Here is a 922,746-nt window from a genome sequence, read left to right on the forward strand (position 1 = left end):
TGAGCCCGCCGGGGCCGGTGAATGTCACTGTGCCGGTGGGTGTGCCCGAACCTGGTGCGTTGGTCGTGACCGTCGCGCACACCGTCACCGACTGCCCGCACACCGACGGGTTCGGTGTCGCCGTCACCGTCGTGGTGCTGGCGGCCGGATTGACCGTGAGGGAGGCGGCGCCGGTGGACGGCAGGAAGCAGCTGCTGCCGTTGTAGACGGCGGTGACGGGGCCGGTGATCAGCGAGGTGCTGGAGAAGCACGCCTGGCCGGCGGCGTTCAGCGGCACCGTGACGTTCAGCCCACCGGGTGCGGTGAAGGTGACGGAGCCGGTCGGCGTGCCGGAGCCCGGCGCGTTGGCGGTGACGGTCGCGCAGAGCGTGACCGACTGGCCGCAGACGGACGGGTTCGGCGTGGCCGTCACGGTCGTGGTGGTGGCGGCCGGATTGACGACGAGGGTGACGGAGCCCGCGGATGCCGCGAAGCAGGGACCCTCACCGTTGTACGTGGCGGTGATCGTGCCGGAGGCCAGGGACGTGCTGCTCAGGCAGGCCTGGCCGGCGGCGTTCAGCGGCACCGTCACGTTCAGGCCGCCGGGGCCGGTGAATGTCACCGTGCCGGTGGGTGTACCCGAACCGGGCGCGTTGGTGGTCACCGTCGCGCATACCGTCACCGACTGCCCGCACACCGACGGGTTCGGTGTCGCCGTGACCGCCGTGGTGGTCGCCGCCTCGTTCACCGTGGCGGTGGCCGTGCCGGTGGAGCCGGTGAAGCACAGTGCACCGTTGTACGTGGCGGTGACCGTGCCGGTGGCCAGCGACGTCGTGGTGAAGCACGCCTGCCCACTCGCGTTCAGCGGCACTGTCTGGTTGAGCCCGCCGGGGCCGGTGAATGTCACTGTGCCGGTGGGTGTGCCCGAACCTGGTGCGTTGGTCGTGACCGTCGCGCATACCGTCACCGACTGCCCGCACACCGACGGGTTTGGCGTGAGCGAGACCGCGGTGGTGGTCGAAGCCGGGTTGACCGTGGCGGTGGCCGTGCCGGTGGAGCCGGTGAAGCACGGGGCGCCGTTGTAGTGGGCGGTGATCGTGCCAGTGGCCAGCGATGTCGTCGTGAGGCAGGCCTGGCCGGCGGCGTTGACGGCGACCGTCTGGTTGAGCCCGCCGGGACCGGTGAACGTCACCGTCCCTGTCGGCGTACCCGAACCTGGTGCGTTGGTCGTGACCGTCGCACAGACCGTCACCGACTGCCCGCACACCGACGGGTTCGGCGTGAGCGAGACCGCGGTGCTCGTCGAGGCCGGGTTGACCGTGACCGTGACGGTGTCGCTGGACGCGGCGAAGCACGGGCCCTCGCCGTTGTAGACGGCGGTGACGGTGCCCGAGGCCAGGGTGGTGGTGGTCAGGCAGGCCTTGCCGCTCGGGTCCAGGCTCACCGTCTGGTTGAGCCCGCCCGGACCCGTGAAGGTCACCGTGCCGGTGGGTGTACCCGAACCTGGTGCGTTGGTGGTCACCGTCGCGCACACCGTCACCGTCTGCCCGCACACCGACGGGTCGGGGGTCGCGGTGACCACCGTGGTCGTCAGCGCCTCGTTCACCGTCACGTCGACCGTGCCGGTCGAGGGCGCGGCGCAGTCGTCGCCGCTGTAGGTGGCGGTGACGGTGCCGGAGAGCGTGGCGGGGGCGGTGAAGCAGGCCTCGCCGGCGGCGTCCAGGGTGACTGTCTGGTTGAGCCCGCCGGGGCCGGTGAAGGTCACCGTCCCCGTCGGCGTACCCGAACCGGGCGGGTCGATGGTGACGCTCGCGCAGAATGTGACCGTCTGGCCGCACACCGACGGGTCGGGGGTCGCGGTGACCACCGTGGTCGTCGACGCCTCGTTCACCGTCACGTCGACCGTGCCGGTGGACGGGTTGGCGCAGGAGCTGCCGTTGTAGGTGGCCGTGATCGTGCCGGTCTCCAGCGAGGTGGTGGTCAGGCATGCCTGGCCCGTGGCGTTCAGGGTGACTGTCTGGTTGAGCCCGCCGGGGCCGGTGAAGGTGACGGTGCCGGTCGGGGTGCCCGAACCTGGCGGGTCGATGGTGACGCTCGCGCACACCGTCACCAGCTCACCGCAGACCGAGGGGTCGGGCACTGCCGTCACCGTGGTGGTGGTGTCGGCGGGGCCGATCGTGACGGCGACGGTGCCGGACGAGCCGGCGAAGCAGGGTCCCTCACCGTTGTATGTGGCGGTGATCGTGCCGGTGGACAAGGAGGTCGTCGTGAGGCATGCCTGGCCCGTGGCGTTCAGGGTGACTGTCTGGTTGAGCCCGCCGGGGCCGGTGAAGGTGACGGTGCCGGTCGGGGTGCCCGAACCTGGCGGGTCAGTCGTCACCGTGGCGCACAGGCTCACCGTCTGGCCGCAGACGGACGGGTTCGGGGTGGCGGTGACCACCGTGGTCGTCGACGCCTCGTTCACCGTCACATCTGCCGTGCCGGTGGACGGGTTGAAGCACGCCGCGCCGTTGTAGACGGCCGTGACCGTCCCGGTGGTCAGCGTGGTGGTGGTCACGCAGGCCTGTCCGGTGGGGTCGAGCACGGCGGTCTGGCTGAAACCGCCCGGAGCCGTGAACGTCACCGTGCCCGTCGGAACCCCGGAACCGGGGGCGTCGGTGGTGACCGTCGCGCATAACGTCACCGACTGGCCGCACACCGACGGGTCGGGGCCGGCCGTCACCACCGTCGTCGTGTCCGCCGGGTTGACTGTCACGTCCGTGCTGCCGGTCGAACTCAGTGCGCAGCTGTCGCCGTTGTAGGTGGCCGTGATCGTGCCGGTGGCCAGCGCGGTGGTCGTGATGCACGCCTCGCCGGCGGCGTCCAGGGTGACTGTCTGGTTGAGCCCGCCGGGGCCGGTGAAGGTCACCGTCCCCGTCGGCGTACCCGAGCCGGGCGGGTCGATGGTGACCGTCGCACAGACCGTCACCAGCTCGCCGCAGACCGACGGATCGGGGATGGCGGTGACCGAGGTGGTGGTCGCGGCCTGGTCGACCGTGACCGCGACCGCTTCGGCGGAGCCCGCGAAGCACGGGCCCCCGCCGCTGTAGACAGCGGAGACCTCTCCGGTGACCAGTGAGGTGGTGGTGACACAGGCCTGGCCACCGGCGTCGAGGGGGACGGTCTGGTTGAGACCGCCGTCGGCCGTGAAGGTCACCGTGCCCGTCGGTGTGCCCGAACCCGGTGGCTGGGTGGTGACCGTCGCGCAGATGGTGACGCTCTGTCCGCACACGGACGGGTCGGGGGTGACTGTGACGTCGATGTTCGTCAGCGCCTCGTTCACCGTCACGTCGACCGTGCCGGTGGACGGCGCGGCACAGAAGTCGCCGTTGTAGGTGGCGGTGATCGTGCCGGTGGACAGGGAGGTGGTGGTGATGCAGGACTGGCCGGCGGGGTCCAGCACGGCGGTCTGGCTGAAGCCGCCGGGACCGGTGAAGGTCACCGTGCCCGTGGGGACGCCGGCGCCGGGCGGCTCGACGGTGACCGTCGCGCAAAGGGTGACCGGCTGGCCACAGACCGACGGGTCGGGGCCAGCCGTCACCACCGTCGTCGTGTCCGCCTGGTTGACCGTGACGTCGACACTGCCCGTGGAGCTCGCGGCGCAGTCGTCACCGTTGTAGGTGGCCGTGATCGTGCCGGTGGCCAGCCCGGTGGTCGTGATGCATGCCTCGCCGGTGGCGTCCAGAGTGACGGTCTGGTTCAGCCCGCCGGGGCCGGTGAAGGTGACGGTGCCGGTCGGGGTGCCCGTGCCGGGCGGGTCGATGGTGACGGTCGCGCAGAGGGTGACGGTCTCGCCGCAGACCGAGGGGTTCGGGCCGGCCGTCACGACGGTGGTGGTGTCCGCGGCGTTGACGACCTGGTTCACGAGGCCGGACGACGACGGGTCGAAGGTGCTGTCGCCGGTGTAGGCGGCGATCGCCTGGTGGGTGCCGACGCTCAGGTCGTCGATGGTGACCTGGGTCTGGCCGGCGGCGTCCAGGGTGCCGATGAGCGTGGGCCCGTCGTCGCTGATGATGACGTTGACGGTGCCGGTCGGGGTGGTGGTCTCCGGCGGTACCGGGGAGACCTGGACGGTGAAGGTGACCGACTCCCCGCAGACTGAGGGATTGGGAGACGATGTCAGCGTGGTGATGGAACTGGCCATGGTGCAGCCTCCTTTGGGAGTGTACGAGGCCAGAGCGAACCGACGCCCTCCGGGTGAGAGCGGAAAAGGCACGCCGCAATGAAAGAAGCTGTGTCGGCGCATTGCTCACCCGGTAACACGGGCGCCGGGGATTCACTCTCCAGCGATTCCCAGTAGGCGCCCCGGTCTCGTTCATCCGCCATACGGGTGCACGCAATTGAACCCGTATGGCGGAGCGCCCAGGGAGGGCGGGGGCGTAATTCAGATATTCTCCGGTACCCACCGGCGCGGGAATGCCCAAAGGCCGTCCGCCCCGCTCACGGAAAGCGCACCGGCGGTACGGCGACTACTGGTTGACGACGATGACGGTGCCGCCCCCGCGCCGCCGCGCGGCCTCGGCTTCCTGGCGGGTGGGGTAGTCGCGCATCACTCCGTTCGGCAGGACCAGCCGGTAGATGGTCCCTCGTCCACCGGCACGTGCACCGCAGTTGCATCCCATGGGAACTCCTCCTTCGTGCTCCGTCGTACTTCCTTCAGTCGAGCCAGGTGGACGCCAGGCCCGCCAGGTAGGACAGCGTCAGGATCATGGCGACCGCCCGGAAGACGGTGGTGTCGCCGGCCAGGAAGGCGAGCGGCACGACCGACGCGGCGGCCCAGATCCCCGTGCACCAACCGCAGGTGACCAGATAGGCGGGACCGGATTCGTCCCCGAAGCGATCGGCCACCCACGTGCGCAATCCGGCAGCCAGTACGTCCTTGGTTATGAATCTGGTGATACGACAAATCGCACCGAGAGACAAAAGAAACACCACCGGTTCCATGCAATTCATCGTAGGACGACCCATATTCATGCGGTAGGCCCTTGCGAAAGCATTTCCATGACAGGTAAACGCAAGGAAATCAAGTGCTGTTGTGGTGCTTATGTGGCGAACTCCCTCGGGCCGCGGGCCCGGACGCGTGTGATCGCCGTCTTCAAAGCAGGGTCCGCACCCGTCCCCGGAAGTAGGCCCTACGCCGGGTCGTCCGCCAGTTCCGCGACGCCCGTGATGCGGTGCAGTGGGTATGTGCGGACCTCGTCGGCCGTGTGGTCGTACGCCGTCACGAAGCCGCCCTCGACCCGTACCGGTGCGATCACGCGCTGGCTCGCCGCGCCCTCCGCGTTGACGTAGCCGATCCAGAGCGCCGAGCCCGTCAGCGCGGCGGCCTGGACCGTGGCCAGGGTCTCGGCCGATGTGGTGCGGGGCAGGTCGCCGTCGGCCGGGGCCGTCGCCGCCGGTTCGGGGAGCGTCTTGCGGACGACCGTCGCCGCCTGGTCGCCGGCCCGGATCGCCCGTACCGCCGCGCCGAGCAGGGTCGGGGCCGGCACCGGCGGGCCGTCGGGGACGGGGGCCGGGGGCGTACGGGGCGGGGTGCGGTGCGCGTGGGCGCGGGTGATCAGGACGTCGCCCTCGGCGGACTCGGCCGCCGGCGCGAGGCCCATCGTGCGCAGCCCGTCCAGCAGCGTCGTGGGGTCGGCCTGGGCGGCGAGGACGGTCGGCGCGAGGCGGCGCAGCCCCAGGCCCTGGGAGCGGCGGTCGGCGAGGATCTCGTCCAGGACGGCCTCGTCGTCGCAGCGTACGTACGCCGAAGCGGCGCCGACCCGCAGATGGCCGTGGCGCCGCGCCATGTCGTCGATGAGGTAGCTGAGCGGCTGCGGCACCGGCGTGCGGCTGTGCGCGGTGAGGAACGCGTGCAGGTCGGACGCGGACCGCCCGGCGTCGAGCGCGCGGCGCACGGACGCGGGCGTGAAGCGGTAGACGGTCGCGCCGCCCCGCGACTCGACGTCCGCGAGCACGGACAGCGTCTCGGCGAGCGGACGCAGCAGCGGGCCGGGCGCGACGGCCGTGAGGTCGGCCTGGAGGAGTACGTGGTCGAGGGGTTCGGGGAGGTGCGGTGCCAGCGCGCGGGCGGCGTGCAGGCCGTTGGCGGAGAGCTCCGCGCCGGTGGCGGCGGGCACGGGCCCGCCCACGCGGGAAGCGGGCTTCGGGAACGCGCCCGGCTTGGAGAGCGCCCCCGTTGCCCCACCGTCCGGTGCGATCAGCGCGCGTCCGTGCGAGGAGAGCGCCCCGCGCCCGGTCACGCCCAGCAGCTCCGCCTCGTTCAGGGTCCACGCGGCGATGCGCGCCCGCAGGTCCTCGGGCCGGCCCGCCACCGCGCCGCGCAGCGGGCGCTCCCAGCGCAGCCGGGCGAGCACGCTCTCGGGGTCGGGCGCGGTGCCCTCCGGGAGACTCGCGAGCAGGTCCAGTACATGGCGCCGTACCTCCGGCGCGGCGCCCCGGTCCAGGTCAGGGCCGAGCGCGGCGAGCGTACGGCCCTTGCTGTCCTGGCCGCCGACGAGGCCCGCCGTGCGGGTGGCGCCGAGCCAGGCGGTGGCGAGGCGGGCCCAGCGTTCGGACGGGGGCAGGTCGGGCCACTGGTCGTAGGCGGGCGTCGGCGCGTACCGCTCGCCCACTTCGCCGTCCGCCGCCAACAGCCCTGCCGCGAAGGCGAGTTCGAGCCAGAACGCGGTCACGGGCTCGGTGGCGTCCAGCGCGGTGGCGGTGCGTTTGAGGTCGCGTACGGAGAGGCCGCCGGCGCGCAGGACGTTCGGGCCGCCCTCGTTCCACTCCTTGGCCAGCTCCTCGATCGTCGCGAGCGCGGTGAACGCCTGGGCCGCCGCCGCGCTGTCCACAACCTGTGGACGGCTGAGGGCCGCGGAGCCTCCCGTCGAGCCCGCCGCCGGGGTCGACGGGTGCGGCAGGATCTCCGGTGGCTCCGGCTCGGTGTGCCGGTGCGCGCGCCCGCCGCGCAGATGCAGCGCGGCCTCGCGCGGCAGCACGACGGTGCGCGTGGAGGTCGGGAGCAGCAGCCCGTGGTCGCGCAGCCACTGCACGGGCGGCGCGGGCTTCGAGGTGATCTCGCCGTACGGCGGCCCCCACACCAGCCGGTCGAGCACGCTCAGCGCCTCGGGCGGGGCGGTGTCGAGCAGCGCCGCCATCCGCGTGCGGTCGGTGAAGAGCGCGGCCAGCGCGGCGACCGCCGAGACCGGGTCGTGCGTGGAGGGCAGCCCGGCGGTGGTGATGATCTCCTGGATCCGGCCCGGCGACATCCCCGCCGTGGCTTCGGCGACGGTCGGGCCGAGGCCGGTCGGGGAGGGGTGGCTGGGGGACGGTGCCAGGATCTCGCGGGCGGTACGGACCAGCCGCAGCCGGTCGTCGGCGCCCCAGATCAGCGCCTGCTCGCGCAGCGCGGCGACGGCGTGCGGCAGAGCCGCCTCGACGCGAGGGTCGCCCTCGTCGCCGGTCATCAGCGCGCGGAGCGCGTCGTATGACGCGGGGTCGGCCGACGCCGCCAGCGCCTCTGCGGTCTGGAGCGTGAAGCGGTCGAGCCGCTCCAGCGCCCGTACGACGGATGCGCGGGTGCCGGCGCGGGTGGCGAGCTGGCCGAGGTCGTTGGGCACGGGGCTCAGCAGGTCGGGACGTGCGCGCAGGAGGGCGGCCAGCGCGTCGTCGTCGCGGGTGCGCAGGGCCTCCGCGAGCGTACGCGGGGGCGTTGCGCCGGATCGTTCGGACACGTGCGCCTCCAGGGGCGGCTAGCTGATTCCCATCCGCCACACGTTAGCCCCTGAGGGGCGGCCTGCCGGAGTGCCGGGCGTGCGGCGGGGTGCGGCGAGTGGTGGGACGGCCCGGGTCGGTTGACAGCCGCCGGGCTCGTTGCCTGTAATGGCAGCGGTGCCGCGTGGTGCCGGCCGAAGAGCAGTGGGCGGGCCGGTGACCGGGCGAGCACCCTTCTTCCGAGGGATGCGCCATGAGTACGTACTCCGCGACCCGTATCTGAACCTTTCTCATTCCTCGCAGCCGGTTCCGGCGTGCGCGGCACCTTCGGGCGTGCCGCGGCCACGGCCGAGGGCTGCCCTCATCTTCCGGAGAACCAGAAACGTATGCCCACGTCCAACCTGCTCCTGCTCACCACCACCGGCGCGAGGTCGGGGACCCGCAGGACCACCCCGCTCGGCTACGTCCGCCACGGCGACTCGCTCCTGGTCGTCGCGTCCAACCTCGGCGCGCCCGCGCACCCCGACTGGTACCGCAACCTGCTCGCCCACCCCTCGGTGGAGGTGGAGATCGGCACCCGCGTCTTCGAGGCGCTCGCGGTGCCGGCCGAAGGGGCCAGGCGCGACGAGCTGTTCGCGTATGTCGTACGGGAGGCTCCCGGGTACGGCGACTACCAGGCCGCGACCGAACGGACCCTGCCGGTCGTGGTGTTGGAGCCGGCCGGGGCCGGGGGCGGTGAGGTGCCCCGCGAGGTCAGGACCCTCGCCGACAAGATCCTGGAGGTGCATGACCATCTGCGGGCCCAGCTGCGGCTGGTGACGGCGGACGTCGACGCGCACTTCGTGGCGCTCGCCGCCCACGAGGGTCCCGGCGAGCCGCCGGCGCCGGGTCTCGGGCTCCAGATCCGGCAGCGGTGTCTGGCGTTCTGCCAGGCGCTGGAGTTCCACCACACGAGCGAGGACGGGCATCTGTTTCCCGGGATCGCCCGGTACCACCCGCACTTGACGGACGTCTTCGACCGGCTGAGCGCCGAACACCGTACGGTCGCGCGGGTCCAGGACGGTCTGGTGGCGCTGCTCGCGGACCTCGGGTCGGCCGAACCTCCGCTGTTCCGGGCCGAGTTGGCGGAGATGACGACGGAGCTTACCGCGCACCTGGATTACGAGGAGGAGATGATCCTGCCGCTCGTGGCGGAGGTGCCGTGGCCACCGGCACGGCCCGCGCCCTCGGCCTGACCGCCCTTGCCGCACTGGACGTACGGATACGAGCGCGACACCATCGGCCGCAGAAACGTGTGGGTGTGCTTGTGCGTGTGCGGAGGGCAGTGTGGGGATCGAGAGCGACCAGCTCGTCTACGACTATCTGAGCCGGGTCGGAGACGTGGCCCAGCAACGGCAGTTGCCCTCCGGTGAACGGATGAGACTGGTGTCGGAGCTGCGCGGCGAGATCGAGAAGCAGCGCGGGAAGTTCGGCGGCGACAGCCCCGCCGCCGTCCGCCGGATCCTGGGGCGGCTGGGTACGCCGGACCAGGTGGTGGGGGCGGCGACGGGGGAGCCGGTGCCCGCGGCGGCGCCCGAGCCGCCGAGTCTGCCGAAGCAGCGCGGCACGCTGGGCGGCTTCCTGAAGGAGCGGCGGGACGGGCCGTCGCTGCCGAAGCAGACACGCGGGCCCGTGGCCCCCGTCGAACCTGCCGCGTCTCCGCCCCACCTGGCTCCCATGCACGAACTCGGCACGTCCGGCGGCGAACCGGACTGGTGGCGCGTCGATCCCGGCCCGATGGGGGCGACGGGTGTCTCGGGGTTCGTCGGCGGCGTCGAGATCCCCGAGATACTGAAGCCGCCGCCGACGCCTGAGGAACTCGCGGAGAAGGAGGAAGCGGCGGCGGAGGCGGAGGCCGACGAGGCGCCGGACGCGCCGGAGCCGCCGCAACGCCGCCGCCTGCTGCCACGGCTCCGCCGCCCCGCCGAAAAGCCGCCCCGCCCCGGACTCGGCCTCACCAACCCGTTCCTGCTGCTGGCCGCGGTCCTGCTCATCGTGGGCGCGGTCCTCACCTCCTGGCTGGTACTCGCGCTGGGCTGGGCCCTGGCGTACACCTCCCGCCGCCTGTCCCGCACGGAGGCGAAACTGGCGGTCTTCGGCCTGCCGATCGCCTCGGCGGTCGCGGGCGGGGTCTGGATCTGGGGCCGCACGACGGAACGCTGGGGCGAGGCGATCCCGGAGGGCGCGACGGGAGAGGCGATCTCGGCCACCTGGCCAACGGTGCTCCAGGCGGCGGCAATCAGCTCAGCCCTCTTCCTGATCTGGCGCTCCCGCCGGGTCTGACACGCGCCGCCCGCCACTCGCCCTACGCCGCCTCCACCCCGTCCCCCGGACGGTACGGCGCGCTCGGGATTACCAGGGGGGAGCCCGTCACCGGGTCCGGGATTATCAGGGAGGTGAGGCCGAAGACCTCTTGGACCAGGGGGGCCGTCACCACCTCCGACGGTGGGCCTTCGGCCACGATGCGGCCGGCCTTCATCGCCACCAGGTGGTCCGCGTAGCGAGCCGCCTGGTTGAGGTCGTGGAGGACTATCACCACCGTGCGGCCCTGGTCGTGGTTGAGGCGGCGGATCAGGTCCAGGACCTCCACCTGGTGGGCGATGTCCAGGAACGTCGTCGGTTCGTCCAGCAGCAGCAGGTCCGTCTCCTGGGCCAGTGCCATCGCGATCCAGACGCGCTGCCGCTGGCCGCCCGACAGTTCGTCGACGGACCTCTCCGCCAGCTCCGTCACGTCCGTACGCGCCATCGCGTCGGTGACCGCCCGCTCGTCCTCCTCCGACCACTGCTGCCACCAGCGCTGGTGCGGCTGGCGGCCGCGGGAGACCAGGTCGGCGACCGTGATCGCCTCCGGCGCGGACGGCGACTGCGGCAGCAGGCCGATCGACTGCGCGATCTTCCGCGTCGGGATGCTCGCCAGCTCCGCGCCGTCCAGCAGCACCGAACCGCTCTTCGGCTTCAGCAGCCGCCCGAGCGCGCGCAGCGTCGTCGACTTGCCGCAGGCGTTGGGGCCGACGATCACGGTCACCCGCCCGTCCGGGACGGCCAGTTCGAGCTCGTGGACCACCGTGCGGTCGTCGTACGCGAGCGTCAGCTCGTGCGCCGAGAGCCTGCTCATGTCCATTTTCATGCCCCAGCTCCTGCCGTACGGCTACGGATGATCAGCCAGATCAGATACGGCGCCCCGACCGCCGCCGTGAGCACCCCCACGGGCAGCTCGGTGGGCGCGAACAGCTTGCGCGCGAACAAGTCGGCGAGTACGACGATCACCGCGCCCAGCAGCGCCGAGCAGAGCAGCGGTATCTGCGCCGTACGCGTCATCCGCCGCGCGATCTGCGGCGCGAGCAGCGCCACGAAGTCCACCGGCCCGGCCGTCCCGGTCGCCACGGAGGCGAGCACCACACCCAGCAGGACGAGCCCGAGCCGTATATGCCTGAGGCGTACGCCGAGCGCGGTCGCCGTCCCGTCGTCCATCGAGACCGTGCGCTGGGCGTACGCCGCCCACGCCACCGCCGGCAGCAGGATCAGCAGCACCCAGCCGAGCGGCCCCGCCTCGTCCCAGCCGCGGCCGTTGAGCGAACCGGTCATCCACACCTGGGCCTGCTGCGCGACCAGATAGTCGCCCTTCGTCATGAACAGCGTGGTGAGCGAGCGCAGCGCGATCGCGACACCGATGCCGATGAGGACGAAGCGGGTGGCGTGCAGCCCGCCGCGCCAGGCGAAGGCGTACACGAGCACGGCCGCCAGCATCCCGCCGGTGACCGAGAGGTACGGCAGGACGGTGAACGACGTGACGCCGTACGTCATCGCGAAGACCGTCAGCACGCTGGCGCCCTGCGTGACACCGATGATGTCGGGGCTGGCGAGCGGATTGCGCGCGACAGTCTGGATCAGCGCGCCCGAGACGCCGAACGCGGCGCCGACGAGGAGACCTACCACCATGCGCGGCAACCGCAGCGTGCCGACGACCAGTTCGGCCGACGACGGCTGTCCGAGGATCACCTTCACGACCTCGGCCGGGGCCACGAAGCTCTCGCCGACGCTGAGGTACGCGACACAGCTCAGGCAGAGCAGCAGCGCCAGGACGACCGCGGCGACCGCCGCGCGCCGGTGCAGAAGGAACGACACGCGCCGGGCGCCGAACCGGGTGCGTACGAGGGCGTATCCGGCCGGCCGCACCCCGGCGCGCGCCCCGGTGACCTTCCCGTCAACTGTCGTACTGACGCCCGCACTCACGCCGGTACCGCCTTCCTGCGTACGAGAGCGACCAGGAACGGCACACCCAGCAGCGCCGTCATCACGCCCGCGGGCACCTCGCCCGGCGGGAACAGGATCCGGCCGACCACGTCCGCGACCAGCAGCATCACCGGCCCGACGAGCGCGGCCATCGGCATCAGCCAGCGGTGGTCGTTGCCGACGATCGCGCGCGCGATGTGCGGGACGGCGAGGCCGATGAACGCGATCGGGCCCGCCGCCGCGACCCCGACCCCGACGAGCACCGTCGCGCCGACGCCGCCCACGAGGCGTACGGCCCCGACGTTCTGGCCGAGGCCCTTCGCGACGTCCTCGCCGAGCGCGAGCGCGTCGAGCCCGCGCGCGACGGACACCACCAGCACCGTGCCGACGACGAGGAACGGCCAGACCTGGCCGACCAGTTCGGCGTCCCGGCCCGCGACCGAGCCCACCTGCCAGAAGCGGAACTCGTCCAGCGCCGCCGCCCGCGTCGTCAGGATGCCCATCGTGACGGAGACCAGGAGCGCGTTGATCGCAGCGCCACCGAGGGCGAGTTTGACCGGGGTCGCGCCGCCTCTGCCCCGGGTGGCGATCGCGTACACCGCCACCGACGAGATGGCGGCGCCGGCGAACGCGAACCACACGTAACCGGTCAGCGTGTGCACCCCCGCGAACGCGATGGCCATGACGACGCCGACCGCCGCGCCCTGGCTGATGCCGAGGATGCCGGGGTCGGCGATGGGGTTACGGGTGATGCCCTGGAGGACCGTCCCGGCCAGCGCGAGCGCGGCACCGACCATCAGACCGATGACGGTACGGGGCACCCGCAACTGCCGTACGACCTGGGCGTCGTCGCTCTGCCCCCCGTTGAGCAGGGCGTCGAACACGGCGCTCGGCGCGACGGCGCGCGCCCCGACCGCGAGGCTCAGCAGGATCGCGAGCAGCAGGGCCACGGCCGCGGCGGCCGTCCAGCCGATACGGCGGGCGACGAGAACGCGTCTGGTGCGGTGGTTCGCCGGGGCGGCGGCTGGCATCGGGACCAATCGGGGGGGGCAGGGTGGCGCGGCTTGGTAAGGCTTGGCTAAGTCTATGCACCGGATCAAGCCACGGAGCGGCCGAGGGGTCCATGCACAATGCTTGTATGACTTCGACTCCGGCCCCGACCACGGTCCCGACCCCGGCCTCGACCCGTACCCCGCCTCCGCTGACGGTCGGTTTCGACCTCGACATGACGCTCATCGACTCCCGGCCGGGCATCCACGCCGCCTACCTGGCACTTTCCGCCGAGACCGGTGTCCCGATCGACGCCGACCTGGCCGTGACCAGGCTCGGTCCGCCGCTCGACGAGGAGTTGGCGCACTGGTTCCCGGCCGACCGCATCGCCGAGATGGGTGACCGGTACAGGGAGATCTATCCCACACACGCGATCAAGCCGACGCCCCTGATGCTCGGCGCCCGCGAGGCTGTCGCCGCCGTCCAGGCACTCGGCGGGCGGGCGATCGTCGTGACGGCGAAGCACGAGCCGAACGCGAAGCTGCACCTCGCGCATCTCGGCGTGGAGCCGGACGAGGTGATCGGCTGGCTGTGGGCGGAGGCGAAGGGCGAGGCGCTGCGCGAGCACGGCGCGAGGGTGTACGTCGGTGACCACATCGGCGACGTACGGGGCGCCCGCACGGCGGGGGCGCTCTCGGTCGCGGTGCCGACGGGCCCCTGCGACGAGGCGGAACTCCGGGCGGCGGGCGCGGACGTGGTGCTGTCGGACCTGCTGGCGTTCCCGCGGTGGCTGCGGTCCTACGTGGCCGACGCCCCCGAGGGCCCGGTGGCGGACCTCGCCTGACGGCGCTGCGCGGCGATCGACAGGAGCAGCCCGGCGCCCGCGATCAGGAAGCCGACGCCCATCAGCATGCTGAGCGCGTAGGCGACGGTCGGGAACGGGTCCGTCCCGAGGAACAGCGGGGCCACGGTCACCAGAGTGGCGACCGCGCCGACGATGAAGACGATCGCGCCGATCCGCACGAGCCGGTCACCGGGACCGGCCGCTCGGTCCGGTGGTCGCGGCGCGGGTGAGGAAGGAGTAGCAGTCACTCCACCAGGGTAGTTCCCTGCGGACAGGAACCAACCGGCGACGTCTTGTCACCAGCCCCTGGACCATTAGCCTTGGGGACGGCGGGTCGTCCGACCCGCTGTAGTGCTATCCAGAGCCGTTTTTGTGCGCGCCAGCGCCCCCAACACATATGAGGACGAGGACAGACGTGCCTACCGGCCAGGTCAAGTGGTTCAACCGTGAGAAGGGCTTCGGCTTTCTCTCCCGTGACGACGGCGGCGACGTCTTCGTCCACTCATCGGTCCTCCCTGCCGGAATCGACGCACTGAAGCCGGGCCAGCGCGTCGAGTTCGGCGTCGTCGCAGGCCAGCGCGGTGACCAGGCCCTGTCGGTCACCGTCATCGACCCGGCACCCTCGGTGGCCGCGGCCCAGCGCCGCAAGCCCGACGAACTGGCCTCGATCGTCCAGGACCTGACGACGCTTCTGGAGAGCATCACCCCCACGCTGGAGCGGGGCCGGTATCCGGACAAGGCCCAGGGCGCGAACATCGCGGGCCTGCTGCGCGCGGTCGCGGACCAACTGGACGTCTAGGGCGTGTTTGAGAAGTAGCGTCGTCCGCCCATCGGGCGGGGCCCACGGCGTCTGGTGCGTGCGATCGCAAGGCGGAGGATCAGCCCCGTAGATGGACCGGACGTACTTGGATGACTCCGACAACGCGGCGAGCGCGCGTGCCAGGCGTCGTGGGCCAGACGGGACTTCTCAAACACGCCCTAGGTCCTGTCCGGTGGATTTTCGCCGCGGATATCAGTAGGGGAGCGGTTCGCTCAGGTCGGCCGCCCGCAGCGCCGCGGTCAGCGCCCGTTCGTCTCCCACGTCCACGGCGGTGTCCGCGAACTTGATGACGTGTTCGTCGCCGTGGGCCAGAGCGCGCTCCAGGACCTCTTCGGCGGTGGTGCCGGTGACCGGCGCGTACGGGGCCGGTCCCGGTGGCGCGTACATGGCCGTCACCGCCGCCGTCGCCGTCCACGCCGCGTGCAGGCTCGGCACCCACAGGGCGCGCGGCAGGGCGGGCAGCGTGCGCAGTACGGCGTTGGGTGCCGTCGCCGCGTGGACCAGCATCGTCGGCTCGCCGTGGCCGTGCGTGGCGTAGCGGTGGGTCGCCGCGCGGACCAGGTCCGTCAGCCGTAGCCGCGCCTCGTCCGGGTCGGTGACGTCCGCCGACCAGACCGGCAGCCGGTCCACCCGGGGGAGCCGGTCCGTGAAGCCGCCCGTGAAGTCGGCGATCGGCGGTACGGCGTCGAGCGCGCCGTCGGCGTCCGGGGCGCCGGGGAGCGGGGTGAGGCCGGCGACCGGTCGGTGGCGGGCGGCCCAGTAGCCGAGTCCGTGGGCGAGTTCGGCGAGGCGTGGCGCGTTCTCGCCGCTCTTGGTGATGACGCGTACGGCGTGGCCGACCCGGATCACCGGGTGCGTGGCACCGCCGTACAGGCCCGGCAGCAGCCGGGGCCACCACTGGGCGAGCACATCGCGCCAGGGCCGCTCCTCGATCGCCCGCAGGAAGTACGCGATCCAGTCGGCGCCCCGGCGCGTGTCGCCCAGCGCCTCGCGCCAGTTGGCGTCGGTGACGGGGGAGACGGGGGTGGGGAAGTCGTCGAGCCTGACCTCGTACGCGTCCAGCCACCGGTGCACGGACCCCGACCGGCCGTGGGTGGCGAGCGCCTCGGCCACCATGGGGGCGTGGTTGGTGAGACGCCAATTGTAGATCTCGGGCCCGGAGGCGTGCAGCCGCTCCAGGGCCTCTTCGAGAATGCCGCTGCCGTTCGCGTCGTGCGCGCCGTTCGTGTCCTTCGTCATGCGAACGACGCTATGCCGGTGCCGTACGCCCGCGTATCGGCCGCGCGGACCACTCCCTGCGGACCACTCCCGCGGGCCCGAGCCCTAGGCCCTGGGCCGCGCTGTCTCCGCCGGGTCAGCCGAAGGTCAGCGCGTCCGGGGAGAGCTGCGGGACCAGGCCCTCGTCCGCCGCGCGCGTGAGGAGGCCCCGTACCGCCGCGTAGCCGTCCTCGCCCAGGTCCGCGGTGAACTCGTTGACGTACAGCGCGATGTGCTGGTCCGCCACCGCCGGGTCCATCTCCTGCGCGTGCGCGCGGACGTACGGGCGCGATGCCTCCGGGTCGTCCCACGCCATCCGGACCGACGTACGCGCCGAATCCGCCAGCGACTGGAGCGTGTCCGTGCCCAGATTCCGCTTCGCGATGATCGCGCCCAGCGGGATCGGCAGGCCCGTCGTGGACTCCCAGTGCTCGCCCATGTCGGCGAGGCTGTGCAGCCCGTAGTCCTGGTAGGTGAAGCGCGCCTCGTGGATGACGAGTCCCGCGTCGACCTTGCCGTCGCGCACCGCCGGCATGATCTCGTTGAAGGGCATGACCACGATCCGGCCCACGCCGCCCGGCAGCACATCGGCCGCCCACAGCCTGAACAGCAGGTAGGCGGTGGAGCGTTCGGACGGTACGGCGACGGTCGCACCGGTCAGGTCGGCGTCCGGCCCCCGGGTCAGGACCAGCGGGCCGTTCCCGCGGCCGAGCGCCCCGCCGCACGGCAGCAGCGTGTACTCGTCGAGGACCCACGGCAGCACGGCGTACGACACCTTCAGCACGTCCAGCTCGCCGCGCTCGGCCATGCCGTTGGTGATGTCGATGTCCGCGAACGTCACGTCCAGCTCGGGCGCGCCCGGCACCCGGCCGTGCGCCCAGGCGTCGAAGACGAACGTGTCGTTGGGACAGGGCGAGTACGCGATCCGCAGGGGTGGTACGGCGGCGTGCCTCATGGCGACTCCCATGGCGATTTCTCGAAGACGGGGCTGAGTTGGCGGCAGGCGTACCGCAGCGCATCCAGCGCCTGGCCGATGCGCCAGGCCGAACGGTCGCGCGGGCCAACGGCGTTGGAGACCGCGCGGATCTCGACCACCGGCACCGCGTACGCCGCCGCGGCCTCCGCGACGCCGAAACCCTCCATGGCCTCGGCGGCGGCGCGCGGGTGACGTGCCGTCAGTTCGGCGGCACGGGCCGCCGATCCGGTCACGGTGGAGACGGTGAGCACCGGCGCGTGGACGGCGTCCAGAAGACCCGCGACGCGGGCGGCGAGTTCCGGCGGCGGGTGGTGGACGGTGCGGCCGAAGCCCAGCTCGTCCACCGGGAGGAAACCCTCGGGCGTCTCGGCGCCGAGGTCGGCGGCGACGATCGCGTCCGCCACCACCAGGGAGCCGACCGGGGCGAGCGGCTGGAACCCGCCGCCGATACCGGCGGAGATCACCAGGTCGTACGGGGATGCAACCGCGAGGGCCGTCGCCGTACCGGCCGCCGCTGCCGCAGGTCCGACCCCGGCGGCCAGCACATCGGCGCCGGAGTGGGAGGCCAGGACGTAACCGCCGGGCAGACGGCGCTCCGTGGCCGCCCCGAGCCCGTCCGAGACCGCGTCGGCCTCGGCCTGAACGGCCGTCACCACCAGTACGCGCACGAACGCCCCTCCCTTGACACGATCAGAACGGGCCGGGACGCGTCGGAACGGGCCCGGTCCGGCCGGGACGGGTCAGGATTCCCGCTTCAGCTCGAAGTTCCAGACCCCGGTCACGGCCCGCTCCTTCTCGCTCGTCTCGACGATGCTCAGATTCACGGCATCGATGAGCTCGCCGGTCTGCGAGGCGAAGAACGAGCCCGCCTGGATGGTGCGGAAGGTGTTCTTGTCCGGCTGGGGCTCGGCCCGCTGGCCCTCGACGTAGAAGGTCCAGCCGTTGTCCGCGATCTCCGGGTCGACACCGAAGTGGATGCGCTCGTCGGGGGAGACCGTGACCGTCTTGCGTTCCGAGGTGTCGTTGAGGCACCTCCTGAGCACGGCCTCGTCGCCCAGCGACTTGCCGTCGTTGTAGCAGACGGCCTCGGAGTGCACGGTGTCCGTACCGACCGTCACCGTCGCGAGCGGCGTGGGCTTGTCGCAGGCCGAGAGGGCGAGCAGGCCCGCGGAGACGGCGCCGAGCGCGACACCGGTCCGGCGGGCCCTGGCAGAGATAAACGCAGCGGTCATGGGCCGAAGGCTATCGCCCGGCCGGGCTCAGGCGGCGCGCGGGTGCGGCGCGCCGTGCCGGGCCGCGCCGAGCAGCCCCCGTACGGAGAAGGCCGCCCCGGTCGCCACCAGACCGGCGGCCACCGACATGCCGAGCACCCCGTTGAGCGGCAGGGCGATACCGATCGCGCCGCCCACCACCCAGGACATCTGGAGCGCCGTCTCGGCGCGCGCGAAGGCGGACGTACGGACCTCCTCCGGGACGTCCCGCTGGATGCACGCGTCCAGCGACAGCTTCGAGAGGGCCTGGGTGAAACCGGCCGTGGTGGCGAGCACCGCGATCGTCAGGCCGCCGAAGAACACCGCCGCGAAGATCGCCGCCGTGAGGGCGAGACCCAGCACGGTCGCGATGATCACCTCGGGCGCGCGGGCCTTGAGCCAGGCGCCCACCGCCGTACCGATCGCGTTGCCCGTGCCCGCGCAGACACCCACGATGGCCAGCGAGACGGCGGCGCTCTGCCCCGCCAACGGGTGCTGGCGCAGCAGGAACGCCAGGAAGAAGATCAGGAAGCCGGAGAGCGCGCGGTGCGACGCGTTCGCCTGGAGGCCGTTGAAGACGGACGGGCCGACCGTGCGCAGACTCGGCCGCTTCTTGCTCCCGCGCGCCACGAGCTGCATCTTGCGCTCGCCCTTCGCGGAGTCCACCTTCGGCGGCATCGTGAACGCCAGGAAGGTGCCCGCGGCGAAGATGAGGAACGCGCCGTACAGCGGCCACTGTGGGCCGATCTGATGGAGGCCGGCCCCGATCGGGGCCGCCGCGCCCGTCGCGAGCAGGCCCGCGAGCGTCACCCGGGAATTGGCCCGGACCAGGGGGAAATTCGGTGGCAGCAGCCGTGGCACGACGGCGCTGCGGACGACTCCGTAAGCCTTCGACGCGACGAGCACGCCCAGCGCGGCCGGATACAGCTCCAGGCCGCCGGTCGCGACCGCGCCCGACATGGTCAGCGCGAGCAGCGCCCTGGTCAGCATGGCGCCGGCCATCGCGGCCCGGCGGCCGTGCGGGATGCGGTCGAGGAGCGGGCCGATCACCGGGGCCAGGAGCGTGAAGGGGGCCATGGTGACGGCGAGGTAGAGGGCGACGCGGCCACGGGCCTCGTCGGTCGGTACGGAGAAGAAGACCGTCGACGCGAGGGCGACGGTGATCATGACGTCACCCGCGCCGTTCACGGCGTGCAGTTCGATCAGCCTGCCGAGGCCGGACTCGCCCGCGCCGTGCGCGTGCGTGGCCTTGCGGATGCCCTTCGCGGTGCCGGTGAACGGCAGGTGCAGGGCACGCCCGACCGTCCGCCCCACTCTGCGGAGCGGACCGGAGCGCTCGGACGACCTGACGGCTGCCACCCCGTCATAGTGCCCCCACTTCGCGTGGCGGAACGCCCGTGACGTCCCTGACGCGCGGACTTCAGCTGTTCTTCTCATTACTTTGCCGAGATTTCACGGCGGCTCCGGTGCCCCGTCCACCGACTGTCGCGGAGTCTTTCCCGGGGTCTCGCACCGCCCGCGGGCTGCCCGAACTCCGGGAAAGGGGGCGTGCAGGTGGGCGGCGGGCGGTGGAGGGGGTAGCGTGCGTAGCGCGCCACCGGCGGTTGTTCTCGGCCGCGCGCCTCTTTGTCATCCCGCAGAATGGTTGACGGTAGGTGTGCCCGGGAGAAGTCGGGCGTGGACGTCGATGCGGCCCTCTGGTCCGCTCCGCCCTCGGCCCGTACATCGTGAATCGGCCGGCGCACCCGTGAAACGGCGTAGGAGAGAAGCGAGACCTGTGAGTGCTGCGACGACTCGAAGCCGAACCCCCGACCGCCTGTGTGCCGAGGCGGTGGACCTCGCGAGGTCGGCGGCCGAGGACGCTGCCGCGCCCGGTGTCGTCGGTGAACATGTGGCGGTGGTGTCCGAGGGTGACCGTGTAGTCACGCATCTCTTCGAATGCAAGGAGATGGGCTACCGCGGCTGGCGCTGGGCGGTGACGGTCGCGCGGGCGTCCCGCGCCAAGCTCGTCACCCTTGACGAAACGGTGCTGCTGCCCGGCCCCGACTCCCTCCAGGCCCCCGAATGGGTGCCGTGGAGCGACCGGCTGCGTCCCGGGGACATGGGCCCCGGCGATCTGCTGCCGACCGAGGCGCAGGATCTGCGCCTGGAGCCCGGCTACAGCGGCGAGGACACGCCCCCGCCGAACTCGGCGGTGCCCGACGCAGTCACCCCGCAGGCGCTGGCGGAGCTGGTCGAGGCGGAGGACGCGGAGGAGACGGACCGCGGCGTACTCGCCGACGAGGGCACACCGCTCACCGTCCGCGGCACGATCGCGTCGGTCGCCGAGGAACTGGGCATGCGCCGCGCCAGAGTGCTGTCCCGGTACGGCCTCCACATCGCGGCGGACCGCTGGGACGAGGCTTTCGGCGCCAAGACCCCCATGGCCCAGGCGGCACCCGCGCCCTGCGTATCGTGCGGCTTCCTCCTGCCACTGGCGGGCTCGCTGCGGCAGGCGTTCGGTGTCTGCGCGAACGAGTTCTCCCCGGCGGACGGCCGGGTGGTCTCCCTGGCCTACGGCTGCGGCGGCCACTCGGAAGCGGCGGTCATGCCGACCCCACCCCGCCCGGCACCGCACGTACTGGACGAACTGGGCGCGGACGCGTTCCCGCTGGGGGCGCCGGGCGAGGGGAGTTAGGCCCGCGTCCGGCCGGGGCTTCGGTGATCGCGGAGGCGTTCACGGCGCCACAGTCTGCCCGTTACGGCACGTGCGCCACGTATCGATGCCGCCCGAGGTAGATGCGGCAGTCGACGGCTTCGCTCAACGCACCTTCATCCAAGGCAAGTTGCTCGGCCCACCACCAGGCGTCGCACTCTTCGCACTCTTCGGGCTTGGCGTCGGCACCCTTCGCGTGCGGGCCGACTTCGGTCCGCCGTACATCGTCGGGACGTGCGTCCCATTCCTCCGCCCCGAGAAACGCCCGCAACCGCCACAGCCCGCCGACCGTCCCCCGGTACTCGGCCAACCTGCCCACGGCGGTGTCGAGAACCGAGGCTCCCACTTCCGGCGGCATCTCGCCGATCACGGCCTGCTCCTCTGTCCGGCACGTCGGTGCCAGTCCTGCCGGCCGGGTCTGTGTCTCGTCGGGCATCAGGTCAACTCCTGGTGGGACTGGGCCCACAGCCCGTACCCGTCGGCGGTGACGCCGGACGACTGTGACAGCCGGTCGATGATGAGATCGCCCGGTCCGTAGGTCTGGACCACGGGCAGGCGGTAGGTGCCGTCGGCGGTGATGCGCGCGCGTCGGCCCGCGGTCGAGATGGTGATCTCGATGACTCGGGGCGGCGGGCGGGCGAGCTGGCGAGGACGGCGATGAACAGTTCGTTCGCGACGGCGGGGGCGTCATCGTGCGTGAGACGACCCCTGGTCCACCGGCGGACGCGGGCGGCCTCGGCAGGGTGGCCCTTGAAGACCAGGCGCCAGGTGTGTCCCGATTCGGGCATGGCTACCCCTCGGCTTCGGTAGCTATCTGAGTACGGATAACTTCTTTCTGTACTCAGATTGTCGCGAGTTGGCGCTGGTCAAGCGGGAGGCGAGAGTATGTGTGTACAGATTGACGCGATCATTGAGGACGGTGGTGTGGCGGTGGCACAGCCCGAGTACCTGCGGATCGCCGCTGACCTGCGGCGCCGTATCTCCTCCGGCGAGTACGGACCCGGCGACCGGCTGCCCACGCTCCCCGAGCTGTGCGAGGCGTACCGCGTATCGGAGACGACCATCCGCAACGCGCTCAGCCTGCTCCGCAACGAGGGGCTGATCGAGTCCAAGGCGAGGGCCGGGACGCGGGTGAGGCCGCAGCCGCCCGTTCACCGTATGGCCGCCGACCGGTATCGCACCGCGCCCGGCGCCAGGGCCACGCCGTACACCCGCGACCAGGGCATCGGGTGGTCCGAGTACCGGCTCGACAAGCGCTTCGAACGGGTCCAGGCCAACGCGGAGTTGGCCGCGCTGTTCGAGTGCGAGCCCGGCGAACGGCTTCTCGCCCGGCACTTCGTCTCCCACGACAACGACGAGCCGACGCAGATGTCCACCAGCTACGTGCGCTGGTCCGATGTCGCCGGTACACCCGTGGCGGATCCGATCAACGAGCCGTGGCCCGGTGGCACGCGCGCGCAGCTCGGCAGCCTGGGCATCCATGTCAACCGCGTCACCGAGAGTTTCACGGCGGCGATGCCGACCGATGCCGAAGCCGCGACACTGCGTGTCGGTGCCGGGGTCCCGGTGCTGCGGTACACCCGACGGCACATCGCGGACACCGGACGCGTCGTGGAGGTCGCACATCCGATCGTGCGCAGAGGGGACACCACGGTCGTTGACTTCGTCATCGACCTGGACGACTGAACCCCGGACGCACCAAAGCACTGCTGCCTGCCGGAGGAAAGACTGCCGGCCAACCGGTGTTCATGCCGACGACGCGAGCGTCGACAGTCGCGAGACGGTCGAACACGCCCTGGCCTCAAGGCGATCTGAAGTCGGCGGGAAATGTGTGCTTGATGAAGGTGGCCAACTGCGCCTGAGCCTCCGACAACCCTTGTCGGGTCGCGTGTGCCTCGCGCCGCCAGGACCTCAGTTGGTCTTCGTCGGGCGAATCGGAGTCGAAGGCCGCCCTGAGCGCCGCGTGATTGCTCTCGACCCACTCGCCTCGGCGCTTTACGGCCTCTTCGAACTCGAAGATCCGCAGTAGCTCCCGCTCGTTCCCTGATGCCGCGAACGACCGCACCACCGGCGCGCGTGACAAATTTAACGCCCCACCCCGCATGTCCGAGTCCATCCACGCACCCCGACCCCGTCAAGCCGCCCGACCTCACGGAAGTGTCCCCTGACCGAAACGCCGACCCGTCTCATGGCTGGCACCGCGCCCCGCTGTGATGCGGACCCGCGACCCGTACGAGGCGTGTCGCGCGGTACCTTCGGGCCGCACACTTAGCGCGTAGCGGACCGGTGGACGGACAGAGTGGAGTCAGACGGTGAGCGTCACGACGACCGAGGGGGCCGATCCGTTCGGAACGGGTCGGCTGCGGCGTGCGGTACTGGACTCGTGGGGGGCCGGGCCCGCGCGGTTTCGGGAGGATGCCAATGCCGAGGAGGACCTCGCGCTCGGTGGCTACCGTGACCGGCTCGTCGTGGAGCTGGCGCAGAATGCCGCCGACGCCGCCGCCCGTGCGGGGGTCCCGGGGCGGCTGAGGCTCACCCTGCGGCCCGGCAGCCCCGCCGTGCTCGTCGCCGCCAACACCGGTGCGGCCCTCGACGCGACCGGGGTCGAATCCCTCAGCACTCTGCGTGCCTCCGCCAAGCGCGAGGGACACGAGTCCGCCGTCGGGCGCTTCGGGGTCGGGTTCGCCGCCGTCGTCGCCGTCAGCGACGAACCCGCCGTCGTCGGCAGGCACGGTGGTGTCCGGTGGTCGCTCGCCGAGGCGCGCGGGCTGGCCCAGGAGGCCGCGCTGTCGAGCCCCGGGCTCGGCGACGAACTGCGCCGCCGGGACGGGCACGTGCCGCTGCTGCGGCTGCCGCTGCCCGCCGAGGGCAGCGCCCCCGAGGGGTACGACACGGTCGTCATCCTCCCGTTGCGGGACGGGACCGCGCTCGATCTGGTGGAGCGGCTGCTCGCCGCGGTCGACGACGCGCTGCTGCTGACCCTGCCGGGCCTCGCCGAGATCGTGGTCGAAACCCCGGACGGCGAACGGGTGTTGAGGCGCGCGGAGCACGGGCCGTATGTGCATGTGGAGGACAGCCAGGGGGCCGTGCGGCGTTGGAGGGTTGTGAGCCGTCACGGGGTGACCGAGCCCGCGCTGCTCGAAGGCCGCCCCGTGGAGGAGCGCCTGCGCCCCCACTGGGCCGTTACCTGGGCCGTCCCCGTGGACGGCGAGGGCGCCCCCGTACCGCCCCGTACCGCACCCGTCGTGCACGCACCGACGCCCACCGACGAACCCCTGGGCGTGCCCGCCCTGCTGATCGCCTCGCTGCCCCTGGACACCACCCGGCGGCACCCCGCGCCCGGACCGCTCACCGACTTCCTCGTGGAGCGGGCCGCCGACGCGTACGCCGAACTCCTCGGCGACTGGCTGCCGGTGTCCACCGGCACCATCGACCTGGTGCCGGGGCCGCTCGGCAAGGGTGAGCTGGACGGTGTGCTGCGGGCCGCGATCCTCAAGCGGCTGCCGCGTGTCGCCTTCCTCGAACCGGCCGCCCCCAGCGAAGAGTTGACCGCGCTGCGGCCCTTCGAGGCGGAGGTCGTGGAGGGTGCGGGCGCCGACACCGTACGCGTACTGGCGGAAGTACTGCCCACGTTGCTGCCCGCCGGGCTCGAACGGCGCACGGAGCTGCGGTCCCTGACGGTGGGCCGGCTGCCGCTCGGCGAGGCCATCGAGCGCATCGGCGGCACCGAGCGCGCGCCCGAGTGGTGGCGGCGGCTCTATGAGTCCCTGGCCGGCGTGGACCCGGACCGGCTGTCCGGACTGCCGGTGCCGCTCGTCGGCGGCCGTACGGCGGTGGGCCCCCGCCGGGTCCTGCTGCCGCTCGCCGAGACACCTGCCGACCTGGCCAGGCTCGGTCTGAAGGTGGCGCACCCGGATGCCGCCCACCCGCTGCTGGAGAAGCTCGGCGCGCTGCCCGCCACCCCGCGCGCCGTGCTGACGACCCCGGAGGTACGGGCCGCGGTCGCCGCCTCGCTGGACGCCGGCGAGGTCTGGGACCAGGAACAGTCGCTGGACGCCGACGAGTTGGCCGAGACGGTCCTCGCGCTGGTGCGGGACGCGGATCTGGACGTCGGCGACGAGCCGTGGCTGGCCGCGCTCGCCCTGCCCGACGAGGAGGGCGAACTCGCCCCCGCCGGTGAACTCGTCCTGCCCGGCAGCCCGTTCGCCGCAGTCATGCGCGAGGACGAACTCGCCCTGTGCGACGCCGAACTGGCCGAGCGCTGGGGCGAACAGCCACTGGCCGCCTGCGGGGTGCTGGCCAACTTCACCCTCGTACGCGCCACGGACGTCGTCCTGGACCCCGACGAACTGGAGCCGCGCGACGGCGACTTCGCCGAGCCGGACGACGCCGGGCTGCTCGACGCCGTCGACGTCTGGTGCGAGGACGTGCTGGACCGGCTGCCCGAGACGCCGGTGCCGCCGGTCGCCACCGAGATCGTGGCCGTACGTGACCTGGACCTCGTGGACGACGACGCCTGGCCCCGGGCGCTCGCCCTGCTGGCGCAGCCGCCGCTGCGGGACGCGCTGACCGCGCCCGTACGCGTGCTGCTGCCCGACGGCACGACCGAGAGCGTGCGCTCGTACACCGCCTGGTGGCTGCGCGACCACCCCGTGCTCGACGGCCGGCGTCCGGCCGGTCTGCGCGCGGCGGGCGGCGATCCGCTGCTGGCCGGGCTGTACGACGCCGTGGACGCCTCCGGGTTCGAGGACGCGCAGGTGCTGCGCGCGCTGGGCGTCCGGACCTCGGTCGCCGCCCTCCTCGACGAACCGGGCGGCGCGGCCGAGCTGTTGAACCGGCTGGCCGACCCCGACCGTGAGGTGACGGCCCGTCAGCTACACGCCCTCTACACGGCGATCGCCGACCTCGACCCCCAACAGGTCACGCTCCCCGACGAGTTGCGGGCCGTGGTGGACGGCGAGGTGCGGATCGTGGACGCGGCGGACGCCGTGATCGCGGACGTACCCGATCTGCTGCCGCTGACGGAAGGACTGCCGCTGCTGCCGGTGGCTCCCGCGCGCGCCGCCGAACTCGCTGAGCTGCTCCAGGTCGCGCGGCTCGGCGAGAGCGTCACGGCGGAGGTGACGACGGAGGGCGAGGAGTACGAGGTCCCGGAGTCCGTCCACGTACTGCTCGGCGCGGGCACCCCCGACACGTACTTCGAGCACGGGCAACTGCTCGCGGGTGGCACGGAACTGGACTGGCGGCGCACACCGGACGGCACGGTCCACGCGTCCACCGTGGAAGGCGTCGCGGCCGGGCTGGCATGGGCGGCGGGGCAGTGGCCGCGCCGCTTCGAGGTGGCCGCGCTGCTGGAGGACGCGTCGCGTACCGAGGAGTTGGCGCGGGACCGCTGGTTCGACTGACGGCGACCTACGGCGGTCCGGATGTGCCGCCCAGATGTGCGAGCCGGATGTGCGACCTTCACGAAAAAGGCACGCGGCACACAACCATCGGCCCATGCTTGTCGTCTGACCAGGCGAGCCAACAGGCTCACTGACAAATGGGGAAAAGCATGCGAATCCGCGCCACTGTTGCCGTCGCGACCGGTGCCCTGGCTCTGTCGGCTCTCGCCGTGCCGGCCACCCAGGCCGCGCCCGCGGACGACCGTCCCGGCGTACCGTCCTACGGCTCCGCCACGCACCAGAGCCCGGCCGCCGCGCCGAAGGCCAGGGCCGGGGAGGGCGGCGAGGCCCCGGTGATCAGCAAGGCCGTGGTGAACGGTGGCAAGCCCATCATCGTCGGCGCCAAGGCCGTCAAGAAGGTCACCGTCTCGATCACCGCGTCGCACCCGTCCGGCATCACCGACGCCGACGCGATCATCTGGACCGGCACCAGTCTGGACGACCCGGAGTCCTTCGGGTTCGGCTCCACCGGGCCCACCTCGTGCGTCGCGGCGAACGCCACCACGTCCACCTGCACGCAGACCATCGAGATCGATCCCATGTGGCTGCGCAACAGCGACTCCAAGGGCTGGAACGTCGGCGTCTGGGTGAACTCGAAGGACACCTACAGCGCGCAGAACGACAAGTTCGGCAGGACGAACCTCCAGCGGCTGGCGAAGCTGGACGTCAACGCCGCCCCCGAGCCGGTGGCCAAGGGCGGCACGATCACGATCACGGGCAAGCTGACCCGTGCCAACTGGGAGACGGGCACCTACAAGGGCTACGCCACCCAGTCGGTGAAGCTGGAGTTCCGTAAGAGCACCAGCACCGTCTACACCTCGGTCAAGGGCGTCAAGACCTCCAGCACCGGCACGCTGAAGACGACGTCCAAGGCCACCGTGGACGGCTACTGGCGCTGGAACTTCGCCGGTACGTCCACCACCCCGGCGATCATCCCGGCCGGTGACTTCGTCGACGTGAAGTAGCCCGAGAAGTAGCCGAAGAAGCAGTCGGAGCGGCCGCTCAAGCGGTCGTACGAAGGGCCCCGGGCCACTCTTGGGTTCTAGCGGTCGTTGCAACACCCCAGTTCAAGGGGTGGGATGGACTTCGAGATTCGCGAGGACCGGCAGCCGCGGGGACGTAAGAAACTCACTCGTGAGCGGGAGGCATACTCCCGGCTCATGGAGCAGGGCGTGAGCAACACGGAGGCGTGCCGGATCGTCGGGATCAACCGGCGGACCGGGAAACGCCGGCGATACGGACGCAACCCGTCCGGCGGCAGGAAGGCGGCTCCACCGATCAACGCGGTGGAGCCGCCTTCCGTGTGCTCGCGGTACTTGCGCGAGGCCGACCGCATCCATATCGCCGACCGCCTGCGGGAGAAGGCCACGATCCGCGTGATAGCAGCGGAGCTGGGCCGCAGCCCGTCGACGGTCGGCCGTGAAGTCCGCCGCAACCGCCACCCCGGAAACGGGCAGTACCGGCCGCACGCGGCCCAGGCCCGCGCCGATGCCCGCCGGCCCCGCCCCAGGCCCGGGAAGATCGGACAGAACCCCGAGCTGCGGGACGCGATACAGGCGGGCCTGGACGAGCGGTGGAGCCCTGAGCAGATCTGCCAGGCTCTGCGCAGGCAGTTCCCCGACCGGCCGGAGATGCACGTGGTCCACGAAACCGTCTACCAGGCCCTCTACGTCCAAGGACGCGGAGAGCTACGGCGAGAGCTGGCCGGCGCCCTGCGCAGTGGACGTGCCCGCCGCAGGCCCCACCGTCAGGCCAACTCCCGCCGGCCCCGCTTCACCGAGCCGATGGTCATGATCAGCGACCGCCCGGCCGAAGCCGGGGACCGGGCGGTGCCCGGCCACTGGGAAGGCGACCTGATCATCGGCAAGGACAGCGCGTCCGCGATCGGGACCCTGGTCGAGCGTGCCACCCGCTGCGTGATGCTCCTGCACCTGCCTGACGGCCGGGGCGCCGAGCAGGTCCGCGACGCCCTCCAGGAGACCGTGCAGCGACTACCCGCCCACCTCAAGCGGTCTCTGACCTGGGACCAGGGCTCCGAGACGGCCGAACACCGCTCGTTCAGCACCGCCACGGACGTCCCCGTCTACTTCTGTGATCCGGGCAGTCCCTGGCAGCGCGGCCCGAACGAGAACACGAACGGTCTGCTGCGGCAGTACTTTCCCAAGGGCACCGACCTGGCCGTCCACAGCCGCGAGCACCTCGACGCCGTCGCCGCCCAGCTCAACGGCCGCCCACGCAAAACGCTCGACTGGGAAACCCCAGCCGAACGCCTGCATAAACTCATCGCGGCCTGATCAACACGACCACCTGTTGCGACGACCCCCAGAAACCGCCCCTCGCGCGGGGCCCTTCGCCATGTCCGTCCGACGCCTACGCCGGGTATCTCCGGTCCACCAGCCGCCACGCCACTTCGAGCAGCACCGCGCCCACGCCCGCGATCGCCACCGCCGTCCACGGCAGCGTCGTCCCCACCAGCTTCAGCGCGAAGAAGTGCTGGAGCCACGGCACGGCCAGCACGACCAGGAAGAGGAACCCCATCGACACCACCAGCACCACCCGCCACCAGGTGTAGGGGCGGGCGATGATCACCAGCACCCACATCGTCACCAGGAAGAGCGTCAGCGTGGCCGCGCTCGTCTCGGCGGACAGCGAGCCGGGTCCGCTGTAGTGGTCGCGCGCCAGCAGATACGTCGTGAACGTCGTGGCGGAGGTGATGATGCCGCTGGGGACCGAGTACCGCATCACCCTGCGTACGAAGTTCGGCCGGGCACGCTCCTTGTTGGGCGCGAGGGCCAGGAAGAACGCGGGGACGCCGATCGTGAGCGTGGAGATCAGCGTGAGATGCCGGGGGAGGAACGGATACTCCACCTGCGTGATCACCACGAGGACGGCCAGCAGCACGGAGTAGACCGTCTTCGTCAGGAACAGCGTCGCGACGCGCGTGATGTTGCCGATCACGCGGCGGCCCTCGGCCACCACCGAGGGCAGCGTGGCGAAGCTGTTGTTGAGGAGCACGATCTGGGCGACCGCCCGCGTGGCCTCCGACCCCGAGCCCATCGCGACGCCGATGTCGGCGTCCTTCAGGGCCAGGACGTCGTTCACGCCGTCGCCGGTCATCGCGACCGTATGGCCGTGCGACTGGAGCGCGCCCACCATCTCGCGCTTCTGCTGCGGGCTCACCCGGCCGAAGACCGACGCCGATTCGAGCGCGCCCGCCATCTCGTCGCGGTCGGCGGGCAGCCGGCGCGCGTCCACCGTACGGTCCGCGCCCGGCAGCCCGAGCTTCGATGCGACCGCGCCGACCGAGACCGCGTTGTCGCCGGAGATCACCTTCGCCTGGACGTCCTGGTCGGCGAAGTAGGTGAGCGTGTCGGCCGCGTCGGGGCGCAGCCGCTGCTCCAGCACCACGAGAGCCGCCGCCACCGCGCCGTCCGTCACGTCGGGCGCGTCGAGCGCGGTGTCGCCCTCCAGGCGGGCCAGCAGCAGCACCCGCAGGCCCTGCTCGTTGAGGGAGTCGATCTCGGCGAGCGTGGGGTCGCCGTCGGGCAGCAGGATGTCGGGCGCGCCCAGGAGCCAGCCGACGGGCCCGCCGCCGCCCTCGGGGTCACCCTCGAACGTGGCGCCGCTGTACTTACGGGCCGAGGAGAACGGCAGCGCCGCCGTACTGCGCCACCCGGACTCGTCCGGATACGCGTCGATGATCGCCTGGAGGCTGGCGTTGGGCCGCGGGTCGGACGCGCCGATGGCGCCGAGCACCGTGCGTACGTACGACTCGTCACTGCCGTTCAGCGGCCGGAGCTCCGTGACGTCCATGCCGCCCTCGGTCAGCGTGCCCGTCTTGTCGAGGCAGACGACGTCCACGCGGGCCAGGCCCTCGATCGCGGGGAGCTCCTGGACCAGGCACTGCTTACGGCCGAGCCGGATGACACCGATCGCGAAGGCGACCGAGGTCAGCAGGACCAGGCCCTCCGGGATCATCGGCACGATGCCGCCGATGGTCCGGGCGACGGAGTCCTTGAAGTTGTTCTCCTTGACGACGAGCTGGCTGATGATCAGCCCGATCGCGGTCGGGACCATCATCCAGGTCACGTACTTGAGAATCGTGCTGATGCCGGTGCGCAGTTCGGACTGGACGAGCGTGAAGCGCGACGCCTCCTCGGCGAGTTGCGCCGCGTACGCCTCCCGGCCCACCTTCGTCGCCCGGAACGCGCCGCCGCCCGAGACGACGAAGCTGCCCGACATCACCGTGTCGCCGGGCTGCTTGAGGACGGGGTCGGCCTCGCCGGTGAGCAGCGACTCGTCGACCTCCAGATTGTCGGCCTCGACGATCTCGCCGTCCACGACGACCTTGTCGCCTGGGCCGAGTTCGACGATGTCGGTGAGGACGATCTCGGAGGTGGAGATCCCGGCCGCGACGCCGTCGCGCCGTACGACCGGCCGGGCCTCGCCGATGACGGCCAGACTGTCGAGCGTCTTCTTGGCGCGCAGTTCCTGGATGATGCCGATGCCGGTGTTCGCGATGATCACGAAGCCGAAGAGGCTGTCCTGGATCGGCGCGACCAGGAGGATGATCGCCCAGAGCACCCCGATGAGCGCGTTGAACCGGGTGAAGACGTTGGCGCGGATGATCTCGACCATGGAGCGGCTGCTGCGTACGGGGACGTCGTTGACCTCGCCCCGCGCCACCCGCTCGGCGACCTCGGCGGCGGTCAGCCCGGGGTCGCGCCCGAGTGCGCCGGACGTACCGCGCGGCTCCTTCGTCCGGTCGAGCCGCGCACCCGGGTCGGTGGGGTCGCGTGGCTCGCCGCCGCCGGTGTCGATTTTCGCCCGCTGAGTCATGAGATCGACGTTACGGCCGGAAGGGGGCGTTCACCCGCCGGGGGGTCCGAAGATCCGACCGAGGTACGAGGGGTTGGGCGAGAAGTCCACCCAGAGCATTACGCGCCGTGGCTCGCGCCCGCCGCGCGCTTGATGGCGGCGTCGCGCCTGCGGACGTACCAGACACCGATCAGGCCGAGCCCGCCGCCGGCCAGACAGGTCCACACCCACCAGGTGTGTCCGTGGTCGTCGAACCAGCCGTAGAAGGGGAGCTGTACGAGGAAGAGGACGAACCAGATGACGGTGCCGCCGACGATGGTCGGGACGACCGGCCCCTCCAGGGGCTCGGGTGCCTCATGCGTCGGGGTCCACTTCGCCATGGCGTCAGTCTATGCGGCGGCTTCCGAGGCGCCCGCGCGGCGGCTGCCTCAGGGCCGCAGCCCAGCCCCAGGCGGGCGGGCTCTACGCGCGGAGATAGCGATCATCGGCCACTCTGTTCATACTGAAACGGTTTTGCGAACGGCCAGTTCCGTTCGTTCGAACACCCCATGATCACGACGACTGAGGTTGCGCATGCCCTCCCCGGACACGGCCGCGGCTCCGGTCGCCATCGACCGCTTCTTCAAGATCTCGGAGCGCGGTTCCACCGTCGCCCGCGAGGTGCGCGGAGGCTTCGCGACCTTCTTCGCGATGGCCTACATCATCGTGCTGAACCCGATCATCCTCGGCAGTGCGAAGGACATCCACGGCCATCAGCTCGACAGCGGCCAGCTCGTCACCGCCACGGTGCTCACCGCCGCCTTCGCCACCCTCCTGATGGGCGTCGTCGGCAACGTACCGATCGCGCTCGCCGCCGGGCTCGGCGTCAACACCGTCGTCGCGCTCCAGCTCGCCCCGAGGATGAGCTGGGCCGACGCGATGGGCATGGTCGTCCTGGCCGGCTTCCTGGTCATGCTGCTGGTCGCGACCGGGCTGCGGGAACGGGTGATGAACGCCGTACCGCGCAGCCTGCGCAAGGGCATCGCCATCGGTATCGGCCTCTTCATCCTGCTGATCGGCCTCGTCGACTCCGGCTTCGTGACCCGGGTCCCTGACGTCGCCCACACCACCGTGCCGCTCCAGCTCGGCTCGGACGGTCATCTCAACGGCTGGCCCGTGCTGGTCTTCGCGCTCGGCGCGCTGCTCACGCTCGCGCTGATCATCCGCAAGGTGCCCGGCGCGATCCTGATCTCGATCGTGACGATGACGGTCGTCGCGCTCGTCATCGAGGCGGTCGCCGATGTGCCGGGCTGGGGCCTGACGACCCCGAAGTGGCCCGGCAACCCCGTGGCCGGGCCGGACTTCGGGCTGGTCGGCGAGTTCAGTCTCTTCGGCGGCTTCGGGAAGGTCGGCGTCATCACCGGCGTCCTCTTCGTCTTCACCGTGCTGCTGTCGACGTTCTTCGACGCGATGGGCACGATCCTCGGCGTCGGCGACGAGGCGAAGCTGATGGACGAGAAGGGGCGGCTGCCCGGGATCAACCGGGTGCTGTTCGTGGACGGCATCGCCGTCGCGTCCGGCGGCGCGACCTCGTCCTCCGCCACCACCTGCTTCGTGGAGTCCACGGCCGGTGTCGGCGAAGGGGCGAGGACCGGACTGGCGTCCGTCGTGACGGGCGCGCTCTTCGGGCTCGCGCTGTTCTTCACGCCGATCGCGACGATGGTCCCGTCCCAGGCGGCCACGCCCGCGCTGCTCGCGGTCGGCTTCCTGATCCTCGCCGGATCGATCAGGGACATCGACTGGAACGACTACACCGTCGCCGTTCCCGCGTTCCTGGCGATGGTGACGATGCCGTTCACGTACTCCATCACCAACGGCATCGGTGTCGGCTTCATCTCCTTCAGCCTGCTGCGGCTGGTGGCGGGCCGGGCTCGCGAGGTGCCGGTGGCGATGTACGTCGTGTCGGCGGTGTTCGTCTTCTACTACGCGATGCCGGCGCTGGGTCTGACGTGACACCAGTACGCGGTGGGCCCACGGTGTTCGTCACGCGGCGCCGTAGAACCTCTCCGTCTCGTCGACGGACACCCGGAAGCGTTCGTCGAAATCGTCGCGCATGAGCGTCCCGACCACATAGTCCTGGACGCTCATTCCGCGTCTGGCGGCGTGCTGCCGAAGCCGGTCGAGCAACTCACCGTCTATCCGCAGGCTGAGCACCTTTGATCCCATGCCGACCAGCGTCGGGGGCGAGTGTCGGGCCTTGGGTGACTTTCCGCGCTTTCCTCACTCGTTCGAGTGAGCTGCCTGTCCTTGATGTGTGGGATCTGTGCGTCCTGGTGGGGGAGGGGTGCTTTCGGTTTTCCTTAGCTTAAGTAATGAGTTACGCTAAAGAACATGGCTGATCTCACCCACGGCGACGACGCGGACGCCGTGAACGCACTCCGCTCGGCGGTCATGCGGCTGGGCCGGCGCCTCAAGCACCAGCGCGTCGACGAGACCCTGAGCCCGACCGAGATGTCGGTGCTCGGCACCCTCGCCCGCTGCGGCTCCGCCACACCCGGCGAGCTGGCCCGCAAGGAGCACGTACAGCCGCCGTCGATGACGCGCATCGTGGCTCTGCTCGAAGCCAAGGGACTCGTACGGCTCGAACCGCACCCCGACGACCGCCGGCAGAAGGTGGTCACGTCGACCGAGCAGGCCGAGGCCATGCTCGAAGAGAGCCGCCGCAAGCGGAACGCCTGGCTCACCGCAATGGCGGAAGGGCTTGACGAGGACGAATGGTCCAAGCTCCGCGCGGCGGCGCCGGTGCTGGAGAAGCTCGCGCATCTGTAGCTCGCGCGCCTGTAGTCATCCGCCGAAGTACGTTGTCAACACCGAAGTACGCCGTCAACACCGAGGAGGCGAACCAACTTTGAGTACGGGATCCGGAGCAGACTCCGCCCCCGCACCGACCACCCCCGACCCCCTTGAACCGACCCCAGGGACCGAACAGACACAGACCCGCACGAGCATGTTCAGCTCGCTGAGGATCCGTAACTACCGCCTCTTCGCCACCGGACAGGTCGTCTCCAACACCGGCACCTGGATGCAGCGCATCGCCCAGGACTGGCTGGTGCTCACCCTCACCGGTTCCTCCACGGCCGTCGGTATCACCACGGCCCTGCAATTCCTGCCGATGCTGCTCTTCGGGCTCTACGGCGGTGTCATCGCCGACCGGTGCAACAAGCGCACCCTGCTGCTCGGCACCCAGGCCGCGATGGGCATCACCGGCCTCGCACTCGCCGCCCTCACTCTCACCGGCCACGTCCAGGTCTGGCATGTGTACGCCACGGCCTTCGTGCTCGGTCTGGTCACGGTGGTCGACAACCCGGCGCGGCAGTCGTTCGTGCACGAGATGGTCGGCCCCGACCAGCTGCGTAACGCCGTCAGTCTGAACTCCGCCAACTTCCAGTCGGCCCGGCTCGTGGGCCCCGCCGTCGCCGGTGTGCTGATCACCGCCGTCGGCAGCGGCTACGCGTTCCTCCTCAACGGACTCTCCTTCATCGCGCCGCTCACCGGCCTGCTGCTGATGCGCACCTCCGAGCTGCACAAGGTCGAGCGCACCCCGCGCGGCAAGGGACAGCTGCGGGAAGGGCTGCGTTACGTCGCCGGGAGACCCGAACTGATCTGGCCGATCGTGCTGGTCGGCTTCATCGGTACGTTCGGCTTCAACTTCCCGATCTGGCTGTCCGCCTTCGCGGACGACGTGTTCCACGCGGGCGCCGGTACGTACGGACTGCTCAACACCCTGATGGCGGTCGGCTCCCTCATCGGCGCCCTGCTCGCCGCCCGCCGGGGCACCTCCCGGATGCGGCTGCTGGTCGCGGCGGCGGTGCTCTTCGGTGTGCTGGAGATCGTGGCCGCCTTCGTACCGACGTTCTGGATCTTCGCCGCGCTGCTCGTGCCGGTCGGCATGTGCGGACTGACGGTCAACGTCACCGCCAACTCCAGCATCCAGATGACCACCGACCCGGCCATGCGCGGCAGGGTGATGGCCCTGTTCATGATGGTCTTCACGGGCGGTACGCCGCTGGGCGCCCCGCTCGTCGGCTGGATCACCGACACCTACGGCCCCAGGGTCGGCTTCGCTGCCGGCGGCGCGGTCGCGGCGCTCGCGGCGGTGGGCGTGGGCGTGATGCTCGCCCGTGCGGGCGGCCTGCGCGTCAAGATCGGCATGGAACGGGGACGGCCGCGCGTGATGTTCGTACCACGGGAGAAGCTGGCGACGGCGGCGTGAGTGGGGGGCGCGGCTGTCGCCAGGGGGGTCAGTCGCGGGGGAACTCGTCGGTCTTCAGGGTGAGATCGAGGCGCGTGGCTGTCAGATCGATCTCGCTGCCGAAGTCGACGGTCAGATGCGAGTGGTACTCGCCGTCCTTCGGGGCCGTGTACACATGGCATCGGCCCGTGTACGGATCGACGATCATGTAGACGGGAATGGCAGCCCCGGCGTACGCGGTCTTCTTCGGCCCGTAGTCGTTGGCGCCGGTGGCTTTCGAGATGACCTCGGCGACATACTCGATGTCCTGGTAGCGCCACCGTCCGCGGCTGTCCTTCTCCGCGTCGTCGGCGAGTTTGGCCACATCAGGGGCGAAGCCGTTCTTGTCCGGGAAGTCCATGCGTACGTCCGACAGCACATTGACGTCCATGCCGAAGCGATCCTCAAGGGCTCGGACAATCCTCCGAATAATGTTCCAGTGGATATCCCGTTGTGGCGACATGAAGATGTTCCCCCCGACGATCTCGACCTTGTATCCCTCGGGGACAGGCATTCGCTCCAGTCGCTCGAACAGATCGTCCAAGCTGAGCTCTTCACTGGCCATGTCGGTCCTGTCGTCGTCAAGTGCGATGGTCACCGGTGGCGCTCCTCCCCGCTGCCGTAGGAAATTCGGCAGCCGCGCGGTACAACGATACTCACGGTGACCGGGTCACGCCGGGATGCCAGACTCTGCGTATGCGTCTCTTCGCCGCCGTACTGCCGCCCGCCCAAGCCGCCGACGAACTCGCCTCGGTCCTCGACCGGCGCGTGCGCGGGCTGCCCGGGGCCGACGGGCTGCGGTGGACCGGGCGGGAAGGGTGGCACTTCACGCTCGCCTTCATGGGCGAGGTGGACGACCGGCTGCTGCCCGAGCTGACCGAGCGCCTGGGGCGGGCCGCTCACCGTACGGACGCGTTCTCGCTGCGGCTCCACGGCGGCGGGCGCTTCGGCGGGCGCGCGCTGTGGGCCGGCGCCGCCGGGGGCATCGCGGAGCTGCGGCGGCTGTCAGAACGCGCGTACGCCGCGGCGAGCCGCACGGGGGTGCCGATGGAGGAACACCGTGCGTACCATCCGCATCTGACCGTGGCGCGCTCGCGGACGGAGACCGACCTGAGGCCGTACGTGACCGCCCTCGACGGCTTCGACGGCACGCCCTGGGCGGTCGGGGAGCTGGCGCTCGTACAGAGCAGGCTGCCCGTGGACGGGGTGCCGGGCGAGCAGCCGCGGTACGAGACGCTGGCGCGCTTCCCCACGGCCGGGCCCGCCACGAGGCCCGCCGCCGAGCCGGTCGCCGACGGCCGTTAACCTCGACGCGTGGACCCCAAAACCCGGAACCGGATCATGGCCGCCGCGCTGGTGCTGTTGTTCGTGATCGTCGCCGTGACGGCGGCGTTCGGCTGAGGCACGTCCCTCGCCGGACGGGCCGCGCGTTACGGCGCGGCCCGTCCGGCGAGCGGGACCTCGGCTACCAGGCGAAGGCCTCCGGCGACGGGCCCGTGCCCGGGAAGATCTCGTCCAGGGACGCCAGCACCTCGTCCGAGAGCTCCACTTCGACCGCGCGCAGCGCGGACTCCAGCTGTTCGGCGGTGCGCGGGCCGACGATCGGGCCCGTTACGCCGGGGCGGGTGAGCAGCCAGGCCAGCGCCGCCTCGCCCGGCTCGATGCCGTGCTTGGCGAGCAGGTCCTCGTACGCCTGCACCTGCTCACGGATCTTCGTGTCGGCGAGCCGGCCGCTCGAACGCTTTCCGGCGCCGCCCTCGCGCTCCTTGCGGATCGCGCCACCGAGGAGCCCGCTGTGGAGCGGCGACCAGGGGATGACCCCGAGGCCGTACTCCTGCGCGGCCGGGATGACCTCCATCTCGGCGCGGCGCTCGGCGAGGTTGTAGAGGCACTGCTCGCTGACCAGGCCGTACGAGCCGAGGCGGCGGGCCGTCTCATTGGTCTGGGCGATCTTCCAGCCGGGGAAGTTCGACGAACCCGCGTAGAGGATCTTGCCCTGCTGGATCAGGGTGTCGATCGCCTGCCAGATCTCCTCGACCGGGGTGGCACGGTCGATGTGGTGGAACTGGTAGAGATCGATGTGGTCGGTCTGGAGCCGCTTGAGGCTGGCGTCCACCGCACGGCGGATGTTGAGGGCCGACAGCTTGTCGTGGTTGGGCCACGCGTCGCCGTCGGCGGCCATGTTGCCGTACACCTTGGTGGCGAGCACGACCTTGTCGCGACGGCCGCCGCCCTGCGCGAACCAGGTGCCGAGGATTTCCTCCGTACGGCCCTTGTTCTCGCCCCAGCCGTAGACGTTGGCGGTGTCGAAGAAGTTGATGCCGGCGCCGAGCGCGTCATCCATGATGGCGTGGCTGTCGGCCTCGTTGGTGAGAGGGCCGAAGTTCATGGTGCCGAGGACGAGTCGGCTGACTTTGAGTCCGGTGCGTCCGAGCTGCGTGTACTTCATGACTCAACAGCCAACGCCTTCGAGCGCGCTCCAGGCAAGACCTCGAAATCCGGCCGCGGGTGGGAAGCTGGGGAGGACGATGAGCGGTCAGGACAGGACGGTGCGGCGATGCCGGACGGTGGACGCGACGAGGGCGGCGAGCCGCCCTGCATGCTGGAGCTGGTCTGCGAGGAGTGCGGGCGGCTGAACGACGAGCCCGGGGTGGTGGTCTGCGGCGGATGCGGGAGGCCGCTGGGGCGGGAGTGAGGCGGCCCGCCCATTCGCCGACTCGGCATTCACCGGCCGCCTCACCCGAGCGCCGCTCGGTCCCCAACTCGCCGTGATGTGAGGGCATATGGCGCGCCCAGCCCCCACGCCCCGTGCATCGCGTCGGCGAACGCCCCGGCGATCAGGTGCTCACCCGAAGGGCCGGGGTGCGTGCCGTCGTAGGTGTCGCGCCCGACGTCGTACGACGCGGGGCGGGTGGCCGGAAGCAGGGGGGAGGCCGGGTCGTCCAGATCGGTGACCGCCTCGGCCAGCAGGTCGTTGAAGCGGTCGACCTCGGCGGCGAAAGCCGGGTCCGTCCCGGCCCGTACGTTGGGGATGACGGGCAGCAGGACGAACCGGACGCGCGGGTTCGCCGCGCGCGCCTCGGCGATGAACTCCCGTGCGTACAGGGCCGTTTGACCGCTGTCCGTGTAGAAGCCGAGGTCTATCAGGCCCAGCGAGACGAGCAGGACGTCCGCGCGGTGCGCGGCGACCGCCTCGCGGATCACGGGCGCCATGTGCTGCCACCCCTCGCCCCAGCCGGCGAGATGCGCCCACGCCCGCGCGGGGAAGTCGGGGGCGCCGTACGCGTGCGAGACCGGGGCGTCGGCGTGGGTGTCGTACAGGGCGGTGCGCGGGCCGACGATCGTGAACGGGGCGCCGTACGAGGCGTTCAGGTGCTGCCACATCCGGTAGCGCCAGGTGAAGTCGCCGGCGCGGCCGATGGTCATCGAGTCGCCGACGAACATGAAACGCATCGGGACATCATCCCCGATCGCCGGGGGGCGGCCGAGCGGGGCCCGGGAAGATGGCAGTCTTGGACCATGGTCACGGTCAACGGCAAGGTCACGCGCAAGGCCAAGGGCATGCGTCCGTCGGCACGTCTTGTCGGCGCGGCGATCACGGCGGCGGTGTTCGTGCTGTCCGCCCCGGCGGTCCTCGCCGCGCCCGCGTCCCCTGCCGCGCCCGCCGCCGACCCCGACCGGACCTTCCGGATGACCGACCCCCGGATCACCGAGTCCAGCGGGCTGGCCGCCAGCCGCGCACACCCCGGCGTCTACTGGACCCACAACGACCAGGACAAGCCCCGTATCTTCGGCATCGACTCACGGACCGGCGAGACCGTCGCGACGATCACCATGCGCGGGGTCGGGGAGCCCCGCGACATGGAGGCGATCTCCGTCGGCGCGGACGGCGCCATCTACGTCGGTGACATCGGCGACAACCTGGGCGGCGGCTGGGACCACGTCTGGATCTACCGCTTCCCGGAGCCGAAGCGGCTCGCGGACCAGACGGTCGACGCGACGCAGTACACCGTGAAGTACGCGGACGGCCCGCGCGACGCCGAGGCGCTGATGGTCCATCCGGTCACCGGCCGTGTCTACATCGCCTCGAAGAACGAGGACGGCGGCGGCCTCTACGAGGGCCCGGCGAAGCTGACCCCCGAGGGCACGAACACCTTCACGCGCGTGGGCGAGGTGCCCTGGGTGACGGACGGCGCGTTCTCGCCGGACGGCAAGGAACTGGTGCTGCGCTCGTACTTCAGCGCACGCGCTTACGCCTGGAAGGACGGCCGCCTCGGCGCGGACCACCGCGTCCGGGCCCCGATCCAGGGGCAGGCGGAGTCGGTGTCGTACACGCTGGACGGTTCGGCCCTGATGTTCGGCACGGAGGGCACCCGCAGCGAGGTCGAGCGCGTCGACATCAAGGAGAGCGGCGGCTCGTCCGGTGGCGGCGGGAGCGCGGGCAGCGGCAGCGCGGGTGAGGACGGCATCGCGGGGGACGGCGGGAACGTCACGATCGGCGCGGTGGTGCTCATCGGCGCGGCGGTCCTGTTCCTCGGCTTCCGGCGCCGGCGGGGCGGCGACTGACGCACGCCTTAAGGATTTGCGCGCCGCTCGACCAGCACCGCCAGCCCGTCGAGCAGGCGCTGGAGACCGAACTCGAAGTGGTCGAAGCCGGGGCCGAACGCCTCCGCCGACAGCCCGGCCATCAGCGGAAAGCGCCCGCTGGTCATCACCGCCGCCAGGACCGGCTCCTGCGCCCGCCAGAACTCGTCGTCGCTGATGCCCGTGGCCGTCCGTGCCTCGACCGCGTGCACCTGGGTCCGGGCGACCCCGGAGACGTACCCGCTGACCATGATGATCACGGAGATCAACTCCGGGTCGGTCAGCCCCATGTCCTTGATCCCTGCGAGCATCGCCTCCATGCCACCGACCGCACCGGGGCCGAGGACGGGCCGGGTCTGATTGACGGAGAGGAGCCAGGGGTGGGCCTGGTACAGGGCGAGTTCCCCACGGGCCGCGGCTTCGACGGTGCCGCGCCAGTTGGGGGCCGCCGCGGCATCTTCGGCCGGATGGGCGGTCTCGCCCTGTACGCGGTCGAGCATCAGGTCCACGAGCTCGGCCCGCCCGGGGACATGACGGTAGAGCGACATCGTGCCCGCGCCCAACTCGGTGGAGAGCCTGCGCATCGAGACGGCGGCGAGCCCTTCGGCGTCCGCGAGTTCGACGGCGGCGGTGACGATCCGCCCGAGCGTGAGCCCGGGTTTCGGCCCCTGGGTCGCCCGCTCCCCGGTGCCCCAGAGGAGTTCGAGGCTGCGTGACACGTCGCCGCCGCCGCTGCTGTCCGTGGTCCTCATGGCGTCAGCGTAATCGGCGGGAGATCAATTGGGTACGCCGTACTCAACCCAGCGTCATGCTCTTTTCCCTGGAGGGGCTACGAGTTGGCTTTCCTGGGCTCCCCGGCCTTCAGCATCGCGGAGACGTCGAGCTTCACCTCGGCACCGATGGACTCGGGGAGCACGATCTGCTCGCCCGGCGCGTGGACGCGATGGTTGACGTAGTCGCCCCCGACGGGGTCGGTCAGGACGTGCAACCGGTTGTGCTTGCGGTCGACGATCACGTAGACGGGGATCTTGGCCTCGGCGTAGGCGGTGACCTTGTTCCGCAGGTCCTGCTGGTAGTTGCTGGAGGTGACTTCGAGGACCAGACGGAAGACGGCCGGGTCGTAGCAGTTGTACTGCATCAAGTGTTCTTCGAAGTCGGCATCCACAAGCGAGAGATCTGGGATGGCGTAATCCTCCGGACCGGCGGGCAACCACAGGCCGATCGCCTGCAGAACCTCCGACTCCCCTTCGTCCAACCCGGCATCCTCGAAAGGACGGGTAAGTTTCCTCAGGGCGCGTGCGTGGGCGCCGTCCGGGGGTGGGGCCACGGTGATGACGCCTCCGATGATCTCGACGCGGTAACCGGGGTGCTGCTCCGTGAGACTGTCGGCGGCCTCCAGCAGTGACTCCGGCGGGCCGTCACAAGGGTGCTCTGCTGCTGCGGCAGACATGCGGGCCTCCTGATGGCTGGTGTCGAGACCATCATCGTAGGCCGGGACACCCCGGAATGTCGTGAGCGTGATCATTCACGCATAAGAGTGATGGCGCACCTTGAAATGAGGTTAGGCTGACCTAACTTCAACGCGGAGGGTCCATATGGGTCACGGCTGGGAGGGCGTTGTCCTCAAGGTCATGGGCGGCGTCGACTTCACGTTCACCGTCATCGGGTGCGAGGACGTCACCGGTGCGTACCGGCGGGTGCGGTTCGGTGACGGGGGGATGCTCGCCGGCACCGGGACGTATCCCACCATGTGGGTGCGCCTCTGGTTCGACAACGGCGGGAAGCCGCACCAGCGCGCGTACACGCTCGTGGATCCCGATCCGGCGGCCGGTACCTTCGCCGTCGAGTTCGCGCTCCATGACGGGCCCGCGAGCGACTGGGCGCGGGCCGCGCGGCCCGGGGACACCGTGGAGGCGACCCTGCGCGGGAGGGAGTACCGGCTGCCCGAGCCGCCGCCCGCGCGGATGTTCCTCGTCGGGGACCGGGCCTCGGTGCCCGCGCTCAACTCGCTGCTCGACACCGCCGGGGCCGCGTCCGCGACCATCTGGCTGGAGACGGCCCATCCCGACGACGACCGGCTGCCGCTGCGGATACGGCCGGACCGGCACGAGGTACGCCGGGTGCCCCGGCAGGGCGGCGGGGCACCCGGGCTGGTCGGCGCCGTCAAGGACGCGCTGCCCGGCCTGGTCGGTGAGGACCGGGCCGGGGCGTACGTGTGGATCGCCTGCGACACGGTGACGACACGGGCTCTCGCCTCGTACGCGCGCAGGGAACTGCGCCTGCCGAAGCACCGCGTGCACGCCACGGGCTACTGGAGCCCGTAGCGTTCCGCCGTACGGCTATAGCTACGGCTACGGCTCAGGGCTCAGAGCTTGTCGATCACATAGTCGACGCACGCCGTCAGCGCCTCGATGTCCGCCGGGTCGATCGCCGGGAACATCGCCACCCGCAGCTGGTTGCGGCCCAGCTTGCGGTACGGCTCCGTGTCCACGATGCCGTTCGCGCGCAGGACCTTGGCGACCGCCGACGCGTCGATCTCGTCCGCGAAGTCGATCGTGCCGATGACCTGCGAGCGCTGCGCGGGGTCGACCACGAACGGCGTCGCGTACTTGGACGACTCCGCCCAGCCGTACAGCGTCTGCGCCGACGTGGCCGTGCGGGCCGTCGACCAGTCGAGGCCGCCCTGGGTGTTCAGCCAGGTCAGCTGCTCGTTCAGCAGGAAGAGCGTGGCGAGCGCGGGAGTGTTGTACGTCTGGTTCTTCAGCGAGTTGTCGATCGCCGTCGGCAGCGAGAAGAACTCCGGCACGTGCCGGCCCGAGCCGTGCACGCGCGCCGCGCGCTCCAGCGCGGCCGGCGAGAAGACGCCGATCCACAGGCCGCCGTCGGAGGCGAAGGACTTCTGCGGGGCGAAGTAGTAGACGTCGGTCTCGGCGATGTCGACCGGCAGGCCGCCCGCGCCCGACGTGGCGTCGACCAGCACGAGCGCGCCCTCGTCGGCGCCCGCGACACGCTTGACGGGCGCGGCGACACCGGTGGAGGTCTCGTTGTGCGTGAGCGCGTACACGTCCACGCCCGCCTCGGCCGCCGGCTCCGGGTGGCTGCCCGGGTCCGCGGAGATGACGGTCGGCTCGGCCAGCCACGGCGCGAGCTTCGACGCCTTCGCGAACTTCGACGAGAACTCGCCGAAGCTCAGATGCTGGGACTTGTTCTCGATCACACCGTGCGTCGCGATGTCCCAGAAGGCGGTGGAGCCGCCGTTGCCCAGGATCACCTCGTAGCCCTCGGGGAGCTTGAAGAGCTCGCGCACACCGTCGCGCACCGCGCCGACCAGGTTCTTCACCGGGGCCTGGCGGTGTGACGTGCCGAGGAGAGAGGTACCGGTCGCGGCCAGTGCGTCGACCGCCTCCGTACGCACCTTGGAGGGGCCAGCGCCGAATCGACCGTCGGCGGGCTTGATGTCAGCGGGAATCTGAATGTCGGCCACGGCGGCAGCCTAGACGTTTTCCGCCGGGCGTCAGGGGAGTGGTTCACGTCGTGAGATGCGTCCGGCGGGGCATCCTGAGGGAATGGCTGAGCACCGGGAGCGGCACGGGAAGCGGGATACGGCGATGCGTACGGCACGTGAGAGGACGGCGGAGTCCACCGCGGACACGGCGGCGGCCACCGCACTCGCGAGAGACCTGGAGCGGGCCGTGCGCGGCGAGGTGGACTTCGGTTCCGCCGCCCGCGCCCTGGTCACGATGGACGCGTCCAACTACCGCCGCGTCCCGGTCGGCGTCGTCTCCCCCCGTGACGCGGCGGACGTCGCGGCGGCCCTCGACGTGTGCCGCGCGCACGGCGTACCGGTCGTGCCACGCGGCGGCGGCACCTCCATCGCGGGCAACGCGACCGGCATCGGGGTCGTCCTCGATCTCACCCGGCATCTTCGCTCGATCGTGTCGGTCGACCCCGAGGCGCGTACCGCCGTCGTGCAGCCCGGGGTCGTCCTCGACCGGCTGCGCGACACGGTCGCACCGCACGGCCTGACCTTCGGGCCCGACCCGTCCACGCACAGCCGCTGCACGATCGGCGGCATGATCGGGAACAACTCGTGCGGGTCGCACTCCGTCGCGTGGGGGACGACCGCCGACAACGTCCACGAGCTGTCGGTCACGACGTACGGCGGCGCCGCACTGCGCCTCGGCCGGGGGAGCTGGGACGGCGCGCCCGACGGTCTGCGCCCCCTCGTGGAGACCAACCTCGCGCTCCTGCACACCGGTTACCCCACCGGCCTGCCGCGCCGTATCTCCGGTTACGCGATCGACGCGCTGCTCCCCGAGAACGGCACCGACCTCGCCCGCGCCTTCTGCGGCAGCGAGGGCACGCTGGGCGTCGTCACGGAAGCCGTCGTACGGCTGGTCGAGTCACCGCCCGTGCGGGTGCTCGCGGTGCTCGGCTACCCCGACGAGAGCGCGGCTGCCGAGGCGGCGGCCGGGCTGCTGCCGTACCACCCGCTGACCGTCGAGGGCATGGCCGACGACCTCGTCCCCGGCGCGCACGACCTGCCGCGTGGTGGCGCCTGGCTCTTCGTGGAGACCGGCGGCGCCACCGTCGCCGAGGCCCGCGCGCACGCCGAGCGGATCCTGCGGGCCGCCGACGCCCTGGACGGCACGGTCGTGACCGACCCGGCCGGGGTCCGTGCCCTGTGGCGGGTACGGGAGGACGCGTCGGGCACGGCGACGCGCAGCGCCGACGGCGGCGAGGCGTGGCCGGGCTGGGAGGACTGCGCCGTACCGCCCGCCCAACTCGGCGCGTATCTGCGGGAGTTCCGCGCCCTGCTCGCCGAACACGGGCTGCGCGGCACGCCGTACGGGCACTTCGGCGACGGCTGCATCCATGTCCGCATCGACTTCGACCTGTTGAGCACCGGCGGCGTACGGCGCTTCCGCCGCTTCTCGGAGGACGTCGCGGGGCTCGTCGTCGCGCACGGCGGCTCGCTCTCCGGCGAGCACGGCGACGGGCTGGCGCGCTCCGAGCTGCTGCCGGCGATGTACGGGGACGAACTGACCGGTCTCTTCGGGCGGTTCAAGGACGTGTGGGACCCGGCGGGGGGCATGAACCCCGGTTCGATCGCCCGGCCGGCCAGGCTGGACGAGAACCTGCGCTTCGAGGTCCTGCCGCGCAGGCGGGTCGACGTCGCCTTCGCCTACCCGCACGACGGCGAGGCGGACGGTGTGGTGGGCGGCGACTTCTCGGCGGCCGTACGGCGCTGTGTGGGGGTCGCCAAGTGCCGTGTGGAGGGGCCGAGTTCGGGCCCCGGGGTGATGTGCCCCTCGTTCCGCGCGACCGGCGACGAACAGCACTCCACGCGCGGGCGCGCCCGGCTGCTGCACGAGATGCTGGCCGGCGAGGTGGTGACGGACGCCTGGCGCTCGGCCGAGGTCAAGGACGCGCTCGACCTCTGCCTGTCCTGCAAGGGCTGCCGCAGCGACTGCCCGGTGGGGGTGGACATGGCCACGTACAAGGCGGAGTTCCTGCACCACCACTACGCGGGGCGGCGGCGGCCCGCCGCGCACTACGCGATGGGGCGGCTGCCACGCTGGCTCCGGGCGGCGGCGCCCTTCGCGCGACTGCTGAACGCGGCGGTACGGGTGCCGGGAGCCGCCGCGCTGGCCAAGCGCGTGGGCGGCATCGCGCCGGAGCGCTCGATCCCGCGCCTGGCGCCGCGGACGTTCACGCGGTGGCTGCGGGGGCAGGGGCGGGAGCGGGTCGACGACCCGGCGGTGGTGCTGTGGCCGGACACCTTCACCGAGCACCTGTCGCCGTCGGTGGGGCGGGCGGCGGTACGGGTCCTGGACGCGGCGGGGGTGGGCTTCACCCTGCCCGCGGGCACGGTCTGCTGCGGCCTGACGTACGTCTCCACGGGCCAGCTCGACCAGGCCCGCACGGTCATGCGCCGCACCCTGGACCGGCTGGCACCGCTGCTCGACACGGGCCTGCCGGTCCTCGTCCTGGAACCGAGCTGCGCGGCGGCGCTCAAGACCGACCTGCCGGAACTCCTCGCGGACGACCCCCGCGCGGCCCGCCTCGCCGCGTCCGTACGGACCTTCGCCCAGACCCTGGAGGAGTGCGCGCCCAACTGGCAGCCACCCCGGGTGAACCGCCCTGTCGCGGGCCAGACCCACTGCCACCAGCACGCGGTCCTCGGCGACGCACCGGACCGCCGCCTGCGCGAACGGGCGGGCCTGACGGGCGACTTGAGCGGCGGCTGCTGCGGCCTCGCGGGCAACTTCGGCTTCGAGAAGGGCCACTACGAGGTCTCGACTGCTTGCGCTGAGGACCAACTGCTGCCCGCGGTCCGCGCGGCGGAGGAGGGAACGCGACTCCTCGCGGACGGCTACTCGTGCCGCACACAGCTGGACCAACTGGCGGACGGAGGCGCGAAGCACTTGGCGGAGGTGCTGGCGGATGCGCTGGACTCCTCCGACGCCCCGCCCAGCAAGTCCGCTTCGGATGCCCGGCCCCGGCGTAGCTGATCCACGCCGTGCGGTTCGTGTCGTCCACCAGGTACCGGATACGGCCTCGCGCTGTGACTTCGACGGGTGCCTGCCGTAGGGAGCCGACTCGGTGACCGACCCTCCTTCTGGGTGCAGTATGTTATATCTCGAAGTCCATTGTGTTGCCCTAAGTGATCTGGAGGAGGTCCCCGGTGGATGAGCCGCGTGCCGTAGTCGCAGGTGTCGGAGCGGCGCCGGAGGCCTTGGGCGGGGAGCGTGGGCGGCGGGCCCTCGGGCCCCTCGTGCTGGTCGTCAGTGGCGTGCTCTCCGTGCAGTGGGGCGCCGCCGTCGCCGTGCTGCTGATGCCGCGCGCCGGGGTCGTCGGCGTCGTGACCCTGCGGCTCGTGCTCGCCGCCCTCGTACTGCTCGTGATCTGCCGGCCCCGGGTCCGCGGGCACTCGCGTGCCGACTGGGGCACCGTGCTCTTCTTCGGGGCGGTCCTGGCGGCCATGAACCTCCTCTTCTACCAGGCCGCCGACCGCATTCCGCTGGGCGCCGCCGTGACCCTGGAGGTGCTCGGGCCGCTCGCGCTGTCCGTGATCGTCTCGCGCAGGCTCGGCAACCTCCTGTGGGCCGGGCTCGCGCTCGGTGGTGTGCTGCTGCTGAGCGGGGGCGGGTTCGACCGGCTCGACCCCGTGGGAGCGGCGTTCGCCCTCGCGGCGGGTGCGATGTGGGCCACGTACATCATCTTCAGCGCCCGCGTCGGGCAGCGGTTCCCGCAGGCCGACGGGCTCGCGCTCGCCATGGCCTTCGGCGCCCTGCTGTCCCTGCCGCTGGGCATCCTGGAGGCCGGTTCGAAGCTGCTGGTGCCCTCCACGATCGGGCTCGGGCTCCTGGTGGCGCTGATGTCGTCCGTCCTGCCGTACACCCTGGAACTGCTCGCCCTGCGGCGGCTGCCCGCGCCGACGTTCGCGATCCTGATGAGTATCGAACCGGCCATCGCGGCGATGGCCGGCTTCCTCGTCCTGCACCAGAGCCTGTCCATCACCGACGCGCTGGCGATCGCGCTGGTCATCGCGGCGAGCATCGGCGCCGTCCGGACGCAGGCGGGCCGGCGTGCGGAGGTGAGGGCCGAACGCGACGCCGCGCGGGAGAAGCTGACGGCCGCCCGGAAGGCCGGTAGTGAGGTGGCGCCCACCGGCCAGGAAAGCGGCCTGAAGTAAACCAAGCTTGCTTGCTTGTTTCTCCGGGCGCTGCCATGCTCCGGGACACGTACGACGCCGTGTCCCGCGAGTCCGATCGGAGCGCACCACGTGTCCGACCCTGCCGCGCCCATCCTCGACGATCTGCGCAGCGAGAGCGAGGAACTCGACCGGCTCGTCGTCGAGTTGGACGACACGGGCTGGTCGCTCGCGACCCCGGCGGCGGGCTGGACCGTCGCCCACCAGATCGCCCATCTCACCTGGACCGACACCGCGTGCGTCCTCGCCGTCACCGACGAGACCGCCTTCGCCGACCTGGCCGCGAAGGCGCTCGCCACCCCCGCCACCTTCGTGGACGAGGGCACCGATGCCGGCGCCGTACTGCCGCCCGGCCAGCTCCTCACCCGCTGGCGCGAGGGCCGCGAACGGCTCCAGGCGGCGCTGCGCTCCCTGCCCGCCGGTGCGCGTTTCCCCTGGTACGGGCCCCCGATGAGCGCGCCGTCGATGGCGACCGCGCGGCTGATGGAGACCTGGGCGCACGGCCAGGACGTCGCCGACGCGCTTGGCGTACGGCGCGAGCCCACCGCCCGGCTGCGGCATGTGGCGTGGATCGGCGTACGGGCCCGCGACTACGCCTACCTCGTGCACGGCGAGCAGCCGCCCGCAGCCCCCTTCCGGGTCGAACTCACGGGCCCCGGAGGGGAGTTGTGGGCGTACGGCCCCGAGGGCGCCGGCCAGCGCGTCACCGGGCCCGCCCTCGACTTCTGCCTGCTGGCCACGCAGCGCGCCCACCGCGCGGACCTCGCCGTACGGGCCGAGGGCGCGGACGCCGACCGCTGGCTGGACATCGCGCAGGCCTTCGCGGGCCCGGCAGGCCCCGGCCGCCCGGCGAAATCCGGCCGCCCGGCGAAGGGGGCGTGACGGTGCCGGACACCACCCCCGGCCCTGGTCCCGGTCCCGACCCCGGCGTCCTGCGGATCGGCAACGCCTCCGGCTTCTACGGCGACCGTTTCGACGCGCTGCGCGAGATGCTCACCGGCGGCCCCCTCGATGTCGTCACCGGCGACTACCTCGCCGAGCTGACCATGCTCATCCTCGGCCGCGACCGGCTGAAGAACCCGGCGTCCGGCTACGCCAAGACCTTCCTGCGTCAGTTGGAGGAAGGGCTCGGGCTGGCGCACGAGCGCGGCGTGAAGATCGTCGCCAACGCGGGCGGGCTGAACCCGGCCGGACTGGCCGCCGCCGTACGCGAACTGGCCGAGCGCGTCGGCGTCCCGGTGCGCGTCGCGCACGTCGAGGGCGACGACCTGCTGGCCGCCCGCGACTGGGGCGAGGGCGTGCTCACCGCCAACGCCTACCTCGGCGGCGCCGGCATCGCCCAGTGCCTGCGCGCGGGCGCCGACGTCGTGGTGACCGGACGGGTCACGGACGCGGCCCTCGTCACCGGCCCCGCCGCCGCGCACTTCGGCTGGGACGGCCACGGGCCCGGTGATCCCGACGCGCTCGCGGGCCCCGGCGCGCTCGCACGCCTCGACGCGCTCGCGGGCGCGGTCGTCGCCGGGCACGTCCTGGAGTGCGGCACCCAGGCCACCGGCGGCAACTACGCCTTCTTCGCCGCGCACGACGGCGGGAGCGGCGTCCGCCGCCCCGGCTTCCCGCTCGCCGAAATCCACGCCGACGGCTCCGCCGTCATCACCAAGCACCCCGGCACCGGCGGGATCGTCGACATCGGCACCGTCACCGCGCAGTTGCTGTACGAGACCGGGGGCGCACGGTACGCGGGCCCGGACGTGACGGCCCGGCTCGACACCGTACGGCTCAGCCAGGACGGCCCCGAGCGGGTCAGGATCTCCGGCGTACGCGGCGAGGCGCCGCCCCCCACGCTCAAGGTCGGGCTCAACCGGATCGGCGGCTGGCGCAACGAGATCGTGTTCGTGCTGACCGGCCTCGACATCGACGCGAAGGCACGGCTGGTGAAGGACCAGGTCGCCGACGCGCTCGCCACCCGGCCGCCCGCCGACGTCCGCTGGGAACTCGCCCGCACCGACCGGGCGGACGCCGACACCGAGGAGACCGCGAGCGCGCTGCTGCGGCTCGTCGTCCGTGACCCCGACCCGGACGCCGTCGGCCGGGCGGTCAGCGGCGCCGCGATCGAGCTGGCGCTGGGCAGTTACCCCGGTTTCCATGTGACGGCGCCGCCGGGGAAGGGTGCGCCGTACGGCGTCTTCGAGGCGGCGTACGTGGCGGCGGCCGAGGTCCCGCACACGGCGGTGCTGCCGGACGGCACCCGCGTCCGGGTCCCGACTCCCGTACACACCAGGCCACTTGAGCCGGTCCACGAACCGACGCTCCCCGTCCCCCTCCCCGCAGGCCCCACCCGCCGAGCCCCCCTCGGGGTGATCGCCGGTGCCCGCAGCGGCGACAAGGGAGGCGACGCCAACGTCGGAGTGTGGGTCCGCACCGACGAGGACTGGCGCTGGCTCGCGCACACGCTGACCGTCGACCTGTTCCGTGAACTCGCCCCCGAAGCACGGGACTTGACCGTCGTACGGCATGTCCTGCCCCACTTGCGTGCCCTCAACTTCACGGTCCGGGGTCTCCTCGGCGAGGGCGTCGCCGCCCAGGCCCGGTTCGACCCGCAGGCCAAGGCGCTCGGCGAGTGGCTGCGCTCCCGGCACGTCGACATCCCGGAGGTTCTGCTGTGACCGTGCTCCACTCGGCGTTGGACCCCGCGTCCCCCGAACACGCCGCACACCGCGCCGAGATGCTCACCAGACTCGCCGAACTCGGCGCCGAGCACGCCAAGGCGCTGGCCGGCGGCGGTGAGAAGTACGTGGCCCGGCACCGTACACGCGGAAAGCTCCTCGCCCGCGAGCGGATCGAGCTGCTGCTCGACCCCGACACCCCGTTCCTGGAGCTGTCCCCACTCGCGGCCTGGGGCAGCGACTACCCCGTCGGCGCGTCCATGGTCACCGGGATCGGCGTGGTCGAGGGCGTCGAATGCGTCATCACCGCCAACGACCCGACGGTGCGCGGCGGCGCGTCCAACCCCTGGACGCTGAAGAAGGCCCTGCGTGCCAACCAGATCGCGTACGAGAACCGGCTGCCGCTCATCAGCCTCGTCGAGTCCGGCGGCGCCGACCTCCCCTCCCAGAAAGAGATCTTCATCCCCGGCGGCGCGCTCTTCCGCGACCTGACGCGGCTGTCCGCCGCCGGGATCCCCACCGTCGCGGTCGTCTTCGGCAACTCGACGGCGGGCGGGGCGTATGTGCCCGGCATGTCCGACCACACCGTGATGATCGAGGAGCGGTCGAAGGTCTTCCTCGGCGGACCGCCGCTCGTGAAGATGGCGACGGGCGAGGAGAGCGACGACGAATCGCTCGGCGGCGCTGAGATGCACGCCCGTACGTCGGGGCTCGCCGACCACTTCGCGGTGGACGAGCCCGACGCGATCCGCCAGGCGCGGCGGATCGTCGCGCGCCTCAACCACCGCAAGGCGCAGCCGGATCCCGGCCCCGCCGAGCCGCCCAAGTACGACGGGGAAGAGCTGCTGGGCATCGTCCCCGGCGATCTGAAGATCCCCTTCGACCCGCGCGAGGTGGTGGCGCGGATCGTCGACGGCTCGGACTTCGACGAGTTCAAGCCGCTGTACGGGCCGAGCCTGGTGACGGGCTGGGCACGGCTGCACGGCTATCCGGTGGGGGTGCTGGCCAACGCGCAGGGCGTGTTGTTCAGCGCCGAGTCGCAGAAGGCCGCGCAGTTCATCCAGCTCGCCAACCAGCGTGACATCCCGCTGGTGTTCCTGCACAACACCACCGGCTACATGGTCGGCAAGGAGTACGAGCAGGGCGGCATCATCAAGCACGGCGCGATGATGATCAACGCGGTCGCCAACTCGAAGGTCCCGCATCTGTCGGTGCTGGTGGGCGCGTCGTACGGCGCCGGGCACTACGGCATGTGCGGCCGGGCCTACGACCCGCGGTTCCTCTTCGCCTGGCCGAGCGCCAAGTCGGCGGTGATGGGGCCGCAGCAGCTGGCGGGTGTGCTGTCGATCGTGTCCCGCGCGGCGGCGACGGCCAAGGGACAGCCGTACGACGAGGACGGCGACGCGGCGCTGCGCGCGATGGTGGAGGCGCAGATCGAGGCGGAGTCGCTGCCGGTGTTCCTGTCCGGGCGGCTCTACGACGACGGGGTCATCGACCCGCGCGACACCCGTACGGTGCTCGGCCTGTGCCTGTCGGCGGTGCACACGGCGCCGGTCGAGGGCGTACGGGGCGGCTTCGGCGTCTTCCGAATGTGAGTGATGAGGGCTGTGATGATCTCAACTCTTCTGGTCGCGAACCGCGGCGAGATCGCGTGCCGGGTCTTCCGGACCTGCCGTGAGCGCGGTATCGGCACGGTCGCCGTCTTCTCGGACGCGGACGCCGGGGCGCTGCACGTGCGGGAGGCGGACACGGCCGTACGGCTGCCGGGATCGGCCCCGGCCGACACGTACTTGCGCGGCGACCTGATCGTGAAGGCGGCGCTCGCGGCGGGCGCGGACGCGGTGCATCCCGGCTACGGATTCCTCTCGGAGAACGCCGAGTTCGCGCGGGCCGTGCTGGACGCGGGGCTGGTGTGGGTGGGGCCGCCGCCCGAGGCGATCGAGGCGATGGCGTCCAAGACGCGGGCGAAGGAACTGATGGCGGCGGCGGGCGTCCCTCTGCTCGCGGCGGTGGACCCGGCGTCGGTGACGGAGGCGGATCTGCCGCTGCTGATCAAGGCGGCGGCGGGGGGCGGGGGCCGGGGGATGCGGGTGGTCCGTCAACTGCCGGATCTGCCCGACGAGTTGGTGGCGGCCTCGGCCGAGGCGCGGTCGGCGTTCGGGGACGGCGAGGTCTTCGCGGAGCCGTACGTGGAACGGGGCCGGCATGTCGAGGTCCAGATCCTCGCCGACGCGTACGGCACGGTGTGGGCGCTGGGTACGCGCGACTGCTCGCTGCAACGGCGCCACCAGAAGGTGATCGAGGAGTCCCCGGCCCCCGGCCTGCCGGCGGAATTGCGCGCGACCCTCACGGCCGCGGCGGTGTCGGCGGCGCGCGCGGTGGAGTACTGGGGCGCGGGCACGGTCGAGTTCCTGCTCTCGCCGACGGGCCGGGCGTACTTCCTGGAGATGAACACCCGCCTCCAGGTCGAACACCCGGTGACGGAGGAGGTGTTCGCCGTGGACCTGGTGGCGCTCCAACTCGCGGTGTCGGAGGGCGCGAAGCTCCCCCCAACCCCTCCACCCCCCACGGGCCACGCGGTGGAGGCCCGCCTGTACGCGGAGGACCCGCCGAAGGGGTGGACGCCACAGCCGGGGCGGATTTTCGAGCTGGCGGTGCGGGGGGTGGGGGGCGGCCCTGGCGATCGGCCCCGTATCCGCGTCGACGCCGGATATGGGCCCGGTGATCGCATCGGGATGCACTACGACTCCATGCTCGCCAAGGTCGTCGCCTGGGCGCCCACCCGGGGCGAGGCCGTCCGGTTGCTCGGCGATGCGCTGCGGCGGGCTCGCATCCACGGGCCCGTCACCAACCGGGAGTTGCTCGTGCGGTCCCTGCGGCATCCGGACTTCGTCGCCGGGCGCGTCGACACCGGGTTCTACGAGCGGCACCTCAACGCGCTCACCGCACCCGGCGACGGCGACCACGACAACGCCCGGCACGCCGCCCTCGCTGCCGCGCTCGCCGATGCCGTACGGCGCGGGCACCCCGTCGGCGGCTGGCGGAATCTCCCGTCCCAGCCGCAGACCAAGACGTACGGCGGGCACGAGGTCCGCTACCACCGCACCCGTGACGGGTTCCGCGTCGAGGACGACGCCGTACGCGCCGTCGCCGTAGCGGCCGACCGCGTCACCCTCGAACTCGACGGCGTCCTACGGCACTTCGACGTTGCCGACCACAGCGACGAGGGCGGCCACGTCTACGTGGACGGTCCCACCGGCTCGTACCGCCTCCTCGCCCACCCCCGCTTCACCGACCCCCGTACCGCCACCGCGCCCGGCTCGCTGCTCGCGCCCATGCCCGGCACCGTCGTGCGGATCGCCGACGGGATCGGCGAGGGCAGCGCCGTCACCGCCGGGCAGCCGCTCATCTGGCTGGAGGCCATGAAGATGGAGCACCGCATCACCGCTCCGGCCTCCGGCACGCTCACCACGCTGCACGCCGCCCCCGGCAGCCAGGTCGAGGTCGGCGCGCTTCTCGCCGTAGTCGCGCCTGCTCCCGCCACCGACACCACGCAGGGGAACACATGAGCATCGTCGAAACGCAGGAACACCAGGACCTCCGCGCCGCCGTCGCCGCCCTCGGCCGCCGCCACGGCCGCGGGTTCGACCGCGAGACGCTGTGGAGCGAGGCCGGCAAGCTCGGCTATCTCGGCGTGAACCTCCCCGAGGAGTACGGCGGCGGAGGCGGCGGCCTCGCCGAACTCTCCATCGTTCTCGAAGAGTTGGGCGCCGCCGGGTGCCCCCTGCTCCTCATGGTCGTGTCGCCCGCCATCTGCGGAACCGTCATCGCCCGCTTCGGCACCGACGAGCAGAAGCGCGAGTGGCTCCCCGGCCTCGCCGACGGCTCCCGCACCATGGCCTTCGGCATCACCGAACCCGACGCCGGATCCAACTCGCACCGCATCACCACCACCGCGCGCAAATCCGAGGAGGGCAGCGGCGGCTGGATACTCAACGGCCGTAAAGTCTTCGTCTCCGGCGTCGACATCACCGACGCCACCCTCATCGTCGGCCGCACCGAGGACGCGAAGACCGGCTCGCTCAAGCCCTGCCTCTTCATCGTCCCGCGCGACGCCCCCGGCTTCCACCGCACTCGGATCGACATGGAACTCCAGGCGGTGGAGAAGCAGTTCGAGCTCGTACTGGACGACGTACGCCTGCCCGCCGACGCCCTCGTCGGCGACGAGGACGCCGGGCTCCTCCAGCTCTTCGCCGGCCTCAACCCCGAACGCGTCATGACCGCCGCCTTCGCCCTCGGCATGGCCCGCCACGCGATCGACAAGGCCGTCGACTACGCCAGGACCCGCCAGGTCTGGCAGCAGCCCATCGGCGCCCACCAGGCCATCGCGCACCCGCTCGCCCAGGCGCACATCGAGATCGAACTCGCCCGCCTGATGATGCGCAAGGCCGCCTACCTCTACGACGCGGGCGACGACGCCGGCGCGGGCGAGGCCGCCAACATGGCCAAGTACGCGGCGGGGGAGGCCTGCGTACACGCCGTGGACCAAGCCGTACACACCCTCGGCGGCAACGGCCTCACCCGCGAGTACGGTCTGGCCTCCCTCATCACGGCCTCCCGCGTGGCCCGTGTCGCGCCTGTCAGCCGGGAAATGATCCTGAACTACGTATCCCACCAGTCCCTGGGTCTCCCCAAGTCGTACTGAGACAGGCCATTCTGTCCCTCCACGCGTCGAAGGGGCGGTCATCATGATCTTTCACAGTGAGTACGCGGATGTCGCACCGGTCGATCTGCCGATCCACGACGCGGTGCTCGGCCGCGCGGCGGAGTTCGGCGAGGCCGTCGCCCTCGTGGACGGTACGGACGGCACCACCGTCACCTATGCCCAACTGGACCTCTTCCACCGCCGTACCGCCGCCGGGCTGCGCGACGCGGGTCTGCGCAAGGGCGACGTACTGGCCCTGCACAGCCCCAACACCGTCGCGTATCCCGTCGTGTTCTACGGAGCCACCCGCGCGGGGGCATCCGTCACCACCGTCCATCCGCTGTCGTCCGCCGAGGAGTTCGCGAAGCAGCTCCGTGACTCCTCGGCCCGGTGGATCGTCACGGTGTCGCCGCTGCTCGAAGTCGCCCGCAGGTCAGCCGAGTTGGTCGGCGGTATCGAGGAGATCTTCGTCTGCGACCGGGCGCCGGGCCACCGTTCCATTCTCGACATGATCGCCACGGAGCCGGCCGAGGTCTCCGAGACCCGTATCGACCCCGCCGAGGACATCGCCGCCCTCCCGTACTCCTCCGGCACCACCGCCTCGCCCAAGGGCGTCATGCTGACGCACCGCTCGATCGCCACCAACCTCGCGCAGCTCGACCCCGTCATGCCCATGCGCCCCGGCGACCGCATCCTCGCCGTGCTCCCGTTCTTCCACATCTACGGCCTCACCGCCCTGATGAACGCGCCGCTTCGGAGGGGCGCGACCGTCGTCGTACTGCCGCGCTTCGAACTCGACCAGTTCCTCGGCGCGATCGAGACACACCGCATCAACGGCCTGTACGTCGCCCCGCCGATCGTCCTCGCGCTCGCGAAGCACCCGGCCGTCGCCCGCTACGACCTCTCCTCGCTCGACTACATCGTCAGCGCCGCCGCGCCCCTCGACGCCCGCCTCGCCGCGGCCTGTTCGGCCCGGCTGCGACTGCCGCCCGTCCGCCAGGCGTACGGGATGACCGAGCTGTCACCGGGCACGCACGTCGTCCCGCTCGACGCCGAGAACCCGCCCGCCGGAGCCGTGGGCAAGCTCCTGCCCAGCACCGAGATGCGGGTCGTCTCCCTCGACGACCCCGGCACGGACGCCCCCGTCGGCGCCGACGGCGAAGTCCTCATCCGCGGCCCGCAGGTGATGAAGGGCTACCTCGGCCGGCCCGACGAGACCGCCCACATGATCGACGCCGACGGCTGGGTCCACACCGGCGACATCGGCCGGGTCGACGCGGACGGCTGGCTGTTCGTGGTGGACCGGGTGAAGGAACTCATCAAGTACAAGGGGTTCCAGGTCGCCCCCGCGGATCTCGAAGCGCTGCTGCTGGCCCACGAGTCGATAGCGGACGCCGCGGTCATCGGTGTCCACGACGAGGACGGGAACGAGATCCCCAAGGCGTACATCGTCCGCCAGCCGTCGGCGGCCGGGCTGACCGGGGCGGACGTCATGGCGTACGTCGCGGAACACGTCGCCCCGCACAAGAAGGTCCGCAGGGTGGAGTTCATCGGGGGCGTCCCGCGGGCCGCGTCCGGGAAGATCCTCCGCCGTGAACTGAGGGCACGGGAGGAGCGCGAGAGGGAGCCGGAGCCGATGTAAGGCCCGTCGGGCGGTGTGACTGACCGCGACCGCCTGGTGGCACCGGAGTAGCCGTCCGGGCACGCCCCGCAACTGCCGGCGGATCGCCGTGCGTTGCGGGCGTGGCTGCCCGGCGTCGTACCGGTCCATGGCCCGCGTCGCCGTCGATACGTGTGCCCTCGCGGGAATACCGCATGCGCGCTTGATCGATCCCTCGCGCGCTGCCACGCTCTGAATCTCGCACACCAGCGCTCGGATCCTCGGACGCCAACCGACGGACCGCGAGCGAGAGACGGAGACCACGTGACGCTGGTCGCGACCGCGCACGAACGCGGTATCACCACCCTGACCATGAACGCGCCGGCGAAGCGCAACGCCCTGTCGGCGCGCCTCGTCGGTGAGTTGGCCGGCGCGCTCACCAACTGTGCCGAGGACCCGGCCGTACGGGCCGTGGTCCTCAGCCACACCGGCACCACCTTCTGCGCCGGCGCCGATCTGAAGGAGCCGCCGAACCCGTACACCTTCGTCGCGCTCATGCGGCAGATCGTCGCGCACCCGAAGCCCGTCGTCGCGCGCGTCACCGGCCATGTGCGGGCCGGGGGCCTTGGACTGCTCGGGGCCTGCGACATCGTGATCGCCTCCACCGGCTCGGACTTCGCCTTCACGGAGGTACGTATCGGCGTCGCGCCCGCCGTCATCTCGATGCCCCTGCTGCCCCGCATGGCGCCGCGCGCCGCAGCCCGCCACTACCTCACCGGCGAGACCTTCGGCGCCGAAGAGGCCCTGGCCGACGGGCTGATCACCGAGGCCGCCGACGACGTGGACACCGCGCTCGCCCCGCTTCTCGACGCCCTGCGAAGAGGCTCCCCACAGGGCCTGGCCGAATCGAAGAAGCTGCTGAACGCGCGGGTGCTGGAGGCCTTCGAGCAGTACGCGGAGGATCTCGTACAGCGCTCGGCGTCGCTCTTCGCCACGGCCGAGGCCCGCGAGGGCATGGCGGCGTTCGTCGAGCGGCGGGACGCGGCATGGGTACGGTAGCCGCGCCGAAGCAGGACCGCAGCCGCGCCACCCGCCGGCGGCTGCTGGAGGCCGCCGTGTCCTGCCTCGCCGAACACGGCTGGGCCGGCTCCACGGTCTCGGTCGTCGCCGAACGCGCCGGGGTCTCGCGCGGCGCGGCGCAGCATCACTTCCCCACCCGCGAGGACCTGTTCACGGCGGCGGTCGAGTACGTCGCCGAGGAACGCACCAGCGCTCTGCGCGCGCTCGCGCCGACCGGGCCGGACCGCCGCCGCGAGGTGGTCGACGAGGTCGTGGCGCTCTATACCGGCACGCTGTTCCGGGCCGCGCTGCAACTGTGGGTCGCCGCGTCCAACGAGGAGCAGCTACGGGCCCGCGTCACCGAACTCGAAGGACGCGTCGGGCGCGAGGCGCACCGGATGACCGTCGAACTGCTGGGCGCGGACGAGTCCGTGCCCGGTGTGCGCGAGACGATCCAGGGGCTGCTGGACATGGCGCGGGGGCTGGGTCTGGCGACGCTGCTGACGGACGACACGCAGCGGCGGAAGCGAGTGGTGGCGCAGTGGGCGAGCATCGTGGATACGGCGCTGAGCTGACGGGGACACGCTGAGGCGGCTGCCCCCGGCCGTCGGACGGGCCCCGGACCCGTCCGACGGCCGGGCACCGCTGCCCGTGCCGGAGCGCCGTCGTCAGCCCCCGATCTCGCGCGGGTCGCGCGGCCCCGGACCCACGTACCGCGCCGAAGGCCGCACCAGCCGCCCCGTCCGCTTCTGCTCCAGGATGTGCGCCGACCAGCCCGCCGTACGCGCGCACGTGAACATCGACGTGAACATGTTCGCGGGCACCTCCGCGAAGTCCAGCATGATCGCCGCCCAGAACTCCACGTTCGTCGCCAGCACCCGGTCAGGACGGCGCGCGTGCAGCTCCTCCAGCGCCGCCTTCTCCAGCGCCTCGGCGACCTCGAAGCGCGGTGCGTCCAGCTCCTTCGCCGTACGCCGCAGCACGCGGGCGCGCGGGTCCTCCGCCCGGTACACCCGGTGGCCGAAGCCCATCAGCCGCTCGCCCTTGTCGAGCGCCTTCTTCACCCAGGCCGTCGCGTCGCCAGTCCGCTCGATCTCCTCGATCATGCCGAGGACGCGCGAAGGGGCGCCGCCGTGCAGCGGCCCGGACATGGCGCCGACGGCCCCCGAGAGGGCCGCGGCGACGTCCGCGCCGGTGGAGGCGATGACGCGGGCCGTGAACGTCGACGCGTTCATGCCGTGCTCGGCCGCCGACGTCCAGTACGCGTCGACCGCCTTCACATGCCGGGGGTCGGGCTCCCCGCGCCAGCGGATCATGAAGCGCTCGACGACGGACTCCGCCTTGTCGATCTCCCTCTGCGGCACCATCGGCACGCCCTGCCCGCGCGCCGACTGCGCCACGTACGACAGGGCCATGACCGCGGCCCGCGCCAGATCGTCGCGGGCCGTACGCTCGTCGGTGTCCAGGAGCGGTTTGAGGCCCCAGACGGGGGCGAGCATCGCGAGCGCCGACTGCACGTCGACGCGGATGTCGCCGGAGTGGACGGGGATGGGGAAGGGCTCGGCGGGCGGCAGCCCGGGGTTGAAGGCGCCGTCGACGAGCAGGCCCCACACGTTCCCGTAGGAAACGCGGCCGACCAGATCCTCGATGTCGACGCCCCGGTAACGGAGGGCACCGCCCTCCTTGTCCGGTTCGGCGATCTCCGTCTCGAAAGCGATGACTCCTTCGAGTCCGGGTACGAAATCGGACATCAGGCGGCTCCTCTGGTGTGACTGACGCGGACTGACGCGGAAACGATCGGCTGAACCGGATGACGGCTCACGGCCTACGGCCCGCGCATCCGATGTCAGAAGTTGTCGGCGCCGATACGGATCCACGGTCGTTGTCGTACGACTCGCGGTCCGGAACGGTCATCCGTTACCCACCGTCCTGCCCAGCACGGACATCGAATCAACCATGCCACGGCTCCGGCATTGCGGGAGTATGGGTCGCGTGCCTCACACTCCGTCCGCCGAGAGCCCGGACACCGCCGAAAGCCCCGACCGCGCCGAGTCCCCCGACCCCGCCCTCATGCGCGAGCAGTACCGGGCGGCGGCCTTCCTGGAGACCGACCTCGCCACCGAGCCGATGGACCAGTTCGCGAGCTGGTTCAAGGAGGCGGTGGCCGGCGGTCTGCACGAGCCCAACGCGATGGTCGTCTCCACCGCGACCCCCGACGGCCGCCCGTCGTCCCGGACCGTGCTGCTCAAGGCCTACGACCGCCGCGGCTTCGTCTTCTTCACCAACTACGGGTCCCGCAAGGGCCGGGAGATCGACGCGAACCGGTACGTCGGCGTCCTCTTCCCCTGGCACGCGCTGGGCCGCCAGGTCGTCGTGACCGGTACGGCGTCCCGTGTCGGCCGCGCGGAGACGGCGGCGTACTTCCGCACCCGCCCGCACGGCTCCCAGCTCGGTGCCTGGGCGAGCGAACAGTCCTCGCCGGTGGGCTCGCGCGCGGAGCTGCTGGAGCGGTACGAGGACCTGGCCGCCCGCTATCCGGCCGGTGAGCCGGTCCCGGTGCCGCCGTACTGGGGCGGGATACGGGTCGTCCCGGAGACGGTCGAGTTCTGGCAGGGCCACGAGAACCGGCTGCACGACCGGCTGCGGTACGTGGCGGCGGAAGGCGGCTGGCGGGTGGAGAGGCTCTGCCCGTAGGACAGCGCCGGGAACGCAGACGACCCGCGTGCTCAGGTCCCTCCGGAGAGGAGCCGGCCGGACTTACCGGCGAGCACGCGGGTCGGGTGACTGCTTGGATTGGGCCGGTGGTTCACCGGCACCGCACGTGTGCGACGACGGGCGTCAGCCCGCAGCCACCTCACTTGTCCGGATTGAAATCACTTCCGAACCACCTCCCTTCTAGTGTGCTCACCACCCTAGGAAGCGCTCCCGCGCCCCACAAGTGATTATTTGGATTTCCACCGCACAACGATTTCGCTGAACAAGGTGTGTGCTGGGTCACCCTGGAGTTGAATGATCGTAGGTATGACCGAGCAGGCGGCAGGGGGTGCCAGGGATGAGTGCTTCCCGGAGCGGGACCACTCGCCCGCCCGGCTCCGACGGACCGGAATCCGGCGAGGCCGACGCGGCGGGCGCGGCCGAGGTGACGGGCCCGGACGGCGGGCCCGGTGCGGATCTGCTGGCCGCGCTGCTGGACGGGATGGACGCGGCGCTCTGCGCGTTCGACGCCGACGGCGTGATCACCCACTGGAACCGCGAGGCCGAGCGGATACTCGGCTGGTCCGCCGACGAGGCCGTCGGCAGGCGCGGATTCGCCGGCTGGGCCGTGCGCAGTGCCGACGCCGACGAGGTGCACGGGCGTCTCATGTCGGCGATGGGCGTGCCGGGACGGCTGGTGCACGAGTTCGCGCTGCTGCGCAAGGACGGCAGCAGGGTGCTCGTACGGACACAGTCCGCGGGCGTACGCGGGGCGGACGGCAAACCTGCCGGGGTGTACTGCGCGTTCAGCGAGGTCCACGCGCAGATCGATCTGGAGCGGTCCATCGCGCTCAGCGAGGCGCTGTTCGACGACGCGCTGTGGGGCGTGGTCCTGGTCGACGTGGATCTGCGCCCGACCGTCGTGAACGGGCACGCCGCGCGTGCGCTCGGCTCGGGCCGTACGGCGCTGCTCGGGCGGCCCCTGGGCGAGACCGTCGTACAGGGCGTCGAGGAGTTGGAGGGAGCGCTCCACCACGTACTGGCGGAGGGCGCGCCGCGTGCGCTCGCGGAGCTGTGGGTGACGCTGCGCACGCAGGACGGGAGCGAGCGGCGCCGGTGCTGGCGCAGCGGCTTCGTACGGCTGGCGTCCCCGCTCGCGGAGGAGCCGGTGCCGCTGGGTGTGGGCTGGCTGTTCCAGGACGTCACGGAGGCGCGGCTGGCGGCGCAGGAGGCGGACAAGCTGCGCTTCCGCACGAGCCAGCTGCACCGCGCGGGGCGGGCCGCGGGCGAGTGCGAGGACCCGATGGAGGCGGCGCGGGTCTGCCTGGACTTCGCGCTCGTGGGCTTCGCGGACCACGCGCTGATCGATCTGGTCCTGGGCGGGCCGGCCCCGGTCGCGCCCTACGGCGGCGACGTGCCGCCGACCCGGCTGGTACGGGTGGCGGCGACGCCGGCCGGCTCGGCCGGACCCTGCCTGCCGGTCGCGGCCGGCGGCATCCCGGTGCGGTACCGGGACGGTCACCCGGCCCTCCAGGCGGTGTCCCGCAACGGCTCGGTACGCGCGAGCGCCCCCACGGGCGCGTCGACGACCCCGACCTGGTCGGTCTCGCGCCAGTGGCCCCCCGACTCGGTGCACGCGCTCTGCACGGTGCTGCGCAGCCGGGGCAGGACGCTGGGCGTGGTCACGTTCCTCCGCGGCACGACCCGCCCCTCGTTCGAACGCCAGGACGCGATCTACGCGGAGGACGTCACGGCCCGTATGGCGGCCTCCCTGGACCTGCTGACCCTGCTCGACGGCGAGCCCGGCCCGGAGGCTTGACGGCCCGGCGTCCGACGGGCGGCCCCCGGGGCGTACGACCCGGAGCCCGCCTTCACCATCGGCTGACCCCGCATGCCTCGCCCCGGCAGTCGCCGGCGCCGCCGTATCCGCCGCCGCGCGGCGGTAGCCCTCGGACGCCGGACCTCCGCCGGGCCTCCGCCAGGCATACGCCTTGCCGCCGGGGACATGCCGGGAGGCGGCCCCCCGGGCGTGCGGCCTGGGTTCACCCGCCGCTGAAGCGTCCGTCGGCGCCGGGCGCCGCAGTCGGCCTCAGCGGCGGGCTGCCGCCCGACGCCCCGGCTGGGCGGTAGCCACGGACGCCGGACGTCCGACGTTGGCGAGCCCGGTGCTCCGGCCGCTCGGGCGGCGGGCCTCCGGGCCTTCCGCCCGGCCGCCGGCACGCCGGCACGCCGGCCCGGCGTGCCGGTCGCCGCCGGCCCGGCCCGGCCCGGCGCGTTTAGTGCCGGTAGAAGATCCGGTCCCCGTACTCCGTCATCACGCGGCCGTTCCACTCGTGGCCGCCGTCCACGTTTCCCGAGCGCAGCAGCGGGGGTTCCACGCCGCGGTCGACCAGGCCGCCCGCCGCCGTCGCCACCATCGCCTGCATCAGCGCGCTCGTCACCACCGTCGACGCCGGTGCGAACGGTGCCTCGATCCCCTCCGCCGACAGCTCCGCGTCGCCCACGGCGATCTTGCTGTCGAGCACGATGTCGCAGTGGTCCTTGAGGTAAGTCCCGGACGCGTGACGGGACTTCGTCTCCGTCGCGTACGCCACCGATGTCACCCCGATCACCTTCAGACCCCGCGCCCGCGCGTTCAGCGCCATCTCCACCGGGAGCGCGTTGCGTCCCGACAGCGAGATGATCACCAGGACATCGCCGGACCTCGCCGGGCTGGAGTCCAGCACGGCGCTCGCCAGGCCGTCGACCAGCTCCAGCGCCGAGCCGAGCGTCGCGGGCATCACGTCGACGCCCATCACGCCCGGCACGTTGAGGAGGTTCATGACGGCGAGACCGCCGGCCCGGTAGACGACGTCCTGCGCGGCGAGCGAGGAGTGCCCGGCGCCGAAGGCGAAGACACGGCCGCCGGAGGTCACGGTGTCGGCGATCGCTTTTCCGGCCGCTTCGATGTTCGCGGCCTCCTCGTCGCGTACGCGCTCCAGCAGACCGATCGCGGCGCCGAAGAACTGACCGGCCAGCGTGCTCTCGCTCATTCGGAAGACCTTCCGTAGGGGGCGGAGAAAAGGGCGGAAAAGAAGACGGACAGGGGAGGGAATGCCTGTGCCGCGGATCACGTTGCGGTCTGGACCTTTACCGTGTCAATACGGCTTCGCCTTCGGCGGCTTCCCGCACGGCACGGTTGTCGGTGCGATGCGTCAGAATTGAGCACGGGGCCTGCGCACGGTTGTTTTCATGTCACAGCATCGAGGGGCACGTATGTCCGGACTGATCGACACGACGGAGATGTATCTCCGCACCATCCTCGAACTGGAAGAGGAAGGTGTGGTCCCCATGCGCGCCCGGATCGCGGAGCGGCTGGATCAGAGCGGGCCGACGGTCAGCCAGACCGTGGCGCGTATGGAGCGGGACGGGCTGGTGCAGGTCGCGGGCGACCGGCATCTGGAGCTGACGGAGGAGGGGCGCCGGCTGGCGACGCGCGTGATGCGCAAGCACCGCCTCGCCGAGTGTCTGCTCGTTGACGTGATCGGCCTGGAGTGGGAGCAGGTGCACGCGGAGGCCTGCCGCTGGGAGCACGTGATGAGCGAGGCGGTCGAGCGCCGGGTCGTGGAGCTGCTGCGGCACCCGACGGAGTCGCCGTACGGGAACCCGATCCCGGGCCTGGAGGAGCTGGGCGAGCACGCCGGGGCCGACCCCTTCCTCGACGAGGGCATGGTGAGCCTGGCCGAGCTGGACCCGGGCGCCGAGGGCAAGACGGTCGTGGTGCGGCGGATCGGCGAGCCGATCCAGACGGACGCACAGCTGATGTACACGCTGCGACGGGCGGGCGTGCAGCCCGGCTCCGTGGTGAGCGTGACCGAGTCGCCGGTCGGCGGGGTGCTCGTGGGCAGCAGCGGAGAGGCGGCGGAGCTGGACTCCGAGGTCGCCTCGCACGTCTTCGTCGCCAAGCGCTGACTTCCCTCCGGGGATCCTGACCTCGGTCCCGGGTCCCCGGGGCCGAGTTCTTGGCACCCGGGCACGGCTGCGGAGAGTATTCCTTCGGCGACGGAGAATACGAATTCCCGGCGGAATGGCAGCGGGCGGGCGATTCGCGTGCCAGGCTTGCCCGGGGGCATATGACCTGAGGGCAGCGGTCGCGGAGCGTGGCCCGTGGCCGAGGAGGGAGCGGGGCTGTGCGCCTGACGCCTGTCGCTGTGCCTGTTGTCGCCGCTGTGTCTGTCGCGGGCCTGTCGCGCCCGCCGCCGGGGATCCGTACGGCAAGGGCCCCGGCGCCCTGAGGCGCCGGGGCCTGTCCTCCCCGCTTCCGACCCGGAGCCCCGAGCTCCCGGGGTCGGTCCCCACGGACCCTCATCCCCGAGTGGTCCGCCTCCCGCAGGAAATCTCCCCTCCGCCGCTCTGGACAACCGTTGACCACGGTCACTCGAACGAGCGGTGTTGGGTGCGGCGGCCAGGTTTTCGAATAGGAGTTCGATAGTCTGGGAGCCGCATGACCGAACGGCACGGAATCGGGCCGGTGCCATCGGACTCGACCACTCAGGACCGAAGGGGGTGCCAGGACACATGGTGCAGCGCATCGATGTGAGCGGATTCGACGGGCTGCGGCTCGCAGCCTGGGAGTTCACCGACCAGCCCGAGGAGCGGGCCGAGACCGGGGCCACCCCGGGTGTGCTGCTGCTCCACGGCCTGATGGGCCGCGCCTCGCACTGGGCGGCCACCGCGCGCTGGCTGTCCGGGCGCCATCGGGTCGTCGCGCTCGACCAGCGGGGCCACGGCCTCAGCGCGAAGCCCCCCGACGCGTCGTACACCCGCGAGGCGTACGTGTCGGACGCCGAGGCGGTGATCGAACAGCTCGGCCTCGCGCCCGTCACCCTTGTCGGCCACGCCATGGGCGCGCTGACCGCGTGGCAACTCGCCGCGAAGCGGCCCGACCTGGTCGGGGCGCTGGTCATCAGTGACATGCGGGCGTCCGCGCTGGGGGCGGCTTCGCAGCGCCTGTGGGACGACTGGTTCCGCGCCTGGCCCCTCCCGTTCAAGACGCTCGCCGACGTACGGAAGTGGTTCGGCGAGGACGACCCCTGGCTGGAGGGGCCGAATCCGGGCCGCGGCGAGTTCTTCGCGGAGGTGATGACCGAGCGCGCCGACGGCTGGTGGCCGGTCTTCTCCCGCCGTCAGATGCTCACCTCACGCGCTACGTGGGTCTACGACGCGCACTGGGAGGAGCTGGCGCAGGTCCGCTGCCCCACGCTGGTCGTGCGGGGCCTGGACGGCGAGTTGGGCCGCGCGGAGGCGCAGGAGATGGTGCGGGTCCTGCCGCGAGGGGAGTACGCGGAGGTGGACGACGCCGGGCATCTCGTGCACTACGACAAGCCGGAGGCCTGGCGCGCGGCGATAGAGCCGTTCCTGGACGGTGCGTTGACGCCGTAGCGCGTTTCTTCGGCGGCCGGTCTGAATCGTTTCGGCTCAGACCGCCGCGCTGCCGGTGAGCCGTTGCGGGGTGATCCGGATCGTGACGCGTACGGCCTCGGGCGGGAGGTCCAGATACTCCTGCCCGGCGCCGGGCCCCTCGTACTTCTCGGCGAGCGCGACGGCCGTCCGCCTGCCGGCGTCCTCGGTGACGGTGGCCGTGCCGCGTACCTCGACGTAGATCTGCGAGTCGGCCGGGTCGAACACGCTGAGGCTGACCCGGGGTTCACCGGCCAGGTTCGTCACCTTGCGCCGCCCGGCCTGCGAGGAGATGACCAGATCGTCCCCGTCGATACCGACCCAGACCACGGAGGACTGGGGGCTGCCGTCCGGGTTGACGGTGGAAAGGACGGCGGGGTTACGGCCGTCGAGGAGCTTCCGGGCGGCGGCGCTGAGTATCACAGTCATGCGGCGAGCTTAGGTCCTGTCCGGCGGATCTTCGCGGGCCCGGTCGGCTCGGCGGTACGACGCGGGGCCGTGCCGCGGGGTCGCCCCCGGCCGTCACCGGCCGCGCGGCCGCACGCACCGGTCCCGCAGGCCCCGCCCGCCTGTCGGTGGGGCGACTTGGCGGCACGCCCCCGGTCGTACCCGCCAAGTCCCGCCCCGCACGCGGCGCCTGGCGCGCACGAAGCGCGCCGTGCCGGGCGTCGCGTGCCAAGCGGGACTTTGAAGACACGCCCCAGGCGCCGAGGGCTCATCCGCGCAGGTACGCCGGACAGGACCCAGGCGAGCCCCCTCAGCCCTTGCTCACCGCCGTCAGGATTTCCGGCAGCGTCGATGCCGTGCGGGGTGCCGCCAGGCGGACTCCCGCCCAGGCGATCAGCGTGCCGTACGCCGTGCCCACCGGAAGCACCAGCCACGTCCAGCCGTTCGCGCCCGACGCGTGCAGGGCGATCGAGAGGCCGATCACCGGTGCGCACAGCAGTGCGCCGCCCAGCATGCCGCCGAGGATGGAGATCCACGCGAGCCCGGCCTGGCCGGGGGCGACGTTCTTGTACGCGCTGTCCTGCGGGATCGAGTACGGGAACCGCGCCGACGCCACCGCCCCCGTCGCCATCATCGCGCCGAGCAGCGCGAAGGACAGCCCCAGTGCCTCCGGCAGCGCCTGCCAGTCGCCCAGCAGCCCGGCCGTCAGGATCGTCACCAGTGCCGAGTACGGCAGCGTGATCACCAGCAGGGCGAAGGCCCGTGCCCGTAGTTCCAGATACGCGTCGCGCGTCGAGGAAATCGTCAGGGCCACCATCCAGAACGCGGAGGTGTCCTGCCCGAACTGGTTGTACATCTGGACCCCGAGCATCCCCGCCGCGAAGCAGGCGAGATAGATCGAGCCGTTGCCCTGGAGGGCGTTCACCAGCGGCACGATCAGGCCGACCGCCAGCGAAGTGACCCACGCCGCCTTGGTCTTGGGGTCGCGCCACACGTACCGCAGGCTGCGCTGCATCACCGTGCCCGTACGTCCCGCGGGCAGCAGCCTGCTGAGCGGCCCGGACGCGGACTCCTTGCGGGCCGGGCCGGAAGCCGCCGCGATCGTCGAGCCGTCCGGGGCGGTCATCAGCTTCACCAGCGAGCGGCGCCACCAGTACAGGAGCGCGGCCAACGCGGCGAGCGACAGCAGCAGTTGGGGCACCGCAAGCCCGTACGCGCCCTCGCTCACCGAGTCCACCGCGCCGATCGCCGACGCGGGCGGCACCCACCGCAGGACGTCCGCCACCGGGTCGAGCGCCGACAGCCCGCCCGCCTCGTTGAGCCGCTGGACACCGAAGTTGACGAACTGGATACCGACCGCGATCACCAGACCGCTCAGCACCGCCAGATCCCGCCCCTTGCGTGACGTCAGCAGCCGGATGTTCGCCGCTGCCACGGCGCGCGACAGCGCCACGCACACCAGCAGGGCCAGCGGTACGGCGAGCACCGACACCACCACCGCGCCCGCGCCGTGCCCGACGGCGATGGCCGAGCCGAGCACCAGGCAGAGCGTGAACAGCGGCCCGATCCCCACCAGGGACGCGGCCAGCAGCGCGCCGATCAGCGACTGGGGCCGCAGCGGCAGCATCACGAGCCGGCTCGGGTCGAGCGTCTCGTCGCCGCTGGGGAAGAACAGCGGCAGCATCGCCCAGCCCAGGGCCACCAGCGCGGTCAGTACGACGACGAGGGTGGCCGCGCCGTCGTTCCCGCGCAGCAGGATCAGGCCGAGCAACTGGCCTGCGGCGATGAGGAGGGCGAAGACGACGGAGACGACGTACGCGGCGGTACGGCCCGATGACTGGCGCAGCCCGTTGCGCAGCAGCGACAGCTTCAGCCGTACGAAGACGGGCGCGAGCGCGCGGGTCCCCAGGGTGACGACCGGCGTCGTACCGGAACCGACGGGACCGGCTGATCCGGCCGGACCCGCCGCTTCCGACAGCCCCGCGCTGTCAGCGGCGGCGGCGCTCATCGGGCACCGCCCAGCCAGTCCAGGGACTCGCCGGTGTCCCGCCCCTGCGCGCCGACCAGTTCGAGGAACGCGTTCTGGAGCGACGGCGCGTCGCCCCGTACCTCCGCGAGGGTCCCCTGCGCGCGGATACGGCCCGCGGCCATCACCGCGACCCAGTCGCACAGCGACTCGACCAGCTCCATCACATGGCTGGAGAAGACGACGGTCGCGCCGGACTCGGTGTAGCGCTCCAGCACGCCGCGGATCGTCTGCGCCGACACCGGGTCGACGCCCTCGAACGGCTCGTCCAGGAAGAGGACTTCGGGGTTGTGCAGCAGCGCCGCCGCCAGCCCGATCTTCTTGCGCATACCGGTCGAGTAGTCCACGACGAGCTTGTGCTGAGAGTCCGCCAGGTCCAGTACGCCCAGGAGCTGCGTGGCGCGCTTGTCGACCTCGTCACCGGGCAGCCCCCGCAGCCGGCCGGTGTATCCGAGGAGTTCGCGCCCGGACAGCCGCTCGAAGAGCCGCAGCCCCTCGGGCAGTACGCCGATCCGCGCCTTGACCGCCGCCGGGTCGCCCCAGACGTCGTGCCCGGCGACCTGGACCCGGCCCATGTCCGGCCGCAGCAGGCCGGTCACCATGGAGAGCGTGGTCGTCTTGCCCGCGCCGTTCGGGCCGACGAGACCCACGAACTGGCCGGCGGGCAGATCGAGATCGATCCCGGCGACGGCGACCTGCTCGCCGAAGCGCTTCCACAGCCCCTCCACGCGTACGGCGGGAGGCGGCGTCGCCGCACCCGCCGTACGCGCCCCGCCCGCCCCGCCTTCCGAGCCCACCGCGTCCGCCGCGCCCGCAGCCGGCGGCACCACCCGCTCCGTCCGTCCTGTCCGCTCCGCCGCTCGGTCCGGTACGTGTTCCGGCATGCCGCACTGCCCTTCGGTGTTCCTTTTCGTGGTGTCGAGAAGACCCACCATAAGACCGCTCCCCTGCGGCCCCTCAGGGACAAACTCAGGGACAGATCTCAGGGACGGAGGGGATCAGGCCGGACGACCGGCCCTGGCCGCCGCCGCGTCCCGGCCGCACGCGTACGCCAGCGGGCTGATCAGCTCCTCCACGTCCGGCAGCCAGCGGTTGGCCGGAGTCGGCCGCCGGGCCCACTGCACCGCGCCGGAGCCGCCGACGCGGGTGGGCGGCGCCGCCACGTACCGCGCCTCACCCAGGGGCACCAGATCGATCGCCGACGCCGACCAGCCCAGCTTCTTCACGAGGCCGCCCACCTTCAGCGAGCCGCCCGGCAGGACGAAGAAGACCATCCGGCGGTCCGGGGTGCAGGTGACCGGGCCGAGCGTCATCCCCATCCGCTCCATCCGCGCGAGCGCCAGGAACCCCGCCGACTCCGGCACGTCCAGGGCGTCGAACGTACGGCCCGTCGGCAGCAGGATCGACGCGCCGGGCTGTTTCGACCAGAGCCGGCGCGCGGCGACCCCGCTGCCCGTCGCCTGGGCCGCCCAGTCCGGCCGCGTGGGATGCGCCCCGGGGGCCGGGCAGTCGGCGCGGTCGCACGAGCACCGTTCCCTGCCGTCGACCGCCTCCAGCCAGGTGCCGGGGAACACGTCCCAGTGCCGTTCCTCCGCGTACCGTACGGCGGTGTCCAGCAGCAGGTCGCCCCGCTGCTTGGGGATCTGCGCGGCGTCCGCGACGCCCGTCACTCCGATGGTCTTGTCCACGGAGAGCACAACTCCCGCCCGGACCTGGGGTTACGGGCGCCGGCAACCGTCGCGCAGGAGCATCGATCCTGCACGTGGGGCGCACTGAGGCATGGACGGGGGCGCGTAAGAGGTTGCGCCACGTGGATGGGTAACCACAATTGGTGACCGGGGGTTGCCCTTTGGGAGGCCCGAGGTTGAGTCACGCACACCTCGACGCCAAGCGGGCGGCGTTTCCGAGAAGTTACCGAAGATTGCTGATTTCGACCATCGCACGCATTCACGGCAGATCTGCCGGGCAGTGATCACTCTGTCGATCACTGCGGCCACAGGGGGTATCCATTGGCAGCCAGGCCTCTCGTCGCCCGTCAGCCGAACGAACGGTTGCAAACACTCATCCAGGAAGCCGCCTGTTCCAACGCCGGTCTCGCCCGGCGGGTCAACATGGTCGGGATCGAGCGCGGTCTCGACCTCCGCTACGACAAGACGTCCGTGGCGCGCTGGCTGCGCGGGCAGCAGCCGCGCGGCCGGGCCCCGGGGATCATCGCCGAGGCGCTGGGCCGCAAGCTGGGGCGTACGGTCACCATCGACGAGCTGGGGATGGCCAACGGCAAGAATCTCGCCTCCGGCATCGGCCTCCAGTTCTCGCCGACGGTCGTCGGCGCGATCGAGCAGGTCTGCGAGTTGTGGCGCAGCGACGTGGGCCGGCGTGACTTCCTCTCCGGATCGGCGGTGGCCTCCTCCGCCCTCGTCGAGCCGAGCAGGGACTGGCTGATCACGGGCGCGGACGCGTCCGTGGCCCGCAACACCGGTGCGCGGGTGGGGGATTCGGACGTCGCGGCGGTCGCCGCCATGACCGAGGCGCTGGTCGACCTGGACCACCGCTTCGGCAGCGGCCATGTCCGCCCGGTCGTCGTGCACTATCTGAACAGCGTGGTGTCGGGCCTGCTCTCGGGGTCGTACCGGGAATCGGTCGGCCGCAGGCTCTTCGCCGACGTCGCCCGGCTCACCGAGCTCGCGGGGTACATGGCGGTGGACACGGGTCAGCCGGGGCTCGCCCAGCGGTACTACATCCAGGCGCTGCGGCTCGCGCAGGCCGCGGGGGACCGGGGATACGGCGGCTATGTGCTGGCCGCGTCCATGAGCCATCTCGCGGCCCAGCTCGGAAACCCGCGCGAGATCGCCCAGTTGGCGCGGGCCGCGCAGGAGGGCGCGCGCGGGCACGTCACCCCGAGGGCGCAGGCCATGTTCCTGGCCGCCGAGGCGCGGGGGCACGCGCTGCTGGGCGACGCGAGCCAGTGTCACGCGGTCGCGGGCCGGGCGCTCACCGCGCTGGAGCAGGCGGATCCGGAGCAGGACGACGACCCGGCGTGGATCGCGCACTTCGACCACGCCTATCTGGCCGACGAGCTGGCCCACTGCTACCGCGATCTGGGGGAGCCCGATGCGGCGGCGCGCCACGCCTCCGACTCGCTGACGGGTCATCCCGAGACCCGCTCCAGGCGGCGGGCGATCGGCCTCGTCCTGCTGGCCACGGCGCAGGTGCAGCAGCGCGAGGTGGAGGAGGCGTGCCGTACGGGCACGCGCGCGGCGGAGCTGCTCGGCACGCTGCGCTCCAGCAGGGGAGCGGAGTATCTGGACGATCTCCAGCAGCGGTTGGAGCCGTACGGCTCGGAGCCCGCCGTACGGGAGTTCAGCGCCCGGCTGGAGACGCAGGCCGCGTGACACGGCTTTGCTACAACTTCCGCCGGGGGCAGGGGCGGGGGTGCTGCGGTCGGTGGTCGTGCGGCCACGGCGCGGAGTTGGCGCGGTGGCCGGTGGGGCGGGGCGCGACCCGAGTGCGGCTCCGTGACCGGGGCGGATGAGGGATGAGACCGGTCGCGGGGCCGGCGGGACGCGGGTGTCCGATTGACCCGCATCGTCGGAAGGTGTCTTGAACAGGCGGTTGGTGACTGGTTCCAGGCGCGTGGCAGGGCCGCTGAAACACCCGGTAGCGTGAACTGACGATTCCGTAGGTCCACACTAGGAGTCCCGGTGACGCAAAGCGGACAAAGGGACGAGTCGCAGTTGCCTGCCTCTCGGCCCGCGCACGAAGGCATCGTGCTGCCCGCCGACGGCGGTCCCCCCTTGATCCCCGGGGCCCCGGCGGACCAGTCCGCCCCGGCCGACCAGACGGCCCCGGCGGGCGGGCAGCCGTGGGGGCAGCCCTGGGGGCCGGGTGCGCCACAGCCGCAGCCGGAGCTGGAGGGTCAACTGCCCCCGCAGCAGGACCCGGGCGCCTACGGGTCGTACGGAGGCGGAGGCGGGGGCGCGGACGGGGGCTACGGCTACCCGCAGCAGCCCGAGTCGCTCCAGCAGCACTACCAGCCTCCTCAGCAGCAGTCCTACCAGCCGCCGCAGCACCAGCAGCCCCTGCCGCCCGCCCACCCGGGGCCGCTGCCGCAGGCGCTGCCGCCGCACCAGGAGCCGCCGCAGTCCTACGGGCCGCCGATGGCCGGTGTGTACGGCGCGCAGCCGCTGCCCGCCGAGGCGCCCCCCGGCGGCAGCGCGGACGCGACGCAGTACATACCGCCGGTGCCTGCCGCGGCCGGGCCCGCCGACGCCACGCAGTACATACCGCCGGTGCCGTCGTACCAGCAGGGCCAGACCCCGGGCGGGCTGCCGCCCGAGCGCCCGGCCGAGTCCACCCAGTACCTCGGCACCGTCCAGCCGGGCCCGCCCGCGCAGGGCACCTCGGACGCGGACGCCACGCAGTTCATCGCGCCCGTCCCCGCGGGGGACCCGAACGAGATCCCGGCCGCGCCCCAGGGCGCCCCGTACGGCATCCGGCCCGGCGCCCCCGGCGACCGCCAGCCGCCCGCCGAGTTCGACAGCCTCTTCCGTACGGAGGCCCCCGGCGGGGGCGGCGCCGTGCCGGACGAGACCCAGCAACTGCCGCAGATCGACCCCGGCGCGGGCACCGGCCGCAGGCGCGGCGGGCAGGCCCGCACCCAGCAGCCCCACGGACAGCAGGGCTACGGCGCCACCCCGCCCCCGTACGCGCAGCAGGGCGCCCCGCAGCAGCCGTCGGGCCCGCAGGGCCGGGCCGCAGGGCGCCGCAAGTCCTCACCGGTCCCGCTGATCGCCGCCGTGGTCGTCGGCTGCGCGGTGCTCGGCCTCGGCGCCGGCTGGCTGATGAGCGGCGACGACTCCGAGAAGCAGGACAAGAACCAGACCGTGTCGTCGGAGTCCTCACCCTCGGGCCAGGGCGGCGACCCGGCCGAGGAGGACCCGGCCAAGCCCCAGGCCGAGGAGCTCGACAAGCTCCTCGCCGAGAGCAACGACAGCCGGTCGGCGGTGATCAGCGCGGTCGACTCCATCAAGAGCTGCAAGAACCTGGACCAGGCGGTCACCGACCTCCAGGACGCGGCCGACCAGCGCCGCGACCTGGTCTCCCGCCTCAAGGAACTGACCCTCGACAAACTGCCGCAGCACGCCCGGCTCTCGAACTCGCTGACCAATGCCTGGCAGGCCTCCGCCTCGGCGGACGACCACTACGCGACGTGGGCGACCGAGGCGAAGACGAAGAAGGGCTGCCGCGGCGGCAAGGCCCGCACCACAAAGGCGGCGGCCGAGGGCAACCGTGCGAGCGGCGAGGCGACGGCGGCCAAACAGAAGGCATCGGGCCTCTGGAACGGCATCGCGTCCAAGTACGGCCTCACGGAACGCGCCCCGACGGAACTGTGACAGCGCGCGGGATCCCCTGTCCAAAGGGAACGGGGGGCCCGGGCTCGCTTTCCGCTCTCGCGTGGGTCTGTGTGTGCGACATCCCGCGAGTTTCCCTGAGCCCTGCTGAGTCCTTGTCCCTGTGGCCAGGGTGTTCTGTCTCCTGGGAGTGTTCTTCGAGCCGATGACGTAACTTCACGATTCTTGAAGCGGAGTTCCGGTCGTGCGGACTGCCGAAGTCCTCGTTCGTCTCGGCCTGTTCACCGACGACCGTGCCTCAGCGGTCGACCGGTGGCTTGACCGCAAGGTTCACGAAGGTACCCCGGGCATCCGTCGCGACGCCGAATCCTGGGTCCGCACCCTGCTCGACGGCGGTCCGCGGTCGGAGCCTCGGGCGCGCCAGAAGTGCGGGGCGTGTGCCTTGATTTCCCTCGCGGCGGCCGGCGCGGCCTCGAACCGCGGGCGGACCCGGACCCGGGTACTGATCTTCTCGGCGAAGATCTTGTCCCGTGGGATGCCGTGTCCGGCGAGTGGGGGTGCCGGTGAGAACCGGCGGTGATCAGTCCTCGGACCTGGCAGGTCGGGGCAGTTCCGGCGTATTGGTCGCCTCGGCGAGTCCGAGGCGACCGCCCTTCAGCTCGGGCACGTAGGTGTGGATCGTGTTCCTGGAGACGCCGAGGAGCTTCGCGATCGAGGTGACAGTGTTCTCCGCGCGGGCGAGCAGAGTGCCCCGGCGCGCCACGCAGGGTGCCGGGCGGCGTGTCCGTTTCGAGGACATACCGCCGGTACGGCGGTTCCGCCGGGGCAAGGGCGATCGCGGCTTTCCGGCTGGTACTACGTGGCGGCCACCGGCGGCCACGCCGAGAGAACGTCAGTGGGTCGCACTCCGGCGGAGGACCCGGCGGAGCCAGCGGAGGCGGGTGTCGCGTGCGTCCAGGCTGAGGGCCGCCTGGGGTGCGAAGGTGTCGAAGCCGTGGAAGGCGCCGGGCCAGACGTGCAGTTCCGCCTGGCCTCCGGCTTGCCAGATGGCGTTCGCGTAGGCGATGTCCTCGTCCCTGAACATCTCGGCCGACCCGACGTCCAGGTAGGCGGGGGGAAGGCCGGACAGGTCCGTGGCGCGAGCGGGAGCGGCGTAGGGCGGCACGTCCGCGGTGCCGTACGCGTCACCCAGCAGCGCCTGCCACATGGTCGCGCTGGAGACCCGGTCCCCGGTGCCGATGCCGTTCAGCTGGTGGCTGGAGAAGGTGGTGCCGCGGTCGTCGAGCATGGGACACAGGAGGAGTTGCCCGATCGGCTCCGGGCCGCCCCGGTCACGGACCAGCAGAGCGAGCGCCGCGGCGAGCCCGCCGCCGGCGCTCTTGCCCCCGATGATGACTCGCTGGGCGTCGACGCCCAGCGCATGCGCGTTCTCGACGGCCCAGACCAGTCCGGAGTAGCAGTCCTCCAACTGCGCGGGATACCGCGACCGCGGTGCCAGCCGGTACTCGACGGAGATGACGGCCAGCCCCAGCGGGAGAGCCCAGTCAACCAGCAGCCGCGGAAGCACGGACCACGCGTTCCCCATGACCATTCCTCCGCCGTGCAGGTAATACAGCAGCGGAAGCGGCCCGGTGAGCCCGGCCGGCCGGGCGCTCACCAGGGTGACGTCCGGCTCGCCACGCCGGCCCGGCACACGGAGTTCCTCGACCTCGAAGCTGCCCTCGGCCCGCAGGTCCGAGAGCGTCGGCCTCGGCCGGGCAGCGGCATCGCGCTCCTGCCTGGCCACAAGGTTGTCAGCGGTCAACGGCACCCTCGCCGAGGACGCCCCGAGTCCCTTGGCCGACAGCGCGGCGCCCAGTTCGGCATCGAAGGGAGGTGCCGGAGCACCCTCCGCAGCGGAGTCGGCCGCTGGCGACGAGCCATTGACACCCATGACGCTCCTTCTGCCGGGCGGGACGGCTCTGTCCGGGCAACCATCCGCTCCGGCAGCTTACTTGACAGCGCCTGTCCACGACCGGCCCGAGGGCGGCGGACGCATACTCTCCGACGGGCGCCTACGCGAACGCCATCCGGAGGCCGTAGAAGAGGTCCTTGTTCGCGGAGTTCCAGTTCTCCACCACCCGCAACCCCGCTGCGGGAGATCACCACATCGGCCAGAGCCAGCCCGCCTGCCGTACCCACCCACAGCACGTCGACCACCCTGCCGAGCGGAGCGAGACGAGCCTGCCCCGGGGAGAAATCAACCATTCCCGGAGACTGACGCGCCGCCCCACCGGCGGCTTACGCCCTCGTGTCCGCGTCGCTCAGGGTGCCCCGGACGTCCACGAAGCCGTCCTTCAGGGCCACCAGTTGGCCGTCGCGGACCACCTGGAAGGTGACCTCGCTGTTCACGATGCGGGGGAAGCCCGGGAGGCCCAGCATGTCCTCGTAGCGCCAGCGCAGTGGGGGTGTGAGGCCGCCCGTGTCGACCTTCGCGCCCGTGTCCAGCGCGTGTGCGAGCGTCGCCGAGGAGATCGTGTCGCGGTCGATCGACTCGATGACCGACCTGAGCGCGGTGTAGGCGATCCAGGTGGTCTGGACGCCCGGGTCCGAAGGGTCGATGCTCGCGTCGCCGAAGGCGTGCTTCTGGAGCACGTCGCGCATCGGCTCCCAGGCCGGGTCGGAGGCCTGCGGGTACCAGCCCGTGACGTACGCGCCCTCGAAGAGGCCCTTCGCGCCGCCCGTGCGGTCCACCAGCGGCTGGCCGACGCTGCCGAGCACCGAGGAGATGCGGACGTTGCCGCCGTCGTCGGGCAGGCGCCGGTAGGAGTCGAAGAACGTTTCCGTACGGTCGCCGAGCACCGCGGTGACGCAGCCGTCGGCCGCGTTCTCGCGGGCCTTCTCGGCCGAGGCGGTGTAGTCGGTGGCGTCCTCGGCGGCGCGGACGTCCGTCGCCTTCTCGCCGTCCCCGTCGCCCTTGTCCTTCTCTTTGCTGAGGCCCGAGTTGAGCAGCTCCGGCATCGCGTCACCGGTGATCGTGTCGGGCCGCACGATGGAGACCCGGCCGCACTCCCCGCCCAGCTGGAGGCCGTTCCCGGCCAGCAGCGCTGCCTGGCCGCCGTTGACCGGGTAGGAGACGAAGCTGCTGAATTCGCGCTCGGTTATGCCGTAGCCGCCGAGGTACGGGATGCCGGCCGCCTCCAGGGGCGCCATGAAGGCGTTGCCGTGCTGGCTGTACGAGCCGACGACGGCCGTCACGTCCTTGTCGGCGGCCAGACGCGCGCAGTCGGCCGCGCCCGCCGAGGTGTTGCGCTCGTTGCAGGTCAGCACGCGCAGCTCGTGGCCGTCGATGCCGCCGGCCTCGTTGACCCACCGCGCGTACGCCTTGGCCATGGCGGGCATGCCGGGCATGTTCGTCGCGCCGGTGCCCTCGGGCGCCCATGTCATGACCGTGACGGGCTCCCTGGAGCCCCCCGGGTCACCAGGGAGCACGCCACATCCGGTGACCACCGACGTCCCGGCCGCCACCGTGCACAAGGCGCGGACCACGGGATTCCGGCGGAAGTTGTGAGGGAAGGACGAGCGCTGCTGCCTACCGGTCATGTATCCGCACACTTCCGGCCTGTGGGTAACTGCCAGGTGGGGCTTGTTCAACCACACATGACCACGAGGTGAATTACAGGGGGCGAATATCGTCACCACCGGACTGACCGTACGATCTGCTGCTGTGCAGCAAGGTTCGGATAACTCTTCCCGTCGTGGCCGTCGCTCCTCCACCATGGGCGGCATGCCGCTCAATGACATTCCTTGGTGGCGCTGGCGCAGCAACGTGCGCTCGGCGCTGCACATGCTTTCCGATCCCGTCTTCCACCAGGAGTACTGGCTGGCCGGCCGCGAGGGGTACGGCGACGTCACCGACGCCGTGTACCGGCTGGTCGAGGACACCTGGCTGGACAACTGGTCGGCGGAGAAATACGTCGGGACGATCTTCCGTGACTCCGGTGAGGCCGCGCTGGTCGACGTCGCCGTCCTGCGGGTGCTGCGGATCATGCACCAGGTGGGGCCGGACGCCCCGATCGCGGTGTATCTGGAGCACCACGGCTGGCCGGAGGCCGTGCGGGCGGCGCGTGAGGCGCATGTCAGGCTCGCCGTGAACGACGGCGAGGACCCGGACACGGTGCCGCGCTCGCTGGACGTGCTGCGGATCCTGACGCAGTCCGCCTGAGGCCCGGGGGCGCACGCGGTGCGCGCGGTGGGCTCGGCCCGGCGGTTTCCGGTGGGCCGTGCGGGTGCCGGTCCCGTGTGGAATCCTCAGGGTTCATGAGTGCCGCGCAGCAGTCCGATGCCGGGTCCGACCGGCCCGCCGCCCTGTCCGACCAGTACGTCCTGACGCTCTCGTGCCCGGACAAACAGGGCATTGTGCACGCCGTGTCCAGCTTTCTGTTCATGACCGGATGCAACATCGAGGACAGTCAGCAGTTCGGCGACCGTGACAGCGGTCTCTTCTTCATGCGGGTCCACTTCTCGGCCGAGACACCGGTGACCGTGGAGAAGCTGCGCGCGAGCTTCGCCGCCGTGGGCGACTCCTTCCGGATGGACTGGGAGCTCCACCACGCCGGGGACCGGATGCGGATCATCCTGATGGTCAGCAAGTTCGGCCACTGCCTGAACGACCTGCTCTTCCGGTCGCGGACCGGCGCGCTGCCCGTGGACATCGCCGGCGTCGTCTCCAACCACACCGATTTCGCCGAGCTGGTCGCCTCGTACGACATCCCCTTCCACCACATCCCTGTGACCAAGGACACAAAGGCGGCGGCCGAGGCCCAGCTGCTGGAGCTGGTCCGCGCCGAGGACGTCGAGCTGGTCGTCCTCGCCCGCTACATGCAGGTCGTCTCCGAGGACCTGTGCAAGCAGCTGAACGGCCGGATCATCAACATCCACCACTCCTTCCTGCCGAGCTTCAAGGGCGCGAAGCCGTACCACCAGGCGCACGCCCGGGGTGTGAAACTGATCGGCGCCACCGCGCACTATGTGACCGCCGACCTCGACGAGGGCCCGATCATCGAGCAGGAGGTCGAGCGCGTCGGCCACGAGGTCACCCCGGAGCAGCTGGTCGCGATCGGCCGCGACGTGGAGTGCCAGGCGCTGGCCCGCGCGGTCAAATGGCACGCCGAACACCGCATCCTGCTCAACGGCACCCGCACGGTGATCTTCGCGTAGCCGTACGCGTGAGTACCGCGCGCCCGCCAGGGATTACGGGACAGCCCTTAGAGCCGGCTCAGCGAGGCCGCCGCCGACAGGACGTCGCGGATCGCCTCGCGGTCGCCGTCCTGTCCGGCCGCCGCCTCCTCGGGCGCGAGATGGCCCGCCACCAACTGGCAGAACTCGACGCCGTCCAGCGCCACTTGGGCCACCGCGTGCTCGGCGGTGCCGACCGCGGCCGGTGAGTCGAGCGCGATGTACCAGTCCCCGCCGCCCGCGCCCTCGACCTCCAGATGCAGCGACCGCCCCGGCGAGCCCGGCACGACCAGCTGCCGGGCCGGTGACGCCAGGCCCGCCCGGCGGCGGGCCGCGAGGGCGGACGGGATCAGTTGCGCGGCGAGGTCGATCATCACGCGCAAGTGCGGGCCGCTCGGCGGCGGATACGGGTAGTCCACCGCCACGGCGATGTCCGATCCGTGGATCCAGCACTCGAAGGCCCTGTCGATCAGCGCGTCGCGCAACGGCAGGGCGAACTCGCCGTACGAGACGGAGAGTTCGGCCACCCCGCGCCCGGCGAAGGACACCGTTCTGAGCAGCTCGTGGCTCTGGTCGCGCCACGGTTCGTGGATCGTGCGGGTGGGCGGCGGATGCGCCGTACGCCAGAACGCCTCGGTCCGGTCGGTCGGCGACCGCGGTGCCGACGGGCCCAGCGGATCCTCAAGGCCCAGCGCCGAAGCCACCAGCCCGTCGACGGTCATCAGATGCCCGATGACCCCGGCGACCGTGGCCCTGCGCGCGACGAACTCCTCCTTCTCGAACCATCTGAGCTGGAGCGGCGCGTGCCACTCCGCGTCGCCGAAGTCGCGCAGCAGCGCGTCGAGCCGGGCGGTCTCCGCGTCGTACGGGGTGGCCCACACCGGCACGGGGATACGGGCGGCCCGGCGGTCGAGACAGGTCTCCAGCACCCGGGAGCGGAGCAGCGGAGGGAGATCCAGCGTGCGGTCGGTCTGCAACAGGCCGACGGCGTCTCGGAGTTTGAGGGCCTCGTCGGCGCACGGCGCGCACTCGGTGAGGTGGTTCTCGACGTGGGTCGTCTCCTCGGGCGAGCAGGCGGCCAGGGCCCACGCGCCGAGCAGGGATTTCAGTACGGAGTGCGAGGGCGGCGGCCCGGCAGGATCCGTGGGCGGCCAGGGCGACGGCGAACCCTGCGGGCCCCGGCCGCCGGTCATGTCCCGCTCCCGGGCCGGATCCGGCGGATGGGCCGGCTCGCGCGGTCTGCCGGGGGCCGAGCCCGTAACGCCGCTGGCCCCTTCGTCCGCCGACGCGTCGCCTGTGCCGTCCGCCGCGTGTGCCTCGTTGGCCTCATCCGGCTCGTTCGTCCCATCCGGCTCTTCCCGTTCCCGGCTCTCCTTCGCCCTCTGCGCGGCGCGCGCGGCACCCTCGACGGCCCGGCGCAGTACGTCCGCCGCGGGCGGCTCCAGGTCGTCCGCGGCGGCGCGCTGGCCGGGTATGCGCGGGATGCCGCGCACGTCGTCGGGGTCGTCGGGATTGCCCCGGCCCCGGCCGCCGTCGAGCGGCCCGCTCACAGCGACCGTCCGTTGCCGGGCGGTGACGAGCCCTCCAGGGGCCGGGTGTTCGCCGATGAGAGCAGTTGCAGACCGAGCCGGAGCCGGCGCCGCGCCTCGTCCTCGGTGACCCCGAGGTCGGCGGCGGTCTGCCGGTAGTCACGGCGCTGGAAGTACGCGAGGTCCAGCGCGGCGCGCAGCGACGCCGGCATGGAGGTGACGATGTAGTCGGCGCGTGCGGCGGCCGACGCCTCGCGGATCTTCTGTTCCAGCTCCTCCGCGGTGCCCTCGCCGCTGGCCTGACGGGCGGCCGTCTCCAGTTCGCGCAGCCGGTGCACCGCCTGGTGGCGGGTGAGCGTGGCGATCCAGGACCGCATCGAGCCCTGCTTGGGGTCGAAGGCGTCGGGGTGCTCCCACACGTAACCGAAGACCTCGCGGGTGATCCGGTCGGCGGCCTCGTCGTCGTCGAGCACCCGGTGGGCGAGGCTGTGCACGAGCGAGGCGAAGCGGTCGTAGAGCTCGCCGAGCGCGGCGGCCTCACCCCGCGCGAGCCGCTGCCGCATCCGGCGGTCCCAGCGGGACGGTGTGTCCTTTGCCATGAGACCCCCAGCCCCTGTGACCGCTCCGTCGTCCGACTCCGTGAGCTGACCCCGCCATTTCGAATGTACTGGCCAGTGTCATCGAAGTGCGCCCCTTTGCGTCAAGTGCGCCCCCGAAGGCCGTCCGAGATGATAAGGAATTTCCCCGGCTCCGGTGTCCGTTGTGTTTCATCGGTGGTCACAGGGGCAGCCGCGAGGAAGAAGGACGATCTCCAGGGAAGGTCCAGGCGTGACGCTCAAGGTGGACAAGGACGAGCACGGCCTGTGGACCGTGCTGCGCATCACCGGAGAACTGGATCTCGTGACCTCGCCCGTGGTCCGCCAGCACGTCCACGACGCGGTCGCCGCCGGCCGCCGTGAGCTGGTGCTCGACCTGTCCGGGGTGTTCTTCTGCGACTCCAGCGGCGTCGGCGTGCTCATCGCCTCCCGCAAGTTGTTGCGTTCCTGCCAGGGCCGGCTCCACCTCATCCTGCCCGCCCAGGGCGCGGAGGAGGGCTCGCATGTCAACCGCGTCCTCGCGGCTCTCGGCGTGCGCCGTCTCTTCGAGGTCTACTCGGACGTCTCCGAGGCCGTCGACGAGGAGGCCCAGCCCCTGTCGGCATAGGCCGGTCACGGCCAAGGCACTGGTCGGGCGCCGTTCATGTCCACCGGACAGACGTGAAGCCACCACACGGTGGCCCCCCGGCGTCGTACGCTCCCAGTCATGGACAGCGCAGAGTACGAGGGCAAGATCGCCTCCCGATTCGCCGCCTTCGACCAGGACGGCAACGGCTACATCGACCGCGAGGACTTCAGCGGAGCGGCAGCGGCACTGCTCGCGGAGTTCGGCGTCACCGCACGATCCGAGAAGGGGCAGAACCTCTACAACGGGGCCGAGGCCTTCTGGCAGGGCATGGCGGGTATCGCCGACGTCGACGGTGACCAGCGGGTCACCCGGCAGGAATTCATCACCGGCGCGGCGAAGAGACTGCGCGACAGCCCCAAGCGCTTCGCCGAGATCGCCCGGCCCTTCCTGCACGCGGTGATCGCCATCGCGGACGAGGACGGCGGCGGTGTCACGCCCGCCGCGGCCGAGCGCGTGCTGCTCGTGCTCGGCACGGAGCAGGCGAGGGCGGGGGAGGCCGCGCGGGCGCTGGACGCGGACGGTGACGGCCGGATCTCCGAGGAGGAGATCCTGACGGCGTTCGCCGAGTACTACGTGACGCCGGAGCCCTAAAGCGAGGGGCACCGGGCCGGCCGCCCGGAGCTGCGGAGGAGCCGCGGCCGGGCCGCACCGGAGAGCGTCACCATGCGTGACGAGGGAGCGCGCGCACATGTCGATACCGGGTTGTGTCCTTCCGGCGACCGTCACGGGCCGCAGTCGGCGGCAGGCTCCGGTACGCTCGCTCGGGTGCGAGTTTCGGTGGGACGAGACGGATCCGGTGTGGCCGGTACGGCGACGCCGGACCGGCGAATGCCTGCCGATCGCGCCGTTCGAAGGCGCCCGAAGCGTCCTTGTTCGACTTCCCGCAGAGCGCGTCGCACAGTATGCCTCACGCGTACTCCTTCGCGTTGGAATATGCCCGAAGCGCTTGTTGCGGTGACTGTACGTCAACCATGCTGTCCCACAAGGGAATCACGTTCTGTGACCTTGTCGTGGACCTTGTCGAGGCGCGAGGCGATGTGCCCGCCGGTTCGGATGGTGTGAGCGGTGCAGGTACTTCAGGTGCAGTTGGAGGTCGGGGCCGATCCGGCGGAGGTCGGCCGGGCCCGTCGATGGGCGCGTTCGCGGCTCATTGGTTCCGGAATGAACGACGACGAGCCGCTGGCGGAGACGCTGATCCTGCTGATCTCCGAGCTCGTCACCAACGCGGTGGTGCACACGGGCTGTCCGGCCGTGCTGCGGATGCTCTTCGGCTCGGGGGCCGTCGAGGCCGGGACCGTACGGGTCGAGGTCGCCGACACCAGTGCGCGACCGCCCCATCCGCGCCATGCGCAGGGCGGGGACACCAACGGGCGGGGCCTGGAACTGGTCGACGGGCTCGCCGACCGGTGGGGCTGGCAGCCGGAAGGCTCGGGCAAGCGCATCTGGTGCGAGGTGGACCGCTGTGAGCCGGACGGGAGCGCGGAGTACGAGCCGTCGGCGGCCGTGCGGGCACAGGGGCGGAACGACGGGATCGGGCGGTACGCGGTCGAGTTGCCGGTGACGACCGGGCGGCCCGTGGACGTGGACCGCCCCGCCGACGGCTCGTCGAAGGCCGTCACACAGGCCTGAGCGCCGCCGCCCCGCTGCCGTTCCGGGAATTGTCGCCGTTCCGGGCGCCGTCGATCGTCGGCGTCCGCTGCCCGGGGACGGCGCGGAAGGTCCGGCGGTAGACGGTCGGCGCGACACCGAGCGCCGCCTGGAGATGCTGGCGCATGGACTGCGCCGTACCGAATCCCGCGTCCTTCGCGATCTGGTCGACGGAGAGGTCCGTCGACTCCAGCAGATACCGCGCCCGCTCGACCCGTTGCAGGACCAGCCACTGTCCGGGGCTGATCCCCGCCTCCTCACGGAAGCGGCGCGTGAACGTACGCACGGACATCGACTCCTGCTCCGCCATGTCCCGCAGCTGGATCGGTTCGTGGAGCCGGGCGAGCGCCCAGGCCCTCGCCTTGGTGGTGGTCGCCAACTGGGCTTCCGGGACCGGGCGTTGGATGTACTGGGCCTGGCCGCCGTCCCGGTGCGGGGGTACGACCGTATGCCGCGCCACGTCGTTGGCGATCGCCGTGCCGTGGTCGCGGCGCACGATGTGCAGACAGAGATCGATCCCGGCGGCGACCCCGGCCGAGGTCAGGACATCGCCGTCGTCGATGAAGAGCACGTCCGCGTCGACCTTGATCCGGGGGAAGGTCCGCTGGAAGTGCGCGGCCGACGACCAGTGGGTGGAGGCGGGCCGCCCGTCGAGGAATCCGGCGGCGGCGAGCACGTAACTGCCCGTGCAGATGGAGACCATGCGGGTGCCGGGGCGCAAGTACGAGAAGGCGGCGCTGAGTTCGTCGGTGAGCCTGCCCTCCTCGTGGACCGGGCCGAGTTCGTACGAGGCGGGGACCAGCACCGTGTCGGCGGTGGCGATGGCCTCGGGGCCGCTCGTCACAAGGATGTCGAAGTCCGCGTTCGTACGGACCGGGCCCGGCGGGCGGACCGAGCAGGTGATCACGTCGTACAGCGGGGCGCCGTCGGGGCTCTTGGCGCGGCCGAAGATCCGCTGGGGGATGCCCAGTTCGAAGGGGAGGACCCCGTCGAGGGCGAGGACCACGACGCGGTGGCGCGGCCGGTCGCCGCCGCTCCCGGGAGTGTTCCCGTTCCCCGAACCGCACTCCGTCATCGTCCCGCCCCTCCCGTGCCGGTGGTCTGTGTCGTCCGTCATACGGAAACCCCTGGAGGTCCAGACCAGTACTTGATATCTGTCAGCCCTGTGACTGTTAAGCGCCCGAGGGACCCCGCCATTCCCGGCCCGGCCGGGACGCCGCTGTGGAACCGTAACTTCCGGCTCTTCTTCCTGGCCAGGACAGTGGCGCGCTTCGGCGACGGCATGGTGCCCGTCGCGCTCGCCGCCGGGCTGCTCGACGCCGGACACGGGGCGTCGTCCGTCAGTTTCGCACTCGGTGCGTGGATGGCCTGCTTCGCCGGATTCGTACTCTTCGGCGGGGTGCTCGCGGACCGGTTCACCCCGCGCCGGATGATGGTTCTCGCCGATGTGACGCGGCTGTTCGGGACAGCGGCCCTGGCGGTCCTCTTCGCCGGGGGAGCGCCGCCGCTCTGGCTCGTGTACGCGCTGAGCGCGGTCAACGGGCTCGGCGCCGCGCTCTTCCAGCCGGGCGTGGCCAGCATGCTGCCCGTGCTCTCGCCCGACGTACAGCGCGGCAACGCGGTGCTGCGGGTCACCGAGTCCCTGGCGACGATGGCGGGTCCGGCCGCGGCGGGCGCGCTGGCCGGCTTCGGCGGACCCGGCACGATCTTCGCGGTGAACGCGGCCACGTTCGGTATCAGCGGCCTGTGTCTCTTCCTGGTCCGGATGGCGACCATGAAGCCGGTGCGCGGCGACACGATGCTCACCGAACTGATCGGCGGCTGGCGGGAGTTCCGGGCCCGGTCCTGGCTGTGGGGCGTGATCGCGGTCTGGTCGGTGTACGGCGTCACGGTGCTCGGGCCGATGGTCCCGCTGGAGGCGGTGGTGGTCACCGAGCGGCACAGCTCGGCCATGTTCGGTCTGATGATGACCGTCCACGGCGCGGGCAATGTGGCGGGCGGGCTGCTGGCGCTGCGGCTGCGGCCCGCCAGACCGCTGTTCGCGGGGACGGTCGCGCTGCTCGCGGTCGCCGCGAACCTGCTGGTGCTTGCGTACGACGTCCCGCTGCCGCTGCTGGCCGCCGGGTTCTTCGTGGGCGGGGTGGCTCTGGCGTTCTGGCTGGTGATGTGGTCCACGACGGTCCAGACGATGATCCCGCCGGAGGCACTGAACCGGCTGCACGCGTACGACGTGGCGGGCTCCCTGATCATGCTGGCGGTCGGCCGCGCGCTGGCGGGTCCGGTGGCGGAGGCGGTCGGCACGCACGAGGTGCTGGTGGGCGGGGCGGTGGTGAACGTCCTGGTCTGCGGAGCGCTGTTCGCGTCCCGCCCGATCCGCGACCTCCCCCGCGCCCCCCGCCCACCCACACCGACGGGCGCCCCACCGCCGACCCCCCGGCCGCGGAAGTCACCGGCCTAGGGGCGCGTCCGGAAAGCCCTGCCTGGCCGGGGTGCCTGGCATGCATGCTTGCGGCGTTGTCGGAGTGGCCCAAGTGCGCCCAGTACGAGGGCGATCCTCCGCCGTGCGGTCGCACGCGCCAACGAGCCGTCGGCCGCTGCGCGGCGGGCGCGAGCCTCGTCCTGTGGGCGGACGACGCTACTTCGCGGGCGCCCTCCAGGCCGGGTCCGGAAAGCCCCGTCAGCCCCGCGGCGCCGCGACCCTTCGGATGCGCCCCGCGCCCACGGGACATGGGCCGCTACGCGGGCCTGCCTTGCGGGCGGACGGCGGTGCCTCCTGGTTCAGGGCGCCTGGGCGTCGGCTCTCGTGGGAGATACCGCCCTGTGGTCGCACGCGGCAACAAGCCTTCGGCCCCTCCGCTTCCGGCGGGCGACGCGCGCCCCACGCCTGTCCGTCGTAGGGCGCCGTGCCGAGTTCGGGGCTTCGGGTGGCCCGATCCTATTGGGCGCTGTCCTTCGGGCCGCTCGTGCGCGGCGTCCGTGGGGCGGATGCTTCTTGGCGTGACACAGACAGCCGAGACCCCCGCCCAGGGCCCCGCCACGCCTCCGAACCACCGGCCCCGGCTCCGGCCCCGTATCCACCGGGCCTGGTTCGTCGCTGCCGTTACCTTTGTGACGATCATCGGCGCCGCCGCCTTCGCCTCGCTGCCCGGACTGCTCATCGACCCGCTGCACTCGGAGTTCGGCTGGTCGCGCGGCGAGATCGGGTTCGCCGTCTCGGTCAATCTCGCCCTCTACGGGCTGACCGCCCCGTTCGCCGCCGCGCTCATGGACCGGTTCGGGATACGCCGGGTCGTCGCCGTCGCGCTCACCGTCATCGCGACCGGGTCCGCGCTCACCGTCGTCATGACCGCCGCCTGGCAGATGGTCCTCTACTGGGGCATCCTGGTCGGCCTCGGCACCGGCTCGATGGCCCTGGCCTTCGCCGCCACCGTCACCGACCGCTGGTTCGTCGCCCGGCGCGGACTCGTCACCGGCATCCTCACCGCGGCCGGCGCCTCCGGGCAGCTGGTGTTCCTGCCCCTGCTCTCCTGGCTCGTGCAGAACCACGGCTGGCGCCCCGCCTCCATCACCGTCGCGATGTCCGCGCTCGTCGTCGTCCCGTTCGTCTGGCTCCTGCTGCGCGACCACCCGGCGGACGTGGGGCTTCCGCCGTACGGCTCCGAGGAGTTCAAGCCCAAGCCGCCCCCCGTCACCGGCGCCGCGCGGCGGGCCGTCACCGTCCTGTTCCGGGCCGCCCGCACCGGCCCGTTCTGGCTGCTCGCGGGGACGTTCGCGATCTGCGGGGCCTCCACGAACGGCCTGATCAAGACGCACTTCATCCCCGCCGCGCACGACCACGGCATGCCGGTCACGGCCGCCGCCTCGCTCCTCGCCGTGATCGGTGTCTTCGACATCATCGGGACGATCGCCTCGGGCTGGTTCACCGACCGCTTCGACGCGCGCCGGCTGCTCGCCGTCTACTACGCGCTGCGCGGCGTCTCGCTGCTCTTCCTGCCGATGCTGCTCGCCCCGGACGTCCGGCCGCCGATGCTGTTCTTCATCGTCTTCTACGGCCTGGACTGGGTCGCGACCGTCCCGCCGACGATCGCCCTGTGCCGCGAGTACTACGGCGCCGACAGCGCGATCGTCTTCGGCTGGGTGCTCGCCTCGCACCAGATCGGCGCCGGGGTCGTCGCGTTCGCGGGCGGCATCGCGCGCGATGTCACCGGCTCGTACAACACGGTCTGGTACGCCTCGGGCGCGCTGTGCGCGGCGGCGGCGCTGATGGCTCTGCTGATCAGGAGCCGTACGAAGGCCGAGTCGGCGGACCTCCTCAACGCCCCTTGAGCGCCGGGGACTTGAGCGCCCGGGACTTGATCGCCTTCGCTATCCGCTCCGCGTCCATCGACAGCTCGCGCAGCATCCCGCTGATCGGATTCGTGAAGCCCGTGAAGTAGAGCCCCGGCGCCCGCTCGGACGTCCGCCCGCCCCGCACCACGGGGAGCCCGCGCTCGTTCAGTACGCCGAGGTGGCCCACCAGGCCCTCCAGGCCCCGGCGGTAGCCCGTCGCCGCGATCACCGCGTCCGGCGAGATCCGCGAACCGTCCGCCAGCACCACCTTGTCGCCGTCGAACGACTCGACCGCCGCGACCGGTTCGACCCGGCCGTCCCGCACCGCCGCGATCAACCCCACGTCCTGCACCGGGATGGCGCCCTCGCGCACCCGTGAGTACAGCCCGGTGTCGGGACGCGGCAGTCCCTGGGCCGCGAGATCGGGCACCGCGATCTTGCACATGAGCTCGCCCGCCCGGTCGACCAGCCGCGTCGGCAGCCGCCGGACCAGCATGCCGGTGCGCTGCGCGGGCCAGCCGAGGGTGGAACGGCGCACGATGTGCGGGACCGTGCGGATCGCGAGCCGTACGCGCGCCGCGCCGCCCTCCACCAGGTCGACCGCGATCTCCGCGCCCGTGTTGCCGACGCCGACGACCAGGATGTCCTTCCCCTTGTACGGGGCGGGGTTGCGGTACTCGCTCGCGTGCAGCAGTTTCCCGCCGTACGCCTCCGCCCCCGGCCAGGACGGCACCCGCGGGGTGTGGCTGTAGCCGGTGGCGACGACGACGGCGCTCCCGGTCAGCTCCCGGCCGCCGGTCCCGTGCAGCAGCCAGCTCTCGCCGTCCGCCGAACGCTCGATGCCGGTGATCTCGACACCGGTCACGATCTCCAGACCGTGGAACTCCGCGTACTTCTCCAGATAGCGGACCATCTGATCGCGCGAGACCCAGCGGCCGAAGGACCGCGGCATCGGGAGGCCCGGCAGCGCGGACAGCTTGCGGGTGGTGTGGAGATGGAGCCGGTCGTAGTGCCGGCGCCAGGAGGTCCCGACGGCCTCGGACTTCTCCAGTACGACTGCTCGTACGCCCTGCGCGCGAAGCGCCGCCGCGGCGGCGAGACCGCCTGGGCCGCCGCCGATGACGTACACGGGACGGTCGTTGGTGAGGTCGATGTCGCTGGCCATGAGAGCTGAGCGTAATCGAGCGAGCACTTGTTGGGTCTCGGTCAAGATGGGAATCGATTACGAATGGGTTACGTCCGGGTAAGTCCTGCGCGCAGAGGCTGAATCCGCGGTGAAAGCGGCGTGAATCCGACGCCCGCAGGGTGCTTCCCGGAAGGCTCCTCCCGGGATCAGTCGAGCACGGCCGTCGCCTCGATCTCCACCAGATGCTCGGGTACGTCGAGCGCCGCCACGCCCACCAGCGTGGCCGCCGGTACGGGGGCGAGCCCGAGCTTCGCGGACGCGCGGGCGGCTCCCTCCAGGAAGAGGGGCATCTTGTCCGGGGTCCAGTCGACGACGTAGACGGTCACTTTCGCCACGTTCTCGAAGGTGGCGCCGGCCCCGGCGAGGGCGGTGGCGACGTTGAGGTAGCACTGCTCCACCTGGGCGGCGAGGTCGCCCTCGCCGACCGTGGTCCCGTCGGCGTCCCAGGAGACCTGCCCGGCCAGGAAGACCAGCTTCGACACGGTCGCGACGGCAACCTGGTGGTAGGCGTCGATCTGCGGAAGTCCGGTGGGGTTCACCAGGTTGATGGCCATGCTGCTGCCTGCTTTCTGTTGCTGTGCACGGTCTCTTGCGGTTACTCGGAAACCGTAAGAGAGTGAGCTCTGACATGGAAGAACGCACTTTTTGGTGACTGGGGAACCTGATGGGAACCAAGCAGCTCAGCGGCACACCCGAGGACGCGGATCTCTCCCGCGCGGACTCGCTGGCGCGGGAGATCTTCTCGGACGTCGCCAACAAGTGGGCGCTGTTGATCATCGAGGCGCTGGGCGAAGGCACCCTGCGGTTCGGCGAGGTGCGGAACGAGGTCGACGGCATCAGCCACAAGATGCTCACCCAGAACCTGCGCATGCTGGAGCGCAACGGCCTGGTCGAGCGCACGGTGCATCCCACGGTGCCGCCGAAGGTCGAGTACACCCTCACCGAGCCCGGCCTTGCCCTGCGGGAGACGGTCGACCGGATGTGCGACTGGACCCACCGGTACATCGGCCACATCGAGTCCTCCCGCGACCGCTTCGAAACCGTCTGAGGGGCCGGATCCGCGGGGCGCGGTCTACGGCCAGAGGAGCTCGCGCGACCAGCCGGCGCCGCCGTCCGTCGTGGCCGGGTCCGCGCGGCGGTAGCGCAGCCGTACATGCCGGCGCTCGGTGTCGCCCTGGAAGAACTCGACCTCGTCGGCCGCCAGCACGTACCGCCTCCACGTCGGCACGGGCGCGTCCCGCTCGGCCTGCGCCCGCTGCCACGCCGCGTGCGAGGCGCGCGCCAACTCCTCGGCGGAGCCCAGCACTTCACTCTGTCGCCCGGTGAGAGCCGCGGCCAGCGCACCGGTGGACCGTACGGCCAGATCCGCCCGGCTCTCGTCCTCCCCGGCGGCGCTCACCGCACCCCGCACCCGCACCTGCCGCCCCTGCGCGGGCCAGTAGAACCCGAGCGCCGCCCACGGGCGGGCCGCCAGCTGCCGGCCCTTCGCGCTGGTGGCGTGCGTGGCGAAGTGCCAGCCGCGCTCGTCGGCGTCGTGCAGCAGCAGGGTGCGTACGTCGGGCCGCCCCTCGCCGTCGACGGTCGCGAGCGCCATGGCGTGCGGCTCGGCCTGCCCGGCCCCGGCCGCCTCGACGAACCACCGCTGGAACAGCACCAGCGGCAGATCGGGCACGTCCCCGGTGTCGAACCCGGCCAGACCGCTCTCCCAGACCCGCAGATCCCGCAGAACCGAGCGGAACGCCCGCTGCTCCTCGCTCACGTCGCTCATGGGCCCATTCAACAGCGCGGGCGGGGGCATCCGCCTGATGAAGGCCGACGGCCGGGGTCTGCCGCCACTTAGGGTGTAGTACTACACATGGAGTGGTGTCAACAGAGAAGGTGTGACCGCCCCGATGCGACAGAACCTGGCCCGTCGTTCCGCGCTCGTCGACGCCGCCATCGAAGTGCTCGCCCGTGAGGGGGCCCGTGGGCTGACCTTCCGGGCCGTCGACGCCGAGGCCGGCGTACCCAAGGGGACGGCGTCCAACTACTTCACCAGCCGGGACGAACTGCTCAACCAGGTCGGCCACCGTATCTACGAGCGGCTGATCCCGGACGACGCCGCCGCCGCGAGGATGCTCGCCGGGCCCAACACGCGGGAGCGGACGGCGGAGTTGGTACGGCTGGTGGTGGAGCGGGTCGCCGCGTTCCGGACCGGGTTTCTCGCTCTGCTCGAACTGCGGCTGGAGGCCACCCGGCGGCCCGAGCTGCGTGCCGTACTGACCGCGCGCGTGGCCGAGGACGTCGAGGAGAACGTCAGGAACCATCTGGCGTCCGGGCTCCCCGGTGACGCCGACGCGGTCAAGATGATCTATCTGGCCGTCAACTGGCTGGTGGTGGAGCGGCTCACGCTGCCCGGTGTCTTCTCGGAGGAGGAGGCCGAGCGGCTGATCGGCGGCCTCGTGGAGCGGGTGCTGCCGTCCGGTCCGTGAGGCGTCCCTGAGAGATCCGTGAGACGGGAGCGCCGGCGGGGATCAGTTGTCTGATCCGCCGCCGGCGTGACAGGACGGAGGGAAGGGCACGCCCGCACCGTGCCCCGTGGGCGCGGCTACTTCGCCGGTTTCTTGCCCGTGATGCCCAGATGGACCAACAAGGAGAGGTTCGGCTTCAGTTCGGCCTGCTTCACACCCCAGGTCTGGAAGCCCTTCTGATGCCCGGCCACGGCGGCGAGCATGACGACCAGTGAGCCGGCCATCGCGGCGGGGTTGACGTCCTTGTCGACCCTGCCTTTGGACTGGAGCTCCTTCACGGAATCCGTAAGGGAGTTGGTGACCGAACTCAAGATCTTCATGCGGATCTTGTAGAACCGCTTGTCGCCCTCGGCGGCGCCGAGATCGATGACCCTGAGGATCGCGTCGTTCTTGCGCCAGAAGTCGAGGAATCCCTCCACGAGTTCTTCCGCGGTCTGGCGTCCTGCTTTACCGGCCCAGGAGCGGCCGGAGACCAAGTCGGTCAATCCGGCACCCTCCTTGGCCATTTCCTCGGCGATCTCAAGGACAGCGCCCTCGACGTCCGGGAAGTACTGATAGAAGGTCGCGGGTGAAGTGCCTGCCTTCCGGGCCACGTCGATGACTTTGACGTCCCGATATGGCGAGGTGCTGAGCATCTCGCTGAGGCAGTCGAGCAGCTTCTGCCGCGTCGCCTGGCCGCGCCGACCGGCCACACGGCCGTCGACGGTACGTACTTGTCCTGTCATGCCGTCAGCTTACCGAGGGGTGATCGGAGCGCGATTCGGCCGACTGCAAATGGGGATCCGGCCGCTGATCGCGGGGGGTCGGAAGTGGGCCGGAAGTGGGCCGGAAGGAAGCCGGAAGAGGGCGGGAAGAGGTTCGGCCGGAGCCCCGTGACCAGGAATAGTGTTATCAACAGCCTGTGGACAACCGTGGTGGACAACTCAATGCGCACAAGCCCTCACGGGGAGACAATTAGTCAATTGTTCGATTTGTCCCGCCCTGCGCCCGCCGGAATGCGCCATTAGCGTGGCCGGAAGGTGCACCCCTGGGCGGTGCGCACACGCAGGAAGGATCCGGGCTCATGGCCGCATTCGCGGAAGGCACGCCCTGCTGGGTGGATGTGTCGCTTCCCGACGTCCAGGCGGGCAAGCGTTTCTACGGCGAGCTGTTCGGCTGGACATTCGGCGCGGACGGCGGTGCGGCATACGGGTACTACACGAATGCTTTCAGTGACGGAAAGCGAGTGGCCGCTCTCGCCGCGAAGCAGGACGGGCGTATGCCGACCGCCTGGGGCGTCTATTTCGCGACATCGGACGCCACCGCGCTCAGTTCGCGAATCAAGGAGGCCGGCGGCGGAATGGTGCGGGATCCGACGTCTGTGGGGCCGTACGGCACGATGGCGCAGGGTGTCGATCCCGGCGGCGCGGTCTTCGGCGTCTGGCAGCCCGGCGCGTACTCCGGGTTCGAAAAGCAGGGTGAGCCCGGATCTTTCTGCTGGACAGAGGTCTATACGAGGGACAAGGAGAGCGTCGACCTCTTCTACGAGTCGGTATTCGGCTTCCTCGGGAAGGATCTCCCGGACGAACCGGCCGACTTCCGCACCTGGTCCCCGGCGGGATCCGAGCCGGGCACCGACAGCGCGATCGGCGGGCGAAGTGTCATCACCGAGGCATTTCCCAAGGAGATGCCGGGGCATTTCCTCGTTTACTTCTCCGTGGCGGACTGCGACGAGACGGTCGCCGAGACCGTACGGCTGGGAGGCCGGATCAGGGAGTCCGCCGCCGACACCCCGTACGGCCGGATCGCCGTCCTCGCGGACAACCAGGGCGCGGTGTTCGCCGTTCTGGCGGAGCCGGCCGCGGCGTAGAGCCCGACCGCTCTGTGAGACAACTCCCGCGCCGGGAAGCGGAAGCAACCCGGCTTGGCCGGTACGCGTCACGACTCATACGGACGTGATACTCACTCCGTAGGAGGCTGTTCGCTCATTTCCTGTCCGAATCGGGGTGAGACACCCCGATCCGCCCCCGGGTTCGCAACCAACGCGCCAGACAGGAAGAATCAGGGGGCAGGGGGCCGTACCTTGGTGGCCCGTACGGGGAGGTGGCAGGCAAGTGGAGCAGCTGACGCAGCACGATCCGAGACGCATCGGGCCCTTCGAGGTGCTCGGACGCCTCGGAGCCGGCGGCATGGGTCTCGTCTATCTCGCGCGATCGGCCTCGGGCCGGCGCGTGGCGATCAAGACGGTGCGCACCGAGCTCGCCGAGGACCAGCTGTTCCGCGTCCGGTTCACCCGCGAGGTGGAGGCCGCCCGCGCGGTCAGCGGCTTCTACACGGCCGCCGTGGTCGACGCCGACCCCCGGGCCGCCGTGCCGTGGCTCGCGACCGCCTATGTGCCCGCGCCCTCGCTCGAAGAGATGGTCAACCGGTGCGGGCCGCTGCCCGCGCAGGGCGTGCGCTGGCTGGCCGCCGGTATCGCCGAGGCGCTCCAGTCCATCCACGGCGAAGGCCTGGTCCACCGTGACCTCAAGCCGTCGAACGTGCTGGTGGTGGAGGACGGGCCGCGCGTCATCGACTTCGGTATCGCGTCCGGCGTCTCCAACACCCGGCTGACCATGACCAACGTGGCCGTCGGCACCCCGGCGTACATGTCGCCCGAGCAGGCGCGCGACTCCCGCAGCGTCACGGGCGCCAGCGACGTATTCTCGCTCGGCTCCACCCTCGTCTTCGCCGCCACCGGGCACGCGCCGTTCCACGGGGCCAACCCCGTCGAGACGGTCTTCATGCTGCTGCGCGAGGGCCCGAATCTGGAGGGGCTGCCCGAGGAGCTGCGCCCGCTCATCGAGTCGTGCATGCAGATGGACGCCACCCAGCGCCCGTCACCCGCCGATCTCCAGTCGCAGCTCGCGCCGCATCTGTTCGCCTCCGGCAGCGACGACAGCGGTACGGCTTCGGCCTGGCTGCCCGCGTCCGCCACCGAGATGATCGAGGAACGGCGGGGCGGCGGGCGCGTCAACGCGGCGGCTGCCGCCGCTGCCGCGCGTCCGCCCGTACCGCCGCCGCCGTCCCACCAGCCGCCGCCGCCCGCGCACTCGCCCGACTGGGATTCCGCGTGGCGCCGCGACGGCGACGGGCAGGGCGGGCAGGGCGGTCATGGCGGCAATCAGGGCGGTCATGGCGCAGGTCAGGGGCACGCCGGTCAGGGGCAGCAGGGCGGTGGCCGGGGCGGCGCCCCCGTGCCCGCGGCTGCCGTACCGGGCCCCGGCGGTCCCGTCAGGCTCTCCGGCTCCCCGGTCCCGATCGGCCCGGGCCCCCGCGCCGCCGACCGCCGTGGCGCCGGCGCCGCATCCGCCGACGCGGGACCGGCCACCGGCTGGATCCGCCCGCCCGCCGGGCTGACAACCGGGCTGCCCGGCGGCGAGCTGCCTCCCACCAGCGCCCTCCAGGCCCCCGCCGGGGCGCCGATGACCGCACCGGCGCCCGTCCCCGACGGCGGCGCGGCCCCCGGCCGCTGGCGGCCCTGGCGCTTCCGGATGTCCAACGACGTCTGGGGCACCCCCGTCGTCGACGGCGATCTGCTCTACGTCACGTCGTTCGAGGTGCACGCGCTGGACGTCGGCAGCGGTCGCCGGCAGTTCAAGACCCGCGACGTTGCCTGGGCGATGGCCGTCGCCGGAGGCCGTATCCACGCCTCCGACGGCCCCACGCTGTACGCGCTCGACGGCACGGACGGCACCGAGCGCTGGCGGCTCCAGACCGACGCGTGGGTGTACTCACTCAAGACCGACCGGGGCACCGTCGTCACCGGTACGCGCGGCGGCGGGGTCCAGGCGTGGGAGGCGTCCAACGGCGAGAAGCTGTGGGAAGTCAGCGGCGCCCAGACCGACTTCGAGACACCGGAGGCCGGGCCCGCGATCTTCGACGGCACGGTGTACGTATGGCAGAACGCCCGTCTCAGGGCGCTCGACGCGCGCACCGGCAGCGAGCGCTGGTCGTACCCCATCGGCGACGGCGCGTCCTGCGGTGGCGTACCGATTCGCCTGGTGCCCGCGCCGGACGGCTGCGTCTACGTCTCCGCCGGCACCCGCGTGCTGTCGATCGACATCGCGAGCGGGCATGTGCGCTGGCACTTCGAGGCGCCCGCGGTCTTCCTCTCGCCGCCCGCCTTCGCGCCGGGCCCCGCCGTGACCGGTGGCGGCGTGTATCTCGCGGACTATCTCGGCACGGTGTACGCGCTGGACGCCACCACCGGCAAGGACCGCTGGCGCATCGCCACCGAGGCCCGCCAGTCGCTCGAACCGGTCCTGGTCACGGCCGGGAACGTACACGTGGGCAGCGGCAGCGCGCTCTACACGCTCGACGCGGTGGCCGGTACGCCCAAGTGGCGCTTCGCGGCGGGCGGCGAGGTCGTCGGTGCCCCCGTCGTGGCCGACGGCAGACTGCACTTCGGCTCGGCCGACCATGTCCTTTACACGCTGGACGCCGGCGGGGGACAGCTCCGCTGGAAGCTGGCGACGGGCGGCGAGATCACGGGCTCGCCGGTGGCACGCGGGGGAGTGGTGTACGCGTGCAGCAAGGACCGCTGTGTGTACGCGCTGGACGCGATCAAGGGGACGGCCACGGGCCGCGGCAATCGCTGACCCGCCAACTCCCTCACCGCTGACCCGCCAACTCCCTCACCGGCGGCGGCCGGTGTCGTCCGGTGGCGGCGGTGCCCACGGTTGCTCCCTGGTGTCCCAGGTCTGCCGCTCGGGCGGCCAGGCGTGCGCCTCGGTGCTCCCCGCCGCGGGTGGGCCGGCGGGCCGCTGCTCCCCGTAGGACTCGTGCGGTTCGTACGTCTCGTACGGCTCGTACGTTTCATTGGGCTCGTACGGCTCGTACGGCTCGTACGGCCGCTGTTCCACGTCCCTGTACTGCTCCCGCCCCATGTACCGATGACCGCCGCGGCCGTCTCCGCGGTGCCGCCGGCCGCTCATCACCGCCGCCGCGATCAGCAGCAGCGCCCCTCCGCCCAGCGCGGCGAGGACGCCGAGACCGATGCCGTTTCCGTCGCCGTCCAGCGTCAGGCTCCCGGTGTCCTGTCCCTGCCGCACCATCCACAGGACGGTGAACCCGAGCACGATCAGCCCGGAGAGCGCCACCAGCAGCCGTGAACGCAGCACCAGTCCCACAAGGGTGACCAGAGCGGCGAAAACGAGCGGCAGAAACAGTGAGACCCACAGGTCGGAACTGGTGCCGGTGATGCCGTTGAACAGGTCCTCGACGCGGTAGTCCCGGCCGTGCCGGCCGTTGTACCAGGCCTGGAACGGGCTCGCCACGGCCCCGGCGGCACCGATGACGGCGAGGACCGACCCGATGATGTTGCGGACCATCGCCGGCCTCCTTGGATGAGCGTGCAGAGCACAACTTTCCAATTTCGACGCTACGCCCGGGAACCAGGGGCCGCCAGATTTGGTCCCGTGCAGGGAGCCCGCTCACATCCTGCTAGGGTGACATGCGCTCGACAAAAGGGCGCTAATCATGACGAACCACACCATTTTCAACGGGGGTTGAAGTGAAGATCCGCCATGTCCGCGCGATAGCCGTCTTCGGCATCGCCATCGTCGCGCTGACCGGCGCACGCGGCTCCAGCGGCGGCGGCTGTTCCAGCAGCAGCTCAAGCAGCGGTAGCAGCGGAGGCAGCCACTCGGACAGTGACTACGACGACGATTACGACAGCGGCTCGTCGGGCTCCTCCACGACCGGGGGCTCCGTGACGGGCGGCAGTACGGCCGACGCCGGCCGCGATCTCACCATTGACAGCTGCAAGTACGACACCGCCCGCGGCTTCGTCGCCGAGGTCACCGCCAACAACAGCGGTTCCGTGGAGTACTCGTACTCGTTCACGGTCGACTTCACCGACTCGGCCGGCGCGACGGTCGGCAACACCGTCGGCAGCATCCCGGACGTCCTCGCGGGCGGGACGAAGACCATCGAGGTCACCGCGGTGGACCTGTCCAACGACGACGGCGCGTCCGGCGGCGAGTGCAAGGTCGACAACGTCGTCCGCCTCGCCACCTGAGACCGGGACCCTGGGACCGGGACCTGAGAAGCGGGAAAAGACAGAAGAACGACGGTCGGCGGGGCCCCCTGAACGGTCCCGACTGCCGTCGTTCTTCTGTCTTTTCGCGCCCCCTGGACCGGGTGGCCCCTGGCTCAGCCGCCCCCAGCCGGCTGAGCACGGCCGCGGCGGCTCCCCTCCCCCGCCGCCGCGACCGTCACCCGGTCCTGCCCCGTCCTGCCCGGCCGTTACTTGGGCGGTGCGGGCGTGTGGTGGTCACCCAGCGTCGTGGCGTTGTCCTTCGGAGGCGCCGGTGTGTGGTGGTCGCCCTGCGTCGTCGTGGTGTCCTTCGGAGGCGCGGGCGTGTGGTGGTCGCCCTGCGTCGTCGGCTCGTCCGCGTTCTTCTCGTTGCTGCTCATTCTTTCGCCCCTTGGGGTTGCCCTGCGTATGAACCGAAGGCGGCCTTCTGCCCGGATACTCCCCCGAGGTCGCCGGGCAGAAGGCCTGGGGGACCTCCCACATCCCTGGGGAAGTGGTGGTCCCAAGTGACCCGTCTGCCCCCCGAGGCGACGGATCGAATATGCACTGGAGCATGCCGAACGAGCATAAACATTCGATGAACGCCCAGGCCGGGCACCCCGTACGTCATCGGACACCCCACCGGAACAACCCGTCTCGCGCCAAAAGCCGCGGGCCGCGCCGGGTTCGGGCGCTACTTCGAAGACACGGCCTACGCCGCGCTGAGCGGGGCGTCGAGCAACTCCCGTACCTCTTCCGCCTCCACCGCGCCCGACCCCTCGTGCAGCGCCAGCGCCTCGCGCCAGCACACCCGCGCCCGGTCCGCCTGTCCCAGATTCTCCAGCGCCTTGCCCAGCGTGATGAGGACGTTGGCCCGGGTCCTGTCGCCGCCGATGCAGCCGATCGCGAGCGCCTGTTCGGCGTGCTGCGCGGCGGCGGCCGTCCGACGGGCCGCCAGATGGGCCTGGGCGATGCGGAAGTGGGTGGTGCCCTCCCAGAGCCGCTGCCGGTTCGCCCCGAACCGGTCGAGCGCCTGCGCGAGTTGCTCCAGCGCATCCCGGTTGCGACCGGCGTGGGTGAGCGCGACGCCAAGCGCGTAGCGGGCGTTGGCGAGCCGCAGCGTGTGCCCGATGCTGTCGTAGACCTCGACGCCCTGCTCGGCCAGCGCGATGGCCCGTGACGTACGGCCGAGGGCGAGCTGGATGCGCGAGAGGTTGCACAGGGCGCTCGCCTCTCCGGGGCGGTTGCCGTCGGCTCGGGAGCCTTCCATCGCCTTGAACAGATGCGCCTCGGCGTCCTTGAACCGGCCCTGGTTGAAGGCGATGATGCCCCGGTCGTTGTCCGACCAGTAGACCGGCGCCGGGTCCTGTACGGACTCCGCCAGCGCCGCCGCCTGCTGGGCCTCCTCGTCCGCGTCCTCGTAACGGCCCGCCACCAGATGGACGTTGGTCATCGAGGTCCGCGCCCGCCCCTCCGTACGGGCGTCGCCCGCCTCGCGCGCCGCCGCGAGCGCCGAACGGGCCGCCGTCTCGTACGACTTGGAGTTGGCGCCCGACTCGGCGAGGTCCTGCGCCGCCCACAACAGATCGACGGCGGCCCGCAGCCTGGCCCCGCCCGCCGCCTGCCGGGCGCACGCCAGCAGGCAGTCCGCCTCCGCGTACAGCCAGTCCTGCGCCTCGTTCCGGTCGGTGAAGACCAGACCGTCGTACGCCGTCGGCTCCAGATGGTCCTTGAGCCGGTCGCCCGGCCGCTCGATGCTGAACACCCGTGCCACGGTCGCCAGATAGAAGTCCAGCAGCCGGGAGAGCGCCAGGTCGATCCCGGTGGGCGGCTGCTCGTCACGGTCCGCGCAGGCACGCGCGTAGAGCCGGACCAGATCGTGGTAGCGGTAGCGGCCCGGCGCCGCCGACTCGACCAGTGAGGTGTCCACCAGGGACTCCAGCACGTCCTCGGTCTTGTGGAGCGGCAGATCGAGCACGGCGGCGGCAGCCGCCAGCGAGATGTCCGGCCCGTCAGCCAGCCCCAGCAGCCGGAACGCGCGGGCCTGGGCCGGCTCCAACTGGCCGTAGCCGAGCTCGAAGGTCGCCTTCACCGCCAGGTCGCCCGCCTGGAGTTCGTCCAGCCGCCGGCGCTCGTCGGCGAGCTTCGCCGCCAGCACCGAGACCGTCCAGGTGCGGCGCGAGGCCAGCCGGGAGGCGGCGATCCGGATGGCGAGCGGCAGGAATCCACAGGCGGCGACCACGTCCAGCGCGGCCTCACGCTCGGAGTTGACGCGCTCCTCACCGACTATGCGGGTGAAGAGCTGGAGCGCCTCCTCCGGCGACATCACGTCCAGGTCGACCAGATGGGCGCCCTCCAGATCGACCATCCGGACCCGGCTGGTGACGAGCGCGGCGCAGCCCTCCGTACCGGGCAGCAGCGGGCGTACCTGCGCGGCGTCGCGCGCGTTGTCGAGCAGGATCAGGACGCGGCGGCCGTCCAGCGCCGAGCGGTACAGCGCGGAGCGTTCGTCCAGGGAGTCCGGGATCGCCGAGTCGGGGGTGCCGAGCGCCCGCAGGAACGAGCCGAGCACCGCCTCCGGTTCGGCGAAGCGCGCACCCGCGCCCTGGAGGTCGACGTACAACTGGCCGTCGGGGAACCGCGGTCGGGCCGCGTGCGCGACATGCACGGCGAGCGTCGTCTTGCCCACACCGCCGATACCGGCGAGCGCGGAGACCGCCATCACCGAACCCTCGGTGCTCGCGAGCAGCCTGCCCAGCTCCCGTACGAACAGCTCCCGGCCGGTGAAGTCCGGCACCGTGGCGGGAAGTTGGGCGGGCCGGGTGAAGGCGGCGACCGGTGCGGCATCCTCCACCGGGCAGGCCAGTTCGGCGTCCGCCTGGAGGATGCGGTGCTGGAGCCTGGCGAGTTCGGGACGTGGGTCCACACCGAGTTCGTCGGCGAGGAGGCGGCGCGTGTCCGCGTACACGGCCAGTGCCTCGGCCTGCCTGCCGCTGCGGTAGAGGGCGAGCATGAGCAGCTCGCGCAGACGCTCGCGCAGCGGCTGCGCGGCGGTCAGGGCGGTGAGTTCGGAGACGGCCTCCGCGTGCCTGCCCAGTTCCAGGTCGATGTCCAGGCGGCCTTCCACGAGTTGGAGGCGCCACTCGTCGAGCCGGGCGCGCTCGGTCTCCGCGTACGGACCGGGGACCGACGCCAGCGGCTCACCGTCCCAGAGGCCCAGCGCCTTGTTGATCAGCACGCGTGCCTGCTGGCGGTCCCCCGCCGTCCGCTCCTTCTCGGCGGCGGCGGCCAGCTCCTGAGCCATCGTCAGGTCCAGCGCGTCGGGTCTGGTGCGCAGGGCATAGCCGCCGGACTCGCTGACCAGGACACCGGGGAGGATCTTGCGCAGGCGGGAGGCGTACGTCCGGACGGCGGCGAGCGCCTGCGAGGGGGCTGACTCGCCCCAGATCGCGTCGATCAGTTCGCCGGCGGTGGCGGTACGGCCCTCGCGCAGGAGCAGGGCGGCGAGCAGCGCGCGCTGCTGGGGCGAACCGGAGGGCAGCGGTTCGCCGCCGCGCCAGGCGCGTACGGGGCCGAGCACGCCGAAGCGCAGCTCGGTGTCGGGTGTGGGTGCGGGTGCGGCCGGAGCTCGCTGCTCCGGTACGCGCGGCCCGTTGTCACGGTCCATAGCTTCCCCTGCCCCCGAACTGCCGGTATCGCCCCCGACAGTCTGCCTTGTCCGGAGTGGTGGCGTCAGCCTTGGGCGGGGGTCTGCACAAGCCCTCGACACGGTAAAGGACGCGACCCCCCTGGGTAAATCCAGATCCGGACAGCCCATCGGTCACATCTGCGCGCCGGCATCCGTCAGGGCAGTGAGAGCGCCACTGAGTGCGCCGGCGAACGCGCCGGTGACGGAGGCAGGGAAGTCTTGAGGAGACGGTCATGGAGGCACGTTCGATCACCGAGGTGGCACCGAAGGGTCCGCGGCTGGCTGAGGACCCGTCGGAGCTGGTCCCCGAACTCGCGGAGGTGTCGGCGGCGTTGTTCAAGGCCGTCGCCAACGGCTCCGTACCGCGCAGGACGATCAGCCTGGTCCACCTGCGCGCGGGCCAGATCGTGGCCAGCACCTATCTGACCGTTCTGCACACGGGTTTCCTGCGGAAGGCCGGGGCGTCGGACGAGCAGATCACCTCGGTGGCGTCCTGGCGGGACTCGCCGTACTTCGACAGCGCCGAGCGTGCCGCGCCGGCGCTCGTGGAAGCGGTGCTCCAGCCGTCCGCGGACGGTGAGCGCGTCTCCGACGAGCTCTACGCGCTGGCGGCCGAGCAGTACGAGCCCAGGGCGCTCGCGACGCTGATGAACGCCATCGGGCAGGTCGGCTTCTTCATCCCCATCGCGCGGATCGCCAAGCCGGTGGCCGGCCGGTCCTTCACGGATCCCTGGCAGTGAGTCCGCCGGCCCCTCGCCCCCTTGCGCCGGGGGCGGGGGGCCGACCGGACCTCAGGCTCAACTGCCGCCCAGGAAGACCGGGTTCGTCAGCGCCACGAAGTTGCCGGGCAGGCCCGGGACCGTGGGCGGGCGGCGTACCTCGGCGCGTACGTACGTCGCGTACTCGGCCGTCGTACGCCACTCCACCGTGCCCGCGCCCGACGCGCCCAACTCCGCGGTGTGCAGGGTCCCCTGATCGGTGACGATGCGCGCCGAACTGCCCGCCGGGGCGCCGGTGACCTCCAGACGTACCGTCACCGGGTCGTCGTCGTTCACCCGCAGCCGCTCGCCGATGCCCGCGTGCCGGCCGCGACCGCCCGAGGCGCCGAAGGCCAGGGACACCGCTGACGACTCCGCGATGTAGCTCCGGCCCGCGCGGATGCCGGCCAGGATCGCCTTGCGGGACAGGTCGTCGGCGAGGACGACCGTCTGCGGGGTCCCGATCGGGTCGGGGTCGCGGTGCGCGTCGCTGCTGCCCATCGCCGGGGTCCAGAGGCGTCCCGAACGGGCCGACGACACCAGGGTGTTGTCCCAGGAAGCGAGGGCCACCTCGTCGTCCGGGGTGAACGGGCCGTTCCACACCTCGACCGCGTCGGCGTCGCCGAAACCGAACTTCCAGTTGCAGCCGATGCACGTGGCGTGCGGGTGCGCGGGCACGACCAGACCGCCGGCCCTCCGTACCTCGCGGGCGTAGTGCCCGAAGCGGTTGTCGCGGGCGCGGTAGCGCCAGTCGACGAACGTGCCCGCGTCCATGCCGATGGCCACGACGTGGCCGTTGCGGGTGGTGATCTCCTCACCGGTGAGGACGAGCAGGTCGTCGCCCCACAGCCCGTCCCACGCGGCGTGCGCGGACGAGGTGTTGTGCTCGCTGGTGTTGATGAAGTCCAGCCCGGCGGCACGCGCGCCCGCCGCGATCTCGGCGGGGGTGCGCCGGCCGTCCGAGTGCACGGAGTGAAGGTGACAGTCGCCCCGGTACCAGGCGCGCCCGCGCCCCTTGGCGCGCTCCGGCGGATGGACGGGGCGTACGGTGCGGCCGGGTTCGCCGTACGTGAGGGTGATCGTGACCTCGTACGGGAGACCTTCGGGCGCGACGGTGTACGGGCCCAGCGCGATGTGCCACTTCCCGGGCCGCACCGGGCCGGGCAGATAGCCGGGGGTCGCCTCGTCGGCGCGGATGAAGAACTCCGTACGCGCGCCGCCGGACCAGCCCCGGAAGCCCTCGCCGCCGAGGTCGGTGCCGCGCTCGTCGAAGATGCCGATGTCGAGGGCGTTGCCCTGGGTACCGGCGGGGACGGCCGGCCGCTGGTAGGTGTACGCGACGCGGATCTCACGGACGCCGCGGGGGACGTCGACGGGCAGATGGACGAAGTCGGGGGAGCCGGTCGGCAGGGTGCCGCGGACGGTCTTGCTCTCCGTGGAGCCGGAGGCACCGCCGCTGCCGCTCCCTGGTGCGGCGTTCGCGAAGCTCACGCTGCCCAACGTAAGGGCCGCGGCGGCCCCGGTCACGAGCAGACCGCGTCTGCCCATCGCGTGTTCCGTGTGGTCGTTACACATGCGGACGGCTCCCCAGGGTCGGTTCGAGAGGGACAGGAGTGGTGCTTTCGAACCCTGGTATTGAGTCGTGAACGGCCCTACAAGGGAAAGGGGTCGGGAGGCGGATTGTTCCTGCTGCGGGGCGCCTTACGCGCCCACCGTTCCGTCGACGCCCTCGCGGAGGAGGTCGGCGTGGCCGTTGTGGCGGGCGTACTCCAGAAGGACGTGCACCATGACCATCCGCAGCGACACGTCCTCGCCCCAGCGCGGCTGATGCCCCGTTCTCGACCTCGGCCTCCCAGGCGGCGAAGGCCTTGGCCCGAGTGGAGGCGCTGGCGTCGTACGCCAGCTGGAAATCGACCACCCCCGGCGGCGACCACATCATCGGCGCGGCACGGTCCTCGAACACCCGCCGGAACCAGGCGCGTTCAACCTCGGCTATATGCCGCACGAGCCCGAGCAGCGACAACGCCGAGGGCGCCACCGCCCGTCGCTGCAACTCCTCGTCACTGAGCCCGGCGCACTTCATGGCGAGGGTGCGACGGTGATAGCCGAGAAACCCCCGCAGGGTCTCCCGCTCGGATCCGAGGCGGGGCGGGTCGACGCGGGTGTCGTTGTCCATGGGCTGGGTTCCTCATCCACGCCTGGTTTCGCGCGTTTCCAACGGCGAGGACAACGGCCGTCGTGTCTTCACCGGATCGCCATCGTTCGCACCCTGCGGGCGGCTTGAGATCCGGAACGTCTCGTGCGTACAGCTGAGCCAGAGCCAGTAGGGGAATGGGGTCCGTATCGCCGAGCCAGGGCGCGTGACGACCGCGGTGCAGTGACTTGAGGATGTCGCGTTCATCGTCGGTCGGCCCCTGGCTTCCCGGTGGACGTCCCCACGCCTCGGTCAGGATCCGCCGACGACGGCGCACATCGGTGGGCCGTTCTCCCGTACGCCGTTTGTGCGGTTCCCGGCACACGGGCCACGGCTCGTCCGCAGGCCACAGGAACGGCCCGCCGACCGAACTCTCCTCAACCGTCGGCGCGCCGGGACGCGGATGCAGACGCGTGCTGGTGCCGCGAAAACCGGCCAGTTCGGGGAGGAGGCGCTCCACGTCGAGGGGGCGCGCGGCGAGTTCGCCGACGGCTGCGCGCCGCTTGCCACCGAGAGGCTTCGCAGGGGCTCGGCTGGGCAGCTCGCGGAGTGTTCGGGAGCTTCTTTGCGTACTCAGGCTTCACAACCCAGGTCGTACAGATCCGAAGCGGAGGTACTGCGACCCGCCATCATTGCCAGCGGCTGACAGACCGCAGCCGAACGTGGTCGACCGTCCGCCCCATGGTCAATCAAGGGTCGGGTCGACCAAATCCTCCACTTCGGAAACCAAGAATTCTCCGTAATCTAGATCATCTCCCAGTCGAAGTAGCGTCGCGTACTGAGCGTTGCTGATGCTCATGCCCTTGGAAGAAATAATCCTGAGCAGAAATCTCAGAGCGAGGTCCGGAGAGCAGTTATGTGCACAGTCGCACAGTGCTTCGGCGGTGTGGGGCGGGAGGCTCGAATGGGAGAAATCGGCGAGGGTTTCCTTTATTTCGCTGCCAAGTGCGAATCCTGAATCTGAATCAACTTCGCCGAGTTTCGGATCCGATCTGTCTTGAAGCCATTGTTTGCATTCTTCGAGAATGACCCGTATCCATTCTCGCCCTGAGGGCAGATTTCCTGTGAAGTCGAATTTTCCTTGAATGCTTGCGAGCCACAGGGTCTCAATTTGCCCTGCAGTCAAGCCTTCGAGTGTTCGCAGCGCATCGTGCCGCAGTGCCTGAACTGCCGCAGGGTCTTGTCCATCCCATAGAAAAGCCCGCAGCACGTCGATCTCGCCGCCTTCGTTGGGCCAGTCTCGATGAAACATGGCCGCAAGCCAGGTGATTCCGAAATCGAAATCCGTGAACCGTGACATAGCATCCTCTCTTTACCATGGGTATGCAGTTTTGATGAAGTATCCGCCGGGCGCCCCTTTCTGGCGTTGTAGCACAATAGTATACTGATTTCCTGTCGCGGCTATGCTGCCATTCGGGTGAGCGGCCCATCCGATCGGATTATTTGCCCCGAAGTGACCTGGTGGAAGCGGAAGAGACTGATCTGAGCCTCTCAGCCAGCTTTCTATTTTCTTGGAATTCTTGGCGAGTCCGTAGTCAATCACTTGCTGAGCTGTTTGCTGGTCGTGGAATACTCCATTAGGTTTACCTTTCTTCTTCGCGAGTGCGATGGCTTGCTGGGGTGAGACGTTTACGTGCTCAGAAAGTGTGTGGGCAACGTTCGGATTCCTTCTCGCGGCGTCGTTGAGATCTCCAATTCTGTAGCGTGGCGCGAGGCCCAGTGGGTCGCACCACGTCAGCGGGTTGTGGACGTACGCCGTCGGGTTCGGGGACGGGGCCAGGCCCAGGGGGTCCGGGGTCAGGTAGTGGGCGGTTTCGGGGTCGTAGTGGCGGTGGACGTTGTAGTGGTGGCCCGTTTCCAGGTCGTGGTATTGGCCCGGGAAGCGGAGCGGGGTGTACGCCGTTGTGTCGGGGGGCCAGGTCGTGGTGCCCCAGAGCGTTCGGCGGGACTGCCAGGCCGTGGCGCCTGATTCGTCGATCAGGTGGGTCGGGGTGCCGATCAGGTCCGTGATGATCGCGTGGAAGCGGGTGTCGATCTCCGACTGCGGGGCGTCCGCCGCCGGGGTGTAGCGGGTCGTCTGGGCCAGCGGGACCAGGGACGAGTCGTCGTGGTCCCAGGTGAGCGTCTGGGCGCCCGGCCACCCTGTGGACGTCGACGTCTCCTCGATCAGGGTGGCGCCCTGGTACGTGAAGCGCGTCTCTTCCGCGGTCGAACCGTCAAGCGCCAGGCGCCGCTTGGACACCCGGCGGCCCAGCGCGTCGTACGTATAGCGCCACGTCGTGCCGTCCGGCGTGGTCACCGCCGCGAGTTCGTCGCGCGCGTTCCAGGTGTAGCGCCAGTTGGCCGGCTTCCGGGAGAGGCGGGGCTTCTGGCGCAGGGTGGTGCGGCCCGCCGCGTCGTACTCGTACCGGACCGCGCCCGCCGTGCCCACGCGGGTGCCCGTGTAGGTGCGCCGGCCTGTCGACTCGGGGTACGCCAGGTCCGTCGGCCAGGCGGCGTCGGTCGGGTTGCCGGCCGAGTCGTAGGTGTACGACTCCGACCAGTCCGCCGCCGCCCGGACCTCGGTCACCCGGCCCGCCGGGTCCAGCGTGTAGCGCGCGTCACCCGCGGCGACAAGGTGGCCGTCCGGGCGCCAGGTGTACGTGCGCGCGGGGACGTCCGCGCCCGCGTACGAACGGGACCGCGGCCGGCCCGCCGGGTCCCATGCCTGCGTCAGCGACAGCGCCCCGCCCCAGTCGAGCCGGGTCTCGCGGCCCGCCGCGTCGCGCGTCACCGTCAACGGCCGCCCCGACGCGGTGAGTTCGGTGCGGTTGCCGGCGGCGTCGTACGCGTACGCGGTGACCGCGCCCGCCGGGGTCCGCCGCTCGGACAGCCGCCCCGCCGCGTCGTACGACAGACGCAGCACGCGCCCGTCCACCGACTCCGTCAGCAGGCGCCCGGCCGGGTCGTACGTACGCAGCAGTTCGGCGTCCGGCCCCGTCGCCCGCGCCAGGTCGCCGCCCGCCGTCCAGTCGAACGTGGTCACCTCGCCGCCCGCGTCCCGCGCGACGAGCCGGCCCAGCAGGTCGTAACGGTGGTCGGTGCGGACGCCCAACGGATCCACACGCGAGGTGAGCTGACCCGCCACGTCCAGCGAGTACGTGACCGTACGGCCGTCGAAGTCCGTCTCCGATATCAGGTGGCCCGCCGCGTCGTACGCGTAACTCCACGTCAGGCCCCCCGGGTTGGTCACCGACGTCAGGCGGGTCGCGTCGTCGTGCGTGAAGGTGTGGCGCGCGCCGTCCGGGTCGGTGCGGGAGGTCAGCAGGTCGAAGTGGGTGTACTCGTGGTGCGTGACACCGCCGTTGGCGTCCGTGTACGTGACGAGGTTGCCCTCGCCGTCGTACGTCCACGACTCCGCCGCGCCGTCCGGGGCCGTACGCCGCAGGAGCAGTCCCTCCGTGGACCACTCGAAGCGCGAGACCGCGCCCAGCGGGTCGGTGACGGACACGACCCGGCCGAACGCGTCACGCACCAGCCGCGTCGTCGCCCCCAGCGGATCCGTCGTCTCGACGGGCAGGCCCGCCGCGTCGCACCGCACGCGCGTGGTCGCGCCCAGCGGGTCGGTGATCGCGAGCGGGGTGCCCCGGCCGTCGTACAGACAGCGGGTGGTGGCGCCCGTCGGGTCGGTGACCGAGGTGGGGCTGCCGTGCGCGTCGAACGTCTGGTGCCACACCTGCCCCGCCGGGTCCGTGATCCGTACCGGCCTGCCGTCGGAGTCGAGTTCGGCCGCGATCGAGCTGCCGTCCGGGCGCAGTACGCCGGTGAGATGGCCGTGCCCGTCGTACGTGAACTCCGTGGTGCGGCCCAGCGCGTCCGTCCCGGCGGTGAGGCGGCCGGCCGCGTCGTAGGACGTACGCGTCACCGCGCCGTTCGCGTCGATCTCTCCGACGACGAGACGGCGTTCGTCGACCAGGTAACGGGTGGTGGTGCCGTCGGGCGCGGTGAGGGTGGTGAGCGTGAGACCGGGGAAGGCGGGGTCGGATTCGCCGTACGTGAAGCGGAAGCTGTAGTGGCCGCCCTCGCCGCCCTCCGCCACCACCCGGTCGTCGTCGGGGCCGCCGTACTCGTACGCGTACGAGCGGTTGTTGGTGTCCGTCCACGACGTCACCCGGCCCGCCTCGTCGTACGTGAAACGCAAGGGGAGACCGGAGGAGTTGTACGTCCGCTCCAGCCGGCCCTCCGGTCCGTACTCGTACGCCATGACGCGCACATCGCCGCCGGGCCCGCCCAGCCACAGGGCGGTGATCCGTTCGCCGTGCGTCGTCAGGCGCAGCACATAACCGCCGCTGTGCGCGATCTCGGCCGGCGCGCCCTCCGCGTCGTACGTGAACGTGATCCGGTTGCCGTGCCGGTCGGTGACCGTACGCAGCAGGGCCGTGCCGCTGTCGCCGTGCGCGGTGAACGTGCGCACCTGCGCGGCCTCCGGGTCGGTGACGGTGTACGAGCCGTCGGCGGCACGCGCGAGGGGCCACCGTGCGCGCCCGGCGACCTCCTCCGGCAGCACCGCGCCGCCGCCCGCCACCGGGTGCGGGTACGCGAGGAGCGAGCCGTCCTCGGTGAAGAAGACCGCGCCCTCGTCGTCGAACTCCAGCCGCTGGTCCGCCGTCGACGCCCACGTCGGACCGAACCAACGGCCGCCCCGGTAACCGGAGTCCACCCGCCGCGAGAACACCAGCGGCAGCACACCCGGCAGTTCCACATCCGTCAGCGGCAGGAACATCCGGCCCGTCGCCATATCCACCGGGTCCGTCCGGCCGTGCCTGACCTCGTCCGCACGCCGGGTGAACCTGCCCCGGCCGCTCCGCAGCGCGTTCCGCGCCCACGCCAGCGCGCCCCGGCCGGCCAGCCGCGCCCCCACCTGGGCCGCGACCCGGGCTGCCACCGGTGCCAGGACCCGGCCCGCCGCCATCGCCAGGAGTTCTGGGAGCAGGGCGCCCAGGCCGCCCGTGGCGAGGCCCAGGGGGAGGGCGAACGGGAGGGCGAACATCAGGAGCGTGAGGATCAGGGCCGGGGCCACGTCCAGGAACTTCTCCAGGACGAACGAGACGATCAGGTGGTCGGGCAGGACCTTGTCGTACTCGGCTATCGCGCCCGCGCGTGACAGCAGGAGCAGGCCCGCGCACAGGCCGCCGGCGACCACCGCCACCCGCAGCAGCGCGGCGGCGTACGGCTCCGCCGGGGGGAGGGCGCGCATACGGGGGAGGGAACGCCATGTCATGACGAGGCGGAACGCGGCCAGCAGCAGGGCCGCCAGACCGCAGCCGACGAGCAGCCGCCAGCCCTGGCCCTCCGTGAAGAACTCCTCCAGGGCCTCCGTGCCCTCGAAGGCGAAGGTGGCCGCGAGGAGGGCGGACGGGATCAGCAGCAGGAGGCCAAGGACGAGGAGGACCTTCTCCCACCAGGGCAGCCGGCCGGCCCCGCGGGCACGGAGCCGGCGCCAGGCCTCGCGTACGGAGAGGCCCTGCCAGGTCGACGGGTCCGAGGTGGCGTCCAACTCGGCCGTGAGGGTGGTGAGTTCGTCCCGCAGCGCCGTGACGTGCTCCGGGCGGGCGCGGGGGTGGGTGGTGACATGGAAGAGGGTCCGGCGCCTGCGGGCGTACCGGAGGGCGATGAACATGGTCCACGGGGCCCGCAGCAACGCGTAGTTCAGCAGCGGCGCACCACCGCCGGCGCCCGAGGCCGCGCCCTCCCGCTCCGCCCTCAGCCACACCCCCGGCTCCCGGGACCGGCCGGCCCGTCGCGTACGTACGTCCCACACCACCGCCACCACCAGGCAGCCCAGCACCAGCCAGAGCCCGCTCGCGACGATCCGGTCGTACCACTCACGCGGCGCCCCGTTCGGGTTGCGCATCGCGGCGATGTAGTTGACCGCCGTGTGCAGGCCGATGGCCGCGAGGAGGGGCAGCAGCCCCGCCACCCGTACCCACCAGCGGTGCCCGCACACGATCAGACCGACGGACAGACCGCCCAGGGCCGACCAGACGACGTGGTTGTCCACCGGCACGGTCACGGTGGCGGTGCCCAGCTCCAGGGAGCCCATGGCCCCCGGCAGCCAGTGCCCCAGCAGCTCGGGGAAGCCGGAGACGAAGGGCACCGTGAACAGCCGCGTCCCGACCGACCAGCCGCCCGCCGACTCGATGGGGCGAACCTGTACATCCGGTGCGAATGTGAATTGCAGGACCGTCTCAAGCAGCCCGAACCCCGCGCCCACCGCGGCGCCCAGCACCACGAAGTCCGTCAGGCCCCACTGGACCCGGCCGCGCAGCGCCCAGGCGGCGAGCGCGAGGGGTGCGATCTTGAGCAGTTCCTCGGCCGTCGGGGCCGTCGTCCACATGACGGTGTCCATGACCGTCCGCATCGACGTCTCGTCGGCGGCGGCCACTTGGCGGGTGACGAGCGTCTCGATCAGGACCGAGAAGACGCCGCAGCCGTACGCCCCGACGCCGAAGGCCAGCAGGACGGTCGGCCAGCCGACCGTACGGGCCGGCCATGACATCAGCAGCAGTTGCAGCACACACCACAAAGACGCGGCAGCCATCCAGAACGCCACAAACCCCACCCCGTGTATTTGCTTTAGTGAATTGAACGTATGGGGAAGCGTGGGTGTGTCAACAGGGCGTCGGGGGGTGGCCCCAGCGGCGGGTGTATTCAGCGACACCTGCGACTTGGGGCCGTACGCCCAATGTGATCGAAGTCCGTCGTCCGTAGCGTCTTACTCGTGGCACAGAGGGTGCCCGACGGAAGGAACGATCATGATGCGTCGCAAGAGCAAGAGCAGCCCGACCCGGAGCGCCGAAGCTCTTCGTCTGGCGAACGTGAGCAAGGTCTACGGGGCGGCCGAGAACGCCGTGACCGCCCTCGACGGTGTGTCGCTGAGTCTTCCCGCCGGTTCTTTCACCGCCGTCATGGGGCCCTCCGGCTCCGGCAAGTCGACCCTCCTCCAGTGCGCGGCCGGTCTCGACCGGCCCGACAGCGGCCAGGTGATGGTCGACGGCGAGGAGATGACAGGCGGCAGCGAGGCGGCCCTGACCAAGTTCCGCCGCCGCCGGATCGGCTTCATCTTCCAGAAGTACAACCTCCTGCCCACCCTGACCGTCGCCCAGAACACCGTCCTGCCGCTGAAGCTCGCCGGCCGCCGTATCGACAAGGCCCGCGCCAGGGAGATCCTCACCCAGGTCGGCCTCGGTGACCGTCTCGGCCACCGGCCCGACCAGCTCTCCGGAGGCCAGCAGCAGCGCGTCGCCATCGCCCGCGCCCTGGTCACCGAGCCCAGCGTGATCTTCGCCGACGAGCCCACCGGCGCGCTCGACATCCGCAGCGCGCGTGATGTGCTGCGGCTGCTCCAGGAGAGCGTACGGATCCACGGACGCACCGTCGTCATGGTCACCCACGACCCGGTCGCCGCCTCCTTCGCGGACTCCGTGATCTTCCTGGCCGACGGCCGCCTGGCCGGGCAGATCGACCGCCCGACCGTCGACGCGGTCGCCGAGCGCCTCGCGCACCTCGGAGACACCGTCAACCCGGCGGCGCACTCGGGAGCCCGGTCCTCCGCCGGCCGCGTGGCCGACCGGTCCGCCGACAACGCGTTCGCGGGGGTCTGACACATGTTCACTCTCGCCATGAGCTCCATCCGTCGGCGCCCCGGGCGCTTCATCGCCACCCTGCTCTCGACCTTCCTGGGCGCGGCGATCATCATGACCTTCAGCTCGATGCACGACACCGCGGCGACTCCGGGCATCGACAGTCTCAGCAAGGAGTCCATCACCACGGCGGCGAACGTGGTCGGCGGCTACGGCGCCCTTCTCGTCTTCTTCGCCATCGCCTCCACCCTCACCGTCAACGTCCGCCAGCGCGGCGAGGAGATCGCACTCCTGCGCCGGAGCGGCGCGACTCCCGCGCAGATCAAGCGGATGGTGGTCTTCGAGGCCGCCGTGGTCGGGATCGCCGGAACGCTGCTGGCCATCGTGCCCGCGATGATCGGCGGCGCTCAGCTGCTCGAAGTCTTCAAGGACACCGACCAGGTCGCCTCCGGTGTGGACCACGTCTTCGGCCCGATCGCGCTGACCTTCGGTGCGACGGTCACCCTGCTGACGTCCGTCGGCGCCGCGTTCCTCGCGGTCCGCCGGGCGACCAAGGAAGCGGCCGGCGGCCGCAAGTCCCGCGGCCGGGCGAAGACCTTCGCCGGCGTCGCCGCCCTGTTCCTGGGCGCGGGCACCGTCGGCTCCACCTTCGCCATGGACAAGACGGACGTCGCGCTGATGGCCGCCCCCGGTTACGGTGCCATCCTGCTGGCCGCGGGCTTCGCGATCCTCTCGCCCGCACTGCTGCGGATCCTGCTCGGTGCCCTGACCAAGCCGCTGACCCTGGTCTTCGGCGCCAGCGGTTACCTGACCATCCACAACATGCGGCAGCGCGCCGCGCAGCTCTCCAGCGTGCTCATGCCGCTCATCCTCTTCATCAGCATCGCCACGGCCATCTTCTACATGCAGGTCATCGAGAACGACGCGGCCGAGGCCGCCGGCCTCACCCGGTCGGGCGAGGACATGAGTGTCCAGACCCTCAACTTCGTGATCGCCGGCATCATCGTGGTCTTCGCCTGCATCATGCTGGTCAACAGCCTCTACGCGGCGACCACTTACCGCACCAGGGAGTTCGGCCAGCAGCGTCTCACCGGCGCCACGCCGGGTCAGGTCCTGGGCATGATCAGTCTCGAATCGCTGATCCTGACGGTCTTCGGGGTGTTCTTCGCGACGCTGTCGGCGCTCGCCGGCATCGTCTCCTTCAGCATCGTCCGCACCGACACCGCCGTCCCGGACCAGAGCCTCGGGATCTGGCTGGCCGTCGTGGGCATCGGCGCCGTCGCGACGATCGTCACCAGCGTGGGTACGGCCTACCGGGGCCTGCGCACACCGGCTGTCGAGGCGGTGGCACTGGCCGCCTGACATGACGCACCGGACAGCACCGGCGCCGCACCGGACGGCACCAGACCGGACGGCACCAGACCGGACAGCATCGCACCGACAGGAAAAGCCGCCGAGGGGCAGTCGCACACAGCGACTGCCCCTCCGGGCTTTCCGGCCCGGCCGGTTGGCCGGTTGGCCGTTATTCCCGGTCGTCACCCGAATGTGGGCATCCGCTCACCTGCCCTTCGCCACCCCGGAATCGTCGGACCCCGCTCGTATGCTCGGAACATGACGACGAGCGCCACGTCCCCCTCCGGCTCCCCCTCCCCATCCGCCACCGGTGCCACCAGCGCCCCCACCGCCAACGCCATGCGCCGCGCCCTCAAACGCGCCAGGGACGGTGTCGCGCTCGACGTCGGTGAGGCCGCCGTTCTGCTCCAGGCGCGCGGCGACGACCTGAAGGACCTGGCCGCATCCGCCGCGCGGGTCCGCGACGCCGGGCTCGAAGCCGTCGGACGCCCCGGGATCATCACGTACTCCCGCAAGGTCTTCATCCCGCTGACCCGCCTCTGCCGCGACAAGTGCCACTACTGCACGTTCGTCACCGTCCCCGGCAAGCTCCGCCGCGCCGGCCACGGCATGTTCCTGTCGCCCGACGAAGTCCTCGCCATCGCCCGCGAGGGCGCCGAAATGGGCTGCAAGGAAGCGCTGTTCACGCTCGGCGACCGCCCCGAGGACCGCTGGCCCGAGGCGAAGGAGTGGCTGGAGGCGGAGGGGTACGACGACACGCTCGCGTACGTACGGGCCATGGCCATCCGCGTACTGGAGGAGACCGGTCTCCTCCCGCACCTCAACCCCGGCGTCCTCGGCTGGACCGACTTCCAGCGGCTCAAGCCCGTCGCGCCCAGCATGGGCATGATGCTGGAGACCACCGCCACCCGGCTCTGGTCCGAGCCCGGCGGCCCGCACCACGGCTCGCCGGACAAGGAGCCCGCCGTACGGCTGCGGGTGCTCGAAGACGCGGGCCGGTCCAACGTCCCCTTCACCACCGGCATCCTGATCGGCATCGGCGAGAACCACGAGGAGCGCGCCGACTCCCTCTTCGAACTGCGCCGCACCGCCCGTGCCTACCACGGCATCCAGGAAGTCATCGTCCAGAACTTCCGCGCCAAGCCCGACACCGCGATGCGCGCCATGCCCGACGCCGAGCTGGAGGAACTGGCCGCGACCATCGCCGTCGCCCGGCATCTCCTCGGCCCGGCCGCCCGGATCCAGGCCCCGCCGAACCTCGTCGACGAGGAGTACGCGCTCCTCATCGGCGCCGGCATCGACGACTGGGGCGGCGTCTCGCCGCTGACCCCCGACCATGTGAACCCCGAGCGCCCCTGGCCGCACATCGACCAACTCGCCGAGCGCACCGCCGCGGCCGGGTTCGAGCTGCGTGAACGGCTCACGATCTACCCGGAGTTCATCCAGCGCGGCGAGCCCTGGCTCGACCCGCGCGTGATGCCGCACGTACGCGCGCTCGCCGACCCGGCGACCGGGCTCGCCCGCGAAGACGTCAAACCGGCCGGGCTGCCGTGGCAGGAGCCCGACGAGGGGTTCACCGCCACCGGCCGTACGGACCTGCACCGCACCATCGACACCGAGGGCCGCACCGGCGACCGGCGCGACGACTTCGACCATGTGTACGGCGACTGGGACGCGTTGAGGGAGGCCGCCGCGCCCGGCATGGTGCCCGAGCGCATCGACACCGACGTCAAGCAGGCGCTGAAGCAGGCCGCCGCCGACCCGACGAAGCTCACCGACGACGAGGCGCTCGCGCTGCTGCACGCGGACGGTCCCGCGCTCGACGCGCTGACCCGGATCGCCGACGAACTGCGCCGCGAGGTGGTCGGCGACGACGTCACGTACATCGTCACGCGCAACATCAACTTCACCAACGTCTGCTACACCGGCTGCCGTTTCTGCGCCTTCGCCCAGCGCCGTACGGACGCCGACGCGTACACCCTCTCCCTCGACCAGGTCGCCGACCGCGCGGCGCAGGCGTGGGACGTCGGCGCCGTCGAGGTGTGCATGCAGGGCGGTATCCACCCCGACCTGCCCGGGACGGCGTACTTCGACATCGCGCGCGCCGTGAAGAAGCGCGTGCCCGGTATGCATGTGCACGCCTTCTCACCCATGGAGGTCGTCAACGGGGCCTCGCGCACCGGGATGTCGATCCGCGAATGGCTCACGGCCGCGAAGGAGGCCGGGCTCGACTCGATCCCGGGCACGGCCGCCGAGATCCTGGACGACGAGGTGCGCTGGATCCTCACCAAGGGCAAGCTGCCGACGGCGACATGGATCGAGGTCGTGGAGACCGCGCACTCGCTGGGCATCCGCTCCAGCTCCACGATGATGTACGGCCATGTGGACCAGCCCCGCCACTGGTTGGGGCACTTCCGCACGCTGGCCGGTATGCAGCGCAAAGCGCTGGAGGCGGGGCGTGAGGGCTTCACGGAGTTCGTCACGCTGCCCTTCATCCACACCAACGCGCCGGTCTATCTGGCCGGCATCGCCCGCCCGGGGCCGACGGCCCGTGACAACCGCGCGGTGATGGCGATGGCCCGGCTCCTCCTCCATCCGTACATCACCAACATCCAGACCAGTTGGGTCAAGCTCGGCACGGAAGGCGCCGCCGAGATGCTGCGCTCCGGCGCGAACGACGTCGGCGGCACGCTGATGGAGGAGACCATCTCCCGTATGGCGGGCTCCAGTTACGGCTCGTACCGCTCGGTCAAGGACCTGATCGCCATCGCCGAGGCGGCGGGCAGGCCGGCCAGGCCGCGGACCACGCTGTACGGGGAGGTGCCCGAGGAGCGCGTACGGGCGGCGACGGCGTCCGACGGGCACCTGCCGGAGCTGCTGCCGCTGCTGCCCGCGGAGTGACGGGGGCGGGTGACCGGGGCCGGTGTCCTGCCCGCCACCGGCCTGTCACCAGCCTCTCACCGGCCCGCCACCGGCCACCCGCCGCCCGTGCTCAACCGTCCGTTCCCGTTCGATTACAGTGCTGCGCCAGACGGTGCGTTCCGTGGAACGGGAGGGAGGGGACGCGTGAACAGGCCAGCCACCGCCATATGGGGCCGGGCGGAACAGCAGGACTTCCGCAGCCGCGTCCGTGGCTGCCTCCTCGGGGGAGCGATCGGCGACGCGCTGGGCGCGGGGGTCGACACGCTCACCCTCGACGAGACCCGCACGGCGCACGGCGCCGAGGGCGTCACCGACTTCGCCCCCGCGTACGGCAGACGCGGCGCGGTCGCCGCCGCCACCCAGCTGACCCTCTTCACCGTCGACGGCCTCATCCGCGCCCAGGTCCGGCGCGACACGGGCGCCTGGCACCCGCCGACCGACGTGCACCGCGCGTATCTGCGCTGGGCGGCCACCCAGAGCGACTGGGGACCCGACGAGCGCCGCAAGGACAACGGCTGGCTCGCGCGGGAGGAGTGGCTGTACGCGCGCCGGGACCCCACGCGGCCCTGTCTGACCGGGCTGGCGGACGACGTGATGGGCACGCTGGAGAAGCCCAAGAACCCGACCGCGCGCGACGCGGGCGCGCTCGTGCGCTCGGCGCCTTTCGGGCTGCTGGTGGGCTGGGAGCCGCAGTTGGTGTGCCAGCTCGCCGTGGAGTGCGCGGCGCAGACGCACGGCCATCCCACCGCGTATCTGTCGGCCGGTGCGTTCGCGGTGATCGTGCACGCCGTCGCGCGCGGCGACGGCGTCGACGCGGCCGTGCAGCGGGCCCTGGCGCTGCTGACCCAGCGGCCCGGCCATCAGCCCGTCACCGACGCGCTGGGGCAGGCGCTCGGAGCCGTACGGCAGGGGATCCCGACCCCGGGCCGGGTCGCGGTGCTCGGGGAGGGCGGGGCGGCGGAGGACTCGCTGGCGGTGGCCGTGTACTGCGCGCTGGTCGGCGAGGACGTACGCCATGGTCTGCGGCTGGCCGTGAACCACGACGGGCCGTCGTCGGCGACGGGGGCGCTGTGCGGGGCCCTGCTCGGCGCGATGCACGGGGAGACGGCGCTGCCGCCCGCGTGGCTGGCCGAGTTGGAGGGCCGGCCGACGCTGCTGGAGATCGCGGACGACTTCGCGATGGAGATGACGCAGGGGCCGGCGCTGCACAGCCCGGCGGTCACGGCGTCGGGCTGGCTGACGAGGTACCCGCGGGGCTGAGGGGTGTCCTGGGCCCGGACTCGCTTCACCGGCCACCGGCCGGGCCAGGTGAAGCGAGTCCGGGCCCGGCATCGCGCCGGACGGCGGGTCCGTCAGCCGGACGCGCCCTCGCGTCCGAGCTGCTTGGAGTCGCCCGGCTCCGCCGGCACCGGCACCGCCGCGACGGCGTCCGAACCGTCGTCGTCGTTGTTGATCTTCTGGAGTACGGCGTCGCGCTCCGGTGTGTCCTCCGGCTTGACGAAGCCGATCAGGACGTAGAGGACGAGCGAGACGGCGAGCGGGATCGACACCTGGTACTGGAGCGGCACTCCGCCGTCCACATTCCAGCTGATCGGGTAGTTGACCAGCCAGAAGGTGACCAGACCGACGGCCCAGCTGATCAGCGCGGCCGTGGGGCCGCTCCTGCGGAACCAGGGCAGCAGACCCAGCATCAGCGGGATCGCGATCGGCCCCATGAGCCCGGCGACCCACTTGATGACGACGGTGATGATGTCGCCGAAGAAGGGCGAGTTGACCTGCGTCGCGATGGCCATCGACAGGCCGAGGAAGAGCAGCGTCGTCCAGCGGGCCGCGAGCAGCCCGGCCCGGGTGTCCCACTCCCGTACGCGACGGGAGACGGCCGGCATGATGTCGCGGGTCACGACCGCGGCGATGGCGTTCGCGTCCGAGGAGCACATGGCCATCGTGTGCGAGAAGAAGCCGACGATGACCAGGCCCAACAGGCCGTGGGGCAGGAGCTGTTCGGCCATCAGCGCGTAGCTGTCGGCCGGTACGTCGGTGTCGATGAGCACCGGCGCGACCCACATGGGGAAGAACAGCACCAGCGGCCAGATCAGCCACAGCACGGCCGACAGGGTGGCGGAACGCGTCGCGGACTTGGCGGAGTCGGTCGCCATGTAGCGCTGCGCCTGGTTCCACATGCCGCCGTTGTACTCGAAGGTCTTGATGAACAGATACGCGATCAGGAAGACCATCATGTACGGCCCGGCCAACGGCTCGGTGTGGCCCTGGAGTTCGGGCTCGTCCCAGACGTTCCACAGGCTGCTGAACCCGCCCAGCTCCGCCAGGACGGCGACGAGCATCGCGATACCGGCGATGAACTGGATGATGAACTGGCCCAGTTCGGTCAGCGCGTCGGCCCACAGCCCGCCCACCGTGCAGTAGACGGCGGTGACCGCGCCCGTGATCAGGATGCCCATGTTGAGCGAGACACCGGTGAAGACGGACAACAGGGTGGCGATGGCGGCCCACTTGGCGCCGACGTCCACGATCTTCAGCAGCACACCGGACCAGGCGAGCGCCTGCTGGGTCGGCAGGTTGTAGCGGTTCTTGAGGTATTCGAGCGGCGAGGACACCCGCAACCGCGACCGCACCCGGTTGAGCCGGGGAGCGAAGAGCCTGGCCCCGATCGCGATGCCGATGGCGATGGGGAAGGACCAGGTGACGTACGACGTGACGCCGTAGGTGTACGCGATGGCCGCGTACCCGGTGAACATCACCGCGCTGTACCCGGACATGTGGTGCGAGATACCGGAGAGCCACCACGGCATCTTGCCGCCGGCGGTGAAGTAGTCATGGACGTCGCCCACGCGCCTGTGGGACCAGACGCCGATCGCCACCATCACACCGAAGTATCCGATGAGCACGGTCCAGTCGAGACTGTTCATGTGCCCCCTCCAGGGGTCCGCCTTGTGAACGTGGGTGCGCTTCGCCAGTACGTCCGATCAGCGGCGCCCCCGTGCGGGAGCGGGGACTTCGGGGATTGAACCGCTACTCGCGGTAGCGGGTCAAGAGTTTCTACGGTCAGAGATGTGAACGCAGATCAGAAAGCCGAACCATTTTGCCAGTTCTTGACCATGTAAGCCGTTGTCGTGCACGTGACACGGGCCACACGATGGGCTGGCACTTCGTCAGACTCCGGCCATCAGTGGAGAAGGCTGTACGGGATGCGGGTTCCGTGCCGGCCGGAAGAGGGGGACACACCGGACTCACGCCATGACCTTGCGAACCGCTTCTGGGGCTCAAGCAGGCCGACTTGGCGTGTCTCCGTGACAATCACTGTGCCTGAAAGCGAGGGGCCCCCTCGGCCGGGACGGCGAACCAGACGAGAGGGCTGGGCTCGGAATCACTCGGGCCGCTCACCAAGGTGTTCGGAAAATTGTGGCTTACAGCCTGCCTGAATCGGCCACGAAGGTCTTCCAGGCTTTCGAGTCGAAATTCAGGACAGGGCCGCTGGGATTCTTGGAATCACGGACAGAGATCGCTGTTGCCCGATCTGTGCGCACCTCCACGCAATCCCCGTTCGCCGAGTACGTGGACTTCGTCCACTCGGCCAAAGAACCTCGCTGATGAACCATGATCACTCCGGTGGTCGTGCCATTTCGGCGCGGGTCGAATCGCTCGCGCGCCGCATTGCGCGCTGACTTGATCGACGCTACGCCGTGAGATCATGGGTTTCATTGCGTGTTCACTCAACAGGGTGGCAATCGCCGAAGTGAGCTACCCACATCATCATTGCGTGTGTAGACTCCGCGCCTCTTCCTCTGATTGCCCGTCAGCCGCCGTAGTCCGCAGCGATTTTGTCGATGAACGCCCTCGAATGCTCGGCGCTGAGGGCTTTGGCCCGAAGATGCTCATACATGACGGTGTAACTCTGCACGTCATTCGCCTTCTCCAGGTAGAGGTCGCTGGTCACTCCTTCCAAGTAGACGACGGTCGCGTCCGACGCCTCCTGGAACTCAAGAATCGCGAACTTGCCGTACATACCCGGATGAGCGCCGGCGTCGTAGGGAACCACCTGCAGCGTCACGTGGGGTTGGGCACTCAATTGCGAAAGGTGCTTCAACTGGTCGGCCATGATCTGGGGGCCGCCCACCACGCGCCGCAGAAGCGCCTCGTCGATGACCGCCCAGAAGCGCAGCGGGTCGTGGGGGTCCGTGAGCCGGTCCTGGCGCTTGAGCCGGATCTGGATCCGCTTCTCGACATCACCGGCCGATTCCTCGGGCCACATGCCTTCGATGACCGCCTGGGCGTACTCACGCGTCTGGAGCAGGCCGGGGACGATGAGCGACTCGTACACGCGCAGCGAGGCCGCGTCCGTCTCCAGGCCGATGTAGACGCTGTACGGGATATCGCCGAAGGCGTGCCACCAGCCCTGCTGGCGCGAGTCCTTGGCCATTTGCATCAGCGACTCGACAATGCGTTTGTCCTCGACCTCGTACACACCGCACAGGTCGCGGACATCGCGCTGACTGATGGAACGGCGACCGTTCTCCAGACGGCTGATCTTCGACTGGGAGACCAGCAGGCGCTCCGCCACCTCCTCGGCCGTCATGCCTTTGACCTCGCGGAGCCGGCGCAACTCCTGGCCCAACCGGCGTCGCCTGACGGTGGGATTGACACTGGACGCCACGGAAACGGCACCTCCTGCTGAGAAACTGCGTAGCTCTGAGTGTCTACGTCTCAGCAGACTGCCACCGATAGGGCCAATCGCGCTGGAAAACAGGCACACAGGAGAAAGCGCGGTCGATTAAGTGGACACACCGCCGCCGGACCTGTATCCGGGCGCGCGACGCGCGGGGGCAGCCGTTTGTACGGCTGGACCCCGCGCGTCTCTTGCGGCTCCCGAACCGGGTCTCTGGGGACGTCGGCGCGGCGGATTCGGATACCCGCGTGCTGTCGTGTCCGTGCTTTGTCGTCCGTGTTGTCTCAGTGCGCCGCGACGCGGGCCATGCCGCCGCGCTGCGGTTGCATCGGTACGGCCGGCGGTCGGCCTCCCGGTGCGGGGTTACGGCGTGGCTGAGCGGCCACACCGTTCTGGACGTCCATCACGGCATGCGCCACGAGGCCGCCCATGGGGTCGTGTCTGATCAGATCCCGGAGCCGGGAGCGCGACGAGCGCCCCTCGTTACCGGGGTACAGGTGCTTGCCCAGTCCGACCGCGTGGGCCAGGGCGGCGAGCGCCGCGGTCCGCGGGTCCGGCGGTACGCCGGTGCGGATCGCACTGTCCAGCCGTGACCTGATGTCGCGGCTGATCGCCGTCTCCGTCGCCTGGTAGCGCGTCGTCGGCAGCACTCCGCACATCTGGCCCGCCACGGCATGAACCATGCCGCACCGCTCCAGATGCGCGAGGTAAATCTGACGGAGCCCCAATCGGGGCCCGCCGATCCAGTGAACTGCGCGAACCGGACTGCCACGTCTGCGCAGCAGTTCCAGCGCGGAGTCCAGAGTCGGATCTCCGGTCGGCCGTGGCATCACCACGGCGATACGATCCCCGTCAGGGGCTATCCGTCCTGCCAGAGCCAGCTCCACTAGCTGTGCTCCGGCCAGGCCGAGGTCGAGCGACTGCGGCTGCGCTGTGGTACCCGTGGCCGGGTCCAGAGCGAGCAACAGAAGCTCCTCCGGAATTGTTCTGCGGCTCCTGCCCATCCATGCCTCCCCGCGTGGATGAATGACAGGGTGACCCCTCTCACATTGGTCTGTCGAGAGTGCCTGGTCGCTTTGTACGGGAACCGTTATGTATGTCGTTCTCGTCTTGCGCTTGGGCTGTGGTTTCCCACAGGACACTGATAATCGGTTCGGAGAGTGCGGCGGAGTGCGCGATGCGCCGCACACGCATGAGGAGGCACGGTGGCGGGCGAGTCCCCCGACAAGTCGGAGCAGCGGAAGTCGTCGGGGGAGGCGACGGCGGAACAGGACCCGAGGTTCGCGGTCTTCCGAGAGTCGGCCGCCGTCCGGGAGGCGGATGCGGACGCGGACGCCACTGCCGGGGAGGCGAAGGACGGCGCCGACACGTCCAAGGACGCGACACCGGACCGCGACGGTTCCGCGGTGGACACGACGAAGCCCTCTGTCGACCCTGCGAAGGCCGTTTCCCCGGCCCGGGGCGAGAGGGAGGCCTCTGGGGCTCCTGAGGCTGCTGGGGCGCCTGTGACGGCTTCTGAGGGCCCTTCGGAGCGGCCAGAGGGTTCACGGGGCGGTGCGGACGCGGAGCCGGAGTCCCCATCGGCCGGGCGGGTGGCTGAAGTCGCCCCGGCGGAGGCGGAGATGGCGGACGGCGGGGAGTCTGCCGCGCCTGGGGCCGATTCGGCCGAGGCCGGCGCCGACCGGGGGACGGCTGTTTTCCGGGTACCGGCCGAACTGGAATCCACGGCCGGACGCAAGTCCGTTGCGGATACGGGGTTGGCCCAGCGGGATGCGGAGGCGGGGTCGGAGGCTGGCGTTACGCCGGCGAAGCCGGGAATGCCGGGCCGAGCGGCGACCGCGGCGTCGGCCAATGCCGGGCGGGAGGGCGAAGTCGCTCCGGCGAAGCCGGAAACGCGGGGTGGCGCGGCGCCTGAGCCGGTGGCCGAGGCCGAGGCCGACCGTGGGACTGCCGTTTTCCGGGTGCCGGAGGCCGAGCGGGGCGCGGAGGCGGGGTCGGAGGCTGGCGTTGCCCCGGCGAAGCCGCGAATGCCCGGTGGTGCGGCGTCTGCCCCGCCGAAGGCGACGTCCGAGTCGGCGGCTGATGCCACGGCTGGCAAGCCGGAAGCCGGCGGTGCCGCGAGGACCGGCGGCGCCTCTGCCGAGTCGAAGGCCGGGGCCGACCCGGCGGCCGATGCCAGGGCCGTCAGGCCCGGGGCCGGGCGGGGTGCTGGCGGTGCCGTAACGCCTCAGGCCGCGTCGGCCGACGCCGAGCCGGAGGCCGCAAAGCCGGGTAGCGCGGCGTCTGCCTCACCGAAGGTGAAGTCCGAGTCGGCGGCTGATGCCACGGCTGGCAAGCCGGAAGCCGGCGGTGTCGAGCCGAAGGCCGGGGCCGACCCGGCCGCCGGGCCGGTGTCCGATGGCGGGGCCGTCAGGCCTGGAGCTGGCGGTGCCGTGACGCCTCGGGCTGCGTCCGGCGAGCCGAAGGCCGAAGTCGGCTCGGCAGATGGGCTGGCGTCCGCCGGGCCAGTGTCCGACGCCAAGGCCGGAGTCGGCGGTGGTGCGACGCCGCAGGCTGCGTCTGCCGAGCCGAAGGCCGAGGCCGGCCCGGCCGCAAAGTCTGGTGCCGCGCCCACCGTGCCTGGGCCGACGCCCCACCCCACGGCCAGCAGGCCCGGGGCCGGGCCCGAAACCGGCGGCGGCGCGAAGCCCTACCCGACGGCCTCCAACGCCGAAACGAGCGGCGCCGCAAAGCCCGCTGCCGAGCGGGAAACCGGCGGCGCGAAGGCCACCGCCGCGCCCGCCGGGCCGGCGTCCGCCAGGCCCGGCGGCCAGCCGGACCCCAGCAGCGCCGCAAAGCCCGGAGCCGGGCGGGAAGGTGGCGACGGCTCGAAGCCCGCAGTCGCGCCCGCCGGGCCGGCGTCCGCCAGGCCCGACAGCCAGTCGGACGCAGGCGGCGGCTCGAAGCCCGCAGCTGCTCAGCCGGACGCCGGCACCGCCGTAAAGCCCGCAGCCGTGTCTGCCAAGACCGACGCCCAGTCGGACCCCGGCACCGACCACGAGCCCGGGGTCGATCGGAAGACCGCCGTCTTCAGAGCCGTCAAGCGGCCCGAGGTCGATCAGCCCACCGCCATGCTCAAGCTTCCGCCGCAGGCGCCGGGCGAGCTTCCCTCCGAGCGCGGCAGCACATTCGTGCCCCTTCGGGGCGAAGACCAGCGGACGCCGGGTGCGCAGGCCGTCGCCGAGGCCGAGCGGACGCGGCAGCAGCCCATGCCGCCCTTGCCGCCGCTCGATCTGCTCGCCGAGCTCACCAACAAGCCCGCGCCGCCCGAGACCCCCGCCCGTACCGTCGTCCGGCGGGTCAAGATCTGGACGCCGTTGCTGGTGCTCGTGCTGATCATCTTTGCGGTCGTACAGGCCGTGCGTCCGCTCCCCGCGCCCACGTTGAACCTGACCGCCAAGTCCACGTACACCTTCGAGGGCGACAAGCCCTCGCTCCCGTGGCCCGGCGAGGGGCAGGGCTACATGGCCGCGACCGGGCTCGGCACCGTCGGGTCGTTCGGGGAGCAGAAGGCCGTGCCCATCGGCAGCGTCGCCAAGGCGATGACCGCGTACGTCGTCCTCAAGGACAAGCCCCTGAAGCGGGGCGACGAGGGCCCGTCGATCGAGGTCGACGCCAAGGCCGAGGAGGACGGCGGGCTCGACGCGCAGGGCGAGTCGACCCTCAACACCGTCAAGGAGGGCGACACCCTCACCCAGCACGACGCGCTCGCCGCCATCATGATCCCGTCCGCGAACAACATCGCGCGCCTGCTGGCCCGTTGGGACGCGAACGGCTCCGAGGAGGCGTTCGTCAAGAAGATGAACGACACCGCCGAAGAGCTAGGCATGAAGAACACCACGTACACCGACCCGTCCGGGCTGGACGCGACGACGGTGAGTTCCGCCGAGGACCAGGTGAAGCTCGGGCAGAAGCTCGTCGAGATCCCCGCCCTGATGGACATCACCAAGCTGCCCGAGTGGACGGACCCGTCGGGCAAGAGCTGGCGGAACTACAACACCCTCGTCCCGTACGACGGCGCCCTCGGCATCAAGACCGGCTCTACCACCAAGGCCGGCGGCAATCTCCTCTTCGCCGCGCACAAGATGGTCGGCGACACCGACCAGTTGATCGTCGGAGCCGTCCTCGGTCAGCACGAGGCGCCCATCATCGACACCGTCAACGCCGTGAGCAAGGACGTCATGCTCGCGACGCAGGACGAGCTGGAGGGCGCGACGATAGTGAAGAAGGGCGCCGTCGTCGGCGAGGTCGACAACGGCATGGGCACGACGACCCCGGTAGTCGCCACCGAGGACGTGAAGGCCGTCGGCTGGTCCGGCCTCACCGTCAAGCTCGAACTGACCGACGGCGGCGAGACCCTGCCGCACTCGGCAGCCGCCGGAACCCACGTCGGCACCCTCACGGTGGGCGAGGGCAGGAGCCAGGTCGAGGTGGCCGTCGCCCTTCAGAGCGACGTTTCCGAGCCGACGTTCACCGACAAGCTGACGCGGGTGAGCTGACCCGGTCGGCCGATTCCGGCCACGACCGCACGGGAGGGCGCCTGTTCGGGCGCCCTCCCCCCGGCCGGACGCGTGTTAGCGTCCGTGAAAGGGAAGCCAGGCAACTCGGGACGCGGGGACGGCGTCCTTATACCTCCAGGGCCGGACAGATCCCGGAGGGCCGGCACACCGGGCTGACGGTGAGACGGGGAGAGTCGCAGTGACCACCGCTGAGCCGACGCGCGCCGACGGCAACTCCGCCACGCCCGAGGGGGCGGAGGGGGAGCGGACAGAGACCTCAGGCCAGGCCGCACCCGACCCCGCACCCGCCAAAGACCTCCGCAGCCGCCTGCTCCGCCACCCCGTCCTGCTCACCGGCACCGTCGCCGGAATCGTCCACCTTCTCTGGTTCTTCTTCCTCGCCAACAGCGGCGGCGACATCGCCGCGCAGGACGCCTGGGCCGAGTTCGTCGGCCGCCACCCGGACTCCGCGTACAACCTCGCCTGGTACGGCGGGATGCACCCCGTGTCGTACAGCGTCGTCTCGCCCTACCTGATGTCGCTGTTCGGCGTCCGTACGACAATGATGATCGTCGGCACGGTGTCGGCCGCCCTCACCTCGCTGATCCTCTACCGCGTCAAGGCCGTCCGGAATCCGCTCGCCTGCTCCTTCGCCGGCGTCTTCGCCTTTCTCTGCAACGCGCTCTCCGGCCGCGTGACCTTCGGTCTCGGCACGATGTTCGCGCTCGGCGCCGTCGCCGCCGTCTTCTGCTGGCCCCACCGCTGGCGCTACAAGCGCTGGGCCAAGGCCGTGGTCGCCGCGCCGCTCGCCGGTCTCGCCACGGCGGCGAGCCCGGTGGCCGGGCTCTTCCTCGGCGTGGTCGCCGCCGCGCTCTTCCTCAACAAGCGGCGTCCGGGGGCGTACGCGGTCGGCCTCGCCCCGGTCGCGGTCGTCGCGCTCTCCGCCTGGCTGTTCCCGTTCTCCGGCACCCAGCCGATGTCGCTCGGGACCGCGTCGCTGCCCTTCGTCTTCTCCGTCGCCACCTTCTTCCTGGTGCCGCGCGACTGGCACACGGTCCGCACCGCAGCCGCCGTCTACGGCATCGGAACGCTGCTGACCTGGGCGATCGACTCGCAGATCGGCTCCAACGTGTCGCGGCTAGCGATGATCGTCGGCGGTGTGGTGCTGCTGGCCGCGCTGCCGTACACGGCGCCGCGCACACGCAAGTGGTTCGCGCTCCTGCTCGCCTTCGCCGCGGTCAACTTCTGGGTCGGCTTCAAGGGCGTCGACGACATCATCCGTACCGCGCCCACCGCGTCCTGGGCCCGGGAACTGGCGCCGCTGGTGAACGAGTTGCAGGAGGTCGGCGCCGAGCGCGGCCGGGTGGAGGTCGTCCCGGCCAGCAGCCACCGCGAGGCCTCCGCGCTCGCGCCGTACGTCAACCTGGCCCGCGGCTGGAACCGCCAGGCCGACATGGAGCGCAACCCGCTCTTCTACGACGACAGCCTCACCGACGACAACTACCGTGCCTGGCTCGACCGCTGGGCCGTCCGTTACGTGGTGCTGCCCAAGGGCCGTCCCGACAACGGCGCGGACCAGGAGGCGGAGCTCGTACAGCGGGGCCTGCCCTATCTCAACCACCTGTGGGGCGACGCCAACTGGCAGCTCTACGAGGTCCAGGACCCGATGCCGCTGGCCGACCCGCCCGCGGACGTGCGGCGGGCGTCGCCCGACGAGCTGACGATAGAGGTCAAGTCCGCCGGGCGGGTGCTGATCCGTATCCCGTACTCGCGCTGGCTCGCCGTCGTGGACGAGAAGGGCGAGAGCCTGGACCGGCCGGAGGAGACGGCGGCGTCCAAGGCGGACGAGGACGGTCCGAAGAAGTACACCAACCCCAACGGCTGTCTGTTCCGGGCCGAGAAGAACACCGACGGCGACGAGTGGACGGAGCTGCTGGCCCCGCGCCCTGGGACGTACCGCATCGCGGCGCCGTACCAGCTCCGTCCGGGCACGCCCTGCCCGGAGGAGCTGCGCGACGAGGGCTGACGGCCGCTCCCGCCCGGCCCCGCGCCCCCGGTCCGTCAGAGGCGCTTCGCGCTGCGCATCGTCTTCGCGTAGTAGCCGTTGCCGTCGAGGCGTGACGTGCCGCCCGTGTCGCCGATCGTCGGCCCGTTGACCTCCTCGCGGCTGGAGACGAACATCTGGTGCCCGTCGGTGTCCACACCCATGTAGATGCCGACATGGTCCAGCCGCTCCTTGGTCCGCGCGTCGAGCTTGAAGAAGACCAGGTCGCCCGGCTGGAGCACGCTGATCGACTTCGGCCGCTCGTACGGCGCGTTCCCCGTCAGCTTGATGATGTCCGTACCGGTCCCCGAGCGCGCCATGCCGTTCGCCGTACGCGGCAGTCCGTCACCGGTCTTGTCGTCGGCCATCAGCGGGAAGCGGCCCCGGTAGCCGAAGACCGTCCGGATGAAGCCCGAGCAGTCGATGGAGCGGTAGCGGATCTGCTCCGGCTGGATGGTGGTGCCGTCGCGGAAGGTGTACGGAATGCCCAGGTAGTCGTAGAAGTCCGACTGCTCCAGCCGGTAGTCCGCGCCCAGGCTGCCCTCGGGGTTGATCGGGCCGAAGTCCGCGTCACCCGCGTAGGGGGTGCCCTCGCCGTCCTCCTTGACCGGGGCGCCCTGGACGTACTGGAAGGCGTACGCGAACAGGTCGTCCTCCTCGCTGCCGTAGAACTCCTCGAACCAGTCCTTGAACCACTGCTCCTTCTCGGCGTCCTTCTTCCACGGCTCGGGCATCAGCCGCACCCAGTTCTCGGTCACCACGCGGGACTTGGTGCTCGTGGGCTCGGAGAACGTACGGCTCGGCCCGGTCAGGGTCGCGGTGCGCGCCCCGTCGGTGAAGGTGGCGAGCACGGCCCCCTTGCCGGAGCGGAGCACCGAGCGCTCCGGGTTCTTCAGCCGCTCCCACTTCTGCTCACCGTTGCGCGCGTCCCCGGCCGACGTCAGGTCCGGGGTGTCCGTGATCGCCTGGACGGCGGGGGCCTTCGCCTGCTCGTCCTTGCGCAGTTCGACGGTGAGATACGCGCTGCCGGCGAGCAGCGCGATGACGGTGGCGGCGTGCAGGAAACGGCGGGTACCGCGTTTGTTGGCCTTGGCACTCATGAGAGGTCAGCTCCGGAGGGTCCAGGTATCTCGGGCACGTGGGCGGTCCTGGGGGGTGTCATTCCAGGGCCGCTCATGTGGTGGGCAGGGCGCCGAGCAGGATGCCGGCGGTGAGGACGACGTACGCCATGAGCGTGACCGTGCCGGTCGCGAGGATGGTCGCGCCCTTGGGCTGGCGGACGAGCTGGTACGCGATGAGGCCCGGCACGATGAAGCCGAGCGTCTGGTTCGCGTACAGCAGGGGGAACTCCAGCGACAGCACGATCATCACGGTCGCCTGGAGGAGCACACCGATGAGGACGACGGCGGAGAAGAGCCGCTTTCCGTAGAGGATCACGAAGCGCTGGACGAGGAGTGTGGTCACGTACGTCAGCACGGTCACACCGACGACCATGGCGGCGCGCTGGAGGTCCTCGACGAGGGTCAGCGCGAGCCAGCCCGGCGTGATCATGCCGCCGGGGGAGAGATTGGTCGTCAGGTAGCAGATCAGGGAGAACATCAGGCCCAGGCCGATGCCTATGGCGGCGATCTCGGGCGTGAGGACTGCGGGGATCAACGGGGTTCTCCAGGATTCTGCGGGGTCTGCGGCGGCTGCGGACCGTGGCCGTACGGGGGCTGCTGGGGCTGCCGACCGGGGTCGGGCTCACGGTCGTCCGCCGCGTCGGCCGGCAGCCGTACCGGCTCGAAGGGGCCGCGGGGACGGGCCGGCCGCTGGTAGCGCTGTTCGTAGGCCTCGGGGTAGGGCTGGAACGGGTCGATGTGGGGTGAGTAGCGGGGGAGCGCCAACGTGTCTTCGTGGCGCGGGTGCTGAGCTCCCGCGACTGGTGCGGGCGCGGGCGCGGCGGGAGCGGGCGGCTGCTGACCGGTCAGGCGGGCCACCAGCTCGGTGGCCGGCTCGGCCGACCGCGGGGGGGCCTGCGTGGGTACGACCACCGGCAGCGCGGCCGTCGCGGCGGGGTCACCGGCCGGGTCCGCCACCGAAGCCGATGAAGGTACGGGGGCGGGGGCGGGCGCGGACGCCGCGGCAGGGACGGAGCCCTGCCCCGGAACCGGGTCCGGGTCCGGCGTCTCGTCCGCCGGCAGCTCCGCCAGGTGCTCAAGCAGCAGCTCGCCCTGCCCGTGGATGTTGCCGATCGCGACCAGCGACGAGTCCGGCCCGAGCCGCTCCAGCAGCTCCCGCATGAACTCCTCCGGGTCGCGCTTGTCACCGCCCAGGTCCACCGCGCGCGAGCGCCACTCCGCCGGGATCGCGTCGATCGCGCTCTTCGCCGGGTGCCCGATCACGAACACCTGGTCCGGCTGGAGATCGGGGACGATCTCGCCCATCTGGCCGTTGCGCTCGACGCGGTCCGGGCGGCAGTTGATGACGACGTTCAGCGGGCGCGCGATCGCGCCCAGGTCGAGCAGCTGGTTGATGTTCATCAGCGTCGACTCGGGGTCGTTCGCCGCGAAGACGTTCGCGAACCGCAGCCGCTTCCCGTCCGGCGTGAGATACCGCTCGACCGACAGGACACCCGGGTCCGGCGGGGCGTCGTACATGCCCTGGAGCGCCGTCTCGCGCTCCACGCCCATCAGTTCGGCGACCTTCAGCGCGATCGACACGTTCTCCTTGAACGTGAACCAGCTGAAGCCGCGCAGCTCCTCGTCGCTGACCGTCTCCGGATCGGCGTAGATCAGCCGGCAATTCCGCGCGTCCGCCTCCTCCTTGAGGATGTCGAAGCGCTCCTTCTCCGCCGTCACACAGATGCCGTCCTCCGGCATCGAGCGCGACAGCGAGCGCGCCACGTCGTCCAGCGTCGGGCCCATCTCGGCGAGATGGTCCTCACGGACGTTGCACAGCACGCCGATCGTGGAGCGGATCAGCTTCGACTGGTTGATCTCCTGGAGGGCCGGCATGACGGCCATGCACTCGATGACCAGCGCGTCCGGGTTGTACGCCGCGGCGCGCCGTACGATCCCGATCTGCTCCACCACGTTCGCGATGCCGAACTTCCGGTAGACCGGCTCCTCGGTCGCGTCCGGGTGGATGAAACGGGCCGCGGTGCCGGTGGTCTTGGCGACCGTGATCAGGTCGCCGCCGCGCAGCGCGCCCGCGCAGAGGCGGGTGATGGAGGACTTGCCGCGGATGCCGTTGACCAGCACCCGGGTGGGGATGCGGTTGAGGTTGGTGAAGTGGCGGCGCTGCTCCACGACGCCGGCGACCAGCAGGATCGCGCCGCACACCAGCAGCACGGTGTAGAGGAAGAGCACGGTCGGTCAGTTCCTTCCGGCGGGTGCCTGCGCGGGGGCGGCGGCGGGGGCCGTCGCCCCCGCGCTGTCCCGCTTGCGTTGTTCGAGCACCTGCTGGCGCAGCAGTTCCAGGGAGCGGGCGATGGCGCCGACCTCGTCGTGGTGGCGCGGGTAGAGCACGGTGCGGCGGTCGCCGCCCGCGAGCGATTCGGCCTGCTTGGCCACCTCGCGCAGCGGCCGTACGACGATGATGTGCAGCCAGCCCAGACACGCGGCCGCGGCGGTGATGCCGAGGAGGCCCGCGAGCACGGTGCGGTTCTGGAGGCTGTACTCGGGGATCGCGAGGCCCGCGGCCGGCTGCCAGCTCACCACGCTCCAGTTGAGCGAACTGGCGGCGCCGCCGCCGACGAACGGGGCCGCGCCGGCCACCTGCACGCCGCCGCCGTCGCGGTAGACGACGGCGCCCGCGCGGGCGCTGACGCCGGTCTTCTGGCTGGTGCCCGCGACGAGTTCCGTCAGGCGTGCCGACGGCAGGTCCTCGAAGGCGAGATAGCCCGAATTGCCGCCCAGGACGCGCCTTTCGGCGTCAACGACACGGATCTCGCCGAGGCCGGGCCGCTTGAGGAGCGAGTTGATGAAGTCGATGCGGAACTCGCCGACGACCGAACTGCCGTCACGGCCGGGCAGTTCGGCGTAGCTCGCGATGATCGGTTCGGTGCCGGAGTCGTTGAGGACGGTGATCGGGTCGGCGAACGGCCTGCCGTCGGCGGCGGCGTCCTTCGCCCCGTCCTTGCTTCCTTCCCCGTCCCCGTTCTTGCCCGCGCCCTCGCTCTCGTCCTTCGGGTTGTCGGGCAGCCGGGGGGACTCGCCGGACCGCGCCACGATGGTGCCGTCGGCGTCGCGTACGTACAGCGAGCGATAGCGCGAGTGGTCGGTACGCGTGCGCTCCAGGACCTTCGTCATGTCCTCGGGCGAGGTGCGCTCGCCGAGCAGACCGGCGACGGACAGCAGGTCGGCGTGGCCCTCGTTGAGCGAACGGCGGACGCGGTCGGAGAGGGTGTCGGTGCGCTCGCGCTGGTCGTTGGTGATCTGTTCCGGTACGACGGCGGTGGCATCGGCCCGGTTGAGCAGGAGCAGCATCGGGGCGGACCAGACGAGCAGCAGGATGCCGCAGACCGCGAGCAGGGCGCGGGCGCCGAACCGGCCCCGGCGGGACCGTGCGGCGGAGCCGCCGGACGTACCGTCCGCGGTCTCGTCCGCCGCGGAGCGCTCCCCGAGCAGCTGGCGGCGCAGCCGCTCCAGCGCGTCGCCGATCCGCGCGGCCTCGCCGAAGCGGGGCGCGTGGACGGGCCGGGTCAGATCGCCGCGGGTCAGGCGCCGGCTCTCCAGGAAGAGCCGCAGCAGCGGCCGTTGGACCGTACCGAGCAGGACGCCCACGGCGAGCGCGCCGATCAGCAGCAGCGCGCCGGCGGCGAGCAGCCCGAACAGCGGGTCGGTCACCCGCGTCGGATCCTCGGCGACGTCCACCATGGCGACGACCGTCAGTCCGAGCGAGGTGGCGACCGTGCCCTTGCCGGGCTCCGGGCCGGTGAGGGCCGCGTAACCGGCGATGGCGCGGTCGCCCTCGAAGAGGTCGCCGCGCAGGCTGCCGCTGACTCCCGTGTAGCCGCCCTGGCCGGGCTCGTTGGCCTTGAGGGGGTGCTCCTTGGCCCGCTTGGCCGCGACCTCGGCGAACGCCTTGAGCTGCTTCTCGGAGCGTGCGACGCCGGTGCGCTCGTCCTCGGTGAGGACCTGCTCGCTCTCCGGGATGCCGTCGCTGCTGAGGATGCGCCCGGTGCTGTCGATGACCGCGATGGAGCGGAACTTGCCGAGGCTGATCCCGGGGAAGCGCAGGCTGCTGGAGGCGATGAGCAGTTGCTGGGGCTGTCCCTTCCAGGACAGCACCTGGAGGGAGAGCAGCCGGGTCTCGCCGTTGGCCAGGCGCACCATACGGGGGCTGAGCCCGTCCTCCTCGGAGAGCTTGGAGGTGTCGATCGCGGCCACGGGCACGTTCTCGCCGCGGGCCGCGAGCATCCGGCCGGAGGATATCTCCACGACGGCGGTGCCGACCCACTTCTGGTAGACGCTGCCGATCTTGTCGACCACGGCGTCCGGCTGGGCGGGGTCACCCGCGTTGAACAGTCCGGCGGTTCTGGCCAGGTCCGCCGCGCTCTCGTCGATGGAGGCACGCATCGCGACGGCGCCGTCCTCGGCGAAGTGCGCCTGTGAGGTCATGACGGCCTTCGGGACGGAGTCCTCGCTCGCGCGGCCGAAGCCGAGGGCCGTGATTCCCGCGAGGGAGAGCAGGAGCGCGGACAGGACCGCGATGGGCGGGCGAATGCCGCCCAATAGGGACATGTCGGCCCGTCTGCGGACCTTGTGCCGTCGCTTCGCGGGCGAAGCGGCCATGAGCGTTCCCTTTCGGATGTTCGTGATCGGCGGGTGCTGTGCGTGCGTGCGGGCGCGCGGGGATCAGCCCTAGGCCCTGTCCGGCGGATCTTCGCGGAGATCCGCCCGACAGGACCTAGCCGCAAGAGTCCGACTCGCAAGCCTTGGGGATGGTTGCACAAAGAGTGACTAGTGTGACCTACGCGACGTTTGGACCGGGGGATTCCGCCTACGCGCGCGTAGACGTGCTCCAGCGGTTCGGATGCTGGGCCCTGAGCGTGTCCGGGGGCTTACGTACCGAGGGGCACCCGCTCAATTCTCGATGGCGGACAGGGCCTGTCCGGCGGTGTTGTCGGCACCCCCGGCTCAGTCCGGCAGCTCGTTCAACGGCCGCAGACCGTCCTTCGCCGCGCCCCGGTTGAGCATCGTGCCCCGGGTGCGCTCGAAGGCGAGCCGGTACTGAGCCCGTTGCTCGGCCGACAGACCCTTGTCGTCGCGCAGCACCCCCGCGATGTCCAGCAGCCGGTGGTCCTTCGCCGCGCCCTTCACGGGGTCGGGCGACTGGTCGACGACCACGCCGTCCGTGCCCGCGTCCGCCTCGCCCTCCTCCTCCGGCGGGATCGTGACGAAGGTCGGCGCGTACCGCGCCTGCACGTCCCACCCGCCGCCGGACTTCTTGCGGAACTCGAACCAGCCGATCGCGCCTTCCTCGGTCAGCCCGGACGGTACGTCGTGCCGTGCGACCTGGTTCCCGAGGCCGTACGCGATCCACGTACCGTCCACCTTCTCCATCGGCTGCACCACATGCGCGTGGTGGCCGACGATCAGGTCGATCCCGGTCTCCTTCGCGATCCGCCGGCCCAGTTCGAGCTGCGTGGAATGAGGGTCGGGGTGGTGCTCCCGCCCCCAGTGGATGCTCAGGATCACCACATCGGCCCCCGCCTTGCGCGCGGCCTTCTCGGCGGCGGCGATCGCGTCGAGCGAGTTCTTGTTGCTGAGCCAGGGCTTGTCCGCCGGCACCTTGCGGCCGTTGAACCCGAGGGCGAACGAAATCTGCGCCACGCGCACGCCCTTGACGTCCATGATCAGCGGCTTCGCCGCCTCGGCGGCGCTGCGCGCGGAACCGGTGTGCTTCACCCCGGCCGCGTCCAGCGCGTCCAGGGTGCGTTTCACACCGGCGGGGCCGTCGTCCAGCGTGTGGTTGGAGGCGGTCGAGCAGGTGTCGTATCCGGTGTCCTTGATCGCCTTGGTGATCTGCGGCGGCACGAGGAAGTCGGGGAAGCCGCGGAAGGGGCCCTTCGGTCCGGCGACCACCGGCTCGAAGTGGCAGATGGCCAGATCGGCCTTGCTGATGACGGGCTTCACCCCGGCCATGATCTTGTGGAAGTCGGGGTCGGGAACGTCCGCGCCGACCTTCTTGCCGACCGGCTCGGGGACCTCGGTGACACCGGCGTCCCGGTACGCCTGCTGCGTCAGCTGCGGGTGGATCAGGATGTCGCCGGCCGCGGCGACGGTGAACGCGGGATCGCCCTTCGGCCCCGCGGCGTCGCTTTCGCCGCCGACGAGGGAGCAGCCGGCCGCCGTCGTCGCGAGGAGCGCGAAAGCCAGCGCGACGGTGCTCCTGGGCAGGCGGTCGCGTATGACGGACATGTTTCTTTGTGGTGTCACGCTGATATTTTCACTCGACAATGAGCCCTGTTCCGACCAAAAAGATAACGGTAGCGACAAACCTGCCGCGTACCGCCGTACTTCTGGCGCTCCTGGTGGCAGCGGTCGCGGTGGTCGTCCCGGCTCTCGACAGCGCCCTCACCGACGCGCCGTCCCCCGGCCCCGGCCCCGCCGAAGGCCCCTCGTCGGGGCTGGAGCGCCGGCTCTCCGCGTACGCCACGGAGGTCGTCGCGGACTCCCGCTTCCGGCCCCCGGACCGCGCCGAACGCGAGGCTCTCGCCGAGGGCGTGGCCCTGTATGTGGGCGGTGAGCACGCGAAGGCCGAGCGCAGGCTGGCCGATGCGGACTTCGGCGTACGGATCGTGCGGGACACCCCGCGCGAAGGGGACGGCCCCGGCCGCCGGTACGCGGAGATCGCAGACCGGGGCGACGAGTCGCGGCGCGGCTGGGGACGGGTCTACATCGACCTGGACACCGCGCCGCGCTACAGCGTGCAGGTCCCGCACCCGGTCGCCGACGCGTACACCGACCGCCTCGGCGCGGGCGTACTGCGCGGCGCCCCCGGCGGCATCCTGGTCATCGCGGGCGCCCACCGCCGGGCGGGCGAGGGCGACGCGGCCGATGTCGCCCACCGCAGGGACACGGTCTTCCACGCGATCGCCGCCGAACTCGTGGACCGGTCCATCCCCGGCATCCAGGTCCACGGCTACGCCGACAGCACCCTCCCCGGCCGCGATCTCGTCATCTCCACGGGCGCGGGCGACCACGCGCGCCCCCAGGCCCGCACGCTCGCGGGCGCGTTGGACGACTCCGGGTTCCGCGTCTGCCGAGCCTGGGAGGAGAAGTGCCCGCTCGAAGGCCGTAACAACAAACAGGGCAGACTCGCCGCCGACGAGGGGGTGCCCTTCCTGCACGTCGAGGTGAACCGGACGGTACGGGGCGACGCGGCGCGCACGGACCGCGCGGTCGCGGCGATGGCGGCGGCGGTGCGGGAGTGGGGCGGCGGAAATTGACCTGCGGCGCCGTGCCGATCCGTACAGAGTGACCGGATGACTTCTCGCGTACGACACCTGACGATCGACAGCACCGACGCCTACCGCCTGGGCACCTTCTGGGCGGAGGTACTCGGCACGACGGTCGCCCCCGACGACAACCCCGGCGACGACGAGGTCCTGGTGGCCGCGGACGGCATCACGCTGCTGTTCGTGACGGTCCCGGAACCCAAGCCGACGAAGAACCGCCTCCACGTGGACCTCGAACCCCAGGACCGAACCCGCGAGGAGGAAATCACCCGCCTCCTGACCCTGGGCGCCACCCTGCTCTCCGACCACCGCCGCCCGGACGGCCTGGGCTGGGCGACGCTGGCGGACATCGAGGGCAACGAGTTCTGCGTGGAACGCAGCAGGGCGGAACGGTCGTCGAGCACGCCGGCGGTCGCGGCGGAGGCGCCGTAGGCCCGCCGTGCCTGAACACCGCGCGACCGTCGGCCCGTTGACGGTGGCAAGTTCAGGCAAGTTCCTGGCCTCCGGAGCGGACGCACGGCAACATCAGCCGTACAGAACGTCACCGGCGGTGGAGGTGGGCTGCATGGCCCTGCGCAAACTCGGCAAGGATCCCGAGAGCCCCAACGGGGGCTCTCCCACGGTGTATCTGGACGACACCACGGACAGCTACCTTGTCCAGGGCCTGAGGGTTCTGGACAGGGAGCGCCTGACGCAGATGGACATCCCTGAACACGAGACGGTGGTGGAGATTCCCAGGCGCATGGTGCAGTTCTTCCTGGAGGTGAAGAGTGGGAAAGCTACCGACCTTTGACGAGCTGTTCCAGAACTGCCGGAGTTCGGCGGTGCATCTGGAGATGCGCGATGGCTACATGAAGTCGGACCCCGCCTTCATCGACTGGCGCGCCGGGCAGCGTATCGACGCGGCCGAGCGCTGGCCGGACTGGTACGAGCTGGTGCGCAAAGCGACCGCTCGCGGGGTGGAGGTACGCCGGGCCCGTATCGTTTCGGAACCCGTCAGCGAATACATCCGCTTCGAGCACGAGGTGACGGAAGGACTGAACATCGCGGCCGGAGAGAAGGTCCGTTGGCTCTCCCGTCGTCACGCGACGGGCATCGCTCTTCCCGGCAATGACTTCTGGCTGTTCGATGAGAGTCTCGTTCTCATCAACCACTTCGACGGGGATGGTGACTCCCTTGAGCACGATGTGACGACCGACCCCGAAGTGGCAAAGCTCTGCGCCTCAGCTTTCGAGACCGTGTGGGAACTGGGAACGGAACACGGGGAATACCGGCCGAGCTGACCACCATCCGAACCGCACGGACATCTCAGGTCATGCGATCCTCACGGCATCCACCGTCGCCGCCATCCTCGTCAAGCGTCAAGGAGGCCACAAAGGCTCTGGGGTTACGTCTTCGGGAGATCCGGAAGAACGCCGGACTCACCTCTCGCGCGTTGGCCGGGAGAGCCGGCTGGCACGAATCGAAGTGCTCCCGCTTCGAGAGCGGGAGCCGACGTCCTTCCGAGACCGACCTGCGCGTCTGGGCACTTCACTGCGGAGTCCCGCAGCTCGCCGAAGAATTGGTGACAACCGCGCGCGGTATCGAAGGCATGTATGTCGAGTGGCGTCGTATGGAGCAGACCGGGCTCAAACGTGCCCAGGAATCCGTACTTCCCCTCTGGGAACGAACTCGGCGGTTTCGTATCTACTCGTCCTGGCTCATCCCGGGCCCCGTGCAGACAGCGCCGTACATCGAGGCGCTGCTGAATGCCATCCGCGATCGTCGGGGGCTTGTCGACGATGTGGAGGAGGCTGTCCGGGTACGCGTGGATAAGCAGCGCATTCTTCATGAGGGTGACCATCGCTTCGCCCTTGTTCTGGAGGAGAGTGTCCTCCGCCACCGCATCGGCGGCCCGGAGGTCATGACGGGCCAGCTAAGACACCTTCTCGCGGCTGCGTCCCTTCCCTCGGTGAGCCTCGGCATCATCCCCATGACCGCTGATCGCACCAGCCTCTGGCCGGTCGAGGGATTTTTCCTTTTCGACGAGGCAGAGGTAAATGTCGAGTTGGTATCGGCGCATCTCAGTGTGAAACATTCCCATGAGATCGACATGTACGTTCAGATGTTCTCGGATCTGTCGGAACTCGCCGTTCGCGGCCCAGCGGCAAGAGAATTGATCAGTGCGGCCATTGAATCTCTCCGGTGATTGCAGGCAAGTTCCGGCAAAGTCATTGATGACCCATTCCCCCGCCTTTAGCGTCGGACTCCGCCAATCTGTTGGAGGAGCACATGCGTACCGCCACCAAGAGCACAGTCGAACTTGACGAGTTGGGCAAGTTCTTCACCGTCACCGCACGTCGGCTCGAAGCCGGCCACACCGCACCGGAGATGTTCTCCACGGCGATCGACGCCGTGTGGCACGAATTGGCCGACGCACCCCAGGCTCACGCCGCGTTCACCACCGAGCACGCCGGTCGAGAGCTCACCCATGTCGAGACGGCGGGACGCGGACCCATCGCCTGGGTGACCGCGTACGAGGAGATGTACGGCCCACTGCCGGAGATCTGGTTCACCCACGCGGACGGCACGATCAACGAGCGGTCCCTGGCCTTCTACCGGAAGACCGGCACGGTAGTGGCCGAGTGGGACTGCTCACCCACGCCCAGCGACGGCGACATGGCGCCGAAAGCGGCCACACGGTGATCACCGCACCGACCGACGGAGCGTCCCGGCCCACCGCCGGGGCGCTCCGCCTCGTTGAGCCCCGGTCGGGGAATCCCGCGAGCGTGGACGTGTCCGGTTACGTCGAGGCGATGTACGGGCACTGCCCGTTCCTCGAAGCGTCCATCGCCCGGGGCATGACGGGCTGGACGGTGTACGAGATCGCGACGGGAGCCGAACGGTGCGCGGTCGAAGCGGAGTTGTTCCACGCCGCGGTGCACGCCGCTGAGCGGGTACGTCTGTCGGCGAGGCGGAATGGCGCGCTCGGCTGCGAGAACATCGTCCTTCTGGCCGGTGCGTCGAACACCGACCACCGGAAACTCATGGCATGGCCCCACTGGGCGCTGAAGCACCTGTACGGCCCGGTGGGGATCATGTTCGGGAAGTTCGCCCAAGGCGTCCAGGGGCGGGACAGGTTCGGTCGGCTCATCCCGGCGGCCCCGTTCTCGTTCCTCCCCGTTCGGGCCTCGGTGTGACGGCTCGACCCGGAGTTCCTGAAGGACACCCCCGAGCTCTCGATGGCACTGGCCACCGCGGAGGACGACGGCCGCGATGTGTTCGAGAGAATCCCCTGCGACTGGAAGACGGCACGAGAATGGGCGAGTTCGCTCCCTGCCCCGCGGAAGCGCTGAGGGCCGCCGAGGCCGTCTGTGGCCGCCCTGTCGAGTTGACGGAGATCACGGACCGGCGCGGCTCCGCCGTGTGGAGGGCAACGGGTGCCGTCGCCACCATGGCCGTCAAGTACGGCTACGGAGAAGGCGAGGGGACCACCGCGCGGGAAGCCGCGGTCCTGGACCAGCTCTCCGGCTACACCGTCGTGGCGGGGCGAGCCGCCGGGGGCTTCTGGTACGTCACGCCCTGGCTGGAGGGGCCGTCGACCTGGAAGGTCTTCGCGCCGGTCCGCGACGGCAGGGACACCCAGGACCGGCGGGGCGACCGCGCTCCGGTCCTCGCGGGCGCTGTCGAACTGTGCCGCGCTGTCGCCGGACTCCACGCCGCAGGATGGGTCCACGGTGACCTCCAGCCCTCCCACGGCATCCACACGGGTACCGGCGTCGGACTCATCGACTTCGCGTGGTCGTGGCACGAAGGTACGGGTACGGCCCGCTGGCGGGCGTTCTACGGCGGCATCACGCACCTCGTCGCACCGGAGTTGGCCGCGTGGATCACCGACGGGCCGCAACCCGTAGTGCCATCCGCGCGGTCCGACGTCTATGCCCTCGCCGGAGTGCTCTGGACCTGTGCGACCGGCAGGTGGCCGCTGGACTACACCGCGGCCGGCATCCAGCCGGACGTAGGACCGGCCGAGCGGCGGGCGGCCATCGCTGTCGGCAACATCCCGCTGGATTCCGCCACCCCGTGGCCGGAGTTCCAGGACGTGCTGCGCCCCGTCCTGCTGTCCGGCCCCGACGACCGGCCCACAGCGGTCGAACTCGGCAACGCGCTGGCGTCACTGACGTGATGGAGCTGAGGGAGCTGACATCGGACGACGCGCCGGAAGTCCAGAGAATCTACAGTGGCCGGTCGTTGCGATTCCTGGGCCGTGGCCCGATGGGCGCCGATGAGGCAGCGGCGTACGTCGCCGCGGCGACGGCCCGGCCCCGTCTCCGGTTCATCCTCGGCATCAACGCCGAGGGGGACTTGGTCGGCATCATCAAGCTGAACGTGACCAACGGCGAGGGTCGCCTGAGCTACATCCTGCGCCACGACTCCTGGGGACGGGGCTTCGCCACCGGTGCCGTGACCGAACTGCTGGCGCTCGCCTTCGGCGCACTGTCCCTGTCCACCGTGCGCGCCAAGCACCAGGTGGAGAACGGAGCCTCCGGAAGAGTCCTGGTGAAAGCGGGCTTTACGTACACAGGAACGGCGGACGGCTTCTCGCAGTATGTCGCGAAGCGCACACAGCCTGGTGACCAGTGGCCTCTCAATGTTCCGGTTGGTTCACGGCGTTGTCCCGGCCGGGTCCTGGACTCACCGTTGCCGGGGCGGCGGCGTTAACGTACCTGGTCGCAGGACCGTGCGCCTTTGCGGGCGCGGTCTGCTCATGCTCATACGACTTCACGGGGGTACGGCGATATGTTCACGGGGTACAGCACAGCGGGCGCCAGGTCCTCCCGGCGGCGGATACTTCGGCTGGCCGGGGGCGGTCTCATTGTGACAGCCCTGGGGGCCGGGACGGCCGGCTGCCGCGAGGACGTGGTTGACGAAGAGGGCGCCGGGGGCTCCGGGGGCGCCGAGACGTCCGAGGGCGCCACCCCCCAGGACGGGCAGGCGCCCAAGCCGCTGTGGACGAAGCCGATTTCGGCCCAGACGTACGGGGACAACGACGAACTCGTCGCCGTGAACGGCGTGGTGGTGGCGACCGGTGAGCCGCTGGCCGCCCTCGACGGGGCGACCGGCAAGCCGAAGTGGTCGCTGGAGGGCGGCGCGGTCCCCGGTGCGCCGCTGCTGCTCGGCAACGGCACCCTGTACTTGGCCAGTGGCCAGTACGACGGCACCGTCGGCGGGTACGACCCGGCTTCGGGCAAGGAGACCTGGCGCAGCCACCTGGGCAAGGAGTACCGGCAGCCCAGGCCGATCGCGGTGGACGAGAAGCAGGTGTACGTCATCGCCGAGATCCTTGAGGCAGACGGCTCCTCCTACACCAACGTGATCGCCGCGTTGGACAGCGCCACCGGCAGGGTGGTGTGGAAGGAGCAGCGCGATGTCGGTACCGAGCAGAGCGGTGTGCACGCCGTCGTACAGGGACGTCACCTCGTCTACACGGACTTCAAGAAGAACCTCACAGTTCGCGACACGGCCACCGGCAAGCAGGTGTGGACGCAGAAGACGACGAAGACGAGCTTCAGCTCCTTCGCCGTCCACCAGGATCTGGTGATCGTCCCCCAGGGCCAGAAGCTCCAGGCGTTCAACCTGTCCGACGGCGTCGAGAAGTGGTCCTTGCAGACCGAGAAGTTCGACACGTTCAAGGAGCCGACCGTCCTGGAGGACGTACTCCACATCGCGGACAGCGGCAGGACGCTCTGGTCCATCGAGCCGCAGACCGGAAAGAAGATCTGGCAGTCCAAGGCCCTCGCGGAGGCGAACGCCCAGGTACCCCGGCAGTTCGTCAAGGTGGGCGGCACGCTCTACGGAGCCACCGACCTCGACAAGCAGGGCGGCATTCACGCCTTCGACGCGAAGACCGGTGCCCTGCGCTGGACGTTCAACGACAAGTCCGGCGACTACCACGCGTGGATCGTGGCCACCGACGGCAAGCACGTCTTCGCCCTGCACGGCAAGCAGTTGCACGCGCTTCCCGTGTAGCGGGTACGGCTTCCGAAACATCTGTGGGCTGCCTCCGGGAGGGAGGCAGCCCACAAGACGGATGCTAGATGTCCCCGCCGACAAGGCCGTTGACGAAGGCGGTCCATGCGTTGCCGGTGAGGATGAAGGCGGGCCCGTGGGGATTCTTGGAGTCGCGTACGGCCATGGCGCGGCCGGGTAGTTGTGCGCCTTCGACGCAGTTGCCGCCGTGGTCGTTGCTGTAGCTCGACTTGAACCAGTCGGCGCCGGCCAGCGTGTCAGCCGTGGTCGTCATCGGAATCAAAGCTCCTTCATTGCCTTCTTGATCAGGCTCAGGGACTCCTGCGGCCCGAGAGCGATGGCTTGCAGTTCGCTGAACGCTTCCTCGTGCAGCTCCACGTCCGACTGGCGCCTGCTCACCCACGAGTCAGCCAGGTTCTCGAAGTAGATGATCGGCTTGAGAGCGTCCCGGTCGTGAAACTGGAGCGTTGCGAAGGCCCCGTTCATCCCCGGATGGGCACCCGCCTTGAAGGGCACCACCTGGACCCTGACGTTGGGCAGCGCGGCCACGTCAACAATATGCGCGAGTTGCGCGCGCATGACCTCCGGGCCTCCCACCTGCTGGTGTAGCACGGCCTCGCTCATGATCGCCGCGAATTTCAGCGGCGCCTCGCGGCGCAGCGCCTCTTGCCGTGTCATCCGCACGGCCACCATGCGGGCGATCTCCTCCTCACTGAGACCTTGGTGTGCGTTCTGATGCGTCTCGCGCACGTACGCCTCGGTCTGGAGCAGGCCGGGGACGAACTCGGACTCATAGTTGTGCAGCGCTACCGCCGTGGCCTCCAGACCCAAGAACGCCCTGAAACCAGGGGAGATGACCGGCCGGTACTCCGTCGACTGCCACCAGTCCCGCTTCCGCTTGGTGACGGCCGCGTACCCCTTCAGCAACTCCGTTGTCTCCTCGTCCGCCCCGAAGATCTGGCAGAGCGCCATGACGTCGACCGGCTCCACGACCGAGTTCTCTCCCGTCTCCAGTCGGGTGAGCTTCGACGGGCTCCAGTAGAGCTTCTTGACCACCTGAGTCGACGTCAGCCCGGCCTTCTGCCGGAGGTGGCGAAGTTCGTTGCCCAGGTGCAAGCGGCACAGGGCCGGGGTTGCCGACTCGATGTCCGTGATCATCTGCCGTCCTCTCGGAGCGTTTTCCAGTGTGTCGACGTTGCTTCCGCATCCGCAAGGAACTTTCCGCGTCCGAGCGGGAGCGACCGTCTCTCCGCGTGAACACCCCCTGCCCGGCGGGTGATTCACGGACAATTCCGCACGCAGAATTCGGCTGCGGAGTCCCCAACGTGATGGATCTGATGCGAGGCTATACGCGTAGCTCACGCATCGCAGTCGATTCAACTCATTGCGTGAGCGTGGAGATTCGACGACAAGGACTCCCGATGCCCCCCATGACGCGTAGCGCAACTCCCGCCCCACCCACCGCAGTCGACATACGGGACGCCGTCCGCCTGAGCGTCTCGTTCCGCCCCCACACCCGCCGCGTTGCGCATCTGCGCCGCATCGCCGGGACGCTTCTGCGGGAGGGCGACATCCGGGAGGACGCCGTCGAGACCGTGCTGCTTCTCGTCAGTGAGATCGTCACCAACGCCGTGGTGCACGGGGGCGGGCGCCGCGTCCGGTTCTCGATTTCGTACGGCCCCAGCGGTGACGTCCTGATCGAGGCGGACGACGGCGCACCCGCGCGGATCGCGGTCCGTAACCCCGCGACCGACGACGAGACCGGCCGGGGACTGCTGCTCGTCGCCGCGCTCGCGCGCGCCTGGGGGCGGCGCGGTACGAGGACCTGGTGCACCGTCGACACGCGGGAGCTGCCCGCCTCATGACGTACAACCGCCCTCACGCCATCGACTTCGCCACCATCTCCCGCACGGTCACCGACGCCCTCACCTTCCGGCTTCCGCTGCCCGAGCGAGCCTGGGTGGACATGACCACGCACACGCTGCGCGGCCATCTCCAGCTTCTACTGGGGGAGTTCGGCGGGGACACGGACGCCCCACCAGTGCTCGCCCTCCACAGGGACGCCTACCGCCTCCTGGCCCTCTGTGAGACCTTCGACGCGACCACCCCGCCCCTGCACGCGTACGAGCTGATGCGCGCTCTGGCCGAGACCACCCGGTCGTTCGCCGACCTCCACGAAGCCGCGAGGGAAGCCAACCGGTGAGCACAGCCCAGGCCCAGGCCCTTTACGTCATCGCAGTCGCCGCCGTCGGCGGCTCGATCGTCGTGGCGCTCTGGCGCGGCCGCTGACCGCGCCCAGCGGCGCCCGCCTCTCGCAATCCGCACGCCGGGCAGCCGCCATCTGACGCAAGCTGAATCTTCAACCGGCCCCATCGGAGGGGAGGCGGAAGCAGGACCGGACTCCCTAGCGTGGTTCGCGTGGCGGATCGGGCCCACCGTCCGCATCAGGAAGGGAGACCGTCATGGGCGGACAGCACGGCGGAGGCGGCTCAGACGACCAGGACCCGGCGCCCCCGGGTGTGGCCTGCGCGGCTGTCAGTGTGCGCCGCCGCTGCCTCGGTGAGCGAGTACGACTTCTCGACCGGGATGTGGAGCCTCCCCCGGGAGATGAGGTCGACGGCCTCGGCGAGTGCGTCCGGCACGCTCCCGGCCACGCCGGAGAACCGGACGCCCAGCTGCGGCGCACCGAGGTCGGCGATGGAGACGACCTTGCGGGGGTCCCCGGTCAGCTCGACGAGTTCGCGGATCACGCCCGAGCCGGCCAGGTCGAGGGCCGCGTCGACCCGGCCCAGGTGCCGCACCCGTTCGACCCAGCCCTCGTTGTAGGTCGCGGCGAGGGCGCCCAGGCCGCGCAGGTAGTCCTGGTTCGCGGCCCCGGCCGTGCCGATCACCGTGATGCCGCGCGCGCGGGCGATCTGCAGCACCGCCGACCCGACGCCGCCGGACGCGCCGCTGACCAGCAGTGTCTGCCCGGGCCGCACGCCGACCTCGCGGATGATGCGCAGCGCGGCCTCCACCACCGACGGGTACCCGGCCGCCTCCTCGAAGGCCAGTCCCTCGGGCATCCGGGCCCAGGCCGACAGCACGGCGAATTCGGCGTACGTGTCGGTGCCTTCCCCGAACACGCGGTCGCCGACCTCGGCCCCCTCGACGCCCTCGCCGACCTCATCCACCACCCCGGCGGCGTCCAGCCCGACCCCGGCGGGCAGCTCGACCGGATGGGCTCCCAGGACCTGGCCCTCCCGGATCCTCCAGTCGACGGGGTTGACACCCGCCGCCCGTACGGCGATGCGTATCCGACCGGGGCCCGCATGGGGCTCCTCGGCTTCCACCAGTTGCAGGACTTCGGGACCGCCGAACTCGGCGAAGCTGATTTTCCTCATGAGGGCGAAGATAACCCTAACGGTTAGGGTTTCGCAACGGTTATGGATTCATACCTGGTAGTGTCACGCCATGATCGAGCCGTCCGGACGCCGCGAACGCAAGAAGGCCGCGACCCGTCAGAAGATCGCCGACACCGCGCTGCGCCTCTTCCTGGAGCGCGGGTACGAGGCCGTGGGCATCCGTGACGTGGCGGCCGAGGCCGACGTGGCCGTCACCACCCTCTTCGCCCACTTCGCCTCGAAAGAGGCCCTGGTGTTCGAACGCGACCAGGACTTCGAGCACCGCCTCACGCGAGCGGTAACCGACCGGCCTCCGCACGAGCCGCTCATCCCGGCCCTGCACCGCGAGGTCCAGGCTCTGGTGCGGCACTGCACGGCGGAGGGCAGTGCCCCCGTCCGACGCATGATCGAGGGATCACCCGCCCTGCGGGAATACGAGGAGTCGATGAGCCTGCGTCACGCGCAGGCGCTGGCGGCGGCGCTGGCCTCCGATCCCCACCTGTCCCGGAGTGCGACTGCCTGCCGGGCGACCGCGCGGTTCGCCATCGACGCTTACGCGCTGGCCTGCCGGGCGGACGATCCCGGGGCCACGGTGGACGAGGTCTTCCGAATGATCAAGGCGGCCTGGGAAGCCACCGCGCCCTGAGTCGGGGACGCCGGCGCGCTGCGGTCGGCGCCGGGGCACGACACGTGCGGGGTTGCCCTGGGCGGCGGCCCGTACCGGACCTGTTCGCCCGATCACGTGACTACCGCCGACCTGGGGCGTCGGCTCGGGCATCGGGTGGACAGCACCCAGTTCGAGCTCGTGCTGGAGAAGATCCTCGTCCCACGTCCCGAGCCGACCGACCCCGAAACACGCCCTAGGCCAACAGCAACGGACCGTGCCACGACCACCCGCGCAGGCACGCCATCCGGCACACGATCCCGGAGAAGACCGACAGTCGGGCCGCCCGCCTGCGGGAGGGCTCCCCCGCGGCGGGCGGCCCGCGGCAGCCCTCGTCATCCGGCTCCACACATGATCGGCCGGACAGTTCCTACAGTAGGGCGTGCTGTGAAAGTCCCGTCTGGCTCACGGCGTCTGGACGCCAGCTCTCCCCCGTAGCCCTTCGGGCACGGGAGGTGCCCCCTGCGTTGTCGGAGTCGCTCAAGTACGTCCAGTACGAGAGCGATCCTCCGCCTTGCGATCGCACGCACCAAACGCCGTGAGCCCCGCCCTGAGGGCGGACGACGCTACTTTCACAACACGCCCTAGTTGCCTCCGTTGTTGAGCCAGGCGCGGGTGGCGCCGTTCGTGGGGTCGACGACGAGGTAGTCGTCGAGGCCGTCACCGTCGAGGTCGGCGAGGTGGACTTCCACCGGGAAGCTCATCGCGACGCCGTAGGCGATCTTCCTCTTCGCGGACCACCGGTTGTCGAAGCCGCCGAGGTTCATCCAGCCGTAGAGGGCGTTGTTGTCGCCGGGGTCGCGCAACACGTAGTCGGCGCGCTTGTCGCAGTTCATGTTGGCGAACACGGTCTTCTGCGTGACCGCCGCCGACTGCGGCTGGGCGAGCAGGCCCTGTGCGGCCCAGCCGCCACCGCCGGGGGCGATACCGGTCTCCGTCATCGACAGTTCCCCGTCGAAGTCGGCCCAGTCGGCGCTGCCGCCCACCGTGCCGTCCGTCTCGCTGAATTCCTGGAAGTCCTCGCGGAAGGTGTCGCTGAGGAGTGGGTTACGGTTCTGCGTCTCGTCGAGGGCCAGGCGCATCCGGTCCCGGTCGTAGCCGGGCGCGTCCAGCTTCAGGGTGACGGAATCGTCCTCGACCACCAGGGAGAAGTCCCCGAACTCGCCAATCTGCTCAGTGCTGATCGGCTCGGCGGGCTGTGCTCCCTCCACCGCCGCGGCCGTGGGTATCAGGCCCAGCAACAGGGCCACCATGACGGACATGATCAAGGCCGCACGGCCAGTCGTTCTTCGCGTATTCACGCATACCTCCGGATTCGGGGAGTTGATCATCCCCGGTCCCGGACAAGGACGACATGAATACTCGCGGGTGATCATGACGACGTGTTCCCGTACGGTCCGCCGCTCACCGTGCCCGAACGGGATCGCAGAGTGCTCAAACCGTGCCCGAGGCATGCCCGAATAGCCCGCAAACGTCTCTTGGCGCGTTTCATACCGTCGAACGCGATCGTTCGTGGGGCGTGCCGGGGTCGTTTGCGGTTCGGATCGTGGTGGGCGCCGGATCGGCCAAAACGTGAGAAAGGCCGGATTGGCACAGAGTCAGACGGACACGGGGTGTAGTCATCGCAGCAAACGACCCACAAACGACCCCTGTGCGGTGCTGCAACGAGAGCGGGAAATCGTCACTGTGTAGGGGCGCCTGCCGCCGGTAGGGCGAGTTCCGGTTCCGCTGACCGATCTGAGAGCACCCAATCAGTTCTAACCATGTTGACAGTTGACAGATGTCTCATTCGAGAGGGCTGTACAGGCGCATGAGTGGCTATTTCACCACGGAATTCCATGAACGTCTCAGGGCGCAGGTCCGCGCATTCGCCGAGGCCGAAGTCCGCCCTCGGATCCCCGAGATGGAGGCCTCCAAGGCCGTCCAGCACGAGCTGTCCCAGCTGATCGCCTGGCAGGGCTGGCTGGGTGTCACCATCGATCCCATGTACGGCGGCATGGGAGCCGGCCATGTCGCGAAGACCATCATCATCGAGGAGCTGGCCCGGGTCAGCGGTGCCATGGGTGCCATGGTGCAGGCATCCCAGCTCGGTGTCGCGAAGATCATTCACTTCGGCGACGACACCCAGAAGAAGACCTGGCTCCCCGAGATCGCGGCCGGCGCCTGTCTGCCGACCATCGCCGTGACCGAGACCGGCTCGGGCGGTCATGTCCTCGGCATGGAGGCCACCGCCCACCGCGACGGTGACGACTACGTACTCAACGGCGCCAAGGTGTTCGTCGGCAATTCGCACGTCGGCGATCTGCACGGTGTCGTCGTGCGCACCGGACCGGGCAGCAAGGGCCTCTCCGCCTTCCTGGTGGAGTCGGACCGCCCCGGCTTCTCGCTGGCCCCGCACCGGCCCGCCATGGGCCTGCACGGCTTCTCGTTCGGTGAGCTGATCTTCGACAACTGCCGGGTGCCCGCGGCCAATCTGCTGGGCAACGAGGGCGACGGGCTCCCCGTCGCGTACTCCTCCAGCATCCTCTACGGCCGCGCCAACCTCACCGCCGTCGCCCTCGGCATCCACCGGGCGATCCTGGAGGAGACGATCGCGTTCGCGAGCTCACGCCAGCGTTACGGCGCGCCCCTCGCCGAACTCCCCACCATCAAGCAGAAGTTGGGGAAGATGCAGTCGGCGTTCATGACCGCCCGGCTGACGGCGTATCACGCCGTGCACCTGCTGGACCAAGGGCTGCCGTGCGACGCCGAGTTGATGAACGCCAAACTCATCAACGTCGAGTCGGCGATGGACTCCGCCCGTGCCGCCATGGAGATCCACGCGGGCATCGGCCTCTCGGCCGACCTGCCCATCGAGCGCTTCACGCGCGACGCGTTCCACATCTTCGCACCGGCCGGCACGTCCGACATCCAGCTCCAGCGGCTGGCCGAGACGGCGCTGGGCACCTCGAAGGGCGACTGGTCACGACGACTGGCCGCCCACGCCGGAGCGGGGGCGACTGTCACCGTCTGAGATTGTGATCCGTTGAATCTCTAACTCGCCAACCGGAGCCGGCTGTTGCCGGCCGTTGTACGCCGAAGTGCCGTGAGGCCCGCATTCCAGTGCGGGCCTCCGCCGCTTTCCGGCGCCGGCCTCCGCCCTAGCGCGGGCCCCCACCGGTGCGCTGGTAGATCATGCGCATCAGCTCGTCGCGGCTCTCCTTGATGAGCTGCAGCGTGTCGCGGCCCGTCTCCTTGCCGCGCGGGTCCGTACCCACGAAGCAGACCGTGCCCAGCACCGTGTCCGTACGCTCGTCGATGAGCGGAGCGCCCGCGTACGTACGGATACCGATCAGGTCCACCACCTCGTTCGAGGCGAACCGCGGGTACGCGTACACGTCCGGAAGCACCAGCGCCTTACGGCGGTTGAGGACGTCCGGGCAGTACCCGTGGTCACGGGACATGATCCGGCTCACCTCGGGCGCGGCGCTCGCGCCCGCCGCCTCGCCCGACGGAGCCGCTGCCGCGCCCGGCGTGTGCAGACCGGCGAAGAACTGGTGGCCGGTGATGAAGTTGACCATCGCGTACGGCGCGCCCGCCGCCTGCGCGAGCTGCGTCGCGAAGGCGTCGAACTGCGCGTCGGGCATGTCACCCAGACCCAGCTCACGCAGCCGGGCCTCGCGCTGCGCCAGTTCCATGTCGGGCGCGGGCAGATGCAGTCCCGCTTCGGTGTCGTACGTCATGAGGTGGCTCCCAAGTCGCTGGAGTGCTGAAGGGGGGGTGCGGCGGGCGGGGCCTGGACGGCCCGCTCCCGCGCGCGGCGGAGCGAGACCGCGTGCGCGTACGAGACGAGTGAGACCAGTACGTGCTTGGCCGACGCCGGATCGCGTGCGTCGCAGAGCAACACCGGTACGTCAGCCCTGAGTTCGAGCGCCTCGCGGACCTCTTCCGAGCTGTAGCGGTAGGCGTCGTCGGCGTCGAACTCGTTGACGGCGACGACGAAGGGCACGTCGCGGCTCTCGAAGTACTCGACGGCGGCGAAACAGTCCAGCAGCCGGCGGGTGTCGGCCAGGACGACGGCCCCGATGGCACCCAGCGACAGATCGTCCCAGGTGAACCAGAACCGCTGCTGTCCCGGAGTGCCGAACAGAAGCAGCACCATGTTCTGCTTCTGGAGGGTGATACGGCCGAAGTCCAGGGCGACCGTGGTGGTCGCCTTGTTCTCGATGCCCTCCAGCCGGTCGGTGCCCGTCCCGCTGCTCGCGGAGGTCAGCGTCTCCTCGGTCGACAGCGGCTTGATCTCGCTGACCGCGCCGATCATGGTGGTCTTGCCGACGCCGAAGCCGCCGCCGACCACGATTTTCAAGGCGATGGGATCGTCAGACGACATAGGTTCGTAGCCCCTCAAGCACTGCCTCCAGCAGATTCGGATCTTTCGGGTCGGCCGTTCTCGTGGGCATCGCCATGATCAGTGCCCCCGCGTCCAGCAGGTCGGAGAGCAGGATCTTGGCCACCTGGACCGGCTGGCCCAGCGTGGCGGCGACCTCCGCGACCGACCGTGCCTCGCCGCGGCAGAGCGCGAGACAGTGGGCCGCCTCCGGGCTGAGGTAGCCCTCCGGCGCCGTGGCGCGTGCCTTGAGGAGCGACGACAGACTCATCTCGTTCGTGGGCCGGGTTCGCCCACCCGTCAGGGCGTAAGGACGGACCTCGTGCTCGTCGTCGTCCACCCAGGGGGTGCCGTCTAAAGCCGCCATGTCAGTGCACCCGGTCGTCGGCGGAGGGCTGGCGGAGCCGCGGCGGTGTACTCAAGTGCTCGGGCACGCTCTTGACCAGCTGCCCCATCTCGAAACCGACGGCGCCGAGGTCCGCGCTGTCGGAAGCCAGTACACCCAGTACCGCCCCGGGGCCGGCCATGGACACGAAGAGCAGCCCGTTGTCGTGTTCGACCACCACCTGCCTGACCCTGCCGTCGGCCGGACCCTTGATGTCACGGACGCCGCCGGCCAGGGAGCACAGCGCGGTGCTGATCGCGCTCAGCTTGTCCGCCGAGTCGATGCTCAGACCGTACGAGTGCTTGCGCACTCCGTCACTGGAAGCCAGGACGGCGCCCTCCGTACCGGGGACGCGCCTGATGAAATCAGCCATCAACCAGTCCAGATCGGGCTGCTGGGCCGAAAAAACTTCGTTTGGCAAGAGAGTGACTCCGTAAGTGGTTGGGCGACCGCCGAAGGCAGCGTCAGCTCGTCTGGTCGGAGGGCCCCTGGGGGCCGTCTTCCGAACTGGCGAGCCTGATGCCGGAGGCGAAACGAGCCATCAGATCCGGATTCGGTGCGACGACCTCTCGGTCGGCGTCGGCGAGCCGCGGGAACTCAGGTCCGCGGTACGTCTCGCTCCGCCGGGGCAAGGTGGGCCGACGGCCGGGGGGAGTGTTGGCGTCGCTGGGGGGTGAGGCCTGGGTGGATCGGGGGACCTCGGGGGGTGTGACGTCGGCAGAGCCGGTGGTGGAGCGGCCGGCACTGGATTGGCCGGAGTTCGGGTGGGCGGTGGCGGAGGGCCGGCCGCCACCGGTGTGTCCGGAGCCGTACGGGGACTCTCCGTGGACGCCGTTGAGGGTGCCAGGGGTGTGGGCACCCCCGTGGCCGCCGGTGCCGTTGGTGCCGCCCGTCTGGCCGTTGCTCGCGCTGTACGGGGCGGGTTTCCGCTGGGGGAGCGGGACTTCGCCGTTGGAGCCGAGTCCGGCCGTCGCCGTCGCCGCCGCGGCGGCGTGGGCCGAGGGCGAGCCGATGCGGCGTACGGACGGCGTCTCGCCGTGCGTGCCGCGACCGCCGCGCGAGCTGCGGGAGCCGGCCTCGGCGGGCAGCGGGCTGCGGTGGTCGGAGGACGAACCGTACGACGGCTGGGGGGCCTGGTACGGCGAGTCCTGGGACGCCTGCTGGGGTATGTACGCGGTGTGCGCGGGCGTCTGCGGTGACGCCTGCTGTGCGGCGGGTTGTTGGTGCGACCAGGCGGCGCCCGACGAGGGCTCGTGCGACGGCTCCGTACGCTGCGCGTGCTCGGCGGCCTGGTCGGGCTGCCGGCGCTGCTCGTGGTCCGTCTCACGCTGCACGGGCTGCGGGGGAGCCGCGTCGAGGAGCGCGTTCGGCAGTACGACGACGGCCTGGGTGCCGCCGTATATGTTGCGGCGCAGCGCGACCTCGATGTCGTGTCTGCGCGCGATCTGCGCGACCACGAACAGCCCGATCCGGCCGTCCTCCAGCTGCTCGCGGATGTCGAACTGGTCCGGCCTGGTGAGCAGCCGGTTCATCCGGTCCAGCTTCTCGGGCGCCATCGGCAGCCCGCGGTCGTCGATCTCGATCGCGAGACCGGCCGGGACGCGCTCGGCGCGCAGCGTCACCTGGGTCTCCGGGGCGGAGAACCGGGCGGCGTTCTCGACGAGTTCGGCCAGCAGGTGGATGACCTCGGCCGCGGCGTAGCCGGGCAGCGTGCCCTCGGGCGGCTGGATCACACGTACACGGGCGTACTGCTCGATCTCGGCTACACCCTGGCGCAGCACGGTCGGCAGCGGGACGGGCTTGTTGATACGGCGGGGGACCGCACCGCCCATCACGGCCAGGCTCTCCACCTGGCGGCGGAACTGGGTGACGAGGTGGTCGACGCCGAAGAGACCGCCGAGCAGGTCCGGGTCCTCGACCTCGCTCTCCAGGTCGTCAAGCCGGGCCAGCGCGCGGTTGACCAGCGCGTGCAGGCGCTGGGCGATGTTGACGAACACGTCCACCTGCTGGCGTGCGCCCGCCTCGGCGACGGCGGCCAGCGCCTGGTGCTGGGCGAGCCGCAGGGTCTGTTCGAGATCCGCGAACGGGTTGCCCTGGCTGACGGCGTGGGGCGCCGGCTCCATGAGCTGGGGCCGCTCACCACGGCTGATCTGCTCCAGCAGCTGGGCGATGCTCTTCTGCCCCTCGGCCGTCACGGCCTCGAAGCGCTCGACCCACTGGCGGGCGGAGGTGGCGTTGGTGACCCGCTGCTCGTGCACGGCCGTGGAGATGGCCGTGGCCTTACGGGTGGTGGCGACCAAGGTGCCCACACCGATGACGGCGGCGGCGCCGGCGGCGGACCAGGTCGCCACGGCGTTCTCGACGAAGTACCAGGTGGACCACGTGCCGGCGGCCAGCACCGAGACCGTGGTCACCGGGGTCACGACGAGAAGACGGATCCGCGAACGGAGGCCCTTCTCGGTGGCCAGATTGCGCTTGGCCTTGGCGGGGACCTGGGTGGCGTTCCCGGTGTTCCGAGCGGAACGTCCGCGCCGCCGGCCGCTGCGGCGGTCGGCGGGGGCGGCGTGCGGGGAGAGTTCAGGCATAAATGTCCTCGGTACGACGGGGACCGGCGGATGAAGGTGAAGGGGCCGCGATTCCGCGCCGGCTTGGGGCTCCGGTTGGGGCACCGGGCGCGTGTGCCGGACGTCGCAGGCCGGACGGGACTTCGAAGACGCCCCCTGGCTCACTGTCCCGTCCGCCGCCCTCGGGAGCTGCCGCGTCAGCCGGCCGGTACATCCGGGCCGGCGACGCGAGCCTGAGGGAGCGGACCATGGGGATAAGGAGCCTTCACAGACGGGCAGTTGGACGGGACAGGCACATGCCAGCGTCATTAAGAGCCGTAACAAGCTTGGTATGTATGCGCGTTCGCCGCCACGGGCGGAAGGGATCGTTCAGCGGTCGCTTCATCCCAGGGGCTTCACAATGTGAAGCACGCAAAAGCGGCTATTGGTGCGAACACCAAGACGCCGTCGGCAGGGCACGACGACGATGCGACCGCCAAACGATCGATTTCGCGGGTCGCGTCGATCGGTGTGGGGGCCGCATTCGCACGGAACTTGAGGTGGAGCCGAGGAAGAACCGCTCAAACCGTGCATCGCAATCCTCCACTCAACTCTGCCCAACGGCAAGGCACTTCAATCATGCTCGACCTCCACAACACGGAGAATTCGTGATTCCCGCCGGGTGAATCGGTCAGCGGCGCTTGGTTTGTGGGGGGTTGGGTGTGATGGGAGTCACTGGTGGTGTTGGGGCGGAGGCGACCCCGGGGCGAGCCGGTCGCGGGTCCGGGCCGCCCTCGCCCTGTTCACCTCGGCCTGCCCGGCCCCGGCCTACTTCGGGTCGAGTTCGCCCACGAAGCGCAGGACCTCGTCCAGTTGGTCCATGCTCAGCAGCCGGCTGCGCGGCCGGAGCATCCCGGAACTCCCGTACGCGCCCAACTCCTGGCAACGCCGCAGCAGCCAGGGCCAGTCGATCGCCAAATAGTCTGCCAGGGCACGCAATCGGTGTGCGGAGGTGGGTCCGTCGATCACGCTGTGTGCGCGGGCATGGTCGATCGCCTGGGTGTACGTACGGACCTGGGACCGCTGATCCGTAATGCCGACACGCCAAATCCCGTCCGAACGCAGCCAGTTGGCCACGATCACCCGGTCGTCGGGTGCCAGGACGAACTCATCTATCTGCGAGTACTCCTCCTCGGCGCAGACCCACACGGCCAGCCCGTGCATCTCCATCAGGGCGACCGCGAGGAACAGCAGGATCCGCTCGTACGGCTCGCTCTCCTTGACGGACCTCTCCGGAATGCAGAAGGCATGGCCGGGCCGCTGCGACGTGTCGGTCCGCCGGGCCATCGCACGGGCGAGGTGCTCGTGCTTGTGCCGGAAGAACAGCCACGCCGCGCCCTCCTCGCCCGTCTGCTCACGCGTCCAGAAGAAGGGCGGTTCGGTCACGTCGCCGAGGTGCCGCTCGATGTGCAGCGCGCAGAAGTACGAGCCCAGCCAGGCGGCTCCCACCCGGGACAGCTCGGGCACGGCCGAACGCGCCACGGCCGAGCGGGGCATCGCTAAATGGCTCTCCAGCTCCCGCCGTTCACTGTCAAGAATGTGGTCGTCCGCGAGGAGGCTGTCCTCCAGGTTGAGCATCGCCCACACGATGCCGAAGGTCAGATCGTCCAGCCGGTACGGCTTCGGAATCGGCAGGGTCCCGCGCGGATCGGCGTCCAACTGGTAGCGCGCGCGGGCGGAATCGAGCACGAACAGCCCCTCGCCGCCGCTCCCGCCGAGGGAGGCGATCAGCAGGGCCCGACGCGCGGGCTGAACGAACGCGCGCAGATGGGGATTCTCCTCAACCGCGATCGAAACGACGTCGTCCTGCGACGTCGCCTCGTACATCTGGGCGGGCACCGCCGTACCGTCGAAGATCCGCAGACCGTCCAGATACCAGAGCCCGCCGGTGCCGGCCGCCGCCTCCGACGGGGAGAGCGAGGAGCTGGACCACAGGGCGTCCATCGAGCGGGCGGTGGCCAGCGACGAACCGTGCGGCAGCCGGGCGGGGACCACCTCGCGGCTGGGCACCCGCTGGAGCAGCAGGTCCACCTCGACGCCGAGCATGTACGCGAGGACGGTGGCCGCGTCGCCCTGGGGGGACTGCGTTCCGGCCAGCCAGCGCTTGAAGGTGATCCGGGAGACGGAGACGTTGCCGACGCGGCTGTTGCCGTACTCCTTGGCGGCCCGGCGGGCGGCGAGGCTGAACTGCACGTCGAATACGGCGAACTTGGCCCAGTTCAGCCGTTCGAGCAGCACCCGCAGGAGAGTCGGCGGGCGTTGTTCGGGGTGGCTGGGGGCCCGGTCGGCGGTTCGGCCGGCCGGTTGCGCGACCGGTTGCGTGGCGGGCTGCGCGACCGGTTGCGTGGCCGGCCGTGCGGCATCTTCCCCGGCCCGCGCCTCGACCGCTCTCTCGGCTGTGTTCTCGACCGGGTACTCGTCGCCCTCGTTCTCGTCAGGGGTCACTGGCCGAGCCCCCCTCGGGAAACCGGGGCGGTGCGGTCGGACAGTCGAAGCGGAAATGCCATCCAGCTGACTCATCCTCACGGTGTCGTACGCACGGTCACGAATGCCAAATCTGGCGTCACAGCAGACACATGATCACTCCGAGTCCGCGCCCCTGTCCAGCAGAACCCTGGGCAGAGCATCCACGGATAGTCAACACCCCTCACTCATAGCGCTGTTGGGCGCCCAAGCCCCCTTGAACGCCACGGCCGGCCCGGCCCCGACCCGGGCCAAGGGTTCCGCTTCAGGTCCGCTTCCGCGTGAACTGCACCGGAAGATCCGCCTCCGGACCGATGCGCAGCATGAACAAACAGCAGGCAGGAAAGCGGAGATCCCCAGTATCGGCACGTTGTGCACACCGAACCTGCCCATCAGTGCACCGAGCCGGGCGGGCAGCTGCAAGAGCGCCGTCCGTCACGGCCGATGCCGATATTGGCCGTCACCAGATTCCGGTTACGGAAGATCCCCGGCTCGGCCGACGGCCCCCGCACGTCCGCTCGACCATGAGGGGCCCGGCCAACAGGAGGACAGAAAGGACGAACCGTACGGGGCGGGTCAGAAGCCCGCCACCGTGTGAGCGGCCGGGGTCATGTGGTCCGTGAACCAGGCACCGGCCAGTTCGGTGACTCTCTCCAGGGCGCCGGTCTCCTCGAAGAGGTGGGTGGCGCCGGGAACGAGCGCGAGCCGGTTCTCGCAGTGCAGCCGGTGCTGGGCCGCGCGATTGAGATCGATCACCCCGAGGTCGTCGCCACCGACGATCAGCAGCGTGGGCGCGGTCACCTCGGCCAGCCGGGGTCCGGCCAGGTCGGGCCTGCCGCCCCGGGAGACCACGGCGGCGATACGGGCGTCCGGCTCGGCGGCCGACCACAGCGCGGCGGCGGCACCGGTGCTGGCGCCGAAGTACCCCACGGCCAGCCCCTCGCATGCGGGCTGTTCGCGCAGCCAGCCGGTGGCGCCGGTGAGCCGCCTGGCCAGCAGCCCGGTGTCGAAGACGTTGGCCCGGTCCGCCTCTTCCTCCTCGGTGAGCAGGTCGAACAGCAGGGTGCCAAGCCCGGCCCGGTTCAGGCCGTCCGCGACGAAACGGTTGCGCGGGCTGCGCCGGCTGCTGCCGCTGCCGTGCGCGAACACGACGACCCCGGCCGCGCCCGCGGGCACCGTCAACCGCCCGCGCAGCGTCGCCCCGCCGACCGGTATGTACGCCTCCCGCTCCTCGTCAACGGCGGGGCCCGACCGAGTCCGGCTGCCGCTCGCCCGGCGATCGGCGGCCTCTGCCAGGCAGGCGACGACCTCGTCGTCCTCGGTCTGGGCGAAGTCGGCGTAGAACTGTCCGATCGCGTAGAAGTCGTGGGGGGTGTACGGAGATACGAGTTCGTCGGCGTCACCGCCCATCCGCTCGGTCCAGTTCCACGGCGCCACGGGGACGGCGAGCACGATCCGTGCCGCTCCCCGGGCGCGGGCGATCCGGCAGGCCGCGCGGGCCGTCGACCCTGTGGCCACCCCGTCGTCGACCACCACCACCGTGCGCCCCTCCTGGCTGATCGGCGCACGTTCGCCCCGGTACCGGCGGGCGCGACTCTCCAGCACCTCCCGCTCATGCGCCTCGACCCGGGCCAGCTCCTCCTCGGTGACGCCCGTCATGCGCGCCACCTCGTCGTTGATCACGCGGACGCCGCCCTCGCCGATCGCCCCCATCGCCAGCTCCGAATGGAACGGCACGCCCAGCTTGCGCACCAGACAGACGTCCAGGGGCGCGTCCAGTGCCTCGGCCACGGCCGCGGCGACCGGCACCCCTCCGCGGGGGAGACCCAGCACCACGACCCCGGCGCCCCTGAGGTGTCTCAGCGATCCGGCCAGCTGCCGGCCGGCATCCCGGCGATCCATGAACAACACGGCTCGACCTCCTTGCCCGAGAGGAACGCGAAACGAGCGGTGCGGCGTATGTCCTATACATCCATTATCGGCCATCCGGAGCGGGGATGCGCGCCGCGGGCTCGGTCGTACGCCTCCGGTCCGTAAGCCCCTGGTCCGCCCGCCCCCGGCGAGGGCGTCCATGCCGACGGGCCGGTGCGATCGCACCGGCCCGTCGGGGTGGTTCGGGTGTCAGTGGTGCCTGGCGCGCCGCTGACGGCTGACGAGGACGACTGCCGCACCCGCCCCGAGCAGCAGGGCGACGAGGGCGAGGGCCTCTCCCAGGTCGGACACGCCGGTGTTCGCGAGTGAACCCGGTTTCCGGTCGCCGGCCGGCGCCGGGGTGTTGGGCGCCGGGTCCGTCGGGGGCGCCGGTGACGGTGTCGGTGACTCGGTTGTCGGCGGCGGCGTGGGTGTCGGTGGTGTCTCCTTCGGAATGTACACACCGGCGTCGATCGTGTGATCGACCCCTCCTGGTTTGGCCGGCGCGGTGACCGGGGCGTACCCGTTGCACAGCCGGCCATCGGTCGGCGGGGTCACATTGGAGTCGTGTACCCGGTCGTCACCGGCCCGCGGGAGGGTGAACCGCAGGTCGTCGGCGGCCGGCCGGCCCGGCACCTCGCCGGTGTCCGCCGTGCACACATCGAACTGCACCGTGTACTTGGCGCCCGGGGTCAGCTCGTACTCCGCTCCGACACCACCGAAGTAGTACTCACCGGCGGCATCGGTCGTGGTCGTGGCGACCTTCTTGCCGTCGGCGTCCAGCAGGTTGATCGTCGCGTCCGGCAGCAGCACGTGCCCGGCGTCCTGGACGCCGTTGTGATCGCCGTCGAACCACACCACGTTGCCGATCTGGATCGGTGCGTTCGCCGCGGCGTACGCGATGTCGCCGAGGCCACCGGCCTTGCCGAACCCGTTCTGGTTCGGACCGACGAACTGGTAGGCGTTGGCGGCCGGATCGTTGCCGGGGCCGAGGCCGGTGGCGATGTCGTAGTAGCCGGTTCCGCTGGTGATGACCTGGCCGGTCGGGTCCATCTGCGTGCTGACGACCCACTGCTGCTGCGGGATGTAGGCGACCGATCCCAGCGAGGACTCCTGGTGCGGTCCGGGTTGGGTCGCGGAGCCGCCGTTCGGGAAGAAGTCACCCGGGAAGTACTCGACGACGCCGCTGGGCTGGACCCCGTCAAGGGCCGGGTCCGTGGCGTGGTCGGCGCAGTTTCCGGTGCCTTCCCACTCGTACCCGCCGGTGGGCGTGGCGCAGGCCATGTTGATGTCGCCGCCGGACATGCCGTTCTGCGGGGTGTCGTTGCCGGGCCTCGGGTCCAGCCCGCCCCAGCTCACGACATCCATGAACCGGTCACGGAAGCCGAGGATCAGCGAGCCGTCGCGGGCGAAGGCCAGACTGGCCAGCTCCGGCTGCGGATCGATCATCGCGCCGCCCACGCTGCGGTCGTCCCAGTCCTCCAGGTCGGTGTTCCACGGGTTCCAGTGGTTGACCTGGTCGTAGTCGGCCCTGCCGGTGATCACGGCCCCGCGCTCGAAGGTCAGCGGCTGGGACAGCACGGTGGTGAACTTCTCGCCGTCATAGGTGGCGACGACGGCTTTCAGGTCCGCGCGTTGCTGTGTGCTCTCCGCGCTGCACACGCCCCCGACGTACAGGGTGTTGTTGTGGGTTGCCACGCTGAACGGGCGCCAGTCGCCGGCCGACGCGCAGCCCGGATCGGGGATCGGCACGGTCGCCTCGGGCGCCGAGGCCGTGAGCTTGGTCGCGTCGAAGCTGACGAGGCTGCGGGTGAGCAGGTTCACCGCGTACAGGGTCGAGCCGTCTTCCGACAGGTCCAGGCTGCCGATGCTCTCCTTGCCCGGTGCGTCGGTGAACCCGGCGTCCTTGATCAGGTTGGCGGTGTCGTGCGGCGTCTCCGTGGCGCCCGGCACCTTCGCGAACAGCTTCGGGGCGCCCCCGCCGTCGGTCGGCACGGTGTAGATCGCGTCACCGCCGTCAGGACCGTACTCGGTGTACCGCCGGGCGAACGCCGACTGGAACAGCTGGCCGCGGTGCTTGTCGTAGGCCAGCCCGTAGGTCGTGCCCACCTGGTCCTGGGTGCTGAGCACCTCCGGGCATGGTTTCTGGTCGGGACAGTTGCCGCGGGCGTCCGTCCCGAACGCCACCAGTGCCCGGGTGTCCGTCCCGCCGGCGCCGCTCTGGATCGGCACGAAATAGCGGGAGTCGGGCAGTGCGTAGTCGGCCGGGTCCCAGACCCCGGTGATCACCGAGTCGTCCTTGCCGTCCGAGACGTCCACGAACGTGGTGAAGCTGTCGAAGTGGTTCGGCGCGGTCGAGGCGGGCGCCGCCCGCAGATAGTCGCTGTACGGTGCCGGGACGGTGACATCGACGCGGTACCGGCCGCCGGTCAGCTCGTTCGACGGCGGCACGATGACCTTTCCGGTGGCATCCGTGACACCGGTGACGTGATGGCCGGCGGGGTCGGCGACATCGACCTTCATGCCCCGCTGCGGCACGTCCATCGTCGAGTTGATCACGCCGGTGCCGAAGAAGTCCCGCAGTACCTGGACGGTCAGGGTGCCGTCGGAGGCAGCGGCGCTGGCCTGCCCGGCACCGGTCAAGATCGTGCCTGTGCCGCCCACCAGTAAGAGGCCGGACAGCCCCAACCGCACCATTCCACGTAAGGGCATGGCACTCCTTTGCTCAGTCATTCAGTCCGACGCCGACGCCAACTCGGCAAATTCCGAGCCGAGTTTACAAGTTACGGAACGTCATGTTCGGCAAACGCAGAGTTTGCTCGTGCCTCGGCGGAGACCTGTTACAGTCGCGCCGCGTGCGGAGGATTCGAACGCGGAGCAACAGAACGCGGAGCATCGACATCAAGCGGGGCCTCAAGGGGCGCGAGGCAGGCCGGCGGCGCCGGTGGCCAAAGTTGCGCTGGGTGGCAGCCGCCGCCCTCGGCATCACGGCTGCCGCCGTCACCGCCTTCGTCCTCCTCGGCGACAGCGGTGGCCCCACCGCCCCACGGGCGTTGACCTCGGACGAGGCGAACCGGCTGGCGGTCACCCGGTTCCTCAACTACCAGGCGGGGGGCCGGGCGGTGACGATCACCGTGCCGAACGCCACCGGCGGACTGGTGATCACCGGGTCCATCGACTACCGCACCCACACCGGTTACGGGGTGGTGCGCGGGACCGGGCGCGACACGTCCAGCGACGGGCTGATCCAGTGGACGTCCACCACCGTCCTCGTCCACCCCATGACGGACCCCCCGGCGGTCGCACCGGCGTCGCCGCCCGCGTCCGGCTGGCACAGCCGTCCGCTGCGGACGTCCGGCATGGCTCTGGACACCTCGCTGGGCATCGCGCTCGGCCTCGGCAGCGACCGGCCGGAGAACGCCGCGCTGCTGCCGCAGAACGGCGCGGCGTGGGTCGGACGGGACAAGGTGCACGGCCGCCGGACGGACATCATGAACGGGCCGGACGCCGCCGGTTCGTCCGACAAGGCCGGTACGCCGAGCAAGGCCGGTACCTCACAGACCGTGCGCTACTGGATCGGCTCGGACGGCACCATGTACCGGGTCCGGGTCGGCATCGCCTCCGAGTCGCAGCCGGTGGTCTTCGACTTCGACGACCGGACGTACGTCCCCGTCAAGCCGGTACCCGGCTTGACACCGGCGCCGTAGCGGCCCCTCGGCTGTAGCCGCCGCTCACGAGGTCCGCACCCGCGCACGGGCGGCGAGCAGCGACTCCGACGGCAGCGCGATGTCCGCGATGTCCGGCAGTGCCGGAACATCCGGCACGACGGTGGCGCCTGTGGTGGTGGCACGCGGGAACTCCGGCTGCGGGCCGGGCGCGGCCACGTCGGTGAACGGGATGCCCGCGGGCCCCGCCGGACTCGGCCAACTGCCGGAGGGCGTGGGTGACTTGGCGGGGACCGGGCAGGACGCGGTGTCCACGAGCCCTGCGGGCACGGTCCTTTGAAGCGCGTTCCCTCGCAGGCAGTTGCCCTGTCCGCGGGTGGCGGTGGGGAACGTCCAGCCGACATCGACGCCATTGGCGGTGAAGGTGTTGTCGGTGATCCTGTTGCGGTCCGCCGTCAGGTCGGCGGTCGCGGTGATCACGAGCCCGGCGTTGGTGTTGCCGGAGATCCGGTTGCGGATGAACTGGTTGTCGCTGCCGCCGTCGACGCCGATACCGATGCCCCAGCCGCCGTCGGCCTGTTCGGGGGTCCGCGCCTGCTGATTGTCCGCGATCAGGTTGCCGGCGACGACGGCGTCGCGCTGCGGGAGCAGTTTCTCCTGGTGGTCGGAGCTGGTGGTCAGTCCGACGCGGTTGCCGACCAGACGATTGCCGGTCACATACATCTCGCCGCTGGCGTTGGTGCCTTCGTAACCGACCGCGTTGAGTTCGGAGACGTTGTCCCGTACGACGATCCGACACGGCTTGCACTGGCCGACATAGATCCCCGAGTCCGCCCCGCCCGATGTGTGGGAGTCCTCGATGACACCGTTCTGCGCGGAGAACGCGTAGATGCCGTACAGACCGTTACGGGTCGCGGTCACATGCGAGACCAGGAACGACTTCAGGAGCTTGACGGGTTCATCGCCGGTGTCGTAACCGCCGCTGCCCGGCAGCCCGGCGACCGCCGCCGCCGAACCGGTGACCAGCACCCCGTTCTGCGTGTTGCTCCGTACGGTCAGGTTCTCCACGGCCACGCCGGGCGCGGTGACGACCACCCCGTTCGGCCGCCGCAGCTGACCGTCGATGACCACCTTGGCCCGGGACTCGCCCCGCAGCGTGACGCGGGCCGTGTCGACTTTCACCGACTCGCGGTACACACCCGGAGCCACCAGCACCAGGTCACCGGGCTGGGCCAGGGACACCCCGGCCGAGATCGTCGGGGCGTCGCCGGGCACACGGATCGTCACTTGCGCACCGTCCGGCCGTCGGCCCTTGTCCGATCCGTCGTCGTCGCCACCGCTACTACAGCCGGCCAGCAGAGTCAGTGCGCCCAGTAACGCCGCCATCACGCGAAGTGCTGATCGAGACATGATCCCAGTCTGGCACGAGGGCGAATTCCCCGCCGGAACAAGGCGGTTGACCGGCGGACGCGAGGCGGGTGTGGCACTGTGCACATCATGGACCGCGCCGATCGCCCCCCGTCACGCCGCGCGTTCCTCGATGTCACCGGTGCCACGGTGGCCGCCGGTCTCGTCACCACCGGGTGCTCATGGGACTCCGCCGAGCCGGGTCGGCCCACCCCTTCCGCGGCGGCCGTGTCCAAACCGGTTCCGGCGACGGGCCGACATCAGGCGGGCGTCACGTTTCCCCGGTCGGCCCAGCGCAACCTGCTGGCCGTGGTGGCCGACCTCGGCACTGCGGTGTCGCCCGGCCCGTTACTGGCCGAACTCGGTGAGACCATCCGCACTCTCACCGCCGGGTCCGACCCGCGGCTGCTGGGCCTGTCTCCGGGTGACCTGACCGTGACTGTCGGCGTGGGTCCACGGCTGGTGCGGACGGCGGGTGCCGCACTGCCCGGCGCGGTCGACCTCCCGCGGTTCTCCCGCGAGCGGATCGCTCCGCAGGCACGCGGCGGTGATCTGTTGATTCAGATCTGCGCCGACGACGCGCTGCTCCTGCCGGTCACCGCCGCCGCGCTCCTGGACCAGGCCGGCGACCGCGTCCGCGAACGGTGGCGGCAGTCCGGACGCCGCGGTACGGACGTGCCGGTCGCCAAGGGCCGCACCGCACCGCGCAACCTGCTCGGTTTCATCGACGGCATCGTGGGCCCGCACACGAACGCCGAGCAGGAACGCGACCTGTGGCTGGCCGGGCCCCGCGCGGTCGCCGGCGGCACCCTGGCGGTACTGCGTCGCATGGAACTCGACCTGACACGCTTCGCCGCCCTGTCCGTCGCCGAGCAGGAGGCGGTCTTCGGGCGCCGCCGGGCCAGCGGCGTACCCCTCTCCGGCGGCACCGTCGCCTCCGGCCCGGAACTGGGCGCCAAGACACCCGACGGGCGCTATCTCGTCCCCGTGGACGCCCACGTGCGCAGGGCGAACCCCACGGCGGTCGGCGTCGGCCACATGCTCCGCCGCTCCTACAGCACCGACGAGCCGGCCCCCGGCCTGCTCTTCATCAGCTTCCAGAACGACCTGCGCACCTTCACATCCACGCTCACCCGCATGGACACCTCCGACGCCCTGCTCCCCTTCACCACCACGACGGCCAGCGCGACTTTCCTGATCCTCCCCGGCTTCAACGACCAACACCCGCTCGGCTCCCCTCTGTTCACCTGATCCGACCGTGCCGGGCTGCCGGGCTGCTGCCTCGTGAGCGCTGGTCGGGTCGCCGCCGCTCACGCAAACGGCCCCGGACGAGGAGTCCGAGGCCGAGTGAAGCCCTTCCTGGCGTAGAAACCCCAGGTCAGAGAGGTAATACGGTGTGCCCCCGGCAGGATTCGAACCTGCGACACCCGCTTTAGGAGTTTTCCCTGAGTAGGGCTTTGACCTGCGGGAACGTCGGCGTTGGGCTGCTTGGCCTGCGAAAACACTCCTCCACAGTTCTCACGTGTTCACGGGGTTTCCCGACCTCATGTGTGCTGAATCCGTTCTGTCCGAGCATCCAAGGATGATCACCGGTTCTGTGGTCGATGTCCTGTGGACGCTGGCTCCGCCGAACTCAGGGCACGGCTGCGGTTTCATGGAGCCCGTGGTTGTCGGTTTCTGCACCGATGGCGCTATTCCTCAATGCCGGTCTGGTTCAGCCAGCCTGCGATGTTGTTGGTGATGATGGGGACGTTGGGATGAGCAGGGTCTACGAGGCGCCGTGTGTCGGCAAGCATCCGGGTGAGGATGCGGACTGCTTCCCTGGGCTGGCCCGCGCGTCCGCGCCACATGGCGAGCTTGTCGAGTACCGACAGTGTGGCGAGGTGGTCAGGGCCGAGGTGGCGTTCGATGTGGGTCAGCAGGGCCTGGTAGGTGTCGCTTGCCGCCTGTGCGTCGCCAGTTGCGCCCTGCCAGTGGCCGAGCGTCTCGAAGGTCGCCAGGACATGGGGGTGGCTTGGACCCAGGATGCGCTTCTGATCAGGGAGGAGCTCTTGGAGCGCGGCGATGGCTGCCTGGGGTGCTCCTGCAAAGCCGCGCATGACGGCGAGGCTGTGACGGGTGCTGAGAGTGCCGGAGTCTTCTGGCGCGAGATGGTGTCGCTGGTCACGGAGGACGTCCTCCAGCGCTTGTACAGCTTTCTGTGGCTTTCCTGCCCAGCCCAGACACAAGGCGTGGTTCTGGCGGGAGCTGAATGTGTCGGGGTGGTAAGGGCCGAGGGCTCGGGTTCTATCGGCAATGACGGCGGCGAGGTCTTCGGCCGCGGCGACGGGATCGATTCTTGCCTGCAGATAGGCGAGGTTATGGCGCGATGCGAGCAGCTCGGGATGGTCCGGGCCCAGGACTTCACCCATGTCGAGGATCAGCGCCTGATACCCGGCGGTGGCTTTGTCTGTCTCGCCCGCTGCTCCCTGCCAACGGGCAAGGCTTTGCCGGGCGCTCAGGGTGCGCAGGTGCCGGGGCCCGAGCGCTCGTGTCTGGTCGGGTAGTAGCGCTTCGAGCAAGCTGACGGCCTCGGCTGTGTTGCCTGACTCGCCCTGCCACCGGGCCAGGTTGTGGCGGGCGGTCAGGGTGCCTTCGGTATCGGCACCGAACTCCTCTTCCATGACTGGAATCAGCTCGCTGTACGCGGCAGTGGCCCCCGCTGCGTCACCCGCGACGCCCTTCCAATAAGCAAGGTTGTGGAGAGTTGCGAGTATCGCCCCACGGTCCGCTCCATTGCGCCGCCGGACAGCGAGAATCTCTGTGAGGGCGGCGATGGTGCCGTGTGTGTCGCCTGTCTCACTCCGTTCGACTGCAAGGTTGTGACGAATCACGAGTGTCTCGGGTGCCTCGTAGCCGAACAACCGGATGTGGTCCGCCTCAAGACCTTCCAAGGTCTGGACTGCGCTGGCATGATCTCCGGCTCGGCTTTGCCAGCTGGACAGCTCGCTGCGGGCAAAAAGGGTGTGCCGGTGGTCGGCTCCAAGGTGCTGGTGGGCGAGGGAGCGGAGCGCGTCGAAATGGGCGCGCGCCCAGGAGATGTCGCCGGATTCACCTGCACTCGTACCCAGCCGGAAGAGGAGGGTGTACGCGGTGTCGTCCTGCCACAGGGGGTGGCTCTCGCCGTCCTGATCGTGGGTGGCCAGCGAACGGGCGCTGGCCCGCAGCCGCTGTGCGGAGTCCTGGTAGTGGGCAGTGTCGGGCCAGATGTCAAGCAAGGCGTGGGCAGCCGCCGGCAGGACGGCGTTCCTGCGCTGCCTCCGGATGTCGGGCGATGAACCAGGAGGTTCTTGCTCACGCACGGCACGCTGGATGAGCTGGTGCACACGGACCAGCCATGCGTCATCACAACCCTCGCCCGGGGTGTGATCGATGAGGTGGAGTCGGTGCAACGTTGCCAGGGTGTGCTCGGCATCGAACTCGTCGACGGGGCGGTCTGCCCTGCTGCGCTCGGTCAGCCAATCGCGGGCGGCGTCGCTGGTGAATAGCGGGGTGGGAATGCCGGTTGCCCCGTCGAGGACGGCGGCCAGTTCGAGCATGGGCCGGGCCAGCATGCCGGTGTGCTGGTCGGCCTGGTCGACGGAGATGTCCCACAGCGCTGCCAGTGAGCTTCTCGTAGCACTGCCGCGCACAGCAGGGATCAGTCGTTCGAGAGTGAGCCGACGGTCCGCGAGCAGTCGTCGGTAACGGGCGATGCTGCACGAGGCGTTGTAGTCGAGGTACGCGGCAGCCCGCGAGAGCGCCAGGGGGAGATGGCCGAGGTCATCGGCGAGGCCCGCCAGCTCCGCGTCCGCACCGGCGGGCACGGCCCGTTGCAGTGTGTTGCGCAGGTGAGTGAGGGATTCCTCGGGGGTGAAAACGCCAACAGATAGGAGTGGATGACCACTTGCTGTGACCAGATCTCTTTCGCGGCTGCGGGCGGTGACGATGACCCTGCCGCGACCGGCGGTGCCCCGAGGTGCCCACAGTCCCTCCAACGCGCCGGGGGAGTGCACATCGTCGAGGACGATGAGCCAGTTACGATCGGTGACACGGAGCCAATTGAGGAACTGCTCAGCGGCAGACTCGGTGTTCTCGCTACTGGGCACCAGCTCAAGCTCGCGGGCCGCCCGGGCATACGCAGCGGTCACGGCAGGGGTGGTATTCGCCGTCACCCACATCAGCACATCCACCTCACCGTCTGCCCCTTCGGCAGCGCGGCGGCAGTAGTCGGCAGCCAGGCAGGTCTTGCCGACGCCTCCGGTTCCTGTGATCACGCGCCCCATGACGGCTGCGCCGACTGCGTCCCCGACGTCACTGTCCCAGGGGCCGTCCAGAGCGCGTGTCAGGGCCTCGCGATGGGTCCGCTCGACGAGTAGATCGGCTGTGGCGGGGACCAGACCTATGCGCAGCGGCCTTGCGCTGCGGGGTTTATCGCCATGCTGCTTCTGCATGCGGGGCTTGGACGCCGCACTGTCGCGGCGAGCGGTGATCCTGCTTTGCTCGGCCGCTTGGCGCAGAATCTCCCATCGAGCACGGGACCGTGGCCCGGGCCTCGAACCAGCACGGCTTTCGAGGAGTTCGGTCAGGAAGGAAAAAGGGTGTCCAGCCCGCGGAACACTCTGAGCGTTGAACCACGCGCTGAGAGTGCTCTTGGTCAGGACGACGGGAGGAGACTGCCGCTTGCCTTGCTGGATGATCTGACCGAACGAGAGCCCCGATACTTGCCGACTTGCTCTCAGTTCCTCGGCCAGGCGCGAGGCTGCCGCCGGGACGTCCACCATGCCATTCCCCGTTCGTTCTGAACCTTCTATGAACCCTATTCCTTGCCCGTCTGACCACCACATACCTCTAGTCCGGCGGCAGCTCTTTCTCGCCGAACCCCGATCCGAACAGGTCAGGTGGCGTGTGACCGATCACTTGGTTGGTCAAGTCCACGGATGGGACGGACAGTGCGTATTCTCTGTCGTAAAGCGCGGTACGTGTGGCGCACGCCAAGGCTTCGGCGCCGGATGGCCGCGCTCGTTGTCCGGTGGATGGCTGGTGTCGCGCTGAGGGCACTGGCGGTCCTCTTGTGGGGGTGGTGGACCAGCCAATGACAGACCTCGGGGCCGGGTTGGTCATCGCCATCAGAGAGAGCGCGGGTGGGGTCTGAACCAGCCGCAGCCCCGGTGTCCGCCGAATCGCTGCGAAGAAAGCTGCTGACACCGCCGAACTCAGTCCTGGTTCCGGCTGCGTCTATGCCAGCCACGTAGAGAACCGGACACCACCGCGAGGCGAAGGATCCCGGCCTGGGTGCTTACACCCATCGAGGTCGGGATTCTTCACCTCGCCCTGCGTCCTCGTCATCCACCGCATCTGCACTACTTCCGAAACCGAAGGCCGAGCCGACGCGGGCCAGGAGGAGATGGCTCTGCCCAACGAGTTGGCAGCCTTATTGCGGCACGGCCACTGCCATAAGTTTGCCGTCCCCAAGGTGGAGCCAGCCCCGGCCAGAAGTGAGAGGGCTGCCGATAACGGAGTCTCCCGTCTTGATGCCGATCCAATCACCAGCGTGCCGCTCCTGAGGAGACAGCAGGAGTCCGCGATGGGCTCGCTTCGTTTTGCCCAGCCAGGGGTAGCTCGGTCCGAGCTTGTCTTCATCGCCTGCCAGGACGAGCGCCGTACCCTCGTCGAAGCCGTGTTCCAACAGGTTTCGAAGCACACGCTGGGCATCGCACTCGCCCAAGACCTCTGCGTCGTCCATCACGACAACCACCGGTTCCTCAACGGACGCCACTGCCAGGGCCGCCTCGAGTTCGTCGTGCCCAATGTCGCCTTGATCGAAGCAAGCCACTACGCCGTCCTGATCCGCCAACTCCCTTAGAGGCGACGGCTTGGGCGTGGCTAAGGCGAGCTTGGTGCCAGATGCGAGCAAAGAGCGTGCGATGTTCACCAGTGCCGTGGAGCGACCTGACTTTGCGGGCCCGGCCACAACGAACGCGGGAGCCGTGCCGGAGGCCAGATCGGGGCCATAGGCGGCCAGGTCGGCGCCCCCGACACCCGCAAGTGCCCACAACCTCGGTGCCGCCGGGTCGCGCAGTGTCCACGCTTCATCGAAGCTGATGCTGGACGGCAAGGACGCAGAGCGTTTCTGCACCTCCAATGCATCATGGGCCGCGTCCCACAGGCCGAGCAACAGGACGTGATCTTCTTGCGTCAGGCTCGCCATGTGGGAGAAGGCGACAAGTGCCTCCCGCTCGGGCAGCTCATCGTGGGTGTACCAGCGGATCCACGCATCCGACGAGATCCCCGTCTGCTCCTCCATGTCAGTGAAGGACCACTTGCGCTTCAGCCTGTGTTCGTCAAGGCGGCGATGCAGCGTGACCAACTCCAGCCGCGCCGGAGAGCGGTCCACCTCAAACTCGCTGCTCTCCACACCGTAGAACGTCGCGTTTGCTGGCCGTTGCTCCTCTGCGGCATCAGCCATTCTGACGAAGCCTTCACTACGGCGCACTACACCAAGGAACACTCTCAACGCGTCCTTGTCGTGCCACAGAGCCTGCGCCGCGTTGAGGATCAGCCCCTTCAAGGACTCATGCGCGTAGTTGAACTGCGAAGAGTCTTGGTTGGCGTTGGTCGGTGTCTCCGTGCCGGTTGGTGGCTCTTCTGCTGCCCGCCCCCTTCGGACCTTGGTGTCCTGCTTCGGCAAGTCCTCCGAGGGGGTAGTCGCGTCGTTCACGTGATCATCTTCGGCGGACGCTGTGGTGTCTGCCGGCGGGCGTACTGATGCTTGGGCGACCGTTTCCCTGACGACCTGCTTCCACAGGCCCTTGAAACGGTCAACTTCGCCGTCTGCGTCGATGTGTCGAGCGAATTCGGCCAGGACACGGGCGATGACCTCAAGGCGGCCCCACGGCGGTAGGTCTGGCTTTTGGAACGTGTCCAACACTGCCTGGTGATTCACGATCCAGTAGTCCTGCTCATCCTTCCCAACCCGGTCGCGAATTGTCCTCGCTGACGGGAGCCCCGCGTCCAGCCTCAGCTCGTGGAGATCGTCATTCAGCTTCTTCAGATCAGGCTGGTCAGCAAGATCGGGCCTCTTCCATGACTGAGCGACCACTATCTCTGCCCCCTCCTGGTGCTTCTGCGTCAGATCCTGTAAATCAGGCGCGTTGGCGCCCGTACTCATGGGCGTCAGGATCTGTCATGCCTGTTATTCCGCGGCTGTTTTTGGCCGATGCTGTCAGTGATCGTAAGGAGTCGTCAGGGCCGTCTGGGAAGCACCAACGCTGGATACACAACCCAATCGGTACCACTCGGAAGGCAGATCCTCATGGAACAGATCAGCGTGCGCCTTGTAGTCCTCCTGCTGGTCGGAGTCCTCGTCATGGCCTTGACCCTGCATGTGCCCGAGGTCGGGGCCGCCTTGGTGGGAGCCACTGCGGTGGTGGCACTGCTTGCCCAGCTCATGGGTAAGGAATGACTCCGTCCGGGCGTCTCAGCCGAGACTGTCAGAGAGGGAACAGCCAGTACCTCATGCTCCCCTCCCGCTTCGGGACAGCACAAACATGGCCCCGACTGAACCTCGCCCCTGGAGTGTCGGTGCGACGTATCGTCCTTCACGTGACTGATGCGACCACGACGGACAGGACTGACATCCCTGGCAGCGTCCTCGCCGAGCTGACCAGCGCTTTCGGCCTCGGCGACGTGCAGGAGAGGCGCTACCTCACCGATGGGCTGATGAACGCGAACTGGAAGGTGGACACCGCGGCGGGGGCGTTCGCACTCAAGCGGGTCAGCGACGTGTCGCTTGATCGGCTGGTGCGCAACCTTGGGGTGCTGGATTCGCTGGCCTCTGATGGTGTACCGGCTAGTGCTCCCGTCCCTACCGCCTCCGGCTCTTCGGTGGCAGAGGTTGGCGGCGGTATCTGGTGTCTCTTCCCGTGGGTAGCCGGCAGCCATCTCCGCGGCGTGGACCTCAGTCTGTCCCAGGCCGCCTCCCTTGGAGTGCACCTGGGGCGCCTCCACGAGGGGCTCGATCGGGCCTGCGGCAAAGGTCTGCTGACCGCAGTGCCGGAGACGGTGCCCGCCGAGGTGACGACGCCGGAGCGGGCAGTGGCAAAGGCCGAGCGATTGTCCGGAGCGGTGGGAAACCAGGGCGCCGGCACTGCCTTCGATATGGCGGCGACAGCCGCCCTGGAGCAGCGACGTGTGCTGATTGGCAACCACGCCGATCGTCGGCCGCGGGACGAGGTGCCTGCGGGCAGGCATGGGTGGACTCACGGTGATGTCCAGTACCGGAATCTGCTGTGGTCGGGCGGTGATCTGGCCGCCATCCTGGACTGGGACCGTGTCGGTGTCCGTCCGTACGCCGAAGAGGTTGTGCGGACGGCCCAGGTGCAGTTCGGGGTGGGCGGGGTGTTCGATCTTGCTCGCGTGACGGCCTTCGTGCGCGGCTACCGTTCCGTGGTTCCGCTGGAGACGTCCGCGTTGCTGGATGGTGTGCGGCGGTTGTGGTGGAAGCGAATGACGGACTTCTGGCAGCTGGAGTTCCACTACGACCGCGGTGACTTCTCGTTCGACGAACTCTTCACGGCGGATGAGGCGTTGCTGCACTGGTGGACGGAGCGGCTCGATCAGGTCGAGGACGCGTTCGCCGCAGGGTAGATCCCGAGTGCTTCGAGTTCGGGCAGCCTGGGGCGCGTGAGGTGGGCCGCGTGGCCTTGGGCCTTCTTACCGAGGGCGTGGTGATCGGCGGCGTTGATGACGTTCGCCCAGGCCGGTGGACCCGCAGTGTGGGGCAGGACGATTCCGTGTGGGCCGATGGCTTCGGGGATGCCGCCTCGGTCGCTGCCGATGCTGGGTGTGCCGTGCAGTGCGGCTTCGACGATCACCCGGGGGAACGCGTCCTCCACCGTGGACGGCACCAGCAGCAGGCGGTGGCTTTGGTAGAGGGTGTCCATGTCGTAGGTGCGGGGGACGTAGGTCACGTTCGGATGGGTGGCGAACTCGTCGGCGGTGTTCCACCAGCCTTCGACCAGCGTGAAGTGCTGGTCGGGCATCAGGCGGATGACCGTGTGCAGGAGGTCGGAACCCTTCGCCGGTATCGGGTTGACCATCAGCACCGAGTCGGTCCGCAGCGTGTTCGTACCCTGCGGGGGCTGCATGAACGGTGGGTGGAGGACAGCGAGACGCGTGTCGGGGTGTTTGGGCGCTCGGCTGAGTACGAACTCCGATACGGCCAGGCCGTAGTGAGGTCGTCCGCTCAGGACCCCGAGTCCGGTCTTTGATATGGAGTGCAGGATGCCTGCGACGAGTGCAGCAGGCCGGGCCTGCTCGGCGAGGTCGGCCGCACCCTCTTGAGAGGTGAACACGACATCGGGATGCAGGCCGGCCAGCTGCTCGTGAAGGGTGGGGACGATCTGATGCTGCGGTACGGCGATGCAGTCCACTCCGTTCCAGCGGTAGCGGAGCGCCCCCTCGGCCTCCTCGTCCGGCGACTGGCGTGCGTCGAGCAGGTTCCGTAATTGGGGGAGTTGCGTGGTCTGGTCCCAGGGCGCCTGGTGGGAGCCTAGGTAGACGACCTGCCAGCCGGCGGCGGCGAGTTCTTCGGCCAGTAGCTGCTGGGTGACTTCGGCGCCGCCGATGAGGAGTGGTGGCGGGGTGCGGCGCCAAGCGAAGAGAGCAGTGGGCATCGGTGAGTCACCCAGTCCAGTACGAGACGAGAGCTTCCACCGCGTGGGTGGTGCCGTCCGGACTGGTGTCGGCAGGGATCACGGTGACCTCTCGGGACACGGGAGGCCGTGCGTGAGTGAGGAAGTAGTCGCGGGTGTGCGTGAGGAAGGCGGGCTCGTGCAGGAAGTAGTCCGGCTCGGCAGCCGTATGGCCTGAGGTCTTGCGACGCAGGCCAAGCACTTCGGCGGGTACGTCGAGGTAGAGCGTGTGGTCGGGGCGCAGGTGGGGGAGCACCTGGAGCCGGTCGCGCAGCCGGTGCTGGACGGCGTAGCCGAACAAGGCGTCGAGGGCGTGGGCGTGCGCGAGGAGGGTGTCCACGGAGCGGTCGAGGATTACGAAGGGCTTTGCGCCGACGAGTGCGGTGCGGACGCGGGCCTCTTCGACGGCCATGAACGTGTCGAAGGCGGCGACCTGTTCGGCGGCGGATGCGGTGCGGGCCGGAGGTACGACGTCCTGGCGTCCGATCTGCTTGACGTAGCAGTTGGCGATGTAGGCCCGGTCCTCGTAGCCGCGCCTGCGCAGGTGACGTATCGCTGTCGACTTTCCGGCGTACGAGGGCCCTTCGATCGCGATGATCTTCACAGCGACTCCGTCCGGTAGAAGCGCTCTGCGTACGTGCCGGAACTGCCCAGGAGGTCGGCGGCGACGGTCCAGGCGTGCCGGATCGGCCGGTACATCTTCCGGGCCGGGTACATCTGCGAGCCGTGCATCCGCAGGACGGTGCACTTGTCGAGTACCACCGAGGTGATGTCGACCTGCGAGGGCACGAGCGCCGCCCGGGTACGGGAGTGGAAGAGGTGCTGGTCGCAGCCCGCGAGCGCGTAGGTGGACCAGAACGCCAGATCCTCCCAGAACCAGCGGCACCCGAGGCTGACCGCGGCCTCGTGTACGAGCAGGTGGTCGGGGTGGCGGGTGACGGCGGCGGGGGCGAGGAGTTCGGCGTGCGGGTGGGCGGCGACGATCGAGCGGAGTTGCTCTGTGATCTGGTCGAGGCGGTCTTGGCCGTATGGGCGGTACGGAGGTTCCGCGTCCTTGTGGCCGAGGGCGAGGCGGGTCGCCGCGAATGGGGCCAGGGCGGCGGCACCTTCGCGATCCCGCAGGTGGGAGACGGCGGACTCGGTGTTGTAAGCGTTTTCCAGGGACGGGTGGACGCTGGTGGAGCGGGTGAAGACCGTGGCGACGGTGAGTGGGCGGGGGTGGGCGAGGAAGGTGCCGGCGGCCGAGAGCGTGAAGTCGTCGTGGTGCGGTTCGAGCGCGAGGACGGGACGGTCGGCCGGGCGGCGCAGCTCGATGAAGTGGGGTTGGCCGCTGTGCGGCGCCATCAGCTCGATGACTTGGTGGTCGTGGGTGCGGTGACGGGTGAGGAGCTGGTGGGTCCACTGGTGGTGGGCGTGGTCGAGGTCGTCGGGGAACGTGTAGATCCCTGTCGCGTCCGGCACCGGCAGGGCGATTGGCTGTGCGGAGGTGTGGGTGAGGGCGGTTGGGGCGTTCATCCTGGACTCCTGGTTCATCGGACGGTGGTCTCGTACCAGTGGCGCCACATGCGCGGGGACCTGAGCCGGAGACGGGCGGTGACGGGGTTCTGCCACCACAGCATCCGGAGGCTCGACCATTGGTCGTAACGGCGGGTGGAGGGGCGTACGCGCAGGTCGTCCAGGATCTTGACCGATGCGTTGGCGGCGCGGCCGTGGGTGGTCAGGCGGGCGAAGAAGTCGACGTCCTCGCTCATGAGCAGGTCTTCGCGGTAGCCACCGATCGTCTTGAACGCGGCGGCGGTGGTGAACTGGGCGACCCCCTGTGCGCCACCGTGGCGGGCGCGGTAGTGGTCCCAGTACGCGCACAGCAGCCGTGCCCCGAGGCGGTCCGGTGTGTAGAGCGGTGGGATCGCTCCGCCGACGGCTCCGGCGTCCAACGCGGATGCTGCCGCGCCGATTGCCTCGATGGGCAAGGCGACATCGGCGTCGGTGAAGAACAGCCGAGGGCTGCGCGCAGCGGTCGCACCGGCGTTGCGTACCCGGCCGATGCTGCGGACGGACTCGCTGATCACGCAGACCCCGAATGAGGCAGCCATGTCGGCGGTGGCATCGGTGGAGGCGTTGTCGACGACAATCACCTCCCCTTGCTCACCGCTCGCGGCCTCCCACTGCGCGAGGGAGGCGAGGACGGTCGGCAGGTAGCGCGGCAGGTAGGCGGCTTCGTTGTGGGCGGGAATGACTACCGTCAGGCCGGGGGCGGTGCTGGTCATCGGGCTCTCCATCTCGCGTGCGGTGTGTGGGAGTGCCCCGGATGGGGTCGGAAGAGGTGTGGCGTCCGACGGGACAGCTCGGTCAACCGGTTGGACCAGGCGGTCCGGTTGTTGCCGGGGCCGGCGTGGGTCCAGCAGCTCACGGTGACGAAGGCCGACCATGCCGCGAGGTGGGTGTCGCTCACGACGTGGGGATAGGCGCCGAGGAAGGCGTGCCGGTCCCACTGTGCGTGGGCGTCGGTCATGACGAGAGCGTGTGCCAGGTCCGCCTCGCGGCGCCTAGGGGCGGCGTCGGTGAAGTCGACCAGGTGACGGGTCTGCCGGGTGCCGGCGAGGACCACGTTGTCGAGGTGGGGGTCACCGTGGCACCACACGGTGGACGCCTCGTCTGGTGTGCCGGTGATGAGGGCAAGGGCGGGGGCGAGCCGGTCGAGTACGTCGGGCGGGCAGCGGCGACTCAGGGAGGCGACCGTTTCAACCGCGAGGCGCCGACGGGCCGCAGTGGTGACCGGTGCTTCGTGCACGCGGCCGAGTAGCGTGCCGAGGTCTCTGAGTGCATGGGAGCGCGGGACGCTGCCCGAGCGAACGGCAGAGCCGAGGGTGTCCGGGCCCAAGTCCGAGGTGATCAAGGCGGTGGCGCCGGTGGTAGAGGTGGTGCCGTAACCGAGCACCCTCGGTACGGGCACGGCAGCTGAGACCGCACGTATCGCCGTGGCTTCGGTGAGGGCATTCCGGCGTGCGGTGTGGGAGTAGAGCTTCACGATCACGCTCGGGCCGTGGTGGAGGGCGACACGGTAGACGGCGGTACGAGAGCCCGCCGTCAGGCGTTCGGCGGTCTTGGCGGGACTTCTCAGGAACAGGCCGCAGGCGCGCGAGACCATCGGCGGGACGGTTGGGACGACGGGGGAGGCGTTCATCGGAGCTCCGGTTGCTCGGCGTGGGTGGAGCCCAGGGCGCGGACATGACGCATGGTCCGTCGCAGGTGCGCGCGGTACTCCCGGACTTCCTCGGTGCCGGGGCAGGCGGCCTGCCACGGCTTCTCGGGACCCACGAAGTGGACGAGGGGTGCGGCGGCGTCGGGGCGCGGAGAGCGGGCGACAACGCGACGGGCCCAGTTGCCGCGTTCGAGGAACCGGCCGAGCTCGAAGCGGTTGTAGCCGGGACCGACCGGTCGAACGCGGCCGGCGTGGAGGAGCCAGAGGTTCAGGGCGTCCTGGTCGTTGTGGTGGATGTGCCGACGTTGCCGAACCAGTGCGTGACCGACTCCGCGGCGTACCCGGGGCAGGTCGGCGACGTGGGCCCACAGCAGGCCGGCGTTGTAGTACGGCCTTCCCTTCAGGTGCGGCCAGCGATCTGCGACACCCGGCAGGGCGTGACTGTCGCCGACCGACGGGCCGAACTCATCCCGTACAGCGCCCACTTCACCGGGGCGCAAGTCGTTCAGCGGTGCGCTCAGGTCGCCTCGGACGAGAGTGTCGGCATCGACGTAGATCACATACGGGCGTCGGACGAACTCGGCGGTGAACTCGAACCGCAGGTAGGTCGCGACGCTGATGTACGAGGCGTCCGCCATCCGCGCGGTATTGAGCGGGGCGCGCTGGGCCAGGTCGAACGAGCTGAATCCGGCCCGTCGCGCGAGGTGTGAGAGGAGCACGGCCTTGGACGGAGTCAGGTCGAGGGTGAGGACACGCAGCGCGACGTCCCGACGAGCCCGTGGAGTGAGGCTGTCGGCGAGGGCGGTGACGGCGGCCAGTCCGGGGACGAGGTAGCGCTGGTCGAGGCACAAGCCGAATGCGTACACAGGGGTTCGCCTTCCAGAGGCAGCGATGGGGATGGATTGTGGCGGTCACTCAAGGCGCGTCCCGTCGGCGTGTGGACCGGGACGCGCGGGTCTCCAGCACGTGAAGCGAGTCGGGGTCGTCGGTCTCCCACTGGTGCGCCATGCCGCCCGCCGGTCGACGCAGGACCCAGGTCTGCTTCTGCCTGATGTCGGTCACGATCGCCTGCTGGCCGGTGCCGTCCCGGACGAGATCGCCGACCTCCGCACGTACGCCGCTCATTGGACGCTTCCGGGGCTGAGGCGTCCCCACGGCGTCCAGCCGGCCGCCACCTCGAAGATGATGCGGCGACGCTGGTACCGGCCGGGCGTATGGCGGGAGGGGCTGTTCGTCGCCTCGGCCAGGAACCCGCCACGGTCGCGGATGAGGACGCCGAGTGCGGCGAACTGGGCGTCATCGTCGGTGACGTGTGCGGCTCCGGCAACGACGATGCCACGGACCAGGCCGGACGACAGGGCACCCGTGATGGCCGACCAGCGCAACCGGGTGTCGAGGGGCACGGCGGGGTCGTCGTCGGACCAGATCCCGGCGACGTGCCAGTGGCGGGCATCGGCGTAATTGCGAGCTCGGCGCTCTGCCTCGCGTACGGCAGGAGGTTCGGCGGCGCAGGAGTAGACGGCGACGGGGACGTGCCCGAGGCCGCCGGACGGGGAGTTCGGCATGCCCCATGCGTGCTGAGAAGGCTGTCCTGCTAACAGGTACGGGCCGTGGCTACGGCGGAAGTTGGGGACGGGGCGGGCTGTCACGCCCCGTACAGGTAGAGCCCCCCGCAGCCGTGCCGACTGCCACGGAGCGTGGCAGTCGGCAAACTTCTGACCGCCGAACTACCACGGGTCGTGGTCGTGTGCGGTCAGCGCACGCCCAGCGGGACGCCGGCCGCGTGCGCGAGCCCGCGAAGTCGGCCCACGGACACACCCGCCAGCCGCGAGATGATCACTCCGGGCAACATCTGGTGCTGCACCCACCCCGGCGCCATGGTGCAGACCGCCTCCAGGGTGTCGGCCGCCCGATCCCACCGGCGGCACTCCACATGGGTCAGGGCGACATCGAGTCCGTAGCGGGCGCGCGTCGCGAGCGGTACCGTCTCGTCCAGCCTGACGGTGTCCATGAGCCGCAGTGCTCCCGCCGTATCGCCCAGGGCGACGGCAATGCTCATGGCCTGGGTGGCGGCGTACAGCGGGCCGTACGGCTGGGCATGGCCGCCGCGTGCGTACTCACCGCCAAGGCGGGCGCCGACCGCGTGGGCCTGGGAGAGGTACTCGCGCGCCGTATCGGCAGAGGCCCCTCCCCGGGAGGCGGCCACGGCGGCATTGGCGACGAGCTGCCCGTATACGGACAGCCGGTCGGGGTCGTGCTCGGACATCCTTGGCTCGATCCGGTCGGCTTGGGCGGTGGCGAGCGCGAAGCCCTGCGCCGTACGCCCGTCCCGGAGGTTCACCCATGCCGTCGTGGCGGCGAGATGCGCCTCGCGCAGGTCATCCCCGGCCTGGACCGCGATCTGCCGCCCGTAGGTGAGGGCGGCGTAGGCAAGGTCCCGCGAACCCCAGACGTTCGCGGCCATGCCCGCAGTCTGGAAGGCGTCAGACAGTACGCCGGCCGCGACTCCTCTGTCGTCGGTGCCGGCGGCGTCGTACCGGGCACGGGCCTCCGGCAGCAGGGCAGCCAGCAGGGTGCCGAGTTCGGTGTACCGGCCTGCCCAGTAGGCGGCGTCCGCGTGCTGGATGACGCCGCGCAACTCGGCGACGGTGCCCGGCTCGGTGTTGGCGGGGATGCCGATCGCGGCGTCGTGCGTGGCTGCCGAGAGAGTACGCAGGGCCGCCCGCTCGTCACGGTCCATCGAGCGGCGCGGTGCCTGCTGCCCGAGGAGTACGGCGATGTCGGTACCGAGCGCGGAAGCGATGACCAGCAGGGAAGGCAGAGAAGCAGTACCGCCGCGCTCCAACTTCCGTACGACACCGACCGATACCTCGGCGGCCTCCGCCAACTGCTCTTGCGTCATCCCGCTGCGGAGGGTCTTGAGGCGTTCGGCGGTGGTGTATTCCGACCATTGCATGGCTGTGACCCCCCGAGCCGATCAAGTCAGGCTTGGACCGTACCCACTTCGTAGAGATGCGTGCACCCTTTTGTGGAGCGGGAGTTGGGGGGCGTCCGGAAAACGCCTACACCGGGAGGATCGCGCTCACTCCGAGCAGGCGCTCCAGCTCGGCGACCGACTGGTCCTCTGTGGTTGCGAGGACGGTGGTGATGCCGAGGGCCTCGGCGGGCGGAAGATTGACCGGGTGGTCGTCGACGAAAACGCAGGCCGGGCCCGGCAGGCCGAGGCGGTCCAGGGTGAGCTGGAAGATGGCCGGGTCCGGCTTCGCCAGACCGACCACTTCCGAGATCACGTGGACGTCGAAAAGGTCCCAAATGCCAGCCTGCTCGTACGGGTTGAACGGCTCCAGCCCGAAGCTGTTCGACAGGAGCGCCAACCGGTACCCCGCATCCTTTGCGGCGCGGGCGAGCGCTGCCATCCGCTGGGCCGCTGGTACTTTCGCCCAGGCCCGCCCCATCAGGTTGTCGGCGTTCACGTGCGTGCCGAGCAGGGCGGCGGTTCCCTCGTTCCATTCGGCCTGGCTGATCTGCCCGATCTCCAGGGCCGTGTACAGCCGTCGGCCCTCGGGATGGTCGTTGAGGGTCGCCCGCCAGGCTTCCGCGAGGAGCCCTTCCGACTCGCACCAGGTGCGGTGTACGGGACGTGGATCACCGGTCAGTACCCCGGCGAAGTCCAGGATGAGCCCGCGTGGGGTGTGGTGGTGGGCGGTGCCCGTGGGTTGCGGCATGCTGCGGGGTTCCTCTCCGTTGACCTCAACGACGACGCTACCGCTAGACGAGTCATTCCGAATGCTGACGGTGTGTCCGGGAACGCAGACAGGGCGTCCAAGATCGTTGTGTGACGAACAACCTGGACGCCCTGCTGACCGCACTGTACGTGAAGATCGACGACGAGATCGGGGGTACCCGGTGGCTGGGCCGACCGCCGCAGCTGACGGATTCCGAGCTTGTCTGCCTCGCTGTCGCGCAGGCGCTGCTGGGCTTCACTTCAGAGTCGCGGTGGCTGCGGTTCGTGGACTCCCGCTTGGGCCGGATGTTCCCGTACGTGCCCAGGCAGCCGGGCTGGAACAAGCGGCTCAGAGCCGCGTTGCCACTGGTCAGGAAGGCGATACGGCTGCTGGCCGTCGATACGGACTTCTGGTTCGACAACCACTGGATCGTCGACTCCACGCCGGTGGAGTGTGGCCGCTCGCGTCCGACGGTCAAGCGGTCGGACATGGCCGGCTGGGCCGGATACGGGTACTGCGCCTCGCACTCCCGGTTCTTCTGGGGCCTGCGCCTGTTCCTGGTGTGCACCCCGGCCGGGATGCCGATCCTGTGGGCGCTGGCGACCCCGAAGATGGACGAGCGCGAGGTACTGACCGCGATGCTCGACCGCGAACCCGAGACAGTCACGAACCGGCCGGGGCTGCTGGTGATCTCCGACAAGGGTTTCGCCGCCAAGGAGTTCGAGGCCGATTTGGCCTTGAGGGGTGCCGAGTTGCTGCGGCCGTCGTTCAAGCGCGAGAAGAAACGCAAGGGCGAGAGTCTCCTGAAATCAGTGCGGCAACTGATCGAGTCGGTCAACGACACCCTCAAAGGCCAGCTCGACCTGGAACAGCACGGCGGCCGGACCTTCGAGGGCGTCGCAGTCCGCGTCGCTCAGCGCGTCCTCGCGATGGCCGCCGCGATCTGGCACAACCACAAGACCGGCCAGCCCGTCCTGCGATCCCTGATCGCCTATGACCACTGATCACATCGGAATGACTCGTCTAGGTGTTCCGCTCCTTCACCGCTGTGCGATTCGTCGGCTCTGCCGATGACGTTGTGCAGGATGCCCTGGGGCTGGCGGAGTCCGGGAACCTGGAGGGCGCGGTCCCAGGGGCCAGTTCGCCGGGGGCAGACAGGAAAACTTCACGGAAGACTGGCTATGCGGGGCAACGCATGTCAACGTAAACGACCTTGCCTGAGCATTCTCAGGTCGGGTGGTCTGTAGCGCGGCAGCCCGGTCAGGATCGATACCCCGTTGCCGGGCCTCTCCTGCTGACGCGTCTTGCGCTCCGTTCCTTCCCATCGGCGTTCTGAAGATCCCTCTCGTGGCCTTGGAGGCGCTCCTGAATCCGTACTTCCCGTTCGATCCTTCCCTCGCGACCGGCGAGTCTCCCGCGTACTGGGCCCCCGGCACCTGGCCGGTGACGACGGCCGTCTCTACGATGTCGTCGCGGACAGCCTTTCCGACTTGGGCTGGACGAGCCTGACAGTCGTCCGCGGGCGGCGTGAGCGCCCTCGCCCGTGATGGTCTGGACTCCGGAGCACACCGGCCTCTTCCTGGACCACGTCGCGGAAGACCGCCTCTACGCGCTGCTCCACCTGATCGCGTTCCGTGGCCTTCGACGCGGTGAGGCGTGTGGTCAGCGCTGGACCGACACCCACCTGGACGCGGGTCTCATCACCGTCGCCAAGCAACTCGTGGTGAACGGCTGGGAGGTCTATGAGGACGACCCCAAGACGGACGCCGGCGCGCGCACCATCGCGCTGGACTCCTACACGGTCCGAGCCCTGAAACGGCACCGCAAACGGCAGGACAGAGACCGCGCGGACTGGGGGAGCGCATGGGCGGAAAGCGGCAGGGTCTTCACCCGCGAGAACGGTGAACTGCTCCACCCGGCCAACGTCACCGGGCGGTTGATCGAGTTGTACGAGGAAATCGGTCTCCCGCCGGTCCGGCTTCACGACCTCCGCCACGGCGCGGCAACGCTTGCGCACGCGGCCGGGGCCAGCTTTCCTGAAGCGGATCTGACGATCGCCGAGGCCGCAGCCCGGCTTGTGCCGTGAGCGCGCAGCACGCCCAAGGGCACTGGACGGGGGGCGAACGTTCAGCCCAGTGAGGCCCAGGAGTCTGTGCCGGATGATGCTGATCCATTGGGCGTTATTCGGGAGATCGATTCCCCGTCCGCTCACGCACCGCTGACGCAAACGGCCCCGGACGAGGAGTCCGAGGCCGAGTAGTGGCCCTCCCTATGGGGAAAGTCCCAGGTCAGAGCAGTAATACCTTGTGCCCCCGGCAGGATTCGAACCTGCGACACCCGCTTTAGGAGAGCGGTGCTCTATCCCCTGAGCTACGGAGGCGGGGGCTTGTACAGGACCTTGGCGAAAACTCAGAGAGAATTCCGCAGCCAGCCAGACAAAGTCCCAGGTCAGAAGAGTGCACCAGGTCTGGTGTCGTCTGAAAGTGACGAGCCGACAGGTTCAGAACAGTAGACCTTCCAACCCGAGACAGGGTAGCGGATTCGGCGTCTGGGGGTGGTCGCCGGGGTGTTGTCGGGGTCTGCCTGTTCTAGAGGAGTGGCGTTGACCTGCATGTTTGATCGATTCTGTGGACCGTCCGTTCCGTAATCCTGAGTATCTTTTGTCATGTTCTGTGCGGAGGGAGCGCTCCAGTCGCGCCGAGAGCTCCGTGTTTGCCTGTTCCAGGCGGGAGACCTGACGCTGAAGCTCTTCCTGGTCGCCGGGGGCACCGAGCCCCGACTCCCACCACGTCCGCTCGCCCATCAGCTCGGACAATCGCCGCTCCAGGCGCCGGGCTGGGTGACAAGCCGAGTGTTGTGGGCGTGGGCGAGGGCCCCGCCTTGGGGGGCGAGGCAGAAATCGCCCGTTCGGCGGCGTGGATGAGGGCGAGCAGGTCGCGGTGAGTCGAGCGTGCCGGTCTGCCCCGTAAAGATCTGAGGAGCAAGCTCAGGGCCCCGCTCAACCGGTGGGCCTCGGCGCCGGTGGGCTGTCGTTCGCGGCCGTGGGGAAGGCCAGTCTGCGGTCGATGTCGACGGTGACGCGGCCCTCGACCATGGTCGCGACGACGCGATGGCGGAACGTCATGCCGTGAAAAGGGGTGTTGTCCGACGCGCTGACCGACTCGGTCCGGTCCACCCGCCAGTCGGCCCGGGGGTCCACCAGGGTGAACGTCGCGGGTTCCCCCGCGAGCAACGGGCGGCCCGCCACGTCGGCGAGTCCCGCGATACGGGCGGGACGTGTGGACATCACCCTGGCCACGAGGCCCCAGTCCGGGTCGCCCCCGGCGCCCAGGGCCTCCGCGACCACGGGGAGCGCGGTCTCCAGGCCCAGCATGCCGAAGGGCGCCTCGCACCAGTGGTTGTCCTTGCTCGACGCGGTGTGCGGGGCGTGGTCGGTGGCGACGGCGTCGATGGTTCCGTCACGCAGGGCCGCGCGCAGCGCCGCCACGTCCTCGGCGCTGCGCAGGGGCGGGTTCACCTTGTGCAGGGGGTCGGCTTCGCGCGTCATGAGATCGGTGAGCAGCAGATGGTGGGGGGTCACTTCGGCTGTTACGGGCCAGCCGCGCGACTTGGCCCACCTGACGATCTCGACGGTCCCCGCTGTGGAGACGTGACAGATGTGCAGGCGTCCGCCGGTGGCCCCGGCGAGAACCACGTCACGCGCGACGATCGTCTCCTCGCCCGTCGCCGGCCAGGGCGGCAGTCCTGTGGCCTGCGCTGCCGCGCCGGCGTTGACCTGGCCTCGCTCGACGAGACGCGGGCACTGGGCGTGTTGGGCGACGAGGGTTCCGGTGCGGCGGGCCGCCTCCAGCGCCCGCAGCAGGAGCCTGGGGTCGTCGACACATACGCCGTCGTCGGAGAACATCAGGGCGCCGGCCGCCGCCATGGCGTCGAGGGGTGCGAGGTGACGGCCGGCGAGCCCGCCGGTGACGGCCCCCACCGGGTGCACCCGGCAGGACGCCGTTCGCGCCGCCCGCTCGATGATGTGCCGTACCCGCTCGGGGGTGTCGGTCACCGGCACGCAGTTGGCCATGGCGAGCACGTCGGAGTACCCGCCGTGCGCTGCCGCCCTGGTGCCGCTCGCGATGGTCTCCGAGGCGGCGTCACCGGGCTCGCGCAGGTGGGTATGGAGGTCCACCAAGGCCGGCAGCATGATCAGCCCGTCGCAGTCGGCTGTCGTCGCGTCCGCGGCACTGGTGCCGTCCCCGTTCCCGGGGGCCGTCACGGCGGCGATCCGGCTGCCCCGTACGGTCACGTCCCGGGGTGCGCCGCCGAGGGGCCGGACCCCCCGCAGGATCGTCGTGCCCGCGGAGCCGTCGGCCGGGGGGCCGTTCACCTGTCCGTGTCCGGGTGGGTGAGGCGGAAGACCGGTCCGTCCGCGCAGATCAGCGGGGACTCCTCGGGGCCGCTCCTGGTCCCGGTGGCGCAGCCGTGGCAGTACCCGAGGCCGCAGGCCATGTGGGCTTCCAGCGATACCTGGACGTCCGCCGCCCAGCGTCGGCCGAGTTCCTCGCAGAGCCGGGCCAGCCGCTCCGAACCGCACGTCATGATCTGCTGTGGAGGGGCCTGATCGAGGTCCGCGGTCAGCATGTCCCGGAGCCGGGTCACGTCGCTGCTGCCGGTGTCGTCGGTGACCTCGTGCAGTCGTGTCACACCGGCAGCCCGGTAGACGTCCGCTCCTACGACTCTGTCCGCGCTTCTGCCGCTGGCCACGGCGACGATCTCGACCTCGGTCCCGGCGCACTCCTGGGCGACGGTGGTCAGCGAACAGGTGCCGATGCCCCGTCCGACCAGAAGGACGCGCCCCGTTCCCCGGGTGATCCGGAATCCCTGGCCCAGCGGTCCCACGACCAGCATTCGCTCGCCCGGTCGGAAGGAGGCCAGGCGACGGGTGCCGTCACCGACCACTCCGAGAAGGATGTCGAGGGTGCCGGCCTGCGGATTCCGGGCGTATACGGCCATGGGGCGGGGCAGGACGGGACCCGTGTGCTCGCCCCGGGCGGCGGTCAGCATCACGAACTGTCCTGCCTGGCACGTCCGGGCGATACTCGGTGCTTCCAGGCGCAGGAAGTGGTGGCCACGTCCGTGCGGCGTGGAGGCGATGACCTGGGCACGGTGCCAGGTCGCGGCGGGCCGGTCGGTCCCGGCCCCGGGCAGCGGTGTCACGCTGTCCCGGACCGGTATGCCGGCGTCCGTGTCGAGGGTGTTCATGCGGCTGGGGCCTCCTGTGCGGACAGCCGGGCATCGAGCCGCAGGAGACCCGAAGCCAGGATGTCGGTGCCGACGGCGAGTTCGGCCGGAAAGGTCAGCTCCTCGGGACTGTGGCTGACCCCGCCGTTGTGACTGGGGACGAAGATCATGCCGGTGGGCACCACACGGTTGATCATCTGTGCGTCGTGGCTGGCCCCGCTGGGCATCACCCGGTGCGCGATCCCGGCCTCCGTCGCGGCCTCGGCGACGGTGTCCCGGAGCCATCTGGGGAGGATGACGGGGGAGGCGTCGGCCAGCAGCCGGGATTCGCACCCGATCCCGCGCCGGGAGCAGACGCGCTGTGCACCTTCGACGATCTCCGCCGCGGTCAGCCGCTGTCGGTCGTTGTCGATGTCCCGGACGTCGACATACACCTCGGCGTTCCCGGCGATCGTGGTGAGGGACCCGGGGGAGACATCCATGCGTCCGACGGTCGCACGGGTGCCGTGATGGCGGCTGTCGTTGGCAAGGGTCTCGATCATCAGGATGACCTCCGCCGCCGCGGCCATCGCGTCGGCCCTCATCCGCATCGGGGTTCCCCCGGTGTGCGAGGCCCGTCCGGTGAGATCGAGGCGCAGCCGGGTACTGCCCGAGATCAGGTCGACGAGTCCGACGGGAACGGACTCGGACTCCAGCAGGGAGCCCTGCTCGATGTGCAGTTCCAGGAAGGCGGCCCAGTCCTCGCCGCGCCAGCGGGCCGCCTCGGTGTCGTTCGGGTCGAGGCCGACGGCTGTCATGGCCTGCGCCAGCGATACGCCCTCGGCGTCCTGCTTGGTCTTCAGGTCGACTGGGCCGGTCAGTCCCGCGGCGATCCGGCTGCCCGTGCACGCCTGTCCGAAGCGGGCTCCCTCCTCGGCGGCGAACGCCACGAAGCGGACCGGCCGGGTGAGCCGGATCCCAGCCGAGACGAACAGCCGTGCCACCTCCATCGCCGCGACCACACCGGCTATGCCGTCGTACGCGCCGGCGCCCGGCACGCTGTCGAGATGGGAGCCGGTGCCCAGACCCGGCAGTCCGGGGGTCGTGCCGGGAAGTTCGGCGAGCGTGTTGCCGGCTGTGTCCGTACGCACGTCCAGGCCGAGCGCACGCATGTGCGCCGCGTACACGTCGTGGGCCTGGCGCTCCAGTGGGGTGTAGGCCAGCCGGGTGACGCCTGGGCCTCTGCCGGGCTCCGACATTCCGGCGAAGGTGTCCAAGTGCGTTTGGAGCCGGTCCGCGTCGGCGCGACGGAGAGCGGCGAGCGTCGGTGCGGTCATCAGAGTCCGGCCGACGAGGCTTCCGCCTCGGAGAGCAGCGACACCACAGGTGCGGAACCCACGGCTTCGAGTGTCGGCGTGTGCAGGACAGCGGCCACCGCGGTCACTTCGGCGGCGGCGCCGCGCAGCAGGCCGAGCATCGCCTGTAGCCGACGCGGCTCCCAGGCCGTCGCCAGCAGCACGACCCGGTCGCCGGGGGTGATCGCCGGGGTGACGGAGGTGATTCCGGACTCGTCGGTGACCCGTAGGACGGTCGCGCCCGTCGCGAGGGCCACGATGTGGGCGAGCACGGCTTCGTCGCTGCTCTCCCACACCGAGATGTGGTCCGGCTCCAGGTGTCGCACGGCGTCGGCGAGGGCCCGGCCGATGAGGTCGGCCGCGGCCGGGGACACCTGCGTGTTCAAGGTGACGCCGTAGGCGTCGGTGGCCGCGCCGAGTTCACGGACGCCGGAAAGGATCGCGGAGGTGCTTTCGGTCATCGGGGACCCTCCTCTTTCGTGTCGGTCGCGGACCCGAGCGGGGCCGGCGACGGGGTGGCGGGGAAGAGCGCGTGGAACCGTACTCCGTACCGCTCCAGGAGCGTGTCCACCACGCTGCTGTCACCGAGGTCGAGCACGCTGAGTACGCAGGAGACCCGCATCCCGGCTTTCAGGGCGGCGTGCACCGGCGGCGCCGCGTCCTGCGCCGTGCGCATCAACGGAACGACGACGACGGTGTGTTCGCCCGCGTGGGCCTCGCCGGTCAGACGGGCGTCGTCCCCGGTACCGGTCACCGTCGCGAACGGCAGCCCCGTGTGCAGGGCCAGGGCGGTGGTGGCGGCGATGCCTTCGGGGGTGGTGCACACCAACCGGTCGGTCCCGCGCGGGAGCACCTCGGACAGCAGCGCCGCGGTGCGGCGCAGGATGGACGGCCGGCACTGGACGGCTTCGATGTCGAATCGGCCGTCGCCGATGGGCGCCACCGCCAGTATGTCGGCGTACAGTTCGGCGCTTCGTCGCTGGGCGCTCTGGAAGGCGCGGGGGGCGTCAGGTGCCGTGTGCAGGACCTGGTCAAGGTTCATGTGGGCTCCGTGGATGGGACGGTCTTTGGTGACCGCGCGAGGCCGGCGGGTCGCCGGGAGGTGTGGTCCGGCCGCGCGGGAGGGTCAGGTGCGCACCGTGCCGCGTTCGTCGGCGAGACGGGTGATGCCGAGTTCGCGGCACAGGGCGTCGAGGTCCCGCAGGACCTGGGTCATCGCGTACGGGCGGGTGAACGTCGCGGTACCCATCTGTACGGCGGTGGCTCCGGCCAGGACGAACTCCAGGACGTCCCGCGCGGTGCTGATGCCGCCGCATCCGATGACGGGTATTCCGACGGCCGCGGCGGCCTGCCACACCAGGCGCAGCACCATGGGTCGGACCGCGGGTCCGGACAGTCCTCCCACCCCGTTGCCCAGCACCGCGCTCCGCCCGTTCAGGTCGATGGCCATGCCGGGGAAGGTGTTGGCGACTGTCACGGCGGTCGCGCCCGCCTGCTCGGAGGCGCGCGCGATGTCCCCGATCGATGTCACGTTCGGGGTCAGTTTGACGACGACGGGCAGCGAAGTACGCGCCACGACACCGGAGACGACACGCTCCACGGTCGACGCGTCCGTTCCGATGGCGAGCCCGCCGTGCTCAAGGTTCGGGCAGGAGACGTTCACCTCCAGTGCCTCGCAGGGAGCGTCGGCGAGCTCCTCGGTGATCCGCAGGTACTCCTCCACGGCGAGGCCCCCGACACTCACCACGACGGGTACCCCGAACGACCGGTAGCGGGGCAGCACCGTGCGGATGAACTCCGCCGAGCCCGGACTGGGGATTCCCACGCTGTTGAGCATGCCCTGCGCGCTCTCGGTGAGCCGGTGCGAGGGGTTACCGGAACGCCGTTGCGAGAAGAGGGTCTTGGTGACCAGGGCGCCCAGCTCGTGCACCGGCAGGAGAGCGGCGAGTTCAGGACCGAAGCAACCCGACGCGGGCATCACGGGGTTGGCCAGACGCAGCGGGCCGAGCGAGACCGCGAGGTCGGTCCGGAACGCGGCGTGGTCCGCGAAATGCCGGTCGCGGTCGTCGAACACCGCGGGATCGTGGTCTTGAACCTCCGTCATGGTGCCTGCCTTCTGCGTCAGGGGGATCGAGGAAGAGGGGGCGGAAGTGCGCCGGGCCGGTCGGTGTGCGGGACGGCGGAGCGGGGGCCGCTGGAGCGTGGGGACCGCGGGGCGCGGGGTGTCAGCCGCCGAATCGCTCGGTGAGCTTGCGCTCGGCCCAGCCGATGAGGGCGTACATGACCCATGCCATGAGGCAGAGCAGCCCGAGGCAGATGATCACCAGCTTGATGTCGTCGTTGTCCTGGGCCTGCTTCTCCAGGTAGCCGAGCCCTGACTGCGCTCCGATGAACTCGCCGATGACCGCTGCTGTCACCGCCTGCAGAACCCCCAGGCGCAGACCCACGGCGATGGCCGGCAGGCTGTACGGCAGGTCGATCTTGAGGGCTCTGGCGACCGGTCCGATGCGCAGCAGGCGGGCCAGGTCGTCGACGCCCTTGGGCACGGACCGTAGCCGCGTCACCATGTTGATCATGACGGGGTAGAACGACACCAGGGCCACGAGGGCGATCTTGGAGCCGACACCGAGCCCCAGCCAGAGCACGATCAACGGGGCGATCGAGATCTTCGGGGTCACCTGCGCCATGATGACGAGGGGCATCAGCATTCGTTCGACAAGCGGCAAGCGGGTGAAGAGGATCGCCAGGACGATCCCTGCCACCGCGCCGATCAGTACACCCTGTACCACCTCGGCCAGCGTCTGCTGGATATGCACCGTGAGCACGTCGTCCCCGGTCAGCTGCCAGGCGTGACCGGCTACCGAGGCCGGGCTCGGCAGCTTGTAGGCCGGTGTGCCGAAAGCTGCCGTGACCAGCCACCAGAGTGCGACACCGGCCAGCAGGGACAACGTGCCGATCAGCACCGGCCGGACGGCGTCGGCCGTCCGGCCGGGCCGAGCGGCCGTCTCAGCCGAGGTCATTCGGCTTCACCGCCAGATCACTCGCGTCGAAGGACGTGTCGAGGAGCTTGAACTGCTTCTGGGAGTCGATGGCCTGCTGCCAGCGCGCGAGGTCCGGGGAGCCCAGGCCGTTCTTCTTGGTGTTGTCCGACTGCCACAGGCTCTTGGCGAAGAGGTCCTCGACGATGGTGGTGATCTCGTTCTCCTGGCCCTTGAAGGATGAGGCGTACTTCTTCACCGACATGTCGACCGCCGCGCGCGGGTTCTTGACGGTGTACTCGATGCCGCTGTTCAGCGCCTTGTCGAACGCCTTGACCGTGTCCGGGTCGTTCTTCACCTTGTCCTCGCCGGCGATGACCACGTTGCCGAAGGAGGGCAGGTACTTGTCACTCAGGATCTGGTTCACGTCGACCCCGGCGGACTGGAGCGCGTAGTAGCGCAGGCGCGAGAAGACGATCGCGTCGACCTGACCGTTCTTCAGCGCGTCCACGATGACGCCGGTGCCCAGGGTGCGGACCTTCACGTCGGACAGCTTCAGTCCGGCGCTCTCCAGCATTGCCTGGAGCTGGATGTAGTTCGGGCTGCCGAGGTCGGTGACGGCGACGGTCTTGCCCTTCAGGTCGGCGGGGGACTTGATGTTCGCCGAAGGCTGCGACAGTAGGGCGCCGATGCCCTGCTGGTACGTGGTGTGCACGACCTTGGTCTTGATGCCCTTGCCGTACGCGGTGACGACCGAGTCGCCGTTCGGGAAGCCGAAGTCGACGTTGCCTGATGCCACGTTCTTCACGATGTCGGAGCCCTGGGCGTAGGTGAATTCGACGTCCAGGCCCGCGTCGGCGAAGTACCCCTGCTCCTTGGCCGCGTACAGCGGGGCGTAGTACGGCACCGCGGCGCCGTCGATCTGGATGGTGACCTTCTTGGTGCCGTCGGACGACGTCTTCGCCGACTCGGAGGAGCCAGGGCTGCAGGCGGCGAGGAGAGCGGCGGCGGCCACGGTTGCGGGGATGCCGGCCAGCTTCAGGGGCCTTCTGTTCATGATCTTTCCTTAGGGCGAAGTGGGAGTGAGAACTCAGCGGCGTCCGCGCAGGAGCCTGCGCTCGGCCAGGGAGACAAGGCCGAAACCGAGGAGCCCGACCGCTACCGTGATGAGGACTGCGGCTATCAGCAGGGGGGTGTCACTGGATGTGTTGCCGAGCACCATGAGGTAGCCCAGGCCGCGTTCGGAGGCGAGGTACTCCGCCAGGAACGCGCCGGTCATCGCGTCGATGACGGCGATCTTGGCACCGGCCAGCAGCGCGGGCAGGGCCGCGGGGAGCTGGATCTTCCGCAGGTACTGCCACCGGGACAGGTGCAGCAGCCGGCCCAGTGAGCTGATGTCCGCGGGCACATCCTTCAGCCCGAGCATCGTGGCCATGGCCATCGGGAAGAAGACCAGCAGCAGGATGAGCGCGTACTGCGACGTCAGGCTGAGACCGAACCACAGCACCAGCAGCGGTGCGACGGCGATCTTGGGAGCCGCCTGGAGCAGCACCATGTATGGCGCGAGAATCTCCCGGACGGTGCGGGAGGCCCACAGGACCCAGCCCAGGGCGATCCCGATCAGTGATCCGCCGACGAAGCCCAGCACGATGTTGCGCAGGGTGTAGGTGAGGTGGGGCCACAGCGTGCCGTCCCGTACCAGCTTCAGCCCCGCGTCCAGCACCTCGCCGGGAGCGGGCAGCAGATAGGACGGTACGTCGGCCAGCGTGACATAGGCGCTCCAGGCGGCCAGCACGGCTGCCGCGTAGGCGAGCGGCGTCAGTACGCGTACGACCCTGTTGGGGGCGGCGCTGTCGCGGGGGCCGGACGCGGCGGGACGCTTCACGTCCCGCTCGGGGCGGCCCCGGCGCGTGAGGGTATCCATGCTCACACCAGCTCCCGACGGAGCATGCCGGCGAACTTCGCGAATTCGGGCAGCTGCCTCGTCTCGGGGGTGCGCTCACGCCTCAGGGGGACGGTGTGCACGGCCTTGATACGCCCCGGCCGCGCCGACATCACGGCCACGCGGTCGGCGAGGTAGGTGGCCTCCTCGACGCTGTGGGTGACGAGGACGATGGTCTTGTGGGTCGATTCCCAGATCCGCAACAGGTCGTCGTGGAGCCGGTCTCTGGTGATCGCGTCCAGCGCCCCGAAGGGTTCGTCCATGAGGAGGATCCGGGGGCTGTAGGCCAACGCCCGTGCGATCGCGGTGCGCTGGCGCATGCCGCCGGACAGTTCCTTGGGGAACGACTCGGCGAAGTCGGTGAGACCGACCAGGTCGAGCAGCTCCGACACCTGATCGCGCCCCTGCTCCGAGGTGTCGCGCTGCGCCTCCAGACCCAGGGAGACGTTGCGCCTCACAGTGCGCCAGGGAAGCAGCGCGGGCTCCTGGAAGACGAAGCCGATGTCCTTGCCCGGACGCGGTGGAACGCTCCAGGTCAGGTTTCCTTCGAAGTCCGTGTCCAGGCCGGCCATCATCCTCAGCAGTGTCGACTTGCCGCACCCCGAAGGGCCGATGAGCGCGACTATCTCGCCCTCGCCCACGTCCAGGTCGACGTCCTCCAGAGCCACCACCTTCGAGCGCTTGGCAGCGGTGTAGGTCTTGTGGACGCCTTGCACCGACAGAAGGGGGTTCATGCGGACCCCACTCCCGAAGTCGCGCGTCCCGGGCCCGGGACGCCCGCGCCGCGGTGACACCCGTCATCGGTGTGTATGGAGCGGTGTGGCATGAAGATCTCCTCAATGGTCACGGTGGCTCGGTGTCCGTACGGAGCCCAGCGGGATCGTTCCGGACGACCGGCACACCATCGCACCGCAACTTCCGTATCTGGAAAATGGATTTCCAAAGCGTTGGTCAGAGGTTGGGCTCTTTCTCGGCCACAGTCAAGACCTAGATCTGGTCGGCAATTCGGTGTATACCGTGATGCGGGTTCGGTTTTTCGCAGCGCAGGGGGCTGTGCGACCACAACCCGGACGGTGAGAAGTTACGCCCCCGTCACGCACTTTTTCCACCTGTGGAACCCAAGGACTCATACGGAGGTTGTCGCCGATGGCAAGAAGCGCGCAGGATCCATGGCGCAGGGGGGCACCGCCCCATCTCCCGGTCGGCGCCGCCGAAGCCCTCCCACCGGTCTGTCTGCTCCCGGGAGACCCCGCGCGAGTCGACCTGGCCGCCGAGGTGCTCGACGACTTCCACATCCTCGGCCAGAACCGGGAGTTCAGGATCGGTACCGGCCGCGCACCCGGCGGCCGGCGAATCGCGGTCTGCTCGACCGGCATCGGAGGTCCCTCCACCGAGATCGCCGTCGTCGAACTCGCCCGGCTCGGAGTCAGGACCGTGCTGCGCACCGGCGGCATGGGCGCCCTGACCGGCCGCATCGCCCCGGGCACCGTCTGCGCGGCCACCCGAGCGGTGCCGGGCAGCGGCGCCGCCTCGCACTATCCCGCCGACCCGGCCGGACCAGCGGCCCATCCGGCCGTCCTGACCGCCCTCCGGCGTGCGGCACGCGACCTGGACGTACCGCTCACCGAGATCACCGTCGCCACGGTCGACTCGTACTACCTCGGGCAGGGACGACCGCTTCCCGGACACGAGGAACGCGCGGCCGCGAGGATGGGCGTCCTGCGCGGACTGGGCGTCGACGGACTGGAGATGGAGACCGAGACGGTGCTGGCGGTGGCCGGCGCCCTCGGCGTACGAGCGGGCGCCGTTCTGGTCGCGCACGCCAACCGCGCCACCGACGACTGGCTTGAGGACTACCGTCCCGCCCAACTCGCCATGCTGCGGGTGGCGGTTCGCGCCGCGGCGCTACTCTCGGACGACGACGATCCCCAGGCGGGCACTGCGGTCACGACCTGAACAGCGTTGACAGCACATCAGTACGATCCCCCTGTCCCCGCCCGGCAGTCCTTTGGCCTCAACGAACGGACAGACCGCTGAGTACCGACAGTTACACCAGAACGCTGCGCGTCCTGCGAGTCATCGCGGCCCACGTGCGCGGTATGTCGTTGCAACAGCTGCATGAAGAGCTGGGCATCCCGATAGGCAGCCTGCACCGGGTGATGGCCGCGCTCGTCGAAGAACGCTACGTCACCCGCTCCCCCAGCAACCGCCGCTACTTCCTCGGACCGGCCTTCACCGAGCTGTCCACGATGGCCATCGCCTCCCAGGGCAGGGCGGTCAGCCCGCCGCGCCCCATGCAAGACGCCGCCAGGGAAAGCGGCGAGACCGTATTCCTCACCGAACTGACCGGCACCCGCCTGCTCTGCGTGGCCCTGGTCGAGGGCGTGCACCCGCTCCGCCTGTTCGTCCGGGTGGGCCAGGTCATGCCACCGCACGCGGCAGCCTCGGCACGCAGCATCCTCGCGTACCAGACACCCGAGACCGTCGCCATGGTGCTGCGTGCACAGGAGTTGACGGCCTACACCGCAGACACCCCGCACACGGAGGAGCATGTGACCGCCCATCTCGTCCAGGTGCGGATGCAGGGTTTCGACGTGTGCGAGAACGAACTGGACGACGACGTCTGGGCAGTGTCCGCCCCCGTGTTCGGGTCCACCGGCCAGACCACGTCCAGCATCACCCTCGCTGCCGCGGGCCAGCGAATGCGGGACCCACTGGCCCGCACCCGCGCCACCGAGACCGCCCTGCGGGCCGCCCGCGCGCTCTCGATGGAACAGGGCTACGCCGGCGCTGCCTCCCCCGCCCGATATCGCGCCTCACCCGAACCCGCCGGATAGCACCGGCAACCACCCTTCGCGGCGGGGGCAGACCGCCGGAGCTGATCCTGGCGATATCGCCATCTGCTCCTGGTGTGGACCGCACAGGCGCGAGGACGCCTTTCGCTTTCGCCTGCCGCTGATCTTCGCGTAACCCACCGTGCCGGTATACCTGATCTGGCACAAAATGGGCACATGGATCTCCATATGTCTGGTGGCGGGCTTCAATGACCCTCGCCGGGGTCATTCGGCGAATGATTCCGCGCACTGTCGCCGGTCAGATGTTCGCCCTGCTTGTAGTGATGGTCCTGCTCCTGGGTGCGGGCGCGGTGTCGGCGCTGGTGGTGCAGGCGGGCAGAAACGCCGAGGACAAGGCCCGGGTCCGGGCGGTGGCCGTCGCTGGGACCTTCGCGCGCTCGCCAGGTGTGCTCGCCGCGCTGGAATCCCCCGATCCGAGCGCGACGCTGCAGCCGATCGCCGAGGCGACCCGGCGTGAGACCGGTGTCAACTACATCGTTGTGACGAACACGAAGGGAATCCGCTACACCCACCCCAACCCGGCGGAGATCTCGAAACGCATTATGGGCCCGCTCTATCCGGCTACGGCGGGAAAGGCGTTCACGGACAGGGTCCCGGGTCGGACGTTGTCGTCCCCGTCGATCCGCGCGGTGGCCCCCGTGTTCGACACAAAGGGTTCGGTGGTGGCCCTCGTCAACGCGGGGGTGACGATCGCGAACACCTCGGGTGAGGTCAACCGGCAGCTGCCGGTGCTCCTTGGTGGCGGCGCGGGTGTGCTCGCACTGGCGACCGGGGGAGTGGCCCTGGTGAGCAGACGGCTGCGACGTCAGACCCGCGGGCTTGAGCCGGCAGAGATCACCCGGATGTACGAGCACCATGACGCCGTTTTGCACGCCGTCCGGGAGGGCGTTCTCATCGTTGCCGACGACGGCCGACTGCTGCTGGTCAACGACGAGGCACACCGCTTGCTCGACCTGCCCCCCGACGAGCCGCTGCGCGACATCACCGATCTCGGGCTCGACGAGGCCCTCACCCGGCTCCTCGCCGAAGGACGCGTGGCCACCGACGAGGTCCACCAGGCGGCAGGCCGCTTCCTGGCCGTCAACCAGCAGCCCACGCGCTCGGACGGGCGCGCGCTGGGCAGCGTCGCCACGCTCCGGGACACCACCGAACTGCGTGCTCTGGTCGGCCAGGCCACCGAGGCCCGCGAAACCCTCGCCCTCCTCTACGACGCCAGCGTGAGCATCGGCAACACGCTCGATCTGACCCGGACCGCCGAAGAGCTCGCTCAGGCAGCCCTTCCGCGGTTCGCCGACTTCGCCACCGTGGACCTGTTCGATTCAGTACTGCAAGGGGCGGACCCGGCGCGCGAGAGGGACGAGCTGCGTCGGGCGGCCGCGTCCGGGGCGCACGGACAGCGTGCCTTGTTCCAGGCCGGCGAACTCGTCAGCTTCCACCCCGACTCACCGCAGGCCCGGAGCCTGGCGGACGGGAGGCCGGCGCTCGAACCGGATCTGGTCGAAGCGTTCCGGAGGAAGGGCCAAGACCCCGCACACGCCGAGTGGCTCCGGGCACATGGGATGCGCTCGCTGATCACCGTTCCGCTGCGCGCCGGGGGCGCGATCCTGGGCGTGACGAGCTTCTACCGTGGCGAACGGCTCGCCACCTTCGACGAGGAGGACGTGTCCACCGCCGAGGAACTGGTGGGACGCGCCGCGGTCTGCATCGACAACGCCCGGCGCTACGCCCGCGAACACACCATGGCCGTATCCCTGCAACGCAGCCTGCTCCCGGGGGACCTGCCTGAGCAGAACGCGGTCGACGCCGCGTACCGGTACGTCCCGGCGCGGTCGGAGGTGGGAGGCGACTGGTTCGACGTCATCCCTCTGTCCGGTGCCCGCGTCGCCCTCGTCGTCGGGGATGTCGTCGGCCACGGGCTGCACGCCGCCGCCACCATGGGCCTCCTGCGCACCGCCGTCTTCAACTTCTCGGCGCTCGACCTGGCGCCCGACGAACTCCTCATCCACCTCGACGAACTCGTCGCCCGCCTTGACCAGGAAGAGAACCACCGCGTCCGGGAGCGGGGAGCGGCATCGACCGGCGGTACGGGGGTCATTGGGGCCACCTGCCTCTACGCGATCTACGACCCGGTCTCCCGACGCTGCACCCTGGCCCGCGCCGGCCACCCGGGGCCCGCGATCGTCCGCCCCGACGGAACCGTCGACTTCCCCGACGTGCCGGGAGGACCGCCGCTCGGTCTTGGCGGTTTCCCCTTCGAGGTCATCGACATCGACGTCGCAGAAAACAGCGAGATCGTTCTCTACACCGACGGCCTCATCGAGAGCCGTCGGCAGGACATCGATATCGGGCTGGAGCGGCTGAGGCAGGCACTCGCCCATCCCGGCCGCTCCCCGGAGCGGACCTGTGACGCGGTACTTGACGCGCTTCTGCCCACCGATGGGGCCGATGTGAGTGACGATGTCGCCCTGCTCGTCGCCCGCACTCGCGCCCTGGACGCCGAGCACTTCGTCACCTGGGACGTACCCGCTGATCCCGCCGCGGTCGCGGACACCCGCGCCGGCGTTACGAGGACGCTCTCCACCTGGGGAATGGACGAGGTCGCCTTTACAACCGAACTGATCGTCAGCGAGCTCGTCACCAACGCCATTCGCCACGCGATCGCCCCCATTCATCTGCGCCTGGTGCGAGACCGCGCGCTCATCTGCGAAGTCTCCGACGGCAGCAGCACTGCCCCCCATCTGCGCCGTTCCACGGCCGGGGATGAGGGCGGACGCGGTCTCTTCCTCGTGGCCCAGCTCACCGAGCACTGGGGCACGCGCTACACATCGCGCGGAAAGACGATCTGGGCCGAACAGGTCCTGCCATCAGCCGAGCCCCCTGAGCCCGCGGGCCCCATTGACCCCACCCATCCCGGTGAACCCACCGAGCCCAACCAGCTCGCCTCTCGGTGACAACCGCTCGCACGAAAAAGGTCCGCGCCCGAGTCGAGTACGTCTTCGCCCGACTGCGCCACCTCAACCTCGCCGGATGGACGACAGGTTCCAACGACAGTCGGCCACCCACTACCGTTGCTCAACATGTCCCAGCGGAGTTGGTCCGGGGTCTACGCGTGACCAGCAACCGGACCTGGCCGATCACCCAACCTGCTGTGGCAGCTTGGTGACAACCTCGCAGTCCGGTTGTCCTGGGCGGGACAGAACGCGGATGCGCTACTGCGCAAAGGACGGGCTGCCCGCCCTCGCTCCGCATCTTCCGCTGCTGGTTCCAGACCTGCAGCGCCTCGGTGAGCCCTCCGTGCGGCGGTGGCCTGGCCCGCGTGGGGTGGACCACCAGTCCCTGTGACGGCGATATGCCGCCATTCCTGTTGGCATCGCGGTCGTACCCGTCCTCAGACCGTGCCCGTGTCCACCCGGTAGACGATCTTCCCGTCGAACTCCGCGAACCCCAGCGTTTTGTAGAAGGCCCGTGCGCTCGGGTTGTCGTGATCCGTCATCCATTCGACGCGGCTGCACCCGGGCCGTGCTGCGGCCAAGGCGCGGAGTTCGGCCATGAGGCGTGCCCCGATGCCTTGGTGGCGGAGGGTATCCCGGACGTAGAGCTCCTTCAGGAAGAGGGAGTGGGACGAGCCCGCAGCCGGCCAGAGGAACGAGTAGGCGGCGAGACCAACCAGATCACCGTTCTCATCCTCCACCAGGAGTGCGGACGCCAGTGGCGGCGAGCCGAAGAGCGCCTCCTTCACCTGTGCGTGGCGTTCATCGAATGGCTGGATCTCGGCCGATCCGTAGAACCGTTCGATCTCCTCGATGAGTTGGGCCACGCCGATGGCGTCTTGCTCTTCAGCGGGGCGGATCGACACGGTCATCAGCATCTCCAGTCGCTCTTTCAGCGCTTCATTCGTACGTTCCAACGCCTGATCCTGTCGCGGCGGCACGGCTCGTGCTATGAGGGGGGAGGGCCCATCGGCGTGTGAGCGTCCCAGCCGTGCTGTGATAACGACCCCTGGACATGCCTGATGAGGAACTCCAGATCCGCGCAGTAGACCGAGGGGTTCCGATAGCTGCGAGCGGTGCTGAAGCGGTGCGGGAGGTAGCCACCTCCGCACACCTCCACCAGAGGGCAACTCTGGCACTGCTCGGCGAGCGCTGCCTTGCCGTACTGCCTGTGCATGAGCTTCGGATGCCGAAGGACCTGATCGAAGGAGTGCGCGATGACGTCGAACCCCAGCCAGGAGGCGCCTTCCTCGACAGACCGCAGAGTGTCCACGCCCTCGATCGATCCGTCGGACTCGATCACGACGCTCGTAGGCGGTGCAAGGCCGAGGGTTTCCACCGAGCCGCGCACGCCGGAACTCAGGGCCACGATGTCCTCCAGCATCCGGACGCTGTGCCGATGCTGCGGCCTGGCGAGCCAGGTGTCGTAGACGCGGCTCATCCACAGCCCGTACTCGGGCACGGTCGCGTCGTCGCGCTGCGGCGGATCGTCGTGTGTCCCGTGCGGCAGGTTGAAATCGATCACCGGCGGCTCGAAAGACGCCAGGTAGTCGTGCACCACGACCGGGTCGTTGGCCAGGTCCACCACGGCGAGAAGTCCGGCGAACAGATGTGGCCGGGATCGAAGGAGTTCGATACCACGTACGGCCGACGCGATGCTCGATCGCGAGGCGTGGGTCAGCCGGTGCCGGTCGTTCGCATCCGGTGGTCCGTCGAGGCTGACGCCCACGACAACCTCGTACCGCTCGAAAAGGTCCAGCCAGGGATCCGTGAGAAGTGTGCCATTGGTCTGAAGCTCGAAGTGGATCTCCGTGCCTGCAGGCACTCCCTCTCGTACGGCGCCGAGCAGCTCGCCCATGTGCCGAGGGCCGGCGAGCAGCGGTTCTCCACCATGCAGCACGACATGCACGCCTCGCAGGCCGTGCGCCGAGGCGTGCTCACCGATTCGCTGCCCCGCCTCCCGGGCCACACTCACACTCATCCGAGCGGGCAGGCCTCGCCACCCCTGGTCCTTGGAGTTGAAGACGTAGCAGTAGTCGCAGTCGATATTGCAGCGGTTGGCGACTTTGAGAATGAATGTTCGGAAGGGAGTGTCGCCCTCGTGCGGCGTCATCGAGGAAGAGTGCTTACAGCGGCCTGGGCCAGATCAGCGACGCCGCGTGACCACCATCGCCGGTCTGGGTCGTCGCTGCCTGTTCGGCGGCCAGTCGCTGCCGTACACGCACGGCGATCCGGTCGAGGACAGCCGACCCCTCTGTCGGTTGGATTCCGACGGGCGACGTGGCGTGCGGCGCGGTAAGTGATGTGTTCGACAGCATTCAACGCTCCTCGTGTCATGGCGATGGCGTTCGAAGCGAGAGGCCAGCCCGCAACGTAGCAGTCTCACTACCCACGGTGGCATGTGGAATCCGGCCATGTACGCGGCTCACGTATGCGGCTCACCCCACCCCTGTGGTCAGCAGCCGCTCGACGGTGAGGGCCGCACTGTCCACCCCCAATCGCCGGTAGATATCAAGCGATTCACGCAGCGAGCTATCCGCCCGCGCCCGCCCGTCGGCCATCCAGTCACAGCGGCCGATTCCCTCCAGCGCCCGCGCTTCCTCCAGCGGGCAGCTGATGACCCGAGCCAGTCCCAGTGCCTGCTCGAAGTGCCTGCGTGCGGCAGCCAGGTCGCCAGAGGAGCGCAGAAGCGTTCCCCAGTGGTTCAGGACCTCGGCCCTCCCGCATCGGTCTCCGAGCTCCGTCAGGATCTCCAGGCTTCGCCCGAACGCGTCGACCGCGCCTTCCCGCTCCCCGACGATCCCCCGGGCCACGCCCAACTCACCCAGGCACACGGCCTCGCCACCCCGGCTGCCGAGCTCGCGATAGGAACTCAGCGCGTCCTCCAACACCGGGATCGCCTCGGCGGCGTTCCCTTCCACCCGGTCGAGCACCCCGAGGTGGCGGATGCTGTTCGTGCGGCCGAACCGCTCGCCGAGTTCGGTGTAGTGCTCCAGCGCCTGGGTGTACGCCTCGCGCGCCCCGGCGAGATCGCCGGTCAGGCGCTGTACGACTCCGAGCTCGTTCAGGGCGTAGGCCTGGTGGACCCGGTCGTCGAGTTCCCGGTAGATGTCGAACGCCGCGCGGTGTCGCCGCGTGGCCACGCCGTACTCACCTAAGAGACAGTGCACGACGCCCAGATCTCGCAGAGAGTTCGCTTCTCCGTAGCGATCCCCCAGGCCACGGTAGATCGACAGAGCCTCGGTCTGCGTGTCCAAGGCCGCGTCCAGGCGGCTGGTCTGCCGGCGCACCATGCCGAGGTCCGCGAGCGCGTTCGCCTGGCCGAGCCCGTCGCCGAGTTCGCGGTAGAGGGAGAGAGCCTCGGTCTGGGCGCGGGCTGAGGCTTCGTTGTCCGCGACCATGTACCAGACAATGCCCGCCTGGTTCAACGCGTCGGCCCTGCCACGCTTCTCGCCGACCGCTTCGTACTCCGCCGCCGCCTCGTTGAGCGCATCAATCGCCTCGGGGTAGGAGGCCATGAAGCGCCTCACCACTCCGAGTTCGGCAAGAGCACCGGCCAGCGCCCGCCGGTCGCCGGTGTGCCGGGCGGCCTCGACAGCCGTGCGGTGCAGCCCAACTGCCTGGTCCCAGGGGCCGGCCTGCCTCAGAAACGGAGCCATGGCCGCGGCCATGCGGATCACCAGTTCGTGCAGGGCGAGGCTGTTCGCCCGCCGGATGCAGGCCAGTACGTTGGCCCGCTCGTCCTCCAGCCAGCCCAGGGCCACCGTGCGCGATTCCATGGGTGGGACCTCAGCCGGGGGCACACCGTCGGGAGGCGCCGGTGCGAGGGCGCCACTGCGAAGGATGTGCCCGTTCGCGACTGCCAGAGCGGTCAGGTAATAGGCGCACATACGCTGAACGGCTTGAACGTGCTCCATGGTGCCTCCCTCGTCGGCGAGACCGCGGGCGTAGTCGCGGAGGAGGTCGTGAAGTCGGTAACGGCTTCCCGGATGTTCGTCGATCAGATGGGCGTCGTAGAGAGCGTCGAGGCGCTCACGCGCCGTCGCCACCGAGATGGAGGCGAGCGCGGCCCCGGCGTAGGAATCGAGATCGGTTCCAGGGTAGAAGCCGAGACGTTGGAAGAATCGCCGCCGATCCGGTTCGAGGTCGCGATAGGACAACTCGAACGCCGCGGCAACGGCGCGCTCCCCGGCCCGGAGTTCTCCGAGCCGATCGCCTGCCGCTACGAGCCGCGCCCGCAGGTCCTGGGCAGTCCATGACGGACGGTGGCGCAGCCGCGCGGCGAGAATCGATACCCCGAGCGGCAAGTATCCGCACAGCTCTGCCAGTTCCCCGAGCACTGCCTGGTCGAGTGAGCCGGTCGGCCGTGCGCTGAGCTGTACGAACAGATCGACCGCGTGCTCCGGCGGCAAGGCATCCACCGGCAGGACCACCTCCTCGTCCACCGCCAGCCGTTTCCGGCTGGTCACCAGCACAAGACAGCCATTGGCGCCCGGGATCAAGGGCTCGAGCTGCCGGTAGCTGGCCGCGTTGTCGAGGATGAGCAGGGCCTTCTTTCCCGCGAGCCGACTTCGCCACATGGCGGCACGAGCCTCGGTGACCGCGCCCGAGTCCTCGCCAACGGGGATCTGTTGCGTTGGCACTCCTGTGGCCGCGAGCAACGAGGCCAGCGCCTCAGTGGCCTGCACGGGAGTCCGTCCCGTCGTATGCCCGTTGAGGTTCACGAAGAGCTGTCCGTCCGGGAACCGGTCCGACAGCACATGCCCCGCGTGCACTGCGAACGTCGTCTTGCCGACGCCGGGCATTCCGTCGATCACGTGCACGGGCAGCGCCGCGCCGCTCTCCTGCGACTCTCGTACGGAGCGCACCAGTGTCTCCAACTCGGCGTTGCGGTTGGTGAATGCGGTGGTGTCACGTGGCAGTGATCGCAGCACCAGAGCGGCTCCCGGCGGCTCCGAGCCGTCGTCCGGCCGGGGAAGCGGTTCGGGCCGCGCCGGCGTACGGGTCTCAGACAGTGCCGCGAGGAGCACGGTCAACCCGACCATGGCCACGCCCAGCATGACGAAGGAGAACCAGGCGTGCTGCTGCAACCACCCGAGCCAGCCCGGCCACCGCGACTCGGACACCGCGTTGGTGACGAGCCCCACGAGCATCGTCGTCACGGCGCCCCCGGCGGCCACGAGGGTGATGATGATCCCGCGCCGAAGCGTCATGCGTGGTCAGTCCCCATTCTTGTGTAGGGGTAGGCCGAATCTGCTTTTACGCTCCCCGCGCGGCGCAGCACACCACGAACCGACCTGGCCACCTAAGCAACCCCCGAGCTCGACACCCCAACTGCCCAAGCGGAGCAGCCCTCATGAGGGCTGGTCAAGTTCCTTCCAGGTCATCGGCCATCTTCCTTCAAGCTGCCCGTCTCGGAGACTGATGAGCACAATGTCCGCGCTGCGGCGGGCGCAGATAGGAGCCCTGGGATTCGTCCTCTGGCACGGTCGGCAGGTCTTCAAGCGCCCTGGGACGCAGGTGGCGTAGTCGCCAAGGAGCCCCCTTGACGCGAGTGCGAGGTCCTTGATGCGAGACGGGGTGGGGGTGGGCCGGTCGATCTGCTGGCCGGGCTCTGAGTGCTCGTGCTGGGGGCTGTCACCGTGTGGGCACTGGTCTGCGAGAGCGCCGTCCGGTGCCGGACACTAGTCCGGCACCGGAGGACTGGCGCTCAGTGCACGCTTTCTCGCGTCAGATCCGGTCGCCCGGCAGGCTCAGGTACGTGTCACGCATCTCCGCCAGCACCGGGTGCTCGGTCGGCAACGTGATGTCGTCGATGGCCGGGATCGCCCGGACGCCGATACTTGTGTCGCTTCCATCCCCGGTAGCGCGTCGAGCGTCACCGGTGCGGTGGTGTGCGAGTGGTGCCGCTGGAGCAATGCCATGGACCGCTCGCGGCTGGCCATCGAGACATGCGGGGTTGCGGGCGTGACGGGCGTTGAGCCACGGCGACGCCAACTCCGAATCGTTCCGCCTCACCTGCGTCCCCGTCGGCGAGGTGCTGTTCGAGGTGGACGACCACTCGTCGGGGAACTCGGCCTGGCCGAGGCCCCCGCCCTGGCGGACCCGGCGCACTGCACCGGCACCGGGCCCTGGAGCGTCGCGGGGGGTGTCACGGGGGGGCTTGGCCCCGATCGGCGAACGGGCTGAGTCTGTCGGTGGGCTCACCAGGGATTTGGGCTCGCTTGTCAAGATCGAGCCCTGTGTAAGGATGAGCCCGTCGCCCGGCAATGGGCCGCGCGGCCCGCACGACTCCCTCCACTGGATGGCCTTGGATGCAGAGCTCTCAGCGTCGTATCGTCCGAACCGCGCCTCTTCCCGCCGCAGATGAGTCCGTTTCGAGTCCACAGCACCGCGACCTCTTTCTGGAGGCGCACTACACCGTCGACCTTCCGCCCCTTGAGGACGACGCCGACTTCGACGGCCGGGGAGAGCGCCCGCATGCCGGCGGATGAGAAGGGCCAGGACCCGGCGACGAGTGTCCTGCTCGACGGGCTGACCGTCGACGACCGGAACCCCGAGCGGCCCGTCCTGCTCGACAAGTCCGGTCAGCCGATGAAGACATGGCGGCAGAACTACCCGTACGCCGCGAAGATGCGCCGCCGTGAGTACGAGCGGACGAAGCGCAGGCTCCAGATCGAACTGCTCAAGTTCCAGCGCTGGGTCAAGGAGACCGGCCAGCGGGTGGTGGTGGTCTGTGAGGGGCGGGACGCGGCGGGCAAGGGCGGCACCATCCAGCGGTTCACCGAGCGGCTCAACCCGCGTGGCGCCCGCGTGGTGGCCCTGGAGAAGCCCACCGAGCGAGAAGCGGGGCAGTGGTACTTCCAGCGGTACGTGGCGCATCTGCCGTCCGCCGGGGAGATCGTCTTCTTCGACCGCTCCTGGTACAACCGGGCCGGTGTCGAGCGGGTGATGGGCTTCTGTACGGAGTACGAGTACGAGCACTTCCTGCGCCAGGCGCCCCAGTTCGAGCGGATGCTCACCGATGACGGCGTCCTGCTGGTGAAGTTCTGGTTCTCGGTCTCGCACGACGAGCAGCGCACGCGCTTCGCGATCCGCCAGATCGATCCCGTACGGCAGTGGAAGCTCTCGCCCACCGACCTCGCGTCGCTCGACCGCTGGGACGCGTACACGACGGCGAAGGTCGACATGTTCCGCGCCACCGACACCGCCCACGCGCCCTGGAGCGTGGTCAAGAACAACGACAAGAGGCGGGGCCGGCTGGAGGCCATGCGCAGCCTGCTGTGGCGGATGGAATACGACCAGAAGGACGAGACGGCCCTCGGCGTGCCCGACCCGCTCATCGTGGGTCCGGCCGACACCCTGCTCGAAGCGGGCGAGGAGCGGACGGACCTGACCCCGACCCCGCTCGCGGCGCGCACGCAGGGGCCGGGCGTCCACCCGGCGGACACGCGCCCGGAGCCGCCGGCCCGCCGGAACCAGAACGAGAAGCGGAAGCCGAAGGGGAAGCACAGACCGAAGGGCTGATCACCGGGTCCGGTCGAGTCCTCCCGGAGCTCCGACGGCGCTGAGGAACTTCTCGATCAGCCCGACATCCTTCACACCCCGGCTGCTCTCCACCCCGCTCGACACGTCGACGCCCCACGGCCGCAGCCCCGCCACGGCGTCGGCGACGTTGTCCGGTGCGAGCCCGCCCGACAGGAGCCAGGACCCCGTCGGCGGCTCGGGAAGCGACTCCGGTGACCAGCGCTCGCCGGAGCCGGGCCGGGGCGAGTCGATGATCAGGATGTCCTCGCCGTACGCGCCCGTGGCCAGCGGATGGCCCGACCGCGGCGAGGTGGCCCGGATGAGGCGGAAGCCGTCGGCGCGCAGCGCGGCGAACGCCTCGGGCGGCTCGCCGCCGTGCAGCTGCACGGTGTCGGCGCCCGCCTCGGCCGCCGCCCTGCGCACCTCCTCCAGCGGCTCGCCGCGGAAGACCGCGACCTTGGCGACACCGGGCGGCACGAGCGCGGCGAGCGGGCGGGCCTCGGCGGCGGTCAGCCGCCGGGGGCTCTCGGTCAGGATGAATCCGACGGCGGATGCCCCGCCGGCCACGGCGGCCTCGACCTCGCCGGGCTTCCGCAGCCCGCAGACCTTGACGTACAAGTGGTGCAACAGGAGCTCCTCGCTCGATGGACTCACCCAGAGAGTACGAAGAAAGCGAGACGTACGTTGCCGGACACCGCCGCCCTGACCGCCCCCGGGGCGCCTTTCGAGGTCGTACGCGCCGAGAACGGCTCGCTGATGTACGCGGACGGCCCGCGCACCTTGCGGGAGTTCGTGGAGACGACGTGGGCCTACGGGGAGCGGCCCTTCTTTGTAGGCGGCGACGGGACCGGCCTCCTTACGTACGGTGAGTTCTTCGCCGCCGCGACGATGCTGGCCAACCGTTTCGTGGACACCTACGGCCTGCGGCCGGGCGACCGGGCCGCCCTCGTGATGGGCGACCGGCCCGACTGGCAGACGGCGTTCTGGGCCACGCAGCTCGCCGGTCTGGTCGCCGTACCGCTCGACGCCGGATGGAGCGCGGACGAGCTGGACCGCGTACTGGACCACTGCGCGCCCCGTGTGCTGCTCGTGGACGGCGAACGGCTGCCGGCCGTCACGGGGTGGGCGGAGCGTGCGCGGGCGCGCGTCATGGTCTTCGGGCCCGGTGAGGCCGACGGAGCGCTCACCGAGCGGTACGAGGACCTGCCGGCCCCCGATCCGTACGCCGCCCCGCCCGACACCGAGATCCGCGCGGAGGACGATGCCACCATCGAGTACCCGTCACCGGCGGACCCGCTCAGGGGCGCCGTCTCCACCCAGCTCGCGCAGGCGGGCGCGGCGATGGACGCCCGCTACCGCGCCGCCGCGGAGGCGCTCGGACGCGGCGAACTGCCGGGCCTCGGCCAGGCCCCTGTCACCCGCCTCACGGCTCCCTTCTCCGGGCCCGCCGCGTTCTTCGAGGTGTACGGCGCGATGGCGGCGGGCGGCGCGCTGATGCTGGACGTACCAGCCGGACCGCCGGGGAAGCCCCCGCTCGTCGCCACGCCCGCCGTCGAGTCGCGCGTGGCCCCCGACACCGGCGAGGTGTGGCTGCGCGGCCAGTCCCTCCCGTACGCCTACTGGCGCGACGAACGGGCCACCGCGGAGGCGTTCACCGCCGACGGCTGGGTCAGGACCGGCTGATCCGGACCCGGTAGCCGTCGTCCCCGGTCTTCCCGACCACCGCGACGCTGATGCCGCCCTCCCGGTCCCGGAACGTCTCGCCGGGCCCGTACGGCGCGTCCGACAGCTCCGCGTGCACATTGGGCCGCCGCGTACAGCCGCCGCTGCGCTCCTCGCTGTCGGAGACGGTCACCGGACCGCGCCCCGTGTCGACGTCGGACTCGACCCGGTAGATCAGTACGCCCGGCTTGCAGACGGCCTCGTCGTTGCCCGCGCGGGTGCGGACCTCGACCGCGTACCCGGAGTCCTCGGAGAGCGGCACGAACGCCAGCTTGTGACCGCCCCCGGTGGCCAGCGGGGTGAGGTCGTGCTCGCTGCGGCCGGGGGCGGAGGCGCAGCTGATCTGCTCGTTGTCGAGCCAGCCGAGCTTCCACTTGTGCCAGCCCAGCAGGTCGTTGTTGGCCCCCCAGTCCTCGGACATGATGTCCCAGTGCCCGACCGCGCCGCCGCCGTCCAGGGTGTAGAGGTCGGGGAGGCCGAAGACATGGCCGTTCTCGTGCGGCAGGACGCGGTAGCCGGTGCGCGCGTACGACCCCGAGCCGTCGTCCTGGCGGCTGTAGACGAAGGACGTGTTGGCGAGGGGGACGCCGTCCGCCTCGGGGGCCTCACCGTTGCCGGAGAACGTCACGGACAGGACGGTGTCGAGCGCCGAGGGGCCCGCGTTGGGGGTGACGAGGATGTTGACCAGGTCGTACTCGCTGAAGTCGACCTCGGGGTCGGCCTCGCGCACGATGTCCTGGACGAGCCGCCGGTAGCCGGGTTCGTAAGGGGCGCCGCGTTCTATCCCGTACTCCGCGAACGGCAGCGGCATCCGCAGCCAGTCCTTCACCGGGGCCTCGGGCCGGTAGTCGAGCCGCCCGTAGGAGCTGGTGCGGAACCACTGCGAGGTCTGCGGGAAGAACTCCGCGAGCCGGTCGGCGGCGCTCCCCGGACCCTCCGCGTCGGAGAAGTCGACCATCAGGTTGAGCGCGCGGACCGTGCCGGTGGAGCGGGTGTAGCCGGCGGGGGTGGGTATGCCCTCGGACATCTGGACGCCCACGGCGGAGGTGATACGGCACGGCACGAGCGTCGCGTCGTGCGTGGTGGAGACCGGCCCCGCGGAGGCCCGCGTCGGCAGCGGAAGGGTCGCGCTGGCGGTGGTGAGCGCGGCGAGGGTCAGGGTGGCGAGCGCGGCGAGCGTGCCGACCCGGCGGGGCCGGGCATGGCTGCCGCGACCTGCGGTTCCGCGTATCCGACGGGAGTGCTTCATCGGCCGCCTTCGGGTCAGCGGCAGTCGTCCGTCCTGACTGCTCTCCGTTCGATCACCCTGCGTCGGGCGGCGTGTCGGCGCTCGTTGGGTGCGCCCGATCGTGGGGTTTTCCGGACCGGCGGGGAGCGGGCCACGATCCTGTGACCCAGCTCACAGGACCTGGCGAAATAACCGGGGATGGCTTCCCCGTTTGCACTCGTGTCAAGGAAACGGGGACGCGTTCCCCACTTGTGTGACCGAGGGAAGGACCCCGTCGTGACTGTCGTCGCCGAATCCGACACGCGCCGCGTTCCGCGTCCGCGTGCGGACGCGCTGCGCAACAGGGAGCGCATCGTGGCGGCGGCCCGGGAAATCCTCGTGGAGTCGGGCCCCGACGTGCCGCTCGACGAGATCGCCCGTCGCGCGGGTGTCGGCAACGCGACGCTTTATCGCCACTTTCCCGACCGCTCCGCGCTGATACTGGAGGTGGTGCACTCCGTCATGGCGCGCACCGCGGACCAGGCGCAGCGGGCCGCGGCCGAGGAGGCGGACGCGTTCGTGGCGCTCAGCCGTTTCGTACACGCGGCGGCCGACGAGCGGATCGGTGCCCTGTGCCCGCTCCTCTCCGGCAGCTTCAACGGAGACCTCCCTCATCTGCACGCGGAACGCGAGCGCCTGGAAGCGGCCGTCGAAGGCCTCATGGAGAAGGCGCGCGCGACCGGCAGGCTGCGCACCGACGTCGCGGTCGGTGACCTGATGGTCGCTCTCTCCCAGCTCACCCGTCCGCTGCCCGGTACCGGCTGTCTGAACATCGACCGCTTCACGCACCGGCATCTACAGCTGTTCCTGGACGGCCTGGAGGCGCCCGCGCGCTCCGAGCTGCCGGGTGCGGCGGCGACTCTGGAGGATCTGCGCCACCGTCGATGACGACGTGTGCCGCGCCCCCGGACCAAGAACTTCTGTCGACCACGCAGACCAAGCACGTTCAGAGGGTCGGCCATGCCCGAAGACCACTGAGCACCGACCAGTTTTGACGACCACGTACACCCGGTTCTGACGACCACGTACACACCCGGCGACCGCGATCAGGCGGGCCGGATTCCCCGAACCAGTAACCCGTAACCCGCGCATGGGGCCGACCAGTGCGTCCCCTCGCCCGTTATGACCTCTTCGTACGCATAGGCGGCCACTCCCATGTCAAAATCTGCCGAGACCCGGCTCCAGGACCCCCAGGTCCCCGAGTCGGCCCCCGATCCCAATCGCTGGAAAGCCCTGGTGTTCATCGCCCTGGCCCAGCTGATGGTCGTGCTCGACGCGACGATCGTGAATATCGCGCTGCCCTCCGCCCAGCAGGACCTGGGGATATCGGACGGCAACCGCCAGTGGGTCATCACCGCCTACGCGCTGGCCTTCGGTGGCCTGCTGCTCTTCGGCGGCCGCATCGCCGACCTCTGGGGACGTAAGCGCACCTTTGTCGTCGGTCTGCTCGGCTTCGCCGCCGCGTCCGCCGTCGGCGGCGCCGCGACCAGCGAGGCCATGCTGCTGGGCTCGCGTGCCCTCCAGGGTGCCTTCGGCGCGCTGCTCGCGCCCGCGGCGCTCTCCCTGCTCGCCGTGACGTTCGGCGACCCGAAGGAGCGCGCCAAGGCGTTCGGCATCTTCGGTGCGATCGCCGGTGGCGGTGGCGCCGTGGGTCTGATCCTCGGCGGATTCCTCACCGAGTACCTGGACTGGCGCTGGACCTTCTTCGTCAACATCCCGTTCGCGATCGTGGCCGCCGCCGGCGCCTACTTCGTGATCCGGGAGCCCGCGGGCGGCCGTAACCGCTCGCCGCTCGACATCCCCGGTGTCTTCCTGTCCACGCTGGGCCTGGTGGCGCTGGTGTACGGCTTCACGCGCGCCGAGTCCGAGGGCTGGTCCGACCCGACGACCATCGCCATGTTCGTCATCTCGGCCGTGCTGCTCGCCACGTTCGTCGCGGTCGAGGCCCGGGTGAAGTCCCCGCTGCTGCCGCTGCGTGTCCTGATGGAGCGCAACCGCGGCGGTGTCTACCTCTCGCTGGGCCTGGCCATCATCGGCATGTTCGGTCTGTTCCTCTTCCTGACCTACTACCTCCAGGTCGTGAAGGGCTACACGCCGGTCAGCACCGGCTTCGCCTTCCTGCCGATGATCGTGGGCATGATCACGGGCTCCACCCAGATCGGTGCCCGGCTGATGACCCGCGTCCCGCCGCGGCTGCTGATGGGCCCCGGCTTCCTGGTCGGCGCGACGGGCATGCTGCTGCTGACGCAGCTGGAGATCGGCTCCTCGTACCCGGCTCTGATCCTGCCGGCGCTGCTGCTGCTCGGCCTCGGCATGGGTACGGCGTTCATGCCGGCCATGTCCCTCGCGACGCACGGCATCGAGCCGCGTGACGCGGGCGTCGCCTCGGCGATGGTCAACACCTCGCAGCAGGTCGGCGGCGCGATCGGTACGGCGCTGCTGAACACCGTGGCAGCCTCCGCCACCACCGCGTACGTCGCGGCGAACTCGGCGGGTGCGAACAACCCGAAGCTCCTGGAGCTCCAGGCGATGGTGCACGGATACGCGAGCGCCATCTGGTGGGCGGTCGGCATCCTGGTCGTCGCCGCCGGAATCGCCTTCACCTTCATCAACACCGGCCGTCCGGGGAGCACCCAGGTGGCCAAGGGCGAGGGTGCCGACGGTCTGGCGGAAGACGCCCAGATCCCGGTGGCCATGCACTGACCGGGCCGGTGCCCATGCACTGACCCGGCCGTGCGCCGACGGTCCCGGCTCGCGGGGTCATCCGCCCCCTCCCGCGGATCATCTGCCCTGGCGTCGCTGTTCCTCAGCGGCGCCAGGGCAGATCCGCGTCCGTACCGTCCGGCTGGAGCCCGTGCGCCATCACCCGCATGATCTCCCCGAGCTGGGACACCTGCTCCGGCGTGAGCCGGTCGAAGATCGCCTGCCGTACGGCGGTGACATGGCCCGGCGCCGACCGCGTCAGCACCTCCTGGCCCTCGTCCGTCAGGATCGCGTTCTGCCCGCGCTTGTCGGAGGGGCAGTCCTCGCGGCGCACCCAGCCGCTCTTCTCCAGCCTGGTCACCGCGTGCGAGAGCCGGGACCGGGTGATCTTGGCGTTCTTCGCCAGCTGGGTCATCCGCATCTGCCGGTGCGGCGCCCGGGACAGATGGACGAGCAGGGCGTAGTAGATGTGCGGCATCCCCGCGTCGCGCTGCAACTGACGGTCGAGATGGTCCTCCAGCAACGTGGTGGCCTGGAGGTACGCCTGCCAGACGCCCTGCTCCTCGGCGCTGAGCCAGCGTGGCTGTCCGTCGCTCTCCATGTCTCCCACGTCTCCCACCCTAAGCGCTTCTTGAAAGTTAAACTAGATAGTCGTAAGGTCGCACGCAAGTGCTTTAAGATTCAAGTAGATGGGTCCGAGAGTACCGCCCGGACCACCACAGGCAGGGAGACGCCATGACCAGCACAGCGGAGCGCATGCCCGCCCTCTATCTCTCCCACGGTGCTCCGCCCCTCGCCGACGACCCGGTCTGGCCCGGACAGCTCGCCGCCTGGTCCGCCGACCTGCCGCGCCCCCGGGCGATCTTGATGGTCTCAGCCCACTGGGAGGAGGCGCCGCTCGCCCTCGCCGCGACCGAGACCCGGCCGCTGATCTACGACTTCTGGGGCTTCCCCGAGCACTACTACCAGGTCCGGTACGCGGCCCCGGGCGCCCCCGCGCTCGCCGACTCCGTCGAGAAGCTGCTGCGCGGCCCCGGCACCCCCGTACAGCGCGTCCCCGACCGGGGGCTCGACCACGGGGCGTACGTCCCGCTCGTCGAGATGTTCCCCGACGCCGACGTTCCCGTCCTCCAGATCTCCCTGCCGACGCTCGACCCCCGCCAACTCCTCGCGATCGGCCGCAAACTGGCCCCGCTGCGGGACGAGGGAGTCCTCATCGTCGGCAGCGGCTTCTTCACCCACAACCTCGCCGCGCTGCGCCATCCGGGCGGCGGAGTGCCGGGCTGGTCCGCCGAGTTCGACGACTGGGGCCGGGAGGCGCTGGCCGCACAGGACGTCGACGCGCTGCTCGACTTCACCCACAAGTCACCGGCCGGGGCGCTCGCCCATCCCCGTACCGAGCACTTCGCACCGCTCTTCGTGACACTCGGCGCCGCCGAGGACGAGTGGGGGAGCGTACGGAACGTCATCGACGGTTTCTGGATGGGTCTGGCCAAACGGTCGGTCCAGTTCGGCTGATCGCGACGTCCTGATACGCGGCACCCGCCCCCGTCCATCCGGCCCCGTCCGACCCGTCCCTTACGTGCCGTACTCCGCCAGTGGTACGCCCAATGGCAGACGGGTTCAGATAGGCAACGGTTCGACATCCCCCGGCCAATGGCACTTGACCGGGCATTCCGGCCTCCGTACGTTCCTGATGGTCTAGACATCCTGTTAGGGAGCGGCCATGCGGAAACATGTCATCGGGGCCCTTGTCGTCACCATGGCGCTCGGACTCTCTGCCTGTGGCAGTGGGGACTCGGGCGGGGACGGCGGCGAAACGTCGGGCAAGGGCAAGACCCTGACCGTATGGATCATGGAGGGGACCAACCCGGACCCCAAGCCCTTCTTCAACGAGGTCGCCGCGGCCTTCAAGAAGAAGACGGGCGCCACGGTCAAGGTCGAGTACCAGCAGTGGGCCACCGCGCAGAAGAAGTTCACCACCGCGATCGAGGGCGGACCCAGCCAGGTCCCCGACGTCGCCGAGGTCGGCACCACCTGGATCCCGCAGTTCGCCGAGACCGGCGGCCTCGTGGACGTGACCGACAAGGTGAAGGACTCCGGGCTGGGCGACGACCTGGTCGAGGGCCTGGCCGACGCGGGCACGCTGGACGGCAAGCAGTACGGCATGCCCTGGTACGCCGGTGTCCGCGGCCTCCTCTACCGCAAGGACATCTTCGAGAAGCACAACCTCAAGGCCCCCACCACCTGGAAGGAACTGCGCGACACCGCGCTGGTCCTGAAGGAGAAGGAGCCGGGCATGATCCCCTTCCCGGTCGCGGGCGGCGCGGAGATGTTCGCGACCCCCTTCGTCTGGGGCGCCGGCGGTGAACTCGCCATAGAAGAGGGCGGTAAGTGGAAGTCCGGCATCAACTCCCCGGAGTCGGTCAAGGGCATCACGTACTACACCGACCTCGCGAAGAAGGACAAGCTGTCCCCGGCGAAGGTCACCACCTGGACCGAGAAGGAGGTGGCGACCGACTTCCAGAAGGGGAAGATCGCCATGTCCCTCTCCGGCAACTGGACGCCCAAGGCGTTCGTCCAGGCCGCCCCCGACCTTGAGGGCAAGCTCGCCGCCGCGCCCATCCCCGGTGAGACCGGCGGCATGAGCAAGTCCTTCCTCGGCGGCTCCTACCTCTCCACCTTCAAGGGCGAGAACCAGGACCTGGCCTGGGAGTACGTCAAGCTGGTCACCACCGGCGAGTTCGCCACCAAGTGGGCCGAGCAGACGAACTACTTCCCCGGCCAGAACTCCCTCCTCAAGGAGGTCCAGGCGAAGAACGACCCGCTCGTCGCCCCCTTCGCCAAGCAGATGACCGAGGCCGGCGCGACCGTCCCGAAGACCCCCGCGTACGGCCAGATCCAGGCCACGCAGGTCGTCACGAAGATGGTGCAGTCCATCCTCACCGGCAAGCAGACCGTGCAGGAGGCCGCGGACCAGGCCGCCGAGGAGATGGACAAGATCTTTGCCTCCTGAGTCGCTCATCGAAGACTCGGCGCACGACGACGTGGCCGCGGCGACTTCCCCTGTGAAGTCGCCGCGGCCACGCGGCGGGCGGCCGGGCCCGACGCTGCGCCGCAAGCAGCTCACCCGCACCACCCGCCCCTGGCTGCTCCTCCTGCCGTCCCTCGTGGTGCTGGCGGGGCTGCTCCTGTGGCCGCTGGTCAAGGTCGGCGTCCTGTCCGTCCAGGACTACGAGGTGAAGTTCGGCGGCGGCGTCGGCACGTACACCGGCTTCGACCACTACAAGGACCTGCTCAGCGACGGTGATCTGTGGCGGACCGTTCTGCCCAACACCGCGTTCTTCGCGGTCGCCTGTGTGGCCCTCACCGTCGCGCTCGGCACCCTCGCCGCCCTGCTGCTCCAGCGGCTCGGCACCACCTGGCGGGTCATCTGCTCCACCGCGATCATGGCGGCCTGGGCGATGCCCGCCGTCACCGGCACCTATGTATGGGTGTGGCTGTTCTCGGCGGGCGACGGGATGATGAGCCAGCTCGCCGGCTCGCTCGGGCTCATCGACCCCGAGACCACGAACTGGTTCACCGAGCGGCTGTCCTTCTACGCCATCGCCACCCTCAACGTGGTGCACCACGGCTTCCCGTTCGTCGCGATCACCGTGCTCGCGGGGCTGCTGACGATCCCCAAGGAGCTGTACGAGGCGGGGATGATCGACGGCGCGAACGCCTGGCAGCGGTTCTGGAAGATCACCGTGCCCACCATCAAGCCGATCTTCCTCGTCGTCACCATCCTGTCGACGATCTGGGACTTCAAGGTCTTCACCCAGATCTATCTGATGCCGGGCGGCGCGGGCAGCAACGAAGAGGTACTCAACCTGGGCGTGTGGTCCTACCAGCAGGCGTTCGCCCTCAACGACTACGGCGCGGGAGCGGCCACCGCCGTACTCCTCACCCTGCTCCTGCTGCTGATCACCATCGTCTACATCCGAACCCTCTTCAAGGAGAGTGACGAGCTGTGACGCGCACGACGACCGCCGGGCGGATCGGGCTCGCTGTCGCGGTGTTCGCGCTGCTGGTCTTCACGCTGTTCCCGGTGTACTGGATGGTCAGCACCGCGCTCGACCCGAACGCGATCACCCGTGGCGCCGACGTCCTGCCGAGCGGGATCAGCGGCGAGCACTTCAGCTACATCTTCGACCGGGGCAACTTCGGCCAGTTCCTGACCAATTCGATGCTCGTCGGCCTCGGCACGATCCTGGTCTCCGGGCTGCTGGCGCTGTTCGCCGCCGTGGCCGTCGCGCGCTTCCGGTTCCGGTTCCGCACCTCCGTACTGATCATGGTGCTGATCGTGCAGATGGTGCCCCTGGAGGCGCTCGTCATCCCCCTCTTCCTACAGATGCGGGACTACGAGCTGCTCAACAGCCTCATCGGGCTGACCGTCGTCTACATCGCGCTGTCGCTGCCGTTCGCGATCTGGACGCTGCGCGGCTTCGTCGCGACGGTGCCCAAGGAGGTGGAGGAGGCCGCGTATCTGGACGGCTGCTCGTGGCCGCGGATGTTCTGGTCCGTACTGCTGCCGCTGGTCGCGCCGGGTCTCGTCGCCACCAGCGTGTTCGCCTTCATCACCGCGTGGAACGAGTTCGTCTTCGCGTACACCTTCATGAAGGACGGGTCCAAGTACACGGCCGCCGTGGGCCTGTTCCAGTTCTTCGGCGAGAACTCCACGTCCTGGGGGCCGGTCATGGCCGGCTCCACCCTCATCACCCTGCCGGTGCTGGTCTTCTTCATCATCGTGCAGCGCAGGCTGGCCTCCGGTCTCGCGGCCGGGGCGGTGAAGGGGTGAGCCGGACGCCTTCTTCTACGGAGGCGCGGCTCGTCAACGCCGTCCTGCTGCCCGGCTTCCACGGCACCGTGCCGCCCCCGTGGCTGCTCGACGCCGTCGACGCCGGGCTCGCGGGCGTCGTGTACTTCGCGCACAACGTGCCCGACCCGAAGACCGCGGCGGCGCTCTCCGCCGCCCTCCTCGCCCGCCGCGGCGACCTGATCGTCGCGAGCGACGAGGAGGGCGGAGACGTCACCCGCCTGGAGGCGGCGACCGGCTCCTCGTACCCGGGCAACGGCGCCCTCGGCGAGGTCGACGACACCGGCATCACCGAACGGGTCGCCCGCGCCATCGGCCACGATCTGCGCACGGCGGGCATCGGACTGAATCTCGCCCCCGACGTGGACGTCAACGCCGACCCGGACAACCCGGTGATCGGCGTACGGGCCTTCGGCGCGGACACCGCGCTGGTGGCCAGGCACTCCGCGGCGTACGTCACGGGGCTCCAGTCCGCGGGCGTCGCGGCCTGCGCCAAACACTTCCCGGGGCACGGAGACACGGCCGTCGACTCGCATCTGCGGGTGCCCCGGCTGGACGCCGACATGGACCTGCTGCGCCGGCGCGACCTGGTGCCTTTCGCCGCCGCGATCGAGGCCGGCAGTCGCTGCCTGATGACCGGGCACATCAGCGCCGGCCCCTTCGGCGAGGCACCGGCCTCACTGAACCCCGAGGCCGCCCGGCTGGCCAGGGAGGAGCTGGGCTTCACCGGCGCCATCGTCACGGACGCGCTCGACATGGGCGCCGTCCTTCTCGACCCCGGCTTCGGCCCCGCCTGCGTCGCGGCCGTGCTCGGCGGCGCCGATCTGCTCTGCCTGGGCAATCCCGACAGCCCGGAGGCCGCCGAGACCGCCTACCGGAGCGCGCGTGACGCCCTCCTCGACGCCGTGGCCTCCGGCGTACTTCCCGCCGACCGGCTCGCCGACGCCGGCCGCCGGGCGCGCGAGCTGGCCGGGTGGATCGGCCGGGCCCGCGACACGGCGCCGCCTCCCAAGGAGGACGGGCTGCCGCTCGCCGTCGCGCGCGCCGCACTGCGCGTACGCGGCAACGTGGCCCTCAGTTCGCCGCCGTACGTGATCGACCTGCGACAGCGCGTCAACCACGCGTCCGGCAGCCGCGCACCGCACCTGAACCGGCTGCTCGCCGAGGCCATGCCCGGCCTGACCGCCACCGGCGTACCGGCCGAAGGACCGGCCCCCGCCCGCGCGGACACCGCGCTCCAGGGCTCCGCAGGCCACCCCCTGGTCCTCCTCGCCCGGGAGCCGCACCGGGACGCGGCGGAGACCGCGCTGCTGCGGGAGCTGGTCGCCCGCCGCCCGGACGCGGTCGTCGTCCTCACCGGCTGGCCGCACGCTGTGGACGCGCTGGCGGCCAACACGGTCGTGACGTACGGCTCGGCCCGCGTCAACGCGCAGGCGGCCGTGGAGCGCCTCCTGGGCGGCACCCCGCACGGCGGCTGACGACCGCCCCCGAGTATTGCCGCAGGCCCCGGACCGCATCGGTCCGGGGCCTGCGGCATTGAGGTCAGAACGGACATCCCGAGCAACCTTTGTGCGATGTGTTCCGTCTTTCGGGTAACAGAGCGGCCACGAGGCACGTTGTCAGGGTGTGAAGGCGACGGTGTGGCCCCTCGGTGGCGGGGCAGGGTACTGCATGATCACAAAAATCATTGCACGCCTGGGGAATTCTGTCCGGATTCCAGTCGTTGTTTCCAACGGATGCAGGACACCCGGGAGGGTGTCGCGACCGACTCAGTAAGGGAGCTCGCATGGCAACCCGTGCCGTCGCCCGTCGTACCACCACCACGGGTGGTGCGAAAGCGGCAAGCAGTGTTCGCGCCGTGGGCGGGGAGATCGCCGACCGCGACCTGGTCGGCATGTACCTCGACGAGATCGCGCGTACGCCGCTGCTCGACGCCGCAAAGGAAGTCGAGCTGTCCCAGACCATCGAAGCGGGTGTGTACGCACAGCAGATCCTCGACGGATCGGTGGAGAGCGAGGGCGCCGGTGCCCAGCGCGAGGAGCTCGAAGCCCTCGTCGCCGCCGGTGAGCGCGCGAAGGACATCTTCATACGCTCCAATCTCCGTCTCGTCGTCGCCGTGGCCCGGCGCTACCCGCGCAGTGGACTGCCCCTGCTCGACCTCATCCAGGAAGGCAACGCCGGCCTGGTCCGAGCGGTCGAGAAATTCGACTACGCCAAGGGATTCAAGTTCTCCACCTACGCGACCTGGTGGATCCGCCAGGCCATCACCCGGTCCATCGCGGACCAGTCACGTACGATCCGGCTGCCCGTCCACCTCGTGGAGGAGCTCGGCCGCATCCGCAGGGTGCAGCGCGAGTTCAACCGTGAGCACGGGCGCGACCCGGAGCCCTCCGAGGTGGCGGCCGAGCTCGGCTCGAACGCCGCGCGTGTCACCGACGTCCTGGACTGGGCCCGTGACCCGGTCAGTCTGAACATGTCGGTGGACGACGACGGCGACACCCAGTTCGGCGATCTGCTGGAGGACACCTCGGCGGTCTCGCCCGAGCAGTCCGTCCTCACGCTGCTGCGCAGCGAGGAGCTGGAAGAGCTGATCGGCAAGCTCGACCACCGCACGGCCTCCATCATCAAGATGCGTTACGGCATCGAGGACGGCCGGGAGCGGACGCTCACCGAGGTGGGCAAGCAGCACGGCCTGACCCGTGAGCGGATCAGGCAGATCGAGAAGCACGCCCTTCTCGAACTGAAGAAGATGGCGCACGACGTGGGCTTCGACGCCGCGGCATGAGGCCCCCGCCGTACGGAGCCCCGGCACCCAACCCACCCGGGTGCCGGGGTTCCTTCATGTACTCACCCGCCATCGGCCCCCTGCCCGCCGCCCGCCGCGCGTGTCAGACGGCCGCCCAGCTCACTGACGTGTTCGACCAGCCGCGTCGGCGCATGGACCGTGAACTCGCAGTCCACCAGGGCCAGTCGGAGCGCCAGCCACTCCAGTGAGTCCGCCGCGCGGGCCCGCAGCCGACAGCTGTCGGGGCCGGTCGGCTCCGCCACCCCGAACGAGGCGGGCAGCCGCGCCGACACGAAGTGGGCCGGGGCAGCGAACGTCACGTCCACGTCCACCTGCGGCTGCGCCCGCGCCATCGAGCTGCTCAGGAACTCCGCCGCGTCACCCGTCGGCAGCTCACGCGGCGTGAAGCGCGCCCCCGTCGCGAACGGGTCGCCGACCCGGTCCACGCGGAACGTACGCCAGTCCTCGCGCCCGAGGTCGTACGCGACGAGATACCAGCGCCGGGCCGTCGACACCAGGCGGTACGGCTCGACCTGCCGTTTGCTCTCCGCGCCGTCCTTGGCGCGGTAGCCGAACCGGAGCCGTTCCGTGCCGGTGATCGCCGACGCGATGACCGTCAGCGTCCGCGGGTCCACGCTCGCTGCGTCCCCCCGGACGAGCAGCGGCACCGTCGCGGCCTGGAGCGTGGAGACGCGGTGGCGGAGCCGCGAGGGCAGCACCTGCTCCAGCTTCGCCAGCGCCCGTACGGCCGCCTCCTCGACGCCCTCGATGGCATGCCCCGCGCCGGCCCGCAGCCCCACCGCGATGGCCACGGCTTCCTCGTCGTCCAGCAGCAGCGGCGGCATGGCGGCGCCCGCGACCAGCCGGTACCCGCCGACCGCGCCTCTGGTGGCCTCGACCGGATAACCGAGATCGCGAAGCCGGTCGATGTCCCGGCGGATCGTGCGCGCGCTGACGTCGAGACGCTCGGCCAGCTCACTGCCCGGCCACTCGCGCGGTGTCTGGAGAAGCGACAGCAGATTCAGGAGTCGTGCCGGAGTGTCCGTCATACGAACCAGCGTGCCAGGCATCTAGGACATGACCTGACCTACATGGTCCCTAGCTTTCCCGCATGACTTCTCCGGCCGCCGTAGCCGATACGGCCATCGACACCACCACGACCTCATCGGGCGGGCCCGGCGACCGCCGGCGCTGGCTGGCGCTGGCCGTGGTCATGACCGCGGCCTTCATGGACCTGGTCGACGTCACCATCGTCAACATCGCCATCCCCAGCATCGAGCGGGATCTCTCCGCGAGCTTCGGCTCCATCCAGTGGATCACCGCGGGCTATGCGCTGGCCTTCGCCGCCGGACTGATCACGGGCGGCAGGCTCGGTGACATCTACGGCCGCAAGCGGCTCTTCCTCATCGGCATCACCGGCTTCACCCTCGCCTCCGCGCTCTGCGGCTTCGCCGCGAACCCCGAGATGCTCGTCGCCTCCCGGCTCCTCCAGGGCGCGATGGCCGCGATGATGGTGCCTCAGGTGCTGGCGATCATCCATGTCACCTTTCCGGCACACGAACGCGGCAAGGTCTTCGGGATGTTCGGCGCGATCGTCGGCCTCGGCGCCGTCTCGGGACCGCTCCTCGGCGCGCTGCTCACCCAGTGGAACCTCTTCGGGCTCGAATGGCGCCCGATCTTCCTGATCAACCTGCCCGTCGGCATCGCGGGGGTGATCCTGGGCCGCAGGTTCATCACCGAGTCCAAGGCACCGCAGGCCCTGCGGCTCGACGTGGTCGGCGTCGTCCTGGTGACCGGCGCGCTGCTGATGCTGATCTACCCGCTCACCCGCGGGCGCGAGCTCGGCTGGCCGCTCTGGGGGCACCTGTGCATGGCGGGCAGCGCCCTCGTGTTCGCCGCGTTCGTGGCGTACGAGAGGGTGAAGACCCGCAAGGACGGGTCGCCGCTGGTGGAACTGTCCCTGTTCAAGGTGAAGAGCTTCGCCGCGGGCATCGCCGTACAGCTCACCTTCGGTGTCGCCCTGGGAGTCTTCTTCCTGGTCTGGACGCTCTACATGCAGATCGGCCTCGGCTGGAGCCCGCTGCACGCCGGGCTGACCGGGCTGCCGTTCTCGGTCGCCGTCTCCACGGCGGCGGGGCTCTCCGTACAGAAGCTGGTCCCGCGCTTCGGCCGCAAGGTCCTCCAGTGCGGCGCGCTGACGATGGCGGCGGGCGTACTGCTCTACATCTGGGAGTCCGGGCGGTACGGGGCGGACATCACCTCCTGGCAGATGCTGCCGCCGCTGGTGGTGATGGGCGCGGGGATGGGCCTGATCGTGGCGCCCCTGACCGACGCGGTGCTGTCGGACGTCCCGCGCGAGCACTCGGGCTCGGCGTCGGGGCTGATCAACACGGTGCAGCAGATGGGTACGGCGCTGGGGCTCGGGCTGGTGTCGGTGGTCTTCTTCGGGGTGGTCGACGACCGCCGGGCGACGACCCCGGCCGCGGTGACGAGGGCGTTCGAGGACGGCTTCCAGAACGCGCTGTGGTGGGTGGCGGCGGTGCTGGTGGGAATCTTCCTCCTGATGTTCGCGCTCCCGAGACGACGGGTCTGAAGGTCAGGGGGGCGGGGGTTCTCTGGTGCGGGTCGGTGTCCGGGTGCCGCTCCGGGGTCATGCCCGGACGGCGTGATTTACGCCGCGTGCCCCGTTTGTTGGTGTATGGGGAGTCGGGTCGTCCACGGGACACAAATCAGCCTGAGTGTCCGGACACGACCCCTGCGCGTCCCCCTTCCATCCCGCGGGCCGGTGGGGTGTGAACATCAGCCCCCCCGCCCCCGGCAACGAACAGCGACCCATTTGTGTTTACTTCAGCAGCTCGACCCCGTACCGTGGCCCTGAAACCACAGATTCGGGCATCGAACGGACCTAAAACAACATGTACGCACCGGAGCGCCAGCAAGAGATCCTGCGCCTCGCCCGCGAGGGCGGCCGCGTCGATGTGCTGTCGCTCGCCGAGGAGTTCCAGGTCACCGCCGAGACCGTACGGCGCGACCTCAAGGCGCTCGACCGCGCCGGCCTCGTCCGCCGGGTGCACGGCGGCGCCATCCCCGCCGGGCGCCTCGACTTCGAGCCCGACCTCGCCGAACGCGAGTCGACCGCCGCGGACGAGAAGGACCGCATCGCGCACGCCGCCCTCGCCGAACTGCCCCCGGCCGGCAGCGTGATCCTCGACGCGGGCTCCACCGTCGCGCGGCTCGCCACCGGGCTCCCGCTGGACAGCGAACTCACCGTCGTCACCCACGCGTTGCCGGTCGCCGCCCGGCTCGCCGACCACCCCGGCATCGACCTGCACCTCGTCGGCGGCCGGGTCAGGCACCGTACGCGCGCCGCCGTCGACGCCTGGGCGCTGCGCGCGTACGGCGAGATCCGCGCCGACGTCGTGTTCCTCGGCACCAACGGCTTCTCGCCGGACGGCGGCCTCACCACCCCCGACCTCGCCGAGGCGGCGGTCAAGCGCGCACTCATCAGGGCGTCCCGTCGCGTCGTACTGCTCGCGGACTCGGCCAAGCACGGCCAGGAACACTTCGCCCGCTTCGGCGGGCTCGCCGACGTCGACCTGCTGATCACGGACACCGGCCTCGCCCCAGACGCCCGCGCCGCGATCGAGGCGGCGGGGACCGAGGTGCTCAGTGTCTAGGTCCCGCCGGACAAAGCCCAGGCCCACCGCCACCACCCGGAGGGGCCCCGCATGATCCTCACCGTCACCCCGAACCCGAGTCTGGACCGTACGTACGAGATCCCGGCCCTGGACCGCGGCGAAGTCCTGCGTGCGACCGTCGAGCGGATGGACCCCGGCGGCAAGGGCGTCAACGTCTCGCGGGCGGTCGCGGCGGCCGGTCACCGCACCGTCGCCGTACTGCCCCTCGGCGGCGCCCCCGGCGCGCTCGTCGCCCAACTCCTCGCCGGCCAGGGCATCGATGTCGCCCCCGTGCCGATCGCGGGCGCGACCCGCTCGAACATCGCCCTCGCCGAGCCGGACGGCACGCTGACGAAGATCAACGCGCCCGGCCCCGAACTGACCCCCGCCGAGTCCGAGGCGCTGCTCTCCGCGCTCCGCGCGCACGACGTGGGCGCCGCCGGTGACTGGATCGCCTGCTGCGGCAGCCTGCCGCGCGGGCTCGGCCCCCGCTGGTACGCCGAACTCGTCGCCCGCGCGCACGCCGCCGGCGCCCGCATCGCGCTCGACACCTCGGGCGCTTCGCTGCTGGCCGCGCTCAAGGAGCGCCCGGACGTCGTCAAGCCCAACGCCGAGGAGTTGGCCACCGCCGTGGGCCGTCCGCTGGCCACCGTCGGCGACGCGCTGAAGGCGGCCGAGGAACTGCTCACGTACGGCGCCCGGTCCGTCCTGGCCAGTCTCGGCGCCGACGGCCAGCTCCTGGTCTCCGGTGCCGGCGCCCACTTCGGCTCGGCGCCCGTCGCGGCGGTCCGCAGCAACGTCGGCGCCGGCGACGCCTCGCTCGCCGGCTTCCTCGCGGCGGGCGGCACCGGCCCGGAGGCGCTCGCCTCGGCCGTCGCCCACGGAGCGGCGGCCGTCCAACTGCCGGGCAGCGTGATGCCGTCGCCCGCGGATCTCGACCCGCGGGCGGTCACCGTGTCCGCGGACATCCCCCTGGACCGTCCCCTCTCGGAGCCCGCCTCATGACCTCTCCCCGCACGTTCCCCCGTACGTCCCCGAACAGCCCCGCACGAAGGAGCCCGCGATGAGCGAACTGATCACCGCGGACCTGGTCGACCTCGACCTGGCCGCAGAGACGAAGGAAGCCGCGGCCCGCTCGCTGGCCGAACGCATGGTGACCCTGGGCCGGATAACCGACCTGGACGGATTCCTGGCCGATGTCGCCGCCCGCGAGGCGCAGATGCCCACCGGGCTCGACGGCGGGATCGGCATCCCGCACTGCCGCAGCGAGCATGTCACCGAGCCGACACTGGCGTTCGGCCGCCCGGTCGACGGCATCGACTTCGGGGCGCCCGACGGCCCGGCGGACCTGATCTTCCTGATCGCGGCCCCGGCCGGCGCCGACGACGCGCACCTGACGATCCTGTCGGCCCTGGCCCGCCGTCTGATGGACCCGGACTTCACGGCGGCGCTCCGCTCGGCGACGGACCCGGCGGCCACGGCGCGCCTGATCAACGGCGACACCGCCACCGACTCCGAGGCGCCCGCGCCGGAAGCGCAAGCGGTACCGGAACCGCGGGCGCAAGCAGAACCGGAACCGGAACCGGACGCGCCGTCAGCCGCCCCCGCCCCCGCCTTCCGTATCGTCGCCGTCACCTCCTGCCCCACCGGCATCGCGCACACCTACATGGCCGCCGAAGCCCTGGAAAAGGCCGGCCAGGCCGAAGGCGTCGAGGTGGTCGTCGAACCGCAGGGCTCCGCCGGGTTCACCCGGATCGACCCCGCCGTCATCGCCGCCGCCGACGGCGTGGTCTTCGCCCACGACGTACCGGTACGGGAGAAGGAACGCTTCGCGGGCAAGCCGACCGTCGACGTCGGCGTCAAGGCGGGCATCAACCGCCCCGCCGAACTGATCGCCGAGGTCCGGGCCAAGGCCGCCCGCGGCGAGACCACCGCCCCCGCGGGCTCCGGCTCACCGGTCGACGCGGCGGGCGACCCCGGCGAGGGCTACGGCACCAGGCTGCGCAAGTGGCTGATGTCCGGCGTCAGTTACATGGTCCCGTTCGTCGCGGCCGGCGGACTCCTCATCGCCCTCGGCTTCGCCATCGGCGGCTACACCGTCGACAAGGCGCCCTCCGTCGCCGAACACTTCGTCTGGACGGAGTCCATGAGCTGGGCGGCTCTGCTGTTCCAGATCGGCGGCCTCGCCTTCAGCTTCCTCGTACCGGTCCTGGCGGGCTACATCGCCTACGGGATGGCCGACCGCCCCGGTCTGGTCCCCGGCTTCGTCGGCGGCTCCATCGCGCTCACCATCAACGCCGGCTTCCTCGGCGGCCTGGCCGCCGGCCTGATCGCGGGCGGCACGGTCATGGCGGTCCAGCGGATCAAGGTGCCCGCCGCGCTGCGCGGCATCATGCCGGTGGTCGTCATCCCGCTGATCTCCTCCGCCGTCGTCGGCTTCCTGATGTTCCTGGTGGTCGGCAAGCCGATCGCCGAGCTCCAGAAGGCCCTCACGGACTGGCTGTCGGGGCTCTCCGGCACCAACGCGGTCATCCTCGGCGTCGTCCTCGGCCTGATGATGTGCTTCGACCTGGGCGGACCGCTCAACAAGGTCGCGTACGCCTTCGCGGTCGGCGGCCTCGCCAACCCCAACGACGGCAGCCTGAAGGTGATGGCGGCCGTGATGGCGGCCGGCATGGTGCCGCCGCTCGCCATGGCGCTGGCCACGGTCGTACGCGGCGCGCTCTTCGACCGCACCGAGCGCGAGAACGGCAAGGCCGCGTGGGTGCTCGGCGCCTCGTTCATCACCGAGGGCGCGATCCCGTTCGCCGCGGCCGACCCGCTGCGGGTCATCCCCTCGGCCATGGCGGGCGGCGCGGTCACAGGCGCGCTGTCGATGCTCTTCGAGTGCACCCTGCGGGCGCCGCACGGCGGGATCTTCGTGCTCCCGCTGATCGGCAACCCGGTGCTCTATCTGATCGCGATCGTGGCCGGTACGGCGGTCAGCGCCGCCCTGGTCATCCTGCTGAAGGGCATCGGCGGACGCGGCGCCAAGGACCTCGGGCGGGACGCCGTACCCGGTACGGAGACCGAGACCGCGCCCAAGGTCCCGGCGACCGTCTGAGCGCCCGCCTCAGCCGCTCACCTGACCCCGCGCGCGGAGCTCCATGGCTTCGCGCGCGGCGCTCCGCTCGGCGTACACCTCGCACATATGGCGGCCGTCCGGTGTCGCCGTGTGCTCGACCTCCCACAGGCTCGTCTCCGTGCCGTCCAGGAGCAGGAACGCGTGCTCGTAGAGCGTGAAGCCCGCGTCCTTGCCCTCGGCGTGGCCGTGCCGTCCGAAGACCTGGGTGATCTGGTGGGCGAAGGCGGCGCGCAGGGGTCTCGCGACCTCCTGGCCCGGCCGGTCCACGTTCTCCGCGCGCCGCAGCACCCGGCGCGCGTGGTCGGCGGAGTTGTCCGGGAGGTACACCCGGGGCAGCGGTGTCTGCGGCGCCGTCAGCAGGCCGCTGAGCAGTTCGAGATCGGCCGCGAGGTCGGACTCGAAACTCGGATCGAGGCTGATACCGAGACCCGACTCGAAACGGGACTCGAACAGGGAATCGGAATCGGCGGTGGGATCGAAGGCGTCGAGGGGGTCGAGAGAAGGGACGGCGGCCTCGTCGGCGCCGGCTCTCCGGTGGGGGCGGCGCAGCCGGGAGGCGGCGAGGCGCACCTCGTACTCGTCGGTGTAGAGCTCGTGCTGTTCGGCGCCGTCGCGCCCGGTGTTGTGGACCAGCTCCCAGAGGGTGAGGGCGGTGCTGTCGGCGAGCAGATACGTATGCCGGTAGGTCTCGCGGTGCAGTCCCGCACTGTGGTGCGATGACCGCAATGAACTGGCGTGCGCCAGAGCGGAGTCGAGCCGCTCGATCACGGTGTCGGGCAGATCGAAGGAGTTGAGTGCCCGACCCAGAAGACGCTCAAGATGCGTCTCGCTTGTCTCATACGGATCGTTCAAGGTGGGTCTCCAGGCCGTCGCCACATGTCACTTGGTGATTGCATAACGTAGCCCCTGGGACTGACATCGCGTCCCAAGTTCGGTAAAACGATTGGGGGCGCGCGAGAAGTTCCTCAAGCCCCCCTCAAGTCCCTTGCGCCGTCGGTCAGTCCGTGCCGTACAGATCCTGGTACGCGGGGAACGTACCGCCCGGCCCTTCCACGCCCTCGGCCACCATCATCGCCCTTACGATCGCCCTGGTCACGGCGTCGGCCCCAGCCGCAAGGACATCGTTGAGCGCCAGTGGGTTCCCAGCATCGAGCATGCGTTCCCCGGTGGCCATTGTGAAGACCGTGTCGCCGTCGTTGAGCAGATGCACGGGACGGACGGCGCGCGCGATACCGTCGTGCGCCGTCCCCGCGAGCTTCTGCGCCTGGGCCTTGGAGAGGTCGGCGTCGGTCGCCACGACGGCGAGCGTGGTGTTCAGCGGAGGCCGCCCCTCACGCTCGCGTACCTCGGCCAGACGCGCGAGAGCCGCCTCGTGCACATCGGCCGTCGGATAGCCGGGACGGCCCTGGAAGTACCGCCCGTACAGCACACCCGTCAGCGGATCGACCGCGGACCCCGCCGCGTTCGCGACGACCAGCGCCGCGACCGTGATCCCGGACGGCAGCAGCACGCTCGCCGTACCGACCCCGCCCTTGAGCTGCCCCACCACGGCCCCGGTCCCGGCACCGACCCCGCCCTCGGCGACGGGTGCCCCCGGCTCCGTACGGGCCGCCGCCTCGACCGCCGCCCGGCCCGTGGAGGCGTCGGGGCGGGCCCGCCAGTCACCACCGCGCCCGAGATCGAAGACGCAGGCGGCCGGGACGACCGGTACCACCTGGGCCGGGTCGGGCCCGACCCGCACACCCCGCCCCCGCTCCTCCAGCCACGCCACCACACCGGAGGCGGAGTCGAGCCCGAACGCGCTCCCGCCGGTGAGCACGACGGCTTCGACACGGCTCACCAGATTGCGCGGATCCAGTGCGTCGGTCTCCCGGGTACCCGGGCCACCGCCCCGTACGTCCACGGCGGTGACCGCCCCGCCCTCCGGCGCGAGAACGACCGTCGTACCGCTGAGCGCCCGGTCCCCGGCCACCCGCGCGTGGCCGACCCGAATCCCTGCCACATCCGTCAATGCGTCATTGAGTGCCATGGATCCCATGCGTACCACGGCGCCGGACCCCACCGCGGCGCATCACCCCGTCCGCCGCTCCCACCCCCGTACCCTGGACGCATGAGCACCGCCCGCACCCCCGGACCGAGCGACCCCGAGACGGCTCCGGAACAGCCCGCTCCCCAGCGGCCGGCAGAGCCCCGGCCGGCACCCCCGAAGCAGGGCACGCCGCGGCCGTCGCTCGTCTTCGACGATCCCCTGGACCGGCAGTCCTCGGACGACACCGACGCCGGCTGGGGCGACCGGCCCGCCGCGAGCGGTGACAGCGCCGCCGATCTGGCCCGCTTCCTCGACGAGAAGCCGCCCCACCACATCTGAGCGCTCCGAGCGCGAGGAGCCCGACCGCGCCGCGCACCGACCGGACGGGTCCTATGAAGTGCTCTGCCCCTGACCCGGCACCCGCTGCTGAGCGACCAGGGTGTCCCTGATCTCCTTCAGCACCTCCAGCTCGCTCACCTCGACGACCTCCTCCACCCTCTCCTTGGCGGCCTGCTGCCTGGCGCGCCTGGCGAGGTACTTCGCCATCGGCAGGACCATCAGGAAGTACACGACGGCGGCGGTGATCAGGAAGCTGAGCGTCGAGCTGAGCACCGTCCCCCACATGATCGGGATGCCCGACACCACGTCGCCGGCGGCGTTCGTCTCGCACGGAGACTTGAGACACGAGCTGTAGTGGTCCAGATCCTTGGTCCCGAACGCGCCGACCACCGGATTGATGATGCCCTTCACCAGCGAGTTCACCACGTTGGTGAAGGCGGCGCCGATGACCACCGCGACCGCGAGGTCGATCACGTTGCCACGCGTCAGGAAGGCCTTGAAGCCCTCCAGCACGCTCTCCTTCTCGTTGCTCACCAGTGAGCCCTTCGTTATGTGTGCCACGGGGACCGGGGCAGGGACAGCGGCGAGGTCCGCCGTCCGCCCGGACACCATGGGCAACGCGCGCCCCGGCTGTCCAATCGCCCATGCTTTGGTGTGACGAGTCTGCTCATCAGTACGACGGCGAAGAGCGCGGGTCGCCACCTCGCGGGTCAGCACAGCGTCAGCGCCAGCCGGGAGTTCGTGCTCGCACCCGCCAACTCCGCCGCCACGTCACGCGCGACGGTCAGCAGGACCAGCGCGCCACCCTCGGCGGCGCTCTCCAACGCCCGTGGGACGGATTCCACCAGCACGCCCCTGGCGAGCACCCGGGCGTCCGATTCCCCGCCGACGGGGGAGTGCGCGGCGGCGATCACATCGACCCGGTCCCCGGGACGCAGCAGCCGCACCGTCTCCACATCCGCGATCCGCACCGGAGCCGTCACCAACCGCACCTTCTGCACGTCCGGTTGAGCGCCCGCGCCCGCGCCGGGCGCGCCACCCGCCGCCGCGCGGGCCGCCGCCTCGGCGCGCTCCTCCGCTCCGGCCATCGCACCGGGACCGCCCCCACCCGCCGCCGCCAACGCCGCCGCAGTCACGGCCAGTCCCGCCGCCATGGCACGCCGCCGCCGGTGCAGCGCCCTGCGCAGCCGATGCCCGCCGCCGCGCACCCGCAGTGGATCGAACGCGGGTACCCCGCATGGTGGGGGCGCTGCGGCCACCGGCGCGGGCGGGAAGAGAGGAGGAATCGAGGACGAGCGCGAGGAGGAACGGGACATGGCAACCACCACCTGCCGTGAGGAGTTTCTGCTGGCCGCTCCTCACGATCCACGCCCGGCCGGAATCCCGCTGAAGCCTGTGGACAACTGCCCGAATGTGAATAACTCGGCCACCCGAACGAGATCCTCCGCATGCGTTACGGCAGCTTGAGCCCCGTATCGATGCCGTCCAGCGCGTGCGAGCAGAGGCAGTCCCTCGTCTCGCCGTCCTGCAGCCCGCCCACGGTGTCGAACAGCACCGTCCTCAGCCGGTCCACGTTGGAGGCGAAAACCTTCAGCACCTCCTCGTGCGACACGCCCTCGCCCGTCTCCGCCCCGGCGTCCAGGTCGGTCACGAGCGTCAACGACGTGTAGCAGAGCCCCAGTTCACGGGCGAGAACGGCCTCCGGATGTCCCGTCATACCGACCACCGACCACCCCATCGACGCGTGCCACCGCGATTCGGCGCGGGTCGAGAAGCGCGGCCCCTCGACGACGACCAGCGTCCCGCCGTCCACCGGCTCCCACTCGCGCCCCCGCGCCGCGACGAGCGCCGCCTTGCGCCCCTCCGGGCAGTAGGGATCGGCGAGCGAGATATGGACGACCTTCGACTTCTCTCCGTCGGGCAGCGGCACACCGTCGTAGTACGTCTGCGTGCGCGCCTTCGTACGGTCCACCAACTGGTCGGGTACGAGCAGCGTCCCCGGGCCGAACTCCTCACGCAGCCCGCCCACCGCGCACGGGCCGAGCACCTGCCGTACGCCGACGGACCGCAGCGCCCACAGATTGGCGCGGTAGTTGATGCGGTGCGGGGCGATGTCGTGCGCGCGCCCGTGGCGGGGCAGGAACGCCACGCGCCTGCCCTCGACATCGCCGAGGAAGAGCGAGTCGCTGGGCGGTCCGTAGGGGGTGTCGACGGTGACCTCGGTCACGTCGTCAAGGAATGAGTACAGGCCCGAGCCGCCGATGACGCCGATCTCCGCGGTCTCCGAGCCCTCTGCGTTCGCCTTGGTCACCATGACGATCACCCTAGGCCCTGTCCGGCGCCGCACGGCGTACGGGTGTGCGCGCACCCGGGAACGCCGAGGACCCCGCCGTACCGAACGGCGGGGTCCCGGAGGATGTATCGGTCGGTCAGGCGGCGGAGGAACCGCTGGAGCCGGAGCTGCCGCTCGCGGCGCCCGACTTCGAGCCGGAGCCGGAGCCGGAGGAGCCCGAGCCGGAGCTGGACGAAGAGCCGTTCGACGACGTGGACGCGGACGACGACTTCGAGTCCGACGACGAACTCGACGAGGAGGACGACTTGTCGCTCGAACCGCCTGAGTCACCCGAGCCGTTCGAGGCGCCCGCCTTGGCCGGCGTGCTGCTCGACGACGAGCCGCGGCTGTCGTTCCGGTAGAAACCGGAGCCCTTGAAGACGATGCCGACCGCCGAGAACACCTTCTTCAGGCGTCCTTGGCACGCGGGGCACACGGTGAGGGAATCGTCGGTGAACTTCTGCACCGCCTCAAGGCCCTCGCCACAGTCGGTGCACTGGTACTGATAGGTCGGCACTTTTCCTCCTGGCACTCTCACTCAATGAGTGCTAACGACGCTCCATAGTGACGTATTCCGCTGGATCAGTCCACTGCCACCGGCACGCGGTGACCCATTCCACGCGCCGCGACACGGCCCGACGCCTTCGGCGTGAGCCGCGAGCGCAGCGCGACAAGCGTGGCCAGAGCCAGTGCGGTGCCCACCAGAGGCACCACGAACCCGGCGCTCGCGCCATGGGCGTCCGCCAGCTGCCCCGCCGCCGTGACCGCGCCTGCCTGCCCGAGCGCGACCGCGCCCGTCAGCCACGTGAAGGCCTCCGTACGGGCTCCGGCGGGGACCAGGGCCTCGATCAGGGTGTAGCCGCTGATCAGCGCGGGCGCGATGAAGAGCCCGACCAGCAGGCCGAGGCCGGCGAGCAGCGGCACCGAGTGCACGGCCCACAGCCCGGAGGCGGCCAGAACGAGGCCCGCATAACCGGTGATCAGCCGACGGCGGGGCCCGGCCTTCCAGGCGATGGTGCCGTACGCGACACCGGCGAGCATGTTGCCGGCGGCGAAGACTCCGTACAGAAGGCCGTTCGCGCCGGGGTTCCCGATCTCCTCGGCGAAGGCCGTGAGCGAGACCTGCATACCGCCGAAGACCGAACCGATACCGAGGAAGACCACGGCCAGGACGCGTACGCCGGGCACGGACAGCGCCGATACCCGCGCCCCGCGCGAACCGCTTGCCGCGCCCGCGCCGCGCCCCGTCGGCTTCGGCTGCGTTCTGCGCTGCGCGGCGAACAGCAGCCCGCCCGCCAGGGTCAGCACGCTCTCGGCGACCAGTCCCGCCGCCGGGTGTACGCCGGTGCACAGCGCGGTCGCGAGGACGGGCCCGATCACGAAGGTGAACTCGTCCGTGACGGACTCGAAGGCGGCGGCCGTCGGCAGCAGCCGCGCGCGCTCGTCGGACCCGCCGAGCACGGCCGCCCAGCGCGCCCGGACCATCGGCCCCACCTGCGGGATCGACGCGCCTGTCGGTACGGCGGCGACGAACAGCGCCCACAGGGGCGCGCCGGCCAGTGCGAGCGCGGTCAGGGCGGCCACGGACGCCGCGTGGAGCAGGACGCCGGGCACCAGCACCGCGCCCTGCCCGAACCGGTCGGCGAGCTTGCCGTTCTGCGGTGCGAAGAGCGCCATGGAGACACCGGTGACGGCGGCGACCATACCGGCGCGACCGTACGAACCGGACGTGTGCTGGACAAGAAGGACGATGCCGATCGTCAGCATCGCGAAGGGCTGCCGCGCGGCGAAGCCGGGAAGCAGGAACGTCCAGGCGCCGGGCGTACGCAGCAACTGCCCGTAACCGGGGCGGCGCGGGGCGGTTCCCCCGGAGGCGCCGGCGGTGGTGTCGACCGTGTCGGACACGGTCCTTGCCTTTCTGCCGCCTGGTGACACCCCCGGACGTACGGGGGCTGCCGAGAGCTGTCCTCTTGCGCGGAACTGCGGTAGATACCCGGGTCCACTGGAGGGGACACCACGGCCGCCATACGGTCGCGCCAGCTCTGCGTCAGGCAGAGTTGGTCGATTAAGTCTGTGCGTCCACGCCTGTGCGTCACGTCCTTGACGCAACAGGCACGGGCCTCATCCTACCTGTGAAATACCAGGAAGATCCCGGCCCGTACCTGTGATTGACGCCTCCGGGCGTCAAGGCCTTCGATTCCCAGGCCCCGCCGCCAGTACAACCCCCGCCCGCCCCCAGCGCCGACGCCCGCTCCCAGCGCCGACCCCGCCCGCCGTCAGCGGTGTCCCGGCCCGAAGCCGCTGCCCCCACCGACCCCGCTCCCCGGCTTCCCGTGCCCTCCCGGCCTCCGAGAGGGCCCAGCGCCTGGCCCGCGCGTCCCGTTCGCACCCAGCCAGTCGGCCAGCTTTCCGCCCTGCCCGACGGCCCGCAGACGACGCTCCGCCGCGTCCCGTACCGGATCGGTCGCCACCACCAGCAGCTCGTCCCCGTGCCGCAGCACGGTCGACGGCCCCGGCACGAAGCTCTTGTCCTCCCGTACGACCAGCGTGACCGCCGACCCCGGCGGCAGCCGCAGCTCACCCACCTCGACGCCGTGCATCTTCGACCGGTCCGGGATGGCCACGGACAGCAGATGACCGCGCAGCCGCTCCAGCGGCGCCGACTCGATCCCGAGGTCGGCCGCCTCGGAGGGGTCGCCGAGGTGCAGCTTCCCGGCCACCCAGGGCAGTGTCGGCCCCTGCACGATCGTGTAGACGACGACCAGCACGAAGACGATGTTGAAGATCCGGTGGCTGCCCTCGACCTCGGAGACCATCGGGATCGTCGCCATGACGATGGGTACGGCGCCACGCAGGCCCGCCCACGACATCAGTGCCTTCTCCTGCCAGGGGATGCGGAACGGCGCCAGGCTGACCAGGACGGACACGGGCCGCGCCACCGCCGTCAGCACCAGACCCACTATCACCGCAGGCCAGATGTCGTCGCCCAGTTCGTGCGGCGTCACCAGCAGTCCCAGCAGGACGAACATGCCGATCTGCGCGAGCCAGCCGAGCCCCTCCGCGAAACCACGGGTCGCGGGCGCGTGCGGCAGCTTGGAGTTCCCCAGCAGCATGGACGCCAGGTACACGGCGAGGAACCCGCTGCCGTGGGCCATGGCCCCGGCGGCGTACGCGACGACGGCGATGGCCATCACGGCGATCGGATACAGACCGGAGGCCGGCAGCGCCACATGCCGGAGCCCGAAGGCGCCCAGCCAGCCGACCGCGATCCCGACGGCGGCGCCGATGGCCAGTTCCAGGAAAATCTCGCCGACCAGTATGTACCAGTGCTCCACCGGTCCGACCCTCGACAGCGCGACCACCATGATCACCACGGGGGCGTCGTTGAAGCCCGACTCCGCCTCCAGCGCACCCGTCACCCTCGACGGCAGCGGAATCTTCCTCAGTACGGAGAAGACGGCGGCGGCGTCCGTGGACGAGACGACGGCGCCGATGATCAGCGACTGCCGCCAGTCGAGGCCGACGAGGAAGTACGCGGCGGTCCCGGTCACGCCCACGCTCACGGCCACACCGACGGTCGACAGGGCGACGGCGGCCGGCAGCGCGGGTTTCGCCTCTTTCCACTTCGCGGCGAGACCGCCCTCGGCGAGGATCACGACCAGGGCGGCGTAGCCGATCACCTGGGTCAACTCGGCGTTGTCGAACTTGACGTTGAAGATGCCGTCCTGGCCTATGACGACGCCGATCCCGAGGTAGAGCAGCAGGCTGGGCAGCCCGCTCCGGGACGAGATCCGCACCGCGGCGACCGCGATCAGCAGCACGAGCGAGCAGATGAGCAGGAGTTCATTGAGCTGGTGGACAGTCAGCGGCCGATCCTTCCCCTCACGCACACCGGATCGGTTTCCCGGCAGTCGGCACTTCGTTACCTTACCTAATCTTTAACGTTTTCTTGACGCGATCGATCGTTCGTGCGATCGATCGCGTGATTTCCTGTGTGATCGTCCGAGGAGTCCCGGCGGGTCGTACTAGTGACACCGCGTCGGAGCGGGTGAACGGCTGCGCCTATGGTTGCTGCAGCATTCCAGGACCACCCTGCCCCTCGAAGGACAGCGATGCCCGCCAACTCAACGCCCCCTGCCACCAAAAAGAAGGGGCGACGCGCCCGCCTTGTCGTGATCGTCCTGGTGCTGGCTCTGGTAGCAGGCGTTGGTTACGGCGCCTACTGGGGTGTCAGCACCGTGCGTGCCTCGCTCCCGCAGACCACCGGCACCATCACGATGCCGGGTCTCGACGGCCGGGTCGAGGTCAAGCGCGACAGTTACGGCGTCCCGCAGATCTACGCCAACACCGACCGGGACCTGTTCCGCGCGCAGGGCTACGTCCAGGCGCAGGACCGCTTCTGGGAGATGGACGTCCGGCGCCACATGACCTCGGGGCGGCTCTCCGAGATGTTCGGCAAGGGGCAGGTCGAGACGGACGAGTTCCTGCGCACGCTGGGCTGGCGGCAGGTGGCGCAGGAGGAGTACGACAACAAGCTCTCCGACGAGACGAAGAAGAACCTCCAGTCGTACGCGGACGGGGTCAACGACTACCTCGAAGGCCGCGACGGCAAGGACATCTCCGTCGAGTACGCGGCGCTGAAGTTCACCAACGACTACAAGCCCGCGAAGTGGACCCCCGTCGACTCGGTGGCGTGGCTCAAGGCGATGGCGTGGGACCTGCGCTCCAACATGCAGGACGAGATAGACCGTTCGCTGCTCACGAGCAGGATGGACGAGAAGCAGATCGAGGACCTTTATCCGTCGTATCCGTACGACAGGAACAAGCCGATCGTCAGCGAGGGCGCCGTCGATCCGCTCGCGGAGGAGTACGACCCCAAGGCCGAGCCGGGTGACGTGTCGGAGAACGGTACGGGCACGGGAACCGGCACAGGTACGGGAACGGGCACCGGCACAGGCATAGACACCGGTACTGGTACCGGCACCAGCGGCGGCGCCGTCACCGACGGTCTGGAGTCCCAGCTCGACTCCCTCTCCGCCACCCTCGACGAGATCCCCGCCCTCCTCGGCCCCAGCGGCAGCGGCATCGGATCCAACTCGTGGGTCGTCTCCGGCAAGTACACGACGACCGGCAGCCCGCTGCTCGCCAACGACCCGCACCTCGCGCCCCAGCTGCCCTCCGTCTGGTACCAGATGGGCCTGCACTGCCGCAGCTCCACCAAGGAGTGCCAGTACGACGTCGCCGGCTACACCTTCGCCGGTATGCCGGGCGTGATCATCGGCCACAACAAGGACATCGCCTGGGGCATGACCAACCTCGGCGCGGACGTGACCGACCTCTATCTGGAGAAGGTCAACGGCGACACCTACCAGTACGGGAACGAACAGAAGAAGTTCACGACCCGTCAGGAAACGATCAAGATCGCCGGTGCCAAGAGCCAGACCATCACGGTCCGCTCCACCGAACACGGCCCGGTCGTCTCCGACCGCGACGCCGAGCTGCGCAGAGTCGGCGACAAGGCCCCCGTCGACAACGCGGCCCCCGACCGCGGCGAGGGATACGCGGTCTCCCTCCAGTGGACCGCCCTGGAGCCCGGCAAGTCCATGGACGCGGTCTTCGAGCTCAACAAGGCCAAGAACTTCGCGGAGTTCCGCAAGGCGGCGCGGAGCTTCGAGGTCCCCTCGCAGAACCTGGTCTACGCCGACGCGAAGGGCAACATCGGCTACCAGGCGCCCGGCCGGATCCCGATCCGCGCCAAGGGTGACGGCTCACTGCCGGCCCCGGGCTGGGACCCGGAGTACCGCTGGGAGGACTACATCCCCTTCGACGAGCTTCCTTACGAGGAGAACCCGAAGCGCGGCTACATCGTCACCGCCAACCAGGCCGTCATCGACAAGGACGACTACCCGTACCCGCTGACCGAGGACTGGGGCTACGGCGCCCGCAGCCAGCGGATCAACGACCTCATCAAGTCGAAGATCAAGGACGGCGGCAAGATCTCCACCGACGACATGCGCACGATGCAGACGGACAACCGCAGCGAGATCGCCACGCAGCTGATGCCGTACCTGCTGAAGATCGATGTCTCGGACCCCGCCATCCGCGAGGCCCAGAAGCTCCTCGAAGGCTGGGACTCCACCCAGGAACCGGACTCGGCGGCAGCCGCGTACTTCAACGCCGTCTGGCGCAACGTCCTCAAGCTCGCCTTCGGGAACAAGCTTCCCAAGGAGATGCGCGTCGAGGGCGAATGCCTCAACGTGCGCCCCGCCGACAGCACGGGCCCGGCCGACGACCTCGCGGAGCTGGTACGGGAGTGCGGCCGACGGTCGGAGGACTCGGCGCAGCCGGACGGCGGCGACCGCTGGTTCGAGATCACCCGCAAGATCCTCAAGGACGAGGACAACGAGTGGTGGCAGTCCCCGAAGACGCGTACGGAGAAGGCCACCGACACCCGTGACGAACTTCTGCTCCGCGCCCTCACGGACGCGCGCTGGGAGCTGACCGCCAAGCTCGGCAAGGACGTGTCCACGTGGAGCTGGGGCCGGCTGCACCAGCTGAACCTGGAGAACCAGACCCTCGGTACGGAGGGTCCCGGCATCGTGAAGACCCTGCTCAACCGCGGCCCGTGGAATGTGGGCGGCGGCGAGGCCGCGGTCAACGCCACCGGCTGGAACGCGGCGAGCGGTTACGACGTCATGTGGGTGCCGTCGATGCGGATGGTGGTCAACGTCGGTGACTGGGACAAGTCCCGCTGGATCAATCTGACGGGCGCCTCCGGGCACGCGTACAGCCCGAACTACACCGACCAGACGGAGAAATGGGCCAAGGGTGAGCTGATCGACTGGTCGTTCAGCAGCAGAGCGGTGGAGGAGAGCACGGGGGACACCCTGACGCTCGCGCCGTAAGCACTCCGCCGTAGGCACCCGCGTGCGGCCCCGGCGGACCCTTCAGGCGCTCCCGAAGCGCCTGGTCCCGCCCGGGGTCACCACCACGTGCACGGGGCGGTCGTGCGGCTCCTCAGGGACCCGCCCGACCACCTCGTGGTCGTACAGCAGCACCGCGAGAACGGCTCCCGCGTCAGCCCTCGCTTCCGCCCCCGCCCTCTCCAGTCGGCCCAGGACCCGGTCGTACGACCCGCCGCCCCGCCCCAGCCGCATCCCGCGCCCGTCAACCGCGAGCCCGGGAAGCAGCACCACCCGCGCCTGGAGTACCGCGTCCACACCCAGCCGGGCACCCTCCGGCTCCAGCAGCCCCCGCCCCGCGCGCACCAGCCGCTCCGCCCCCTCGTACGCCGCCCAGTCCAGATCGTTGTCAGGCAACAGCACCGGCAGGAGGACCCGCACCCCCCGCTCCCGCAGCGTGTCGAGCAACGCGCGCGTGCCCGGCTCGCGCCCCACCGAGACATACGCGGCGACGGTCCCGGCCTTCGCCAGTTCGGGAAGCTCCAGCGCCCGCCGCGCGAGAACCGCGGAGGCGTCCCGGACGTCGTCTTCGGACAGCAGGCGCCGCGCGCGAAGGAGCTCCTGCCGCAGAGCGGTCTTTCCTGGCAAGTCGGAGTTCATCGGACTTCGCAAATCTCTCGTATGTATACGTATGGAGAGAAAGTTAACCGGAGCAACATCTTCCTCTCATCCGTGGCAGATAGGCTGCGCGCCATGACTCAGTCGCCCCCCAGGATCAGCAAGGCTGTCATCCCCGCCGCAGGGCTGGGAACCCGCTTCCTGCCTGTCACCAAGGCCACTCCCAAGGAGATGCTGCCTGTCGTCGACAAGCCCGCGATCCAGTACGTGGTCGAGGAAGCCGTGATGGCAGGGCTCTCCGACGTTCTCATGGTCACCGGACGCAACAAGCGTCCCCTGGAAGACCACTTCGACCGCAACTACGAACTGGAGGAGGCGCTCACCCGCAAGGGAGACACCGAACGCCTCGCCAAGGTGCAGGAGTCCAGCGACCTGGCGACGATGCACTACGTCCGGCAGGGTGATCCCAAGGGACTCGGCCACGCCGTCCTGTGCGCCGCCCCGCACGTCGGCGACCAGCCCTTCGCGGTGCTCCTCGGTGACGACCTCATCGACCCGCGCGACCCGCTGCTGTCCCGCATGGTCGAGATCCAGGAGAACGAGGGCGGCAGCGTCATCGCCCTGATGGAGGTCGAGCCCGACCAGATCCACCTCTACGGATGCGCCGCCGTCGAGCCCACCCCGTACGGCGACGTGGTCAAGGTGCACGACCTGGTCGAGAAGCCCGACAGGGCGGACGCGCCCAGCAACTACGCCATCATCGGCCGATACGTCCTGGACCCGGCCGTCTTCGACATACTGCGTCAGACCGAGCCCGGCCGCGGCGGCGAGATCCAGCTGACCGACGCGCTCCAGCAGCTCTCGGCCGACGAGAAGATCGGCGGCCCGGTGCACGGCGTCGTCTTCAAGGGACGCCGCTATGACACGGGCGACCGCGGCGACTATCTGCGTGCCATTGTCAGACTCGCGTGCGAACGTGAAGACCTGGGACCGGACTTCCGGACCTGGCTGCGCAGTTACGTCAACGAGGAGATGTAAGACCTTGAGCAGTACGGCGACACCGGCACCGGCGCCTGCCTCGGGCCAGGGACGGCTCTGGACGGTGGACGAGCACCTGGCGGACATCCTCGCCACGGTCCGCCCGCTCGACCCGATCGAGCTGCAACTGCCCGATGCCCAGGGCTGCGTCCTCGTCGAGGACGTCACGGTGCCGGTGGCGCTGCCGCCGTTCGACAACAGCTCCATGGACGGCTACGCGGTCCGTACGGCCGATGTGTCCGGCGCCGACGAGGAGTTCCCGGCCGTCCTGACCGTCATCGGTGATGTCGCGGCGGGCGGCGAGGCCCTGCCGCGCGTCGGCCCCGGGGAGGCGGCCCGGATCATGACCGGCGCACCGCTGCCGCCCGGCGCCGAGGCGGTCATCCCGGTCGAGTGGACCGACGGCGGTACGGGCGGCGGGGCCGCCACCTCCATGCGGCCGGCCGGCTCCGCGCCCGAGGGCGCGAGCGGCGAGGTCAGGGTCTATCGGCCCGTCGAGCCCCGCGCCCACGTCCGCGCGCGCGGCAGCGATGTCCAGGCCGGGGATCTCGCCCTGGAGGCCGGCACGATCCTGGGACCGCCGCAGATCGGCCTGCTCTCCGCCATCGGCCGCTCCACCGTCCGGGTCCACCCGCGCCCGCGCGTGGTCGTCCTGTCGACCGGCAGCGAACTGGTGCAGCCGGGCGAGGCGTTGGGCCAGGGCCAGATCTACGACTCCAACAGCTTCGCGCTCACCGCCGCCGCGCGGGACGCGGGCGCCATCGCCTACCGGGTCGGCGCGGTGACCGACGACGCGGACACCCTCCGGGCCACGATCGAGGACCAGCTGATCCGCGCGGACATGATCGTGACGACCGGCGGTGTCAGCGTCGGGGCGTACGACGTGGTCAAGGAGGCGCTGTCCTCCGTAGGAGACGAGGACGAGCCGGGCAGCGGCATCGACTTCCGCAAGCTCGCGATGCAGCCGGGCAAGCCTCAGGGCTTCGGCTCGATCGGCCCCGAGCACACCCCGCTGCTCGCCCTCCCCGGCAACCCCGTGTCCAGTTACGTCTCCTTCGAGTTGTTCGTGCGCCCCGCGATCCGGGCGCTCATGGGCCGCCAGGACGTCCACCGCCGGACGGTCCGCGCGACCCTGAAGAGCGACGAGACGCTGAAGTCCCCGGCGGGCCGGCGCCAGTTCCTGCGCGGGATGTACGACGCCGAGGCGGGCTCGGTCGTCCCCGTCGGCGGCGTCGGCTCCCATCTCGTCGCGGCCCTCGCGCACGCCGACGCGCTGATCGTGGTCCCCGAGGAGGTCGTCTCGGCGGAGCCGGGGAGCGAGGTCGACGTGGTGCTGCTCCGCTGACGGAGTGGCGGTGGCGGTAGCGTGTCCTGCCAGACAGGCCCCGCCGGGCCCGGACCGGGAGCGCCACAGCGATGACTGCGTTTACCCGGGGGGAGACCCCCGGACCTTCTCCACAAGGCCACCTGACGCATATCGACGAGGCGGGCGCGGCCCGCATGGTCGACGTCTCCGCCAAGGAGGTCACCGCGCGCACCGCCAGCGCGAGCGGCCGGGTGCTGGTCTCGCCGCACGTGGTCGAACTGCTGCGGGGCGAGGGGATGCCCAAGGGCGACGCCCTGGCCACCGCCCGTATCGCGGGCATCATGGGCGCGAAACGCACCCCCGAGCTCATCCCGCTCTGCCATCCCCTGGCGCTCTCGGGAGTCACGCTCGACCTCACCGTCACGGACGACGCGGTGGAGATCCTGGCGACCGTGAAGACCACGGACCGCACGGGCGTGGAGATGGAGGCCCTGACAGCGGTCTCGGTCGCGGCGCTGACGGTGGTCGACATGGTGAAGGCCGTCGACAAGGGCGCGGTCATCTCGGACGTACGGGTCGAGGAGAAGACCGGCGGAAAGTCGGGCCGCTACTCCCGCCGGGCTCCCGAGCCGGACGGGCGGCCGCAGACGGACGGGACCCCGGAGAGGGGCACGGCATGAACGATTCCGCCGAGAGCGGCACCGTGCCCCGGGAGCCGTACCGCGCGCTCGTCGTCACCGCGTCCAACCGCGCGGCGGCCGGCGTCTACGCGGACACCGGGGGCCCGATCATCGCGAGCGCCCTCGCGGAGCTCGGCTTCTCCGTCGAGGGCCCGCTGGTCGTGCCCGACGGTGACCCGGTCGAGCGTGCCCTGCGCGACGGGGTGGCCGCGTCGTACGCCGTCATCCTCACCACCGGCGGCACCGGCGTCTCGCCCACCGACCGCACCCCCGAGGCCACCCGCCGCGTCCTGGACCACGAGATCCCCGGCATCCCCGAGGCGATCCGCGCCGAGGGCGCCCGGAAGGTCCCCACCGCCGCCCTGTCGCGGGGCCTCGCGGGTGTCGCAGGCCGGACCCTGATCGTGAATCTGCCGGGCTCGTCCGGCGGCGTACGGGACGGGCTCGCCGTCCTGAACCGGCTGCTCGTCCACGCCGTCGACCAGATCCACGGCGGCGATCACCCCCGTACCGACGGATGAACTCCTTCTGGCCCGTGGCGCTGGTGGACGGCGATGTCGTCCTCCGGCCCATAAAGTCGCGCGACCAACGGGCCTGGCGCGAGGTGAACCGGCGCAACCGCGAGTGGCTGCGGCCGTGGGAGGCGACGATCCCGCCCGCGCCGCCCGGCGCCCCGGTCGCCCAGCGCCCGACGTACCGGCAGATGGTGCGTCATCTGCGCGCCGAGGCGAACGCGGGGCGGATGCTGCCCTTCGTCATCGAGTACCAGGGGCGCCTGGTCGGCCAGTTGACCGTCGCCGGGATCACCTGGGGCTCGATGTGCTCGGGGCATGTCGGCTACTGGGTGGACCGCGACGTGGCGGGCCGCGGTGTCATGCCGACGGCCGTGGCCCTCGCCGTCGACCACTGTTTCCGGCTGGTGGGGCTGCACCGGATCGAGGTCTGCATTCGGCCCGAGAACGGGCCGAGCCGCCGGGTCGTGGAGAAACTCGGATTCCGTGAGGAAGGCACCCGGCCCCGTTATCTGCACATCGACGGGGCGTGGCGGGACCATCTGGTCTTCGCGCTGACGGCCGAGGAAGTGCCGGAAGGACTCCTGTACCGCTGGCACCAGGCGCGACCTGGGACGCCACAGAAATGAAATAAGTGTTCGATAATGGTCGCCATCCGACCATCAAGTGATCCGAACAATCACAAAAAAAGTCCGTGATATCAGCCAGATCGTGCGACACACCGGCTCAATTGGCGGATCCCCTCGCGCGAACACCTCTACGGTGTGAACCGTGAGCAGCAGCGGCCTCATCTACGCAGTCATCGTCGGGGCCTGGGCCGCCTACTTGGTACCGATGTGGCTCCGCAGGCAGGACGAGCTCAACGAAGCCCGTCCGACGGAACGCTTCAGCACCGCCATCCGGCTGCTGTCCGGACGGGCGGCGATGGAGCGCCGGTACACCAGGGAGCTGCGGGACCGCACCACCGGGGAGGCCGGGCCCGACGATGAGCCGGACGTGGCGGCGGAGCCGACGAGCTCTGTCGACGTCCGGGCCTTCTCCGCGCCCCCGGCCCATACGGAAGTCCGCCTGGAACTCCCGGCACCGGCACCGGCACCGTCGCCCCCGCGGCGCGAGGCCCCGTCCGGCGCGGCGGCCGAACGTGCCCGCCGCGCCCAGCGGTCCCAGGTCCTCGCCCGTCGCCGGCGCACCACTATGGTGCTCTTCCTCGCCTTCACGGTGGGCGCGGTCGTCGCGGGCGTCCAGGGGCTCGCCTTCCTGTGGGCACCGGGCGTCCCCGCCGTACTCCTCAGCGTCTACATCGTGCATCTGCGCGCCCAGGAGCGGCGCCGCTTCGTCTTCACCATGGACCGCCGCAGGGCCGAGATCGCCGCGCAGCGTCTGCGCGAGAACCGCCCCCGCCGCCACCAGGCCCCGGCCCCGGCCGAGCCGGACGAGGAGCCCGAACCCCGCATCGCCCCGGAACCGGCCGCCTCGGTCTCCCCCCAGGAGGCCGGCCGCCGCGCGCTGGTCGAGCAGACGGACCACGCGGAGTGGGTCGACCAGCAGCGCGACCGCGGCCCGGCCCGCGGCGACAGCTGGGAACCGGTCCCGGTCCCGCTCCCCACGTACGTGACGGCCCCGGTCGCCCCGCGCGCCACGGGCGGCGTCAACGTCAGCGACCCGGAAACCTGGAGCGCGGCCCGCTCCTCCACGGCCGAACCGACCCCACCGGAACCCGCCCCCGCCGACCCCCCGCCCCATCGCCGCCCCCGCGACCGCACCCCCCTCTTCGACCAGTTCGACAACGACGACCGCCCCCGCGCGGCCAATGAGTGACCAGCGAGGAACGGATTTCCAAGCACCCCGACGGTGGTGCTAAAGTTTCACTCGTCGCAAGGGCCTGTGGCGCAGTCTGGTAGCGCACCTCGTTCGCATCGAGGGGGTCTGGGGTTCAAATCCCCACAGGTCCACGGCAGGGCCGTTCACGAGTTAGCTCGTAAGCGGTTTACGAATCCCGTCCGATCACTTTGATCGGGCGGGATTTCGTCGTTTCCGGGGTTCGTCGGGAGGTCTGGGTGCCTGTGCCGGGGTGGCTCGATGCGTGCCGTGGCTGCCGATTGCCGGGGTGCGGGCACTAGAAGCGATCTGGGCGGCAACCTGACAGAGCCGACTCAACGGTTCCGTCGACCAACTCCCGTGCGACCAGGCGGCCCACGGCCGCGGCGAGCGTGACCGCCGAGTGCATCACTGCCACGTAGAGGCCGGGGACCTCGGCGACCGGGCCGATGATCGGCTCACCGTCGACCGGCATTGGACGCACTCCGATTCGGGTGCTGAGCAGCTCGACGCTCCCGGCGCCATCGAAAGTGGACCGGACGGCGGCAAGGGTCCGTTCTGGCGAGTCCGCGGCGGCAATCAGCCGGTCCGCGGCGACCTGCCGAAGATCGAAGTCCTCTGTGTTGACCACGGTGCGGACCAGACCGGCCGGGGCGCGGAGCCGGAACAGCGGCGAGGGCGACGGTTCGACCGGAACGCGCACGCCGAGCGGCGCGCTCAGCGCGGCCGTGGCAACTCCGGCCGCCAGCACCACCGTCGCGCCGGAGAGGGGTCCTGCTGCTGTCTCAACCCCGGCGATCCGGCCCGCTGGATCCCGGCGGACCGCGGTAACCGGCGTGTCCGGACATACCCGGGCTCCATGGGCGCGAGCGCCCGCGACCAGCCGCTCGGTCACGCCCACCGAGTCAACAGCGCCGTCATCCGGCACCCAGACAGCCCACTCCGGAGGCTGCCGAAGAGTGGGCTCAAGTGTCGCCACGGTGGCCGCGTCCACGATCGTCTGCCCGGGTCCGGCGTCCGGCGCACTGCCCTCCCTGGTCCAGCTCAGCGAGCCGGACCAGGTCACCGGGAGCCCCGGCAACTCGGCTCCGAGCCGGTGGTACTCCGCTGTCGCGGTGGCCCGCAGCCCGGCGGCCGGACCTTTACGCACGCCAGACGCGCCGATCCAGGCGAACGAGTCCGCCGTCACGCCGGCGCCTGGCCGCCCGGCGTCGACCAACGTCACGTCGGCGCCCGCCCGAGCGGCGTGATAGGCCACCGATGCGCCGACAATGCCGGCGCCGACGACGACCAAGTCCCTGCTCTCCGATGGGCTCAACATCTTCACGACCCTAGCGTCCGCCCACGCGGACCGGTGGGCCTATTTCCGCTGACCGAAGACCGCCCGTAGAACGAGATCCAGGCCCGGGACACTGGTCGGTCACGCACGCACTGCAGAGCCCTCGGCCATCGGCACACGTGAACACCCCACATCGCGACTGTTCCTGAGCCGGCTCAGGTTCGGTCAGAGGCGAGTGCCAATCTGCTGCAGCCCGCCATGTTCCTCGCCTGTTTCCCGGCCGTGCTGATCCTCGTGACCCTCTTCGCACGTACGCTTCCCTTCCCGTAGGGAAGAAGACCGGCGAAGGGCCGGCAAGGCGCGGAGGAGTGGCGGGGTGCGGCGGATCGATGTGACGGAGCGGCGGGCCCGGCTCGGCGTACGGCACCGGCTGGCGGTTGCCGCCCGCGCGGACGGGCCCGTCGAGGTGGCGCGTGACCTCGTCGCCCTGCACAGCACCGACCCGTCCTCCGTGTACGTCGCCATCTGGGCGCGGACGAACGGCGGTTCGGTACGGGAGGTGGAGCGCGTCCTGTACGAGGACCGCACCCTCATCCGGCTGCTGGGCATGCGCCGTACCGTCTTCGTCACCCCCCTCGACGTGGCCCCCGTGCTCCAGGCCGCCTGCTCGGACGCCGTGGCCGCGCGCGAGCGCCGCAAGCTGCTCGGGTTCCTGGCCGCGTCGAAGGTCGCGGACGACGAGGCGGGCGTACAGGCGTGGCTGGCCGAGACCGAGGACATCGCCGTACGCGCGCTCGCCGCCCGCGGTGAGTCGACGGCCGCCGAACTCGCGGGCGACGACGCCCGCCTCCGTACGGAGGTCGTGCTCTCGCCCGGCAAGGCCTACGAGGGCACCCAGAAGGTCGCGAGCAGACTGCTGCTCCTGCTCGCCGCCGAGGGCCGGGTGGTACGCGGCCGGCCACGTGGCTCGTGGACCTCGCACCAGTACCGCTGGGCGCCGCTGACCGACTGGTTCCCCGGCGGCCTCGCGCACGGCGACACCCACCGCGCGGAGGAGGAGCTGGCCCGGCTCTGGCTGCGGGCGTTCGGCCCGGCCACGGCCGACGATCTGCGCTGGTGGGCGGGGTGGACGAAGACACAGGTCAAACGGGTGCTGACGGAAGTGAGGCCGGTCGAGGTCGATCTCGGCGGCGGGGCGACCGGGCTGCTCCTGCCCGACGACCTGGAAGAGACCGTGCCGCCGGAGCCGTGGGCCGCGCTGCTGCCGGCCCTCGACTCCACGCCGATGGGGTGGCACGAGCGCGGCTGGTTCCTCGGCGAGCACGGGCCGCGCCTCTTCGACAGGGTTGGGAACATCGGCCCTTCGCTGTGGTGGGACGGCCGCGTCGTCGGCGGCTGGGCGCAGGACAGGAACGGTGAGATCGTGTGCCGCTTCCTGGAGGATGTCGGCGCCGACGCGGAGGCGGCGGTACGGCGCGAGGCCGAGCGCCTCGCCGTGCCTCTGGGCGAGGTCAGGCTCAGCGCCCGCACGCGCGGGCGCACCTGGCTGGAGGACGAACTGGCGGGCTGACACCCGGCAGCCCGGCGGCCGGCGGCGCGTACCTGCACGGCGGCCGGCCGTCAGCGCTCTCCCGCGAACGCGCACGGCATCGAGCGGACCCGGTTGTCGAAGTTCGACGGCACCAGCACCGGCGCGCCCACGGAGCGCAGTTCGGGCGATCTCGTCAGCAACTCCCGGAAGAGCGCCTTTATTTCCTGCTTCGCCAGGAACGTGCCCAGGCAGTAGTGCGGACCCCCGCCGCCGTACCCCACATGCGGGTTGGGGCTCCGGGTGATGTCGAAGCGGTCCGGGTCGGTGAAGACCGACTCGTCGCGGTTGGCGGAGGCGTAGAACAGCACCACCCGGTCGCCCCGCCGGAAGTCGTGACCGTTCATCCGGTGGTCCTGGATCAGTCTGCGCCGGAACTGGATGATCGGCGTCGAGTGCCGCACGATCTCCTCGACGGCGCCGTCCTCGTACCGGTCGAAGTCACTGAGCAGCAGGGCCCGTTGGTCGGGGTGATCGGTCAGCAGGGACAGGCCGTGCGCGATCGCGTTACGTGTGGTCTCGACCCCGGCGACCATCAACAGCGAGAAGAACGAGCCCAGTTGGCGGCCGTTCAGCGACTGGCCGTCGATATCCGCGTTCACGAGCGCGGAGATGAGATCCCCGGTCGGATTCTTACGCCGCTGCCGCCCGAGGTCCGCGACCATTCCCTGCATGGCGGCCAGTGCGCGAAGTCCCTTTCCCGGTACGCGAATTCGCTGCCGTACCGTCCGCGCGACACCCGTTTCCACGGACGCCCGATTCACCTGGGCGAGGATCGATGGACGCTCCTTCTCGGGAATTCCCATCAGATTGCAGATGATTTCGAACGGCATACGTGACGCGACCGCAGTGACGAAATCCTTCGGCCGTTCCCGGAGCAGGTCGTCCACAATGCGCTTCGCCACCGAGCGGACATCCTCCTCCGTCGCGGCGAGAATGCGGGGGGTGAAAGCGCGGGAGACGATCCGCCGCAGCTGGGTGTGCTGCGGTTCGTCGAGATTGACCAGTGACTCCCCGAACACCGCCCGCACCCAGCGGGCCGGCTCGGGAGTGGTGACGCCGGGCGCGCTGCCGAACACCTCCGCGTTCCGGCTGGCCTCCACCACGTCCGCGTGCCTGACCAGCGCGTAGAAACCCCGCTCCGGCCGTAGCCGGCCTCCCGGCCGCTCAACGAAGTACCGCGGCGGTCCGGCGGCGCGGAGCCGGGCGAAGCCCTCCAGCCTTTCGGAATGCGGCAGTTGCCAGAACGAGGGATCGGCGAGATTCGGCGTCATGTGTCCATTCCTTCCGTGGCTTCGAGCTTCCCACGGCGGACGCGACATCAGCGTGCGCCGGACGTAGGGCAGACGGGGGTATCGGTGAGCTGTTCTCGCACACGGGGGCGACTACTCCGCCACTCGGGTGACGCGAACTCACCTCCCGTGCCCGCAGGCCGCTACTGTGCCGAAGCATGACCTTCTCCAACACCGCGCAGGGAAGCCTGCAATATGCCCCTCTGCTCGGCACCCTCACGGTAATTCCCTGGACCGGTGAGCAGTCCGACGACGAGCGCAACCCGCCTTTCCTGCTGGCCTATTCACTCGGCGACGGCTGTGACGGCGCGGAGGCCGGTCAAGAGGCGATGCACGCCGTCATCAAGGAGGTCGGTCTCAGGACCGGCCCGGGGCTGACCGATGTCGCCGCGTCGCCCGCCATCCCGATCACGCTGCTGGTGCAGGCCGGGCGGGCCGTGCTGACCATGCCGTATCTGAAGGCCCAGTGCGCCGTCCCCCCGGAGTGGGAGGAGGACGCCCGCGCGACGGGCGCGGTGTACTTCATCCTCGCCACCCAGCCGTGGCCCGAGGGCATCCCCGGCAGGCCGGTGAGCGAGGAGGCGCTGCGCGCCTTCGTCGGCGACGAGGCGGTGCTGACCGGCGCCGCGCACAGCCTGGTGCCGGTGAGCACCCTGCGAGGCTGACGCGCGGCCCCGGCTCACAGCCCGTTCCGGCCGGGCCCTCCGGTGGCGGGGAGCGTACGTCCCGCCTCGTCCCACTCCCGTACCAGAGCGGTGTAGATGGGGGTGGGGATCGGCGCGGCGGCGGGGGGAGGCGGGGTCGGCGGAGGGGGCGGGACCGCTTCGGCACGATGCTTGGGCACCGCTGTGAGGCGCTGCCATCGGGGTGCTTGAACGGAGTTCATGCTCTGGCAAACGCCGTAATCGCCCCCTGAGTCACTGTGCCCGGCGTGTTGAGGGGGACAGCTGAAACGCTACTTCGAATGCGTGACCGAATCGGTGGAGCAGACACCATGACAACAGCAGTGAGCGACAAGGCGCCGGCGTCCGGCGCGCACAGGTACGGGGACGAGCCCGCGCGGGAGGGACGGCACAGCGCCCCGGGGGTTTTCGGTGCGGGGCGGGTGCTGGCGTGGTTGTTGGTGGTGTCGGGTGCGGCGGGTGTGCTGGCGTCGTGGGTGATCACGATCGACAAGTTCAAGCTGCTGGAGGATCCGGGTTTCACGCCGGGGTGCAGTCTGAATCCGGTGGTGTCGTGCGGGAACATCATGAAGAGCGAGCAGGCGTCGGTGTTCGGGTTCCCGAATCCGATGCTGGGGCTGGCGGCGTACGGGGTCGTGGTGTGTGTGGGGGCGGGGCTGCTGGCGGGGGCACGCTACCGGCGGTGGTTCTGGCTGGGGCTGAACGCGGGGATGCTCTTCGGTGTCGGCTTCTGTACGTGGCTGCAGTACCAGTCGCTCTACAGCATCGGCTCCCTCTGCCTCTGGTGCTCACTGGCCTGGGTGGCGACGATCGTGATGTTCTCGTACGTCACGACGTACAACGTCACGCACCGGATCCTGCCCGCGCCCGCCGGACTGCGCACCGCGCTGGGGGAGTTCCACTGGGTGCTCCCGGTGCTCTGGACCGGGATCATCGGGATGCTGATCCTGACCCGCTGGTGGGACTTCTGGACCAGCTGACCCGCCGCCCACGAGCCTCGCGTCCCCCGCGTCCCCCGCGAGCCCGCACGACGAAGCGGCCGCACGAAGCGCGCACTCACGTGCGCCGGTTCGTGCGGCCGCCGGTGGTACGGCAGTTGGCCCACCCGGGCGGGACCGCGGGCCTACTGACCGAGCGGGATCCCACCGAGCATCGCCCCGCCCTTGCCGCCGTTACCCCCCTTGCTTCCCTTACCGCCCTTGCCGCCCTTGGCGCCGCCCAGCCCCTTCGCCACGTCTCCCAGGCTGTTGACGAGTGAGCCGTCGTTCTTCGGGTCCAGCGCGTTCGTGTTCACCACCTGGGCGTCGAGCGACTCCTGGTTGGTCACCGTCTCCAGGGCCCCGCCCAGTCCGCCGTTCAGGCTCATCGGGACGCTCCCGGCCGCGAACGCCGGGGCGCCGGCGCCCAGTGCCAGCACGGAACCGGCGAGGACCGCGGCGACCTTCACAGGCTTCATGGGCTTCGTGGGCTTCATGGTGAGTCCTTCTTTCGACGGGAGTTCTCGCTTGCCTGATCTCGACCTCATCAACGATTTCCGACCGCGCCGGACACGACGAACGGCCGTACGGGCCCCGCGTTGACGGGGCCGGTACGGCCGTTCTGGCGCTGCGTGGTGCTACGGAAGCTGCGGCGTCGACGGCACGCCCGGAAGCTCCGGAGCCGGCGCGGGAACGCCGGCCTCGGGTAGCTGCGGCAGCTCGGGCAGACCCGGCAGGTTCGGGGCCGGCAGGCCACCGTTCATGACGAGCGCCGTGGTGAGGTTGACCAGCGAGGTCACGACGGCCTTCGACTGGGTGGCGACGGCGTTCGCGTCCCTGGCGGTCGTCGCCCTGAGGAGCGCGTCGGTGGCCCGCCGCACAGAGTCGACGGCCTCGGCCCTCAGGTCGGCTGCGGCCTGGGCCTTGTCGTCGGCGCCCATGCCGTTCGTAGCGTCCATGTCGCCCATGTGGCCCGCCGGCTTGGCGGGGGCGGCCGGCGCGGCGTTCTGCACGGCGTTCAGGGCCTTCCTGATCGCCTTCTGGTACCTCTGGACCTCGGCGGCGGAGATCTGGCCGTTGTCCGCGGCGATGACGGAGTCGAGGAGGTCGGTGACCGGCTTGATGGCGCCGGACAGCGAACTCAGCGTCTGCGTCTGCTGCTTGAGGGCCTCGGCGTCGGCGATCGGGGCGACGGCCTTGGCGCCGACACCCACCGGCGTCTCCTGGACGGTGACGGCGGCGGCGGTACCGGCGGTACCCATGACGAGTACGGCGCAGACGACGGCGGCTGCGGCGCGGGATGAGACGTGGGAACGCATGAAAAGGTCCTTTCAGGACACTAGGTGGGGTTTCGTCTTCACCGTGGGTCGCGGGGCCGCCGCCCGCAACCGATCCGGAGCCCCGCCCCGTGTCCGCCATCCGGCCGCTTCGCCCCCGCTGACCTGGGCCGGGGCGCCGGGGAATCTCACTCGTCCGGGATGCGTGTCGCCGCCGAAAGGGTGGGCGCACCCGTCCCCGTACAGCGGAAGAGCCGCCCACCCCGGGACGGGGGGAGCGGCTCTTGCCGGGGGTGACGGCACTCGTGCTGCGGTCTGATTCAGGCGTTGACGCAGGTGTTGCCGAAGGCCGGGTTGAGCAGGCCGATGATGCCGACGGTGTTGCCGCAGACGTTCACGGGCACGTGCACCGGGATCTGGGCGGCGTTGCCGGAGAGGAAACCCGGGGAACCGACAGCCGCGCCCTGGGCGCCGCTGTCGGCGATGGCGGCACCGGAGGCGCCGACGACGGCGGCTGCCGCCGCGGAGGACAGGACAACAGCCTTGGCGATACGCGACATGGGGATGAGCTCCTCGGTCGTATGGGAGTGGGGGGTACGGGCGCGGTCGCCCGACTTACCGATCAACGCGGGGAGTGCTGATCGGTTGCGGCCCGAATGAGTGAAGAAACCGGCCCGTTCCCGCGGTGGACGGTCGGAACCGTCGTGGGTCAGGCGTTGACGCAGGTGTTGCCGAAGGTCGGGTTGAGCAGGCCGGCGAGGCTGGCCGTGTTGCCGCAGAGGTTGACCGGGACGTGGACCGGGATCTGGAGCAGATTGCCGGAGAGGACGCCCGGGGAGTTGGCGGCGACACCTTCGGCGGAGGCGCCGCTGGAACCGCCGGAGCCGTGACCGCCGTGACCGGTGGCCGACGCCATACCGGCACCGGCGAGGAGGAGGGCGGCGCTCGACGCTGCCATGACTACGGACTTGGCGACTCGGTTCATGACCATTTCCTTTCGATTTGCCAACGGTGCGACAGACTCAACGATCGGCGGCCCTCCGGGAAACGCGAGTTGGCCCGAAGAGTTCGAATGGCGGCGCGTGCTGGTTTGAGCACGGCCCGATTCCGGGAAAGCGATTGTGCCTTCGGTTCGGTCCCGTGCGGCTCACGTGATTTTCACTCCGCGCCTGTAAGGGTGCACTGGCGTTTCGTTCTTCCGGTCGGAGAGTCCCTATGCGCGATTGCGTGGTTCATGCTGTAAGGAGGGGTCTGCTGTTCGCCGTGACGGCGACGGCGACGGCGACCGCCGTCGCAGTGACTCCGGCCCCGGTTTCGTCGGCAACTGCCGTGGCAGCGCCGGGGGTTTCGGAGGTCGCGGAGGATTCCGCGGACGGGTCCCCGGACGAGGCGGCCCGCATTCCGTTCGGCGAGCGTTATCACGCCGTCCAGCACGGCGGGATCGTCCGGGCCGCCAACTCGGCCATCACCTGCCGCACCACGGGCCGGTTCACCCCGGTCACCCCATCCGCCGCATCGGCCTGCGAAGCCGCACGGGACAGCGCCACGGCGGCCAACGACCAGTACGACATGTTCTACACGGACCTCGACGAGGACCCGAGCACCTACAACTCGACCCGGGGCGAACTGCGCGTACCGGCCGGCGGCAAGGTGAGCTACGCGCGGCTCTACTGGGGCGGCAACCTCCGTGTCGGTGAGCAGAAGCCGCCGGAGGACAACGGCCGCGTGCTGATCGCCGAACCCGGCGGCGCGTACAAGGAAGTCCTGTCCGACACGCTGATCGGCCGCCGTTCGGCCGACGGCGCCGATGCCTACCAGGCGTCGGCGGACATCACACCGCTGGTGCGGTTCGCCGGTTCGGGCATGTACACGGTGGCGCAGATCAATGTCGCCATGGGCCGGACGGCGGCAGGCGCGTGGGGCGGCTGGACGATGGTCGTCGCGTACGAGAGGGCCGAGGACCCGCCGCGTCATCTGGTGGTGTGGGACGGCTTCGAGGCGCTCGACGCGGAGCATCCGCAGGTGCGGGCCGGGCTCGGGAAGCTGCCTACGCCGACCGGCGCGGAGGGCACCATCGGGGTCGTCTCGTACGACGGGGACTCCGGGGCGGGCGGTGAATCACTGACCGCCGGGACAGGGCGCGGGAATGCTCGTTCGATCGGCGACAGGGCCAATCCGGCTGGCGATGTGATGAATTCAAGCATCGCAGATGACGGTATCAATCAGATAAAACGAAAACCCGCTTACAAGAACACTCTCGGATATGACTCGGATATCTTCGACCTGCGCGAAGCACTGGTCCCGGGAGGCGACACTATGAACGTCAGTTACCGGACCGGGCGAGACTCGGTCTGGCTCGGCGCGTTTTTCGTCGCGGTGGACGCGCGGCGCTGAGCCGGCTCGCGCGTCCGCGTTTCAGCGGCGCTTTCTGGCTTACCGGATTGTCCGACCTCATGACACCTGAGACCACGAGCGGAGTGAGTTACGCGTGCGCCCACCAACGCGCAGACCCGGTCCCGGCTTTACGGTGCTCCATCTCGTCCAACCGGTCGACGGAGGAGTGGCCCGCGTCGTCGCGGATCTCGTCCAGGCACAGGTCACCGCCGGAATGCGGGTCGTCGTCGCCTGCCCCGAACGGGGGCAACTCGGGCCCGACGCCGCCGCGCTGGGCGCCGAGACCGAGATCTGGGACGCCACCCGCGACCCCGGCTTCGGACTGCCCGCCGAGATCCGCCGGGTCGCCGAACTGGTCGGGCGGATCCGGCCCGACGTGGTGCACGCGCACAGCGCGAAGGCGGGCTTCGCAGGGCGCCTGGCCGTACGGGGACGTGTCCCGACCGTGTTCCAGCCGCACGCCTGGTCGTTCGAGGCCGTCAGCGGTACGACCGCGGCCCTCGCCCGGGGCTGGGAGCGGCTGGCCGCCCGCTGGACCGCGCGCGTCGTCTGCGTGAGCGAGGCCGAACGGGGCAGGGGCGAGCGCGCCGGGGTACGGGCGCCCTGGTCCGTCGTCCACAACGGCGTCGACGCCGACCGCTTCCGCCCGGCCGGCACCACCGGCCCCCTCGCATCCACGGCCGCCGCCCGCGCCGCGCTTCCCCGGCTGGCCGAACTCCCCCCGGACACACCCCTCGTCGCGTGCGTCGGCCGGATCTGCCGCCAGAAGGGCCAGGACATCCTGCTGCGGGCCTGGCCACTGGTACTCGACACGGTGCCGGAGGCCCGCCTCGTGCTCGTCGGCGACGGCCCCGACGCCGAGCGGCTGCGCGCGGGCGCCCCGCCGTCGGTGCTCTTCGCCGGGGCCGTACGGGACACCGCGCCCTGGTACCGCGCCGCCGACCTCGTCGTACTGCCCTCCCGCTGGGAGGGCATGGCGGTCGCGCCGCTCGAAGCCATGGCCAGCGGTCGGGCCGTACTGCTCAGCGACGTGGACGGGGCCCGCGAGAGCCTGCCGCCCGCCCAGCGGGCGCACTGTCTGACCCCGCCCGAGGACCACTCCGCCACCGCGAAGGCGATCACCGCGCTGCTGCGCGACCGGGCGCTGCGGGAGGACTTCGGCCGCCAGGGCCACGAGCACGTACGCAGCACCTACGACGTACGGCAGACCACCAGGGCCATCGCGGACGTGTACCGCGACGTGGTCGCGGTGCCGCGTTCCGAGCGCAGGGAGGCGATCTCCCAGTGACCACGGAAAGCACCAGCGTCCCCGCTCCCTCCGGGCGCGGATCGACAGGCCACCCGGCGGCGGCGGGCGCCGGACCGCTGAGCAAGGAACCCGGCAGCCCCGGCCCCGGCACGCTCACAGGGCCCGGCGGAGTGACCTTCACCGCCACCGGCCTGCGGCCGCTCGGGTTCGTCCCGATGGGACCGCAGCAGGACGGGGCCGACCGTGTCGCGCTCCCGCCCCGCCGCCGTACGGCCGCGCCCCTGCGCTTCGCGCTGCCGCTCATCGCCGCCGACTGGACGGGGGCCCTGCTGGGCACTGCCGTACTCGACTCCGCACAGCATCACCTGGCGCTGATCGTGCCGCTCATGGCGTGCGTCGCCGTCCTCAACACGTACGCCGGGCTCTACCGCCGGTCGGGACCGCGCACCGCACTGGACGAACTCCCCGCACTGGGCGCGCGCATCCTCATCGCGTGGTGCACCGCCGCCGCACTGCTGGCCGCTCTCTTTCCCGGGCACACGCTGAGCCTCACCGCTCTCATGGCCGGCAGCACCACCCAGTTAGTCGTCGCCTGCTTCGGCCGGGCCCTCGTCCACGGCTACCAGCGGCACACGGCGCGCAGCCGGCTCACCTCCGCACTGGTCGTGGGCGCGGGCCCGGCGCCACGGCGGCTCGCCGGGCTGCTCGCCCGGCACCCCGTCTACGGCCTGGTGCCCGTCGGCATCGTCGCCCCCGCCCACGGCGACCGGACCGGCGACCGGACCACTGACCCGCAAGGCGAGGAGTGCCCGTCCGAGGAGTACCCCGCCGAGGCCGACACCGACGCCGACATCCTCGTTCCCGTGCTCCCCGTGCTGAGCACCATCGAGGAGATCCACCGCGCCGTCATCCAGAACGGTGTCCGGCACGCGGTCTTCCTCGACGACACCAGGGGCGGCACGATCCCCGGCGCCGAGGCCGACCGGACCGGGCTCGTCGCGCTCTTCCACGAGTACGGCTGCGCCACCTGGTTCATCGGCGGAATCGGCGGAGCCGGGGTCGGCGGCGCCATGTCGCAGCACCTCTGGGGCTTCACCTGCCGCCGCGTCCCCGCACCCACCGCGCGCCGCGGCACCCTCGCCAAGCGCCTGCTCGACATCGCCGTCGCGGCCCCCATCCTGCTCGCGATCTCACCGGTGCTGCTGGCGTGCGCGCTCGCCGTACGGTTCCTCGACGGCCCCGGGGTGCTGTTCCGCCAGGAACGCATCGGACAGCACGGCCGCCCCTTCACCCTGCTGAAGTTCCGCACCCTGCGCCCGGCCGACGACCACGAGGCGGCCACCCGCTGGTCCGTCGCCAACGACCGGCGGATGAGCCCGGTGGGCCATCTCCTGCGCCGTACGTCGATGGACGAACTGCCGCAGATCTGGAACGTCCTGCGGGGCGACATGAGCCTCGTCGGCCCCCGCCCCGAACGCCCCTTCTTCGTCGCCAACTTCAGCAAGACCCATCCGGGCTACGCGGCACGCCACCGGATGCCCGTCGGTATCACCGGTCTCGCGCAGGTCCACGGGCTGCGCGGGGACACCTCCATCGAGGACCGCTCCCGATTCGACAACCACTACATCGACCACTGGTCGTTGTGGCAGGACGTGTGCATCATCATCCGAACCGCCCTCTCCCTCGTACGCCCGGCGGGGAGCTGACGTGGCCGACGCCCGAGGCACGCTGCTCCTCGCCCCCCGTACCGAATCCGATCCTCTTCCCCACGCAGACTTCGCCGAACGCGACTGGCGCGGGGCGCTGCGCCGGGCCGCTCCGGTGCTGCCCGTCCTCGTGGTGGTCGCGCTCGTCGCCGTGCCGGTGGCCGGTCCAGCCGGGGACGGCGCGGCCGGCTCCGGGACGGTGGCCGACGCCGCTTCCGCGCTGCTGGTCCTCTTCTGTCTCGTACGGGTGCTGCGCGAGCGCGCCCGGCCGCTGACCCGAACGGCCGCGCTGGTACTGGGACTTCCCGTGTTCGGCGTGTGCGTCGCCGCGATCACGTCGTACGACCCCGTGTCCAGCCTGCCGGGCGTGGCGCGCTACCTCCAGATCTTCGTGCTGGTCCCCGGCGCGCTGCTGCTGCTGATCAGGGACCGCCGGGACTTCCGGCTCATCGCCTGGTCGATGGTGGTCCTCGCGCTGGTGCAGGGGGTCGTCGGCGTCGTCCAGTACCTGACCGGCACCGGCGCCTCGTACATGGGCGAGGACGTCCGCGCGGTCGGCACGTTCGGACCCACCGACGTCATGGGCATGGCCACGGTCGTGTCGTACGGCCTGGTCGCCGCCGTCGGCCTGGCCCTTGGCGCGGGAGCCGAACCCGGCCAGGGCGGCGGGCGTGACGTGCCGCGCCGGCAGCGGGCCGCCGCGCTCACCTGCGCCGCACTGCTCTTCCTGCCGCTCGTGCTCTCCTTCAGCCGGGGCGCGTGGATCGCGACCGCCGTGACCGTCACGCTGCAGCTCGCGCTCTCCGGGCTGCGCCGCGCGGCCCGGGTCGCCCTCGTGGTGGCTGCGCTCGGTGTCGTACTCGTCGGCGGACTCGGCATCGGCTCGCAGATGGTCTCCGAACGGCTCGGCAGCATCACCGAGGTCACCGAGGCGCCCGACAGGTCGGTCACCGACCGGTACACGATGTGGGCGGCGGCGGCCGGGATGTGGCGCACCGATCCGGTCACCGGCGTCGGGCTGAAGGGCTTCCCCGCCTACCGCGACAGCCACTCCTCGGTCGCGCTCTCGTCGGGCAGCGACACGGCGGGCGCGGGCAAGGCGTTCGAGCGTCAGCCGCTGCTCTCGCCGCACAACATGTATCTGCTGGTCCTGAGCGAGCAGGGGATCGTCGGTCTGCTGGCGCTGGCCGGGAGCTGGGCCGCGCTGCTCGTCCTCGTGCTGCGGCGGCTGCCCGGCGCGCGGCGCGGACACACGGGCTTCGACTGCGCGCTGGTCGCCGCGGGGCTCCTCATCTGGCAGCTGGTGGACTTCGGTTACGCGGACATCGGCGGGCCGTCGACGGTGCTGACGGCCGTCGTGCTCGGCCTGGCCGCGTGGTGGGCGCTCAACCGCCGGGCGAACCACCGCGAGGACGGCGGAGCCGTCCAGGAATCCGGTGCGGCGTGAGCGATCTGACCGACGCGACGCAGCCCCGGACGGAGCCCGCCGGGGCGGGCGCGCCCGCCGAATCCGCTCCGACCGCCCAGCAGCCCGCCGTTCCCAGCCGCAGGCCGCCGCCCCCCTCGATCTCACTGTCCAAGCGGACCGACGCGGACAACGGCGCGGACGCCGCCGATCCGGGCGGCGGGGGTGCCCATCTCTCCGGCCGTTTCCTCGCCCGCGCGGCGCTGGTGACCGCCGTCCTCACCGCCGCCGGAGCCCTGCTCGGTCTCGTACGCGACCAGACCATCGCCCACCTCTACGGGGCGGGCCCCGACACCGACGCGTTCCTCGTCGCCTGGACCGTCCCGGAAGTCGCGTCGACGCTGCTCATCGAGGACGCGATGGCGCTCATCCTGGTGCCCGCCTTCAGCCTCGCGCTCACGCGCAGGGCCGCGCGTCAGCCGCTCCTGCCGGGCCCACCGCCCGACCTCGCTCCCGACCTCGACCTCGATCCCGACCGCGATCGTGACCCCGTGCACGCCCTGCTGCGCACGACCCTGCCGGTCCTGCTGCTCGCGCTCAGCGCGGGCGCCGTCCTGCTGATCCTGGCCGCGCCCTGGGTGGTCGCCGTCCTGGCCCCCGGCCTCCCCGACACCCGACTGGCCGTCGACTGCACCCGGTTGACGGCCACCTGCGCGTTCAGCTTCGGCGTCGCCGGGTACTGCAGCGCCGTCCTGCGGGCGCACGGCAGCTTCGTACCGCCCGCGATGATCTACGTCGCGTACAACGTCGGCATCATCGCCACGATGCTGGTCCTCAGCGACCGGCTCGGGGTGCGCGCCGCGGCCGTCGGAGTCGCCCTCGGGGGCGTCCTGATGGTCCTCGTCCAGGCGCCGGTCGTCTGGCGCCGGCTGCGCGAACGCCGCGCCGCCGGGCCCGCGCACGAGCCGGCCCCCGAGCCGCCCGGCGAACAGCCCGGCACCGGCCGGCCGCTCGTCGTCATCGGACTGCTCGCCCCCGTCATCGTCTTCGCCCTCACGCGCCAGTCCCAGGTCCTCATCGAACGCTTCCTGGCCGCGCCCCTGCCCGCCGGCGCCATCTCGCATCTCAACTACGCGCAGAAGGTCGCGCAGATGCCGATGGTGCTGTCCCTGATGCTCTGTACGGTCACCTTCCCCGTCGTCGCGCGCGCCATGGCGGCCGGGGATACCGACCGGGCCAGGCGGCGCGTCGAACGCGACCTCGCGCTCGCCGGTGTCATCGTGCTCGTGGGCGCCGCGACCGTCGTCGCGTGCGCACCGCAGATCATCGAAATCCTCTTCCAGCGCGGTGCTTTCGACCGGGCGGACACGGCGGCCACCGCCACCGTGATGCGTGTCTACGCACTGGGGCTGCTCGGCCACACCCTCGTCGGGGCCCTCGTCCGCTGTTACTTCTCCGCCGCGCGCCCCCTGTGGTTCCCGGCGCTCGCCATGCTCGCCGGCCTCGCCCTCACCACCGCGGGCGGCGCCCTGCTGGTCGGCACCTGGGGCGTCCTCGGGATCGCGGCGGGCAACGCGCTGGGCATCACCGCCACCGCCGCCCTCCTGCTCCATGGTGTCGCCCGGCACAGCGTTCCGGTGCGGGTCCGCCACATGACCGGAGGGCTCGTCAAACTCAGCGCCGCCGCCGCTGCCGCCACCGGCTCCGGATGGCTCTGCGGCGCCCTCGTCCCCGCCCCCGTACCGGCGGCGGCCCTCGCCGGTCTGGTGGTCGCCGCGGTGTTCCTCGTGATCGCACGCGCCCTCCAGGTGCCCGAGATCGACTCCCTCGTCCGCTCCGCCACACGAAAGCTCATCGATGTCCGCTGACACGGTCTCCGCAGGCCCCCTGTGGGCAGCCATGTACCACTCGATCACCGACTCGGCCGACGACCCCTACCAGGTGACCGTCTCGCCCGACCGGCTCGACCGGCAGCTGCGCTGGCTGCGCCGCCGCGGGCTCACCGGCGTGAGTATGGAGCGCCTGCTGGTCGCCCGCGCGCGGGGCCGCGACTCCGGACTCGTCGGGCTGACCTTCGACGACGGTTACGCCGACTTCCTGACGAACGCCGTGCCGCTGCTGCACCGGTACGAGTTCACCGCCACCGTCTACGTGCTCCCCGGCCGGCTCGGCGGCAGCAACGAATGGGACAGCCTCGGTCCGCGCAAGCCCCTCCTCACGGCCGACGGCATCCGCGAGGCGGCGGCGGCCGGCATGGAGATCGGCTCGCACGGGCTGCGCCACACCGATCTCACCGCCGCCGACGACGCGCTGCTGACCGAGGAGACACGCGGCAGCCGCGAGGCGCTGTCCGCGCTCACGGGCGCGGAAGTGACCGGGTTCTGCTATCCGTACGGCACGGTCGACGAACGCGCCATGACCGCCGTACGGGAGGCCGGTTACCGGTACGCGGTCGGTATCAGCCCCGGCCCGCTCACCGGCCTGTTCGCCCTGCCGCGGGTGCACATCGGCCAGGAGGACACCGCCTTCCGGCTCTTCCTGAAGCGCGCCCTGCACGGCCGGCGGCGTGAGCCGGTCCCCTACGTCCCGTACGGCCCCGCCTCGCTGCCCGCCGAGGCCGCGACCACGGGCGAGGGCGGCGGCGCATGAAGGTGCTGCATGTCATCACCGGTCTCGGCATCGGCGGCGCGGAACAGCAACTGCGCCTGCTGCTACGCCAGTTGCCCACCGACAGCGCCGTCGTCACGCTCACCAACCCGGGCGCCGTCGCACGCGGGATCACCGCCGACGGCTGCCCCGTCACCAACCTCGACATAAGAGGCAACCGTGACCTCGGCGCACTGCCCCGCCTGACGGGGCTGATCAGGGACGGCCGGTACGACCTGGTCCACACCCACCTCTACCGCGCCTGCGTGTACGGACGCCTCGCCGCGCGCCTCGCGGGCGTACGGACCGTCGTCGCCACCGAGCACTCCCTGGGCGCCACCCAGATCGAGGGCCGCCCCCTGACGGCCGGCGCCCGCGCCCTCTACCTCGGCACCGAACGCCTCGGCTCGGCGACGGTCGCCGTCTCGACCACCGTCGCGCACCGGCTGCGCCGCTGGGGCGTACGCCGGGACCGTATCCATGTCGTGCCCAACGGCATCGACGTGCCGCGCTTTGGCTACGACGAGACGGCTCGGCACAAGGCCCGTGCCGAACTCGGCCTGCCCGCCGACGCGTTCGTCGTCGGCGGACTCGGCAGGCTCAGTCCGGGCAAGCGCTTCGACACGCTCGTCCGGGCCGTCGCCGCCCTGCCCGGCGCCCGCCTCCTGCTCGTCGGCGAGGGCCCCGAGCGCGACCGACTGCGTGCCCTGGCAACGGAGTTGGGCGCCTCTGACCGGGTCCTGATGCCCGGCGCGTGCGAGGACCCGCCACCGAATCCGGCCGCCGACGAGGGACCTGACCTGCCGTCACTTCTCGCTGCCATGGACCTCTTCGTGTCCACGTCCGAGGACGAGGCCTTCGGGCTCGCGATGGTCGAGGGCCTGGCAGCCGGGCTGCCCGTCCTGCACGTCACCTGCCCCGCCCTGACGGATCTGCCCCCCGACGCGGCACCGGGCGCGCGCCAGATCAGCGGGACGGTCTCCGATCTCGTCACCGAACTGGCCGAATTCCAGAGGCGGTTCACCTCCGGCGACGGCCCCCGCCGGCTGCCGGTACCGCCCGCGGCCCGCCACTACGACATCTCCCGCAGCGCCGAACAGCTGATGTCCGTCTACGACCACGCCCTGCGGGGGAACGGCGGCTCGCCCGCGCGCCCCGTCCGCCGCCCGGCCACCCCCGAGGAGTGAGTGCCCGATGACGAAGACCGAGAAAGAGAGCGGCAAGCGCCGCGAGGGCTCCTGGCCCGGCCGGGTCCTGGCGAGGACCAAAGCCCTGTTCGTCTGGTGGATCGTGCCGGTCTGCGTCCTGATCGGGGCGTTCGCGGGCGGCGCGTACGGCACGCTCCGTACGCCGCAGTACTCCGCCACCAGTTACGTACTCGTCGTACCGACCGACAAGACCGACCCCGCCGCCGCGCTCGGCTTCGCGCAGGCCTACGGGCGGGTCGCCTCGCAGGTCGCCGTCACCGGCGACGCCCAGGTGTGGGCCGGGGTGTCCCGGAAGGTCCTCAAGGAGAACGTCACCACGGTCACCTCGCCCGACGCCCCGATGATCTCGGTGACCGCCACCTCCAGCGGCCGGCAGGCGGCCGTCAGCATGGCCGACGGCGTCGCGCGCTCGCTGGTGCTCAACGGCACGCAGATGCAGGGCAGTACGAACGTCCGGGTGGTCCAGTTCGCCCGTGCGGTCAAGCCCACCAGCCCCGTGTCGCCGTCGGTGCCGCTGGCGGCGCTCGTCGGCGCCGCCGCGGGAGGCCTTCTCGGCGGACTCCTCGTACTGGTGCGCCCGAAGCGGCGGCCCGGCGAGGTGCACGCGCCGGTACCCGGTCCGTCGGCCGCGCCCGTGCCCCAGACGGAGAGTGTGTGATGGCGCCGGAATCGACCACCAAGCGGGGCCGGCGGGCGGGCGCGGCAGCCCCGGCCAGGACTGTCGGCAGAGGCACCTTCACGGCACTGACCTCCGAGGTCTGCCGGGACCCCGACCGGTTCGGCGCCCTCGCGGCCGAGTGGACCGCGCTCCACCGCCGCTCCGGCGCTGCCACCCCCTTCCAGAGCCACGCGTGGCTGCACTCCTGGTGGCTGTCGTACGGCACCCGCGGCCGGCTCCGCGTCGTCCTCCTGCGCCGGGACGGCGCGCTCGTCGGCGCCGCGCCGCTGATGCTGGTCCACCGGCCGTTCCCCGTACTGGTCCAGCTCGGCGGCTCCATCTCCGACTTCTCCGACTTCCTGCTCGACGACGACTGCGCCGACAGCGCGGCCCCCGCCCTCGCGAAGGCCCTCGCCAACGCCGCGCGCACCGCCGTGATCGACCTCCGGGAGGTACGGCCCGGCGCCGCCGTCGAACGCGTCTACGAGTGCTGGGACGGCCCGCGCGACACGCTGCCCGACTCGCAATGCCTCGAACTGCCCGCCGTCCCCATGGACGAACTGCTCGGCCGTCTCCAGTCCTCCCGCGCCCAGCGCGTCAGGGCCAAGATCCGCAAGATCGACTCGGCGGGCATCGAGGAACGCGAGGTGCCGGGCGACGAGATCCCGACCGCCGTCGAACGGCTCCTCCATCTCCACCGGCTCCAGTGGGAGGGACGCGGCGTCACCCAGGAACACCTCAGCGCCCGTTTCGCCCAGCATCTGACCCGCTCGGTGCGGGCCATGGTCGAGTGCGGCGACGCGCGGATCACCGAGTTCCTGCTCGGGGGCGAGGTGGTCGCCGCCGACCTCACCTTGATGTCACCGCGGCTCGCGGGCGGTTATCTGTACGGCGCCGACCCGATGCTGCGCGAGCGGAAGGTCGACGTCGCCACGATGCTGCTGCGCGACAGCGCCCGGCGGATCAGCGCCGACGGCCGCTCCACGCTGAGCATGCTGCGCGGCAACGAGCCGTACAAGCACCACTGGCGCCCGGAGACCGTCTGCAACCAGCGGCTGCTGATGGCGCGCCGCCTGGCGGCCCCCTCGCTGCGCATGGTCGCCGCCCACGCCGCCGCGCGCGGCCGGGCCGCCGTCCTGGTCAACGAGCGGCTGCCGGCGATGAAGGCGAGGCTGGGCCCCGTCTTCAAAGGAGCATCGTCCGCCCGCAGGGCGGGCCGGACGGGATCTTGAAGACAGGGCCCGGTGAGGCGCACACACCGAGGCGGCGGCAAGGGATGACCGTGCCGCCGCCGGGGTGACAGACCTCAGCTCAGGTCAGCCAGCGTTCCCACCCGCTGAAGCGGAGGCAGATCTTCTTGCCGAGGACGGTCTCGATCCACGAACTGAGCGTCAGCGTCCTGCAGTTCGCCGGCGTCTCGGGCTTCGCCGGGGCGCTGGGATCCGGCCCGGGCTCGGCGGGCGTGACCGGCGGGACACTGGCTTCCGCCCCGGGCTTCTGCCCGTACAGCATCGAACGGAACACCTTCGAGGACCGCGGATTCTCACGGCACTGATATACGCCGTGCGGGCAGTAATCCGTGACCGTGTTGTACAGCGGCCGGTGATCCTTGATCCACTTGAGCATGCCCCGCATGTATTCGGGATTGTCGCCGTTGCGGAAGAGGCCCCACTCCGGATAGGAGATAACCTTTCCATGCCGAGCGGCGAAGTTCACATGGTGATGGAGCCCGTACGGCTCATTGACCTGCTCCTCGAACGTCCGCCCCGGCGGCTGGTCGTAGGAGTCCATCCCCACGATGTCCACGACGTCGTCGCCCGGATAGCAATCGGTCCAGGGAATGGCGTCCCTTCCGCGGTTCGGAGCGAAATCGAAACGGAATTCCTGGCCGGGCACCGCGCGCATGGCGCCGACGATCCGCTTCCAGTACGCCTTCCAGGCCCGCGGGTCGGGGGCGCAACGATGGGTGTACGTGGTGCCGTTCATCTCCCAGCCGAGCACGACGACCGTGTCCGGCACGCCGAGGGAGACCAGCCGCTCGGCCAGGATCCGGAAGTGCCGGTCGTACTCGCCCAGGGCGCCCCGGCGCAGTTCCTTGCGGACATCCGTGTCACCGACCCGGCCCTCGGTCCGTTCGAGCATCGGGACATTGAGCACGAACATGCGGTCGGCGCGGGCCTTCTTCCAGTCGGCCCAGTCCTTCAGGAAGCTCGGGCTGCCCTCGATGTTGGACCAGACGTCACCGGGGAGATACGAGTGCCCGACCCGCAGTTCCGTACCCCCGAGCCATTTCTGCATTGCGGCGATACGGCGGACGCCCTCGGGACCGAAATCGAGGTATGCCCCCATCGCAGGCGATTTCACTTCCGGTGGTGCGGGAATGCCGCGGGCGTCGGGGCCGGCGGCGTGACTCGCCATCGGCAGCGCGGAACCCGAGCAAAGGAGGCCGGTCATGATGACACCAAGCCAGGTGCTGATCAGCCGTCGAAATCGATAGGACATGTGTGCTCCTCATGAGGGGAGGCGTTCCGTATCGCACAGCTCCAAAACTATTTCTGGCAAGCCGATCGGGAACCCGGTCCGCCCTTTTACTAGACCGTCCGTGGATTTCACCCCCCGCATGGGTCATCGAAAATGAAGGACACCACCGTGGCGAGCTTTGACACCAGCGTCCCCGCCGTGCTCGTGCGGCTCGACCGGAATCCCTTCCACCACGGGACCCTCGGCGCCGTCAGATCACTCGGCCGGGCGGGAATCACGGTCCACGCCGTGATCGAGTCGGCGCGCAGCCCCGTCGCCAGATCCCGGTATCTGCACACCGGCCATCCGCGTCCTGACAACCGGGTCTCGGACGACGGGCCGCGGGCCACGGCGGCCGACGAGAGGGAGGAACTGCACGGACTGCTGCTGCGGATCTCCGAGCGGCTCGGCACCCCCGCCGTCCTCGTCCCCCTCGACGATCTGAGCGCCATCTCCGTCGCCCGGCTGAGGCCCCGCCTGACCGGGCGCTATCTCCTGCCCGAGCAGCCGTCAGGCCTGCCCGAGCGGGTCGCCGACAAGGCGGAGCTGGCCGAGATCTGCGCCACCCTCGGGCTGCCGCATCCCCGTACGGCCGTCCCCGGTGACAGCGCGGAGGCCGCGCGGGCGGCCTGGACGCTGGGGCTGCCGGTGGTCGCGAAGTGGAGCCGTCCATGGCTGCTGCCCCAGGGCTCCGGGCTGCGCAGCACCGTCGTGGTGCGCTCACCGCGCGAGGCCAGGGAACTGTTCGGGCGCGGCGCGGAGGCGGGGAGCCGGCTGCTGCTCCAGGAGATGCTGCCGCGCGGGCGCGATCTGGACTGGTTCTTCCACGGCTACAGCGGCGGCGACGGCACGCTCCTGGGCGCGACCGGACGCAAGGAACGGTCGTGGCCGGTGGCCGCCGGGCTGACGGCGGTCGGCCGGTGGCTGCCCAACCCCACCGTGGAACGGCTGGCGGGCGAGGTGATCGCCGCGCTCGGCTACCGGGGCATCGTCGACCTCGACTTCCGGCTCGACGCCGCCACCGGCGCGTACCACCTGCTCGACTTCAACCCCAGGCCCGGCGCCCAGTTCCGGCTCTTCACCGACCCGGCGGGCACGGACGTCGTACGGGCGCTGCATCTGGACCTCACCGGGCGCCCCGTTCCCCCTCTGGTCCCGGCGCACGGGCGGACCTTCGTGGTCGAGCACTACGCGGTGCTGTCCGCCCTGTCCTCGGCCGGGCGCCGGAAGCGGGGACACGCGAAGACCCGGCGGATCCGGCCGGCCGGCACGGAGGCGGCGTGGTTCGCGCGGGACGACCCGCGTCCCGCGTACGCCATGACCGCTGCCTGGCTCCTGCACGCGGCGCGCGGCAGCGTACGCCGGCTCCGCCTCCGGGCCCGGCCGTCCGCCGGGCTGCCGGGGGACGCGCGGGCGCCGCGGTCGCTCCTGTCCGGCGTACGCCAGCGCCGGCGCGCCCCGGAGCCCGCCGCCGACAGCACCACCCCGCCCGTCCCGCGCTGACCCCGATCCCACGAGAGAAAGAGAGCGGCGAACTCCTATGCAGGACTTGGTAGTTGTGGGTGCCGGCCCCTACGGGCTGTCCATCGCGTCGCACGCGGCGGCGGCCGGTCTCCAGCCCCGGGTGTTCGGGCGGCCGATGGCGGCCTGGCGGGACGGGATGCCGCCCGGGATGTTCCTGAAGTCGGAGCCGTGGGCGTCGAACCTCTCCGACCCCAAGGGCGAGTACGGGCTCGCGGCCTACGCGGCGACCCAGGGGGTGCAGACCCGGCACGGGGTCCCGCTGCCGGTCGGCCTCTTCGCCTCGTACGGCCTGTGGTTCGCCGCCAAGGCCGCGCCGCCGGTGGAGGAACGGACCGTCACCGCCGTACGCCCCCGCGCCGGGGGCGGCTTCGAGGTCACCGTCGACGACCCCGCGACCGGCACCGACGGCGAAACGGTCCTGGCCCGCACGGTGGTGCTCGCCGTCGGCGTCCGCCCCTTCGCCGACATCCCAGGACCGCTGCGCGCCCTCCCGCCCGAGCGGCTGTCGCACAGCGTCGACCACGCGGACCTCACGCGCTTCAAGGGCATGGACGTGACGGTCGTCGGGGCGGGCCAGGCCGCGCTGGAGACCGCGACGCTCCTCGCCGAACAGGGCACGGCCGTACGCGTGGTCGCCCGGTCCGAGCGGCTGAACTGGAACACCCTCCCGCCGCCCCTCGAACGCCCCATGGGCGAGGCCGCCCGCACCCCGCACACGGGCCTGGGCTGCGGCTGGAAGAACTGGCTCTACGCCCGTACCCCCGGGCTCTTCCACCGGCTGCCCGCGTCGACCCGGACGCGTGTCTTCACCTCGGCGCTCGGACCCGCCGGCGCCTGGTGGCTGCGTGAGCGCTTCGAGCGGGCCGTGGACCTCCGGCTGGGCGAGAACGTGGTCGCCGCCGCTCCCGCCAAGGGCCGGATCCGGCTCGACCTGCTCTCCGGCCGCGGGTCCGACGCGGTCACGACCGACCATGTCATCGCCGCCACGGGCTTCACCCCCGGCCTGGACAGGACCGGACTGCTCGACGAGCGGCTGCGCCGCAGGCTGCGCACCGTGGGCGCGAGCGGCGCCCCCGAGACGGACGCCTCCTTCGAGACGTCGCACCCCGGTCTGTTCGTGGCCGGTCTGCTGAGCGCGCCGTCGTTCGGCCCGTCGATGCGCTTCGTGTTCGGCGCGACGTACACGGCGGGGCGGGTCGTACGCGGGGTGCGACGGCGGCTGGGAACGGGCTCGCGGCACGTACAGCCAGGAGAACCGCACGAGGCGCTTCCGGCCGGTGCGGCGCAGCCGAACTGGATGGAGAGGTTCTGACGGAACCGCCGCCGGACGCGCCGCGTGGGCGCTGTGTCCGGCGGCGGGGGGAGAGTCAGCGGCGGGCGGCCGTCCTGCTGCGGCGGTAGAGGATGCCGCCGCTGATCAGCAGGCCGGTGCTCATCGCGGCCGAGGCCATCAGGTTCGTGTTCGATCCGGTCGTGGCCAACTGGTCGACGAAGTCGCCCTCTTCGACGGGGCGCGGCTGCTCGGGGATCATCGGGACGTGGTTGTCCGGTACGACCGGGGGCTCCGCGGGGGGCCTCGGGGGGTTGCGGGGGTCGATCGGTTCGCCCGGGTGGGGCGGGTCGACCGGGGTCTTCGGGGGCCTCACGTCCGAGCCGTTCACGCAGGCGTTGCCGAAGGCCGGGTTCAGCACCCCGACCAGGTCGACGCTGTTGCCGCAGATGTTCAGCGGGATGTCGAGCGGGGCCTGGACCAGGTTGCCCGAGAGCAACCCCGGTGAGTTGGTCGCGGCGCCGGACGCCGACGAGCCGCCGTGGTCCGGGCGCTCTGAGTGACCGGCGGGGCCTGTGTGGGCTCCCTGGTCGGGGCGGTGCCCGGGTCTGACCGGTGCGGAACTCCCGCCGTTCTCACCCGGCCTGGCGGCGTGCGTCGAGCTCGCGTCGGTGTTGTGGGTGCCCTGGGCGGGCACCTTGTGGGGCGCAGGCTTGGCGTGCGAGGCCTGCTGCTGCGCGTGGTGGTCCGGCCGGGGCTTGGACGGCGCGTGGTCGCCGGAGGAGTTGGCGCAGCTGTTGCCGAAGGACGGGTTGCCCGCGCCGACCGGGTTCACCGTGTTGCCGCAGAGGTTGACCGGGATCTCGACAGGGGCCTGGACGCTGTTGCCCGACAGCAGTCCCGGGGACCCGGTGGCGGCTGCCTCGCCGTTGGTGGCCTGGGCGTATCCACCGCTCAGGGACAGCACGCTCGACGCCGCCGCGGCGGTGAGCAGTCCTTTGCCGATGAGTTCTCGCATCTGGTTCTCCTGTGTGGCCGGTGCTTCGGTGCTTCGTGTGTGTGCTGTGTTGACCGGGGCCGGCCCCGACGCGCGTATCGCCGTACGCGGTCGGGACCGGCCCCGGGTGCGCCCCGGGGGGGCGCGTGTGCGCTCACGCGCACGTTGGTGCGGGTCAGGCGTTGACGCAGGTGTTGCCGGCCGTCGGGTTCAGCAGCGCGAACGCGTTGAGGCTGTTGCCGCACGCGTTGATGGGCACGTGCACGGGGATCTGGACGAGGTTGCCGGACAGGAAGCCCGGGGAGTTCAGCGCGGCACCCTGCGCGCCCGAGTCGGCGACGGCCGGCCCCGCGGCACCGACGGCCAGGAGAACACCCGCCACAAGAGTGGCCGCTTTCTTGGCATTCATGGTTGAGCCCTTTCCGCAACGGGTCGCGCGCACGGCTCTCGTGCCACGCGAGCACGGATTTTCAGCCGCACCGCCGCTGCTGGAATTCCAACGAGTACGCGCCCATGAGGAAACTGCCCTGATTTACGGGCCCTTGCTGGTTCACTCCATCGCCATGGGGATTCACGTATCCGCGCGGCGAACGAGTCGGTGGGAGCCGGTGAACACGTTCATATGAAACAGAAGCCGGCCGGGGCGAATTCGCCCCGGCCGGCTCGTCAGCCCGGAAAGGGGGGCCGGATCGGCGATGGCTGTCAGCCGTTGCCCGCACCGTTGGCCGAGAGGACCGGGATGTCGTTGAGGAGGTGCGACAGCGGCTCGTCGCCCTTCGCCTGCGTCGAGTTCTCGACGCACTGCTGGTTCTGCGGGGAGGACAGGACGTTGATGTCCTGGACCGCGACCGGCACGAGAATTCCGACAAGCGAGCCGGCGTTGGCCTTGGCCGGCAGGCCGACACAGAGCTTGTTGAGCGAGCCCTGGACGAGGCTGAGCTGCGGGCTCATCTTCCCGTGGGTCGCGGAGTTGCCGTACGCCTGCTTGGCACCGTTGCCGCTGAGCGACGTGGTGCCGGTGTCGTTGCCGACGGCGAGGGCCGACGGCGCGGCGGCGGCGGAGGCGCCGACAACGGAGGCGGTGACCGCCGCGGTTGCCAGAATCTTCTTGATCACGGTTGGTTCCTTTTCTCAAGAAATGCAGGTGGTGCGGCCTGCCCAACCGGCTCACCCGTGTTTGGTTCCGGTGCTTCACTCGTACGGTTTGCGGGGCCCGAGCGGGCTGATTGAGTGCCTAATGAGCCGTTGGAGTGAATCGCGATAACCAAGCCCGCTGAACGTAGTTGCTCATGACGCCCCGGGGACTTGGGGCATCTTTCAGAAGGGGACTCATCGTGATCAAGAAGGTTCTGGCCTCCGCGGCCGTCGCCGCTTCCGTCGTCGGCATGTCGGCCATGGCCGCGCCGTCGGCTTTCGCCGTCGGTGACGACACGGGTACCACGTCGCTCAGCGGCAACGGTGCCACCCAGGCTTACGGCAACTCGGCGACGTACGGGAACATGAGCCCGCAGATGGCGCTCATCCAGGGCTCGCTCAACAAGCCCTGCATCGGTCTGCCGGCCAAGATCAACGCCGGCTCGCTTCTGGGTGCCGTGCCGGTCGCTGTCCAGGACGTCAACATCCTGTCCTCGCCGCAGAACCAGCAGTGCGTCGAGAACTCGACGCAGGCGAAGGGCGACGAGCCCCTCTCGCACATCCTCAACGACATTCCGATCCTGTCGGCGAACGGTGCGGGCAACGGCTGATATCACCGCTGAAACACTGAAACACAGCTGCCGGGCCACTGCGGAATTCCGCGGTGGCCCGGTCGTTTTCACGCTCGCCGTTGACGCACCGATATGGCTTATGGGCTGTTAGAGGGAACGGGCGCAACCAAACCAGATACGGCGAGTTGAGCAAATTGGCACTCCACCGGTGGAGTCCGACTTTCCGGAAAGGCAACAAAATGAACAAGCTGTGGGCCACCGCTGCTGTGGCGGCCACGATGGTCGGCGGTCTCGCCGCCACCGCGTCGCCAGCGCTGGCGATTGGCAACGACACGGGTACGACGTCTCTCAGTGGCAACGGTGCCAAGCAGGCCTACGGCAACTCGGAGACCCACGGGGACCTGAGCCCGCAGCTCAGCCTCGTCCAGGGCTCGCTCAACAAGCCCTGCATCGGCCTGCCCGTCAAGGGGAACATCGGCTCGCTCGGGGGCCTCGTGCCGGTCGGCGTCCACGACATCAACGTCCTGTCCTCCCCGCAGAACCAGCAGTGCACGGAGAATTCGACGCAGGCCAAGGGCGACGAGCCGCTGTCGCACATCCTGGAGGACATCCCGATCCTCTCGGCGAACGGCGTGGGCAACCACTGACATTCCGCTCAGAGCCCGGTCCGGCAGCTCGGCTGCCCGGCCGGGCTCTGTCGTGTCCGGACGCGGCGGGCGAGAACCACTTTCAGCCGAGCGGCTTGGCCAGGCAGATGCTCAGCGGGTCGTCGCGGTAGTGGCCGAACTTCGAGCAGTCCGTGTAGCCGCTGGAGCGGTAGAGCGCGATGGCCTCCGGCTGCTTGGTGCCCGTCTCCAGGACCATGCGGGTACGGCCCGCGGCGCGGGCGCTCTCCTCCAGCCGGGCGAGGATACGGCGGGCCAGCCCGAGGCCGCGCGCCTCCACCGTCACGTACATGCGCTTGATCTCGGCGTCGCCGTCCGAGTAGCCCTCGTCGTTGGTTTCCTGCGAGCGCCAGCCGCCCGTGGCGATCGGGCGGTCGTCGGCGTCGTAGACCAGGAAGTAGATGCCGTGGGGCGGGTCGAACATCCGGGGGTGGAGGACGGTGGCGTCCCCCTCGCTCTCGTAGCGCGCCGCGTATTCGAGCTGGACCTCGGCGTCGAGCTTCGCGGCGTCGGGGTGGTCGTAGGGGACCTGACGTATTTGGATGGCCACGGCACCGATGGTAGGGCCTCCTGGGTAGGGTGCCGGAATGCTCACTGTGACAACCGTGAATGTGAACGGGCTGCGTGCCGCCGCGAAGAAGGGCTTCGTGGAGTGGCTGGCCGGGACCGGGGCCGATGTGGTCTGCCTCCAGGAGGTGCGGGCCGAGGAGGACCAGCTCACGGAGGCGGTACGGAAGCCCGAGGGGTGGCACACGGTGTTCGCGCCGGCGGCGGCCAAGGGGCGCGCGGGGGTCGCGCTCTACTCGCGGCGGGAGCCCGAGCGGGTGCGGATCGGCTTCGGTGGCGCGGAGTTCGGCACGAGCGGGCGGTACGCCGAGATCGACCTGCCCGGTGTGACGGTGGCCAGTCTCTATCTGCCGTCGGGTGACGTGGGCACGGAGCGCCAGGACGAGAAGGTCCGGTTCATGGACGAGTTCCTGGCCTACCTGGGCGGTCTGAGGGAGCGCGCGGCGGCGGACGGCCGGGAGGTGCTGGTCTGCGGCGACTGGAACATCGCGCATCAGGAGGCCGACCTCAAGAACTGGAAGGCCAACCGCAAGTCGTCCGGCTTCCTGCCGGAGGAACGCGCGTGGCTGACGCGGGTCTTCGACGAGGCGTCGTACGTGGACGTGGTCCGTGCCCTGCACCCGGACCAGACCGGGCCGTACACCTGGTGGTCCTACCGGGGGCGCGCCTTCGACAACGACACGGGCTGGCGTATCGACTACCAGGTGGCGACGGCGGGCCTGGCTGAGCGTGCGGTGAAGGCGTGGGTGGAGCGGGCGGCGACGCACGGCGAGCGGTGGAGCGATCACGCGCCGGTGAGTGTCGCGTACGAGCTGGGGTAGCGCTACTTCTCGCGCAGGCGGCGGTCCATCGCCATGGAGAGTTCCGCCTCCACCACGCTCTTGGCCAGCGGGCGAAGGACCTCCGGGGCGGTGTCGGGGGCGTGGGCCTGGAGCGTTCTCGCGAAGAGTTCGGCCAGGGCGTCCGCGTGGGCGCGGACCTCGCGGCCCGCTTCGAAGACCGCCGACAGCGGGATGCCCTCGCGGACCAGACGGGCCGAGACGTCCAGGAGGCGGCGGCTGATGTGGACGAGGTCGTCGCCGTCGGTGGCGAGGTAGCCGAGTTCGAGCGCGGTGGCCAGGTTCTCCGCCGTGACCTCGCCCTCGAAGTGGTCGGCCAGCTCCTCGGGGGTGAGGCGGACGGGGGTCTCCTCGGTCGGTTCGCCGAGGCCCAGAACCTCGCCGACGTCCCGGCCGCTTTCGAAGGCGGTCGCCAGGTCGGCGATGCCGTTGAGGGTGTGGCCGCGCTCCAACAGGGCGGCGATCGTACGGAGTCTGGCCAGGTGGTGGCTGTCGTACCAGGCGATCCGGCCCTCCCTGCGGGGCGGCGGGATCAGGCCGCGTTCGCGGTAGAAGCGGACCGTACGCACGGTGATGCCGGCCGCTTCGGCCAGCTCCTTCACGCGGTACTCGCGTACTTCCTCCCGTACTTCCTCCTGGTCGGACATGGCGGTCAGCCTATGCCGCGGCCGGCGCCCGCCCCCGGCCCGTACCGCCGGTAGCTTTTCCTGTCCGCCCCCTACCCATGAGTAGGGAGCTGCCCTACTCTCCCAACAGTGCCAGTGATTACTGGCGCGGTTACCGGGAGGCGCTCCGGCGGGAGGCGGCGGCATGGCCAAGCACGAGCATGTACGGGTGGCGGTGATCGGATCCGGATTCGGGGGTCTGGGGGCCGCCGTCCGGCTGCGGCGCGACGGGATCACCGACTTCGTCGTCCTGGAACGCGCGGGGTCCATCGGCGGGACATGGCGCGACAACGACTATCCGGGCTGCGCCTGCGACGTGCCCTCGCACCTGTACTCCTTCTCCTTCGCGCCCAACCCCGACTGGCCGCGCACCTTCTCGGGGCAGTCGCACATCCGCGCGTACCTGGAGCGCGTCACCGACACCTTCGGGCTCCGGCCGCACATCCGGCTGGACCACGAGGTGCTGCTGATGCGCTGGATCAGCGGTGCGGCGCACTGGGAGATCGAGACCTCGCGCGGGACCCTCACGGCGGACGTCGTGGTCTCCGCGACCGGGGGGCTGTCGGACCCCAGGGTGCCGGACGTGCCGGGGCTCGACTCGTTCCCCGGCGAGGTCTTCCACTCCGCCCGCTGGGACCACGGGTTCGACCCGCGGGGCAAGCGCGTCGCCGTGGTCGGCACCGGTGCGTCGGCGATCCAGATCGTGCCGGCCCTCCAGTCCGACGTGGCGCGGCTGACGCTCTTCCAGCGCACCCCGCCGTGGGTGATGGCGCGGGCGGACCGGCCGATCTCCGCCGCCGAGCGGTGGCTGTACCGCACGGTGCCGGCCGCCGGCGCCGTGCGGCGCGGACTGCTCTGGGGGATCAGGGAGTTGCAGGTCCAGGCGTTCACCAAACGGCCCGGCGAGCTGCGGCTGGTCGAGCGCGTGGCCAGGGCGAACATGGCGCGGGCGATCAAGGACCCAGTACTGCGGGCCAAGTTGACGCCCTCGTACCGGATCGGCTGCAAGCGGATCCTGCTGTCCAGTACGTACTATCCGGCGCTCGCGCGGCCCAATGTGGACGTCGTCGCGTCCGCGCTCGGCGAGGTGCGCGGGTCGACCCTGGTGGGCGCGGAGGGGAGCGAGGCCGAGGCCGACGCGATCGTCTTCGCCACCGGCTTCCGGGTGACCGACATGCCCATCATGGAGCGGGTGGTGGGGGCCGACGGGATCACGCTCGCCGAGTCGTGGAAGGACGGCATGGCGTCCCTGCGCGGCTCGACGGCCGCCGGCTTCCCCAACTTCATGACGATCATCGGCCCCAACACCGGGCTGGGCACCTCCTCGATGATCCTGATGATCGAGTCCCAGCTCAGCTATCTGGGCGACTATCTGCGCACGCTCGGCTCGCTCGGGGCGGGCGCCGCTCTCACCCCCACACCGGCGGCCGTCGAGGCGTGGAACCGCCGCGTACAGGAGAGGATGAGGCGCACCGTGTGGAACACCGGGGGCTGCACCAGCTGGTACCTGGACGCGGGCGGGCGCAACACCACGATCTGGCCCGGGACGACGACCGAGTTCCGGCGGGCGACACGGGCCGTGGACCTCGGGGAGTACGACATCGTGCGGGCACGGGACGCGAAGACGCAGGCGGCCGAGGAGGTACTTCGATGACGACGACACCCAACCCCCGTGTGCTGACGGCGACTTCCGCCGACGGCTCGCGGCTGCACATCGAGGTGTACGGCTCCGAGGGGGCGCCCGCAGTCGTGCTGAGCCATGGGTGGACCTGCTCGACCCGCTTCTGGGCCGGGCAGATCGACGACCTCGCCGCGGACCACCGTGTGATCGTCTACGACCAGCGCGGGCACGGGCGTTCACCCGCCGTCGGCCGCCACGGCTACAGCACCGACGCGCTCGCCGACGACCTGGAGGCGGTGCTGGGCGCGACACTCGCGCCGGGCGAGAAGGCCGTACTGGCCGGGCACTCGATGGGCGGGATGACGCTGATGGCCGCCTCCGCGCGGCCCGCCTTCCGGGAGCACGCGGCGGTGGCGCTCCTGTGCAGCACGGGCAGTTCGCGGCTGGTGGCCGAATCGCTCGTGGTGCCGATGCGCCCCGGGCGGCTGCGGACGCGGCTGACCCGGATGATCCTCGGCGCACGGGCCCCGCTCGGCCCGGTCACGCCCCTCTCGAAGCGGCTCCTGCGGTACGGGACGATGGGGCCGGGTACGGCGCCGGACCGGATCGCCACCTGCGCGCGGATCGTGCACGCCTGCCCGCGCGCGGTGCGGGTCGCCTGGTCGCATGTGCTGGGCTCGCTCGATCTCGACGCGGGCGTAAGGGAGTTGCGGGTCCCCACGGCGGTGCTCACGGGGACCGCCGACCGGCTCACGCCCCCGGTCCTTGCCCACCGGACGGCCGCCGCGCTGCCCCACTGCGTCGGCGTCACCGAGCTGACGGGCGTGGGACACATGACCCCGGTGGAGGCTCCCGAGGCGGTGACCGCCGTGATCCGGGGGCTGGTGGCGGACCACCTCGGCGCCGGTGGCGACAGGACGGGGCACGCCGACGAGACCGAGGGGAGCGCCGTATGAGCCGGGTCGGCCTCGACGGACAGGTCGCCGTCGTCACCGGCGCGGCACGGGGTGTGGGCGAGACGCTGGCCCGCAAACTCTCGGCGCGCGGCGCCCGGGTGGCGCTCGTGGGGCTGGAGGCGGACGAGCTGAAGGACGTGGCGAGCAGGCTGCACACCGAGTGCGAGCACTGGTACGCCGATGTCACCGACCACGAGGCGATGGTCCGCGTCGCGGGCGAGGTCAAGCGGCGGTTCGGGAAGGTCGACATCGTCGTGGCCAACGCGGGTGTCGCCGCGGGCGGTCCGTTCCTGGACTCCGACCCCGCCGCCTGGCGGCGGGTGATCGAGGTGAACCTCGTCGGCGGCGCGGTCACGGCGCGCGCGTTCCTGCCCGTACTGATGGAGAGCCGCGGCTACTTCCTCCAGATAGCCTCGCTCGCCGCGATCACCCCGGCGCCCCTGATGACCGCGTACTGCGCCTCCAAGTCGGGGGTAGAGGCCTTCGCGCACAGCCTGCGCGCCGAGGTGCGGCACAAGGGCGTCCGGGTCGGCGTCGGCTATCTGTCGTGGACCGACACCGACATGGTGCGCGGCGCCGACGAGGACGAGGTGATGCGCGAGATGCGGCAGGGGCTGCCGTGGCCGGCCGGGAAGACATATCCGCTCGGGCCCGCGGCCGAGCGCATCGTCTCGGGCATCGAGCGGCGCTCGGCGCACGTGTACGCGCAGTGGTGGCTGCGGGGCATGCGGTCCGTACGAGGGTCTCTGCCCGGCCTGGTCGCGACCGTTGGGTCCCGCCGGATGCGGGGGCTCGAACCGCGGCTCGGGGGAGTGGCCAGAGGGCTGCTGGGGGCCGGCGGGGCGGCCGACGAGGAGGGGCGTACGCAGCGTAACTGATCGAAATGCGCGGTATGTCGGAGCGTGTAAGTCTGGTCGTGGCTCGGGAGTTCGTCCACGGGCCGCACCGGACTTCACCGGACTTCGCCCGACTTCCAGGAGTGAGAACCCATGGGTATCGCGGACCAGTTCAAGGACAAGTCGCAGCAGCTCGCCGACCAGGCGAAGAAGAAGACGCGCGAGAACGCCGACGGGAACCCCGGCGACGCCCGCGAGGCCCGTGATGCCCGCGAGGCCGGCAACGCCGGGAACGCCGGGAACACCCGTCGCAAGGACGAGGCGTCCCAGCGCTCCTCGCAGGGTCGCTCCCCGCAGGGCCAGGGCCAGAGCCAGCGCCCGGGTCAGGGCCAGGAGCGGATGCGGGACGAGGGCGACCGGGCGCGGCAGCGCGCGCAGGACTCGCGGGACCGGTTCGCCGAGGACTACGACGCCTGACCCGCGAGCTTGAAGGGGCGCACCCGATGTCCGTGGACCGGGTGCGCCTCTTGGCGGCGGCTGCCCGCGGCCGGGTTCAGCCGCGCGGCGGCAGCGGCGGGCGGCGGCGGTCCGGCACGTCGCCGTAGCCGGGCGGGGTCGCCGCCGGCTGCTTGGCCAGCAGCTCCAGCGCCACCCACACCGCGTCGTCGAGCTGCGCGTGCCGCCCCTCCGCCCAGTCGAGCGGGGTACGCAGCGCCTCGATGTCGGGCTCCACGCCGTGGTTCTCGACCGACCAGCCGTATGTGTCGAACCAGGCCGCGTTCATCGGCACCGTGATGACCGTGCCATCACCCAGCCGGTGCCTGCCCGTCATGCCGACCACCCCGCCCCAGGTGCGCTGCCCGACCACCGGGCCCAGCTTCAGCAGCCGGAAGGCGGCCGTGATCATGTCGCCGTCGGAGGACGTCGCCTCGTCCGCGATCGCGACGACCGGGCCGCGCGGCGCGTTGGAGGCGTAACTCACCGCCTGGGCGTTACGCGTCAGGTCCCAGCCGAGGATGCGCCGGGTCAGCTTCTCCACGACCAGTTCGCTGATGTGGCCGCCCGCGTTGCCCCGTACGTCCACGATCAGCGCCGGCCTGGACACCTCCAGACGCAGATCGCGGTTGAACTGGGCCCAGCCGGAGCCGCCCATGTCGGGGATGTGCAGATAGCCGCACTTGCCGCCGCTCATCTCGCGGACGACCTCGCGGCGTTTGGCCACCCAGTCCTGGTAGCGCAGCGGCCGTTCGTCGACGAGCGGGACGATCGCCACTCGCCGTGAACCACTGTGCCGCGTACCGCCGTTGCCCGGTGACAGGTCCTCGGCGGGGCGGAAGGTCAGCTCGACGGTCGTACCGCCGGCGGCGGACAGCAGCGGGTAGGGGCCGGTCACCGGGTCGACGGGGCGGCCGTCGACATGGGTGAGGACCGCGCCCTCGCGGATGCCTGTACCGGCCAGCGGGGAACGGGCCTTGGAGTCCGACGACTCGCCGGGCAGGATCCGCTTCACGAGCCATTCGCCGTCCCGGCAGACGAGGTTGGCGCCGAGCAGGCCCATGGCGCGCTGGTAGTGCGGCGGTCCCTCGTTGCGGCGGGCGGGGGTGACGTACGCGTGCGAGGTGCCCAGCTCGCCCAGTGCCTCGCGCAGCAGATCGGCGAACTCGTCGGGGGATGCGACGCGTTCGACCAGCGGGCGGTACTGGTCGAGCACCGCGTCCCAGTCGATGCCGCACATCTCCGGCTCCCAGAAGTACGAGCGGATGATGCGGCCCGCCTCCGCGTACGCCTGGCGCCACTCGGCCGCGGGGTCGACCTCGTGCAGGATGCGGCGCAGGTCGATATGGACGGTCGAGTCGCCGTCGCCGGGCTCGGTGGCGGGCACGGCGCGCAGGTCGTCGTCGTCCACGACGACGAGCCGTGAGCCGTCCCGGCTGAGCGCGAACCAGTCGAGGTGGTCGACGAGTTCGCTCTTGCGCGCCTTGGTGATGTCGAAGTGTTCGAGGGTCGGACGGCCCGAGGTGTCGGCGGGGTTGGCGAACGTCTCGCCGAGCGCGCCGGAGATCGGCCAGCGCAGCCAGACGAGCCCGCCGCCGCTGACGGGTTGCAGGGCCGAGTACTTGGACGCCGAGACGGGGAACGGCGTGACCCGGCTCGCGAGCCCTTCGACCTCGACCGTGACCGTCCCTCCCCCAGAGCCTTCGGCCTGGGAGGTGCCCCCGAAGAGGGCGGCCGTGCCGTCGGACGGGGGGACGGCCACCGGGTCGAGCCCGCCGGCGGCCGGGCGGCCGTCCGGGAGCAGCGCGAACGGCGAGGGCGTCGCCGACGACAGCGGTACGAGGTAGGGGCGGCAGCCCAGCGGGAAGGAGAGGTCGCCGGTGTGCACGTCGTACACCGGGTCGAACCCGCGCCAGGAAAGAAAGGCGAGATATCGGCCGTCCCGCGTGAAAACAGGATTCTCGTCCTCGAAACGGCCGTTGGTGACGTCGACGATCGTACGGTCGGCGATTCGCGCCATCTTGATCTGCCGCAGCGAGCGGCCGACTCCCGGGTGGGACCAGGCGATCCAGTCGCCGTCGGGGGAGAACGCGAGGTCGGTGACGGGGCCGTTGACGGAGCGGATCAGCTCGGTGACGTCCTCCTCGGCGGGCGTCGCCGGTTCGCCGGTCACCGCTTCGGGTTCTGACGTGCCGTCATCTGATGGATCGTCAGGAACCGTCAGTATCAGGAGCCTTCCGTCGTTCGTGCTGAGCGCGAGCCGTTCACCGGCCGGGTCGGCGATCAGCTCGTGCACGCGGCCGAGCCGTCCGGAGGCGAGCCGCAGCGGCGGCATGTCGCCGCTCGCGCGCGGCAGATAGGCGATCTCGATCGCGTCCTCGCCGTCCGCGTCCGTGACGTAGGCGACCTTGCCGCCGCTGCCCAGCATCTCGGGCAGCCGCACCCGTACGCCCGGTGTGTCCGCGATCGTGCGGGCCGGGCCGTCGCGGTGGGTGAGCCAGTACAGGCTGCCGCGTACGGAGACGGCGCTCGCCCGGCCCGTGGTGTCCACGGAGATCGCGTCGACGTGGTGGGCGGCCGGGACCTGGTATGTGCGCCGCCCGGCGCGCGGCCCGCCGAGCCGTACCGACAGCTTGCGCGGCACCGAGTCGGGCGCCAGCGAGTCCACCAGCCACAGCTCGCCCGCGCACTGGTAGACGACCCGGCGTCCGTCGGACGAGGCGTGGCGGGCGTAGAAGGCGTCGTGGTCGGTGTGCCGGCGCAGGCCGGTGCCGTCGGGGAGCGTCGAGTAGAGATTGCCGACGCCCTCGTGGTCGGAGAGGAACGCGATACGCCCGGCCACGAACATCGGGCAGTCGACATGGCCGGGCAGATCCGCGAGAAGCCGCTCGCCGTGCAGCCACAGCCGGCCCATGGCGCCGCCCCGGTACCGCTTCCACGCGGCCGGTTCGTGCGGCGGCTTGCCGGTGAGCAGCAGGCTGCGCCGCTCGCCGTCGATGTCGGTGACCGCGATGTCGGCGACCGGGCCCCAGGGGAGTTTGCCGCCGGGGGAGCCGTCGGTGGGGACGCTGTAGGCCCAGGAGTAGTACGAGAAGGGCTGGCCGTGCGAGGAGACGGCGAGGATCTGCGCCGCGCCGTCCTTGTCCGGCGGCGTCCAGCCGCAGACGCGGGTGTCGGTGGAGCCCCAGTAGCTGAGCCGGCGGGCCGGCCCGCCGGCCACCGGCGCCAGATGGATCTCCGGATCCAGGCTGCGCCAGCTCGTATAGGCGATCTGGCTGCCGTCCGGCGAGAACCGCGGATGCCCCACTCGTGTGCGGTCGACGGTCACCCGCCACGCACGGTCCGGGCGGTGCTTGGCCGACGAGAGGGGGGCGACCCAGAGATCGTCCTCGGCGGCGAAGCACAGCAAGTCGTCGTGCAGATGCGGATAACGGAGATACGCGACGTCGTCACTCACCCCCCAATGCTTTCCGTGCGGGAGGGGCGCGGCAACTCGTAGGAGGAGTCGAGTTGGCCGGATGTGTTCGGCGGGCACTCGGTCCTGTGTGTGAAGGGGTGGCGGACGTGTGTGCGGAGTGTGGCGGAGCCCACAAGCGAAACGTTGCCGTTTCGATGAGGGTGGTCTATCTTCGTACTGTACGAAATCGTTTCGTTCAGCTTGGAGAGCCTGACGGGAGGTCGGACATGGCACGCACCAGACTCACGCCGGAACGCGAGGGCGAGTTGTACGGAGCCGTGCTCGACCTGCTGCGCGAGGTCGGCTACGACGCCCTCACCATGGACGCCGTCGCCGCCCGCACCCACTCCAGCAAGGCCACCCTCTACCGCCAGTGGGGGAGCAAGCCGGAGCTGGTCGCACGAGCCCTGCGGCACAACAAGCCGGCCGATGTCGCGCAGATCGACACCGGCTCGCTGCGCGGGGACTTCCACGCCATGGTCTCGATGGGCGACGACTGCCAGATGGAGCGGGACTCCGCGCTGATGCGGGGCCTGGTCCATGCCGTCCACAACAATCCCGATCTCCATCAGGCACTTCGCGAACTGCTCGTCGCGCCCGAACTCACCGGGCTCGGCGTCTTTCTGCACCGTGCGGTGGAACGGGGCGAGGTCAGCGCGGACCATCCCGCGCTGAAATACGTCGCACACATGCTGGTCGGCGCTTTCGTCGCCCGGCAGCTCATCGAGGACAGGTCGGTCGACAAGGCCTTCCTCGCTGACTACATAGACGCCGTGCTTCTCCCCGCCCTCGGCGTCTGACCCTCCCCGCAGCTCGCTGCATCGCCTCCCTGGGCCGCTCGCCCACCTCCGGGGCCTCCCCAGCAGTACCCGGCGTCCTCGCACGGCAACTTCTGCCGGTCGTGGCGTCAGCACCTGACGCGTGTCGCTCTCGCGCCGTCGGTCGGCTCCCCATGCCCTTGATCCACCCCCCAGACCGGGAGTACGCCTCGTGGCCACGTTTCTTTACAGACTCGGACGGTTCGCCTTCCGGCGCCGAAATCTCGTCGCCTTCGTATGGGTGGTGCTGCTGGCACTCGCCGGCGTCGGCGCGGCGTCCGCGTCCACCGCGACATCGAGTTCCTTCTCCATCCCGGGGACGGAGGCCCAGAAGGCCTTCGACCTGCTGGAAGAGCGCTTCCCCGGCGGCAGCGCCGACGGGGCCACCGCCCGGGTCGTCTTCAAGGCGCCCGAGGGCGAGAAGATGACATCGGCCGCGAACAAGGCCGAGGTCGAGAAGATCGTCGACGAGCTGCCCGCCGGCTCGGACCAGGTCGCCCGGGTCGCCGACCCGTACACCGCGAAGGCCGTCTCGCAGGACGGTTCGACGGCGTACGTCTCGGTCACCTACAAGGTCAACTCGATGGAGCTGACCGAGGAGACACGTACGGCGCTGGAGGAGACGGGGGCCGAGGCGCGGGAGGCCGGCCTCACCGTCGAGATCGGCGGTGACGCGCTCCAGGCGGCGCCGGAGACGGGAGCCACCGAGGTCATCGGCATCGCCGTGGCGGCGGTCGTGCTCGTGATCACCTTCGGCTCACTGATCGCCGCGGGACTGCCGCTGCTCACCGCCCTCATCGGCGTGGGAATCGGTGTGTCGACCATCACCGCGCTGGCGAGCGTGATGGATCTCGGCTCCACCACCAGCATTCTCGCGATGATGATCGGCCTCGCCGTCGGCATCGACTACGCCCTGTTCATCGTCTCGCGTCACCGGGCGGAGCTCGCCGAGGGGCGGGAACCCGAGGAAGCCGCCGGACGGGCCGCGGGGACGGCCGGATCGGCCGTGGTCTTCGCCGGACTCACCGTTGTCATCGCGCTCGTCGGGCTCGCCGTCGTCAACATCCCGATGCTCACCAAGATGGGTGTCGCGGCGGCCGGAACGGTCGTCATCGCGGTCCTTGTCGCGCTCACGCTCGTCCCGGCCATGCTGGGCTTCGCGGGCAAGCGGGTCCACGGCAAGAAGCTGCGGACGAAGATGGCCCGCGAGCAGGCGGTCTCGGCCGACGGCGGGGCGGCAGAGGGCAAGCCCAACATGGGCACCCGCTGGGCCCGTTTCGTCCTGCGCCGCCCCGTCGCCGTACTCCTCGCCGGAGTCGTCGGCCTCGGCGTCATCGCCGTCCCGGCGACCCAGCTGGAGATGGGGCTGCCCGACGACGGATCGCAGCCGACGAGCACCACGCAGCGCAAGGCGTACGACCTCCTGTCGGACGGTTTCGGGCCCGGCTTCAACGGCCCGCTGATGGTCGTCGTCGACGGCAAGGGCGACGACAACGCCAAGGAGACCGCCGCGGAGGTCACCGCGGCCGTGGAGGACCTGAAGGGCGTCGCCGCCGTCACCCCGGCCAGCTACAACAAGGCCGGCGACACGGCGACGATCACGGTCGTCCCGAAGGACCGCCCCTCGTCGGTGGAGACGGAGAACCTGGTCCACACCATCCGCGAGGCCGGCGGTGAGATCGCCGCCGACAGCGAGGCGAAGGTGCTGGTCACCGGTGCCACCGCGATGAACACCGACTTCTCCGAGAAGATGAACGACGCGCTCCTGCCGTATCTCGCGCTCGTTGTGGGTCTGGCGTTCCTGCTGCTGATGCTCGTCTTCCGGTCGGTCCTGGTGCCCCTCAAGGCGGCGCTCGGGTTCCTGCTGTCGGTCGTAGCGGCGCTCGGCGCTGTGGTCGCGGTCTTCCAGTGGGGCTGGCTCGCCAGTCTGTTCGGTGTGGAGCAGACCGGTCCGGTCATGTCGATGATGCCGATCTTCATGGTCGGTGTGGTCTTCGGTCTCGCGATGGACTACGAGGTCTTCCTGGTGACGCGGATGCGTGAGGCGTACGTCCACGGGGAGCGGCCCGGCCAGGCGATCACCACCGGCTTCCGGCACGGGGCGCGGGTCGTCACCGCCGCCGCGGTGATCATGATGGCGGTCTTCGCGGGCTTCATCGGATCCAGCGAGTCCATGGTCAAGATGATCGGCTTCTCGCTGGCGATCGCCGTCTTCTTCGACGCGTTCGTCGTCCGGATGGCGATCGTGCCGGCGGTGCTCGCGCTGCTCGGCACCAAGGCGTGGTGGCTGCCGCGCTGGCTCGACCGGCTGCTGCCGAACGTCGACGTGGAGGGCGAGCAGCTGCGGAAGATGCTGGAGAAGGAGCCGGCCGGTGCGGGCGGGGACGCCGGGCCGGAGAAGGAGCTCGTGCGGGTCTGACGTACGGGAGCCGTGCGCCGGGCGGGGCCCTCGCGGGTCCGTCCGGGGCACGGCTCACGTGTGTCCGGTGTGCTGTGTGCTTCTGTGCGTGCCGGGTGCGGGTCAGCTGTGGTGCAGCAGACGGTCGAGACCGCGCTTCGCGCGCAGCGGATAGCGCTCCTCGCCGACCGGGACCGTCTGGTGCGTCAGCCGGAGGAACCGGCGCAGCGAGGACGTGTCGAACTGGGTCAGCGCCACCCCTTCCGGCGAGTGGAATTCGAGCATCGTCTGCGCCCTGCCGCACGGCCACACGCGTACGTCGCCTTCGCCCGACGGCGTACGCAGGCCCGATTCGAGCAGCTGACGGGCGAAGGCCCACACCACTTCGGCGTCGTCACGGGACACCTCGGCGGGGAACGCGACGCGGACGGCGAGGGGGTCGGCGCTGTCATAGCGGAGGGTGACGGTCAGGCACCCGTGGTGGGGGGCGTCCGTGATGAGACGGACCTTGGCAGGCTGCTCGACGACGGCTGACATCGTTTCGCTCCTCTACGGCAGTCGCTTTACACCGAAAGATGCCTTTTGTCCCTTATTTAACTCCGAGTGTCCCGGAAAACTCAAACTTTCCGTGCCGTTCGGTGCCCGTACACCGGTTCGCATGGCACGCGCTCTTGCAACTCGTTCGCAAGAGAGGACTATCTATTCGAACGGCTCATTCCGAGCGGTTCATGTCTGAACGCCTGCCTGAACGCCTGCCCGGAAGCGGAGCCCGCCCATGCATGTCCCCGACGGAATGATCAACCTGCCCGTGTCGGCCGCCGCCGGTGTCGTCGCCGCCGGAGCCGTGGCCGTCAGCCTGCGCGGCGCCCGCCGCGAACTGGGCGCAGGGCCGCTCGCCGAGGGCCATGGCGCCGAGCGCACCGCACCCCTCGCGGGCCTCGTCGCCGCCTTCATCTTCGCCGTGCAGATGCTGAACTTCCCGGTCGCGGCGGGCACCAGCGGGCATCTGCTCGGCGGGGCGCTCGCGGCGATACTCGTCGGCCCCTTCACCGGGGTCCTCTGTATCGCCGTCGTCCTGCTGATGCAGGGCATCCTCTTCGCCGACGGCGGTCTCACCGCGCTCGGCGTGAACATCACGGTCATGGGCGTCGTGACGGTGATCGTCTCGTACGGGATCTTCCGCGGCCTGCTCCGCGTCCTGCCGCGGGGGCGGCGCTCGGTGACCGTGTCCGCGTTCGTCGGCGCGCTGGTGTCCGTGCCGGCCGCCGCCGCGGCCTTCACCCTTCTCTACGCGATCGGCGGCACCACGGACATCCCGATCGGCAAGGTGTTCACCGCGATGGTCGGCGTGCACGTGCTCATCGGCATCGGCGAGGCGGCGATCACCGCGCTGACGGTCGGGGCGGTCATCGCCGTACGGCCGGACCTGGTCCACGGGGCGCGCGGGCTGGCCGCGCCGCTCAAGCTGCGGATCGACGGTGAGCTGGTGGACGCGCCTGCCGCCGCGCCCGCCGCCGCCCCGCAGGCCGCGCCGGTCGCCGCGCGCTCGCCGCGCGGGCTGCTGGTGGCCGGCCTCGGCACCGCCCTGCTGCTGGCCGGGGTCGTCTCCTTCTACGCCTCCGCCAGCCCCGACGGACTGGAGAAGGTCGCCGCCGACAAGGGCATCGACAAGAAGGTCGAGGAGCACGCCGCCGCGGACTCGCCGCTCGCCGACTACGGCGTCGCGGACATCTCCGACGCCCGGCTCTCCGGCGGGCTCGCGGGTGTGATCGGCGTCGGCGCGACGGTCGTGGTCGGCAGCGGGATCTTCTACGTGGTGCACCGGCGCCGTACGACGGGGAACACCCCGGCCTCGTCCGGCGCCGTCGGCTCGTCCGGCGCCGCCGGCTCCGGGCCCGCCGGCTCCGGGACTTCCGCGTCGCCCGAGCGGGCCTGACATGGGAGCCGGCCACGCCCACAAGCTCTACCGGCACGGCCACTCGCCGGTCCACGCGCTCCCGCCGCACTGCAAGCTCGCCGCCGTCCTGTGCTTCGTGCTCGTCGTGGTCTCCACACCGCGCGAGGCCGTATGGGCCTTCGGCCTGTACGCGGCGCTGCTCGCCGGCGTCGCGGCGCTCGCCCGCGTCCCGGCCGGCTTCCTGCTCCGCCGGATGCTGATCGAGGTCCCGTTCGTGGCCTTCGCGGTCCTCATGCCGTTCGTGGTCCCCGGCGAACAGGTCCAGTTCCTCGGGCTCTCGCTGAGCGTCCCGGGCCTGTGGGGCGCCTGGAACGTGCTGGCCAAGGGGACGCTCGGGGTGGCCGCCTCCGTACTCCTCGCCTCCACCACCGAACTGCGCGCGCTGCTGCTCGGGCTGCAACGGCTGAGGCTGCCGCCGATGCTCGTCCAGATCGCGTCCTTCATGATCCGCTACGGCGACGTGATCACCGACGAGCTGCGGCGGATGTCGATCGCCCGCCGCTCACGCGGCTTCGAGGCGCGTGGCGTACGGCACTGGGGTGTGCTCGGCAAATCCGCCGGGGCGCTGTTCATCCGCTCCTACGAGCGCGGGGAGCGGGTGCACCTGGCGATGATGAGCCGCGGCTACACGGGCACGATGCCGGTCATCGACGAGATGACCGCCTCCCGCGCGCAATGGACGTCCGCCGCCGCCCTCCCCCTCTCGGCGCTCGCGGTCTGTCTGCTTGGCTGGACCCTATGAGCACGCAGTCCCAGGAGCAGTCGCCGCCGCCCTCTCTCGAAGTGCGGGGGCTCGCGTACGCGTACCCCGACGGCCACCAGGCGCTCTTCGGCGTCGACCTGACCGTCGGGCGCGGTGAGCGGGTCGCGCTGCTCGGGCCCAACGGCGCGGGCAAGACCACCCTCGTCCTGCACCTCAACGGCATCCACACGGCGGGCGCCGGGTCCGTCACCGTCGCGGGGCTGCCCGTCGCGAAGCGGAACCTCGCCGAGATCCGCCGCCGGGTCGGCATCGTCTTCCAGGACCCCGACGACCAGCTCTTCATGCCCACGGTGCGCGAGGACGTGGCCTTCGGCCCGGCGACCTCCGGGCTGCGCGGCGCGGAGCTGGAGGCCAGGGTCGTCGCCGCGCTCACCCAGGTCGGGATGGCCGAGTACGCGGACCGGCCGCCGCACCATCTCTCCTTCGGGCAGCGCCGCAGGGTCGCCGTCGCGACGGTCCTGGCGATGGAGCCGGAGATCCTCGTACTGGACGAGCCCTCGTCCAACCTCGACCCGGCGTCGCGCCGCGAACTCGCTGACATCCTGCGGGCGTTGGACGTCACCGTCCTGATGGTCACGCACGACCTGCCGTACGCCCTGGAACTGTGCCCGCGCGCGGTGATCCTCAGCGAGGGCGTCATCGCGGCCGACGGGCCGACCGGGGACCTGCTCGGCGACGCGGAACTGATGGGTGCGCACCGGCTGGAGTTGCCGTTCGGTTTCAACCCCGCTTCGGTGACGCCCTGAGGTCTGACCTCGCCGCGATGCGTGCACCATGGAGGTATGAGCGGGATGGTAGGCGTCGCTGACGTCCAGGGCACGGTGGCCGCGGGCTTCGAACCCGTCAGGGACGCGTTCGTACGGAACTTCCAGGAACGCGGTGAGCGGGGCGCCGCCGTCGCCGTCTACCGGGACGGGCACAAGGTCGTCGACCTGTGGGCCGGCACACGCGACGTCGACGGCTCGGAGCCGTGGGCCGTCGACACTGCGCAGATCGTCCACTCCGCGACGAAGGGCGTCGCCGCCGCCGTACCGCTTCTGCTGCACCAGCGCGGGCGGATCGATCTGGACGCGCCGGTGGGCACGTACTGGCCCGAGTTCAAGGCGGCCGGGAAGGAACGGGTGCTCGTACGGCACCTGTTGTCGCACCGCGCGGGCGTGCCCGTGCTCGACCGGCCGCTGAGCGTCGCGGAGGCGCTCGACGGCGAGTCGGGAGCGCACGCTCTGGCCGCGCAGCGGCCCTTGTGGGAGCCGGGCACCGATCACGGCTACCACGCGCACACGTACGGCTGGTTGATCGCCGAGCTGGTCAAGCGCGTCACCGGCCGGTCCATCGGCCGCTGGATGGCCGACGAGATCGCCCGCCCGCTCGGCCTGGACTTCTGGATAGGGCTGCCCGCCGAGGAAGCGCACCGGGTGGGCCGGACAGGGAAGATCGAGGAGCCCGCCGGGGCCGGCGGGGGGCTGCGGTTGCGCGCGAAGCGTTCGGTCACGGAGGCGTACGACGACCCCGAATCGCTCACGCGGCGGGCGTTCGGCGCGATCGATCCGCCGCCGGACCTGAACAGCGCCGCCTACCGGGCCGCCGAACTGCCCGCGAGCGGCGGCATCTCCACCGCGCGTGCGCTGGCCCGCTGCTACGCGGCGATGATCGGCCGGGTGGACGGCCCCGGGCGCGGTTACCGGGGCGGGGAGCGGCTGTTCGCGCCGGCGACGCTGACCCTGGCCCGTACCGAGGAGTCGGCGGGCCCCGACCGGGTGCTGGTCGTCGGCACGCGCTTCGGACTCGGCTTCATGCTCCACGGCTCGGGCGCGCCGCTGCTGGGGCCGGGCTCTTTCGGACACCCGGGAAGCGGCGGTTCGCTCGGCTTCGCCGACCCCGAGTCGGGCATCGCCTTCGGCTATGTCACCAACGGCATGCGCAAGGGAGTCACGGCGGATCCCCGGGCACAGGCCCTGGTGCGAGCCGTCAGATCGGCCGCATGATCGGTGCATGGAGCGATTCGAGGACCACGCCGCGCTGATCACGGGAGCCGGGCGGGGCATCGGCGAGGCGATCGCGCGGCGGCTGGCGGCCGAGGGCGCGCGGGTGCTGATCACGGACGTGGACGGTGAACGGGCGGCGCGGGCGGCGGAGTTGATCGACGGCGCGGTGCCGTACGGGTGCGACGTGGGCGACCGCGCGTCGGTGGAGGCGGCCGTGGCGTACGCCGTCGAGCGCTTCGGCTCGCTGGACGTCCTGGTCAACAACGCGTACTCCTGCACCCCGGACGCGCCGCTCTTCGAGGACGAGCCGGACGAACACTGGGCCCGCGACCTCGACCTGACCCTCACCGGTGCCTTCCGCTGCGCGCGGGCGGCGCTGCCCCACCTGGCGGCGTCGGGCCGGGGCGCGATCGTGAACATCGGCTCGGTCAACGGCGAGCGGGACTTCGGCAACCACGCCTACAGCGCGGCGAAGGCGGGCCTCGCGAGCCTGACCCGCACCCTGGCGGGCCACGCGGCCCCACGCGGGGTCCGCGTCAACCTCGTCGCACCCGGCACGATCCACACGGAGGGCTGGGCGGGCCGCGAGGCGGGCCTGGAACGCGCGGCACCGCACTACCCGATGGGCCGGGTGGGCCTGCCTGACGACGTCGCGTCGGCGGTGGCGTTCCTGGCGTCGTCGGACGCGGCCTGGATCACGGGGGTGTCGCTGCCGGTGGACGGGGGGATTCTGTCGGCGAACGTGGGGCTGCGGAAGGCGTTCGCGGGGGAGCCGGTGTCGGGGGAGCGATGAGTTTCCGCGGGTGGCAGGGTCTCAACCGCGTATCTCCGGACCCCCAGGCAAGGACGGCCGCCCATGGTCACCACCCGCACACTCGACGTCCCCGGCGCGCACCTCTCCTACGAAGCACGTGACTCGGGCCCCGTACTGGTGCTCACGGGCGCGCCCATGAACGCCGCGCACTTCGCTCCGCTGGCCGACGCGCTCGCGGATGAGTACACCGTCGTCACGCACGACCCCCGGGGCATCTCCGGCAGCACGCTGGACGACCCCACGCAGGACTCCACCCCCGAGCTGCGCGCCGACGACATCGCCGCGATCCTGGACGACATCGGCGCCGATTCGGCCGATGTGTTCGGCAGCAGTGGCGGCGCGGTGACCGGCCTCGCCCTGGTCGCACGCCACCCGGCCCGGGTCCGGACACTCGTCGCGCACGAGCCGCCGGTGCTGGAGGTGCTGCCGGACGCGGCGGAGAGGCGAGCGGAGATGGACGACATCGTGGAGACGTTCCACCGGGAGGGTCTGGGCCCGGCGTTCGGGAAGTTCATGACCGTCTCCGGCATGGAGCCCGCCGCCGGCCCGCCCCCGGGCGAGCCCTCGGCCCAGGACCAGGCGGACGGAGCACGCTTCCTGGCCCACGAACTGCGCGGCACGGCCAACTACTTGCCCGACATCAAGGCGCTGACGGCCGCCCGGCCCCGCGTGCTGATCGCCATCGGCACAACGTCGGGCCCCCTGCTCACGCACCGCACCTCCACGGCACTTGCCGCACGGCTCGGCACCCACCCGGTCGAATTCCCGGGCGGCCACGGCGGGTTCATGGAGGCACCGGGGGAGTTCGCGGGGGTGCTGCGGAAGGTGCTGGGGGGCTGAGGCACGGGACGAGCCATCAGCGCCCTTGGTGTGGCTCGCGGCTCGCCTCGGCCAGCCTTTCGAACTACCGTTGCTCGACCGCCTCGGTCGTAGCGTGTCAATCGGAAGGGTCCATACGTGTCCGCGCTGAGTGCGTCTCGGATTGCCGACGTCGTCGATGCGGCAGGGGCGCGGGCCGTTGTCGGGTACGAGCCGCTGGGTGGGGGGACGTACAACACCCTCTATCGCGTCCGGCTGGACGACGGCAGGCGGGTGATTCTGAAGGTGGCGCCCGATGCCGGTACGCCGCGCCTGACGTACGAGGGCGAACTGCTCGTCAACGAGGGCGAGTTCTACCGGAAGGCCAGTGGCACCGGCGTGCCCGTGCCCGAGGTGGTGCGTCTTGGGGGCGGCTCGCTGGTGATGTCGGAGTGTCCGGGGGAGCCCTGGTCCGCCTTGGCGGACGAGCTCGGCGATGCGGAGTACGAGCGGTTGCGGCGGGAACTTGGGGCGTACGTCGGGCAGTTGCACACCGTCACCGGTACGCGCTTTGGGTATCCGTCCGGGGCCGTGGCCAACGCCGGGAGTTGGCGGGAGGCGTTCGTCGCGATGGTGGAGGCGGTCCTCGGCGACGCCGAGCGGTTCGGGGTCAAGTTGCCCGTGTCCGTGGAGCGCGTACGGACGGTCGTGCGGGGTGCCGCTCCCGCTCTGGACGAGGTCACCGTGCCCGTGCTCGTGCACTTCGATCTGTGGCAGGGCAACATCCTGCTGACCGGTGAGCCGGGGGAGCGGCGGATCGGTGGGGTCGTTGATGGGGAACGGATGTTCTGGGGCGATCCGTTGGCGGAGTTCGTGTCGCTCAATCTGTTCGGTGAGCCCGAGGACGATCCCGCGCTGCTGGCCGGGTACCGCGCGGGCGGTGGTGACACGGACTTCGACACGGCCGCGCGGCTGCGCATGGCGCTCTACCGCTGTTACCTCTACCTGATCATGCTCGTCGAGGCCGTGCCGCGCGGCTACCCGCCCGCGCAGGCCGCCGTGACCCGCAGGACCGCCGGGCCCGCGCTGATCCTGGCCCTTGGGCTGATCTCCCACACGGTGTAGGTCAGCCGCCCGGTGGGGGCATGCCTCCCTGGAGGCGTTCCAGGTCCGAGGCGCGGACCTGGATCACGAACAGGGCGATCACCGCCGAGACGCCCGCCAGAATCGCCGCCACGATGAAGGCGTTCGAGACGCCCGCCGTCAGGACCTCGTCGCTCCATGGCTTCGGCAGTGAATGCGTCTTCTGGAACGTCATCTTCTGGGCCGGGGTCGCGTGCTCCATGAAGTCGCGGGCCTGGGTCTTGCCCTCGTCCCTCGTGGCCGTGCCGAACACCGTCACCAGGATGGACAGCCCCAGCGAACCACCCACCTGCTGCATCGCGTTGAGGACGCCGGAGGCGGCGCCGGCCTCCTTCGGCTCGACTCCCGAGACCGCCATCAGGGTCAGCGACACGAACTGGAAGCCCATGCCGAGGCCGAAGACCAGCACCGGGCCCAGCAGACTGCCCGCGTACGTGCTGTGGACGTCCGTCTGGGCCAGCCACGCGAGGCCGGCGGTGGCCAGGATCGCGCCGGTCACCATGAACGGTTTCGGGCCCCAGCGCGGCAGCAGCTGTGAGGCCACCCCCGAACCGACCGCGATGACCGCGCTCACCGGGAGGAAGGCGAGGCCGGTCCGCAGCGGGCTGAAGTCAAGGACCTCCTGGGTGAAGAGCGTGAGGAAGAAGAACATGCCGAACAGCGCGGCGGACAGGCTCAGCATCATCCCGTAGACACCCGCGCGGTTGCGGTCACGGAACATCCACAGCGGCGTGATCGGCTGGCGCGAGCGGCGCTCGATGACGATGAAGAGGAACAGGAGCACCACCGCCGCGCCGAAGGACCCGAGCGTCAGGCTGTCGGTCCAGCCCTCCTCGGACGCCCGGATGAAGCCGTAGACCAGACCCACCATGCCGAGCGTCGCGGTGAGCGCGCCGACGATGTCGAAGTGCCCGGGGTGCCGTTCGGACTCCTTGATGAAGCGGGGGGTCAGAGCGATGAGCAGCAGCCCGATCGGCAGGTTGACGAAGAAGATCCACCGCCAGTCGAGCCACTCCACCAGGATGCCGCCGAGCAGCAGCCCGATCGCGCTGCCGCCCGCCGACACCGCGGCGAACACGCCGAACGCCCTGTTGCGGGCGGGCCCTTCGCGGAACGTGGTGGTGATCAGTGACAGCGCCGTCGGGGACGCGATGGCGCCGCCGACCCCCTGGAGGGCACGGGCGGCCAGCAGTTGCCAGGAGTCCTGCGCCAGACCGCAGAGCAGTGAGGCGAAGGCGAAGAGCCCGATGCCGAACATGAAGACGCGGCGCCGCCCCAGGATGTCGCCGAGGCGCCCGCCGAGCAGCAGCAGACCGCCGAAGGTGAGGGTGTACGCGTTGACCACCCACGACAGGTTCTGGGTCGAGAAGCCGAGCGCGCTCTGGATATGGGGGAGCGCGATGTTCACGATGGTGATGTCGAGAACCACCATCAGCTGGCAGGAGGCGATGATGGCCAGCGCGATGCCGTGGCCGCCCTCGGGGGTGGGGGGCTTCCCCGTGTTCGGCGGTGAGTTGGGCGGTGACTTGGGCGGTGAGTTCGGCGGGGTGGGCGGTGAATCAGTCATAGGTGGGGGTGGTGAACGGGGTGTGCGCGCCCTCCGACAGGGAGCGCCACCGTTCACCCGGATCTGACTCTAAGTGGGACGAACGGGACTCGCGACTCGGCGCCGGGCCCCCCGGCCTCAGGCGTGTTCCGACAGCACGTCGTCGGCGATCGAGAACGCCTTGTTGGCCGCGGGCACCCCGCAGTACACCGCCGACTGGAGCAGCACTTCCCGGATCTCCTCGCGGCTCAGCCCGTTCCGTACCGCCGCCCTGACATGCATCGCCAGCTCGTCGTGATGCCCGCCCGCGACCAGCGCCGTCAGGGTGACGCAGCTGCGGGTACGGCGGTCGAGCCCCGGCCGGGTCCAGATCTCGGCCCAGGCGTAGCGGGTGATGAAGTCCTGGAAGGGCGCGGTGAACGCGGTCGTACGGGCCACCGCCCGGTCCACGTGGTGGTCGCCGAGTACGGCGCGGCGTACGGCCATCCCGGCGCCGTGCCGCGTGGCGTCCCCGACGTTCACCGCGCTCGCCCCGGCCGGGGACGTCGCTTCGAGGTGGTTCAGCAGCGCGGCGAGCACCGGCGCGGGGCGTTCGGCGTTCGCCAGATGCGCGGCTCCCGCGATCTCCGTGAGGCTCGCGCCCGGGATGCCGTCGGCGATCGTACGGGCGTGCGACGGCGGGGCCGCCGGGTCGTCGCGGCCGGCGACGACGAGGGTCGGGACCGTCACGGCCGCCAGCTCGTCGCGCAGGTCGTGTTCGGCGACGGCCAGGCAGCAGGCCGCGTACGACTTGTCGTCCGCCGTCCGCAGATCGTCCACGAGCGCCGAGCCGGGCGGGGTGTCTTCGAAGCCGGGCGCGAACCAGACGCCCGGCCGGCTCGCCACCAGCGACTCCGTACCCCTGGCGAGGACGGTCGCCGCACGGTCCCGCCAGCTGTCGGGGGCGCCGAAGTACGCGGACGAGCAGAGCACGGCGAGGGAGACGAGGCGGTCGGGGTGGTGCACGGCCAGACGCAGGCCCACCGCGCCGCCCAGCGAGATCCCCGCGTACGCGAACCGCTCCCAGCCCTGTTCGTCGGCCAGCCGTACCACCTGTTCCGCAAGGGCGGCGACGGAGACGGCGGGCGCCGACGCGGGGACGGAGCCGCCGTGGCCCGGCAGGTCCCAGCGCAGGACGCGGTGGTCGCGGGCGAGAGCCGCCAGTTGGGGTTCCCATACGCGCATGGACGTGCCGAGGGACGGTCCGAGGATCAGCGGCGCCCCGTCGGCCGGGCCGTCGAGCCGGGAGTGGGGAAGGCGGAGCTCCGCCGTCGGGTCGGTCATCGGGGGTCCTCCGAGTCGTCCGTCGAAGCGTCGTCGGTGAGCGCGGCCTCCGCCAACGCGCGCCCCGCGGCGGCGTGTTCGGCGAGCGCGCGGTCCACGAGCGCGGGGGCGGAGCCCGTGTAGCCCGCCGGGTCGGTGAGGGCGTGCAGCCGCGCGTCGCCTATCAGCTCGGCGACCCCCGGGTCGGTCTCCGTCAGCGCCTGTGCGAGCGGGATGCCGGCACGCTCCGCGAGGCGGCCGGCCGCGCCCACCACTTCCTTCGCACGGGTCCGGCCGACGGCCGGGATCAGGGCCGTCACGAGCCGTTCGCTCACCAGCAGTCCATGGGTGAGCCCGAGGTTGTCCCGCATCCGGTCGGGGAACACCCGCAGGCCGTGGGCGAGTTCGGCGGCGTCGTGGGCGGCTCCGCCGGTCAGCCGCAGCAGCTCGCGCAGCGGCTGCCACTCGGCGTGCCAGGGTCCCGCGGGGCGTTCGTCCTCGGCGACGAGAGCCCCGAGCAGTATGGAGGCGAGAGCGGGTGCCTGCCGCGCGGCGGCGGCGATCAGGGTGGCCCGCACCGGATTGCGCTTGTGCGGCATCGCGGACGAACCGCCGCCGCGCGCCTCGGCGACCTCGCCGGTCTCGGTCCGGGACAGCACGAGCACATCGGCGGCCACCTTCCCGAGCGCCCCCGCCGCGAAGGCGAGCGCCGCGCCGAGATCGGCGACGGGGGTACGCAGGGTGTGCCACGGCAGCGTCGGTTCGGCGAGGGGGAGCTGATCGGCGTACGCGGCGAGGAGCCGTACTCCGGTGTCGCTCCGGGACGCGCCCCGGGGCGCCTCCGCCGCCTGGACCTCTTCCGGGCTCCCGTCCTCGGGCGCGGGGCCGGTCCCCGGCCCCGGTTCGGGCTCCAGCCCCGGCTCGGGCTCGAACCCCCGCTCGGGCTCGAACCCCGGCTCGAACCCCGGCTCGGAACTCGGGTCGGCCCCGGCCGGATACTCCGGCAACGGCTCGGGAGGGCTGTCCACCGTGGAGTCGAGCGCACCGGTCAGGTCGTAGACGGGCTCGCAGGACGCGGCGGTGGAGGTCCTCTCCGGCCGGCCGTCCACCGCGTCGTCGACCTGGGCGAAAGCCGCCAACGTCCCTGCCGCGCCGCCCAGTTGGACCGGCAGCCGGACGGCGGCCAGCCTGGTACGGGCATCGCGTACGGACGAGAGCCAGCCCGCGGCCTTCAGCCCGAACGTCGTCGGAACCGCGTGCTGCGTGAGGGTGCGACCCGCCATCGGGGTGGTGCGGTGGGCCGTGGCCAGAACGGCGAGCGCGTCCGCCGTACGGTCCAGGTCCGCCAGGATCAGCGGCCCCGTACGCGTGGCGACCAGCATCATCGCCGTGTCCACGATGTCCTGGCTGGTCGCGCCCCGGTGGACGTACTGCGCCGCGTCACTGCCGCCGCCCGCCCTCGCGTCCTCCTCGTCCGCCGCCGCCGTCAGATCCGCCACCAGGGGAATCACCGGATTGCCCCCGGCGCGCGCCCGCAGCGCCACGTCCCGTACGTCGAACCGCCCCGCCGTCCCGGCCGCCGCCGTGATCACCTCGGCCGCCGCCATCGGGGTGAGCCCGACCGCCGCCTGCGCGCGGGCCAGCGCCGCCTCGGCGTCCAGCATCGCGCGCAGGAAGGCGGCGTCGCCGGTCGCCGCCTCGGCGGCGGATCCCGCCCGGCCGGGCGAGAGCAGCCCGGCGTCGGAGGCGGGACCCGCGTCGGAGGCGTGATCCGGGTGGTTCGGGTCGTCTGAGTGGTCCGGATCGTCCGGTCGGTGGTCAGCGGAAGTCAAGGAAAACCGTCTCCTCGTCGCCCTGGAGCCTGATGTCGAAGCGGTACGCGCCGGGCGTGGGCCCGGCCTTCGCCATCAGGGTCCCCCGCCGGTCCGCGTCCAGCGAGGCGAGCAGCGGATCGGCGGGACGCGCCCCGGCCGAACCCGCCTCCGCGTCCTGCGGCACATACAGGCGGGTATAGAGGTGCCGGGTCAGCCCCCGCGCGAAGACGCACACACTGAGGTACGGGGCGTGCCCCGGCCGCGCGCCCGGCCGCAGCGTCCGCGCCGCCCACCGCCCGTCGGCGTCCGTCGCGACCCGCCCCCAGCCCGTGAACGTGACACCGTCCCGGCCCGCGTGACCGCCGGTCACCTGGTCCCGCCGCATCGATCCCGGCAGCCGCACCGGTTCACCCGCCGGGTCCGGCTGCCACAGCTCCAGCAGGGCGTCCGGCACCGGCGCGCCCGCGCCGTCGTACACGCGCCCGTGCACGGAGATCGCGTCCGGGTGGCCGACGGGCGCCATGTCGCCGCCGCCGGGGAAGGGCAGCGCGTAGCCGTAGAAGGGGCCGACCGTGTGAGACGGCGTGGCGCCGCCGGCCAGGCCGGTGCCGTGAGCGGAGTCGTACGCACTCATCGCTGTCCTTCCTCGGTCCAGGTGGCGGACGGGCCGTCCAGCACGATGTCCCAGCGATAGCCGAGCGCCCACTTGGACCGCGAGAGCCCGTGGTCGTACGTCCCCACCAGCCGCTGACGCGCGGCCTCGTCCGGGACGGAGCGGAGGATCGGGTCGTGGGCGAGCAGCGGGTCGCCCGGGAAGTACATCTGCGTCACGAGGCGCTGGGTGAAGGCCGTACCGAAGAGCGAGAAGTGCAGATGCGCCGGGCGCCACGCGTTGTGGTGGTTGCCCCACGGATACGCGCCGGGCTTGATCGTCGTGAAGCGGTAGCCGCCGTCGTCGTCCGTCAGCGTCCGGCCCACCCCGGTGAAGTGCGGGTCCAGCGGCGCCGGATGGCGGTCGCGCTGGTGCGCGTACCGCCCGGCCGCGTTCGCCTGCCACAGCTCGACCAGCTGGCCCCGCACGGGACGGCCCGAGCGGTCCAGCAGCCGGCCGGAGACCGTGATGCGCTCGCCGAGAGGCTCCCCGACGTGCTGGGCCGTCAGGTCCGCGTCGAGATCGGTGACGTCGCTGTGTCCGAACACCGGGCCGTACAGCTCGACGGCTTCGGGGTCACCCGCCACGACCACCGGTGGCCGCTTCGGATGGCGCAACAGCGTGCTGCGGTACGGCGGGTAGTCGCGCGGCGGATGGTGCGCGGGGGGTGCGCCGGCCGCGGGCATCGAGGGGGACCTGCGCGTGGCGGGTCGCCACGCCCGTATCCGCACCGTGTGAAGGCCGCCTCCCGCCTCCCGCCTCCCGTCACCTGCTCGACCGCTCGCCCGCTCGGAAGCCCGCGCCGCCCACCTCCACCCGGCCGTACGGGGTCGTACGGGGCTATATGGGGCTTACGCCGACGCCGACGCCGCGCGTTCGGCGACCGGCCGCCGCCGCAGCGACGGGTCGGCCAGCACGGGCGCCGTCCAGGCGCCGTCCGGGTGGTAGACGTTCGTCCCCGGCGTCACGATCTCGTCGATCCGGTCGAGCGTCGCGTCGTCCAGGGTGAGCGAGGCGCCCGCCAGCAGACCGTCCAACTGCTCCATCGTGCGCGGGCCGATGATGACCGACGTCACGGCCGGATGCGCGACGGCGAAGGCGACCGCCAGCTCGGGCAGCGTGCAGCCGATGCTCTCGGCCAGCGCGGCCAGCTGCTCGACGATCTCCAGCTTGGCGATGGTCACCGGGGACGCGGGATCGAACCGGGCCGGGGTGAGCGCGGCGCGGCCCACGGTCAGGTCGATGGCGCCGCCCTTGCGGTACTTGCCCGTGAGGAAGCCGGAGGCGAGCGGACTCCACGTCAGCACGCCCATCCCGTACCGCTGACAGACCGGCAGCACCGACGTCTCGACGCCACGCGCCAGGATCGAGTACGGCGGCTGCTCCGTACGGAACCGGTGGAGCGCGCGGCGCTCGGCCACGACATGCGACTCGACGATCTCCTCGGCGGGGAACGTCGAGCAGCCGAAGGCGCGGATCTTGCCCTGTGTCACCAGATCGGTCAGCGCGGAGAGCGTCTCCTCGATGTCCGTCGTGTGGTCGGGCCGGTGGATCTGGTAGAGGTCGATCCACTCGGTGTCCAGCCGCTTCAGGCTCTCCTCCACCTCCCTGACGATCCAGCGGCGCGAGTTGCCGCCCTGGTTGCGGCCCTCGCCCATCGGGAAGTGCACCTTGGTCGCGAGTACGACGTCGTCCCGGCGGCCCTTGAGCGCCTTGCCGACGATTTCCTCGGACTCACCGGTGGAGTACATGTCCGCCGTGTCGAGGAAGTTGACGCCCCGGTCGACGGCCGAGTGGATGATGCGTACGCAGTCGTCGTGATCGCGGTTGCCGACGGACCCGAACATCATCGTGCCGAGGCAGTGGACGCTCACCTCGATACCGGTGCCGCCGAGCGTGCGGTAACGCATGTGCTGCTCCCTCGCTGGTCAGGCCCCCATCGGGGCATACGCGGGCACTCTAGGACTTGGAGTGCGGTCGAAGGCAAGCACCACGGCCCCCGGCGCGGGCCGGCTTGGCGCGGCGCGGGCGGGCGGCTTGGTCCGCCTGGCTCGGCCTTGGGCGTCCGCCCGGCCGGGGGCCGATACTTTGGTCACCCCCGCGGATCCCTTCGGCCGATGCCGGCCCCGGCCGCCTCTGCCTAGCCTCGGCGCATGAAGGCAATCCTGGGGTTCATCAGTTTCGTACTGGTCGCGTCGGGCGTCACCGGACTGCTCCACCAGTGGGTCGACTGGATGCCGACGATCTTCGGCTTCTCCCGCTTCATCGTTCCCGACGGACACGAGGTGCTGGGCTATGTCGTCATGACGCTGCTCGGGGGCGCGGTGGGTTTTCTCTCCGACGCCGTCAAGAAGCACGTGGCCGCCTGAGCATGGATCTGGACAAGGGACCCGGACCTGCCGAGTCCGCCGAGGCCACCACCGTCCTGTCCCAACCGGCCTGGCTCGTCCCGGCGTTCGGCGCGGCCGGGGCACTCGCCGGCTGGCTGCTCAAACTCCTCGCCAACTGGCTGGTGACCCTGCGCTGGGCCCCGATGAAGGGCCCGGCGGAGCTGCTGAACGCAGTCCCCGAGCCCTGGCTCACCGTCCTCGGACTGACGGTGGGCGCGGTGCTCGGGGTGCTGGTGGGGTTCATCGCGCTGCACGAGTCGCTGACCGTACGGGTGTCGGACACCCAGGTGACGCTCACGATCCGCGGCGAGTCCCGCGAGCTGCGCCGCGCCGACGTCGGTGTCGTCCATCCGGACGGCAAGTTCCTCGTACTGCTCGGCCGTCACACCGAGGAGACGGCCCGTGAGCCCTGCGATCTGGACCGCGCGGAGCTGGCCGCCGCCTTCACCGCCCACGGCTGGAACTGGGCCGCCGATGACCCCCACCGGGCCGGCTTCCATCTCTGGGTCCCGGACACGCCGGGCCTTCCGGTGGGCGCGAACGCCCTGTTGAGCGCCCGCGCGCACGCGATGGGGAAGACGGGGACGGCGGAGGACGTACGGGCGCTGCGGGACGAGTTGAACGGCCTGGGCCTGGCGGTCCGCGACGAGAAGAAACGCCAGTACTGGCGGCTGCCCGCGGCGCCCCCGCCCGGGGCTTGACGGGCGTGACCGACCCGACCGACCCGACCGACCCGACCGACCCGACCGACCCGACCGACCCGACCGACCCGACCGGCCCGACCGGCCCGACCGGCCCGACCGGCCTGACCGGCTGCCTCCGCCGAACGACCTCTCTCCAGTGGTTGGCTTTGAGCTGCTTCGACCGAAATGCAGTGATTGCATGTGGCGATGCCCCAGGAGAGCCACGAGAGCCGAGAGCGTCCAGAGAGGCAGGCCGCCCCATGACCACCGACCCACCCAGCCGCATCACCACCCCCTTCGACGCCGAGTCCACCGCCGCCGAGGTCGTCGCCGGTATCGACCTCGCCGGGCGCCGCGCCGTCGTGACCGGCGCGTCCTCCGGCATCGGCATCGAGACCGCCCGCGCCCTCGCCGGCGCGGGCGCCGAGGTCACCCTGGCCGTACGTGACGTCGACGCCGGCGAGCGCACCGCCCAGGACATCACCGGCACCACCGGCAGCAGGCGCCTGTCCGTCGCCCGGCTCGACCTCGCAGACCAGCGGTCCGTCGCGGAGTTCGTCGCCGGGTGGGAGGGGCCGCTGCACATCCTGATCAACAACGCGGGTGTGATGTACACGCCGGGGCTGCGGTCGCCGGAGGGCTGGGAGCTCCAGTTCGCCACGAACCACCTCGGCCACTTCGCGCTCGCCACCGGCCTGCACCCGGCACTCGCCGAGGCGGACCGGGCCCGGGTCGTCGCGCTCACCTCGGTCGGGCATCTGCGGCAGGGGATCAGGTTCGACGACATCAACTTCCGTAACGGCCCCTTCGACACCGTGCTCGCGTACGGCCAGTCCAAGACGGCCACCGCGCTCTTCGCGGTCGAGGCGAACCGCCGCTGGGCCGCCCAGAGCATCACCGTCAACGCGGTCCACCCCGGCGCGGTCCTGACGAACCTGTCGCGCTACATGAGACAGGAGGACCTCGACAAGGCAGCTGCCCAGTACACCGTCAAGACACCCCAACAGGGCGCGGCCACCTCCGTGCTGGTGGCGACCTGGCCGGGCCTCGAAGGCATCGGCGGCCGGTACTTCGAGAACTGCAACGAGGCGCGCCCCTACCGCGAGGGCGAACCGGGCGGCGTGGCCCCGCACGCCCTCGACCCGGCGGCGGCCGAACGCCTGTGGCAGGTGTCGCTCGACATGCTGTCCTCCGCGACTCGGCCCTGACACCCACCCACCCGCCTCAGCCGCCCGCCTCCTCCAGCAGCCGCACGGTCTCCGCATACGGCCCGGTCCGCGCCCACTCCAGCGGCGAGCGCCCACTGCCGCCGTCCTCACACAGGCGCGGATCGGCGCCGTACGCGAGCAGTTCGCGTACGGCGCCGACGTGCCCCCAGCACGCCGCCCCGCACAGCGGCGTGCCCCGCTCGGTCCACCCGATCCTCAACTCGTCCGCAGCATCAAGCCGATGCCGACCACCATCAGCCCCGCCGCCGCGATGCGTGGTGTGCCGAAGCGTTCCTTGAAGAACACCGCCCCTATCGCCGCCCCCACGATGATCGATGTCAACTCTTGCTGAAGCCGTAATTAATTGCCTGGTCAGGGCCTTATACGCAGGCGGCAGGTCAGAAGGGAAGCTCTGGCCTGCTCGTGCGTCGTGGCCCACGGGGCTGTTCCACGAGTATGGATGTTGTCGCGACACTGTGCGCGATGGTCGCATGGCAGGTCGGCGGATCTGAGGAGTTGGTGGGGGCATGCCGTCTGGTGCTGAACTGAACGCGGAAGAAGGCTTCACCTCGGCCGTCACTACGCGGGTGGCGGTAGAGGCATGCCGACAAGCGGGGCTCGATGGTGACGGGGCCCGTCTGATCCGCCTGGGTGAGAACGCTCTGTTCCGTCTGGAGGCGCATCCGGTGGTGATCCGGATCGCCCGGTCGACCGAGTATCTGGAGTCCGCCCAAGGTGAGGTCGCCGTCTCTCGCTGGCTGGCCGGTGAGGGCTTCCCGGCGACGCGGGCTCTGGATGATTTGGAGCAGCCCGTGATCAACGGTGGTCACCCGGTGACGTTCTGGCACTTGATCGAGGAGAGCGACCGTAAGCCGACGTACGGCGAGCTGGGGGCGATCCTCCGCGATCTCCACTCGCTCAGCCTGCCCGCTTCCCTGAGTCTCCCTCCGTACCCGGTGCTGGACCGGACGGACCGACGTATCAACGCGGCGACCGGGATACCGGAGGACGACCGCGCGTTCCTGCGTAAGCGCGCGCGTGAACTCCGTGGCCGGGTCGGGGAGTTGCGCTTCGAGTCGCGGAAGGGGCCCGTACACGGGGACGCTCACGTACAGAACCTGATGGTGGACCGTACTGACCGGGTGATCCTGATCGACCTGGAGAGGTTCGGTTACGACCATCCTGAGTGGGACCTGATGGTCACGGCCACGGAGCATCACAGCTTGGGTTGGCAGACTCCGCAGGAGTACGGGGCGTTCGTCGGTGCGTACGGTCGGGATCTCCGCTCGTGGGCGGGGTTCTCCACCTTGCGGTCGTTGCAGGAGTTCAACACTCGTCGTCCAGGCATCGCATCGCGGTTTGCACGTCGCCGTTGAACTGCTGGACGGCAGGGTTGTGTGCGTGGACCGACACCTCACGCTGGAAGTCACTGACGTAGCGTTGAAAGCGCGCGGACTGAAGGGCGTCGCCTGCTTCGACGGCTAAGCCGGCGGTCGTCACGGCGGCCTCAAGGTCGCCATTGAGTAGCTGGCTCTGAGCGAGAACCATGCGACAAAAGCCTAGAGTACGGGCGTACTTGGGATCGGTTAGCTCAACGGCGCGCTCTGCGAGCCGGACAGCATCGGGCCCCTGGCCGAGATCCCGGAAGCAGTGAGCGTTTTCCAACCTCAGGTTGACGCGTGGTGAAGACGAGGACGGCCTTCACCATGTCGGTGATCCGGACAGGTGTCGAGGTCCGCATCCGCGAGACCGACCTGACCGATCCGACCTGCGGACTGCGCGCCGGACTGGTCGACGTCGCTCTGACCCGTGGGCCGTTCGACGAGACAGGTCTGACAGTGCACGAGCTGCGCGTCGACCCAGTCGGCGCGGTGCTGCGCGCCGATGATCCACTGGCCCGCCGCGACCGCCTGAAGGTGGCCGACCTGGCAGACAGGCGCTGGTTCCGGTTCCCGGACGGCACGGATCCGATCTGGCATTCGTACTGGAACGGCGGGGAGCCGCGCGAGGGTCCGGTGGTACGCGCTGTCCAGGAGTGCCTGCAGGCCGTGCTCTGGAACGGAACAGTCGGCATTGCCCCGTTCGGGCAGGACCTGCCCAGGGAGCTGGCTGTGGTGCCGCTGATCGACATTGCGCCGAGCCGCGTGGTTGCGGCGTGGAACGAGGATGACCCGAATCCGCTGGTCCGGTCGTTCGCTCAGATCGCCACAGTCGCTTACCGGGCTGAGCGTTCCGCGGCCGGCGAAGGCATGGCGTGTCCGCGTGCGTACCGTGAGTGGGGGCGACAGCGCTCGGCGGGTACATCAACACCGACTCGTCGTCCTGCACCGTAAACCAAACATCCAGGGCCTAGGCCGGCGCTCTAAAAGGACGAGTCAGGCGCCCAGGCAGGGTCGTCCCAGGGGGCTGGGGGCCTGGAGGTACGCAATTGCCTCCACAGCGGCACGGCGCTCGTTCCCGGTGGGGGCATCGAGACCTGGGGGGCGGGCTGGCCGTTGGTGATGATGTTCTGCTCGAATCCGGCCGGGGTGAGCATGTTGTAGACACGGCCGACTTCGGATTCGACGCGGAAGCCGTGGCGGACCTTGGGCGGCAGGTAGATGTAGCTGCCGGGTCCGGCCGGGATCTCCTCGTCTCCGACGGTGAACACGAAATCACCTTCGAGGATGAAGAACGCCTCTTCCTCCTTGTCGTGGACGTGCGGTGGGGCGACGAGTCCTTGCGGACACAGTTCCTCGAACGTGCAGGACCGGCCGTCGGTCTGGCTGCCGTCGGCGAGCACTCTCCAGTACGTGCCGACGTTCCAGTAGGCCGGGGACTGGTCCGGCGCCCAGACATAGGGGCGGGCGGTGCCGGCGCTGTGGGGGAAGCTGGCCATAACGGTCCCTTCGGTCTTTAGTGCGTGGGGGAATGGATGACGGAGTCGACGGTGATGGTCAGCAGGAGCCGGGTCTGGCCCGGGCCGCCGTACGAGGCGTAGGGGTGGCCTGTGTACTTCTGGGCGAGGTGTTCGATGCTCGCGGCGGCGCCGTCGGTCGTGGCGCTGGTGACGCGTCCCCGTACGGAGAAGTAGCGGGAGGTGTCATCCGGGTCGGCGATGCTGACGGCCACACGGGGGTCGCGTTGAACGTTTTTGGTTTTGCGGTAGCCCTCGACGGTGTTGATGAGAATGTGTTCACCATCGGTGTCGACCCAGGTCTGGGTGAGCTGAGGCGAGCCGTCCGGCATGGTGGTGGCGATGAAGCAGGGGCTGGGCCGGTCCAGCAGTTTGAGGAGTTCGCCGGGCAGGGGTGTCATGAGGTATCGCCCTTCCTGGGGGGAAGCTGTCGGTGTGAGGTGCCGATGCCGGCGGTGCACTCAGCGCAAGGAACGGAAGGTGGTCCGGACTTCGTCAACGAAGAGTGCCGGTTGTTCCAGGGCCGCGAAGTGCCCGCCCACCTCAAGCTCGTTGAAGTGGACGACGTTGCTGTAGCGGCGTTCCACCCAGCGCTGGGACTTCCGGACGTGCTCCTCCGGGAACATGCTGAATCCGGTAGGCAGTGCGATCGGTGCGGCGGCGTTCGGCGCGGAGGGCCGTGCCGACCGTGCCATTTCCCAGTAGGTCCGCGCAGAGGACGTCCCGGTGTTGGGAAGCCAATAGAGCATGATGTCGTCGAGCAGCTCGTCCAGGGTGAAAGATGCTTCCGCGTCCCCCGGCGTGCCGCAGGTGTCCTGGAACATCGCGTAGATCCAGGCAGCCAGGCCGATGGGGGACTCCGCGAGGGAGTAGCCAATGGTCTGAGGGCGGGTTGCCTGCTCCTTGGCGTAGCCCGAGAGGTTCTCCCAGAAGTAGGCGGCGCTGTCGAGCATTGCCTGCTCATGCTCGGTGGCGTCCCGGATCTCGTCGGGCGTTGGCGGGAACATGGCGAAGTTGAGGTGCAGCCCGACGCATCCGTCGGGGGCCTTGCGGCCGATCTCGTCGGTGACCGCGCATCCGAGGTCGCCGCCCTGGGCGCCCCATCGCCGGTAGCCGAGCCGGTCCATCAGCGTGATCCAGGCATCGGCGACCCGGGGGAATCCCCAGCCGGGTTCCGTAGGCCGGTCGGAGAACCCGAATCCCGGCAGCGACGGCACCACGAGATGGAAGGCGTCCCGCGGGTCACCGCCGTGGGCCGCGGGATCGGTCAGTGGGCCGATGACCTTGTGGAAATCGAGGACGGAGCTGGGCCATCCGTGGGTCATGACCAGCGGGAGGGCGTCCGGCTCAGGCGAGCGCACATGGAGGAAGTGAATGCCCAGACCATCGATGATGGTGCGGGACTGGCCGAAGCCGTTGAGGGTCTTCTCGCACCGCCGCCAGTCGTAGGTGTTGAGCCAGTAGTCGTGCAGCGCGCGGAGCTTCGCCAGCTGGGGTCCCTGGCTGGTGTCCAGAACGGTCTCTGGATCGGGCCACCGGGTGCGGGAGAGCCGCTCACGCAGGTCGGTCAGCTGTTCCTCCGGCACAGACAGGGTGAAGGGTTCGATGAGTTCGGACATGGGGCGTGCTCCTTACCGGGCAATGCCGCGCCGACTGCGACGCGGGTGGATTCAAGGGGGGCGGAATCCGGTGATTCAGAGGGTGTCGGGCTGACGGGTCCGTTCATCGGTGACAATCTCGGGCACCGCGTCCAGGACCTCCTGGAGCCAGGCGATCTCGGCGCGCAGCCTGTGCGCACTGTGACTGACCGCTAGTGCCTCGCTCACCGTCAGGTAGCCGCCGTCGATGGCGTTGGCGTTCAGCGCCTCGGTGTCGAAGAGCATGGAGGCGAGTTCATCCAGCCGGGATGCGATCACCGTGTGGAGCTCGTCCAGCTTCTCCGGGTCCAGGCGGGTGAGGGCCAGGTCGAACGGGTCCGGCTTCATCCAGATGTGGCGCAGACTCTCGGACTGGAGTTCCTTGAGACGCAGCCGCCCTTCACCGGTGATGCCGTACACCTGACGCTCGGGCAGATTGCCCTCCTTCTCGGTCCTGACCTCTTCGAGCAAGCCCTCAGCCAGCAGGCGCTTGATCGCCTGGTACAGGCTGCCCACGGACACGTCCGTCCACAGGTGCAGATGTTCCCGCTCGGCCTGGAGGCGCACCCTATGCCCGTGCATCTCGCCGTTCCTCGCGAACGTGTCGAGGATGAACAACCTGATCGATGACATACGACTACTCTTGCATGAGTACTCGTTCATAGGCAACCGGTCGATGTGCTGAACATCGGCTCCGGGAGCGACCGCGTCGAGGTCACGAACGGGATTCATCGCCGAGCTCACCGCCGTGACTGAACAGTGAGCGATTCCCAGCATCCCGATGCTGACCGCAAGCTGGACGCCCCTGCGCAACGACAAAGCCCCTGGTAGACGGGTTCTCGACCAAGATCACCCGTGCCTGCCAGGAGCTTCGCATGCTTGTCTACTCATCCTCGATCGATCTGTCCAGCCGAACCCTGCGGTTCCTTACCGGTCAACTGGCCGCGCGGCGGGCGAAGATCGGTACACGGTGGCGACGTCTGGCCGTCGGCCGCCAGGCTCTGCTCGCCCTCGCGCACCTGCGGTGCGGTGGTACCTACGCCCAGCTCGCTGCCGGATTCGACATCGGGATCGCCACGGTCTACCGCTATATACGCGAAGCTGTCGAGGCCCTGGCCGCCCTCGCGCCTTCACTCGCCGAGGCGATGCGGACGATCCGCGAGAAGGCGTTCGTGATCCTGGACGGCACTCTGCTGCCGATCGACCGGATCGCTGCGGACTCCCCGTACTACTCCGGGAAACACAAGCGCCACGGCATGAACATCCAGGTCCTCGCCGATCCGTTCGGACGCCTGCTCTGGGCCTCGCCCGCCCTGCCTGGATCGACCCAACCGGATCACCGACATGGTGAAGGCCGTCCTCGTCCTTCACCACGCGTCAACGTGAGGTTGGAAAACGCTCAGTTTTCGACAGTTCGCGGGGGCGTCCCGCTCAGACGACGTGGAGCGTGCGCGGGCTGTCTGCTGTGATGCGGTAGGCGAGTTGGGTGCGGTCGACGCCCGTGCGGAGTTCTTAGAGGATCAGCGGGTGTTGGCTGCCGTGCGTGGTGCGGGTGGTGTGGATGATCGGGGTGACGTCGGGGGTGTGGAGGGCGGTGCGTTCGTCCGGCAGGGGCATGCGGGCGCTGACGGGTTCGTGCCAGGTGAGTGTGTGGCTGGCCTTGGTGAGAAGGGCGTAGTTCTGTTCCGATTCGCTGTCGGGGGCTTAGGCGAGTTGCTTCGCCTGGTCCGCGGTCGCGAGGGGCTGCCGCCCCCGCCGTAGCCAAGTCGTCTCCAATGGGGCGGCCAACGCCTCCGCCGGCCTCGACCACCCACTCACCGGCCCCGCTGTCTGTTCATTCCGGTCCCGGCCCCCGTTCCTGCCTCAACTCGTCCGCAGCATCAAACTGATGCCGACCACCATCAGCCCCGCCGCCGCGATGCGTGGTGTGCCGAAGCGTTCCTTGAAGAACACCGCCCCTATCGCCGCCCCCACGATGATCGACGATTCCCGCAGCGCCGCGATCGGGGCGAGTGGTGCGCGGGTCTGGGCCCACAGCACGAGGGCGTACGCCCCGACCGACAGCACCGCTCCGAGCAGGCCGAGTCGTGCGTGTGGGCGTAGCAGGGCGAGGAGGGTGCCGCCGTGGGTGTGCAGGGTGTAGAGCGGGATCAGGGAGCCCTGGAGGATCATCAGCCAGCCGATGTAGCCGAGAGGGGTGCCCGATTCGCGTACGCCCACCCCGTCCACGACGGTGTACGCGGCGATCGACACCCCCGTCGCCAGCGCGGCCAGCAGCGCGGGCCACTGCGGCTTCGTCTCCGTGCTCCGCATGCCCCACAGGGCCACGCCGACGAGCCCCGCCGACGCCACGGCCACGCCCGTCGCCTGCCAGCGGTCCAGCGACTCGCCCACGAAGACCGCCGCCAGGACGGTCACCAGGAGCGGGGCCGTGCCGCGCGCGATCGGATACATCTGGCCGAAGTCGCCGAGGCTGAACGACCGCATCAGCAGCGCCTGGTAGCCGACGTGCAGCACGGCGGACGCGATCAGATACGGCCACGCGCCGGCGGCCGGGACGGGCGCGAAGCACACGAAGACCGCGCCGAGCAGGGCGCCGCCGCCGGAGATCAGGGTGAAGGCGACCAACTGGTCCTTGATGGTGTGTGCGATGGCGTTCCAGGTGGCGTGCGTGACGGCCGCCAGGAGAACGGCGGCTGCGACGGCCGGCGTCACGCCATGCGCTCGCGGACGTCCACGAGGGTGCCGCCCGCGTACGAGACCACGCTCTTGGGATCCATCGGGAACACCGTGTGCGGGGTGCCGGCCGCCGCCCACACCACGTCGTGGTCCAGAAGTCCCCGGTCGGCCAGCACGCGCGTCCTGGTGCGGTGGCCGAAGGGCGGTACGCCTCCGATCGCGTAGCCGGTGGTCTCCCGTACGAGATCGGCCCGCGCCCGTGTGACCTTCCCGGCGCCCAACTCCTCCCGTACACGCTCCACATCGACGCGCGAGGCGCCGTCCATCAGTACCAGGACCGGCACGCCGTCGGCCTCGAAGATCAGCGACTTGACGATCTCGCTGAGCCCGCAGCCGATGGCCGCGGCGGCCTCGGCCGCCGTACGGGTGGCGTCGGGGAAGGTGCGGACCTCGCCGACGAGGTCGTCGATGCCCAGTTCGCGCAGGGCCTGGACGAAACGGGGATGGGCCGGGGTGTCAGGCGTGCCGCCGGGGTCGGTCATGACGGGCACGCTAGCGCCACGGGCCCGGCGGGTGCCAACACGTTTGGATCGCGGACCGGTCCTGTCCGCCAGGGGTGTCAGGGTGTCCACCGGGAGTTGAGCCACCCTCTCGCCGAGGTCGCCTGCGACGAACCCTCGATGAACGGAGCGAACCGATGAGCCGCCACATCCAGATCACCTTCGACGCCCACGACCCCCGTGCCCTGTCGGCTTTCTGGCGCGAGGTCATGGGCTACATCCACCCCGCCCCGCCCGGGATCGATCTGCCCGAGGGCGCCGACCCGCTGGCCGCGTGGGACGACTTCCTCGCACGGGTCGGTGTACCGGAGGAGGAGCGCAACACGAGGTCGGCCCTGGAGGACCCGGACGGGCAGGGCCCGCGCCTGTTCTTCCAGCAGGTGCCCGAGGACAAGGTCGCCAAGAACCGCGTCCACCTCGACGTCCGGGCGGCCCCCGGGCTGGAGGGGGACGAGCGGATGGCGGCGCTGGAGGCCGAGTGCGAGCGGCTCGTGGCGCTGGGAGCGACGCGGCTGCGCCGCGACGAGCCCGCGCCCCCGATGAGCACCGGCTACATCGTGATGGGGGACCCGGAGGGCAACGAGTTCTGCCTGGACTGAGGCGGAGGGCGCGGCACGCGGAGCGCGGCACGCGCGGTGCGGCACGCGCCGTACGGCCCGGTCCGGGCGGGCCCGGTCCGTAGGATGCGGGCCATGCCGGACCATTCGCCCCGCCCCGAGCCGTTCACCGCGCGGACCTCCGCCGCCGCCCTGGAGGACCTCCGCGCGCGACTGCGCGCGACGCGCTGGCCGGACGCGCCCGAGGACGCCGGCTGGTCGCTCGGGACCGACCTCGACTACCTCCGTGAGCTTGTCGCCTACTGGGCGGACGGTTTCGACTGGCCCGCGCAGGAGGCGGCCCTCGCCCGCTTCCCCCGCTACCGGGTCCAACTCGGCGGCCTCGGCGTCCACTTCGCGCATGTGCGGGCCGACGAGACGGCCGGGCCCGTGCTGCCGCTGGTCCTCAGCCACGGCTGGCCGGACTCGTTCTGGCGGTACGCGAAGGTCATCCCGCTCCTGACGGATCCCGGCGCGCACGGCGCCGACCCCGCCGACGCGTTCGACGTGGTCGTGCCCGACATGCCGGGCTACGGGTACTCCGACCGTCCCGCCGGACCGCCCCTGGACTCCATCGCCGTCGCCGGTCTGTGGGCCGAACTCATGGGGGTCCTCGGCTACGACCGGTTCGGCGCGGCGGGCGGTGACATCGGCAGCCATGTGAGCCGCTATCTCGCGCTCGACCATCCCGAGCGGATCGTGGCCGTGCACCGTTCGGACGCGGGGGTGCCCATCTTCGGCGGCGACCCGGCGGACCTCGCCCCCGAGGAGCGCGCCTGGCTCGACAGCGCCGCGGCCTGGGGCGTGAAGGAGGGCGCGTACGCCGCCGTGCACCGTACGAAACCGCAGACCGCCGCCTTCGGGCTCACCGACTCACCGGCCGGGCTCGCCGCGTGGATCGTGGAGAAGATGCGGGCGTGGAGCGACTGCGACGGCCATGTCGAGCGGAGCTTCACCAAGGACGAGATCCTCACGAACGTCACGCTCTACTGGCTCACGGGGACGATCGGCTCCTCGATGCGCATGTACGGCGCGAACGCCGCGATCCCGCCCGCGCAGCTCGCCCGCCGGGTCGAGGTGCCGTCCGGCTTCTCGCTCTTCCCCGGCGACATCGTCCGCCCGCCGCGCGCGTGGCTCGAACGCACGGCGAACGTCGTGCGGGTGACCGAGCCTCCGCGCGGCGGTCACTTCGCGGCGTTCGAGGAGCCGGAGCTGTACGCGGAGGAGCTGCGCGCGTTCTTCCGGCCGTACCGCGCACCGGCGTTGGGCTGAGCCCCGGGGCCGGACCTGCCCCGCGCGCGGTCCCGCCGGGCAGCCCGCCCGCTCACCCCGCCGCGAGTACGGCGGCGACCACCGGCCCCGCCGCGTCACCGCCGTGTCCGCCCGACTCCACGCTCGCGGCGACGGCCAGGTCGTCCTGGAAGCCGGTGAACCAGCTGTTCGACGTCGCCTGCCCGTCCACCTCGGCGGACCCCGTCTTCGCGCCCTTGTCACCGCCGAGCCCGGCCATCGCCGCCTTGCCGGTGCCCCACGAGGCGGTCTCCCGCATCATGTCGCGCAGCTGCTGCCCCACCGAGCCGGGCAACTGCCGCTCGGCGACGGCCAGTTCGCGGTCGTCGAGATCGCGCGGGACGATGATCGGCTGGCGGAAGGTGCCGTCCTTCGTGGTGGCCGTGACGGACGCGATGTTCAGCACGTTCATCTGGACCGTGCCCTGGCCGATGTACTGCGCCGCGGCCCCGCCCCCGTCCGACTCCGGCACGCTGCCGTCGGCCGACGCGATACCGGTCTGCCAGTTCAGCCCGAGACCGAAGACCTCCCGCGCCTCCGCGGGCAGCGCGTGGTCGTCCTTCGTGTCGTCGATCAGCTTGATGAAGGCGGTGTTGCAGGACCGGGCGAAGCTCTGGGTGAAAGTGCCGCCCTGGATATCGAAGTTGTCCAGGTTGTGGAATGAAGTGCCCTGGTAGAGCACGGTCTTCGGGCACTCGGCCGGCCGGTCCGCGCCGACCAGGCCCTTCTCCAGCAGCATCGCCGCCGTCACGATCTTCATCGTCGAGCCCGGCGCCTGCTTGCCGAGCATCGCCGCGTTGAAGCCGTCCTTACGGTTGTTGGCGACGGCGACTATCTCGCCGGTGCTCGGCCTCACGGCCGCGACGGACGCCTCGTCGAACTTCTTCACGGCCTGCTCGGCCGCCGCCTGCACCTTCGCGTCGAGCGTCGTCGTCAGCTCGCCGCTCTTGCCCTTGGAGAGCGTCAGCAGGGTCTTGCGCGGAGCGCTGTCCCCGCCGCTCGCGCCGCCGCCCGCGCTCTCGCCGTCGGTCTGGATCCAGGTCTCGACACCGGACTCGCCGCCCGCCTTCTCGCCGTACTTGTCCCGCAACTGGTCGAGCACCGGCGCCAGCGACGGGTACTTCCCGGCCGTCAGCTCGGTCCCGTCGCGGTCGACCGCCTTGATCGGCGGCGTCGGCGCCTCGCCGGTCATCAGGCTGCTGTTCTTCGTCAGCTTCGGATGAATGACGGTCGGCGCCCAGTCGACCAGCGGCTTCCCGGTGGTCACCCCACGCACGACGGTCAGCTCGGAGGCGTACGACAGGGGCTTGCTCAGCCCCTTGTACTTCACGGTCGCCTCGACGGTGAAGGGCACCTTCGCGCCCGTCGCCTTCCCCGGAGTGATCACGGCGTCGGTGATGTGCGCCTGCTCGCTGTAGCCGGCGACCGCGTCCTTCGCGGCGGCGGCGTTGTTCGTGTACGCGGCCGCGAGCTCCGGGTCCTTGCCGTCGGCCCACGCGGCGAGGAACTCCTCGGCGGTCTTCTTGATCTCCTCCGCGCTCGGCGGCCCGGTCTTCACCTCGGCCGACGTGGACCGGGTGTCGGTGTTCCCCCCGTCGACCCCGCTGATGACGTTGTACGCCCCGTACCCGATGCCACCGGCGACGACGACGAACACGCCGCCGACGATCGCGACCTTCGTACCACTGCGCATGAGCGCGGTCCCCTCCCCCAGGAGCGCCCCCGCCAGGTTTGAACGTGTTCAAGGGGCAATTGTTTCGCACTCTACGGGACGCCCGTGAACGTGGAGGAGCCCGTTATCGGACCGCGATGAGGGCCCGCCGGCAGGCGGCCGAGCCGTACGGATCCCGTACGGATCCCGTACGGGATCCCGCGCGGACCCGTTGGCGCGACCCTCTGCACGACCGTTGACACGGCGGATTCCGCGAACATAGCGTAAGGACTAGTCGTCTAGACCTAATTGAGCCCACTGGGCTCCGACTCGGAGGTGATCATGGAGTCGCGGACACCGCATCTGAAAGAAGCTCGCTACGAGCTGGTCGAGATTCCCGAGCCGATGGGCCCGGTCACCGTGACCGTGGACCGGCGCAAGGTCCTCGACCACGCCTACAGCGAGGACGACTTCGGGTCCTGGTACTTCGAGGACTCCCCGTTCGGCGGCCCCGTGGGACACCCCCTCGTACTCGCCAACGACCTGCTGTTCCTCTTCTACGAGAAGTACGACGGCAACACCGCCCAGGGTCTGCACACACACGAGCATCTGACGTTCCACTCGCCGGTCGAGGTGGGGGAGACGGTCACGATCGAGGGCGGCTACACGCGGAAGTACGAGCGCCGGGGCCAGGGTTATGTCGTCCTGGAGGCGGAGGCACGCGGCGCCGACGGACGGCTCCTGGTACGCCACACCGGCAAAGAGATCATGCGGACGGTCGCCGGTGAGATCACCGGACAGAACCGGACAGCGGGCGACGTCCGGTCACGCACCGTGCTCGGCACGGTGGACACCGCCGTCCCCGCCCTGGACCGGGCCCGCCTCGACGCTCCCGCACGCGCCGCCCTGCCACGGCGGACAACGGTCTTCACCCAGGACCAGATGTCGGTCTTCTCCTGGGCCGGGCGCGGTTACGCCAATGTGCACACGGCCCCCGAGAAGGCCGCCGCTTCCGGCCTGGACCGCACGATCGTCCAGGCCCAGCAGCAGACCGGTTTCATCGTCGCCAACCTGATCGACGTGTTCGGCAAGACGTTCTTCACCTCGGGCGAACTCGACCTCCGCTTCGTCTCCCCCGCCTTCGTCGGCGACGAACTCACCGCCGGCGGCGCCGTCGCCGGTGTCACCGGCGACCGGCTCGAACTGGAGGTCTGGGTCGACAAGGCCGACGGCACCCGTACCGCTCTCGGGTGGGCGTCCGCCCTGGTGGACACCGACCACCGGCGCCCCGCGCGCCTGGTCTGACCCGCCGTAACCCCGCCCCCGCACCCCACCCCCGCACCCCCGTCCCCGCAGGTCCGTGAGATCGACAACGGAGTCATCCATGGCGCAATCAGCCACCGCCCCGCCCACCACCGAGCAGGAACGGACCAAGCTCGCCAAACGAGCCGCCGTGGCCAGCCTCGTCGGCACCGCCGTCGAGTGGTACGACTACTTCATCTTCGGCACCGCGTCCGCCCTCGTGTTCGGGGAGCTCTTCTTCCCCAACGAGGACGACCCGATCATCGGCACCCTGTCGGCGTTCGCCGTCTTCGGTGTCGGCTTCTTCGCCCGCCCCGTCGGAGGGGTGGTCTTCGGTCACTTCGGCGACAAGTTCGGCCGCAAGGCCGCCCTGGTCACGACGCTCATGCTGATGGGCGTCTCGACCTTCCTCATCGGCCTCCTGCCCACCACCGACCAGATCGGTATATGGGCTCCGATCCTGCTCGTCCTGCTGCGGCTCATCCAGGGATTCGGCGTGGGCGGCGAGTGGGGAGGCGCCTCACTGGTCGCCGTCGAGTACGCCCCGGCACACAAACGTGGTGCCTACGGCAGCTTCCCGCAGATCGGCAACGCGGTGGGGCTCGTGCTCTCCACGGGCATCTTCGCGATCGTGTCCACGCTGCCCGACGACGCACTCATGAGCTGGGGCTGGCGCGTGCCGTTCCTGCTCAGTGCCGTACTCATCGCCGTTGGCCTGTTCATCCGGTTCAAGCTCACCGAGACACCCGCCTTCAAGGCCGCGCAGGAAGAGCTGGAGAAGCAGCCTGCCGAGGAACAGGCGAAGGAGCGGATGCCGATCGCCGAACTGTTCAAACGGTTCCGCAGGCCTCTGCTCCTGGCCATGGGCATGCGCCTCGGCGAGGCCGTGTTCGGCTACATCATCCTCACCATCGGCCTGACGTTCGCCGAGAACTACACCGACATCCCGCGCACCCATGTCCTCGTCGCGAGCAGCATCGCCGCCGCGCTCGCCATCTACACGTACTACTTCTTCGGGAAGCTGTCCGACCGCATCGGCCGGCGCGCGGTCTTCATCACCGGCTCACTCGTGGGCGTGGTCGTCACCTTCCCCTTCTTCTGGGTCCTGGACGCCGACGCCCTGGTGCTGATGTACGTGGCCTACGCCGTGGCGTACGCGATCGGTGTGGGCGCCGTCTACGGCGTCGAACCGGCCTTCTTCGCCGAGCTGTTCAGTACGAAGGTGCGCTACACGGGCATCTCACTGGCGGCGCAGATACCCAGCGTCCTCATCGGACTCTGGCCGCTCGCCTCGACCGCCCTGCTCGCGGCGACCGGCGGAGACCCCTGGCCCATCGCCGCCATCACCGTCGCGGCCCTGCTCGTCGGGATGGTGTGCGCGTACCTGGCCCCCGAGACCAACCGGATCGACATGACACGTGTCGGTGACGAGACGGAGAAGGCACGATGACGGAACCGGATCCCCGTCCATGGCGGGACCTGACCGACCCGCGCCGCGCGGGCGCGACCGACAGGCTCGAAGAGGGGCTCAAGGAGCCGGAGTTCGAGAACCTCGACATTCCCGAGGAGCTGGGCACCGTGCGGGTCGTCGTCGACGACCACAAGATCAAACGGTACGCCTTCACCCACGACGACCATTCCCCCTGGCATCTGACGGAGAGTCCGTTCGGCGGGGAGCGTGTCGGGCACGCGGCGCTCCTGGGCAACGACCTCGTACAACTCTTCACACTCGTCTACGCGGCCAGTCAGGTCGTCGGATACCACACCGAGGAACAGATGTGGTTCGACAGCCCGGTTGTCCTGGACGAGGTCGTCACCCTCAGCGGTACGTACACCGAGGCCTACCGGCGCCGCGGCGAGGGCTACGTGGTGATGGAGGCCACCGCCACGGGCGAGGACGGGCGCAGCGTCGTCCGCCATCGCGGGGTCGAGATCCTCAGGACCGACCCCGGGGCCATCGGCGGACGCGGATCGGCGGCGCCCGAACGCCGCGTCACCGGCGAGGTTTTGGAGGGCGCGCGGACCTCTCGCACGCTGGGGCCGGACGTACGCCCCGGTGACGTACTCGCGCCGCTGCGCAAGACGGTGACCGCCGAACAGGCCGCGGTCTTCAGCCGCGTCGGTGAGTACGTGCGCAACATCCACAACGACATCGACGTGGCCCGCGCCGGCGGGCTGCCGGTGCCGATCGTGCAGGGGCAGCAACAGTTCGGCGTGCTGGCCCAGTTGCTCACTCTCCGAGCCGGTCCCTCGTTCCTCACCACCGGCTGGCTGCGGGTCAAGTTCCTGGCGCCGCTGGAGGTGTTCGAGCCGTTCACGTCCACCGGCGTCGTCACCGCCGTCACCCCGGTCGACGACGGTCTCCGCATCGATCTGGAGGTCTGGGTACGCCGCGACGCCGACAACCGCCTCCTCACGGCCGGTTGGGCGGCCGTGACCATCCCTCCGCCCTGACCCTTCCCCGTCCCGACCGACCGCACCACCGCACCGACACAGAAAACGGGTTCTTCACAGATGAGCACTTCCAAGACCGGCGGCCAGGTCGTCGTCGACCTTCTGACCTCCCTCGGCGTCGAGTACGTCTTCGGCGTCGTGGGCGGCCAGACCCTCGCCATCACCGACGCGATCATCGACACCCCCGGTATCCAGCTCGTCCACACCCGGCACGAGAACGCCGCGGCCGTGATGATGGACGCCTACGGCAGGCTCACCGGCACCCCGGCCGCCTGCATCTCCACGACCGGGCCAGGCGCCACCAACCTGCTCACCGGCGTCGGGGGCGCCTACCGCGACTCCAGCCCCGGATTCGTCCTCACGTGCAACAACAACGGCGAGAACATCCACAAGGACGACGCCCAGAACGCCGACCACGTCGAACTGCTCAAGCCCCTGGTCAAGTACTCCCGGCTGGTGGCACACAGCTCGTCCATCAAGCAGGCGATGGAGGAGGCGTACGTCAACGCCCTCACCGGCAACCCCGGCCCCGTCCATCTCGACTTCGCCCGCGACACCATCGAGGGCCAGGTGCCGGACCCGCCGGTGGTTCCCGCCGTCCACCCGAGCCGCGCGTGGGTCACCGAGCGGCCGTCCGCCAACCTCGTCGCGCTGGCCAGGGTCGCCGAACGGGTGCTGCGCGCCGAACGGCCGGTCATCTGGCTCGGCAACGGCGGCAACCGCGCGCGGGCGAGCGAGGACGTACTGGCGCTCGCCGACGCGCTCGGAATCCCGGTCGTGACCACCTTCAACGGCATCGGGTCCGTACCGACCACACATCCGCTGGTGTTCGGGGCCGTCAGCCGTATGGGCACCACGCTCTCCGGCGAGGTCCTCGGCGACGCCGATCTCGTACTCGCGCTCGGCAACAGCCTCAACGCCGTGTCGACCACCCGCTGGCGGCGTGAACTCCCCGAGGTGATCCAGGTCGACGTCGAGCCGGCCATGATCGGGCGCTACTACTCCGAGATCACCCAGGGCGTGGTCGGCGACCTCGGCTCCTTCGCCCGCGACCTGGTCACCGCGACCGCCGGGCACGCGGCCGACGCGAAGGCCGGACGCGCGGAATGGATCAGCTCGCTCGACAAGGCGCGCACCGACTGGTGGCGGGCCTCCGAGGTGACGGACACCGCCGCCGAAGGCCCGCTGTCCCCGGCCGACATCGTCCGCACCCTGCGCGAGGTCGCGCCCGATGAGACGCTGCTGATCCCGGACGCCGGCAACCCGGGCGTCTGGTCGTTCCTCTGGGAGATCCGGCGGCCCAACAGCTACATCAAGCCCGTCGGCTTCGGGAACATGGGCTTCGCGCTGCCGTCGGCGATCGCGGCGTCGCTGATCGACCCGGCGCGCCCCGTGCTCGCGCTGATCGGCGACGGCTCCCTCGGTATGAGCATGGGTGAGATCGAGACGCTCGCACGCGTCGGCGGCAATGTCTGCGTCGTGGTCCTCAACGACTCCAGCTACGGCAACATCCGCCAAGAGCAGGAGCTGCATTTCGACGGCCGCACCACGGGCGTCGACTTCGGCACCGTCGACTTCGGCATGGTGGCGCGCGCGATGGGAGTGGACGGCGAGGTCGTCACCGGCCTGGCCGCGCTGCGGCAACGGGTCGCCGACGCCTTCGCGGCCGGTACGCCGGTGATACTCGACGTACCGATCGACCGTGCCGCCAACGCCTGGACGTTCCCGTCGTTCGTGGCGCCGAAGAAGTAGGAGCAGGAAGCAGGTGACAGCGGCAATGTCGAACGCGAACCCGGCACCGGATCCGCAGCCGAACTCGAACGCGGACGCGGACGCGGTACCGAACCCGGCAGCGAACCCCGCACCCCTCGACGGAGTGAAGGTCCTCGACCTCTCGCGGTTCATCGCGGGTCCGCTCTGCGCGCAGATCCTGGCCGACTTCGGAGCCGAGGTGGTCAAGATCGAGCGACCGGGCGGCGAGGACTCCCGGCACCACGGCCCGTACCACCGTGACGAGAGCGTCTACATGTTCCTCTACCACCGGAACAAGTACGACGCCTCCCTGGACACCCGTCACCCCGAGGCGCTCGGAATCCTGGAGCGGCTGATCGCCTGGGCGGACGTCGTCGTGGAGAACTACCGGCCGGGCACGATCGAGAAGATGGGCATCGGCTACGAGCGGATGAAGGAGCTCAACCCCGACATCATCCTGGTGTCGATCTCCGGCTTCGGCCAGACCGGTCCGGACTCGCGCCGCGCCCTGTTCGACGCCATCTCGCAGGCGTCGTCGGGGCTGATGGACATGACCGGTGAACCGGACGGCAAACCGACCCTCAGCGGCACCTACATCGCCGACTACACCACCGGCTACCAGGGCGCGATCGGGGCCCTGCTGGCGATACTGCACCGCGAGCGCACCGGCGAGGGCCAGCTCGTGGACATCGCGTCCTTCGACACGATGTTCTCCGCGCTCGGCATCCGCCTCATGTCCCAGCTCATGCTCGGCCAGGACATGCCGCGCAGCGGCTCACGCGATCTGCTGACGGCACCGGTCAACGTCTACGAGGCAGTTGACGGATCCATCTACATCCAGGCAGGCACCGCCTCGTTGTTCCCGAAGCTCTGCGCCGTCATAGGCCGGCCGGATCTCGCCGAGGACCCGCGCTTCGCCCATGTCGAAGGGCGGATGACGCACCAGGAGTTCCTGGAGGGCGAGATCGGCGCATGGGCGGCCGGCCGTACGAGGGAGGCCATCGCGCGGGCCCTCGACGAGGCGGGCGTGCCCTACGCCAAGGTCGCGTCGGTCGCGGAAGTCGCCGAGTCACCGCAGATCGCCGCCCGTGACATGATCGTTGAATCGGAGCATCCCGAACTCGGTACCATCCGGATGCCCGGTAATCCGATCAAGATGGAGAAGACCCCGCCCATGGTCCGCAAGGCGCCACCTCGGGTCGGCGAGGACAACAGTCACGTCTACGGGGGCATCCTCGGGCTGTCCGCCCAGGACATGGCCCAACTGCGCGGGTCGGGAGCCATCTGATCATGGCGCGCGCACCCAGGTATCAGGTGATCTACGACGACCTCGTCTCCCGGATCCGGTCCGGCGCCCTGGCCCCCTCGGCGCGCTTGCCCAGCGAGACGGACCTGGCCAGGCAGTACGGGGTGAGCCGGATGACCGTGCGGCAGGCTCTGGACCTGCTCGACTCGGAGCGGTTCGTCGTACGGCGGCAGGGCAGCGGCACATTCGTCAGCGGCCACGGCGATCGCGGACGGCGGCTCAACCGGCTGCGTTCCTTCGCAGAGGAGATCGAGGGCACGGGCGGTGAGCCGTCCACCCGGCTGATCCACTGCGAGACCACGACCGCGCCCGCCGAGGTGACCGAAGTCCTCGGCGGCACGGCTGACGACACGGTGAACCGGCTCACCCGCGTACGTCTCGTCGACGGCTCGCCCGCCGCGCTCCAGGACGCCTGGATCCCGTACTCCGTGGCGCCGTCACTGTGCCGGGATCCGCTGCTCGACGGCTCCCTCTACCGCACCCTGACCGAACGCTTCGGTGTCGAACTGCGCCACGCCGACCAGTCCATGACAGCCACTTTGCTCAACCCCGAACAGGCGGACCTGCTCGGCACCGAACCCGGCGGGGCCGCACTGGTGGTTCGCCGTACGACCTACGGGTCGCGCGGCGAGATCGTCGAGTTCACCACGAGCTGGACGCTGCCCGGATTCCCCTTCCTGCTGAGGATCGACGCCGAATGAGCGCACACGTCGTCGCGGTCGATGTCGGCACCTCGGCCGTGCGGGCCGTCGCGATCGACGCGGGGGGACAGGTCGTCGCCCAGCGGCGGATCGCCCGCACCTCAGGACTCGGCGGCGACACCTTCGACGCCGGCGAACTGGAGCGGGACGTCACCGCCGCGCTGGCGGGGGTCTCCGGCGGACGGCCGCCCTCGGCGCTCGCCATCGCCGCCCACATCGGCACGGTCGCCGTCGATTCCGCTCTGCGGCCCCTCGGTCGCGGCGGCGGCTGGGCCGACACCCAGGGCGTGGCACGGCTCGCGGCGCTCGGCGACGCGACGGTGCGGCGGCTGCTGCGCGCGGCGGGCCGTCCGGCGCTGACGGGCGGTGCCCTCGCCCATCTGATGGGCATGGAGCCCGAACTCGCCTCGCGGGTGCGCGCCGTGCTGTCGCCCAAGGACTTCCTCGTCGCCGGACTCACCGGACGGCTCACCTGCGACACGATCAGCGCCGCCTACACGCTGGCCTCCGACGTACGCCGCCGCCGGTGGAACACCGGCGTGCTCGCGGAGGCCGGTCTGGACCCCGTACTGCTGCCGCCGCAGTCGGAACCGACATCGGTGGTCGGCGCCCTCAGCGGAGAGGCCGCGGCGGCCACCGGCCTGCCCACGGGACTTCCGGTGATCGCCGGGGGCCCGGACGGATCCGTCGGCATCGGTCTGCTCCTGGGCGGAGCCGACGACGTCATCGCCGACGTCGCGGGCACCACCGACGTCATCGGCAGGCTGCTCCCGGGCCCCGATGACGTACCGGAGGGCGCCGTACTCAACCCTTCCGTCCTGCCCGGCCGATTTGTCGGCGGCGGGGCGACCGGACTCACCGGGGGCGCTGTCGCCCGGTGGCGCTCCCTGGTCGGCACCGTCGCGGACGAAGAACTCGCCGCGGTGCCGCCGGGCGCGAACGGGCTCACCGTCCTGCCCGGCATGACGGGCGCGCGCTTCCCGACCTGGCGGTCCGGTAGCCGCGGGGCGGTGCTCGGTCAGCGTCCCGACCACGACACGGCCTGCCTGCTGCGAGCCGCGCAGGAGGCGGCGGCCTTCACGGTCCGCGAGGGAATGGACCGCCTGGACCCCTCGGGCGGCCTGCCGGTCGCCCTGGCCGGCGGCTCGTCGCGCAGTGCCCATGTGGCACGACTGCGCGCCGACATCCTCGCCCGGCCGCTCCTGATCTCCCCGGAGCCGGACGTGACCCTGCTCGGCGCCGCGGCGCTGGCGTTCATCGGCTCCGGACTGGACACCGACCTGGACGCCATCCGCGCCCGACTGATCGGCACCCCACGCAGGATCGACCCGGACGCCGCCCGTGCGGCGCGCTACGAGCGACTCCACTCCCGCTGGCTGGAACTGCGCGACGCGACGGACGCGCTGTCGGTCCCGTCCGCCGATTGAGGCGTCGCCGCCTCGGCGGCGCGAGCCCGGCAAGATCCGAAAGACGCACCCTAGACCCAGGTGTCGAGCCACATCCGGTCCTGCCAGCCTTCGACCGGGATCGTCTGGCCCGTGAAGATCGGCCAGAAATAGATGAAGTTCCACACGATCAGCAGCACCAGCACACCCGCCCCGACCGCGCCGATCGTTCGGCGTCTCTCGTCCGAGCCCGCCGGGCCCAGCATCGCGCCGATCATCATCGACACCGCCAGGCAGAGGAACGGCACGAAGACGACCGCGTAGAAGAGGAAGATCGTGCGTTCCTGGTAGAAGAACCACGGCACCCAGCCCGCCGCCACCCCGCAGGCGATGGCGCCCGCGCGCCAGTCGCGGCGGAAGAACCAGCGCCACAGCACGTACAGCAGCGCGAAGCACGCCGCCCACCAGAGCAGGGGCGTGCCGATCGCCAGGACCTCCTGGGCGCACTTGTCCGCCGGGGCCGCCGTGCAGCCCTCCGTACCGCCCCTCGGGTCCTCGTAGAAGTACGAGACCGGACGGCCCAGGACGATCCAGCTCCAGGGGTTGGACTGGTAGGTGTGCCCGGAAGTCAGATTGACGTGGAAGCTGTAGACCTCGGTCTCGTAGTGCCACAGGCTGCGCAGCCAGTCCGGCAGCCAGGACCACATCCCGCCCTGGCCCTGGGTGGCGGCCCAGTCCCGGAAGTAGCCCTTGTCGGTGACGATCCAGCCGGTCCACGAGGCGATGTACGTGCCGATCGCGACCGGGACCGTCGAGACGAAGGCGGGCAGCAGGTCGCGCTTGAGTACGGCGAGATACGGGCTTACGGCGCCGGCGGTGCGCCGCGCGCCCACGTCCCAGAAGATGGTGAGCAGACCGAACGCGGCCAGGATGTAGAGGCCGTTCCACTTCGTCGCGAACGCGAGCCCCAGCATCAGACCGGCGGCGATACGCCACGGCCGCCAGCCGAGACGCAGGCCCCCGGCGACGGCGGCGTCCGGGCGCAGCACCCCCTCCTCGTCCAGCGGCAGCGCGTCCGCGAACCGCCTTCGCGCCCAGTCCCTGTCCAGCAGCAGACAGCCGAACGCGGCCAGTACGAAGAACATCAGCACCAGGTCGAGCAGGGCGGTGCGGCTCATCACGAAGTGCAGTCCGTCGACGGCGAGCAGCCCGCCCGCCAGACAGCCCAGGAACGTCGAACGGAACAGCCGGCGGCCGATGCGGCACAGCATCAGTACGGAGAGCGTGCCGAGGACGGCCACCATGAAGCGCCAGCCGAACGGGTCGAAGCCGAACATCAGCTCGCCGAGCCCGATGATCCACTTGCCCATCGGCGGGTGCACCACATACCCGGGGTCGGCCGGCACCGGGACCTGGGAGGGGTCGGCCAGGATCAGCTTGTCGACGTCCTTGGGCCAGCTGCCCTCGTACCCCTGCTTGACGAGCGCCCACGAGTCCTTCGCGTAGTACGTCTCGTCGAATATCACCGCCTTGGGGCTGCCCAGGTGCCAGAACCGCATCAGTCCGGCGACCAGCGCCACCAGCAGCGGACCGGTCCACGCGGACCAGCGGATCAGCCGGTCGGCGAGCAGGGGCCGCACGCCGAGGACGATCCACAGGCGGGTCGACGGCTCCGTGTACGGCGGGACCAGCCGTTCGCGCAGCCCGATCACCGGTCTCGGCGCATAGCCGAACCGCCGCAGCCGCTGGGGCCACGACGGCGGCCTGTCCTCGGCGTCCCGACCCTGGAGGGCTTCTGGCGCAGTACTGGTCACCGCGCCATCGTAGGGAACGCGGCTGTGGGTCGTGGGCACACGGCGGCGGACACGGCGCGGAGGGCGCCCTGCGAGGATGGCGTACGTGACTACTGTGCCCTCCAGGGGAACGGCCCCCGCAGCCCCGGCCGGCGTTCTCGTCCTCGCCGGGACCCCCATCGGCGACATCTCCGACGCCCCGCCGCGCCTCGCCTCCGAGCTGGCGGCGGCGGACGTCGTCGCCGCCGAGGACACCCGGCGGCTGCGCAGGCTCACCCAGGCGCTCGGCGTGCGGACCACGGGCCGTGTCGTCTCGTACTTCGAGGGCAACGAGAGCGCCCGTACGCCGGAACTCGTGGAGGCGCTGGCCGGCGGCGCCCGCGTGCTCCTCGTGACGGACGCGGGGATGCCGTCGGTCTCCGACCCCGGCTACCGGCTCGTGGCGGCGGCCGTCGAGCGCGACATCACGGTGACCGCGGTGCCGGGTCCGTCCGCCGTACTGACCGCGCTGGCGCTCTCCGGTCTGCCCGTCGACCGCTTCTGCTTCGAGGGGTTCCTGCCGCGGAAGGCGGGCGAACGGCTCGCGAGGCTCCGCGAGGCCGCCGACGAGCGCCGTACCCTCGTCTACTTCGAGGCGCCGCACCGGCTCGACGACACCCTCGCGGCGATGGCCGAGGTCTTCGGCGCCGGCCGCCGGGCCGCCGTCTGCCGCGAGTTGACCAAGACGTACGAAGAGGTGAAGCGCGGTGGCCTCGGTGAACTGGCGAAGTGGGCGGCCGACGGCGTACGCGGGGAGATCACCGTCGTGGTCGAGGGAGCCCCGGAGCGCGCGCCCGTCACGGACCCGGACGAGCTGGTGCGCAGGGTGCGGGTGAGGGAGGAGGCGGGGGAGCGCAGGAAGGAGGCCATCGCGGCGGTCGCCCTGGAGTCAGGGGTGCCCAAACGCGAGGTCTTCGATGCGGTCGTCGCGGCAAAGAATGCCGCTCGGACAAGCTCCCCGGACGGTAAAGGACTATCTTGAAAAGCAAAGCGCAGACCGTGTGCCGGGCCCTTTCGGCATGAGGAGGCCAAGAGCCTGCCATTAATCGACAGCGTTGATGCGCTCCCGCCCGAATAGGCGTCCACTGGGTCAAGTGGAGAGGAGCAGGGCATGAGTGAGATCACGGGCAACGCCGTCGCCCACGAGGCATATGCGTTCTGCTGTATGAGGTGCGGTCACGGCTGGGAACAGGCGTACGACATAGAGCACCACAAGGACGGTTCCGGACAGGAATTCGTCGTCTACAAGGCGGACGGACTGCGGGTGCCCTCACCGCTGTCGAGCCCGACCTGCGTCAACTGCGGACACCACGTCGTGCGCATCATGCGCTCGGGACAGGTGTCATCGGTGCACGCCCTGATGAGCCAGCAGCGGGCCGCCGCCACGACCCCCAGGCCGCCGAAGGCGCCCAAGGCAGCGAAGGCGTCCAAAGCGTCCCGGGCGGCGAAGGAGCCGAAGCCGGCCGATCCGATGCCGGTGAGGAACGAGGCGGGCGGTGCGGCCGTCGCCGCCGTCGCCGAGAACGCGCGGGGGAAGGCGGCCCACCACTGGCATCTCTCCGATCTCCTGCACCCCTTCCACCGCAGGTAGGCCGCTCGGGTGCGGTCCTCGTACGATCGTGCCCATGAGCCCGAGAAGCGCCACACGCTCCGACGAAGCGCCGCCGGCCCCCGAACCGCTGCGGGTGCCGGTCGCCGATTCGCACACCCATCTGGACATGCAGAGCGGCACCGTCACGGAGGCCCTTGCCAAGGCCGCCTCCGTAGGAGTGCCGACCGTCGTCCAGGTGGGCTGCGACGTGAAGGGGTCCCGCTGGGCGGCCGAGACGGCCGCCGCGCACGCGTCCGTGCACGCGGCTGTCGCGCTGCATCCCAACGAGGCTCCGCGCATCGTCCACGGCGACCCCGACGGCTGGTCGCGCCAGGGCGCGCGCGAGGCCGGCGGCGACGCGGCCCTGGACGACGCGCTCACCGAGATCGACGCCCTGGCCGCGCTCGCGCCCGTGCTGGCCGTCGGCGAGACCGGGCTCGACTTCTTCCGTACGGGGCCCGAGGGGATGGCCGCGCAGGAACGCTCCTTCCGCGCGCACATCGAGATCGCCAAACGGCACGGAAAAGCGCTCGTGATCCACGACCGCGAAGCGCACGCCGACGTGTTGCGCGTCCTCGCCGACGAAGGCGCTCCGGAACGGACCATTTTCCACTGCTATTCGGGCGATGCGGAAATGGCCGAAATCTGCGCCGCAGCGGGCTACTTCATGTCCTTCGCGGGAAATATGACGTTCAAGAACGCGCGTCCGCTGCGTGACGCGCTGGCCGTCGCTCCGCTCGAACTCGTGCTGGTCGAGACCGACGCGCCTTTTCTGACGCCCGTTCCGTACCGGGGACGGCCCAATGCGCCGTATTTGATTCCGATCACGGTGCGCGCGATGGCGGAAGTCCGGGGGATCGGCGAGGACGCGATGGCGACGGCGATTTCGGCCAACACGGCGCGCGCTTTCGGCTACTGAGACGGCTGGTCCGGGCCGCTCCGACGGCTGTCACCGCACTCGAACAGCTACGACGCGTAGTGGTGCGGCTTTGGAGAGTGACGATCCCTCGGCTAGGGTCTGCCGCTTGGATCGGGCCGGACCGGACTTGTGGAGCGTCGAGCGTCATGAACAGTGCGCAGGACAGTCAGCACGGCGGACCTGGCGGGCGCCGCCGTCTCGTCCCGCAGGCCCTCGTCGTCGCCGTCCTGGCCGGCGGCACCTCCGCCTTCGTCGCCGACGACAAGGCCGTCAGCCTCAGCGTCGACGGCACCCCGCGCACCCTCCACACCTTCGCCGACGACGTGGCCGAACTCCTCGCCGACGAAGGCGTCAGGACCGGCGAGCACGACATCGTCGCCCCCGGGCGGGACACCGAGCTCAGCGACGGCGACACGGTGGTCGTGCGCCACGGCCGCCCCGTCATGCTCACCGTCGACGGCCGGCGCCGCCAGATCTGGACGACCGCCGACACCGTCGACGGCGCGCTGCGGCACCTCGGCGTCCGCGCGCAGGGCGCCGTTCTGTCCGCCTCGCGCTCGTCCGCGATCCCCCGCGGCGGGCTCGCCCTCGACGTCCTCACCGAGCGCACCGTGACGTTCATGGCCGACGGTCGCGAGCGCACCATCCGTACGAACGCCGCGACCGTACGCGAGGCCCTGACCGACGCCGGGCTGTCGCTGCACGGCCAGGACACCACCTCCGTACGGCCCGAGAGCTTCCCGCGCGACGGCCAGACGATCACCGTGATGCGTATCACCCGCGACGAGATCGTCCGCGACGAGGCCGTTCCGTACGACACCGAACGGATCCAGGACCCCTCGCTGTTCACCGGCACGGAGGTCGTCACACGCCGGGGCGAGCAGGGGACGCGCCGCCTCACCTACGCGGTGCGCGCGGTCAACGGGGTGAAGCAGAAGCCCCGCGAGATCTCCGAGAAGCTCGTCCGCGCGCCCGTGACCCAGCGCGTCAGGGTCGGTACGAAGCAGCGCCCGGCCTCCGTCGCGGGCGCAGACGGACTCGACTGGGCCGCGCTCGCCGCCTGCGAGTCGGGCGGCCGGCCGGACGCGGTCGACCCCTCGGGGACGTACGGCGGGCTCTACCAGTTCGACACCGCCACGTGGCACTCCCTCGGCGGCAGCGGACGCCCGCAGGACGCGTCCGCGGGCGAGCAGACGTACCGGGCGAAGAAGCTCTACGCGCGAAGGGGGGCGAGTCCGTGGCCGCACTGCGGCCGTAGGCTGCACGGGTGAGCACCACAGAGCCCGACGCCCTCCTGGGCCCCGCAGACATCCGCGAGCTGGCCGCCGCGCTGGGCGTACGCCCCACGAAGCAGCGCGGCCAGAACTTCGTCATCGACGCCAACACCGTCCGCCGGATCGTCCGTACGGCCGGTGTGCGGCCGGACGACGTGGTCGTGGAGGTGGGCCCCGGGCTCGGCTCGCTGACACTGGCGCTGCTGGAGGCGGCCGAGCACGTGACGGCCGTCGAGATCGACGACATCCTCGCCGCGGCGCTGCCGCGCACCGTCGAGGCCCGGATGCCGGACCGCGCCGCCCGCTTCTCGCTGGTGCACGCGGACGCGATGCGGGTGAGCGAACTGCCGGGCCCCGCGCCCACCGCGCTGGTGGCGAACCTGCCGTACAACGTCGCCGTGCCCGTCCTGCTCCACATGCTGGAGCAGTTCCCGACGATCGAGCGGACCCTGATCATGGTCCAGGCGGAGGTCGCGGACCGGCTCGCGGCGGCGCCGGGGAACAAGGTGTACGGCGTGCCGTCGGTGAAGGCCAACTGGTACGCGGAGGTCAAGCGCGCCGGCGCGATCGGCCGCAATGTGTTCTGGCCCGCGCCGAACGTCGACTCCGGCCTCGTCTCGCTCGTCCGGCGCGCCGAGCCGCTGACGACCACCGCGTCACGCACCGAGGTCTTCGCGGTCGTGGACGCGGCCTTCGCGCAGCGCCGCAAGACGCTGCGCGCGGCGCTCGCGGGCTGGGCCGGGTCCGCCCCGGCGGCGGAGACGGCGCTGCTCGCGGCGGGCGTCTCGCCGCAGGCGCGGGGGGAGTCTCTGACGGTGGAGGAGTTCGCACGTATCGCGGAGTCGAAGGGAGCGGGCGCGTGAGTGGCACCGGGGTGACCGTACGGGTACCGGCGAAGGTCAACGTCCAGCTGGCGGTGGGCGGGGCGCGCCCCGACGGCTTCCACGACCTGGCGAATGTCTTTCTCGCGGTGGGTCTCCACGACGAGATCACCGTGACCCCGGCCGACGAACTGCGCGTCACCTGCGCGGGCCCGGACGCGCACCAGGTGCCGCTGGACGCGACGAACCTCGCGGCGCGCGCGGCGATCGAGCTGGCGCGGCGGCACGGGATCGAGCCGCGCGTCCATATCCACATCGACAAGGACATCCCCGTCGCGGGCGGCATGGCCGGCGGCAGCGCGGACGGCGCGGGCGCGCTGCTCGCGTGCGACGCGCTCTGGGGGCTGGGCTCGTCGCAGGCCGAACTGCTCGCGATCTGCGCGGAGTTGGGCAGCGACGTGCCGTTCAGCCTGCTGGGCGGCGCGGCGCTGGGCGTCGGGCGCGGGGAGCGGCTGACGCCGCTGGAGGTGGGCGGCACCTTCCACTGGGTGTTCGCGGTCGCGGACGGGGGGCTGTCGACCCCGGCGGTGTACGCGGAGTTCGACCGCCTCAACGCGGCGGCCGACGTCCCGCCACCGGCCGCCGCCCCTGCCCTCCTCGCGGCCCTGCGTACGGGCGACGCGACGGCCCTGGCCGACACCCTCACCAACGACCTCCAGCCCGCGGCCCTCTCCCTGCGCCCGTCGCTGGCGGCGACACTCACCACGGGCACGTCGGCGGGCGCGCTGGCCGCGCTGGTCTCGGGCTCGGGCCCGACGACGGCGTTCCTGACGAAGGACGAGGAGTCGGCGACATCGGTGGCCGAGGCCCTGCTGGCCTCGGGCAACTGCCGCACGGCAAGGGTGACTTCGTCCCCGGCGGCGGGGGCGCGGGTGGTGTCCTGACGGCGCGTCCGAATCGCGCCGACGGGTGGCCCACCCACACGCCGCTCACTGTACGTATAGCTTTCGGACGCTTAATGTAATGCGTCACATGGGCTTGAACGGGGGCTGGGTGGATGGAAGCGGAACTGGCCGCTCTGGCGGCCGCCGCCGGAACAACGCTCGTCACTTCGCTGGCGACGGACACCTGGAACAGCATGAGAGAGGGAATGGTGCTCCTCTGGCGACGCGCCCGTCCCGATCGGGCCGAGGATGTCGACGCGGAACTTGAGGCGTCGCGTGAGGAATTACTCGCGGTACGAGCCTCCGGCCCACAGGCGGAGGCGGAGACCAGGGGCGAGATCAGGGCGGAGTGGCAGGGGCGGGTGCGAAGACTGCTGTACGCCCACCCCGAGCTCGCCGAGGATCTGAGGACCCTGCTGGCCGAGACAGCGCCACCCGCTCCCGTATCAGCCGCCCCGCCCGGTCCGGCCCAGCAGGCCACCGCCTCCGGTGAGGCGCGGATCTATCAGGCCGGTCGTGACCTCCACATCGATCAGCGGTGACCGGTCGTAACGACGGGCAGGCCGACGGCCGGGGGCGCGTCTACCAGGCATCCGGTGACCAGCACATCACCGAACACCATCATCACGACCTGTCGGGCCGGGGACCGTCGGACGAGGGCCCGTCGTCGCGCGGTCCGGACTCGGTACGCCGTCCCGCCGTAGGCCGGGCACCCGCGATACTGCGAGACCGCGACGCGCTCATGCTGCGCCTGCGGTCCGCCGTCGCCCAGGACGCTGCGGGCGAGGTGCTCGTCCTCCATGGTCTCGGCGGCTGCGGCAAGACCGCTGTCGCCCACACACTCTTCCGGTACGCCGCCGGCGAATCCGACCGGCTCGGCCTCTGGGTGAACGCCTCCGACCACGCCTCCCTACGTGCCGGAATGCTCGCCGTGGCCGCCGACCGGGGCGCGGGAGACGGCGAACTCATGGCGGCGCGCAACGGGCTCCGGGCCGCGGCCGATCTTGTCTGGGACCGTCTCGACGCCTCTGACAGACCCTGGCTGCTGGTCTTCGACAACGCGGACGATCCAGCGGTGTTACGCGACGGCGGCTGGCTCCGGACAAGCCCGCGCGGCACCGTACTCGTGACCACACGTCAGTCGGCCACGCACTGGTGGCCGGCGGCCGAACTGCTGCACGTCGGTGTGCTGCCACGGGACGACGCGGCCCAAGTGCTGTGCGACCTCGCCCCGGGAGCCGGGACCGCCGAGGAGGCCCGCGCCGTCGCCGACCGGCTCGGCCGGCTCCCCCTCGCACTGACCCTCGCCGGCGGATTTCTCGCGCATCAGGTGATCGAGCCCTGGACCATGTCCGAATACAGTCGGCGTCTCGAAGCCCGCGAGGATCCGATCGAGCTGATCGACCGGGGCGCGGGCGCCATCGGCGACGACTCCCGCCATCTGGTGAGCGGCACCTGGCAGCTCTCACTCAACGCCCTTGTCAGGCAAGGAATGCCGGACGCGACCCCCCTTCTGCGGCTGCTGGCCTGCTGGTCCGACGACCCGCTCCCTCTCTCACTGCTCGCCGACGCCGAATTGGGCCCCGACCTGCCGGCCGCCCGAGTGGAGCCGGCCCTTCGCGGACTGCTCGACCATTCACTCACCGAGCTTGTCCGCAGCGGCGACCTGCGCTGCCTGCGCACCCACGGAGTGCTGCTCGACAGCGTCGCGCGCGGTACACCGGACGACCGACGCGATGCGCTCGTTGCCACAGCCGCCGGACTTCTCAAGGCGGCTCTTCCCGAAGTACCCGAACGCGGGGCACGGGATCCGCTGCTCAATCTCCTCTCCCCGCACGTCCTGGCGCTCCTGCGCCGGGTGCGGGACTGGTCCTCGGTACGACGGCGTACGGCGGAGACGGCGGCCGAATGCGCGTGGAGACTGGTGACCGGACAGCACCGCTCCGGCGAGTACGCCTCCGCGCTGGCGGTGGCCACCGAGGCCTTGGGACTCGTGGCGGGGCGGTTGGGGGATGAACATGTCCTTGTCCTGAGACTGCGTCAGCGCGTGGCGAAGGCCGTCGACCGGCTCGGCCACTTCGAGGACGCGGTGGCACGTCATCGGCGGGTGCTGGAGGATCTGGAGCGCGTATACGGCCCCGACTCGCCGGACACGCTGACGAGTTGCCTCCAGCTCTCGCGTCCCCTCACCTGGCTCGGTCGTACGGCGGAGGGTGTGGCATTGATGCGCAGGACGGTGACCGGCCGTTCCGCGCTGCTCGGTCCTTCGCACCCTCTGACGCTGGAGGCGCGGACATGTCTGCTGGAACTCCCGCCCGGAGCCGAGTTGGAGGAGGAAGTCGGAAAAGGACCCGAATTGATCGCCGCCTGTCTGCGCGAACTCGGCCCGGACCACCCGACCACCCTGGCGGCGGAACTCAACTGCGCACACGCGCTGTTCAACACAGACAGGCCGGCTGAAGCGCTGCCGCTGGCGCGCAGCGCCCTGGCCGCGCACGAACGCCGTTACGGAACCGACTACCCGATCACCTTGGCCGCACGAAGTCTCCTCAGCGGTGTCCTGGCCACGCTGGGTGAGAGCACCGAGGCCATCCGGCAGATCGAGAGGGTCATCGAAGGGCGCGAGCGGGTGCTCGGCCCCACGCATCAGTGGACGTCGGCGGCACGCAAGAAACTTGACAGATACCGCGAGCAGCAGAGCGGCTTACCCGGAGGACATCAATGATTCGTGGGTGGGAAGCAGATCCCTCATCACCGCTGGCCCGGCGCCTGGGCAAATCCCCCGAGGAACTGGGGACCACGGGCGGTGAGTCGGGCTGTCCCGACATCTGGGAACTGGAGAACGGGGACATCGCCGTCATCGGCCGGGACCTCACCGATTCCTACCGGACGGGCCTTCCGGAGGGTGTGAAGATCGCCCCGGACGAGCGCTTGGTCGTCATCCCGCGCAGGACGGCCGTGGCCGCGAAGGCGGACACCCCCGATGCGTAGGCTGCTGAGCGGTGCTTCCGGCGAGCGGCTTGAGCTGGACGCCTACCTCGAAGACTTCGACAAGCGCTTCTGGAACGCCGGTACGTCGGACGAGGCGAGCTTCTGGAAACTCGAACGCCAGCAGTCCTTCAAGGAGCCGGGAGTGGCGAGCTGGGAAGCGTTCTCCCGGGGGGACTGGGACACGGCTCTGGCGTTGATCGCCGAACAACGGAGCCACTACGAGCGGTACTTCCAGAAAATCGCCGAGCATGGGTTTGGGCTGCATCGTGTTCGAGTGGTCGACGAGCCGGTGACGCCTTATCTGCAATGGGAGCTTCACCTTCTGCGGCTCAAAGAACAATGCGGGGAGGATACGCGGATCGCGAAGGTGAGCGACCTCTCGCCGCTCGAATCCGGTACGCGGCTGCCTGAGATCGCCATCATTGGGTCGTCCGCGCTGTACGAGATCATTTACGACGATGACGGGAAGCTGGCCGGCGGCATCAGGTACACCGATGGGGGCTTGATCGCGGAGTGCCGGAAGTTAATTCGGGGTATTCACGGATCCGGTGAGCAGTTGGCGAGCTTTTTCAAGCGCCGTGTGGCTTCCTTGCCACCCCCTGCGGTTGAGGGGTGAGACGTGCCGATGCGTGTCATCCTGGTGTCCTACTCGGCCCGGGGGTTCGCGATCCTCCGCACTGCCTGCGAACAGGCGGGACACGTGCCCGTAGCCTATCTGCACGCCCGGTCCCTGCGCCCTGGTGGCGCCACGAGACCCGGTGCCGGACCGGTGGTCGCCGAAATCGTCGAGAGCGTTCCGCCGGGTGTGGACCTGCTTCTGCCAGGAAGCAAGAAGGTGCTGCTGGCGCGGACATTGCGGGCGTACGAGGCCGACCTCGTCGTCTGCTACGGATTCCCCTGGAAGTTTCCACGAGAGGCGCTGCGGGCCACCACATCGGGTGCCATCAATGTGCATACGTCGATGCTGCCGAAATATCGAGGGCCCATCCCTGTCAACTGGGCGATCAGGAACGGGGACAGCGAGATCGGAGTGAGTATTCACCGTATGACCGAGGAGTTCGACTCCGGTGGGATTCTGGTCCAAGAATCCGGAATCGCGCTGGACGATGATGTCGTACCGAACCGGCTCTGGGACGAGGTCGACGGATATATCGCTCGGCTGCTTCCCACTGCGCTCGCGCATGTGGAGACGGGCTTTTCGGGTACTGCCCAGCGTGAGGACCAGGCATCGTACGCGGGATGGATGGAGCCCGAGTTCTCGTACGTCGACTGGGGCCGCACCAGGAACGAGATCCACAACCAGGTTCGGGCCACGCGATTCGGCAGTTCAGGTAAGTCCGGCCCCGTAGCGGAGCTGTCCGGCGAGCAGATCAAGGTACTGCGGACCTCGCTCGAACCCACCGATGGCAGGGAGGCGATGTGCGCGGACGGTCCTCTCTGGATCGTGAAGTCCACCCCGGCCTGACCGCGTCACACCGGAAGCCCGCCGACGGCCGGTGCCGGAGCCTCCCGTACGTGCTGGTGGCCGTCCAGGGGGAACGGTGGCCGGGCGGGGAGGGTCTGGCGGTAGACGTAACCGGTCTTCTCCGCGACGCGGCAGGAGGCCAGGTTGTCGACCTGGTGGAGCAGTTCGAGCCGGGTGACTCCGGCGAGTGTGCCGAACGCCCAGCCGCTCAGGGTCTCCAGGGCCCGCGACGCGATCCCCCGCCCCCGCGCCTCGACGGCGGTCCAGTACCCGACCTCGGCGCAATCGCCTTGCCCGGCAGGGCACTTGACGACGACGTGCCCCACGATCCGATCCTCCTCGTGTACGGCAAAACTGAGCCGCTCCCCACTCCGCCACCCCTCCCGCTGTAGCTCCAGCCACCGAACGGCGTCCTCGACTCCGGTGACTGGTATCCGGGTCCACCGCCGGAGCAGGGGGTCACGGTAGATGTCGATGAGCGGCTGGATGCCGCTGTCGTCCCAGGGGCGGAGGCCGAGAGCGGGAGCCCCGTCGGGGGTCGGCTCGACGCGCAGTTCGACGGTCAACGGGGCGCTCCTGTTCGCTCTGCGTGGACTCGCTTCACGAGAACGCTAACCGCGTCGGGCGACACCCCGTTGTCAGACCCCTGCGTTAGATTCCCGCCATGACTCAATACGTACTCGTGGCAGGGGCGTGGCTGGGCGCGTGGGCGTGGGACGAGGTGGGTGCCGATCTGCGTGGTGCCGGGCATGGGGCTCATGCGTTGACGCTCGCCGGGGTGGGCGACCGGCGGGAGGAGGTGGGGGAGGCGGTCATTGATCAGGAGACGCACGTCCAGGACATCGTGGGCGCCGTCGAGCGGCTCGATCTGCGGGATGTCGTCCTCGTCGGGCACAGCTATTCGGGTATCCCGGTCGGGCAGGCCGCCCAGCGCGTCGGGGACCGGTTGGCACGGGTGGTGTTCGTCGACTCGAACGTGCCCGTGGACGGGGAGTCGTTCGTCTCCGGTTCCCCGGCCGTCGAGGCGTCGATCGCAGGGAACGGCGGCTTCTGGGCGCCCCTCACACCGGAGGAGTTCGAGGGGCAGGGCCTCACGGACGACCAGATCGCCCGCATCGTGGCCGGGTCGACGCCGCACCCGGGTGGGAGTCTGACCGGGCGGGCGAGGCTGGACGGGTCGCTCGGGGACCTTCCCGCGACATACATCAAGTGCCTGCTGGACTGGCCCGAACTGCCGCCGGAGGTGGCCGAGTTGGTGAAGAGCGACAACTGGCGGCTGGTGGAGATGAACACGGGCCACTGGCCGATGTTCTCCCAGCCCCACGAACTGGCCCGGATCCTGCTGAGCGCCTGACCCGGGCCGTAACGGCTGAACGCCTGCCCCCCGGACAGGCGTTCAGCTCTCTCAGACCTTCGTGGTGGTCTTCAGCTGCGCCGACTCCTCCACGGGAGCCGCCGCCGGGCCGCCCTCGCTGAGACCGAACCGCCCGTGGAACTTCCGCAGGAAGCCGGGTGCGTACCAGGCCGAGCGGCCCAGCAGCCGCATCGCGGCCGGGACCAGCACACCGCGTACGGCGACGGCGTCGATGAGGATCGCCAGCCCGCTGCCCAGGCCGAACATCTGCATGAAGCTGACCTTGGCCGTCCCGAACGCGAAGAAGCTCACCGCGAGCAGACAGGCCGCCGCCGTGACGATCCGTCCCGTGTGACCGAGGCCGTTGGTCACCGCGGACTCGTTGTCCTCGCCCAGGTCGTGGAGTTCCTTGATCCGGCTCGTGACGAACACCTCGTAGTCCATCGAGAGACCGAAGGCGATGACGAACATCAGCACCGTCATCGACGCTTCCATCGGCTGCGGTGTGACGCCGAGCGCCGACGCCAGATTGCCGTCCTGGAAGATCCAGGTCATGACGCCCAGCGTCGCTCCGAGACTGATCACGTTGAGGACCAGCGCGCGCAGCGGCTGCACGACGCTTCCCGTGAACAGGAACAGCAGGATGAAGGTGGTGACGGCGACCAGGGCCAGCGCGAGCGGGATCTGGGCACCGATGGAGTCCTTGGAGTCGACCAGTCCGGCGTCGGCCCCGCCCACCAGCGGCTCCGACCCGGCGGGCGGCGCGAGCGCCCGCACCTCCTTGACCAGAGCCTGCGCGTCGACCGACTTCGGTTCCAGATCGCTCACCACGTTGAGCCGCTGCGCGTCCGGCCGGCTGAGCGCGGCGTTGCCGGGGCCGCCCGGCGAGGGCTGCCCGTCGACGTAGTTCCCGGCACCGGTCTCGACCCGTACGACACCGTCGAGCCCGGAGAGTTCGGTCGCGTACGACGCCAACGGCGCCTGGCTCACAGACGTGTTGAGGATGACGTGGACGGCCGAGTCGTCGTTGCCGCTGAACTTCTCGCGCAGCACCGAGGAGACCTGACGGCTTTCCGCGTCCTCCGGCAGCACCCGCTCGTCCGGCGTGCCGAGGGTGATACCCAGCAGCGGGCTCGCCGCCAGCAGCAGCACCGCGAGCACGGGCAGCGCGGTGATCGCGGGCCGCCGCATGACGGTGCGCGCCAGCCGCCCCCACAGGGGCGTACGGGCGTCGGCGGCGCGCTCCTTCTTCGCCCAGGGCAGCCGCCCGCTGTTGACCCGGTGCCCCAGGACCATGAACAGCGCCGGCATCACGAACAGCGTGCTGACCGCCGCGATGGCGACGACCCCGACCCCGGCGTAGCCGAACGAGCGCAGGAAGTACTGCGGGAACACCAGCAGCGCCGCGAGCGCCACGGCCACCGTCGCTGCGGAGAACGCGACCGTACGGCCCGCGGTACGCACCGTGTGCCGTACGGCGTCCTCCACACCCGCCCCCGTCGCGAGCTGCTCCCGGAAGCGGCTGATCATCAGCAGGGCGTAGTCGATGCCGAGGCCGAGACCCAGCGCCGTGGTCAGGTTGGTCGCGGAGTTGGAGACGTCGGTGACGCCGCCGAGGAGGAACAGCTCGGCGAACGTACCCGCGATGGCGATCGTCCCGATGACCAGCGGCAGCAGGGCCGCGACCACGCTGCCGAAGACGACGAGGAGCAGCAGGAGGGTCAGCGGTACGGCGATGGCCTCGGCCAGGATGAGGTCGTCGAGCACCTGGGTCGACAGATCCACGCCCACACCGATGCCGCCGCCGGCCTGGACGCTGAGGCCGCCCTCGTACGAGCCGCTGTAGTCGTCGACGAGGCTCTTGCCGTTCTTCTCCTGCTCCGTGGTGTCGCCCTTCACATGGACGAGCACCAGGGCCTCGCGGCCGTCCTCGGAGATCAGGCCGGGGCTCTTCGTGTCCCAGTACGAGACCACGTTGTCCAGGGTTTTCTCGCCCTTGAGGTCGGCGACCAGAGCCCGGCCGCTCCTGTCGGCCTCCGGGGTGTCGACGCGGCCTTCGGGGGCCCGGACCAGCAGGACCAGATTGGTCTCGCCGCCGAACTTCTCCTCGATGGCCTTGCCCGCCCGGCTGGACTGCGAGGAAGGGTCGTCGTAACCGCCCCCCTTCAACTTGCCGAAGGCGCCCGCGCCGAGTGCGCCCATGAGGGCCACGGCCACGACGGCGACGACGAGTACCAGCCGGGACCGGCGGATCGCCAGATCGGCTATGCGTTCAAACACGCCCGTTCTCCTTATGAACTTAACGAATCTACCGCGCAAAAAGATCAAAACGGCCTGGGGTGGCCGCAGCCGACGTTAGCGAGGCACAAGAAGATTTGGCAGTGTTAGATTTTCCTCACACTTCGAGATTTCCTGGTGTCCCGCCGGGCCACGCGTCGTACCGTCGCCGTATGCCCGCAGACGAACACCCGCCCGCGCGCCCCTCGTTGCGCGAGCGCCGCCGGGCCGCCGCCACCCAGGAGATCCTGGCCGCGGCCGAGTCGCAGATCGCCGAGCAGGGGCCGCACGCGCTGTCGCTGCGAGCGGTCGCCCGGAGTCTGGGCATGACCGTCCAGGCGCTCTACCACTACTTCCCGAACCGGGACGCCTTGATCACGGCGCTCATCACCAAGGCGTACGACGCGCTGGCCGATGCCGTGCAGGCCGCGGCCGACGCCACGCCCGCGGACCCGGCAGTGCCGCGCATGGTGATGGCGGCGGAGGGCTACCGCCGGTGGGCCATCGCCCACCCCGAGCTGTTCCAACTCCTCTACGGCACACCGCTGCGGCAGTACGCGGCGCCCGTCGGGGGGCCGACCACCGAGGCCATGCTCCGGATGAGCGGGATCTTCCAGCGTGAGTTGTTCGACGGGTTCACCGAGGCCCAGCTCGCCGCCGCCGACGCCCCCGAGCTCTCGTCCGAATTCCGGGAGTATCTGGGGCAGTTGAGGCCGGACGGCCCCAGTGGACTGCCGGCCCCCGCGTCCGTGCTGCTCCTCCATGCGTGGGGGCATCTGCACGGCCTCGTCGTCCTGGAGGTGTTCGGGCACACCTCGTTCCTCGGCGACCACCAGGCCGAGCTCTTCCGCATGGCGATGCGGAACACGCTCACGGACGTCCACAGCCGGATCCCCGCGTAGGGGGTGCGTCCACCCGTGCGGGCGAGGAATCCCGCTGACGTCCTCCGAAGCGGGCGCCCACGGCATGGCAAGATCCCCTGCATGACTACTCTGTTCTCCCGTGTCATCGCTGGTGACCTGCCTGGGCGTTTCGTCTGGCAGGATCCGGAAATCACCGCGTTCCTCTCCATCGCACCGTTGCGCCCCGGTCACACTCTTGTTGTGCCGAGGCGTGAGGTCGACCAGTGGACGGATGCCGACGGGGCCCTGCTGGCGCGTTGCTTCGAGGTGGCCCAGGCTGTTGGGCGAGGGGTGCAGCGGGCTTGGGACGCTCCGCGGGCCGGTCTCGTCGTCGCGGGCTTCGAGGTGCCGCATATGCATATACATGTCGCACCCGTTTGGGACATGTCCGACTTCGATTTCAGTAAGGCGAAGCCGGAGGAGGATCAGTCGGCTCTGGATGAAGCCGCGACGAAGCTCCGATCCGCCTTGCTCGAACTCGGTTATGAACAGGCCCGGGAAGCTGGACTGTGAACTCCGGAGGCGTACGCGGACATCGAGGTCCACAACTGGCAGTTCGGCGGCCGGTCCTGAACCGGAGCCAGTGGCCCGGGGCTATGTGTCCGAGCGGGCGTTGAGCCGGGCCGCCTGGCGCGTCAGATGGTCGCGTTCCGCGAGGTTGGGCGCCTTGCGCGCCGCCTCCGCGTACAGCCGCGCCGCTGTCGCCAGGTCGCCGTCGCACTCGTGCAGATACGCCGCCACGGCGGTGTGCCTGGGCAGTGAGTCGTCCACCGACGCGAGCGCCACCAGACCGGCGCGCGGTCCGTCCGCCTCGCCCACGGCCACCGCGCGGTTGAGCCGGACGACCGGGCTGTCGGTCAGGCGCGTGAGTTCGTCGTACCACTCGACGATCTGCACCCAGTCGGTCTCCGCGGCGGTCTGCGCGTCCGCGTGGAGCGCCGCGATGGCGGCCTGGGCCTGGAACTCGCCCAGCCGGTCGCGGGCGAGCGCACCTCGCAGGATCTCGATTCCCTCCGCGATCGACCTGGTGTCCCACCGTCCCCGGTCCTGCTCGGCGAGCGGTACGAGGCTCCCGTCGGGCGCGGTCCTGGCGGCACGGCGGGCGTGGTGGATCATCATCAGGGCGAGCAGCCCCGACACCTCGGGGTGATCGATCGAGGCCGCGAGCTGCCGGGTGAGCCTGATGGCCTCGGCGGCGAGGTCGACATCCCCGGAGTACCCCTCGTTGAAGACCAGATAGAGGACGCGCAGCACGGTCGCGACGTCGCCGGGCCGGTCGAACCGCACACCGGAGACGGTCCGCTTGGCCCGGCTGATGCGCTGCGCCATTGTCGCCTCGGGCACCAGATACGCCTCGGCGATCTGCCGGGTGGTCAGCCCGCCGACGGCGCGCAGGGTGAGCGCGACCGCCGACGACGGCGTCAGTGACGGGTGGGCGCACAGGAAGTAGAGCCGGAGCGTGTCGTCCACGTCGGCCGCGGGCCCGGGTGCCGGCTCCTCCTCGACGAGGTCCTCCCGGCGCCGACGGGCGGTGTCCGCCCGCGCCGCGTCGAGGAACTGCCGCCAGGCCGCGGTGACCAGCCAGCCCTTCGGATCGCGCGGAGGGTCGTCACGCCAGACGCGGACGGCCTTGACCAGCGCGTCCTGTACGGCGTCCTCGGCCGCCGCGAAGTCGGCTCCGCGGCGGACGAGGATTCCGAGCACGCTCGGCGTGAGGCTCCTGAGCAGTTCCTCGTTCACGTCGGGGTCAGTCCGTGATGGTGGGCGGCTCGGTCAGGAACGGACGCAGCTCAAGCCACTCGTGGATGGGCTCGCCACCCGCCCCGGGAGCGGCCGACAGCTCCCCGGCCAGCTCGACGGCCCGCTCGTAGCTGTCGACGTCGATCACCATCCACCCGGCGATCAGATCCTTGGTCTCGGCGAACGGCCCGTCGGTGACCGGCGGACGCCCCTCGCCGTCGTACCGGACCCAGGCCCCCTCGGGAGCGAGCGCCTGCCCGTCGACGAACTCGCCGGTCTTCTCCAGCCGGTCCGCGAAGTCCCGCATGTACGTCACGTGCGCCGTGATCTCCTCGGGCGTCCACTTGTCCATGGGGACGTCGTTGACCGCGGAAGGGGCGCCGCGGTAGTGCTTCAGCAGCAGGTACTTGGCCATGGTGTCTCTCTCCTCGGTTCCGACGCGGCCCATTCTGGCCGCGTTCGAACCAGGGACGGAGCCGGGCACGCGTTCTCGACATCGAGGTCGCGGCATCCGGCGCCGGGCCCGCCGCGTACGTCAGTGCTGGTGGCCGTTTCGGCCCAGGGTTTCCACGGGGGTCGCGCCGGGACGGGTCCACTGCGGTACGGGGCGGCTGGTCGGGCCCCAGGTCGCGTTCCCGTCGGCGTCCGAGCGCCAGGACCAGCACGCGTGACGCCCCTCTGGCCAATCGGCGGGGTTGTCCTCCCACGTCTCGCCGCGGCCGTAGGGCGTCATGTCGAGCAGGCCGATGGCCCCGTTGACCCGCTCGTTGCCGCGGCCGGTGGTGGAGTAGGTGAGGAACACGCGGTCGCCGTCGCGCAGGAAGGAGGTGAGGTGACCCATGCTGTCGCCGACCGGCGCGTCCAGGCCGCGCACCGAGTACCAGGGCTCGGTGTAGCCCATGAACTCGACGTAGGCGGCCACCTCGTCCCACCGGCCCGTGGTCAGGACGGCGAACGAGACGCCGCGGGCGTTGAGGTACACGGCGTCCTTCAGATGCCAGGCGGTGGTGGTGCACCCCTCGCACTGCCCCTGGTGCGGCGCCCCGTCGTACCACATGTGCTTGTAGACGACGAGCTCGTCACGCTCCTGGAACAACCCCAGGAACGGCACCGGTCCGTCCGCCCCGGTGACCTCGACAGTTCCGTCGAACTCCGTCATCGGCAGCCGCCGCCGGGCCGCGGCGATGGCGTCGCCCTCGCGGGTGTGGGCCTTCTCGCGGACCAGTAGCTCGTCACGGGCGGCTTGCCAGGCCGCCGGGTCGGCGACGGGCGGGCGTCCGGGCGGTGCGGTGGCCATGGTGTCCTCCGTGGTGGCTTGTCCGGTGTGGGACAGCGCCGTACGACGTGCTGCGGCGCTCACGGGTACAGACCGGCGCCGGGGCCGGAACTCATCGCGACGGCCTCGGTGACGTGAGTTGCCGGGCAGCGGGGCGGGCGCCCGCTCGCGCACGGTTCGGATGCGCGAGCGGGGTAGTGCGGCCGGGTGGGTCAGACCAGGTGGTCGAACTCGCCCGCCTTCACCCCGAGCAGGAACGCCCGCAGCTTGTCGCGGTCGGTCGTGACGATCGTGCCCGGCGCGTCGCTCTCGCGGAGCAGGATCCGGCCGTCCACGTGGGCCAGTTCGACGCACTGGATCTCGGCGTCGGATCCCGAGAACGAGGACTTCTGCCAGTTGATGGGGGTGCTGGTCATGATGGGCGACTCGCCTTCTGTGAGTGTTGCTGTGCGCCGGTTGCGTTCAGCGGTGGACAGGTGGGTACGAGGGGAAGCCGGCGCGCTTCGGCGGTGTGGAACACGTGGTACGGGTGGACGGTCCACTCCACCCAGGCGCCCCGGCGGCTGAGCGAGAACCCGCAGGGTTCGCCCCTGTGCAGAGCGGCTACGGCTCCGACGCAGCCGCCGCCCTCGGCCCAACTGAGCGCGCGTTTGCGCTCGTTGGGCGGGAGTGTGGTGGTGAGGGCGCGGACGGACTGCCGGATCTGGCGGATCGCCTCGGCGGGGGTGCGGGCGGAGCGGCGTTCGATCGTCTCGACATCCGAGCCCGCGGCGGTGAGCGAACGGTACGTGACGTGCTCGTACCAGTAGCGGATTTCCGCGTCCGGGCATGGCGAAGCTGCGGGCTGGAGCATGGATGGACCTTTCGCCGGTTGGCGCGATCACCCCCCGCGCCTTGGCCGCCGGCATGAGGAGCGGGTGGGCAGGGGGTGACCCTTGCGACGTCGCGGCTGGGCAGGGGCCTGCCGAGGTGGCCCCTGGTCGGTGCGACGCGTAGTGACGGTAGCGTCACGGACGGGGCGTCTGCAAGTGTGCACCGGAACATGGTTGACGGTGCCTACGGCGAGAGCCCCTCCGTCAGGTGACGGAGGGGCTCCAATCGCAGGTCAGACCTGCTTAGTTGGCGAAGTGGTCGAACTCGCCAGCTTTTACGCCGGTGATGAACGCGGCAAACTTGTTCCGGCTGGTGGTCGTGACTACGTTCGGGTCGTCACTCTCGCGGACGAGGATGCCGCCGTTGTGCTCGGCGACCTCGACGCATTGCTCACCTCCGCCACCGGAGAAACGACGACTTCTGCCACTTGATCTCGTTGCTCATACCTCTGCCTCCGGGTGGTGGTCAGTTGGCGAAGTGGTCGAACTCGCCCGCCTTGATGCCGGCGATGAAGGCGGCGAACTTGTCGCGGTTGGTGGTCGTGATTGCGTTTGGTTCGTCACTCTCGCGGAGGAGTATGGCGCCGTTGTGCTCGGCGACCTCCACGCATTGTGCGCCCGACCCGGAGAATGACGACTTTTGCCACTTGATTTTTGAGTTCATGCCTGCGTGTCTCACAGATCTCGTGCGATGTGGTGGATGAAGCTGCGCGACTCATCAGGCTCCAGAGAAGCCTGCTCGGCAAGGTCGAGCTGCGTTCGGTGTGCTTCCAGGTCGGCTGCCGCGTTAAGGAAGAGGCCGACAAACGGACTGTCGATATGGACCGTGTCGAGTTGCGGGACGATCCCGCCCGCGTAAAGGGTTGTGTGAGTGACGTCAACGAAGTGTTCGCTGGCGAAGGGGATTACTCGAACCATTACCTCGGGCCGTTCGGACGCTTCGAGTAGGTGCTCAAGCTGCTTGCGGGCGACCGCCCGGCCACCCGGACGCATCCGGAGCGCGGCTTCGTGAACGATGACCTCGCAGTCCGGAGGGTTCTCGCGGTCGAGAACGGACTGACGCCTCATGCGGTGGTCCACACGCGCCTGGATTTCGTCCGACGGCAGCCGCGGGATTGCTACGGAAAACAGCGCTCGCGCGTAGTCCTCCGTCTGCAACAGGCCCGGAAGGGTTACGGCTTGCAGGTACCGCAGCTCAACGGCGTGATGCTCCAATTCGGCGATGTTCAAGAAGTCCGGTGCGAGGACGCCGCGGTATTCGTCCCACCAGAACTGTCCCCGGTGTTCCCGCGAGATGGTGCACAGGGCATCAAGTAGTGCGTCGTCGTCGCAGGAGTAGTAGATGAAGAGCCGACGGATGCGCTCCTCGCTGATCCCGATCCGACCGGCCTCGATGTGGCTGATCCTGGCCTGATCCGTCGAGAGAAGACCGGCCGCTTCGCGAGCCGTCTTGCCTGCGCGGTCGCGAAGTTTCCGCAACTCGCAGCCAAGGCGTGTCTGGCGTGCGGTCGGGTTGTCTCTTGGCGGCATGGCTACCTTCCCCTGTTTGCCCACAGTGTCGCTCGTAACGGTGTCACGGGTCCACCGGCTATCGCGATCTCCACCAGGGTTGCACCGGTGCATGTATTAACTCTACGCTCATGGGCGGCACCAGCGCGCATCCACCGCCCGTAGGGAGACCCCGACATGCCCCCCGTAACCCCCACCCCAACCCCCCACCACGGCGGCGAGAGCTACCGACTCGTCGTGCCCAATACCGCCCACGCCCCCCGTCTCGCCCGGGAGTTCGTCAGCGCTCTTCTCGACGTCAGCGGGTACGCGACCCTCGTGGACGACGCCCGGATCTGTGTCAGCGAGCTTGTCACCAACGCTCATCGGCATACCCGGACCCGGCAGATTCGGGTCGAGGCCGTCGTCAGTCGGAAGCGGGCCACTGTGTACGTCTGCGACAGCAATCCCTGGGCCCTGCCCGTGCCCGGGGAGGCCCAGGATGTATCGGAGCACGGGCAGGGGCTGCGGCTTGTCGAGAGCATCGCCCGGGGCTGGGGGCTCACCATCTACGGGGGGTGCTCGCCCTCGTACAAGGCCGTCTGGTTCAGCCTCGCCCGGCACGGCGTCGCCGCGTGAGGCACCTCGCGTGGGACTTCATACTCACCGCCGCCTGTCTCGCCGGCCTCGCCGCCGGGCTGGTCCGGACACGGGTCGGGCCCGGCGCCGAGAGAGCAGCACCGGGCCCGGCCTCGTGTCCGACAGGAGCTACGCCGCGTCGATGCGCGAGATGCTGCCGCCGAGCGTGAGCACGTACAGCTCGCGGTCGCCGCCCTCGACGAACGAGATGACCTCGCCCGGGTTGACCCCGAGGTCACCCTGGGCGGTCACCGCGCCGTTCTCGATCGTCAGGGTGCGCACCGTGCCGTCGCAGTAGTCGCTGTAGAGGTACTGCCCCTGGAGGTCGGGGATCGCGTCGCCCCGGTAGACGAAGCCGCCGGTCACCGAGCAGCCCAGGCCGTTGCGGTCGTACTCGTGCACCGGCGGGACGTGGTTCGCGGGCTCCGTGCCGCCGCGGAAGGGGTGGTTGCCCTCCATCGAGGCCCAGCCGTAGTTCTCGCCGCCCGCGCTGTCCGCGGAGGCCCAGTCGATCTCCTCCCACTCGCTCTGGCCGACGTCGCCGATCAGCAGGTCGCCCGTGCCCGAGTCGAAGGAGAAGCGCCAGGGGTTGCGGAGCCCGTACGCCCAGATCTCGTCCTTCGCGTTCGGGTCGTCGACGAACGGGTTGTCCGCCGGGATCGCGTACGGCTCGGCGCCCGCCGGGTCGATACGGAGGATCTTGCCGAGCAGCGTGTCGAGCTTCTGCCCGTTGCCCTGCGGGTCGCCGCCGGAGCCGCCGTCGCCGAGCGCGATGTAGAGGTAACCGTCGGGGCCGAACTTGATGTCGCCGCCGTTGTGGTTCTCGAACGGCTGCGTCTGGGTCAGGACCGTGCGTCGCGTGTCCTGCTGGATCGCGCCGTCCTGTACGGCGAACTCGTCGATCGTGCTGGTGCCTTCAAGATTCGTGAACGAGATGTAGAAGTGCGCGAAGTCCTTGTCGAACGCGACGCCCAGCAGCCCGCGTTCGCCGTCGGTGGTGGTCTCGTCGGATATGTCGAGCACCGGTTCGCCGAGTCCCTGGTCGCCCAGGACCCGTACGGTGCCCGCGCGTTCGGCGATCCAGACCGTGCCGTCGGGCCCGGCGGCGCCGGCGATGGGGTTCGTGGCCGTGCCCACGTCCGTGAGCACGACCTCGGCCGCCGACGCACGCGGGGCGGCGGGCTCGTCGGCGGATGCCTGGCCCAGCGCGAGGGAACCGATGAGGCAGATGGTGCCGATGATCGCCGTGCTTCTGGTGCGAAATTTCACCGTGACCTCCTGGAGCCGGCGAGTGGGGGGGATTCGGGGCGGCCGGCCACGGGTGAGGCTACAGAGACGGGGGTGTTCTGGCCCAGACCAATACCGGTCCCTTTTCGCTCCACCCCGCCCCAACCCGCCTGACCCGGCGCACGGGTGCCCACGCGGGGCGGGCACCCGTGCACCGGGCTCAGCGGTCGGACGGAAAGCGTCAGCCGAAGTTGTAGACCGTGACCGTCACCGATCCGCCCTCGGCGCTGATCGTGTACTCGCCGGGGCCCGTGTACGGCACGCAGCCATCGGCCAGGACGTCGTCCTCATTGATGCCCGTGTCGTCCTCACCCACGAACGCGCACACCTCGGAGACGGGGTGCGGGGCGTACCGGTGCTCCGCGCCGCCGAAGAGCGGATAGCGGGGCAGGGTGGGCGTGTTGATGTCCCGGTCCGGGTGCTCCCACAGCGCGGTCTGCTGGCCCCACGGTGCCCTCACGGTGACTTCGCCGTAAGGCTCGGGCAGATCGTTGTCGTCGTTCTCCCGGGGGTTGGAGAACTCGATCGAGTACGTGATGGGCCCACCTGGCACCTCCGCCTGAGCCGCGCCGACGCTCACCCCGCCGACCAGTACCAGGACTGTTGAAGCGAGGGCCGCCAGCCGACCCGCAGATGTGGAACGCATACCAAATCCCCTTCAGCTATCGGTAGTCGAGCGACTACGGCGAGTAGCGTATGGGTGCCTGGCGCGGCTCGTACGGCTCCGATGATCAAACCGCCCGCAGGGATGGAACCGAAGCCCGGAGGGGTCGAAGCCCACGGGGCCGTCGCGCGGGCGCACACAGCCGGCTCCGTCGGGCCGCCGCCCACCACCCGGACCGCCCGCCCGGGTCACCCCCCGCGCCGACTACCCTGGGACGTCGACCCGTCCGTCCCGTAGCCCGTCCCCGCAGCAGGAGTGAAATGGCCGTCAATCTGGTCAATGTCGAGGCAGTCACCAAGGTGTACGGCACCCGTGCGCTGCTCGACGGTGTCTCCCTCGGCGTCTCCGAGGGAGACCGGATCGGGGTCGTCGGGCGCAACGGAGACGGCAAGACCACCCTCATCCGGATGCTCGCCAAGCTGGAGGAGGCCGACACCGGGCGGATCACCCACAGTGGCGGGCTGCGGCTCGGGGTGCTCACGCAGCACGACTCGCTCGATCCCGCCGCCACCGTCCGGCATGAGGTCATCGGCGATCTCGCCGACCACGAGTGGGCCGGGAACGCCAAGATCCGGGACGTGCTCACCGGGCTGTTCGGCGGGCTGGAGATGGCCGGGTTCCCGCAGGGGCTCGACACCGTCATCGGGCCGCTGTCCGGCGGCGAGCGGCGCCGGATCGCGCTGGCGAAGCTGCTCATCGCCGAGCAGGACGTGATCGTCCTCGACGAGCCGACCAACCACCTCGACGTCGAGGGCATCTCCTGGCTCGCCCGGCATCTGCGCGAGCGCCGCTCCGCGCTCGTCGTCGTGACGCACGACCGGTGGTTCCTTGACCAGGTCTGCACACGGATGTGGGACGTGCAGCGCGGCGCGGTGCACGAGTACGAGGGCGGCTACTCCGACTACGTCTTCGCCCGCGCCGAGCGTGAACGCATCGCCGCCACCGAGGAGTCCAAGCGGCAGAACCTGGTCCGCAAGGAGCTGGCGTGGCTGCGGCGCGGCCCGCCGGCCCGTACCTCCAAGCCGCGCTACCGCATCGAGGCCGCCAACGAACTGATCGCGGACGTGCCGCCGGCCCGCGACACCTCGTCGCTGATGAAGTTCGCCAACGCCCGTCTCGGCAAGACGGTCTTCGACCTGGAGGACGTGACCGTCCAGGCCGGGCCCAAGGTGCTGCTCAAGCATCTGACCTGGCAGCTCGGCCCCGGTGACCGGATCGGTCTCGTCGGCGTCAACGGCGCGGGCAAGACCTCGCTGCTGCGCGCGCTCGCGGAGGCGGCCCGTACGCAGGGTGACGTCCAGCCCACGGCCGGGAAGGTGATCGTCGGCCGGACCGTCAAGCTGGCGTACCTGTCGCAGGAGGTCGGCGAACTCAAGCCCACGCTGCGCGTGTTGGAGGCCGTTCAGCAGGTGCGCGACCGGGTCGACCTCGGCAAGGGGCGGGAGATGACGGCCGGGCAGCTCTGTGAGCAGTTCGGCTTCGGCAAGGACAAGCAGTGGACGCCCGTGGGCGATCTGTCCGGCGGTGAGCGGCGCAGGCTCCAGATCCTGCGGCTGCTGATGGACGAGCCCAACGTGCTGTTCCTGGACGAGCCGACGAACGACCTCGACATCGAGACGCTCACCCAGCTCGAAGACCTCCTCGACGGCTGGCCCGGCTCCATGGTCGTCATCAGCCACGACCGGTTCTTCATCGAGCGGACGACGGACAAGGTGTACGCGCTCCTCGGCGACGCCGCCCTGCGTCATCTGCCGCGCGGTATCGACGAATATCTCGAACGGCGGCGCCAGGTCGTCGAGTCGGCGGCCCCCGCGCCGGCGCGGACCGGTGGAACGCCCGCACCGGCCGCCGCCGCACCCGCCGCGTCCGCGAAGGACAACCGCGCCGCGAAGAAGGAACTCCAGCGCATCGAGCGGCAGCTGGACAAGATGTCGACGCGCGAGACAGCGCTGCACGGACAGATCGCGGAAAGCGCCACGGATTTCGACAAGGTGGCGAAACTCGACAGTGAGCTACGTGAACTCGTCGCTCAGCGCGATGAGTTGGAGATGCGCTGGATGGAGCTCGCCGAGGACGCGTAGAGGTCCCGTACAGACCTCGTAACAACCGCATCACGGGCCGGTCCTCCCTTGGGAACAGGGGCGGACCGGCCCGTCCCGTACAGGGGTGCGAGTGATACAAAGAAGGCCCGCTCGACTGACGTGACACTGCGGATTCCAAGCCCGAATCGCTCCATCCGGTGGCCATCGGCTCGTATTCGAGAGCTGATTTCCAGCCAACCGGAATCGCGGGGGAGACCGACCGGACGAAGGACCGTACGACAAGGGGGGAAGCGCTGATGACCCAGCCGCCCAGCCAGCCACCGCCGCCGGGCCAGCAGCCGGGATACGGCTACCCGCAGGGACCGCCGCAGGGCGAGCCCGGCTACGGGTACCCGCAGCAGACGCCGCCCGCCCCGGGCCAGCCGCCGGCGCAGCCGGGTCCGTACAACCAGCCCGGACCGTACGGGCAGCAGCCTGGCCAGCCTGGCCCCTACGCGCAGCAGCCGGGTCCGTACGGCCAGCAGCCCGGTCCCTACAACCAGCCGGGACCGTACGGCTCCCAGCCCAACCCGTACGGCGGTGGCAGCGGCTACCCGCCCCAGCAGTTCCCCGGCGCGCCCACCCCGCCCCCGGGCGGCAGCGGCGGCGGCAACTTCTTCCAGGGCAAGCCCGGCGTCGTCATCGCCGCTGCCGTCGCGGGCCTGCTCGTCATCGGCGGCGGCACCTGGTTCGCCCTCAGCGGTGACGACAGCGGCGGCGGCAAGAAGAACGTCAGCAAGGACAAGGACGCCAAGCCAACCGGCGAGTCCGTCCCCGACGAGGGCGACGGCACCGGCGGCGGGCGCGAGGCGCAGGACGACCTCAACGCCGGGCGCAAGGACGGCGAGTCGAAGGTCCTGTGGCTCCAGAAGAACGACGTCGACCTGCCGAAGAACGGCGCCGACGTGCAAGGCCCGTGGTTCGCCGGCGATGTCGTCGCCAAGGCCATGTACAAGAAGATGGTCGGGTACGGCGCGGCCGACGGCAAGCAGAAGTGGAGCCTCACCCTGCCCGCCGAGGTGTGCGCCTCGCCCTCGCTGCCCACGGCCGACGGCAAGATCGTCATCGCGATCAAGGACGGTGTCTCGGAGAAGGCCGACTGCACCGTGCTCCAGCAGGTCGACCTCAAGACCGGCAAGGGCGGCTGGAAGCAGGAGGTCAAGGAGGCGGACAACTGGGACTTCCTCTCCGACATCACCCTCGCGATCAACGGCGACACCGTCACCGCGGCCCGGACCGGCCATGTCAACGCCTACCGGATGAGCGACGGCAAGGAGCTCTTCGACGAGGTGCCCGGCGACTGCCAGCCGAGCGCCATCTCCAGCGGTCCGCGGATGATCGCCGCCGAGTCGTGCCCCGGCGGTGACGTCGACAAGCAGCAGAACCAGGTGCAGGAGCTCGACCCGGCCACCGGCAAGGCCAGGTGGACGTACAAGCTCAAGACCAACTGGGAACTGGACAAGGTCTATTCGAGCGACCCGATCGTCCTGTCGCTGACCGAGCCGGACAAGAAGACCTGGGCCATCGTCGCGCTCAACGCCAACGGCACCCTGCGCTCGCAGATCGACGGCGGCAAGGACAAGTTCCAGCCCAACTGCGGCGGAAGCTTCATCGTCTTCGGCGCCAACCTGGACGGCTGCACCGGCGTCGCCGCCGACGCCGACACGTTCTACATGTCGACGCAGCCCAGCGAGACCGGCTCGAACGGCACCAACGAGGTCATCGCCTTCAACCTCGCCACCGGCAAGGCCAAGTGGCGCGCCAAGGCCCCGTCCGCGCGCGTCATGACGCCGCTGCGGATGGAGGGCGCGAACGTGGTCGTGTACTACGAACCGTCGTACGACAAGGGCGGCGCGGTCGCGACCCTGGCGCCGACCGGCGGCTCGCCCAAGGTGGTCCTGCAGAATCCGGAGTCCACCTCCGAGATCGAGAACTCCTTCTACGACTCCGAACTGGACTACGTGGACGGGCGGTTCTTCGTAACAAGCAGCCGCGTCAGCGCCAGTGACGACAAGGCCGAGATGGAGACGAAGACCATGATGGCGTTCGGCAAGTGATGAGCTGTCGGCACGAGCCGCCTTCGGGCGACACGCCTTCCGGCGGTCTTCCGTCACCCCTCCGTACTCGCACCCGTTTTGAGGTAAGCACGCCATGACGCAGCCACCGCAGCCGCCCAACGAGCCCCCGCAGGGAGGGTTCGGCCAGCCCCAGGAGCCACCGGCCGGTGGCTTCGGCGCACCGACCGAGCCGCCCCCCGGCGGCTTCGGGGCCCCGACGCCGCCGCCCCAGCAGCCGGGTTACGGCTACCCGCAGCAGCAGCCCGGTCAGCCGCAGTACGGCTATCCGCAGCAGCCGCCGACGCAGCCCGCGGGCCAGCCGGGGTACGGCCAGCCGCAACAGCCCCCCGGTCAGCCGCAGTACGGGTATCCGCAGGGAGCCCAGCCCCAGTACGGCTACCCGCAGCAGCCCGGCCAGCCGTACGGTCAGCCGGGACCCGGCGGGCCCGGCGCTCCGGGCGGTCCCGGCGGCGGCAGGAAGATCAGCGCGCAGACGCAGATCATCATCGCCGCGGTGGTCGCCGTCGTCCTGATCGTCGGCGGTGGCGTCTACTTCGCCTCCAGCGGCGACGACAAGAAGGACGAGGCCAAGAAGTCCGGCACCAAGGGCGGCGACGGCAAGGGCGAGAAGTCCCTCGGCGGCGGCGACGAGAAGCCGCCGGCCAACACCAAGTCGAAGGTGGCCTTCCAGCTGCCGCAGCCCAAGGTCGGTGACATCACCGATGTGTCCGGCTCCTGGATCACCGACAAGGCGTACGTCAAGACCGGCGTGAACCAGATCGTCGCCTACGACCCGGACGCGGGCAAGCAGCTGTGGACCATCCCGCTGCCCGGCCAGGTCTGCGCGGCCTCGCGCCACGCCACCGAGGACAACAAGACGGCCGTCGTCTTCGCCGCGAGCAAGCCGACCGCCAAGGACAAGTACGTCTCCTGTACCGAGGTCGGCGCGATCGACCTCGACGCGGGCAAGCTCCTGTGGACCAAGTCGGTGACGGGTAGCAACGCCGGTGACAACAAAGCTGACTTCAGGGAGGTCACCCTCAGCGGCAAGACCGTAGCCGCCGGCGGCACCGACGGCGGCGCGGCCTGGGACCTCACCTCCGGCGAGAACCTGTGGAAGCCCGAGGTCAACGCCGAGGGCTGCTACGACATGGGTTACGGCGGCGGCCCCGGGCTCGTCGCGGCGCGCAAGTGCGGCTCGTACGACGACCCGACGGTCACGATCGAGACCGTGAAGCCGACCGACGGGGCGCCCCTCTCCAAGTTCACGATGCCCAAGGGCGTCGATTACGTCTCCATCGTCTCCACCAAGCCGCTCGTCGTCGCGGCCGACGTCGGGGACACTGCCGGCGACGGCAGCGGCATCTCCGACTTCTTCTCCATCGACGAGGCGACCGGCAAGCTGCGAGCCAAGATTCCTGTGGACGCCGACAAGTACGCGGGTCGGTGCGCCTCCACCAAGGTCGAGCAGTGCAGCAAGCTCGCGGTCGGCAACGACCGCATCTATGTGCCGACCGAGGAGCACGAGGGCACCGGCGACGACTACGGCCAGACCAACGAGATCGTCTCCTTCGACCTCGCCACCGGCAAGGCCACGACCGACCGGGCCGACGCGGGTGAGCGCTACGCCATGTATCCGCTGCGCATGGACGGTTCGAACATCATCGCGTACAAATGGCCCCCCTATGACAAGGGCGGACAGATCGTCTCCATCGACGGCGGCTCCTTCAAGGAGACGCTGCTGATGGAGAATCCGAGCGAGGAGTCCGTCCGCGAGGCGGAGACCAGCTTCTCGCTGGACGGCGCGGAGATCAGGTACGGCAACGGCCGGATGTACACCTCGGAGACGCTGATCAGCGAGCCGAGCGAGTACAGCAAGGACCGCAAGGAGTACCTCGTGGTGGCGTTCACCACGAACTAAACGCCGGGGGGACCGGGCCTCGGACGGCACGACGGGTGGGTGGCCCCGCTGATGAGCGGGGCCACCCACCCGTTCCGTCACTGTCAGTCGCGTCGGCCGTCAGTTGTCGTTGATCGTGGTCTTGCGGTGCGCGGACTCTTTGCACTGCAGGATCGTGCTGCCTTCCATCTGACAGATGCGAATCCATGCCTCCTGGGGGAAACCGCCGGGGATGGCGTAGGTGCTCCAGGTCTCGCCGGTGCCCTTGCCCGTGGAGACCCTGCGCATCGGCCAGTACCGCTTCCCCGCAGTGGAGATGGTCACCAACTGGATCGTCACGCTGTGCCCATCGGCCGCGTCGTCCCGAACCGCCAGCGTCAGCGGCTCCAGCCGGTCGAACCGCCAGTTCCAGCCCGCTTTGCCGTAGGCGTAGCTCGCGCTCACATCGACGCTTGCGCCTGCGGCGGCCGACGTCTCAGCCTGGGCGGGGGAGGCGAGGCCCGCGGCCGTCGCCAGAGCCACTGCCAGCGTGATGGTCGTCCGTGAAAGACGCATGTATTCCTCCGTGTTGAGAACTGACGGCTGCCATGCACATGGTAATTGTGGCCCTATATCCCGTCCAACGAATACGTGTTGACCTGAACCGCGCCGAACTATCGGATTGGGGCAGTTTCTTGGCAGTAGACGCGGCGCGACCCCGGCGGAGCGTGTAGCTTGCCGGGTCAGGGGGGCCGGGGGGCCCGGGGCCGGCGGGGATGGGATTTGCTCGATGGGCGTACGGCTCATGGTGGTTGACGACCACAGACTGCTCGCCGAGGCGCTGGCCTCGGCACTGAAACTGCGCGGGCACCGGGTGCTCGCCGCGGCGGCGCCCACGGCGGGCGCCGCCGAACTGGTCGTGAGCCGGGCGCCCGAGGTGTGTCTCATGGGGACCGCGGCACCGGCGGAGCCTGGCGCCTTCGACCCGATCGTACAGATCAGACGCGACCGCCCCCAGGTGGCGGTCGTGGTGCTGGGTCCGGTGCCGAGCCCGCGCGGCATCGCCGCCGCCTTCGCGGCCGGGGCCTGCGGATACGTACGGCACGACGAGCGCATCGAGGGTGTCGAGCGGGCCATCGTGAAGGCACGGGCGGGCGACGCGGCCGTGGCGCCGGGTCTGTTGCAGGGCGCGTTCACGGAGCTGCTGAATCCCGTGGCCCAGCCCGACGACGAGGGGCAGCGGCTGCTGCGGATGCTCACCCCGCGCGAGATCGAGGTGCTGGTGCGGGTCGCCGAGGGGGAGGACACCCGGCTGATCGCGGCCGGTATGGGCATCGCGCCGAGCACGGCCCGTACGCATGTGCAGCGGGTCCTGATGAAGCTGGGCGTCGGCTCCCGGCTGGAGGCCGCGGCGCTGGCCGCCCGGACCGGGCTGCTGGACCGGGCGGCCGTGAGCGTCCTGCCGGGCGAGCCCCCGGACACGTCGAAGGGGCCGGACGCCGCGTACGAATGAGTACGTGACCCCCGGCCCCCGCGTGGGCGCGACTACTTCTCCGGGCCGGTCCCGTCGGTCGCGGTCTGCGCCGGTATCTCCACCGGGCGCAGCTTCATCCAGCCGAGGAAGAACAGGCCGAGCGCCAGCATCGCCAGCCCAGTCCAGAGGTTGATGTTGACGTCCTCGGCCTTCTTCAGGTCCGCGTCGGAGACGAAGACACCGGCGACGGTGACGATCACCCCGTACAGCGTGAACAGACCGCCGATGATGAGACGGATGTCGAACAGGCGGGCCGCGGTGGCGGACCTGTTTTCCAGTTCGGAGACTTCTTTGTGCAGGTCGGACATGGTGTGTGCCTCCGTTTCGGTCAGAAGGAGTACGGGACGTAGCAGATCGCCGCGATGACGATGGCGCCCCAGCCGAGCAGGGCGGGCTTGCGGTACCACGCGTCGTCACCCTCCGCCGGGGGCTCGGACATGCCGGGTGAGGTCGTCCCGTAGACCAGGCCCGCGAGTTCGGACGCGGGCTTCGGCGCGGTGAAGAGGGTGACGGCGACCATCACCACGGCGCCGGCGACGAAGCCGACGATCGCGGAGACGAAGTTGGCGCCCTGGTCGCTGGGGATGTCGATGACACCCTGCTTGTAGATCCAGAAGTAGTTGACCATCGCGGCCGTCGTACCGGCGACCAGACCCCAGGCGCCGGACTTCATCGAGGCCCGCTTCCAGAACATACCGATGATGAAGACCACGAACATCGGCACGTTGAAGAAGGAGAACAGGGTCTGGAGGTAGCTCATGATGTTGGAGAAGCTGGCGGCGATGAAGGCCGTGCCTACGGAGGCCAGTACGCCGATCGCGGTGATGAGCCGGCCGAAGCGCAGGTAGTAGACGTCCTCCCGGTCCTTCACCACGTACTTCTGCCAGATGTCGGTGGTGAACACGGTGTTGAAGGACGACACGTTGGCCGCCATGCCGGCCATGAAGGCGGCCATCAGACCCGTGACGGCGATCCCGAGCACACCGTTCGGCAGCAACTCCTGCATCAGCAGGGGGATCGCGTCGTTGTACGTCAGGTCCGAGCCCGCCGTGCCTATCTTCGGCACGATCACGGCGGCGACCAGGCCCGGGATCATCACCAGGAAGACGATGAAGATCTTCGGGAACGCGGCGATCAGCGGGGTGCGCTTGGCGGCGGAGAGGTTCTTCGCGGAGAGCGCGCGCTGAACCTCGGCGAAGTTCGTCGTCCAGTAGCCGAAGGAGAGCACGAAGCCGAGGCCGAGGATGATCGTCAGCCAGTTCGCGCCGAGCGGGTTGGCGTCGCCGATGCCCGTACCGCCCCAGGCGCTCAGGAAGTTCTCACCCTTGCTCGCGGTGAGCGAGTCGCTGAGCCCGTCCCAGCCGCCGACCCGCTTGAGGCCGAGGACCGTGAGGGGGATGAGCGCGGCGAGGATGACGAAGAACTGGAGCACCTCGTTGTAGATGGCGGACGACAGACCGCCGACGGTGATGTACGCGAGGACGAAGAAGCCCGCGACGACGATCGAGACCCACTGGGGCCAGCCGAGCAGCGCCTCGACCACGATCGACAGGGCGTACAGGTTGACGCCCGCGATGAGGATGGCGGCGAAGGCGAAGAGGACCGAGCTGAGCAGATGCGCCGGCTTGTCGAAGCGCTGGAGCAGGAACTCGGGGACGGACCGGACCTTGGAGCCGTAGTAGAACGGCATCATCACCAGGCCCAGGAAGACCATGGCGGGGATCGCGCCGATCCAGTACCAGTGCACGACGGCCACGCCGTACTGCGCGCCGGTCGCGGCCATGCCCAGGATCTCCGTCGCGCCGAGGTTGGCGGCGACGAACGCGAGGCCGGTCACCCAGGCCGGCAGTGATCTGCCGGAGAGGAAGAAGTCGAGGCTGGTCTTGACGCTGGCCCTGGCGGCGAAGCCGATGCCGAGGACGACTATGAAGTAGATCGCGAGGATCGTGTAGTCGAGGCCGTTGGTGGGGAGCCGAAGCCCCTCGGCCAGGTGATATGTGGGGGACTGCATGGGGGTACCCGCTTCGTCGCGTGAACGTTACTCGTAAGTCAGTCGGAACCTACGCCTGTCATTACAGATACTGAACACTTTTGATGGTGTTCTTTGTTCGATCGTGATCAATCGTGATCGAGTGAAGCAGTCGTTGACGTGAGTGTGGGCTCGTGGTTAATTATGTTTGTTTCTGTTTGGATGGTGGGCCCGGAGGAAGAATCGATGAAGAAGACGGTGACGGCGCTCGCCGACGGCCGGGAGCTGATCTACTACGACTCCCGCGACGACGCCGTACGCGCCGCCGTGGACCTGCGGCCTCTCGGGCCGATCTCCACCACCTCCGGGATCCGCCACGACCCGTTGCGCGGCGACTCGGTCGCCGTCGCCTCGCACCGCCAGGGCCGCACGTACCACCCGCCGGCCGGTGAGTGCCCGCTCTGCCCCACCGACGCGGCGGCGGGCAGGCTCAGCGAGATCCCCGACAGCGACTACGACGTCGTCGTCTTCGAGAACCGCTTCCCCTCCCTCGCCGGGGACTCCGGCCGCTGCGAGGTCGTCTGCTTCACCTCCGACCATGACGCCTCCTTCGCCTCGCTCACCGGGGAACAGGCCGCGCTCGTCCTCGACGTATGGACCGACCGCACCGCCGAACTCGCCCAACTCCCGCAGGTGGAGCAGGTGTTCTGCTTCGAGAACCGCGGGCCCGAGATCGGTGTGACCCTTGGTCATCCGCACGGGCAGATCTACGCGTACCCCTTCGTCACCCCGCGAACCGAACGGATGTCCCGCTCGGTGGCCGGGCACCGGGCGGCCACCGGGCGCAATCTCTTCGACGACGTCCTGGAGCGCGAGCGCGGGGCCGACCGGGTGGTTCTCGCGGGCGAGCACTGGGTGGCCTTCGTGCCGTACGCGGCGCACTGGCCGTACGAGGTGCACCTCTACCCGCTGCGCCGGGTGCCGGACCTGCGGGGGCTGGACGAGGCGGCGCGGGCGGAGTTCCCGGGGATCTATCTGGAGCTGCTGCGGCGCTTCGACCGGATCTTCGGCGAGGGCGAGCCGCCGACGCCGTACATCTCCGCCTGGCACCAGGCGCCGTTCCGTGCCGCCGGGCGGGGGGACTTCGCCCTGCATCTGGAACTTTTCACCATTCGCCGGACGTCGGGCAAGCTGAAGTTCCTCGCCGGATCGGAGTCCGGGATGGATGCCTTCATCAACGACGTGCCGCCGGAGACCGCGGCCCGGACACTGCGAGAGGTAGCGAGCACGTGAGTGGCAAGTACTTGGTTACGGGCGGCGCGGGTTATGTCGGCAGCGTGGTCGCCGCGCATCTGCTGGAGGCCGGGCACGAGGTGACCGTGCTCGACGACCTCTCCACCGGTTTCCGCGAAGCGGTCCCGGCGGGGGCGGAGTTCATCGAGGGCCGGGTGCACGACGCGGCGAAGTGGCTCGACCCCTCCTACGGCGCGGTGCTGCACTTCGCGGCGTCGTCGCAGGTCGGCGAGTCCGTCGCCAAGCCGGAGAAGTACTGGGAGAACAACGTCGGCGGGTCGATGGCCCTGCTGGCGGCGATGCGGGCCTCCGAGGTCCGCACGCTCGTCTTCTCCTCGACCGCGGCGACGTACGGCGAGCCGGTCTCCACGCCGATCACGGAGACCGACCCGACCGCGCCCACCAGCCCGTACGGCGCGACCAAGCTCGCCGTCGACCAGATGATCGCCGGTGAGTGCGTGGCCCACGGGCTGGCGGCGGTCTCGCTGCGGTACTTCAACGTGGCGGGGGCGTACGGGAGTTACGGAGAGCGGCACGATCCCGAGTCGCATCTGATCCCGCTCGTGCTCCAGGTCGCCCTCGGGACGCGGGAGTCGATCGCCGTGTACGGGGAGGACTACCCGACCCCGGACGGCACGTGCGTACGTGACTACATCCATGTCGCCGACCTCGCCGACGCCCATCTGCTCGCGCTGAAGGCCGCGGCCACCGGGGAGCACCTGGTCTGCAACCTCGGCAACGGCAGCGGGTTCTCCGTCCGCGAGGTCATCGAGACCGTCCGTACGGTGACCGGGCACCCGGTGCCGGAGGCCGCGGCGGCGCGCCGCCCCGGCGACCCGGCGGTCCTGGTCGCCTCCGCGGCGACGGCGCGGGAACGGCTGGGCTGGCGTCCGGCCCGCTCCGACCTGGCGGGAATCGTCGCGGACGCGTGGGCGTTCGCACGCCGAGAGGAGACACACGGGTGAGCACTGGGGAGAGCGTCGGCGCGCAGTTCGAGGAGCTGTACGGCTGCGCGCCGGAGGGTGTGTGGGCCGCGCCGGGCCGGGTGAACCTGATCGGCGAGTACACCGACTTCAACGACGGCTTGGTCATGCCGCTCGCGCTGCCGCACACCGCTGTCGCGGCGGTGTCCCGGCGGAGCGACGGGGTGCTGCGGGTGCACTCCGCAGACGTGCCCGGGGGTGTGGTGCGGCTCGCCCCGGACGAACTGGTTCCGCTCTCCGACACCGGCTGGGCCGCGTATCCGGCGGGCGTCGTCTGGGCGCTGCGCGAGGCGGGGCACACGGTGCCGGGCGCGGACATCCACCTCACGTCGACCGTGCCCACGGGGGCCGGCCTCTCCTCGTCGGCGGCGCTGGAGGTCGTGACCGCGCTCGCGCTGAACGACCTGTACGAACTGGGCCTGTCGGCACCCGAGTTGGCGGTGCTCGGGCAGCGGGCGGAGAACGCGTTCGTCGGGGTGCCGTCCGGGGTCATGGACCAGATGGCGTCCGCGTGCTGCACGGAGGGGCACGCGATGTACCTCGACACCCGCGACCTCTCGCAGCGCCAGGTCCCGTTCGACCTGGCCGCCGTCGGACTCCAACTGCTGGTGGTGGACACGCGGGTGAAGCACGCCCTGGGCGACGGCGCGTACGCGGAACGGCGCGCCGGCTGCGAGGCGGGCGCGCGGGCGCTCGGCGCGCGCACGCTGCGCGAGGTGGAGTACGCGCAACTGCCCGAGGCGCTGGACCGGTTGGCGGGCGAGGCCGAGAACGTACGGCGTTATGTCCGCCATGTCGTGAGCGACAATCACCGGGTGGAACGGGTGATAGCCCTGCTCGACGCGGGCGACGTCCGCGCGGTGGGCCCGATCCTGACGGAGGGCCACGCCTCCCTCCGCGACGACCTGCGGGTCTCGTGCGCCGAACTGGACCTGGTGGTCTCGACGGCGGTCACGGCGGGCGCGCTGGGCGCCCGGATGACGGGCGGCGGCTTCGGCGGCTCGGCGATCGTCCTGGTGGAGACGGCGGACGCGGAGACGGTGACGAAGTCAATCCTGGAGGCATTCACGTTGGCGCGCCACACGACGCCCCGGCTCTTCCCCGCGGTCCCGTCGCGGGGGGCACGCCGGGTGGCATGAGACCGGCGGCGGGCTTGGGCGGGCCCCACGGGCCTGCGACCCGCGCGCCCGCGACCTGCGGTTCTGCCGGCGGGCGGCCGTCGGCCGTGATGCGTGGGCTCGCGGACGAGCGTGCGGTTTCCGGACCTGCGGTCCGTCGGTGCGTTCCGCGCCGGCGCCTTGCGGGCCTGGGGTCCGTAGGCCGTGACCAGCCGCCTGCCGGCCGGCGGTCGTGACGCGTGGGCGCGTGTACAACGGCCCGCCTTCCGCAGCCCGCCCCAGGCCGTCCCTTCAGGTCAGGCGCTTGGTGAAGAAGTACTCCGTCACGCCCGGTGGGTAGTCCGGGATGTGGCCCGCCAGGTCGTAGCCCTGGCGGCGGTAGAACGCCGGGGCCTGGAAGTCCCAGGTTTCCAGGCGGGCGTGGAGGCAGCCTTGGGTGCGGGCTGCCTCCTCCGCCTCCGCGAGGAGACGCGTGCCGAGGCCCGTGCCGCGGTGCGCGTCGGCCACCCACAGCAGGTCGACATGGAGCCAGCGCGCCCAGATATGGGCGGTGAGGCCGCCCGCCAGCGCGCCCGTCGACTCCTCGATCAGCCACACGTGCAGCGGGACTTCCTCGTCCTCGGCGGACCCCCGGAGCCCCCGCAGGACCGGCGAGCGGGCCGTGTTGTTCTCCCGCATCAGTTCGCCGAGCAACGCGCGTCGTTCTTTGTCGACTTCTGTCTCGATACGAAACATGCGCCTCACCCTAACGGGACGCCGTCGATCAGTTCTGTAAATAGTCTTCCGCTCCGGGCGCCCGCCCGTACGCTGATGCACAGCACCGGTGGGGGCCGGTGCTGATCAGGGAAGCGAGACAGTCGGGTACGACGCCCGGGGTGGGTGGGGCAGCCGCACGGCGGCGGCCGAGGCGGCACCGTGTCCACGCGACGCGATCCCCATCCCTCCCCGGGCGCCGTGCCCGCGTCGTCCGCGCCCCGACCTCTGGGGGTGTCAATTGGTCCGTATCAGAGTCCTCGTGGTGGACGACCACCGCATATTCGCCGAGTCGCTGGCAGCCGCCCTCGCGGCGGAGCCGGACGTGGACGTCACCGCCGCGGGCAGCGGTCCCGCCGCGCTGCGGTGTCTTGAGCGGGCGGCGTCCGAAGGGCGTAAGTACGACGTGCTGCTGGTCGACGCCGACCTCGGCATCGTCGGGGGTCCGGGCGGCGGGCCGGTGGCCCGCGCCGTACCCGACAACGGCGACGCCGGTCTCGGCCTCGTCGACGGCATCTCGCTGGTCGCGGGCGTCCGTTCGGGACAGCCGTCCGTGCGCTGCGTGGTCCTCGCGGAGAAGGACGACCCGGGCCGCGCGGCGCTCGCGCTCCAGGCCGGCGCGTCCGGCTGGGTCGCCAAGGACTGCTCGCTGCAACGGCTGTTGGCGGTGATCAGGGGCGTCCTGCGCGACGAGACGCATCTGCCGCCAGCGCTGCTCACGAGCGTCCTGCGGGAGCTGACCGCAGCCCGTAAGCACCGCACGGACAGCGAGCGGCTGGTCGACTCGCTGACCCCGCGCGAACTGGAAGTACTGCGCTGCATGGTGGCGGGCCTGGGGCGCAAGGCGGTGGCCGAGCGCCTCTTCCTGTCCCCGCACACGGTACGTACGCATATGCAGAACGTGCTCGGGAAGCTGGGCGTGCACTCGACGCTGGCGGCGGTCGCGCTGGCCCGACGGGCGGGAGTGGGTCCGGCGGATCTGGACGGGTCGGACGCGGTACGGGTCGGCTGAGCCGGCTCAGCCAGGGACGTTGTCGAACGGGGCCGTCAACCGCCGCAGCAGCGCGGCCAGTTCGCCGCGCTGCCCGCGCGACAGCTCCGCGAGGATCGCGCGCTCCTGGGCGAGCAGCCCGGCCAGCGCCTGGTCCGCGCGGTCGCGGCCCTCGGGGGTGAGCCGTACGAGAACCCCGCGCCGGTCGCTGGGGTCCGGCAGCCGTTCGACCAGGTCCTTCTTGGTCAGCCGGTCGATGCGGTTGGTCATCGTGCCCGAGGTGACCAGGGTCTGGGTGAGCAGCTGACCGGGGGAGAGCTGGTACGGCGCACCGGCCCGGCGCAGCGAGGTGAGCACGTCGAACTCCCACGGCTCCAGATGGTGCTCGGAGAACGCGAGACGCCGGGCCCGGTCGAGATGGCGCGCCAGCCTGCTGACGCGGCTGAGCACCTCAAGTGGTTCCACGTCGAGGTCCGGGCGCTCCCGGCGCCATGCTGCGACCAGACGGTCGACCTCGTCCTCCATGGCGATCAGTGTAAAGGGTCCCTCGACATGAAGTCTCTTGACGTCAAGATATAATTGGAGGCAGGCTTGGGCAGGGTCGGGCGCGGACGGCATTCCGCTTGTCCGATACGTATCCCGAGGGGGCTTCATACATGCGTTCGACAGAGGGTCCGGAGACCGGTCCGGCGAGCACGTCCGCACCTACCTGGGACCCGCAGCAGTACCTCCACCACTCCCAGCACCGCACCCGCCCGTTCCTGGATCTGCTGGGCCGGATCCCCGAACTTCCCGGCGGCGGCGACCGGCCCGTCCGGATAGCCGACATCGGCTGCGGCCCCGGCAATGTCACGGCGCTCCTCGCCGAACGCTGGCCCACCGCCCACATCACCGGCTTCGACCTCTCGCCCGAGATGCTGGCCGAGGCGGAGAAGCAGTACGCGGGCCCCACACCCGGCGGCGGCCGGCTGGACTTCCGGCCCGCGGACGCCGCGCACTGGACACCCGACGAGCCGTACGACCTGATCGTCTCCAACGCCGCGCTCCAGTGGGTCCCGAACCACGCCGAATCCTTCCCGGCCTGGATCGACGCCCTCACCCCCGGCGGCACGTTCGCCTTCCAGGTCCCCGGCAACTTCACCGCGCCCAGCCACGCGCTGCTCGGCGAACTCTGCGAGACCCCGCGCTGGAGCGAGCGCCTCGACACCCACGGCCGGCGCTTCGTACACATCCTGGACCCGGCCGACTATCTGGTCCGCCTCACCGACCTCGGCTGCGTGACGGACGCGTGGGAGACCACGTACCTCCAGCTGCTCTCCGGCGAGGACCCGGTGCTGGACTGGGTGAAGGGCACGGCCCTGCGCCCCGTCCTCACCGAGCTGGCGGACGACCCGGAGGAGGCGGCGGAATTCCTCGCCCAGTACGGCGACCTGCTCCGCAAGGCGTACCCACCAGGCCCGCACGGCACGGTGTTCCCCTTCCGCCGCATCTTCGCGGTGGCGCGTACGACCCCCTGAGCGGTCCCCGACAGCAGACCACCGGGGCGCCACGAGAAACGTGGCGCCCCGGTGGTGGGACCAGATCCTGGAGCAGGTCTCAGCGCTTGTTCAGCGCGTCCAGAGTGATGTCCAGGTCGATGGTGAAGGGGACGCCCGTCTTCAGGCGTTCGTGGTGGATGCCCGAGAGCGCGTACGTCTTGGACAGCGGGTCCAGTTCATAGACATGCGCGACCGGCTGACGGTCCGCCCCGGCGATGTCCACCAGCCAGAAGTGCGGGATGCCCGCAGCCGCGTACTTCTGCGGTTTGGTGCTCCGGTCGCGGGCTTCAGAATCCGGTGAGACCACTTCGACGGCCAGCAGGACATCAGCGGCCTGAAAGCGGGTCTGTTCGAGATCGGTGACCGCTTCCGCGCGGACGACCGAGATGTCGGGCTCCGGACCGTTGCGTTTGTCCAGCAGCACGGTCATCTCACGCTCTACCTTCATTTCCTCCGGAACTGTATTGAGCAGGCCGTTCTCCAGCAGGCTGATCATTTTGGCGTGGAAACGCCTCTGCGGACTCACGAAAACAAGGCTCCCGTCGATCAACTCTGTGTGCGGCGGGAGATCGGGCAGTGTGAAGAGATCGTCCACGGTGTAGCCGTCCTGCGGGGGCATCGGCCAGCGATGCGCGGCCTTGACGGGCTCGGCGGTCATGATTCCTCCCATGGACGGAATTCTGGGCCTCTCATCACACCGTAGCGGCCGGAATCCGACTCCGTCATCACAAAGAGTGACTACGGGCCCGGCCCGGCTTGCTTTCAGACCTTGCGGTGGCCTATGAGCCGTGGCTTCGCCTCCAGATTGCCCAGGCCGTGCCAGGCCAGATTCACCAGATGGGCCGCGACCTCGTTCTTCTTCGGGCGGCGGGTGTCCACCCACCACTGGCCCGTGAGCGCCACCATGCCCACCAGCGCGTGGGCGTACAGCGGGGCCAGCTTCGGGTCGAAGCCGCGGGCCTTGAACTCCATGCCGAGGATGTCCTCGACCTGCGTGGCGATGTCGCTGATCAGTGAGGCGAACGTGCCGGTCGACTGCGCCACCGGCGAATCGCGGACCAGGATGCGGAAACCGTCCGTGTACTCCTCGATGTAGTCGAGGAGCGCGAACGCCGCCTGCTCGCACAGCTCGCGCGGATGGCCCGCCGTCAGGGAGCTCGTCACCATGTCGAGCAGCTGCCGCATCTCGCGGTCCACCACGACCGCGTACAGGCCCTCCTTGCCGCCGAAGTGCTCGTACACCACCGGCTTGGAGACGCCCGCCTTGGAGGCGATGTCCTCCACCGACGTGCCCTCGTACCCCTTCTCGGCGAACAGGGTGCGGCCGATGTCCAGCAGTTGCTCGCGACGCTCCTTGCCGGTCATCCGGACCCGGCGGGAGCGCCGGGGCGCTGCGGGGGTCCGGCTCTTGTCGGGGTCGCTCTTACCGCCGTCGATCGCCACGTTGCCAATCATGCCGCGTTGGGATGGTCAATTTTCCGTCGGGCGTCCAGCCGTCCGGCGTCCGGCCACCGCACGCTGTGCACCCAGCCGAACACCTCGAACCACCGGATCAGCCGGGCACTGGAGTCGATCTGCCCTCGCAGCACTCCGTGCCGGGCGCTCGTCGGGTCCGCATGGTGCAGGTTGTGCCATGACTCGCCACAGGACAAGACCGCCAACCACCACACATTGCCTGACCGGTCACGCGACTTGAAGGGCCGCTTGCCCACCGCGTGACAGATCGAGTTGATCGACCACGTCACATGGTGCAGCAGCGCCACCCGCACCAGCGAGCCCCAGAAGAACGCCGTGAACGCGCCCCACCACGACATCGTCACCAGACCGCCGATGAGCGGCGGCAGCGCCAGCGACACGAAGGCCCACAGCAGGAACTGCTTCGAGACCCGCCGGATCGCCGGGTCCCTGATCAGATCCGGCGCGTACTTCTGCTGCGACGTCTGCTCCTCGTCGAAGAGCCAGCCGATGTGCGCCCACCACAGGCCCTTCAGCAGCGCGGGGAGCGTCTCGCCGAAGCGCCACGGCGAGTGCGGGTCGCCCTCCGCGTCCGAGAACTTGTGGTGCTTACGGTGATCGGCTACCCAGCGGACCACCGGACCCTCCACGGCCATCGACCCGGCCACGGCCAGCACGATCCGCAGCGGGCGCGCCGCCTTGAAGGAACCATGGGTGAAATACCGGTGGAAGCCGACCGTGATGCCATGACAGCCGATGAAATACATGGCGACGAGCAGCCCCAGATCGAGCCAGCTCACACCCCATCCCCAGACCAGCGGAACGGCGCCGAGCAGGGCGATGAAAGGGACGACGATGAAGAGCAGCAGCGTGATCTGCTCCAGCGAGCGTTTGTTCTCCCCGCCGAGCGTGGCGGAGGGAACCGGGTCGGCGAAGGGGGTGGCGGTGTCGAAGGGAAGGGAAGAACCGTCCGGCGCAGGCTGGGCCTGGGAGGAGTCGCCGAGAACGTCAGGGCTTGTCGACATGGGTGTGTCCCCTGGAAGTGTGGAATGCGGCATTCTGCCCGTCTACGGGCGCGTAACTTACGGCGACGTAAGTATGGCAGCGGGAAGGCACGCGACAAGGGGCCTGTGGATAACGACGCGCGAAGGCCACCTATCCTTGTGACGTCGGACAGCGCGGTCCGGTCGAACAATCTCTCCAGAACTTCTCCTCCCGACGTGCTCGAACACTGCAAGGAGCCGCACCTGTGAGCAGTGCCGACCAGACCCCGACCGAGAGCAGCACGACCGCCAACGTGGAGCTGCGCTCCGACATCCGCCGGCTCGGCGACCTCCTGGGCGAAACACTCGTACGCCAGGAAGGCCCCGAACTCCTCGAACTCGTCGAGCGGGTCCGCGCCCTCACCCGTGAGGACGGCGAGGCAGCCGCCGCGCTGCTCGGCGACACCGACCTGGAGACCGCCGCGAAGCTCGTCCGCGCCTTCTCCACCTACTTCCACCTCGCCAACGTCACCGAGCAGGTGCACCGTGGCCGCGAGATGCGCGACCGCCGCGAGGCCGAGGGCGGGCTCCTCGCCCGTACCGCCGACCGCCTCAAGGACGCCGATCCCGAGCACCTGCGCGCGACCGTCAAGAACCTCAGCGTCCGGCCCGTCTTCACCGCGCACCCCACCGAGGCCGCGCGCCGCTCGGTGCTGAACAAGCTCCGCCGTATCGCCGAACTCCTCGAAGCCCCCGTCATCGCCGCCGACCGGCGCCGCCACGACCTGCGGCTCGCCGAGTCCATCGACCTGATCTGGCAGACCGACGAGCTGCGCGTCGTGCGGCCCGAGCCCGCCGACGAGGCCCGCAACGCCATCTACTACCTCGACGAACTCCACGCCGAGGCCGTCGGCGACGTCCTCGAAGACCTCGTCGCCGAGCTGGAGCGCGTCGGCGTCGAACTGCCCCCCGGCACCCGCCCGCTCAGCTTCGGCACCTGGATCGGCGGCGACCGCGACGGCAACCCGAACGTCACCCCCGCCGTCACCTGGGAAGTGCTGATCCTCCAGCACGAACACGGCATCACCGACGCGCTGGAACTCATCGACCAGCTGCGCGGCCAGCTCTCCAACTCCATCCGGTACGCCGGCGCCACCCAGGAACTCCTGGACTCGCTCGCCACCGACCTCGACCGGCTCCCCGAGATCAGCCCCCGCTACAAGCGCCTCAACGCGGAAGAGCCGTACCGCCTCAAGGCCACCTGCATCCGGCAGAAGCTCGTCAACACCCGCGAGCGCCTCGCCAAGGGCACCCCGCACAGCGAGGGCCGCGACTACCTCGGCACCGCGCAGCTCCTGGCGGACCTCACCCTCATCCAGACCTCCCTGCGCTCCCACCGCGGCGGGCTCTTCGCCGACGGCCGCATGGACCGCACCATCCGCACGCTCGCCGCGTTCGGGCTCCAGCTCGCCACCATGGACGTACGCGAACACGCCGACGCCCACCACCACGCGCTCGGCCAGCTCTTCGACCGCCTCGGCGAGGAGTCCTGGCGGTACGCGGACATGCCGCGCGAGTACCGGCAGAAGCTGCTCGCCAAGGAGCTGCGCTCCCGCCGCCCGCTCGCCCCCACCCCGGCGCCGCTGGACGCCGCGGGAGAGAAGACCCTCGGGGTCTTCCACACCGTCAAGCAGGCCTTCGAACGCTTCGGCCCCGAAGTCATCGAGTCCTACATCATCTCGATGTGCCAGGGCGCCGACGACGTCTTCGCCGCCGCCGTCCTCGCCCGCGAGGCCGGCCTCGTCGACCTGCACGCCGGCTGGGCGAAGATCGGCATCGTGCCGCTCCTGGAGACCACCGACGAGCTGCGCGCCGCCGACATCATCCTCGACGAGATGCTGGCCGACCCCTCCTACCGGCGGCTCGTCTCGCTGCGCGGCGACGTCCAGGAGGTCATGCTCGGCTACTCCGACTCCTCCAAGTTCGGCGGCATCACCACCAGCCAGTGGGAGATCCACCGCGCCCAGCGCAGGCTCCGCGACGTCGCCCACCGCTACGGCGTCCGCCTCCGGCTCTTCCACGGCCGCGGCGGCACCGTCGGCCGCGGCGGCGGCCCCTCGCACGACGCGATCCTCGCCCAGCCCTGGGGCACCCTGGAGGGTGAGATCAAGGTGACAGAGCAGGGCGAGGTCATCTCCGACAAGTATCTGATCCCGGCCCTGGCCAGGGAGAACCTGGAACTGACCGTCGCCGCCACCCTCCAGGCATCCGCCCTGCACACCGCGCCCCGCCAGTCCGACGAGGCACTCGCGCGCTGGGACGCCGCCATGGACACCGTCTCGGACGCGGCCCACGGCGCGTACCGCGAGCTCGTCGAGGACCCGGACCTGCCCGCGTACTTCTTCGCGGCGACCCCGGTCGACCAGCTCGCGGACCTGCACCTCGGCTCACGCCCCTCGCGGCGCCCGGACTCCGGCGCCGGGCTCGACGGGCTGCGCGCCATCCCGTGGGTCTTCGGCTGGACGCAGTCCCGGCAGATCGTCCCCGGCTGGTACGGGGTCGGCTCCGGTCTCAAGGCGCTGCGGGAGTCGGGTCTCGACCCGGTCCTGGACGAGATGCACGAGCACTGGCACTTCTTCCAGAACTTCCTCTCCAACGTCGAGATGACCCTCGCCAAGACCGACCTGCGGATCGCCAGGCACTACGTCGACACCCTCGTGCCCGACGAGCTGAAGCACGTCTTCACCGCCATCGAGACCGAGCACGCGCTCACGGTCCAGGAGGTCCTGCGGATCACCGGCTCCGAGAAGCTGCTCGGCTCCAACCCGGTGCTGCGGCAGACGTTCGCCATCCGGGACGCCTATCTCGACCCGATCTCCTACCTCCAGGTCTCGCTGCTCGCGCGCCAGCGCGCGGCGGCGGCGCGCGAGGAGGCACCGGACCCGCTGCTCTCGCGGGCGCTGCTGCTGACCGTGAACGGGGTGGCGGCGGGGCTGCGCAACACCGGCTGATCCGGAGCGTGTTGTGACGCGAGCGCCGGACGGGCCGATGACGGCCGGTCCGGCGCTCGTGTACGTATTGAAGGGTCTGTCAGAGCGCGAAGAACGCCGCCGCCAGCAGCAGCGCACCCGCTATCGCGGTACCCCACGCCGTACGCGTCAGCCGCAGCCCGCCGCCGACCACCGGCGCCGCGAGCAGCAGCGCGCCGCCGAGCGGCACCCACGCGAGCAGACGGCCGGACGATCCCGCGCGAACCAGTTCGTCGCTGCCGGGCTTCCGCACCACCTCGTACTCCTGGCCCTTCTTCACCGCCACCGACCGCTCTATGGGCGCATCGGCACGCGGCCCTGCGCTCCCCTCGGGGTCGTACGTCCCCGTACAGGCCGTCTCGCCGCACTCGGTGACGGCCAGCGTCCCGTGCTCGCGGCCCTTGGAGAGCAGCACATGCTGCGCCGTACCCCAGGACGTCCAGAAACCCGCGACGACCAACAGCGCGGCCACGAACGCCATCGCGGCACGACGGCCCACCGACAGCGCCACTTGCGACGAGCTCCGCTTCATGGACCGCGATCCTTGGCCATCCGGACGGGGTCGGTCAACTTGTGGCAGACAAATGGTCGTTGAGTGGACGATGAACGGGGTGAGTATGCGCGGAGTGTGCGCGTTTGCGTCAGGAGTTGTACGAGCTCTGCGCCCGCTCCAGCCCCTCGGTCACCAGGGACTCCACGGCGTCGGCCGCGCGGTCCACGAGATAGTCCAGCTCCTTGCGCTCCACCGAGGAGAAGTCCTTCAGCACGAAGTCGGCCACCTGCATCCGCCCCGGCGGCCGGCCGATCCCGAACCGGACCCGGTGGTAGTCGGGGCCCATCGCCTTCGTCATCGACTTCAGCCCGTTGTGACCGTTGTCGCCGCCGCCCAGCTTCAGGCGCAGCGTGCCGTAGTCGATGTCCAACTCGTCATGGATCGCCACGATGTTGGCCGTCGGCACCTTGTAGAAGTCCCGCAGCCCGGCGACCGGGCCCCCGGACAGATTCATGAACGACTGCGGCTTCGCCAGCACCACCCGCCGGCTGCCGGGCCCCATCGGCCCCACCCGGCCCTCCAGGACCTGCGCCTGGGCCTTCTGGGCGCGCTTGAACGAGCCGCCGATCCGGCCCGCGAGGAGATCGGCCACCATGAAACCGACGTTGTGCCGGTTGGCCGCGTAACCGGGGCCGGGATTGCCCAGGCCCACGATCAGCCACGGGGCGGTCGCATCGGTCGTCATCTGCGCTGCGTCTCCTCAGGACAAGGACTCAGGACTCAGGACTCGGCATGAAGAAGAACGGGGTGGCGGGCACCGGCCCGCCACCCCGTCGGGCAAAGCGATTCGTGCCGGGGCTCAGGCCTCCGCGGCGGCCTCGTCCGCGGTCTCCTCGCCCGACGGCTCCTCCGCCTGCGCGGCCAGGACCTGGATGACGACCGCGTCCTCGTCGGTCACCAGCGTCGTGCCCTCGGGCAGCGGAACGTCCTTCGCCACGATGGAGGCACCGGCCTCCAGGCCCGCGACGGAGACCGTGACCGACTCGGGGATGTGCGTGGCCTCGGCCTCGACGGTCAGGGTGCTCAGCACGTTCTCCAGCAGGAACGGGCCCGGGGCCAGCTCGCCCTCGGTGTGCACCGCGACCTCGACGGAGACCTTCTCGCCGAGCTTCACCGAGAGCAGGTCGACGTGCTTGATGAAGCCCTTGAGCGCGTCACGCTGGATGGCCTTGGGGATGACGAGCTCCTTGCGACCCTCGATGTCGACGCTCAGCAGCGCGTTGGCCGTCTTGAGCGCCATCATCAGGTCGTGACCCGGCAGGGAGATGTGGACGGGCTCGGCACCGTGGCCGTAGACGACCGCGGGAACCTTGTTCTCACGACGGGTACGGCGGGCGGCGCCCTTGCCGAACTCGGAACGGACCTCAGCGGCGATCTTGATCTCAGCCATGGCTGCACTCCTCGTAGATGACACATAGGTGACGACGGAACTGGTGGTCACCCGGCCACGACAGGCCTGCTACGAAGAGCGCGTCGATAACGGACAGCCGCGAATGAAAGCGGCCTCCCTCGCCGAGCAACTGAATCAGTCTACCCGGCGGGGAGGCCGCCCCAGAAATCGTCCCTCGGTCCCGTACTACGCCTGCTCGTCGAAGAGGCTCGTCACCGAACCGTCCTCGAACACCTCACGCACCGCACGCGCGATCGTCGGCGCGATCGACAGGACCGTGATCTTGTCCATCTCCAGATTGGACGGATCGGGCAGCGTGTCCGTGAAGATGAACTCGCTCACCTGCGAATTCTTCAGCCGGTCCCCGGCCGGACCCGACAGCACACCGTGCGTCGCCGTCACGATGACATCCTCCGCGCCGTGCGCGAACAGCGCGTCCGCGGCGGCGCAGATGGTGCCACCCGTGTCGATCATGTCGTCCACCAGGACACAGACCCGGCCCTGGACGTTGCCCACGACCTCATGGACCGTCACCTCGTTGGCGACGTCCTTGTCACGGCGCTTGTGCACGATCGCCAGCGGCGCGTCCAGCCGGTCGCACCAGCGGTCCGCCACCCGTACGCGGCCGGCGTCCGGCGAGACCACCGTCAGCTTCGTGCGGTCGACCTTCGTCGCCACGTAGTCCGCCAGGATCGGCAGCGCGAACAGATGATCCACCGGACCGTCGAAGAAGCCCTGGATCTGGTCCGTGTGCAGATCCACGGTCAGAATGCGGTCCGCGCCCGCCGTCTTCATCAGGTCCGCGATCAGCCGGGCCGAAATGGGCTCACGCCCACGGTGCTTCTTGTCCTGCCGGGCGTATCCGTAGAAGGGCACGATCACGGTGATGCTCCGGGCGGAGGCCCGCTTCAGAGCATCGATCATGATCAGCTGCTCCATGATCCACTTATTGATCGGCGCGGTGTGGCTCTGGATCAGAAAACAGTCCGCGCCCCGGGCCGACTCCTGGTAGCGCACGTAGATCTCGCCGTTGGCGAAATCGAAAGCCTTGGTGGGCACTATCCCGACGCCCAGAGTGTGGGCGACCGCCTCGGCCAGCTCGGGGTGGGCGCGGCCGGAAAAGAGCATCAGCTTCTTCTCGCCGGTCGTCTTGATCCCGGTCACAGCACAGTCTCCTCAGACGTGTTGATTGCCGCTGCACCCGCGCGTCCCTGCGAGCCAGCCGAACGTGAGCATCTATCACGGTACGCGCTGTACGGAGCGCCTGTTTCCGGTCAGCTTTCGAGCGCGAGCTCTTCGGAGGCCGCGGCGGCTGCCTGCGCGGCGGCGCTACCCGGCCGCTTACGGGCCACCCAACCCTCGATATTCCGCTGCTGGCCCCGCGCTACGGCCAGCGAACCCGACGGCACGTCCTTCGTGATGACCGACCCGGCGGCGGTGTAAGCACCGTCCCCGACAGTGACAGGCGCCACAAACATGTTGTCTGAACCTGTCTTGCAATGTGAGCCGATGGTGGTGTGATGCTTCGACTCACCGTCGTAGTTGACGAACACACTCGCCGCACCGATGTTCGTCTGCTCGCCGATCGTCGCGTCACCCACGTAACTCAGGTGCGGCACCTTCGAACCGTCGCCGATCGTCGCCTTCTTCATCTCGACGAACGTCCCCGCCTTCGACTTCACGCCGAGCTTGGTGCCGGGACGCAAGTACGCGAACGGGCCCACCGCGGCACCCGCGCCCACCTCCGCGTCGATGGCCACCGTGTTGTCCACGCGGGCGCCCTCGCCCACCATCGTGTCCGTCAGACGGGAGTTGGGGCCCACCTCCGCGCCCTCCGACAGATGCGTCGAACCGAGCAGCTGCGTGGCCGGATGCACGATCACGTCCGGTTCGTACGTCACCGTCACATCGATCAGCACCGATCCCGGATCCACCACGGTCACACCGGCGGCCATCGCCCGCTCCAGCAGCCGCTCGTTCAGCAGCCGGCGCGCCTCGGCCAGCTGTACGCGGTTGTTGATGCCCAGGATCTCGCGGTGGTCGGCCGCGACCGAGGCGCCGACGCGGTGCCCGGCCTCGCGCAGGATGCCGAGGACATCGGTCAGATACTCCTCGCCCTGGCTGTTGTCCCTGCTGACCTTGCCGAGCGCGTCCGCGAGCAACTGCCCGTCGAAGGCGAACACTCCGGAGTTGATCTCCCGCACCGCGCGCTGCTCGTCCGTCGCGTCCTTGTGTTCCACGATCCCGGTGACCGCGCCGCTCGCCCCGTCCCGCACGATGCGCCCGTACCCGGTCGCGTCCGGCACCTCGGCGGTCAGCACGGTGACGGCGTTGCCGTCGCTCTCGTGCCGCTCGGCGAGCGCGGCGAGCGTCGAGCCGGAGAGCAGCGGGGTGTCGCCGCACACGACGACGACCGTGCCGTCGGGGGCCCGGCCCAACTCCTCCAGCGCCATCCGTACGGCGTGCCCGGTGCCGTTCTGCTCGGCCTGGAAGGCGGCCCGCACCCCGTCGTACGTACCGGCCAGATGCCCCTCGACCAGCTCCCGCGCGTGCCCGACGACGACCACGAGCTGCTCGGGCTCCAGCTCGCGCGCGGCGGAGACGACATGACCGACGAGCGAGCGCCCGCAGATCTCGTGCAGAACCTTGGGGGTCTTCGACTTCATGCGGGTGCCCTCACCCGCTGCGAGGACGACGACGGCGGCCGGGCGGTTGACGCTCACGGGAATGCCCTTCGGCTTCGGATGCTTGGCGTGACGGACATCCGCAGGATACCGGGGGGTTTCGGGACGGAAACGAAGGCGGGTCCTGACCGGAAAGGTCAGGACCCGAACTTGGCGGCTCCCGGAGAAGGATTCGAACCCTCATTCAATGGACCAAAACCATTTGTCCTGCCCTTAGACGATCCGGGATGGTTCATCAATTATGTCCGCTTTTGAGGTCGGACAGAAGTGCCGCCCCTACTATGCCGTACCACCAGCCCTCGATGCGACGGTATAGGTCGGCACTTCGCCCAATGTGGATCACCAAGCAGCCGTGATACGACTCACCGGTGTTCTTGCGAACGGTTGTCGGGTTGTGCTTCTTGAGCGTTGTCCTGCCGAAGCGTTCGGCGCCCGACCCGGTCAGATCCGCCCAGAACCTTTCCGCCTCGGTGACATCCGCGCTCTCGTGAATCATGACGTGGTAGGTGTGGCGCTGTCTCGGAATGCCGAGCAGGTCCAGCCAGGCCAGGAAGATCCTGATCATGCCCGGGTCGCTGTTCACGAACGCCACCCGCTCCCGCCGGGCGTGGGGCTTGTCCTTCGTGCCCTCGGCCCAGTACAGGCCGACCCCCAGGAGGAACAGCTCGCGCTCGGACATCGTTCCGATGCTTTCGGTGGCCCTGCGTTTCGTTTCCCGGCGCTCCTGCTCGCGCCGTTCGAGCGTCGCTTCCCATCCGCGCCTGGCGATCGCCGACGCCTCCTCGCGCGTGCGCCTCGGCGGCTTCGGTAGATCCCGTACCCATAACGAGATCGAACTCTTCGAGCACCCGAGCTCGAGTTGAATCTGGTCGTACGTGAGCCCCTGGAGCCGTAGCTCCCGGGCTCTGTCGCGCAGGTCGCTTTTCGCGTTCACGTCCGCTCCCTCAGCATCTCGAAATCAGCGTATTTACCGTTGGTTGCTGCCATGTAGGAGATCATCGTCCGGAATCCGGACGTCCGGCTCGAATGTGTGGTCGGTTCGCCGGATCGTGTGAGCGGGGGCTGTTCCCCTTGTGTGAGGCCCGTTCGCGTGCTGAGCGCACTCGTCCCGCACTCCTCGGAAATTGGGTCGCGGGCGCCCGTAGGCTGGACGGCATGACCACAACGGGGGCACACGAGGAGGCCGAGGGTTTGACCGCCCGCGGGCTCTGGTGGTGGAGACGGCGGCGCAGTGTCGTGCTGGATGTGGGGCTGGCCGGTGTGTCGGCCCTGGAGTGTGCGTTCGAGGGGGTCCGGTTCGCGGGCAACGCGCAGTTGCCGGTGGCCCTCGGGGTGGTTTTCGGGGTGCTCGTCGGGTCCGTGCTGTTGTTGCGGCGGCGCTGGCCGATGGCCGTCGTGCTCGTCTCCATCTCCGTCACTCCCGCCGAGATGGGCGTGCTGCTCGGCGTGGTCGGGCTCTACACGCTCGCCGCCTCCGAGGCGCCCCGGCGGATCATCGGGTCGCTCGCCTGTATGTCGCTCGTGGGGACGCTCATCGTCGGCTTCGTACGGACGCGGCAGGACATCGTGGGCTCGGATCTCGCGTCGGCGACCCGCTGGTACATCCCGCTGATAGCCGTCTTCATGGCCTTCAGCCTGTCCCTGCCGCCCGTGCTCCTCGGCCTCTACGTAGGAGCCAGGCGCCGGCTGATGGAGAGCCTGCGGGAGCGTGCCGACAGTCTGGAGCAGGAGTTGTCGCTGCTCGCCGACCGGGCCGAGCAGCGGGCCGAGTGGGCGCGTACCGAGGAGCGGACGCGGATCGCGCGGGAGATGCACGACGTGGTGGCGCACCGGGTGAGTCTGATGGTGGTGCATGCCGCCGCGTTGCAGGCGGTGGCGTTGAAGGATCCGCAGAAGGCCGTGAAGAACGCCGCGCTCGTGGGGGACATGGGGCGGCAGGCGCTGACGGAGTTGCGGGAGATGCTCGGGGTGCTGCGGGCCGGGGAGCAGCAGGCGGCGCGGAAGGTGGCCGGTACGGTGCCGCTGGCCTCGGTGGGTGCCGCCGCCGCGGCTGCCGCTGCCGCCGCGGCGGAGGACGGGCCCGGTATGGGTGACATCGAGACGCTGGTGGGTCAGTCGCGGGACGCGGGGATGGTGGTGGAGTTCGCCGTCCACGGGGAGTCGCGGGCGTACGCGCCGGAGGTGGAGCAGACCGCGTACCGGGTGGTGCAGGAGGCGCTGACGAACGTCCACAAGCACGCGGCCGGGTCGAAGGTGATGGTGCGGCTTGCGCACCGGGAGGCCGAGATCGCGATGCAGGTGGAGAACGGCCCGTCGTACGGAGTCGCCGACGCCGGCCTGCCCAGCGGCGGCAACGGCCTGGTGGGGATGCGCGAGCGGGTGCACGCGCTGGGCGGGGTGTTCGTGTCGGGGGAGACGGACGCGGGCGGTTTCCGGGTCTCGGCGGTGCTGCCGGACCGGGCCGCGGCGTAGCGGCCTTCCGGCGCTCAGTCCGAGGTGAGCCGCTGCGGCTGCGTGCCTGTCACCAGCGCCGCCAGGGCGTGGTCGATGTGCGGGCCGAGGAACCAGTCGCCCGTGTGGTCGATGGAGTAGACGCGCCCCGTGGCGTCGACGGCGAGTACGGCCTGGCCGTCGCCCTCCTCGCCGATCGGGCTGATCTCCGTGTCGAGGGAGCGTCCGAGGTCGCCGAGCGTACGGGCGAAGTGGATGCCGGCCAGCGGGTCGAACCGTACGGTCGTCGGCGCGATCTGCCGCCCCGGTCCAGGCCCGGTCACGGACAGCCCGCCGAACTCCGCCCAGATCTCCACGACGGCGGCGAACACGGCGTGCACGTGTCCCGCGGGGGTGATGTGGGCGCGCAGCGTGTCCGCCCACTCCTCGGCCTGCCGCATGTCCCAGCGGCCCGGCTGCCAGCCGGCCTCGCGCAGGGCGACATCGACGGCGACGGGGAATCTGGTGGTGGTGAGGTCGGGCACGGGGTGGTCAGCCGTTCTGCGTCGGGTCGACGGGGCGTACGCCGAAATGGGCGAGCATCGCCGTACAGGAGCGGCAGGGCGGCGCGTAACTGCCGTGGAGCGGGTCGCCGTCCTCCCGGATACGGCGTGCGGTGAGTTTGCCGTGTTTGAGGGAGCGGCGGGCCTCGCCGTGGGTGAGGGCCTTGCGCTGGGCCCGCTTGGAACGCGAGCCCTCGACGGCGGCCAGATGCCGGGACAGCAGGATCGTCTCGGGGCAGCGGCCGGTGAATCGTTCCCGCTGGCCGCTGGTGAGGGTGTCCAGGAAGTCCTGTACGAGGGGGTGCAGGGCGGGCGGCTGGTCGGCCTTGCCCGCGGTGCACGTGAGATTTTCGCCACGCACGGAGAGCGCGGCGGCCACGGCGGGCAGGATGCCGTCGCGGCGCTGGCGCAGGGCCGGCGGGCGGTGCGGTTCGGTGCTGCTCCAGCTCAGGCGCGGATCTCCGGAGGCGTCACCGGCCGGGGGGTCCGGTGCCCCGAGTCGTGGATCCCCCGATGTGTCCTGTTGTGCTGTGTGCAAAGCGTCGTCCCTCTCTGCGCAATCCCCACGCAATCCCCCGAGTTGCGGGGGACAGCCTGCCAAATGTGACATGCCGTGGGGAAGTCGGGGCGGTATCGGGGCGCGGCGCCGTCGCTGCGTGACCTGGGGTGACCGCGTTGTCACCGGCACCCGAACGGGGGTAACGGGAGCCGGTGGTGCAGGAGGCGGAGGGGCGGCGTCCCCTATTGCCTCACCGCATAGGCTGTGTCGAACCAGTCAGAAGCCAGCAGGGGGCATCCGCCATGACGACAGGTCGGCTCGGTCAGCAAGCCGCGCCACCGAACGCGGCCTACGCCGGGCAGGTCGTGCATTTCCCGGACCCGGTCCGGGCCTCCCGCCACCCCAGGGGTGTGCCGGTGGACGGCAACGGCTTTCCGGACTTCTCGCCGTACGCGCGCGCCGCCGCCGAGATCGCCGAGCCTCCCGAGGGTTTCGGCGTGGACGAACTGCGGCTCACGGACTACGTGTCCGCCAACGCCGCGCTGCACGCGTCCGGCCATGACCTGTGGGACACCATCCCGGCCGTGGCCACTCCGCACGGCTGGACCTGGCACCACGCGGCGGGGTCGCGCCGGCTGCTGCTGGTGCCGGTGGAGGTCAAGGCGCTGTTGCGGCATCACGGCGGGCTGGCGACGACGCTGGTGGATCACGGCAAGCGCGGGACGCGGCCTCTTCAGGAGACGAGGCCGGTGCACTTCGGGCTGCCGAAGAGTTCGGTGTCGGTGACCGAGCAGCAACTGCTCGGTGTGGAGGAGGATCTCGGTTACCGGCTGCCCGGCCCGTACCGCAGCTTCCTCAAGGCGGCGGGCGGTTGCGCTCCCGTCGGGGCGGCGCTGGACGCGGAGTTGGGGCTGCTGGTGGACCAGCCGTTCTTCACGGTGCGTGAAGAGGCGGCGGTCAACGACCTGTTGTACGTCAACAAGTGTCTGCGGGACCATCTGACCAAGGACTATCTGGGCGTGGCGTTCGTCCAGGGCGGCATCCTGGCGCTCAAGGTCCGGGGGGATCAGGCCGGTTCGGTCTGGTTCTGCGCGTACGACGACGCGCGTGACCGCGACGGCTTGAGCGTGCGGGAGCGGGTGGAGCGCCTGCTGCTGCCCTGCGGTGCGGACTTCGACGCCTTCCTGTCGAGGCTGGCGGGCAATCCGCCGGAGCTGGACACGGTGGCGAACCTGATGGTGGACGGCGGCTTCGCCCGCGCCGTCCCGGTGGAGGGGTGAGCGCGATGGTGACATTCGCTCAGGCGCAGGAACGCGCGGACGAGTGGGTCAACGGCGATGTGCCCGCGTATCAGCACCGTGAGGTGCGGGTACGGGAGTTCGAGCTGGGGTTCGTGGTGTGGGCGGAGGACCGCGCGGACGGTCCGAGGTCGGACGGCGGCGTCCAGCGGCTGGTGATCGCGAGGGACAGCGGTGAGGCGACGCTGTGGCCGGGGCTGCCGGTGGGTGAGGTGATCCGGCGGTACGAGGAGGAGTACGGGTCGCAGGCGGGGGCCCCGGAGCCGCCGCGGGCGCCGCAGCGTATCGATCTCAATCAGACGTCCTTCCTGCTGACGCCGCCGGAGTGGTTGCAGGACGCGGCAGACAAGCTGGGGACCCCGGGGGCTCCGGGTGCCGGCTCCGGCTCAGGTGCGGGTGCCCCGGGTGCCGGTGCGGCTCCCGCCGGGCCGTCCGTCCCGGCGCCGGCTCCCGTGCCGTCGAGTACTCCGGCCGGGGCGACCCCCTGGGCCGGTACGGACACCAACGCCGCCGGTGACGACGGCTCCGTGGGCCTCCCGGCGACGGTCTTCGCGCCGCCGCTGTCCGGCGTGGACGACGACAGTACGCCGCCGCCCGGTCTGGCGGCCGAGGCGCCGACGGCGCTGATGTCGGGCGGCAGTCAGCTGCCTCGTACGACGGTGGCCCCGGGCCTCGGCTCGTCGTCTCCCGCTCCCGGCAGCCCCGGTGACATCGCCGACGCGGCGACGAGCAAGGCGTCGTCGCCGCCGCGCGGCGCGCGTGGCGGCCCGCCGGCTCCGCCGGGCGCCCCGGGCGTGCCCGGCGCTCCGGCCGGTGGCTACCAGCCGACGCGGTTCGCCCCGCCCCAGGGTCCGGGCGGGCCAGGCACCCCGCCGCCTCCGCCGGGTGCTCCTGGTACGCCGCCGCCCGGTGTGCATCATGCGGCGACGATGTTGGCGGATCCGAGTCAGGGTGGTCAGCCTGCGTCGCAGGGTGGTCCGCGTCCGCCGGGTCCGCCCGGTCCGCCCGGTGCTCCGGGGATGCCGCCTCCTCCGCCGGGTGCGCCTGGTACGCCGCCGCCCGGTGGTGTGCATCATGCGGCGACGATGCTGGCCGGCCCCGGCGCCGTACCGGGTCCGCCGCCCGGCACCCCCGGACCGCCCGGTCCTCCCGGTGCGCCTCCCGGCCCCCCGCCGGGCACGTACGGCTATCCGCAGCAGGCCGGCGGCATGCCGACGGTCGGCCCCGGCTACCAGGCCGTGCTGCGCTACCGCGCCCCCGACGGCTCCGAGGCCCAGCTCATCCGCCGCTCGGCACCCGGCACCCCGCACCCCGAGTGGCAGATCCTGCACGAGCTGCGCGCCATGAACGTGCCGCCGCAGCAGGTGCTCGAACTCCACACGGAGCTGGAGTCCTGCGAGCTGCCCGGTGGTTACTGCGCGCGGATGATCCGCGAGACCTGGCCGCAGGTGCGGATCACCAGCGTCGCCCCGTACGGCAGGGACCATTCGAGCCGTCAGCAGGGCATGCAGCATCTGCTCACCCACCAGGGCGAGTTGCACCAGGTCGCGGACGGTCCGGCGCGGCCGGCCCCGGTACGCGCCCCGCTGCCGCAGGTGCCGCCCGCGCAGCCGGTGCCGCCGGAGGCGATCGCGCAGGAGCTGGCGGGCGCGTTCGGCCCGCAGGGCATCTGCCGGTTCGACCAGCGCGCGGTGTCCCGTCAGGGCGTACCGGAGATCGTGGCGCGCACGCTCGTATGGGCGGGCCTGCCGGGCGACTTCGGCCCGTTCTTCTGGGCCCAGCCCCCGCAGCCGGTGGTGCCGACGCTGGCCGAGCTGGCCGCGCAGCGGCAGGTGCAGCCGGCGGCGGACGCGGGCTCGTATCTGGTGATGGGCAGCGACTTCGGCCGGGCGATCTGTGTCCAGTACGGCACGGCGCACATCATGGCCGTGTCGGTGGAGACGGGTCCGGGCGGTCAGACGATCCCGCCGCAGTTCGTCAATACCGGGCTGCCGGAGTTCACCCGCTCGATGGCGCTGCTCGGCCGCATGTGGCGGCTGCGATTCGGCCTCAATCCGGAACAGGCCGGCCGCTGGACCGTCGACTTCCAGGCACAGCTCGCCGCGATCGATCCGGCGGCGCTGTCGTCGCCGGAGAGCTGGTGGTCGGTGCTGCTGGAGCAGATGTGGGACGGGCTGCTCTGACCGTACGGCGCTGAAGCCGGCCACGAACGCATGCGCCCGGGGCGCTCTCCGTGATTCACGGGGGGCGCCCCGGCCGTTCCGGCACCTGCCCCGGACGATGGCTGGAACGCGTCGGCCGCGCCGGCGGCGGGAGAAGAGGAATCCGGCGCCCGGAGTCAAATGCCGCATCCTTGAGCAGGATGGACGGGTGGGGCGTTTCGCGGGGAAGCCGCTCTCGCCACCGTCCGCCGGAGAGAGGCTTCAGTCATGGCTGCCGCACGCGTATCGGCTCACGGCTTCGACTCCGTACGGGGCCGTGGTTACCGCCCCGAGCAGGTCGACCGGCTGGTCACGGAGCTGTCGGGGGACAGCGAGGTCGCCGAGGCGCAGGAGCGCCGGCTCGCGGCGGCGGCGGAGCGCCTTCAGCTGGAGGCGGAGCTGCTGCGGCAGCAGGTCGAGGCGCTGCCGCCGCAGACGTACGAGTCACTGGGGGAGCGCGCCCGGCAGATTCTGGCCCTGGCCGTCGAGGAGGCGGACGGGGTGCGCACGGCCGCGTGGGAGGACGTGCGGGCGCGGCAGGACGCCGCCGCCGAGGCGGTCCGTGGGACACGTGAGGCGGCGCGCGCGTACGTGGAGGCGGTCGCGGCCGATGTGGACGCGTACGCGACGCGGACGGAGGAGGACGCGCAGGGCGCGGCCGACGAACTGCGCACGGCCGCGCGCCGGGACGCCGGGGAGCTACGGGACGCGGCGCTGGCCCGCTTCGACGAGATCCGGCAGCGTACGGAGGCGTTGCTCAGCGAGCTGGCGGGGGAGCACGCGGATCGACTGGCCGCGACGGAGCGGGAGTTGGCGGGCCGTGAGACGCAGGCGCAAGCGCACCGGACGGAGCTGTCGGCCCACGCGGACGCCCGGCTCGCGGACGCGAGGCGCGCCTTCACGGAGGCCGAGGAGAGCGCCCGCCACATCCGGGAGGACGCGGCGGCGCGCGCGGAGGAGCTGATCGCGCGGGCGCGGGTGGCGGAGGAGCGGACCGTACGGGAGACGGAGCGGATCCTGCGGGAGCACACGGAGGTCCGCGAGGAGGTACAGGCGCGGATGACGCACATCCGCAACAGCCTGGCGGCGCTGACGGGCCGGGCACCGGCGGACGCGGAGAAGTAGTACCCGTCCTCCTCAGGAGGCGCCCGTCGCCGGGTCGGTCGCGGGGTCGGTCGCCTTGTGGGGCTGAGGGCCAGGGGCGGGGTCCGGGGACGGGTCCTGGTGGACGGGGAAGCGGCGGGGGGCCAGGAAGAGGAGCACCAGCAGGCTGAGGGCCGCGGCTGTCGCGGCGCCCAGGAAGACGGCGTCGACCGCCGAGTCCACCGCGCGGCGCAGGAAGTCGGCCGCGCGGGCGGTGAGTTCCCCCGGGTCGTCCAGGGCGTGTGCCACGGAGTCGAGGTCGCGCGGGAGCCCGGTGCCGGGCGAGTCGGCGAGCCTGTTGCTGATGACGCCGTTGGCCAGCGCCCCGAACAGCGCGGCGCCCACGCTCTGGCCGAGCTGGCGGTAGAAGAGGATCGACGCCGTCGCCGTACCGCGCTCGGACCAGCCGACCGTCCCCTGCACGGCGATGATCAGCGGGAGTTGGAACAGCCCGAGCGCCGCGCCGAGCAGCAGCATCAGCACCGTGGGCTGCCACGCCTGGCCGGGGAAGGGCAGCAGGGGGAAGGCCAGCAGGACCAGCAGCGCGGAGGTCATGCCGGTGATCGCGGTACGGCGGAAGCCGATGCGGTTGTAGACGCGGTCGCAGAGGGCCGCGCTGATCGGCCAGGTCAGGGTGATCGCCGAGAGTACGAAGCCGGCGGCTATCGGGCCGAGGCCGAGGACGGACTGGGCGTACGTCGGCAGGAAGACCGTCGGGGCGATCATCAGCAGCCCGAGCCCGCCCAGCGCCAGGTTGACGGCGGCGATGGGGCGGCGGCGCCAGACCCAGCCGGGGATGATCGGGTCGGCCGCCCGCCGTTCGACGAGGAAGGTGACGCCGGCGAGCAGCGCGGTGCCGGCGAGGAGTGCGATCGAGGGGGCGGAGAGCCAGGGCCAGGCGACACCGCCCTGGACGAGGGCGGTGACCAGCAGTGTGCCGGTGGCGAAGACGGCGAGCGCGCCCGCCCAGTCGATACGGGGGCGGGGCCCGGCGCCGGTCCTGGGGCGGGGAAGTCGCCTCCTGCGTACGGAGGTTGGCGCGGGCTTTCGTGCGGGGCCGCCGTCCTCGCGGTCGCTCGTGGGCGTTGCTGCACGGCCGGGCTCCCGGAGGTGGCGGACGGTGAGGTACAGCGCGACCGCGCCGACCGGCAGATTGATCAGGAAGATCCAGCGCCAGTCCGCGTACCCCGCGAGCAGCCCCCCGAGCGCGGGGCCCGCGACGGCGGACGTGGCCCAGACGGTGGAGAGCTTGGCCTGGATCTTGGGGCGTTCCTTGAGCGGATACAGGTCGGCGGCGATGGTCTGCACCGTGCCCTGGATCGCGCCGCCCCCGAGACCCTGGACGACGCGGAAGGCGACCAGGGAGCCCATGTTCCACGCGGTGGCGCAGAGGACCGAGCCGATGAGGAAGAGGACGATGCCCGCGACCAGGACGGGCTTGCGGCCGAAGGTGTCGGAGAGCTTCCCGTACACGGGCAGGGTGACCGTCGCGGCCAGCAGATAGCCGGAGAAGAGCCAGGAGAAGATCGAGAAACCGCCGAGGTCTCCGACGATCTGCGGGACGGCGGTGGACAGGATCGTGCCGTCCAGCGCTGCCAGTGCCATGCCGAGCATCAGGGCGGCGACGACGGGACCGCGGCGGGGCTCGGTTCTGACGCTGGCCACTGGATTCCTTCCCTATGCAGGTATTTCCCGGGGAACAGCCTCTCACCGACCCTGGCACGGCGGCAGGGCGCGGCTCTCTTCCCGGCCAACCCTCAGCAAGGCTCCTCCTGGAGGTGGAGACCCCTTAGGTGGTCCTCCCTACATCCGCCGGGGACGGGTTCGTCCCGCCGGAGGATGAGAGGAACGGGGCCCGTTCTTTAAGTTGGTCTTACACCGCAGGGGGCCGGCCGGGGGCCGGTGGGTGACGGGGGGACGGGCCCGAGGGGGGCTACCACCCGTAAACGCTGAGGGAAACCTCAGGAGAAGTGTCTGCTTTTCCCCAGCGCGCCGGGGCACCTGGGGCGCGCAGAATCAAGGCACACCACACCACACCACCGCACAGCGCGAGGCGCGCACCCGTGCCTCACGACGCCTGATTATCGACGGACTTAGGAGACTTACCGTGACAACGGCTGCAACCATCCCCAAGCACGGGGGCACGGGAGGGCGTTTGGCCGTCGCCGCGCGAGCGCGGCAGGTCGTCAAGGCCTACGGCTCGGGGGAGACCCGGATCGTCGCGCTCGACCATGTCGATGTGGACATCGCCCGCGGGCAGTTCACCGCGATCATGGGCCCGTCCGGCTCCGGCAAGTCGACGCTGATGCACTGCCTCGCCGGCCTCGACACGGTCACATCGGGAGAGATCTACCTCGACGAGACCGAGATCACGAAGCTCAAGGACAAGAAGCTCACGCAGCTGCGCAGGGACCGCGTCGGCTTCATCTTCCAGGCCTACAACCTGCTGCCGACGCTCAACGCCCTGGAGAACATCACGCTCCCCATGGACATCGCCGGCCGCAAGCCCGACCGGCAGTGGCTCCAGCGGGTCGTGGAGACCGTCGGTCTCGCCGACCGGCTGCGGCACCGGCCCACCCAGCTCTCCGGCGGCCAGCAGCAGCGCGTGGCGGTCGCCCGCGCGCTCGCCGCCCAGCCCGAGATCATCTTCGGCGACGAGCCCACCGGAAACCTGGACTCGCGGGCCGGCGCCGAGGTGCTGAGCTTCCTGCGCAGGTCGGTGGACGAGCTGGGGCAGACCATGGTGATGGTCACGCACGACCCGGTCGCCGCGTCGTACGCGGACCGGGTGCTGTATCTCGCGGACGGCCGGATCGTCGACGAGATGCGCAACCCGACCGCCGAGCAGGTCCTCGACCGGATGAAGAACTTCGACGCGCGGGGGCGGACGTCGTGACCGTCGTCAAGACCTCCGTGCGCAACTTCCTCGCGCACAAGGGACGCATGGCGCTCTCCGCCGTCGCCGTCCTGCTGTCGGTGGCCTTCGTCTCGGGGACGCTCGTCTTCACCGACACCATGAACACCACGTTCGACAAGCTCTTCGCCTCGACCTCGTCCGACGTCACCGTCAGCCCCAAGGGCGCCGCGGCGGCCGACGACATGCCGTCCCAGACCGGCAAGCCCGAGTCGCTGCCCGCCTCCGTCGTCGCGCGCGTCGAGAAGTCGCCGGGCGTGAAGTCCGCCGAGGGCGCCGTCAGCAGCATGAGCGTCACGGTCGTCGACTCCGGGAACGAGAACGTGGGGGCGTCCACCGGCGCCCCGACCATCGCGGGCAACTGGACGAAGAACGACCTCCGTTCGATGGAGATCACCTCCGGGCACGCCCCGCGCGGTCCCACCGAGGTCATGGTCGACGCCGACACCGCGGACAAGCACGACCTGAAGCTCGGCGACGAGCTGCGCACCATCGTCGTCACGGGCGACATCAACGCCAAGATCGTCGGCATCGCCACCTTCAAGGTGACCAACCCGGGCGCGGCAGTCGTCTACTTCGACACCGAGACCGCCCAGCGCGGACTCCTCGGTGAGACCGGCCGGTTCACGCAGGTCAACGTCGTCGCCGACCAGGGCGTGAGCGACGACGCGCTCAAGACCGACCTCGCGGGCTCTCTCAGCGGCGCGTACAAGCTCCAGACCCAGAAGGAGATGACGGACGCGGGCCGCGACAGCGTCGGCTCGTTCCTCGACGTGATGAAGTACGCGATGCTCGGCTTCGCCGGGATCGCCTTCCTCGTCGGCATCTTCCTGATCGTCAACACCTTCTCCATGCTGGTCGCCCAGCGCACCCGGGAGATCGGCCTGATGCGGGCCATCGGGTCCAGCCGCAAGCAGGTCAACAGGTCGGTGCTGCTGGAAGCCGTCCTGCTCGGTGTCGTCGGCTCCGTCGCCGGTGTCGCCGCGGGCGTCGGGCTGGCCGTGGGCCTGATGAGACTGATGTCGTCCATCGGCATGGAGCTGTCCACCGAGGACCTCACCGTCAAGTGGACGACCCCCGCGGTCGGGCTGGCGCTCGGAGTGATCGTCACCGTACTCGCCGCGTACATCCCGGCCCGCCGGGCCGGGAAGATCTCGCCCATGGCGGCGCTGCGGGACGCCGGTACGCCGGCCGACGGCCGCGCCGGACGGATCCGGGGCGGCATCGGTCTGGTCCTCACCGCGGGCGGCTTCGCCGCGCTCCTCGCCTCCACGAGGGCCGAGGAGGCGGCCGAGGGTTCCCTGTTCCTCGGAATCGGCGTGGTGTTCACGCTCATCGGCTTCGTCGTCATCGGTCCGCTGCTCGCCGGCTTCTTCGTCCGGATCCTGAGCCTGTTCGTCCTGCGGGCCTGGGGTCCCGTCGGACGGATGGCCGAGCGCAACGCGCTGCGCAACCCGCGGCGTACGGGGGCGACCGGCGCGGCCCTGATGATCGGGCTGGCCCTGGTGGCGTGTCTGTCGGTGGTCGGTTCGTCGATGGTCGCTTCGGCGACGGACGAGCTGGACAAATCCGTCGGCGCGGACTTCATCATCCAGTCCACCAGCGGCCAGCCGATCGTGCCGCAGGCCCAGGCCGCGCTGGAGAAGGCGCCCCACATCTCGCACATCACCGAGTACAAGTCGATCGAGGCCAAGCTGACCACGCCCGGCGGGAAGACCGCCGACGAGGAACTGGCGGCGGCCGACCCGACGTACGCGAAGGATCTGCGCCGTGAGACCGTCGCGGGCGAGCTGTCCGCCGCGTACGGCAAGGACGCCATGTCCGTCGGCGACACATTCGCCGAGGAGTACGGCGTCAAGGTCGGGGACGTACTGACCGTGGCCTTCAAGGGCGGCGACACCGCCAAGCTCACCATCGCGGCGATCACCTCCGACGACGTGTCGGTCGACCAGGGCGCCAAGTACCTCTCCATCGACACCGCCAAGCGGTATCTGACGGCGGAGAAGCTGCCGAAGAACATCCTCATGTTCGCGGCGGCCGACGACGGCAAGGAGAAGGAGGCGTACGCGGCGCTGAAGGACTCGCTCTCCGCGTACCCGCAGTACAAGGTCCAGGACCAGACCGACTTCAAGCAGGACCTGAAGGACCAGATCGGCCAGCTGCTCAACATCGTCTACGGTCTGCTCGGACTGGCGATCGTCGTCGCGGTGCTGGGAGTGGTGAACACCCTGGCGCTGTCGGTCGTCGAGCGGACCAGGGAGATCGGACTGCTGCGGGCCATCGGTCTGTCGCGGCGTCAACTGCGCCGCATGATCCGCCTGGAGTCGATGGTCATCGCCCTCTTCGGCGCCCTGCTCGGCCTCGGTCTGGGCATCGGCTGGGGCACGTCGGCCCAGCAGATCCTTGCCCTGGAGGGGCTGGGGGTCCTGGAGATCCCCTGGCCGACGATCGGCGGAGTGTTCGTGGCCTCGGCCTTCGTGGGACTGTTCGCCGCGCTCGTCCCGGCGTTCCGGGCCGGCCGTATGAACGTCCTGAACGCGATCGCCACGGACTGAGTGCCCCTGAACGACGGACCGGGTTCCCGAAGGGTGGACCGAGTCTTCCCGAACGGTGGCCGGTAGTCGGCCAAGGTAGGTTTTCGGCTCCGATGGGTGTCCTTCACACCCATCGGGGCCGATTCCGTTTTCCCTGGTCGGGGAGGTGGTGACAACAAGCTGCGCGCGTAGATGCAGCAAGCTGACACGCCTCGGCCCCCCATTTCGAGACACCCGCTGCCATCGTCGTCCCACCGGGACCGATCCGGTCCGGCGGAACGATTCAACAGGGGGAATTGTGCTCGGTGTACCGCACCGCAACTCCACGAAGGTCACGGCCCGTTCGCGCACCGCTCGTACCGCACGCACCGCCCGGGTCACCCGTACCGTTCTCGCTCTCGGCTTCTGCGCCGCGGCACTGACCCTGTCCCCGGGCACCGCATCCGCCGCCCCCCGCGTCGTCCCCCCGGCCGGCGCGGTGACCACCTGCCAGTCCGCCGTCGCCCACCTCCCCGGGCCCGTCGAGCGCGAGGTCATGGCCCTGTGCAAGCTTGTGAACGGCTGGGACTGAGGCGTAGCCGGTGCGGTTTCAGCTCCTCGGGCCGCTCAGCATCGCCGACGGCCCCGACACCGTCGTCCTCCAGCCCTCCAAGCCCACCATTCTCCTCGCCTCACTGCTCCTGCATGCCAACACGGTCGTCTCCGCCGACTACCTGCAGCGGACCATGTGGGGCGAGGAACAGCCGGCCACCTCACGGGCGGCGCTCCAGACCTGCGTACTGCGCCTGCGGCGGCTGTTCACCAAGCACGGGGTCACCGAGACGCCCATCGAGGCGGTGCCCGGCGGCTACCGCATCACCGCCGGGCCCCGGCATCTCGACCTGATCGGTTTCCGGGAAGAGGTACGGCGCGCCGCGGACATCGCCGATCCCGAGAGCGAACTGCACGTGCTCAAAGGGGCGTTGTCCCTGTGGGAAGGCTCCGTCCTGGCCAATGTCCGCTCCGACGTGCTGCACCGCGACGAAGTCCCCCGGCTCGTCGAGGAGCGGCTGCGGACCCTGGAGCGCGCCTGCGACCTCAAGCTCCGGCTCGGCCGCTGCGGCGAGGCGCTGGTGGAGCTGTGGAGCGCCAGCCGCGCCCACCCCGGGCACGAGCGGTTCCGGGAACAGCTCATCGAGGCCCTGTACCGGACGGGCAGGCAGACCGAGGCGCTCGCCGAGTACCGGATGGTCAAGGAGTATCTGCTGGACGAGCTGGGCGTGGACCCCTCGCCCGCGCTGCGCCGGCTGGAGCTGGCCATTCTGCGCGGCGAGGATCTGGGACCGGCGGACGACCGGCCCCCGGCCGCCGCCCCGTACGTCTCCGGCGTTACGGGCGCCACGGGCGCCACGGGCGAGCGCCGGCTCACCGCCGCCCTCACCGCCGCCCCGCTCGCGCCACCCTCCGCGATGGTGCAGCCGGTCCCCGCGGTGCGCTCCTTCTCCGGGCGCGCCGCCGAGAGCGCCGCGCTGCTGGAGCGGCTGACCGCGCCCGGCCAGGAACCGGTCACCCTCCTGGTGTCCGGGGCGCCCGGCATCGGCAAGACCGCGCTCGCCCAGCACCTCGCCCACCAGGTCAAGGAGAGCTTCCCGGCAGGGCTGTTCATGGTGCGGATGGTCGCCCCGGACGGTACGCCCCGAGGCCCCGACGACGCCGCGGCCGAGGTGGCCGCCGCCCTGCGCGACCAGGCACGCGGCGAGCGCGCGCTGCTCGTGCTGGACGACGTGGTCGACGCCGACCAGGTCCGACCGCTGCTGCCGGCCGGCACCGACGGAGCGGCGATCGTCACCAGCCGGCGCGGCCTCGCCGGACTCGTCGCCACCCACGGCGGCTGGGTGCTGCGGCTCGGCACCTTCGCAGAGGAGGAGTCGTACGAGCTGCTGCTCGCCGTACTCGGCTCCGAACGCGTCGACGCGGAACCGGACGCGGCCCGTCGGCTCGCCGAGGCCTGCGGCCACCACCCGCTGGCCCTGCGCATCATGTCGGCCCGGCTGCTCACCCGGCCCGCGCTGCGGCTGGCCGACTCCGTCAGCTGGCTGGCGGAGGACCCGCTGGCCCGGCTCTCGCTCGCCGACTCGCCCGATCTGTCGGTGCACCGCGTCCTGGGCGGGGCGCTCGACCGGCTCGACCCCCGGCTCGCCGACGCCTTCCTGAAGGTCGCCGCGCAGATCCCCGACCACTTCACGGCCGAGGACAGCGTGCGCGTACTCGGGATGCCGCCCGTCGAGGCGGACGACGTACTGGACCGGCTCGCCGACGCCGGACTGCTGGAAGAAGGGCCGCCCGGCCCGTACCGGGTGCACGAACTGCTCCGTGTGTACGCGCGCAGAACCGCGCCGTATCGATCCCGACCGATACAGAAGGTGTGAATCCCATGGCTGCAGAAGCGACAGAGACTCCGACGGCAGTCGCGCCTCCGGCCGCGCAGGCGGCACAGGCACCGGCACCGGCTCAGGCCCCGGCTGCCGCAGCCACCGCCTTCGACGCCCTGGCCGGCACCCGCCCCCGCGTCCGCCGCGACGTGCTCTTCACCGAGACACCCGGCGGGGTCCTCTTCCACAACGCCGACGGCGGCTTCCACCTCACCGGCCGCACCGCCTACCGCTTCGCCTCGCTGATGGTGCCCCACCTCGCAGGCCACCACCGTCTCGCCGACATCTGCCAGGGATTCGGCCCCGCCCAGCGGGCCATGGCCGCCGAACTGGTCAAGACGCTGTACGAGCGCGGCTTCGCCCGGGACATCCCCGAGGACGGGACCGCCCCCGGCACCGCCCCTGAGACCGCCCCCGGGACCGCCCCAGGGAATTCCGCCGCCCCCGTCCCCCACGGCCTCACCGACGCGGTCACCACCCGCTTCGCCGCCCAGATCGCGTACGCCGACCACTACGCCGACGGCGCCCCCGCCCGCTTCCACCGCTACCGCACCACCCGCGTCGCGATCCTCGGCACCGGACCCGTCGCCCGCTGGTGCGCGCTGAGCCTCGTCCGTAACGGCGGCGCCCACCTCGCCGTCGAGGGCGACACCGCCGGCGACCCGGCCCTGCTCGCCGAGATCGCCGAACTGGCCGACCAGGACTGTCCGGTGACTCTCGACACCCTCCCCGCGCATCCCGCCTGGTCCGCACTCGACGGGCAGGACATCGTCGTCGTCACCGGCGCCGACGCCTCCCCGCGCACCCACGCGCTGCTGTCGGCAGGCGTGCCGGAGGGCACAACTCTCATCCCCGCCTGGACGTTCGGCCGCCGCTCGGTCACCGGGCCGCTCAGCAAGGCCGGTTCGGCCGGCTGCTGGTCCTGCGCGGTGCTGCGCCTCGGCGGCAACACCGACGCCGCTGCCGCAGCCGACATCTGGAGCGAGGTCGCGGGCGGAGCCACCGCCCGCGCCGCCGGACACTCCCCGCTGACCGGCCCCGTCGCCGCGATGTCCGGCAACCTCCTGGGCTACGAGATCTTCCGCCTCACCACCGGCGTGCTGCCCGCCGAGACCGAGGGCCAGGTCATCGTCCAGGACCTCGAATCGCTCGACGTCATGGCCGAGCCCGTCCAGCCCCACCCGCGCTGCGCGCTCTGCGCGCCCGCCGCCGCGACCCGGCGCCCCGCCCTGCCCGGCGGACTGCCCGGCGGACTGACGCTCCCCGTCACCCCGACCGTGGAGAGCGCGGGCGAGGCGGAGGCCCTGGTCGAGGACCTCAACCGGATCAGTACGGCGCTCGTGCGCCCATTCACCGGCATCTTCGCCCGGTACGACGACGAGAGCCTCACCCAGACCCCGCTCAAGATCAGCCGCGTCGAACTGGCCGTCGGCCACGGACCGCGCAGGCGGATCGCCGCCTTCGACGTGCACCATCTGGCGGGCGCCCGGCTGCGCGCGCTGTACGCGGCGGCCGAGACGTACGTCGAGCACGTCGTGCCCGTGACCCCCGGGCCCGGTGCCCCCGCGTCCGCCGACGGCATCGCCGCCGTCGCCCCCGATCAGCTGACCACGGGCAGCGGCACCGGCGCGGCCGTCGAGACGGTGGGCGCCTGGCTCACCGCGGCGTCGCTGCTCACCAAGGAGCCCGTGCGCGTACCGGCAGCCGCGGTACGGCCGTTCGGCCCGTACAACGCCGCGCGTCTGCACCAGCCGACCACCGCCGGTGCCGGCGCGGGCCCGAGCCCGCAGGAGGCGGCGGGCCGCGGCCTGCTCTCCGCGCTCGCCCACGGCGCGCTGCTGCGGGCCGTACGCGGCCAGGCGCGCTGCGCGCTCGTGACCTCCCCGGCGGCCGGTGAGCCGGACGCCGACCCGGAGCTGGTGTTCCTGCTCAAGTCCGTGCCGAACGTGGGCATCCGGGCCGAACTCGTCGACCTCGGCGAGTGGGAGCACTCCGGCGCCCATGTCGTCCTGGCCCGCGAGACGGGCGCCGCCGACGGCACCGAAGGGCACGCACGCTGGGCCGTCGCCGCCGGGCTCTCCCGGACCACGGCCGCCTGCGCCGCCCTGCGCGATCTGCTCGGCCAGGTGCAGCTCGACACCGAGGACCCGGACTCCACGGTCGACCTCGGCGACCCGCTGATGGGTGAACTCGCCGCCGCCACGGTCCTGTTGACCGGTGAACCGGTCGCCGCCGACGCGACCGCCACCACCTTCGACGCGGTGCTCGACCGGCTGCGCGAGGCCGGCCGGGACGTGCTGTACGTCGACACCACCCCGGCCGACCTGCCCGCCGGCGGCGTCAGCACGGCGCGCGTCCTGCTCACCACCGGCGCGGAAGGTGCGCCCGATGCCGGCTGATCCCTGGGAGCGGTCCGCCCGCGACCTCGCCGCGCTGATGCGCCGCGGCTTCGGGGGGACCTCCGCCACGCCCGCGCTCGACGTCGCGCCGCTCGGCGTCCGCGACGCCTTCACGGACGAGGAGCCTCAGGGCGAGGACGGCGGGGTGCCCGTACGGTTCTACGGCCGCCACGCGGTCGTCGGGCCCTTCACGGACCCCGGCGCGGAGGCCCGCCCCTGCGTCCGCTGTCTCGCCCGCCGTTGGCAGGGCGTGCGCTCCGTCGCCCTGCGCGAGGCCCTGGAGCTGGGCTCCGGCACCAGGGCCGCCGGGGAGTCGCCGTACATCACCCCGTTCAGCGCCGACGCCCTCGCCGGGATCGTCGCGGCCAGGCTCGCCGGGCAGGGGCCGTCGACCGGCTCCTTCCCGGCGGTCCACCTCGTGGACCTTCAGACCCTTCGGATACGGCACTACCCGCTCGTACCCGACCCCGAATGCCCCCGCTGCGGACGCGGCGAGGAGGACACCCCCGAGGCGGCGGTCCTCACACTCAACCCCGCGCTCAAGCACAGGCCGGGCAGCTTCCGGCTCCGCGACATCAGCGCGTACGAACTGCCCGCGGAGCCGTACGCCAATCCCGTCTGCGGCTCACTCGGCCCCTCCGTCGTGCACGACATCTCCTCCACGTCCACCTCGGCGACCATCGGCTGCTTCTCGATGCGCTCCGGCGACTATCTGCGCGAGACGTTCTGGGGCGGCCACGCCGACACCTTCGCGCAGAGCGTGCGCATCGGTGTGCTGGAGGGACTTGAGCGGTACGCCGGGATGCGCTCGCGCGCCAAGGCGGCCGGCGTGCACGGCTCGCTCGACGGACTCAGGAAAGCCGGGGAACGCGCCCTGGACCCGCGTGAAGTCGGCCTGTACTCCGAGGAGTTCCACCGCGCCAACCCGCGTGTCACCCCCTTCCACCCCGACCGTGAACTTCCCTGGGTCTGGGGCTACTCGCTCCGCGACCACCAGCCGGTCCTCGTACCGGAAGTGCTGACGTACTATCACGCGCCCGGCCTGGAGAACCGGTTCGTGCAGGAGAGCTCCAACGGCTGTGCGTCCGGGGGCTGTATGGAGGAGGCCGTCTACTTCGGCCTCATGGAGGTCGTGGAACGCGACGCCTTCCTCCTCACCTGGTACGGGAAGGCCGCCCTCCCTGAACTCGACCCGCGCACCAGCACCCGCGCCGCGACCCGGCAGATGGTCGACCGCCTTCAGATGTACGGCTACGAGGCCCGCTTCTTCGACACCCGGATCAGCTTCCCCATCCCGGTCGTCACCGGCGTCGCGGTCCGCCCCGACGGCGGCAGGGGCCGGATGTGCTTCGGCGCGGGCGCCGGGCTCGACCCCGAGTCGGCCCTGGCGGGCGCGCTGTGCGAGATCGCCACGGACGCCGTCAACCTCCGGGGCCGCACCGAGCGCGACGAGGTCCGGCTGCGCGCCATGGCCACCGACTACGACAAGGTCGCCGCGCTGCACGACCACCCCCTCGCCTACGGCATCCCCGAGATGGGGAACAACGCCCACTTCCTGATCGGCGAGCCGGGCGCCCCCCGGCCGCGCAAGCGCTCGCTCACCGAGGCGTACGGCGACGGGTCGCTGCCGCCCGTCTCCGACGATCTGCGCGACGACCTCACCCGGTGCGTAAGTGCCGTGACCGACAAGGGATTCGACGTGGTCGTCGTCGACCAGACCATGCCCGAACAGCGTGACCTGGGCCTGACGACGGTCTCGGTGCTGGTCCCCGGCCTGCTGCCCATCGACTTCGGCTGGACCCGGCAGCGCGCGCTCAAGATGCCCCGGCTGCGCACCGCCCTGCGCGAGGCGGGGCTGCGCGACCACGACCTGACCGACGCCGATCTGAACCTGGCGCCGCACCCCTTCCCCTGACCGAAACCCTGACCCGAACCCCCGAGAGGAGTCCCACCATGGGGTACGCCCATGACTACGCCGCCGCGATCATGCAGCGGGGCCGGGTCCCGATGGCACCGGCCGATTTCGTGCCGAACTGGTCCGACGGGCCGCGCAAGGCGAAGTACTACCCGGGGGTCGACAGCCTGCCGCTGCCCGCGTCCGGCTATCCGGCGGACGCGAGCCTGGACCGGGCCTTCGGCGGCAGCGGAGAAACGCTCCCGGGGGCGTTCGACCTGACGTCGCTGTCCGGCATGCTCCTCGACTCGTACGGTCTGACCGGCCGCAGGCTCGGCGTCCAGGCCAACACCGACCTGAGCGCCCTGCCGTTCTACCCGCTCGCCAACTTCTCGCGCGGCTCCGCCTCCGGCGGCGGCCTCTACCCCGTGAGCGTCTACTGGGTCTCCGGACCGCGCGGACCGCTCGCACCGGGTGTGCACTACTACTCCACCCGGCACCACACCATGCAGCGCCTGCTCACCGGAGACGTCTCCGGTGAGGTGCGCGAATCGCTGGGCGGGCACGGCCCGGACACCGACCAGTACCTGGTCCTGGGCATCAAGTACTGGCAGAACTCCTTCAAGTACAACAGCTTCTCCTTCCACGCCGTGAGCATGGACCTCGGCGCCGCCGTGCAGACCTGGCGCATCTGGGCGAGCGCCCGTGGGCTGTCCGTCGAGCCGGCGATGTGGTTCGACGAGGCGCGGCTCCAGAAGCTGCTCGGGGTACGGGGCGAGGAGGAAGGCGTGTTCGCCGTCGTCCCGCTCAAGTGGGCCGGTGCGCCCGCCGGTTCGGCCGCGAAGCAGAGCGGACCGGGCCCGGGGAACGTCTCCGTACGGCGCCATGACGTCGAGCGCTCGCGCGAGGTCTTCACCTTCGACGCGCTGCTGAAGATGCAGGCGACGACCTCCGCGCACGCCACTGAGCGGCCCGCTCCCGGCGCGCTCGCCCCGGCCGCGGCGCCCCCGGCGAACCCGGACCTGCCCCTCGCACCGCTGCCCCTCGCGCGGCCGATGCCCGCCGACGTACGGACCACGCTGCGCCGCCGTCGCAGCAGCTTCGGCCGCTTCGACGCGAGCCGGCCGGTCACGGGTGAGCAACTGGCGGCCTGTCTCGCCGCGTCGAGCGCGGGCTCGCGCCTCGGCGGCGACACCGGCACCGGCACGGGCTTCGACGGTGGCGGCGTGCGGCTCGCGAAGCTGTACGCCTTCGTGAACCACGTCGACGGCCTGGAGCCCGGCGCGTACGCGTACGACCCCGACGCCCACGAGCTGCGGCTGGTCAAGGCGGGCCGTCCCGGCGAGTTCCTCCAGCGCAACTACTTCCTCTCCAACTACAACCTGGAGCAGGCCGGTGCCGTACTGGTCCCCACGATCCGTACCTCCGCCGTCCTCGACGCCGTCGGTGACCGCGGCTACCGCCTCGTCAACGCCACCATCGGCGCCGTCGCCCAGTCCCTCTACACGGCGTGCGCCGCACTGGAGTTGGGCTGCGGTGTCGCCCTGGGTTTCGACAACGTCTCGTACATCGAGGAGTTGGGGCTAGGTCCTGTCCGGGCGATCTCTGCCGGGCCCGGACAGGACCTAGACACCACCGGCGAGGCCCCGCTCCTGATCATGATGGTCGGCAACGAGCGGCCCGCCCCCGCCGACTTCCGGTACGAGATCGCCTGAGCCGATGACCTATCCGGAGGGGGACAGGGATGCCTGACCAGGTGTACCAGACGCACGACCAGGACCCGAGACGCGCGTTCATGCTGCGCGTCGCCGGGCTGCCGATCGACACCGTGCGCGCCCTGCGCTGCCCGGCGAGCCGCCGTTGGGCGGACACCGTGCTCGCCGAGGAGGAGCGGCTGCGGGCGGCGGGGGAGCGCGTCGGCGATCTGCTGCACGACCTCGTCGGCCGCACCGGCGACGGCGCGGACGCCGGGCCCGGTGAGGCCGCCGACCGCCGCGCGCTGCTGAAGCTGCGCCGTGAGGTGTTCAACAACCGGCTCCCCCAAAAGCCGGACGGAGCACTGGAGTTGGTGGCCGGGCGCGATACGCCGACGGGCGAGGCCCTGTCGCGCTGGCTGCTCGACCGCCGGGAGCTGGCCGCACTGCGGGCCACCGGCGCGGCGTTGTTCACGGGCGAGAGCGCCGAGGCGCGCGCCGCGCTCCGCGACCTCGCGGGCGAGGACCGCCTGCGCAAGGGGCTGCTGCTGGCCTCGCCGACGCTCGACGCGCAGATCGACGCCTTCGTCACGCAGGGAGAGGGCAAGCCCGACAAGCGCCGCAGGAAGATTGAGCGCTCCCTGCTGTCGTACCTCTACCGCACCGTCTGCAAGACCAGCCCCTTCTCGACGTTCACCGGCGTCGCCCTCGGTGAGTTCGAGGACGGGCCGGCCGGGGACGGCGGCTTCGAGGTGCGCGTCGCCGATGAGTGGACCGGGCACGCGCGGCTCAACGTCGTCGCGCTGGGCCGGCTCGCCGAGTGTGTGATCGCCGATCCCGTACGCCGCGCGGATCTGCCCGTCGCCCCCGCGTCCGGCTGGGGCAGGGACCACGACCGGGTGCGTTACGTACGCCGCTGGGTCACCACCGGCGACGACGACACGGCCGTCACCTTCGACGCGGTGAAGGACCGGCTGTTCTTCCTGCGCCGCAGCGGCACGCTGGAGCGGCTGCTCGACTTCTTCGAGGAGCGTCCGGCCCTGCGCTACGGCGAGTTGGCGGCCTGGCTGGCGGACGACGCGGGCGCCGGGGCCGACGAGGCCGAGCGGTATCTCGCCGCGCTGCTGGACCTGGGCATGGTGCAAGTACCCGCGCTGCGTACGGCGGTTCACGACACCGACCCGCTGCGCGCCTTCCAGCGCTCCCTGCGCGAGCTCGGCCGGCCGTGGGCCACGGAGCTGGCCGGGCGGCTCGACGAGGCCGTGGCGCTGACCGACCGGTTCGCCGGCGCCGGGCCGGCCGAGCGCCGCCAGGTGCTCGCCGCGCTCAGGGCCACGCTCCAGGACATCCAGTCCGGGCTCGGCGCCGGGAAGGCGCGCGTGCCGCAGACCCTGCTGTACGAGGACGCTGCGGCCGGACGCGAGACGGCGATGGGCCTCGGCGCGTGGCGCGAGCTGACGGCGGGGCCGCTCAGCAGGGTGGAAGGCGTGCTCCCCGCCTTCGACCTGACGCTGCCTCAGCGTGTCACGTTCAAGGGCTTCTTCCTCGCGCGATACGGACAGGGCGGGCGCTGCGGCGATCTCCTCAAGCTGGTGCACGACTTCCACGAGGACTTCTTCGACCAGTACATGACGTTCACCGGGAGCCGGACCACCTTCGACGCGGACGGGCGGTACGTGCCCGAGGTGAACTGGCTCGGGCTGCCGCAGCTCAAGGCCATCGACACCGCGCGGCAGCTGTTCGCCGAGCGGATGCGCGCCCTCTGGGCCTCGGAGGGCGACAGCGACGAGATCGACCTCGACACCGGTTTCCTCGCCGATGTGGCCGCCGAACTCGCCCCGGCCGTACCGAAGTTCGCCCCCATGAGCCACCACATCCAGCTCGCCGACCGCCCGCACGACCCACTGGTCGTTCTCAACCGCTCCTACGGCGGACTGTCCTTCCCGTTCAGCCGCTTCACCCAGTGCTTCGACGGGCTCGACACCGCCCTGCTGGCCGGCGCGGCCCAAGTGCGGCCGCCGGGCGCGGTGTTCGCCGAGGTCACCGGCGGTCCGGTCACCAGCAATCTCAATCTGCACGGGCGGCTGACCGAGTACGAGATCGTCTGCCCCGGCGAGACCGGCACGCTGCCGGAGGAGTACCGCATCGACCTGCACGACCTGTTCATCGAGCACGACGAGACCGCCGACCGGCTGGTGCTGCGCTCGACCCGGCTCGGCCGCGAGGTCGTCCCCGTCTACCTCGGCTATCTCGTCCCGCTCGCCCTGCCCGAACTGCCCCGCACCCTGCTGCTCCTCTCGCCGACCTCGATGGCCCCGCTGAACGTGTGGGGCGGGGTCCCGGAGGGCGAGCCCGTGGGAGGTGTCAGCCGCAGGCCGCGCGTGCGCCACGGCAGCGTCGTCCTGAGCAGGCGCAGCTGGAGCGCGCCCGCCGCGGAGCTTCCGCTGCACGCGCCGGGGGTCTCCGACGACGAATGGTTCCTCGGCTGGCACCGCTTCCGCCGGGCGACCGGGCTGCCCGACCGGGTCTTCGTGACCGTCTCGGACAGCGGGGCCCGCGGCGCGACGGGCGCGAAGCCGCAGTATCTGGACTTCGACAGCGCCCTCTCGCTCGCCGCGTTCGAGGCGCTGCTCAAGACGGCCGGGGCGCGCGTCGTCTTCCGCGAGATGCTGCCGGACGAGGACGGCCTGCACGCCGTCTCCGGCCGGGGCCGTCATGTCGCCGAACTGGCCGTGGAAACGCTGGCCGGCGCGCCTCCCCTTCGCAGAGAACTCGTATCCGCACGGAGGGATGCCTCATGACCGGCACCGCACCCGTTCCCGGCACCGCACCCGTCCCCGGCGACTGGCAGGCCACGCACGTCTTCTACGCCGCCAACCCCCGGCCCTTCCTGCTCCAGTGCGTGCGCCCGCTCGTCGCCGAGCTGGAGGCCGAAGGCCTGATCGACACCTACTTCTTCATGAACTACTGGCTCGAAGGCCCGCACGTACGGCTGCGGATCAAGCCCATCTCCGAGGCTGTCGCCGCCACCGTGCGCACCCGCACCGAGCAGGCCGTCGACGCCTTCCTGGCCGAGCGGCCCGCGCTGTACGAGGTCGACTCCGGCTTCCTCAACGACTTCTACAACACGCTCTTCGAGATCGAGTTCCCCGGCAGCGAGCGCGGCCACTACATGGACGACCAGGGCCGGATGAATCTGCGCCCCAACAACTCGCGCAGCGCCGAGCCGTACGAGCCGGAGTACGGCAAGTACGGCGGCCCCGCCGGGATCGAGCTCGCCGAGTGGCACTTCAGGCACTCCAGCGATCTCGTCATCGAGGCCCTGCGGACGAAGAACCTGCACCTGCGGACCGTGCTGCTCGGCACGTCCGCGCAGCTGATGATGGTGATGGCCGGGACCTTCCTGCCCGACGACCGGGAGCTGACCGAATACCTGGAGAGCTACTACGAGTTCTGGCACACCGCGTTCCCCGGCACCGGCTTCATCGGCACCGTCGAGTACGACAAGAACTACGCGGCGATGGCCCCCGGCCTCACCGACCGGTTCGCCCGCATCAGGTCGGCCGTCGGCGCGGGTGAGCCCGGCAGGCTGCCCGCCTTCCTCGCGGGCTGGGCCGAGCACTGCGCCGAACTGAACCGGCGCGCACGGGAGTTGACGCTGGCCGGCGAGCTGGTCTTCCGGTCCTGGGACGGGGAGCGGGACGAGCGCGTGAGTGACCCGGCGGTCGCGCTGCCGCTGCTGCTCTCCCCGTACATGCATATGACGAACAACCGGCTGCATGTCACCATCCGCGACGAGGCCTATCTCTCGCACGTGCTGGGCCGGACACTGCGGGAGGCGGTGGCCGCCCCGTGACCGCGCCCACGGACCGCCGCGCGAAGGACGGTCGCCCGACGGACCGCTACCGGCCGTCCCTGCGCCCCGGCGTGCTGGTCAGCGACGCGTTCCTGCTCGGCGCGCGGACCGTGCATCTGGTGAAGAACCCCCGGAGCGGCAAGTCGTACGAGGTCGGGGTCAAGGAACACTTCCTGATCGCGCGCATGGACGGCACGCGGGGTCTGGACGAGCTGGGCGCCGAGTACGCGGCGGAGTACGGCAAGCGCCTGGGCGACGCCAACTGGCAGCAGCTGCTGGGCATCCTGGGGGTCCGGGGACTGCTGGCGGGCGGCCCCGCGAGCGCGCGGACCGAGACCGCCGACACCGCCGATGAACCGCCGCCGAAGCCCCGGCGCACCCTGCTGCGCGGCACGCTCCCCCTCGTCGCCGACGCCGACGCGACGGCCGAACGGCTCCACCGCGCCGTCGGCTTCCTGCTCGCCGCGCCCTTCATGGTCCCGCTGCTGCTCCTGATCACCGCCATGGAAGTGGTCGCCGTCGCGCGGCTCGGCGAGCTCGTCGACGGGGCGGTGGCGCTCTTCACCAACCCGGTCCTGCTCGCCGGCGCCGCCGCGCTGCTCTGGTTCAGCACGGCGCTGCACGAACTGGCCCACGGGGTGGTGGCGAGACGCTACGGCGGGCAGGTGGCCGAGATCGGACTGCGCTGGCGCCTGCCCGTCGTGATCATGTACTGCACGGTCGACAACTACCAGTATCTGCGGACCCGTTGGCACCGGATCGCGACGGCCGTCGCGGGCGCGGTGATGAATCTGGCCGTCCTGCTGCCGTTCTGCGCGGTGTGGCTGTTCGCGCCGGTGGACGACGCGACCGGCGAGGCGCTGGCCGGGCTGCTGCTCCTCGGCAGTGCGCAGGCGCTGGCCATGCTCGTACCGTTCCCGCCGCTCGACGGCTACAAGATCGCCGCGCAGCTGTGCGGCGCGACCGGACTCGCCGCGTCCAGCAAGGAGTACGTACGGCTGGCCGTGCGGCGCGATCCGGCGGCGAAGGCGTACCCGCGCCGGGCCCGTACCGCCTATCTCGCCTACACCGTCGGCTCGTCGCTCGTACTCGCCCTGATCCTCGCGGCGGTCGCCGCCCTGATCGTCCGTCTCTTCGCCGCGTAGCCCGGCACACCGTCCCGCTTCCAAGGAGACCCGCATGACCCCCACACCCACCGGCACCGAAGGACCCGCCGTCGTCCTCGACACGATCCACAAGCGGTACGGGGAGAAGCGCGCGGTCGACGGCATCTCGCTGACCGTGCCGCGCGGCGAGTTCTTCGGTCTGCTCGGGCCCAACGGCGCGGGCAAGACGACCCTGGTCGAGATCATGGAAGGGTTGCGCCGCCCCGACTCGGGCACGGTCACCGTCCTCGGCCGGCACCCCTGGCCGCGCGACCCGGAGCTGCTGCCCCGGCTCGGCGTACAGACCCAGTCGTCCGCCTTCTTCGTACGGCTCACGGCGCGCGAGCACCTGGAGACGGTCGCCGCGCTCTACCGGGCCGACCGGGAGGCGGCCGGGCGCTCCCTGGCCGCCGTCGGCCTCACCGACCAGCGCGACGTGCGCGTCGACGACCTCTCCGGCGGCCAGCGCCAGCGCCTGGCCATCGCGTCCGCGCTCGTCCACGACCCCGAACTGATCTTCCTCGACGAGCCGACGGCCGCACTCGACCCGCAGGCCCGCCGCGCGCTGTGGCAGGTGCTGCGCGCGCTCAAGGGCGCCGGCCGGACCATCGTCTACACCACGCACCACCTGGACGAGGCCGAGGCGCTCTGCGACCGCGTCGCGATCGTCATCGACGGCCGGATCGTGGCGCTGGACACACCGGGCAAGCTCGTCGCCGCCAGCAGCTCGGTCACCCGTCTGCTCGTCCCCGCCGACCGGCTCTCGCTCACCGACGCGCGGGCCATCCCCGGAGTGCTGCGGGCCACCGAGGACGGCGACCTGATCGTGCTGGAGACCGAGGACTCGGGCCCGGTGCTCTCCGCGGTCGACGCGCTCGCCGGACTGCACGGCGTCCAGACGCGCACCGCGAGCCTGGAGGACGTGTACCTCGAACTGACCGGCAGCCCGCAGTCCTAGGGCATGTCCGACGCGCGAGCCGAGAACCGAGAGACGGAGCAACGACCATGAGCACCACGAGCGCATCGGGCACCCAGCCCACGACACCGGCGGCACGCACACGCGCCATGAGCGCCTACTCCGCGCTGAGCCAGGCGGGTTACAAGGCGTACACGCGCGACAAGACCACCCTGTTCTTCACCTTCGCCTTCCCCCTCCTCTTCCTCGTCGTCTTCGGCCTGATCTTCCACGGCATGACCGTCGAGGAGAGCGGTCGCCCGTACATCAACTACATCGCGCCCGGCGTGCTGTCGTGGGGTGTCGCCAACGCCGCCGTCTTCGGCGTCGGGTTCGTCATCATGCAGTGGCGCCGCGACGACATCCTGCGGCTGATCCGGATGACGCCGACGCCGCTGCCCACCATCCTCGGCTCCCGCTACGTGCTGGCGCTGGCCATCGGCACCGTGCAGGCCGCGATGTTCGTCCTCGTCGCGATGCTGCCGTTCTTCGGTCTCGAACCGGCCGGGAGCTGGCCGCTGGCGCTGCCGGTGCTGTTCCTCGGCATCACCGCGTTCCTCGCGGTCGGCGTGATCGTCGGCTCGTTCGCGAGGACTCCGGAGGCGGTCGCCGCCGTCGCCAACTGCCTGATGGTGCCGATGGCGTTCCTGTCCGGCTCGTTCTTCCCGCTCGACGCCATGCCGGGCTGGATGCAGAACGTGTCCCTGGTGCTGCCGCTGCGCTACTTCAACGACGGCATCTCCGCCGCGATCACCGGTGACGGCGGCGGGGGAGACATCCTGGTGGCCTGCGGCGGCGTCACCGCCTTCGCCGTCGTCTTCGGCGCGATCGCGCTGAAGACCTTCCGCTGGAGCGACCAGTCATGACGACAGCGACCGCCACAGGTGCGCCGGGGGTTGCCGACGGCAGCCCCCTGGAGCGCGCCCGTGCCCGCCTCCAACAGGCCCTGACCGTACGGTACGAGGCCGCCGGCCCGCGCACGGCGGAGCTGCCCGCGCCGCTCGTGGTGCCCCTCGGCGGCGCCGACGTCCTCGGCTTCGGGCACCCCGACCCGTACGCAGCCGTGCGCCCGGCGGCCAACGTCCAGCTCACCTCCCGCGCCGCCCTCGTCGGGCCCTGGGGTGGCGACACCGGGCCCGCCTGCGGCCAGTGCCTCGCCATGCGCTGGCAGCGGCTGCGCAGCCGCTCCGAGCGGGAGGCGCTGGAGCTGGGCCACGAACCGCGCGGCGCCGCCGACTGGCCGCTGCTCACGGACTACGCCGTGGACGCGGTCTGGGCGGCGTATCTCGCCGTCCGTACGGGGGAGTTCACCCCGCCCGCCACCGCCGCCGCCGACCGCGAGCTGCCCCAGGTCACCCGCGTCGACCTCGGCACCCTCGCCACCGCGACGTTCCCGCTGCTGCCCGAGCCGCTCTGCCCCTCCTGCGTCCCCGAGCGCCCCGACACCGCGAACGCCGCGCGCATGCGTCTGACGGCCCGGCCCAAGCCGGACCCCGCCGACTACCGGCTGCGCCCCCTCGGCGCGTACCGGCTGCCGACCGCCGCGCTCGCCAACCCCGTCTGCGGGGCGCTCGGTTCGGACACCTGGATCAACCCCGCCTCCACGACGACGGCGCCCGTCGCCGGCACGCACTTCGTCCGCGGTTACGCCGGCCTCAACGACGTCACCTGGAGCGGGCAGGCCAACAGCTACTCCACCAGCCGGAGATTGGCCTTCCTGGAGGGACTTGAGCGGTACGCGGGCACCCACCGGCGCCGCGGTACGAGCCCGGTCGTCGACTCGTACAACAACCTCGCCCACGACGCGCTGAACCCGGCGGACTGCGGCTTCTACGCGGACGCGACATACGAGAAGGACCATCTGGTCAGCCCGTTCGACCCGGACCGGCCGATCCCCTGGGTGTGGGGCCACTCGCTGCGCGACGAGCGCCCGATCCTCGTCCCGGCACGGCTGGCGCACTACAGCGCGGGCGTCGACGCCGACAACTTCGTCTTCGAGTGCTCCAACGGCTGTGCCACCGGCGGCAGTCTGGAGGAGGCGATCCTCTTCGGGCTGCTGGAGCTGATCGAACGCGACGCGTTCCTGCTCGCCTGGTACGGCCGCGCCCGGCTCACCGAGATCGACCTCGGCTCGTGCCGGGGCGGCGCGATCCGCACCATGCTCGACCGGGCCGCGCTGCACGGCTACGACGTGCACGCCTTCGACACCCGGATGGACCTCGCCGTACCCGTCGTCACCGCCCTCGCTGTCCGGCGCGACGGCGGTCTCGGCACGCTCTCCTTCAGCGCCGCCGCCGGCTTCGACCCGGAGGGCACCGTCGACGCGGCCCTCTCCGAAGTCCTCACCTACATCCCCCACTTGCCCTACCAGGTCGCCGAACGCGAAGGCGAGCTGCGCGAGATGGCCGGTGACTACCGCAAGGTCCTGCACCTCAAGGACCACGCGCAGCTGTACGGCCTGCCGGAGATGACGCACCACGCGCGCGAGTACCTGGAGCCGACGGCCGTGCGCCCGCTGGCGGAGACGTACGCCGACTGGGCCCCGGTCCGCCCGCGCACCGGCGATCTGCTGGACGATCTGCGGCTGCTGCGCGACGAGTTGGCGGGCGCCGGGTACGACGTGATCGCCGTCGACCAGACGACGCCGGAGCAGCGGCGGATGGGGCTGCACACCGTGAGCACGACCGTGCCCGGTCTGCTGCCGCTGGACTTCGGCTGGACCCGGCAGCGCGCCCTGCTGATGCCGAGACTGCGGACCGCGCTGCGGGCGGCCGGGCGGCGCGGGGACGATCTGCCGGAGCCGGAGATCAAGGCGGTCCCGCATCCGTTCCCGTAAGCCTCCGGGGGGCCTGCCGGGAGATGTCCCGGACAGGTCCCCGGACGATCCGGCGCGCACAACGACGACCGGCCCCTCGCCCGGTACGGGAGGAGGGGCCGGTCGCTCGCTGCGAAGCCGGATCAGGCGGAGCAGGAGGTGGTGCTGGTGGTGCTGGAGCAGGTCGACGTCGAGGAGGACGACGTGGAGCCGGCGAGGACGACCTCGACCGCGTCCGAGTAGTCCGAGATCTCGAAGGTCTCCGACTCCAGCTCCAGGATCTCGTCGGCGAGGGTGGCGAGACCGGTCTTCGGGGCCATGGGGTTCTCCTTCGGTCACCGGGGCTTCACCGGCTTCTCCGGCGGCGCTCCCTTGCGATGTCCTCATTCCACCGGCGCCCGCTGTCAGTTCGGCCCGGCTTTCGCTGTCACACCGCTGACACCTGGTGTCAGTGGAATGTGCGTTCCGCTGCGCATGGCCTGCCGCACGCTCGGACCTCAAGAAAAGCTCAAGCAAGGAGGTGAACGGCGTATGACCGACGCCCTGGACGAGTCCACGCCCCCAGCACCCGCACACCCCGCCGGCGTACCGCGCGACATCCTGCGCAGCGCCCTCGGGCTCTATCTCGAACTCCACGCCCACCCCGAGCTGTCCGGCGCCGAGTCGGAGACCGCCGAGCGCTTCGCCGCCCGGCTGGCGGGTGACGGCGCCACCGTCACCCGGGGCGTCGGCGGCCACGGCGTCGTCGGTGTCCTGCGCAACGGCGCCGGCCCCACCCTCATGCTCCGCGCCGAGCTGGACGCCCTGCCCGTCGGGGAACGCACCGGCCTGGCGTACGCGAGCACCGTCCCCGGCACCATGCACGCCTGCGGCCACGACCTCCATCTCGCCTCGGCGGCGGGCGCGTTGGCCCTGCTCGCCCGGGAGCCGGAGACCTGGAACGGCACCGTCCTGGTCGTCGGCCAGCCCGCCGAGGAGACCCTCGAAGGGGCGGAGGCGATGCTCGCCGACGGTCTCTACGAACGGTTCGGCGTCCCCGGCGTGGTTCTCGCCCAGCACGCGGCGCCCCTGCCGGCCGGGATCCTCGCGCACGGCCGGGGCCCGATGATGGCGGCGAGCGCCGCGCTGGAGGTCGTCGTGCGCGGCTACGGCGGCCACGCGGGCACCCCGCAGCTGACCGTCGATCCCGTCGTGACCGCCGCCGCGACCGTCATGCGCCTCCAGACGGTCGTCTCCCGCGAGACGGCGCCGTCCGACCAGGTCGTCCTGACCGTCGGCTCCCTGCGCGCGGGCAGCCGCGGCAACGTGGTCCCCGACGACGCGGAGCTGAGCATCACCGTCCGCGCGGCCACCGACCAGGCCCTGGAGCGGGCCCTGGCGGCGGGGATACGGATCGTACGGGCCGAGAGCGCGGCATCCGGCTGCCCCAAAGACCCCGACATCACGCTCGTCTCCCGCTCGTCCGCGCTGCTGGCCGATCCGGCGGTCACCGCGAGCGTACGGGCGGCCCACGAGCGGGAGTTCGGCCCGCACCGGGTGGCCGACTGGCCGGGCTCGATGGCCACCGAGGACTTCCCCCGCTTCGCCGTCGACGGCGTACGGACGGCATACTGGATGGTCGGTACGGCGTCCCCGAGCCAGTGGCGCGCCGCACGCACGGGCGGCCGGCCGGTACCGCCCAACCACTCGGCGGAGTTCGCCCCCGACGTACGGACCGCCCTGCCGGCCGGTATCGCGGCCATGGCGACCGCCGCCAGGCAGCTGTTCAAGGAGACACGTTGACGATGACGGCCCAGTGGCACGGGTTCACGGACATCGAGGACGTCCCCCGGTACGTGGAGGTGGTGACGGTCCGCGAGGACAGTACGGCCCCGTCCGCCGAGACGACGGCGATCCGCCTGGTCGGTCTGCTGCCCGCGCACTGGAGATGTGTCCCCGAGGTCGCGGGCGACCGGGTGCGGCTGTGGATCGAGCGGGAGCGCGGGACGAGCGACACCGACATCCGCCGCAGGGTCCGGGAGGTCCTGGCGGACACGGCGCTGTGGGGCTGGGCGGAACAGCGCTGACCCGGTCCTGACGGCTCGTCAGATCCAGCCCCGTTCGCGGGCCAGCAGCGCGCCCTGCGCGCGGCTCGCGGCACCGAGGGCCTGGAGCAGGTCCGCCACGTGTCTTCGGTACGTACGGACCGAGATCCCCAAGTCCCGGGCGCCGGCCTCGTCCTTGCCCACCGTGCACATCGAGATCAGCACCTGCTGCTCGATCTCACTGAGCCCGCCCACCGCGTCGGCGGTCTCCTCCTTGACGGCCAGCAGATCGTCCGCCTGCGCCCAGATCTTCTCGAACAGGGCGATGATGTTGGCGACGAGCCCGCTCTTGTGGGCCAGCAGCGCCCCGCGCGCGGTGTTCTGCGGATCGACCGGGACCAGGGCCGTACGGCCGTCGTACACCAGGATCCGCTCGGTGATGTTCTCCGCCACCCGGATGTGCGCCCCGCGTTTGACCAGCTCGCGCAGGTACTCATGGGTGGGCAGGTCGTCCAGCGCGGCGGTGTGCACGACATTGCGGATGCGCACCCCGCGCCGAAGACATCGCAGATCCAGCGGGCGGGACCGTTCGATGTTCTCCGGCGAGAGCTTCGTGTACGGCTCCACGGACAGGATCTCGTCGCGCGCGAAGAAGGCGAGGTCGTCGATCCGGTTCCGGATCTCGGTCAGGCCCTCCAACTGCTCGATGCCCTGCACCGGGGGCAGCCGCGACCCCTGCTCGGCACGGAGACCGTCCACGAGGTCGCGCGCCTGCATCACCAGGCGCAACTCCTCGTGGAGCGCGTTGAGCCGGGCGTCGGTCAGCCGCGCGAGCGCCACGCCGGGGTCGGCGGGCGAGACCCGGTGGTGGTCGCTGTCGGGGTGGAGCAGCCCCAACTCCCGCAGCCGGTCGAGGCTTGCTCGGGCGTCGTCCTGTTCGGTGTGCACCAGCAGATGGATGTCGTCCGCCGAGGTGTCCGGGTTACGGAGAAAATGGCGGTAGATCTCTTCCTCGGTCGGAGTGACACCGAAGACGGACATCTCGTTGTCGCCCAAGACTTGGCCTCCGCTAGTCGATCGGTCCACGCCGAGGAGAGAGTAAAGGCAAACCCATGACTCTGTAACTGATCTTCCGGGGAACTGCACGCCAGATGTGGGTGAACCAGTCATGACGTAAACACCCGCCGCCGCCCGCCCGGCGCGCCGGATTGCGAAATGGCTCGCGGGCGCACGCGGATCTCCCCCCGTGTCCGGTCTTCGGCAGTCTCCCCGATGGAATCCGCGTAGTACATGGAGTAAACGGCGGTAACCCGCCTGAGCCGGCGGAGGGTGGGCTTCCGATGACTGGAATATCACCTGTCGGGGTTCTTATTCGGACAATCGATGAAAGCGAACCGGTTCGTCCGTCGTGGCTTCCTGGGTACGCCCTTCCGTGAGACGCCGCCGCATGGCCACCGCCCGGCTGTCGTCGTACGGGGCGATGAGCCGCAGCGCCTCGGACCGGTGCGGACCGAGCCCGTCCAGTGCCGAAGCCAGCGCCTCCAGGGCCAGCGCCTCGTGCCAGGAGTCGCCGAGGTCGTGGTGGACGGCGGCCGCCCGGCGGTGGAAGTGGGCTGCCTCGTCAGGCCTGTCGAGCGCGCGGTACGCCTCACCGGCGCCCTGCCAGGACATCGCTTCGCGGCTGCGGTTGCCGAGACGCCGGTGCAGGTCGGCCGCGCGTTGGTAGGAGGCGAGGGCGTCCGCGTGACGGGTCAGGGCCAGTTGGGCATCTCCGAGTGTGAGCAGCCAGTAGGCCTCGTAGATGTGGTCACGCAGGGACAGAGCAATGTCCATGGCCTCTTCGGCCGAGTCAAGAGCCGCGTCCAGCTCACCTCGTTCCCGCTGTAAACAGCTGAGTACGCGCAGTGCGTTGCCGACACTGCCCGCGTTTCCGAGTGCGCGATGGGCGGCGAGAGCCTCCTCGGTACAGACAGAAGCCTCTTCCAGGCGCCCCGCGTTGTAGTGCGTGGTCGCCAGGTTCGACAGAGCGGAGGCGGCCCAGCGTTCGGAGCCCGCGGCCTGCCAGAGCGTCGCGGCCTGATCGAAATGCGAGGCCGCAGGCCCGAGTTGGCGGCGACGCAGATGGATGAGACCGATCAGATTCAGCGAGTCCGCCTCGCCGGCCCCGTCCCCGTTGGCGCGACGGATCGCCAGCGCCCGCTGATGGCGGTCCAGGCTCTCGTCCCAGGCGTTGATCCGGTGGTAGGCCATGCCGTGGCAGCTGAGGAGTTCTGCCTCGGCGACGGAGTCGTTCACCCGGCGGGCCGCGGCCAGTCCGGTGTCGCCCACGGTCAGCCAGTCCGTCATGGACGCGGACGCCGGCTGGACGTACCACAGGACCAACGCCAACTTCCACGCCAGTACGTCGTGTTCCCCGGCAGCAGCGGAGACCGCCCTGAGCAGGTTGGTGTGCTCGCGCTCCGCCCAGTCCATCGCCGCGTCGTAGTCCGCGAAACTCAGCGGCTGTACGGCCTCGGGCAACTCCGGGAGCGATACGGGCTCCTCCGTGGGCGCGAGCCTGGTCCGTGCCGCCTCCGCAGTGCACAGGTACCAGCTCAGCACCCGGTGGAGAGCCGTCCGCCCCTCCTCCTGGGGCTCGTCATTCCGGGTGAGCCCGGCCGCGTACGCGCGCAGCAAGTCGTGGAACTGGTAGCGGTCCGGCCCTGTCTGTTCCAGGAGGTGCGCGCCGACGAGGGAGTCGAGCAGCTGGCGGGTCTGTACGGCGGGCAGCCCGGCGAGCGCGGCTGCGGCGGGCAGGCCGAACTCCGGCCCGGGATGAACGCCGAGCTGCCGGAAGAGTGTCGCGCCCGGTTCGGAGAGGGCACGATAGGACCAGGCGAACACGGTGCGGACGGCCTCGGCCTCGTCGTCGTCACCGATGCTGAGGGCGTCCCAGAGGACGGATTCGTCGCGCAGTTCGGCGATCAGGTCGGCCAGCCGCAGATGTGGGTTGCTCGCGGCGCGTTCCCCGGCGATGCGCAGGGCAAGCGGGAGTTCGGCGCAGAGCTTGGCGAGCTCGGAGAGTTCACGCAGGTCGTCCTCCGGCCGGTAGCCGGCGGTCACCGCGCGGAGCAGGGCGACTGCCTCCGGCTCGGGGAGCGTGCCGAGTGTCAACCGGTGCGCGCCGTCCCGTATGGCGAGTCCGGAGAGTCTGCTGCGGCTGGTCACCAGCGTCAGACAGTTGGTACCGCCGGGCAGCAGTGGGCGGACCTGCGCGGCGGTGGCCGCGTTGTCCAGGACGATCAGCATGGTCCGGTCGGCGAGCAGGGAGCGGTAGAGCGCGACGGCGGCGTCGGGTTCTTGGGGCACGCTGTCCGCCCGCACCCCAAGGGCGGAGAGGAATCCGCGGAGGGCTTCCTGGGCGCTCAGTGGTTGCGCGGGGTCGTACCCGCGCAGGTTGACGTACAGCTGCCCGTCGGGGAAACGCTCACGGACCTGGTGCGCCCAGTGCAGTACGAGCGAGGTCTTGCCCGAACCGGCGGTGCCCGCGACGACGCAGACCGAGACCACGACGGGGGCGCCGTCGCCGTCCTCGCCGGGCAGGACGGCGTTCAGCTGGCCCAGTTCGGCGGTGCGGTTGATGAAGCGATGGACGTCCCCCGGTAACTGGCGCGGCACCGGTCCGTCGTGACTCGTACCCTCCCTACGGGACGTGTCGTGCCGGTGGAAGTGGACCCCGCCGGTGACGCTCCCGGCCTGGACGACATCGCGGGACGTTCCCGACAGGTCGTTGCGCGACCTGTCGGGAACGTCCGACGCACCGCTCGACGCACCGCTGTGCTCGTTGATGATGTGCTCCGGTTAAGGGACGGGTGCGGGCAGGGGTGCGATCTCGCGGGCGAAGTACGGGGCGATGTCCTCGCCGATCTCGTAGAGCGAGCGGATGTACCGCTCCCAGGAACTGACATGCTGCTCGTCGGTGAAGCGGATCGAGCCCATCGGGACCCCGGTGTCGCTGTAGATGACGTTGTAAAGGGTGTGGCTGCCAAGTACCACGATTTCCGGTAGTTGTTGTTTCTTCTCGGCGTTGGCCACCTGGTCCGCAGTGACGATTCGTACACGATTCGCACCCAGTTCGTCCTGCTGGACCAGTGAATGAAGTTCCCACTGCACATACGAAGTGATGGGATACTCCACAATGCGCACCCGGTGAAACGCGTGTCGGCGGCTTTCGTCCTCAAGCGCGTTGGCCCGCACCGTGTCCCGGGCTTCAGCAAGGAGCCGAAGCGCTTCCGCCCACTCACCGCGAGTGAGCGCATCCCTGCTGCGCGAGTTCTGCTCCTCGAAATACTGCCGCCGTTCCAGCTTCCACGAGGCGCCGTCGTGGATCGCGGTGTCGCGCTCCCTGAAGTCGCGCTTGTAGTCCTTGCTCACGAGACGCTCACCCAACTCAAGGGCGAGCGTCGGCACAGTCAGGTCAAGCATCCGGAATGTCCTCTTTCGCGGCGCTGAGCATATTGCCGGGAATCACGACGAGACGTTCGTCCGCTGCCAAGGAGACTCCGGAAGGAAGATTCGCCGAATAATCTGCTGTGAGATCTCGGCCGATAATCGCGATGTCGCCGTTGTCGAGCTGCCAGATGTCCGGGCAGTCTTCTTTGTCCTGTGAATTTCCCAGCTCCTGCGCCGTCTTGCCGAGGCGCCGCTCGAATAACGCGGACGGATCTGCTTCCCAGGAACGAGTCACTCGTTACCTCCGGGCGAGAGATTTCGGCGGATTGTTGTCACAGATTCTACTGAGGCCGACTACGTAGAGCAACGTCGCCCGGTGGCGGCTTCCGGCCAACGCTCGCAGCCCCTCCCGCGCGGCAGCCGCCTCTCCGGGGTCGTACGCTGGGAGCCCCCGGCCCGTGAGACGTGTCGGGCCCTTCGCGTTGCGGTGACGCACCTCGCGTCGGTTCGTAAGCCCCGCCTCACCCCTGGATCCGGACGGAAACCCCTTCATGAGCCTGCACGGTCTGCTCGACGCCGTTGTACGAGACCCGGCGCTCGCCGAAGCGGTCGGCGCCGCCGCCGACGGGCACCGCTCGCACGTCGATCTGGTCGGGCCGCCCGCGGCCCGCCCCTTCGCGGTCGCCGCGCTCGCACGCGACGCGGGCCGGCCCGTGCTCGCGGTCACCGCGACCGGGCGGGAGGCCGAGGATCTCGCCGCCGCGCTGCGGTCGCTGCTGCCCGCCGACTCCGTCGCGGAGTTCCCGTCCTGGGAGACCCTGCCGCACGAGCGCCTGTCGCCCCGCAGCGACACAGTCGGCCGCCGGCTCGCCGTGCTGCGCCGGCTCGCGCACCCCCGCGCGGACGATCCCGGCGCCGGACCGGTCAGCGTCGTCGTCGCGCCCATCCGCTCCGTGCTCCAGCCGCAGGTCAAGGGCCTCGGCGACCTGGAGCCCGTCTCGCTGAGCGGCGGCGGCACCGCCGATCTGAACGAGGTGACGCAGGCGCTGGCCGCCGCCGCGTACGCCCGCGTCGAACTGGTCGAGAAGCGCGGCGAGTTCGCCGTACGAGGCGGCATCCTGGATGTCTTCCCGCCCACCGAGGAGCACCCCCTGCGGGTGGAGTTCTGGGGCGACGACATCGAGGAGATCCGCTACTTCAAGGTCGCCGACCAGCGGTCGCTCGAAGTCGCCGAACACGGACTGTGGGCGCCGCCCTGCCGTGAGCTGCTGCTCACACCGCGGGTACGGGAGCGCGCCGCCGCCCTCGCCGAGGTGCACCCCGAGCTGGCCGACATGCTCGGCAGGATCTCGGAGGGCATCGCGGTCGAGGGCATGGAGGCCCTGGCGCCGGTCCTCGTCGACGACATGGAGCTGCTGCTCGACGTCCTGCCCGCCGGCTCGATGGCGTTGGTCTGCGACCCCGAGCGCGTCCGCACCCGGGCCGCCGACCTCGTGGCCACCAGCCAGGAGTTCCTCCAGGCGTCCTGGGCGGCCGGAGCCGGCGGCGGTGAGGCGCCCATCGACGTCGGCGCGGCCTCGCTCTGGGGCATCGCGGACGTCCGGGACCGGGCCCGTGAGCTGGGGATGATGTGGTGGTCGGTGTCGCCGTTCGCCGCCGACGACGAGCTGTCCGACGACACCCTCAAGCTCGGCATGCGCGCCCCGGAGACGTACCGGGGCGACACCGCCCGCGCCCTCGCCGACACCAAGGGCTGGCTCGCCGACGGCTGGCGCACCGTGTACGTCACCGAGGGCCACGGCACCGCCGCCCGTACCGTCGAGGTGCTGGGCGGCGAGGGCATCCCCGCCCGGCTCGACACCCCCGAGGCACGCGGCGGCCAGGGTCTCGCCGAGATCTCCCCGGCCCTCGTGCACGTGGCGTGCGGCTCGATCGACTACGGCTTCGTGGACCCGGCGCTCAGGCTCGCCGTCCTCACCGAGACCGACCTGTCCGGCCAGAAGGCGGCGGGCAAGGACGGCGTACGGATGCCGACCAAGCGCCGCAAGACGATCGACCCGCTCACCCTGGAGGCGGGCGACTACATCGTCCACGAGCAGCACGGCGTCGGCCGGTACGTGGAGATGGTGCAGCGCACCGTGCAGGGCGCGACCCGCGAGTATCTGCTCGTCGAGTACGCCCCCGCCAAGCGCGGCCAGCCGGGCGACCGCCTCTACATCCCCACCGACCAGCTCGAACAGGTCACCAAGTACGTCGGTGGCGAGGCCCCCACCCTGCACCGACTCGGCGGCGCCGACTGGACGAAGACCAAGCAGCGCGCCAAGAAGGCGGTCAAGGAGATCGCCGCCGACCTGATCAAGCTCTACTCGGCGCGCATGGCGGCGCCCGGCCACGCCTTCGGCTCGGACACGCCCTGGCAGCGGGAGCTGGAGGACGCGTTCCCGTACGTGGAGACGCCCGACCAGCTCTCCACCATCGCCGAGGTCAAGGAGGACATGGAGAAGACGGTCCCGATGGACCGGCTGATCTGCGGCGACGTCGGCTACGGCAAGACGGAGATCGCCGTACGCGCCGCGTTCAAGGCCGTCCAGGACGGCAAGCAGGTCGCCGTCCTCGTCCCGACCACGCTGCTCGTGCAGCAGCACTTCGGCACCTTCTCCGAGCGGTACGGGCAGTTCCCCGTGGTCGTGAAGGCCCTGTCCCGCTTCCAGAGCGACACCGAGGCGAAGGCGACCCTCGAAGGGCTGCGGGAGGGGTCGGTCGACATCGTCATCGGCACGCACCGCCTCTTCTCCTCCGAGACGAAGTTCAAGGATCTCGGTCTGGTCATTGTGGACGAGGAGCAGCGCTTCGGCGTCGAGCACAAGGAGCAGCTGAAGAAGCTCCGCGCCAACGTCGACGTGCTGACCATGTCCGCGACGCCGATCCCGCGCACCCTGGAGATGGCGGTGACCGGCATCCGCGAGATGTCGACCATCACCACCCCGCCCGAGGAGCGGCACCCGGTGCTGACCTTCGTCGGCCCGTACGAGGAGAAGCAGATCGGCGCGGCCATCCGGCGTGAACTGCTGCGCGAGGGCCAGGTCTTCTACATCCACAACCGCGTCGAGTCCATCGACCGCGCCACGGCCCGGCTGCGCCAGATCGTCCCCGAGGCGCGGATCGCGACCGCGCACGGCCAGATGTCCGAACAGGCCCTGGAGCAGGTCGTGGTGGACTTCTGGGAGAAGAAGTTCGACGTCCTCGTCTCCACCACGATCGTGGAGTCCGGCATCGACATCGCCAACGCCAACACCCTGGTGGTGGAGCGCGGCGACAACTTCGGCCTCTCCCAACTGCACCAGCTGCGCGGCCGGGTGGGACGCGGCAGGGAGCGCGGCTACGCGTACTTCCTCTACCCGCCGGAGAAGCCGCTGACCGAGACCGCGCACGAACGCCTCGCGACGATCGCCCAGCACACCGAGATGGGCGCCGGCATGTATGTCGCGATGAAGGACCTGGAGATCCGCGGCGCGGGCAATCTGCTCGGCGGCGAGCAGTCCGGGCACATCGCGGGCGTCGGCTTCGACCTGTACGTACGCATGGTGGGCGAGGCCGTCGCGGACTACCGCGCGGCGGTCGACGGCACGGTGCAGGAGGAGCCGCCGCTGGAGGTCAAGATCGAGCTGCCGGTCGACGCGCACGTCCCGCACGACTACGCGCCCGGCGAGCGGCTGCGCCTCCAGGCGTACCGGGCGATCGCCTCGGCCAACTCGGAGGCCGACATCGCCGCCGTACGGGAGGAGCTGACGGACCGTTACGGCAAGCTCCCCGAACCGGTCGAGAACCTGCTGCTGGTGGCGGGGCTGCGGATGCTGGCGCGGGCGTGCGGAGTCGGTGAGATCGTCCTCCAGGGGCCCAACATCCGCTTCGCACCGGTGGAGTTGAGGGAGTCGCAGGAGCTGCGGCTCAAGCGCCTCCATCCCCGTACGGTGATCAAGCCGACGGCCCATCAGATCCTGGTGCCTCGCCCGACGGCGGGCAAGATCGGTGGCAAGCCGGTGGTCGGACGCGAACTGCTGTCGTGGACGGGGGAGTTCCTGGCGACGATCCTGGGGTCGTGACCACCTCCAGAAAACGCACGCCACCGCTCCTCGTCGCCGCCCTCGCCGCCCTCGTCGCACTCACGGCCTCGCTGCTCGCGGGGTGCGACGCCCTCGACTCCGCCGATGTCGACGACAGCACCCCGGACGGGCGGGCGACGAGCCCGCTCAAGAACACCGACGGCACCGCGCCGGGTCTCGCGCCCCTCACCGGGGACGCGGACCTGGCGGCGGCCCGGAAGCTGATCGACGGGCTGGCGGTGAAGGGGCGCGGCCCCAGGACCGGTTACGACCGGGACGAGTTCGGCTACGCGTGGATGGACACGGCCGACGGGGTGCCGCTCGCGAGGAACGGCTGCGACACCCGTAACGACCTCCTGAAACGCGACGGCCAGGAGATCGAGTTCCGGTCCGGCTCCGACTGCGTGATCGTCTCGCTGACGCTGCACGACCCGTACACCGGCAAGGACATCGCCTGGAAGAAGCAGCGGGCGACGGCCGTCCAGATAGACCACCTGGTGCCGCTCTCCTACAGCTGGCAACTGGGCGCGGCCCGCTGGAACGAGTCCAAGCGCGAGCAACTGGCGAACGACCTTATGTTGGCGGTGTAGATGTCTCACGGTGATGTGTCTCAGGGGCGGGGCGGCGGAGTGTCCAGGCGGAGTCTCACGAGCGGCGTGCTGCATACCGGCGCTGCACTGGTTGTCGGGGCGGTCCTGGCGGGCTGTACGGGAGGTGGGCTCTCCGACGAGAGCGGTTCATCGGGCGGTGGCTCGTCAGCATCAGGCAGGTACGGAACCAGCCCCTTGGCTGCCCCCGACGGAACGAAGCCGGGGCTGGCCCCGCTCTCGTCCGAGACGGACGAGGCGACAGCGCGTGAACTGATCTCCAAGCTGCCGACCAAGGGGCGAGGGCCGAAGACGGGCTATGACCGGGACGAGTTCGGTTACGCGTGGATGGACACGGCGGACGGGGTGCCGCTGGCGAGGAACGGTTGTGACACGCGCAACGACTTGCTGAAACTCCATGGACGCAACGTCCAGTTCCGTGTGGGCTCCGACTGCGTGGTCGTGTCGATGGACCTGTACGACCCGTACACCGGCAAGGACATCGCCTGGAAGAAGGCCAAGGCCACCGAGGTGCAGATCGACCACGTGGTGCCGTTGTCGTACGCCTGGCAGATGGGCGCCGCCCGCTGGAGCGAGGAGAAGCGGCAGCGGCTGGCCAACGACGTGCTGAACCTTCTTCCGGTCTCGGGCTCGACGAACTCCGCCAAGCGCGACTCCGGCCCGGCCTCGTGGCTGCCGCCGAACAAGGCAATCCGGTGCTCGTACACGGTGCGGTTCGCGCAAGTGGCAGCCAAGTACGAACTGCCCGTGACGTCGGCGGACAAGACCATGATGCTGCACCAGTGCGGCGCTTGAGGGTCCAGAGGTTCGGCAGCTCTGCAGGGCGCTGCTGTCAGACTTGGGCACCCCCGTTCACGTCTCCGCAGGCACCCTTTGGGCCACCACCAGGAGGAACCAGTGTCATACCCGCAACTGCACACCCCTGAGGAGAAGCTCGCCGACGCGGAGAAGCTCGCCGACGCGAAGAAGCTGTTGAGCCTCCCGCGTATCGTCGTGATCTGCGGCTCCACCCGTTTCATGACCGAGATGACCGAGGCCGATCTGCGGGAGACCAAAGCCGGAAAGATTGTCGTCAAACCGGGCTGTGACATGAAGTCGCCGCACGAACTTTGGTCCGATCCTGTCGAGGCCGAGGCGCTGAAGGTTCGACTCGACGAGCTGCACCGGGCGAAGATCCGGCTCGCTGATGAGGTGCTCGTAGTCGGCGACTACATCGGAGACAGCACCCGAGCCGAAATCGCCTACGCCCGGTCGCTGGGCAAGCCCGTGCGGTTCACGCACCCCGAGGTCGACCCCGACGCCTGACCGCCCACCCCCACACCCTCCGCAGTCACCCCTTGCTGGAGCTTCGTGGAAGACGGGCTGGATGTATGGCAGCGCTACCTTCAGCAGCCGGAGAGCGCGACAGGACGGCGTGGGTGAGTCAGGGCTGCACCAGGGTTGAGCCCGTGGCTGTCCTGGCACTTTTGAGCTGCTTGACCACCCCTGCCTGCTTCCCGGCAAGCTGAGCGTGAAGGCGACGGGCGTCCGCTTCCAACTCGGCGTTCCTCAGGGCGAGAATCTGGATCTGGTTCGCGTACGCCGCGACGGTGGCACGCAACTCCCGGATCTCGGCGCCCTTCTCCCGGCGGAGTTCCCGCTCGGACTGTTTCAGGCGCGCGACTTCCTGCCTGAGCTCGTCGGACTCAGGACGCCTGGTCGCGGGCGAGCTGAGAATCCCCTTGATGACTGCCGCGACGGGAGAGCGGTAGTACGAGGCTCGGGAGACGCCTGCCTCGGCGGCGATGTTCACTGCTGAGGTACGGCCGTCAGTGATCTCTGGACGGCCGAGCATGAGCCGCTCGAAGGCACGCATGATCTGTTGGTCGATGTCGGTCAGGCCGGTGTTTTCCCGGGCCAGGCGGGCGAAGGCGGTGCGGACGGCTTGAAGGGTCTCGTCCATGGAGTTGGTCATCGTCAGGTGTCCTCGTGGTCGATCTCGGCGATCAGGCGGGTGAGCGTGGCCAGGTGCTCGGCGATGGCGAGTCGCTGGAACTGTGGGAAGCCGGCGGCCTCACCGAGTTCGGCCCGAGCCATGTCGTGTGCTCGTTCCAGGCGGGGCAGGTGGACGACGGAGCGGCGTGAGTTGGGGCAGTTCATGCACATGTCGAGCATGGGGACGGGGCGTCCCAGCGGCTTGGCTCGCTTGCGGCACACAGCCGTCTCCGCCTGGTAGAAGCAGTCGTTCAGCACGCCGGGGTGCAGGGTCTTCGTCAAGTGGTGCAGCAGCGTCCTCAGCCGGGAGGGGCTGGCCACGACACCCGGCAGGTCTCCGAGTTCGCTGCGGATGCGGTCGAACTCGGCCTCGATGCGCCGGGCGGCGCCGCCCGCTGAGGCGCCGCCGTCGTTCCAGTCGTGGTAGAGGTCCTCGACATAATCGAGCTTGGCCACGGCCTCCTCGGCCGCGACCTCGTCGGCGAAGCCGGAGGCGGATGTTCCCGCGTAGCCCTCGAACATGGTGATCGCGGCGTGCTTGTACTGGCGGGCGCCCGCGACCACGCCGAAGGGCTGGTGGGCGATGTGCCACGCGAGCGTCCGGCGGAACTGTCGGGTGTCGAAGGCCCATGGAAGAGCAGTGGACTCTGCCACCGCTGCCCCTTCCGCCGTGTCGTTCGGAACCGCGCCGTCGGTGATCGGGCCGGCATCGGGTGGTGGGGCTGCCGTGATCGTGGGTATGTAGAGCCCCTCCGGTGTGCTGAACAGCTCGTTGAGATGGTCCCGGAAAGCCCGAATGCGGCGCGGCATGTTGCTGAGCAGCACGTACCCGTTGCGCCCGCCGCCGTCGTAGCCGAAGAGGTGGCCGGGGTCGTCGTTGATCTCGCGGAGTACGGCGACGGCCTGGTGGACGACATTCAGCACGACCCATTCGGCTTCCTCCCCGCTGAGTTCGCGCCCCTTGCCCTTGTAGACCCGGCCCCGGAGCTTGTACCTGGTCCGTCCGTCGGCGCCGCGCTCGGTGAGGGCACAGTCCCGGCCAAGCTCACGCACTACTGGCGGGAGGGGGTTATTCCGACCGTGCGCTATTCCTGTCCTCTGGCTCTCTCGTGGGGCGAGGGAGCACGGCGTAGCGGTGCCAGTCACCGTCCGCTCTTGCCGAACCGCGCGATCGCCTCCAGGGTCGCGTCCTGCATCGTGGGACTGCCTGTGTGTCCGGAGTCGTCGATCACTTTCAGCTCCGCGTCTGGCCACGCTTTGGACAACTCCCACGCGGTCTTCAATGGGCTGCCGAGGTCGAGTCGGCCGTGGATCAGCACTGCTGGGATACCGGCCAGCCGATGTGCGTCACGGAGCAGTTGTCCATCTTCAAGCCAGGCATCGTTCGCGAAGTAGTGCGCGCAGATCCGAACGAATGCCATCAGTGCGCTGTCAGTCTTGTCGCTGTAGGCGCCCGGATGACCAAGTACTTCGTGGGCGATGACGGCGTCCTCCCAAGCACACCAGTCCCGCGCCGCCTTCACCCTGACCGCCTCATCAGGGCTGTTCAGCAGCTGGTTATAGGCGGCCACGAGATTGCCGCTCCGGTCCGCCTCCGGAAGTGCGTCGCGGAATGTCTCCCAGGGGCCTGGCAGCAGGCGTCCGACGCCGTGGTAGAGCCAGTCGGTCTCCTCCGGCCGGGTCATGGTGACGCCGACGATGACAACCTCGGAGACTCGCTCGGGATAGCGCTCAGCGTAGGCGAGGATCAGTGTTGAGCCCCAGGAGCCGCCGTAGAGGAGCCATCGCTCGATGCCCAGGTGTTCGCGTAGCCGCTCCATATCCTTGATGAGGTGGTCGGTGGTGTTGAGATCGAGGCTGACGGACGGGTCGGAGGCGTGAGGCCGGCTCTCACCGCAGCCACGCTGATCGAACAGGACGATCCGGTAGACCTCGGGATCGAACATCTTGCGACTGCCACGGCGCCCCCCGCTGCCGGGCCCGCCGTGCACGCACAGAGCCGTCTTTCCATTGGGATTCCCGCTGGTCTCCCAGTAGATCTGGTTTCCGTCGCCGACATCGAGGAGACCGTGCGCGTACAGTTCGATGGGCGGGAACGGCTGGGCCATGGTGGTCTCCTCCTGAAGGCGTGAAGAACAACCTCGCGAGGCTAGTCGACGGCTGGAACAACGTCTCCTGGTTTGTCCTCGGCTCGCGCGGCAAGGTACTCGGCCCAGTCGCGTCGGGCATAGGCGACCCAGCGGAGCGCGGTGTGGCGGTGCATCCCGGTCACGTCGGCGAGGATCGGGCTGGGGAGATCAGCAGCGAGGGCGGCCAGCGCCGCGTTGCGCGCGGTGCGGACCGGGATGCCATGTCGGCCCAGTTTCTGGGTCATGCCGTGTGTCGAGATCGGCTTGCCCGGGACCATGCCCGGAAAGAGCCACCGAGGCCCTGGGTGGACTCGCGAGAGCTGCGGCCGTATCTGGGGCTGTTCGGAAAGTTGACGAAGGAGTTCAGCGAGCCGTGGCGGCAGCAGGACGGGGTGCCGGCCCAGGACCAGGTGGGTGTGTTTGTCGCCGAACTTGAGTTGCTCAGGCGTCAGATGGCAAAGGCGTTCGGTGGACGGGCCGAACAGCAGGGTGATCGCGCCAGCAGCCCGGACGTCCCTAGGCAGGGCATCGTCGGTCAGACAGCGCTGGAGGAGCGGCCATCGGTCGTCTTCGTCGAGGAGGTCCTGGGGTTCCTGCCTCGGGATGGAGGGGACTGTCAGTTCGCGGGTGAGCCGACGGCTCGTGGTCCATTTCAGGAAGTAGCGGATCAGGTAGCGCCGTTGGCTGGTGGCTCCGGTGATCCAGTCGTCGATGTGTCCCTGGGTGAGGTCGGCGAGGGCCAGGTCGCGTTGGTCGATCCAGGCCAGGAAGTCCAGGGCAACGCTGACGCGGCGCCGCAGGTCGCGGTCGGCTGAGGCGGGATGGTGGCGGGTGGCGGCCCGTTGGCGGGCGCGTCGGAGCAGGAACCAGTTCAGGAACGGGCGGGCGAGGTTGGCGTGTGCGACCGGCTTGTCCGCGAGTTCGTGCTCCAGCCAGCCGGGGATGCGTTCGAGGTCTTCGTGCCGCTCCTCCAAAATGCCGGTGTGAACGAGGAGTTGGCGGATATAGCGCTGGTTCCGGCTGGGTGGGAGCTCGTCCAGCAAGTCGTGGGTGAGCTCGTGCCCTTCGGCCGCCAATCGGGCGAGGAGCTTGGTGTTCGGGCTCTCCTTGATCCACTGGATGGCGGGGAACGGTGAGGGAGCGTCCGCCAGTGCGGCTGCGAGCGGTTCCAGTTGCGGGGCGATCGCACCGTCGGACCCGGCCAGCAGGGCGTTGACCCGCTCGGCGAGGACGCAGTGAGCGCATCGTCCGCGGCTGTGGGGATTGCCGGCTCGACCGCATTGCTTGCAGGTGTAGTCGGCGGCGAAGCCGACGCAGGGTCCGCAGACGTCGTCGCCGTCGTCGCCCCGCGCGATCAGCGGCTGGACTATGCCGCAGCGCGGGCACTCGGCTGGTGACCGAAGCACGGCGGTGTAGCAGGTCATGCAGACCGGCCCGATCGGCCATCGGGTGTTGACCGGCTTGGTCCGACCGCAGCGGGCGCACGGCTCGCCGGTGCGGTGTCGCTGGTAGCAGGTGGCGCAGATCGGCTGGCCCTGTTGGTCGCGGCTGGTGCAGGGGCGGACCCGGCTGCAGATTGAGCAGGTTGCCTCGGGGCCCTGGTAGCAGCCGTCGCAGAGGTCCGGCTGCCCGTCGCGCGCGTTGCGGGCGATGCGCTTGAGTTGCCCGCACCGACCGCAGAGCCGTCGGGGTCGGCGATGGCGGTTGTAGCAGAGGTGACAGAGTGCGCCGTCGTCGTCAACGAGGGCAGCGGGTGCGCTCTTTCCGCAGCTTATGCACGTGTGCATCGGGCGTTTCCAGCACTTCATGCACAGCCCTCGGCCGTCGTCGCGTCGCACGACCGGGTGTCGGAGCTGACCGCAGTCGGCGCACTCCTCGAACGTGGCGGGGTCCGCGCGGTAGCAGCGATGGCAGATTGGGCCTTCGGGGCGCCGGGCAGTGACGCGCTGGCCTTCACGGTGGCAGCGTGCGCAGGTTTCGCGGTTGCGGCTTCGGGCGTCGCACGAACCGCAGACTCGCCCTTCGGGGCGGAGTTGCCGCAGGTCGGACCGGATCTTTCCGCAGTGCGCGCATCCGGGGCGAACGACCGGATGTCCGGCTTCGTGCAGCACCTCGGCCAGCCGCAGTAGAACCGGTGGGCAGAGAGAGCTGCCCGAGGTCAGGGCGTCAGGGTGGGCGGCCATGTGATCGGCCAGCTCCTCCAGGAACCGAGCGGCGCCGCGGACGGGGATCGGCACCGCCGTCTCCAACGCCGCGTTCGCGCCGGCGGTACTGAGGGCCGGCAGAGCCGTGGTGACCTGGCCAACGGCGGCGTTCGTGGCGGATTCCATCCGAGCCGCTTGCGCGGCGAGTCGGGCGATGACCGACGGGGCGGTTGGCGAGGGTGCGGTCACAATCCCTCCGGTCGTCGGATCGAGGTCCGGCGCACGGCCGGGAGCGGGCCGGGCGTCTCGCCGCCAGCGGTCTTGCGTACCTCTTCATTGACGACCTGGACCTCGATGAGGTCGTTGGGCTGGCAGTCGAGGATGTCGCACAGAGCCGCGAGGGTGTCCATCGACATCCGCTGCGGAGGCTGCGTGACCAGGCGGAAGACCTGCTCGCGCGAGAGGGCGACGCCCCGTTCGGCCAGCAGCGGCACCAGGTCGGTGGTCTGGAACATCTCCCGGTCGGCCATGAGCTTGCGCAGGTTCCAGCGGTAGCCCATCTTCTTGATCACTTCGGGTCCTCCCAGATGCCGGGGTAACGCTGGCCCAACTTCTTGTGGACCAGCCGGTTGCGGTACTCGTCCGAGACGCCGGTGTAGAGGGCCGTCGTGCTGGCATAGCCGTGACCGGCCTGGTCCTGAATGAACCGTTCCGGATAATCAAATTCGGTCAAATGCGTGATATAGGAATGTCTCAGGCAGTGCAATTCGAGTTCTTCGGGCAGGTCAGCGGCCTGCTTGGCGGCCTCGAAGGCTTCGTTCGCCGACCGGCGTGACAGGCGCCCGGAGCGTTCGGTGACCCAGATCGCGGGGTGCTTTCCCACGTTGAAGCGGGGTCGGACCTCGGTCAGGTAGTGGTCGAGGTCGTCGACGATCCAGTCCATCTCGGGGACGGTGAAGATGGTGCGGCGCTTGGGTGGACTGCCCTTGGAGGACTTGCCCCAGCGTACGAACACCGCCCCGTGGCGCTTGTACTGCGGGGCCTTCGGATTGCGTCGCAGGTCGGCGAGGTCGAGGCCGACGTTCTCTCGCCGCCGCATGCCGTAGGCGTAGTAGGTCTTGAGCAGGGCGGAGTCGCGCATCGCGGTCAACGCACCCTTGCGGCCACGCTTCCGGATCTCCTCGACCCGCCCGTCGGCGGCGTCGAACAGGTCCTGGATCTCGTCGTAAGTCAGCGGCCGGCGGCTCGGGTCGCCCTCGTACTCGCTGACATGGGTGACGGTGTTCCACTCGTGCAGGATCTGGACCGGTACTTCACCGAATCGTTCCTGGCAGACGGACATCCAGCCGTAGCGCGGATCGGTGATGAACTCGCAGAACAGCCGCAGGTGGTTCTGGTAGTTGCGGCCGCTCGACATCGTGAACGTCGGCGTCTTCGTGCGCAGGTGGTCGATGAACGCCTCGAACTCCGCCGGCTGCCACTGCCACGGGTACTGGTTGGAGAACTCGGCGAACCGGCGGACCAGCGACAGCCGCGGCTTGATGGTCCCCTCCCACTTCAGGAAGCGGGCCCGCTGCTGCTTCGTCCACCCCTCCAGCATGGCCTCGAACACGGCAGGCGCGGGGTCCATGTAGGAAATCCCGTCCACGAGCATCAGGTGTGCCGCACCCGCCAAATCGGCCGCTTTCGCCACTCCAACCTCCGTTGCGTTAGACGCATCATTGTTGGGATGACATCAGGGAAGCGCAAGAGCCGCTGGTAGATCGCCTGCAGAGTGCGAGAGGCTGACGGAGCAGAGGCCCATCACCTGCAGATTCGCGCTTACTTGAACCCTGCAGAGTGCTGCATCAGATGCAACTCCGCCCCGTTCTCCACATCCCGCATCCCCGACAAGTAGGCGATGACGATCCAGCAGGCCGTGCGCAAGAAGGACAGCTCGTTGGCCAGGGTGAAGGGGCTGAGCCTCGGCCGCCAAGGGCCGCCCGAGCCGGGCCACGGCGACATCGGTGTCTCGAGCCCGCCCTCCTCGTAGCCGATTTCTTTCCCGGCCTCGACCATGAACGCAAGCACGTGTGACGTCTTGGCGACACCGGCGAGGAGGGAGACGAGTCGGTGGTTGGGCGCCTGGGGCACGCCGTCGACGACGACGGCGCCGGGCACGGTGTGGGCCGTCCCGAGCGGGACTGCGGGGATGCCCCGCCCGGCCTCGCGCCGTTCTGTGATGAAGGACAGCACACGTTCTCGCGCCTGGCCCTGCACCAGACGGCGGCTGTTGCGCGCCGCTTCGAGTGCGGCGATCTCCTTCTGGGTGGCGAGGATGTCCCCGCTCGCCGCCTCTACGTAAAAGATTGCCGCTCGCAGCAGGGGAGCGAGGACCTCCTCAGGGATGCGGGGCGTGGTGTTCTCGCCCTTTACGCGCTGGAGTCCGACGACACCGTAGGCGCTCCGGCCGTTCCACGGCAGGACGCCCAGCCTGTCCTCGGACAGGAATGGTCCGTGGGCCGACAAGTGCTTCAGGAAGGTCACGTTGCGAACCGCGGTGTGTGGGCTGCTCTTCCACCTCTTCAGTGCGGCGTCCAGGTGGGTGTGTTCCACGTCGGGTAGCCGTGGGGCGCCCACTGCCTGCAGATCGTCCATGACGACGATGAACGTGCGCAGCTCGGTGGCTGCCGTCGTCGCCTTGAGCGGCCCCAGGCCCAGCGAACCCCGGCTCAGGCGGGAGGCGATGTACTCCTTCGCCGCGCGTCGCGTCACAGGGTCGGCGATCTGCGTGAAGTCGAGCCGCCACGTCCGCCAGGTGCGGGGAAGTACGCACCGTAGGTCCCAGATGTCCTCGGCCAGGCGCGGGCCACGGCTCGGCAGCCCGACCGTGAGGCGCTTGGGGAGCACGAACTCTGCGGAGTCCTCGGACGGTGTCAGGTCCTGCTGCTCCGACCTGGGGTGGGGTACGGCAGTCACGAGATGACCTCCAGAAAGGAGGAAGGCAGGAGCAGGCGATCACCATCGGCCTCGGCGATGGCCTGGGCCGTGGCGAGCTGTCGCGTACTGAAGCGGGCACGGACACCGTGGACGATGCGATCCCATGCAAGACCGAACCGTGCGTCCCACTCGGCGGTGGCGTACTCCTCGCGCTGCCGCTCCAGGAAGTCCAGGAAGGACAGCAGACTCGGCAGGTGACGGCTGGTGAACACCGCGTTCGGGCACTCCAGACAGCCCCAGGCCGGGACCGGGCAGGCGGCTCCCGGTTTGCGGGCGAACGGGGAGGCGAAGAAGTCGCGGCAGGAGGCAAGCCACACGTCCTGCTCACCGGAGAGTGCCGACTCGATCTCCTGCGCGCTCAGCGCGGCCTCACCGTCGTCGAGTCGACCGCCGACGTCCGAGAGCACCACCGGCGGGGCCAGAGCTGCGCCGAGCGCCTGTTCAAGACCTGCCTCCACCGCCTGCTCGTGCGTCTCCTTGTGGGCATCGATATCGGCGTAGTGCTTCGCCGCGACCGGCCGGGTGTGACCGGCTGCGAAGTCCTCCAGCACCCCGCCGGCCCGCAGGTACTGCCGGGACTTGACGGTCTTGCGTACTCGGCGCAGGTCAAGGGCGACGGGTTCGCCGTTGCTGTCGGTGAGGCGGTCGAGCCCCCGCCTGGACATCCACTCCCGCGTCGCGCCCGACCATGGGGTCAGCCCGTCAAAGGGTGCGCGTGCTTGTCCGTGGCTGCTGACGTCGCACCAGAGCGCGTCGGTGCCGACCAGATCACGTGTCCTCTTCGTGAGACGCGAGGCCAGCCGGATCACGCCGCCGGGAAAGCGCAGCGAGCCGCCGTCGGAGACCCTGATCGTCTTGTGCGTCGAGCCCGGGGCACGCTTCTTGACGTAGGTGACGCTGACGAAGCCGCGTGCCGGGCTGACCAGGCAGTCTGAGCGCAACTGCCGGAGGCTCTCGGGTTCCATACCCGTCTGGCAGGCCAGCAGGAGGAGGAAAGGCACCAGGTCCCGTGCAGTGAGGTGGAGGCGGCTGTTGAGCTCCGGTCTGCCGCCCAAGGGGCGCAGGATCTTGTACGAGACGTCGTCGGCGGTCAACGGCCCGTGGCGGGCGATGTACCAGAGGACGTTCTCCACTTGGTCCCAGCCGTGCTGACGTGGGTCACGGCCGGTGGCTGCCAGCTTCTCGCTCTCCAGGATCCGGTCACGGATGCGGGCGATGTCGTCCCGGGCGGCATTCTCCAGCGCGTCCAGCACCGGGAAGGGGTACGCGTCGAGCGGGTTCGTCGCCCGGTGGGCTGAGGCCGATGTGAATCCCAGCCGCGCATGAAAGGCCGCGTCGAAGGCGTCGGGGTGCGCCTCGTGCACCAGCTTCAGCAGCCGCACGAGGTACGTCATGGTGAGGTACGGCTCCTTGCTCCGCTCCCCGTACTGGACGCGCAGCTTCTGCTCGAACGCGTCCAGGAGGTCGGGAGCCAGGTCGCTGAGGTGCAGATCAGCGGCAGCCGCAGGCAATGCCGCGGCGGTGAACTCGACGAACTCACGGATGCGCCTGACGACGTATCGGACGCCGTTGCGGTCACGCATGGTGCCGGGGCTGCTGATGACATCGGCGAGGGCACCGGCCAGGGCGCGGGTGAGACGCGGACAAGGAAGCTCCGACAGATCGATGTGCTCGGGAGTTCCGTCCAGATCCACGGCGAAGACCACGGGGCCGATCGACGGGACGGGGTCCGTCGACGCAGGGGCGCTGACCTCGGCGGGGAAGCGGACGCGGCGCGGGCTCACCGGAGCTCCTCCGTTTCCGGGCGGACCTGCTCGAAGGCGGCGGCCTGTTCGTCCCAGTCGTCGAGAGCCGCAAGGACGATCTCCTGGGCCTCGTCCAGCACGTCCAGGTAGGTGTAGACCGTTGCCTCGTGACGGTGGCCGAGCAGCAACTGGAGCCTGCGCAGGGGGTTGCCGATGAGCAGGCGCTTCACCTCGGCGTGCGTGAACCGCCGGTCCTCCCGCATGCCGAGCGCCCGGACAGTCTGCCGCAGCAGAAGCCCCAGCATGTGGACGGCGAAGGAGTGCCGCAGGGTGTGCGGGTGGACATCGAAGTCAAGGCCGAGCACTGAGCACCGCTCGTTCGCTCGCCGGAACACCGACTGCCAGGTGCCGGCGCGCAACGGCAGCCCGTTCTCCCCCAGCCACAGCGACAGGGGTCCGCTCGCGCGGCCGTGACCGTCGACTCGCAGGAGCCGTGCTCGGTCCATCGTGCCGATCCGCGAGTACGACCAACTGGTGCCGGAGTCGAGCGCCAGGGCGTGCCGGTTCGCCCGGCGCACCGGAAGGCGATCCGCGCACGCCTCGTACACCCCCTCGACGCGCCGCCGCTGCATGAGCTCGTCCCGCTCGATGCCGACGTAGTGGTGCAGGTCACGGGCGACCCGGGGGCGGACATACACCGTCCGTGCCCTGTTGCGCTTGGCCACGGCGGCCGAGACAGTGATGTCGCCGAGCACACGTTTTCCGGTGACCGGCGGCAGTTCCGCCGTCAGCAGGCTCGTGGCTTCGCCCAGGCGCATGCCGGTACAGATCAGCAAGTCGGCGAAGAGGGCGTTGCGTTCGCCGTTGCGCCCCCGCCAGGCGGGATCGGGGGAGCCGTCCGGCAGCAGCCCCCGCAGGCCGATGTCCCGCCAGAGCATGAAGTCCTCGTGCGACAGGAACCTGATCGGCTGCCGGGGCACCTCGGGCTCAGCGGCGGCGTTGACCCGAACCCGCTTCGGTCCCTGGGGCGACACCACGGTCTTGTCGACGTATCGGAACGGCTCGGCCGACAGCAGCTCCTCGTAAAGCGACCACTGCACCCACTTGTCGAGCGCGGCGATCGAGCGGTTCCAGGTCGCCACCGACACGCTGCCCGGTCCGCTGCCGTGCAGCCTTACGGCCTTGTACGCGCGCAGGTCCGCGCCGTCCGAGTCCCAGATGGATTTGCCGCCCCGGGACTCGTGGAGGAACCGGCAGTAGAGCATGACGTCGGTGCTGTAGGCGATCCGGCTGTTCTCCGACAGCACACCCCAGTTCTTCAGGTCGCGCAGGAAGCGGTTCAGGTGGAGGTCGTAGCTGCCGTCGGGGCCGAGGACGAAGGGCCTGCCGTCGTTGGCGCCGACTCGCTGAAGTACGGAGTCTCCGTCGAAGGGAAGTGGGTCGGTGGATGATCCGCCGAGGGTCGTCCGATGCAGCAGCACCGTCGTCTCAGGATCACTGTCAGTTTCTTCCGCGTCCGCCGTGTGCAAGTCGCTCTCCCCGTACGAGACATGCTGTACGCGCACATAACACAAGGAGTGTTGAGACAGTTACGGGTGCCGACATAAACGACCCCCTGAACCTTCTCCCGGTCGACGGCCCCACGAACAGCGGCAAGGGCGACTCGGGCCCCGCCTCCTGGCTGCCGCCGAACAGGACGATCCGCTGTGCCTACGCGGTCCGCTTCGCGCAGGTGGCCCTCAAGTACGAGATGCCGGTGACGGCCCCGGACAAAGAGATGATGCTGCGGCAGTGCGGTGAAATCCGACGTGAACGGTGAGAGGACCCCGGCGGTGCCGCCGGGGTCCTCGTGTGGCGTCAGCCGTGCTGCTTGGCCCGGCGGCTCCGGTTGAAGACCATCGCGCCACTGGCGAAGACGACTGCGCCCAGGCCCGCCACCGCCGCAGGCACGGCGACGGCCGACTCTTCGGTGGAGGCCGCCAGCTTCTCACCGGCCGCGGCGTGGTTGGCGTGGTTGGCGGCGTGGATCGGGTCGGCCTTGGTGTTCTTGAAGTCCGCCCCGAGCGCCTCGACCTCGGCAGCCGACTTCTCGCCGCCCGCCAGACCGGTGACCTGACCGCTGCCGCCGTCGAAGACGACGTCGGAGCAGGAGAAGAAGTTCTCCTGGCTGTCCGAGCGGATCCACTGGATGAAGAGCATGTGCTGACCGCTCCGCTGCGGTAACTGGAGGTTCCAGTAGTAGTGGCCTCCCTCTGTGCCCACACCACCGGACTGCGGCGGGTTGGTCACCGTCTGGAGGTGGTCCAGGTCGCCCCACGCGAGGGCCTTGGCCGGGCTCCACCCGCTCTTGGTGAGGTACACCTCGAACTTGCCCGGGTGAGCGGCCCAGTTGCTGTACTTGAGCTGGATGTTCGCACCCGAGGACAGGTGCGTCTTCGGCCAGTCGGTGCGGACCGCGTTGTACGCGGAGAAGTTGTACGGGCTCCGGTCGCCCGCGCTGCACAGCTTCCCGTCCGGGACGTAACCCGCGCCCCTGCCGCCGGCGTTGGAGTCCAGAACGGCGAACCAGTTGTACAGCGGGTTGGTACCGCTCTGCCGGACCGCCTGGGCACAGGCCGGGTTGGACGGCATCTGGGTCGAGCTGTTCTGGATCAGGTCCTTGTAGCACAGGCTGGTGCGCGAGCCGGGCATGATGCTGACGCCGTGCGCCGATGCCGGGGACGGCACGGACAGCACCGCGGCGGCAACGCCCGCGACCCCGGCTAGGGCCAGCGTGCGCCGGGCACGGACCGAGTTGATGGCCATGAGGTGGTCTCCTTCGTGAAGGTTCTCTTTCAAGTACTGACCGATCGGCGGGGATCTGTCGTGGGCGTCGCCCTGTGCCTGAAGCCGACCGGGAGGAGGGCAGGCCGGAGCAGACGGGCAGAGTCCCGTGACGCGGGTTTACTTGCGTGTTCTGGGCAGTCCCGGACCCGGCGATCAACCTGACAGAGGGTCTGGCGTGCGGTGGGGGGTACTGATGGGAGCGCTCCCACAAGCAACGTAGCGCGCGCGAGTTGAGTAGTAAATGCCCTCGCGGCGTCTGAAGAAGCCTTGGCTTGATCCGTCGATCCGGGCTCGATGGCGCGTTCTGCTGATTCGCCATTCAGCTCCAAGTATTGACAGGGCTAGGTCAAGACTTAACGATGGGAGCGCTCCCATCGTTAAGAACGTGCAACTGAACCGGGCTTAAGAGCACATCTTCCCCCTTGGGGTGAAGATCCAAATTCCTCCGGAGGTAGTTCGCACATGACACCCCTCACCACCTCAGCCGCCTTACCCCAACGACGAGTCCGCCGCGGCTTGGTCGCTCTCACCGTCGGCGCGATGCTCCTCACCGGCGGCGCGGTCACCGAGCTCACCACCACCCCCGCCTCCGCCTCCGCAAAGGCCGCTGCCCGCGTGGACAACCCGTACGCGGGTGCCAAGGTGTACGTGAACCCGGAGTGGTCCGCGAAGGCCGCGGCCGAGCCGGGCGGCAGCAGGATCTCCAACCAGCCGACCGCCGTGTGGCTCGACCGCATCGCCGCGATCAACGGTGTGGCCGGCGGAATGGGCCTGGACGCCCATCTCGCCAGGGCCGTCAGCCAGGGCGCGCAGACGATCCAACTGGTCATCTACAACCTGCCGGGCCGTGACTGTTCCGCCCTCGCCTCGAACGGCGAGCTCGGCCCGACGGATCTCGCCAGGTACAAGACCGAGTACATCGACCCGATCGCGGCGATCCTGGCCAAGCCGGCCTACGCCAACCTGCGCATCGTGAACATCGTCGAGATCGACTCGCTGCCGAACCTGGTCACCAACGTCTCGCCCCGCCCGACCGCGGTCCCGAACTGCGACGTGATGAAGGCGAACGGAAACTACGTCAAGGGTGTCGGCTACGCGCTGGCCAAGCTGGGCGCGGTCCCGAACGCGTACAACTACGTCGACGCGGGTCACCACGGCTGGATCGGCTGGGACGACAACTTCAACGCCTCCGCGAAGCAGATCGCCGAAGCCGCGAAGGCCGAGGGCAGCACACTGGCCAACGTGCACGGCTTCATCGCCAACACCGCGAACTACGGCGCCACCAGGGAGCCGTACTTCAAGATAGGCGACACCGCCAACGACGGTCCGATCCGCGAAAAGGCCAAGTGGATCGACTGGAACCGCTACGTCGACGAGCAGTCGTTCGCCCAGGCGTTCCGCACCGAGGCCCAGAAGGAAGGTTTCTCCTCGAACGTCGGGATGCTGATCGACACCTCCCGCAACGGCTGGGGCGGCTCGGCCCGGCCGACCGCCGCGGGCCCGAGGACCACCTCGGACACGTACGTCAACGGCGGCCGCATCGACCGCCGGATCCACCTGGGCAACTGGTGCAACCAGAAGGGCGCCGGTCTCGGCGCACGGCCCCAGGCGGCCCCGGCAGCCGGTATCGACGCGTACGTCTGGGTCAAGCCCCCGGGTGAGTCGGACGGCGCCAGCAAGGTGATCCCGAACGACGAGGGCAAGGGCTTCGACCGGATGTGCGACCCGACGTACACCGGTAACCCCCGCAACGGGAACAACCTGTCCGGCGCCCTGCCGGACGCGCCGCTCTCCGGCCACTGGTTCCCGGCCCAGTTCCAGGAGCTCATGAGGAACGCCTACCCGGCGCTCTGACCGACGCCCCGAGCAGTCGCGGTATCCGTATCGCCCCGTGAAAGCGGGCGGGTGCGGGCCCGGTCTCCGACCGGACCCGCACCCGCCCCATGTCCCCACGGTGTTCAGGCGAGTTCACCGCCTCCGTGCCTCCTTCGTGATCCTTGGGGTGCGGGAGGGAAGTGAGGTCGGCCCAGGAGCTGACGGCCTCCCCGTCCCGGAGGCCGTACTAAAGCAGTGGGGCGCCGGGCCGCGTGCCCTTAACCTGCCCGCATGGATCTCACCGTCACCACCCTCGCCGAACGTCCCGGACTCGTCGGGCCGATGTGGCGGATGCTCGACACCTGGCCCGAGTTCATGCTCCATGACCCCGTGGGCTGGGCGAACATCGGGCGGATCGTCGGCGAGCTGCCCGAGTACGTGCTCGTCGGTACGGACGAGGAGGGGACCGTCGTGGCACGCGCCTTCAGCGTTCCCCTCCAGCTCCACGCGGAGGGACGCGAGACCCTGCCGCCCACCGGCTGGGACCAGGCGCTCCTGTGGGCCTTCTCCGATCTGCGGCGCGGCAGGAAGCCCGACACCGTCTGTGCCGTCGAGATCACCGTCGCCACCGACCGGCAGGGCCGGGGCCTGTCCGGCAGGATGCTGGCGGCGATGCGTGAGAACGCCGCGAGCCGCGGCTTCACCGAACTGCTCGCCCCCGTAAGGCCCAGTGCCAAGCACCTGGAGCCGCACGCCGCCATGGACGAGTACGCACGCCGCGTACGGGACGAGGACGGGCTGCCGTACGACCCCTGGCTCCGCGTCCACGTACGCGCGGGCGGCGTCATCGAGTCCGTGGCGCCCGCCTCCATGACCGTCAGCGGATCGGTCGCCCAGTGGCGCGAGTGGACGGGGCTCCCGTTCGACACCGACGGACCCGTCGTCGTACCCGGAGCGCTGATGCCCGTGCACTGCGAGGCCACACGCGGATACGGTGTCTACGTCGAACCCAACGTGTGGGTGCGCCACCGGATCTGAGCGACAGATCCCAGGTGCGGGGGCAGGGGGATTCACACGGCGGGCCTCGGCCGGCGGTGCCGCTGTATACCCTCGATACGCTTTCGCCGACGTCCCCACCGGCCTGTCAGGAGCAGCATGCACGGCCCCGGAATAGCGCAGCCCCCGCCGAGCGGCACACCCTCGCCGGGCATGCTCGCCTTCCTGCGAGTGATATTCGTGGGATTGCCGCTGTTGACCTGCGGCTTCCTCGCCTGGGCGGCGACGCTGCGGGTGGCGATCGTGACCCGGTCCGCCCTGAACTGGTGGCTGGTCGTCGGGAACGTGGCCCTCTGCGCCGTGTGGGTCTACTTCCTCGCCCAGGACGACACCGACGACTTCAGCAGCCCCGAGGGCAACATCGGCGTGTTCGGCATGCTGTTCACCGGTATCGCGTCCGTCACCCACTTCCTGTTCGTGGACATCAGGCACTACGCGGGCCGCCGGGCGCCGTACGCCGGTTACTACCCGCCGCACATGGCGCCGCCGTACCAGCCGCCGGCCGCCAATTCCGGTTACGGGTACGGCGGTCCGACCCGGCCCATGGCCGGCCCGCAGCAACAGCAGCCGCAGCAGCCGCAGCCGCCGTACCCGCAGCCCGGCCCCCAGCCCGGCCCCGCCAACCCCGCCCCTTCCCAGCCCAACCCCTCCACGCCGCCGCCCCGGATCGACCAGGTCCGCGCCGAACTGGACGAGCTGAGCGACCTCCTGCGCCGTGACAGCGGCGAGGGCGACAGACGGTGAACGCCCGCGTCGTCGCGGACCGTTACGAGATGGCCTCGCTCATCGGGCAGGGCGGCATGGGCCAGGTCTGGACGGCGTACGACCAGCGCCTCGGCCGCCGCGTCGCCGTCAAACTGCTGCGCCCCGACAAGATGGCCGCCGACACCGCCGCCGAGGACATGCGCCGGCGGTTCGTCCGCGAATGCCGCGTCACCGCCCAGGTCGACCACCCCGGCCTGGTCACCGTCCACGACGCGGGCAGCGACGGCGACGAGCTCTATCTGGTCATGCAGTACGTCGAAGGCACCGACCTCGCCGCCCACTTCACCGAGCACGCGCCCTACCCGTGGCAGTGGGCCGCCTCGGTCGCCGCCCAGCTGTGCGCCGCGCTCGCCGCCGTGCACGCGGTGCCGATCGTGCACCGCGACCTCAAACCGCGCAACGTGATGGTCAAGCCCGACGGCACGGTCCTCGTGCTCGACCTCGGCGTGGCCTCCGTCATCGACACCGACACCACCCGCCTCACCCACACCGGTTCGGTCATCGGCAGCCCCGCCTACATGGCCCCCGAGCAGGTGATGGGCGGCGTTGTCGGCCCGTACACCGACCTCTACGCCCTCGGCGTGGTCCTGCACGAACTCCTCAGCGGCACCGTGCCGTTCCCCGGCACGACCGCCCTCGGGGTGCTGCACCGGCATCTGTACGAGCCGCCCGTGCCGGTCCGCCGGATCCGCCCGGACATCCCCGAGGCACTGGAGGCGCTCGTTCTGCGGCTGCTCGCCAAGGACCCGCAGCACCGCCCCTCCGGAGCGCAGGAGGTGTACGAGGCGCTCGCCCCGCTGCTCCCGACGCGCGGGGTCATCGGCGCGCCCGGCACCGTGGGCCCCGGCGCCTCGCTCGGCCCGGCCCGCCCCTTCCTGCGCCCGCTCGCGCCCTGGCCCGACCGCGCGACCGCACCGCCGTCCGCCCCCGTACCGCCGAGGCCGGAGCACGTGCCCGGCCGGCGCCCGGATGTCGCCGCCGCCGTCGACGAGGCCAAGCGTCTCCTCGGCGAGGGCAGCATCACGCAGGCCGTGGACATCCTCGGCGGGATCCTGCCCGCCGCCGCGGCCGAGCACGGCGAACGCTCACCCGTCGTACGCATCCTGCGCAAGCAGTACGCGACGACGCTGATGGACGACGGCCAGTACCGCCGCGCCCTGCCCGAGCTGCGCCGCCTCGCCGACGACCGCGCGGCCGAGGCGGGCCCCGGCGACCCGCAGACGCTCCAGTACGGCTACGACGCCGCGCAGTGCCTCGAACAGCTCGGTGAGGCGCACGCGGCGCTCAACCAGTACCGTTCCCTGCTCTCCTTCTACGAAAGCGCCGCGCAGCCGGGCGCCGACCAGTCCCGCGTCTTCGACATCAGGCACCGCATCGGCAATCTGCTGCTGGCGGTCGGCGACCACTCCGGGGCGCAGCAGCAGTTGCAGCATCTGCTCTACGACGCGGAGCGGGTGTACGGCCCCTACCACCCGCTCCCCGTCGAGCTACGGCGCGGGCTCGACCGCAGGCAGCAGTTCCGGGGCACCACCCGGGGCAGGTAGCTCCACAGGGCTCCGGGGTTCACGACGGCGCCTCCGTACGGAGAGCACGGCGACGCCCAGCAGTACGAGCAGCGACACGGCTCCCAGCGCGGCGCCCGAGCGCAGCCCCGGCGGCCGGAACGAGCAGTCGACCGAGGTGGTCGTGCCGTCCGGGTCCAGCGGGAGGGCGACCAGGCCCAGCGACGAACCGGCCGACTTCCCGGCGCAGCTCCAGCCGGCGATCCGGGGTGCGGCGATGACGGCCGTTCCCCTGCTGCCGGGCGGCAGTTGGGCCCGTACGCCGTGGTCCGTGACCTCCACGGAGACGGCGCCGGTCTTCTTCATCCGGTCCACGGCGGCGTCCAGACGCGCCCGGTCCAGACAGGCGATCGTCCGCCTACCCCTCATCTCGCGGTCGAATGTGACGCGTTCATCGGCGCGTTCGGCGATCCCCAGCGAGGTCACGGCCGCGCGCCAGCGGGGCTTGTCGCCGCGCAGCTCGACGGGCGGGGCGTCGCCGAGCCTGGCGGTGCCGAAGTAGTCGGGCGCCCAGAGGAAGACCTCACGGCCGGCCGGGCAGGACCCGGCGACGGGGGCGGAGTAGACGCGCGAGCCGAGCAGCGTCTCCTGGTTGCGGAAGGGCGAGGGACCGTAGCGCGGCGGTGTGCTCTCCGGAGGCCGTACGGTCACCAGCGGCGGCACCTCGGCCCGGATCGGCTTCGGCGACGCGCCCTCCTCCGTACGGGAGCCCCCCTCCGTACGGAAGCGCGCGCCCACCGCGAACACGGCGTCCACCACAGGGCTGTCGAGGCTCTGCACCGCCCGCCCGTTCGACGTCCAGCCGGCGCCGAGCGCCCCGAGCGTACGGGTGAGCACGTCGGGTGTGTGACTGCTGTAGTAGGAGGAGCCCTGCCCGCCGAGCAGCATCGGATCGTTCGCGGTGATCTGCGTACGCCCCGGGTCGGTGCGGTAGCGCGGCCACCCGTCCACCTCGGCTATCGCGTCGGCGCGTTCCTGGTGCGCCTTGTCCCACGCCGGGTAGTGGTCGAGCCGGTCGAGCCGGGCCCGGTCGGCGTACGCGGTGGTCGCCGCGGCCTGCCCCGCGAGCCCGCCCACCAGCAGCAGCGCGGCCAGCGCGGCGTAACGGCGGCTGGGGCGTGTCGTGCGCAGCCGTACCACCAGCAGCGCGGCCAGCGCCGCCGCGAGCCCGTACGCGAAGAGTGCGAGGGCGCGTCGGCCGGTCAGCGCGTCGGTGGCGGCGAAGGCACCGGCCACGACGAGCACACCGGTGCCGGCGAGCAGCGGGCGGCGGGCGGGCCAGCCGTACGCCAGACACTTCCACGCCGCGATCACCAGCAGCCCGGACAGCACGAACGTCTGCCGGAACGGGCTGCCGTTGGGCGTCGCGAAGGCGTGCCACAGCAGATGCGTCGGCCCCCACTGCATGGACAGCGCGACCCCGCCCGCGAGTCCGGCCCACGCCAGCCGCTCGCGCCGGGGCACGGCCCCGTTGAACGGCAGTACGACGGCGAGCAGCAGAGCCCCGCCGCCCAGGAAGACGGCGGGCGTGAAGAAGTCGTACGTCGCGGGCAGCGCCCGCGCGAACATCTCGCTCCAGCCCGCCCGTTGGAACTCCGTCGTCCAGCCCGGGTACGCGTGCCCCGTCCCCATCACCACCGGCAGCAGCACGGGCGCGGCGAGCCCGATCCCGAGCAGCACGGTGCATGTGCCGCGCAGCATGATGCCCAGCCGCTCGCGCACCGAGCCGTCGGCGAGCAGGAGTTGGACGCAGAGCACGAGCGCCGCGCCGAGGGTCGCCATGTACGCGGTGTAGAAGTTGGCGATCCACGCGAGGGCGACGACGAGCGGGCCGAGCACCGGCCGGCGGCCCTGCCGCACCCACTCGCCGACCAGGCAGAGCAGGGGGAGGGCGATGAGCCCGTCGAGCCACATCGGGTTGTACGTCGCCTCGATGACGGACCAGCCGCAGAGCGCGTACGTGGCACCGAGCACCCCGGCCATCCACCACGGGGTGGCGGCGCGTCCCGGCCGCTTCGTCACGAGGGCGAGCAGCAGCCACGCCATCGCCGCGCCCGCCGCCGCCATCTTGAGGACGGTGATCACGTACACGGCGAGATCGATCCGGTCCCGTGGGAAGAGCCCCACCAGCAGGGCGAACGGACTGGTCAGATACGTCCCCAGGTCGGGCAGGAACGCCGTGCCGTACCCGGACTGCCAGTTGAGCAGCAGCCCGCCGTCCCCGCGCCCGTGCAGCAGGTCCCACAGCTTGGCGTGGAAGGGCACGAACTGGTTGCCCAGGTCATTGACGCTCCGGGTTTCGGAGCCGAAGGGGAAGCTCCGCGCCACCGCGTCACCCGCACAGACGGTGGCCACGGTGATCAGAGCGGCGAACGCGGCTGCCCGGCCACGCACGGATTCCAGGATCGGCATAGTGATCGAATATGTCAGTGTGGATCCCGGCATAAGGGGCGTTACCGCTTCAGTTCACTCGATGGCCGCTTGTAATTCACCACGGGACTCCACCGGTGACATTCGAGTGGGATGTCGTTCTTCGGTGCTGATCTCGATAGTGGTCCCGTGCTTCAACGAAGAGGAGATCGTCGACCGCTTCCACGACCGCGTGACCGATGAACTCGCCCTGCTCGAAGGGGAACTCGGGCATGAATTCGAGTTGGTCTACGTGGACGACGGAAGCCGGGACGGGACCCTGGAGCGGCTGGACGAGCTCGCCGCGGCCGACCCCCGCGCCCGTTACGTCTCCTTCAGCCGCAACTTCGGCAAGGAGGCCGCGATGCTGGCGGGTCTCCAGTACGCGAAGGGCGACGCCGTCGTCATCATGGACGCGGACCTCCAGCACCCGCCGGAGCTGGTCCGGCGCATGCTCGCCCTCCACGAGGAGGGGTACGAGCAGGTCATCGCCCGCCGTACGCGCAAGGGCGACCGCGTCACCCGCACCCTGGCCGCCCGTGCGTACTACCGGCTCATCAACCGTCTGATCGACGTCGAACTGGTCGACGGTGTGGGGGACTTCAGGCTGCTCTCGCGCCGCGCGGTCGACGCGGTGCTCGGCCTCGCCGAGTACAACCGCTTCTCCAAGGGCATCTTCGCCTGGGTCGGATTCCGCTCGACCACCTTCGAGTACGAGAACGCGGTCCGGGAGCAGGGCCGTTCCAAGTGGAGCTTCGGCAAGCTGCTCAACTACGGGCTCGACGGCATGCTCTCCTTCAACAACAAGCCCCTGCGCGCCGCGCTCTACCTGGGCCTGGTGCTGCTCTCGTTCGCTTCGCTGTACGCGGCGTGGATCGTCGTCGACGCGATGGTCAACGGGGTCGACGCACCCGGCTATGTCACACTTCTGGTGGCCGTCACGGCGCTGTCGGGCGTACAGATGGTGATGGTGGGAGTCGTCGGCGAGTACGTCGGCCGCATCTACTACGAGGTGAAGCGGCGCCCCCACTACCTGGTGGCGGCGACCGACGTGGACCGGCCGCGCGGGGTGCTTCCCACCAAGGAGCAGGAGCAGGAGCTCGTAGGCACATGAGGGTCCGGGGCCAGCTGATCAGGTTCGCGCTCGTCGGAGTCGTCAACACCGGTTCGTACTACGCCTGTTATCTGGTGCTGCTGACCTGGCTCCCGTACGTCGCGGCGCACGTCATCGCCTTCGTGCTCAGCATGATCGGCTCCTTCTTCCTCAACTCCTACTTCACGTACCGGACCCGGCCGACCTGGCGGAAGTTCCTGCTCTTCCCGCTCACCAACGCGGCGAACTTCACGATCACCACGTGCGGCGTCTATCTGCTGGTGGATGTCCTCGGACTCAGCCGTACGTACGCGCCCCTGATCGCGGCCGCGGCGGCGATCCCGATCACCTTCGTGGTCTCCCGCACGATCATGCTGCGACCCGACGACGCGGACGCCCCGGCGCGGGAGACGGCGCCGGTCGGGCAGCGGACGGGATAGGGCGAAGTTTTCGCAAAAGGACAGGGTGACTGGATCGGATCCGCCACCCCTGCCTAACATCGATCAACGCACGGTCGTTGTCACGATCCAGGAGGCACCCTTTGCACCGCCGCCGTCGCACAGCGCTCACACTCTCAGCCGCGCTCCTCGCAGCGGCCCCGCTCCTCACCGCCTGCGGCAACGACGCCCACCCCGGCGCGGCGGCCGTCGTCGGCGGCGACCGCATCGACGTGTCCGCGCTCCAGGCCCAGGTACGGGACGTGCGGGACGCGCAGCAGGCGTCCCCGCAGGGCGCCGAGCTGATCAAGAACACCGCCCAGCTCAGCCAGGTCAAGCTCAACAGCATGATCTTCGACCGGATCCTTCAGAAGGCCGCGGACGACGCCGGTGTGAAGGCGACCCGCAAGGACATCCAGTCCACCCGCCAGGCGGCGGCGCAGCAGTCCGGCGGCGAGGACCAGCTGGCGGCGATGCTGCTCCAGCAGGGCGCGCTCACCCCGGGCCAGATCGACGACGCGATCCGCCGCGAGGTGCTGATGTCGAAGCTGGCGCAGTCGCTGGGCGCGAACACCACCACGCCCGAGGGCCAGCAGCAGGTCCTCGCCGTGCTGGTCAAGACGTCGGAGGAGCTGGGCATCGACGTCAACCCGCGGTACGGCGCGTGGGACGTGAAGCAGGTCAGGCTCGGCGAGGCGAAGACGCCGTGGCTCACCCAGGTCACCAAGGAGGCCCCGCCGGAGCAGGCTCCGACGGGCGCGTGAGACGAGGCCGGGGCCCGGAGGTAAATTTCCTCGGGTGACCGAAGAACCTGCCGTCGCCCCCGGCCGTATCGTCCTGCTCACCGCCAGCCACCGGGTCGCGCCCGGCCTGCTGTCCTGGCCCGCCTGGCAGACGCTGCGCGAGGCCGACCAGGTCCTGTGCGGCGACCCCGGACACCCCCAGCTGCCGTATCTGCGCGAGGCCGGCGTCACCGTCGCTCTCGCCGCGCCCACTGCCCAGGAACTGGTCGATGCCTGCGCCGGCGGCCGTACGGTCGTGGTCCTGCCCTCCGGCGAGGGCGACCAGACCCTCACCGACGGCCTCTCCCGCCTCGCGGGCTCCGGCCGCGTCCAGATGCCCGACCTGGAACTGCTCCCCGGCTCGTACGACCTCCCGGGCGCCCGCCTCCTCGACCTCGTCCAGGTCATGGACCGCATCCGCGCCGAATGCCCCTGGTCCTCGACACGGACGCACGAGGGCCTGGCCAAGTACGCCATCGAGGAGTCGTACGAACTGGTCGAGGCGATCGAGAGCGGCGACCGCGGCGAACTGCGCGAGGAACTGGGCGACGTGCTGCTCCAGGTGGTCTTCCACGCCCGCATCGCGGAGGAGGAGGACGAACCGTTCTCCATCGACGACGTGGCGGCGACGATCGTCGAGAAGCTGATCCACCGCCACCCGCATGTCTTCGGCGACGAGAAGGCGGGGACCCCGGAGGACGTGAAGGAGCACTGGCTCCGTACGAAGGCGGCGGAAAAACAACGCGACTCGATCACCTCGGGCGTCCCCCTGGCCCAACCGGCCCTGGCCCTGGCGGCCAAACTCTCCTCCCGAGTGGCCGCGTCCCCCCTGGAGGTCCCGCTCCCCCAGACGGAGGGCATCGGCTACGAACTCCTGACCCTGGCGTCCCGCTCGGAAGCGTCAGGCACCGACCCGGAGGCCGCCTTGCGGGCGGCGGCCCGCGTGTACAGGGACGCGATCTTGGCGGCGGAATTGGAGGGACGGAGCTCAGAGGGGTAGCCGCCAGCTGGGTCCGTCCGGGGCTCCGAGCCAGACGGTCTGTGCCTCGTCGGTGATGGTCATACCGAAGGCGCTCTGCTCGGGCGCCCCCGCCGCCTGCCAGGTCAGCAGCGCCGTCTCGACCTGGTCCCACAAGCGCAACGGTCCGTTCTGGTGGACCGACCATCCGTCGCGGTTGGACTCCGTCCACGCCTGCGACCCGGTCGCCACGTCCGCGAGGACAACGCCTGTGCGCGAGGTCCACAATTCGGCTGAGGGCGCCGCGAGTTGGGCCACGAAGTGGCCGGTCCAGTCATCCAGGAGGCCGGGGGCGACGCGACTCGTACGGACATCTCCGGGAAGCCGGTGGAACGTCGGGCGCGGCGGGCGCTCGTGGGGTCGGGCGAGCATGTAGGAGATCTGGTCTCCCAGGAAACGGCCGGTGGCGACGCCAGCGCTGTCGAGGGTGAGGCGGATCAAGCCGGAGGCCATCATCCAGCCGTTGAGGGTGGTGGTGATGCTCCCGCCGGCCCGGACCTGCCACAGCCAGGCGCGGGGGATGTGCCGTACGGAACAGGTGGCGACCACGGCGTCGTACTCGGCCCCGTCGCTGTATCCCTCAAGGCCGTCGCCGGTGACGAGGGTCGGCTCGTATCCGGCGGTACGCAGGTGGGCCGCGGCTCGCTCGGCGACACCGGTGTCGTACTCGACCGAGGTCACGTTGGTGTCACCCAGCCGGTGACAGAGGACCGCGGTGGAGTACCCGGTGCCCGTCCCCACCTCAAGCACCCTGTCCCCCTCACGGACGCCCGCCACATCAAGCGTGCGCACGACGAGGGAGGGAAGCGTGGCGGACGACGTGGGCCGCCCGGCCAACGGCCCCGGGGCATCGGCGGCGTCAATGCCCTCCACCTGTGTCACCCAGGTGATGTCGGAGTGGGCGAGCCGCCGCCACTCCTCCTCACCGACGTCCGCGCGGTGCACGGGCTCCCATCTGGACCCATTCATCCGGTAGACGTCGTTACCGAGAAAGACCTCACGGGGCACGTCCTCCACGGCGGCCCGCCACGCGGGATCGGTCAGCGATCCGCTCTCCGCGATCCGGTCGGCGAGGGACCGGAAGGAGCCTCGCGGTGTCTCATGAGCGTTCATAACGCCCTCCCGCGCACCGAAGTCGGTCGGCAAGGGCGACGGTGATCCGTTCCGTGATGGGATCGCGCCCGACGACGCCGACGCCACCGTGGCCATGAAGGCCGAACGCACCGCGGTCGCGCTGCGCCCGGCCAACCGAATCATGGTGGTCCTCGGCGAACAAGCACTCCGTACTCGCAGAGGCACCCCTTCCGACCACGCTGATCAGCTTGCTCACCTCCTGTCACTGATGCGCCTGCCGTTCGTGTCCGTCGGCATCATCCCGGCCGATGTCCAGCGGCGGGCCATCGGCACGATCGGGTTCTGGATCTTCGACCACAACGCGGTCGCACTGGAAACGCCGACCGCCGCCATCAAAGTCACCAGGCCTCAGGAGATAGGGCTCTACCTGGCGATGTTCGACCAACTGCAATCCGAAGCCGTCTACGGGCACGCCGCACGTCAACTTGTGGCCTCGGTACTTGCGAGCCTGTAGGGCTGCCCGAGGTTTTGAGCCGATACTCATTCCGCTCAACTACGAAGGCCACGCCGTCTGAGACGGTGAGCAACGGAGGCGTGCGATGCCGTCGAACGTGCCGAGCTTCGGTGAACTGCTTGGTCAATGCCGCACGTCCGCAGTGCACTTAGAGCTACGTGACTCGTACGCTCCCACGGAACGGTTCGACGCGTGGCGCCGTGGCGAGCGTGTCGACTGGGCCGACCGGCAGTCGTGGTGGCACCCGTACGACCAGTTGATCGCCGACACCGTGGCCCGAGGCGTCACGATCCGCCGGGCCCGGATCGTCTCCGAACCGGTGAGCGAGTACATCCGGTGGGAGCACTACGTGACACACGCCAACGTGACTGCCGGTGAGCAAGTGCGCTGGCTGCCCCGCAGGTTGGCCAACGGGATCGCTCTCCCGGCGAACGACTTCTGGGCGTTCGACGGCACCTTGCTCCGGGTGCACCACTTCTCGGGGGACGGTGCTGTGGTCGAGGACGAGATCACCGAAGACCCGGCGACGGTCGCTCTCTGTGTCGCGGCATTCGACACGGTGTGGGAACGGGCCGTCCCGCATGAGGGCTACAAGATCTGACCGGTGGCGCCGGCGATCAGGCCGCGTACGCCTCGGTGTGCGGGTCTGTGTCTGGGGCCGTGAGCCAGACGAGACGGGCGGACAGGTCCTCGGCTCGGCCGAAGTACCGTACGACGTTTTCGGCGGCGGCGAGCTGCCAACGCCGGTGTCCCTCCACCGAGATGACCTCGGCGGCGCCGTCCGCATGCGCGAGTCCCCACGCGACGACGACAGCGTCGGCGTCCTCCGTACCGACGCGGTACTCCTCCACGACGGCGAAGAGGCGTGGCGCGGTGTCACGCACGAGTTCGTACACCTCCCGCGCGAAGTCGAACGGCTCCGGGGCAGGGCAGTGCGGCGATACGGTCGTCATGGATTTCCCCTGTCGGCGAGAGGGTGACGCCTGCCCGGCTGGTGTGGTTGGGCATGGCGAGTAAGGCGCCGTGAGGCGCGGCCAGTTGAAGTGGCGTGCTTCACACCGTAGCCCAGGCGCTACTATCCATGAAGCTGAAAACTCAGATACATCAGAACGGGTGAGGGAGAGTCATGGTCCGGAAGAGCCTCCCGTCCATGCGTCAGCGGCGTCTCGGCACCGAACTGCGCAGGCTGCGTGAACAGGTGGACCTGTCCGTTACGAAGGCCGCCACGCTCCTCGGTTCCTCCCAGCCACAGATCAGCAGCGTCGAAACCGGCCGCTTCGCGGTAAGCGCGGACCGGGTGCGGTCCATGGCCCGGAGCTACACATGCTCGGATGACGCTCTGGTCGAGGCGCTTGCGGAGATGACCGGCGGACGGACGCGCGGCTGGTGGGACGAGTACCGGGAGATGCTGCCTCCGGACTCACTTGATCTGGCAGAGCTGGAGCACCACGCCACCACCATGCGCACGGCATCGGTGATCCATCTGCCGGGACTACTTCAGACCCGGGCGCACGCCCACGCCGTTATCAGCGACGACGTCCCCGCGCTCACCCCACCCGAGGTCGAGCATCGCGTCTCCTACCGGATCAAGCGGCAGGCGGTGCTGTACAGAGAGAGTCCGGCACCGCTGACGGCGATCATCCACGAGGCGGCCCTGCGTATGGGTTTCGGCGGACAGGAGACGGCCCGTGCGCAGCTGCACCATCTCCTCGACATGAGCGAGCGGGAACACATCACCGTTCTGGTGATCCCGTTCGGCGCCGGCACGTTTCCCAGTTCCGGCCAGAACATCCACTACATGGGCGGAACGGTCCCGGCTCTGGACACGGTTCAGCTCGACACGGATCACGGTGCCGGTTTCCTCGATGCCCAGCCACAGTTGGCGAAATACCGGACGGTTCTCGACCGTATGGAGAGCTGTAGCCTCACATCAGCGGAGTCGCGGGATCTGATCCGCCGAGTCGCAGGAGACACCTGAGAAGGGGTACGTACGTGTCCGCCCTCCAGTGGCAGAAGTCCTCGTTCAGCGCCAACGCCAACAGTTGCGTCCACATCGCCGCAGCCGACGACGGCTCCATCAAGCTCCACGAGAGCGACGACCCCGACGTCATCGTCACCACCACCCCCGAAAAGCTCCGCGCCTTCATCCTCGGCGTCAAGGCGGGCGAGTTCGACCACTTCGCGGACACGGGCGCCGACACCACAACGCCGTAGCGATCGGGCACGGCTCCAGGAGTGGTCCGGACGCGGACGGGGCGGTATGAACGACGGGGTGCTGGGCTGGCGGCGGGGTGAGGGTGTCGCGCTCGGCGACTGGCTGCGCCGGACGGTGCGGCGGTTCGAGGTGGGGCCCGGAGAGTTCCGCGTCCAGCGCGCCGGTCCTGAGCGGTTCGTTGGTGGAGCCGGCAACGGGAATCCGGTCGAGCGGGACATCGAGAGCGCGTACGCCGACTCAGCCGAGGCGGTGGTCTCCTGGCTCCTGGACAACGACGTGAGCGCGGTGGACTGGGTGTTGCGGGCGCCCGGCTCGTGGTCGCTGAGGGGCACGGCCGACGGGCGGTCCGACATCGCCTGGATGAAGGTGTTCATGCCGTCCGGCGCGGCCTGGCCCCTGCCCGCCCGCCCGCGTGACACCCACGAGGCGCACCACCTGCTCACCGTGCTCGCCGCGCTCCTCGACCTGGAGCCGCCCCGTCCCGCGCCCGCCGCACCGGAGCGGTTTCCCCAACCGGTCGTGGTGGAGGGGGTGCTGGACGCCTCGCGCTACCGGGTCACCGTCGCCGGGGTGGGTGAGCGACGGCTGTACCTGCTCGGCGAGACTCCGCAGGTGGTCGAGCGGCTGGCCGCCGTACTGCTCGCGCCGGAGGAGGCCACAGTGCTGCCGCTGCGCGTGCTCGGTGATCTGGTCCATCTGGGCGAGGCGCTGGCGATCGACCGAGGGTACGTACCGGGGAGCGACCGCCCCGCCGCGCCGAGCCCGGACGTGCCGCTGCCGGCCGGCGCCCGCGTCACCGTATACCAAACGGTCGGCCGGGCACCGGCGTTCAGGGTCGAGGCGGGCGGACTGCGCGCCGACGCCGACCACCCGGCGCTCTCGCTGTACGAGAGGATCGGACTGCTGCTGTGCCCGCAGCTCTACCTGCCCGGGACTCCGCCCGAACTGGCGTGGTGGCTCCCCCGGTTGGAGAAGGGAGTGTTCGGCCGAGCCGGTATCTGGACGGTGAGCGGCGGGTGCGACTGGCGGCCACCACGGCACCGTGGAGTCGCCATGGTGGTCCGCGCACTGGGGGAACAGCATGTCGGCGGCCGGGCGTTCGTGGCACACGCGTCGGCCGGTACGCTCACGGTGCGCGGCCTGACGCTGGGCGGCGAGCCGGTGGAGCTGACGGGGAGAACGAGAGCGCGGGGCGGCGCGGACAGCCCGGACCGCTGAGCCTGGCCCGTACGCGCGGGGCCCGCCCCGGTTGCGTACGGTCGTCGCATGCAGAACCAGCCGCCCGCCGACGCCGCTCCCGAACTCTTCACCTGGGAGTTCGCCACCGATCCCTACCCCGCCTACGCCTGGCTCCGTGAGCACGCGCCCGTGCGGTGGACGCGGCTGCCCAGTGGGGTCGACGCGTGGCTGGTGACGCGGTACGCGGATGCCAAGAAGGCTCTGGCCGATGCCCGGCTGTCCAAGAATCCCGTGCATCACGCCGAGTCGCCGCACGCCAAGGGGAAGACCGGGATCCCGGGGGAGCGAGGTGCGGAGTTGATGACGCATCTGCTGAACATCGATCCGCCCGATCACACCCGTCTGCGGCGGCTGGTTTCGCAGGCGTTCACTCCCCGGCGCGTGGCCGAATTCGCACCCCGGGTGCAGGAGTTGACCGACGGGCTGATCGACTCATTCGCCTCGAAGGGGGAGGCCGACCTGATCCACGACTTCGCCTTCCCGCTCCCCATCTACGCGATCTGCGATCTGCTCGGCGTCCCGCGCGAGGACCAGGACGACTTCCGCGACTGGGCCGGGATGATGATCCGGCACGGCGGCGGGCCACGGGGCGGGGTCGCGCGGTCCGTCAAGAAGATGCGCGGGTATCTCGCCGAGCTCATCCACCGTAAGCGGGACGACAGCGGAGACGACCTGATCTCCGGCTTGATCCGGGCCGGCGACGACGGCGAGCACCTTACCGAGAACGAGGCCGCCGCGATGGCGTTCATCCTTCTCTTCGCCGGGTTCGAGACAACCGTGAACCTGGTCGGAAATGGCCTGTACGCGTTGCTTCGCAACCCCGATCAGCGCGAGCGCCTTCAACGCTCCCTCCACGCAGGCGAGAAGGAACTCCTCGCGACCGGCGTCGAGGAACTGCTCCGCTACGACGGACCGGTGGAGCTCGCCACCTGGCGCTACGCCACCGAGCCCGTCGAACTCGGCGGGCAGCGCGTCGCGGTGGGCGACCCTGTCCTCGTCGTACTCGCCGCCGCCGACCGGGACCCTGCGCGGTTCGCCGACCCGGACCGGCTCGATCTGGCGCGGAGTGACAACAAACACCTCGGATACGGCCACGGCATCCACTACTGCCTCGGCGCGCCCCTCGCCCGGCTTGAGGGACAGACCGCGCTCGCCACCCTTCTGACCCGCCTGCCCGACTTGCGGCTAGCGGTCGAACCGTCCGATTTGAGGTGGCGTGGGGGGCTCATCATGCGTGGACTGCGTACGCTCCCGGTGCAGTTCACAGCGGTGGGTGACTGACGGATCGTCAACACTGTGACTTTCACGTGATCTACGCTGCATCGACTTGTGACAGACGTTCGAGTACGGCTACGTTCACGATCGTCCCGGCAGTCACATGCCGGGGTTCACGTCCCAGCAGTCTCACGGAAGGCAACCGCATGCGCTCCGGGAACGGCCGGCACCGTCGGCCCCGTCAGGCCCCCGCCCTTGTCGTCGCGGCAGGGGTGACAGGCTCGGCGATCGCCATCCCGCTGCTCGGCGCGACCGGCGCCAGTGCGGCGGACGCCTCGACCTGGGACCGCGTCGCCGAGTGCGAGAGCGGCGGCATGTGGAGCGCCGACCTCGGCAACGGCTACTACGGCGGCCTCCAGATCTCCCAGGAGACCTGGGCCGACTTCGGCGGTACGGCGTACGCCCCCACCGCCGACCAGGCCAGCCGCACCCAGCAGATAGCCGTCGCCGAGAAGATCCTCGAAGCGCAGGGGCCGAGCGCGTGGCCGACCTGCGCGCTGGTCACCGGGCTCACGGCGGAGCCGGGTACGGACGCGGGCGCCGACGGTGAAGCGGACAAGGCTCAGGGCAACGGGTCCTCCGGAGAGTCCACCCAGCAGCAGGAGACCTCCCCGGAGCCCGAGCCGAGCGAGACGGCCGAGCTGCCTCCCGCTCCCGAGTCGACCCCGTCGTCCGGGCAGTTCGGCCGCGACTCCGCGTCCGAGGCCGAGGAGCAGGGTGCCGAGCCGAGTTCGGAGCCCAGCACCGCCGACGCGGGGAAGGGCAAGCACCGCGGCGAGGCGGCCCCCGAGGCGGGCAAGCCTGCCGGGGAAGCCGAAGCCGGCGAGGAAGGCAAGACGGACGAAGAGCGCGAAAGTGGCCGTCATGCCTCACGGGGTGACAGTTCGACACGCGCCGACGACGTCGCGGACGGCTCGTACACCGTCCGCGCGGGCGACAATCTGTGGGCCATCGCCGACGAGGCGAAGGTGGAGGGCGGCTGGGCCGCGCTCTACCAGGCGAACCGCGAGGTCGTGGGCTCCGACGCGGACCTCATCCTGCCGGGCCAGAAGCTCGATCTGACCGCGAATCAGGGGTAGTTAAGCGGGCTATGTCCGCATCTGAGCAAGTGAGACAAGCGTCTCTTCGCCCCAACTGATGCGGTCTGCCCGGCAACTCGCCCCCTTTCCGTTCCGACCTGCGTAAACAGAGGTTTCCTCGGGGCGGGATGGGCGAATCATCCCGGATGTTCCTTCTTTGAACATCCGGGATGTCTGTGTTTACGGTCTGAACCGCTCGCACCGCGGGCACCGTCGACCGTCACGCCGAGTCCTGCCGTCGGTCGGGGGGAGTACTCGTCGCTTCACGCGCCGAAGGCAGGAGCGGGGGACCCAGGTAAGTGCCGGCCAGTACGGCCGGCTCGGGGTGCAGCCGTGTGCGAGGGGACGTGCAGACGTTCCCGGGTCGCACGGCCGGGCAACTCACTTGGCCCGAACCCGACAGCTCACCTCGCAGGCGTCGGTGAGGAGATCTCGCATGCTGTTTTCCAGCGCGTCCGGCAAGGGCAAGCACCGTCGTCCCTCCAGGACCGTTCGTTACGCCACGCTCGCCGGCATCACCGGTGCCGCCGTCGCGGTCCCGCTGATCGGCGCCACCGCCGCCTCCGCGGCCACCACCTCCGAGTGGGACGCCGTCGCCCAGTGCGAGTCCGGCGGCAACTGGTCGATCAACACCGGCAACGGCTACTTCGGCGGGCTCCAGTTCTCCGCCTCCACCTGGGCCGCGTACGGCGGCACCGCGTTCGCGTCCAGCGCCGACCAGGCCTCGAAGTCCCAGCAGATACAGATCGCCGAGAAGGTCCTGGCGGGCCAGGGCAAGGGTGCCTGGCCGAGCTGTGGCGTGGGCCTGTCCAACGCGTCGAACGACGCGGGCTCGGCCGGCTCCGGCTCCGGCGACTCCGGCCAGCAGCAGGCCGCCCCCGAGCAGACCGAGCAGCCCCCCCAGGCCGCCCCGAAGAAGCAGTCCGCCCCGCGCGCGACACAGGAGCAGCCCGCCTCGCGCACCGAGACGCGCGGCCCGGTCAAGAAGGGCGACGGCGAGTACAAGGTCAAGCCCGGCGACTCGCTCTCCAAGATCGCCGAGACCAAGAAGGTCGAAGGCGGCTGGAAGAAGCTCTTCAAGCTCAACAAGGACATCGTCGAGGACGCCGACGTGATCTTCCCGGGTCAGCAGCTCCACCTGAGCTGACCCTTTCCCCCCTGAACCCCGGCCCGGCGCGCCTCACTCCCCCCGGACGCGCCGGGCCGGGGGCTTCGGACGGTCTCCGGCCCGGGGCTTCGGAAGGGCTCGGCCCAACCTCTGGACATTCGTGCCTGAACGGGCATCGCGGACTCTTTTCGTCCCAGCGGGCGGGCATCTGCCGACCGCCGACCGGGAGCCGGTTAGGCTCATGCCGCAAGGCCAACGCAAGGCCGACGAGGCCCGGCACCCATGAGGCCCTGCACTCCACGCGTCACATCCCAGAAGGAGATGCTCGTGCCGTCCATCGACGTCGTCGTAGCCCGGGAAATCCTTGACTCCCGAGGCAACCCAACGGTCGAGGTCGAGGTCGGCCTCGACGACGGCAGCACCGGCCGTGCTGCTGTCCCCTCCGGTGCGTCCACCGGTGCGTTCGAGGCCCTTGAGCTCCGCGACGGTGACCAGAACCGCTACCAGGGCAAGGGCGTCGAGAAGGCCGTCCTCGCCGTCATCGAGCAGATCGGCCCGGAGCTCGTCGGCTACGACGCCACCGAGCAGCGCCTGATCGACCAGGCGATGTTCGACCTGGACGCCACCCCCGACAAGTCCTCGCTCGGCGCCAACGCCATCCTCGGTGTCTCCCTGGCCGTGGCGCACGCCGCCTCCGAGGCCTCGGACCTGCCGCTGTTCCGCTACCTCGGCGGCCCGAACGCGCACCTGCTGCCCGTTCCGATGATGAACATCCTCAACGGCGGGTCGCACGCCGACTCCAACGTGGACATCCAGGAGTTCATGATCGCGCCGATCGGCGCCGAGTCGTTCTCCGAGGCCCTGCGCTGGGGCGCCGAGGTCTACCACACGCTGAAGAAGGTCCTGAAGGAGAAGGGGCTCTCCACGGGCCTCGGCGACGAGGGCGGCTTCGCGCCGAACCTGGAGTCCAACCGCGCCGCGCTCGACCTCATCCTCGTGGCCATCAAGGAAGCCGGCTACGCCCCGGGCAAGGACATCGCGCTCGCGCTCGACGTCGCGGCCTCGGAGTTCTACAAGGACGGCTCCTACGAGTTCGAGGGCAAGTCCCGCTCGGCCGCCGAGATGACCGAGTACTACGAGGAGCTCGTCGCCTCGTACCCGCTGGTCTCCATCGAGGACCCGCTCTTCGAGGACGACTGGGCCGGCTGGAAGGTCCTCAACGACAAGCTGGGCTCCAAGGTCCAGATCGTCGGCGACGACCTCTTCGTCACCAACCCCGAGCGCCTGGCCCGTGGCATCGAGGAGGGCTCGGCCAACGCCCTGCTCGTCAAGGTCAACCAGATCGGTTCGCTGACCGAGACCCTGGACGCCGTCGAGCTGGCGCAGCGCAGCGGCTTCAAGTGCATGATGTCGCACCGCTCCGGCGAGACCGAGGACGTCACGATCGCCGACCTCGCCGTCGCCACCAACTGCGGCCAGATCAAGACCGGCGCCCCGGCCCGCTCCGAGCGCGTCGCCAAGTACAACCAGCTGCTGCGCATCGAGGAGATCCTCGACGACGCGGCGGTGTACGCGGGCCGCAGCGCGTTCCCGCGTTTCAAGGACTGACCCCCGGGACCACCGGCCACCGGTCCGCCCGTCCTACGGCCGTCCCCGGCCACGGTCCCGTACCGTGTCCGGGGACGTACGCGCGTACAGAGGCAGTACGGCAGTACAGAGGAACGGGGTCCGCCGGGCCTCTGAGGGAGGCGGGACCATGGCCGCGAACCGGGACCGGTTCTCCACCGCGACCAAGATCAGGATTCTGGGCGAGCAGACCGCCGCCCGTGTCTACCGCTCGCAGACCCGCAGGCAGGCCCGCCGTTCCCGGCTCACCGGACGCGCCGCGTTCCTGGTGCTCGTGGTCTGCTCGCTGATCGTGGCGCTCGCCTATCCGATGCGGCAGTACGTGTCCCAGCGCGGCGAGATCGCGGAGCAGGAACAGCTGGCGCGCGAGGCCGCGAAGCGGGTCGAGGAGCTGCGGGACGAGAGGGCCCGCCTCCAGGACGACGCGTACGTCCAGCGGCTGGCGCGCGAGCATCTGCATTACGTGATGCCGGGGGAGACCGGCTACATCATGGCCGGCCCCCGGGCGGCCGAGGAGCACCGACCCGACCAGGGCGCGGGCGACCGGCCCTGGTACTCCAACCTCATGGACGGCGTCGACAAGGCGGACCGGACGGACCGGTAGCGGCCCGGCCGCACAGACGGACATCGGCCGACAGGTATCGGCCGACAAGCATCGGCCCGCGACAGACACCGACGGACAGACAGACATCAAGGAAACTGACGCAGGTATGCAAACGCCCCCTCCGCAGACCGAACGCACCGAACCCACCGAGGCGGACGTCGACGCGTTCAGGCAGCAGCTCGGCCGGCCCCCGCGCGGTCTGCGCGCCATCGCGCACCGCTGCCCCTGCGGTCAGCCCGACGTGGTGGAGACCGCCCCGCGGCTGCCGGACGGCACTCCGTTCCCGACGCTCTACTACCTGACCTGCCCGCGCGCGGCCTCGGCCATCGGCACGCTGGAGGCGAACGGTGTCATGAAGGAGATGACCGAACGCCTCGCCACCGACCCGGAGTTGGCCGCCGCGTACCGCAAGGCGCACGAGGACTACATCGCGCGCCGCGACGCCGTCGAGGTACTGGCGGGCTTCCCGAGCGCGGGCGGAATGCCGGACCGGGTGAAGTGTCTGCACGTGCTGGTCGGCCATTCGCTCGCGGCGGGCCCGGGGGTGAACCCGCTGGGGGACGAGGCGCTGGCGATGCTGCCCGAGTGGTGGCGCAAGGGCCCCTGTGTGATCCCGTTCACAAACGACGACCGCAGCCGGCCGGCCGCCGGGGCGGCCACCGAGGGGGACACCCGATGACCAGGGTCGCGGCCGTCGACTGCGGTACGAACTCCATCCGCCTCCTGGTCGCCGACGCCGACCCCGCCACCGGCGAACTCACCGACCTCGACCGCCGGATGACGATCGTGCGCCTCGGCCAGGACGTCGACCGGACGGGCCGGCTCGCCCCCGAGGCGCTGGAGCGCACCTTCGCGGCCTGCCGCGAGTACGCGGAGATCATCAAGAGCCACGGCGTGGACCGGATCCGCTTCGTGGCCACCTCCGCCTCCCGCGACGCCGAGAACCGCGACGACTTCGTACGCGGCGTCCTCGACATCCTCGGAGTCGAACCCGAAGTGATCACCGGCGACCAGGAGGCGGAGTTCTCCTTCACGGGCGCCACCAAGGAACTGACCGGCCGCACCGACCTGCGCCGCCCCTACCTGGTCGTGGACATCGGCGGCGGCTCCACCGAGTTCGTCGTCGGGACCGACGGGGTCACGGCCGCGCGGTCGGTGGACATCGGCTGCGTACGGATGACGGAGCGGCACCGCCCGAGCAGCCCGGCGACCCTCGGCGAGATCACGGCCATACGCGGCGACATCGACGCCGCCCTCGACTTGGTCGAGGAGAGCGTCCCGCTGGCCGAAGCCCGTACGCTCGTCGGCCTCGCCGGGTCCGTCACCACGGTCGCGGCGATCGCGCTCGGCCTGACCGAGTACGACTGGCGGGCCATCCACCATTCCCGGATCTCCTTCGAGCGGGTCCAGGAGATCACCGGCATGCTGCTGTCGGCCACGCACGACGAGCGCGCGGCGATTCCCGTGATGCATCCCGGACGGGTCGACGTGATCGCGGCGGGCGCGCTGATCCTGCTCACGATCATGAAAAGGACCGGCGCGGAGGAGGTCGTCGTGAGCGAACACGACATCCTCGACGGCATCGCGTGGTCGCTCGCCTGAGCGGGTGACCGGGCCCGGGGCCGGACGTCCGGGCCCCCCTTTACGGAGGTCTTACGGGGCTTCTGCAGCCCCTCTCGCGGCCACCCCGGAACGAAGTTCGTGAAGTTCTTCACAAGAGAAACCGCCGAGTTGGGCGCACATCACTCTCCGGGGAGACCCGACCCCCTCCCGACCCCCCTGTACGGGCGGTCAACGGGCCGTTCCGGCGGCATTGCGGGGGTGTGAACCACCCACCGGTCGGTCACTCGGAAACATCCCAAGGGCCAGCTCAGAAGGGGTGCGGGACGTCCCGCGAGACCGTGTGGGTCCGCTTCGGGCGGATGATGTCGATCATGAGGGTCGCGCAGTGTAGCAGAGATGGGGAAGGTGCTTGTGAAGGGGCTCACGAGCACCCCCTCCCAGGCAGGTGGATACTCGATGGCATGAGCACCACGGAGCGTCCCAGGATCCTTGTTGTAGGCGGAGGGTACGTAGGCCTGTACGCGGCTCGTCGCATTCTGAAGAAGATGCGCTACGGGGAGGCGACGGTCACGGTTGTCGACCCCCGCTCGTACATGACGTACCAGCCCTTCCTCCCCGAAGCCGCCGCCGGAAACATCTCGCCCCGGCACGTCGTCGTACCGCTGCGCCGCGTGCTGCCCAAGGCCGAGGTGCTCACCGGCCGGGTCACCACCATTGACCAGGACCGCAAGGTCGCCACCGTCTCGCCGCTCGTCGGTGAGGCCTACGAGCTTCCCTTCGACTATCTGATCGTCGCGCTCGGCGCCGTCTCCCGTACCTTCCCGATCCCCGGCCTCGCCGAGCAGGGCATCGGTATGAAGGGCATCGAGGAGGCGATCGGTCTCCGTAACCACGTGCTCGAACAGCTCGACAAGGCCGACTCCACGACCGACGAGGAAGTCCGCCGCAAGGCGCTGACCTTCGTCTTCGTCGGCGGTGGCTTCGCCGGCGCCGAGACCGTCGGTGAGGTCGAGGACCTGGCGCGCGACGCCGCGAAGTACTACACGAGCGTCAAGCGCGAGGACATGCGCTTCCTGCTGGTCGACGTCGCCGACAAGATCCTTCCCGAGGTCGGCCCGAAGCTGGGCAAGTGGGGCAAGGAGCACCTGGAGAGCCGGGGCGTCGAGATCTACCTCAAGACCGGTATGGACTCCTGCGTCGACGGCCACGTCGTGCTCGGCAACGGCCTTGAGGTCGACTCCAACACCATCGTGTGGACCGCCGGCGTCAAGCCCAACCCGGCGCTCGCCCGCTACGGTCTGCCGCTCGGCCCGCGCGGTCATGTCGACACCGACGCCAAGCTCCAGGTGCGGGGCACCAACCACATCTGGGCCGCCGGCGACAACGCCCAGGTCCCGGACCTGGCCGCCCGCCGGGCCGGTGTCGAGAACGCCTGGTGCCCGCCCAACGCCCAGCACGCGCTGCGTCAGTCGAAGGTCCTCGGCGACAACGTGATCTCCGGCCTGCGGGGCTTCCCGCAGAAGGAGTACAGCCACGCCAACAAGGGCGCGGTCGCCGGTCTCGGCATGCACAAGGGCGTCGCGATGGTCGTCATCGGCAAGATGAAGATCAAGTTCCGTGGCCGGCTGGCCTGGTACATGCACCGTGGTTACCACGGCATGGCGATGCCGACCTGGAACCGTAAGATCCGCGTCTTCGCCGACTGGACGCTCTCGGCGTTCCTCAAGCGCGAGGTGGTCTCCCTCGGTGCGATGGAGACGCCGCGCGAGGAGTTCTACGAGGCGGCCAAGCCCGCCCCGACGCGTCAGGCCGTCGCCCCGAAGCCGGAGTCCGGCCCGGAGCGTGCGCCGGGCTCGACCCCGGAGCCGGGGGCCACGAAGGCCAAGGCCGGCACCAGCGCCAAGGCCTCCTGACGACCGTGCGCCGGGGCGCGTAGCCGCCCGTAACGAGCCGAAAGGGCCGCCCGCCATCCGTGGTGCGGGCGGCCCTTTCGTGTGCGCCCGGCGTCGAAGGTGGGTACGACAAGGCACGCAAGGGTGCGCACCGGCAGATTTAGTCACAAAGTACATGGCAGGTGCAGCTATTTTTGCCCGCCCATTGCGTGCTGTCGGGACTGCAACTCCCTCCCGGCGGTGTTTACGTATCTGTTGAGCATTTCTGGGATCCACCATCACGGAGGTGTGTGCCATGGCAGACGCCGCACTGCGGCTGACCACTCTTGCCGAGGAACTTCTGGGAGCCCCGCTCCCCGTACGTATCCGCGCCTGGGACGGCAGCGAGTCGGGTCCGCCCGGCGCGCCGACCCTCGTCGTCCGGCACCGCCGGGCCCTGCGCCGACTGCTCTGGAAGCCGGGCGAGCTGGGCCTCGCCCGCGCCTGGGTGGCCGGTGAGATCGACGTCGACGGCGATCTGTACGCCGTCCTCGACCGGATCGCCGGGCTCCTCTGGGAGCGCGGCGCCGAGGCCAAGGACGCGGTGCACCCGCTGCGCGACCCGCGGATGCGCGCAGCGGGCAAGCGCCTGCTGGAGATCGCCGGCCCCTGGCCGCCGCCCCCGCCGCCGCTCGAGGAGGTACGGCGCAGAAGCGGCGCGCTGCACACCAAGCGCCGGGACAGGGCCGCGATCAGCCACCACTACGACGTGGGCAACGACTTCTACGAGCTGGTCCTCGGACCGTCCATGGTCTACTCCTGCGCGTACTTCGCGCAGCCGGACTCCCCGCTGGAGGACGCGCAGCGCGACAAGGTCGACCTCGTCTGCCGCAAGCTCGGGCTCAAGAAGGGCGAGCGGCTGCTCGACGTCGGCTGCGGCTGGGGATCGATGGCCATCCACGCGGCGCGCGAGTACGGCGCCCAGGTCACCGGCGTCACGCTCTCCCGCGAGCAGGCCGCGTTCGCGCGCAAGCGCATCGCGGGCGAAGGCCTCACCGACCGGATCGAGATCCGGGTCCAGGACTACCGGGACGTCAGGGACGGCCCGTACGACGCCATCTCGTCGATCGGCATGGCCGAGCACGTCGGGTCGGTGCGTTTCCGTGAGTACGCCGACGACCTCTACGCCCTCCTCAAGCCGGGCGGGCGGCTGCTCAACCACCAGATCGGACGCCGTCCCGAGAAGGACGAATCCACGTACCGGATCGACGACTTCATCGACGCGTACGTCTTCCCCGACGGTGAACTGGCCCCGCTCTCCCGCACCGTGGGCACGCTGGAGGAGGCGGGCTTCGAGGCCAGGGACGTCGAATCCCTGCGCGAGCACTACGCGCTGACGCTCCGTCAGTGGGTGCGGAACCTGGAGCGGCACTGGCCCGAGGCGGTACGGGCCACCTCACCCGGCCGTGCCCGCGTCTGGCGCCTCTACATGGCCGCGTCGGCGCTGTCGTTCGAGCACAACAGGATCGGCGTCAACCAGATCCTGGCGGTGAAGCCCGCCGGGTCGGGCGCATCGGGTCTCGCGCTGCGTACCCGCGACTGGCGCTGACACGAGTCAGGGCGCAGTCGCGGCGGAACGCTCCCCGCGCGCCAGGGCGGGCCCCAGGGCCGCCGGGCGCGCTTCAGCCGTGTCCGTACGGCGAAGGGCCCCGCACACCCAGGGGGGTGCGGGGCCCTTGAGCCAGGTGCGCCGGAGGCGCCCGGACTCACTCCGTCTTGATCGCCGTCAGCATGTTGAGCTTCGCCGCGCTGCGCGCCGGCCAGAGCGCCGCCAGCACACCCACCAGGCCCGCGAGCACCAGGAAGATCCCGATCCGCTCCCACGGCAGGACCAGCGCGTAACCCGGGATCGACGAGCGGATCGTCTCGCCGATCGCCCAGGCCAGGAACGTACCGAGCCCGACACCGATCACCGCGCCGAAGACCGAGATCACCACGGCCTCCAGCCGGATCATGCGCTTGACCCTGCGGCGGTCCAGGCCGATCGCCCGCAGCATGCCGATCTCCTGCTGACGCTCGAAGACGGACATCGCGAGGGTGTTGACGACACCGAGCACCGCGATGATCAGGGCCATGGCCAGCAGCCCGTACATGATGTTCAGCGCGGTGTTGATCATGCCGCCGAACATGTTCCTGATGTCCTGACGGTCGTTGACGCTGATCGCCGGGTTGTCGCCCAGCGCGTCCACCAGGGCCTGTTCGTTGGCCTCGGACATGCCGCCGTCCATCGTCACGTACACCTCGGGCGTGTGCGGCCTCACCTCGTGCGGCCCGAGCAGATCCGTGGAGATCAGGACCGGGGAGGTGAACTCGTTCTGCTCGTAGGTCGCGCCGATCTTCAGCCGCGCCTTCTTGTCGTCCTGGTACTCCACCGTGACGGTGTCGCCGGTCTTCCAGCCGCGCGACTTCGCGGTCTTCGAGTCCACCGCGATCGCGTCACCGCTCAGCGTGTCCAGCGAACCCGTCTCCGTCTTCAGGGCGAGGACCTTCGTGATGTCGCCGGGCGTGACACCCGATGCCGAGGTGTCCTTGTCGTCGATCAACAGGTAGGAGGCACGCTGCGGGGAGACCGCGCTGACGCCCGGCGCCTTCTCCAGCGCCGTGACCGCCGACTCGTCGAGACCGCGGCCGCTGGCCATCGTGACCATGTAGTCGGCCTTGATGTTGTCCGTGGTCATCTTGTCGATGGCCTGGCCGAGCGTGACGCCGACGGTGGTGAGGCCGGTGACCAGGGTGAGGCCGATGGCGAGCGCGGACGCGGTGGCGCCCGTACGGCGCGGGTTGCGCACCGAGTTCAGCCCGGCCAGCTTGCCCGCGACGCCGAACAGCCCCTTCAGCAGCGGCTGTACGAGCGCGATGACCGGGCGCGACAGCAGCGGGATCAGCACGATGATCCCGACGAGCGCGAAGAAGGCACCGGCGCCGATGAGCAGCTTGCCGTCCTTCCCGACCCCTGCGCCGGCGATGATGCCCGCCGCGCCGATGAGGGTGAGCACGGCGCCGATGGAGTTGCGCAGGACCAGCGACTTCATGGTGGCCACGGCGTGCACGCTGCTCATGGCGGCGACCGGCGGGATCTTCGCGGCGCGGCGGGACGGCAGCCAGGCGGCGATCAGGGTGATCACCACGCCGACACCGAAGGCCGCGGCGACGGCGACCGGGCTGATCACCAGCGGTCCCGCGGGCACCTTCGCGCCGAACGAGCCCATGGCGGAACGCAGTCCGACGGCGAGACCGATACCCAGGACGAAGCCGATCGCGGAGGCGACGACGCCCACGACCAGCGCCTCGGCCATCACCGAGCGCTTGACCTGGCGGCGCGAGGCACCGACGGCGCGCAGCAGCGCCAGCTCCTTGGTGCGCTGGGCGACCAGCATGGTGAAGGTGTTGGAGATCAGGAAGATCCCGACGAAGAGCGCGATGGCCGCGAACGCGAGCAGCATCTGGTTGATGCCGCTGAGCTGGCTCTCGATCTGCTCCGCCTGCTCGTCGGCGAGTTGCGCGCCGGTCTGGGCGTCGGCGTCCTCGGGCAGCATCGGCTCGACCTTGCCGAGGATCTCCTTCTCGGAGGCGCCGGGCGATGCGGTGACGGTCGCGTCCCGGAAGAAGCCCGGCTCCAGGTACAGCTTCTGCGCGACGGCGGTCTCGAACAGCACCAGGCTGCCGCCCGCGTTGACGGCGCCGTCCTCGGTGGTGAAGACACCGGAGAGGGTGTACTCCTTCACCGGCCCGCTGGTGGCGACCCGTACGCGGTCGCCGACCTTGTACTCACCCCTGGACGCGGTGGACTTGTCGAGCGCGATCTGGGCGGCCTCGGTGGGGCCCGCGCCGTCGGTGAAGTCGTACGCGGCGTCCTTGCCGTTCCCGGCGGGGGAGAAGTTGGTGCCGGTGTTGGACCAGCCGTTGCCGATGAGCTTGCCGTCCGGGTCGGCCACGCCGGCGAAGCCGTCGACCCGGCCGGTGACGGTCTCCACGCCGTCGATGGCGGCGATCCGGTCGAGGGTCTTCGGGCTGAGTCCGGGCTCCGGCTTCTTCCCGTCGGGTCCGGACTCGCCGGACTCGTAGGTGGAGACGGCGACGGCCACGTCCTTGTAGCTCTTGGCCGACTGTTTGTTGAAGGCGTTGCCGAGGGTGTCGGTGAAGACCAGGGTGCCGGAGACGAAGGCCACGCCGAGCATCACGGCGAGCACGGTCATCAGCAGCCGGGCCTTGTGCGCGAGCACGGTGCGCAGGGCGGTACGGAACATGGTGGGAGTCCAGACGAAGTGGGCAGGGCGAGGGGACGGCGCGACCGGAGGCGTCGCGGGGACGGACCGGGGCCGGAGGGCGGCGGGGCGGGACGACGTGCCGGGAGGTGCCGGCCGGGCGGGAGAGGAGGGCGTCAGGGGCGCAGGGCGGCGGAGGTCAGCTCCGGCGGCCCTTGGCGTCGAAGGCCTTCATCCGGTCGAGCACACCGTCGGCGGAGGGGTGCGGCATCTCGTCGACGATCCGGCCGTCCGCGAGGAAGATCACCCGGTCGGAGTAGGAGGCGGCCACCGGGTCGTGCGTGACCATGACGACCGTCTGGCCCAGCTCCCGTACGGAGTTGCGCATGAAGCCCAGCACCTCGGCGCCGGCCCGGGAGTCGAGGTTTCCGGTCGGCTCGTCACCGAAGATGATCTCGGGGCGGGAGGCCAGGGCACGTGCCACGGCCACCCGCTGCTGCTGGCCGCCGGAGAGCGCGGTGGGACGGTGGTGGAGCCGGTCCTTGAGACCGATCATCGAGATCACGTTGTCGAGCCACTGCTTGTCGGGCTTACGGCCCGCGATGTCCATGGGAAGCGTGATGTTCTCCAGGGCCGTCAGTGTCGGCAGCAGGTTGAACGCCTGGAAGATGAAGCCGATCTTGTCGCGGCGGAGCTGGGTGAGCTGCTTGTCCTTGAGGCTGCCCAGCTCGGTGTCGCCGATGCGCACCGAGCCGCTGGTGAAGCTGTCCAGCCCGGCCACGCAGTGCATCAGGGTCGACTTGCCGGACCCGGACGGGCCCATGATCGCGGTGAACTCGCCCTTCCGGAAGTCGACGGTCACCTGGTCGAGGGCGACCACCTGTGTCTCGCCATGCCCGTAGACCTTGGACAAGTCGGAGGCGTGAGCGGCCACGGCGCTGGCGCGGTGGAGGAGAGGCATGGTCGTCACGGGCGGGGCTCCTAGCGGGGAGTGTCTGGCGGATTGACTTCATCCTCTCCGCCGTGAGGGATCAGGTCGTCACCCCGCATGCCCGTTCCTGGGGCCATCTCGGGTCGGACCGGAAGGCCGCTCCGTCCTCCTCCGGTATGACGTCGACCCTGACTCAGGTACACCCGTCACCGTCCGGTCATACCTTCGACGCCTGTGTGCAATCCGTGTGCGGGGAGTGGCGAATAGTAGACAGAGAGCGGCGACTTTCCGTCATATCGCAAGGTCCGTATCAAGACCTTCGTCCTGCTTCCGGCATGTGCCGATGGCGTGTTACCAGGGCTGACACTCCCTCAGGTGCCAATAAAATCAGACAAGATCGGCTGAGTACTCGGCCGTCCGAGGGGTCCTCCCGGATAGGCTCGTGAGCCAACGCGGAGCCGCGTACGCCCGGATGGTGGAATGCAGACACGGCGAGCTTAAACCTCGCTGCCCCAATTGGGGCGTACCGGTTCAAGTCCGGTTCCGGGCACACACTCTGAAAGTGTGCTGACCTGCGAAGATCGATTTACCTCCAGCTTTTTGCCTCTGAGGCACATTATTGCTGAAACGTGCCTGCGGATCACCCCCGGCGGCCAACTTGTAGAAGAAATAGCGTTCTTGACGAATAGTCAGCTCAGAAACGCGGTGAATCCGCAGCTCAGAGCCCGTGATCATCTTGTCGAGTGCGCGTCAATCACCAGATTCGGGGTCGCCGGGACGGTGTCGCCGAAGGGTCCGCGCGACGCCGTCGTCGGAGCCCCCGGACGGTCGAGGAACCGCCAGTGGGCGGCGGCCCGGGGCGCCCTGGCGGCCAGGGGCCGGAACCCGTCGCGTCACGATCGAGGAAAGATCCTCCCTGGGCACTAGGGTGTTCCTTTTGCTCCCCCATTACTCTTGTGCCAAGGCCGCGCACGGTGGCCGCCATGGAGGAGTGAGATGAGGAGCAGCAACCCGGTCTTCTCGCGACGGGGCTTCAGTCGCGACAACGGCCAAGCGGGCTTCAACGCGGCGCCGCAGGCCGGGGGCCCCGTCGTAGGCACGCAGAACCCGTACGCGACCAACCCGTACGCCGCCAACCCCTACGCCCCGCAGACGGACGGTCAGTACGGCGGCCCCCAGGCCCCCGCCCGCGCCGGGGTCATGACGATCGACGACGTGGTGACGCGCACCGCGTCCACGCTCGGCACGGTCGTCCTCACGGCCGTCCTGGCCTGGGTCCTGCTCCCGGTCGACGAGAGCAACCTCGGCAAGTCGTACGGCATCGCCATCGGCGCGGCCCTCGTGGCCCTGGTGCTCGCGCTGGTCCAGTCGTTCAAGCGCACGCCGGTTCCCGCGCTGATCCTGGGTTACGCCGCGTTCGAGGGCGTCTTCCTCGGCGTGATCAGCAGCACGGTGAGCACGTACCTCTCGCCGGGCGTCGTCGTCCAGGCCGTGATGGGCACGATGGCGGTCTTCGCCGGTGTGCTGTTCGCGTACAAGATGCGCTGGATCCGCGTCACGCGCCGCTTCTACGGCTTCGTGATGGCCGCCGCGATGGGCTTCGTGCTCCTCATGGTCGCCAACCTGCTGTTCAGTGTCTTCGGCGGCGGTGACGGCCTCGGCTTCCGCAGCGGCGGCCTCGGCATCCTCTTCGGTGTCATCGGCATCATCCTCGGCGCGTGCTTCCTGGCGCTCGACTTCAAGCAGGTCGAGGACGGCGTCACGTACGGCGCGCCGCGCGAGGAGTCCTGGATGGCGGCCTTCGGCCTCACCATGACGCTGGTCTGGATCTACCTGGAGATGCTGCGGCTCTTCTCGATCCTGAGCGGCAACGACTAGTAGCGGTCGCAAGGCATGACGAAGGGGTCCATGGGCGAATGCCCGTGGACCCCTTCGTCATGCCGATGGGTACCGGCCCGGTGTGGTCGGCGTGGTCGGCCCGGAGGTGTCAGCCCAGACGGCGGGCGGCCCGCCTCAGGTCGTGCTCGTGGATGATCGCCTTGGCGTGCCCGTACGCGAGGTCGTGCTCGCCGCGGAGCCAGGCGACCTTCTCGTCGAAGCGCACGAGCGCGGGACCTTCGTCGACCGCGCGGAGCCAGTCGGAGATCTCGCGACCGGTGCACTGCGGGATACGGGACAACAGGTTGCGATGGGTCTCTTCGGAGAAAACAAGGGACATCGGCGCCTCCGGAGGCAGCTTCGCGCGTACTGGTCCTTCACGCCACCGTGCCTGAGCGTTTGCCCGTTGGCAACAGTACGGAAGAGGCGCGTAGGGTCGCGGGGTGCTTGATACGACGCGCCTGACAGCCGCCGTGGACCGATTCGCCGACCGGCTGCGGGCAGCCCCGCAGAGCCGGCTTCAGCGCGGTGCCGCGGCCGAAGGGCTGGCTCTGGCCAGGGAATTGTCCGCCGCCGCCCAGCGCATCGAGGCCCCGGACGAGCCGCCGAGGATCATGCCGGACGCCGGCGTCTTCGTCGTCGCCGATCAACTCACGGTCGCGGCGGGTGACTTGGCCGAGGCATTGAGAACGGCCCCGTCCGTGGCGGAACTGGACGAGGCCGTGCGGGCTGTCGAGCGGGCCGTGACTAGAGCGAGGCTATGACCCGGTCGGCGAGGATGTAGATGTGGTCGTCGGCGGGGACGTCCTCGTCCGCCGTACCCGTGTTCTCCGCGCCCGTGCCGTCGCACGCGCCGGCGGGCACGCCGCAGGAGAAGGTGAGGGCGTACGCCCCCGAGATGCCCGAGCCGCCCAGCAGGAACGGCGTACCGCCGTCGCGCAGCGCGCCCGCGAGGCGTTCCGCGGTCTCGCGGTGGCCCGGGGTCATACAGAGCGTCGTACCGTCCGTGAAGACGTACACGTCCAGCGTGCCCAGCGGGCCGGGGCGGACGTCGGCCAGCGCGGTACGGGCGTCGGCCAGTTCTTCGAGCCGGGCGACCGTGCGCTCGTGGTCGGTGACGACCGGCGTGCGGACCGGCACGAAGTCCGGGTGCGAGGGGTGCCTGCGGCGGGCGGCGGCCAGCTCCGGGGAGTCCTCGGCGAATTCACCGACCTCGCTGACCTCACTCACCTCGCTCAGCGAGGGCAGTCCGTCGAAGTTCCCGTACTCCGCGAGCTCTTCCAGGTCGTCGTACTCACCGAGCTCGGCGGCGTCGGCGCTGTCGGCCGGCTCGCCCAGTTCGGCGCGCTCGCGCAGCTCGGCGAGTTCCGCCAGCTCCGCGAGGTCGTCGTAGTCGTCGTCGGCGGCACGGCGGGCGCGGTCGGCGCGGTCGAGGGCGTCCAGGTCCAGCGCCTCCAGGCCCACGAAGTCGGTCTGGCGCGGTACGTAGAACGGACCGTCGTCGGCGCCGGGACCGGTGAGGCCGCTCAGCAGCGACGGCGAGTCGGACGCGTCGCGGGCCTCCTGCGCGGCCCAGAAGGCACGCGCCTCGGCCAGCTCGCGCTCGCGCTCCTCGGCCAGGGCCTCGGCGACGGCGAGGCGTATGTCCTCGGTGGAGGCGCCGGCGGCCGGAGCCGAGTCACCGCAGCGTGCCTGCGGTACGGCGGCGCCGTGGCCGCTCTGGCCGGCCAGGGACAGTTCGCCGCGCAGGGCGGTGACCTCTCGGCGCAGCCCATGTGCGGCGTGCAGGGCGGCGACGCCCACGGCCGTGGCGGCGGCCGTGGTGAGCAGCAGGGCAATAGACATGGCGCTCACTGACTTACTCCCGGTCTTCAATGGTCCCCCGACTTCCTACATCAGCTTGTCGTGGGGGCGCGCACGTCGGCAGTGCATTACGTCATGAATTGGACAGGTCTTTCGACCTTACGATCAGCCCCATTACCGCCGCGACCAGCGTAAATGGGTCTCCCCCAGCAGGTAGGTCACATCCTGGGGGAGATTGAGTCACGACTGGGGCTCGACCGGGTTCGGCTCAGCCGCCCGGTCTCTTCGGCCGCGTTCGCTTGGCCACCGCGGATGGCAGGTGCCGCCCTCGTACCTCGGGCCGCCCCTGCCCTCAGCTCCGGCTCAGCTCAGCCGCTCGATGACCATCGCCATGCCCTGGCCACCGCCGACGCACATGGTCTCCAGACCGAACTGCTTGTCGTGGAACTGGAGCCCGTTGATCAGCGTTCCCGTGATTCTCGCGCCCGTCATACCGAAGGGGTGGCCGACCGCGATGGCACCGCCGTTCACGTTCAGCTTGTCCAGGTCGACGCCCAGAGCCTGGTAGGAGGGGATGACCTGGGCCGCGAACGCCTCGTTGATCTCCACCAGGTCGATGTCGCCGATGCCCAGGCCCGCGCGGCCGAGCGCCTGCTTGCTGGCCTCGACCGGACCGTACCCCATGATCTCCGGCGAGAGGGCGGAGACCCCGGTGGAGACGATCCGGGCCAGCGGGGTCAGGCCCAGCTCGCGCGCCTTGGTGTCCGACATGATCACGAGCGCCGCGGCGCCGTCGTTGAGCGGGCAGCAGTTGCCGGCCGTGACCAGGCCGTCCGGGCGGAAGACGGGCTTGAGGCCCTGGGTGCCCTCCAGGGTGACGCCGGCGCGGGGGCCGTCGTCCTTGGCGACCACCGTGCCGTCGGGGGTCGTGACGGGGGTGATCTCGCGCTCCCAGAAGCCGTTCTTGATGGCTTCCTCGGCGAGATTCTGCGACCGCACGCCGAACTCGTCCATCTCCAGGCGCGTGATGCCCTTGAGACGCGCCAGATTCTCGGCGGTCTGGCCCATCGCGATGTACGCGTCGGGGACCAGACCGTCCTCGCGGGGGTCGTGCCAGCCGGCGCCCTCGGATGCCGCGACGTCGGCGGTACGGGCCTCGGCGTCGGCGAAGACCGGGTTGTGGGTGCCGGGCATGCCGTCGCTGGAGCCGTTGACGGAGCGGGACACCATCTCGACACCGGCCGAGATGAAGACGTCGCCCTCGCCCGCCTTGATGGCGTGCAGCGCCATGCGGGAGGTCTGGAGCGAGGACGAACAGTAGCGGGTGACGGTGCAGCCGGGCAGATGGTCCATCCCCATCTGTACGGCGACGATCCGGCCCAGGTTGTGGCCCTGCTCGCCGCCCGGGAGACCGCAGCCGAGCATCAGGTCGTCGATGTCGCGCGGGTCGAGCTCGGGGATCTTCGCTAGTGCGGCCTGGATGATCGTGGCGGTCAGGTCGTCGGGCCGCAGCTCCTTCAGGGAGCCCTTGAAAGCCCGCCCGATGGGGGAGCGGGCGGCAGAGACGATCACGGCTTCGGGCATCACGGCTCCAGTGGCGCGGGTGCGGTACGGCGGAAGTGCCGTCTGGTGAAGTTACCCGCACGTACTGCGCGGGTCACCGGGCTGTACGTGTGACGAGGACCGCAGCGTGGCACGCCGGAAGCTGCTAAGCAAGCGCTCAGAACGGCCGCCTCGGGGGTTCAGGTGCGGTGGGCCTGTTCCTTTGGGGTGGGTGGGGGGGACGCCGGTTCTGTCTGGGTCGGTTCCGGTGCCGGCAGGCGCCTGCGCCTGCGGTGCTTGAGCAGGGCCCACGGCGCCCGCGCGCCCGTGACCTCCGTGCCCGCCTCGGCCGCAGCCGCCGACGCCGCCTTCGCCACCGTCAGCATGTCCTCGTCGCGCGCCGAGTCCAGATGGTCCGTCTCCGGCCACAGGCCCAGTACGGCGCAGAGCGTCGGCAGGACGGCCATCGCGGCCGTCGCGTACCCCTCCGCCGACGGGTGGTAGTTGTCGGCGCCGAACATCTCACGGGGATTCGCCTCGAACTCCGGCCCCAGGAGGTCGCCTAGCGAGACCGTACGGCTGCCCTGCTCGACCGCCACGATCGTCTGGGCCGCCGCCAGCTGCCTGCTCACGCGGCGGGCCAGCCAGCGCAGCGGCTGGTACACCGGCTCGATCGTCCCCAGGTCGGGACAGGTGCCGACGACGACCTCCGAGCCCGCCGTCCGCAGCCGTCGTACCGCCGCCGCGAGATAGCGGACCGAGGCGGTGGCCGACATGCGATGAGTGACATCGTTCGCGCCGATCATGATCACGCAGACGTCCGGGGCCGGGAACGCGTCCGAGAGCAGCAGCGTCACCTGCCGTTCCAGATCGTCCGACTGCGCGCCGGGCAGCGCCACGTTCCGCAGGTCCACCGGCCGCTCCGCCACCGCCGCCAGGCCCGACGCGAGCAGCGCCCCCGGTGTCTGGCCCGCCCGCCGCACGCCCTGCCCCGCCGCCGTGGAGTCGCCGAGGATGCCCATTCGCAGCGGGTCGGTGTGCCCGTAGACCAGCCCGTACCAACCGTTGCCCCGGGGCGGGATCGGTGCCCTGCCGCCGCCGACCGACCGCTTCGCCAGCTGGACCTCGGCCAGGACGAGCCCCACTCCGGCCGCTCCGATCAGACCGACGCTCCCACCGCCGTAGGCCGCGCCCGCCGCGATCCGCCGTGCCACTCTCGCTCTCGACACAGTCCGGGTCACCTCCCTGTAGCCGTTCACACGCTGTAGCCATTCACACACCGCAATAAGACCAGCAAGAGGTAATTGCCCCGTAACGGCCGTGGCCCAATCTCTTACGGCTGCGCATACGCTGGCCGGACCATCACGGAGACCCCGGAGACAACGGTGCAATTCCACGACTCGATGATCAGTCTGGTTGGCAATACCCCGCTGCTGAAGCTGGGCAATGTGACCTCGGGCATTCAGGCGACAGTTCTTGCCAAGGTCGAATACTTCAATCCGGGCGGTTCGGTGAAGGACCGTATCGCCCTGCGCATGATCGAGGCCGCGGAGGAGAGCGGCGAACTCCGCCCCGGCGGCACGATCGTCGAACCGACGAGCGGCAACACCGGCGTCGGACTCGCGATCGTGGCCCAGCAGAAGGGCTACCACTGCATTTTCGTCTGCCCCGACAAAGTCTCCACGGACAAGATCAATGTGCTGCGGGCGTACGGCGCGGACGTCGTCGTGTGCCCCACGGCGGTCGACCCCGAGCACCCCGACTCGTACTACAACGTCTCCGACCGGCTGGTGCGCGAGACGCCGGGCGCCTGGAAGCCGGACCAGTACAGCAACCCGAACAATCCGCGCTCGCACTACGAGACCACCGGTCCCGAGCTGTGGGAGCAGACGGACGGGCGGATCACCCACTTCGTCGCCGGCGTCGGCACGGGCGGCACGATCAGCGGCACCGGCCGTTATCTGAAGGAGGTCAGCGACGGGCGAGTCAAGATCGTCGGCGCCGACCCCGAGGGCTCCGTCTACTCGGGCGGCTCGGGCCGCCCGTACCTGGTCGAGGGCGTCGGTGAGGACTTCTGGCCGAGCGCGTACGACCGGACCGTCACGGACGAGATCGTGGCCGTGTCCGACAAGGACTCCTTCCAGATGACCAGGCGCCTCGCCAAGGAGGAGGGCCTGCTGGTCGGCGGGTCCTGCGGCATGGCGGTCGTGGCCGCGCTGCGGGTCGCCGAGGGGCTCGGCCCGGACGACGTGGTGGTCGTCCTGCTGCCCGACAGCGGCCGGGGTTATCTCAGCAAGATCTTCAACGACGAGTGGATGAACGACTACGGCTTCCTGGAGCAGGCCGGGGACGCCCCGCGCGTCGGTGACGTCCTGCGGTACAAGGAGGGCGGCGCCCTGCCCTCGCTCGTTCATATGCACCCCGAGGAGACGGTCGGCGAGGCGATCGAGGTCCTGCGCGAGTACGGCGTCTCGCAGATGCCGATCGTGAAGCCCGGCGCCGGGCACCCGGACGTCATGGCGGCCGAGGTCATCGGGTCCGTCGTGGAGCGCGAACTGCTCGACGCGCTCTTCGGCCGGCGCGCCTCGCTCGGCGACCCTCTGGAGAAGCACATGTCGGGGCCGCTGCCGCAGGTCGGCTCCGGCGAGCCGGTGGCCGACCTGATGACCGCGCTGAGCGGTGCCAACGCGGCCGCCGCCGCGATCGTGCTGGTGGAGGGCAAGCCGACGGGCGTGGTGAGCAGGCAGGACCTGCTCGCGTTCCTCGCGAAGGAAGCCAAGTAGGCGGTCAACCGGGCCTGCCGGGACGGGCCGTGCGGCCCTTCGCGGAAGTGGTACCAGCGCGACATCTACGCGCAGCACGCGCTTAACACGGCTCGGCCACACTGGTTGTTGTCGGCGTCAGTGACCTCCGGAGCGGCTCCCGGACCCACATGGACGCCAGGACACGGTGCCGGTACTGACCCGGCCCGGGTCCCTCGCGGGGACCGCCGTCGTCCCGCCCTCCGGAAACGGGGGTGCGGCGGTTCCCGCGACTTATCCGTACCACCGGGCTTCGCCCCACCCCACCACGTGCCACGTCGGCCGGTCCGCCCGCGGACCGGCCGACGTGCGTGCGTGCGGCGTCAGTCCTCCCAGTCGGACGACTGCTTCGACCCGCGCGAACGCCGGCGCGCCCAGGGCACACCACCGGCCGCCTGCGCCACATTCACGCCGACGATGCCGAGCCAGGCCACGCAGAGCCCGGCGAAGTCCGCCTGCACCACGCCGATCGCGGAGATCGGGATGGAGAGCACGAGCGAGATGACGCCGAAGCCGTACCGCTCGGCGAACGACTCCTCCGTACTGGGCGGTCGGGCGCCCCGTGCGACGACCATCTGCTGTTCGGCGAGCTGACGGCGGACACGACGGTCGGTCGTGTGGTCGAGGCGCTGATCGAGCTTCTCCAGGAAGGACTCGATGAGCGCGGACTCGTACTCGGGCCCCAGCTCTCTGCGGGCCTGAAGGGTGGCGTCGAGCTCCTTCTTGAGCTCAGGGTCGCGGGCTTCCATGGCGACAACGGTACGAAGACGGCGCCCCACGGGCAGTGGGGCTATCCCCCCTCTTTACCTCGGGGGCGCCTCAGGGTCCCCTCTGCTTCCCGCCGGGAGGTGTTCGCTGCGCCCCCGGTTGAGATGATCGCTAATCTCATGACATGAGCAATGGCCCGGCCAGGGACACCCGACGGTGCGCGCCTCTCGTCGTCCTCGACGGCCAGAGCCTCCCTGTCGCCGACATCGTCCGGCTGGCCGACGGAACCGCCCGCCCCGTCCCCGGCACCGACGCCATGAAACGCGTCGAGCGGTCCTGGCACACCGCGCGCGAACTCGCCGCATCCGGCCGCGTCTACGGCCGCTCCACCGGCGTCGGCGCGAACCGCACCGAGACCGTCCCCTCCGACACCGCCGCCGACCACGGCCTGCGCCTGCTGCGCAGCCACGCGGGCGCGATCGGCCGCCCCCTGCCGGCCCGCGAGGTTCGCGCCATGCTCGCCGTGCGGGCCAACCAACTCCTCGCCGGCGGCGCCGGACTGCGCCCCACCGTCATCACCGCCCTCTGCGACGCCCTGACCGCCGGCGCGCACCCCGTCGTCAACGAGTTCGGCTCGGTCGGCACCGGTGACATCGCCGCCCTCTCCCAGCTGGGCCTTGCCCTCGTGGGCGAACACCCCTGGCAGGGCGGCCGGCCGCCCGAGTCCGCGCCCCTCGACAACAACGACGCCCTCGCCCTCATCAGCAGCAACGCCCTGACGCTCGGTCAGGCAGCCCTGGCACTCGACGAGTTGGGTCGGCTCATCGCGGCCACCGAACTCGTGGCCGGGCTCTCGCTGCTCGCCGTGGACGGCAGTTACGAGGCGTACGCCGAACCGGTCCACGCCGCGCGCCCGCACCCCGGCTCGTACACCGTCGCCACCCGGATGCGGCACATCCTCGGCGCCCCCGAACGCCCCACCCCACCGCTCGGCCGCATCCAGGACCCGTACGGCTTCCGCTGCGTCCCCCAGGTCCACGGACCGGCACGGGACGCCGCCCGCGCGCTGGAGAGCGCGCTCGCCGTCGAGATCAACTCCGCCGCCGAGAACCCCCTGATCTGTCCGGGCACCGACGCCGACCTGGCGCCCGCCGCGTACCACCACGGCGGCTTCTACCTCGCCCAACTGGCCCTGGCGCTCGACCACTTCAGGCTCGCCGTCGTGCAGACCGCGCGGCTGTCCACCTCCCGGCTCTCCGCGCTGAACGAACCGGCCCTCACCCGGCTGCGGCCCTTCCTCGCCGACGCCGAGCCGGCCAGTTCCGGCGTGATGATCCTGGAGTACGCGGCCGGGGCCGCCCTCGGCGACCTGCGCGCCTTCTCCGCGCCGGCCTCGCTCGGCCACGCGGTACTGTCCCGTGGCGTGGAGGAGCAGGCCAGCTTCGCCTCGCTGGCCGCCCGCCAGACACTGCGGGCGTGCGAGCCCTACCGTCTGGTCGTCGGCTGCGAACTCGTCGCCGCCGTAAGGGCGTTGCGCCAGCGCGGCCTCAGGCCCGAGGCCGGACTGCCCGTCGGCAGAGTCTTCGCCCTGGCCGAGTCCGTACTGGACGCGGAGGTCGCCGACCGGCCGCTGACCGATGATGTGACGGGAGCGGCGCGGCTGCTCGACCAACTCGCCGCCACGGCTGACGACATGACACGTACGGGCCCGGTGGGTGGCACCGGCACGGCAGGTACGACGAGGGGGAACGCGTGAGCGACAGTCCGGCCGCCCGGCTCCAGGAGCTCTTCGAGGGCCACCGGCTCACGCCCACCCAGCGGCGTATCGCGCACAGCATGGTGCGCAGGGCCGCCGACGCGCCGTTCCTGTCCAGTGTCGAGCTGGCGGAACTCGCCGGGGTCAGCCAGCCATCGGTGACACGCTTCGCCGTCGCGCTCGGCTTCGACGGCTACCCGGCGCTGCGCAGGCACCTGCGGGACGTCGCGCCCGCGGGCCAGGGCGCGGGCGAGTCCGCGTACAACGAGTACCAGCAGGCCGTGCACGCCGAGTTGGAGAATCTGCGGCAGCTGGCCGACCTGCTCGCCGACCCGGGGCCCGTCGAGCGGGCGGGCCGCGTACTCGCCGCGTCCACCCCGCTGCTCGTCCTCGGTCTGCGCGCCGCCTCCGCCCAGGCCAAGGGCTTCGCCTACTTCGCCGCCAAGGTCCACCCCGACATCCGGCTCCTCGATGAGGGCGGCACGATGCTCGCCGACCGGGTCGACACGGCGCGCCGCGCGGGCGCGAGCGCCCTGCTCTGCTTCGCGCTGCCGCGCCATCCCAAGGAGGTCGTGGAGGCGCTGGACTACGCGCGCGAGGCGGGGCTGTTCGTGGTCACGGTCGCCGACTCGGCCTTCGCGCCCGTCGCCGCCCACAGCGACCTGCTGATCCCGGCGGCCGTCGGCACGGGCCTCGCTTTCGACACGGCGTGCGCGCCGATGCTCCTGGGCCGGGTGCTGCTGGAGGCGATGTGCGACGACCTGCCGGACGCGCAGGCGCGCCTGGAGGAGTTCGACGGGCGGGCCGCGGCCCGGGGCCTCTTCGTCGAATGAGTTCGCCCGTTCTCAGGAAAAGCTCAGGAAACACCATTAATCTGCCCGCCAAAACTTCTGTGAAGAGGAGGCGGCCGTGGGACGCGGAGGGCAGCAGTCGCTGGCGCGGGTGGCGGTGATCGTCAGGGCCGGTGCGGCCCCGATGTGGTGGCTGGGGGTCGTGGCGGCGGGGATCGGGGCGTTCATCCCCGGACTGACCGGCCGCCGGCCCGGGTTGTACGCGGGGGTGGCGCTGTTCGTCCTGAGCGCGGCGGCCGTCGCACTCGTGCGGCGACGGCGGTACGGCGGCTGGGGCGAAGCCACCTCGCGCGCGGGGAAGTTCGACTATCTCCAGGACCGCGCGGTGACGCTGCGGGTCTGGCGGCGTGCCCATGTGTGGTGGCTGGCGGGCGGGTTCATCGCGGCGGTGGGCCTCTCGTTCGCCGTACCGGTAGCGGGCGGCGCGGCCCTCGCGGGCGCGGGAGCCGGGCTGTGGCTCAAGGCCGTCCTGCTGGGCCGCGGTGAGCGCGCCGGCGGGGAACTGTTGTGGGTCCGTACCGACTGGGCCGGGCGCGGCAGCCCGGTCGGCAAGAAGGTCAAGGGCTTCCGTACGACCGGGCTGGAGGCGGGGGACGCCGCACCCGGCGGGGCGCGGCGGCCCCGCGAGAAGCAGGCCAGGCAGGCCAAGCAGCCCAGGCAGGCCAAGCAGGGCAAGAAGGCCAAGGCGGAACGGGCTCCCGTCTGACGTCCGTTGATCAGTCCCGTACGAGCGCGTCCGGATCCCCGCCGCCCGACTCGGCGACGATCTCCGCCACGGTCTGCGCAGGCCGTACGGTGGCGAACCGCACCGCTCCACCTGTCGCCGTGAACCCGTGGATGCCGGGCCGGGCCAGGCTGTTGTACGCGTAGTGGTTGGCGAAGTAGTACGCGCCGGTGTCCAGCGCCGCCACGACATCGCCCTGCGCCAGCAGCGGCAGGGGCCGGTCCGTGGCCAGCACGTCGCCCGCGAAACAGGCCGGGCCCGCGATGTCCTGGTTGACGTCGGGGCCGTCCTTGGGCCGGCCTTCGGCGTCGTACGCCGCGATGCGCAGCGGCCATGACTCCGGGTCGTAGACGGTCCGGGTGGCGATCTGCACGCCGGCGTGGGTGACGGCGATGGGCCGGCCGCCGGCGGACTTCGCGTACTCGACCCGGGCCAGGACCGTGCCGTGCTTGGCGAGCAGGGAGCGGCCGAACTCGGTGACGAGCCCGTAGCGGCCGTCGAACAGCCCGGGGACGGTGGCCTTCAGCAGCCTGGCGTACTCGGCGTAGGTGGGGGTCTGCTCGTCGGAGGAGAAGTTGACCGGGAGGCCGCCGCCGATGTCGATGGTGTCGACCTGCTGCCGGCCGGCCGCCGCGTTGATCTCCTCGGCCAGTTCGTGGACCGTCCGGACGCCCTCCGCCATGAGGGCGAACGGCACGCCCTGGGAGCCGGAATGGGTGTGCAGCCGGGTCAGCCAGGGCCGGTCCAGGAAGGCCCGGACGACCCGGGCACGGGCGCCCTCGTCGCGCAGCGCGACGCCGAACTTGGACGTGGCCGTCGCCGTCGACAGGGCGCCGATGGAGCCGCTGCCGGTCTGCGGGTTGACCCGTAGACCGATCGGGGAGCGGGTGGGCGCCGAGTGCACGAGCGCGTCGAGGCGGGTGAGCTCCTGGGGGTTGTCGGCGTTGACCGCGATGCCCAGGGCGAGGGCCTCGCGCAGTTCGGCGCCCGTCTTGGCGGGGGAGTCCAGGACGGTGCGGCCGGGCGGGATACCGGCGGCGCGCGCGATGCCCAATTCGCCGGGGCTCGCGACCTCGGCGCCGACGCCCTCGTCGCGCAGCAGGCGCACGACGGGTACGAGGGGCGCGGCCTTGACGGCGAAGGTGTGCAGGACGCGGGTGTCCGGGGTGGTGACGGCGGCGAAGGCGGCGTGCAGCGCGGCGACGGAGGCGCGGATACCCGCCACGTCGAGGAGGGCGGCGATCGGGGCCGCCTCGGTGAGCAGCCCCTGCCCGACGGCCGCCCGTACGGCGAGATCGCGCCGGTCGGCGGCCTCCCTCGCCGACTCGGGTGTCGCGTAGCCGGTGCCGTTGTCTTCGCCTGTCTGGTGGGCCGTGCCGGTGTCCTCGATCATGTGTGTCAGCCAATCATCCGGCCGCCGGTTGCTCCACTGTTGACTACATCTATTCAGGCGCCGAGTATGTGAATAGATCGGCCAACAGTGGAGCAGTGACGGAGGAGGCACCCGCCATGTCAGGACCCCGACCCGTACGGGCACCGCGCGGTACGGAACTGAGCGCCCTGGGATGGCAGCAGGAAGCCGCCCTCCGCATGCTCCAGAACAACCTTGATCCCGAGGTCGCCGAACACCCCGACCAGCTCGTCGTCTACGGCGGCACGGGCAGGGCCGCGCGCGACTGGCGCTCCTTCGACGCGATGACACGCACGCTGCGGACGCTGAAACAGGACGAGACGATGCTCGTCCAGTCCGGCCGCCCGGTGGGGGTGATGCAGACCCACGAGTGGGCGCCGCGCGTACTGATCGCCAACTCGAACCTGGTCGGCGACTGGGCCAACTGGGAGGAGTTCCGCCGCCTGGAACAGCTCGGCCTCACCATGTACGGCCAGATGACCGCCGGCTCCTGGATCTACATCGGCACGCAGGGCATCCTCCAGGGCACGTACGAGACGTTCGCCGCCGTCGCCGCGAAGCGGTTCGGCGGCACCCTCGCCGGGACCATCACCCTCACCGCCGGGCTGGGCGGGATGGGCGGCGCGCAGCCGCTGGCTGTGACCATGAACGACGGGGTCGCGATCTGTATCGACTGCGACCCGCGCGCGATCGACCGCCGCATCGAGCACCGCTTCCTGGACGTGCGTGCCGACTCCCTGGAACACGCGCTCCAGCTCGCCACCGAGGCCCGCGACGCGCGCCGGCCCCTGTCGATCGGGCTGCTCGGCAACGCGGCGGAGCTGCTGCCCCGGATGCTCGCCGATGGCGCGCCGATCGACATCGTCACCGACCAGACGTCGGCGCACGACCCGCTGGCGTATCTGCCGCTGGGCGTCGACTTCGACGACATGGCGTCGTACGCCGCCGAGAAGCCGGCCGACTTCACGCTCCGCGCCCGCGAGTCCATGGCGCGGCACGTGGAGGCGATGGTCGGCTTCATGGACGCGGGCGCCGAGGTCTTCGACTACGGAAACTCCATCCGGGGCGAGGCCCAACTGGCGGGCTACGACCGGGCGTTCGCCTTCCCCGGCTTCGTACCGGCCTATATCCGCCCGCTGTTCTGCGAGGGCCGGGGCCCGTTCCGCTGGGCGGCGCTGTCCGGCGAGGCGTCGGACATCCACAAGACGGACCGGGCGATCCTGGAGCTGTTCCCCGAGGACGACTCGCTCCAGAACGCCTCGCTGCACCGCTGGATCAAGATGGCCGGCGAACGCGTCCACTTCCAGGGCCTGCCCGCCCGCATCTGCTGGCTCGGCTACGGCGAGCGGGACAAGGCGGGCGAGCGCTTCAACGACATGGTGGCGAGCGGTGAACTCGCCGCGCCGGTCGTCATCGGCCGCGACCACCTGGACGCCGGTTCGGTGGCGTCCCCGTACCGCGAGACCGAGGCGATGCTCGACGGCTCGGACGCCATCGCCGACTGGCCGCTGCTGAACGCCATGGTCAACGTCGCCTCCGGCGCGACCTGGGTCTCGATCCACCACGGCGGCGGCGTCGGCATGGGCCGCTCGATCCACGCGGGCCAGGTGACGGTCGCGGACGGCACGGCGCTGGCGGCCGAGAAGATCCGCCGCGTCCTGACGAACGACCCGGGCATGGGCGTCATCCGCCACGTCGACGCGGGCTACGACACGGCGACGACGGTCGCCACGGAGCGCGGCGTCCGCATCCCGATGCGGGAGAGCGAGTGACCTCCGCCGGCGGTCCGGGCCCTGTGCGTAGGGCGGGCAGCGCTCCGGGCGAGACCGCGAGGCCGGCCGCGCCCGTGAGGGCGGCGCGGCCCGGCCGGGCGGTGGGTGGCGCCCCGGCCCCGGCCCCGGGCGACCGCCCCGGCGGGCAGGCGGTCCCGCCGAACGCTTCGGGCGAAGCCGCCGACGAGGTGGGCGGGGCCGCGCGTCCGCCCGCCCCGGCGGTGGACGGTGCGCGGCCACCGGTCGGCGCTGGGGCGGCTCCCCCCGGCGCTTCGGGCGAGGCACCCGCCGGCCCCGGACGGGCCCCGGCCCAGGCCGGCGGTGGCCCAGGTCCCGGTGTTGTCTCCTTTCAGGAGATGTGGCGGGAGCTCGCTCCCATCGGGCGGGACTCCGGTAGCCGTGGGTATCGGCGGTACGCCTGGACCGGGGCCGATCTGGAGTGCCGGGACTGGTTCCGGGCGCAGGCCGAGGCGCGCGGGCTGGCGTACGAGAGCGACCGGAACGGGAATCAGTGGGCCTGGCTCGGCGACCCCGGCGCCGGGGACGCCGTCGTCATCGGGTCGCATCTGGACTCCGTGCCCGACGGCGGCGCCTTCGACGGGCCGCTCGGCGTAGTGTCCTCCTTCGCCGCGCTCGACGAACTGCGCCGCAGAGGAGTCGAGTTCACCAGACCCGTCGCTATCACCAACTTCGGTGACGAGGAGGGCGCCCGGTTCGGGCTCGCCTGTGTCGGCTCCCGGCTCACCGCCGGGCAGCTCGGTGTCGCGCAGGCGCACGCCCTGCGCGACGGGGACGGCGTCCCGCTGCCGCGCGCCATGGAGGCGGCCGGATACGACCCGGACGCCATCGGGCCCGACCCCGAACGCCTCGCCCGCATCGGCGCGTTCGTCGAACTGCACGTCGAGCAGGGGCGCGCGCTCGACCTGACCGGTGACCCCGTCGGTATCGCCTCCTCCATCTGGCCCCACGGCCGCTGGCGCTTCGACTTCCACGGCGAGGCCAACCACGCCGGCACCACCCGCCTCGCGGACCGCCGCGACCCGATGCTCACCTACGCCGAGACCGTCCTCGCCGCCCGCCGCGAGGCGGCACTCGCCGGTGCACTCGCCACCTTCGGCAAGATCGCCGTCGAACCCAACGGCGTGAACGCCATCCCCTCCCTCGTACGCGGCTGGCTCGACTCCCGCGCCGCCGACCAGGCCACCCTGGACACCCTCGTCACCGCGATCGAGGCGGCGGCCCACGAGCACGCCGAGCGCGCGGGCATCGATCTGCGGGTCGTACGGGAGTCCTTCACGCCCGTGGTCGAGTTCGCCCACGGCCTGCGCGACGAGGTCGGCAGGATCCTCGGCGGCAAGCTGCCCGTGCTCGGCACCGGCGCCGGTCATGACGCGGGTATTTTGTCCGGATCCATTCCGACCGCCATGCTGTTCGTACGGAACCCCACCGGCGTCTCGCACTCCCCGGCCGAGTTCGCGGCCGAGGACGACTGCGTGGCCGGTGTCCTCGCACTCGCCGACGTACTGGAAGGGCTGGCGTGCACGTGACGACGTACTGGCTGGAACACGCCTGGCTCGACACCCACGTCGAACCGGCCGTGACCGTGACGGTCGAGGACGGCCGTATCACCGACGTCCGTACGGGGGACGACACCCCGCCCGCCGGTGCCACGGCCCTGCGCGGCCTCACCCTCCCCGGCCTGGCCAACACCCACTCGCACGCCTTCCACCGGGCGCTGCGCGGCAAGGTCCAGGTCGGCTCCGGCACCTTCTGGACCTGGCGCGAGATGATGTATCAGGTCGCCTCCCGCCTCACCCCCGACACCTACCACGCGCTCGCCCGCGCCGTGTACGCCGAGATGGCACTGGCCGGCATCACCTCCGTCGGTGAATTCCACTATCTGCATCACGCTCCTGGCGGAACGCCCTACGACAATCCCAACGCGATGGGCGAGGCGCTGATCGCCGCCGCCGACGAGGCCGGGATCCGGATCACCCTCCTGGACACCGCCTATCTCTCCTCCGGCATCTCCAAGCGGCGCGGCGGCAAGCCCCCGGACCGCCACCAGGTCCGCTTCTCCGACGGCACCGCGCACGGCTGGGCGGAGCGCGTGTCCGCCCTCCACGACCGGTATCCCAAGGACGACGACCATGTGCGGATCGGCGCTGCCGTCCACTCCGTACGCGCCGTGCCCGCCGAGCAGCTGTCGACCGTCGCCGAATGGGCCGAGGCCCGGCAGTCCCCGCTCCATGTCCATCTCTCCGAACAGACCGCCGAGAACGACGCCTGCCTCGCCACCCACGACCGCACCCCCGCCCAGCTCCTGGCCGACCACGGGGTCCTCGGCCCCCGCACCACCGGCGTCCACAACACCCACCTCACCGACCAGGACATCGCCCTGCTGGGCTCCTCCCGCACCGGCACCTGCATGTGCCCCACCACCGAACGCGACCTCGCCGACGGCATCGGCCCCGCCGCGCGGCTCCAGCTCGCGGGCTCGCCCCTGTCGCTGGGCAGCGACAGCCACGCCGTGATCGACATCTTCGAAGAGGCCCGCGCCATGGAGCTCAACGAGCGGCTGCGCACCCGCGCCCGGGGCCACTGGACGGCCGCCGCGCTCCTCTCCGCCGCCACGGCCGACGGCCACGCGGCCCTCGGCAGGCCCGAGGCCGGCCGGATCGAGCGGGGCGCGCTCGCCGACCTCGTCACCGTCGCCCTGGACTCCGTCAGAACAGCGGGACAGGTACCGAGGCTGGGCGCCGAGACGGCCGTATTCGCCGCGACATCCGCGGACGTACGTCACACGATCGTGGGCGGTCGCCAGCTCGTACGGGACGGGGAGCACACCCTGATCCCCGACGTGCCCGGAGCCCTCGCCCGGTCCATCGCGGCCGCACGCGGCTGAAGGAGAGCGCGCCCACCATGACGCCGACCGACATTCCCGCCAGCACGACCCCCGGCACGCCCGTCCAGCCGAGCGCCCCCACGGCCGCCCCCACCACAGCCATCACCAACATCGCCGCTCTGGTCACCAACGACCCCTCCCTCGGTGACGGATCCCCCATCGGTCTGATCCAGGACGCGGCCGTCGTCATCGGCGGCGACCGCGTCGTCTGGGTCGGTGAATCAAGCAAAGCACCCGCCACTGACAACGCCGTCGACGCCGGCGGCCGGGCGGTCGTCCCCGGCTTCGTCGACTCCCACTCCCACCTCGTCTTCGCGGGCGACCGCACCCAGGAGTTCAACGCCCGCATGTCGGGCCGCCCCTACTCCGCAGGCGGCATCCGCACCACCGTCGCCGCGACCCGTGCCGCCACCGACGACGAGCTGAGCGCCAACGTCGCCAAGTACCTCGCCGAAGGCCTCCGCCAGGGCACCACCACCCAGGAGACCAAGTCCGGCTACGGCCTCACCGTCACCGACGAGGCGCGCGCGCTGCGCGTCGCGGCCCGGCACACGGACGAGGTCACCTACCTCGGCGCCCACATCGTCGCGCCCGAACTCGCCGACGACCCCGCCGCCTACGTCGACCTCGTCACCGGCGACATGCTCGACGCCTGTGCCCCGTACGCCCGCTGGATCGACGTCTTCTGCGAGAAGGGCGCCTTCGACGGCGACCAGGCGCGGGCGATCCTCACCGCGGGCCTGGCGAAGGGACTCCAACCACGGGTCCACGCGAACCAGTTGTCGTACGGCCCCGGCGTCCGGCTCGCCGTCGAACTGGACGCCGCGTCCGCCGACCACTGCACCCACCTCGCCGACGAGGACGTCGACGCGCTCGCCAACTCCCGTACGGTCGCGACGCTCCTGCCCGGCGCCGAGTTCTCCACCCGCGCCAACTGGCCCGACGCCCGCCGGCTGCTCGACGCGGGCGCCACCGTCGCGCTGTCCACCGACTGCAACCCCGGTTCGTCCTTCACCTCGTCGATGGCGTTCTGTGTCGCCCTCGCCGTACGCGACATGGGGATGACGCCCGACGAGGCGATCTGGTCGGCAACGGCGGGCGGCGCAGCCGCACTGCGCCGTACGGACGTCGGGCGCCTCACGCGCGGCGCCCGCGCCGACCTCGTCCTGCTCGACGCCCCGAGCCATGTCCATCTGGCCTACCGGCCGGGGGTGCCGCTGACCCGGGCGGTCTGGCGCGCCGGCGAACGCCTGCACTGACCGGCCGGGAAGAACGGCGAGGCGACCCGGACCGGGAAAGTACCGAACCCCGGCCGCGGGCAAGGGACTTGCCGCGCGGCCGGGGTCCGAGAGCGGACCGGGCGAGAGTGTTACGCGTTCACCGACCACTTCTGGTTGGCCGCGCCCGTGCATGTCCAGATCTGGGCCCGCGCCCCGTTCGCCGTCGAACTGCCGGTCACATCCATGCACTTGTCCGCCTGGATGTTCACGACATCGTTCGCGCCCGACACGGCCCAGCGCTGATTACCCGCGCCGTTGCAGTCCCAGAGCTGGAGCTGCGCGCCGTCGGCGGTGCTGTTGTCCTTCACGTCCAGGCACTTGCCGAGCGCCCGCAGCGAGTCGTTGGCGCCCCTGCTCCACTGCTGCGCGCCGGAGCCGTTGCAGTCGTAGAGCTGAACAGCCGTCCCGTTGGCGGAACTCGCGCCCGCCACGTCCAGGCACTTGCCGCCGATACCGGTGATCGAACCGCCGGTGCCCCCGCCGCCGTCCGTCGTGACCCGCACGTAGTCGACGGTCAGGGTGCTCGGGAAGGGCGTGCTGCTGTTGGGGTCGCCGGGCCAGTAGCCGCCGACCGCGAGGTTGAGGATCAGGAAGAACGGCTTGTTGAACACCCACTCCCGGCCGCCCAGATCGGCGGGCGTACGGGTCTGGAAGACGTTGCCGTCGACCGACCAGCGGATGGAGTTGGGCGACCAGTCGATCGCGAAGGTGTGGAAGGCGTCGGCGAACGCCTGGCCGCCGGGGAGGCTGTAGCCGGCGCCGATGCCGCCCGAGCCCGAGTAACCGGGGCCGTGCAGGGTGCCGTGGACCGTGTTCGGCTCGAAGCCGACGTTCTCCATGATGTCGATCTCGCCGCTGTTGGGCCAGCCGACGTCGCCCATGTTGTTGCCGAGCATCCAGAACGCGGGCCACATGCCCTGCCCGCGCGGGACCTTCATCCGCGCCTCGACGCGGCCGTACTGCGCGGTGAACTTGCCCGCCGTGTTGAGCCGGGCCGATGTGTACTCGCACCGGCCGTACCAGCACTGGTAGTTGCCGGGGTTGTCCTTGCGGGCGGTGATGACGAGATTGCCCTGGCCATCGAGGGCGGCGTTGTTGTTGCCGGCCGTGTAGTACTGCCGTTCATGGTTGTTGACGTTGTCGCCGGTCTCGATCTGCCATCTACTGCCGTTGACGGCTGATCCGGCGGGACCGTCGAAGTTCTCGTCGAACGTGACGGCTCTGGCCGCCTTCGTGCCGTTCGTGTCGTTCGTATCGCTCGCGGCACTGATGCGGGCTTCGGGGGAGGGCGTCGCCGCTCCGGAGGGCACGGCCGTGGCCACGCTCGTACAACAGAGAAGAGCCAGGGCGTACAGCGTCACACGACGCCGCAGGGGGGTTCGCACAGGTCATCACTTCACTTCTCATGGGGGCATGGGCATGACATGCAGTGCTTTAATTCAATACTTGATTTAAGGGGGGCCGGGAGGGGCCGTCAAGGAGTTGGTATGGACCAAAGTGAGACCGGCAGTCGCTGCACACTGTTGCCCACGAAGCTGGCGTGGCGCGGCAGTTCGGCCTCCGTGACCGCGACGTCAAGGTCCGGGAAGCGGGTGAACAGCCGTTCCAGCGCGATCGTCGCCTCCATCCGGGCCAGCGACGACCCCAGACAGAAGTGCGTGCCGTGCCCGAGCGAGAGATGGCGGGTGGTCGAGCCCGTGGCGTACCTGGTGACGTCGAAGACGTCCGCGTCGTCCCCGTGCGCGGCCTTGTCGCGGCCCGCCGCCGAGTAGCCCGCGAGCACCGGCGTACCCTGCGGGATCACCGTGCCGTCCACCGTCAGGTCCCGGGTCGGGTAGCGGAACGGGAAGAAGCTCACCGGGCTGTCCCAGCGCAGGGTCTCCTCGACCACGTCCGACCAGCTCGCCTTGCCGTGCAGGACCAGTTCGAGCTGGTCGCGGTTGCGGCACAGGGCGCGCACCGCGTTGGTGATCAGATTCAGCGTCGTCTCGTGCCCGGCGATGATCATCAGCAGCAGGGTGCCGATGAGTTCATGCCCGCTCAGCCGGTCGCCGTCCTCCTCGCGCGCCGCGATCAGCGCGCTGGTCAGGTCCTCGCCGGGGCTCTCGGTACGGGAGGCGGCCACCGCGCTCAGTACGGCCACGATGTCCCGGTTGGCGGCCATCGCGTCCTCGGGAGAGATGTCCGTCGCGACGATCTGGTTCGACAGATGGTGCAGCTGGTCCCGGAACTCCTCGCCCACGCCCAGCAGTTCGCAGATCACGCCCATCGGCAGCGGCAGCGCGAAGTCCGCGCGGAGATCGACGACGTGCGGTCCGGCCTGGCCGTCCTGGCCAGGACTGCCGGCCGCCGCGAGCCCGTCCAGCAGCTCCGCCGTCACCTCCTCCACCCGCCCGCGCAGCGCCTCCACCCGTCGCGACGTGAACGCCTTGCTCACCAGCGACCGCAGCCGCCGGTGGTCGTCGCCGTCCGCCGTCGTCATGCCTTGAACGGTCGCGAACGTCTTCAGCGGCCAGCCGTCGGGAATCCGCCCCTCCCGCAACGCCGTGAAGTGGGCGGCGCCCTTGGCGACATCGGGGTGCGACAGGAACTCCTTCAGCGCGTCGTGCCCGATGACGGCCATCGCCTCGACCTCGCCGGGCAGTACGACGGGGGCCACCGCGCCGCGCGCGAGCAGCCGGGCGTTGGCCGCGTGCGGACAGCCACCGGACGGGTCCATCCGGTGCGGGACATCGGCGGCGGCGTCGGCGGAGACGTCCGCAGAGGTATCGGCGGACGTGCCGACGGGGACGCCGGGCGACATGTCGGCGGACGGATCGGGCTTGGCGATCATCGGTGCTCTCCTCAATTCCGCGGTGCCTGCGCTCCACGCGGCAACTGCGGTTCGGTGAAGCGGACGGGAAGGGCCGCCAGGCCCTTGCTCCAGGGCGATTTGATCCAGGCCAACTCGCTCTCGGGCACGGCCAGTTCGAGATCAGGCAGCCGGTGCCTGATGGTGTCGACCGCGGTACGGGTGATCAGCCTGGCCGGGTCCTGGGCGGGGCAGGTGTGCGGCCCGGCCCCGAACGCCAGGTGCGAGCGGTTGCCGACGACGGGCGTGCCGTCCTCCGGCAGGATGTCGGGGTCGGCGTTCGCCCCGGCCAGACCGAGGATCAGCATGTCACCGGCCCGCACCTCCTGACCGCCGAACCGCAGATCGCGGGTGGCGTAGCGGGCGGGGAAGTTCTGCGTGGGAGGGAAGCGCCACAGCACCAGGTCCAGCGCGTCGTCGACGCTCAGATGACCGCCGCTGAGCGAGGACCGGAACGCCGGGTCGCACAGCAGGATGCGCAGGGTGGTGGCGATCCAGTTCACCGTGGTCTGGTTGCCCGCGACGAACATCACCACCAGGTTGTGCAGCACTTCCTCGTCCGTCAGCCGCGCCGGATGGTGCAGCAGCGCGGACGTGACGTCGTTGCCGGGACGGCGCCGCTTCTCCTCGATGAGGGCGAGCAGGATCGAGCCCATCCGCTTGCTCGCGTCGCCGGAGTCGGCGTTCGCCACGACCAGCCCCGCGATGGCCTTCACCAGCTCCCGGCCCGTCGGCTCGTCGAGCCCGAGCAGGCCGGTGATCACCATCAGCGGCAGCTTGCGCGCGTAGTCCGAGACCAGGTCCGCCTCCTTGCGGTCGGCGAACTCGGTGATCAGCCGCTCGGACAACGCCCGTACGCCGCGCCGCAGTTCATGCCCGTTGATCCGGGAGAGCGCGTCCGACACGGCCGCCCGCATCCGGCGGTGCTGCTGCCCGTCGGCGAACAGCAGCGCCGGGCGCCAGCCCACCATCGGCAGGATCGGCGAGTCCTCCGGCACCCGGCCCTCGCGCAACTGGCGCCAGCGGCGCGGGTCGTGGGAGAAGTCCTGCTCCTCACGGGTCAGCCGTACGAGCTCACGGTGGCCGAGCACCAGCCATGCCTCGATACCGGGCGCGACGGCGACCGGCGCCACCGGACCGTGCTCGGCGCGCAGTCGCTCGTACAGGCGCGGCAGCATGTCGCCGTCGAGCTGCTCCCCGAAGATGGGCGTCGCCGCCATGTGGCCGGCGACCGGACAGCCCCCGGCGCGGGGCTCGGGCTCGGGCGCCGGCGTCGGTACGGCGTCGGCTGCGGGAGTGGTCATGTGGACTCCGTCGTGGTCATGTGGACTCCGTCATGAGGACTCGGCGGCGAGGACGAGATGGCGTACGAGGGCGATGAGCGCCATGACGGACGACCGCTCGTCCCGCGCGTCGCAGGAGACCAGCGGCGTCTCCGGCAACAGGTCGAGGGCAGCGCGCAGTTCACCGTCGCTGTGCCGGGGGCTGCCCGGGAAGACGTTGACGGCGACGGCGAACGGCAGCCCCAGGTCCTCCAGATGGCCGAGCGCGTCGAAGGAGGCGGTCAGATCACGGGTGTCCACCAGGGCGAGCGCGCCCAGCGCGCCCCGCGCCAGATCGCGCCAGGCGGGCAGGAAACGCTGCTGCCCCGGCGTACCGAAGAGGTAGAGGACCAGCTCGCCGTCGAGCGTCATCCGGCCGAAGTCCAGGGCGACGGTCGTCGTGGCCTTGGCCTGGTCGGGGGGTACGTCGACCGAGGCGCCCGCCTGGGTCATCACGGCCTCCGTGCTGAGCGGTTTGATCTCGGAGACCGTACCGATGAACGTCGTCTTGCCCACGCCCAGCGGCCCGACGACCATGATCTTCGCAGCGCCGGAGACGCTGGAGCTCACGTACTTGCCGGAGGCGACGCCCTCGGACTCCGCCCCGGACCGCGGCTCGGGCGGGGCGGCGTCCGACGACGTCGCCGCATCCGGCGCCTCGGGCGCGGAGGCCTCAGAGGCGGCTTTCGAGGCCATGGAGGACCTTTCTCAGCATGGTCACATCGGCTCGTTCGGCCGGCGGTATGGGTGGGCGGGTCACGATCAGCCCCCAGTCGATGAGGTCGGCGAGCAACACCTGTACCACGGAGGGTGGTTGGCCCAGATGGGCCGACACCTCGGCCACCGACAGCAGTCCCTGACAGTGCGTCAGTATCGTTCGGTGTTCGGGCTGGAGGGTCGCCGGCGGGACCGCTGCCGCGGCCACCACCAGGGACTCCCAGGACAGTGGTTCGACTCCGGCGTCCGCCCTGCCACCGGTGATCACGTACGGGCGTACCGCCGACGTGGTCCGGTCGTCGGGGCGCTCCGTCATGAGGACGGGCTCACCGGATCCCGGGGATGGCTGCTGAGGTGGCTGCCGATCTTCACGACCAGCAGTTGCATCTGCTGGGCCACCAGGCCCACATCGGCGTCGGTCTCGGTCGCGGCGCCCAGCTGGGCGCCCACTCCGGCCGAGGTGAAGAGGACGAAGCCCTGGTCGGACTCCAGCATCAACTGCCGTACGTCGGCGCCGCCGCCGAACAGCAGCCCCGCCGTGGAACGCCCCGTCATCGTCAGCGCGGCGGAGGCCGCCGCGAGCGATTCGGCCTCGGCCACGCTCAGTTCGGACACCGGGCCCTTCAGGCCTTCGGCGGACGCGTGGCCGAGCCGCAGGCCGTCCTCCGAGACGACCACGGCGTGTCGGACCCCCGGGATCTCGGTCAGCGGGCGGAGCATCCACCCGAGATCCGGGAGTCGGGAGATCGTTCCGGTCACTCTTCCGGTCACTGCCGGCCTCCGTCGTGTTGGTCGGGCACTTCGGTGTCCTGGACGGCCGCCGCGCGGCCACGACGGGAGCCGGACACCACGCTGGTGATCGACGCGCGTGCCGCTTCGGGGGTCCAGGAGGGGTCGGGCTGCGCTTGCTGTGGGGGTTGCGGCTGCGACGCCTGTGGTGCCTGTTCCGGTGTCCGTTCCTTTACCCGCGCGGTGGCGGGGACGGCGGACGGGCTCCGCCGCCTGCTGCGGCGGCGCGGCAGCCCGCCGGGCGCGTCCTCCGGGGCCGCGACGGCAGATCGTTCGTGCTCACGCGCTCCATTCGCAGACGCGTCGCCGGAAGCGCCCTCGTCCGCCGGTGCCCTGCCCGCGGGCGCCTCGCCCTCCGACGCCCGGTCGCGGACCGCCAGCGGCGGAAAGTGCGAGAGCGGTTCGGTCAGCAGGCGGTGCGGTACGAAGGTGACGGCCCGGGTCCCGCCGTACGCGGACGCCCCCGTCAGCTCCACGTTGAAGCCCATCTCCCGGCTCCAGCGCCCCACACACGCCAGCCCCAGGCGCGGTACGGCCCCGAGTCGCGTCAGGTCCAGATCGTCCCTGAGCTGCGACATCGCCTGCTTCAGTACGTCCGGCGGCATGCCGAGGCCCGCGTCGTCGATCTCCACGACGGCTCCCGCGCCGACCTCCCGGATCGTCACGATCACCTGGGTGCGGGAGGGCGAGAACACGGTCGCGTTCTCCAGGAGTTCGGCGACGGCGTGCATCAGGCCCTCGACGGCGGGCGGCACCACGTACAGGGTCTGCCCGCCGTGCACCTCGACGCGCCCGAATTCCACGATCCGCGACTGCGCGCCGCGCACGCAGTCGTACAGCGAGACCGGCTGCGACTCGCGCCTGGCCGGCCAGATCCCGCACATCACGAGGAGCGTCTGCGCCTTGCGGGTCATCTGCGAGGCCGCGTGGTCGGCCTTCATCACGTCCGCCATCAGCCTCGGGTCGTCGATGGCGCGCTCCACCTGGTCGAGTACCTGCTGCTGGACCGTGGCCATCGCGTGCATGTTCCGGGCGACCGACTCGAAGGCCGTCTGCACCGAGTCGCGCAGGCCGCGCTCGCGCCGTACGCCCTCGTCCGAGCCGAGCGCGGCGACCACCGCGGCCAGCGCGCGTGCGAAGTCCTCGCCGGTCTCGGCCTCGGGCGCGACCGGTCCCGGGATGCCCTCCAACCGCCGTCCCGTACGCACCCGTTCGGCGATGGCGGGGGCGCGTACCGCCGCGAGATGTGCCATCTCGGCGGCCCGCGCCGCGGCGGTCCGCCGCTCCCGGTCGTGTTCGGCGCGCTCCGCGGCCAGCTGTCGGCGCAGCACGAGCACCCAGGCCAGGAGCAGCACGGTGACGGCGGCGCAGCCGCCCGCGAGCACCTGACGCCACTCCTCCGTTGAGCCCTGGCCGATCAGCACGGCGGCGACGGCGGCGACCGCCAGGACCGCGAGCCACCACACCGCCCGTCTGTTCCCTCTGTCCACCGGACGGCTCAACACGGCGAATCCGACATGACAGGCACGGATACGGCGAACACGGAGACCGGGCCCCTTCCAGGACTCGTCGGACACGTAGGGCTCCCGCCGGCGTGATCGCGAGCAACCAGATCCTACGAGCAATGTGCCTGCCGCGGGCAGGAGTTGCTCAACTCCTGTCACACGGCGACACAAGCCGGGCACTACCCGCACACAAGTGGGGCGGACCCGCGGGACGTTCGGGCTGGCAGTGGGTGTGGCCGCACCCCGCCACACCGGCCCCCTGGCCACCATCGGCCACATGTACAGGTTCACCCACCGCGTCTGCCGTGATCCGTATCCGTCATGACATGGCCGACTGGCCCTGTACCGGAGCGATTTGGGCCGGTACCGTCCTGTTCGGCGTGAGCTCGTCGGGGGACCGGCCGTGGGGACGGCCGACAGGGACGGGCCCGAGCGGCCGGGGGGTCGAGTTGAGCGATGTACGTGTACGTGGTGCCGCCGCCCGCATCCGTGTGATGCGGCCGGGGGAGATGGGCGCGGCGGAGATCGAACGCTGGCGCGAGTTACGGGCGCTGTCCGGCGCCCCCGCCAATCCGTTCATGGAGCCCGAGTTCACCCTCGCCGTGGGCCGCGTGCGGCCGGGCGCGCGGGTGGCCGTCGTCGGAGGCGGGAGCGGCGAGTACGAAGGCTTCTTCCCTTACGAGAAGGGCCCGTTGGGGCAGGGCCGTGCGATCGGGTTCGGGGTGTCCGACTGCCAGGGAGTGGTGCTGAGCCCCGAACACACGCTCACGGCCGGGGAGTTGCTGCGCGCGTGCTCCCTCACCAGCTGGGAGTTCGACAATCTCGACGGGGGCCAGACGCTCTTCGTCCCGGCTGCGGCCGAGGAGTTCGACTCTCCGGTCATCGACGTCGCTCAGGGGTACGAGGCGTACGAGGCGGTCCTGCGCGCCGGCTCGCCCAAGTTCTTCCGTACGACGACCGCCAAGGAACGCAAACTGGCCCGGCAGGCGGGCGAGGTGCGGTTCGTCTTCGACGAGCGTGATCCGGCGGCCCTGCGCACGCTCATGGAGTGGAAGTCGGCCCAGTACCGCAGGACGGGCCGCCGCGACCGGTTCGCGAAGGAGTGGATCAGCGCGCTGGTAAGGCAGTTGGCGGCGGACCGCACGCCCGGCTGCTCCGGTGTCCTTTCCGTGCTGTACGTCGGTGACCGCCCGGTCGCCGCGCACTTCGGGCTCCGCTCACGGACGGTCCTGTCCTGCTGGTTCCCCGCGTACGACACCGACTTCGCCAAGTACTCACCGGGTCTGATCCTCCATCTGCGGATGGCGGAGGCGGCGGCCGGTGCCGGGATCGGCCTGCTCGACCTGGGCCGGGGCGCCGCCGAGTACAAGGACGCGCTCAAGACCGGTGATCTGCGGGTGTACGAGGGGGCGTCGGTACGGCGCGGGCCGCGGGCGGCCCTGTACCGGCTCAGCCGTGAGCCGTCGCGCCGCGCGCACAGCTTCGTACGGAACAGGCCGAGGCTGGCGGGCTACGCGCAGCGCGCTCTGAAGCAGGTGGGCCGGTTCCGGGACCGGTGACGGCGGCCGGCGACCGGGCCGATTCCGCGTACCACTTGGCAGTCGTTCTCAGTGCCCACGAGCGGAGGCAGGATGCCCCACACTCCGAGCACGTCCTCACGACCACCTTCAGGACCGCCCTCACGATCGCTCCTGCGAGACGTCGGCGTCGCCGACCTGGACCTGGATCCCGGCGGTCCCGGTGGCCCCGGCGATCCCGGCGCCAAGGCCGAGGTCCTGTCACTGACCCCCGCCCCCGGCGGCCCGCCCCTCCACGCCGGTCCCGTCTACGCGCTCGTACGGCTCCGGGGCCGCCCCGTCGCCACTGTCCTCACCACGGTCCCGGAGGGCGCCGACCCCGCCGAGGTCCTGACGGCGGCCTTCCTCGCGCAGCGCGGCGGCGAGCACGGCGAGCACCTCCAACACCCGTCGGCCAAAGGCCCGTTGGGCGATGAGCCGCCCCGTACGACAGTCGTCGTCGCCACCCGCGAGCGCGCCGACCAGCTCGGCCGCGCCCTCGATTCGCTCCTCGCGCAGGACCACCCGGACTTCGCCGTCGTGGTCGTCGACAACGCGCCCGTCACCACCGCCACCCGTGAACTCGTCCACTCCCGTTACGCGGGCCGCGTCACCTACGTCCACGAGCCCGTGCCCGGACTGGCCGCCGCCCACAACCGAGGCGTCGCGGCCACCGACAGCCCCGTCATCGCCTTCACGGACGACGACGTCGTCGCCGATCCGCACTGGCTCTCCGCGCTCACCGCGCCGTTCGCCGCCGATCCCCGTACCGGCTGTGTCACGGGCCTGATCCTCCCCGCCCGTCTGACCACCCCCGCGCAGGTCCTCCTGGAGAGCCACGGCGGCTTCGCGAAAGGCTTCACCCCGCGTCTCTACGACCCGGCCGCGCCGCCCGCCGGCGAACCGCTCTTCCCGTTCACGGCGGGCAGCTTCGGATCCGGCGCCAACATGGCGTTCCGCGCGTCCGCCCTGCGCGCCGTCGGCGGTTTCGACCCCGCCACCGGCACCGGTACACCCGCCAAGGGCGGCGACGACCTCTACGCGTTCGTCCGGATCCTGAGCGCGGGCCACCGGCTGCGGTACGTATCCGGCGCGCTGGTCTGGCACCACCACCGCGAGACCTGGCAGGACCTGCGGAACCAGGCGTACGGCTACGGCGCCGGCCTCACCGCCTATCTCACCGCCGTCATCTGCCGCCACCCGGCCCTGCTGCCCGCGCTGTTGGCGAAGCTGCCGCGCGGGCTGGCCCACGCGCGGGCCATCACCGCCCACCGCCAGGGTCCGGCCGAGACCGGGGCCAGCGCCCCTGGTGCCCCCGGCGCGCACGGCACCCACAGCCACCCGTGGCCGCGCACCCTGTCCCGGCTGGAGCGCAGAGGGATGCTGTACGGCCCGTTGGGCTATGCCAAGGCCCGCTGGGGGCGGCGATGACGAGTCGGGTGCCGCACCCGGCGACGCGACCGGGGGACCACTCACCGTCCCGTATCCCCGTACTGCTGTACCACGCGGTGATGGCCGATCCACCCGCCTGGATCGCTGAATTCACCGTCACACCGAGGCAGTTCACCGACCAACTCGACGCGATCGTGGCATCGGGCCGTACGCCCGTACCAGTCAGCGCGCTCGTCGACGGGCTGACCGGCGGCGCCCCGCTGCCACCCCGGCCCGTGGTCCTGACCTTCGACGACGGATTCGCCGACCTGCCGGGCCCGACGGCCGAAGCGCTCGCCGAGCGCGCCCTGCCCGCCACCGCCTATCTCACGACCGGTGCCATCACCCCGGGACTCGGCAGCCTGCTCCCGCCCGCCCCGATGATGACTCTCGCGCAGGCGCCGTCGCTGGAGCGGTACGGCGTGGAGGTCGGCGCGCACACGGTCACCCATCCGCAGCTGGACACCCTCCGCGCGCCCCAACTGGACCGCGAGCTAAGAGAGTCCAAGGCGGCGCTCGAAGACGTCCTGGGCCATGAGGTCGCGCATCTGGCCTATCCGCACGGCTACAACAGCCGTGCCGTACGGGGGGCCGCCCGCCGCGCCGGATACACCTCGGCCGTCGCCGTACGCCACGCCCTCAGCTCGGACACGGACGAACCGTTCCGTATCTCCCGCCTCATCCTGCGCAGCGGCCACACGGTGGCGGACGTGGAGGCGTGGATGGCGGGGGAGGGCGCGCGGGCGGCGCCGTTCCCCGACTCGGCGGCGACGGTGGGCTGGCGCCTCTACCGCAGGACGCGCGCGGCCGTCGGGGGTCCGCGGTTCGCTGGCTAGACGAGGCCGGCGCAGGGGGCGGCTCTTACGCAACAGAGATGTACGAGAGCCACGCAAAAGCGCAGAGAGTTCATATAATTCGCTGAAGGGGACAGCGGCGTGACGGCCGCGACACAGGGGTGGGGGGAGCCGCACCGTGCAACCACGCGTGCCCGCACCGGACATGGCCCAGCCTCGGACCAAGGCTGAGGCTGAGACCGAGGCCCCGCCGCCGACGCGATCAATCCCGCCCCGGCCCCGCCGCGCGCTGCCCCGGCCGTTACGGGCCCTGCGGCCCCAACTCCTCCTCTCCTGGCTGCCGTTGCTCGCCGGGGCCGCCCTCTGGATGTACGCGCTGCCGCGCATCGGCTTCCGCACCATGGGCGACTACGGGCTCCTCGACCGTTTCCCCGTCGCGTTCTACGCCGCCCTCGCCCTCCTCACCTGCGGATTCCTGGCCGCCCTGCGCCGCGCCGGAACCGCGCCATGGTGGCCGGCGAGCTACTGCGTCGCCCTTCTCGTCGCGCTCAAGGCGCCACCCGCCGTCCTGTACGACTCCGTGCGCTATCCCTGGGCCTCCAAGCACGACGCCGTCGTCAACCAGCTCCTGCTCAACGGTGAACTGCGCCCGAACGGCGCCCTGTCGGGCAACATGTCCGCCTACGACCAGTGGCCCGGCTTCTTCACCCTCGTCGGCGGGCTGGTCCGCGCCTTCGGTGTCGAGAGCGCCGCCGCGTTCCTCAACTGGGCCCCGATCGCGCTCGGTCTGCTCATGATGCCGGTGCTCGTGCTGCTGTACCGCACCTTCACCGAGGACTGGCGGCTGGTGTGGACCGCCGTCTGGATCTTCCAGCTCGCCAACTGGGTGGGGCAGGACTATCTGGCGCCCCAGGGCTTCGCGTATCTGCTGCATCTGTCCGTGATCGCCGTCGTGCTGCGGCACTTCGTGCTGCCGAAGTCGGCGGGCAGGCTGCGCGACCGGTCGTTCCTCGACCCGGCGTCCGCCGCCGTGCCACCGCCCACCGGCACCCGGCAGCGTGCCGTCTGTGTGGCGCTCCTCGCGCCGCTGATCCTGGCCGTCAACGCCGCGCACCAGCTCACGCCGGTGATGCTCTGCGTCTCGCTGTTCGCCCTGACCCTCACCCGCCGCTACCGCAACTACGGACTGCTGGCCGTCGCCGTCCTGATCATGCTGGCCTGGGACCTGACGATGGGCCGGCCGCTGTTCGTCGAGACCCTGGGCACGGTGCGGGACTCGCTCGGCGAGCTGACCCAGAACTCACGCGCGGGTTACGCCGGTGAGCTCACCGGCCCCGGCCCCGAACTCGCGGGCCGCGCCAACGTGTTGATGGTGCTCGCCGTCGCCGCGCTGGCGGGCGCGGCGCTTCTGCTGCGGCGCCGGCTCCTGCGGAGCGCGCTGCCGCTGCTGCTCGTGTCCGTCGCTCCCGTCCCGCTCTTCGTCGTGAACGACTACGGCGGCGAAATGCTCTTCCGGGTCTATCTGTTCGGGCTGCCCGGCGCCGCGTTCTTCGCGGCGGCGACGCTCGTGCCCGCCGTCGGTGCAACCCGGCGCGGACCGGCGCGCCGCCGGGCCGCCGCGCTCACGCTCCATGTCGCGCTGCCCGTCTCCCTGGTGGCGCTGCTGGCCGGCTTCCTGCCCTCGTACTACGGCAAGGAGAAGATGTACTACACCCCGCCCGCCGAGACCGCGCTGGTCACCCGCGCGATCGACCGGGCGCCCGACGGCGCGCTGATCCTCGCCACCACCGGCTCCTTCCCGCAGGCGCTGCACCGCTACGACCGGGTGGAGCACTGGTTCTTCGCCGAGCAGGAACTACCCGAGAACGAACGGATGTTGGAGGACCCCGCCCGCTATCTGGCCGACCGGATCCCGCCGGACACCGACGCGTACGTGATCCTCACCCGTACGCAGGACATCTACGCGGCCGGTGAAGGACTGCTGCCCCCGGGCGGCTTCGGCGCCCTGCGGTCACGGCTCAGCGTCTCGCCCCTGTTCCGGGTGGTGGAGGCGCACTCGTACGGCATCGTCCTGGAGTACCGGCAGGCCGCGGAAGGCGAACGTCCATGACTTTGGATCATTTACGGCTCCGAGTACCGCTGGCCCTCGCCGGCTGGGGCGCGCTCGCCGCGACCGCTCTGCCCGGTGGTTCACCACTGCGCTGGATCCCGGTGTCGCTCTTCGTCTGTTTCGGACCCGGTCTCGCGCTCCTCCATCCGCTGCGCGGCACGCTGCGCCCGGCCGCCCGTATCGAGGCCGTCGCGCTCGCCGCGCCGCTCAGTCTCTCCCTCGCGGTGACGGTCTCCACGACCCTGTTTCTGGTGCGCGGCTTCTCGGCGACGGCCTTCCTGGTGACACTGGCGGCGGTCACGACCGTCGCCGCCGCCCTGCCGGGGCTGCCCCTGCCCGCCGCGACGCGCGGCGCGGTGGGCCGGAGGGACCGCTGATGGCGGCACGGCTCAGTGACGCCGAGAAGCAGGCGTACACCGTGATCGTCCTCGTCGCCGTCGGGCTGCTCATCGCCGGGATCGGCATCTGGGCCACCGAGTCGGACGGGCCGGTGGACCCCTGCGCGGCTACCGACCGGCTGGAGCCGCCGTGCGGCGCGTGGTGGGGGGCGTACGTCCCGTACGACGAGAGCGGCCCGGCGGAAGGCTCGCTCACCCGGGCGGTGTACGCCTTCGAGAAGAAGATCGGCCGCAGGCTCGACCTCGTCTACAACTACCACGACATGTCGAACACCGACCTCGACGGACAGCTTCTCACCCCCGACGAGCGGGAGTTGGGCGAGGACCGGATGTTGATGCTGGCCTGGGAGTCCACCGTGTGGCGTGAGCCGCACCACGCCAACTGGACCGAGGACCAGCTGGGCTGGGCGAACATCGCCTCCGGGAAGCACGACGAGGAGATCATCGATCCGCAGGCGCGCCGGATCAAGGAGTACGGCGACGAGCAGGGCAAACGGATCTTCTTCTCCTTCGACCAGGAGGTCGACGCCCGGATCAAGGAGGGCGCGGGCACCCCGGAGGAGTACGTCGCCGCGTACCGCCATCTCCGGGACCGCTTCGAGGAGTTGGGCGTCGACAACGTGGTGTGGGTGTGGACGGTCTCCGGCTATCTGGGCAGCGCGGACGAGATGAAGGCGCTGTATCCGGGGGACGACTACGTCGACTGGATCGGCATGGACCAGTACAACTACTTCCTCTGTCACGACACGACCGACTGGAAGGACTTCGAACGCAGCCAGCGGCCGACCTATGACTGGCTGCGGGCCAACGTATCGGCGGAGAAGCCTTTGATGCTGGCCGAGTTCGGCACCGTTCCCGATCCGGGCGACCCCGGCAGACAGCGCGACTGGTACGCGGACATCCCCGGATCGGTGCGCTCTATGCCGGACGTGAAGGCACTGGTGCAGTGGAACAGACCGGTGCCGGGCGACAACTGCGATCTGACGGTCAACGACGGCCCGGGGCTGGCGGGTTACCGCGAGGCGGGCGAGGACGACTACTTCCGGCAGCCGCTGCCCGGGTAGCTCTCGACCGCCGAGCAGCGCCCGTACGCCGTCGCACGAACCGGTCGGACGCTCAGTGGCCGGACGGGGTCCTTCCCTTGGGGATCCGCAGGAGTACGGCGGTGACGGCGACCACCAGCAGACCAAGGGTCACCGGGACGGCGACCGCCGCGAAGGCGCGCTGTGCCGACCAGCCCACCACCGCGAGGCACCAGACCGCCGTCGCGACCGCCCGCCCGTCCAGCCGCCCGTTCGCGAATGACGTGCGGAGGGCGACGGCGGCCAGCCCCAGGCAGAGCAGTTGGAGAGCGACGGGCAGGAGTTCCAACGCCCGTGCCTCACCGGTCAGTTGGGCGAGGGCGTCAGTGAGCGGCCGGTGCCAGGGGCCGGACACCGCCTCGGGCCGTACGCCGAGAAGGGCCGGCGCACCGTGCAGCGCGGTGAACAGGGCCACCAGGCCGGCCGTGAGCAGGAGCGGACGCGACCGTACGGCTGCCACGGCCGCACACTGGACGACGATCAGCAGGACTCCGGCGCCCAGGGTCAACGGCGGAAGCGCGGCGATGAGCTGGGCCCCCGACATCTCGTCGGCCGCGATGTCGGCCATGCCCCGCAGCGGTATCCAGAACAGTCCGGTGGCCAGCGCCAGGAGCATCCAGAGCGCGGCGGTGGACAGGCGCCCCTTGGGGTGTGGGGCCGGTTCCTCCGCCTCCTCCGCCTCCGTACGAGCCGTGGCCACCCTGTGCTCGGCGGCCTCGCGCGCCCACGTCGTTCCGTAACCCTGTTCCCGCGCCCGGCCCCACCCTCGCCCCCGGCCGTGCCCCTTGAGCGCCGACCGCAGCCCCGGCGCCGCCAGCAGCGCGACCAGCGTCATGGAAAGCAGCATCGCCAGCCCGGCGCCCGATATCCCGGCGGGCCCGAGCAGCACGACCGCGCTGCCGAGGACGCACACGCACATGGCGCCCTGAAGGGCGGCGAGCATGCCCGTACGCCCCTGGACACGCAGCACACCGATATACAGCTCCACCACGACCCGGGGCAGCGCGGCGGCGGCCAGCAGGCGCAGCACCGTCGAGCCGTGCTCGGCGTAGTCCGCCCCGAAGGGCGCGAGCACCTGCGGCGCGAAGATCACCAGCACCAGCACGACGGGCACCAGCAGCAGCGTCATCCGGCGCAGCGCCCCCCGTACGCCCTCCGCCAGCCGCTCGGGGGAGTGCGAGGCGTGCGCGGTCAGGGACGAGGCCATGTTGATGGCCATGAACTCCATCGTCCCGCCGACGGTGTAGGCGGTGTAGAAGAACGCGTTGTGCGCCGCGTCGAAGCGGACGGCGACCATCACCGGCAGCAGGTTGATCATCGCCAGGCTGAACAGGGCGCCGACCGAGTCACCGGCCAGGAACCGCCCGATGTCCGCCGGGCGCGGCGGCTCGCGGTCCCGGTCGGCGGCGGCCTGGCGCGGGATGAGCCGGCGGAACACCAGCCAGCCCAGGGGCAGTACGGACAGGGCGATGGCCGCCGCCCACGACACGAAGACGCCGAGGACCGGCATCGCGGTGGCGAACACGACGAGCAGCAGCAGTTTCCCGAGGGAGAAGACAGCGTTGCCGACCGGCACCCAGAAGGCCCTGCGGAGCCCGGTCAGCACCCCGTCCTGGAGGGTGAGCAGCGCCCAGGCCACGCATGAGGCGGTGAAGACGAGCCCGGCGGTGACGCCGCTGAGCGGCGCGTACGAGGGGCCCCAGAGGTCGAGCGTCAGCAGGAAGACCACACAGGCGACACACACGACGGCCGAACTGACCGCGTACGCACGCCGGACCAGCGACCCGGTCGTCCGCCCGGCCCGGGGCACGTAGCGCACCACCGCGCCGATCATGGTGGTCGCGGTGAGGGACGCCAGCAGCCGCATGGCGGCGATGGCGGCGGAGCCCTGGCCGACGGCCTCCTCCGTGTAATAGCGGGCGGCGACCAGCCAGAAGCCGAGACCGAGGGCGGCGGAGACGCCGGTGGAGAGCATCAGCGCGTACGCGTTGCGGAACATCGAGTCGCTGTGGTCGCCGCTGTCGCTCTCGGCGTCTCCGCCGCCCTCGGTCGACGCGCCCTTCCGCAGGGTGTCAGCCACCGTCGTGCCCCGGAGGTAAGACGGGCTCGGCCCCCAACTCGTCCAGTGCGGCGATGACTTGACCGGCCCGTAACGGATCGGCCGGCAGCGCGTGCCGGGCGAACCAGGCGGCGGGCGCGGGGTGCGGCGACGCGTCGGTGAAGACGTCGCCCGCGTAGACGTCGAGCGGCGGGTCGTACAGATAACCGGTGGTGATCCGGCGCTTGGCGAGCGCGGTGACCGCGGCGTCCCGGTCGGCGACCAGCAACGGCACCCGGAACAGCGGCTGCACCCCTCCGTGCGTCCCGGCCGGCGCCCACCGCGTCGCCAACAGCCGTTCCGTGCCCGCCCGGTGGGCCCCGAGCAGCGGATCGAGCCCGGACAGCAGCCGTTCGGTACGTCTCAGGCGCACGCGGCCCGGCGTGATGCGGTACGGGTGCATGTCGACGCGCACCCACGAGTCGAAGCCGTCCAGCCCCCGCGCGTCGGCCAGCGCCTCCTTCAGCTCACCCGGCCGCAACTCCATCCGGATGCCCCGGCGTTCCTCGGCCCCGGCGGCGCGCAGCAGCCCCCGCGCGGCCCGCACCAGCCGCAGTCCGCGCACCCCGGCCTCCGCGTACGGCCTTACGGCGTAGGCGAGTTCGGCGGCGAGTCCGGCCGGTCGGAGGAGTGCGTCGCGGGCCGCCGCCAGTTCCGTACGGAGCCCGGGGTCGGCCATGGCGAGGAACCCGCCGGTCTTGGCGCCCACATGCTTGGAGAGGCTGAAGACGGCCGCGTCCCCGAAGGTGCCGACGGCCCGGCCGTCCACCTCGCTGCCGATGGCGTGTGCCGCGTCCTCGATCAACGGGATCCCCAACGCGTCGCAGCGGGCGCGCAGTTCGGGTGCGGGATCGGGATTCCCGTACAGATTCGTGGTCAGTACGGCGGACAGCCCGCGCCAGTCGGACTCCGGCACGGCCGCCAGGTCGATCGACCCGTCCCGCGCGCTCAGCGGCGCCTGGACGGGGCGCAGTCCGGCGGCGAGCACCACGAACATGATGACGTCGTCGTTGACGGGCGACATCAACACCCGCCCACCGGGCTTGCACCAGTGCCGCAACGCCACGTAGAGCCCGAGCCGGCACGACGGCACGTAAAGACACTCCCTGCCGAGCCGCTGCCGCATGACCCCTTCCAACACGGCGTACGGCATCGGACAGCCCACCCCCTGAGCCATACCATTCCCCCCTGCCCCCGGATCAATGTGGCCTTAGCGGACGCTCCCGTCAATACGGTCTCCGCCGGGTCCGTGCGTCAGAGCGGCCTGTCGGGCGGTCGCGAGCCGCTCGGGTGCGGCGTGGCGCAGGGCGTCCGTGAGGCGCCCGGCGGACCAGCCGAGTCCGGCGGCGAGCCGCTCGACCTCCTCCGGCGCCCGCCCGTGCAGGAGCGCGGCGAGCAGGGTGAGCGCGTCGTCGACACCGGAGGGGCCTCCCGCCATGTCGTCGCTGAGGGTCGCGAAGAACTGGCTCATCCGGTCGAGCCGGACCCCGGCGGGGGTGGCCGCGCCGACGATTCGGGAGCCCTGTCGGGCGGTCTCGGCCCAGTTCGCGGTCGCACGCGTGTCACGCGTCCAGGCCCGCGACCAGACGTCGTCGTCCACGACGTACCGCTCGCGCCGCCCCCGGGGATCGCGCTCCCGCCGGACCACCGCCAGGCCTTCGAGGTAGCTGATGGCCTTGGAGACCGACGCGGGGCTGACCCGCAACTGCCGGACCAGTTCCGTCGCGGTGAGGCTGCCGGAGTCGGTGAGGAAGAGCCGGACGAGGACACGGGAGGGCATGCGAGGGAGCCCGGTCCCGACCAGCATGGCGACGAACTGCTCGGCGAACAGCCGGAGTTCGTCACGGCCGGTGTCGTCGTGTGCCTCAAGGGCGGTCGCGGGCCCGCGCCGCCGCGCCCGTCGCTCGGTGGCCCGCAGCGCGCGGTCGGCCCGGTAGGTGTCGGGGCCGCCGTTGCGTGCCACCTCCCGGCTGACTGTCGAGGTGGGCCTGCCGAGGCGTCTGGCGATCTCGGCGTAACCCAGCCCCTCGGCCAGTCCCGCTCCGATCTCCCGGCGGTCCTCGTGCGTCAGCCTGCCTCCCGGCATCCGCGCTCGCCTCCTGACAGTGCGTCGGTGAATGGTCGGTCCAGTATGCGTTCACCGTCAGCTCATTGCAACGATCCGTCCATTGAGGTGGTTGCATTCACCTCTGCCACCATTGCAATCAATGTTGACGATCCATGAAACGCAACGTAGCTTTCGCATTTCTTGAAAGGACAACGGTGAGGGGGGCCGGTATGACGGCCGACGAGAGGGTCGTGCTCGACGTCGATGGACTGCGGATGCGGTACGGCGCGGACGACGTCCTGCGCGATGTGCGCTTCCGGGCCCACCACGGCGAGGTACTGGCCCTGCTGGGACCGAACGGGGCGGGCAAGACCACCACGATCGAGATCCTGGAGGGCTTCCGGACGCGATCGGCGGGCCACGTCGACGTACTCGGCTCGGACCCGGCGCACGGCGACGAACGCTGGCGGGCCAGGCTGGGCGTGGTCCTCCAGTCCTGGCGCGACCACGGCAACTGGCGGGTATGCGAACTGCTCGCCCATCTCGGCCGGTACTACGCCCCGTACGCCACCGAGCATGTGCGACGCCCCTGGGACACCGACGAGTTGGTCGAGGCGGTCGGGCTGACGGCGCACGCGGGCAAGAAGATCAAAACCCTGTCCGGCGGGCAGCGGCGCAGGCTGGACGTGGCGATCGGCATCGTCGGCCGCCCCGAACTGCTCTTCCTCGACGAGCCGACCGCCGGTTTCGACCCCCGGGCGCGCCACGATTTCCACGACCTCGTCCACCGCCTGGCCCGCGACCACGCGACGACGGTCCTGCTCACCACGCACGACCTGGACGAGGCCGGGAAGCTCGCCGACCGCATCGTGATCCTGGCCGGTGGCCGGATCATCGCCGACGGCACGGCGGACGAACTCGCGCGCCAGGTGACCGGCGAGGACGAGGTGCGCTGGACGTACGACGGACACCACCGCACGCACACGACCACGGACTCGACCGCCTTCGTACGCGAACTGTTCGCACGCCACGGCACGGCGATAGGCGAACTGGAGGTCCGCCGGGCCTCGTTGGAGGACACCTACATGACGCTCGTACGCGAGGAAGAGGCGGCCCGGTGAGCCCGGCGAGCCTCGTGAACCCCACGGCCCGCACACTGCGCACGGGCTGGTCCCGCGGCCTGATCGAACTGCGGCAGTCCTTCACCAACGGCGCCGAACTCCTCTCCCATCTGCTCTGGCCCACTCTGATGCTGACGGTGATGTACGTCCTGCGGGACACGGCCTTCGGCTCCGGGGGACTCATGCTCGGCACCCTGGCCCTGCCCAGCATCCTCGGCATGAACGTCGCGATGGGCATGGTCTCGATGAGCCAACGGCTCACCGCCGAACGCCAGGACGGCACCCTCCTGCGAGCCAAGGCCACCCCCGACGGCATGCCCGCCTATCTGATCGGCAAGGTCGTCACGGTCGGCGGCGGCCTCCTCGCCGATCTCGCGATCCTGCTGATCCCCGGCCTGCTCCTCATCGACGGCCTTGCGGCCGGCGGCGCCGGATCCTGGGCGACCGTGAGCTGGATACTGCTCCTGGGCATGGCGGCGACGCTCCCCGTTGGGGCGATCCTGGGCTCGGCGTTCTCCAGCGCCCGCGCCCAAGGGCTCATCCAGCTACCGGTGTTGGGCACGATCGCGATCTCCGGCATCTTCTACCCGCTCACCTCGATGCCGGAGTGGGTGCAGTGGCTCGCCCAGACGACCCCGATCTACTGGCTCGGCCTGGGCATGCGCTCCGCCCTCCTCCCGGACTCCGCGGCGTCGGTCGAGATCGCCGGCTCCTGGCGCCCGTGGGAGACGGCCGGCGTACTCGGCCTCTGGTCCGTACTCGGCCTCGCACTCGCCCCGCCGCTCCTGCGCCGCATGGCACGCCGCGAGTCGGGTTCAAGCGTCACGGAACGCCGCGAGAGGGCACTGCACCGCGTCGGCTGAGCCGCGTTCACCGGTACGGGCGCTACCCACCGGCCCGTTTCGGGCCGCCGCCCCCACGCGCAAACGGCCCGGCGGGAGTCGGAGCTGCCGCCGGGCCGTGGTGGGATCGGTGCCGTCACTCGTCGAGCGTCAGGCCCTTTCGGAGTCTCACCAGCGTGCGTGAGAGCAGGCGGGACACGTGCATCTGGGAGATGCCCAGCTCCTCGCCGATCTCCGACTGCGTCATGTTGGCCACGAACCGCAGTGAGAGGATCGTCCGGTCGCGTGACGGAAGCCCCGCTATCAGCGGCTTCAACGACTCGACGTACTCGATGCCTTCGATCCCGTGGTCCTCGTAGCCGATGCGGTCCGACAGCGCGCCCTCGGTGTCGTCCTCCTCCGGCTGCGCGTCCAGCGAGCTCGCCGTGTACGCGTTGCTCGCCGCCATCCCCTCGACGACCTCGTCGTTGGTGATGCCGAGCCGGTCGGCGAGTTCGCCGACGGTCGGCGCGCGGTCCAGCTGCTGGGACAACTCGTCGCCCGCCTTGGCCAGTTCGAGGCGGAGCTCCTGAAGCCTGCGCGGCACCCGCACCGACCACGACGTGTCGCGGAAGAAGCGCTTGATCTCGCCGACGATCGTCGGCATCGCGAAGGTGGGGAACTCGACGCCCCTGCTGAGCTCGAAGCGGTCGATCGCCTTGATCAGGCCGATCGTGCCGACCTGGATGATGTCCTCCATGGGCTCGCTGCGGGAGCGGAACCGGGAGGCGGCGAACTTGACCAGGGCGAGATTCAGCTCGACCAGGGTGTTGCGCACGTACGCGTGCTCGTGGGTGCCTTCCTCCAGGCCCTCAAGGCGCTCGAAGAGCGTCTTGGACAGCGCGCGTGCGTCCAGCGCGCCGACCTCTTCGAAGGGCGGGATCTCTGGCATGTCATCGAGGCCCGGGAAACCGGACGCGAGTGTGGCGCCGGTCTCGTCAGGTTCGGACGGGGTTGTCGACGGCGCCTCGTGGGTACGCGGTTCGTCGAGCCGGGGTGACATGGTCTCCTCCATACGTTCTCGGCATATGGCTGCCGATGCCAATACGCGCTGCTGCGGTTTGCGGCGCCTCCATAGCCGGTCGTGTCGGTCTGGTTCTTGTGTCCTTACTAGCCCTATCGGTTCGGCGCGGACAGGTGCAAGTGTCATTTCGCACATATGTCCATCTTGTGGGGGAGATTGGGTACCGAAGGCTGTTCGAAAGGCGTAATGTTTCGACGAAAGTCAGCGGCATGTGACGCGACGACAAGGCACGATCACAGCGATCAATGCGATCACCGCGCGACATGCGGCAACTTCTGAAATATCTGACGACGGCGCACTTCACGGCAGAAGAGGGACGGACGGGCATGGACCGCCAGACGGTCGGCAGCACGAACCGGGGCCGGCTCCGGGTCGAAGTTCGGACCGAGGGGCGAAGCGAGGTCGTGACAGCCGCGGGTGAGTTGGATCACCACACCGCCGAGCTGTTGCGCACACCTCTGGACGAAGCGCTCGACCAGGGCCGGGACCGGCTCGTGATCGACTGCTCGCAGCTCGAATTCTGTGACTCGACCGGACTGAACGTTCTGCTCGGGGCGCGTCTCAGGGCCGAAGCGGCCGGCGGCGCGGTTCATCTGGCCGCGATGCTGCCGGTGGTCGCCAGGGTCTTCGAAATCACCGGCGCCGACGCGGTCTTCACCGTGCACGATTCGCTGGAAGCGGCTCTTGCCGACTGACCTGGGGCCCGCACGAGGGCCTTGTGTGAACCAGATGTTGCACGTGTCACGTCACCCGCGTAGGTCTTGTGGGTGTTGTCACGATTACGCCGGGCAGAAGAGACCCCGGGCCGGTCGGGACAGGCCAGGCAGTCTCTGTACCGATGTCTAGATGAGAACGACCAATTGGCGAACCGGTGAATCGGTGAGGTGAAGCGCTGATGAGCACCACCCGGCAGTTTCCGCCGGGCGATTTCGGCTCCGAGCCGGACGGCGCGGGTACCCACTCCGCCGGGCCCGAAAGCCGGGTACGCACCCTGGCGTTGGGCAGCGCCAGCGGCATCGTCCCGATGGCCCGCGACTTCACCCGCCAGGCCCTTTACGACTGGGGCTGGCTGCCGGCCGAGACCGCGGACCGGCGCGCCGCCGCGGAGGACGTCCTGCTCGTCGTCTCCGAGCTGGTCACCAACGCGTGCCTGCACGCCGAGGGCCCCGAACAGCTCCGGGTCTCCTCCGACACCAAGGTGCTGCGCCTGGAGGTCACGGACCGCGGCACCGGCCAGCCCGCGCCCCGTACCCCGCACCGCGCCGGACGGCCGGGCGGCCACGGCATGTTCATCGTGCAGCGGCTCTGTCTGGACTGGGGGGTGTCCCGTACGCCGGGAGCCCCCGGCAAGACGGTCTGGGCGATCCTCGCGGCCCCGTCCTAGGGCGTGTTTGAGAAGTAGCGTCGTCCGCCCATCGGGCGGGGCCCACGGCGTCTGGTGCGTGCGATCGCAAGGCGGAGGATCATCCCCGTAGATGGACCGGACGTACTTGGATGACTCCGACAACGCGGCGAGCGCGCGTGCCAGGCGTCGTGGGCCAGACGGGACTTCTCAAACACGCCCTAGCGGCGAGACCGGCGGGAGACGCTCAGCGCACGTCCCCCATCAGCCCACGCACCGTCCTGCGGTACATGAAGACCGCGAAGCCCGCGAGCGTGGCCAGCGCCGCCTCCACGGCCACCACCCCCGTACGGCTCAGATCGACCCCGGCGATCGAGAGCATCCCCGTCACCGAGTCGCCCGCGGTGACCGCGAGAAACCACACGCCCATCATCTGACCGGCGTACTTCGCCGGCGCCATCTTCGTCGTCACCGACAGACCGACCGGTGAGACGCACAGCTCGCCCACCGTCTGGATCAGATAGATGCCCACCAGCCACACCGGGCTGACCAGGGTGCCGTCGGCCGCCAGCATCAGCGGGATCAGGAAGAAGAAGAACGAGACGCCGACGAAGGCCAGACCCGCGGCGAACTTCACGACCGTGCTCGGCTCCTGGCCCCGCCGGTTCAGCCAGAGCCAGAGCCAGGCGATCACGGGCGCCAGCGCCATGATGAAGACGGGGTTCAGCGACTGGTACCAGGACGTCGGGAAGCCGATGCCGAAGACATGGCCGGCGGCCTTCGTCGTACCGAAGGCCTGGATCGTCGACCCGCCCTGGTCGTAGATCATCCAGAAGACGGCCGCCGCGACGAAGAACCAGATGTAGCCGGACAGCTTCGCCTGTTCGGCCGGCGAGAGATCCTGGTCGCGCTTCATCCGGACCAGCACCCCGGCCGGGATGACGATGCCCGCCAGTGTCAGCGGCACCATCGCCCAGTTGATGGTGAAGTGGCCGGTGAAGACGGCGAGTCCGTAGAAGACCGAGCCGATCAGCAGCCAGGTCAGCCCCTTCCTCAGCCAGCTCGCCCGTTCCTCGGCGGACAACGGCGTCGGTACGTGGCTGCTCCGCGGCGCCAGGTGCTTCGTACCGAGCAGGAACACGAGCAGGCCGATGCCCATGCCGAGCGCCGCGAGCGCGAAGCCGAGGTGCCAGCTGTACTTCTCACCGACGGTGCCGATGACCAGCGGCGCGAAGAAGGCACCAATGTTGATGCCCATGTAGAAGATGGTGAAGCCGCCGTCGCGGCGCGGGTCGTCGGTGCCGTCGTAGAGATGGCCGACCATCGTGGAGATGTTGGACTTCAGCAGACCCGAGCCGAGCGCCACCAGCCCCAGACCGGCGAAGAAGGTGCCCGAGCCGGGCAGGGCGAGCGTCAGATGGCCGGCCATGATGGTGCAGGCCGCGATGGTCACGGTCCTGCGCGGCCCCCAGACCCGGTCGCCCAGCCAGCCGCCGGGCATGGCCAGCAGATAGACCATCGACAGATAGATGGAGTAGATCGCCGTCGTGGTGGCCAGGGTCATCCCCAGGCCGCCCCCCTGAAGGCCCTTCGAGGCCTCGGGGCCGCCCGAGATCAGATAGATCGTGAGCAGAGCCCTCATGCCGTAGAAGCTGAAGCGTTCCCACATCTCCGTCATGAAGAGCGTGGCCAGTCCGCGCGGATGGCCGAAGAACGTCTTCTCGGGTACGCCCTGGGGGCCGGGGGCCGTGGGGCGGCCGCCGGTCGGTTCGGGGGAGTCCTTGGTGAGGCTGGACGCCATGGGGGGATCCTCGCCCGGTCGGGTACGCGAAAAGGGGACCTTCGGCCCTTGAGCCGCCAAAGATCCCCGATTGGTCCTACGACCTGCCGCGCGGCCGGAGCCGCGGGCATCGGCGATCACTGCCCGGACGCTCCTCCACGCGGACTACCATCAACCTCATGACCCGTGTACTGCTCGCCGAGGACGACGCGTCCATCTCGGAGCCGCTGGCCCGCGCACTGCGCAGGGAGGGCTACGAGGTGGAGGTACGCGAAGACGGTCCCACCGCGCTCGAAGCCGGCCTCCAGGGCGGAGTGGACCTGGTCGTACTCGACCTCGGACTGCCCGGCATGGACGGTCTCGAAGTCGCCCGCAGACTCCGCTCCGAGGGCCACTCCGTGCCCCTGCTGGTGCTGACCGCCCGCGCCGACGAGGTGGACACGGTGGTCGGCCTCGACGCCGGCGCCGACGACTACGTGACCAAGCCCTTCCGGCTGGCCGAACTGCTCGCCCGGGTCCGGGCCCTGCTCCGGCGCGGCGCGAGCGAACCGGCCGCATCGCCCACCACGCACGGCGTCCGCATCGACGTCGAGTCGCACCGGGCCTGGATGGGTGAGGAGGAACTCCAGCTCACCGCCAAGGAGTTCGACCTGCTGCGGGTCCTCGTCAGGGACGCGGGCCGGGTCGTCACGCGCGACCAGCTGATGCGCGAGGTCTGGGACACCACCTGGTGGTCCTCCACGAAGACCCTGGACATGCACATCTCGTGGCTGCGCAAGAAGCTGGGCGACGACGCGGCGAACCCGCGGTACATCGCGACGGTACGGGGTGTCGGTTTCCGTTTCGAGAAGAGCTGAGGCGGGCGACCCGGCCCGATCCGGCAAGGGCCGAACAGAAGTAGGGCACAGTGCGCCGTCGTCTGATCAACTCCACGCTCGCCGTGGTGCTCGTCGTGATCGCCGTCTTCGGCGTCTCGCTCGTCATCGTCGAGACCCGCACCATCAGCAACAGCGCCCAGGAGAGGGTGGACCTGGAGGCCGTACGGCTGGTCAGCATCGTCGACAGTCGGCTGCTCGGCGGCGAGCGCGTCACCGAGGCGATCCTGCGGGAGCAGGTCGACGGCGGACGGTACGCCAAGGTCGAGATCCCCGGCCGCCCGGCCGTCGAGATCGGCGCACGCCCCGACGACGGCGCCATCAGGGGCAAGGCCGAGGGCGAGCAGGGCGAGACCGTCACCGTCGAGGAGTCCCGCGCCTCCGTCACGGCCGAACTCGGCCGCACCCTGATGATCATCGGTGCCGTGGCACTGCTCGCCGTGATCGCCGCCGTCCTGCTCGCCGTACGCCAGGCCAACAAGCTCGCGTCGCCCCTCACCGACCTCGCCGAGACCGCCGAACGCCTCGGCTCCGGCGACCCGCGCCCCCGCCACAAGCGGTACGGGGTGCCCGAGCTGGACCGGGTCGCCGACGTCCTCGACGCCAGCGCCGAGCGGATCGCGCGGATGCTGACCGCGGAGCGCCGCCTCGCCGCCGACGCCTCCCACCAGCTCCGTACGCCCCTCACCGCGCTCTCCATGCGTCTGGAGGAGATCTCCACCACCGACGACCCCGACACCGTCAAGGACGAGGCGACGATCGCCCTGACGCAGGTGGAGCGGCTGACCGACGTGGTGGAGCGGCTGCTCACCAACTCGCGCGACGCCCGCACCGGCTCCGCGATCGTCTTCGACCTCGACGACGTCGTACAGCAGCAGATCGAGGAGTGGCGCCCGGCCTACCGCAGCGCCGGACGCGCGATCGTCTGCTCCGGCACCCAGCACATGCGGGCCGTCGGCACCCCCGGCGCCGTCGCGCAGGTCCTCGCCGCGCTGATCGAGAACTCGCTGATGCACGGTGGCGGCACGGTCGCCCTGCGCAGCAGGATCACCGGCAACCAGGCCGTGATCGAGGTCACGGACGAGGGCCCCGGCGTACCGGCGGACCTCGGTTCACGGATCTTCGAGCGCGCGATCAGCGGGCACAACTCGACGGGTATCGGGCTCGCGGTCGCCCGTGATCTGGCGGAGGCGGACGGCGGTCGGCTCGAACTGCTCCAGCAGCAGCCGCCGGTCTTCGCGCTGTTCCTCAGCCGCGAGGTGCGGATCCGCAAGGAGCCCAAGAGGACCGTCAGGTGAGTGTCAGGTGACCCGGCCGGGCTCCGCGTCCGGCACGAGCCCCGGCACGGGCGCGGGCTCCGGCCGGAGCCGGCGGAACACCCAGGTGCGGTACGACCAGAAGCGGAACAGCGTCGCCACGCCGATACCGAGGAACTTGAACACGTTGCTCTGGAGCGGCCCGTCCCAGCCGAACCCGTACGTCGCCGTGTAGAGCACACCGTTCTCGATGACCAGCCCGACCGCGCTGAACAGCAGGAAGAGCGTCAGCTCCTTCGTCCGCCGGGTCTTGTCGCGGTCCCGGTAGGCGAAGTAGCGGAAGCCCACGTAGTTGCAGGCGATCGCGACGACGGTGGCCAGGATGCTGGCCCGTACGACCTGGAGTTCGGTGGTGTGCCGTACGAGGTTGAAGACCGCCAGATTGACCAGCAGACCCACCCCGCCGACCGCGCCGAACTTGGCGATCTCGTGGGTGAGCAGCGACAACCGCTCCCGCAGGGCTGGTCTCTGCGAAGGCGCGGCAGTCATCAGGTCGCTCAGCCCCGTCCGGTCGGCGTGTGTCGGTCGGTATGTGTCGGTCGGCGTATTCGGTCGATGTGGTCCGTCGACGTGCTCTGTCGACGTGCTCCGTCGACGTCGCGGTTACGTCGCCGACCGGCCCACTGTAACCACCGGAAGGTGCCGGACCGGGCGACGGATACCCTGGGAGTGTGACATTCCCGGTAGTCGGCATGGTCGGCGGCGGTCAGCTCGCCCGTATGACCCACGAGGCGGGCATCCCCCTCGGCATCAGATTCAAGCTCCTCAGCGAGACCCCTCAGGACTCCGCGGCCCAGGTGGTCGCCGATGTGGTCATCGGCGACCACACCGATCTGGAGACCCTGCGTGCCTTCGCGCGCGGCTGCGACGTGCTCACCTTCGACCACGAGCATGTGCCGATCGAGCACCTGCGCGCCTTGGAGGCGGACGGCATCCCCGTACGCCCCGGGCCGGACGCCCTCGTGCACGCGCAGGACAAGGGTGTGATGCGCGCCAGGCTCACCGAGCTGGGCGCGCCCTGCCCGCGCCATCGCATCGTCACCGACCCCGCCGATGTCGCCGCCTTCGCCGCCGAGGTCGGCGGCTTCCCCGTCATCCTGAAGACGGTGCGCGGCGGCTACGACGGCAAGGGCGTCTGGTTCGCCCGATCGGAGGACGACGCGGAGCAGCCCTTCCGGGCCGGCGTCCCCGTCCTCGCCGAGGAGAAGGTCGACTTCGTCCGGGAGCTCGCCGCCAACATCGTGCGCTCGCCGCACGGCCAGGCCGTCGCGTACCCCGTCGTGGAGTCCCAGCAGGTCGACGGCGTGTGCGACACCGTCATCGCGCCCGCGCCCGGCCTCTCCGACGAGCTGTCCGGCGAGGCACAGCGGCTCGCGCTGCGGATCGCGGCCGAACTGGGCGTCGTCGGTCATCTCGCCGTCGAGCTGTTCGAGACGGCCGACGGCCGGATCCTCGTCAACGAGCTGGCCATGCGCCCGCACAACTCCGGCCACTGGACGCAGGACGGGGCGATCACCTCGCAGTTCGCCAACCACGTACGCGCCGTGCTCGACCTGCCCCTCGGCGACCCGCGCCCGCGCGCGCCGTGGACGGTCATGTGCAACGTGCTGGGCGGCGACTACCCCGACATGTACGCGGCGTATCTGCACTGCATGGCCCATGACCCGCAGCTCAAGATCCACATGTACGGCAAGGACGTGAAGCCCGGCCGCAAGGTGGGCCACGTCAACACCTACGGTGACGACCTGGACGACGTGCTGGAGCGCGCCCGCCACGCCGCCGGATACCTCCGAGGAACGATCACCACATGAGCTCTCCCCTCATCGGCGTCGTCATGGGGTCGGACTCCGACTGGCCCGTCATGGAGGCCGCCGCGCAGGCGCTCGACGAGTTCGAGATCGCCTACGAGGTCGACGTCGTCTCCGCGCACCGGATGCCGCGCGAGATGATCGCGTACGGCGAGGAGGCCGCCGGACGCGGGCTCAGGGCGATCATCGCGGGCGCGGGCGGCGCGGCCCATCTGCCGGGCATGCTGGCCTCCGTCACACCGCTGCCCGTCATCGGCGTCCCCGTACCGCTGAAGTACCTGGACGGCATGGACTCGCTGCTGTCGATCGTGCAGATGCCCGCGGGCGTGCCGGTCGCGACCGTCTCCGTAGGAGGAGCCCGTAACGCCGGTCTGCTGGCCGCGCGGATCCTGGCTTCGCACGACCCCGGGCTGCGGGCCCGTATGGAGGACTTCCAGCGGAGCCTGAACGAACAGGCCACGGACAAGGGCAGACTCCTGCGAGCGAAGGTCAGCGGTCACGACAGCTTCGGCTTCGGGAAGTGAGGGCCCCCATGGGCACCGATGACTATCTGGAGCAGGCTCGTGAACTGCTCGAAGACTTCCCCCTGGTCGACGGGCACAACGACCTGCCGTGGGCGCTGCGTGAACAGGTCGCCTACGACCTCGACCGCCGCGACCTCGCCGACGACCAGTCGGCGCATCTGCACACCGACATCCCGCGGCTGCGGGCGGGCGGGGTCGGGGCGCAGTTCTGGTCGGTGTACGTACGCTCCGACATGGCCGGCGACACGGCGGTCAGCGCGACCCTGGAGCAGATCGACGTCGTCGGGCGCATGATCGCCCGCTACCCCGACGACCTCGCCGCGGCCCGCACCGCCGACGACATGGAGAACGCCCGCCGCACCGGGCGGATCGCGTCCCTGATGGGCGCCGAGGGCGGCCACTCCGTCAACAACTCCCTCGCCACGCTGCGCGCCCTGTACGCGCTCGGCGTGCGCTACCTCACGCTCACGCACAACGACAACCTCGCGTGGGCCGACTCGGCGACCGACGAGCCCGGCGTGGGCGGCCTCTCGCCCTTCGGCCACGAGGTCGTACGCGAGATGAACCGCACCGGCATGCTGGTCGACCTCTCGCACGTGGCCGCCACGACGATGCGCGACGCGCTCGCCACGAGCGCCGCGCCCGTGCTCTTCTCGCACTCCTCCGCGCGGGCGGTCTGCGACCATCCGCGCAACATCCCGGACGACGTGCTGGAGCTGCTGCCGGCCAACGGCGGGGTGGCGATGGCCACCTTCGTACCGAAGTTCATCCTTCCCGAGGCCATCGCCTGGACGACGGCCGCCGACGAGAACATGCGCGAGCACGGTGCCCACCCGCTCGACACCACCGAGTCCGCGATGAGGATCCACCGGGCTTTCGAGGCGGCCAACCCGCGCCCGGCGGCCACCGTCGCGACGGTCGCCGACCATCTGGACCATATGCGCGAGGTCGCGGGCATCGACCACATCGGTATCGGCGGCGACTACGACGGCACGGCGTTCACGCCGGACGGCCTTGAGGACGTCGCCGGCTACCCGAACCTCGTCGCGGAACTCCTCGCCCGCCGCTGGTCGCCCGAGGACCTGGCGAAGCTGACCTGGCACAACGCGGTACGGGTGCTGCGCGCCGCGGAGGACGTGGCCCGTGCGCTGCGCGTGGAGCGCGGTCCTTCGACGGCGACCATCGGGCAACTGGACGGCTGAGACGCCGGGGGTACTGAGACGCCGGGGGTACGGGGCGCGGGCCGGACTTGTCGGGCCCGCGCCCCGCGCCGTACCCCCGAACGCCCCGTCCGCCGCGACCCGTCCGGCGGCCCGTGGCACGGTGGCCGTACTGCCTTCGCACCCCACGGAGCCTCGTCATGGCAGATCTGAAGGACGACCCCTACGACACGGACGCGACACCGGCGGCCGGTGATCTCGACGCGCGGCCGCACCCCAGCCCGCCCGCGGAATCGGTGATGGCCTCGGACGCCGAGCTGATGACGCCTTTGGACGCCGCCTCCCTGGCCACGCCCGCGTCGTCGGCCACACCCGCCACGTCCGCCTCGTCCGCCGAGCGTGCCCGCGAGCTGCTGGCCTCGCACCCCGTCGTCGACGGCCACAACAGCCTCGCCCCCACGCTGCTGCGCCGCCGCGGCACCAGCCACAGCCACGACCTCGAACAGGGCGACAGCTTCCTGGACACCGACATGCCGCGGATCAAAGAGGGCGCGCTCGGCGCGCAGTTCTGGTCCCTGGAGGTCGACGCCGCGGCGGTCCGCGAGGGCCGGGCCGTCAGCACCACGCTGGAGCTGATCGACCTCGTACGGGATCTGATCTCGTCCTACCCGGAGAGCCTGCGCATCGCGCTCGGCGCCGGGGACCTGGCCGACGCCCGCAACTGCGGACGCGTCGCCTCGCTCCTCGGCCCCGTCTCGGGCCCGGCCATGGGCGACTCGCTCGCCACGCTGCGGGCGTTCCACTTCCTCGGCGTGCGGGCCCTCTCCCTCGCGGGCGCCCGCTGGGCCGAGGGCGGGCTCAGCCGCTTCGGCCACGAGGTCGTGCGCGAGCTGAACCGGCTCGGCGTCATCATCGATCTGACCGGCACGTCCGACGAGACGGCGCGCGCCACGTTCGCAGTCACCAAGGCACCGGCGATGTTCTCCCACTCCGCCGCGAGCGTCCCGGACGACATCCTGGCGCTGCTCGGCGCCAACAACGGTGTCTGCATGGTGAGTTTCGCACCGGACCAGATCGCCCACGGCAGGACTCCGACACTCTCCCAGGCCGCCGACGCCGTCGAGCGCGTACGGGACGTGGCGGGCCCGGAGTGCGTCGGTCTCTCGGGGACGTACGGCCGCGAGTCCCGGACGCCGCACACCGTCGGCCTCGAAGACACCTCGTGCTACCCGCAGTTGATCGCCGAACTGCTCGAACGCGGCTGGGACGACACCGCCGTCACTGATCTCACCTGGAGCAACGCGGCACGTGTGCTGCGCGACACCGAGTTCCTGGCGCGCGCCAACCAGCAGCGGCGCCAGCCGTCCACGGCGAAGATCGAAGAACTGGACGACGCCCGCCGCTAGGGCGTGTTTGAGAAGTCCCGTCTGGCCCACGACGCCTGGCACGCGCGCTCGCTGCGTTGTCGGAGTCATCCAAGTACGTCCAGTACGAGGCTGATCCTCCGCCTTGCGATCGCACGCACCAGACGCCGTGGGCCCCGCCCGATGGGCGGACGACGCTACTTCTAAAACACGCCCTAGTTGTGTCCAGGGGCCGGTCAGGCCCTCGGCCGGCCCATCGCCCGGTACGTCCAGCCCGCCCCGCGCCACACCGCCGGGTCAAGTGCGTTGCGCCCGTCGAGGATCAGCCGCCGCGACACGGCGCCGCCGAGCTCCGCCGGGTCCAGCTCCCGGAACTCGCGCCACTCGGTCAGATGCAGGACGACATCGGCGCCCCGCACCGCCTCCAGCGCGGACTCGGCGTAGCCGAGCGTCGGGAAGAGCCCGCGGGCGTTGTCCATGCCCTTCGGGTCGTACACGGTGACCTGACCCCCCTGGAGATGGATCTGCCCGGCGACGTTGAGCGCGGGGGAGTCCCGTACGTCGTCCGAGTCCGGCTTGAACGTCGCGCCCAGGACCGCGACCCGCTTGCCGAGGAACGACGAGTCGCCCCCGACGGCCTCGCGCGCCAGCTCGACCATGTGCCCGCGGCGCCGCATGTTGATCGAGTCGACCTCGCGCAGGAACGTCAGCGCCTGGTCCGCCCCCAGTTCGCCCGCCCGCGCCATGAACGCCCGGATGTCCTTGGGCAGACAGCCGCCGCCGAAGCCGATCCCGGCCCGGAGGTACTTCCTGCCGATGCGCTCGTCGTAGCCGATGGCCTCCGCCAGCTTCACCACGTCGCCGCCGGCCGCCTCGCAGACCTCGGCCATCGCGTTGATGAAGGAGATCTTGGTGGCGAGGAAGGAGTTCGCGGCCGTCTTCACCAGTTCGGCGGTCGGGAAGTCCGTCACGATGAACGGCGACCCCTCCCCGACCGGAGTCGCGTACACCTCGCGCAGCAGCTTCTCCGCTCGCTCGCTCCCGGTGCCCACCACGATCCGGTCCGGGTGGAGCGTGTCCTGTACGGCGAAGCCCTCCCGCAGGAACTCCGGATTCCAGGCCAGCTCGACGTCGATGCCCTCCGGCGCCAGCTCGGTGAGCCGCCGCGCGAGCCGCTCCGCGCTGCCGACCGGCACGGTCGACTTGCCGACCACCAGCGCCGCCCGGCCCAGCTGCGGGGCCAGCGAGTCGAAGGCGCTCTCGACGTAGCTCATGTCGCACGCGTACTCGCCGTGCTTCTGCGGGGTGTTCACGCAGACGAAGTGGACGTCGCCGAAGGCGCCGATCTCCTCGTAGGAGGTGGTGAAGCGCAGCCGGCCGCTCGACCCCTCGATGCCCGCGACATGCTTGCGCAGCAGGTCCTCCAGACCGGGCTCGTACATCGGGACCCGGCCCGCCGACAGCATCTCGATCTTCTCGGGGACGACGTCGAGCCCGAGGACCTCGAAGCCCAGTTCCGCCATGGCCGCGGCGTGCGTGGCGCCGAGGTAGCCGGTACCGATCACAGTGATCTTGAGGGCCATGTCGTGCTCCTGGGAGTCCGGTCGGGATGCGGTGCCCGAGCATAGCCCCGCGCTCCGGACGCCTTTTCGGTCGCCCGTACGGCAAGGTGCGGGAGCTGTCGGAAAACTCACGTACGGCGCGGTGCTCCCGACCTCTAAAATCGGTGTTACTTAACGGTAGTTAGCATTCAGGGGAGTGAAGGACCGTGGCCGGATCGGCTGATTTCGACCTGTACCGCCCGTCGGAGGAGCACGACATGCTCCGGGAGGCGGTGCGCGCGCTCTCCGAGGCGAAGATCGCGCCGTTCGCCGCCGCGGTGGACGAGGAGGCCCGCTTCCCGCAGGAGGCGCTCGACGCGCTGGTCGCCGCGGATCTGCACGCGGTCCACGTCCCCGAGGAGTACGGCGGCGCCGGTGCGGACGCCCTCGCCACGGTGATAGTCATCGAGGAGGTCGCCCGCGTCTGCGCCTCGTCCTCCCTGATCCCGGCCGTGAACAAGCTCGGCTCGCTGCCCGTGATCCTCTCCGGCGGCGAGGACCTGAAGAAGAAGTACCTCGGCCCGCTGGCCAAGGGCGACGCGATGTTCTCGTACTGCCTCTCCGAACCGGACGCGGGCTCGGACGCCGCCGGCATGAAGACCAAGGCCGTACGGGACGGCGACAGCTACGTACTCAACGGCGTGAAGCGCTGGATCACCAACGCAGGCGTCTCCGAGTACTACACGGTGATGGCCGTCACCGACCCCGACCGCCGTACGAAGGGCATCTCGGCGTTCGTCGTCGAGAAGGGCGACGAGGGTGTCTCCTTCGGCGCCCCGGAGAAGAAGCTCGGCATCAAGGGCTCCCCGACCCGCGAGGTCTACCTCGACAACGTCCGCATCCCGGCCGACCGCCTCATCGGCACCGAGGGCACCGGCTTCGCCACGGCGATGAAGACCCTGGACCACACCCGCATCACGATCGCGGCCCAGGCCCTCGGCATCGCCCAGGGCGCGCTCGACTACGCCACGGGCTACGTCCAGGAGCGCAAGCAGTTCGGCAAGCCGATCGGCGACTTCCAGGGCGTCCAGTTCATGCTCGCCGACATGGCGATGAAGCTGGAGGCGGCCCGCCAGCTCACCTACTCCGCGGCGGCCCGCTCCCAGCGCATCTCCGACGGCGGCGACAAGGAACACCTGACCTTCTTCGGCGCCGCGGCCAAGTGCTTCGCCTCCGACGCGGCGATGGAGATCACGACGGACGCGGTCCAACTCCTCGGCGGCTACGGCTACACGCGCGACTACCCGGTGGAACGGATGATGCGCGACGCCAAGATCACCCAGATCTACGAGGGCACGAACCAGATCCAGCGCATCGTGATGGCGCGCAACCTGCCGTAGGCGCTGTACGACGAAACGCCCCGGTCCGCGTGAGCGGGCCGGGGCGATTCGGGTGGTGTGCGTGGCGATCGAGGGGTCAGTCCGAGGTGACCGTGACCTTCTCGTCGTTGTTCAGCTGTTCCACGAGCTGCTTGACCTTGGCCTTGTCCCAGACCAGGTTGCCGCCCGTGCTGCCCGAGATCGGGATGTTCATCGACTTGCCGTCGCCGCCCGTGACGCCCTTCATCGCGAAGAACATCTGGCTCAGCGACCAGAGCGACATGTCCTTGTCGACGATCAGGGTGTCCAGGCCCGCGCCCATCGTCGGGTAGAGCTTGAACGGGTTGAGGACCGTGCCCGGTGTGGCCGTCTGGGAGGCCAGGGCCGCCAGGAACTTCTGCTGGTTCTTCGTACGGTCCAGGTCGCTGCCCGCGAAGGCGTACCGGGTGCGTACGAACGCCAGGGACTGCTCGCCGTCCAGCGTCTGCTTGCCCGCCTTGAAGTCGGCGCCCGACTTCTTGTCCTTGAAGGCCTTCGGGATGTCCAGCTCGACGCCGCCGATCGCGTCCACGATGTTGGCGAAGCCCGCGAAGCCGATCTCGACGTAGTGATCGATGCGCAGACCGGTGTTGAACTCGACGGTACGCACGAGCAGTTCGGGCCCGTCCTCCGCGTACGCCGCGTTGAGCTTGGTCTCGCGGCCCTGGTTCGGGAACAGCTTCCCTGACTCCGAGCCGCGGAACGAGGGGATCACCACGTTCGAGTCACGCGGCAGCGAGATCAGCGTCGGGCCGTTCGAGCCGTCGTGCAGGATCATCATCGAGTCGGTGCGCTTGCCCTCGGCGCTGCCCGTGTGGAGTTCCTTCTTCTCCTCGTCGGACATGCCCTCACGGCTGTCGGAGCCGACGATCAGATAGTTCGTGCCGTCGCCCGCCTCCGGGCGCTCGATGACCTTCGAGAGGTCGACCTCGCGCTTGAGCTTGGAGTCGGCCCAGAAGTAGGTGCCTATGGACACGACGAGGAATATGACGACCAGGGAGATCGCGGTGATCTTGATACGGCGCCGCCAGTCCGGTGCGTGGTCGGGCGGATAACCGCCGCCGTTGTTGTAGGACCCCTGCGGCGGCACGCCCGGCGGGCCGCCCTGACCCCGGTCGGCGGGGGTGCCGTAGACCTGGCCGGTGTTGTAGTCGCTGTTGTACGGCGGCGGGTCGTAACCCCCGTCGTACCCCTGCGACGGCTGCTGGGGGACCGCGCGCCGCTGCACGTGCGGCATCGCGCGTACGCCTTCGGGCTGACCGCCCGCGCTGCCGCGTCCGTAACGCTCGCCGCCACGGTCAGCGCGGTCGCCGTTCCATCCGTCAGGCCAATCGTTCATGCGGACCAGTGTGCGGCTCAGAGGTGTCGCGCAGACAGGGGTGGAGGAAAATCACAGCATCCCTGTTGCCAAGCTGATGCAATGCGGGCCGTTACGGACCCCCGCATAGGGTGGAGGGCATGACAGACCAGGCCGTCCGCCCCGAGACAGATATTCCGGGTAAGCCCACCTCAGCGTCCCGTACCACGCTCAGTCACATCATGAGCGGCGGTGACACCAATCTCCTCGGCACGGTGCACGGCGGCGTGATCATGAAGCTCGTCGACGACGCCGCGGGAGCGGTCGCCGGCCGGCACTCCGGAGGGCCCGCGGTCACCGCCTCCATGGACGAGATGGTCTTCCTGGAGCCGGTACGGGTCGGGGACCTCGTCCATGTGAAGGCCCAGGTCAACTGGACGGGACGGTCGTCCATGGAGGTCGGCGTACGCGTGCTGGCCGAGCGCTGGAACGAGTCCACCCCCGCCCAGCAGGTCGGCAGCGCCTATCTCGTCTTCGCCGCCGTCGACGCGGACGGCAGGCCCCGCCCCGTACCGCCGGTGATTCCGGAGACCGAGCGCGACAAGCGGCGCCACCAGGAGGCGCAGATCCGGCGTACGCACCGGCTCGCCCGGCGGCGCGCGATCAAGGAGCTGCGCGAGAAGCGCGCCGCCGACGGGATCGACGACTGAGCGGAAGGGGCGGAAGGGGCGGAAGAGATCGATTGCCCACGGGGCCCGTACGCCGTCCTCGTCACGGGCACACCACCTGGTCGCCCGTCACCGCCCCGAACTCGCCCTGGTGCACATCCTCGGCCTTCACCGGCCGTACCGCCTTGTAGTCCTTCCCCGCCATCACCTTCAGCGTCGCGCCCTGCCGGGGCATCGGCTTCAGCTCGCAGCCCGGCAGCGCGGCCGCCAGGGATTTGGCCGAGCGGTCCCAGCGCGGGTCGAACAGCACCTGCGTACGCGTCGCCTCAGGCCCCGTGTGATTCAGCGGGGCCCGCGTCGTACCGAAGCCGGTCGCGCGCAGCGCGCTGTCCACGCGCTGGCCCAGACCGTCCCGCCGGGTCGCGTTGTAGACCTGCACCCTGATCTGCTGCGGCGACACCTCGACCAGCGAGGCCGGCGGCTGCTTGGGCGCCTGCGGCCCGTGCGGTCCGGCGGGGGCCGGCGGCGTCAGCGGCTTGTCCTCGCGCAGCGCGCGGAAGAGCTTCTTCGACTTCACCGGGTCCCACTTCAGCGTCGAGCCGATGCCCTTGACCGGGAAGCCCCCTTGGGTGACAGGCACGGACGTGAACTCCGACGACGCCGGAGTGAAGTCGCGCATCGCCTTGCCGAGCGTGAGCAGCTCCTGCGTACCGAAGCCCTTGTCCGCCCGGACCGAGTCGAGCATGGCCGAGGTCACACCGCGGAACTTCACCGGATTCAGGAGCACCCCGCTGCTGGTGGCCTGCTTGATCAGCGCGGCCATGAAGCGCTGCTGGCGCTGCATCCTGCCGAGGTCGGACGAGCCGTCGAGATAGCGGGAGCGCACGTACTGGAGAGCCTTGCCGCCGTCCAGCTCGTGCGTCCCCGCGCGCAGATTGAGGCCGGTGTGCGAGTCCTTCAGCGGCTTGGCGGTGCAGATCTCCACCCCGCCGACCGCGTCGACCGTCTTCATGAAGCTGGTGAAGTCGATCTCCAGATAGTGGTTGACCTTCACGCCGGTCATGCCCTCGACGGTCCGGACCGTCAGCTGCGGGCCACCCTCCGCGTACGCCGCGTTGAGCTTCACCGGGTGCGGCCCGTGCTTCTCGCCGGTGTTCTCATCGGTGTGCGAGGGCAGCTCGGCGTAACTGTCGCGCGGCAGGCTCACGACGCTCGCGCGCTCACGGTCCTCCGAGATGTGCACGAGCATGATCGTGTCGGTGCAGCGGCAGGGGGCGCCGCCGAGCCGGTACTTCTGCCGCTCCTCCTTGGTGATCTTGTCGCGGCCGTCGGTGCCGACCAGGAGGATGTTCATGCCGTTCCCCCCGTCGGGGCGGTTCTTCATGTCCTTGAACGGGTCCACCCGGCCGATCCCGGTGTCGAGACTCGTGACGACGGCGTGCCCGATGCCCCCGGCGCCGAGCACCAGCACCGAGAGCGTCGTCGCCACCCGCATCCCCCAGCGGGGCCGGCCCGGACGGCCGTTCCGCCGCCCGCCACGGAGGCCGCGCCCACCTCGGACACCGCGCACACCGCGGTCGGCGCCGGCGGTCGGCGCGGACCGGACGCCGGTCTGCGCCGGTCTGGGCCGACCGGCGGGCCGGGGCCGGGGGGAGCGGGGTGGTGTGGGCACGGGGGGACACCTCCGCGGGTGACGGGATCGACTGGACTGCCGGGGCGGGGCGGGGCGAGGGACGGCCAGGGGACGCAAGGTAGGCCCATACGATCAGCAGCCTTGCGCTGAGCCCGCCCGACGCGCGTCGGGGTCCCCCGTTCGCGGTAACGTGGCGTGCCAGAACCCGTCTCCCGGCCGCCCGAAGGATCACATGCCTGCCCAGCCCCCCGCCGTGTCCGTGATCATGCCGGTGCTCAACGAGGAACGGCATCTGCGGGACTCCGTCCGGCACATCCTGGAGCAGGAGTACGACGGCGAGATGGAAGTCGTCATCGCGCTCGGCCCGTCCACGGACCGTACGGACGAGATCGCGGCCGAACTCGTCCGTGAGACCGCGGACAGCGCGCGTGCCCGCGTGCAGACGGTGCCCAATCCGACCGGCCGCACGCCGGCGGCGCTCAACGCGGCCATCAAGGCGTCCAAGCACCCCGTCGTCGTACGTGTCGACGGCCACGGCATGCTCTCGCCGAACTACATCGCGACCGCCGTACGGCTCCTGGAGGAGACGGGCGCGCAGAACGTCGGCGGCGTCATGCACGCCGAGGGCGAGAACGACTGGGAGCACGCCGTCGCCGCGGCGATGACCTCCAAGATCGGTGTCGGCAACGCGGCCTTCCACACGGGCGGCGAGGCGGGACCCGCCGAGACCGTGTATCTCGGCGTATTCCGGCGCGCGGCGCTGGAGCAACAGGGCGGCTACAACGAGGAGTTCATCCGCGCCCAGGACTGGGAGCTGAACTTCCGGATCCGGGAGGCGGGCGGTCGGATCTGGTTCTCGCCCGAACTGCGCGTCCAGTACCGGCCGCGGCCGTCCGTCCGGGCGCTCGCCAAGCAGTACAAGGACTACGGCCGTTGGCGCCATGTCGTCGCCCGCTTCCACTCGGGGTCGATCAATCTGCGCTACCTCGCGCCGCCGGTCGCGGTCTGCGCCAACGCGCTGGGTGTCGTCGTCGGTCTGGCCCTCACCCCCTGGGCGCTGATCGTTCCCGGCGGCTATCTCGCGGCGATCGTCGCTGGCTCGATACCGGCGGGGAAGGGGCTGCCGCTCAAGGCGCGGCTCCAGATCCCGCTGGCGCTCGCCACGATGCACATGTCGTGGGGGGTCGGCTTCCTGACCAGCCCTCGCTCGCTCGCCAGGAAGGTCATCGCGAGCCGCCGCCCGGCGGTCGGGCAGACCGCCTGAGCGGGGCCGTTACGTAAGAGCGTTACGTACGCACGACCGATACGTACGGCGAGGAGCCCCGGGCGCGTCGCCCGGGGCTCCTCGACATACCGGCCAGTTACCTAGAAGGTGAAGCCGGGCTGGATCTCCATGCACTCGCCGTCGTCGGCCCCGTTGAGCGCCCGCGCCGTGTCCGGCGTCTTGTTCTCGTCCGGCGCGGCCGACTTCGGATACGTGTCACCCGTGCGCCAGTCGGCGCCCACGACCAGCGTCACACCCGACACGTCCGTCGACTTCTTCGCCGAAGAGACCGGAATCCCGATGGACTTGGCGACCGCCTGTGCGTCACCTTCCAAGTCGGCGCTGGGGAACAGGACTTGGGTGCGCTCGGTGGGATCGGGCGTCGCGTCCGCGACGGCCTTCGTGTAGCCCTTGCCGACGAGCAGCCCCGCGACCGCCGTGGCCCGCTGCGGCGTCGGCGCCTGCGTGGCGCTGCCCGTGCCGTTGCGTACGAGCACCCCGGTGTCCGCCGGTGCCGCCGCCGGGTCGTCGGTCTCGGCCGGGGGCTTGCGCTTGGAAGCCTTGCCGTCGAGCGGCACGTCGTCGCGGACCATGGTGAACAGCTGCTCGGCGTCTTCGGGCTTGGGGAAGACCCGCCCGGCCTGGGCGCCCTCGCCGTACACGTTGGGCATCGTCGCCATCGTGATGCGGTTCGTGGGGACCTTCTTGAGCTCTTCCGCCAGGTCGTACAGCTTCTTGACGCCGCCGAGCCCCGTGTCGACGGTCAGCGCGTCGGTGGCCGCCTCGGCGAGGCTCATCAGCTTTCCGGGGTCGGTCAGCTTGGCGCCCTTGCGCAGCTCGCGGACCATCGAGTTCATGTACATGTGCTGGGCGTGGGTACGGGCGAGGTCGCTTCCGTCCTCGAAGCCGTAACGCGTACGCAGCCACTGGAGGGCCTGCTCACCCTGGATGACGTTCTCGCCCTTCTCCAGCTTCAGCCCGGAGCCCTTGCCCTCGGCGTTGCGTGAGTGGACGTTCTCCTGGACGCAGACCGGCACGCCGCCGATGGCGTCGGCCATCGACACCACGCCCGCGAAGTCGATCATCATGAAGTGGTCGATGGTGATGCCGGTCAGCTCGTACCAGGCGGCCACCGTGCACCCGGGACCCCCGCGTCCCAGGCTCTCGTTGGTCTGTACGTCGACCGTGCTCGCCGGGTAGACCTCACCGCTGTCCGGGTCCGTGCACTTGGGCATCTTCAGCATCGTGTCGCGCGGCATGCTGACGACCGACATGTTGCTGCGGTCGGCCGAGACATGGAGCAGCATCTGTACGTCGGCGAGAGGCGTGCCGCCGAAGGTCTCCTTTGCGCCGCCGAGCTTCTGGTTCTCCTTGGAGTCCCGGGCGTCGGAGCCGATGAGAAGGATGTTGAGCGGGGTCTGGCCCGCGGAGTTGGCCTTGTGGTCGGCCATCGGCTTGTCGCCGAGCGTCAGGTCTTCCTTCTTGAGCTTGCCGTCCAGATGACGGTAGTAGAGGTAACCGGCGCCGGCCGTGCCGAGGATCAGCAGGGCGAGGAAGGCGGAGACCCAGAGAAGTATTCGGCGCTTGCCGCGGCGGTTGCGCGGGCGCGAGCCGCTGCGGCGCGGACCGCCCTTTCGCTTCTTTCCGGAGCGGTCCTTACCGCCGCCGGAGGGGGAAGCGGACGCGCCGCCGGGACCGGCGCCCGTGCCGCCGTTTGCTCCGCCCGACGCTCCGTCGCCCGACGCGCCGTCAGGACCGGCCGCGTCACCCGGGCCGTCCTCGTACAGACTGTCGTCCCAGCCCAACTCGCGGGCGTGCGGGACGCGTTGCCGCGTCCCGTTTCTGCGCATGCTCTGCCCCACTCCGTACCCCCCTACCCCTGTCGTTCAGGCGCGCCGCACGAGTCGGGGCTCCGGGATCACCGGAACCGGGCTCACGTGGCGCACACTTGCTTGTCCGCTTCCACCTTCTGCACACCTTCCGGCGCCTTTGCCGGACCGACGATGGGAATGCCCGCGCCCTTGAAGTCCGCGCCGAGGGTGAGGGTCATCGCCTCAAGCCCCACGGCGTCCTCCGTGCCCGGCTTCATCGCGCCGGCGGGAAGGCCCATCAGGTCCGCGAGACGGCGGGCCTGGTCGGCCTGGTTCGGCGCGTACTCCAGTGATGTCTTGGCCAAGTCCTCAGGGGCGTTGCCCTTGTTGGTGGACTTGTTGACGCCTTCCTCGTTCTGCAGCCAGGCGAGAGTCTCCTGGGCGGAACCCTGCGGCCCGCCACCGTTGAACACATCGACCCTGACATCCTCGGGGGCCGATTTGGTTCCCTTCAGGAGCGCCGCCTGCTTGCTCTTGGCGGCCTTCTCCTTCTCCTTCACCTCGGTGAGGGAGGTGTCGTTCTGCATCATCGCGAACAGCGGCTTCGCCTGCGCGTCGTTCACCACGACCGTCGCCTTCACGACTTCGGCCGGGTTGTCTATGACGGGCAGCGTGGTGAAGCTGATGTTCTTCGGATTGACCTTGGACAGCTCCATACCGAGGTCACGCAGCTTCTCGATGCTGCCGATGCCGGTGTCGACCGTGAGCGCGTCGGTCGCCGCCGTCGCCAGGTCCCACAGCTTCGCGGGGTTGGTCAGCGTCTCGCTGGACTTCATCTTCCTGATCAGGGAGCCCAGGAACTGCTGCTGGGTCTGGATCCGGTCCAGGTCGCTCTCGTTGCCGAAGCTGTGCCGCGTACGGACGAAGGCGAGCGCCTGCTCGCCCTTGATCACATGCTTGCCCTTGGTCAGCTTCAGATGCGAGTCGGGGTCGTCGACGTCCTTGCCGACGCACACCTCCACACCGCCGACCGCGGACGTCAGCGTCTTCACCGCGTTGAAGTCGGCCATCATGAAGTGATCGACCGTCAGACCGGTCAGCTCCTTGACCGTACGCATGGTGCAGCCCGGGTCGCGCTCGGACTGGCCGAGGCTGGTGTTGAACCGCACACCCTGCTCGCCGGGGACGACCTTCGTGCCGTCCTCGGTCTTCGTCTCGCAGTCGGGGATGTCGGTGATCAGGTCGCGGGGGATGGAGAGCGCGGTCGCGTTCGTCCGGTCCTTGGAGACATGGAAGAGGATCGTGGTGTCGGCGTGACCGACGCTGTCCTTGTCGCCGTAGCTCTCGTTTCCGGCCCCGGTGCGCTTGTCGGTGCCGATCACCAGGATGTTGACTGCCTGGTCCTTCTTGAAGCCGCCGCTGCCCGCGCCCTGGACGTCGATCGTCTTGATGTTGCCGTTGAGCTCCTGGTACGCGTAGTAGGCCGCGCCCGCGCCGCCGATGAGGACGAACGCGGTGATGCCGCCGGTCCAGCCGAGGAGCTTCTTCTTACGGGACTTGGGCGGCGCCTTGCGCTTGCGGCGGCCCGCTCCGGCGGCTCCGCTGTCGGCGTTGTTCGCGGCGCGGCGGCTGCGCTGGCCGGGTACGTCGCGGCGCGCCGTACCCGAAGTGCCGGTGGAACCGGAGGAGTTACGTGCGCGGGGAATGCGCGCTCCGGCGCCGTCGGGCGCTTCGTCGGCGCCGGCTCCGGCTGCCGCGCCCGCTCCGGCGGCTCCCGCTCCCGCGGCGCCCGGTGCTCTGCGGTCCCGGCCGGAACGGCCGCGCGGCGAACCGTCGTCCGTGGGTGACGCGTTTCTGGACCGGCGAGGAGCGCCGGTCCCGTTTCCCGCGTCGCGGGAAGGGGCGGACGACTGCCCTTCGGAGTGGTTCAGTCGCAATTCGTAATTGCCGGTCTGCGGGTTGAGTACCCACTGGTCGGCGGGGTCGATCCCGCCCGACTCGCCACGGCTATGCGCATCCACGGTTGCTTGAGTCCTCCGTCGGTGCCACGCGAAGCGCCTCTTCCCCCAAAGGCGCTCGGTCTTTCGATCCGGCAGTGCGCGACCTCACGGTCCGATGAACCGGATCGAGTCACACTATCCGCCCAGTTCAGCGTCGAGCGACGTCGGTGACAAATTCGACTCCTCTTACAAGTGGGCAATCTGGTCAATCGTCATAGACTGTCGACCTCTACTTGGTTTTCCTTTTACTCGCAGAGTCCGGCGGCGGCATTTGTGCCCGGGAAACTCGGGGTCGCGGTGGCGTCCGACGCTCCCGGGCCGTCCGGCTTCTCATCTGTTCCCGAACGTCCCTCGTCACGCTGTGTGTTCTCCTTCTCCCCAGGAGGAGCGATCGAAACGGGCTCGTCCTTGCGCAACTGCGAGAAAAGCCGCCCGGCGTCCGGCTGTACGAGTTCGTCACGATTCGGATCGTTGACATAGGGCTGACGCGGAACCGTCATGAACTGCACCTTTTCCGTCGGTACGTTCCGCAGGCCGCGCGCCAGGTCGTACAGGTCCTTGAGCGTGTTCAGACCGGGGTCGGTCGTCAGAGACTTGGTCGCCGCGTCCAGCACCGGATACAGCCGGGTGGGATTGAGCAGAACACCGTTGCTCTGCACCTTCCTGACGAGCGAACCGAGGAACTGCTGCTGGCGTTCCATCCGCTCGGTGTCGCTGCCGTCCCCGATGGTCTTGCGGGCGCGGACGAAACCGAGGGCTTCCTCACCGCTGAGGGTCTGCTTGCCCGCCGGCAGCTTCAGATGCGCGTCGACGTCGTCGACGGGCTTCTTGAGGCAGACATCGACGCCGTCGACCGCGTCCACCATGTCCTTGAAGCCGCTGAAGTCGATCACCATGTAGTGGTCGATCCGGATGCCGGTGAGCTTCTCGACCGTACGGATCGAGCACGCCGTACCGCCGAACTGGAACGCCCAGTTGAACTGCGCCGACTGCTCCTTGGAGCGCCGGCCCTCCGAGGTGAGGCAGCTCGGGATCTCGACCATCAGGTCACGCGGGAGGGAGACGGCGGTCGCGCTCTGCCGGTCGGCTGCCAGGTGCAGCAGGATCGTGGTGTCGGACCGCTGCGAGCCGCCGTCGTCCCGGCCGTACTTGCCGTTGCCCGCCCCGGCGCGGGTGTCGGAGCCGATGAGAAGGATGTTCTTCGCGTCGACGGCGATGGGCCGGGGGCGTTCCTTCTCGTACGTGCGCAGTTCGGCGGCGGCGGTCGTGTCGGTGGTGATGTTGCCGTCGAGCTTCTGGTAGAACCACCAGCCGACACCGGCGGCGGCGAGGACGACGACGGAGGTACCGAGGGCGGTCCAGCGGAGCCAGTGGCGCTTGCGGGGTGTGTCGGCGTCGGCATCGGCGTCGGAGGACCCGGTCTCCTCTTCCTTTTCCTCAGTGGTCCCGCTTTCCTCAGTGGTCTCGCTCTCGTTCTCGTTCGCGTCGCCGTCGGACCCGGGCGACGCGGTCGGCGGCTCGTCGTCTGCCCGGGGGTCCGGTTCGGGCGGCGTGCCAGCGCTGTCGGTCACGGCGGAGTCCATCCTTCATGGCGTCGGCGGCGTACGGCTCCGCCGGTTTCAGGGGTAGACGGCTGAATCGCACACTTGGTTGTGCACTGAAATAGGAATACCGACGATCATCTACCGCAGGTGGCGCTCCGCGCCGGAACCCGTCGGGCCATCAGGTCACCGTGTCGCCGACCGGACGCTATCCCGAACGCTGAGAGCCTGTGGGGTCCGCCGTGCCCGTGACCCGCTCGCTCTCGATCCGCTTGGCCAGCCCTTCCGGCGACAGCTGGTCCAGATTGCGGCAGAGCACCACGGACGAGCCGGCGGCGAGCGGTGCGTACAGCCCGGCGGACAGTCCCTCCCAGGTGTCGTACGACTCACCGGACAGCAGCCGGGCGCCGGGGGCCGTCAGGCCGAGGGCCGTGGCGTCCGTGCGGGCGCGCTCGACGATCTGGGCCGCCGTCAGCTCCGTACCGCCGACGGTGAGCGCGGGCGCGTCCGGGTCCACAGGCTCGAACGGCGCGAAACGGTCGCCCTGGCCGGGCACCTCGACCGCGTAGTCGGCGAAACCCTCGGGTGCCTGGGGAAAACGGCCGCCGAGCGGACGCAGCGCGAGGGCGAGCCGTTCGCCACGGCAGGCGCGGGCGGCGTCCAGCGTGTCGGGGCCGCTCACGACGAGGTCCGCGTCGGCAGGGTCGCCGCCGATCTCGACGCCCACGCCGACGGAGGAACAGGCGAGCAGCCAGACCGCGGTCTGCCAGTGCGCGGGCAGCAGCAGCGCGAGCCGGTCGCCGGGCGCTGCGGCGAGGTCGCCCTGGAGGAGGTTGGCGGTCTTGGACACCCAATTGGCGAAGGTGGCCACGGACAATTCCACGCGTTCACCGGTGGCATCGTCGTAGAAGGTGACCAAGGGGCGGGCCGGATCCGTGGCGAGGGCGGATCGCAGCAGGTCGGCGGGGGTGCGGTCGCTGGCGTTCACCCGGGCAAGGGTACGCGGGGCGGCCGGGCGCACACCGCCGTACCGGTGACGCGGTCCACCGGTTGGTCCGATGGCCCGTCAGTTTCCGCGGGTGCTCCCGGAAGGCGGGTACGGCGGTGCGGCCGCACGATCGGCACATGCGTGCATTCCTGTCTTCCTCGATCGGCGTCGCGTGCGCCGCGGCGCTCGTACTCCCGCTCTCGCTGTCCTCCGGGGCCGCGGCGGCTCCCCAGGACGGCCGGGCGGGCTCATCCGTGCCGGGCTCCACCGAGTCGCTGCCACTGGTCCCGCTCGGACCCGAACGCTCCTCCGGTGAAGTCACCGAGCAGGGGCTGCCCAAGCAGGACGTCCAGCCCTACTCGCTCGTCGGTGTCGTCTGGGACGACGCGGAGGCCGAACTCCACGGCTCGGTCCAGGTCAGAAGCCGGTCCGCCGGGACGGGCGACTGGTCCGGCTGGCAGCGCCTGGAGACGCACAACGCCGAACACGGCGCGGATCGCGGTACGGCGGAACGTGAGTCCGGCACCGTACGGGGCTCCACCGCGCCCCTGTGGGTCGGGCCGTCGGACGGTGTCCAGGTGAGGGTCCAGGCGGACGAGACCAAGGACGCCGGCTCGGACGACCGTCCCGGCCGTGAGCCGCTGCCGCACGGGCTGAGCCTGGAACTGGTCGACCCGGGGGAGGCGCCGGAGCAACTGCCGGTGAAGGAGACCGACGCGTCGCGCGGCCAGTCGGCGGGCGGTGGCGGCGGCACAGGCTCCGGCACCGGAGCCGCCGCCGGAGCCGCCGCCAAGCAGTACAAGGCCCCGCGCCCGAAGATCGTCTCGCGCAAGGGGTGGGGCGCGAACGAGAAGCTGCGTGAACGCGAGTTCGGCTACACGAAAACGGTGAAGGCGGCCTTCGTCCATCACAGCGCGACGGGCAACAACTACACCTGCAAGCAGGCGCCCTCCGTCATTCGCGGTATCTACCGCTACCACGTGACGAGCAGCGGCTGGCGGGACATCGGCTACAACTTCGCCATCGACAAGTGCGGAAACATCTACGAGGGGCGCGCCGGGGGCGTGACGAAGTCCGTCATGGGCGCGCACACGCTCGGTTTCAACTCCAACACCACCGGAATCGCCGTCCTCGGGTCGTACTCGACCGTCAACCCGCCCGCGGCCGTGACGACGGCGGTGGCCAGGCTCAGCGCCTGGAAGCTCGGGCTGCACGGGATCAACCCGAAGGGCAAGGTGACGCTGACGTCGGGCGGGAGCAACAAGTACCAGCAGGGCAAGAAGGTGAGCATGAACGCGGTCTCGGGCCACCGGGACGGGTTCGTGACCGACTGCCCCGGCAACAGGCTGTACGGCAAGCTCGGCGCGGTCCGGGTATCCGCCGCGAAGTACCAGGGACGCTCCTAGACTGGCCCGGCACCCCCCCGCACGGGGGACCGCCGACCCAGCAGGAAGCAGAGACGAACAAGGTGACTGAAGCGATCCTCCTGGTCGGCGGCAAGGGCACCAGGCTCCGGCCGCTCACGGTGCGCACGCCCAAGCCGATGGTCCCGGCGGCCGGCGTCCCGTTCCTCGCACACCAGTTGGGACGGGCGCGGGCGGCCGGGGTCGAGCACATCGTCCTCGCGACGTCGTATCTGGCCGAGGTGTTCGAGCCGTACTTCGGGGACGGCTCGTCCCTCGGCCTCCTTCTGGAGTACGTCACCGAACGCGAGCCGCTCGGCACCGGCGGCGCGATCCGCAACGTCGCCGCGCGCCTGGACTCGGGTCCTGACGATCCGGTGCTGATCTTCAACGGCGACATCCTGACGGGCCTGGACATCGGCGCGCTGGTCGGCACCCACGCGTCGTCGGGGGCGGACGTCTCGCTGCATCTGACCCGGGTCGAGGACCCACGGGCGTTCGGGCTGGTGCCGACGGACGACGACGGCCGGGTCACGGCGTTCCTGGAGAAGCCGCAGACACCGGAGGAGATCGTCACCGACCAGATCAACGCGGGGGCGTACGTCTTCCGCCGCTCGGTGATCGACTCGATCCCGACGGGCCGCCCGGTGTCGGTGGAACGCGAGACGTTCCCGGGCCTGCTGGAGTCGGGTGCGCATCTGCAAGGCATGGTCGACTCCACGTACTGGCTGGACCTCGGCACCCCCCAGGCCTTCATCCGCGGCTCGGCGGACCTGGTCCTGGGCGTGGCCCCGTCCCCGTCGGTCCCCGGCCGCTGCGGCGACCGCCTGATCCTCCCGACGGCCACGGTCGCCCCGGACGCGAAGCTCACGGCGGGCACGGTGATCGGCGAGGGAGCCCTGATCGCGGAGGGCACCCGCATCTCGGGCAGCGCGATCCTCCCCGGCGCGGTGATCGGCCCCGGCGCCGTGATCACGGACTCCCTGGTGGGCGCGGGAGCGCGAGTGGGAGCCCGCACGATCCTGTCGGGAGCGGTGATCGGAGACGGAGCGACGGTGGGCCCGGACAACGAACTCCAGTCAGGAGCCCGCATCTGGTGCGACACGACGCTTCCCCCTCACTCGATCCGCTTCTCGCCGGACGAGTGAGGGGGGGCGGGGCCGGCGGCTTCGCTTCCGTGCCAGGCAGGGCGCTGGCACGGCGAGGGTGTCCGAAGTCGGCTTTCGGTTCCGCCCGGTACGGCCCTGAGGCCGGCGTCTCGCCCGGCGAGGGGTCTGCGCCCGGAGCTGGCCCAGCGCGGCGTGTGGGCCGACTCGTTGCGGCGCCCGCCCGGCGCGACGGAGCGCGCCACTTCCTCCCCGGGACGGGTGCTCGGGAGCGCCCACCGTTTCCTCCTGGTGGTACGGCCCTGAGGCTGGCGTCTCGCGAGGCGGGGGTCTGTCGCCCGGAGCTGGCGGGCTCGGCCGGCGGAGCCGTGGCACGAGCCCGGGGCGTCGGCGCGGGGGTCTGTGGCCCAGAGTTCGTCCGGTTCCGCCGGGTGTGGACGGACTTGTTGTGACACTCGCCCGGCGGAGCCGTGGGGCGAACGTCGGAGGCTGGCGCGGCGCGGCGCGCCGCCTTGCCTCCGGCAGGCGGGGTGCCTGCGCGGTGCGGGGGCCTGTGACCCGGAGCTGGCCCAGTTCCGCCGGGTGTGCTGACTCGTGGCGTGAGGCCAGGGCGCCGGTGCGGGGGCCTGTGGTCCGGAGTTCGCCCGGCATCGCCGGGTGTGCCGACTCGTCGTTGTACTTGCCCGGCGGAGCCGTGGCGCGAGCACAGAGCGCCGGTGCGGGGGTCTGTGGCCTGGAGTTCGTCCTGTTCCGCCGGGTGCGGACTGACTCGTTGCGGCCCTCGCCCGGCGCAGCCGTGGCACGAGCCCGGGGCGCCGGCGCAGCGTGGCGCTTCGCCTCCCCGGCGCGGGGGTCCGGGGGCAGCGCCCCCGGTTTCGGGAAGGGGCGGGGTTGGGGAGAGGGCACCGCCCGGCAGCGCCTACCCTCTTCACAGACCCCGACCCCCAAGGACCCTCCCCGTGGCAGGCCGCTTCACCCCCCGTACCACCCCCGCCCTACCCACCCCACGGCCGAGCCGCCCCACCCCGCCCCCCAAGACCCGCCTCTGGGTGCCCGAGGGGGACTTCGAGTTGGGGCTCGTCCTCGGACCCCTCCGCCGCGGTCCCGCCGACCCCACCTTCCGGCTCTCCCAGGACGGGTCCGCCGTCCGCGCGACCCGGACGCCCGAAGGGCCCGGCACTCTGCGGGTCAGGGCCGGCGACACCGGCGTGCGCGCCGAGGCGTGGGGCCCCGGCGCCGACTGGCTGCTGGAGCGCCTGCCCGAGCTGCTCGGCGCCTCGGACGACCCCGAGGCCTTCGTCCCGCGCCACAGACTCGTCGCCGCGGCCCAACGCCGCCGCCCCGGCCTCCGCCTCTGCCGCACGGGACTCGTCATGGAGTCCCTGATCCCGTCCGTCCTGGAGCAGAAGGTCACGACCATCGAGGCGTACCGGTCCTGGCGCCACCTCGTACGGAAGTACGGCGAGCCCGCCCCCGGCCCGTACGGCGACTCGCCCGACGGCCGCCGCGACAGCCGGATGTACGTCATGCCCGACTTCCGCACCTGGGCCATGATCCCGTCCTGGGAGTGGCACAAGGCCGGCGTCGACGCCAAGCGCTCCGACACCATCGCGCGCGCCGTCCGCGTCGCCCGCCGCCTGGAGGAGGCCGCCACCATGGAGCCCGAACTCGCCGCCGCCCGCCTCCAGTTGATCCCCGGCATCGGCCCCTGGACCTCCGCGGAAGTCCTCCAGCGGTCGAACGGCGCCCCGGACGCCGTCACGGTCGGCGACCTCCATCTGCCGGGCATCATCGGCTACGCGCTCGCCGGCCGCCCCGACACCGACGACGCCGGGATGCTTGAACTGCTTGAGCCGTACGCCGGCCAGCGGCACCGCGCCGTACGGCTGATCCTGCTCACCGGCCGTACGCCACCACGCCGCGCCCCCCGCATGCCCGTCGGCAGAATCGCCCACCTGTAGCCACGCGGCCGCAGCCACGCGGCGTCAGGCGTCAGAACAGCTCAGCGCACCGAGATGAAGTCCTCCGCCACCCGGCCAGGTCGCACCTTCGGCTCCACCGCCGCGTGCCCGATCGCCACCGCCCCCATCGGATCCCAGTTCGCTGGCAGTTGGAGCACCTCCCGCACGACGTCCCGGCAGAACATCGTCGACGACACCCACGCGGAGCCGAGCCGCTCACCCGCCAGCGCGACCAGGAAGTTCTGCACACCGGCGCCCGTCGCGACCACGAACATCTCGCGCTCCGCCGTGTCCCGCCGCTCGTCCCCGTACGCGTGCGCGCCGTCCGCCACCAGGCACGGCACCACCAGATACGGCGCCGCGCGCAGCACGTCCCCGCGCCGCACCCGCTTGGCCACGGACTCCTCCGACTTGCCGTCCCGGCGCAGGTCCGCGATCCACGCGTCCCGCATCGCGTCGAGGAGCCGCACGCGCGACTCGGCCGACTCCAGCAGCACGAACCGCCACGGCGTCGTGTGATGCGGCGCCGGCGCCGTCACGGCAGCGGCGACCGCGCGCCGTACCGCCCCCGGATCGACCGGCTCGTCCGTGAACTCCCGGACCGTACGCCTCTGGGTGACCGCTTCCCGTACCGCCTCCGACGTCCCGAGCCGGAACATGTCGTCGGCCGCGACCCGCACCATCGCCCGCGCGCCGTCCGCCGATTCGCCGACGAGCCGCGCGAGGCCCGACACCACCGCCACCGGCAGCCCGGCGGACTTGCCCTTCACCAGATCGCCGGCGGCGGCCAGTTCGTCGGCGAGAGCGACGACGGTCGCGCTCAGCGGATTGCCGTGCGCGTCCGTACCGCCGCGCAGATCGTCCAGGACCCGCACACCCGCCGCGCCGATGGCGACGTCCGTCAACCCGTTGCGCCAGGGTCGGCCGAACGTGTCCGTGACGAGTACGCCGACGTCAACGCCCAGCGCGTCCCGCAGCCCGTCCCGGATGGCACGGGCGGACGCGTCGGGATCCTCGGGCAGCAACAGCACCGTCCCCGATGGGGTGTTGGACGCGTCGACACCGGCCGCGGCCATCACAAGCCCCTGCCGGTTCTCCACGATCCGCAGCGGCCCGCGCCGCGCGACGACGCGGACGGTCTCCGCGTCGATCGCCGCCTCGCGGTCCTGTGCCTCGACGATCCTGCCCTCTGCCTTGGACACGATCTTCGACGTGACGAGAAGGATGTCGCCGTCGGCCAGACCGGGCCCCGCCGCGACGATCAGCTTCGCGAGATCGTCCCCCGCGCGGACCTCCGGCAGCCCGTCGAGCGCCCGCACGCTGTACGACACGGCCGCCCCGGGACCTCCGTCTCCTTCATACGATCCTTCGTAAGAGGTCACGCCCGCACCTCCTCCGCCAGCGCCAGCGCCTCACGCGCCATCGCGGCCGTCGCCTCCAGGTCGGTCATCATCAGCGGTACGGCCCTGCTGCGGATCCCCGCCCCCTCGATCTCCGCGACCGACGCCGCGTCCACCGTGTCGACCAGCCAGCCGTCCAGCAGCCCCGAACCGTAGTGCTGCGCCACGGCGGTGGCCGTCGACTCGACGCCGATCGCCGCGAGGACCTTGTCGGCCATGCCACGCACGGGCGCGTCCCCGACGATCGGCGAGAGCCCGACGACCGGCACCCCGGCGTCGGCGATCGCCTCGCGGATCCCCGGCACGGCCAGGATCGTGCCGATGCTGACGACGGGGTTGGACGGCGGGAAGAGGATCACGTCGGCCGCGGCGACGGCCTCCAGCACGCCGGGCGCGGGCTTGGCCTGGTCGGCGCCGACGGGCACGACCGCGTGGGCCTCCACGGACGCGCGCATCTTCACCCAGTACTCCTGGAAGTGCACGGCCTTGCGCTCGCCGGTCGGGCTGTCCGGCACATCGACGGCGACATGCGTCTCGACGCGGTCGTCGGACATCGGCAGCAGGCGCACCCCGGGCTTCCAGCGCGCGCAGAGCGCCTCCGTGACCGCGCTCAGCGGATAGCCGGCGCCCAGCATCTGTGTGCGGACGATGTGGGTCGCGAAGTCGCGGTCGCCGAGGCCGAACCACTCCGGCCCCACGCCGTACGCCGCGAGCTCCGCCTTGACCTGGAACGTCTCGCCCTCGCGTCCCCAGCCCTGCTCTTCATTGATGCCACCCCCGAGGGTGTACATCACCGTGTCGAGGTCCGGGCAGACCTTGAGCCCGAACAGATGGATGTCGTCACCGGTGTTGCCGATCACCGTGATGTCCGCGTCCGGCGCGGCCTGCTTGAGGCCACGCAGGAAACGGGCACCACCGATACCGCCGGCCAGAACCACAATGCGCATGCTGTGCAGTTTGTCAGGCGGGTACGACATCCTGGGCCGCCGGGGCGCAGCGCGCGGAGTGCATAGGCATTTCGGTCAGGCCCGGGAAGTAGATGTGCAGACTGACGGCAGGTTCGATCGAGTCGTTGACGACCTCGTGGACGTAACCGGGGGCGAAGACCCGCTGCGCGCCGCCGCCCAGTGCCCGGCTCGCGCGTTCCGTACGCTCCGTCAGTTCACCCTCCAGGACGGTCAGGACACCTGACGAGCGGCCGTGGTCGTGCGGTCCGCTGCGCTGACCGGGCACCCAGGAGAGCAGCCAGACCTCGTAGCCGGGGCCGGTGGTCAGCCGGTGGTACCAGCGGCTCGCGGCGTCGTACTCGACGAGACCGGCCCACCGGGAGCGGTCGGCGGCGATGGCACGGGCCAGACCGGCGAACTCGGCGACGGTGCCGGGATGCTCACGGGCGGGCTGGAGCAGATGCGGCACCTCAAGGATGTCGCCTGCGATCTGAAGGTCACTGTCGCTGGTCATGGGTGTGGGGTTCCTCGGCAGAAGGCCTGAACGTACTGACGGAAGGTGAAGGCGGGGAGCGGGAGCGCGGGGCGGAGACGCGAGAACTGCGGATACGCGGGAGAACCGGGAGAACGGCGTCAACCGCGCGAACTACCTGTCCGGCCGGAGCTTCGATGGCTCAACAGCAGGGACAACAGGAACAGCAACAGCGCGCCTGGACAGCGCTGCGGAACCCACGGGTGTGGATCGCGTACGGCGCTGAGGTGATCGGCATACGTTCAAAGGTGGCGGGAACGCTTCCCGCCTGTCAACTCAGTGACCGATTTGGCGCCAATGTTTCACCTCATCCGGTTACTGGGTTCGGAGAAAGGTTTGTGCAGACGCTGACGTGGAGACATGGCGCAGCAGCCGTACTCGCAAACACCGTCACGGTCCCGTGATCAGACTGTGATTCGGATCCCTTCCGTGGCTGAATCGCAACGTCGGCGAGACTCCGGGCGTCTCCCTCAAGGAGGAGTGGATGCGAGCTGACCAGCGGCAGGTGTCAGATTTTTGGTGATTTGAACACTTTCCGCATAGCCTTGGTTCCGCAGAGTGAATACCGGGACCAATAGCAGATCTCGGCTTGACTGGCTCGTATCCGCACACTTGTAATTTCACTCGTGTCGTTCGGCCGAAATCGGTAGCGGCCGCAAGCACAGGGACGTAAAGACAGACGAGGGGCGCACATGACCGAGCTGTTCGAACAACTGCTGGTCGAGGACGCGGACGAGGAACTCGGCTGGCAGGAGCGCGCGTTGTGCGCCCAGACCGATCCCGAGTCCTTCTTCCCCGAGAAGGGCGGCTCCACCCGCGAGGCGAAGAAGGTCTGTCTCGCCTGTGAGGTCCGCTCCGAATGCCTGGAGTATGCCCTCGCCAACGACGAGAGATTCGGCATCTGGGGCGGTCTGTCCGAGCGCGAACGCCGCCGTCTGAAGAAGGCCGCGGTTTGAACACTTCCGGCCAATCTCCGCTCGCGCCCCACGCGATACCCCGCGTAACACCTCGCGCGACCTTTTCCGAACGGTCCGTCGGCTGCGTCCCCTTCGCAGGCGGCGGACCGTTGTCGTGACCGCCGGGGGCCGCCGGGGCGTGGTGAGAACGTCCCGTCCGGACTCACGGCGCCCGGCACGCGCGCTCTCGCACACACGCCCCAGGGCCGGCGCTCCCTCCCGCGTCGTCCGGTTTGTCCGGCCGCTCGGCGATCCGGCGTCTGTTCCTACCGTTAGTGTGGGGCCCCGTCCGAGACGCCCCAACGCCCCATCGGGGCCGACCCCCCGGCCGGAGGGCCCCTACCTCGATGTCCGCCACCACAGCCGCGTTCGTTCCCGCCACCGCACCGGAGTACCCGCGGCACGTCGTGACCGCAGTACTCGTCTCCCACGACGGTGCCCGCTGGCTCCCCGACGCCCTCTCCGGGCTGATCGGCCAGGAACGCCCCGTACAGAACGTCATCGCCGCCGACACCGGCAGCGCCGACGAATCGGCCACGCTGCTCACCGAATCGCTCGGTCCCGACCGCGTCGTCCACCTCGCCCGCCGCACCAGCTTCGGTACGGCCGTCGAGGAGGCGGTCCGCACCGCCGGCGTGCTCACGCCCGACGACCTGCCGTATCTGAAACGGCCGAGCGGCTGGGACCCCGTCACCAGAACCTGGCAGGACGAGGCGTACGACATGCCCGACCTGCCCCACGGCGAGCCCGTGCAGTGGCTGTGGCTCCTCCACGACGACTGCGCGCCCGATCCCGACGCCCTCACCGAGCTGCTGCGCGTCGTCGAGAGCGACGCGCACGCCGCGATCGTCGGCCCCAAGCTGCGCGGCTGGTACGACCGCAAGCAGCTTCTGGAGGTGGGCGTCTCCATCGCCAACAGCGGACGCCGCTGGACCGGCCTCGACCGGCGCGAACAGGACCAGGGCCAGCACGACCAGGTCCGCACCGTGCTCTCCGTCTCCAGCGCGGGCATGCTCATCCGCCGGGACGTGTGGGAGGAGCTCGGCGGCTTCGACCGCAGACTCCCCCTGATGCGCGACGACGTCGACCTGTGCTGGCGCGCGCACGCTGCGGGACACCGGGTGCTCGTCGCCCCCGACGCCGTCCTCAGGCACGCCGAGGCGGCGGCACGCGAGCGCCGCACCGTCGACTGCGCCGGCCGCTCCGTCGTCAACCCGCACCGGGTCGACAAAGCCGGCGCCGTCTACACGATGCTCGTCAACTCGCGCAGCGGTGTACTGCCCTACGTACTACTGCGGCTCGTCGTCGGCACACTCCTGCGCACCGTCGCCTACTTGGTGGGCAAGGCGCCGGGACAGGCCGTCGACGAGGTCATGGGCCTGTTCGGCACGCTCCTGCGGCCCGGCAGAATCATCGGCGCGCGAAAACGACGCGGCAAAGGCGTCGTCGAAGCAAGTGAACTTCGCGCGCTTTTCCCGCCACCCGGCGCCACCGTCCGGGCAACGGTCGAGCAAGTAGCTGGAAGCCTCGGTGGCGGCTCTGAGACCGATGCCGGCGGCTCACGCCACGGCGCGGTGGAGTCGGGCCCCGGCGGGGACGACGCGGACTTTCTGGAGGTCGAGCAGTTCGCGCGGGTGAAGCGCCTCGCGCACCGGCCGGGGCCCGTGCTCTTCGCCGTACTGCTCGTCGTCTCCCTCGTCGCCTGCCGGGCACTGCTCGGCGGCGGCGCACTCGCGGGCGGCGCGCTGCTGCCCGCGCCGCCGGACGTGGCGGGCCTGTGGTCCCGGTACGCCGACGGCTGGCACCCCATCGGCACGGGCGGCACCCAGACGGCGCCTCCGTACCTCGCGGTCCTCGCCGCCCTGTCGGCGCTGTTCCTCGGCTCGACCGGCTTCGCGCTGACCCTGCTGCTCGTCTGCTCCGTACCGCTGGCCGGGGTCACCGCGTACTTCGCGTCCCGGCCGCTCATCGAGTCGAAGCTGCTGCGGGCCTGGGCGAGCGTCGCGTACGCCTTCCTGCCCGCCGCCACCGGCGCCCTGGCCACCGGGCGGCTCGGCACGGCCGTACTGGCCGTCCTGCTGCCGCTGATCGCGCGGGCGGCCGTCGCGGCGTACGGGTTCCGCGCGGGGGACAGCGAGAGCGCCCCGCGGGGGAGCTGGCGCGCCACGTGGGCGTACACCTTCCTGCTCACCTTCGCGATGGCGTTCACGCCCATCGTCTGGCCGATGGCGCTCGTTCTCGGCCTCGCCGTCCTCGCCCTGCGGCGTGACGACATCGTCGCGTACGGGCTGCGCCTGCTGGCCGTGGCCGGCACCCCGCTGCTCGTCCTGGCCCCCTGGTCGCTCTCGCTGCTGACGTCACCGTCCGACCTCTTTCAGGAGGCGGGACTGGAGTTCGGTACGGGACAGGCCACCGCTCTCGACCTGCTCGGCCTGAGCCCCGGTGGCCCCAAGGCCGCCGGCGGTCTGCTGCTGATCGGCGTCGTCCTGGCGGCACTGGCCGCACTGCTGCGCGGCGAGCGGCAGTTCGCCGTACGGGCGGCCTGGGTGGCCGCCCTTGTGGCACTGGTCTTCGCCGTCCTCGCCAACAACTCCGGCTGGGCCGGCCCCGCCACCCTCGTCTACGGTCTCGCGCTCATCGCGGCCTCCGTCCTCGGCGCCGAAGGCGCCAAGGATCGCGTCGCCGCGATGAGCTTCGGCTGGCGCCAGCCCGTCGCGGCGGTCATCGCGCTCGCGGCCGGGGCCGCCCCGCTGCTCGCGGCGGGCGGCTGGATGATCAGCGGCGCCTCGGGCCCGCTGGAACGGCGCGACCCGGTGCAGGTACCGGCGTTCGTCGCCGAGGAGAGCATCACCCGCGACCAGCCGCGCACGCTGATCCTCGGTGGTACCTCGCCCGCGGAGGTCTCGTACTCCCTCGTACGGGGCTCGGGCGGCCGGATCGGTGACGCCGAGCTGACCGAGTCGGGCGGCAGCGACCCCGGTCTCGACAAGGTCGTGGGGCGCCTCGTCGCGGGCTCGGGAGCCGACCAGACCGACCAGCTCAGCGGCTTCGCGATCCGCTACGTCCTCGTACGGGACGGCGCCCCGGCGCAGATGTCCCGTGTGCTCGACGCCACCCCCGGACTCAGCCGGCTCAGCCAGCTCGACGGCAGCGCGCTGTGGCGCGTCGACCGCCAGATCTCGCGGGCCACGATCATCGAGGGCGAGAGCGACGCCGAGCCGCTGCCCGTCGGGTCGTCCACGGTCGAGGCCCACACCGACATCCCGGCCGGCAAGGACGGGCGGGTCCTGCGGATCGCCGACCGGGCCGCCGAGGGCTGGCAGGCCACGCTCGACGGCCGCGTCCTGGAGAAGACGACCGTCGACGGCTGGGCGCAGGGATTCCAGCTCCCCGCCGACGGCGGCCGGCTCGACCTCACGTACGAGGACACGTTCACCCACACCGCGTGGGTCTGGGCACAGGGCGCACTCGCCGTCGTGCTGCTCGTGCTCGCCCTGCCGGGGCGGCGCAAGGAGATCGACGACGACCTGCCCGATGAGCGCGCCGACGTGCCCGCACAGCCCGTGTCGGGCGAGGGCCGAAGGGCGCGCAGGCTGCGGGCCGCGGCGGAGGCGGAAGCGGAGGCGCAGGCCGGTCCTGAGACCGGGGAAGCGGCCGTCGCGTCCGAGGCCGCCGAGGCCGCCGAGGTTCTGCCACCGGAGCCGGTGGCAGAACCGTACGTCGCCGCTGCGGCCGTGCCGCAGCAACAGTCGTACGGAGAGTGGGACGGGCAGCAGGCCCAGACGGCGTACCAGGGCGCGGACTACGGCTCGTACGCCACGAACGAACAGCAGCAGTACGAAGGCGCCTCCTATCAGGGCGCGCAGCAGCAGTACGAGGGTGCTCCTCAGTACGAGGGCGCCCCGCAGTACGACGCCGACGGATACCAGGTCTACCAGCAGTACCCGGCGGACCAGTACCAGCAGCAGGCACCGGTCCAGTACGACCAGTACGGATACGCCGTCCAACAGCCGTACGTGGAAGGGCAGCAGCCCTACGGCGACACCCAACAGCCGTACACGGACGGCAACGAGAACGAGCAGCGTCCCGACGGGAGCAGCAACCGGTGAACCGCACGACACTCTCCCTCCTCGCGGCCGCCACCGCGCTCGCTGCGGTCACCGGGTTGGCCGCCGTCACCGCGCCGGACGCCGACGACACGGCGGCGACGGCGAAGACGGCCGCGCGGCTTCCCGTGGAGCGCAGCAGCCTGCTCTGTCCCGCGCCCAGCACGTCGGAGCTCGCCGAGACGGTGTACACGTCCTTCACCCCCGGCGGCACAACCGGCGGGGGGACGGGCGGCGCGGCCGAACTGGCGCCGTCCGTCGCGCCCTTGGACGACACCGAGGACGCCGCCGCCGACGAGAAGAAGACGGACGAGGAGACGGCGGACGACCCGGCCAACGACGACTCAGCCAAGGACGACGAGGCCAAGAAGCCCGCGGCGGACGGGGCGGACGCGAAGGTCAAGCCGTTCCTGGCCGTCAAGGGGCCCGGCAAGCCCGTCTCAGCGACCAAGAACGTCGCGGACGCCCCCGCGCTCGTCGGCTCCGCCACCGGCGCTCTCGCGCCCGGCTGGACCACTCAGCAGACCACCACGATCACGGCCGGCGAATCGCGCGCGCTGTACGGCATGAGCTGCACCCCGCCCGACACCGACTTCTGGTTCCCGGGCGCCTCCACGGACAAGTCGCGCCAGGACTACGTCCACCTCACCAACCCGGACGACACGGCCGCCGTCGCCGACGTCGCGCTGTACGGCAAGGAGGGCACGCTCAAGTCCAGTACGGGAGAGGGCATTCCGGTCCCGGCGCGCTCCAGCGTCCCCGTCCTGCTGTCCACCCTCACGGCGGAGGTCGAGCCGAACGTCACCGTCCACGTCAGCACCCGCACCGGCCGCGTGGGCGCGGTGGTGAACGCCGCCGAGGAAAAGGCGGGCGGCGACTGGCTGGCCGCCTCCGCCGACGCGGTGCCCCGCGCCGTACTCCCCGGAGTCCCGGAGGACGCCACCTCCGTACGACTGGTGGTCTTCGCGCCCGGCGAGGACGACGCGGAACTGAAGGTGCAACTGGCGGGCAAGAGCGGCACGATCGTCCCGGCCACGGCCGGCGAGACGCTCAACGTCAAGTCCGGCATGACGGCCTCGCTCGACCTGGGGGACGTCACCAAGGGCGAGGCCGGCTCGGTGATCGTCGGTCCGGCGGAGGGCGGGAGGGAGACCCCGGTGGTCGCCGCGCTGCGCGTCGTACGGGGCAAGGGCACCGACCAGGAGGTCGCCTTCATCCCCGCGACCGGCCCCGTGACGGAGCGCGCCACGGTCGCCGACAACCGCGCCAAAGGCTCGACACTGTCCCTCACCGCGCCGAGCGGGACGGGGAAGGTCAAGGTCACGGCCTCGGCGGGCAGCGAGGGCGGTGCGCAGGTCGTCAAGACGTACACGGTCAAGGGCGGCACGACGCAGGCCGTCACCCCGCCGGTACCGACGGGGCTCAAGGGCTCGTACGCGCTGACGGTCGAATCCGAGTCGGGCGGCCCCGTCTACGCGGCGCGCACACTCGACGAGACGAAGGACGGCGTACCGCTGTTCACGGTGCAGACGCTGCCGGACGACCGGGGCATGGTGTCCGTACCGGCGACGAAGGAAGACCTCTCCGTACTGAAGTGACGCCGCGGGAATCGGTGGTTCTCGCGGCGGTCAGTCCTGGCCGTACCGCGGATCGACGGATTCCGGTGCGAGCCCGAGCAGTTCGGCGACCTGCTCGACCACGACCTCGTGGACGAGCATGGCGCGCTCCTCGCGGTTCTTCGTACGGATCTCGACAGGCCGCCGGTAGACGACGATGCGCGCGGGCCGGTTCTTGCCCTCGGGGACGGACCGGCCGAGCGGTACCGACTCGTCGTCGGCGCCGGGCACGTCCAGCACCAGGAAGTCGATCTCCGCCAGCTGGGGCCAGCGCCGCTCCAACCGCTCCACCGAGTCCTGGACGAGATCACGGAACGAGTCCGAGCGGCTCGCCGAGAGCGGGACCTGCGGCGGAGCGACCGGCCCCCGCATACCGCGGCCGTGGCGGTCTCGGCGGCGGGGTCTCGGCTCGGTCGGCTGCTGCGGTGCGGGACTGTCCATCACTGACGCAGGGTAGCTCTCCGGGGGGACGCCGCGACGGTGCCTGACGGGCCCGCCGGACGTCATGTCGCAAATTGAGCATTCCGGCCAAGCTTGGGCTCGTTTCGCTACGTCCGCCGGATCGTGGAACTCGCCTTCATTGGCGGGATTTGCCCCAAGTAATGACTGCGTCACTGATGGTGATTGATCGATTACCGTTCTTCCCGCGCAGGTCAGGGCAGTTGCGCGAGTGCCGGGCGGGGTAAACGTCGCGTCACGACACGGTGGAGTGACGTGGGGGAGAGTCGTCGCGGCCCGCTCAAGAGTGCGGTACCGTCCAACATCGTGAGCCCTGTACGTCGCTGTTCGCGCACCGCGTGCGGCCGTTCCGCTGTCGCGACACTGACGTACGTCTATGCCGATTCGACCGCGGTCCTCGGTCCGCTCGCCACGTATGCCGAGCCCCACTGCTACGACCTGTGCGCCGAACACAGCGAGAGACTCACCGCGCCCCGCGGCTGGGAGGTCGTCCGGCTCACGGACGGATCCGCGCCCGCCCGCCCCAGCGGCGACGATCTGGAAGCCCTGGCGAACGCCGTACGTGAGGCGGCGCGCCCGCCGGAGCGGCCGGGCGGACCCGGCGGCAACGGACCGCGCGGGGCGGACCGGGCCGAGGTCGGGCGCCGTGGGCACCTGCGGGTGCTGCGTTCCCCCGATTCCTGAGTCCAGCGTCTCTCCCGTTCCCGCCTGCCCCTTCGGCCGTACTGAATCCTTCCAGTGGTTTCCGTGACGGATCCTGCACGGGCCATTGACCTCTTTTGTCGTGGACACGATCATTCCCTCCAGCCGTGAGAGATCACTTTCCGCATCGCGGAATTCGGAGGCCCTGTCGTGTTCGAACAGCAACTGGAACCCGTCGCCGATTCACTCGGCCTGTCCGCCCTGGTCGCCGCGCTTCCCCTGATCACCGTGCTGGTACTGCTCGGCGCCGTCCGTATGAAGGCTCATCGCGCCGGGCTGATCGGCCTGGCCGTTGCCGCCCTGGTCGGCTGGCTCGCGTTCGGGATGCCGATCGGCCAGACCGTCTCCGCCGGCGCACAGGGCATCGTCTTCGGCCTCTTCCCGATCATGTGGATCGTCGTCAACGCCCTCTGGGTGTACCGGATGACGGTCCGCACCCAGCACTTCGACATCCTGCGCCGCTCGTTCGGGCGATTCTCCGACGATCCGCGCATCCAGGCGCTCGTCGTCGCCTTCTGCTTCGGCGCACTCCTCGAAGCGCTCGCCGGTTTCGGCGCTCCGGTCGCCATCTCCGCGGTGATGCTCGTGGCGATCGGCTTCGACCCGGTCAAGGCGGCGGTCGTCGCCCTTGTGGCCAACACCGCGCCCGTGGCCTTCGGTGCGATGGGTACGCCGGTGGTGACCCTGGCCCAGGTGACCGGACTGCCGCTGGACACCGTCGCCTCCGTCGTCGGCCGCCAGACGCCGCTGCTCGCCGTTGTCGTACCCCTGGTGCTCGTCGGGCTCGTCGACGGCAAGCGGGGGCTCCGCGAGACCTGGGCGCCCGCCCTCGCGTGCGGACTCGCCTTCGGTGTCGCGCAGTTCGTGGCTTCCAACTACGTCTCCGCCCAACTCGCCGACATCGGGGCCGCGCTGGTGGGCGCCGCCGCGCTGCTCGCCGTGCCCGGAGCGCGCAAGCCGGCCGCCGAGGCGGTGCGCACCTCCGTACTGACGGGCGCGCGCAGCGAGGACCTGGACGTTGAGGACGACCGCCGCGAAGTCGTCCGCGCCTACGCCCCGTACGGACTGATCGTGGTGATCTTCTCCGTCGCGCAGATACCGCCGATCAAGGACCTGCTGGCCAAGGCGACGCAGTCCTTCGACTGGCCCTTCCTCGACGTCGCCGACTCCGAGGGGAAGCCGGTCGGGGCCAACGTCTTCTCGCTGCCGGTCATTTCGACCGGCGGCACGCTCGTCCTGATCGCCGGCCTCCTGACGGCCGGGGTGATCGGGCTCAAGGCGAAGGACGCGTTCAAGGAGTGGGCGGCAACGGTGCACGAACTGCGGTACGCGATCCTCACCGTCGTCTCGGTGCTGGCCCTCGCCTACGTCATGAACCTCTCCGGACAGGCCGCCACCATCGGCCACTTCGTCGCGGCGGCGGGCGCGGGGCTGGCGTTCCTCTCGCCGGTGCTGGGGTGGTTCGGGGTCGCCGTCACGGGCTCCGACACCTCGGCCAACGCGCTCTTCGGCGCCCTCCAGGTGACGGCCGCCCGCGAATCCGGACTGTCGCCCGAACTGCTGGCCGCCGCGAACAGCTCCGGCGGTGTGCTCGGCAAGATGATCTCCCCGCAGAATCTGACCATCGCGTGCGCCGCGGTCGGTCTCGCAGGCAAGGAAGGGGACCTCCTCAGGAAGGTCCTGCCGTGGAGCCTCGGGCTGCTGCTGGTGATGTGCCTGATCGTGGTGGGACAGAGCACCTTCGTGCTGGACTGGATGCTGCCCTAGGCCCTGTCCGGCGTGGGGTCGCGCCCTCCAGGCCCCTCCTCGGGGCGGGTAGTTTGTGCTGACTGTCCGCAGAGACCTCAGGAGGGGTGGCCGTGGCCGACTTGGGCCAGATCGTGAAGGCGTACGACGTACGTGGCGTATACCCGGACCAGCTCGACGACGGGCTCGTCGAGCTGTTCGGGGCGGCCTTCGTGGAAGTCACGGGCGCCACGGCGATCGTCGTCGGTCACGACATGCGGCCCTCCTCGCCCCACCTGTCGGCGAGCTTCGCCAGGGGCGCCGTCCGGCGGGGGGCGGACGCCACGCTGATCGGGCTCTGCTCGACGGACCAGCTGTACTACGCGAGCGGGGCGCTGGACCTGCCGGGCGCGATGTTCACCGCGTCGCACAACCCGGCCCAGTACAACGGCATCAAGATGTGCCGCTCGGGCGCCGCACCGGTGGGGCAGGACACCGGCCTGGCGGAGATCCGCGCGCTGGTCGAGACATGGCTGGCCGAAGGGCCTCCGGAACCGGCGGCGAAGCCGGGAACCCTCACGCAGAGTGACACGTTGAACGACTACGCGGCACATCTGCTGTCCCTGGTCGATCTCTCGGCGATCCGCCCGCTGAAGGTCGTGGTCGACGCCGGGAACGGCATGGGGGGCCACACCGTCCCCACGGTCCTCGCGCCGCTGCCCGTCGACCTGGTCCCGATGTACTTCGAGCTGGACGGCACGTTCCCCAATCACGAGGCCAACCCGCTCGACCCCAAGAACATCGTGGACCTCCAGGCCCGTGTCCTGGCCGAAGGCGCGGACCTGGGCCTCGCGTTCGACGGCGACGCCGACCGCTGCTTCGTCGTCGACGAGCGGGGGAGAGGAGTGTCGCCGTCGGCGATCACGGCCCTGGTCGCCGAGCGTGAACTCGCCAAGCACCCCGGCGGCACGGTGATCCACAACCTGATCACCTCCTCGTCGGTGCCCGAGGTCGTCAGGGAGCGCGGCGGCACCCCGGTCCGCACGCGCGTGGGCCACTCCTTCATCAAGCAGGAGATGGCTCGCACCGGCGCGATCTTCGGCGGCGAGCACTCGGCGCACTACTACTTCCGCGAGTTCTGGAACGCGGACACGGGCATGCTCGCCGCGCTCCACGTCCTGGCCGCGCTCGGCGGACAGGACGGCCCGCTCTCCGAACTCGTCGCCTCCTACGACCGGTACGCGGGCTCGGGCGAGATCAACTCCACGGTGGACGACCAGACGGCCCGCCTCGCCGCGGTACGGAAAGCCTTCGCCGACCGCGAGGGCGTCACACTCGACGACCTCGACGGCCTGACGGTGACCACCGCCGACTGGTGGTTCAACCTCCGCGCCTCCAACACCGAACCGCTGCTGCGCCTCAACGTGGAGGCCCGCGACGAATCGACGATGTCCAAGATCAGGGACGAGGCCCTCGCGCTGATCCGGTCCTGAGGACGCGACCGGGCTCCCGCGGAAGCCGGGGGGCTGGGGGTCTGGGGGCCGCCCCAGCTCCAGCCCCGGAGCGAGCCCCGCGCAACCCTCCGGCGGTAGGCTGATGTGGCTCGATCCGCACCACTCCGCACGCCTCAGCTCGTTCGAAGGGACACCCACCACATGCCGCTCGAAGCCGGCCTCCTGGAGATCCTCGCCTGCCCGGCCTGCCACGCGCCGCTCAGCGACCACACGGCGGACGACACCCCCGAGCTGATCTGCACCAGCGAGGACTGCGGCCTGGCCTACCCGGTCCGGGACGACATCCCCGTACTCCTCGTCGACGAGGCCCGCCGCCCCGCCTAGGCCGTGTCTTCGAAGTCCCGCCTGGCCTGCGGCGTCTGGCACGGCACCTCGCCGCGTTGTCGGAGTCGTGCGAGTACGTCCAGTACGAGCACGATCCTCCGCCTTGCGATGCACCGCACCAGACGCCGCAGGCCCCGCCTTGCAGGCGGACGGCGCTACTTCGAAGACACGGCCTAGCCCGTGCCCGCGAGGCCCGTCCGGCTCACGACCCCGCACGCGCGCTCGCCGCGTCGTTCAGTCGCTCAAGTACGTCCGGTACGAGAGCGGCCGTCCGCCCAGCGATCGCACGCACCAACGAGTCATCAGCCGCTCCGCGGCGGGCGTGAGCCCCACCCCGGAGGCCACCCGTGCTCACGCGCCGTCCACGGCGCCCGGCGATCGGAGAACCACCCCGCCATGCTCGACGAGTCCTTGCTCGACGCGCCGGACGCGCTGGCCCGCGCCGACCACCGTGGGCTCCTCCTCGGCGCCGCGGAGGCCGGGGCACGCGTCCGTACCGCCGTCCGGCACGCCGCCGAGGCGGGCATCGGCCATCTCAACCCGGAGGGCCGCCCCCGCGCCGTACTGTTCGCCGGCTCCGGCACCGCCGCACTCGGCGTCGCCGACCTGCTCGGCGCACTCGCCGGTGCCGCCGCGCCCGTCACCCTGCTGCGCCCCACCGGCGTCGCCCCCGCCGCAGGCGCCCTGCGGTGGGCACTCCCCGGCTGGGCCGGTTCCGTCGACCTCCTCCTGATCGCCACCACCGACGGCGGCGAACCCGGCCTGGCCCTCCTTGCCGAGCAGGCCTACCGCCGCGGCTGCACCGTCGTCGCCGTCGCCCCACGCCAATCCCCGCTCAGCGAGGCCGTCGGCGGCAGTCGCGGTCTCGCCGTGCCCATGGCGCCGACACCACAGGAGCAGTACGAGGAGACCCAGGCCGCGAGCCCGGGTGCCCTCTGGGCGCTGTTCACCCCCCTTCTCTCCCTTCTCGACCGCGTTGGACTGCTCACCGCCTCGGCCGAGACGCTTCAGCTTGTCGCCGACCGCCTCGACAGCACGGCGGAGCGCTGCGGCCCGGCCATCGCGACGTACAGCAACCCGGCCAAGACCCTGGCCGCCGAACTCGCCGAGAGCCTCCCGCTGATCTGGACGGAAGGCACGACCGCCGCCCCCGTCGGCCGCCGCTTCGCGGCCGTACTGGCCGAGTTGTCCGGCCGCCCCGCACTCGCGGCCGAGCTTCCGGGCGCACTACCCGCGCACGGCCTCCTCCTGGGCGGCGACTTCGCCGGCGGCGGCGCCGACCCCGACGATTTCTTCCGCGACCGCGTCGAGGAGCCCCAGGCGCTGCGCGCCCGTGTCGTGCTGCTCCGCGACCGGCCCGTCGGCGGACTGACCGCGGCACCTGCGGCCCGGGAACTCGCCATCAGCCACGAGACGGCCATCAGCGAACTGGAACCGCAGGAGGGCAGCGAGCTCGAAGCCCTCGCGGAACTCGTCGCCGTCACCGACTTCACGGCCGTTTACCTGGCCCTGGCCTCCGGCAACCGTGAATGACTCCGACCAACTGCCCTGGCCGGCCCCCGCGCTGAACTCACCTCATACACCCCCGACTTCGCACCGTCGACTCACCGTCACGCGACTAGGAAGCACCCCATGGACCGCCTCTCCAACACTGTGCGCCCCTATGCCTGGGGCTCCACGACCGCCATCCCGGAGCTGCTCGGCACCGCCCCCACCGGCGAGCCCCAGGCCGAGATGTGGATGGGCGCCCACCCGGGGGCCCCGTCCCGTATCAACCGCACCACCACCCCGCTAGAACACCCCCTCTCCGAAGTCATCGCAGCCGCCCCGGAGGCGGAACTCGGCACCCCCACCGTCGAGAAATTCGGTCCACGCCTTCCCTTTCTCCTCAAACTCCTCGCCGCAGGCGCCCCTCTCTCCCTTCAGGTCCATCCCAACCTCGCCCAGGCGAAGGAGGGCTTCGCGGCGGAAGAGCGCCAGGGCGTCCCCATCGACGCGCCGCACCGCAACTACAAGGACGCCAACCACAAGCCCGAACTGATCTGCGCCCTCACCCCCTTCGACGGTCTCTGCGGCTTCCGCGCCCCCGACGAGACCGCCGACTTCCTCGCCCGGCTGGACGTCGATTCGCTCAAGCCGTACGTCGACCTCCTGCACGCGCACCCCGAGGAAGCCGCGCTGCGCGAGGTCCTCACCGCCGTGCTGACCGCCGACCCCGGCGAGATGTCCCACACAGTTCATTCCTCCGCCGAAGCCGCCGCACGCCTCGGCGGCGAGTACTCGCCATATGTGTCGATCGCCCACCATTACCCCGGAGATCCGGGCGTCATCGCGGCCATGCTGCTCAACCACGTACAACTCCAGCCGGGCGAAGCCCTCTTCCTCGGCGCCGGCGTCCCGCACGCGTATCTGAACGGCCTGGGCGTCGAGATCATGGCCAACTCGGACAACGTCCTGCGCTGCGGCCTCACCCCCAAACACGTCGACGTGCCCGAACTGCTCCGCATCGTGCGCTTCGAAGCGAACGATGCCGCCGTGCTCCGCCCCGAGGCTTCGCCGTCCGGCGAAGAGCTGTACGACACCCCGATCGATGAGTTCCGTCTGTCCCGCTATGTCCTGGCACCCGGTGCGGAACCCCGCGAACTCACCACGGGAACCCCGCAGATCCTCCTCTGCACGCAAGGCACGCCGCGCGCCAACGACTTCGACCTGGCGCCGGGCGGTTCGGTCTTCGTCCCAGCGGGCGAAAAGACCGAACTGACCGGTACGGGCACGGTCTTCCGTGCCACCGTCATCGCCTGAACCCACGCTTCGCGCACGGCCCGCTCCGGCGGCTGCAACAATGTCCCGCCGTACCCGCGGCGCCAGGGCCGCAGACCGAGGAAGGGATCCACCGCACCCATGAGCGCGTCAGGCGGAACCAAGGCGATCGTGGCGGCGCTCGCCGCGAACCTCGCGATCGCAGTAGCCAAGTTCGTGGCGTTCCTCTTCAGTGGTTCGTCGTCGATGCTCGCCGAGAGCGTGCACTCGCTCGCCGACTCCGGAAACCAGGGGCTGCTGCTCCTGGGCGGCAAGAAGGCGAAGCGCGAGGCGACCCCGGAGCACCCGTTCGGTTACGGCCGTGAGCGCTACATCTACGCGTTCCTCGTCTCCATCGTGCTCTTCTCCGTGGGTGGCATGTTCGCCATCTACGAGGGCTACGAGAAGATCAAGCACCCGCACGAGATCGAGGCCTGGTACTGGCCGGTCGGCGTCCTCGTGTTCGCGATCATCGCCGAGTCGTTCTCGTTCCGTACGGCCATAAAGGAGTCCAACGCGACGCGTGGCAAGCGCTCGTGGAAGGAGTTCATCCGGCACTCCAAGGCTCCCGAGCTCCCGGTCGTCCTCCTGGAGGACCTCGGCGCGCTGGTCGGTCTGATCCTCGCCCTCCTGGGCGTGAGCCTGTCGCTCGCCACCGGGGACGGCGTCTGGGACGGCATCGGCACGCTCTGCATCGGCATCCTGCTCATCGTGATCGCGATCGTTCTGGCGGCCGAGACGAAGTCCCTGCTGCTCGGCGAGGCCGCCGGCCTGGAGGACGTGGAGAAGATCAAGGCGGCCATGGTCGACGGCGACGTCGTCACCGGCATCATCCACATGCGTACGCTCCACCTCGGCCCCGAGGAACTGCTGGTGGCAGCCAAGATCTCGGTCGAGCACGACGACACGGCGGCCGAGATCGCGCACGCGATCAACGCGGCCGAGTCGCGGATCCGCGAGGCCGTCCCGATCGCCCGGGTGATCTACCTGGAGCCGGACATCTACAGCGAGGCGGCGGCAGCGGCGGGCACCAACCCGGCCAAGTCGCCGGGCGTCACAGATGTCGAGCCGGCGCCGGAGACGAGTCCCGGCGCGACCGCCGAGGCTGCCCCCGAGGCCACTCCTGAGGCTGACAAGGACCACTGATCACCCGCGCGCATCAGTAAGGAGGCCCCGGCGCATCTCGCGTCGGGGCCTCCTTACGGACGAGCTGTCCGTACGAGGTCACGACGTGCGGTGAAAGCCTCTGAGGCCCGAGTTGGGGACCCTTCGGGGCCTGCCGGAGACAAGGAGCGGGCACCGGTGCGCTGTGGGGCCGCTGGGCCGATCGGTGTAGATTCGTCATCAGAGCCAGACGTCGCTGCTGATGGCGGTCGGGCGGTCTGCGGCGCGGACCGGCCGAGGGAGAGAGGGCCTCCGACGGACTGCGTTGCGTACGTCCGGGCATTCGTGTGCCCGCCGCCGCAAAGTCAGCCGTACCCACCCTCGACCCCTTTACGAGGAGCAGCTCGCTATGACCACTGTCGCCAACCGACAGGACTTCAAGGTCGCCGACCTCTCGCTTGCCGAGTTCGGCCGCAAGGAGATCACCCTCGCCGAGCACGAGATGCCCGGCCTGATGTCGATCCGCGAGGAGTACGCCAAGGCGCAGCCCCTCGCCGGGGCCCGTATCACCGGCTCCCTGCACATGACCGTGCAGACCGCCGTCCTCATCGAAACGCTGGTCGCGCTCGGCGCCGACGTCCGCTGGGCCTCCTGCAACATCTTCTCCACCCAGGACCACGCCGCCGCCGCGGTGGCCGTCGGCCCGAAGGGCACCCCGGACAGCCCGCAGGGCATCCCCGTCTTCGCCTGGAAGGGCGAGACGCTGGAAGAGTACTGGTGGTGCACGGAGCAGGCACTGACGTGGCCCAACTCCTCCACCGGCGGCCCGAACATGATCCTGGACGACGGTGGCGACGCCACTCTGCTCGTCCACAAGGGCGTCGAGTTCGAGAAGGCCGGCGAGGCCCCGGACCCGGCGACGGCGGACAGCGAGGAGTACAGCTACATCCTCCGTCTGCTCAACCGCACTCTCACGGAGAACCCGCAGAAGTGGACCCTTCTGGCGTCTGAGATCCGCGGCGTCACCGAGGAGACCACGACCGGTGTCCACCGTCTCTACGAGATGCACCGCGACGGCACGCTCCTCTTCCCGGCGATCAACGTGAACGACGCCGTGACCAAGTCGAAGTTCGACAACAAGTACGGCTGCCGCCACTCCCTGATCGACGGCATCAACCGCGCCACCGACGTACTGATCGGCGGCAAGGTCGCCGTCGTCTTCGGCTACGGCGACGTGGGCAAGGGCTGCGCCGAGTCCCTGCGCGGCCAGGGCGCCCGCGTGATCATCACCGAGATCGACCCGATCTGCGCGCTCCAGGCGGCCATGGACGGCTACCAGGTCGCGACGCTGGACGACGTCGTCGGCATCGCCGACATCTTCGTCACCACGACGGGCAACAAGGACATCATCATGGCCGCCGACATGGCCAAGATGAAGCACCAGGCGATCGTCGGGAACATCGGCCACTTCGACAACGAGATCGACATGGCCGGCCTGGCGCAGGTCCCCGGCATCGTCAAGGACGAGGTCAAGCCCCAGGTTCACACCTGGACGTTCCCCGACGGCAAGACGCTGATCGTCCTCTCCGAGGGCCGCCTGCTGAACCTCGGCAACGCGACCGGTCACCCCTCCTTCGTGATGTCCAACTCCTTCGCGGACCAGACGCTGGCCCAGATCGAGCTCTTCACCAAGCCGGAGGAGTACCCGACCGACGTCTACGTGCTGCCCAAGCACCTCGACGAGAAGGTCGCCCGCCTTCACCTCGACGCGCTCGGCGTGAAGCTCACGACGCTCCGCCCCGAGCAGGCCGCGTACATCGGCGTGAAGGTCGAAGGCCCGTACAAGCCCGACCACTACCGCTACTGATCCACAAGCACCGCCGCTGACATCCAGCGGTACGGGCAGGCCCCCACACCCCCGTGTTGGGGGCCTGCCCCGCTTTCCCGCCCCTGGTCCCACCGGCCGCTGGTCCCATGTGGTTCGTGTGCGCGCGAGCGGTACTGCCATGCGCTCCCACGGCCGGGCCCCTCCCGGCACGGCCCGGAGGACACCGAAGGACTCCCGCCCATGCCCCGTGGCCGCTACTCACTCCACGATCCGCACGACCGCACCCCCCTCGGCGAAGAACACTTCCACTGCGCGCCGGGCCCCTCGGGCTGGCGCTACGTCTCCCAGATCACCGCCCCCGGGGGCGACCACACAGGCTCCGTCGACCTCACCCTCGACGAACTCGGCCGCCCCATCCGTCTCGAACTGCACGCCGCGAGCTGGCAGGTCCGTGGAGCCGCGCTCGATGGCGTCACCTGGGTCCGGACCGACCCCACCGGCACCGAAGCCACCGAAGGCAATGTCCGCGCCCACGCCTTCACCGGCACATCCCCCGCGTTCCTCGTCGCGATCACCCGCCTTCTGCGCCTCACGCCCGCTTCCCCGGCGACCCGAGTCCGTCTCGTCGCCTTCACGGACCCGGTCCTCGCCCCCCGAACTGTCGACCAGTCCTGGGTGCTGCTGAGCAGTGAAGCGCATGCCACTGACAATGGACCTCTGACCGTGGACGAATACCAGGTCAGCGCCCTGGACACCGGTGAACAGCACAGTGTCCACATCAGTGGCGACGTGGTCCTCGCGGCGCCGGGTATCGAACTCGAAGACCTCGAAACCCCGCCGTCCCCCCTGCCCTGAGACGGCCTAGGCGGGCGGCGCGAACCCGGAGGCCGGGGGAGCGGTCGGCCCCGGCTCCCCACTCGCCGCCTCCGCCGCGTCCCGCGGTACCTCCATGGGCCTCGCGTCCTGCGGCGCCACGACCTCAGGGCGACGTACGGACGGGCGGGCGGGAGCGACCGTGCCGGGCGGCGTGCCGGGCGCGGACCGACCAGCCGTCGCCGCACCAGAGCCGAAGGCCCGCCGCACGTCCCGCGCCTGGCGCTCATTGACCACAGCCGCGAGGTATGCCGCCGGCGGTACGTCGTGCGGAAGCGGCACGCCCGTACGCACCGCCAGATCACCGGCCAGCCGCTGCGCCATCGACCACCCGACGCCGGCGTCGAGTTGGCTCATCCGCGTCAGGTACTGCCGCACGGCCAGCCACAGGTCATCGGGCACAGACGACAGCTCCAGCTCGGCGAAGCGCCCGACGAGCCACGGGGGCGGTGGCGGTACGGCAGGGGCCCGATCGGCCGGCACACGCTCGCGTACGACCAGCGTCCCGGCGAACAGATCCCCGACCCGACGCCCGCGCGCCGACACGAGCGAAGCGATGCACGCGATGACCCCGAAGGACATGAGCAGCTCCACCACACCGATCGCCCCGCGCACCAGCGCGTGCCGGAAGCGAATGGGCCCGCCGTCGTCACGCACCACCCGCAGCCCGCAGGCAAGCTTCCCCAACGACCGTCCGTGACTGAGGGTTTCCACCGCGATCGGCACTCCCACCGGTATCAGTAGGAAGCTCGCGACGGCGATCGCCGCCACGGCTGCGGTGTCCAGCGAATCCGTTGCCACGGCGAGGACGATCGACACCACGATGTACCCGGCCCACACCACCACCAGGTCGATGACGACGGCCAACGCCCGGCTCGGCAGCCTCGCGGGGCGCAGCCCCAATACGACCGCGTCGCCCGTGACAAGCTCATTCACCGGTGCTCACCCTTCGCCGACCTTCTCTGCCCCCGGACCGCTCAGTCTGCCAAGCTGGCCTGCAACGTGCCGCAGTAGTACGGACCGTACGCACCCAGTGCCTGGAGCAGCAGCCGACCATGGATCTCGACGTCTTCGTCTCGGCCCACCGACCTGAGTGGGACCGTCTGGAATTTCTCCTGCGCCGTGGACGGCACCTGACCGGTGCCGAGGCGGACGAACTCGTCGCCCTCTACCAGCGCACAGCCACCCATCTCTCCCTGATCCAGTCCAGCGCCCCGGATCCCATGCTCATCGGGCGCCTGACCCAACTGGTCGCGCGCGCCCGCTCCGTGGTCACCGGCACCCGCCGCGCCGGCTGGCGCGACGCCGCACGCTTCCTTACGGCCGGTTTCCCCGCTGCCATGTACCGCTCCCGGCACTGGTGGATACCGGTCGCCCTGCTCTCGGTGCTCGTCGCCTCGGTCATCGGCTGGTGGATAGGCGCGCACCCCGAGGTCCAGTCGGCGATCGCCGCCCCTGACGACCTCCGGCAGATGACCCGACCCGGCGGCGAGTACGAGACCTACTACTCAAGTCACCCGGCAGCGTCCTTCGCGGCCCAGGTATGGACGAACAACGCCCAGGCCGCTGCCATGTGCCTCGTCCTCGGCGCGTTCCTCTGCTTCCCGGTGATCTGGATCCTCTTTCTCAACATGCTCAACCTCGGCGTCGGCATCGGCCTCATGTCGTCCGCCGGCCGGCTGGACACCTTCCTCGGCCTGATCCTGCCCCACGGCCTGCTCGAACTGACGGCTGTCTTCGTCGCCGCGGGTACGGGCCTCCGGCTCGGCTGGACCTTGATCGACCCCGGTCCGTACACGCGCCGCACGGCACTGGCCCAGCAGGGCCGGGCGGCGGTCGGCATGGCGATCGGACTGGCACTGATCCTCTTCGTGTCGGGCCTGATCGAGGGCTTCGTGACCCCGTCAGGCCTGCCGACATGGGCACGTATCGCCATCGGCGTCTTCTTCGAGCTGGCCTTTCTGGCGTACGTGTACGTGCTCGGCGGCCGAGCGGCCCGCGAGGGCGACACGGGCGACGTGGAGAGCGCCGACCAGAGCGCCCAGCTGCCCACGGCAGCCTGATGTGCGTCGACGCTCGCTGACCTGCTAGTCTCCAGTTCGCTCCACAGAGATCGGTGCCGATCATTGACATGGTCTGTGTGGGGAGGTAGATTTGAACGGTTGCCCGGAGTTGGACAAGCTCGGGAGCAACGGTTAATCTCAACTCTGCTCCGAGCGGGAATCGAATTTCCGCGGAGCTCTCCGATACATCATCCGAATCGCAGCGGCCGATTTAGTTCGGCCCCGTTGTTTCTGATAATGTCGGGCTCGCCGAAAGGCAAAGGGCCAGTCCGAAGGCCATTAGACCTCTTAATTGAGATCGCTTCTCCATGAGAAGTGAGACGCAAAAAGAGTCTGATAGAGTCGGAAACGCAAGACAGCGAGACCGAAGGGAAAGCCCGGAGGGGCCCGGAGACGGGACCGAAGGAAGCGTCCGTTCCTTGAGAACTCAACAGCGTGCCAAAAGTCAACGCCAGATATGTTGATACCCCGGCCTGGTCCACCTGTTTGGTGGGTTGGGTTTGGGTTCCTTTGATAGAAACACAGCGAGGACGCTGTGAACACCGGGTCTTATTCCGTCCTGGTGTTCCGCTCTCGTGGTGTCACCCGCGCTCTTCAATGGGTACGGGCAGAGCATTCACGGAGAGTTTGATCCTGGCTCAGGACGAACGCTGGCGGCGTGCTTAACACATGCAAGTCGAACGATGAAGCCTTCGGGTGGATTAGTGGCGAACGGGTGAGTAACACGTGGGCAATCTGCCCTGCACTCTGGGACAAGCCCTGGAAACGGGGTCTAATACCGGATAATACTGTTCCCCTCATGGGGGGTGGTTGAAAGCTCCGGCGGTGCAGGATGAGCCCGCGGCCTATCAGCTTGTTGGTGGGGTAATGGCCTACCAAGGCGACGACGGGTAGCCGGCCTGAGAGGGCGACCGGCCACACTGGGACTGAGACACGGCCCAGACTCCTACGGGAGGCAGCAGTGGGGAATATTGCACAATGGGCGGAAGCCTGATGCAGCGACGCCGCGTGAGGGATGACGGCCTTCGGGTTGTAAACCTCTTTCAGCAGGGAAGAAGCGCAAGTGACGGTACCTGCAGAAGAAGCGCCGGCTAACTACGTGCCAGCAGCCGCGGTAATACGTAGGGCGCAAGCGTTGTCCGGAATTATTGGGCGTAAAGAGCTCGTAGGCGGTTTGTCACGTCGGGTGTGAAAGCCCGGGGCTTAACCCCGGGTCTGCATTCGATACGGGCAGACTAGAGTGTGGTAGGGGAGATCGGAATTCCTGGTGTAGCGGTGAAATGCGCAGATATCAGGAGGAACACCGGTGGCGAAGGCGGATCTCTGGGCCATTACTGACGCTGAGGAGCGAAAGCGTGGGGAGCGAACAGGATTAGATACCCTGGTAGTCCACGCCGTAAACGTTGGGAACTAGGTGTTGGCGACATTCCACGTCGTCGGTGCCGCAGCTAACGCATTAAGTTCCCCGCCTGGGGAGTACGGCCGCAAGGCTAAAACTCAAAGGAATTGACGGGGGCCCGCACAAGCAGCGGAGCATGTGGCTTAATTCGACGCAACGCGAAGAACCTTACCAAGGCTTGACATACACCGGAAAGCATCAGAGATGGTGCCCCCCTTGTGGTCGGTGTACAGGTGGTGCATGGCTGTCGTCAGCTCGTGTCGTGAGATGTTGGGTTAAGTCCCGCAACGAGCGCAACCCTTGTTCTGTGTTGCCAGCATGCCTTTCGGGGTGATGGGGACTCACAGGAGACCGCCGGGGTCAACTCGGAGGAAGGTGGGGACGACGTCAAGTCATCATGCCCCTTATGTCTTGGGCTGCACACGTGCTACAATGGCCGGTACAATGAGCTGCGATACCGTGAGGTGGAGCGAATCTCAAAAAGCCGGTCTCAGTTCGGATTGGGGTCTGCAACTCGACCCCATGAAGTCGGAGTTGCTAGTAATCGCAGATCAGCATTGCTGCGGTGAATACGTTCCCGGGCCTTGTACACACCGCCCGTCACGTCACGAAAGTCGGTAACACCCGAAGCCGGTGGCCCAACCCCTTGTGGGAGGGAGCTGTCGAAGGTGGGACTGGCGATTGGGACGAAGTCGTAACAAGGTAGCCGTACCGGAAGGTGCGGCTGGATCACCTCCTTTCTAAGGAGCACTTCTTACCAGGCTTCTGTTTGGTCAGAGGCCAGTTCATCGGCGAGTGTCCGGTGCTGGTTGCTCATGGGTGGAACGTTGACTATTCGGCACTCTTGGCTGCTTGGTTCTCCAGTACTGCCCCTCTTGAGGGGCGTGGAACGGGAACGGGGTGGTTGGGGGTGCCGGGCGCGCTGTTGGGTGTCTGAGGGTGCGGACTTGTTCCGGATCTTCGGGTTGCCGGCCCCAGTGAACTCTGCCGTGTGGTGGGGGTGGTGGGTGGTTGGTCGTTGTTTGAGAACTGCACAGTGGACGCGAGCATCTGTGGCCAAGTTTTTAAGGGCGCACGGTGGATGCCTTGGCACCAGGAACCGATGAAGGACGTGGGAGGCCGCGATAGGCCCCGGGGAGCTGTCAACCGAGCTTTGATCCGGGGGTGTCCGAATGGGGAAACCCGGCAGTCGTCATGGGCTGTCACCTACTGCTGAACACATAGGCAGTGTGGAGGGAACGCGGGGAAGTGAAACATCTCAGTACCCGCAGGAAGAGAAAACAACCGTGATTCCGGGAGTAGTGGCGAGCGAAACTGGATGAGGCCAAACCGTATGTGTGTGATACCCGGCAGGGGTTGCGCATGCGGGGTTGTGGGAGTTCTTTTGACCGGTCTGCCGGCCGGTCGGCGAGTCAGAAACCGTTGGTGTAGGCGAAGGACATGCGAAAGGTCCGGCGTAGAGGGTAAGACCCCCGTAGCTGAAACATTAACGGCTCGTTTGAGAATCACCCAAGTAGCACGGGGCCCGAGAAATCCCGTGTGAATCTGGCGGGACCACCCGCTAAGCCTAAATATTCCCTGGTGACCGATAGCGGATAGTACCGTGAGGGAATGGTGAAAAGTACCGCGGGAGCGGAGTGAAATAGTACCTGAAACCGTGTGCCTACAAGCCGTGGGAGCGTCGCTGTGTGTGCTTGCACATGCAGTCGTGACTGCGTGCCTTTTGAAGAATGAGCCTGCGAGTTTGCGGTGTGTTGCGAGGTTAACCCGTGTGGGGAAGCCGTAGCGAAAGCGAGTCCGAATAGGGCGTCATAGTAGCGCGCTCAAGACCCGAAGCGGAGTGATCTAGCCATGGGCAGGTTGAAGCGGCTGTAAGAGGTCGTGGAGGACCGAACCCACCAGGGTTGAAAACCTGGGGGATGACCTGTGGTTAGGGGTGAAAGGCCAATCAAACTCCGTGATAGCTGGTTCTCCCCGAAATGCATTTAGGTGCAGCGTCGTGTGTTTCTTGCCGGAGGTAGAGCACTGGATAGGCGATGGGCCCTACCGGGTTACTGACCTTAGCCAAACTCCGAATGCCGGTAAGTGAGAGCGCGGCAGTGAGACTGTGGGGGATAAGCTCCATGGTCGAGAGGGAAACAGCCCAGAGCATCGACTAAGGCCCCTAAGCGTACGCTAAGTGGGAAAGGATGTGGAGTCGCAGAGACAACCAGGAGGTTGGCTTAGAAGCAGCCATCCTTGAAAGAGTGCGTAATAGCTCACTGGTCAAGTGATTCCGCGCCGACAATGTAGCGGGGCTCAAGCGTACCGCCGAAGTCGTGTCATTCCAGCATGTGGGCCAACGCCCGTTGGGATGGGTAGGGGAGCGTCGTGTGCCGGGTGAAGCCGCGCCGGAAGGCAGTGGTGGACGGTTCACGAGTGAGAATGCAGGCATGAGTAGCGATACACACGTGGGAAACGTGTGCGCCGATTGACTAAGGGTTCCTGGGTCAAGCTGATCTGCCCAGGGTAAGTCGGGACCTAAGGCGAGGCCGACAGGCGTAGTCGATGGACAACCGGTTGATATTCCGGTACCCGCTTTGAAACGCCCAGTGTTGAATCCTCTGATGCTAAGACCGTGAAGCCGTTCCGGACCCTTCGGGGAATGGAAAGTGGTGGAGCCGTTGACCCGAGGTGGTAGTAGGCAAGCGATGGGGTGACGCAGGAAGGTAGTCCAGCCCGGGCGGTGGTTGTCCCGGGGTAAGGGTGTAGGACGCACGGTAGGCAAATCCGTCGTGCATATAAGTCTGAGACCTGATGCCGAGCCGATTGTGGTGAAGTGGATGATCCTATGCTGTCGAGAAAAGCCTCTAGCGAGTTTCATGGCGGCCCGTACCCTAAACCGACTCAGGTGGTCAGGTAGAGAATACCGAGGCGTTCGGGTGAACTATGGTTAAGGAACTCGGCAAAATGCCCCCGTAACTTCGGGAGAAGGGGGGCCATTTCTGGTGATGGGTCTTGCACCTTGAGCTGGGGGTGGCCGCAGAGACCAGCGAGAAGCGACTGTTTACTAAAAACACAGGTCCGTGCGAAGCCGTAAGGCGATGTATACGGACTGACGCCTGCCCGGTGCTGGAACGTTAAGGGGACCGGTTAGTCACATTTCGGTGTGGCGAGGCTGAGAACTTAAGCGCCAGTAAACGGCGGTGGTAACTATAACCATCCTAAGGTAGCGAAATTCCTTGTCGGGTAAGTTCCGACCTGCACGAATGGCGTAACGACTTCTCGACTGTCTCAACCATAGGCCCGGTGAAATTGCACTACGAGTAAAGATGCTCGTTTCGCGCAGCAGGACGGAAAGACCCCGGGACCTTTACTACAGTTTGATATTGGTGTTCGGTTCGGCTTGTGTAGGATAGGTGGGAGACTGTGAAGTGGCCACGCCAGTGGTTGTGGAGTCGTCGTTGAAATACCACTCTGGTCGTGCTGGATGTCTAACCTGGGTCCGTGATCCGGATCAGGGACAGTGTCTGATGGGTAGTTTAACTGGGGCGGTTGCCTCCTAAAGGGTAACGGAGGCGCCCAAAGGTTCCCTCAGCCTGGTTGGTAATCAGGTGTTGAGTGTAAGTGCACAAGGGAGCTTGACTGTGAGACCGACGGGTCGAGCAGGGACGAAAGTCGGGACTAGTGATCCGGCGGTGGCTTGTGGAAGCGCCGTCGCTCAACGGATAAAAGGTACCCCGGGGATAACAGGCTGATCTTCCCCAAGAGTCCATATCGACGGGATGGTTTGGCACCTCGATGTCGGCTCGTCGCATCCTGGGGCTGGAGTCGGTCCCAAGGGTTGGGCTGTTCGCCCATTAAAGCGGTACGCGAGCTGGGTTTAGAACGTCGTGAGACAGTTCGGTCCCTATCCGCTGCGCGCGTAGGAGTCTTGAGAAGGGCTGTCCCTAGTACGAGAGGACCGGGACGGACGAACCTCTGGTGTGCCAGTTGTTCTGCCAAGGGCATGGCTGGTTGGCTACGTTCGGGAGGGATAACCGCTGAAAGCATCTAAGCGGGAAGCCTGCTTCGAGATGAGGGCTCCCACCCACTTGATGGGGTAAGGCTCCCAGTAGACGACTGGGTTGATAGGCCGGATATGGAAGCACTGTGAGGTGTGGAGTTGACCGGTACTAATAGGCCGAGGGCTTGTCCTCAGTTGCTCGCGTCCACTGTGTTAGTTCTGAGACAACGAACAGGCTGTGCTGTCATCCACCTGTTTGTGTGTTTCGCAGTGTTTCGGTGGTCATTGCGTGAGGGAAACGCCCGGTTACATTCCGAACCCGGAAGCTAAGCCTTTCAGCGCCGATGGTACTGCAGGGGGGACCCTGTGGGAGAGTAGGACGCCGCCGAACAATTCTTTGTCGGGAGTGCCCCGCACCTTTTGGTGCGGGGCACTTCTGCGTTCAAGACCCTTTTACGTGCACGAGGTGTTTCTCTCCCCGTACACGTTCCCTTCAGAGGCGGCCCGCAGCTTTCAGAGCCAGATAGGCATCCGCCAAAGCCGGCGCAAGTGCGTCGGGTACGGCGTCGACGACTGTGACGCCGTAGCGCTGGAGCTTTTCCGACGTACGGCGTCGTTGCGATTGGGCCTGGGAGCCGGCGGCGGCCTCGTATACCGCGTCCACTGAGCCTCGTGCCGTGCTCATGGTCTTTGCGTGCGGGTCGGCCACCGAGGCGACGATCACCGTGTGGCGCTGGGTGAGTTGAGGGAGGACGGGCAGAAGCCCCTCCTCCACCGGAGCCGTTTCGAGGCTGGTCAGCAGCACGATGAGTGAACGTCGTGGTGCGCTCTTGAGGACTGTGGCAGCGAGGCCTCGTGCGTCGGTCTCCACGAGCTCCGGCTCCAGCGTGGAGAGCGCGTTCACCATCGCGGGCAGTACGTCGCTCGCCGCGCGGCCCCGGACCTGGGTCCGTGTCCGGCGGTCGTACGCCAGCAGGTCGATCCGGTCGCCTGCGCGGGTGGCGAGTGCGGTGAGGAGCAGCGTGGCGTCCATCGCTGCGTCGAGGCGCGGGACGTCGCCCACGCGGCCGGCCGAGGTACGGCCCGTGTCGAGGACGACGAGGATATGGCGGTCACGCTCGGGTCGCCAGGTACGGATCGCCACCGCGGACTGGCGGGCGGTGGCGCGCCAGTCGATGGACCGGGTGTCGTCCCCGGGTACATAGGGGCGCAGGCTGTCGAACTCGGTGCCCTCGCCGCGGGTGAGGACGCTTGTCCGGCCGTCGAGTTCGCGCAGACGCGCGAGTCTGGACGGCAGGTGCTTGCGGCTGGTGAAGGGAGGCAGAACGCGCACCGTCCACGGGACATCGTGATTTCCCTGGCGGGCCGCCAGGCCGAGGGGGCCGAAGGAGCGCACGGTGACTCGTTCCGTTCGCCTGTCGCCGCGGCGGGTCGGGCGGAGAAGGGTGGTGAGGCGGCGACGTTCACCGGCCGGGACGCTCAACTCGTGGCGGGAGGCGGCCTGTTCCGTGCCTGTCGGCCAACTGCTCGGGGGCCACGCGTCGCGGATATGGGCGCGCAGTCTGCGCCGTGCGGGGTTGACGACCGTGAGCTGGACCTCGGCCTTTTCGCTGAGTCGAACTGAGGTATCACCACTTCGGGTGAACTGGAGCGTTCGTACTGGCGCGGCCAGGCAGTAGTCGCACAGAATTGCGAGTGAGAGGGGCGCGTTGACCGCCAGCATCCCGGCCCAACTGGGGGCGAGGAGGCCGACGGGAAGCGAGCCCAGAGCGGCAAGGAGCGCCGCTCGTCCGGTGAGGGCCATGGTTCATCGCCTCATCGGGGTACGGGGACGTGGGCGAGGATCGCGGTGATGACGGAGTCGGCTGTGGCTCCTTCCATCTCCGCTTCGGGGCGGAGTTGGACGCGGTGACGCAGGGTGGGTAGTGCCAAAGCCTTCACATCGTCCGGCGTGACGTAGTCGCGGCCGGTCAGCCAGGCCCAGGCGCGGGCGGTGGAGAGCAGTGCGGTGGCGCCTCGCGGGGAGACGCCGAGGGAGAACGAGGGGGAATCACGAGTGGCACGGCAGATATCGACAACGTAGCCCGCTATCTCCGGGGAGACGGAGGTCTTGGCGACTGCGGCGCGTGCCGCTTCGAGGTCGGCCGGGCCGGCGACGGGGCGTACGCCCGCAGCTTGGAGGTCGCGTGGGTTGAAGCCGTCCGCGTGCCGGGTCAGGACGCTGATCTCGTCGTCGCGTGACGGGAGGGGGACCGTCAGCTTCAGCAGGAAACGGTCGAGCTGTGCTTCGGGGAGGGGGTAGGTGCCCTCGTACTCGACCGGGTTCTGGGTGGCGGCGACCAGGAAGGGGTCGGGGAGCGGCCGGGGCGTTCCGTCGATCGTGACCTGGCGCTCCTCCATCGCTTCGAGCAGCGACGACTGGGTCTTGGGCGGGGTGCGGTTGATCTCGTCGGCGAGCAGCAGGTTGGTGAAGACCGGGCCGGGCTGGAAGGAGAACTCTGCCGTTCGCGCGTCGTAGACGAGAGAGCCCGTGACGTCGCTCGGCATCAGGTCGGGGGTGAACTGGACGCGCTTGGTGTCGAGTTCGAGAGAGGCGGCGAGGGCCCGTACCAGGAGTGTCTTCGCGACGCCGGGGACTCCTTCGAGGAGGACGTGGCCCCGGCAGAGCAGGGCGACGACGAGTCCGGTCACAGCGGGGTCCTGGCCGACCACGGCCTTCGCGATCTCGGTGCGCAGGGCCTCCAGGGAGGCGCGGGCGCTGTCCGAGTTCTCAAGCGTCTCGGGGGTCGGGGCACTCATGAGGTGCGTACCTCTCTTTCGAGGGCGTCGAGTTGGTCCGTCAGGCGGATGAGAGCGGCATCGTCGGCCGGCGCCGGGCCGAAGAGCAGCGTGCGGAGATCCCGCGAGTCGTCGGGGAGTTGTGCGGAGACGGCGGGGACGAGGGCCTCCGGGGTGTGTGCCTCGGACGGTGGGACACCGAGGAGGGAAGCGAGGCGGGTGCGGGTCTCCGTTCGGAGGACCGAGGCGGCGCGGTCGCGGGCGTTGGCCTTGCGGTAGAGGCGGGCGCGGCCCTCAGTGGCCTCGGAGGCGCGGATGGCGACCGGGAGCCGTTCGGCGACCACGGGGCCGAGTCGGCGGGAGCGCCACACGGCGGCGAGTACGGCGGCGAGGGCGAGTTGGAGAGTGCCCCAGAGCCAGCCGGAGGGGATCAGGTCAAGGAAGCTTGACTCGTTGCCTCCTCCGTCCTGGTCCTCCTCGCCTCCGGTGCTGTCACCACTGTTGTCGCCATTGCCGATGCCGCTGCCGGATTCGGTGGCGGAGGGATCACTGAGTGAGGGGAGGTACCAGACGATATGAGGCCGGGAGCCGAGGAGTTGAAGGGCCAGCGAGGCGTTTCCCTGTTTGGCGAGGCGCTCGTTGTAGAGGAGGTCGGGGGCGCCGAGCAGGACGGTGTCGCCGTCGGCGGTGGTGTCGACCCGGAGAAGGGACGGCTGCCCGTCCGTCGGGTAGCAGGCGTCGCTGTTGGGCGCGTCGGTGACGTAGCGCAGCCCACCGATGTCGACGGCGCCCGCCTCGTGGGCGGCCGGCAGGGAGCAGCGGGAGTCTCGCGCGGCAACCGGTGTCTCGGTGGTCGAGGTGACGCCAGGAGCGAGGGTGTCGACGGAGGGCGGTCCTGGCGACAGCAGGACGGTGCGACCGCCGGAGAGCTCTGTGGCGGTCTGCAGGGTGCGCTGCTGATGGAAGGTCAGGAGGTTGGGGGAGGTGACGACCAGGGTGGTGTCCGGGCCGGTTCCTGCGGTGGCTTCGGCGAGCGTGGTGACGACGCGGGTGGGGACGCCACGGTCCTTGAGCAGCTCGGCGACGGCGCGGCTGCCGAGCGGGTCGGCGGAGCGGGGGTCGAGGCGGCCGTGCTGGTCGCCGGAGCGTACGGCAGCCAGGGCGATGCCGGCCACGAGGAGGATGGCGAGTGCGAGCAGCAGCCCCCGGACGCGCTTCCAGACCTGCTGGGCGCTGGGCGACATCGAGGTGGGGCTGGTCGTCGGCCGAGGTGGGGCGCCGGTCCCGGTGCCGGTCATTCGGCGGCTCCCTGGGTGGCGCCGCTCAGCTGGGGTTTGCTGCTCTCCAGTGCGAGGTCCAGTTCGCGCAGGCGCAGGTATGTCCGGTGGTCCGCGGTGCGTCCGCCGTACGTGACGTCGTCGAAGGCTCTGGCCGCCGCGCGCAGGGAGGTGGCGTGGTCGGGGAGTGACCGGCCGGCGTCGGTGGCGGCCTCGTCGGCGGTGCGGCCGGGGCGCCGGTCGAGGATGGTGCGTTCTTCCAGGGAGCGGACGACGGCGCGCATCCGTTCCTGGACAGCCTGGTTCCAGCGTTCGGCCGTGGCGTGTTCCTCAGCGTTGGCGCGGTGTTCGGCCGCGCCGCGTGGGCCGGATTCGAAGAGCGCGTCCTTGGGGAGGGTGGTGCGCCGGGGCGTGCCCAGTCGCCACCAGAGGGCGGCGCCCAGCGTCGCGACGAGCGCGGCGATCACGGCGAGGCCGACGGGGCTCGCGACGCCGGAGCCGGCCACGGAGTTGAAGAGATCCCCGATCCACTCCCAGAAGCGGTCCATCGCGCGCTGGAGGAGATTCGGGTCGTTCTCGTGGTACATCGGCTTGGACAGCTCGTTCTCGGCGGCCTCACGAGCGGGGACACGCGGGGTGTCCACCGGTATGTCGTCGCTTGTGCCTGCCGTCAGCCAAGCCGTTGCCGAGCCCCCCGTGCCGAACACCGCATCAGCCCCTGAGGGCGTCGTTGCCAGGCCGCTCGGAGCCGTAGCCCGATACACCGGCGGCGCGTGCGAGTTCGAGGTCCAGGGCTTCGCGCCGGATGCGCTGGTCCACGTAGAGGAGCACGGAGACACCCGCGGAGATCGGCAGGGTGATGGAGGTGCTGATCACGGTGCCGATGCCGGTGATGATCAGGAAGGGCCAGCCGAAGTCCGGGCCGGTCTCGGAGAACAGGCCACCGACGCCGTCGCCGTCCACCGCCATGGCGACGAGGCTGAAGGGCACAGCGATGATCATGGAGACCACGAAGGTCAGCAGCATCGTCAGCAGCAGGATCCCGAAGATCCGCCACCAGGTGCCCTTCACGAGCTTGGCGGAGCGGCGCATGGACGCCACGATCCCCTGCCGTTCGAGCATCAGGGCGGGCGAGGCGAGGCTGAAGTTGACCATCAGCCAGATCAGTACGACGGCGGCGGCCAGTCCGCCGAGCACAGTCAGCGCGACTCCGGCACCGGAGCCGATCAGCAGTCCCGGCAGGATGCCGACGGCCACGATGGCCGCGCCCATGACAGGCAACAGCAGCGTCAGGCCGAGCAGTTGAAGCAGCCGGGGCCGGGCCTCGGCCCAGGCGTCCGACAGCGAGACTCCGCGGCCGAGCACGGAGCGGCTGATGACCACGGTCAGCACGGCCGTGGTGAAGAGGGTGCCGATGACGGTGATGAACAGGGACGGAGCCAGTGCGAGGAGGCTGGCCTGCAGAGCGTCGACGGCCTGGTTCAGGGCTTCCGCCGGGCTCGCGTTGGGGTCGATGTCCACCGGCTCCGGCAGGAGATAGCGCTGGACGAGTATGTCGCCGATCTGCGAGATAACCGCGACGACGATGGTGACGCCGAGGACGGTCCGCCAGTGCGCGCGCAGCGTGGACACGGCACCGTCGAGAATCTCGCCCACGCCCAAGGGGCGCAGCGGGATGACACCGGGCTTGGCGGCGAGGGGCTGTTGTCCCCAGCCGGGTTGCCGTCCGCCGCCGGGGCCGGGGCCGCCCCAGCCCGGTGCGGGCCTGGGTGCCGGGGGAACGGGGCCGGGCGCGCTGGGCGCGGACCACTGGCCGGGCGGCGGCTGGGTCTTGGACCACTTCGAGGGGGAGTCCGAGGGCGTGCCGGAGTCGTCGGCGGGCGCGGCGGGCCGGGGCACGCACGCGTCCTGGCCGTCGGACGGGGCAGATCCGGGCGAGGCCCAGCCCGGAGTGTCGTTCACGGTCGTCCACCTCGTGGATTGGTTGCGGAGGCAGGCTCGGGGAGCCGGCGCTTCAACGGTGCCTGTCTGCGAAGCAGAGCGGGAGGCTGGCAGCCATCGTGCCACGCGTGGCCCGCCGGTGGGCGGGGTGCTCCCTCTCCTTCTCGCCTTCATAGTCCGTGCGGTACCGGGCAGACTGGACGGATGACTGATCAGTACGCACCATCGCCGCTCGCTGCCGAGCCGTCCATGTCTCCGGCGCTGCGCTGGGACGAACTGCCGGAGGGGCCCGTGCTGGTCCTTCTCGACCAGACGAGGCTGCCGGTCGAGGAGGCCGAGCTGGTCTGTACCGATGTGCCGGCCCTGGTCCAGGCGATTCGGACGCTCGCGGTGCGTGGGGCGCCGCTCCTGGGCATCGCCGGGGCCTACGGCGTCGCTCTCGCCGCCACCCGGGGATACGACGTGGACGAGGCGGCGGCGCTGCTGGAGAGCGCGCGGCCCACCGCCGTGAACCTCGGGTACGGGGTCCGGCGGGCGCTGGAGGTGCACCGTGCCGCGATCGCGGGGGGCGCCGACCAGGAGCGGGCGGCCGCTGCGACGCTGGCGGAGGCCAGGGAGCTGCACCGGCAGGATGCTCTGGCCAGCGCTCGAATGGCGGCATCCGGGCTGGCCCTTCTCGACGAGTTGCTGCCGGGCGGAAGTCACCGGATCCTGACCCACTGCAACACCGGAGCCCTGGTGTCCGGTGGCGAGGGCACCGCGTTCGCCGTGGCGCTGTCCGCGCACCGGGCGGGGCGGCTCAGACGGCTGTGGGTCGACGAGACACGTCCGCTGTTGCAGGGGGCGCGGCTGACGGCGTACGAGGCGGCTCGCAACGAGATGGCGTACACGCTGCTCACGGACAACGCCGCCGGTTCGCTGTTCGCGGCGGGTGAGGTGGACGCCGTGCTCATCGGGGCGGACCGGATCGCTGCCGACGGCTCGGTGGCGAACAAGGTGGGCAGCTATCCGCTCGCGGTGCTGGCGAAGTACCACCATGTGCCGTTCGTCGTGGTCGCGCCGACCACGACGCTGGACCTGGAGACCGTGGACGGCGCGGCGATCGAGGTGGAGCAGCGGGCGGGGCAGGAGGTCACCGAGCTCACGGCGCCGCAGGCGGCCGGGGCCGGGGTGGAGCTGGGGGGTGGGATGCCGATCGCGCCGCTGGGAACCCAGGCGTACAACCCGGCTTTCGACGTGACGCCTCCGGAGCTGGTGACGGCGCTGGTCACCGAGTACGGGGCGCTGTCCCCGGTGACCAGGGACGGGATCGCGGAGCTGTGTGCCCAGGCTCGACAGGAGGCGCGGGACTGACGGGACAGGTGCGCGAGGGGTGGGGGAGAGACATTGTCGGGTGGGCCGGGCGGGCGGCTCGCTATGGTTCCTGTCGGAGAAGGTCAACGAGACAGGCCCTGACATCTGTGGTTGACGTCAACAGCCACGAACCGCGACGGTCCACGAAGGACATACGTCCACGTCGTCCCAGGTCAGTGAGCTGGATCACGCAAGTCTACGCAACGGAAATGAAAATGGGATGATGTCGATATGAAGGGACGCGTCCTTGTCGTCGATGACGACACCGCACTGGCCGAGATGCTCGGCATCGTGCTGCGAGGTGAAGGGTTCGAGCCGTCGTTCGTAGCGGACGGAGACAAGGCCCTCGCCGCTTTCCGTGAGGCCAAGCCGGATCTGGTGCTGCTGGATCTGATGCTGCCCGGCCGCGACGGTATCGAGGTGTGCCGGCTCATCAGGGCCGAGTCCGGTGTGCCGATCGTCATGCTGACGGCCAAGAGCGACACGGTCGACGTGGTGGTGGGGCTCGAGTCGGGCGCCGACGACTACATCGTCAAGCCGTTCAAGCCCAAGGAGCTTGTCGCCAGGATCAGGGCGCGGCTGCGCAGGTCCGAGGAGCCGGCTCCGGAGCAGTTGGCCATCGGCGATCTGGTCATCGACGTGGCGGGTCACTCGGTGAAGCGTGAGGGGCAGTCCATCGCGCTGACACCGCTGGAGTTCGACCTGCTCGTCGCGCTGGCCCGTAAGCCGTGGCAGGTGTTCACCCGTGAGGTGCTCCTGGAGCAGGTGTGGGGTTACCGTCACGCAGCCGACACCCGCCTGGTCAATGTGCATGTGCAGCGGCTCCGTTCCAAGGTCGAGAAGGACCCGGAGCGCCCGGAGATCGTCGTGACCGTACGCGGTGTCGGCTACAAGGCCGGACCGAGCTGAGATGTCCAGCGGCAGTGCTGCCCCGAAGCCCGGGGAGCCGGGAGCCCGTGCGGGGCGGACTGCCGAGCGGGGCCGCCGGGCCTCACGCCTGGGCAGGCTCTTGCGCCGTGGCCGGCTGCTCCAGGACGGGGCGGCGGGCAGTCCCGCGCTGCGGCTCGTCGTGCGCTGGCTCAGGCGTCCGGTGCTGCCCGCCGTCCGGCTGTGGCGGCGGAACATCCAGCTCAGGGTGGTCACCACCACTCTGCTGATGTCTCTCGGTGTCGTGCTGCTGCTGGGCTTCGTCGTGATCGGGCAGGTCCGCAACGGTCTGCTCGACGCCAAGGAGAAAGCGGCCCAGAGCCAGGCGGCCGGTGGTTTCACCGTCGCCAAGGAGAAGGCCGACGCGCCGGTCGAGCCGGGTGGCCAGGACGGCGGCGCCGGGGACGGCAGGTCGAGCCGTAACTCCGTCAACTGGCGTTCCGACCTGGTCGTACAGCTGGCCAGTGGCGGACAGAGCGCGTTCAACGTGGTGGCGCTGAGCGCGGACGCGCACGGCGCGGGATCCAGCAGCCGCTTCCCGCGCGCCTCCGGCGGCGTGGACCACATCGCGAGCGTTCCTGCGGATCTGCGGTCGGACGTCGCCAAGGGCACGGGGACCTTCCAGACCTACACCCTGATCCAGTACACGGACGGCCGAGAGCCCGAGTCCGGGTTGGTGATCGGCAAGCGGCTGACGGATGTCGACGGCAACTCCTACGAGCTGTACTACCTGTTCCCGCTGACCCAGGAAGAGCAGTCGCTCAATCTGGTCAAGGGCACCCTCGCGACGGCGGGGCTGTTCGTCGTCGTGCTGCTCGGGGCCATCGCCTGGCTCGTCGTACGGCAGGTCGTGACGCCCGTACGGATGGCGGCGGGGATCGCCGAGCGGCTCTCCACGGGCCGTCTCCAGGAACGTATGAAGGTCACCGGCGAGGACGACATCGCCCGTCTCGGCGAGGCTTTCAACAAGATGGCCCAGAATCTTCAGCTCAAGATCCAGCAGCTGGAGGAGCTCTCCAGGATGCAGCGGCGCTTCGTGTCGGACGTCTCGCACGAGCTGCGCACCCCGCTGACCACGGTCCGGATGGCCGCGGACGTCATTCACGAGGCCCGGGTCGACTTCGACCCCGTCACCGCGCGCTCGGCGGAACTGCTCGGTGACCAGCTCGACCGTTTCGAGTCCCTGCTCTCGGATCTGCTGGAGATCAGCCGGTTCGACGCGGGCGCCGCGGCGCTGGAGGCCGAGCCCATAGACCTGCGGGTGGTCGTACGCCGCGTGATCGGCGGGGCCGAACCGCTCGCCGAGCGCAAGGGCACCCGGATCCGTGTCATGGGCGACGAGCAGCCGGTCGTCGCCGAGGCCGATGCCCGGCGGGTGGAGCGGGTGCTGCGCAATCTCGTCGTCAACGCCGTCGAGCACGGTGAGGGGCGGGACGTGGTGGTGCGGATGGCGGTGGCCGGCGGAGCCGTCGCCGTGGCCGTACGGGACTACGGGGTGGGCCTCAAGCCCGGCGAGGCGACGCGGGTCTTCAACCGGTTCTGGCGGGCGGATCCGGCGCGGGCGCGTACCACCGGCGGTACCGGCCTCGGCCTGTCGATCGCCGTCGAGGACGCGCGCCTGCACGGCGGCTGGCTCCAGGCGTGGGGCGAGCCGGGCGGCGGGTCGCAGTTCCGGCTGACGCTGCCGCGCACCGCCGACGAGCCGCTGCGCGGCTCGCCGATACCGCTGGAGCCGGAGGACTCGCGGCGCGGCCGGGAGCGTTCCGCCTTCGATTCCAAGGAGAGCGCGCACCGGCTGGCGAGCGTGCCCTCCCAGGCGCCGACGGCGTCGTCGCTTCCGGTGCCACCCCGGGCGCCGGTGCCACCGCCCGCCCCGGTGGCCGACCCGACGGCGCTGCCGGGCAACGGCTCCCGGGTCGTGCCGCGTGCCGCCGGGGAGCCCGTGGAACGGGATCCCGACCCCTCCGCTGCCACCTCCTCGCCCTCGGCGTCGAGGACCACATCGTCATCTGCCTCCGCGCCCGCGGCGCAGGCACCTCAGCGGGAGGACACAACTCGTGGGCGTTGACCGCCTTCGTCAGGGCCGGTGGCGCCCGGTGCGGCTGCCCCTCGTGTTCGGGTGCGGTGCCCTGCTGCTGGCCGGCTGCGCGTCGATCCCCAACAGCGGGGACGTCGAGCCCGTCAAGGCGTCGCCGCGCGGTGACTCCCAGGTGCGGGTGTATCCCGTCGCTCCCGCCGAGGGCGCGGATCCGAACGAGATCGTCGACGGCTTCCTGGAGGCGATGACGAGCGACGACCCCGACTTCGCGGTGGCCAGGAAGTATCTGACCAAGCAGGCGTCGCAGAGCTGGCAGCCGGCTAACCGTACGACGGTGCTGGCGGCGGCCCCCGACCCTGCCGACCCCCAGGGCCCCTCCGGTCCTGACGGCCCCGGGCTCACCTACCCGCTGTACGGCGACCAGATCGCCGCCGTCGACGCCGGGCACGCCTACCAGCCGGTGGCGCCGGAGCCGTACAGCGGCTCCATCCATCTCGTCCAGGAGAACGTGCTGGACGGCAAGGAATGGCGCATCGACGACCTTCCGCAGGGGCTGGTCCTCGGCGAGTCCGACTTCCAGCGCAACTACCGCGCGGTGAACAAGTACTACTTCGCCTCCGGGCAGGGCTGGCTCGTCGCCGACCCCGTCTACATCCGGCAGCGGATAGACCCCGTGACGCGGATGGACCCGGTCACCCAGGCCGTCAAGGTGCTCCTCGAAGGACCCACGGACTGGATGCGGCCCGTGGTCGACTCGCCCTTCCCGGCCGGTACGGAGCTCAGACGCGGTACCCGGACACTCGAATTCGACGACCGGAACGCCTTGAAGGTCCCGCTCAACTCGAAGGTCGACAACGTCGGGCGCGAGCAGTGCCGCAAGATGGCGGCGCAACTGCTCTTCACTCTCCGGGACTTGACATCCACCCGGGGCGAACAGGTCGAACTGCTGCGGCAGGACGGCTCCTCGCTGTGCGTGCTGAGCGGTGACCAGGCCGAGGAGTTCGCCGCCGACCGCACGTCGGGCAGCGCGGACAGTCCGTACTTCATCGACGCGAAGGGCCGCCTCGCGCAACTGTCGGCGAGCAGCAAGGAGCCGATCGACCCGCCGCGTGTGCGGGGGCCGTTCGGCGACGGCACGATGCCGTTGGGCCAGGTCGCGGTGGCGCGGGACGAGAAGCACGCGGCGGGCGTCTCGCAGGACGGCAAGTCCATGTACGTCGGGTCCATCATCTCGGCCGGCGAGGTGGGCGACGCCCTGGTCGTCAGCAAGGCCGAGAAGAAGGAGGACCGGCTGTCGGCGCCCAGTTGGGACGGCAACGGCGATCTGTGGATAGCGGACCGGGACCCGCGGCAGCCCCGGCTGCTGCGTCTCGCCGACGGCGCGGACGCGCCCCGCGAGGTCACGGTCGACGGTCTGGGCGACGCGCGTATCGAGGCGCTGCGGGTCTCCGCCGACGGCGTACGGGTGGCGCTGCTCCTCTCCGAGGACGGGCGGACGACCCTCCAGATCGGCCGGGTGGAGCGTCGCGGGCCCGCCACCCAGCAGACGGTGTCCGTGACGGAGCTGAAGGCCGTGGCACCTCGTATGGAGACGGTGACCGCCGTGTCGTGGGCCGGTCCCAGCCGGCTGGTCGTGGTCGGCAAGGAGGCCGGCGGAGTGCAGCAGGTGAGCTACATCCAAACGGACGGTTCGACGTCGGCCGCGGGTGTGCTGCCCGGTCTGAATCAGGTCACGGGCATCGCCGCCACCGACGACGAACAGCAGCCGCTGGTCGCGGACTCGGACGACGCGGGCATCGTGCGGCTGCCGACCGGCGCGAACTGGCAGACGATGGTGAAAGAGGGCTCGTCACCGGTCTATCCGGGCTAGGGCGTGTTTGAGAAGTAGCGTCGTCCGCCCATCGGGCGGGGCCCACGGCGTCTGGTGCGTGCGATCGCAAGGCGGAGGATCAGCCCCGTAGATGGACCGGACGTACTTGGATGACTCCGACAACGCAGCGAGCGCGCGTGCCAGGCGTCGTGGGCCAGACGGGACTTCTCAAACACGCCCTAGGTCCTGTCCGGTGGAAGACCCACCGGACAGGACCCGGTCACCTCCTTGGCCGACGGGTCGGCTGCGGCTCCTGGGGGACTTTGTGGCCGGATCTCGAACCGGGTTATCCACAGGGGTGGCCGCAGGTCCGAGACCTTGGCACAGTGGATGACATGCGGGGGTGGTGGCGAGAAATCACCGGGCTGGTGCTTCCGGTCGCCTGCGGCGGCTGCGGGAGTCCCAGGACGCCGCTGTGCGACGCGTGCGGAAGGGCGCTGTACGGGATGTGGCCCTGCCGGGTGAGACCGGTTCCCGAGCCCGTGGGGCTGCCGGTGGTGCATGCGGCCGCGCCGTACGAGGACGCCGTTCGGGCCGTGCTGCTGGCCCACAAGGAGCGTGGCACGCTCGGGCTGGCCGCGCCCCTGGGCAGGGCGCTGGCCGGGGCGATCGAGGCCGCCGTGCCGCCGGGCACCGGCGTCGGCCCGCTGATACTTGTGCCGGTTCCCTCGACGAAACGTGCCGTCGGTGCGCGGGGACACGACGCGGCCCGCCGTATCGCGCTGGCGGCGGCCGGGGAGCTGCGGAGTACGGGGCGCTCGGCCCGGGTGCTCCCGGTGTTGCGGCAGCGGCGAGCGGTGGCCGACCAGTCGGGCCTGGGAGCCCGTCAGAGGCTCGCCAATCTGTCCGGGGCTCTGGAGGTCCCGGTCGGTGGTGCGGGGCTCCTGGAGGGCGGCCGAGTGGTGCTGGTGGACGATCTCATGACAACCGGTGCCTCGCTTGTGGAGGCTTCGCGTGCGGTCCACGCCGCGACGAGACCCGGGAACTCGGTATTCGCACAGGTGAGCGCCGCTGTGGTGGCCGCGCCTCCGCTCTCTTTCGAAATAAACCGGAACTGATCGCAAGTTTGCTTCGTTGCAGGTGGTGAGGGTCGTAAAACACCGGAACGGACGTACGCGCGGGTAGCGGGTGCCGATACCCGCCCAAGAGGGCTATGTTCGGTTGTGAGGAAAGCGAAAGCTGTACTCACCGATATGCAGCGGCGTGTTGGAGCGTTTTCCAGAACCTCGGAGGCAGAGGGAATGGAGATCTTGCCCATGGGGGAGGAGGAGGTGAAAGTCACCAAGTCCGAGGCCTCGATGATCATCGAGGTCGGGTGCAAGAGGGAGTAGTTCCGCAACGCGGCGGAGCGAATCCGGGAACGGAGTTCTGCGTGGACATCGTCGTCAAGGGCCGCAAGACAGAGGTACCCGAGCGGTTCCGAAAGCACGTGGCCGAGAAGCTGAAGCTGGAGAAGATCCAGAAGCTCGACGGCAAGGTGATCAGCCTCGACGTCGAGGTGTCCAAGGAGCACAACCCGCGTCAGGCGGACCGTTGCGACCGGGTGGAGATCACCCTCCACTCCCGCGGCCCCGTCATCAGGGCGGAAGCCTCCGCCGCCGACCCGTACGCAGCGCTCGACCTGGCCACCGGCAAGCTGGAGGCACGGCTGCGCAGGCAGCACGAGAAGCGCTTCAACCGCCGTGGCAACGGCAGGCTTTCGGCAGCCGAGGTCGTCGACGTCGTTCCCGGGGTCGCCCAGTTGAACGGCTCGGGTCCCGCCCCTGTGAACGAGCCGTCGAACGGCGTACGCACCACCAGGATCGGCTCGCTCGAGGTGCAGGGCGAAGGACCGCTGGTGGTCCGCGAGAAGACGCACACCGCGGCCCTGATGACCCTCGACCAGGCTCTCTACGAGATGGAGTTGGTCGGACATGACTTCTATCTGTTCGTGGATTCCGAGACCAAGGAGCCGAGTGTCGTCTACCGGCGGCACGCCTACGACTACGGCGTCATCCACCTGAGGACCGACCAGCTGGCCGAGTCCGGGGCGGCGGGCGCGGGCGGCGCGCTCGGCGGCTGAGAGAAACGACACCCCTCGGTGGTGCCCCCGCGGTCCTGATCCGGCCGCGGGGGCACCACCGCGCGACTACTGGATCACCGCTCTGTCGGCCGGGCATGAAATCATGGCCACGCACGCCAACGCCCCGTCCCTGACCCGGGGTTGGTGTAGCTCGCATGTACTTCGGCCCATGGCCTTCAGGGGGAGGAACGATGGCGGACAGCTTCGGGCCGGTGCACCACGCTCACGGTGCCGGCGGTACGACCGGCGGTGCCGGACCGGGCGGCGGTGCGGACCCGGACGACCCCGGCAAGGAGCCCATCAGGGTCCTTGTCGTGGACGACCACGCGCTCTTCCGCCGGGGGCTGGAGATCGTCCTCGCCCAGGAGGAGGACATCCAGGTCGTGGGGGAGGCCGGCGACGGCGCCGAGGCCGTCGACAAGGCCGCCGACCTGCTCCCCGACATTGTGCTGATGGACGTCCGGATGCCCAGGCGCGGCGGCATCGAGGCATGCACCTCCATCAAGGAGGTGGCCCCCAGCGCCAAGATCATCATGCTGACGATCAGCGACGAGGAGGCCGACCTCTACGACGCGATCAAGGCGGGCGCCACCGGCTATCTCCTGAAGGAGATCTCGACGGACGAGGTGGCCACCGCGATTCGCGCCGTCGCCGACGGGCAGTCACAGATCAGCCCCTCCATGGCCTCCAAGCTGCTGACCGAGTTCAAGTCGATGATTCAGCGCACCGACGAACGAAGGCTCGTGCCCGCGCCGAGGCTCACGGAACGCGAGCTCGAAGTCCTCAAGCTCGTCGCCACGGGAATGAACAACCGGGATATCGCCAAGGAGTTGTTCATCTCCGAGAACACCGTGAAGAACCATGTCCGCAACATCCTGGAGAAGTTGCAGCTGCACTCCCGGATGGAGGCCGTGGTCTACGCGATGCGCGAGAAGATCCTCGAAATCAGATGACGGCCCGCGTCAGCGCCGCCGCGAGGTCGGGGCGGTCGACGCGCTCGATCCGTACGGAGTCGCAGCCCACCCACTCCGCGGCCTCCCGCAGCGCCCGCCCCATGGGCTCGACAGCGGCGGGAGTGTCCAGCGACACCTGCCGGGCGACGAGGGTGCTGCCCTCACGCGCCGGGTCGACACGGCCGAGCAGCTTCCCGCCCGACAGCAGGGGCATCGCGAAGTACCCGTGAATCCGCTTGGGCTTGGGGACGTAGGCCTCCAGGCGGTGGGTGAAGCCGAAGATCCGCTCCGTACGGGCCCGCTCCCAGATGAGCGAGTCGAACGGTGAGAGCAGAGTCGTACGGTGCCTCCCGCGCGGCACGCCCGCCAGCGCGTCAGGGTCGGCCCAGGCGGGCTTCGCCCAGCCCTCCACCGTCACCGGCACCAGCCCCGAGTCCGCGATCACCGCGTCGACCTGCTCGCCCTTGATGCGGTGGTAGTCCCCGATGTCCGAGCGGGTGCCCACCCCGAGCGACTTGCCCGCGAGCCGTACGAGCCGGCGAAGGCACTCGGTGTCGTCCAGATCGTCGTGCAGCACCTCGTCCGGGATGGCACGCTCCGCGAGGTCGTAGACGCGCTTCCAGCTGCGGCGCCCGGTGCACACCACCTCGCCGTGCATCAGCGCCCGCTCGACAGCGACCTTCGCCTCGGACCAGTCCCACCACTCCCCGCCGTTCTTCGCGCCGCCCAGCTCCGTCGCCGTGAGCGGGCCCTCGGCACGCAACTGCTTGATCACCGCGTCGTACGCCCCGTCCGACAGCTCGTGGTGCCAGTGGGGGCGGGCGCGGTAGGCACGGCGCCGGAAAGCGAAATGCGGCCATTCCTCGATCGGGAGCAGGCAGGCCGCATGCGACCAGTACTCGAAGGCGTGCGGCCGGGGCGGGGCGCCGGCGGTCGCCGCCTCCGTCCAGTACGACTCCTCGACCTTTTTGCGGCCCACGGCACCCAGCCGTGCGTACGGAATCAGCTCGTGCGAGCGCGCCAGCACCGAGATCGTGTCCAGCTGGACGGCCCCGAGATGGCGCAGCACACCACGTACGCCGCCGCGACGGTCGGGCGCGCCGAGGAACCCCTGGGCGCGTAGTGCCAGACGGCGGGCTTCGGCGGCGGACAGCTCGGCGGCGGGGGACGGCACAGTGGTCATGCCCGAACGATAGACGGCGGCACTGACAGTCGACCGGGGCCCGGAGCGGGGCCCTCAGGGCCGGGCGGGCAGATACGGATGCCTGGACGACAGACCGAGATCGGAGGGCAGCATCGCGCCTATCCAGACGTCACGCGTCGTCTCCTTCATGAGGAGAGCGGCGCGCAGGGTGCCCTCCAGCACGAAACCGGCCTTGAGGGCGACGGCCCGCGACCCCTCGTTGCCGGCTTCCGCCCGCCACTCGACGCGTTCGGCGCCCAGCTCCGTGAAGATCCAGCGGACCAGGGCGCGCAGCGCCTCCGTCGTGTAGCCCCGGCCGCGGTGCTCCTTGACCGTCCAGTAGCCGACCTCCCACACACCGGTCTGGCTGTGGGCGTTGATCGAGGCGAGGAGCGGGCCGCCGCCGACCGGCTCGACCGCGAAGACGTAGTTGGTCCCGGCCCGCCACATGTCCGGGACCACCCGCTCGATGAAGTGCTCGGCGTGCTGTCTTTCGTACGGAGAGGGGATCGTCGTCCACCGCTGGATGCCGGGATCCTGGCAGGCCGTGTACACCGCGTCGATGTCGTCCGGGACCAGGGGCCGCAGCCGCAGACGCTCGGTGATCAAGGAGGTGGTCGAGGCGTCGTGCCGGGCGGAATCGGGGGTGAGTGGCTCCATGGGGGGATTCTGGTGAGCGGGGTTCCCCGGCGCGAGCGCTTTTCAACGGCTCACCGGCACCTTCGGAGCCTCCCGCGCGTTCTCAGGACGGGTGACAGGAGGCCGGCGTCACGTGGACCTCCCGAGGCGGCCGGGTCCTCGCTTACGATGGCCGTTGCGGTGGGGTCGGCCCGCCGCGCCCGCGCCAGTGTCCATCACCAGACCCAGTGCCAGGCCCGACCGGCAAGGAGACCAACCTCAGTGTCCGTCTTCAACAAGCTCATGCGTGCAGGCGAAGGCAAGATCCTGCGCAAACTGCACCGCATCGCGGACCAGGTCAACTCCATCGAGGAGGACTTCACCGCCCTCTCCGACGCCGAGTTGCAGGCCCTCACCGACGAGTACAAACAGCGCTACGCCGACGGCGAGAGTCTGGACGACCTGCTCCCCGAGGCCTTCGCGACCGTCCGTGAGGCGGCCAAGCGGGTGCTCGGCCAGCGTCCGTACGACGTCCAGCTGATGGGCGGCGCCGCGCTGCACCTCGGCCATGTCGCCGAGATGAAGACCGGTGAGGGCAAGACTCTCGTCGGCACACTGCCCTGTTATCTGAACGCGCTGTCCGGCAAGGGCGTTCACGTGATCACGGTCAACGACTACCTGGCCGAGCGCGACTCCGAGATGATGGGCCGGGTCCACAAGTTCCTGGGCCTGAGCGTCGGCTGCATCCTCGCGAACATGTCGCCCGCGCAGCGGCGCGAGCAGTACAACTGCGACATCACGTACGGCACGAACAACGAGTTCGGCTTCGACTACCTCCGCGACAACATGGCGTGGTCCCAGGAGGAGCTCGTCCAGCGCGGTCACAACTTCGCCGTCGTGGACGAGGTCGACTCGATCCTGGTCGACGAGGCCCGTACGCCGCTGATCATCTCCGGCCCCGCGGACCAGGCCACGAAGTGGTACGGCGACTTCGCGAAGCTGGTGACGCGGCTCACCAAGGGCGAGGCGGGCAACCAGCTCAAGGGCATCGAGGAGACCGGCGACTACGAGGTCGACGAGAAGAAGCGCACCGTCGCGATCCACGAGTCCGGCGTCGCGAAGGTCGAGGACTGGCTGGGCATCGACAACCTCTACGAGTCGGTGAACACCCCGCTCGTCGGTTATCTGAACAACGCCATCAAGGCCAAGGAGCTCTTCAAGAACGACAAGGACTACGTCGTCATCGACGGCGAAGTCATGATCGTCGACGAGCACACCGGCCGTATCCTCGCCGGCCGCCGCTACAACGAGGGCATGCACCAGGCGATCGAGGCGAAGGAAGGGGTGGACATCAAGGACGAGAACCAGACGCTCGCGACGATCACCCTGCAGAACTTCTTCCGCCTCTACGACAAGCTTTCGGGCATGACCGGTACGGCCATGACCGAGGCCGCCGAGTTCCAGCAGATCTACAAGCTGGGTGTCGTGCCGATCCCGACGAACCGGCCGATGATCCGGGTCAACCAGCCCGATCTGATCTACCGCACCGAGGTCGCGAAGTTCGCGGCGGTCGTCGACGACATCGCGGAGAAGCACGAGAAGGGCCAGCCGATCCTGGTCGGCACGACCTCCGTGGAGAAGTCCGAGTACCTGTCGCAGCAGCTCTCGAAGCGGGGCGTGCAGCACGAGGTGCTGAACGCCAAGCAGCATGACCGTGAGGCGCCGATCATCGCCCAGGCCGGGCGCAAGGGCGCGGTCACCGTCGCCACGAACATGGCCGGCCGTGGTACCGACATCAAGCTCGGTGGCAACCCCGACGACCTCGCCGAGGCGGAGCTGCGCCAGCGCGGGCTCGACCCGGTGGAGCACGTCGAGGAGTGGGCGGCCGCGCTGCCCGCCGCGATGGAGAAGGCCGAGCAGGCGGTGAAGGCGGAGTTCGAGGAGGTCGTCGAGCTCGGCGGGCTGTACGTCCTCGGTACGGAGCGTCACGAGTCGCGCCGGATCGACAACCAGCTGCGCGGTCGTTCCGGCCGTCAGGGCGACCCGGGCGAGTCCCGCTTCTACCTGTCGCTGGGCGACGACCTGATGCGGCTGTTCAAGGCGCAGATGGTCGAGCGTGTCATGTCGATGGCGAACGTCCCCGACGACGTCCCGATCGAGAACAAGATGGTCACCCGTGCCATCGCCTCGGCGCAGTCGCAGGTGGAGCAGCAGAACTTCGAGACGCGTAAGAACGTCCTGAAGTACGACGAGGTGCTCAACCGGCAGCGCCAGGTCATCTACGGCGAGCGCCGCCGGGTCCTGGAGGGCGAGGACCTCCAGGAGCAGATCCGGCACTTCATGGACGACACCATCGACGACTACATCCGCCAGGAGACGGCGGAGGGCTTCGCCGAGGAGTGGGATCTGGACCGGCTGTGGGGCGCTTTCAAGCAGCTCTACCCGGTGAAGGTCACCGTCGAGGACCTGGAGGACGCGACGGGGGACCGCGCGGGCATCACGGCGGAGTTCATCGCCGAGTCCATCAAGGACGACGCGCACGAGCAGTACGACGAGCGCGAGAAGTCGCTGGGCCCGGACGTGATGCGGGAGCTGGAGCGGCGCGTGGTGCTGTCCGTGCTGGACCGCAAGTGGCGTGAGCACCTCTACGAGATGGACTATCTCCAGGAGGGCATCGGGCTGCGCGCGATGGCGCAGAAGGACCCGCTGGTCGAGTACCAGCGCGAGGGCTTCGACATGTTCACCGCCATGATGGAGGGCATCAAGGAGGAGTCCGTCGGCTACCTGTTCAACCTGGAGGTCCAGGTCGAGCAGCAGGTCGAGGAGGTTCCGGTGCAGGACGCGGCGGCGACCGCGGCTGCGGCTGAGCGGACGTCGCTGGCGAAGGCGGAGGCGCCGGCCGGTGGGCGGGGCGGCGGCGGGCGTCCGGAGATCCGGGCGAAGGGCCTGGAGGCTCCGCAGCGCCGCGACCGGCTGCACTTCTCCGCGCCGACGGTGGACGGTGAGGGCGGCGTCGTCGAGGGCGACTTCGAGAGCAACGGCGGCTCGGATCGCACGGAGGCGGGCGCGGGCGCGGGTGCGGGGACGACTCGCGCGGAGCGGCGGAAGGCGCAGAAGGGTGGGGGGCGGCGCCGCAAGAAGTAAGCGGGGCCCCTTTTCGCGCGGTACGGATGTGGCGGCCGGGCCTGGACACGATGTCCGGGCCCGGCCGCGGTTTCTTGTGCCACTGGGAGGGGTGCTGCCTGGTACGGCTCCTACGAGGGCCCTGTGGCCCTGGTGAGCGGTGTGGGCCGGGTCCGTCCGGCGGCCGGTTCGTCCTCAAACGCCGGACGGGCTGGAGTGGGTCGGCCGGCCTGTTGGGTGTCCTCAAGCGCCGGACGGGCTGAAAAGGCCTGCCCGGGCCGGTGGGTGCCGTCAAGCGCCGGGCGGGCTGGGGGTTGGCGGCGGACGGGTGGGAATGGGTTCGGCCGGTGGTGGGGTGTGTCCTCAAGCGCCGGACGGGCTGAGGTAGCCCCGGTCCCGGGGGGTTCTCAAGCGCCGCCCGGCGGGTGGGTGTTGGCCCACGCTTCGGGTGGGCTGGTGTGGGCCCCTTACCCCCGGGGGCGGCGGGCCGCTACCTCTACCGCTGCGCAGCGCCAGCGGAGGTCCGGGCCCTGTTCGAGGCGGAATGCCATCGCGCGGACGTGGTCGCCCGCCGCGATGCTCGCCCAGGCCTCGACCACTCCCGGGCGGGGGTGGAAGCCCCGGCAGGTGCGGATCACCGGGGTCGTGTTGCGGGCGCGGAGGGGCGTTGTCGGGGCCAGGTGGACGAGTTGGTCGTACGCCTCGCCGACCGTCTGGCCCAGCATCGAGTGGACAGGTCGCAGGCCGCTGAGGACCGCGAGCAGCAGTTCCGCGAAGCGTTCGTGCGGCTGGAGCCAGGGTTGGCGGCGCTGGGAGACCACGCGGCCCGGCCTGCGTGGGTCGCGCCTGGCCGGTGGCCGGGTGGTGGCGCCGGCGACCGCCCGTGCCGCCGCCCTGTCGTACGTCCTGCTGGTCCCGGTGTCGCTCACGCAGATCGCCCCGTTCCGCCGGCCCGGTCCGCGAACGCGTTACCGGGCGGTAACTTGTGTTGGGGATCTTCTACGGGCGATCCGCGGCCGCCGCAAGGGCCGGATACCGGGGCGGACCGCGTGTCGGATGTCACCTGTCCGAGTGGCCGGGCAAGCCGCAGCAGGGCTGGAGGAGTCACTCTGCGTATTCAACTGGACGTGAATTGACTCCGCAGTGTCACCCCGACGAGGGACTGCCCGGATGTGCCGCACGTATCCTTGAACCGCTCTTCCGACTACGAAAGCGGTCATCGCATGCGCGTCTACGTCCCCCTGACCCTTCCCGGTCTCGCCGAGGCGCACAAGGCGGGCGAGTTGGGTCCCGGGCCGCTGACGGCCTACGCGGTGACGCCCGGACTGCGCGAGTGGTATCTCTCCGACGACATCGAGGAGTTGGAGTACGCGGCCCTCAACCGCGCCGCCGCCGCCTCTCTCCGGCTGCTCGCCGGTGACCCCTCCGCCGCGCGGCGCCGGGTCGTGGTCGCCGTCGACGTACCGGACAAGGACGCCGCGGCCGACCCCGACCGCGGGGTGGACTCCGCCGGGCTCGGCGAGGTGCGGATCGCCTCGGCCGTCTCCCTGGCCAAGGCCGCCGCCGTGCACGTCGACGCGGACGACGCCGAGGCCGACGTGTCCGCAGCCGCCGCGGCGCTGGGCGCAGCCGACCACGGCGACGACGACGCGCAGTTCACGGTGGACGGCGCCGAGGACCACGAACTGCTCTGGTTCGGGGTGCAGGAGATCCCGGGCATCGTCGCGTAGGTTTCCGCGGCGCGTTGTCAGACCCGGCCGGTAACGTTTCCGGCATGGGGAAGCACGACACACATCTGGTCTGGGACTGGAACGGCACACTGCTCGACGACTTCAGCGCGGTCATCGGGGCGACCAACGCCGCCTTCGAGGAGATCGGCCTGGAGCCGATCACCGCGGAGCGGTACAGGGATCTGTACTGCATGCCGATCCCGGTCTTCTACGAGCGTCTGATGGGCCGTCTCCCCACGGACGCCGAGTGGCTGGTCATGGACGAGACATTCCACCGGCACTACGTGCGGCGCCGCGTCGGGTGTCTGCTGACCGACGGCGTCGAGGAGCTGCTGACGCAGTGGACGCTGGCCGGCCGCAGCCAGTCCATCCTCAGCATGTACGAGCACGACCAACTGGTGCCCGTGGTGCGGGGCTACGGGATTCACCAGCACTTCGTCCGGGTCGACGGACGGACGGGACCCTCCGGCGGCACGAAGGCCGTGCACATGGAGCGCCATCTGGCCGCGCTCGCCCAGGAGGGCCGGATAGCCCCCGAGCGTACGGTGGTGATCGGTGACGCCGTCGATGACGCCCTGGCCGCCGCCCATGTGGGGGCCGGCGCCGTGCTCTACACCGGCGGATCGCACAGCCGAAAGAGCCTGGAGGCGGTGGGTGTTCCCGTCGTCGACAGTCTCGCCGATGCCGTCGACCTGGCGCAGCGCATCGCGCGCTGACCGCGCACCCCTCCGCGTCGCCACCTGACCGCGCACCGCCACCTGTCACTGGCCGGAACGGCAAATTTCCTCCCCTTCTTTTGTACAGATGCGGTTCATGACGGGCCCGGGGCGCGGCGAGATAGCCTGGGGTCGTGATCAGTGCGATACGCCGTGGGAGCAGTGAAGCTCCCGGCCCGCGCCCGGAGTGCCACAGCGCCCCGGGCCTCCCTGATCCCCACAATCCGGCGTGGCCGTCAATTTTGGCCAATAACGTCCCGGACATCTCTCATCGCGGCATAGCGTCAACTCCGACCGGACACCCCGCGTCGTGGCGTCGTGTCGCTTCTTTCATCGACGTCACGCAACGGCGCGCGACAGGAGCCAGAGGACATGCAGACCAAGCTGGACGAAGCCAAGGCCGAGCTGCTCGCACGGGCGGCACGGGTCGCTGACGGTACGGGCGACGAGCGGCATCCGGACAACGAGGCGCTGCTCGTTTTCCTCCACAGGTACTACCTGCACACCGCCCCGGACGACCTCGCCGACCGCGATCCGGTCGACATCTACGGCGCGGCGCTCTCCCACTACCGACTGGCCGAGAACCGCCCGCAGGGCACGGCCAACGTGCGGGTCCACACGCCGACCGTCGAGGAGAACGGCTGGACGTGCACCCACACGGTCGTCGAGGTGGTCACCGACGACATGCCGTTCCTGGTCGACTCGGTCACCAACGAACTCTCCCGGCAGAACCGCGGCATCCACGCCGTCATCCACCCGCAGATCCTGGTGCGCCGCGATGTCGCGGGCAAGCTGATCGAGGTTCTTCCCGAAGGCCGGGCCGAGGGCGCCGAGCTGACGCACGACACCCTGATCGAGTCCTGGATCCACGTCGAGATCGACCGTGAGACCGACCGCTCCGATCTCAAGCAGATCACCTCCGACCTGCTGCGCGTCCTCTCGGACGCCCGCGAGGCCGTCGAGGACTGGGAGAAGATGCGCAAGTCCGCGCTGCGCATCGCCGACGAGCTGCCGGGCGAGCCGACCGCGGACGACCTGCGCGACCAGGAGGTCGAAGAGGCGCGCGAACTGCTGCGCTGGCTCGCCGACAACCACTTCACCTTCCTCGGCTACCGCGAGTACGAACTGACCGGCGACGACGCGCTGACCGCCGTGCCCGGCACCGGCCTCGGCATCCTGCGCTCCGACCCGCGGCACACCGACGACGAGGCGCACCCGGTGAGCCCGTCGTTCAACCGGCTCCCGGCCGACGCGCGTGCCAAGGCCCGCGAGCACAAGCTGCTCGTCCTTACGAAGGCCAACAGCCGCTCCACCGTGCACCGTCCGAGCTATCTCGACTACGTCGGCGTGAAGAAGTTCGACGACAAGGGCAACGTCGTCGGCGAGCGCCGCTTCCTGGGCCTCTTCTCCTCGGCGGCGTACACCGAGTCCGTACGCCGTGTGCCCGTCGTACGGCGCAAGGTCGCCGAGGTCCTGGAGAGCGCCGGCTTCTCGCCGAACAGCCACGACGGCCGCGACCTGATGCAGATCCTGGAGACGTACCCGCGCGACGAGCTGTTCCAGACGCCCGTCGAGCAGCTGCGCTCCATCGTCACCAGCGTCCTGTACCTCCAGGAGCGGCGCCGGCTGCGCCTCTACCTCCGCCAGGACGAGTACGGGCGCTACTACTCCGCCCTCATCTACCTGCCGCGCGACCGCTACACCACCGGTGTCCGGCTGCGCCTGATCGACATCCTCAAGGAGGAGCTCGGCGGCACCAGCGTCGACTTCACCGCCTGGAACACCGAATCGATCCTGTCCCGGCTCCACTTCGTCGTACGCGTCCCGCAGGGCACCGAGCTGGCCGGGCTCACCGATCGGGACGTCGACCGCATCGAGGCGCGGCTCGTCGAGGCCGCCCGCTCCTGGGCCGACGGCTTCGGTGAGGCCCTCAACGCCGAGTTGGGCGAGGAGCGCGCCGCCGAGCTGCTGCGCCGTTACGGCAACGCCTTCCCCGAGGGCTACAAGGCCGACCACTCACCCCGCGCCGCCGTCGCCGACCTCGTACGGGTCGAGGAGCTGAGCCGGGAGGAGAAGGACTTCGCCCTCTCCCTCTACGAGCCGGTCGGCGCCGGCCCCGGCGAGCGCCGTTTCAAGATCTACCGCACGGGCGAGCAGGTCTCCCTCTCCGCCGTCCTGCCGGTCCTCCAGCAGCTCGGTGTGGAGGTCGTGGACGAGCGGCCGTACGAGCTGCGCTGCTCGGACCGCGCGCTGGCCTGGATCTACGACTTCGGGCTGCGCATGCCGCACGGCGAGAGCGGCCACGCCAAGGACGACCACCTCGCCGAGGACGCCCGCGAGCGCTTCCAGGACGCCTTCGCGGCCGTCTGGACGGGCGAGGCGGAGAACGACGGCTTCAACTCCCTCGTCCTGCGCGCCGGGCTCAACTGGCGCGAGGCGATGGTGCTCCGCGCCTACGCGAAGTATCTGCGCCAGGCGGGGGCGACCTTCAGCCAGGACTACATGGAGGACACCCTCCGTAACAACGTCCACACCACCCGGCTGCTGGTCTCCCTCTTCGAGGCCCGGATGGCGCCCAACCGCCAGCGGGCCGGCACGGAGCTCATCGAAGGGCTCCTCGAAGAGCTGACCGGCGCCCTCGACCAGGTCGCCAGCCTGGACGAGGACCGGATCCTGCGCTCGTTCCTCACCGTCATCAAGGCCACGCTGCGCACGAACTTCTTCCAGAGCGCCAGCAAGGGGCACGACGGGACGGGCCGCAAGGGCGCGGGCGAGAAGCATCACAGCTACGTGTCGATGAAGTTCGACCCGCAGGCCATCCCCGATCTGCCCGCGCCCCGCCCGGCGTACGAGATCTGGGTCTACTCGCCACGCGTCGAGGGCGTGCACCTGCGCTTCGGCAAGGTCGCCCGCGGCGGTCTGCGCTGGTCCGACCGGCGCGAGGACTTCCGTACGGAGATCCTCGGCCTGGTCAAGGCGCAGATGGTCAAGAACACGGTGATCGTGCCAGTCGGCGCCAAGGGCGGCTTCGTCGCCAAGCACCTCCCCGACCCGTCCGTGGACCGCGACGCCTGGCTGGCCGAGGGCATCGCCTCCTACAAGACGTTCATCTCGGCCCTCCTCGACATCACCGACAACATGGTGGGCGGCGAGGTCGTGCCGCCCACCGACGTGGTGCGGCACGACGAGGACGACACCTATCTGGTCGTCGCCGCCGACAAGGGCACCGCCAGCTTCTCCGACATCGCCAACGAGGTCGCGATCGCCTACGACTTCTGGCTCGGCGACGCCTTCGCCTCCGGCGGCTCCGCCGGCTACGACCACAAGGGCATGGGCATCACGGCGCGCGGCGCCTGGGTGTCCGTCGAGCGGCACTTCCGGGAGCTGGGCCACAACACCCAGACCGAGGACTTCACCGTCGCGGGCGTCGGCGACATGTCCGGTGACGTCTTCGGTAACGGCATGCTGCTCTCCGAGCACATCCGGCTGGTCGCCGCCTTCGACCACCGGCACATCTTCCTCGACCCGACGCCGGACGCGGCCACCTCGTTCGCCGAGCGCCGCCGCCTCTTCGAGCTGCCGCGCAGCTCCTGGGCCGACTACGACAAGTCGCTGCTGTCCCAGGGCGGCGGGATCCACCCCCGTACGGCGAAGTCGATTCCGGTCAACGCGCATGTGCGTGAGGCGCTCGGGATCGAGGCGGGCGTAACCAAGCTGACTCCGGCCGATCTGATGCGGGCGATCCTCAGGGCCCCGGTCGACCTGTTGTGGAACGGCGGCATCGGTACGTACATCAAGTCGTCCGCCGAGTCGAACACGGACGTGGGCGACAAGGCCAACGACGCCATCCGCATCAACGGTGAGGACGTGCGGGCCAAGGTCGTCGGCGAGGGCGGAAACCTGGGCGCGACGCAGCTCGGCCGGATCGAGTTCGCCCGGCGGGGCGCGGGCGGCCAGGGCGGCAGGATCAACACCGACGCGATCGACAACAGCGCCGGTGTGGACACCTCCGACCACGAGGTGAACATCAAGATCCTGCTCAACAGCCTTGTCAAGGAAGGCGACATGACCGTCAAGCAGCGCAACAAGCTGCTGGCGGCCATGACCGACGAGATCGGCAAGCTGGTCCTGCGCAACAACTACGCGCAGAACGTGGCGCTCGCCAACGCCGTCCAGCAGGCCCCGTCCCTGCTCCACGCCCACCAGCGGTTCATGCGCAGACTGGAACGGGACGGCAGCCTGGACAGGCAGCTCGAATTCCTGCCGGCCGACCGCCAGATCCGCGAACTGCTCAACGGAGGCAAGGGGCTCTCCCAGCCCGAACTCGCCGTCCTGCTCGCGTACACCAAGATCACCGTCGCCGACGAGCTGATCTCCACGAAGCTCCCCGACGACCCCTACTTGCGCAAGCTGCTGTACGCGTACTTCCCCGCGCAGCTCCGCGAGAAGTTCTCCGAGCACGTCGACGCGCACGCGCTGCGCCGCGAGATCATCACGACGGTGCTGGTCAACGACACGGTGAACGCGGGAGGTTCGACCTTCCTGCACCGTCTGCGCGAGGAGACCGGGGCGTCGATCGAGGAGATCGTACGGGCGCAGACAGCCGCCCGGGAGATCTTCGGTCTGGGCCCGGTCTGGGACGCGGTCGAGGCGCTGGACAACACCGTCGGCGCCGACGTCCAGACCCGGATCCGGCTCCACTCACGGCGGCTGGTCGAGCGCGGCACCCGCTGGCTGCTCGGCAACCGGCCGCAGCCGGTGGAGATCGCGGAGACGGTCGAGTTCTTCGCCGAAGGCGTGGAGCAGGTGTGGCAGCAGCTGCCGCGATTGCTGCGCGGCGCCGACCTGGAGTGGTATCAGAACATCGTGGAGGAGCTCTCCTCGGTGGGCGTGCCCGAGGAGTTGGCGCTGCGGGTCGCCGGATTCTCCGCGGCGTTCCCGGCGCTCGACATCGTGCAGATCGCCGACCGCACGGGCAAGGACGCGCTGGCCGTCGCCGACGTGTACTACGACCTCGGCGACCGGCTTCGGATCACGCAGCTGATGGACCGGATCATCGAGCTGCCGAGGGCCGACCGCTGGCAGTCCATGGCCCGCGCGTCGATCCGTGAGGACCTGTACGCGGCGCACGCGGCCCTCGCATCGGACGTGCTGTCCGTCGGCAACGGGACGTCGACGCCGGAGGAGCGCTTCAAGGCGTGGGAGCAGAAGAACGCGGCGATTCTCACGCGTTCACGCGGCACGCTGGAGGAGATCCAGAGCTCGGACTCCTTCGACCTGGCGAATCTGTCGGTCGCGATGCGGACGATGCGGACGCTGCTGCGCACGCACGGGTAACGGGCACATGAGCAGGAGGGGCGCCCGGCTTGAGAGCCGGGCGCCCCTCCCGCGTTGTGCGGCGCTACGTCTTCGCGGGGGGCTTCTTGCCGGGCTTGTGCCCAGGCTTCTTGCCCGTGAACTCCTCGTACGCCGCGACGACTTCCGCCGCCGGCCCGTCCATCCGCAGGGTCCCCGACTCCAGCCAGATCGCCCGGTCGCAGGTCTCGGTGATCGTCCTGTTGCTGTGGCTGACCAGGAAGACGGTGCCCGCCTCCGCGCGCAGTTCGGCGATGCGCTCCTTGCTCCGCTTCTGGAACCGGGCGTCCCCCGTCGACAGCGCCTCGTCGATCAGCAGCACGTCGTGCGCCTTGGCCGCCGCGATGGAGAAGCGGAGCCGGGCGCCCATGCCGGAGGAGTAGGTGCGCATCGGCAGGGTGATGAAGTCGCCCTTCTCGTTGATCCCGGAGAACTCCACGATGCCGGCGTAACGGGATCTGACCTGCGCCCGTGTCATGCCCATCGCGAGCCCGCCCAGTATCACGTTGCGCTCGCCGGTCAGATCGCTCATCAGCGCCGCGTTGACCCCGAGGAGCGAGGGCTGGCCCCGCGTGTAGACCTTGCCCTGGCTCGGCGGCAGCAGCCCGGCGACCGCCTTGAGGAGGGTCGACTTCCCCGACCCGTTGGAGCCGATGAGACCGATGGCCTCGCCCTTGTACGCGACAAAGCTCACGCCCCGTACGGCATGCACCTCGCGCACGCCGGGGGCAGACCGGCGCGAGACGATCCGGCTGAGCGCCGAAGTGGCGCTGCCCTTCCCGCCCTTGGTGCCGTGCACCTTGTAGGTGACATGGACGCCGTCGACGACGACGGTCGGAACTCGCTCGTTGGGAACTCGCTCGGTCTCAGCCACGGCCGTACTTCTCCTCCGCCTGCCAGAAGAACAGGAATCCGCCGGCCCCGACCAGCACCGCCCAGCCGGTGGCGACCAGCCAGACGTGGGGCGGGAGTTGACCGGCGGTGAAACTGTCGATGAGCGCGAAGCGCATGAGGTCGATGTAGACGGCCGCCGGATTGCATTCGAGCGCCAGTCGGACCAGGTGCGGTACGTCCCCGTTCTTGAACACCGTGTCCAGGCTCCACATCACTCCGGACGCGTACATCCAGGTGCGGAGCAGGAACGGCATCAGCTGCGCGATGTCGGGCGTCGACGCCGCCAGCCGCGCGAAGATCATCGCGAGCCCGGTGTTGAACACGGTCTGGAGCGTGAGAGCGGGCACGGCCAGCAGCCAGGCGGGCCTCGGGTACTGCCCGAAGACGGCCAGGATCACCGTCAGCGCGCCCAGGGAGAACATCAGCTGCTGCAACTGCTGGAGGGCGAACGCGAGGGGCAGCGAGGCGCGCGGGAAGTGCAGGGCGCGTACGAGACCGATGCTGCCGGAGACGGCGCGGGTCCCCGCGGTGACGGTCCCGGCGGTGAACGTCCAGATGAAGACGCCGGTGACCAGGAACGGGACGTAGTCCGGCACCCCGTCCTTGGTGTTGAGGAGGAGGCCGAAGATGAAGTAGTAGACGGTCGCGTTGAGCAGCGGCGTCATGATCTGCCAGAGCTGGCCGAGCTTCGCCTGGCTGTACTGCGAGGTGAGCCGGGCGGTGGCGAGCGCGGTGACGAAATGGCGGCGGGAGTGCAGCCCGCGCAGATAGCCGGGGAGCGTGGGCCGGGCCCCGCTCTCGGTCAGACCGTGCCGGGCGGCGAGAGCGCGCAGGTCCTGCGGCGCTGCCGGGGCTGATGCGCGCGAGGGTGCTTCGGGGGCCCGGACCGGGGCGGGGGGTGCGGTCGTCTGGCTCACGGAGGTCGCTTTCGACGAGGGACATCGAACGAAGACGGTGGGGCGGTGGGCGGTGGGTGCCGGAGCGACGGAACGGGACCGTTTCGTCGTAACGAAGAGGTTAGATCGGAAGTGCGTCGCAACGCAACCGTTTCGTCGTGACGTCCGTGACGCTATGCTCGTCGGCATGCCCACGGACCCCCGCCTCTCACGCCGCGCCCCAGCGGGAGCCGCCGTGCTCCGTGAGGATGTGACGGACGCCATCCGCTCCGCCGTCTTCGAGGAGCTGGCCGCCGTCGGCTTCGCGCGGATGTCCATCGAGGGCATCGCCCGCCGCGCTGGCGTCGGCAAGACGGCCGTCTACCGGCGTTGGAAGTCCAAACTGGCGCTGGTCCTCGACCTGGTCTCCGCCGTCGCCGCCCAGGGGCTGCCCGTCCCCGCGACCGGTTCGCTGTACGGAGACGTACGCGCCCTGCTCGAAGTGGCCTCGCACGCCCTGCGCCACCCACTGGCCTCCCGCGTCATCCCCGACCTGCTGGTCGAGGCCGCCCGGCATCCGGAGATCTCCGAGGCGATCAAGTCCGCGCTGCTGGACAAGGAGAAGGGCATCGCCGCCGCGGTCGTACGCGAGGCGGTCGCCCGTGGCGAACTGCCCGACGGCACCGATCCCGACCGGGCGCTCGACCTCATCGCGGGGCCGCTCTACTGGCGCCTCGTCGTCGTACGGGGCGACCTGCCCGCCGGCTATCTCGACGACCTCGCCACCACGGCGGTCACCGCGCTGACCCGCGACCGCAGCGCCTGATCGAGGCGCGGCGCCCGCCTCTCCCCAAACCCCCCGCCCCAAACCGCCGACCCGGCGCGCCCGGCGCGCGTCGCGCCCCCTCACGCGCCCACGCGCGCTCACCCGGCTCCTCGCCTCGGCCGTACGGGTGACATGACCCCCGCCTCCGTAGCCCTGGTGGACGAACCTTCGTTGCCCGGAGGGGCGGGCCAGGGCAGGTCCCTCCGCGAAGACGGGCGCGAAGCCGAGCGCCGAGGACGAGCCGAAGGACGGGCGCCATGACGGTCGCTTCCACACCAGATTCCGGGCGGCCCCGGGAGGCGGTCGCCGCGGGGGCCCGGGGGCGCGGCAGGGGCCGGGTCGTCATGCTTGTCGACAACGCGGTCAACGGCGACTCCCGCGTACAGAAGGCCGCCCGCTCCATGGCCGACGCGGGCTGGGACGTGGTGCTGCTCGGCCAGTCGCCGGACCGCGACCGGCACCGCTGGACCATCGGCGACGCGGAAGTCCACCTGATCCCCGTCGTGATGACCCTCGCCAAACGCCGCAGGGACTACCGAAGAGTCGTTCTGCCCCGGCTCTTCGCCTACCGGCGCGGCGGCATCGCGCACCACCGCAAGCAGTGGGTCAAGGCCTGGCGCGCCGATCTGCTGGCCCGCAGATCCGCCGAGGGCAGACGATTCCTGATCCGCCGGACGGCGGCCCGGATCCTGGCCTGCTGGGTCGGCTTCCGGCACCGCCAACTCGCCCTGGTGGAAGGCAGACGCAACCCGGACTCGCTGCCCGAGCGGCTCCGTACGGCCATGTGGCGCGCGCTGCTCGGCGACCGCTGCTGGCGCAGACTCGAACCGTACCTGTGGGACTACGAGTTCGCCTTCGGCCCCGTCGTCGACGCGCTCGAACCCGATCTCATCCACGCCAACGACTTCCGGATGATCGGAGTCGCCGCCCGTGCCGTGCACCGGGCGCGGGGCAGAGGCCGGAGCGTGAAGCTGGTCTGGGACGCGCACGAGTATCTGCCGGGCATCAAACCCCGTGCCGGGTACCGGCGTTGGATGCCGGCGCATGTCGCGCACGAGCGGGAGTACGGGCGGTGCGCGGACGCCGTCGTCACCGTCTCCCCGACGCTGGCCGAGCTGCTGCACAAGGAGCACCGGCTGCCCCGGCTGCCTGTCGTCGTGCTGAACGCCCCCGGCGGTGGCCCGCCCCCCGAGCGGGCCCATGAACCCGTCCCGGATCTGCGGGAGTTGTGCGGCATCGACGCCGCCACGCCGCTGCTGGTCTACAGCGGCGCCCTCGCCCCGCAGCGCGGGCTCGCCACGCTGATCGAGGCGCTGCCCCAACTGCCGGGCGCGCACGCGGCGCTGATCGTTCCCGCGCCCGACGGGTGGGTCGTACGCAAGGTGCTCGACCACGCGGCGGAACTCGGCGTCGCCGACCGCGTGCACCCGCTGCCGTACGTACCGCACTGGCAGATCGTGCCCTTCCTGGCCACCGCCGACATCGGCGTCATCCCGATCCACCACTGGCCGAACCATGAACTCGCCCTGATCACCAAGTTCATGGAGTACGCGCACGCCCGGCTGCCCATCGTCGTCAGCGACGTACGCACCATGGCGGCGAAGGTGCGGGAGACCGGGCAGGGCGAGGTGTTCCGCGCCGAGGACACCGGGGACTTCGTACGGGCGGCGCGTGCCGTGCTCGACGATCCGGCCGCCTACCGCAGGGCGTACGACCGCCCGGAGCTGCTGGCGGAGTGGACCTGGGAGGCACAGGCCGACATCCTCGACGGCGTCTACCGGGGGCTGTTGGCGGTCCCGGCGGAGGCGACCGTCGCCGCGACGGTCCCGCTGGACGGAGCGGCGCTCGGCAAACCGGCGCCCGGAGGCGGGCAGGGGCCGGCCGGCGAACCCGCACCCGGCGGCAGGCCGGGCCCCGGGGAGGAGACGGAGCCGGGCGACCCGGCGGGCGCGACCGCGAACTGACCGGCCGGGCACGGCGCGTGAGCACGTGACCATACGGCCGTTCGGGCGTTGATGTCCTCGAACGCCGGGACCTCGAACGCCGCAGGACGAGACGCCACCGGCGTCGGGGGAGCGCCGCACCCAACGAGCCGGATGGAAAGTGAGTCACCCGTGCACAAGTCCGCGTACGCGCAGATGGAGCTCTGCGTCAAGGAGTACATGCCCGAGTCCGGCCGCCACCGGGTGGTCGATCTGGGCTCGCGCATCTCGCCCAACCAGTCGCTCACGCACCGCGGTCTGCTCGACGGGCGCGATGTCGAGTACATCGGCGTCGACGTGCTCGACGGTCCCAACGTCGACATCGTGATGCCCAGGCCGTACCGCATCCCGGTGCGCTCCCGGACCGCCGACTTCGTGCTCTCCGGCCAGGCCTTCGAGCACATCCCGTTCTTCTGGGCGTCGATGATGGAGATCTCGCGTGTGCTGCGGCCCGGCGGGCTGGCGTTCGTCACCGCGCCCTCGCGCGGCCACGCGCACGACGCGCAGGACTGCTGGCGGTACTACCCGGACGGGTTCAGGGCCATGGCCGCCTTCGCCGGGCTCGAACTGGCCGAGGCCTACACGGACTTCCCGCCGATGAAGGGCATTCGGTTCGACTACGCCGCCATCGACGGCAAGCGCGCCTACTGGGGCGACTCGGTCGCGGTGTTCCGCAGGCCGCGCCGGCCGAGGCGGCGGGTGTGGGAGTACGCGGTACGTGAACTGACCGTCCGGTACGCCAACCGCGTCGGCGGCGTGGACGGCGTCCCGCTGCCCGAGCCGGTAGCGGGGCGCGACCGTTGCGGCCGGGGCGGCCAGGGTGTCCCTGCCACGCCCGTCGTACCCGCGCAGTCCGTAACGGCCAAGGTCAAGGCACACACGAAAGAGGCACAATAGGGCGGGAGTTGACGAAAGGTGACATCTGCGGAGTTCTGCGCGTACCGTCCGTCGGCATGGCATGGCGAAACGCAGTGAACGGCGCACTTGAGAAGCTCACCGGATATCAGCTCAGGCGGATCCCGGTCCCGGCCCCGCGGTCGGCGACGCCAGCATCGACGCCGACGCCGACGCCGACGCCGTACCGGCCGGCCACGGCGAAGGCACCGGCCGATGCGCACGCGCCGACGGAGGCACAGCCGCAGCCGCAGCCGCAGACGCAGCCGAAGCCCAAGGCGGCGCCGTTGCCCGCCGATTACGACGACGAGGCGAAGTCGATCATCCGCGCGGTCAAGCCGTACACGATGACCTCCCCGGAACGGCTCAACGCCTTCATCCTCGCCACCCGCCATGTCGTACGGCACAACATCCCCGGTGACATCGTCGAATGCGGAGTCTGGCGCGGCGGCTCGATGCAGGCCTGCGCCAAGACGCTGCTCTCGCTCGGCGAGACCGACCGCGGCCTGCATCTCTTCGACACCTTCGAAGGCATGCCGCCGCCCACCGCCGAGGATCTGCGGCGTGACGGCAAGTCCGCCGAGGAACTGCTCGCGGCGCAGGGCAAGGACAGGCCGATCTGGGCCATCGCCTCGCTGGAGGACGTACAGGCGGGCTTCGCGAAGCTGCCCTACCCCGGTGAGCGGGTGCACTACGTGCAGGGCTTGGTCGAGGACACCGTGCCGCGGCAGGCGCCGGAGCAGATCTCCATCCTGCGCCTGGACACCGACTGGTATGCCTCCACCAAGCATGAACTGGAGTTTCTCTACCCCCGGTTGGTGAGCGGCGGAGTGCTGCTCATCGACGACTACGGCTACTGGCAGGGCTCCCGCCAGGCCGTGGACGAGTTCCTGGAGAAGACGGGCGAACGGCTGCTCATGCTGCGCATGGACGAGGGCCGGATCGCGGTCAAGCCCTGAACCCGCTGTTGAACTGACTGTGGAAGTCCGGAAGTTCGGAAGGACCGTGCACCACGCATGACCCCCCGCCTCACCGTCGTCGTGCCCATCTACAACGTGGAGGACTATCTCGACGACTGCCTACGCTCGCTGGCCGGACAGACCATGGCCGACTCCGAGATCGTCATGGTGAACGACGGATCCACGGACGGGAGCGCATGCATCGCGAGACGGTTCGCCGAACGGGACCCGCGCTTCCGGCTGGTCGAGCAGGAGAACGCCGGGCTCGGCGCGGCGCGCAACACCGGAGTCACCCGCGCCCGGGGGGAGTTCCTCACCTTCGTCGACAGTGACGACGTCGTACCGGACGACGCGTACGAGCGGATGCTCGCGGCGCTCGACGCCTCCGGCTCCGACTTCGCGACCGGCAATGTGCTCAGGCTCGGTCCCGGCGGTGTGCTCGTACAGGCGCCCATGTTCCGCAAGCCGATGGCGACGGAGCGCTCCGGGACGCGGCTCACCCGCGACTGGGTGCTGCTCGGGGACCGTATCGCCTGCAACAAGGTCTTCCGGAAGTCCTTCTGGGACCGGCACTCCTTCGTCTTCCCCTCCGGGGTGCTGTACGAGGACATCGCCGTCGTGCTCCCCGCGTACTTCCTGGCGAGCGGCGTGGACGTGCTGTCCGGCCCTGTCTACCACTGGCGGACCAGGGACGGGTCGATCACCGCGAAGCGCGCCGTGCCGAAGGGGATCCGGGACCGGGTCACCGCCGTGTCGACGGTCTGCGACTTCCTCGCCGAGCGGCGGCGTACGGCCACGGGTGAGGGCATCGACGGCCACAGCACCCACAGCACCGACGGCACCGACGGCACTGACAGCATCGATGGCACCGAGGGCATCAACTGGGCCGATGCGGAACGCCGTTACCACCAGCATGTCCTCTCCGGCGATCTGTGGCTCTTCATCGAGGCGCTGCCCGACGGCGACGCCGACTTCCACACGGCCTTCCTCGACCACGCCAACACCTTCGCCGCGAGGGTCGACCGGCGCGTCTTCGACGACCTGCCGCTGCATCTGCGCGTCAAGTGGCAGCTGATCCGCGAACGCCGCATGCCCGAACTCCTCGCGCTGCTGGCCCACGAGAAGTCCGACCCCGGGGCCTTCGGCGTCCGCGGACTGCGCGGGTCCCGCGCCGAGTTCGCGGTGCTCACCGGCCGTCTGCCCCGGGCCGTCGCCACCCTCAGGCCCAAGGAGCTGCCGGTGACCTCGCATCTCACCGAGGCCGTATGGCGCGACGGGCGACTGCACCTCAAGGGCTACGCGTACGTACGCAACGTCCCGGCCGACGCGCGGCGCAAATCCGTCAAAGCCGCCTGGCTGCGCACCGGGAAGCGGCGTGTGCTGCCGCTGCGGACCCGCACCGTGCGGGCGCCGGCGGCGACGTACGAGTCCCGGCAGGGGCTGCACGACTACGACTGGGCCGGGTTCGAGACCGTGGTCGACGCGGGCCGGCTCGCCAGGGCGAAGGCGTCGTCCCGCAGCTCCCGCACCGTGTGGAAGCTGGAGATGGGCGTGTTCGGGGCGGGCCGGCTGCGCCGTGCGCCGCTGCGACTGACGGATTCGGGCGCGGCGCCCGCCGTACCGGCCGTGCACTACGTGGACGACACCGTGCGCGTCGTGCCCGCGCTCTCCGGCAACAAGCTCGAACTGCGCGTCGAGCCCGTACACGCCCTGCTCACGGGGCACGCCCCGCTCACCGTCCGTGGCCCGTCGCCCGCCGACGGAGCCGTACGGATCGAGGGGCTGCTCCACGCCATGAGCAGCTCGCCGAGCACGCTGGCCGTCCAGAACTGGTACACCAAGGAGGTCCGGGAGTTCCCGCTGCGCCTCGCGGACGGCACATTCAGCGCCGACGTCCCGCTGTCGGTCTTCGGTGATCCCACGGCGGGGCGGCGGTCCACCGTGCCCTGGGGCGTCCATCTCGTACGGGCCAACGGCAGCCGCTTCGCCCTGGCCGCCCGGGGCGCCGTCCGTCCCGGGCGGTACGGCCTCGGCGACGGCCGCGAGTTGTACGTCACCGCCAACGCGGCGGGTGATCTCGTCCTCAGCGACCGGACCGGGCAACCGGTGGTCGACATGGCAGGCTGGACGGCGGACGGCGAGCTGGTCCTGCAAGGCAGCCAACCCGCCTTGCTTTCGCCCGAGTTGGTACTGCGGCACACCGCTCACCGTGAGGAGAACGTCTTTCCCCTCAGCACCCTCCCGGACGGCCGGTTCCGGACGGCCCTGCTGCCGGGCGCCGTCGAAGGACTGAACGGGGTACGCCAACTGCCCGAGGGAAGCTGGCTGTTGTACGTCCGCGAGGCCGGCGAGAGCGACCCGGAGAGCTACACCCCCGTCCGCGTCCAGCCCTCGCGGCACCAGACGCTGCCGCTCGTACGGACCCTGGACGGACGCGAGTTCACCCTTGACCGGCACCAGCAGGACATGCTCCAGCTGCACTCCGGGTCCGTGCTCCCGGAGCAGGACCGGGGCGCGTACCGGCAGCGGCGGCTGCGCCGCGTCTACGCCAACTCCCGTGCCGCCGGCCCGCTGCGGGACGCCGTCCTCTACAGCAGCTTCGACGGCAGGCAGTACTCCGACTCACCACGCGCCGTCCACGAGGAACTGGTGCGCCGGCAGGCCCCCGTGGAACATCTGTGGGTCGTACGCGACAGGCAGGTGGCCCTGCCACGAGACGTACGCGCGGTCGAACTGCACAGCGCCGACTGGTACGAGGCGCTGGCGCGCAGCCGATGCGTCGTCAGCAACACACATCTGCCAGAGTGGTTCGAGCGGGCGGACGGCCAGCATGTCGTCCAGACCTGGCACGGCACCCCGCTCAAGCGCATCGGCCGCGACCTGACGGGCAGCGCACACGCGGACGAGGCGTACATCGCGACCCTGCCGGGCCGGGCCGCGCAGTGGAGCGTGCTCGTCTCGCCCAACAGCTTCTCCACTCCGATCATGCGCCGCGCCTTCGGGTACGAGGGCACGGTCCTGGAGTGCGGCTATCCGCGCAACGACCTGCTGTACGCGCCCGACCGGGCCAAGGTCGCCGCCGCGCTGCGCGAACACCTCGGGATTCCCGAGGACAAACGCGTGATCCTCTACGCGCCGACCTGGCGTGAGGACCAGCCGAGAAAGGGTGGCCGCTACGGGCTCGACCTCCGGCTCGATCTGGGCCTGGCCGCCGCGGAACTGGCGGACGACCACGTCCTGTTGGTCCGCCGCCACTACCTGGTGGGCGGTACGGTCCCGGGCGCGGGGCGGGGCGCGACCGGTTTCGTACGCGACGTGTCGCGCTACCCGGACGTCGCCGAGCTGATGCTGATCAGCGACGTCCTGGTCACCGACTACTCGTCGCTGATGTTCGACTTCGCGCAGACGGGCCGGCCGATGTACTTCCACGCGTACGACCTGGAGCACTACCGGGACACCCTGCGCGGCTTCTACTTCGACTTCGAGTCGGCGGCGCCCGGACCGGTCGTCGCCGACACCGCCGCGCTCGTGGCGGCTCTGCGGGCCCCGGAGTCCCGGGTGGCCAGCGACGCGTACGACCGGTTCCGGGAGACCTTCTGCGATCTGGACGACGGCACCGCCGCAGCCCGTGTCGCGGACCTGATGCCCGTGGGGGGCGGCGCATGAGCGCGGTCGAGATCAGCTGTGTCGTCACCGCGGGGGTGGACGCGCAGGCGCTGCGCAGGTCGGTGGAGTCGGTCGTCGCGCAGACGATGCGGGCCACGGAAGCGGTGGTGGTGCTCGGGCCGGCGGTCGCGGGGGCGGTGGGCGGGCCAAGCGATACCGATGCCGGGACCGGAGCCGACGCCGCGTCGGGCGCGACGTCCGACGCCGAATCGGATGCCGAATCCGCCGCCGAGGACGTACGCGCCGTGGCCGACGAACTCGCCGCGCTGGACCCCGCGCGCGTCAGGGTCGTCACCTCGGGAGCCGAGGCCCCCACCACCGCCGTGCTGCGCAACCACGGCCTGGACCAGGCACGAGGCCGGTACGTCACCGTCCTCGGCGAGGGCGAACGCCTCCAGCGGGACGCCTGCCGCAATCTGTGGGAGGCCGCCGAACGCTCGGGCGCCGAACTCGCCGCCGGGCGGTGGACCCGCCGCGCGGGCCGCCGCGCCAAGGAGCAGCCACCGGCCCGGATCGTCGAGAGCAAGCTGTACGCGCGCTCCCGCACCATCGACAAACTGGCCGACGCCCCCGAACTCGTCGTCGCCGACGCCCTGGTGACCGGATTCTGTGTGAGTACCGCCCTCCTCGACCGGGCGGGGCTGCGTTACGCCGAGGACCTGGACCGCCCCGAGATCCTGTTCGGCGCCCAACTGGCCGCCGCCGCTGACCGGATCGCCGTCGTCCCCAACCTGGTCGTCAGCGGCAGGGCGGCCCACGACCCGGCGGGCACGCTGGAAGGGCAGCTCGCCGCGCACGTACGCGTCGCCGAACTGCCCCTGCTGCGCAACGACGTTGCCCTCCGCGAGGCCCGCGACCGGGCCTTCCTCGTGGACCAACTCATCTCCCTCGCCCGGCAGTTCCCCAAGCTCGACGCGGAGGAACGGGCCAACGCCGCCGCCCTGGTCGCCGCACTGCCCGCCGCCAGGACCGATCCGGACCTCCGGCTGGACCTGCCGCCCCTGGAGCGGGTCTGCCTCCAACTCCTCGCCGACGGCGACGCCGAGGGTGTACTGGCCGCCGGCTACGCGCTCGGCAGGCCCGACACCGTGACCTCCGCGCTCGTCGAGCGGGACGGCCGGGTGTACTGGCGCGCGTCCCTGTCGGACGACCCCGGGGAACGGGCGGCACTCGACGTCACGGAGCTGGGCCACCAGTACCGGCCCTTCAACGGCACCCCGTTGATGAATCACCTCACCCACTGCGGCCAGGAGGGCGAGAAGCTCGTCCTCGAAGGGCGGCTCCCCGTGCCGCTCCAACTGCTCCCCCCCGACGCCCCGTTGAACGCTACGCTGGAGTTCCTGGCACGCGGCACCAACGGCCGGCTCGTGTTCCGGGCGCCGGTGGACGAGGTCTGGCGTCAGGCCGACGCCGTCCACTGGCGCGCCTCCGTCGAGCTCGGTGCGCTCCTGCGCGTCGGTGGGGCGCGGGACCGCGTGTGCGACCCGCACTTCGCCCTGCACACTCCGGTGGGCACCACCAGCGGCCCGCTGTTCCTGGAGCGGGACCGGGTCGAGTCGGCGGGCGGCTACCGGGCGCGTCCGCGCCGGGGGCGGCTGTTCGGCGACTGCTGGAAGCCGTACGTCACGGTGAAACACCACCTCGCGCTGCAACTTGAAGCGCGTCGCCGCCCAGGACGGATCGCGGCGGCGGCCCTCCACTACCTCACCCACTTCCGCCCGGCGCGCAAGCTGAAGAGGCTGGCCAAGGGGCTCCGCCGGCGCTTCGACCGGTTCTTCGCCCGCTCGTTCAAGGCGCGCGTCTACAACCGGCTGCTGATCCGGCTCCCCGTCCGCAAGGGCTCGGTGGTCTTCGAAAGCCATATGGGCAAGTGCTACGGCGACAGCCCGCGCGCCATGTACGAGGAACTGCTGGCGCAGGGGCGCCGCAAGGTGCGCTGCACCTGGTCGTACGCGTCGTCCGCCGACGGCTTCCCGGCAGACGCCAGGCTGGTGCGGCGGCTGTCCTGGCGCTATCTGTGGACCCTGGCCCGCGCCCAGTTCTGGGTGGACAACCAGGGCTTTCCGCTCGACCTCAAGAAGCCTCCCCGCACCACGTACCTCCAGACCTGGCACGGCTCCGCGTACAAGCGCATGGGCTTCGCTGAGAGCCGGATCAAGGCGCAGAACGCCTCCGAGCGCGACAAGTTGAGCGCCGCGCTCGCCCGGTTCGACCACTTCCTCGTACGGTCCGAGCACGACGTGGCGACTCTCGCGCGCGACTACCGGCAGCCCGCCGAATCCCTGGTGCGGTGCGGGTATCCGCGCAACGACCGGCTCGTGCGCGCCCGCGCGACCGACGAGACGCGGGGGCGCTTCCCGCGCCCGGCGCTCGCGACCGCGCTCGGGATCTCCGACCACCGCGAGGTGGTGCTGTACGCGCCGACGTTCCGGGGAATGCCGAAGAAGGGCCGCACGACTCAACTGCCGCTCGACGTGCGGCAGTTCGCGGAGCGCTTCGGGGACGAGTACGTCCTGCTCGTACGGGCCCACTATCTGGAGTCCGCCGTCCTGCCCGTCTGTCCGCCCGGCACGGTGATCGACGTGTCCGGCCACCATGACGTCAGCGAACTGCTCTGCCTCGCCGACGTGTTGATCACGGACTACTCCTCCATCATGTTCGACTACGCCCTGCTGGACCGGCCGATGGTCTTCTTCGCACCGGACCTGGACGCGTACGCGGCCGAGCGCGGCAGCTACTTCGACCTGCGCGCGGAGGCCCCCGGGCCCGTGGTCGAAACGCAGCACGAACTGCTGCGGGCGATGGAGGAGTTGAAGCAGTCCGACACCGCGCACCGGGCCGACCGGGCGCGCTTCGCCCAGAAGTTCGGCGGCTACGAGAGCGGCCAGGCCGCGCGTACCGCCGTGGACGTGCTCTTCGCAGGAAGGACCCGCCGGTGACCGACACCGCGCTCGCCACCGTCCCCCGTGAGCTGATCCTCCTCGCCAACGCCACGGACGTCCTCGGCGGGGTCACCGCCTGGACCCACCAGATGGCCCGCCTCTTCTCGGCCCACGGCCACCGCGTCCAGGTCGTGGGCATCCACGAGGCCGAGCTGAAACTCACCCTCCCCGAGCCGCCCGCCTATCCGGTGACCGCGCTCTACCCCGCCCACCCGCCGACCCCCTGGCAACCGCGCTCACCACTCGACCACTTCGACCTCCGCGCGCGCCGCCGCGAAGCGGCAAGGGTGGCGGACAAACGGCGGGCCGTGGCCCGTCTCTCGGAGATCTTCCAGGCGGCCGGGCCGGGCGCGCTGGTGATCGTCACCCAGGTCTGGCCGATGGAGTGGGTCCTGGAGGCCGACACGACGGGTCTGCGGCTGATCGGGATGAGCCACGAGTCGTACGAGTACAGCAAACGCTGCCACCGCTTCCGCTGGATCAAGAACAGCTACCCGCGCGTCGACCGCTGGCTCACCCTCACCCAGGAGGACGCGGACGCCTGGATCGCCGAGGGCTTCGACAACGTCGGCGCCATGCCCAACGCACTCGGCTCCCTGCCCGAACTCCCCTCGCCCCGCACGGGGAAGACCGTCGCGAGCATCGGCAGACTGGACGACCAGAAGGGCATCGACCTGCTCCTGGAGACCTGGTCCATGGTCGCCGGAAAACGCCCGGACTGGCGCCTGCGCGTCTACGGCGCCGGCCAGGACGCGGCGGCGCTCAAGAAGCAGTGCACCGAACTGGGCCTGGACGACTCGGTCACCTGGATGGGCCGCACCGACGACGTGCCGGCGGCGCTGGCCGAGTGCTCGGTCTTCGTCCAGTCCTCACGGGGCGAGGGATTCCCCCTGGCCCTCATGGAGGCGATGGCGAGCGGAATGCCGTGCGCGGCGTTCGACTGCGCGCCGGGTGTCCGGGAAATCATCACGGACACGGAGGACGGCCTCCTGGCACCCCCGGGCGACACGGACGCCCTGGCCGACCGCCTGCTGCGCCTGACGGGCAACCCCCGACTCCGGACCACCCTGGGCGACCGGGCCCGCGCGAACGTCCAGCGCTACTCGCAGTCCGAAATCCTGTGCCGGTGGCACGAGTTGTTCGACCTGCTGGACCGGTAGGCCCTCCCGGGCAGTCCTTTCTGCTTGTCGTCAGCCGACGCACTGTCTGTATGTGCATGTCTCATCGGGTCATAGCCTGGTGGCATCTTCTCGTTTCGGAGAGTTGGTCACCGTGGTTCAGTACTTTGTCGGATCGCGCGCAAGCAACCTTGCCAAGGCCCAGGTGCGCGAGTATCTCCGGCCCTTGCGTGAACGCTTCCCGGACACCACATTCACGCACCGCGTGATTCTGGAAGAGGGCGACAAGGACCGTAAGTCGCTCCTGTCGAACGTTTCGGCGGTAAGCGGCTCAGCGTTCAGCAGCGAGCAGGAAGCCGCATTGCTCCGTGGCGACGTCGACGTGGTTGTCCATTCGCTCAAGGACCTTCCTACGGCGAACCCCACCGGTCTTGAGCTGCTTCCCCCGCCGGGGCGCGAGGATGTGCGAGACGCGTTGTGCGGTTCGACGCTCGCCGGGTTGCGGAAGGGAGCACGTGTCGGGACGGGTGCTCCTCGACGTATCGCGCAGCTTCTCGCGGTGCGGCCGGACATTGAGATCGTGCCGATCCGGGGAAATGTCCCGCCGCGCCTGAAGAAGATTGAGACGCAAGGACTTGACGCGGTGATCCTCGCTGCCGCTGGACTGCACAGGCTCGGACTGGACGACGCGATCGGCGAGTTGCTGCCGCTCGACCTGTTCCCGCCGAGCCCCGGACAGGGAGCGTTGGGAATTCAGGTTCGTACGGACGAATCCTCGGCCTCGTTGCGCGCGGTCCTGTCCACGGTCGGTGATCTGGCCGTTGACGCGGGGATCAGGGCGGAGCGCGCGCTGCTCGCCGAGTTGCACGGCGGTTGCAGTGTGCCGGTGGGGGCGTACGGCGAGACTCTGCCCGACGGGGAAATCCGGCTGTTCGGTCAGGTCAGTTCGCTGGACGGCACCGAGCAGATTTCCGGGACGTTGTCCGGCCCGTCCGCCGAGCCGGAAAAGCTGGGCGCGGCCCCGGCCGCGATGCTCATTGACCAGGGCGCGCATTCGATCCTTGACGCGGTGCGGGCCGCTCTCTCGGTCAGGTGAGCTGCCGCGCGATGTCGAGCGCCGCGTAGGTGACGCTGCCGCTCGCACCTGCCCTCTTGAGCATGGTGAACAGCTCGACCAGTAGGCGCACGTCCCGCCTGCCCGTCTCGTCCGTACGCGTCATGGACGTGTATTCGCCGGACACCGAGAACGGGAACAGGGGCGCGCGGGTGACTGACCGGAGCGTGGCGAGCACGTCCGCCGTGAACTGTGCGGGCTCCAGCAGGATCATGTCGGCTCCGACTGCTTCCATGCGTAAGGCCGTGTCAACGAACTGATCGGCCCGTCCGGGGTTGATCTGGAACTCCCGGTTGATGCCCGCTCTGGGAGTGGCGCCCATCGTGAGCCGGAAGCCGTCATACAGGCTGGACCAGAAGATCACGTGCGGCATGACGGACACCCCGTCGTGCCCGGACTGGTCGAGTGCTTTCCGTGCGCCGGCGACCGTGCCGAGCACCATGGACGCGGGGCCGACGATGTCCGCGCCCGCTTCCGCGTGAACGACAGCCTGCCGTGACGTGATCTCCATGGTTCCGGGTACGTCGGGCCGCCCGTTGCGGTCGGCGAGGTAGCAGACTCCGTCGGCGGTGTAGGAGCACAGGCACGTTTCCGTCATGACCGCGAGGTCCGGAACGGTGTCCTTGCAGGCGTGTACGGCTCGGGCCATGAGCGAATCGGCTGCGAGCGAGATTTTCCCTGTGGCGTCGCGCTCAGACGACTCGGCGAACAGCTTCACGGACCTGATCCCGAGACGGGCGGCGTCGCGCATCACCGCGGGAATCTCGGCGAGCGTGACGGTGGGCATGGGCCGGTCGGCGGGCTCCTCGGTGACGAGCAGCACCATGGACAGATCGGCGGGGGTGAGTATCTGCGGCTCCAGCAACCGCCGGACGGCCGCACGACTCCGTAAGGGAGTCGTCACCCTGGCGCCCCTTTGTGGTCGATGCTCGGCAGTAGCACTCATGAGTCGTCCCCTTCTGTGATGTGTTTGCGACATGCATGGCCCGAGCGGCGAACGCCGCTGATCTCCACGCGGGCTGGTGGTGTGGTGGATGGGCTATGGGAGGTTTACGACGGTGACGTGTCGTAGTTGGCGGTGGAGGCGGGTGGCGAGCATGCCGGGGTGTTGGGGTTTGTTGTAGGGGAGGAGGGTGTCGGTGTCGGAGGTGTGCCAGCCGTGTTCGGTGAGGCGGTAGAGGGTGCCGGAGACTCCGTAGAGGTGGGGTTTGCGTACGCGTAGTACGGCGTGTTGGGTGCGGCGGAGGAAGGGGCATTGGCGCAGGGAGAGTTGGACGTGCTCGGTGCAGAGGGGTGGCATGGCGGTGATGGATTTCTCGGGCCAGGTGGGGGGTGAGTCCGGGCGGCGCCAGTCGATGAAGAGCCAGCCGTGTTTGTTACGGTCGGCGGGCTGGGCGCAGATCTGGCAGAGGAGTTGTTCCATGCAGGCGCGTTGGCGGGCGGGGTGCAGGGAGTCGTAGCGGACGCGGCCGGGTTCGGCGGGTTCCTGCATGCGGATCCAGAGGTTTCCGTGCCGGTCGCGGTCGTCGGGGCGGGGGTGGGTGTAGGCGAGCCGGGGGCCTTTCGCGGTGAACTCCACGGTCAACTCGGCTTTGCGCGGGCCCACATCGGTGCTGCGCGCGGCGACGTAGGGGGTGGCGGGCATCCCTATGCCTCCCCGTCGGAGTCGGTGGTGAGGCAGGCGGGGCAGTTCACGGCGCGCAGCCACACGTCGGTCACGCCGCTGGGATCGCCTGCTCCGCACACGGCCCGGCGGACGTGTCGGTCAACTACCCGCAGTCTGTGCACGGTTCGTACGTCGTCCCCGACCGTGCCCGCGACGGTCTCCTGCGCCTTGTCCGCCTTGGCGTTCATGTCTCTCGCTCCACTGTCTTTGCTACCTTCCGCATCGCGATCGGGTTGTTCGCTCTAGGCAACAGCGCGGTCACGCACAGCGGTACTGTTGGGAAGCGGACAAGGATTAAGAGCGTTAAGCGCTCGGTGCCACCGTGCATGGGGAGTTGAACGAACCGTGAGCATCAGCGAGCCGAATGCGGGCCTGGAGCGGCTGTACCGTGAGTCCGGTTGGACGCTTCGGCAGTGTGCGCAAGCGGTGAACCGAGTCGGGACGGAGGAGGGCGCCCCAACTCGATACCGTGCGCCTTCTGTCCATCAGTGGCTGGGCGGCAGCCTGCCGCGCGATGAGGTGCGACCGCTGATCTTGGAAGCGTTCGCCCGCAGGCTGGGGCGACCCGTCACGCATCTGGAAGCCGGTTTTCCGGCACCCAACGCTGGGGCGGAGGCAGGGCCTCGTGGCACCGTTGACGGGATCATCGATCTTGGAAGGTTGGACATGGATCCTTCCCGCCGCAGCGTGTTGAGCGCCACGCTCTTTTCTGCTGCCCTCGCGGTGCCGAACTGGCCGGATGTCGTGGGGCGCGTGGAGGCCTCGCAGCAAGGGGCCAGGACGCGTATAGGAATGTCCGACGTGGCTACGGTCTCCGCGATGACCGAGCAACTTTCGTCAATGGACGACCAGTTCGGGGGCCGCACCGCCAGGCCGCTCGCCGCCGCGTTTCTTGTGAACACCGTTGCCCCGTTCCTGCGGACCGACGGGCCGGAGGACGTACGCAAAGCGATGCTGTCCGCGGCGTCCGATCTCTGCTACCTGACGGGTTACATGGCTGTGGACGAGGGTTTGCACGGGCTCGCGCAGCGCTATTACCTCAAAGCGCTGGAGCTCGCCGGGGCTTCGGAAGATCACCTGACGTTCTGCACCACGCTTCGGGGTATGAGCGTGCAAGCCGTAGACCTGAATCAAGGCCCCGCCGCCATGCGGCTGGCGGACGCCGCCGCTGCGGCGTCCCCGCAGGCCGGCCCCCGGATGCGTGCCTTCCTGGCCGGGCAACAAGCGCATGCCGCCGCGCAGATCGGTGACCACCGTGGCGCGCGGACGTATTTGGCGCAAGCAGAAGTCGCGATGGACCGTGCGGAATCCCGGAGTAAGGCATTCGGCTCGTACGACCCGGCTTCGCTCAATTACCACACCAGCCAAGTGCGCTTTGAAATGGGCGACTTGACCGGCGCTGTCGCCGCCATGCAGGAATCCGACAAGCTGCGGTACAGCGTCTATCGCCGCACACGCGTCAAGGAACGGGCGATCCTCGCGGAGCGGCAACTGAGCATCGGGCACCTCGAAGCCGCCTGCGCGACCTGGGGTCTCGCCCTTGATGACTACCCGCATGTCAACTCAGGCCGTATCGACAAGCGCATGGCCGACATGTTCGGCCTCATCGGGCCACATCTGAGGAATCACGATGCGCAGGCCCTGTACGAGCGCGCACGAACCATTGTCCGTCCCGAGCTGATCCCCGTTTAGCCGCGACTCGTTCCTGAGCCCGGTCGGTTCGTTGGGCCTTGCAGCCGATGGCACGTAGCAATGGCGAGGAGAACTCTCCCCGCCACTCTCAACGTATAGCGCACCGGGGGGCTTGCCACAAGACCCGGGGTACCCCGCAGAATCGTCCGCCGACGCCATAACCTGCGGAAACGGGGCACCACGTGCGTGAGCGGTATGTGCTGGATCTTCAAGAGGTTGACGAGACGCAGGGCGCGGTCGTCGGCGGCAAAGGTGCGAACCTCGGCGCGCTGGTGCGGATCGACGGGATCCGGGTGCCAGGTGGCTTCTGTGTGACCACGGATGCGTTCCGGCGGGTCGTCGCGGATGCGCCGTCGGTCGGCGAGCAGCTCGATGAGTTGTCGCGCGTGGGCCCCGACGACCGGGAGGCGATCCGCACCCTCAGCGCGGGGCTTCGCCGGACCGTCGAAGGGGCCGCCGTCCCCGGCGATCTCGCGGTCGAAGTCACCCGTGCCCTCGGCAGGTTCGGCGAGCGGGCCGCTTGGGCCGTCCGGTCCAGTGCGACGGCGGAGGATCTGCCGACCGCCTCCTTCGCCGGTCAGCAGGACTCGTATCTGAACGTCGTCGGGGCGGCGGAGATCCTCCGGCACATCAGCCGGTGCTGGGCCTCGCTGTTCACCGAGCGGGCCGTGGTCTACCGGCGGCGCAACGGCATCGACCACCGCACGGTCCAGATGGCCGTGGTCGTGCAGCGGATGGTCCTCCCGCAGGCGGCCGGGGTCCTGTTCACCGCCGACCCCGTCACGGGCGACCGGAAGGTCGCCACCGTGGACGCCGGCTTCGGTCTTGGCGAGGCCCTGGTCTCCGGTCTGGTGAACCCGGACGTCTTCAAGGTGCGGCACGGCGAAGCGGTGATCGACTCGCAGCGGCGGGAGCAGCCCGCGCTCACGGATGCGCAGGTCGTACAACTCGTTGAGCTCGGGCGGCGGATCGAAGCGTACTTCGGGCGCCCGCAGGACATCGAATGGTGTCTGGCCGACGACGGCTTCCAGATCGTTCAGAGCCGGCCGATCACGACGCTGTTCCCCGTCCCCGAGACCCGCGACCAAGAGAATCACGTCTACGTCTCCGTCGGCCATGGGCAGATGATGACCGACCCCATGAAGCCCCTGGGGCTGTCCATGTGGCAATTGACGGCCATGGTGCCGATGCACGAGGCCGGCGGGAGGCTGTTCGTCGATGTCACCCGGCGCCTCGCCTCGCCCGCGAGCCGCGCCGGCCTTCTGGACGTCATGGGGAAAGGCGATCCGCTGATCAGGGACGCTCTGGAGACCGTCCTCGACCGTGATGGCTTCATCCCGTCGCTTCCGGACAGGCCGCCCGTCGGCCGTGCGTCCGACCCCGTCGAGCCCGATCCCGCCGTCGTCATCGAGCTGATCGAGCGCAGCCAGGCGTCCGTCGACGCCCTGGAGCGCGACATCCGGACGAAGACCGGACCGGCGCTGTTCGACTTCCTGCTCGCGGCCTTCGAGGAGCACAAGCGGGTCCTCGGTGACCCGCTGAGCCATCAGGCGATCATGGCGGGGATGGAGGCCACATGGTGGCTCAACGACAAGTTGCGGGAGTGGCTGGGCGAGAAGAACGCGGCCGACACACTGACGCTCTCCGCCCCCGGCAACATCACCTCGGAGATGGGGCTCGCGCTGCTCGACGTCGCGGACGTGATCCGCCCGTGGCCGGAGGTGGTGGCGTTCCTGCGGGGCGTCGAGTCCGTCGAGGACGAGGGATTCCTGCACGAGCTGGCGAAGCTCACGGGCGGGACCGAGGCGTGCGACGCCATCGAGGGCTACCTCGACCGGTACGGCATGCGCTGCGTAGGCGAGATCGACATCACGAGACCACGGTGGCGCGAGCGCCCCACCACACTCGTGCCCGTAATCCTCGACAACGTCAGGAACTTCGCGCCGGGCGCCGCCGCGCACCGCTTCGAGCAGGGCCGTCGGAAGGCACGGAAGAAGGAACAGGACGTGCTCGCACGCCTGCGGGCCCTGCCGGACGGAGGCCGGAAAGCAGACGAGACGAAGCGGATGATCGACCGCGTCAGAAGCTTCGCCGGATACCGGGAGTACCCGAAGTACGGCATCGTCAGCCGCTACTTCGTCTACAAGCGGGCCCTGCTGGCGGAGGCCGAGCGCCTCGTGCGGGCCCATGTGCTTTCTGAGAAGGAGGACATCTTCTACCTCACGTTCCCGGAGCTCCACGAGGTCGTGCGCTCGAACCAGATGGACGGCCGGCTCATCCAGCGGCGCAAGGACGCGTTCCGCTCGTACCAGGCGCTCACCCCGCCCCGGGTGCTCACCTCGGACGGTGAGGCCCTCAGCGGCGCGTACCGGCGCGACGACGTGCCCGCCGGTGCCCTGGTCGGCCTGCCGGTCTCGGCCGGGACCGTAGAGGGAAGGGCCCGCGTCATCCTGGACATGGCGGATGCCGATCTCGAAGCGGGCGACATCCTGGTCACGGCCTTCACGGACCCCAGCTGGTCGCCGCTGTTCGTCGGAATCACGGGCCTGGTGACGGAGGTGGGCGGCCTGATGACCCATGGCGCGGTGATCGCCCGGGAGTACGGCCTGCCGGCCGTCGTGGGCGTGGAGCGGGCCACGCGGCTGATCCGGGACGGACAGTGGATCCGCGTGCACGGAACCGACGGGTACGTCGAGATCCTGCCCTGAACCGGCCGGGAGGCCCGGAAGTCCGCGCCGGATGCGGCTCAGCGCCCCGCGTCCGACATGTTCCGGCCGTGGCGCTGCTGGGGCAGGGACAGCGGGGACGGCGCCGGGGTGCGTTTTTCCAGGGGGACCGGGGCGGGGAGGCCCGTCGTCTCGCCCAGGAAGACCCGGCGTACGACCCGCTCCGCCGCCAGCCCGTCGTCGTACGGGCAGAAGCGGGCCCGGAAGGCGGCGCGGAGCTGGGTCGAGCGGGAGCCGCGCCAGTGGTCGGTGGTGAAGATGTCGATCAGGTCCTGCTCGTCGCGTGCCACCACGCCCGGCGGGAAGGACCGGACGTCGAAGTAGGTGCCGCGGGCCGCCTCGTACGCGTCCCAGTCGTCGATGTGGATCACCACGGGCCGGTCCAGATTCACGTAGTCGAACATCAGCGACGAGTAGTCCGTGATGAGCGCGTCCGCGGCCAGGCACAGCGACTCGACCCGGTGGTGGCCCGACACGTCGATGATGCGCGGGTGCGGGGTGTGCGGCAGAGGGGCTTCGTACGTGTGGTGGGCGCGGGTCAGCACCACGAAGCGCGGGCCCAGCGCCTGGGCGAGCCGCTCCAGGTCCAGCGGGACGTACGGGGTGCGCCGGTAGTCGCGCTGCGTGGGGGCGTACAGCACCGCCGTGAAGCCGTCGGGGATGCCCAGCGACTCCCGCAGCCGGTCGACGTCGGCCGAAGTGGCCCGCTGGAACACGTCGTTGCGCGGATAGCCGTATTCGAGCGCCGTGTGCCCGGTCGGATAGGCCTTCTCCCAGACCAGGGTGGAGTGACGGTTCGCCGAGAGGGAGTAGTCCCACTGGTCGGCGCCCGCGAGGAGCCGGTCGAACTCCGTACGGCGGGCGGCGGCCGGGTGGTCCTGGAGGTCCAGGCCCATGGACTTGAGCGGGGTGCCGTGGTGCGTCTGGAGGAGGATCTGCCGCGGGCGCTTGACGAGGCGCGGGTCGAAGTTGACGTTGTTGACGAGGTACTTGTCGCGGGCGAGCGCCGTCCAGTAGCCGAAGCTGCCGGGGCGCAGCTTGCGTGTGGCGGTGGGCACCGTGTGGTGGTACTCGGCGCGCCCGATCCACGACGTCAAGATGTGCGGGGCGAGTTCGCGGACCTTCTCCTCGATGGCCGCCGGGTTGCAGGCGTAACCCCGGCCGTCGTACGCCGCGAAGACCGCCCTGTTCTCCCGTACCGGCAGGCACCGTTGGATCCGGTAGTGCAGTTGCAGTGCCCCCGCGCGCACGGCCCGGCCGAGCGTCGTGGCGACCCGGTGGGCGCCGAGTTGCAGATGCTGCGCCGTCCACAGGGCGCGGTACGTGCGGTGGGCGCCGAACCGCAGCAGGGTGTGCCGCAGCCGGGCCCGCAGCAGCGGCGCCGAGCCCGGGGTGCGGTGCCGGCGGTGGTGGGCGCGGGCCCTGCGGAAGAACTCGGGACGGCTGCGGCGCGGCAACCGCCCGCCCGCCGCGACGAGTTTGGAGAAGTGGTCGAGCATCCGCCGGAACAGAACGGGGCGCCAGTCGTCGAGCGCGGGCCGTGAGTCGATGAAGGCGAAGACGCGGTCGTACTGGTCGAAGATGTCGAAATGCTTGCGGCTGGTGGTGGACAGGATGTTGCCCTGGCGCCGCTGCCGGTAGTGCACACAGACGCGGTCGAGCGTCGCGATCGACTCGGCGGCCATCAGGACGGGAAAGGTCCAGGGCGTGTCCTCGTAATAACCCGGCGGGAAGGAGAAGCCCTGCCGTTCGATGTACTCGCGGCTGTACGCCTTGTTCCAGACCACCATCAGCACCCTCAACAGGCCCGGCCGGTCGGTGAGTCGGAAGGGCGCGGGGCCGCTCTCGTCGAGCAGGTCGGAAAGGACGTTCCGCACGACCTCGCCGGACCAGTACGTACGGGCGTAGTCGTAGACGAGGACATCGGGCCCGTCGGTCTCCTTGAGCCGGTCCGCGATGGTCTGGAGCGCGCCGGGGGTGAGGGTGTCGTCGCCGTCGAGGAAGATCAGGTAGTCGCCCGTGGCCCGGTTCATTCCGGCGTTACGGGCGGGCCCGAGGCCCTCGTTCTCCGGCAGATGCACGGCGACCACACGAGGGTCGGTGGCGGCGGTCTCGTCGATAATTGTCCCGCAGGCGTCGGGTGATCCGTCGTCCACGGCGATGAGTTCGAAATCCTCATAGGTCTGGTCGAGCACCGACCGCAGACACTCCTGCAAGTACGCCTGGACCTTGTACGCGGGGACGATGATGCTGAACCGGGCCATGGCTCGGGAACGGCCGATGGAGTGACCGGGTTACGCCAGACGTGGCATACGGGGGACACATACGCCGGGCGGGCCGGTGGGTGAACCGGCCCGCCCCTTTTGGCGTACTTCTCCGTCGAACGGGTGCCCGAAACGGCCCTACTTGACCGCCCCCGCCATGACCCCGGAGACGAACTGCCGCTGGAACAGGAAGAAGACGGCCAGCGGGATGATCATCGAGAGGAAGGCGCCGGGCGCCAGCACATCGATGTTGTTGCCGAACTGCCGTACCTGCTGCTGGAGGGCGACCGTGATCGGCGGCGAGTCGGAGTCCGCGAAGATCAGGGCCACCAGCATGTCGTTCCAGACCCAGAGGAACTGGAAGATGCCGAGCGAGGCGATGGCGGGACCGCCGAGCGGCATCACGACCCGGGCGAAGAGCCGGATCTCGCCCGCGCCGTCGAGCCTCGCCGCCTCCAGGAGCTCCCGCGGGATCTCCGCGAAGAAGTTCCTCAACAGGAAGATCGCGAAGGGGAGTCCGAAGGCGACGTGGAACATCACCACGCCGAAGGTCGTCTCGAAGATCCCGATCTCGCCGAAGAGTTCGGAGACCGGGATGAGGGCGACCTGCACCGGCACCACCAGCAGACCGACGACGAGCATGAACCACCAGTCGCGGCCGGGGAAGTCCATCCACGCGAACGCGTAGCCGGCGAGCGAGCCGATCACCACGACCAGCACCGTCGACGGGACCGTGATCATCACCGTGGACCACAGGGAGTTGGTGATGATGTCGTTGGAGAGCAGCTCCGAGTAGTTCTCGGTGGTGAGCTGCGCCGGCTTGGTGAAGACCTCCCACCAGCCGCTCGCCGCGATGTCCGACGAGCCGCGCAGCGAGGAGATCAGCAGACCGATCGTCGGCATCATCCAGAACAGGGCCACCAGGACGAGGAAGACCTGGACGACACCGCTGCCCGCCTTCCCCGCCATCCGGGAGGACAGGGACGGCTTCGCCTTGGCCGTCGTGTCCGCCGGCAGGGGCTGCTTCGCCTGTACCGCTGTGTCAGTCGTACTCATCGGCGGTTCTCCTTCTGCATCCGGCGAATGTTGAAGAGCATCACCGGGATCACGAGCAGCAGGAGGAATACGGCGATCGCGCTGCCCACGCCGACGTTGGCGTCCGTGCCGAACGACGAGCGGTAGAGCTGGAGCGCCAGCACGTTCGCGTCGTCCTGGGAGGAGCCTGGCGCGATGATCAGTACCAGGTCGAAGATCTTCAGCACATTGATCATCAGGGTGACCATGACGACGGCCAGGACCGGCGCCAGCAGCGGGACGGTGATCCGGCGGAACACGTTCCACTCGTTCGCGCCGTCGACCCGTGCCGCCTCCAGGAGTTCACGCGGCATGCTCGCCAGACCGGCGCCGATCAGCACCATCGCGAAGCCCGCCCACATCCACAGATAGCTGCCGATGATCGCGGGGGTCACGAGGGACGGGCCGAGCCAGTCCACGCCGTTGTACGGCTCCCTGAAGTTGGTCTCGGGCAGCTGGAGTACGGCTCCGTCGGCCGAGGCCGGCAGGGTGAACGTACCGTCGGAAGCGGCGCTGGCCGACGCGACGACCTTGCCGTCCTTGACCGCCTCGATCTTCAGGCCGCCCAGGCCGAGTTCCTTGGAATCGACGACATTGGGCTTGCCGCCGCCGCCCTTGGTGAAGTCCAGCCAGGCGGTGCCGGTGATCCCCTCGCCGCCGCTCTCGGCCGCCCTGGCCGGCTCGGCGTCGGACGGCATCTTGTCCGGCGGTACGCCGACCAGCGGGATCAGCACCGGAGTGCCCGCCGAGACCGGCGCCTTGGTGACGAACGAGCCCTTGGCGTCGCCCGCCTTCAGCGGATGCACCGGCAGCGGGCGGGCCTTGGGGTAGCCGGCCGATTCGGAGAACGTGTCGTGCACGCCCACGGCGACGGCGTTGGCGATGCCGCGCTCCGGGGCCTGCTCGTACACCAGCCGGAAGATGATGCCCGACGCGAGCATCGAGATCGCCATCGGCATGAAGACGATCAGCTTGAACGCCGTTCCCCAGCGCACCCGTTCGGTGAGCACCGCGAAGATCAGACCGAGCGCGGTGGCGACCGTCGGGGCCACCACCACCCAGATCAAGTTGTTCTTGATCGCGGTCCGGATGGTGTCCTCGGTGAATATCTCCACGTAGTTGTCGAAGCCCGCGAAGTTGTCGCCGGACTGGTCGAGGAACGACCTGTAGACGGAGAACCCGATCGGGTAGACCACGAGCGCGCCCAGCAGGACCAGCGCGGGCAGCAGGAACGCCACCGCGAGGCCTTTACGTGTGCCTGTCACGCTCTTGCGCTTCCCCTTGGCGGGGGGCGGGGGCACCGGCACCGAGGTGTCGGCGCCCCCTGTTGTCGCCGATGTCACCGCGTCAGCTCTTGAAGGCCTTGGCGGCGTCCGACTCCAGCTGCTGCTGGGCGCCCTTGACGTCCTTCGGGTTCTTCAGGAAGTCCTGGAGGGCCTTCCACTCGCCCTTGCCGGGCGTACCGCCGAACGACTGCGGCATCTGGTCCGACATGTCGAAGCGGAAGTCGTCACCGGCGTCGATGAGCGCCTTGGCGATGTCACGCTGCACGTCGTTCGGGTACGCCTTGCCGTCCAGGGCCTTGTTCGGCGAGATGAAGCCGCCGGCCTCCGCCTGGATCTGGGCGGCGTCCGTGGACGCCAGGAAGGTCAGCAGCGCCTGGGCGCCCTTGCTGTCCGTGAGGGCCACGGCCGCGTCGCCACCGGTCACCACCGGGGAGTCGGCGCCCACCGCCGGGAACGGGAAGACCTTCGCGTCCGTACCGACCTTGGCACCTGCCTCGGCCACGTTCACCCCGGCGAAGTCGGCGGCGAAGACCATGCCCGCCTTCGGCGCGTCACCGCCGGTGAAGGTCTGGGTGACGGAGGCGGGGAACTCGGTCTGGAGCGCGCCGTCCGCGCCGCCGGCGATCAGGGCGGGCTTGCCCCACAGCTCGGCGAGCGTCGTGAGCGCGGTGGCCACCGACGGGTCGGTCCACTTGATCTCGTGCTTGGCCAACTGGTCGTACTTCTCCGGGCCGGCCTGCGACAGGTAGATGTTCTCGAACCAGTCGGTGAGCGTCCAGCCGTCGGCGCCGCCGACGGAGACCGGGGTGACACCCGACGCCGAGATCGTGTCGGCGGTCGTCAGGAAGTCCTTCCACGTCTTGGGCTCGGCCGCGCCCGCGTTCTCGAAGGCCGTGTTGTTGTACCAGACCAGCGACTTGTTGGCGGCCTTGTAGTACACGCCGTACTGCTCGCCGTCGACCGCGCCGAGATCCTGCCAGCCCTTGCTGTAGTTCTTCGTCAGCTGCGCCTTCGCCTCGGCGCCGACGGGTTTGGCCCACTTCTTCTCCACGGCCTGCGTGATCGCGCCGACCTGCGGGAGCATCGCGACGTCCGGCGGGCTGCCGCCCGCGATCTTCGTACCGAGGAAGTTGACGATCGGGTCCTGCGCGGGGACGAACGTGACCGTCGCACCGGTCCGCTTCTCGAACTCGTCCAGGACCTTGGTGAAGTTGGCCTGCTCCGGGCCGGTCCACACCGCGGCGACCTGGATCTTCTCGCCGTCCAACTTGGGCAGTTCGACCGTGGCCGCGGGCTTCTTGGCCTCGCCGCCACCGTCCTCCGTGTCATCGGAGTCGCCACCGCAGCCGGTGAGCACCACGGCGCCGACGACGACGGCCGCCACCGCCGCTCTGTGCGAACCTCGGCCTGCTGAGCGTGCTCCGGCTCCAAACGCCTTGCGGCCATTAAGAGTTGTACGCATGACTGCCCCGTCTCTCCCGTGCGCGTGCGGATCTTGACGCATGTTTACGCATGCGGACCGGCGCCCCGAGCGAGCCGACGACGCCGTCCTTGTCCCGTGCGGTAAGTCCTACGCGCCGTGACCGTAGGCCGCAATACTGTCTTGAGCTTCAATTCGAAGATCGTGATGGGCTCGTGACGTGGTTTACGGACGTAGGGGTAATTTCAGAGACTTGAATCCTCCCGCACCCTGATGGGGGAGGGGCTTCCTCTCCTTCCAGGGTTGGTCGGGGATTTCTGGCTCACGCTGCCAGAGGGGGCTGCGCCCCGCCTGGTCTTCCGCGATCGGCACCAGCCGGGTTGAGACCAGCCCGGACCAGCATCACGTGTGCGGAGTTCTTGTCCCTGGGGGACACGGCGCCGCACGCGGTGCAGGTATAGGTACGTATCGAAAGAGGAAGTGCGTGCTTGGTTCTCGCTCCGCACCGTGCGCAGTCCATCGTGGTGTACGCGGGGTGCACCAGGTGCACAGCGCGTCCGTGCTTGCGGCCCATCTCGACCAAGGCCGTCTTCGTCGCGCCGATCGCCGCGTCGGCCGCCTTGCGGGCCATGGTCGACTTCGCGAGGAACTTCGGGCGGAAGTCCTCCACCGCGACGGCATCGTGGTCGCGGACCACGGACTTGGCCCACTTGCGGCCGGTGTCCTGCCGTTGCCGGGCGACCTTCTTGTGCAGCTTCGCCGTCAGCTTCTTCGCCCGGCGGTACCCCTTCGAGCCGGCCTGCCCGCGCGCCGGTTTCCGGCGGGCCATCATCCGCTGGTATCCGGACAGCTTGGCGGCGGCCTTCCTGCCGTGCTCGGCGTGCGGGAGGTCGTAGGTGTCGCTGGTGGTGGTCGCGGTCTCCTTCACGCCCCAGTCGATACCGATCACGGCACCCGCTGCCGGTAGCGGCTCGACTTCGGCGGGCATGACGAAGCTCGCGTACCAGTGCCCAAGGCTGTCCTGGTAGATCCGCACACTGGACGGGTCGGCAGGCAGGTCCCGCGACCACACCACGCTCAGTGCGATCCCGCCCGCGAGGTGCAGCTTCCCGTCCCTCAACCGGAAACCGCGCCTCGTGTAGTTCAGACTCGGCCGGGCTTCGCGCTTCTTCTTGTACCTCGGCATCCCGGCCCGCCGGCGCATGGGCAACCGTGCCTTGATGTCCTTCTGCGCCTTGGCACGGGACTTCCCGAAATCCCGGATGATCTGCTGCTGCACCACCGAACTGCCCTCACGCAGCCAGGTGTTCCCGGCGCGGGCGTCGGTCAGTATCTTGTCGAGTCGCGCCGGACCGCACGTGCGCCTGCCGACACCTTCGGGCCGTTGCTTGTTCCACAGGTGGGTCTGCTTGGACTTGGCGCAGCACTCGTTCCACACCCACCGGCAACGGTCCCACTCCGCCATAAGGGCAGTGCGCGCAGTGGACGAGACCCGGACACGGAAAGTCCACCGGGCAAGCCCGACATCTCCCGCTTCCTCCGGTGTGGCCATGAACCAACTATGAGCAGTACGCATGTATCTCGCTCACAGGTTCCCGGACAAGCCACACGATCGACTGGGCATCCGAACGCAGGTACGACTCGGCGGTCCCTCTGCGGTCACCCGGCCCGAGGGAGCCGTCAGACCCGGCCCAGAGGGCTCACCGGCACCGCCGAGACCGAGCGGGCCGCTCTTTCCAGGGCGCTTGCCAGCAGGGCCAGGTCCGTTGGGCCGTTGCCCAGTTCGCGTACGGGGCGGCGGGTCGGGGGGTCGCCCATGCGCTCCCACTCCAGCGGGACCACCGTGGGGCGCTGTGTCGCCGTACGGGGGATCCGGCCGGTCACCCGGCCGCCCTGGAACGGTGTCACCCGGCCGTCCGGATGACCGAGCCTGCCGCGGCCGGGCAGCGGATCGTCCGGGCCGGGGGAGGCCGGTGGTGTGTCCAGAACCACCCGTAGGCGCGTCCGGCCCGCCAGCTCCGTTTCCGACGTTCGTTCGGGGCGTGCGGATGTGGCGACCAGATGGACGCCGAGGCGCTCGCCGTCCCGGGCCACCGCCTCCAGGGCCCGTACGACCGAACCGGCCGCCGGGCGGCCCGGACTGCCCAGCGCGGGCGCGACCAGGGCGTCGTAGTCGTCGACGAGGACGATGAGCCGGGGGAGGACGGGGCCGGGGCCGGGCTCGCCGCGCGTACGGGCGGAGGTCTGGCGCAGCCGCAGGGTGCCGCCGTCCGGGGTGACGCCCGCGCCGGTGCCTATGCCTGCTCCTGTGCGCCCGGTGCCCGCCTGCGGCTGCTCCGGTTGACCAGCGACCGGCACACCCTGCGCGCCTCCGGAGGGCGCCCCGGGTCCGGCCACCTGCTGATCGGCGCGCTCACGCCGCGAACCGCGCTGCTCGGCCGGGCTCGGCGCGCGCTGCCCCACCATCCGCTCCGCGACCTCACGTCTGTTGTGCCACTCGGCGAAGTCCAGCCGCCCCAGCACCTCGGCGCGCCGCTTCAGCTCCGCCCCCAGGGCCTGCGCGAACTCCCGCATCCTGACGGGGTCGGACGCCACCAAGTGCTCGGTCACATGCGGCAGTTCCGTACAGGCCCCCAGCCCTTCGCCGCGCTCGCCGCCCGCGCCGTCCACCAGAAGCAGACCGAGCCTGTCCGGCCGGCCGCCCGCCGCCAGCGAGGCCGCGATCGCGCGCAGCAGTTCCGTACGGCCACTGCCCGGAGGGCCCTCGATCAGCAGATGCGGGCCCTCCTCCACGAGATCCACGGTCACCGGGCCGTGCGGCCCCGTACCGAGCACCGTGGTGCTCCCGGCCGCCGACGCCCAGCGGGCCATCAGCGACGCGGGCGTCGCCCGCGCCAGCCCCAGCTCGTCCAGCAGCCTGGCCGAGCGGGGCAGTTCGGCGGCCTGCCGGCTGCGGCCCGACGCGGCGGCGCTGCCCGCTTCCGTACGGAGAGGGGCCAGCGCCCGGCCGAAGCGGTCCGCCCAGGCCGGGGACACCGCGTCCACCGTCGCGACCGAGCCCTGCCCGGCGGGCTGTCCCACCGCCGTACGGAGCAGCCGCAGGGCCGTCGCGACGTCGCCGCTCAGCAGGGCCACGGCCCCGCACTCACGGAAGGCCACCGAGGCCGCGCACGCCGTCTCGTACGTCGCGGCGACCGGGGAGACGGGCGAGGCCGCCGGGGTCTCGGCGAGACAGATCACATGGACACCGGCCACGGAGCCGGCGCCGGCCAGCCGCGCGGCGGTCTCGCGCAGGGCCGACGAACCGGGATCGCCGTCCACGACCAGCAGCGTCGCCGGTCCCTCGTACCGCCCGGCGGCCTCCGCGATCGATCTGCTGTCGGCCGACGCCCACGCCCTGCCGAGCGGCCCGTCGTCCAGCCGGCGGGTCAGCTCTCCCAGCCGCGCGGTGGCCTGGTCCCGGTCGTAGGCCAGGAGCAGCCGGCAGTCCTGGCCGTGGGCCGGCCGGACATGCGGCAGCCAGCCGAGCCAGCCCCACTCCCGTTTGCGCTGCTCCACACTTCTCGTCCGGTCCGAGCTGACCAGCACGATCTCCAGATCGGCGGGGGAGTGCAGCGCGGCGAGCTGCGCCACGGCGGACCTGGCGAGGCCGGTCAGCCGCTCCCTGGGGCCCGCGAGACCGAGCGAGCCGGCCTCGCGCAGGCTCACGGTCACCGGGACCGAGGGCAGCGGACCGGATCCGTCGGGCGAGGTGCGCTCCGTCGTACCGAGGCGCAGGACGAGCGATTCGGGGTGGTCCGGGCCGCGCTCCCAGAGCCGGGGGCCGGGGCCCAGCGCCGTCATCAGTACGGAGGCGGGGTCGGGCCAGGTGTCGTCGAGGGGCGCGTGGCCCCTGGTGCGGGGGGCGGAGCCGGTGGCCGCCGGGACGTCGTCCTCGGGGAACTCCTCGTCGCGGGTGCCGGCCAGCCGCCTCGCCCAGGCGCCTATCCCGCCGCGTCGTCTGCCGGGTCCATCGGGCAGCTCCGTGCCGCGCGTGGGTGTGCCCTGCCGGCGGGAGCCGGGCGTACGGCTGTGTCCCTGCGGGCCGTCGTCGTCGGCGGCGCCGTGAATCTCGTCACTCTCGGCCCGGTCGTGCGCGGGACGGCGGCCGGCGCCGGGCACCGGCACGTACAGGGCGTCGCCGTAGCGGGTGTCGGCGTCCGAGCGGGGGGTGCGCGGCTCGGGCACGCGGGGCGTGGCTGCGGGGCCGCCGTGTCCGCCGTGGGTGTACGCCTGGACCGTCCGCCCTCCGGGGCCGCCGCCCGCTCCGTACGACGCGGAGTCCGGGCCGGGCCGCGCGCCTCCGTACGACCCCGTTCCCGTGGTCGTGTCGCCGCTCGGCGTACCGCTTGCCGCGCCGCTTCCCGCTTCGGTCACGCTTCCGCGGGCGACCCGCAGATGCCCCTCGCCGTCCGGCGTGGCCGCCAGCGTCGGCGTCCGGCCGCCCGGGGTGAGCCGCAGCGCTGACTCGCCCAGCCGCAGCAGGGCACCCGCCGGGAGCGGTACGGGCACGGACCCGACCCGTACGCCTTCGAGCGTCGTGCCGTTCGTGGAATGCAGGTCCGCCACCGTGACATGGCCGTCGTCGGTGACCGTCACCGCGCAGTGCAGCCGCGAGACGTCCGGATCGTCGAGCGGTACGTCGGCGTCCGCCGAACGGCCGATCCTGACCTGGCCGCCGTGCAGCAGATGTACGCCGCCCGCGTCCGGACCCGCCACCACATGGAGCTGGGCCGGGACCTCGTCGGCGGGCGCGTCGTCCTCGCCGGGGACCTGGAGCCAGAGCACGGCGCCGTCCACCAGCGGCGGCTCGCCCAGGGTGCGGCGCTGGGTGTCCAGCCGCTCCCGCCCCGCGTACAGCACGACGGGGCCCGAGAGGTCGGGGCCGGCGACAGCCGTGGCCAGACCGGAGGCGACGGCCGCGAGAGCCGTCCCCGCCGGTGCGGTGACGAGCACGTCGCACGCGCGCCCCGCGGGGTGGCCGCTGCGCGGCGCGAGGACGGTCAGCCGGATCTGCATCGCCGTCAGCGGTCCCTTCTGCGCGGGGTGCCCGGCAGGGGTGCTGCCCTCTGTGAATCCCCCCACCCGGCACCGACACATCGTCCGGTACAGGTCGGCACGGACGGTGAGCGTACGACCCCACACACCGAGTGCTGGATGGCATCTTCGCACCTGCCACCGACAACACGCCCACGGACCATGGGTAAGTGATCTTGAATGGTCTGCTGTGGGTGCAAAAGTGCATGGTTGGGAGCGGGTTGGGATCATCCGAGGACCCCGCGGGTACACGTGATGGGCAACCATCCGTCAGATGCGTGCGTCCTCCACTCGAACATGACCGCGACGGGAACCCGCGCGGGGCCTTTAAAGTGGGTCGGACACCCGGGTGCATGGCCCCGGGGCCATGCAAGGACCACCAGCAGCAGGGAGAGCGTGACGTGCGGCCGGTAGGCAGCAAGTACCTCCTGGAGGAGCCCCTCGGGCGCGGCGCCACGGGCACCGTCTGGAGAGCCCGTCAGCGGGAGACCGCAGGGGCCGAGGCCGCGGTGGCCGGGCAGCCCGGCGAGACCGTCGCGATCAAGGTCCTCAAGGAGGAGCTGGCGAACGACGCGGACGTGGTGATGCGCTTCCTGCGCGAGCGCTCCGTCCTGCTCCGCCTGACGCACCCCAACATCGTGCGCACCCGTGACCTGGTCGTCGAGGGTGACCTCCTCGCCCTTGTCATGGATCTGGTCGAAGGCCCCGACCTGCACCACTACCTGCGGCAGAACGGCCCCTTCAGCCCCGTCGCGGCCTCGCTGCTCACGGCCCAGATCGCGGACGCGCTGGCGGCCAGCCACGCCGACGGCGTCGTACACCGCGACCTGAAGCCCGCCAATGTCCTCCTGAAGGACGACGGCGACCAGCTGCACCCGATGCTGACCGACTTCGGTATCGCCCGGCTCGCGGACTCCCCGGGGCTGACCCGGACGCACGAGTTCGTCGGTACGCCCGCCTATGTCGCGCCGGAGTCGGCCGAGGGCCGTCCGCAGACCTCCGCCGTCGACATCTACGGCGCGGGCATCCTGCTGTACGAGCTGGTCACCGGCCGTCCGCCGTTCGCGGGCGGAACGGCGCTCGAAGTGCTCCACCGCCACCTCAGCGAGGAGCCGCGCCGCCCCTCCAGCGTTCCCGAACCGCTGTGGACGGTCATGGAGCGCTGCCTCCGTAAGGAGCCCGACGAGCGGCCCAGCGCCGTCAATCTCGCCCGCGCCCTGCGCACCGTCGCCTCCGGCATCGGCGTGCACGCGAACTCCGCCCAGGTCAACGCGGCGATGGGAGTCGGGGCCCTGCTGGCGCCCGACCCGGCGCCCACCGCCGTGCCCGGTGAGCCGGGCGCCGCCGACCCGACCCAGGTGCTGCCGGGCAACGCAGGGTCGTACGACCCTGGCGCCGCGACCAGCGTGCTGCCGACGAACGCGCCGGGCGCCCCGGCCGGTGCGGCCGACCGCACGTCGGTGATGCCCGTCGGCCCCGGTGGCACGGGTGGCCCCGGCCCCGACGCCGGACCCAGGCCCGAGGACCCGCACCCCTGGCAGAGCCAGCTCAGGGCCGCGCGCGACCGCAACGAACAGACCCAGGTCCAGTACCTGGACCCGAGCGAGGACCCGCTCCGGCGCAGGCCGCAGCGCCCCCAGGGCCAGCAGCCCCCGCCGCCGGCCCAGCAGCGCCGGCGTCAGCAGCAGGCCCCGCCCCCGCAGCCGTACCCGCCCCAGCAGCCACACCCGCCGCAGCAGCAGCGGTACGCGCCGCCCCCGCAGCAGCAGCAGCGGTACGCGCCGCCCCCGCAGCAGCAGCAGCGCTACGCGCCGCCGCAGCAGCCACCGCCCCAGCAGCCCGCGCCGCGCCCGCCCCGGCAGCGCGGCGCCAACCCGATGCGGATTCCCGGTCTCGGCTGCCTCAAGGGCTGCCTGTTCACGCTGGTCCTGCTCTTCGTCGCCGGCTGGCTCGTCTGGGAGCTGACCCCGCTCCAGGACTGGATCGGTGAGGGCAAGAGCTACTGGAACGCGATCAAGGACACCGTCAGCACGGTGTCGGACTGGGTCACGGAGCTCGGTGGTTCGGACGCCGGATCCACTTCGGGAACCACCTCCGGGTCCACCGGAAGCAACTGACACCGGTGCCGGCGGGGGCTCCCGCCGGCACCGGTGCTGTTCGGGCGCTTCTGTCTCTTTGTCGATTCCCGCGGGATCAATTCGCCCGCAGAAGTGAACGTTGACGCGGTACCGGGCAGTGAACACCCCGATACCCGCGTACTTTGATGGGCAAAGCCAGCCGCTGAGGGAGCAGTCTTGGCACGGAATATCGGCAGCCGGTACACCGCCCATCAGATTCTTGGGCGGGGCAGCGCCGGCACGGTGTGGCTCGGTGAGGGACCCGACGGGCCCGTCGCCATCAAGCTGTTGCGCGAGGACCTCGCCTCCGACCAGGAGCTGGTCGGGCGCTTCGTCCAGGAGCGCACCGCGCTGCTCGGACTCGACCACCCGCACGTGGTCGCCGTCCGCGACCTCGTCGTGGACGGCAACGATCTGGCACTCGTCATGGAGCTGGTGCGCGGCACCGACCTGCGCACCCGCCTCGACCGCGAGCGCCGGCTCGCCCCCGAGGCCGCGGTCGCCGTCGTCGCCGATGTCGCCGACGGTCTCGCCGCCGCGCACGCCGCCGGTGTCGTCCACCGCGACGTCAAGCCGGAGAACATCCTGCTCGACATGGAGGGCCCGATCGGTCCTGGCGGCTCGCACCCGGCGCTGCTCACCGACTTCGGCGTCGCCAAGCTGATCGACACCCCCCGCCGTACGAAGGCGACCAAGATCATCGGTACGCCGGACTATCTGGCGCCCGAGATCGTGGAGGGCCTGCCGCCGCGCGCCGCCGTCGACATCTACGCGCTCGCTACGGTCCTGTACGAGCTCCTTGCCGGCTTCACGCCCTTCGGCGGCGGCCACCCCGGAGCCGTCCTGCGCCGCCATGTCACCGAGACCGTCGTCCCGCTGCCCGGCATCCCCGACGAGCTGTGGCAGCTCCTCGTCCAGTGCCTGGCCAAGGCCCCGGCCTCCCGGCTGCGCGCCTCCGAGCTGGCGGCCCGGCTCCGCGAGCAGCTTCCCCAGCTCGCCGGCATCCCCTCCCTGGAGGTGGACGAACCCGACAGCGGGCCCACCGAGGAGGAGCGGCCGTACGGCGACGCCGACGCCGAGCACGCGACGGCGGGCGAGCAGCCGCGCCGCCGGGGCGCCGTCTCGCTCGTCCCCGGAGCGGCTCCCGACTCCAACCGGGACACCCACACGAGCATGCGCGTCCCGGCCCCCGACGAGCTGGCGGGCGGCGCGCGCGGCACGGCACGGGCCCCCCGGGCGGCGGGCCAGCGCAGGCCCGGGTCGGCCCGCCACAAGGCGGAGACGGTCCGCAAGCGCCGTATAACGCTGGGTGTGACGGCCCTCCTGCTGGTCGCCGTCCTCGGCGTCGGCGGCTGGCTGGCGACGAGCAGCGACGGCGCAGAAGCCGACCCCGGGGGCTCGACGCGCTCGGCGTCGCCGGTCCCGTAACGCCTCCCGCCGCCGGTCCTCGCGGGAGCGGCGGCGGGGTTTCGGCGCTCAGCCGTTAGGCTGGGTGCGTGGCAGTCGTCGATGTATCCGAAGAGCTGAAGTCCCTTTCCTCGACCATGGGGTCGATCGAGGCGGTCCTTGACCTCGACAACATGAGGGCCGAGATCGCCGTCCTGGAGGACCAGGCAGCGGCGCCGTCCCTCTGGGACGATCCGGAGGCGGCGCAGAAGATCACCAGCAAGCTGTCGCACCTCCAGGCCGAGCTGCGCAAGACCGAGGCGCTCCGGAGCCGGATCGACGACGTCGAGGTGCTCTTCGAGCTCGCCGAGAGCGAGGGCGACGCCGACGCCCGTAACGAGGCCGAGTCCGAACTCGCCTCGGTGAAGAAGGCGCTCGACGAGATGGAGGTCCGCACCCTCCTGTCCGGCGAGTACGACGAGCGCCAGGCGCTCGTCAACATCCGGGCCGAGGCCGGCGGCGTCGACGCGGCGGACTTCGCCGAGCAGCTCCAGCGCATGTACGTCCGCTGGGCCGAGCGGCACAACTACCCCACCGAGGTCTACGAGACGTCGTACGCGGAAGAGGCCGGCATCAAGTCGACCACCTTCGTCGTCAAGGCGCCGTACGCCTACGGCACGCTCTCCGTCGAGCAGGGCACCCACCGGCTGGTCCGTATCTCGCCCTTCGACAACCAGGGCCGCCGCCAGACCTCCTTCGCGGGTGTCGAGGTGCTGCCCGTCGTCGAGTCCAGCGACCACGTCGAGATCGACGAGACCGAGCTGCGCGTGGACGTCTACCGCGCGTCGGGCCCCGGCGGCCAGGGCGTCAACACCACCGACTCCGCAGTCCGGATCACGCACATCCCCACCGGCATCGTCGTCTCCTGCCAGAACGAGCGCTCGCAGATCCAGAACAAGGCCAGCGCCATGAACGTCCTCCAGGCGAAGCTGCTCGAACGCCGCCGCCAGGAGGAGCAGGCCAAGATGGACGCCCTCAAGGGCGACGGCGGCAACTCGTGGGGCAATCAGATGCGTTCGTACGTCCTGCACCCGTACCAGATGGTCAAGGACCTCCGTACGGAGTTCGAGGTCGGCAACCCCCAGGGCGTGCTCGACGGCGAGATCGACGGCTTCCTTGAAGCCGGAATTCGCTGGCGCAAGCAGCAGGAGCGGTAAGCGATTTCGTACGGCCTCCGCCAAGGTCAGAGGCCAACTAGGGCTCCCCGCAAGGGACTCGCTTTGTCGACAAAGTAACTGCCGCCAACAGGGCGGCAGTTCCCGTTTATGTCACAGTTACCCCGCGCGCGGCGGACAACTGACGTGAATCCGGGCATCGCGCGCGCAACGACCTTGACGCTCCTTCGGAAACTCGGAATGGTGACGCTCGGCATGCGTATTTCCGGGGCGCGTGCGCACGGGGGACCTGCACGCACGGATCTCCGACGGCCGGCCCCGGACCGCTGCACCACTCACGATCAGCTACTGGGGGTAGCAAGCACATGACCAAGAAGACGCGGATCCGCGTAGCGCGGATAGCCGCCGGCGCCGTGATCGCCGCCGGTGCTTCGCTGACCGCCGCGGGCGCCGCTTCGGCCGTCGGCATCGATGTCAACGTCGGTGGCCTGAGCGCCAAGGCGGATGTCAACAAGGACGGTCTGGACGTCGGCCTCGGCCTCGACGCCGGTGACACCGAGGGCGCCACCGAGGGCACCGACGGTGGCAACACCGTCGTCGGCACCACGGAGGGCACGTCCGAGGGCGCCAGCGAGGGTGCGTCCGAGGGCGCCTCGGAGGGCGCCAGCGAGGGTGCGTCGGAGGGCACCTCCGAAGGGACCAGCGAGGGTACGTCCGAGGGCACCAGCGAGGGCACCTCGGAGGGCACGTCCGAGGGCACTTCCGAAGGTACGTCGGAGGGCACCAGCGAGGGCACCTCCGTCGGTACGTCCGAGGGCACCTCGGAAGGCACCAGCGAGGGTACGTCCGAGGGCACCAGCGAGGGCACCTCGGAGGGCACCTCCGAAGGTACGTCCGAGGGCACGTCCGAGGGCACCAGCGAAGGCGGTGCCAGCGAAGGCAGCACCTCCGAAGGCGCCACCGAGGGCCAGAGCGGAGGCACCGACGAGGGTCAGATCGGTGGTGGCACCGACGTAACCGCCGGCGCCGAGACCGACAACGCGGGCTCGCAGCCGGTCGAGCAGGGCGAGGCCAAGGAGGAGCTGGCGGAGACCGGCGCCGCCGAGACCACGTTCCTGATCATCGGTGCCGCGACCATGATCGCCGGCGGCATCGGCTTCCGGATGCTCCCGCGTCTGGTCGGCAGCCGCGCCACGGCCGCCTGAACCAGCACGCACTGAGGCATTCCGCACGTACGGAAGGGCCCGGACACTGATCATCCAGTGTCCGGGCCCTTCCGTACGTCTCCTGAGACGGCTCAGGCCGTCTGATGCCCCACCGCCACCAGGGCCACCGCCGCTATCAGCACCACCAGCAGGGTCAGCAGGGCCACCGGGCTCAGACCGCCGAGGGGGCCCGCCTGCTCCAGCCGCTGCCTGTTGGCGCGGCATACATGGCACCGGCCCTCGCTGACGGGTCCCGCGCAGTTGGCGCACACCAGCCGATCAAAGGTCATGCGCTCTCCTCCTCCCGCGCCGCGGAGCCGCGGGCACTCTCACTCCGCTCAACGCTCCGGGAAACACCACCGTTCCCCGTACCACTGTGCCAGCTCCCGCTCATTTCGGCGCGCCCCGTCGGATCACACCCGGTCCGTCCCCGGTGGCGGCCCGTCGGCATCCGTGATAAATCGCCCATGCCCGGACCAACCCCGGCGGCCGACTGCGCGCCCCTCGCCCGGTCGCGTAAGGTCTCGCTCACCTACTCCCGGCCGACCGTGGTGCACCCGTGATCCGATTCGACAACGTCTCCAAGACCTATCCGAAGCAGAACCGACCCGCCCTGCGCGATGTCTCCCTCGAAATCGAGAAGGGGGAATTCGTCTTCCTGGTGGGCTCGTCGGGCTCCGGCAAGTCGACCTTCCTGCGCCTCGTCCTGCGTGAGGAGCGCGCCAGCCACGGCATGGTGCACGTCCTCGGCAAGGACCTCGCGCGGCTGTCGAACTGGAAGGTACCGAGCATGCGCCGTCAACTCGGCACGGTCTTCCAGGACTTCCGCCTCCTGCCGAACAAGACCGTCGCGCAGAATGTCGCTTTCGCCCAGGAAGTCATCGGCAAGTCCCGTGGCGAGACCCGTAAATCCGTCCCCCAGGTCCTCGATCTCGTCGGACTGGGCGGCAAGGAGGACCGGATGCCCGGTGAACTCTCCGGTGGTGAGCAGCAGCGCGTCGCGATCGCGCGGGCCTTCGTCAACCGCCCCATGCTGCTGATCGCGGACGAGCCGACCGGCAACCTCGACCCGCAGACCTCCGTCGGCATCATGAAGCTGCTGGACCGCATCAACCGCACCGGCACGACTGTGGTGATGGCGACACACGACCAGAACATCGTCGACCAGATGCGAAAGCGTGTGATCGAGCTCGAAAAGGGCCGTCTCGTGCGAGACCAGGCGCGAGGCGTCTACGGCTACCAGCACTGAGCACCGCGAAGAGCATCGAAAGCTGAAAGGACGCCATGCGCGCCCAGTTCGTCCTGTCGGAGATCGGCGTCGGTCTCCGCCGAAATCTGACGATGACGTTCGCCGTCATCATTTCCGTAGCCCTCTCGCTCGCGCTGTTCGGCGGCGCACTGCTCATGCGCGAGCAGGTGAGCGTGATGAAGGACTTCTGGTACGACAAGGTCAACGTCTCGATCTTCATGTGCAACAAGGGTGACGCCGAGACCACCGACAAGTGCGAGAAGGGTCCCGTCACCGCCGATCAGCGCAAGACCATCGAGGCCGACCTCAAGAAGATGGAGATCGTCGAGGAGGTCTACCACGAGACCGCCGACGAGGCGTACAAGCACTACCGCGAGCAGTACGGCGAGACGCCCATCGCCGGGATGATCACCCCGGACCAGATGCAGGAGTCGTTCCGGGTCAAGCTGAAGGACCCGGAGAAGTACAAGGTGGTGGCAACCGCCTTCGAGGGCAGGGACGGTGTGCAGTCCGTCGCGGACCAGCGCAACATCCTGGAGAACCTCTTCAATCTGATGCAGGGCATGAATGTCGCCGCGCTCGGAGTGATGGCGCTGATGCTTGTCATTGCCCTGATGCTGATCGTGAACACCGTCCGGGTGTCCGCGTTCAGCAGACGGCGCGAGACCGGCATCATGCGGCTGGTGGGAGCGTCGAGCTTCTACATCCAGATGCCGTTCATCATGGAGGCCGCGTTCGCCGGACTCATCGGCGGCGTCGTCGCCTGCGTCCTGCTCCTGGCCGGGCGTTACTTCCTGATCGACGGCGGCATCGCGCTGGAGGACAAGATGCAGCTCGTCAACTTCATCGGCTGGGACGCCGTACTGGCGGTCCTGCCACTGGTGTTGGTCATCGGTCTGCTCATGCCGGCAGTTGCGGCTTCGGTCGCGTTGCGCAAGTACCTCAAGGTGTGACGATCGCCCCTGGCGTCGTCTCGCCAAGCCGCGCTGCGGCGCCGGGGGTTGTCCTAGACTCGTCGCCATGCCGGGCCACGAAAATCGCCTCAGGCCCCACGGGTTCTACCGCGGGGCGGCCCTGACATTGCTTTTCGCGAGTGTGCTCGCCACCGCCGCGGCCACCGACTCGCTGCCCCGCGCCGACGAGGAAGCCGCCCGCATAAGCACCCGTTCCGTCGCCTCCACGGCCGACGGGGACGAGGTCGCGAGAGCGGCGGCCGAGGCCATGGCCGACGGGAAGTCCGCCACCGAGGCCGCCGAGGATGTCGTCAGCCGCAGCGGTGACCGCTGGGGCGCCGTCTACGACAAGGGTGAGTACGAGGAATTCGAGCGGGCCCTCGACGGCAAGTACACCGGGGTGGGTCTCTCGGCCAAGCGGCTGGCCGACGGCCGGATCGCGGCGAGCAAGGTCCAGCCGGGCGGCCCCGCCGCACGGGCCGGCATCAGGGCCGGTGACATCCTCCGTACGATCGACGGCGAACCGGTGGGCCTTCGCCCCGTGACCGAGGTCGTCGCGATGCTGCGCGGGGACGGTACGGACCGGGACACCGGCCGGTCCCAGGACGCCTCCGCGGGCACCACCGTCGTCCTCGGTCTCTCGCGCGGCGGCCACCGGTGGACCGAGACGCTGCGCCGGGCCAGCCTCAGTACGGACGCCGTCACCTTCGACACCGCCCCCGACGGGGCTCTTGTGATCAAGGTCGCCGCCTTCACCAAGGGCAGCGGCAAGCAGGTCAGGGACGCCGTCCTGGAGGCACCCAGGGGCGCGGGCGTCCTGCTCGACCTGAGGGGGAACGCGGGCGGGCTGGTCACCGAGGCCGTCCAGGCGGCCTCCGCCTTCCTCGACGGCGGCCTCGTCGCCACGTACGACGTCCGGGGCGAGCAGCGCTCCCTGTACGCGGATCCGGGCGGCGACACCGAGCGGCCCGTGGTGGCGCTCGTCGACGGCGGCACGATGAGCGCCGCAGAGCTGGTCACCGGCGCCCTCCAGGACCGTGGCCGGGCGATCACGGTCGGTTCCCCCACCTTCGGCAAGGGCTCCGTACAGATGCCGAGCCGGCTGCCGGACGGTTCGGTGGCCGAGCTCACGGTCGGCCACTACCGGACTCCGTCCGGTCACAAGGTCGACGACAAGGGCATCACACCCGACCTCGTGGTGGCCGAAGAGGCCCAGGAGAGGGCCCGCACAGTATTGAGTGGCCTCGGAGGCGGCTCGTAGTGCGAAAATGAACGCACTATGGCAAAGGAAAAGGACACAGGGCGCAAGCTGGTCGCGCAGAACAAGAAGGCGCGGCACGACTACCTCATTCTCGACACCTACGAGTGCGGTCTCGTGCTGACAGGTACCGAGGTCAAGTCGTTGCGCCAGGGACGCGCCTCCCTGGCGGACGGCTTCGTACAGATCGACGACCATGAGGCGTGGCTGCACAACGTGCACGTGCCCGAGTACACCCAGGGCACCTGGACCAACCACTCGGCGCGGCGGAAGAGGAAGCTGCTGATGCACCGGCTGGAGATCGACAAGCTGGAGCAGAAGTCGAACGAGTCCGGGCACACGATCGTGCCGCTGGCCCTCTACTTCAAGGGCGGCCGGGCCAAGATCGAGATCGCGCTGGCGAAGGGCAAGAAGGAATACGACAAGCGCCAGACGCTGCGTGAGAAGCAGGACCGGCGGGAGACGGAGCGCGCGGTCTCGGCCGTTCGCCGCCGCCAGCGGGCCTGACGCGGCCGGCGGGCCTGATCGCCCCACGGGCGGAATAAGGTGGCAGGGCCAGGCGTTGGTCACGTACGATGGATGGAGTCCCGCAGAGCAGGGACGGCGTTTGAAAAATCAACATGGGGATGATCGGTTTCGACAGCGGATGTCGAGGCAGGGGAAGCGAGTCGAGGAAGCGGCAATGATCTCGTTAACCATATGTCGCAAACAATAATCGCCAATTCCAAGCGCGATTCCTCCACCTTCGCTCTCGCTGCTTAATTAGCAGCTAGCGAAGACTCCGTGGAGTGTCAGCCCGGGGGTGTTCCCGACCCGGATCCTGGCATCAACTAGGGAACTAAACCACCGCGTCCGGTCACGGGGCACAGTGGGAAACTAAACAGTGACTGAGCCCGTCGGAGACTTGTTCGCGTGATCTCCGGGGCCGAGAAAAGCGTAGCGAACTGCACTCGGAGAAGCCCTGGTTCCGCACCGTTGGACGCGGGTTCGATTCCCGCCATCTCCACAGTTCCCATGTGAGGCGAAGGCCCCGCTGCCCTGTCGGCAGCGGGGCCTTCGCCGTGCGCCCGACCGGGCGGAGGGTATTTTTCCCTCAAGACCGGCCGTTCGGCAACGAAGTCGTACAGACACCCAACAACTGCTGAAGTAGGCGCACGGGCGTGGTCGCCGTGCGCTACATTCTGGGCTCGGGTGCAAGTGGTGGGGGGCGCTCGTTCCGGGTTGGGGACCCGGTCGACGCCCGTATCCGGCCGGCTTTCATGCACGCACCCAGTGATCCTGTGTGGGGGATGTGCGTACTGCAGTGAACAATTGGCGAGAAGATGCCCAAAAGGGCCATACGCATGAGCCGATGGATGTCACCGTCGAGCTCGACGGTCTGGGGCGACAGCTCTCCGAGCTGCCCGGCCCGGCCACGGACGCCGACGGCGGCCCCGGCTCAGCGGCACGCTCCGCAGATGGCTCCGAGGGTCCCGTCTTCGTCGATGCCAGCGGCCGGCGGAGCAAGAAACTCCGGCGTCTCGGCTGGGTATTGGCGATAGCCAGCGCCTGTTACGCCGTCGCCCTGGTCGCGTCCCTGATGGGCGGCAACTCCAGCGCTCCCTGGCTCCAGATACCCGGTGTCGGTGACAAGCGCGACTCGGACAAGGTCGAGATACAGCCGCCCCCGAAGGACCGGCCCACCGTGTCGGCCACGCCGGGTGCCGGGGGCCCCGGCCCGAGCCCCACGGAGTCCGCCGCCGGCTCGCGGGAGCCGACCGGTGCGAGCACCGGAGCCACGGAGGGGCCCGACCCGTCCGGCTCGCCCTCCGGTGAGCCCGACCCGGACCCGAAACCCGGTAAGACCGATTCGAAGCCGGACCCGCCGGATCCGAAGCCCGACCCGGACCCCGATCCGGACCCCGGTGAGTCCGAACCGGGGTCGGTCGATCCCGGTACGGACCCCGGTCCCGGCCCCACTCCGACGGACTCCGCGCCCGTCGATCCACCCGTTGATCAGGACGGCCAGCAATCAGCCGCGGAAGGCGCCCGGTAGAAATGAACCCTTCTGGCAGACGGGCCCCGTCCCCCGAGCACGGACAGATCAAGCGGAAGCAGGGGCGCGTCGCCGGACGCAGACTGCCCATGCGCTATCTGCTCCCCTCCCTGCTTCTCGTGGCCCTGCTCGCGATGCTGATGCTCCGCGGCTATGTGCACAGCGAGATCCTGGCGGACCATCGTGTACGCCCGCCGGCCCCGACCAACCAGGTGCCGGACCGGATACTGGGCGGCGGCCCGGTCATAGACGCCCGCGGGGAGACCACGGCCAAGGCGCTCAGGATTCCCGACCGCAAGCTCGTGCTGACCTTCGACGACGGACCCGACCCGGAGTGGACGCCCAAGGTCCTCGACAAGCTGAAGGAGTACGACGCGCACGCCGTCTTCTTCGTCACCGGCACCATGGCCTCGCGCCATCCGGACCTGGTGCGGCGGATGGTCGACGAGGGCCATGAGATCGGTCTGCACACCTTCAACCACCCGGACCTCTCCTACCAGTCGGAGTCCCGTATCGACTGGGAGCTGACCCAGAACCAGATGGTGCTCGCGGGCGCGGCGGGCATCCGCACCTCGCTGTTCCGCCCGCCGTACTCCTCCTTCGCCGACGCGATGGACAACAAGTCCTGGCCGGTCACCGAGTACATCGGCAGCCTCGGCTACATCACCGTGCTCAACAACACCGACAGCGAGGACTGGAAACGTCCCGGCGCCGAGGTGATCATCCGTAACGCCACCCCGAAGAGCCCGCGCGGTGCGATCGTGCTGATGCACGACTCCGGCGGGGACCGCTCGCAGACCGTCGCCGCGCTGGACGACCTCCTGCCCCAGATGCAGGACAAGGGGTACGAGTTCGCCAACCTCACAGAGGCGCTGGGCGCCCCGAGCGCGCACACGCGTGTCTCCGGTGTCGAACTGCTCAAGGGCAAGGCCTTCGTCGGCGCCGTCGCCGTCTCCGAGGCCACCACCAGCGCGCTGGTCGCCGGGCTCGCCGTGATCGGCGTGCTGGTCATCGGGCGGTTCGGGCTGATGCTGGTGCTCTCCTTCGCGCACGCGCGCAAGGTGCGCGGACGCGGCTTCAGTTGGGGCGAGCCGGTCACCGAACCGGTGACGGTGCTCGTGCCCGCGTACAACGAACGCGAGTGCATAGCCAACACGGTCCGCTCCCTGATGGAGAGCGACCATCCCATCGAGGTCATCGTCATCGACGACGGCTCCACGGACGGCACGGCGGACATCGTCGAGGCGATGTGGCTCCCCAACGTCCATGTCGTACGGCAGGCCAACGGCGGCAAGCCCGCGGCCCTCAACAACGGCATCGCGCACGCCAGTTATGACATCGTCGTGATGATGGACGGTGACACCGTCTTCGAGCCGTCCACCGTGCGGGAGCTGGTCCAGCCGTTCGGCGATCCGAGGGTCGGGGCCGTCGCCGGCAACGCCAAGGTCGGCAACCGCGACACCCTCATCGGCGCCTGGCAGCACATCGAATATGTGATGGGCTTCAATCTGGACCGCCGGATGTACGACCTGATGGGCTGCATGCCCACCATCCCCGGCGCCGTCGGCGCCTTCCGCCGCCAGGCACTTGAGCGGGTCGGCGGGATGAGCGAGGACACCCTCGCCGAGGACACCGACATCACCATGGCCATGCACCGCGACGGCTGGCGGGTCGTGTACGCGGAGCGGGCCCGCGCCTGGACTGAAGCCCCGGAGTCCGTACAGCAGTTGTGGTCCCAGCGCTACCGCTGGAGCTACGGCACGATGCAGGCGATCTGGAAGCACCGCCGCGCGGTGATCGAACGAGGTCCCTCCGGGCGCTTCGGCCGCGTCGGACTGCCGCTGGTCTCGCTGTTCATGGTGCTGTTCCCGCTGCTGGCGCCGCTCATCGACGTGTTCCTGCTGTACGGCCTGGTCTTCGGCCCCACCAGGAACACCGTCATCGCGTGGCTGGGTGTACTGGCCGTACAGGCGGTCTGCGCCGCGTACGCCTTCCGGCTCGACCGCGAGCGCATGATCCATCTGATCTCGCTGCCGCTCCAGCAGATCCTCTACCGGCAGCTCATGTACGTGGTCCTGCTCCAGTCCTGGATCACCGCCCTCACCGGGGGCCGGCTCCGCTGGCAGAAGCTGCGGCGCACGGGCGCCGTGGAGGCGCCCGGGTCCACGACCGCCCGGCGGCGCGACGATGTCCGGGGGCCGGTGGCATGAGCGAGGGCTCCGTCGAAGGCGGGCGCCCGTCCGGGCGTGACCGCTATCTCGACCTGCTGCGTACGGTGGCACTCGGCCGGGTGGTGATCTACCACATCTTCGGCTGGGCCTGGCTGACGGTCCTCTTCCCGTCCATGGGCGTGATGTTCGCGCTGGCGGGCTCGCTGATGGCGCGCTCGCTCGGCGGCCGGCCGTCGTGGGCCGTTGTCCGGGGCCGGATGCGCCGGCTGCTGCCGCCGATGTGGGTGTTCGCGCTGCTCGTCGTGCCGCTGATGTTCGTGATGGGCTGGCGGCCGGTCGGCGAGGAGGGTTTCGGAGGCCTCCTCAGGCTGGTCAACTACCTGTTCCCGGTGGGGGCGCCGCCGTTCCCGGCGGAGAGCGGTGACGCCGGCGGGCTGCTCGAACAGGACTGGGCGGACCAGGCGGTGGGTCCGCTCTGGTACATCCGTACGTATCTCTGGTTCGTCCTGGCCTCGCCGCTGCTGCTGTGGGCCTTCCGGCGGGTGCCGTGGGCGACGCTCCTCGCGCCGCTCGCGCTCACGGCGGTCGTCGGCACCGGACTGGTGGAGATCCCCGGCGAGACGGGCGAGGCGCTCACGGACTTCGCGGTCTACGGCGCGTGCTGGATTCTCGGCTTCGCCCACCACGAGGGCCTGTTCACGCGGGTGCCGCGCTACCTCACGGTCTCGCTGGCCTCCTTCGCCATGACCTTCGGGATCTGGTGGGCCTCGGGGCATCTCACCGAGGAGGGCTGGAACCTGGACGAGATCCCGCTGGCCCAGGCGGCCTGGTCGCTGGGCTTCTGCGCGATCCTGCTCCAGTACGCGCCCTCCTGGCGGGAGCTGCCCGGACGATGGGCGCGGTTCGACTCCGTGATCACGCTCGCCAACAACCGTGCCGTGACCGTCTATCTCTGGCACAACGTGCTGATCATGGCGACGTTCCCGCTCATCGACCTGCTCTACGACGCCCCCGTGCTGTCGGCCCACGCCGGCCTGGTGGACACGCTGTATCCGATGCTGCCGCTGGTCCTGATCTGGCCGCTGGTGGCGCTGGCGGTCCTCGCCTTCGGCTGGGTCGAGGACCTCGCGGCGAAGCGGCGGCCGAGGCTCTGGCCGAACGGCCGGGACGACTCGGGCTCCATGGGCTCGCACCGTTCCGCCGGCCCGGCTCCGTCCAGGGCCCCCGCGCCACCCGCGCACACCGGTTCGCCGGACCGTCGCTGATCACAGGCTGGGTATCGCGCTGCCGCGCCGTGCGCGACCGACGTGCTCAGTGGGGGATCTCGTGGATACGGCGTTCGCGCAGGTCGGGCAGGAGCGAGGCCGCGGACTTGAAGTCGTTGTCGTCGTGCAGGACGACAACGTCGCGGTGCGCCGCTGTCGCGCAGATCAGCCAGTCGGTCACCGAGAGAGCCTGGTGGCGACCCCGCTGAGCGAGCCGGTATTGGGCGGCCTCGATCCAGGGCCAGGGATTCTTCGGTACGGAGACGTCGGGGTGCAGCTCGGCGAACATGTCCGTCATGCGGTCGTACTCGTCGACGTGCCGTGCGGACCGCTTGAACTCGACCCGCTGTGGATGGCAGGACCCGACCGCCCCGCCGCTGATCGCCTCGCTCCAGGGAGCGCGCAGCTCCTTGTCGCGAAGGATCCGCCACACGGCGGACGAATCGATCAGATAGCGGATCACCGCCCGCCCCGCTTCTCGGAGGCACGCTGCCGCTCCCACGACTCGTAGTCCCAGTCCTCGGCGAGGGAGGCGTACTCCTCCAGTGCCGCGATGCGACGGTGCCGGGCGGTGAACTCGCGCAGAGCGGTGTTCACCGCCTCCTTCTTGGTCCTTATGCCGGATACGCGCATGGCGTCAGCCAGGGCCTGGTCATCAAGGTCGATCGTCGTCAGGCTCAACGGGACTCCCTCTGTTTATGAACAACAATCTTCATAAACAGGATAGCTAAAGACTCACACCCCCGCTTGCCCCACGGTGAGAGCAAGGTTGCGTGCCGGTCATCTCGGGGCACCGGGGTGAAACGCGGCGTCCCTACGGTCGGGAGTCTTCGAACCGCACCGTCAGTGGAGGCGCGATGACTGGCCCGACGATCACCGATGAGGCACCCGGCGCCGGACGAGGGCGATGGATCGAGCGGTGGGATCCGGAGGACCCCGTCTTCTGGGAGCGGACCGGCCGCAGGACCGCCCGGCGCAATCTGCTCTTCTCCGTGCTCTCGGAGCACATCGGCTTCTCCATCTGGACCCTCTGGTCGGTGATGGTGCTGTTCATGGGGCCCGAGTACGGCGTCGACCCGGCCGGGAAGTTCTTCCTCATCGGCATGGCCACCTTCGTCGGCGCCCTCGTACGGATCCCGTACACCTTCGCTGTCGCCCGCTTCGGCGGACGCAACTGGACGATCTTCAGCGCCCTGTTGCTGCTCCTGCCGACCGGCGCCGCGTACGCGGTGATGGAGCCGGGGACCTCGTACACCACCTTCATGGCCGTCGCCGCGCTCACCGGCCTCGGCGGCGGCAACTTCGCCTCATCCATGACCAACATCAACTCCTTCTTCCCGCTGCGCGAGAAGGGCTGGGCGCTCGGCCTCAACGCGGGCGGCGGCAACGTCGGCGTCCCTGTCGTGCAGCTCGTCGGGCTGCTGGTGATCGGGACGGCCGGGGCCACGCACCCCAGGATCGTGCTCGCGGTGTATCTGCCGCTGATCGTCGCCGCCGCCGTCTGCGCCGCGCTGTTCATGGACAACCTGGCACCGGTGCGCAACGACACCGGGGCCGCGAAGGAGGCCGCAGGCGACCGGCACACCTGGATCATGGCCGTGCTCTACATCGGGACGTTCGGCTCCTTCATCGGCTACAGCTTCGCCTTCGGTCTGGTGCTCCAGACACAGTTCGGGCGTACGCCGCTGGAGGCGGCCTCGCTGACCTTCGTGGGACCGCTGCTCGGCTCGCTGATACGGCCCGTCGGCGGCAGGCTCGCCGACCGGCACGGCGGCGCCCGTATCACCCTGTGGAACTTCGCCGGGATGGCGGCGGCGACCGTCGTGGTGATCTTCGCCTCGCTGACCGAGTCGCTGCCCGTCTTCCTCGTCGGCTTCACCGCGCTGTTCCTGCTCAGTGGCCTCGGCAACGGCTCGACGTACAAGATGATCCCCGGCATCTTCCAGACGAAAGCCCTGGCCAGGGGCCTGACGGGGGAGGCGGCGGCGCGGTACGGGCGCCGGCTCTCCGGCGCGTCCATGGGGCTGATCGGTGCCGTCGGCGCCCTCGGCGGGCTCGGGGTCAACCTCGCCTTCCGGCAGTCCTTCCAGCAGTCGGCGGGTACGGGCACCGCCGCGTTCGTGGCCTTCCTCGGCTTCTACGCGGTGTGCTCGGCGCTCACCTGGGCGGTATACCTTCGGAAGCAGACGGCCGGACCGGCGACGGAGGCGGACACCGGAGCCGGGGGCGGCATGCGGCGCGGTCTCGATTACGCGGAGGTGTGAGCCCGGCTCCGCGTCGGAGCCGTACCGGAGCCGTACGGACGAGAGAGCGGGACCCCAGACCATGTCCGAACAGCAGCAGCACGGCCCACTCGCCGGATTCACCGTCGGCGTCACCGCCGCCAGGCGCGCCGACGAACTGGGGGCGCTGCTCACGCGGCGCGGCGCCGTCGTCGTGCACGCCCCCGCCCTGCGTATCGTGCCGGTCTCCGACGACACCGAACTCCTCGCCGCCACCAAGGAGTTGATCGCCGCCCCGCCCCATGTGGTGATCGCCACGACGGCCATCGGCTTCCGCGGCTGGGTGGAGGCGGCCGAGGGCTGGGGTTACGGCCAGGACCTGCTGGAGTGTCTGCGCGGCACCGAACTGCTGGCGCGCGGCCCGAAGGTGAAGGGCGCGATCCGCGCCGCCGGGCTGACCGAGGAGTGGTCGCCGGAGTCCGAGTCCATGGCGGAGGTGCTCGACCGGCTGCTGACCGAGGGCGTCGACGGACGCCGGGTGGCGCTCCAGCTGCACGGGGAGCCGCTGCCCGGTTTCGTGGAGGCGCTGCGGGCCGGGGGCGCCGAGGTCGTCGTCGTACCGGTCTACCGCTGGATGCCGCCCGAGGACATCGCGCCCGTCGACCGGCTCATCGAGGCGACCGTCGCGCGGACCCTGGACGCCGTCACGTTCACCAGCGCGCCCGCCGCCGCGTCGCTGTTCTCGCGGGCCAGGGAGCGCGGTCTGCTGGACGCGCTGGTCGAGGCGCTCCACCACGATGTGCTCGCCGCCTGCGTGGGGCCTGTCACGGCCCTGCCGCTCCAGGAGCACGGTATCGACACCGTGCAGCCCGAACGCTTCCGCCTGGGCCCGCTGGTTCAGGTCCTCTGCCTCGAACTGCCGGGCCGCACACGGACCTTGACGGTCGCGGGCCGCCGCTTCGAGATCCGTGGCCACGCGGTGCTGCTGGACGGCGAGCCCCGGCCCGTACCGCCCGCCGGAATGGCCCTGGTGACCGCGCTCGCCAAGCGGCCGGGCTGGGTGGTCTCGCGGGCCGATCTGCTGAGGGCCCTGCCGGGGGCGGGCAGCGACGAGCACGCCGTCGAGACCGCCATGGCCCGGCTCCGTACGGCACTCGGGGCGCCGGAACTGATCCAGACGGTCGTCAAGCGCGGCTACCGGCTGGCGCTGGATCCGGCGGCCGGCACGAAGTACGACAGCGCGTGAGGACAGACTGCTCGAACAGCGGGCCAGTGACCGTCCGTCGATCACGGGCACCCGCTGCGGTACCGAACCGGAACCTGGGCGTCTATTTTAATCGGATGGTCAACGACTCTCCTCAGTTCCGGCCCGCGCGCGCGGAGGACGCCGGTGCTCTCGCCGCGGCGCTCCTGCGCAACAGGGATCACATGGGTCCCTGGTCGCCGTACCGCCCGGCCGACTTCTTCACCCCCGAGGCGCAGGCCACCCTGCTGTCCGACCCCTCCGCCCTGCGCTGGCTCTTCGTCGACGGGCCCGATGTCGTGGGCCAGGCCACCCTCTCGACCCTCGTGCTCGGACCGTTCCGCAGCGCGAGCCTCGGCTACTGGACCGACGCCGCGTACACCGGGCGCGGACTGGCCACCCGCGCGGTCGAGGAGGTCTGCCGGGCCGCTCTGGAGGATCTGGGGCTGCACCGGATCGAGGCGAGCACGATGCCGTCCAACATCGGCTCGCAACGGGTCCTGGGCAAATGCGGGTTCGGGCTCATCGGGACGGCGCCGCGCTATCTGCACATCGACGGGGCCTGGCGTGACCACCATCTCTACCAGCGGATCCTGCACGACGGGCCGCCGAACAGGGCGCTGTAGCGCGCCGCGGAACCGGCCGCACCGTAAAGCCGTAAGAGGGCGTTCCGGGGGCCCGGGTTCCGTCCCGCGCCCAGAATTCACCGGACGAGGTTGAGTTGAGTTGCTTCCGGAGGGGTGCCGGAGTCGTGCCGGGGCATGCACTCTGGGGAGTAAGCGGCAGGACGGTACCGAGGCGGTGACAGGCACATGACTACGGGCGTGGGCTCGTACGAGTGGAGATTCGACTCCGGGCGCGTCTGCCTGGATCTGGTGGCCACCGGAGAGCCGGACCCGAAGGGGTTCGAAGAGAAGCCGCCGGAGGGCGACGCGGGACTCCTCGGCCGGTGGCTCACCGGCTCGGGCCTCGTGCCCCCGGGTACCCCGCTCATCGGCGTCGACACCGGCTGGGTCCGGCGCTTCCACGAACTGCGCGACTGCGTGGGCCAGTTGGTACGCGCGGAGATCGACGGACGGTACGCGGCAGCGGCGCTGGAGCGCGTCAACGTGATCGCGGCCGGCGCACCGCCCGGGATCCGGGCCGTACGTGAGCCGGGCGGCGGCCTCGTCCGCACCCTGAGCGACGAACCCGAATGCGGCGCGCTGCTCGCGGCGGTGGCCAGGGACACGGTGGACCTGCTGACCGATCCCGTCGCGCGGGCGCGACTGCGGCAGTGCGAGGGCGACAGCTGCCGGCGGGTGTACCTGGACACCTCACGCGGTCGCCGCCGCCGCTGGTGTTCCAGCGAGGTGTGCGGCAACAGGGAACGGGTCGCGAGACACCGCCGCCGCGCGGCCCTCGCCCGCGCCTGACCCGCCGAACCCACGCCCGACCCCGGTCCTGGTCCGGCTCGGGCACCCCCGTATAAAGATCTTGAAAGATTTCCGCTGCGCCGTTGAGCAGATCCCTTCACGGGTCCGTAAGTCACCGTGATGGGAACAAGCAGCCGTCTCAAGGTCTCGACCCGGGAGGTTCAGGTGCGCAAGGATGCGGCCGTGGCCGATGACCGACCTCACCGGGCCCGGCACCGGAGCGAGGCACAGCGCACCAATTCCTCCGTTCCCGACGAGGAGTTGATGCGCGCCCTTTACCGGGAACACGCCGGACCGCTGCTCGCCTACGTCCTGCGCCTCGTCGCGGGTGACCGGCAACGGGCCGAGGACGTCGTGCAGGAGACGCTCATCCGTGCCTGGAAGAACGCCGGTCAGCTCAATCGGGCGACCGGCTCTGTCCGACCCTGGCTGGTGACGGTCGCACGACGCATCGTCATCGACGGTCACCGCAGCCGGCAGGCCCGGCCGCAGGAGGTCGACCCGTCGCCGCTGGAGGTCATGCCCGCGGAGGACGAGATCGACAAGGCGTTGTGGCTGATGACGCTCTCTGATGCCCTCGATGATTTGACCCCCGCCCACCGGGAAGTTCTGGTGGAGACGTACTTCAAGGGACGCACGGTCAACGAGGCCGCCGAGACGCTTGGTATACCCAGTGGGACCGTGCGTTCGCGGGTGTTCTACGCACTGCGGTCCATGAAGCTCGCGCTGGAGGAGAGGGGGGTCTCGGCATGACGACGTACGAGCAGTCCGGGCAGGGCGACGGCACGACCGCGCACGACGCGGCGGCGGCGTACGTGCTCGGCATTCTGGACGAGGCCGACGCCACCGCCTTCGAGGCGCACCTCGCCGGCTGCCACATCTGCGCGCTCCATCTGGAGGAGTTCGCCGGGATGGAGCCGATGCTCGCCATGCTGGCGGACAATCCGGACCCGGTGGGGCAGTCGTCGCCGTTCGGCCGGTCGGATCCCTTCGGGCGGTCCGCGGCCCCCTCGGCGTCGCCCTTCGGGCACACCGCGCCCGCGCCGCCGACGGCGCCCGCCGTCACCGTCCAGCCCAGTCCGCGGCTGCTCGACCGGCTCGTGGACGAGGTCGCGGTCAAGCGCGCCAAGCGCAGGCGCCGGTCGATGTATCTGGTGGCCGCGGCCGCCGCGCTGGTCATCGGCGGTCCCGCGGTGGCGGTCGTCGCCACTTCCGGCGACGGTGGCACGAGCAACCAGGCCGGGGACCCGCACCCCACCAGCCCCGCCGAGGACGCCTTCATGGAGCACATGCCGGAGAAGGTCGAGGCGACGGACCCCGTCACCAAGGTCAGCGCGACCGTCGGCATGGAGCCCAAGGGCTGGGGGACCCACGCGGCCCTGGAGCTGAAGAACGTCAAGGGGCCGCTCAAGTGCAGCCTCATCGCCGTGTCCAAGACCGGCGAGGAGGAGATCGTCACCTCCTGGGCCGTGCCGAAGTGGGGTTACGGCATCCCGGACAGCACGCACGAGGTGGCGAAGAACCCGCTGTACGTGCACGGCGGCTCGGCCATGGAGCGCAACGACATCGATCACTTCGAGGTCCGGACCTTCGACGGCAAGCGTCTGGTGGAGGTCGAGGCCTGACATACCCGCCCCCTTCGCGTACGGTTGACGGCTGCCCAGTGCACGTCAGAAGGGGGCCTCGGTGGCCGCGCAGGATGCCGCTGTTGAATCCGCCGGATCGGTGGTCGATCCCGTACGGGACAAGGGAAACGACGCCATAAGCGACCCCGTTCACGCGACGGGGAAGGACCGCGCGCGCGCCGCGGGGGCCGACTCCGTACGCGACCGCGAGATCGGTGTCGAACAGGAACATCTCGACCAGGTCTACCGCCGCCTCGAAGAGAAGATCGACGAGGCGGAGTTCCTGATGAACGACGCCGCCAAGCGCGGTCAGGTCGGCACGCCCGGCGCGCTCGCCGAACGCGACGCGCAGGTGTTCCGGGCCGGGATCCATCTCAACCGGCTCAACAACGAATTCGAGGACTTCCTCTTCGGGCGGGTCGACCTGCTGCGCGGCAAGGACGGCAAGAAGGGCCCGGACGGCGCGTACACCTCCGTCGAGCCCGCCGACAACGCCGTACGCGACGACGACACCGCCGACATCGCCGAGACGCTGCACATCGGCCGTATCGGAGTCCTGGACTCCGACTACTCGCCGCTGGTCATCGACTGGCGGGCGCCCGCCGCGGCGCCGTTCTACCGCTCGACCCCGGTCGACCCCGGCCGGGTCGTACGGCGCCGGGTCATCCGCTCCAAGGGCCGCAAGGTCCTCGGCGTCGAGGACGACCTGATGCGTCCGGAGCTGACCGCGCGGCTGAACGGCGCGGTGCTCCCCGTCATCGGCGACGGCGCGCTCATGGCGGCCCTCGGCCAGGCCCGCAGCCACACCATGCGGGACATCGTCTCCTCCATCCAGGCCGAGCAGGACCTGGTGATCCGCGCGCCCGCCGCGTCCGTCACCGAGGTGTCGGGCGGTCCCGGCACCGGCAAGACCGCCGTCGCGCTGCACCGCGCCGCCTATCTGCTGTACCAGGACAGACGGCGGTACGCGGGCGGCATCCTGGTCGTCTCGCCGACGCCGCTGCTCGTCGCGTACACCGAAGGCGTGCTGCCGTCCCTGGGCGAGGAGGGGCAGGTCGCGATCCGCGCGGTCGGGTCGCTCGTGGACGGCGCGGAGGCCACCGCGTACGACGAACCCGCCGTGTCCCGCGTCAAGGGCTCGGCGCGCATGCTGAAGGTGCTGCGCAAGGCGGCGCGCGGGGCCCTGGAGGGGGACCGGACGCCCGCCGGGGGCCGCGCCGGGCGTGGTGGCCCGGCAGCCGGCCCGGGAGGCGGCCAGCTCTCCTTCGGGGGCGACGACAGCGGTGACGGCGACCCGTCCGGCGTGTCCGGGCGCGCCGTGACCCCCACCCGGCTGCGGGTGGTCGCCTTCGGCCGCCGCCTGGAGCTCGAATCCGACGAGCTGCACCGCATCAGGCAGTCCGCCCTCACCGGCACCGCCCCCGTCAACCTGCTGCGCCCGCGCGCCCGCAAACTCCTGCTCGACGCCCTGTGGGCGAAGTCCGGCGCGGCGTCACGGGCCGGGGACCATATGGCCGGCGGCGATGCCGAGCTGGCCGCCGAACTGCGCGCCGGCTTCGACGAGGACGTGTCGTCCGAGGACAGCTTCACCGAATTCCTGGACATCTGGTGGCCCGAACTCACCGCGCGCGGAGTGCTGGCCGCGATGGCCGACGAGCGCCGGCTCGGCCGCTGGGCCCGCCGCGTCCTCAACCCGGGCGAGACCAGGAGGGTCGCCCGCTCCCTGCGGCGCGCGGGCCCCGACGGCACGGGACCCCTGTCCGTGCACGACGTGGCGATCCTCGACGAGCTGGAGCAGCTGCTCGGCTCACCGCCCCGCCGGCGCAAGCGCCGCGAGCAGGACCCGCTGGACCAGCTGACCGGGCTCGAAGAGCTGATGCCGCAGCGCGAGGAGTCCCAGTGGGAGCGCGCCGAGCGGCTGGCGGCGGAGCGTACGGAGTACGCCCACGTCATCGTGGACGAGGCGCAGGACCTCACCCCGATGCAGTGGCGGATGGTCGGCCGCCGTGGCCGGCACGCCACCTGGACCGTGGTCGGCGACGCCGCCCAGTCGTCCTGGTCCGACCCGGACGAGGCCGCCGAGGCACGCGACGAGGCCCTGGGCAACCGCCCGCGCCGCCACTTCACCCTCACGGTGAACTACCGCAACCCGGCCGAGATCGCGGCCCTCGCCGCCAAGGTGCTGGCCCTCGCGATGCCCGGCATGGAGTCCCCGGCCGCCGTCCGCTCCACGGGCGTCGAGCCGCGCTTCGGCGCCGTACGCGACGGTGACCTGGCCCGCACCGTACGGGAGGAGGCCGCGCGCCTCCTGGACCGTGTCGACGGCACGATCGGCGTGGTCGTCGCGATGAGCCGCCGGGAACAGGCGGCACGCTGGCTGGCGGGGCTCGGCGACCGGGTGGTGGCGCTCGGCAGCCTGGAGGCCAAGGGGCTGGAGTACGACGCCACGGTGGTCGTATCGCCGGCCGAGATCGCCGACGAGTCCCCGGCCGGACTGCGGGTGCTGTACGTGGCCCTCACCCGCGCGACCCAACAGCTGACGGTCGTCTCGGCGGACCGCGACGACCCCGACGAGCAGGGAGTTCCCGACCTCCTCAGAGAATGACCCGCAAGTCAACTCACTTGCGGGAATCACTTTCCTGGGTGGCTTGTTACCCTGGTGGCGGCACCGACTCGATCCAAGCCCCCGGGCCCAACCTTCGTCGCTTCGAGCGACCACTTGCCGCGAGGCGAGCATGGCGGGTCGGTGCCGTCCTTTTCTTCTTAGTGTTCACGGACATTCACCGGAATACGTCTTCACAGGAGCGGGTCCGCGTCACACACTGACGCGGACCCGCTCCTGATTTCCCGGCCAGACCCCCCGTTACCGCCTACCAGCAGGTAGGTGCGACGATCGGAAAGTTCCGCCGGACCCCAGGGGCGAGGCGGTGCGGCAAGTGAAGCCAGGGAAAGCAGAGGAACACGGTCATGGCAACGGCGCCAAGCGTCTCGTACTCGATGACGGTCCGGCTGGAAGTACCCGCGAGCGGTACCGCGGTGTCCCAGCTGACCACGGCCGTGGAATCCTCCGGCGGCTCGGTGACCGGTCTGGACGTCACCGCGTCCGGCCACGAGAAGCTGCGGATCGACGTCACGATCGCCGCCAGCTCCACCAGCCACGCGGACGAGATCGTCGAGGAACTGCGGGGCATCGAGGGTGTCACCCTCGGCAAGGTCTCCGACCGTACGTTCCTGATGCACCTCGGCGGCAAGATCGAGATGCAGTCCAAGCACCCCATCCGCAACCGTGACGACCTCTCCATGATCTACACGCCGGGTGTGGCACGGGTCTGCATGGCGATCGCCGAGAACCCCGAGGACGCCCGCCGGCTCACCATCAAGCGCAACTCCGTCGCGGTCGTCACCGACGGCTCCGCGGTGCTGGGCCTCGGCAACATCGGCCCGAAGGCCGCGCTGCCCGTCATGGAGGGCAAGGCGGCCCTCTTCAAGCGGTTCGCCGGGATCGACGCCTGGCCGCTCTGCCTGGACACCCAGGACACCGATGAGATTGTCGCCATCGTCAAGGCGATCGCGCCGGGCTTCGCCGGAATCAATCTGGAGGACATCTCCGCCCCCCGCTGCTTCGAGATCGAGGCACGGCTGCGCGAGGCCCTGGACATCCCCGTCTTCCACGACGACCAGCACGGCACGGCCATCGTGGTGCTCGCCGCGCTGACCAACGCGCTGCGCGTCGTCGGCAAGGAGATCGGTGACGTACGGGTCGTCATGTCCGGCGCGGGTGCCGCCGGTACAGCGATTCTGAAACTTCTTATCGCCGCCGGTGTCAAGCACACGGTCGTCGCCGACATCCATGGGGTCGTGCACGCCGACCGCGCCGACCTGGTCTCCGCGGCGGCCGAATCGCCCCTGCGCTGGATCGCCGACAACACCAACCCGGAGGGTGTCACCGGCACTCTCAAGGAGGCCGTGGTCGACGCCGACGTCTTCATCGGCGTGTCCGCCCCGAACGTCCTGAACGGCGAGGACGTCGCGGCCATGGCGGACGGCGCGATCGTCTTCGCACTGGCCAACCCCGACCCCGAGGTCGACCCGGCAATCGCCCGTGAGACAGCGGCAGTTGTGGCCACCGGCCGCTCCGACTTCCCCAACCAGATCAACAACGTCCTGGTCTTCCCCGGTGTCTTCCGGGGCCTCCTGGACGCGCAGTCACGCACCGTCAACACGGAGATGATGCTCGCCGCCGCGGCGGCCCTCGCGGACGTCGTCACGGGTGACGAACTCAACCCCAACTACATCGTTCCCTCGGTCTTCAACGACAAGGTCGCGGGCGCTGTCGCGGGCGCCGTACGCAGTGCCGCCAAGGCCGCCGGCGCGGTTGTGACAGGCGCCACGTCCGTCTGACGCCCGGCGCGTCGCGATTCGCGGCACCGTGAAGCCACCTCTAGGGTGACGGACCATGAGCCCGCTGCTCCAAGGGGGTTTCAGGGCCGGATTGGCTTTCCCGCCGCTGGTGGGGGCAGGATGCTTTCTCAAGGACTATGTCCAGGGGATACCCCACTGGGGCGCGAAGACCTGAAAAACAGACCCGCTCGACGGGACTGTCAGAGGGTCCTGGCAGCATCGGCTTCGATCTCACGCCTCACACGCAAGAAGAACACGGGAGTAACAACATGAACCGCAGTGAGCTGGTGGCCGCCCTGGCCGACCGCGCCGAGGTGACTCGTAAGGATGCCGACGCCGTGCTGGCCGCCCTCGCCGAGACGGTCGGCGAGATCGTCGCCAAGGGCGACGAGAAGGTCACCATCCCCGGCTTCCTGACCTTCGAGCGCACCCACCGGGCCGCTCGCACCGCTCGTAACCCGCAGACCGGCGACCCGATCCAGATCCCGGCCGGTTACAGCGTCAAGGTCTCCGCGGGCTCCAAGCTCAAGGAAGCCGCCAAGGGCAAGTAACCCTCAGTCAGAGCACAAGGGCGGTCACCCCGGTCGGGGTGACCGCCCTTCGCGTTCGAGAACGAGGTGCCGGCGGACAAGGTGCCGGACGGACGAGATGCCGTGCGGACGAGGCGTCAGACGACGGAGCCGCCCGGGAGTTCGACCTTCGCGCCCAGCTCGACCAGCTTCTCCATGAAGTTCTCGTAGCCGCGGTTGATCAGGTCGATGCCGTGCACCCGTGAGGTGCCCTGCGCCGCCAGCGCCGCGATCAGATACGAGAAACCGCCCCGCAGGTCGGGGATGACCAGGTCGGCGCCCTGGAGCTTCGTGGGGCCCGACACGACCGCGGAGTGCAGGAAGTTGCGCTGGCCGAAGCGGCAGTCCGAGCCGCCCAGGCACTCCCGGTACAACTGGATGTGCGCGCCCATCTGGTTGAGCGCGGAGGTGAAGCCGAGCCGCGACTCGTACACCGTCTCGTGGACGATGGACAGGCCCGCCGCCTGCGTCAGCGCCACCACCAGCGGCTGCTGCCAGTCGGTCTGGAAACCGGGGTGTACGTCGGTCTCCAGGGCGATCGCGTTGAGCGGGCCGCCCGGGTGCCAGAAGCGGATGCCCTTGTCGTCGATCTCGAAGGCCCCGCCGACCTTGCGGAAGGTGTTCAGGAAGGTCATCATCGACCGCTGCTGCGCGCCGCGTACGTAGATGTTGCCCTCGGTCGCCAGCGCGGCCGACGCCCACGACGCGGCCTCCAGCCGGTCCGGCAGCGCGCGGTGGTTGTAGCCGCCGAGCTTGTCGACACCGGTGATCCGGATCGTCCGGTCGGTGTCCATCGAGATGATCGCGCCCATCTTCTGGAGCACGCAGATCAGGTCCTCGATCTCCGGCTCCACCGCGGCGTTCGACAACTCGGTGACGCCCTCGGCCAGAACGGCCGTCAGCAGCACCTGCTCCGTCGAACCGACCGAGGGGTACGGCAGCCGGATCTTCGTCCCGCGCAGCCGCTGCGGGGCCTCCAGATACTGCCCGTCCGCGCGCTTCTCGATCGTCGCGCCGAACTGGCGCAGCACCTCGAAGTGGAAGTCGATGGGCCGGCCGCCGATGTCGCAGCCGCCGAGACCCGGGATGAAGGCGTGGCCGAGGCGGTGCAGCAGCGGGCCGCAGAACAGGATCGGGATGCGGGAGGAACCCGCGTGGGCGTCGATGTCCGCGACGTTGGCGCTCTCGACGTGCGACGGGTCGAGGATCAGCTCACCCGGCTCCTCACCGGGGCGCACCGTTACGCCGTGCAGCTGGAGCAGTCCCCTGACGACCCGTACGTCACGGATGTCGGGCACATTGCGCAGTCTGCTCGGCCCGCTGCCGAGAAGGGCGGCGACCATGGCCTTCGGCACCAGGTTCTTCGCGCCTCGGACACGGATCTCACCCTCCAGCGGGGTTCCGCCGTGGACGAGCATTACATCAGCTGTGCCGGTCATGAATCTCGCGTTCCGGTGTCGTCGGACAGGGGCCAAAGCAAAAGAGTAAGGGGCTCGCACCCCTGTTCCGCAGGGCATCGCACGTCCTGGAGCCGTAGAGAAGACGGCAGAACACTTTCCGTCCGCCAACCCTTGCCGAGAGTCACCTTTCTCTCCGTTTCCACGCCGGTCCGCCGCGCGGCGGTTCCCCTGCGCTCCCCGTGCCGCCGTGCGCCTGAGCTGCGATCACGCGCACTCTGCCGCGCGGCCCCCGCGAAGGGCGAATGTGCGGGATCATGTCTCGCATGACCGAGGTGTCCTCGCTCACAGGCCGGCTGCTCGTCGCGACTCCGGCCCTGGCGGATCCGAATTTCGACCGCGCGGTGGTGCTCCTGCTCGACCATGACGAGGAGGGGTCGCTCGGCGTGGTCCTCAACCGGCCCACGCCTGTGGACGTGGGGGACATCCTGGAGTCCTGGGGCGGGCTGGCCGGCGACCCCGGTGTTGTCTTCCAGGGCGGACCGGTCTCCCTCGACTCGGCGCTCGGCCTCGCGGTCATCCCCGGCGACGAAGGGCCCCTCGGCTGGCGGCGGGTGCACGGCGCGATCGGCCTGGTCGATCTTGAGACGCCGCCCGAACTGCTCGCGCGGGCCCTCGGCTCCCTGCGGATCTTCGCCGGGTACGCGGGCTGGGGGCCGGGCCAGCTGGAGGACGAGCTGAGCGAAGGCGCCTGGTACGTGGTCGAGTCGGAGCCCGGCGACGTGTCCTCGCCGCGACCGGAGAGCCTGTGGCGCGCGGTGCTGCGCAGACAGCGCAGCGAACTGGCCATGGTGGCCACCTATCCCGACGACCCCTCGCTCAACTGACGCGCCGCGCGCGGCCGACAAGATCCACAGGACACCCCCCGGGCCCGAAGCCTTCAGGATGCCGCCGGCGTGGGTACCCTTGGCGGTTATGAGCACTCTTGAGCCCGAGCGCGGCGCAGGTACGGGCACCCTCGTGGAGCCGACACCGAAGGTGTCGCACGGCGACGGCGACCACGAGCGCTTCGCCCACTACGTCCAGAAGGACAAGATCATGGCGAGTGCCCTCGATGGCACTCCCGTGGTGGCACTGTGCGGAAAGGTCTGGGTGCCGGGGCGCGACCCCAAGAAGTACCCGGTCTGTCCGATGTGCAAGGAGATCTACGAGTCCATGGGCCCCGGCGGGGACAAGGACAAGGGCGGTAAGGACAAGAGCGGCAAGGGCAAGAGCTAGAGCCTTCCGTTCTTCATGGAGCACCGGACGGCTCCGGGGCGTGCACTTGCGCGCCCCGGAGCCGTTCGCGTCGGCGGGCGCGTGAGCGGGTAGGTCTGAGGGGCGCGACGGACAGGGCGCACAGACGTGCCCGCTCACGCTCACTTGTGCCTGATCACCGAATGGTTGAGACCACTTGTCCGTTCCTCAGGGGCGGGCCTAGTGTCCACGTGCACGCTCCAACGACCCAATTGACTCCGGCATATGCCAGCCGAACGAGGACTGAGGACTGACGTGATGGACCTGATCCCGGCGCCTGTCAATGTCGAAGGCCCGCAGAGCGGTGGCTTCGTCCCCGACTCGGCCACCACCCTCTGGGCGGCGCCCGGGACCGAGACCACCGAGCGCTGGCTGCGCGCCACCGTCGGGGCGGCGCTGGGGCTGCCGCTGGCCCCCGGCCCCGCGGGCGGCAGCAACGCCGTCTCGCTGCGCATCGACGAGTCCCTGGCCCCCGAGGCGTACCGGCTGGACATCACCGCCGAGTGGGGCGCCGAGATACACGGCGGCAGCGCGGCCGGCGTCTTCTGGGGCGCCCAGACGCTCCGTCAGCTCCTGGGCCCCAAGGCCTTCCGCCGCGCGCCCCTGTCGCCCGGCGTACGGCAGGAGATCCCCCGTCAGGTCATCGAGGACCAGCCCCGCTTCGGCTGGCGCGGCGTCATGCTCGACGTGGCACGCCACTTCATGCCCAAGGACGGTGTCCTGCGCCTCCTGGACCTGATGGCCGCGCACAAACTCAACGTCTTCCACTTCCATCTCACCGACGACCAGGGCTGGCGCGTCCAGATCAAGCGCCACCCGAGGCTGACCGAGGTCGGCGCGTGGCGGTCCCGGACCAAGTACGGCCACCGGTTCTCGGACCTGTGGGACGAGAAGCCGCACGGCGGTTTCTACACCCAGGACGACATCCGCGAGATCGTCGCGTACGCCGCCGAGCGGCACATCTCCGTCGTCCCCGAGATCGACATCCCCGGCCACTCGCAGGCCGCCATCGCCGCGTACCCGGAGCTGGGCAACACCGACGTCGTCGACACCTCGGCGCTGGAGGTCTGGGACACCTGGGGCATCAACCCGAACGTGCTCGCCCCCAGCGACAACACCCTGCGCTTCTTCGAGGGCGTCTTCGAGGAGCTGCTGGAGCTCTTCCCCGCCGCCACCTCGCCGTTCATCCACATCGGCGGCGACGAGTGCCGCAAGGACCAGTGGAAAGAGTCGCCCGCCGCCCAGGAGCGGATCCGTGAACTGGGCCTGGCCGACGAGGACGAGCTCCAGTCCTGGTTCATCCGGCACTTCGACGGCTGGCTCTCCGCGCGCGGCCGGCGCCTGATCGGCTGGGACGAGATCCTGGAGGGCGGGCTGGCGCCCGGCGCCGCCGTCTCCTCCTGGCGCGGTTACGGCGGCGGGATCGCGGCGGCCAAGGCCGGCCACGACGTGGTCATGTGCCCAGAGCAGCATGTGTACTTGGACCACCGTCAGGCGGCCGGCAAGGACGAGCCGATGCCCATCGGATACGTCCGCACACTTGAGGACGTCTACCGCTTCGAGCCCGTACCGGCGGAGCTCACCGGCGCCGACGCGGCCCATGTCATCGGCACCCAGGCCAATGTGTGGACCGAGGTGATGCAGGACCGCTCCCGCGTCGACTACCAGCTCTTCCCCCGCCTCTGCGCCTTCGCCGAGGTCGCCTGGTCCCCCCTGCCCGCGTCCGAGGACCGCGATTTCAAGGACTTCGAACGGCGAATGACCGTGCACTACAAGCGCCTTGACGCGCTCGGGGTCGATTACCGGCCGCCCGGGGGCCCGTTGCCCTGGCACAAGCGCCCGGGACCGAACGGGGACTCGACCGTTCTCGGACGTCCGATCGAGGGGGCGCCCCCGAACGTGTGACCCCTTTCCGGCCGGGCTCCCCGGGCTCCGCGTGCGAATAAGTCGTACATGGAGCGTCGAATGCTGGCATTCCGTATGTGCCGGTGAACAGGCGTGAAAACGGACCTTCCCCTCGTTCGGGGGCGGATGCGTCCTTCATGGACCCTCGGACCGGTAGGCCCGGAAGATGTGCCAGAGTTGCTTCGTCCGGCCTGTGAGCACGTACGGTACGGCCAACACAGACGGACGGCCGGGACACCGGGAAGGGGCAGCTGGGTTGACCACGCACGCACCGCAGACGGCGCAGTCCGTGACGCTGCCGGCCTCGCTCGACGAGGCCGTGGCGGCGCTGAGCGCCATGCCTGCCGCCGTGCCCGTCGCGGGTGGAACCGATCTGATGGCCGCTGTGAACAAGGGCCTGCTCAGACCGGCGGGCCTGGTCGGCCTCGGCCGGATCAGCGAACTGCGCGGCTGGCACTACCAGGACGGACACGCCCTGCTGGGCGCCGGACTCACCCACGCGCGGATGGGACGGCCCGACTTCGCCGCGCTCATCCCCGCGCTGGCCGCGTCCTCGCGCGCCGCCGGGCCGCCCCAGATCCGTAACGCCGGCACGCTCGGCGGGAACATCGCCACCGCCGCGCCCACCGGCGACTCGCTGCCCGTGCTGGCCGCCCTGGAGGCGGACCTCGTCGTCGCGGGCCCCGGCGGCGCACGCCGCGAGATCCCCGTCGCGCATCTGCTGGCCGGCCGCGAGATGCTGGCGCCCGCCGAACTCATCGGTTTCGTACGGGTCCCGCTGCTGCACGCCCCGCAGGTCTACCTCAAGGCGACCGGCCGCACCGGCCCCGGCCGCGCCACCGCGTCCGTCGCCGTCGTGCTCGACCCGGCGCGCCGGGGCGTGCGCTGCGCGGTCGGCGCCATCGCGCCGATGCCGCTGCGCCCGCTGGAGGCCGAGCGCTGGATCGCCTCGCTGATCGACTGGGACGCGGACCGCGGGCTGGCGCCCGAGGCGCTGACCGCCTTCGGCGAGTACGTCGCGGCGGCCTGCATCCCCGACCCGGCTCCGGCGGCGGACGGGAGCGAACCGCCCGCCCTGCCGCCGGCCGTACTGCATCTGAGGCGTACCGTCGCCACTCTGGCTCGACGAGCACTGGGGAGGGCGCTGCCGTGACCACCGACGAGAACGAGAACTCCGGGACTCCGGAGGGGCGTCGACAGGACCCTTCGCACGGGCACCCGCAGGGGCGCGGCGCGTGGCAGCCGATCGCACAGACCGGCGAGTACGACGCCGAGGCGACCGCCTTCGTCCAACTGCCGCCCACACATACGGCCGGGGCGGACGCGCCGCTCGCGGCCCCCGGGCACGGGTACGTCCCTCCGACGATCGACCAGCGGCAGCCGGACGGGGCCGCCGGGCAGTGGGCGGCGCAGACGCCGCAGGCGCAGCCCGATCCGTACGGCTACGGGCAGGGGCAGGGGCACCCGCAGGCGTACGGCGCCGGCCAGGCCGCCGGGCCGGGCGCGCCGCACGATCCGCAGGCAACCGGGCAGTGGTCCTACGCCGGCGCGGACGCCGCCGACTCCCGTGCGGAGCAGGCACCGCAGGCTCCTTCACAGCCCAACGGCCAGTGGGTGATCCCGGTCATCGGTGAGGAACTTCCCGATGAATCGGGCGAGTTCACCACGTCGATGCCCACCACATCGCAGTGGCCGGGCGGCGCGCCGCCGGCCACACTCCCGGGCGGCGCGCGCGCTCCGTGGGCCCCCGAACCGGAACCGGTTCCGGAGCCCGCGGCGGAACAGCCGCCCGAGCCGCCCGCGGACGAGCCGGGGCTGCCGCACCCGGAGACGGACGGCGAGTCCGAGCCCGCCGAGCCGCTCGCCGGCGCCGAGGCGGAAGCCGTAACGGAAGCCCTGGCGGAAGCCGTGACGGAGCCGGAAGCGGAACTCGCGCCCGAGCCTGCCGCCGACCCCGAACAGGCCCCCGAGCCCGAACCCGAGCCCGCCCCCCTCACCAGCAGCAACGACAGCGCCGAGCACCCCGCCAACTCCTACGTCCTGCGCGTCAACGGCGGCGACCGCCCCGTCACCGACGCCTGGATCGGCGAGTCCCTGCTCTACGTCCTGCGTGAGCGCCTCGGCCTCGCCGGCGCCAAGGACGGCTGCTCGCAGGGCGAGTGCGGCGCCTGCAACGTCCAGGTCGACGGCCGGCTCGTCGCCTCCTGCCTCGTCCCCGCCGCCACGGCGGCCGGCTCCGAGGTCCGTACGGTCGAGGGTCTGGCCTCCGACGGCGAACCGTCCGACGTCCAGCGCGCGCTGGCCAACTGCGGGGCCGTGCAGTGCGGTTTCTGCATCCCCGGCATGGCCATGACCGTCCACGACCTCCTCGAAGGCAACCACGACCCCAGCGAGCTGGAGACCCGCCAGGCGCTGTGCGGCAACCTCTGCCGCTGCTCCGGGTACCGGGGCGTGCTCGACGCCGTCGCCGAGGTCGTCGCCGAGCGCGCGGCGAGCGCCGATGCCGCCGACGAAGCCCGCATTCCGCACCAGGCACCACCGGGCGCCGGCGGCGCCCACCCCGCACCTCTCGACGCGCACGACGGAGGCATGGCGTGAGCAACGACGCGGCCACCGAGACCAAGACGCTCGACGGCCCCCAGCAGGAGCCGCCCGCGCTGGGTCTCGGCGCTTCTCTCCCACCGGCCGACGCCCGCGCCAAGACCGAGGGCACGTTCCCGTACGCCGCCGACCTCTGGGCCGAGGGCCTGCTCTGGGCGGCGCTGCTGCGCTCACCGCACCCCCACGCGCGCATCCTGTCGATCGACACGTCCGCCGCCGCCGAAATGCCCGGCGTACGGGCCGTGGTGACCCATCTCGACGTGCTCGGCGACACCTCCTACGGACGGCTCGTCGCCGACCGACCCGTCTTCGCCTCCGACGTCGTACGCCACCACGGCGAGGCCATCGCCGCCGTCGCGGCCGACCACCCAGACGCCGCCCGGCTGGCCGCCGCCGCCATCGCCGTCGAGTACGAGGTCCTCGCCCCGGTCACCGACCCGGAGAAGGCCTTCGAGGCCGAGCCGCTGCACCCCGACGGCAATCTCATCCGCCATATCCCGCTGCGCTACGGCGACCCCGACCTCATGGGCGAGGTGGTCGTCGAGGGCCTGTACCGCATCGGCCGCCAGGACCCGGCCCCCATCGGCGCCGAGGCCGGGCTCGCCGTGCCGCGCCCCGACGGCGGCGTGGAGATCTACACGGGTTCCACCGACCCGCACACCGACCGCGATCTGGCCGCCGCCTGCTTCGGCCTCGAACCCGACCAGGTGAAGGTCGTCGTCACCGGCGTTCCCGGCGCCACCGGCGACCGCGAGGACCCCGGCTTCCAGATCCCGCTCGGCCTGCTCGCGCTGCGGACCGGCTGCCCCGTGAAGCTGGCCGCGACCCGCGAGGAGTCCTTCCTCGGCCACGCCCACCGGCACCCGACGCTGCTGCGCTACCGCCACCACGCCGACAGCGAGGGCCGGCTCGTCAAGGTCGAGGCGCAGATCCTGCTCGACGCGGGCGCGTACGCGGACGCCTCGTCCGAATCCCTCGCGGCGGCCGTGGCGTTCGCCTGCGGGCCGTACATCGTCCCGCACGCCTTCATCGAAGGCTGGGCCGTACGCACCAACAACCCGCCCTCCGGCCATGTCAGGGGCGAGGGCGCGATGCAGGTCTGCGCCGCGTACGAGGGCCAGATGGACAAGCTGGCCACCAAGCTCGGCATCGACCCGGCCGAACTGCGCCTGCGCAACGCGCTGGCGACCGGCGACATCCTGCCCACCGGGCAGACCGTGACCTGCCCGGCGCCCGTCGCCGAACTGCTGCGCGCCGTACGCGACTTCCCCCTCCCCACGCTTCCCAAGGACGTCCCCGAGTCGTCCTGGCTGCTGCCGGGCGGGCCGGAGGGCGCGGGCGAGCCCGGCGCCGTACGCCGCGGTGTCGGCTACGCGCTCGGCATGGTCCACATGCTGGGGGCCGAGGGCGCCGACGAGGTCTCCACCGCGACGGTCAAGGTCCACGACGGTGTCGCCACGGTCATCTGCGCGGCCGTCGAGACCGGCCAGGGCTTTTCCACGCTCGCCCGCCAGATCGTTCAGGAGACGCTCGGCATCGAGGAGGTGCACGTCGCCTCGGTCGACACCGACCAGCCCCCGGCGGGTCCCGCCACGCACGGCCGGCACACCTGGGTCTCGGGCGGCGCGGTCGAGCGGGCGGCGAAGATGGTCCGTACGCAGCTGCTCCAGCCGCTGGCGCACCAGTTCGGGATGTCGACGGAGCTGCTCCAGATCACCGACGGCAAGATCACCTCTTACGACGGGGTGCTGTCGACCACCGTCACCGAGGCGATGGACGGCAAGGAGCTGTGGGCCACGGCCCAGTGCCGCCCGCACCCCACGGAGCCGCTGGACGAGGCGGGTCAGGGCGACGCGTTCGTGGGGCTCGCCTTCTGCGCGATCCGCGCGGTCGTGGACGTCGACATCGAGCTGGGGTCCATCCGCGTCGTGGAGATGGCGGTCGCGCAGGACGTCGGCCGGGTCCTCAACCCGGCGCAGCTCGCGACCCGTATCGAGGCGGGCGTCACGCAGGGCATCGGTACGGCCCTGACGGAGAACCTCCGTACGACCCGGGGTCTGGTACGCCGCCCCGACCTCACCGGCTACGCGCTGCCGACGGCCCTGGACACGGCGGACATCCGCATCGTCAAACTGGTCGAAGAACGCGACGTGGTGGCCCCGTTCGGGGCGAAGCCCGCGAGCGCGGTGCCGGTCGTGACGTCCCCGGCGGCGGTCGCGGCTGCGGTGCGGGCGGCGACGGGGCGGCCGGTCAACAGGCTGCCGATCAGGCCGCAGTCGGCGGTGGTGACGGCGAGCGCGTGAGCGCGCGAGCTCGGGAGTGCGAAGGACTTCTTTAAGAGGCCGTGGCGGGAATCGAACCCACGTAACTCGATTTGCAGTCGAGCCCCTGAACCACTCGGGCACACGGCCGTGCGTACCGGTGCCCCGACCGTAAGCGGGCCGGCGCACGCCCCTCAAGGGAACGGCGCGTCCCGCAACACGACTGCCATACGGCGTTCATGGGCGTACGACGAAGGGACGAGAGCGGCCGGGACCAGCGACAGGTTCCAACCGGTGCCATGCCCCTTACCCTGAGCCCATGACCGCCCTGGACCCGAGCGACGCCGACGTCGCCGCCGAAGCCGCCCCACCTGCCCCTTCCGCCCCCGTCGACACCGGTCAGGACGGCATCCTCGGCAGGACACACCGGGCGCTCAGCGTCGGCATCGTCTGTGTCGTCCTGCTGATCGCCTTCGAGGCGACGGCGGTCGGTACGGCGATGCCGGTCGCCGCACGTGAGTTGCGGGGCGTCTCGCTGTACGCGTTCGCCTTCTCCGCGTACTTCACGACCAGCCTCTTCGCGATGGTGCTCTCCGGGCAGTGGGCGGACCGCAGCGGCCCGCTCCGGCCGCTGGTCACCGGGATCAGCGCCTTCGCGGCCGGACTGCTGCTCTCCGGCACGGCCGGCACCATGTGGCTGTTCATCGTGGGCCGGGCGGTCCAGGGGCTCGGTGGCGGGCTGGTGATCGTCGCGCTGTACGTGGTGGTCAGCCGCGCCTATCCGGAGCGGCTGCGGCCCGCGATCATGGCGGCTTTCGCGGCGAGTTGGGTGATCCCCTCGGTGGTCGGACCGCTCGCCTCCGGCACGGTCACCGAACAGCTCGGCTGGCGCTGGGTGTTCATCGGCATCCCGGTGCTGGTGGTGCTGCCGCTGGCGACGGCGCTGCCCGCGATACGGCAGATGGCGAGCGGGCCCGCCGACCCCTCGGGCCCCGTACCGGCCTTCGACCGGCCCCGGATCCGGCTGGCGCTGGCGATCTCGCTCGGCGCGGGGCTGCTCCAGTACGCGGGCCAGGACCTGACCTGGTGGTCGCTGCTCCCCGGCGCGGCCGGCGCCGCCCTCATCGTGCCCGCGGTCCTCGGCCTGCTGCCGCGCGGCACCTACCGCGCGGCCCGCGGCATGCCGTCGGTCGTCCTGCTGCGCGGCGTCGCGGCGGGCTCCTTCATCGCGGCGGAGAGCTTCGTGCCCCTGATGCTCGTCACCCAGCGGGGCCTGTCCCCGACGCTGGCGGGTCTCTCGCTGGCCGTCGGCGGCGCGACGTGGGCGCTCGGCTCGTACATCCAGTCCCGCCCCCGTATGGAGCCGCACCGCGAACGGCTGCTGATGGGCGGCATGGTGCTGGTCGCCACGGCCATAGCCGCCGCGCCCAGCGTCCTGATCGACTCGGTCCCGGTCTGGATCGTGGGCGCCGCGTGGGCGGTGGGCTGTCTCGGCATGGGCGCGGTGATCGCGTCCACGAGCGTGCTGCTGCTGAAGCTCTCACCTCCTGAGGAGGCGGGCACGAACTCCGCCGCGCTCCAGATCTCCGACGGCCTCTCGAACGTCCTGCTGCTCTCGGCGGGCGGCGCGGCGTTCGCGGCCCTGGGCGGCGGCGCGGTGGGCACCCACGACCTCACCACGACGGACGCCTCGCACCCGGCGGCTTTCGCGGCGGTCTTCCTCCCGATGGCGGCGGTGGCGCTGGCGGGGGTGTGGGTGGCGGGGAGGGTGCGGGTGCGGTGAGCGGTACTAATTTGGTACCGTTCTGGTATGGCTACCAACCTGCGTCTTCGTGACGACCAGACCGAGGCACTGAAGCAGCGTGCAGAGCAGGAGGGCACCAGCATGCACGCCATACTGCTCCGTGCCGTGGACGACTATCTGGCCAGGACCGCGCATGAGGCCATGGTCAAGAAGACGGCCATGGAGCAGGCGGCCAAGTGGAGCGAGCTCATGGAGCGGCTCAAGTGACCTGCGTGTATCTGTCCGCCGAGGACGTCCTTGCCATCGCGGGACACGCGTGCCCCGATATGCAGGTGGTGGTCCGCGACGTCGGGCTCCTGGAATCCGCGACCCACCGTCCGTCCGCATCCATGTTCGGCGAGGAGGCGTATCCCGACCTGCTGGGCAAAGCGGCCTCTCTCCTCCAGTCGCTGGCCATCAATCCCCCGCTGATCGATGGCAACAAGCGCACGGCCTGGCTGTCGTGCGTCACGTTCCTGGCGCTGAACGGGGTTCAGTTGCGCCCGGACATCGACGCGGCTGAACGCCTGGTCATTGATGTGGCGACGGGCTCGATGGACGAGGTGAAGGTCATTTCGGAGGCCCTTGGGGAACTACTGGCACCCCGGATGTGACCCGGGTCGCACCTGTTCCACGACGGCTTGTTCGTAGGAGGATCGGGCTGGGCCGCCGGTAGGGTGGCCCGGTTGTCGTATCTGAGCCCGCACCCGAGCGTCCGCGAAGCGGAGACCGTGACTACTACCGCCTCCCACCATCTCTCACCCGCCTTCCCCGGCCGTGCCCCCTGGGGCACCGCCAACAAGCTGCGCGCCTGGCAGGAGAAGGCGCTGGAGCGTTATCTCCAGGAGCAGCCGCGTGACTTCCTCGCCGTCGCGACTCCCGGCGCCGGGAAGACCACCTTCGCGCTGACCCTCGCGTCCTGGCTGCTGCACCACCACGTCGTGCAGCAGATCACCGTCGTCGCGCCGACCGAGCATCTGAAGAAGCAGTGGGCGGACGCCGCCGCGCGGATAGGGATCAAGCTCGACCCGGACTACAGCGCGGGGGCGCTGAGCAAGGAGTACCACGGCGTCGCCGTGACGTACGCGGGCGTCGGCGTACGCCCCATGCTCCACCGCAACCGCTGCGAGCAGCGCAAGACCCTCGTGATCCTCGACGAGATCCACCACGCCGGTGACTCCAAGTCCTGGGGCGAGGCCTGCCTTGAGGCCTTCGAGCCCGCCGCCAGGCGCCTCGCGCTGACCGGTACGCCCTTCAGGTCGGACACCAACCCGATCCCGTTCGTCGCGTACGAGGAGGGTGACGACGGCATCCGCCGCTCCTCCGCCGACTACACGTACGGCTACGGCAACGCGCTCGGCGACGGCGTCGTGCGCCCCGTCATCTTCCTCAGCTACAGCGGCAACATGCGCTGGCGCACCAAGGCCGGTGACGAGGTCGCCGCCAAGCTCGGCGAGCCCATGACCAAGGACGCGACCTCGCAGGCCTGGCGCACCGCGCTCGATCCGCGCGGCGACTGGATGCCCAACGTGCTGCGCGCCGCCGACCAGCGCCTCACCGAGGTACGCAAGTCCATCCCGGACGCCGGCGCGCTGGTCATCGCCACCGACCAGGACTCGGCCCGCGCGTACGCCAAGCTCATCCGCGAGATCACGGGGACGAAGGCGACCGTCGTGCTCTCCGACGAGGCCGCCGCCTCGCAGCGTATCGACGACTTCAGCGCGGGCGACGAGCGCTGGATGGTCGCCGTCCGCATGGTGTCGGAGGGCGTCGACGTACCGCGCCTCGCCGTCGGCGTGTACGCCACCACCATTTCCACCCCCCTGTTCTTCGCCCAGGCCGTCGGCCGTTTCGTCCGCTCCCGGCGCCGCGGCGAGACCGCGTCCGTCTTCCTGCCCACCATCCCCGGCCTCCTCGGCTTCGCCAACGAGATGGAGATCGAGCGCGACCACGTCCTCGACAAGCCCAAGAAGCAGGGCGATGACGACCCGTACGCCGAGTCCGAGAAGGAGATGGCGGAGGCCGAGCGCGAACTCGACGAGGACACCGGCGAACAGGACATGCTGCCCTTCGAGGCGCTGGAGTCCGACGCGGTCTTCGACCGGGTGCTGTACGACGGCGCCGAGTTCGGTATGCAGGCGCACCCCGGCAGCGAGGAGGAGCAGGACTACCTCGGTATCCCCGGCCTCCTCGAACCCGACCAGGTCCAGATGCTGCTCCAGAAGCGGCAGGCCCGGCAGATCGCGCACAGCCGCAAGAAGCCCGACGCCGAGGCGGATCTGCTGGAGCTGCCGGCCGACCGGCGCCCGGTGGTCTCCCACAAGGAGCTGCTCGAACTGCGCAAGCAGCTCAACACGATGGTCGGCGCGTACGTCCACCAGAGCGGGAAGCCGCACGGGGTGATCCACACGGAGCTGCGCCGCGTCTGCGGCGGACCGCCCAGCGCGGAGGCGACCGGGGGCCAGCTCCGTGAGCGGATCAGAAAAGTCCAGGAGTGGGCGACCCGAATGCGCTGATTTTCTGAGCGCCCAGAAATTATTTTCCGCCTCTTCAGACGTCGCTCCGGCGTCCGGAGGGGCGTTTCTACGCGCGTCCATTCCTGGGAAATCGTGCGATTGGTCAGAGCGATTCCCTTTTCGGTGCCTGTTCCAACCCGAACAGGGACCAACTGACCTCCCATGACCGGATTCTGGACGAGGTCTTCCGCTGAGCGGTACGGATCGCTAATGTCCGGTCATTACATACGCGCCGTGGCAGCGCCGCCACGGAGCGCGGCCGGTGCGCCATGGCCTGCCGGCGGCCTCTCTCCGTGTGTCGCCGATGGGACCGGTGCCGCGGGCTCCGTGAGAGTGCCGTCGTCACTCACTCCGAAACTCCGAAGGAGAGGGCGTCGTGACCGCGGAGACCTCCCAGACGCTCGACCGGGGACTGCGCGTCCTCAAACTGCTCGCCGACACCGACCACGGGCTGACCGTCACCGAGTTGTCCAACAAACTCGGCGTCAACCGCACCGTGGTCTACCGACTCCTGGCCACCCTCGAACAGCACGCGCTGGTCCGCCGCGATCTGGGCGGACGCGCCAGAGTGGGCCTGGGGGTGCTGCGTCTGGGCCGCCAGGTGCATCCGCTCGTACGGGAAGCCGCGCTGCCCGCCCTGCGCGCGCTCGCCGAGGACATCGGTGCCACCGCGCATCTGACTCTCGTGGACGGCGCCGAGGCGCTGGCCGTCGCGGTCGTCGAGCCGACGTGGACGGATTACCACGTGGCGTACCGCGCCGGCTTCCGGCACCCGCTGGACCGGGGCGCCGCGGGCAAGGCGATCCTGGCCGCCCGGCAGGGCTCGTACACCGAGACGCGGTGCACGCTGACCCACGGCGAACTGGAGGCGGGCGCCAGCGGCGCCGCCGCCGCGCTCGTCGGGGTGACCGGCATCGAGGGCAGCGTGGGCGTGGTGATGCTCGCCGACTCGGTGCCGGAGCGGGTGGGCCCGCGCGTGGTCGACGCCGCGCGCGAGGTGGCCGACGCGCTCCGCTGAGGCGGTCGCCAGGCGCCCCGGGACGGGCTCCGGAGACGGGCTCTGGACCGGGGCGGCGGACCGGCCGATAGATTGACGCTGTGCTTTCTCGTCTCTCCGGTCTCTCGCGCCCCCGCTCCCTCGCCCTCTCGGCGGTCCCCGTCGTCGCGCTGCTCGTCGTCGTCGGGGTGGCCCCGCTGCCGTACGCGGTGGCCCAGCCGGGCCTGACCGCGAACGTGCTGGGGGACTACCGGGGCGATCCCGTCATCTCGATCAAGGGCGCGGAGACCAGAGAGCCGGAGGGTGAGCTGCGGATGACGACGATCCTGGCGACGGGACCGTCCGCCGACGTCGACTTCGGCGATGTGCTCGACGGCTGGATCCGGACCGACCGCGCGGTGCTGCCCCGCAACTCGGTCTACCCGGCGGGCCAGTCCGACAAGGAGATCGAGCGGCACAACACCCAGGAGATGGTGAAGTCGCAGAACGTCGCCGTCGACGCGGCCCTCGCCCAGCTGGGCCGCAAGCCGGACTCGGTCGACGTCACCCTCCACCTCGCCGACGTCGGCGGTCCCAGCGCGGGCCTCCTGTTCGCGCTCGGCATCGTCGACATGCTGGACGGCGACCTCACGGGCGGCCGCTCCATCGCGGGCACCGGCACGATCAGCGCGGACGGCGACGTGGGCGCGGTGGGCGGCGTCTCCCTCAAGACCCAGGCAGCGGCCCGCGACGGCGCGACGGTCTTCCTGGTCCCGGAGGCGGAATGCACCGACGCCCGTTCCGAACTCCCCGACGGAATGCGCCTGATCCCGGTCAGAACCCTGAAGGACGCGGTGTCGTCCCTGCGCTCCCTGAAACGGGGCGGCAAGGTCCCGAACTGCTGACGGGGGAGCCGTCCGCCGGGGTACGCGACCTTGGTGCCGTGGATGAGACCAGTGAGAACGCTTTGGACAGGGTTGCTGCGGTTGCCAGTCCCGGTATGCACGCCGCGCGTGCATCCACTCCTGAGGGCAAGGCGGCTATGACGGGATGACCCCGGTCGCTTGAACCTCGGGCACGACCAGGCCGCCGTCGCCGATCGCTTTAGTCAGGCCGCCACACTCCGGCTGCCCAATCCCGTACCTCTGTGAGGTGGTCCGTACGGAGACCGGTGTAAGGGTCGGGTTGGACGAGCAGGGTGGGGTTGCCGCGAGCGGTGCGTTCCGCAGCCCAGGCGTGGTCGAGGCTGGTGAAGTCGTCGTCGATCCAGACCACGGCGGCTGGGTCGAGCCAGACGTCGACGGGTTTGTCCGGCGATCGGCCGGTGGGACGGACGGTGTGGCGGAGGTGGGTGGGCGGGGTGGTGCCGTCGGCGGCCGGGAACGGTATGAGGACGCCGTCGATGTCCAGGAGCAGATAGGGCAGGGTCATGTGGTGTCTCCGTTGGTCAGCGTTTGCGGGCGGTGATCAGGAGGGTGGTGGGCCACCGGTCGAGGTGCGGGTGGCGCAGTTCCCGTGCGGTGGTGATGCGCAGTCCGGTCTGCGTGAGGTGGGCGTCCCAGCGGCGGGCGTCGAACTCCCAGCGGGCGAGGGGCAGTCGGGTGCGGTCGGGCATGGTGACGTAGTCCTCGCGCGGACGGTCGTCCGTGGATGGATGTCTTCCGGCCCGTGCCGGGTGTGGGACGGAGAAGGCCAGGACGCCGCCCGGCTTGAGGCGGCGGGAAATGGCGGTGAGCAGGAGTTCGGGGGCGACGAGGCCGACGGCGCCGAAGACGGAGTAGATCGCGTCGTAGGTCCGGCCGGTGCCGGTGGCCTGGAGGTGGTGCAGTGCGTGTACCGCGGTGAACGTGGCTCCGTTGATGTGGCCGTAGTGGGAGCGGGCGCGGCGCACCTGGAGTCCGATCAAGTCCACGCCGGTGACGTGGGATTGTTGGTATTTCGCGAGGTGGGCGACGTTGTGGCCGGGGCCGCAGCCCAGCTCCAGGATGTGCTTGCCGCGCAGGTCGGGGCCGAGCAGCTCGGCTCCGGGGCCGAGGCCCGGGTGGGTGCTCCATTCCATGCGGGCGGGCGCGCTGAGCGCGTTGGCGGGGTCGGTGGCCATCCGCTGGGCCGCGTGGGCGTACCAGGGGGAGACCTGGGTGAGCATCTAGACCTCCAAGTGGTGGACCACGTCGTTCAGGTGGCGACGGACGACAGAGATGTAGACGGGGTCCTTGGCCGGGTCGTCGATCCAGCGGACGGCCTGCTCCATGAACCACTCCACGACCCACATGCGGTGCCAGCCCAGCGCCCAGGCCTCGGCCGCCAGACCACCCCGGGGGGCAAGGGAGTCCTCATGGCCCCCTGCGGTGACGTACTGCTCCAGGAACACCCGCAGCCGTACGGGACTCGGTGCGTCGATCGTGCCGTGGTACGAGGCGAGGTCGATCAGACCGGGCCCGGTGAAGGCGCGTGCGAAGCCGAGGAGGTGTCGGCCCTTCTCCCCGATGTGGACGCTCGTGGGGTGGAACTCGGAGTGGACCCAGCCGAACGGGTCGAGCGTCGCTCCCTGACGAATCCATCAACGACCGCAAACTGGAACGCATCACCACCGGCGCCAACATCTTCGGTGGAACCGGGAAACGCATCGACGCCATCATGCGGTCCAAGGGCCTGATCAGCAGCATGCTCTTCTGCGAGATCAAGACCCACGACACCGAACTGCTCTCCAAGACCCCGTATTGCGCGGGCGTCTACCAGGCATCCAAGGAACTCGGCGGCGGTGTGGCGCAGGTGCAAAAGACGGCCAGCAAGGCCCAACAGCTCATCTCCAGCCAGTTCCTCACCCGGATCTACGAGGAAGACGGCACCCCGACAGGCACTGAACTGTCCACCACCCGCCCGCGACAGGTCGTGGTGATCGGGAGCCTGCGCGAGTTCACCCACAACGGCGCTGTGAACCCGGAGAAGATGAGCTCCTTCGAGCTATACCGGACATCCATCCAGGACGTCGAGGTAATCACGTTCGACGAACTCTACGAGCGGGCCTGCTTCATCGTCGAGGATCACTGAGGCGGACCGCTGCCAGGGCGCTCGCCGACACTGCGACTACCGGTGACGGAGTGTTACCGGCGCACGGGGGCTCATCCCGGCTTCACGGAGATCTTGCCAGGGCCACGTTCGGTGACGCCCCCCTCCATGAGGAGGGGGCGGCTGCCATCTGGAGCCGGCCGCGGTGGGCGGCGAGTGCCCGGAGGCGGCCTGCCACGGCGTCCGGGCCCAGGGTGGCCAAGGCCCACAGGGCACTGAGGCGGCGGCCGGAGGACCAGATGCCGGTGGTGGGCGGCCGGAACGAGGCCACGGCGATGTTCTGAACCGTGAACGGGGCGGGGTCGAGATAGGTCATGCCACCGGTCCCGCACAGATACGCGCGGGCGCCGGTCGCCGCAGAAAGGTCCGCGAGCCGGACGGAGCGGCCCGGCCGGGCCGACAGACGGCTGCTGGTGAGGACCTGGCCCTCCCAGCCCAACAGGTCCAGCAGGACGCGGGTGGAGGTCTCGGCAACCGTCGCGGTCTTGCCGGTGTCGAATGCATCCAGCACCGGATCCAGGGCCTCGGCGAGGGCGCGCCAGTGAGGGCTGGCCCCATAGTGCTGCCGCAGCATCCCCTCGGTCCTGCGGCGGGCCAGGTCCGGGTCGTCGATCACGGCGTCGCGGATGAGGGTGGGCCGTCCGCTCGGCAGGCGGGTGGGGATGGTAAGCCACTGCTGACCGGCGGGGTCGTCGAGGTTCGCAAGGCGGGCTCGGTGCTGGTAGTCGCGGCGGGTGAACTGCACGTCGTCCAGGACGATCCAGTAGTCCGCCGCGAACAGCTTGGCCAGCGTGGTCAGCCGGGGCAGGAAATTCGGCTGGTGGATGGCACACAACCCGCCCGGCTCGGGCAGGTCAGGGGTTGATGAGGCGGCTGGTGAAGCCGTCGCGGATGAGGGACTCGTACGCTGCATGCACGTCCTCCGGGACCTCCTGCTCGATGGCGAATCCGAGCTTTGGATACTCGATGACCCGCTGGAGGTCGCCGACGAGCATGTCCAAGACGAGTTTCTCGTCGCCGATGGACTTCAGATAGTCGTCGAACTCCAGCGGCTCCGACGCGCAGAGGATCTCGACGTCGGGCCACAGCTTGCGGGCGGTCGCGAACGACCGCCTTTCCATATAGGGCTTGGAGACCAGCAGCACCGACGCCGGGGTGATGCCTGCGGCGACGAGGACCTCACGCGAGAGGGTGATGTTCTGTCCGGTGTTGCCCGCGTTCGGTTCCAGCAGGATCGCCTCGGCGGGGACGCCGAGGTCGATGGCGTGCTCGCGGAAGTGGACGGCCTCCCCGCGCGGGAAGACCTTGGTGGTGGTGGGACTGTTGCCGCCGGTGAACACCAGGGTCGGGAAGAGCCCGGAGCGGTACAGCTCGGCGGAGTGGGCCGCGACGCCGAGGTCGTGGCTGCCCAGCCCGATCGCCACGTCGACGGGCCGCAGCTCGTGCTGCATCTGGTGGTAGTTCCAGATCAGCTTGGCCTGGCGCCACTGGTCCTCGGTGATGCCCTGCTGGTCGTTGCTCACGCGTTTCTCCCTGGTCATCGTTGCCGAGGGCCGACCGGCCCCTCGCTCATGGCCTTGATGCCCTCGATACTGCGCAGTTGGTGCACAAGCCCGTACTGCGCGGCTACCTTGGCGGCCTGGTCGAGGACGAGGAGTCCATCATCCCGGGTCGCCGCATCGGAGAGCAGGATGTGGCCATGAGCGGTGTCCAGTCGCACGCCTTGCATCGGTGAGTCGGGCGTCCCGCTGCTGCGGGCGATGTCGATGAAGTGCAGGGCCCGGGTAAGGTCGCCGGCGCCGCGGCGGGCGAGCGCGAGTTTCTGGTGGGCCACCGACCAGTCGTCCGGTTCGGTGAGGTCCTCGAAGTCGCGGGTCGCCACCTGCATGACGCGGGTCGCATAGTCGTGCTGACCGTCCTTGCTCAGCGCGGTCCCCACCCACAGCCTCGCGCGGGCCCGGTCGCGGCGGGAGAGCCGGTCATCGACGGCGAGCGTCTCGTAGTTGCGGGCGGCGATCTCCAGCTTCCCGGACATCTCGGTGACGACCGCGAGGGACAAGTCGAGCTGGGCGACGCGGCGGGGGATGTCGAGCTGGGTGAAGGCCGCGCGGGCGCCGGCATAGGAGTGCTGGGCGGACAGCGGGCCCAGGACAACGCCCTGGTCGCGCTTGAGGTCGCCGAGCAGGGCGGTGGAGCGGGCGAAGAGATACAGGCCCTTCTCGTCCAGCTCGGGGGCCTTGAACCGGCTCAGCCACCGGGTGAGGAGGCTGTCGGCGAAGGCGAAGTTCTGCCGGGACAGGGCGACCACGACGCGGTCGAGGTCATCGGCCCAGGACTCGTATTCCCAGGTTCTGGGGCCGGAGGCGGTTAGGCGGCGTCGGCCAGCGTTCTGCACCGGGCTGGTCATCTCGGACAGGAGCGTTTCGAACCGCAGGTGGACAGCGGCGTCCGAGCGGCCGAGGGCGGTGTCGAGGATGGCCTGAGTGTCGGGTCTGGGCTCGGTGTCGGCGAGCTTGCTCTCCCACTTGGACACGGTCGCGACGGCCAGGCCGAGCTGCTGGGCGAAGGCCCGCACGCTCAGTCGCAGAGCGAGCCGCAGGGCCCTGGCCTCCAGGCCGGTCCAGTGGTGCACGGTCGCCACGCGTCACTCCCTTCCACCGGTCATCGAAGCAGATCCGTGCAGTCGGCGGGACGGAAGTGGAACGGAAGTAGAACGGCCGGTGATTGGCGGCGAGTTGGCCGGACGCCACGCTCAGAGCGTCACCATTTGTCGAGCCTTTGGGACGGTCCTGAGCATGGAACCCCTCACGGAGCATCGCCCGGTCAGCGGCCTGGTCGTTTACGGCTTCCTGCGGCTGGTGCGGGTCTCCCAAGCGCGGCAGGACGCGCTGGTCGCCTCGCTCACCGAGTACTGCCGCAGCCACGAACTGCAGTTGTCCGGCGTCTTCACCGACCGCGACGCGTCCGCCCGGCCCGCCTCAGCGGCGTTCACCGGGCTACTGGACGTGCTCGCGCTGCCGGACGTCTACGGCGTCATCGCCCCGGCCATGTCGCACCTGGGGCCGAAGGCCATAGCCGCTGAACGCGGGCGGCGGATCGAGGCGGTCGGCTCGCGACTGCTGCTGGTCCGCAAGCCCCGCACGGCCCACCACTCCATCTCCCGCAGCGGTCCCCTCCGCCGCCGTCACCCCGGCACCCCCCGCGTCCTGGACGCCGAGTCATGAGGACCACCGTGATGACCAAGACGACCCAGCAGTTCTTCGACGCGCGGCCCGAGTCGGTCGGCCAGGCACGGTCCTTCACCTCTGAGGCCCTGGCCGACTGGGGTCTGCCGGACCGCGCCGAGGACGTCCGGCTCTGCGTCTCCGAACTCGCCACCAACGCCCTGGTCCACGGGACTGCCCCCGGACACGGCTTCCTGGTCAAGCTCGACGCCGACGAGGATGTCGTACGCCTGGAAGTGCACGACAGCCGCCGCCAGCACCCGGAAGCCCGGCGGGCCGCCGGCACGGACACCTCCGGACGCGGGCTGATCCTGGTGAACGCGCTCGCCGACGGCTGGGGAGTCGAGGACCGCACTCCGGTCGGGAAGATCGTCTGGTCCTGCTTCAAGGCCACGGGAGGCACGACAGCATGAGCGTCCTGCTCACTCCGCCCGGCCCTGAGCTGCGGCTGCTGGCGTCGCTCGCAGCCTGGACCTGGCCCGGCACCCGCCCGGACGGCCGCGAGATCGCGCACATCCTGATCACCCACACCCCGCCCCTGACCGGCTCGGGCACCGCTGAGACGGCCGAGGCCAGGATGCGGCGGCTGTCCGCCAGCCTGGGTGGCCTGGTCGGCGCCCGGGAGGTCGTTCCGGTGCTGGAGCGCTGCCTGCAGATCGTCGGCGACCAGGTGCTGGTGCGCTTCCCCGGCGCCTCCCGGCGGCTGCGGCTGCCCACCCGTCGGTCCTGGACCGAACAGGTCGCCCGTAGCGGTGAGGCAATCCTCCTACTCGGGCTGGACCCCCTGCCGCAGTCCGCTGACGCCGCCAAGGTCGACGCCTACCTGGATGCAGCGCTCGCAGCCGACCGGCTGCTGTTCGGACGCGCCCGCACCCGTTGAACCCGCATCTCCTCGCACGGCCCCCGGACGGAACGGATGAGAGGGAACTGCCATGGAAACCTTCGAACGCGCCCGGCTGGACGCCTACTTCGCCCGGATCGCCGCCCAGTTCGCCCCGGGTGAGCAGACGGCATCGTTCCTCATCACGCACCTGCTGGCCGAGCGTCCCGCGTTCGTCCGCGCGGTCGCCGCGATGACCCGGCTCACTGCGGTGCTGCCCAAGCCGAAGTCCGTCCACCCGGCCGCGAAGCGCGAGGTCGAGCAGACGCACATGGTCGACACCCTCACCCGCGAAATGTTCGCCCAGGCCGACGACGCTCTGGACTACCTCGAATCCCGTGCCGCCGACCAGACGGTCACCCTGCTGGACGTCGGCGGCTACTTCGCCCCCAGCCTCGCAGACGTCCACAACCGCTTTACCGGCCGGCTCGCCGGGGTGATCGAGGACACCGAGAACGGGCACCACCGCTACAAGGACCTCGACAAACTGCCCTGCCCCGTCATCTCCGTCGCCCGCTCACCACTGAAGGACCCCGAAGACTTCCTCGTCGGCCAGTCCGTAGTCTTCTCCACCGAGGCCGTCATGCGCGATCGCGGTGACATCCTCCACGGCCGCCCCGCCCTGGTGATCGGCTTCGGCAAGCTCGGCAGCTCGATCGCCCGCCTCCTGCATGCCAAGGGCGTCCATGTCACCGTCTTCGACATCGACCCCGTCCGCCGCACCCAGGCACTCTCCCAGGGCTTCACCGTCGCCCGCGACCGTGAAGCCGCCCTGACCGGGGCCGGCCTGGTGCTCTGCGCGACCGGCGCCGTCTCCCTGTGCGGCGAGGACTTCTCCCACCTGCGCAACGGCGCCTACGTCGCCACCGTCACCAGCAGCGAGGACGAACTCGACCTCGCCGGACTCCCTGACGTCTACACCCGCACCCAGGTCGGCGACCACGTCACCCGCTACCAGACCACCGGCCACTACTTCTATCTGGCGAACGGCGGCAACGCCGTCAACTTCATCCACGGCGCCAGCGTTGGGCCGTTCATCTTCCTGGTCCAGGCCGAGATCCTCGCCGCGATCAGGATGCTCACCCGCGGCGACCTCGCCCCCGGCATCCATGAGGTCCCCGCACCCGACCGCGAAGCCATCGCGGCGACCTGGCTCTCCTACTTCAACAGGTGATCACCATGACCATCACGGCCCACCACATCCGCACCACCATCGCCGCCTACCTCGACGAACACCCCGAGGACAAGCGCGAACTCGGCCTCGTCCTCGGCCTCCTGGACGACGGCGACGACCTCACCAGCCGTAAGACCCTGCCCGGCCACGTCACCGCAGGGGCCATCCTCGTCGGCCCCGACGGCCGCATCCTGCATATTCTCCACAACGTGACCCAGAAATGGCTTTTGCCCGGCGGTCATCTGGAGCCCTCGGACGAGACGCTCCTGCAGGCCGCCGACCGCGAACTCGCCGAGGAGACCGGCATCCCGCCCCACGTCGTCACCCCGCACGGCGAGACTCCGCTCCACATCGACATCCACCCCATCGACGCCAACCCCGCCAAGGGCGAGCCCGCCCACCAGCACTTCGACTTCCGCTTCCTCTTCCGCACCACCGCCGACATCGGCGAACTCCAGGCCGAAGAAGTCTCCGACGCTGCCTGGCGAACGGTCGGCGCCCTCCACGACGAGAGGTTGGGTCAGCGCGTCGCCCAAGCACTGCGCTGACCCCAAGACCGGCCGCCCCTGCGTCTGCGACCCCCAACGCGCGCGGGGGCGGCCTCCCAGCCCGCCCAGCGACAGGCCACCAAGAGTGGCCTTCGTCACCTGATACGGTGATCGTTGCCATGGAAAGCGACACGATGCACCGTCTCTACGAGACGCGAGCCGGAGCGGCAGCCGCCTCCTAATAACGACACGACCTGCATGGGACACAGTCTCTGCGGCGACAACAGGGTGGAAGCACCACGACCTCAGCCATGAAGGCGCCGCCCAGCGCTACTACCAGGTCGGCTACCAGCTCGCCTGCGAAGCCGACCCCCGAGGCCACGCCGCCTGGATGATGCGTGCCCTCGCCCACCAGGCCCTCAGCCTCAAGCAGCCCCACCACTGCGTCGATCTCGTCGAAGGAGCGCTCACCCGCGGCCTCGGCCACGTCGACGGCCAGACCGAAGCCCTCCTCCACATCACCCACGCCCGTGCCTACGCCGCCGTCGGCGAGAGGCCCGCAGCGGCCCGCGCCCTGCTCGCCGCCGAAGACGCGCTCCTGCGCGACGACGTTCCTCAGCCCAGCTTCTCCCGTGTCAGCGGCCCCGTGGCAGGCACCGTGGCCAGCCACACCGCCCGCACGCTGACCGACCTCGCCGACCACACCGGCACCGAACAGCAGCACCGCGACGCCCTGACCCGCTGGGACCCCGGGAAGTACAAGCGCGTCCACGCCCTCACCCACGCCGACCTCGGCGACAGCCTCGCCGCCCAGGCGCGCGCCGACGAAGCGGTCGCCGCCTGGACCCAAGCCTTGGTCCTCATGGAAGGCATGGCCTCGGACCGCACCCGCAAGGCGATCACCTCCATCCGCTCCACCCTCGCGATCTACCAGCGCCGCCGCGTCCCAGGCGCGGCCGAACTCGCCCGCCGCGCTCGCGAGGCCCTCGCCTAACATGCCCAACAACCCGCCCGACGAAGGGAACACCGTGGCCCAGCAGACCAACGACCGCCCCCAAGCCCTCAAGCCGGCGCTCGACTCGATGACCCTGCTGGTCGCCGCCGTCATCGTCCACGACAAAGCCACCAACCGCGTCGTCCTCCTCCAACGAAGCCAGAATGCCAAGTTCGCCCAGGGAATGTGGGACCTCCCCGTCGGCAAGAGCGAACCAGGCGAGCCCATCACCGAAACGGCGGTCCGCGAGCTCTACGAGGAAACGGGCCTTACGGTGAAGCCCGAGTCCCTCAAGGTCGCCCACATCATCCACGGCGCCTGGGGCGTCGAAGCCCCCAACGGCTTCCTCACGGTCGTTTTCGTCACGCACGAATGGGTCGGCGAACCCGAGAACCGCGAACCACGCAAACACGCCCAAGTCCGCTGGATCGACGCCGATGCCATCCCCGACACCTTCGTGGATACCACCGCCAGCGCCCTCCACCACTACCTGAACGACAGGGCTCAGGTCTCCCTGGACGGCTGGCGGGCGGGGTAAGTACTCGGCCGCTTGCCCTCGTTCATGGCCGTGGTCCGGCGCGCCTCGTCCAGGCCGCGCCAGACCGGGAGCAGCGCCGGGCTCAGTGTTGCCAGCAGGTAGACCCCGCCCATCAGCAGAAGCGCCGTTGACAGGCTCGTGCCCTCGACGAGGAGGCCGGCCGTCAGGGCGCCCAGGGGCATCGTCAGCTCGCAGCCGGCGGTCATCGCGCCCGCGACCCGGCTGCGGAGTTCGTCCGGGACGCGTTCGTACGTCACCGTCGTCAGGATCGGGTTGATCATCCCGCCCGCCACTCCCGCTGCGCCCATGATCACCGCGAGTGCCGCGGTGGAGTCGGTGAGTCCCGCCACCGCGAAGCGTGGCGCGCCGCAGAGCAGGACGGCGACGGCGAGGACCGTGCGGCGGGCGAACTGGTGGCCCACCGCGCAGTACAGCAGCGCGCCCAGCAGGCCTCCGGCCCCGAACACCGCTGTGACCAGGCCCAGTTCGGCGGCGCCGCCGAGGTTGCGTTCGGCGTGTACGGGCAGCAGGACCCCGTTCCAGCCCTGGTCGATGCCGTTCATGAACATCACCATGATGACGACCGCGGCCAGGAGCCGGGTGCGCGCCAAGTAGGCGTAACCCTCGCGCAGTTCGGCGGCGTACGTACGCGGCGAGACCCGCGGCATGCCCTTGACCGGCTGCGCTCCCCGTATGCCGCGCAGCCCGGCGCCGACCAGCAGCGCCGACAGCAGATACGTCAACGCGTCCAGGAGCAGGGCGACTTCGGCACCGAGCAGGGCGATCACCAGGCCCGCGAGCGCCGCGCCGAGCATCCGGGCGCCGCGCTCGACAGCGTCGAACAGGCTCGCGGCGCGGACGAGGGTGGTGCCCGCCTGCTCGGCGAGATCCGGTACGAGGACGTAGCGGGCCGTGTCGCCGGGCGTGTGGGCCAGACCGTGGAGCGCCACCAGTGCGCAGAGCCCCCAGAACGGGAGCGAGTCGGAGCGGTGCAGCAGGGGGACGGCCCCGACGGAGAGCGCGCACAGGGTGTCGGACGCGATCGAGACGCGGCGGCGGCCGATCCGATCGATGACGGGGCCGCCGATGAGCGCGGAGAGAACGACCGGCAGGGTGGCGCAGAAGGCCACCACGCCGGCGCGGCCTGCGCTTCCGGTGGTCTGGAGCACGAACCAGGGGATGCCGATCAGGCTCAGGGTCCGGCCCAGGGCGGATATGGCGTTGGCGGTCAGGACCGCGGTGAGCGGCCACCGTCGTACCGCCGCGGCGGTCATACGGGGCGGATGCGGGCGCGCGTCGGGTGTTCGACCAGGCGCAGGCCCAACTCGACCAGGAGCCAGCCCAGTCGGGGGCGGAAGCCGTGGGTGCGGGGGAGGTGGGTGGCGGCCTCGGTCTGGAGTTCGGTCGCGCGTATGGCGTGGAGCTGGAGGTGCACGTCAGAAAATGGCATGACAAATCGTCCCTTCGTGCGAGGGTGATGAGAGGGGGCGGAGTGCGTCAGGCGTTCGGGGTGTCGAGCCGCTTCTGTGGCAGGGCGTGCAGATGGATCCGGACCTGTGCCACTGACTCCTCGCCCTCGGGCAGCGCGCGGTCCTCGTAGCTGGAGATCAGGTCGTGCAGTCGGCTCCCCAGCTCGGCCAGCAGTTCCGGTGTGAGTCGCAGGGTGAAGTCACTGAGGTCGGACTTGGTCGCCCAGACGTCCGGCCAGTCGTGCATCGTGCCCAGCCAGGTGCTCACCTCCCGGTCGTGGATGGAGGCGATCTCGTGCATGAACGTGTTCAGTGCTCCGCGTACCTCGGGGTCGGGGTCGTGGTGCAGCGTGTCGTCGACCATCACGCCCCGGTCCGCCGCCTTCCACCAGCGCTCCCGGCCCTTGCCGCGCCCCGGGTCGTCCGCGACGAACCCGTGCTCGGCCAGCTGGCGCAGGTGGTAGCTGGTGGCGCCGCTCGACTCGCCCAGCCGGTCGGCGAGTTGGGACGCGGTGGCCGGGCCGTGGTGGCGCAGGGCGGTCAGCAGCCGCATCCGCAGGGGGTGGGCGAGACCGCGCAGTGAGCGCGGGTCCAGGGTGCGGACGTCCTGTACGGGGACGTCCGGCGCGGGGGTGTCGGGATTCTCGGGCATGGCCTCAGCGTAGGCTTGCAAAGAAGTGGTTGCAAGGGTTTCTTTGCAACCACTTCTTTGCAAGTTGAGGCTCAGGGCCGGCGCCCCCCTCAGCCCTCCTTGATGAAGCCCTCCTCGATCAGCCAGTCCTTCGCCACCTCGTGCGGATCCTGGCCGTCCACGTCCACCTTCGCGTTCAGCTCCTGCGCGATCCCCGTGTTGAGGCGCTCGCTCAGCGGGTCGAGCAGACCGGCGATCTCCGGGTACTTCTCGTACGTCGAACTGTGGATCACCGGCGCCGCGTTGTAGTTCGGGAAGAAGTGCTTGTCGTCGGCGACCGTGTCCAGATCCATCGCCTTGATCCGGCCGTCCGTCGTGAACACCTCGCCCACCAGGCAGGAGTTGGACTTGGAGACCTGGGTGTAGATGATCCCGGCGTCCATCTTCTTCACGCTGGAGGCCGGGACCTTCATCCCGTACGCCTTCACCATTCCCGGCAGCCCGTCCTCCCGCGAGGCGAACTCGTTCTCCACGCAGACTGTGATCCCGCCCGGCTGCTTCTTCGACAGGGCGGCGACGTCCGACATCGTCTTGAGCCGGTACTTCGCGTTGTTCTTCTTGCTGATGCCCAGCGAGTACGTGTTGTTGAGCGTGGACGGCGCCAGCCAGCTGACGTCGTGCGAGCGGTCCGCGTCCCGTACGGCCGTCCACTGGTCCCGCGAGCCGGTGATCGGCTTCTCGTTGCCGAGGTAGGTGATCCATGCCGTGCCCGTGTACTCGTACATCGCGTCCGCGTCACCCTTGACGATCGCCTCGCGCGCGCTGATCGAGCCCGGCAGATTCGTCCGGTCCACGACCTCCGCGCCCGCCGCCTTGAAGATCAGGCCGATCATCTGGCCGAGGATGATGTTCTCGCTGAAGTTCTTCGAAGTCACCGTCAGCGAGGCGCCCTTGAGGGGTTCACCCTGGCCGACCGAGCCCGGGGCGACCTCGTCCACCATCGGGGAGCCGCTCTTGAGACCGCACCCGCCGAGCGTGGCGGCGCTCAGCACCAGCGCCAACGCACCCGTCACAAGCCTTCTGTTCGTCCGGCGCATCAGCGCTCCTCCAGTCCGCGCGGGGTGAGGACCACTTCGACCAGCGAGGCCAGCCAGTCGATCAGCAGCGCCAGCGTCACCGTGAGCACCGAGCCCAGGATCAGGACCGGCATGCGCTGCGTCTGGATGCCCGAGGTGATCAGGTCACCGAGCCCGCCGCCACCGCCGAAGGTCGCCAGTGTCGCCGTACCCACGTTGAGTACCAGTGCCGTCCGTACGCCCGCCAGGATCAGCGGTACGGCCAGCGGGAGTTCGACCCTGCCCAGCGTCGCGAGCGGCGACATCCCGATGCCGCGCGACGCCTCCACCAGTTGCGGGTCGATGGCCCGCAGACCCGCCACGGTGTTGGCGAGCACCGGCAGCACCGCGTAGACGACCATCCCGATGATCGCCGTGGAGGGGCCGATGCCCAGCCAGATCACCAGCAGCGCCAGCAGCCCGAGTGCCGGGGTCGCCTGTCCGATGTTGGCCAGCGCGGTCACGACCGGCGCCGCCCTGGACAGCCCGCGCCGGGTCAGCGCGATGCCCAGCGGGATCGCGATGACCAGCACCCAGAAGGTGGAGACCGTGGTCAGTTCGACGTGCTGCCACAGCCGGAGCCGCACATTTCCGTTGGCGAGCGAGTTCCGCGCGATCGAATCGAGCTCCACATTCGTGATCCAGGCGAAAGTCAGCAGCAGGACAACCGCGACCACCGAGGGCACCGTCAGCAGCTTGGCCCGGGTTATCCGGCGCTCCGGGGCGGCCGGCGGCGGGGCCGGTTCCGACTCCTCGTCCCGGAAGGCGTGCCCCTTGACGTCGTGCTCGCCCGGTGGGCGCCGGCTGCGCGCGGGAGAGGTCATACGTCCGCACCGCCCGCCGGCTCCTGGCCGGTCCGCTGCCGGCGCTGCTCCGCCAGCTCGTGCTGGTGCTCGAAGGCGGTGAGCCGGTCCGCCTCCAGCAGCTCCTGGACGGACGTCATCAGCGTCTCCATGTCGACGACACCGATGTACTCACCGCGTCTGCCGGTCACGGCGACCCGGCCGCCGCTCTCGGTCAGGACCGCCTCCAGCGCGTCGTGCAGGGTGGCGTCCCTGGTCACGGTGTGGTGCACCAACTGGCCCGCGTTGGCGAGCGAGCCCTTGGCGCGGGACAGGTCGCCGCGGCGCAGCCATTTGTACGGGCGGTTCTTCCGGTCCAGCATCAGCAGCTCGTTGTGCGGGCCGCTGCCCAGCTTGTTGAAGATCGACTGGAGCGGGTCCTCGACCGTCACCGACGGGAAGTCGGCGATCTCCACCTCCCGTACGCGCGTGAGGTTCAGCCGCTTCAGCGCGGCCCCCGCGCCCACGAAGCCGGAGACGAAGTCGTCGGCGGGGTTGGTGAGGATCGCCTCGGGGGTGTCGAACTGCGCTATGTGTGAGCGCTCCCGCAGGATCGCGATCCGGTCGCCGAGCTTGATCGCCTCGTCGAAGTCGTGCGTCACGAACACGATCGTCTTGTGCAACTCGTGCTGGAGACGGATCAGTTCGTCCTGGAGATGGTCGCGCGTGATCGGGTCGACCGCGCCGAACGGCTCGTCCATCAGCAGCACCGGCGGATCGGCGGCGAGCGCCCGCGCGACGCCCACCCGCTGCTGCTGACCGCCCGAGAGCTGACGCGGATAACGGCCGTGGAACTCGCGGGGGTCGAGCCCGACCAGGTCGAGCATCTCCTCGACCCGGTCCTTCACCTTCGGCTTGGACCAGCCGGCCATCTTCGGTACGAGCGCGATGTTCTCGCCGACCGTCATGTGCGGGAAGAGACCGGAGGACTGGATCGCGTAGCCGATCTGCCGGCGGAGCTTCACCGGATCCATGTCGGTGACGTCCTCGTCGCCGATCCTGATGCGCCCGGAGGAGGGCTCGATCAGCCGGTTGATCATCTTGAGAGTGGTCGACTTACCGCAGCCGGAGGGGCCGACGAGGATGACGGTCTCGCCCGCCCTGATCTCCATCGAGACGTTCTCCACGGCCGGGTTGGGGCTGCCCGGGTAGCGCTTGGTGAGGCCGTCGAGCTGGATGGTGGCGCCGCTCGTGGAGGCGGCGCTCGTGGAGGCGCCGCCGTCCGCGCCGTCCGCGCCGTCGGCGGATACGGCTCCGGCCCGCACCACGGCCTGGTCGCCGTTCGAGGCGTCGTCCGCGGCGTGGACCGGCGTCGGGTCAGTGGTCTCGGACACGGATCCCCCTTGAGATGGTCAGTCGGCCGAGCAGGACGTACGCGGCGTCGAAGAGCAGGGCGAGAATGACGATGCCGATCGTTCCGGCGAGTACCTGGTTGATCGCGTTGGCGCTGCCCAGCGAGGCGATGCCACGGAAGATCTCGTTGCCGAGACCGGGCCCCGACGCGTACGCGGCGATGGCGGCGATGCCCATCAGCATCTGGGTGGAGACCCGGATGCCGGTGAGGATCGGCGGCCAGGCGAGCGGCAGCTCGACCCTCAGCAGCCGGGCGGTGCGCGACATGCCGATGCCCTTGGCCGCGTCCACCAGGTCCGGGTCCACGCCGCGCAGTCCGACGACGGCGTTACGGACGATGGGCAGCAGCCCGTACAGCGTCAGCACGATCACCGTGGGCGCGACGCCGAGCCCGACGAGCGGGATGAGCAGACCGATGGCCGCCAGCGAGGGGATGGTCAGGACGGCGGCGGTGGAGAGGACCGCCAGATTGCCGCCCCAGGGGCTGCGGTAGGTCAGTACGCCGATGGCGACACCCAGGACGGTGGCGATGACCATGCACTGGAAGACGGCGCTGGCGTGCTGGAACGAGTCGGTGAGCAACTGCTGGTGGCGGTTGGCCAGATAGTCCCAGAAGTCCACGGCGCTCCTCTCTGGTGGGTCGGAGTCGGTCAGCCACCCGGCCGTTCGGGTGGCCGGTCGCCGTCGGTGTCCTGGGCTGCCTGTTCCACCAGCGGGATGATCCGCAGCGGAACGGGGTTCTCCATGACGATCGCCGTGGAGGCCCGCTGAATACCGGCGAAACCGACAACCCGGTCGATCACCCGTTGGAGATCGGCGTTCGAACGAGCGACGAGTCGGCAGAGCATATCCCCGGTTCCGGTGGTGGTATGCAGTTCGAGAACCTCTGGAACGCCGCTCAAATGGGCCCGGACATCCGAACCTTGTCCTTGCTTGATCTCCAGGGTTGCGAACGCCGTAACTGGGTAGCCGAGAGCGGCCGGATCGACGTCCGGACCGAATCCCCGGATGACTCCGTTGGTCTGAAGACGGTCCAGCCGCGCCTGTACGGTGCCGCGCGCCACCCCCAGCCGGCGTGACGCCTCCAGCACCCCGATGCGCGGTTCCCGTGCCAGCAGGGCGATGAGCCTGCCGTCGAGCCCGTCGATACCCATGGCGCCTCCCGGGGCGGTTCGTGGTGGTCATCCTGTGCAGATGGTCCGGTCATCCTCGCCCCCGGCTGTACAGACTGCCCAGCGAATGCGCGAACTGTTGCGCACCTTGCGGAACGGGGAGACGCTGCCGTCATGGCAGACACCTCGGTGAACCTCGACTCAGCCCCCTCCACCGCGCGCGACGCCGACCCCTTCCCGGTCAGGGGAATGGACGCCGTCGTCTTCGCCGTGGGCAACGCCAAGCAGGCGGCCCACTACTACTCGACGGCGTTCGGCATGAAGCTGGTCGCCTACTCGGGCCCCGAGAACGGGAGCCGCGAGACCGCGAGCTACGTACTCACGAACGGCTCGGCCCGCTTCGTCCTCACCTCCGTCATCAAGGCGTCCACCGAGTGGGGGCGCTTCCTCGCCGATCACGTCGCCGAGCACGGCGACGGTGTGGTCGACCTCGCCATCGAGGTGCCGGACGCGCGTGCCGCGTACGCCTACGCCACCGCGAACGGCGCCACCGGTCTCCAGGAGCCGTACGAGCTCAAGGACGACAGCGGCACCGTCGTACTCGCCGCCATCGCCACCTACGGCAACACCCGCCACACCCTGGTCGAGCGCACCGGGTACGAGGGCCCGTACCTGCCGGGCTTCGCCGAGGCCGCCCCGATCGTCGCGGGCCCCGAGAAGCGCACCTTCCAGGCCATCGACCACTGCGTGGGCAACGTCGAACTCGGCCGGATGAACGAGTGGGTGGCGTTCTACAACAAGGTCATGGGCTTCACGAACATGAAGGAGTTCGTGGGCGACGACATCGCCACCGAGTACTCCGCCCTCATGTCGAAGGTCGTGGCCGACGGCACCCTGAAGGTGAAGTTCCCGATCAACGAGCCGGCGGTCGCGAAGAAGAAGTCGCAGATCGACGAGTATCTGGAGTTCTACGGCGGCGCGGGCGTCCAGCACATCGCGCTCGCGACGAACGACATCGTCGGCTCCGTACGCACGATGCGCGCGGCCGGTGTCCAGTTCCTCGACACCCCGGACTCGTACTACGACACCCTCGGCGAGTGGGCGGGCGAGACCCGGGTTCCCGTCGAGACCCTGCGCGAGCTGAAGATCCTCGTGGACCGCGACGAGGACGGCTATCTGCTCCAGATCTTCACCAAGCCGGTCCAGGACCGGCCGACGGTCTTCTTCGAGATGATCGAGCGGCACGGCTCGATGGGCTTCGGCAAGGGCAACTTCAAGGCCCTGTTCGAGGCGATCGAGCGGGAGCAGGAGAGGCGCGGCAACCTCTGATCCGTCGTACGACACCGTCCCGTCGTACGACACCGTCCGGCGTCGCCCGGCACGTGCGACACGGCGCGGCCCCACGGGAGTTCACCGTGGGGCCGCGCCGCGTCGCGTCCCGCTACTCCTTCGTGGTCCGCGCCCTGCCCTCGCTCAGCCCGGCGGCGGCCGGGTCGAGGACGCGGGAGAGGAAGGACTGGGTGCGGGCATGGCTCGGGGCGCCGATCACCTGGGCCGGGGGCCCCTCCTCGACGATGACCCCGCCGTCCATGAAGACGACCCGGTCGGCGACCTCCCTGGCGAAGCTCATCTCGTGCGTGACGACGAGCATCGTCATCCCCTCGTCGGCGAGCGAGCGCATCACCGCGAGGACGTCACCCACCAGTTCGGGGTCGAGCGCGGACGTCGGCTCGTCGAAGAGCATCAGCTGCGGGTCCATCGCCAACGCCCGTGCGATCGCCACCCGTTGCTGCTGCCCGCCGGACAACTGGGCCGGATACGAGGACTCCTTGTCGGTCAGACCGACCCGCGCCAGCCGCTCGCGGGCGACCCGCGCCGCCTCCGCCTTGTCGCGCCCCAGCACCCGGCGCTGAGGGAGCGTCAGATTCTGAAGAGCCGTCAGATGAGGGAAGAGGTTGAACGACTGGAAGACCATCCCGATGCCGCGGCGCACCTTGTCGATGTCCACGTCCGGGTCGGTGACCTCCGCGCCCGCCACCAGGATGGTGCCCGACGTCGGCTCCTCCAGCCGGTTCACACAGCGCAGCAGCGTCGACTTGCCGGACCCCGAAGGGCCGATGACGCACACCACCTCGCCGCGCGCGACCGTGAAGTCGATGCCGGCGAGGACCTCCAGCGAGCCGAACGACTTGTGCAGAGCCCGTACTTCGATGGCCGGTGCCTCGCGGTCCAGCTCCACCGGTTCCTCCACCGCGCTCACCTCGCCCTTGCCGTACGCGCTTCGAGCCGCCGGACCAGATGACCCAGCGGCAGGGTGATGACCAGATAGCAGAGACCGGCGATGAGGATCGGGGTCAGGCTGCGGTTCTGGTTCAGGGCGTCCCGGCCGAACTTGGCCAGCTCGTACTGTGACAGGGACAGACCCAGCAGATAGACCAGCGACGAGTCCTTCGTCAGCAGGATCAACTCGTTGGTCAGCGGCGGCAGTACGATCCGCAGGGCCTGCGGGATGACGATCGAGACCATCGCCCGGCTCTGCGACATCCCGAGCGAACGCGCCGCCTCCGTCTGCCCCTTGGGCACGGCCTGGATACCCGCCCGGATCGTCTCCGCCATGTACGCGGCGCCGACCAGGCCCAGGGCCAGCATCACCGTCACGTACTGGTTGATCGCCACCTGGAAGGCCAGTGGCACACCGAACCCGAGGGCGATGAAGACCAGCAGCGCCGGAACGCCCCGGAAGAACTCGATGTAGACGATGGCCAGCCAGCGGTACGGCGGCACCTGAGACAGCCGCATCAGCGCGAGCAGCAGCCCCAGCGCCAGCCCGAACCCGAAGCCGAGCAGGGTGTAGACGACAGTGTTGACCAGCGCCGTCGTGATGATGTCGGGGAACTGGGCCTTGGCGACCTCGACATCGAAGAAGGCCCGCTGGATCTCGCCCCAGTCGGTGGCCTGGGCGACGACGACCAGCACGACGGCCAGGACGGCGTACTGCGCACTTCGGACGAGGCGGACCCGTTGTCGGCGGGACATGGACATCGGTGCTGGCTCCTCAACTCTTGGGGGCGGCGGGGAACCACTTCTTGTATATGGCGTCGTAACGGCCGTCGGCCTGGGCCGCCTTGATCACCTTGTCGATCTCCGCGCGCAGCGCGTCGTTCCCGGTGCGCACCCCCACGCCGTACTGCTCGCCGGTCTCGAACTCGGCGGTGACCTCGGTGTCCGGGTTCTTGCGCACGTACTCGAAGAGGACACCGTTGTCGTTGACGGCGGCGTCGACCTGGCCGGTCTTCACGGCCGTGAGCAGCAGAGCCAGGTCCTCGAACTGGACGGTCTCCACGTCCTTGCCGTTCTTCTTCGCGTACTCCTCACCGGTCGTGCCCTGCTGGACGCCCAGCTTCTTGCCCTTCAGGCCCGCCAGCGAGTCGTAACCGGCGCCCTTCTTGGTGATGAGCGCCTGGGTGGCCTCGAAGTAGGGGGCGGAGAAGTCCAGGTTCTCCTCACGTACGGGCGTGATCGTCATGCCGGCGGCGGCGACGTCACACTTACGGGCGTTGAGGTCCTCGCCCGTCTGAATGCCCTCGAAAGGCGTGTCCACGATCTCCTGGGTGACGTCGAGCTCCTTGGCAACCAGATCCACCAGGTCCACGTCGAAGCCGACGATCTTGTTGTCCTGGCGGGACTGGAAGGGCTCGTACGGCAGATGGGTACAGGTCGTGAGCTTCCCGGACTTCACCAGCTCCACCTTCGAGCCGTCGGACGACCCGGTGGTCTCGGTGCTCGTGCATCCGGTCATGGCGACGAGGGCGGCGGCGGTGGCTACTACGGGCAACACGAACACGGTGCGCGGGGACAAGACGCCTCCAAGCGGGAACGGACAACGCGGGAACGGGCAACAGCCCACAGGGTGTTGTGAGTTGCGCAGATCTTGCCATCGGAGGTGCCGGATGTCTCCTCACCAGGGGCGGGGTTAACGAGGTCGTCACGGCAGCGTGACGGCTCCGCGTACGGTGCCTCGTCCCTCTCGGGACCCGCGCTCCGGCCTGATCCAAAAGACACGCCCTACACGATCGGTTTCGTCTGAGTGCAGTTCTTCCACTCCACCCACTCCCGTGCGCCGCCGTTCTTGGGGCCCTTGGCGTACGTCGGGTTGCCGGTGATCGCCTGGTTCTTCTCCTCGTGCGTGATGTCGATGCCGAAGAGCTTGAACCCCGCGGTGATCTGTCCGGCCGAGATGCCGAAGCCGATGCCGAGTGAGGCGTTCCACCAGTCGGTGTTGGCGTTGTAGTCCAGCCGGGAGAGCTTGCCCTTGTCGTGCATCAGGCGCTCCAGCGGCCCCGCGTCGCTGCCCGGTGCCTCCGCCGCTTCCGAGGGGGTCGGCAGGGCGTCGCTGGCGGGGAAGTCGCCGCGACCGCGCAGCCAGTCCTCGACCGTCTTGCTGTCCCCGTCGTTGTCCAGTACGACCTCGGCGGACTCGGTGTGGATCTGGGAGCTGATGGTGCCGCCTCCGCCGCCGACGTCGATGGTCACCGGGGTGCCGGGGACGTTCGCGCCGGCGCCGCCCTGGAAGCCGGCGCCTTCGCCGTTCTCCTGGCTGGTGGTGATCACCAGCTTCTCCGGCCGGTGTTCCTTGCCGTCCTTCTCCTCCTGGTCGTACGTCGCCGCGTCGTAGGTGACGGCGACCTGCTGCATCCGCGTGGCCTTGCCCTGGGCGAGTTCGCCGCCCTTGGCGTCGACGCTGAAGGTGTAGATGAAGGTGATCTTGCCCGCGTCCGGGCCGGTGTTGGCGCGCATCACCACGACGTCCTCGGTCATGGTGCCGGTCCCGAACTCGCCGGATATGTTGCCGAGATCGGTCGGCTTGCCGTCCTTGTCCTTCCCGCCCTTGCCCTTGGTGAAGGACTTGCCGAAGCTGACGCTGCCCGCCGCCTCGGTGCTGGTCTTGGTGATGTCGACGTCCGGCGCCAGTTCCGGTTCGAGGTCGGGCTTCTTGGAAGCCGCGTCCGACTGGCAGGCTCCCATCGCCGCACCGGGGTTGTAGCCGCTCTGGTAGCGGCAGCCGTCGTTCTGTTTGAGGTACGAGGCGAACTTCTTGGCGTCCTCCAGATTCAGCTCCAGGTCCTTCTGGGGGTCGCCGGTCTTGTTGCCGTTGAACAACCACTGACCGCCGCTGCCGCTGCCCTTCATATAGCTGCCGCTCAGCGACGCGCTGCCGCCCCAGTCCTTCAGACCGGGAATCCCGGCCGAGATGCTGGCGGTCGCGCCGATGCCGCCCTCGCCCACGCGCTCCAGGGTGACGGTGCCGTCCGACCACTGCTGGAGCTTGACCTGCTCGGAGCCGCTGATCTTGATGAAGACGATCTGGACGACGACCGTGTCCTTCGTCTGCTCCTGGGCGAGCAGGCACTTCGCGGGCTGGAAGGGGTCGCCGGGTATCCCGCCGTCGTCGCCGTCCCCGCCACCTCCCCCTCCGCCGTCGTCCCCACCGCCGCCCCCGGAGTCGCAGCCGTCACCGCCGTCGCCCGCGTTGACGATCCGGCACACCGCGTCCTGAAGGCCCACGGCCGTATCGGCGGGGACGGTCAGCGCCAGGATCGCGGCGACGACCGCGGCGACGACGCCGATCATCGCGACATACTCGACACCGCCCTGACCCTTGTCGCGTGGCCGACGTGAACTCCGTACGCACTCCGTGCCGTTCATCTGGACTCCTCGCCCAAGCCGTCAGCCATTTCCCAGGGGGAAACGGAGACTAGGGACGAGGACGGGCCCAGACGCAGGGCCTCAGGACCCAGATTCGGGCCCAGCGGCGGCGGTCGCTCAGTTTCGGGCGGCGGAAGGTGCCGATACGGGCGGCGTGGGCGTGGGAACGGGCTCCGGCCTGGCCGGCGACGCGGACGGCACGGCCGGAGCCGCGGACGGTGCCGCGGACCGCGCGGGCGACGACGCCGGTGCGGGCGCTGTCGAGGACGACGCGGCCGACGGCGCCGTGGGCTGTGCCGTCAGCGGCGTGCTCTCCCCGTCGCCGTACATGTCCTTCGGACCGCCGCCCGGCAGCTCGCCCAACTCCTTGAGCGCCGCACGTGCCTTCGGCGCCAGCAGCGGCGAGAAGTGGGGGTTCGTTCGCAGCGCCTCGTCCAGATGGCGGCGCGCCGGACCCTCCATCCCGAGCTCGCGCTCGATCTCTCCCCGGTGGTACGAGAAGAGCGCGCTCCGCATCCCCTGTTCCGTCGCCCGCTTCGCGTACGGCAGTGCCTTCTCCGCGTCACCCGCCCGGTACAGCGCCCACGCCAGCGTGTCGGACACCCGCATGCTCCGGTGGCCGCGCCGCCACTCCGACTCCAGCCGCTCCACCGCCGCCCGGGGACTGCCGTGATCGGCCTCGTAACGGGCCAGCGTCAGCTCCTCGTTGACCCCGTCGGCCTGCGCCCTTGCCGTACGGTCCCGGAGCAGCTCGTACTGGCTCCGCGCGTCCCCGCCCAGCCCCTGCGACTCGTACAACTCGCCCAGTTCCATGGCGTATTCGGGCATCGGGCGCTCCGCGAGAGCCGCCTGGTAGTCCTGCCCGGCCTCCTCGGTCCTGCCCAGCGCCGCGAGGGCCCGCGCCCGGCCCGCCAGCGACGGGTGGTGGTCCCGCGTCACCTTCAGCGCGGCGTCGTAGTAACGCAGCGCCTCCTTCGGCTCGCCGCGCTCCCAGGCGAGCCCCCCGAGCGCGTTCAGCGCGCCGGCCTTCTCGGCGGGCGTGGCCGCCCTCCCCGCCGCCTCGTCCGCCTTCGCCGCCGCGTCCTCGCGCCAGCCCCGGTCGCGGTAGACCACCGACGACACGGACAGCACGCGCACGCCGGAGCGCAGCGACCGCAGCTTGTCCAGCGCCCTGCCCGCCGCTGTGTAGTCGCCGAGCCCGTTGTACGCCTCGATCAGCACCGGGTACGTCGTCCAGCGCTCCGGGGCCGCCTTCCGTACCGCCTCGCCCCATTTCCTGGCCGCCGCGTAGTCGTGCCGCGCGTTCGCCAGCGCGGCCAGCCCCGTCGTCGCCGCCGGGTTGCGCCGCTCGCCGGGGGTGACGGCGAGCGAGCGCCGCAGCGCCTGCTCGGCCTTCGGGTAGTACGCCGTGTCCGCCCGCAGCCCGCCCCGCTCCACGTACGCCGCGCCCAGCACCGCCCAGGACCCGGCGTCCTTCGGGTTCTCCCGCAGCCACGCCTCCCGGTCCCTGATGAGCGCCGCCACGTCCGGCAGCGAGGCGGGTCCGCCCGCGCCGACGGCGGCCCGCGCCCGCGCCTCGGGGCCGGGTGGGGGAGGTGCCTCGTCCCCGTCCGGGACGAACACCAGAACGCCCACGACGAGTACCGCCCCCACACCCGCGGCCAGCGCGGCCCTCTTGATGTGCCCCAAGTGCCCCAAGTGCCCCAAGTGCCCCGTGTGCCGCGTGTGCCGCGTGTTCAAGATCTTCTTGGCATCCATGTGATTACTGTGCGTCAATATGACGACCATACTCATTCTTGTGGATGTGGATCGCAGACGGGTTCACACCGATGGCCCCGGGGTGCCACGCTGGGATGATGGATGACCTTGCCGCGGCCGCGCCCACCGCCTCCTCAGCCACCGTCGCCACGGACGGCCTCCTCGCCGAGCTGCGAGCCGGTCTGCCCGCAGAAGCCCTGATCACCGACCCCGACATCACGGCCTCCTACGCGAACGACATGGCGAGCTTCTGCGAGGCGGGCTCCCCGGCGGTGGTCGTCCTGCCGCGCACCGTCGAGCAGGTCCAGCACGTGATGCGCACGGCGACGGCCCTGCGCGTCCCCGTGGTGCCGCAGGGCGCCCGTACGGGACTCTCCGGCGCCGCCAACGCCTCCGACGGCTGCATCGTGCTGTCCCTCGTCAAGATGGACAGGATTCTGGAGATCAGCCCGGTCGACCGGATCGCGGTCGTCGAGCCGGGCGTCGTCAACGCGGTGCTCTCCCGCGCAGTCGGCGAACACGGCCTCTACTACCCGCCGGACCCCTCCAGCTGGGAGACCTGCACGATCGGCGGCAACATCGGCACCGCGTCCGGCGGTCTGTGCTGCGTGAAGTACGGCGTCACCGCCGAGTACGTCCTCGGCCTGGACGTCGTCCTCGCCGACGGCCGCCTCCTGACCACCGGCCGCCGCACCGCCAAGGGCGTCGCCGGATACGACCTCACCCGGCTCTTCGTGGGCTCGGAGGGCAGCCTCGGCGTCGTCGTCAAGGCCGTCCTCGCACTCAAGCCGGCGCCGCCTGGGCAGCTCGTCCTCGCGGCCGAGTTCGCCTCCGCGTCCGCCGCCTGCGACGCCATCTGCCGGATCATGGAGCGCGGCCACACCCCCTCCCTGCTCGAACTGATGGACCGCACCACCGTCCGCGCCGTCAACTCCCTGGCGAACATGGGCCTCCCCGAGACCACCGAGGCGCTGCTGCTCTGCGCCTTCGACACCGCCGACCCGGCGGCCGACCTCGCCGCCGTCGGCGAACTCTGCGCGGCGGCCGGCGCCACCGAGGTCGTCCCCGCCGACGACGCCGCCGAGTCCGAACTGCTGCTCCAGGCACGGCGGCTGGCGCTCGTCGCGCTGGAGGCCGTCAAGGGCACCACGATGATCGACGACGTGTGCGTCCCGCGCTCCCGGCTCGCCGAGGTCCTTGAGGGCATCGACCGCATCGCCGTCAAGTACGGCCTCACGATCGGCGTCTGCGCCCACGCGGGCGACGGCAACACCCACCCCACCGTCTGCTTCGACGCCTCCGACCCCGACGAGTCCCGGCGCGCCCGCGAGTCGTTCGACGAGATCATGGCGCTCGGCCTGGAGCTGGGCGGCACCATCACCGGCGAGCACGGCGTCGGCGTCCTGAAGAAGGAGTGGCTCTCCCGCGAACTGGGCCCGGTCGGCATGGAGTTGCAGCGCGGCATCAAGAAGACCTTCGACCCGCTGGACCTCCTGAACCCCGGAAAGCTCTTCTGACGTCAGCACTCGCCGTCCGCGGACTCGTCCGACGGCCACGGGCTCCGCAGCCACAGATCGTCGGCCGGCAGCGGGGTGAGCAGCCGGGTCAGCCCCGCGTCGATCCCCAGCCGGACGCTCTCGGTGCCCGGCGCCACCAGCACCAACGTCCGCTCCAGCCATGCCGAGACCGCCGCCGAAGGAGCCTCCAGGAGCGCGTCGCCGTCGGGGGAGCTGAGCGCCAGGCACAGGACGCTGCGCCCTTCGACCTTCGTGGGCCAGATCCGTACGTCACCGTGGCCGCACGGCCGGAACACCCCTTCGACCAGAAGTTCGCGTGCGAACGTCCAGTTGACGGGCGTGTCCGAAGAGATGTGGAAGCTCATGTGCACCGCGTACGGATCGTCCGTGCGGTACGTCAGTCTGGCGGGGACAGGGACGCTGTGCTCGGGCGAGAGCACCAGATTGAGTTCCAGCTCGCGTTCCACCACGGTGTTCATGTCAGGTGCTTCCTTCGTCGTACGACGCCCGGGAGCGGGCCGTACCGATGGAGAGCGCCGACTCCCGCCGCCATTACGCGACTTCGGCCAAGAACTTGCTCCCGCGACCTACCGTGACTCTTTCGTGACCGAATCGAGGTCCAAACGGCCGGATGGCTCCTGGGCCATGCGGTGGTCTGATAGATGTGGACCCTTGAGTTGAGCCCATCGAAGAGATACGGGACCACGGTGATGAGCGCCCCGACCTCGGCAACCGGAGACGGCAGCCCTTCCCCCGGCTACTACCCGGACCCTTCCATCCCCGGATACGTCCGGTACTGGAACGGCGGCTCCTGGGTACCCGGCACCAGCCGGCCCGCGCCGCAGGCCGGCGAGGCCATGCCGGAGCCGCCCCCGGGAGTGGCCGCGGCGGCCACCCCGCCCCCGGCCCGGCGGACCCCGGCCCCGGCCCCGGCCACCCCGGCGGTCGAGGAGACCGGGCCGATGTTCTTCGACGAGGACCCCGCCGAGGAGCCCCGTCAGGAACCGGCCTCCGCCTGGCAGGCGGACACCCGGCGGCAGTCCGGCTTCGGCGGGGAGCGCGACGCCCGGGTCTCCTGGGGCGAGTCCCCGTCATCCGCGCCGGCACCGGAACCGGAAGACGCCAGGGACCCCCGGTACGCCGCCAGGGACACGCGCGACCCCCGGGTGCCCGGCCAGGCCACGGATTCCGCGGCCGACCCCACGGGCGGCGCGCTGCCCGGCGTACGGTCCCTGGGACCCGGCCCCGGGACCGGCGCGGATGACGAGGACTCACCCCGTAACGAGGGCACGGTCGCGATCCGCGTCCCCCGCCCGGGACGCGGGGGCCAGGGCCAGGCTCAGGGCGGCCGGGCCCGTACCGGCGAGGGCACCACGCCCGCGCCCCGGAGCGGCGAGGCGCCCGACGGCGGCGGCGCACCGCAGGGCCGGCAGGCCACAGGACGTACCGGCCAGACCGAGGGCACCATGGCGCTGCGCGCCCTGCGGCCCCGCGCCGCCGGACCGGCGCCCGCCCCGCCGGCCCAGCCCCAGGCGCCTCAGCCCCCGCAGCAGCCGGACGCGCTCGGCTCCCGCTCGATGCAGCCCCCCGCCAACCCGGTCGCGCCCGGCCCCGGCCCCGGCGGCGGCTCGGCCTCCTGGGCGCAGCAGGTGCACCAGCTCGCGCAGTCGGCGGCGGCGCCGTCCGCCGGGGGCGACCCCGCGTCGGGGCAGCCGGTCGTCCCGTGGAAGCCACCGGTCGACGACCCGTTCCTGCGGGCCGCGCAGGCCCAGGCGGCGGCCCGCCCCGCCGGGCTCGGCAAGCGGTTCGCCGCCCGGCTGATCGACACCGTCGTGCTCCTCGGGATCGTCGGGGCCGTCTCCGTACCGCTGGTGTCCAAGGCGCTCGCGCACATCGACGACAAGGTCGAGGCGGCGAAGCAGACCGGCGAGACCGTCACCGTCTGGCTGATCGACGGCACGACCGGCGGCTACTTCGGCGGGGTGCTCGCCGCGCTGCTGGTCATCGGCGTCCTGTACGAGGCGCTGCCCACCGCCAAGTGGGGCCGCACGCTCGGCAAGAAGCTGTGCGGGCTCGAGGTGCGGGACATCGAGTCGTTCGAGTCCCCGTCCTTCGGCTCGGCCCTGCGCCGCTGGCTCGTGTACAGCGTGCTCGGGGTGCTCGTGGTCGGCATCGTGAACGTGGTGTGGTGCTTCTTCGACCGGCCGTGGCGGCAGTGCTGGCACGACAAGATCGCGCGCACCTTCGTCGCGGGGTGACGCCGGGTCACCCCTAGGTCCTGTCCAGCGGATCTTCGCGGGCCCGGGACGCCGCAGTGACATCAGCCGCTGCCGCAGCGGGCGGCACCTCGCCGCGTTGCCGAAGTGCCCACAGGAAACCACCCTGCGGGCACTTCGGCGCCTTGCGATGCACCGCACCAGACGCCCCGGGCTTCTCCGCGAAGATCCACCGGACAGGACCTAGGCCCTGTCCGCCGGGGGCTCCCCCGAACGGCGGGTGATCCGTTGCGGGCGTGCACGCGGCGCGGTGCACTGCCCCCATGAGCAACGATCAGCCGCCGCCCGGTCAGCCGCCCGAGGACGACCCGTTCCGCAAGCAGCCGCCGCCCGGCGAGACGCCGCCGCCCGGCGGCCCACCCCCGGGTGGCGGCACGCCCCCGCCCTACGGCGGGGCCAATCCGCCACCGCCGGGTCAGCCGTACGGTGGCGCCAATCCGCCACCGGCGGGTGACCCGTACGGCGGATCCGCTCCGCCGCCCCCCGGCGACCCGTACGGCGCGAACGATCCCCTCCGCGGGATGCCGCCGCTCGCGTCCGTGGGCAAGCGTGTCCTCGCGCGCATCGTCGACTGGATCATCGTCGCGGTCCCGCTCGCGCTGATCGCCATCCCGTTCAGCGTCTACCGGCACTGGTCGGACGAGTCCAACAGCTGGGACGACACGGTCAATGGCATGAACGGCGGCGGCCAGTGGGTCTTCCGGATCATCACGATCATCGCGTACGTCGGCTACGACACGGTGATGACGCGGTGGCGCGGCCAGACCGTCGGCAAAAAGCTCTTCAAGATCCGTGTGGCGATGCTCAACGACGGCCGGGTGCCCGACTCCCGCGCCTCGTTCCTGCGGGCCGTCGTGCTGTGGCTGCCCGCACTGATCTGCTGCGCCTGCCTCTGGCCGCTGCTCCTGCTGATCCTGATCCTGCTCGACCGGCCCTACCGGCAGGGCCTGCACGACAAGGCTGCGAGAACTGTCGTGGTGTCAGCGCCGCAGTGACGCGGGAATCCTGTTCTCGGCGGCGGCCGGTGACGGGCCCACCACCGGGACGACGGAAGCGGCGCCGGAGTGGCTCGCGGGGCTCGTACGGACCGGCCGCACCGCCGTCGAAACGCGCGGCCGCACCGCCTTCACCGAGACGAGAAGCCCGAGACAGAGGGCGAAGAGTGCGATCACCGCGATGCCGACGACCGATGTGATGCCGGAGAGCAGCAGCATCGCGAGTGTGGAGAGGACGACGGTGGCGGAACCGTAGGCAAGCTGTGCGGCAGTCGGACGCGGCATGGCTGATCCGTCCCTCGGGGCGATCGGATGTGGTTTTCGGGGGTGTTGGGGGTGTCTCGCGTGTCCGTGCGGAGTCGCACTGTCGAACGACCCTACGACGGTGGATGCCCGGCAGGAACCGACAGTAAGCGTGACCTAACCCACGACGCCGGAGCATGGGGGGCGCACGGAGTCACGCGCCCCCTGGATATGACATATCGATGCGCCCGCCGACGGGTCACCGGGGTGTCCGGATACCGGAACTGAAGGTGTGCTCAGGGCCTGTCGTTCGGATCTTGCCGGGCTCGCGGTCCCTGGCACGCACGCCCGCCGCGTTGTCGTCGGTCGCCGACGCTCCGCGTCGGCTCCCTCCTCCGCCTTGCGATCGCACGCACCAGACCCCGCTCCCTGATCCGGCCTGACCCAAAAGACAGGCCCTAGTGCACTTGGCCTGCACAAGTCAAGGGCTGTCTTTTCTCCTTCAACTCCGGTCGAATGTCGTCACTTGTGACGCGCACCCCGCGCGCGGATCCCCACACAGCCGGTCCGCGGACTCCGGGTGCGGGGAGAGGACAGCATCAAGTGACCATCAATCGACGGGCGATCAGAGCGTCCGCGGTGTTCGTGGCACTCGCCACGGCTGCCGCGACGGCGTCGGCGCTCGCCCCGGCCCAGGCCGAGGGCAACCCCACATCAGGTCCGGCGAGCATCGAGCGCCGCGATCCGGCGCCGCGGAAGGGCGATGTCGAGCACGACCTCGAAGGCCCCTTCAGCAAGCAGCGGGAACAGCAGCGCAAGGCCGCGCTGGAGCAGGTGATCTCGGGTGACGCCAAGATCCTGAAGCGCGGCGGCTCCCAGGTCGTGAAGCTCGACGACAAGAAGTACGTCGAGCTGGGCCGGGAGAAGACCGACAAGATATTCACGATCCTGGTGGAGTTCGGCGACGAGGTCGACGACACCACCATGTACGACCCGGACGGCGCGGACGGCCCCGAGGCACCCATCAAGAAGTACGGCGGCGAGCCCGGCCCGCAGCACAACGAGATAGCCGAGCCCGACCGGAAGGTGGACAACTCCACCGCCTGGCAGGCCGACTACAACCAGCAGCACTTCCAGGACCTCTACTTCGGTGAGGGCAAGGACAGCGACGGCAAGCAGAAAGAGTCGCTGAAGACCTACTACGAGAAGACCTCGTCCGGCCGCTACTCGGTCGACGGTGAGGTCTCCGACTGGGTCAAGGTCACGTACAACGAGGCCCGTTACGGCTCCAACTACTGCGGCGACAGCAACTGCGCCAACGTCTGGGACGCCGTACGCGACGGCACCGCCGCCTGGGCCGCCGACCAGAAGGCCCAGGGCCGTACCGACGCCGAGATCAAGGCGGACCTCGCGAGCTACGACGAGTGGGACCGCTACGACTTCGACGCCGACGGCGACTTCAACGAGCCCGACGGCTACATCGACCACTTCCAGATCGTCCACGCGGGCGAGGACGAGTCGGCCGGCGGCGGCGCCGAGGGCGAGAACGCCCTGTGGGCGCACCGCTGGTACGCGTACGGCACGGACGCCGGCAGGACGGGCCCCGCGGAGAACAAGTCCGGCGGCACGCAGATCGGTGACACCGGCATCTGGGTCGGCGACTACACGATGCAGCCGGAGAACGGCGGACTCGGCGTCTTCGCGCACGAGTACGGCCACGACCTCGGCCTGCCCGACCTGTACGACACCGCGGGCGGCGAGAACTCCACCGGCTACTGGACCCTGATGTCCGCCGGCTCCTGGCTCGGCCGGGGCAAGGGCTCCATCGGCGACCTGCCCGGCGACATGACCGCCTGGGACAAGCTCCAGCTCGGCTGGCTCGACTACGACGAGGCCAAGGCCGCGACGGCGTCGACCCACAAGCTGGGCGTGTCGGCGTACAACACGAAGAACCCGCAGGCGCTCGTCGTCGAGCTGCCGAAGAAGCCGGTCACCACGACTGTCGTGAAGCCCGCCGAGGGCTCCAGGCAGTGGTGGAGCGACATGGGTGACGACCTCAAGAACACCCTGAGCCGCCCCGTCGACCTCACCGGCAAGGCCAAGGCGTCGCTGGAACTGGACGGCTGGTGGGACATCGAGGCCAACTACGACTACCTGTACGCCGAGGTGTCGGAGGACGGCACCAACTGGACCCCGGTCGACGGCACCGCCGACGGCAAGGCCATCACCCGTGACGCGGGCGACAAGCCGGCCCTGACCGGTCCCTCCGGCGCGTACAAGAAGCTCGTCTACCCGCTGGACGCGTACGCGGGCAAGAAGATCGACGTCCGCTTCCGCTACCAGACGGACGGCGGCGCCGGCGGCAAGGGCTTCGCGGCCGACGCGATCAGCGTCGTCGCCGACGGCACCCCGCTCTTCACCGACAACGCCGAGACGGACGACGCGGGCTGGACCTCGAAGGGCTTCTCGCGCATCGAGGAGTCGTTCACCAAGGACTACGACCAGTTCTACATCGCGGAGAACCGGCAGTACGTCAGCTACGACACGACCCTGAAGTCGGGCCCGTACAACTTCGGCTTCAAGGCGCCGAAGGACGACTGGGTCGAGCACTACGCGTACCAGAACGGCCTCATGGTCTGGCTCTGGGACACCTCGCAGAAGGACAACAACACCAGCGTCCACCCCGGCAAGGGTCTGATCCTGCCGGTCGACGCGCACGCCAAGCCCCTGAAGTGGGCCGACGGCACGGTGATGCGCAACAAGATCCAGACGTTCGACTCGTCGTTCAGCTGGTACCCGACGGACCTGTTCCAGCTGCACAACGCCGACAAGGCGCAGTGGATCAAGCCGCAGGCCGGCAAGCCGGTCTTCGACGACCGCAAGGGCACCTACTGGTACAAGGAGAACCCGACGGGTTCCGTCGACGTTCCTGACACCAACACCAAGATCTCCATCGTGAGCGAGCCGCTCAGTGGCTCCACGATGACGGTGAAGGTGGACCGCTCGACCAAGTAACGGACATCGTCGCAGGTCAAACCATGATCGGCCGTCGCCCTCTAGCGGGCGGCGGCCGATCGTGTTTAGGTGCGTCCTACCGACTCTTATTGACACGACGTCTTACGGGGGGATTGAGGACATATGGCAGGTGGAGGCTTCAGCAGACTCCCGAACGGCACCGTGGTGGTGGCTCTGACCGTGCCCAGCCCGGTGAGCGAAGGCCGTACGGTCCGGATCCTGGTCCATGCGATGAACCGGGCCCGCGCCCTGACCAGGCTGCGGAATCTGGGGCTGCGCGCCGTCTATCTCCGCGGCAACGCGGAACCGCCCACACCGGACGAGATCACGGCGGTGCTGCACCATCCGGACGGCCTGCTCTGGCGGGGCACACCGGAGCGCGCACAGGAGCTCTGGCAGCCCATACGGGCCCTGCTGCGCCCCGCGCGGCGCTACGGGAGCGGCGAGCCGCGCGGCGGCCGCGCAGGGGTGCCGGCGGGGCCGCCGCCGGGCGCGCTGCCCGGCCCACCGGCGGGACCGTCGACGGCGCCGCGCTCGGAGCTGTCGAGGGGCAGCGGGAGCGACCTGAGCGCCGCGTAGCGCGAGCGGGGAGGCGGCGGCGGGGTCAGGCCACGACCGGTTTGCCGGTCAGGCGCACGCCCGCCGTCCGCAGCTCCTCCAGGGCCCGCTCCGTCGTCCCCTCGGCGACGCCCGCCGTCAGGTCGAGCAGCACATGTGTGGCGAATCCCTCACGCGCCGCGTCCAGGGCGGTTGCCCGTACGCAGTGGTCGGTGGCGATCCCGACGACGTCGACCTCGGTGACCTCGCGCGCCTTCAGCCACTCCGCGAGCGACACGTTGTTCTCGTCGGCGCCCTCGAAGCCGCTGTACGCGCCCGAGTACGCGCCCTTGTCGAAGACCGCGTCGATCGACCCGGAGGCGACGGCGGGCGCGAAGTTGGGGTGGAAGCCGACCCCCTCGGTGCCCGCCACGCAGTGGACCGGCCAGGTGTGCTCGTAGTCGGGCCGGGTGGAGAAGTGGTTACCGGGATCGATGTGGTGGTCACGTGTCGCGACCACATGGCGGTAACCGGCGGTGGTCTGGCCGATGAGGTCGGTGATGGCCGCGGCCACGTCGGCGCCGCCGGACACCGCGAGGCTGCCGCCCTCACAGAAGTCGTTCTGAACGTCCACGACTATCAACGCGCGGTGCATGGCGGGTGTCCTTCGGTGGGGAGCGGGCGGGCGCTGGTGCGAGTCTTCCGGATCCTGTCGGAGGCCGGTCTGTCGGAGCCTGGCGTTCCCGGTGGTTCTCCGTTCATGCCTTCCACACCTCATCCATGCCTCGTGTACGTCACATGTAGACGGTCGGGATGACCGGCTCGCCGCGCGACAGCTGGATCGCCGACATCGGCAGTCCGGCGCGCGCCGCGACGTGCCTCTCGCGCACCGCGTCCAGCGGCTCGCGCGCGACCACCTCGCCGCCCTTGACCAATTCCACCAGCAACTGGCGGTCCAGCAACTCCGCGGGTACGGGGCCGGTGCCGACGACCTCGGCGTCCGCGTACCCCTCCGCGTCCACCCGGCGGGCCGCCCACTTGCGGCCGCCGATCGACGTCTTGCCGCCCAGCGACTTCTTCGCCACCGCGTGCAGCGGCGCCTTCGGATCGGCGGAGTGGGCACGGGCGACGAGTTTGTACACCATCGAGCAGGTGGGGTGTCCGCTGCCGGTGACCAGCTGGGTGCCGACCCCGTAGGCGTCCACCGGGGCCGCCGCCAGCGAGGCGATCGCGTACTCGTCCAGGTCGGAGGTGACCACGATCCGGGTGTTCACCGCGCCCAGCTCGTCCAGCTGCTGCCGCACCCGGTGCGCGACGAGCAGCAGGTCGCCGGAGTCGATGCGTACGGCGCCGAGTCCGGGCCCCGCGACCTCCACGGCGGTACGGACCGCGTCGGCCACGTCGTAGGTGTCCACGAGCAGCGTCGTACCGCTGCCCAGCGCGTCGACCTGCGCCTGGAAGGCGTCCCGCTCGTTGTCGTGCAGCAGGGTGAAGGCGTGCGCGCTGGTGCCCACCGTCGGGATGTCGTAGCGGAACCCGGCCGCCAGGTCGGAGGTGGTGTCGAAGCCGCCCACGTACGCGGCGCGCGAGGCGGCGACGGCGGCCAGTTCGTGCGTACGGCGCGCGCCCATCTCGATCAGCGGGCGTCCGCCGGCCGCGGCGGACATCCGGGACGCGGCGGCGGCGATCGCCGAGTCGTGGTTGAGGATCGACAGAACCACGGTCTCCAGCAGCACGCACTCGGCGAAGGAGCCCTCGACGCGCAGGATCGGCGAGCCGGGGAAGTACACCTCGCCCTCGCGGTAGCCCCAGATGTCGCCCCTGAAGCGGTAGTCGGCGAGCCAGTCGAGTGTCGGCCCGTCGACGATCTCCCGCTCGCGCAGGAAGCCGATCATCTCCGGGTCGAAGCGGAAGTTCTCGACGGCGTCGAGGAGCCGGCCGGTGCCGGCGACGACTCCGTAGCGCCGTCCCTCGGGCAGCCGCCGGGTGAAGACCTCGAAGACGGAGCGGCGCCCGGCCGTCCCCGCCCGCAGCGCGGCCCGGAGCATCGTCAACTCGTACTGGTCGGTGAAGAGCGCGGTCGAGGGAACGCCGAGCCGCCGGCCGCCCTCGTCCTTCGCAAGGCCCTTCGCAAGGTCCGCAGAGTTCATGACAGCAATGCTACAGCGGATCTCGTCAGAGTGACGATTTCTAACGGCGGACCCTGGAGCCGCCGTTCGCCCTGGAGCCGCCGTTTGTGCGACAGGCCCCTCCGGGTGGCAGCATGGGGGGCAGTGAGGCTGTGCATCCCGGGGCGTGTCCCGGGACCCCCGGCGGAGAAGAAGGTCGTCCCGAACCGTGAGTGTTGCCCCGACAGAGATCGAACTTCCCGAGTCGGCCGAGGAGACGTTCACCGTCCCGGAACCTGACGTGCCGTGGATGACGATCGTCCACAACGACCCTGTCAACCTCATGAGTTATGTGACGTACGTCTTCCAGACGTACTTCGGCTACTCCAAGGACAAGGCACACAAACTGATGCTCGACGTCCATCACAAGGGCCGCGCCATCGTCTCCAGCGGCAGCCGCGAGGAGATGGAACGCGACGTGCAGGCGATGCACGGATACGGCCTGTGGGCCACGCTCTCCCAGGACACCGCCTGATGGCCGGGCAGTTCGAGGCGATCCCCGGCGGTGGCGCCGCCGTCGCGCTCGACGAGGTCGAGATCTCCATCCTGCGCTCGCTCGCCGTCCAGCTCCTGGAGCTGATCGGCCCCGGCGAGGAACCGGCCAAGGGGGAGGACCCCCTGGCCGCGCTCTTCGCGGAGGGGCCCAGCAAGCCGCCGTCCGACCCCGCGCTCGCCCGGCTCTTCCCGGACGCGTACGGCTTCGGTGACGACACCGACGACGAACTGCGGGAGTACGCGGCCGAGTTCAGGCGCTTCACCGAGAACGACCTGCGGTCGCGCAAGCGTGAGGACGGCCTCGCCGTGGTCCGCACCCTGGACGCGCTCTCCGCCACGGGCGAGGGCGGGGCCGTACTGAAACTGGCGCCCGACGACTGCCGGCACTGGCTCGGCGCGCTCAACGACCTGCGCCTGACCATCGGCAACCGGCTGGAGATCTCCGACGAGGACGAGGGCGAGAGCCTGTACCGGTTGTCGGACGACGACCCGCGCAAGCCGATGGTGATGGCGTACCTGTGGCTCGGGGCGCTCCAGGAGACGCTCATCGAGACGATGATGCCCTGACGGGACGACGCGGCACGGCGCGGGACGACGCGGGGCGGGACGGCACGGGGCGACGCGGCGCGAGGCGGGCCGCGAGCTCCCTCGGGCGGCCCGTCACGGCGTCTTCGCCAGGCCCTCACACCGTCTTCGGACGGACACCTTCCGTTTCCTCAGCGGACGCTCAACTCCGTATAACGATCGCGTCTCCGCCCCCGCATGCTTTGCGATCCGCGACGTGATTCGTCCGCTTCTTCCTGTGTGCCGCGCCACAGCGACCTCCGTGGATCGCCGCCCGCGCCGTGGTAAATCTTCACGACCACCGGCACAGGCAGGGAGAAAGGGCGCATCACCATGACCTCCCCACAGGTCGACACCACCTCGGAAGGCCCCTCGGGAAAGACCTCGGAGGAGGGCTACGAACGCGGACTCGGCAGCCGCCAGGTCCAGATGATCGCGATCGGCGGCGCCATCGGCGTCGGCCTGTTCATGGGCGCCGGCGCGAACATCGCCAAGGCCGGGCCGAGCATCATCCTGATGTACGCCCTCGCCGGCGTGGTGATCTTCTTCATCATGCGGGCGCTCGGCGAACTGCTGCTCTACCGGCCGGTCTCCGGCTCGTTCGCGGAGTACGCCCGTGAGTTCCTCGGCCCGTTCTTCGGTTACGTCACTGGCTGGACGTACTGGCTCATGTGGATCGTGACCGGCATGGCCGAACTCACGGCGGCGGCGATCTACATCCACTTCTGGTTCCCCTCGATCCCGCAGTGGGTCAGTGCCCTGGTCTTCCTCGTGGTGCTCTTCGGCGTCAACCTGATCTCCGTCAAGATCTTCGGCGAGGTCGAATTCTGGTTCTCGATGGTCAAGGTCACCGCGATCATCGGCATGATCGTCATCGGCCTCGGCGTCCTGACCCTCGGCTTCTCGGACGCGGGCGAGACCGCGGCCACCGGCAACCTCTGGCAGCACGGCGGCATCTTCCCCAACGGCATCGGCTCCAGCCTGATGACCCTCCAGGGCGTGATGTTCGCCTACCTCGCCGTCGAACTCGTCGGCGTCACCGCGGGCGAGTCCGAGAACCCGGAGAAGACGCTCCCCAAGGCGATCAACACGCTGCCCTGGCGCATCATCGTCTTCTACGTCGGCGCGCTCACCGTCATCCTCGCCGTCGTGCGGTGGACCGAATTCAGCGAGGGCGAGAGCCCGTTCGTGCACGCGTTCGCCAAGATCGGCATTCCGCTCGGTGCCGGAATCGTCAACTTCGTGGTGCTGACGGCGGCCCTGTCGTCCTGCAACTCCGGCATGTACTCCACCGGCCGGATGCTGCGCGACCTCGCCGCCAACAAGGAAGCCCCGCAGGCCCTGGGCAGGCTCAACTCCCGCCGGACACCGGCCGCCGGCATCACGGCGTCCGTCGCGCTGATGGGCATCGGCGTCGTCCTCAACTACATCGTCCCCGAGAAGGCGTTCCTGTACGTCACCTCCGTCGCCACCGCCGCCGGTATCTGGACCTGGATGATGATCCTCGTCAGCCATATCAAGTACCGCTCCGCCGTGGTCGCCGGGCGGCTGCCCGCTTCCTCGTTCCCGGCCCCGGGCGGCTCGGCCCTGAGCTGGGTGGCGCTGGTCTTCCTGGCCTTCGTGACGTGTCTGATCGCGTACGACTCCGACGCCCGTATCTCGCTGTACGTCGGCGCCGTCTGGGCGGTCTTCCTGGCCGGCGGCTGGGCACTGCTGGGGCGCCGCGCCCCGGAGCCCGCGGCCCCCGGGGACGGGCCGGAGGGCCCGTACGAACCGGAGTACGCGAAGGTCTCGGACTGACGCGCGGCCCGTACGACGGGCCTCCACAGCAGGTCCGGCGGTGCGTCTCACAGACGCCCCGCCCACCGTCTCACCAGGTGGCCTCCGCATCTCAACAGCGGAGGCCACCCGTTTATCCTTCAACTCATGCTCACCATCACCCAGGCGCTGTACGACCAGATCGTCGCCCACGCACGGGCCGACCACCCCGACGAGGCGTGCGGCGTGATCGCGGGCCCCGAGGGCAGCGACCGCCCCGAGCGCTACATCCCCATGCGCAACGCGGCCCGCTCGCCCACGTTCTACGAGTTCGACTCGACCGAGCACAAGCAGCTCGACAACGAACTGCGTGAGCGGAACGAAGACATCGTGGTCATCTACCACTCCCACACCGCGACCGAGGCATACCCCTCCCGCCGCGACATCGGCCTGGCAATGGAGCCGTTCGCCCACTACGTCCTGGTCTCCACGGCCGACACGGACGACATGGGCCCGTTCCAGTTCCGCTCGTACCGCATCGTCGACGGCGAGGTCACGGAAGAGGACGTGGAAGTCGTCTGAGAGACTGACGCCACCCAGGGCGGCAGGACCCAGGAAGCCGGTGCGAATCCGGCACGGTCCCGCCACTGTGACCAGGCCCTCCGCGCGAGCGGGGGCCCGGAAGCCAGGAACTGACCTGTCGCCCTTCTCCCACCATGCCAGGGGACGCGGAAATCCCCCGGAGGAGGCCCAGTCATGTCCTTGCGGCGCCACGCCCTCATACCGGCGGCCCTGCTCCCGCTGCTGCTCCCGCTGGCCGCCTGCGGCTCCACGCCGGAACCGGCCGGGCGCACCGGAGCACCGGCCGCCGGATTCCCGTACACCGTCACCAACTGCGGTGTGAAGACCACCTTCGAGGCTCCCCCGAAGCGCGTGGTCACGATGAACCAGCACGTCACCGAGATCATGATCGAGCTCGGTCTGACCAAGTCCCTCGTCGGCACCGCCTGGCTGGACGACGCCGTCCTGCCCGCGTACCGGAAGGCGTACGACAGCGTCCCGGTCGTGGCCGAGGAGTACCCCTCCAAGGAGAAACTCCTCTCCCTCAACCCCGACTTCGTCTACGGCGGTTACACCAGCGCCTTCGCCGCCAAGGACGGCCGCACCCGCGACGACCTGGCGGACGCCGGCATCGACACCCGGCTCAACCTGGAGAGCTGCCCGGAGGACGGGACCTCCATGGACGACGTCTTCCGCGAGATCAACGAGGTCGGCCGCACCTTCGGCGTCGCGGGCCGCGCCGCGAAGTGGACCACCGGGGCCCGCGCCACGCTCGCCACCACCGCCGCCGGACTCAAGGGCGTGAAGCCGGTCTCCGTCTTCGTCTACGACAGCGGCGACAAGACCGCGTTCACCGCGGGCGGCGCGGGCATCGGCAACGAACTGATCGAACGGGCGGGCGGGCGCAACGTCTTCGCCGACCTCGACAAGCCCTTCGGCGACGCGACCTGGGAGCAGGTCGTCGCCCGCAAGCCCGAGACGATCGTCATCTACGACTACGGCTCCACCACCGTCGCCCAGAAGAAGAAGCGGCTGCTGGAGGACCCCGTACTGAAGGACGTCCCGGCGATCAGGAACAAGCGGTTCGCCGTGCTCCCGCTCTCGGACGCCGTCCTCGGCGTCCGCGCCCCCGCAGCCGTCGGGCGGCTCGCGTCCCAACTCCACCCGGAGGCGGGCGAGTAGGGCTTTCCCGCCATGAGCTGCAAGACCAAGGCGGTCCGGCGCGGGCCGCGCCATGTCCTCGTACTCGCCGGGCTCTCCGTGGCCCTCGCGTGCGCCGTCGTCGCGGGGCTCGCGCTCGGCTCCGTCCGTATCCCGCCCGGCGAGGTCCTGGCGATCCTCACCGGCGGCGCGGAGGCCGGCCCCTTCCGCACGATCGTCCTCGACGTGCGGCTGCCGCGCGTGCTGCTGGGCGCGATCGTCGGTGCGGGGCTGGCCGTCGTCGGGACGGTCCTCCAGGCCCTCGTACGCAACCGGCTGGCCGACCCGTTCCTGCTCGGGATCTCCTCGGGGGCGTCCACCGGCGCCGTACTCGTCCTGGTCCTCGGCATCGGCAGCGGCATCGGCGGCGGGATCACCACCACCGTCGCCATGCCGGCCGCCGCCTTCGCGGGCTCGCTCGTCGCGATGACCCTCGTCTACGCGCTGGCCCGGCGCGGCGGCACGATGACCGGCGGGCGCCTGGTGCTGGCCGGGGTGACCGTCTCGTACATCCTCTCCGCCCTCACCACCCTGATCCTGGTGGTCTCGGCCCGGCCCGAGCACTTCCAGGAGGCGCTGTTCTGGTCGCTCGGCGGGCTCGGCAGCGCCCGCTGGGGCATGCTCGCCGTCCCCGCCGTCGTCCTCGTCGCCGGGACCGCCGTCCTCATGGCGCTCGCCAGGCCGCTGGACCTGCTGCTGGTGGGGGAGGAGGGCGCGACCGTACTGGGCCTGGACACCGCGCGCTTCCGCGCCGCCGTGTTCGTCCTCGCCTCGCTGGTCACCGGCGTGATGGTCGCCGCGAGCGGGGCCATCGGCTTCGTCGGGCTGCTCGTGCCGCACGCCGCGCGGATGGCCGTCGGGGCCGCGCACCGGCCGCTGCTGCCCGTCGCCGCGCTCGGCGGGGCGGTCGTGCTCGTGGTCGCGGACCTCGCCGCCCGTACCGTCGCGGCGCCGCAGGACATCCCCGTCGGCGTCCTCACCGCGCTCACCGGCGGACCGTTCTTCCTGTGGCTGATGCGCCGCCGCCCCGAAGGAGCCCCGGTATGAGCCCCCGTACGGCGGCACTGCGCGTGGAGGGACTGTCGTACGGGGTCGGCGACGGCCGGCATCTCGTCGACGCCGTCGACCTGACCGCCGCCCCCGGCGAGACCGTCGGACTCGTCGGCCCCAACGGCAGCGGCAAGACGACCCTGCTGCGCTGCGTGTACGGCACGCTGCGCCCCACCCACGGCCGGGCGCTCCTGGACGGCGCCGACCTGCACACCATGACGGCCAAGGCGCGCGCCCGGCGCGTGGCCACCGTCCCGCAGGACGGGCAGACCGAGTTCGAACTCACCGTCCGCGAGGTCGTCGCCATGGGCCGCTCGCCGCACCGGCGCTTCTGGGAGGCGGACACGGCGGCCGACACCGCCCTCACCGACGCCGCGCTCGACCGTGTCGGCATCGCCCCGCTCGCCGGCCGCGCCTTCCCGTCCCTCTCCGGCGGCGAACGCCAGCGCGCCCTGGTCGCCCGCGCCCTGGTCCAGCGGCCCGCGCTCTTCGTCCTGGACGAGCCGACCAACCATCTGGACATCCGCCACCAGCTCGAAGTCCTCTCCCTCATACGGGAGTTGGGCACGACCAATCTGCTGGCCCTGCACGACCTCAATCTCGCCGCGTACTACTGCGACCGGCTCTACGTCCTCAAGGCGGGTACGGTCGTCGCCTCGGGAACCCCGGCCGAGGTCCTGACCCCCGCCCTCCTCGCCGACGTCTACGAGGTGACGGCCGACGTCGCACCCCACCCCCGCACGGGCGCGCCCACCGTCGTCTATCTGCCCCCGTCACCGGCGGCCCCGCGGGCCGGTTCACCTGCCAAGTCCAACTGACGAACGTCGAGCGTCCATCATCCGAGATCACATACCGGGATGCGGACCGGGAATCGATACGATGACCCCATGGTTTCCCACGACGTGAGCGACAAGACACCAGGCGATCTGCTGGTGGCGCGCCTGCACGTCGATCTGTGCCGACTCGCCAGCGCCATGTGTACGGCCGGCACTGCCGCCTGAGCCGCGGCAGCACGCCCATCCCGAGCACCACCCCCCGCGCGGGGGCAGAGCCGCGCGCCCGTCACGCCTCTTTTCCGACAGGAGCCCACGCCATGGCCATCGAGGTCCGTATTCCGACCATCCTCCGCACCTATACAGACGGAGCCAAGGCCGTCGAGGGCACCGGTGACACCCTCGCGGCGCTGCTCACCGACCTCGAAACCCGCCACACGGGCATCCGCGAGCGCATCGTCGACGCCGGCAACGGCGACCAGTTGCGCCGCTTCGTGAACGTCTACCTCAACGACGAGGACGTCCGCTTCCTGGACGGCATCTCCACCAAGCTCTCGGACGGCGACAGCGTCACCATCCTCCCCGCCGTCGCGGGCGGCGCACCCGAGACGCCGATGCCCGACATGCCCGCGCTCTGATGCGGTACGACTCCCCGCTCGCGGTCGTCGGCGACACCCCCCTCGTACGGCTGCCACGCCTGTCGCCGTCGGACGACGTCCGGATCTGGGCCAAGCTGGAGGACCGCAACCCGACCGGCTCCATCAAGGACCGCCCGGCGCTGCGCATGGTCGAGGAGGCGGAGAAGGACGGGCGGCTCACACCCGGCTGCACGATCCTGGAGCCGACCAGCGGCAACACGGGTATCTCGCTCGCGATGGCCGCCAAGCTCAAGGGCTACAAGATCATCTGCGTGATGCCGGAGAACACCTCGCGGGAGCGCCGCGAACTGCTCGCCATGTGGGGCGCCGAGATCATCCCGTCCCCGGCGGCGGGCGGCTCCAACACCGCCGTACGCGTGGCCAAGGAGCTGGCCGCCGAGAACCCGACCTGGGTGATGCTCTACCAGTACGGCAACCCGGACAACGCGGGCGCCCACTACGCCACCACCGGCCCCGAGATCCTCGCCGATCTGCCGTCCGTCACCCACTTCGTGGCCGGGCTCGGCACCACCGGCACACTCATGGGCGTCGGCCGCTATCTGCGCGAGCAGAAGCCCGACGTCAAGATCGTCGCGGCCGAACCACGCTACGACGACCTGGTCTACGGTCTGCGCAACCTCGACGAGGGCTTCGTCCCCGAACTGTACGACGAGTCCGTCCTCACCACCCGCTTCTCCGTCGGCTCCGCCGACGCCGTCACCCGCACCCGCCAACTCCTCCAGCAGGAAGGCATCTTCGCGGGAGTCTCCACCGGCGCTGCCCTGCACGCGGCCATCGGCATCGGCAAGAAGGCCGTCACCGCGGGCGAGAGCGCCGACATCGTCTTCGTCGTCGCCGACGGAGGCTGGAAGTACCTCTCCACCGGCGTCTACACGGCGGCCACGGACGAAGAGGCGATCGAGACCCTTCAGGGCCAGCTCTGGGCCTGAGCCGGCGGCCTGAGCCGACCGACGGAGCCGGCAGACCGAGCAACAGTGGTGCAACAGTCCCCGTGCGGGGGCTGTTGCGCTACGGCTCCCCACCGTGACGATCGGTGTCGATACACGCGCACCGACACCACGGGGGACAGAGATGGACGACCGCTGGAGCGGCGGATACAGCCCTTCCGACCACCGCCCGCCCGGCTACGGGCCGCCCGGCCACGGCACGCCCGACCACGGCCCGGCCGGTTTCGGTCCGCCCGAGCCCTTCGTGCCGCCGGAGCCGCCCGGTCGCGCGGACCGCCGGTATCGAGGCCCGTACGTCGCCTCCGGCATCCTGCTGATCGTCTTCGCCTGCGTCCTCGCCGCCTGGATCACCGACATGGCGATCACCGTGAACGCCGACGCGGACGGGCTCCTCGAAAGCCTCGTCATGAACGACCCGGCCCGGCCGCTGCTCGTGTTCACCGCCCACGAATGGGCCTTCGCCGTCGCCCTGCTCGTCGTCGGTATCGCAGCCCTCGCCCTGCGCCGCCTCGCACGCGGCGCCGCGCTGCTCCTCGCGTTCCTGCTCCTCGGCGTCGGGGCCCGCCAGCTCATCGGCCTGACCAGGACCCGGTACCGCGACGGCATGTTCGCGTCCGAGCACGGCACGCTGATCGTGCTCACCTATCTGTTCGCCTTCCTCGCAGCCGTGGCCGTGATCACGCTGATGCTGGTCGCCCGCGAGCGCGAGCTGCCCCGTGAGCCGGCGGGTGGCGGCCGGCGCGCAGCGGGTGTCCTGCTGATCCTCATCGGCGCGGTGCAGGGATTCTGGTACGCGCGCAATCTGCGGGAGTTCAACGAGGCCGTCGGGCCGGCCGGCGGCCGGGGCGCCTTCGCCGAGTGGTGGCACGAACTGCTCAACATCAACGCCCGTGGCGGATACGGGACTTCGGCGGGCTTCACGTACTACGCCAGCGCGCTCATCGCGGCGTTTCTGGTCGTCGGCGTCCTGCTGCTGCTGGGTACCCCGGCGGCGCGCGGCGCGGCGCTCGCGCTGCTCGGCATCGCCGCGTACATCCAGCTGCGCCACCTCGCGGGCATCCAGTACGACCGGCTCCCCGACTACTACCGGGACGCCACCCTCGGCTGGAGCCTGACCAGCTCCTTCGCGGCCGGCGCCGCGATGCTGGTGGCCATCGCCCTGATACGCCACGTCCCGCGGCCGTACGTCCCGCCGCGGTATCCGACGGCGCCGCTGCCTTAGGCCCTTTCCGGGGCCGCCGTCAGCCGGCCGTCAGCGCGCCAGATGCCTGACCTGCCGCCAGAGGCCCGGATCCGCGGCGCCCACCCGGCGGCGGAACGCACGCGAATCCACCCGCCGCAGCTCGTCCGTCTCCAGATAGCTCCGCCGTCCTCCCGTGTCGCGAACCACATCGGGCGGCAGCGGAATCACGCCGGGGCGGCCCTCGTGGAACTTACTGGTGATCTTCGCGACCAGCACCGTACGGCCCTGTACCGAGAGCACCAGACAGGGCCGGTCCTTCTCCCCGGTCCCGTCCTCGTACGGCACCATCGCCCACCAGATCTCGCCCGGCTTCGGCCCCCGGACCACCGCCCTGTCCCCGGGCCTCGTTCCCGGCCTCGTCCCGGCGGGCCCACGGTCCGTACGCCCCGGCGGCCGGGAGCGCCCGCGCGGCGGCCTCGGGCTCCGGCCCCGCCCGTCCACGACGGTGGCGACCATCGCCAGCACCACCACCACGATCAGAGCCACCCACCAGGACGTGTCCATGCCCCAGACCGTACCGCCGCGCCGCCGCCCCGGCGCCGTGCGATCCCCGGCCCGTCACCAGGCGGCGGGGTCCGCCCGAACCGGTGACAGGGCAGGTGAGTTCCCCCACAACAGGCCTGTGTGGAGGAGCGACCAGCCGTTCAGCGCCTTACGCTCGACAGACCGAACGACCCCCGTCGCCCCCCTTCCACGCCACGGAGGTTCACGCTCCATGAAGCTCACCGTCGTCGGCTGCTCGGGCTCCTTCCCCTCCGTGGGATCGGCCTGCTCCAGCTACCTCGTAGAGGCCGACGGCTTCCGGCTGCTCCTCGACATGGGCAACGGTGCCCTCGGCGAGTTGCAGCGTCACAGCGGTCTCTACGACCTCGACGCCATCTTCCTCAGCCATCTGCACGCCGACCACTGCATCGACATGTGCGGCTACTTCGTCGTCCGCTACTACCGTCACGACGGCGGACGCTGCGACACCATCCCCGTCTACGGCCCCGACGGCACCGAACAGCGCCTGACCACCGCGCACGCGGACACCCCCACGGAAAAGTCCATGAGCGAGGTCTTCGACTTCCACACGCTCAAGCCGGGCTCCTTCGAGATCGGGCCCTTCACGGTCCGTACGGAGAAGGTCGCCCACCCCGTCGACACGTTCGGCATCCGCGTCGAGCACGACGGCAGATCACTCACCTACTCCGGCGACACGGGCGTCAGCGAGGCCCTGGTGGAGCTGGCCCACGACACGGATCTGTTCCTCTGCGAAGCCGCGTTCACCTACGGCAAGGAGGACATCCCCGGCCTCCACCTCAACGGCCGCGAGGCCGGCGAACACGCTGCCCGCGCGCGGGCGCGCAGGCTCGTGCTCACGCACATCCCCCCGTGGACCGACGCCGAGCGGAACCTGAACGACGCGCGCAAGGAGTACGGCGGCCCGGCCGAACTGGCCACGCCCGGCGCGGTGTACGAGATCTGAACGCCGAACCGCCCCTACTGACACGTGAATACGACGGTGCCCCCGGCCGGGAAAGGCCGGGGGCACCGTCGTATTCACGTCGCGCCGGAGGCTACTTGGCCTCGGCCTTCTGGAGTTCGGCCAGTTCCTCGTCGCTCTCCCGGCCGGGCGTCGGCAGGTTGAACCTGACGATGGCGAAGCGGAAGACCGCGTAGTAGACGGCCGCGAAACAGAGTCCGACCAGCGCCAGGCCCCACGGGTTGGTCGCGATCCCCAGGTTGAGGAAGAAGTCGACAGCGCCGGCCGAGAAGCCGAAGCCGTCCTTCATGCCCAGCCCCCAGGTCAGCGCCATGGAGACACCGGTCAGTACGGCGTGGATCGCGTACAGCACCGGCGCGATGAACATGAAGGTGAATTCGATCGGCTCGGTCACACCGGTGACGAACGCGGTGAGCGCGAGCGAGAACATCATGCCGCCGACGACCTTGCGGCGCTCGGGACGGGCGCAGTGGACGATCGCGAGACAGGCGGCGGGCAGCGCGAACATCATGATCGGGAAGAAGCCGGTCATGAACTGTCCGGCGCTCGGGTCTCCGGCGAGGAAGCGCGCGATGTCGCCGTTCTTGCCCTCGTACGAACCGGCCTGGAACCACGGGAACGAGTTCAGCAGGTGGTGCATGCCGATCGGGATCAGCGCGCGGTTCGCGACACCGAAGATGCCGGCGCCGGCCGCGCCCGAGCCGACGAGCCACTCACCGAAGTTGTGCAGACCGGCCCCGAGTACGGGCCAGATGAGACCGAAGACGATGCCGATGAGCAGACCCGCGAAGGCGGAGAGGATCGGGACGAGACGACGGCCGCCGAAGAAGCCCGCCCAGTCGGGCAGTTTGGTCCGGTAGAACTTCTGGTAGAGCAGGGCGACCACGATGCCCATCACGACACCGCCGAGGACGCCCGCGTTCACGGGGGCGTCCGACATGACTATCTTGCCGTCGACGACGCTCGCGACCTGCGGCAGGTTTCCGTCCGTGAAAGTGGCCAGCACCTTCTGGAAGACCAGATAGCCGGTGACCGCGGCGAGCGCGGTCGAGCCGTCCGACTTCTTGGCGAAGCCGATGGCTATGCCCACGGCGAAGAGCAGCGGCATGTTGTCGAGGATCGCGCCGCCGCCGGCGGCCATGTAACCGGCGATCTTGGTGATGAAGGTGGGGAACGACTCGCGCCCGAGCATGTCGGGGTTGCCGAGGCGGACCAGAAGAGCGCCGGCGGGCAGCACGGCGACCGGCAGCATGAGGCTGCGGCCGATGCGCTGCATGACGGACATCACGCCGGAGCCCTTTTTCTTGGCCGCGGGGGCGGCGCTGGCCGTGGACATCAACTTCCTCCAGAGGACAAGGCACCGCCGTGAGCAGGGAAGACGGGGAATGGCGGCGACCCGGGGAACACGGCGCGCGGCCATGTGGTCTACACCTATGAGTGGTGTAGACCAGTTGTAGCATGGTGAGGGTTGAATAAGGAACCTTCGTAATCTCTCGATCTGGACTCGGCGCTTCCGGGTGTGGGCGGGGCCCGGTGGGGGTGCGGCGGACGCGCGAAAAGGACCCCCGGACCGGGCGGTCCGAGGGCCCTCACGGCGGGCGGAGACCGCCCGCGCTCAGCTCTCCGCGCTCAGCTCCCCGTGTTCTCCTTCTCCGCTTCCTTCGCCAGCTCCTCCGGCTCCCGCCCCGGAGTCGGGATGTCGAACCTTGTGATCGTGAACCGGAAGACCGCGTAGTAGACGACCGCGAAACAGAGCCCGATCGGAATGATCAGCCAAGGCTTCGTGTCCAGATGCCAGTTGACGACATAGTCGATCAGTCCCGCCGAGAAGCTGAAGCCCGCGTGCACCCCCAGCGCCCAGGTGATCGCCAACGACGCACCCGTCAGCAGCGCGTGCAGCCCGTACAGCAGTGGCGCGGCGAACATGAACGAGAACTCCAGCGGCTCCGTGACGCCGGTCACGAAGGACGTCAGGGCGACCGAGACCATCAGACCCGCCACCTGCTTACGGCGCTCCGGCCGCGCGCAGTGCGTGATCGCGAGCGCGGCGGCCGGCAGGCCGAACATCATGATCGGGAAGAAGCCCGACATGAACTGCCCCGCCGACGGGTCCTGGGCGAAGAACCGCGTCAGGTCGCCCTGTACGACGGTCCCGTCCGCCGTCGTGAACTCGCCCGCCTGGAACCAGAAGAAGGTGTTCAGGAACTGGTGCATCCCGATCGGGATCAACAGCCGGTTCGCGACACCGAAGATGCCCGCGCCCCACGCGCCCAGATCGATCAGCGACTTGGCGAACGACGTCAGCCCGTCACCCACCGGCTGCCACAGCAGCCCGAACGCCACCCCGATGACCACCCCCAGGAACGCCATCTGGATCGGCACCAGGCGGCGGCCGTTGAAGAATCCGAGCCAGTCCACCAGCCTCGTACGGTGGAAACGCTGCCAGACCACCGCCGTCAGCAGGCCGATCAGAATGCCGCCGAGCACACCGGGGTTCTGCGGGGCGCCCTCCGGGAGTTCGTCGGTGACCGTGCCGTCGGCGGGGAACGCCATCAGCACGTTGTGGTAGACGAGGAAGCCCACGACGGCGGCGAGCGCGGTGGATCCGTCCGCCTTCTTGGCGAAGCCGATCGCGACCCCGATACAGAAGAGCAGCGGCAGACCGAAGCTCCCGTCCAGGATGGCGTTCCCGCCCTGGAGGAAGACCGCGGTCGTCCTGTCCCAGAAAGCGCCGTGCAGATACGCGTCGAAGAGATTGCCCAGACTGACCAGCAGCCCCGCCGCCGGGAGTACGGCGACCGGCAGTTGGAGGCTGCGCCCGACTTTCTGAAGCCCCTGGAAGAGGCCGTTCCACCATCGTCGCCGGGGTACCGGGGGGAGGGCTGACGCGTCGGCACCCGTCGAACTCATCCGCGTCCTCCCGTGGCACAGTGGTGTAGACCAGTTGCGATACGCTCCCGGGACCGGGCCCCGGCAGGCGTATCACTGGTGACCGTTATCTTTCGTTATGGGTCGATCACCCGCCCGTGAAGATGGGCCAACTGTGCGTTAACGTGAAAAATCGGATCCACGGTGAACCGGGACACCACCCCTTGGACAGCAGGGAGCAGGACATGGCCAGCAAGGCTGAGAAGATCGTCGCCGGGCTCGGCGGGATCGAGAACATCGAAGAGATCGAAGGCTGCATCACCCGCCTCCGTACCGAGGTCGTGGACCCGGGCAAGGTCGACGAGGTCGCGCTGAAGGCCGCCGGCGCGCACGGCGTCGTCAAGATGGGCACCGCGATCCAGGTCGTCATCGGCACGGACGCCGACCCGATCGCCGCCGACATCGAAGACATGATGTGAACGACTGAGTAGTTCGAGGGGCCCGATCCGGACAACCACCGCAGGTAGGGCGGGGAACCGGAACGAGCCCCTCACCCATGTCCCAGGTCCGGTTAGGCTCACACCCATGTCTCGAATCGACGGCCGCACCCCCGAACAGCTCCGACCCGTCACCATCGAACGCGGATGGAGCAAGCACGCCGAAGGATCCGTACTCATCTCCTTCGGCGACACCAAGGTCTTCTGCACCGCCTCCGTCACCGAAGGCGTCCCGCGCTGGCGCAAGGGCAGCGGCGAAGGCTGGGTCACCGCCGAGTACTCGATGCTGCCCCGCTCCACCAACACCCGCGGCGACCGTGAAGCCGTACGCGGCAAGATCGGCGGACGCACCCACGAGATCTCCCGTCTCATCGGACGTTCACTGCGCGCCGTCATCGACTTCAAGGCACTCGGCGAGAACACCATCGTCCTCGACTGCGACGTCCTCCAGGCCGACGGCGGCACCCGCACCGCCGCCATCACCGGCGCGTACGTCGCCCTCGCCGACGCCGTCGAGTGGGCCAGGGCCAAGAAGATCGTCAAGGCCGGCCGGCAGCCCATCACCGGAACCGTCTCCGCGATCAGCGTCGGCATCGTCGACGGCGCGCCGCTGCTCGACCTCCGTTACGAGGAGGACGTGCGCGCCGACACCGACATGAACGTCGTCTGCACCGGCGACGGCCGCTTCGTCGAAGTACAGGGCACCGCCGAGGCCGAGCCCTTCGACCGCAAGGAACTCGGCGCCCTCCTCGACCTCGCCGCCGACGGCTGCGCGGAACTCGCCACCCTCCAGACCGCGGTGCTCGAAGAGGCCCTCGACAGGTAAAGAAGCAACCAAGTACGCCGGTGCCGCGTCGTTACAGTCGCGACTCAAGGGCGTACGGACCTGCCCGTACGCCCTTCCGTACGAAGAGAGGGAACCGACCCATGGCCTCGCGCCGACGCACCGCGGTGACCATAGCCGCCGTCCTGCTCACGCTCACGGGAGCCGCCGGCTGTGGCGCACTCGACAAGGCACTCGACTGCGTCCAGACCGCCGACGCCATAGCCACCAGCGTGGACAAGCTCCAGCAGGCGATCTCCACCGCGGCGGACGACCCGACGCAGGCCCGGGAGGCCCTGGACGACATCGACACCGAGCTCGACAAACTCCAGGACAAGACCGACAACGCGGACCTCAGCAAGGCCGTCGACGACCTGACCACCGGCGTCGGCACCGTCCGTGAGTCCATCGAGAACGGTGACGCCACCCCCGACCTCACGCCCGTGACGGACGCGGCCACCGAGATCGGCAAGGTCTGCACCCCGTAACCGCACCCCGTAACCGAACACCCGGCCACGGGCGGATAATCGGCGCATGACGCGTCTGATCCTCGCCACCCGCAACGCCGGGAAACTCTCCGAGCTCAAGGCCATCCTCGCCGACGCCGGTCTCACCCACGACCTCGTCGGCGCGGATGCCTACCCCGACATCCCGGACGTCAAGGAGACCGGCGTCACCTTCGCCGAGAACGCCCTGCTCAAGGCCCACGCCCTGGCCCGCGCGACCGGCCACCCGGCCGTCGCCGACGACTCCGGCCTCTGCGTCGACGTCCTGGGCGGCGCCCCCGGCATCTTCTCGGCCCGCTGGTCCGGCACCCACGGCGACGACCGCGCCAACCTCGACCTGCTGCTGGCCCAGCTCTCCGACATCACACCCCCGCACCGCGCGGCCCACTTCGCCTGCGCGGCGGCCCTCGCACTCCCGGACGGCACGGAGCGGGTGGCCGAAGGCCAACTCCACGGCACCCTGCGCCACATCCCCTCGGGCACGGGAGGCTTCGGCTACGACCCGATCCTCCAGCCGGACGGCGACACCCGCACCTGCGCGGAACTGACCCCGGCGGAGAAGAACGCGATCAGCCACCGGGGCAAGGCTTTCCGCGCACTGGTACCGGCGGTGCGGGAGCTGCTGGGCTGAGCGACCGCGCCGAAGGGCCGCCCCAGGGGGCGGCCCTTCGTATGCGGTGCGGCCGGTGGGATTCGAACCCACACGGGATTTAACCCACTGGGACCTAAACCCAGCTCGTCTCGCCAGTTCCGACACGGCCGCGCGGCCGCCCATCATGCTACCGGAGGCGTGCGACAGCGGCCGCGTGCTTCAGGGGGCTCTTCAGAGGGCCGCCGGGCGGGTTTTCCTGGCTCGATTACGGCACCAGGTGTCCGTGAGGGCGTGGCAATTCGGGCAGAGATAGCGCAAGTTCTCGCGGCGGTTGTCCAGCCGGTCGCCGCTGATGTGGTCGATCGGAAGGGTGATTGGTTCACCGAGCCACTCACCGGTGTTGCCGCACCTGGCGCACTCGTAGGGGACGCCGATTTCCTGGAGCGCTCGGTGAAGGCGTGCGCGATTCACGCGAGGCGAGCCCTGCGGGAACACGACAAGAACGGCCGGCGTGAGGGGCCTTGGCGCGGGCACCCGTACGGTCCCCCAGGCGCGTCGCCGGAAATGGCCGGCGTCGAGGCCGAGTTGAGCGGCGGCGCGTCGTACGCGCCGATGGTTGGTGTCGTTGACGGCGAGGCCGAGTGCGCGCATGACGTCCGCGTAACTCGCCGACGACGACACTGCCGTACGCAATGCCTTCTCGTCGATGGCCAGCCGCTTGTTCCGGAAGTGGCTGGTGTCGATGGCGTGCTCGTGCAGCATCCTTCCCAGGGCGGCACGTGAGCGGCTGTCGTCAGGGACCCCGAGGAGACGTGCGGTGCCCCGGATGCTCTTCGCCGCGGATGCCGCGGCCGTGAGTTCTTCCGCCGTGAAGGGTAAATCGATCTGTTCGCGGTTCATTCCGGGAAAGTGTCCGATATCGATACCGGCCGCTGCTATTCGGCGGGCAATGTGCGAGAGGGTGCCGGTGGCGGGCGCGGCGCCGAGTTTGGTGGCCACCTCGCGGAGCGTCGTCGATGTGGCCGCCGCGGCCGCGATGGCTTCGTCCGGATACTTTCGCCACGGGCTGCGCTGCTTGAAATGGCTGGTGTCGAGACCCAACTCGTCGACCTTCGCCTGTAGAACCCGGCGTTGACCCCCACTTCCGGTGAGGCCCAGCCGACGCGTCAGGTCGGACCAGTTCACCGACTGGGCGACCGCCGAGGCCAACCTGTCAACGTCGTATGTCTCAGCCATGGGGACCCTTTCCATCCGGCCGCGCGTTCGCGCTCCCGTACGGAGTAACGAACCGTTAATCGGATGGTCACGACCGGAATGTGGATAACTCGGGTCGTGCCTCGCGGCGACGGAGGAGGATCAAGTCATGCCCACTCCTCAGAACGACACCACGCCTCACGACGACCGCACGGAAGCCTGGGCCTGCGCCTGCAAAAGGACCAGTTCCGCCGCCTCCTCCCTCGTCCCCACCGACGGTGGCGACCCCTCCAGCGGCAGGCCCGCCGTCTCCGCCATACAGGCGACCGCGGCGACGCCGATCAGGGCCGCGAACATCGCGTAGTACGCGGGCATCAGATTGTCGCCGGTGAGACTGATGAGACCGGTGATCACGAACGGGGTCGTACCGCCGAAGAGGGAGGCCGAGAGGTTGTAGCCGACCGACAGGGAGCCGTAGCGGACGCTCGTGGGGAAGAGCGCCGGCAGGGCCGCCGACATCGTGCCGAGGAGACAGACCAGGGAGAGCCCCAGCATCGCCATCCCGGTGACGATCGCGAGATAACCGCCCTGCTGGATCAGCAGGAACGCCGGAAGGGAGAGGACGAAGAACCCGAGCATCCCCGCCATCAGGAGCGGCTTGCGGCCGAACTGGTCGCTGAGACGGCCCACTTGGTTGATCATCCCCATCAGGGCGACCATGACGCCGAGCAGGATGAGCAGCCCATGGGTGTCGCTGTAGTGGAGTTGGTCGGAGAGATACGTCGGCATGTAGGACAGCAGCATGTAGTCGGTGACGTTGTACGCGCCGACGAGGCAGACGCAGAGGATCAGCCTCGGCCAGTGGTCGCGGAAGATCCTGCCGAGATCGGACGCGGTGCTGGTCTCGACCAGATCGGCGGCCTCGGTCGCCTGGACCGTGTCCTGCTCCATCTTCGTGAACGCGGGGGTCTCGTCCAGCCTCAGCCGCAGATAGAGGCCGATGAGCCCGAGCGGCGCGGCGACGAGGAACGGTACGCGCCAGCCCCAGGCCTCCATGCCCGCGGAGCCGAGCACGGCGGTGAGCGCGGTGACGAGCCCGGCCGCGCCGATGTAGCCGGCGAGGGTGCCGAATTCGAGGAAGCTGCCGAAGAAGCCGCGCCGTTTGTCGGGGGCGTACTCCGCGATGAAGGTGGAAGCGCCGCCGTACTCGCCGCCGGTGGAGAACCCCTGCACCAGCCGGAAGAGGATCAGCAGAACGGGGGACCAGAAGCCGATCGACGCGTACGAGGGGATCAGCCCGATCGTGCCGGTGCCGATCGCCATCATGATCATGGTCATGGCCAGGACCTTCTTGCGGCCGATTCGGTCACCCAAAGGGCCGAAGAACATGCCGCCGAGTGGCCGTACGAGGAAGGCCACCGCGAAGGTCGCGAAGGAGGAGAGCAGTTCGACCGTGGCGTTGCCGGAGGGGAAGAAGACATGGCCGATGGTGACGGCCAGATAGCTGTAGATCCCGAAGTCGAACCATTCCATGGCGTTGCCCAGCGCGGCCGCCTTCACCGCCCGCTGGACCGCCGCCTCGTCGGTGACGGTGATGTCGGACCTGCGCAGCGGGGGGTTCTTACGGCGCCGGCGCGCGCGGAAGAGCGCCGGGTGGCGTCGGGACGCCGGGGAGTCGGCAGCCTGGTCGCGCGCGGGCTCCGTCATGGGCCGGTTTCCTTTCCCAGGGCCTGCGGGGACGTCTGTCCCTAGGGAAAGCCTCCGCGCCGCTGTGACGGCCGCAAGCCGGAGCCGCACGACGGGCGGCTCCGGCTGTCCCCGTCCGTCAGATGCCGAGATCCTTGATGATCTTCGCGACATGGCCGGTGGCCCGGACGTTGTAGAGCGCCTGCTCGACCTTGCCCTCCTCGTCGACGATGACCGTCGAGCGGATGACACCCGTCACCGTTTTGCCGTAGAGCTTCTTCTCGCCGAAGGCGCCGTACGCGGCGAGGACGGACTTGTCGGTGTCGCCGACCAGGGTGACCTTCAGGTTCTCCTTGTCGCGGAACTTGGCGAGCTTCTCCGGCTTGTCCGGCGAGACCCCGATGACGTCGTAGCCGGCGCCGGCCAGCACGTCGAGGTTGTCGGTGAAGTCGCAGGCCTGCTTGGTGCATCCGGGCGTGAGCGCGGCGGGGTAGAAGTAGACGATGACCTTGCGCCCCTTGTGGTCGGCGAGCGAGACGTCGTTGCCGTCGGCGTCGGGCAGGGTGAAGGCGGGGGCGGTGTCGCCGGGCTGAAGTCGCTCGCTCATGGTTCTCCTCGGTACGGGGGCGGGCAGGTGTATCGGCCCGAGCGTAGTAGCGCCGCGAAGTGCGAGGGCGGTGGAGCTGACAGACTGTCCGGGTAGGCGAAGGATCGAAGGACCAACCAACCGGACATGACGACGGAGGCAGCGGTGTCGGATGCCAGGACCCCTGCGCAGATCGAGGCGGACATCGTCCGCCGGCGCGACCAGCTCGCCGAGACGCTCGACGAGATCGGCGTGCGGGTGCACCCGCAGACGATCGTGGGCGACGCGAAGGCACGGATGGTCTCCCGGGTGGACCAGACCGCGGGCAGGGCGTACGTCGCGGTGAATCGCACGGTGGCGGGTGTGAAGGGCAGGTTCGTCTCGGACGACGGCGCTCCGCGGCTGGAGCGGGTCGTCCCGGTGGCGCTGGTCGTCGTCGGACTGGTCGGGCTGCTCGCGGTGTCCGCGCGCCGCCCGCGCCGCCGCCGGGGCTGAGGACGGGACCACCCCTCCGGCGTACGGCGCGGCTTCGGGCGGGTAAATTCGTGGGTGTGAGCAACAATTCCCACGACTCCTCCCATGACAAGCTGCCCATCCGGATGCTGCACGACCGGGTGCTGGTCAGGACCGACATCCCGGAGGGCGAACGGCGTTCGTCCGGCGGCATCGTCATCCCGGCGACCGCGGCCGTCGGGCGGCGCCTCGCCTGGGCCGAGGTGGTCGCCGTCGGGCAGAGCGTGCGGACGGTCGAGCCCGCGGACCGGGTGCTGTACGACCCCGAGGACCGCGCCGAGGTCGAGGTCCGGGGCGTGGCCTACGTACTGATGCGGGAACGCGACCTGCACGCGGTGGCGGCGGACCGGTTCGAGGGGTCGGAGGACTCCACGGGGCTCTATCTCTGACGAGGCTCCACGGAAGGGCCTGGTGACCATCGTCACCAGGCCCTTCCGGTGTCTCTTTGCTAGGTTTGCGGGACCCCGACGAGACGCGCCGTACCGGGTCAAACGAAAGACGACGCACCCCTTGTCCGCGTTTCGCTCGGAGGTGCCGTCATGGCCTGGGTCCTGCTCGTTGTCGCCGGTCTGCTCGAAGTGGGCTGGTCGATCGGGATGAAGTACACCGACGGATTCACCCGGCTGTGGCCGAGTCTCTTCACCGGTGCCGGAATCGTCGCCAGCATGCTGCTGCTCTCGCAGGCCGCCAGAACGCTGCCGATCGGCACGGCGTACGGCGTGTGGGTCGGGATCGGCGCCGCCGGAGCGGCCGTCGTCGGCATGGCGGCACTAGGCGAACCGGCGACCGCCGCCCGGATCTTCTTCGTCTGCCTGCTGCTGGTGGCCGTGGTGGGCCTGAAGGCGACGTCCGGCCACTAGCCCGCAGGGCTCGCAGGCCCCGGACGGGGGCGTTACTCGCGGGGGCGTGAGGTGCGGGGTGGGCCGTTGCCCGTGGCTCCGTCCGCCGCGCCGCCGCCCCCGTTGTCGCCTCCGCCGCCGCCTCCGATGAGCCCGTCGGTCAGGCCGTTCGTCCGGCCCTCGCTCTGGCCCTGCGCACCGCCGTCGCCCTGGCCGCCGTCCGTACCGCCTCCGCCGCCGTCGGTCCCTCCCGAGGTCTGTCCTTGCGCCTGGCCCTGGGCCTGGCCCTCGTTTCCGCCGGTGTCGGCGCCTTCGCTCCGGCCCTGCGCCGCGCCCGCGTTCTGTCCCCCCGTCCGGCCGGGCGCCGCGGGCTGGTCCGGGGAGCCCGGACTCTCCGACCGGCCCGGTGACGCGGGCTGTTCGGGGCTGCCGGACTCGTCGTCCGGCGGGGTGATCTCGTCCACGCCGTCCTCCAGCGTCAGTTCGAAGTCCGTGGCGTCGGTGCCCTCCAGGGCCGCCGCCGTGAACTGGCCCCAGATCTGCGCGGGCGGCCCGCCCCCGTTGACGCGCGCCAGGCCGAGCGCGCCGTACAGCGGTTTCTGGCGCGCCGTTTCGGGGTCGGCGCCCATGATCGCGACAACGGTCGCCAGGTCGGGCGTGTAGCCGGCGAACCAGGCCGCCTTGTCGTCCTCGGCCGTCCCCGTCTTGCCGGCCGCCGGGCGGCCGGCTGACTGGGCGGCCGTGCCCGTACCGCCCTCCACGACGCTCTGGAGGATCGCCGTGGTGGTGTCGGCCGCCTGGCGGCTGACGGCCTGCGTCTGCCGCCCGCGCGGCACTTCGACGGTCGCACCGTTCTTGGTGATCTCCGAGACCATCGTGTACGTGCCGTGCCGGCCGTGGTTGGCGAGCGTCGCGTACGCCTCCGTCATGTCGAGCACGCTCGCCGTGGCCGGGCCGAGCGCGATGGACGGGGACGCCGTGAGGTCGGGGGTGTCGTCGGGGATGCCGAGGCGGACCGCGGTGTCGCGGACCCGGCTCGGGCCGACGTCCTGTGCCATCTGCGCGTACACGGCGTTGATGGACTTGTCGGTGGCCTCACTGACGCTGACGGGGCCGTACGAGACGTCGTCCTCGTTGGCCGGGTCGTACCCGGTGGACCCGTCGGGCCCCTCCACCATGCGCTTGTTGGTGCCGTCGTACTCGGTGTTGGGGGTGATCTGTTCGCCGTCCTGGGTGTGCGAGTCGTTCTCGACGGCTGCCGCGAACACGAACGGCTTGAAGGTGGAGCCGACCTGGTAGTCGCGGCGGGTCGCGTTGTTGACGTACTGCCGCGTGTAGTCGACGCCGCCGTACATGGCCACGACCTCGCCGGTGGCGGGGTCGATGGAGACGCCGCCGACGCGTACGTTGCGGTCGGCCGCGCGCTTGGTGTCGACCTTCGACGTCACCTGTTCGTCCACCGCGTCGACCAGTGCCTTCTGTTTCGGCCGCTGGAGCGTGGTGGTGATGCGGTAGCCGCCGCTGGCGAGGGTCTTGTCGTCGAGGATCTTGTTCTTCGTGAGATAGTCCTCGACCGCCTGGACGATGTAACCGCGCTGCCCCGACAGGCCGGTGGACGGCTTGGCCTTGCCGGGCAGCGGGAAGACCATGGCGTCGCGGTCGGCGGGGGAGAGCCAGTTCTCCTTGACCATGCCGTCGAGCACATAGTTCCAACGGCCCTCCGCCTGCCCCGTGTTCTCCGGGTGCAGGGCGACGTCGTACGCGCTGGGCGCGTTGAGCAGCGCGGCCAGGAAGGCGCCCTCCGCGGTGTCGATGTCCTGGACGTTCTTGCTGTAATAGGCCTGTGCGGCGGCCTGGATGCCGTACGCGTTGCGCCCGAAGTAGCTGGTGTTGAGGTAGCCCTCCAGGATCTGCGCCTTGCTCTCCTCGCGGTTGAGCTTGATGGCGATGAAGAACTCCTTCCCCTTGCGCACGACGGTCTGTTCCTGCGCGAGGTAGTAGTTCTTGACGTACTGCTGGGTGATCGTGGAACCGCCCTGGGTGCCCTTGCCGGTCATGGTGTTCCAGGCGGCGCGGACCATGCCCTGCGGGTCGATGGCGGGTTCGTTGTAGAAGTCCCGGTCCTCGGCGGCCAGTACGGCGCGACGGACGCTCTTCGGGATGTGGGAGAGCGGCACGTTCTCGCGGTTGACCTCGCCGTCGCGCGCCAGTTGGCTGCCGTCCTCGTACAGATACACGTTGGACTGGGCGACGGCGGCGACGTTGGCGGCCGGGATCTGGACCAGCGTGTAGCCGGCGATGAAGCCGCCGATGAGCACGAACGCGCAGAACAGGAACCCCCCGAGCAGCATGCGCCAGGTGGGGAAGATCCGGCGCCAGCCGGAGCGCTTGCGGCGGGCCTTGCGGGCGGCCTTGCGTGCGGCGCGCCCGCCGGTGAGTTTCCCGCCGCCGGGGCCGCCGCCCGGTCCCTTGCCGCGGCCGTGGTCGGTCGGGTCGCGCGGGGGCCAGCCCTGCTGCTGCGCGTCGCTCATGTGTGCGGAGGCTCCTCGGCCGGGTCGAATCGGTAGTTACGGGCTATCCGGGTGATTCGTTTGCGGCACCATGAAACATGGTCGAACCGGGCCCGGGGCCGCCGACCGGATAACCGCTCGCGGTGGGTGACCCCCTTGGGCTAGGGTCGGGCGCTTTGGTGCCGTACAGCGGAAACGGCACGGGGAGACCACACGTAACGGGGCCGAGGGGGAGTGCTGACGTGCGTCTGTACGCGGTCGTCGCGGCGGGCGGGTTCCGCCGCTACGCGACGTACCGGACCGCCACGGCCGCGGGGGTGTTCACCAACACCGTCTTCGGTTTCATCGTGGCGTACACCTACACGGCGCTCTGGGAGCAGCGGCCCCAGCTCGGCGGCTACGACCTCTCGCAGGCGGTCACCTACGTCTGGATCGGCCAGTCGCTGCTGATGACCTGCGCGATGATGGGCGGCGGCTTCGAGGACGAGTTGATGGACCGTATCCGCACCGGCGACGTGGCGATCGATCTCTACCGGCCTGCGGATCTCCAGCTGTGGTGGCTGGCAAGCGACTTGGGGCGCGCCGCGTTCCATCTGCTGGGACGCGGGATCGTACCGATGGCGCTCGGCGCGCTCGCCTTCGAGCTGTCGCTGCCCGAGAACCCGCTGGTCTGGGCCGCGTTCCTCTGCTCCGTGTTCCTGGGCGTCGTGGTCAGCTTCGCCGTGCGCTTCCTGGTCGCCCTGTCGGCCTTCTGGCTGCTGGACGGCGCGGGAGTCGGCCAGATCACCTTCCTGGCGGGGATGTTCTTCTCCGGGATGCTGCTGCCGCTGACGCTCTTCCCCGGGCTCCTGGGCGAGGTCGCGAGGGCGCTGCCGTGGTCGTCGCTGCTCCAGATCCCGGCGGACGTCTTCCTGGGGCGGCACACGGGGTGGGGACTGGTCGGGGCGTTCGCGTTCCAGGCCGGGTGGGCGCTGGCGCTGCTGGCGCTGGGGCGGCTGCTCCAGTCCGTGGCGACGCGAAGGGTGGTGGTGCAGGGTGGCTGACGTGGTGCAGTCGGAACGGACGCTTGAGCGGGAGTGGCCGCGCTCGCCTCTGTGGGAGGGGCTGCGTGCGTACGGCCTGATCGTGGCCATGTGGATGCGGTCGACGATGGCCTACCGCGCGTCGTTCGCCATGACCGCCTTCGGGAACTTCGCGGCGACCGCGTTCGACTTCGTCACGATCCTGCTGATGTTCTCCCACGTCGACCAACTGGGCGGCTACTCGCTGCCCGAGGTCGCCTTCCTTTACGGCGCCGCGGGCGCCGCCTTCGGCCTCGCCGACCTGGCCTTCGGGTCGATGGACCGGCTCGGCCGCCGGGTCAGGGACGGCACCCTGGACACCCTGCTGGTGCGCCCGGCGCCGGTGCTCGCGCAGGTCGCGGCGGACAGGTTCGCGCTGCGGCGGCTCGGCCGTATCGTCCAGGGCCTGCTGGTGCTCGGATACGCGCTGACGACGCTCGACATCGCGTGGACCCCGCTCAAGGTGGCGATGGTCCCGATGATGATCCTCAGCGGTGCGGTGATCTTCGCGTCCGTGTTCGTCGCGGGCGGTGCGTTCCAGTTCTGGGCGCAGGACGCCGCCGAGGTGCAGAACTCCTTCACGTACGGCGGGACCACACTGCTCCAGTACCCGCCCACGGTCTTCGCGAAGGACCTGGTGCGCGGGGTGACGTTCGTGGTGCCGCTCGCCTTCGTCAACTGGATGCCCGCGCTGTACGTGATGGACCGTGACGATCCGCTGGGGCTGCCGGACTGGGCCGCCTTCCTGCCGCCGGTGGTGGCGGTGGGGTGCTGCGCGCTGGCGGGGCTGGCGTGGCGGGTGGGGCTGCGGGCGTACCGGAGTACGGGAAGTTAGGAGAGGAACGCGCAATGGATTCGGACGGCTCCGATTTCATCGAACTGGACGGTATCGAGAAGGTCTTCGACGTACGGCGGAAGGCGGGCCTGGTGCGCCGCGAGCGCCATCAGGTGCGCGCGGTCGACGGCATCAGCTTCCGCGTGGCACGCGGCGAGATGGTGGGCTACATCGGCCCCAACGGTGCCGGGAAGTCCACCACCATCAAGATGCTCACCGGCATCCTGACGCCGAGCGCGGGCCGGCTGCGGGTCGCGGGGATCGACCCGTCGCGGGAGCGCACGAGGCTGGCGCGCCGGATCGGCGTGGTGTTCGGCCAGCGCACGACCCTGTGGTGGGACCTGCCGCTGATCGACTCGTACCGGCTGGTGCACCGTATGTACCGCATCCCCGACAAGCGGTACCGGGAGAATCTGGAGCGCTGCGTCGAACTGCTGGAGCTGGGCGAGCTGTTGGACGTTCCCGTACGGCAGCTCTCGCTCGGCCAGCGGATGCGCGGCGACATCGCGGCGGCGCTGCTCCACGACCCCGAGGTGCTCTACCTCGACGAGCCGACGATCGGCCTGGACGTGATCTCCAAGGCCAGGGTCCGTGAGTTCCTGCGGGATCTGAACGCGGAGCGCCGTACGACGGTGCTGCTGACCACGCACGACCTGACGGACATCGAGCAGCTCTGCGCGCGGGTCATGGTCATCGACCACGGGCGGCTCGTGTACGACGGGGCGCTCGCCGGGCTGCACGAGGTGGGCGAGAGCGAGCGGACCCTGGTGGTCGACCTCGAACGCGAACTGCCCCCGGTCGAGCTGCCGGGAGCACGGGTGGTGAAGGTGGAGGGGCCGCGGCAGTGGCTCGCCTTCCCGGCCGCGGCGTCGGCGGCGCCGCTGGTGGCGCGGATCGCGGCGGAGTATCCGCTGATGGACCTGTCGGTGCGGGAGCCCGACATCGAGTCGGTGATCGCGAAGATGCTCTCCCGGGGGAAGGTCCCGGATCCCGCGGTGGGCGAGGAGGCTACTGGGGTCACTGCGCTGTGACGTCCGACTCACCTTTGACTAGGCTGACAACATGACGAGTGAACTTCCTGAGATGCGCGCGTCGGACTCCGAGCGCGAGCGCGTCGCCGAAGTGCTGCGCGATGCCTTGTCCGAAGGACGCATCGACATGGAGGAGTTCGACACCCGCCTGGACGCGGCGTACAAGGCCCGTACGCACGGTGAACTCCAGCCGCTGGTCAGGGACTTGCCCGCGCCGGGCTCGACGGCCGACCTGTCGCCCGCGCGTAGCGCCGACAGCGTCGAGGGCGCGGGCAGGTGGGCGACCTGGATCGGACGCGGACGCGCGACGTCCCGTGCCGCCGTCTCCTTCTGGGGAGGGTTCAACCGCAAGGGCACCTGGACGGTGGGCCGGCGGTTCCACGCCTTCACGATGATGGGCGGCGGCCAGATCGACCTGCGTGAGGCGCGGTTCGAGGAGCGGGAGGCGTCCATCCGCTGCTTCGCGCTGATGGGCGGCATTCACGTCGTCATCCCGCCGGACATGGATGTCACGGTGCGCGGCCTGAGCCTGATGGGCGGTTTCGGGGAGAGCGGGGAGACCACGGAGCTGAGCCCCGGATCGCCGCGGGTGGTCATCACGGGGTTCGCGCTGATGGGCGGCGTGGGTGTGGAGCGCAAGATGAGGTCGGCGGAGAAGCGCCGTCTCAAGGAGGAGCGCAAGAAGGCGGAGCTGGAGAAGAACAGGCTCCGCAAAGAACTCGACTGATTCCTGGGGCGCGCTCAGAGCAGTGCGGGCTCCTTGCCCACCAGGTCCTCGATGTCGACGAAGCGCCCCATGGCCGCGTATCCGTTGTCGCTCGGGTGCAGACCGTCGCCCGAGTCGTAGTCCGGCCGCAGCCGGTCGGGGGCGTACGGATCGCGCAGCAGCCGGTCGAAGTCGACGGTCCTGTCGAAGACGCCGCCCGACCGGATGGCGTCGTTCACCCGGTCCCGTACGGCCTCCAGCCGGTCGGTGTGGCGCGGGTTGCCGCCGAAGGGCGTGAGCGTCGAGCCGACGACCCGCAGCCCCCACGCGTGCGCCTGCCGGGTGAGGGACTTCAGCCCGGCGGTGATCCGGTCCGGGTCGGTCTCGTTCGGCCGGCGGATGATGTCGTTGATGCCGAGTTCGACGAAGACGACCTCGGCCCCCGCCTGCCCCAGGACGTCCCGCCCGAAGCGGGCGAGGGCACTGGGCCCCTTCCCGGCGGCGACACTGGGGCGCAGGACGCGATTGCCGCTGATGCCCGCGTTGAGTACGCCCAGACCACTGCCGCGCACCCGGTCTGCCAGCACGTCGGTCCAGCGGTGGCCGGCGCCGTAGGAGGAGCCGATGCCGTCTGTGATCGAGTCCCCGATGACGACGACCGAGCCGCGCGCCCGCCGGTTGAGCACGTCGACGGCGGTGAGGTAGCGCCAGACCGGGGCGCTCTCGGTGTACGCGGCGCCGCCGAGGTCCCGCGTACGGTCGCCCACGGCCGTGTACGAGGTCCGCAGGGCGCGCGGGTGGTACGTGACGGGGCCGCCGGGCGCGGGCGTGTGGACCGTCACCAGGAGATCGGTGTCGTAGGGCACCCGGAGCCGTACGAGATCGCTGACGACGCGCCCGCCCGGTGGGATGACGACGGACGTCTTCTTACCGAAGGTGATGAGGCGCATGGTGCCGGGGGCGGCGCTCGGGCTCTCATGTCGGCCGCTGTCGTCGCTGTCCGCGACGGCGATCGACGCGTGGCCGATGAGCAGGGCTTCGCGGCTGAAGAGGTTGGAGAGGGTGATGCGGGCGGCGGTGCCGCCGATGCTGCTGTGGACGACGTTACGGATGGAACGTCCGACGTGGCCGTGCGGTACCCCGGGCTCGATCCCCGCCGGCGCGGCGGCCCAGGTTCCGATCCACGCGTCGGCGGACGCGGGCGCCGCGGATCCCACGGGCGTACGGGCGCCCGCCCCGCTTCCGGACGCGGCGGCCTGATCACGGCGGCCCTGGTCGGAGCCCCCGCTGCCGCCCAGTGCGTCCACCCCGGCGAATATCGTGGCGACCACCAGTGCCACGACCGTCATAAGGCCCGCGAGCAGGACGAATCCCCGTTGTCTGTTCATGTCCCCCGTGACTCCCTCACACCTACGTACAAAGGACATCATCCGGCATGGCGCGGGAACTCGGGATGCGTCCCGGGAGTACCAGAGGTAGGGACAATGCGCACAGATCGGTGAGGGGTCCCGTTGGCGGGCCGGTTTTGGGTACGGGACGGTAGGTCACGGCGGGCACGTACGCGGATGGGTGGAGTGAATGGAACGACGCGATCCGGCTGATCCGGACAGCACGACGGGGTCCGGTTCAGGGGCCGGGGCGGGGTCCGGGGCCGGCGGCGGGACGACGGCGTCCGGCGCCGCGGGGAGCGGCAGCGCTCGTACGGGCGTGGCCGGGGGGGACGGGGCCTTCGCCCTGGGCTCCGGCCCCGGCAGGCGCTCGCCGTTCTCCCCGCTAGGCTTCACCGCCGCCGACGAGGAGAAGCGGCGCGGCGTCCGCCGTATGAAGGCCACCGCGACCGGCCTGCTGCTCTTCGTCGCGGTCATCTACATCCTCGCCACCTGGGCGAAGAACTCGGGCATCACCGGCTGGCCCCCGTACGTGGCGGCGGCGGCCGAGGCGGGCATGGTGGGCGCGCTGGCGGACTGGTTCGCCGTCACGGCCCTCTTCCGCCACCCGCTCGGCCTGCCGATCCCGCACACCGCGATCATCCCGAACAAGAAGGATCAACTCGGCGCCTCCCTCGGCTCGTTCGTGGGGGAGAACTTCCTCTCCGGCGACGTCGTACGGACCCGGCTGCGCGGACTCGGCATAGGCGGCAGGCTCGGCGCCTGGCTGGCCGACCCCGCCCACGCCGACCGCGTCACCGCCGAACTGGCCACGGCCCTGCGGGGCGCGCTGACCGTCCTGCGGGACAGCGACGTCCAAGCGGTCGTGGGCGAGGCGATCACCCGCCGCGCGGACGCCGTGGAGGTCGCCCCCGGCATAGGGAAGACGCTGGAACGCGTGGTCAAGGACGGCGCCCACCACCGCGCCGTCGACCTGATCTGCGCCCGCGCGCACGACTGGCTGGTCGAGCACGGCGACTCAGTGATGGACGCCGTCCAGGGAGGCGCGCCCGGCTGGACGCCGCGCTTCGTCGACCGCAGGATCGGCGACCGCGTCTACAAGGAACTGCTGCGCTTCGTCACGGAGATGCGTGACATGCCGAGCCACCCGGCGCGCGGCGCGATCGACCGCTTCCTCAAGGACTTCGCCTCCGACCTCCAGTCGGACACGGAGACGAGGGCGCGCGTCGAGCGCCTCAAGTCGGAGCTGCTGGCCCGCCCCGAGGTGCAGGACATCATCGCGTCGGCGTGGTCCTCCGTACGGGCGATGATCATCGCGGCGGCTGAGGACGACCGCAGCGAACTGCGCCTGCGCGCTCGTGCCTCCCTCCTCTCGCTCGGCGCCCGCCTGGCGACGGACGAGAGGCTCCAGCGGAAGCTGGAGGGCTGGGTGGAGGACGCGGCGGACTACGTCGTGACGACGTACCGGGGCGAGATCACGTCACTGATCTCCGACACCGTCGCGAGCTGGGACGGCAAGCACACGTCGAAGAAGATCGAGGCGCACATCGGTCGTGACCTGCAATTCATCCGTATCAACGGCACGGTGGTGGGTGCGCTGGCGGGCCTGCTGATCTACACGGTCTCGCACGCGCTGGGCGGCTGACCGATGAGTTTCCGGGCGCTGCCCGGTCAGTCGGACAGAATCGCGGCACCCACGATCACCCACGATCACACACCACACACCGGACACCCAGGAGACCTTCGATGCGCACACTGATCACCACCGCCTTCGTCTCGCTCGACGGCGTCGTGGAGGCCCCGGGCGGCGAGCCGGGTTACCGGAACTCGGGCTGGACCTTCAAGGACGTGGAGTTCCTCCCGGAGGCGTACGAGATCAAGGGCCGGGAGCAGGAGGAAGCCGCGGCCATGCTGCTGGGGAGAACGAGTTACGAGGCGTTCAGCCCGGTCTGGCCCGGCATGGAGGACTTCGCCCGGTACAAGGTGCTGCCGAAGTACGTGGTCTCCTCCACCCTCACCGACGACAAGCTGGTCTCGGACTGGGGCCCGACCTCGATCCTGCGGTCGCTCGACGAGGTCGCCGCGCTGAAGAAGACCGAGGGCGGCCCGATCATCGTCCACGGCAGCGCCACCCTGAACCGGAACCTCTCGGACGCCGGCCTGATCGACCGGTACCACCTGCTGGTCTTCCCGCTCCTGCTCGGCGCGGGCAAGCGCCTGTTCAGCGACAAGGACAAGGACGCCCAGAAGCTGCGGCTGGTCGAGCACGAGGTGTACGCCAACGGCCTGCAGAAGAACGTCTTCGACGTCGTCCACTGAGGACGGTCCCGGGCCGGGTGCGGCTCTGGCTGGGTGTGTGAACCGGACCGCCCGGCCCACACACCCAGCAACCATGGGGGAGTGCCCTCAAGTACGTAGCTCGGTACGAAGGTGTTCAACGCGACCCGGTAAAAGGCGAACAGGTTCGGCACCCGACAGGATCTAGGGCGTGTTTGAGAAGTCCCGTCTGGCCCACGACGCCTGGCACGCGCGCTCGCTGCGTTGTCGGAGTCATCCAAGTACGTCCAGTACGAGGCTGATCCTCCGCCTTGCGATCGCACGCACCAGACGCCGTGGGCCCCGCCCGATGGGCGGACGACGCTACTTCTCAAACACGCCCTAGCCGTCGCCGTCCTGGCTGTCCAGCCCCTGCTCGTACGCCTCAAGGGTGTCGACAAACATGCGCCGCTGCGCGGGCGTCAGCGGCTCCAGCGCCTTGCGCCAGGCCCCGGCCCCGCGCGCCAGCCAGCCGTCGATGGCGGGCCGGTGCTCGTCGCTGATGCTGACGATGGTGCGACGCCGGTCTCTGTCGTCCGCCTCGCGCCGCAGAATCCCCTGCCTGCTCAGCTCGCCGACCATCAGGCTCACCGTCGCCGGGGCGACCTCCAGGCGCGTCGCGAGCGTGTTGACGGTCATCGGACCGTCGAAGAGGAGGAAGGCGAAGAGGGACAGATGGCGGGGGGCGAGGGAGAACGACTCCAGTTCCGCGGGGATCCTGATCCGCTTCACGCGCCCGACCATCCGGGGCATGAGCAGCAACAACGTACGGATCCCGTCCTCGACGCCGAGGCCTTCGGGGCCTTCGGTGCCGTTGGGCTCGTCGTCGTGCCGCCGGCTGCCGGTTGACATCCGTACCGCCCTCTCCATAGTTTTGAGTTCAAAGCATCTTTGCTTGCAAAGCAAATGTGTCTGCTGGTCGAGCGCCGAGCGTATCCGGAGAGGCCACCCCATGACCGACCCCGCACAGCACAGTGAGCACAGCACCCCGCAGAGCCTCACACCTCAGGAGTTCAACCAGCTGATCATCGAGGAGTTCCGGGCCAACGGCGGCCGGGTGGGCGGCATGTTCGAGGGTGCGCCGCTCGTCCTGCTGACGACACTGGGCGCGAGGACCGGCAAGCGCCGTACGAACCCCACCGCGTACGCGCGCGACGGCGAACGGCTCCTGGTCTTCGCGTCCAACGCGGGCGGCCCGACGCATCCGGGCTGGTACTTCAACCTGCTCGCGGACAACCGGGTGACCGTCGAGATCGGTACGGAGGAGGGCGGCGTCGATACGTTCTCGGCCCGCGCCGAACCGCTCCGGGGTGAGGAGCGCGACCGCCTGTTCGCCCTCCAGGCGGCGCGGGACCCGGGCTTCGCGGCGTACCAGGCAGGCACGGACCGGGCGATCCCGGTGATCGCCCTGTACCCGCTGAGCCTGACGGACCCCGCGCGGAACCGGGCGATAGCGGAGGAGCTCGTACGGGTCCACGCCCAGCTCCGGACCGAACTGACGGTCCTGCGCACGGCCCCCGCCCTCTCTTCCCCCGCCCTCGAAGAGGAACTGCTGCTGCACTGCCTGAGCTTCTGCGAGTCGCTGAGCATGCACCACACCGCCGAGGACGGCGCGTTCTCGGCCTTCGACCGGCAATTCCCGGAGCTCGCACCGGTGTTGGAGCGCCTGCGCGCGGAACACCGCGCGGTCTCGGCGGCGCTGACGAAGCTCCGGCTGGAGCCGCCGGCCTCGCCGGAGGCTCTGCGGGAGCAGCTGGAAAGGCTGGCCGCGGACTTGGAGGAGCACTTCGCGTACGAGGAGAAGCATCTGCTCCCGGCGCTGAACGGGCACTGAACGCACCCCACACCACGCAAGGCAACAACATTCGGCGAATTCGGCTACACAGAGTCACAGGCGGGCAGAACCTGCCCATGCCGAAACCCACGACAGCGAACACCGAGGCGATCGACCGCCTGGCCCGTACCCAACTGCGGCTGGCGACCACCGGCCAGCTGTCCGCCACCGGTCTGGCCCCCAGTACGACAACACGCCGCTGCGCACCGGGCGGTCCCTGGCAACGGCTGCTGCCGGGCGTGGTCCTGATACAGACAGGCAAGCCGGACATCTGGCAACAACTGCTGGCGGCGGTCCTGTTCGCGGCCAGGGGCGCCTCCGTCATGTCGGGCCACACTGCCGCACTGACGGGCGAGGCGGTCCTGGCCATCTACGGCGTGCGCGGCGCCCGCACCGACCGCGCCGACGTCCTGGTCGGCGCGGACCGCCGGCTCCGCGACCGCTCGTACGTCCGCCTCCACACCACCCGCCGCTGGCCACCGACCCTGCGCGGCGAAGGCATCCCCTGTGTCCGCGCGGTCCGCGCAGCCGCCGACTTCGCCGCCCACGAGCCCTCACCCGACCGGATCCGCGCACTCCTGGTCAGCACCGTCCAGCGGGGCCGCTGCCACCCGGACGACCTCCGCGCCGAACTCCACGCCTCCCACGCCCTGCGCAACCCGGCGGCCCGCGCGGTGCTGGACGACCTCCGCGTCGGCATCCGCTCCATCGCCGAGGGCGAAACCCGCGACACCCTCCTCCGCGCGGGCATCCCCGACCCCCTCTGGAACCCCACACTCCGCACCCCCACGGGCACCTTCCTGGCCCGCCCGGACGCCTACTGGCCCCACGAGGGCGTGGCCCTGGAGGTCGACTCGGCGGAATACCACCTGGGCATCACGGAATACCGCGCCACCCTCCGCCGCCGCCTCCTCCTGGAATCCCACGGCGTATCGGTCCTGAGCGTCACCCCGTCCCTGGTCCGCGACCACCCGGAAGAACTGACCACAGCGGTCCGCACCAAACTCCACCTCGCCACGACCCGCACGACCCGCCCCACGGTCATCCTCCGCCCGTGACGCCCGCGTTGCCGACTGTGGCCCGTACGACGAGTGTCCCGATGTGACCGGGCTCCGGGGCATCCAGAATCTCCGCCTCGGCATGCGCGAACCCGCTCCTCCTGAGCAGACCGACCCACTTTCGAGGCGTATAGCTGTACCGATAGGTAAACATCGCCCTGCCCGCGAAGCCCCCCTTGTACATCCCCTGCGGTCCGTAGGCCCCGGGGATGGCCGGGGGATGCGAGAAGACGAGAACCCCTCCCGGGTTGAGACGCTCAGCGATCAGTGGAAGCAGCCGTACCGGATCGGTGAACCAGACAGCACCGAAGATTGAGTAAATGGCGTCGTAGGCCTGCGTACTGTCCCGAAGATGGTCGAGCACACTGGCACAGACAAACCGCGCTCCCGTATGCCCCCACCGCTCCGCGACACGCTCGACCATGACGGGAGAGAGATCAACCCCGGTTGCCTTCATACCCTCTTGAGCGAGGAAGGCCAGCGCTCGCCCGGTGCCACAACCGATCTCAAGAGCGGACTCGGGCTCCCCCAACAGCTCAACTCCGGGCCCGTGCCCGGAGTACTGAGTCCAGCGAAAGACGGGCTCGCCGTCGAGAACGTCACCCTTGGTGCTGCTCTCGGCGTAGGTGTTCCAGAGCTCGCGTTCCACGTCCATGTCGTGCCGTGCTGACAACGTGATTCCTTGGATCGTCGGTTGAAGTCGTAGGACTGCGCCCGACCTCATGAGGCAAGGGCAGGCGCAGGACACTAGTAGGTGTCAGTGGCTGTCAGGAACCTTGTCGTCACACGGGGAGCAGTCAGCTTCGTCTTTCGCCCAGAGCTCGTCATCGACGTCGAATCCGTTGTCCTTGAGCAATTCGGCGGTACGGAGCACGAGCCCATCGCAGCGTCGCCTGACGAGCGGCGCGTGGTGCTTGTACACACCGTTGTTGTACTCGGCACAGAAAGCCCAGTACAGCGGGGTGTCGAGGATGAGCTGGTGGACTGCCACGTCGACGGTGTAGCCGACGCCCATGTCCACCCCACGCCGTTCCATCGCGGTGATCGTGTACGCGACGGCCTGCCCGAGTGACGGCAGTGCTCATGGTGGAACTCCCGGATCAGTGCTGTGGAGACTGACAAACTCAAGAGAACCGCGCCCAGTTGGATTGCCCCACGGCATCGATGCGGCAGTCTTGACGCACAGTCGACGCACCGGGCGTATCACCTGGGTGAACGCGGTTTCTGGCGGGGAGGGGGCCGACATGGGACTCGCGGAGCAGCGGAAGGCGCTGGGCTACAGTCAAGAGGAGTTCGCTCATGCGCTCGATGTCGACCGGACCACGGTCGGACGCTGGGAGACCGGGCGGACTACGCCGCAGCCCGCGTTACGGCCGAGGCCGGCGCAGCTTCTGCAAGTCAGCCTCGGTGAACTCAACACCTTGGTCGGCCGGTTGGCTGGTGTTGAGCGGCCCGCACGGATGTCATCGGCAAGCGACCACTACGGCTCGGGGGACATCGACGACATGATTCGACGCGAGTTCCTGCGAGTGATCGCCGTGACGGGGGCTCTGTCCTCGTTGCCTTCCACCGACGTCCACGCCTTGGCCGAGAGCGCTCAGCGGGGCGCCTCCGAGGACTTCGGCCGGATGAACAGCCACCTTTGGCGGGTATACCAACTCGCCCGGTCCAAGAGCTCCGTCTATCCGATCGTCCAGGACCAACTCGCCACGCTCACACAGACCCTTGAGGCTGCTTCGGAGAGCGAGGCCGGCGCGCTCTGCGGTGCTGCGGGCGACCTCTTCCAACTCGCGGGCGAGTTGGCCTTCGACAACAGTCGCTACACGGACGCGGCGGCGTCGTACACACTCGCGGCGTCGGCCGGCAAAGAGGCACGGTCCTATGACCTCTGGGCGTGCGCGCTTGTGCGCCACGCATACGTGGGTATGGCCGGGAAGCAGTACAAGGAAGCCGCAGGCGTGCTCTCCGCCGCCGAAAGGCTCGCCAAGAGGGGCGATGGCACCCTCTCCACTCGCTACTGGGTGGCGTCCGTCCAAGCGGAGGCCTACGCGGGTATGGGCCAACTCACGTCCTGCGAGCGCGCCTTGGACGATGCCGAAAAGGTGGCCGACCTGACCGGTGTCACCGCCTCCAGCGGCTGGCTCCGCTTTGATGGCTCGCGGCTCGCCGAGGAGCGTGGGGCGCGTTACGTGCAAACTGGGCCGACTCGACCTGGCCGAGGCCGCACTGACGGGCGCGCTGAAACAGAACGCATTGGCCGAGGGACAGTCGTTCCGCCGCCGAGGCGCTGTTCTCACCGACCTGGCCGCCATCGGCGCGAAGCGACGCGACGCGGACCAGGTGGTCACGTTCGGCCGGGAAGCACTGGCACTCGCTCGCGCCTCTTCCTCCGGCTATGTCGCCCGTAGACTCCGAGGCCTACGAGCCGAGTTCGGCCCCCTCGCGCGCGACGGCCGAGTGGTAGAGCTGGGTACCGAGATCGACGCGTTGAGTACTTCGTAGTAGATCTGACGAGAGGCGTGGGCATGCCCCAGACCGACGGTGCGCGACTGTTCCGGGAGACCTGGATCGCCGGAGTGCGCAAGCACTTCCCGGGCGAACCGAAGGCCGGCTATGTCACCCCCTGGGACGAAACCCCGGAGTGGGAACGCCAGGCGGCGGGCGCCGTGCATGACCAGGTCAGCCAGTTCTTGCACGTGAGCGACGGCCACGCTTCCCGGCTGTCCAGGGAACAGAAGAGCCGCTTTGTCGCGACCTGCTGGACGGCCCAAATGTACAAGCAATTCGAAAACCCCAAGCCCGGCTACGTCGCGGACTGGTCCGATCTTCCGGACTGGCAGAAGGAGACAGACGCCGACATTTTCGAGGCGATCGAGGAATCCTCTACAACCCACAAATGATTGGGGCTCAGGAACCACGGAATCTCAATCGGAGGCCGCCTTCACCTCGGCAACGGCGCTTGTTACGGGAGAGCGCAGGCGCTCAGGCGCCGTCCACGGGGGACGGCGCTTCACGCAGACGCACCGCTTGGGCGTCGTACTCATCGAGAATCTGGTGGAGTTGTTCCAACGCCTCCGGAGGGATCTCGGGTGACGCGGAATCGGCCACCAACCGGGCGGCGGATACCAGCGCGGCGAACTCGTAAACGTGAGCCGTCGCCCGCACGACACCCGGCCGGGCCCACTCAAGGCGCATGGTGTCAGCCCTTCGATGCCATGTAGTCCTTCATCTGCCCGAGCTCCTCCGCGAATTGGTCGTAGTCCTGACGCGTGCCGTTGAGGTAGACGCTCCAGCCGACACTGTTCTTCGCGTAGTGGACAGCTTCCTGAATCTCTTCATCGGTGGCCCCGAACATCTTCGCGGCCTCCGTGTGGAAGAGCGTGCAGTAACGGCACTTCGTCTCCGAGTGCAACGCTATCCCCATCAGTTCCTTGTACTTGTTGGGGATGAGCGTCTCACCGAGTTCGATCTTCTTGAAGATCTCCCACTCGGCATCCAGCAGGTCCTCAGGAATCTGTGCCAGGAAGTGCGGTACGAGACCTAGCGTCTCCTTGATCTCCGATTCGACCTCGCTTCGGCTCCGGCCCGCCATGGCGATCACTCCTCTCAGCCAAGCGAACGGATATCCTCCCTTTCCAGCCTAAATCGCGCCGCAGGCCACGGCGACCGCCGCCGTACTGCTCACCGGAAGCACCGGAGTTGACCTTGGTCAGGCAAGCCGGGAGGCGCGCAGCGCGCCAACGAAGTCAGCCCATGCGGCGTGGGGTATGTCGATGCGGGGCCCGCCGGCCACCTTCGAGTCGCGCACGGCGGTGGCGCCGCCCAACTCGGCAACCTCGACACACTCTCCGCCGGTGCCGTTGCTGTAGCTGCTCTTGCGCCATTGGGGGGTGGGAAGCGATGTCATAGGGAGTGCTCCTCCATAGTTCTGCGGATCAGGGCGACTGATCGCTGAGGACTGAGGGCCAGGGCCCGGAGATGGTCGAAAGCCTTCGTGTAGAGACTCACATCCTCCGGGAGTTCGAGGTAGACGGAGTCGGTGAGGCCTTCTCGGTACACCATGTCCGGATCTTCCTGCTCTGGGAAGCCGAGAACCGTAAACGCGCCCGTCGCCGGATAGGCCCCGGCGTCGTACGGCAGGACCTGCACCGTCACACTCCTCAACTTCGCCATTTCCAGCATACGTTCGTGTTGCTCGGCCATGATCTGACGGCTGCCGACCTGATGCGTGAGTGCGCTCTGATGAATCACAGCCCAGAAGTCGGGCCCGGTTGGGTCAGCCAGCAACTGCTGCCGCCGCATGCGCACGTTCACGAGGCGTTGAACCTCGTCATGAGGTTGATCGGAGGAGACTCGGCTCAGTTCGGTGGCGTACGCCTGTGTCTGCAACAGTCCCGGGATGAACTCGCCTTGGTAACTGCGCAAGTCGGATGCCGCCTGCTCCAAGCCCACGTACACCGAGAACCACGAGGGCACGGCATCACCGTGCGCGTGCCACCAACCCTTGGTCTTGGACTCCTTGGCCAGTCCCTTCAGCAGCTCTCGCAGCTCATCCGACGTGCTGTAGAAGCGGCACAGCGCGTCCACGTCCGACGGCTGTACGCGCCCCTGGCCCGTCTCCATCCTGTTGACCTTGGAACCGCTCCAATCCAGTTCCTTACCGACCTGGTTGCAGGTCATCCCGCTCTCATCGCGCAACTTCCGCAGCTCGATCGCCAGGCGGCGGCGTCGTGCAGTGGGTGATCCGGCCACTTCAACTCCTCTTGCGGTTACGGGGGTTCCATCCCATCGGAAGCGAGCGCTCACGCCAATCACTCGTTCGGGGTAATCCCGCCGTGCACATTGCATATCGGGATGCGCGATGCCATTCTGTCACAGCGAGTGACGACCCGTCATCGTTTGCTCAATCGAGTGCGACGGCATGAGTCGCCCGGTGGGAGGGAGTAGGAGCATGGCCATCTATCAGGAGAGTGGTTGCGTGCAACGGCGGCCGTGGGAAGTGCCGTTCACCGCGGAACCGTGCATGGCCACCCGAGTGCGCCGCGCGATGCGGCTGCATCTGTCGCTCTGGGGTCTGTCAGATCTTGAGGACGTGGCTCAGGTCTGCGTCTCGGAGCTGGTGGCAAACGTGATTAACCATGTTGGCCCTGGGACCCCGGTCACCCTCGCGGTCTCCACGGACGGCGCCCACCTCCGTATCGAGCTGACCGACCCGGACACCCGAGCGATGCCCACGCTCCTCGCTCCCAAGTCCGATGAGGAGTCGGGGCGCGGCTTGATGATCCTCGATGCGATGGCGGACCGCTGGGGTGTCATCTCTCGTGCGGACTCGAAGGTGGTGTGGTGCGAGTTGGCCACAGGACTGGAGGTCTGGAACGAGCACCCGAAGAACTGGCGCGTTGCGCGGGCCGAGAAGAGCATCGTCCGACATCGCTCGATTCAGTGCTCCCCATCGGAAGAGGGAAGCCCGCTTGCTCTGGCAGTGGCAGAGACATCGGCGATCGACCTCATCGCCGACGTCCTGCACTGGCTCCGCGCCCACGGCTGCGACCCGGACGAAGCCCTTGATCGCGCTCAAATGCACTTCGAAGCGGAACTGGAAGAGGCCGGCCGTAGCAAGGGCCCAAGTTTGCGAGTTCATTGAACCCCGGCCGTCAATGCGGCCTTCGCCCACGCTGTTGCATGGTCGAGTTGGGCGTCGAGATTGATGCGTTGAGCACTTCCAGGCAGGTCTGACGAGAGGCAAGGGCATGCCCCGGACCGACGGTGGGTGACTGTTCCGGGAGACCTTGCCGGAGTGCGCGAGCATTTCCCTGGCGAAGCTGAAGGCGGCTACGCCACCCCGTGGGCTGAGACCTCAGAACTGGGCGGCCCAGATGGAAGACCACAATAACGGTTACGTGGCGGACTGGTCCGAACTCCCGGACTGACCACGGGAGACGAGCGCGGACATCCTTCGGGGCAAACGGTGAGGCGCTTGATGTACGAGACATTCGATCTGGACCCCCACCCGATGCGCCGGCGCCATCAAGGGTCCCGATGTCGGTGCTCCGGATCTTGGACGCCCCGCTACACCCATGACCGAAGGGCGTGATGATCAGTCGATCATCACGCCCTTCGGTCATGGGCCTGATCGGGCCGTCTCAGGCTTCAGCGGGCTCCGGCGGATCCGCGTCGAGGCGATGACTGTCTGCCTCCCGTACGACGAACTCACGGCGGGACCAGTCGTGATAGTGGGCGTCCTTGCATTCGATGGTGCATACGGTGCTACCGGGCGAGTGATTGAGCGAGACCGATGCCGTGCACTCGGCCGGAACCGAGACGCTGTACTCGACCATCTTCTTCGCGGCCACGCGTGAGTCCTTTCTGGAGCTCCATGAGGAGGGGGGTTCCGTGGAGAAACGATCGAACATCTGCATCCACAGATCATTGCAATACGGACAAAAGCCTCTTCTCGTTCACGCTTCCCGCCCTCCTTCGCGACGCTGCACGCGAGGGTGGGGGTAGCCTCCATCACCTCGGATTTTGATGGTGGTTGGCCGTGCTCCTGGCCGCCGATCGTACACGCGTTCCAGCCCTGGGCCACACTGATTGTCGTATCGACACGGCGCCTCGGATGGACCATCAACTCAATTTCTAGCGCTATGACCGTTTCGTCCGTCTGTCGATGACGGAATTCTTAATTTTATCTCCAGCGATGAACTTTGGTCTTGTACGCTGCTGGGACGGACAGCGAGAGGGGCTGGAGTGACTCAGGATTTCGCGGACTGGCTGATTGGCATGCTCAATCAACGCAACCTGACCCAGAAGGAGTTGGCCGCGATGGTGGAGGTGACGCCGGCGGCGGTCAACGCTTGGACGAACGGTCGGTCGGTGCCCCGGTACGCGAAGATAGCGTCGATAGCGGAGGCGTTGGGGGTCGCTGTCGAGGACGCAGTGAACCGGCGCCCCCCGGAGTCGTCAAGCTCTGAGCTGGAATGGGTCTTTCAGAAGGCACCCGAGGACGGCAGCAGGATCGGGGGCAACGCGGCTGCCTACGCCTTCGCCGCGAACCTTGAGGTACTCGCACGCGAGGCCACGCAGAACAGCCTCGACGAGAGGCACTTGGAGGATCGGCCAGTCACCTCTCGTTTCGTGCTGCACGAGTTGACCGGCAGTCACTTGAACAGGTTCCTCTCGGCGCTGAGATGGGATTCGATCGAGCAGCACCTCCGGAAGGCCGCCGACGGCCGGCAGAAGGCCGGCCGGGTATTGCTCGACGGGTTGAATGAACTCGATCGAACCGGCCGTCTTGTTCTGCTCCGCATTGACGACTACAACGCCAGCGGACTGACCGGACCCGAATATGGCGACGGTCGTTTCGCGCGCGTCGTCCGTCGCACCCTGGACAGCGGCAAGGCAGAGGCGCAGGGCGGCTCGTACGGACTTGGGAAGGCTGCCTTGTGGGCGACAAGTCGATTCGGGCTAGTCCTGGTCAACAGCACATTGTCCGAGAAGCAGGACGGCCGTCACGAACGGCGCATGGCCGGCCGGTTGGAACTCCCCTGGCATACCCTGGACAGCGAGGAGTTTGCCGGGCCTGCCTGGTTCGGCGCCGCTGACCACGAACGTAGCAACGCAGCACGATCCTGGTGGGCCGACGGCGCCACCACGGAGAGCTTGTACCTGGAGAGGAATGATCCCTCTCCTGGAACCTCGTTCCTTGTGGTGGGTGCCTATGACGGGACCGGGGACACTGAAGAACTGGAAGAGATGCAGGCGCAGTTGACCCTCGGTATCGCCAGTAACTTCTGGGCGTCGATGGTCGGCGGCGCGCAGGCCGGCCCCATGCTGCGAGCGTCCGTCGCGTCGTGGCGGAACGGCGTCGCGGTCAGTCCCGAGCGGTACATCGATCCCCACAGCCACGAACCCGCCAGATCTCGTGCAGTCAAGGCGTTCCTCGATGGGAGTACCACTTCGGAGTTGACCTCTCGCGAAGATGTTCTTCAGGCGTCGGTGCAGCTCAAGTTGCCCTCCCGCAAGCAATCGGGGAGGGGAACTGCTCAGCCTGCTCAGTTCCACGACGCGGTGCTGCTCGTTACTCCGACGCTTGAGACGGATGCGAAGCCGGACCATATTTCCTACATGCGTGCCAACCGTATGGTTGTCAAGAACAAGCGTGTGAGCGATCTCCCCTTGGGACATCGCCGATTCCAGGCAGTCCTACTGGCTGGACTGGCCACTGGGAACAGCGGGCCGGATGCGCTCGAAGCCGAACAGTTTCTGCGCACCGCCGAGCCTCCGGACCACAATGACTGGACGAGTACCGAAGATCTGACGGCAACTTATGTTCGTGGTGCTCGACAGTGCATCCTGAACTTCAAGAAAGCGGCTGAGCAGGAAATACGTGACCTGCTGAAGGACCAGGAGGAGGAGAACGACGCCGACGAGGGTCCGCAAATCCTCAGGGACTTGTTGACCCTGGGAACACCGAAAAAAACGCGTACACAAGGCTTTCCTGTGGTGCATGCTGTCTCGGGGGAGGTGGCCAGCAACGGTGCTTGGCAGCTTCGGGTGACGGTTAAACTTCCGGAGCGAGAGGAACCGTGGGTGCTCTCACCCATTGCTCGCTTCGTTGTGCGCTCCGGAGTAAATATTCCCGTCGAGTGGGCAGGAATGTTGGTTCCCGAGCAGGCCTGTGAGCTGACAAGGAACGGGAATCTCCGATTCCAAGAAGGTGCGAGGCGGGGCGTCTTCAGGGGAGTAACCGACATGTCCAGTCATCCTGTGGCGGCCGACATGTCTTGCATCGAGGTCGACCTGCCCCGCGCCAAGGAGATCGTTGAGTGAAAAACGTCTTTCCCTATCCAATACTTGCAGGGGATGTCGCGCTCCTTGTCGAAAAGGTTTGGGTGGACAATATTCCACTCTCGCTCAGTCTTGTGTCTGACGACGAGTCGGTGATCGCCCTTCATTCACTCAAGCGTGACTGGAACGAAATCCGTGTGAACGTGGTTGTCACGGCCGACGCGGAAGAAATTTCCTCTGACGAGTGGGTGAATCCCTCCTGTGTGGCGGTATTGCGCAACAGGAAAACGAATGTTCGTCTGACATTTCCCCTCCATGAGGAGGAAGCGGGTGTCTGGCGTGGCGAGATCGAGCTGCGCCAAGGGGAGCACCTCGGCCGTTGTGAGATCGACGCATGGGTGGTGGCCGAGGTCAGGGGGGTCGGAAGTCGATTGATCGGCCGTGCCGTACGACGCTGGAGCGCAGATTTCGAAGCCAGACAACCCACGAGGCAGAGAAGCATCAAGATGATCTGGAAAGATTTTGCGGACCATCCCTTTCTCAAGGAGTTTCGTGACGATCCGTGGATGCTGGATGCAGAGGTCGGAGAGCCAGTTCTCTATCTGAATTCTTCGATCGAAGGGTTTCGGGCCGTGCTGGATGCGCCTTCCAACTCCAGTGCGGAGCGGAAACTCGTTCGCGAAGTAATGGCCACCCAAATTGCCTCTGAGGCGTGGACGGCTATGTTCAATACCGCTCTGTACGCCAGTTCGGTGGATGCGAGTGGCACACCGCAGTGGCCGGGGGGCTGGCAGGAAGAGGTCCTCCGTAAGATGCTTCCCGACCTTTTTCCCGAGATAGCACCCGATGAGGCGTTGGCGGAGCTCGTCGCCCGTCGAGAAGGCGGGGAGAGCGGATCGGATCTCCATGCGCGACTCATGCACTCGGCCACTCTGAACTCCAAGAAACAGAAAACCGTGGCAGATACCGTCAGGACATTGACGCGGATGGCCAACGGGAGGGGGCAGGGATGAGCCCGGGAAAGGCTGTCGAAGAGCCGTCAAGAATAGGTAGACTGCCGGATCTGGTTGCTGCGCGAGCGATCACACCAGGTGTTCTGCAAGGCTACGAGAAACTCTCCTTCGCCTCGTTCAAGGAAAAAGTCGAGGATCCTGTCGACAACACGGCACGGTGGGACACGGAGCCCGTCAGGGAACTGTTGGTGGAGGCCCGCCGCCGATTCGCGGACAGTGCACCGACAGCCAGCGACGCATGGCTGGCTCCCCGCCTGCACTACACGCTGCGTCTCACGAGAAGTGAGGCGTCGGACTCGGGGTCGTGGAACTTCCTGGCGCTGTGTGTCGCGCCCGAATTCGTTCATTGGCGGTGGGCCGGCGGCAAGAACGGGAAAGGGGTGGGACAGGCGGCGCGTTTCGCGGGCAGGTGGGACTTGCAGTGCTTCTCTCGACTGTGGTGGGCCGCGGAACTCTTCCGTGACGGTAGTAACTACGGTCCGGTCGAGGTCGCATGCGGCAATCAGGACATACTCAACACAGTGTTGCGACAAGAGATGATCCAGCACCGTCCCGCTGCGCAGGCTTTGCTGAGACTCCAGAGAGGTCGTGTCGTCCGTACGGGCCGGGATGTGAACGCCGCCGCATCGGCGGCGAATGCCGCAGCAGCCACGTTGGTTTACGAAGCCATGGCGCCTGATGAACTTCAAGATTCAGATGCTCTGCGCGAGTGGGTACTCGCTGCTGGGGACGACGCGTCGATCCAGTACGAAACGCTGCCCCAAGGGCCCGGTGATGGAAGCGTCCCTCACCGTTCGGCGGAGATATTGGCTGAATGGTTCGAGAAGTTGTTCAAGGACGCACCAGTGCGAGGCAAGGTGAAAGCCGAGTAGCCCACGGTCGATGCGAGCGCCCGCAAACCTTGATCAGCCGCGCAGCCGCTCATGAATGGCCTGAGCCAGTACTCGGCCAAGGCCGACGGGAACGGCGTTGCCGATCTGGCGGGCAATCTGCACCTTGCTGCCGAACCACTTGAAGTCGGCGGGGAATCCCTGAATGAGCGCTGCTTCGTAGTGGGTGATGGGACGATCAGCCACAGGGTGGAGGTAGCGCCCTTTCTCAGGCTTGTAGAACTCTGTGCGGATAGTAACGGAAGGACGGTCCGCATGCATACGTCCCATCACATCGCCGGAACCAGAATTATGTTTGTCCCAGCTCTCCGTGGACAAATACGTCTGTTCGCCGAGGACCAAGGCTGATTTATTTCTGAGATCATGGCGATTGCCACCGGGACCGATTGCTCGGTATCTCGCCAGGGAAAGAGGCGTAGGACTTCGTCCGATGTGAAGCTCAGTGGTCTTGTAGGGGCCCGGCAGGACGACACCCAGAGGTTTGTCCGTGCGTTCCGGGAGGTTGATCCGGCTCGTGGTCTTCCGCGTATGCGAGAAAACGGCGTCACCGACCACCACCCAGGGCTGGAGGAGCCGAATCTCGTCAGATTCCTCATCGAGGGTGGCCTGTGCTCCGCCGGCGTTCCGCGCGTGGGTGGGGAGAGGGTGCTCCAGAGCTGTTCCCAAGTCATTCCGCGTCGCGATGACGATTGCCCGTCTGCGGGCCTGCGGGACACCGTAGTCCGCTGCGTTGAGAATTTTCCAGCGCAACGTGTAGTCATCCAGGTCCCCGCCGGGGTCGGTCGATGCTTTGAGATCCTCGAATTCCTGGGACTTCAAGAAGCGGTCGACGTTCTCCAGGACGAAAATCTTGGGCTTGATCCTGGTGACAACACGCATGTACTCGCGCCACAAAAGATTTCGTGGATCGTTTGCCTTCGGAGGCTTTTTTGCGGGATTGTCCCTGTTGAGCGCCGAAAAACCCTGGCACGGGGGGCCGCCCATGATGACATCGATCTTCTCTCCCTCGTAGGGGAGGGTGTCCCACTTGCTGATATCGATGTTGGCAACGTGTGCGGAGCCAAAATTGGCCGCGTAGGTTGCCGCCGCCGCCTCGTCGAATTCCACAGCAGCCACGGATTCGAACGGTGACGACCCCGACCCGGCGGGTTGGTAGGCGCGAAATCCCGCAGAGAATCCGCCCGCACCCGAGAACAGGTCAACCACCTTGATCGTGGGTTCGGCGTTTGTCGCTGCCGAGGCAGTACTGATCGAGGTGGTCACCATGTTGCGTGAGTGTACTTGCCGCGAAGATCCATTGGGACGCGGTCCCACCGATGCGGGGCTCTTCGGGCGACACGTGGGCACCAGGCCGGGTCCTTCAGAGAGTATCAGCGGACCGTCGGAGAGCGTCCATGATCTGTCGACCTAGCGCAGCGGACACGGGTGGAGGCGTGGTCTGACTGATCTGTCGGTACGCCGATGTCTTCCCGCCGACGATCTGCCACTCGGTGGGAAAGCCTTGGAGCAGTGCGACTTGGTCGACCGTTAGTTTCGGCAGACCGTGGCGCGGCTCGATGTCGAAGTCTCTTCGGAAGTCGGGTCCCGGTACCGAGTTGCCGATGCTCCCACCGTAGATGCCCCAACGGGCCCAAAGCGCCTTCGTGCGGCTGGCCCCGAGGTCGGCGCCCCCTCGGCCGGTGGCGCCGCCCATGATCAGAGGTGCCGGCTCCGAGGCGTTGGCGGCCCAGTCGGCAGCCTCGGGCCACCCCGCTGAGGCCATCGACTCGTAGAGGGTTTCGCCAAGGGTGGGACAGCGCTTCGAGGTGGGAGTGGGCCACGTGAAGTGGGTCATGTCCTCCGCGTGCATGGCGATCACGAATCCGTGCGTCCGGTGTTGCGGTACGCCGAAATCGGTGGCCGTCAGCGTGGACGACACCATTTCGTAGCCCAGGTCTTCGATCGACTCCCGAACTGCGGCCCGCTCGGATTCGAACCTCGGGGCACGGAGAAACGTTGGGATGTTCTCGATGACGAGAACTCGCGGCCTGATGTATGCGGCCATGTCGAGCGTCGCCCGAAGAACGTCGCGACGGTCATTCGTTGCGAGTTGTTTGCCCGCGATGCTGTAGGGGGATCGGGGGAGGCCGCAACTCAGAACGTCGGCGTAGTCCATGGGTTGATGACTCACCGGTTCGATGCGCTTGAGGTCGTCGCAGACCGTGTACCACCCCGGGCGGTTGCGAGCGAGGGTGGCGCAGGTGTTCGGATCGATGTCGACCGCAGCAACCACATCGAATCCTGCCTGCTCGAGCCCCAACGCCTGCCCGCCGACGCCCGCGCACAACTCGATCGCGGTGAACCGTGCTTCCTGCGTGCGCATGTCTCCCCCGACATCGACAACGAACTCCGTGTACCGACTGTCACGTGTCCTTGGAATCGATCGTAGTGAATCGAATCACCTTCCCGTCACGACTGCGTGCGGTCGCCGGAGCGACAAATGTGAACGCCATCACAACCCTGCTCGGATCCATTCGGCCAGAGGCTTCGAATTCGGGCCGGTGCTCAGGTTCCACCACGGGGTAGAGGGATACGACTCCACGACGTTCCGCGACGTACTGCTCGGTTGTCGTGTTTCCTCCATGGGGCAATGCGCCCGCGATGCGCAGTGCGGCCGCGCGATGCTTGGGCTCGCTGATGGCGCCGAAGACGTCACCGCGCCGGCGCCGGCGGCCGAACCAGGAGAAGGGCCGTGAGGAAGTGCCCACGGGAAGCCGCTTGTTCATGGAAGAGTGCTGGGGAGCCAGGACGACCCAGTCGTCCACCTTGGCCGGTGAGGCGAGAGTGATGTCTTCGAGGTAGGTGAGATGCGGGTCGAACCTTCCCGCAGCATCCCATTTGAGCGCTCGTAGCAGAGTCAGGAGTTCGTCGGAGGAGATTGTTCCGGAGAGGGCGTCGAAGCGGTGGTGTGTCGTCGCCTCGTCGTCGAAGTGGTACGCGAACGTACTCGGTTCGCTCGACAACGACTCCAGGATCGGCATCCACAACTGAGTGTTGTGCCGTAGGGCGGGTGTTCCGGAGGGGTACGCGGTCGGTTCCTCCCACTTGCCCGGTGAATGGATCTCCACCAGGCGGGAGTTGTACATTTTATTGGTGCTCGCGGGGCGGAGCCAGGCCAGGTGCTGTGACACGAGGGGAGGCACTTGCGCGGGCGTGACCTGGGACTCGCCGTCGATCCGGGCCGAGTATTGCTGCAACTGGTCCCTGAAGCTCTCTTCGTCGCGGCAGATTGCCTCGAAGGCTTCGTACAGGTCGATGTCGCGCGTGCCCATCGTCTCCTCCCGACCCAGATAGAGGCGGACCAGATCCTGATATCCCTTGCGGAAACCGAACCACCGGCCCATTTGCATGAGGGTGGAGGCGTTGTTGGTGCGGCGGCGGTAGTACGTGACGGTCAGGCCTTCGACAGTGAAGCCGCGGGCGAGCTTCTGGCCGCCGATAAGGACTTTCCACAGGGGCCGCTTGTCGAAGTCCGCTTCGCCGTTCTCGATGTCCGTGTCGCCGTTGACCACGACGATCGGTTGATCGTCGCCGCCGATACGGATGGCCGCAGCGCCGACGTACGGCGAAAGTTCCTCGTACGACGCCGGCACGGGGAATCCGTCGGCTCGTACGCGCGAGACCGGAGCGACGTCCTTCTCGAAGAGGTCGCGCAATCGGGCATGACCGTTCGGACCGGTGTAACCGGCGGACCACCACATTTTGTGGACCCGGCCCCGCAGCGCGCGGTGGTCGGCCGTACGGACCGACTCGTGGATCAGCATGGTGTGGTGCTGGAAGTAGCGGTCTCCCAGCCCGTTGCTCTCACGGTAGAGCTTCATGGCCGCAGTGAGCACGAACATGTCCATCGCCTGCTGAAGAGCGGTGTCGTCTTCCTCCGACTCCAGATGGATGTCGCGGACATGTGCCTTCTCGTTGGAGTTGGCGAAGCTGCGATCATCCAGAGGGATCGGAGAGTCCAAGTCGTGGAAGTCCTGGACACCCATGTACCCGGCGGGTCGCGGCAGGGAAACGATGAAATCCTTGGGGAAAATGTCCTCGGCGTCGCTGGGGTCGATGAAGACATTCGCAAAGGGGGTCGCTGTATAGCCGACGTACTGGGCGCGGGGGAGAAGGCGGAGGAGTTCCGAGATCTTGTCGTTGATCGCGGTGCGTTCGGAGTCCTGCTTGTTGGGATTCGCGGTGTTGACCGATGCTTCGTCGGACTCGTCGTCGATGATCAGGACCGGGATCTCGGAGAGCGGCGTCTTGATCTTGTTGAGGTCTTTGACAAGTTTTCCGAGCACGCTCTTGTTCTTCTTGACCACCATCAAGCGGGCGGATGAACGGTGGAGATTGCGCGGATCGTGCAGAGGCAGTGCGGGTTCCTGTTTCTCGAATTCCAGCGCCACGATTCCTTGGAGCAGACTCTTGTAGTCGTTGTCCCGTGTAGTCATACGGACGATGTCGAAACCGCCCAGGGCGGAGGGCAGTCCGCCGTGGGACAGGAATTTACCCTGGGGCCATGCCGGGTCGTCGGCGTAGTCGGACTCGTACTCGGAGGCCCCACGCAGGATGTTCTCGCGGCCGACGAGTTCCATGTCCAACCTGCGCTGTGTCTGTGCCCTCAGGAGGTTGAGAGTGCCACCGAGGACGATGACCAGGCGGTACCCCGAGTCCACTGCCTTGGCGATGACGCCGGTGAAGTTGGCGGTCTTTCCCGACTGGACGTATCCCACAACCAGGCCCTTGGACTGGTAGGCGCTGCGAGCCGTGGGGTCCGCCAGGCGCTCCACGACGCGGTCGGAAGCCGCGTCCAGGCTTGCGACCGCAGTCTCGGACCAGCCCTTCTCCGAAAGGAGTTGACGGTATGCGGGCCAATACCAACTGCGGCCTTGCTGCGACTGAGGTGTGTACCAGGGTTTGAAGATCTCGCTGATGACAACCGGTCCCGTCTCCTTGGGAACGGGGATCAGGGAATTGAGGATCTTCCCGGTTGCTTCTGCCAGCCCCAGGAGCGTCAGGACGGATCCGCGGCGTTCCTCTGTGCGCGGCTCGGTCTCCGTCCATGTGGGGTTCTCCGAGTAGTCCCACTGCGTCATCTGTTTGCGCCACAGTTCCACGAACTGGTCCGTGGCGTGGGCAGCATTGAGAGTCTCGAAGAAGTCGGCCTCGGTGGCGAGCAGTTCAGCCTCCGGCCCCTCCTCCTCGGATTGATACTCCAAGGCGCGGAGGAGATTCTTGGGTCGGCTGTCCATCCCGGCAAGGGCTGAGGTGTGCAGGGTGAGCCGCAGCAGTTCGGAGCTGTTCATCATCATTCCTCGGCTTACGGGATACGGATCTCGTGCAGTTCAAAGGGGAATTCGGCCGGTTGCGGCAGGCCACTCACATCGAGTGTGTATGTCACGTCGCGCACCCGATCCCGCACGTGCGCCGGCACCGTTCTCATGTCGAGACGCGGTAGTCGGTCGTCGACCGGAAGCACGACGGGGTCATTGCGCATGTGCCAGCGCTCGTCGTCCGGCAGTTCGGGATCCCAACCCGATGCGGAGAGTTGTTCGTCGAAGAGATCGAGAGACTCCGGAGCCTGTTCTGTGATCTCGTGGCGTACGGCTTGAACGGAGTCCCGCAGCGAACGCCCCTGGGCGCCACCTCGTGTGACCTGCAAAGAGAGAAGCCACAAAGGGCGCTCATCGGTCGGTGTCAATTGGCCGAGACCGTGGACCGTGTGGCTGCGTTGCTCGGAAGCGGTCGTTTTCACTTCGAGGTCGAAGTCCGGAAGCCCGAAGTCGTGTTCTTCGCCGTACGGGCCCTTCCAAGCCTGCACGGCGGCGGACCAGTCGCGGGCGTGGGCGATGGAGACAAGGACGCAGAGCTCACCGAGGATACCGATACGTTTCTGCATTCCGAGGCCCCTCGGACGTTCCAGGAGAGCGCTCCAGGCTCTTACTGTTTCGGCGAAGGCCTGATCCAACGTGCGCTCATGAGTGACGATCCGGTCGGCCACGGCGTTCAAGAGATCGTGGAAGTCACGGACGAGGGCGGCCTGGGTGGTTCTGATGCGAGCCATACGCATGCCCCGCTCGGCGATCTGATCGATGCGGATCAGTGGTAGGGGCGACGTCGGGGGCTTGTGACGACTGTCCAGTTCCACGTAGAGGGCGATTTCCTCGTTGCCGCCGACCACATAGGAGACTTCGGGATGAGCCGAGGGCGCGGACAACCGGTAGGTTGTCGCCTGGTTTTCGCCGAGGTAGTACTCGACAGAGCGCCATGGAACGAACGGCTCGTCAGTCATGGTCTCCCACTCTGTCGAGCTCGGCTCGCGCGGCCGAGACGAGGATCGACTGCCAGAGCTGCAAGTTGTCCCGTTCGCGGCTGCCGCTGTACTCCTTCTCGAACACGTCGTGCAGCAGCACGTACATCAGGGACTTGATCAACGGCGCGTCGTTGAGTCCACCGCGGCGCCCACCCAGAATCGCTGCCCGGTAGTGCTGATTGAGGACGATCGAACGAGTTGGCCGATCGACCTCGAAAAAGAGTTCGTTGTCGAGTCGTTGCCAGCGGAGTGCGATCGCATCCTCGTGCGGGATGATCGGAAGTTCCTCCTCGATCGTTTCTCGTACGGCGCGGTCGAGGCCCTTGCCCGGAGGCAGTACCGGCTTGCGCGCAGTGCCGGCGCGTTTACGCGCATCCCGATAGGTCGTGTCGCTCGATGTCAGGTAGTCGAGGAAGGTGCGTCCGTCGCCGTCTGCCGCCGATTCGAGCGCGGAGGCGAACTGCGGGGCTGCCTCGACGCCGGATTTCTTCACGGTGAGACGGAAGGCATCACCGGGGGAGTTCGGAAGATCGATGGCGACGCGTGCCAATGAAAGATGTTGTTCGGGCTGACGAAAAGTGTTCCAACCTCCGGCCTGGACGAGCCGGTTGTGCCGGTAGAAGTAGAAGCCCTGACGCTCCATGACCGAACCGACGGCTTTGTACTCGTCGAGGTTCGACTTGGGCGTCCAGACGTGGGCGTCCAACGTGACGTCACCGAACGAGGGCAGGGACGCGGTGAATTTCCGGGGGTAGTCGGGATGGCCCGAGACCGGATAGCCGAAGGGATCGAGAGGTTCGACACCGAAGTTCATGTAGATCGTTCCGGTCCGCACGTCCTCCACGGCGATGGTGATGTTGAAGTCGTCGCGGGCCAGGAATCGGTGCAGATGGAGGCCGAGGTGAAGGCCCAACTTGTTGATTGTCCTGTGGAGGTAACGGTCGGTCTGGCCTCCGCCCCCGTGCTTGGGGAAATCCTTGACACCGTCCCAGCGAACCACGGTGCCCTGCCACTCGATGGGGCGTTTGTTGTCGTAGCGATCGATCAACGTCTGGGCGTAGTAGGGATCGACGATGTCGCAGTGGAATCCCGAGAGGGCGCGTTCCATCATCCAACGGCGGCCGGCTGTGCGAGTGCGTTTGGTGGTGCTGACGACGGTGACGGCAGACGCGTGGCTGAGCGAGGCGGACTTGAGCCCCGTACCGAACATGCCGAGCGCGTCGACGGCATAGTCGCGTCGTCCACCCACGGTCATCGCGACGTCGAGGGCCGTCTCGTCCATGCCGCGGCCGTCGTCCACGACCAGGAGGCTGACGAGCTGATCGCCATCACGGAGGAAGTGGATGACGACATCGTTCGCCCCGGCGTCGATTGAGTTGTCGACCAGGTCGGCAATGGCGATCTCGAAGCCGTACCCCTGGCTGCTGAGTGCCTCCATGTATCTCGCGTCGGGCGGCAGGCGCTTGCTCCCCACGGTGGGGACGTCAAACTTCCAGTCGTGGGTCATTTCCTCGCCTTGGAGAACCTGCAACTAATACGATGATTAGTGACCGTAGCGGTTGGGGCTGACAGTGGGTGTGGAAACCCGCCACGAGAAGTGCGGGGAGGATCACGTTCCGCTTTTCGGTGGCCGATGTGGCGACGAAGTCGCCTCTCTGGTCCGGGCGACGGTACGTGAAATGTCCTTCGGATCCTCGTGTTCCCAGAATCGTAGGACCGTCCATCCCTCGGCTTCGAGGTGCTCGGTGGTTTCCTGATCCCGAGCGATGTTCTTGTCCAACTTCGCGCGCCACCACTCGGCGTTCGACTTGGGTCGGGTCGCGTGCTCGGGGCAGCCGTGCCAGAAGCAACCATCGAGGAAGACTGCGATCTTGGCCGGGCCGAAGACGATGTCGATCGTTCGGCGAGGCATGCCCGGGACGGGTACGTTCACGCGGTAGCGCAACCCGGCCGCGTGGAGGATCTTGCGCACAGCGACCTCCGGGGCCGTGTCGCGAGAAGCCTGACGGCTCATACGGGCCGAGACAGCGGCGGACGAGGGAACGACTTTGGGCATCTGGGCATTGTGCCGGCCGCCCCGCGCAGCGAGATACGAAGTCCGGTCGAACGCGACGCCGTGACTTGGTTCGTTCCCCGTCCCCGACTCTTCCCCCGGGTCAACCCGCCCCGTGGCACTCCCTGTACGCCTTCCCCGAGCCGCACCAGCACGTGGCGTTGCGGGCCGGGGGCCAAGGGGTGGCGCGGCCGCGGGCCGCCAAGGTGGTGGCGTATTGGGGGAGCAGCGTCGGGTCCGACGGGGAAGCCGACTCCGAGGCTGCGAAGGCCTCGTAGGAGGGGACCGTGCCCGTCACGATGCCCAGGTTGGGGGTGCCCGTGGAGGCCAGTTCGCGGAGGGAGGACTCCAGTTGGGCGAGGTGGGCCTCGCGGGAGGGGTATTCGGTGCGGAGGGCCGGGTACGCCGTGAGGAGTTCGGTCAGTTCCGCCTCCGGCCAGTGCAGGACCGCGACCGGGAACGGGCGGGAGAGAGCCGAGCGGTACGAGCCCAGTTCGGCGCGCAGGCGGACGATCTCGGCCTGGAGTTCGGCCGGGTTGTCGGAGCCGAGGGCCCAGAGGCGTTTGGGGTCGTGGAGTTCGTCCAGGGGCACGGACGTCTTGTTCACCTGGTCGCCCAGGGCGTCCCAGTCGTCGTGCTCCAGGCCCAGCAGGCGGCGCAGGCGGTGGCGGCCGAGGAGGAGGGACCCGGCGGAGTACGGGACTTCCTCGCCGGGGGTCAGGAGCAGGTTGAGGGCCGTGGTGTAGGAGTCGTGGGCCGCTTCGAGTTCGTCGTGGGCCTCCAGCGTCTCCGCCACGATCTCCCACGGCGCCGGTTCCAGCGGTTCGGCGATGCGCAGGCCGTCGATGATCGCGCGGGCCTCGGCCTCGTGGCCGTACTCCCACAGGTTGGCGGCCTTCAGCGCCTTCACCAGGTGGGGGTGGTCCGGGGTGCCGGCGAGGAGGTCGTCGTAGAGGCCGGTGGCGCGGTCGCGGGCGCCGGCCAGTTCCAGATGGGCGGCGGCCTGGAGAAGCAGGGGCTCGCGGTCCTCGGGGTACCGGGAGGCCGTGCGGAGCAGGCGCTCGGCCTCGGTGGTGTGGTCGGCAGGGATGTCGGGGCGCATGGTCCACACCGTACTGCTGTACGCCGGTCGGGGCGGAGGGTGTTCGGGCTACGGGAACCGGGCGTCACCCGCCGTCACCGCGGGGGCCGGGCCGCAGCGCCAGCATGATCGCCGCACCCAGTACCGTCACCGCCGCCGACACCGTGATCGCCAGGTCCGTGCCCCGCTGAGGGGTGTCCGCCGAGGTCGCCACCGCGATCATCAGCGCGACGCCGGCCGCGGAGCCGATGTACCGGGCCGTGTTGTTCGCGCCCGAGCCCATCGCCGCGCGCTCCTGCGGGACGGACTCGACGGAGAGGCGGGGCAGCGCGGCGTTCAGCAGGCCGCTGCCCACGCCACCGACGACGAGCCCCGGTACGAGCCGCCCCCACGACCCCGCGCCCACCGCGCCCAGCATCGACAGGGCGCCGGCCGCGTGCAGGAGGAAGCCGAGCGCCAGTTGGTGGCGGGCGGCCACGCGGTGCGCGATACGGCGGGTCTGGAGGGCGACCAGGAAGCCCGTGCCCGACCAGAGCACGAACAGGCCCGCCGCGCCCATCGGGGAGATGCCGAGCGTGCGCTGGAGCAGCGCGGGCAGATAGCTGAACAGCCCGATCACCGCGAGCCCCGTGAACAGCGCCCCCGACGTGGCCGCCTGGAACGGCCGCCGTCCCAGCAGCCCCAGATCGATCAGCGGAGCGCCACCGCGCCGCTCCACGACGGCGAAGACCCCGGTCAGTACGGCGGCGGCCACCAGCAGCAGGATCACCGGCGTACGCAGCCACCCGTCGCGGCCCAGCGTCAGCGCGCCGACCAGTGAGGTCATGGCCAGCCCCAGCACGACCGCGCCCAGCAGGTCGGGCCGTCCGCCGCGCGGCGCGCGGGACTCGGTGAGCGTACGGAAGGCGAGGACCGCGGTGACGAGGGCCGCCGCGGCGAGTACGGCGTACGGCAGCTGCCAGCCGTACGAGCCGAGGCCGCCGGCCAGCAGCGGCCCCGTGGCGATCCCCGCGCTCACGAACGCGCCCCAGACGCCGGTCGCCCTGACGCGCGCGGACCCCGCCGGGAAAGCGTGGACGAGGAGGCCGAGGCTGCTGGCGATGATCGCGGCGCTGGCGGCGCCCTGCGCGACGCGGGCGAGGGTGAAGGTGAGGGTGGAGTCGGCGAGCGCGCCGAGTCCGGTCGTGAGCGCGAGGCCGAGCGTGCCCGCGAGGAAGAGCCGACGTCTGCCGTAGTCGTCGGCGAGGCTGCCCGCGACGAGCAGAAGGGCCGCGAGGCCGAGCGGGGCGCCGTTGAGGAGCCAGGCCTGCGCGGATATGGCGGTGCCGAAGTCGGCGGCCAGGTCCGGGAGCGCGAGCATCGGGACCGTGTAGTTCATGAGCGCGACGGTCGTGGCCGCGCTGGTCACGGCGAGCGTCGCGGCGGGGTGGGGGCCGGAGCGGCGGGGCGTACCGCCGCCCCTGCCGCCATCGCCCGTGGTGGAGGTGGCAGGACTCGCGGACGCGGGCGTCGGGGACATGCGAGACGACACCTTTCAAGGTTCGGTGAATGAACTCGTGCTCGCGCAGACTGTAACATGGTGAGTTCGTTCATTGAACCTTGAGCTTGTTAAGGTGACCCCATGGCCCTCGGGAAGGACTACGCCAACCAGCAGTGCTCGATTGCCCGCGCACTGGAGATCGTCGGCGAGCGCTGGACACTGCTCGTCGTACGCGACGCCTTCTACGGAGTCCGCCGCTACAACGACTTCCTCGTCCATCTCGGCGTCCCCCGCGCGGTCCTCGCCACCCGCCTCAAGAGCCTCGAACAGGCCGGCATCCTGGAGAAGCGGCGCTATCAGGAGTCGCCGCCGCGCGACGAGTACGTCCTGACCGAGCGCGGCGTCGCCCTCTGGCCCGTCGTGCGCTCCCTCGGCTTCTGGGGCCGCGAACACATCGAAGGCGTCCTCCCGATGCGGGTGTTCACCCACGCCGCCTGCGGGACGGAACTGGGCTCCTACGGCGAGTGCCCGGCCTGCGGCACCGCCGTACCGCCGCGCGATGTGGAGATGCTGCCGGGGCGCGGGCTGGATCCGGACCCGGACGATCCGGTGAGCCGGGCGCTGCTCGGCCCCCGGCGTCTCCTTCTGCCCATCGAAACGGATCGTGTATAACGGCTGGAGGGAGCGGAACGGGGTCTGACGCACCCGGCGGCACGACGCAGACGCCGGGGACAGGCGCCGGGACCGGACGCCAGGCACACGACACCAGGAAGGGGCAGGCCATGATCCGACGCGCGACCCGGCCACCGCGCCCCGCCGCCCCGGTGTTCTTCCTGCTCGTCGCACTCCTCCAGGTCCTGCTCCTCGACGCCGGCAGCCTCTCCGCCGCAGTCGCACTCGCCGCAACCGCCGCGGCCTCCACCGCGTTCGCCGCCTCCGCGGTCATCTCGGCCCGGTGTGCCCCCGCCGTACCGCACACCCGCGTCCGTACGGCGATCCGCGACCGCGAGCATCGAACGGCCTTCCTGCCCCAGCGAGATCCCGACGCGCGGGGCCGCACCAGGCCCCGGGCTCCAGGGCGTCCCGTCCTGACGACCGCGTAGGGCCGGTTCGCCGCTTCACCCACCCTTGAACCTCTGAGCGATCCGACCCCACGCGGGTCGTCATGCCGAGCCGCGCCGTGCCGCACCACCGGCGCCGCGCATCCCATCCGGCACGACGAGACCCTCGGAGGGCTCACCCATGTCCGTCTTCCTGTCCGGCTTCGCCTCCCTGGTCGGGCACTTCGCCGATCTGCTCGACCCGCTCTTCCACGGCGGCGCGACCGCGGTGGCGATCATCCTCTTCACCGCCTGCGTACGGCTCGCGGTCCACCCGCTCTCCCGGGCGGCGGCCCGCGGCCAGAAGGCCCGCACCCGGCTCTCGCCGCAGATTGCCGAGCTGCGCAAGAAGCACCGCAAGAACCCCGAGCGCCTCCAGAAGGCGATCATGGAGCTGCACGCGAAGGAGAAGGTCTCGCCGCTCTCCGGCTGTCTGCCGAGCCTGCTCCAGCTGCCCGCGTTCTTCCTGATGTACCACCTCTTCTCCAGCCGGGAGATCGGCGGCGAGCCGAACGAACTGCTCGGCCACTCCCTCGGCGCCGCGCCGCTCGGCGACCGCTGGAAGGACGCCCTCGCCGATGGCGGGATCTTCGGCGGGGCGGGCCTGGTGTACGTCGCCCTCTTCGCGGTCGTCGTGGCCGTCGCCACCTTCAACTACCGCCGTACGAAGCGGCAGATGGCGGCCATGCCGGTGCCGGCGGCAGGTGCCGACGGGCAGCCGATGCCGGGCATGGGCGCGATGACCAAGTTGATGCCGCTGCTCTCCTTCGCGACGCTGCTCACTGTGGGCGTGGTCCCGCTCGCCGCCGCGCTGTACGTCGTGACGAGCACCACATGGACCGCCGTCGAACGGGCCTTCCTCTACCGGGACGTACCGGCGCCAGGCGCGCTGGCCACCGCCGCGTGAGTCCGTACCGGCGTCTCGGCGCCGACGCGGGTGCCGACGCGGTCCAGGGTGTGAACGGGGTCTTGCGGAGTGATCCGATGTCTTGGACGATCGGCCAACACCCCGATGGCCGCAACCCGTCGGTGTGGCCCCCGCTCGACCAGGTCGATCCGCTCGACCAGAGGGAGAACAGACCATGAAGCTGCTGCGTGTCGGTACGGCGGGTGCGGAGCGCCCGGCGCTGCTCGACCGGGACGGGACCCTGCGGGACCTGTCCGGACTGGTCACGGACATCGACGGCGCGCTGCTCGCCGACGAGGCCGCGCTCGACCGGGTACGGGCCGCCGCCGCGTCCGGCGAGCTGCCCGTCGTCGACTCGGCGGGACTGCGCACCGGGCCGCCGGTCGGCCGGATCGGCAAGATCGTGTGCATCGGGCTGAATTACCACGACCACGCGCGCGAGACGGGCGCGGACATCCCGTCCGAGCCGATCATCTTCTTCAAGGCCGCGGACACGGTCGTGGGGCCGGACGACACCGTCCTCGTACCGCGCAAGAGCGTCAAGACGGACTGGGAGGTGGAGCTGGCCGTCGTCATCGGCCGCACCGCCCGCTACCTGGGCTCCCACGAGGAGGCCCTGGCGCACGTCGCGGGCTACGCCGTCTCGCACGACGTCTCCGAGCGCGAGTTCCAGATCGAGCGCGGCGGCCAGTGGGACAAGGGCAAGAACTGCGAGACGTTCAACCCGCTCGGCCCCTGGCTCGTGACCGCCGACGAAGTGCCTGACCCGCAGGCGCTGTCGCTCAAGCTGTCCGTCAACGGGGAACCGAAGCAGGACGGGACGACGGCCGAGCAGATCTTCCCGGTGGCCGAAGTGGTGCGCTACGTCAGTCAGTTCATGACGCTCTACCCGGGCGACGTCATCAACACCGGTACGCCGGCGGGTGTGGCGCTCGGGCAGCCCGAGCCGAAGCCGTATCTGCGGGCGGGCGATGTCGTGGAGCTGGAGATCGCGGGACTGGGGCGGCAGCGCCAGGAGCTCAAGGACGCGTGACTCCCCTTCCGGGGGAGGGGCTTGACGAGGGGTCGGACCGGCGAGGGGAGCGCTTCGTGGTGGCCACCGCAGACCGCCGGACCGTCGACTTCTGGTTCGACCCCGCCTGCCCGCTCAGCCGCGTCACCGCGTCCTGGATCGTCACGGTCGCGGAGCGGCGGCCGATCGACATCCGGTGGCGGGTGATGAGTCTCGCGGTGCTGAACGAGGGCAGGGACGTCGACCCCGAGGGCGACGAGGAGGGCTACCTCTGGATCCCCGCCCGCGTGTGCGCCGCGATCCAGAGGGCGCACGGGCACGCGGCGCTCGGCAGGTTCTACGACGCCCTGTGGACCACGCCGGACGGCGGGCAGCGCGAGTGGATCGGCGACATCGCCGAGGCCCTGAGCACCGCGGGGCTGCCGGCGGCGCTGGCCGGGGCCGGCTCCATCGCTGACCAGGACGAGGCGCTGCGCGCCTCGCACGCGGAGGCGATGAGCCTGGTCGTGGGGGAGGTGGGCACGCCGATCCTGGCCGTCACCCACCCCTCCGGCGCCCGGCACGCGTTCTTCGGGCCCGTGATCGGCGAGACGCCGGGCCCTGAGGACGCGCTGCGTCTGTGGGACGGGACGCTTCTTGTCACGAGTGTCCCGGGCTTCCTGGAGCTGAAGAGCTGAGGCGAGTTCACGTAGCTCGCGCGGGCTCACGGAGCCCACCACGTCCCCGCCCCGGCTACGACATCCGCCCCAGCAGCCACCCCAGCGCCTCCACCACCAGTGCGTGGTCCTCCTCCTGGGGGAGGCCCGACACCGTCACCGTGCCGACAACTCCCGCCCCCTTCACCGCGATCGGGAACGAGCCGCCGTGGGCCGCGTACCTGTCCGGGTCGAGGCGGGAGGAGTCCTCGAACGTGCTGCCCTTCGCGCGGAAGCGCGTACCGACCAGGAACGAGCTCGCGCCGTACCGTTCCACCACCCGCCGCTTGCGGTCGATCCAGGCGTCGTTGTCCGCCGACGAGCCCGGCAGCGCGCAGTGGAACAGCTGCTGGCCACCCCGCCGGATGTCGATCGCGACCGGCGCCTCGCGCTCGCGCGACAGCTCGGCGAGCAGACTGCCGAGCGCCCACGCGTCGTCGTACGTGAAGTGCGGCAGGACCAACCGGGCCTCCTGCGCCTCCAGTTCGTCCACCGTCGGCAGGGCCCGGCCCTCGCCCGCCGTCATGACGAGGCCCCGATCGTGACCGTGACACCCTCGCGGGCGGAGCGCCGCGCCGCCTCCAGGACGTCCAGCGCCGCGGCTGCCTCGCGCGCGGTCACCGGCGGCGCCGTACCCTCGCGCAGTGCCCGCGCGACACCCGCGTAGAACGCGGGGTAGTCGCCGGGCGTGCTCTCCACCGGATGGCCGCCGCCGGTCGCCGGAGACTCGCCGGCCCCGATCCGGCCCCACAGCGACTCGGGCTCCACACCCCAATTTCCGGCCATTTCCTGGGTGTTGGGCCGCTTGCCGTCCCGGAGGTCGGCCTCCTGGGGGTCCAGGCCGTACTTCACATAGCCCGCCTTCGAGCCCAGCACCCGGAAGCGCGGGCCGAGTTGGGCCGTGGTGGCGCTCACGTACAGATGCGAGCGGACACCGTTCGTGTGGGTGAGCGCGAGGAACGTGTCGTCGTCGGCCGCGGCACCCGGCCTGCGTACGTCGGACTCCGCGTACACCGACGCCACCGGACCGAACAGCACCAGCGCCTGATCCACGACGTGGCTGCCCAGATCGTAGAGCAGCCCTCCGATCTCTTCGGGCGCTCCCGACTCGCGCCAGCCGCCCTTGGTCTCGGGACGCCACCGCTCGAACCGCGATTCGAAGCGCTGTACGTCACCCAGCTCGCCGCCCGCGATGAGGCGGGCCAGGGTGAGGAAGTCGTTGTCCCAGCGGCGGTTCTGGAAGACCGAGAGCAGCAGGCCCCGCTCCTCGGCGAGAGAGGCCAGGTCGCGCGCCTCGGCGGCGGTACCGGCGATTGGCTTGTCCACGACCACCGCGAGACCGGCCTTGAGCGCGGCCGTCGCGATCGGGACATGCGTCTTGTTCGGCGACGCGATCACGACCAGGTCCAGCTCGCCGGCCCGCTCCCAGAGCTCGTCCGGCGACGCCGCGAAGCGGACGTCGGGGAACTCGGCGCGCGTCTGCGCCTGCCGCTCGGGGTTGGAGGTGACGACCGTGTCGAGGACGAGGCCTTCGGTCGTGGAGATCAGCGGGGCGTGGAAGACGGAGCCCGCGAGGCCGTATCCCACAAGTGCGACGCGCAGAGGCGTACCGGTGCCAGTCATGAGTTCCACTTAAGCAACGGTGTTGCCATAGTGCAAGCGCGCGGGACAATGAGACCGTGGGCAACAGTGACGCCGCCCTCGGCGGCAACAGAGACGGCAGCAGAGGCAGTGACGGCTCGGGCGACGGCGTACCGGCGGTGCGCGGAGTCCGTACGGGCGTGCACCCGACCCCGCGCGCACCGCACACCGGCGTGAATCTGCCGTCCCTGCGCAGCCACAACTCCGCCCTGGTGCTCGACCTCCTCCGTACGGCGGGCGAGGGCGGCATCAGCCGGCTGGAACTCGCGGAGTCCACCGGCCTCACCCCGCAGGCCGTCAGCAAGATCACGGCCAGGCTCCGTACGGAGGGCCTGGCGGCCGGAGCCGGCCAACGGGCGTCCACCGGCGGCAAACCCAGGACCGTCCTCTGCCTGGTCCCCTCCGCCGCGCACGCGGTCGGCCTGCATCTGGACCGCGACGAGCTGACAGCCGTCGTGGTCGACCTGGCGGGCACGCAGGTCGCGGCCCGCACGGTGCCGTTCGACCTGGGCGCCGGGGCGGCCGAGGTCGTGGAGACCGCGGCGGCCCAGGTGGAGTCGGTACGGGCGGAGGCGGCGTCCCACGCGGCTACCCAGTCGGCGGCCCGCGAGGCAGCCCACGCGCCGGCTGCCGGGGCATCGGGCCCCGGCGGCATGCTGGGCGTCGGGGTCGCCATGCCCGGCCCGCTCGACCACGCCACCGGCGTGCCCCAGCGGGTCACCGGCTTCCCTCAGTGGGACGGCTTCCCGCTGCGGGACGCCCTCGCCGCCCGCCTCGGTCTGCCCGTCGTCCTCGACAAGGACACCAACGCCGCAGCCCTGGGCCTCGCGCTGAGCGGGCCGGGCGACTCCTTCGCCTATCTCCACCTCGGTACGGGCCTGGGCGCCGGCCTCGTACTCGGTGGCGCCCTCTACCGGGGCGACCGCACCGGCGCGGGCGAGTTCGGGCACCAGGTCATCCAGCTCGACGGGCCGCTCTGCGACTGCGGGAACCGTGGCTGCATCGAGGCGCTCTGCATGGCGGCGGTGGCGCGCGGAGACCTTGCCGAGGCCGCGCGGGTGCTGGGCGCCGGGGCGGCGAATCTGGTCGGGCTGCTCGACATCGACCGGGTGCTGCTCGGGGGCCGTGCCGTGGCCGCCGCCGAGGAAGAGTTCGTCACGGGAGTCGGAGCCGTACTCGAAGAGCGGGCGCGTGGCCCCGTCGTCCCGGTGGCCGTGGCATGCGGCGGCGCGCACTCGGTCGCGGAGGGGGCGGCGCAGCTGGTGCTCGCGCCCGTGTTCGGGCACGCGCGGGTCTTCGGCCGGGGGCGTCCGTAGGGTCCTGGCGGCTCCGTCGGGCGGAGCCGTTGAGGTGCACTTGTATGACTTTCGGACCATGGCTGGGATGTGGCTCCCCGGTCGGGCGGACGGTCCGTGGCAGCGTCGGAGTTCTCCCGCGCCCTGCCCCGTCCTCCCGACCTCTTCGCGATCAGCAAAGGTCCCCGCCATGCGATCCATGCGATCCACGCGCCTGCGCCCCGCCCTCGTCACCGGAATCCTCGGCGCCACCGGAGCTGTCGGTGTCGCCGTCGGCACGATCGTGCCCACCGCGCTGCCCGCGACGACGGCGAACGCGACGGCAGTCGTGGCGGAGACGGACGACGAATCGGGCGACGGCCCCGAAAAGGCCGACCGGCAGCCGACCTGCGGCAAGGCGTCCGCCCCGGACTTCCCCATCGACACCCGTATCCACGGCGGCCCCGACGCGTACCGCCCCGGCGGCCCGCCCGGAGTCTGGTCCATCGATCTCACCAACAGCACGGACGAGGCCTGCCACAACATCCACCCGGTCATCGTCCTCAGCGACCGGCACCGGTCCCTCGCCGAGAACCAGGTGCGGCTCCAACTCACCGACGACAAGGGCCGTTGGCGGACCATGTCGCTGGAGAAGTCGGACGAGGACGAGACGATCGCCGTTCTCGAAGGCGGCTTCTCCGGCTTCGCCGTCCCGGCCCGGGAGACCGTCACCGTACGGGCGAGGCTGGCCTTCACGGCAGCGGCCGACGCCAACAGGATCGTGGCGAACGCGGCCACCGTGCAGCGGCGCGGCGGTGACGGCGACTGGGTGGGCGAGTCGAACGACTACCGCTTCTCCGTGGGCGATGCGAACGGCGACGCCGACACGGACGCCGAAGCGGACCCCACCACGGAGGCGGAAACGGACGCCGCCCCCGGCTCACCCGCCCCCCACACGACCCCCGCCACCACCCGGGCCCCCACCCCCAACTCCCCGAGCCCAGGCGAGAAATCCTCCCTCCCCCTCGGCATCGGCTCCCTCGCCGACACCGGCTCCGGCTCCCTCCGCGGCCCCGCGATCGGCGCCGTACTGCTCGTACTCTCCGGTGGCGCCCTGCTTTTCGGCCTCCGCCGCGCCCGCAACCGTTCCTGACCCTGTCTCGATCCGTGCACACACGCTGTCAGGCGGCCCTGCGGGCGGTAATCTCATCGTCGTCCTGGGCCTGAACGAAGCGATTCCGGAGTCCGGTCACCCCCGCGACCCACGAAGTCGCGTGCGTGGCCCTCGATATCGTTATTTCCGCGGGTCCCTATGTGATCTACGGGGTGGTGAGTCGGCATGTTCGTGCACAGCCGTACGGGACGCTCCCGGCTCCGCCCCGTGCCACCTCCCGCTAGGAGATACGAACCGTCATGCCCCGCAACTCCCGTACCCCCTTCATTCCGCTCACCGCCGTCGCCGGCAGCCTCGTCCTCACCGCCTCGCTCGCCGGATGCGGCGGTGGCTCGGGTGCCTCGGAGGAGAAGGTTGTCACGGTCTACAGCGCCGACGGGCTCAAGGGTGTCGAGGACGACGGCTGGTACGACAAGGTCTTCGCCGAGTTCGAGAAGGAGACCGGCATCAAGGTGAAGTACCAGGAGGCCGGTTCGGGCGAGATAGTGGACCGGGCGCTGCGCGAGAAGGACGATCCCCGCGCCGATCTCCTGGTCGCCCTGCCGCCGTACATCCAACACGCGGAGCGCAAGGGGCTGTTGGCGTCGTACGACCCGAAGGGCTCCGACAAGGTGCACGGTTCGGTGAAGTCCTCGGACGACCGGTGGACCTCCGTCGTCAACAACTACTTCGGCTTCATATACAACAAGAAGGAACTGAAGGACCCTCCGACGACCTGGGAGGAGCTGCTGGACACCAAGTACAAGGACAAGATCCAGTACTCCACCCCCGGAGTCGCCGGCGACGGCACCGGCCTTCTCATCAAGGCGATGCGGGACTTCGGCGGCGAGGCCCCGGCCATGGACTATCTGCGGAAGCTCGAAGACAACAACGTCGGCCCCACCCCCTCCACGTTCAAGCTCGCGGCCAAGGTGGACAAGGGCGAGATCCTCGTCGCGAACGGTGACGTCCAGACGAACTTCGCGCAGTCCAAGAGCATGTCGAACCTCGGCATCTGGTTCCCGGCGAGGGAGGGCGGCAAGCCGACCACGTTCGCCATGTACTACGGGGCGGGTCTGGTGGACGGCGCCCCGCACAGCGCGAACGGCAAGAAGCTGCTCGACTACCTGCTCACCGAGAAGGCGCAGAAGCAGGTCAGCGGCATCGGCGGCGGCTTCCCCGCGCGTACGGACGTCAGACCCACCGACGAGAACGCCATCGAGCTGGCCCGGGTGATCGACGGCGTCACGCTCTTCGAGCCCAACTGGCAGCGCATCGAGCCCAGCCTCGACGGCTACGTGGACTCCTGGAAGGAAGCCACCGGTCACTGAGGGATCATCGCAAGCTGATTAGGCTGGGGAACGCCGGGCGGTACGGAGCAGTGCTCCCCGGACCCACCAGCAGACTGCGTACGGCAGGAGTCCGTCACATGTCAGAGCGCAAGCCGATCGATTCCTGGCTCACCGACATGGACGGTGTTCTCGTCCACGAAGGCATCCCCATCCCCGGCGCCGGCAGCTTCATCAAGCGCCTGCGGGACTCGGGCAAGCCCTTCCTCGTCCTCACCAACAACTCCATCTACACCCCGCGCGACCTACAGGCACGGCTGGCCCGGATGGGGCTCGCCGTGCCCGTGGACAACATCTGGACCTCGGCGCTGGCGACCGCCAAGTTCCTCGATGCCCAGCGCCCCGGCGGCACGGCGTACGTCATCGGCGAAGCCGGCCTCACCACCGCGCTGCACGACATCGGTTACATCCTCACCGACCAGGAACCCGACTACGTGGTGCTCGGGGAGACCCGTACGTACAGCTTCGAATCCCTCACCAAGGCGATCCGGCTGATCAACGACGGCGCGCGGTTCATCTGCACCAACCCCGACGAGACGGGTCCGTCGGCCGACGGACCGCTGCCCGCAGCCGGTTCCGTCGCCGCGCTGATCACCAAGGCGACCGGCAAGGCCCCGTACTTCGCGGGCAAGCCGAACCCGCTGATGATGCGCACCGGGCTGAACGCCATCGGGGCGCACTCCGAGACCAGCGCGATGATCGGCGACCGGATGGACACCGACGTCCTGGCCGGTCTTGAGGCGGGCATGGAGACCTTCCTGGTGCTGACCGGTCTGACAAAGCCGGAGGACATCGACCGCTATCCGTTCCGGCCGTCCACGATCGTCGACTCGATCGCCGATCTGGTGGATCTGATCTGACCGGATCTGACTGAATAACCGCAGGTCGCAGCCGCGTGTCGGACATTCCGACGCGCGCTGCGGATGCGAGATACGACGAGACGCGTGAGGCTTCCTTCATCAGGAGGTTCACGATGCGTTCAGGCTTGCTCGCTCTCCGTGCCGCCGGGCTGGTGGCCGCCATGGTGGCGGTCCCCGTCCTCGGCACCACCGCCGCCGACGCCCACGACTCCGTGAACGCGACGGTCAGCCCGTCGGACGTCCGCCCCGGCGGTGAGGTGAGGCTCAAGGTCAGGGGCTGCGCGAACCCGCGCTCGGTCGCCGCCCGGTCCGATGTCTTCGTCGCCGACTCCGAGCTCGCGGCCCGCAAGGGCGACGACGAGAAGCCGGCGCTGCTCGGCGAGGCGAAGATCAAGTCCTCGACCAAGGACGGCACGTACAAGGTCGACGTCTGGTGCGACGGGCACGATCACCGCGGCGCGGCGGCCTTCACGGTGGACCGCGACGCGAAGCAGAAGGCTTCTAAGAAGCCCTCACCGAAGGCTTCTGCGAAAGCGTCTCCGAAGGACTCGGCGAAGCCCAAGCCCAAGCCGTCCACCAAGCCGTCCACCAAGCCGTCCACCAAGGCTTCGAGCAAGCCACCCGCCAAGCCCTCGGCCAAGCCCTCGGCGAAGACCTCCGCCAAGCCGGAGTCCTCCCCGAAGTCCGAGAAGGCCACACCCGAGAAGTCCGAGAGGGCCAACCCGGACAGGGCGAAGCCCGAGGGGAAGACCCATTCGGCGTCCGCCCCGCCGCCGCGGAACCTGATGCCCGCGCCCCTCCGGAACGGCAGGCAGTCCCCGGCACCCTGGACGCCGCGGTCCGCCCAGCCCCAGCCCCACCCGAGCGAGCGGCAGGCCTCGCCCGTCGCGCCGGTGCGCGCCGGCGGTGGCGGCAGGACGAGCACGGTTCTCGCCGGGGACGAGGCCGGCCCCAGCACCCCCCACACCGTGATCGGTCTCGTCCTCGCCGGCGTCGCCGCCGTGGCCGTGGCGATCCGCAGTGTGCGCCGGAGACGTTCCGCCGCGCGGGACTCCGACTGAGAGGCGGAGACGGCTGACATGGGTGACAAGGCCGAGGCGCCGACCACCGACCGCCCGAGCGGATCGGGCCGACTGCTGACCGGGGTGGCCTGGGCCGTGCTGCTGCTCGGCCTCTGGGGCTGGGGCCACGACGGCATCGTCGGCGCCTCCGCGCCCATGACCGGCGACGTCGCCGCCGTGGGCCGCCCGATGGAGAAGCGGCCACCGCCGGCCCGCGACCCGCGACAGCCCGCCGAACCGCGCGGTATCGAGGTTCCCTCCGTCGGCATAAAGGCACCCGTCGTCTCCCGTGGCCTCGACTCCGCGGGGGCGGTCGAGCCGCCGCCGTACGAACTCCCGGAGACCGTCGGCTGGTACGGCGGCGGCGCCCGGCCCGGCGCCACGGGCACCGCGCTCTTCGTCGGCCACGTCGACACCCGCACCGAACCCGCCGTCTTCTACGACCTGAGCGCCACCCGGCCCGGCGAGAAGATCCGGGTGACCCGGGCCGACGGCTCGATCGCCGAGTTCACGATCGACGACGTACGGGTCTACAGCCGGGAGAAGTTCGACGCGCGGAAGGTGTACGGCCCCCACGAGCCGGACCGCGCCGAACTGCGACTGATCACCTGCGGCGGGACCTTCGACCGCGAGAGCCGTACGTACACGGCGAACGTCGTCGTCTCGGCGTACCTCACCGATGTGAAAGAGGCACCTCGCCATGGCTGATCCGGCGTCACCGGGACCCCGCTGTCACAGCTCGCACACGAAGCCGAAGAGGCTCCGTTACGGCCCCGGCCCGTGTGCCAGGATGGCTTGGACGGGCACCGAGGGGGAGTGGATGTACGGCAGCAATTCCGGCCGCGGTCTTCGAGTGACGGCGTGCGCGGCGGCCACGGGGGCGGCTCTGCTCATCGCGGGCTGCTCGTCCGACGGCGAGGACAAGGGCGAGAAGAACCCGGCGACGAGCCAGCAGCCCAAGGCGACCGATCCGTACTGGGTCAACCCCGACGGCAACGCGGCCAAGCAGGTCGCCGGTTACACGAAGGACGGCGACGACAAGAACGCCGACCTCATCAAGAAGATCGCCTCGCAGCCCGTTGGCGAGTGGATCGGCCCGGACAGCCCCGAGGAGGAGGCCCGCGGTTTCACCGAGGCCGCCGCCAAGGCCGACCGGGACGCGCTGCTGGTCCTCTACAACGTCCCGCACCGTGACTGCGGCCAGTTCTCGAAGGGCGGCGCCTCCGACGGCAACGCGTACCGGGAGTGGGTCGACAAGGTCGCCAAGGGCATCGGCGACCGGCGGGCCACGGTCGTCCTGGAACCCGACGCGCTGCTGCACCTGGTGGACGGGTGCACGCCCCAGGAGTTCCACGAGGAGCGTTTCGACCTGCTGAAGGGCGCCGTCGAACGGCTCAAGCAGCAGCCGGCCACCACGGTCTACGTGGACGCGGGCAATGCCGGCTGGCAGTCGCCCGACGCGCTCTTCGAGCCGCTCCAGCGGGCGGGCGTCGACAAGGCGGACGGTTTCTCGGTCAACGTATCCAACTTCTTCCCGACCGACATGAGCCAGGAGTTCGGCAAGAAGCTGTCGGCCAAGGTCGGCGGCAAGCCGTTCGTGATCGACACCAGCCGTAACGGCAACGGTCCTTACACGGAAGGCGATCCGGCCGAGAACTGGTGCAACCCGCCGGGCCGCGCGCTCGGCGAGCCGCCGACCACGAAGACCGGCGACCCGCTGGTGAAGGCGTATCTCTGGGTCAAGCGCCCGGGGGAGTCGGACGGCGACTGCAAGGGCGGGCCCAAGGCCGGCGACTGGTATCCGGAGTACGCGCTGGAGCTGGCGCGCAACGCCAAGTAGAGGCGCGGGCAGGAGCGCGAGGCGGGCCCGTACGCGTACGGGCCCGCCCACTCAGCTCTAGGTCCTGTCCCGCGAAGATCCGCCGGGCCCGCCCTACGGCACCTCGACCCACACACCCTCGGACGGGGTCCCCTTGTCGTCCGTCACGAAGAGCATGTACCAGCCCGCCGGCACCAGCGCCCGGTTCTTCGGCACCGTCACCTTGATCCCGTCCGCCGTCTTCTCCATGTCCAGCGCGATGGACCGCTGTTCGACATCCGTGACATGCGTGACGGCGCTCGGCCGCAGCAGCTTCGCGGACGTGAGCGAGGCGGAGTCCTTCGTCTTGAAGGTCCCCGAGTCACCGTGGTCGATCCGCTTCGGTCCGTCGGTCAGCTCCGGCTTCGAGTCCCGGAAGAGATACGGCGGGGTGTAGATCTCGATCCGCTGATCGAAGACGCCCGGCTTGGTGTTCGCCTTGTCGGCGTAGAGCGAGTCGGAGCCGAAGATCATGACGCGGCCGTCGGGCAGCAGGACCGAGCCCGAGTGGTAGTTGCGCCCGACCTGGGGGTCGGCGACGCGCGTGTACTCGCCCGACTTCGGGTCGTACGTACGCGCTTCGAGGATGTTGGAGCCGCCGCGGCCCCGGTAGTCCTGGGCGCCGCCCGTCACCAGGACCGTGTCGTCCGGCATCAGGGACGCGCTGGGGTAGCGGGTGCCCTTGTCGAGCGACGCGCCGTCCTTGAACTCCGGCTTGTCCTCCTTGAGATTGACCAGCCGGGACTTCTCACTGGACTTCTCGGACTCGCCGACGCCGCCGCCACCGATGACCATGAACCTCTGGTCCTGCGCGGGCGGCAGCATGACGGTCGCCGACGTCTCCATCGTGTCCGCGTCGCTCAGGCCCGGGATGTTCTTGAACTTGTTGGTCTCCAGGTCCCAGATGCCGGGCTTGCGGCCGACGTCGGCGGGGCCGTAACCGGCGTTGGAGCCGCTGTAGAAGAGCTTGCCGTTGTCCATCAGGAAGATCGCCGGGTACGTGGGGAACTTCCGGATGATGCCGGTGTACTCCCACTCCTTGGTCTCCGGGTCGTAGATCTCGTCCTTGCCGGGGACGATCTGGCCGATCTCGTCCAGGCCCGACAGCGCGAGGACCTTGCCGTCCTCCAGCGTCGTGAGCGTCGGATACCAGCGGGCCTCGTTCATCGGGTCGACTTTGATGTACTTCTCGGCCACCGGGTCGAACTCGAAGGCGTCCTTGATGCCTTGGAAGTCCTTCTTGTCGAGCGCGAGCTTCTGCGCGATGCCGTAGACATTGCGGGCGTCGGAGCCCTTCATGCCCTGCACCCGGTAGTTGTCCTCGGTGCCGGTCTCGTACTTCTTCCCGGACTTCGCGGCCTCCACGTAGATACGGCCAAGACCGGGCTCGGTCCGCAGAAAGGCGCCGGTCGCCGGGTCGAATATCTTCTTCGCCTTCTCGACCAGGACCGGGTCCTTGGACTCGAAAGTCTTGCCGTTCTTCTTGCCGGTGAACATCGTGCCCGCCGGCAGCGTCATCGGCTTGTCGGGGTCCTCGTTGTGGACCACCATCAGACCGCCGGCCTTGGTGGTGTCGCCCTTGAGCTTCTCGTACCGCTTGGTGCCGCCGGCCACCAGGAGCTTGCCGTCGGGCAGTTGGGTGTGCCCGGAGCAGAACATGTCCTTGGGCGTCGGGATCATCTTGAAGTCGTTGGTCGCCGGGTCCCAGAGGACGGACTCGAACTTGTTCGCGTCGAAGTTCTTCTGGTTGTTTCCCGACCCGGCTATCAGCAGCACCTTGCCGGTGTGCAGAAGCGACGCGTGAATTGAATTGATCTTGTACTTGGACGGGATGTCGAGAAAGTCCCAATGACCGTTCTCGGCCTTGTAATCGGGCCGGTTGATCTTGTAATCGTGGTACTGCTCCGAACCGAACCGCCACATCGCAGGCCCGTTCATCCCGGCCACCACGACGACCACCGCCGCGCCTATCGCGAGGCGACGGGCGCGGTTCCTGCGGTGGTTCGGCCGGACGGGAAGCGCACTCATTGCTTAGGTCCCCCAAGGGATATCTGTATGGTCTGGTCGACGGCTCCGGGCGGCGTCCGCGGCGAGGTCTCAGGGGTTCGCGGAGGTGTGTTCCCGCGGCCCCGGTGCGACCCGTGCTTTCCGCGCTTCTTCTTCTCCGCGCGCATCCCCAGTCGCCAGACGATGATCGGCGCGGCCGTGATCAGGGTCGCCAGCGTCGCCCAGGTGATCATCGCCGGATGGTCGTGCCCGAGGAAGAAGGACGAGACCAGCGATCCGGCGAAGACGAGAATGAAGAACAGATGGATCCGGAACGTCCCGAACAGCGTGTCCGGGCTGGACGAGTCGCCCTTCGGCGTCACCACGAAGCTGCTCTTGCGGCGCAGGACGGCGTCGAGCAGCGAGCGCGCGTAGATGGGCGCGGAGAGCGCGGACATCGCCATGCCGGCCAGACCGCCGGACCCCTCGGGCTCGTGCGGCGAGACGTTGTGCCGCCGGTTCCAGATGTAGAGGCCGATCTGGAGGGCCGACGCGTTGCCGTACAGCATCATCCAGATCGCCGGGTCGATCTGCACACCCGAGGCGCCCATGCCCAGGAACAGGGCGCAACTCAGCGCCGCCAGGATCCAGTTGAGCGCTGACATCGGGTAGAAGATGATCATCATCGTGTAGTTGAAGAGCTTGCCGGGCGGCAGCGTGGCGAAGCCCCGCCAGTACTGCTTGAGGATCGTCTCGTACGTCCCCCGCGACCAGCGCAGCTGCTGGGTGAAGAAGTCCGTCCAGGCGGTGGGGCCTTCACCGACGGCGAGCACGTCCGGCGTGTAGACCGAGCGCCACTTGTTGCCCGTCTGCGGGTTCCTGGCGCGGTGCATCTCGAAGCCCGTCGCCATGTCCTCGGTGATCGAGTCGTACAGCCCGCCGATCTGCTTGAGCGCCGAGATCCGTACGGCGTTGCTCGTGCCGACGAACATGGGCGAGCCGTAGCGGTTGCCCGCGCGCTGGATCAGGGCGTGGAAGAGGAACTGCTGCGACTCGGCGGCCTTCGTGACGAACGTGTCGTAGTTGCCGTACACCTGCGGGCCGATGACGAAGCCGACGTCCGGGTCGCGGAAGTAACCGAGCATCCGCTCCAGGTAGTTGGCCATCGGGACATGGTCGGTGTCGACGGAGGCGAAGAAGTCGTAGTCGTCGCCGTGTGCGTCGAGCCAGGCGTTGTAGTTCCCGTGCTTGGTCTTGGCGCGGTGCGCGCCCTTCGTCTGATTCCACTTCGCGACGCCCTTGCGCGAGAAGTGGTGCACACCGAGACGGGCGCAGACCTCCTTGACGGCCGGGTCGTCGCCCTCGTCGAGGAGCCAGACGTGCATCAGCCCGCGGTGCCGGATCTTGACCGCGGCCTCCAGCGTCTTCGTCACCATTTCGAGGGGCTCCTTGCCCGGCACGAAGGAGGTGAGGAAGGCGACGCGGGTGCCGCTCGCGGGCACGACGGGGACGGGGTCACGCGCCACCAGCGTCGCGTGGGCGTTGGAGAGCACGTTCATCGTGCGGAACAGCTCGATCAGTCCGATGGAGACGAGCATCACGATGTCGAGGATGAGCAGCGTGTCGTTCTTCAGGTTCGGGTCGCGCTCGGTCCAGTGCTGAGGCTGCATCAGCCAGGCGAAGAGACCGAGGGAGAGCAGCGGGGCGGCGCCGAGCAGCAGGGCGGCGCGGATCCGGTGCGGCTCCTGCGAGAGCAGTGAGCGGTACTGCACCTTGTACGGCTTGTCCGGGGCGGGCTGGGTGAGCGGCCCGGCGAGCCGGCTGTAGTGCTCGTAGTCGTACTTGGGCAGTTCGGCCTTGGGCCGGAACCGGGCCCTGGCGTTCCTGAGCTGAGAGGGGACCCGGAGCTGGGTGGTCCGGGACGCGTCGTTGTTCGGCCGCTCGCCGTTCGGCGTCGACGTCATCAGTCATCCCCCCGCACGCATGCTGGTGCGTGATTGGTCGGTCGGTTCGTCGGGTCGCGCACCACCGTGAGTACAGACACGCATCGGGACCTATCCGGTTGCATGATGCCGTTTGCGACATCGGCTCCTGAGCGGGGACCCCCACCCCACTCGGTATGCAAACCGGAGCAAATTCTTCGGCTGCCCCAACTGCTGTGAACGCGTGCCTCTTTGGACCCGTCGGCTTCAGGATAGGTTCTACGACCCCAGCCATGATCGCAAGGAAGAAAGATGCTACTTGCGTGTCATATGCCCTGATTGAAGGCTTGCTGGAGGTGGAGCTGTGGCCGGACTGTGAAGTTCCCGCGAAGGTGATCCCTGCTCGCGGCGCGAAATCGGGGAACGAGCGAGGCCCCCTCGCATGAATTGCGAGGGGGCCTCTGCCGTGCGTGCGCCGCCAGGGACTCGAACCCCGGACCCGCTGATTAAGAGTCAGCTGCTCTAACCAACTGAGCTAGCGGCGCCTGCTGACCTGGAGAACTCTACCCGACGCTCCGGAGTGCTCCCAACCATTTGATGAGCGATGTGGCCTGTCGCATGGTCGTTTTTTACCTTTGATCCGTCAAAATGTGATTAGTCAGGACTGTTGGGCCTGGCACCCGTGCAACACCGCACAGCACCTTGTCGAGTGTGGAGGGGATCGCATGACCGCACCGGTCTTCGAGGAGTACGAACCCGCTGGTGACTGCCCCTGTGGCGGTTGCGCCGAGCGGCGCCGCCTGCTGGCCCGGGGCCTGCCCCTGCGCGCGGGCGGCCACCCCGCCGCCCACGGCGCGCGCCGCGCCCTGGTCCTCGTCACCGCGGCCGGAGTCGCCCTCGCCGCCACGGGCGTGGGCGCGGGTGAGGCCGACGCGGACACCGGCGGGCCCGCGCCCGGTGCCGCGCTCGGCACCGGACGAGCGGGCACCGCGGCGGTGGCCGAGCCGGATCCGGAGACCCCGCAGGGCGTACGCGGCCCGCTGTACGGGCCGCCGTCGGCCGGGCCTTCGTCCAACCACTCGGTCGAGGGGCTGCGCGCGACCAGCCGCGCCGACATCATCAACCGCGCCAAGCGGTGGGTGAACGCGAAGGTCCCCTACTCGATGACGAAGTACTGGTCCGACGGCTACCGCCAGGACTGCTCCGGCTATGTCTCCATGGCCTGGAACCTGGAAGGCAACGAGTGGACGGGCAGCCTGTCCCGCTTCGGCACCCGCATCGCCAGGGAGGAACTCCAGCCCGGCGACATGCTGCTGTTCCACAACTCGTCCGACCCCACCAAGGGGTCGCACGTGACGATCTTCGGCGGCTGGACCGACTACACGCACTCGTACTACCTCGCGTACGAGCAGACGAAGCCGGCCACGCGGGCGCAGGCCACGCCCATGGCGTACTGGAACAATTCGGCGAGTTACGTGGCGTACCGCTACAAAGGCGTGACCGGAGGAAACAGCGGCAGCACGCCGGAGACGGCGAAGCCGACGGCCTTCCCCGGTGCGAAGTCGTTCGGGCCAGGGGCCGACGGCGCGCACGTCACCGAGCTCGGCCGGATGCTCGTCGCCCGGGGCGGCGCACGCTTCTACTCCGTCGGTCCCGGCCCCCGCTGGAGCGAGTCGGACCGGCGCGCCACCGAAGCCTTCCAGCGGGCGCAGGGCTGGCGGGGCGCGGAGGCCGACGGGCTGCCGGGGCCGGACACCTGGCGCTATCTGACGGACGGGCTCGGTAAGAACATCCCGGCGAAGCGGGCGAGCCGCCCCGGCGGTACGGGCGCGCGGCCCGCGTACCCCGGCAAGGGGCAGTTCCGGCCGGGGAGGTCGGGCGAGTACGTCACCCAACTCGGCAAGCGGCTGGTGAAGCGCGGCTACGGCAGCCATTACGTCACCGGCCCCGGCCCGCGGTGGGGCGAGGCCGACCGGCGCAACGTCGAAGCCTTCCAACGGGCGCAGGGCTGGCGCGGCAGCGCGGCCGACGGGTACCCCGGCCCCGAGACTTGGCGACGACTCTTCGCATGAAAGACGGAGGCAAGGATGACCACACAGACATCGCAACCGAACGGTGACGGGCAGCTGCTGCGCGGGGCCCAGGCGCTCCGGTTGGCGGCACGCAACGCGCTGACGGCACGAGGACCGGTGGAGCCGGCGGAGCCCGTGGAACCTGAGCAGCACGCGGAGGCCGAAGTCCCGGCGGCGCCAGCCGCGGTCGCGGCGGTCGCCCCGGCCGGCTGGAGCGAGACCGGCTGGCACCAGAACGTACGCCTGCTGACAGCGCCGCCGGCCGAGCCCGATCCACCGCACGAGGGGGAGCCGCCGCCGGGGCCGATGGCCACGCCGGAGCGCGTGGACCTGTTCGCGAAAGCGCCCGCGGAGCCGGAGCGTGTCGCGGAGCCCGAGCCCGAGCCCGAACACGGCTTCGCGGACGGGCCGGAGGCCTGCTACGGCGGTACGGCGTCCGAGGTCGCGGACATCGTGGAGTGGGCGTCGGCCGAGAGGGACCGGGAGCGGCAGCCGGAGTTCGTGTCGGTTGAGCTGCCGGTGGAGTCGGGCACCTCGCTGTTCACGGCCGCCGCGGAGTCCCCGGCCGAGCCGCGGGCCATGGCGGTCGATGTCCTGGAGCCACCGGCGGCCGAGGCTGGACCGTCCGCCCCGGCCGCGTACGCCGAGCCGGCGTCGATGCCGGAGACGGAGGAGCGCCCCGAGGTGGCGGCCGAGCCCGAGCCGGACCTCTACGCGGAGGTGCCCGAGACCGACGCCCCGTGGCCGGACGATGGGGACGATGAAGACGAAGCGGCGGTCGCGGCAAGCATTGATGACGACCCGTCAGATCACGGACCCGGCGTATCGAGCGGGATCCCCGCGCCCGTGTGGAACGTCACCGTGCCGGCCGGGTCCGGCTCCGTCGTCCCCACGCGTGCGGCCCTCACCTTCGACAGCCGGCGCTGGAGCCCGCTCATCGTCGGCGAGGCCACCCACGAGATCCCCGTCCATCTCCTCTTCCGCGAAGAGGGGGTGGCGAGTGCCCCGACGGCCGGACGTCCGCAGCTCCGGCGCGGACCCGCCGTCGCCACTCCGCCCGCGCCGCCCGTGCTGGCCCCCGCCGCGGTCTCGCGGCCCGCGACACCCGTGGACACGAAGCTGGTCGAGCGGCCCGGCCCCACGCTGCCCGGCTGGACGGCGGCGCTCGCCGGCGTGGCCGGGCTGTTCAGCTGTCTGACGGTGCTCTGGTGGGTCGGGGCGGTGCCCGAGGCGCTGACGGAGATGTTCGGGCTCGGCTCGAATCCTTACAACGGCATCGGCATCGGTATGTGGGCGCTGCTCGCCCTCGCCGTGACGCTCACGCTCTTCGCCTTCGGCGGGCTCGGCCGCGGCCGGGTCGGGCACGCGTGGGTGCTGACGCTCTTCGGTGAGTACCGGGGGAGCGTGCGCCGTACGGGACTTCTCTGGGTCAGCCCGCTCCTGCTGCGCCGCCGCGTCGACGTACGGCTGCGGCACTGGCGCAGCGAGCCGATGCCCGCCGTCGACGCGAACGGTACGGCGCTGCGGGTCGTGGTCCTGGTGGTCTGGCGGGTCAGGGACACCGTCCGGGCGGCGCTCGGGGTGCGCGACCACGAGGAGTATCTGCGCGAGCAGGTCGAGGCGGCGATGGCGCGCGTGCTCTCGCAGCTGCCCGCCGACGCGTTCAACGAGACCGCGCCGACGCTGCGTAACGCCGAGCTGGTCGGCGAGGCGCTGACCCGGATGCTCTCCGCCGAGTGCCGGCCCGTCGGGCTGGACATCTTCTCGGCGCAGCCGACACGGATCGAGTACGCCCCCGAGATCTCGGCGGCCATGCAGCGCAGCCGGATCGCGGCGATCGACGCCAGACACCGGGACACCGTGCTGACGTCGGTGGTGGACGCGGTGGACGACACGGTGCACCGGCTGACGTCGCGGGGGCTCGTGGAGCTGGACGACTACGAGCGCAAGGTCCTCGTGAAGGATCTGACCGTGGCCTTCTACACCGGCAGGCATGGTCTGAACGAGGGGAGCTGACCGCCTCCAACCCCTGGGGATTGGTCTGGACCGTGGCGGGCGTGTCCCTGCTCGCCACCGGCAGCGCGACCGGTCACGGCTACACCGACTCACCGATCAGCCGTCAGAAGCTGTGCCAGAACGGCACCGTCACCGGATGCGGAAACATCCAGTGGGAGCCGCAGAGTGTCGAGGGCCCGAAGGGCTTCCCGGCCGCGGGTCCCGCCGACGGAAAGATCTGCGCGGGCGGCAACGGCCAGTTCGCGCAGCTCGACGACCCGCGTGGCGGCAACTGGCCCGCCACCAGCGTCTCGGGCGGGCAGTCCTACAGCTTCCGCTGGCAGTTCACCGCCCGGCACTCCACGTCCGACTTCCGGTACTACATCACCAAGAACGGATGGGACCCGAACCAGCCGCTCACCCGCGCGGCCCTCGACCCCCAGCCGTTCATGACCGTGCCGTACAACAACATGCAGCCGCCGGCCACGCTCGTCCACCAGGGCACGATGCCGGCCGGGAAGACCGGCAAGCACATCGTCCTGGCGGTCTGGAACGTCGCGGACACGTCCAACGCGTTCTACGCCTGCTCGGACGTCACGTTCTGATCCACCTGATCGAGATCCATCAGCATGTGACCGGCGAGGGTCTGCTTCATCGCTGACGGGCCGGGCCGTCGTACGTGGGGTGTGTGCCGCACCCCGCCTGCGGCGGTCCGGTCCGAACGTCCTAGATCGCCAGCGAGAGCACCACCGGGGCCGCGCCCCTGTTGAGCGTGTCCGCCGCCGAGCGCAGCCGGTGCGCGTGCTCGATCGGCATCGACAGCGCCAGACAGCCGACCGACGAGCCCGCCGTCAGCGGCACCGCCGCGCAGACCGTGCCCACCGCGTACTCCTGGAGATCCAGTATCGGCACCGTCGGCGGCTGGCTGTCCAGCTTGGAGAACAGCACCCGCTCGCTGGTGATGGTCCGTGAGGTGAGACGGGCGATCTTGTGCCGGGAGAGATGGTCCCGGCGGCTGTTCTGGTCGAGCTGGGTCAGCAGGCACTTGCCGACGGCGCTCGCGTGCGCCGCCGAACGGAAGTCCACCCACTCGTTGACCGCGGGCGCGTCAGGGCCGTCGGCGATCTGCGTGATCTTGACCTCGCCGTCGATGTACCGGCTGATGTAGACCGCCGCCCCGACCGAGTCGCGCAGCTCGCGGAGCGTGTCCTGGAGCTTGGTCTCCAGGGCCTCCTCGCGGGTGGCGCCGGAGCCGAGCAGCACCAGCGAGTCCCCCACCACGTACGCCCCGTCCGCGAGCTGCTCCACATAGCCCTCGCGGCACAACATCGCCAGCAGCGGGGCGAGATGGCCGGTCGGCAGGCCCGTCTCGCGGGCGATCTGGGCGTCGGTGACGCCACCGGTGTGGTTGGAAACCGTTTCGAGGACGCGCAGGACGTATTGCACCGAGTGGAACGGCGCGGTCGGCTCCGGCTTCAGCGCCACGGTTTCCCCCTAGCAGGTTGTGACCGCAAGCTTCTTTACCACGATAACCGTCAAGAGCCCTTTCCGGGGCGGCTGTTGAGCAGAATCACAACCCGTCCGGCCCGCCCATCTGGGGCGTATCGCATGGGCATATGCCAGCGTCACTACCTTCGTTCGGGAGGCCGGGAAAACGGGGGAACCCGGTCCGCTTGATCGGACCGGGTTCCCCCGAATTCGGCGCGCCCGTCGCCTGCGTGAACGCGCCGGGCGTACGCCCTACAGCACCGCGCTCAGGAACTCCCTCGTGCGCTCGTGTTCCGGTTCGCTGAAGATCTTCTCCGGCGGTCCCGACTCGATGACATGGCCGGCGTCGAACATCAGTACGTCGTCGGAGATGTCCCGCGCGAAGTTCATCTCGTGCGTCACGCACAGCATCGTGATGTCCGTCGTGTGGGCGATGTCCCTCAGTACGTCGAGGACGCCCGCGACCAGTTCCGGGTCGAGCGCGGACGTGACCTCGTCCAGGAGCAGGACCTGCGGCCGCATCGCGAGCGCCCGCGCGATCGCCACCCGCTGCTGCTGCCCGCCCGAGAGCTGACTCGGGTACGCGTCGCAGCGGTCCCCGAGCCCCACCAGGTCGAGCAGACCGCGCGCCCGCTCCTCGGCCTCGTCGGGGGAGAGGCCGAGCACATGCACCGGCGCCTCGGTGACGTTCCGCAGCACCTTCATGTTCGGGAAGAGGTTGAACTGCTGGAAGACCATGCCTATCTTCTTGCGCACCTCACGGACATGGCGGTCGCCGGCGGGGACGAGCCTGCCGTCCTTCTCCTCGTGCGTGAGGTAGTCGCCGGCCACCTTGATGGTGCCCTCCTCCGGCTTGATCAGCGTCATCAGGAGTCTGAGGATCGTCGTCTTGCCAGATCCGGAGGCGCCGATCAGCGTCACGTGCTTGCCGGAGTTGACCGTGAAGTCCAGTGAGTCCAGGACCGTGTTGGCCCCGAAGCGTTTGGTGACCTTGTCGAAGCGGATCAGCTCGCTGCCGTCGGCGACGGGATTGGCCGTTTCCTTCGAGGTGTTGAGGGGAGTGCTGTCAGCGGACAAGGCGACGCTCCAATGCTCGCATGAGAAGGGATGCCGGATAGGAGATGACGATGAAGGCCACACCCACGACGGTGAAGACCTCGACCGTCAGGAAGGTCTGGGAGGCGAACTGGCGTGCCTCGCCCAGCATTTCCAGTACTCCGATGACGAACAGCATCGGAGTGTCCTTCAGCATCGCGATGACGTAGTTGCCCAGCGCGGGCACGACGCGCCGGATCGCCTGGGGCAGGATCACCGCGCCCCAGGTGCGTGACCTCGGCAGGCTGAGCGCCGTGGCCGCCTCCCACTGGCCGACCGGGACGCCGTCGATACCGGCGCGGTAGACCTCGGCGGTGTACGTCGAGTAGTGCAGGCCCAGGCCGACCACACCGGTGACCATCGCGCTGAGCGTGAGACCCCACTCGGGGAGCACGTAGTAGAGGAAGAACAGCTGCACCAGCAGCGGGGTGTTGCGGACGAACTCGGTGATGACGTTCACCGGCCAGCGCACCACCGCCAGGCTGGAGCGCTGGGCCATGGCCCACACGAGACCGAGCGCGAAGGCGAGCAGCGCGCCCAGGACCAGCGCCTGGAGCGTGACGAGCAGGCCGTCCCAGAACATCGGCATGAAGTCGCCGACCGCGGACCAGTCCCAGTTCATCGGCCCTCACCTCCGGCGGTCGCGGGGGTGGCGTCCTGCCGGGGGATCTCGATCTTCCGGCCGAGCAGCCGGGACCTCTTCTCCGGGCGTTGCCCGATCCCGGCCTTCGCCTGCCGTTCGAGGACACGCATCCCGCGCGTGAGGACAAAGGCGAGCACGAAGTACATCAGCAGGATGACCGTGTAGACGGGGGCGCTCTCACCCGTCGCGTTGCGCACCAGTGACGCGCCGAAGGCGATGTCGGCCACGCCCATGACGGAGACCAGTGCCGTGCCCTTGAGGAGCTCGATCAGGAGATTGTTGAACGGCGGGATCATCTCCGGCCAGGCCTGCGGCAGGATGATCTTCCGCAGCTGCTGCGCGGGCGTGAAGCTCAGCGCGATCCCCGCCTCGCGCTGGGCGGGAGCCACGGCCCGCACCGCGCCCCGGACGACCTCGGAGCCGTACGCCCCGTAGGTGAGCCCGAGCGCCAGCGTCGCCGCCCACAGCGGGACGAGCTGCCAGCCGAAGCCCAGCGGGAGCACGAAGAAGATCCAGAACATCAGGATCAGCGCGGACGTGCCGCGGAATATCTCGAAGTACGCCCCGGACACGAAGCGCACGATCCACAGCCGGTGGGAGCGGGCGAGTCCGACGGTCAGCGCGACCACCGCGGCCAGCGCCGCGCTGAAGACGGTCAGCTGGACGGTGATCCAGACGCCGTTGAGGAGTATTTCCCAGAGACCCCAGGTCATTTCGCTCATGGCGCGCACTTCTCCTTGGCGGTGATGGTCGTCATCTGGTCCTTCGTGAAGCCGAAGGGCCGCATGATCTCCAGGAGTTCACCGCTCTTCTTGAGCTTGTGCAGCTCGCGGTTGAAGGAGTCACGGAGGTTGGTCTCCGGTGAGCGGAAGGCGAAGCCGCCGACGTCGATGACGGGCTTGCCGTCCACGATCGGCGTGACCTCCTTGGTCGCCTCGGCCTTCGTGCTCTCGGTCTCCTCGATGACGTTGAACACCGTGACCGCCGTACCGGCGAAGACGTCGACGCGGCCCTGTTCGACGGCGAGCAGTCCGGCCAGCTGGTCGGGCAGGGTCGTGATGCTCTTGACCCCGGCCTCCTCCGCATAACCGATCTCCGCGTAACCGACGCCCGTCGCCATTCTGGCGCCGGCCTCGGCGATGTCCTGGTAGCTGTTCAGATTCTTCGGATTCCCCTTCGGCACGATGAACGCGTCGAGCATCTGGTATTCGGGGTCGGCGAAGATCACCTGTTCACAGCGTTCCGGGTTGATGTACATCCCGGCGGCGACCACATCGAACTGGAGCGAGTTCAGTCCGGTGATCAGCGAACCGAACTCGGTGGCGAAGGGCTGGACATTGTCCACGCCCAGCTCCTTGAAAATGCGCGACGCGATCGCCGGGGCCGAGCCCGTCATCTCGCCGTCCTTGCCGATGTAGCTGTACGGCTGCTCACCGGCCAGCCCGAGGCGCACCGTCCCCTTGGCGCGCAGCTGGTCCAGGAGGGTTCCCCCGTCCCCGGCGTCGGCGGTGGCCACGCGGCTGCATCCGCTGGTGGCTCCGACGGCCCCCGCGACACCGAGTGCCGCGGCACCCGCGAGCAGCGAACGGCGCCGGAGCCCGCTTCCTGTGCTTCGTGTGTTGTTCCCCTTTAGTGGAGCCATAGGCGCGCGGCTACCCGGATCGTCCGAGGGTATGCGGATCATTTTCGGACCGATATGCCTATCGTTACCCGCGGGGAGGCGGGTCCGTCCGGCCCGGCATTCGCGCGGCCGGGGCGGGTATTCATGGCCGGACACCGGCTGTACCGAACCGACGAGAAGGGCGCGAAGACCAATGAGCGAGCGCTTCATCGAAGTCTCCCTGGACAAGCGCGGAGTGCGCTGCACCGCCAAGCTCCTCGACGAACTGGCCCCGATCACCTGCGCCGCGGTGTGGGACGCGCTGCCGCTGGGGGGTGACGTCTACCACGCCAAGTACGCGCGCAACGAGATCTACGCGCTGATGCCCGGGTTCGCGGCGGAGGAGCCGCCGCTGGAGAATCCGACGGTCACTCCCATCCCGGGCGATCTGTGCTATTTCACCTTCTCGGACGTGGTGCTCGGCACCACGTCGTACGGGTACGAGGAGAAGGCCGCCCACCGGGGCCGCCGTACCGTCGTCGACCTCGCGCTGTTCTACGAGCGCAACAACCTGCTGATCAACGGCGATACGGGGTGGATCCCCGGCATCGTCTGGGGCTCGGTGGTCGAGGGGCTGGACGAGATGGCGGAGGCGTGCCAGGACCTGTGGCGCGCGGGCGCGACGGGGGAAACGCTGAATTTCAGGCGCGCCTGAGCGCGGGGCGACTGCCCGCAGGACGGGGCCTACGCGCCGGTGGGAGCCGGGAGCGATGCCGCGCCCGACTCGTACAGCGCGTGTGCCGCCCGCATCACCAGCGCGTCCGCGTGACGGGCACCGATCAGCTGGAGGCCGATCGGCAGCCCGTCCGCGTCCACCCCGCACGGCACGGTCGCCGCGGGCTGCTGGGTCAGATTGAAGGGGTACGTGAACGGGGTCCAGCCGGTCCAGCGGTGGTGCCCCGAGCCCTTCGGCACCTCGGCGCCCGCCTCGAAGGCGGTGATCGGCAGGGTCGGCGTGACCAGCAGGTCGTACGTCTCGTGGAACCGGCCGAGCCGCCGGCCCAGCTCCATCCGCGCGTCCACGGCCGCCAGATAGTCCAGCGCGCTCGCCCCGGAACCCGTCGCGACGATCTCCTTCAGCCCCGGGTCGAGCAGCTCGCGCTGCGCGTCGCCGAGCGACTGCGTCACCCGGGCCGCGCCCGTGAACCACAGCGTGTGGAACGCCTCCACCGGGTCCGAGATGTCCGGGTCGGCCTCCTCGATGTACGCGCCCAGCTCCGCGAGCCGCGCCACCCCGCGCCGTACCGCCGCCGCCACGTCCGGCCGCACCGCGACCTGGCCGCCGAACGACGGCGAGTACCCGATCCGCAGCCCCGCCACCCCGTCGGCCAGGACGGCGCCGATGCCCGGCGCCGGGGCGAGCTGCGACCAGTCCCGCCAGTCCGGGCCGCTGATGACGTCGAGCAGCAGCGCGGCGTCGGCGGCGTCCCGCGCCATCGGACCGGCGTGCGCCAGCGTGCCGAACGCGCTGGACGGGAAGAGCGGGATCCGCCCGTAGGTGGGCTTGAGCCCGAAAATGCCGCAGAAGGACGCGGGGATCCGGACCGAGCCGCCGCCGTCGGTACCGATCGACAGCGGAGCCGCGCCGAGCGCCACCGCCGTCGCGCTGCCGCCGCTGGACCCGCCGGCGGTCCTGGACAGGTCGTACGGATTACGGGTCACCCCGCTCAGCGGCGAGTCCGTGACACCCTTCCAGCCGAACTCCGGTGTCGTGGTCTTGCCGACGAGGACCGCGCCGTGCTCGCGCAGCCGCGCCACCGCGGGCGCGTCGTCGTTCCAGGGACCGGCCGGATCGACCGTCCGGCTCCCGCGTAGGGTCGGCCCGCCACGCTGGAGGAACATGTCCTTCACCGAGACGGGGACCCCGTCGAGCAGCCCCCGGGGCTCCTTCCCGCGCCACCGGACGGTGGACTCCTCGGCGGCGGCCAGCGCCGCATCGGCGTCGACCCGGACGAAGGCGTTGACGAGCGGTTCGATCGCCTCGATCCGGTCCAGCGTGGCACGCGCCACGTCGACCGGTGAGAAGTCGCCTCTCTCGTAGCCGGCCAGCAGCTGTCGAGCGGTGAGATCGGTCAGGAACATGGACTCAGTCATGCATGGGGACGTACCCACGTTTCTTGTCCACCACGTTAGGCAATGGCTTTCCGGACGCCCAGATGTCGTAAAGCTCGACGAACTGCTCGCCCAGTCGGTCGCGCCAGCCCACGGTGTCGCCGCTCATGTGCGGCGACACGATCAGGCCGGGCACGTCCCACAGACGGCTCTGCGGATCGAGCGGCTCGGCCTCGAAGACATCGAGGGCCGCGCCCGCGATCCAGCGCTTGGACACGGCGTCCACGAGCGCGTTCTCGTCCACGAGCTGACCGCGCCCCACATTGATGAAGCGCGCGGACGGCTGCATCAGACCGAAGAGACGCGCGCCGAACATGCCGCGCGTGCTCTCCGTGAGCGGCGCCGCGCAGATCACCCAGTCGGACCGGGTCAGCAGCCGGTCCAGCTCGTCGGCGCCGTGGATACCCGGGCGCGCCGTGCGGCCGGTGACCGCCACTGTCAGGCCGAGCGCCCTCAGCGTGTCGGCGACCGCCCGGCCGATCGGACCCGCGCCGACGACGGTCGCACGGCTGCCGGCGACCCGCAGTCCCTCACGGTGGCGCCAGCGCCGCTGGCGCTGGAGTTCGAGAGTTCCCGGCAGATCCTTGGCCATGGCAAGGACCAGAGCCGCCACGTATTCGGCAATGGGCTCCTCGAAGATGCCACGGGCGTTAGTCACCAATGTTTCGGAGTTGATCAGCTCGGGACTGAGCAGCCGGTCCACACCGGCGCTCGCCGTGTGGACCCAGACCGGCCGTGGGCCGTCCCCCGGCCAGGCGAGCCGGATCGCGTCCGAAGTGAAGTCCCACGCCAACAGGACGTCGGCCAGGGGGAGTTGAGCGGCGAGGGTGGAGTCGTCCGCGTACACGACCCGGGCTCGGCCGGTCAGCCGGCCGAGGCGCGGCGGCGGATCGGCACCCAGGACGAGAAGGGTTGGTTCGGCCATCGGGAGTGCCCTTCTGAGCGGGGCGGGGATTTCCCCGAGGAAAACTCTTGCAACGTATTTCCTGTGCGGATTGACCACGCTCGCATTTACCTCCTACCGTCGTCAACAACAGCCAAAAGGGGGGCCGTGCCATGGATGTCTCCTTTCTGGGCGGACCGCAGCCGCAGCGTGGTGTCGGTGTGGTCGCCCCATTCGATTTCGCTCTTGATCGTGAACTCTGGCGTTGGATGCCGGACGAGATCTCGCTGCGCCTGACGAGGACGCCCTACGTCCCCGTCGAGGTGTCGCTGGACCTTGCCCGCCTCGTGAGTGAGCACGAGACCCTCGGAGAAGCGGTGCGGGCCCTGGGAGCGTCCGAACCGGAGGTGATCGCGTACGCCTGCACGTCCGGCAGCTTCGTCGGCGGTGTCGTCGGCGAGCGGGCCATGACCGAGGCGATGACCAGGGCGGGCGAGGTGCCCTCGCTCACCACGTCGGGCGCGCTCCTCGAAGCGCTGGAGGAGCTGGGCGCGAAACGGATCGCCCTGGTCACGCCCTATACGGAGTCGGTCACCGAGTCGCTGGAGGACTACCTGGCGGAGGCCGGGGTAACCGTCACGGGTCGCGCCTTCCTGGGGCTGACCCGGCACATCTGGAAGGTGCCGTACCGGTCGGTCGTGGACATGGCGCGGCAGGCCGTCGTCGGTGCGGCCGACGCGCTGTTCATCAGCTGCACGAACCTGCCGACGTACGACGCGATCCCCCAGTTGGAGGCTGAGCTGAGGATGCCGGTGCTGTCGGCGAACCAGGTCACGATGTGGGCGGCCCTGCGCAGAATCGGCGCGCACGCGGTCGGCCCGTATCAGGGCCTGCTGCTCGACCCGCCTCCGGTGCGCCACGTGCCTACGCTGGAAGTAATGGGAGACCTCTCCGAGATCTCGGACATTCCCGTGGTCCCGATCTCCGAGATCGCCCGGATCAACGAGATCTCCGAGATCGGCGACATCCCCGGCATGGCGGAGATGGAGCGGGCGGAGAAGGAGCGGATGGAACCGGTCCAGCAGATGCAGGACAGCCAGCCGGGCCAGCCCGGTGAGTGGGCGCAGCCCTCCCAGCCGGACGCTCCGACCGAGGAACAGGAAGGGTGGACATGACGACCGTCGGACTTCTCTACCCCGGCCACTCCGCCGAGGACGACTACCCCCGGCTGGAGATGCTCTTCGACAGCGACATCAGACTGCCCCTCGTCCACACCGACATCGGCGAGGACGCCCACCGCGTGGACGCGCTCCTGGAAATGGGCTCGGCGCGGCGGCTGGCGGACGGTGTCGAGGAGCTGCGGATGGCGGGCGCCGAGTCCGTGGTCTGGGCGTGCACGAGCGGCAGCTTCGTGTACGGCTGGGACGGCGCGCACGAGCAGGCCCGCACGCTGGCGATGGAGGCGGGACTGCCGGCTTCGAGCACGTCCTTCGCCTTCGCGCACGCGGTCCAGGCGCTGGGCGCCCGGAAGGTCGCGGTCGCCGCGACGTATCCGGAGGACGTCGCTGGCTACTTCGCCGCCTTCCTGAAGTCGGCGGGCATCGAGGTGGTCTCCACGCGCGGCAGCGGCATCATCACGGCGGCCGAGGTCGGCACCTGGGGCCGGGACGAGGTACTGGCCCTGGCCCGGGAGGGTGACCACCCGGACGCGGAAGTCCTTCTCCTGCCGGACACGGCGCTGCACACCGTGGCGTATCTGCCGGAGCTGGAGGAGGCCGTGGGCAAGCCGGTCCTCACCGCGAACCAGGTCACGGTCTGGGAGGGCCTGCGCCTGGTCGAGCGGCACGCGTGGGCCCCGAAGCTGGGGACGCTCTTCGCGAGCCGGGAGTAGGCGCGGATCTTGGGGCTCACCGGGTCCGGTCCTCGGCCTGGTGCCGGGTGCGGGTGCGGTCTTGGTCTGGTGCGGTCCTGGTCCGGTCCCGGGAATAAAACGGAGCCGTCCTCCTGTTGGCGGGAGTCGTACTTGATTTCCGCTCAGGAGGGCTCCCACCGGTGGTTGACGCAATTCGAGGTACGGCGCTGGGCACCGCGCCCGTGCCGCTGTCCGTACTGGACCTGGTCACCGTCGGCAGCGGGAGCACCGCACGGCATTCGCTGCTGACCAGCGTCGAGATCGCCAAGCTGGGCGAGCGCCGGGGCTACGGGCGGCACTGGGTCGCCGAGCACCACTCGATGCCCGGTGTCGCCTCCTCGTCGCCGGCCGTGATCCTCTCCCACCTCGCCGCCCACACCGAGCGCATCCGCCTCGGTTCGGGCGGCGTCATGCTGCCCAACCACGCGCCGCTCGTCATCGCCGAGCAGTTCGGCACCCTGGAGGCACTCGCCCCCGGGCGTGTCGACCTCGGGCTCGGCCGGGCGCCCGGCACCGACGGGGCGACGGCCGCCGCGCTGCGCCGCACCGACCGGCTGAACGAGGGCGCCGACGACTTCCCGCAGCAGCTCGCCGAGCTCACCCGCTTCCTGGACGACGACTTCCCGAACGGGCACCCGTACTCCCGCATCCACGCCGTCCCCGGACCCGTCCAGGGCCCCGCGGCCCGGCCGCCGATCTGGCTCCTCGGCTCCTCCGGCTTCAGCGCCCGGCTCGCCGCCACGCTCGGGCTGCCGTTCGCCTTCGCGCACCACTTCTCGGCGCAGAACACCATCCCCGCGCTCGACCTCTACCGTGAGTCCTTCCGGCCGTCCGCCGTGCTCGACGCCCCGTACGCGCTGATCGGCGTCGCCGCCCTCGCCGCCGATGACGAGAACGAGGCCCGCCGCCAGGTCCTGACCGGCGCGCTGTCGATGCTGCGGCTGCGCACCGGGCGCCCCGGGCTCGTCCCGACGCCCGAGGAGGCGGAGGCGTACAGCTTCAGCGCGCAGGAGCGCGACTTCGTGGACAGCTGGCTGACGAACATCGTCCACGGCACCCCGGACGCCGTCCGCGCCGGCCTGGACGACCTCCAGAAGCGCACCGGCGCCGACGAGCTGATGCTCACCGCCAACGCCCACGGTGCCGAGGCGCGGCTGCGCAGCTACGACCTGATCGCCGACGCGTACGGCCTGCCGGCCTGACCACGGGACGTACCGCGCGTCCGGACCCGGGCTCCCACCCACAGGTGGGAGCCCGGCGCGCGGTACGCGAGGATGCTCGGTGACACGCCCGACGGCCGCTCGCGGACCCGCCGGGCACGCACCGGGATACGGAACAGAGGTCGAGCCATGTCGCTGCATGTCGTCGTCGGCGCGGGTCCCGTGGGCACGGCCACCGCCCGCCTGCTCGCCGACTCGGGCGACCGAGTCCGCCTGATCACCCGCTCCGGCGGCGGCCCCGAGCACGAGGGCATCGAGCGGGTCGCGGCCGACGCCTCCGACGCGGCCACCCTCACCCGCCACACCGCGGACGCCACCACTCTCTTCAGCTGCGGCGGCCCGGCCTACCACCGGTGGGCGACCGACTGGCCGCCGCTGGGCGCGGCGCTGATCGGCGCCGCCGAAGCCAGTGGCGCCGTGCTGGTCACCACCGGGAACCTCTACGGGTACGGACCCGTGGACGCCCCGATGACCGAGCAGACGCCCCAGCGGCCGAACTCCGTCAAGGGCCGGGTCCGCGCGAAGCTGTGGGCGGACGCGCTCGCCGCCCACGAGGCGGGCCGGATCCGTACCGCCGAGGTGCGCGGCTCCGACTACCTCGGCGCCGGAGTGACCTCCACCGCCACCGTCCTGCTCCTGCCGAAGGTGCTGGCCGGGAAGAAGGCGTCGGCGCCCGGGGACCTGGACGCGCCGCACAGCTGGACGTACGTGGGTGACGTCGCCCGCACCCTGGTGGCGGTCGCGGCGGACGAGAGCGCCTGGGGCAGGCCCTGGCACGTACCGTCCCCGCCGCCGGTGTCCGTGCGCGCCCTGGCCGTCCGCGCCGCCGAACTGATCGGGGCCCCGGCCCCGCGCCTGGCGGCGATTCCCGCGCCGCTGCTCAGGATCGCCGGGCTGTTCAACACCGACGCCCGCGAGGTCTGGGAGATCCGCTACCAGAGCGCGGCGCCGTTCGTGCTCGACTCGTCGGCGGCCACGGCGGCTTTCGGCATCACGCCCGCCTCCACCGACGACGCGCTCCTGGAGACCATGAAGGACCTGCGGGCCCGCGCCGCCTGACCGCAAGTGGCGGGGCCCGAGTCAGACCTTCAGCGGTCCTGCCCCGATCATCTCCGCGATCAGCTCCGGCCCCACCGCCCGCGAGTACAGCCAGCCCTGCCCGGTGTCGCACCCGATCCTGCGCAGGCGCGCCGCCTGCCCCGCCGTCTCCACGCACTCCGCCGTGACCGTCAGGCCCAGCCGGTGGGCGAGATGGACCAGCGTCTCGACGATCGTCTCGTCCGCCGGATTGGGGTGCGCGCCCCCGTCGTAACGGAAGCCCCGTACGAAGGAGCCGTCCAGCTTCAGTACGGAGACGGGCAGCCGGCTCAGATAGGCGAGGTTCGAATAGCCGGTCCCGAAGTCGTCGATGGCGATCCGCACGCCCATGTCGCTCAGCGCCTGGAGTGCCTGGAGCGGCCGGCCCGCCGAGCCCATCACCGCGGACTCGGTCAGCTCCAGTTGCAGCAGACACGGCGCCAGACCTGTCTCGGCGAGGATCGCGGCCACATCGGCCACCAGGTCGGAGTCCCAGACCTGCCGTACGGCGACGTTGACGCTCACGAACAGCGGGCGCTCCGCCGGGTGGTCCCGCTGCCACTGCCGGGCCTGGAGACACGCTGTACGCAGCACCCACCGCCCGAGCTGCACGATCGAGCCGTCCTCCTCGGCGATCCCGATGAAGCGGTCGGGCGCGAGGACACCGAACTGCGGATGGCTCCAGCGCACCAGCGCCTCCACGCCCTGGACCGCTCCGTCGGCCATCCCCACCAGCGGCTGGTACTGGAGCACGAACTCCTCACGCTCGACCGCCGGACGCAGCGTGGACGACAGCGCCTGGCGGGTCATCCGGTGCGCGTTGCGCTCCGGGTCGAAAAGGGTCCAGCGTGCCTTGCCGTCCGCCTTCGCCCAGTAGAGCGTCGTGTCGGCGACCTGCATCAGACCGGTGGGAGTGGTGCCGTCGGCGGCCCGTTCGACGACGCCGATGGACGCCGAGACCGAGAGCCGCTGGCCGGCCAGGTCGAAGGGGAGCTGGAGCGCGGCGAGTACGGTGCGGGCGAGGTCGGCGAGCTGTTCCGTACCGGCCGAGTCCTCGACCAGGACCGCGAACTCGTCGCCGCCGAGGCGTGCCACGAGATGGCTGCCGCCGCGGCTGTGGCCGTCGCTGTCGGCGCACTCGGTGAGCCGGCTCGCGACGGCGGCGAGCAGCCGGTCGCCGACCCGGTGCCCGAGGGTGTCGTTGACGGCCTTGAACCCGTCCAGATCGAGGTAGCAGAGACCGATCCGCCCTGTTCTGCCATGGTCGTACGACGATTCGAGCGCGGCGGAGAGCCGCTCGAAGAACAGCGTGCGGTTGGGGAGCCGGGTCACCGGGTCGTGCATCTGGAGGTGCCGGATCCTGGCCTGGAGTTCGCGCCGCTCGCTGATGTCCGAGAGGGAGAGCAGCACGGTGCCGCCGTCGGGCAGGGGCGCGACGGTGACCTCGGCCCAGAGCGTGCGGCCGTCGGGGTGCTTGAGGCGGCGGGTGCAGCGGAAGCGGGAGCGGCGCCCGCGCAGCACTTCGTGGTACGCGTGCCAGGTCCGGTCGTCCGAGGCGAGGTCGACCAGGTCGGCGGCGGCCCGGTCGCGCAGCTCGGCGCGCTCGCTGCCGACCAGTTCCGCGAGGGCGTCGTTGGCGGTGACGACCGTCCCGCGGCGGTCCACGACGGCCATGGGGAGCCGGGCGGCGTTGAAGGCCGCGCGGTAGTCGCGCAGGTCGCGGTCGGCGCGGTCGGCGCGGTGGCCGGCGGGGGTGGGCTGGACGGGCGCGGGGCGGGTGAGTGCCCGCAGCTCACCGAGGGCGAAGCCCGTACCGTCCAGCATGGCCAGAGCATCACGTTCCGTAACCGAGGGTGCGCCGGAATCGGGTGCCGCGACTGCCGCGGCCCGCGGCCTTTCGGAGATTCCGCTCACGGCTCGCTCCCGCGGTGCTGTGGTGTCGTACAGGGGGTGATTCGGGATGGTCGGCGCAGATAAGTCTGCCGATCATAGAGGCCGGGCGGCAGGCCGTTCCAGCTCCCGGCGGTGAACCCGGGCGCGCGAGGTCGACGCCGGGGCGCCGGACGATCGTTTCTGCGCGGCTGCGGCGCGGGATGTACGAGGGATGTCTCCGGCCTGACCGATTGTGACTTTCCGTGGTCCACCGGGGGTGTCGCCCCGCTCACCCAACCGGTCCAGGGAAACAGGGCGTTCTCCGGCGAAAAGGCACAAGGTGGGTGAGCTGTCCCGCATTCCACAGCCGGAGGTCCACGTGGAGCGTCGCCCGACACGCGGGGGAGTGGAACGGCCACGCCTGCGCAGTACCGCCGCGGCCTTCACCTCCCTCGTCGCGGTCGCCGCCACCTCACTGGTGGCCGGCCCCGCCGTGGCGGCGAACTCCGCCGGACCGTGCGCCCTGCCCCGTACCGCGGCGCACCACTCGCTCGGCCTCGACACCTGGAACGCCTCCTACCCGCGCCCGGCCACGACCCTCGACGCGGTCATGGTCTTCCTGTCCTTCCCGGACTCGGAGCCACGGCTCGACCCGGCCGAGCTGGTCTCCGACCACTTCCCGGCGACCAGCAGATTCTTCGAGCGGGCCTCGTACGGGAAGTTCGTCCTGCGCCCGCACCCCCGCCTCCGGTGGATCGACATGCCCCGCCCCTCCACGGACTACGCCATAAGACGCGACTGGGAGCCGGAGATGCGCACCACGTATCTCCGGGACGCGCTGGCGGTCGCCGATCCGGTGATCGACTTCTCGCGGTACGACCTCGTCTATCTGGTCGCCGATCCGGACGCGCCCGGCGTGGACTCGGACGCGACGAAAGTGGTCAACTTCGACCGTCCGCTCACCGCGGACGGCACGGACATCAAGCGCGTCGTCACCGTCTTCGAGCGCCATCCCCCGGACCGCAACGTGCTGGCCCATGAGACCGGACACGTATTCGACCTGCCCGACCTCTACCACCGGCCGACCGACGGCAAGGGCGACTGGGACACCCACGTCGGCGACTGGGACGTGATGGGCAGCCAGTTCGGGCTGGCTCCCGATCTGTTCGGCTGGCACAAATGGAAGCTGGGCTGGCTCGAAAGACGGCAGGTCAGCTGTGTGAAGCCGACCGGCACCAGCATGCTCACCCTGGAACCGCTGGACACCGCGCCCCCGGTCGGCGCGAGCGCCGGGACGCGGCTCGCGGTGGTCAGGACGGGCGAGAACTCGGCCCTGGCGATCGAGGCGCGCGGCTCCACCGGGAACGACTCCACCACCTGCACCGAGGGGGTGCTGATCTACCGGGTGCGGGGCGAGGCCGAGTCGGGCGGCGGTCCCATCGAGGTGGTGGACGCCCACCCGGACAGCGAGGCCTGCTGGGACCAGTCGGTCTACCCGCCGCTGGCGGACGCGCCGCTGGGGGTCGGGGAGACGTTCACGGTGCCGGGGGAGGGCACGAAGGTGGAGGTGGCCGACCGTACGCCGGCCGGCGCGTGGACCGTGAAGGTCACGACGGGGGTCTGAGGCCACGGGGGTCTGAGGTCACGACGAGGTCTGACGTCCGTACGTACGAAAAAGCCCCCCGCTCTCGCGAGGGGCTTTCCCTGTCTGTGCGCCGCCAGGGACTCGAACCCCGGACCCGCTGATTAAGAGTCAGCTGCTCTAACCAACTGAGCTAGCGGCGCCTGCTGACGTCGTAGACCTTAGCACCAGGATCGGTGCGAAGAAAAATCGATATGACAGGCCCCGAATGGCGCTGGTGCGCTGCTCAGGGGCGGGAACCCGGCAGGCTCGTCACCGCCTCGGCGCGGGGGCGGGTGACCGCCGTCCGTAACGTGGGACGGCCCGCCCGCACACACGCCCACAGCAGCACCTCCGGGCCCGGCAGCCATGGATGACGGGTGTCGGGGGCGACCACCCAGCGCGGCGCCGCGCCATTGCCGGGGACCAGCGGCGGTACGGTCACGGCGTCGCCGGAGCCGTGGCAGAGCAGCGGCGGTACGGTCGGCGCGCGGCCCTCCGGCGCCGAGCGCCCCCACTCCTCCCAGGCCAGCAGCGACGGCAGACGCTGGGCGGTGCCGGGGGCCGCGAACAGCATCATCCGGCCCCGGTGCGTGGCGACCGGCCCGGAGCCCGGACCGTCGGACCACAGCCGGTCGAGCATGCGCCTGCCGAAGATGGCGGGCACGTTGACGACGTCGAAGACGGTGCCGCAGGGCAGTACGCCGGGCGCGGTCGGCCGGGCCTCCCAGAGGGCGAGCGTGGAGCGGGGGTACGGCTCGGCGGAGGCGAGCCATCCGGCGCCGGTCGCGGTGACCTGCGCCGCGTGGTGGCGGCCTTCCTCGCGGAGAAAATCGAAGATGTCGGTCCGGCGCTCGTCGTCGCAAGCGCCCGGACTCAAAGGGGATTCATCTCGCAGCCATGCGCTCATGACACTTATATCTACCTGGAGTAACCGGCCGAATCCCGGTAGTTGCCGGAAACCGGGACAGGGTGGTGCGGGAGGGCGTAACCTGCGGCCCGGCATATGCCAGGTGATCGGCCGGCAGGGGCCCGCCGGATGTCCGGTAAGGGGTCACTCCCCCGGCGCGCGCCCGTTGCGGAGCAGATCGCGCCCGAACTCCACCATCTTCTTGGCGTAGTCCTCGGTCCACTCCGCCCGTGCGGCGATGTCCGCGGCCGTGAGCCGGTCGAACCGCCGCGGGTCGGCGAGCTGGGCGGCGGCGAGGGCCTGGAACTCCACGGCCCGGTCGGTCGCGGCCCGGAAGGCGAGCGTCAGCTCGGTGGCCCGGTCCAGCAGCGTGCCCGGGTCGTCGATCGACTCCAGGTCGAAGAAGTGCTCCGGATCGGAGACCGCCTCCGACGGCTCGAACAGCAGCGGGGCGGGCCGCAGCCGCCGCTGACCCGACTCGGATTCCGCCATGTGTTCCTCCTGCTTGCTCCTGGTGCGGGTGCCTGGGATGTCGTACGTGCCGCCTCGGCCACCGTCCATTGTCCCGCCCCGCGCAAGTGGGCCTCCGCAGCTTCCGGCGGCTCGGCCTCGTGGCCACTGTCCGGCCTCAGGGCTGCCAGGGCACGCGGTGTTCCGCCAGGTGGGAGAGGACCGCGTGGTTCGCCTCCCAGCCATCGGGGCTGTGTCTGTTTGCCGCCTCCGGCGGCGTGCCGGACTCCGTCCGGCGTTCGGGTCCCGCTGGGCCGGCTTCAGGGTTGCCAGGGCACGCGGTGTTCCGCCAGGTGGGAGAGGACCGCGTGGTTCGCCTCCCAGCCATCGGGGAACTTGATCGTGACGCCCAGCTGGACCGGCTCCGTCGAGGGGTGTTCGTCGAGCAGTTCCGGGACGCCCGCGCGGCAGACCACGATGCACGCGTGGCGGTGCCGGGAGGCCAGCACGCACAGGCGGCCCGTCTCCAGATGGAACGCCGTCGCGTCCGGGCGGCCCGAGAGCGGGTGCAGGACCACCGTGACGTCGAACTCACGGCCCTGGAGCCGGTTCGCCGTGTCCACGGCCACCCCCGTCACGCCCAGCGCCGCGAGCGCCGCGCGGACCGCCGCCGCCTGGTCGCGGTGCGCCGTGCCGACCGCGACGCGGTCGGCCGTCAGCGGCGCCGCCCCCGGGCCACGCTCGCCGGTCGTCGCGCCACCCCGGTCCAGCAGCCGGCGGACCACCAGCGCGACCGCCCGTACCGCCTCGGGGTCCGTACGGGGCGTACGCCGCGCGGGCAGCTCAAGCAGGCCCCAGCCGGACGCCGCCGCCTCGTCCACCACCCGGTCCGGGCCCGACCCGTCCGACGGGACGGCGAAGGTGAGCCGCCGGTCCGCCGGGCCCGTACCGCTGCGGAACGGCGTGTACGGGTAGAACGCGTCCGACACCAGCGGCGCGGCCGACGCGGGCAGCCGCCACGACACCGGGAGCCGGTGCTGCGGCAGCTCGGGATTGTGGGCGAGCAGCGTGGCGACCGCGCTGGCCGACGGGTCGTAACTGAGCCCCGCCCACTGGTCGGCACCGACCACGCTGAACGGGTCCAACTGCCCCGGGTCGCCCACGAACAGCGCCCGCTCGAAGAGCCCAGCGACGGCGAGCAGCGCGTCCGAACGCATCTGGTACGCCTCGTCCACGATCGCGTGCCGCCACGGCTCCACGCCCTGCACGTGCGCCCACTTGGCGGCCGTGGACACCACGACGTCCAGGCCCGCGAGATCGGCCGCCTTCGCCGACTTCCGTACGGAGGGCAGCTCGTCGAGCGACGGGTCGTAAGGGTCCGGGTCGTTGCTGTGCAGCCGGCCCACGGGCAGGTCGGGGGCCTTCTCGGCGAGCCGTGAGACGAGGTCGTCCACCTGCGCGTTGGTCTGCGCGACGACCATCAACGGCCGCCCCGCCGCGGCCAGTTCGAGCGCGGCGCGCACCACGAGCGTCGACTTCCCGGCGCCGGGCGGCGAGTCGACGACCACGCCCCGGTACGCGCCGTGCAGCGTGTCGTACAGGATCGCGTCGGTGGCCCGCGCGGCCTCGGCACCGGGGTCGAAACCGGCCCGGTCGGATGCGGTTGTGGCGGTCACAGGAAGTCGTCCTCGGTCACCGGGTCGGGAAGGGGCAGCGGGAGCGACGGCGCGGGCGCGTCGTCGGCGGGCGTACGGGACTCAGGAACGTGTACGGCTCCGAGGACGGGACCGGCAGCGCCTGCGTCACCGGCACCGGGTCCGGCCCCCGCACCCTCCGCCCCCGGCGGCCCCCCGTGCGTCCACGGCGTCTCCTCGGTCGACGGCAGCTTCGGACCCCCGCGCTGGTCGTGTTCGAACAGGGTCCAGGCGATCCGGTCGCCCTTCTCCGGGACCGACCCCTCGGCCGGTTCCCTGCCACGGCCCATCCGGTCCGTCAGCCGCACGACCAGCATGCCGTGGCCCCCCGGCTCCCAGCCGACGAACTCCGCCGACTGCGGTTTGCCGTCCAGCGAGCGGTAGACCTTCGTGCGCTCGCCGAGCTGCGGCAGGTCCTCGGTCTGCAGGGTGACCAGGGGGCGCGGACTCGGCCGCTTGCTCTCGCTGTAGGCCATCACCACGTCCGTCACCTCCCCGACGAACGCCTCGCCGGAGAGCCTGCGCCCGGCCAGCACCAGCGGGTCGTCCAGCGCCTCCTGCGCCTCCAGCTGCGCCTGTGCCGTCTCCCGTGAGGCCAGCTTCCGCGCCGCCGTCACCGCGTCGTCGTGCCGGGGCTGCGGCGGTTCGCCGGAGCGCACCCGGTCGCGATGGCCCGTGAAGGACCAGCGGTCGCGCGTCCAGCGGTCGGCGACCCGCGCCCCCTCCGGCAGCTCCCGCAACAGGTCGAGACCCCGCCACACCGCGTCCCACGTGGGCCGCGCCTGGCTCTCCAGGAGCTTCCGGATCTCCCGTTCGGCCCTGGTCAGCCGGCCCAGTTGCTCGTCGGCGCCCAGGCCGTCCTCGGCGGCCCCGAGCGACTGACGCGCCCGGTCGTACTCGTCGATCGCCGGTGCCAGCAGCCTGTTGTCGAACGCCGGGTCCGTGGCCGGGCCCGCGGGCGGACAGAGCAACTGCCCGCGCCTGTCCCGGGCCGTCTCCGCACGCAGCGCCGCGTCCCGGCCGGACCCGCCGTCCGGCGGGTCGATCCAGGCCAGCAGCGCGCCGAGATGCTGGTCCTCCAGGTTGGACTGGCCGGTCGCCCAGTGCCTGTTGAGCAGATCGGTCGCCGCCAGCAGCAGCGACGACCCCGGCACCCGCGCCCGCTCGCCGTAGTGCGTCAGCCAGCGGCCCAGCAGGGGCACGCGCGCGGGCGCCGGATACGGCGTGTCCGGGTCCTGCTCCGCCGTACGCCGGAACCGCATCGACCTGCCGAGGAGCTGTACGAAGTCGATACCGGGCCGGTTCGGCACGATCAACTGCGGTGCGTCCACGCAGAGTTCGACCTCGACCTTGACGCGCTTGCCCGTCTCCGGGTCGGTCTCGCCGCGTTCGGCGGGCTCGACATCGTCCGCGTACGCGTCCAGATGCGGCAGCAGCGCCTCCGCCAGATCGGCGAGGAAGGCGAACCGCAGATCACGGTCGCGGGGCTGCGCCACGGTCAGCAGACGGGGCGACTCCCGGTCCGTACCGACGAGCGCGCCGAGCGGGGCACCGGCCTCACCCGCCGTTGTGAGCGGGACGAAGACCAGCGGGCGGTCCGAGAGCCGCCGGTGGCGCACGGTGGTCAGCGGTCGCGCGCGCCCGCTCTCCACCGCCTCCAGCCGGGCCAGGGTGTTGATCAGCGACATCCGGCCACCGCGCCTTCCGGAAGGGAGTCCGCGCCGTCCAGGAGGGAGTCCAGGCCCTCAGGGACGGACTCCAGCGCCTCGGCGCGCAGCGCGGCGGCCCGGCGCAGCGCCACGACCGTCGGATCGTCGTCGGCGACCCCCGGCGCGCTCTCGCCGCGCGCCGCCGCCAGGACGGCCCCGACCGTCGTCAGGCCGCCCAACTCGCCCCGTACACCCCGTCCCAGCGCCTCGACGGCACCGGCCGAGCGGGCCTGGCCCCGGCAGTGGAAGGCCAGCTCGCACGCGGCCAGACACTCCGGCGCGTACGCCGCCGAGACCGCGTCGACCGCCGCCGTCAGCTCGGCCGGTGAGCAACGCCCCGGATCGAAGCTGGTGCCCTCGGGCAGGGTCGCGGCGATGTCCTCGATCCTGGTGAGCCGGGTCAGCTGCCGCCGGGTCACCGACAGTTGTTTGCGTACGTCCACGACCGAGGCGGTCGGCAGGTTGGAGAAGTCCCTGGGGCAGACCAGCAGCACCGAGTGGTCCACCCGCGCGCCGGTCACCCGCGCGGCGACCCGCTCCAGCGCCAGCACGTACACGGCGGCCTGCCGCGCGGCGGCGCCCACCTTCGACGGGTCGGCCGAACTGTCGATCATCGGGAAGGACTTGATCTCCACCACGATCCACCGGCCGTCCGGACGCACGACCACCGCGTCCGGTTCCAGATAGGCGGGCGAGCCCGCCACCTCCAGCGCGAGCAGCGGGTGCACCAGCAGTGTCCACGCGGCGGACCCGGGCACGGAGCCGGTCGCGCCGGCCGCGTCGGTCGCCTCACGCAGCGCCAGCGCCGTACGCGCGACGCGTCCCTCGGGACCGGCCGCCGTCAGATCGGGGACACGCACCTCACCGGGCACCGGCGGCGGCGCCCCCGCGCCCATCCGCTCGTGCAGCAGCCGCAGCAGCTCCGTACCGCCGTCGGCCTTGACGCGCGCCTCGAAGGCGTTGCCCCGCATGAAAGCGAACTGCGACTGCCCGAACGGCGCCGGCGAGCCGAGCGCCGCCGCCAGCGCGGTCTTGTCGACCCCGGCGCCGTCCAGCAGCGCACGGCGTCCGCACCCGGGGTTGGCGGCGAGAGCGGCCAGCGCGCGGGCGTCCAGCGGATGCGGCGCGACGTCCGGTCCGCGCAGCTCAGCGAGCCGCTGCCGGAGCGTCGCCGGTCGCGGCTCCGGTACTGCCGGGGTTGCCGGTGCTGCTGTTGGTGCGGGTGCGCTGCCCGGGGAATCGCTCACCCGCGGAAGTCTCGCATCCGTCACTGACATTCGTGTGTGCGACCGGGTCGGCCGGGGAGTTCGCCGGACTCTTCGCGACCGTGACGGAACCCCCCTTCGACGACAGCCGTTCCTCGGACGCCGCCACCCGCACCAGCCTGCCCACCAACGCGTACCGGCCGGTCGCGCGCGCCCACCCCCGGTCGGCCGCCCGCAGCACGGGCCCGGTCAGCATCGCGCCCGCCGCCATCACCGCGGCCCCGGCGACCGCGTCGAGGAAGTAGTGGTTCGCCGTTCCCATCACCACGATCACGGTGACCAGCGGATAGAGCGCGCCGATGAAGCGGAGCAGCGGCGCCTTCCCGTGCCGCCACAGCAGCACCCCGCACCACAGCGCCCATCCGACATGCAGGCTCGGCATCGCCGCGTACTGGTTGGTCATCCCGCCGAGCCCGCGCGGTGCGCTCGCCTCGGCGCCCCACCAGCCGTACGAGCTGTACTGCGCCATCGTGTCGACGAAGCCGTAACCGGCCTCCAGCAGCCGGGGCGGGCAGGTCGGAAGGAAGACGAAGCCGATCAGGCCGAGCAGGGTGGAGGCCATCAGCCAGGTGCGGGCCGCCCGGTAGTGCGCGGGGCGGCGCCGGAAGAGCCAGATCAGGACCGCGGGGGTGACGACGTAGTGCAGCGAGGCGTACATGAAGTCGGCGGGTATCCCGAGGGCCGGGGTGTCCGTGAAGAGCCGGTTGAGGGGGTGTTCGGCGTTCAGGAAGAACGCCTTCTCTATTCGGAGAATCGCCAGACCGTGGTCGACGGCCGTCGACACATCGCCTCGCGCCATGACCCGGCCCACCGAGTACGCCCCGTACAGCACCGCCAGCAGCAGGAGTTCGGCCCACCAGCGTGGCCGGTGGGCGGTGCGCGCACGGTCGGTCTGCCGCATCCGAACGTTCTCCCTCATGCTTTACGCGGCCTTTCGCCGACGTTCAACCGTACGGTGTAGGCGATCGCGCGCATGCGAGGGGTCCCCTGCGAACCCTCGTGCGTCAACAGAAGCACCCGGCGACGTGATCGTCGGCTGATCAGGGGGACGCCGGGACCGTCCCGAAGGTTGCCCCGTGTTCAGGTGCGGGATGATGGCAGGGCACCTGTTGTGAACCTCAGGGAGAGCTCCCATGGCATCGCGCATCCTCCTCGCCCGGCACGGTCAGACGGCGTGGTCGCTGTCCGGCAGGCACACCGGCAGGACGGATGTCCCTCTGCTCGACGAGGGCAGGCGCGGCGCGAAGCTGCTCGGGGAGCGGCTGCAGCGCGGGCCGTGGTCCGGCCTGCCCGACGTGGAGATCCGCACCAGCCCGCTGCTGCGCGCGAGCGACACCTGCGCACTCGCCGGGTTCGCCGGACGGGCGCGCCCCTGGGACGCGTTGATGGAGTTCGACTACGGCGCGTACGAGGGCATGACCCCGGCGCAGATCCAGGCGGTGCGGCCGGGCTGGTTCATCTGGCGCGACGGCGTCCCCGACGGCGAGACCCTGGCCGAGGTCGCCGCGCGCGCCGACGAGGTCGTGGACTGGGCGCGCTCGGCCGACCGTGACGTGCTGGTCTTCGCGCACGGCCACATCCTGCGCGCGATCGGCGCGCGCTGGCTGGGCGAGGACGTGTCCTTCGCGTCCCGGATCCGGCTGGCGCCGACGTCGCTGTCCGTCCTGGACTGGGCGTACGGGGCGCCGGCGATCGACATCTGGAACGACACGGGGCATCTCGCGGGCTGACCCCGCCGTCCGCCCCCGCGCGCCGGGCCGGTTCTCGGTCCGTCAGCTCCGGTGCGCCGTCGACGCCGCCGACGCGTGGCGGTCCAGGAAGGCGCCGACCTCCGCCGTACGCCGCCGGGGCAGCAGCACCCGCACCATCCCCGCGAGTATGCCCTGGATACGGGACGACTGGACCTCGTCCATCAGGTCGAGCACCCGGTGCCCGGCGGCTGCGGCCTCGTCGAGGGAGCCCGCGTGCCCCAGGTCCACGGCCAACTCCGCCCGGTAGAGGGCGAGATTACGGGTGAAGTGCGGGTCCTGGAGGACCGTGGCCCGGTACGCGTGCCGGGCCGCCGCCGACCAGTCGCCCAGTGCCGCGCGGCACTGCGCCTCCAGCACTTCCAGTTCGGGCTCGCCGAAGAACGACATCCACTCAGGATCGGCGGCCGACGGCCCGCTCTCGAAGAGCGTGTGCGCCTGGCCGAGGGACTGCTCGCAGCCCGTACGGTCCCCGAGCCCGGCCCAGCCGCCCGCTTCGCGCAGCGAGAGGAGTGACAGCAGCCGCGGCGAGGCCAGGTCCCGGGCCGCACGCCGGCCGGCCTGCGCCGCGCGGACCGCCTCACGGTGCCGGCCCGCGTCCCTCGCCAGGAACGAGGTGTTGCAGAACGCGTGCGCCTCAACTCCCGCGTCACCGGCGACCCGTGCGGTCGCCAGTGCCTCCGCGTAGTGCGAGCGCGCGTCGTCGAAGCGCCCCGAGTCGTGCGCCAGCCAGCCCACCGAGATGGCCAGTTCGCCCGCGCTCGCGTGCAGCCGGCCGGCCGTCGCGCCGCGCGTGGCGGCGCCCGCGTCGAGGAGCGCGTACGCCGTCCGCAGCGGCTGCGCCGCCCGCCGGTACAGCCCGTCGGCGCCGTGCCGGTCGTCCAGCAGCCTGATCCGGCGTACCGCCTCCTCCAGGGCGCTCACCTCGGCCTCACCCACCCGCCGGGGGCTGGGCACGGCCGCCGCCGGGGCGGCGCCGATACCGAGAGAGGCGGCAGCCATCGAGGCGGTGCCGCCGGTCATGAATGCGCGACGCCGCACGTCGCTCTCCTCGCTGATGTCGCCTGTGTCGCTGTACACCGGGGTCGGGGGTGGAGTCGGGGTTGTGACGGGGGCCGGCGCCGGAGCGGCGTCGGCCTTCTGTCTGGACGCCCGGCCACGGACGGTCTCGCGCGCCGAGAAGCCCAGGTCGGCCAGGGTGAGGCCGGGGAACATATGGAGGAAGACGCGTTCGTACGCGTAGTTGGGACAGCGGATCTCGCCGGCCTCCACCCGTCCGATATAACGTGCGTCGCACGCGACTTGTTCACCGATCTCCCGTGCCGCCCTGCGTACGGCCGCCGCGAACTCCCCAGGCGAGCGACGACCGCGCAGCCGGCGGAAGGTGAGATTGGGAACTGCCCTGGTCGACACCATGGCCGAGACCTCTCTTGGAACTCCTGGGTCCTGCTTGCCGGTTCACCTCTTGACCGGCGCTCCCGGCGCTCCGGCGTCCAAGAAGGTACCGGTTGTGACGAGTTGCCTACACAGGGTTTGGCTACAAACCGGATATCTCACCCTCGATCTGCCATGAACTGCCACTCTTTGCGGCGGACTCTCGCCGTAGCTGTTGACGCCTCGGCGCGTTGAACCATGCGGAGACGCGCCATGTGTCTCCACTCGACGAGGAGGGCTCGCCCTTCTTGGAGTTGGAGGTCGGTATGAAGACCAGTGACAGCTCATGGACGACTGCTCAGCACACGCCCACCGCCGAGGCGAGCGAGTCGCCGCCCGGCGACCCCGCCGCCGGCCACGGCGGGCCCTGCGACCTGGTGACCGTGCCGGCCCGGCAGGGTCTTGAGGCCGTCGACATCCTGCGCCGGGGCGCGGGCGAGGCGCCGGCGGTGGGGCCCGTGCTCCTCGACGGCAACTGCGACAACCTCGGCTTTCTGGTGCCGCCCGGCACGGCGGCGCGCTGGGACATGCCCGGCAGCGCGTGTACGGAGACGGCGGGCCGGGGGCTCCGGGTGCCGGCCGAGCCGCCCGTCACCGGCGGTGCGTGGCTGCTGCCCCCGGACTCCGGGACCGGGGAGGTCACGGACCCGGCGGTGCTGCGGGAGGCCCTCGGCGAGGCGGCCCGGCTGATCGAGGCCGCGGACGGCCACCGGTAGCGAACGCCGGCGACCGCCGCCGGGCGATAATGGACCGGTGGCGAAGAACCCGGCGGCGAAGAACAGACGACGTGGACGAGGCGCCCCCGAGACCGGGGCAGGAGCTGGATCCGAGAGCGTCACCGAGCAGGTCGACGGCGGGCTCGCCGAGCTGGTGCCCGACCGCGAGCGCGCACGTGCCTGGACGCTGCTGATCGACGAAGCCCCGCAGTCGCACGTCGATCTCGCCGACCCGACGCATCTCTCCTTCTCCTACCAGCGCAGGCTCGGCCACTTCGCCGATCTCGTCGCGCCCGCGGGCCGCCCCCTGCACGTCGTGCACCTGGGCGGAGGCGCCTTCACACTCGCCCGTTACGTCGCCGCGACCCGCCCCCGGTCCACGCAGCAGATCGTGGAACTCGACGCGCCCCTGGTCCAACTCGTCCGCAGAGAACTCCCGTTGGACCCGGGCGCCCGGATCCGGGTCCGCTCACTCGACGCGCGGGCCGGGCTCGCCAAGATGCCCGACGGCTGGGCGGACCTGGTGATCACGGACGTCTTCGACGATGCCCGTATCCCGGCGCATCTCACCAGCGCCGAATTCCTCGCCGACGTACGGCGCGTGCTCACCCCCGGCGGCGGCTACGCGGCCAACCTCGCCGACGGCCCGCCGCTCGCGCATCTGCGGTCCCAGATCGCCACGGCCGCCACCGTCTTCCCGGAGCTGGCCCTCGCCGCCGACCCGGCCGTGCTGCGTGGCCGGCGCTTCGGCAACGCCGTACTCCTCGCGTCCGACCGGGAGTTGCCGATCGCCGAGCTGACGCGCCGGGTCGCGGGCGACCCGTATCCGGGCCGGGTCGAACACGGGCGCTCCCTCAGGGACTTCACCGGCGGCGCCGCCCCCGTCACCGACGCGAACGCCCGGCCCTCGCCCGTACCGCCGCCCGGTTCCTTCGACTGAACGCCCTTGCCCCGTACGGCACTCAGGGCCTGATCCGAAGGACAGGCCCTACCGCTCGTCGATCTGTACCCGGGGCGCCGAGTCGTGCCAGGTGCAGAAGACCGAGACCTCCCGGTCGTCCCGCGTGAACGTCACCCGGATCCAGAAGTCCTGCTTCCACACCTGCATCTGCCAGCCGGCCTCCGGCGTCGCCGAGACCAGCTCCGCCGACTCCGGGCCGAGGTCGAAGACGACCCGCCCGCCGTCGACGGGATAGCTCTTCACATTGGCGTCCGCCGTGGGGTCCGGGCCCGGGTCCGACGACCGGCTCGGCTCCGGCGCGTCCGCGGGCGGGGTCGCCGACGGCTTGTCGTCCGGCGACTTCGAGGTGTCCGGAGCCTTCGAGGACGCCGCGGACTTCGTGGGTGAGGGCGGCGGCGGGCTCGGCGGGCGGTGCGTCGACGAGGACTGCGGCCTGGCGCGCTGCGTCGTCGTGTTCTCCCCGGTGATCGGCAGCGCCCGCGGCCGGTCGTACACCGTGCCCACCACGACGGTGTGCACGCCCCACCACGACAGCGTGACCGCCGACCCGGTCGCCAGCGTCCACGCCATGGCATGTACGAGTCCTCTGCGCATCGGGGCCCATACTGCACCACCCGCCCCGCGCCTGTCCTTCCGTCCGCGTTCCCGGACGACCGGCACCCCCCGGCCGCCCGGATGGCGTACGGTGCCGCCCATGCCAAGTGTGCTCGTGGTCGAGGACGACCAGTTCGTACGCTCCGCCCTCATCAGGCACTTGACCGAGGCCTCCCACACCGTACGGAGCGTCGGCACCGCCCTGGAGGCGCTGCGTGAGGTCGCCCACTTCCGGTTCGACGTGGTCATCCTCGACCTCGGGCTGCCCGATCTCGACGGCTCCGAGGCGCTGAAGATGCTGCGCGGGATCACCGACGTGCCGGTCATCATCGCCACGGCGCGGGACGACGAGGCGGAGATCGTACGGCTGTTGAACGACGGCGCCGACGACTACCTCACCAAACCGTTCTCGGTGGAGCACCTCTCGGCCCGGATGGCCGCCGTGCTGCGCCGCTCGCGCGCCACCGCCGCCGAGGACCCGCCCTCGCGGGTCATCCGCGTCGGCGGGCTGGCCATCGACCCACTGCGCCGCCAGGCCGAACTCGACGGCGCCCGGCTGGATCTGACGCGGCGTGAGTTCGACCTGCTCACCTTCCTCGCGGGACGTCCGGGCGTGGTGGTCGCACGCAAGGAACTGCTGGCCGAGGTGTGGCAGCAGTCGTACGGCGACGACCAGACCATCGACGTCCATCTGTCGTGGCTGCGGCGGAAGTTGGGGGAGACGGCCGCCCGGCCCCGCTATCTGCACACCCTGCGCGGCGTCGGTGTGAAGCTGGAGCCGCCGGCCCCCCGGGCGCCGGCGTCCGGCCCCGGCGCGTACGAGCCCCTGTCATGAGGTGGGCACTGGTCAGGGTCTCGCTGGCGGTGACCGCCATGGTCGTTCTCGCCTTCGCCGTCCCGCTCGGGCTCGTCATCAAGGAGATGGCCAAGGACCGGGCCTTCTCCAACGCCGAACGGCAGGCCGCGACCCTCGGCCCCGTGCTCTCCATCGCCCAGGGCCGCGAACAGCTCGAATGGGCCGTCCAGTCCAGCCCCATCGGGGACACCGGACAGCTGGCCGTCCATGTGCCCGCCTCCGGCGAGCCGGGCAGCGTGCCCATGGAGATCGGCACCCGACGGGCCGCGCAGAAGGACCTGCGCGCCACCGAGCGGCTCGGCAGGGCCTCCATCACCGAGGTCAGCGGCGGCTCCGCGCTCCTTCAGCCGATCGCGATCTCCACCGGCAAGGTCGCCATCATCGAGGTGTTCGTCCCCGAGAACGAGGTCTCCAACGGGGTCACCACCGCCTGGCTGGTGCTCGCGGGTGTGGGCGTCGCCCTGATCGTGGGCTCGGTCGCCGTCGCCGACCGGCTCGGCGTACGGATGGTCCAGCCCGCGCAGCGGCTCGCGGGCGCCGCCCACGACCTGGGCGAGGGCAGACTCGGCGCGCGGGTCCCTACGAGTGGCCCGACGGAGCTGCGGTCGGCGGCCATCGCCTTCAACTCGATGGCCGACCAGGTGGTCCAACTCCTCGCCAACGAACGGGAACTGGCCGCCGACCTCTCACACCGGCTGCGCACCCCGCTCACCGTGCTGCGCCTCAACGCCGCGTCGCTGGGCGAGGGTCCGGCCGCCGACCAGACACGGGCGGCCGTCGCACAGCTCGAACGCGAGGTCGACACCATCATCCGTACCGCTCGCAAGGCCAAGCCGCAGACCCGCGCGACGACGCCAGGCGTGGGCTGCGACGTCTCCGAGGTCATCCGCGAGCGCATGGACTTCTGGTCGGCACTGGCCGAGGACGAGGGCCGGGAGGTACGGCTGGCCGGGGTCGGCCGCCCGGTCCGTATCCCGGTCGCGAGGCCCGAACTGGCGGCGGCCCTCGACGCGTTGCTCGGGAACGTCTTCCGGCACACCCCCGAGGGCACCGCCTTCGCCGTCGACGTCCACCACGCGGAGGACGCCGTGATCGTCCTCGTCTCGGACGCGGGGCCGGGGATCGCGGACCCCGAGGCGGCCCTCGTACGCGGCAACAGCGGGGCCGGCGAGGGCTCGACGGGACTCGGGCTCGACATCGTGCGCCGGGTCGCCGAGTCGACCGGCGGAGACGTACGCATCGGGCGCTCCGTGCTCGGCGGCACGGAGATACGGATCTGGATCGGGCTCGGCGGGCAGCGCGCCACGCGCGCCACCGGGGAGAGCCGCGGCCACCGGCTGCGCCGCCGGGCCAACCATTAATCCCCTCGCAATGGTTCCTTAAGGGGACCTCAAGAACGCCAACGCCCGCCCGTTATTGGTGACTTGTCCGGTTGGGAGCGGCTAGCGTACTGCCCGAGACCGCATCAACCGCACGGCTGCCGTCCCCCACCGGTCGCCACCCCCCCGCGTCCCGGCCGGCCTACCGAACCCCCCACCCGGCCGGGGCGCGCCCCGAAGCGCTACGCGGGCGGGTCGGGCAGCACGCCCGTCTCCGTCAGCCGCGCGTACCAGCGGGCGCTGGACTTGGGCGTACGGGCCTGCGTCCCGTAGTCGACGTGCACCGCGCCGAACCGCTTCCCGTAGCCCCGCTCCCACTCGAAGTTGTCCAGCAGCGACCAGAGGAAGTAGCCGCGTACGTCCGCCCCGTCGGCCATCGCGCGGTGCGCCGCCGACAGATGCCCGTGCAGGAAGCGGATGCGGTCCGGGTCGTGCACCAGACCCTCCGCGTCCGGCCTGTCGTCGTACGCCGCGCCGTTCTCCGTGATCACCAGCGGTACGCCGGGTGCCTCGCGGGTGTAGCGCATCAGTACGTCGTACAGCCCCGTCGGATCGACCGACCAGCCCATCTCGGTGACCTCGCCCGGCGGCTGATGGAACGTCACGGACTCGGCGCCGGGCCAGGGCGACTTCCCGGCCGTGCCCGGCGCGTGGCCGCGGGTGTCCCGGCGGTCGGCGTCCGCGCCGGTGCCTGTCGCGGCCGACACCAGGTGCGGGGTGTAGTAGTTGATGCCCAGCCAGTCCAGCGGCTGATGGATCGTCACCGCGTCGTCGGCCTTCACGAAGGACCAGTCCGTGATCCGCGCGGTGTCCTTGAACAGGTCCTCGGGGTACGCGCCCGACAGCATCGGCCCGGTGAAGATCCGGTTCGCCAGCGCATCGACACGGCGCCGCGCGTCCAGGTCGTCCGGCGACTGCGAACGGGCCCGTACCGCCGCGGCGTTGTGGCAGACGGTCACCTGCGCGCGTCTGGGCAGCACGGTACGCAGCGCCTGCGTGGCGAGACCGTGGCCGAGGTTGAGATGGTGCGCGGCCCGCAGCGCGAGCACCGGATCCGTACGGCCGGGCGCGTGCACCCCGGAGGCGTACCCCAGAAACGCGCTGCACCAGGGCTCGTTGAGGGTCACCCAGCGGTCCACGCGGTCGCCGAGCGCGTCACCGAGGATGCGCGCGTACTCCGCGAACCTGAAAGCCGTCTCGCGCACAGGCCAGCCGCCCGCCGTCTCCAGATCGTGCGGCAGGTCCCAGTGGTAGAGCGTGAGGACGGGCCGGATGCCGCGCTCCAGCAGGTCGTCGACGAGCTTGCGGTAGAAGTCCAGACCGCGCTGGACGGCCGGGCCGCGCCCGATGGGCTGGACGCGCGACCAGGAGACCGAGAAGCGGTACGCGTTCACGCCCAGGTCCGCCATGAGGCGCACGTCCTCGGCCCGGCGGTGGATGTGGTCGGCGGCGGTGTCCCCGGTGTCGCCGTTCTCGACCTTGCCGGGGGTGTGGCTGAAGGTGTCCCAGATCGACGGGGTACGGCCGATCTCCCGGGCGCCGCCCTCGATCTGGTAGGCGGCGGTGGCGGTGCCCCATATGAAGTCGGACGGGAAACTGAGGGACATGAGTGCGCTCCGGGTCGGGGAGAAACGCGCGGTCAGCCCTTGACCGCACCGGTCATGATGCCACCGACAATATGCTTGCCGAAGATCACGAAGGCCAGCAGGAGCGGCAGCGTACCGAGCAGGGCACCGGCCATGATCACCGACTGGTCGGGAATGTAGCCCCGGCCGAGCCCCGTGAGCGCGACCTGCACGGTGGGGTTGCCGCTCTGCCCGTGATCGCCGCCATCACCCCGGACGCCGAGTCGACGAAGACGGTCCCCCTGGGCGCCTTCGCCCGGTACCGCTTCCCCGCCGCCAGATACTTCCGCCAGTCGCCCGCCCACAGCTTCCCGACGGCCCTGCGGTCGGTGGGCAGCCCGGCCTTGGCGAAGAGGTCCCTGCGGCAGCAGATTGCCCCCGGCCCGATGTCCGTGCCGAGGCCCACGGTCCGCCCGCCGGCGGTGGTGGCCTTGCGCGACGACGGCCACGAGCCCCACCAGCCGGCGGGACGCACGGGAATGTGTGCGCATGACGTCCTTCCTTGAGCGGGCATGGGGAGTGGGAGCGCTCCCATGGGTGGGTCGAGGGTCCCCGCTCGTCCGAGAGGTGTCAAGGACCGGGGGGCGACACGGCGAAGGGCCGGTCCGCTCACGCGAACCGGCCCTTCATTCCTCAGGGTGAGTAACGGGACTTGAACCCGCGACATCCTGGACCACAACCAGGTGCTCTACCAGCTGAGCTATACCCACCATGTCCGGTCAATCCTGTACCCGACCGGCCGAGAAAAAGTGTACAGGGTCCGCGAGGGTGCTCGCGCCCGACTTATGCCGGGGACCGCAGGGCGCTCCCTTCGGTCACAGCACGTGCTTCGCCGCGATCGCCTTCGCCGTGTCCGAGTCCGGGCCCGGCTGCGGTACGAAGACCGCCTCACGGTAGTAGCGCAGCTCCGCGATGGACTCGCGGATGTCCGCAAGCGCCCGGTGGTTGCCGCTCTTCTCCGGGCTGTTGAAGTAGGCGCGCGGGTACCAGCGGCGCGCCAGCTCCTTGACCGAGGAGACGTCCACGATCCGGTAGTGGAGGTAGCCCTCCAGCTCCGGCATGTCCCGCAGCAGGAAGCCGCGGTCGGTGCCGACCGTGTTGCCGCACAGCGGCGCCTTCCCCGGCTCCTTGACGTGCTCGCGTACGTACGCCAGCACCCGCTCCTCGGCGTCGGCCAGGGTGGTGCCGCCCGCCAGCTCGTCGAGCAGGCCCGAGGCGGTGTGCATCTGCCGCACCACCTCGGGCATGGTCTCCAGCGCCGCGTCCGGGGGACGCACGACGATGTCGACCCCTTCGCCGAGCACGTTCAGCTCCGAGTCGGTGACCAGCGCGGCCACCTCGATGAGTGCGTCCTCCGTCAGCGAGAGCCCGGTCATCTCGCAGTCGATCCACACCATTCGATCGTTCATGCGCCTTACCCTACGGTGCGCTCCGCTGACCGGGCAGGCTCGGGCGGCCCTGGCCGGAGGCGAAGGCCTCCGAGTAGGACTTGACCGGCTCCGGCACCGGCGGCAGGGCCGCCGTAGGCGCGGGCCGTCTGGACCCCGGGGATGCCTGGGGCGGTACGACCTGCTCCGCCGGCGCCGGCGCGAGCTGGTCCCCGTGCGGACGGCGGGCCCGGTAGGCGGCCCGGTACGCGGCGGGGGACGAGCCCAGCTGACGCCGGAAGTGCCCGCGCAGCGCCACCGGCGAGCGGAAGCCGCAGCGGCCGGCGACCTCGTCCACCGAGTAGTCGGAGGTCTCCAGCAGCCGCTGCGCCTGGAGCACGCGCTGAGTGATCAGCCACTGAAGCGGCGCGCTGCCGGTGAGCGAACGGAAACGGCGGTCGAACGTCCTGCGGCTCATATAGGCGCGGGCGGCCAGAGTCTCCACGTCGAACTGCTCGTGCAGATGCTCCAGTGCCCAGGCCACGACCTCGGCGAGCGGGTCGGAGCCGATCTCCTCTGGTAAAGACCTGTCCAGATAGCGCTCCTGGCCGCCACTGCGCCGCGGCGGGACGACGAGCCTGCGCGCCAGTGCCCCGGCGGCCTCCGTCCCGTGATCCGTGCGCACGATGTGCAGACACAGATCTATTCCGGCCGCCGTCCCCGCGGAGGTGAGCACATCGCCGTCGTCGACGAACAGTTCACGCGGATCCACATGGACGGACGGGTACCGCTTGGCGAGCGTCGGCGCGTACATCCAGTGCGTGGTCGCCGGCCGGCCGTCCAGGAGGCCTGCCGCCGCGAGCACGAACGCGCCCGTGCACAGTCCGACGATCCGGGCGCCCTCCTCGTGCGCGCGGCGCAGCGCGTCCAGGGCCTCGGGCGGCGGCGGCGAGGTGATGGAGCGCCACGCCGGGACGACCACCGTGCCCGCTCTGCCGATCGCCTCCAGCCCGTAGGGCGTGGTGAGTTCGAGCCCGCCGGTGGTGCGGAGCGGACCTTCCTCCCCACCGCACACGAGCAGCCGGTATCGCGGAACCCCGGCATCCTGACGGTCGATGCCGAACACGGAGAGCGGGATGGAGCTCTCGAAGATTGGCCCGCCACTGAAGAGCAGCACTGCGACGACCTCCCGGCGGCGGCGGCCGGAAAGCTTCCGTGCTGACTCCGGTGCGGCAATGGAGTCCTGGCTCATGGCGCTAAGCCCCCCTCGGTGTTCGCGTCTCCCCGTTCGTGTCGGGTCTTTCGCTCCTGCACGATTCCCCTCGGTTTTGCACGGGACCCCACTGTTCGCTACTCATGATCGAATCTACTGTGTCCCGTGGTGCCGGCGTGACAAGTTCTCCATCCGGCGCTATGTCGACAAGGCAACTTGGCGCGAAGCATTCGATCACGAAGCGTTCCACTCGCGCGGCCCACAGGGAAGTGCGCCTCGCGCGCATGGCCCGTCCCCGTAGGCGGTTCGCGGCCGGAAAGGACCTCTCTGCCCTGGTGACAAGGGGGTTGGCAGGCCATTTCGCCAAGGATCGGTCGCAGGGGTGAAGTTGGCTGAAACCTTACGGGTGTGCGGGCCCGGAAGCGTCAGCGGACCGGCGCGCTTCAGTCATGCGTACGCGCGCCCCGACGCGCCCCCTGGGGCCTGGTGTTACCCACCGTACGTCGGTCCCGGAGCGAGCGCTCCGAGCGGCGCAGCAGGAGCCGGCAGGCCGCCGTCACGGCGAGCAGCCCAAGCGCGGGGACGGCGGCTCCGCCGACGGAGGTCCCGAACACGACGAGCACCACCGGCACGAGTACGCAGCTGAAGGCGGCCCAGCGAACCACATCGCTCGCGGACTCGGCGGAAGCGGGCGACGCGGCCGGCGCGGGCCGAGGGTCCGAGGGGGAGGAGCCGTGGTGCTGCGGTCGTACGGACACGTGAGCTCCCTGATGGCGGGGGTGGCTGTGGTGACTGGATTGACTGCGTCGACTACGGGCCGGACCCATGATCAACGAGGTGTCCGGCCGTCCGGTCACTTACCACCCCCCGGGTGGCCCGCCCCTCGCGTCCTTGTGTACGGGCCATCGGGCGTTGCGATACCTGGCGGGCTCGGGCATGCTCCCCTGATACGTCGCGTGTGCGGCGGCCATGCCTGGGCAGATGAGGAGTGCCGCCGTACCCTTGCGGGTAAGGGGTTGGGAAGATGATTCCCAGACACAGCACCGTTGCCCCGTCAATTGTTGCTCCTTCACACAAGGACCTTCCTCGCCGAGACATCGATGGCCGGTCACGAAATCCCCGAACCCGCTGACCGCGAGCAGTTGACCGACCACGCGTCGGACCTGCAAGCGGCGGAAGAGACACGCACTTCCTGCGACCCGGCCTTCCGGCACGGAGTGGTCGTCGGATTCGACGGGTCGACGTCCAGCGAGCGCGCGCTCGCGTATGCCGTCGGAATGGCCCGCAGACTCGGATCCGCCCTGATCATCGTGCATGTGGCCAACCGGCTGCCCACCACCGTCTGGGCGGGTTGCGAGCCGCCGGTCTTCGTGGACGTGCCGGACCACCGCACCGAGGTGCTCGGTCTCGAACTGGCCTGCGCCGACTACCTCACCGAGGTGCCGTGGATCCTCGTCGAGCGCGGCGGCGACATCTGTCACGAGCTCGAAGAGGTCGGCCAGGAGTACGCGGCCGACGCGATCGTCGTCGGCTCCACGCACGGCATAGTCGGACGCATCTTCGGCACGGTGGCGGGACGGCTGGCACGACGGGCCAGGCGGCCCGTCGTGGTCATTCCCTAGCCCCGCACCGGCTGCTTCGGTGCGGCTGACGCGCCGTCATGGCTACTCCACCGTCACGGACTTCGCCAGGTTGCGCGGCTTGTCGATGTCCCGGCCCAGCGCCAGCGCCGTGTGGTAGGCGAGCAGTTGGAGCGGAATCCCCATCAGGATCGGGTCCAGCTCCGGCTCGTTCTTCGGCACCAGGATCGTCTGGTCGGCCTTCGGCTGCTCCTGGTGCGCGACCGCGAGGATCCGGCCGCTGCGGGCCTTGATCTCCTCCAGCGCCGCGCGGTTCTTCTCCAGCAGATCGTCGTCCGGCACGATCGCCACGGTCGGCAGGGCCGGTTCGATGAGCGCGAGCGGTCCGTGCTTCAACTCGGAGGCCGGATAGGCCTCGGCGTGGATGTACGAGATCTCCTTGAGCTTCAGGGAGGCCTCAAGAGCCACCGGATAGCCGCGCACCCGGCCGATGAACATCATCGACTTCGCGTCCGCGTACTCGTCCGCGATCTTCTTGATCTCCGCCTCGGACTCCAGGATCTCCGCGATCTGGGCGGGCAGGGCGCGCAGCCCCGTGATGATCCGCTTGCCGTCGGCGACCGACAGGTCGCGGATACGGCCCAGGTGCAGCGCGAGCAGTGCGAAGGCCACCACCGTGTTGGTGAAGCACTTCGTGGAGACGACACAGACCTCCGGGCCCGCGTGCACGTACACACCGCCGTCGGTCTCGCGGGCGATCGCCGAGCCGACGACGTTGACGACGCCGAGCACCCGGGCACCCTTGCGCTTGAGCTCCTGCACGGCGGCCAGGACGTCGTACGTCTCGCCCGACTGCGACACGGCGATGTAGAGCGTGTCGGGGTCCACGACGGGATTGCGGTAACGGAACTCGGACGCCGGCTCCGCGTCCGCCGGGATCCGCGCCAGCGACTCGATGAGCCCGGCGCCGATGAGCCCCGCGTGGTATGAGGTGCCGCAACCGAGGATCTTGATGCGCCGCACCCCGCGGGCCTCGCGCGCGTCCAGATTCAGGCCGCCCAGGTGCACGGTCGAGAACCGGTCGTCGATCCTGCCGCGCAGCACCCGGTCCACGGCGTCGGCCTGCTCGGAGATCTCCTTGTGCATGTACGTGTCGTGGCCGCCCATGTCGTACGACTCGGCCTCCCACTCCACGGTGGTCGGCGTGGCCGAGGTGCGCGAGCCCTCGGTCGTGTACGTACGGAAGTCGTCGGCCTTGATGGTGGCCATCTCGCCGTCGTCGAGGGTGACGACCTGGCGGGTGTGGGAGACCAGCGCGGCGACGTCGGACGCGACGAACATCTCCTTCTCGCCGATGCCGAGGACGACGGGCGAGCCGTTGCGGGCGACGACGATACGGTCGGCGAAGTCGGCGTGCAGGACGGCGATGCCGTACGTGCCCTCGACCAGCTTCAGGGACTGGCGGACCTTCTCCTCCAGCGTCTCGGCCTGCGAGCGCGCGATGAGATGGGTCAGGACCTCGGTGTCGGTCTCGGAGAGGAAGACGACACCGTCGGCCTCCAGCTTCACGCGCAGGTCGGTGGCGTTGTCGATGATCCCGTTGTGGACGACGGCGACCTTGTTCTCCGGGTCGAGGTGCGGATGCGCGTTGTGGTCGCTCGGGGCGCCGTGGGTGGCCCAGCGGGTGTGCGCGATGCCGGTGGTGCCGGCGAAGCGCTTGGGGACGCGGGACTCCAGCTCACGGACGCGGCCCTTGGCCTTGACCATCTTCAGGGCCGCGGACTTGCCGGCTGCCGGTTTGCCCGTGATGACCAGGCCCGCGGAGTCGTAGCCCCGGTACTCCAGCCGCTGGAGGCCCTCCAGCAGCAGTGGAGCGACGTCACGCCGTCCGATGTAACCGACGATTCCGCACATATCAGTCTCTGCCTCTCCGCCAATGTTCAGTGGTGTGCCCGACCGCCTGCCGTCCGTGGACGGTGTGTGGCCGTACGCTCCGCAGCCGGCCGCGGCTCGCCGCGGCTCGCCGCGGTTCGGCGTCACTCAGCCGTAGACGATCCGCCGGAGCTGCCTGAGGGACAGCTCGGGCGGTGCCACCGCGCGGTGCGGCAGTTCCGCCGCGATCCGCTCGAAGATCTCCGGGTTCGCGGCGCCGCCGGCCTGGAGCTCGCGGTGTCTGCGCCGGACGAACTCCTCGGTGGTCTCGTCGAAATACGCCAGGACGTCCAGAACCACCCGGGCCGCCTCGCCGCGCGGGAGCGCGGTACTGCGGACCAGATGGTCGACGAGGTCGTCGTGAGGCGAGGGTGAACGGCGTTCGAGCACCCGTAGATACTGCGGGTGCAGGGCGGTTCTTTGCAAGAATCCTGCCCGAATCCGGGCAGGAGTGACCATGATCTCCGGCGGGGCGGTGCTCAGAGACGCTTCAGTACGGCCTGCTTGGCGGTCGTGAACTCCTCCTCCGTGAGGATCCCGGCCTGGTGCAGTTCGCCCAGCTCACGGAGCCTGCGCAGCAGCGCGTCATGATCGTCGCCGCCCGCGGCCGGCTGCGCGGGCACGTCGGCGCCGTCGGGGGCCTTGGTGAGGCCGGGGGCCGTGGCGGGCGCCGCGTTCGGGTGCGGCAGCCGGGCCACCACGGCGGCGGCGACCAGCGCCATCAGCGGGTCCTTCCGGAAGCCGTACAGCTCCACGGAGTGCGGGTCGTACTTGGGCGCCGGGGAATTGCCCCTGCCGACCACGAAACGCAGGAAGCCGTTCTCCATCCCGGCGCTCGGCCGCCACTCCACGCCGTCCACATCGCCGATCGCGAGGGTGGTCATCCCCCGCGAGGACTTGGACTCCTCGGTCTTCCAGTTCCACTCCAGCCGGATCAGCTCGCCGTCGAAGCTCGCGGTCCCGTCGCCGGCGCCCATCGTGATCGGCAGGGAGGGGCCGGGCAGCAGATAGCGGTCGGTGGGCCCCGAGTCGACCTCGTCCAGCAGCAGGGCGTTGCGCACCTCGTCCACGAAGTACTCGGCGACGCCCGTGCGGTCGCTGTCCACACTCAGCTGGTACGGGTCGGAGCCGTCGTCCAGCTTGCCCCCGGCGACCCTCGCCAGCGGGTCGGCGCCCTCCCGCAGCCGCAGCCTGAGCCGCCCCGACCTACGCCCCTGCTCGAAGGTGATGCCCGCCAACGCCCCGAGCGGCACGGCGACTTCGCCGAGCGACTTGCGCAGCGGACTCACACGCTTGTCGCTGCCGGGCACGATGCGCACGGTGTCGCCGTCGAAGGTCCAAGTGCCGTCCCTCTGGATGATTTCCGCCATGGGGCGATTGTTCCACCGGGGCGCCGAAGAGAAGAGCGGTCCGCACCTTGACCCGGACGGGACCGGGGAGTCCGATGGAAAGGTTCGGTCGCTCCGCACCACAGTTGACCTCCGTCGAAGGGGCACGTCTGTGAGACAGCACGGAACATCCCCCACCTCCCCCCGACTCCACTCCCGCCGATCCGCGTCCGTGCGGCTGGCCGGCCCGCTGCTCGTCGGTGTCGCCCTGTTCTCGTGCGTGGCCGCGTCCGGGGCCGTCGCGGCTCCCGTCGCGCCATCCGTCGCCGCGTCCAGTGTCACGCCGCTCGGCGACATCGTCCCGGCGCCCGCCTCGGTGCGGCCGGGCGGCGCGCCGTACTCCCTCACCTCCTCGACCCGGATCCGGGTGGACGAGGACTCCCACGAGGCACGGCGCGTCGGCACCTATCTCGCGGGGCTGCTGCGGCCCTCCACCGGCTACGACCTGCGGATCACCGACGACGACCGGGGCCGGGGCCGGGGCGACGACGGGATCCGGCTGCGGCTGACGTCCGGTGACCGGGATCGGGCGCTCGGCGACGAGGGCTACCGTCTGGAGTCCGACCGTGCCGGCGTCACCCTCACCGCCCGTGAGCCCGCCGGGCTCTTCCACGGCGTCCAGACGCTGCGCCAGCTCCTCCCGGCCTTGGTGGAGAGCCGCACCAGGCAGCCCGGCCCCTGGAAGGTCGCGGGCGGCACCATCACCGACACACCGCGCTACGCCTACCGGGGCGCGATGCTCGACGTCTCACGGCACTTCTTCACCGTCGGGCAAGTCAAGTGCTACATCGACCAGTTGGCCCTCTACAAGATCAACACCCTGCATCTGCACCTCTCCGACGACCAAGGCTGGCGCATCGCGATCGACTCCTGGCCCCGGCTCGCGGCGTACGGCGGCTCGACCCAGGTCGGCGGCGGCCCCGGCGGGTACTACACCAAGGCCCAGTACCGCGAACTGGTGCGTTACGCCGCCTCGCGCCATCTCGAAGTCGTCCCGGAGATCGACATGCCGGGCCACACGAACGCGGCGCTCGCCTCGTACGCCGACCTGAACTGCGACGGCGTCGCGCCGCCGCTCTACACCGGCACGGCCGTCGGCTTCAGCTCGCTGTGCGCGACGAAGGAGATCACGTACGACTTCGTGGACGACGTGGTGCGTGAGCTGGCCGCCCTGACGCCCGGCAGATATCTGCACATCGGCGGCGACGAGGCGCACTCCACCAGCCATGCGGACTATGTGGAGTTCATGCGGCGGACGCAGGCGGCCGTGGCCAAGTACGGGAAGACCGTGGTGGGTTGGCACCAGCTGACCGGCGCGGACCCGGTGAAGGGCGCAGTCGCGCAGTACTGGGGCTACGACGCCACGGGCGCCGCCGAGCGCGCCCAGGTCGCCGAGGCGACGAAGACGGGCACGAAGCTGATCCTCTCCCCGGCCGACCGGGTCTATCTCGACATGAAGTACGACCGGAACACCGACCTGGGCCTGACCTGGGCCGGTCTGGTCGAGGTTGACCGCTCGTACGACTGGGACCCGGCGGCCTATCTCGCGGACGCGGGTGCCGCCCCGGAGGCGGTGCTGGGCGTCGAGGCGCCGCTCTGGTCGGAGACGCTGTCGACCAGCGACCACATCGAGAGGATGGCGTTCCCGAGGCTGCCGGGAGTCGCGGAGATCGGCTGGTCCCCGCAGTCGGCGCGGGACTGGGACACGTACAGGGAACGCCTGGCGGCCCAGGGGCCGAGGCTGACGGCACTGGGTATCGACTACTACCGCTCCCCGGTGGTGCCGTGGTCCGCTCGGTAGGGTGCGGCGCATGTCTGTGAACATTCATCTCGCGCTGCGCGTCGGCACGCTCGAATCCCTCGACGAGGCGGAGGCGGTGAAGGGCGTGCTGGCGGCGGTCCTGACCGAGCACGGGATCCAGAACGAGGTACAGCTCCGGAAGTTCAAGGAGCCGATATCGGTGAAGGTGACAACGGGCAAGTGGCCGTTGAGCGTTCGGGGTTTCGGCGTGTGGAGCACGGCGTTCGAGAAGGACGTCACGGAGGCGGTCCGGAGCGCCGCGCCGTCGGCGGTGGTCGATCTGGACTGGGGCTACCCGGACTACGACTAGGGCGTGTTTGAGAAGTCCCGTCTGGCCCACGACGCCTGGCACGCGCGCTCGCCGCGTTGTCGGAGTCATCCAAGTACGTCCGGTCCATCTACGGGGCTGATCCTCCGCCTTGCGATCGCACGCACCAGACGCCGTGGGCCCCGCCCGATGGGCGGACGACGCTACTTCTCAAACACGCCCTAGGCCCTGTCCGGACCTAGGGCGTGTCTCTTTGATGGGTTGATCAGTTGATCGGATGTGTCTGTCCGGTTAGTGATCACTGATGCGATGTGGGGCCGGATCGAGCCGTTGATGCCGGCCGATCCGGTCCGTGGACGACGGTGGGCGGACCACCGCCGGACGCTGGAAGCCATCGCGTGGAAGTACCGCACCTGCTCGCCCTGGCGCGACCTGCCAGAGGAGTTCGGACCTTTTCAGACCGCTCACAAGCGTCTGATCAGGTGGGCCGTGGACGGTACATGGGAACGGATTCTCGCAGCAGTTCTTGCAGTGGCGGATGCTGATGACGACGTGGGTTGGACCGTCTCGGTGGACTCCACCGTCTGCCGGGCTCACCAGCATTCGGCCGGAGCCAGAAAAAGGGGGGCACCTGGCCGGTCCGAGCCCGAGGACCACGCGCTCGGACGTTCTCGCGGTGGCTTGAGCACGAAGGTCCACCTGGCCAGTGACAGCCAGGCCCGGCCTTTGTCTATCCACGTTACTGCGGGCCAGGCCGGTGACGCGCCGGCCTTCTAGGTGGTCATGGCCGGCATCCGGATCCCGCGGAGCGGACTCGGCAGGCCAAGAACCCGCCCTGCGGTCGTCCTGGCGGATCGCGCCTACTCTTCCCGCGCGATTCGTGGGCACCTCCGTCGACGCGGCATCCGTGCGGTCATCCCGCAGCCCGCCGATCAGATCAGCCACCGCTTGCGGCGTGGCCGGACCGGAGGGCGCCCGCCCGGCTTCGACGCTGAGACGTACAAGGAGCGCAATGCCGTCGAGCGGTGCATTGCCCGACGCAAGCAGTGGCGCGGCCTGGCCATGCGGACGGACAAACTCGCCATCGCCTACCAGGCCGCACTCCATCTTGCTGCCATCCTCATCTGGGCGCGGCGCTGAGCAGGGCGTCCGAAGAGTTCGTCAGTCCAGCCTATGGACGACGAGCAGGTTCCGCTCTTCGCTAAGGACGCCAGCCAGGGCGTGCCCGTTGTCGGCGTACGGACTTCTCTCCCGGCTGCACGCGGACGAGCGTCCCTCGCTGTTTCAGGTCCGGGTTCGTCCTCCGCAGTGTCAGCTCAAGGACTCACGCGCGCGGGTTCGCGGAGGTGCGGAAGCGCGGAACCAGCACGTCCTGCGTAAGTTCGTGGCAGTTGGGCGAGCGGGTTCAAACGGGTTGGAGCCGGCTTCCTGCTTGTTCTCACCTGGGTTGATCTGCCGTGTCGCTGTCACTGGCACAGGTCGGTCAGCGTCTTCAGGTCGACGGCGATTCCGTTGCCGAGTCGACCGGTCGTGGCCTCCGCCCGCAGGGGTCAGGCTTGCACGAGGCCGCTCTGGTACGCGATCACGACGAGTTGTGCGCGGTCGCGGGCGTGGAGCTTCGTCATGGCGCGGTGGATGTGACTGCGGATGGTAAGGGGGCTGACGACGAGTTCTTCGGCGATCTCGGTGTTGGACATTCCGTGGGCAGCCAGGGCCATCACTTCGCGTTCGCGGGCGGTGAGGTCATTGAGACGCTCTGGGGATGCCAGCTGGGCTTCAGGTTCGGGCGCGGCCAGGAAGCGGGTGATGAGTGCCCGGGTTGCGAGGGGGGAAAGTAGTGATTCGCCTGCGGCCACGGTGCGAATGCCGGTCAGGAGCACGTCGGTGCTGACGTCCTTGCCCAGAAAGCCGCTCGCTCCGGCACGGAGGGCCTTGGCAACGTATTCATCGTTTTCGAACGTGGTGAGGATGAGGACACGGGTGTCCGCCAAGTCGGGATCGGAGCAGATGGTGACGGTTGCGGCCAGGCCGTCGGTTCCGGGCATACGGATGTCCATGAGGACGACGTCGGGGTGGTGGGCGCGTGCGAGGTCAACCGCTTCGCTTCCGTCGACGGCCTCACCGACCACGGTCATGTCAGGGGTGGTGTCGATGAGGATACGGAAGGTGGCCCGAAGGAGGGCCTGGTCGTCGGCGAGCAGGACGGTGGTCATGTCGTTCGGCTTCCTTCTGGCTGTCGGTGGTGTGGTGTGGTGGCAGGGGCAGAGTGCACGTCACTTCGAAGCCGCCTTCTGGGCGGGGTCCTGCATGCAGCGTTCCGCCGGCGGAGTGGGCGCGCTCTTGCATGCCAATGAGTCCGAAGCCGCGACCGGAGGGAGGCGCGACCGAAACGCTGACGCCGTCGTTGCTGATTGTCAGCGTCAGCCGGTCCGCTGAGTAGACGAGGCGGACGTGGGCTGTCGTGGTGGCGGCGTGTTTGGTGACGTTGGTCAGGGCTTCCTGCACGATTCGGTACGCGCTCAGGTCCGCTCCGGGTGGTAGCGGTCTGGCCTCGCCTTCGATCTCGATCCGGACGGTGAGACCAGCTGTGGCGAACGCTGCCATCAGTTCTTCGAGTTGATCCAGCCCGGGGGCAGGTCCCAAGGGTTCGGATTCGTTGTCCTGGCGCAAGAGCCCGACGGTTGCCTTCATCTCACGCAGAGCTGACGCGGTGGTCTCCTTCAGGCTGTCGAGCATTGCACCTGCCTGATCAGAATGGACGCGCACCAGGTGCGCGGCGGTGCCGGCCTGGGCGTTGGCCAGGGCCAGATGGTGGGCGACCACATCATGCAATTCGCGGGCGATCCGTATGCGTTCTTGAGCGACTCTGCGACGGGCTTCTTCTTCGCGTGTCTGTTCTGCGTCTTCGGCACGGGCACGTACCGCAGCAACGTAGTCGCGGCGGAGCTGCACGGCAGTGCCCAGGACGGCCGGAAGGAAGACCCAGGCGACGGGGTTGAGCGTGGCGAGCAGCAGATTGTGATGGCTCGGGTTGACGACGAGGGCAGTGGCGACCAGGAGCGCGGCGGTGAGGACGGCGCCGATGCGCGTGTTCTTGCGATCGGTGAACAGGCCCAGGGAGTAGAGCGCTGCCATGAGCGGGCCTTGCAGCAAGGGGGTGAGCAGATACCCCAGCGAGGCGTCGACCGCAGCGCACAGTGCGTTGACTGCCACTACCGTGCGGGGGTGGCTGCGGCGCCAGAGGAGGGCGGCGCAGCCGATCGCCGACTGCAGCACCCCGGGCCAGATCGCGAGCTGCTGGTCAAGGACGAAGCTGCTGAATACGGTCCCGGCGACGGAGAATGCCAGCAGCCCCAGGATTAGCGCGATGTCCATCCTGCGGGGGTGCGGTTGCACGCGGTCAGGCCAGGGGGCGCTCATCGGTCTCACTTTCCGTCTGTCGCTGCAACGAACTCGTGGATCATCAAAGCGTGCTGGGCCGTCCGCAGTCTTCGCGGACGGCCCAGCACCCACGGGCCCGAGGTCCTGTCGTGATCCATCGGGCCTCAGCCTCGGACAGGTTCCCTGACCATCCATGTCGACCCTGGGTAACAGCCTGTGCACCTTGCTTGGCATCCATCAAGCCGGCTGCCGAGCCGGTCGTTCTCCCGAGTGCCGCCGGACGGTGGACAGTCATGCCTTGGTGCCGCCAGATCACAGGGCCCAGGGCCGGTCACATACGCACCATTTCCTTGTCGTGCTGCAGCTCGGTGGAGGGTGGTGACTGGAGTGCTTCGCCTTCGACGTCGACGTTGGGCAGTGCCCTGTCGAGCCAGCGGGGCAGCCACCAGGCCCTGTCGCCGAGCAGGGCGAGGACGGCCGGCACGAGGGCCATGCGGACGACGAACGCGTCGAAGAGCACGGCGATCGCGAGGCCGAACCCGATGGTCTTGATCATCGGCTCGGCGGAGGCAATGAATGCGGAGAACACGGCGATCATGATGAGTGCGGCTGCGACGACGACGCGGGAGCTGTGTCGGAATCCGGTGACGACCGCCTGGGCGGGCCGGTCGCCGTGGACGTACGCCTCTCGCATGCGCGCCACGAGGAAGACCTCGTAGTCCATTGCGAGGCCGAAGACGATGCCGACCAGGAAGATCGGCATGAGGCTCATGATCGGACTGGGCTGCTCGACGCCGAGCAGCCCGGCGCCCCAGCCCCACTGGAAGACCGCGACGACCGAGCCGAGGGCCGCCAGGACCGACAGCAGGAAGCCGAGGGCCGCCTTGATGGGGACCAGTACGGACCTGAAGACGACCAGCAGGAGAACGAAGGCCAAGCCCACAATGACTGCCAGGTACGGCACCAGGGCGTTCTGCAGCGCCTGGGCGACGTCGATGTTCATCGCCGTACTGCCCGTCACCTCGAATGTGGTGCCCGTGGACGACTCGGTCGCGGCCCGATCAGCGCGGATGGTGTGAATGAGTTCCTTGGTGGTCTCGTCGGTCGGTCCGGTAGTCGGTACGGCTGAGAACATCGCGGTATCGCCCGCAGGGTTGAACTTGGCCGGTGAGACGGAGACGACTCCGTCGGTGGCGTCGATCTCCTTGACGATGGTCTCGACCGCGGACTTCGGCTCGGCAGCACCCTTGGCATCCACCACGATGGTCAGCGGACCGTTGAAGCCGGCACCGAAGCCGTCGGCGAGCGCGTCATAGGCGCGGCGTTCGGTGGTCGAGGTGGGCTTGGACTCCTCGCCCGGCATGCCCATCTGAAGATCTGTCACCGGCAGCGCGAGGACTCCCAGACCGGCGACACCGGCGAGGAGGACCGGAACCGGGCGGCGCAGTATGAATCGCGCCCAGCGGGTCCCGCCATTGGTCTGCGGAGTGCCGTCGTGCTGCTGGCCGCTGCGGTTGTGCTTGCGTGTCTTGCGCGAGAGGACGGCGTTCGGCCAGAAGCCGAGCAGCGCCGGGACAAGGGTGAGCGCGATGAGGACGGCGATCACGACGGCACCGGCCGCGGCAAGGCCCATCTTGCTCAGCATCGGAACACCGACCACAGTGAGGCCGGCAAGCGCGATGACCACCGTGAGCCCGGCGAAGACGACCGCTGAACCGGCGGTCCCCGCCGCGAGACCAGCTGCCTCCTGGGGGGCACGTCCCTTGGCGCGCTCCTCGCGGTAGCGCGAGACGACGAACAGTGCGTAGTCGATCCCCACGGCGAGGCCGAGCATGCTGGCCAGCGTGCCGGTCGTTATCGACAGACCAAAAGTGCTGCCCAGAGCCAGGATCGAGGCCATGCTGATGCCGACCCCGATGATCGCGGTGAGCAACGGCAGACCGACGGCTGCCAGTGAACCGAACGTGATCAGCAGCACGACCGCCGCAAGGGCGATACCCATGCCCTCGGCCCCGCCGCCCGCCGCCGGCTGCGTCGCCAGTGCGGTTCCACCCACCTCGACGGTCAGGCCGTGCTTCTGAGCGACATCGATCGCGCTTTCCAGCGACTTCTTGGTGGCGTCGGTGAGGTCGTCGGCCGCCACCTTGTAGGTGACGGTCGCGTACGCCGTCTCGGCATCCTTGCTCACGGCCTTCGCCTGGAACGGGCTCACCACGGAGCCGGTCTGGGCACCGCCGCCGATCTCGTCGACGAGATCGTCGATGACTGCCCGATTGCCAGGTGCGGTGATCTTCTGACCGTCAGGGGCGACGAAAACGATCCGGGCGTCAGCCCCGCCGGAATGTGCCCAAGGGAAGCGCTCCTCCATCAGATCGAATGCCTTCTGCGCCTCGATCCCGGGCATGAAGGAGCCGTCTTCCTTGGCTGCGGGCGCCGTAGCGGCACCGGCACCGACGGCGACGAGGACGGCCACCCACACAAGTAGGACGGACCAGCGCCGTTGGAAGGCCGTACGGCCAAGGCGATAGAGGAATGTAGCCACGAGTCGGGAGTCTCCATTTCTGGTCTTGGGTAGGACTCAAGGCTGGCTGACCGGCCCTCATCGCGGCATCGTGCGTCTGCTGCCACTTCGGCCTGGTGAAATCGCACGAGGTGCACCCGCTCATGCCCTCCTCAGGTATGACACCCACCACCGGAACGCAGCCAGATCGCCGAGGACCACCTCCCCGGAGAAGCACACTCCGTCGCCGCCGTAGGGCGCAGCGTGCCTCTGAGCGATAGCGCACGCCGCAGACGAACGGCGAGACCAATAACGCTGAGCGAGCCGCAGCCTCGGCGGACTCCCTCCGCGCCGATGACCTCCATCGCTGACCACAAACGGTCAAAGAGACAGGCCCTAGGGCGTCCCGGGCCGGCGGTTGAGTACCGGTACTCACGCCGCCGTACGCGGAGTTGGCGAGCATGGGAGGCATCGTCCGCCGTCCACACCGGAGGCTTCTCATGCTCAGCCGTACTGCCGCCGCACTGGTGCCGTTCTTCGGGCGTCTCACGGTCACGGTGGACGCCGAGGGGGAGTTGGCGCCCGGCAGCATCGTCGCCGCGAACCACACCTCGCTCAGCGATCCGGCGATCGTGCTCGCCGCGCTGCGTCAACTGGGTGTCGAGCCCGTCGTGATGGCGGCGGCGGGGCTGTGGCGCGTACCGCTCCTCGGGCGCGCGCTCGTGCGTGGCGGGCATGTCCCCGTCCGGCGCGCCGACCCACGGGCCGCCGGCTGCCTCGATGACGCGGCGGCGGCGCTCGCGCGTGGCCGGCTCGTCCTCATCTACGGCGAGGGCGGCATCCCGGAGGGCGGGGACGCCACCGAGCAGCCGCCCCGCCCGTTCCGTACGGGCCTGGCCCGGCTCGCCGCCGCCACCGGCGCGCCCGTGGTCCCCCTCGGACAGAGCGGCGCCCGGCGCGTCACCTCGGGCGGTGCCTTAAGGCAGTTCGCGGGCCTGGCGACCGCGCCCCTGCGCCGCCCTGACCTGCGGGTGCACATCGGCGCCCCGGTGCGGCTGACCGGTGATCCGGCGACCGCCACCGCGCAGGCACGTCACGCGGTGACCGACGCGTGGCGGACCGCCGCGCACCCGCACGGCGTACCGGCCGATCAGGCGGCCTTCCCGGCCTTCTCGATGGCGGCGGCGAGATCTTCGAGGATCGGCGCGCACTTGTCGTACGAGTAGATGGGCTCCGAGACGCGCGGAACGACCTGGCCCGCCTTGACCGCGGGCAGCCGCGCCCAAGTCGGCTTCGATGCCAGGGCGTCGGGCTGGAGGGCGGAGGAACGGTTGTCCATCATGATGATGTCGGCCGGGTACTTGTCGACGTTCTCCCAGCTCAGCTCCTCGAAGAAGCCCTGCGCGTTCACCTTCGGCTCCACGAACCGCACCCCGAGCTCCTGGAAGTAGAGGGTGTCGGCGGACATCTTGGCGAGCGAGACGTAGAACAGGTCCTGGCTCGCCGAGCCGGCCATCACCCTGATCTCCGGCCGGGACTTCGCAGCAGCCCGCAGCCGGCCCGCCGCCTTCTCGAATCTGGCCTTCGCGTCGGTGACCTTCTTGGCCTTCAGATCCGCACCCAGGGACTCGGCGAGGTCCGCGTGGCGCTGGATCGCCTTGGGGACGGTGGTCTCCGCGGCCAGGAGCGCCACGCTGGGGGCCAGCTTGAGGATCTTGTCCGTGGACTGCTCGGGGACGTACCAGAGTTCACCCTTGACCCACTGGGCGGTGACGAGCAGCTCCGGGGCGAGCGCCGCGTACTTCTCGACGTTGAACTCGCCCCAGACGTTGCCGAGTATCTCGACCTTGGTGACATCGAGGTCACCCGCCTGGATGTCCGGCTTGCCGTCCTTGGTGGTGGTCGGTCCGAAGACGCCCTTGACCTCGATCCCGTAGTCGTGGAGCGCGGCGGCGGTGCCGGTGAAGGCGACGATGCTCTTGGGGACGCTGTCCGCCTCGGCCGTCTCGCCGCGGTCGTCCTTGAAGGACCAGGGGCCCGCCTTCGCGTCGCCGGCCGCGTCCGATTCCCCCTTGTCGTCGTCGCTGTTCCCGCACGCGGCGAGCGCGACTCCGAGGCCGACGGCACCGCCCGCGGCGAGGAGCCCGCGGCGGCTGAGGGGCGAATGGAGTGCGTTGGGCATGTCGATGTCCGCTTTCGTACGCGCCGGAGACCGGCCGGTGGGCAGTTCAGGTAGGTTAGCCTAACCTTCCTTGCCTGTGTGTACTGGGGCGCCGGTGAGGGATGGTGGGTGTCGATTCCGTCCGCGCATGACCCCGGAGCGGCACCCGGCAACCACCGCGACCACTGAGCCCGTCCGGTGATTGAGGACGGACCGGTCAGCACGAGGGCCAGGTCGTACGAACCCGGCAACCACCGCACCCGCCGGGGGGCTACAGTCCCAACTCCCGGGCGATCAGCATGCGCTGGACCTCGCTCGTGCCCTCGCCGATCTCCAGGATCTTGGAGTCGCGCCACATGCGGGCGACCGGATACTCGTTCATGAAGCCGTAGCCGCCGTGGATCTGGGTGGCCTCGCGGGCGTTGTCCACGGCCACCGTCGAGGAGTAGAGCTTCGCCAGCGCGGCCTCCTTCTTGAAGGGCTCGCCGTGGACCAGGCGGGAGGCCGCGTCGCGCCAGCCGAGACGGGCCATGTGCGCCCGCATCTCCATGTCGGCGATCTTGAACTGGATCGCCTGGTTCGCCCCGATCGGCCGGCCGAAGGCGTGGCGCTCCTTCGCGTACTTCACCGACTCGTCCACACAGCCCTGCGCCAGCCCGGTCGCCAGCGCGGAGATCGCGATGCGGCCCTCGTCCAGGATGCGGAGGAACTGGGCGTACCCGCGGCCCTCCGTGCCGACCAGATTCGCCAGCGGCACCCGGACGTCGGAGAAGGACAGCTCGCGGGTGTCCGACGCGTTCCAGCCGACCTTCGAGTACGGGGCCGCGACCGTGAAGCCCGGGGTGCCGGAGGGGACGATGATCGAGGAGATCTCCGGGCGGCCCTCCTCGGTGCGGCCGGTGACCGCCGTGACCGTGACCAGACCGGTGATGTCCGTACCCGAGTTGGTGATGAAGCACTTCGAGCCGTTGATGACCCACTCGTCGCCGTCCCGCACGGCCGTGGTGCGCGTGCCGCCCGCGTCCGAGCCGGCCTCGGGCTCGGTCAGACCGAAGGCACCGAGGATCTCGCCGGAGCACAGGCGCGGCAGCCACTCCCGCTTCTGCTCCTGCGTACCGAAGAGATGCAGCGGCATCGCGCCGAGCGAGACGCCCGCTTCGAGGGTGATGGCCACGGACGAGTCGACGCGGGCCAGCTCCTCCAGAGCGATGCCGAGCGCCATGTAGTCGCCGCCCATACCGCCGTACTCCTCCGGGAAGGGCAGGCCGAACAGGCCCATCCGGCCCATCTCGCGCACGATCTCGTAGGGGAACTCGTGCCGCTCGTAGAAGTCGCCGATCTTGGGCGCGACGACGTCCTGCGCGAACGCCTCGACGGTACGGCGCAGTTCCTCGTGCTCGTCGGAGAGCCGGTGGTCCAGGGGCATGGCTAGGACTCCTTGTGGGAGAGGGCGCTTACGGTGCGCGAGGGGCTGGGGCGTCCCAATTGTTCGGCCATCCACACGCTGGTGGCGGTGAGCAGGCCGAGATCCACCCCGGTGGAGATACCGAGGCCTTGCAGCATCCACAGGAGGTCTTCGGTGGCGAGATTCCCCGTGGCGCTCTTGGCGAACGGGCAGCCGCCGAGGCCGCCCGCCGACGCGTCGACGGTGGTCACCCCGTGCTGGAGCGCGGCGAAGGTGTTGGCGAGCGCCTGGCCGTACGTGTCGTGGAAGTGCACCCCGATCCTGGAGACGTGCACGCCCTCCTCGATGAGCGTGGCGAGCAGGCTCTGCACATGGCCGGGGGTGGCCACGCCGATCGTGTCGCCGAGGCTCACCTCGTCGCAGCCCATGTCGACAAGGGCCCGGACGACCCGGGCGACCTGGTCGACGGGGACAGGCCCCTCCCACGGGTCGCCGAAGCACATCGACAAGTAACCCCGGACATGGAGCCGCTCGTCGCGGGCGCGGGCGACGACCGGCTCGAACATGGCGAGGGACTCGTCAAGGGACCGGTTCAGATTGGCCTTGGCGAAGGACTCGGTCGCGCTGGCGAAGACGGCCACCTGACGGACACCGAGGGCGAGCGCCCGGTCCAGTCCGCGGGCGTTCGGTACGAGGACGGGCAGCCGGACGCTCTCCAGGTCCCGCACCATCGGGAACAGCCGCTCGGCGTCGGCCAGTTGGGGCACCCACTTGGGGTGGACGAAGCTCGTCGCCTCGATGGTGGTGAGCCCGGCGGCGGCGAGGCGGTGGATGAACTCCGCCTTGATCTCGGTCGGGACGATCGTCGACTCGTTCTGGAGGCCGTCGCGCGCGCCGACCTCGTGGATCCGGATCCGGGTCGGCAGACCCTCGTCCATGACCGTCATCGGGAGTGTCATTTCTCCTCCTCGGCAGTCGCGGGAGCCTCGGTGGTCGTGGCGGGCGCGATCGGCGCGACCACGGCCAGCACCTGGTCCATGGCGACGGTGGAGCCCACCGTGACGTCCAGCTCCGTGACCGTGCCCTCGTGCGGGGCCGAGACGACGTGCTCCATCTTCATCGCCTCGACCACCAACAGGCCCTGGCCCGCGACCACTTCGTCCCCGACCGCCACCTTGACGACCGTGACCGTGCCGGGCATGGGGGCGGTGAGCGCGTCGAGCCCTCCCGCGCCCGCGGCGCCGAGCAGGGCCGCCTCGACCGGGTCGTGGTCCTGTACGTGCCAGCTGTCGCCGTCCCTGCCGAGCCAGTCGTCCGCCCGGTGGAACGTGTGCGTCATCCCGCCCACGGTCACGGTGACGCGGCCGGGCTCCACGTGCGACGGGCCGGAGCCGAGCAGCCGGTGAGCAACGGGTTCATGTCCCGCGATACGCAGATGGTGGGTGACCGGCACGGCCATGCCGCCCATCCGCCAGCCGTTCGGTACGGAGAAGGGGTCGGTCCAGCCGGAGCCCGGGGTGCTCGCGGGCGCGGGGGCCAGCTCCGACTCCCGTACCGCCGCCGCCGCTTCGTACACCTCCACCGGCACCTCCGCCGGCACCAGCGAGTCCGCGTCCCGCTCCACCAGGCCGGTGTCCAGCTCGCCCGCCACCACGGCGGGGTGGGCCAGCAGCCTCCGCAGGAAGCCGGCGTTCGTCGGGACGCCCAGCGTCACCGTCTCCGCCAGCGCCGCCCGCAGCCTGCGCAGCGCCGTCGCGCGGTCGGGCGCGTGCACGATCACCTTCGACAGCATCGGGTCGTACAGGCTCCCGACCTCCGTGCCCTCGCTCAGACCGGAGTCGGTCCGTACGCCGTCACCCGCCGGCTCGCGCAGCGCCAGCACCCGACCGCCCGAGGGAAGGAAGCCGCGCGCGGGGTCCTCCGCGCAGACGCGGGCCTCGATGGCGTGCCCGGTGAGGGTGATGTCCTCCTGGGTGAACGGGAGCCGTTCACCGGCGGCGACACGCAGCTGCCACTCGACCAGGTCCAGGCCGGTGACCAGCTCGGTGACGGGGTGCTCCACCTGGAGGCGGGTGTTCATCTCCATGAAGAAGTACGACCCCGGGTCGTCGCCCGGGACGATGAACTCGACCGTCCCCGCGCCCCGGTAGCCGCAGGAGCGCGCCGCCCGCACGGCGGCCTCGCCCATCTCCTCCCGCGTCTTCTCGTCCAGCAGGACGGACGGCGCCTCCTCGATGATCTTCTGGTGGCGGCGCTGCAACGAGCACTCGCGCTCGCCGAGATGGACCACATTGCCGTGTCCGTCGGCCAGCACCTGGATCTCGATATGGCGTGGCCGGTCGATCCACCGCTCGACCAGAAGCGTGTCGTCGCCGAAGGACGCGCGGGCCTCGCGCCGGGCCGCGGCGATCTCGTCGCGCAGGGCCGACTCCAGCCGCGTGAGCCGCATGCCCTTGCCGCCGCCGCCCGCCGACGGCTTCAGCAGCACCGGCATCCCGATCTCCCTGGCCGCGTCGGCCAGTTGGTCGTCGGTCAGCCCGCTGCCCGACGAACCGGGCACCACCGGCACACCCGCCGCCGCCACGGTCTCCTTGGCGCGGATCTTGTCGCCCATCAGGGAGATGGCGGAGGCAGTCGGCCCGATGAAGACGAGACCGGCGTCCGCGCACGCCTGCGCGAAGGCCGCGTTCTCCGCGAGGAAGCCGTAGCCCGGATGGACCGCCTGGGCGCCCGAGCGGGCCGCGGCCTCCAGCAGGCGCTCGCTCACGAGATAGCTCTCGGAGGCGGGCGCCGGGCCGATCCGGACCGCGGTGTCCGCCTCACGTACATGCCGGGCGTCCGCGTCGGCGTCGCTGAAGACCGCGACGGAACGGATGCCGAGCGCGCGCAGCGTACGGATGACGCGGACCGCGATCTCGCCGCGGTTCGCGACGAGGACCGTGTCGAACATGCCCGCCGGACGCGGAGCACTCGTGTGCGGGGCGGTGCGCGGGAGGGTCGTGTGCGCGGTGGTGGTGTGCAGGGAGGTCATGTGTCACTCACATCCGGAAGACGCCGAAGCCGGGGGCGTTGCTGTCCTTCTGGGGAAGCGGGGCGTTCGCGCAGGCCGTCAGCGCCAGACCCACCACCTGACGGGTCTCCAGCGGATCGATCACCCCGTCGTCCCAGAGCCGCGCCGTGGCGTAGTAGGCGTTGCCCTGGGTCTCGTACTGCGCGCGCACCGGGTCCTTGAACGCCTCTTCCTCCTCGGCCGGCCACTGTTCGCCGCGTCCCTCGATCTGGTCGCGCTTGACCGTCGCGAGCACGGAGGCGGCCTGCTCACCGCCCATCACCGAGATCTTGGCGTTGGGCCACATCCACAGGAAGCGGGGCGAGTAGGCCCGGCCGCACATCGAGTAGTTCCCCGCGCCGTACGAGCCGCCGACCACGACGGTGAGCTTCGGCACGCGCGCGCACGCCACCGCCGTCACCATCTTCGCGCCGTGCTTGGCGATGCCGCCCGCCTCGTACGCCTTGCCGACCATGAACCCCGAGATGTTCTGGAGGAAGAGCAGCGGGATGCCGCGCTGGTCGCACAGCTCGATGAAGTGCGCGCCCTTCTGGGCCGATTCGGAGAACAGGATGCCGTTGTTGGCGACGATCCCCACCGGGTGGCCGTGGATCCTGGCGAAGCCGGTGACCAGGGTCGTACCGAACTCGGACTTGAACTCCGCGAACCGCGAGCCGTCCACGAGCCGCGCGATGACCTCACGCACGTCGTACGGCGTGCGCGAGTCGACCGGCACCGCCCCGTACAGCCCCATGGGGTCGACCTTCGGCTCCTCCACCGGCTCGACCCGCCAGGGCAGCGGGCCGCGCCCGGGGAGCGTCGAGACGATCGTGCGCACGATCCGCAGCGCGTGCGCGTCGTCCTCGGCGAGATGGTCGGTGACCCCCGACGTACGGGAGTGGACCTCGCCGCCGCCCAGCTCCTCCGCGGTGACGACCTCGCCCGTCGCCGCCTTCACCAGGGGCGGGCCGCCCAGGAAGATCGTGCCCTGGTCGCGGACGATCACGGCCTCGTCGCTCATCGCGGGCACATAGGCGCCGCCCGCCGTGCAGGAGCCGAGGACGGCCGCGATCTGCGGGATGCCGGCGCCGGACATCCGCGCCTGGTTGTAGAAGATCCGGCCGAAGTGGTCACGGTCGGGGAAGACCTCGTCCTGCATCGGCAGGAAGGCGCCGCCCGAGTCCACGAGATAGACGCACGGCAGTCTGTTCTCCAGCGCGACCTCCTGGGCGCGCAGATGCTTCTTCACCGTCATCGGGTAATACGTCCCGCCCTTGACCGTGGCGTCGTTGGCGACCACGACCACCTCACGGCCGCTGACCCGGCCGATGCCGGCGATCACCCCGGCCGCGGGCGCCTGTCCGCCGTACATGCCCTCGGCCGCCAGCGGGGCCAGCTCCAGGAAGGGCGAGCCGGGGTCCAGCAGGGTGTCCACCCGGTCCCGGGGCAGCAGCTTCCCGCGCGCCACATGCCGGGCGCGGGACTTCTCGCCGCCGCCCAGGCGGGCCGCGGCGAGCCGGTCGCGCAGGGCGCCGGAGAGCTCCTGATGCGCCGCCTCGTTGGCGCGCCAGGCCTCGGCCGCCGGGTCCGCGGCGCTCGCCAGCACGGGTGCCTGCTGCATCGGTCGAGCTCCCTCGCACGGTTAATAAGCGTTAACGTACCCTCTCAGGTTAACGACCGCTAACCGTCCTGTCTAGAATGGGTTTCCATGAGCACCAGGACCGCGGCCCCGACGCGCCGCGAGCAGATCCTCAGCGAGGCGGCCAGGCTCTTCGCGGAGCGCGGGTTCCACGGCGTGGGCGTCGACGAGATAGGGGCGGCCGTCGGTATCAGCGGGCCGGGTCTGTACCGCCATTTCGCGGGCAAGGACGCCATGCTCGCCGAACTGCTGGTCGGCATCAGCGGCCGGCTGCTGGACGGCGGCAGGAAGCGGGTGGCGGCGACAACCGGCGACCCGGCGGCCGTGCTCGCCTCGCTGATCGACGGCCATATCGACTTCGCCCTCGACGACCGCCCGCTGATCACCCTGCACGACCGCGAACTGGACCGCCTCAGGGACAGCGACCGCAAGCTCGTGCGGCAGCTCCAGCGCCAGTACGTGGAGCTGTGGGTCGGCGTCGTCCGCGAGATCCACGAGGATCTCCCCGAGCCGGTCGCGCGCGGCGCCGTGCACGCCGTCTTCGGCCTGCTGAACTCGACGCCGCATCTGAGCCCCACCGGGCGCGGCACCCCCCGCCGCGCGGTGGCCGAGACGCTCCTGCGCCGTCTGGCGCACGGCGCGTTCGCCGCCCTCGGGGAGGAGGAGGACGGCTCGACGCGTACGTGAAGGCCGACTCAGACCTGGAGGCCGGCCAGCTCCCTGGCCAGCGTCTTCACCGGCTGGAACGTCGCGCCGAACAGCCCCACGTGCTTCCAGTGCAGCGTGCCGTCCGGCGCGATCAGGAAGACCGAGCGGCGCAGCCCGATCCCGGGCGCGGCGATCCCGAACGCCCTCGCCACCGTCCGGTCGGTGTCGGCGAGCAGCGGGATCCGCAGGCGGTGCGTACGGGCGAACCCCTCATGGCTGTCGACGTCCTGCGGGCTGATGCCCCACACCTCCGCCCCCAGCTCGGTGAACGTCTCCAGACCGCTGGAGTACGAGCACATCTGCCTCGTGCAGACGCTGGTGTTGTCACCGGGGTAGAAGGCGAGGACCAGCGGCCGGCCGCGGTGCTCGTCGAGGCGGTACTCCCTCCTTACGAAGGTGTCGTCCCCGTCGAGCACCCCGCCGGGCAGGGCGAAGTTCTCCATGGGACGGCCGAGGCCGGGTGTCGCTGCCACAAGAGGCTCCCTTGCTGATCGCTGTTCACTGTTTCCGGTGCGGTATGTCCAGTCACCGGGACGAGCGGCACCGCGCGTACATCTGACGGCACAATGGGCTCATGCCGATACCCAGCCGCGAAGCTCTCGTCGACCACCTCGTCCGTACGCGTATCGCCGGAGACGTGGCCACGCCCAGGGACAACAACCTCTCCCACTACCGCAAGCTCGCCAACGGCGACCGCCACTTCTGGCTGGGCCTGGAGCTCGGTGACCGCTGGACCGACGAGCAGGACGTGCTGGCCGTGATGGCCGAGCGGTGCGGTGTCAACGACGATCCCGGGCACCGGCACGGCCAGGACACCATCGACCCCGAGCTGACCGTCGACGCCCTGGAGCGGATGGCGGCGCGGCTGCGCAAGGCGGCGGCGGGCCGCGAGAGCGTGCTGTTCGCCACCGGCCACCCCGGCGGGCTGCTCGACGTGCACCGGCAGACGGCGGACGCCCTGCGGCTGGCCGGCTGCGAGATCATCCGGATCCCCGGCGGACTCACGGCCGACGAGGGCATGGTCTTCCAGTTCGCCGGTGTCGCGATGCTGGAGCGCGGCGCCACGCTCTGGCACACCCACTCGCCCGAGCCGATGCGCGCCATCCTGGACGGTCTGGAGCGCGACGGCAGACCGCAGCCGGACCTGGTGCTCGCCGACCACGGCTGGGCGGGCTGTGCGGGGCAGCGGGGGCTCGACTCGATCGGGTACGCGGACTGCAACGACCCGGCGCTGTTCATCGGCGAGGCCGAGGGCACCCTCCAGGTGACGGTCCCGCTGGACGACCACGTGACGGACCCGCGCTTCTACGACCCGATGACGGAGTATCTGCTGAACGAGGCCGGTCTCACCAGCACCGTCTGACCACGAACACCCGCCCCGCGAGGGGCACACGGCATCACAGCGGCCCGGCGCTGAGGACAGGGACAGCGGCCGGGCTCAGTCGCGCCCCGTCCCGGAGTGCCCCGCCCCCGAGCCTCCGCCACCGCTCCCGGACTCCCTGGGCACGCGCATGACGCCCTCCTGGATCACCGAGATCGCCAGCCGCCCGTCCTGGGTGTGGATACGCGCCTGGCCGAGCCCCCGGCCGCCGGACGCGGACGGCGACGTCTGGTCGTACAGCAGCCATTCGTCCGCGCGGAAGGGACGGTGGAACCACATCGCGTGGTCCAGGCTCGCCCCCACGATGTCGCCCGTCGCCCAGCCGCCCCTGCCGTGCGCGAGCAGCACCGAGTCGAGCAGCGTCATGTCGGAGACGTACGTCGCCAGGCACACGTGCAGCAGCGGGTCGTCGGCGAGCTTGCCGACCGTACGGAACCACACCTGCGAACGGGCCTCGCGCGGCTGCCCGGCCGTGGCGTACGGCGGGGGGTCGACGTACCGCAGATCCACCGCGGCGCGCGCCTCCAGCAGACGGTCGGCCACGGACGGGTCGACGAACCGGTCCGCGTAGCGCGGCAGCGTCTCGGCCGCAGTGGGAAGCGACTCCGGATCGGGCGCCTCCGGCATCGGCGCCTGGTGCTCCAGGCCCTCCTCGTACGCCTGGAACGACGCCGAGAGATGGAAGATCGGCTGGCCGTGCTGGACGGCCACGACCCGGCGCGTGGTGAAGGAGCGGCCGTCGCGGATGCGGTCGACCGTGTAGACGATCGGCGCGCCCGGATCGCCCGCCCGCAGGAAGTACGAGTGCAGGGAGTGGGCGGGCCGGTCGGCGGGGACCGTACGGCCCGCGGCCACCAGGGCCTGCGCGGCGACCTGGCCGCCGTAGACGCGCGGGATCGCTGCCGAGCGGCTGACACCGCGGAAGATGTCCTCCTCGATCCGTTCCAGGTCGAGCAGTTCGAGGAGGGACTCCAGTGCGTTCATGTGCTGATCGAGTCTCCCGCGCGGTTCCTACAGGCCCATGGACTTGGCGATGATCATCTTCATGACCTCGCTGGTGCCACCGTAGATGCGGTTGACGCGGTTGTCCGCGTAGAGGCGGGCGATGGGGTACTCGTTCATGTAGCCGTAACCGCCGTGCAGTTGAAGGCACTTGTCGATCACGCGGTGCGCGACCTCCGTACAGAAGAGCTTCGCCGACGCGGCCTCGGCGGCGGAGAGCTCGCCCTTGTCGTGGGCGTCGAGGGCCCGGTCGCAGACCGCCTCGGCGGCGTCGACCTCCGCCTTGCAGGCGGCCAGTTCGAACTTGGTGTTCTGGAAGGAGGCGACGGTCTTGCCGAAGACGGTGCGGTCCTGCACGTAACTCTGGGCGAACCGGATCGCGGCCGCCGCCTGCGCGTACGCGCCGACGGCGATGCCCAGGCGCTCCTGCGGCAGATTCTGGCCGAGGTAGGAGAAGCCCTTGTGCTCCTCGCCGAGCAGGTCCTCGACGGGCACCTTGACGTCGCTGAAGGAGAGTTCGGCGGTGTCCGAGGACTTCAGGCCCAGCTTGTCGAGCTTGCGGCCGACCGCGTACCCCTCGGACTTGGTGTCCACGACGAAGAGCGAGATGCCGTGCCTGCGGTCCTCGGAGCTCGGCGGGGCGGTGCGGGCGCAGACGATGACGCGGTCGGCGTGCACACCGCCGGTGATGAAGGTCTTGGCGCCGTTGAGCACATAGTGCGAGCCGTCGGCGGAGAGCTTGGCCGTGGTCTTCATGCCCGCGAGGTCGGAGCCGGTGCCGGGCTCGGTCATGGCGATGGCGTACATGGTCTCGCCGGTCACGAAGCCGGGCAGCCACCGCTTCTTCTGCTCGTCGGTGGCGTACGCCTTCACATACGGCAGACAGAGCGCGACGTGCACGCTGGACCCTCCGAAGGAGACGCCCGCGCGAGCGCACTCCTCGGAGACGACGGCCTGGAACTTGAACGACTCCTCGCCCGCGCCGCCGTACTCCTCCGGCACCTCGATACCGAAGATGCCCAGCTCGCCCAGCTTGTAGTAGAACTCGCGGGGGACGAGCCCCGCCTCGTACCACTCGTCGTAGACGGGAACGACCTCGGCCTCGATGAAGGCGCGGAGAGTCTCCCGGAACGCCTCATGGTCCTCGTTGTAGACGCTACGGCGCACGGAAGCCCTCTCCCTCGGTCCGACTCGGGCTGAGTCTCTGTTTCTAAGCGCTTGCTCACTCAAGTTACCGGGGGGTTCGCACGGGTGTCCAGGGCGGCGTCCGAGCCGTCGCGCACGTCACACTCGGCGCAGCGCGAACCACAACTCCATCCGGACATCGGCCTCGTCAAGGTCCGCCCCCAGCAGGGCCGCGCAGCGGGCGACGCGTTGGCGCACCGTGTTGCGGTGGACCGACAGGGCAACGGCCGTACGGTCCCAACTGCCGTGCAGGGAGAGCCAGGTGCGCAGGGTCTCCGTCAGCGCGGGGGAGCCGGCGATCGGGGAGAGGAAGGCGCGGGCGTGGGCCGCCGCCTCTTCAGGAGGGATGAGCGCGGTGAAGGCGTCGGGGGCGCGGTGCTGTACGAGGGCGGCGCGGGTGGCTTCCGCGCGGCGCAGCGCGCGCCCGGCCTGGGTGTCTGCCTCGGCCAGACCGCCCGGGTCGGCGGGCGCGCTCACCCCGAGCGTCCAGCCCGGCTGGGCGGTGACCGGGCGGTCGGTGAGGACGCGCACCGTGGTGCCGTCCGACTCGGCCAGACCGCTGCCGAGGGCCGCCCCCAGCGCGGAGGGGGCGAAGGGCGTGTCACCGCCGTGCGCGTGCACCACGGTCCAGGGGCCCGGACCGAGCAGCGGCGCCGCCTCGGCGGACGTGGCGCCCAGCAGGAGCCGTACGAGCGCCGCCGAGCGTGCCGCCTCCGCCGCGCCCTGGTGCGGCGCCGTGAGCAGCGACAGGAGGACGACGGCGACGCCCGTGACGGTGTGGTCGCCGGACTCCCGGCCGCCCGCGGCGACGCCGAGTACCAGGCCCTGGCCGCCGCCCAGCGCGTACGCGGCCAGGTGCGCGCCGCCGACGGTGTCGGTGGCCGTGCCGTGCGGCGGGTTCACCACGCGGGCCAGCCGGGCCAGGGCCGTACGGGATCCGGGCGCCGGGTCCCGGCCCGTGGTGTGCAGCTCGGCGCCGTCCGGGGCGAACAGGACCGCGCGGCCACCGAGCCGCCCCGCGAGCTGGCGCAGTACCGCGGGGACCGGGTCAGGGCGGGCGGCGGCGGCAGCGAGGCCCTGCTGGGCCTCGGTGACCCGGCGCAGCTCCCGGTGGCGGGCCTCGGCCATCAGCCGCCAGACCCCGCGCGCCACGGTGGTGAACGGCGTGCGCCGGGGGATCTCCAGCAGAGGCAGCCCGTGCCGGCCGCACGCTTCGACGAGGCTGTCGGGGACCGTGTCGTACACCGGCGCGACCCCGAAGCCGAGCGCGGCGGCGCCCGCTTCGACGACCCTCCGTACATAGGTGTCGGCGTGCGCGTCCGTGAGCTGCACGCCCGCCGTCAGCAGCAGCTCACCGCCGAGCAGATACGGGTACGGGTCGGCCATCTCCGAGGTGTGCACCCAGTGGACCGCGACCGGCGCCTGATCGTCGGGGAGCCCGGCGATCAGGCGCAGGCCGAGGGTGCCGTCCGCGAGCAGTGCGGCCAGCGGCACCGGCGGGGTGGGTGGAGCGGCGGGTTCCGGCATGGACGGTCCATCCATCGACGGCGAGAAGAATGGATGAAACGTACACTTCAGCGTTCCTTTCCGGCCACCTACCGTCGACTCGCACACCACCGGACCCCCGGACCCCCGGAATCCCCGGAGTCGATCAGGAGGAAGCCCCATGGCTGTGGACTACGCGGTGATCGTCGTCTATCTCGCCGGCATGCTCGCCATGGGCTGGTGGGGCATGCGCCGTGCCAAGTCCAAGAGCGAGTTCCTGGTGGCGGGCCGCAGGCTCGGCCCCTGGATGTACTCCGGCACGATGGCCGCGATCGTCCTCGGCGGCGCCTCCACCATCGGCGGTGTCGGCCTCGGCTACCAGTACGGGCTTTCCGGCGCCTGGATGGTCTTCACCATCGGCCTGGGACTGCTGGCCCTCTCGGTGTTCTTCTCCGCGCGCATAGCCCGGCTGAAGGTCTACACCGTCTCCGAGATGCTCGATCTTCGGTACGGAGGACGGGCCGGCGTCATCTCCGGGCTGGTCATGTGGGCGTACACCCTGATGCTCGCCGTCACCTCGACCATCGCGTACGCCACGATCTTCGACGTCCTCTTCGACCTGCACCGCACCGTCGCGATCATCCTGGGCGGCGCGATCGTCGTCGCCTACTCCGCGCTCGGCGGCATGTGGTCGATCACGCTGACGGACATGGTGCAGTTCGTCGTCAAGACGATCGGTGTCCTGCTGCTCCTGCTGCCCATCGCGGTCGTCAAGGCGGGCGGGCTCGGCGAGATGAAGGCGAAGCTTCCTACGGAGTACTTCGACCCGCTGGGCATCGGCGGCGAGACGATCTTCACGTACGTGCTGATCTACACCTTCGGCATGCTGATCGGGCAGGACATCTGGCAGCGTGTCTTCACCGCGCGCGGCGACACCACCGCGCGCTGGGGCGGCACCGTCGCCGGTACCTACTGTCTCCTCTACGCCATCGCCGGAGCCGTCATCGGCACCGCGGCCAAGGTCCTCTACCCGAAGCTGCCGAGCGCCGACGACGCGTTCGCCACGATCGTCAAGGACGAACTCCCGCCGGGCGTACGGGGACTGGTGCTGGCCGCGGCCCTCGCCGCCGTGATGTCGACCTCGTCCGGCGCGCTGATCGCCTGCGCCACCGTCGCCAACAACGACATCTGGGCGCGGCTTCGGAGCCTGGCCGGACGGCGGGACGGCCGACAGGACCGGCCGGATGCCGTGGGGGAGCGGGACGAGGTGAAGGACAACCGCGCCTTCATCGTGGTCATGGGCCTCGCCGTCATCGGTGTCGCCATCGCGCTCAACGATGTCGTCGGTGCGCTGACCGTCGCGTACAACCTGCTCGTCGGCGGCCTGCTGGTGCCCATCCTCGGCGGCCTCCTGTGGAGGCGCGGCACCGTGCAGGGCGCGCTCGCCGCGATGATCGTGGGCGGGCTGACCGTCATCGGCCTGATGGCGTCCTACGGCATCCTGGCCAACGAGCCCATCTACTACGGGCTCCTCTCCTCGCTGGCGCTTTACCTGGTCGTCAGCCTCCTGACGAAGCCGACGGACGCGGCCGTGCTCGCCGCGTGGCGACGCCGTCTCGCCGCCGAAGGCGGGGAAGGCGCCGAAGACGCGGACGGAGCCGGTGACGGCCCCCGGGAGCCGTCCGTCGCCGCCAAAAGCACCGGCTGAGCCCCCACGGGCCCACGCGCCCCGTAGCGCCCGCACCCCGCCCACCCGACAGCGCCGCCGTCGGCGCTGTCGGTGGAGTGGGTCATGCTGGATCCGAACACGCACCACGAAAGGCCTCGACGATGAGCAGCGCAGCAGGACCCGACAGCCCCGGCCCCGGAGCGGCCGAAAGCCCTGAGGGCGGCCCCCGGGGGCCTGTCGACTCCTCCCGCGTGCCCCGGTTCGCCGGACCGGCCACCTTCGCCCGGCTGCCCAGGCTGGACGAGGTCGGGGCCGCCGATGTCGCCGTCGTCGGCGTGCCCTTCGACAGCGGGGTGTCCTACCGGCCCGGCGCCCGCTTCGGGGGGAACGCGATCCGCGAGGCGTCCCGGCTGCTGCGCCCGTACAACCCCGCCCAGGACGCCTCACCGTTCGCGCTCGCGCAGGTCGCCGACGCCGGTGACATCGCCGCCAACCCGTTCAACATCAACGACGCCGTCGACACGATCGAGGCGGCGGCCGACGACCTGCTCGCGACGGGCGCGCGCCTGATGACCCTCGGCGGCGACCACACCATCGCGCTGCCGCTGCTGCGCTCGGTCGCCAAGAAGCACGGCCCGGTCGCGCTGCTCCACTTCGACGCGCACCTGGACACCTGGGACACCTACTTCGGCGCCGAGTACACCCACGGCACCCCGTTCCGCCGTGCCGTCGAGGAAGGCGTCCTCGACACCGAGGCGCTGTCGCACGTCGGCACGCGCGGGCCCCTCTACGGCAGGAAAGACCTGGACGACGACCACCGCATGGGCTTCGGCATCGTCACCTCCGCCGACGTCATGCGCCGCGGGGTCGACGAGGTCGCCGACCAGTTGCGGCAGCGCGTCGGGGACCGCCCGCTCTACATCTCGATCGACATCGACGTGCTCGACCCGGCCCACGCGCCCGGCACCGGCACCCCCGAGGCAGGCGGGCTCACCTCGCGCGAACTCCTCGAAATCCTCCGCGGCCTGGCCTCCTGCCACCTGGTCTCCGCCGACGTGGTCGAGGTCGCCCCGGCGTACGACCACGCGGAGATCACCTCCGTCGCCGCATCGCACACGGCGTACGAACTGACCACGATCATGTCCCGCCAGATCGCGGAGGACCGCGCGAAGTGACTCACGACCACCACCACGAGATCCCCCGCTACACCCCCGAGCAGACCGCACAGGCCCTGAACCCGCCCGCCGGGCGCAACGGCGGCGATCTCGTCGTGGAGACACTGCACGGCCTCGGCGCCACCACCGTCTTCGGACTGCCAGGCCAGCACGCGCTGGGCATGTTCGACGCGCTGCGCCGCTCCGACCTGGAGTACGTCGGGCTGCGCGTCGAGAACAACGCCGGTTTCGCCGCCGACGCCTACGGCCGCGTCACCGGCGAGGTCGCACCCCTGCTGCTCTCCACCGGGCCCGGCGCGCTGACCTCGCTCGCCGCACTCCAGGAGGCCGCCGCGGGATCCTCGCCGGTGCTCGCGATCTCCAGCCAGATCCCGTCGGCGGGCCTCGGCGGCGGCCGGCACGGCTATCTGCACGAACTGGTCGACCAGCAGGCCTCGTTCCGCGACATCGTCAAGTCCGTCCACCTCGTCCGTACGGCCTCACAGATCCCGTCCGCGATAGCGGCGGCCTGGGAGTCCGCGCTCACCGCACCGCACGGACCCGTCTGGGTCGAGATCCCGCAGGACGTCCTCCTGAAGGAGACGACGCTCCCGCTCGTCACCGCCGTCGACGCCACCCCGCGCGAACTGCTGCCGCGCCCGGAGCTGATCGCCGTGGCGGCGCACGCCCTGTCGCACGCGGAGCGCCCCGTGATCGTCGCGGGCGGCGGAGTCGTACGGGCGGACGCCACGGGCAAGCTGCGGACCCTCGCCGAGAAGCTGGCCGCTCCCGTCGTCACCACCTTCGGCGGGAAGGGCGCGTTCCCCTGGGAGCACCCCCTGTCGCTCCAGTCCTGGCTGGAGGACCGGCACACCACCGACTTCCTGGAGGACGCCGACGTCGTGCTGGTCGTCGGCTCCGGGCTCGGCGAACTGTCCTCCAACTACTACACGTTCCGCCCGCGCGGCCGGGTGATCCAGATCGAGGCCGACCTCGGCAAGCTGGAGTCCAACCTTCCGGCGCTCGGTATCCACGCCGACGCGCGGGAGGCGCTGTCCGCGCTGCTGGAGTCCGTGACCCGCAGGGAGGGCGCCGAGTCCGCGCGGGACGCCGTCCGTACGGTGCTGGCGAAGGTACGGGAGCGGATCGGCGCCCAGGACCTGGAGCTGGAGCAGCGCGTGCTCGCCGCCGTACGGGACGCGCTTCCCGCCACCTCGCCCAGCTTCTGGGACATGACGATCCTCGCCTACTGGGCCTGGTCCGCCTGGCCCGGCGCGATGCACTCAGGCCAGGGCGCCGGCGGTCTCGGCTACGGCTTCCCGGCGGCCCTGGGCGCGGCCGCGGCCGACCGTACGAAACCGGTCCTCGCGGTCTCCGGCGACGGCGGCGCGATGTACTCGATGGCCGAGCTGGCCACGGCCCGGCAGTACGACCTCCCCGTCACCTGGCTCATCGTGGACGACGGCGGCTACGGCATCCTGCGGGAGTACATGACGGACGCCTACGGCGAGACCACAGGCACCGAGCTGGCCCGCCCGGACTTCGTGGCGCTCGCGGAGTCCTTCGGAGTGCCGGCGGTCCGCACGAGCCCCGATTCGCTCCGTGAGGACCTGTCGAAGGCGCTGGCGGCCCCCGGTCCTTCGGTGGTGGTGCTCCCGGTGCTCCTGAAGCTGTTCGCCCCGACGCACCTGCCGGCCGGGTAGCAGGGTCCAGGGCGTCCTACGCCATAGGTCCTGGTCCCTCCGGCGAGCGCCTCGGTCCAGCGACGGGTATTTGTTGCAGCGGGATGAATTCCGCACGTGGGCGCGTTGATGCCTTCCGGCAGGGGGTCCACGGGGGACGCCCGCGTACCGACAGGCAACAGGGCAGACGGAGGGCGGCAGACAGTGGCGGCGGAGCGAACAGACCCCGAGCGCGGGACCGGGGCGGACCAGGCCGAAGAGGGCAAGGCCGGCTGGGCCCGGCGTCTCATCGGCTACGCCTGGCGCTACCGGCGCAACGTGATCCTCGCCCTCGGCTCCTCCCTCGCCGGCATGGCCGTCATGGCCCTCGTCCCGCTGATCACCAAGGTCGTCATCGACGACGTCATAGGCACCGGTACCCGCTCCATCGCCGTCTGGACCGGCCTCCTCGTGGCCGCGGCCGTCGTCATCTACGCCATGACCTACATCCGCCGCTACTACGGCGGACGTCTCGCCCTGGACGTTCAGCACGACCTCCGTACGGAGATGTACGGCACCATCGCCAGGCTGGACGGCCGCCGTCAGGACGAGCTCTCCACCGGACAGGTCATCGGCCGCGCCACCAGCGACCTCCAGCTCATCCAGGGCCTGCTCTTCATGCTGCCGATGACCATCGGCAACGTCCTGCTCTTCGTCATCTCCCTCGTGATCATGGCGTGGCTCTCCCTGCCCCTGACCCTCGTCGCACTCGGCGTCGCCCCCGCCCTCTGGTACATCGCCCGCCGCAGCCGCACCCGGCTGCACCCCGCCACCTGGTACGCCCAGTCGCAGGCCGCGACCGTCGCGGGAGTCGTGGACGGCTCCGTCTCCGGCGTACGTGTCGTCAAGGGCTTCGGCCAGGAGGACCAGGAGACCGGCAAGCTGCGCGCCGCCGGCCGCAAGCTGTTCGCGGGCCGACTGCGGACGATCAAGCTCAACTCCCGCTACACACCCGCCCTCCAGGCCGTACCGGCCTTCGGACAGGTCGCGATGCTCGCGCTCGGCGGCTGGCTCGCCACGCGCGGCCAGATCACCCTCGGCACCTTCGTCGCCTTCTCCACCTACCTCGCACAGCTCGTCGGCCCCGTCCGCATGCTCGCCATGGTCCTGACCGTCGGCCAGCAGGCCCGCGCGGGCGTGGAGCGGGTCCTCGAACTGATCGACACCGAGCCGTCGATCCAGGACGGCACGAAGACGCTGCCCGCCGACGTGGAGGCGTCCGTCGAGTTCGACGACGTGACGTTCTCCTACGAAGACGGCCGCACCGTCCTGGAGGGCTTCTCGCTGGAGATCCGGCCCGGCGAGACCGTCGCCGTCGTCGGCTCGTCCGGCAGCGGCAAGTCCACCGTCTCGCTGCTCCTGCCGCGCTTCTACGACGTGACGCACGGCGCCGTCCTCGTCGGCGGCCACGACGTGCGCGAACTGACCCTCGAATCCCTGCGCGCCGCCATCGGGCTCGTACCGGAAGACAGCTTCCTCTTCTCCGACACCGTCCGGGCCAACATCGCCTACGGCAAGCCCGACGCCACCGACGAGGAGATCGAGCGCGCCGTCCGCGCCGCCCAGGCCGACCGCTTCATCGCCGAGCTGCCCGCCGGCTACGACACCACCGTCGGCGAACAGGGCCTGACCCTCTCCGGCGGCCAGCGCCAGCGCATCGCCCTGGCCCGCGCGATCCTCACCGACCCCCGCCTGCTGCTCCTGGACGACGCCACGTCCGCCGTCGACGCCCGCGTCGAGCACGAGATCCACGAGGCGCTGCGCTCGGTGATGGCCGGCCGTACGACGCTGCTCATCGCCCACCGCCGCTCCACGCTCGGCCTCGCCGACCGTATCGCCGTGCTCGACGGCGGACGGCTCGCCGACATCGGCACCCACGACGAACTCCAGGAACGGTCCGCCCTCTACAGAAGGCTGCTCACCGACCCGGACGAGCTCGGCGGCGTGTCCCCGGGCCATGTCCCCGCCGTCGTCGGCGGTACGGCCGCGGAGGACGACCGCACCGTCCAGGAGGAGATGGACGCCGAGTTCGACGCCGAACGCGGCATCACCCCCGCCCTCTGGGTACGCGACGAGGCGCCCGCCGAGGAGTCGGCCGCGCCCGGCGCCACACCCGAACTGCTCGCACAGGTCGAGGCACTGCCCCCGGCCACCGACGTCCCGTCGATCGACGAGGCCCGTGCCGTCGCCTCCGAGTCGTCCTACGGGCTGCGGCGCCTCCTGCGCGGCTTCGGGCTGCCCCTGGCCGCCAGCCTGGCCCTGGTCGCCGTGGACGCCGGTATGGGCCTGCTGCTGCCGGTCCTGATCAGGCACGGCATCGACGAAGGCGTGGAGCGGCTCGCGCTCGGCGCGGTGTGGGCGGCCTCCCTGCTCGGTCTGCTGGTCGTGGCGGTCCAGTGGGCCGCCCAGATCGGCGAGACGCGGATGACAGGCCGCACCGGCGAACGCGTCCTGTACTCGCTGCGCCTGAAGATCTTCGCGCAGCTCCAGCGGCTCGGACTCGACTACTACGAGCGCGAGTTGACCGGTCGCATCATGACCCGTATGACGACGGACGTGGACGCGCTGTCCACGTTCCTCCAGACGGGACTCGTCACGGCCTTCGTCTCCGTCGTCACCTTCTTCGGCATCCTCGTCGTGCTCCTGGTCATCGACGTGGAGCTGGCACTGGTGGTCTTCGCGACCCTGCCCGTGCTGATCGTGGGCACGGTCTTCTTCCGGCGCAAGAGCGTCAAGGCGTACGAGCTGGCGCGCGAGCGGATCAGCGTCGTCAACGCCGACCTCCAGGAGTCCGTGTCCGGGCTCCGTATCGTCCAGGCCTTCGGCCGCGAGAAGGACGGCGCCCGGCGGTTCGCGGACCGCAGCGACCACTACCGGCAGGCGCGGGTGCGCGGCCAGTGGCTGATCTCCGTCTACTTCCCGTTCGTCCAGCTGCTGTCGTCGGTGGCCGCCGCGGCCGTGCTGATCGTGGGCGCGGGCCGGGTGGAGTCGGGGACGCTGACGACCGGGGCGCTCGTCGCGTATCTCCTCTACATCGAGCTGTTCTTCGCGCCCGTGCAGCAGTTGTCGCAGGTCTTCGACGGCTATCAGCAGGCCGCGGTCTCGCTGGGGCGTATCCAGGAGCTGCTGCGCGAGCCGACCTCTACCGAGGAGGCCAGGACACCGGTCGCCGTGGAGTCGCTGCGCGGCGAGATCGCCTTCGAGGACGTGCACTTCGCGTACGGGAACCTGGAGGGCGGTCTGACCGAGGGCGGCGGCGCCGGCGACCCGGACGAGGCGGTCGTACTCACCAAGGCGGTCGTACCTGCCAAGGCCCCGGTCCAGGAGGAGACCGCCCTCATGGGCATCGACCTCCGTATCCCGGCGGGTCAGACGGTCGCCTTCGTCGGTGAGACGGGCGCGGGCAAGTCCACGCTCGTCAAGCTCGTCGCCCGCTTCTACGACCCGACGTCCGGCCGCGTCACGGCGGACGGCACCGACCTGCGCGACCTGGACATGACCGCCTACCGGCACCGGCTCGGAGTCGTACCGCAGGAGGCGTACCTCTTCGCCGGGACGGTGCGCGACGCGATCGCGTACGGGCGGCCCGGGGCCACCGACGCCGAGGTGGAGTCGGCGGCCCGCGCGGTCGGCGCGCACGAGATGATCGCCACGCTCGACGGCGGCTATCTGCACGAGGTCGCCGAGCGGGGCCGTAATCTCTCCGCCGGTCAGCGGCAGTTGATCGCGCTGGCCCGCGCCGAGCTGGTCGACCCGGACGTCCTGCTCCTGGACGAGGCGACCGCGGCGCTCGACCTCGCCTCCGAGGCGTTGGTCAACCAGGCGACCGACCGGCTGTCGGGGCGGCGGACGACGCTGGTCGTCGCGCACCGGCTGACGACGGCCGCGCGCGCCGACCGGGTGGTCCTCCTGGACCACGGCCGCGTCGTGGAGGACGGCACGCACGCGGAACTGCTCGCGCTCGACGGCGCGTACGCGCGGCTGTGGCGCAGCTTCATCGGCGAGGCGGAGCCGGAGGGAGAGCCGGAGCGCGCGACCGTCGCGGGAGCGTGACGGCGCGGGCTCACCACTGGAGCGTGGGGGCGCCGTCCGCGTCGAGGGTCTCCGCCAGCAGGTCGGCGTAGCGGCGCAGATCCTCGTGCCAGCCGACGAAGGACGCGAAGTCCCGCATATGGACGGCGAGTCGGAGGGTGGCCGCGCGGGCGGTGCCGGGCGGGAGCGCCGCCTCCATGTTCTCGACGTCCTCGGCGTCCTCCTCCTTACGGAGGTAGCCGGCGAGCAGGGCGCGCGCCGCGGCCGGATAGTCCACGGGCGGACCCTGTCCTGCGGCACCGAGACCGCGCGTGGCGGCGGAACGCAGCTCGTGCAGTTCACCGAGGGTCCAGCCGAGGTCGAGGGCCGGGTCGCCGCCGGTGACCTCTTCGCCGGTGAGCAGGACGCTGTGGTCACCGGCAGGGGAGGGGACCAGCCAGCCGGTGCTGGGGGCGCCGTGGAGCAGGACCGCACCTCCCCTGCCGGGTGGTCGGCGGGCGGCCTCGGCCCAGTCGGTCAGCCTGGTCCACAGGTGTGGGCCGAGCCGCTCGTGGGCCAGGGCACGCAGCCGGGCGCTGTCCTCCTCTTCAGGAGGCGCCCCCGAGATCCAGTCCAGGAGCCGCCGTACGCCGTGGTGCGGCGGCGCGGGCTCCGTGAACTCCCAGGGCACGTCGTGCAGTTGCCGCAGGGTCCGGCCCGCGTCCGCCAACGCCCGTACGGAGAGCCGGTAACCCGTCTCGTCGCCGGACGGCAGCAGCCGGGCCACCGACACGGCGCCGGGCACCCGGTACACGAGCCCGCCGCCATCCCCGGACGCCGCGGCCCGTTCACCGAGCGCGATCCGGGCACCGTGGCCCGCACCGGTACCCGAGGCGACGGCGGCGTCCACCCGGCGCAGCGCCGCGCCGACCGCGGGCGGGGGAGGAACCCGCGGCCGGTCGTGGGCCGGCCCGGGTACGCGCAGCCAGCTGAACCGGCCGTCCCCGTGGTACCGCACGCTGATCCGCAGATACCGGGTGCCGTACTCGCGTACGGTCACCGACCCGGCGGCCCCCGCGGGCCGTACCTCCGCGGGGACCGCCGGAGCATCCGCCGCGGCGCCCGCCGGGTCAGCCACGGCCGTCCCGCCGCCGGACCGCGTCCACGATCTCCCGCGCGTCCCGGAGCGCGGCTTCCTGGCCCTCGGTGAAGAGCACACCGCCGCAGTTGAGGATCACCTCGTCCACCCCGGCGTCGCGGTACTCGCCGAGCACGCCCGCGATGTGGTCGGCGGAGCCGTACACGTACGTCCCGCTGTCCACCAGGGCGGCGGCACCGGCCTGCGGGTCGGCCGGGTCGGCCGCGACACCGGCCCGGCGCAGCATGTCCGTGTAGTGGTCGGCGGAGAGATGCCCGGCGGCGGCGGTGTGGGCGAGGACGTACGGGTCCCGCTTCGGGCGGTCGACCGCGACATGGACGACGGTCGCGACCCGGCACCGGGTGTCCCGGTCCTTGGCGCCCTCGTCCAGCGCCGGAACCAGGGTCTCGGCGACATAGCCGGGCGGCGTCATCCAGGTGATGGCGACGTCGGCGACACCGCCCGCGGTGCGTGCCATGTTGGGGCGCAGCACACCCACCCCGACCTCCACGCGCGCGTGTTCCATCGGCATCAGCCGTCCGCGCAGCGCGTGGTAGTCACCGGCGTGGTCGACGATCTCGCCGTCCAGCAGGGAGCGGACGGTACGCAGGTACTCCGCCGCCATCGTGCGGGGACTGTCGTACGGCCGCCCGTTCAGGCTCCGTACGAAGGCGGGCGCGCCGACGCCGTAACCGGCCACCACGGGGTGACCCGTCGTCAGGGCCAGCGAACGGGCCTGGAGGGCGGCCTCGTACGGATGGCGCAGCGGCATCAGCGTCACACTGGTGCCGACCGGGACACGCACCCCGGCGCCGGCGAGATGCGCGAACACCTGGTGCGTCTCCACCTTGAGCGACTGGCCCATCCACACACGGCGCGCTTCGCCGTCGCGTACCAGCTCGGCGTAGGGACGCACGGTCTCGGTGGTGTCCGGCATGCTCGGTACGAGGATGCTCGGCAGCGTGGACCGGTCGGACGCGTCGGTGGTCACGAGGCAGCACACCTTCCCTGGTAGCTGTGGCGATTGCTCTGGCAGCGCGTGTGGCGCCGGCGCTGTGCGGTGCGTTCTGGCAGTGCCTGTTGCTGACTGTATCTGTTGTCATTCCTTGACGGAATGTTGTGTTTCCCTTACCTTCTCCGTATGAGCCCAGTGAGCCATCGCGAGGGATCGCCGATCTACAACCAGCTGAGAGTCCTGCGCGCCGAGCGCGGCCTCAGCAGGGTCGCGCTCGCCGAAGCGGTGGAGGTGCACCCGCAGACCATCGGCGCCATCGAGCGGGGTGACTACTTCCCGAGTCTCGATCTGGCGTTCCGGCTCAGTGACGTGTTCGGCCTTCCGGTCGAGGCGATCTTCAGTCGTAAGCCCTTCGTCCCGCTCTCCGCCCAGCTGTACAACAAGGAGGAACGCCCGTGACCCCGCAACCGAGTTCCGACGAGACGACGACGGCGGCCGGCGGTCCGCTGCGGCCGATGGCGATCGGGCTCGCCGTGCTCAGCGCGGTGATGGTGGTGCTGTCGCAGATCTCCGACGGCAACGCCTTCTCCGACTCCTGGTGGCTCGTGGCCTTCGTCGTCTGGCTGATGCTGTGGGGTCTGCTGCGCTCGATGACCCGCGGTCTGGGTGAACGGCCGGTGGCCGGACTCGACGAACGCGAGCAGGGGGTGCGCAATCGCGTCGCCTTCATCGGATACCAGTGCGCGGTCGGCGCCGGCATGCTGGTCGTACTGGTCATGGTCGCCTTCCAGAACGAACCCGACGTGATCGAGCGGATCCCCGCGCTGCTCACGACGTTGATGCTGACCTCCGCGGCGCTGCCGTCGATCCTGCTGGGACTGTCCGGCATCGACGGTGAGGACGCCGAGAGCTTCCGGGACGAGCAGGGCGGGTAAAACGGTGAGGCGGGTGCCCGCCGATTGCGGCGGTGGGCACCCGCCCCGTTCCTCGTACGTCCTGCTCAGGGGGTTACGCGGGTCAGCAGGAGTGGTCGAAGGTGTTGTCGATCGACACGGCCGAGATGGCGGAAGCGGCGGAGATGCACGCGGCCGACGAGGTGACCGTGACGGTGATGGTGGCGCCGGGCGCCTCCACCGCGGCGACGAGCTCGTCAGCCTCGGCGTAGGTGGTGTAGCCGCTGATCAGGGACTGGGTGTTCATAGCAACTCCCTTGGGCGATTCGAATGAACGGTGCCTTTTCGGCGATTGCCGAGGGTGGTGCGGTGAAGCGGTCGTGCTGTGACGCGGTGGTGCGGTGCTGCGGCTACGCGGTTCAGCAGGAGTGGTCGAAGGTGTTGTCGATCGACACGGCCGAGATGGCGGAAGCCGCGGAGATGCACGCCTGCGACGAGGTCACCGTGATGGTGATGGTGCCGCCCGGGGCGTCGACCGCGGGGACGAGCTCGTCGGCGTCGGCGTAGCTGGTGTAACCGCTGATCAGAGACTGGGTGTTCATGGCAACTCCCTTGGACGATTCGAATGAACCTTGCACCTGAACCTTGCACCGGATCGGCAATTGGTGAATCACGTTCTCCGGCCGTGCCAGCACCATTCCGTCCCGGGCAGCGCGCTGGCAATGGGGTTGACCGCTTTCGGACACTGGCCGCTTTCGGTCAACGGGGCCCGTTGAGGCGGTAGTTGACCGCGTCTATGCTCGCCTGGATGACCCGGAATCAACTGCGTCGCCTGGTATTGGACAACGGTCTGCGGGTGCTGCTCGCACCCAATCCGACCGGCGCGTCAATCGGTGTCGCCGTGCACTACGGAGTGGGTTTCCGCACCGAGCCCAAGGGGCACACGGGACTGGCTCATCTCTTCGAACATCTCATGATCCAGGGTGGCCATGGAAGCGCACCCCACGGGTATCTGCCCCAGGTACAGCGGGCGGGCGGTCTCGGAGACGCGAAAACAAGACAGGACCTGACGGTCTATTACGCCGCCGCTCCCGCCTCCGCACTGGAAATGCTGCTCGCGCTCGAAGCGGACCGAATGCATTCGCCACGTATTTCCGCGCGGAATCTGCGCACACAGACCGCGGTTATTGACGAAGAGATACGTCTCATGGTGCGCAATCGTCCCTACGGCGCATTTCCCTGGGTGCTGCCGCGTGCTCTGCACACCCGCGCCGAAAACGCGCGGGACGGATACGGCGAGAGCGTCGATCTGGCGGCCGTCGACATCCCGCTGTGCGAGCGGTTTTTCGTCGACCACTACGGTCCCGGAAATGCCCTGGTGACCCTGACCGGCGCTTTTGAGCCGGACGCGGCGGAGCGCGTCGTACGCCGGCATTTCGAGCCCCTGCCCGGCCGTCCCGCGGTGGCCGTGCCCGACGGTCCGGAGCCGGAACCCCGGGAGGACAGACATCTGTCGGTCACCGACCCGCACGCCGGACTGCCCGCGGTGGCGGTCGGCTACCGGATGCCGGATCCCGTGACGGAGCGCGCCGGCTATCTCGCACACCTGGTCCTGGCCGCCCTGCTGGGGCAGGGCAGACACGCGCTGCTGCGCCGGGGGCCGGCCGCGCCGGCCGGGGTGGCGAGCCTGTCGGTGGGCTGCGGGCTGTTCGGGCTGCCGCTGGACACCACGGGGCCCGATCTGCTGACGCTGTTCGCGGTGTACGGGGGAGACGGAGGTGGGGGAGACGGGGATGCGGCGCGTGTCACCGAGGCGCTGGACGCCGTGCTCACGACGCTGGCCGAGAACGAGGTGGACGCCGGGCTGTTGCGGGCCACCACCGCCCGCTGGGCGTCCGGTGCGCTGCGTGAACTGGGCGACCCGAGCACCCGCGCCCAGCTCCTCGGCCAGCGCGAAATGCTCTTCGGCGAGGCGGAGTTGACCGAGCGGCTGCCCGAGCTGATACGGACCGGGGTGACCGCTGAGCAGGTGAGCCGGGCCGCGGCCCGGCTGCGCGCGTCGCACCGGGCGGTCGTACGTTTCGTACCGCGCGCGAGCACGAACGCGACCACTCGGGGAACGACGGTGGCGGCATGAGCGGCGACGCGCGCCTGCCCCTGCCCGATCTCGACACCGCACTCCCCAACGGGCTGCGTGTGGTGCTCTGTTCGGCCCCCGTCGTCCCCCTCGTCGAGATCCGGCTCACCGTCCCGTACGCCTCGAAGGGACCGGGCCAGGTCGCGCTGCGCCAACTGCTGGCCGGGATCCTGCTGCAGGGCACCGCACACCGCGACGCCGACGCCTTCGACACGGCCCTCGCCACGCACGGCGCCGCGCTCAGCGCGGGCGCCGACGCGCGCAGGTTCACCGTCACCGGCCATACGCTCGCCGAATCCCTGCCCGCCGTGCTGGAGTTGCTGGCCGAGACCGTCCGCCGGCCCCGGCTGACCGAGGACCTCATCGCCCCCGAACGGACCAGGCTGGCGCGCCGTATCGAGCTCTCCTCGCACCAGCCCGCGGCCGTCGCCCAACAGGCGCTGCTGCGGCGGCGGTACGGCGACGAGGTCGCCGCCCGATGGCAGCCGTCGCCCCAACTGGCCGCCGCTTGCACGCCGGAGGACCTGGCCGAGCTGCACGCCCGGCAGCTGGGCGCCGACGGCGCGGTGCTCGTACTGGTCGGGGATCTCCGGCCCGATGACGCACTCGCGGCGGTCACCGACGCGTTCGGGGCATGGCATACCGGTTCGGCGCTGGACATCCCCGAGCCGCCGCCGGCCTTCATCGGCGGACCGCCCCTGTGGGTGGACCGGCCGGGCGCCGTACAGAGCATGATCCGGCTGGCCACACCGGCCCTGCCGCGTACCGATCCGGGCTATCCGGCCCTGCATCTGGCCCAGTTGGTCTTCGGCGGGTCCTTCGCGTCCCGGCTGGTCGCGCATCTGCGCGAGGAGAAGGGGTACGCCTACCAGCTCGGCTCCGGCATGGAGTCCGTGCCGGGCGCGTCCACGCTGATGATCGAGGCCGACACCGCCGCCGAGCACACGGCGGCGGCGCTCGGGGTGATCCGCGACGAACTCGTACGGATGGCGGCAGAACCGCCGTCGGAGCGTGAGGTCGACGCGGCGAGGAGCTACGCGATCGGCTCCATCGCCACGGCGATGTCCTCGCCGGCCTCCCTCGCCTCCGGCCTGTCGAATCTGCTGCACATCGGGGTCGGGGCCAACTGGCTGCACGGATGGGGCCCGTTGCTGAACCGAGTGACGTACGACGCGGTCGGAGAGGCGGCCCGGCGGTTCTTCCGGCCCGCGGCCTTCACGGGCGTGGTCCTCGCCGACGAGCCGGCGGTCGCGCCCCTGCGGAGTGACGGAGACGACCGCCAACTCGCCTTCTGACGCGGCCATATGACGGAGGGGCCGGTGTCCCCGGGAGCCACCCTGGAACACCGGCCCCTCCGTCACGTGGTGCGGGCCGGGCGGCGATCAGCTTCTGCTCTCGGCTCCTGCTCTCGGCTCCTGCCTCAGCTCTTGCTTTTCGCGATTCCGGCGACGACGGCGACAAGGAGGGCGATTCCGATGGCGATCCAGACGGCGGTGCTCATGAGGTACTCCCGTTCAGTGGGGTGAGGGTTGGGTGTGGACGTGGGTGTGAGTGGGGTGTGGGTGGACGGGCCGCTTCTCGGCCTGTCCGCGATCAGGGACGAACTAGCGCAGCCGCAGCGAGTCGGCCAGTGGGACCCTGGAGCCGCTGCGCAGCACGCTGTTGGCGTACATCCGCCCGGCGATCCGGGTCAGTGCCACCAGCGCGGCCACGGCCAGGACCAGGGACACGGCCACCTGCCACGCGGGCGCGATGCCCAGCAGCATGCGCGCCGGCATGAGGATCGGGCTGAGCGGCGGTACGAGCGAGAGCCACTCGATCACCGGGTCGTGGGCGTTCTTGCTCAGCAGGGTGATGCCCAGCACGAACGGCGTGGTGATCAGCACCATCACCGGCTGCACCACCGCCTGGAGGTCCTCCTGCCGCGAGACGCGCGCCGCGGCGGCGGCCAGCATCGCGGCGAAGAGGAAGAAGCCGAGCAGGAACCAGACACCCATCGTCACGAGCGTCCCGCCCACCGCCGTCGGCAGCGAGATGGCTCCGGTGCCCTCGGCGAGCACGACCGCGGCCCCGCCCAGCAGGACGAGCTGGGTCACGCCGACCACGGCCACACCGATCAGCTTCCCCGCGAGGAGCTGCCAGGGCCGGATGCTGGAGAGCAGCAGCTCCACGACCCGGCTGGTCTTCTCCTCCACCACGCCCTGGGCCAGCATGATCCCGTAGACGATGAAGAAGAAGTAGAGCAGTCCGGTGGCGGAGAGGATCAGCGCGAACTGCTCGGCCGCGCTGTTCTCCGAAGGCTCCAGTGCTCTGGTCTCCAGGTTCGAGGACGCCACGCGCTCCGCGAACTCCACCGGGTCCACGCCCGCGCGCTCCAGCTCCCGCGTGGTGCGCTCCTCGGCCACCGCGGCGTTCACGACGGCGAGAAGGTCCTCGTCCGTCTCGCGTTCGACGGTCACCGTGAGGTCGGTCGTGTCGCCACTGATCACGGCGGAGAGGTCCCCGTCGCGCAGCAGCTTCTCCGTACGGTCGCCGTCGACGGTGACGAACTCGAAGTCGATGCCGTCCGCCCGGTCGGCGACGGCGGTGAGCATCGGGCGCAGTGCGGCGGCGTCCCGGTCGACACCGACCTTGGCCGGCCCCTCCTTGGAGAAGAGGATGATCAGGGTGTAGACGCCGAGGGCGAGCACCAGTCCCAGCGTGCTCAGGACGAAGGACTTCGTCCGCATCCTGCTGTTGATCTCGCGCTTGGCGACCAGGCCGACGGCCCGGCGTGCCGAGAGGGCGCCGGGGCCGGGGGAGGGGCCGCCGCCGGGGGCGGGCGCGCCACCGTCCCGTACGGCGGTGCCGGTGTCTCTGTCCGTGCCCGTACCCGTACCCGCGTTCGCGTCCGCTTGCGCCGCTGTGCTCATCGCCCGCCGCCCTCGCTCTCGCTCGCGCTGTCCCTGTCCGCTGTGCCCGTGGCGCCTGCCGTCGCGGTCTCCGCGCTCGCGGCGTCGTCTCTGGTCACCAGATCGCGGTACAGCTCGGTCAGTGGCGGCTGTTCCGATACGAAGGTGGACACCGGCCCGGTGGCCAGTGCCGCGTGCAGCACCCGCTGGTCGTCCGCGCCCTTCGCCAGCCGGAGCCGGGTGCGGGTGCCCTCGCGGCTCACGACCTCCACGCCCGCCAGCCCCGCCGCCCAGTTCTCGCCCGCCCCGGGCGCGTCGACCAGCAGCCGGCGCTCGGCACTCGCGCTCAGCTCGTCGACCGTGCCGCAGGCGATGAGCCGCCCGCCGCCGACGATGCCGACCCGGTGGCAGACGCGCTCGACGAGCGCCAGTTGGTGGCTGGAGAAGATGACGGGCACGCCTTCGGCGGCCCTCTCCGCGAGCACGTCGCGCATCACGTCCACCGCCACCGGGTCGAGACCGGAGAACGGCTCGTCCAGCACCAGCGCTTTCGGCTCGTGCACCAGGGCCGCAGCGAGCTGGACCCGCTGCTGGTTGCCGAGGCTGAGGTTCTGGACCTCCTCGGAGGCGTACGAGGAGACCTCCAGCCGCTCGATCCACCGGTCGGCCGCCGTCCGCGCCCCGGCACGCGACATGCCGTGCAACTCGCCCAGATACCGCAGGTGTTCGGCGACCTTCATCCGCGGATACAGACCGCGCTCCTCGGGCATGTAGCCGAACTGCCTGCGGGCCGCGAAGTCGACCGGACGGCCGAGCCAGCGGACCTCCCCGGCGTCGGGCGTGAGGACTCCGAGGATGATCCGCATCGTGGTGGTCTTGCCCGCCCCGTTGCTCCCCACGAAGCCGAAGAGCTCACCGGCGCGGATGTCGAAGGTCATGTCGTCGACGGCCCGGCGCTTGCCGTAGCTCTTCCGTACGCGGTCGACCTCCAGCGCTGCCGCAGCCATGTGCCGTACCTCCCGACGATGATGTGTTAACTCACTGAAGTATTGCGTTAACACATCACTCCGTCAAGGATGTCATGCGTCCTGACGCTCTACCGCGACGATGTGCTTCTCCGTCAGCTCCGACAGCGGGCTCCGGTCCCAGCCCGCCCAGCGGCCGGTGACCCGCAGCCCCGCGAGCCTGGCCATCACGTCGAACTCAGCCGGCCACGCGTACCGGCTGACCTCCGGCACCTTCCGCAGCCCGCCGGGGCCCAGGATCGTGTGGACGACGAGGGCGGACTGGAGCTCCCGGTTGACCTGGATCGTGTCCAACAGCAGTGCGTCCGCGGCCAGATGACCGATCTGGGTCGTCGCCTCGGAGAGCCGGTGGTAGTTCTCCGGGTTGTACGTCTCGAAGACGGCGACCCCGCCGTCCGCGAGGGCGTCGTGGATGCCCCGCAGACAGCTGATCTGCAACTCCTGCGTCGGCAGCATGAAGAAGGTGTTGAGCGCGGTGAGGACGACGTCGTACCGCTCCTCCACCTGAAGCGCGCTGAAGTCGGCGACCGAGCTGGTGATGCCGCCCGTGGGGTCGTTCCCGTGGAGCTTCGCCAGCATGGCGGGGGAGGCGTCCACGCCGTGCACCCGGTAGCCGTGCTTCGCCAGCGGGATGGCCAGCCGGCCCGTACCGACGCCGAGTTCGAGGAGCGAGGCGGGTGCGGGGCGCAGCTCGTCAAGGAAGGTGATCATGGAGTCGATGGCCGGGCCGGAGGTGGGGTAGAGCGAGTCGTAGACGTCGGCCAGCGCCTCGCCGTACGCGCTGCTGCCGGAGGAAGCGCTGCCGTTGCCGTTCTGGGAGGCCGTGGAGCCGTTCGTACGGTTCTCGGTCTGCTGGGGTGCTTCGGTGGTCATGCTCTCTCCCTCTGTTTCCGCTCTTCCGCTGATGCGTGTTCCTGCTCCGCCGTCAATGCCAGCTCCGCCCTCAACCGGTCGGCGGCCCCCAGCACTTCGGGGAACGAAGCGGGCGCCCACGCCTCCCGCCGGCCACTGGTCGTACTGCGGCCGGGATGGGGCGGGACGACGACCACGTTGCGGCGTCCGGCGAGCTTGGCGGAGTGTTCCGCGTACGCCGCGCTCTGCGCCCCGCCGGGCGGCAGCGCGGGCGCCAGCGCGATCGCGGCCTCGGTGCACTGGAGCGCGAGGACCGACGGCGAGTCACCGAGGCCGAGCGCCAGCCGGGCCAGGTAGTTGAGCGTCGCTGGCAGGACCACGACGGCGTCGGGCCACTGCGCGAGATCCACATGGCGGGCGCGCGGTTCGGGCTCGTCCGGCCAGCGGTCGGCCAGCACGTCGCAGCCACCGATGGCGACCAGCGCCTCGTGGGTGACGAACCGGGTGGCCGCCCCCGTAAGGACGTACCGCACCTCCACGTCGGGCTGTCCCATCTTCAGCCAGCTGGCCCAGAACGGCAGATGGGCTGCTGTCACCGAACCCGTACCGACGACCAACAGCCGCCGGACACCGACCGGTTCGGGCACACCCGCGCCGGCGGTCACCGGGCCGCCGCTCCCGCCCCCGAACCCGCCACGGGCGCGGGCTCGGGAGCGGAGGCGGTTTCCGGCGCCGGCGCCGGGTCCATGGGGGGAGCCATGACAGTCGTGGTGGCCTCTGGTTTCGTGTCTTCGCCGGCGCCGCCGCCGCGCAGCGTCTGGCCGTGCACCAGCTCCTGGTAGAGCGCTGAGCGTGTGAGCAACTCCTCGTGCGTACCCCGGTCGACGATGTGTCCCTCGTCCACGACCACGATCAGATCGGCGTCCTGCACGGTCGAGATGCGGTGCGCGACGGCGATCACCGCGCGTTCGGCGGCGAGTTCACGCATCAGCGCCCGCAGCCGCTCCTCGTTCTCGCTGTCGAGCTGGGACGTCGGCTCGTCGAACAGGACGACGCGGGTCTCCCGGAGCAGTACGCGGGCTGCCGCCAGCCGCTGCCGCTGACCGCCCGACAGGTCCTCGGCGCGGCCCAGTTCGGTGTCGAGACCGTCCGGCAGCGCCTCCACGGCCGCGCGCAGCCCGAGCGTCTCAAGCGCCCGCCACAGCTCCGTGTCCGGTACGTCGGTGTCCTGGCCGAGCTGGAGGTTCTGGCGAACCGTGCCCTCGACGAGGGTGAAGCTCTGGTCGACGTAGCTGATCTGGCCGCGCAGTTGGTGCAGCGGCCACTGCTCGACCGGGAACCCGCAGATTGAGATCCGGCCCGAATCCGGCAGCAGGAAGCGTTCGGTGAGGCCGAGCAGCGTCGTCTTGCCGGCGCCGGACGGGCCGACGATGGCGGTCAGCCCGCGCGCGGGGGCCGCGAAGTCCGCTCCGTGGATGATCGTGCGCTCGCCGTCGACATAGGTGACCTGGTCGAACTCCACGGCCGGCGCGGTGGCGGACGGCTCGATCTCGGCGGTGGCTCCGGGGTCCTCCGACGGGATCATGAGGACGCTGTTCAGCCGGCCACGCGCGGCAAGTCCGGACTGCATACGGGCGAAGCCCGAGACCAACAGGGTGAGCGGCGAGACCAGTTGGAGCAGATAGACGATGAAGGCGGCGAACTCGCCGATGTTCAGATCCCCGGAGGCGAGCCGCGCCCCGCTGACGACCATCACCGCGACGATCGAGAGCTGCTGGCCGAACTGCATCGTGGGACCGACCAGCGCGCTCACCCGTGCGACGGACACGGCGGCCTTGCGCGCGTCGTCCACGCTGTGCCCCAGCGAGGAAGCCACCTGGCGCTCGGCCAGGAACGCCTTGACGGTGGGCAGCGACAGCACCGCCGCCGTCATCTGCTGGGACATGGTGCCGATGGCGTTCTGCTGCCTCTCCACACCGCTGCGGATCGCCCGTACGCAGGCGAAGATGCCGAGTCCGGCGACGGTGAAGGTGGCCAGGACGACCAGGAGCAGGACCCAGTCCAGCAGGCCCATGGCGATCAGCGTGCCGATGGCCAGGAAGAGGGACGAGGGGATCTGCGCCACGCCGACATCCACCACGGAGCGCAGCTGCGAGCTGTCGGAGCTGGCGCGGGCGACCAGATTGCCGGCGCCTTCGCGTCGTACGCGCCGAAGGGGAAGGGTCAGGATGTGCGCGGCGATCCGGAACCGGGCCTCGGAGACCAGGGCCTCACCGGCGCGGGCGAGCAGGAAGGAGCCGATCGCGGAGGCGAGGCCGGCGCCGAGCGCGAGACCGGCCATCGCGAGCATCGGCCGGATGGGACGTTCGTCCTGGCCGAGGGCGATCACCAGGTCGCGGACCTGGAGGGGAAGCATGAGCGTGGCGACGGCGGAGAGCATGCTCATCACCACCGCACCGGCGACGGCGGTCTTCCGGCCCTCCAGGAGCTGGGCGAAGACGCGCAGTTCGTCGGTGCCGGCCGGACGTGGCTCTGCCTTGGCCATGGTGGTGGTTCTCCTCAAGCTTGCGGTTGCATCCGGTCACTTTCGGTCGCACGGCCGACGGTTCAGGGCGCGGCGGCGGCCGCGGTCGTCCAGGGCCAGGGCGCCGAGTCGAGGTTCCGGGCGGGGTCGGCGGGGTCGACGTTCGCCGCGGCGCACGCCGCCGAGAGTTCGGCGGCGGCCGGGCGCTCGCGCCCCTGCTCGGCGGCGGCCACGAAGGCGCGGGCCACCACATGCGAACGGTGCTCGCCGAAGCTGAGTCCGCGCATGCCGGTGCGGTCGTCCTTCGGCTCCCAGGCGGCCGTCACGCCCGGGGCCACGACATGCGCGAACGCGGGAGGCGGGCCATCGGGCAGCCCGGTGGCGAGGGCGCTCTCGGTCAACGCGCCGACCACGCCCCACGATTCGGAACTCAGATAGACCACCATGCCGTCGTTGCGCGGCAGGCTGGCCGGGTTCGAGATGATCTTCGCCCGGTAGATCACCGACCGGCTCTCCAGCGTGCCCAGTACGGCGTGCCACAGGGCGGGGGCCTGTTCGGCGTCGGCCACGCGCAGATACATGCGCAGCAGATCGCCCCCGCCCGTACGGCCCTTGCCACTGTCCACCAGAAAGAAGCCCGGTGAGATCAGCGGGCGGGCGGAGGGGAGGACCATCAGGACCACGGGGCGGGCCGGGTCGCCGACCGTACGGCCGGTCTCCCGCAGCGTCACGGAGTCGGGGACGTTCAGGCGCAGACCGTCGATCTCCACCACGCGCCGGCCGGCGGCCGTGCGCCGGTCCGTGAGGATGGCGGGCGCGACGGTCGCCGGGTGGGGGGTCGCCTCGGCGATCCGGGTCTCGTACTCCGGTGCGCGCAGGGTCTTGGGCGCCTTGCGGTCGCGTATGCCGCGGCCGGTGTGCAGCACCTCGTAGAGGGCACGGGCGAGCGTGAAGCGCATCGCTGACGGGGACTCGGCGGTGACCTCGTCGTCGCCGACCCAGGCGGTCCTGCCGTCCGCGGCGATCCGGACGGTGTCGAGCGCGTTCCGGAGTCCGGCGGAGAGGGGCGGTGGCGTGGGGTCTGTCGGGTGCGCGAGGTCTGTGCCTGTGCCTGTGCCCGTGTTCGTAGCCGTGCTCATGCGGCCTCCCCGAGTCCCACCGTGGAGACGAAGCTCCGCGGATCAAGCAGCGCGGTCCGGCCGATTCCCGCCGCAGCCCGGACGATGGCCGACAGGCGGCCGTTCTCCTTGGTCGAGGCGATCAGCCGGTCGATCAGATGCCATCCGGCGTAGGACGTGGCCCGTACGACGAGTCCTTCGTCGCCGGGGCCGCCGCCCTCGCGGTAGCCGCGGTGGAACGCGGCGATCAGCGGCAGTACGCGGGTCAGCTCCTCGCTGCCGCGCGCCACGACCTCCTCGTGGGTGAGCGTCGCCGAGAACGCGTCCTCCGTCTCCTGCGAGGGAATCCGCAGTACCGCCCGGTGGAGCCATTCGCCGACGTATGCCCCGACGTCACGCGCCGGGTCACCAAGCCGAAACTCTTCCCAGTCGTTGACGTACAACGCGCTCTCCGTGGCCAGGAACTGATCCAGCCTCAGATCGCCGTGGATCGGCACGCGCGCGGCTTCGGCCTCGGTCGCCCGGAGCCGTTCGAGCCCGTCGAGCAGCGCCGCGTCGCGCTGCAGCAGCCCCCAGCCCTGGATGAACGCGCCGGTGGCGTTGACGTAGTGCTCCAGCGGCAGCGACCGCAGGTCCTCGACGGGCGGGTACGGGTGCGGGTCCGGCTCGGGGAAGTCCTCCGGCAGGAACGGCAGTTGGTGCAGGGCGGCCACCGTGCGGCCGGCCTCGGCGGACGTCGCCTCGGTGAACTCGTCCTCCGCGGCGAGCTCGCTGCCCGACCGGATGTCGTCGAGCATGCCGAAGACCAGCAGGCGCCCTTCCTCGTCGCCGCCCAGGAATTGCGGGCGGGGGAAGGGGGATTGGCCGCGATTCATCAGGCGTTCGAATGACATGAGCCGCTGGTAGCGCTTCAGGGATTCCTTGGGATTCCCTTTGAGGCGCTTCACGAATACGGCTTCGCCGGTGTCGGTCACGCCCGACCAGTTGTCGTTGCGGCCGGGATAGGAGAAGACCTCCGAGGCGTTGAGTGAACCCAAGTCGAGCTGGACGAGGAGCTGTTCGACCGATGTGTCCACGGGACTGTCGACAGCCGACGCGGAAGACCGGCCCTGCGGGTATTGAATCTTTTCGCCTGCCACAGCCGTTTTCTATCGCGGGACGCCGTCGGCGGACAACGAATTGACCGCCATCGGCCACCCTCGGCCGGGGCGTGGCTCGATGGGTAACGTCCCGGACTGCCGGGCCGCTCGGGGGCCGCCCGAGGCCGTCCGAACGCGCGGCGGGGCGGGGCGAGGCCGGGTGGGGCCGGATGCGGCGGGTCCGTGGCGGGTCCGTGGCAGGTCTGTGGCCGCCGGGGCGCGGTCGCCTGGCCGCCTCCACGCGGGTCAGCAGGGAAAACCGTACCCACGTGGGAGGCGACGCGACGTTCGGGCCGACGAACGGCGGTCGGTGACGGTTCCTCCGCTAACCGTCACTCGACGCCGCCGCTCGGGGGCCCATATGTCCGAACCGAGAATTCCGCATTCTCGTCACCCGTGCGCGTGCGGTGAGCGATACGTTCCGCGCCACCGCGTGGTGCTCGCTTTACGGGCGTCGGGTCGTGGATTCGACCGGGCTCAGACGATTCTTCGCCGTACGGCCCACACAACCGCTTCGATCGGCGTTTCGACGTCGACCCGTTCGCATATCGTCCGCAGTTTTCGGCGCAGTGTGCGGTCGCTCATTCCCATCCTGCGCGCGACCTGCGCCATGGTGCAGCCCTGCGAGACAAGTTGAAGGATTCTCAAGTGATCATTTTCCAGTCCGAGGTGGGGGGCTCTGAGGACACTTCGTGGATTCACCTGTATCAACCTCACGGTTGTCCGGCGGTGAGGCGCCGGATTCCGAGGTGCTCGACGGCCTGAAACAAGAAGCTCGTTCCGTGTGCTGCCGCCGGAAGAGCTGCTGTCTCCGGTTCGTTCGAGCGTGGTCCGAGAAGTATGGATTTCCGGTCTACGCGTCAGTCAATTCCTTCCCCCGTTCCAGTCATCGGACCGGGGTGGTAATCCGGTCCGTCGGCTTGTGACGCGGGAGTTTTCTCCCCCGTGTGCGAGGTGGGCGATGCTCCGGCCACCCGCGGCCATGACACCCCTCCACCTCGCCTCCACTTCGTATGTTCAAACGGTCCGGTGGGGGAGGTGAACAGGGCGCGATGTGATCGCCCTGTGCTGTCGACCCGTCACCGGTCGGTCCGGGGGGTGCCCGTACGGTCTCCCAGCTTCAGTTTTCCGCCCCCTCGGAGGGCGTCCGAGGGGGGTACGACACGCCCGGAATATGTGATGCAGATCACAGCATCCTTTGGCGGTCGCCATGAGTCTGGTCGGTGCCGTGATGTCCGGAACGTCGCGACTGGGTACCTCGGCAGGGTGTCGGCCCCGATCCGTCGCGAACGCGGTCGCGTGCCCGTCGAGGTCCCCGCGAGGGTCCCGCGCTCCGTCCGAAGAGCGGGCCCCGCGAGGGGGGAAACGATCCCCGGGCGACCAATTCGGGGCGCCGGGAGCCCGGTTGATAAACGGCCGAATCGCCGGAGCGAAGGCCCCCGGGGCGGGCGTGGGGAGGCGGTATTCCGGGCACGGCGAGGCGCCCTGCCGGTTACGCGGAGGAAAGGCGATGCCCTTGTTGTGTCAGCCGTGTTAAGTGTCGGTGGAGGCGGGCGGGCCCACTCCCGCAGGGGCTCGGAATTGTGCTTCGAAGGGCCCACGAGCGCTTCCGTTTCCGATCCCGAACGTTTCTCCACTCCCTCTCCTTGCTCTCTCCGTGCTGTCTTCGCGCCTCCTTCGTGCTCCCTCCGTTCCCTCCGCGCCTCCTCCGTGTCTTCCTCGCGACTCGTTCACGTCTTCTCCGTGTCCGCGTGGCCGGGGCGCGAACGCGGCGTGCGGGAGGCGCCATCCGGGTGCGAGCGGCTCGTGGGGGCTGGCGGGGCGGGTGCCTCCCCGGCTAGGTTCGCGGGCGTCTGTCATGAACACAGGGAGTGTGAATGCGCAAGGCGCTGAGATGGCTGCTGTCGCTCGTGCTGCTCGTCGGCACGCTGGGCACGGCCGGCGCGGCAACGGCCGCGGACGGGAACGCGGGATCCGCGGCCCCCGACATCAAGGACCAGATCCTCGCCATCCCGGGGATGAGCCTGATCGAGGAGAAGCCGTACCCCGGTTACCGATACTTCGTCCTCAACTACACCCAGCCGGTCGACCACCAACGGCCGTCGAAGGGCACCTTCAAGCAGCGCCTCACGCTGCTGCACAAGGACACCAGCCGTCCCACCGTGTTCTTCACGAGCGGGTACGGCGTGTCCACCAATCCGAGCCGCAGTGAGCCGACACGCATCATCGACGGCAACCAGGTCTCGCTCGAATACCGCTTCTTCACGCCGTCCCGGCCCGAACCGGCCGACTGGTCGAAGCTCGACTACGAGCAGGCCGCGGCCGACCAGCACCGGATCTTCGGCGCGCTGAAGAACATCTACCCGCAGAAGTGGCTCGCCACCGGTGGCTCGAAGGGCGGCATGACCGCCACGTACTACGAGCGCTTCCACCCCCGGGACATGGACGGCGTCGTCGCCTACGTCGCGCCCAACGACGTGGTGAACAAGGAAGACTCCGCCTACGACCGCTTCTTCGAGCAGGTCGGCACCGAGGAGTGCCGCGACAAGCTCAACGCCGTGCAGCGCGAGGCGCTGGTCAGGCGCGAGCCGCTGCAGAAGAGGTACGCGGAGTGGGCCGAGGCGGAAGGCGCGACGTTCACCACCGTCGGCACGCTCGACAAGGCGTACGAGGCTGTGGTGCTCGACTTCGTCTGGGCCTTCTGGCAGTACAGCCTGGAAGCCGACTGCGCGGACATCCCGCCGGCCACCGCGTCGGACGAGGAGATCTACAACATCATCGACGCGATCTCCGGCTTCTCCTTCTACACCGACCAGGGCCTCACCCCGTACACGCCGTACTACTACCAGGCGGGCACGGAACTCGGCGCGCCCACCGTCAAGCTGCCCCACCTGGGCAACCTGAGCCGCTACGGCTACCAGCCGCCGCGGAACTTCGTCCCGCGCGACATCCCCATGAAGTTCCGCCCCTGGGAGATGCCGTCCGTCGACAACTGGGTCCGCCACCACGCGAACCGCATGATGTTCGTCTACGGCGAGAACGACCCGTGGGGCGCCGAACGCTTCCGCCTCGGCCACGGCGCGCGTGACAGCCACGTGTTCACCGCACCGGGCGCCAACCACGGCGCCAACGTCGCCGGTCTTGTGGCCGACGAACAGGCGAAGGCCACGGCCCGCATCCTCGACTGGGCCGACGTCGCACCGGCCGCCGTACAGCAGGACGCCGCCAAGGCGAAGCCGCTGGCCGCGTACGACTCGAAGCTCGACAAGAAGGACCTGGAGCGGATGCCGACGCTCCGTCAGTAGTCCGCAGGCACGGAACCGCCACCGGCGCAGACAAGGGGGGCGCACCGGTGGCGGTGTGCTGCCCGGCCGCAGGCGGCCTGGAGAGGGGAGTCAGCGATCGTAGCCAGTGAGTACGAGGGCCGACACCGCGCTGCGGAATGCCGACGGGAGCACATGAAAGAGGACGCTCGGGCGGCCCCGAAGGTTCCCAGGAAGCGAAGATTCCGCTGATTTCGCTCAAAAGATGCGCTAAGTGTATTGACCTCTAGGGAATCCCACCCCCCTCAACCGCGTTCGGCGGGCGGCCGGTTAACCTCCTCGCCCATGACCGCACCCGAGCCCTCCTTCATCCGCGACACCCGAGCCGGCTACGACGCCATCGCCACCGACTACGCCGAACTCAGCAAGTCCCATCCGGAGGCCGACCCCCTGGGGCGCGCGATCCTCGGCACCTTCGCCGAGTACGTACGGGCCGACGGCGCCGGTCCCGTCGTCGAGGTGGGCAGCGGACCCGGCCAGATGAGCGCCCATATGCGCACGCTCGGCCTGGACATCTCCGGTATCGACCTGTCGCCGGTGATGGTTGCGATGGCCCGCCGGACCTACCCCGAGCTGCGGTTCGATGAAGGGTCGATGACCGACCTGGACCTGCCGGACGGCTCTCTCGCCGGCCTCGTCGCCTGGTACTCGATCATCCACATCGTCCCGGAGCAACTGCCCCACGTCTTCGCGCAGTTCCACCGGGTCCTGGCCCCCGGCGGCCGGCTGCTCCTCGCCTTCCAGGTGGGCGACGAGCCCCGGCACTACGACGAGGCGTTCGGCCACCGCGTCTGCCTTGACTTCCGCAGGCTGTCCCCCGGCCGGATCACCGAACTGCTGGACCAGGCAGGCTTCCGGGCGACCGCCCAACTCCTGCGCGAGCCCTACGACGAGGAGCCGACCCCCCACGCCTACCTCCTGGCCCGCAAGCCCCCGCATCCCCGGCCCGAGCAGCCCTGACCGCTGATCCCGGACCTCCCGGCCTCCGTCAGCGCCCCCGCGCCAGCAGCGCCTCCAGATGCTCGCGCCCGGCGACGAGCAGGCCGGGGAGGTCCGCCGCGTCCGCGTACCAGCGCTTCTCGTACTCCCAGCAGAGCCACCCGTCGTCCCCGTCCCCGGCGTACAGGCCGACGCACTCACCCAGCGGAAGCACTCCCGCGCCCAGCGCCAACGGCGTGGTGTCCTCCGCCGACGCGATGTCCTTCACCTGTACGTAGCCGAGGTGCGGCGACAACGACGCATGGCTGGTGACGGGGCGTTCACCACCGAGCCAGGTGTGCATCACGTCCCAGAGCGCACCCACCTGCTGGTGTCCGACAAGACCGAGCACCCGCATCGCGTCCGCGCCCGTGCGATGGGAGTCGTGGGTCTCCAGCAGGATCCGCACCCCCGACTCCGCGGCGAGGGGCGCCGCTGCGGCCAGCCGACGGGCGGCCGTGGCGTCGGCGGTATCGGGGTCCTGGTCGCCGCCGCCCGGGAAGACACGTATGTACGAGGCGCCCAGGTCGCGCGCCAGCCAGATGAGTTCGTCCAGCTCCCGGCTCAACTCCTCCTCGTCGCCCCCTTCCGCCGCCACCCGCGCATAGCCCGCCACCGTCAGGATCTCGACCCCGTGACGCTTGAACTCATCGACCACGGCGGCCCGTTCGCGCGCGCCGATGCCCGGATGCACGGGCTCCTCCGGATGGGCGCGCAGCTCCACACCCTGGTACCCGGTCCGATCGGCCAGGGCGACGACGTCGGGGATCGGAAGACCGGGGACGCCGAGGGTCGAGAAGGCGAATTTCATTCCGTCTTTCCTTTCACGACAGAGGGCCTGCTGCCGACTCGTCGACAAGCGGGAGCCGCCAGTCCTGGCCGACCAGATCCGCTCCGTAAGAACGGTGCGGTTCTTCGGCGACGAGGGTGAATCCCGCCCGCACGTACAGCTTCCGGGCGGCGGTCAGGTTGTCGTTGGTCCACAGCACCACCTCCCGATACCCCGCCTCGCGCGCGAAATCCACGACCGCGCCGATCAGCCTCTCGCCCAGCCCGTGCCCCCGCGCCTCCGGCTCGACGAGCAGGAGCCGCAGCCGCGCGGTGCCCGGGGACTCGTCCCGTACACACATCACCGAGCCCACGGGACGCCCGTCGAGCTCAGCTATCCACACACGCTCCAGCCGCTCGTCCTGATCCGCCGCGAAGTCGGCGACGATCCTGGCGACCAGCACCTCGAAAGCGCTGTCCCACCCGTACTCCGCCGCGTACACCGCGCCGTGCCGCTGCACGATCCAGCCCAGATCGCCGGGGGCCGGCTCGCGAAGCACCGGCCCGTCACGCCGGCCGGCCTTCCGGTCGTCGTCGGTGTCCTCGTGGACGCTCAGCAGCTCCCTGGCCGTCCGCAGCGCCTCCACGAGACGCGGGCGCTGGTCCGGCTCGACCCGGTCCAGCAGGGTGCCGACCGATTCGCGCGAACGTTCATCGAGCAGCGCGGCGGTCCCGCGCCCCTGCGGTGTCAACGTGACCCGTTGCCGCCGCGCGTCCTGCTCGGACGGGGTGCGCTCGACCAGTCCGTCCCGCTCGAATTTGGTGAGCATTCTGCTCAAATAGCCCGCGTCCAGCGACAGTTCGGCACGGAGCTCGGCCGCGTCCGTACGTGGCGTGTGCGCGAGCTCGTACAGCAGCCGCGACTCGGTCAGCGTGTACGGCGTGTAGAGGTGCTTGCTGTAATTCAGCGCGCCGATGAGGTTCGTGTAGAAGCGGTTGAACGCGCGAATCTCCTGAATGCTCATGGAGGTCCCCCGACCCTTCGCTCGGATATTTTTCTTGACTGAGTCAACGGTACGTCGGGGTTGCCAAGATCGGCAAGACACTCGATCGGGTGAACCCGCCCCGTGCTCGTCCCGCCCCGTCCCGCCCGTGCCCGGCCCCGCCCCGGTTTTCCTCAGCCCCGTACCCGTCCTCAGCCCCGCGGCGGCGCCGTCGAAGCCCGCGCCATCAATTCCGCGGCGATCGTCGCGATCCCACCCGGCGGCGGAGCCTCCGTCCCCATCGCGAGCCGGCCGGCCCGTGCCCCCGCCTCGTGCAGGGGCAGCCGCACCGTCGTCAGCGCCGGTACCGCGTCGACCGAGAACGGCAGATCGTCGAAGCCCGCCACCGAGATGTCCTGCGGAATGCGCAGCCCCTGGTCGCGCACCGCCGCACACGCGCCGAGAGCCACCGTGTCGTTCGCCGCGACCACCGCAGTCAGGTCCGGCGCGCGCCGCAGCAGCTCAAGCGTCGCCTCGTAGCCCGAGCGCCGGTCGTAGGGGCCGTGCACCGTCAGCTCATCCTGCTCGTCCGTCACTCCCGCGGTGGTCAGCGCCGACCGGTGGCCCTCCAGCCGGTGCCTGGTGGTGGTGCGTTCCGCCGGCCCCGCGACGTATCCGATCCTGCGGTGTCCCAGCGCCAGCAGGTGCTCGGTGAGCCGCCGCCCGCCGCCCCGGTTGTCGAACGCCAGCGACGCGAGGACCGCGCTGCTGCCCGGCAGCGGAGGGCGCCCGCACAGCACCACATGCGTTCCCGCGTCGGCGAGCTTGGTCAGCTTGGCCGACATCGCCGCGATATGCCCCGGATCTTCGAGGGCGCCACCCGTGAGGATCACGGCGGCGGCCCGCTGGCGCTGGAGAAGGGTGAGATAGGTCAGCTCCCGCTCCGGAGAGCCGCCCGTGTTGCAGACGACCGCGAGCTTCTCGCCGCCCGCCCGGCCGCTTCCCTCCTGACCGCCGATCTCGGTCTGCGCGGCCCCGGCCATGATCCCGAAGAACGGGTCGGCGATGTCGTTGACCAGGATTCCGACCAGGTCGGACGTGGCTGCGGCGAGCGAGCTGGCCGGCCCGTTGAGCACATAGTCAAGCTCGTCAACCGCCCGCAGCACGCGCTCCCTGGTGGACGCGGCCACCGGGTAGTTGCCGTTCAGTACGCGGGAGACCGTGGCGGGCGACACCCGGGCGCGGGCAGCCACATCGGCCAGGGTGACGGTCATCGGCTGTTCCTCCGGAAGGTGGGTGACGCGGCGGATCGGCGCCGGACTCTTGTCCGGTCGCTTTCGGCAGGCTAGCTTCATACCTTATAGAAAGCGCTTGCTACCGCCGTATGGAGGGAACTTCGTGACACGCAGGACAGTGCGGATCGCCATGAACGGCGTCACGGGGCGGATGGGGTACCGGCAGCACCTGGTGCGTTCCATCCTCGCGATCCGCGAAGAGGGCGGACTGGACCTCGGCGACGGTGACGTGCTCTGGCCCGAGCCCGTCCTCGTCGGCCGCCGTGAACACGCACTCAGAGAGGTCGCCGAACGGCACGGCCTCACCGAGTGGTCCACGGACCTCGACACCGTCCTCGCCGACGACAGCGTCGACATCTACTTCGACTCGCAGGTCACCTCCGCGCGGGTCGAGGCCATCAAGAAAGCCGTAGCCGCCGGGAAGCACATCTATACCGAGAAGCCCACCGCCACCGACCTCGAAGGCGCCCTCGATCTGGCCCGCCTCGCCCAGAGCGCCGACATCAAGCACGGCGTCGTCCAGGACAAGATCTTCCTTCCTGGCCTGCTGAAGCTGAAGCGCCTCATCGACGGCGGCTTCTTCGGCCAGATCCTCTCCGTACGAGGCGAGTTCGGTTACTGGGTCTTCGAAGGCGACTGGCAGGAGCCGCAGCGGCCGTCCTGGAACTACCGGACCGAGGACGGCGGCGGCATCACCGTCGACATGTTCCCGCACTGGGAGTACGTCCTGCACGAGCTGTTCGGCCGGATCAACTCCGTGTCGGCGCACGTCACCACGCACATCCCGCGCCGCTGGGACGAGCAGGGCAAGCCCTACGCCGCCACCGCCGACGACTCCGCCTACGGGATCTTCGAGCTGGAGGGCGGCATCGTCGCGCAGATCAACTCCTCCTGGGCGGTGCGCGTCAACCGGGACGAGCTCGTCGAGTTCCAGGTCGACGGCACCCACGGCTCGGCGGTCGCCGGACTGCGCCGCTGCCGCGTCCAGCACCGGAGCGCCACCCCCAAGCCCGTCTGGAACCCGGACCTGGCCGCCACCGAGTCCTTCCGTGACCAGTGGCAGGAGATCCCGGACAACACCGAGTTCGACAACGGCTTCAAGGCGCAGTGGGAGCTCTTCCTGCGCCACATCACACTCGGCGAGCCGTACCGCTGGGACCTGCTCGCCGGCGCGCGCGGTGTACAACTCGCCGAACTCGGGCTCAAGTCCTCGGAGCAGGGACGCCGCTTCGACGTGCCGGAGCTCTCGCTGTGACCACCCGGACCCCACCCTCCACGCAGCCCGCCCCGGCCTCCGTAAGGAAGCCGGGGCAGGGACTCCGGCTCCCGGACGCGGACGGCCGGCTGCGCACGTACCAGCCGCGCCGTGAACCGGCCGCCTTCACCACCAAGGGCGCCGCCGCGGCCCCTCTCGTCTCCCGTACGGTCTTCTCCGCCGCGCACGTCGTCGCCGACCCGTACGCCGACAGCAGCCCGGGAGCGCCGGTCGTCGTCGACTGGGACACCACGCTCGCCTTCCGCCGTCATCTGTGGTCGCACGGGCTCGGGGTCGCGGAGGCGATGGACACCGCGCAGCGCGGCATGGGTCTGGACTGGGCGGGAGCGGCCGAGCTGATCCGCCGTTCGGCGGCGGAGGCGCGGTCGACCGGCGGCCGGATCGCGTGCGGGGTGGGCACCGACCAACTGGCGCCGGGAGCACATTCTTTGGAGGAGGTGCGGGCGGCGTACGAGGAACAGCTCGCGCTCGTCGAGGAGACCGGGTCCCAGGCCATCCTCATGGCCTCACGTGCGCTCGCCGCCGCGGCACGGGGTCCCGAGGACTATCTGGCCGTCTACGCCCATCTGCTGCGGCAGGCGGACGAACCCGTCGTGCTGCACTGGCTGGGCCCGATGTTCGATCCGGCGCTGGAGGGCTACTGGGGCAGCGCGGATCTCGACGCGGCCACCGAGACGTTCCTCCAGGTGATCTCCGAACACCCGGACAAGGTCGACGGGATCAAGGTCTCGCTGCTGGACGCGCGCCGTGAGGTCGAGCTGCGCCGGCGGCTCCCGCAAGGCGTGCGGTGCTACACGGGCGACGACTTCAACTACCCCGAGCTGATCGCGGGCGACGAACGCGGCTTCAGCCACGCGCTGCTGGGCATCTTCGACCCGCTCGGGCCGGTCGCCGCCGAAGCCGTACGCGTCCTGGACACGGGTTACACGAAGGGCTTCCGGGAACTGCTCGACCCGACGGTCGAGTTGTCCCGTCATCTCTTCCAGGCGCCCACGCGCTTCTACAAGACGGGTGTCGTGTTTCTCGCCTGGCTGGCCGGGCACCAGGACCACTTCGCCATGGTCGGGGGCCTCCAGTCGGCCCGTTCGCTGCCACATCTCGCGCGGGCCTACGAACTGGCGGACGGGCTGGGCCTGTTCCCGGACCCGACGGTGGCCGAAGCCCGGATGAAGTCCCTGCTCGGTGTGTACGGAGTGGACCAGTGACGGACATCGACGAGCCGGCCGAGGCAGCCGCCGACGCGATCGCGAGCACACCGCCGGGCGACCTCAGCCGCTTCAGCATCAACCAGATGACGGTCAAACAGCTCACCCTCCCCGAGCTCATCGAGGCGTGCGTACGCCTCGGCGTGCCGGGTGTCGGCCTGTGGCGGGAGCCCGTACAGGCCTACGGCCTGGATGCCGCCGCCAAGCTCGTACGCGACGCCGGTCTCGCCGTCACCACCCTGTGCCGCGGCGGCTTCCTCACGGCCATCGCCCCCGCGGCACGGGCGGACGCCCTGGACGACAACCGCGCGGCGATCGACGAGGCCGTGACCCTGGGCACCGACACCCTGGTCCTGGTGTCGGGCGGGCTCCCGCCCGGCAGCCGCGATCTGTACGGCGCGCGGGAACGGATCGCGGACGCGCTGGAGGTTCTGGCGCCGTACGCCGGGGAGCGTGGCGTACGGCTGGCGATCGAGCCGCTGCATCCGATGTACGCCTCCGACCGCTGTGTCGTCTCCACCCTCGATCAGGCGCTGGATCTCGCGGAACGCTTCCCCGCCGAGCAGGTCGGGGTCGTCGTGGACACGTACCACGTGTGGTGGGACGACCGGGCCCCGGCGGCGATCGCCAGGGCGGCGGACCGGATCCACTCCTTCCAACTGGCCGACTGGACCACCCCGTTGCCGGCCGGCGTGCTGAACGGCCGCGGTCTGATCGGGGACGGGGCGATCGATCTGGGGGCCTGGCGCGAACGCGTCGACGCGGCCGGGTACGACGGACCGATCGAGGTGGAACTCTTCAACGACACCCTGTGGGTGCGGGACGGCGCGGAGCTGCTGGCCGACGTGGCGGAGCGGTATGTGAGGCATGCGCTGTAAGGGAGGCCACCCTGTCGCGACGAAGGCGATCTCATAGGTAAATGGTCACTTCTGTCATCTTCTGTCGTCATTTCTGACGCCAGAAAAAATTACCGCCCGCAATCGTGCAACCCTTTCGCGGTGACGGCGGTCGTACATGGCATCAAGGCTTCCGGGGACGGGTCCGGGGGGATCGGGAAGCCTTGTCCGGAGGGGGGAGCGCGCGGGGCCCGGTCCTGGGGACCGGGCCCCTGAAGCTGTCCGGACCTTCTCGGGGCCCTGCCCGACGGGGAGTTGTCCACAGGCCCGTCCCGCTGTCGTACCCGGGCGGTAGCGTCGGATCATGTCCAATCTGACCGTGCTCGAAGGCGTTCTTGAGCGGATCACGTACAGCAACGAGGAGAACGGCTACACGGTCGCCCGCGTCGACACCGGCCGTGGCGCCGATCTGCTGACCGTGGTCGGCTCGCTCCTCGGCGCGCAGCCGGGGGAGTCGCTGCGCATGGAGGGCCGCTGGGCCTCGCACCCCCAGTACGGCAAGCAGTTCACCGTGGAGAACTACACGACGGTCCTGCCCGCGACGATCCAGGGCATCCGCCGCTATCTGGGCTCCGGTCTGATCAAGGGCATCGGCCCGCGCATCGCCGAGCGGATCGTCGACCATTTCGGCGTGGACACCCTGGAGATCATCGAGAAGGAGCCCAAGCGGCTCGTCGAGGTCCCCGGCCTCGGACCCAAGCGGACGAAAATGATCGGCGCCGCCTGGGAGGAACAGAGAGCCATCAAGGAAGTCATGATCTTCCTTCAGGGCGTCGGCGTGTCCACCTCGATCGCCGTCCGCATCTACAAGAAGTACGGCGACGCCTCGATCTCCGTCGTGAAGAACGAGCCCTACCGGCTGGCGGCCGACGTCTGGGGCATCGGCTTCCTCACCGCCGACCGCATCGCCCAGGCCGTCGGCATCCCGCACGACAGCCCCGACCGGGCCAAGGCCGGACTGCAGTACTCGCTCTCCCAGTCCACCGACCAGGGCCACTGCTTCCTGCCCGAGGAGCAGCTCATCTCGGACGCGGTGAAGCTCCTCCAGGTCGACACCGGTCTTGTCATCGACTGCCTGGCCGAGCTCGCCGCCGAGGAGGAGGGAGTCGTCAGGGAGAAGGTGCCGGCCCCCGACGGGGGCGAGCCGGTCACCGCCGTCTATCTGGTGCCCTTCCACCGCGCCGAGCTGTCCCTCTCCGCCCAGCTGTTGCGGCTGCTGCGCGCCGGGGAGGACCGGATGCCCGCTTTCCAGGACGTCGTCTGGGAGAAGGCCCTGCCCTGGCTCGCGGGGCGTACGGGCGCCGAGCTGGCCCCCGAGCAGGAAGCCGCGGTGCGCCTCGCCCTCACCCGTAAGGTCGCCGTCCTCACCGGCGGGCCGGGCTGTGGGAAGTCCTTCACGGTCCGCTCGATCGTGGAGCTGGCCAGGGCCAAGAAGGCCAAGGTGGTGCTCGCGGCGCCCACGGGGCGGGCGGCCAAGCGCCTCGCCGAGCTCACTGGCGCCGAGGCGTCCACGGTCCACCGGCTGCTGGAACTCAAACCGGGCGGGGACGCCGCGTACGACAGGGACCGGCCGCTCGACGCCGATCTGGTCGTGGTCGACGAGGCGTCCATGCTGGACCTGCTGCTTGCCAACAAGCTCGTCAAGGCCGTGGCACCCGGTGCCCATCTGCTGCTCGTCGGTGACGTGGACCAGCTGCCTTCGGTGGGGGCGGGAGAGGTGCTGCGGGACCTGCTGGCCGAGGACGGCCCCGTACCGCAGGTGCGGCTGACCCGGATCTTCCGGCAGGCGCAGCAGTCGGGCGTGGTCACCAACGCCCACCGCATCAACTCCGGGGTCCAGCCCATCACTCAGGGCCTCAGCGACTTCTTCCTTTTCGTGGAGGACGAGACGGAGGAGGCCGGGAAGCTCACGGTGGATGTCGCGGCCCGCCGCATCCCCGCCAGGTTCGGGCTCGACCCCAGGCGCGACATCCAGGTGCTGGCCCCGATGCACCGCGGCCCGGCCGGCGCGGGCACGCTCAACGGCCTGCTCCAGCAGGCGATCACCCCCGCCCGGCCCGAGCTGCCCGAGAAGCGGCTCGGCGGCCGGGTCTTCCGCGTCGGGGACAAGGTCACCCAGATCCGTAACAACTACGACAAGGGGCAGAACGGAGTCTTCAACGGCACGGTCGGGGTCGTGACCTCACTGAATCCGGACGACCAGTGCCTGACGGTGCGTACGGACGAGGACGAGGAAGTGCCGTACGACTTCGACGAGTTGGACGAGCTGGCGCACGCGTACGCGGTGACGATCCACCGCTCGCAGGGCAGCGAGTACCCGGCGGTGGTCATCCCGGTCACCACCGGCGCCTGGATGATGCTCCAGCGCAACCTGCTCTACACGGCGGTCACCCGGGCCAAGAAGCTCGTGGTCCTGGTCGGCTCCCGGAAGGCGATAGGGCAGGCCGTCCGCACGGTCTCGGCCGGCCGCCGCTTCACCGCGCTCGACCACCGGCTCTCGGGCAGCCTCCAGACCCGAAGCTTCCAGCGGGACATCTAGAGCCGCTCGTTTTGATCTTGCCGGCGCCGGCAATGCCCGTCCCGGACTTTCGGAACCGGGGCGAAGGGGGCAGGATGTGAAAGTTGGCGGCACTCAGTGCCGCGAATAGGCCTAATGGTCGACCCCGAGTGCACTCTCCTGAGCCAAATGGGGGATGGTAGAGACAGTCAGGGCACCTCGAAGAAGAGGCACTACGTCGGTGAGGGATGACGTGAGCGACAACTCTGTAGTACTGCGGTACGGCGATGGCGAGTACACCTACCCGGTGATCGACAGCACCGTCGGCGACAAGGGCTTCGACATCGGGAAGCTGCGGGCCCAGACCGGCCTGGTGACTCTGGACAGCGGCTACGGCAACACCGCCGCCTATAAATCCGGCGTCACCTATCTTGACGGTGAACAGGGCATCCTCCGGTACCGCGGCTACCCCATCGAACAGCTGGCCGAAAGCTCGACCTTCCTTGAGGTGGGCTACCTGCTCATCAACGGGGAACTTCCGAAGGTCGACGAGCTGGCGTCCTTCAAGAACGAGATCACCCAGCACACGCTGCTGCATGAGGACGTGAAGCGCTTCTTCGACGGCTTCCCCCGTGACGCGCACCCGATGGCGATGCTGTCCTCAGTGGTCAGCGCGCTGTCGACGTTCTACCAGGACAGCCACAACCCCTTCGACGAGAAGCAGCGTCATCTCTCGACGATCCGGCTGCTGGCCAAGCTGCCGACGATCGCGGCGTACGCCTACAAGAAGTCGATCGGTCACCCCTTCGTCTACCCGCGCAACGACCTCGGCTACGTCGAGAACTTCCTGCGTATGACCTTCTCGGTCCCCGCCCAGGAGTACGAGCTGGACCCGGTCGTGGTCTCGGCCCTCGACAAGCTGCTGATCCTGCACGCGGACCACGAGCAGAACTGTTCGACCTCCACCGTGCGTCTGGTCGGCTCGTCGCAGGCCAACATGTTCGCCTCGATCTCCGCCGGCATCAGCGCCCTGTGGGGCCCGCTGCACGGTGGCGCCAACCAGTCCGTGCTGGAGATGCTTGAGGGCATCCAGGCCAACGGCGGCGATGTCGACTCCTTCATCCGCAAGGTGAAGAACAAGGAGGACGGCGTCCGTCTGATGGGCTTCGGCCACCGCGTCTACAAGAGCTTCGACCCCCGGGCGAAGATCATCAAGGCGGCGGCGCACGATGTCCTCTCGGCGCTCGGCAAGTCCGACGAACTGCTGGACATCGCGCTGAAGCTGGAGGAGCACGCGCTCTCCGACGACTACTTCGTCTCCCGCAACCTCTACCCGAACGTGGACTTCTACACGGGTCTGATCTACCGGGCCATGGGCTTCCCGACCGAGATGTTCACCGTGCTGTTCGCGATCGGCCGGCTCCCCGGCTGGATCGCCCAGTGGCACGAGATGATCAAGGAGCCCGGTTCCCGTATCGGCCGCCCGCGCCAGATCTACACCGGCGAGGTCCTGCGCGACTTCGTTCCTGTCGAGAGCCGCTGAACCCTCGCCCGACGGTGCTCGCTGTCGGACCGCCGGCCACTGCGAACCGGAGGCCGCCGCTGCGCAGCAGAAAGCGCCCCGCTTCCCGATCCCCCCACGGGTCGGTATAGCGGGGCGCTTCCCATATCCCCGGAGCGGATTCCCCCCACGGGATCCGGGCCGGGCGTCTGCGGTTGCCGGCAGAAGCCAGTTTCACGCGGTCTGCCGGGGTACGTACGAACCAGGGGGGCCGCTCAAAGCTCCCTAGTTGCACGTCCCCCGGCCAACGTTTGCCTGAGACATCCCCCAAGACATCTCATGAACGTCCCCCAAGACGTTCTCGGCATCGCCTCTTAGACTCGCGAGCTGCCCGGATGGTTACCCCCAAATCTATGTGATCTAGATCTCTTTGTGAAGGTCCTGTGCCTCATGTGAAGGACCCGGATCGCAAATTGTTCGTTGCTACGAAAACAGATGAAAACATGGGGTGCCAAACCCGCTGATAACGCGGCTGAGCTGGGCTGTTGTGGCCGGGGGGCGGTAAAAACGACCGGAGGCCGCACGCGGCCGGGGTCGGATCCGGTCGTGTGCGGCCTCCTGGGCGACGTCGGTCAGGCCTGGCCCGTCAGCTCGTAACCCGCCTCGTCGACCGCCGCGCGCACGGTGCTCTCGTCCAGGGGGGCCTGGGAAATCACGGTCACGCGGCCGGTGGCGGCCACGGCCTTCACGGATGTGACGCCGTCCAGCCCGGAGATCTCGTCGGTGACCGCGCCTTCACAGTGCCCGCACGTCATTCCGGTGACCGCGTACACCGTGGTGACTGCGCCCGTCGCTGTCTCCGTATCGATCTTCGTCTCTGCGGTCATGGCGTTCTCCTCCGGGGGTGAGCGTGCGAAAGAAGGGTGCGTCGGAGGGCCGTGCGAACGCCGCGGCCCGCCGATACGTCCGACTATACCCCTAGGGGGTATGGATGGCGAGTCTGGGCAGCGGTGCCCGGCCGGGGTACGGGGTCAGGAGTCCGGTGTCGCGGTCTCCGGCGGCGCCGGGCAACGGGGAAGCATGTCGCCGACGACAGGTTCCAGATAGCGGAACATGGCTGTCTTCAGCTCCCCGATGTAGGCGTCCCGCTCCTCGCCCTCGTGCGCCAGGATCAGATCCATGCCGCCCATGAACAGGGCGAAGGCGAACTCCGCCGTCCTCGTGCGCTCCGCCTGCGGTGTGTCGGGGAGATAGCTGCCCAGCATCTCCTCGACCCGGGTGAGCAGGGTGGAGTGCAGGACGGCGTGTTTCTCCGTCACCTGCCCCGGGATCTCGGATCCGTGCATCAGGACAGGGAACACCGGATTCTCGCAGTTGAACGTGATCAGCGGATCGAGGACGGCGTCCAGCAGCTCGGGGAGCGGCAGATCCATGTGGGTCGGTGTGAGCGCCCGGCCGTACGTCGTGCGCCAGCGATTGAGGAGTACGTCGCCCAGCTCGACGGCGATTGCTTCCTTGTTCGGGAAGAACTGGTAGAGAGTGCCGGGCGAGACGCCCGCCTCGCGGGCGATGGAGTTGGTGCTCGCCGCCGTGTAGCCGCTCGTGCAGAAGACGCGGCCCGCCGCTTCCAGGATCTGTGCGATACGGCGCTCGCCGCGGGCCTGGCGGCGGCGCGGCCTCCCCGCATCGGCGGAGTCGCCGCCGTCGCTGCCCGCCTTGGTCGCGCCGTCCTGGACGCCTCGCTCCACGGCTCCGCCTCTCCTTGCTTCAGGCACGTGAACTCCCAGGATCCCTCGATCGGTTGGCGGTGGTTGACAAACACGAGTCCTCGCTCGCATTCTTGGTGAATGCGAGCGGTCGCTCGTGTTTGCCAGTCTATGGCAGTCGCTGACCCATGCCCGTGGGTCACGGTGAAGGGGACACCGCACTATGTCCGAAGTCAACGGGGGGCCGCGAATCGGCGGCTGGACCCGGTTCGTCACGGCGCGCCCACGGCTTTCGCTGCTGGTCGCCCTGGTGATCACAGCGCTGGCGGTCTTCGCGGGGAGCGGGGTCGGCGACCGGATGGGCAGCGGAGGCTGGGAGGACCCCGCAGCCTCGTCGACGTACGCCACGAAGGCGCTGGAGCGCGAGTTCCCGGCCTCCCAGCCGAATCTGCTGCTTCTCGTCGACGCGGGCGACAGAGGGGTGGACGACCCCGCCGTGGCCGCCGAGGCCGAGCGGCTGACCGAACGGCTGTCCGCCGAGAAGGGTGTCGTGGGCGTCGGGTCGTACTGGCAGACGCGGGCGCCCTCGCTGCGCGCCGAAAAGGGGGGCGAGGCGCTGATCGCGGCCAGGATCGTGGGCGAGGAGAAGGAGGCAGGCGAGATCCTGGAGCGGATCGCGCCCGAATTCCGCGGCACCCAGGGCCTGTTGGAGGTCTCGGTCGGCGGGCCGGTCGCCGTGCGGCACGACATCCAGACGATCATCCAGGAGGACCTGCTCCGGGCCGAGCTGATAGCCCTTCCGGTCACGCTGGTCCTGCTCGTGATGGTCTTCGGCAGCGCGGTCGCGGCCCTGTTGCCGCTGGGTGTCGGCATCGTCGCCATTCTCGGGACCAACGCCGTGCTCCGCGGAATCACCGAGATCACGGATGTGTCGGTCTTCGCGCAGAACCTCACCACGGCTCTGGGGCTCGGACTGGCCGTGGACTACGCGCTGTTCATCGTGCGCAGATTCCGGGAGGAGCTGGCCGATGGCGCCGAGGTGCGGGACGCGGTGGGCACCACGCTGCGCACCGCCGGGCGGACGGTGCTGTTCTCCGCGCTGACGGTGGCGGTGTCGCTCGCGGCCATGATGGTCTTCCCGCAGTACTTCCTGCGCTCGTTCGCCTACGCCGGGATAGCGGTGGTGCTGCTCGCCGCCGCTGCCGCGCTGATCCTGCTGCCGGCCGCGCTGATGCTGCTCGGCCATCGGATCAACTCCCTCGACCTGCGGGGGCTGTTCACTCGCGTACGCAAGCGCTCGGCGCCCGGCGGCGGGACGGCGGACGGATCCCCGCCGGGAGCGGCGAAGGCGGGGGAGGCGGGCCGGGGGTGGGGGCGTGCGGCGGCCCTGGTGATGCGCAGGGCTCCGCTCTTCGCCGTCGGGACCGCCACGGCTCTGGTCCTGCTCGGACTGCCTTTCCTTGGCGTCAAGTTCGGCACGGCCGACGACCGGCAGCTGCCGACGAGCGCGGAGTCCCGGGTGGTCCAGGAGGACATCAGGAGCGGCTTCTCCGGCAGTCCCGGGGGCGGGCTCGAAGTGCTGGGCGAGGGCGGGGCGACCTCCGCCGAGTACGCGGACTACCGCGACCGGGTGGCCGGGCTGCCGGATGTGCTGCGGGTCGACGGCCCTGTCGTCTCGGGCGACCACGCGTACTTCACCGTGCTGCCGCGCGGCGAGGCGGTGGGCCCGGAGGCGCAGAGGCTCGTCCGTGAACTCCGCGCCGAGCCGGCGGCCTTCGACACCTCCGTCACCGGCACCGCCGCCGTACTGGTCGATTCGAAGGACGCCATCGCGGAACGGCTGCCCCTGGCCGCGGGCATCATCGTCCTGGTGACACTGCTGCTGGTCTTCCTGCTGACGGGCAGCGTCCTCATCCCGATACAGGCGGTGGCGCTGAACGCGCTCAGCCTTACCGCGATGTTCGGGGCGGTCGTCTGGGTCTTCCAGGACGGCAATCTCTCGGGGCTGCTCGGTTTCACCTCGACGGGCGACATAGAGACGACGCTTCCGGTGCTGATGTTCTGCGTCGCCTTCGGACTCTCCATGGACTACGGGGTCTTCCTGATATCCCGGATCAAGGAGGAGTACGACCGCGGGGGTGACCACGAGCGCTCCGTCATGTTCGGGCTTCAGCGTACCGGCGGGCTGATCACGGCGGCGGCGGTGATCCTGGCGGTGGTCATGGTCGCCATCGGCGCCTCGCGGGTGACGAACACCAAGATGCTGGGGCTCGGGATCGCGCTCGCCGTGGTCATGGACGCGATGGTGGTGCGCAGTCTGCTGGTCCCGGCGGTCATGAAGCTGACGGGCAGAGCGACATGGTGGGCGCCGGGGCCGCTGCGCCGCTTCCACGACCGGTTCGGGGTGCGCGAGGGGGAGGCACGTCCGGCGGCCGTGACGGACGGCGCCCCCGGGTCCGGGGCATCCGACGGGCCCGACGGGTCTGTGTCCGGGGCCGGTGAGCGGGACAAGGCCAGGGTCTGAGTCGGTCTGAACGGAACGGGGCCGAGGGCCCCGTACTCCACCACGGGGGTGTGGGGTACGAGGCCCTCGGAGCCGGTCGCCGTACAGAACTGGCGCGGGGTCAGATCCCGGGCCTCACTCTCTGCGCCCTCTGTTGCCCGGGCGTTTGGCCACCCAGGAGCGGATGGTGTCCGCGTACCAGTAGGGCTTGCCGTTCTCCACATGGTCCGGCCGCGGAAGCAGACCATGCTTGCGGTACGAACGGACGGTGTCCGGCTGTACCCGGATGTGTGCGGCGATCTCCTTGTAGGACCAGAGATTTCTGTCCGTCATGCGTGGCACCTCCCTGAGTCCGCCGCAGCGGCGGCCGGGGGGCCGTCCGCTGGGCTGCGACTCAAACGCTGGTGATCACTGAGCCTGTGCCCGTTGAACGACGCAGAGTGACCGTGGGGGAGGGGCTGTCGCGCCACTGTGACAGAAAACCCGCGTAATGGAGACAAGCGTGACGTCGAGCGGACGTCTGTGACAGAAGCGACGCATCGGAAAAGGGTGAACCAATGGTCCAACTGTTCGACGTGGGCGCCGAGTTAGGCGCCGCACGAGCGCAGGAAGCGGCGCGTGCGCTCAGCGATCGGGAAGGGCTTGTCGGGTGGGCACGGATACATGTCCTGCTCGACGATGGCGAAGAGATCGACGCCCAGTTTCTGGGCCGCCGTCAGCACCGGTCCCAGCGCGGGCACTCCGGCCGGCGGCTCGCACATCACGCCCCGTCCGACGGCCGGCCCGAACGGTACTTCGCCCGCGATCACGTCGGCGAGGATCTCCGGATCCACCTGCTTGAGATGCAGATAGCCGATCCGCTCCCCGTAGGTCTCGATCAGCTTGACGCTGTCACCGCCGCAGTACGCGTAGTGCCCGGTGTCCAGACACAGTGACACCAGATCGGGATCGGTGGCGTCGAGGAAACGGCTGACGTTCTCCTCGCTGTCGATGTGGGTGTCGGCGTGCGGATGGACCACGATGTTCAGCCCGAAGCGGTCGCGCACCTCGCGGCCGAGCCGTTCGGTCTGGGTCGTCAGGTCCTGCCACTGCGCGGAGGTCAGCGTCCGGTTCTCCAGCACCTGCCCCGTCTTGTCGTCACGCCAGAAGGACGGAATGACGACCAGATGGTCCGCGCCCATCTCCCTGGTGAGCGCCGCGATGTCGGCGACATGCGCCCAGGTCGTGTCCCAGACGGCGGGGCCGTGGTGGAGTCCGGTGAACACGGTGCCCGCCGAGACCTTCAGACCGCGCGCGGCCGTCTCCTCGGCGAGGCGGGCCGGATCGGTGGGGAGGTAGCCGTAGGGGCCGAGTTCGATCCACTCGTATCCGGCCTCGGCCACTTCGTCGAGGAAACGCTGCCAGGGAACCTGCTGGGGATCGTCGGGGAACCACACGCCCCAGGAGTCAGGTGCCGACCCGACCCTGATGCGGTCCAGCGGGGGTACGGAGGAGGTCATGGCGGTCAGCCTCCCGGCCGTCCGAGAAGAGTGTCAAGCCTTCGTCCGAATGTAAGGACAAAACGTTGACAGAGGTCGGGAGGGAGCACTAGACCTGGGTCGGGCCGTCGAAACGAGGGGACGCGCATGCCTGAGCCGTACGACGTGATCACCATGGGGCGGATCGGCGTTGACCTCTATCCGCTGCGTACCGGAGTCCCGTTGGCACAGGTCGACACCTTCGGGAAGTTCCTCGGCGGTTCGGCGACGAATGTGGCCGTTGCCGCCGCCCGGCTCGGCCGTCGGAGCGCGGTCATCACCCGCACCGGACGGGACGCGTTCGGGGACTATCTCCACCACGCCCTGCGGGAGTTCGAGGTGGACGACCGGTGGGTGACACCGGTCGACCGGTGGCCCACCCCGGTGACGTTCTGCGAGATCTTTCCCCCGGACGACTTCCCGCTCTACTTCTACCGGCAGCCCAAGGCGCCCGATCTGGAGATCCACCCGGACGAGTTGGACCTGGACTCCATCCGGTCGGCACGGATCTTCTGGATGACGGGTACGGGCCTGTGCGAGGAGCCCAGCAGGGCCGCCACGCTGACGGCGCTGCGTACGCGCAGCGAGGCACGCGCACGCAACGCCGACGAGCGTCAGTCCGGGCAGCGGCCCGGAACCGCCGTCACCGTCTTCGATCTCGACTGGCGCCCGATGTTCTGGAAGGCACCGGGCGACGGCCCCGGCTCCGGCGCCCCGGCTTCCGAGGACTCCGCCCCCACCGGCGCGCCCGATGATCCGCGAGCCCTCATGGCCGTCGCCCGGCCCCTGTACGAGCAGGCCCTGCGCCACGCCACGGTCGCAGTCGGCAACCTGGACGAGTGCGAAGTCGCCGTCGGAGAGCGGGAACCGTACGCCGCCGCCCAAGCGCTCCTCGCCGCCGGACCCGAACTGGCCGTCGTCAAACAGGGCCCCAAGGGCGTTCTCGCCGTCCACCGCGACGGCACGACCGCCGAGGTGCCGCCCGTCCCCGTCGAGGTCGTCAACGGCCTCGGCGCCGGGGATGCCTTCGGCGGCGCCCTCTGCCACGGACTGCTGGCGGGCTGGGACCTGGAGCGCGTCATGCGGTACGCCAACGCCGCCGGTGCCATCGTCGCCGCCCGGCTCGCCTGCTCGTCCGCCATGCCGTACGCCAGGGAAGTCGTCCAGGTCCTCGGCGGCGGCCCCGTCCCCACGCCGGGAACGCTGCCCCCGGAGGCCGCCCTGTGACCCGAGTCGACGCGTCGGATCTCGTACGGATCCGTACGCACCACCCCGAGGCGGTCGCCGAGGCCGCCGCCCGCCGCAGCCGCCGCCCCCTGCTGCGCCCCGGCGGACGGCTGATGATCGTCGCGGCCGACCACCCGGCGCGTGGCGCCATGGCCGTCGGCAACCGCCGGCTGGCCATGGCCAACCGTGTCGACCTGCTGGAGCGTCTCTGCCTCGCGCTGTCCCGCCCCGGCGTGGACGGCGTCCTCGCCACCTCCGACATACTCGACGACCTGCTGCTCCTCGGCGCCCTGGAGGACCGCGTCGTCGTCGGTTCCATGAACCGAGGCGGCCTCGCCGGCGCCGCCTTCGAACTGGACGACCGCTTCACCGGTCACCGCGCCGAGGACATCGCCCGCCTCGGCTTCGACGCGGGCAAGCTGCTGCTGCGTATCGACTACGAGGACGAGCGCTCGGCGGACACCCTCCTGTCGGCCGCGCGCGCCGTGGACGCCATGGCGGAGCGCCGGCTGCCGGTCTTCGTCGAGCCGTTCATCTGCCGCCGCAGGGACGGACGGCTCAGCAACGACCTGACGGCCGAGGCGGTGACCCGCTCCATCGCCATCGCCTCCGGCCTCGGCGGCACCTCCGCGTACACCTGGCTGAAACTGCCCGTCACCGAGAATCCCGACGACATGGCCCGGGTGATGGAGACGTCCACCCTGCCCGCCGTCCTGCTCGGCGGTGAGATCGGCGACGACCAGGAGGGCGCGTACGAGAAGTGGCGCAAGGCGCTGCGCCTGCCCACGGTGCAGGGCCTGGTCGTGGGGCGCTCGCTCCTCTATCCGGTGGACGGCGACGTCGCGGCGGCGGTCGACACCGCCGTGGGCCTGTTGTAGGGGGCCCGGGGCCGGCGGACGGAGCGGCTGTAGGGGTCACGGGGAGAGTAGGCAGACGTGCGGAGGGATACGGAACGACCATGACGACGGACACCGACACCGGCTCGGACACCGGCTCCGACGGTGAGTTCCTGGAACGGCACGTGCGCGCGGGCAGCGCGGCGAACGGACCGTACGCGCTCGACATCGAGCCGCGCCGGGCCGGCTGGCTGCACAGCGCCCTGCGCGTCCTCGACCTGCCGCCCGGCGGTACACACACGCTGGACAGCGGGGGCAGTGAGTGGATCGTGCTTCCGCTCAACGGCGGTTGTACGGTGCACACGCAAGGCGAGATCTTTGAACTGCTGGGCAGAGAAAGCGTGTTCAGCTCCGTCACGGACTTCGCGTACGTTCCGCGTGACGCCCACGCCCAGATCGCCTCCGGTGCGGGAGGCCGCTTCGCCCTGGCAGGAGCGAAGTGCGAGCGACGACTCCCCGCTCGCTACGGCTCCGCACCGGAGGTTCCGGTCGAACTGCGGGGCAGCGGCAACTGTTCCCGCCAGGTCAACAACTTCGCCGCCGCCGACACCTTCGACTGCGACCGGCTGATCGCGGTCGAAGTCCTCACGCCCGGCGGCAACTGGTCGTCGTACCCGCCGCACAAGCACGACGAGAACCACCCCGGCGTCGAGTCGGAGCTGGAGGAGATCTACTACTTCGAGATCGAGGACGGCGGCCTCGGCTACCACCGCGTCTCGCCCTCCAGGCCCGGCGGTACGGATGTCCTCGCCGAGGTCCGGACCGGCGACACCGTCCTCATCCCCGACGGCTGGCACGGCCCCTCCATCGCCGCCCCCGGCCGCACCATGTACTACCTCAACGTGATGGCCGGACCGGGCGAGACCAGACAGTGGCTGATCCGCGACCACCCCGACCACGGCTGGATCCGCGACACCTGGCCCGGACAGGCGGTCGATCCCCGGCTGCCGATGTACGGAGCCCCGCGACAGCCGGCGCCGCAGCGACCGCCGAGCCACCCTCCTTATGAGGACAAGGACGAGGAGACCCACCGATGAGTACGCGCCGCCTCACCGTGGCCCAGGCGCTGATCGCCTTCCTGTCCCGCCAGTACACCGAACGCGACGGCAGCCGCCGCCGGCTGATCGACGCCACCTGGGGCATCTTCGGCCACGGGAACGTCGCGGGCATCGGCCAGGCGCTCGTCCAGGCCGGCCCGGACATGCCGTACTTCCAGGGCCGCAGCGAACAGGCCATGGTCCACGCCGCCGTCGGCTACGCCCGCCAGAGCAACCGCCTCTCCACCCACGCCGTGACCACCTCCATCGGCCCCGGCGCCACCAACCTCGTCACCGGCGCGGCCCTCGCCACCATCAACCGGCTGCCCGTGCTGCTGCTCCCCGGCGACATCTTCGCGACGCACCCCGCCGACCCCGTCCTCCAGCAGCTCGAAGTGCCCCACGCGGGCGACGTCTCCGTCAACGACGCGCTCCGCCCGGTGTCGAAGTACTTCGACCGCGTCTCGCGGCCGGAGGCGCTCATCCCGGCCGCGCTCGCGGCCATGCGGGTCCTCACCGACCCCGCCGAGACCGGCGCGGTGACCCTAGCCCTGCCGCAGGACGTACAGGCGGAGGCGTACGACTGGCCGGAGGAGTTCTTCGCCGAGCGCGTCTGGCGGGTCCGCAGGCAGGGCCCCGATCCGTACGAACTCGCCGACGCCGCCGAGGCCGTGCGCGCCGCGAGGCGTCCGCTGCTCGTGGCGGGCGGCGGCGTCCACCACAGCGCGGCCGAGGACGCATTGGCCGCCTTCGCGACGGCGACCGGCATCCCCGTCGCCTCCACCCAGGCAGGCAAGGGCTCCCTGCGCCACGACCATCCGGCGGACGTCGGCGCGATCGGCCACACCGGCACCGCCACCGCCGACGAACTGGCCCGCACCGCCGACCTGGTGATCGGCGTCGGCACCCGCTGGTCCGACTTCTCCACGGCGTCCGCGACGCTCTTCTCGAATCCGACCGTCCGTTTTCTCAACATCAACGTCACCGGCTTCGACGCCCACAAGCTCGCCGCCGCCCCCCTCGTCGCCGACGCCCGCACCGCCCTGGAAAAACTCACCGCGGCCCTCCCGGACCACCGCGTGGACGCCGCCTACGCCACCGAGTACGCGGAGGACAAGGAGCGCTGGGAGCACCGCGTCGACGCGGCCTTCGACACCTCGGAGGACCTGGTACGGCCCACCCAGCCACAGGTCCTCGGGCTGCTCGACGCGCTCGTCAGGGACGAGGACATCGTCATCAACGCGGCGGGATCGCTCCCCGGCGACCTCCACAAGCTGTGGCGCTCCCGCTCCCGCGACCAGTACCACGTCGAGTACGGCTATTCGTGCATGGGTTACGAGATTCCGGCCGCCATCGGCGTGATGCTGGCCGACCCGGGGCGCCCGGTCTGGGCACTGGTCGGCGACGGCACATATCTGATGAATCCCACCGAGATCGTCACCGCCGTCCAGGAACGCCTCCCACTGAAGCTGGTGATCCTTCAGAACCACGGCTACGCGTCGATCGGCGGTCTCTCCGAGTCCGTCGGGGCGGAACGGTTCGGTACGGCGTACCGCTTCCGGGAGGCCGACACCGTCGGCTCGCCGACCTACACGGGCGATCCCCTCCCGGTCGATCTCGCCGCCAACGCGGCCTCGCTCGGGATGCGCGTGATCCGCGCCAAGACCATCCGTGACCTGCGCGAAGCCCTTGTCCTCGCGCGCGCGTCCGACGTCCCCACATGTGTCTACGCGGAGACCGAAACGGCAGACACTGTGTCGGGCGCGCCCCCCGCGCAGGCGTGGTGGGATGTTCCCGTGGCCGAGACGGCGACCCGCGCGCCGGCGGTCACAGCACGCGAGGAGTACGACCGGAAAGCCGCCGCCCGCCGCCGCCACCTCTGACCGATGGACCCGAAGGAGCAGGCAATGAAGACCGTCAACCACTGGATCGGTGGCAAGACCGTCGAGGGCGCGTCGGGCAACTGGGGCCAGGTCACCGACCCGGCGACCGGCGCGGTCACCACACAGGTCGCGCTCGCCTCCGCGGAGGAGGTCGACGCCGCCGTCACGGTGGCGAAGGCCGCGTACGGCACCTGGGGCACGTCCTCCCTCTCCACGCGCACCGGCATCCTGTTCAGCTATCGCGCACTCCTCGACGCGCACCGTGACCAGATCGCCGCGCTGATCACCGCCGAGCACGGCAAGGTCCACTCCGACGCCCTGGGCGAGGTCGCGCGCGGGCTGGAGATCGTCGAGCTGGCCTGCGGGATCACCACCCAGCTCAAGGGCGAGCTGTCGACACAGGTCGCCAACCGGGTCGACGTCTCCTCGATCAGGCAGTCGCTGGGCGTCGTCGCCGGCATCACGCCCTTCAACTTCCCCGCGATGGTGCCGATGTGGATGTTCCCGCTCGCCATCGCCTGCGGCAACACCTTCGTACTGAAGCCGAGCGAGAAGGACCCGTCGGCGGCCAATCTGCTGGCCGAACTCGCCGCCGAGGCGGGCCTGCCGGACGGGGTCCTCAACGTCGTCCACGGCGACAAGGTGGCCGTCGACTCCCTCCTCGCACACCCGGACGTCGCTGCGGTCTCCTTCGTCGGCTCGACGCCGATCGCCCGCTACATCCACGCCACCGCCTCCGCCAACGGCAAGCGCGTCCAGGCCCTCGGCGGCGCCAAGAACCACATGCTGGTCCTCCCGGACGCCGACCTGGACGCGGCGGCGGACGCGGCCGTCTCGGCGGCGTACGGCTCCGCGGGCGAGCGCTGCATGGCCATCTCGGCGGTCGTCGCGGTGGGCGCCATCGGCGACGAACTCGTGAGCAAGATCCGCGAACGCGCCGAGAAGATCAAGATCGGCCCCGGCACCGACCCGGCCTCCGAGATGGGCCCGCTGATCACGGCCGCCCACCGCGACAAGGTCGCGTCGTACGTGACGGGCGCCGCCGCACAGGGCGCCGAAGTCGTCCTGGACGGCACCGGCCTGCGCGTCGAGGGGTACGAGGACGGCCACTGGATCGGCCTGTCCCTCCTCGACCACGTCTCGACCGACTCCGACGCCTACCGCGACGAGATCTTCGGCCCGGTGCTCTGTGTGCTGCGCACGGAGACGTACGACGACGGCGTCGCCCTCATGAACGCCTCACCGTTCGGCAACGGCACGGCGATCTTCACCCGCGACGGCGGCGCTGCCCGCCGCTTCCAACTGGAGGTCGAGGCGGGCATGGTCGGCGTGAACGTGCCGATCCCGGTGCCGGTGGGCTACCACTCCTTCGGTGGCTGGAAGGACTCGCTCTTCGGCGACCACCACATCTACGGCAACGACGGCGTGCACTTCTACACCCGCGGCAAGGTCGTCACAACCCGCTGGCCGGACCCGGCGGACGCCCCGTCGGGCGTGGACCTGGGCTTCCCCCGCAACCACTGACCCACCCAACTCCGCCGAGCGGCGCAGCTACCGTGCCGCAGCGACCAAGCCGGCCGATCGTCTCCAACAGACAGGCAGTCGCAGGAAGGGCCAAGGTTATTCGGTGCCAGTTCTGGCCTGGTGCAGCAGCTGAGCCACCAGCAGGGCGCCTCCCGTCGCCGCCCCTACCGCTCCCACAGCCAGGAAACTGCGGGGGGAGCGCCAGGACAGTACCGACCACCGCGATTGCGCGGAGAACAACGATCCTGTACTCAGCCACGACCCGGTGGAGATCAGCGACAGGGAGGACCCGATCGAGCCGACCGACAGGGCACTTCCGATCGAGCCGATCGACAAGACCGACCCGACGGACCCCACGGACAGCACCGATCCCACCGAGCCGATCGACAACACCGAGTCCTGAGACCACAACGAAAGCGCTGAAACTGAGGAGCGAGGGCGGACCGACCGTACGGACAGCTTTGTCATGAGGCCATTTTGCCCGCCGGTCGCTCTGTCTCAGGGTTGTTTGTCGATGACGCGGGTCTCGGGTGGGAATCTTCCGGCGTCTGGCTCAGGTGCCGCCCCGCATCCGGATTCAGGGAACGAGGTGGCCCCCGGCGCGGAACAGTTCGTACCACTCGGCCCGGGTGAGCTGGAGTTCGGAGCCCTGGGCGGCGCCCGCGACGCGCTCCGGGCTGGTGGTGCCGAGGACGACCTGCATCCGAGCGGGGTGGCGGGTGATCCAGGCGGTCGCGATCGCGATGGCGGGGACGTCGTACTTGCCGGCGAGGCGGTCGATAGCGGCGTTGAGCTCGGGGTAGTCCGGCGAGCCGAGGAAGACACCCGTGAAGAAACCGGCCTGGAAGGGAGACCACGCCTGGATGGTGATGTCGTTCAGCCGGCAGTAGTCCACGATCCCGCCGCCGTCGAGGGTGGCCGACTGCCGTTCTGCGAGCATGTTCGCAGCGACCCCTTGAGCGATGATCGGCGCGTGTGTGATCGAGAGCTGAAGCTGGTTGGCCACGATGGGCTGACGCACGTACTTGCGCAGCAGGTCGATCTGGCGTGAGGTCTGGTTCGAGACACCGAAGGCGCGCACCTTGCCCGAGGATTCGAGCTCATCGAAGGCGCGGGCAACCTCTTCGGGCTCGACAAGCGCGTCGGGGCGGTGCAGCAGCAGGATGTCGATGCGGTCGGTCCGCAGGGCCGCGAGTGAGCCCTCGACCGATTTGACGATGTGTTCGTAAGAGAAGTCGTAGTACGGCCCGTCCGTCACGATTCCCGCTTTGGTCTGGATCGTGATCTCGTCGCGCTGCGACGGGGTCAGTGCCATCGCGTCGGCGAAGCGCCGTTCACAACCGTGCAGCTCGCCGCCGTAGACGTCGGCGTGGTCAACGAAGTCGATGCCCGTATCGCGCGCGGTGCGGACGAGTTCGCGGACGTCGTCGTCCGTCTTGTCGGCGATACGCATCAGGCCGAGTACGACGTTCGGCGCGAGGATGTCGGTGCCGGGCATGGTGAAGGTCTTCACGACGGCTTTCCTTTCGGGTGTTCAGATCTGCGCGGTACAAACGGGGTCACCTTAGAGGGCGGAGGATCCATCGGTGCCGAGCAGCGCGCTGTGGCGCTACGCCGATGAGGCCCCCGAAGCCGTGTCCCCCTGCTCCGCGATCGACCGCCTGAAACCGGCGTGCCGGGCAAGTCGAGTTCTCGCCATGCTATGTGCGCAAGCCGGGAGGAGCGGCAGTATGGAAGGCATGACGGACATGGTGAATTCAGCCCAGGCCGAGGCGTGGAACGGCTATGAGGGCAGGCACTGGGCAGAGCACCAAGATCGGTACGACAATCTGAACGATGCCGCCAATGCTCCGCTGCTCGAAGCGGCCGGCATAAAGGAGGGTGATCGGGTCCTCGATGTCGGGTGTGGGAACGGTCGGGTCACCCGGCTCGCCGCGCGCCGGGGGGCTCGGGCCGTCGGGATCGATCTGTCGGCGCCCATGCTGGCGCGGGCCAGGGAGTCCGCGGTGGCGGAGGAGGTCGAGGACGTCACGTTCGTTCAGGGCGACGCGCAGGTGTACGACTTCGAGGAGGAGTCCTTCGATATCGCCGTGAGCCGCTTCGGGGTGATGTTCTTCGCCGATCCCGCAGCCGCGTTCCGCAACATCGGCAATGCGTTACGGCCTGGTGGACGGCTCGCCTTCGTCTGTCCGCAGTCGTTCAGCCTCATGGACCAGGCGGTGATCTTCGCAGCGATCGGCACCCAGGTCACCCTGCCCGCCGTCAACGAGGACAGCAGGCACCAGCCTGCCTCCTTCGCCGACCCCGCGCACACCGAGCGGGTCCTCAGCGAGGCGGGTTTCAAGGGAATCGGGCTGCGTGCCCTGGCGCTGACCCAGCACTGGGGCAAGGACGCCTCCGACGCCTCCGCGTTCCTCATGGGATGGGGGCCGCTGCAACACTGGCTGACCCTGGCCGATGCCGACGAGCGGACGCGTACGCGCGCGCACGATGCGGCGACGGAAGCCTTCCACGCCTTCGAGACCCGGCAGGGGGTACATCTGACCAGCCGTCTGTGGCTCGTCACCGCCGAGCGGCCCTAGGCCCTGTCCGGGAACTCCCAGGTCAGCATCGCGAAGCGACCCTCGTCACGCGCACCGGCCGCGCGGTAGGTCGCCAGTGCCGGATCGTTGTCGGTGTCCACGCCCACCCACATGTCGTAGCAGCCGCGCTCGCGCGCGATGTCCGCCAGAGCGTCCGTCAGTGCCCGTCCGATGCCCCGCCGCCGGTACGGCTCGTCCACCGACAGCTCGTACAGGCACATTTCGCCCCCCTTGTCCGGATGCAGCATCTCGATGCCGGAGACGAATCCAGCCGGGACCCCTTCCACATAAGCCATCAGCAGCAGATGACCCGGAGCGGCGAGAAAGCGCTCCGCCCACTCGGGCCGCGGCGGGCTGTCGTACAGATGCTGGGCGGCGACGAGTTCGGCGACCGTCGTCGCTCGGCGGATCTCCATGCCGGTCATATGGCTCGTCTCCCTCGTGCGTCGGCGGGCGCGTGAACCCCTACGGAGCCTCGGGGGCCGCGTACCGCGCCCGGTGTACGGCGACGCTACCGCGTACTCCCCGAGGAGGTTCCTGAGTTCCGACCGGTGTAAGCGCGGGCGGCTCGCGGTGCCGTTTAGGGTTCAAGGATGGAGATCCCAACCCCCCGGCGGCCACGGCTGCGCAAACGATGGCTCGCGGGCATGGCCGCGGCTGCCGTGCTCGTCGGCGCCGGCACCTGGTCCGCCGTCGCCTCGGACAGCGCGCCGACCGTGCACCGAGCCGACCAGATGATGGAGATGCCCGGCGCCAGGATCGACACCTCGTACTTCACCGCGGGTGACGGCGGCGGCGACAACCGCAGGCCGGCGGTCCTGCTCGGCCACGGGTTCGGGGGCAGCAAGAACGACGTAAGGAAGCAGGCCGAGAAGCTCGCGCGCGACGGATTCGCCGTGCTGACCTGGTCCGCACGGGGATTCGGGAAGTCCACCGGCAAGATCGGACTCAACGACCCGGCCCACGAGGTCAAAGACGTCTCCCGGATGATCGACTGGCTCGCCGAGCGTCCCGAGGTCCAGCTCGACGCCGACGGCGACCCGCGCGTCGGCATGAGCGGAGCCTCCTACGGAGGAGGCATCGCGCTGCTCGGCGCGGGATACGACCCGCGCGTCGACGCGATAGCGCCGGTGATCACCTACTGGAATCTCGCCGACTCCCTCTTCCCCAACGGCGTCTTCAAGAAGCTCTGGGCCGGGATCTTCTTCTCCACCGGCGGTGGCTGCGACACCTTCGAGAAGCAGCTCTGCGAGATGTACGAGCGGGTCGCCGTCGCCGGGAAGCCCGACGCGGCGGCCGGTGAACTCCTCGCGGAGCGCAGCCCGTCCGCGATCGGCGACCGCATCAAGGTGCCGTCGCTGATCATCCAGGGGCAGACCGACTCCCTCTTCCCGCTCGGCCAGTCCGATGTCATGGCGAAGACGATCAAAGCCAACGGCGCCCCTGTCTCCGTCGACTGGATGGCCGGTGGCCACGACAGCGGAACCGCCGAGACCGGCCGCATCGAGAGCCGTATCTCCTCCTGGTTCGACCGCTATCTCAAGAAGGACACCGGCACCGACACCGGGCCCGCCTTCCGCGTCAGCAGGACCGGCGGCGTCGACTCGACCGACGGCCAGGCGCTGTTGAGAGGCGCGACCAGCGACAGCTATCCCGGGCTGAGGAGCGGGACGACGGACGTCCCGCTGTCAGGCTCCCCGCAGTCGTTCGAGAATCCCGCGGGTGCGAGCCCGCCCGCCATTTCCACCGTGCCGGGACTCGGCGGCGGACTGTCCCAGCTGACGACGTTCGGTCTCGGCATCGCCCTGGACTTCCCCGGGCAGTACGCCCGCTTCGACTCCGCGCCGCTCGACCGCTCGCTCCAGGTCACCGGCTCACCGACCGTCCGGGTCGGCGTCAAGGCCGACACCGACGACGCCGTGCTCTTCGGCAAGGTCTACGACGTCGGGCCCGACGGCCGCCAGCAGGTACTGCCCTCACAACTCGTGGCCCCCATCCGGGTCGACGGCGTCAAGGAGGGCAGCGGCAGGACCGTCGACGTGACGCTGCCGGCCATCGACCACAAGGTGGAGGCCGGGCACCGGCTGCGGGTCGTCTTCGCCGCGACCGACCTCGCCTACGCCTCTCCGGCCGCCCCGGCCACCTACACCGTCACCGTGGACGGCGACCTGTCCGTACCCAGGGCGCCCGCCCTCGCCACCGCCGCGCCGACCCTCGCCTGGTGGGTCTGGGGCCTGCCGCTGGCGGGTGCGCTGATCGCCGCGGTGCTGCTGCTCACCGCGCGCCGCCGCGTCAGTGCTCCGGCACCCGACCCGGCACTGGCCGACGTACCGCTTCAGATCACGGACCTGTCGAAGCGCTACGCCAAGTCCGCGGACCGCTATGCCGTACGGGACCTCTCCTTCCGTGTCGAGAAGGGTCAGGTGCTCGGGCTCCTCGGCCCGAACGGCGCGGGCAAGACCACGACCCTGCGCATGCTGATGGGCCTCATCACCCCCGACGGGGGAGACATCCGGGTCTTCGGGCACTCCATCAGGCCCGGCGCCCCGGTCCTGTCCCATGTCGGTGCCTTTGTCGAGGGCGCGGGCTTCCTGCCGCACCTGTCCGGGCGGGACAACCTGGAGCTGTACTGGCGGGCGACCGGCCGTCCCGCCGAGGACTCGCACATCGAGGAGGCCCTGGAGATCGCCGGACTCGGCGACGCCCTCGCCCGCGCCGTACGCACCTACTCGCAGGGCATGCGGCAGCGCCTCGCGATCGCACAGGCGATGCTCGGCCTGCCGGACCTTCTCATCCTGGACGAGCCGACCAACGGCCTCGACCCGCCGCAGATCCGCGAGATGCGCGACGTGATGATCCGCTACGCGGCCAACGGCCGGACCGTCATCGTCTCCAGCCATCTCCTCTCCGAGGTCGAACAGACCTGTACGCACCTGGTGGTCATGGACCGCGGCAGGCTCGTCCAGGCGGGTCCCGTCGCCGAGATCACCGGCTCCGGCGACACCGTGCTGGTCACCACGAACGGACAGGTGCCCGACCCGGTGGTCGACAAGATCGCCGCCATGTCCGGGATCGCGTCGGCCATCCGTACGGACGAGGGGCTGCTCGTACATCTCGACGGGGCCAGCACCAACACCCTGGTCGCCGAACTCATGCGGCTGGACGTGGCGCTGACCGGCGTCGGACCGCACCGTCGTCTGGAGGACGCCTTCCTCACTCTCATCTCAGGAGCCTCCGCATGAGCACGCTGACCGAATCGGCTCCGGGCTACCGGGCGGGCCGCACCCTCCCGTTCGGTGTCGAACTCGTACGACAGCTCAAGCGCAGACGGACGATCGCGATGGGCGGAGTGCTCGCCGCCCTGCCCTTCGTGCTGATCGTGGCCTTCGCCATCGGCGGGACGCCGGGAGGCGACGAGGGGGGTGGCGGGGGCGGCAGCCGGCTGAACCTGATGGACACCGCGACCTCGTCCGGCGCCAACTTCGCCGCCACCTGCCTCTTCGTCTCCGCGGGCTTCCTTCTGGTCGTGCCCGTCGCGCTCTTCTGCGGGGACACCGTGGCCTCCGAGGCGAGCTGGTCCTCGCTCCGCTATCTCCTCGCCGCTCCCGTGCCGCGTGCCCGCCTCCTCTGGAGCAAGCTGGCGGTGGCGCTCTCGATGAGTCTGGCGGCGATGGTGCTGCTGCCGCTCGTCGGGCTTGCGGCGGGCACCGCCGCGTACGGCTGGGGGCCGCTGGAGCTGCCCACCGGGGGGTCCCTGGCGACGGCGGACGCCGTGCCACGGCTGGCGATCGTGGTCGGTTTCATCTTCGTCTCCCAACTGGTCACCGCCGGCCTCGCCTTCTGGCTCTCCACGAAGACCGACGCCCCGCTCGGTGCGGTCGGCGGCGCGGTCGGTCTGACGATCATCGGCAATGTCCTGGACCAGGTGACGGCGCTGGGGAATTGGCGGGACTTCCTGCCGGCGCACTGGCAGTTCGCCTGGGCGGACGCGCTCCAGCCCCAGTTGGAGTGGAGCGGCATGCTGAAGGGGTCGGCGATCTCGGTGACGTACGCCCTGGTGCTCTTCGCGCTCGCGTTCAGGAAGTTCTCCCGCAAGGACATCGTGAGCTGAGCGCCCGGCCGCGTTCATACCCAGCCCCGACGAGCCGCTTCCGCCCCCGCGCGGAAGCGGCTCGTCGTGCCTAGGGCGGTGAGCAGCTCGCCGACCCGACGGCTGTACGTACGGGGCGACATGCCCAGCCGCGCTGCCGCCGCCTCGTCGGTGAGCCCGCACAACATGGCATCGAGGACGGGCCGTAACCGCTGGGGGAGGACGCCCGGTTCGAGGTCCGCGTCGTGTCCGGTCTCCGCGTCGACAGGCGCCGGGCCCGTCACCGGGTCACGGAGCGCACCCTCCGGCGGGTCCGCCGCCACGTGAACATCCTCGCCGCTGTCCCACCAGTGCTGATGGATACGGACCAGGGCCCCGACGACGACGGGGTCCCGGATCAACAGGACCCCGTTGAAGTGGAGATCGAAGTCGAGGGGGACCGCGGCCGTCGTACGGTCCACGAGGACCATCTTGAACGGGATCGACTCCGTCTGCCGCGCGCCGCAGGCCAGGGCGCGCAGCGCGGGCGGCAGCACCGCCAGGCTGCGGCGCGGCACGATCCGGCGGACGGTGAGTGGAAGCGCGGGCAGGGGAGCGGTACCGCTGCCGGAGACCGCCGAGCTTTCGGAGCCGTCTTCTCCCTCGGAGCCCGCTCCGGAGCCGGCATCGGCGTGCGTCTCCGCTTGGGTCTCGTGCCGCGCCTGCGGGGCCGCCCGTTCCGCGGCAGCGCGTACGCACTCGGTGGCGAACTCCAGGAACGGCGACGGGAGGCACTTCCCCATCGAACTGCCCGGATCGTCGAACGCCAGCAATTCCTGACGCGCGGAACGGACGAGCGCCGCCAGCGCGGCGGCCACCTGGTGGGTGCCGCGGACCGGCCGGCCCGCCGGTCGGAGAGCCTCCACCGTGTCCCTCGCGTCCCCCCGCAGTGTGCTTCTCGTCGGCGCCGACCTGTCGAGTACCGAACCTGGAACATGTGCCACGGCCGACCACCCCCGCCGTCCCCTTGGAGCCGTACGCCACTTAATGTACCCATGAGACTGCGCACCGTGACAAGGCCAGTTCAGAGAGTGGCGACTCCATGCCAACGTGGTCGATTCACGCATCAACGGCGCGGGTCGGTATACGACTTCACGCGATGACGGCGGAGACGACCGGGCGGTGACCTGCGACTCCCCTGGCCCGTTGCCGCATCGAGATTCATCCGCAACCTCCGGTGGCGGTCCGGCCGGCCCTCTCGGCCGTCACATCCACAAGTGCTGACGATTCCAGGGGGGACCGTGACGAAGCTCCGAACGAGGACGAAACTCCACACGCGGACGTATCGAGGAGCGCTGGTCGCGCTGCTGGCCGGCGGTCTGCTGCTCACCGGCTGCTCGGGCGACGACGGACAGAACACGAAGGCGATCGACGCGTCGGCCCGCGACGCACCCGGCACGGGAGCGGGCGCGGGGTCAGCGGCGGGCTCCGGTGCCGCCGGCCCGGCCGACGGGGTCGAACAGGGCGAGGGGCAGCGGGACGGAGAACAGAAACAGCGGGACGACCAACCGGAAGGGCGGTTCGCACCCGAGCCGGACTACCTGTCGACGTTCGCCCTCGACGTGGACACCGCCTCCTACGGATACGCGCTCCGCACCCTCGGCGAGGGACGGTTGCCGGACCCGGGCACCGTGCGGCCCGAGGAGTTCGTCAACAGCTTCCGCCAGGACTACGAGCGTCCCGAGGGCGACGGCTTCTCCGTCACGGTCGACGGCGCCGCCGCGCCGGGAGCGGACGACGACTGGTCCCTCATGCGCGTCGGGCTGGCCACCCGCCAGGCCGACCACAAGGGCGAACGCCCGCCTGCCGCACTGACGTTCGTCATCGACATCTCCGGCTCCATGGCCGAGCCCGGCCGCCTCGACCTCGTCAAGGAATCACTCGGCATCCTTACGGACGAGCTGGGCGGCGACGACTCGATCGCTCTGGTGACCTTCAGCGACCAGGCCGAGACCCGGCTGCCGATGACTCGTGTCGCCGACAGCCGCTCCCGGATCCACGACGTCATCGAGGAGCTGGAACCCGCCCAGTCGACCAACGTCGGGGCAGGCGTCGAGACCGGCTACGACGAGGCCGTGGAGGGCCGCAGGAGCGGCGCGACCAACCGGGTCGTCCTGCTGTCGGACGCGCTGGCCAACACCGGCGAGACGCAGGCGGACGCGATCCTCGAACGCATCGAGGACGAGCGGACCGAGCACGGCATCACCCTCTTCGGCGTCGGGGTCGGCAGCGACTACGGCGACGCCCTGATGGAGCAGCTGGCCGACAAGGGCGACGGACACACGACGTACATCTCCGACAGGGAACAGGCCAGGAAGGTCTTCGTCGACCAGCTCCCCATGAACGTCGAACTGCGCGCCAGGGACGCCAAGGCGCAGGTCGCGTTCGACAGCGGCGCGGTCGAGCGCTTCCGGTTGATCGGCTACGAGAACAGGGCTGTCGCCGACGAGGACTTCCGGAACGACCGGGTGGACGGCGGCGAGGTCGGTCCCGGGCACACGGTGACGGCGCTGTACGCGGTCAAGCTGCGGCCCGGCGCGAGCGGTGAGGTGGCCAAGGCGACGGTGCGCTGGCTGGACCCCGGGACCCGGGCACCGCGCGAGCGGTCGGGCTCGATCGGCGTGAGCGCGGTCGACGCCCGGCTCTGGGGTGACGCCGAGCCGCGGCTTCAGGTCACGGCCGTCGCCGCGTACTTCGCGGAGTCCCTTCGGGGAGAGTCCGCGGACGGAGACGCGATGTCCTACGAAGGTCTGCCCGGTGCACCCGGTCTCGGTGAACTGGAGAAGCGGGCGCGGACGTTGGCCGCCTCCACGGAGGACGGATCGGTGAAGGAGCTGGCGGAGGCGATCGGTCAGGCGAGCCGCGCGCGGGGCTGAACGCGCGCTGTTCCCAGGGCCGGGCACCGCCGGAGGTCCGGCCCTGGGAACAGCTGCGGGAGCGGCCCGGGGCCAGTCCCGGAGTGGCCCCCGCAGAAGTCGTGCGGCTGCGCGGTGAGACCTCCGCGGGATGCCCGCGAAAACGGTGCTGCGCCGCCCCTCGCGACGCGCCATGATGTGCGGCATGGCCTCTGTCCTGCTCGCGCTCGCCGTCATCTTCACCGGTCTGTACGCCGGGATGATGCTCATCTTCCTCACCGGGATCATGCCCGCGTTGGCGCGGCTGACGGACGGGCAGTTCGTCGTGGCCATGCGCCGGCTCAACGAGGAGGTCCCGCGCGGGCTGTTCCTGCTCGTGTTCCTCGCCGAGGTGGCCTTCCCGATCGCGGCGCTCGCTGTTCCCGTCGACGACCGCTCGGACACCCATCTGTGGCTGCTGGTGGCCGGGTTGGTCTGCGTGGTCGTCAACCACCTCGTCACCATCGCCGGTAACATCCCGCTCAACAACGCCCTGGCGTCCTCCGAGTCGGCACCCGAGACCCACCCCGACTCCGCCGTGCGCGAGGCCTTCGAGAGCCGCTGGAACCGCTTCCACGCCGTCCGCACCCTCTTCGCCGTCGCGGGGTTCGCGCTGATCGTCAGCGCCTCGCTGTCGTGACGGTGAACAGCCCCACCGACTCCCGCCGACTGGCGACTTCCGTGAACCCGGCCTGAGCGGCCCACTGTTCGGCCAGCTCCACGGGCCGGCACTTCATCTCCCACAGAACGCCCTCACGGTTCGGCAGTACGTTCGCGATGAACTCCAGCTGAGGGTGGTGGGTCTGGGTCGTGAAGACCAGCACGCCGCCCGGTGCGAGCAACTCTCGCAGCCGCGCCACCGACGCGGCGATGACGGCGTCGTCCAGAAGCAGTTCGTAGAGACCCGAGACGACAATGACGTCGGGCGCGGGGGAGCCGGGGGCCGGGGCGAGGGCGTCTCCGTAGACGTACGAGATCCCCGTCAGCCCTCGCTCGGCCGCCTGGCGCTCTCCCTGCGCGAGACCCGCGCGGTCCATGTCGCGGCACTCGACGTGCAGGGAGCCGGGCGCGTACTCGGCGAGCAGGTCCTGGACGTAGCGTCCGGGCCCGGACGCCACGTCCAGTACGCGCAGACCACCGTTCGCACCACCGTCGGCGCCACCGCGCCGCGCGATCTCCTTACGGAGGACGTCTTTCAGCAGCTCGCGGCGGGCCCGGATCGCGCGCCATCCGACGGCGTTCAGATATACGCGGTCGATGAGGTGTCCCACGACGGGAAAGCCGCCGGCCTTGTTGACGTACACGTAGTCCAGCATCGATCCGCTGTCGAAGCCGTGCCGGAATCCGATGCGGATCCCGGCACTCGCCCGCCCGACGGTGCCGAGGAGTACGCGCATCGCCGCCCACCGCGCGCGGTTGAGCGGACCGGTCCGCTTGCGAGGGGTCAGGTTCGGGTGGCTTTGGGGTTCCTGGGTCGTGCTCGTCTTCGTCATGCGCAACAGCGTCGGCCCGGAGTGCGGGCCTCGGTATCCGCGCGGCTACTCGGGCGGCGCGTGAGTAGTTCTGCGTACGCTCCACTCGAAACTGCCCCGGCACACCAGCACACCCGCCGAGTCGACGACCTCGGTGCGTGTGGTCACGCGGGCCCTGTCCGTCTCGCGGGCCAGGACGGGACGCAGCGCGCGCGACGCCTCGTCGTCCAGGCGGCATGTCGCCACGAGCCTGCCGCGCGCCGGCGCGAGGAACTCCAAGGAGGCCTGCGCGCCGAGCGGTACGACCCCCTGGAACGCGTCCTCGCTCTCCCCGGCGGCGATGATCGCGGCGAGTCCGGCCGCGTCGATCAGTGCGGCCAGCCCGCCCGAGTGCAGCGAGCCGATCACGTTCGTCAACTCGTGGGGCGTGGTCAGCGCGACCTCCGCCGCGCCGTCGGCCGCACGCAGCACCTCGATACCGGCCGTTCGATGGGCCGGTACGGGCTCCAGAAGGGCGCGGGCCTGCTCGGTGACATCCACAACGAACCAGGCTGCCCGACGGGGGCCCGAGCGGGGCGACGGTGACATGACGAGCGGGCGAAATCATGGAGGGTACGGTGCGACGGTGGCCGCTCCTGTGACCGGCGGCGACAGCGAGGCGACACCGACCGGCTCCGGAGGACAGGGAAACCATGCCCGAAGTGGATGACGCGCCCGTGATCGTGAGCAGCACGCCCGGTTCGTTCGCGCGGAGCGTGCTGGCCGAGCGCCACCCCGCCCTCATCCAGCAGGTACGGGACGCCTTCCCGTGGTCCCCGGAGCGGCACCGTGCGCTCGACGCGCTGCTGCGCTCCTGTACGGAGGGCGTCATCGAACCGTTGGATCCCGGGGCGCACGACCGTGAGCGGTGGGACGCGTGGGGCGGCGAGTACTTCGGCAGGTCGTGGTTCGACGTGCCGTTCCTCTGGTCCGAGAGCTACTTCTACCGCCGACTCCTCGAAGCGGTCGGCTACTTCGCGCCGGGGCCCTGGCACGGCACCGACCCGTTCGCGCCCTTCAAACGGGCGGAGTTGTGCGGCTCGCTCGTCGACGACGAACTCGCCGCTCTCGACGCGCTCGCCGAACGGCCGGTGGAGGAGCGGGCCGCCGCGTACCTCCAGGCCTCGCTCTGGGGCAACCGCGCGGACCTCGGCTTCGCGGTCGGTTCACCGGGCGCGGCGGCCACCGTCGGCGCGGCGGGCGCGGCGCGCGGTGAGGATCCCCGGCCCCTCGTGGCGGATGACAGCGAGGTGCTGTGGTCGCTGCTTCCTACGGAGGGGACGCCCGCCGAGGGGACGCCCGCCGAGAGGCCGGCCGGCGGTGGCTCGTCCGGCTCCGCACGGACCGTCCACGTCATCGCGGACAACTCCGGCCGCGAGCTGATCCCCGACCTCGTCCTCATAGACCATCTCCTGACCACCGGTCGCGCGGACGAGGTCGTCCTGCATGTCAAGCCGTATCCGTACTACGTCTCCGACGCGACCATGGCCGACGTCGTCGACTGCGCGCGCCGTATCGCTCAGGCGTCCGGCAGCGCGGGCGAGGCGGGCAAGCGGCTCTGGACGGCGATGGGCGACGGGCGACTCGACGTACGAGCGCACGGTTTCTACTGCGCGCCGTTCCCGTACAGCGAGATGCCCGCCGATCTCCGGCGCGAGTTCGCGGGGGCCGCCTTGACGATCGTGAAGGGCGACCTCAACTACCGCCGCCTCGTGGGCGACCGGCTCTGGCCGCCGACCACGTCGTTCGCGGAGCGCACGGCCCACTTCCCGGGGCCGGTGGCGGCCCTGCGTACCCTGAAGTCCGATGTGATCGTCGGCCTCGACCCGCGCACGCCGGCACGACTCGAAGAAGCGGGCGCGAGCGGGGGCCCCTGGCGCACGAGCGGGACGCACGCGCTCGTTCAGGTCTCGCCGGGCAACGCGGGAACGTAGGTAACCAGAAGCCCAGAAGCCCAGAAGCCCAGAAGCCCAGAAACTCAGAAACTCAGAAATTCAGGAACGGACCTCGGAGGCAGGCGGCATGGCGCTCCAGATCAGCGCGACCAACCCGGAGCAGCCGGCCGTGCTCCTCGACCTGCCCTGGGGCATCCCGCTCGAAGAGTGGCCCGACGACTGCCTGGTGGCGCTGCCACGCGGCATCTCGCGCCACGTGGTGCGCTTCGCGGCAGCCGGGTCCGAGGTGCTGGCGGTCAAGGAGATCGCCGAGCGTCCCGCGGTGCGGGAGTTCGGGCTGCTCAGGGATCTGCACCGGCTGGGGATACCGGCGGTCGACCCGGTCGCGGTGGTGACGGGGCGGGTCGACGCGGACGGCAGGCCGCTGGAGTCCGCGCTGATCACGCGGCACCTCAAGGGCTCGCTGCCGTACCGCTCGATGTTCGAGTCCACAATGCGCCCGAGCACGGTCAGGCGCCTGATGGACGCGCTCGCCGTCCTCCTTGTGAGGCTGCATCTGACCGGCTTCGCGTGGGGCGACTGTTCGCTGTCCAACGCGCTCTTCCGGCGCGACGCGGGCGCGTACGCCGCGTATCTGGTGGACGCCGAGACGGGCGAGATCCAGCCGACGCTCAGCGCCGGCCAGCGAGACTACGACATAGAGCTGGCGCGCGTGAACATCGCCGGGGAGCTGATGGACCTGGAGGCCGCGGGCTCGCTGCATCCGTCGGTCGACCCGGTGCCGTTCGGGGCGGCGATCGTACGGCGCTACGAGGACCTGTGGCACGAGCTGACTCGGGAGTCCGTCTACCCGGTCGACAAGCGCCACTACATCGACCGCCGGATACGTCGGCTCAACGAACTGGGCTTCGACGTCGCGGAGATGCAGATGGAACGGTCGCCGAAGGGCGACACCGTCACCTTCCTGCCGAAGGTGGTGGACGCGGGCCACCACCAGCGCCAACTGCTGCGGCTGACGGGCCTGGACGCGGAGGAGAACCAGTCGAGGCGCCTGCTCAACGACCTGGAGAGCTGGATGGCCGGCCAGGACGACTACGCGCCGGGCGACCCGCTGGGCGCCCGCCCCGAGGTCCTGGCGCACCGGTGGGTACGCGATGTGTTCCGGCCGACCGTACGGGCGGTCCCGCTGGAGCTGCGGCGCACGACGGACGCGGCGCAGATCTACCACGAGCTGCTGGAACACCGGTGGTACCTGTCGGAGAGCGCCGGGCACGACGTGGGGCTGGACACGACCATCGAGGACTACGTCGCCAACGTACTGCCGGGCGGGCCGGGCCGGCCGGTGGAGTGAGCGGCCCCGCCGCGACGGGGGAAACGCGGCGGGACCTGGAGTGCGAATGCCCTGCGGTCCGCCGGTTACACCTGAGGATTCGTGTGGCGGGGGCCACTTGTCACCAGCTGTACTTCTTCGTGGGCTTCGACGGTGACAGCTCCGCGGCCGAGGGCCGTTGTCGTACCCCTGTGGCAAGGTGATTTCAGGTGCCGAACGACGGGCACCTCGCTACTCGTTGACCCCTGGCCGCAAGAGGAGCACACCCATGTCCGGACCCGGTCCCGACGCCGGCGGAGTCCTTGACTCCCTGACAGCGGTGGCAGCACTGCTGGCGCCCGACCAGCCCGCCGTCGCCGAGCAGACGCGTCGCGCGCACACCGACCCCGAGGGTTACGTGAGTACGTACGGGGACCGGCTGGACGACCGTGGCATCGACGAGCCGTTCCCGGGTCTCCCGTGGACAGCCCTCGTGGACGCGCTCACCGAGCACAAGCTGCTCGCCGAGTTCGACTGGAAGGAGGACGCGGACGAGATCCGGCGCGGGCTGGGCGAGCTGGTGTCGCGCCCGTCCGTCGATCCCTGGGTGCTCTTCGAGGACGGCGAGACGGACCTGCCGACCTACGACTTCCTTGAGGCGTGCGGCCGGCACTACCGCGAGGTCGGCGCGGCCCTCGTGGTGCTCGACATCGAGTCGGACTGCTACCCGGTGGCGTGCGTGCGCGCGAGGCGGGTCGACGAGCTGATATCGCTCGCCAAGGGCGCGGGCTTCGCCGTCTGGCCGCTGGGCGTCCCCAAGGCCTAGGGCGTGTTTTAGAAGTAGCGTCGTCCGCCCACTGGGCGGGGCCCACGGCGTCTGGTGCGTGCGATCGCAAGGCGGAGGATCATCCCCGTAGATGGACCGGACGTACTTGGATGACTCCGACAACGCAGCGAGCGCGCGTGCCAGGCGTCGTGGGCCAGACGGGACTTCTCAAACACGCCCTAGGACCCCGCCCACCCGGCCCTGGGCCCCCCGTGGGCCCTTGAGCCCTGTCTCTGGGCCCGGGGCCCGGCCTAATGTGCGTGGTGCTCCACGTGTACGTGTTGTGACTTTGGCCAATTCGCTGACGCACAAAGAGCGTTCGGGAGATCGGGGATACGGGGATGTCGTGGAAGCGGAGTCTTTTACGGAAGGAGGTCGGCGATGGCGCGGTTGGACCAGTTGCTCGGTACTGATTTCTACCATCGTCCGACGTCCGACACAGACGAGATAATTTACGGGGGACTCGACCACCCTGAGCACCGGGAGAGGGTTCCGGGGCTCATCGCGGTCATGGGTGATCGGGCGGCACCCGGCAAGGAGCGCTTCCTGGCCTGCGTGGCCCTGACGACGTGGGGAGAGCCGGCCGGATATCAGGCGGTGGTCGAGGCCGCCGTATGCGGCAAGCGGGCTCCTTGGTACGACGTTCTCGTCGACCGGAAATACTCGGTGGACAGCACCTTCGCCCAACTCGCCGTCGCCTTGGGCGACAGCAGGGAGATGGCGGAGGAGAAAGGGACGGTCACACAGCGGGATTCAGCTTTCCAGGCACTCGTGAGAATTGCCGACACCGAGTATTTCGAGGACCAACTCGGCGATCTCATGGACGAATCGACGGTGCGTCTGCTGCTCACGGACATCGCGGAGACGGCGGACAGAGGGGTCGGCTCCCTGACCGGAGCGGCCGACGTGCGGCCGAGATTCGACCTGGCCACTCAGCTTGTCGATCTCGCGGGCGCGGTCGCGCTGGTCGACGGGGCCCTCGCCGCGCGGCTCGCCACGACCGTCCTGGAGGTCGAGCCCTCACGGCGGGCGCTGGTGCACGCGGTCACGGTGCTGCACCGCTCCGGGGCACCGGAAGTACGGCGGCTCGGCGCGTACATGCTCGCGGTCGGCGACGAGCGCGTACGCGGGATGGCGACGGACGCGCTGCGTACGGCGTGAACTCTCAGACTGTGGCCGGGGTTCTTCCACGGGGGGAGAGCCCCGGTCACGTACCACCCCGTCCCGCGTTTAATACGAGGTGCGGTGAGGGTCGCGCTGGTTAGTGTGGCCTTCGTGATCGACGCGATGTTCCGGACGCTGCTGGCCGCCGCCCACGACGGCCGCTGGGAGCTCGTCACGGACGGCGAGTCCGAGGCAAGTGTCTTCCGCTCCGCCGACGGCTCGCGGTACGCCAAGTGCGTGCCCGCCCTCTCCGCGGCCTCGATGGAGGGAGAGCGCGACCGCGTCGACTGGCTCAGCGGTCAGGGCGTCCCGGGACCGCGCGTGCTCGACTGGCGCGTGACCGCCGATGCCGCCTGCCTGGTGACCAGCACGGTCGTGGGAGTCCCCGCCGACCAGGTCACGGCTCCCCAACTCCGGGCGGCGTGGCGGCAGATCGCGGACGCGGTGCGCCGTCTGCACGACGTGCCCGTGCGGACGTGCCCGTTCAGCCGCGACCTCACGCGGATGTTCGCGACCGCGCGCGATGTCGTCGCGCGAGGCGCGGTCAATCCGGAATTCCTCCCGGAGGACCAGCAGCGAACGCCGCCCACCGAACTGCTCGCGCGCCTCGTCCCCCAGCTCGAACAGCGCCTCGTTCAGGAGGCCGCCGAGGCCGTCGTCTGTCACGGGGACCTGTGCCTGCCCAACATCGTCCTTGACCCGGAAACCCTGGAAGTGGCGGGCTTCATCGATCTCGGCCGCCTCGGCCGGGCCGACCCGTACGCCGACATCGCTCTGCTCCTCGCCAACTCCCGTGAGACCTGGGCCGACGACCGGCGGGCGAGCGCCGCGGACGAGGCTTTCGCCCAGCGGTACGGCATCGTGCTCGACCGTGACCGGGAGACGTTCTATCTCCATCTCGACCCTCTCACCTGGGGCGAAGGAGTTGAGATGCCCGGTCACCCGAGCACGCGTTGACGTCGTAGGTCGCGACCGACCCGTCATCGCGTGCTGCTCTTCCAACTGCGGCACAGCGAAACCTTCCCCGCCCTGTTCAGGCGGGTTTCATCCCCCGGCGACCCAAGGGGCCCCTGTGCCGTCCGTACCCTCCGATCCGTCGCGCCCGCCGAGCCTGTGGCGCGATCGCGACTTCCGCAGCCTCTGGGCCGGCCAGACCGCCTCGCAGTTCGGGGCGCAGGCCGGTCAGGTGACCCTGCCGCTCCTCGCCGTGGTGGCGCTGCACGCCGACGCCACCCAACTCGGCGCCCTGCGCGCGGCCCAGCAGGTCCCGATCCTGCTGTTCTCGCTCTTCGTCGGCGTGTGGGTGGACCGTTGGCGCTCCCGCGACGTGATGGTGCGGGCGGACTTCGGCCGGGCGGTGGCACTGGCCGCCATTCCGGTCGCCTTTCTCCTCGGCGTACTCGGAATGCCGCTGCTGCTCGTCCTCGCTTTCCTCGTCGGCGTACTCACGGTGTTCTTCGACGTGGCCTACCAGGCCGCTCTCGTACGGCTGGTGAAACGCGATCAGCTGGCGCAGGGAAACAGCGCGCTGGAGGGCAGCAGATCCGCGGCGCAGATCGGCGGCCCCGCGCTCGGTGGCGCACTGGTGTCGCTCCTGTCGGCGCCGATCGCCGTCGTCGCGGGCGCGTTCTTCTTCACGGTGTCGTTCCTGTCGATCCGCCGAATACGTCACCGCGAGCCGCTGTCGCCGGACGTCGCCCGGCCGGCGACAACAGAGTCCGCGACAGTACGGCCCGCCCGCATGCGGCGGCAGATCCTCGAAGGTCTCCGCTTCGTCGTCGGCGATCCGTCATTGCGCGCCGTGGGGCTCGCCTCGGCCATTTTCCAGTTCTCCTTCGCCGCCCTGATGACGGTCTATCTGCTCTTCCTGCCCCGCACGCTGCATCTGTCCGGCGCTGAGGTGGGGCTGGTGCTCGCGGCCATGGGCCCGGGAGCGCTCGTCGGCTCCGTACTCTCCGCCGGAATGCCGAAGAGATTCGGGTACGGCGTGGTGCTCGTGTTCTCGGCGGCGCTCGCCGACGGCGTGATGCTTCTCGTACCGGCACTGCACGGCTCGACCGCCCGCACGATCGCCTGCCTCATGGCGGTCAACTTCCTGTTCGGCGTCTTCAGCCAGCTGGTCGACGTCACGGTCATGGCCGTTCGCCAGTCGATCACTCCGCCGGCGATACAGGGCCGAACCGTCGCGACCATCAATTTCGTCGGCATGGGCCTGACACCGCTCGGCTCGCTCCTCGGCGGCTTTCTGGCCGCGACATGGGATCCGCGAACGAGCCTGCTGGTGGCGGCCATCGGTCTGCTTCTCTCGCCGGTGTTCATGGCGCTCTCACCCCTCGCCCGCCTGGGGAAGGAGCTTCCGACGCCCGGTGACCCCGGTGGCCCGTGTGCCAGGTGAGCTCGTCCGAGAAGGAGGCGCGCCTCAGCCGTTCTTCTCCAGCTGGTCGAGGAAGCCGAGGAGGCGGGGCAGGACCACGTCCGGCACTTCCAGGATCGGGCTGTGGCCGATCCTCTCCAGGCGCCACAGAGTGGCGTTCGGCAGGTGCTCGGCCATCTCGTCCTGCCAGGGCACCGGACGTGGCTTGTCCTCCTCGCCCGAAACGATGAAGACGGGGACCTTGATCTGTGGGAGCAGGTGCACGGCGGTACCCCGTTCGATCACGCCCGCCATCGCGGGACGCAGGGTCTTCGGTACCTCCGCGATCCTCGACTCCCACAGCTGGACAATGTCCTGCTTGTCAGGATTGGTGAGAGTGGTGGCGCCGAACATGATCTCCATGGTCTCCCGGAGTACGTCACCGACGAAACCCTGCCGCCCCACGCTGTTGACCCACTCCCGGAAAACCTGAAGCTGATCGGCGGGTTCGGAACAGGCCGAGGATCCCAGGACGATCATCGACCGGACCAGGGCGGGCCGAGCGACGGCCAGGCGAAACGCCACATCTCCGCCCATGGACTGGACGAGCAGGTGCACCTGCTTCAGGTTCAGGGCTTCGGCCAGCGCGATGACGTCAGCGGTCACCGTGTCCAGATGGATGAAGTCGCCCTCGGCCGGCGCGCTCCGTCCCTGGCCGCGGAAGTCGGGACGGATGACGCGGTACCGGCCCGCGGCTGCCTCCTTGAAGCCCTCGAACATGCGGCCGTCGAGGAACAGGGAGTGCAGGGCGAGGACCACTGGAAGGTCTTCTTCGCCGGTGTCACGGACGAAGAGTTCCGTTCCGTTGACGGGGATCGTCTTCTCGGTCCGGGTCTCGGTGTTGCTCATGGATGCCTCTCACAGTTGGGGAAAGGGGAAGCCACGCGTTGGATCACGTGTGGGGTCAGACGGTTCAGCGTCGCGCCGAAGAGAGCAGCAGGCGTCGGCTGGTGCTGCTCAGCGCGGTCGCGGCGACGAGGATGCCTCCCTGGAAGAGGAACTGCACGTACGACTCGGCGCCCAGCAGGGACAGCCCGTTGAAGGTGACGGTGACGATGAGTACGCCGACGAGGGTGCCGACGATGTGGAAGTCGCCGTCCTTGAGCACCGAGGCCCCCAGGAACACGGCGGCGAAGGCGTTCAGCAGATACCCGTCACCGGCCGTGACCTGGCCGCTGCCGATGCGCGCCGACAGCACGATGCCAGCCAGCCCCGCGCACACCCCGCAGATCACGAAGGCGATGAGCGTGATGCGGGTGACCCGCACACCGGCCATGCGTGCGGCGACCTGGTTGGTGCCCACGGCCTGCATGTGGTGACCGAGCAGTGTGAAGTTCAGCGCCACCCACAAGGCGCCGAGAACCATCGCGGTCAGGATCACCGGGGCGGGGATCCCCAGCAACGACGCACGGGCGATGTCGGTGAAGGGGCCGGGCTTGAGCGTGATGGGTGTGCCGTTGGAATAGGCGTAGTTGATCCCCAGAAGCATGGTGCTCATACCGAGGGTGGCCACGATCGGGTCGATCCGCAGGAACGCCACGAGCGCTCCGTTGACCAGGCCGATCCCCCCGGCGGCAGCGAGGGCGAGCAGCATCGCGACGAACCACGGCAAGCCGCTGCGCTCCAGCAGACCGACCGCCAGGATGCCCGACAGACTCACCACGGACGCGAAACTGAGGTCGAACTTGCCCGCCACCAAAGGGAGGGTCAGGCCTCCGGCGACAATGGCGAGCGTGGCGCTCTGGCTGAGGATGTTCAGCAGGTTCTGGCCTGTCAGAAAGGCCTGCGGGCTCGCTGTGGCGAAGCCGATCAGGAGCAGGACGAGAACCGCCGGCGTTCCGTAGCGGCCCGTCAGGACCAGGGCACGCTGGGCGTTGCCCGATGTGGTCCCCCGCGTGGCCGGCGCCTTCACGGTTTTCTCGATGGTGACTTGCATGGCGGTTTCTCCGTTTTCTTGACCGCGATTCTCGATCGCGCGGCACGTCACGCGTAGCAGAGGTGCAGCATGTTGGGGACGGTGATGTCGCCGGACGCGAGTTCGCCGACGAGGCGGCCTTCGGCCATGACGAGGACGCGGTCGCATTCGAGGAGTTCTTCGAACTCGGAGGAAATGACGAGGACGGCCGTTCCCGCCGCGTTGGCTTCACGGATACGGGCATAGATGTCGGCACGTGCGCCCACGTCCACCCCACGGGTGGGTTCGTCCATGATCAGGACCTTCGGACGGGTGGCCAGCCAGCGGCCCATGACCACCTTCTGCTGGTTGCCTCCGCTGAGGCCGAGGACGGGTTGCCGGGGGTCCGTGACCTTGATCCCGAGCGTGCGGCAGGTGCTTCTCGCCGCGGCCCGGGAGGCTCGCGGACTGATGAGCGGCAGCCATCTGCCGGCGCGCCAGCGATCCCAGACGGTGATGTGGAGGTTGTCCTCGACGGAGTGGGTGAGGAACAGTGCCTCGGAGCGCCGCTCCTCGGGAACGTACGCGACACCACGAGTGATGGCCCGCGGGATGGAGTTGGGTCGGTACGGCCGGCCCTGAAGCGTCATCGTGCCGCCGTCGGGGCGGTCGGCGCCGAAGATCAGCCGCGCCAGTTCCGTTCGCCCGGAGCCGACGAGACCGGCGATGCCGACGACCTCCCCTGCACGCAGGGTCAGGGAGATGTCGCGTACGGCCCGCCCCCGGCTGAGGCGGTCCAGGCGCAGGGCGACGGGGGCGCGCTCGTGCGCCCGGAACGCGGTCGCTCCCGCTCCTGGGGTGACGTCGTGGCCCACAATGGCGCGGACGACGGCCTCGCGTGTGATCTCGGTTCTGGGCAGGGTCAGTGACACCGATCCGTCACGGAAGGCGGTGACCCGGTCGCAGACCTCCGTCACTTCGTCGAGCCGGTGGCTGATGAACACCACCGCGACGCCTGAGTCCGCCAGCTCCCGCGTCACCTGAAGCAGCTTGGCCGCCTCCTGGGCGTCCAGGGACGCGGTCGGCTCGTCCATGGCGATGAAGGCGCGTTCCTCGACGAGTGCGCGCGCGATCGTGACCAGCCATTGCTGGTGGATGGTCAGTTCGGCGACGGGGGTGTCGAGTGAGAAGTCGATCCCCACCCGTTCGGCGGCCTGGAGTACCGCGGGCGGTACTCCGCGGAGTCGGCGGAGGGTCAGCAGGGAGCCCCGGTGGCTGCCGAGCATGATGTTCTGAGCCCCGGTGAAGGACGTCACCAGGTTCAGCTCCTGGTGGATGAAGGCGAGGCCGAGCCGGGCCGCCTCGGCGGGACCGTGGATGTGGGTGGACTCGCCGCCGACGAGGATGTCTCCCGCGTCGGGCTGTTCCAGCCCGGCCAGGCAGCGGATCAGCGTGGACTTGCCGGCGCCGTTCGCGCCCACCAGTCCATGGATCTCGCCTCGCCGGAAGGAGACGTCCACACCGCGCAGCGCACGGACCGCACCGTAGGTCTTGGCCAGCCCTCGCACCTGGATCAGCGGCTCGGCCTCGTGGACGGCGGCGGTCCGGCCGGAAGGGGTTCCGGACGCTTGCGGCCCCATGGCTACTTCCTCAGCTCGGGGTGGTCGGCGAGGAAGGCATCGACATTGGTCTTGTCGATGATCTGGTAGTCGCCGTCGATCTCGACCTGCTTGAAGTCATCTGGGGCAGCCCAGTACTTCTTCAGGAGCCGGGCGATCTCACGTCCCTGTGACGGGCCGTCGATCCACTGCGTCGCCGTCAGCCTGCCGGCCTTGACCAGGGACAGCGCCTCGGCGGTGCCGTTGAGGCCGTACGTCTTCACGTCGGTGCGTCCGAGCTGGCGAAGTGCGGCTGCGGCGCCCGTGGCGGGGTCGTCGAAGCAGGCCCACACGGCGAGGTCGCCGCCCTTGGGGTGGGCCTGGACCCACGCCTGAGTGGCCTTGTCGGCGGACTCGATCTGGCCCGGGATGGTGATCTGCTGGCTGTCCGCCGTGATGTCGGTCTTCTTGAGGGCGCTGTCCAGGGCGGCCTCGCGGCGCTGGCAGGGCAGGCCGGGGCGGTATCCGAGGGCCAGCAGCGAGCCCGTGCCCTTGAGGTCCGTCACCACTCGGTCGGCCATGGGGCCGCCCACGGAGACGTCGGCGGCGATGGGGACGCCCGGCCCGAGGCCGCCGCCCCAGTTGGCTACGGGGATTCCCGCCGCCTGGGCCGAGGCGACTCCAGAGGCGAGCGCGGCGGTGGGGAAGACGGAGACGGCGATGGCGTCGACGCCTCGCGTGGCCAGGTTCGTCAGCGCGGTGTTGGCCGAGTCGACGCTGCCGTTCGCGTCAACCTCGGTGATCTTCCAACCCTCCTTCTTGCCGTACTCGGCAATCGCGTCGAGGGCGCTGTTGGCGTAGACGTCCGAACCGGAGAAGCGGATCAGCCCGATGGTCTTCGCTCCGTCCCCGGACGTGCCGGACGCTCCGGCGTCGCAGCCGGCGAGGACGGTGGTCAGGGTGCTGGACACGGCAAGGGCCATGACGGCGGTAGTGCGGCGTTTCACGGCGCGCTCCTTGAGGAGGGCGGCGAAGGCAGCTCCCGCAAAGGGGCACGAGCAAGACTTCGCGGCCTGCGGTTGGGGATTCGGGAGGGTCCCGGATGCTCGTCGGGTGGCCCGGAAAGGCCGAGGCGACAGCGCGGATGAGGTGTTTTCCCTCGTTGGGCTTCAATGGATCCATCTAGGAATGTTCCTTCGGTGAAGCCGAGAATCGCCCTAGGAACGACCCTAGTCAATCGGTTACGCCGAGATGAATGCATCACGTTTATGTAACGTGATCGGATCTATGGATCCACGTGGGTGAATGTCGGGTTCGGCTCACTGGGCGCCCGGGGCGAGAGGTCGGGCACGCCGGGCAGGCGGGCCGCAAGGATCGCGGCCCGCCTCGTGGAGGCACTGTTCAGGCTTGCCTCACTCTTCGAGGAAGAGCTCCGGATGGCGTGACAGGGCCAGGCGGGTGCGGCGGATGTGCCCCTCCAGGAAGCGCTCGGCGTCCACGGGATCGCCCCGCTTGATCGCTTCGATGATCAGCCGGTGCTCATGGTTGATGAGCTGGTACCCGGATGGGTTGATGAGCCGCGCGTAGGCACGCCGGTAGTGCTGCGTGGTGTTCCAGAATCGCCGCACCATCGTGAGGAGTTGATCGTTACGGCAGCCCGAGTACGTGATCAGGTGAAGCTCCGCGTCGAGAGCGAGGAAATGGTCGACATCCTGATTGGATTCGATCTCGCTCTGAATCTCGTCGAGCCGCGCGAAGTCCTCCGAGGTGAGATTCGGAAGGGATTCGGTCAGGGCGAGCGGCTCCACGCGTTCGCGCAGCTTGTACGTCGCCTGGCACTCCGCGAGGTCCATCTTGGAGACCCAGGCCCCGCTGTTCGGCTTGATGACGACCAGGCCTTCCGCCGCGAGAATGCGCAGCGCTTCCCGCACCGGCAGCCGGCTGGATCCCAGCGACTCCGCCACTTCCTCCTGCATGATCCTCGTACCGGGCGTCAGCGCCCCGGAGAGGATGCGCTTGCGGAGCGTGTCGGCGACCCTCTGGCTGGCTACCAAGGACGAACCGTCGGGGCCTGGCGGCATGCTGTTCCTTAACGTGGCGACTGTCCGGGCGTCTCAGGTTGCCACAACCGCACCCCGCCGCCCGCACGCTGGTCCAGCCCCTTCTCGTAAGCCTTGCCGTGCGGGAAGGAAACGAGTTCCAGCTGCATGCCCCAGGGGGTGAGGAAGTACACCCAGCGCTGCCCTCCACTCGGGCCGGAGCTGTCGGTGGGCCCGCCCAGGACCGTCACCCCGTGCGCGCGCAGATGGACGACGGCCTCGCCCAGGTCCTGGACGTAGAAGGCGAGATGGTGGCCGCCGATGTCGCTGTTGCGCGGCGGGACGGGATGCTGATCCGGCGACTCGTACTCGAAGACTTCGAAGTTCGGGCCGTTCGCACAGCGGAGGAAGGCCAGGCGCCGCATCACCGCGCGCGGGTGGACGTTGAGATGGTCGGCCATCCAGGTGCCGTCGGAATGGAACGGGCCCAGGGTGTAGACCAGTTCGCAGCCGATCACGGTGGTGAAGAAGTTCGTGGCCTCCTCCAGGTCGGGCACGGTGAAGCCGACGTGCTCGACACCCGCCAGGCCCGGCAGTCCGTGAGGTGCGCGTACGGTCACCCCAGGCCGCCGGGGATCGGTTCGGAGGGCCTTCGGCGCCGTGGTACCTGGATCGCCTCGACGATCAGACCGACGCTGTCCCGGGTGTCGAAATAGGCGAAGCCGCCGTCGCCGTCCTCCCCGTAGCCAGTGCCGGACTGGAGGAGAGTGATGCCGGCGGCCGTCACGTCGCGAACGGCCTCCTCGACGGAGGGCACCCAGAAGCCGAGGTGGTGCAGGCCGTAGCCGTGTTCACCGATCCACTCGGTGTAGACGCTGGGGCCGTCGAGGGATTCGATCAGTTCTACTTGCGGGGCGCTGCCGGTGAGCGCGACGCGCATCCGGAAGGTACCCGTTCCACCTCGGTATCGCAGGCGGGGAACGGTCTCGGGACCGTAGGTGTAGACGAGCCAGTCGTCCGCGCCCAGCAAGGCGGACCAGGTGGCGATGCCGGCTCCCAGATCGGGTACGAGGACGCCGACCTGGGCGACGGGCAGTCCGGCCAGGGGAGGGGGCAGGGCGCCGGCCGACGGTACGCCGGCGGGAAAGCCGGTCATCGCACGGCCTCCTTGACAAAGCCGCGGACGGTGTCGTTGAACTCGACCGGGTTCTCGATCATCGGATAGTGACCCGTGCCTTCCAGGACGGCGATCCGGCTGCCGGGGATGCGGTCGGCGACCTGCTCGACCATGTCCTGCGGGACGAGCCAGTCCGCGTCACCGCGCAGCAGCAGCACCGGGCTGTCGATGCGTCCCACCTGGTAACGGCGGTCGAAGCCCGCGTAGCCGGTGAGGTCCGCCGCGATGACCTCCGGGCAGACCCGGCGCAACTGCCAGACGACTTCGCGTGCGCGCTGCGGTGGAGTGCGCCGACCGGTCATCGACTGTGACCAGCCCTCCAGGATCTGCGCTCCGTTCAGGAGCAGCATCTCCAGCAGTGTGTCGCTGACCGTCGGGGTGTAATCGGAACCTTCCGCGGAGATGACGGCGCGGTAGAAGTCCGGGCGCCGCGCGGCGAGTTCGAGCACCATGTTGCCGCCCATCGAGCAGCCCACGATGACAGGGTTCTCCAGGCCCAGCGCGGCCATGAACTCCTCGTTGAAGTCGGCGTGGTCGCTGATGGACCGGAACGCTCCGCCGGCCGGTTCCAGGGTCTTGCCGTGGCCGGGAGCGTCGAGGGAGATCACTCGGAACTCGTCGGACAGACCCTCCACCACATGGCGGTACATCAAGGTGTCCTGACCTGCCGCGTGGATACAGACGATCGGGATGCCCTCTCCTGCCTCCTCGTAGTACGTCCGCAGGCCGCCCACCTCCGCGTAGCGCCCGGTGACCTCGGTGTGGCGGCCCGGCGTGGGATCCGGTGCGTACGGGCCGGGCTCGGCCGCGGGTTTGCCGGTCCTCGACAGCGCACCGAGCAGAAGCCACATGGCCTTGACGTTGCGCATGGCGGCGACGCCGTCGCCCTCCACGGTGAGTTGTCCGAGGCCGGGCGAGGTGCCCCTGAACCAGTCGGTGTCGCCGTCGATCACGCGGCGCCACTCCGCGTCCGGGGCTGCGAGCGTGATGTCGGCCCCCTGTGGGTGCGTGCCCCGCAGGACGGAGACGGCCCGCCCGTCCCGGGTGTCGATCGTCCAGGAGGCCCGATCACCGCGGAACTCGATGCGGGCGGGGAAGTACTTGGCCGCCTCCCCCCACTGGGGGTCGGCGTTGACCTCGGCCAGGGCCGCCTCCCACCAGGACTCCCGCTCGAACTCGTCGAGGGCGCGGGAAGCGCTCGTCACCTTTGACATGGTCACCCTCCATTGGATCCATTGTGCTCCTTGCCTGAGACCCTCGCTCGTGAAATCCGGCTAGTCAATGCCGCAAGAGGCAATGCTCATGTAACATAAAGATAACGCACACTTGCATGTGGATCCATTTAGGTCGAGTGTGAAACGAACGCAGAAGCCGGTTGCCCCCCGCCCGGCCGAGCCGCGCGCTCACATCTGGAGGCGTCCGTGCCCACATACAAAAAGCTCACCCCGACATCCCCCTGGGTGGATGTCGCCACGACCAAGAAGGACTGGGACAGCGCCGATCCCGCTCTGCTGATGACGATGTTCAGCCAGACGCTCCTCATCCGCACCTTCGAGGAGTACGTTCTGTCGCTCGCCTCCCAAGGGCTGGTTCATGGGCCCGCGCACTCCAGCATCGGCCAGGAGGGCGGAGCCGTGGGGTCGGTGCTCACGCTCACCGGCAGGGACTATGTGAACGGGTCCCACCGCGGGCACCACCAGTTCCTGGCCAAGACGCTGGGATATGTGGCGCCCGACGGAATCGACCCCCGGGCGCCCCTGTCCGAGGCGCTGCGCACCGTTCTCTCCCGCAGCCTGTCCGAGATCTGCGGACTGGCCGACGGCTACTGCCGCGGGCGTGGTGGATCGATGCACCTGCGGTGGCGCGAGGCAGGTGCCATGGGGACCAACGCCATCGTGGGCGGCGGCGTCCCGCAGGCCGCGGGATTCGCCTGGGCGGCGCGCCACGCCGGCACGGACGCGGTCTCCATCTCCTACTTCGGAGACGGTGCGGTCAACATCGGATCCGTCCTGGAGAGCCTCAATCTCGCCGGCGCGTGGCAGCTGCCGGTGTGCTTCTTCATCGAGAACAACCAGTACGCGGTCTCGACCCACGTCGACGAGGTCACCGCCGAGCCCCGGCTGTCGGCCCGCGGCCTGGGATTCAACATCCCCAGCTGGCGCGTCGACGGCATGGACCCGCTGGCCGTCCACCTGGCCACCGGCGAAGCGGTGGCCCATATGAGACAGGGCAAGGGCCCCACCGTCGTAGAAGCGGACGTCTACCGCTACTTCCATCAGAACGGCCCCTTCCCCGGCAGCGCCTTCGGTTACCGGACCAAGGAGGAGGAACAGCGGTGGCGGGAACGCGATCCGCTGGCGCTTGTCTCCTCCCATCTCGTACGGCGGGGGATCCTCACCGAAGAGGAGGTGACCCAGTGCACGCGTCGTGCGCGGGCCGAGATGGAGGCTGTCGGCGACGAACTGCTGGAGCCCGTGCCGGGAGGCAAGCCGGGGCAGCGGCAGATCAAGCCTCAGCTGTGGCCGGACCCCGACTTCCGTGACGTCGGGATCCGCGGCAGCCTCGGCGAGTTGGAGGGGGTCCGCACCGCCGAACTCTCCGACTTCGCCGGCGCCACGCAGGAGCGCAAGTTCATCGACGTGGTGGCCGGGGTGATGCACCGGCGCATGTCCGAGGACGACCGCATCATCGTGATGGGCGAGGACGTGCACCGCCTCAAGGGCGGCACGAACGGCGCCACGCGCGGTCTTTCCGAGCTGTTCCCCACTCGTGTCCTCGGCACTCCTATCAGCGAGAACGCCTTCGCCGGCCTCGCGGGCGGAATCGCCCTGGAGGGCCGCTACCGGCCGGTGGTGGAGTTCATGTACGCGGACTTCATGTGGGTCGCGGCGGACCAGCTGTTCAACCAGATCGGCAAGGCACGGCACATGTTCGGGGGCGAGAGCGACGTGCCTCTGGTCCTGCGCAGCAAGGTGGCCATGGGCACCGGCTACGGCTCGCAGCACTCCATGGATCCGGCGGGCATCCTCGCCACCGCGGCCGGCTGGCGCGTCGTCGCGCCGTCCAGCCCCTTCGACTACATCGGCCTCATGAACAGCGCGCTGCGCTGCGACGACCCCGTGGTCGTGCTGGAACACGTCGATCTCTACGGGACCACGGGCGAGGTCCCGGTGGACGACTACGACTACCACCTGCCCGTGGGCAAGGCCGCGGTTCGCCGGACGGGGTCGGACATCACCGTGCTGACCTACCTGGCGATGACCAAGTACGTCCTTCAGGCCGTGGAAGGCGGTGACGTGGACGCCGAGGTGGTCGACCTGCGCTGGCTGGACCGGGCCAGCATCGACTGGGACACCATCGGCGCGAGCATCCGCAAGACCGGCAACGTCCTGATCGCCGAGCAGGGAGCCCTCGGCACCTCGTACGGAGGCTGGCTGGCGGACGAGATCCAGCGCCGCTACTTCGACTGGCTGGACCAGCCCGTTCAGCGGGTGACCGGAGGCGAGGCATCCCCGAGCATCAGCAAGGTCCTCGAACGGGCGGCCATCGCGCAGACCGAAGAAGTCGCCGCACAGCTCAAGAAGATCACCGGTCGCTGAACCGACGGCACCTACGCAACACGGAGGAAACCATGGCTGACCTGCTCCGCATGCCGGAGGTCGCGGCTGGTTCGACGGCGGCGGTCCTGTCCGGCTGGCCCGTCGCCGAGGGCGCTTCGTTCAGCGCGGGCGACTCACTCGTGGTCGTCGAGACCGACAAGGCCGAGGTGGACGTACCGGCCACGTCGGACGGCAGTCTGCTCAAGACCCTCGTACCCGCCGGCACCGAGGTGGAAGTCGGCAGCCCCATCGCGGTGATCACCATGCCGGGTGAGGAGGTGAGGGATCTCGAAACCCTTTTCGTCAGCCTCGGCATCGCGCAACCCGCGGAGTTCACGGAGGCCGTGCGCCGGGACGTTCCCGACCCGGCCTCGACGCCGCCGACGTCCGAACCGCCCACGTCCGAACCGCCGATGTCCGCCATGCCCGCGCGCGTCCCCCACCAGACCCAGGGCCGGATCTTCGCCAGCCCTCTGGCCCGCCGCCTGGCCCGCGAGGCCGGCATCGCCATCGAGTCGATCACCGGCACGGGACCGGGCGGCCGCATCGTCCGCGACGACATCACCCGCGCCGTCGCCGCGACGCCGGATCCGGCGCCCGCGGCACCACGCACGTCCGAGACCGTGCCGCTCCCCGCACAGCGGACGCCGGCACCCGAAGCCGTCCCGCCGTACGAGACGATCCCGCACTCCCGGATACGCCGCGCCATCGCCACCCGGCTCACCGAGAGCAAACAGAACGCTCCTCACTTCTACCTCAAGGGGCAGATCCGCGTAGGTGAGCTCCTGTCTCTGCGCCGGCAGCTCAACGCGGCGGGCGACGTGAAGATCTCCGTCAACGACCTGCTCATCAAGGCCGTTGCCAAGGCTCACGTCCAGGTTCCCGAGATGAACGTCATCTGGACCGACGACGCGGTACACCGCTTCGATGCCGTCGACATCTCGGTGGCCATCGCGACCGAGTCGGGCCTGGTCACCCCCGTGCTGCGGAACGTCGGCGGCCTCTCCCTGTCGGCCATCTCCACCCAGGTCCGCGCCTTCGGCGAGCAGGCCCGCGGCGGCACTCTGCGCCAGAGAGACCTCGAAGGGGGCTCGATCACCATCAGCAACCTGGGGATGTACGGAGCCGAGGAGTTCAGCGCGATCATCAACCCGCCCCAGGCCGCCATCCTCGCGGTGGGGACAACGACGCGCGCTCCGGTCGTCGCGGACGACGGAAGTCTCCAGGCGGCGGACCTGATGACTCTGACCCTGTCGGTCGATCACCGTCCGGCGGACGGCACCTTGGCGGCCCGCTGGTTCTCCGCGCTGCGGGAGCACATCGAGACGCCGCTACGGCTGCTGACCTGAACAGCCGCCGACACCTCCGCGAAAGCGCGCCACCCGGGACAACGCTCCTCGGATGTCCGCTGCTCGCGACCGGGCCCGAAAGGCCGTCAAGCTCGGTGATGGAACTCCTCGAAAGCACCCGTCGCGCCGTAGCAGTGGCGCCGGCCGCCCGCCGTACGGCCGGCCCGCAGCCGTGCGTAGAACTCCAGCGCCAGCGGTGAACTCCGGGGTGCGGAAGAGGTCGCGGTAGGTGCGCATGGCCGGGGAGTATGTCCGGCTCGTCCGCACTCGACCGACGGGTGCCCGGCGGACGGCGGACTCGTACAGGCCGCCGCCCGCCGTGAGACGAGCCGGCGGTCGGCGCGCGTCCGACAGAACGCCCGGGCGAGCGGCGGAGTGACCGGCCGGCGCGTGGCGATCCGCTCAAGGTTCACCTCGTCGCGGAGTCCGTCATTCCTCCGCGTCGCGGACCAGGAGCGCGATCTGTACCCGGTTCTCGACCGCCAGTTTGGCGAACAGGTTGCCCGTGTGTGCCTTGACGGTCGCGATGCTGATGTGCAGCCTCCGGGCGATCTCCGGGTTGCCCAGCCCCTCCGCGATGGCCCGGGCGGTTTCGAGTTCTCGTTCGGTCAGCGCGGCCAGCTGTCTCCGTGCGGCTTCGCGGGACGAGTCGCGAGCGTAGGAGGACCGTGGCCCGGTGGCTGCGGCGATCACCCGTGCCGTGGCCGCTGGAGACAGTACGGGGTTGCCCTCGGCGACGGTCCGCACCGCATCGAGAATCCGCGGCGGCGGGGTGTCTTTGAGCACGAACCCGAGTGCTCCTGCGTCCAGCGCGCCGAGCACCAGAGCATCGGCGTCGAACGTGGTCAACATGAGCACCCGGGGTGGCGCCCGGCGGGTGAGGATTTCCCGGGTCGCGCTGAGACCGTCACGGCCGGGCATCCGCACGTCCATCAGCACGACGTCCGGCCGCTGCTCATCCACCACGGTGATCGCGGCGTCCCCGTCGGCGGCCTCCGCGACGACGGTCAGGTCCGGTTCGCCGTCGATGACAAGCCGCAGCACCACGCGCACCAGCTGGTCGTCGTCGACGATGACGACGCGCACCGGCTCCCGCTCGCTGTCCACTCATGTTCTCTTTTCGTGGGTGGGGTTCGGCCAGGGTAGTCGTGCGGTGAGGACGTATCCGTTGTCGCGTGTGCGGTGATGGTCGAGTGTTCCGCCGGCGAGGGTGATTCGTTCGCCGAGGCCGAGCAGGCCAAATCCCGACGCCGGCGGTCGCACGTTTTTTGTGAGGGCTGGGGAGTTGCGGACACTGACCTCCAATTTGTCGCCTTCCGTCCCTTCGAGGGTGATATGTATGCGTGCGCCCGGGGCGTGTTTGGCGGCGTTGGTCAGTCCTTCTTGGACGATCCGGTAGCAGGTTCGCCCTACGACGTCGGGCGGATCTGTCGTCATGCTGGTGGTGAGTGTGACGTCCAGTCCGGATGCGCGGGCGTCGGCCGCCAGTTCGGGGATGCGGTCGAGGGAGGGCTGTGGTGGTTCCGGGCGGGTCGGGTCGGCCCGGAGCACACCGAGGACATCCCGTAGTTCCTCCAGGGCTTGATGGGAGCCGTCGGCGATGGAGCGGACCAGCACGCGGTTCTCCTCGGCTGTGAGGTCGCCGCGGTGGTCCAGCACCCCGGCCTGCATGGCGACCAGGGAGATCCGGTGCGCGAGCACGTCGTGCATCTCGCGCGCGATCCGGTTGCGTTCCAGGGCCCGTGCCTGCGCCGCTCGCGCGGTCTGTTCCCGTTCCGCACTCTCCGCCCGGTCCCGCAGGGACCGCACTTCGACACGCCGCGCGCCGATGGCCGTGCCCACGGCCGCCGCGATGCCCGCGGTCAGCGCCGAGAACACGAGCTGGACCCACCACGGGCCGGGCGGGCTCGGGCCCTGGACCGGGTAGAGCCCGACGGCGAACTGTGACGCGGTCACGTAGGCCAGCCCGACGACCCCGATCTCCACCGGACGGCGACGGGTGGAGACCGAACCCAGTGCCACGAGCGCGGCGCCGGTGGCGAGTGCCGACGCGGTCGACGCGATCGCGACCGTCATGGCGACGGCGAGCGGGAACCGCCGCCGCCACACGAGCACCGTCAAGCAGCCGAGCGCCACCAGCGGATCACCGATCAGGAACCAGGAGCCCGTACCGGCCGCCTGCCACTTCAGCAGCACACCGGTGGCGAGCCAGACCGGTATGCCCACTGCCGCGGCCGCTGCCAGCCGCCAGGCCTGCGGCCACCACCCGAGCCATGGTGCGACGTCCGTGTCCACCTGGTCATTATCGCGACACCGTATGTCCGGTGAGTCGGACCAGGGGCTGATACGCCCTGGACCAAAGTCGAATGACCGTCTCGCCTGGGGTCGAAGGCCTTTCGAGTCGTCGGGCTGATGTGGAGGCCGCGCCGCACGGACAGACTCGTTCACGTGCCGAGACAACCGGACACGAGACGGAGAAGCGCGATGCGTGAGCGTGGCTTCAGAGCCCTTGAGGCGGTGGGGATGGTGATCACGGCCCTGGCCGCCCAAGCGGTGATCCGCGGTCTGCTCAACCGGGACTCCGAGCTGCTGTGGGGCATCTTCGACTGGGTCCCCGGCGGCCTTGCCGGCCGGATGGCTCTCCTCGGATCCATCGCGCTCGTCGCGATGGTGCTCGGTGGCTGGGCACACACCCACCGGGAACCGGACGCCGGGCGGGCCGGTGATTCCGGAGAAATCCGCTGCCGAGAAACGGCCTGACGCGATCCGGCACGCGGCCAGGTCCTGTCCGGTCGGCCTCCATGGGCCGGCAGGACCTGACGGCGGGCGTTCCGAGCCCTCGTTCCGGCGTCACCATGCGCCCCTTCAGGAGGACATCAGATGCGCAGAACCCTCTCCCTCGCCCTTGCCGCCACCGCGGTGGCGGTGACCGCGATTCCGGGAGTGTCGTTGGCGACGACGCCGGACACCGTGCGGTGGGGCCCGTGCCCGGAGGGCATCGCCTCACCCCGTCTCGAGTGCTCGACGCTCGAAGTCCCCCTGGACTACCGGGATCCCGACGGCCGGCAGATCGAGATCGCGATCTCGCGACTGGCGAGTGAGAACCCCTCGCAGCGCCGTGGCGTGCTGCTGACCAATCCAGGCGGCCCCGGCGGTACGGGACTCGACTACCCGGCCCTTCTCGCCGGCTCAGGGCTGCCCCAGAAGGTGCTGGACTCCTACGACGTGATCGGCTTCGACCCGCGCGGCGTCGGCCGCAGCACGCCGGTGACCTGCGATCTGACGCCGGAACAGCAGGCACGCCGCAACTTCCCGCCGTACGCGCACACCGCGGCCGATGTCGCGCGGGAGGCGAGGTACGCGCGGACCGTCGCCGAGCAGTGCGCCACCTCGCGGACGGCCTGGATGCTGCCGCACACCACCACCGCGAACACCGCGCGCGACATGGACCGGATCCGGGCGGCGCTGGGCGAGCGGAAGCTCTCGTACCTCGGTCATTCGTACGGCACCTACCTCGGTGCGGTGTACACGACGATGTTCCCCAAGCGCGGCGACCGGGTCGTGCTCGACAGCAACCTGGGCCCGGGCGGTTACGACGTCACGGCCATGCGGTTGTTCGCCCGTGGAATGGAGGACCGGTTCCCGGACTTCGCGGCGTTCGCGGCCGCGCGTCCCGAGTACGGTCTGGGCACCACGCCGGATCAGGTGACCGCGAAGTTCTTCGATCTCGCGAAGCGGTTGGAGGCGAAGCCGGTCCAGGGCATTGACGGGACGTTGTTCCGCGGGCTCACGTTCGAGTACCTCTACAGCGATGCGACCATGCCCCTGCTGGCCGTCACCTGGCAAGCGCTCGAGAAGGGCCGGCCTCTGCCGCCCACACTGCCGTTGCCGGAGAACATAGAGAACAGCATGGCCTCCCGCTTTTCAGTGATATGCAGTGATACGCGCTGGCCGGGGACGGTTCAGGACTATCAGCGCGACGTCGCGGTCGACCGGCTGAAGTACCCGATGCTGGGCGGGTCCACGGCCAGCATCGGACCATGCGCGTTCTGGCCGGACAAGCAGGTCGAACCGCCGGTGCGCATCGGTGACCGGGGCCCGTCGAACGTGCTCATGGTGCAGAACGAACGCGACCCGGGGACACCGCTGGCCGGCGCCCAGAAACTGCGGAACGCGTTCGGGAAGCGGGCCACGATGGTAACGGCCGACCAGGGCGGGCACGGCGTCTATCCGTTCGGCCCCAACACGTGCGCGAACGACGCGGTGACGGCATTCCTGACCACTGGGCAACGCCCGCCGCAGGACCTCGCCTGCGCGGCGGAGCCGAGCGAGTAACGGGAACCGGGACATGTTCAAAGAGCGGCGGCGTCGTCGGGCCGTGCGGTGGATCCAGCCGGGGACGGGCGAGCGCTGAGGCGTTTCCGCTGGTGGCAGTCGCTTTTCCGGACACTGTTCTGTCTTCGGCTTCGGGCTCAAGCGCTGCCATTACGTCACCACCGAGGGGACCGAGTACCAACTCGTCCCGGACCGCGACTTCGCCCAAGGGCGCCCCGCGCACTTCGACCGCGCCCCCGGCACTGAGCAGCTTGATCGGATTCCTCTCGCCGATCATGCTCGTCATCGCCCTGGCACTCGTCATCTCACAGCTCATCGGACCGGTTACCCAGGTGGAGCCCATCGCCCGACGCAGGGCCTCTTGGTAGTTCGGGGGTGCGATCCCGTCCGAGCAGTCCCAGGAGGCCCTGTACCTGTTCCAGCATGGCTGGAAGGGCGGGGCGGCCGGCCGGAGGGCTACTGCCACAGGCAGATGGTCGATGCTGCGCGCTACGTGGCCGACAACGGTGTGGAGTCGGCGAACCTGCCGGTGACTTCCCGCCGTTCAGGCGGGTGCACGCGTTCGCCCGCCGCTGGCAGGTCCAGGGCCTGCTGACCGAACTCCACGACCGGCTGCGCGACAAGGTGCGCCAGAAGGAGGGCCGTTCGCCGGAGCCTACGGCCGCGATCACTCGCAGTCCGTGCGGGCGGCGGCGAACATCCCGCGTCCGACGTCCGGGTGGGACGGCGGGAAGGAGGTGGGCGGACGCAAGCGGCACCTGGTGGTGGACTGCTCGGCCTGGTCCCGGCTGTCGCGGTGACTGCGGCGAGCGTGCAGGACCGCGACGCCGCCGTCCCCCTGCTCGAGCGGCTGCGTGGTAGAAGCCCGACGTGGATACTCCCGCCGAGGTGCACATCTGCTGCACGGGAAAGTTGTCGGCCTCGCCGTCGATCTGATACGTGGAGGGTGCGGGCACGTGGCGTCCAACCCAGTTGACGGAGCATCGTGGCGTAGACCGGAGCGTCAGGGAACGGTCGCTGCTCACGACGTTGTTGTAGCCCCACAGCTCGTAAAGTGCCTACCTGAAGTTCAACCCGCTCCCGAAGGGCAAAGGGGAGCGCACCGCACCGAGCGTGGCGCCAGTTGTCGATAAGCGGTGCCTGCTGAATCGCGACCTGGTCGCGAAGATGCTGGACCGGACAGGCAGACGTCCGCGTCGCGGAAGCCTCTACCCGGCCTTCTTCGCCACCCTCTGCTACGCGGGACTCCTCTTTCCGGGAGAGAAGGGCGGCATGCCGGCAGGGTCGGTCTTCCGGCGTGTCTGGGCGAAGGCTCGCGAGGAGATCCTTTCGGACTACGAGCCGGCCATCTACGCGCGCTGCATCGTCGGCCAGCGGGACGACTACCTCAGACGTGTCGAAAGCGTGCAGGATCTCCCGCCGTTGGCAGCGTGAAGACCGGCCTCGGAACCGCCAGGAACAAGGGGTCCGAGGCCGCTCTGCTGTGCGCTGCACGGAGCTGAAGGGTGTTCCCACGCACCCGATTCTGTGGGACGCATGTGGGACGGACGCCTGTAGAAGCCCGGTTTTGGCCGGTGCCAGCCGGACTCCACCCCCGTCGGAGGGGGAGTCGGGTTCGTCCAGGAGACGCGACATGACATATAGATCCTGACCTGCAAAAATGACGCCAAACTGACGCTAGGTCAGTGGTGCCCCCGGCAGGACTCGAACCTGCGGCCAAGCGCTTAGAAGGCGCCTGCTCTATCCACTGAGCTACGGGGGCCGGAACGTGGCCTCGGGGGCCCGGAGTGCCGGTGAGGCAGTCCGTGCGGTCCGCGACCTGTGCCGGGACAAGGATAGGGCTCCGCTCACCCTGGCCCGGTTGCTTCACCTGCGTGGCACGATGTGGAGGTTCAGTGAAGCGAACCGATAATCGCAGGCAGGTGCGATTCGTGCAGTGCTTTTCGCGCCTGAAGCTGCGGGTGTTGTGCACTCGTTATGCCTGCGCCCCACTCGTCCCGTCTGTCCCCCGCCCTTGACCGGCGCGCAGGAGATGGCTATACGCTTCAAAAAGGCTCCAAAGTTGGGCATTCTTCGCATGTGGTGACCTTGGACGTACGGCCTCAGCTGATCGACGCACTTTCCGCGCTGCGCGACCGTGTCGCCGCCGTGCGTCTTCCACTCCCCCTCGACGGGACCCCGCGCGCCCGCCAGACCCGGGAGGAGCTGCTCGCACAGCTCGACGACTATCTGGTGCCACGGCTTCGGGACCCGGAGGCGCCGCTGCTCGCCGTGGTGGGGGGCTCGACCGGGGCCGGGAAGTCGACCCTCGTCAACTCCCTTGTGGGGCGCCGGGTCAGCGAAGCGGGTGTGCTGCGGCCGACGACCCGTACCCCCGTGCTGGTGTGCCACCCCGACGACTGCCACTGGTTCGACGGCGTACGCGTCCTGCCGCAGCTGACACGTGTCTGGATGACGCAACAGGAGGAGGACGGCGCGGCCGGGGCCTGGAGCGGGGACGACGAGAACGCGCTGCGTATCGACACCTCCGTGGCGCTGCCCCGCGGCCTCGCGCTCCTGGACGTGCCGGACATCGACTCGCTCGTCGTGCGGAACCGCGTTCTCGCCGCCGAGTTGATCTGCGCCGCCGACGTGTGGGTGATGGTGACCACCGCGTCCCGGTACGCCGACGCGGTGCCCTGGCATCTGCTCCGTACGGCGAAGGAGTACGACGCCTCGCTCGTGACCGTCCTGGACCGGGTTCCGCACCAGGTGATTGACGAGGTGTCACGTCAGTACGCGGCGCTGCTCACCAAGGCGGGCCTCGGCGACGTACCCCGCTTCACCATCCCGGAACTGCCCGAGTCGGCCGGCGGCGGCAGCGGTCTGCTGCCCACCACGGCCGTCGCGCCGCTGCTCACCTGGCTGACGCACCGGGTGCGGGATCCGGCGGCGCGTCAGCAGGCCGTCGTCCGTACGGCGGCCGGTGTCATCGGCTCGCTCAACGTACGGATGCCCGAACTCGCGGGCGCCGTCGCGGCTCAGTACGCCGCCGCCGTACGCCTCACGGGCGCCGTCGAGGAGGCGTACGCGACAGAGCGCGAGCGGGTGCGCAAGCGGCTCAAGGCCGGGGCCGTGCTCGCGGGGGACGCGCGGACGCGCTGGCGCGGATACCCGAGGGACAGCTCGGCGCGCGAGCTACTCGACTCGCTGGTCGAGAGCCTGGCCGCGCTCCTCCAGTGCGCCGTGGCCGCCGCCGACGAGCAGGTCACCGACGCGTGGCGGCGCGAGCCCGCCGCCGCGGCCGTCCTGACATCCGGGCCGGACCGGGAGGTGTCCGAGCGGATCGGGATGGCCGTACGGCGGTGGCGCCGGGTCCTGGAGGAGCTGGCCGAGGAGGAGGTACGGCTCCTCGAACGCAGCGCCGCGCCCGACCCCGAGACCGTCGCCGCGCTTCTGGGCGCCGTCCTCCTGGGCGGGCACCGCACCCGGGTCGCGGGGGAGCGGCTCGCTGAGCGCATCGGGGCGCAGGGCGCGCTACGGCTGCGCGACAAGGGCGGTGACCTGGTGGCGACGTACATCGACGACGTACTGCACGGAGAACGGGACAGGCGGCTGGCTCCCCTCGACGCGCTCGAAGTGGCGCCGGAGCCGCAGTCGGAACTCATCGCCGCGCTTTCCGTACTGCAGAAGGAGATGTGACCGACATGGCGGACGCGACGGACGTGACGACGCTGGCGGACGGGCCCGGCGAGACCGGTTCGGGGCGGACAGGTGCCCGGCCGGGAGAGGCCGGCGGGACCGGCGGGGCTGACGCGGGTGGCAGGGGCCGTGGTGCGGGCGGTACGGGCCGGCGCTGGAACGACGGGCTGATCGCCCGGCACGCGGCCGGGCGCAAGGGCGCGGCCGGCGTGGCCGTCACCGTCGGCGTCGAGGGGATCGACGGGGAGGACGGAACGGCGGCGACCCCGGCCGATGCCCACCAGCCCATCGGGGGCGCCTACGAAGGCCCGCTACGGGTACGGCTCGACGCCCTGCGCGAGTTGGTGGGGCTGTCCCGGACCCGAATCGAGGGAACCACGCTCGCCGAGGCCGGACGCGTGCTGGACGAGGCCTCCACGCGGCAGCGGCTCTCGTCGCGCCACACCGTCGTCGCCATCGCGGGCGCCACCGGCAGCGGGAAGTCGGCACTGTTCAACGCGCTGGCGGAGGTGCCGATCTCGGAGACGGGGCTGCGCAGGCCGACCACATCCGCGCCCATCGCCTGTGTCTGGTCCGAGGGCGCCGCCGGGCTGCTCGACCGGCTCGCCATCCCTGGGAGGCTGCGTCGCAGGCCCCTCGCGGGCGGCGACGGGGACGAGGAACTGCAGGGTCTCGTCCTGGTCGACCTGCCTGACCACGACTCCGCCGTCGTCGCGCACCGGGACCAGGTCGACCGCGTACTGGCGCTGGTCGACGCGGTCATCTGGGTCGTCGACCCGGAGAAGTACGCCGACGCCGCCCTCCACGAGCGCTACCTGCGACCGCTCGCCGGCCACGCGGAGATCACCTTCGTCGTCCTGAACCAGATCGACCGGCTGCCCGGGGAGGCCGCCGACCAGGTCCTGGACGATCTGCGCAGACTGCTGGACGAGGACGGCATGGCGCTCGGCGAGCACGGCGAGCCGGGCGCCACCGTGCTGCCGATCTCCGCGCTCACCGGGCAGGGCGTGGGCGAACTGCGCGAGCTGCTCGGCCGTTTCGTCCAGGAGCGGAACGCCGCCGCCCGGCGGCTGTCCGCCGACGTGGACGCCGCCGCGTCGCGGCTGCGCTCGGTGTACGTCGCCGACGGACGCACGGGCCTCGGCGAACGCTCCCGCGAGGAGTTCGCCGAGCGGCTCGCGTGGGCGGTGGGCGCGGTGGCCACGGGCGAGGCGGCCGAGCGCGAGTGGCGCCGGAACGCGGGGCGCGCGTGCGGGACGCCGTGGCTGCGGCTGTGGCGCTGGTACGAGCGCACCCGGACGCCCGGCGGCGGCGTGCGGCGCGCCGAGGTGCTCGTGGAGGACGAACTCACCGCCAGGCAGCGGGTCGAGCAGGCTGTCCGTACGGTCTCGGAGGACGCGGCGGCCGGGCTGCCGAGGCCATGGGCCCAGGCGGTGCGCGAGGCGGCGGTACGCGGCGCCAGAGGGCTGCCGGAGGCGCTGGACGAGCTGGCCGTGTCGGCGGCGCCGCCGAGCGGGCGCCCCGCCCGTCCCGCCTGGTGGCCGGCCGCGGTGCTCGCGCAGGCGGCCATGACGCTGCTTCAGATCTACGGCGGGCTCTGGCTGGTCGGCCAGATCATCGGCGTGCTTCAGCCGGGCATCGTCCCGCCCGTGCTGGTGATGCTGGCCGGGATCGTCGGCGGGCCGCTGGTGGAGTGGGCGTGCGCGGCGGCGGCACGGGGCCCGGCGAGACGGTACGGGCAGGACGCCGAGCGGCGGCTGCGCGAGGCGGCGGCCGGGTGCGGGCGGGCGAAGGTGCTCGATCCGATCTCGGCGGAGCTGATGCGGTACCGGGAGGTGCGGGAGCAGTACTCGACGGTGTCCGGCGTGACGAGGTAGCTCCCCCGGGGCCCGGCGCGGGGCGGCTGGAAGCGGAGGACCACGTACGGGTGGCGAAGTTATTCACAACTGGCGAGTAATCCACAGGCGTCGGCAGGATTTTCCCGTCCGGTCCAGCATGAAGTGGTCGGTCGACGGGACCGATGAGCCGGAGAAGTGGGGAGCCGTCATGAACGACACCGTGGTGACGCTGGTGGGAAACGCGGCGACGGGGGTGGAATACCGGGAAACGCCGACGGGCGGGGTGGCGCGGTTCAGGTTCGCGGTGACTCCGCGCCGGTGGGACCGCCGGAATTCGGTCTGGACGGACGGGAGTACGAGCTTCTACACCGTCTGCGCGTGGCGGAATCTCGGGGCGAATCTCACCGCGTCGGTCAATGTCGGTGATCCGCTGGTCGTGCACGGCAAGCTGCGCGTGCGGGACGAGGCGAAGGACGGGCAGCGCAGGACGTTCGTGGACATCGACGCGGTGTCGATCGGTCACGATCTGACATGGGGGACCTCGGCGTTCAAACGGGTGGCGCGGGCGAACCCGGCGCTGACGGAACGTCCGGCGGACGCCTCGGCAGCGACTTCAGCGGCGAATTCGGCAGCGGCTTCGCCCGCGAACGCCGTCTCGGGGAGCGGTGCCGGTACGGATGGGGACACGCGATCGGTCGGCAAACCGGTGCATACGCAACCGTGGCTGTCCGAACAGGACGGGCCGACGACGCGGGCCGGGGCGGTCGCGGTGTCGGCCGGGCCCCTCTGACAGGGGAGTTGTAGAGATTTATCGATAGAGGAACAGGCTCGAAGGTACGCGCGATAACGATTCCGATTCGGAACGGTTATCGGAACGTACGAACGGGCACCGGCGCTCTCCGCCGTCCATAGGATTCCCGGGTACTCATGGGCACTTGAGTCTGCTGGCGAGGCAATCCCCCCACGCGTCTCACGCGGAGGACCTCGCACGGAGGGAAAAAATCTGTGTTGTCTGCGCTGTCTCAGTTCTTCGCTCCAACCGCTCGTAGGCGGGTCGCCGCCCGTCTGGCCGTCTCGGTCGTCGCCTCGGGCCTCGTCGTGGCCGGCTCCCTGGCCGGCGCGGGTGCGGCCGTGGCCGACGACACCCTCCAGCACCGCGGTGGCGCCACCGCCACGCTCGACGGCCTCATGACGTACGACAAGGCCGTGCTCCACTCGGACGGCCAGACGCACGAACTGCCCGCCGGGCTCTTCGAGATGACCGTGGACGGCGGCGGCAAGCTCAAGACGTACTGCATCGACATCCACAACCCCACCCAGGACCAGGCGAAGTACCTGGAGACCCCCTGGGCCCAGACCTCGCTCGGCGCGAACAAGAACGCCGGGAAGATCCGCTGGATCCTGCAGAACTCCTACCCCCAGGTCGACGATCTCGCGGCTCTCGCCGAGAGCGCGGGCACCGGGCCGCTCACCGCGCAGACGGCCGCCGCCGGTACCCAGGTCGCCATCTGGCGTCACTCCGACAACGCGGACGTCGACGCGGTGGACCCGCAGGCCGAGAAGCTGGCGGACTGGCTGGAGCGGAGCGCCGACCACCTCGGTGAGCCCAAGGCCTCACTCACCCTGGAGCCCGGCGCGGTCTCCGGGCGGAGCGGCGAGCGTCTCGGGCCGGTCACCGTCCGTACCGACGCGGACAGTGTCGCGGTGTCCCCGCCGGCCGACGCCGCCGCCATGGGCATCAAGATCACCGACAAGAACGGCAAGCCCGTCACCGAAGCGGCCGACGGCGCGCAGCTCTTCTTCGACATACCCGAGGACGCCGCCGACGGCACGGCAGCGTTGAGCGTGCAGACAGCCACATCGGTGCCGGTGGGCAGGGCGTTCGCCGGGGTCACCAAGAGCCAGACGCAGATCCTGGCCGGCTCCAGCGAGTCCACGGTCTCGGCCACGGCCACCGCCACCTGGGCCGCGAAGGGCGCGATGCCGGCGATATCCGCCGAGAAGAACTGCGCGAAGGGCGGCGTGGACGTCACGGCCGTCAACAAGGGCGACGAGCCGTTCACCTTCACGCTCGCCGGTCAGGAGTACACGGTCGAGGCGGGCAAGTCCAGGATCGTCACCGTGCCCGTCGCCGAGGACCAGGCGTACGACTTCACGATCACCGGGCCCGGTGGCCTCGCCAAGAACTTCCAGGGCGTTCTCGACTGCCGGACCAGCGGGAACCCCGGTTCGCCGACCGACGGGACCACCACCCAGCTGGCGCCCGCGACGGCGGGCGGCACCGTCGGCACGGACGGGCTCGACCTCGCCGAGACGGGCGCCTCCAACGCCACCCCGGTGATCGCGGGCGTCGCGATCGGGCTGGTCGTGCTGGGCGGCGCGGCGGTCTTCTTCTTCCGTAAGAAGGACGACCCTTCCACCGAGGACTGACCCGCCCGGGGAATCGCACGCCCCACCCACCGGGTCAGCACCGACCGGTCAGGCACCGGCCGCCACTGACTGCGGCTCCGACGCGCAGACGAATCCGGTCGCGCGCCGGGGCCGCGTGCGGACCGGCACGCGTGCCCGCGAGGCCCGCGGGCCGGGACGGTGTGTCCGAGGCCTGGACTATCGGTTTCTCCCCAGGGAGGGACGTGCGGCAAGATGGCTCTATCTGCCCTCACGCGGCGGAGCCGCACATTGGCCCTTCTCGATTGCCGGACGGTTTCTCTTGGCTGAGTACATCTACACGATGCGCAAGACGCGCAAGGCGCACGGCGACAAGGTCATCCTCGATGACGTGACGCTGAGCTTCCTGCCCGGTGCGAAGATCGGTGTGGTCGGCCCCAACGGCGCCGGTAAGTCCACCGTGCTGAAGATCATGGCCGGGCTGGAGCAGCCGTCCAACGGCGACGCGTTCCTCTCGCCCGGGTACTCGGTCGGGATGCTGCTCCAGGAGCCGCCGCTGGACGAGAGCAAGACCGTGCTGGAGAACGTCCAGGACGGCGCCGCCGAGACCATGGGCAAGCTGAAGAGGTTCAACGAGGTCGCCGAGCTGATGGCGACCGACTACTCCGAAGCCCTGATGGACGAGATGGGCAAGCTCCAGGAGGACCTCGACCACGCCAACGCGTGGGACCTGGACACCCAGCTGGAGCAGGCCATGGACGCGCTGGGCTGCCCGCCCGGCGACTGGGCCGTCACCAACCTGTCCGGCGGTGAGCGCCGCCGCGTGGCGCTCTGCAAGCTGCTCCTCGAAGCGCCCGACCTGCTGCTGCTGGACGAGCCCACCAACCACCTGGACGCCGAGTCCGTGCAGTGGCTGGAGCAGCACCTCGCCAAGTACGCCGGCACCGTCGTCGCCGTCACCCACGACCGGTATTTCCTCGACAACGTCGCGGGCTGGATCCTGGAGCTCGACCGCGGCCGTGCCATCGGTTACGAGGGCAACTACTCGACGTATCTGGAGACCAAGCAGACCCGTCTGAAGGTCGAGGGCCAGAAGGACGCCAAGCGCGCCAAGCGGCTCAAGGAAGAGCTGGAGTGGGTCCGCTCCAACGCGAAGGGGCGCCAGGCCAAGTCGAAGGCCAGGCTGGCCCGTTACGAGGAGATGGCCGCCGAGGCCGACAAGATGCGGAAGCTGGACTTCGAGGAGATCCAGATCCCGCCGGGGCCGCGGCTGGGCAGTGTCGTGGTCGAGGTCGAGCACCTGAACAAGGCGTTCGGCGACAAGGTCCTGATCGACGACCTGTCCTTCTCGCTGCCGCGCAACGGCATCGTCGGTGTCATCGGCCCCAACGGCGCCGGCAAGACCACGCTCTTCAAGATGATCCAGGGCCTGGAGACGCCGGACTCCGGCGACATCAAGGTCGGCGAGACCGTCCAGATCAGCTACGTCGACCAGGGCCGCGCCAACATCGACCCGAAGAAGTCGCTGTGGGCCGTCGTCTCCGACGAGCTGGACTACATCAACGTCGGGCACGTCGAGATGCCCTCGCGGGCGTACGTCTCCGCGTTCGGCTTCAAGGGTCCGGACCAGCAGAAGCCGGCCGGTGTCCTCTCCGGTGGTGAGCGCAACCGCCTCAACCTGGCGCTGACGCTCAAGCAGGGCGGCAACCTGCTGCTCCTCGACGAACCGACCAACGACCTCGACGTCGAGACGCTGTCGTCGCTGGAGAACGCGCTGCTGGAGTTCTCCGGGGCGGCCGTGATCATCTCCCACGACCGCTGGTTCCTCGACCGCGTCGCCACGCACATCCTGGCGTACGAGGGCGAGTCCAAGTGGTTCTGGTTCGAGGGCAACTACGAGTCGTACGAGAAGAACAAGGTGGAGCGGCTCGGTGCCGACGCCGCCCGGCCCCACCGCGCCACGTACAAGAAGCTGACCCGAGGCTGACATGGCCCGCCACCACTACAGCTGCCCCATGCGCTGGTCGGACATGGACGCCTTCGGGCACGTCAACAACGTCGTGTTCATCCGCTATCTGGAGGAAGCGCGTATCGACTTCATGTTCCGGCTGGCGCCGGGGGAGGGTTCGCCGTCCTTCGCGGGCGGGTCCGTCGTGGCCCGGCACGAGATCGACTACAAACTGCCGCTGGTCCACCGGCACGAGCCGGTGACCGTCGAGTTGTGGGTGACGAAGATCGGCGCGGCGACGCTCACGATCGCGTACGAGATCAAGGACGAGGACCAGGTGTACGTACGGGCCTCGACGGTCGTCGTGCCGTACGACCTTGAGGCGGGCAGGCCGCGGCGGATCACGGCCGAGGAGAAGTCCTTCCTGGTGAAGTACCTGGACGACGCGGAGGCACTCGCGGCATGACGGCGACGACCGTGCGGGCGCTGCGGCTCGCCGACACGGCGGAGGCGGCCGATCTGGCCGCCTTCCTCGGCCGGCTGATCCGCTACGACCGGGCCGCCGCGGTACGCCTCCAGGTGGGCGCCGGAGCGGTGGCGGTGTTCGGGCGGCCGCCGGCGCTGGAGGTCCTCGCGATCCGTACGGCGCGGTTGCGTGAGGAGGCGGCGGAGGTGCGGCTCGACGTCACCGTGTCCGCCGGTGAACTCCTCGAATCCATCGACGAGTTGACGGGCACCTTCGCACTGCCCGCCGCCGTCACCGGGCCGCCGTGGACCGGGGTGCTGCCACCGCGCGGCGGCTGGCAGCGGGTGCCCGGCCTGCCGGGACCCGCCGCGCTGCGCGAGGCGGTCGCGGCGGCGGTCGCCGAATTCCGCACGCGCGACGAGGCGTTGCCCGCGGCGCACCGGGACCGCGCCGAACGGGACAGGATCGGCCGCGAGATCTGGTCCCGAACGGTCGAGGACACGGGCCTGCCGCTGCGCGCCGTACACGCCGCGCAGTCGGTGGGCTTCCTGCGCCCGATGCCCGAGAGCGCCCCGGTGGCGCTGCTACGGGCCGCCGGCTGGCTGCGCCTGCGGACGCCGTACGGCTCCATCGCCGTACGGGAGACGGGCACCGGCGGCATCGGCGCTCTGAGCGTCACCCCGACCTGAGCGCGCCGGGGGCCTGAGGGACGGGGACCTCAGGGACGGGGCGTCCGAAGAGGGCCCGGGTCACTCGGGTCGGGTTTCCGGCCGCTGGGTGTCGGGCCAGATCTGGATGTGGTCCTGTTCCAGTTCCAGCAGGACGCGGTGTTCCAGGGCCAGTGCCTTCGTGTAGTCGGCGGGCAGCTGGAGGCGGCCCGCGCGGTCGAGCATCGCGTACTCCCGGGCCACCACCGACTCCTGGCCCGTCGTCGCGTCGACCTCCTTGCGGCG

The 922,746-nt window shown here is 70.2% G+C and carries 783 protein-coding genes, 10 tRNA genes, 3 rRNA genes, 1 other RNA gene, 16 pseudogenes and 3 riboswitches (2 of these 816 only partly in view); of the genes and pseudogenes, 441 read left to right on the plus strand and 372 right to left on the minus strand.

Features of this window, described 5'->3' with window-relative positions; translation table 11 throughout:
- The 4 genes from OIE74_RS21735 to OIE74_RS21750 all read right to left on the minus strand — a co-directional run.
- On the minus strand, positions 1-4,162 hold the 5' portion of the coding sequence (locus OIE74_RS21735) for a beta strand repeat-containing protein (protein ID WP_329386187.1). Its footprint begins 1,343 nt before the window's first position; 4,162 of the gene's 5,505 nt are visible here — the first part of the coding sequence; the start codon lies at positions 4,160-4,162; the stop codon falls past the left edge of the window.
- A gap of 325 nt (positions 4,163-4,487) precedes the next feature.
- Complete coding sequence (locus OIE74_RS21740; protein ID WP_329386189.1) at positions 4,488-4,640, minus strand: DUF7196 family protein; 153 nt, start codon at positions 4,638-4,640, stop codon at positions 4,488-4,490.
- Between the two features lie 34 nt (positions 4,641-4,674).
- Positions 4,675-4,962: a DUF1360 domain-containing protein gene (locus OIE74_RS21745; protein ID WP_329386191.1), complete on the minus strand. Its 288-nt coding sequence runs from the start codon at positions 4,960-4,962 to the stop codon at positions 4,675-4,677.
- A 188-nt stretch (positions 4,963-5,150) separates the two neighbouring features.
- Positions 5,151-7,733, minus strand: a complete 2,583-nt coding sequence (locus OIE74_RS21750) for a helicase C-terminal domain-containing protein (RefSeq protein ID WP_329386193.1) — start codon at positions 7,731-7,733, stop codon at positions 5,151-5,153.
- Between the two features lie 366 nt (positions 7,734-8,099).
- On the opposite strand from OIE74_RS21750, the gene OIE74_RS21755 reads away from it, so the two are divergent.
- Positions 8,100-8,948 carry a nitroreductase/quinone reductase family protein gene (locus tag OIE74_RS21755; protein WP_329386195.1) on the plus strand — a complete coding sequence of 283 codons (849 nt, stop codon included), beginning with the start codon at positions 8,100-8,102 and terminating at the stop codon, positions 8,946-8,948.
- A 91-nt stretch (positions 8,949-9,039) separates the two neighbouring features.
- A complete protein-coding gene (locus OIE74_RS21760) occupies positions 9,040-10,035 on the plus strand; it encodes a hypothetical protein (RefSeq protein ID WP_329386197.1) in 996 nt (331 codons plus the stop codon).
- Between the two features lie 22 nt (positions 10,036-10,057).
- Here OIE74_RS21760 and OIE74_RS21765 read toward each other — a convergent pair whose 3' ends face one another.
- The 3 genes from OIE74_RS21765 to OIE74_RS21775 are packed head-to-tail and all read right to left on the minus strand — an operon-like array spanning position 10,058 to position 13,016.
- On the minus strand, positions 10,058-10,867 hold the full coding sequence (locus tag OIE74_RS21765; RefSeq protein WP_329392381.1) for an ABC transporter ATP-binding protein: 810 nt from the start codon (positions 10,865-10,867) through the stop codon (positions 10,058-10,060).
- Positions 10,868-10,875: 8 nt separating this feature from the next.
- Complete coding sequence (locus OIE74_RS21770) at positions 10,876-11,985, minus strand: FecCD family ABC transporter permease (protein ID WP_329386199.1); 1,110 nt, start codon at positions 11,983-11,985, stop codon at positions 10,876-10,878.
- Positions 11,982-13,016, minus strand: coding sequence for a FecCD family ABC transporter permease (locus OIE74_RS21775; protein WP_329386201.1), 1,035 nt, complete (start codon positions 13,014-13,016; stop codon positions 11,982-11,984). The genes OIE74_RS21770 and OIE74_RS21775 overlap by 4 nt, the downstream gene beginning before the upstream one ends.
- Positions 13,017-13,123: 107 nt before the next feature.
- Here OIE74_RS21775 and OIE74_RS21780 point away from each other — a divergent pair, with 107 nt between their 5' ends.
- Positions 13,124-13,819 (plus strand): HAD family hydrolase, encoded by a 696-nt coding sequence (locus tag OIE74_RS21780; RefSeq protein WP_329386203.1) that lies wholly within the window; start codon positions 13,124-13,126, stop codon positions 13,817-13,819.
- Here OIE74_RS21780 and OIE74_RS21785 read toward each other — a convergent pair.
- On the minus strand, positions 13,774-14,067 hold the full coding sequence (locus OIE74_RS21785) for a hypothetical protein (RefSeq protein ID WP_329386205.1): 294 nt from the start codon (positions 14,065-14,067) through the stop codon (positions 13,774-13,776). The two genes, OIE74_RS21780 and OIE74_RS21785, sit on opposite strands and share 46 nt — an antisense overlap.
- Positions 14,068-14,234: 167 nt before the next feature.
- Here OIE74_RS21785 and OIE74_RS21790 point away from each other — a divergent pair, with 167 nt between their 5' ends.
- Positions 14,235-14,618, plus strand: coding sequence for a cold-shock protein (locus tag OIE74_RS21790; protein WP_329386206.1), 384 nt, complete (start codon positions 14,235-14,237; stop codon positions 14,616-14,618).
- Positions 14,619-14,831: 213 nt separating this feature from the next.
- Here OIE74_RS21790 and OIE74_RS21795 read toward each other — a convergent pair whose 3' ends face one another.
- From OIE74_RS21795 to OIE74_RS21815, 5 genes are all read right to left on the minus strand, one after another.
- Complete coding sequence (locus tag OIE74_RS21795; RefSeq protein WP_329386208.1) at positions 14,832-15,878, minus strand: questin oxidase family protein; 1,047 nt, start codon at positions 15,876-15,878, stop codon at positions 14,832-14,834.
- A 115-nt stretch (positions 15,879-15,993) separates the two neighbouring features.
- Entirely contained in the window at positions 15,994-16,863 is an 870-nt protein-coding gene (locus OIE74_RS21800; protein ID WP_329386210.1) for a 1,4-dihydroxy-6-naphthoate synthase, read from the minus strand.
- The gene (locus OIE74_RS21805; RefSeq protein ID WP_329386212.1) at positions 16,848-17,540 is read right to left on the minus strand and encodes a futalosine hydrolase; all 693 of its coding nucleotides are present in this window, start codon (positions 17,538-17,540) and stop codon (positions 16,848-16,850) included. Before OIE74_RS21805 ends, OIE74_RS21800 begins: the two co-directional genes overlap by 16 nt.
- A gap of 72 nt (positions 17,541-17,612) precedes the next feature.
- Positions 17,613-18,104 carry a DUF2771 domain-containing protein gene (locus tag OIE74_RS21810; RefSeq protein WP_329386214.1) on the minus strand — a complete coding sequence of 164 codons (492 nt, stop codon included), beginning with the start codon at positions 18,102-18,104 and terminating at the stop codon, positions 17,613-17,615.
- Positions 18,105-18,131: 27 nt separating this feature from the next.
- On the minus strand, positions 18,132-19,481 hold the full coding sequence (locus tag OIE74_RS21815) for an MFS transporter (RefSeq protein ID WP_329386216.1): 1,350 nt from the start codon (positions 19,479-19,481) through the stop codon (positions 18,132-18,134).
- Positions 19,482-19,899: 418 nt separating this feature from the next.
- On the opposite strand from OIE74_RS21815, the gene OIE74_RS21820 reads away from it, so the two are divergent.
- Positions 19,900-20,799: a DUF3027 domain-containing protein gene (locus OIE74_RS21820; RefSeq protein ID WP_329386217.1), complete on the plus strand. Its 900-nt coding sequence runs from the start codon at positions 19,900-19,902 to the stop codon at positions 20,797-20,799.
- 61 nt (positions 20,800-20,860) lie between these two features.
- Here the strand turns inward: OIE74_RS21820 and OIE74_RS21825 are convergent, their stop codons facing one another.
- Entirely contained in the window at positions 20,861-21,253 is a 393-nt protein-coding gene (locus OIE74_RS21825; RefSeq protein ID WP_329386219.1) for a hypothetical protein, read from the minus strand.
- Between the two features lie 449 nt (positions 21,254-21,702).
- Between OIE74_RS21825 and OIE74_RS21830 the strand changes: the two genes are divergently transcribed.
- A complete protein-coding gene (locus OIE74_RS21830) occupies positions 21,703-22,503 on the plus strand; it encodes a GntR family transcriptional regulator (RefSeq protein ID WP_329386221.1) in 801 nt (266 codons plus the stop codon).
- A 115-nt stretch (positions 22,504-22,618) separates the two neighbouring features.
- On the opposite strand, the gene OIE74_RS21835 is transcribed toward OIE74_RS21830, so the two are convergent.
- Positions 22,619-22,933, minus strand: a complete 315-nt coding sequence (locus OIE74_RS21835; protein WP_329386222.1) for a hypothetical protein — start codon at positions 22,931-22,933, stop codon at positions 22,619-22,621.
- Positions 22,934-23,129: 196 nt separating this feature from the next.
- Here OIE74_RS21835 and OIE74_RS21840 point away from each other — a divergent pair, with 196 nt between their 5' ends.
- From OIE74_RS21840 to OIE74_RS21850, 3 genes are all read left to right on the plus strand, one after another.
- The gene (locus OIE74_RS21840) at positions 23,130-26,222 is read left to right on the plus strand and encodes a sacsin N-terminal ATP-binding-like domain-containing protein (RefSeq protein WP_329386224.1); all 3,093 of its coding nucleotides are present in this window, start codon (positions 23,130-23,132) and stop codon (positions 26,220-26,222) included.
- Between the two features lie 149 nt (positions 26,223-26,371).
- Positions 26,372-27,226 (plus strand): DUF5707 domain-containing protein, encoded by an 855-nt coding sequence (locus tag OIE74_RS21845; protein WP_329386226.1) that lies wholly within the window; start codon positions 26,372-26,374, stop codon positions 27,224-27,226.
- A gap of 114 nt (positions 27,227-27,340) precedes the next feature.
- Positions 27,341-28,555, plus strand: coding sequence for an IS30 family transposase (locus OIE74_RS21850; RefSeq protein ID WP_329384271.1), 1,215 nt, complete (start codon positions 27,341-27,343; stop codon positions 28,553-28,555).
- Positions 28,556-28,631: 76 nt separating this feature from the next.
- Here the strand turns inward: OIE74_RS21850 and OIE74_RS21855 are convergent, their stop codons facing one another.
- Together OIE74_RS21855 and OIE74_RS21860 are read right to left on the minus strand one after the other, a co-directional pair.
- Positions 28,632-31,100: an HAD-IC family P-type ATPase gene (locus OIE74_RS21855; protein WP_329386228.1), complete on the minus strand. Its 2,469-nt coding sequence runs from the start codon at positions 31,098-31,100 to the stop codon at positions 28,632-28,634.
- A 98-nt stretch (positions 31,101-31,198) separates the two neighbouring features.
- Complete coding sequence (locus OIE74_RS21860) at positions 31,199-31,459, minus strand: DUF2530 domain-containing protein (protein ID WP_329386230.1); 261 nt, start codon at positions 31,457-31,459, stop codon at positions 31,199-31,201.
- Positions 31,460-31,652: 193 nt separating this feature from the next.
- On the opposite strand from OIE74_RS21860, the gene OIE74_RS21865 reads away from it, so the two are divergent.
- Positions 31,653-33,071, plus strand: coding sequence for an NCS2 family permease (locus tag OIE74_RS21865; protein WP_329386232.1), 1,419 nt, complete (start codon positions 31,653-31,655; stop codon positions 33,069-33,071).
- Between the two features lie 30 nt (positions 33,072-33,101).
- Here OIE74_RS21865 and OIE74_RS21870 read toward each other — a convergent pair whose 3' ends face one another.
- Positions 33,102-33,284: a ribbon-helix-helix protein, CopG family gene (locus OIE74_RS21870; protein WP_329386234.1), complete on the minus strand. Its 183-nt coding sequence runs from the start codon at positions 33,282-33,284 to the stop codon at positions 33,102-33,104.
- A 165-nt stretch (positions 33,285-33,449) separates the two neighbouring features.
- On the opposite strand from OIE74_RS21870, the gene OIE74_RS21875 reads away from it, so the two are divergent.
- A complete protein-coding gene (locus tag OIE74_RS21875) occupies positions 33,450-33,887 on the plus strand; it encodes a MarR family winged helix-turn-helix transcriptional regulator (protein ID WP_329386235.1) in 438 nt (145 codons plus the stop codon).
- Between the two features lie 79 nt (positions 33,888-33,966).
- The gene (locus OIE74_RS21880) at positions 33,967-35,331 is read left to right on the plus strand and encodes an MFS transporter (RefSeq protein ID WP_329386237.1); all 1,365 of its coding nucleotides are present in this window, start codon (positions 33,967-33,969) and stop codon (positions 35,329-35,331) included.
- A gap of 28 nt (positions 35,332-35,359) precedes the next feature.
- Here the strand turns inward: OIE74_RS21880 and OIE74_RS21885 are convergent, their stop codons facing one another.
- Positions 35,360-35,941, minus strand: coding sequence for a Uma2 family endonuclease (locus OIE74_RS21885; RefSeq protein WP_443076372.1), 582 nt, complete (start codon positions 35,939-35,941; stop codon positions 35,360-35,362).
- A 104-nt stretch (positions 35,942-36,045) separates the two neighbouring features.
- Between OIE74_RS21885 and thpR the strand changes: the two genes are divergently transcribed.
- Positions 36,046-36,654 (plus strand): RNA 2',3'-cyclic phosphodiesterase, encoded by a 609-nt coding sequence (gene thpR, locus OIE74_RS21890; protein ID WP_329386239.1) that lies wholly within the window; start codon positions 36,046-36,048, stop codon positions 36,652-36,654.
- 160 nt (positions 36,655-36,814) lie between these two features.
- Here the strand turns inward: thpR and OIE74_RS21895 are convergent, their stop codons facing one another.
- Positions 36,815-37,798: an aldo/keto reductase gene (locus OIE74_RS21895; RefSeq protein WP_329386241.1), complete on the minus strand. Its 984-nt coding sequence runs from the start codon at positions 37,796-37,798 to the stop codon at positions 36,815-36,817.
- Between the two features lie 108 nt (positions 37,799-37,906).
- Here OIE74_RS21895 and OIE74_RS21900 point away from each other — a divergent pair, with 108 nt between their 5' ends.
- On the plus strand, positions 37,907-38,044 hold the full coding sequence (locus OIE74_RS21900; RefSeq protein ID WP_329386243.1) for a hypothetical protein: 138 nt from the start codon (positions 37,907-37,909) through the stop codon (positions 38,042-38,044).
- A 41-nt stretch (positions 38,045-38,085) separates the two neighbouring features.
- Here OIE74_RS21900 and OIE74_RS21905 read toward each other — a convergent pair whose 3' ends face one another.
- Entirely contained in the window at positions 38,086-38,802 is a 717-nt protein-coding gene (locus tag OIE74_RS21905; RefSeq protein WP_329386244.1) for a GDSL-type esterase/lipase family protein, read from the minus strand.
- A 108-nt stretch (positions 38,803-38,910) separates the two neighbouring features.
- Between OIE74_RS21905 and OIE74_RS21910 the strand changes: the two genes are divergently transcribed.
- Positions 38,911-39,915, plus strand: a complete 1,005-nt coding sequence (locus OIE74_RS21910) for a WD40 repeat domain-containing protein (protein WP_329392383.1) — start codon at positions 38,911-38,913, stop codon at positions 39,913-39,915.
- 8 nt (positions 39,916-39,923) lie between these two features.
- On the opposite strand, the gene OIE74_RS21915 is transcribed toward OIE74_RS21910, so the two are convergent.
- Together OIE74_RS21915 and OIE74_RS21920 are read right to left on the minus strand one after the other, a co-directional pair.
- Positions 39,924-40,685, minus strand: a complete 762-nt coding sequence (locus tag OIE74_RS21915) for a TetR/AcrR family transcriptional regulator (protein WP_329386246.1) — start codon at positions 40,683-40,685, stop codon at positions 39,924-39,926.
- A 77-nt stretch (positions 40,686-40,762) separates the two neighbouring features.
- Positions 40,763-41,383, minus strand: coding sequence for a Uma2 family endonuclease (locus tag OIE74_RS21920; RefSeq protein ID WP_329386248.1), 621 nt, complete (start codon positions 41,381-41,383; stop codon positions 40,763-40,765).
- A 145-nt stretch (positions 41,384-41,528) separates the two neighbouring features.
- On the opposite strand from OIE74_RS21920, the gene OIE74_RS21925 reads away from it, so the two are divergent.
- Positions 41,529-42,257, plus strand: a complete 729-nt coding sequence (locus OIE74_RS21925) for a siderophore-interacting protein (RefSeq protein ID WP_329386250.1) — start codon at positions 41,529-41,531, stop codon at positions 42,255-42,257.
- A 41-nt stretch (positions 42,258-42,298) separates the two neighbouring features.
- On the opposite strand, the gene serC is transcribed toward OIE74_RS21925, so the two are convergent.
- Positions 42,299-43,417, minus strand: coding sequence for a phosphoserine transaminase (gene serC, locus OIE74_RS21930; protein WP_329386252.1), 1,119 nt, complete (start codon positions 43,415-43,417; stop codon positions 42,299-42,301).
- Positions 43,418-43,541: 124 nt separating this feature from the next.
- Here serC and OIE74_RS21935 point away from each other — a divergent pair, with 124 nt between their 5' ends.
- The 10 genes from OIE74_RS21935 to OIE74_RS21980 all read left to right on the plus strand — a co-directional run bounded on the left by OIE74_RS21935 (position 43,542) and on the right by OIE74_RS21980 (position 58,255).
- Positions 43,542-46,448, plus strand: a complete 2,907-nt coding sequence (locus tag OIE74_RS21935) for an FAD-binding and (Fe-S)-binding domain-containing protein (RefSeq protein ID WP_329392384.1) — start codon at positions 43,542-43,544, stop codon at positions 46,446-46,448.
- Positions 46,449-46,621: 173 nt separating this feature from the next.
- Positions 46,622-47,632: an EamA family transporter gene (locus OIE74_RS21940; RefSeq protein WP_443076185.1), complete on the plus strand. Its 1,011-nt coding sequence runs from the start codon at positions 46,622-46,624 to the stop codon at positions 47,630-47,632.
- A gap of 90 nt (positions 47,633-47,722) precedes the next feature.
- Positions 47,723-48,532: a TIGR03084 family metal-binding protein gene (locus OIE74_RS21945; RefSeq protein WP_329386254.1), complete on the plus strand. Its 810-nt coding sequence runs from the start codon at positions 47,723-47,725 to the stop codon at positions 48,530-48,532.
- A 2-nt stretch (positions 48,533-48,534) separates the two neighbouring features.
- Positions 48,535-50,316 (plus strand): acyclic terpene utilization AtuA family protein, encoded by a 1,782-nt coding sequence (locus OIE74_RS21950; RefSeq protein WP_329386255.1) that lies wholly within the window; start codon positions 48,535-48,537, stop codon positions 50,314-50,316.
- Complete coding sequence (locus OIE74_RS21955; RefSeq protein WP_329386257.1) at positions 50,313-51,911, plus strand: acyl-CoA carboxylase subunit beta; 1,599 nt, start codon at positions 50,313-50,315, stop codon at positions 51,909-51,911. Before OIE74_RS21950 ends, OIE74_RS21955 begins: the two co-directional genes overlap by 4 nt.
- Before the next feature lie 15 nt (positions 51,912-51,926).
- Positions 51,927-53,885, plus strand: a complete 1,959-nt coding sequence (locus OIE74_RS21960) for an acetyl/propionyl/methylcrotonyl-CoA carboxylase subunit alpha (RefSeq protein WP_329386259.1) — start codon at positions 51,927-51,929, stop codon at positions 53,883-53,885.
- A complete protein-coding gene (locus OIE74_RS21965) occupies positions 53,882-55,021 on the plus strand; it encodes an acyl-CoA dehydrogenase family protein (protein WP_329386261.1) in 1,140 nt (379 codons plus the stop codon). Before OIE74_RS21960 ends, OIE74_RS21965 begins: the two co-directional genes overlap by 4 nt.
- A gap of 43 nt (positions 55,022-55,064) precedes the next feature.
- Complete coding sequence (locus OIE74_RS21970; RefSeq protein WP_329386263.1) at positions 55,065-56,663, plus strand: 4-coumarate--CoA ligase family protein; 1,599 nt, start codon at positions 55,065-55,067, stop codon at positions 56,661-56,663.
- Positions 56,664-56,993: 330 nt separating this feature from the next.
- Complete coding sequence (locus OIE74_RS21975) at positions 56,994-57,680, plus strand: enoyl-CoA hydratase family protein (RefSeq protein WP_443076373.1); 687 nt, start codon at positions 56,994-56,996, stop codon at positions 57,678-57,680.
- Positions 57,668-58,255: a TetR/AcrR family transcriptional regulator gene (locus OIE74_RS21980; RefSeq protein ID WP_329386267.1), complete on the plus strand. Its 588-nt coding sequence runs from the start codon at positions 57,668-57,670 to the stop codon at positions 58,253-58,255. Before OIE74_RS21975 ends, OIE74_RS21980 begins: the two co-directional genes overlap by 13 nt.
- Positions 58,256-58,348: 93 nt before the next feature.
- Here the strand turns inward: OIE74_RS21980 and OIE74_RS21985 are convergent, their stop codons facing one another.
- The gene (locus tag OIE74_RS21985) at positions 58,349-59,431 is read right to left on the minus strand and encodes a citrate synthase 2 (RefSeq protein WP_329386269.1); all 1,083 of its coding nucleotides are present in this window, start codon (positions 59,429-59,431) and stop codon (positions 58,349-58,351) included.
- A gap of 319 nt (positions 59,432-59,750) precedes the next feature.
- On the opposite strand from OIE74_RS21985, the gene pdxH reads away from it, so the two are divergent.
- Together pdxH and OIE74_RS21995 are read left to right on the plus strand one after the other, a co-directional pair.
- On the plus strand, positions 59,751-60,374 hold the full coding sequence (gene pdxH / locus OIE74_RS21990) for a pyridoxamine 5'-phosphate oxidase (protein ID WP_329392386.1): 624 nt from the start codon (positions 59,751-59,753) through the stop codon (positions 60,372-60,374).
- Between the two features lie 358 nt (positions 60,375-60,732).
- Complete coding sequence (locus OIE74_RS21995; RefSeq protein WP_329386270.1) at positions 60,733-62,193, plus strand: PAS domain-containing protein; 1,461 nt, start codon at positions 60,733-60,735, stop codon at positions 62,191-62,193.
- Positions 62,194-62,650: 457 nt separating this feature from the next.
- Here OIE74_RS21995 and OIE74_RS22000 read toward each other — a convergent pair whose 3' ends face one another.
- Positions 62,651-63,406 (minus strand): SIS domain-containing protein, encoded by a 756-nt coding sequence (locus OIE74_RS22000; protein WP_329386272.1) that lies wholly within the window; start codon positions 63,404-63,406, stop codon positions 62,651-62,653.
- Between the two features lie 223 nt (positions 63,407-63,629).
- Here OIE74_RS22000 and OIE74_RS22005 point away from each other — a divergent pair, with 223 nt between their 5' ends.
- Together OIE74_RS22005 and OIE74_RS22010 are read left to right on the plus strand one after the other, a co-directional pair.
- Entirely contained in the window at positions 63,630-64,325 is a 696-nt protein-coding gene (locus OIE74_RS22005; RefSeq protein WP_329386274.1) for a metal-dependent transcriptional regulator, read from the plus strand.
- Positions 64,326-64,931: 606 nt separating this feature from the next.
- Positions 64,932-65,795, plus strand: coding sequence for an alpha/beta fold hydrolase (locus OIE74_RS22010; protein ID WP_329386276.1), 864 nt, complete (start codon positions 64,932-64,934; stop codon positions 65,793-65,795).
- Between the two features lie 36 nt (positions 65,796-65,831).
- Here OIE74_RS22010 and OIE74_RS22015 read toward each other — a convergent pair whose 3' ends face one another.
- The 4 genes from OIE74_RS22015 to OIE74_RS22030 form a co-directional block, all read right to left on the minus strand.
- The gene (locus tag OIE74_RS22015) at positions 65,832-66,242 is read right to left on the minus strand and encodes a PPOX class F420-dependent oxidoreductase (RefSeq protein ID WP_329386278.1); all 411 of its coding nucleotides are present in this window, start codon (positions 66,240-66,242) and stop codon (positions 65,832-65,834) included.
- 328 nt (positions 66,243-66,570) lie between these two features.
- Entirely contained in the window at positions 66,571-68,268 is a 1,698-nt protein-coding gene (locus tag OIE74_RS22020; protein WP_329386280.1) for a transporter, read from the minus strand.
- Complete coding sequence (locus tag OIE74_RS22025) at positions 68,265-69,170, minus strand: ABC transporter ATP-binding protein (protein ID WP_443076374.1); 906 nt, start codon at positions 69,168-69,170, stop codon at positions 68,265-68,267. The genes OIE74_RS22020 and OIE74_RS22025 overlap by 4 nt, the downstream gene beginning before the upstream one ends.
- 114 nt (positions 69,171-69,284) lie before the next feature.
- Positions 69,285-69,974: a bifunctional DNA primase/polymerase gene (locus tag OIE74_RS22030; RefSeq protein ID WP_443076186.1), complete on the minus strand. Its 690-nt coding sequence runs from the start codon at positions 69,972-69,974 to the stop codon at positions 69,285-69,287.
- A 321-nt stretch (positions 69,975-70,295) separates the two neighbouring features.
- On the opposite strand from OIE74_RS22030, the gene OIE74_RS22035 reads away from it, so the two are divergent.
- Positions 70,296-71,678: a transcriptional regulator gene (locus tag OIE74_RS22035; protein ID WP_329386285.1), complete on the plus strand. Its 1,383-nt coding sequence runs from the start codon at positions 70,296-70,298 to the stop codon at positions 71,676-71,678.
- Positions 71,679-71,987: 309 nt separating this feature from the next.
- Complete coding sequence (locus tag OIE74_RS22040; protein ID WP_329386287.1) at positions 71,988-73,679, plus strand: hypothetical protein; 1,692 nt, start codon at positions 71,988-71,990, stop codon at positions 73,677-73,679.
- 538 nt (positions 73,680-74,217) lie between these two features.
- Here the strand turns inward: OIE74_RS22040 and OIE74_RS22045 are convergent.
- From OIE74_RS22045 to OIE74_RS22055, 3 genes are all read right to left on the minus strand, one after another.
- A complete protein-coding gene (locus OIE74_RS22045; protein ID WP_329386289.1) occupies positions 74,218-74,400 on the minus strand; it encodes a hypothetical protein in 183 nt (60 codons plus the stop codon).
- A gap of 129 nt (positions 74,401-74,529) precedes the next feature.
- Entirely contained in the window at positions 74,530-75,570 is a 1,041-nt protein-coding gene (locus OIE74_RS22050) for an alpha/beta hydrolase fold domain-containing protein (RefSeq protein ID WP_329386291.1), read from the minus strand.
- 347 nt (positions 75,571-75,917) lie between these two features.
- Positions 75,918-77,219, minus strand: a complete 1,302-nt coding sequence (locus OIE74_RS22055) for an ABC transporter substrate-binding protein (RefSeq protein WP_329386293.1) — start codon at positions 77,217-77,219, stop codon at positions 75,918-75,920.
- A 175-nt stretch (positions 77,220-77,394) separates the two neighbouring features.
- On the opposite strand from OIE74_RS22055, the gene OIE74_RS22060 reads away from it, so the two are divergent.
- Together OIE74_RS22060 and purU are read left to right on the plus strand one after the other, a co-directional pair.
- Positions 77,395-77,841 (plus strand): SCO4402 family protein, encoded by a 447-nt coding sequence (locus OIE74_RS22060; protein WP_443076187.1) that lies wholly within the window; start codon positions 77,395-77,397, stop codon positions 77,839-77,841.
- A gap of 95 nt (positions 77,842-77,936) precedes the next feature.
- The gene (gene purU, locus OIE74_RS22065) at positions 77,937-78,836 is read left to right on the plus strand and encodes a formyltetrahydrofolate deformylase (RefSeq protein ID WP_329386297.1); all 900 of its coding nucleotides are present in this window, start codon (positions 77,937-77,939) and stop codon (positions 78,834-78,836) included.
- 47 nt (positions 78,837-78,883) lie between these two features.
- On the opposite strand, the gene OIE74_RS22070 is transcribed toward purU, so the two are convergent.
- Together OIE74_RS22070 and OIE74_RS22075 are read right to left on the minus strand one after the other, a co-directional pair.
- On the minus strand, positions 78,884-80,404 hold the full coding sequence (locus OIE74_RS22070; RefSeq protein ID WP_329386299.1) for a maleylpyruvate isomerase N-terminal domain-containing protein: 1,521 nt from the start codon (positions 80,402-80,404) through the stop codon (positions 78,884-78,886).
- The gene (locus tag OIE74_RS22075; RefSeq protein WP_329386301.1) at positions 80,401-80,982 is read right to left on the minus strand and encodes a sigma-70 family RNA polymerase sigma factor; all 582 of its coding nucleotides are present in this window, start codon (positions 80,980-80,982) and stop codon (positions 80,401-80,403) included. Before OIE74_RS22075 ends, OIE74_RS22070 begins: the two co-directional genes overlap by 4 nt.
- A 229-nt stretch (positions 80,983-81,211) precedes the next feature.
- Here OIE74_RS22075 and OIE74_RS22080 point away from each other — a divergent pair, with 229 nt between their 5' ends.
- From OIE74_RS22080 to OIE74_RS22090, 3 genes are all read left to right on the plus strand, one after another.
- Positions 81,212-81,586: an STAS domain-containing protein gene (locus tag OIE74_RS22080; RefSeq protein ID WP_329386303.1), complete on the plus strand. Its 375-nt coding sequence runs from the start codon at positions 81,212-81,214 to the stop codon at positions 81,584-81,586.
- A gap of 99 nt (positions 81,587-81,685) precedes the next feature.
- A complete protein-coding gene (locus OIE74_RS22085) occupies positions 81,686-82,198 on the plus strand; it encodes an EF-hand domain-containing protein (RefSeq protein WP_329386305.1) in 513 nt (170 codons plus the stop codon).
- A gap of 474 nt (positions 82,199-82,672) precedes the next feature.
- The gene (locus tag OIE74_RS22090; protein ID WP_329386307.1) at positions 82,673-83,236 is read left to right on the plus strand and encodes an ATP-binding protein; all 564 of its coding nucleotides are present in this window, start codon (positions 82,673-82,675) and stop codon (positions 83,234-83,236) included.
- On the opposite strand, the gene OIE74_RS22095 is transcribed toward OIE74_RS22090, so the two are convergent.
- Positions 83,223-84,329, minus strand: a complete 1,107-nt coding sequence (locus OIE74_RS22095; RefSeq protein ID WP_329392387.1) for a GlxA family transcriptional regulator — start codon at positions 84,327-84,329, stop codon at positions 83,223-83,225. The genes OIE74_RS22090 and OIE74_RS22095 overlap by 14 nt on opposite strands.
- Positions 84,330-84,419: 90 nt before the next feature.
- Between OIE74_RS22095 and OIE74_RS22100 the strand changes: the two genes are divergently transcribed.
- Both OIE74_RS22100 and OIE74_RS22105 read left to right on the plus strand, forming a co-directional pair.
- Entirely contained in the window at positions 84,420-85,712 is a 1,293-nt protein-coding gene (locus OIE74_RS22100; protein WP_329386309.1) for an MFS transporter, read from the plus strand.
- Between the two features lie 527 nt (positions 85,713-86,239).
- On the plus strand, positions 86,240-87,580 hold the full coding sequence (locus OIE74_RS22105) for an MFS transporter (RefSeq protein WP_329386311.1): 1,341 nt from the start codon (positions 86,240-86,242) through the stop codon (positions 87,578-87,580).
- Here the strand turns inward: OIE74_RS22105 and OIE74_RS22110 are convergent.
- Together OIE74_RS22110 and OIE74_RS22115 are read right to left on the minus strand one after the other, a co-directional pair.
- Positions 87,567-88,748, minus strand: coding sequence for a flavin-containing monooxygenase (locus OIE74_RS22110; protein WP_329386313.1), 1,182 nt, complete (start codon positions 88,746-88,748; stop codon positions 87,567-87,569). The two genes, OIE74_RS22105 and OIE74_RS22110, sit on opposite strands and share 14 nt — an antisense overlap.
- Positions 88,749-88,915: 167 nt before the next feature.
- A complete protein-coding gene (locus OIE74_RS22115; RefSeq protein WP_329386315.1) occupies positions 88,916-89,323 on the minus strand; it encodes a RidA family protein in 408 nt (135 codons plus the stop codon).
- 110 nt (positions 89,324-89,433) lie between these two features.
- On the opposite strand from OIE74_RS22115, the gene OIE74_RS22120 reads away from it, so the two are divergent.
- Entirely contained in the window at positions 89,434-89,817 is a 384-nt protein-coding gene (locus OIE74_RS22120) for a winged helix-turn-helix transcriptional regulator (RefSeq protein WP_329386317.1), read from the plus strand.
- Positions 89,818-89,841: 24 nt separating this feature from the next.
- Here OIE74_RS22120 and OIE74_RS22125 read toward each other — a convergent pair whose 3' ends face one another.
- Positions 89,842-90,537: a pyridoxine/pyridoxamine 5'-phosphate oxidase gene (locus OIE74_RS22125; protein WP_329386319.1), complete on the minus strand. Its 696-nt coding sequence runs from the start codon at positions 90,535-90,537 to the stop codon at positions 89,842-89,844.
- A 124-nt stretch (positions 90,538-90,661) separates the two neighbouring features.
- Here OIE74_RS22125 and OIE74_RS22130 point away from each other — a divergent pair, with 124 nt between their 5' ends.
- Entirely contained in the window at positions 90,662-91,240 is a 579-nt protein-coding gene (locus OIE74_RS22130; RefSeq protein ID WP_329386321.1) for a TetR/AcrR family transcriptional regulator, read from the plus strand.
- Between the two features lie 116 nt (positions 91,241-91,356).
- Here the strand turns inward: OIE74_RS22130 and OIE74_RS22135 are convergent, their stop codons facing one another.
- On the minus strand, positions 91,357-92,004 hold the full coding sequence (locus OIE74_RS22135) for a TetR family transcriptional regulator (protein WP_329386323.1): 648 nt from the start codon (positions 92,002-92,004) through the stop codon (positions 91,357-91,359).
- Between the two features lie 338 nt (positions 92,005-92,342).
- On the opposite strand from OIE74_RS22135, the gene OIE74_RS22140 reads away from it, so the two are divergent.
- Both OIE74_RS22140 and OIE74_RS22145 read left to right on the plus strand, forming a co-directional pair.
- Positions 92,343-93,128 (plus strand): VOC family protein, encoded by a 786-nt coding sequence (locus OIE74_RS22140; RefSeq protein ID WP_329386325.1) that lies wholly within the window; start codon positions 92,343-92,345, stop codon positions 93,126-93,128.
- Positions 93,129-93,372: 244 nt separating this feature from the next.
- The gene (locus OIE74_RS22145; RefSeq protein WP_329386327.1) at positions 93,373-95,898 is read left to right on the plus strand and encodes an outer membrane protein assembly factor BamB family protein; all 2,526 of its coding nucleotides are present in this window, start codon (positions 93,373-93,375) and stop codon (positions 95,896-95,898) included.
- 36 nt (positions 95,899-95,934) lie between these two features.
- Here OIE74_RS22145 and OIE74_RS22150 read toward each other — a convergent pair whose 3' ends face one another.
- Complete coding sequence (locus tag OIE74_RS22150) at positions 95,935-96,630, minus strand: hypothetical protein (RefSeq protein ID WP_329386329.1); 696 nt, start codon at positions 96,628-96,630, stop codon at positions 95,935-95,937.
- Between the two features lie 182 nt (positions 96,631-96,812).
- Here OIE74_RS22150 and OIE74_RS22155 point away from each other — a divergent pair, with 182 nt between their 5' ends.
- On the plus strand, positions 96,813-97,319 hold the full coding sequence (locus OIE74_RS22155; RefSeq protein ID WP_329386330.1) for a hypothetical protein: 507 nt from the start codon (positions 96,813-96,815) through the stop codon (positions 97,317-97,319).
- Between the two features lie 227 nt (positions 97,320-97,546).
- Here OIE74_RS22155 and OIE74_RS22160 read toward each other — a convergent pair whose 3' ends face one another.
- Both OIE74_RS22160 and OIE74_RS22165 read right to left on the minus strand, forming a co-directional pair.
- The gene (locus OIE74_RS22160; RefSeq protein WP_329386332.1) at positions 97,547-97,717 is read right to left on the minus strand and encodes a sigma-like protein; all 171 of its coding nucleotides are present in this window, start codon (positions 97,715-97,717) and stop codon (positions 97,547-97,549) included.
- A 311-nt stretch (positions 97,718-98,028) separates the two neighbouring features.
- Positions 98,029-100,983 (minus strand): AfsR/SARP family transcriptional regulator, encoded by a 2,955-nt coding sequence (locus OIE74_RS22165; RefSeq protein ID WP_329386333.1) that lies wholly within the window; start codon positions 100,981-100,983, stop codon positions 98,029-98,031.
- A 254-nt stretch (positions 100,984-101,237) separates the two neighbouring features.
- Here OIE74_RS22165 and OIE74_RS22170 point away from each other — a divergent pair, with 254 nt between their 5' ends.
- Positions 101,238-101,744: a carboxymuconolactone decarboxylase family protein gene (locus OIE74_RS22170; protein ID WP_329386335.1), complete on the plus strand. Its 507-nt coding sequence runs from the start codon at positions 101,238-101,240 to the stop codon at positions 101,742-101,744.
- Between the two features lie 57 nt (positions 101,745-101,801).
- On the opposite strand, the gene OIE74_RS22175 is transcribed toward OIE74_RS22170, so the two are convergent.
- From OIE74_RS22175 to OIE74_RS22190, 4 genes and pseudogenes are all read right to left on the minus strand, one after another.
- Positions 101,802-103,337 carry a CehA/McbA family metallohydrolase gene (locus tag OIE74_RS22175; RefSeq protein ID WP_329386338.1) on the minus strand — a complete coding sequence of 512 codons (1,536 nt, stop codon included), beginning with the start codon at positions 103,335-103,337 and terminating at the stop codon, positions 101,802-101,804.
- Positions 103,338-103,463: 126 nt separating this feature from the next.
- Positions 103,464-103,938, minus strand: a pseudogene (locus OIE74_RS22180) (DinB family protein).
- A 703-nt stretch (positions 103,939-104,641) separates the two neighbouring features.
- On the minus strand, positions 104,642-105,256 hold the full coding sequence (locus OIE74_RS22185) for a hypothetical protein (protein WP_329386340.1): 615 nt from the start codon (positions 105,254-105,256) through the stop codon (positions 104,642-104,644).
- Positions 105,257-105,268: 12 nt separating this feature from the next.
- The gene (locus OIE74_RS22190; RefSeq protein ID WP_329386342.1) at positions 105,269-110,536 is read right to left on the minus strand and encodes a DUF6531 domain-containing protein; all 5,268 of its coding nucleotides are present in this window, start codon (positions 110,534-110,536) and stop codon (positions 105,269-105,271) included.
- 214 nt (positions 110,537-110,750) lie between these two features.
- Here OIE74_RS22190 and OIE74_RS22195 point away from each other — a divergent pair, with 214 nt between their 5' ends.
- The 4 genes from OIE74_RS22195 (at position 110,751) to OIE74_RS22210 (ending at position 117,113) form a co-directional block, all read left to right on the plus strand.
- On the plus strand, positions 110,751-111,599 hold the full coding sequence (locus OIE74_RS22195) for an ABC transporter ATP-binding protein (RefSeq protein ID WP_329386344.1): 849 nt from the start codon (positions 110,751-110,753) through the stop codon (positions 111,597-111,599).
- Positions 111,600-111,602: 3 nt separating this feature from the next.
- The gene (locus OIE74_RS22200) at positions 111,603-112,940 is read left to right on the plus strand and encodes an FtsX-like permease family protein (RefSeq protein WP_329386346.1); all 1,338 of its coding nucleotides are present in this window, start codon (positions 111,603-111,605) and stop codon (positions 112,938-112,940) included.
- A gap of 249 nt (positions 112,941-113,189) precedes the next feature.
- A complete protein-coding gene (locus OIE74_RS22205) occupies positions 113,190-115,832 on the plus strand; it encodes a bifunctional FO biosynthesis protein CofGH (protein ID WP_329386348.1) in 2,643 nt (880 codons plus the stop codon).
- Between the two features lie 165 nt (positions 115,833-115,997).
- Complete coding sequence (locus OIE74_RS22210) at positions 115,998-117,113, plus strand: ADP-ribosylglycohydrolase family protein (protein ID WP_329386350.1); 1,116 nt, start codon at positions 115,998-116,000, stop codon at positions 117,111-117,113.
- Between the two features lie 92 nt (positions 117,114-117,205).
- Here the strand turns inward: OIE74_RS22210 and OIE74_RS22215 are convergent, their stop codons facing one another.
- The 4 genes from OIE74_RS22215 to OIE74_RS22230 all read right to left on the minus strand — a co-directional run bounded on the left by OIE74_RS22215 (position 117,206) and on the right by OIE74_RS22230 (position 121,541).
- Positions 117,206-118,780, minus strand: coding sequence for a sodium:solute symporter family protein (locus OIE74_RS22215; RefSeq protein ID WP_329386352.1), 1,575 nt, complete (start codon positions 118,778-118,780; stop codon positions 117,206-117,208).
- A 498-nt stretch (positions 118,781-119,278) separates the two neighbouring features.
- Entirely contained in the window at positions 119,279-119,470 is a 192-nt protein-coding gene (locus OIE74_RS22220; protein ID WP_329386354.1) for a DUF397 domain-containing protein, read from the minus strand.
- A gap of 197 nt (positions 119,471-119,667) precedes the next feature.
- Positions 119,668-120,525 carry a helix-turn-helix domain-containing protein gene (locus OIE74_RS22225; RefSeq protein ID WP_329386356.1) on the minus strand — a complete coding sequence of 286 codons (858 nt, stop codon included), beginning with the start codon at positions 120,523-120,525 and terminating at the stop codon, positions 119,668-119,670.
- 296 nt (positions 120,526-120,821) lie between these two features.
- Positions 120,822-121,541, minus strand: coding sequence for a GOLPH3/VPS74 family protein (locus tag OIE74_RS22230; RefSeq protein ID WP_329386358.1), 720 nt, complete (start codon positions 121,539-121,541; stop codon positions 120,822-120,824).
- A 1,746-nt stretch (positions 121,542-123,287) separates the two neighbouring features.
- Between OIE74_RS22230 and OIE74_RS22235 the strand changes: the two are divergent.
- Both OIE74_RS22235 and OIE74_RS22240 read left to right on the plus strand, forming a co-directional pair.
- Positions 123,288-125,075 (plus strand): annotated as a pseudogene (locus OIE74_RS22235) (hypothetical protein); the annotation flags it as partial.
- A 199-nt stretch (positions 125,076-125,274) separates the two neighbouring features.
- Positions 125,275-127,101, plus strand: coding sequence for an MFS transporter (locus OIE74_RS22240; protein ID WP_329386361.1), 1,827 nt, complete (start codon positions 125,275-125,277; stop codon positions 127,099-127,101).
- Positions 127,102-127,136: 35 nt separating this feature from the next.
- On the opposite strand, the gene OIE74_RS22245 is transcribed toward OIE74_RS22240, so the two are convergent.
- The 5 genes from OIE74_RS22245 to OIE74_RS22265 all read right to left on the minus strand — a co-directional run bounded on the left by OIE74_RS22245 (position 127,137) and on the right by OIE74_RS22265 (position 134,525).
- Positions 127,137-128,219: a C40 family peptidase gene (locus OIE74_RS22245; RefSeq protein ID WP_329386363.1), complete on the minus strand. Its 1,083-nt coding sequence runs from the start codon at positions 128,217-128,219 to the stop codon at positions 127,137-127,139.
- A gap of 73 nt (positions 128,220-128,292) precedes the next feature.
- The gene (locus tag OIE74_RS22250) at positions 128,293-128,775 is read right to left on the minus strand and encodes a poly-gamma-glutamate biosynthesis protein PgsC/CapC (RefSeq protein ID WP_329386365.1); all 483 of its coding nucleotides are present in this window, start codon (positions 128,773-128,775) and stop codon (positions 128,293-128,295) included.
- Positions 128,772-130,469 (minus strand): poly-gamma-glutamate synthase PgsB, encoded by a 1,698-nt coding sequence (pgsB, locus tag OIE74_RS22255; protein ID WP_329386367.1) that lies wholly within the window; start codon positions 130,467-130,469, stop codon positions 128,772-128,774. The genes OIE74_RS22250 and pgsB overlap by 4 nt, the downstream gene beginning before the upstream one ends.
- A gap of 6 nt (positions 130,470-130,475) precedes the next feature.
- Positions 130,476-132,896: a HAMP domain-containing protein gene (locus tag OIE74_RS22260; RefSeq protein ID WP_329386369.1), complete on the minus strand. Its 2,421-nt coding sequence runs from the start codon at positions 132,894-132,896 to the stop codon at positions 130,476-130,478.
- A gap of 345 nt (positions 132,897-133,241) precedes the next feature.
- Positions 133,242-134,525: a CapA family protein gene (locus tag OIE74_RS22265; protein ID WP_443076375.1), complete on the minus strand. Its 1,284-nt coding sequence runs from the start codon at positions 134,523-134,525 to the stop codon at positions 133,242-133,244.
- A 38-nt stretch (positions 134,526-134,563) separates the two neighbouring features.
- Here OIE74_RS22265 and OIE74_RS22270 point away from each other — a divergent pair, with 38 nt between their 5' ends.
- The 10 genes from OIE74_RS22270 to OIE74_RS22315 all read left to right on the plus strand — a co-directional run bounded on the left by OIE74_RS22270 (position 134,564) and on the right by OIE74_RS22315 (position 141,574).
- Positions 134,564-135,556, plus strand: coding sequence for a hypothetical protein (locus OIE74_RS22270; RefSeq protein WP_329386373.1), 993 nt, complete (start codon positions 134,564-134,566; stop codon positions 135,554-135,556).
- Positions 135,557-135,592: 36 nt separating this feature from the next.
- Complete coding sequence (locus OIE74_RS22275) at positions 135,593-135,997, plus strand: VOC family protein (protein ID WP_329386375.1); 405 nt, start codon at positions 135,593-135,595, stop codon at positions 135,995-135,997.
- Positions 135,998-136,130: 133 nt separating this feature from the next.
- Complete coding sequence (locus tag OIE74_RS22280; protein WP_329386377.1) at positions 136,131-136,358, plus strand: hypothetical protein; 228 nt, start codon at positions 136,131-136,133, stop codon at positions 136,356-136,358.
- The gene (locus OIE74_RS22285; RefSeq protein WP_329386379.1) at positions 136,336-136,848 is read left to right on the plus strand and encodes a DUF6879 family protein; all 513 of its coding nucleotides are present in this window, start codon (positions 136,336-136,338) and stop codon (positions 136,846-136,848) included. Before OIE74_RS22280 ends, OIE74_RS22285 begins: the two co-directional genes overlap by 23 nt.
- 32 nt (positions 136,849-136,880) lie before the next feature.
- Complete coding sequence (locus tag OIE74_RS22290) at positions 136,881-137,753, plus strand: helix-turn-helix domain-containing protein (protein WP_329386381.1); 873 nt, start codon at positions 136,881-136,883, stop codon at positions 137,751-137,753.
- A gap of 83 nt (positions 137,754-137,836) precedes the next feature.
- Entirely contained in the window at positions 137,837-138,250 is a 414-nt protein-coding gene (locus tag OIE74_RS22295; protein WP_329386383.1) for a hypothetical protein, read from the plus strand.
- Complete coding sequence (locus tag OIE74_RS22300; protein ID WP_329386385.1) at positions 138,247-138,744, plus strand: hypothetical protein; 498 nt, start codon at positions 138,247-138,249, stop codon at positions 138,742-138,744. The genes OIE74_RS22295 and OIE74_RS22300 overlap by 4 nt, the downstream gene beginning before the upstream one ends.
- Positions 138,745-138,863: 119 nt before the next feature.
- A complete protein-coding gene (locus OIE74_RS22305) occupies positions 138,864-139,730 on the plus strand; it encodes a hypothetical protein (protein WP_329386387.1) in 867 nt (288 codons plus the stop codon).
- Positions 139,730-140,266, plus strand: a complete 537-nt coding sequence (locus OIE74_RS22310) for a GNAT family N-acetyltransferase (RefSeq protein ID WP_329386389.1) — start codon at positions 139,730-139,732, stop codon at positions 140,264-140,266. Before OIE74_RS22305 ends, OIE74_RS22310 begins: the two co-directional genes overlap by 1 nt.
- A gap of 78 nt (positions 140,267-140,344) precedes the next feature.
- Positions 140,345-141,574 carry a PQQ-binding-like beta-propeller repeat protein gene (locus tag OIE74_RS22315; RefSeq protein ID WP_329386391.1) on the plus strand — a complete coding sequence of 410 codons (1,230 nt, stop codon included), beginning with the start codon at positions 140,345-140,347 and terminating at the stop codon, positions 141,572-141,574.
- A 64-nt stretch (positions 141,575-141,638) separates the two neighbouring features.
- Here the strand turns inward: OIE74_RS22315 and OIE74_RS22320 are convergent, their stop codons facing one another.
- Positions 141,639-141,848 (minus strand): DUF397 domain-containing protein, encoded by a 210-nt coding sequence (locus tag OIE74_RS22320; RefSeq protein WP_329386392.1) that lies wholly within the window; start codon positions 141,846-141,848, stop codon positions 141,639-141,641.
- 5 nt (positions 141,849-141,853) lie between these two features.
- The gene (locus OIE74_RS22325; protein WP_329386394.1) at positions 141,854-142,732 is read right to left on the minus strand and encodes a helix-turn-helix domain-containing protein; all 879 of its coding nucleotides are present in this window, start codon (positions 142,730-142,732) and stop codon (positions 141,854-141,856) included.
- A gap of 272 nt (positions 142,733-143,004) precedes the next feature.
- Here OIE74_RS22325 and OIE74_RS22330 point away from each other — a divergent pair, with 272 nt between their 5' ends.
- The gene (locus OIE74_RS22330; protein WP_329386396.1) at positions 143,005-143,439 is read left to right on the plus strand and encodes an ATP-binding protein; all 435 of its coding nucleotides are present in this window, start codon (positions 143,005-143,007) and stop codon (positions 143,437-143,439) included.
- Entirely contained in the window at positions 143,436-143,777 is a 342-nt protein-coding gene (locus tag OIE74_RS22335; RefSeq protein ID WP_329386399.1) for a DUF6415 family natural product biosynthesis protein, read from the plus strand. The genes OIE74_RS22330 and OIE74_RS22335 overlap by 4 nt, the downstream gene beginning before the upstream one ends.
- 286 nt (positions 143,778-144,063) lie before the next feature.
- Here OIE74_RS22335 and OIE74_RS22340 read toward each other — a convergent pair whose 3' ends face one another.
- Positions 144,064-144,957, minus strand: a complete 894-nt coding sequence (locus tag OIE74_RS22340; RefSeq protein ID WP_329386401.1) for an NADP-dependent oxidoreductase — start codon at positions 144,955-144,957, stop codon at positions 144,064-144,066.
- Between the two features lie 70 nt (positions 144,958-145,027).
- Between OIE74_RS22340 and OIE74_RS22345 the strand changes: the two genes are divergently transcribed.
- On the plus strand, positions 145,028-145,603 hold the full coding sequence (locus OIE74_RS22345) for a TetR/AcrR family transcriptional regulator (RefSeq protein WP_329386403.1): 576 nt from the start codon (positions 145,028-145,030) through the stop codon (positions 145,601-145,603).
- A gap of 602 nt (positions 145,604-146,205) precedes the next feature.
- On the opposite strand, the gene OIE74_RS22350 is transcribed toward OIE74_RS22345, so the two are convergent.
- Positions 146,206-146,874 (minus strand): hypothetical protein, encoded by a 669-nt coding sequence (locus tag OIE74_RS22350; protein WP_329386404.1) that lies wholly within the window; start codon positions 146,872-146,874, stop codon positions 146,206-146,208.
- A 557-nt stretch (positions 146,875-147,431) separates the two neighbouring features.
- Between OIE74_RS22350 and OIE74_RS22355 the strand changes: the two genes are divergently transcribed.
- Positions 147,432-148,634: an acyl-CoA dehydrogenase family protein gene (locus OIE74_RS22355; protein WP_329386406.1), complete on the plus strand. Its 1,203-nt coding sequence runs from the start codon at positions 147,432-147,434 to the stop codon at positions 148,632-148,634.
- 127 nt (positions 148,635-148,761) lie between these two features.
- Here OIE74_RS22355 and OIE74_RS22360 read toward each other — a convergent pair whose 3' ends face one another.
- The 8 genes from OIE74_RS22360 to OIE74_RS22395 all read right to left on the minus strand — a co-directional run bounded on the left by OIE74_RS22360 (position 148,762) and on the right by OIE74_RS22395 (position 160,061).
- On the minus strand, positions 148,762-149,343 hold the full coding sequence (locus OIE74_RS22360) for a GAF domain-containing protein (RefSeq protein WP_329386408.1): 582 nt from the start codon (positions 149,341-149,343) through the stop codon (positions 148,762-148,764).
- The gene (locus OIE74_RS22365) at positions 149,340-149,990 is read right to left on the minus strand and encodes a GTP-binding protein (RefSeq protein WP_329386409.1); all 651 of its coding nucleotides are present in this window, start codon (positions 149,988-149,990) and stop codon (positions 149,340-149,342) included. Before OIE74_RS22365 ends, OIE74_RS22360 begins: the two co-directional genes overlap by 4 nt.
- Complete coding sequence (locus tag OIE74_RS22370) at positions 149,980-150,354, minus strand: DUF742 domain-containing protein (protein ID WP_189109796.1); 375 nt, start codon at positions 150,352-150,354, stop codon at positions 149,980-149,982. The genes OIE74_RS22365 and OIE74_RS22370 overlap by 11 nt, the downstream gene beginning before the upstream one ends.
- Position 150,355: 1 nt before the next feature.
- Positions 150,356-150,745: a roadblock/LC7 domain-containing protein gene (locus OIE74_RS22375; RefSeq protein WP_329386411.1), complete on the minus strand. Its 390-nt coding sequence runs from the start codon at positions 150,743-150,745 to the stop codon at positions 150,356-150,358.
- Between the two features lie 91 nt (positions 150,746-150,836).
- Positions 150,837-152,957: a sensor histidine kinase gene (locus OIE74_RS22380; protein ID WP_329386413.1), complete on the minus strand. Its 2,121-nt coding sequence runs from the start codon at positions 152,955-152,957 to the stop codon at positions 150,837-150,839.
- A 786-nt stretch (positions 152,958-153,743) separates the two neighbouring features.
- Entirely contained in the window at positions 153,744-155,420 is a 1,677-nt protein-coding gene (locus OIE74_RS22385) for a hypothetical protein (RefSeq protein WP_329386415.1), read from the minus strand.
- Positions 155,421-156,014: 594 nt separating this feature from the next.
- Positions 156,015-157,349 (minus strand): phosphoribosyltransferase family protein, encoded by a 1,335-nt coding sequence (locus OIE74_RS22390; protein ID WP_329386416.1) that lies wholly within the window; start codon positions 157,347-157,349, stop codon positions 156,015-156,017.
- Between the two features lie 210 nt (positions 157,350-157,559).
- Complete coding sequence (locus OIE74_RS22395) at positions 157,560-160,061, minus strand: SdrD B-like domain-containing protein (protein WP_329386418.1); 2,502 nt, start codon at positions 160,059-160,061, stop codon at positions 157,560-157,562.
- 251 nt (positions 160,062-160,312) lie between these two features.
- Between OIE74_RS22395 and OIE74_RS22400 the strand changes: the two genes are divergently transcribed.
- Positions 160,313-161,056, plus strand: a complete 744-nt coding sequence (locus OIE74_RS22400) for a hypothetical protein (protein ID WP_443076189.1) — start codon at positions 160,313-160,315, stop codon at positions 161,054-161,056.
- A gap of 24 nt (positions 161,057-161,080) precedes the next feature.
- On the opposite strand, the gene OIE74_RS22405 is transcribed toward OIE74_RS22400, so the two are convergent.
- Positions 161,081-162,424, minus strand: a complete 1,344-nt coding sequence (locus OIE74_RS22405; protein ID WP_329386420.1) for a right-handed parallel beta-helix repeat-containing protein — start codon at positions 162,422-162,424, stop codon at positions 161,081-161,083.
- Between the two features lie 87 nt (positions 162,425-162,511).
- On the opposite strand from OIE74_RS22405, the gene OIE74_RS22410 reads away from it, so the two are divergent.
- Complete coding sequence (locus OIE74_RS22410) at positions 162,512-163,672, plus strand: Dyp-type peroxidase (RefSeq protein ID WP_329386422.1); 1,161 nt, start codon at positions 162,512-162,514, stop codon at positions 163,670-163,672.
- Between the two features lie 440 nt (positions 163,673-164,112).
- Here OIE74_RS22410 and OIE74_RS22415 read toward each other — a convergent pair whose 3' ends face one another.
- Positions 164,113-167,223 (minus strand): tetratricopeptide repeat protein, encoded by a 3,111-nt coding sequence (locus OIE74_RS22415; protein ID WP_329386424.1) that lies wholly within the window; start codon positions 167,221-167,223, stop codon positions 164,113-164,115.
- 650 nt (positions 167,224-167,873) lie between these two features.
- The gene (locus OIE74_RS22420; protein ID WP_329386426.1) at positions 167,874-169,610 is read right to left on the minus strand and encodes a hypothetical protein; all 1,737 of its coding nucleotides are present in this window, start codon (positions 169,608-169,610) and stop codon (positions 167,874-167,876) included.
- Positions 169,611-169,754: 144 nt separating this feature from the next.
- Between OIE74_RS22420 and OIE74_RS22425 the strand changes: the two genes are divergently transcribed.
- Together OIE74_RS22425 and OIE74_RS22430 are read left to right on the plus strand one after the other, a co-directional pair.
- Entirely contained in the window at positions 169,755-169,904 is a 150-nt protein-coding gene (locus OIE74_RS22425) for a hypothetical protein (RefSeq protein ID WP_329386428.1), read from the plus strand.
- A gap of 140 nt (positions 169,905-170,044) precedes the next feature.
- On the plus strand, positions 170,045-171,088 hold the full coding sequence (locus OIE74_RS22430; RefSeq protein ID WP_329386430.1) for a phosphotransferase: 1,044 nt from the start codon (positions 170,045-170,047) through the stop codon (positions 171,086-171,088).
- On the opposite strand, the gene OIE74_RS22435 is transcribed toward OIE74_RS22430, so the two are convergent.
- The 10 genes from OIE74_RS22435 to OIE74_RS22480 form a co-directional block, all read right to left on the minus strand.
- The gene (locus OIE74_RS22435) at positions 171,058-172,116 is read right to left on the minus strand and encodes a glycosyltransferase (protein ID WP_329386432.1); all 1,059 of its coding nucleotides are present in this window, start codon (positions 172,114-172,116) and stop codon (positions 171,058-171,060) included. The genes OIE74_RS22430 and OIE74_RS22435 overlap by 31 nt on opposite strands.
- A gap of 7 nt (positions 172,117-172,123) precedes the next feature.
- A complete protein-coding gene (locus OIE74_RS22440) occupies positions 172,124-172,738 on the minus strand; it encodes a dTMP kinase (protein ID WP_329386434.1) in 615 nt (204 codons plus the stop codon).
- Positions 172,735-173,649, minus strand: a complete 915-nt coding sequence (locus OIE74_RS22445; protein WP_329386436.1) for a PIG-L deacetylase family protein — start codon at positions 173,647-173,649, stop codon at positions 172,735-172,737. Before OIE74_RS22445 ends, OIE74_RS22440 begins: the two co-directional genes overlap by 4 nt.
- 14 nt (positions 173,650-173,663) lie before the next feature.
- Entirely contained in the window at positions 173,664-174,401 is a 738-nt protein-coding gene (locus OIE74_RS22450; RefSeq protein ID WP_329386439.1) for a glycosyltransferase, read from the minus strand.
- Positions 174,398-175,318, minus strand: coding sequence for a phosphotransferase family protein (locus tag OIE74_RS22455; protein ID WP_329386441.1), 921 nt, complete (start codon positions 175,316-175,318; stop codon positions 174,398-174,400). The genes OIE74_RS22450 and OIE74_RS22455 overlap by 4 nt, the downstream gene beginning before the upstream one ends.
- Positions 175,315-176,202, minus strand: a complete 888-nt coding sequence (locus OIE74_RS22460) for a glycosyltransferase family 8 protein (protein WP_329386443.1) — start codon at positions 176,200-176,202, stop codon at positions 175,315-175,317. The genes OIE74_RS22455 and OIE74_RS22460 overlap by 4 nt, the downstream gene beginning before the upstream one ends.
- 49 nt (positions 176,203-176,251) lie before the next feature.
- The gene (locus OIE74_RS22465; protein WP_329386445.1) at positions 176,252-176,461 is read right to left on the minus strand and encodes a hypothetical protein; all 210 of its coding nucleotides are present in this window, start codon (positions 176,459-176,461) and stop codon (positions 176,252-176,254) included.
- Positions 176,458-176,901, minus strand: a complete 444-nt coding sequence (locus OIE74_RS22470) for a hypothetical protein (protein WP_329386447.1) — start codon at positions 176,899-176,901, stop codon at positions 176,458-176,460. Before OIE74_RS22470 ends, OIE74_RS22465 begins: the two co-directional genes overlap by 4 nt.
- A gap of 188 nt (positions 176,902-177,089) precedes the next feature.
- Positions 177,090-178,292 (minus strand): helix-turn-helix domain-containing protein, encoded by a 1,203-nt coding sequence (locus OIE74_RS22475; protein WP_329386449.1) that lies wholly within the window; start codon positions 178,290-178,292, stop codon positions 177,090-177,092.
- Between the two features lie 106 nt (positions 178,293-178,398).
- Entirely contained in the window at positions 178,399-179,061 is a 663-nt protein-coding gene (locus OIE74_RS22480; protein WP_329386451.1) for an HAD-IA family hydrolase, read from the minus strand.
- A 110-nt stretch (positions 179,062-179,171) separates the two neighbouring features.
- On the opposite strand from OIE74_RS22480, the gene OIE74_RS22485 reads away from it, so the two are divergent.
- The 3 genes and pseudogenes from OIE74_RS22485 to OIE74_RS22490 all read left to right on the plus strand — a co-directional run bounded on the left by OIE74_RS22485 (position 179,172) and on the right by OIE74_RS22490 (position 181,147).
- Positions 179,172-180,065, plus strand: a complete 894-nt coding sequence (locus tag OIE74_RS22485; RefSeq protein ID WP_329379891.1) for an IS982 family transposase — start codon at positions 179,172-179,174, stop codon at positions 180,063-180,065.
- 349 nt (positions 180,066-180,414) lie between these two features.
- A pseudogene (locus tag OIE74_RS38660) lies at positions 180,415-180,593 on the plus strand (DUF317 domain-containing protein); the annotation flags it as partial.
- 14 nt (positions 180,594-180,607) lie between these two features.
- The gene (locus OIE74_RS22490) at positions 180,608-181,147 is read left to right on the plus strand and encodes a tyrosine-type recombinase/integrase (RefSeq protein ID WP_443076190.1); all 540 of its coding nucleotides are present in this window, start codon (positions 180,608-180,610) and stop codon (positions 181,145-181,147) included.
- A gap of 221 nt (positions 181,148-181,368) precedes the next feature.
- On the opposite strand, the gene OIE74_RS22495 is transcribed toward OIE74_RS22490, so the two are convergent.
- The 11 genes from OIE74_RS22495 to OIE74_RS22545 form a co-directional block, all read right to left on the minus strand.
- Positions 181,369-181,441, minus strand: a tRNA-Arg gene (locus OIE74_RS22495).
- A 618-nt stretch (positions 181,442-182,059) separates the two neighbouring features.
- Positions 182,060-183,436 (minus strand): dihydroorotase, encoded by a 1,377-nt coding sequence (locus OIE74_RS22500; RefSeq protein ID WP_329386452.1) that lies wholly within the window; start codon positions 183,434-183,436, stop codon positions 182,060-182,062.
- The gene (locus tag OIE74_RS22505; protein WP_329386454.1) at positions 183,433-184,311 is read right to left on the minus strand and encodes an iron-sulfur cluster-binding protein; all 879 of its coding nucleotides are present in this window, start codon (positions 184,309-184,311) and stop codon (positions 183,433-183,435) included. Before OIE74_RS22505 ends, OIE74_RS22500 begins: the two co-directional genes overlap by 4 nt.
- A complete protein-coding gene (locus tag OIE74_RS22510) occupies positions 184,308-185,606 on the minus strand; it encodes a Zn-dependent hydrolase (protein WP_329386456.1) in 1,299 nt (432 codons plus the stop codon). Before OIE74_RS22510 ends, OIE74_RS22505 begins: the two co-directional genes overlap by 4 nt.
- Positions 185,606-186,085, minus strand: coding sequence for a hypothetical protein (locus OIE74_RS22515; protein ID WP_329386458.1), 480 nt, complete (start codon positions 186,083-186,085; stop codon positions 185,606-185,608). The genes OIE74_RS22510 and OIE74_RS22515 overlap by 1 nt, the downstream gene beginning before the upstream one ends.
- A complete protein-coding gene (locus OIE74_RS22520) occupies positions 186,082-186,666 on the minus strand; it encodes a hypothetical protein (protein ID WP_329386459.1) in 585 nt (194 codons plus the stop codon). The genes OIE74_RS22515 and OIE74_RS22520 overlap by 4 nt, the downstream gene beginning before the upstream one ends.
- Positions 186,667-186,750: 84 nt before the next feature.
- Positions 186,751-187,728, minus strand: coding sequence for a dihydroorotate dehydrogenase (locus tag OIE74_RS22525; RefSeq protein ID WP_329386461.1), 978 nt, complete (start codon positions 187,726-187,728; stop codon positions 186,751-186,753).
- 121 nt (positions 187,729-187,849) lie between these two features.
- Positions 187,850-188,644 carry an ABC transporter permease gene (locus OIE74_RS22530; RefSeq protein WP_329386463.1) on the minus strand — a complete coding sequence of 265 codons (795 nt, stop codon included), beginning with the start codon at positions 188,642-188,644 and terminating at the stop codon, positions 187,850-187,852.
- On the minus strand, positions 188,631-189,659 hold the full coding sequence (locus tag OIE74_RS22535; RefSeq protein ID WP_329386464.1) for an ABC transporter substrate-binding protein: 1,029 nt from the start codon (positions 189,657-189,659) through the stop codon (positions 188,631-188,633). Before OIE74_RS22535 ends, OIE74_RS22530 begins: the two co-directional genes overlap by 14 nt.
- Before the next feature lie 33 nt (positions 189,660-189,692).
- On the minus strand, positions 189,693-190,526 hold the full coding sequence (locus OIE74_RS22540) for an ABC transporter permease (RefSeq protein WP_329386466.1): 834 nt from the start codon (positions 190,524-190,526) through the stop codon (positions 189,693-189,695).
- A 2-nt stretch (positions 190,527-190,528) separates the two neighbouring features.
- Positions 190,529-191,278 (minus strand): ABC transporter ATP-binding protein, encoded by a 750-nt coding sequence (locus OIE74_RS22545; RefSeq protein WP_329386468.1) that lies wholly within the window; start codon positions 191,276-191,278, stop codon positions 190,529-190,531.
- A 412-nt stretch (positions 191,279-191,690) separates the two neighbouring features.
- On the opposite strand from OIE74_RS22545, the gene OIE74_RS22550 reads away from it, so the two are divergent.
- The 3 genes from OIE74_RS22550 (at position 191,691) to OIE74_RS22560 (ending at position 196,350) form a co-directional block, all read left to right on the plus strand.
- Positions 191,691-192,500 (plus strand): nucleoside phosphorylase, encoded by an 810-nt coding sequence (locus OIE74_RS22550; RefSeq protein WP_329386470.1) that lies wholly within the window; start codon positions 191,691-191,693, stop codon positions 192,498-192,500.
- Positions 192,501-192,604: 104 nt separating this feature from the next.
- Positions 192,605-193,381, plus strand: coding sequence for an IclR family transcriptional regulator (locus tag OIE74_RS22555; RefSeq protein ID WP_329392389.1), 777 nt, complete (start codon positions 192,605-192,607; stop codon positions 193,379-193,381).
- Between the two features lie 233 nt (positions 193,382-193,614).
- Entirely contained in the window at positions 193,615-196,350 is a 2,736-nt protein-coding gene (locus OIE74_RS22560; RefSeq protein WP_329386472.1) for a SpoIIE family protein phosphatase, read from the plus strand.
- Between the two features lie 437 nt (positions 196,351-196,787).
- On the opposite strand, the gene haaN is transcribed toward OIE74_RS22560, so the two are convergent.
- The 4 genes from haaN to haaT form a co-directional block, all read right to left on the minus strand.
- A complete protein-coding gene (gene haaN / locus OIE74_RS22570) occupies positions 196,788-197,306 on the minus strand; it encodes a cyclophane-containing RiPP N-acetyltransferase HaaN (RefSeq protein WP_443076191.1) in 519 nt (172 codons plus the stop codon).
- Between the two features lie 32 nt (positions 197,307-197,338).
- Entirely contained in the window at positions 197,339-198,502 is a 1,164-nt protein-coding gene (locus OIE74_RS22575) for an FxsB family cyclophane-forming radical SAM/SPASM peptide maturase (RefSeq protein WP_329386474.1), read from the minus strand.
- A 13-nt stretch (positions 198,503-198,515) separates the two neighbouring features.
- A complete protein-coding gene (gene haaA, locus OIE74_RS22580) occupies positions 198,516-198,707 on the minus strand; it encodes a HaaA family cyclophane-containing RiPP peptide (RefSeq protein ID WP_329386475.1) in 192 nt (63 codons plus the stop codon).
- Positions 198,708-198,827: 120 nt separating this feature from the next.
- Complete coding sequence (gene haaT / locus OIE74_RS22585; RefSeq protein WP_329386477.1) at positions 198,828-201,602, minus strand: cyclophane-containing RiPP biosynthesis TPR protein HaaT; 2,775 nt, start codon at positions 201,600-201,602, stop codon at positions 198,828-198,830.
- 1,267 nt (positions 201,603-202,869) lie between these two features.
- On the opposite strand from haaT, the gene ppk2 reads away from it, so the two are divergent.
- On the plus strand, positions 202,870-203,916 hold the full coding sequence (ppk2, locus tag OIE74_RS22590; RefSeq protein WP_329386479.1) for a polyphosphate kinase 2: 1,047 nt from the start codon (positions 202,870-202,872) through the stop codon (positions 203,914-203,916).
- Here the strand turns inward: ppk2 and OIE74_RS22595 are convergent, their stop codons facing one another.
- The gene (locus OIE74_RS22595; protein WP_329386481.1) at positions 203,917-204,570 is read right to left on the minus strand and encodes a phosphoribosylanthranilate isomerase; all 654 of its coding nucleotides are present in this window, start codon (positions 204,568-204,570) and stop codon (positions 203,917-203,919) included.
- 30 nt (positions 204,571-204,600) lie between these two features.
- Between OIE74_RS22595 and OIE74_RS22600 the strand changes: the two genes are divergently transcribed.
- Positions 204,601-205,599: a class I adenylate-forming enzyme family protein gene (locus OIE74_RS22600; protein WP_329386483.1), complete on the plus strand. Its 999-nt coding sequence runs from the start codon at positions 204,601-204,603 to the stop codon at positions 205,597-205,599.
- On the opposite strand, the gene OIE74_RS22605 is transcribed toward OIE74_RS22600, so the two are convergent.
- On the minus strand, positions 205,586-206,887 hold the full coding sequence (locus tag OIE74_RS22605) for a M6 family metalloprotease domain-containing protein (RefSeq protein ID WP_329386485.1): 1,302 nt from the start codon (positions 206,885-206,887) through the stop codon (positions 205,586-205,588). The two genes, OIE74_RS22600 and OIE74_RS22605, sit on opposite strands and share 14 nt — an antisense overlap.
- Before the next feature lie 255 nt (positions 206,888-207,142).
- Here OIE74_RS22605 and OIE74_RS22610 point away from each other — a divergent pair, with 255 nt between their 5' ends.
- Both OIE74_RS22610 and OIE74_RS22615 read left to right on the plus strand, forming a co-directional pair.
- On the plus strand, positions 207,143-207,793 hold the full coding sequence (locus OIE74_RS22610) for a TetR/AcrR family transcriptional regulator (RefSeq protein WP_329386487.1): 651 nt from the start codon (positions 207,143-207,145) through the stop codon (positions 207,791-207,793).
- Between the two features lie 267 nt (positions 207,794-208,060).
- Positions 208,061-209,608, plus strand: coding sequence for an MFS transporter (locus OIE74_RS22615; RefSeq protein WP_329386489.1), 1,548 nt, complete (start codon positions 208,061-208,063; stop codon positions 209,606-209,608).
- 103 nt (positions 209,609-209,711) lie between these two features.
- Here OIE74_RS22615 and OIE74_RS22620 read toward each other — a convergent pair whose 3' ends face one another.
- Entirely contained in the window at positions 209,712-210,209 is a 498-nt protein-coding gene (locus tag OIE74_RS22620) for a MarR family winged helix-turn-helix transcriptional regulator (protein ID WP_329392391.1), read from the minus strand.
- Positions 210,210-210,343: 134 nt separating this feature from the next.
- Between OIE74_RS22620 and OIE74_RS22625 the strand changes: the two genes are divergently transcribed.
- The 6 genes from OIE74_RS22625 (at position 210,344) to OIE74_RS22650 (ending at position 217,251) form a co-directional block, all read left to right on the plus strand.
- Positions 210,344-211,126, plus strand: coding sequence for a dioxygenase family protein (locus OIE74_RS22625; protein WP_329386490.1), 783 nt, complete (start codon positions 210,344-210,346; stop codon positions 211,124-211,126).
- A 208-nt stretch (positions 211,127-211,334) separates the two neighbouring features.
- The gene (locus tag OIE74_RS22630; protein ID WP_329386492.1) at positions 211,335-212,624 is read left to right on the plus strand and encodes a sugar ABC transporter substrate-binding protein; all 1,290 of its coding nucleotides are present in this window, start codon (positions 211,335-211,337) and stop codon (positions 212,622-212,624) included.
- Positions 212,614-213,624 (plus strand): carbohydrate ABC transporter permease, encoded by a 1,011-nt coding sequence (locus OIE74_RS22635; RefSeq protein ID WP_443076192.1) that lies wholly within the window; start codon positions 212,614-212,616, stop codon positions 213,622-213,624. The genes OIE74_RS22630 and OIE74_RS22635 overlap by 11 nt, the downstream gene beginning before the upstream one ends.
- The gene (locus tag OIE74_RS22640; RefSeq protein ID WP_329386494.1) at positions 213,621-214,448 is read left to right on the plus strand and encodes a carbohydrate ABC transporter permease; all 828 of its coding nucleotides are present in this window, start codon (positions 213,621-213,623) and stop codon (positions 214,446-214,448) included. Before OIE74_RS22635 ends, OIE74_RS22640 begins: the two co-directional genes overlap by 4 nt.
- Positions 214,445-215,944 (plus strand): glycoside hydrolase family 3 protein, encoded by a 1,500-nt coding sequence (locus tag OIE74_RS22645; protein ID WP_329386496.1) that lies wholly within the window; start codon positions 214,445-214,447, stop codon positions 215,942-215,944. Before OIE74_RS22640 ends, OIE74_RS22645 begins: the two co-directional genes overlap by 4 nt.
- Positions 215,945-216,252: 308 nt before the next feature.
- Positions 216,253-217,251, plus strand: coding sequence for a sigma-70 family RNA polymerase sigma factor (locus OIE74_RS22650; RefSeq protein ID WP_329386498.1), 999 nt, complete (start codon positions 216,253-216,255; stop codon positions 217,249-217,251).
- A 62-nt stretch (positions 217,252-217,313) separates the two neighbouring features.
- Here the strand turns inward: OIE74_RS22650 and OIE74_RS22655 are convergent, their stop codons facing one another.
- Complete coding sequence (locus tag OIE74_RS22655) at positions 217,314-218,300, minus strand: helix-turn-helix transcriptional regulator (RefSeq protein WP_329386500.1); 987 nt, start codon at positions 218,298-218,300, stop codon at positions 217,314-217,316.
- A 164-nt stretch (positions 218,301-218,464) separates the two neighbouring features.
- Between OIE74_RS22655 and OIE74_RS22660 the strand changes: the two genes are divergently transcribed.
- The 4 genes from OIE74_RS22660 (at position 218,465) to OIE74_RS22675 (ending at position 224,031) form a co-directional block, all read left to right on the plus strand.
- Positions 218,465-219,844, plus strand: coding sequence for an MFS transporter (locus tag OIE74_RS22660; RefSeq protein ID WP_443076376.1), 1,380 nt, complete (start codon positions 218,465-218,467; stop codon positions 219,842-219,844).
- A gap of 322 nt (positions 219,845-220,166) precedes the next feature.
- Positions 220,167-220,928, plus strand: coding sequence for a DeoR/GlpR family DNA-binding transcription regulator (locus OIE74_RS22665; protein ID WP_329386504.1), 762 nt, complete (start codon positions 220,167-220,169; stop codon positions 220,926-220,928).
- Positions 220,929-220,979: 51 nt separating this feature from the next.
- On the plus strand, positions 220,980-221,933 hold the full coding sequence (pfkB, locus tag OIE74_RS22670; RefSeq protein ID WP_329386506.1) for a 1-phosphofructokinase: 954 nt from the start codon (positions 220,980-220,982) through the stop codon (positions 221,931-221,933).
- 58 nt (positions 221,934-221,991) lie between these two features.
- On the plus strand, positions 221,992-224,031 hold the full coding sequence (locus OIE74_RS22675) for a PTS fructose transporter subunit IIABC (protein WP_329386508.1): 2,040 nt from the start codon (positions 221,992-221,994) through the stop codon (positions 224,029-224,031).
- 9 nt (positions 224,032-224,040) lie between these two features.
- On the opposite strand, the gene OIE74_RS22680 is transcribed toward OIE74_RS22675, so the two are convergent.
- Both OIE74_RS22680 and OIE74_RS22685 read right to left on the minus strand, forming a co-directional pair.
- Complete coding sequence (locus tag OIE74_RS22680) at positions 224,041-224,904, minus strand: DUF6227 family protein (RefSeq protein WP_329386510.1); 864 nt, start codon at positions 224,902-224,904, stop codon at positions 224,041-224,043.
- A 145-nt stretch (positions 224,905-225,049) separates the two neighbouring features.
- A complete protein-coding gene (locus OIE74_RS22685) occupies positions 225,050-226,081 on the minus strand; it encodes a P1 family peptidase (RefSeq protein ID WP_329386512.1) in 1,032 nt (343 codons plus the stop codon).
- Positions 226,082-226,162: 81 nt separating this feature from the next.
- Here OIE74_RS22685 and OIE74_RS22690 point away from each other — a divergent pair, with 81 nt between their 5' ends.
- Positions 226,163-226,420, plus strand: a complete 258-nt coding sequence (locus OIE74_RS22690) for a hypothetical protein (RefSeq protein ID WP_329386513.1) — start codon at positions 226,163-226,165, stop codon at positions 226,418-226,420.
- Between the two features lie 51 nt (positions 226,421-226,471).
- On the opposite strand, the gene mscL is transcribed toward OIE74_RS22690, so the two are convergent.
- From mscL to OIE74_RS22720, 6 genes are all read right to left on the minus strand, one after another.
- Positions 226,472-226,954, minus strand: a complete 483-nt coding sequence (gene mscL, locus OIE74_RS22695) for a large conductance mechanosensitive channel protein MscL (RefSeq protein ID WP_329386515.1) — start codon at positions 226,952-226,954, stop codon at positions 226,472-226,474.
- Positions 226,955-227,130: 176 nt separating this feature from the next.
- Positions 227,131-227,736 (minus strand): hypothetical protein, encoded by a 606-nt coding sequence (locus OIE74_RS22700; protein WP_329386517.1) that lies wholly within the window; start codon positions 227,734-227,736, stop codon positions 227,131-227,133.
- A gap of 137 nt (positions 227,737-227,873) precedes the next feature.
- Positions 227,874-228,734 (minus strand): S-methyl-5'-thioadenosine phosphorylase, encoded by an 861-nt coding sequence (locus tag OIE74_RS22705; protein WP_329386519.1) that lies wholly within the window; start codon positions 228,732-228,734, stop codon positions 227,874-227,876.
- Between the two features lie 115 nt (positions 228,735-228,849).
- Positions 228,850-229,269, minus strand: a complete 420-nt coding sequence (locus OIE74_RS22710; protein ID WP_329386521.1) for an FmdB family zinc ribbon protein — start codon at positions 229,267-229,269, stop codon at positions 228,850-228,852.
- Positions 229,270-229,334: 65 nt separating this feature from the next.
- On the minus strand, positions 229,335-230,657 hold the full coding sequence (locus OIE74_RS22715; protein WP_329386523.1) for an MFS transporter: 1,323 nt from the start codon (positions 230,655-230,657) through the stop codon (positions 229,335-229,337).
- A 371-nt stretch (positions 230,658-231,028) separates the two neighbouring features.
- Positions 231,029-232,642, minus strand: a complete 1,614-nt coding sequence (locus OIE74_RS22720; RefSeq protein ID WP_329386525.1) for a potassium/proton antiporter — start codon at positions 232,640-232,642, stop codon at positions 231,029-231,031.
- A gap of 222 nt (positions 232,643-232,864) precedes the next feature.
- On the opposite strand from OIE74_RS22720, the gene OIE74_RS22725 reads away from it, so the two are divergent.
- Positions 232,865-235,657 (plus strand): penicillin acylase family protein, encoded by a 2,793-nt coding sequence (locus OIE74_RS22725; RefSeq protein ID WP_329386527.1) that lies wholly within the window; start codon positions 232,865-232,867, stop codon positions 235,655-235,657.
- A 42-nt stretch (positions 235,658-235,699) separates the two neighbouring features.
- Here the strand turns inward: OIE74_RS22725 and OIE74_RS22730 are convergent, their stop codons facing one another.
- Entirely contained in the window at positions 235,700-236,314 is a 615-nt protein-coding gene (locus OIE74_RS22730) for a 5-formyltetrahydrofolate cyclo-ligase (RefSeq protein WP_329386529.1), read from the minus strand.
- A gap of 93 nt (positions 236,315-236,407) precedes the next feature.
- Here OIE74_RS22730 and galU point away from each other — a divergent pair, with 93 nt between their 5' ends.
- From galU to OIE74_RS22765, 7 genes are all read left to right on the plus strand, one after another.
- Positions 236,408-237,310, plus strand: coding sequence for a UTP--glucose-1-phosphate uridylyltransferase GalU (gene galU, locus OIE74_RS22735; protein WP_329386530.1), 903 nt, complete (start codon positions 236,408-236,410; stop codon positions 237,308-237,310).
- Positions 237,311-237,314: 4 nt separating this feature from the next.
- Positions 237,315-238,655: a molybdotransferase-like divisome protein Glp gene (gene glp / locus OIE74_RS22740; RefSeq protein ID WP_329386532.1), complete on the plus strand. Its 1,341-nt coding sequence runs from the start codon at positions 237,315-237,317 to the stop codon at positions 238,653-238,655.
- Positions 238,656-238,726: 71 nt separating this feature from the next.
- The gene (moaC, locus tag OIE74_RS22745) at positions 238,727-239,296 is read left to right on the plus strand and encodes a cyclic pyranopterin monophosphate synthase MoaC (protein WP_329386534.1); all 570 of its coding nucleotides are present in this window, start codon (positions 238,727-238,729) and stop codon (positions 239,294-239,296) included.
- A complete protein-coding gene (locus OIE74_RS22750; RefSeq protein WP_329386536.1) occupies positions 239,293-239,817 on the plus strand; it encodes a MogA/MoaB family molybdenum cofactor biosynthesis protein in 525 nt (174 codons plus the stop codon). The genes moaC and OIE74_RS22750 overlap by 4 nt, the downstream gene beginning before the upstream one ends.
- On the plus strand, positions 239,814-240,437 hold the full coding sequence (locus tag OIE74_RS22755; protein WP_329386538.1) for a GNAT family N-acetyltransferase: 624 nt from the start codon (positions 239,814-239,816) through the stop codon (positions 240,435-240,437). Before OIE74_RS22750 ends, OIE74_RS22755 begins: the two co-directional genes overlap by 4 nt.
- Before the next feature lie 142 nt (positions 240,438-240,579).
- On the plus strand, positions 240,580-241,626 hold the full coding sequence (sepX, locus tag OIE74_RS22760; RefSeq protein ID WP_329386540.1) for a divisome protein SepX/GlpR: 1,047 nt from the start codon (positions 240,580-240,582) through the stop codon (positions 241,624-241,626).
- Between the two features lie 60 nt (positions 241,627-241,686).
- Positions 241,687-241,760, plus strand: a tRNA-Ala gene (locus tag OIE74_RS22765).
- Between the two features lie 164 nt (positions 241,761-241,924).
- On the opposite strand, the gene OIE74_RS22770 is transcribed toward OIE74_RS22765, so the two are convergent.
- A complete protein-coding gene (locus tag OIE74_RS22770; protein ID WP_329386542.1) occupies positions 241,925-242,947 on the minus strand; it encodes an NAD(P)/FAD-dependent oxidoreductase in 1,023 nt (340 codons plus the stop codon).
- A gap of 334 nt (positions 242,948-243,281) precedes the next feature.
- Between OIE74_RS22770 and OIE74_RS22775 the strand changes: the two genes are divergently transcribed.
- Positions 243,282-244,475 carry a winged helix DNA-binding domain-containing protein gene (locus tag OIE74_RS22775; RefSeq protein WP_443076195.1) on the plus strand — a complete coding sequence of 398 codons (1,194 nt, stop codon included), beginning with the start codon at positions 243,282-243,284 and terminating at the stop codon, positions 244,473-244,475.
- Positions 244,476-244,525: 50 nt separating this feature from the next.
- On the opposite strand, the gene OIE74_RS22780 is transcribed toward OIE74_RS22775, so the two are convergent.
- The gene (locus OIE74_RS22780; RefSeq protein ID WP_329386544.1) at positions 244,526-245,767 is read right to left on the minus strand and encodes a cytochrome P450; all 1,242 of its coding nucleotides are present in this window, start codon (positions 245,765-245,767) and stop codon (positions 244,526-244,528) included.
- A gap of 176 nt (positions 245,768-245,943) precedes the next feature.
- Between OIE74_RS22780 and OIE74_RS22785 the strand changes: the two genes are divergently transcribed.
- Positions 245,944-246,450, plus strand: a complete 507-nt coding sequence (locus OIE74_RS22785; protein WP_329386546.1) for a DUF5949 family protein — start codon at positions 245,944-245,946, stop codon at positions 246,448-246,450.
- A gap of 329 nt (positions 246,451-246,779) precedes the next feature.
- A complete protein-coding gene (locus OIE74_RS22790; protein WP_329386548.1) occupies positions 246,780-247,448 on the plus strand; it encodes a vitamin K epoxide reductase family protein in 669 nt (222 codons plus the stop codon).
- 143 nt (positions 247,449-247,591) lie between these two features.
- On the opposite strand, the gene OIE74_RS22795 is transcribed toward OIE74_RS22790, so the two are convergent.
- From OIE74_RS22795 to OIE74_RS22810, 4 genes are all read right to left on the minus strand, one after another.
- Entirely contained in the window at positions 247,592-247,942 is a 351-nt protein-coding gene (locus OIE74_RS22795; protein ID WP_329386550.1) for a hypothetical protein, read from the minus strand.
- Between the two features lie 141 nt (positions 247,943-248,083).
- A complete protein-coding gene (locus OIE74_RS22800) occupies positions 248,084-248,764 on the minus strand; it encodes a hypothetical protein (protein WP_329386552.1) in 681 nt (226 codons plus the stop codon).
- A gap of 278 nt (positions 248,765-249,042) precedes the next feature.
- Positions 249,043-249,282 (minus strand): chaplin, encoded by a 240-nt coding sequence (locus tag OIE74_RS22805; protein ID WP_329386554.1) that lies wholly within the window; start codon positions 249,280-249,282, stop codon positions 249,043-249,045.
- A gap of 149 nt (positions 249,283-249,431) precedes the next feature.
- Positions 249,432-249,707, minus strand: a complete 276-nt coding sequence (locus OIE74_RS22810) for a chaplin (RefSeq protein WP_329386556.1) — start codon at positions 249,705-249,707, stop codon at positions 249,432-249,434.
- A gap of 230 nt (positions 249,708-249,937) precedes the next feature.
- Here OIE74_RS22810 and OIE74_RS22815 point away from each other — a divergent pair, with 230 nt between their 5' ends.
- From OIE74_RS22815 to OIE74_RS22855, 9 genes are all read left to right on the plus strand, one after another.
- Positions 249,938-251,116, plus strand: a complete 1,179-nt coding sequence (locus OIE74_RS22815) for a DUF3344 domain-containing protein (RefSeq protein ID WP_443076196.1) — start codon at positions 249,938-249,940, stop codon at positions 251,114-251,116.
- A 94-nt stretch (positions 251,117-251,210) separates the two neighbouring features.
- On the plus strand, positions 251,211-252,404 hold the full coding sequence (locus OIE74_RS22820; RefSeq protein WP_329386560.1) for a glycosyltransferase: 1,194 nt from the start codon (positions 251,211-251,213) through the stop codon (positions 252,402-252,404).
- Positions 252,401-254,071: a sugar transferase gene (locus tag OIE74_RS22825; protein WP_329386562.1), complete on the plus strand. Its 1,671-nt coding sequence runs from the start codon at positions 252,401-252,403 to the stop codon at positions 254,069-254,071. The genes OIE74_RS22820 and OIE74_RS22825 overlap by 4 nt, the downstream gene beginning before the upstream one ends.
- A gap of 97 nt (positions 254,072-254,168) precedes the next feature.
- A complete protein-coding gene (locus OIE74_RS22830; protein ID WP_329392394.1) occupies positions 254,169-255,518 on the plus strand; it encodes an O-antigen ligase family protein in 1,350 nt (449 codons plus the stop codon).
- Positions 255,515-257,344: a lipid II flippase MurJ gene (locus OIE74_RS22835; protein WP_329386564.1), complete on the plus strand. Its 1,830-nt coding sequence runs from the start codon at positions 255,515-255,517 to the stop codon at positions 257,342-257,344. Before OIE74_RS22830 ends, OIE74_RS22835 begins: the two co-directional genes overlap by 4 nt.
- On the plus strand, positions 257,334-258,125 hold the full coding sequence (locus OIE74_RS22840) for a polysaccharide deacetylase family protein (protein WP_329386566.1): 792 nt from the start codon (positions 257,334-257,336) through the stop codon (positions 258,123-258,125). The genes OIE74_RS22835 and OIE74_RS22840 overlap by 11 nt, the downstream gene beginning before the upstream one ends.
- The gene (locus tag OIE74_RS22845; RefSeq protein ID WP_329386568.1) at positions 258,122-259,309 is read left to right on the plus strand and encodes a glycosyltransferase; all 1,188 of its coding nucleotides are present in this window, start codon (positions 258,122-258,124) and stop codon (positions 259,307-259,309) included. The genes OIE74_RS22840 and OIE74_RS22845 overlap by 4 nt, the downstream gene beginning before the upstream one ends.
- A gap of 7 nt (positions 259,310-259,316) precedes the next feature.
- Entirely contained in the window at positions 259,317-259,988 is a 672-nt protein-coding gene (locus OIE74_RS22850) for a lipopolysaccharide biosynthesis protein (RefSeq protein ID WP_329386570.1), read from the plus strand.
- A complete protein-coding gene (locus OIE74_RS22855; RefSeq protein WP_329386571.1) occupies positions 259,988-261,220 on the plus strand; it encodes a GNAT family N-acetyltransferase in 1,233 nt (410 codons plus the stop codon). The genes OIE74_RS22850 and OIE74_RS22855 overlap by 1 nt, the downstream gene beginning before the upstream one ends.
- A gap of 79 nt (positions 261,221-261,299) precedes the next feature.
- Here OIE74_RS22855 and OIE74_RS22860 read toward each other — a convergent pair whose 3' ends face one another.
- Entirely contained in the window at positions 261,300-262,490 is a 1,191-nt protein-coding gene (locus tag OIE74_RS22860) for a glycoside hydrolase family 26 protein (RefSeq protein ID WP_329386573.1), read from the minus strand.
- Between the two features lie 147 nt (positions 262,491-262,637).
- Between OIE74_RS22860 and OIE74_RS22865 the strand changes: the two genes are divergently transcribed.
- Both OIE74_RS22865 and OIE74_RS22870 read left to right on the plus strand, forming a co-directional pair.
- Positions 262,638-264,011 carry a carboxylate--amine ligase gene (locus OIE74_RS22865; RefSeq protein ID WP_443076197.1) on the plus strand — a complete coding sequence of 458 codons (1,374 nt, stop codon included), beginning with the start codon at positions 262,638-262,640 and terminating at the stop codon, positions 264,009-264,011.
- 37 nt (positions 264,012-264,048) lie between these two features.
- Positions 264,049-265,344 carry an FAD-dependent oxidoreductase gene (locus OIE74_RS22870; RefSeq protein ID WP_329386576.1) on the plus strand — a complete coding sequence of 432 codons (1,296 nt, stop codon included), beginning with the start codon at positions 264,049-264,051 and terminating at the stop codon, positions 265,342-265,344.
- Between the two features lie 55 nt (positions 265,345-265,399).
- On the opposite strand, the gene OIE74_RS22875 is transcribed toward OIE74_RS22870, so the two are convergent.
- The 3 genes from OIE74_RS22875 to OIE74_RS22885 all read right to left on the minus strand — a co-directional run bounded on the left by OIE74_RS22875 (position 265,400) and on the right by OIE74_RS22885 (position 267,415).
- Positions 265,400-266,320, minus strand: a complete 921-nt coding sequence (locus OIE74_RS22875; protein ID WP_329386578.1) for a chaplin — start codon at positions 266,318-266,320, stop codon at positions 265,400-265,402.
- Positions 266,321-266,474: 154 nt separating this feature from the next.
- Positions 266,475-266,708 carry a chaplin gene (locus OIE74_RS22880; RefSeq protein WP_329386580.1) on the minus strand — a complete coding sequence of 78 codons (234 nt, stop codon included), beginning with the start codon at positions 266,706-266,708 and terminating at the stop codon, positions 266,475-266,477.
- 293 nt (positions 266,709-267,001) lie between these two features.
- On the minus strand, positions 267,002-267,415 hold the full coding sequence (locus tag OIE74_RS22885) for a rodlin (RefSeq protein WP_329386582.1): 414 nt from the start codon (positions 267,413-267,415) through the stop codon (positions 267,002-267,004).
- A gap of 218 nt (positions 267,416-267,633) precedes the next feature.
- On the opposite strand from OIE74_RS22885, the gene OIE74_RS22890 reads away from it, so the two are divergent.
- Together OIE74_RS22890 and OIE74_RS22895 are read left to right on the plus strand one after the other, a co-directional pair.
- Positions 267,634-268,044: a rodlin gene (locus OIE74_RS22890; RefSeq protein ID WP_329386584.1), complete on the plus strand. Its 411-nt coding sequence runs from the start codon at positions 267,634-267,636 to the stop codon at positions 268,042-268,044.
- Between the two features lie 200 nt (positions 268,045-268,244).
- Positions 268,245-268,652 carry a rodlin gene (locus tag OIE74_RS22895; protein WP_329386586.1) on the plus strand — a complete coding sequence of 136 codons (408 nt, stop codon included), beginning with the start codon at positions 268,245-268,247 and terminating at the stop codon, positions 268,650-268,652.
- An 82-nt stretch (positions 268,653-268,734) separates the two neighbouring features.
- Here the strand turns inward: OIE74_RS22895 and OIE74_RS22900 are convergent, their stop codons facing one another.
- Positions 268,735-269,214, minus strand: a complete 480-nt coding sequence (locus tag OIE74_RS22900; protein WP_329392395.1) for a GNAT family N-acetyltransferase — start codon at positions 269,212-269,214, stop codon at positions 268,735-268,737.
- A gap of 43 nt (positions 269,215-269,257) precedes the next feature.
- Here OIE74_RS22900 and OIE74_RS22905 point away from each other — a divergent pair, with 43 nt between their 5' ends.
- On the plus strand, positions 269,258-270,058 hold the full coding sequence (locus OIE74_RS22905; protein ID WP_329386588.1) for an exodeoxyribonuclease III: 801 nt from the start codon (positions 269,258-269,260) through the stop codon (positions 270,056-270,058).
- Between the two features lie 2 nt (positions 270,059-270,060).
- On the opposite strand, the gene OIE74_RS22910 is transcribed toward OIE74_RS22905, so the two are convergent.
- Complete coding sequence (locus tag OIE74_RS22910) at positions 270,061-270,723, minus strand: MerR family transcriptional regulator (protein ID WP_329386589.1); 663 nt, start codon at positions 270,721-270,723, stop codon at positions 270,061-270,063.
- Between the two features lie 163 nt (positions 270,724-270,886).
- Here OIE74_RS22910 and OIE74_RS22915 point away from each other — a divergent pair, with 163 nt between their 5' ends.
- The 4 genes from OIE74_RS22915 (at position 270,887) to OIE74_RS22930 (ending at position 274,631) form a co-directional block, all read left to right on the plus strand.
- A complete protein-coding gene (locus tag OIE74_RS22915) occupies positions 270,887-272,395 on the plus strand; it encodes a flavin-containing monooxygenase (RefSeq protein WP_329386591.1) in 1,509 nt (502 codons plus the stop codon).
- Positions 272,392-273,318, plus strand: a complete 927-nt coding sequence (locus OIE74_RS22920) for an alpha/beta fold hydrolase (RefSeq protein WP_329386593.1) — start codon at positions 272,392-272,394, stop codon at positions 273,316-273,318. Before OIE74_RS22915 ends, OIE74_RS22920 begins: the two co-directional genes overlap by 4 nt.
- A complete protein-coding gene (locus tag OIE74_RS22925; RefSeq protein WP_329386594.1) occupies positions 273,315-274,196 on the plus strand; it encodes an SDR family oxidoreductase in 882 nt (293 codons plus the stop codon). The genes OIE74_RS22920 and OIE74_RS22925 overlap by 4 nt, the downstream gene beginning before the upstream one ends.
- A 111-nt stretch (positions 274,197-274,307) precedes the next feature.
- Positions 274,308-274,631 carry a hypothetical protein gene (locus OIE74_RS22930; protein WP_329386595.1) on the plus strand — a complete coding sequence of 108 codons (324 nt, stop codon included), beginning with the start codon at positions 274,308-274,310 and terminating at the stop codon, positions 274,629-274,631.
- 76 nt (positions 274,632-274,707) lie between these two features.
- Here OIE74_RS22930 and OIE74_RS22935 read toward each other — a convergent pair whose 3' ends face one another.
- Positions 274,708-278,106: a S41 family peptidase gene (locus tag OIE74_RS22935; RefSeq protein WP_329386597.1), complete on the minus strand. Its 3,399-nt coding sequence runs from the start codon at positions 278,104-278,106 to the stop codon at positions 274,708-274,710.
- 227 nt (positions 278,107-278,333) lie between these two features.
- On the opposite strand from OIE74_RS22935, the gene OIE74_RS22940 reads away from it, so the two are divergent.
- Both OIE74_RS22940 and OIE74_RS22945 read left to right on the plus strand, forming a co-directional pair.
- On the plus strand, positions 278,334-278,906 hold the full coding sequence (locus OIE74_RS22940; protein ID WP_329386599.1) for a TetR/AcrR family transcriptional regulator: 573 nt from the start codon (positions 278,334-278,336) through the stop codon (positions 278,904-278,906).
- A 190-nt stretch (positions 278,907-279,096) separates the two neighbouring features.
- Positions 279,097-281,343 carry an MMPL family transporter gene (locus OIE74_RS22945; RefSeq protein WP_329386601.1) on the plus strand — a complete coding sequence of 749 codons (2,247 nt, stop codon included), beginning with the start codon at positions 279,097-279,099 and terminating at the stop codon, positions 281,341-281,343.
- 102 nt (positions 281,344-281,445) lie between these two features.
- On the opposite strand, the gene OIE74_RS22950 is transcribed toward OIE74_RS22945, so the two are convergent.
- Entirely contained in the window at positions 281,446-281,859 is a 414-nt protein-coding gene (locus OIE74_RS22950; RefSeq protein ID WP_329386603.1) for an SsgA family sporulation/cell division regulator, read from the minus strand.
- Between the two features lie 238 nt (positions 281,860-282,097).
- On the opposite strand from OIE74_RS22950, the gene OIE74_RS22955 reads away from it, so the two are divergent.
- The 7 genes from OIE74_RS22955 to OIE74_RS22985 all read left to right on the plus strand — a co-directional run bounded on the left by OIE74_RS22955 (position 282,098) and on the right by OIE74_RS22985 (position 288,764).
- Positions 282,098-283,258 (plus strand): energy-coupling factor ABC transporter permease, encoded by a 1,161-nt coding sequence (locus tag OIE74_RS22955; protein ID WP_329386605.1) that lies wholly within the window; start codon positions 282,098-282,100, stop codon positions 283,256-283,258.
- A gap of 1 nt (position 283,259) precedes the next feature.
- Positions 283,260-284,021, plus strand: a complete 762-nt coding sequence (gene cbiQ / locus OIE74_RS22960) for a cobalt ECF transporter T component CbiQ (protein WP_329386607.1) — start codon at positions 283,260-283,262, stop codon at positions 284,019-284,021.
- Positions 284,018-284,788 (plus strand): energy-coupling factor ABC transporter ATP-binding protein, encoded by a 771-nt coding sequence (locus OIE74_RS22965; RefSeq protein ID WP_329386609.1) that lies wholly within the window; start codon positions 284,018-284,020, stop codon positions 284,786-284,788. Before cbiQ ends, OIE74_RS22965 begins: the two co-directional genes overlap by 4 nt.
- Positions 284,789-284,824: 36 nt before the next feature.
- On the plus strand, positions 284,825-286,027 hold the full coding sequence (locus tag OIE74_RS22970) for a serine hydrolase domain-containing protein (RefSeq protein ID WP_329386611.1): 1,203 nt from the start codon (positions 284,825-284,827) through the stop codon (positions 286,025-286,027).
- A 7-nt stretch (positions 286,028-286,034) separates the two neighbouring features.
- Positions 286,035-286,820: an SDR family NAD(P)-dependent oxidoreductase gene (locus tag OIE74_RS22975; protein WP_329386613.1), complete on the plus strand. Its 786-nt coding sequence runs from the start codon at positions 286,035-286,037 to the stop codon at positions 286,818-286,820.
- Positions 286,821-286,883: 63 nt separating this feature from the next.
- Entirely contained in the window at positions 286,884-287,681 is a 798-nt protein-coding gene (locus OIE74_RS22980) for an alpha/beta fold hydrolase (protein WP_329386615.1), read from the plus strand.
- A gap of 117 nt (positions 287,682-287,798) precedes the next feature.
- Positions 287,799-288,764: a phosphotransferase family protein gene (locus OIE74_RS22985; RefSeq protein ID WP_329386617.1), complete on the plus strand. Its 966-nt coding sequence runs from the start codon at positions 287,799-287,801 to the stop codon at positions 288,762-288,764.
- A gap of 1 nt (position 288,765) precedes the next feature.
- Here OIE74_RS22985 and OIE74_RS22990 read toward each other — a convergent pair whose 3' ends face one another.
- The 6 genes from OIE74_RS22990 to OIE74_RS23015 form a co-directional block, all read right to left on the minus strand.
- The gene (locus tag OIE74_RS22990; protein WP_329386619.1) at positions 288,766-290,349 is read right to left on the minus strand and encodes an MFS transporter; all 1,584 of its coding nucleotides are present in this window, start codon (positions 290,347-290,349) and stop codon (positions 288,766-288,768) included.
- Between the two features lie 117 nt (positions 290,350-290,466).
- Complete coding sequence (gene pcaDC / locus OIE74_RS22995; protein WP_329386621.1) at positions 290,467-291,651, minus strand: bifunctional 3-oxoadipate enol-lactonase/4-carboxymuconolactone decarboxylase PcaDC; 1,185 nt, start codon at positions 291,649-291,651, stop codon at positions 290,467-290,469.
- Positions 291,648-293,294 (minus strand): lyase family protein, encoded by a 1,647-nt coding sequence (locus OIE74_RS23000; RefSeq protein ID WP_443076377.1) that lies wholly within the window; start codon positions 293,292-293,294, stop codon positions 291,648-291,650. The genes pcaDC and OIE74_RS23000 overlap by 4 nt, the downstream gene beginning before the upstream one ends.
- 154 nt (positions 293,295-293,448) lie before the next feature.
- Positions 293,449-294,078 carry a protocatechuate 3,4-dioxygenase subunit alpha gene (pcaG, locus tag OIE74_RS23005; RefSeq protein WP_329386623.1) on the minus strand — a complete coding sequence of 210 codons (630 nt, stop codon included), beginning with the start codon at positions 294,076-294,078 and terminating at the stop codon, positions 293,449-293,451.
- Positions 294,075-294,782 carry a protocatechuate 3,4-dioxygenase subunit beta gene (pcaH, locus tag OIE74_RS23010; protein WP_329386625.1) on the minus strand — a complete coding sequence of 236 codons (708 nt, stop codon included), beginning with the start codon at positions 294,780-294,782 and terminating at the stop codon, positions 294,075-294,077. Before pcaH ends, pcaG begins: the two co-directional genes overlap by 4 nt.
- 165 nt (positions 294,783-294,947) lie before the next feature.
- Positions 294,948-296,006, minus strand: coding sequence for an aldo/keto reductase (locus OIE74_RS23015; RefSeq protein ID WP_329386627.1), 1,059 nt, complete (start codon positions 296,004-296,006; stop codon positions 294,948-294,950).
- Between the two features lie 243 nt (positions 296,007-296,249).
- Between OIE74_RS23015 and OIE74_RS23020 the strand changes: the two genes are divergently transcribed.
- The 3 genes from OIE74_RS23020 (at position 296,250) to OIE74_RS23030 (ending at position 298,377) form a co-directional block, all read left to right on the plus strand.
- On the plus strand, positions 296,250-296,465 hold the full coding sequence (locus tag OIE74_RS23020; RefSeq protein WP_329386629.1) for a hypothetical protein: 216 nt from the start codon (positions 296,250-296,252) through the stop codon (positions 296,463-296,465).
- A 2-nt stretch (positions 296,466-296,467) separates the two neighbouring features.
- The gene (locus tag OIE74_RS23025; protein ID WP_329386631.1) at positions 296,468-297,187 is read left to right on the plus strand and encodes a YqeB family protein; all 720 of its coding nucleotides are present in this window, start codon (positions 296,468-296,470) and stop codon (positions 297,185-297,187) included.
- Between the two features lie 242 nt (positions 297,188-297,429).
- A complete protein-coding gene (locus OIE74_RS23030; RefSeq protein ID WP_329386633.1) occupies positions 297,430-298,377 on the plus strand; it encodes an SDR family NAD(P)-dependent oxidoreductase in 948 nt (315 codons plus the stop codon).
- Positions 298,378-298,393: 16 nt separating this feature from the next.
- Here OIE74_RS23030 and OIE74_RS23035 read toward each other — a convergent pair whose 3' ends face one another.
- Positions 298,394-298,597, minus strand: a complete 204-nt coding sequence (locus tag OIE74_RS23035; protein ID WP_443076198.1) for a hypothetical protein — start codon at positions 298,595-298,597, stop codon at positions 298,394-298,396.
- Positions 298,594-298,716 (minus strand): annotated as a pseudogene (locus tag OIE74_RS23040) (EamA family transporter); the annotation flags it as partial. The pseudogene OIE74_RS23040 and the gene OIE74_RS23035, both read right to left, overlap by 4 nt.
- A gap of 188 nt (positions 298,717-298,904) precedes the next feature.
- Between OIE74_RS23040 and OIE74_RS23045 the strand changes: the two are divergent.
- Positions 298,905-299,753 (plus strand): aminoglycoside phosphotransferase family protein, encoded by an 849-nt coding sequence (locus tag OIE74_RS23045; protein WP_329386635.1) that lies wholly within the window; start codon positions 298,905-298,907, stop codon positions 299,751-299,753.
- A 351-nt stretch (positions 299,754-300,104) separates the two neighbouring features.
- Positions 300,105-300,599: pseudogene (locus OIE74_RS23055) on the plus strand (LysR substrate-binding domain-containing protein); the annotation flags it as partial.
- 140 nt (positions 300,600-300,739) lie between these two features.
- On the opposite strand, the gene OIE74_RS23060 reads toward OIE74_RS23055, so the two are convergent.
- The 4 genes from OIE74_RS23060 to OIE74_RS23075 form a co-directional block, all read right to left on the minus strand.
- Complete coding sequence (locus OIE74_RS23060) at positions 300,740-301,255, minus strand: cupin domain-containing protein (protein ID WP_329386637.1); 516 nt, start codon at positions 301,253-301,255, stop codon at positions 300,740-300,742.
- Positions 301,256-301,272: 17 nt separating this feature from the next.
- Complete coding sequence (locus OIE74_RS23065; RefSeq protein ID WP_329386639.1) at positions 301,273-301,674, minus strand: PPOX class F420-dependent oxidoreductase; 402 nt, start codon at positions 301,672-301,674, stop codon at positions 301,273-301,275.
- Positions 301,675-301,734: 60 nt separating this feature from the next.
- Positions 301,735-302,892 carry an epoxide hydrolase family protein gene (locus tag OIE74_RS23070; protein WP_329386641.1) on the minus strand — a complete coding sequence of 386 codons (1,158 nt, stop codon included), beginning with the start codon at positions 302,890-302,892 and terminating at the stop codon, positions 301,735-301,737.
- Positions 302,893-302,967: 75 nt separating this feature from the next.
- Complete coding sequence (locus tag OIE74_RS23075; protein ID WP_329386643.1) at positions 302,968-303,543, minus strand: PadR family transcriptional regulator; 576 nt, start codon at positions 303,541-303,543, stop codon at positions 302,968-302,970.
- A gap of 242 nt (positions 303,544-303,785) precedes the next feature.
- Between OIE74_RS23075 and OIE74_RS23080 the strand changes: the two are divergent.
- A pseudogene (locus OIE74_RS23080) lies at positions 303,786-304,235 on the plus strand (transposase family protein); the annotation flags it as partial.
- A 538-nt stretch (positions 304,236-304,773) separates the two neighbouring features.
- Here OIE74_RS23080 and OIE74_RS23085 read toward each other — a convergent pair.
- Together OIE74_RS23085 and OIE74_RS23090 are read right to left on the minus strand one after the other, a co-directional pair.
- Complete coding sequence (locus OIE74_RS23085; protein WP_329386645.1) at positions 304,774-305,625, minus strand: DMT family transporter; 852 nt, start codon at positions 305,623-305,625, stop codon at positions 304,774-304,776.
- On the minus strand, positions 305,622-306,131 hold the full coding sequence (locus OIE74_RS23090) for a YbaK/EbsC family protein (RefSeq protein ID WP_329386646.1): 510 nt from the start codon (positions 306,129-306,131) through the stop codon (positions 305,622-305,624). The genes OIE74_RS23085 and OIE74_RS23090 overlap by 4 nt, the downstream gene beginning before the upstream one ends.
- A gap of 155 nt (positions 306,132-306,286) precedes the next feature.
- Here OIE74_RS23090 and OIE74_RS23095 point away from each other — a divergent pair, with 155 nt between their 5' ends.
- The gene (locus OIE74_RS23095; RefSeq protein WP_329386648.1) at positions 306,287-306,748 is read left to right on the plus strand and encodes a VOC family protein; all 462 of its coding nucleotides are present in this window, start codon (positions 306,287-306,289) and stop codon (positions 306,746-306,748) included.
- A gap of 93 nt (positions 306,749-306,841) precedes the next feature.
- The gene (locus OIE74_RS23100) at positions 306,842-308,017 is read left to right on the plus strand and encodes an epoxide hydrolase family protein (protein WP_329386650.1); all 1,176 of its coding nucleotides are present in this window, start codon (positions 306,842-306,844) and stop codon (positions 308,015-308,017) included.
- Positions 308,018-308,069: 52 nt separating this feature from the next.
- On the opposite strand, the gene OIE74_RS23105 is transcribed toward OIE74_RS23100, so the two are convergent.
- Entirely contained in the window at positions 308,070-309,728 is a 1,659-nt protein-coding gene (locus OIE74_RS23105; protein ID WP_329386652.1) for a penicillin-binding transpeptidase domain-containing protein, read from the minus strand.
- A 300-nt stretch (positions 309,729-310,028) separates the two neighbouring features.
- Here OIE74_RS23105 and OIE74_RS23110 point away from each other — a divergent pair, with 300 nt between their 5' ends.
- From OIE74_RS23110 to OIE74_RS23140, 7 genes are all read left to right on the plus strand, one after another.
- Positions 310,029-310,991, plus strand: coding sequence for a MaoC/PaaZ C-terminal domain-containing protein (locus OIE74_RS23110; RefSeq protein WP_329386654.1), 963 nt, complete (start codon positions 310,029-310,031; stop codon positions 310,989-310,991).
- A 79-nt stretch (positions 310,992-311,070) separates the two neighbouring features.
- Positions 311,071-312,438 carry an MFS transporter gene (locus OIE74_RS23115; RefSeq protein WP_329386656.1) on the plus strand — a complete coding sequence of 456 codons (1,368 nt, stop codon included), beginning with the start codon at positions 311,071-311,073 and terminating at the stop codon, positions 312,436-312,438.
- Entirely contained in the window at positions 312,435-313,442 is a 1,008-nt protein-coding gene (locus OIE74_RS23120) for a hypothetical protein (protein ID WP_329386658.1), read from the plus strand. Before OIE74_RS23115 ends, OIE74_RS23120 begins: the two co-directional genes overlap by 4 nt.
- Before the next feature lie 60 nt (positions 313,443-313,502).
- Entirely contained in the window at positions 313,503-315,194 is a 1,692-nt protein-coding gene (locus OIE74_RS23125) for a thiamine pyrophosphate-binding protein (protein WP_329386660.1), read from the plus strand.
- A 25-nt stretch (positions 315,195-315,219) separates the two neighbouring features.
- Positions 315,220-316,482 (plus strand): CaiB/BaiF CoA transferase family protein, encoded by a 1,263-nt coding sequence (locus OIE74_RS23130; RefSeq protein WP_329386662.1) that lies wholly within the window; start codon positions 315,220-315,222, stop codon positions 316,480-316,482.
- 2 nt (positions 316,483-316,484) lie between these two features.
- The gene (locus OIE74_RS23135) at positions 316,485-317,201 is read left to right on the plus strand and encodes a GntR family transcriptional regulator (RefSeq protein WP_329386663.1); all 717 of its coding nucleotides are present in this window, start codon (positions 316,485-316,487) and stop codon (positions 317,199-317,201) included.
- A complete protein-coding gene (locus tag OIE74_RS23140) occupies positions 317,198-318,628 on the plus strand; it encodes a xylulokinase (RefSeq protein ID WP_329386665.1) in 1,431 nt (476 codons plus the stop codon). Before OIE74_RS23135 ends, OIE74_RS23140 begins: the two co-directional genes overlap by 4 nt.
- A 50-nt stretch (positions 318,629-318,678) precedes the next feature.
- Here OIE74_RS23140 and OIE74_RS23145 read toward each other — a convergent pair whose 3' ends face one another.
- On the minus strand, positions 318,679-320,400 hold the full coding sequence (locus OIE74_RS23145; RefSeq protein ID WP_329386667.1) for a dolichyl-phosphate-mannose--protein mannosyltransferase: 1,722 nt from the start codon (positions 320,398-320,400) through the stop codon (positions 318,679-318,681).
- A gap of 85 nt (positions 320,401-320,485) precedes the next feature.
- On the opposite strand from OIE74_RS23145, the gene rsmI reads away from it, so the two are divergent.
- The 11 genes from rsmI to OIE74_RS23200 all read left to right on the plus strand — a co-directional run bounded on the left by rsmI (position 320,486) and on the right by OIE74_RS23200 (position 330,423).
- The gene (rsmI, locus tag OIE74_RS23150) at positions 320,486-321,400 is read left to right on the plus strand and encodes a 16S rRNA (cytidine(1402)-2'-O)-methyltransferase (protein ID WP_329386669.1); all 915 of its coding nucleotides are present in this window, start codon (positions 320,486-320,488) and stop codon (positions 321,398-321,400) included.
- Positions 321,401-321,529: 129 nt separating this feature from the next.
- On the plus strand, positions 321,530-322,009 hold the full coding sequence (locus OIE74_RS23155) for a hypothetical protein (protein ID WP_329386671.1): 480 nt from the start codon (positions 321,530-321,532) through the stop codon (positions 322,007-322,009).
- A 34-nt stretch (positions 322,010-322,043) separates the two neighbouring features.
- Positions 322,044-322,928, plus strand: a complete 885-nt coding sequence (locus tag OIE74_RS23160; protein ID WP_329386673.1) for a TatD family hydrolase — start codon at positions 322,044-322,046, stop codon at positions 322,926-322,928.
- Between the two features lie 59 nt (positions 322,929-322,987).
- A complete protein-coding gene (locus OIE74_RS23165; protein WP_443076201.1) occupies positions 322,988-324,199 on the plus strand; it encodes a ubiquitin-like domain-containing protein in 1,212 nt (403 codons plus the stop codon).
- Positions 324,196-325,065: a 16S rRNA (adenine(1518)-N(6)/adenine(1519)-N(6))-dimethyltransferase RsmA gene (rsmA, locus tag OIE74_RS23170; protein ID WP_329386677.1), complete on the plus strand. Its 870-nt coding sequence runs from the start codon at positions 324,196-324,198 to the stop codon at positions 325,063-325,065. The genes OIE74_RS23165 and rsmA overlap by 4 nt, the downstream gene beginning before the upstream one ends.
- Positions 325,062-325,967 (plus strand): 4-(cytidine 5'-diphospho)-2-C-methyl-D-erythritol kinase, encoded by a 906-nt coding sequence (locus OIE74_RS23175; RefSeq protein ID WP_329386679.1) that lies wholly within the window; start codon positions 325,062-325,064, stop codon positions 325,965-325,967. The genes rsmA and OIE74_RS23175 overlap by 4 nt, the downstream gene beginning before the upstream one ends.
- A 113-nt stretch (positions 325,968-326,080) precedes the next feature.
- Positions 326,081-326,509 (plus strand): hypothetical protein, encoded by a 429-nt coding sequence (locus OIE74_RS23180; RefSeq protein WP_329386681.1) that lies wholly within the window; start codon positions 326,081-326,083, stop codon positions 326,507-326,509.
- Entirely contained in the window at positions 326,506-328,692 is a 2,187-nt protein-coding gene (locus OIE74_RS23185; RefSeq protein WP_329386682.1) for a tetratricopeptide repeat protein, read from the plus strand. Before OIE74_RS23180 ends, OIE74_RS23185 begins: the two co-directional genes overlap by 4 nt.
- Positions 328,689-328,958, plus strand: coding sequence for a hypothetical protein (locus OIE74_RS23190; RefSeq protein ID WP_329386684.1), 270 nt, complete (start codon positions 328,689-328,691; stop codon positions 328,956-328,958). Before OIE74_RS23185 ends, OIE74_RS23190 begins: the two co-directional genes overlap by 4 nt.
- A complete protein-coding gene (locus OIE74_RS23195; protein WP_329386686.1) occupies positions 328,951-329,574 on the plus strand; it encodes a DUF6879 family protein in 624 nt (207 codons plus the stop codon). Before OIE74_RS23190 ends, OIE74_RS23195 begins: the two co-directional genes overlap by 8 nt.
- Positions 329,575-329,583: 9 nt before the next feature.
- On the plus strand, positions 329,584-330,423 hold the full coding sequence (locus OIE74_RS23200) for a methionyl-tRNA formyltransferase (RefSeq protein WP_329392397.1): 840 nt from the start codon (positions 329,584-329,586) through the stop codon (positions 330,421-330,423).
- 5 nt (positions 330,424-330,428) lie between these two features.
- On the opposite strand, the gene OIE74_RS23205 is transcribed toward OIE74_RS23200, so the two are convergent.
- Positions 330,429-330,989 (minus strand): GNAT family N-acetyltransferase, encoded by a 561-nt coding sequence (locus tag OIE74_RS23205; protein WP_329386688.1) that lies wholly within the window; start codon positions 330,987-330,989, stop codon positions 330,429-330,431.
- A gap of 98 nt (positions 330,990-331,087) precedes the next feature.
- Between OIE74_RS23205 and OIE74_RS23210 the strand changes: the two genes are divergently transcribed.
- On the plus strand, positions 331,088-331,777 hold the full coding sequence (locus tag OIE74_RS23210) for an alpha/beta fold hydrolase (RefSeq protein WP_329386690.1): 690 nt from the start codon (positions 331,088-331,090) through the stop codon (positions 331,775-331,777).
- 51 nt (positions 331,778-331,828) lie between these two features.
- Here the strand turns inward: OIE74_RS23210 and OIE74_RS23215 are convergent, their stop codons facing one another.
- Positions 331,829-334,057: an MMPL family transporter gene (locus OIE74_RS23215; RefSeq protein ID WP_329386692.1), complete on the minus strand. Its 2,229-nt coding sequence runs from the start codon at positions 334,055-334,057 to the stop codon at positions 331,829-331,831.
- A 170-nt stretch (positions 334,058-334,227) separates the two neighbouring features.
- Here OIE74_RS23215 and OIE74_RS23220 point away from each other — a divergent pair, with 170 nt between their 5' ends.
- Complete coding sequence (locus OIE74_RS23220) at positions 334,228-334,956, plus strand: TetR/AcrR family transcriptional regulator (RefSeq protein WP_329386694.1); 729 nt, start codon at positions 334,228-334,230, stop codon at positions 334,954-334,956.
- Positions 334,957-335,037: 81 nt separating this feature from the next.
- Entirely contained in the window at positions 335,038-335,469 is a 432-nt protein-coding gene (locus tag OIE74_RS23225; protein ID WP_329386695.1) for an HIT family protein, read from the plus strand.
- A gap of 81 nt (positions 335,470-335,550) precedes the next feature.
- Here the strand turns inward: OIE74_RS23225 and OIE74_RS23230 are convergent, their stop codons facing one another.
- The 8 genes from OIE74_RS23230 to OIE74_RS23265 form a co-directional block, all read right to left on the minus strand.
- On the minus strand, positions 335,551-336,696 hold the full coding sequence (locus OIE74_RS23230; RefSeq protein ID WP_329386697.1) for an RNA polymerase sigma factor: 1,146 nt from the start codon (positions 336,694-336,696) through the stop codon (positions 335,551-335,553).
- Positions 336,697-336,703: 7 nt separating this feature from the next.
- On the minus strand, positions 336,704-337,111 hold the full coding sequence (locus OIE74_RS23235; RefSeq protein WP_329386699.1) for a YciI family protein: 408 nt from the start codon (positions 337,109-337,111) through the stop codon (positions 336,704-336,706).
- A 120-nt stretch (positions 337,112-337,231) separates the two neighbouring features.
- Positions 337,232-337,993: a DUF899 family protein gene (locus OIE74_RS23240; RefSeq protein ID WP_329392398.1), complete on the minus strand. Its 762-nt coding sequence runs from the start codon at positions 337,991-337,993 to the stop codon at positions 337,232-337,234.
- A 191-nt stretch (positions 337,994-338,184) separates the two neighbouring features.
- Positions 338,185-338,388: a DUF397 domain-containing protein gene (locus OIE74_RS23245; protein ID WP_329386701.1), complete on the minus strand. Its 204-nt coding sequence runs from the start codon at positions 338,386-338,388 to the stop codon at positions 338,185-338,187.
- Positions 338,385-338,825: a hypothetical protein gene (locus tag OIE74_RS23250; RefSeq protein WP_329386703.1), complete on the minus strand. Its 441-nt coding sequence runs from the start codon at positions 338,823-338,825 to the stop codon at positions 338,385-338,387. The genes OIE74_RS23245 and OIE74_RS23250 overlap by 4 nt, the downstream gene beginning before the upstream one ends.
- Positions 338,826-339,087: 262 nt before the next feature.
- Positions 339,088-339,201, minus strand: a complete 114-nt coding sequence (locus OIE74_RS23255; RefSeq protein ID WP_329392399.1) for a DUF397 domain-containing protein — start codon at positions 339,199-339,201, stop codon at positions 339,088-339,090.
- Positions 339,202-339,310: 109 nt separating this feature from the next.
- Entirely contained in the window at positions 339,311-339,508 is a 198-nt protein-coding gene (locus OIE74_RS23260) for a DUF397 domain-containing protein (RefSeq protein WP_329386705.1), read from the minus strand.
- An 11-nt stretch (positions 339,509-339,519) separates the two neighbouring features.
- Entirely contained in the window at positions 339,520-340,374 is an 855-nt protein-coding gene (locus OIE74_RS23265) for a helix-turn-helix domain-containing protein (RefSeq protein ID WP_329386708.1), read from the minus strand.
- Positions 340,375-340,530: 156 nt separating this feature from the next.
- On the opposite strand from OIE74_RS23265, the gene OIE74_RS23270 reads away from it, so the two are divergent.
- Entirely contained in the window at positions 340,531-340,971 is a 441-nt protein-coding gene (locus tag OIE74_RS23270) for an ATP-binding protein (protein ID WP_329386710.1), read from the plus strand.
- Between the two features lie 129 nt (positions 340,972-341,100).
- On the opposite strand, the gene OIE74_RS23275 is transcribed toward OIE74_RS23270, so the two are convergent.
- A complete protein-coding gene (locus tag OIE74_RS23275; protein ID WP_329386712.1) occupies positions 341,101-342,240 on the minus strand; it encodes a PQQ-dependent sugar dehydrogenase in 1,140 nt (379 codons plus the stop codon).
- 199 nt (positions 342,241-342,439) lie between these two features.
- Positions 342,440-342,904: a hypothetical protein gene (locus OIE74_RS23280; protein WP_329386715.1), complete on the minus strand. Its 465-nt coding sequence runs from the start codon at positions 342,902-342,904 to the stop codon at positions 342,440-342,442.
- 278 nt (positions 342,905-343,182) lie between these two features.
- Here OIE74_RS23280 and OIE74_RS23285 point away from each other — a divergent pair, with 278 nt between their 5' ends.
- The 3 genes from OIE74_RS23285 (at position 343,183) to OIE74_RS23295 (ending at position 348,981) form a co-directional block, all read left to right on the plus strand.
- Positions 343,183-345,003, plus strand: coding sequence for an ABC-F family ATP-binding cassette domain-containing protein (locus OIE74_RS23285; protein WP_329386717.1), 1,821 nt, complete (start codon positions 343,183-343,185; stop codon positions 345,001-345,003).
- Positions 345,004-345,260: 257 nt separating this feature from the next.
- A complete protein-coding gene (locus tag OIE74_RS23290; protein ID WP_329386719.1) occupies positions 345,261-347,060 on the plus strand; it encodes an outer membrane protein assembly factor BamB family protein in 1,800 nt (599 codons plus the stop codon).
- A gap of 94 nt (positions 347,061-347,154) precedes the next feature.
- Positions 347,155-348,981 carry an outer membrane protein assembly factor BamB family protein gene (locus OIE74_RS23295; RefSeq protein ID WP_329386721.1) on the plus strand — a complete coding sequence of 609 codons (1,827 nt, stop codon included), beginning with the start codon at positions 347,155-347,157 and terminating at the stop codon, positions 348,979-348,981.
- 99 nt (positions 348,982-349,080) lie between these two features.
- Here OIE74_RS23295 and OIE74_RS23300 read toward each other — a convergent pair whose 3' ends face one another.
- Positions 349,081-349,515, minus strand: coding sequence for a hypothetical protein (locus tag OIE74_RS23300; protein ID WP_329386723.1), 435 nt, complete (start codon positions 349,513-349,515; stop codon positions 349,081-349,083).
- A gap of 214 nt (positions 349,516-349,729) precedes the next feature.
- Between OIE74_RS23300 and OIE74_RS23305 the strand changes: the two genes are divergently transcribed.
- Positions 349,730-350,452, plus strand: a complete 723-nt coding sequence (locus OIE74_RS23305; protein WP_329386724.1) for a helix-turn-helix transcriptional regulator — start codon at positions 349,730-349,732, stop codon at positions 350,450-350,452.
- A 32-nt stretch (positions 350,453-350,484) separates the two neighbouring features.
- On the opposite strand, the gene OIE74_RS23310 is transcribed toward OIE74_RS23305, so the two are convergent.
- Positions 350,485-350,781, minus strand: a complete 297-nt coding sequence (locus OIE74_RS23310; RefSeq protein WP_329386726.1) for a hypothetical protein — start codon at positions 350,779-350,781, stop codon at positions 350,485-350,487.
- Between the two features lie 20 nt (positions 350,782-350,801).
- Positions 350,802-352,484, minus strand: coding sequence for a sodium:solute symporter family protein (locus tag OIE74_RS23315; RefSeq protein ID WP_329386727.1), 1,683 nt, complete (start codon positions 352,482-352,484; stop codon positions 350,802-350,804).
- A gap of 204 nt (positions 352,485-352,688) precedes the next feature.
- Between OIE74_RS23315 and galT the strand changes: the two genes are divergently transcribed.
- From galT to galK, 3 genes are read left to right on the plus strand one after another with little or no spacing between them, the layout of a single operon-like run.
- Positions 352,689-353,735, plus strand: coding sequence for a galactose-1-phosphate uridylyltransferase (galT, locus tag OIE74_RS23320; RefSeq protein WP_329386730.1), 1,047 nt, complete (start codon positions 352,689-352,691; stop codon positions 353,733-353,735).
- On the plus strand, positions 353,732-354,700 hold the full coding sequence (galE, locus tag OIE74_RS23325; RefSeq protein WP_329386732.1) for a UDP-glucose 4-epimerase GalE: 969 nt from the start codon (positions 353,732-353,734) through the stop codon (positions 354,698-354,700). Before galT ends, galE begins: the two co-directional genes overlap by 4 nt.
- The gene (galK, locus tag OIE74_RS23330) at positions 354,697-355,857 is read left to right on the plus strand and encodes a galactokinase (protein ID WP_329386735.1); all 1,161 of its coding nucleotides are present in this window, start codon (positions 354,697-354,699) and stop codon (positions 355,855-355,857) included. Before galE ends, galK begins: the two co-directional genes overlap by 4 nt.
- A gap of 270 nt (positions 355,858-356,127) precedes the next feature.
- On the opposite strand, the gene OIE74_RS23335 is transcribed toward galK, so the two are convergent.
- A complete protein-coding gene (locus tag OIE74_RS23335) occupies positions 356,128-356,571 on the minus strand; it encodes a GNAT family N-acetyltransferase (RefSeq protein ID WP_329386737.1) in 444 nt (147 codons plus the stop codon).
- 259 nt (positions 356,572-356,830) lie between these two features.
- On the opposite strand from OIE74_RS23335, the gene OIE74_RS23340 reads away from it, so the two are divergent.
- Complete coding sequence (locus OIE74_RS23340; RefSeq protein ID WP_329386738.1) at positions 356,831-357,601, plus strand: response regulator transcription factor; 771 nt, start codon at positions 356,831-356,833, stop codon at positions 357,599-357,601.
- 6 nt (positions 357,602-357,607) lie between these two features.
- On the opposite strand, the gene OIE74_RS23345 is transcribed toward OIE74_RS23340, so the two are convergent.
- Positions 357,608-358,105: a MarR family winged helix-turn-helix transcriptional regulator gene (locus OIE74_RS23345; protein ID WP_329386740.1), complete on the minus strand. Its 498-nt coding sequence runs from the start codon at positions 358,103-358,105 to the stop codon at positions 357,608-357,610.
- 131 nt (positions 358,106-358,236) lie between these two features.
- Between OIE74_RS23345 and OIE74_RS23350 the strand changes: the two genes are divergently transcribed.
- A complete protein-coding gene (locus OIE74_RS23350; RefSeq protein ID WP_329386742.1) occupies positions 358,237-359,097 on the plus strand; it encodes a trans-aconitate 2-methyltransferase in 861 nt (286 codons plus the stop codon).
- A gap of 79 nt (positions 359,098-359,176) precedes the next feature.
- Here OIE74_RS23350 and OIE74_RS23355 read toward each other — a convergent pair whose 3' ends face one another.
- The 3 genes from OIE74_RS23355 to OIE74_RS23365 form a co-directional block, all read right to left on the minus strand.
- On the minus strand, positions 359,177-359,776 hold the full coding sequence (locus OIE74_RS23355) for a Uma2 family endonuclease (protein WP_329392400.1): 600 nt from the start codon (positions 359,774-359,776) through the stop codon (positions 359,177-359,179).
- Between the two features lie 104 nt (positions 359,777-359,880).
- Positions 359,881-360,573: a TetR/AcrR family transcriptional regulator gene (locus OIE74_RS23360; RefSeq protein ID WP_329386744.1), complete on the minus strand. Its 693-nt coding sequence runs from the start codon at positions 360,571-360,573 to the stop codon at positions 359,881-359,883.
- Positions 360,570-361,598, minus strand: a complete 1,029-nt coding sequence (locus OIE74_RS23365) for an acyl-CoA desaturase (protein ID WP_329386746.1) — start codon at positions 361,596-361,598, stop codon at positions 360,570-360,572. Before OIE74_RS23365 ends, OIE74_RS23360 begins: the two co-directional genes overlap by 4 nt.
- 224 nt (positions 361,599-361,822) lie before the next feature.
- On the opposite strand from OIE74_RS23365, the gene ppc reads away from it, so the two are divergent.
- Complete coding sequence (gene ppc, locus OIE74_RS23370; RefSeq protein ID WP_329386748.1) at positions 361,823-364,567, plus strand: phosphoenolpyruvate carboxylase; 2,745 nt, start codon at positions 361,823-361,825, stop codon at positions 364,565-364,567.
- 79 nt (positions 364,568-364,646) lie between these two features.
- Here the strand turns inward: ppc and OIE74_RS23375 are convergent, their stop codons facing one another.
- From OIE74_RS23375 to OIE74_RS23405, 7 genes are all read right to left on the minus strand, one after another.
- Positions 364,647-365,117, minus strand: a complete 471-nt coding sequence (locus tag OIE74_RS23375) for a hypothetical protein (RefSeq protein ID WP_329386750.1) — start codon at positions 365,115-365,117, stop codon at positions 364,647-364,649.
- 109 nt (positions 365,118-365,226) lie between these two features.
- A complete protein-coding gene (gene pth, locus OIE74_RS23380) occupies positions 365,227-365,823 on the minus strand; it encodes an aminoacyl-tRNA hydrolase (protein WP_329386752.1) in 597 nt (198 codons plus the stop codon).
- A gap of 114 nt (positions 365,824-365,937) precedes the next feature.
- Positions 365,938-366,528: a 50S ribosomal protein L25/general stress protein Ctc gene (locus OIE74_RS23385; protein WP_329386753.1), complete on the minus strand. Its 591-nt coding sequence runs from the start codon at positions 366,526-366,528 to the stop codon at positions 365,938-365,940.
- 186 nt (positions 366,529-366,714) lie between these two features.
- Positions 366,715-367,692, minus strand: a complete 978-nt coding sequence (locus OIE74_RS23390) for a ribose-phosphate diphosphokinase (protein ID WP_329386755.1) — start codon at positions 367,690-367,692, stop codon at positions 366,715-366,717.
- 110 nt (positions 367,693-367,802) lie between these two features.
- Positions 367,803-369,251, minus strand: coding sequence for a bifunctional UDP-N-acetylglucosamine diphosphorylase/glucosamine-1-phosphate N-acetyltransferase GlmU (gene glmU, locus OIE74_RS23395; RefSeq protein ID WP_329386758.1), 1,449 nt, complete (start codon positions 369,249-369,251; stop codon positions 367,803-367,805).
- A gap of 118 nt (positions 369,252-369,369) precedes the next feature.
- Positions 369,370-369,440, minus strand: a tRNA-Gln gene (locus OIE74_RS23400).
- Between the two features lie 7 nt (positions 369,441-369,447).
- Positions 369,448-370,146: a hypothetical protein gene (locus tag OIE74_RS23405; protein ID WP_329386760.1), complete on the minus strand. Its 699-nt coding sequence runs from the start codon at positions 370,144-370,146 to the stop codon at positions 369,448-369,450.
- Between the two features lie 221 nt (positions 370,147-370,367).
- Between OIE74_RS23405 and OIE74_RS23410 the strand changes: the two genes are divergently transcribed.
- Positions 370,368-371,684 carry a sensor histidine kinase gene (locus tag OIE74_RS23410; protein WP_329386763.1) on the plus strand — a complete coding sequence of 439 codons (1,317 nt, stop codon included), beginning with the start codon at positions 370,368-370,370 and terminating at the stop codon, positions 371,682-371,684.
- A 14-nt stretch (positions 371,685-371,698) separates the two neighbouring features.
- On the opposite strand, the gene OIE74_RS23415 is transcribed toward OIE74_RS23410, so the two are convergent.
- On the minus strand, positions 371,699-372,187 hold the full coding sequence (locus OIE74_RS23415; protein WP_329386765.1) for an SUKH-3 domain-containing protein: 489 nt from the start codon (positions 372,185-372,187) through the stop codon (positions 371,699-371,701).
- 7 nt (positions 372,188-372,194) lie between these two features.
- Positions 372,195-372,743, minus strand: coding sequence for a YwqJ-related putative deaminase (locus tag OIE74_RS23420; RefSeq protein ID WP_443076202.1), 549 nt, complete (start codon positions 372,741-372,743; stop codon positions 372,195-372,197).
- Between the two features lie 263 nt (positions 372,744-373,006).
- On the opposite strand from OIE74_RS23420, the gene OIE74_RS23425 reads away from it, so the two are divergent.
- The 3 genes from OIE74_RS23425 (at position 373,007) to OIE74_RS23435 (ending at position 377,328) form a co-directional block, all read left to right on the plus strand.
- The gene (locus OIE74_RS23425) at positions 373,007-373,984 is read left to right on the plus strand and encodes an SMI1/KNR4 family protein (RefSeq protein ID WP_329386767.1); all 978 of its coding nucleotides are present in this window, start codon (positions 373,007-373,009) and stop codon (positions 373,982-373,984) included.
- A gap of 5 nt (positions 373,985-373,989) precedes the next feature.
- Positions 373,990-376,185 (plus strand): SUKH-4 family immunity protein, encoded by a 2,196-nt coding sequence (locus OIE74_RS23430; protein ID WP_329386769.1) that lies wholly within the window; start codon positions 373,990-373,992, stop codon positions 376,183-376,185.
- A gap of 246 nt (positions 376,186-376,431) precedes the next feature.
- Positions 376,432-377,328 carry a cellulose-binding protein gene (locus tag OIE74_RS23435; RefSeq protein WP_329386771.1) on the plus strand — a complete coding sequence of 299 codons (897 nt, stop codon included), beginning with the start codon at positions 376,432-376,434 and terminating at the stop codon, positions 377,326-377,328.
- Between the two features lie 12 nt (positions 377,329-377,340).
- Here the strand turns inward: OIE74_RS23435 and OIE74_RS23440 are convergent, their stop codons facing one another.
- Positions 377,341-379,011 (minus strand): MFS transporter, encoded by a 1,671-nt coding sequence (locus OIE74_RS23440; protein ID WP_443076203.1) that lies wholly within the window; start codon positions 379,009-379,011, stop codon positions 377,341-377,343.
- A 442-nt stretch (positions 379,012-379,453) separates the two neighbouring features.
- On the opposite strand from OIE74_RS23440, the gene OIE74_RS23445 reads away from it, so the two are divergent.
- The 13 genes from OIE74_RS23445 (at position 379,454) to OIE74_RS23505 (ending at position 399,984) form a co-directional block, all read left to right on the plus strand.
- Positions 379,454-380,242, plus strand: a complete 789-nt coding sequence (locus tag OIE74_RS23445; RefSeq protein WP_329386773.1) for an ABC transporter ATP-binding protein — start codon at positions 379,454-379,456, stop codon at positions 380,240-380,242.
- Positions 380,239-382,815: an ABC transporter permease gene (locus tag OIE74_RS23450; protein ID WP_329386776.1), complete on the plus strand. Its 2,577-nt coding sequence runs from the start codon at positions 380,239-380,241 to the stop codon at positions 382,813-382,815. The genes OIE74_RS23445 and OIE74_RS23450 overlap by 4 nt, the downstream gene beginning before the upstream one ends.
- Positions 382,816-383,092: 277 nt before the next feature.
- Positions 383,093-383,365 carry a hypothetical protein gene (locus OIE74_RS23455; RefSeq protein ID WP_329386778.1) on the plus strand — a complete coding sequence of 91 codons (273 nt, stop codon included), beginning with the start codon at positions 383,093-383,095 and terminating at the stop codon, positions 383,363-383,365.
- Positions 383,366-383,375: 10 nt separating this feature from the next.
- Positions 383,376-385,202 (plus strand): BTAD domain-containing putative transcriptional regulator, encoded by a 1,827-nt coding sequence (locus OIE74_RS23460; RefSeq protein ID WP_329386780.1) that lies wholly within the window; start codon positions 383,376-383,378, stop codon positions 385,200-385,202.
- 5 nt (positions 385,203-385,207) lie between these two features.
- On the plus strand, positions 385,208-387,604 hold the full coding sequence (locus OIE74_RS23465) for a TOMM precursor leader peptide-binding protein (RefSeq protein ID WP_329386782.1): 2,397 nt from the start codon (positions 385,208-385,210) through the stop codon (positions 387,602-387,604).
- Complete coding sequence (locus OIE74_RS23470; RefSeq protein ID WP_443076204.1) at positions 387,594-389,519, plus strand: TOMM precursor leader peptide-binding protein; 1,926 nt, start codon at positions 387,594-387,596, stop codon at positions 389,517-389,519. The genes OIE74_RS23465 and OIE74_RS23470 overlap by 11 nt, the downstream gene beginning before the upstream one ends.
- 38 nt (positions 389,520-389,557) lie before the next feature.
- Positions 389,558-391,213, plus strand: coding sequence for a nitroreductase family protein (locus OIE74_RS23475; protein ID WP_329386784.1), 1,656 nt, complete (start codon positions 389,558-389,560; stop codon positions 391,211-391,213).
- 29 nt (positions 391,214-391,242) lie between these two features.
- Positions 391,243-393,993: a lantibiotic dehydratase gene (locus tag OIE74_RS23480; protein WP_329386786.1), complete on the plus strand. Its 2,751-nt coding sequence runs from the start codon at positions 391,243-391,245 to the stop codon at positions 393,991-393,993.
- Positions 393,990-395,048: a lantibiotic dehydratase C-terminal domain-containing protein gene (locus OIE74_RS23485; RefSeq protein ID WP_329386788.1), complete on the plus strand. Its 1,059-nt coding sequence runs from the start codon at positions 393,990-393,992 to the stop codon at positions 395,046-395,048. The genes OIE74_RS23480 and OIE74_RS23485 overlap by 4 nt, the downstream gene beginning before the upstream one ends.
- Complete coding sequence (locus OIE74_RS23490; protein ID WP_329386790.1) at positions 395,045-396,193, plus strand: M50 family metallopeptidase; 1,149 nt, start codon at positions 395,045-395,047, stop codon at positions 396,191-396,193. Before OIE74_RS23485 ends, OIE74_RS23490 begins: the two co-directional genes overlap by 4 nt.
- A 34-nt stretch (positions 396,194-396,227) precedes the next feature.
- Positions 396,228-397,151 (plus strand): ABC transporter ATP-binding protein, encoded by a 924-nt coding sequence (locus OIE74_RS23495; RefSeq protein WP_329386792.1) that lies wholly within the window; start codon positions 396,228-396,230, stop codon positions 397,149-397,151.
- A gap of 107 nt (positions 397,152-397,258) precedes the next feature.
- The gene (locus OIE74_RS23500) at positions 397,259-398,014 is read left to right on the plus strand and encodes an ABC transporter permease (protein ID WP_329392404.1); all 756 of its coding nucleotides are present in this window, start codon (positions 397,259-397,261) and stop codon (positions 398,012-398,014) included.
- Positions 398,011-399,984 (plus strand): TOMM precursor leader peptide-binding protein, encoded by a 1,974-nt coding sequence (locus tag OIE74_RS23505; RefSeq protein WP_329386793.1) that lies wholly within the window; start codon positions 398,011-398,013, stop codon positions 399,982-399,984. The genes OIE74_RS23500 and OIE74_RS23505 overlap by 4 nt, the downstream gene beginning before the upstream one ends.
- Positions 399,985-400,106: 122 nt before the next feature.
- On the opposite strand, the gene OIE74_RS23510 is transcribed toward OIE74_RS23505, so the two are convergent.
- Complete coding sequence (locus OIE74_RS23510; RefSeq protein ID WP_189109547.1) at positions 400,107-400,283, minus strand: thiazolylpeptide-type bacteriocin; 177 nt, start codon at positions 400,281-400,283, stop codon at positions 400,107-400,109.
- 211 nt (positions 400,284-400,494) lie between these two features.
- On the opposite strand from OIE74_RS23510, the gene OIE74_RS23515 reads away from it, so the two are divergent.
- Together OIE74_RS23515 and OIE74_RS23520 are read left to right on the plus strand one after the other, a co-directional pair.
- Positions 400,495-401,745 (plus strand): amidohydrolase, encoded by a 1,251-nt coding sequence (locus OIE74_RS23515; protein ID WP_329386798.1) that lies wholly within the window; start codon positions 400,495-400,497, stop codon positions 401,743-401,745.
- A gap of 2 nt (positions 401,746-401,747) precedes the next feature.
- Positions 401,748-402,029, plus strand: coding sequence for a hypothetical protein (locus OIE74_RS23520; RefSeq protein WP_329386800.1), 282 nt, complete (start codon positions 401,748-401,750; stop codon positions 402,027-402,029).
- Positions 402,030-402,047: 18 nt separating this feature from the next.
- Here OIE74_RS23520 and OIE74_RS23525 read toward each other — a convergent pair whose 3' ends face one another.
- From OIE74_RS23525 to OIE74_RS23540, 4 genes are all read right to left on the minus strand, one after another.
- The gene (locus OIE74_RS23525; protein WP_384197204.1) at positions 402,048-403,028 is read right to left on the minus strand and encodes a helix-turn-helix transcriptional regulator; all 981 of its coding nucleotides are present in this window, start codon (positions 403,026-403,028) and stop codon (positions 402,048-402,050) included.
- 327 nt (positions 403,029-403,355) lie between these two features.
- On the minus strand, positions 403,356-405,644 hold the full coding sequence (locus tag OIE74_RS23530; RefSeq protein ID WP_329386804.1) for an ATP-binding protein: 2,289 nt from the start codon (positions 405,642-405,644) through the stop codon (positions 403,356-403,358).
- A 183-nt stretch (positions 405,645-405,827) separates the two neighbouring features.
- On the minus strand, positions 405,828-406,451 hold the full coding sequence (locus OIE74_RS23535) for a DUF6879 family protein (protein WP_329386805.1): 624 nt from the start codon (positions 406,449-406,451) through the stop codon (positions 405,828-405,830).
- On the minus strand, positions 406,444-406,713 hold the full coding sequence (locus OIE74_RS23540) for a hypothetical protein (RefSeq protein WP_329386807.1): 270 nt from the start codon (positions 406,711-406,713) through the stop codon (positions 406,444-406,446). Before OIE74_RS23540 ends, OIE74_RS23535 begins: the two co-directional genes overlap by 8 nt.
- Positions 406,714-406,969: 256 nt before the next feature.
- On the opposite strand from OIE74_RS23540, the gene mfd reads away from it, so the two are divergent.
- From mfd to OIE74_RS23560, 4 genes and pseudogenes are all read left to right on the plus strand, one after another.
- The gene (gene mfd, locus OIE74_RS23545; protein WP_329386809.1) at positions 406,970-410,521 is read left to right on the plus strand and encodes a transcription-repair coupling factor; all 3,552 of its coding nucleotides are present in this window, start codon (positions 406,970-406,972) and stop codon (positions 410,519-410,521) included.
- A pseudogene (locus OIE74_RS23550) lies at positions 410,518-411,099 on the plus strand (HNH endonuclease family protein); the annotation flags it as partial. The gene mfd and the pseudogene OIE74_RS23550, both read left to right, overlap by 4 nt.
- Before the next feature lie 12 nt (positions 411,100-411,111).
- Positions 411,112-411,924, plus strand: a complete 813-nt coding sequence (locus OIE74_RS23555; protein ID WP_443076205.1) for an HNH endonuclease family protein — start codon at positions 411,112-411,114, stop codon at positions 411,922-411,924.
- Between the two features lie 102 nt (positions 411,925-412,026).
- Positions 412,027-412,434, plus strand: a complete 408-nt coding sequence (locus OIE74_RS23560) for a hypothetical protein (RefSeq protein ID WP_329386813.1) — start codon at positions 412,027-412,029, stop codon at positions 412,432-412,434.
- A 118-nt stretch (positions 412,435-412,552) separates the two neighbouring features.
- Here OIE74_RS23560 and OIE74_RS23565 read toward each other — a convergent pair whose 3' ends face one another.
- The 9 genes from OIE74_RS23565 to OIE74_RS23605 form a co-directional block, all read right to left on the minus strand.
- Positions 412,553-413,083, minus strand: coding sequence for a hypothetical protein (locus OIE74_RS23565; RefSeq protein WP_329386815.1), 531 nt, complete (start codon positions 413,081-413,083; stop codon positions 412,553-412,555).
- 2 nt (positions 413,084-413,085) lie between these two features.
- The gene (locus OIE74_RS23570; protein WP_329386817.1) at positions 413,086-414,156 is read right to left on the minus strand and encodes a hypothetical protein; all 1,071 of its coding nucleotides are present in this window, start codon (positions 414,154-414,156) and stop codon (positions 413,086-413,088) included.
- Between the two features lie 89 nt (positions 414,157-414,245).
- Complete coding sequence (gene pip / locus OIE74_RS23575) at positions 414,246-415,211, minus strand: prolyl aminopeptidase (protein WP_329386819.1); 966 nt, start codon at positions 415,209-415,211, stop codon at positions 414,246-414,248.
- A gap of 41 nt (positions 415,212-415,252) precedes the next feature.
- Positions 415,253-417,019, minus strand: a complete 1,767-nt coding sequence (locus tag OIE74_RS23580) for an XRE family transcriptional regulator (protein WP_329386821.1) — start codon at positions 417,017-417,019, stop codon at positions 415,253-415,255.
- Positions 417,020-417,621: 602 nt separating this feature from the next.
- A complete protein-coding gene (locus OIE74_RS23585; RefSeq protein ID WP_329386823.1) occupies positions 417,622-417,948 on the minus strand; it encodes a helix-turn-helix domain-containing protein in 327 nt (108 codons plus the stop codon).
- Positions 417,945-419,069 (minus strand): tyrosine-type recombinase/integrase, encoded by a 1,125-nt coding sequence (locus OIE74_RS23590; protein WP_329386825.1) that lies wholly within the window; start codon positions 419,067-419,069, stop codon positions 417,945-417,947. Before OIE74_RS23590 ends, OIE74_RS23585 begins: the two co-directional genes overlap by 4 nt.
- A gap of 128 nt (positions 419,070-419,197) precedes the next feature.
- Complete coding sequence (locus tag OIE74_RS23595) at positions 419,198-420,334, minus strand: hypothetical protein (protein ID WP_329386828.1); 1,137 nt, start codon at positions 420,332-420,334, stop codon at positions 419,198-419,200.
- Positions 420,331-422,139, minus strand: coding sequence for a hypothetical protein (locus OIE74_RS23600; RefSeq protein WP_329386830.1), 1,809 nt, complete (start codon positions 422,137-422,139; stop codon positions 420,331-420,333). The genes OIE74_RS23595 and OIE74_RS23600 overlap by 4 nt, the downstream gene beginning before the upstream one ends.
- Positions 422,136-423,665, minus strand: coding sequence for a tyrosine-type recombinase/integrase (locus tag OIE74_RS23605; protein WP_329386832.1), 1,530 nt, complete (start codon positions 423,663-423,665; stop codon positions 422,136-422,138). The genes OIE74_RS23600 and OIE74_RS23605 overlap by 4 nt, the downstream gene beginning before the upstream one ends.
- Positions 423,666-423,706: 41 nt before the next feature.
- Here OIE74_RS23605 and OIE74_RS23610 point away from each other — a divergent pair.
- Positions 423,707-423,919 (plus strand): annotated as a pseudogene (locus tag OIE74_RS23610) (HNH endonuclease); the annotation flags it as partial.
- 38 nt (positions 423,920-423,957) lie between these two features.
- On the opposite strand, the gene OIE74_RS23615 reads toward OIE74_RS23610, so the two are convergent.
- The gene (locus OIE74_RS23615; protein ID WP_329386834.1) at positions 423,958-424,905 is read right to left on the minus strand and encodes a lytic polysaccharide monooxygenase auxiliary activity family 9 protein; all 948 of its coding nucleotides are present in this window, start codon (positions 424,903-424,905) and stop codon (positions 423,958-423,960) included.
- A gap of 483 nt (positions 424,906-425,388) precedes the next feature.
- Between OIE74_RS23615 and OIE74_RS23620 the strand changes: the two genes are divergently transcribed.
- The 4 genes from OIE74_RS23620 to OIE74_RS23635 all read left to right on the plus strand — a co-directional run bounded on the left by OIE74_RS23620 (position 425,389) and on the right by OIE74_RS23635 (position 430,106).
- A complete protein-coding gene (locus OIE74_RS23620) occupies positions 425,389-426,780 on the plus strand; it encodes a glycoside hydrolase family 6 protein (RefSeq protein WP_443076206.1) in 1,392 nt (463 codons plus the stop codon).
- Between the two features lie 252 nt (positions 426,781-427,032).
- Positions 427,033-427,779, plus strand: coding sequence for an N-acetyltransferase (locus tag OIE74_RS23625; protein ID WP_329386836.1), 747 nt, complete (start codon positions 427,033-427,035; stop codon positions 427,777-427,779).
- Between the two features lie 117 nt (positions 427,780-427,896).
- On the plus strand, positions 427,897-428,541 hold the full coding sequence (locus tag OIE74_RS23630) for a hypothetical protein (protein WP_329386838.1): 645 nt from the start codon (positions 427,897-427,899) through the stop codon (positions 428,539-428,541).
- Positions 428,538-430,106, plus strand: coding sequence for a serine/threonine-protein kinase (locus tag OIE74_RS23635; RefSeq protein ID WP_329386840.1), 1,569 nt, complete (start codon positions 428,538-428,540; stop codon positions 430,104-430,106). Before OIE74_RS23630 ends, OIE74_RS23635 begins: the two co-directional genes overlap by 4 nt.
- On the opposite strand, the gene OIE74_RS23640 is transcribed toward OIE74_RS23635, so the two are convergent.
- Positions 430,050-432,536, minus strand: a complete 2,487-nt coding sequence (locus OIE74_RS23640) for a YfhO family protein (protein ID WP_329386843.1) — start codon at positions 432,534-432,536, stop codon at positions 430,050-430,052. The genes OIE74_RS23635 and OIE74_RS23640 overlap by 57 nt on opposite strands.
- A 124-nt stretch (positions 432,537-432,660) precedes the next feature.
- Between OIE74_RS23640 and OIE74_RS23645 the strand changes: the two genes are divergently transcribed.
- The 4 genes from OIE74_RS23645 to OIE74_RS23660 all read left to right on the plus strand — a co-directional run bounded on the left by OIE74_RS23645 (position 432,661) and on the right by OIE74_RS23660 (position 435,845).
- Complete coding sequence (locus tag OIE74_RS23645; protein ID WP_329386845.1) at positions 432,661-433,647, plus strand: glycosyltransferase family 2 protein; 987 nt, start codon at positions 432,661-432,663, stop codon at positions 433,645-433,647.
- Positions 433,644-434,066, plus strand: a complete 423-nt coding sequence (locus tag OIE74_RS23650; protein WP_329386847.1) for a GtrA family protein — start codon at positions 433,644-433,646, stop codon at positions 434,064-434,066. Before OIE74_RS23645 ends, OIE74_RS23650 begins: the two co-directional genes overlap by 4 nt.
- A gap of 101 nt (positions 434,067-434,167) precedes the next feature.
- Positions 434,168-434,827 carry a SurA N-terminal domain-containing protein gene (locus tag OIE74_RS23655; protein WP_329386849.1) on the plus strand — a complete coding sequence of 220 codons (660 nt, stop codon included), beginning with the start codon at positions 434,168-434,170 and terminating at the stop codon, positions 434,825-434,827.
- Positions 434,828-434,861: 34 nt separating this feature from the next.
- On the plus strand, positions 434,862-435,845 hold the full coding sequence (locus tag OIE74_RS23660; RefSeq protein ID WP_329386851.1) for a nucleoside triphosphate pyrophosphohydrolase: 984 nt from the start codon (positions 434,862-434,864) through the stop codon (positions 435,843-435,845).
- Here the strand turns inward: OIE74_RS23660 and tgmC are convergent.
- Positions 435,834-436,976, minus strand: a complete 1,143-nt coding sequence (gene tgmC, locus OIE74_RS23665; protein WP_329386853.1) for an ATP-grasp peptide maturase system methyltransferase — start codon at positions 436,974-436,976, stop codon at positions 435,834-435,836. The two genes, OIE74_RS23660 and tgmC, sit on opposite strands and share 12 nt — an antisense overlap.
- Before the next feature lie 61 nt (positions 436,977-437,037).
- On the opposite strand from tgmC, the gene OIE74_RS23670 reads away from it, so the two are divergent.
- Positions 437,038-437,451 (plus strand): Scr1 family TA system antitoxin-like transcriptional regulator, encoded by a 414-nt coding sequence (locus OIE74_RS23670; RefSeq protein WP_329392406.1) that lies wholly within the window; start codon positions 437,038-437,040, stop codon positions 437,449-437,451.
- A gap of 85 nt (positions 437,452-437,536) precedes the next feature.
- A complete protein-coding gene (locus tag OIE74_RS23675) occupies positions 437,537-438,052 on the plus strand; it encodes a DUF6879 family protein (RefSeq protein WP_329386855.1) in 516 nt (171 codons plus the stop codon).
- 16 nt (positions 438,053-438,068) lie between these two features.
- Here OIE74_RS23675 and OIE74_RS23680 read toward each other — a convergent pair whose 3' ends face one another.
- The gene (locus tag OIE74_RS23680; protein WP_329386857.1) at positions 438,069-438,404 is read right to left on the minus strand and encodes a hypothetical protein; all 336 of its coding nucleotides are present in this window, start codon (positions 438,402-438,404) and stop codon (positions 438,069-438,071) included.
- Between the two features lie 197 nt (positions 438,405-438,601).
- On the opposite strand from OIE74_RS23680, the gene OIE74_RS23685 reads away from it, so the two are divergent.
- The 12 genes from OIE74_RS23685 (at position 438,602) to OIE74_RS23740 (ending at position 451,640) form a co-directional block, all read left to right on the plus strand.
- The gene (locus OIE74_RS23685; protein ID WP_443076207.1) at positions 438,602-439,429 is read left to right on the plus strand and encodes a helix-turn-helix domain-containing protein; all 828 of its coding nucleotides are present in this window, start codon (positions 438,602-438,604) and stop codon (positions 439,427-439,429) included.
- Positions 439,430-439,443: 14 nt separating this feature from the next.
- Positions 439,444-439,665 (plus strand): DUF397 domain-containing protein, encoded by a 222-nt coding sequence (locus OIE74_RS23690; RefSeq protein WP_329386861.1) that lies wholly within the window; start codon positions 439,444-439,446, stop codon positions 439,663-439,665.
- Between the two features lie 46 nt (positions 439,666-439,711).
- Positions 439,712-440,884, plus strand: coding sequence for a hypothetical protein (locus tag OIE74_RS23695; protein ID WP_329386862.1), 1,173 nt, complete (start codon positions 439,712-439,714; stop codon positions 440,882-440,884).
- A 48-nt stretch (positions 440,885-440,932) separates the two neighbouring features.
- Positions 440,933-442,186, plus strand: coding sequence for a cytochrome P450 family protein (locus OIE74_RS23700; protein WP_329386864.1), 1,254 nt, complete (start codon positions 440,933-440,935; stop codon positions 442,184-442,186).
- Between the two features lie 140 nt (positions 442,187-442,326).
- On the plus strand, positions 442,327-443,259 hold the full coding sequence (locus OIE74_RS23705; RefSeq protein ID WP_329386866.1) for a transglycosylase family protein: 933 nt from the start codon (positions 442,327-442,329) through the stop codon (positions 443,257-443,259).
- 258 nt (positions 443,260-443,517) lie between these two features.
- Positions 443,518-443,692: riboswitch (cyclic di-AMP (ydaO/yuaA leader) on the plus strand.
- Between the two features lie 3 nt (positions 443,693-443,695).
- Positions 443,696-444,406 (plus strand): transglycosylase family protein, encoded by a 711-nt coding sequence (locus tag OIE74_RS23710; RefSeq protein ID WP_329386868.1) that lies wholly within the window; start codon positions 443,696-443,698, stop codon positions 444,404-444,406.
- Positions 444,407-444,688: 282 nt separating this feature from the next.
- Complete coding sequence (gene eno / locus OIE74_RS23715) at positions 444,689-445,975, plus strand: phosphopyruvate hydratase (protein ID WP_189109532.1); 1,287 nt, start codon at positions 444,689-444,691, stop codon at positions 445,973-445,975.
- Positions 445,976-446,123: 148 nt separating this feature from the next.
- Positions 446,124-446,597, plus strand: a complete 474-nt coding sequence (locus tag OIE74_RS23720) for an FtsB family cell division protein (RefSeq protein WP_329386871.1) — start codon at positions 446,124-446,126, stop codon at positions 446,595-446,597.
- A gap of 106 nt (positions 446,598-446,703) precedes the next feature.
- Positions 446,704-447,276 carry a DUF501 domain-containing protein gene (locus OIE74_RS23725; RefSeq protein ID WP_329386873.1) on the plus strand — a complete coding sequence of 191 codons (573 nt, stop codon included), beginning with the start codon at positions 446,704-446,706 and terminating at the stop codon, positions 447,274-447,276.
- A complete protein-coding gene (locus tag OIE74_RS23730; protein ID WP_329386875.1) occupies positions 447,273-448,199 on the plus strand; it encodes a Ppx/GppA phosphatase family protein in 927 nt (308 codons plus the stop codon). Before OIE74_RS23725 ends, OIE74_RS23730 begins: the two co-directional genes overlap by 4 nt.
- A gap of 422 nt (positions 448,200-448,621) precedes the next feature.
- Positions 448,622-450,073: an NAD(P)/FAD-dependent oxidoreductase gene (locus OIE74_RS23735; RefSeq protein ID WP_329386877.1), complete on the plus strand. Its 1,452-nt coding sequence runs from the start codon at positions 448,622-448,624 to the stop codon at positions 450,071-450,073.
- Between the two features lie 274 nt (positions 450,074-450,347).
- On the plus strand, positions 450,348-451,640 hold the full coding sequence (locus OIE74_RS23740) for a cyclopropane-fatty-acyl-phospholipid synthase family protein (RefSeq protein WP_329386879.1): 1,293 nt from the start codon (positions 450,348-450,350) through the stop codon (positions 451,638-451,640).
- 157 nt (positions 451,641-451,797) lie between these two features.
- On the opposite strand, the gene OIE74_RS23745 is transcribed toward OIE74_RS23740, so the two are convergent.
- Both OIE74_RS23745 and OIE74_RS23750 read right to left on the minus strand, forming a co-directional pair.
- Positions 451,798-454,338 (minus strand): ABC transporter permease, encoded by a 2,541-nt coding sequence (locus OIE74_RS23745; protein WP_329386881.1) that lies wholly within the window; start codon positions 454,336-454,338, stop codon positions 451,798-451,800.
- Positions 454,339-454,495: 157 nt separating this feature from the next.
- Positions 454,496-455,257: an ABC transporter ATP-binding protein gene (locus tag OIE74_RS23750; protein WP_443076378.1), complete on the minus strand. Its 762-nt coding sequence runs from the start codon at positions 455,255-455,257 to the stop codon at positions 454,496-454,498.
- Between the two features lie 436 nt (positions 455,258-455,693).
- Here OIE74_RS23750 and OIE74_RS23755 point away from each other — a divergent pair.
- A tRNA-Leu gene (locus OIE74_RS23755) sits at positions 455,694-455,777 on the plus strand.
- Positions 455,778-456,223: 446 nt separating this feature from the next.
- Positions 456,224-457,105, plus strand: coding sequence for a Bax inhibitor-1/YccA family protein (locus tag OIE74_RS23760; protein WP_329386885.1), 882 nt, complete (start codon positions 456,224-456,226; stop codon positions 457,103-457,105).
- 109 nt (positions 457,106-457,214) lie between these two features.
- Here the strand turns inward: OIE74_RS23760 and OIE74_RS23765 are convergent, their stop codons facing one another.
- Positions 457,215-457,445 (minus strand): DUF4287 domain-containing protein, encoded by a 231-nt coding sequence (locus OIE74_RS23765; RefSeq protein WP_189109524.1) that lies wholly within the window; start codon positions 457,443-457,445, stop codon positions 457,215-457,217.
- Positions 457,446-457,548: 103 nt separating this feature from the next.
- Between OIE74_RS23765 and OIE74_RS23770 the strand changes: the two genes are divergently transcribed.
- Positions 457,549-457,869 carry a hypothetical protein gene (locus tag OIE74_RS23770; RefSeq protein ID WP_329386888.1) on the plus strand — a complete coding sequence of 107 codons (321 nt, stop codon included), beginning with the start codon at positions 457,549-457,551 and terminating at the stop codon, positions 457,867-457,869.
- Here OIE74_RS23770 and OIE74_RS23775 read toward each other — a convergent pair.
- From OIE74_RS23775 to OIE74_RS23785, 3 genes are all read right to left on the minus strand, one after another.
- The gene (locus OIE74_RS23775; RefSeq protein ID WP_329392407.1) at positions 457,853-458,950 is read right to left on the minus strand and encodes a hypothetical protein; all 1,098 of its coding nucleotides are present in this window, start codon (positions 458,948-458,950) and stop codon (positions 457,853-457,855) included. The genes OIE74_RS23770 and OIE74_RS23775 overlap by 17 nt on opposite strands.
- Before the next feature lie 321 nt (positions 458,951-459,271).
- The gene (locus OIE74_RS23780; RefSeq protein ID WP_329386890.1) at positions 459,272-460,492 is read right to left on the minus strand and encodes an acetyl-CoA C-acetyltransferase; all 1,221 of its coding nucleotides are present in this window, start codon (positions 460,490-460,492) and stop codon (positions 459,272-459,274) included.
- A 158-nt stretch (positions 460,493-460,650) separates the two neighbouring features.
- Complete coding sequence (locus OIE74_RS23785) at positions 460,651-461,664, minus strand: SGNH/GDSL hydrolase family protein (protein WP_329392408.1); 1,014 nt, start codon at positions 461,662-461,664, stop codon at positions 460,651-460,653.
- Positions 461,665-461,835: 171 nt separating this feature from the next.
- Here OIE74_RS23785 and OIE74_RS23790 point away from each other — a divergent pair, with 171 nt between their 5' ends.
- Complete coding sequence (locus OIE74_RS23790; protein WP_329386892.1) at positions 461,836-463,233, plus strand: cystathionine beta-synthase; 1,398 nt, start codon at positions 461,836-461,838, stop codon at positions 463,231-463,233.
- Positions 463,234-463,574: 341 nt separating this feature from the next.
- Here the strand turns inward: OIE74_RS23790 and OIE74_RS23795 are convergent, their stop codons facing one another.
- A complete protein-coding gene (locus OIE74_RS23795) occupies positions 463,575-464,000 on the minus strand; it encodes a hypothetical protein (protein WP_329386894.1) in 426 nt (141 codons plus the stop codon).
- A 143-nt stretch (positions 464,001-464,143) separates the two neighbouring features.
- On the opposite strand from OIE74_RS23795, the gene OIE74_RS23800 reads away from it, so the two are divergent.
- The 3 genes from OIE74_RS23800 to OIE74_RS23810 all read left to right on the plus strand — a co-directional run bounded on the left by OIE74_RS23800 (position 464,144) and on the right by OIE74_RS23810 (position 467,272).
- Complete coding sequence (locus tag OIE74_RS23800; protein ID WP_329386896.1) at positions 464,144-465,715, plus strand: aromatic amino acid ammonia-lyase; 1,572 nt, start codon at positions 464,144-464,146, stop codon at positions 465,713-465,715.
- The gene (locus OIE74_RS23805) at positions 465,712-466,548 is read left to right on the plus strand and encodes a MurR/RpiR family transcriptional regulator (RefSeq protein ID WP_329386898.1); all 837 of its coding nucleotides are present in this window, start codon (positions 465,712-465,714) and stop codon (positions 466,546-466,548) included. The genes OIE74_RS23800 and OIE74_RS23805 overlap by 4 nt, the downstream gene beginning before the upstream one ends.
- 76 nt (positions 466,549-466,624) lie before the next feature.
- The gene (locus OIE74_RS23810; protein WP_329386900.1) at positions 466,625-467,272 is read left to right on the plus strand and encodes a hypothetical protein; all 648 of its coding nucleotides are present in this window, start codon (positions 466,625-466,627) and stop codon (positions 467,270-467,272) included.
- A 10-nt stretch (positions 467,273-467,282) separates the two neighbouring features.
- On the opposite strand, the gene OIE74_RS23815 is transcribed toward OIE74_RS23810, so the two are convergent.
- Complete coding sequence (locus OIE74_RS23815) at positions 467,283-468,683, minus strand: diaminopimelate decarboxylase (protein ID WP_329386902.1); 1,401 nt, start codon at positions 468,681-468,683, stop codon at positions 467,283-467,285.
- A 116-nt stretch (positions 468,684-468,799) separates the two neighbouring features.
- Between OIE74_RS23815 and hutU the strand changes: the two genes are divergently transcribed.
- From hutU to hutI, 4 genes are all read left to right on the plus strand, one after another.
- A complete protein-coding gene (gene hutU, locus OIE74_RS23820; RefSeq protein WP_329386904.1) occupies positions 468,800-470,473 on the plus strand; it encodes a urocanate hydratase in 1,674 nt (557 codons plus the stop codon).
- A 356-nt stretch (positions 470,474-470,829) separates the two neighbouring features.
- On the plus strand, positions 470,830-472,020 hold the full coding sequence (locus OIE74_RS23825) for an allantoate amidohydrolase (RefSeq protein ID WP_329386906.1): 1,191 nt from the start codon (positions 470,830-470,832) through the stop codon (positions 472,018-472,020).
- Entirely contained in the window at positions 472,011-473,378 is a 1,368-nt protein-coding gene (locus OIE74_RS23830) for a formimidoylglutamate deiminase (RefSeq protein ID WP_329386908.1), read from the plus strand. Before OIE74_RS23825 ends, OIE74_RS23830 begins: the two co-directional genes overlap by 10 nt.
- 17 nt (positions 473,379-473,395) lie before the next feature.
- A complete protein-coding gene (hutI, locus tag OIE74_RS23835) occupies positions 473,396-474,637 on the plus strand; it encodes an imidazolonepropionase (RefSeq protein ID WP_329386910.1) in 1,242 nt (413 codons plus the stop codon).
- 110 nt (positions 474,638-474,747) lie between these two features.
- Here hutI and OIE74_RS23840 read toward each other — a convergent pair whose 3' ends face one another.
- The 7 genes from OIE74_RS23840 to OIE74_RS23870 all read right to left on the minus strand — a co-directional run bounded on the left by OIE74_RS23840 (position 474,748) and on the right by OIE74_RS23870 (position 481,827).
- A complete protein-coding gene (locus OIE74_RS23840; protein WP_443076209.1) occupies positions 474,748-476,043 on the minus strand; it encodes a family 16 glycosylhydrolase in 1,296 nt (431 codons plus the stop codon).
- An 89-nt stretch (positions 476,044-476,132) separates the two neighbouring features.
- Complete coding sequence (locus tag OIE74_RS23845) at positions 476,133-477,377, minus strand: cytochrome P450 family protein (protein WP_329392410.1); 1,245 nt, start codon at positions 477,375-477,377, stop codon at positions 476,133-476,135.
- Positions 477,378-477,502: 125 nt separating this feature from the next.
- Positions 477,503-478,729: a cytochrome P450 gene (locus OIE74_RS23850; RefSeq protein ID WP_329392411.1), complete on the minus strand. Its 1,227-nt coding sequence runs from the start codon at positions 478,727-478,729 to the stop codon at positions 477,503-477,505.
- Positions 478,730-478,843: 114 nt separating this feature from the next.
- Positions 478,844-479,527, minus strand: coding sequence for a GTP-binding protein (locus OIE74_RS23855; protein WP_329386911.1), 684 nt, complete (start codon positions 479,525-479,527; stop codon positions 478,844-478,846).
- Positions 479,505-479,864 carry a DUF742 domain-containing protein gene (locus tag OIE74_RS23860; protein ID WP_329386913.1) on the minus strand — a complete coding sequence of 120 codons (360 nt, stop codon included), beginning with the start codon at positions 479,862-479,864 and terminating at the stop codon, positions 479,505-479,507. Before OIE74_RS23860 ends, OIE74_RS23855 begins: the two co-directional genes overlap by 23 nt.
- The gene (locus OIE74_RS23865) at positions 479,861-480,307 is read right to left on the minus strand and encodes a roadblock/LC7 domain-containing protein (RefSeq protein WP_329392412.1); all 447 of its coding nucleotides are present in this window, start codon (positions 480,305-480,307) and stop codon (positions 479,861-479,863) included. The genes OIE74_RS23860 and OIE74_RS23865 overlap by 4 nt, the downstream gene beginning before the upstream one ends.
- A gap of 8 nt (positions 480,308-480,315) precedes the next feature.
- Positions 480,316-481,827, minus strand: a complete 1,512-nt coding sequence (locus tag OIE74_RS23870; RefSeq protein ID WP_443076210.1) for an ATP-binding protein — start codon at positions 481,825-481,827, stop codon at positions 480,316-480,318.
- Positions 481,828-482,336: 509 nt separating this feature from the next.
- Between OIE74_RS23870 and OIE74_RS23875 the strand changes: the two genes are divergently transcribed.
- The 6 genes from OIE74_RS23875 to OIE74_RS23900 all read left to right on the plus strand — a co-directional run bounded on the left by OIE74_RS23875 (position 482,337) and on the right by OIE74_RS23900 (position 489,195).
- Positions 482,337-483,401 (plus strand): GNAT family N-acetyltransferase, encoded by a 1,065-nt coding sequence (locus OIE74_RS23875; protein ID WP_329392414.1) that lies wholly within the window; start codon positions 482,337-482,339, stop codon positions 483,399-483,401.
- A 72-nt stretch (positions 483,402-483,473) separates the two neighbouring features.
- Complete coding sequence (locus tag OIE74_RS23880; RefSeq protein ID WP_329386915.1) at positions 483,474-484,829, plus strand: glycosyltransferase; 1,356 nt, start codon at positions 483,474-483,476, stop codon at positions 484,827-484,829.
- Positions 484,830-484,909: 80 nt separating this feature from the next.
- Positions 484,910-485,665: a polysaccharide deacetylase family protein gene (locus tag OIE74_RS23885; protein WP_329392415.1), complete on the plus strand. Its 756-nt coding sequence runs from the start codon at positions 484,910-484,912 to the stop codon at positions 485,663-485,665.
- A 163-nt stretch (positions 485,666-485,828) separates the two neighbouring features.
- Positions 485,829-487,733, plus strand: coding sequence for a hypothetical protein (locus OIE74_RS23890; protein ID WP_443076379.1), 1,905 nt, complete (start codon positions 485,829-485,831; stop codon positions 487,731-487,733).
- Positions 487,730-488,110: a hypothetical protein gene (locus OIE74_RS23895; protein ID WP_329386919.1), complete on the plus strand. Its 381-nt coding sequence runs from the start codon at positions 487,730-487,732 to the stop codon at positions 488,108-488,110. Before OIE74_RS23890 ends, OIE74_RS23895 begins: the two co-directional genes overlap by 4 nt.
- Positions 488,110-489,195, plus strand: coding sequence for a glycoside hydrolase family 26 protein (locus OIE74_RS23900; protein WP_329386921.1), 1,086 nt, complete (start codon positions 488,110-488,112; stop codon positions 489,193-489,195). The genes OIE74_RS23895 and OIE74_RS23900 overlap by 1 nt, the downstream gene beginning before the upstream one ends.
- A 52-nt stretch (positions 489,196-489,247) precedes the next feature.
- On the opposite strand, the gene OIE74_RS23905 is transcribed toward OIE74_RS23900, so the two are convergent.
- The 3 genes from OIE74_RS23905 to OIE74_RS23915 form a co-directional block, all read right to left on the minus strand.
- Positions 489,248-491,212 carry a lipopolysaccharide biosynthesis protein gene (locus OIE74_RS23905; protein WP_329392416.1) on the minus strand — a complete coding sequence of 655 codons (1,965 nt, stop codon included), beginning with the start codon at positions 491,210-491,212 and terminating at the stop codon, positions 489,248-489,250.
- Between the two features lie 73 nt (positions 491,213-491,285).
- On the minus strand, positions 491,286-492,437 hold the full coding sequence (locus OIE74_RS23910; protein WP_329392417.1) for a DegT/DnrJ/EryC1/StrS family aminotransferase: 1,152 nt from the start codon (positions 492,435-492,437) through the stop codon (positions 491,286-491,288).
- An 84-nt stretch (positions 492,438-492,521) separates the two neighbouring features.
- Positions 492,522-493,397 carry a helix-turn-helix domain-containing protein gene (locus tag OIE74_RS23915; RefSeq protein ID WP_443076211.1) on the minus strand — a complete coding sequence of 292 codons (876 nt, stop codon included), beginning with the start codon at positions 493,395-493,397 and terminating at the stop codon, positions 492,522-492,524.
- 191 nt (positions 493,398-493,588) lie between these two features.
- Between OIE74_RS23915 and OIE74_RS23925 the strand changes: the two genes are divergently transcribed.
- Both OIE74_RS23925 and OIE74_RS23930 read left to right on the plus strand, forming a co-directional pair.
- Complete coding sequence (locus OIE74_RS23925; protein WP_329386923.1) at positions 493,589-494,479, plus strand: ABC transporter ATP-binding protein; 891 nt, start codon at positions 493,589-493,591, stop codon at positions 494,477-494,479.
- Positions 494,476-495,342: an ABC transporter permease gene (locus OIE74_RS23930; protein ID WP_329386925.1), complete on the plus strand. Its 867-nt coding sequence runs from the start codon at positions 494,476-494,478 to the stop codon at positions 495,340-495,342. Before OIE74_RS23925 ends, OIE74_RS23930 begins: the two co-directional genes overlap by 4 nt.
- Before the next feature lie 115 nt (positions 495,343-495,457).
- On the opposite strand, the gene OIE74_RS23935 is transcribed toward OIE74_RS23930, so the two are convergent.
- Positions 495,458-496,363 carry an RNA polymerase sigma factor SigF gene (locus tag OIE74_RS23935; protein ID WP_329386926.1) on the minus strand — a complete coding sequence of 302 codons (906 nt, stop codon included), beginning with the start codon at positions 496,361-496,363 and terminating at the stop codon, positions 495,458-495,460.
- 347 nt (positions 496,364-496,710) lie between these two features.
- Here OIE74_RS23935 and OIE74_RS23940 point away from each other — a divergent pair, with 347 nt between their 5' ends.
- Positions 496,711-497,079 (plus strand): STAS domain-containing protein, encoded by a 369-nt coding sequence (locus OIE74_RS23940; protein ID WP_329392419.1) that lies wholly within the window; start codon positions 496,711-496,713, stop codon positions 497,077-497,079.
- A gap of 200 nt (positions 497,080-497,279) precedes the next feature.
- Positions 497,280-497,768 carry an ATP-binding protein gene (locus OIE74_RS23945; RefSeq protein WP_329386928.1) on the plus strand — a complete coding sequence of 163 codons (489 nt, stop codon included), beginning with the start codon at positions 497,280-497,282 and terminating at the stop codon, positions 497,766-497,768.
- Positions 497,769-497,973: 205 nt separating this feature from the next.
- On the opposite strand, the gene OIE74_RS23950 is transcribed toward OIE74_RS23945, so the two are convergent.
- Entirely contained in the window at positions 497,974-499,527 is a 1,554-nt protein-coding gene (locus OIE74_RS23950) for a peptide MFS transporter (RefSeq protein ID WP_329386930.1), read from the minus strand.
- 158 nt (positions 499,528-499,685) lie between these two features.
- Here OIE74_RS23950 and OIE74_RS23955 point away from each other — a divergent pair, with 158 nt between their 5' ends.
- Positions 499,686-500,363: a response regulator transcription factor gene (locus tag OIE74_RS23955; protein ID WP_189109494.1), complete on the plus strand. Its 678-nt coding sequence runs from the start codon at positions 499,686-499,688 to the stop codon at positions 500,361-500,363.
- A gap of 50 nt (positions 500,364-500,413) precedes the next feature.
- Entirely contained in the window at positions 500,414-501,679 is a 1,266-nt protein-coding gene (locus tag OIE74_RS23960; RefSeq protein ID WP_329386933.1) for an ATP-binding protein, read from the plus strand.
- A gap of 3 nt (positions 501,680-501,682) precedes the next feature.
- On the opposite strand, the gene OIE74_RS23965 is transcribed toward OIE74_RS23960, so the two are convergent.
- Positions 501,683-502,186, minus strand: a complete 504-nt coding sequence (locus tag OIE74_RS23965) for a GtrA family protein (protein ID WP_329386935.1) — start codon at positions 502,184-502,186, stop codon at positions 501,683-501,685.
- Between the two features lie 182 nt (positions 502,187-502,368).
- On the opposite strand from OIE74_RS23965, the gene OIE74_RS23970 reads away from it, so the two are divergent.
- From OIE74_RS23970 to OIE74_RS23985, 4 genes are all read left to right on the plus strand, one after another.
- Positions 502,369-503,508, plus strand: coding sequence for a 5-(carboxyamino)imidazole ribonucleotide synthase (locus OIE74_RS23970; RefSeq protein WP_329386937.1), 1,140 nt, complete (start codon positions 502,369-502,371; stop codon positions 503,506-503,508).
- Positions 503,505-504,029, plus strand: a complete 525-nt coding sequence (gene purE / locus OIE74_RS23975) for a 5-(carboxyamino)imidazole ribonucleotide mutase (RefSeq protein ID WP_329386939.1) — start codon at positions 503,505-503,507, stop codon at positions 504,027-504,029. The genes OIE74_RS23970 and purE overlap by 4 nt, the downstream gene beginning before the upstream one ends.
- Positions 504,030-504,037: 8 nt before the next feature.
- The gene (locus OIE74_RS23980) at positions 504,038-505,231 is read left to right on the plus strand and encodes a dipeptidase (protein WP_329386941.1); all 1,194 of its coding nucleotides are present in this window, start codon (positions 504,038-504,040) and stop codon (positions 505,229-505,231) included.
- 158 nt (positions 505,232-505,389) lie between these two features.
- Complete coding sequence (locus OIE74_RS23985; protein WP_329386943.1) at positions 505,390-506,595, plus strand: membrane dipeptidase; 1,206 nt, start codon at positions 505,390-505,392, stop codon at positions 506,593-506,595.
- 194 nt (positions 506,596-506,789) lie between these two features.
- Here the strand turns inward: OIE74_RS23985 and OIE74_RS23990 are convergent, their stop codons facing one another.
- Complete coding sequence (locus tag OIE74_RS23990) at positions 506,790-508,136, minus strand: UDP-glucose dehydrogenase family protein (RefSeq protein WP_329386945.1); 1,347 nt, start codon at positions 508,134-508,136, stop codon at positions 506,790-506,792.
- Between the two features lie 185 nt (positions 508,137-508,321).
- On the opposite strand from OIE74_RS23990, the gene OIE74_RS23995 reads away from it, so the two are divergent.
- Positions 508,322-509,494, plus strand: a complete 1,173-nt coding sequence (locus tag OIE74_RS23995) for an acyl-CoA dehydrogenase family protein (RefSeq protein WP_329386947.1) — start codon at positions 508,322-508,324, stop codon at positions 509,492-509,494.
- 76 nt (positions 509,495-509,570) lie between these two features.
- On the opposite strand, the gene OIE74_RS24000 is transcribed toward OIE74_RS23995, so the two are convergent.
- A complete protein-coding gene (locus tag OIE74_RS24000; protein WP_329386949.1) occupies positions 509,571-510,851 on the minus strand; it encodes an LCP family protein in 1,281 nt (426 codons plus the stop codon).
- Between the two features lie 119 nt (positions 510,852-510,970).
- Between OIE74_RS24000 and OIE74_RS24005 the strand changes: the two genes are divergently transcribed.
- The gene (locus OIE74_RS24005) at positions 510,971-511,519 is read left to right on the plus strand and encodes an acyl-CoA thioesterase (protein WP_329386952.1); all 549 of its coding nucleotides are present in this window, start codon (positions 510,971-510,973) and stop codon (positions 511,517-511,519) included.
- 61 nt (positions 511,520-511,580) lie between these two features.
- Here OIE74_RS24005 and OIE74_RS24010 read toward each other — a convergent pair whose 3' ends face one another.
- On the minus strand, positions 511,581-513,149 hold the full coding sequence (locus tag OIE74_RS24010) for an LCP family protein (RefSeq protein WP_443076212.1): 1,569 nt from the start codon (positions 513,147-513,149) through the stop codon (positions 511,581-511,583).
- A gap of 193 nt (positions 513,150-513,342) precedes the next feature.
- Between OIE74_RS24010 and OIE74_RS24015 the strand changes: the two genes are divergently transcribed.
- Positions 513,343-514,374, plus strand: coding sequence for a glycosyltransferase family 2 protein (locus OIE74_RS24015; protein WP_329386954.1), 1,032 nt, complete (start codon positions 513,343-513,345; stop codon positions 514,372-514,374).
- Positions 514,375-514,475: 101 nt separating this feature from the next.
- Here the strand turns inward: OIE74_RS24015 and OIE74_RS24020 are convergent, their stop codons facing one another.
- The 4 genes from OIE74_RS24020 to OIE74_RS24035 all read right to left on the minus strand — a co-directional run bounded on the left by OIE74_RS24020 (position 514,476) and on the right by OIE74_RS24035 (position 520,714).
- On the minus strand, positions 514,476-516,224 hold the full coding sequence (locus OIE74_RS24020) for an LCP family protein (RefSeq protein ID WP_329386956.1): 1,749 nt from the start codon (positions 516,222-516,224) through the stop codon (positions 514,476-514,478).
- Positions 516,225-516,307: 83 nt separating this feature from the next.
- A complete protein-coding gene (locus tag OIE74_RS24025; protein WP_329386958.1) occupies positions 516,308-518,206 on the minus strand; it encodes an LCP family protein in 1,899 nt (632 codons plus the stop codon).
- A gap of 224 nt (positions 518,207-518,430) precedes the next feature.
- Positions 518,431-519,768 carry an LCP family protein gene (locus OIE74_RS24030; RefSeq protein WP_329386960.1) on the minus strand — a complete coding sequence of 446 codons (1,338 nt, stop codon included), beginning with the start codon at positions 519,766-519,768 and terminating at the stop codon, positions 518,431-518,433.
- Between the two features lie 166 nt (positions 519,769-519,934).
- A complete protein-coding gene (locus OIE74_RS24035) occupies positions 519,935-520,714 on the minus strand; it encodes a TIGR03089 family protein (protein ID WP_329386961.1) in 780 nt (259 codons plus the stop codon).
- Positions 520,715-520,851: 137 nt separating this feature from the next.
- On the opposite strand from OIE74_RS24035, the gene OIE74_RS24040 reads away from it, so the two are divergent.
- From OIE74_RS24040 to OIE74_RS24050, 3 genes are all read left to right on the plus strand, one after another.
- Complete coding sequence (locus OIE74_RS24040) at positions 520,852-522,120, plus strand: peptidoglycan recognition protein family protein (protein WP_329386963.1); 1,269 nt, start codon at positions 520,852-520,854, stop codon at positions 522,118-522,120.
- 62 nt (positions 522,121-522,182) lie between these two features.
- Positions 522,183-523,265, plus strand: coding sequence for an NDP-sugar synthase (locus OIE74_RS24045; protein ID WP_329386965.1), 1,083 nt, complete (start codon positions 522,183-522,185; stop codon positions 523,263-523,265).
- Positions 523,266-524,182: 917 nt separating this feature from the next.
- Positions 524,183-525,184 carry a DNA-3-methyladenine glycosylase family protein gene (locus tag OIE74_RS24050; RefSeq protein ID WP_329386966.1) on the plus strand — a complete coding sequence of 334 codons (1,002 nt, stop codon included), beginning with the start codon at positions 524,183-524,185 and terminating at the stop codon, positions 525,182-525,184.
- 41 nt (positions 525,185-525,225) lie between these two features.
- On the opposite strand, the gene OIE74_RS24055 is transcribed toward OIE74_RS24050, so the two are convergent.
- Genes OIE74_RS24055 through OIE74_RS24065 form a run of 3 tightly spaced genes read right to left on the minus strand, consistent with a single transcriptional unit; the run spans position 525,226 to position 528,045 of the window.
- A complete protein-coding gene (locus OIE74_RS24055) occupies positions 525,226-526,515 on the minus strand; it encodes a coenzyme F420-0:L-glutamate ligase (RefSeq protein WP_329386968.1) in 1,290 nt (429 codons plus the stop codon).
- A 47-nt stretch (positions 526,516-526,562) separates the two neighbouring features.
- A complete protein-coding gene (cofD, locus tag OIE74_RS24060) occupies positions 526,563-527,531 on the minus strand; it encodes a 2-phospho-L-lactate transferase (RefSeq protein ID WP_329386970.1) in 969 nt (322 codons plus the stop codon).
- Between the two features lie 13 nt (positions 527,532-527,544).
- Positions 527,545-528,045, minus strand: a complete 501-nt coding sequence (locus tag OIE74_RS24065; protein WP_329386972.1) for a cysteine dioxygenase — start codon at positions 528,043-528,045, stop codon at positions 527,545-527,547.
- Between the two features lie 710 nt (positions 528,046-528,755).
- Between OIE74_RS24065 and OIE74_RS24070 the strand changes: the two genes are divergently transcribed.
- The 3 genes from OIE74_RS24070 to OIE74_RS24080 all read left to right on the plus strand — a co-directional run bounded on the left by OIE74_RS24070 (position 528,756) and on the right by OIE74_RS24080 (position 534,723).
- Positions 528,756-529,019 carry a WhiB family transcriptional regulator gene (locus OIE74_RS24070; RefSeq protein WP_023541320.1) on the plus strand — a complete coding sequence of 88 codons (264 nt, stop codon included), beginning with the start codon at positions 528,756-528,758 and terminating at the stop codon, positions 529,017-529,019.
- 347 nt (positions 529,020-529,366) lie between these two features.
- Positions 529,367-533,128: a glycosyltransferase gene (locus OIE74_RS24075; protein WP_329386974.1), complete on the plus strand. Its 3,762-nt coding sequence runs from the start codon at positions 529,367-529,369 to the stop codon at positions 533,126-533,128.
- Positions 533,125-534,723 (plus strand): DUF5719 family protein, encoded by a 1,599-nt coding sequence (locus OIE74_RS24080; protein ID WP_329386976.1) that lies wholly within the window; start codon positions 533,125-533,127, stop codon positions 534,721-534,723. The genes OIE74_RS24075 and OIE74_RS24080 overlap by 4 nt, the downstream gene beginning before the upstream one ends.
- A gap of 30 nt (positions 534,724-534,753) precedes the next feature.
- Here OIE74_RS24080 and OIE74_RS24085 read toward each other — a convergent pair whose 3' ends face one another.
- Complete coding sequence (locus OIE74_RS24085; RefSeq protein ID WP_329386977.1) at positions 534,754-535,182, minus strand: metallopeptidase family protein; 429 nt, start codon at positions 535,180-535,182, stop codon at positions 534,754-534,756.
- 273 nt (positions 535,183-535,455) lie between these two features.
- Between OIE74_RS24085 and OIE74_RS24090 the strand changes: the two genes are divergently transcribed.
- The 9 genes from OIE74_RS24090 to OIE74_RS24130 all read left to right on the plus strand — a co-directional run bounded on the left by OIE74_RS24090 (position 535,456) and on the right by OIE74_RS24130 (position 546,051).
- Positions 535,456-535,884, plus strand: a complete 429-nt coding sequence (locus OIE74_RS24090) for a DUF3499 domain-containing protein (RefSeq protein ID WP_329386979.1) — start codon at positions 535,456-535,458, stop codon at positions 535,882-535,884.
- Between the two features lie 168 nt (positions 535,885-536,052).
- The gene (locus OIE74_RS24095) at positions 536,053-537,669 is read left to right on the plus strand and encodes an L-lactate permease (RefSeq protein WP_329386981.1); all 1,617 of its coding nucleotides are present in this window, start codon (positions 536,053-536,055) and stop codon (positions 537,667-537,669) included.
- Between the two features lie 92 nt (positions 537,670-537,761).
- Complete coding sequence (locus tag OIE74_RS24100; RefSeq protein ID WP_329386983.1) at positions 537,762-539,120, plus strand: phosphomannomutase/phosphoglucomutase; 1,359 nt, start codon at positions 537,762-537,764, stop codon at positions 539,118-539,120.
- 162 nt (positions 539,121-539,282) lie between these two features.
- A complete protein-coding gene (locus OIE74_RS24105; RefSeq protein WP_329386985.1) occupies positions 539,283-539,465 on the plus strand; it encodes a Trm112 family protein in 183 nt (60 codons plus the stop codon).
- Positions 539,466-539,861: 396 nt separating this feature from the next.
- Entirely contained in the window at positions 539,862-540,998 is a 1,137-nt protein-coding gene (locus OIE74_RS24110; RefSeq protein ID WP_329386987.1) for an SIS domain-containing protein, read from the plus strand.
- 99 nt (positions 540,999-541,097) lie between these two features.
- On the plus strand, positions 541,098-542,267 hold the full coding sequence (gene manA / locus OIE74_RS24115) for a mannose-6-phosphate isomerase, class I (RefSeq protein ID WP_329386989.1): 1,170 nt from the start codon (positions 541,098-541,100) through the stop codon (positions 542,265-542,267).
- 99 nt (positions 542,268-542,366) lie between these two features.
- Complete coding sequence (locus OIE74_RS24120) at positions 542,367-543,410, plus strand: cation diffusion facilitator family transporter (RefSeq protein ID WP_329386991.1); 1,044 nt, start codon at positions 542,367-542,369, stop codon at positions 543,408-543,410.
- 367 nt (positions 543,411-543,777) lie between these two features.
- A complete protein-coding gene (gene ahcY, locus OIE74_RS24125) occupies positions 543,778-545,235 on the plus strand; it encodes an adenosylhomocysteinase (RefSeq protein ID WP_329386993.1) in 1,458 nt (485 codons plus the stop codon).
- Between the two features lie 201 nt (positions 545,236-545,436).
- Complete coding sequence (locus tag OIE74_RS24130; protein ID WP_329386994.1) at positions 545,437-546,051, plus strand: hypothetical protein; 615 nt, start codon at positions 545,437-545,439, stop codon at positions 546,049-546,051.
- A 6-nt stretch (positions 546,052-546,057) separates the two neighbouring features.
- Here OIE74_RS24130 and OIE74_RS24135 read toward each other — a convergent pair whose 3' ends face one another.
- Positions 546,058-547,005, minus strand: a complete 948-nt coding sequence (locus tag OIE74_RS24135; RefSeq protein WP_329386996.1) for an RDD family protein — start codon at positions 547,003-547,005, stop codon at positions 546,058-546,060.
- Between the two features lie 119 nt (positions 547,006-547,124).
- Between OIE74_RS24135 and OIE74_RS24140 the strand changes: the two genes are divergently transcribed.
- The 4 genes from OIE74_RS24140 (at position 547,125) to rrf (ending at position 553,907) form a co-directional block, all read left to right on the plus strand.
- Positions 547,125-548,132 (plus strand): stage II sporulation protein M, encoded by a 1,008-nt coding sequence (locus OIE74_RS24140; RefSeq protein WP_329386998.1) that lies wholly within the window; start codon positions 547,125-547,127, stop codon positions 548,130-548,132.
- A gap of 615 nt (positions 548,133-548,747) precedes the next feature.
- A 16S ribosomal RNA gene (locus OIE74_RS24145) occupies positions 548,748-550,271 on the plus strand.
- A gap of 314 nt (positions 550,272-550,585) precedes the next feature.
- Positions 550,586-553,709, plus strand: a 23S ribosomal RNA gene (locus OIE74_RS24150).
- An 81-nt stretch (positions 553,710-553,790) separates the two neighbouring features.
- A 5S ribosomal RNA gene (gene rrf / locus OIE74_RS24155) occupies positions 553,791-553,907 on the plus strand.
- Together the 16S, 23S and 5S rRNA genes form the textbook arrangement of a ribosomal RNA operon.
- Positions 553,908-554,009: 102 nt before the next feature.
- Here rrf and OIE74_RS24160 read toward each other — a convergent pair.
- Genes OIE74_RS24160 through OIE74_RS24180 form a run of 5 tightly spaced genes read right to left on the minus strand, consistent with a single transcriptional unit; the run spans position 554,010 to position 559,533 of the window.
- Positions 554,010-555,320: a DUF58 domain-containing protein gene (locus OIE74_RS24160; RefSeq protein ID WP_329386999.1), complete on the minus strand. Its 1,311-nt coding sequence runs from the start codon at positions 555,318-555,320 to the stop codon at positions 554,010-554,012.
- An 11-nt stretch (positions 555,321-555,331) separates the two neighbouring features.
- A complete protein-coding gene (locus OIE74_RS24165) occupies positions 555,332-556,315 on the minus strand; it encodes an AAA family ATPase (protein WP_329387001.1) in 984 nt (327 codons plus the stop codon).
- Complete coding sequence (locus OIE74_RS24170) at positions 556,312-557,592, minus strand: DUF4350 domain-containing protein (protein WP_329387003.1); 1,281 nt, start codon at positions 557,590-557,592, stop codon at positions 556,312-556,314. The genes OIE74_RS24165 and OIE74_RS24170 overlap by 4 nt, the downstream gene beginning before the upstream one ends.
- Positions 557,589-558,278, minus strand: coding sequence for a DUF4129 domain-containing protein (locus OIE74_RS24175; protein WP_443076214.1), 690 nt, complete (start codon positions 558,276-558,278; stop codon positions 557,589-557,591). The genes OIE74_RS24170 and OIE74_RS24175 overlap by 4 nt, the downstream gene beginning before the upstream one ends.
- A gap of 4 nt (positions 558,279-558,282) precedes the next feature.
- On the minus strand, positions 558,283-559,533 hold the full coding sequence (locus OIE74_RS24180) for a DUF7544 domain-containing protein (protein ID WP_329387007.1): 1,251 nt from the start codon (positions 559,531-559,533) through the stop codon (positions 558,283-558,285).
- A 183-nt stretch (positions 559,534-559,716) separates the two neighbouring features.
- Here OIE74_RS24180 and mtnA point away from each other — a divergent pair, with 183 nt between their 5' ends.
- The 7 genes from mtnA (at position 559,717) to OIE74_RS24215 (ending at position 568,715) form a co-directional block, all read left to right on the plus strand.
- Positions 559,717-560,865, plus strand: coding sequence for an S-methyl-5-thioribose-1-phosphate isomerase (gene mtnA / locus OIE74_RS24185; protein ID WP_329387009.1), 1,149 nt, complete (start codon positions 559,717-559,719; stop codon positions 560,863-560,865).
- Positions 560,866-561,096: 231 nt separating this feature from the next.
- Positions 561,097-561,774, plus strand: a complete 678-nt coding sequence (gene mtrA / locus OIE74_RS24190) for a two-component system response regulator MtrA (RefSeq protein WP_005486885.1) — start codon at positions 561,097-561,099, stop codon at positions 561,772-561,774.
- A 1-nt stretch (position 561,775) separates the two neighbouring features.
- Positions 561,776-563,860, plus strand: a complete 2,085-nt coding sequence (gene mtrB / locus OIE74_RS24195; protein WP_329387012.1) for an MtrAB system histidine kinase MtrB — start codon at positions 561,776-561,778, stop codon at positions 563,858-563,860.
- Positions 563,850-565,700, plus strand: a complete 1,851-nt coding sequence (locus OIE74_RS24200) for an LpqB family beta-propeller domain-containing protein (RefSeq protein ID WP_329387015.1) — start codon at positions 563,850-563,852, stop codon at positions 565,698-565,700. Before mtrB ends, OIE74_RS24200 begins: the two co-directional genes overlap by 11 nt.
- Positions 565,701-566,035: 335 nt before the next feature.
- Positions 566,036-566,758: a ComF family protein gene (locus OIE74_RS24205; RefSeq protein WP_329387017.1), complete on the plus strand. Its 723-nt coding sequence runs from the start codon at positions 566,036-566,038 to the stop codon at positions 566,756-566,758.
- Positions 566,759-567,072: 314 nt separating this feature from the next.
- Positions 567,073-567,762 (plus strand): ribosome hibernation-promoting factor, HPF/YfiA family, encoded by a 690-nt coding sequence (hpf, locus tag OIE74_RS24210; RefSeq protein WP_329387019.1) that lies wholly within the window; start codon positions 567,073-567,075, stop codon positions 567,760-567,762.
- Between the two features lie 191 nt (positions 567,763-567,953).
- Positions 567,954-568,715 (plus strand): response regulator transcription factor, encoded by a 762-nt coding sequence (locus OIE74_RS24215; RefSeq protein WP_329387021.1) that lies wholly within the window; start codon positions 567,954-567,956, stop codon positions 568,713-568,715.
- Here the strand turns inward: OIE74_RS24215 and OIE74_RS24220 are convergent.
- Together OIE74_RS24220 and OIE74_RS24225 are read right to left on the minus strand one after the other, a co-directional pair.
- Positions 568,708-569,898 carry a winged helix-turn-helix domain-containing protein gene (locus OIE74_RS24220; protein WP_329387023.1) on the minus strand — a complete coding sequence of 397 codons (1,191 nt, stop codon included), beginning with the start codon at positions 569,896-569,898 and terminating at the stop codon, positions 568,708-568,710. The genes OIE74_RS24215 and OIE74_RS24220 overlap by 8 nt on opposite strands.
- Positions 569,899-569,952: 54 nt before the next feature.
- Entirely contained in the window at positions 569,953-570,558 is a 606-nt protein-coding gene (locus OIE74_RS24225; protein ID WP_329387024.1) for a GNAT family N-acetyltransferase, read from the minus strand.
- Between the two features lie 240 nt (positions 570,559-570,798).
- Here OIE74_RS24225 and secA point away from each other — a divergent pair, with 240 nt between their 5' ends.
- On the plus strand, positions 570,799-573,660 hold the full coding sequence (secA, locus tag OIE74_RS24230) for a preprotein translocase subunit SecA (RefSeq protein ID WP_329387026.1): 2,862 nt from the start codon (positions 570,799-570,801) through the stop codon (positions 573,658-573,660).
- Positions 573,661-574,106: 446 nt separating this feature from the next.
- Here secA and OIE74_RS24235 read toward each other — a convergent pair whose 3' ends face one another.
- Positions 574,107-574,460, minus strand: coding sequence for an Rv3235 family protein (locus tag OIE74_RS24235; protein ID WP_329392421.1), 354 nt, complete (start codon positions 574,458-574,460; stop codon positions 574,107-574,109).
- 402 nt (positions 574,461-574,862) lie between these two features.
- Between OIE74_RS24235 and OIE74_RS24240 the strand changes: the two genes are divergently transcribed.
- The 3 genes from OIE74_RS24240 to OIE74_RS24250 all read left to right on the plus strand — a co-directional run bounded on the left by OIE74_RS24240 (position 574,863) and on the right by OIE74_RS24250 (position 581,422).
- Entirely contained in the window at positions 574,863-575,369 is a 507-nt protein-coding gene (locus OIE74_RS24240; RefSeq protein ID WP_329387028.1) for a DUF6912 family protein, read from the plus strand.
- 44 nt (positions 575,370-575,413) lie between these two features.
- A complete protein-coding gene (locus tag OIE74_RS24245) occupies positions 575,414-576,085 on the plus strand; it encodes an HAD family hydrolase (protein ID WP_329387030.1) in 672 nt (223 codons plus the stop codon).
- A 372-nt stretch (positions 576,086-576,457) separates the two neighbouring features.
- The gene (locus tag OIE74_RS24250) at positions 576,458-581,422 is read left to right on the plus strand and encodes an NAD-glutamate dehydrogenase (protein WP_329387032.1); all 4,965 of its coding nucleotides are present in this window, start codon (positions 576,458-576,460) and stop codon (positions 581,420-581,422) included.
- Between the two features lie 64 nt (positions 581,423-581,486).
- Here the strand turns inward: OIE74_RS24250 and OIE74_RS24255 are convergent, their stop codons facing one another.
- Positions 581,487-582,314, minus strand: a complete 828-nt coding sequence (locus OIE74_RS24255; RefSeq protein ID WP_329387034.1) for an ABC transporter ATP-binding protein — start codon at positions 582,312-582,314, stop codon at positions 581,487-581,489.
- A complete protein-coding gene (locus OIE74_RS24260; RefSeq protein ID WP_329387036.1) occupies positions 582,307-583,251 on the minus strand; it encodes an ABC transporter permease in 945 nt (314 codons plus the stop codon). Before OIE74_RS24260 ends, OIE74_RS24255 begins: the two co-directional genes overlap by 8 nt.
- A gap of 154 nt (positions 583,252-583,405) precedes the next feature.
- On the opposite strand from OIE74_RS24260, the gene OIE74_RS24265 reads away from it, so the two are divergent.
- The 8 genes from OIE74_RS24265 to hemC all read left to right on the plus strand — a co-directional run bounded on the left by OIE74_RS24265 (position 583,406) and on the right by hemC (position 596,692).
- Positions 583,406-584,035 carry a TetR/AcrR family transcriptional regulator gene (locus OIE74_RS24265; RefSeq protein ID WP_443076215.1) on the plus strand — a complete coding sequence of 210 codons (630 nt, stop codon included), beginning with the start codon at positions 583,406-583,408 and terminating at the stop codon, positions 584,033-584,035.
- Between the two features lie 257 nt (positions 584,036-584,292).
- A complete protein-coding gene (locus OIE74_RS24270; RefSeq protein WP_329387040.1) occupies positions 584,293-585,999 on the plus strand; it encodes a glycosyltransferase family 4 protein in 1,707 nt (568 codons plus the stop codon).
- Between the two features lie 150 nt (positions 586,000-586,149).
- Positions 586,150-586,914, plus strand: a complete 765-nt coding sequence (locus OIE74_RS24275) for a methyltransferase domain-containing protein (RefSeq protein WP_329392422.1) — start codon at positions 586,150-586,152, stop codon at positions 586,912-586,914.
- Positions 586,915-586,970: 56 nt separating this feature from the next.
- Positions 586,971-587,870 carry a TylF/MycF/NovP-related O-methyltransferase gene (locus OIE74_RS24280; RefSeq protein WP_329387042.1) on the plus strand — a complete coding sequence of 300 codons (900 nt, stop codon included), beginning with the start codon at positions 586,971-586,973 and terminating at the stop codon, positions 587,868-587,870.
- A 57-nt stretch (positions 587,871-587,927) separates the two neighbouring features.
- Positions 587,928-591,536 carry a bifunctional glycosyltransferase/CDP-glycerol:glycerophosphate glycerophosphotransferase gene (locus OIE74_RS24285; protein WP_329387044.1) on the plus strand — a complete coding sequence of 1,203 codons (3,609 nt, stop codon included), beginning with the start codon at positions 587,928-587,930 and terminating at the stop codon, positions 591,534-591,536.
- On the plus strand, positions 591,533-594,475 hold the full coding sequence (locus OIE74_RS24290) for a bifunctional glycosyltransferase/CDP-glycerol:glycerophosphate glycerophosphotransferase (RefSeq protein WP_329387046.1): 2,943 nt from the start codon (positions 591,533-591,535) through the stop codon (positions 594,473-594,475). The genes OIE74_RS24285 and OIE74_RS24290 overlap by 4 nt, the downstream gene beginning before the upstream one ends.
- Complete coding sequence (locus OIE74_RS24295) at positions 594,472-595,638, plus strand: glycosyltransferase (RefSeq protein WP_329387048.1); 1,167 nt, start codon at positions 594,472-594,474, stop codon at positions 595,636-595,638. The genes OIE74_RS24290 and OIE74_RS24295 overlap by 4 nt, the downstream gene beginning before the upstream one ends.
- Positions 595,639-595,750: 112 nt before the next feature.
- Positions 595,751-596,692 carry a hydroxymethylbilane synthase gene (gene hemC, locus OIE74_RS24300; protein ID WP_329387050.1) on the plus strand — a complete coding sequence of 314 codons (942 nt, stop codon included), beginning with the start codon at positions 595,751-595,753 and terminating at the stop codon, positions 596,690-596,692.
- On the opposite strand, the gene OIE74_RS24305 is transcribed toward hemC, so the two are convergent.
- The 3 genes from OIE74_RS24305 to OIE74_RS24315 form a co-directional block, all read right to left on the minus strand.
- Positions 596,685-597,614 (minus strand): hypothetical protein, encoded by a 930-nt coding sequence (locus OIE74_RS24305; protein WP_329387052.1) that lies wholly within the window; start codon positions 597,612-597,614, stop codon positions 596,685-596,687. The two genes, hemC and OIE74_RS24305, sit on opposite strands and share 8 nt — an antisense overlap.
- A 135-nt stretch (positions 597,615-597,749) precedes the next feature.
- Entirely contained in the window at positions 597,750-598,355 is a 606-nt protein-coding gene (locus tag OIE74_RS24310; protein WP_329387054.1) for a hypothetical protein, read from the minus strand.
- Positions 598,356-598,357: 2 nt separating this feature from the next.
- Entirely contained in the window at positions 598,358-598,564 is a 207-nt protein-coding gene (locus tag OIE74_RS24315; protein WP_329387056.1) for a hypothetical protein, read from the minus strand.
- Positions 598,565-598,721: 157 nt separating this feature from the next.
- On the opposite strand from OIE74_RS24315, the gene OIE74_RS24320 reads away from it, so the two are divergent.
- On the plus strand, positions 598,722-600,068 hold the full coding sequence (locus tag OIE74_RS24320; protein WP_329387058.1) for a tetratricopeptide repeat protein: 1,347 nt from the start codon (positions 598,722-598,724) through the stop codon (positions 600,066-600,068).
- 182 nt (positions 600,069-600,250) lie between these two features.
- Positions 600,251-602,776, plus strand: a complete 2,526-nt coding sequence (gene rph, locus OIE74_RS24325; protein WP_329387060.1) for a rifamycin-inactivating phosphotransferase — start codon at positions 600,251-600,253, stop codon at positions 602,774-602,776.
- Between the two features lie 38 nt (positions 602,777-602,814).
- Here rph (OIE74_RS24325) and OIE74_RS24330 read toward each other — a convergent pair whose 3' ends face one another.
- The 6 genes from OIE74_RS24330 to OIE74_RS24355 all read right to left on the minus strand — a co-directional run bounded on the left by OIE74_RS24330 (position 602,815) and on the right by OIE74_RS24355 (position 613,896).
- The gene (locus OIE74_RS24330) at positions 602,815-605,058 is read right to left on the minus strand and encodes a bifunctional glycosyltransferase/CDP-glycerol:glycerophosphate glycerophosphotransferase (RefSeq protein WP_329387062.1); all 2,244 of its coding nucleotides are present in this window, start codon (positions 605,056-605,058) and stop codon (positions 602,815-602,817) included.
- A 138-nt stretch (positions 605,059-605,196) separates the two neighbouring features.
- Positions 605,197-606,114: a carbohydrate ABC transporter permease gene (locus OIE74_RS24335; RefSeq protein ID WP_329387064.1), complete on the minus strand. Its 918-nt coding sequence runs from the start codon at positions 606,112-606,114 to the stop codon at positions 605,197-605,199.
- Positions 606,111-607,475, minus strand: coding sequence for a carbohydrate ABC transporter permease (locus OIE74_RS24340; RefSeq protein WP_443076216.1), 1,365 nt, complete (start codon positions 607,473-607,475; stop codon positions 606,111-606,113). The genes OIE74_RS24335 and OIE74_RS24340 overlap by 4 nt, the downstream gene beginning before the upstream one ends.
- A gap of 4 nt (positions 607,476-607,479) precedes the next feature.
- Positions 607,480-608,880 carry an ABC transporter substrate-binding protein gene (locus tag OIE74_RS24345; protein ID WP_329387066.1) on the minus strand — a complete coding sequence of 467 codons (1,401 nt, stop codon included), beginning with the start codon at positions 608,878-608,880 and terminating at the stop codon, positions 607,480-607,482.
- Between the two features lie 280 nt (positions 608,881-609,160).
- The gene (locus OIE74_RS24350; protein WP_329387068.1) at positions 609,161-610,390 is read right to left on the minus strand and encodes an RNA-guided endonuclease InsQ/TnpB family protein; all 1,230 of its coding nucleotides are present in this window, start codon (positions 610,388-610,390) and stop codon (positions 609,161-609,163) included.
- Between the two features lie 128 nt (positions 610,391-610,518).
- A complete protein-coding gene (locus OIE74_RS24355; RefSeq protein WP_329392424.1) occupies positions 610,519-613,896 on the minus strand; it encodes an FHA domain-containing protein in 3,378 nt (1,125 codons plus the stop codon).
- Positions 613,897-614,315: 419 nt separating this feature from the next.
- Between OIE74_RS24355 and OIE74_RS24360 the strand changes: the two genes are divergently transcribed.
- The 4 genes from OIE74_RS24360 to OIE74_RS24375 all read left to right on the plus strand — a co-directional run bounded on the left by OIE74_RS24360 (position 614,316) and on the right by OIE74_RS24375 (position 619,797).
- Positions 614,316-616,031 (plus strand): serine/threonine-protein kinase, encoded by a 1,716-nt coding sequence (locus OIE74_RS24360; RefSeq protein ID WP_329392425.1) that lies wholly within the window; start codon positions 614,316-614,318, stop codon positions 616,029-616,031.
- Between the two features lie 177 nt (positions 616,032-616,208).
- On the plus strand, positions 616,209-617,459 hold the full coding sequence (locus OIE74_RS24365; RefSeq protein ID WP_329387070.1) for a serine/threonine-protein kinase: 1,251 nt from the start codon (positions 616,209-616,211) through the stop codon (positions 617,457-617,459).
- A gap of 68 nt (positions 617,460-617,527) precedes the next feature.
- Entirely contained in the window at positions 617,528-618,634 is a 1,107-nt protein-coding gene (gene prfB, locus OIE74_RS24370; RefSeq protein WP_329387072.1) for a peptide chain release factor 2, read from the plus strand.
- Between the two features lie 323 nt (positions 618,635-618,957).
- Positions 618,958-619,797: a hypothetical protein gene (locus OIE74_RS24375; RefSeq protein ID WP_329387074.1), complete on the plus strand. Its 840-nt coding sequence runs from the start codon at positions 618,958-618,960 to the stop codon at positions 619,795-619,797.
- Positions 619,798-619,889: 92 nt separating this feature from the next.
- On the opposite strand, the gene OIE74_RS24380 is transcribed toward OIE74_RS24375, so the two are convergent.
- The gene (locus tag OIE74_RS24380; protein ID WP_329387076.1) at positions 619,890-620,087 is read right to left on the minus strand and encodes a hypothetical protein; all 198 of its coding nucleotides are present in this window, start codon (positions 620,085-620,087) and stop codon (positions 619,890-619,892) included.
- A 269-nt stretch (positions 620,088-620,356) separates the two neighbouring features.
- On the opposite strand from OIE74_RS24380, the gene ftsE reads away from it, so the two are divergent.
- The 8 genes from ftsE to OIE74_RS24420 all read left to right on the plus strand — a co-directional run bounded on the left by ftsE (position 620,357) and on the right by OIE74_RS24420 (position 628,728).
- Positions 620,357-621,046 (plus strand): cell division ATP-binding protein FtsE, encoded by a 690-nt coding sequence (ftsE, locus tag OIE74_RS24385; protein WP_329387078.1) that lies wholly within the window; start codon positions 620,357-620,359, stop codon positions 621,044-621,046.
- A 35-nt stretch (positions 621,047-621,081) separates the two neighbouring features.
- Entirely contained in the window at positions 621,082-621,999 is a 918-nt protein-coding gene (gene ftsX / locus OIE74_RS24390; RefSeq protein WP_329387080.1) for a permease-like cell division protein FtsX, read from the plus strand.
- 67 nt (positions 622,000-622,066) lie between these two features.
- Positions 622,067-623,260: a S41 family peptidase gene (locus tag OIE74_RS24395; RefSeq protein ID WP_329387082.1), complete on the plus strand. Its 1,194-nt coding sequence runs from the start codon at positions 622,067-622,069 to the stop codon at positions 623,258-623,260.
- Positions 623,261-623,278: 18 nt separating this feature from the next.
- Positions 623,279-623,764: an SsrA-binding protein SmpB gene (gene smpB / locus OIE74_RS24400; RefSeq protein WP_329387084.1), complete on the plus strand. Its 486-nt coding sequence runs from the start codon at positions 623,279-623,281 to the stop codon at positions 623,762-623,764.
- A 115-nt stretch (positions 623,765-623,879) separates the two neighbouring features.
- Positions 623,880-624,266: a transfer-messenger RNA gene (gene ssrA, locus OIE74_RS24405) on the plus strand.
- 342 nt (positions 624,267-624,608) lie between these two features.
- On the plus strand, positions 624,609-625,292 hold the full coding sequence (locus tag OIE74_RS24410) for a hypothetical protein (protein ID WP_329387086.1): 684 nt from the start codon (positions 624,609-624,611) through the stop codon (positions 625,290-625,292).
- Between the two features lie 89 nt (positions 625,293-625,381).
- Positions 625,382-627,502 (plus strand): glycosyltransferase, encoded by a 2,121-nt coding sequence (locus OIE74_RS24415; protein WP_329392426.1) that lies wholly within the window; start codon positions 625,382-625,384, stop codon positions 627,500-627,502.
- Entirely contained in the window at positions 627,499-628,728 is a 1,230-nt protein-coding gene (locus OIE74_RS24420; protein ID WP_329387088.1) for an acyltransferase family protein, read from the plus strand. Before OIE74_RS24415 ends, OIE74_RS24420 begins: the two co-directional genes overlap by 4 nt.
- 46 nt (positions 628,729-628,774) lie before the next feature.
- Here the strand turns inward: OIE74_RS24420 and OIE74_RS24425 are convergent, their stop codons facing one another.
- Entirely contained in the window at positions 628,775-629,191 is a 417-nt protein-coding gene (locus tag OIE74_RS24425; RefSeq protein ID WP_329387089.1) for a PIN domain-containing protein, read from the minus strand.
- On the minus strand, positions 629,188-629,409 hold the full coding sequence (locus tag OIE74_RS24430; protein ID WP_329387091.1) for a type II toxin-antitoxin system VapB family antitoxin: 222 nt from the start codon (positions 629,407-629,409) through the stop codon (positions 629,188-629,190). The genes OIE74_RS24425 and OIE74_RS24430 overlap by 4 nt, the downstream gene beginning before the upstream one ends.
- 176 nt (positions 629,410-629,585) lie before the next feature.
- Here OIE74_RS24430 and OIE74_RS24435 point away from each other — a divergent pair, with 176 nt between their 5' ends.
- The 9 genes from OIE74_RS24435 (at position 629,586) to OIE74_RS24475 (ending at position 640,185) form a co-directional block, all read left to right on the plus strand.
- Positions 629,586-630,992, plus strand: a complete 1,407-nt coding sequence (locus OIE74_RS24435; RefSeq protein WP_329387093.1) for a nitrate/nitrite transporter — start codon at positions 629,586-629,588, stop codon at positions 630,990-630,992.
- A gap of 61 nt (positions 630,993-631,053) precedes the next feature.
- Positions 631,054-632,196 carry a uroporphyrinogen-III synthase gene (locus tag OIE74_RS24440; RefSeq protein ID WP_329387095.1) on the plus strand — a complete coding sequence of 381 codons (1,143 nt, stop codon included), beginning with the start codon at positions 631,054-631,056 and terminating at the stop codon, positions 632,194-632,196.
- A gap of 95 nt (positions 632,197-632,291) precedes the next feature.
- A complete protein-coding gene (locus OIE74_RS24445) occupies positions 632,292-632,819 on the plus strand; it encodes a GNAT family N-acetyltransferase (RefSeq protein ID WP_329387096.1) in 528 nt (175 codons plus the stop codon).
- 186 nt (positions 632,820-633,005) lie between these two features.
- A complete protein-coding gene (locus OIE74_RS24450) occupies positions 633,006-633,608 on the plus strand; it encodes a CGNR zinc finger domain-containing protein (protein ID WP_329387098.1) in 603 nt (200 codons plus the stop codon).
- 120 nt (positions 633,609-633,728) lie between these two features.
- Positions 633,729-634,361, plus strand: coding sequence for a sigma-70 family RNA polymerase sigma factor (locus tag OIE74_RS24455; RefSeq protein ID WP_329387100.1), 633 nt, complete (start codon positions 633,729-633,731; stop codon positions 634,359-634,361).
- A complete protein-coding gene (locus tag OIE74_RS24460) occupies positions 634,358-635,233 on the plus strand; it encodes an anti-sigma factor family protein (protein ID WP_329387102.1) in 876 nt (291 codons plus the stop codon). Before OIE74_RS24455 ends, OIE74_RS24460 begins: the two co-directional genes overlap by 4 nt.
- Before the next feature lie 61 nt (positions 635,234-635,294).
- Positions 635,295-637,838: a HelD family protein gene (locus OIE74_RS24465; RefSeq protein ID WP_443076217.1), complete on the plus strand. Its 2,544-nt coding sequence runs from the start codon at positions 635,295-635,297 to the stop codon at positions 637,836-637,838.
- A 362-nt stretch (positions 637,839-638,200) separates the two neighbouring features.
- A complete protein-coding gene (locus OIE74_RS24470) occupies positions 638,201-639,634 on the plus strand; it encodes an NAD-dependent malic enzyme (protein ID WP_329387104.1) in 1,434 nt (477 codons plus the stop codon).
- 269 nt (positions 639,635-639,903) lie between these two features.
- A complete protein-coding gene (locus tag OIE74_RS24475) occupies positions 639,904-640,185 on the plus strand; it encodes an HU family DNA-binding protein (protein WP_003954777.1) in 282 nt (93 codons plus the stop codon).
- 116 nt (positions 640,186-640,301) lie between these two features.
- Here OIE74_RS24475 and murA read toward each other — a convergent pair whose 3' ends face one another.
- Positions 640,302-641,642, minus strand: a complete 1,341-nt coding sequence (gene murA, locus OIE74_RS24480) for a UDP-N-acetylglucosamine 1-carboxyvinyltransferase (RefSeq protein WP_189106894.1) — start codon at positions 641,640-641,642, stop codon at positions 640,302-640,304.
- Positions 641,643-641,926: 284 nt separating this feature from the next.
- Here murA and OIE74_RS24485 point away from each other — a divergent pair, with 284 nt between their 5' ends.
- The 6 genes from OIE74_RS24485 (at position 641,927) to OIE74_RS24510 (ending at position 649,705) form a co-directional block, all read left to right on the plus strand.
- Positions 641,927-642,487, plus strand: coding sequence for a YqgE/AlgH family protein (locus tag OIE74_RS24485; RefSeq protein ID WP_189106895.1), 561 nt, complete (start codon positions 641,927-641,929; stop codon positions 642,485-642,487).
- A gap of 88 nt (positions 642,488-642,575) precedes the next feature.
- Complete coding sequence (locus OIE74_RS24490; protein ID WP_031231446.1) at positions 642,576-642,878, plus strand: DUF3039 domain-containing protein; 303 nt, start codon at positions 642,576-642,578, stop codon at positions 642,876-642,878.
- A 276-nt stretch (positions 642,879-643,154) separates the two neighbouring features.
- Positions 643,155-644,801 (plus strand): beta-N-acetylhexosaminidase, encoded by a 1,647-nt coding sequence (locus tag OIE74_RS24495; RefSeq protein WP_329387107.1) that lies wholly within the window; start codon positions 643,155-643,157, stop codon positions 644,799-644,801.
- A 256-nt stretch (positions 644,802-645,057) separates the two neighbouring features.
- Positions 645,058-645,954, plus strand: a complete 897-nt coding sequence (locus OIE74_RS24500) for an FAD binding domain-containing protein (protein WP_329387109.1) — start codon at positions 645,058-645,060, stop codon at positions 645,952-645,954.
- On the plus strand, positions 645,951-647,399 hold the full coding sequence (locus OIE74_RS24505; protein WP_443076218.1) for a (2Fe-2S)-binding protein: 1,449 nt from the start codon (positions 645,951-645,953) through the stop codon (positions 647,397-647,399). Before OIE74_RS24500 ends, OIE74_RS24505 begins: the two co-directional genes overlap by 4 nt.
- Complete coding sequence (locus OIE74_RS24510; RefSeq protein WP_329387111.1) at positions 647,396-649,705, plus strand: xanthine dehydrogenase family protein molybdopterin-binding subunit; 2,310 nt, start codon at positions 647,396-647,398, stop codon at positions 649,703-649,705. The genes OIE74_RS24505 and OIE74_RS24510 overlap by 4 nt, the downstream gene beginning before the upstream one ends.
- Before the next feature lie 36 nt (positions 649,706-649,741).
- Here the strand turns inward: OIE74_RS24510 and OIE74_RS24515 are convergent.
- Positions 649,742-649,813: transfer RNA gene (locus tag OIE74_RS24515), tRNA-Cys, on the minus strand.
- A 169-nt stretch (positions 649,814-649,982) separates the two neighbouring features.
- Between OIE74_RS24515 and OIE74_RS24520 the strand changes: the two genes are divergently transcribed.
- The 6 genes from OIE74_RS24520 (at position 649,983) to OIE74_RS24545 (ending at position 655,843) form a co-directional block, all read left to right on the plus strand.
- Positions 649,983-651,446 carry an MFS transporter gene (locus OIE74_RS24520; protein ID WP_329387113.1) on the plus strand — a complete coding sequence of 488 codons (1,464 nt, stop codon included), beginning with the start codon at positions 649,983-649,985 and terminating at the stop codon, positions 651,444-651,446.
- Positions 651,447-651,473: 27 nt separating this feature from the next.
- The gene (locus OIE74_RS24525) at positions 651,474-651,674 is read left to right on the plus strand and encodes a ribbon-helix-helix protein, CopG family (protein ID WP_329387115.1); all 201 of its coding nucleotides are present in this window, start codon (positions 651,474-651,476) and stop codon (positions 651,672-651,674) included.
- The gene (locus tag OIE74_RS24530) at positions 651,671-652,060 is read left to right on the plus strand and encodes a type II toxin-antitoxin system death-on-curing family toxin (RefSeq protein ID WP_329387117.1); all 390 of its coding nucleotides are present in this window, start codon (positions 651,671-651,673) and stop codon (positions 652,058-652,060) included. Before OIE74_RS24525 ends, OIE74_RS24530 begins: the two co-directional genes overlap by 4 nt.
- Before the next feature lie 117 nt (positions 652,061-652,177).
- Positions 652,178-653,962 carry a DEAD/DEAH box helicase gene (locus OIE74_RS24535; RefSeq protein WP_329387120.1) on the plus strand — a complete coding sequence of 595 codons (1,785 nt, stop codon included), beginning with the start codon at positions 652,178-652,180 and terminating at the stop codon, positions 653,960-653,962.
- A gap of 376 nt (positions 653,963-654,338) precedes the next feature.
- Positions 654,339-654,980, plus strand: coding sequence for an IclR family transcriptional regulator (locus tag OIE74_RS24540; RefSeq protein WP_329387122.1), 642 nt, complete (start codon positions 654,339-654,341; stop codon positions 654,978-654,980).
- Between the two features lie 80 nt (positions 654,981-655,060).
- The gene (locus OIE74_RS24545; RefSeq protein WP_329387124.1) at positions 655,061-655,843 is read left to right on the plus strand and encodes a S16 family serine protease; all 783 of its coding nucleotides are present in this window, start codon (positions 655,061-655,063) and stop codon (positions 655,841-655,843) included.
- A 199-nt stretch (positions 655,844-656,042) separates the two neighbouring features.
- Here the strand turns inward: OIE74_RS24545 and OIE74_RS24550 are convergent, their stop codons facing one another.
- From OIE74_RS24550 to OIE74_RS24560, 3 genes and pseudogenes are all read right to left on the minus strand, one after another.
- Positions 656,043-656,369, minus strand: coding sequence for a hypothetical protein (locus OIE74_RS24550; RefSeq protein WP_329387126.1), 327 nt, complete (start codon positions 656,367-656,369; stop codon positions 656,043-656,045).
- Positions 656,370-656,385: 16 nt separating this feature from the next.
- Positions 656,386-657,084 (minus strand): class I SAM-dependent methyltransferase, encoded by a 699-nt coding sequence (locus tag OIE74_RS24555; protein ID WP_329387128.1) that lies wholly within the window; start codon positions 657,082-657,084, stop codon positions 656,386-656,388.
- A pseudogene (locus tag OIE74_RS24560) lies at positions 657,085-657,486 on the minus strand (aminoglycoside phosphotransferase family protein); the annotation flags it as partial.
- Here OIE74_RS24560 and OIE74_RS24565 point away from each other — a divergent pair.
- Positions 657,390-657,989, plus strand: coding sequence for a Shedu immune nuclease family protein (locus tag OIE74_RS24565; protein ID WP_329387130.1), 600 nt, complete (start codon positions 657,390-657,392; stop codon positions 657,987-657,989). The pseudogene OIE74_RS24560 and the gene OIE74_RS24565 sit on opposite strands and share 97 nt — an antisense overlap.
- Before the next feature lie 82 nt (positions 657,990-658,071).
- On the opposite strand, the gene OIE74_RS24570 is transcribed toward OIE74_RS24565, so the two are convergent.
- From OIE74_RS24570 to OIE74_RS24580, 3 genes are read right to left on the minus strand one after another with little or no spacing between them, the layout of a single operon-like run.
- Positions 658,072-658,842, minus strand: coding sequence for a WbqC family protein (locus OIE74_RS24570; protein ID WP_329387132.1), 771 nt, complete (start codon positions 658,840-658,842; stop codon positions 658,072-658,074).
- Between the two features lie 19 nt (positions 658,843-658,861).
- The gene (locus OIE74_RS24575) at positions 658,862-659,530 is read right to left on the minus strand and encodes a YdcF family protein (RefSeq protein ID WP_329387134.1); all 669 of its coding nucleotides are present in this window, start codon (positions 659,528-659,530) and stop codon (positions 658,862-658,864) included.
- A 14-nt stretch (positions 659,531-659,544) separates the two neighbouring features.
- A complete protein-coding gene (locus OIE74_RS24580) occupies positions 659,545-660,648 on the minus strand; it encodes a helix-turn-helix domain-containing protein (RefSeq protein WP_329387136.1) in 1,104 nt (367 codons plus the stop codon).
- 154 nt (positions 660,649-660,802) lie between these two features.
- Here OIE74_RS24580 and OIE74_RS24585 point away from each other — a divergent pair, with 154 nt between their 5' ends.
- From OIE74_RS24585 to OIE74_RS24615, 7 genes and pseudogenes are all read left to right on the plus strand, one after another.
- Positions 660,803-661,231 carry a hypothetical protein gene (locus OIE74_RS24585; protein ID WP_329387138.1) on the plus strand — a complete coding sequence of 143 codons (429 nt, stop codon included), beginning with the start codon at positions 660,803-660,805 and terminating at the stop codon, positions 661,229-661,231.
- A gap of 11 nt (positions 661,232-661,242) precedes the next feature.
- Entirely contained in the window at positions 661,243-661,644 is a 402-nt protein-coding gene (locus tag OIE74_RS24590; RefSeq protein ID WP_329387140.1) for an ATP-binding protein, read from the plus strand.
- Complete coding sequence (locus OIE74_RS24595) at positions 661,641-662,111, plus strand: DUF5949 family protein (protein WP_329387141.1); 471 nt, start codon at positions 661,641-661,643, stop codon at positions 662,109-662,111. Before OIE74_RS24590 ends, OIE74_RS24595 begins: the two co-directional genes overlap by 4 nt.
- A gap of 52 nt (positions 662,112-662,163) precedes the next feature.
- Positions 662,164-663,285 (plus strand): NAD-binding protein, encoded by a 1,122-nt coding sequence (locus tag OIE74_RS24600; protein WP_329387144.1) that lies wholly within the window; start codon positions 662,164-662,166, stop codon positions 663,283-663,285.
- Positions 663,286-663,290: 5 nt separating this feature from the next.
- Positions 663,291-663,833 carry an NUDIX hydrolase gene (locus OIE74_RS24605; protein ID WP_329387146.1) on the plus strand — a complete coding sequence of 181 codons (543 nt, stop codon included), beginning with the start codon at positions 663,291-663,293 and terminating at the stop codon, positions 663,831-663,833.
- Positions 663,834-664,047: 214 nt separating this feature from the next.
- Positions 664,048-664,767, plus strand: a pseudogene (locus OIE74_RS24610) (hypothetical protein); the annotation flags it as partial.
- Between the two features lies 1 nt (position 664,768).
- A complete protein-coding gene (locus OIE74_RS24615; RefSeq protein WP_329387148.1) occupies positions 664,769-665,305 on the plus strand; it encodes an NUDIX domain-containing protein in 537 nt (178 codons plus the stop codon).
- Here OIE74_RS24615 and OIE74_RS24620 read toward each other — a convergent pair.
- The 8 genes from OIE74_RS24620 to OIE74_RS24655 form a co-directional block, all read right to left on the minus strand.
- Positions 665,272-666,579, minus strand: coding sequence for an MFS transporter (locus tag OIE74_RS24620; protein WP_329387150.1), 1,308 nt, complete (start codon positions 666,577-666,579; stop codon positions 665,272-665,274). The two genes, OIE74_RS24615 and OIE74_RS24620, sit on opposite strands and share 34 nt — an antisense overlap.
- Entirely contained in the window at positions 666,576-666,755 is a 180-nt protein-coding gene (locus OIE74_RS24625) for a hypothetical protein (RefSeq protein WP_329387152.1), read from the minus strand. Before OIE74_RS24625 ends, OIE74_RS24620 begins: the two co-directional genes overlap by 4 nt.
- Before the next feature lie 47 nt (positions 666,756-666,802).
- Complete coding sequence (locus OIE74_RS24630) at positions 666,803-667,426, minus strand: ArsR/SmtB family transcription factor (protein WP_329387154.1); 624 nt, start codon at positions 667,424-667,426, stop codon at positions 666,803-666,805.
- A gap of 89 nt (positions 667,427-667,515) precedes the next feature.
- Positions 667,516-668,502, minus strand: coding sequence for a glycine betaine ABC transporter substrate-binding protein (locus OIE74_RS24635; RefSeq protein WP_329387156.1), 987 nt, complete (start codon positions 668,500-668,502; stop codon positions 667,516-667,518).
- Positions 668,502-669,344, minus strand: a complete 843-nt coding sequence (locus OIE74_RS24640; protein WP_329387158.1) for an ABC transporter permease — start codon at positions 669,342-669,344, stop codon at positions 668,502-668,504. Before OIE74_RS24640 ends, OIE74_RS24635 begins: the two co-directional genes overlap by 1 nt.
- Complete coding sequence (locus OIE74_RS24645; RefSeq protein ID WP_329392429.1) at positions 669,341-670,540, minus strand: ABC transporter ATP-binding protein; 1,200 nt, start codon at positions 670,538-670,540, stop codon at positions 669,341-669,343. The genes OIE74_RS24640 and OIE74_RS24645 overlap by 4 nt, the downstream gene beginning before the upstream one ends.
- Positions 670,541-670,679: 139 nt before the next feature.
- On the minus strand, positions 670,680-671,336 hold the full coding sequence (locus OIE74_RS24650; RefSeq protein ID WP_329387160.1) for an ABC transporter permease: 657 nt from the start codon (positions 671,334-671,336) through the stop codon (positions 670,680-670,682).
- A 29-nt stretch (positions 671,337-671,365) separates the two neighbouring features.
- Positions 671,366-671,869, minus strand: coding sequence for an Lrp/AsnC family transcriptional regulator (locus OIE74_RS24655; protein ID WP_329387162.1), 504 nt, complete (start codon positions 671,867-671,869; stop codon positions 671,366-671,368).
- A 132-nt stretch (positions 671,870-672,001) separates the two neighbouring features.
- Between OIE74_RS24655 and hppD the strand changes: the two genes are divergently transcribed.
- Complete coding sequence (gene hppD, locus OIE74_RS24660) at positions 672,002-673,156, plus strand: 4-hydroxyphenylpyruvate dioxygenase (RefSeq protein WP_329387164.1); 1,155 nt, start codon at positions 672,002-672,004, stop codon at positions 673,154-673,156.
- Between the two features lie 112 nt (positions 673,157-673,268).
- On the opposite strand, the gene OIE74_RS24665 is transcribed toward hppD, so the two are convergent.
- The 5 genes from OIE74_RS24665 to OIE74_RS24685 form a co-directional block, all read right to left on the minus strand.
- Positions 673,269-674,078, minus strand: coding sequence for an amino acid ABC transporter ATP-binding protein (locus OIE74_RS24665; protein ID WP_329387167.1), 810 nt, complete (start codon positions 674,076-674,078; stop codon positions 673,269-673,271).
- Between the two features lie 5 nt (positions 674,079-674,083).
- The gene (locus OIE74_RS24670; RefSeq protein WP_329387169.1) at positions 674,084-674,869 is read right to left on the minus strand and encodes an amino acid ABC transporter permease; all 786 of its coding nucleotides are present in this window, start codon (positions 674,867-674,869) and stop codon (positions 674,084-674,086) included.
- A 13-nt stretch (positions 674,870-674,882) separates the two neighbouring features.
- Positions 674,883-675,626, minus strand: coding sequence for an ABC transporter substrate-binding protein (locus OIE74_RS24675; RefSeq protein ID WP_329392430.1), 744 nt, complete (start codon positions 675,624-675,626; stop codon positions 674,883-674,885).
- Between the two features lie 266 nt (positions 675,627-675,892).
- Positions 675,893-677,533: a hypothetical protein gene (locus tag OIE74_RS24680; RefSeq protein ID WP_329387171.1), complete on the minus strand. Its 1,641-nt coding sequence runs from the start codon at positions 677,531-677,533 to the stop codon at positions 675,893-675,895.
- Between the two features lie 117 nt (positions 677,534-677,650).
- Positions 677,651-679,291 carry a tetratricopeptide repeat protein gene (locus tag OIE74_RS24685; protein WP_329387173.1) on the minus strand — a complete coding sequence of 547 codons (1,641 nt, stop codon included), beginning with the start codon at positions 679,289-679,291 and terminating at the stop codon, positions 677,651-677,653.
- 98 nt (positions 679,292-679,389) lie between these two features.
- Here OIE74_RS24685 and OIE74_RS24690 point away from each other — a divergent pair, with 98 nt between their 5' ends.
- The gene (locus OIE74_RS24690; protein ID WP_329387175.1) at positions 679,390-680,808 is read left to right on the plus strand and encodes an FAD-binding oxidoreductase; all 1,419 of its coding nucleotides are present in this window, start codon (positions 679,390-679,392) and stop codon (positions 680,806-680,808) included.
- Positions 680,809-680,810: 2 nt separating this feature from the next.
- Here the strand turns inward: OIE74_RS24690 and OIE74_RS24695 are convergent, their stop codons facing one another.
- Positions 680,811-681,287 carry an SsgA family sporulation/cell division regulator gene (locus tag OIE74_RS24695; protein WP_329387177.1) on the minus strand — a complete coding sequence of 159 codons (477 nt, stop codon included), beginning with the start codon at positions 681,285-681,287 and terminating at the stop codon, positions 680,811-680,813.
- 231 nt (positions 681,288-681,518) lie between these two features.
- Between OIE74_RS24695 and OIE74_RS24700 the strand changes: the two genes are divergently transcribed.
- Positions 681,519-683,066 carry an RDD family protein gene (locus OIE74_RS24700; protein ID WP_329387179.1) on the plus strand — a complete coding sequence of 516 codons (1,548 nt, stop codon included), beginning with the start codon at positions 681,519-681,521 and terminating at the stop codon, positions 683,064-683,066.
- 281 nt (positions 683,067-683,347) lie between these two features.
- A complete protein-coding gene (locus tag OIE74_RS24705) occupies positions 683,348-684,079 on the plus strand; it encodes an RDD family protein (RefSeq protein WP_329387180.1) in 732 nt (243 codons plus the stop codon).
- Here OIE74_RS24705 and OIE74_RS24710 read toward each other — a convergent pair.
- Entirely contained in the window at positions 684,065-684,364 is a 300-nt protein-coding gene (locus tag OIE74_RS24710; RefSeq protein WP_329387182.1) for a hypothetical protein, read from the minus strand. The genes OIE74_RS24705 and OIE74_RS24710 overlap by 15 nt on opposite strands.
- A gap of 561 nt (positions 684,365-684,925) precedes the next feature.
- On the opposite strand from OIE74_RS24710, the gene OIE74_RS24715 reads away from it, so the two are divergent.
- Positions 684,926-687,337, plus strand: coding sequence for an immune inhibitor A domain-containing protein (locus OIE74_RS24715; RefSeq protein WP_329387184.1), 2,412 nt, complete (start codon positions 684,926-684,928; stop codon positions 687,335-687,337).
- Between the two features lie 123 nt (positions 687,338-687,460).
- A pseudogene (locus OIE74_RS24720) lies at positions 687,461-687,763 on the plus strand (hypothetical protein); the annotation flags it as partial.
- Positions 687,764-687,941: 178 nt separating this feature from the next.
- Here the strand turns inward: OIE74_RS24720 and OIE74_RS24725 are convergent.
- On the minus strand, positions 687,942-688,529 hold the full coding sequence (locus OIE74_RS24725) for a nicotinamidase (RefSeq protein WP_329387186.1): 588 nt from the start codon (positions 688,527-688,529) through the stop codon (positions 687,942-687,944).
- Positions 688,530-688,668: 139 nt separating this feature from the next.
- Complete coding sequence (locus OIE74_RS24730) at positions 688,669-690,024, minus strand: nicotinate phosphoribosyltransferase (protein WP_329387188.1); 1,356 nt, start codon at positions 690,022-690,024, stop codon at positions 688,669-688,671.
- Between the two features lie 187 nt (positions 690,025-690,211).
- Between OIE74_RS24730 and clpS the strand changes: the two genes are divergently transcribed.
- The 11 genes from clpS to OIE74_RS24785 all read left to right on the plus strand — a co-directional run bounded on the left by clpS (position 690,212) and on the right by OIE74_RS24785 (position 699,271).
- Positions 690,212-690,517 carry an ATP-dependent Clp protease adapter ClpS gene (clpS, locus tag OIE74_RS24735; protein ID WP_329387191.1) on the plus strand — a complete coding sequence of 102 codons (306 nt, stop codon included), beginning with the start codon at positions 690,212-690,214 and terminating at the stop codon, positions 690,515-690,517.
- Entirely contained in the window at positions 690,517-691,104 is a 588-nt protein-coding gene (locus OIE74_RS24740) for a DUF2017 domain-containing protein (RefSeq protein WP_329387193.1), read from the plus strand. The genes clpS and OIE74_RS24740 overlap by 1 nt, the downstream gene beginning before the upstream one ends.
- A 330-nt stretch (positions 691,105-691,434) precedes the next feature.
- Positions 691,435-692,901 (plus strand): amino acid permease, encoded by a 1,467-nt coding sequence (locus tag OIE74_RS24745; protein WP_329387195.1) that lies wholly within the window; start codon positions 691,435-691,437, stop codon positions 692,899-692,901.
- 126 nt (positions 692,902-693,027) lie between these two features.
- Positions 693,028-693,441 (plus strand): M67 family metallopeptidase, encoded by a 414-nt coding sequence (locus OIE74_RS24750; protein ID WP_329387197.1) that lies wholly within the window; start codon positions 693,028-693,030, stop codon positions 693,439-693,441.
- Positions 693,426-693,574, plus strand: a riboswitch (cobalamin riboswitch). (Overlaps the previous gene by 16 nt.)
- A gap of 41 nt (positions 693,575-693,615) precedes the next feature.
- The gene (locus OIE74_RS24755) at positions 693,616-694,602 is read left to right on the plus strand and encodes an ABC transporter substrate-binding protein (protein ID WP_329387199.1); all 987 of its coding nucleotides are present in this window, start codon (positions 693,616-693,618) and stop codon (positions 694,600-694,602) included.
- A gap of 12 nt (positions 694,603-694,614) precedes the next feature.
- The gene (locus OIE74_RS24760; protein WP_329387201.1) at positions 694,615-695,667 is read left to right on the plus strand and encodes a FecCD family ABC transporter permease; all 1,053 of its coding nucleotides are present in this window, start codon (positions 694,615-694,617) and stop codon (positions 695,665-695,667) included.
- A complete protein-coding gene (locus tag OIE74_RS24765; RefSeq protein WP_329387203.1) occupies positions 695,664-696,488 on the plus strand; it encodes an ABC transporter ATP-binding protein in 825 nt (274 codons plus the stop codon). The genes OIE74_RS24760 and OIE74_RS24765 overlap by 4 nt, the downstream gene beginning before the upstream one ends.
- A 69-nt stretch (positions 696,489-696,557) precedes the next feature.
- A complete protein-coding gene (locus OIE74_RS24770) occupies positions 696,558-696,671 on the plus strand; it encodes a putative leader peptide (RefSeq protein ID WP_329387205.1) in 114 nt (37 codons plus the stop codon).
- A gap of 92 nt (positions 696,672-696,763) precedes the next feature.
- Complete coding sequence (locus OIE74_RS24775; RefSeq protein ID WP_329387207.1) at positions 696,764-697,081, plus strand: MoaD/ThiS family protein; 318 nt, start codon at positions 696,764-696,766, stop codon at positions 697,079-697,081.
- Complete coding sequence (locus OIE74_RS24780; RefSeq protein WP_329387209.1) at positions 697,081-698,031, plus strand: PLP-dependent cysteine synthase family protein; 951 nt, start codon at positions 697,081-697,083, stop codon at positions 698,029-698,031. Before OIE74_RS24775 ends, OIE74_RS24780 begins: the two co-directional genes overlap by 1 nt.
- 142 nt (positions 698,032-698,173) lie before the next feature.
- On the plus strand, positions 698,174-699,271 hold the full coding sequence (locus OIE74_RS24785; RefSeq protein WP_329387211.1) for a hypothetical protein: 1,098 nt from the start codon (positions 698,174-698,176) through the stop codon (positions 699,269-699,271).
- A gap of 30 nt (positions 699,272-699,301) precedes the next feature.
- Here OIE74_RS24785 and OIE74_RS24790 read toward each other — a convergent pair whose 3' ends face one another.
- Entirely contained in the window at positions 699,302-699,796 is a 495-nt protein-coding gene (locus OIE74_RS24790; protein WP_329387213.1) for a type II toxin-antitoxin system PemK/MazF family toxin, read from the minus strand.
- Positions 699,797-700,007: 211 nt separating this feature from the next.
- Between OIE74_RS24790 and OIE74_RS24795 the strand changes: the two genes are divergently transcribed.
- Entirely contained in the window at positions 700,008-700,760 is a 753-nt protein-coding gene (locus OIE74_RS24795; protein ID WP_329387214.1) for an MBL fold metallo-hydrolase, read from the plus strand.
- Between the two features lie 91 nt (positions 700,761-700,851).
- Here the strand turns inward: OIE74_RS24795 and OIE74_RS24800 are convergent, their stop codons facing one another.
- Positions 700,852-702,114 carry a PTS transporter subunit EIIC gene (locus OIE74_RS24800; protein WP_329387216.1) on the minus strand — a complete coding sequence of 421 codons (1,263 nt, stop codon included), beginning with the start codon at positions 702,112-702,114 and terminating at the stop codon, positions 700,852-700,854.
- Positions 702,115-702,407: 293 nt separating this feature from the next.
- The gene (locus OIE74_RS24805; protein ID WP_329387218.1) at positions 702,408-703,688 is read right to left on the minus strand and encodes a PTS transporter subunit EIIC; all 1,281 of its coding nucleotides are present in this window, start codon (positions 703,686-703,688) and stop codon (positions 702,408-702,410) included.
- Between the two features lie 203 nt (positions 703,689-703,891).
- On the opposite strand from OIE74_RS24805, the gene OIE74_RS24810 reads away from it, so the two are divergent.
- The 4 genes from OIE74_RS24810 (at position 703,892) to rdgB (ending at position 706,103) form a co-directional block, all read left to right on the plus strand.
- Positions 703,892-704,125, plus strand: a complete 234-nt coding sequence (locus OIE74_RS24810) for a PTS glucose/sucrose transporter subunit IIB (protein WP_266545595.1) — start codon at positions 703,892-703,894, stop codon at positions 704,123-704,125.
- A gap of 106 nt (positions 704,126-704,231) precedes the next feature.
- The gene (gene rph / locus OIE74_RS24815; RefSeq protein ID WP_329387222.1) at positions 704,232-704,969 is read left to right on the plus strand and encodes a ribonuclease PH; all 738 of its coding nucleotides are present in this window, start codon (positions 704,232-704,234) and stop codon (positions 704,967-704,969) included.
- A gap of 101 nt (positions 704,970-705,070) precedes the next feature.
- Entirely contained in the window at positions 705,071-705,454 is a 384-nt protein-coding gene (locus OIE74_RS24820) for a hypothetical protein (RefSeq protein ID WP_329387224.1), read from the plus strand.
- 46 nt (positions 705,455-705,500) lie between these two features.
- Positions 705,501-706,103 carry an RdgB/HAM1 family non-canonical purine NTP pyrophosphatase gene (gene rdgB, locus OIE74_RS24825; protein WP_329387227.1) on the plus strand — a complete coding sequence of 201 codons (603 nt, stop codon included), beginning with the start codon at positions 705,501-705,503 and terminating at the stop codon, positions 706,101-706,103.
- 47 nt (positions 706,104-706,150) lie between these two features.
- On the opposite strand, the gene OIE74_RS24830 is transcribed toward rdgB, so the two are convergent.
- From OIE74_RS24830 to bcp, 4 genes are all read right to left on the minus strand, one after another.
- A tRNA-Leu gene (locus OIE74_RS24830) sits at positions 706,151-706,235 on the minus strand.
- 60 nt (positions 706,236-706,295) lie between these two features.
- Positions 706,296-707,300 (minus strand): HNH endonuclease signature motif containing protein, encoded by a 1,005-nt coding sequence (locus tag OIE74_RS24835; RefSeq protein ID WP_329387229.1) that lies wholly within the window; start codon positions 707,298-707,300, stop codon positions 706,296-706,298.
- 156 nt (positions 707,301-707,456) lie between these two features.
- Positions 707,457-708,965: a glycine betaine/L-proline transporter ProP gene (proP, locus tag OIE74_RS24840; protein WP_329387231.1), complete on the minus strand. Its 1,509-nt coding sequence runs from the start codon at positions 708,963-708,965 to the stop codon at positions 707,457-707,459.
- A gap of 118 nt (positions 708,966-709,083) precedes the next feature.
- Positions 709,084-709,551, minus strand: a complete 468-nt coding sequence (gene bcp / locus OIE74_RS24845; RefSeq protein WP_329387233.1) for a thioredoxin-dependent thiol peroxidase — start codon at positions 709,549-709,551, stop codon at positions 709,084-709,086.
- Positions 709,552-709,677: 126 nt separating this feature from the next.
- Between bcp and OIE74_RS24850 the strand changes: the two genes are divergently transcribed.
- From OIE74_RS24850 to OIE74_RS24860, 3 genes are all read left to right on the plus strand, one after another.
- A complete protein-coding gene (locus tag OIE74_RS24850) occupies positions 709,678-710,025 on the plus strand; it encodes a DUF3618 domain-containing protein (protein ID WP_329387234.1) in 348 nt (115 codons plus the stop codon).
- A gap of 104 nt (positions 710,026-710,129) precedes the next feature.
- Entirely contained in the window at positions 710,130-710,432 is a 303-nt protein-coding gene (locus OIE74_RS24855; RefSeq protein ID WP_189107154.1) for a GroES family chaperonin, read from the plus strand.
- A gap of 50 nt (positions 710,433-710,482) precedes the next feature.
- Positions 710,483-710,551: riboswitch (guanidine-III (ykkC-III) riboswitch) on the plus strand.
- Positions 710,552-710,582: 31 nt separating this feature from the next.
- Positions 710,583-710,903 (plus strand): DMT family transporter, encoded by a 321-nt coding sequence (locus OIE74_RS24860; protein ID WP_329387236.1) that lies wholly within the window; start codon positions 710,583-710,585, stop codon positions 710,901-710,903.
- 32 nt (positions 710,904-710,935) lie between these two features.
- Here the strand turns inward: OIE74_RS24860 and OIE74_RS24865 are convergent, their stop codons facing one another.
- Positions 710,936-713,413, minus strand: coding sequence for a transglycosylase domain-containing protein (locus OIE74_RS24865; RefSeq protein WP_329387239.1), 2,478 nt, complete (start codon positions 713,411-713,413; stop codon positions 710,936-710,938).
- A gap of 221 nt (positions 713,414-713,634) precedes the next feature.
- Between OIE74_RS24865 and OIE74_RS24870 the strand changes: the two genes are divergently transcribed.
- Genes OIE74_RS24870 through OIE74_RS24885 form a run of 4 tightly spaced genes read left to right on the plus strand, consistent with a single transcriptional unit; the run spans position 713,635 to position 717,046 of the window.
- A complete protein-coding gene (locus OIE74_RS24870; RefSeq protein WP_329387241.1) occupies positions 713,635-714,435 on the plus strand; it encodes an ABC transporter permease in 801 nt (266 codons plus the stop codon).
- 1 nt (position 714,436) lies between these two features.
- Entirely contained in the window at positions 714,437-715,288 is an 852-nt protein-coding gene (locus tag OIE74_RS24875) for an ABC transporter permease (protein ID WP_329387243.1), read from the plus strand.
- A 14-nt stretch (positions 715,289-715,302) separates the two neighbouring features.
- On the plus strand, positions 715,303-716,319 hold the full coding sequence (locus OIE74_RS24880) for an ABC transporter ATP-binding protein (RefSeq protein ID WP_329387245.1): 1,017 nt from the start codon (positions 715,303-715,305) through the stop codon (positions 716,317-716,319).
- Between the two features lie 31 nt (positions 716,320-716,350).
- Entirely contained in the window at positions 716,351-717,046 is a 696-nt protein-coding gene (locus OIE74_RS24885) for a DUF1707 SHOCT-like domain-containing protein (protein WP_329387247.1), read from the plus strand.
- Between the two features lie 14 nt (positions 717,047-717,060).
- Here the strand turns inward: OIE74_RS24885 and OIE74_RS24890 are convergent, their stop codons facing one another.
- The gene (locus OIE74_RS24890) at positions 717,061-718,413 is read right to left on the minus strand and encodes an SGNH/GDSL hydrolase family protein (RefSeq protein WP_329387249.1); all 1,353 of its coding nucleotides are present in this window, start codon (positions 718,411-718,413) and stop codon (positions 717,061-717,063) included.
- Positions 718,414-718,603: 190 nt separating this feature from the next.
- Here OIE74_RS24890 and OIE74_RS24895 point away from each other — a divergent pair, with 190 nt between their 5' ends.
- Both OIE74_RS24895 and OIE74_RS24900 read left to right on the plus strand, forming a co-directional pair.
- Positions 718,604-720,058, plus strand: coding sequence for a DUF445 domain-containing protein (locus OIE74_RS24895; protein WP_329387251.1), 1,455 nt, complete (start codon positions 718,604-718,606; stop codon positions 720,056-720,058).
- A gap of 101 nt (positions 720,059-720,159) precedes the next feature.
- On the plus strand, positions 720,160-720,732 hold the full coding sequence (locus tag OIE74_RS24900) for a dihydrofolate reductase family protein (RefSeq protein WP_329387253.1): 573 nt from the start codon (positions 720,160-720,162) through the stop codon (positions 720,730-720,732).
- A gap of 339 nt (positions 720,733-721,071) precedes the next feature.
- Here the strand turns inward: OIE74_RS24900 and OIE74_RS24905 are convergent, their stop codons facing one another.
- On the minus strand, positions 721,072-721,581 hold the full coding sequence (locus tag OIE74_RS24905) for a MarR family winged helix-turn-helix transcriptional regulator (protein WP_329387255.1): 510 nt from the start codon (positions 721,579-721,581) through the stop codon (positions 721,072-721,074).
- 100 nt (positions 721,582-721,681) lie between these two features.
- Here OIE74_RS24905 and OIE74_RS24910 point away from each other — a divergent pair, with 100 nt between their 5' ends.
- Both OIE74_RS24910 and OIE74_RS24915 read left to right on the plus strand, forming a co-directional pair.
- Complete coding sequence (locus OIE74_RS24910; protein WP_329387257.1) at positions 721,682-722,563, plus strand: nitroreductase/quinone reductase family protein; 882 nt, start codon at positions 721,682-721,684, stop codon at positions 722,561-722,563.
- A gap of 77 nt (positions 722,564-722,640) precedes the next feature.
- Positions 722,641-723,621, plus strand: a complete 981-nt coding sequence (locus OIE74_RS24915) for a hypothetical protein (RefSeq protein ID WP_329387259.1) — start codon at positions 722,641-722,643, stop codon at positions 723,619-723,621.
- On the opposite strand, the gene OIE74_RS24920 is transcribed toward OIE74_RS24915, so the two are convergent.
- Together OIE74_RS24920 and OIE74_RS24925 are read right to left on the minus strand one after the other, a co-directional pair.
- A complete protein-coding gene (locus OIE74_RS24920; protein WP_329387261.1) occupies positions 723,605-724,294 on the minus strand; it encodes a class I SAM-dependent methyltransferase in 690 nt (229 codons plus the stop codon). The two genes, OIE74_RS24915 and OIE74_RS24920, sit on opposite strands and share 17 nt — an antisense overlap.
- 84 nt (positions 724,295-724,378) lie before the next feature.
- Positions 724,379-724,690 (minus strand): annotated as a pseudogene (locus tag OIE74_RS24925) (hypothetical protein); the annotation flags it as partial.
- A gap of 175 nt (positions 724,691-724,865) precedes the next feature.
- On the opposite strand from OIE74_RS24925, the gene OIE74_RS24930 reads away from it, so the two are divergent.
- The gene (locus OIE74_RS24930; RefSeq protein ID WP_329387263.1) at positions 724,866-726,029 is read left to right on the plus strand and encodes a helix-turn-helix transcriptional regulator; all 1,164 of its coding nucleotides are present in this window, start codon (positions 724,866-724,868) and stop codon (positions 726,027-726,029) included.
- Positions 726,030-726,146: 117 nt separating this feature from the next.
- Positions 726,147-726,521: a hypothetical protein gene (locus OIE74_RS24935; RefSeq protein ID WP_329387265.1), complete on the plus strand. Its 375-nt coding sequence runs from the start codon at positions 726,147-726,149 to the stop codon at positions 726,519-726,521.
- 82 nt (positions 726,522-726,603) lie between these two features.
- Here the strand turns inward: OIE74_RS24935 and OIE74_RS24940 are convergent, their stop codons facing one another.
- The 4 genes from OIE74_RS24940 to OIE74_RS24955 form a co-directional block, all read right to left on the minus strand.
- The gene (locus OIE74_RS24940) at positions 726,604-726,816 is read right to left on the minus strand and encodes a hypothetical protein (RefSeq protein ID WP_329387267.1); all 213 of its coding nucleotides are present in this window, start codon (positions 726,814-726,816) and stop codon (positions 726,604-726,606) included.
- Positions 726,817-726,820: 4 nt separating this feature from the next.
- Positions 726,821-727,213: a carboxymuconolactone decarboxylase family protein gene (locus OIE74_RS24945; RefSeq protein ID WP_329387268.1), complete on the minus strand. Its 393-nt coding sequence runs from the start codon at positions 727,211-727,213 to the stop codon at positions 726,821-726,823.
- A gap of 117 nt (positions 727,214-727,330) precedes the next feature.
- Positions 727,331-727,528, minus strand: coding sequence for a DUF397 domain-containing protein (locus tag OIE74_RS24950; protein ID WP_329387270.1), 198 nt, complete (start codon positions 727,526-727,528; stop codon positions 727,331-727,333).
- The gene (locus OIE74_RS24955; RefSeq protein WP_329387272.1) at positions 727,525-728,373 is read right to left on the minus strand and encodes a helix-turn-helix domain-containing protein; all 849 of its coding nucleotides are present in this window, start codon (positions 728,371-728,373) and stop codon (positions 727,525-727,527) included. Before OIE74_RS24955 ends, OIE74_RS24950 begins: the two co-directional genes overlap by 4 nt.
- A gap of 199 nt (positions 728,374-728,572) precedes the next feature.
- Between OIE74_RS24955 and OIE74_RS24960 the strand changes: the two genes are divergently transcribed.
- On the plus strand, positions 728,573-729,265 hold the full coding sequence (locus OIE74_RS24960) for an ATP-binding protein (protein WP_329387274.1): 693 nt from the start codon (positions 728,573-728,575) through the stop codon (positions 729,263-729,265).
- A 499-nt stretch (positions 729,266-729,764) separates the two neighbouring features.
- Here the strand turns inward: OIE74_RS24960 and OIE74_RS24965 are convergent, their stop codons facing one another.
- A complete protein-coding gene (locus tag OIE74_RS24965; protein ID WP_329387275.1) occupies positions 729,765-729,974 on the minus strand; it encodes a hypothetical protein in 210 nt (69 codons plus the stop codon).
- Positions 729,975-730,368: 394 nt separating this feature from the next.
- Between OIE74_RS24965 and OIE74_RS24970 the strand changes: the two genes are divergently transcribed.
- From OIE74_RS24970 to OIE74_RS24980, 3 genes are read left to right on the plus strand one after another with little or no spacing between them, the layout of a single operon-like run.
- Complete coding sequence (locus OIE74_RS24970) at positions 730,369-732,450, plus strand: helix-turn-helix transcriptional regulator (RefSeq protein WP_329387277.1); 2,082 nt, start codon at positions 730,369-730,371, stop codon at positions 732,448-732,450.
- Positions 732,447-733,421 carry a hypothetical protein gene (locus OIE74_RS24975; protein ID WP_329387279.1) on the plus strand — a complete coding sequence of 325 codons (975 nt, stop codon included), beginning with the start codon at positions 732,447-732,449 and terminating at the stop codon, positions 733,419-733,421. The genes OIE74_RS24970 and OIE74_RS24975 overlap by 4 nt, the downstream gene beginning before the upstream one ends.
- Complete coding sequence (locus OIE74_RS24980; RefSeq protein ID WP_329387280.1) at positions 733,418-734,293, plus strand: DUF6339 family protein; 876 nt, start codon at positions 733,418-733,420, stop codon at positions 734,291-734,293. The genes OIE74_RS24975 and OIE74_RS24980 overlap by 4 nt, the downstream gene beginning before the upstream one ends.
- 33 nt (positions 734,294-734,326) lie before the next feature.
- On the opposite strand, the gene OIE74_RS24985 is transcribed toward OIE74_RS24980, so the two are convergent.
- The 8 genes from OIE74_RS24985 to OIE74_RS25020 form a co-directional block, all read right to left on the minus strand.
- Positions 734,327-735,577, minus strand: a complete 1,251-nt coding sequence (locus OIE74_RS24985; RefSeq protein WP_329387282.1) for a DNA cytosine methyltransferase — start codon at positions 735,575-735,577, stop codon at positions 734,327-734,329.
- Between the two features lie 94 nt (positions 735,578-735,671).
- Positions 735,672-736,673, minus strand: a complete 1,002-nt coding sequence (locus OIE74_RS24990) for a DNA cytosine methyltransferase (protein WP_329387285.1) — start codon at positions 736,671-736,673, stop codon at positions 735,672-735,674.
- Between the two features lie 40 nt (positions 736,674-736,713).
- Positions 736,714-739,641, minus strand: a complete 2,928-nt coding sequence (locus OIE74_RS24995; RefSeq protein WP_329387287.1) for a Z1 domain-containing protein — start codon at positions 739,639-739,641, stop codon at positions 736,714-736,716.
- 14 nt (positions 739,642-739,655) lie between these two features.
- Positions 739,656-740,627: a PD-(D/E)XK motif protein gene (locus OIE74_RS25000; RefSeq protein WP_329387289.1), complete on the minus strand. Its 972-nt coding sequence runs from the start codon at positions 740,625-740,627 to the stop codon at positions 739,656-739,658.
- The gene (locus OIE74_RS25005) at positions 740,620-742,155 is read right to left on the minus strand and encodes an ATP-binding protein (RefSeq protein WP_329387292.1); all 1,536 of its coding nucleotides are present in this window, start codon (positions 742,153-742,155) and stop codon (positions 740,620-740,622) included. Before OIE74_RS25005 ends, OIE74_RS25000 begins: the two co-directional genes overlap by 8 nt.
- Positions 742,156-742,257: 102 nt before the next feature.
- Positions 742,258-742,704 (minus strand): very short patch repair endonuclease, encoded by a 447-nt coding sequence (locus tag OIE74_RS25010; protein WP_329387294.1) that lies wholly within the window; start codon positions 742,702-742,704, stop codon positions 742,258-742,260.
- A gap of 100 nt (positions 742,705-742,804) precedes the next feature.
- Positions 742,805-743,803, minus strand: a complete 999-nt coding sequence (locus OIE74_RS25015; protein WP_329387296.1) for an SEC-C domain-containing protein — start codon at positions 743,801-743,803, stop codon at positions 742,805-742,807.
- A 64-nt stretch (positions 743,804-743,867) separates the two neighbouring features.
- Positions 743,868-745,301 carry an MFS transporter gene (locus OIE74_RS25020; protein ID WP_329387298.1) on the minus strand — a complete coding sequence of 478 codons (1,434 nt, stop codon included), beginning with the start codon at positions 745,299-745,301 and terminating at the stop codon, positions 743,868-743,870.
- A 102-nt stretch (positions 745,302-745,403) separates the two neighbouring features.
- On the opposite strand from OIE74_RS25020, the gene OIE74_RS25025 reads away from it, so the two are divergent.
- The 5 genes from OIE74_RS25025 (at position 745,404) to OIE74_RS25045 (ending at position 748,958) form a co-directional block, all read left to right on the plus strand.
- Positions 745,404-745,934, plus strand: coding sequence for a winged helix-turn-helix transcriptional regulator (locus tag OIE74_RS25025; protein WP_329387300.1), 531 nt, complete (start codon positions 745,404-745,406; stop codon positions 745,932-745,934).
- Between the two features lie 110 nt (positions 745,935-746,044).
- Complete coding sequence (locus tag OIE74_RS25030) at positions 746,045-746,365, plus strand: DUF6412 domain-containing protein (RefSeq protein WP_329387302.1); 321 nt, start codon at positions 746,045-746,047, stop codon at positions 746,363-746,365.
- A gap of 139 nt (positions 746,366-746,504) precedes the next feature.
- Entirely contained in the window at positions 746,505-747,269 is a 765-nt protein-coding gene (locus OIE74_RS25035; protein WP_329387304.1) for a YidC/Oxa1 family membrane protein insertase, read from the plus strand.
- Between the two features lie 175 nt (positions 747,270-747,444).
- Positions 747,445-748,302 carry a fumarylacetoacetate hydrolase family protein gene (locus OIE74_RS25040; RefSeq protein WP_329387306.1) on the plus strand — a complete coding sequence of 286 codons (858 nt, stop codon included), beginning with the start codon at positions 747,445-747,447 and terminating at the stop codon, positions 748,300-748,302.
- Between the two features lie 56 nt (positions 748,303-748,358).
- On the plus strand, positions 748,359-748,958 hold the full coding sequence (locus OIE74_RS25045) for a mycothiol-dependent nitroreductase Rv2466c family protein (RefSeq protein WP_329387308.1): 600 nt from the start codon (positions 748,359-748,361) through the stop codon (positions 748,956-748,958).
- 55 nt (positions 748,959-749,013) lie between these two features.
- Here OIE74_RS25045 and OIE74_RS25050 read toward each other — a convergent pair whose 3' ends face one another.
- Together OIE74_RS25050 and OIE74_RS25055 are read right to left on the minus strand one after the other, a co-directional pair.
- Entirely contained in the window at positions 749,014-749,502 is a 489-nt protein-coding gene (locus tag OIE74_RS25050) for a heme-degrading domain-containing protein (protein ID WP_329387310.1), read from the minus strand.
- Positions 749,499-750,599 carry a Gfo/Idh/MocA family oxidoreductase gene (locus OIE74_RS25055; RefSeq protein WP_329392431.1) on the minus strand — a complete coding sequence of 367 codons (1,101 nt, stop codon included), beginning with the start codon at positions 750,597-750,599 and terminating at the stop codon, positions 749,499-749,501. Before OIE74_RS25055 ends, OIE74_RS25050 begins: the two co-directional genes overlap by 4 nt.
- Before the next feature lie 137 nt (positions 750,600-750,736).
- On the opposite strand from OIE74_RS25055, the gene OIE74_RS25060 reads away from it, so the two are divergent.
- From OIE74_RS25060 to OIE74_RS25090, 7 genes are all read left to right on the plus strand, one after another.
- Positions 750,737-751,933, plus strand: coding sequence for an ROK family transcriptional regulator (locus tag OIE74_RS25060; RefSeq protein WP_329392432.1), 1,197 nt, complete (start codon positions 750,737-750,739; stop codon positions 751,931-751,933).
- Between the two features lie 178 nt (positions 751,934-752,111).
- Positions 752,112-753,044: a hypothetical protein gene (locus tag OIE74_RS25065; protein WP_329387312.1), complete on the plus strand. Its 933-nt coding sequence runs from the start codon at positions 752,112-752,114 to the stop codon at positions 753,042-753,044.
- A 260-nt stretch (positions 753,045-753,304) separates the two neighbouring features.
- On the plus strand, positions 753,305-754,375 hold the full coding sequence (locus tag OIE74_RS25070) for a 2-aminoethylphosphonate ABC transporter substrate-binding protein (RefSeq protein WP_329387314.1): 1,071 nt from the start codon (positions 753,305-753,307) through the stop codon (positions 754,373-754,375).
- A gap of 98 nt (positions 754,376-754,473) precedes the next feature.
- Positions 754,474-755,253: an HAD-IIA family hydrolase gene (locus tag OIE74_RS25075; RefSeq protein ID WP_329387316.1), complete on the plus strand. Its 780-nt coding sequence runs from the start codon at positions 754,474-754,476 to the stop codon at positions 755,251-755,253.
- 113 nt (positions 755,254-755,366) lie between these two features.
- Positions 755,367-756,314 carry a hypothetical protein gene (locus tag OIE74_RS38665; protein WP_443076221.1) on the plus strand — a complete coding sequence of 316 codons (948 nt, stop codon included), beginning with the start codon at positions 755,367-755,369 and terminating at the stop codon, positions 756,312-756,314.
- Between the two features lie 18 nt (positions 756,315-756,332).
- Complete coding sequence (locus OIE74_RS25085; RefSeq protein ID WP_329387318.1) at positions 756,333-757,022, plus strand: class F sortase; 690 nt, start codon at positions 756,333-756,335, stop codon at positions 757,020-757,022.
- A 112-nt stretch (positions 757,023-757,134) separates the two neighbouring features.
- Positions 757,135-758,154 carry a glycoside hydrolase family 6 protein gene (locus tag OIE74_RS25090; RefSeq protein WP_329387319.1) on the plus strand — a complete coding sequence of 340 codons (1,020 nt, stop codon included), beginning with the start codon at positions 757,135-757,137 and terminating at the stop codon, positions 758,152-758,154.
- Positions 758,155-758,247: 93 nt separating this feature from the next.
- On the opposite strand, the gene OIE74_RS25095 is transcribed toward OIE74_RS25090, so the two are convergent.
- The 3 genes from OIE74_RS25095 to OIE74_RS25105 all read right to left on the minus strand — a co-directional run bounded on the left by OIE74_RS25095 (position 758,248) and on the right by OIE74_RS25105 (position 762,625).
- On the minus strand, positions 758,248-760,200 hold the full coding sequence (locus tag OIE74_RS25095; protein ID WP_329387321.1) for a galactose oxidase-like domain-containing protein: 1,953 nt from the start codon (positions 760,198-760,200) through the stop codon (positions 758,248-758,250).
- Positions 760,197-762,122 carry a glycosyltransferase family 2 protein gene (locus OIE74_RS25100; protein WP_329387323.1) on the minus strand — a complete coding sequence of 642 codons (1,926 nt, stop codon included), beginning with the start codon at positions 762,120-762,122 and terminating at the stop codon, positions 760,197-760,199. Before OIE74_RS25100 ends, OIE74_RS25095 begins: the two co-directional genes overlap by 4 nt.
- 429 nt (positions 762,123-762,551) lie before the next feature.
- A tRNA-Lys gene (locus OIE74_RS25105) sits at positions 762,552-762,625 on the minus strand.
- A 180-nt stretch (positions 762,626-762,805) separates the two neighbouring features.
- Here OIE74_RS25105 and OIE74_RS25110 point away from each other — a divergent pair.
- From OIE74_RS25110 to OIE74_RS25120, 3 genes are read left to right on the plus strand one after another with little or no spacing between them, the layout of a single operon-like run.
- A complete protein-coding gene (locus OIE74_RS25110; protein ID WP_329387325.1) occupies positions 762,806-764,152 on the plus strand; it encodes a peptidoglycan-binding protein in 1,347 nt (448 codons plus the stop codon).
- Positions 764,153-764,167: 15 nt separating this feature from the next.
- Positions 764,168-766,168 (plus strand): SPFH domain-containing protein, encoded by a 2,001-nt coding sequence (locus tag OIE74_RS25115; protein WP_329387327.1) that lies wholly within the window; start codon positions 764,168-764,170, stop codon positions 766,166-766,168.
- A gap of 32 nt (positions 766,169-766,200) precedes the next feature.
- The gene (locus OIE74_RS25120) at positions 766,201-766,752 is read left to right on the plus strand and encodes a lytic polysaccharide monooxygenase auxiliary activity family 9 protein (protein WP_329387330.1); all 552 of its coding nucleotides are present in this window, start codon (positions 766,201-766,203) and stop codon (positions 766,750-766,752) included.
- A 121-nt stretch (positions 766,753-766,873) separates the two neighbouring features.
- Here OIE74_RS25120 and OIE74_RS25125 read toward each other — a convergent pair whose 3' ends face one another.
- The 5 genes from OIE74_RS25125 to ehuB form a co-directional block, all read right to left on the minus strand.
- Complete coding sequence (locus OIE74_RS25125; protein WP_329387332.1) at positions 766,874-767,632, minus strand: IclR family transcriptional regulator; 759 nt, start codon at positions 767,630-767,632, stop codon at positions 766,874-766,876.
- Between the two features lie 255 nt (positions 767,633-767,887).
- Positions 767,888-768,712: an ectoine/hydroxyectoine ABC transporter ATP-binding protein EhuA gene (gene ehuA / locus OIE74_RS25130; RefSeq protein WP_329387334.1), complete on the minus strand. Its 825-nt coding sequence runs from the start codon at positions 768,710-768,712 to the stop codon at positions 767,888-767,890.
- Positions 768,702-769,352, minus strand: a complete 651-nt coding sequence (gene ehuD, locus OIE74_RS25135; RefSeq protein ID WP_329387336.1) for an ectoine/hydroxyectoine ABC transporter permease subunit EhuD — start codon at positions 769,350-769,352, stop codon at positions 768,702-768,704. The genes ehuA and ehuD overlap by 11 nt, the downstream gene beginning before the upstream one ends.
- On the minus strand, positions 769,349-770,095 hold the full coding sequence (ehuC, locus tag OIE74_RS25140) for an ectoine/hydroxyectoine ABC transporter permease subunit EhuC (protein ID WP_329387338.1): 747 nt from the start codon (positions 770,093-770,095) through the stop codon (positions 769,349-769,351). The genes ehuD and ehuC overlap by 4 nt, the downstream gene beginning before the upstream one ends.
- Positions 770,092-771,015 carry an ectoine/hydroxyectoine ABC transporter substrate-binding protein EhuB gene (gene ehuB, locus OIE74_RS25145; RefSeq protein ID WP_329387340.1) on the minus strand — a complete coding sequence of 308 codons (924 nt, stop codon included), beginning with the start codon at positions 771,013-771,015 and terminating at the stop codon, positions 770,092-770,094. The genes ehuC and ehuB overlap by 4 nt, the downstream gene beginning before the upstream one ends.
- A 172-nt stretch (positions 771,016-771,187) precedes the next feature.
- On the opposite strand from ehuB, the gene OIE74_RS25150 reads away from it, so the two are divergent.
- Positions 771,188-771,688, plus strand: coding sequence for a DUF3830 family protein (locus tag OIE74_RS25150; RefSeq protein WP_329387342.1), 501 nt, complete (start codon positions 771,188-771,190; stop codon positions 771,686-771,688).
- A gap of 29 nt (positions 771,689-771,717) precedes the next feature.
- Here the strand turns inward: OIE74_RS25150 and OIE74_RS25155 are convergent, their stop codons facing one another.
- Positions 771,718-773,127, minus strand: coding sequence for an amidase (locus OIE74_RS25155; protein ID WP_329387344.1), 1,410 nt, complete (start codon positions 773,125-773,127; stop codon positions 771,718-771,720).
- The gene (locus OIE74_RS25160) at positions 773,120-774,070 is read right to left on the minus strand and encodes a D-2-hydroxyacid dehydrogenase (RefSeq protein WP_329387346.1); all 951 of its coding nucleotides are present in this window, start codon (positions 774,068-774,070) and stop codon (positions 773,120-773,122) included. Before OIE74_RS25160 ends, OIE74_RS25155 begins: the two co-directional genes overlap by 8 nt.
- 131 nt (positions 774,071-774,201) lie before the next feature.
- On the opposite strand from OIE74_RS25160, the gene OIE74_RS25165 reads away from it, so the two are divergent.
- The 4 genes from OIE74_RS25165 (at position 774,202) to OIE74_RS25180 (ending at position 778,219) form a co-directional block, all read left to right on the plus strand.
- Complete coding sequence (locus OIE74_RS25165) at positions 774,202-775,203, plus strand: maleate cis-trans isomerase family protein (RefSeq protein ID WP_329387348.1); 1,002 nt, start codon at positions 774,202-774,204, stop codon at positions 775,201-775,203.
- Entirely contained in the window at positions 775,200-775,919 is a 720-nt protein-coding gene (locus OIE74_RS25170) for a maleate cis-trans isomerase family protein (RefSeq protein WP_329387350.1), read from the plus strand. Before OIE74_RS25165 ends, OIE74_RS25170 begins: the two co-directional genes overlap by 4 nt.
- Positions 775,920-776,080: 161 nt before the next feature.
- The gene (locus OIE74_RS25175) at positions 776,081-777,142 is read left to right on the plus strand and encodes an LLM class flavin-dependent oxidoreductase (RefSeq protein WP_329387352.1); all 1,062 of its coding nucleotides are present in this window, start codon (positions 776,081-776,083) and stop codon (positions 777,140-777,142) included.
- A 147-nt stretch (positions 777,143-777,289) separates the two neighbouring features.
- A complete protein-coding gene (locus tag OIE74_RS25180) occupies positions 777,290-778,219 on the plus strand; it encodes an NAD-dependent epimerase/dehydratase family protein (protein WP_329387354.1) in 930 nt (309 codons plus the stop codon).
- Positions 778,220-778,240: 21 nt separating this feature from the next.
- On the opposite strand, the gene OIE74_RS25185 is transcribed toward OIE74_RS25180, so the two are convergent.
- Positions 778,241-780,061 (minus strand): putative bifunctional diguanylate cyclase/phosphodiesterase, encoded by a 1,821-nt coding sequence (locus tag OIE74_RS25185; RefSeq protein ID WP_443076222.1) that lies wholly within the window; start codon positions 780,059-780,061, stop codon positions 778,241-778,243.
- A 397-nt stretch (positions 780,062-780,458) separates the two neighbouring features.
- Between OIE74_RS25185 and OIE74_RS25190 the strand changes: the two genes are divergently transcribed.
- Positions 780,459-781,733 (plus strand): M6 family metalloprotease domain-containing protein, encoded by a 1,275-nt coding sequence (locus OIE74_RS25190; protein WP_443076380.1) that lies wholly within the window; start codon positions 780,459-780,461, stop codon positions 781,731-781,733.
- 87 nt (positions 781,734-781,820) lie between these two features.
- Here the strand turns inward: OIE74_RS25190 and OIE74_RS25195 are convergent.
- The 7 genes and pseudogenes from OIE74_RS25195 to OIE74_RS25225 all read right to left on the minus strand — a co-directional run bounded on the left by OIE74_RS25195 (position 781,821) and on the right by OIE74_RS25225 (position 788,659).
- Positions 781,821-781,894: transfer RNA gene (locus tag OIE74_RS25195), tRNA-Lys, on the minus strand.
- Positions 781,885-782,640, minus strand: a pseudogene (locus tag OIE74_RS25200) (bifunctional DNA primase/polymerase). The gene OIE74_RS25195 and the pseudogene OIE74_RS25200 overlap by 10 nt, the downstream one beginning before the upstream one ends.
- 144 nt (positions 782,641-782,784) lie before the next feature.
- Positions 782,785-783,132 carry a hypothetical protein gene (locus tag OIE74_RS25205; protein ID WP_329387362.1) on the minus strand — a complete coding sequence of 116 codons (348 nt, stop codon included), beginning with the start codon at positions 783,130-783,132 and terminating at the stop codon, positions 782,785-782,787.
- A gap of 278 nt (positions 783,133-783,410) precedes the next feature.
- A complete protein-coding gene (locus OIE74_RS25210) occupies positions 783,411-784,766 on the minus strand; it encodes an AAA family ATPase (RefSeq protein ID WP_329387364.1) in 1,356 nt (451 codons plus the stop codon).
- Complete coding sequence (locus tag OIE74_RS25215; RefSeq protein ID WP_443076223.1) at positions 784,763-786,472, minus strand: hypothetical protein; 1,710 nt, start codon at positions 786,470-786,472, stop codon at positions 784,763-784,765. Before OIE74_RS25215 ends, OIE74_RS25210 begins: the two co-directional genes overlap by 4 nt.
- Positions 786,463-787,740, minus strand: coding sequence for a hypothetical protein (locus OIE74_RS25220; RefSeq protein ID WP_329387366.1), 1,278 nt, complete (start codon positions 787,738-787,740; stop codon positions 786,463-786,465). Before OIE74_RS25220 ends, OIE74_RS25215 begins: the two co-directional genes overlap by 10 nt.
- The gene (locus tag OIE74_RS25225) at positions 787,640-788,659 is read right to left on the minus strand and encodes a phosphatase PAP2 family protein (RefSeq protein WP_329387368.1); all 1,020 of its coding nucleotides are present in this window, start codon (positions 788,657-788,659) and stop codon (positions 787,640-787,642) included. Before OIE74_RS25225 ends, OIE74_RS25220 begins: the two co-directional genes overlap by 101 nt.
- A gap of 232 nt (positions 788,660-788,891) precedes the next feature.
- Here OIE74_RS25225 and OIE74_RS25230 point away from each other — a divergent pair, with 232 nt between their 5' ends.
- Positions 788,892-789,488: a histidine phosphatase family protein gene (locus OIE74_RS25230; protein WP_329387370.1), complete on the plus strand. Its 597-nt coding sequence runs from the start codon at positions 788,892-788,894 to the stop codon at positions 789,486-789,488.
- A 42-nt stretch (positions 789,489-789,530) separates the two neighbouring features.
- Here the strand turns inward: OIE74_RS25230 and OIE74_RS25235 are convergent, their stop codons facing one another.
- Positions 789,531-790,922: a tetratricopeptide repeat protein gene (locus OIE74_RS25235; RefSeq protein ID WP_329387373.1), complete on the minus strand. Its 1,392-nt coding sequence runs from the start codon at positions 790,920-790,922 to the stop codon at positions 789,531-789,533.
- Positions 790,923-791,206: 284 nt separating this feature from the next.
- Between OIE74_RS25235 and OIE74_RS25240 the strand changes: the two genes are divergently transcribed.
- Positions 791,207-791,656, plus strand: coding sequence for a hypothetical protein (locus OIE74_RS25240; RefSeq protein ID WP_329392433.1), 450 nt, complete (start codon positions 791,207-791,209; stop codon positions 791,654-791,656).
- 37 nt (positions 791,657-791,693) lie between these two features.
- Positions 791,694-792,596, plus strand: coding sequence for a spermidine synthase (locus tag OIE74_RS25245; RefSeq protein WP_443076224.1), 903 nt, complete (start codon positions 791,694-791,696; stop codon positions 792,594-792,596).
- Between the two features lie 48 nt (positions 792,597-792,644).
- Here OIE74_RS25245 and OIE74_RS25250 read toward each other — a convergent pair whose 3' ends face one another.
- Positions 792,645-793,187 (minus strand): hypothetical protein, encoded by a 543-nt coding sequence (locus OIE74_RS25250; RefSeq protein WP_329387376.1) that lies wholly within the window; start codon positions 793,185-793,187, stop codon positions 792,645-792,647.
- Between the two features lie 124 nt (positions 793,188-793,311).
- Between OIE74_RS25250 and OIE74_RS25255 the strand changes: the two genes are divergently transcribed.
- Together OIE74_RS25255 and OIE74_RS25260 are read left to right on the plus strand one after the other, a co-directional pair.
- Positions 793,312-794,046: a response regulator transcription factor gene (locus tag OIE74_RS25255; protein ID WP_329387378.1), complete on the plus strand. Its 735-nt coding sequence runs from the start codon at positions 793,312-793,314 to the stop codon at positions 794,044-794,046.
- The gene (locus OIE74_RS25260) at positions 794,043-795,428 is read left to right on the plus strand and encodes a sensor histidine kinase (protein WP_329387380.1); all 1,386 of its coding nucleotides are present in this window, start codon (positions 794,043-794,045) and stop codon (positions 795,426-795,428) included. Before OIE74_RS25255 ends, OIE74_RS25260 begins: the two co-directional genes overlap by 4 nt.
- 200 nt (positions 795,429-795,628) lie before the next feature.
- On the opposite strand, the gene OIE74_RS25265 is transcribed toward OIE74_RS25260, so the two are convergent.
- The 7 genes and pseudogenes from OIE74_RS25265 to OIE74_RS25295 form a co-directional block, all read right to left on the minus strand.
- Positions 795,629-797,053, minus strand: a complete 1,425-nt coding sequence (locus tag OIE74_RS25265; protein WP_329387382.1) for a glycoside hydrolase family 1 protein — start codon at positions 797,051-797,053, stop codon at positions 795,629-795,631.
- A gap of 32 nt (positions 797,054-797,085) precedes the next feature.
- Positions 797,086-797,262: pseudogene (locus OIE74_RS25270) on the minus strand (carbohydrate ABC transporter permease); the annotation flags it as partial.
- Positions 797,253-797,504: pseudogene (locus OIE74_RS25275) on the minus strand (carbohydrate ABC transporter substrate-binding protein); the annotation flags it as partial. The pseudogenes OIE74_RS25270 and OIE74_RS25275, both read right to left, overlap by 10 nt.
- Positions 797,505-797,708: 204 nt before the next feature.
- A tRNA-His gene (locus tag OIE74_RS25280) sits at positions 797,709-797,781 on the minus strand.
- A gap of 105 nt (positions 797,782-797,886) precedes the next feature.
- Positions 797,887-798,480, minus strand: coding sequence for an oligoribonuclease (orn, locus tag OIE74_RS25285; protein ID WP_329387384.1), 594 nt, complete (start codon positions 798,478-798,480; stop codon positions 797,887-797,889).
- Between the two features lie 10 nt (positions 798,481-798,490).
- On the minus strand, positions 798,491-799,690 hold the full coding sequence (locus OIE74_RS25290) for a GlxA family transcriptional regulator (RefSeq protein ID WP_329387386.1): 1,200 nt from the start codon (positions 799,688-799,690) through the stop codon (positions 798,491-798,493).
- 404 nt (positions 799,691-800,094) lie between these two features.
- Entirely contained in the window at positions 800,095-800,409 is a 315-nt protein-coding gene (locus tag OIE74_RS25295) for a hypothetical protein (RefSeq protein ID WP_384199309.1), read from the minus strand.
- 342 nt (positions 800,410-800,751) lie between these two features.
- Between OIE74_RS25295 and OIE74_RS25300 the strand changes: the two genes are divergently transcribed.
- Positions 800,752-801,273 (plus strand): universal stress protein, encoded by a 522-nt coding sequence (locus OIE74_RS25300; protein WP_329387388.1) that lies wholly within the window; start codon positions 800,752-800,754, stop codon positions 801,271-801,273.
- A gap of 42 nt (positions 801,274-801,315) precedes the next feature.
- On the opposite strand, the gene glmS is transcribed toward OIE74_RS25300, so the two are convergent.
- The 3 genes from glmS to OIE74_RS25315 form a co-directional block, all read right to left on the minus strand.
- The gene (gene glmS, locus OIE74_RS25305) at positions 801,316-803,145 is read right to left on the minus strand and encodes a glutamine--fructose-6-phosphate transaminase (isomerizing) (RefSeq protein WP_329387390.1); all 1,830 of its coding nucleotides are present in this window, start codon (positions 803,143-803,145) and stop codon (positions 801,316-801,318) included.
- A gap of 126 nt (positions 803,146-803,271) precedes the next feature.
- Positions 803,272-803,553 carry a hypothetical protein gene (locus tag OIE74_RS25310; protein WP_329392436.1) on the minus strand — a complete coding sequence of 94 codons (282 nt, stop codon included), beginning with the start codon at positions 803,551-803,553 and terminating at the stop codon, positions 803,272-803,274.
- A gap of 89 nt (positions 803,554-803,642) precedes the next feature.
- Positions 803,643-804,533, minus strand: coding sequence for a DUF4429 domain-containing protein (locus OIE74_RS25315; protein WP_329387392.1), 891 nt, complete (start codon positions 804,531-804,533; stop codon positions 803,643-803,645).
- 130 nt (positions 804,534-804,663) lie between these two features.
- Between OIE74_RS25315 and OIE74_RS25320 the strand changes: the two genes are divergently transcribed.
- The 3 genes and pseudogenes from OIE74_RS25320 (at position 804,664) to OIE74_RS25330 (ending at position 807,760) form a co-directional block, all read left to right on the plus strand.
- Positions 804,664-806,352, plus strand: coding sequence for a beta-N-acetylhexosaminidase (locus OIE74_RS25320; protein WP_443076225.1), 1,689 nt, complete (start codon positions 804,664-804,666; stop codon positions 806,350-806,352).
- 10 nt (positions 806,353-806,362) lie between these two features.
- A complete protein-coding gene (locus OIE74_RS25325) occupies positions 806,363-806,662 on the plus strand; it encodes a hypothetical protein (RefSeq protein WP_329387396.1) in 300 nt (99 codons plus the stop codon).
- A gap of 237 nt (positions 806,663-806,899) precedes the next feature.
- A pseudogene (locus OIE74_RS25330) lies at positions 806,900-807,760 on the plus strand (IS5 family transposase).
- Positions 807,761-808,170: 410 nt separating this feature from the next.
- Here OIE74_RS25330 and OIE74_RS25335 read toward each other — a convergent pair.
- The 3 genes from OIE74_RS25335 to OIE74_RS25345 form a co-directional block, all read right to left on the minus strand.
- Positions 808,171-808,833, minus strand: a complete 663-nt coding sequence (locus tag OIE74_RS25335) for a response regulator transcription factor (RefSeq protein WP_329387398.1) — start codon at positions 808,831-808,833, stop codon at positions 808,171-808,173.
- Entirely contained in the window at positions 808,757-809,995 is a 1,239-nt protein-coding gene (locus OIE74_RS25340) for a sensor histidine kinase (RefSeq protein ID WP_329387400.1), read from the minus strand. Before OIE74_RS25340 ends, OIE74_RS25335 begins: the two co-directional genes overlap by 77 nt.
- A 337-nt stretch (positions 809,996-810,332) precedes the next feature.
- Positions 810,333-812,543 carry an MMPL family transporter gene (locus OIE74_RS25345; protein ID WP_329387402.1) on the minus strand — a complete coding sequence of 737 codons (2,211 nt, stop codon included), beginning with the start codon at positions 812,541-812,543 and terminating at the stop codon, positions 810,333-810,335.
- Positions 812,544-813,001: 458 nt separating this feature from the next.
- On the opposite strand from OIE74_RS25345, the gene OIE74_RS25350 reads away from it, so the two are divergent.
- Positions 813,002-813,727, plus strand: a complete 726-nt coding sequence (locus OIE74_RS25350; protein ID WP_329387405.1) for a lysophospholipid acyltransferase family protein — start codon at positions 813,002-813,004, stop codon at positions 813,725-813,727.
- On the opposite strand, the gene OIE74_RS25355 is transcribed toward OIE74_RS25350, so the two are convergent.
- From OIE74_RS25355 to OIE74_RS25375, 5 genes are all read right to left on the minus strand, one after another.
- Positions 813,652-814,683 (minus strand): ABC transporter substrate-binding protein, encoded by a 1,032-nt coding sequence (locus OIE74_RS25355; protein ID WP_329387407.1) that lies wholly within the window; start codon positions 814,681-814,683, stop codon positions 813,652-813,654. The two genes, OIE74_RS25350 and OIE74_RS25355, sit on opposite strands and share 76 nt — an antisense overlap.
- 250 nt (positions 814,684-814,933) lie before the next feature.
- The gene (locus OIE74_RS25360; protein WP_329387408.1) at positions 814,934-816,088 is read right to left on the minus strand and encodes an acyl-CoA dehydrogenase family protein; all 1,155 of its coding nucleotides are present in this window, start codon (positions 816,086-816,088) and stop codon (positions 814,934-814,936) included.
- 2 nt (positions 816,089-816,090) lie between these two features.
- Positions 816,091-817,026, minus strand: a complete 936-nt coding sequence (locus OIE74_RS25365) for a hydroxymethylglutaryl-CoA lyase (protein WP_329387410.1) — start codon at positions 817,024-817,026, stop codon at positions 816,091-816,093.
- Complete coding sequence (locus tag OIE74_RS25370; RefSeq protein ID WP_329392437.1) at positions 817,023-819,017, minus strand: acetyl/propionyl/methylcrotonyl-CoA carboxylase subunit alpha; 1,995 nt, start codon at positions 819,015-819,017, stop codon at positions 817,023-817,025. The genes OIE74_RS25365 and OIE74_RS25370 overlap by 4 nt, the downstream gene beginning before the upstream one ends.
- An 88-nt stretch (positions 819,018-819,105) precedes the next feature.
- Entirely contained in the window at positions 819,106-820,737 is a 1,632-nt protein-coding gene (locus tag OIE74_RS25375) for a carboxyl transferase domain-containing protein (RefSeq protein WP_329387412.1), read from the minus strand.
- Between the two features lie 87 nt (positions 820,738-820,824).
- Here OIE74_RS25375 and OIE74_RS25380 point away from each other — a divergent pair, with 87 nt between their 5' ends.
- A complete protein-coding gene (locus OIE74_RS25380) occupies positions 820,825-821,442 on the plus strand; it encodes an SACE_7040 family transcriptional regulator (protein WP_329387414.1) in 618 nt (205 codons plus the stop codon).
- Between the two features lie 8 nt (positions 821,443-821,450).
- Here OIE74_RS25380 and OIE74_RS25385 read toward each other — a convergent pair whose 3' ends face one another.
- Positions 821,451-821,936 (minus strand): peroxiredoxin, encoded by a 486-nt coding sequence (locus OIE74_RS25385; protein WP_329387417.1) that lies wholly within the window; start codon positions 821,934-821,936, stop codon positions 821,451-821,453.
- Between the two features lie 101 nt (positions 821,937-822,037).
- On the opposite strand from OIE74_RS25385, the gene OIE74_RS25390 reads away from it, so the two are divergent.
- Positions 822,038-822,826, plus strand: coding sequence for a phosphatase (locus OIE74_RS25390; RefSeq protein ID WP_329387419.1), 789 nt, complete (start codon positions 822,038-822,040; stop codon positions 822,824-822,826).
- 75 nt (positions 822,827-822,901) lie between these two features.
- Here the strand turns inward: OIE74_RS25390 and OIE74_RS25395 are convergent, their stop codons facing one another.
- The 3 genes from OIE74_RS25395 to OIE74_RS25405 form a co-directional block, all read right to left on the minus strand.
- Positions 822,902-823,828 (minus strand): acyl-CoA thioesterase, encoded by a 927-nt coding sequence (locus OIE74_RS25395; RefSeq protein ID WP_329387421.1) that lies wholly within the window; start codon positions 823,826-823,828, stop codon positions 822,902-822,904.
- A 27-nt stretch (positions 823,829-823,855) separates the two neighbouring features.
- Positions 823,856-825,013 carry an acyl-CoA dehydrogenase family protein gene (locus tag OIE74_RS25400; RefSeq protein ID WP_329387423.1) on the minus strand — a complete coding sequence of 386 codons (1,158 nt, stop codon included), beginning with the start codon at positions 825,011-825,013 and terminating at the stop codon, positions 823,856-823,858.
- Positions 825,014-825,130: 117 nt separating this feature from the next.
- Positions 825,131-826,558: a PucR family transcriptional regulator gene (locus OIE74_RS25405; protein ID WP_329387425.1), complete on the minus strand. Its 1,428-nt coding sequence runs from the start codon at positions 826,556-826,558 to the stop codon at positions 825,131-825,133.
- Between the two features lie 139 nt (positions 826,559-826,697).
- On the opposite strand from OIE74_RS25405, the gene OIE74_RS25410 reads away from it, so the two are divergent.
- The 4 genes from OIE74_RS25410 (at position 826,698) to OIE74_RS25425 (ending at position 835,113) form a co-directional block, all read left to right on the plus strand.
- A complete protein-coding gene (locus OIE74_RS25410; RefSeq protein ID WP_329387427.1) occupies positions 826,698-828,224 on the plus strand; it encodes a sodium:solute symporter in 1,527 nt (508 codons plus the stop codon).
- 122 nt (positions 828,225-828,346) lie between these two features.
- The gene (speB, locus tag OIE74_RS25415; protein ID WP_329387429.1) at positions 828,347-829,360 is read left to right on the plus strand and encodes an agmatinase; all 1,014 of its coding nucleotides are present in this window, start codon (positions 828,347-828,349) and stop codon (positions 829,358-829,360) included.
- Positions 829,357-831,042 (plus strand): thiamine pyrophosphate-binding protein, encoded by a 1,686-nt coding sequence (locus tag OIE74_RS25420; protein WP_329387431.1) that lies wholly within the window; start codon positions 829,357-829,359, stop codon positions 831,040-831,042. The genes speB and OIE74_RS25420 overlap by 4 nt, the downstream gene beginning before the upstream one ends.
- A 267-nt stretch (positions 831,043-831,309) precedes the next feature.
- Positions 831,310-835,113 carry an ABC transporter ATP-binding protein gene (locus OIE74_RS25425; RefSeq protein WP_329392438.1) on the plus strand — a complete coding sequence of 1,268 codons (3,804 nt, stop codon included), beginning with the start codon at positions 831,310-831,312 and terminating at the stop codon, positions 835,111-835,113.
- Between the two features lie 10 nt (positions 835,114-835,123).
- On the opposite strand, the gene OIE74_RS25430 is transcribed toward OIE74_RS25425, so the two are convergent.
- On the minus strand, positions 835,124-836,209 hold the full coding sequence (locus tag OIE74_RS25430) for a hypothetical protein (RefSeq protein WP_329387432.1): 1,086 nt from the start codon (positions 836,207-836,209) through the stop codon (positions 835,124-835,126).
- Positions 836,202-837,200, minus strand: a complete 999-nt coding sequence (locus OIE74_RS25435; protein WP_329387434.1) for an LLM class flavin-dependent oxidoreductase — start codon at positions 837,198-837,200, stop codon at positions 836,202-836,204. The genes OIE74_RS25430 and OIE74_RS25435 overlap by 8 nt, the downstream gene beginning before the upstream one ends.
- 150 nt (positions 837,201-837,350) lie before the next feature.
- On the opposite strand from OIE74_RS25435, the gene OIE74_RS25440 reads away from it, so the two are divergent.
- Both OIE74_RS25440 and OIE74_RS25445 read left to right on the plus strand, forming a co-directional pair.
- A complete protein-coding gene (locus OIE74_RS25440; RefSeq protein WP_329387436.1) occupies positions 837,351-837,623 on the plus strand; it encodes a helix-turn-helix transcriptional regulator in 273 nt (90 codons plus the stop codon).
- Entirely contained in the window at positions 837,620-838,099 is a 480-nt protein-coding gene (locus tag OIE74_RS25445) for a hypothetical protein (RefSeq protein ID WP_329387438.1), read from the plus strand. The genes OIE74_RS25440 and OIE74_RS25445 overlap by 4 nt, the downstream gene beginning before the upstream one ends.
- Positions 838,100-838,181: 82 nt before the next feature.
- Here OIE74_RS25445 and OIE74_RS25450 read toward each other — a convergent pair whose 3' ends face one another.
- Both OIE74_RS25450 and OIE74_RS25455 read right to left on the minus strand, forming a co-directional pair.
- Positions 838,182-838,364 (minus strand): LxmA leader domain family RiPP, encoded by a 183-nt coding sequence (locus OIE74_RS25450; protein WP_329387440.1) that lies wholly within the window; start codon positions 838,362-838,364, stop codon positions 838,182-838,184.
- A 112-nt stretch (positions 838,365-838,476) separates the two neighbouring features.
- Positions 838,477-838,659, minus strand: a complete 183-nt coding sequence (locus OIE74_RS25455) for an LxmA leader domain family RiPP (RefSeq protein WP_329387442.1) — start codon at positions 838,657-838,659, stop codon at positions 838,477-838,479.
- A 206-nt stretch (positions 838,660-838,865) separates the two neighbouring features.
- Here OIE74_RS25455 and OIE74_RS25460 point away from each other — a divergent pair, with 206 nt between their 5' ends.
- Together OIE74_RS25460 and OIE74_RS25465 are read left to right on the plus strand one after the other, a co-directional pair.
- Positions 838,866-840,194 (plus strand): M16 family metallopeptidase, encoded by a 1,329-nt coding sequence (locus tag OIE74_RS25460; RefSeq protein WP_329387444.1) that lies wholly within the window; start codon positions 838,866-838,868, stop codon positions 840,192-840,194.
- Positions 840,191-841,489, plus strand: a complete 1,299-nt coding sequence (locus OIE74_RS25465) for a M16 family metallopeptidase (protein ID WP_329387446.1) — start codon at positions 840,191-840,193, stop codon at positions 841,487-841,489. The genes OIE74_RS25460 and OIE74_RS25465 overlap by 4 nt, the downstream gene beginning before the upstream one ends.
- A gap of 309 nt (positions 841,490-841,798) precedes the next feature.
- Here OIE74_RS25465 and OIE74_RS25470 read toward each other — a convergent pair whose 3' ends face one another.
- The 7 genes from OIE74_RS25470 to lxmK form a co-directional block, all read right to left on the minus strand.
- Positions 841,799-843,106: an ABC transporter permease gene (locus OIE74_RS25470; RefSeq protein ID WP_329387448.1), complete on the minus strand. Its 1,308-nt coding sequence runs from the start codon at positions 843,104-843,106 to the stop codon at positions 841,799-841,801.
- Entirely contained in the window at positions 843,103-844,092 is a 990-nt protein-coding gene (locus tag OIE74_RS25475; protein ID WP_329387450.1) for an ABC transporter ATP-binding protein, read from the minus strand. Before OIE74_RS25475 ends, OIE74_RS25470 begins: the two co-directional genes overlap by 4 nt.
- Before the next feature lie 72 nt (positions 844,093-844,164).
- Positions 844,165-844,983, minus strand: a complete 819-nt coding sequence (locus tag OIE74_RS25480) for a class I SAM-dependent methyltransferase (RefSeq protein ID WP_329387452.1) — start codon at positions 844,981-844,983, stop codon at positions 844,165-844,167.
- The gene (locus OIE74_RS25485) at positions 844,980-845,627 is read right to left on the minus strand and encodes a flavoprotein (RefSeq protein ID WP_329387454.1); all 648 of its coding nucleotides are present in this window, start codon (positions 845,625-845,627) and stop codon (positions 844,980-844,982) included. The genes OIE74_RS25480 and OIE74_RS25485 overlap by 4 nt, the downstream gene beginning before the upstream one ends.
- Entirely contained in the window at positions 845,624-847,507 is a 1,884-nt protein-coding gene (locus tag OIE74_RS25490) for an ABC transporter ATP-binding protein (RefSeq protein ID WP_329387456.1), read from the minus strand. Before OIE74_RS25490 ends, OIE74_RS25485 begins: the two co-directional genes overlap by 4 nt.
- A 62-nt stretch (positions 847,508-847,569) precedes the next feature.
- Entirely contained in the window at positions 847,570-848,625 is a 1,056-nt protein-coding gene (locus tag OIE74_RS25495; RefSeq protein ID WP_329387458.1) for a T3SS effector HopA1 family protein, read from the minus strand.
- Positions 848,622-849,680 carry a class V lanthionine synthetase subunit LxmK gene (gene lxmK / locus OIE74_RS25500; RefSeq protein WP_329387460.1) on the minus strand — a complete coding sequence of 353 codons (1,059 nt, stop codon included), beginning with the start codon at positions 849,678-849,680 and terminating at the stop codon, positions 848,622-848,624. Before lxmK ends, OIE74_RS25495 begins: the two co-directional genes overlap by 4 nt.
- Positions 849,681-851,620: 1,940 nt before the next feature.
- On the opposite strand from lxmK, the gene OIE74_RS25510 reads away from it, so the two are divergent.
- Complete coding sequence (locus tag OIE74_RS25510; RefSeq protein WP_329387467.1) at positions 851,621-853,048, plus strand: S28 family serine protease; 1,428 nt, start codon at positions 851,621-851,623, stop codon at positions 853,046-853,048.
- 303 nt (positions 853,049-853,351) lie between these two features.
- Complete coding sequence (locus OIE74_RS25515; RefSeq protein ID WP_329387469.1) at positions 853,352-854,026, plus strand: class I SAM-dependent DNA methyltransferase; 675 nt, start codon at positions 853,352-853,354, stop codon at positions 854,024-854,026.
- Between the two features lie 28 nt (positions 854,027-854,054).
- Here the strand turns inward: OIE74_RS25515 and OIE74_RS25520 are convergent, their stop codons facing one another.
- The 3 genes from OIE74_RS25520 to OIE74_RS25530 all read right to left on the minus strand — a co-directional run bounded on the left by OIE74_RS25520 (position 854,055) and on the right by OIE74_RS25530 (position 857,069).
- Positions 854,055-854,855 (minus strand): sugar phosphate isomerase/epimerase family protein, encoded by an 801-nt coding sequence (locus OIE74_RS25520; protein WP_329387472.1) that lies wholly within the window; start codon positions 854,853-854,855, stop codon positions 854,055-854,057.
- Positions 854,856-854,868: 13 nt separating this feature from the next.
- Positions 854,869-855,837, minus strand: a complete 969-nt coding sequence (locus OIE74_RS25525; protein WP_329387474.1) for a bifunctional helix-turn-helix transcriptional regulator/GNAT family N-acetyltransferase — start codon at positions 855,835-855,837, stop codon at positions 854,869-854,871.
- A 170-nt stretch (positions 855,838-856,007) separates the two neighbouring features.
- Positions 856,008-857,069, minus strand: coding sequence for a LacI family DNA-binding transcriptional regulator (locus tag OIE74_RS25530; protein ID WP_329387477.1), 1,062 nt, complete (start codon positions 857,067-857,069; stop codon positions 856,008-856,010).
- Positions 857,070-857,193: 124 nt separating this feature from the next.
- Here OIE74_RS25530 and OIE74_RS25535 point away from each other — a divergent pair, with 124 nt between their 5' ends.
- From OIE74_RS25535 to OIE74_RS25555, 5 genes are all read left to right on the plus strand, one after another.
- Positions 857,194-858,345: a Gfo/Idh/MocA family protein gene (locus tag OIE74_RS25535; protein WP_329387479.1), complete on the plus strand. Its 1,152-nt coding sequence runs from the start codon at positions 857,194-857,196 to the stop codon at positions 858,343-858,345.
- Positions 858,342-859,571: a dihydrodipicolinate synthase family protein gene (locus OIE74_RS25540; RefSeq protein ID WP_329387481.1), complete on the plus strand. Its 1,230-nt coding sequence runs from the start codon at positions 858,342-858,344 to the stop codon at positions 859,569-859,571. The genes OIE74_RS25535 and OIE74_RS25540 overlap by 4 nt, the downstream gene beginning before the upstream one ends.
- An 86-nt stretch (positions 859,572-859,657) precedes the next feature.
- On the plus strand, positions 859,658-860,449 hold the full coding sequence (locus OIE74_RS25545; RefSeq protein WP_329392439.1) for a sugar phosphate isomerase/epimerase family protein: 792 nt from the start codon (positions 859,658-859,660) through the stop codon (positions 860,447-860,449).
- Between the two features lie 322 nt (positions 860,450-860,771).
- Positions 860,772-863,006: an SF1B family DNA helicase RecD2 gene (recD2, locus tag OIE74_RS25550; protein ID WP_329387483.1), complete on the plus strand. Its 2,235-nt coding sequence runs from the start codon at positions 860,772-860,774 to the stop codon at positions 863,004-863,006.
- A 211-nt stretch (positions 863,007-863,217) separates the two neighbouring features.
- Complete coding sequence (locus OIE74_RS25555; protein WP_329387488.1) at positions 863,218-864,507, plus strand: citrate synthase; 1,290 nt, start codon at positions 863,218-863,220, stop codon at positions 864,505-864,507.
- 590 nt (positions 864,508-865,097) lie between these two features.
- On the opposite strand, the gene OIE74_RS25560 is transcribed toward OIE74_RS25555, so the two are convergent.
- Both OIE74_RS25560 and OIE74_RS25565 read right to left on the minus strand, forming a co-directional pair.
- Positions 865,098-865,352 (minus strand): heavy-metal-associated domain-containing protein, encoded by a 255-nt coding sequence (locus tag OIE74_RS25560; protein ID WP_329387490.1) that lies wholly within the window; start codon positions 865,350-865,352, stop codon positions 865,098-865,100.
- Between the two features lie 144 nt (positions 865,353-865,496).
- On the minus strand, positions 865,497-866,240 hold the full coding sequence (locus OIE74_RS25565) for a TetR family transcriptional regulator (RefSeq protein ID WP_443076226.1): 744 nt from the start codon (positions 866,238-866,240) through the stop codon (positions 865,497-865,499).
- 154 nt (positions 866,241-866,394) lie between these two features.
- On the opposite strand from OIE74_RS25565, the gene OIE74_RS25570 reads away from it, so the two are divergent.
- Complete coding sequence (locus OIE74_RS25570; RefSeq protein ID WP_329387494.1) at positions 866,395-868,695, plus strand: MMPL family transporter; 2,301 nt, start codon at positions 866,395-866,397, stop codon at positions 868,693-868,695.
- A gap of 114 nt (positions 868,696-868,809) precedes the next feature.
- Here OIE74_RS25570 and OIE74_RS25575 read toward each other — a convergent pair whose 3' ends face one another.
- Positions 868,810-869,007 carry a helix-turn-helix transcriptional regulator gene (locus tag OIE74_RS25575; protein WP_329387496.1) on the minus strand — a complete coding sequence of 66 codons (198 nt, stop codon included), beginning with the start codon at positions 869,005-869,007 and terminating at the stop codon, positions 868,810-868,812.
- Between the two features lie 254 nt (positions 869,008-869,261).
- The gene (locus OIE74_RS25580) at positions 869,262-870,173 is read right to left on the minus strand and encodes a sugar phosphate isomerase/epimerase family protein (protein ID WP_329387498.1); all 912 of its coding nucleotides are present in this window, start codon (positions 870,171-870,173) and stop codon (positions 869,262-869,264) included.
- 126 nt (positions 870,174-870,299) lie between these two features.
- Between OIE74_RS25580 and iolC the strand changes: the two genes are divergently transcribed.
- From iolC to OIE74_RS25605, 5 genes are all read left to right on the plus strand, one after another.
- On the plus strand, positions 870,300-871,418 hold the full coding sequence (gene iolC / locus OIE74_RS25585; RefSeq protein WP_329387501.1) for a 5-dehydro-2-deoxygluconokinase: 1,119 nt from the start codon (positions 870,300-870,302) through the stop codon (positions 871,416-871,418).
- Positions 871,415-872,296, plus strand: a complete 882-nt coding sequence (locus OIE74_RS25590) for a Cgl0159 family (beta/alpha)8-fold protein (protein ID WP_329387503.1) — start codon at positions 871,415-871,417, stop codon at positions 872,294-872,296. The genes iolC and OIE74_RS25590 overlap by 4 nt, the downstream gene beginning before the upstream one ends.
- A gap of 80 nt (positions 872,297-872,376) precedes the next feature.
- Positions 872,377-873,351 carry a 5-deoxy-glucuronate isomerase gene (gene iolB, locus OIE74_RS25595; RefSeq protein WP_329387505.1) on the plus strand — a complete coding sequence of 325 codons (975 nt, stop codon included), beginning with the start codon at positions 872,377-872,379 and terminating at the stop codon, positions 873,349-873,351.
- Complete coding sequence (iolD, locus tag OIE74_RS25600) at positions 873,348-875,234, plus strand: 3D-(3,5/4)-trihydroxycyclohexane-1,2-dione acylhydrolase (decyclizing) (protein ID WP_329387506.1); 1,887 nt, start codon at positions 873,348-873,350, stop codon at positions 875,232-875,234. The genes iolB and iolD overlap by 4 nt, the downstream gene beginning before the upstream one ends.
- A 24-nt stretch (positions 875,235-875,258) precedes the next feature.
- Complete coding sequence (locus OIE74_RS25605) at positions 875,259-876,758, plus strand: CoA-acylating methylmalonate-semialdehyde dehydrogenase (RefSeq protein WP_329387508.1); 1,500 nt, start codon at positions 875,259-875,261, stop codon at positions 876,756-876,758.
- Between the two features lie 96 nt (positions 876,759-876,854).
- Here the strand turns inward: OIE74_RS25605 and OIE74_RS25610 are convergent, their stop codons facing one another.
- Both OIE74_RS25610 and OIE74_RS25615 read right to left on the minus strand, forming a co-directional pair.
- Entirely contained in the window at positions 876,855-877,226 is a 372-nt protein-coding gene (locus OIE74_RS25610) for a hypothetical protein (protein WP_329387510.1), read from the minus strand.
- Between the two features lie 109 nt (positions 877,227-877,335).
- A complete protein-coding gene (locus OIE74_RS25615; RefSeq protein ID WP_329387512.1) occupies positions 877,336-878,271 on the minus strand; it encodes an aldo/keto reductase in 936 nt (311 codons plus the stop codon).
- A gap of 73 nt (positions 878,272-878,344) precedes the next feature.
- Between OIE74_RS25615 and OIE74_RS25620 the strand changes: the two genes are divergently transcribed.
- Positions 878,345-879,340 carry a class I SAM-dependent methyltransferase gene (locus OIE74_RS25620; RefSeq protein WP_329387513.1) on the plus strand — a complete coding sequence of 332 codons (996 nt, stop codon included), beginning with the start codon at positions 878,345-878,347 and terminating at the stop codon, positions 879,338-879,340.
- Here OIE74_RS25620 and OIE74_RS25625 read toward each other — a convergent pair.
- Positions 879,337-879,756, minus strand: a complete 420-nt coding sequence (locus OIE74_RS25625) for a GNAT family N-acetyltransferase (protein WP_329392440.1) — start codon at positions 879,754-879,756, stop codon at positions 879,337-879,339. The genes OIE74_RS25620 and OIE74_RS25625 overlap by 4 nt on opposite strands.
- Positions 879,757-879,933: 177 nt before the next feature.
- Here OIE74_RS25625 and OIE74_RS25630 point away from each other — a divergent pair, with 177 nt between their 5' ends.
- Together OIE74_RS25630 and OIE74_RS25635 are read left to right on the plus strand one after the other, a co-directional pair.
- Positions 879,934-882,582, plus strand: a complete 2,649-nt coding sequence (locus OIE74_RS25630) for an alpha/beta fold hydrolase (protein ID WP_329387515.1) — start codon at positions 879,934-879,936, stop codon at positions 882,580-882,582.
- On the plus strand, positions 882,579-883,451 hold the full coding sequence (locus tag OIE74_RS25635) for an ABC transporter permease (RefSeq protein ID WP_329387517.1): 873 nt from the start codon (positions 882,579-882,581) through the stop codon (positions 883,449-883,451). The genes OIE74_RS25630 and OIE74_RS25635 overlap by 4 nt, the downstream gene beginning before the upstream one ends.
- A 14-nt stretch (positions 883,452-883,465) precedes the next feature.
- Here OIE74_RS25635 and OIE74_RS25640 read toward each other — a convergent pair whose 3' ends face one another.
- Entirely contained in the window at positions 883,466-884,335 is an 870-nt protein-coding gene (locus OIE74_RS25640) for a helix-turn-helix transcriptional regulator (RefSeq protein WP_329387518.1), read from the minus strand.
- Positions 884,336-884,710: 375 nt separating this feature from the next.
- On the opposite strand from OIE74_RS25640, the gene OIE74_RS25645 reads away from it, so the two are divergent.
- Positions 884,711-886,345 (plus strand): YfbK domain-containing protein, encoded by a 1,635-nt coding sequence (locus tag OIE74_RS25645; RefSeq protein ID WP_443076227.1) that lies wholly within the window; start codon positions 884,711-884,713, stop codon positions 886,343-886,345.
- A gap of 184 nt (positions 886,346-886,529) precedes the next feature.
- Complete coding sequence (locus OIE74_RS25650; protein WP_329387520.1) at positions 886,530-887,003, plus strand: anthrone oxygenase family protein; 474 nt, start codon at positions 886,530-886,532, stop codon at positions 887,001-887,003.
- Here OIE74_RS25650 and OIE74_RS25655 read toward each other — a convergent pair.
- Together OIE74_RS25655 and OIE74_RS25660 are read right to left on the minus strand one after the other, a co-directional pair.
- On the minus strand, positions 886,984-887,856 hold the full coding sequence (locus OIE74_RS25655; RefSeq protein WP_329387523.1) for a class I SAM-dependent methyltransferase family protein: 873 nt from the start codon (positions 887,854-887,856) through the stop codon (positions 886,984-886,986). The genes OIE74_RS25650 and OIE74_RS25655 overlap by 20 nt on opposite strands.
- Before the next feature lie 45 nt (positions 887,857-887,901).
- On the minus strand, positions 887,902-888,375 hold the full coding sequence (locus tag OIE74_RS25660; RefSeq protein ID WP_329387525.1) for a PaaI family thioesterase: 474 nt from the start codon (positions 888,373-888,375) through the stop codon (positions 887,902-887,904).
- 152 nt (positions 888,376-888,527) lie between these two features.
- Between OIE74_RS25660 and OIE74_RS25665 the strand changes: the two genes are divergently transcribed.
- The 6 genes from OIE74_RS25665 to OIE74_RS25690 all read left to right on the plus strand — a co-directional run bounded on the left by OIE74_RS25665 (position 888,528) and on the right by OIE74_RS25690 (position 895,463).
- Complete coding sequence (locus OIE74_RS25665; protein ID WP_329387527.1) at positions 888,528-889,808, plus strand: damage-control phosphatase ARMT1 family protein; 1,281 nt, start codon at positions 888,528-888,530, stop codon at positions 889,806-889,808.
- An 88-nt stretch (positions 889,809-889,896) separates the two neighbouring features.
- Positions 889,897-891,120, plus strand: coding sequence for a DUF4032 domain-containing protein (locus OIE74_RS25670; RefSeq protein WP_329387529.1), 1,224 nt, complete (start codon positions 889,897-889,899; stop codon positions 891,118-891,120).
- Between the two features lie 247 nt (positions 891,121-891,367).
- Entirely contained in the window at positions 891,368-891,904 is a 537-nt protein-coding gene (locus OIE74_RS25675; RefSeq protein WP_329387531.1) for a DUF6630 family protein, read from the plus strand.
- Positions 891,905-892,285: 381 nt separating this feature from the next.
- Complete coding sequence (locus OIE74_RS25680; protein ID WP_329387533.1) at positions 892,286-893,065, plus strand: hypothetical protein; 780 nt, start codon at positions 892,286-892,288, stop codon at positions 893,063-893,065.
- A gap of 126 nt (positions 893,066-893,191) precedes the next feature.
- Entirely contained in the window at positions 893,192-894,025 is an 834-nt protein-coding gene (locus OIE74_RS25685) for an APH(3'') family aminoglycoside O-phosphotransferase (protein WP_329392442.1), read from the plus strand.
- Between the two features lie 115 nt (positions 894,026-894,140).
- The gene (locus OIE74_RS25690) at positions 894,141-895,463 is read left to right on the plus strand and encodes an MFS transporter (protein ID WP_329387535.1); all 1,323 of its coding nucleotides are present in this window, start codon (positions 894,141-894,143) and stop codon (positions 895,461-895,463) included.
- Between the two features lie 24 nt (positions 895,464-895,487).
- On the opposite strand, the gene OIE74_RS25695 is transcribed toward OIE74_RS25690, so the two are convergent.
- From OIE74_RS25695 to OIE74_RS25730, 8 genes are all read right to left on the minus strand, one after another.
- Positions 895,488-896,330: an alpha/beta fold hydrolase gene (locus OIE74_RS25695; protein ID WP_329387537.1), complete on the minus strand. Its 843-nt coding sequence runs from the start codon at positions 896,328-896,330 to the stop codon at positions 895,488-895,490.
- Between the two features lie 64 nt (positions 896,331-896,394).
- Positions 896,395-897,417, minus strand: a complete 1,023-nt coding sequence (locus OIE74_RS25700; RefSeq protein ID WP_329387539.1) for an ABC transporter permease — start codon at positions 897,415-897,417, stop codon at positions 896,395-896,397.
- A 47-nt stretch (positions 897,418-897,464) separates the two neighbouring features.
- Positions 897,465-899,015: a sugar ABC transporter ATP-binding protein gene (locus tag OIE74_RS25705; RefSeq protein ID WP_329387540.1), complete on the minus strand. Its 1,551-nt coding sequence runs from the start codon at positions 899,013-899,015 to the stop codon at positions 897,465-897,467.
- A gap of 2 nt (positions 899,016-899,017) precedes the next feature.
- Positions 899,018-899,980, minus strand: a complete 963-nt coding sequence (locus OIE74_RS25710) for a sugar ABC transporter substrate-binding protein (RefSeq protein WP_329387542.1) — start codon at positions 899,978-899,980, stop codon at positions 899,018-899,020.
- Between the two features lie 405 nt (positions 899,981-900,385).
- Positions 900,386-901,027 carry a GntR family transcriptional regulator gene (locus tag OIE74_RS25715; RefSeq protein WP_329387544.1) on the minus strand — a complete coding sequence of 214 codons (642 nt, stop codon included), beginning with the start codon at positions 901,025-901,027 and terminating at the stop codon, positions 900,386-900,388.
- A gap of 35 nt (positions 901,028-901,062) precedes the next feature.
- Entirely contained in the window at positions 901,063-901,632 is a 570-nt protein-coding gene (locus OIE74_RS25720) for a VOC family protein (RefSeq protein WP_329387546.1), read from the minus strand.
- Positions 901,629-902,168, minus strand: coding sequence for a VOC family protein (locus OIE74_RS25725; RefSeq protein ID WP_329387548.1), 540 nt, complete (start codon positions 902,166-902,168; stop codon positions 901,629-901,631). Before OIE74_RS25725 ends, OIE74_RS25720 begins: the two co-directional genes overlap by 4 nt.
- Positions 902,165-903,394: an alpha/beta hydrolase gene (locus OIE74_RS25730; RefSeq protein ID WP_329387550.1), complete on the minus strand. Its 1,230-nt coding sequence runs from the start codon at positions 903,392-903,394 to the stop codon at positions 902,165-902,167. Before OIE74_RS25730 ends, OIE74_RS25725 begins: the two co-directional genes overlap by 4 nt.
- A gap of 216 nt (positions 903,395-903,610) precedes the next feature.
- Here OIE74_RS25730 and OIE74_RS25735 point away from each other — a divergent pair, with 216 nt between their 5' ends.
- Positions 903,611-905,788, plus strand: coding sequence for an alpha-ketoacid dehydrogenase subunit alpha/beta (locus OIE74_RS25735; RefSeq protein ID WP_329387552.1), 2,178 nt, complete (start codon positions 903,611-903,613; stop codon positions 905,786-905,788).
- A gap of 32 nt (positions 905,789-905,820) precedes the next feature.
- A complete protein-coding gene (locus tag OIE74_RS25740) occupies positions 905,821-907,137 on the plus strand; it encodes a dihydrolipoamide acetyltransferase family protein (protein WP_329387554.1) in 1,317 nt (438 codons plus the stop codon).
- Positions 907,138-907,566: 429 nt separating this feature from the next.
- Here OIE74_RS25740 and OIE74_RS25745 read toward each other — a convergent pair whose 3' ends face one another.
- Together OIE74_RS25745 and OIE74_RS25750 are read right to left on the minus strand one after the other, a co-directional pair.
- Positions 907,567-908,244 carry a response regulator transcription factor gene (locus OIE74_RS25745; protein ID WP_329387556.1) on the minus strand — a complete coding sequence of 226 codons (678 nt, stop codon included), beginning with the start codon at positions 908,242-908,244 and terminating at the stop codon, positions 907,567-907,569.
- Entirely contained in the window at positions 908,245-909,432 is a 1,188-nt protein-coding gene (locus tag OIE74_RS25750; protein ID WP_329387558.1) for a sensor histidine kinase, read from the minus strand.
- A 189-nt stretch (positions 909,433-909,621) separates the two neighbouring features.
- Between OIE74_RS25750 and OIE74_RS25755 the strand changes: the two genes are divergently transcribed.
- From OIE74_RS25755 to OIE74_RS25765, 3 genes are all read left to right on the plus strand, one after another.
- Entirely contained in the window at positions 909,622-909,897 is a 276-nt protein-coding gene (locus tag OIE74_RS25755; RefSeq protein WP_329387560.1) for a hypothetical protein, read from the plus strand.
- 120 nt (positions 909,898-910,017) lie between these two features.
- A complete protein-coding gene (locus tag OIE74_RS25760) occupies positions 910,018-911,472 on the plus strand; it encodes an alpha/beta hydrolase (protein WP_329387562.1) in 1,455 nt (484 codons plus the stop codon).
- Positions 911,473-912,585: 1,113 nt separating this feature from the next.
- On the plus strand, positions 912,586-912,906 hold the full coding sequence (locus OIE74_RS25765) for a hypothetical protein (RefSeq protein WP_329387564.1): 321 nt from the start codon (positions 912,586-912,588) through the stop codon (positions 912,904-912,906).
- Between the two features lie 252 nt (positions 912,907-913,158).
- On the opposite strand, the gene OIE74_RS25770 is transcribed toward OIE74_RS25765, so the two are convergent.
- Positions 913,159-913,234 (minus strand) — tRNA-Arg (locus OIE74_RS25770).
- A 326-nt stretch (positions 913,235-913,560) separates the two neighbouring features.
- Here OIE74_RS25770 and OIE74_RS25775 point away from each other — a divergent pair.
- From OIE74_RS25775 to OIE74_RS25805, 7 genes are all read left to right on the plus strand, one after another.
- On the plus strand, positions 913,561-915,153 hold the full coding sequence (locus tag OIE74_RS25775; protein ID WP_329392443.1) for a dynamin family protein: 1,593 nt from the start codon (positions 913,561-913,563) through the stop codon (positions 915,151-915,153).
- 5 nt (positions 915,154-915,158) lie between these two features.
- A complete protein-coding gene (locus OIE74_RS25780; protein WP_329387566.1) occupies positions 915,159-917,030 on the plus strand; it encodes a YfjP family GTPase in 1,872 nt (623 codons plus the stop codon).
- 169 nt (positions 917,031-917,199) lie between these two features.
- Positions 917,200-917,781, plus strand: coding sequence for a single-stranded DNA-binding protein (locus OIE74_RS25785; protein WP_329387568.1), 582 nt, complete (start codon positions 917,200-917,202; stop codon positions 917,779-917,781).
- Positions 917,782-917,996: 215 nt separating this feature from the next.
- Positions 917,997-919,421, plus strand: coding sequence for a Cys-Gln thioester bond-forming surface protein (locus OIE74_RS25790; RefSeq protein ID WP_443076228.1), 1,425 nt, complete (start codon positions 917,997-917,999; stop codon positions 919,419-919,421).
- 280 nt (positions 919,422-919,701) lie between these two features.
- The gene (gene ettA, locus OIE74_RS25795; protein WP_189107073.1) at positions 919,702-921,366 is read left to right on the plus strand and encodes an energy-dependent translational throttle protein EttA; all 1,665 of its coding nucleotides are present in this window, start codon (positions 919,702-919,704) and stop codon (positions 921,364-921,366) included.
- Position 921,367: 1 nt separating this feature from the next.
- Positions 921,368-921,793, plus strand: a complete 426-nt coding sequence (locus OIE74_RS25800; RefSeq protein WP_329387570.1) for an acyl-CoA thioesterase — start codon at positions 921,368-921,370, stop codon at positions 921,791-921,793.
- The gene (locus OIE74_RS25805) at positions 921,790-922,482 is read left to right on the plus strand and encodes a hypothetical protein (RefSeq protein WP_329387572.1); all 693 of its coding nucleotides are present in this window, start codon (positions 921,790-921,792) and stop codon (positions 922,480-922,482) included. The genes OIE74_RS25800 and OIE74_RS25805 overlap by 4 nt, the downstream gene beginning before the upstream one ends.
- 60 nt (positions 922,483-922,542) lie before the next feature.
- Here the strand turns inward: OIE74_RS25805 and OIE74_RS25810 are convergent, their stop codons facing one another.
- Positions 922,543-922,746, minus strand: partial view of an ATP-binding cassette domain-containing protein gene (locus OIE74_RS25810; protein WP_329387574.1) — the 3' end only. 858 nt of this gene lie beyond the right edge of the window; only the last 204 of its 1,062 coding nucleotides appear in the window; its start codon lies off the right edge, out of view; its stop codon occupies positions 922,543-922,545.

The organism is Streptomyces sp. NBC_01716, from assembly GCF_036248275.1.
Classification (GTDB): Bacteria; Actinomycetota; Actinomycetes; order Streptomycetales; family Streptomycetaceae; genus Streptomyces.

Excerpts from the sequence above, each read along its gene's own strand:
- OIE74_RS22870 (WP_329386576.1), top strand. The coding sequence starts at position 264,049 with ATGCAGGACTTGGTAGTTGTGGGTGCCGGCCCCTACGGGCTGTCCATC.
- OIE74_RS25705 (WP_329387540.1), bottom strand. The coding sequence starts at position 899,015 with ATGGGGCCGCAAGCGTCCGGAACCCCTTCCGGCCGGACCGCCGCCGTC.
- OIE74_RS22665 (WP_329386504.1), top strand. The coding sequence starts at position 220,167 with ATGTACGCACCGGAGCGCCAGCAAGAGATCCTGCGCCTCGCCCGCGAG.
- OIE74_RS25575 (WP_329387496.1), bottom strand. The coding sequence starts at position 869,007 with ATGACGGACAGAAATCTCTGGTCCTACAAGGAGATCGCCGCACACATC.
- OIE74_RS21915 (WP_329386246.1), bottom strand. The coding sequence starts at position 40,685 with ATGAGGACCACGGACAGCAGCGGCGGCGGCGACGTGTCACGCAGCCTC.
- hutU (WP_329386904.1), top strand. The coding sequence starts at position 468,800 with ATGTCAGGACCCCGACCCGTACGGGCACCGCGCGGTACGGAACTGAGC.
- OIE74_RS21960 (WP_329386259.1), top strand. The coding sequence starts at position 51,927 with ATGATCTCAACTCTTCTGGTCGCGAACCGCGGCGAGATCGCGTGCCGG.
- OIE74_RS24605 (WP_329387146.1), top strand. The coding sequence starts at position 663,291 with ATGACCATCACGGCCCACCACATCCGCACCACCATCGCCGCCTACCTC.
- OIE74_RS23795 (WP_329386894.1), bottom strand. The coding sequence starts at position 464,000 with ATGGAAGCCCGCGACCCTGAGCTCAAGAAGGAGCTCGACGCCACCCTT.
- OIE74_RS25605 (WP_329387508.1), top strand. The coding sequence starts at position 875,259 with ATGAAGACCGTCAACCACTGGATCGGTGGCAAGACCGTCGAGGGCGCG.
- OIE74_RS25635 (WP_329387517.1), top strand. The coding sequence starts at position 882,579 with ATGAGCACGCTGACCGAATCGGCTCCGGGCTACCGGGCGGGCCGCACC.
- OIE74_RS25510 (WP_329387467.1), top strand. The coding sequence starts at position 851,621 with ATGCGCAAGGCGCTGAGATGGCTGCTGTCGCTCGTGCTGCTCGTCGGC.
- cofD (WP_329386970.1), bottom strand. The coding sequence starts at position 527,531 with ATGCGCATTGTGGTTCTGGCCGGCGGTATCGGTGGTGCCCGTTTCCTG.
- OIE74_RS22135 (WP_329386323.1), bottom strand. The coding sequence starts at position 92,004 with ATGACAGGACAAGTACGTACCGTCGACGGCCGTGTGGCCGGTCGGCGC.
- OIE74_RS22690 (WP_329386513.1), top strand. The coding sequence starts at position 226,163 with ATGAGCACCGCCCGCACCCCCGGACCGAGCGACCCCGAGACGGCTCCG.
- OIE74_RS25545 (WP_329392439.1), top strand. The coding sequence starts at position 859,658 with ATGACGGTCAAACAGCTCACCCTCCCCGAGCTCATCGAGGCGTGCGTA.
- OIE74_RS22575 (WP_329386474.1), bottom strand. The coding sequence starts at position 198,502 with ATGACGCCGCACGAGGGCGACACTCCCTTCCGAACATTCATTCTCAAA.
- OIE74_RS24765 (WP_329387203.1), top strand. The coding sequence starts at position 695,664 with ATGAGCCCCCGTACGGCGGCACTGCGCGTGGAGGGACTGTCGTACGGG.
- OIE74_RS22435 (WP_329386432.1), bottom strand. The coding sequence starts at position 172,116 with ATGCCCACTGCTCTCTTCGCTTGGCGCCGCACCCCGCCACCACTCCTC.
- OIE74_RS22925 (WP_329386594.1), top strand. The coding sequence starts at position 273,315 with ATGAGCCGGGTCGGCCTCGACGGACAGGTCGCCGTCGTCACCGGCGCG.
- OIE74_RS23535 (WP_329386805.1), bottom strand. The coding sequence starts at position 406,451 with ATGCTTGACCTGACTGTGCCGACGCTCGCCCTTGAGTTGGGTGAGCGT.
- iolD (WP_329387506.1), top strand. The coding sequence starts at position 873,348 with ATGAGTACGCGCCGCCTCACCGTGGCCCAGGCGCTGATCGCCTTCCTG.
- OIE74_RS24065 (WP_329386972.1), bottom strand. The coding sequence starts at position 528,045 with ATGACCAGCGACAGTGACCTTCAGATCGCAGGCGACATCCTTGAGGTG.
- OIE74_RS22470 (WP_329386447.1), bottom strand. The coding sequence starts at position 176,901 with ATGCCGAACTCCCCGTCCGGCGGCCTCGGGCACGTCCCCGTCGCCGTC.
- OIE74_RS23155 (WP_329386671.1), top strand. The coding sequence starts at position 321,530 with ATGAGTGAGATCACGGGCAACGCCGTCGCCCACGAGGCATATGCGTTC.
- OIE74_RS23160 (WP_329386673.1), top strand. The coding sequence starts at position 322,044 with ATGAGCCCGAGAAGCGCCACACGCTCCGACGAAGCGCCGCCGGCCCCC.
- OIE74_RS24750 (WP_329387197.1), top strand. The coding sequence starts at position 693,028 with ATGCTCACCATCACCCAGGCGCTGTACGACCAGATCGTCGCCCACGCA.
- OIE74_RS24930 (WP_329387263.1), top strand. The coding sequence starts at position 724,866 with ATGGGACTCGCGGAGCAGCGGAAGGCGCTGGGCTACAGTCAAGAGGAG.
- OIE74_RS24595 (WP_329387141.1), top strand. The coding sequence starts at position 661,641 with ATGAGCGTCCTGCTCACTCCGCCCGGCCCTGAGCTGCGGCTGCTGGCG.
- OIE74_RS22230 (WP_329386358.1), bottom strand. The coding sequence starts at position 121,541 with ATGGGCAGGAGCCGCAGAACAATTCCGGAGGAGCTTCTGTTGCTCGCT.
- OIE74_RS25695 (WP_329387537.1), bottom strand. The coding sequence starts at position 896,330 with ATGAGCAACACCGAGACCCGGACCGAGAAGACGATCCCCGTCAACGGA.
- OIE74_RS24030 (WP_329386960.1), bottom strand. The coding sequence starts at position 519,768 with ATGGACTCCGCCGTGACCGACAGCGCTGGCACGCCGCCCGAACCGGAC.
- OIE74_RS25160 (WP_329387346.1), bottom strand. The coding sequence starts at position 774,070 with ATGGCCGAACCAACCCTTCTCGTCCTGGGTGCCGATCCGCCGCCGCGC.
- OIE74_RS21935 (WP_329392384.1), top strand. The coding sequence starts at position 43,542 with ATGCGTACGGCACGTGAGAGGACGGCGGAGTCCACCGCGGACACGGCG.
- OIE74_RS25035 (WP_329387304.1), top strand. The coding sequence starts at position 746,505 with ATGTCCGTCTTCCTGTCCGGCTTCGCCTCCCTGGTCGGGCACTTCGCC.
- OIE74_RS23435 (WP_329386771.1), top strand. The coding sequence starts at position 376,432 with ATGGCTGCCGCACGCGTATCGGCTCACGGCTTCGACTCCGTACGGGGC.
- OIE74_RS22955 (WP_329386605.1), top strand. The coding sequence starts at position 282,098 with ATGCATGTCCCCGACGGAATGATCAACCTGCCCGTGTCGGCCGCCGCC.
- OIE74_RS23965 (WP_329386935.1), bottom strand. The coding sequence starts at position 502,186 with ATGACTGCCGCGCCTTCGCAGAGACCAGCCCTGCGGGAGCGGTTGTCG.
- OIE74_RS22780 (WP_329386544.1), bottom strand. The coding sequence starts at position 245,767 with ATGACGCCGAATCTCGCCGATCCCTCGTTCTGGCAACTGCCGCATTCC.
- OIE74_RS24960 (WP_329387274.1), top strand. The coding sequence starts at position 728,573 with ATGGCCATCTATCAGGAGAGTGGTTGCGTGCAACGGCGGCCGTGGGAA.
- OIE74_RS21980 (WP_329386267.1), top strand. The coding sequence starts at position 57,668 with ATGGGTACGGTAGCCGCGCCGAAGCAGGACCGCAGCCGCGCCACCCGC.
- OIE74_RS24915 (WP_329387259.1), top strand. The coding sequence starts at position 722,641 with ATGCCGAAACCCACGACAGCGAACACCGAGGCGATCGACCGCCTGGCC.
- OIE74_RS25110 (WP_329387325.1), top strand. The coding sequence starts at position 762,806 with ATGACCGCACCGGTCTTCGAGGAGTACGAACCCGCTGGTGACTGCCCC.
- orn (WP_329387384.1), bottom strand. The coding sequence starts at position 798,480 with ATGAACGATCGAATGGTGTGGATCGACTGCGAGATGACCGGGCTCTCG.
- OIE74_RS24455 (WP_329387100.1), top strand. The coding sequence starts at position 633,729 with ATGGGAACAAGCAGCCGTCTCAAGGTCTCGACCCGGGAGGTTCAGGTG.
- OIE74_RS23265 (WP_329386708.1), bottom strand. The coding sequence starts at position 340,374 with ATGCCGCCAAGAGACAACCCGACCGCACGCCAGACACGCCTTGGCTGC.
- OIE74_RS23750 (WP_443076378.1), bottom strand. The coding sequence starts at position 455,257 with ATGCCTCTCCTCCACCGCGCCAGCGCCGTGGCCGCTCACGCCTCCGAC.
- OIE74_RS25680 (WP_329387533.1), top strand. The coding sequence starts at position 892,286 with ATGGCGCGGTTGGACCAGTTGCTCGGTACTGATTTCTACCATCGTCCG.
- OIE74_RS22445 (WP_329386436.1), bottom strand. The coding sequence starts at position 173,649 with ATGAACGCCCCAACCGCCCTCACCCACACCTCCGCACAGCCAATCGCC.
- OIE74_RS25725 (WP_329387548.1), bottom strand. The coding sequence starts at position 902,168 with ATGACCGGCTTTCCCGCCGGCGTACCGTCGGCCGGCGCCCTGCCCCCT.
- OIE74_RS25150 (WP_329387342.1), top strand. The coding sequence starts at position 771,188 with ATGAGCGAGCGCTTCATCGAAGTCTCCCTGGACAAGCGCGGAGTGCGC.
- OIE74_RS22405 (WP_329386420.1), bottom strand. The coding sequence starts at position 162,424 with ATGTCTCGATCAGCACTTCGCGTGATGGCGGCGTTACTGGGCGCACTG.
- OIE74_RS23695 (WP_329386862.1), top strand. The coding sequence starts at position 439,712 with ATGAACGACGGGGTGCTGGGCTGGCGGCGGGGTGAGGGTGTCGCGCTC.
- OIE74_RS22755 (WP_329386538.1), top strand. The coding sequence starts at position 239,814 with ATGAACTCCTTCTGGCCCGTGGCGCTGGTGGACGGCGATGTCGTCCTC.
- OIE74_RS23940 (WP_329392419.1), top strand. The coding sequence starts at position 496,711 with ATGGACCGCCAGACGGTCGGCAGCACGAACCGGGGCCGGCTCCGGGTC.
- OIE74_RS25570 (WP_329387494.1), top strand. The coding sequence starts at position 866,395 with ATGTCCGAAGTCAACGGGGGGCCGCGAATCGGCGGCTGGACCCGGTTC.
- OIE74_RS24885 (WP_329387247.1), top strand. The coding sequence starts at position 716,351 with ATGACGAGTGAACTTCCTGAGATGCGCGCGTCGGACTCCGAGCGCGAG.
- OIE74_RS21850 (WP_329384271.1), top strand. The coding sequence starts at position 27,341 with ATGGACTTCGAGATTCGCGAGGACCGGCAGCCGCGGGGACGTAAGAAA.
- OIE74_RS24375 (WP_329387074.1), top strand. The coding sequence starts at position 618,958 with ATGACCAAGAAGACGCGGATCCGCGTAGCGCGGATAGCCGCCGGCGCC.
- OIE74_RS22620 (WP_329392391.1), bottom strand. The coding sequence starts at position 210,209 with ATGGAGAGCGACGGACAGCCACGCTGGCTCAGCGCCGAGGAGCAGGGC.
- OIE74_RS22730 (WP_329386529.1), bottom strand. The coding sequence starts at position 236,314 with ATGAACTCCGACTTGCCAGGAAAGACCGCTCTGCGGCAGGAGCTCCTT.
- OIE74_RS25370 (WP_329392437.1), bottom strand. The coding sequence starts at position 819,017 with ATGTTCGACACGGTCCTCGTCGCGAACCGCGGCGAGATCGCGGTCCGC.
- OIE74_RS25015 (WP_329387296.1), bottom strand. The coding sequence starts at position 743,803 with ATGCGCCCCGACATCCCTGCCGACCACACCACCGAGGCCGAGCGCCTG.
- OIE74_RS23465 (WP_329386782.1), top strand. The coding sequence starts at position 385,208 with ATGGCTGCAGAAGCGACAGAGACTCCGACGGCAGTCGCGCCTCCGGCC.
- OIE74_RS22165 (WP_329386333.1), bottom strand. The coding sequence starts at position 100,983 with ATGGACCGTGACAACGGGCCGCGCGTACCGGAGCAGCGAGCTCCGGCC.
- OIE74_RS22375 (WP_329386411.1), bottom strand. The coding sequence starts at position 150,745 with ATGGCTGATTTCATCAGGCGCGTCCCCGGTACGGAGGGCGCCGTCCTG.
- OIE74_RS25300 (WP_329387388.1), top strand. The coding sequence starts at position 800,752 with ATGGCCGGTCACGAAATCCCCGAACCCGCTGACCGCGAGCAGTTGACC.
- OIE74_RS22810 (WP_329386556.1), bottom strand. The coding sequence starts at position 249,707 with ATGAACCGAGTCGCCAAGTCCGTAGTCATGGCAGCGTCGAGCGCCGCC.
- mtrA (WP_005486885.1), top strand. The coding sequence starts at position 561,097 with ATGAAGGGACGCGTCCTTGTCGTCGATGACGACACCGCACTGGCCGAG.
- OIE74_RS25480 (WP_329387452.1), bottom strand. The coding sequence starts at position 844,983 with ATGACCACCGAAGCACCCCAGCAGACCGAGAACCGTACGAACGGCTCC.
- OIE74_RS22105 (WP_329386311.1), top strand. The coding sequence starts at position 86,240 with ATGCTTCTTGGCGTGACACAGACAGCCGAGACCCCCGCCCAGGGCCCC.
- OIE74_RS22845 (WP_329386568.1), top strand. The coding sequence starts at position 258,122 with ATGAAGGTGCTGCATGTCATCACCGGTCTCGGCATCGGCGGCGCGGAA.
- OIE74_RS21835 (WP_329386222.1), bottom strand. The coding sequence starts at position 22,933 with ATGGACTCGGACATGCGGGGTGGGGCGTTAAATTTGTCACGCGCGCCG.
- OIE74_RS22280 (WP_329386377.1), top strand. The coding sequence starts at position 136,131 with ATGGCCCTGCGCAAACTCGGCAAGGATCCCGAGAGCCCCAACGGGGGC.
- OIE74_RS24240 (WP_329387028.1), top strand. The coding sequence starts at position 574,863 with ATGCGCGTCTACGTCCCCCTGACCCTTCCCGGTCTCGCCGAGGCGCAC.
- OIE74_RS24475 (WP_003954777.1), top strand. The coding sequence starts at position 639,904 with ATGAACCGCAGTGAGCTGGTGGCCGCCCTGGCCGACCGCGCCGAGGTG.
- OIE74_RS24670 (WP_329387169.1), bottom strand. The coding sequence starts at position 674,869 with ATGTCCATGTCCCGCCGACAACGGGTCCGCCTCGTCCGAAGTGCGCAG.
- OIE74_RS23735 (WP_329386877.1), top strand. The coding sequence starts at position 448,622 with ATGAGCACCACGGAGCGTCCCAGGATCCTTGTTGTAGGCGGAGGGTAC.
- mfd (WP_329386809.1), top strand. The coding sequence starts at position 406,970 with ATGAGCCTGCACGGTCTGCTCGACGCCGTTGTACGAGACCCGGCGCTC.
- OIE74_RS24435 (WP_329387093.1), top strand. The coding sequence starts at position 629,586 with ATGACTGGCCCGACGATCACCGATGAGGCACCCGGCGCCGGACGAGGG.
- OIE74_RS23980 (WP_329386941.1), top strand. The coding sequence starts at position 504,038 with ATGGGCACCGATGACTATCTGGAGCAGGCTCGTGAACTGCTCGAAGAC.
- OIE74_RS24245 (WP_329387030.1), top strand. The coding sequence starts at position 575,414 with ATGGGGAAGCACGACACACATCTGGTCTGGGACTGGAACGGCACACTG.
- OIE74_RS24695 (WP_329387177.1), bottom strand. The coding sequence starts at position 681,287 with ATGAACACCGTGGTGGAACGCGAGCTGGAACTCAATCTGGTGCTCTCG.
- OIE74_RS24805 (WP_329387218.1), bottom strand. The coding sequence starts at position 703,688 with ATGAGTTCGACGGGTGCCGACGCGTCAGCCCTCCCCCCGGTACCCCGG.
- OIE74_RS24165 (WP_329387001.1), bottom strand. The coding sequence starts at position 556,315 with ATGAGTGCCCCGACCCCCGAGACGCTTGAGAACTCGGACAGCGCCCGC.
- OIE74_RS23875 (WP_329392414.1), top strand. The coding sequence starts at position 482,337 with ATGCGGCCGGGGGAGATGGGCGCGGCGGAGATCGAACGCTGGCGCGAG.
- OIE74_RS22125 (WP_329386319.1), bottom strand. The coding sequence starts at position 90,537 with ATGAGCGACGTGAGCGAGGAGCAGCGGGCGTTCCGCTCGGTTCTGCGG.
- OIE74_RS23845 (WP_329392410.1), bottom strand. The coding sequence starts at position 477,377 with ATGGACCCGTCCGGTGGCTGTCCGCACGCGGCCAACGCCCGGCTGCTC.
- OIE74_RS23720 (WP_329386871.1), top strand. The coding sequence starts at position 446,124 with ATGGCCGCGAACCGGGACCGGTTCTCCACCGCGACCAAGATCAGGATT.
- OIE74_RS25070 (WP_329387314.1), top strand. The coding sequence starts at position 753,305 with ATGCCCCGCAACTCCCGTACCCCCTTCATTCCGCTCACCGCCGTCGCC.
- OIE74_RS21875 (WP_329386235.1), top strand. The coding sequence starts at position 33,450 with ATGGCTGATCTCACCCACGGCGACGACGCGGACGCCGTGAACGCACTC.
- OIE74_RS23120 (WP_329386658.1), top strand. The coding sequence starts at position 312,435 with ATGACGGAACCGGATCCCCGTCCATGGCGGGACCTGACCGACCCGCGC.
- OIE74_RS21995 (WP_329386270.1), top strand. The coding sequence starts at position 60,733 with ATGAGTGCTTCCCGGAGCGGGACCACTCGCCCGCCCGGCTCCGACGGA.
- OIE74_RS24775 (WP_329387207.1), top strand. The coding sequence starts at position 696,764 with ATGGCCATCGAGGTCCGTATTCCGACCATCCTCCGCACCTATACAGAC.
- OIE74_RS24350 (WP_329387068.1), bottom strand. The coding sequence starts at position 610,390 with ATGGCCACACCGGAGGAAGCGGGAGATGTCGGGCTTGCCCGGTGGACT.
- OIE74_RS24850 (WP_329387234.1), top strand. The coding sequence starts at position 709,678 with ATGACGACGGAGGCAGCGGTGTCGGATGCCAGGACCCCTGCGCAGATC.
- OIE74_RS24485 (WP_189106895.1), top strand. The coding sequence starts at position 641,927 with ATGACCGAGGTGTCCTCGCTCACAGGCCGGCTGCTCGTCGCGACTCCG.
- OIE74_RS23950 (WP_329386930.1), bottom strand. The coding sequence starts at position 499,527 with ATGGCGTCCAGCCTCACCAAGGACTCCCCCGAACCGACCGGCGGCCGC.
- OIE74_RS24620 (WP_329387150.1), bottom strand. The coding sequence starts at position 666,579 with ATGACCGCCGCGGCGGTACGACGGTGGCCGCTCACCGCGGTCCTGACC.
- OIE74_RS25440 (WP_329387436.1), top strand. The coding sequence starts at position 837,351 with ATGAGCCCAGTGAGCCATCGCGAGGGATCGCCGATCTACAACCAGCTG.
- OIE74_RS23485 (WP_329386788.1), top strand. The coding sequence starts at position 393,990 with ATGACCGGCACCGCACCCGTTCCCGGCACCGCACCCGTCCCCGGCGAC.
- OIE74_RS23620 (WP_443076206.1), top strand. The coding sequence starts at position 425,389 with ATGACACCCCTCACCACCTCAGCCGCCTTACCCCAACGACGAGTCCGC.
- OIE74_RS24950 (WP_329387270.1), bottom strand. The coding sequence starts at position 727,528 with ATGACATCGCTTCCCACCCCCCAATGGCGCAAGAGCAGCTACAGCAAC.
- OIE74_RS23180 (WP_329386681.1), top strand. The coding sequence starts at position 326,081 with ATGGAAGCGGAACTGGCCGCTCTGGCGGCCGCCGCCGGAACAACGCTC.
- OIE74_RS23955 (WP_189109494.1), top strand. The coding sequence starts at position 499,686 with ATGACCCGTGTACTGCTCGCCGAGGACGACGCGTCCATCTCGGAGCCG.
- OIE74_RS24745 (WP_329387195.1), top strand. The coding sequence starts at position 691,435 with ATGACCTCCCCACAGGTCGACACCACCTCGGAAGGCCCCTCGGGAAAG.
- OIE74_RS24760 (WP_329387201.1), top strand. The coding sequence starts at position 694,615 with ATGAGCTGCAAGACCAAGGCGGTCCGGCGCGGGCCGCGCCATGTCCTC.
- OIE74_RS23260 (WP_329386705.1), bottom strand. The coding sequence starts at position 339,508 with ATGAACTCAAAAATCAAGTGGCAAAAGTCGTCATTCTCCGGGTCGGGC.
- OIE74_RS22260 (WP_329386369.1), bottom strand. The coding sequence starts at position 132,896 with ATGGCCGCTTCGCCCGCGAAGCGACGGCACAAGGTCCGCAGACGGGCC.
- OIE74_RS22480 (WP_329386451.1), bottom strand. The coding sequence starts at position 179,061 with ATGCCGCAACCCACGGGCACCGCCCACCACCACACCCCACGCGGGCTC.
- OIE74_RS22000 (WP_329386272.1), bottom strand. The coding sequence starts at position 63,406 with ATGAGCGAGAGCACGCTGGCCGGTCAGTTCTTCGGCGCCGCGATCGGT.
- OIE74_RS24990 (WP_329387285.1), bottom strand. The coding sequence starts at position 736,673 with ATGCGCACGCAGGAAGCACGGTTCACCGCGATCGAGTTGTGCGCGGGC.
- OIE74_RS22175 (WP_329386338.1), bottom strand. The coding sequence starts at position 103,337 with ATGTGTAACGACCACACGGAACACGCGATGGGCAGACGCGGTCTGCTC.
- OIE74_RS23520 (WP_329386800.1), top strand. The coding sequence starts at position 401,748 with ATGACGGCCCAGTGGCACGGGTTCACGGACATCGAGGACGTCCCCCGG.
- OIE74_RS22010 (WP_329386276.1), top strand. The coding sequence starts at position 64,932 with ATGGTGCAGCGCATCGATGTGAGCGGATTCGACGGGCTGCGGCTCGCA.
- OIE74_RS23355 (WP_329392400.1), bottom strand. The coding sequence starts at position 359,776 with ATGACCGCCGAGCCCGTCAAGGCCGCGCATCGCTGGCCGATGCCCCCG.
- OIE74_RS23780 (WP_329386890.1), bottom strand. The coding sequence starts at position 460,492 with ATGCCCGAAGCCGTGATCGTCTCTGCCGCCCGCTCCCCCATCGGGCGG.
- OIE74_RS25265 (WP_329387382.1), bottom strand. The coding sequence starts at position 797,053 with ATGTCCCTCAGTTTCCCGTCCGACTTCATATGGGGCACCGCCACCGCC.
- OIE74_RS22315 (WP_329386391.1), top strand. The coding sequence starts at position 140,345 with ATGTTCACGGGGTACAGCACAGCGGGCGCCAGGTCCTCCCGGCGGCGG.
- OIE74_RS22060 (WP_443076187.1), top strand. The coding sequence starts at position 77,395 with ATGGGCGGCATGCCGCTCAATGACATTCCTTGGTGGCGCTGGCGCAGC.
- OIE74_RS24865 (WP_329387239.1), bottom strand. The coding sequence starts at position 713,413 with ATGAGCGACGCGCAGCAGCAGGGCTGGCCCCCGCGCGACCCGACCGAC.
- OIE74_RS23430 (WP_329386769.1), top strand. The coding sequence starts at position 373,990 with ATGGTGACATTCGCTCAGGCGCAGGAACGCGCGGACGAGTGGGTCAAC.
- OIE74_RS24415 (WP_329392426.1), top strand. The coding sequence starts at position 625,382 with ATGCGCTATCTGCTCCCCTCCCTGCTTCTCGTGGCCCTGCTCGCGATG.
- OIE74_RS24000 (WP_329386949.1), bottom strand. The coding sequence starts at position 510,851 with ATGAACGATTGGCCTGACGGATGGAACGGCGACCGCGCTGACCGTGGC.
- OIE74_RS24685 (WP_329387173.1), bottom strand. The coding sequence starts at position 679,291 with ATGGATGCCAAGAAGATCTTGAACACGCGGCACACGCGGCACACGGGG.
- OIE74_RS25180 (WP_329387354.1), top strand. The coding sequence starts at position 777,290 with ATGTCGCTGCATGTCGTCGTCGGCGCGGGTCCCGTGGGCACGGCCACC.
- OIE74_RS25495 (WP_329387458.1), bottom strand. The coding sequence starts at position 848,625 with ATGAGCACGGCTACGAACACGGGCACAGGCACAGGCACAGACCTCGCG.
- OIE74_RS23905 (WP_329392416.1), bottom strand. The coding sequence starts at position 491,212 with ATGTTCCGCAACGCGTACGCGCTGATGCTCTCCACCGGCGTCTCCGCC.
- OIE74_RS23850 (WP_329392411.1), bottom strand. The coding sequence starts at position 478,729 with ATGGCGGCGACGCCCATCTTCGGGGAGCAGCTCGACGGCGACATGCTG.
- OIE74_RS23900 (WP_329386921.1), top strand. The coding sequence starts at position 488,110 with ATGGCGGCACGGCTCAGTGACGCCGAGAAGCAGGCGTACACCGTGATC.
- smpB (WP_329387084.1), top strand. The coding sequence starts at position 623,279 with ATGGCAAAGGAAAAGGACACAGGGCGCAAGCTGGTCGCGCAGAACAAG.
- OIE74_RS24490 (WP_031231446.1), top strand. The coding sequence starts at position 642,576 with ATGAGCACTCTTGAGCCCGAGCGCGGCGCAGGTACGGGCACCCTCGTG.
- OIE74_RS24495 (WP_329387107.1), top strand. The coding sequence starts at position 643,155 with ATGGACCTGATCCCGGCGCCTGTCAATGTCGAAGGCCCGCAGAGCGGT.
- OIE74_RS24110 (WP_329386987.1), top strand. The coding sequence starts at position 539,862 with ATGCTCGACGAGTCCTTGCTCGACGCGCCGGACGCGCTGGCCCGCGCC.
- OIE74_RS22895 (WP_329386586.1), top strand. The coding sequence starts at position 268,245 with ATGAACAAGCTGTGGGCCACCGCTGCTGTGGCGGCCACGATGGTCGGC.
- OIE74_RS25755 (WP_329387560.1), top strand. The coding sequence starts at position 909,622 with ATGCGTGAGCGTGGCTTCAGAGCCCTTGAGGCGGTGGGGATGGTGATC.
- OIE74_RS25325 (WP_329387396.1), top strand. The coding sequence starts at position 806,363 with ATGTCTGTGAACATTCATCTCGCGCTGCGCGTCGGCACGCTCGAATCC.
- OIE74_RS24005 (WP_329386952.1), top strand. The coding sequence starts at position 510,971 with ATGACAGACCAGGCCGTCCGCCCCGAGACAGATATTCCGGGTAAGCCC.
- OIE74_RS25580 (WP_329387498.1), bottom strand. The coding sequence starts at position 870,173 with ATGACCTCCTCCGTACCCCCGCTGGACCGCATCAGGGTCGGGTCGGCA.
- OIE74_RS23730 (WP_329386875.1), top strand. The coding sequence starts at position 447,273 with ATGACCAGGGTCGCGGCCGTCGACTGCGGTACGAACTCCATCCGCCTC.
- OIE74_RS22005 (WP_329386274.1), top strand. The coding sequence starts at position 63,630 with ATGTCCGGACTGATCGACACGACGGAGATGTATCTCCGCACCATCCTC.
- OIE74_RS24895 (WP_329387251.1), top strand. The coding sequence starts at position 718,604 with ATGGAACGACGCGATCCGGCTGATCCGGACAGCACGACGGGGTCCGGT.
- OIE74_RS25290 (WP_329387386.1), bottom strand. The coding sequence starts at position 799,690 with ATGAGCCAGGACTCCATTGCCGCACCGGAGTCAGCACGGAAGCTTTCC.
- OIE74_RS23350 (WP_329386742.1), top strand. The coding sequence starts at position 358,237 with ATGCGTTCGACAGAGGGTCCGGAGACCGGTCCGGCGAGCACGTCCGCA.
- OIE74_RS25560 (WP_329387490.1), bottom strand. The coding sequence starts at position 865,352 with ATGACCGCAGAGACGAAGATCGATACGGAGACAGCGACGGGCGCAGTC.
- OIE74_RS22110 (WP_329386313.1), bottom strand. The coding sequence starts at position 88,748 with ATGGCCAGCGACATCGACCTCACCAACGACCGTCCCGTGTACGTCATC.
- OIE74_RS25490 (WP_329387456.1), bottom strand. The coding sequence starts at position 847,507 with ATGGCCAAGGCAGAGCCACGTCCGGCCGGCACCGACGAACTGCGCGTC.
- OIE74_RS22085 (WP_329386305.1), top strand. The coding sequence starts at position 81,686 with ATGGACAGCGCAGAGTACGAGGGCAAGATCGCCTCCCGATTCGCCGCC.
- speB (WP_329387429.1), top strand. The coding sequence starts at position 828,347 with ATGAGCAGCGCAGCAGGACCCGACAGCCCCGGCCCCGGAGCGGCCGAA.
- OIE74_RS24600 (WP_329387144.1), top strand. The coding sequence starts at position 662,164 with ATGGAAACCTTCGAACGCGCCCGGCTGGACGCCTACTTCGCCCGGATC.
- OIE74_RS22265 (WP_443076375.1), bottom strand. The coding sequence starts at position 134,525 with ATGTCCGTCATACGCGACCGCCTGCCCAGGAGCACCGTCGCGCTGGCT.
- OIE74_RS25365 (WP_329387410.1), bottom strand. The coding sequence starts at position 817,026 with ATGACACTCCCGATGACGGTCATGGACGAGGGTCTGCCGACCCGGATC.
- OIE74_RS24770 (WP_329387205.1), top strand. The coding sequence starts at position 696,558 with ATGGTTTCCCACGACGTGAGCGACAAGACACCAGGCGATCTGCTGGTG.
- OIE74_RS21860 (WP_329386230.1), bottom strand. The coding sequence starts at position 31,459 with ATGGCGAAGTGGACCCCGACGCATGAGGCACCCGAGCCCCTGGAGGGG.
- OIE74_RS23090 (WP_329386646.1), bottom strand. The coding sequence starts at position 306,131 with ATGACCGACCCCGGCGGCACGCCTGACACCCCGGCCCATCCCCGTTTC.
- OIE74_RS21900 (WP_329386243.1), top strand. The coding sequence starts at position 37,907 with ATGCCGGACGGTGGACGCGACGAGGGCGGCGAGCCGCCCTGCATGCTG.
- OIE74_RS22185 (WP_329386340.1), bottom strand. The coding sequence starts at position 105,256 with ATGTCACGGTTCACGGATTTCGATTTCGGAATCACCTGGCTTGCGGCC.
- OIE74_RS22655 (WP_329386500.1), bottom strand. The coding sequence starts at position 218,300 with ATGACGGACACTCCGGCACGACTCCTGAATCTGCTGTCGCTTCTCCAG.
- OIE74_RS25470 (WP_329387448.1), bottom strand. The coding sequence starts at position 843,106 with ATGAGCACAGCGGCGCAAGCGGACGCGAACGCGGGTACGGGTACGGGC.
- OIE74_RS22915 (WP_329386591.1), top strand. The coding sequence starts at position 270,887 with ATGGCCAAGCACGAGCATGTACGGGTGGCGGTGATCGGATCCGGATTC.
- OIE74_RS25095 (WP_329387321.1), bottom strand. The coding sequence starts at position 760,200 with ATGAGTGCGCTTCCCGTCCGGCCGAACCACCGCAGGAACCGCGCCCGT.
- OIE74_RS22330 (WP_329386396.1), top strand. The coding sequence starts at position 143,005 with ATGACGCGTAGCGCAACTCCCGCCCCACCCACCGCAGTCGACATACGG.
- OIE74_RS22075 (WP_329386301.1), bottom strand. The coding sequence starts at position 80,982 with ATGGCAAAGGACACACCGTCCCGCTGGGACCGCCGGATGCGGCAGCGG.
- OIE74_RS23285 (WP_329386717.1), top strand. The coding sequence starts at position 343,183 with ATGGCCGTCAATCTGGTCAATGTCGAGGCAGTCACCAAGGTGTACGGC.
- OIE74_RS22950 (WP_329386603.1), bottom strand. The coding sequence starts at position 281,859 with ATGTCAGCCGTCGTCGAGCAGCCTGCCAAGGTCCGTCTCATCACGGAC.
- OIE74_RS24755 (WP_329387199.1), top strand. The coding sequence starts at position 693,616 with ATGTCCTTGCGGCGCCACGCCCTCATACCGGCGGCCCTGCTCCCGCTG.
- OIE74_RS21925 (WP_329386250.1), top strand. The coding sequence starts at position 41,529 with ATGGGTCACGGCTGGGAGGGCGTTGTCCTCAAGGTCATGGGCGGCGTC.
- OIE74_RS23290 (WP_329386719.1), top strand. The coding sequence starts at position 345,261 with ATGACCCAGCCGCCCAGCCAGCCACCGCCGCCGGGCCAGCAGCCGGGA.
- OIE74_RS23110 (WP_329386654.1), top strand. The coding sequence starts at position 310,029 with ATGGAGTCGCGGACACCGCATCTGAAAGAAGCTCGCTACGAGCTGGTC.
- OIE74_RS24220 (WP_329387023.1), bottom strand. The coding sequence starts at position 569,898 with ATGACCACTGTGCCGTCCCCCGCCGCCGAGCTGTCCGCCGCCGAAGCC.
- OIE74_RS23020 (WP_329386629.1), top strand. The coding sequence starts at position 296,250 with ATGAAGGCAATCCTGGGGTTCATCAGTTTCGTACTGGTCGCGTCGGGC.
- OIE74_RS25805 (WP_329387572.1), top strand. The coding sequence starts at position 921,790 with ATGACGGCGACGACCGTGCGGGCGCTGCGGCTCGCCGACACGGCGGAG.
- OIE74_RS22800 (WP_329386552.1), bottom strand. The coding sequence starts at position 248,764 with ATGCGTTCCCACGTCTCATCCCGCGCCGCAGCCGCCGTCGTCTGCGCC.
- OIE74_RS23335 (WP_329386737.1), bottom strand. The coding sequence starts at position 356,571 with ATGTTTCGTATCGAGACAGAAGTCGACAAAGAACGACGCGCGTTGCTC.
- OIE74_RS25410 (WP_329387427.1), top strand. The coding sequence starts at position 826,698 with ATGGCTGTGGACTACGCGGTGATCGTCGTCTATCTCGCCGGCATGCTC.
- OIE74_RS24705 (WP_329387180.1), top strand. The coding sequence starts at position 683,348 with ATGAGCAACGATCAGCCGCCGCCCGGTCAGCCGCCCGAGGACGACCCG.
- OIE74_RS24215 (WP_329387021.1), top strand. The coding sequence starts at position 567,954 with ATGGCGGACAGCTTCGGGCCGGTGCACCACGCTCACGGTGCCGGCGGT.
- OIE74_RS23195 (WP_329386686.1), top strand. The coding sequence starts at position 328,951 with ATGCGTAGGCTGCTGAGCGGTGCTTCCGGCGAGCGGCTTGAGCTGGAC.
- OIE74_RS22705 (WP_329386519.1), bottom strand. The coding sequence starts at position 228,734 with ATGGTGACCAAGGCGAACGCAGAGGGCTCGGAGACCGCGGAGATCGGC.
- OIE74_RS25800 (WP_329387570.1), top strand. The coding sequence starts at position 921,368 with ATGGCCCGCCACCACTACAGCTGCCCCATGCGCTGGTCGGACATGGAC.
- OIE74_RS24335 (WP_329387064.1), bottom strand. The coding sequence starts at position 606,114 with ATGAGTACGACTGACACAGCGGTACAGGCGAAGCAGCCCCTGCCGGCG.
- OIE74_RS23070 (WP_329386641.1), bottom strand. The coding sequence starts at position 302,892 with ATGTCCGAACTCATCGAACCCTTCACCCTGTCTGTGCCGGAGGAACAG.
- OIE74_RS24170 (WP_329387003.1), bottom strand. The coding sequence starts at position 557,592 with ATGACCGGCACCGGGACCGGCGCCCCACCTCGGCCGACGACCAGCCCC.
- OIE74_RS24890 (WP_329387249.1), bottom strand. The coding sequence starts at position 718,413 with ATGAACAGACAACGGGGATTCGTCCTGCTCGCGGGCCTTATGACGGTC.
- OIE74_RS22630 (WP_329386492.1), top strand. The coding sequence starts at position 211,335 with ATGCGGAAACATGTCATCGGGGCCCTTGTCGTCACCATGGCGCTCGGA.
- OIE74_RS24810 (WP_266545595.1), top strand. The coding sequence starts at position 703,892 with ATGGCCAGCAAGGCTGAGAAGATCGTCGCCGGGCTCGGCGGGATCGAG.
- OIE74_RS24355 (WP_329392424.1), bottom strand. The coding sequence starts at position 613,896 with ATGCAGATCCGGCTGACCGTCCTCGCGCCGCGCAGCGGCCACCCCGCG.
- OIE74_RS21865 (WP_329386232.1), top strand. The coding sequence starts at position 31,653 with ATGCCCTCCCCGGACACGGCCGCGGCTCCGGTCGCCATCGACCGCTTC.
- OIE74_RS23225 (WP_329386695.1), top strand. The coding sequence starts at position 335,038 with ATGACTACTCTGTTCTCCCGTGTCATCGCTGGTGACCTGCCTGGGCGT.
- OIE74_RS24205 (WP_329387017.1), top strand. The coding sequence starts at position 566,036 with ATGCGGGGGTGGTGGCGAGAAATCACCGGGCTGGTGCTTCCGGTCGCC.
- OIE74_RS22515 (WP_329386458.1), bottom strand. The coding sequence starts at position 186,085 with ATGACCGAAAGCACCTCCGCGATCCTTTCCGGCGTCCGTGAACTCGGC.
- OIE74_RS23190 (WP_329386684.1), top strand. The coding sequence starts at position 328,689 with ATGATTCGTGGGTGGGAAGCAGATCCCTCATCACCGCTGGCCCGGCGC.
- OIE74_RS22920 (WP_329386593.1), top strand. The coding sequence starts at position 272,392 with ATGACGACGACACCCAACCCCCGTGTGCTGACGGCGACTTCCGCCGAC.
- OIE74_RS24980 (WP_329387280.1), top strand. The coding sequence starts at position 733,418 with ATGAGCCCGGGAAAGGCTGTCGAAGAGCCGTCAAGAATAGGTAGACTG.
- OIE74_RS23515 (WP_329386798.1), top strand. The coding sequence starts at position 400,495 with ATGACCGACGCCCTGGACGAGTCCACGCCCCCAGCACCCGCACACCCC.
- purE (WP_329386939.1), top strand. The coding sequence starts at position 503,505 with ATGAGCTCTCCCCTCATCGGCGTCGTCATGGGGTCGGACTCCGACTGG.
- OIE74_RS24310 (WP_329387054.1), bottom strand. The coding sequence starts at position 598,355 with ATGCCCGCCACCCCCTACGTCGCCGCGCGCAGCACCGATGTGGGCCCG.
- OIE74_RS23945 (WP_329386928.1), top strand. The coding sequence starts at position 497,280 with ATGAGCACCACCCGGCAGTTTCCGCCGGGCGATTTCGGCTCCGAGCCG.
- OIE74_RS22200 (WP_329386346.1), top strand. The coding sequence starts at position 111,603 with ATGTTCACTCTCGCCATGAGCTCCATCCGTCGGCGCCCCGGGCGCTTC.
- OIE74_RS22150 (WP_329386329.1), bottom strand. The coding sequence starts at position 96,630 with ATGGTCCGCAACATCATCGGGTCGGTCCTCGCCGTCATCGGTGCCGCC.
- OIE74_RS23555 (WP_443076205.1), top strand. The coding sequence starts at position 411,112 with ATGTCTCACGGTGATGTGTCTCAGGGGCGGGGCGGCGGAGTGTCCAGG.
- pcaH (WP_329386625.1), bottom strand. The coding sequence starts at position 294,782 with ATGCCCGCGGCCGGCGCACCCCCCGCGCACCATCCGCCGCGCGACTAC.
- OIE74_RS22425 (WP_329386428.1), top strand. The coding sequence starts at position 169,755 with ATGGAACAGATCAGCGTGCGCCTTGTAGTCCTCCTGCTGGTCGGAGTC.
- OIE74_RS24780 (WP_329387209.1), top strand. The coding sequence starts at position 697,081 with ATGCGGTACGACTCCCCGCTCGCGGTCGTCGGCGACACCCCCCTCGTA.
- OIE74_RS22975 (WP_329386613.1), top strand. The coding sequence starts at position 286,035 with ATGGAGCGATTCGAGGACCACGCCGCGCTGATCACGGGAGCCGGGCGG.
- OIE74_RS24120 (WP_329386991.1), top strand. The coding sequence starts at position 542,367 with ATGAGCGCGTCAGGCGGAACCAAGGCGATCGTGGCGGCGCTCGCCGCG.
- OIE74_RS25665 (WP_329387527.1), top strand. The coding sequence starts at position 888,528 with ATGCCCGAAGTGGATGACGCGCCCGTGATCGTGAGCAGCACGCCCGGT.
- OIE74_RS22525 (WP_329386461.1), bottom strand. The coding sequence starts at position 187,728 with ATGACGGAGGTTCAAGACCACGATCCCGCGGTGTTCGACGACCGCGAC.
- OIE74_RS24345 (WP_329387066.1), bottom strand. The coding sequence starts at position 608,880 with ATGCGTACAACTCTTAATGGCCGCAAGGCGTTTGGAGCCGGAGCACGC.
- OIE74_RS22025 (WP_443076374.1), bottom strand. The coding sequence starts at position 69,170 with ATGCCGGAACACGTACCGGACCGAGCGGCGGAGCGGACAGGACGGACG.
- OIE74_RS23500 (WP_329392404.1), top strand. The coding sequence starts at position 397,259 with ATGAGCGCCTACTCCGCGCTGAGCCAGGCGGGTTACAAGGCGTACACG.
- OIE74_RS23305 (WP_329386724.1), top strand. The coding sequence starts at position 349,730 with ATGGGCGTACGGCTCATGGTGGTTGACGACCACAGACTGCTCGCCGAG.
- OIE74_RS25675 (WP_329387531.1), top strand. The coding sequence starts at position 891,368 with ATGTCCGGACCCGGTCCCGACGCCGGCGGAGTCCTTGACTCCCTGACA.
- OIE74_RS22805 (WP_329386554.1), bottom strand. The coding sequence starts at position 249,282 with ATGTCGCGTATCGCCAAGGCTGTTGTCCTGTCCTCCGCGGCGGCAGCC.
- OIE74_RS23345 (WP_329386740.1), bottom strand. The coding sequence starts at position 358,105 with ATGGAGGACGAGGTCGACCGTCTGGTCGCAGCATGGCGCCGGGAGCGC.
- OIE74_RS25055 (WP_329392431.1), bottom strand. The coding sequence starts at position 750,599 with ATGACTGGCACCGGTACGCCTCTGCGCGTCGCACTTGTGGGATACGGC.
- OIE74_RS22750 (WP_329386536.1), top strand. The coding sequence starts at position 239,293 with ATGAACGATTCCGCCGAGAGCGGCACCGTGCCCCGGGAGCCGTACCGC.
- OIE74_RS24020 (WP_329386956.1), bottom strand. The coding sequence starts at position 516,224 with ATGCGCAGAAACGGGACGCGGCAACGCGTCCCGCACGCCCGCGAGTTG.
- OIE74_RS24105 (WP_329386985.1), top strand. The coding sequence starts at position 539,283 with ATGCCGCTCGAAGCCGGCCTCCTGGAGATCCTCGCCTGCCCGGCCTGC.
- pcaDC (WP_329386621.1), bottom strand. The coding sequence starts at position 291,651 with ATGACCGACCCGACGGCGGAGCTCCGCCTTCCCCACTCCCGGCTCGAC.
- OIE74_RS23640 (WP_329386843.1), bottom strand. The coding sequence starts at position 432,536 with ATGCCGATCCTGGAATCCGTGCGTGGCCGGGCAGCCGCGTTCGCCGCT.
- OIE74_RS23885 (WP_329392415.1), top strand. The coding sequence starts at position 484,910 with ATGGCCGATCCACCCGCCTGGATCGCTGAATTCACCGTCACACCGAGG.
- OIE74_RS22050 (WP_329386291.1), bottom strand. The coding sequence starts at position 75,570 with ATGGGTGTCAATGGCTCGTCGCCAGCGGCCGACTCCGCTGCGGAGGGT.
- OIE74_RS22795 (WP_329386550.1), bottom strand. The coding sequence starts at position 247,942 with ATGAAGCCCACGAAGCCCATGAAGCCTGTGAAGGTCGCCGCGGTCCTC.
- OIE74_RS22785 (WP_329386546.1), top strand. The coding sequence starts at position 245,944 with ATGACCTTCTCCAACACCGCGCAGGGAAGCCTGCAATATGCCCCTCTG.
- OIE74_RS22365 (WP_329386409.1), bottom strand. The coding sequence starts at position 149,990 with ATGTCGTCTGACGATCCCATCGCCTTGAAAATCGTGGTCGGCGGCGGC.
- OIE74_RS21745 (WP_329386191.1), bottom strand. The coding sequence starts at position 4,962 with ATGGAACCGGTGGTGTTTCTTTTGTCTCTCGGTGCGATTTGTCGTATC.
- OIE74_RS22520 (WP_329386459.1), bottom strand. The coding sequence starts at position 186,666 with ATGAACCTTGACCAGGTCCTGCACACGGCACCTGACGCCCCCCGCGCC.
- OIE74_RS24285 (WP_329387044.1), top strand. The coding sequence starts at position 587,928 with ATGACCCCCCGCCTCACCGTCGTCGTGCCCATCTACAACGTGGAGGAC.
- OIE74_RS22475 (WP_329386449.1), bottom strand. The coding sequence starts at position 178,292 with ATGCAATGGTCGGAATACACCACCGCCGAACGCCTCAAGACCCTCCGC.
- OIE74_RS22305 (WP_329386387.1), top strand. The coding sequence starts at position 138,864 with ATGGGCGAGTTCGCTCCCTGCCCCGCGGAAGCGCTGAGGGCCGCCGAG.
- OIE74_RS24880 (WP_329387245.1), top strand. The coding sequence starts at position 715,303 with ATGGATTCGGACGGCTCCGATTTCATCGAACTGGACGGTATCGAGAAG.
- OIE74_RS22325 (WP_329386394.1), bottom strand. The coding sequence starts at position 142,732 with ATGATCACGGACATCGAGTCGGCAACCCCGGCCCTGTGCCGCTTGCAC.
- OIE74_RS22120 (WP_329386317.1), top strand. The coding sequence starts at position 89,434 with ATGGGAACCAAGCAGCTCAGCGGCACACCCGAGGACGCGGATCTCTCC.
- OIE74_RS23280 (WP_329386715.1), bottom strand. The coding sequence starts at position 342,904 with ATGCGTTCCACATCTGCGGGTCGGCTGGCGGCCCTCGCTTCAACAGTC.
- OIE74_RS24590 (WP_329387140.1), top strand. The coding sequence starts at position 661,243 with ATGACCAAGACGACCCAGCAGTTCTTCGACGCGCGGCCCGAGTCGGTC.
- OIE74_RS24470 (WP_329387104.1), top strand. The coding sequence starts at position 638,201 with ATGGCAACGGCGCCAAGCGTCTCGTACTCGATGACGGTCCGGCTGGAA.
- OIE74_RS21795 (WP_329386208.1), bottom strand. The coding sequence starts at position 15,878 with ATGACGAAGGACACGAACGGCGCGCACGACGCGAACGGCAGCGGCATT.
- OIE74_RS22020 (WP_329386280.1), bottom strand. The coding sequence starts at position 68,268 with ATGAGCGCCGCCGCCGCTGACAGCGCGGGGCTGTCGGAAGCGGCGGGT.
- OIE74_RS22395 (WP_329386418.1), bottom strand. The coding sequence starts at position 160,061 with ATGCCCTTACGTGGAATGGTGCGGTTGGGGCTGTCCGGCCTCTTACTG.
- OIE74_RS21775 (WP_329386201.1), bottom strand. The coding sequence starts at position 13,016 with ATGCCAGCCGCCGCCCCGGCGAACCACCGCACCAGACGCGTTCTCGTC.
- OIE74_RS25355 (WP_329387407.1), bottom strand. The coding sequence starts at position 814,683 with ATGCCCAACGCACTCCATTCGCCCCTCAGCCGCCGCGGGCTCCTCGCC.
- OIE74_RS22410 (WP_329386422.1), top strand. The coding sequence starts at position 162,512 with ATGGACCGCGCCGATCGCCCCCCGTCACGCCGCGCGTTCCTCGATGTC.
- OIE74_RS22905 (WP_329386588.1), top strand. The coding sequence starts at position 269,258 with ATGCTCACTGTGACAACCGTGAATGTGAACGGGCTGCGTGCCGCCGCG.
- OIE74_RS24820 (WP_329387224.1), top strand. The coding sequence starts at position 705,071 with ATGGCCTCGCGCCGACGCACCGCGGTGACCATAGCCGCCGTCCTGCTC.
- OIE74_RS21910 (WP_329392383.1), top strand. The coding sequence starts at position 38,911 with ATGCGTCCGTCGGCACGTCTTGTCGGCGCGGCGATCACGGCGGCGGTG.
- OIE74_RS23235 (WP_329386699.1), bottom strand. The coding sequence starts at position 337,111 with ATGGCCAAGTACCTGCTGCTGAAGCACTACCGCGGCGCCCCTTCCGCG.
- OIE74_RS25240 (WP_329392433.1), top strand. The coding sequence starts at position 791,207 with ATGAAGACCAGTGACAGCTCATGGACGACTGCTCAGCACACGCCCACC.
- OIE74_RS22855 (WP_329386571.1), top strand. The coding sequence starts at position 259,988 with ATGGCGCCGGAATCGACCACCAAGCGGGGCCGGCGGGCGGGCGCGGCA.
- recD2 (WP_329387483.1), top strand. The coding sequence starts at position 860,772 with ATGTCCAATCTGACCGTGCTCGAAGGCGTTCTTGAGCGGATCACGTAC.
- OIE74_RS21740 (WP_329386189.1), bottom strand. The coding sequence starts at position 4,640 with ATGGGATGCAACTGCGGTGCACGTGCCGGTGGACGAGGGACCATCTAC.
- manA (WP_329386989.1), top strand. The coding sequence starts at position 541,098 with ATGGACCGCCTCTCCAACACTGTGCGCCCCTATGCCTGGGGCTCCACG.
- OIE74_RS22930 (WP_329386595.1), top strand. The coding sequence starts at position 274,308 with ATGGGTATCGCGGACCAGTTCAAGGACAAGTCGCAGCAGCTCGCCGAC.
- OIE74_RS23095 (WP_329386648.1), top strand. The coding sequence starts at position 306,287 with ATGAGCCGCCACATCCAGATCACCTTCGACGCCCACGACCCCCGTGCC.
- OIE74_RS25655 (WP_329387523.1), bottom strand. The coding sequence starts at position 887,856 with ATGACGAAGACGAGCACGACCCAGGAACCCCAAAGCCACCCGAACCTG.
- OIE74_RS23630 (WP_329386838.1), top strand. The coding sequence starts at position 427,897 with ATGCACGGCCCCGGAATAGCGCAGCCCCCGCCGAGCGGCACACCCTCG.
- OIE74_RS22505 (WP_329386454.1), bottom strand. The coding sequence starts at position 184,311 with ATGAACACCCTCGACACGGACGCCGGCATACCGGTCCGGGACAGCGTG.
- OIE74_RS22675 (WP_329386508.1), top strand. The coding sequence starts at position 221,992 with ATGAGCGAACTGATCACCGCGGACCTGGTCGACCTCGACCTGGCCGCA.
- OIE74_RS22880 (WP_329386580.1), bottom strand. The coding sequence starts at position 266,708 with ATGAATGCCAAGAAAGCGGCCACTCTTGTGGCGGGTGTTCTCCTGGCC.
- OIE74_RS23625 (WP_329386836.1), top strand. The coding sequence starts at position 427,033 with ATGGATCTCACCGTCACCACCCTCGCCGAACGTCCCGGACTCGTCGGG.
- OIE74_RS21765 (WP_329392381.1), bottom strand. The coding sequence starts at position 10,867 with ATGAGCAGGCTCTCGGCGCACGAGCTGACGCTCGCGTACGACGACCGC.
- OIE74_RS23650 (WP_329386847.1), top strand. The coding sequence starts at position 433,644 with ATGAGGGTCCGGGGCCAGCTGATCAGGTTCGCGCTCGTCGGAGTCGTC.
- OIE74_RS25340 (WP_329387400.1), bottom strand. The coding sequence starts at position 809,995 with ATGGACATCGCGCTAATCCTGGGGCTGCTGGCATTCTCCGTCGCCGGG.
- OIE74_RS25375 (WP_329387412.1), bottom strand. The coding sequence starts at position 820,737 with ATGCAGCAGGCACCCGTGCTGGCGAGCGCCGCGGACCCGGCGGCCGAG.
- ahcY (WP_329386993.1), top strand. The coding sequence starts at position 543,778 with ATGACCACTGTCGCCAACCGACAGGACTTCAAGGTCGCCGACCTCTCG.
- OIE74_RS23675 (WP_329386855.1), top strand. The coding sequence starts at position 437,537 with ATGCCGTCGAACGTGCCGAGCTTCGGTGAACTGCTTGGTCAATGCCGC.
- OIE74_RS23890 (WP_443076379.1), top strand. The coding sequence starts at position 485,829 with ATGGCCCAGCCTCGGACCAAGGCTGAGGCTGAGACCGAGGCCCCGCCG.
- OIE74_RS22535 (WP_329386464.1), bottom strand. The coding sequence starts at position 189,659 with ATGAACAGAAGGCCCCTGAAGCTGGCCGGCATCCCCGCAACCGTGGCC.
- OIE74_RS22455 (WP_329386441.1), bottom strand. The coding sequence starts at position 175,318 with ATGAACGCCTCCCCCGTCGTCCCAACCGTCCCGCCGATGGTCTCGCGC.
- OIE74_RS23990 (WP_329386945.1), bottom strand. The coding sequence starts at position 508,136 with ATGGCCCTCAAGATCACTGTGATCGGTACCGGCTACCTCGGCGCCACG.
- OIE74_RS24520 (WP_329387113.1), top strand. The coding sequence starts at position 649,983 with ATGACCGCCCTGGACCCGAGCGACGCCGACGTCGCCGCCGAAGCCGCC.
- OIE74_RS21830 (WP_329386221.1), top strand. The coding sequence starts at position 21,703 with ATGTGTGTACAGATTGACGCGATCATTGAGGACGGTGGTGTGGCGGTG.
- hutI (WP_329386910.1), top strand. The coding sequence starts at position 473,396 with ATGACGCCGACCGACATTCCCGCCAGCACGACCCCCGGCACGCCCGTC.
- OIE74_RS25020 (WP_329387298.1), bottom strand. The coding sequence starts at position 745,301 with ATGTCCCCGACGCCCGCGTCCGCGAGTCCTGCCACCTCCACCACGGGC.
- mtnA (WP_329387009.1), top strand. The coding sequence starts at position 559,717 with ATGACTGATCAGTACGCACCATCGCCGCTCGCTGCCGAGCCGTCCATG.
- OIE74_RS24700 (WP_329387179.1), top strand. The coding sequence starts at position 681,519 with ATGAGCGCCCCGACCTCGGCAACCGGAGACGGCAGCCCTTCCCCCGGC.
- OIE74_RS22625 (WP_329386490.1), top strand. The coding sequence starts at position 210,344 with ATGACCAGCACAGCGGAGCGCATGCCCGCCCTCTATCTCTCCCACGGT.
- OIE74_RS22140 (WP_329386325.1), top strand. The coding sequence starts at position 92,343 with ATGGCCGCATTCGCGGAAGGCACGCCCTGCTGGGTGGATGTGTCGCTT.
- OIE74_RS22295 (WP_329386383.1), top strand. The coding sequence starts at position 137,837 with ATGCGTACCGCCACCAAGAGCACAGTCGAACTTGACGAGTTGGGCAAG.
- iolC (WP_329387501.1), top strand. The coding sequence starts at position 870,300 with ATGCCTGAGCCGTACGACGTGATCACCATGGGGCGGATCGGCGTTGAC.
- OIE74_RS23375 (WP_329386750.1), bottom strand. The coding sequence starts at position 365,117 with ATGAAGCGGAGCTCGTCGCAAGTGGCGCTGTCGGTGGGCCGTCGTGCC.
- mtrB (WP_329387012.1), top strand. The coding sequence starts at position 561,776 with ATGTCCAGCGGCAGTGCTGCCCCGAAGCCCGGGGAGCCGGGAGCCCGT.
- OIE74_RS24280 (WP_329387042.1), top strand. The coding sequence starts at position 586,971 with ATGGCATGGCGAAACGCAGTGAACGGCGCACTTGAGAAGCTCACCGGA.
- OIE74_RS24940 (WP_329387267.1), bottom strand. The coding sequence starts at position 726,816 with ATGCGCCTTGAGTGGGCCCGGCCGGGTGTCGTGCGGGCGACGGCTCAC.
- OIE74_RS21975 (WP_443076373.1), top strand. The coding sequence starts at position 56,994 with ATGAACGCGCCGGCGAAGCGCAACGCCCTGTCGGCGCGCCTCGTCGGT.
- OIE74_RS25475 (WP_329387450.1), bottom strand. The coding sequence starts at position 844,092 with ATGGCTGCGGCAGCGCTGGAGGTCGACCGCGTACGGAAGAGCTACGGC.
- OIE74_RS23815 (WP_329386902.1), bottom strand. The coding sequence starts at position 468,683 with ATGATCGAGGACACCGGCACGGCCCACCAGACAGGCGAAGACAACGGC.
- OIE74_RS25000 (WP_329387289.1), bottom strand. The coding sequence starts at position 740,627 with ATGACTGACGAGCCGTTCGTTCCATGGCGCTCTGTCGAGTACTACCTC.
- OIE74_RS22790 (WP_329386548.1), top strand. The coding sequence starts at position 246,780 with ATGACAACAGCAGTGAGCGACAAGGCGCCGGCGTCCGGCGCGCACAGG.
- OIE74_RS25040 (WP_329387306.1), top strand. The coding sequence starts at position 747,445 with ATGAAGCTGCTGCGTGTCGGTACGGCGGGTGCGGAGCGCCCGGCGCTG.
- OIE74_RS24995 (WP_329387287.1), bottom strand. The coding sequence starts at position 739,641 with ATGAACAGCTCCGAACTGCTGCGGCTCACCCTGCACACCTCAGCCCTT.
- OIE74_RS25010 (WP_329387294.1), bottom strand. The coding sequence starts at position 742,704 with ATGCCCAAAGTCGTTCCCTCGTCCGCCGCTGTCTCGGCCCGTATGAGC.
- OIE74_RS24270 (WP_329387040.1), top strand. The coding sequence starts at position 584,293 with ATGACGGTCGCTTCCACACCAGATTCCGGGCGGCCCCGGGAGGCGGTC.
- OIE74_RS23880 (WP_329386915.1), top strand. The coding sequence starts at position 483,474 with ATGCCCCACACTCCGAGCACGTCCTCACGACCACCTTCAGGACCGCCC.
- OIE74_RS24525 (WP_329387115.1), top strand. The coding sequence starts at position 651,474 with ATGGCTACCAACCTGCGTCTTCGTGACGACCAGACCGAGGCACTGAAG.
- OIE74_RS22310 (WP_329386389.1), top strand. The coding sequence starts at position 139,730 with ATGGAGCTGAGGGAGCTGACATCGGACGACGCGCCGGAAGTCCAGAGA.
- OIE74_RS24630 (WP_329387154.1), bottom strand. The coding sequence starts at position 667,426 with ATGCCCGAGAATCCCGACACCCCCGCGCCGGACGTCCCCGTACAGGAC.
- OIE74_RS22770 (WP_329386542.1), bottom strand. The coding sequence starts at position 242,947 with ATGTTGAGCCCATCGGAGAGCAGGGACTTGGTCGTCGTCGGCGCCGGC.
- OIE74_RS22360 (WP_329386408.1), bottom strand. The coding sequence starts at position 149,343 with ATGACGTACGACACCGAAGCGGGACTGCATCTGCCCGCGCCCGACATG.
- OIE74_RS24160 (WP_329386999.1), bottom strand. The coding sequence starts at position 555,320 with ATGGCCCTCACCGGACGAGCGGCGCTCCTTGCCGCTCTGGGCTCGCTT.
- OIE74_RS24935 (WP_329387265.1), top strand. The coding sequence starts at position 726,147 with ATGCCCCAGACCGACGGTGCGCGACTGTTCCGGGAGACCTGGATCGCC.
- OIE74_RS22420 (WP_329386426.1), bottom strand. The coding sequence starts at position 169,610 with ATGAGTACGGGCGCCAACGCGCCTGATTTACAGGATCTGACGCAGAAG.
- OIE74_RS24075 (WP_329386974.1), top strand. The coding sequence starts at position 529,367 with ATGTCCGCCACCACAGCCGCGTTCGTTCCCGCCACCGCACCGGAGTAC.
- ehuC (WP_329387338.1), bottom strand. The coding sequence starts at position 770,095 with ATGAGCGAAATGACCTGGGGTCTCTGGGAAATACTCCTCAACGGCGTC.
- OIE74_RS22015 (WP_329386278.1), bottom strand. The coding sequence starts at position 66,242 with ATGACTGTGATACTCAGCGCCGCCGCCCGGAAGCTCCTCGACGGCCGT.
- OIE74_RS23915 (WP_443076211.1), bottom strand. The coding sequence starts at position 493,397 with ATGCCGGGAGGCAGGCTGACGCACGAGGACCGCCGGGAGATCGGAGCG.
- OIE74_RS22215 (WP_329386352.1), bottom strand. The coding sequence starts at position 118,780 with ATGAACAGTCTCGACTGGACCGTGCTCATCGGATACTTCGGTGTGATG.
- OIE74_RS21870 (WP_329386234.1), bottom strand. The coding sequence starts at position 33,284 with ATGGGATCAAAGGTGCTCAGCCTGCGGATAGACGGTGAGTTGCTCGAC.
- OIE74_RS23855 (WP_329386911.1), bottom strand. The coding sequence starts at position 479,527 with ATGGCCTCGAAAGCCGCCTCTGAGGCCTCCGCGCCCGAGGCGCCGGAT.
- OIE74_RS24380 (WP_329387076.1), bottom strand. The coding sequence starts at position 620,087 with ATGACCTTTGATCGGCTGGTGTGCGCCAACTGCGCGGGACCCGTCAGC.
- OIE74_RS23240 (WP_329392398.1), bottom strand. The coding sequence starts at position 337,993 with ATGGCCACCGCACCGCCCGGACGCCCGCCCGTCGCCGACCCGGCGGCC.
- OIE74_RS25630 (WP_329387515.1), top strand. The coding sequence starts at position 879,934 with ATGGAGATCCCAACCCCCCGGCGGCCACGGCTGCGCAAACGATGGCTC.
- OIE74_RS24250 (WP_329387032.1), top strand. The coding sequence starts at position 576,458 with ATGCAGACCAAGCTGGACGAAGCCAAGGCCGAGCTGCTCGCACGGGCG.
- OIE74_RS25065 (WP_329387312.1), top strand. The coding sequence starts at position 752,112 with ATGCGATCCACGCGCCTGCGCCCCGCCCTCGTCACCGGAATCCTCGGC.
- OIE74_RS22350 (WP_329386404.1), bottom strand. The coding sequence starts at position 146,874 with ATGGTGGCCCTGTTGCTGGGCCTGATACCCACGGCCGCGGCGGTGGAG.
- OIE74_RS25460 (WP_329387444.1), top strand. The coding sequence starts at position 838,866 with ATGACCCGGAATCAACTGCGTCGCCTGGTATTGGACAACGGTCTGCGG.
- OIE74_RS22190 (WP_329386342.1), bottom strand. The coding sequence starts at position 110,536 with ATGGCTGCCGCGTCTTTGTGGTGTGTGCTGCAACTGCTGCTGATGTCA.
- OIE74_RS24555 (WP_329387128.1), bottom strand. The coding sequence starts at position 657,084 with ATGCTCACCCAGGTCTCCCCCTGGTACGCCCACGCGGCCCAGCGGATG.
- glmS (WP_329387390.1), bottom strand. The coding sequence starts at position 803,145 with ATGTGCGGAATCGTCGGTTACATCGGACGGCGTGACGTCGCTCCACTG.
- OIE74_RS23475 (WP_329386784.1), top strand. The coding sequence starts at position 389,558 with ATGGGGTACGCCCATGACTACGCCGCCGCGATCATGCAGCGGGGCCGG.
- OIE74_RS25005 (WP_329387292.1), bottom strand. The coding sequence starts at position 742,155 with ATGACCCACGACTGGAAGTTTGACGTCCCCACCGTGGGGAGCAAGCGC.
- OIE74_RS24395 (WP_329387082.1), top strand. The coding sequence starts at position 622,067 with ATGCCGGGCCACGAAAATCGCCTCAGGCCCCACGGGTTCTACCGCGGG.
- OIE74_RS22340 (WP_329386401.1), bottom strand. The coding sequence starts at position 144,957 with ATGAGGAAAATCAGCTTCGCCGAGTTCGGCGGTCCCGAAGTCCTGCAA.
- OIE74_RS22650 (WP_329386498.1), top strand. The coding sequence starts at position 216,253 with ATGGCAACCCGTGCCGTCGCCCGTCGTACCACCACCACGGGTGGTGCG.
- OIE74_RS22320 (WP_329386392.1), bottom strand. The coding sequence starts at position 141,848 with ATGACGACCACGGCTGACACGCTGGCCGGCGCCGACTGGTTCAAGTCG.
- OIE74_RS25250 (WP_329387376.1), bottom strand. The coding sequence starts at position 793,187 with ATGGCGTGGACGCTGGCGACCGGGTCGGCGGTCACGCTGTCGTGGTGG.
- eno (WP_189109532.1), top strand. The coding sequence starts at position 444,689 with ATGCTCGTGCCGTCCATCGACGTCGTCGTAGCCCGGGAAATCCTTGAC.
- OIE74_RS23705 (WP_329386866.1), top strand. The coding sequence starts at position 442,327 with ATGCGCTCCGGGAACGGCCGGCACCGTCGGCCCCGTCAGGCCCCCGCC.
- ehuD (WP_329387336.1), bottom strand. The coding sequence starts at position 769,352 with ATGAACTGGGACTGGTCCGCGGTCGGCGACTTCATGCCGATGTTCTGG.
- OIE74_RS24690 (WP_329387175.1), top strand. The coding sequence starts at position 679,390 with ATGGATGACCTTGCCGCGGCCGCGCCCACCGCCTCCTCAGCCACCGTC.
- OIE74_RS23740 (WP_329386879.1), top strand. The coding sequence starts at position 450,348 with ATGGCAGACGCCGCACTGCGGCTGACCACTCTTGCCGAGGAACTTCTG.
- OIE74_RS24945 (WP_329387268.1), bottom strand. The coding sequence starts at position 727,213 with ATGGCGGGCCGGAGCCGAAGCGAGGTCGAATCGGAGATCAAGGAGACG.
- OIE74_RS25740 (WP_329387554.1), top strand. The coding sequence starts at position 905,821 with ATGGCTGACCTGCTCCGCATGCCGGAGGTCGCGGCTGGTTCGACGGCG.
- OIE74_RS22380 (WP_329386413.1), bottom strand. The coding sequence starts at position 152,957 with ATGCCTGAACTCTCCCCGCACGCCGCCCCCGCCGACCGCCGCAGCGGC.
- OIE74_RS22490 (WP_443076190.1), top strand. The coding sequence starts at position 180,608 with ATGGTCTGGACTCCGGAGCACACCGGCCTCTTCCTGGACCACGTCGCG.
- bcp (WP_329387233.1), bottom strand. The coding sequence starts at position 709,551 with ATGAGCGAGCGACTTCAGCCCGGCGACACCGCCCCCGCCTTCACCCTG.
- OIE74_RS23700 (WP_329386864.1), top strand. The coding sequence starts at position 440,933 with ATGCAGAACCAGCCGCCCGCCGACGCCGCTCCCGAACTCTTCACCTGG.
- OIE74_RS24855 (WP_189107154.1), top strand. The coding sequence starts at position 710,130 with ATGCTGCACGACCGGGTGCTGGTCAGGACCGACATCCCGGAGGGCGAA.
- OIE74_RS23680 (WP_329386857.1), bottom strand. The coding sequence starts at position 438,404 with ATGACGACCGTATCGCCGCACTGCCCTGCCCCGGAGCCGTTCGACTTC.
- OIE74_RS25090 (WP_329387319.1), top strand. The coding sequence starts at position 757,135 with ATGTACGGCAGCAATTCCGGCCGCGGTCTTCGAGTGACGGCGTGCGCG.
- OIE74_RS23745 (WP_329386881.1), bottom strand. The coding sequence starts at position 454,338 with ATGTTCCGTACCGCCCTGCGCACCGTGCTCGCGCACAAGGCCCGGCTG.
- OIE74_RS22355 (WP_329386406.1), top strand. The coding sequence starts at position 147,432 with ATGAGTGGCTATTTCACCACGGAATTCCATGAACGTCTCAGGGCGCAG.
- tgmC (WP_329386853.1), bottom strand. The coding sequence starts at position 436,976 with ATGAACGCTCATGAGACACCGCGAGGCTCCTTCCGGTCCCTCGCCGAC.
- OIE74_RS24140 (WP_329386998.1), top strand. The coding sequence starts at position 547,125 with ATGGATCTCGACGTCTTCGTCTCGGCCCACCGACCTGAGTGGGACCGT.
- OIE74_RS22970 (WP_329386611.1), top strand. The coding sequence starts at position 284,825 with ATGAGCGGGATGGTAGGCGTCGCTGACGTCCAGGGCACGGTGGCCGCG.
- OIE74_RS24410 (WP_329387086.1), top strand. The coding sequence starts at position 624,609 with ATGGATGTCACCGTCGAGCTCGACGGTCTGGGGCGACAGCTCTCCGAG.
- OIE74_RS25650 (WP_329387520.1), top strand. The coding sequence starts at position 886,530 with ATGGCCTCTGTCCTGCTCGCGCTCGCCGTCATCTTCACCGGTCTGTAC.
- OIE74_RS22875 (WP_329386578.1), bottom strand. The coding sequence starts at position 266,320 with ATGCGAGAACTCATCGGCAAAGGACTGCTCACCGCCGCGGCGGCGTCG.
- OIE74_RS24900 (WP_329387253.1), top strand. The coding sequence starts at position 720,160 with ATGCGCACACTGATCACCACCGCCTTCGTCTCGCTCGACGGCGTCGTG.
- OIE74_RS23300 (WP_329386723.1), bottom strand. The coding sequence starts at position 349,515 with ATGCGTCTTTCACGGACGACCATCACGCTGGCAGTGGCTCTGGCGACG.
- OIE74_RS24460 (WP_329387102.1), top strand. The coding sequence starts at position 634,358 with ATGACGACGTACGAGCAGTCCGGGCAGGGCGACGGCACGACCGCGCAC.
- OIE74_RS22290 (WP_329386381.1), top strand. The coding sequence starts at position 136,881 with ATGCGATCCTCACGGCATCCACCGTCGCCGCCATCCTCGTCAAGCGTC.
- OIE74_RS25350 (WP_329387405.1), top strand. The coding sequence starts at position 813,002 with ATGCTCAGCCGTACTGCCGCCGCACTGGTGCCGTTCTTCGGGCGTCTC.
- OIE74_RS22530 (WP_329386463.1), bottom strand. The coding sequence starts at position 188,644 with ATGACCTCGGCTGAGACGGCCGCTCGGCCCGGCCGGACGGCCGACGCC.
- OIE74_RS21985 (WP_329386269.1), bottom strand. The coding sequence starts at position 59,431 with ATGTCCGATTTCGTACCCGGACTCGAAGGAGTCATCGCTTTCGAGACG.
- OIE74_RS24785 (WP_329387211.1), top strand. The coding sequence starts at position 698,174 with ATGGACGACCGCTGGAGCGGCGGATACAGCCCTTCCGACCACCGCCCG.
- OIE74_RS24615 (WP_329387148.1), top strand. The coding sequence starts at position 664,769 with ATGCCCAACAACCCGCCCGACGAAGGGAACACCGTGGCCCAGCAGACC.
- OIE74_RS24085 (WP_329386977.1), bottom strand. The coding sequence starts at position 535,182 with ATGGACAGTCCCGCACCGCAGCAGCCGACCGAGCCGAGACCCCGCCGC.
- OIE74_RS25610 (WP_329387510.1), bottom strand. The coding sequence starts at position 877,226 with ATGACAAAGCTGTCCGTACGGTCGGTCCGCCCTCGCTCCTCAGTTTCA.
- OIE74_RS25395 (WP_329387421.1), bottom strand. The coding sequence starts at position 823,828 with ATGAACGCACTGGAGTCCCTCCTCGAACTGCTCGACCTGGAACGGATC.
- OIE74_RS24985 (WP_329387282.1), bottom strand. The coding sequence starts at position 735,577 with ATGGTGACCACCTCGATCAGTACTGCCTCGGCAGCGACAAACGCCGAA.
- OIE74_RS25530 (WP_329387477.1), bottom strand. The coding sequence starts at position 857,069 with ATGACCGTCACCCTGGCCGATGTGGCTGCCCGCGCCCGGGTGTCGCCC.
- OIE74_RS21845 (WP_329386226.1), top strand. The coding sequence starts at position 26,372 with ATGCGAATCCGCGCCACTGTTGCCGTCGCGACCGGTGCCCTGGCTCTG.
- OIE74_RS21810 (WP_329386214.1), bottom strand. The coding sequence starts at position 18,104 with ATGACCGCTGCGTTTATCTCTGCCAGGGCCCGCCGGACCGGTGTCGCG.
- OIE74_RS23425 (WP_329386767.1), top strand. The coding sequence starts at position 373,007 with ATGACGACAGGTCGGCTCGGTCAGCAAGCCGCGCCACCGAACGCGGCC.
- OIE74_RS22160 (WP_329386332.1), bottom strand. The coding sequence starts at position 97,717 with ATGAGCAGCAACGAGAAGAACGCGGACGAGCCGACGACGCAGGGCGAC.
- OIE74_RS21800 (WP_329386210.1), bottom strand. The coding sequence starts at position 16,863 with ATGGGAGTCGCCATGAGGCACGCCGCCGTACCACCCCTGCGGATCGCG.
- OIE74_RS25390 (WP_329387419.1), top strand. The coding sequence starts at position 822,038 with ATGCCGATACCCAGCCGCGAAGCTCTCGTCGACCACCTCGTCCGTACG.
- OIE74_RS22415 (WP_329386424.1), bottom strand. The coding sequence starts at position 167,223 with ATGGTGGACGTCCCGGCGGCAGCCTCGCGCCTGGCCGAGGAACTGAGA.
- thpR (WP_329386239.1), top strand. The coding sequence starts at position 36,046 with ATGCGTCTCTTCGCCGCCGTACTGCCGCCCGCCCAAGCCGCCGACGAA.
- OIE74_RS24725 (WP_329387186.1), bottom strand. The coding sequence starts at position 688,529 with ATGCACCGCGCGTTGATAGTCGTGGACGTTCAGAACGACTTCTGTGAG.
- OIE74_RS24040 (WP_329386963.1), top strand. The coding sequence starts at position 520,852 with ATGCGTGCATTCCTGTCTTCCTCGATCGGCGTCGCGTGCGCCGCGGCG.
- rph (WP_329387222.1), top strand. The coding sequence starts at position 704,232 with ATGTCTCGAATCGACGGCCGCACCCCCGAACAGCTCCGACCCGTCACC.
- OIE74_RS23105 (WP_329386652.1), bottom strand. The coding sequence starts at position 309,728 with ATGCGCAGTGGTACGAAGGTCGCGATCGTCGGCGGCGTGTTCGTCGTC.
- OIE74_RS22275 (WP_329386375.1), top strand. The coding sequence starts at position 135,593 with ATGACTTCTCGCGTACGACACCTGACGATCGACAGCACCGACGCCTAC.
- OIE74_RS25025 (WP_329387300.1), top strand. The coding sequence starts at position 745,404 with ATGGCCCTCGGGAAGGACTACGCCAACCAGCAGTGCTCGATTGCCCGC.
- OIE74_RS24625 (WP_329387152.1), bottom strand. The coding sequence starts at position 666,755 with ATGCCATTTTCTGACGTGCACCTCCAGCTCCACGCCATACGCGCGACC.
- OIE74_RS24315 (WP_329387056.1), bottom strand. The coding sequence starts at position 598,564 with ATGAACGCCAAGGCGGACAAGGCGCAGGAGACCGTCGCGGGCACGGTC.
- galU (WP_329386530.1), top strand. The coding sequence starts at position 236,408 with ATGACTCAGTCGCCCCCCAGGATCAGCAAGGCTGTCATCCCCGCCGCA.
- OIE74_RS22270 (WP_329386373.1), top strand. The coding sequence starts at position 134,564 with ATGAGCCCTGTTCCGACCAAAAAGATAACGGTAGCGACAAACCTGCCG.
- OIE74_RS25450 (WP_329387440.1), bottom strand. The coding sequence starts at position 838,364 with ATGAACACCCAGTCCCTGATCAGCGGCTACACCACCTACGCCGAGGCT.
- OIE74_RS25685 (WP_329392442.1), top strand. The coding sequence starts at position 893,192 with ATGTTCCGGACGCTGCTGGCCGCCGCCCACGACGGCCGCTGGGAGCTC.
- OIE74_RS23505 (WP_329386793.1), top strand. The coding sequence starts at position 398,011 with ATGACGACAGCGACCGCCACAGGTGCGCCGGGGGTTGCCGACGGCAGC.
- OIE74_RS24655 (WP_329387162.1), bottom strand. The coding sequence starts at position 671,869 with ATGGGTATCGACGGGCTCGACGGCAGGCTCATCGCCCTGCTGGCACGG.
- OIE74_RS24635 (WP_329387156.1), bottom strand. The coding sequence starts at position 668,502 with ATGCGCCGGACGAACAGAAGGCTTGTGACGGGTGCGTTGGCGCTGGTG.
- OIE74_RS22545 (WP_329386468.1), bottom strand. The coding sequence starts at position 191,278 with ATGAACCCCCTTCTGTCGGTGCAAGGCGTCCACAAGACCTACACCGCT.
- OIE74_RS21855 (WP_329386228.1), bottom strand. The coding sequence starts at position 31,100 with ATGACTCAGCGGGCGAAAATCGACACCGGCGGCGGCGAGCCACGCGAC.
- OIE74_RS21905 (WP_329386244.1), bottom strand. The coding sequence starts at position 38,802 with ATGCGTTTCATGTTCGTCGGCGACTCGATGACCATCGGCCGCGCCGGC.
- OIE74_RS23135 (WP_329386663.1), top strand. The coding sequence starts at position 316,485 with ATGGCGCGCGCACCCAGGTATCAGGTGATCTACGACGACCTCGTCTCC.
- OIE74_RS22345 (WP_329386403.1), top strand. The coding sequence starts at position 145,028 with ATGATCGAGCCGTCCGGACGCCGCGAACGCAAGAAGGCCGCGACCCGT.
- OIE74_RS25260 (WP_329387380.1), top strand. The coding sequence starts at position 794,043 with ATGAGGTGGGCACTGGTCAGGGTCTCGCTGGCGGTGACCGCCATGGTC.
- OIE74_RS25760 (WP_329387562.1), top strand. The coding sequence starts at position 910,018 with ATGCGCAGAACCCTCTCCCTCGCCCTTGCCGCCACCGCGGTGGCGGTG.
- OIE74_RS25100 (WP_329387323.1), bottom strand. The coding sequence starts at position 762,122 with ATGACGTCGACGCCGAACGGCGAGCGGCCGAACAACGACGCGTCCCGG.
- OIE74_RS25050 (WP_329387310.1), bottom strand. The coding sequence starts at position 749,502 with ATGACGGCGGGCGAGGGCCGGGCCCTGCCGACGGTGGACGAACTGGAG.
- OIE74_RS22850 (WP_329386570.1), top strand. The coding sequence starts at position 259,317 with ATGACGAAGACCGAGAAAGAGAGCGGCAAGCGCCGCGAGGGCTCCTGG.
- OIE74_RS21780 (WP_329386203.1), top strand. The coding sequence starts at position 13,124 with ATGACTTCGACTCCGGCCCCGACCACGGTCCCGACCCCGGCCTCGACC.
- OIE74_RS22095 (WP_329392387.1), bottom strand. The coding sequence starts at position 84,329 with ATGACGGAGTGCGGTTCGGGGAACGGGAACACTCCCGGGAGCGGCGGC.
- ppk2 (WP_329386479.1), top strand. The coding sequence starts at position 202,870 with ATGCCGGCGGATGAGAAGGGCCAGGACCCGGCGACGAGTGTCCTGCTC.
- OIE74_RS22560 (WP_329386472.1), top strand. The coding sequence starts at position 193,615 with ATGATTCCGCGCACTGTCGCCGGTCAGATGTTCGCCCTGCTTGTAGTG.
- OIE74_RS22170 (WP_329386335.1), top strand. The coding sequence starts at position 101,238 with ATGGAGGCACGTTCGATCACCGAGGTGGCACCGAAGGGTCCGCGGCTG.
- purU (WP_329386297.1), top strand. The coding sequence starts at position 77,937 with ATGAGTGCCGCGCAGCAGTCCGATGCCGGGTCCGACCGGCCCGCCGCC.
- iolB (WP_329387505.1), top strand. The coding sequence starts at position 872,377 with ATGACGACGGACACCGACACCGGCTCGGACACCGGCTCCGACGGTGAG.
- OIE74_RS22980 (WP_329386615.1), top strand. The coding sequence starts at position 286,884 with ATGGTCACCACCCGCACACTCGACGTCCCCGGCGCGCACCTCTCCTAC.
- OIE74_RS22660 (WP_443076376.1), top strand. The coding sequence starts at position 218,465 with ATGACCGCGGCCTTCATGGACCTGGTCGACGTCACCATCGTCAACATC.
- galT (WP_329386730.1), top strand. The coding sequence starts at position 352,689 with ATGAAGAAGACGGTGACGGCGCTCGCCGACGGCCGGGAGCTGATCTAC.
- ehuB (WP_329387340.1), bottom strand. The coding sequence starts at position 771,015 with ATGGCTCCACTAAAGGGGAACAACACACGAAGCACAGGAAGCGGGCTC.
- OIE74_RS21895 (WP_329386241.1), bottom strand. The coding sequence starts at position 37,798 with ATGAAGTACACGCAGCTCGGACGCACCGGACTCAAAGTCAGCCGACTC.
- OIE74_RS24225 (WP_329387024.1), bottom strand. The coding sequence starts at position 570,558 with ATGGAGCCACTCACCCCCGATTCCGCCCGGCACGACGCCTCGACCACC.
- OIE74_RS25515 (WP_329387469.1), top strand. The coding sequence starts at position 853,352 with ATGACCGCACCCGAGCCCTCCTTCATCCGCGACACCCGAGCCGGCTAC.
- OIE74_RS21920 (WP_329386248.1), bottom strand. The coding sequence starts at position 41,383 with ATGTCTGCCGCAGCAGCAGAGCACCCTTGTGACGGCCCGCCGGAGTCA.
- pdxH (WP_329392386.1), top strand. The coding sequence starts at position 59,751 with ATGCGCGAGCAGTACCGGGCGGCGGCCTTCCTGGAGACCGACCTCGCC.
- OIE74_RS23385 (WP_329386753.1), bottom strand. The coding sequence starts at position 366,528 with ATGGCTGAGATCAAGATCGCCGCTGAGGTCCGTTCCGAGTTCGGCAAG.
- pcaG (WP_329386623.1), bottom strand. The coding sequence starts at position 294,078 with ATGAGTGCGTACGACTCCGCTCACGGCACCGGCCTGGCCGGCGGCGCC.
- OIE74_RS24290 (WP_329387046.1), top strand. The coding sequence starts at position 591,533 with ATGAGCGCGGTCGAGATCAGCTGTGTCGTCACCGCGGGGGTGGACGCG.
- OIE74_RS25380 (WP_329387414.1), top strand. The coding sequence starts at position 820,825 with ATGAGCACCAGGACCGCGGCCCCGACGCGCCGCGAGCAGATCCTCAGC.
- OIE74_RS25235 (WP_329387373.1), bottom strand. The coding sequence starts at position 790,922 with ATGGTGTCGACCAGGGCAGTTCCCAATCTCACCTTCCGCCGGCTGCGC.
- OIE74_RS24445 (WP_329387096.1), top strand. The coding sequence starts at position 632,292 with ATGGTCAACGACTCTCCTCAGTTCCGGCCCGCGCGCGCGGAGGACGCC.
- OIE74_RS23775 (WP_329392407.1), bottom strand. The coding sequence starts at position 458,950 with ATGTCTATTGCCCTGCTGCTCACCACGGCCGCCGCCACGGCCGTGGGC.
- OIE74_RS24450 (WP_329387098.1), top strand. The coding sequence starts at position 633,006 with ATGACTACGGGCGTGGGCTCGTACGAGTGGAGATTCGACTCCGGGCGC.
- OIE74_RS23200 (WP_329392397.1), top strand. The coding sequence starts at position 329,584 with ATGCGTGTCATCCTGGTGTCCTACTCGGCCCGGGGGTTCGCGATCCTC.
- OIE74_RS25625 (WP_329392440.1), bottom strand. The coding sequence starts at position 879,756 with ATGGAGATCCGCCGAGCGACGACGGTCGCCGAACTCGTCGCCGCCCAG.
- OIE74_RS22205 (WP_329386348.1), top strand. The coding sequence starts at position 113,190 with ATGACGACGAGCGCCACGTCCCCCTCCGGCTCCCCCTCCCCATCCGCC.
- OIE74_RS24640 (WP_329387158.1), bottom strand. The coding sequence starts at position 669,344 with ATGACCTCTCCCGCGCGCAGCCGGCGCCCACCGGGCGAGCACGACGTC.
- OIE74_RS23125 (WP_329386660.1), top strand. The coding sequence starts at position 313,503 with ATGAGCACTTCCAAGACCGGCGGCCAGGTCGTCGTCGACCTTCTGACC.
- OIE74_RS23495 (WP_329386792.1), top strand. The coding sequence starts at position 396,228 with ATGACCCCCACACCCACCGGCACCGAAGGACCCGCCGTCGTCCTCGAC.
- OIE74_RS21965 (WP_329386261.1), top strand. The coding sequence starts at position 53,882 with ATGAGCATCGTCGAAACGCAGGAACACCAGGACCTCCGCGCCGCCGTC.
- OIE74_RS23060 (WP_329386637.1), bottom strand. The coding sequence starts at position 301,255 with ATGGCCAGCTTCCCCCACAGCGCCGGCACCGCCCGCCCCTATGTCTGG.
- OIE74_RS24730 (WP_329387188.1), bottom strand. The coding sequence starts at position 690,024 with ATGAACTCTGCGGACCTTGCGAAGGGCCTTGCGAAGGACGAGGGCGGC.
- moaC (WP_329386534.1), top strand. The coding sequence starts at position 238,727 with ATGACTGCGTTTACCCGGGGGGAGACCCCCGGACCTTCTCCACAAGGC.
- OIE74_RS23895 (WP_329386919.1), top strand. The coding sequence starts at position 487,730 with ATGACTTTGGATCATTTACGGCTCCGAGTACCGCTGGCCCTCGCCGGC.
- OIE74_RS23250 (WP_329386703.1), bottom strand. The coding sequence starts at position 338,825 with ATGCTCCAGCCCGCAGCTTCGCCATGCCCGGACGCGGAAATCCGCTAC.
- OIE74_RS23365 (WP_329386746.1), bottom strand. The coding sequence starts at position 361,598 with ATGTCGACAAGCCCTGACGTTCTCGGCGACTCCTCCCAGGCCCAGCCT.
- OIE74_RS25185 (WP_443076222.1), bottom strand. The coding sequence starts at position 780,061 with ATGCTGGACGGTACGGGCTTCGCCCTCGGTGAGCTGCGGGCACTCACC.
- haaA (WP_329386475.1), bottom strand. The coding sequence starts at position 198,707 with ATGCTGTCGAACACATCACTTACCGCGCCGCACGCCACGTCGCCCGTC.
- OIE74_RS23765 (WP_189109524.1), bottom strand. The coding sequence starts at position 457,445 with ATGTCCCTTGTTTTCTCCGAAGAGACCCATCGCAACCTGTTGTCCCGT.
- OIE74_RS22370 (WP_189109796.1), bottom strand. The coding sequence starts at position 150,354 with ATGGCGGCTTTAGACGGCACCCCCTGGGTGGACGACGACGAGCACGAG.
- OIE74_RS25215 (WP_443076223.1), bottom strand. The coding sequence starts at position 786,472 with ATGTCGCTGATCAACACCCTGGCCCGGCTGGAGGCGGTGGAGAGCGGG.
- OIE74_RS24675 (WP_329392430.1), bottom strand. The coding sequence starts at position 675,626 with ATGACCGGATGCACGAGCACCGAGACCACCGGGTCGTCCGACGGCTCG.
- ftsX (WP_329387080.1), top strand. The coding sequence starts at position 621,082 with ATGCGCGCCCAGTTCGTCCTGTCGGAGATCGGCGTCGGTCTCCGCCGA.
- OIE74_RS24585 (WP_329387138.1), top strand. The coding sequence starts at position 660,803 with ATGGAACCCCTCACGGAGCATCGCCCGGTCAGCGGCCTGGTCGTTTAC.
- OIE74_RS23360 (WP_329386744.1), bottom strand. The coding sequence starts at position 360,573 with ATGATTGGCAACGTGGCGATCGACGGCGGTAAGAGCGACCCCGACAAG.
- OIE74_RS21755 (WP_329386195.1), top strand. The coding sequence starts at position 8,100 with ATGCCCACGTCCAACCTGCTCCTGCTCACCACCACCGGCGCGAGGTCG.
- OIE74_RS22700 (WP_329386517.1), bottom strand. The coding sequence starts at position 227,736 with ATGTCCCGTTCCTCCTCGCGCTCGTCCTCGATTCCTCCTCTCTTCCCG.
- OIE74_RS22540 (WP_329386466.1), bottom strand. The coding sequence starts at position 190,526 with ATGGATACCCTCACGCGCCGGGGCCGCCCCGAGCGGGACGTGAAGCGT.
- OIE74_RS23315 (WP_329386727.1), bottom strand. The coding sequence starts at position 352,484 with ATGCAGTCCCCCACATATCACCTGGCCGAGGGGCTTCGGCTCCCCACC.
- OIE74_RS25255 (WP_329387378.1), top strand. The coding sequence starts at position 793,312 with ATGCCAAGTGTGCTCGTGGTCGAGGACGACCAGTTCGTACGCTCCGCC.
- OIE74_RS23925 (WP_329386923.1), top strand. The coding sequence starts at position 493,589 with ATGACGGCCGACGAGAGGGTCGTGCTCGACGTCGATGGACTGCGGATG.
- OIE74_RS23510 (WP_189109547.1), bottom strand. The coding sequence starts at position 400,283 with ATGGCCCCGAAGACCGGTCTCGCCACCCTCGCCGACGAGATCCTGGAG.
- OIE74_RS25785 (WP_329387568.1), top strand. The coding sequence starts at position 917,200 with ATGAACGACACCGTGGTGACGCTGGTGGGAAACGCGGCGACGGGGGTG.
- OIE74_RS25455 (WP_329387442.1), bottom strand. The coding sequence starts at position 838,659 with ATGAACACCCAGTCTCTGATCAGCGGTTACACCAGCTACGCCGACGCC.
- OIE74_RS23480 (WP_329386786.1), top strand. The coding sequence starts at position 391,243 with ATGCCTGACCAGGTGTACCAGACGCACGACCAGGACCCGAGACGCGCG.
- OIE74_RS21970 (WP_329386263.1), top strand. The coding sequence starts at position 55,065 with ATGATCTTTCACAGTGAGTACGCGGATGTCGCACCGGTCGATCTGCCG.
- OIE74_RS23295 (WP_329386721.1), top strand. The coding sequence starts at position 347,155 with ATGACGCAGCCACCGCAGCCGCCCAACGAGCCCCCGCAGGGAGGGTTC.
- OIE74_RS22130 (WP_329386321.1), top strand. The coding sequence starts at position 90,662 with ATGCGACAGAACCTGGCCCGTCGTTCCGCGCTCGTCGACGCCGCCATC.
- OIE74_RS22450 (WP_329386439.1), bottom strand. The coding sequence starts at position 174,401 with ATGACCAGCACCGCCCCCGGCCTGACGGTAGTCATTCCCGCCCACAAC.
- OIE74_RS25700 (WP_329387539.1), bottom strand. The coding sequence starts at position 897,417 with ATGCAAGTCACCATCGAGAAAACCGTGAAGGCGCCGGCCACGCGGGGG.
- OIE74_RS23565 (WP_329386815.1), bottom strand. The coding sequence starts at position 413,083 with ATGACCAACTCCATGGACGAGACCCTTCAAGCCGTCCGCACCGCCTTC.
- OIE74_RS22055 (WP_329386293.1), bottom strand. The coding sequence starts at position 77,219 with ATGACCGGTAGGCAGCAGCGCTCGTCCTTCCCTCACAACTTCCGCCGG.
- OIE74_RS23760 (WP_329386885.1), top strand. The coding sequence starts at position 456,224 with ATGAGGAGCAGCAACCCGGTCTTCTCGCGACGGGGCTTCAGTCGCGAC.
- OIE74_RS23725 (WP_329386873.1), top strand. The coding sequence starts at position 446,704 with ATGCAAACGCCCCCTCCGCAGACCGAACGCACCGAACCCACCGAGGCG.
- OIE74_RS23470 (WP_443076204.1), top strand. The coding sequence starts at position 387,594 with ATGCCGGCTGATCCCTGGGAGCGGTCCGCCCGCGACCTCGCCGCGCTG.
- OIE74_RS24795 (WP_329387214.1), top strand. The coding sequence starts at position 700,008 with ATGAAGCTCACCGTCGTCGGCTGCTCGGGCTCCTTCCCCTCCGTGGGA.
- OIE74_RS22510 (WP_329386456.1), bottom strand. The coding sequence starts at position 185,606 with ATGACCGCACCGACGCTCGCCGCTCTCCGTCGCGCCGACGCGGACCGG.
- OIE74_RS24265 (WP_443076215.1), top strand. The coding sequence starts at position 583,406 with ATGCTCGTCGGCATGCCCACGGACCCCCGCCTCTCACGCCGCGCCCCA.
- OIE74_RS22465 (WP_329386445.1), bottom strand. The coding sequence starts at position 176,461 with ATGAGCGGCGTACGTGCGGAGGTCGGCGATCTCGTCCGGGACGGCACC.
- OIE74_RS24790 (WP_329387213.1), bottom strand. The coding sequence starts at position 699,796 with ATGGACACGTCCTGGTGGGTGGCTCTGATCGTGGTGGTGGTGCTGGCG.
- OIE74_RS25115 (WP_329387327.1), top strand. The coding sequence starts at position 764,168 with ATGACCACACAGACATCGCAACCGAACGGTGACGGGCAGCTGCTGCGC.
- OIE74_RS22965 (WP_329386609.1), top strand. The coding sequence starts at position 284,018 with ATGAGCACGCAGTCCCAGGAGCAGTCGCCGCCGCCCTCTCTCGAAGTG.
- OIE74_RS24860 (WP_329387236.1), top strand. The coding sequence starts at position 710,583 with ATGGCCTGGGTCCTGCTCGTTGTCGCCGGTCTGCTCGAAGTGGGCTGG.
- OIE74_RS25205 (WP_329387362.1), bottom strand. The coding sequence starts at position 783,132 with ATGGCGGAATCCGAGTCGGGTCAGCGGCGGCTGCGGCCCGCCCCGCTG.
- OIE74_RS22550 (WP_329386470.1), top strand. The coding sequence starts at position 191,691 with ATGGCAAGAAGCGCGCAGGATCCATGGCGCAGGGGGGCACCGCCCCAT.
- pfkB (WP_329386506.1), top strand. The coding sequence starts at position 220,980 with ATGATCCTCACCGTCACCCCGAACCCGAGTCTGGACCGTACGTACGAG.
- OIE74_RS24740 (WP_329387193.1), top strand. The coding sequence starts at position 690,517 with ATGGCCGGGCAGTTCGAGGCGATCCCCGGCGGTGGCGCCGCCGTCGCG.
- OIE74_RS23800 (WP_329386896.1), top strand. The coding sequence starts at position 464,144 with ATGAGCAATGGCCCGGCCAGGGACACCCGACGGTGCGCGCCTCTCGTC.
- OIE74_RS23525 (WP_384197204.1), bottom strand. The coding sequence starts at position 403,028 with ATGTCCGTCTTCGGTGTCACTCCGACCGAGGAAGAGATCTACCGCCAT.
- OIE74_RS24130 (WP_329386994.1), top strand. The coding sequence starts at position 545,437 with ATGCCCCGTGGCCGCTACTCACTCCACGATCCGCACGACCGCACCCCC.
- OIE74_RS23615 (WP_329386834.1), bottom strand. The coding sequence starts at position 424,905 with ATGGCCATCAACTCGGTCCGTGCCCGGCGCACGCTGGCCCTAGCCGGG.
- OIE74_RS25335 (WP_329387398.1), bottom strand. The coding sequence starts at position 808,833 with ATGACCACCGTCCTGCTCGCCGACGACCAGGCCCTCCTTCGGGCCACC.
- OIE74_RS23410 (WP_329386763.1), top strand. The coding sequence starts at position 370,368 with ATGACCACAACGGGGGCACACGAGGAGGCCGAGGGTTTGACCGCCCGC.
- OIE74_RS23270 (WP_329386710.1), top strand. The coding sequence starts at position 340,531 with ATGCCCCCCGTAACCCCCACCCCAACCCCCCACCACGGCGGCGAGAGC.
- OIE74_RS23130 (WP_329386662.1), top strand. The coding sequence starts at position 315,220 with ATGTCGAACGCGAACCCGGCACCGGATCCGCAGCCGAACTCGAACGCG.
- OIE74_RS22195 (WP_329386344.1), top strand. The coding sequence starts at position 110,751 with ATGATGCGTCGCAAGAGCAAGAGCAGCCCGACCCGGAGCGCCGAAGCT.
- OIE74_RS23015 (WP_329386627.1), bottom strand. The coding sequence starts at position 296,006 with ATGCGTTACCGCACGCTCGGCGGCACCGGTATCGAGGTGAGCGTCCAC.
- OIE74_RS23025 (WP_329386631.1), top strand. The coding sequence starts at position 296,468 with ATGGATCTGGACAAGGGACCCGGACCTGCCGAGTCCGCCGAGGCCACC.
- pth (WP_329386752.1), bottom strand. The coding sequence starts at position 365,823 with ATGACGACCGATGCGACCGCCCCGTGGCTGATCGTGGGCCTGGGCAAT.
- OIE74_RS23075 (WP_329386643.1), bottom strand. The coding sequence starts at position 303,543 with ATGTCATCGATCAGGTTGTTCATCCTCGACACGTTCGCGAGGAACGGC.
- OIE74_RS21825 (WP_329386219.1), bottom strand. The coding sequence starts at position 21,253 with ATGCCCGACGAGACACAGACCCGGCCGGCAGGACTGGCACCGACGTGC.
- murA (WP_189106894.1), bottom strand. The coding sequence starts at position 641,642 with ATGACCGGCACAGCTGATGTAATGCTCGTCCACGGCGGAACCCCGCTG.
- OIE74_RS23935 (WP_329386926.1), bottom strand. The coding sequence starts at position 496,363 with ATGTCACCCCGGCTCGACGAACCGCGTACCCACGAGGCGCCGTCGACA.
- hppD (WP_329387164.1), top strand. The coding sequence starts at position 672,002 with ATGGCAGACACCTCGGTGAACCTCGACTCAGCCCCCTCCACCGCGCGC.
- OIE74_RS25520 (WP_329387472.1), bottom strand. The coding sequence starts at position 854,855 with ATGAAATTCGCCTTCTCGACCCTCGGCGTCCCCGGTCTTCCGATCCCC.
- OIE74_RS23580 (WP_329386821.1), bottom strand. The coding sequence starts at position 417,019 with ATGCACACGTGCATAAGCTGCGGAAAGAGCGCACCCGCTGCCCTCGTT.
- OIE74_RS22940 (WP_329386599.1), top strand. The coding sequence starts at position 278,334 with ATGGCACGCACCAGACTCACGCCGGAACGCGAGGGCGAGTTGTACGGA.
- OIE74_RS22725 (WP_329386527.1), top strand. The coding sequence starts at position 232,865 with ATGCCCGCCAACTCAACGCCCCCTGCCACCAAAAAGAAGGGGCGACGC.
- OIE74_RS23710 (WP_329386868.1), top strand. The coding sequence starts at position 443,696 with ATGCTGTTTTCCAGCGCGTCCGGCAAGGGCAAGCACCGTCGTCCCTCC.
- OIE74_RS25230 (WP_329387370.1), top strand. The coding sequence starts at position 788,892 with ATGGCATCGCGCATCCTCCTCGCCCGGCACGGTCAGACGGCGTGGTCG.
- rdgB (WP_329387227.1), top strand. The coding sequence starts at position 705,501 with ATGACGCGTCTGATCCTCGCCACCCGCAACGCCGGGAAACTCTCCGAG.
- OIE74_RS22245 (WP_329386363.1), bottom strand. The coding sequence starts at position 128,219 with ATGAGTGCCAAGGCCAACAAACGCGGTACCCGCCGTTTCCTGCACGCC.
- OIE74_RS22615 (WP_329386489.1), top strand. The coding sequence starts at position 208,061 with ATGTCAAAATCTGCCGAGACCCGGCTCCAGGACCCCCAGGTCCCCGAG.
- OIE74_RS25165 (WP_329387348.1), top strand. The coding sequence starts at position 774,202 with ATGGATGTCTCCTTTCTGGGCGGACCGCAGCCGCAGCGTGGTGTCGGT.
- proP (WP_329387231.1), bottom strand. The coding sequence starts at position 708,965 with ATGACGGAGCCCGCGCGCGACCAGGCTGCCGACTCCCCGGCGTCCCGA.
- OIE74_RS23115 (WP_329386656.1), top strand. The coding sequence starts at position 311,071 with ATGGCGCAATCAGCCACCGCCCCGCCCACCACCGAGCAGGAACGGACC.
- OIE74_RS25405 (WP_329387425.1), bottom strand. The coding sequence starts at position 826,558 with ATGCCGGAACCCGCCGCTCCACCCACCCCGCCGGTGCCGCTGGCCGCA.
- OIE74_RS23860 (WP_329386913.1), bottom strand. The coding sequence starts at position 479,864 with ATGACGGAGCGCCCCGACGACCGGACCACGTCGGCGGTACGCCCGTAC.
- OIE74_RS23310 (WP_329386726.1), bottom strand. The coding sequence starts at position 350,781 with ATGTCCGACCTGCACAAAGAAGTCTCCGAACTGGAAAACAGGTCCGCC.
- haaT (WP_329386477.1), bottom strand. The coding sequence starts at position 201,602 with ATGACGCTTCGGCGCGGGATCATCATCACCCTCGTGGCCGCCGGGGGC.
- OIE74_RS25670 (WP_329387529.1), top strand. The coding sequence starts at position 889,897 with ATGGCGCTCCAGATCAGCGCGACCAACCCGGAGCAGCCGGCCGTGCTC.
- OIE74_RS22605 (WP_329386485.1), bottom strand. The coding sequence starts at position 206,887 with ATGAAGCACTCCCGTCGGATACGCGGAACCGCAGGTCGCGGCAGCCAT.
- OIE74_RS24330 (WP_329387062.1), bottom strand. The coding sequence starts at position 605,058 with ATGGCCCGGTTCAGCATCATCGTCCCCGCGTACAAGGTCCAGGCGTAC.
- pip (WP_329386819.1), bottom strand. The coding sequence starts at position 415,211 with ATGGCCCAGCCGTTCCCGCCCATCGAACTGTACGCGCACGGTCTCCTC.
- OIE74_RS25780 (WP_329387566.1), top strand. The coding sequence starts at position 915,159 with ATGGCGGACGCGACGGACGTGACGACGCTGGCGGACGGGCCCGGCGAG.
- OIE74_RS22840 (WP_329386566.1), top strand. The coding sequence starts at position 257,334 with ATGTCCGCTGACACGGTCTCCGCAGGCCCCCTGTGGGCAGCCATGTAC.
- OIE74_RS25085 (WP_329387318.1), top strand. The coding sequence starts at position 756,333 with ATGGGTGACAAGGCCGAGGCGCCGACCACCGACCGCCCGAGCGGATCG.
- OIE74_RS24680 (WP_329387171.1), bottom strand. The coding sequence starts at position 677,533 with ATGAACGGCACGGAGTGCGTACGGAGTTCACGTCGGCCACGCGACAAG.
- OIE74_RS22335 (WP_329386399.1), top strand. The coding sequence starts at position 143,436 with ATGACGTACAACCGCCCTCACGCCATCGACTTCGCCACCATCTCCCGC.
- OIE74_RS23985 (WP_329386943.1), top strand. The coding sequence starts at position 505,390 with ATGGCAGATCTGAAGGACGACCCCTACGACACGGACGCGACACCGGCG.
- OIE74_RS25155 (WP_329387344.1), bottom strand. The coding sequence starts at position 773,127 with ATGACTGAGTCCATGTTCCTGACCGATCTCACCGCTCGACAGCTGCTG.
- OIE74_RS24910 (WP_329387257.1), top strand. The coding sequence starts at position 721,682 with ATGACCGACCCCGCACAGCACAGTGAGCACAGCACCCCGCAGAGCCTC.
- OIE74_RS23000 (WP_443076377.1), bottom strand. The coding sequence starts at position 293,294 with ATGCTGGACGCCGAGGCGGCGCTGGCCCGCGCGCAGGCGGCGGTCGGG.
- OIE74_RS23065 (WP_329386639.1), bottom strand. The coding sequence starts at position 301,674 with ATGACACCCCTGCCCGGCGAACTCCTCAAACTGCTGGACCGGCCCAGC.
- OIE74_RS24440 (WP_329387095.1), top strand. The coding sequence starts at position 631,054 with ATGTCCGAACAGCAGCAGCACGGCCCACTCGCCGGATTCACCGTCGGC.
- OIE74_RS38665 (WP_443076221.1), top strand. The coding sequence starts at position 755,367 with ATGCGTTCAGGCTTGCTCGCTCTCCGTGCCGCCGGGCTGGTGGCCGCC.
- OIE74_RS22910 (WP_329386589.1), bottom strand. The coding sequence starts at position 270,723 with ATGTCCGACCAGGAGGAAGTACGGGAGGAAGTACGCGAGTACCGCGTG.
- OIE74_RS24550 (WP_329387126.1), bottom strand. The coding sequence starts at position 656,369 with ATGACCCTGCCCTATCTGCTCCTGGACATCGACGGCGTCCTCATACCG.
- OIE74_RS25315 (WP_329387392.1), bottom strand. The coding sequence starts at position 804,533 with ATGGCGGAAATCATCCAGAGGGACGGCACTTGGACCTTCGACGGCGAC.
- OIE74_RS22115 (WP_329386315.1), bottom strand. The coding sequence starts at position 89,323 with ATGGCCATCAACCTGGTGAACCCCACCGGACTTCCGCAGATCGACGCC.
- OIE74_RS23910 (WP_329392417.1), bottom strand. The coding sequence starts at position 492,437 with ATGCGGCAGCGGCTCGGCAGGGAGTGTCTTTACGTGCCGTCGTGCCGG.
- OIE74_RS25525 (WP_329387474.1), bottom strand. The coding sequence starts at position 855,837 with ATGAGCATTCAGGAGATTCGCGCGTTCAACCGCTTCTACACGAACCTC.
- OIE74_RS22860 (WP_329386573.1), bottom strand. The coding sequence starts at position 262,490 with ATGTCCTATCGATTTCGACGGCTGATCAGCACCTGGCTTGGTGTCATC.
- OIE74_RS24015 (WP_329386954.1), top strand. The coding sequence starts at position 513,343 with ATGCCTGCCCAGCCCCCCGCCGTGTCCGTGATCATGCCGGTGCTCAAC.
- cbiQ (WP_329386607.1), top strand. The coding sequence starts at position 283,260 with ATGGGAGCCGGCCACGCCCACAAGCTCTACCGGCACGGCCACTCGCCG.
- OIE74_RS24420 (WP_329387088.1), top strand. The coding sequence starts at position 627,499 with ATGAGCGAGGGCTCCGTCGAAGGCGGGCGCCCGTCCGGGCGTGACCGC.
- OIE74_RS22815 (WP_443076196.1), top strand. The coding sequence starts at position 249,938 with ATGCGCGATTGCGTGGTTCATGCTGTAAGGAGGGGTCTGCTGTTCGCC.
- OIE74_RS23210 (WP_329386690.1), top strand. The coding sequence starts at position 331,088 with ATGACTCAATACGTACTCGTGGCAGGGGCGTGGCTGGGCGCGTGGGCG.
- OIE74_RS22990 (WP_329386619.1), bottom strand. The coding sequence starts at position 290,349 with ATGACTGATTCACCGCCCACCCCGCCGAACTCACCGCCCAAGTCACCG.
- OIE74_RS24800 (WP_329387216.1), bottom strand. The coding sequence starts at position 702,114 with ATGTCCACGGCCAGCGCCGCCCCCGCGGCCAAGAAAAAGGGCTCCGGC.
- OIE74_RS25225 (WP_329387368.1), bottom strand. The coding sequence starts at position 788,659 with ATGCGGCAGACCGACCGTGCGCGCACCGCCCACCGGCCACGCTGGTGG.
- OIE74_RS23685 (WP_443076207.1), top strand. The coding sequence starts at position 438,602 with ATGCGTCAGCGGCGTCTCGGCACCGAACTGCGCAGGCTGCGTGAACAG.
- OIE74_RS25170 (WP_329387350.1), top strand. The coding sequence starts at position 775,200 with ATGACGACCGTCGGACTTCTCTACCCCGGCCACTCCGCCGAGGACGAC.
- OIE74_RS23825 (WP_329386906.1), top strand. The coding sequence starts at position 470,830 with ATGTGGCGGGAGCTCGCTCCCATCGGGCGGGACTCCGGTAGCCGTGGG.
- OIE74_RS24710 (WP_329387182.1), bottom strand. The coding sequence starts at position 684,364 with ATGCCGCGTCCGACTGCCGCACAGCTTGCCTACGGTTCCGCCACCGTC.
- OIE74_RS25030 (WP_329387302.1), top strand. The coding sequence starts at position 746,045 with ATGATCCGACGCGCGACCCGGCCACCGCGCCCCGCCGCCCCGGTGTTC.
- OIE74_RS23140 (WP_329386665.1), top strand. The coding sequence starts at position 317,198 with ATGAGCGCACACGTCGTCGCGGTCGATGTCGGCACCTCGGCCGTGCGG.
- OIE74_RS23220 (WP_329386694.1), top strand. The coding sequence starts at position 334,228 with ATGCCCGCAGACGAACACCCGCCCGCGCGCCCCTCGTTGCGCGAGCGC.
- OIE74_RS22685 (WP_329386512.1), bottom strand. The coding sequence starts at position 226,081 with ATGGCACTCAATGACGCATTGACGGATGTGGCAGGGATTCGGGTCGGC.
- OIE74_RS23045 (WP_329386635.1), top strand. The coding sequence starts at position 298,905 with ATGCCGTCTGGTGCTGAACTGAACGCGGAAGAAGGCTTCACCTCGGCC.
- OIE74_RS23245 (WP_329386701.1), bottom strand. The coding sequence starts at position 338,388 with ATGACCAGCACCCCCATCAACTGGCAGAAGTCCTCGTTCTCGGGATCC.
- OIE74_RS25075 (WP_329387316.1), top strand. The coding sequence starts at position 754,474 with ATGTCAGAGCGCAAGCCGATCGATTCCTGGCTCACCGACATGGACGGT.
- OIE74_RS22220 (WP_329386354.1), bottom strand. The coding sequence starts at position 119,470 with ATGGTTCATCAGCGAGGTTCTTTGGCCGAGTGGACGAAGTCCACGTAC.
- OIE74_RS23100 (WP_329386650.1), top strand. The coding sequence starts at position 306,842 with ATGCCGGACCATTCGCCCCGCCCCGAGCCGTTCACCGCGCGGACCTCC.
- OIE74_RS24835 (WP_329387229.1), bottom strand. The coding sequence starts at position 707,300 with ATGGCTGAGACATACGACGTTGACAGGTTGGCCTCGGCGGTCGCCCAG.
- OIE74_RS24905 (WP_329387255.1), bottom strand. The coding sequence starts at position 721,581 with ATGTCAACCGGCAGCCGGCGGCACGACGACGAGCCCAACGGCACCGAA.
- OIE74_RS23030 (WP_329386633.1), top strand. The coding sequence starts at position 297,430 with ATGACCACCGACCCACCCAGCCGCATCACCACCCCCTTCGACGCCGAG.
- OIE74_RS25360 (WP_329387408.1), bottom strand. The coding sequence starts at position 816,088 with ATGCCCCTGGACCACCGGCTCTCCGACGAGCACGAGGAACTGCGCCGT.
- OIE74_RS24070 (WP_023541320.1), top strand. The coding sequence starts at position 528,756 with ATGACCGAGCTGTTCGAACAACTGCTGGTCGAGGACGCGGACGAGGAA.
- OIE74_RS25465 (WP_329387446.1), top strand. The coding sequence starts at position 840,191 with ATGAGCGGCGACGCGCGCCTGCCCCTGCCCGATCTCGACACCGCACTC.